819 protein-coding genes, 7 tRNA genes, 31 pseudogenes and 3 riboswitches (2 of these 860 cut by a window edge) are annotated in these 920,104 nt (G+C 58.0%); of the genes and pseudogenes, 397 read left to right on the top strand and 460 right to left on the bottom strand.

Annotated elements, in window-relative coordinates; all coding sequences use genetic code 11:
* A protein-coding gene (locus I9H09_RS11175; RefSeq protein ID WP_122347621.1) for a nucleoside 2-deoxyribosyltransferase crosses the window boundary here: on the bottom strand, positions 1–153 show its beginning. Its footprint begins 345 nt before the window's first position; the window shows 153 of its 498 coding nt (coding positions 1–153); its start codon is at positions 151–153; the stop codon falls past the left edge of the window.
* Positions 154–321: 168 nt separating this feature from the next.
* Here I9H09_RS11175 and I9H09_RS11180 point away from each other — a divergent pair, with 168 nt between their 5' ends.
* Positions 322–2,007: a VRR-NUC domain-containing protein gene (locus tag I9H09_RS11180; RefSeq protein ID WP_122347620.1), complete on the top strand. Its 1,686-nt coding sequence runs from the start codon at positions 322–324 to the stop codon at positions 2,005–2,007.
* Here I9H09_RS11180 and I9H09_RS11185 read toward each other — a convergent pair.
* Together I9H09_RS11185 and I9H09_RS11190 are read right to left on the bottom strand one after the other, a co-directional pair.
* Positions 1,983–2,285, bottom strand: coding sequence for a hypothetical protein (locus I9H09_RS11185; protein WP_183136809.1), 303 nt, complete (start codon positions 2,283–2,285; stop codon positions 1,983–1,985). The genes I9H09_RS11180 and I9H09_RS11185 overlap by 25 nt on opposite strands.
* Positions 2,286–2,409: 124 nt before the next feature.
* Positions 2,410–2,694, bottom strand: a complete 285-nt coding sequence (locus I9H09_RS11190) for a hypothetical protein (protein ID WP_005893957.1) — start codon at positions 2,692–2,694, stop codon at positions 2,410–2,412.
* A 520-nt stretch (positions 2,695–3,214) separates the two neighbouring features.
* Here I9H09_RS11190 and pstS point away from each other — a divergent pair.
* From pstS to pstB, 4 genes are all read left to right on the top strand, one after another.
* A complete protein-coding gene (gene pstS, locus I9H09_RS11195) occupies positions 3,215–4,240 on the top strand; it encodes a phosphate ABC transporter substrate-binding protein PstS (RefSeq protein ID WP_122347618.1) in 1,026 nt (341 codons plus the stop codon).
* 81 nt (positions 4,241–4,321) lie between these two features.
* Positions 4,322–5,317: a phosphate ABC transporter permease subunit PstC gene (gene pstC, locus I9H09_RS11200; protein WP_236502197.1), complete on the top strand. Its 996-nt coding sequence runs from the start codon at positions 4,322–4,324 to the stop codon at positions 5,315–5,317.
* Positions 5,314–6,198, top strand: coding sequence for a phosphate ABC transporter permease PstA (gene pstA, locus I9H09_RS11205; protein WP_024691275.1), 885 nt, complete (start codon positions 5,314–5,316; stop codon positions 6,196–6,198). The genes pstC and pstA overlap by 4 nt, the downstream gene beginning before the upstream one ends.
* Complete coding sequence (pstB, locus tag I9H09_RS11210) at positions 6,198–6,977, top strand: phosphate ABC transporter ATP-binding protein PstB (protein WP_024646511.1); 780 nt, start codon at positions 6,198–6,200, stop codon at positions 6,975–6,977. Before pstA ends, pstB begins: the two co-directional genes overlap by 1 nt.
* Here the strand turns inward: pstB and I9H09_RS11215 are convergent, their stop codons facing one another.
* Positions 6,978–7,907, bottom strand: a complete 930-nt coding sequence (locus I9H09_RS11215; RefSeq protein ID WP_005893965.1) for a LysR substrate-binding domain-containing protein — start codon at positions 7,905–7,907, stop codon at positions 6,978–6,980.
* 241 nt (positions 7,908–8,148) lie between these two features.
* On the opposite strand from I9H09_RS11215, the gene I9H09_RS11220 reads away from it, so the two are divergent.
* On the top strand, positions 8,149–9,147 hold the full coding sequence (locus tag I9H09_RS11220; RefSeq protein ID WP_122347617.1) for an alpha/beta fold hydrolase: 999 nt from the start codon (positions 8,149–8,151) through the stop codon (positions 9,145–9,147).
* A gap of 57 nt (positions 9,148–9,204) precedes the next feature.
* Here I9H09_RS11220 and nirD read toward each other — a convergent pair whose 3' ends face one another.
* Entirely contained in the window at positions 9,205–9,591 is a 387-nt protein-coding gene (nirD, locus tag I9H09_RS11225; RefSeq protein ID WP_122313025.1) for a nitrite reductase small subunit NirD, read from the bottom strand.
* Positions 9,591–12,149 carry a nitrite reductase large subunit NirB gene (gene nirB, locus I9H09_RS11230; protein WP_024669419.1) on the bottom strand — a complete coding sequence of 853 codons (2,559 nt, stop codon included), beginning with the start codon at positions 12,147–12,149 and terminating at the stop codon, positions 9,591–9,593. The genes nirD and nirB overlap by 1 nt, the downstream gene beginning before the upstream one ends.
* A 531-nt stretch (positions 12,150–12,680) precedes the next feature.
* Between nirB and I9H09_RS11235 the strand changes: the two genes are divergently transcribed.
* Complete coding sequence (locus I9H09_RS11235) at positions 12,681–13,175, top strand: GNAT family N-acetyltransferase (RefSeq protein WP_005893971.1); 495 nt, start codon at positions 12,681–12,683, stop codon at positions 13,173–13,175.
* Between the two features lie 42 nt (positions 13,176–13,217).
* On the opposite strand, the gene I9H09_RS11240 is transcribed toward I9H09_RS11235, so the two are convergent.
* The 4 genes from I9H09_RS11240 to I9H09_RS11255 all read right to left on the bottom strand — a co-directional run bounded on the left by I9H09_RS11240 (position 13,218) and on the right by I9H09_RS11255 (position 18,150).
* On the bottom strand, positions 13,218–15,224 hold the full coding sequence (locus I9H09_RS11240; protein WP_054990541.1) for a peptidase U32 family protein: 2,007 nt from the start codon (positions 15,222–15,224) through the stop codon (positions 13,218–13,220).
* A gap of 105 nt (positions 15,225–15,329) precedes the next feature.
* Entirely contained in the window at positions 15,330–16,121 is a 792-nt protein-coding gene (locus tag I9H09_RS11245) for an ABC transporter ATP-binding protein (RefSeq protein ID WP_122347616.1), read from the bottom strand.
* Positions 16,118–17,140 carry a FecCD family ABC transporter permease gene (locus tag I9H09_RS11250; protein WP_122313023.1) on the bottom strand — a complete coding sequence of 341 codons (1,023 nt, stop codon included), beginning with the start codon at positions 17,138–17,140 and terminating at the stop codon, positions 16,118–16,120. The genes I9H09_RS11245 and I9H09_RS11250 overlap by 4 nt, the downstream gene beginning before the upstream one ends.
* A complete protein-coding gene (locus tag I9H09_RS11255; protein ID WP_122313022.1) occupies positions 17,137–18,150 on the bottom strand; it encodes an ABC transporter substrate-binding protein in 1,014 nt (337 codons plus the stop codon). The genes I9H09_RS11250 and I9H09_RS11255 overlap by 4 nt, the downstream gene beginning before the upstream one ends.
* A gap of 137 nt (positions 18,151–18,287) precedes the next feature.
* Positions 18,288–18,487: riboswitch (cobalamin riboswitch) on the bottom strand.
* A gap of 342 nt (positions 18,488–18,829) precedes the next feature.
* On the opposite strand from I9H09_RS11255, the gene pmrG reads away from it, so the two are divergent.
* From pmrG to I9H09_RS11270, 3 genes are read left to right on the top strand one after another with little or no spacing between them, the layout of a single operon-like run.
* Entirely contained in the window at positions 18,830–19,528 is a 699-nt protein-coding gene (pmrG, locus tag I9H09_RS11260) for a lipopolysaccharide core heptose(II)-phosphate phosphatase PmrG (protein ID WP_005893977.1), read from the top strand.
* A complete protein-coding gene (locus I9H09_RS11265) occupies positions 19,495–20,397 on the top strand; it encodes a phosphatase PAP2 family protein (RefSeq protein ID WP_183130811.1) in 903 nt (300 codons plus the stop codon). The genes pmrG and I9H09_RS11265 overlap by 34 nt, the downstream gene beginning before the upstream one ends.
* Before the next feature lie 19 nt (positions 20,398–20,416).
* Entirely contained in the window at positions 20,417–21,091 is a 675-nt protein-coding gene (locus tag I9H09_RS11270) for a response regulator transcription factor (protein WP_005893979.1), read from the top strand.
* A 7-nt stretch (positions 21,092–21,098) separates the two neighbouring features.
* Here I9H09_RS11270 and I9H09_RS11275 read toward each other — a convergent pair whose 3' ends face one another.
* Positions 21,099–22,013 carry a GGDEF domain-containing protein gene (locus tag I9H09_RS11275; RefSeq protein ID WP_122347615.1) on the bottom strand — a complete coding sequence of 305 codons (915 nt, stop codon included), beginning with the start codon at positions 22,011–22,013 and terminating at the stop codon, positions 21,099–21,101.
* Positions 22,014–22,253: 240 nt separating this feature from the next.
* Here I9H09_RS11275 and I9H09_RS11280 point away from each other — a divergent pair.
* Positions 22,254–22,329 (top strand) — tRNA-Asn (locus I9H09_RS11280).
* Positions 22,330–22,723: 394 nt separating this feature from the next.
* Here I9H09_RS11280 and mapR read toward each other — a convergent pair.
* Entirely contained in the window at positions 22,724–24,133 is a 1,410-nt protein-coding gene (gene mapR, locus I9H09_RS11285) for a GntR family transcriptional regulator MpaR (RefSeq protein WP_054997354.1), read from the bottom strand.
* A gap of 424 nt (positions 24,134–24,557) precedes the next feature.
* On the opposite strand from mapR, the gene I9H09_RS11290 reads away from it, so the two are divergent.
* Positions 24,558–26,045, top strand: coding sequence for a SulP family inorganic anion transporter (locus I9H09_RS11290; RefSeq protein ID WP_122323570.1), 1,488 nt, complete (start codon positions 24,558–24,560; stop codon positions 26,043–26,045).
* Between the two features lie 21 nt (positions 26,046–26,066).
* On the opposite strand, the gene I9H09_RS11295 is transcribed toward I9H09_RS11290, so the two are convergent.
* The gene (locus I9H09_RS11295; RefSeq protein ID WP_024669411.1) at positions 26,067–27,242 is read right to left on the bottom strand and encodes a sensor histidine kinase; all 1,176 of its coding nucleotides are present in this window, start codon (positions 27,240–27,242) and stop codon (positions 26,067–26,069) included.
* A 5-nt stretch (positions 27,243–27,247) separates the two neighbouring features.
* Positions 27,248–27,937 carry a response regulator gene (locus tag I9H09_RS11300; protein WP_024669410.1) on the bottom strand — a complete coding sequence of 230 codons (690 nt, stop codon included), beginning with the start codon at positions 27,935–27,937 and terminating at the stop codon, positions 27,248–27,250.
* Between the two features lie 98 nt (positions 27,938–28,035).
* Between I9H09_RS11300 and I9H09_RS11305 the strand changes: the two genes are divergently transcribed.
* The 6 genes from I9H09_RS11305 to I9H09_RS11330 all read left to right on the top strand — a co-directional run bounded on the left by I9H09_RS11305 (position 28,036) and on the right by I9H09_RS11330 (position 36,524).
* Entirely contained in the window at positions 28,036–29,511 is a 1,476-nt protein-coding gene (locus I9H09_RS11305) for an efflux transporter outer membrane subunit (protein ID WP_122347614.1), read from the top strand.
* A gap of 18 nt (positions 29,512–29,529) precedes the next feature.
* Positions 29,530–30,381, top strand: a complete 852-nt coding sequence (locus I9H09_RS11310; protein WP_005893987.1) for a MipA/OmpV family protein — start codon at positions 29,530–29,532, stop codon at positions 30,379–30,381.
* Positions 30,382–30,466: 85 nt separating this feature from the next.
* A complete protein-coding gene (locus I9H09_RS11315) occupies positions 30,467–31,534 on the top strand; it encodes an efflux RND transporter periplasmic adaptor subunit (protein ID WP_054997355.1) in 1,068 nt (355 codons plus the stop codon).
* Positions 31,531–34,611 (top strand): efflux RND transporter permease subunit, encoded by a 3,081-nt coding sequence (locus I9H09_RS11320; protein ID WP_054997305.1) that lies wholly within the window; start codon positions 31,531–31,533, stop codon positions 34,609–34,611. The genes I9H09_RS11315 and I9H09_RS11320 overlap by 4 nt, the downstream gene beginning before the upstream one ends.
* A gap of 64 nt (positions 34,612–34,675) precedes the next feature.
* A complete protein-coding gene (locus I9H09_RS11325) occupies positions 34,676–35,917 on the top strand; it encodes a M20/M25/M40 family metallo-hydrolase (RefSeq protein WP_054997306.1) in 1,242 nt (413 codons plus the stop codon).
* Positions 35,918–36,098: 181 nt separating this feature from the next.
* On the top strand, positions 36,099–36,524 hold the full coding sequence (locus tag I9H09_RS11330) for a VOC family protein (protein ID WP_024669404.1): 426 nt from the start codon (positions 36,099–36,101) through the stop codon (positions 36,522–36,524).
* Between the two features lie 26 nt (positions 36,525–36,550).
* On the opposite strand, the gene I9H09_RS11335 is transcribed toward I9H09_RS11330, so the two are convergent.
* Positions 36,551–37,426 carry a LysR family transcriptional regulator gene (locus I9H09_RS11335; RefSeq protein WP_236502198.1) on the bottom strand — a complete coding sequence of 292 codons (876 nt, stop codon included), beginning with the start codon at positions 37,424–37,426 and terminating at the stop codon, positions 36,551–36,553.
* 191 nt (positions 37,427–37,617) lie between these two features.
* On the opposite strand from I9H09_RS11335, the gene I9H09_RS11340 reads away from it, so the two are divergent.
* The 5 genes and pseudogenes from I9H09_RS11340 to I9H09_RS11360 all read left to right on the top strand — a co-directional run bounded on the left by I9H09_RS11340 (position 37,618) and on the right by I9H09_RS11360 (position 46,290).
* Positions 37,618–39,093 (top strand): TolC family outer membrane protein, encoded by a 1,476-nt coding sequence (locus I9H09_RS11340; protein ID WP_122347612.1) that lies wholly within the window; start codon positions 37,618–37,620, stop codon positions 39,091–39,093.
* Positions 39,094–39,234: 141 nt separating this feature from the next.
* A complete protein-coding gene (locus tag I9H09_RS11345) occupies positions 39,235–41,397 on the top strand; it encodes a type I secretion system permease/ATPase (RefSeq protein WP_236502199.1) in 2,163 nt (720 codons plus the stop codon).
* Positions 41,390–42,811: an HlyD family type I secretion periplasmic adaptor subunit gene (locus tag I9H09_RS11350; protein WP_053480234.1), complete on the top strand. Its 1,422-nt coding sequence runs from the start codon at positions 41,390–41,392 to the stop codon at positions 42,809–42,811. Before I9H09_RS11345 ends, I9H09_RS11350 begins: the two co-directional genes overlap by 8 nt.
* Before the next feature lie 50 nt (positions 42,812–42,861).
* The gene (locus I9H09_RS11355; RefSeq protein WP_122347611.1) at positions 42,862–45,375 is read left to right on the top strand and encodes a calcium-binding protein; all 2,514 of its coding nucleotides are present in this window, start codon (positions 42,862–42,864) and stop codon (positions 45,373–45,375) included.
* 290 nt (positions 45,376–45,665) lie between these two features.
* A pseudogene (locus tag I9H09_RS11360) lies at positions 45,666–46,290 on the top strand (glutathione S-transferase family protein).
* A 33-nt stretch (positions 46,291–46,323) separates the two neighbouring features.
* On the opposite strand, the gene I9H09_RS11365 reads toward I9H09_RS11360, so the two are convergent.
* Positions 46,324–47,634 (bottom strand): sensor histidine kinase, encoded by a 1,311-nt coding sequence (locus tag I9H09_RS11365; RefSeq protein WP_122313010.1) that lies wholly within the window; start codon positions 47,632–47,634, stop codon positions 46,324–46,326.
* A 498-nt stretch (positions 47,635–48,132) separates the two neighbouring features.
* Here I9H09_RS11365 and I9H09_RS11370 point away from each other — a divergent pair, with 498 nt between their 5' ends.
* The 8 genes from I9H09_RS11370 (at position 48,133) to I9H09_RS11405 (ending at position 57,422) form a co-directional block, all read left to right on the top strand.
* Complete coding sequence (locus I9H09_RS11370) at positions 48,133–49,740, top strand: M10 family metallopeptidase (RefSeq protein ID WP_005894016.1); 1,608 nt, start codon at positions 48,133–48,135, stop codon at positions 49,738–49,740.
* Positions 49,741–50,167: 427 nt separating this feature from the next.
* Entirely contained in the window at positions 50,168–51,511 is a 1,344-nt protein-coding gene (locus I9H09_RS11375; RefSeq protein WP_235661397.1) for an amidase, read from the top strand.
* A gap of 80 nt (positions 51,512–51,591) precedes the next feature.
* Complete coding sequence (locus I9H09_RS11380; protein ID WP_122324383.1) at positions 51,592–52,350, top strand: DeoR/GlpR family DNA-binding transcription regulator; 759 nt, start codon at positions 51,592–51,594, stop codon at positions 52,348–52,350.
* Positions 52,328–53,608 carry a M20 family metallo-hydrolase gene (locus I9H09_RS11385; RefSeq protein ID WP_122347610.1) on the top strand — a complete coding sequence of 427 codons (1,281 nt, stop codon included), beginning with the start codon at positions 52,328–52,330 and terminating at the stop codon, positions 53,606–53,608. The genes I9H09_RS11380 and I9H09_RS11385 overlap by 23 nt, the downstream gene beginning before the upstream one ends.
* 10 nt (positions 53,609–53,618) lie before the next feature.
* Positions 53,619–54,572: an aminoglycoside phosphotransferase family protein gene (locus I9H09_RS11390; protein ID WP_236502200.1), complete on the top strand. Its 954-nt coding sequence runs from the start codon at positions 53,619–53,621 to the stop codon at positions 54,570–54,572.
* Positions 54,569–55,504 (top strand): choline kinase family protein, encoded by a 936-nt coding sequence (locus tag I9H09_RS11395; RefSeq protein WP_054990513.1) that lies wholly within the window; start codon positions 54,569–54,571, stop codon positions 55,502–55,504. The genes I9H09_RS11390 and I9H09_RS11395 overlap by 4 nt, the downstream gene beginning before the upstream one ends.
* Before the next feature lie 131 nt (positions 55,505–55,635).
* On the top strand, positions 55,636–55,896 hold the full coding sequence (locus tag I9H09_RS11400) for a hypothetical protein (RefSeq protein ID WP_005894028.1): 261 nt from the start codon (positions 55,636–55,638) through the stop codon (positions 55,894–55,896).
* On the top strand, positions 55,893–57,422 hold the full coding sequence (locus tag I9H09_RS11405; protein ID WP_122347608.1) for a sodium:solute symporter family protein: 1,530 nt from the start codon (positions 55,893–55,895) through the stop codon (positions 57,420–57,422). The genes I9H09_RS11400 and I9H09_RS11405 overlap by 4 nt, the downstream gene beginning before the upstream one ends.
* Positions 57,423–57,523: 101 nt before the next feature.
* On the opposite strand, the gene I9H09_RS11410 is transcribed toward I9H09_RS11405, so the two are convergent.
* On the bottom strand, positions 57,524–58,360 hold the full coding sequence (locus I9H09_RS11410) for a pirin family protein (RefSeq protein ID WP_236502201.1): 837 nt from the start codon (positions 58,358–58,360) through the stop codon (positions 57,524–57,526).
* 113 nt (positions 58,361–58,473) lie between these two features.
* On the opposite strand from I9H09_RS11410, the gene I9H09_RS11415 reads away from it, so the two are divergent.
* Entirely contained in the window at positions 58,474–59,385 is a 912-nt protein-coding gene (locus I9H09_RS11415; RefSeq protein WP_236502202.1) for a LysR family transcriptional regulator, read from the top strand.
* A 70-nt stretch (positions 59,386–59,455) separates the two neighbouring features.
* On the opposite strand, the gene I9H09_RS11420 is transcribed toward I9H09_RS11415, so the two are convergent.
* From I9H09_RS11420 to I9H09_RS11445, 6 genes are all read right to left on the bottom strand, one after another.
* Positions 59,456–60,079 (bottom strand): PqiC family protein, encoded by a 624-nt coding sequence (locus I9H09_RS11420; RefSeq protein WP_236502203.1) that lies wholly within the window; start codon positions 60,077–60,079, stop codon positions 59,456–59,458.
* Positions 60,076–61,755 (bottom strand): PqiB family protein, encoded by a 1,680-nt coding sequence (locus I9H09_RS11425; RefSeq protein ID WP_122324391.1) that lies wholly within the window; start codon positions 61,753–61,755, stop codon positions 60,076–60,078. The genes I9H09_RS11420 and I9H09_RS11425 overlap by 4 nt, the downstream gene beginning before the upstream one ends.
* Entirely contained in the window at positions 61,748–62,362 is a 615-nt protein-coding gene (locus I9H09_RS11430) for a paraquat-inducible protein A (RefSeq protein ID WP_024669387.1), read from the bottom strand. The genes I9H09_RS11425 and I9H09_RS11430 overlap by 8 nt, the downstream gene beginning before the upstream one ends.
* Complete coding sequence (locus I9H09_RS11435) at positions 62,359–62,988, bottom strand: paraquat-inducible protein A (RefSeq protein ID WP_005894042.1); 630 nt, start codon at positions 62,986–62,988, stop codon at positions 62,359–62,361. The genes I9H09_RS11430 and I9H09_RS11435 overlap by 4 nt, the downstream gene beginning before the upstream one ends.
* Positions 62,989–63,246: 258 nt before the next feature.
* Positions 63,247–63,546 carry a protealysin inhibitor emfourin gene (locus I9H09_RS11440; RefSeq protein WP_005894044.1) on the bottom strand — a complete coding sequence of 100 codons (300 nt, stop codon included), beginning with the start codon at positions 63,544–63,546 and terminating at the stop codon, positions 63,247–63,249.
* A 43-nt stretch (positions 63,547–63,589) separates the two neighbouring features.
* A complete protein-coding gene (locus tag I9H09_RS11445) occupies positions 63,590–64,657 on the bottom strand; it encodes a M4 family metallopeptidase (RefSeq protein WP_005894047.1) in 1,068 nt (355 codons plus the stop codon).
* Positions 64,658–64,923: 266 nt separating this feature from the next.
* Here I9H09_RS11445 and I9H09_RS11450 point away from each other — a divergent pair, with 266 nt between their 5' ends.
* Positions 64,924–65,274 (top strand): hypothetical protein, encoded by a 351-nt coding sequence (locus I9H09_RS11450; RefSeq protein ID WP_005894049.1) that lies wholly within the window; start codon positions 64,924–64,926, stop codon positions 65,272–65,274.
* A 99-nt stretch (positions 65,275–65,373) separates the two neighbouring features.
* On the opposite strand, the gene I9H09_RS11455 is transcribed toward I9H09_RS11450, so the two are convergent.
* Positions 65,374–65,691, bottom strand: a complete 318-nt coding sequence (locus tag I9H09_RS11455) for an ElaB/YgaM/YqjD family protein (protein WP_005894051.1) — start codon at positions 65,689–65,691, stop codon at positions 65,374–65,376.
* Positions 65,692–65,844: 153 nt separating this feature from the next.
* Between I9H09_RS11455 and I9H09_RS11460 the strand changes: the two genes are divergently transcribed.
* From I9H09_RS11460 to I9H09_RS11470, 3 genes are all read left to right on the top strand, one after another.
* Positions 65,845–66,099 carry a hypothetical protein gene (locus I9H09_RS11460; protein ID WP_005894053.1) on the top strand — a complete coding sequence of 85 codons (255 nt, stop codon included), beginning with the start codon at positions 65,845–65,847 and terminating at the stop codon, positions 66,097–66,099.
* A 145-nt stretch (positions 66,100–66,244) separates the two neighbouring features.
* Positions 66,245–67,606: an MATE family efflux transporter gene (locus tag I9H09_RS11465; protein ID WP_122346471.1), complete on the top strand. Its 1,362-nt coding sequence runs from the start codon at positions 66,245–66,247 to the stop codon at positions 67,604–67,606.
* Positions 67,607–67,628: 22 nt separating this feature from the next.
* Positions 67,629–68,279 carry a TetR/AcrR family transcriptional regulator gene (locus tag I9H09_RS11470; protein WP_005894058.1) on the top strand — a complete coding sequence of 217 codons (651 nt, stop codon included), beginning with the start codon at positions 67,629–67,631 and terminating at the stop codon, positions 68,277–68,279.
* A 15-nt stretch (positions 68,280–68,294) separates the two neighbouring features.
* On the opposite strand, the gene I9H09_RS11475 is transcribed toward I9H09_RS11470, so the two are convergent.
* Positions 68,295–71,036 (bottom strand): glycoside hydrolase family 3 protein, encoded by a 2,742-nt coding sequence (locus I9H09_RS11475; RefSeq protein ID WP_055002788.1) that lies wholly within the window; start codon positions 71,034–71,036, stop codon positions 68,295–68,297.
* Positions 71,033–71,263: a hypothetical protein gene (locus tag I9H09_RS11480; protein ID WP_183142394.1), complete on the bottom strand. Its 231-nt coding sequence runs from the start codon at positions 71,261–71,263 to the stop codon at positions 71,033–71,035. Before I9H09_RS11480 ends, I9H09_RS11475 begins: the two co-directional genes overlap by 4 nt.
* A 616-nt stretch (positions 71,264–71,879) precedes the next feature.
* Here I9H09_RS11480 and I9H09_RS11485 point away from each other — a divergent pair.
* Positions 71,880–72,176, top strand: coding sequence for a hypothetical protein (locus I9H09_RS11485; RefSeq protein ID WP_081000230.1), 297 nt, complete (start codon positions 71,880–71,882; stop codon positions 72,174–72,176).
* 30 nt (positions 72,177–72,206) lie between these two features.
* Here the strand turns inward: I9H09_RS11485 and I9H09_RS11490 are convergent, their stop codons facing one another.
* Both I9H09_RS11490 and I9H09_RS11495 read right to left on the bottom strand, forming a co-directional pair.
* On the bottom strand, positions 72,207–73,088 hold the full coding sequence (locus I9H09_RS11490; protein WP_122346470.1) for a glycoside hydrolase family protein: 882 nt from the start codon (positions 73,086–73,088) through the stop codon (positions 72,207–72,209).
* A gap of 140 nt (positions 73,089–73,228) precedes the next feature.
* Positions 73,229–73,708 (bottom strand): LEA/WHy family protein, encoded by a 480-nt coding sequence (locus I9H09_RS11495; protein WP_024669382.1) that lies wholly within the window; start codon positions 73,706–73,708, stop codon positions 73,229–73,231.
* Positions 73,709–73,885: 177 nt separating this feature from the next.
* Here I9H09_RS11495 and I9H09_RS11500 point away from each other — a divergent pair, with 177 nt between their 5' ends.
* Together I9H09_RS11500 and I9H09_RS11505 are read left to right on the top strand one after the other, a co-directional pair.
* The gene (locus I9H09_RS11500; RefSeq protein WP_122346469.1) at positions 73,886–75,091 is read left to right on the top strand and encodes an acetyl-CoA C-acyltransferase; all 1,206 of its coding nucleotides are present in this window, start codon (positions 73,886–73,888) and stop codon (positions 75,089–75,091) included.
* Positions 75,092–75,180: 89 nt separating this feature from the next.
* Positions 75,181–75,954, top strand: coding sequence for an enoyl-CoA hydratase (locus tag I9H09_RS11505; RefSeq protein ID WP_055002793.1), 774 nt, complete (start codon positions 75,181–75,183; stop codon positions 75,952–75,954).
* On the opposite strand, the gene tssI is transcribed toward I9H09_RS11505, so the two are convergent.
* Positions 75,941–77,896, bottom strand: a complete 1,956-nt coding sequence (gene tssI, locus I9H09_RS11510) for a type VI secretion system tip protein TssI/VgrG (RefSeq protein WP_223810558.1) — start codon at positions 77,894–77,896, stop codon at positions 75,941–75,943. The two genes, I9H09_RS11505 and tssI, sit on opposite strands and share 14 nt — an antisense overlap.
* Before the next feature lie 343 nt (positions 77,897–78,239).
* Here tssI and I9H09_RS11515 point away from each other — a divergent pair, with 343 nt between their 5' ends.
* Positions 78,240–78,944, top strand: coding sequence for a YebC/PmpR family DNA-binding transcriptional regulator (locus I9H09_RS11515; protein ID WP_005894082.1), 705 nt, complete (start codon positions 78,240–78,242; stop codon positions 78,942–78,944).
* 22 nt (positions 78,945–78,966) lie between these two features.
* Here the strand turns inward: I9H09_RS11515 and I9H09_RS11520 are convergent, their stop codons facing one another.
* On the bottom strand, positions 78,967–80,271 hold the full coding sequence (locus I9H09_RS11520) for a leucine-rich repeat-containing protein kinase family protein (RefSeq protein WP_122346468.1): 1,305 nt from the start codon (positions 80,269–80,271) through the stop codon (positions 78,967–78,969).
* A gap of 76 nt (positions 80,272–80,347) precedes the next feature.
* Positions 80,348–80,893, bottom strand: a complete 546-nt coding sequence (locus I9H09_RS11525) for a TetR/AcrR family transcriptional regulator (protein ID WP_005894087.1) — start codon at positions 80,891–80,893, stop codon at positions 80,348–80,350.
* A gap of 106 nt (positions 80,894–80,999) precedes the next feature.
* On the opposite strand from I9H09_RS11525, the gene I9H09_RS11530 reads away from it, so the two are divergent.
* Complete coding sequence (locus tag I9H09_RS11530) at positions 81,000–82,229, top strand: MFS transporter (RefSeq protein WP_122324396.1); 1,230 nt, start codon at positions 81,000–81,002, stop codon at positions 82,227–82,229.
* A gap of 232 nt (positions 82,230–82,461) precedes the next feature.
* On the opposite strand, the gene I9H09_RS11535 is transcribed toward I9H09_RS11530, so the two are convergent.
* The 4 genes from I9H09_RS11535 to I9H09_RS11550 all read right to left on the bottom strand — a co-directional run bounded on the left by I9H09_RS11535 (position 82,462) and on the right by I9H09_RS11550 (position 85,765).
* The gene (locus I9H09_RS11535; RefSeq protein ID WP_005894093.1) at positions 82,462–82,830 is read right to left on the bottom strand and encodes a histone-like nucleoid-structuring protein, MvaT/MvaU family; all 369 of its coding nucleotides are present in this window, start codon (positions 82,828–82,830) and stop codon (positions 82,462–82,464) included.
* Positions 82,831–83,021: 191 nt separating this feature from the next.
* Entirely contained in the window at positions 83,022–84,158 is a 1,137-nt protein-coding gene (locus tag I9H09_RS11540; RefSeq protein WP_122324397.1) for a M14 family metallopeptidase, read from the bottom strand.
* Positions 84,159–84,279: 121 nt separating this feature from the next.
* Positions 84,280–84,804, bottom strand: coding sequence for a sigma factor-like helix-turn-helix DNA-binding protein (locus I9H09_RS11545; RefSeq protein ID WP_024669374.1), 525 nt, complete (start codon positions 84,802–84,804; stop codon positions 84,280–84,282).
* A 493-nt stretch (positions 84,805–85,297) separates the two neighbouring features.
* A complete protein-coding gene (locus I9H09_RS11550; RefSeq protein ID WP_024669373.1) occupies positions 85,298–85,765 on the bottom strand; it encodes an Lrp/AsnC family transcriptional regulator in 468 nt (155 codons plus the stop codon).
* A 185-nt stretch (positions 85,766–85,950) separates the two neighbouring features.
* Here I9H09_RS11550 and I9H09_RS11555 point away from each other — a divergent pair, with 185 nt between their 5' ends.
* A complete protein-coding gene (locus I9H09_RS11555; protein ID WP_122311768.1) occupies positions 85,951–89,433 on the top strand; it encodes an indolepyruvate ferredoxin oxidoreductase family protein in 3,483 nt (1,160 codons plus the stop codon).
* 81 nt (positions 89,434–89,514) lie between these two features.
* Here the strand turns inward: I9H09_RS11555 and cobM are convergent, their stop codons facing one another.
* From cobM to I9H09_RS11575, 4 genes are read right to left on the bottom strand one after another with little or no spacing between them, the layout of a single operon-like run.
* Positions 89,515–90,264: a precorrin-4 C(11)-methyltransferase gene (gene cobM / locus I9H09_RS11560; RefSeq protein ID WP_122311767.1), complete on the bottom strand. Its 750-nt coding sequence runs from the start codon at positions 90,262–90,264 to the stop codon at positions 89,515–89,517.
* A 33-nt stretch (positions 90,265–90,297) separates the two neighbouring features.
* Positions 90,298–90,753 carry a cobalamin biosynthesis protein gene (locus I9H09_RS11565; RefSeq protein ID WP_053932706.1) on the bottom strand — a complete coding sequence of 152 codons (456 nt, stop codon included), beginning with the start codon at positions 90,751–90,753 and terminating at the stop codon, positions 90,298–90,300.
* On the bottom strand, positions 90,731–91,468 hold the full coding sequence (locus tag I9H09_RS11570; RefSeq protein WP_122311766.1) for a CbtA family protein: 738 nt from the start codon (positions 91,466–91,468) through the stop codon (positions 90,731–90,733). The genes I9H09_RS11565 and I9H09_RS11570 overlap by 23 nt, the downstream gene beginning before the upstream one ends.
* A 20-nt stretch (positions 91,469–91,488) precedes the next feature.
* Positions 91,489–91,677, bottom strand: a complete 189-nt coding sequence (locus I9H09_RS11575; protein WP_053932705.1) for a CbtB domain-containing protein — start codon at positions 91,675–91,677, stop codon at positions 91,489–91,491.
* A gap of 98 nt (positions 91,678–91,775) precedes the next feature.
* A riboswitch (cobalamin riboswitch) is annotated at positions 91,776–91,989 on the bottom strand.
* Positions 91,990–92,047: 58 nt separating this feature from the next.
* Positions 92,048–92,270, top strand: a riboswitch (cobalamin riboswitch).
* 110 nt (positions 92,271–92,380) lie between these two features.
* Here I9H09_RS11575 and cobW point away from each other — a divergent pair.
* From cobW to I9H09_RS11595, 4 genes are read left to right on the top strand one after another with little or no spacing between them, the layout of a single operon-like run.
* Positions 92,381–93,445 (top strand): cobalamin biosynthesis protein CobW, encoded by a 1,065-nt coding sequence (gene cobW, locus I9H09_RS11580; RefSeq protein WP_053480317.1) that lies wholly within the window; start codon positions 92,381–92,383, stop codon positions 93,443–93,445.
* Between the two features lie 3 nt (positions 93,446–93,448).
* Entirely contained in the window at positions 93,449–97,213 is a 3,765-nt protein-coding gene (gene cobN / locus I9H09_RS11585) for a cobaltochelatase subunit CobN (protein WP_122346953.1), read from the top strand.
* Positions 97,213–98,253, top strand: a complete 1,041-nt coding sequence (locus tag I9H09_RS11590; RefSeq protein ID WP_122311764.1) for a magnesium chelatase ATPase subunit I — start codon at positions 97,213–97,215, stop codon at positions 98,251–98,253. The genes cobN and I9H09_RS11590 overlap by 1 nt, the downstream gene beginning before the upstream one ends.
* A gap of 53 nt (positions 98,254–98,306) precedes the next feature.
* Positions 98,307–98,918, top strand: a complete 612-nt coding sequence (locus I9H09_RS11595; protein ID WP_053932702.1) for a vWA domain-containing protein — start codon at positions 98,307–98,309, stop codon at positions 98,916–98,918.
* Between the two features lie 90 nt (positions 98,919–99,008).
* Here the strand turns inward: I9H09_RS11595 and I9H09_RS11600 are convergent, their stop codons facing one another.
* Positions 99,009–99,275 (bottom strand): hypothetical protein, encoded by a 267-nt coding sequence (locus I9H09_RS11600; protein WP_005894108.1) that lies wholly within the window; start codon positions 99,273–99,275, stop codon positions 99,009–99,011.
* A 327-nt stretch (positions 99,276–99,602) separates the two neighbouring features.
* Between I9H09_RS11600 and I9H09_RS11605 the strand changes: the two genes are divergently transcribed.
* On the top strand, positions 99,603–100,928 hold the full coding sequence (locus tag I9H09_RS11605) for a sigma-54-dependent transcriptional regulator (RefSeq protein ID WP_024691169.1): 1,326 nt from the start codon (positions 99,603–99,605) through the stop codon (positions 100,926–100,928).
* On the opposite strand, the gene I9H09_RS11610 is transcribed toward I9H09_RS11605, so the two are convergent.
* Positions 100,905–101,450 (bottom strand): AAA family ATPase, encoded by a 546-nt coding sequence (locus I9H09_RS11610; RefSeq protein ID WP_024669365.1) that lies wholly within the window; start codon positions 101,448–101,450, stop codon positions 100,905–100,907. The genes I9H09_RS11605 and I9H09_RS11610 overlap by 24 nt on opposite strands.
* A complete protein-coding gene (pnuC, locus tag I9H09_RS11615; RefSeq protein ID WP_053932701.1) occupies positions 101,447–102,010 on the bottom strand; it encodes a nicotinamide riboside transporter PnuC in 564 nt (187 codons plus the stop codon). The genes I9H09_RS11610 and pnuC overlap by 4 nt, the downstream gene beginning before the upstream one ends.
* A gap of 270 nt (positions 102,011–102,280) precedes the next feature.
* Between pnuC and I9H09_RS11620 the strand changes: the two genes are divergently transcribed.
* Together I9H09_RS11620 and I9H09_RS11625 are read left to right on the top strand one after the other, a co-directional pair.
* Entirely contained in the window at positions 102,281–103,111 is an 831-nt protein-coding gene (locus tag I9H09_RS11620; RefSeq protein WP_122346954.1) for an undecaprenyl-diphosphate phosphatase, read from the top strand.
* Positions 103,108–103,548, top strand: a complete 441-nt coding sequence (locus I9H09_RS11625) for a DUF1294 domain-containing protein (protein WP_122311761.1) — start codon at positions 103,108–103,110, stop codon at positions 103,546–103,548. The genes I9H09_RS11620 and I9H09_RS11625 overlap by 4 nt, the downstream gene beginning before the upstream one ends.
* Here I9H09_RS11625 and I9H09_RS11630 read toward each other — a convergent pair.
* On the bottom strand, positions 103,543–103,887 hold the full coding sequence (locus I9H09_RS11630) for an MmcQ/YjbR family DNA-binding protein (protein ID WP_024691165.1): 345 nt from the start codon (positions 103,885–103,887) through the stop codon (positions 103,543–103,545). The genes I9H09_RS11625 and I9H09_RS11630 overlap by 6 nt on opposite strands.
* Positions 103,888–104,014: 127 nt before the next feature.
* Between I9H09_RS11630 and pcaD the strand changes: the two genes are divergently transcribed.
* From pcaD to I9H09_RS11650, 4 genes are all read left to right on the top strand, one after another.
* A complete protein-coding gene (gene pcaD, locus I9H09_RS11635) occupies positions 104,015–104,806 on the top strand; it encodes a 3-oxoadipate enol-lactonase (protein ID WP_122346955.1) in 792 nt (263 codons plus the stop codon).
* A 79-nt stretch (positions 104,807–104,885) separates the two neighbouring features.
* A complete protein-coding gene (locus tag I9H09_RS11640) occupies positions 104,886–105,845 on the top strand; it encodes a LysR family transcriptional regulator (RefSeq protein ID WP_122346956.1) in 960 nt (319 codons plus the stop codon).
* Positions 105,846–105,918: 73 nt separating this feature from the next.
* Entirely contained in the window at positions 105,919–106,527 is a 609-nt protein-coding gene (locus tag I9H09_RS11645) for an FMN-dependent NADH-azoreductase (RefSeq protein ID WP_024691162.1), read from the top strand.
* A 349-nt stretch (positions 106,528–106,876) separates the two neighbouring features.
* Entirely contained in the window at positions 106,877–107,917 is a 1,041-nt protein-coding gene (locus I9H09_RS11650) for an alpha/beta hydrolase family protein (protein WP_024691161.1), read from the top strand.
* Positions 107,918–107,923: 6 nt separating this feature from the next.
* On the opposite strand, the gene I9H09_RS11655 is transcribed toward I9H09_RS11650, so the two are convergent.
* From I9H09_RS11655 to glgA, 10 genes are all read right to left on the bottom strand, one after another.
* On the bottom strand, positions 107,924–108,577 hold the full coding sequence (locus I9H09_RS11655; RefSeq protein ID WP_005894122.1) for a glycosyltransferase family 2 protein: 654 nt from the start codon (positions 108,575–108,577) through the stop codon (positions 107,924–107,926).
* On the bottom strand, positions 108,546–109,172 hold the full coding sequence (locus I9H09_RS11660) for a class I SAM-dependent methyltransferase (protein WP_122356309.1): 627 nt from the start codon (positions 109,170–109,172) through the stop codon (positions 108,546–108,548). The genes I9H09_RS11655 and I9H09_RS11660 overlap by 32 nt, the downstream gene beginning before the upstream one ends.
* A complete protein-coding gene (locus I9H09_RS11665) occupies positions 109,169–109,942 on the bottom strand; it encodes a PIG-L deacetylase family protein (RefSeq protein ID WP_054997322.1) in 774 nt (257 codons plus the stop codon). The genes I9H09_RS11660 and I9H09_RS11665 overlap by 4 nt, the downstream gene beginning before the upstream one ends.
* 12 nt (positions 109,943–109,954) lie before the next feature.
* Positions 109,955–110,968 (bottom strand): acyl-CoA dehydrogenase family protein, encoded by a 1,014-nt coding sequence (locus I9H09_RS11670; RefSeq protein ID WP_122311756.1) that lies wholly within the window; start codon positions 110,966–110,968, stop codon positions 109,955–109,957.
* A complete protein-coding gene (gene glgX / locus I9H09_RS11675) occupies positions 110,965–113,148 on the bottom strand; it encodes a glycogen debranching protein GlgX (RefSeq protein WP_005894126.1) in 2,184 nt (727 codons plus the stop codon). The genes I9H09_RS11670 and glgX overlap by 4 nt, the downstream gene beginning before the upstream one ends.
* 158 nt (positions 113,149–113,306) lie before the next feature.
* A complete protein-coding gene (locus tag I9H09_RS11680; protein ID WP_024691157.1) occupies positions 113,307–113,687 on the bottom strand; it encodes a DUF2934 domain-containing protein in 381 nt (126 codons plus the stop codon).
* A 17-nt stretch (positions 113,688–113,704) separates the two neighbouring features.
* Positions 113,705–116,488, bottom strand: coding sequence for a malto-oligosyltrehalose synthase (locus I9H09_RS11685; RefSeq protein ID WP_122346959.1), 2,784 nt, complete (start codon positions 116,486–116,488; stop codon positions 113,705–113,707).
* Positions 116,485–118,563 carry a 4-alpha-glucanotransferase gene (gene malQ, locus I9H09_RS11690; RefSeq protein ID WP_122346960.1) on the bottom strand — a complete coding sequence of 693 codons (2,079 nt, stop codon included), beginning with the start codon at positions 118,561–118,563 and terminating at the stop codon, positions 116,485–116,487. The genes I9H09_RS11685 and malQ overlap by 4 nt, the downstream gene beginning before the upstream one ends.
* A complete protein-coding gene (treZ, locus tag I9H09_RS11695; protein ID WP_024669353.1) occupies positions 118,553–120,367 on the bottom strand; it encodes a malto-oligosyltrehalose trehalohydrolase in 1,815 nt (604 codons plus the stop codon). The genes malQ and treZ overlap by 11 nt, the downstream gene beginning before the upstream one ends.
* 15 nt (positions 120,368–120,382) lie before the next feature.
* Entirely contained in the window at positions 120,383–121,975 is a 1,593-nt protein-coding gene (gene glgA / locus I9H09_RS11700) for a glycogen synthase GlgA (RefSeq protein ID WP_005894132.1), read from the bottom strand.
* Positions 121,976–122,593: 618 nt separating this feature from the next.
* Between glgA and I9H09_RS11705 the strand changes: the two genes are divergently transcribed.
* Complete coding sequence (locus I9H09_RS11705) at positions 122,594–123,085, top strand: GNAT family N-acetyltransferase (protein WP_005894134.1); 492 nt, start codon at positions 122,594–122,596, stop codon at positions 123,083–123,085.
* Between the two features lie 137 nt (positions 123,086–123,222).
* Here I9H09_RS11705 and I9H09_RS11710 read toward each other — a convergent pair whose 3' ends face one another.
* The gene (locus I9H09_RS11710; RefSeq protein WP_005894135.1) at positions 123,223–123,396 is read right to left on the bottom strand and encodes a DUF6026 family protein; all 174 of its coding nucleotides are present in this window, start codon (positions 123,394–123,396) and stop codon (positions 123,223–123,225) included.
* Between the two features lie 315 nt (positions 123,397–123,711).
* Here I9H09_RS11710 and gnd point away from each other — a divergent pair, with 315 nt between their 5' ends.
* The 4 genes from gnd (at position 123,712) to I9H09_RS11730 (ending at position 128,930) form a co-directional block, all read left to right on the top strand.
* Positions 123,712–124,686 (top strand): phosphogluconate dehydrogenase (NAD(+)-dependent, decarboxylating), encoded by a 975-nt coding sequence (gene gnd, locus I9H09_RS11715; RefSeq protein WP_122346962.1) that lies wholly within the window; start codon positions 123,712–123,714, stop codon positions 124,684–124,686.
* Positions 124,686–126,218, top strand: a complete 1,533-nt coding sequence (gene zwf, locus I9H09_RS11720) for a glucose-6-phosphate dehydrogenase (RefSeq protein ID WP_122346963.1) — start codon at positions 124,686–124,688, stop codon at positions 126,216–126,218. The genes gnd and zwf overlap by 1 nt, the downstream gene beginning before the upstream one ends.
* Positions 126,211–127,029 carry an HAD family hydrolase gene (locus tag I9H09_RS11725; RefSeq protein ID WP_122346964.1) on the top strand — a complete coding sequence of 273 codons (819 nt, stop codon included), beginning with the start codon at positions 126,211–126,213 and terminating at the stop codon, positions 127,027–127,029. The genes zwf and I9H09_RS11725 overlap by 8 nt, the downstream gene beginning before the upstream one ends.
* Before the next feature lie 83 nt (positions 127,030–127,112).
* The gene (locus I9H09_RS11730; RefSeq protein WP_122346965.1) at positions 127,113–128,930 is read left to right on the top strand and encodes a glycoside hydrolase family 15 protein; all 1,818 of its coding nucleotides are present in this window, start codon (positions 127,113–127,115) and stop codon (positions 128,928–128,930) included.
* Positions 128,931–128,934: 4 nt separating this feature from the next.
* On the opposite strand, the gene alkB is transcribed toward I9H09_RS11730, so the two are convergent.
* The 3 genes from alkB to I9H09_RS11745 are packed head-to-tail and all read right to left on the bottom strand — an operon-like array spanning position 128,935 to position 130,145.
* Positions 128,935–129,618, bottom strand: a complete 684-nt coding sequence (gene alkB, locus I9H09_RS11735) for a DNA oxidative demethylase AlkB (protein ID WP_005894141.1) — start codon at positions 129,616–129,618, stop codon at positions 128,935–128,937.
* A gap of 24 nt (positions 129,619–129,642) precedes the next feature.
* Entirely contained in the window at positions 129,643–129,825 is a 183-nt protein-coding gene (locus tag I9H09_RS11740) for a hypothetical protein (protein ID WP_005894142.1), read from the bottom strand.
* Between the two features lie 14 nt (positions 129,826–129,839).
* Entirely contained in the window at positions 129,840–130,145 is a 306-nt protein-coding gene (locus I9H09_RS11745) for a DUF1883 domain-containing protein (protein WP_005894143.1), read from the bottom strand.
* A 165-nt stretch (positions 130,146–130,310) separates the two neighbouring features.
* Here I9H09_RS11745 and I9H09_RS11750 point away from each other — a divergent pair, with 165 nt between their 5' ends.
* Entirely contained in the window at positions 130,311–130,664 is a 354-nt protein-coding gene (locus I9H09_RS11750; RefSeq protein WP_005894144.1) for a hypothetical protein, read from the top strand.
* Positions 130,665–130,721: 57 nt separating this feature from the next.
* Here the strand turns inward: I9H09_RS11750 and I9H09_RS11755 are convergent, their stop codons facing one another.
* The gene (locus tag I9H09_RS11755) at positions 130,722–131,003 is read right to left on the bottom strand and encodes a hypothetical protein (RefSeq protein ID WP_024669348.1); all 282 of its coding nucleotides are present in this window, start codon (positions 131,001–131,003) and stop codon (positions 130,722–130,724) included.
* Positions 131,004–131,333: 330 nt separating this feature from the next.
* Between I9H09_RS11755 and galU the strand changes: the two genes are divergently transcribed.
* From galU to I9H09_RS11770, 3 genes are all read left to right on the top strand, one after another.
* Positions 131,334–132,173, top strand: a complete 840-nt coding sequence (galU, locus tag I9H09_RS11760; protein ID WP_005894148.1) for a UTP--glucose-1-phosphate uridylyltransferase GalU — start codon at positions 131,334–131,336, stop codon at positions 132,171–132,173.
* A gap of 102 nt (positions 132,174–132,275) precedes the next feature.
* Positions 132,276–133,634, top strand: coding sequence for a glutathione-disulfide reductase (gene gorA, locus I9H09_RS11765; RefSeq protein WP_024669347.1), 1,359 nt, complete (start codon positions 132,276–132,278; stop codon positions 133,632–133,634).
* Positions 133,635–133,699: 65 nt separating this feature from the next.
* Positions 133,700–134,995: a hybrid sensor histidine kinase/response regulator gene (locus I9H09_RS11770; RefSeq protein WP_024669346.1), complete on the top strand. Its 1,296-nt coding sequence runs from the start codon at positions 133,700–133,702 to the stop codon at positions 134,993–134,995.
* A gap of 7 nt (positions 134,996–135,002) precedes the next feature.
* Here the strand turns inward: I9H09_RS11770 and I9H09_RS11775 are convergent, their stop codons facing one another.
* A complete protein-coding gene (locus I9H09_RS11775; RefSeq protein WP_122346966.1) occupies positions 135,003–136,013 on the bottom strand; it encodes a DNA-binding protein in 1,011 nt (336 codons plus the stop codon).
* A 175-nt stretch (positions 136,014–136,188) separates the two neighbouring features.
* Here I9H09_RS11775 and I9H09_RS11780 point away from each other — a divergent pair, with 175 nt between their 5' ends.
* The 3 genes from I9H09_RS11780 (at position 136,189) to ahpF (ending at position 139,510) form a co-directional block, all read left to right on the top strand.
* On the top strand, positions 136,189–137,148 hold the full coding sequence (locus I9H09_RS11780) for a site-specific integrase (RefSeq protein WP_122346967.1): 960 nt from the start codon (positions 136,189–136,191) through the stop codon (positions 137,146–137,148).
* 110 nt (positions 137,149–137,258) lie between these two features.
* Positions 137,259–137,822 (top strand): alkyl hydroperoxide reductase subunit C, encoded by a 564-nt coding sequence (gene ahpC, locus I9H09_RS11785; RefSeq protein ID WP_005894153.1) that lies wholly within the window; start codon positions 137,259–137,261, stop codon positions 137,820–137,822.
* Positions 137,823–137,947: 125 nt separating this feature from the next.
* The gene (ahpF, locus tag I9H09_RS11790; RefSeq protein WP_005894154.1) at positions 137,948–139,510 is read left to right on the top strand and encodes an alkyl hydroperoxide reductase subunit F; all 1,563 of its coding nucleotides are present in this window, start codon (positions 137,948–137,950) and stop codon (positions 139,508–139,510) included.
* A gap of 99 nt (positions 139,511–139,609) precedes the next feature.
* On the opposite strand, the gene gloA is transcribed toward ahpF, so the two are convergent.
* Positions 139,610–140,131 (bottom strand): lactoylglutathione lyase, encoded by a 522-nt coding sequence (gene gloA, locus I9H09_RS11795; protein WP_122346968.1) that lies wholly within the window; start codon positions 140,129–140,131, stop codon positions 139,610–139,612.
* A 152-nt stretch (positions 140,132–140,283) separates the two neighbouring features.
* Between gloA and I9H09_RS11800 the strand changes: the two genes are divergently transcribed.
* Entirely contained in the window at positions 140,284–140,841 is a 558-nt protein-coding gene (locus tag I9H09_RS11800) for a DUF4946 domain-containing protein (RefSeq protein WP_024669342.1), read from the top strand.
* Between the two features lie 484 nt (positions 140,842–141,325).
* Here the strand turns inward: I9H09_RS11800 and I9H09_RS11805 are convergent, their stop codons facing one another.
* The 5 genes from I9H09_RS11805 to mexE all read right to left on the bottom strand — a co-directional run bounded on the left by I9H09_RS11805 (position 141,326) and on the right by mexE (position 149,251).
* Positions 141,326–141,688, bottom strand: a complete 363-nt coding sequence (locus I9H09_RS11805; protein ID WP_005894157.1) for a histone-like nucleoid-structuring protein, MvaT/MvaU family — start codon at positions 141,686–141,688, stop codon at positions 141,326–141,328.
* Between the two features lie 481 nt (positions 141,689–142,169).
* Positions 142,170–143,264, bottom strand: a complete 1,095-nt coding sequence (locus tag I9H09_RS11810) for a HEAT repeat domain-containing protein (protein WP_122311746.1) — start codon at positions 143,262–143,264, stop codon at positions 142,170–142,172.
* 141 nt (positions 143,265–143,405) lie between these two features.
* On the bottom strand, positions 143,406–144,809 hold the full coding sequence (locus I9H09_RS11815) for an efflux transporter outer membrane subunit (protein WP_122346969.1): 1,404 nt from the start codon (positions 144,807–144,809) through the stop codon (positions 143,406–143,408).
* On the bottom strand, positions 144,809–148,000 hold the full coding sequence (locus I9H09_RS11820; protein WP_024669339.1) for an efflux RND transporter permease subunit: 3,192 nt from the start codon (positions 147,998–148,000) through the stop codon (positions 144,809–144,811). The genes I9H09_RS11815 and I9H09_RS11820 overlap by 1 nt, the downstream gene beginning before the upstream one ends.
* Before the next feature lie 12 nt (positions 148,001–148,012).
* On the bottom strand, positions 148,013–149,251 hold the full coding sequence (gene mexE / locus I9H09_RS11825; RefSeq protein WP_024669338.1) for a multidrug efflux RND transporter periplasmic adaptor subunit MexE: 1,239 nt from the start codon (positions 149,249–149,251) through the stop codon (positions 148,013–148,015).
* A 333-nt stretch (positions 149,252–149,584) separates the two neighbouring features.
* Here mexE and I9H09_RS27160 point away from each other — a divergent pair.
* Positions 149,585–150,610: pseudogene (locus I9H09_RS27160) on the top strand (methyl-accepting chemotaxis protein); the annotation flags it as partial.
* A 198-nt stretch (positions 150,611–150,808) separates the two neighbouring features.
* Positions 150,809–151,513, top strand: coding sequence for a methyl-accepting chemotaxis protein (locus I9H09_RS27165; protein WP_371903710.1), 705 nt, complete (start codon positions 150,809–150,811; stop codon positions 151,511–151,513).
* Positions 151,514–151,548: 35 nt separating this feature from the next.
* On the opposite strand, the gene I9H09_RS11835 is transcribed toward I9H09_RS27165, so the two are convergent.
* From I9H09_RS11835 to ehuB, 4 genes are read right to left on the bottom strand one after another with little or no spacing between them, the layout of a single operon-like run.
* Positions 151,549–152,346 (bottom strand): amino acid ABC transporter ATP-binding protein, encoded by a 798-nt coding sequence (locus I9H09_RS11835; protein ID WP_236502204.1) that lies wholly within the window; start codon positions 152,344–152,346, stop codon positions 151,549–151,551.
* A complete protein-coding gene (ehuD, locus tag I9H09_RS11840; RefSeq protein WP_005894169.1) occupies positions 152,339–152,989 on the bottom strand; it encodes an ectoine/hydroxyectoine ABC transporter permease subunit EhuD in 651 nt (216 codons plus the stop codon). The genes I9H09_RS11835 and ehuD overlap by 8 nt, the downstream gene beginning before the upstream one ends.
* Positions 152,990–152,991: 2 nt before the next feature.
* A complete protein-coding gene (ehuC, locus tag I9H09_RS11845; protein WP_055004275.1) occupies positions 152,992–153,669 on the bottom strand; it encodes an ectoine/hydroxyectoine ABC transporter permease subunit EhuC in 678 nt (225 codons plus the stop codon).
* 55 nt (positions 153,670–153,724) lie between these two features.
* Complete coding sequence (gene ehuB, locus I9H09_RS11850; RefSeq protein ID WP_122324419.1) at positions 153,725–154,597, bottom strand: ectoine/hydroxyectoine ABC transporter substrate-binding protein EhuB; 873 nt, start codon at positions 154,595–154,597, stop codon at positions 153,725–153,727.
* Between the two features lie 572 nt (positions 154,598–155,169).
* Here ehuB and I9H09_RS11855 point away from each other — a divergent pair.
* Entirely contained in the window at positions 155,170–159,222 is a 4,053-nt protein-coding gene (locus I9H09_RS11855) for a CHASE domain-containing protein (protein WP_122346970.1), read from the top strand.
* Positions 159,223–159,239: 17 nt separating this feature from the next.
* Positions 159,240–160,196, top strand: a complete 957-nt coding sequence (locus tag I9H09_RS11860; protein WP_122346971.1) for a diguanylate cyclase — start codon at positions 159,240–159,242, stop codon at positions 160,194–160,196.
* Between the two features lie 72 nt (positions 160,197–160,268).
* Here the strand turns inward: I9H09_RS11860 and I9H09_RS11865 are convergent, their stop codons facing one another.
* Complete coding sequence (locus I9H09_RS11865) at positions 160,269–161,153, bottom strand: LysR family transcriptional regulator (protein WP_042932704.1); 885 nt, start codon at positions 161,151–161,153, stop codon at positions 160,269–160,271.
* Positions 161,154–161,290: 137 nt separating this feature from the next.
* Here I9H09_RS11865 and I9H09_RS11870 point away from each other — a divergent pair, with 137 nt between their 5' ends.
* Positions 161,291–162,403, top strand: coding sequence for an NADH:flavin oxidoreductase (locus I9H09_RS11870; protein ID WP_005894177.1), 1,113 nt, complete (start codon positions 161,291–161,293; stop codon positions 162,401–162,403).
* 55 nt (positions 162,404–162,458) lie between these two features.
* Here the strand turns inward: I9H09_RS11870 and I9H09_RS11875 are convergent, their stop codons facing one another.
* The 7 genes and pseudogenes from I9H09_RS11875 to I9H09_RS11905 all read right to left on the bottom strand — a co-directional run bounded on the left by I9H09_RS11875 (position 162,459) and on the right by I9H09_RS11905 (position 169,510).
* Positions 162,459–164,312, bottom strand: a complete 1,854-nt coding sequence (locus I9H09_RS11875) for an ABC transporter ATP-binding protein (RefSeq protein ID WP_236502205.1) — start codon at positions 164,310–164,312, stop codon at positions 162,459–162,461.
* Between the two features lie 82 nt (positions 164,313–164,394).
* Positions 164,395–164,526, bottom strand: a pseudogene (locus I9H09_RS11880) (TetR/AcrR family transcriptional regulator); the annotation flags it as partial.
* A 150-nt stretch (positions 164,527–164,676) separates the two neighbouring features.
* On the bottom strand, positions 164,677–165,603 hold the full coding sequence (locus I9H09_RS11885; protein ID WP_005894179.1) for a PfkB family carbohydrate kinase: 927 nt from the start codon (positions 165,601–165,603) through the stop codon (positions 164,677–164,679).
* Entirely contained in the window at positions 165,593–167,062 is a 1,470-nt protein-coding gene (locus I9H09_RS11890) for a purine-cytosine permease family protein (RefSeq protein WP_122346972.1), read from the bottom strand. The genes I9H09_RS11885 and I9H09_RS11890 overlap by 11 nt, the downstream gene beginning before the upstream one ends.
* A gap of 159 nt (positions 167,063–167,221) precedes the next feature.
* Positions 167,222–168,235, bottom strand: coding sequence for an ADP-ribosylglycohydrolase family protein (locus tag I9H09_RS11895; RefSeq protein ID WP_122311733.1), 1,014 nt, complete (start codon positions 168,233–168,235; stop codon positions 167,222–167,224).
* Positions 168,232–168,945, bottom strand: coding sequence for a GntR family transcriptional regulator (locus tag I9H09_RS11900; RefSeq protein ID WP_024669325.1), 714 nt, complete (start codon positions 168,943–168,945; stop codon positions 168,232–168,234). The genes I9H09_RS11895 and I9H09_RS11900 overlap by 4 nt, the downstream gene beginning before the upstream one ends.
* Before the next feature lie 406 nt (positions 168,946–169,351).
* Positions 169,352–169,510, bottom strand: coding sequence for a hypothetical protein (locus tag I9H09_RS11905; protein WP_235661354.1), 159 nt, complete (start codon positions 169,508–169,510; stop codon positions 169,352–169,354).
* Between the two features lie 678 nt (positions 169,511–170,188).
* On the opposite strand from I9H09_RS11905, the pseudogene I9H09_RS11915 reads away from it, so the two are divergent.
* The 4 genes and pseudogenes from I9H09_RS11915 to I9H09_RS11930 form a co-directional block, all read left to right on the top strand.
* Positions 170,189–170,856: pseudogene (locus tag I9H09_RS11915) on the top strand (NAD(P)/FAD-dependent oxidoreductase); the annotation flags it as partial.
* A gap of 35 nt (positions 170,857–170,891) precedes the next feature.
* Complete coding sequence (locus tag I9H09_RS11920) at positions 170,892–171,809, top strand: GNAT family N-acetyltransferase (RefSeq protein WP_122346974.1); 918 nt, start codon at positions 170,892–170,894, stop codon at positions 171,807–171,809.
* A 70-nt stretch (positions 171,810–171,879) separates the two neighbouring features.
* Positions 171,880–173,157, top strand: coding sequence for an NAD(P)/FAD-dependent oxidoreductase (locus tag I9H09_RS11925; RefSeq protein ID WP_122325534.1), 1,278 nt, complete (start codon positions 171,880–171,882; stop codon positions 173,155–173,157).
* A gap of 119 nt (positions 173,158–173,276) precedes the next feature.
* Positions 173,277–174,914: an ABC transporter substrate-binding protein gene (locus tag I9H09_RS11930; RefSeq protein ID WP_122325536.1), complete on the top strand. Its 1,638-nt coding sequence runs from the start codon at positions 173,277–173,279 to the stop codon at positions 174,912–174,914.
* 230 nt (positions 174,915–175,144) lie between these two features.
* On the opposite strand, the gene I9H09_RS11935 is transcribed toward I9H09_RS11930, so the two are convergent.
* Positions 175,145–176,023 carry a LysR family transcriptional regulator gene (locus I9H09_RS11935; protein WP_122325538.1) on the bottom strand — a complete coding sequence of 293 codons (879 nt, stop codon included), beginning with the start codon at positions 176,021–176,023 and terminating at the stop codon, positions 175,145–175,147.
* A 111-nt stretch (positions 176,024–176,134) separates the two neighbouring features.
* Here I9H09_RS11935 and I9H09_RS11940 point away from each other — a divergent pair, with 111 nt between their 5' ends.
* The 11 genes and pseudogenes from I9H09_RS11940 to I9H09_RS26955 form a co-directional block, all read left to right on the top strand.
* The gene (locus I9H09_RS11940) at positions 176,135–177,202 is read left to right on the top strand and encodes a four-carbon acid sugar kinase family protein (RefSeq protein ID WP_122346975.1); all 1,068 of its coding nucleotides are present in this window, start codon (positions 176,135–176,137) and stop codon (positions 177,200–177,202) included.
* Complete coding sequence (gene pdxA / locus I9H09_RS11945) at positions 177,199–178,194, top strand: 4-hydroxythreonine-4-phosphate dehydrogenase PdxA (protein ID WP_005894197.1); 996 nt, start codon at positions 177,199–177,201, stop codon at positions 178,192–178,194. Before I9H09_RS11940 ends, pdxA begins: the two co-directional genes overlap by 4 nt.
* Positions 178,195–178,231: 37 nt before the next feature.
* Positions 178,232–179,188 carry a cupin domain-containing protein gene (locus I9H09_RS11950; protein WP_201769832.1) on the top strand — a complete coding sequence of 319 codons (957 nt, stop codon included), beginning with the start codon at positions 178,232–178,234 and terminating at the stop codon, positions 179,186–179,188.
* 39 nt (positions 179,189–179,227) lie between these two features.
* Entirely contained in the window at positions 179,228–179,947 is a 720-nt protein-coding gene (locus I9H09_RS11955) for a cupin domain-containing protein (protein WP_054997339.1), read from the top strand.
* Positions 179,948–179,967: 20 nt separating this feature from the next.
* Positions 179,968–181,293 carry an NAD(P)/FAD-dependent oxidoreductase gene (locus I9H09_RS11960; protein WP_054997340.1) on the top strand — a complete coding sequence of 442 codons (1,326 nt, stop codon included), beginning with the start codon at positions 179,968–179,970 and terminating at the stop codon, positions 181,291–181,293.
* Positions 181,294–181,408: 115 nt separating this feature from the next.
* Positions 181,409–182,269: a GNAT family N-acetyltransferase gene (locus tag I9H09_RS11965; protein ID WP_005894203.1), complete on the top strand. Its 861-nt coding sequence runs from the start codon at positions 181,409–181,411 to the stop codon at positions 182,267–182,269.
* Positions 182,270–182,458: 189 nt separating this feature from the next.
* Complete coding sequence (locus tag I9H09_RS11970) at positions 182,459–184,102, top strand: ABC transporter substrate-binding protein (protein ID WP_005894204.1); 1,644 nt, start codon at positions 182,459–182,461, stop codon at positions 184,100–184,102.
* Positions 184,103–184,181: 79 nt separating this feature from the next.
* Entirely contained in the window at positions 184,182–185,135 is a 954-nt protein-coding gene (locus I9H09_RS11975; RefSeq protein WP_005894205.1) for an ABC transporter permease, read from the top strand.
* Complete coding sequence (locus I9H09_RS11980) at positions 185,132–186,040, top strand: ABC transporter permease (RefSeq protein WP_005894206.1); 909 nt, start codon at positions 185,132–185,134, stop codon at positions 186,038–186,040. Before I9H09_RS11975 ends, I9H09_RS11980 begins: the two co-directional genes overlap by 4 nt.
* Positions 186,041–186,053: 13 nt before the next feature.
* Positions 186,054–187,886, top strand: coding sequence for an ABC transporter ATP-binding protein (locus I9H09_RS11985; RefSeq protein ID WP_122311723.1), 1,833 nt, complete (start codon positions 186,054–186,056; stop codon positions 187,884–187,886).
* A 232-nt stretch (positions 187,887–188,118) separates the two neighbouring features.
* Positions 188,119–188,409 (top strand): annotated as a pseudogene (locus I9H09_RS26955) (threonine synthase); the annotation flags it as partial.
* Here I9H09_RS26955 and I9H09_RS11990 read toward each other — a convergent pair.
* A complete protein-coding gene (locus I9H09_RS11990; protein WP_003347707.1) occupies positions 188,410–189,324 on the bottom strand; it encodes a LysR family transcriptional regulator in 915 nt (304 codons plus the stop codon).
* Between the two features lie 310 nt (positions 189,325–189,634).
* On the opposite strand from I9H09_RS11990, the gene I9H09_RS11995 reads away from it, so the two are divergent.
* The 6 genes from I9H09_RS11995 to I9H09_RS12020 all read left to right on the top strand — a co-directional run bounded on the left by I9H09_RS11995 (position 189,635) and on the right by I9H09_RS12020 (position 199,733).
* Positions 189,635–190,657: a zinc-dependent alcohol dehydrogenase family protein gene (locus tag I9H09_RS11995; RefSeq protein ID WP_122311722.1), complete on the top strand. Its 1,023-nt coding sequence runs from the start codon at positions 189,635–189,637 to the stop codon at positions 190,655–190,657.
* Positions 190,658–191,249: 592 nt separating this feature from the next.
* Positions 191,250–192,752, top strand: a complete 1,503-nt coding sequence (locus I9H09_RS12000; protein ID WP_191867773.1) for a hypothetical protein — start codon at positions 191,250–191,252, stop codon at positions 192,750–192,752.
* 2 nt (positions 192,753–192,754) lie between these two features.
* Positions 192,755–194,155: an aminotransferase-like domain-containing protein gene (locus I9H09_RS12005; RefSeq protein WP_122347538.1), complete on the top strand. Its 1,401-nt coding sequence runs from the start codon at positions 192,755–192,757 to the stop codon at positions 194,153–194,155.
* A 105-nt stretch (positions 194,156–194,260) separates the two neighbouring features.
* On the top strand, positions 194,261–196,588 hold the full coding sequence (locus I9H09_RS12010; protein WP_122347537.1) for an ATP-dependent DNA helicase: 2,328 nt from the start codon (positions 194,261–194,263) through the stop codon (positions 196,586–196,588).
* 115 nt (positions 196,589–196,703) lie between these two features.
* A complete protein-coding gene (gene pgm / locus I9H09_RS12015; RefSeq protein WP_053932670.1) occupies positions 196,704–198,350 on the top strand; it encodes a phosphoglucomutase (alpha-D-glucose-1,6-bisphosphate-dependent) in 1,647 nt (548 codons plus the stop codon).
* A gap of 160 nt (positions 198,351–198,510) precedes the next feature.
* A protein-coding gene (locus I9H09_RS12020; RefSeq protein WP_183136713.1) for an IS3 family transposase occupies positions 198,511–199,733 on the top strand; the annotation gives its coding sequence in 2 pieces (ribosomal slippage) (positions 198,511–198,862 and positions 198,862–199,733; 1,224 coding nt in all).
* A gap of 48 nt (positions 199,734–199,781) precedes the next feature.
* Here I9H09_RS12020 and I9H09_RS12025 read toward each other — a convergent pair.
* The gene (locus I9H09_RS12025; RefSeq protein WP_024669302.1) at positions 199,782–200,057 is read right to left on the bottom strand and encodes a peptidylprolyl isomerase; all 276 of its coding nucleotides are present in this window, start codon (positions 200,055–200,057) and stop codon (positions 199,782–199,784) included.
* Between the two features lie 154 nt (positions 200,058–200,211).
* Here I9H09_RS12025 and I9H09_RS12030 point away from each other — a divergent pair, with 154 nt between their 5' ends.
* On the top strand, positions 200,212–201,381 hold the full coding sequence (locus I9H09_RS12030) for a PilT/PilU family type 4a pilus ATPase (protein ID WP_005892500.1): 1,170 nt from the start codon (positions 200,212–200,214) through the stop codon (positions 201,379–201,381).
* A gap of 98 nt (positions 201,382–201,479) precedes the next feature.
* Here the strand turns inward: I9H09_RS12030 and I9H09_RS12035 are convergent, their stop codons facing one another.
* The 8 genes and pseudogenes from I9H09_RS12035 to I9H09_RS12070 form a co-directional block, all read right to left on the bottom strand.
* On the bottom strand, positions 201,480–203,057 hold the full coding sequence (locus I9H09_RS12035) for an ABC transporter ATP-binding protein (protein ID WP_024669301.1): 1,578 nt from the start codon (positions 203,055–203,057) through the stop codon (positions 201,480–201,482).
* A 1-nt stretch (position 203,058) separates the two neighbouring features.
* Positions 203,059–204,081 carry an ABC transporter permease gene (locus tag I9H09_RS12040; RefSeq protein ID WP_122324702.1) on the bottom strand — a complete coding sequence of 341 codons (1,023 nt, stop codon included), beginning with the start codon at positions 204,079–204,081 and terminating at the stop codon, positions 203,059–203,061.
* Entirely contained in the window at positions 204,081–205,151 is a 1,071-nt protein-coding gene (locus I9H09_RS12045) for a microcin C ABC transporter permease YejB (RefSeq protein ID WP_024691115.1), read from the bottom strand. The genes I9H09_RS12040 and I9H09_RS12045 overlap by 1 nt, the downstream gene beginning before the upstream one ends.
* Positions 205,151–207,019, bottom strand: coding sequence for an extracellular solute-binding protein (locus tag I9H09_RS12050; protein ID WP_122324701.1), 1,869 nt, complete (start codon positions 207,017–207,019; stop codon positions 205,151–205,153). Before I9H09_RS12050 ends, I9H09_RS12045 begins: the two co-directional genes overlap by 1 nt.
* 224 nt (positions 207,020–207,243) lie before the next feature.
* Positions 207,244–207,675, bottom strand: a complete 432-nt coding sequence (locus I9H09_RS12055; RefSeq protein WP_255871687.1) for a peptidylprolyl isomerase — start codon at positions 207,673–207,675, stop codon at positions 207,244–207,246.
* On the bottom strand, positions 207,605–208,687 hold the full coding sequence (locus I9H09_RS12060) for a 3-deoxy-7-phosphoheptulonate synthase (protein ID WP_122324700.1): 1,083 nt from the start codon (positions 208,685–208,687) through the stop codon (positions 207,605–207,607). The genes I9H09_RS12055 and I9H09_RS12060 overlap by 71 nt, the downstream gene beginning before the upstream one ends.
* Before the next feature lie 340 nt (positions 208,688–209,027).
* Complete coding sequence (locus I9H09_RS12065; RefSeq protein ID WP_154897058.1) at positions 209,028–209,174, bottom strand: hypothetical protein; 147 nt, start codon at positions 209,172–209,174, stop codon at positions 209,028–209,030.
* 295 nt (positions 209,175–209,469) lie between these two features.
* A pseudogene (locus I9H09_RS12070) lies at positions 209,470–209,676 on the bottom strand (helix-turn-helix domain-containing protein); the annotation flags it as partial.
* An 80-nt stretch (positions 209,677–209,756) separates the two neighbouring features.
* Here I9H09_RS12070 and I9H09_RS12075 point away from each other — a divergent pair.
* The 8 genes from I9H09_RS12075 (at position 209,757) to I9H09_RS12110 (ending at position 217,089) form a co-directional block, all read left to right on the top strand.
* Positions 209,757–210,119: a helix-turn-helix domain-containing protein gene (locus I9H09_RS12075; RefSeq protein ID WP_005892526.1), complete on the top strand. Its 363-nt coding sequence runs from the start codon at positions 209,757–209,759 to the stop codon at positions 210,117–210,119.
* 136 nt (positions 210,120–210,255) lie between these two features.
* Positions 210,256–210,900, top strand: a complete 645-nt coding sequence (gene gacA / locus I9H09_RS12080; protein ID WP_002553344.1) for a response regulator transcription factor GacA — start codon at positions 210,256–210,258, stop codon at positions 210,898–210,900.
* 2 nt (positions 210,901–210,902) lie between these two features.
* A complete protein-coding gene (uvrC, locus tag I9H09_RS12085) occupies positions 210,903–212,726 on the top strand; it encodes an excinuclease ABC subunit UvrC (RefSeq protein WP_024669297.1) in 1,824 nt (607 codons plus the stop codon).
* A gap of 32 nt (positions 212,727–212,758) precedes the next feature.
* Complete coding sequence (pgsA, locus tag I9H09_RS12090) at positions 212,759–213,319, top strand: CDP-diacylglycerol--glycerol-3-phosphate 3-phosphatidyltransferase (RefSeq protein WP_005892534.1); 561 nt, start codon at positions 212,759–212,761, stop codon at positions 213,317–213,319.
* 66 nt (positions 213,320–213,385) lie between these two features.
* Positions 213,386–213,461 (top strand) — tRNA-Gly (locus tag I9H09_RS12095).
* A 247-nt stretch (positions 213,462–213,708) separates the two neighbouring features.
* Positions 213,709–214,629: a ribokinase gene (gene rbsK, locus I9H09_RS12100; RefSeq protein WP_053480286.1), complete on the top strand. Its 921-nt coding sequence runs from the start codon at positions 213,709–213,711 to the stop codon at positions 214,627–214,629.
* A 55-nt stretch (positions 214,630–214,684) separates the two neighbouring features.
* Entirely contained in the window at positions 214,685–216,016 is a 1,332-nt protein-coding gene (fucP, locus tag I9H09_RS12105) for an L-fucose:H+ symporter permease (protein ID WP_122313359.1), read from the top strand.
* Positions 216,013–217,089, top strand: coding sequence for an aldose 1-epimerase family protein (locus I9H09_RS12110; RefSeq protein ID WP_122346648.1), 1,077 nt, complete (start codon positions 216,013–216,015; stop codon positions 217,087–217,089). The genes fucP and I9H09_RS12110 overlap by 4 nt, the downstream gene beginning before the upstream one ends.
* A gap of 5 nt (positions 217,090–217,094) precedes the next feature.
* On the opposite strand, the gene deoR is transcribed toward I9H09_RS12110, so the two are convergent.
* Entirely contained in the window at positions 217,095–217,865 is a 771-nt protein-coding gene (gene deoR / locus I9H09_RS12115) for a DNA-binding transcriptional repressor DeoR (protein ID WP_122346649.1), read from the bottom strand.
* 114 nt (positions 217,866–217,979) lie between these two features.
* Between deoR and deoC the strand changes: the two genes are divergently transcribed.
* Positions 217,980–218,663, top strand: a complete 684-nt coding sequence (deoC, locus tag I9H09_RS12120; protein ID WP_005892545.1) for a deoxyribose-phosphate aldolase — start codon at positions 217,980–217,982, stop codon at positions 218,661–218,663.
* Between the two features lie 86 nt (positions 218,664–218,749).
* Here deoC and I9H09_RS12125 read toward each other — a convergent pair whose 3' ends face one another.
* The 4 genes from I9H09_RS12125 to xylA form a co-directional block, all read right to left on the bottom strand.
* Positions 218,750–219,886 (bottom strand): sugar ABC transporter permease, encoded by a 1,137-nt coding sequence (locus tag I9H09_RS12125; RefSeq protein ID WP_055004341.1) that lies wholly within the window; start codon positions 219,884–219,886, stop codon positions 218,750–218,752.
* Positions 219,887–221,452: a D-xylose ABC transporter ATP-binding protein gene (xylG, locus tag I9H09_RS12130; RefSeq protein ID WP_055004342.1), complete on the bottom strand. Its 1,566-nt coding sequence runs from the start codon at positions 221,450–221,452 to the stop codon at positions 219,887–219,889.
* A gap of 107 nt (positions 221,453–221,559) precedes the next feature.
* Entirely contained in the window at positions 221,560–222,561 is a 1,002-nt protein-coding gene (xylF, locus tag I9H09_RS12135; protein ID WP_122346651.1) for a D-xylose ABC transporter substrate-binding protein, read from the bottom strand.
* Positions 222,562–222,700: 139 nt separating this feature from the next.
* Positions 222,701–224,017: a xylose isomerase gene (gene xylA, locus I9H09_RS12140; protein WP_122346652.1), complete on the bottom strand. Its 1,317-nt coding sequence runs from the start codon at positions 224,015–224,017 to the stop codon at positions 222,701–222,703.
* Positions 224,018–224,185: 168 nt separating this feature from the next.
* Between xylA and I9H09_RS12145 the strand changes: the two genes are divergently transcribed.
* The gene (locus I9H09_RS12145) at positions 224,186–225,382 is read left to right on the top strand and encodes a XylR family transcriptional regulator (RefSeq protein WP_054990183.1); all 1,197 of its coding nucleotides are present in this window, start codon (positions 224,186–224,188) and stop codon (positions 225,380–225,382) included.
* A 10-nt stretch (positions 225,383–225,392) separates the two neighbouring features.
* On the opposite strand, the gene I9H09_RS12150 is transcribed toward I9H09_RS12145, so the two are convergent.
* Positions 225,393–226,160, bottom strand: coding sequence for a C1 family peptidase (locus I9H09_RS12150; RefSeq protein ID WP_005892564.1), 768 nt, complete (start codon positions 226,158–226,160; stop codon positions 225,393–225,395).
* 250 nt (positions 226,161–226,410) lie between these two features.
* On the bottom strand, positions 226,411–226,839 hold the full coding sequence (locus I9H09_RS12155; RefSeq protein ID WP_005892566.1) for a VirK family protein: 429 nt from the start codon (positions 226,837–226,839) through the stop codon (positions 226,411–226,413).
* Between the two features lie 303 nt (positions 226,840–227,142).
* Here I9H09_RS12155 and I9H09_RS12160 point away from each other — a divergent pair, with 303 nt between their 5' ends.
* Genes I9H09_RS12160 through I9H09_RS12175 form a run of 4 tightly spaced genes read left to right on the top strand, consistent with a single transcriptional unit; the run spans position 227,143 to position 231,720 of the window.
* The gene (locus tag I9H09_RS12160) at positions 227,143–228,147 is read left to right on the top strand and encodes a sugar ABC transporter substrate-binding protein (RefSeq protein ID WP_122346653.1); all 1,005 of its coding nucleotides are present in this window, start codon (positions 227,143–227,145) and stop codon (positions 228,145–228,147) included.
* Between the two features lie 15 nt (positions 228,148–228,162).
* Positions 228,163–229,746, top strand: a complete 1,584-nt coding sequence (locus I9H09_RS12165; protein WP_005892573.1) for a sugar ABC transporter ATP-binding protein — start codon at positions 228,163–228,165, stop codon at positions 229,744–229,746.
* Positions 229,733–230,737 (top strand): ABC transporter permease, encoded by a 1,005-nt coding sequence (locus I9H09_RS12170; protein WP_122347759.1) that lies wholly within the window; start codon positions 229,733–229,735, stop codon positions 230,735–230,737. The genes I9H09_RS12165 and I9H09_RS12170 overlap by 14 nt, the downstream gene beginning before the upstream one ends.
* A complete protein-coding gene (locus I9H09_RS12175; protein WP_122347760.1) occupies positions 230,734–231,720 on the top strand; it encodes an ABC transporter permease in 987 nt (328 codons plus the stop codon). Before I9H09_RS12170 ends, I9H09_RS12175 begins: the two co-directional genes overlap by 4 nt.
* 11 nt (positions 231,721–231,731) lie before the next feature.
* Here I9H09_RS12175 and I9H09_RS12180 read toward each other — a convergent pair whose 3' ends face one another.
* Complete coding sequence (locus tag I9H09_RS12180) at positions 231,732–232,970, bottom strand: acyl-CoA dehydrogenase family protein (RefSeq protein ID WP_122347761.1); 1,239 nt, start codon at positions 232,968–232,970, stop codon at positions 231,732–231,734.
* A gap of 374 nt (positions 232,971–233,344) precedes the next feature.
* Between I9H09_RS12180 and I9H09_RS12185 the strand changes: the two genes are divergently transcribed.
* The 5 genes from I9H09_RS12185 (at position 233,345) to I9H09_RS12205 (ending at position 238,780) form a co-directional block, all read left to right on the top strand.
* Entirely contained in the window at positions 233,345–234,547 is a 1,203-nt protein-coding gene (locus tag I9H09_RS12185; RefSeq protein ID WP_122347763.1) for an SfnB family sulfur acquisition oxidoreductase, read from the top strand.
* A 14-nt stretch (positions 234,548–234,561) separates the two neighbouring features.
* Positions 234,562–235,002, top strand: a complete 441-nt coding sequence (locus I9H09_RS12190) for an acyl-CoA dehydrogenase (protein WP_122324128.1) — start codon at positions 234,562–234,564, stop codon at positions 235,000–235,002.
* Between the two features lie 4 nt (positions 235,003–235,006).
* Complete coding sequence (locus tag I9H09_RS12195; protein WP_122324130.1) at positions 235,007–236,407, top strand: LLM class flavin-dependent oxidoreductase; 1,401 nt, start codon at positions 235,007–235,009, stop codon at positions 236,405–236,407.
* A 365-nt stretch (positions 236,408–236,772) separates the two neighbouring features.
* The gene (locus I9H09_RS12200; RefSeq protein ID WP_122347764.1) at positions 236,773–238,497 is read left to right on the top strand and encodes a tannase/feruloyl esterase family alpha/beta hydrolase; all 1,725 of its coding nucleotides are present in this window, start codon (positions 236,773–236,775) and stop codon (positions 238,495–238,497) included.
* 209 nt (positions 238,498–238,706) lie between these two features.
* Positions 238,707–238,780: transfer RNA gene (locus tag I9H09_RS12205), tRNA-Cys, on the top strand.
* A gap of 99 nt (positions 238,781–238,879) precedes the next feature.
* On the opposite strand, the pseudogene I9H09_RS12210 reads toward I9H09_RS12205, so the two are convergent.
* Positions 238,880–239,026, bottom strand: a pseudogene (locus tag I9H09_RS12210) (integrase); the annotation flags it as partial.
* Here I9H09_RS12210 and I9H09_RS12215 point away from each other — a divergent pair.
* From I9H09_RS12215 to I9H09_RS12225, 3 genes and pseudogenes are all read left to right on the top strand, one after another.
* Positions 239,017–239,812 (top strand): annotated as a pseudogene (locus I9H09_RS12215) (DNA adenine methylase). The pseudogenes I9H09_RS12210 and I9H09_RS12215 overlap by 10 nt on opposite strands.
* Before the next feature lie 45 nt (positions 239,813–239,857).
* Positions 239,858–240,067 (top strand): hypothetical protein, encoded by a 210-nt coding sequence (locus I9H09_RS12220; RefSeq protein ID WP_032618818.1) that lies wholly within the window; start codon positions 239,858–239,860, stop codon positions 240,065–240,067.
* Positions 240,064–241,308 carry an SGNH/GDSL hydrolase family protein gene (locus I9H09_RS12225; RefSeq protein WP_122347765.1) on the top strand — a complete coding sequence of 415 codons (1,245 nt, stop codon included), beginning with the start codon at positions 240,064–240,066 and terminating at the stop codon, positions 241,306–241,308. The genes I9H09_RS12220 and I9H09_RS12225 overlap by 4 nt, the downstream gene beginning before the upstream one ends.
* 227 nt (positions 241,309–241,535) lie before the next feature.
* Here the strand turns inward: I9H09_RS12225 and I9H09_RS27170 are convergent, their stop codons facing one another.
* The 4 genes and pseudogenes from I9H09_RS27170 to I9H09_RS12240 all read right to left on the bottom strand — a co-directional run bounded on the left by I9H09_RS27170 (position 241,536) and on the right by I9H09_RS12240 (position 243,937).
* Positions 241,536–242,018 carry a hypothetical protein gene (locus tag I9H09_RS27170; protein ID WP_005892600.1) on the bottom strand — a complete coding sequence of 161 codons (483 nt, stop codon included), beginning with the start codon at positions 242,016–242,018 and terminating at the stop codon, positions 241,536–241,538.
* A gap of 81 nt (positions 242,019–242,099) precedes the next feature.
* Complete coding sequence (locus I9H09_RS12230; protein ID WP_248972606.1) at positions 242,100–242,387, bottom strand: papain-like cysteine protease family protein; 288 nt, start codon at positions 242,385–242,387, stop codon at positions 242,100–242,102.
* A 311-nt stretch (positions 242,388–242,698) separates the two neighbouring features.
* Positions 242,699–242,994 (bottom strand): annotated as a pseudogene (locus tag I9H09_RS12235) (hypothetical protein).
* 89 nt (positions 242,995–243,083) lie between these two features.
* Positions 243,084–243,937, bottom strand: a protein-coding gene (locus I9H09_RS12240) for an IS5 family transposase (RefSeq protein WP_191867770.1) whose coding sequence is annotated in 2 segments (ribosomal slippage) — positions 243,084–243,595 and positions 243,595–243,937 — 855 coding nt in all. Because the reading frame shifts where the segments join, the coding sequence is not laid out codon by codon here.
* Between the two features lie 500 nt (positions 243,938–244,437).
* Between I9H09_RS12240 and I9H09_RS12245 the strand changes: the two genes are divergently transcribed.
* The 4 genes and pseudogenes from I9H09_RS12245 (at position 244,438) to hopBF1 (ending at position 247,429) form a co-directional block, all read left to right on the top strand.
* Positions 244,438–245,109, top strand: a complete 672-nt coding sequence (locus tag I9H09_RS12245; protein WP_236502646.1) for a lytic polysaccharide monooxygenase — start codon at positions 244,438–244,440, stop codon at positions 245,107–245,109.
* A 52-nt stretch (positions 245,110–245,161) separates the two neighbouring features.
* Positions 245,162–246,324, top strand: a protein-coding gene (locus I9H09_RS12250; protein ID WP_248972607.1) for an IS3 family transposase whose coding sequence is annotated in 2 segments (ribosomal slippage) — positions 245,162–245,417 and positions 245,417–246,324 — 1,164 coding nt in all. Because the reading frame shifts where the segments join, the coding sequence is not laid out codon by codon here.
* A gap of 6 nt (positions 246,325–246,330) precedes the next feature.
* Positions 246,331–246,420: pseudogene (locus I9H09_RS12255) on the top strand (chitin-binding protein); the annotation flags it as partial.
* A 397-nt stretch (positions 246,421–246,817) separates the two neighbouring features.
* Positions 246,818–247,429, top strand: coding sequence for a T3SS effector protein kinase HopBF1 (hopBF1, locus tag I9H09_RS12260; RefSeq protein ID WP_122313316.1), 612 nt, complete (start codon positions 246,818–246,820; stop codon positions 247,427–247,429).
* A gap of 144 nt (positions 247,430–247,573) precedes the next feature.
* Here hopBF1 and I9H09_RS12265 read toward each other — a convergent pair whose 3' ends face one another.
* From I9H09_RS12265 to I9H09_RS12300, 8 genes are all read right to left on the bottom strand, one after another.
* The gene (locus I9H09_RS12265; RefSeq protein WP_122313315.1) at positions 247,574–248,605 is read right to left on the bottom strand and encodes a methionine synthase; all 1,032 of its coding nucleotides are present in this window, start codon (positions 248,603–248,605) and stop codon (positions 247,574–247,576) included.
* Between the two features lie 25 nt (positions 248,606–248,630).
* On the bottom strand, positions 248,631–249,614 hold the full coding sequence (locus tag I9H09_RS12270) for a DUF1852 domain-containing protein (protein WP_122325302.1): 984 nt from the start codon (positions 249,612–249,614) through the stop codon (positions 248,631–248,633).
* A 425-nt stretch (positions 249,615–250,039) separates the two neighbouring features.
* Positions 250,040–250,125 (bottom strand) — tRNA-Leu (locus I9H09_RS12275).
* A gap of 166 nt (positions 250,126–250,291) precedes the next feature.
* Positions 250,292–251,347, bottom strand: a complete 1,056-nt coding sequence (locus tag I9H09_RS12280; protein WP_122313294.1) for a DNA topoisomerase IB — start codon at positions 251,345–251,347, stop codon at positions 250,292–250,294.
* Positions 251,348–251,434: 87 nt separating this feature from the next.
* Positions 251,435–252,523 (bottom strand): molybdenum ABC transporter ATP-binding protein, encoded by a 1,089-nt coding sequence (gene modC / locus I9H09_RS12285; protein WP_122313293.1) that lies wholly within the window; start codon positions 252,521–252,523, stop codon positions 251,435–251,437.
* A gap of 3 nt (positions 252,524–252,526) precedes the next feature.
* Positions 252,527–253,207 carry a molybdate ABC transporter permease subunit gene (modB, locus tag I9H09_RS12290; RefSeq protein WP_122313292.1) on the bottom strand — a complete coding sequence of 227 codons (681 nt, stop codon included), beginning with the start codon at positions 253,205–253,207 and terminating at the stop codon, positions 252,527–252,529.
* Entirely contained in the window at positions 253,208–253,975 is a 768-nt protein-coding gene (gene modA / locus I9H09_RS12295; protein WP_122313291.1) for a molybdate ABC transporter substrate-binding protein, read from the bottom strand.
* A gap of 100 nt (positions 253,976–254,075) precedes the next feature.
* Complete coding sequence (locus I9H09_RS12300; protein ID WP_122325301.1) at positions 254,076–255,155, bottom strand: NAD(P)H-dependent flavin oxidoreductase; 1,080 nt, start codon at positions 255,153–255,155, stop codon at positions 254,076–254,078.
* A 143-nt stretch (positions 255,156–255,298) separates the two neighbouring features.
* Here I9H09_RS12300 and acuR point away from each other — a divergent pair, with 143 nt between their 5' ends.
* Complete coding sequence (acuR, locus tag I9H09_RS12305; protein ID WP_053932653.1) at positions 255,299–255,934, top strand: acrylate utilization transcriptional regulator AcuR; 636 nt, start codon at positions 255,299–255,301, stop codon at positions 255,932–255,934.
* Between the two features lie 47 nt (positions 255,935–255,981).
* Positions 255,982–256,965 (top strand): acrylyl-CoA reductase (NADPH), encoded by a 984-nt coding sequence (gene acuI, locus I9H09_RS12310; protein ID WP_122347714.1) that lies wholly within the window; start codon positions 255,982–255,984, stop codon positions 256,963–256,965.
* Here the strand turns inward: acuI and I9H09_RS12315 are convergent.
* Positions 256,926–257,447 carry an antitoxin Xre-like helix-turn-helix domain-containing protein gene (locus tag I9H09_RS12315; RefSeq protein ID WP_122347715.1) on the bottom strand — a complete coding sequence of 174 codons (522 nt, stop codon included), beginning with the start codon at positions 257,445–257,447 and terminating at the stop codon, positions 256,926–256,928. The genes acuI and I9H09_RS12315 overlap by 40 nt on opposite strands.
* Positions 257,448–257,650: 203 nt before the next feature.
* Here I9H09_RS12315 and I9H09_RS12320 point away from each other — a divergent pair, with 203 nt between their 5' ends.
* The 11 genes from I9H09_RS12320 to I9H09_RS12370 all read left to right on the top strand — a co-directional run bounded on the left by I9H09_RS12320 (position 257,651) and on the right by I9H09_RS12370 (position 271,278).
* Positions 257,651–258,616, top strand: coding sequence for a site-specific integrase (locus tag I9H09_RS12320; protein WP_122313370.1), 966 nt, complete (start codon positions 257,651–257,653; stop codon positions 258,614–258,616).
* A gap of 344 nt (positions 258,617–258,960) precedes the next feature.
* Positions 258,961–259,353: a cupin domain-containing protein gene (locus I9H09_RS12325; RefSeq protein WP_005886705.1), complete on the top strand. Its 393-nt coding sequence runs from the start codon at positions 258,961–258,963 to the stop codon at positions 259,351–259,353.
* Positions 259,346–260,845: a methionine--tRNA ligase gene (locus I9H09_RS12330; RefSeq protein ID WP_122347716.1), complete on the top strand. Its 1,500-nt coding sequence runs from the start codon at positions 259,346–259,348 to the stop codon at positions 260,843–260,845. The genes I9H09_RS12325 and I9H09_RS12330 overlap by 8 nt, the downstream gene beginning before the upstream one ends.
* A gap of 16 nt (positions 260,846–260,861) precedes the next feature.
* Complete coding sequence (locus tag I9H09_RS12335) at positions 260,862–262,001, top strand: NAD(P)/FAD-dependent oxidoreductase (protein WP_122347717.1); 1,140 nt, start codon at positions 260,862–260,864, stop codon at positions 261,999–262,001.
* Positions 261,998–262,975, top strand: coding sequence for an ABC transporter substrate-binding protein (locus tag I9H09_RS12340; protein ID WP_122325295.1), 978 nt, complete (start codon positions 261,998–262,000; stop codon positions 262,973–262,975). Before I9H09_RS12335 ends, I9H09_RS12340 begins: the two co-directional genes overlap by 4 nt.
* 51 nt (positions 262,976–263,026) lie before the next feature.
* Positions 263,027–264,349, top strand: coding sequence for a SidA/IucD/PvdA family monooxygenase (locus tag I9H09_RS12345; RefSeq protein WP_054998234.1), 1,323 nt, complete (start codon positions 263,027–263,029; stop codon positions 264,347–264,349).
* A 5-nt stretch (positions 264,350–264,354) separates the two neighbouring features.
* On the top strand, positions 264,355–266,472 hold the full coding sequence (gene sbnB / locus I9H09_RS12350) for a 2,3-diaminopropionate biosynthesis protein SbnB (RefSeq protein ID WP_183142499.1): 2,118 nt from the start codon (positions 264,355–264,357) through the stop codon (positions 266,470–266,472).
* Complete coding sequence (locus I9H09_RS12355; protein WP_122347719.1) at positions 266,472–268,235, top strand: FAD/NAD(P)-binding protein; 1,764 nt, start codon at positions 266,472–266,474, stop codon at positions 268,233–268,235. The genes sbnB and I9H09_RS12355 overlap by 1 nt, the downstream gene beginning before the upstream one ends.
* A 26-nt stretch (positions 268,236–268,261) precedes the next feature.
* A complete protein-coding gene (locus tag I9H09_RS12360; RefSeq protein ID WP_122347720.1) occupies positions 268,262–268,906 on the top strand; it encodes a LysE family transporter in 645 nt (214 codons plus the stop codon).
* Between the two features lie 35 nt (positions 268,907–268,941).
* Positions 268,942–270,096, top strand: a complete 1,155-nt coding sequence (locus I9H09_RS12365; RefSeq protein WP_122325291.1) for an iron-containing alcohol dehydrogenase — start codon at positions 268,942–268,944, stop codon at positions 270,094–270,096.
* 3 nt (positions 270,097–270,099) lie between these two features.
* Entirely contained in the window at positions 270,100–271,278 is a 1,179-nt protein-coding gene (locus tag I9H09_RS12370) for a serine hydrolase domain-containing protein (protein WP_183142500.1), read from the top strand.
* On the opposite strand, the gene ftrA is transcribed toward I9H09_RS12370, so the two are convergent.
* A complete protein-coding gene (gene ftrA / locus I9H09_RS12375; RefSeq protein ID WP_122325290.1) occupies positions 271,238–272,191 on the bottom strand; it encodes a transcriptional regulator FtrA in 954 nt (317 codons plus the stop codon). The genes I9H09_RS12370 and ftrA overlap by 41 nt on opposite strands.
* 121 nt (positions 272,192–272,312) lie before the next feature.
* Between ftrA and I9H09_RS12380 the strand changes: the two genes are divergently transcribed.
* The 4 genes from I9H09_RS12380 (at position 272,313) to treS (I9H09_RS12395) (ending at position 276,347) form a co-directional block, all read left to right on the top strand.
* Positions 272,313–272,918, top strand: a complete 606-nt coding sequence (locus I9H09_RS12380) for a DJ-1/PfpI family protein (protein WP_053480893.1) — start codon at positions 272,313–272,315, stop codon at positions 272,916–272,918.
* Between the two features lie 342 nt (positions 272,919–273,260).
* Positions 273,261–273,509 (top strand): helix-turn-helix domain-containing protein, encoded by a 249-nt coding sequence (locus tag I9H09_RS12385; RefSeq protein WP_005886735.1) that lies wholly within the window; start codon positions 273,261–273,263, stop codon positions 273,507–273,509.
* 47 nt (positions 273,510–273,556) lie between these two features.
* Positions 273,557–274,126 carry a LysR family transcriptional regulator substrate-binding protein gene (locus I9H09_RS12390; RefSeq protein WP_235662983.1) on the top strand — a complete coding sequence of 190 codons (570 nt, stop codon included), beginning with the start codon at positions 273,557–273,559 and terminating at the stop codon, positions 274,124–274,126.
* A gap of 157 nt (positions 274,127–274,283) precedes the next feature.
* The gene (treS, locus tag I9H09_RS12395; protein ID WP_005886738.1) at positions 274,284–276,347 is read left to right on the top strand and encodes a maltose alpha-D-glucosyltransferase; all 2,064 of its coding nucleotides are present in this window, start codon (positions 274,284–274,286) and stop codon (positions 276,345–276,347) included.
* Between the two features lie 58 nt (positions 276,348–276,405).
* Here the strand turns inward: treS (I9H09_RS12395) and I9H09_RS12400 are convergent, their stop codons facing one another.
* Positions 276,406–278,175, bottom strand: a complete 1,770-nt coding sequence (locus I9H09_RS12400; RefSeq protein WP_122347722.1) for a sigma-54-dependent Fis family transcriptional regulator — start codon at positions 278,173–278,175, stop codon at positions 276,406–276,408.
* A 276-nt stretch (positions 278,176–278,451) separates the two neighbouring features.
* On the opposite strand from I9H09_RS12400, the gene I9H09_RS12405 reads away from it, so the two are divergent.
* The 3 genes from I9H09_RS12405 (at position 278,452) to I9H09_RS12415 (ending at position 281,801) form a co-directional block, all read left to right on the top strand.
* Complete coding sequence (locus I9H09_RS12405) at positions 278,452–279,933, top strand: benzaldehyde dehydrogenase (protein ID WP_236502369.1); 1,482 nt, start codon at positions 278,452–278,454, stop codon at positions 279,931–279,933.
* A gap of 70 nt (positions 279,934–280,003) precedes the next feature.
* Positions 280,004–280,771 carry a coniferyl-alcohol dehydrogenase gene (locus I9H09_RS12410; RefSeq protein WP_122347724.1) on the top strand — a complete coding sequence of 256 codons (768 nt, stop codon included), beginning with the start codon at positions 280,004–280,006 and terminating at the stop codon, positions 280,769–280,771.
* Positions 280,772–280,853: 82 nt separating this feature from the next.
* Positions 280,854–281,801, top strand: coding sequence for a SphA family protein (locus I9H09_RS12415; protein WP_122347725.1), 948 nt, complete (start codon positions 280,854–280,856; stop codon positions 281,799–281,801).
* Between the two features lie 66 nt (positions 281,802–281,867).
* Here the strand turns inward: I9H09_RS12415 and mhpT are convergent, their stop codons facing one another.
* Positions 281,868–283,082 carry a 3-(3-hydroxy-phenyl)propionate transporter MhpT gene (gene mhpT, locus I9H09_RS12420; RefSeq protein WP_122347726.1) on the bottom strand — a complete coding sequence of 405 codons (1,215 nt, stop codon included), beginning with the start codon at positions 283,080–283,082 and terminating at the stop codon, positions 281,868–281,870.
* Positions 283,083–283,408: 326 nt separating this feature from the next.
* On the opposite strand from mhpT, the gene I9H09_RS12425 reads away from it, so the two are divergent.
* The gene (locus tag I9H09_RS12425; RefSeq protein WP_122325395.1) at positions 283,409–284,731 is read left to right on the top strand and encodes an OprD family porin; all 1,323 of its coding nucleotides are present in this window, start codon (positions 283,409–283,411) and stop codon (positions 284,729–284,731) included.
* A gap of 54 nt (positions 284,732–284,785) precedes the next feature.
* Here I9H09_RS12425 and I9H09_RS12430 read toward each other — a convergent pair whose 3' ends face one another.
* Positions 284,786–285,274, bottom strand: a complete 489-nt coding sequence (locus tag I9H09_RS12430) for a MarR family winged helix-turn-helix transcriptional regulator (RefSeq protein WP_005886753.1) — start codon at positions 285,272–285,274, stop codon at positions 284,786–284,788.
* 210 nt (positions 285,275–285,484) lie between these two features.
* On the opposite strand from I9H09_RS12430, the gene I9H09_RS12435 reads away from it, so the two are divergent.
* From I9H09_RS12435 to I9H09_RS12460, 6 genes and pseudogenes are all read left to right on the top strand, one after another.
* Positions 285,485–286,315: a p-hydroxycinnamoyl CoA hydratase/lyase gene (locus tag I9H09_RS12435; RefSeq protein WP_122313273.1), complete on the top strand. Its 831-nt coding sequence runs from the start codon at positions 285,485–285,487 to the stop codon at positions 286,313–286,315.
* Positions 286,316–286,397: 82 nt separating this feature from the next.
* Complete coding sequence (locus I9H09_RS12440; protein WP_053480900.1) at positions 286,398–287,846, top strand: aldehyde dehydrogenase; 1,449 nt, start codon at positions 286,398–286,400, stop codon at positions 287,844–287,846.
* Positions 287,847–287,996: 150 nt separating this feature from the next.
* On the top strand, positions 287,997–289,883 hold the full coding sequence (locus I9H09_RS12445; protein WP_183136736.1) for a feruloyl-CoA synthase: 1,887 nt from the start codon (positions 287,997–287,999) through the stop codon (positions 289,881–289,883).
* Positions 289,880–291,148: a thiolase family protein gene (locus tag I9H09_RS12450; RefSeq protein ID WP_122324644.1), complete on the top strand. Its 1,269-nt coding sequence runs from the start codon at positions 289,880–289,882 to the stop codon at positions 291,146–291,148. Before I9H09_RS12445 ends, I9H09_RS12450 begins: the two co-directional genes overlap by 4 nt.
* A 112-nt stretch (positions 291,149–291,260) precedes the next feature.
* Positions 291,261–291,605: a hypothetical protein gene (locus tag I9H09_RS12455; RefSeq protein ID WP_005886765.1), complete on the top strand. Its 345-nt coding sequence runs from the start codon at positions 291,261–291,263 to the stop codon at positions 291,603–291,605.
* An 88-nt stretch (positions 291,606–291,693) separates the two neighbouring features.
* A pseudogene (locus I9H09_RS12460) lies at positions 291,694–292,079 on the top strand (LysR substrate-binding domain-containing protein); the annotation flags it as partial.
* A 10-nt stretch (positions 292,080–292,089) separates the two neighbouring features.
* On the opposite strand, the gene I9H09_RS12465 reads toward I9H09_RS12460, so the two are convergent.
* Positions 292,090–293,007, bottom strand: coding sequence for a LysR family transcriptional regulator (locus I9H09_RS12465; protein WP_236502370.1), 918 nt, complete (start codon positions 293,005–293,007; stop codon positions 292,090–292,092).
* A gap of 126 nt (positions 293,008–293,133) precedes the next feature.
* Here I9H09_RS12465 and I9H09_RS12470 point away from each other — a divergent pair, with 126 nt between their 5' ends.
* The 3 genes from I9H09_RS12470 (at position 293,134) to I9H09_RS12480 (ending at position 295,821) form a co-directional block, all read left to right on the top strand.
* The gene (locus tag I9H09_RS12470) at positions 293,134–293,889 is read left to right on the top strand and encodes a 5-oxoprolinase subunit PxpA (RefSeq protein ID WP_024690665.1); all 756 of its coding nucleotides are present in this window, start codon (positions 293,134–293,136) and stop codon (positions 293,887–293,889) included.
* Between the two features lie 88 nt (positions 293,890–293,977).
* Complete coding sequence (locus tag I9H09_RS12475) at positions 293,978–294,850, top strand: 5-oxoprolinase subunit B family protein (RefSeq protein ID WP_005886774.1); 873 nt, start codon at positions 293,978–293,980, stop codon at positions 294,848–294,850.
* Complete coding sequence (locus I9H09_RS12480; RefSeq protein WP_122324645.1) at positions 294,847–295,821, top strand: 5-oxoprolinase subunit C family protein; 975 nt, start codon at positions 294,847–294,849, stop codon at positions 295,819–295,821. Before I9H09_RS12475 ends, I9H09_RS12480 begins: the two co-directional genes overlap by 4 nt.
* 58 nt (positions 295,822–295,879) lie before the next feature.
* Here I9H09_RS12480 and I9H09_RS12485 read toward each other — a convergent pair whose 3' ends face one another.
* Positions 295,880–296,461, bottom strand: a complete 582-nt coding sequence (locus I9H09_RS12485; protein ID WP_122347728.1) for a TetR/AcrR family transcriptional regulator — start codon at positions 296,459–296,461, stop codon at positions 295,880–295,882.
* A 389-nt stretch (positions 296,462–296,850) separates the two neighbouring features.
* On the opposite strand from I9H09_RS12485, the gene I9H09_RS12490 reads away from it, so the two are divergent.
* Positions 296,851–298,035 (top strand): L-dopachrome tautomerase-related protein, encoded by a 1,185-nt coding sequence (locus I9H09_RS12490; protein ID WP_122347729.1) that lies wholly within the window; start codon positions 296,851–296,853, stop codon positions 298,033–298,035.
* 36 nt (positions 298,036–298,071) lie between these two features.
* Complete coding sequence (locus I9H09_RS12495) at positions 298,072–298,380, top strand: putative quinol monooxygenase (protein ID WP_024670079.1); 309 nt, start codon at positions 298,072–298,074, stop codon at positions 298,378–298,380.
* A gap of 171 nt (positions 298,381–298,551) precedes the next feature.
* On the opposite strand, the gene I9H09_RS12500 is transcribed toward I9H09_RS12495, so the two are convergent.
* Positions 298,552–299,826 carry a glucarate dehydratase family protein gene (locus I9H09_RS12500; RefSeq protein ID WP_054998243.1) on the bottom strand — a complete coding sequence of 425 codons (1,275 nt, stop codon included), beginning with the start codon at positions 299,824–299,826 and terminating at the stop codon, positions 298,552–298,554.
* A 19-nt stretch (positions 299,827–299,845) separates the two neighbouring features.
* Positions 299,846–301,186, bottom strand: coding sequence for an MFS transporter (locus tag I9H09_RS12505; protein WP_236502372.1), 1,341 nt, complete (start codon positions 301,184–301,186; stop codon positions 299,846–299,848).
* Positions 301,187–301,326: 140 nt separating this feature from the next.
* Between I9H09_RS12505 and I9H09_RS12510 the strand changes: the two genes are divergently transcribed.
* From I9H09_RS12510 to I9H09_RS12525, 4 genes are all read left to right on the top strand, one after another.
* Positions 301,327–302,220 carry a LysR family transcriptional regulator gene (locus tag I9H09_RS12510; protein ID WP_005886790.1) on the top strand — a complete coding sequence of 298 codons (894 nt, stop codon included), beginning with the start codon at positions 301,327–301,329 and terminating at the stop codon, positions 302,218–302,220.
* A gap of 144 nt (positions 302,221–302,364) precedes the next feature.
* The gene (locus tag I9H09_RS12515) at positions 302,365–303,057 is read left to right on the top strand and encodes an ATPase (protein WP_122347730.1); all 693 of its coding nucleotides are present in this window, start codon (positions 302,365–302,367) and stop codon (positions 303,055–303,057) included.
* Between the two features lie 224 nt (positions 303,058–303,281).
* Positions 303,282–305,252, top strand: a complete 1,971-nt coding sequence (locus I9H09_RS12520; protein WP_122347731.1) for a putative bifunctional diguanylate cyclase/phosphodiesterase — start codon at positions 303,282–303,284, stop codon at positions 305,250–305,252.
* Between the two features lie 75 nt (positions 305,253–305,327).
* On the top strand, positions 305,328–306,038 hold the full coding sequence (locus I9H09_RS12525; RefSeq protein ID WP_053480909.1) for a GntR family transcriptional regulator: 711 nt from the start codon (positions 305,328–305,330) through the stop codon (positions 306,036–306,038).
* On the opposite strand, the gene I9H09_RS12530 is transcribed toward I9H09_RS12525, so the two are convergent.
* From I9H09_RS12530 to I9H09_RS12540, 3 genes are all read right to left on the bottom strand, one after another.
* The gene (locus I9H09_RS12530) at positions 306,039–306,989 is read right to left on the bottom strand and encodes a PDR/VanB family oxidoreductase (protein WP_024670788.1); all 951 of its coding nucleotides are present in this window, start codon (positions 306,987–306,989) and stop codon (positions 306,039–306,041) included. It abuts the gene before it with no gap.
* 72 nt (positions 306,990–307,061) lie between these two features.
* Positions 307,062–308,126, bottom strand: a complete 1,065-nt coding sequence (locus I9H09_RS12535; protein ID WP_122347732.1) for an aromatic ring-hydroxylating oxygenase subunit alpha — start codon at positions 308,124–308,126, stop codon at positions 307,062–307,064.
* 146 nt (positions 308,127–308,272) lie between these two features.
* Positions 308,273–309,160, bottom strand: a complete 888-nt coding sequence (locus tag I9H09_RS12540) for a LysR family transcriptional regulator (protein WP_236502371.1) — start codon at positions 309,158–309,160, stop codon at positions 308,273–308,275.
* A gap of 126 nt (positions 309,161–309,286) precedes the next feature.
* Between I9H09_RS12540 and I9H09_RS12545 the strand changes: the two genes are divergently transcribed.
* The 5 genes from I9H09_RS12545 (at position 309,287) to I9H09_RS12565 (ending at position 315,615) form a co-directional block, all read left to right on the top strand.
* A complete protein-coding gene (locus tag I9H09_RS12545) occupies positions 309,287–310,051 on the top strand; it encodes a gamma-glutamyl-gamma-aminobutyrate hydrolase family protein (protein WP_053932638.1) in 765 nt (254 codons plus the stop codon).
* 111 nt (positions 310,052–310,162) lie between these two features.
* Positions 310,163–310,711, top strand: a complete 549-nt coding sequence (locus tag I9H09_RS12550; protein WP_005886806.1) for a cupin domain-containing protein — start codon at positions 310,163–310,165, stop codon at positions 310,709–310,711.
* Between the two features lie 227 nt (positions 310,712–310,938).
* Positions 310,939–312,543 carry a hybrid sensor histidine kinase/response regulator gene (locus tag I9H09_RS12555; protein ID WP_005886808.1) on the top strand — a complete coding sequence of 535 codons (1,605 nt, stop codon included), beginning with the start codon at positions 310,939–310,941 and terminating at the stop codon, positions 312,541–312,543.
* A gap of 385 nt (positions 312,544–312,928) precedes the next feature.
* Positions 312,929–313,948: a hypothetical protein gene (locus tag I9H09_RS12560; protein WP_122324651.1), complete on the top strand. Its 1,020-nt coding sequence runs from the start codon at positions 312,929–312,931 to the stop codon at positions 313,946–313,948.
* 191 nt (positions 313,949–314,139) lie between these two features.
* Positions 314,140–315,615: an ArnT family glycosyltransferase gene (locus tag I9H09_RS12565; RefSeq protein ID WP_122347742.1), complete on the top strand. Its 1,476-nt coding sequence runs from the start codon at positions 314,140–314,142 to the stop codon at positions 315,613–315,615.
* A 7-nt stretch (positions 315,616–315,622) separates the two neighbouring features.
* Here I9H09_RS12565 and I9H09_RS12570 read toward each other — a convergent pair whose 3' ends face one another.
* The 8 genes from I9H09_RS12570 to arnB are packed head-to-tail and all read right to left on the bottom strand — an operon-like array spanning position 315,623 to position 324,443.
* Positions 315,623–317,017, bottom strand: a complete 1,395-nt coding sequence (locus I9H09_RS12570) for a UDP-glucose dehydrogenase family protein (protein WP_005886813.1) — start codon at positions 317,015–317,017, stop codon at positions 315,623–315,625.
* Positions 316,995–317,429, bottom strand: a complete 435-nt coding sequence (gene arnF / locus I9H09_RS12575; protein WP_122347733.1) for a 4-amino-4-deoxy-L-arabinose-phosphoundecaprenol flippase subunit ArnF — start codon at positions 317,427–317,429, stop codon at positions 316,995–316,997. Before arnF ends, I9H09_RS12570 begins: the two co-directional genes overlap by 23 nt.
* Positions 317,426–317,770 (bottom strand): 4-amino-4-deoxy-L-arabinose-phosphoundecaprenol flippase subunit ArnE, encoded by a 345-nt coding sequence (gene arnE, locus I9H09_RS12580; RefSeq protein WP_005886817.1) that lies wholly within the window; start codon positions 317,768–317,770, stop codon positions 317,426–317,428. Before arnE ends, arnF begins: the two co-directional genes overlap by 4 nt.
* The gene (gene arnT / locus I9H09_RS12585) at positions 317,767–319,419 is read right to left on the bottom strand and encodes a lipid IV(A) 4-amino-4-deoxy-L-arabinosyltransferase (RefSeq protein ID WP_122347734.1); all 1,653 of its coding nucleotides are present in this window, start codon (positions 319,417–319,419) and stop codon (positions 317,767–317,769) included. The genes arnE and arnT overlap by 4 nt, the downstream gene beginning before the upstream one ends.
* Positions 319,416–320,297: a 4-deoxy-4-formamido-L-arabinose-phosphoundecaprenol deformylase gene (arnD, locus tag I9H09_RS12590; RefSeq protein ID WP_122347735.1), complete on the bottom strand. Its 882-nt coding sequence runs from the start codon at positions 320,295–320,297 to the stop codon at positions 319,416–319,418. Before arnD ends, arnT begins: the two co-directional genes overlap by 4 nt.
* Positions 320,297–322,288 carry a bifunctional UDP-4-amino-4-deoxy-L-arabinose formyltransferase/UDP-glucuronic acid oxidase ArnA gene (arnA, locus tag I9H09_RS12595; RefSeq protein ID WP_122347736.1) on the bottom strand — a complete coding sequence of 664 codons (1,992 nt, stop codon included), beginning with the start codon at positions 322,286–322,288 and terminating at the stop codon, positions 320,297–320,299. The genes arnD and arnA overlap by 1 nt, the downstream gene beginning before the upstream one ends.
* Entirely contained in the window at positions 322,285–323,298 is a 1,014-nt protein-coding gene (arnC, locus tag I9H09_RS12600) for an undecaprenyl-phosphate 4-deoxy-4-formamido-L-arabinose transferase (RefSeq protein ID WP_122324654.1), read from the bottom strand. The genes arnA and arnC overlap by 4 nt, the downstream gene beginning before the upstream one ends.
* Positions 323,295–324,443, bottom strand: a complete 1,149-nt coding sequence (gene arnB / locus I9H09_RS12605) for a UDP-4-amino-4-deoxy-L-arabinose aminotransferase (RefSeq protein WP_122347737.1) — start codon at positions 324,441–324,443, stop codon at positions 323,295–323,297. Before arnB ends, arnC begins: the two co-directional genes overlap by 4 nt.
* Positions 324,444–325,014: 571 nt before the next feature.
* Between arnB and I9H09_RS12610 the strand changes: the two genes are divergently transcribed.
* Positions 325,015–326,340 carry an NAD(P)/FAD-dependent oxidoreductase gene (locus I9H09_RS12610; RefSeq protein ID WP_122347738.1) on the top strand — a complete coding sequence of 442 codons (1,326 nt, stop codon included), beginning with the start codon at positions 325,015–325,017 and terminating at the stop codon, positions 326,338–326,340.
* Positions 326,341–326,401: 61 nt separating this feature from the next.
* Here the strand turns inward: I9H09_RS12610 and I9H09_RS12615 are convergent, their stop codons facing one another.
* Positions 326,402–327,079 carry a GntR family transcriptional regulator gene (locus I9H09_RS12615; RefSeq protein WP_024670776.1) on the bottom strand — a complete coding sequence of 226 codons (678 nt, stop codon included), beginning with the start codon at positions 327,077–327,079 and terminating at the stop codon, positions 326,402–326,404.
* A gap of 284 nt (positions 327,080–327,363) precedes the next feature.
* Here I9H09_RS12615 and I9H09_RS12620 point away from each other — a divergent pair, with 284 nt between their 5' ends.
* The 5 genes from I9H09_RS12620 to istA all read left to right on the top strand — a co-directional run bounded on the left by I9H09_RS12620 (position 327,364) and on the right by istA (position 333,088).
* A complete protein-coding gene (locus tag I9H09_RS12620; RefSeq protein WP_235662981.1) occupies positions 327,364–328,458 on the top strand; it encodes a phosphotransferase in 1,095 nt (364 codons plus the stop codon).
* A gap of 25 nt (positions 328,459–328,483) precedes the next feature.
* Positions 328,484–329,839 (top strand): aspartate aminotransferase family protein, encoded by a 1,356-nt coding sequence (locus I9H09_RS12625; RefSeq protein WP_024670774.1) that lies wholly within the window; start codon positions 328,484–328,486, stop codon positions 329,837–329,839.
* Between the two features lie 98 nt (positions 329,840–329,937).
* The gene (locus I9H09_RS12630; protein ID WP_122313255.1) at positions 329,938–330,606 is read left to right on the top strand and encodes a haloacid dehalogenase type II; all 669 of its coding nucleotides are present in this window, start codon (positions 329,938–329,940) and stop codon (positions 330,604–330,606) included.
* Positions 330,607–331,055: 449 nt separating this feature from the next.
* Positions 331,056–331,343, top strand: coding sequence for a hypothetical protein (locus I9H09_RS12635; RefSeq protein ID WP_147458921.1), 288 nt, complete (start codon positions 331,056–331,058; stop codon positions 331,341–331,343).
* 233 nt (positions 331,344–331,576) lie between these two features.
* Complete coding sequence (gene istA / locus I9H09_RS12640) at positions 331,577–333,088, top strand: IS21 family transposase (protein WP_248972608.1); 1,512 nt, start codon at positions 331,577–331,579, stop codon at positions 333,086–333,088.
* Here the strand turns inward: istA and I9H09_RS12645 are convergent.
* From I9H09_RS12645 to I9H09_RS12650, 3 genes and pseudogenes are all read right to left on the bottom strand, one after another.
* Positions 333,046–334,208 (bottom strand): IS3 family transposase gene (locus I9H09_RS12645; protein WP_122346372.1). Its coding sequence is split into 2 segments (ribosomal slippage): positions 333,046–333,953 and positions 333,953–334,208, totalling 1,164 coding nucleotides; the frame shifts between segments, so codons are not numbered across the junction. The genes istA and I9H09_RS12645 overlap by 43 nt on opposite strands.
* Before the next feature lie 437 nt (positions 334,209–334,645).
* Positions 334,646–334,744: pseudogene (locus tag I9H09_RS27330) on the bottom strand (transposase); the annotation flags it as partial.
* A 24-nt stretch (positions 334,745–334,768) separates the two neighbouring features.
* Positions 334,769–335,200 carry a hypothetical protein gene (locus I9H09_RS12650; protein WP_122313254.1) on the bottom strand — a complete coding sequence of 144 codons (432 nt, stop codon included), beginning with the start codon at positions 335,198–335,200 and terminating at the stop codon, positions 334,769–334,771.
* Between the two features lie 128 nt (positions 335,201–335,328).
* Between I9H09_RS12650 and I9H09_RS12655 the strand changes: the two genes are divergently transcribed.
* From I9H09_RS12655 to tspO, 4 genes are all read left to right on the top strand, one after another.
* Positions 335,329–335,691: a DUF4260 family protein gene (locus tag I9H09_RS12655; RefSeq protein WP_054998300.1), complete on the top strand. Its 363-nt coding sequence runs from the start codon at positions 335,329–335,331 to the stop codon at positions 335,689–335,691.
* A gap of 239 nt (positions 335,692–335,930) precedes the next feature.
* A complete protein-coding gene (locus I9H09_RS12660) occupies positions 335,931–337,040 on the top strand; it encodes a hypothetical protein (RefSeq protein ID WP_235662916.1) in 1,110 nt (369 codons plus the stop codon).
* An 89-nt stretch (positions 337,041–337,129) separates the two neighbouring features.
* Positions 337,130–338,143, top strand: coding sequence for a GlxA family transcriptional regulator (locus tag I9H09_RS12665; RefSeq protein ID WP_236502355.1), 1,014 nt, complete (start codon positions 337,130–337,132; stop codon positions 338,141–338,143).
* Positions 338,144–338,497: 354 nt separating this feature from the next.
* Positions 338,498–338,938: a tryptophan-rich sensory protein TspO gene (gene tspO / locus I9H09_RS12670; RefSeq protein WP_024671553.1), complete on the top strand. Its 441-nt coding sequence runs from the start codon at positions 338,498–338,500 to the stop codon at positions 338,936–338,938.
* Positions 338,939–338,969: 31 nt separating this feature from the next.
* On the opposite strand, the gene I9H09_RS12675 is transcribed toward tspO, so the two are convergent.
* Positions 338,970–340,148, bottom strand: coding sequence for a DUF2252 domain-containing protein (locus I9H09_RS12675; RefSeq protein ID WP_122313252.1), 1,179 nt, complete (start codon positions 340,146–340,148; stop codon positions 338,970–338,972).
* Positions 340,149–340,463: 315 nt separating this feature from the next.
* Here I9H09_RS12675 and I9H09_RS12680 point away from each other — a divergent pair, with 315 nt between their 5' ends.
* The gene (locus I9H09_RS12680; RefSeq protein WP_236502352.1) at positions 340,464–341,588 is read left to right on the top strand and encodes a metallophosphoesterase; all 1,125 of its coding nucleotides are present in this window, start codon (positions 340,464–340,466) and stop codon (positions 341,586–341,588) included.
* Between the two features lie 130 nt (positions 341,589–341,718).
* On the opposite strand, the gene I9H09_RS12685 is transcribed toward I9H09_RS12680, so the two are convergent.
* The 5 genes and pseudogenes from I9H09_RS12685 to I9H09_RS27180 all read right to left on the bottom strand — a co-directional run.
* Entirely contained in the window at positions 341,719–342,741 is a 1,023-nt protein-coding gene (locus I9H09_RS12685; RefSeq protein WP_122346936.1) for a zinc-dependent alcohol dehydrogenase family protein, read from the bottom strand.
* A gap of 230 nt (positions 342,742–342,971) precedes the next feature.
* On the bottom strand, positions 342,972–343,331 hold the full coding sequence (locus I9H09_RS12690; RefSeq protein ID WP_122346937.1) for a hypothetical protein: 360 nt from the start codon (positions 343,329–343,331) through the stop codon (positions 342,972–342,974).
* 230 nt (positions 343,332–343,561) lie between these two features.
* Positions 343,562–345,037 carry a putative bifunctional diguanylate cyclase/phosphodiesterase gene (locus I9H09_RS12695; protein WP_236502356.1) on the bottom strand — a complete coding sequence of 492 codons (1,476 nt, stop codon included), beginning with the start codon at positions 345,035–345,037 and terminating at the stop codon, positions 343,562–343,564.
* A gap of 282 nt (positions 345,038–345,319) precedes the next feature.
* Positions 345,320–345,829 (bottom strand): methyl-accepting chemotaxis protein, encoded by a 510-nt coding sequence (locus I9H09_RS27175; RefSeq protein WP_397417010.1) that lies wholly within the window; start codon positions 345,827–345,829, stop codon positions 345,320–345,322.
* 30 nt (positions 345,830–345,859) lie between these two features.
* Positions 345,860–346,636: pseudogene (locus I9H09_RS27180) on the bottom strand (PAS domain-containing protein); the annotation flags it as partial.
* Positions 346,637–346,930: 294 nt separating this feature from the next.
* Here I9H09_RS27180 and I9H09_RS12705 point away from each other — a divergent pair.
* Entirely contained in the window at positions 346,931–347,377 is a 447-nt protein-coding gene (locus tag I9H09_RS12705; RefSeq protein ID WP_005886928.1) for an NUDIX hydrolase, read from the top strand.
* A 120-nt stretch (positions 347,378–347,497) separates the two neighbouring features.
* On the opposite strand, the pseudogene I9H09_RS12710 reads toward I9H09_RS12705, so the two are convergent.
* Positions 347,498–347,760 (bottom strand): annotated as a pseudogene (locus tag I9H09_RS12710) (IS630 family transposase); the annotation flags it as partial.
* Between the two features lie 137 nt (positions 347,761–347,897).
* On the opposite strand from I9H09_RS12710, the gene I9H09_RS12715 reads away from it, so the two are divergent.
* Entirely contained in the window at positions 347,898–348,308 is a 411-nt protein-coding gene (locus tag I9H09_RS12715; protein ID WP_005886932.1) for a hypothetical protein, read from the top strand.
* A 57-nt stretch (positions 348,309–348,365) separates the two neighbouring features.
* On the opposite strand, the gene I9H09_RS12720 is transcribed toward I9H09_RS12715, so the two are convergent.
* From I9H09_RS12720 to I9H09_RS12800, 17 genes are all read right to left on the bottom strand, one after another.
* Complete coding sequence (locus I9H09_RS12720; protein WP_053480056.1) at positions 348,366–348,992, bottom strand: RraA family protein; 627 nt, start codon at positions 348,990–348,992, stop codon at positions 348,366–348,368.
* Positions 348,983–349,762, bottom strand: coding sequence for an IucA/IucC family C-terminal-domain containing protein (locus I9H09_RS12725; RefSeq protein ID WP_236502353.1), 780 nt, complete (start codon positions 349,760–349,762; stop codon positions 348,983–348,985). The genes I9H09_RS12720 and I9H09_RS12725 overlap by 10 nt, the downstream gene beginning before the upstream one ends.
* Positions 349,759–350,550: an ABC transporter ATP-binding protein gene (locus tag I9H09_RS12730; RefSeq protein WP_024671544.1), complete on the bottom strand. Its 792-nt coding sequence runs from the start codon at positions 350,548–350,550 to the stop codon at positions 349,759–349,761. Before I9H09_RS12730 ends, I9H09_RS12725 begins: the two co-directional genes overlap by 4 nt.
* Before the next feature lie 10 nt (positions 350,551–350,560).
* The gene (locus I9H09_RS12735) at positions 350,561–351,592 is read right to left on the bottom strand and encodes a FecCD family ABC transporter permease (protein WP_191867733.1); all 1,032 of its coding nucleotides are present in this window, start codon (positions 351,590–351,592) and stop codon (positions 350,561–350,563) included.
* Positions 351,585–352,574, bottom strand: coding sequence for a FecCD family ABC transporter permease (locus tag I9H09_RS12740; protein WP_054990937.1), 990 nt, complete (start codon positions 352,572–352,574; stop codon positions 351,585–351,587). Before I9H09_RS12740 ends, I9H09_RS12735 begins: the two co-directional genes overlap by 8 nt.
* On the bottom strand, positions 352,571–353,491 hold the full coding sequence (locus I9H09_RS12745; protein WP_005886942.1) for an ABC transporter substrate-binding protein: 921 nt from the start codon (positions 353,489–353,491) through the stop codon (positions 352,571–352,573). Before I9H09_RS12745 ends, I9H09_RS12740 begins: the two co-directional genes overlap by 4 nt.
* Complete coding sequence (locus I9H09_RS12750) at positions 353,481–355,367, bottom strand: IucA/IucC family protein (protein WP_122346373.1); 1,887 nt, start codon at positions 355,365–355,367, stop codon at positions 353,481–353,483. The genes I9H09_RS12745 and I9H09_RS12750 overlap by 11 nt, the downstream gene beginning before the upstream one ends.
* Positions 355,368–355,371: 4 nt before the next feature.
* Complete coding sequence (locus I9H09_RS12755) at positions 355,372–356,145, bottom strand: HpcH/HpaI aldolase family protein (protein WP_183130826.1); 774 nt, start codon at positions 356,143–356,145, stop codon at positions 355,372–355,374.
* Positions 356,145–357,998, bottom strand: coding sequence for an IucA/IucC family protein (locus I9H09_RS12760; protein WP_122346399.1), 1,854 nt, complete (start codon positions 357,996–357,998; stop codon positions 356,145–356,147). The genes I9H09_RS12755 and I9H09_RS12760 overlap by 1 nt, the downstream gene beginning before the upstream one ends.
* A 21-nt stretch (positions 357,999–358,019) precedes the next feature.
* On the bottom strand, positions 358,020–359,426 hold the full coding sequence (locus I9H09_RS12765) for a DHA2 family efflux MFS transporter permease subunit (RefSeq protein ID WP_122346374.1): 1,407 nt from the start codon (positions 359,424–359,426) through the stop codon (positions 358,020–358,022).
* The gene (locus tag I9H09_RS12770; protein ID WP_122346375.1) at positions 359,423–360,631 is read right to left on the bottom strand and encodes a type III PLP-dependent enzyme; all 1,209 of its coding nucleotides are present in this window, start codon (positions 360,629–360,631) and stop codon (positions 359,423–359,425) included. Before I9H09_RS12770 ends, I9H09_RS12765 begins: the two co-directional genes overlap by 4 nt.
* Entirely contained in the window at positions 360,624–362,414 is a 1,791-nt protein-coding gene (locus tag I9H09_RS12775) for an IucA/IucC family protein (RefSeq protein ID WP_122324266.1), read from the bottom strand. The genes I9H09_RS12770 and I9H09_RS12775 overlap by 8 nt, the downstream gene beginning before the upstream one ends.
* A 188-nt stretch (positions 362,415–362,602) precedes the next feature.
* Positions 362,603–363,979: a diaminobutyrate--2-oxoglutarate transaminase gene (locus I9H09_RS12780; RefSeq protein ID WP_122324267.1), complete on the bottom strand. Its 1,377-nt coding sequence runs from the start codon at positions 363,977–363,979 to the stop codon at positions 362,603–362,605.
* Positions 363,980–364,300: 321 nt separating this feature from the next.
* Positions 364,301–366,703 (bottom strand): TonB-dependent receptor, encoded by a 2,403-nt coding sequence (locus I9H09_RS12785; RefSeq protein WP_122346376.1) that lies wholly within the window; start codon positions 366,701–366,703, stop codon positions 364,301–364,303.
* 67 nt (positions 366,704–366,770) lie between these two features.
* Positions 366,771–367,736, bottom strand: coding sequence for a FecR domain-containing protein (locus I9H09_RS12790; RefSeq protein WP_122325024.1), 966 nt, complete (start codon positions 367,734–367,736; stop codon positions 366,771–366,773).
* Positions 367,733–368,242, bottom strand: a complete 510-nt coding sequence (locus I9H09_RS12795) for a sigma-70 family RNA polymerase sigma factor (protein WP_122346377.1) — start codon at positions 368,240–368,242, stop codon at positions 367,733–367,735. The genes I9H09_RS12790 and I9H09_RS12795 overlap by 4 nt, the downstream gene beginning before the upstream one ends.
* 255 nt (positions 368,243–368,497) lie before the next feature.
* On the bottom strand, positions 368,498–368,737 hold the full coding sequence (locus I9H09_RS12800) for a hypothetical protein (protein WP_183130836.1): 240 nt from the start codon (positions 368,735–368,737) through the stop codon (positions 368,498–368,500).
* 251 nt (positions 368,738–368,988) lie between these two features.
* On the opposite strand from I9H09_RS12800, the pseudogene I9H09_RS27185 reads away from it, so the two are divergent.
* A pseudogene (locus I9H09_RS27185) lies at positions 368,989–369,159 on the top strand (response regulator transcription factor); the annotation flags it as partial.
* 70 nt (positions 369,160–369,229) lie between these two features.
* On the opposite strand, the gene I9H09_RS12810 reads toward I9H09_RS27185, so the two are convergent.
* From I9H09_RS12810 to rpiB, 3 genes are all read right to left on the bottom strand, one after another.
* Entirely contained in the window at positions 369,230–371,590 is a 2,361-nt protein-coding gene (locus tag I9H09_RS12810) for a membrane-bound PQQ-dependent dehydrogenase, glucose/quinate/shikimate family (protein ID WP_122346378.1), read from the bottom strand.
* A gap of 72 nt (positions 371,591–371,662) precedes the next feature.
* The gene (locus I9H09_RS12815) at positions 371,663–372,643 is read right to left on the bottom strand and encodes a sugar-binding transcriptional regulator (RefSeq protein ID WP_005886971.1); all 981 of its coding nucleotides are present in this window, start codon (positions 372,641–372,643) and stop codon (positions 371,663–371,665) included.
* 63 nt (positions 372,644–372,706) lie between these two features.
* Complete coding sequence (gene rpiB / locus I9H09_RS12820) at positions 372,707–373,168, bottom strand: ribose 5-phosphate isomerase B (RefSeq protein ID WP_122346379.1); 462 nt, start codon at positions 373,166–373,168, stop codon at positions 372,707–372,709.
* 281 nt (positions 373,169–373,449) lie between these two features.
* Between rpiB and I9H09_RS12825 the strand changes: the two genes are divergently transcribed.
* The 7 genes from I9H09_RS12825 (at position 373,450) to dhaL (ending at position 380,749) form a co-directional block, all read left to right on the top strand.
* The gene (locus tag I9H09_RS12825; RefSeq protein ID WP_122346380.1) at positions 373,450–374,937 is read left to right on the top strand and encodes a sugar ABC transporter ATP-binding protein; all 1,488 of its coding nucleotides are present in this window, start codon (positions 373,450–373,452) and stop codon (positions 374,935–374,937) included.
* Positions 374,934–375,911, top strand: a complete 978-nt coding sequence (locus I9H09_RS12830) for an ABC transporter permease (protein ID WP_005886979.1) — start codon at positions 374,934–374,936, stop codon at positions 375,909–375,911. Before I9H09_RS12825 ends, I9H09_RS12830 begins: the two co-directional genes overlap by 4 nt.
* 52 nt (positions 375,912–375,963) lie before the next feature.
* On the top strand, positions 375,964–376,974 hold the full coding sequence (locus I9H09_RS12835) for a substrate-binding domain-containing protein (RefSeq protein WP_024671531.1): 1,011 nt from the start codon (positions 375,964–375,966) through the stop codon (positions 376,972–376,974).
* 178 nt (positions 376,975–377,152) lie between these two features.
* Positions 377,153–377,908: an SDR family oxidoreductase gene (locus I9H09_RS12840; protein WP_122346382.1), complete on the top strand. Its 756-nt coding sequence runs from the start codon at positions 377,153–377,155 to the stop codon at positions 377,906–377,908.
* 29 nt (positions 377,909–377,937) lie between these two features.
* The gene (locus I9H09_RS12845; RefSeq protein WP_024671530.1) at positions 377,938–379,053 is read left to right on the top strand and encodes an MDR/zinc-dependent alcohol dehydrogenase-like family protein; all 1,116 of its coding nucleotides are present in this window, start codon (positions 377,938–377,940) and stop codon (positions 379,051–379,053) included.
* 40 nt (positions 379,054–379,093) lie between these two features.
* A complete protein-coding gene (locus I9H09_RS12850) occupies positions 379,094–380,095 on the top strand; it encodes a dihydroxyacetone kinase subunit DhaK (RefSeq protein WP_053932592.1) in 1,002 nt (333 codons plus the stop codon).
* Between the two features lie 3 nt (positions 380,096–380,098).
* Entirely contained in the window at positions 380,099–380,749 is a 651-nt protein-coding gene (dhaL, locus tag I9H09_RS12855; RefSeq protein WP_005890849.1) for a dihydroxyacetone kinase subunit DhaL, read from the top strand.
* Between the two features lie 116 nt (positions 380,750–380,865).
* On the opposite strand, the gene I9H09_RS12860 is transcribed toward dhaL, so the two are convergent.
* Genes I9H09_RS12860 through I9H09_RS12935 form a run of 16 tightly spaced genes read right to left on the bottom strand, consistent with a single transcriptional unit; the run spans position 380,866 to position 396,651 of the window.
* Positions 380,866–381,606, bottom strand: coding sequence for a GntR family transcriptional regulator (locus I9H09_RS12860; protein ID WP_053480046.1), 741 nt, complete (start codon positions 381,604–381,606; stop codon positions 380,866–380,868).
* A gap of 28 nt (positions 381,607–381,634) precedes the next feature.
* Positions 381,635–382,447, bottom strand: coding sequence for a TIGR01458 family HAD-type hydrolase (locus tag I9H09_RS12865; protein ID WP_054990949.1), 813 nt, complete (start codon positions 382,445–382,447; stop codon positions 381,635–381,637).
* A gap of 38 nt (positions 382,448–382,485) precedes the next feature.
* Positions 382,486–384,072: an alkaline phosphatase family protein gene (locus I9H09_RS12870; RefSeq protein WP_122313365.1), complete on the bottom strand. Its 1,587-nt coding sequence runs from the start codon at positions 384,070–384,072 to the stop codon at positions 382,486–382,488.
* Positions 384,069–384,656, bottom strand: a complete 588-nt coding sequence (locus I9H09_RS12875) for a nucleoside/nucleotide kinase family protein (RefSeq protein WP_122313229.1) — start codon at positions 384,654–384,656, stop codon at positions 384,069–384,071. Before I9H09_RS12875 ends, I9H09_RS12870 begins: the two co-directional genes overlap by 4 nt.
* A 12-nt stretch (positions 384,657–384,668) precedes the next feature.
* Complete coding sequence (locus I9H09_RS12880) at positions 384,669–385,718, bottom strand: hypothetical protein (RefSeq protein ID WP_122346383.1); 1,050 nt, start codon at positions 385,716–385,718, stop codon at positions 384,669–384,671.
* Positions 385,715–386,851 carry a hypothetical protein gene (locus I9H09_RS12885; RefSeq protein WP_122313227.1) on the bottom strand — a complete coding sequence of 379 codons (1,137 nt, stop codon included), beginning with the start codon at positions 386,849–386,851 and terminating at the stop codon, positions 385,715–385,717. Before I9H09_RS12885 ends, I9H09_RS12880 begins: the two co-directional genes overlap by 4 nt.
* A 24-nt stretch (positions 386,852–386,875) precedes the next feature.
* On the bottom strand, positions 386,876–388,051 hold the full coding sequence (locus tag I9H09_RS12890) for a hypothetical protein (RefSeq protein WP_122313226.1): 1,176 nt from the start codon (positions 388,049–388,051) through the stop codon (positions 386,876–386,878).
* Positions 388,048–389,943: a PEP/pyruvate-binding domain-containing protein gene (locus I9H09_RS12895; RefSeq protein WP_122313225.1), complete on the bottom strand. Its 1,896-nt coding sequence runs from the start codon at positions 389,941–389,943 to the stop codon at positions 388,048–388,050. Before I9H09_RS12895 ends, I9H09_RS12890 begins: the two co-directional genes overlap by 4 nt.
* Before the next feature lie 46 nt (positions 389,944–389,989).
* Positions 389,990–390,607: a dCTP deaminase gene (dcd, locus tag I9H09_RS12900; protein WP_053480044.1), complete on the bottom strand. Its 618-nt coding sequence runs from the start codon at positions 390,605–390,607 to the stop codon at positions 389,990–389,992.
* A gap of 2 nt (positions 390,608–390,609) precedes the next feature.
* Positions 390,610–391,122 (bottom strand): dCTP deaminase, encoded by a 513-nt coding sequence (locus I9H09_RS12905; protein ID WP_053480043.1) that lies wholly within the window; start codon positions 391,120–391,122, stop codon positions 390,610–390,612.
* Positions 391,123–391,125: 3 nt separating this feature from the next.
* Complete coding sequence (locus I9H09_RS12910) at positions 391,126–392,142, bottom strand: fatty acid desaturase family protein (RefSeq protein ID WP_053480042.1); 1,017 nt, start codon at positions 392,140–392,142, stop codon at positions 391,126–391,128.
* A gap of 37 nt (positions 392,143–392,179) precedes the next feature.
* A complete protein-coding gene (locus tag I9H09_RS12915; RefSeq protein ID WP_122313223.1) occupies positions 392,180–393,289 on the bottom strand; it encodes an SDR family oxidoreductase in 1,110 nt (369 codons plus the stop codon).
* Position 393,290: 1 nt separating this feature from the next.
* Positions 393,291–393,758 (bottom strand): type II toxin-antitoxin system RatA family toxin, encoded by a 468-nt coding sequence (locus I9H09_RS12920; protein ID WP_054990959.1) that lies wholly within the window; start codon positions 393,756–393,758, stop codon positions 393,291–393,293.
* Between the two features lie 12 nt (positions 393,759–393,770).
* Positions 393,771–395,030: an aspartate aminotransferase family protein gene (locus I9H09_RS12925; RefSeq protein ID WP_122313222.1), complete on the bottom strand. Its 1,260-nt coding sequence runs from the start codon at positions 395,028–395,030 to the stop codon at positions 393,771–393,773.
* Entirely contained in the window at positions 395,027–395,584 is a 558-nt protein-coding gene (locus I9H09_RS12930; protein ID WP_122346384.1) for a DUF6031 family protein, read from the bottom strand. Before I9H09_RS12930 ends, I9H09_RS12925 begins: the two co-directional genes overlap by 4 nt.
* The gene (locus I9H09_RS12935) at positions 395,581–396,651 is read right to left on the bottom strand and encodes a DUF6001 family protein (protein WP_122313220.1); all 1,071 of its coding nucleotides are present in this window, start codon (positions 396,649–396,651) and stop codon (positions 395,581–395,583) included. The genes I9H09_RS12930 and I9H09_RS12935 overlap by 4 nt, the downstream gene beginning before the upstream one ends.
* Before the next feature lie 561 nt (positions 396,652–397,212).
* Between I9H09_RS12935 and I9H09_RS12940 the strand changes: the two genes are divergently transcribed.
* Positions 397,213–398,328: a type III PLP-dependent enzyme domain-containing protein gene (locus tag I9H09_RS12940; protein WP_183142380.1), complete on the top strand. Its 1,116-nt coding sequence runs from the start codon at positions 397,213–397,215 to the stop codon at positions 398,326–398,328.
* A gap of 23 nt (positions 398,329–398,351) precedes the next feature.
* Positions 398,352–398,687, top strand: a complete 336-nt coding sequence (locus tag I9H09_RS12945; RefSeq protein ID WP_122313218.1) for a DMT family transporter — start codon at positions 398,352–398,354, stop codon at positions 398,685–398,687.
* Between the two features lie 44 nt (positions 398,688–398,731).
* On the opposite strand, the gene I9H09_RS12950 is transcribed toward I9H09_RS12945, so the two are convergent.
* Positions 398,732–399,529, bottom strand: coding sequence for a phosphodiesterase (locus tag I9H09_RS12950; RefSeq protein WP_122313217.1), 798 nt, complete (start codon positions 399,527–399,529; stop codon positions 398,732–398,734).
* Positions 399,530–399,674: 145 nt separating this feature from the next.
* Positions 399,675–400,730 carry a GGDEF domain-containing protein gene (locus tag I9H09_RS12955; protein ID WP_024671528.1) on the bottom strand — a complete coding sequence of 352 codons (1,056 nt, stop codon included), beginning with the start codon at positions 400,728–400,730 and terminating at the stop codon, positions 399,675–399,677.
* 354 nt (positions 400,731–401,084) lie between these two features.
* On the opposite strand from I9H09_RS12955, the gene yghX reads away from it, so the two are divergent.
* Entirely contained in the window at positions 401,085–401,972 is an 888-nt protein-coding gene (gene yghX, locus I9H09_RS12960) for a YghX family hydrolase (protein ID WP_024671527.1), read from the top strand.
* A gap of 116 nt (positions 401,973–402,088) precedes the next feature.
* Here yghX and ydiJ read toward each other — a convergent pair whose 3' ends face one another.
* A complete protein-coding gene (gene ydiJ, locus I9H09_RS12965) occupies positions 402,089–405,136 on the bottom strand; it encodes a D-2-hydroxyglutarate dehydrogenase YdiJ (protein ID WP_122346386.1) in 3,048 nt (1,015 codons plus the stop codon).
* Between the two features lie 153 nt (positions 405,137–405,289).
* Here ydiJ and I9H09_RS12970 point away from each other — a divergent pair, with 153 nt between their 5' ends.
* Positions 405,290–406,231: a LysR substrate-binding domain-containing protein gene (locus tag I9H09_RS12970; protein WP_122346387.1), complete on the top strand. Its 942-nt coding sequence runs from the start codon at positions 405,290–405,292 to the stop codon at positions 406,229–406,231.
* Positions 406,232–406,238: 7 nt separating this feature from the next.
* Here the strand turns inward: I9H09_RS12970 and I9H09_RS12975 are convergent, their stop codons facing one another.
* Together I9H09_RS12975 and I9H09_RS12980 are read right to left on the bottom strand one after the other, a co-directional pair.
* On the bottom strand, positions 406,239–407,138 hold the full coding sequence (locus I9H09_RS12975) for a polysaccharide deacetylase family protein (RefSeq protein ID WP_122346388.1): 900 nt from the start codon (positions 407,136–407,138) through the stop codon (positions 406,239–406,241).
* On the bottom strand, positions 407,135–408,298 hold the full coding sequence (locus tag I9H09_RS12980; RefSeq protein WP_122313212.1) for a GNAT family N-acetyltransferase/peptidase C39 family protein: 1,164 nt from the start codon (positions 408,296–408,298) through the stop codon (positions 407,135–407,137). The genes I9H09_RS12975 and I9H09_RS12980 overlap by 4 nt, the downstream gene beginning before the upstream one ends.
* A gap of 93 nt (positions 408,299–408,391) precedes the next feature.
* Between I9H09_RS12980 and I9H09_RS12985 the strand changes: the two genes are divergently transcribed.
* Positions 408,392–409,978, top strand: a complete 1,587-nt coding sequence (locus I9H09_RS12985) for a RimK family ATP-grasp domain-containing protein (protein ID WP_122346389.1) — start codon at positions 408,392–408,394, stop codon at positions 409,976–409,978.
* Between the two features lie 4 nt (positions 409,979–409,982).
* Entirely contained in the window at positions 409,983–410,912 is a 930-nt protein-coding gene (locus I9H09_RS12990) for a magnesium transporter CorA family protein (RefSeq protein ID WP_122346390.1), read from the top strand.
* 4 nt (positions 410,913–410,916) lie between these two features.
* On the opposite strand, the gene I9H09_RS12995 is transcribed toward I9H09_RS12990, so the two are convergent.
* Genes I9H09_RS12995 through lexA form a run of 5 tightly spaced genes read right to left on the bottom strand, consistent with a single transcriptional unit; the run spans position 410,917 to position 417,581 of the window.
* Positions 410,917–411,768, bottom strand: a complete 852-nt coding sequence (locus I9H09_RS12995) for an urea carboxylase-associated family protein (RefSeq protein ID WP_122346400.1) — start codon at positions 411,766–411,768, stop codon at positions 410,917–410,919.
* A 60-nt stretch (positions 411,769–411,828) separates the two neighbouring features.
* Positions 411,829–414,924 (bottom strand): error-prone DNA polymerase, encoded by a 3,096-nt coding sequence (locus I9H09_RS13000; RefSeq protein WP_122346391.1) that lies wholly within the window; start codon positions 414,922–414,924, stop codon positions 411,829–411,831.
* The gene (locus I9H09_RS13005; protein ID WP_122346392.1) at positions 414,921–416,336 is read right to left on the bottom strand and encodes a Y-family DNA polymerase; all 1,416 of its coding nucleotides are present in this window, start codon (positions 416,334–416,336) and stop codon (positions 414,921–414,923) included. Before I9H09_RS13005 ends, I9H09_RS13000 begins: the two co-directional genes overlap by 4 nt.
* A gap of 7 nt (positions 416,337–416,343) precedes the next feature.
* Positions 416,344–416,964: a translesion DNA synthesis-associated protein ImuA gene (gene imuA / locus I9H09_RS13010; RefSeq protein ID WP_054998323.1), complete on the bottom strand. Its 621-nt coding sequence runs from the start codon at positions 416,962–416,964 to the stop codon at positions 416,344–416,346.
* On the bottom strand, positions 416,964–417,581 hold the full coding sequence (lexA, locus tag I9H09_RS13015; protein WP_054998324.1) for a transcriptional repressor LexA: 618 nt from the start codon (positions 417,579–417,581) through the stop codon (positions 416,964–416,966). Before lexA ends, imuA begins: the two co-directional genes overlap by 1 nt.
* A 157-nt stretch (positions 417,582–417,738) precedes the next feature.
* On the opposite strand from lexA, the gene I9H09_RS13020 reads away from it, so the two are divergent.
* Positions 417,739–418,734, top strand: coding sequence for an aldo/keto reductase (locus I9H09_RS13020; RefSeq protein WP_122346393.1), 996 nt, complete (start codon positions 417,739–417,741; stop codon positions 418,732–418,734).
* A gap of 30 nt (positions 418,735–418,764) precedes the next feature.
* On the opposite strand, the gene I9H09_RS13025 is transcribed toward I9H09_RS13020, so the two are convergent.
* Positions 418,765–419,451 (bottom strand): hypothetical protein, encoded by a 687-nt coding sequence (locus tag I9H09_RS13025; RefSeq protein WP_042932330.1) that lies wholly within the window; start codon positions 419,449–419,451, stop codon positions 418,765–418,767.
* Between the two features lie 255 nt (positions 419,452–419,706).
* On the bottom strand, positions 419,707–419,922 hold the full coding sequence (locus I9H09_RS13030) for a hypothetical protein (RefSeq protein ID WP_155490480.1): 216 nt from the start codon (positions 419,920–419,922) through the stop codon (positions 419,707–419,709).
* Positions 419,923–419,954: 32 nt separating this feature from the next.
* On the opposite strand from I9H09_RS13030, the gene I9H09_RS13035 reads away from it, so the two are divergent.
* The 3 genes from I9H09_RS13035 to I9H09_RS13045 are packed head-to-tail and all read left to right on the top strand — an operon-like array spanning position 419,955 to position 422,527.
* Complete coding sequence (locus tag I9H09_RS13035; protein ID WP_122346394.1) at positions 419,955–420,965, top strand: aliphatic sulfonate ABC transporter substrate-binding protein; 1,011 nt, start codon at positions 419,955–419,957, stop codon at positions 420,963–420,965.
* The gene (locus I9H09_RS13040; RefSeq protein ID WP_122346395.1) at positions 420,962–421,810 is read left to right on the top strand and encodes an ABC transporter permease; all 849 of its coding nucleotides are present in this window, start codon (positions 420,962–420,964) and stop codon (positions 421,808–421,810) included. The genes I9H09_RS13035 and I9H09_RS13040 overlap by 4 nt, the downstream gene beginning before the upstream one ends.
* Positions 421,811–421,813: 3 nt before the next feature.
* Positions 421,814–422,527: an ABC transporter ATP-binding protein gene (locus I9H09_RS13045; protein WP_122346396.1), complete on the top strand. Its 714-nt coding sequence runs from the start codon at positions 421,814–421,816 to the stop codon at positions 422,525–422,527.
* Positions 422,528–422,554: 27 nt separating this feature from the next.
* Here I9H09_RS13045 and I9H09_RS13050 read toward each other — a convergent pair whose 3' ends face one another.
* Together I9H09_RS13050 and I9H09_RS26900 are read right to left on the bottom strand one after the other, a co-directional pair.
* Positions 422,555–423,634, bottom strand: coding sequence for a polyamine ABC transporter substrate-binding protein (locus I9H09_RS13050; protein ID WP_024671514.1), 1,080 nt, complete (start codon positions 423,632–423,634; stop codon positions 422,555–422,557).
* Positions 423,635–423,793: 159 nt separating this feature from the next.
* Positions 423,794–423,916 (bottom strand): hypothetical protein, encoded by a 123-nt coding sequence (locus tag I9H09_RS26900; protein ID WP_268935239.1) that lies wholly within the window; start codon positions 423,914–423,916, stop codon positions 423,794–423,796.
* A gap of 94 nt (positions 423,917–424,010) precedes the next feature.
* On the opposite strand from I9H09_RS26900, the gene I9H09_RS13055 reads away from it, so the two are divergent.
* The gene (locus I9H09_RS13055) at positions 424,011–424,277 is read left to right on the top strand and encodes a DUF1652 domain-containing protein (RefSeq protein ID WP_005890896.1); all 267 of its coding nucleotides are present in this window, start codon (positions 424,011–424,013) and stop codon (positions 424,275–424,277) included.
* A gap of 38 nt (positions 424,278–424,315) precedes the next feature.
* Here I9H09_RS13055 and I9H09_RS13060 read toward each other — a convergent pair whose 3' ends face one another.
* The 16 genes from I9H09_RS13060 to I9H09_RS13135 all read right to left on the bottom strand — a co-directional run bounded on the left by I9H09_RS13060 (position 424,316) and on the right by I9H09_RS13135 (position 437,817).
* Positions 424,316–426,814, bottom strand: coding sequence for a UvrD-helicase domain-containing protein (locus tag I9H09_RS13060; RefSeq protein WP_183142381.1), 2,499 nt, complete (start codon positions 426,812–426,814; stop codon positions 424,316–424,318).
* 130 nt (positions 426,815–426,944) lie between these two features.
* On the bottom strand, positions 426,945–427,868 hold the full coding sequence (gene kdgK, locus I9H09_RS13065) for a 2-dehydro-3-deoxygluconokinase (RefSeq protein WP_054989128.1): 924 nt from the start codon (positions 427,866–427,868) through the stop codon (positions 426,945–426,947).
* A 26-nt stretch (positions 427,869–427,894) separates the two neighbouring features.
* Positions 427,895–429,100, bottom strand: coding sequence for an amino acid deaminase (locus I9H09_RS13070; protein WP_122346397.1), 1,206 nt, complete (start codon positions 429,098–429,100; stop codon positions 427,895–427,897).
* 16 nt (positions 429,101–429,116) lie between these two features.
* Entirely contained in the window at positions 429,117–429,881 is a 765-nt protein-coding gene (locus I9H09_RS13075) for an IclR family transcriptional regulator (RefSeq protein WP_005892868.1), read from the bottom strand.
* Between the two features lie 76 nt (positions 429,882–429,957).
* Entirely contained in the window at positions 429,958–430,344 is a 387-nt protein-coding gene (locus tag I9H09_RS13080) for a RidA family protein (RefSeq protein WP_005892869.1), read from the bottom strand.
* Positions 430,345–430,382: 38 nt separating this feature from the next.
* Positions 430,383–431,174 carry an amino acid ABC transporter ATP-binding protein gene (locus I9H09_RS13085; protein ID WP_005892870.1) on the bottom strand — a complete coding sequence of 264 codons (792 nt, stop codon included), beginning with the start codon at positions 431,172–431,174 and terminating at the stop codon, positions 430,383–430,385.
* A complete protein-coding gene (locus I9H09_RS13090; protein WP_005892871.1) occupies positions 431,171–431,833 on the bottom strand; it encodes an amino acid ABC transporter permease in 663 nt (220 codons plus the stop codon). The genes I9H09_RS13085 and I9H09_RS13090 overlap by 4 nt, the downstream gene beginning before the upstream one ends.
* Before the next feature lie 9 nt (positions 431,834–431,842).
* Positions 431,843–432,505 (bottom strand): amino acid ABC transporter permease, encoded by a 663-nt coding sequence (locus I9H09_RS13095; protein ID WP_005892872.1) that lies wholly within the window; start codon positions 432,503–432,505, stop codon positions 431,843–431,845.
* 63 nt (positions 432,506–432,568) lie between these two features.
* Positions 432,569–433,420 (bottom strand): transporter substrate-binding protein, encoded by an 852-nt coding sequence (locus I9H09_RS13100; RefSeq protein ID WP_024671511.1) that lies wholly within the window; start codon positions 433,418–433,420, stop codon positions 432,569–432,571.
* A gap of 358 nt (positions 433,421–433,778) precedes the next feature.
* Complete coding sequence (locus I9H09_RS13105; RefSeq protein WP_042932522.1) at positions 433,779–434,138, bottom strand: hypothetical protein; 360 nt, start codon at positions 434,136–434,138, stop codon at positions 433,779–433,781.
* Positions 434,139–434,186: 48 nt separating this feature from the next.
* Complete coding sequence (locus tag I9H09_RS13110) at positions 434,187–434,630, bottom strand: hemerythrin domain-containing protein (RefSeq protein WP_005892875.1); 444 nt, start codon at positions 434,628–434,630, stop codon at positions 434,187–434,189.
* Between the two features lie 115 nt (positions 434,631–434,745).
* On the bottom strand, positions 434,746–435,171 hold the full coding sequence (locus tag I9H09_RS13115; RefSeq protein WP_053932578.1) for a DUF3830 family protein: 426 nt from the start codon (positions 435,169–435,171) through the stop codon (positions 434,746–434,748).
* 70 nt (positions 435,172–435,241) lie between these two features.
* A complete protein-coding gene (locus I9H09_RS13120) occupies positions 435,242–435,865 on the bottom strand; it encodes a glutathione S-transferase family protein (RefSeq protein WP_024690041.1) in 624 nt (207 codons plus the stop codon).
* 27 nt (positions 435,866–435,892) lie between these two features.
* Positions 435,893–436,441, bottom strand: coding sequence for a GNAT family N-acetyltransferase (locus I9H09_RS13125; protein WP_005892880.1), 549 nt, complete (start codon positions 436,439–436,441; stop codon positions 435,893–435,895).
* A gap of 84 nt (positions 436,442–436,525) precedes the next feature.
* The gene (locus tag I9H09_RS13130; RefSeq protein ID WP_024690039.1) at positions 436,526–437,227 is read right to left on the bottom strand and encodes a DUF3053 domain-containing protein; all 702 of its coding nucleotides are present in this window, start codon (positions 437,225–437,227) and stop codon (positions 436,526–436,528) included.
* Between the two features lie 140 nt (positions 437,228–437,367).
* On the bottom strand, positions 437,368–437,817 hold the full coding sequence (locus I9H09_RS13135; RefSeq protein ID WP_005892883.1) for a hypothetical protein: 450 nt from the start codon (positions 437,815–437,817) through the stop codon (positions 437,368–437,370).
* Between the two features lie 840 nt (positions 437,818–438,657).
* On the opposite strand from I9H09_RS13135, the gene I9H09_RS13140 reads away from it, so the two are divergent.
* Entirely contained in the window at positions 438,658–439,500 is an 843-nt protein-coding gene (locus I9H09_RS13140; RefSeq protein ID WP_122346398.1) for a lipopolysaccharide biosynthesis protein, read from the top strand.
* A gap of 326 nt (positions 439,501–439,826) precedes the next feature.
* On the top strand, positions 439,827–441,416 hold the full coding sequence (locus I9H09_RS13145; protein ID WP_005892888.1) for an ABC-F family ATPase: 1,590 nt from the start codon (positions 439,827–439,829) through the stop codon (positions 441,414–441,416).
* A 65-nt stretch (positions 441,417–441,481) separates the two neighbouring features.
* Here the strand turns inward: I9H09_RS13145 and I9H09_RS13150 are convergent.
* Positions 441,482–442,615, bottom strand: a pseudogene (locus I9H09_RS13150) (lactonase family protein).
* 186 nt (positions 442,616–442,801) lie between these two features.
* Between I9H09_RS13150 and I9H09_RS13155 the strand changes: the two are divergent.
* Positions 442,802–444,003 (top strand): annotated as a pseudogene (locus tag I9H09_RS13155) (MFS transporter).
* A gap of 241 nt (positions 444,004–444,244) precedes the next feature.
* Positions 444,245–446,908 carry an autotransporter family protein gene (locus I9H09_RS13160; protein ID WP_248972570.1) on the top strand — a complete coding sequence of 888 codons (2,664 nt, stop codon included), beginning with the start codon at positions 444,245–444,247 and terminating at the stop codon, positions 446,906–446,908.
* A gap of 38 nt (positions 446,909–446,946) precedes the next feature.
* On the opposite strand, the gene glgB is transcribed toward I9H09_RS13160, so the two are convergent.
* Genes glgB through I9H09_RS13175 form a run of 3 tightly spaced genes read right to left on the bottom strand, consistent with a single transcriptional unit; the run spans position 446,947 to position 454,533 of the window.
* Positions 446,947–449,172 carry a 1,4-alpha-glucan branching protein GlgB gene (glgB, locus tag I9H09_RS13165; RefSeq protein ID WP_054998337.1) on the bottom strand — a complete coding sequence of 742 codons (2,226 nt, stop codon included), beginning with the start codon at positions 449,170–449,172 and terminating at the stop codon, positions 446,947–446,949.
* A complete protein-coding gene (gene treS / locus I9H09_RS13170; RefSeq protein ID WP_122325059.1) occupies positions 449,169–452,495 on the bottom strand; it encodes a maltose alpha-D-glucosyltransferase in 3,327 nt (1,108 codons plus the stop codon). The genes glgB and treS (I9H09_RS13170) overlap by 4 nt, the downstream gene beginning before the upstream one ends.
* A gap of 19 nt (positions 452,496–452,514) precedes the next feature.
* Complete coding sequence (locus tag I9H09_RS13175) at positions 452,515–454,533, bottom strand: alpha-1,4-glucan--maltose-1-phosphate maltosyltransferase (protein WP_122346606.1); 2,019 nt, start codon at positions 454,531–454,533, stop codon at positions 452,515–452,517.
* 284 nt (positions 454,534–454,817) lie between these two features.
* Here I9H09_RS13175 and I9H09_RS13180 point away from each other — a divergent pair, with 284 nt between their 5' ends.
* Complete coding sequence (locus I9H09_RS13180; protein WP_122311794.1) at positions 454,818–454,976, top strand: hypothetical protein; 159 nt, start codon at positions 454,818–454,820, stop codon at positions 454,974–454,976.
* Positions 454,977–455,027: 51 nt separating this feature from the next.
* On the opposite strand, the gene I9H09_RS13185 is transcribed toward I9H09_RS13180, so the two are convergent.
* From I9H09_RS13185 to I9H09_RS13235, 11 genes are all read right to left on the bottom strand, one after another.
* A complete protein-coding gene (locus I9H09_RS13185; RefSeq protein WP_236502345.1) occupies positions 455,028–455,774 on the bottom strand; it encodes an SDR family oxidoreductase in 747 nt (248 codons plus the stop codon).
* A gap of 102 nt (positions 455,775–455,876) precedes the next feature.
* On the bottom strand, positions 455,877–457,997 hold the full coding sequence (locus I9H09_RS13190) for a putative bifunctional diguanylate cyclase/phosphodiesterase (protein WP_024690034.1): 2,121 nt from the start codon (positions 457,995–457,997) through the stop codon (positions 455,877–455,879).
* Between the two features lie 165 nt (positions 457,998–458,162).
* Complete coding sequence (locus I9H09_RS13195; protein ID WP_236502344.1) at positions 458,163–459,626, bottom strand: efflux transporter outer membrane subunit; 1,464 nt, start codon at positions 459,624–459,626, stop codon at positions 458,163–458,165.
* Positions 459,623–462,730 (bottom strand): efflux RND transporter permease subunit, encoded by a 3,108-nt coding sequence (locus I9H09_RS13200; protein ID WP_122346607.1) that lies wholly within the window; start codon positions 462,728–462,730, stop codon positions 459,623–459,625. Before I9H09_RS13200 ends, I9H09_RS13195 begins: the two co-directional genes overlap by 4 nt.
* Complete coding sequence (locus I9H09_RS13205) at positions 462,727–465,837, bottom strand: MdtB/MuxB family multidrug efflux RND transporter permease subunit (protein WP_236502343.1); 3,111 nt, start codon at positions 465,835–465,837, stop codon at positions 462,727–462,729. The genes I9H09_RS13200 and I9H09_RS13205 overlap by 4 nt, the downstream gene beginning before the upstream one ends.
* Positions 465,834–467,135, bottom strand: a complete 1,302-nt coding sequence (locus I9H09_RS13210; RefSeq protein WP_024671496.1) for an MdtA/MuxA family multidrug efflux RND transporter periplasmic adaptor subunit — start codon at positions 467,133–467,135, stop codon at positions 465,834–465,836. The genes I9H09_RS13205 and I9H09_RS13210 overlap by 4 nt, the downstream gene beginning before the upstream one ends.
* A 152-nt stretch (positions 467,136–467,287) precedes the next feature.
* Entirely contained in the window at positions 467,288–467,788 is a 501-nt protein-coding gene (tpx, locus tag I9H09_RS13215) for a thiol peroxidase (RefSeq protein ID WP_005892911.1), read from the bottom strand.
* 90 nt (positions 467,789–467,878) lie between these two features.
* Positions 467,879–468,796, bottom strand: coding sequence for a LysR family transcriptional regulator (locus I9H09_RS13220; RefSeq protein WP_024671495.1), 918 nt, complete (start codon positions 468,794–468,796; stop codon positions 467,879–467,881).
* Positions 468,797–468,901: 105 nt separating this feature from the next.
* Positions 468,902–472,591, bottom strand: coding sequence for a translocation/assembly module TamB domain-containing protein (locus I9H09_RS13225; RefSeq protein ID WP_122346609.1), 3,690 nt, complete (start codon positions 472,589–472,591; stop codon positions 468,902–468,904).
* Positions 472,588–474,312: an autotransporter assembly complex protein TamA gene (locus I9H09_RS13230; protein WP_122346617.1), complete on the bottom strand. Its 1,725-nt coding sequence runs from the start codon at positions 474,310–474,312 to the stop codon at positions 472,588–472,590. Before I9H09_RS13230 ends, I9H09_RS13225 begins: the two co-directional genes overlap by 4 nt.
* A 59-nt stretch (positions 474,313–474,371) precedes the next feature.
* Complete coding sequence (locus I9H09_RS13235; RefSeq protein WP_005892919.1) at positions 474,372–475,043, bottom strand: GNAT family N-acetyltransferase; 672 nt, start codon at positions 475,041–475,043, stop codon at positions 474,372–474,374.
* 192 nt (positions 475,044–475,235) lie between these two features.
* Between I9H09_RS13235 and xthA the strand changes: the two genes are divergently transcribed.
* Both xthA and I9H09_RS13245 read left to right on the top strand, forming a co-directional pair.
* Positions 475,236–476,048: an exodeoxyribonuclease III gene (gene xthA, locus I9H09_RS13240; RefSeq protein WP_122311799.1), complete on the top strand. Its 813-nt coding sequence runs from the start codon at positions 475,236–475,238 to the stop codon at positions 476,046–476,048.
* Positions 476,049–476,179: 131 nt separating this feature from the next.
* Complete coding sequence (locus I9H09_RS13245) at positions 476,180–477,520, top strand: substrate-binding domain-containing protein (protein WP_122311800.1); 1,341 nt, start codon at positions 476,180–476,182, stop codon at positions 477,518–477,520.
* A gap of 12 nt (positions 477,521–477,532) precedes the next feature.
* On the opposite strand, the gene I9H09_RS13250 is transcribed toward I9H09_RS13245, so the two are convergent.
* Positions 477,533–478,762 (bottom strand): acyl-CoA dehydrogenase, encoded by a 1,230-nt coding sequence (locus I9H09_RS13250; protein WP_024671490.1) that lies wholly within the window; start codon positions 478,760–478,762, stop codon positions 477,533–477,535.
* 184 nt (positions 478,763–478,946) lie between these two features.
* Here I9H09_RS13250 and I9H09_RS13255 point away from each other — a divergent pair, with 184 nt between their 5' ends.
* From I9H09_RS13255 to I9H09_RS13265, 3 genes are all read left to right on the top strand, one after another.
* Positions 478,947–479,876, top strand: a complete 930-nt coding sequence (locus I9H09_RS13255) for a LysR family transcriptional regulator (RefSeq protein WP_005892924.1) — start codon at positions 478,947–478,949, stop codon at positions 479,874–479,876.
* Between the two features lie 162 nt (positions 479,877–480,038).
* Complete coding sequence (locus tag I9H09_RS13260) at positions 480,039–480,431, top strand: MerR family transcriptional regulator (RefSeq protein WP_054989570.1); 393 nt, start codon at positions 480,039–480,041, stop codon at positions 480,429–480,431.
* A 16-nt stretch (positions 480,432–480,447) separates the two neighbouring features.
* Positions 480,448–481,347, top strand: coding sequence for a hydroxymethylglutaryl-CoA lyase (locus I9H09_RS13265; RefSeq protein WP_122346610.1), 900 nt, complete (start codon positions 480,448–480,450; stop codon positions 481,345–481,347).
* A 282-nt stretch (positions 481,348–481,629) separates the two neighbouring features.
* On the opposite strand, the gene I9H09_RS13270 is transcribed toward I9H09_RS13265, so the two are convergent.
* Entirely contained in the window at positions 481,630–481,869 is a 240-nt protein-coding gene (locus tag I9H09_RS13270; RefSeq protein WP_024671487.1) for a hypothetical protein, read from the bottom strand.
* A 231-nt stretch (positions 481,870–482,100) separates the two neighbouring features.
* On the opposite strand from I9H09_RS13270, the gene I9H09_RS13275 reads away from it, so the two are divergent.
* Genes I9H09_RS13275 through I9H09_RS13290 form a run of 4 tightly spaced genes read left to right on the top strand, consistent with a single transcriptional unit; the run spans position 482,101 to position 487,715 of the window.
* Positions 482,101–483,264 (top strand): isovaleryl-CoA dehydrogenase, encoded by a 1,164-nt coding sequence (locus I9H09_RS13275; protein ID WP_024671486.1) that lies wholly within the window; start codon positions 482,101–482,103, stop codon positions 483,262–483,264.
* 13 nt (positions 483,265–483,277) lie between these two features.
* Positions 483,278–484,885, top strand: a complete 1,608-nt coding sequence (locus I9H09_RS13280; protein ID WP_005892933.1) for a carboxyl transferase domain-containing protein — start codon at positions 483,278–483,280, stop codon at positions 484,883–484,885.
* Positions 484,886–484,899: 14 nt separating this feature from the next.
* The gene (locus tag I9H09_RS13285; protein WP_122346611.1) at positions 484,900–485,739 is read left to right on the top strand and encodes a gamma-carboxygeranoyl-CoA hydratase; all 840 of its coding nucleotides are present in this window, start codon (positions 484,900–484,902) and stop codon (positions 485,737–485,739) included.
* Positions 485,736–487,715, top strand: a complete 1,980-nt coding sequence (locus I9H09_RS13290) for an acetyl/propionyl/methylcrotonyl-CoA carboxylase subunit alpha (protein ID WP_221036029.1) — start codon at positions 485,736–485,738, stop codon at positions 487,713–487,715. Before I9H09_RS13285 ends, I9H09_RS13290 begins: the two co-directional genes overlap by 4 nt.
* A gap of 96 nt (positions 487,716–487,811) precedes the next feature.
* Here the strand turns inward: I9H09_RS13290 and nfuA are convergent, their stop codons facing one another.
* Together nfuA and I9H09_RS13300 are read right to left on the bottom strand one after the other, a co-directional pair.
* Positions 487,812–488,405 carry a Fe-S biogenesis protein NfuA gene (gene nfuA / locus I9H09_RS13295; RefSeq protein ID WP_053932564.1) on the bottom strand — a complete coding sequence of 198 codons (594 nt, stop codon included), beginning with the start codon at positions 488,403–488,405 and terminating at the stop codon, positions 487,812–487,814.
* 70 nt (positions 488,406–488,475) lie between these two features.
* Entirely contained in the window at positions 488,476–489,498 is a 1,023-nt protein-coding gene (locus I9H09_RS13300; RefSeq protein WP_053932754.1) for an acyltransferase family protein, read from the bottom strand.
* A 282-nt stretch (positions 489,499–489,780) separates the two neighbouring features.
* On the opposite strand from I9H09_RS13300, the gene metH reads away from it, so the two are divergent.
* Positions 489,781–493,500: a methionine synthase gene (gene metH / locus I9H09_RS13305; RefSeq protein WP_122346612.1), complete on the top strand. Its 3,720-nt coding sequence runs from the start codon at positions 489,781–489,783 to the stop codon at positions 493,498–493,500.
* An 11-nt stretch (positions 493,501–493,511) separates the two neighbouring features.
* On the opposite strand, the gene I9H09_RS13310 is transcribed toward metH, so the two are convergent.
* Complete coding sequence (locus I9H09_RS13310; protein ID WP_183142398.1) at positions 493,512–494,612, bottom strand: ABC transporter substrate-binding protein; 1,101 nt, start codon at positions 494,610–494,612, stop codon at positions 493,512–493,514.
* 554 nt (positions 494,613–495,166) lie between these two features.
* Here I9H09_RS13310 and I9H09_RS13315 point away from each other — a divergent pair.
* On the top strand, positions 495,167–496,825 hold the full coding sequence (locus I9H09_RS13315; RefSeq protein ID WP_024671479.1) for a nitrite/sulfite reductase: 1,659 nt from the start codon (positions 495,167–495,169) through the stop codon (positions 496,823–496,825).
* Complete coding sequence (locus tag I9H09_RS13320; RefSeq protein ID WP_005892947.1) at positions 496,809–497,303, top strand: DUF934 domain-containing protein; 495 nt, start codon at positions 496,809–496,811, stop codon at positions 497,301–497,303. Before I9H09_RS13315 ends, I9H09_RS13320 begins: the two co-directional genes overlap by 17 nt.
* A gap of 324 nt (positions 497,304–497,627) precedes the next feature.
* Here the strand turns inward: I9H09_RS13320 and sohB are convergent, their stop codons facing one another.
* Positions 497,628–498,650: a protease SohB gene (gene sohB, locus I9H09_RS13325; RefSeq protein ID WP_122346614.1), complete on the bottom strand. Its 1,023-nt coding sequence runs from the start codon at positions 498,648–498,650 to the stop codon at positions 497,628–497,630.
* Between the two features lie 205 nt (positions 498,651–498,855).
* Here sohB and I9H09_RS13330 point away from each other — a divergent pair, with 205 nt between their 5' ends.
* The 6 genes from I9H09_RS13330 (at position 498,856) to I9H09_RS13355 (ending at position 504,114) form a co-directional block, all read left to right on the top strand.
* On the top strand, positions 498,856–499,566 hold the full coding sequence (locus I9H09_RS13330) for a histidine phosphatase family protein (RefSeq protein WP_054998348.1): 711 nt from the start codon (positions 498,856–498,858) through the stop codon (positions 499,564–499,566).
* Positions 499,567–499,620: 54 nt separating this feature from the next.
* Positions 499,621–499,938, top strand: coding sequence for an SCP2 sterol-binding domain-containing protein (locus I9H09_RS13335; protein ID WP_122325434.1), 318 nt, complete (start codon positions 499,621–499,623; stop codon positions 499,936–499,938).
* 202 nt (positions 499,939–500,140) lie between these two features.
* Positions 500,141–501,208: a phosphotransferase family protein gene (locus tag I9H09_RS13340; RefSeq protein WP_054988854.1), complete on the top strand. Its 1,068-nt coding sequence runs from the start codon at positions 500,141–500,143 to the stop codon at positions 501,206–501,208.
* A 23-nt stretch (positions 501,209–501,231) separates the two neighbouring features.
* The gene (locus tag I9H09_RS13345; RefSeq protein WP_005892954.1) at positions 501,232–501,999 is read left to right on the top strand and encodes an SDR family oxidoreductase; all 768 of its coding nucleotides are present in this window, start codon (positions 501,232–501,234) and stop codon (positions 501,997–501,999) included.
* Positions 502,000–502,093: 94 nt separating this feature from the next.
* Positions 502,094–503,242 (top strand): Gfo/Idh/MocA family protein, encoded by a 1,149-nt coding sequence (locus I9H09_RS13350; protein WP_122346615.1) that lies wholly within the window; start codon positions 502,094–502,096, stop codon positions 503,240–503,242.
* Between the two features lie 92 nt (positions 503,243–503,334).
* Positions 503,335–504,114: a sulfite exporter TauE/SafE family protein gene (locus I9H09_RS13355; RefSeq protein WP_053480005.1), complete on the top strand. Its 780-nt coding sequence runs from the start codon at positions 503,335–503,337 to the stop codon at positions 504,112–504,114.
* On the opposite strand, the gene nudC is transcribed toward I9H09_RS13355, so the two are convergent.
* Entirely contained in the window at positions 504,082–504,918 is an 837-nt protein-coding gene (nudC, locus tag I9H09_RS13360) for an NAD(+) diphosphatase (RefSeq protein WP_122346616.1), read from the bottom strand. The genes I9H09_RS13355 and nudC overlap by 33 nt on opposite strands.
* A gap of 38 nt (positions 504,919–504,956) precedes the next feature.
* Complete coding sequence (locus I9H09_RS13365) at positions 504,957–505,769, bottom strand: crotonase/enoyl-CoA hydratase family protein (protein ID WP_236502342.1); 813 nt, start codon at positions 505,767–505,769, stop codon at positions 504,957–504,959.
* A 211-nt stretch (positions 505,770–505,980) separates the two neighbouring features.
* Here I9H09_RS13365 and I9H09_RS13370 point away from each other — a divergent pair, with 211 nt between their 5' ends.
* Both I9H09_RS13370 and I9H09_RS13375 read left to right on the top strand, forming a co-directional pair.
* Positions 505,981–507,465 (top strand): ATPase domain-containing protein, encoded by a 1,485-nt coding sequence (locus I9H09_RS13370; RefSeq protein ID WP_005892963.1) that lies wholly within the window; start codon positions 505,981–505,983, stop codon positions 507,463–507,465.
* Positions 507,462–509,510, top strand: a complete 2,049-nt coding sequence (locus tag I9H09_RS13375; protein ID WP_054989220.1) for a hybrid sensor histidine kinase/response regulator — start codon at positions 507,462–507,464, stop codon at positions 509,508–509,510. Before I9H09_RS13370 ends, I9H09_RS13375 begins: the two co-directional genes overlap by 4 nt.
* Before the next feature lie 31 nt (positions 509,511–509,541).
* Here the strand turns inward: I9H09_RS13375 and I9H09_RS13380 are convergent, their stop codons facing one another.
* From I9H09_RS13380 to I9H09_RS13400, 5 genes are all read right to left on the bottom strand, one after another.
* Positions 509,542–509,919: a response regulator gene (locus I9H09_RS13380; RefSeq protein WP_005892966.1), complete on the bottom strand. Its 378-nt coding sequence runs from the start codon at positions 509,917–509,919 to the stop codon at positions 509,542–509,544.
* Between the two features lie 113 nt (positions 509,920–510,032).
* Positions 510,033–511,214 (bottom strand): hybrid sensor histidine kinase/response regulator, encoded by a 1,182-nt coding sequence (locus I9H09_RS13385; protein WP_024671469.1) that lies wholly within the window; start codon positions 511,212–511,214, stop codon positions 510,033–510,035.
* Entirely contained in the window at positions 511,208–511,822 is a 615-nt protein-coding gene (locus I9H09_RS13390) for a chemotaxis protein CheB (RefSeq protein WP_122324255.1), read from the bottom strand. Before I9H09_RS13390 ends, I9H09_RS13385 begins: the two co-directional genes overlap by 7 nt.
* Entirely contained in the window at positions 511,819–512,640 is an 822-nt protein-coding gene (locus I9H09_RS13395) for a CheR family methyltransferase (protein WP_005892974.1), read from the bottom strand. The genes I9H09_RS13390 and I9H09_RS13395 overlap by 4 nt, the downstream gene beginning before the upstream one ends.
* 49 nt (positions 512,641–512,689) lie before the next feature.
* Positions 512,690–516,196, bottom strand: coding sequence for a response regulator (locus I9H09_RS13400; protein WP_236502341.1), 3,507 nt, complete (start codon positions 516,194–516,196; stop codon positions 512,690–512,692).
* A gap of 335 nt (positions 516,197–516,531) precedes the next feature.
* Here I9H09_RS13400 and I9H09_RS13405 point away from each other — a divergent pair, with 335 nt between their 5' ends.
* Positions 516,532–516,891, top strand: a complete 360-nt coding sequence (locus I9H09_RS13405) for a response regulator (RefSeq protein ID WP_024690016.1) — start codon at positions 516,532–516,534, stop codon at positions 516,889–516,891.
* Positions 516,884–518,245: a glycosyltransferase family 4 protein gene (locus tag I9H09_RS13410; protein WP_183142387.1), complete on the top strand. Its 1,362-nt coding sequence runs from the start codon at positions 516,884–516,886 to the stop codon at positions 518,243–518,245. Before I9H09_RS13405 ends, I9H09_RS13410 begins: the two co-directional genes overlap by 8 nt.
* A 103-nt stretch (positions 518,246–518,348) precedes the next feature.
* Here I9H09_RS13410 and cobF read toward each other — a convergent pair whose 3' ends face one another.
* On the bottom strand, positions 518,349–519,107 hold the full coding sequence (gene cobF, locus I9H09_RS13415; RefSeq protein ID WP_122312789.1) for a precorrin-6A synthase (deacetylating): 759 nt from the start codon (positions 519,105–519,107) through the stop codon (positions 518,349–518,351).
* A 129-nt stretch (positions 519,108–519,236) separates the two neighbouring features.
* Between cobF and I9H09_RS13420 the strand changes: the two genes are divergently transcribed.
* The 8 genes from I9H09_RS13420 (at position 519,237) to I9H09_RS13455 (ending at position 528,663) form a co-directional block, all read left to right on the top strand.
* A complete protein-coding gene (locus I9H09_RS13420) occupies positions 519,237–520,142 on the top strand; it encodes an AraC family transcriptional regulator (RefSeq protein WP_122324252.1) in 906 nt (301 codons plus the stop codon).
* A 354-nt stretch (positions 520,143–520,496) separates the two neighbouring features.
* A complete protein-coding gene (locus tag I9H09_RS13425) occupies positions 520,497–521,705 on the top strand; it encodes an ABC transporter substrate-binding protein (protein WP_371903712.1) in 1,209 nt (402 codons plus the stop codon).
* 87 nt (positions 521,706–521,792) lie between these two features.
* Positions 521,793–522,725 (top strand): carbohydrate ABC transporter permease, encoded by a 933-nt coding sequence (locus I9H09_RS13430; RefSeq protein ID WP_024671462.1) that lies wholly within the window; start codon positions 521,793–521,795, stop codon positions 522,723–522,725.
* A gap of 10 nt (positions 522,726–522,735) precedes the next feature.
* Complete coding sequence (locus I9H09_RS13435; protein WP_005892983.1) at positions 522,736–523,569, top strand: carbohydrate ABC transporter permease; 834 nt, start codon at positions 522,736–522,738, stop codon at positions 523,567–523,569.
* A gap of 31 nt (positions 523,570–523,600) precedes the next feature.
* The gene (locus tag I9H09_RS13440; protein ID WP_005892984.1) at positions 523,601–524,707 is read left to right on the top strand and encodes an ABC transporter ATP-binding protein; all 1,107 of its coding nucleotides are present in this window, start codon (positions 523,601–523,603) and stop codon (positions 524,705–524,707) included.
* A gap of 17 nt (positions 524,708–524,724) precedes the next feature.
* Entirely contained in the window at positions 524,725–526,206 is a 1,482-nt protein-coding gene (locus I9H09_RS13445) for a mannitol dehydrogenase family protein (RefSeq protein ID WP_122346421.1), read from the top strand.
* A 10-nt stretch (positions 526,207–526,216) separates the two neighbouring features.
* The gene (xylB, locus tag I9H09_RS13450; protein ID WP_024670600.1) at positions 526,217–527,698 is read left to right on the top strand and encodes a xylulokinase; all 1,482 of its coding nucleotides are present in this window, start codon (positions 526,217–526,219) and stop codon (positions 527,696–527,698) included.
* Between the two features lie 26 nt (positions 527,699–527,724).
* Positions 527,725–528,663 carry a carbohydrate kinase family protein gene (locus tag I9H09_RS13455; protein WP_024690011.1) on the top strand — a complete coding sequence of 313 codons (939 nt, stop codon included), beginning with the start codon at positions 527,725–527,727 and terminating at the stop codon, positions 528,661–528,663.
* 214 nt (positions 528,664–528,877) lie between these two features.
* On the opposite strand, the gene I9H09_RS13460 is transcribed toward I9H09_RS13455, so the two are convergent.
* Both I9H09_RS13460 and I9H09_RS13465 read right to left on the bottom strand, forming a co-directional pair.
* Positions 528,878–529,432 carry a hypothetical protein gene (locus tag I9H09_RS13460; protein WP_005892989.1) on the bottom strand — a complete coding sequence of 185 codons (555 nt, stop codon included), beginning with the start codon at positions 529,430–529,432 and terminating at the stop codon, positions 528,878–528,880.
* 179 nt (positions 529,433–529,611) lie between these two features.
* Positions 529,612–532,491 carry a bifunctional diguanylate cyclase/phosphodiesterase gene (locus I9H09_RS13465; RefSeq protein WP_236502340.1) on the bottom strand — a complete coding sequence of 960 codons (2,880 nt, stop codon included), beginning with the start codon at positions 532,489–532,491 and terminating at the stop codon, positions 529,612–529,614.
* 269 nt (positions 532,492–532,760) lie between these two features.
* Between I9H09_RS13465 and I9H09_RS13470 the strand changes: the two genes are divergently transcribed.
* The 3 genes from I9H09_RS13470 to I9H09_RS13480 all read left to right on the top strand — a co-directional run bounded on the left by I9H09_RS13470 (position 532,761) and on the right by I9H09_RS13480 (position 535,688).
* Complete coding sequence (locus I9H09_RS13470) at positions 532,761–533,825, top strand: NAD(P)-dependent alcohol dehydrogenase (protein ID WP_122346422.1); 1,065 nt, start codon at positions 532,761–532,763, stop codon at positions 533,823–533,825.
* A gap of 314 nt (positions 533,826–534,139) precedes the next feature.
* Complete coding sequence (locus I9H09_RS13475; RefSeq protein ID WP_005892995.1) at positions 534,140–534,502, top strand: NUDIX hydrolase; 363 nt, start codon at positions 534,140–534,142, stop codon at positions 534,500–534,502.
* Positions 534,503–534,626: 124 nt separating this feature from the next.
* A complete protein-coding gene (locus tag I9H09_RS13480) occupies positions 534,627–535,688 on the top strand; it encodes an SDR family oxidoreductase (protein WP_005892996.1) in 1,062 nt (353 codons plus the stop codon).
* 144 nt (positions 535,689–535,832) lie between these two features.
* Here the strand turns inward: I9H09_RS13480 and I9H09_RS13485 are convergent.
* Positions 535,833–535,909: transfer RNA gene (locus I9H09_RS13485), tRNA-Val, on the bottom strand.
* A 167-nt stretch (positions 535,910–536,076) separates the two neighbouring features.
* A tRNA-Val gene (locus I9H09_RS13490) sits at positions 536,077–536,153 on the bottom strand.
* Between the two features lie 182 nt (positions 536,154–536,335).
* Here I9H09_RS13490 and I9H09_RS13495 point away from each other — a divergent pair.
* On the top strand, positions 536,336–537,619 hold the full coding sequence (locus tag I9H09_RS13495) for an NAD(P)/FAD-dependent oxidoreductase (RefSeq protein ID WP_122346423.1): 1,284 nt from the start codon (positions 536,336–536,338) through the stop codon (positions 537,617–537,619).
* A 50-nt stretch (positions 537,620–537,669) separates the two neighbouring features.
* Here the strand turns inward: I9H09_RS13495 and I9H09_RS13500 are convergent, their stop codons facing one another.
* Positions 537,670–538,365, bottom strand: coding sequence for a hypothetical protein (locus I9H09_RS13500; RefSeq protein ID WP_024670595.1), 696 nt, complete (start codon positions 538,363–538,365; stop codon positions 537,670–537,672).
* 219 nt (positions 538,366–538,584) lie between these two features.
* Here I9H09_RS13500 and I9H09_RS13505 point away from each other — a divergent pair, with 219 nt between their 5' ends.
* Entirely contained in the window at positions 538,585–538,764 is a 180-nt protein-coding gene (locus tag I9H09_RS13505) for a hypothetical protein (protein ID WP_005892999.1), read from the top strand.
* A gap of 100 nt (positions 538,765–538,864) precedes the next feature.
* Here I9H09_RS13505 and I9H09_RS13510 read toward each other — a convergent pair whose 3' ends face one another.
* Both I9H09_RS13510 and I9H09_RS13515 read right to left on the bottom strand, forming a co-directional pair.
* Entirely contained in the window at positions 538,865–539,620 is a 756-nt protein-coding gene (locus I9H09_RS13510) for a TerC family protein (RefSeq protein ID WP_122312794.1), read from the bottom strand.
* Between the two features lie 34 nt (positions 539,621–539,654).
* A complete protein-coding gene (locus I9H09_RS13515; RefSeq protein WP_024670593.1) occupies positions 539,655–539,897 on the bottom strand; it encodes a hypothetical protein in 243 nt (80 codons plus the stop codon).
* A 132-nt stretch (positions 539,898–540,029) separates the two neighbouring features.
* On the opposite strand from I9H09_RS13515, the gene nhaR reads away from it, so the two are divergent.
* Positions 540,030–540,932: a transcriptional activator NhaR gene (gene nhaR, locus I9H09_RS13520; RefSeq protein WP_122346424.1), complete on the top strand. Its 903-nt coding sequence runs from the start codon at positions 540,030–540,032 to the stop codon at positions 540,930–540,932.
* Here the strand turns inward: nhaR and I9H09_RS13525 are convergent.
* A complete protein-coding gene (locus I9H09_RS13525; RefSeq protein ID WP_122346425.1) occupies positions 540,929–542,083 on the bottom strand; it encodes an MFS transporter in 1,155 nt (384 codons plus the stop codon). The genes nhaR and I9H09_RS13525 overlap by 4 nt on opposite strands.
* A 259-nt stretch (positions 542,084–542,342) precedes the next feature.
* Positions 542,343–542,852, bottom strand: coding sequence for a DUF1993 domain-containing protein (locus I9H09_RS13530; RefSeq protein ID WP_005893004.1), 510 nt, complete (start codon positions 542,850–542,852; stop codon positions 542,343–542,345).
* Positions 542,853–543,005: 153 nt separating this feature from the next.
* Between I9H09_RS13530 and I9H09_RS13535 the strand changes: the two genes are divergently transcribed.
* Complete coding sequence (locus I9H09_RS13535) at positions 543,006–543,668, top strand: YceH family protein (protein WP_054990715.1); 663 nt, start codon at positions 543,006–543,008, stop codon at positions 543,666–543,668.
* A 33-nt stretch (positions 543,669–543,701) separates the two neighbouring features.
* Here I9H09_RS13535 and I9H09_RS13540 read toward each other — a convergent pair whose 3' ends face one another.
* Positions 543,702–544,517: a shikimate 5-dehydrogenase gene (locus I9H09_RS13540; RefSeq protein ID WP_122346426.1), complete on the bottom strand. Its 816-nt coding sequence runs from the start codon at positions 544,515–544,517 to the stop codon at positions 543,702–543,704.
* Between the two features lie 200 nt (positions 544,518–544,717).
* On the opposite strand from I9H09_RS13540, the gene I9H09_RS13545 reads away from it, so the two are divergent.
* Both I9H09_RS13545 and I9H09_RS13550 read left to right on the top strand, forming a co-directional pair.
* A complete protein-coding gene (locus tag I9H09_RS13545) occupies positions 544,718–545,083 on the top strand; it encodes a hypothetical protein (protein WP_005893007.1) in 366 nt (121 codons plus the stop codon).
* A 172-nt stretch (positions 545,084–545,255) separates the two neighbouring features.
* Positions 545,256–545,438, top strand: a complete 183-nt coding sequence (locus I9H09_RS13550) for a hypothetical protein (RefSeq protein WP_005893008.1) — start codon at positions 545,256–545,258, stop codon at positions 545,436–545,438.
* A gap of 104 nt (positions 545,439–545,542) precedes the next feature.
* On the opposite strand, the gene I9H09_RS13555 is transcribed toward I9H09_RS13550, so the two are convergent.
* Complete coding sequence (locus tag I9H09_RS13555) at positions 545,543–546,103, bottom strand: hypothetical protein (protein WP_122312798.1); 561 nt, start codon at positions 546,101–546,103, stop codon at positions 545,543–545,545.
* 268 nt (positions 546,104–546,371) lie between these two features.
* Between I9H09_RS13555 and pbpG the strand changes: the two genes are divergently transcribed.
* Positions 546,372–547,307, top strand: a complete 936-nt coding sequence (pbpG, locus tag I9H09_RS13560; protein WP_413038539.1) for a D-alanyl-D-alanine endopeptidase — start codon at positions 546,372–546,374, stop codon at positions 547,305–547,307.
* Between the two features lie 79 nt (positions 547,308–547,386).
* On the opposite strand, the gene I9H09_RS13565 is transcribed toward pbpG, so the two are convergent.
* The 3 genes from I9H09_RS13565 to I9H09_RS13575 all read right to left on the bottom strand — a co-directional run bounded on the left by I9H09_RS13565 (position 547,387) and on the right by I9H09_RS13575 (position 551,089).
* Positions 547,387–548,817: an NAD-dependent succinate-semialdehyde dehydrogenase gene (locus I9H09_RS13565; RefSeq protein ID WP_122346428.1), complete on the bottom strand. Its 1,431-nt coding sequence runs from the start codon at positions 548,815–548,817 to the stop codon at positions 547,387–547,389.
* A 188-nt stretch (positions 548,818–549,005) separates the two neighbouring features.
* A complete protein-coding gene (locus I9H09_RS13570) occupies positions 549,006–549,866 on the bottom strand; it encodes an SDR family oxidoreductase (protein ID WP_005893016.1) in 861 nt (286 codons plus the stop codon).
* Positions 549,867–549,949: 83 nt separating this feature from the next.
* Positions 549,950–551,089, bottom strand: a complete 1,140-nt coding sequence (locus I9H09_RS13575; protein ID WP_122346429.1) for a glutathione-independent formaldehyde dehydrogenase — start codon at positions 551,087–551,089, stop codon at positions 549,950–549,952.
* Positions 551,090–551,312: 223 nt separating this feature from the next.
* Between I9H09_RS13575 and I9H09_RS13580 the strand changes: the two are divergent.
* Both I9H09_RS13580 and I9H09_RS13585 read left to right on the top strand, forming a co-directional pair.
* Positions 551,313–551,608 (top strand): annotated as a pseudogene (locus tag I9H09_RS13580) (aldehyde dehydrogenase family protein); the annotation flags it as partial.
* Positions 551,609–551,621: 13 nt separating this feature from the next.
* Complete coding sequence (locus I9H09_RS13585) at positions 551,622–552,107, top strand: flavin reductase family protein (protein WP_053479991.1); 486 nt, start codon at positions 551,622–551,624, stop codon at positions 552,105–552,107.
* Between the two features lie 68 nt (positions 552,108–552,175).
* On the opposite strand, the gene I9H09_RS13590 is transcribed toward I9H09_RS13585, so the two are convergent.
* Positions 552,176–553,087, bottom strand: a complete 912-nt coding sequence (locus I9H09_RS13590) for a LysR substrate-binding domain-containing protein (RefSeq protein WP_054997149.1) — start codon at positions 553,085–553,087, stop codon at positions 552,176–552,178.
* A 118-nt stretch (positions 553,088–553,205) separates the two neighbouring features.
* Here I9H09_RS13590 and I9H09_RS13595 point away from each other — a divergent pair, with 118 nt between their 5' ends.
* Positions 553,206–554,300 carry a tartrate dehydrogenase gene (locus I9H09_RS13595; protein ID WP_024670582.1) on the top strand — a complete coding sequence of 365 codons (1,095 nt, stop codon included), beginning with the start codon at positions 553,206–553,208 and terminating at the stop codon, positions 554,298–554,300.
* Here the strand turns inward: I9H09_RS13595 and ptrR are convergent.
* The gene (ptrR, locus tag I9H09_RS13600) at positions 554,297–555,184 is read right to left on the bottom strand and encodes a putrescine utilization regulator PtrR (RefSeq protein WP_122312801.1); all 888 of its coding nucleotides are present in this window, start codon (positions 555,182–555,184) and stop codon (positions 554,297–554,299) included. The genes I9H09_RS13595 and ptrR overlap by 4 nt on opposite strands.
* Before the next feature lie 103 nt (positions 555,185–555,287).
* On the opposite strand from ptrR, the gene I9H09_RS13605 reads away from it, so the two are divergent.
* Positions 555,288–556,679, top strand: coding sequence for an aldehyde dehydrogenase family protein (locus tag I9H09_RS13605; RefSeq protein WP_122312802.1), 1,392 nt, complete (start codon positions 555,288–555,290; stop codon positions 556,677–556,679).
* Between the two features lie 140 nt (positions 556,680–556,819).
* Here I9H09_RS13605 and I9H09_RS13610 read toward each other — a convergent pair whose 3' ends face one another.
* Entirely contained in the window at positions 556,820–557,404 is a 585-nt protein-coding gene (locus I9H09_RS13610; RefSeq protein ID WP_122324241.1) for a flavin reductase family protein, read from the bottom strand.
* A 120-nt stretch (positions 557,405–557,524) separates the two neighbouring features.
* Between I9H09_RS13610 and I9H09_RS13615 the strand changes: the two genes are divergently transcribed.
* On the top strand, positions 557,525–558,148 hold the full coding sequence (locus tag I9H09_RS13615) for a nucleotidyltransferase family protein (protein WP_122324240.1): 624 nt from the start codon (positions 557,525–557,527) through the stop codon (positions 558,146–558,148).
* On the opposite strand, the gene I9H09_RS13620 is transcribed toward I9H09_RS13615, so the two are convergent.
* From I9H09_RS13620 to I9H09_RS13635, 4 genes are read right to left on the bottom strand one after another with little or no spacing between them, the layout of a single operon-like run.
* The gene (locus tag I9H09_RS13620) at positions 558,129–559,097 is read right to left on the bottom strand and encodes an XdhC family protein (protein WP_122312805.1); all 969 of its coding nucleotides are present in this window, start codon (positions 559,095–559,097) and stop codon (positions 558,129–558,131) included. The two genes, I9H09_RS13615 and I9H09_RS13620, sit on opposite strands and share 20 nt — an antisense overlap.
* Positions 559,098–559,099: 2 nt before the next feature.
* A complete protein-coding gene (locus I9H09_RS13625; protein ID WP_122324239.1) occupies positions 559,100–561,316 on the bottom strand; it encodes a xanthine dehydrogenase family protein molybdopterin-binding subunit in 2,217 nt (738 codons plus the stop codon).
* Positions 561,317–561,325: 9 nt separating this feature from the next.
* Complete coding sequence (locus I9H09_RS13630; RefSeq protein WP_122324237.1) at positions 561,326–562,309, bottom strand: FAD binding domain-containing protein; 984 nt, start codon at positions 562,307–562,309, stop codon at positions 561,326–561,328.
* Positions 562,309–562,989 (bottom strand): (2Fe-2S)-binding protein, encoded by a 681-nt coding sequence (locus I9H09_RS13635; protein WP_005893043.1) that lies wholly within the window; start codon positions 562,987–562,989, stop codon positions 562,309–562,311. The genes I9H09_RS13630 and I9H09_RS13635 overlap by 1 nt, the downstream gene beginning before the upstream one ends.
* 911 nt (positions 562,990–563,900) lie before the next feature.
* Between I9H09_RS13635 and mqo the strand changes: the two genes are divergently transcribed.
* The 4 genes from mqo (at position 563,901) to I9H09_RS13655 (ending at position 569,688) form a co-directional block, all read left to right on the top strand.
* Positions 563,901–565,538 (top strand): malate dehydrogenase (quinone), encoded by a 1,638-nt coding sequence (mqo, locus tag I9H09_RS13640; protein WP_183142389.1) that lies wholly within the window; start codon positions 563,901–563,903, stop codon positions 565,536–565,538.
* A gap of 157 nt (positions 565,539–565,695) precedes the next feature.
* On the top strand, positions 565,696–565,944 hold the full coding sequence (locus tag I9H09_RS13645) for a hypothetical protein (RefSeq protein WP_054997152.1): 249 nt from the start codon (positions 565,696–565,698) through the stop codon (positions 565,942–565,944).
* Positions 565,945–566,320: 376 nt separating this feature from the next.
* The gene (locus I9H09_RS13650) at positions 566,321–569,317 is read left to right on the top strand and encodes an ATP-binding protein (RefSeq protein ID WP_122312808.1); all 2,997 of its coding nucleotides are present in this window, start codon (positions 566,321–566,323) and stop codon (positions 569,315–569,317) included.
* Complete coding sequence (locus I9H09_RS13655; protein WP_005893048.1) at positions 569,314–569,688, top strand: response regulator; 375 nt, start codon at positions 569,314–569,316, stop codon at positions 569,686–569,688. Before I9H09_RS13650 ends, I9H09_RS13655 begins: the two co-directional genes overlap by 4 nt.
* Before the next feature lie 59 nt (positions 569,689–569,747).
* On the opposite strand, the gene I9H09_RS13660 is transcribed toward I9H09_RS13655, so the two are convergent.
* From I9H09_RS13660 to I9H09_RS13670, 3 genes are all read right to left on the bottom strand, one after another.
* Positions 569,748–573,068: a type III effector HrpK domain-containing protein gene (locus I9H09_RS13660; RefSeq protein WP_248972571.1), complete on the bottom strand. Its 3,321-nt coding sequence runs from the start codon at positions 573,066–573,068 to the stop codon at positions 569,748–569,750.
* 243 nt (positions 573,069–573,311) lie between these two features.
* Complete coding sequence (locus I9H09_RS13665; protein WP_122346433.1) at positions 573,312–574,022, bottom strand: DUF72 domain-containing protein; 711 nt, start codon at positions 574,020–574,022, stop codon at positions 573,312–573,314.
* Between the two features lie 14 nt (positions 574,023–574,036).
* Complete coding sequence (locus I9H09_RS13670) at positions 574,037–574,468, bottom strand: HhH-GDP family DNA glycosylase (RefSeq protein WP_122346434.1); 432 nt, start codon at positions 574,466–574,468, stop codon at positions 574,037–574,039.
* A gap of 421 nt (positions 574,469–574,889) precedes the next feature.
* Between I9H09_RS13670 and I9H09_RS13675 the strand changes: the two genes are divergently transcribed.
* Entirely contained in the window at positions 574,890–577,709 is a 2,820-nt protein-coding gene (locus I9H09_RS13675) for an ATP-binding protein (RefSeq protein WP_122346435.1), read from the top strand.
* 21 nt (positions 577,710–577,730) lie between these two features.
* Here the strand turns inward: I9H09_RS13675 and I9H09_RS13680 are convergent, their stop codons facing one another.
* The 13 genes from I9H09_RS13680 to I9H09_RS13740 form a co-directional block, all read right to left on the bottom strand.
* Entirely contained in the window at positions 577,731–578,777 is a 1,047-nt protein-coding gene (locus tag I9H09_RS13680) for an EscU/YscU/HrcU family type III secretion system export apparatus switch protein (RefSeq protein ID WP_024689993.1), read from the bottom strand.
* Complete coding sequence (sctT, locus tag I9H09_RS13685) at positions 578,777–579,592, bottom strand: type III secretion system export apparatus subunit SctT (RefSeq protein ID WP_122312813.1); 816 nt, start codon at positions 579,590–579,592, stop codon at positions 578,777–578,779. The genes I9H09_RS13680 and sctT overlap by 1 nt, the downstream gene beginning before the upstream one ends.
* A gap of 6 nt (positions 579,593–579,598) precedes the next feature.
* The gene (gene sctS, locus I9H09_RS13690; protein WP_005893057.1) at positions 579,599–579,868 is read right to left on the bottom strand and encodes a type III secretion system export apparatus subunit SctS; all 270 of its coding nucleotides are present in this window, start codon (positions 579,866–579,868) and stop codon (positions 579,599–579,601) included.
* A 4-nt stretch (positions 579,869–579,872) separates the two neighbouring features.
* On the bottom strand, positions 579,873–580,529 hold the full coding sequence (sctR, locus tag I9H09_RS13695) for a type III secretion system export apparatus subunit SctR (protein ID WP_005893058.1): 657 nt from the start codon (positions 580,527–580,529) through the stop codon (positions 579,873–579,875).
* Positions 580,526–581,599, bottom strand: coding sequence for a type III secretion system cytoplasmic ring protein SctQ (gene sctQ, locus I9H09_RS13700; RefSeq protein ID WP_236502429.1), 1,074 nt, complete (start codon positions 581,597–581,599; stop codon positions 580,526–580,528). The genes sctR and sctQ overlap by 4 nt, the downstream gene beginning before the upstream one ends.
* Complete coding sequence (locus I9H09_RS13705; RefSeq protein ID WP_122324222.1) at positions 581,596–582,081, bottom strand: hypothetical protein; 486 nt, start codon at positions 582,079–582,081, stop codon at positions 581,596–581,598. The genes sctQ and I9H09_RS13705 overlap by 4 nt, the downstream gene beginning before the upstream one ends.
* Before the next feature lie 102 nt (positions 582,082–582,183).
* On the bottom strand, positions 582,184–583,497 hold the full coding sequence (locus I9H09_RS13710) for a FliI/YscN family ATPase (protein WP_413038540.1): 1,314 nt from the start codon (positions 583,495–583,497) through the stop codon (positions 582,184–582,186).
* An 11-nt stretch (positions 583,498–583,508) separates the two neighbouring features.
* On the bottom strand, positions 583,509–584,105 hold the full coding sequence (locus tag I9H09_RS13715) for a FliH/SctL family protein (RefSeq protein WP_122346437.1): 597 nt from the start codon (positions 584,103–584,105) through the stop codon (positions 583,509–583,511).
* Positions 584,098–584,721, bottom strand: a complete 624-nt coding sequence (locus tag I9H09_RS13720; protein WP_122366887.1) for a type III secretion protein — start codon at positions 584,719–584,721, stop codon at positions 584,098–584,100. The genes I9H09_RS13715 and I9H09_RS13720 overlap by 8 nt, the downstream gene beginning before the upstream one ends.
* Entirely contained in the window at positions 584,718–585,497 is a 780-nt protein-coding gene (gene sctJ / locus I9H09_RS13725; RefSeq protein WP_236502428.1) for a type III secretion system inner membrane ring lipoprotein SctJ, read from the bottom strand. Before sctJ ends, I9H09_RS13720 begins: the two co-directional genes overlap by 4 nt.
* A 3-nt stretch (positions 585,498–585,500) precedes the next feature.
* Positions 585,501–585,932 (bottom strand): hypothetical protein, encoded by a 432-nt coding sequence (locus I9H09_RS13730; RefSeq protein ID WP_122346440.1) that lies wholly within the window; start codon positions 585,930–585,932, stop codon positions 585,501–585,503.
* Between the two features lie 9 nt (positions 585,933–585,941).
* Positions 585,942–586,160 (bottom strand): hypothetical protein, encoded by a 219-nt coding sequence (locus I9H09_RS13735; RefSeq protein WP_005893071.1) that lies wholly within the window; start codon positions 586,158–586,160, stop codon positions 585,942–585,944.
* Between the two features lie 21 nt (positions 586,161–586,181).
* Positions 586,182–586,793, bottom strand: a complete 612-nt coding sequence (locus I9H09_RS13740) for a type III secretion protein (protein ID WP_122346441.1) — start codon at positions 586,791–586,793, stop codon at positions 586,182–586,184.
* Positions 586,794–586,968: 175 nt separating this feature from the next.
* On the opposite strand from I9H09_RS13740, the gene I9H09_RS13745 reads away from it, so the two are divergent.
* On the top strand, positions 586,969–587,751 hold the full coding sequence (locus tag I9H09_RS13745; RefSeq protein ID WP_122346442.1) for a tetratricopeptide repeat protein: 783 nt from the start codon (positions 586,969–586,971) through the stop codon (positions 587,749–587,751).
* A gap of 2 nt (positions 587,752–587,753) precedes the next feature.
* On the opposite strand, the gene I9H09_RS13750 is transcribed toward I9H09_RS13745, so the two are convergent.
* The 8 genes from I9H09_RS13750 to I9H09_RS13785 all read right to left on the bottom strand — a co-directional run bounded on the left by I9H09_RS13750 (position 587,754) and on the right by I9H09_RS13785 (position 594,464).
* Positions 587,754–588,170 carry a hypothetical protein gene (locus tag I9H09_RS13750; protein ID WP_024670147.1) on the bottom strand — a complete coding sequence of 139 codons (417 nt, stop codon included), beginning with the start codon at positions 588,168–588,170 and terminating at the stop codon, positions 587,754–587,756.
* A gap of 12 nt (positions 588,171–588,182) precedes the next feature.
* A complete protein-coding gene (locus tag I9H09_RS13755; protein WP_122323845.1) occupies positions 588,183–589,481 on the bottom strand; it encodes a type II and III secretion system protein family protein in 1,299 nt (432 codons plus the stop codon).
* 14 nt (positions 589,482–589,495) lie between these two features.
* Entirely contained in the window at positions 589,496–591,643 is a 2,148-nt protein-coding gene (gene sctV, locus I9H09_RS13760; RefSeq protein WP_122323846.1) for a type III secretion system export apparatus subunit SctV, read from the bottom strand.
* Positions 591,640–591,978: a type III secretion apparatus assembly chaperone SctY gene (sctY, locus tag I9H09_RS13765; RefSeq protein ID WP_122346443.1), complete on the bottom strand. Its 339-nt coding sequence runs from the start codon at positions 591,976–591,978 to the stop codon at positions 591,640–591,642. Before sctY ends, sctV begins: the two co-directional genes overlap by 4 nt.
* Positions 591,975–592,334, bottom strand: a complete 360-nt coding sequence (locus I9H09_RS13770) for a hypothetical protein (RefSeq protein WP_122312822.1) — start codon at positions 592,332–592,334, stop codon at positions 591,975–591,977. The genes sctY and I9H09_RS13770 overlap by 4 nt, the downstream gene beginning before the upstream one ends.
* On the bottom strand, positions 592,331–593,263 hold the full coding sequence (locus I9H09_RS13775; RefSeq protein WP_122346444.1) for a SctD/MshK family protein: 933 nt from the start codon (positions 593,261–593,263) through the stop codon (positions 592,331–592,333). Before I9H09_RS13775 ends, I9H09_RS13770 begins: the two co-directional genes overlap by 4 nt.
* A 131-nt stretch (positions 593,264–593,394) precedes the next feature.
* Entirely contained in the window at positions 593,395–593,556 is a 162-nt protein-coding gene (locus tag I9H09_RS13780) for a hypothetical protein (RefSeq protein WP_005893086.1), read from the bottom strand.
* 665 nt (positions 593,557–594,221) lie between these two features.
* A complete protein-coding gene (locus I9H09_RS13785; RefSeq protein ID WP_005893088.1) occupies positions 594,222–594,464 on the bottom strand; it encodes a hypothetical protein in 243 nt (80 codons plus the stop codon).
* Between the two features lie 337 nt (positions 594,465–594,801).
* Between I9H09_RS13785 and I9H09_RS13790 the strand changes: the two genes are divergently transcribed.
* The gene (locus tag I9H09_RS13790; RefSeq protein ID WP_122346445.1) at positions 594,802–596,115 is read left to right on the top strand and encodes an APC family permease; all 1,314 of its coding nucleotides are present in this window, start codon (positions 594,802–594,804) and stop codon (positions 596,113–596,115) included.
* A gap of 245 nt (positions 596,116–596,360) precedes the next feature.
* Here I9H09_RS13790 and araH read toward each other — a convergent pair whose 3' ends face one another.
* From araH to I9H09_RS13810, 4 genes are all read right to left on the bottom strand, one after another.
* A complete protein-coding gene (araH, locus tag I9H09_RS13795) occupies positions 596,361–597,326 on the bottom strand; it encodes an L-arabinose ABC transporter permease AraH (protein WP_005893093.1) in 966 nt (321 codons plus the stop codon).
* A gap of 40 nt (positions 597,327–597,366) precedes the next feature.
* On the bottom strand, positions 597,367–598,890 hold the full coding sequence (araG, locus tag I9H09_RS13800) for an L-arabinose ABC transporter ATP-binding protein AraG (RefSeq protein ID WP_024670141.1): 1,524 nt from the start codon (positions 598,888–598,890) through the stop codon (positions 597,367–597,369).
* 54 nt (positions 598,891–598,944) lie between these two features.
* Positions 598,945–599,958, bottom strand: a complete 1,014-nt coding sequence (locus tag I9H09_RS13805; protein WP_005893096.1) for a substrate-binding domain-containing protein — start codon at positions 599,956–599,958, stop codon at positions 598,945–598,947.
* Between the two features lie 174 nt (positions 599,959–600,132).
* Positions 600,133–601,005 (bottom strand): SMP-30/gluconolactonase/LRE family protein, encoded by an 873-nt coding sequence (locus tag I9H09_RS13810; RefSeq protein WP_122323849.1) that lies wholly within the window; start codon positions 601,003–601,005, stop codon positions 600,133–600,135.
* Between the two features lie 305 nt (positions 601,006–601,310).
* On the opposite strand from I9H09_RS13810, the gene I9H09_RS13815 reads away from it, so the two are divergent.
* The gene (locus I9H09_RS13815; protein ID WP_024670138.1) at positions 601,311–602,456 is read left to right on the top strand and encodes an aldose epimerase family protein; all 1,146 of its coding nucleotides are present in this window, start codon (positions 601,311–601,313) and stop codon (positions 602,454–602,456) included.
* 51 nt (positions 602,457–602,507) lie between these two features.
* Here the strand turns inward: I9H09_RS13815 and I9H09_RS13820 are convergent, their stop codons facing one another.
* The 4 genes from I9H09_RS13820 to I9H09_RS26905 are packed head-to-tail and all read right to left on the bottom strand — an operon-like array spanning position 602,508 to position 605,159.
* Complete coding sequence (locus I9H09_RS13820) at positions 602,508–603,404, bottom strand: metal ABC transporter substrate-binding protein (RefSeq protein ID WP_122346446.1); 897 nt, start codon at positions 603,402–603,404, stop codon at positions 602,508–602,510.
* 11 nt (positions 603,405–603,415) lie between these two features.
* A complete protein-coding gene (locus I9H09_RS13825) occupies positions 603,416–604,285 on the bottom strand; it encodes a metal ABC transporter permease (RefSeq protein WP_122313164.1) in 870 nt (289 codons plus the stop codon).
* Positions 604,282–605,064, bottom strand: a complete 783-nt coding sequence (gene aztA, locus I9H09_RS13830) for a zinc ABC transporter ATP-binding protein AztA (RefSeq protein ID WP_032618865.1) — start codon at positions 605,062–605,064, stop codon at positions 604,282–604,284. The genes I9H09_RS13825 and aztA overlap by 4 nt, the downstream gene beginning before the upstream one ends.
* Positions 605,028–605,159 (bottom strand): hypothetical protein, encoded by a 132-nt coding sequence (locus tag I9H09_RS26905; RefSeq protein ID WP_268935240.1) that lies wholly within the window; start codon positions 605,157–605,159, stop codon positions 605,028–605,030. The genes aztA and I9H09_RS26905 overlap by 37 nt, the downstream gene beginning before the upstream one ends.
* Positions 605,160–605,365: 206 nt before the next feature.
* Between I9H09_RS26905 and I9H09_RS13835 the strand changes: the two genes are divergently transcribed.
* Together I9H09_RS13835 and I9H09_RS13840 are read left to right on the top strand one after the other, a co-directional pair.
* Positions 605,366–606,586, top strand: coding sequence for a putative DNA modification/repair radical SAM protein (locus I9H09_RS13835; RefSeq protein WP_005893106.1), 1,221 nt, complete (start codon positions 605,366–605,368; stop codon positions 606,584–606,586).
* Positions 606,583–607,422 carry a TIGR03915 family putative DNA repair protein gene (locus I9H09_RS13840; protein ID WP_122313163.1) on the top strand — a complete coding sequence of 280 codons (840 nt, stop codon included), beginning with the start codon at positions 606,583–606,585 and terminating at the stop codon, positions 607,420–607,422. The genes I9H09_RS13835 and I9H09_RS13840 overlap by 4 nt, the downstream gene beginning before the upstream one ends.
* A 69-nt stretch (positions 607,423–607,491) precedes the next feature.
* On the opposite strand, the gene I9H09_RS13845 is transcribed toward I9H09_RS13840, so the two are convergent.
* Entirely contained in the window at positions 607,492–608,286 is a 795-nt protein-coding gene (locus I9H09_RS13845; RefSeq protein ID WP_223810520.1) for a PhzF family phenazine biosynthesis protein, read from the bottom strand.
* A gap of 209 nt (positions 608,287–608,495) precedes the next feature.
* On the opposite strand from I9H09_RS13845, the gene I9H09_RS13850 reads away from it, so the two are divergent.
* Positions 608,496–609,350, top strand: coding sequence for an NAD-dependent protein deacetylase (locus I9H09_RS13850; protein WP_236502427.1), 855 nt, complete (start codon positions 608,496–608,498; stop codon positions 609,348–609,350).
* A gap of 37 nt (positions 609,351–609,387) precedes the next feature.
* Here the strand turns inward: I9H09_RS13850 and I9H09_RS13855 are convergent, their stop codons facing one another.
* The gene (locus I9H09_RS13855) at positions 609,388–611,751 is read right to left on the bottom strand and encodes a DNA polymerase II (protein ID WP_122346447.1); all 2,364 of its coding nucleotides are present in this window, start codon (positions 611,749–611,751) and stop codon (positions 609,388–609,390) included.
* 234 nt (positions 611,752–611,985) lie between these two features.
* On the opposite strand from I9H09_RS13855, the gene I9H09_RS13860 reads away from it, so the two are divergent.
* On the top strand, positions 611,986–612,426 hold the full coding sequence (locus tag I9H09_RS13860; protein ID WP_005893112.1) for a CBS domain-containing protein: 441 nt from the start codon (positions 611,986–611,988) through the stop codon (positions 612,424–612,426).
* 49 nt (positions 612,427–612,475) lie between these two features.
* On the opposite strand, the gene I9H09_RS13865 is transcribed toward I9H09_RS13860, so the two are convergent.
* Together I9H09_RS13865 and I9H09_RS13870 are read right to left on the bottom strand one after the other, a co-directional pair.
* The gene (locus I9H09_RS13865; protein WP_005893114.1) at positions 612,476–613,027 is read right to left on the bottom strand and encodes a DUF4174 domain-containing protein; all 552 of its coding nucleotides are present in this window, start codon (positions 613,025–613,027) and stop codon (positions 612,476–612,478) included.
* A 79-nt stretch (positions 613,028–613,106) separates the two neighbouring features.
* Positions 613,107–614,351, bottom strand: a complete 1,245-nt coding sequence (locus I9H09_RS13870) for an aspartate aminotransferase family protein (protein WP_122323851.1) — start codon at positions 614,349–614,351, stop codon at positions 613,107–613,109.
* Between the two features lie 103 nt (positions 614,352–614,454).
* Here I9H09_RS13870 and I9H09_RS13875 point away from each other — a divergent pair, with 103 nt between their 5' ends.
* Positions 614,455–615,360, top strand: a complete 906-nt coding sequence (locus I9H09_RS13875; RefSeq protein WP_122346448.1) for a LysR family transcriptional regulator — start codon at positions 614,455–614,457, stop codon at positions 615,358–615,360.
* Between the two features lie 76 nt (positions 615,361–615,436).
* Here I9H09_RS13875 and I9H09_RS27190 read toward each other — a convergent pair whose 3' ends face one another.
* Together I9H09_RS27190 and I9H09_RS27195 are read right to left on the bottom strand one after the other, a co-directional pair.
* Complete coding sequence (locus I9H09_RS27190; RefSeq protein ID WP_371903714.1) at positions 615,437–616,309, bottom strand: methyl-accepting chemotaxis protein; 873 nt, start codon at positions 616,307–616,309, stop codon at positions 615,437–615,439.
* Positions 616,292–617,362 (bottom strand): annotated as a pseudogene (locus tag I9H09_RS27195) (methyl-accepting chemotaxis protein); the annotation flags it as partial. The pseudogene I9H09_RS27195 and the gene I9H09_RS27190, both read right to left, overlap by 18 nt.
* 195 nt (positions 617,363–617,557) lie before the next feature.
* Here I9H09_RS27195 and I9H09_RS13885 point away from each other — a divergent pair.
* Positions 617,558–618,064 (top strand): GAF domain-containing protein, encoded by a 507-nt coding sequence (locus tag I9H09_RS13885; RefSeq protein ID WP_122313159.1) that lies wholly within the window; start codon positions 617,558–617,560, stop codon positions 618,062–618,064.
* A gap of 15 nt (positions 618,065–618,079) precedes the next feature.
* On the opposite strand, the gene I9H09_RS13890 is transcribed toward I9H09_RS13885, so the two are convergent.
* Genes I9H09_RS13890 through I9H09_RS13895 form a run of 3 tightly spaced genes read right to left on the bottom strand, consistent with a single transcriptional unit; the run spans position 618,080 to position 619,713 of the window.
* Positions 618,080–618,325 (bottom strand): hypothetical protein, encoded by a 246-nt coding sequence (locus I9H09_RS13890; RefSeq protein ID WP_122313158.1) that lies wholly within the window; start codon positions 618,323–618,325, stop codon positions 618,080–618,082.
* A 33-nt stretch (positions 618,326–618,358) separates the two neighbouring features.
* Positions 618,359–618,493: a hypothetical protein gene (locus I9H09_RS26910; RefSeq protein WP_255871602.1), complete on the bottom strand. Its 135-nt coding sequence runs from the start codon at positions 618,491–618,493 to the stop codon at positions 618,359–618,361.
* 53 nt (positions 618,494–618,546) lie between these two features.
* Complete coding sequence (locus tag I9H09_RS13895; RefSeq protein WP_122313157.1) at positions 618,547–619,713, bottom strand: DUF2314 domain-containing protein; 1,167 nt, start codon at positions 619,711–619,713, stop codon at positions 618,547–618,549.
* Positions 619,714–620,003: 290 nt separating this feature from the next.
* Between I9H09_RS13895 and I9H09_RS13900 the strand changes: the two genes are divergently transcribed.
* From I9H09_RS13900 to fliB, 3 genes are all read left to right on the top strand, one after another.
* The gene (locus I9H09_RS13900) at positions 620,004–620,507 is read left to right on the top strand and encodes a GNAT family N-acetyltransferase (protein WP_005893128.1); all 504 of its coding nucleotides are present in this window, start codon (positions 620,004–620,006) and stop codon (positions 620,505–620,507) included.
* Between the two features lie 311 nt (positions 620,508–620,818).
* Complete coding sequence (locus I9H09_RS13905; RefSeq protein WP_053479959.1) at positions 620,819–621,397, top strand: ATP phosphoribosyltransferase regulatory subunit; 579 nt, start codon at positions 620,819–620,821, stop codon at positions 621,395–621,397.
* 191 nt (positions 621,398–621,588) lie between these two features.
* Complete coding sequence (fliB, locus tag I9H09_RS13910) at positions 621,589–622,755, top strand: flagellin lysine-N-methylase (RefSeq protein ID WP_122313156.1); 1,167 nt, start codon at positions 621,589–621,591, stop codon at positions 622,753–622,755.
* A gap of 168 nt (positions 622,756–622,923) precedes the next feature.
* On the opposite strand, the gene I9H09_RS13915 is transcribed toward fliB, so the two are convergent.
* The 3 genes from I9H09_RS13915 to I9H09_RS13925 all read right to left on the bottom strand — a co-directional run bounded on the left by I9H09_RS13915 (position 622,924) and on the right by I9H09_RS13925 (position 625,674).
* Complete coding sequence (locus I9H09_RS13915) at positions 622,924–624,105, bottom strand: glycoside hydrolase family 10-like protein (protein ID WP_248972572.1); 1,182 nt, start codon at positions 624,103–624,105, stop codon at positions 622,924–622,926.
* A 79-nt stretch (positions 624,106–624,184) separates the two neighbouring features.
* Positions 624,185–625,477: a glycoside hydrolase family 68 protein gene (locus tag I9H09_RS13920; RefSeq protein ID WP_248972573.1), complete on the bottom strand. Its 1,293-nt coding sequence runs from the start codon at positions 625,475–625,477 to the stop codon at positions 624,185–624,187.
* A gap of 11 nt (positions 625,478–625,488) precedes the next feature.
* A complete protein-coding gene (locus tag I9H09_RS13925) occupies positions 625,489–625,674 on the bottom strand; it encodes a Com family DNA-binding transcriptional regulator (protein WP_080268116.1) in 186 nt (61 codons plus the stop codon).
* A gap of 283 nt (positions 625,675–625,957) precedes the next feature.
* On the opposite strand from I9H09_RS13925, the pseudogene I9H09_RS13930 reads away from it, so the two are divergent.
* Together I9H09_RS13930 and I9H09_RS13935 are read left to right on the top strand one after the other, a co-directional pair.
* A pseudogene (locus I9H09_RS13930) lies at positions 625,958–626,464 on the top strand (zinc-binding dehydrogenase); the annotation flags it as partial.
* A 118-nt stretch (positions 626,465–626,582) separates the two neighbouring features.
* Positions 626,583–627,041, top strand: a complete 459-nt coding sequence (locus I9H09_RS13935) for a metallophosphoesterase family protein (RefSeq protein WP_122312132.1) — start codon at positions 626,583–626,585, stop codon at positions 627,039–627,041.
* Positions 627,042–627,072: 31 nt separating this feature from the next.
* Here I9H09_RS13935 and tssM read toward each other — a convergent pair whose 3' ends face one another.
* The 13 genes from tssM to tssA form a co-directional block, all read right to left on the bottom strand.
* Positions 627,073–630,576: a type VI secretion system membrane subunit TssM gene (gene tssM / locus I9H09_RS13940; protein WP_122347262.1), complete on the bottom strand. Its 3,504-nt coding sequence runs from the start codon at positions 630,574–630,576 to the stop codon at positions 627,073–627,075.
* Between the two features lie 8 nt (positions 630,577–630,584).
* The gene (gene icmH, locus I9H09_RS13945) at positions 630,585–631,448 is read right to left on the bottom strand and encodes a type IVB secretion system protein IcmH/DotU (protein WP_413469785.1); all 864 of its coding nucleotides are present in this window, start codon (positions 631,446–631,448) and stop codon (positions 630,585–630,587) included.
* A gap of 14 nt (positions 631,449–631,462) precedes the next feature.
* A complete protein-coding gene (tssK, locus tag I9H09_RS13950; RefSeq protein WP_055003075.1) occupies positions 631,463–632,794 on the bottom strand; it encodes a type VI secretion system baseplate subunit TssK in 1,332 nt (443 codons plus the stop codon).
* Entirely contained in the window at positions 632,791–633,282 is a 492-nt protein-coding gene (gene tssJ / locus I9H09_RS13955) for a type VI secretion system lipoprotein TssJ (protein WP_024671199.1), read from the bottom strand. The genes tssK and tssJ overlap by 4 nt, the downstream gene beginning before the upstream one ends.
* Before the next feature lie 14 nt (positions 633,283–633,296).
* Entirely contained in the window at positions 633,297–634,091 is a 795-nt protein-coding gene (locus tag I9H09_RS13960; protein ID WP_223810513.1) for a type VI secretion system-associated FHA domain protein, read from the bottom strand.
* Positions 634,092–634,297: 206 nt separating this feature from the next.
* On the bottom strand, positions 634,298–635,827 hold the full coding sequence (locus I9H09_RS13965) for a sigma-54 interaction domain-containing protein (RefSeq protein ID WP_122347263.1): 1,530 nt from the start codon (positions 635,825–635,827) through the stop codon (positions 634,298–634,300).
* A gap of 1 nt (position 635,828) precedes the next feature.
* A complete protein-coding gene (tssH, locus tag I9H09_RS13970; RefSeq protein WP_236502539.1) occupies positions 635,829–638,432 on the bottom strand; it encodes a type VI secretion system ATPase TssH in 2,604 nt (867 codons plus the stop codon).
* 9 nt (positions 638,433–638,441) lie between these two features.
* A complete protein-coding gene (tssG, locus tag I9H09_RS13975) occupies positions 638,442–639,449 on the bottom strand; it encodes a type VI secretion system baseplate subunit TssG (RefSeq protein WP_122312136.1) in 1,008 nt (335 codons plus the stop codon).
* Entirely contained in the window at positions 639,413–641,200 is a 1,788-nt protein-coding gene (tssF, locus tag I9H09_RS13980) for a type VI secretion system baseplate subunit TssF (RefSeq protein ID WP_183142458.1), read from the bottom strand. Before tssF ends, tssG begins: the two co-directional genes overlap by 37 nt.
* A 92-nt stretch (positions 641,201–641,292) precedes the next feature.
* Positions 641,293–641,703, bottom strand: a complete 411-nt coding sequence (gene tssE / locus I9H09_RS13985) for a type VI secretion system baseplate subunit TssE (protein WP_122347264.1) — start codon at positions 641,701–641,703, stop codon at positions 641,293–641,295.
* A 15-nt stretch (positions 641,704–641,718) separates the two neighbouring features.
* A complete protein-coding gene (gene tssC / locus I9H09_RS13990) occupies positions 641,719–643,194 on the bottom strand; it encodes a type VI secretion system contractile sheath large subunit (RefSeq protein WP_024671205.1) in 1,476 nt (491 codons plus the stop codon).
* Between the two features lie 33 nt (positions 643,195–643,227).
* On the bottom strand, positions 643,228–643,725 hold the full coding sequence (tssB, locus tag I9H09_RS13995; RefSeq protein ID WP_053481332.1) for a type VI secretion system contractile sheath small subunit: 498 nt from the start codon (positions 643,723–643,725) through the stop codon (positions 643,228–643,230).
* A gap of 34 nt (positions 643,726–643,759) precedes the next feature.
* The gene (gene tssA / locus I9H09_RS14000; RefSeq protein ID WP_122312138.1) at positions 643,760–645,307 is read right to left on the bottom strand and encodes a type VI secretion system protein TssA; all 1,548 of its coding nucleotides are present in this window, start codon (positions 645,305–645,307) and stop codon (positions 643,760–643,762) included.
* Positions 645,308–645,802: 495 nt separating this feature from the next.
* Between tssA and I9H09_RS14005 the strand changes: the two genes are divergently transcribed.
* The 6 genes and pseudogenes from I9H09_RS14005 (at position 645,803) to I9H09_RS14030 (ending at position 651,480) form a co-directional block, all read left to right on the top strand.
* Positions 645,803–646,318, top strand: coding sequence for an Hcp family type VI secretion system effector (locus tag I9H09_RS14005; protein ID WP_005893187.1), 516 nt, complete (start codon positions 645,803–645,805; stop codon positions 646,316–646,318).
* A 68-nt stretch (positions 646,319–646,386) separates the two neighbouring features.
* Positions 646,387–648,404, top strand: a pseudogene (locus I9H09_RS14010) (type VI secretion system Vgr family protein).
* Positions 648,401–649,282: a DUF4123 domain-containing protein gene (locus tag I9H09_RS14015; RefSeq protein ID WP_122347266.1), complete on the top strand. Its 882-nt coding sequence runs from the start codon at positions 648,401–648,403 to the stop codon at positions 649,280–649,282. The pseudogene I9H09_RS14010 and the gene I9H09_RS14015 overlap by 4 nt, the downstream one beginning before the upstream one ends.
* A pseudogene (locus I9H09_RS14020) lies at positions 649,272–650,377 on the top strand (toxin VasX); the annotation flags it as partial. The gene I9H09_RS14015 and the pseudogene I9H09_RS14020, both read left to right, overlap by 11 nt.
* Positions 650,292–650,849 carry a hypothetical protein gene (locus I9H09_RS14025; RefSeq protein ID WP_248972574.1) on the top strand — a complete coding sequence of 186 codons (558 nt, stop codon included), beginning with the start codon at positions 650,292–650,294 and terminating at the stop codon, positions 650,847–650,849. The pseudogene I9H09_RS14020 and the gene I9H09_RS14025, both read left to right, overlap by 86 nt.
* 55 nt (positions 650,850–650,904) lie before the next feature.
* Complete coding sequence (locus I9H09_RS14030) at positions 650,905–651,480, top strand: GNAT family N-acetyltransferase (RefSeq protein ID WP_055002726.1); 576 nt, start codon at positions 650,905–650,907, stop codon at positions 651,478–651,480.
* Positions 651,481–651,541: 61 nt separating this feature from the next.
* Here I9H09_RS14030 and I9H09_RS14035 read toward each other — a convergent pair whose 3' ends face one another.
* Complete coding sequence (locus I9H09_RS14035; RefSeq protein ID WP_055002725.1) at positions 651,542–653,110, bottom strand: TerC family protein; 1,569 nt, start codon at positions 653,108–653,110, stop codon at positions 651,542–651,544.
* A 469-nt stretch (positions 653,111–653,579) separates the two neighbouring features.
* Positions 653,580–653,741: a hypothetical protein gene (locus I9H09_RS14040; RefSeq protein WP_155516065.1), complete on the bottom strand. Its 162-nt coding sequence runs from the start codon at positions 653,739–653,741 to the stop codon at positions 653,580–653,582.
* A 16-nt stretch (positions 653,742–653,757) separates the two neighbouring features.
* Between I9H09_RS14040 and I9H09_RS14045 the strand changes: the two genes are divergently transcribed.
* The 5 genes from I9H09_RS14045 to I9H09_RS14065 all read left to right on the top strand — a co-directional run bounded on the left by I9H09_RS14045 (position 653,758) and on the right by I9H09_RS14065 (position 656,650).
* Positions 653,758–654,039 carry a hypothetical protein gene (locus tag I9H09_RS14045; protein ID WP_122346474.1) on the top strand — a complete coding sequence of 94 codons (282 nt, stop codon included), beginning with the start codon at positions 653,758–653,760 and terminating at the stop codon, positions 654,037–654,039.
* A gap of 125 nt (positions 654,040–654,164) precedes the next feature.
* Positions 654,165–654,506: an FKBP-type peptidyl-prolyl cis-trans isomerase gene (locus tag I9H09_RS14050; RefSeq protein ID WP_122313203.1), complete on the top strand. Its 342-nt coding sequence runs from the start codon at positions 654,165–654,167 to the stop codon at positions 654,504–654,506.
* 132 nt (positions 654,507–654,638) lie between these two features.
* Positions 654,639–654,866 (top strand): hypothetical protein, encoded by a 228-nt coding sequence (locus I9H09_RS14055; protein ID WP_005893216.1) that lies wholly within the window; start codon positions 654,639–654,641, stop codon positions 654,864–654,866.
* 51 nt (positions 654,867–654,917) lie between these two features.
* A complete protein-coding gene (locus I9H09_RS14060; RefSeq protein WP_122346475.1) occupies positions 654,918–655,622 on the top strand; it encodes a YoaK family protein in 705 nt (234 codons plus the stop codon).
* 65 nt (positions 655,623–655,687) lie between these two features.
* Positions 655,688–656,650, top strand: coding sequence for a class I SAM-dependent methyltransferase (locus I9H09_RS14065; RefSeq protein WP_005893223.1), 963 nt, complete (start codon positions 655,688–655,690; stop codon positions 656,648–656,650).
* Between the two features lie 30 nt (positions 656,651–656,680).
* Here the strand turns inward: I9H09_RS14065 and I9H09_RS14070 are convergent, their stop codons facing one another.
* Complete coding sequence (locus tag I9H09_RS14070) at positions 656,681–657,520, bottom strand: IclR family transcriptional regulator (RefSeq protein ID WP_053481393.1); 840 nt, start codon at positions 657,518–657,520, stop codon at positions 656,681–656,683.
* Positions 657,521–657,761: 241 nt separating this feature from the next.
* On the opposite strand from I9H09_RS14070, the gene I9H09_RS14075 reads away from it, so the two are divergent.
* The 9 genes from I9H09_RS14075 (at position 657,762) to moaA (ending at position 667,118) form a co-directional block, all read left to right on the top strand.
* The gene (locus I9H09_RS14075) at positions 657,762–658,790 is read left to right on the top strand and encodes an ABC transporter ATP-binding protein (protein ID WP_122346476.1); all 1,029 of its coding nucleotides are present in this window, start codon (positions 657,762–657,764) and stop codon (positions 658,788–658,790) included.
* Positions 658,787–659,659: an ABC transporter permease gene (locus tag I9H09_RS14080; RefSeq protein WP_005893229.1), complete on the top strand. Its 873-nt coding sequence runs from the start codon at positions 658,787–658,789 to the stop codon at positions 659,657–659,659. The genes I9H09_RS14075 and I9H09_RS14080 overlap by 4 nt, the downstream gene beginning before the upstream one ends.
* 3 nt (positions 659,660–659,662) lie before the next feature.
* The gene (locus I9H09_RS14085) at positions 659,663–660,457 is read left to right on the top strand and encodes an ABC transporter permease (protein ID WP_024669122.1); all 795 of its coding nucleotides are present in this window, start codon (positions 659,663–659,665) and stop codon (positions 660,455–660,457) included.
* A gap of 17 nt (positions 660,458–660,474) precedes the next feature.
* A complete protein-coding gene (locus I9H09_RS14090; protein WP_005893233.1) occupies positions 660,475–660,765 on the top strand; it encodes a (2Fe-2S)-binding protein in 291 nt (96 codons plus the stop codon).
* On the top strand, positions 660,762–662,138 hold the full coding sequence (locus tag I9H09_RS14095; RefSeq protein WP_122346286.1) for an FAD/NAD(P)-dependent oxidoreductase: 1,377 nt from the start codon (positions 660,762–660,764) through the stop codon (positions 662,136–662,138). Before I9H09_RS14090 ends, I9H09_RS14095 begins: the two co-directional genes overlap by 4 nt.
* Positions 662,135–663,310: an NAD(P)/FAD-dependent oxidoreductase gene (locus I9H09_RS14100; protein WP_122346287.1), complete on the top strand. Its 1,176-nt coding sequence runs from the start codon at positions 662,135–662,137 to the stop codon at positions 663,308–663,310. The genes I9H09_RS14095 and I9H09_RS14100 overlap by 4 nt, the downstream gene beginning before the upstream one ends.
* Complete coding sequence (locus tag I9H09_RS14105; RefSeq protein ID WP_122325078.1) at positions 663,307–664,359, top strand: ABC transporter substrate-binding protein; 1,053 nt, start codon at positions 663,307–663,309, stop codon at positions 664,357–664,359. The genes I9H09_RS14100 and I9H09_RS14105 overlap by 4 nt, the downstream gene beginning before the upstream one ends.
* A gap of 149 nt (positions 664,360–664,508) precedes the next feature.
* Positions 664,509–665,858: a cation:proton antiporter gene (locus tag I9H09_RS14110; protein ID WP_122313196.1), complete on the top strand. Its 1,350-nt coding sequence runs from the start codon at positions 664,509–664,511 to the stop codon at positions 665,856–665,858.
* A 261-nt stretch (positions 665,859–666,119) separates the two neighbouring features.
* Positions 666,120–667,118, top strand: a complete 999-nt coding sequence (moaA, locus tag I9H09_RS14115; protein WP_122346288.1) for a GTP 3',8-cyclase MoaA — start codon at positions 666,120–666,122, stop codon at positions 667,116–667,118.
* A 41-nt stretch (positions 667,119–667,159) separates the two neighbouring features.
* Here moaA and I9H09_RS14120 read toward each other — a convergent pair whose 3' ends face one another.
* The 4 genes from I9H09_RS14120 to I9H09_RS14135 form a co-directional block, all read right to left on the bottom strand.
* Positions 667,160–667,693 (bottom strand): DUF3833 domain-containing protein, encoded by a 534-nt coding sequence (locus tag I9H09_RS14120; RefSeq protein WP_122313195.1) that lies wholly within the window; start codon positions 667,691–667,693, stop codon positions 667,160–667,162.
* A gap of 17 nt (positions 667,694–667,710) precedes the next feature.
* Positions 667,711–668,229 carry a chalcone isomerase family protein gene (locus I9H09_RS14125; protein ID WP_122346289.1) on the bottom strand — a complete coding sequence of 173 codons (519 nt, stop codon included), beginning with the start codon at positions 668,227–668,229 and terminating at the stop codon, positions 667,711–667,713.
* Between the two features lie 214 nt (positions 668,230–668,443).
* Positions 668,444–668,761 (bottom strand): hypothetical protein, encoded by a 318-nt coding sequence (locus I9H09_RS14130; RefSeq protein ID WP_005893245.1) that lies wholly within the window; start codon positions 668,759–668,761, stop codon positions 668,444–668,446.
* 569 nt (positions 668,762–669,330) lie between these two features.
* Entirely contained in the window at positions 669,331–671,247 is a 1,917-nt protein-coding gene (locus I9H09_RS14135; protein ID WP_024689892.1) for a methyl-accepting chemotaxis protein, read from the bottom strand.
* A 296-nt stretch (positions 671,248–671,543) separates the two neighbouring features.
* Here I9H09_RS14135 and I9H09_RS14140 point away from each other — a divergent pair, with 296 nt between their 5' ends.
* The gene (locus tag I9H09_RS14140; protein ID WP_053481386.1) at positions 671,544–671,966 is read left to right on the top strand and encodes a GFA family protein; all 423 of its coding nucleotides are present in this window, start codon (positions 671,544–671,546) and stop codon (positions 671,964–671,966) included.
* Here the strand turns inward: I9H09_RS14140 and poxB are convergent.
* The 3 genes from poxB to I9H09_RS14155 form a co-directional block, all read right to left on the bottom strand.
* A complete protein-coding gene (poxB, locus tag I9H09_RS14145) occupies positions 671,963–673,681 on the bottom strand; it encodes a ubiquinone-dependent pyruvate dehydrogenase (RefSeq protein WP_054990994.1) in 1,719 nt (572 codons plus the stop codon). The two genes, I9H09_RS14140 and poxB, sit on opposite strands and share 4 nt — an antisense overlap.
* A gap of 147 nt (positions 673,682–673,828) precedes the next feature.
* Entirely contained in the window at positions 673,829–675,718 is a 1,890-nt protein-coding gene (mrdA, locus tag I9H09_RS14150) for a penicillin-binding protein 2 (RefSeq protein ID WP_005893253.1), read from the bottom strand.
* Between the two features lie 138 nt (positions 675,719–675,856).
* Positions 675,857–676,285 (bottom strand): winged helix-turn-helix transcriptional regulator, encoded by a 429-nt coding sequence (locus I9H09_RS14155; RefSeq protein WP_005893254.1) that lies wholly within the window; start codon positions 676,283–676,285, stop codon positions 675,857–675,859.
* A gap of 87 nt (positions 676,286–676,372) precedes the next feature.
* Between I9H09_RS14155 and I9H09_RS14160 the strand changes: the two genes are divergently transcribed.
* From I9H09_RS14160 to I9H09_RS14170, 3 genes are all read left to right on the top strand, one after another.
* Complete coding sequence (locus I9H09_RS14160; protein ID WP_005893255.1) at positions 676,373–677,230, top strand: SDR family oxidoreductase; 858 nt, start codon at positions 676,373–676,375, stop codon at positions 677,228–677,230.
* A gap of 96 nt (positions 677,231–677,326) precedes the next feature.
* Positions 677,327–677,635 (top strand): RcnB family protein, encoded by a 309-nt coding sequence (locus I9H09_RS14165; protein WP_005893256.1) that lies wholly within the window; start codon positions 677,327–677,329, stop codon positions 677,633–677,635.
* A gap of 230 nt (positions 677,636–677,865) precedes the next feature.
* On the top strand, positions 677,866–678,699 hold the full coding sequence (locus tag I9H09_RS14170; protein ID WP_024689891.1) for an AraC family transcriptional regulator: 834 nt from the start codon (positions 677,866–677,868) through the stop codon (positions 678,697–678,699).
* Between the two features lie 9 nt (positions 678,700–678,708).
* On the opposite strand, the gene I9H09_RS14175 is transcribed toward I9H09_RS14170, so the two are convergent.
* On the bottom strand, positions 678,709–679,293 hold the full coding sequence (locus I9H09_RS14175) for a LysE family translocator (protein ID WP_024669112.1): 585 nt from the start codon (positions 679,291–679,293) through the stop codon (positions 678,709–678,711).
* A 210-nt stretch (positions 679,294–679,503) separates the two neighbouring features.
* Here I9H09_RS14175 and I9H09_RS14180 point away from each other — a divergent pair, with 210 nt between their 5' ends.
* From I9H09_RS14180 to I9H09_RS14190, 3 genes are all read left to right on the top strand, one after another.
* Entirely contained in the window at positions 679,504–679,992 is a 489-nt protein-coding gene (locus tag I9H09_RS14180; protein WP_024689890.1) for a DUF3828 domain-containing protein, read from the top strand.
* Positions 679,993–680,055: 63 nt separating this feature from the next.
* On the top strand, positions 680,056–680,259 hold the full coding sequence (locus I9H09_RS14185) for a hypothetical protein (protein ID WP_005893261.1): 204 nt from the start codon (positions 680,056–680,058) through the stop codon (positions 680,257–680,259).
* 145 nt (positions 680,260–680,404) lie between these two features.
* The gene (locus I9H09_RS14190) at positions 680,405–680,602 is read left to right on the top strand and encodes a hypothetical protein (protein ID WP_005893264.1); all 198 of its coding nucleotides are present in this window, start codon (positions 680,405–680,407) and stop codon (positions 680,600–680,602) included.
* 4 nt (positions 680,603–680,606) lie between these two features.
* On the opposite strand, the gene I9H09_RS14195 is transcribed toward I9H09_RS14190, so the two are convergent.
* Together I9H09_RS14195 and I9H09_RS14200 are read right to left on the bottom strand one after the other, a co-directional pair.
* Positions 680,607–682,058, bottom strand: a complete 1,452-nt coding sequence (locus I9H09_RS14195) for an MFS transporter (RefSeq protein ID WP_024669109.1) — start codon at positions 682,056–682,058, stop codon at positions 680,607–680,609.
* A 61-nt stretch (positions 682,059–682,119) separates the two neighbouring features.
* Positions 682,120–683,439, bottom strand: coding sequence for an Nramp family divalent metal transporter (locus tag I9H09_RS14200; RefSeq protein ID WP_122325083.1), 1,320 nt, complete (start codon positions 683,437–683,439; stop codon positions 682,120–682,122).
* Between the two features lie 277 nt (positions 683,440–683,716).
* Between I9H09_RS14200 and I9H09_RS14205 the strand changes: the two genes are divergently transcribed.
* The gene (locus tag I9H09_RS14205) at positions 683,717–685,135 is read left to right on the top strand and encodes an MFS transporter (protein ID WP_122313189.1); all 1,419 of its coding nucleotides are present in this window, start codon (positions 683,717–683,719) and stop codon (positions 685,133–685,135) included.
* A gap of 33 nt (positions 685,136–685,168) precedes the next feature.
* Here I9H09_RS14205 and I9H09_RS14210 read toward each other — a convergent pair whose 3' ends face one another.
* Positions 685,169–685,393 carry a DUF6555 family protein gene (locus I9H09_RS14210; protein ID WP_005893272.1) on the bottom strand — a complete coding sequence of 75 codons (225 nt, stop codon included), beginning with the start codon at positions 685,391–685,393 and terminating at the stop codon, positions 685,169–685,171.
* Positions 685,394–685,670: 277 nt separating this feature from the next.
* Here I9H09_RS14210 and I9H09_RS14215 point away from each other — a divergent pair, with 277 nt between their 5' ends.
* The 5 genes from I9H09_RS14215 to I9H09_RS14235 are packed head-to-tail and all read left to right on the top strand — an operon-like array spanning position 685,671 to position 691,628.
* Entirely contained in the window at positions 685,671–687,122 is a 1,452-nt protein-coding gene (locus tag I9H09_RS14215; RefSeq protein WP_053932275.1) for a UbiA family prenyltransferase, read from the top strand.
* Positions 687,119–688,435: an FAD-binding oxidoreductase gene (locus I9H09_RS14220; protein WP_122325074.1), complete on the top strand. Its 1,317-nt coding sequence runs from the start codon at positions 687,119–687,121 to the stop codon at positions 688,433–688,435. The genes I9H09_RS14215 and I9H09_RS14220 overlap by 4 nt, the downstream gene beginning before the upstream one ends.
* A complete protein-coding gene (locus I9H09_RS14225) occupies positions 688,432–689,172 on the top strand; it encodes an SDR family oxidoreductase (protein ID WP_122347151.1) in 741 nt (246 codons plus the stop codon). Before I9H09_RS14220 ends, I9H09_RS14225 begins: the two co-directional genes overlap by 4 nt.
* Positions 689,169–690,140, top strand: a complete 972-nt coding sequence (locus tag I9H09_RS14230) for a lysylphosphatidylglycerol synthase transmembrane domain-containing protein (RefSeq protein WP_122347152.1) — start codon at positions 689,169–689,171, stop codon at positions 690,138–690,140. Before I9H09_RS14225 ends, I9H09_RS14230 begins: the two co-directional genes overlap by 4 nt.
* Positions 690,141–690,197: 57 nt before the next feature.
* Positions 690,198–691,628: a DUF2723 domain-containing protein gene (locus I9H09_RS14235; protein ID WP_122347153.1), complete on the top strand. Its 1,431-nt coding sequence runs from the start codon at positions 690,198–690,200 to the stop codon at positions 691,626–691,628.
* Between the two features lie 63 nt (positions 691,629–691,691).
* On the opposite strand, the gene I9H09_RS14240 is transcribed toward I9H09_RS14235, so the two are convergent.
* The 4 genes from I9H09_RS14240 to I9H09_RS14255 all read right to left on the bottom strand — a co-directional run bounded on the left by I9H09_RS14240 (position 691,692) and on the right by I9H09_RS14255 (position 697,313).
* On the bottom strand, positions 691,692–693,518 hold the full coding sequence (locus tag I9H09_RS14240) for a glycoside hydrolase family 15 protein (RefSeq protein WP_236502338.1): 1,827 nt from the start codon (positions 693,516–693,518) through the stop codon (positions 691,692–691,694).
* On the bottom strand, positions 693,511–694,311 hold the full coding sequence (locus I9H09_RS14245; protein WP_005893284.1) for an SDR family oxidoreductase: 801 nt from the start codon (positions 694,309–694,311) through the stop codon (positions 693,511–693,513). Before I9H09_RS14245 ends, I9H09_RS14240 begins: the two co-directional genes overlap by 8 nt.
* Before the next feature lie 66 nt (positions 694,312–694,377).
* A complete protein-coding gene (locus I9H09_RS14250) occupies positions 694,378–695,415 on the bottom strand; it encodes an NADP(H)-dependent aldo-keto reductase (protein ID WP_005893286.1) in 1,038 nt (345 codons plus the stop codon).
* Positions 695,416–695,501: 86 nt separating this feature from the next.
* Positions 695,502–697,313 (bottom strand): ABC transporter ATP-binding protein, encoded by a 1,812-nt coding sequence (locus I9H09_RS14255; protein WP_122313184.1) that lies wholly within the window; start codon positions 697,311–697,313, stop codon positions 695,502–695,504.
* Between the two features lie 86 nt (positions 697,314–697,399).
* Here I9H09_RS14255 and I9H09_RS14260 point away from each other — a divergent pair, with 86 nt between their 5' ends.
* Positions 697,400–697,825: a DUF1810 domain-containing protein gene (locus I9H09_RS14260; protein WP_122313183.1), complete on the top strand. Its 426-nt coding sequence runs from the start codon at positions 697,400–697,402 to the stop codon at positions 697,823–697,825.
* 48 nt (positions 697,826–697,873) lie between these two features.
* Here I9H09_RS14260 and I9H09_RS14265 read toward each other — a convergent pair whose 3' ends face one another.
* The 5 genes from I9H09_RS14265 to I9H09_RS14285 all read right to left on the bottom strand — a co-directional run bounded on the left by I9H09_RS14265 (position 697,874) and on the right by I9H09_RS14285 (position 702,022).
* Entirely contained in the window at positions 697,874–698,950 is a 1,077-nt protein-coding gene (locus I9H09_RS14265) for a DUF1615 domain-containing protein (RefSeq protein ID WP_122313182.1), read from the bottom strand.
* A gap of 67 nt (positions 698,951–699,017) precedes the next feature.
* Entirely contained in the window at positions 699,018–699,926 is a 909-nt protein-coding gene (glsB, locus tag I9H09_RS14270; RefSeq protein ID WP_005893300.1) for a glutaminase B, read from the bottom strand.
* Positions 699,927–700,181: 255 nt separating this feature from the next.
* Positions 700,182–700,676: a copper chaperone PCu(A)C gene (locus I9H09_RS14275; RefSeq protein ID WP_183142509.1), complete on the bottom strand. Its 495-nt coding sequence runs from the start codon at positions 700,674–700,676 to the stop codon at positions 700,182–700,184.
* Positions 700,670–701,275: an SCO family protein gene (locus tag I9H09_RS14280; protein WP_005893304.1), complete on the bottom strand. Its 606-nt coding sequence runs from the start codon at positions 701,273–701,275 to the stop codon at positions 700,670–700,672. The genes I9H09_RS14275 and I9H09_RS14280 overlap by 7 nt, the downstream gene beginning before the upstream one ends.
* Positions 701,276–701,464: 189 nt before the next feature.
* Positions 701,465–702,022, bottom strand: a complete 558-nt coding sequence (locus I9H09_RS14285) for a TetR/AcrR family transcriptional regulator (RefSeq protein WP_024669097.1) — start codon at positions 702,020–702,022, stop codon at positions 701,465–701,467.
* Between the two features lie 179 nt (positions 702,023–702,201).
* On the opposite strand from I9H09_RS14285, the gene I9H09_RS14290 reads away from it, so the two are divergent.
* Positions 702,202–703,362, top strand: coding sequence for an efflux RND transporter periplasmic adaptor subunit (locus I9H09_RS14290; protein ID WP_042932583.1), 1,161 nt, complete (start codon positions 702,202–702,204; stop codon positions 703,360–703,362).
* Positions 703,363–703,395: 33 nt separating this feature from the next.
* Positions 703,396–706,536, top strand: coding sequence for an efflux RND transporter permease subunit (locus I9H09_RS14295; protein WP_122347865.1), 3,141 nt, complete (start codon positions 703,396–703,398; stop codon positions 706,534–706,536).
* 35 nt (positions 706,537–706,571) lie between these two features.
* Here the strand turns inward: I9H09_RS14295 and I9H09_RS14300 are convergent, their stop codons facing one another.
* A complete protein-coding gene (locus I9H09_RS14300) occupies positions 706,572–708,143 on the bottom strand; it encodes a sensor domain-containing diguanylate cyclase (protein ID WP_122347868.1) in 1,572 nt (523 codons plus the stop codon).
* A gap of 309 nt (positions 708,144–708,452) precedes the next feature.
* Positions 708,453–709,553 (bottom strand): dimethylsulfone monooxygenase SfnG, encoded by a 1,101-nt coding sequence (sfnG, locus tag I9H09_RS14305; RefSeq protein ID WP_024669093.1) that lies wholly within the window; start codon positions 709,551–709,553, stop codon positions 708,453–708,455.
* Positions 709,554–709,879: 326 nt separating this feature from the next.
* Here sfnG and I9H09_RS14310 point away from each other — a divergent pair, with 326 nt between their 5' ends.
* Complete coding sequence (locus I9H09_RS14310) at positions 709,880–710,215, top strand: hypothetical protein (protein ID WP_005893322.1); 336 nt, start codon at positions 709,880–709,882, stop codon at positions 710,213–710,215.
* 84 nt (positions 710,216–710,299) lie between these two features.
* Here the strand turns inward: I9H09_RS14310 and I9H09_RS14315 are convergent, their stop codons facing one another.
* From I9H09_RS14315 to I9H09_RS14330, 4 genes are all read right to left on the bottom strand, one after another.
* The gene (locus I9H09_RS14315) at positions 710,300–711,466 is read right to left on the bottom strand and encodes an acetyltransferase domain-containing protein (protein ID WP_042932588.1); all 1,167 of its coding nucleotides are present in this window, start codon (positions 711,464–711,466) and stop codon (positions 710,300–710,302) included.
* A gap of 56 nt (positions 711,467–711,522) precedes the next feature.
* Complete coding sequence (locus I9H09_RS14320; protein WP_005893326.1) at positions 711,523–712,083, bottom strand: gamma carbonic anhydrase family protein; 561 nt, start codon at positions 712,081–712,083, stop codon at positions 711,523–711,525.
* 11 nt (positions 712,084–712,094) lie between these two features.
* Complete coding sequence (folE2, locus tag I9H09_RS14325) at positions 712,095–713,000, bottom strand: GTP cyclohydrolase FolE2 (RefSeq protein ID WP_005893328.1); 906 nt, start codon at positions 712,998–713,000, stop codon at positions 712,095–712,097.
* Between the two features lie 174 nt (positions 713,001–713,174).
* Positions 713,175–714,083, bottom strand: coding sequence for a LysR substrate-binding domain-containing protein (locus I9H09_RS14330; RefSeq protein ID WP_005893330.1), 909 nt, complete (start codon positions 714,081–714,083; stop codon positions 713,175–713,177).
* A gap of 207 nt (positions 714,084–714,290) precedes the next feature.
* On the opposite strand from I9H09_RS14330, the gene I9H09_RS14335 reads away from it, so the two are divergent.
* The 8 genes and pseudogenes from I9H09_RS14335 to I9H09_RS14370 all read left to right on the top strand — a co-directional run bounded on the left by I9H09_RS14335 (position 714,291) and on the right by I9H09_RS14370 (position 724,170).
* Complete coding sequence (locus I9H09_RS14335; protein ID WP_122347864.1) at positions 714,291–715,811, top strand: ABC transporter substrate-binding protein; 1,521 nt, start codon at positions 714,291–714,293, stop codon at positions 715,809–715,811.
* A gap of 102 nt (positions 715,812–715,913) precedes the next feature.
* Positions 715,914–716,831: an ABC transporter permease gene (locus I9H09_RS14340; RefSeq protein WP_024669088.1), complete on the top strand. Its 918-nt coding sequence runs from the start codon at positions 715,914–715,916 to the stop codon at positions 716,829–716,831.
* 8 nt (positions 716,832–716,839) lie between these two features.
* Positions 716,840–717,748, top strand: a complete 909-nt coding sequence (locus tag I9H09_RS14345; protein ID WP_055003818.1) for an ABC transporter permease — start codon at positions 716,840–716,842, stop codon at positions 717,746–717,748.
* A 16-nt stretch (positions 717,749–717,764) separates the two neighbouring features.
* The gene (locus tag I9H09_RS14350) at positions 717,765–718,766 is read left to right on the top strand and encodes an ABC transporter ATP-binding protein (protein WP_236502337.1); all 1,002 of its coding nucleotides are present in this window, start codon (positions 717,765–717,767) and stop codon (positions 718,764–718,766) included.
* On the top strand, positions 718,763–719,776 hold the full coding sequence (locus I9H09_RS14355; protein WP_053932265.1) for an ABC transporter ATP-binding protein: 1,014 nt from the start codon (positions 718,763–718,765) through the stop codon (positions 719,774–719,776). The genes I9H09_RS14350 and I9H09_RS14355 overlap by 4 nt, the downstream gene beginning before the upstream one ends.
* Positions 719,773–721,200 (top strand): M20 family metallopeptidase, encoded by a 1,428-nt coding sequence (locus I9H09_RS14360; protein WP_005893347.1) that lies wholly within the window; start codon positions 719,773–719,775, stop codon positions 721,198–721,200. Before I9H09_RS14355 ends, I9H09_RS14360 begins: the two co-directional genes overlap by 4 nt.
* Complete coding sequence (locus I9H09_RS14365) at positions 721,197–722,360, top strand: M20 family metallopeptidase (protein ID WP_005893349.1); 1,164 nt, start codon at positions 721,197–721,199, stop codon at positions 722,358–722,360. Before I9H09_RS14360 ends, I9H09_RS14365 begins: the two co-directional genes overlap by 4 nt.
* A gap of 286 nt (positions 722,361–722,646) precedes the next feature.
* Positions 722,647–724,170, top strand: a pseudogene (locus I9H09_RS14370) (amidase).
* 9 nt (positions 724,171–724,179) lie between these two features.
* On the opposite strand, the gene phnP reads toward I9H09_RS14370, so the two are convergent.
* The 14 genes and pseudogenes from phnP to I9H09_RS27200 all read right to left on the bottom strand — a co-directional run bounded on the left by phnP (position 724,180) and on the right by I9H09_RS27200 (position 736,210).
* Positions 724,180–724,932, bottom strand: coding sequence for a phosphonate metabolism protein PhnP (gene phnP / locus I9H09_RS14375; protein ID WP_005893354.1), 753 nt, complete (start codon positions 724,930–724,932; stop codon positions 724,180–724,182).
* Positions 724,923–725,489, bottom strand: a complete 567-nt coding sequence (gene phnN / locus I9H09_RS14380; RefSeq protein WP_005893356.1) for a phosphonate metabolism protein/1,5-bisphosphokinase (PRPP-forming) PhnN — start codon at positions 725,487–725,489, stop codon at positions 724,923–724,925. Before phnN ends, phnP begins: the two co-directional genes overlap by 10 nt.
* On the bottom strand, positions 725,489–726,634 hold the full coding sequence (locus I9H09_RS14385; protein ID WP_005893358.1) for an alpha-D-ribose 1-methylphosphonate 5-triphosphate diphosphatase: 1,146 nt from the start codon (positions 726,632–726,634) through the stop codon (positions 725,489–725,491). Before I9H09_RS14385 ends, phnN begins: the two co-directional genes overlap by 1 nt.
* Complete coding sequence (phnL, locus tag I9H09_RS14390; RefSeq protein WP_054997686.1) at positions 726,628–727,344, bottom strand: phosphonate C-P lyase system protein PhnL; 717 nt, start codon at positions 727,342–727,344, stop codon at positions 726,628–726,630. The genes I9H09_RS14385 and phnL overlap by 7 nt, the downstream gene beginning before the upstream one ends.
* A 32-nt stretch (positions 727,345–727,376) precedes the next feature.
* The gene (gene phnK, locus I9H09_RS14395; protein WP_005893366.1) at positions 727,377–728,198 is read right to left on the bottom strand and encodes a phosphonate C-P lyase system protein PhnK; all 822 of its coding nucleotides are present in this window, start codon (positions 728,196–728,198) and stop codon (positions 727,377–727,379) included.
* Positions 728,195–729,082, bottom strand: a complete 888-nt coding sequence (locus tag I9H09_RS14400; protein WP_005893370.1) for an alpha-D-ribose 1-methylphosphonate 5-phosphate C-P-lyase PhnJ — start codon at positions 729,080–729,082, stop codon at positions 728,195–728,197. Before I9H09_RS14400 ends, phnK begins: the two co-directional genes overlap by 4 nt.
* The gene (locus I9H09_RS14405) at positions 729,079–730,158 is read right to left on the bottom strand and encodes a carbon-phosphorus lyase complex subunit (protein ID WP_122323379.1); all 1,080 of its coding nucleotides are present in this window, start codon (positions 730,156–730,158) and stop codon (positions 729,079–729,081) included. The genes I9H09_RS14400 and I9H09_RS14405 overlap by 4 nt, the downstream gene beginning before the upstream one ends.
* Positions 730,158–730,754: a phosphonate C-P lyase system protein PhnH gene (gene phnH, locus I9H09_RS14410; RefSeq protein WP_024689864.1), complete on the bottom strand. Its 597-nt coding sequence runs from the start codon at positions 730,752–730,754 to the stop codon at positions 730,158–730,160. The genes I9H09_RS14405 and phnH overlap by 1 nt, the downstream gene beginning before the upstream one ends.
* A complete protein-coding gene (gene phnG, locus I9H09_RS14415) occupies positions 730,754–731,218 on the bottom strand; it encodes a phosphonate C-P lyase system protein PhnG (RefSeq protein WP_054998170.1) in 465 nt (154 codons plus the stop codon). The genes phnH and phnG overlap by 1 nt, the downstream gene beginning before the upstream one ends.
* 14 nt (positions 731,219–731,232) lie before the next feature.
* A complete protein-coding gene (phnF, locus tag I9H09_RS14420; RefSeq protein WP_053480803.1) occupies positions 731,233–731,964 on the bottom strand; it encodes a phosphonate metabolism transcriptional regulator PhnF in 732 nt (243 codons plus the stop codon).
* Between the two features lie 37 nt (positions 731,965–732,001).
* Positions 732,002–732,790, bottom strand: coding sequence for a phosphonate ABC transporter, permease protein PhnE (gene phnE, locus I9H09_RS14425; protein WP_122347150.1), 789 nt, complete (start codon positions 732,788–732,790; stop codon positions 732,002–732,004).
* A 26-nt stretch (positions 732,791–732,816) separates the two neighbouring features.
* Positions 732,817–733,827: a phosphonate ABC transporter substrate-binding protein gene (gene phnD, locus I9H09_RS14430; RefSeq protein ID WP_054998169.1), complete on the bottom strand. Its 1,011-nt coding sequence runs from the start codon at positions 733,825–733,827 to the stop codon at positions 732,817–732,819.
* A gap of 53 nt (positions 733,828–733,880) precedes the next feature.
* Positions 733,881–734,714, bottom strand: coding sequence for a phosphonate ABC transporter ATP-binding protein (gene phnC / locus I9H09_RS14435; RefSeq protein WP_054998168.1), 834 nt, complete (start codon positions 734,712–734,714; stop codon positions 733,881–733,883).
* A gap of 267 nt (positions 734,715–734,981) precedes the next feature.
* A pseudogene (locus I9H09_RS27200) lies at positions 734,982–736,210 on the bottom strand (methyl-accepting chemotaxis protein).
* A gap of 335 nt (positions 736,211–736,545) precedes the next feature.
* Here I9H09_RS27200 and I9H09_RS14450 point away from each other — a divergent pair.
* From I9H09_RS14450 to I9H09_RS14460, 3 genes and pseudogenes are all read left to right on the top strand, one after another.
* The gene (locus I9H09_RS14450) at positions 736,546–737,370 is read left to right on the top strand and encodes an HDOD domain-containing protein (protein WP_024669069.1); all 825 of its coding nucleotides are present in this window, start codon (positions 736,546–736,548) and stop codon (positions 737,368–737,370) included.
* Positions 737,371–737,551: 181 nt separating this feature from the next.
* Positions 737,552–739,524 (top strand): annotated as a pseudogene (locus tag I9H09_RS14455) (DNA topoisomerase III).
* Between the two features lie 88 nt (positions 739,525–739,612).
* Positions 739,613–740,011 carry a RidA family protein gene (locus I9H09_RS14460; protein ID WP_053932260.1) on the top strand — a complete coding sequence of 133 codons (399 nt, stop codon included), beginning with the start codon at positions 739,613–739,615 and terminating at the stop codon, positions 740,009–740,011.
* An 8-nt stretch (positions 740,012–740,019) separates the two neighbouring features.
* Here the strand turns inward: I9H09_RS14460 and I9H09_RS14465 are convergent, their stop codons facing one another.
* Complete coding sequence (locus I9H09_RS14465) at positions 740,020–740,331, bottom strand: DUF6482 family protein (RefSeq protein ID WP_024669066.1); 312 nt, start codon at positions 740,329–740,331, stop codon at positions 740,020–740,022.
* Positions 740,332–740,538: 207 nt separating this feature from the next.
* On the opposite strand from I9H09_RS14465, the gene I9H09_RS14470 reads away from it, so the two are divergent.
* On the top strand, positions 740,539–740,910 hold the full coding sequence (locus tag I9H09_RS14470; protein WP_005893391.1) for a PH domain-containing protein: 372 nt from the start codon (positions 740,539–740,541) through the stop codon (positions 740,908–740,910).
* Positions 740,911–740,974: 64 nt separating this feature from the next.
* Here I9H09_RS14470 and I9H09_RS14475 read toward each other — a convergent pair whose 3' ends face one another.
* From I9H09_RS14475 to I9H09_RS27210, 3 genes and pseudogenes are all read right to left on the bottom strand, one after another.
* On the bottom strand, positions 740,975–742,771 hold the full coding sequence (locus I9H09_RS14475; RefSeq protein WP_054998165.1) for a methyl-accepting chemotaxis protein: 1,797 nt from the start codon (positions 742,769–742,771) through the stop codon (positions 740,975–740,977).
* 132 nt (positions 742,772–742,903) lie between these two features.
* Positions 742,904–743,767 (bottom strand): methyl-accepting chemotaxis protein, encoded by an 864-nt coding sequence (locus I9H09_RS27205; protein ID WP_371903752.1) that lies wholly within the window; start codon positions 743,765–743,767, stop codon positions 742,904–742,906.
* Positions 743,762–744,517 (bottom strand): annotated as a pseudogene (locus I9H09_RS27210) (HAMP domain-containing protein); the annotation flags it as partial. The pseudogene I9H09_RS27210 and the gene I9H09_RS27205, both read right to left, overlap by 6 nt.
* A gap of 209 nt (positions 744,518–744,726) precedes the next feature.
* Here I9H09_RS27210 and I9H09_RS14485 point away from each other — a divergent pair.
* A complete protein-coding gene (locus I9H09_RS14485) occupies positions 744,727–745,671 on the top strand; it encodes a DNA/RNA non-specific endonuclease (RefSeq protein ID WP_053932258.1) in 945 nt (314 codons plus the stop codon).
* Positions 745,672–745,766: 95 nt separating this feature from the next.
* On the opposite strand, the gene I9H09_RS14490 is transcribed toward I9H09_RS14485, so the two are convergent.
* The gene (locus I9H09_RS14490; RefSeq protein WP_236502336.1) at positions 745,767–746,600 is read right to left on the bottom strand and encodes a DUF1206 domain-containing protein; all 834 of its coding nucleotides are present in this window, start codon (positions 746,598–746,600) and stop codon (positions 745,767–745,769) included.
* Positions 746,601–746,878: 278 nt separating this feature from the next.
* Between I9H09_RS14490 and I9H09_RS14495 the strand changes: the two genes are divergently transcribed.
* The 3 genes from I9H09_RS14495 to I9H09_RS14505 all read left to right on the top strand — a co-directional run bounded on the left by I9H09_RS14495 (position 746,879) and on the right by I9H09_RS14505 (position 748,794).
* Complete coding sequence (locus I9H09_RS14495) at positions 746,879–747,250, top strand: hypothetical protein (RefSeq protein WP_054998163.1); 372 nt, start codon at positions 746,879–746,881, stop codon at positions 747,248–747,250.
* Between the two features lie 2 nt (positions 747,251–747,252).
* Positions 747,253–747,435 (top strand): DUF1289 domain-containing protein, encoded by a 183-nt coding sequence (locus tag I9H09_RS14500; protein ID WP_005893397.1) that lies wholly within the window; start codon positions 747,253–747,255, stop codon positions 747,433–747,435.
* A 105-nt stretch (positions 747,436–747,540) separates the two neighbouring features.
* Positions 747,541–748,794, top strand: a complete 1,254-nt coding sequence (locus tag I9H09_RS14505) for an MFS transporter (RefSeq protein WP_054998162.1) — start codon at positions 747,541–747,543, stop codon at positions 748,792–748,794.
* A gap of 6 nt (positions 748,795–748,800) precedes the next feature.
* On the opposite strand, the gene I9H09_RS14510 is transcribed toward I9H09_RS14505, so the two are convergent.
* Positions 748,801–749,550, bottom strand: a complete 750-nt coding sequence (locus tag I9H09_RS14510) for a carbon-nitrogen hydrolase family protein (protein WP_122347191.1) — start codon at positions 749,548–749,550, stop codon at positions 748,801–748,803.
* A 190-nt stretch (positions 749,551–749,740) separates the two neighbouring features.
* On the opposite strand from I9H09_RS14510, the gene I9H09_RS14515 reads away from it, so the two are divergent.
* Positions 749,741–750,277: a hypothetical protein gene (locus tag I9H09_RS14515; RefSeq protein WP_024690836.1), complete on the top strand. Its 537-nt coding sequence runs from the start codon at positions 749,741–749,743 to the stop codon at positions 750,275–750,277.
* Here I9H09_RS14515 and I9H09_RS14520 read toward each other — a convergent pair.
* A complete protein-coding gene (locus I9H09_RS14520; protein ID WP_122323385.1) occupies positions 750,270–750,485 on the bottom strand; it encodes a hypothetical protein in 216 nt (71 codons plus the stop codon). The two genes, I9H09_RS14515 and I9H09_RS14520, sit on opposite strands and share 8 nt — an antisense overlap.
* A 124-nt stretch (positions 750,486–750,609) precedes the next feature.
* Between I9H09_RS14520 and I9H09_RS14525 the strand changes: the two genes are divergently transcribed.
* The 4 genes from I9H09_RS14525 (at position 750,610) to I9H09_RS14540 (ending at position 757,413) form a co-directional block, all read left to right on the top strand.
* Positions 750,610–751,911, top strand: coding sequence for an Nramp family divalent metal transporter (locus I9H09_RS14525; RefSeq protein ID WP_122323397.1), 1,302 nt, complete (start codon positions 750,610–750,612; stop codon positions 751,909–751,911).
* 225 nt (positions 751,912–752,136) lie between these two features.
* Complete coding sequence (locus tag I9H09_RS14530) at positions 752,137–754,248, top strand: TonB-dependent siderophore receptor (RefSeq protein ID WP_236502335.1); 2,112 nt, start codon at positions 752,137–752,139, stop codon at positions 754,246–754,248.
* A 52-nt stretch (positions 754,249–754,300) separates the two neighbouring features.
* Positions 754,301–755,029 carry a DUF4198 domain-containing protein gene (locus I9H09_RS14535; protein WP_236502334.1) on the top strand — a complete coding sequence of 243 codons (729 nt, stop codon included), beginning with the start codon at positions 754,301–754,303 and terminating at the stop codon, positions 755,027–755,029.
* Positions 755,030–755,472: 443 nt separating this feature from the next.
* Positions 755,473–757,413 (top strand): methyl-accepting chemotaxis protein, encoded by a 1,941-nt coding sequence (locus I9H09_RS14540; RefSeq protein ID WP_024671170.1) that lies wholly within the window; start codon positions 755,473–755,475, stop codon positions 757,411–757,413.
* 207 nt (positions 757,414–757,620) lie between these two features.
* Here the strand turns inward: I9H09_RS14540 and I9H09_RS14545 are convergent, their stop codons facing one another.
* Entirely contained in the window at positions 757,621–758,505 is an 885-nt protein-coding gene (locus tag I9H09_RS14545) for a LysR family transcriptional regulator (protein ID WP_236502333.1), read from the bottom strand.
* A 109-nt stretch (positions 758,506–758,614) separates the two neighbouring features.
* Here I9H09_RS14545 and I9H09_RS14550 point away from each other — a divergent pair.
* The 3 genes and pseudogenes from I9H09_RS14550 to I9H09_RS14560 all read left to right on the top strand — a co-directional run bounded on the left by I9H09_RS14550 (position 758,615) and on the right by I9H09_RS14560 (position 760,540).
* Positions 758,615–759,490, top strand: a pseudogene (locus I9H09_RS14550) (MBL fold metallo-hydrolase).
* Between the two features lie 105 nt (positions 759,491–759,595).
* Entirely contained in the window at positions 759,596–759,994 is a 399-nt protein-coding gene (locus I9H09_RS14555; protein WP_122323390.1) for a hypothetical protein, read from the top strand.
* A 60-nt stretch (positions 759,995–760,054) separates the two neighbouring features.
* Positions 760,055–760,540 carry a GNAT family N-acetyltransferase gene (locus tag I9H09_RS14560; RefSeq protein WP_122347188.1) on the top strand — a complete coding sequence of 162 codons (486 nt, stop codon included), beginning with the start codon at positions 760,055–760,057 and terminating at the stop codon, positions 760,538–760,540.
* Positions 760,541–760,612: 72 nt separating this feature from the next.
* Here I9H09_RS14560 and I9H09_RS26915 read toward each other — a convergent pair whose 3' ends face one another.
* The 4 genes from I9H09_RS26915 to I9H09_RS14575 form a co-directional block, all read right to left on the bottom strand.
* A complete protein-coding gene (locus I9H09_RS26915) occupies positions 760,613–760,738 on the bottom strand; it encodes a hypothetical protein (RefSeq protein WP_005617503.1) in 126 nt (41 codons plus the stop codon).
* A 55-nt stretch (positions 760,739–760,793) separates the two neighbouring features.
* Complete coding sequence (locus I9H09_RS14565) at positions 760,794–762,284, bottom strand: chemotaxis protein CheW (RefSeq protein WP_024691361.1); 1,491 nt, start codon at positions 762,282–762,284, stop codon at positions 760,794–760,796.
* On the bottom strand, positions 762,281–764,413 hold the full coding sequence (locus tag I9H09_RS14570; RefSeq protein WP_122347186.1) for a methyl-accepting chemotaxis protein: 2,133 nt from the start codon (positions 764,411–764,413) through the stop codon (positions 762,281–762,283). The genes I9H09_RS14565 and I9H09_RS14570 overlap by 4 nt, the downstream gene beginning before the upstream one ends.
* 843 nt (positions 764,414–765,256) lie before the next feature.
* Positions 765,257–766,348 (bottom strand): NADH:flavin oxidoreductase/NADH oxidase, encoded by a 1,092-nt coding sequence (locus tag I9H09_RS14575; protein WP_005893412.1) that lies wholly within the window; start codon positions 766,346–766,348, stop codon positions 765,257–765,259.
* Between the two features lie 59 nt (positions 766,349–766,407).
* Between I9H09_RS14575 and I9H09_RS14580 the strand changes: the two genes are divergently transcribed.
* Positions 766,408–766,743, top strand: coding sequence for an ArsR/SmtB family transcription factor (locus I9H09_RS14580; RefSeq protein ID WP_005893413.1), 336 nt, complete (start codon positions 766,408–766,410; stop codon positions 766,741–766,743).
* A 12-nt stretch (positions 766,744–766,755) separates the two neighbouring features.
* Here I9H09_RS14580 and I9H09_RS14585 read toward each other — a convergent pair whose 3' ends face one another.
* Positions 766,756–767,319 carry a DUF6891 domain-containing protein gene (locus I9H09_RS14585; RefSeq protein WP_236502332.1) on the bottom strand — a complete coding sequence of 188 codons (564 nt, stop codon included), beginning with the start codon at positions 767,317–767,319 and terminating at the stop codon, positions 766,756–766,758.
* 26 nt (positions 767,320–767,345) lie between these two features.
* On the opposite strand from I9H09_RS14585, the gene I9H09_RS14590 reads away from it, so the two are divergent.
* Positions 767,346–767,705 carry a hypothetical protein gene (locus I9H09_RS14590; protein ID WP_122347185.1) on the top strand — a complete coding sequence of 120 codons (360 nt, stop codon included), beginning with the start codon at positions 767,346–767,348 and terminating at the stop codon, positions 767,703–767,705.
* Positions 767,706–767,940: 235 nt separating this feature from the next.
* On the opposite strand, the gene I9H09_RS14595 is transcribed toward I9H09_RS14590, so the two are convergent.
* The 6 genes from I9H09_RS14595 to I9H09_RS14620 all read right to left on the bottom strand — a co-directional run bounded on the left by I9H09_RS14595 (position 767,941) and on the right by I9H09_RS14620 (position 774,927).
* Positions 767,941–769,563, bottom strand: a complete 1,623-nt coding sequence (locus I9H09_RS14595) for a methyl-accepting chemotaxis protein (RefSeq protein ID WP_024691365.1) — start codon at positions 769,561–769,563, stop codon at positions 767,941–767,943.
* A 448-nt stretch (positions 769,564–770,011) separates the two neighbouring features.
* Complete coding sequence (locus I9H09_RS14600; RefSeq protein WP_122347184.1) at positions 770,012–771,334, bottom strand: MFS transporter; 1,323 nt, start codon at positions 771,332–771,334, stop codon at positions 770,012–770,014.
* A gap of 81 nt (positions 771,335–771,415) precedes the next feature.
* Entirely contained in the window at positions 771,416–772,294 is an 879-nt protein-coding gene (locus tag I9H09_RS14605) for an SMP-30/gluconolactonase/LRE family protein (protein ID WP_122347183.1), read from the bottom strand.
* 103 nt (positions 772,295–772,397) lie between these two features.
* A complete protein-coding gene (gene kce, locus I9H09_RS14610) occupies positions 772,398–773,330 on the bottom strand; it encodes a 3,5-dioxohexanoate:acetyl-CoA acetone transferase (protein ID WP_122323396.1) in 933 nt (310 codons plus the stop codon).
* 89 nt (positions 773,331–773,419) lie between these two features.
* On the bottom strand, positions 773,420–774,208 hold the full coding sequence (locus I9H09_RS14615; protein ID WP_122313452.1) for an SDR family oxidoreductase: 789 nt from the start codon (positions 774,206–774,208) through the stop codon (positions 773,420–773,422).
* The gene (locus I9H09_RS14620) at positions 774,205–774,927 is read right to left on the bottom strand and encodes a GntR family transcriptional regulator (RefSeq protein WP_122313451.1); all 723 of its coding nucleotides are present in this window, start codon (positions 774,925–774,927) and stop codon (positions 774,205–774,207) included. Before I9H09_RS14620 ends, I9H09_RS14615 begins: the two co-directional genes overlap by 4 nt.
* A 307-nt stretch (positions 774,928–775,234) precedes the next feature.
* Between I9H09_RS14620 and I9H09_RS14625 the strand changes: the two genes are divergently transcribed.
* The 4 genes and pseudogenes from I9H09_RS14625 (at position 775,235) to I9H09_RS27220 (ending at position 777,875) form a co-directional block, all read left to right on the top strand.
* Positions 775,235–775,537 carry a hypothetical protein gene (locus tag I9H09_RS14625; RefSeq protein ID WP_162010091.1) on the top strand — a complete coding sequence of 101 codons (303 nt, stop codon included), beginning with the start codon at positions 775,235–775,237 and terminating at the stop codon, positions 775,535–775,537.
* A 245-nt stretch (positions 775,538–775,782) separates the two neighbouring features.
* A pseudogene (locus I9H09_RS14630) lies at positions 775,783–775,986 on the top strand (DNA cytosine methyltransferase); the annotation flags it as partial.
* A 269-nt stretch (positions 775,987–776,255) separates the two neighbouring features.
* Positions 776,256–777,020, top strand: a pseudogene (locus I9H09_RS27215) (MCP four helix bundle domain-containing protein); the annotation flags it as partial.
* Entirely contained in the window at positions 777,012–777,875 is an 864-nt protein-coding gene (locus I9H09_RS27220) for a methyl-accepting chemotaxis protein (RefSeq protein WP_371903753.1), read from the top strand. The pseudogene I9H09_RS27215 and the gene I9H09_RS27220, both read left to right, overlap by 9 nt.
* A 110-nt stretch (positions 777,876–777,985) precedes the next feature.
* Here the strand turns inward: I9H09_RS27220 and I9H09_RS26965 are convergent, their stop codons facing one another.
* Positions 777,986–778,213, bottom strand: coding sequence for a hypothetical protein (locus I9H09_RS26965; RefSeq protein ID WP_122347195.1), 228 nt, complete (start codon positions 778,211–778,213; stop codon positions 777,986–777,988).
* 304 nt (positions 778,214–778,517) lie between these two features.
* On the opposite strand from I9H09_RS26965, the gene I9H09_RS14640 reads away from it, so the two are divergent.
* The 3 genes from I9H09_RS14640 to I9H09_RS14650 all read left to right on the top strand — a co-directional run bounded on the left by I9H09_RS14640 (position 778,518) and on the right by I9H09_RS14650 (position 780,441).
* Entirely contained in the window at positions 778,518–778,838 is a 321-nt protein-coding gene (locus tag I9H09_RS14640; RefSeq protein WP_235661336.1) for a DUF2388 domain-containing protein, read from the top strand.
* A gap of 680 nt (positions 778,839–779,518) precedes the next feature.
* Positions 779,519–779,800 carry a hypothetical protein gene (locus I9H09_RS14645; RefSeq protein WP_024669849.1) on the top strand — a complete coding sequence of 94 codons (282 nt, stop codon included), beginning with the start codon at positions 779,519–779,521 and terminating at the stop codon, positions 779,798–779,800.
* Positions 779,797–780,441, top strand: coding sequence for a MazG-like family protein (locus tag I9H09_RS14650; protein ID WP_122347181.1), 645 nt, complete (start codon positions 779,797–779,799; stop codon positions 780,439–780,441). Before I9H09_RS14645 ends, I9H09_RS14650 begins: the two co-directional genes overlap by 4 nt.
* Positions 780,442–780,760: 319 nt before the next feature.
* On the opposite strand, the gene I9H09_RS14655 is transcribed toward I9H09_RS14650, so the two are convergent.
* Positions 780,761–781,000 carry a hypothetical protein gene (locus tag I9H09_RS14655; protein ID WP_080268167.1) on the bottom strand — a complete coding sequence of 80 codons (240 nt, stop codon included), beginning with the start codon at positions 780,998–781,000 and terminating at the stop codon, positions 780,761–780,763.
* A gap of 276 nt (positions 781,001–781,276) precedes the next feature.
* Between I9H09_RS14655 and I9H09_RS14660 the strand changes: the two genes are divergently transcribed.
* The 4 genes from I9H09_RS14660 to I9H09_RS14675 all read left to right on the top strand — a co-directional run bounded on the left by I9H09_RS14660 (position 781,277) and on the right by I9H09_RS14675 (position 782,859).
* Positions 781,277–781,696 (top strand): hypothetical protein, encoded by a 420-nt coding sequence (locus tag I9H09_RS14660; protein WP_122347180.1) that lies wholly within the window; start codon positions 781,277–781,279, stop codon positions 781,694–781,696.
* A 16-nt stretch (positions 781,697–781,712) separates the two neighbouring features.
* A complete protein-coding gene (locus I9H09_RS14665; RefSeq protein WP_236502387.1) occupies positions 781,713–782,051 on the top strand; it encodes a hypothetical protein in 339 nt (112 codons plus the stop codon).
* The gene (locus tag I9H09_RS14670) at positions 782,048–782,236 is read left to right on the top strand and encodes a hypothetical protein (RefSeq protein WP_024669847.1); all 189 of its coding nucleotides are present in this window, start codon (positions 782,048–782,050) and stop codon (positions 782,234–782,236) included. The genes I9H09_RS14665 and I9H09_RS14670 overlap by 4 nt, the downstream gene beginning before the upstream one ends.
* A gap of 104 nt (positions 782,237–782,340) precedes the next feature.
* Positions 782,341–782,859 carry a DUF7168 domain-containing protein gene (locus I9H09_RS14675; protein WP_235661337.1) on the top strand — a complete coding sequence of 173 codons (519 nt, stop codon included), beginning with the start codon at positions 782,341–782,343 and terminating at the stop codon, positions 782,857–782,859.
* A 154-nt stretch (positions 782,860–783,013) separates the two neighbouring features.
* Here the strand turns inward: I9H09_RS14675 and I9H09_RS14680 are convergent, their stop codons facing one another.
* Together I9H09_RS14680 and I9H09_RS14685 are read right to left on the bottom strand one after the other, a co-directional pair.
* Entirely contained in the window at positions 783,014–783,247 is a 234-nt protein-coding gene (locus I9H09_RS14680) for a hypothetical protein (protein WP_024669845.1), read from the bottom strand.
* Positions 783,248–783,639: 392 nt separating this feature from the next.
* A complete protein-coding gene (locus I9H09_RS14685; protein WP_122313466.1) occupies positions 783,640–783,885 on the bottom strand; it encodes a hypothetical protein in 246 nt (81 codons plus the stop codon).
* A 394-nt stretch (positions 783,886–784,279) separates the two neighbouring features.
* Between I9H09_RS14685 and I9H09_RS14690 the strand changes: the two genes are divergently transcribed.
* Positions 784,280–784,855 carry a tyrosine-type recombinase/integrase gene (locus tag I9H09_RS14690; protein WP_329610885.1) on the top strand — a complete coding sequence of 192 codons (576 nt, stop codon included), beginning with the start codon at positions 784,280–784,282 and terminating at the stop codon, positions 784,853–784,855.
* An 88-nt stretch (positions 784,856–784,943) separates the two neighbouring features.
* Here the strand turns inward: I9H09_RS14690 and I9H09_RS14695 are convergent.
* From I9H09_RS14695 to thrS, 9 genes are all read right to left on the bottom strand, one after another.
* Positions 784,944–785,020, bottom strand: a tRNA-Pro gene (locus I9H09_RS14695).
* Positions 785,021–785,108: 88 nt separating this feature from the next.
* Entirely contained in the window at positions 785,109–785,465 is a 357-nt protein-coding gene (locus I9H09_RS14700; RefSeq protein WP_005893448.1) for a MerR family transcriptional regulator, read from the bottom strand.
* Positions 785,446–785,748 (bottom strand): integration host factor subunit alpha, encoded by a 303-nt coding sequence (gene ihfA / locus I9H09_RS14705; RefSeq protein WP_002553164.1) that lies wholly within the window; start codon positions 785,746–785,748, stop codon positions 785,446–785,448. The genes I9H09_RS14700 and ihfA overlap by 20 nt, the downstream gene beginning before the upstream one ends.
* 3 nt (positions 785,749–785,751) lie before the next feature.
* The gene (gene pheT / locus I9H09_RS14710; protein ID WP_122347178.1) at positions 785,752–788,130 is read right to left on the bottom strand and encodes a phenylalanine--tRNA ligase subunit beta; all 2,379 of its coding nucleotides are present in this window, start codon (positions 788,128–788,130) and stop codon (positions 785,752–785,754) included.
* A 28-nt stretch (positions 788,131–788,158) separates the two neighbouring features.
* Positions 788,159–789,175, bottom strand: coding sequence for a phenylalanine--tRNA ligase subunit alpha (pheS, locus tag I9H09_RS14715; RefSeq protein ID WP_122347177.1), 1,017 nt, complete (start codon positions 789,173–789,175; stop codon positions 788,159–788,161).
* Between the two features lie 103 nt (positions 789,176–789,278).
* Entirely contained in the window at positions 789,279–789,635 is a 357-nt protein-coding gene (rplT, locus tag I9H09_RS14720) for a 50S ribosomal protein L20 (protein WP_002553161.1), read from the bottom strand.
* Positions 789,636–789,664: 29 nt separating this feature from the next.
* A complete protein-coding gene (rpmI, locus tag I9H09_RS14725) occupies positions 789,665–789,859 on the bottom strand; it encodes a 50S ribosomal protein L35 (RefSeq protein ID WP_002553160.1) in 195 nt (64 codons plus the stop codon).
* 60 nt (positions 789,860–789,919) lie between these two features.
* Positions 789,920–790,471, bottom strand: a complete 552-nt coding sequence (infC, locus tag I9H09_RS14730) for a translation initiation factor IF-3 (protein ID WP_170855886.1) — start codon at positions 790,469–790,471, stop codon at positions 789,920–789,922.
* Positions 790,471–792,393, bottom strand: coding sequence for a threonine--tRNA ligase (thrS, locus tag I9H09_RS14735; RefSeq protein ID WP_122347176.1), 1,923 nt, complete (start codon positions 792,391–792,393; stop codon positions 790,471–790,473). The genes infC and thrS overlap by 1 nt, the downstream gene beginning before the upstream one ends.
* Before the next feature lie 365 nt (positions 792,394–792,758).
* Between thrS and I9H09_RS14740 the strand changes: the two genes are divergently transcribed.
* Entirely contained in the window at positions 792,759–793,064 is a 306-nt protein-coding gene (locus I9H09_RS14740) for a hypothetical protein (protein ID WP_005893458.1), read from the top strand.
* A 295-nt stretch (positions 793,065–793,359) separates the two neighbouring features.
* The gene (locus I9H09_RS14745; RefSeq protein ID WP_002553156.1) at positions 793,360–793,572 is read left to right on the top strand and encodes a cold-shock protein; all 213 of its coding nucleotides are present in this window, start codon (positions 793,360–793,362) and stop codon (positions 793,570–793,572) included.
* 65 nt (positions 793,573–793,637) lie between these two features.
* On the opposite strand, the gene I9H09_RS14750 is transcribed toward I9H09_RS14745, so the two are convergent.
* On the bottom strand, positions 793,638–793,973 hold the full coding sequence (locus I9H09_RS14750) for an I78 family peptidase inhibitor (protein WP_122323699.1): 336 nt from the start codon (positions 793,971–793,973) through the stop codon (positions 793,638–793,640).
* Positions 793,974–794,282: 309 nt separating this feature from the next.
* Between I9H09_RS14750 and I9H09_RS14755 the strand changes: the two genes are divergently transcribed.
* The gene (locus I9H09_RS14755; protein WP_005893462.1) at positions 794,283–794,477 is read left to right on the top strand and encodes a hypothetical protein; all 195 of its coding nucleotides are present in this window, start codon (positions 794,283–794,285) and stop codon (positions 794,475–794,477) included.
* A 23-nt stretch (positions 794,478–794,500) separates the two neighbouring features.
* Here I9H09_RS14755 and I9H09_RS14760 read toward each other — a convergent pair whose 3' ends face one another.
* The 8 genes from I9H09_RS14760 to I9H09_RS14795 form a co-directional block, all read right to left on the bottom strand.
* Positions 794,501–795,526: a nucleoside hydrolase gene (locus tag I9H09_RS14760; protein ID WP_122347175.1), complete on the bottom strand. Its 1,026-nt coding sequence runs from the start codon at positions 795,524–795,526 to the stop codon at positions 794,501–794,503.
* Between the two features lie 23 nt (positions 795,527–795,549).
* The gene (gene rbsD, locus I9H09_RS14765; RefSeq protein WP_005893469.1) at positions 795,550–795,954 is read right to left on the bottom strand and encodes a D-ribose pyranase; all 405 of its coding nucleotides are present in this window, start codon (positions 795,952–795,954) and stop codon (positions 795,550–795,552) included.
* Positions 795,951–796,871 carry a ribokinase gene (rbsK, locus tag I9H09_RS14770; protein WP_122313441.1) on the bottom strand — a complete coding sequence of 307 codons (921 nt, stop codon included), beginning with the start codon at positions 796,869–796,871 and terminating at the stop codon, positions 795,951–795,953. Before rbsK (I9H09_RS14770) ends, rbsD begins: the two co-directional genes overlap by 4 nt.
* A 30-nt stretch (positions 796,872–796,901) precedes the next feature.
* The gene (locus I9H09_RS14775; protein ID WP_054991264.1) at positions 796,902–797,918 is read right to left on the bottom strand and encodes a LacI family DNA-binding transcriptional regulator; all 1,017 of its coding nucleotides are present in this window, start codon (positions 797,916–797,918) and stop codon (positions 796,902–796,904) included.
* 1 nt (position 797,919) lies between these two features.
* The gene (locus I9H09_RS14780) at positions 797,920–798,912 is read right to left on the bottom strand and encodes an ABC transporter permease (protein ID WP_024669837.1); all 993 of its coding nucleotides are present in this window, start codon (positions 798,910–798,912) and stop codon (positions 797,920–797,922) included.
* Positions 798,909–800,462 (bottom strand): sugar ABC transporter ATP-binding protein, encoded by a 1,554-nt coding sequence (locus tag I9H09_RS14785; protein ID WP_122323696.1) that lies wholly within the window; start codon positions 800,460–800,462, stop codon positions 798,909–798,911. Before I9H09_RS14785 ends, I9H09_RS14780 begins: the two co-directional genes overlap by 4 nt.
* 57 nt (positions 800,463–800,519) lie before the next feature.
* Positions 800,520–801,440 carry a sugar ABC transporter substrate-binding protein gene (locus I9H09_RS14790; RefSeq protein WP_371903754.1) on the bottom strand — a complete coding sequence of 307 codons (921 nt, stop codon included), beginning with the start codon at positions 801,438–801,440 and terminating at the stop codon, positions 800,520–800,522.
* A gap of 242 nt (positions 801,441–801,682) precedes the next feature.
* Complete coding sequence (locus tag I9H09_RS14795; protein WP_005893482.1) at positions 801,683–801,907, bottom strand: YgdI/YgdR family lipoprotein; 225 nt, start codon at positions 801,905–801,907, stop codon at positions 801,683–801,685.
* 189 nt (positions 801,908–802,096) lie between these two features.
* Between I9H09_RS14795 and I9H09_RS14800 the strand changes: the two genes are divergently transcribed.
* The 3 genes from I9H09_RS14800 (at position 802,097) to I9H09_RS14810 (ending at position 803,472) form a co-directional block, all read left to right on the top strand.
* A complete protein-coding gene (locus I9H09_RS14800) occupies positions 802,097–802,297 on the top strand; it encodes a DUF1654 domain-containing protein (RefSeq protein ID WP_005893485.1) in 201 nt (66 codons plus the stop codon).
* Between the two features lie 4 nt (positions 802,298–802,301).
* Positions 802,302–803,003, top strand: a complete 702-nt coding sequence (locus tag I9H09_RS14805; RefSeq protein WP_122323694.1) for an endonuclease — start codon at positions 802,302–802,304, stop codon at positions 803,001–803,003.
* A gap of 232 nt (positions 803,004–803,235) precedes the next feature.
* Entirely contained in the window at positions 803,236–803,472 is a 237-nt protein-coding gene (locus I9H09_RS14810) for a DUF6555 family protein (RefSeq protein ID WP_005893490.1), read from the top strand.
* Between the two features lie 74 nt (positions 803,473–803,546).
* Here the strand turns inward: I9H09_RS14810 and map are convergent, their stop codons facing one another.
* From map to I9H09_RS14830, 4 genes are all read right to left on the bottom strand, one after another.
* The gene (gene map / locus I9H09_RS14815; protein WP_122347174.1) at positions 803,547–804,338 is read right to left on the bottom strand and encodes a type I methionyl aminopeptidase; all 792 of its coding nucleotides are present in this window, start codon (positions 804,336–804,338) and stop codon (positions 803,547–803,549) included.
* Positions 804,335–804,592, bottom strand: a complete 258-nt coding sequence (locus I9H09_RS14820; RefSeq protein WP_005893494.1) for a ParD-like family protein — start codon at positions 804,590–804,592, stop codon at positions 804,335–804,337. The genes map and I9H09_RS14820 overlap by 4 nt, the downstream gene beginning before the upstream one ends.
* 87 nt (positions 804,593–804,679) lie before the next feature.
* Positions 804,680–804,877 carry a hypothetical protein gene (locus I9H09_RS14825; RefSeq protein WP_005893496.1) on the bottom strand — a complete coding sequence of 66 codons (198 nt, stop codon included), beginning with the start codon at positions 804,875–804,877 and terminating at the stop codon, positions 804,680–804,682.
* A 102-nt stretch (positions 804,878–804,979) separates the two neighbouring features.
* A complete protein-coding gene (locus tag I9H09_RS14830) occupies positions 804,980–806,011 on the bottom strand; it encodes an Ldh family oxidoreductase (protein WP_122347173.1) in 1,032 nt (343 codons plus the stop codon).
* A 218-nt stretch (positions 806,012–806,229) separates the two neighbouring features.
* On the opposite strand from I9H09_RS14830, the gene I9H09_RS14835 reads away from it, so the two are divergent.
* Both I9H09_RS14835 and I9H09_RS14840 read left to right on the top strand, forming a co-directional pair.
* Positions 806,230–807,270 carry a FecR family protein gene (locus tag I9H09_RS14835; RefSeq protein WP_053932241.1) on the top strand — a complete coding sequence of 347 codons (1,041 nt, stop codon included), beginning with the start codon at positions 806,230–806,232 and terminating at the stop codon, positions 807,268–807,270.
* Positions 807,271–807,479: 209 nt separating this feature from the next.
* Positions 807,480–807,881: a Fe2+/Zn2+ uptake regulation protein gene (locus I9H09_RS14840; RefSeq protein WP_236502386.1), complete on the top strand. Its 402-nt coding sequence runs from the start codon at positions 807,480–807,482 to the stop codon at positions 807,879–807,881.
* Between the two features lie 36 nt (positions 807,882–807,917).
* On the opposite strand, the gene I9H09_RS14845 is transcribed toward I9H09_RS14840, so the two are convergent.
* Complete coding sequence (locus I9H09_RS14845; protein WP_003366968.1) at positions 807,918–808,106, bottom strand: hypothetical protein; 189 nt, start codon at positions 808,104–808,106, stop codon at positions 807,918–807,920.
* Between the two features lie 255 nt (positions 808,107–808,361).
* Here I9H09_RS14845 and I9H09_RS14850 point away from each other — a divergent pair, with 255 nt between their 5' ends.
* Positions 808,362–810,170 carry a monovalent cation:proton antiporter-2 (CPA2) family protein gene (locus I9H09_RS14850; RefSeq protein WP_024669832.1) on the top strand — a complete coding sequence of 603 codons (1,809 nt, stop codon included), beginning with the start codon at positions 808,362–808,364 and terminating at the stop codon, positions 810,168–810,170.
* Between the two features lie 41 nt (positions 810,171–810,211).
* Here the strand turns inward: I9H09_RS14850 and I9H09_RS14855 are convergent, their stop codons facing one another.
* From I9H09_RS14855 to moaB, 3 genes are all read right to left on the bottom strand, one after another.
* Entirely contained in the window at positions 810,212–811,138 is a 927-nt protein-coding gene (locus I9H09_RS14855; RefSeq protein WP_122347171.1) for a glycosyltransferase family 2 protein, read from the bottom strand.
* Between the two features lie 88 nt (positions 811,139–811,226).
* Positions 811,227–812,438, bottom strand: a complete 1,212-nt coding sequence (locus I9H09_RS14860; protein WP_122323692.1) for a molybdopterin molybdotransferase MoeA — start codon at positions 812,436–812,438, stop codon at positions 811,227–811,229.
* A gap of 6 nt (positions 812,439–812,444) precedes the next feature.
* The gene (gene moaB, locus I9H09_RS14865) at positions 812,445–812,984 is read right to left on the bottom strand and encodes a molybdenum cofactor biosynthesis protein B (protein WP_122323691.1); all 540 of its coding nucleotides are present in this window, start codon (positions 812,982–812,984) and stop codon (positions 812,445–812,447) included.
* Between the two features lie 75 nt (positions 812,985–813,059).
* Here moaB and mobA point away from each other — a divergent pair, with 75 nt between their 5' ends.
* A complete protein-coding gene (mobA, locus tag I9H09_RS14870; RefSeq protein WP_122347170.1) occupies positions 813,060–813,659 on the top strand; it encodes a molybdenum cofactor guanylyltransferase MobA in 600 nt (199 codons plus the stop codon).
* A 101-nt stretch (positions 813,660–813,760) separates the two neighbouring features.
* Positions 813,761–813,982, top strand: a complete 222-nt coding sequence (locus tag I9H09_RS14875; RefSeq protein WP_005893516.1) for a YgdI/YgdR family lipoprotein — start codon at positions 813,761–813,763, stop codon at positions 813,980–813,982.
* Positions 813,983–814,059: 77 nt separating this feature from the next.
* Here I9H09_RS14875 and I9H09_RS14880 read toward each other — a convergent pair whose 3' ends face one another.
* Positions 814,060–814,950, bottom strand: a complete 891-nt coding sequence (locus I9H09_RS14880; RefSeq protein WP_122313432.1) for a pseudouridine synthase — start codon at positions 814,948–814,950, stop codon at positions 814,060–814,062.
* A 182-nt stretch (positions 814,951–815,132) separates the two neighbouring features.
* Here I9H09_RS14880 and I9H09_RS14885 point away from each other — a divergent pair, with 182 nt between their 5' ends.
* A complete protein-coding gene (locus tag I9H09_RS14885) occupies positions 815,133–815,987 on the top strand; it encodes a shikimate dehydrogenase (RefSeq protein ID WP_054998182.1) in 855 nt (284 codons plus the stop codon).
* Between the two features lie 3 nt (positions 815,988–815,990).
* On the opposite strand, the gene I9H09_RS14890 is transcribed toward I9H09_RS14885, so the two are convergent.
* Both I9H09_RS14890 and quiC read right to left on the bottom strand, forming a co-directional pair.
* The gene (locus I9H09_RS14890) at positions 815,991–816,662 is read right to left on the bottom strand and encodes a TetR/AcrR family transcriptional regulator (protein ID WP_024690510.1); all 672 of its coding nucleotides are present in this window, start codon (positions 816,660–816,662) and stop codon (positions 815,991–815,993) included.
* A gap of 103 nt (positions 816,663–816,765) precedes the next feature.
* Positions 816,766–818,673, bottom strand: a complete 1,908-nt coding sequence (quiC, locus tag I9H09_RS14895; protein WP_122347169.1) for a 3-dehydroshikimate dehydratase QuiC — start codon at positions 818,671–818,673, stop codon at positions 816,766–816,768.
* Positions 818,674–819,292: 619 nt separating this feature from the next.
* Here quiC and I9H09_RS14900 point away from each other — a divergent pair.
* Positions 819,293–820,621, top strand: coding sequence for an MFS transporter (locus I9H09_RS14900; RefSeq protein WP_054991252.1), 1,329 nt, complete (start codon positions 819,293–819,295; stop codon positions 820,619–820,621).
* Positions 820,622–821,122: 501 nt separating this feature from the next.
* Here I9H09_RS14900 and I9H09_RS14905 read toward each other — a convergent pair.
* Positions 821,123–822,010, bottom strand: a complete 888-nt coding sequence (locus tag I9H09_RS14905; RefSeq protein WP_005893533.1) for a DMT family transporter — start codon at positions 822,008–822,010, stop codon at positions 821,123–821,125.
* 249 nt (positions 822,011–822,259) lie between these two features.
* Between I9H09_RS14905 and I9H09_RS14910 the strand changes: the two genes are divergently transcribed.
* Entirely contained in the window at positions 822,260–823,516 is a 1,257-nt protein-coding gene (locus tag I9H09_RS14910) for an OprD family porin (protein WP_024669826.1), read from the top strand.
* Between the two features lie 55 nt (positions 823,517–823,571).
* On the opposite strand, the gene pcaC is transcribed toward I9H09_RS14910, so the two are convergent.
* The 8 genes from pcaC to I9H09_RS14950 form a co-directional block, all read right to left on the bottom strand.
* Entirely contained in the window at positions 823,572–823,973 is a 402-nt protein-coding gene (gene pcaC, locus I9H09_RS14915; protein WP_024690513.1) for a 4-carboxymuconolactone decarboxylase, read from the bottom strand.
* Positions 823,970–825,331 carry a 3-carboxy-cis,cis-muconate cycloisomerase gene (locus I9H09_RS14920; RefSeq protein WP_055003796.1) on the bottom strand — a complete coding sequence of 454 codons (1,362 nt, stop codon included), beginning with the start codon at positions 825,329–825,331 and terminating at the stop codon, positions 823,970–823,972. The genes pcaC and I9H09_RS14920 overlap by 4 nt, the downstream gene beginning before the upstream one ends.
* Positions 825,332–825,355: 24 nt before the next feature.
* Complete coding sequence (pcaK, locus tag I9H09_RS14925) at positions 825,356–826,705, bottom strand: 4-hydroxybenzoate transporter PcaK (protein WP_024690515.1); 1,350 nt, start codon at positions 826,703–826,705, stop codon at positions 825,356–825,358.
* Between the two features lie 68 nt (positions 826,706–826,773).
* Entirely contained in the window at positions 826,774–827,376 is a 603-nt protein-coding gene (pcaG, locus tag I9H09_RS14930; RefSeq protein ID WP_024669822.1) for a protocatechuate 3,4-dioxygenase subunit alpha, read from the bottom strand.
* 11 nt (positions 827,377–827,387) lie between these two features.
* Positions 827,388–828,107 (bottom strand): protocatechuate 3,4-dioxygenase subunit beta, encoded by a 720-nt coding sequence (gene pcaH / locus I9H09_RS14935; protein WP_053932231.1) that lies wholly within the window; start codon positions 828,105–828,107, stop codon positions 827,388–827,390.
* 127 nt (positions 828,108–828,234) lie between these two features.
* Complete coding sequence (gene pcaQ / locus I9H09_RS14940; protein ID WP_053480121.1) at positions 828,235–829,164, bottom strand: pca operon transcription factor PcaQ; 930 nt, start codon at positions 829,162–829,164, stop codon at positions 828,235–828,237.
* 35 nt (positions 829,165–829,199) lie between these two features.
* Positions 829,200–829,442 (bottom strand): glutaredoxin family protein, encoded by a 243-nt coding sequence (locus I9H09_RS14945; RefSeq protein ID WP_005893544.1) that lies wholly within the window; start codon positions 829,440–829,442, stop codon positions 829,200–829,202.
* Between the two features lie 59 nt (positions 829,443–829,501).
* Positions 829,502–830,572 (bottom strand): acyltransferase family protein, encoded by a 1,071-nt coding sequence (locus tag I9H09_RS14950; protein ID WP_122347165.1) that lies wholly within the window; start codon positions 830,570–830,572, stop codon positions 829,502–829,504.
* 231 nt (positions 830,573–830,803) lie between these two features.
* Between I9H09_RS14950 and I9H09_RS14955 the strand changes: the two genes are divergently transcribed.
* The 10 genes from I9H09_RS14955 to I9H09_RS15000 all read left to right on the top strand — a co-directional run bounded on the left by I9H09_RS14955 (position 830,804) and on the right by I9H09_RS15000 (position 840,359).
* Positions 830,804–831,118 carry an ElaB/YgaM/YqjD family protein gene (locus tag I9H09_RS14955; RefSeq protein WP_005893547.1) on the top strand — a complete coding sequence of 105 codons (315 nt, stop codon included), beginning with the start codon at positions 830,804–830,806 and terminating at the stop codon, positions 831,116–831,118.
* Between the two features lie 4 nt (positions 831,119–831,122).
* A complete protein-coding gene (locus I9H09_RS14960) occupies positions 831,123–831,515 on the top strand; it encodes a phage holin family protein (protein WP_005893548.1) in 393 nt (130 codons plus the stop codon).
* A complete protein-coding gene (locus tag I9H09_RS14965) occupies positions 831,512–831,868 on the top strand; it encodes a hypothetical protein (protein WP_122347163.1) in 357 nt (118 codons plus the stop codon). The genes I9H09_RS14960 and I9H09_RS14965 overlap by 4 nt, the downstream gene beginning before the upstream one ends.
* Before the next feature lie 185 nt (positions 831,869–832,053).
* Positions 832,054–833,379, top strand: coding sequence for a deoxyguanosinetriphosphate triphosphohydrolase (locus I9H09_RS14970; RefSeq protein ID WP_005893550.1), 1,326 nt, complete (start codon positions 832,054–832,056; stop codon positions 833,377–833,379).
* A gap of 256 nt (positions 833,380–833,635) precedes the next feature.
* Positions 833,636–834,028, top strand: coding sequence for a response regulator (locus tag I9H09_RS14975; RefSeq protein ID WP_053481413.1), 393 nt, complete (start codon positions 833,636–833,638; stop codon positions 834,026–834,028).
* 495 nt (positions 834,029–834,523) lie between these two features.
* A complete protein-coding gene (locus I9H09_RS14980) occupies positions 834,524–835,675 on the top strand; it encodes a hypothetical protein (protein ID WP_122347162.1) in 1,152 nt (383 codons plus the stop codon).
* 47 nt (positions 835,676–835,722) lie between these two features.
* A complete protein-coding gene (locus I9H09_RS14985) occupies positions 835,723–836,646 on the top strand; it encodes a hypothetical protein (protein ID WP_147468042.1) in 924 nt (307 codons plus the stop codon).
* Positions 836,647–836,655: 9 nt separating this feature from the next.
* The gene (locus tag I9H09_RS14990; protein ID WP_236502385.1) at positions 836,656–838,173 is read left to right on the top strand and encodes a hypothetical protein; all 1,518 of its coding nucleotides are present in this window, start codon (positions 836,656–836,658) and stop codon (positions 838,171–838,173) included.
* A protein-coding gene (locus I9H09_RS14995; protein WP_122346372.1) for an IS3 family transposase occupies positions 838,173–839,335 on the top strand; the annotation gives its coding sequence in 2 pieces (ribosomal slippage) (positions 838,173–838,428 and positions 838,428–839,335; 1,164 coding nt in all). Before I9H09_RS14990 ends, I9H09_RS14995 begins: the two co-directional genes overlap by 1 nt.
* A 643-nt stretch (positions 839,336–839,978) precedes the next feature.
* Positions 839,979–840,359 (top strand): hypothetical protein, encoded by a 381-nt coding sequence (locus I9H09_RS15000; protein WP_122347114.1) that lies wholly within the window; start codon positions 839,979–839,981, stop codon positions 840,357–840,359.
* A 237-nt stretch (positions 840,360–840,596) separates the two neighbouring features.
* Here the strand turns inward: I9H09_RS15000 and I9H09_RS15005 are convergent, their stop codons facing one another.
* Positions 840,597–840,743 carry a hypothetical protein gene (locus tag I9H09_RS15005; protein WP_236502617.1) on the bottom strand — a complete coding sequence of 49 codons (147 nt, stop codon included), beginning with the start codon at positions 840,741–840,743 and terminating at the stop codon, positions 840,597–840,599.
* 23 nt (positions 840,744–840,766) lie between these two features.
* On the opposite strand from I9H09_RS15005, the gene I9H09_RS15010 reads away from it, so the two are divergent.
* The 4 genes from I9H09_RS15010 to I9H09_RS15025 all read left to right on the top strand — a co-directional run bounded on the left by I9H09_RS15010 (position 840,767) and on the right by I9H09_RS15025 (position 845,473).
* Positions 840,767–841,378: a response regulator transcription factor gene (locus I9H09_RS15010; RefSeq protein WP_268935247.1), complete on the top strand. Its 612-nt coding sequence runs from the start codon at positions 840,767–840,769 to the stop codon at positions 841,376–841,378.
* Positions 841,379–841,386: 8 nt separating this feature from the next.
* Positions 841,387–844,467, top strand: coding sequence for a transporter substrate-binding domain-containing protein (locus I9H09_RS15015; RefSeq protein WP_122347111.1), 3,081 nt, complete (start codon positions 841,387–841,389; stop codon positions 844,465–844,467).
* A gap of 217 nt (positions 844,468–844,684) precedes the next feature.
* Positions 844,685–844,924, top strand: coding sequence for a hypothetical protein (locus I9H09_RS15020; RefSeq protein WP_235662948.1), 240 nt, complete (start codon positions 844,685–844,687; stop codon positions 844,922–844,924).
* Positions 844,925–845,473, top strand: coding sequence for a hypothetical protein (locus I9H09_RS15025; protein WP_235662947.1), 549 nt, complete (start codon positions 844,925–844,927; stop codon positions 845,471–845,473). It begins immediately after the preceding gene.
* On the opposite strand, the gene I9H09_RS15030 is transcribed toward I9H09_RS15025, so the two are convergent.
* The 3 genes from I9H09_RS15030 to xopAH all read right to left on the bottom strand — a co-directional run bounded on the left by I9H09_RS15030 (position 845,439) and on the right by xopAH (position 846,984).
* Positions 845,439–845,675: a hypothetical protein gene (locus I9H09_RS15030; RefSeq protein WP_122347110.1), complete on the bottom strand. Its 237-nt coding sequence runs from the start codon at positions 845,673–845,675 to the stop codon at positions 845,439–845,441. The genes I9H09_RS15025 and I9H09_RS15030 overlap by 35 nt on opposite strands.
* A 1-nt stretch (position 845,676) precedes the next feature.
* Positions 845,677–845,931 (bottom strand): hypothetical protein, encoded by a 255-nt coding sequence (locus I9H09_RS27225; RefSeq protein ID WP_183142448.1) that lies wholly within the window; start codon positions 845,929–845,931, stop codon positions 845,677–845,679.
* Positions 845,932–846,411: 480 nt separating this feature from the next.
* Positions 846,412–846,984, bottom strand: a complete 573-nt coding sequence (gene xopAH / locus I9H09_RS15040) for a XopAH/AvrB family type III secretion system effector (protein ID WP_248972575.1) — start codon at positions 846,982–846,984, stop codon at positions 846,412–846,414.
* Positions 846,985–847,032: 48 nt separating this feature from the next.
* Between xopAH and I9H09_RS15045 the strand changes: the two genes are divergently transcribed.
* Positions 847,033–848,013, top strand: a complete 981-nt coding sequence (locus I9H09_RS15045) for an IS5 family transposase (RefSeq protein WP_105223850.1) — start codon at positions 847,033–847,035, stop codon at positions 848,011–848,013.
* 40 nt (positions 848,014–848,053) lie between these two features.
* Here I9H09_RS15045 and I9H09_RS15050 read toward each other — a convergent pair whose 3' ends face one another.
* On the bottom strand, positions 848,054–848,569 hold the full coding sequence (locus I9H09_RS15050; protein ID WP_268949060.1) for a hypothetical protein: 516 nt from the start codon (positions 848,567–848,569) through the stop codon (positions 848,054–848,056).
* Between the two features lie 450 nt (positions 848,570–849,019).
* On the opposite strand from I9H09_RS15050, the pseudogene I9H09_RS15055 reads away from it, so the two are divergent.
* The 3 genes and pseudogenes from I9H09_RS15055 (at position 849,020) to I9H09_RS15065 (ending at position 850,561) form a co-directional block, all read left to right on the top strand.
* Positions 849,020–849,364 (top strand): annotated as a pseudogene (locus I9H09_RS15055) (hypothetical protein).
* 91 nt (positions 849,365–849,455) lie between these two features.
* Complete coding sequence (locus I9H09_RS26920) at positions 849,456–850,223, top strand: papain-like cysteine protease family protein (protein ID WP_268949059.1); 768 nt, start codon at positions 849,456–849,458, stop codon at positions 850,221–850,223.
* A gap of 113 nt (positions 850,224–850,336) precedes the next feature.
* Complete coding sequence (locus I9H09_RS15065; RefSeq protein WP_283108487.1) at positions 850,337–850,561, top strand: hypothetical protein; 225 nt, start codon at positions 850,337–850,339, stop codon at positions 850,559–850,561.
* On the opposite strand, the gene I9H09_RS15070 is transcribed toward I9H09_RS15065, so the two are convergent.
* Together I9H09_RS15070 and I9H09_RS15075 are read right to left on the bottom strand one after the other, a co-directional pair.
* Positions 850,554–851,716, bottom strand: a protein-coding gene (locus I9H09_RS15070) for an IS3 family transposase (RefSeq protein WP_122346372.1) whose coding sequence is annotated in 2 segments (ribosomal slippage) — positions 850,554–851,461 and positions 851,461–851,716 — 1,164 coding nt in all. Because the reading frame shifts where the segments join, the coding sequence is not laid out codon by codon here. The genes I9H09_RS15065 and I9H09_RS15070 overlap by 8 nt on opposite strands.
* Positions 851,717–851,859: 143 nt before the next feature.
* Positions 851,860–852,087: a hypothetical protein gene (locus I9H09_RS15075; RefSeq protein WP_147468048.1), complete on the bottom strand. Its 228-nt coding sequence runs from the start codon at positions 852,085–852,087 to the stop codon at positions 851,860–851,862.
* A 105-nt stretch (positions 852,088–852,192) separates the two neighbouring features.
* On the opposite strand from I9H09_RS15075, the gene I9H09_RS15080 reads away from it, so the two are divergent.
* On the top strand, positions 852,193–852,831 hold the full coding sequence (locus tag I9H09_RS15080; RefSeq protein ID WP_122347253.1) for a hypothetical protein: 639 nt from the start codon (positions 852,193–852,195) through the stop codon (positions 852,829–852,831).
* Here the strand turns inward: I9H09_RS15080 and I9H09_RS15085 are convergent.
* Complete coding sequence (locus tag I9H09_RS15085; protein WP_053480306.1) at positions 852,828–853,016, bottom strand: hypothetical protein; 189 nt, start codon at positions 853,014–853,016, stop codon at positions 852,828–852,830. The two genes, I9H09_RS15080 and I9H09_RS15085, sit on opposite strands and share 4 nt — an antisense overlap.
* A gap of 79 nt (positions 853,017–853,095) precedes the next feature.
* Between I9H09_RS15085 and I9H09_RS15090 the strand changes: the two genes are divergently transcribed.
* Complete coding sequence (locus I9H09_RS15090) at positions 853,096–854,232, top strand: DNA-methyltransferase (protein ID WP_122347254.1); 1,137 nt, start codon at positions 853,096–853,098, stop codon at positions 854,230–854,232.
* 9 nt (positions 854,233–854,241) lie between these two features.
* Here the strand turns inward: I9H09_RS15090 and I9H09_RS15095 are convergent, their stop codons facing one another.
* Entirely contained in the window at positions 854,242–854,457 is a 216-nt protein-coding gene (locus I9H09_RS15095; protein WP_024691619.1) for a hypothetical protein, read from the bottom strand.
* Positions 854,458–854,541: 84 nt separating this feature from the next.
* On the opposite strand from I9H09_RS15095, the gene I9H09_RS15100 reads away from it, so the two are divergent.
* Positions 854,542–855,324: a DUF2786 domain-containing protein gene (locus tag I9H09_RS15100; protein ID WP_122347255.1), complete on the top strand. Its 783-nt coding sequence runs from the start codon at positions 854,542–854,544 to the stop codon at positions 855,322–855,324.
* A 154-nt stretch (positions 855,325–855,478) separates the two neighbouring features.
* Here the strand turns inward: I9H09_RS15100 and I9H09_RS15105 are convergent, their stop codons facing one another.
* Complete coding sequence (locus I9H09_RS15105) at positions 855,479–855,757, bottom strand: hypothetical protein (protein WP_122347256.1); 279 nt, start codon at positions 855,755–855,757, stop codon at positions 855,479–855,481.
* A gap of 256 nt (positions 855,758–856,013) precedes the next feature.
* On the opposite strand from I9H09_RS15105, the gene I9H09_RS15110 reads away from it, so the two are divergent.
* Complete coding sequence (locus tag I9H09_RS15110; RefSeq protein ID WP_122347257.1) at positions 856,014–856,328, top strand: hypothetical protein; 315 nt, start codon at positions 856,014–856,016, stop codon at positions 856,326–856,328.
* Positions 856,325–857,005, top strand: a complete 681-nt coding sequence (locus I9H09_RS15115; RefSeq protein WP_122347258.1) for a hypothetical protein — start codon at positions 856,325–856,327, stop codon at positions 857,003–857,005. The genes I9H09_RS15110 and I9H09_RS15115 overlap by 4 nt, the downstream gene beginning before the upstream one ends.
* A 169-nt stretch (positions 857,006–857,174) precedes the next feature.
* Here I9H09_RS15115 and I9H09_RS15120 read toward each other — a convergent pair whose 3' ends face one another.
* The gene (locus I9H09_RS15120) at positions 857,175–857,387 is read right to left on the bottom strand and encodes a hypothetical protein (RefSeq protein WP_005897532.1); all 213 of its coding nucleotides are present in this window, start codon (positions 857,385–857,387) and stop codon (positions 857,175–857,177) included.
* Between the two features lie 124 nt (positions 857,388–857,511).
* Between I9H09_RS15120 and I9H09_RS15125 the strand changes: the two genes are divergently transcribed.
* The 4 genes from I9H09_RS15125 to I9H09_RS15140 all read left to right on the top strand — a co-directional run bounded on the left by I9H09_RS15125 (position 857,512) and on the right by I9H09_RS15140 (position 860,035).
* Complete coding sequence (locus tag I9H09_RS15125) at positions 857,512–858,009, top strand: hypothetical protein (protein ID WP_122347259.1); 498 nt, start codon at positions 857,512–857,514, stop codon at positions 858,007–858,009.
* A 36-nt stretch (positions 858,010–858,045) separates the two neighbouring features.
* Complete coding sequence (locus tag I9H09_RS15130; RefSeq protein ID WP_024671456.1) at positions 858,046–858,288, top strand: excisionase; 243 nt, start codon at positions 858,046–858,048, stop codon at positions 858,286–858,288.
* Positions 858,269–859,372 (top strand): phage integrase Arm DNA-binding domain-containing protein, encoded by a 1,104-nt coding sequence (locus I9H09_RS15135; RefSeq protein ID WP_122347260.1) that lies wholly within the window; start codon positions 858,269–858,271, stop codon positions 859,370–859,372. Before I9H09_RS15130 ends, I9H09_RS15135 begins: the two co-directional genes overlap by 20 nt.
* A gap of 93 nt (positions 859,373–859,465) precedes the next feature.
* Positions 859,466–860,035: a response regulator gene (locus tag I9H09_RS15140; protein WP_122323680.1), complete on the top strand. Its 570-nt coding sequence runs from the start codon at positions 859,466–859,468 to the stop codon at positions 860,033–860,035.
* An 80-nt stretch (positions 860,036–860,115) separates the two neighbouring features.
* On the opposite strand, the gene I9H09_RS15145 is transcribed toward I9H09_RS15140, so the two are convergent.
* The gene (locus I9H09_RS15145) at positions 860,116–860,460 is read right to left on the bottom strand and encodes a YggL family protein (protein ID WP_005732557.1); all 345 of its coding nucleotides are present in this window, start codon (positions 860,458–860,460) and stop codon (positions 860,116–860,118) included.
* Between the two features lie 314 nt (positions 860,461–860,774).
* Between I9H09_RS15145 and dacB the strand changes: the two genes are divergently transcribed.
* Positions 860,775–862,241 (top strand): D-alanyl-D-alanine carboxypeptidase/D-alanyl-D-alanine endopeptidase, encoded by a 1,467-nt coding sequence (gene dacB, locus I9H09_RS15150; RefSeq protein WP_005897518.1) that lies wholly within the window; start codon positions 860,775–860,777, stop codon positions 862,239–862,241.
* An 85-nt stretch (positions 862,242–862,326) separates the two neighbouring features.
* Here dacB and I9H09_RS15155 read toward each other — a convergent pair whose 3' ends face one another.
* Complete coding sequence (locus I9H09_RS15155) at positions 862,327–864,717, bottom strand: sensor domain-containing diguanylate cyclase (RefSeq protein WP_122347261.1); 2,391 nt, start codon at positions 864,715–864,717, stop codon at positions 862,327–862,329.
* A 211-nt stretch (positions 864,718–864,928) separates the two neighbouring features.
* On the bottom strand, positions 864,929–867,181 hold the full coding sequence (gene rlmKL / locus I9H09_RS15160; protein WP_024691680.1) for a bifunctional 23S rRNA (guanine(2069)-N(7))-methyltransferase RlmK/23S rRNA (guanine(2445)-N(2))-methyltransferase RlmL: 2,253 nt from the start codon (positions 867,179–867,181) through the stop codon (positions 864,929–864,931).
* A gap of 588 nt (positions 867,182–867,769) precedes the next feature.
* Between rlmKL and rmf the strand changes: the two genes are divergently transcribed.
* Positions 867,770–867,985 (top strand): ribosome modulation factor, encoded by a 216-nt coding sequence (gene rmf, locus I9H09_RS15165; protein ID WP_002553055.1) that lies wholly within the window; start codon positions 867,770–867,772, stop codon positions 867,983–867,985.
* 153 nt (positions 867,986–868,138) lie between these two features.
* Here rmf and I9H09_RS15170 read toward each other — a convergent pair whose 3' ends face one another.
* The gene (locus tag I9H09_RS15170) at positions 868,139–869,170 is read right to left on the bottom strand and encodes a quinone-dependent dihydroorotate dehydrogenase (RefSeq protein WP_053932298.1); all 1,032 of its coding nucleotides are present in this window, start codon (positions 869,168–869,170) and stop codon (positions 868,139–868,141) included.
* A 244-nt stretch (positions 869,171–869,414) separates the two neighbouring features.
* Here I9H09_RS15170 and I9H09_RS15175 point away from each other — a divergent pair, with 244 nt between their 5' ends.
* Together I9H09_RS15175 and I9H09_RS15180 are read left to right on the top strand one after the other, a co-directional pair.
* Positions 869,415–870,626: a CmpA/NrtA family ABC transporter substrate-binding protein gene (locus I9H09_RS15175; protein WP_053932297.1), complete on the top strand. Its 1,212-nt coding sequence runs from the start codon at positions 869,415–869,417 to the stop codon at positions 870,624–870,626.
* A gap of 13 nt (positions 870,627–870,639) precedes the next feature.
* Positions 870,640–871,215: an ANTAR domain-containing response regulator gene (locus I9H09_RS15180; protein ID WP_005886558.1), complete on the top strand. Its 576-nt coding sequence runs from the start codon at positions 870,640–870,642 to the stop codon at positions 871,213–871,215.
* A gap of 52 nt (positions 871,216–871,267) precedes the next feature.
* Here the strand turns inward: I9H09_RS15180 and I9H09_RS15185 are convergent, their stop codons facing one another.
* Positions 871,268–872,515 carry a glycoside hydrolase family 68 protein gene (locus I9H09_RS15185; RefSeq protein WP_236502411.1) on the bottom strand — a complete coding sequence of 416 codons (1,248 nt, stop codon included), beginning with the start codon at positions 872,513–872,515 and terminating at the stop codon, positions 871,268–871,270.
* Between the two features lie 923 nt (positions 872,516–873,438).
* Here I9H09_RS15185 and I9H09_RS15190 point away from each other — a divergent pair.
* The 5 genes and pseudogenes from I9H09_RS15190 to cobA all read left to right on the top strand — a co-directional run bounded on the left by I9H09_RS15190 (position 873,439) and on the right by cobA (position 881,340).
* The gene (locus I9H09_RS15190) at positions 873,439–874,650 is read left to right on the top strand and encodes a nitrate/nitrite transporter (RefSeq protein ID WP_005897494.1); all 1,212 of its coding nucleotides are present in this window, start codon (positions 873,439–873,441) and stop codon (positions 874,648–874,650) included.
* A 7-nt stretch (positions 874,651–874,657) separates the two neighbouring features.
* Complete coding sequence (locus tag I9H09_RS15195; protein ID WP_122311423.1) at positions 874,658–876,319, top strand: bifunctional protein-serine/threonine kinase/phosphatase; 1,662 nt, start codon at positions 874,658–874,660, stop codon at positions 876,317–876,319.
* A 299-nt stretch (positions 876,320–876,618) separates the two neighbouring features.
* Positions 876,619–877,824, top strand: a pseudogene (locus I9H09_RS15200) (NAD(P)/FAD-dependent oxidoreductase); the annotation flags it as partial.
* 20 nt (positions 877,825–877,844) lie between these two features.
* A complete protein-coding gene (locus I9H09_RS15205; protein ID WP_236502410.1) occupies positions 877,845–880,565 on the top strand; it encodes a nitrate reductase in 2,721 nt (906 codons plus the stop codon).
* Between the two features lie 10 nt (positions 880,566–880,575).
* A complete protein-coding gene (cobA, locus tag I9H09_RS15210; RefSeq protein ID WP_005897482.1) occupies positions 880,576–881,340 on the top strand; it encodes a uroporphyrinogen-III C-methyltransferase in 765 nt (254 codons plus the stop codon).
* Positions 881,341–881,418: 78 nt separating this feature from the next.
* Here the strand turns inward: cobA and I9H09_RS15215 are convergent, their stop codons facing one another.
* The 8 genes from I9H09_RS15215 to ppsA form a co-directional block, all read right to left on the bottom strand.
* Entirely contained in the window at positions 881,419–882,453 is a 1,035-nt protein-coding gene (locus tag I9H09_RS15215; protein ID WP_005897479.1) for an OmpA family protein, read from the bottom strand.
* Positions 882,454–882,558: 105 nt separating this feature from the next.
* Complete coding sequence (gene sigX, locus I9H09_RS15220; protein WP_005897476.1) at positions 882,559–883,149, bottom strand: RNA polymerase sigma factor SigX; 591 nt, start codon at positions 883,147–883,149, stop codon at positions 882,559–882,561.
* 83 nt (positions 883,150–883,232) lie between these two features.
* On the bottom strand, positions 883,233–884,057 hold the full coding sequence (locus I9H09_RS15225) for a mechanosensitive ion channel family protein (RefSeq protein WP_005897472.1): 825 nt from the start codon (positions 884,055–884,057) through the stop codon (positions 883,233–883,235).
* 2 nt (positions 884,058–884,059) lie between these two features.
* Positions 884,060–884,314, bottom strand: coding sequence for a hypothetical protein (locus I9H09_RS15230; protein WP_005897468.1), 255 nt, complete (start codon positions 884,312–884,314; stop codon positions 884,060–884,062).
* 86 nt (positions 884,315–884,400) lie between these two features.
* On the bottom strand, positions 884,401–885,396 hold the full coding sequence (locus tag I9H09_RS15235; RefSeq protein WP_005897466.1) for a zinc transporter ZntB: 996 nt from the start codon (positions 885,394–885,396) through the stop codon (positions 884,401–884,403).
* 11 nt (positions 885,397–885,407) lie between these two features.
* A complete protein-coding gene (rraA, locus tag I9H09_RS15240; RefSeq protein WP_005897464.1) occupies positions 885,408–885,896 on the bottom strand; it encodes a ribonuclease E activity regulator RraA in 489 nt (162 codons plus the stop codon).
* Positions 885,897–885,997: 101 nt separating this feature from the next.
* On the bottom strand, positions 885,998–886,990 hold the full coding sequence (locus tag I9H09_RS15245; RefSeq protein ID WP_024691027.1) for an alpha/beta fold hydrolase: 993 nt from the start codon (positions 886,988–886,990) through the stop codon (positions 885,998–886,000).
* A 145-nt stretch (positions 886,991–887,135) separates the two neighbouring features.
* Positions 887,136–889,511, bottom strand: coding sequence for a phosphoenolpyruvate synthase (gene ppsA / locus I9H09_RS15250; protein WP_024669777.1), 2,376 nt, complete (start codon positions 889,509–889,511; stop codon positions 887,136–887,138).
* 191 nt (positions 889,512–889,702) lie between these two features.
* On the opposite strand from ppsA, the gene ppsR reads away from it, so the two are divergent.
* Positions 889,703–890,521, top strand: coding sequence for a posphoenolpyruvate synthetase regulatory kinase/phosphorylase PpsR (gene ppsR / locus I9H09_RS15255; RefSeq protein ID WP_003347114.1), 819 nt, complete (start codon positions 889,703–889,705; stop codon positions 890,519–890,521).
* Positions 890,522–890,526: 5 nt separating this feature from the next.
* On the opposite strand, the gene prpF is transcribed toward ppsR, so the two are convergent.
* The 5 genes from prpF to I9H09_RS15280 all read right to left on the bottom strand — a co-directional run bounded on the left by prpF (position 890,527) and on the right by I9H09_RS15280 (position 897,476).
* Positions 890,527–891,717, bottom strand: a complete 1,191-nt coding sequence (prpF, locus tag I9H09_RS15260) for a 2-methylaconitate cis-trans isomerase PrpF (protein WP_122311420.1) — start codon at positions 891,715–891,717, stop codon at positions 890,527–890,529.
* 215 nt (positions 891,718–891,932) lie between these two features.
* On the bottom strand, positions 891,933–894,524 hold the full coding sequence (acnD, locus tag I9H09_RS15265) for a Fe/S-dependent 2-methylisocitrate dehydratase AcnD (RefSeq protein ID WP_122346454.1): 2,592 nt from the start codon (positions 894,522–894,524) through the stop codon (positions 891,933–891,935).
* Positions 894,525–894,590: 66 nt separating this feature from the next.
* Positions 894,591–895,718, bottom strand: coding sequence for a bifunctional 2-methylcitrate synthase/citrate synthase (prpC, locus tag I9H09_RS15270; RefSeq protein WP_053481101.1), 1,128 nt, complete (start codon positions 895,716–895,718; stop codon positions 894,591–894,593).
* Between the two features lie 148 nt (positions 895,719–895,866).
* Positions 895,867–896,760 (bottom strand): methylisocitrate lyase, encoded by an 894-nt coding sequence (gene prpB, locus I9H09_RS15275; RefSeq protein ID WP_005897448.1) that lies wholly within the window; start codon positions 896,758–896,760, stop codon positions 895,867–895,869.
* Positions 896,757–897,476 (bottom strand): GntR family transcriptional regulator, encoded by a 720-nt coding sequence (locus tag I9H09_RS15280; protein ID WP_024669773.1) that lies wholly within the window; start codon positions 897,474–897,476, stop codon positions 896,757–896,759. The genes prpB and I9H09_RS15280 overlap by 4 nt, the downstream gene beginning before the upstream one ends.
* 299 nt (positions 897,477–897,775) lie before the next feature.
* Here I9H09_RS15280 and rloA point away from each other — a divergent pair, with 299 nt between their 5' ends.
* From rloA to pabB, 4 genes are all read left to right on the top strand, one after another.
* Positions 897,776–898,312 (top strand): retropepsin-like aspartic peptidase RloA, encoded by a 537-nt coding sequence (rloA, locus tag I9H09_RS15285; RefSeq protein ID WP_024669772.1) that lies wholly within the window; start codon positions 897,776–897,778, stop codon positions 898,310–898,312.
* A 4-nt stretch (positions 898,313–898,316) separates the two neighbouring features.
* The gene (rloB, locus tag I9H09_RS15290) at positions 898,317–899,855 is read left to right on the top strand and encodes an osmotic stress tolerance membrane protein RloB (RefSeq protein WP_055002548.1); all 1,539 of its coding nucleotides are present in this window, start codon (positions 898,317–898,319) and stop codon (positions 899,853–899,855) included.
* Positions 899,855–900,832 (top strand): alpha-L-glutamate ligase-like protein, encoded by a 978-nt coding sequence (locus I9H09_RS15295; RefSeq protein ID WP_162010131.1) that lies wholly within the window; start codon positions 899,855–899,857, stop codon positions 900,830–900,832. The genes rloB and I9H09_RS15295 overlap by 1 nt, the downstream gene beginning before the upstream one ends.
* An 87-nt stretch (positions 900,833–900,919) precedes the next feature.
* The gene (gene pabB, locus I9H09_RS15300; protein ID WP_055002550.1) at positions 900,920–902,263 is read left to right on the top strand and encodes an aminodeoxychorismate synthase component I; all 1,344 of its coding nucleotides are present in this window, start codon (positions 900,920–900,922) and stop codon (positions 902,261–902,263) included.
* Positions 902,264–902,410: 147 nt separating this feature from the next.
* Here the strand turns inward: pabB and thrH are convergent, their stop codons facing one another.
* A complete protein-coding gene (gene thrH / locus I9H09_RS15305; RefSeq protein WP_122346456.1) occupies positions 902,411–903,028 on the bottom strand; it encodes a bifunctional phosphoserine phosphatase/homoserine phosphotransferase ThrH in 618 nt (205 codons plus the stop codon).
* Between the two features lie 140 nt (positions 903,029–903,168).
* Between thrH and I9H09_RS15310 the strand changes: the two genes are divergently transcribed.
* Positions 903,169–903,903, top strand: coding sequence for a phosphoadenylyl-sulfate reductase (locus tag I9H09_RS15310; RefSeq protein ID WP_024691030.1), 735 nt, complete (start codon positions 903,169–903,171; stop codon positions 903,901–903,903).
* A 76-nt stretch (positions 903,904–903,979) separates the two neighbouring features.
* Here the strand turns inward: I9H09_RS15310 and cysB are convergent, their stop codons facing one another.
* The 4 genes from cysB to I9H09_RS15330 all read right to left on the bottom strand — a co-directional run bounded on the left by cysB (position 903,980) and on the right by I9H09_RS15330 (position 907,572).
* On the bottom strand, positions 903,980–904,954 hold the full coding sequence (gene cysB, locus I9H09_RS15315) for an HTH-type transcriptional regulator CysB (protein ID WP_003382487.1): 975 nt from the start codon (positions 904,952–904,954) through the stop codon (positions 903,980–903,982).
* Positions 904,955–905,103: 149 nt separating this feature from the next.
* Complete coding sequence (locus I9H09_RS15320; protein WP_005897434.1) at positions 905,104–905,598, bottom strand: universal stress protein; 495 nt, start codon at positions 905,596–905,598, stop codon at positions 905,104–905,106.
* Positions 905,599–905,685: 87 nt separating this feature from the next.
* Positions 905,686–906,597: a 5'-nucleotidase gene (locus I9H09_RS15325; RefSeq protein WP_054990010.1), complete on the bottom strand. Its 912-nt coding sequence runs from the start codon at positions 906,595–906,597 to the stop codon at positions 905,686–905,688.
* 3 nt (positions 906,598–906,600) lie between these two features.
* Positions 906,601–907,572 carry a putative 2-dehydropantoate 2-reductase gene (locus I9H09_RS15330; RefSeq protein WP_122311414.1) on the bottom strand — a complete coding sequence of 324 codons (972 nt, stop codon included), beginning with the start codon at positions 907,570–907,572 and terminating at the stop codon, positions 906,601–906,603.
* Between the two features lie 241 nt (positions 907,573–907,813).
* Between I9H09_RS15330 and I9H09_RS15335 the strand changes: the two genes are divergently transcribed.
* The gene (locus tag I9H09_RS15335; RefSeq protein WP_122324209.1) at positions 907,814–908,890 is read left to right on the top strand and encodes a 3-deoxy-7-phosphoheptulonate synthase; all 1,077 of its coding nucleotides are present in this window, start codon (positions 907,814–907,816) and stop codon (positions 908,888–908,890) included.
* Positions 908,891–908,983: 93 nt separating this feature from the next.
* On the opposite strand, the gene I9H09_RS15340 is transcribed toward I9H09_RS15335, so the two are convergent.
* Positions 908,984–909,271: a GNAT family N-acetyltransferase gene (locus tag I9H09_RS15340; protein ID WP_024669766.1), complete on the bottom strand. Its 288-nt coding sequence runs from the start codon at positions 909,269–909,271 to the stop codon at positions 908,984–908,986.
* Between the two features lie 471 nt (positions 909,272–909,742).
* Here I9H09_RS15340 and I9H09_RS15345 point away from each other — a divergent pair, with 471 nt between their 5' ends.
* Positions 909,743–909,994: an Lpp/OprI family alanine-zipper lipoprotein gene (locus I9H09_RS15345; RefSeq protein WP_003347084.1), complete on the top strand. Its 252-nt coding sequence runs from the start codon at positions 909,743–909,745 to the stop codon at positions 909,992–909,994.
* A gap of 200 nt (positions 909,995–910,194) precedes the next feature.
* Here I9H09_RS15345 and I9H09_RS15350 read toward each other — a convergent pair whose 3' ends face one another.
* The 3 genes from I9H09_RS15350 to I9H09_RS15360 all read right to left on the bottom strand — a co-directional run bounded on the left by I9H09_RS15350 (position 910,195) and on the right by I9H09_RS15360 (position 912,210).
* Entirely contained in the window at positions 910,195–911,160 is a 966-nt protein-coding gene (locus tag I9H09_RS15350) for a L,D-transpeptidase family protein (protein WP_122346458.1), read from the bottom strand.
* A gap of 106 nt (positions 911,161–911,266) precedes the next feature.
* The gene (locus I9H09_RS15355; RefSeq protein WP_005897419.1) at positions 911,267–911,548 is read right to left on the bottom strand and encodes a hypothetical protein; all 282 of its coding nucleotides are present in this window, start codon (positions 911,546–911,548) and stop codon (positions 911,267–911,269) included.
* Positions 911,549–911,604: 56 nt separating this feature from the next.
* Positions 911,605–912,210 (bottom strand): arylesterase, encoded by a 606-nt coding sequence (locus I9H09_RS15360; RefSeq protein ID WP_005897417.1) that lies wholly within the window; start codon positions 912,208–912,210, stop codon positions 911,605–911,607.
* Between the two features lie 10 nt (positions 912,211–912,220).
* Between I9H09_RS15360 and I9H09_RS15365 the strand changes: the two genes are divergently transcribed.
* Together I9H09_RS15365 and I9H09_RS15370 are read left to right on the top strand one after the other, a co-directional pair.
* Complete coding sequence (locus tag I9H09_RS15365) at positions 912,221–912,904, top strand: ABC transporter ATP-binding protein (protein ID WP_054990015.1); 684 nt, start codon at positions 912,221–912,223, stop codon at positions 912,902–912,904.
* Entirely contained in the window at positions 912,904–915,420 is a 2,517-nt protein-coding gene (locus tag I9H09_RS15370) for an ABC transporter permease (RefSeq protein ID WP_122346459.1), read from the top strand. The genes I9H09_RS15365 and I9H09_RS15370 overlap by 1 nt, the downstream gene beginning before the upstream one ends.
* Before the next feature lie 212 nt (positions 915,421–915,632).
* Here the strand turns inward: I9H09_RS15370 and greB are convergent, their stop codons facing one another.
* From greB to I9H09_RS15395, 5 genes are all read right to left on the bottom strand, one after another.
* On the bottom strand, positions 915,633–916,106 hold the full coding sequence (gene greB / locus I9H09_RS15375; protein ID WP_005886592.1) for a transcription elongation factor GreB: 474 nt from the start codon (positions 916,104–916,106) through the stop codon (positions 915,633–915,635).
* 46 nt (positions 916,107–916,152) lie between these two features.
* The gene (locus I9H09_RS15380) at positions 916,153–916,482 is read right to left on the bottom strand and encodes a hypothetical protein (protein ID WP_005886594.1); all 330 of its coding nucleotides are present in this window, start codon (positions 916,480–916,482) and stop codon (positions 916,153–916,155) included.
* 102 nt (positions 916,483–916,584) lie between these two features.
* A complete protein-coding gene (locus I9H09_RS15385) occupies positions 916,585–916,893 on the bottom strand; it encodes a hypothetical protein (protein ID WP_005886596.1) in 309 nt (102 codons plus the stop codon).
* Between the two features lie 241 nt (positions 916,894–917,134).
* Entirely contained in the window at positions 917,135–917,569 is a 435-nt protein-coding gene (locus tag I9H09_RS15390) for a DoxX family protein (RefSeq protein WP_005886598.1), read from the bottom strand.
* A gap of 106 nt (positions 917,570–917,675) precedes the next feature.
* Positions 917,676–919,097 carry an MltF family protein gene (locus I9H09_RS15395; RefSeq protein WP_122324680.1) on the bottom strand — a complete coding sequence of 474 codons (1,422 nt, stop codon included), beginning with the start codon at positions 919,095–919,097 and terminating at the stop codon, positions 917,676–917,678.
* Positions 919,098–919,277: 180 nt separating this feature from the next.
* On the opposite strand from I9H09_RS15395, the gene I9H09_RS15400 reads away from it, so the two are divergent.
* A protein-coding gene (locus tag I9H09_RS15400) for a TatD family hydrolase (protein WP_122324679.1) crosses the window boundary here: on the top strand, positions 919,278–920,104 show its 5' portion. The gene runs 10 nt beyond the window's last position; 827 of the gene's 837 nt are visible here — the first part of the coding sequence; the start codon lies at positions 919,278–919,280; its stop codon lies beyond the right edge, outside the window.

A 920,104-nucleotide genomic window follows, 5' to 3' on the forward strand; every position in this document is an offset into this window, starting at 1 on the left:
ATGGGGTTCGCGACCGGGCGTAGCCTCATTGTCGAAAGGATACAAACCCTCAAGCCCATGCGCTGTACACAACGCCTTGAGATAGCGGCCGTGCTCGACTGCGTCCGGTCTGAATACGTCAAAACCTGCGAGATAAACCAGTGGTGCTTGCATATCCGACTCTCTGCTGCCGATAAAACCCCGGCAATACTAAGGCCCACAGGCCGTGCGGGCTACATGCCGCTGATCGGCCCGCAGACAATCGACAGCCGTTTGCGCTGGAATCTGTACGGATAACCAGTATCCTTGTGACCCTGATTACCTGCGGTGTGAGCACTCGCCTTGAATACCTCGCCTCTCGAGAATCCTTTTTACTATCTCGAAAACTTCCGGCATGTCCTCGGCTGGATCGCGCAACGTTACGATGATCTGCTCGACACGTCCGAGCGGCGATTCATCAGCGAGTTCGCTGACTTGCCTGTGCCTGCGCAGGGGTTGCTGGTGCGTATGGTCATGCGCAAGGGGGTGTTGTTTCGGGCCAGCAAGCTGAGTTATGCCGAGATTGGTGACCCTCGTGACGCTGTGCTGCCATTGTTGGCGCGCGACTGGGTCGATCTCAGCCCGCCACTGGGTTTGAGCGAACTGTTCCAGTTGTTGCGCAGAGAGGAGCTGAATCAGTGTTTCAAAAGCCACGCGGTCAAAGGCCCTGAGCGCAAGCACGAATGGATGACGCGCTTGCAACCGCTGTATGAATCGCCGCAACCGCTCGAACAGTGGCACCCATCGCTGACCGATGCGGTTTTTGCTCTGAAGATCATGCCGCTCTGTGATCGCCTGCGCTTGTTGTATTTCGGCAATCTGTATCAGGAGTGGTCCGAATTCGTTCTGGCCGATCTGGGCATCTACAGGTACGAAAAAGTCGAATTTTCGACCGCGTCGCGGGCGATCCAGGCGCGCGCAGACATCGACGTGTGCCTGCAACTGCATGACTGCCGGGAAGCGCTGGACACCTGCACCGACCTGCAGGAACTTGCAGAACGCGTCATTGCCATTCAGTGCGGTAATCCCTGGCTGCGCATGCGTCATGCCAAATTGCTGTTCCGTATCGGGCAACAGGCAGAACGCGTGCAGGACTGGTTTCTGGCAATGTCGGTGTACGCGCAGTCAAGCTATGCGGGCGCGCGTTCAAGGCGGATTCGCGTGCTGGAACGCAGCGCAGAGTACGTCGAGGCACTGAGGCTGGCAGAGCAGGCACAACTAGAGCCTGAAAGCGAAGCCGAGGTCCAGCATCTGTCGCGTGTCATGCCGCGGTTGCAGCGCAAGCTCGGTCTGGCTGCCGGTGCAAAACGCAAGACCCGCAGCGTTTCGCGGCTGGACGTGGAAATCACCCCAATGCCGGGTGTAAGTGTCGAACGGCTGATACGCCTGCACCTTGAAGAGCAGGGCGGCGAGGTGCATTACGTAGAGAATGCGTTGATCAATTCGTTGTTCGGGCTGCTGTGCTGGCGAGCAATTTTCGCCCCCTTGCCGGGTGCGTTCTTTCATCCTTTTCACAGTGCGCCCAGCGACCTGTACAGCCCTGACTTCTATCAGCGCAGGGCAGACCTGTTTGACGCCTGCCTGAAACAACTGGACTCAGATGAGTACCTGGCAACCATACGCGAGCATTTTCAGAGCAAAACCGGTTTGCAATCGCCGTTCGTTTTCTGGGGAGCATTGACGCCCGAGCTTCTTGAGCAGGCCCTGCATTGTCTGCCCGCAGAGCATTTGCTTCACTGGTTTCGTCGCTTGTTACAGGACATCAAGGCAAACCGGACCGGTATGCCGGACTTGATCCAGTTCTTTCCGGACCAACGTCGTTATCGGATGATCGAGGTCAAGGGGCCGGGCGATCGCTTGCAGGACAACCAGCTTCGCTGGCTGGATTTCTGCGCCGAGCATGGCATGCCGGTGGACGTGTGTTATGTGCGATGGGCGCTCGATGGTGCCGGGCAGCCAGTCAGTCAGGGCTTCCTGACGTCGTCATGATCGCTGTCAGGGTTCATGTCCGAGGCTTTTTTAGAGTCGTGTGGCTGGCCTTTCATGCCGTCTTTTTTAGCAGGTTCAGGGTCCATGCCTTTGGTGCCGGGGCTGGTACCCGGTGCGCCGGTGCTGGTTCCGTCGACATTCTTGTCAATACCAGTGCCAGGCACCGATTTCATGCCGCTGTCGGGGTAGGTGGGGCCGGTAGGGCCCGCCATGACGCCGCCACTGGCACACGCCAACAGAGTTGCGAGACTCAGTGCCACCAGTCGTTTATCAATCATGATGAAAACCTCTGTGAGTGTCGGTGCTGCTGTCATCGCGCTTCAGCCCGGTAAGCGGATCTTCACCGCGCAGGGCTGGTCTGCCAGCGAACAAGGCCAGGCCCTGTCCGCGTGCGCTGTAGGATCAATTGGTTTTGGTTTTCTCGGTAACTTTGCTCTTGTCGTGGGTGCCGTGAGCGCCTTTGTCGTGCTTCATCGAACGCTCTGCAGCCGCTTCCTTGCTTTCATTCTGCGCGCCTGGGGTTTCGGACGAAGTACGGTCCATTGGCTGGGTGTTGGTGCCCGGCAGTTTGGTCGCATTCTTGTTGATCGGCGTCTCGTTGCCGGTCGTCGATTCAGCGAATACTGCACCTGAAGCTACAGCCATCAGGCCAGCCAGTGTAAGGGCAGTCAGTTTGGTCTTGATCATGATGTTTGCTCCGTTGTTTTAAAGTACTCACGTTGGTCATTGGCCAGTGGCCATAGGTGCCCTCTATCCCGACGAACGGTATGTGGCTACCACTTTTAGCAGGTTGCATACAGCAGCAACAAGGCGGCTTTGATATGGCTGCCTTTTGTGCGCTTTCGCAGGGCAATAATAGGCGCCTGTACCGCATTTTTAAGTCGCTTTAGCTATAACGTGACCGTCCGGTCATTTATTACCGATCTTAAAATGCACACTTTCTTACACTTTTATAACGCGGATAGCGTTAAGCCATTATGCTGATAGTGGCAGAACGATATTTCACCCAGGAAAGCGCAATATGCCTGAAAACACTGGGCGAAACACAAATTAAAGGCTCGTTGATCTGCAGAAATTCGCGACAAAAAAGTTTCCGCTTCGACATGATTCGTTTGATTGTCATTAAACAGCAACATTTCAGGTTTTAAATCCGCCTCGGGCCTCCTTAACTGGGCCACCACACAATCTCCCGGACTGAGGTATTACCGTGATACTGCTGACTAAAAAACGCTTGTCGCTTCTGATCGCTTCGCTGTGCCTCAGCGGTGTGGCCCACGCGACTGACGTAACAGGCGCTGGTTCGAGCTTCGTTTTCCCGGTTATTTCCGCGTGGTCCCAGGACTACAGTAAAAGCAACGACTCCAAAAACCGCATCAACTATCAGTCGATCGGTTCGGGTGGTGGTATTGCTCAAATCAAAGCAGCGACTGTCGATTTCGGCGCTTCCGACGCTCCGATGTCCGCTGAGGATCTGCAAGCAGGCGGCCTGGGCCAGTTCCCGAGCGTGATCGGCGGTATCGTGCCGATCGTCAACGTCGAAGGCGTTGAAAGTGGTGAGCTGAAGCTGGATGGCGCTGTGCTGGCCAAGATCTTCATGGGCGAGATCAAGAAGTGGAACGACCCGGCGATCGTCGCGCTGAACCCTGGCGTGAAACTGCCGGAAACGGCGATCACCGTCGTTCACCGTTCGGACGGCTCGGGCACCACTTACAACTTCACCAACTACCTGAGCAAAGTCAGCCCGGAGTGGAATGAGAAGCTGAAGTTCGGTTCGACCGTTCAGTGGCCGGCCGGTGTGGGTGGCAAGGGTAACGAGGGTGTTTCCGCCTACGTGAAGCAGATCAAGGGTTCGATCGGCTACGTTGAGTACTCCTACGCCGTCACTAACAAACTGTCCTACACCCAGTTGAAGAACGCCGCCGGCAAGTTCATCAAGCCAGACGCCAAGGCTTTTGCTGCCGCTGCCGATTCGGCCAAGTGGGAAGATGCCAAGGACTTCAACCTGATCATGACCAACGCGCCGGGTGACACTGCGTGGCCGATCACGGCGACTACCTGGATCATCATGTACAAGAAAGCCAAGAACGAAGAGAAAAGCGCTGCGACTTTCGACTTCTTCAAATGGTCCTTGGAAAACGGCCAGAAACAGGCCGAAAAACTTGAGTATGTTGCTTTGCCGAAATCGCTGGTCGAGCGCGTAGAGAGCTACTGGAAAACGGAATTCACCAAGTAAGTGATTCAACCCGTACCACCCCTGTCATCAGCCGCGATATCGGCTCGGTGACAGGGGCTTTTCCTTGCGAGTGGCCTCAACATGACTGAAAACACCCAATACCTGTCCGCGAATGTCTCCGCTGGTGAGTCCGAAGGCGAGAAGCGTGCCAAACGGGATCATCGTCATGACATGTGGTTCAAGCGTTCATTGCAAGCCGCAGCAATGCTGGTGCTTGCTTTGCTGGGTTGTATTGCCTTGTCGACCCTCTGGGGCGGCAGTCTGGCATTCCAGACCTTCGGGTTCGAGTTTCTGACCAGCACCGAATGGGATGTGAACGCCGGCAAGTTCGGTGCACTGGTTCCTATCTACGGCACCCTGGTGACTTCTTTTCTGGCCTTGCTGATCGCCGTTCCGGTGAGCTTCGGCATCGCAATCTTTCTGACCGAAGTAGCTCCGCCTTGGCTGCGCATGCCGATTGCCTCTGCAATCGAACTGCTGGCCGGTATCCCTTCGATCATCTACGGCATGTGGGGGCTGTTTGTATTCGGCCCGTTCATGGCTGAGCATCTTTCACCCTGGATTACCGAAAACCTCGGCGCATTGCCGGTGATTGGTCCGATGTTCCAGGGGCCGCCACTGGGCATCGGCATGCTGACTGCCGGTATTGTCCTGGCGATCATGATCACGCCGTTCATTACCTCGGTCATGCAGGAAGTTTTCCGCACTGTACCTGTTGCGCTCAAAGAGTCGGCTTATGCATTGGGCGGCACTACCTGGGAAGTGGTCTGGGACATCGTGCTGCCTTACACCCGTTCTGCGGTAGTCGGTGGCATCTTCCTGGGCCTGGGACGCGCGTTGGGTGAGACGATGGCAGTGACCTTCGTGCTGGGTAACGCTCACCAGTTCTCGGCATCGCTGATGATGCCGAGCAGTTCCATTGCCTCGGTAATCGCCAACGAGTTCAACGAGGCCTACACCGACTTGCACCGTTCGGCATTGATCGCACTGGGCTTCCTGTTGTTTGTCGTCACCTTCATCGTGCTGGCCCTTGCACGTCTGATGCTGTCGCGCCTTTCGCGTAAGGAGGGGTTATGAGTAAGGACATGACGGGCAGCGAGCGCATTTACCGGGCTCGCAATTTCAAAAACAAGATCGCTATGGTGTTCAGCTGTGGCGCCACTGCGTTTGGCCTGCTGTGGCTGGTCTGGATTCTGCTGACCACCATCATCAAGGGGATCGACGCACTCAACCTGCAACTGTTCACCGGCATGACGCCACCGCCTGGCACCGCCGGCGGTTTGGCCAACGCGTTTTATGGCAGCGTTCTGATGTCCGGTATCGGTCTGCTGATCGGCACGCCTATCGGCTTGATGGCCGGAATCTGGCTGGCCGAGTTTGCCCGCTACACCAAGCTGGGCAACACCGTGCGCTTCATCAACGACATTCTGCTGTCGGCCCCCTCCATCGTGCTCGGTCTGTTCGTCTACACCGTCGTGGTATTGCCACTCAACGCTGTGACTGGCCATCAGGTCGGCTTTTCGGCGCTGGCGGGTGCCTTGGCGCTGGCCCTGCTGGTGATCCCGGTTGTGGTGCGCACCACCGACGAAATGATGCAACTGCAGCCCTCGACCATGCGCGAAGCTGCGCTGGCACTGGGTGTGCCGCAATGGAAGCTGACCCTGCAAATCGTCTTGCGCGCCGCCAAGGCGGGCGTGGTCACAGGTGTGTTGCTGGCGCTGGCACGTATCACCGGCGAAACCGCTCCATTGCTTTTCACCGCTTTCGGCAACCAGTTCTGGAGCAGTGACCTGCTCAAACCAATCGCCAGTGTCCCGGTGGTGGTTTTCCAGTACGCGATGAGCCCGTTCGAAGACTGGCACTCCCTGGCGTGGGCCGGTGCACTGGTCATGACGCTGTTCGTACTGATACTGAGTCTGCTGTCTCGCTTAATTCTTCTGCGCAATAGGGCGTCCTGATGAACAACCTTTCCCTGGCCAACGAAAAGACCAAGATCCAAGTGCGCGGTCTGGAGTTTTTCTACAACAACCAGAAGTCGTTGAAGTCCATCGACATGACCATCCCCGAGAAGCGCATCACTGCGATAATCGGCCCATCGGGTTGCGGCAAATCGACTCTGCTGCGCGTGTTCAACCGCATCTACGCGATGTACCCGAAGCAGGAAGCGCGCGGCGAAGTGCTGCTCAATGGCGAGAACATATTGGCGCCGGGCTATTCGATGAACCGCCTGCGCAGTCATGTGGGCATGGTATTTCAGAAACCAGTACCGTTCCCGATGTCTATCTACGACAACATTTCCTACGCCATCAAACACCACGAAAAGCTGTCACGCCGCGAAATGGAAGACCGCGTAGAGCAGGCGCTGCGTGGCGCGGCGCTGTGGGATGAGGTCAAGGACAAGCTCAAGCAAAGCGCGACCGGCCTGTCCGGTGGCCAACAGCAGCGTCTGTGCATCGCCCGCACGATAGCGCTGCGCCCTCAAGTGCTGTTGCTGGATGAGCCAACCTCGGCGCTCGATCCGATCTCGACCGGTCGTATCGAACAGTTGATTACCGAGCTCAAAGAGCAGTTCACCGTGATCATCGTGACCCACAACATGCAGCAGGCCGCACGTTGCTCGGATTACACCGCGTTCATGTTCATGGGCGAATTGATCGAGCACGGCGACACCGACACCATCTTCACCAAGCCCTCCAAGAGCCAGACCGAAGACTACATCACCGGTCGTTTCGGCTGATCACTCAGCCAGGGCGGGCGCTTCCCGGCGCTCGCCCATGAACTCCTCGATCCTGCTGCGCAACCAGCGCTCGGCAGGGTCGCTGTCCATCACGCTCAGCCATGTCATCGACAGGTCCAGCCCCGGCGTGGGGAAGGGCAACGGCTCGTCATACAGCAAACCCAAGGCGCTCATTGCCTTTGCCGCATAGTCGGAAAGGCCCGAAATCATGTCCGTGCCTGCCATCAGCGCGGGCAGGGTTGTGAATTGCGGCACCGACAGCACCACCTGGCGCTTACGGCCCAGCGCAGTCAGCCACTCATCTGCAAAACTGCTGACACTCGCCACGTGCGATACCACAACGTGCGGCCTGGAGCAGTATTCGTCCATGCTCATCGGGCCAGACGGCTTGTCGGCCCGCACCAGCCTGGGCTGCACGTTACGCAGCGTCTTGCGCTTGGCATTGGCCGGCAACTCGCGAGTCAGGCAGACGCCAACGGTGATGTCGCCGGACATCAGAACTTCGGAGATATTCAGGTAATCGACGTGCGTGACCACGATCACCACCCCGGGGGCTTCATGGCGAATGGCCTTGAGCATGGCGGGCAGCAGGCCGAACTCGACATCGTCGGTCAGGCCGATACGAAAGGTCATCTTGCTGACCGACGGGTCGAAGTCGGTGGTCAGGCTCAGTGCCGTGGACATGGCGTCCAGTGCGGGCGTGAGGTGCTTGAGGATCTCGTGGGCACGAGCGGTGGGCTCCATTCGGTGACCGACCCGGATGAACAGCGGATCGTTGAGCAGGCTGCGCAGCCGGTTCAGTGCGGCGCTGATCGTGGGCTGGCCAAGAAACAGCTTCTCCGCTGCGCGGGTCACGTTACGCTCCTGCATCAAGGTCTCGAAGACCACCATCAGGTTGATGTCGGCCTTGCGCAGTTCATTTCGATTCATTGCTATTCCTTGGCATCAGACCCTGCTGGCCACGACGGCCCGTAACGGACGGCTCAGTCTAGGCAAGCACAGCAGGGAGCGTCCAGCGTTTTGCCTTGACGGTGTCTGTGTGCCGAAACGTCTGCTTACGGTTCTATGGGTAGGAAAAGGGCGAATCTGTTGTGGGAAACAGGGTCTACTTGCAAGTCTGCTGCTGTGGTTCAGCGTTCAAGCATTTGATTTCATCTACGGGAGGTGCCTTATGCGGGCTGCAAAGATTGCCGGTGTGTTGATGTCGTTGGCGCTGCCAGGCGCGGCGCTGGGCGATACACCCAGCTACGGCCAGCAACTGGAAGGTTTTACCTATCCTCATCCGCTGAAAAAGTTCGAGTTCCAGTCACAGGGCCAGCCCCTGCAAATGGGCTACATGGACGTACAACCCACAGGCAAGGCCAATGGCCGCACTGCTGTGCTGCTGCACGGCAAGAACTTCTGCGCGGCTACTTGGGAAGACACCATCAAAAGCCTGAGTGCGGCGGGGTATAGGGTCATCGCGCCCGATCAGATTGGTTTCTGCACATCAACCAAGCCTGAGCATTATCAATACAGCTTTCAGCAACTGGCGATGAACACCCATGCATTGCTGGAGAAGCTGAAAGTCGACAAGGTCTCGGTGATCGGGCATTCCACCGGCGGTATGCTGGCCACTCGATACGCATTGATGTATCCGAAGCAGACCGAAAAACTGGTAATGGTCAACCCGATCGGCCTGGAAGACTGGAAAGCCCTTGGCGTGCCTTATCGCAGCGTCGATCAGTGGTATGAACGCGAATTGAAGACTACGGCAGACGGGATTCGCGCCTACGAACAGAAGACCTATTACGACGGCCGCTGGAAGCCCGAGTATGACAAGTGGGTCGATATGCTGGCTGGTTTGAACAAGGGCCCGGGCCACAAGGCAGTCGCCTGGAACTCGGCGCTTATCTACGACATGATTTTCACCCAGCCGGTGTTTTACGAATTTCCGAAGTTGCAGGTGCCAACCGTGTTGATGATCGGTGACGCGGACACCACGGCGATCGGCAGTGACATCGCGCCGCCGGAGGTCAAAGCGAGAATTGGCCAATACAAGGTACTGGGCAAGCAGGTCGCGCAGATGATTCCCGGCGCTAAACTCGTCGAGTTCAAGGGCATGGGTCACGCGCCGCAAATGGAAGACCCGGCGGGCTTCAACGCATCACTGGTGTCCGAGCTTCAGTGAACCATTGGTATGCCCAGCGACAGCCGGATTACGGTTGTCGCTGGGGATTCTTGCACGCTAGACCGCAACCTCCACCTGCTTGCCATTCAGACGCACCGGCCAGACGTTCAGCTGCTGGTCGGGGTATTCGATGCAGCTGCCGTCGCGCAGCCGAAAATGCTGCTTGTATAACGGCGACGCAATAACCAGCTCACCGCTTATCTGCCCGATCAGGCCGCGTCCGATCACATTTGCCCCGGACTTGGGGTCGCGGTTGTCGATGGCAAAGAGTTGTTCGCCCTCTGGCGCTTCAGGCAGGTAGATCAGTGCTATCTGCTTACCTTCCAGCCACGCCACAACACCGGAATTGGCGACCAGATCTTCACGCTCACACAGCGCATTCCAATGCACAGCCTGCGCGGCGTGGGTATTTTCTTCGGCGAATGTTGCGTCGTTCAGGTTCATCACACCACCTCCTTGAACAGCGGGATAAGGGCCAGTTCTTCAGGTTTTGCCGGGCGACGCTGGGCACGTTCCTTGACGAAATGCACGTCAGGATCGCTGCGTCCGTCATTGACGAAGGTGCGGAAACGCTTGAGCTTTTCCGGGTCTTTGAGGGCATTGGCCCATTCGCATTCGTAGCGGTCGACCACCAGTTGCATCTGTGACTCAAGCTCGGCCGCCAGGCCCAGGCTGTCGTCAAGGATCACCGCCTTGAGGTAGTCGAGGCCGCCTTCCAGTGTTTCTCGCCACACTGAGGTCCGCTGCAGTTTGTCGGCGGTGCGGATGTAAAGCATCAGGAAACGGTCGATGTAACGAATCAGGGTCTCGTCATCCAGGTCAGTGGCAAACAGCTCGGCGTGACGTGGGCGCATGCCGCCATTGCCGCACAGGTACAGGTTCCAGCCGTTCTCGGTGGCAATCACGCCGACGTCCTTGCTCTGCGCTTCGGCGCATTCGCGGGTGCAGCCGGAGACTGCAAACTTGAGTTTGTGCGGCGAACGCAGGCCCTTGTAGCGGTCTTCGATACGCAACGCCATGGCGACGCTGTCCTGCACGCCGTAGCGACACCAGGTGCTGCCGACGCAGGATTTTACGGTGCGAGTCGATTTGCCATAGGCATGGCCGGTTTCGAAACCGGCCGCAATCAGTTCGCTCCAGATGTCCGGCAGTTCATGCAGTTGCGCGCCAAACAGGTCGATGCGTTGGCCGCCGGTGATCTTGGTGTACAGGTCATATTTTTTGGCCACGGCGCCAATCGCGATCAGGCCGTCCGGAGTGATTTCGCCACCCGGGATGCGTGGCACTACAGAATAGGTGCCGTTTTTCTGCATGTTGGCCATGAACGTGTCGTTAGTGTCCTGCAATGGCACCAGCGAGGGCTCGGTGATCGGACGGTTCCAGCACGACGCCAGGATCGATCCGACTGCAGGCTTGCAGATGTCGCAGCCGTGGGCGCCTTTGCCGTGGCGGGTCAGCAGCTCTTCGAAAGTTTCGATGCCTTCGACGCGCACCATCGAGTACAGCTCTTGGCGGGTGTAGGCAAAGTGTTCACACAGGCTTTTGTCGACCGCTACACCACGTGCCACAAGCTCATGTTCAAAAACCTGCTTGAGCAATGCCGTACAGCCACCGCAACCGGTCGCCGCCTTGGTACAGGCCTTGATCCCGGCGAGGTCGGTGCAGCCGTTATCGATGGCTGAACAGATCGAGCCCTTGCTGACGTTGTGGCACGAGCAGACCGTCGCGGTGGCAGGCAGTGCATCGACACCCAGCGTCGGCGCGCCCTCGCCACGCGGCAAAATCAGGCTCGACGGATCAGCGGGCAGGGTGATGCCGTTCTGGGCGTACTGCAGCAAGGTGTCGTAGTAGCTGTTATCGCCGACCAGTACGGCCCCGAGCACTTGTTTGCCGTCAGCCGACACGACCAGGCGGCGATAGCTGGCAGTGGCTTCGTCGATGTAGCGATAGCTGACCGCGCCAGCCAGCGCGCCATGCGCGTCGCCGATGGAGCCAACGTCCACGCCCAGCAGTTTGAGCTTGGTGGACATATCGGCACCGAAGAACGCATCGGTGTCTTTTTCGCACAACTGCGCTGCCACCCCGCGGGCCATCTGATAACCGGGCGCCACCAGGCCGAACACGCTGCCGTTCCAGGCTGCACACTCGCCGATTGCATAGATGTCGGCGTCACTGGTGCGGCAATGCTCATCGATTGCGACACCACCGCGTGGGCCGAGCTCCAGCTCGCACTGTCGCGCCAGAGCGTCTTGCGGACGGATGCCTGCCGAGAACACGATCAAGTCTGTTTCAAGAAATTCGTCATTGGCAAAGTTCATGCGATAGCGATATTGCTTGCCGTCGCTGATCGACTGCGTGGCACGGGATAAATGCACGCCGACGCCCAACGCTTCGATGCGCGCCTTCAACGCGGCACCGCCGTGATCATCCAGCTGCACTGGCATCAGGCGCGGGGCGAATTCCACCACATGAGCCTCAAGCCCCAGCGACTTCAGCGCATTGGCCGCTTCCAGCCCCAGCAAACCGCCTCCGACCACCACACCACGCCGCGCTTTGGTGGCGGCGTAACGAATGTTGTCCAGATCCTCGAGGGTTCGATAAACCAGTCGCGAGTCGCCCTTGGCGCCTTCAATCGGTGGCACGAAAGGGTAGGAGCCGGTGGCGAGGATCAGTTTGTTGTAACTGAAGCAGCCTTCTGCGGTGATGATCTCGTGGCGTTCGCGATCAATCTCCAGCACAGGCACGCCCAAGTGCAAGGTCAGGCCCGTCTGCTCGTAGACCGACATCTCGCTCATGGCTAGCGACTCGGCATCGCGGCCGGTGAAATATTCGGAAAGATGCACGCGGTCGTAGGCACGCTGCGATTCTTCGCCGAACACATGAATGCGGTAGCGCTCGAGGGCACCGCCAGCAATCAACTGCTCGACGCAATGATGCCCGACCATTCCGTTACCGACGACGATCAGGGTTTTTACATCGTTGAGGGGGAAGACTGTGTTCATAGCGAGTCCCGGCCGAGGCCAATCAGGTTTTTTTACGCAAAAAAAAGCGCCCGGAACCTTTCGGTTCCAGGCGCCTTTGCCTGTTCTCTTATGGGTGTTCGGGGTGCCATCGAGCCACGTTGCCGGATGCACCTGAGTGGCCCTCTGGTCTCTGCGAGACTGGCGATCTACAGCGATCAACCGGGGCAGGCCCGACCACATTCATGGTGGGGTTATAGTGAATTATGCAGAGGTTGTGCCAGTTTTCAGCTGCGGCTGCCCAGGCACTGTGTGGTAGCGTCTGGAGAGCGACGTGTCAGATTGTGCACATCAGTTCTTGCCTTGCATTGGTGCGAGTGGCCTGTGTGCTGCCTCAAATGCGGTCGAGATTTCAGTCTGTACATCTTCGTGAACAACTTCGCTCCCACGGTCTTTGGCCAGAGTAAAGAACAGGCTTGTGCAAGACGCGAGCAATGGTAAGAGGGGCGGCTAACTTACTCTGCCTGGCTCAGAATTTGTATTAACCTGCGACCCCCAGCCAAGCCAATTGCCATGAATATCATCATTACCGAAGTACATCCCGCCGACATACCGCACACCGTCGACTTCGTCATGCGGGCCCGTGCCGAGATATTTCCATTGCTCGATACCGTGACCGTGCCTCCTGATCTGGCCGGTTTCGAACAGGTTTACCTGAGTGGCGAAAACGGAAAATTCCTGATTGCCCGCTGTGACGAGCGAATCATCGCAGCCGTAGGCTATCTGCCTTACGACCATCGTTTTCCGCAATTCGACTACACAGGGCGTAGGACCGTCGAGATCGTACGCCTGTACGTCGCGCCCCAATTTCGCTGCGATGGCCTGGCCAGCCGGCTATGTCAGGCGCTTTGGGCTCATGCCGATGCTGATGCGATAGAGGTACTTTATCTGCACACCCACCCGTTTCTGCCAGGTGCCATTCGTTTCTGGGAAAAGCAGGGCTTTGCCGTGACCGATGTGGAAAGCGATCCGGTGTGGAACACGACCCATATGGAGCGTGTGCTGTAGAAGGCGAAAAGGGGGGGCATTCAACAGCCCCCCGGTTGCCGATCAGCGCGGGTGACGCTGGCGTGCGGTTTTGAGCAGGTCTTCCGGCGTGATGTGGCCAACCACCGATTTTGCCGCCGCGCTGCCTGGCAATGGCAGATCAAGGATGTGGCCTTTCATCTTGCCGATCACGTGCATTTCACACGGCTTGCAGTCGAACTTGAGGGTCAGCACTTCGTCACCGTGCACCAGTTGCATCGGTGCGACCTTAGTGCGCACGCCTGTGACGCCCTTTGCCTGTTTGGGGCAGAGGTTGAACGAGAAGCGTAGGCAGTGCTTGGTGATCATCACCGGCACCTCGCCCGTCTCTTCATGAGCCTCGTATGCTGCGTCAATCAGCTGTACGCCATGACGATGATAGAAATCGCGGGCTTTCTGGTTGTAGACGTTGGCCAGGAAAGACAGATGCGAATCTGGATAAACCGGCGGCGGTGTGGTCTCGGCCTTGCGTCCACCGCGCGGGTGAGCCTTGACCCGGGCTTCGGTCAGCGCCTCGATGGCGTCGCGGCGCAGGGTCTTGAGCTGCGAGTTGGGCACGAAGTAAGCCTGTGGCGCGTCGAGCTTGACCCCCTGAGCGTGGTAGATCGTGGTGCCCAGCTGGGTAAGCAGGTCACGCAGTTGATCCAGTGCCTGCTCGGGCTTGTTGGCAGCACCAAACGGGCCGTCCAGGCCAACTGTCACGCTCACGCCTTCCTCGCTGATGGCATTCAGGCTCAGATGCTCCTCGCGCAGCATGACCTGCCACTGGATGCCGATGCGGCGCTCGGCTGAGGTTTTTAGCAATGCCTGCTGCCAGTTGTGATCCAGGTTGCGGTTCAGCGGATGGTTCGGTCGCACGCGGGAGAGGGCTGCCGGCATTTCGTTCGGCTCTACGCGATAGCGCCAGCGCTTCTGGCCGTCTTCTTCGAATTCGCCTTTGAGTTCGGCGATGTTGGCCCGAAAGCCCACCACTTCACGTTTGATCTGCACGTTGAGGCCGTCACCGTTGGACAGCGGCTCATGGGTGACTGCGATCAGATCACGCTTGCCGAGTTTCTCGACGGTACCCACTGCCAGGCCGGTGAAGGTCGGCGTATCGAACGCGCCGATATCGATCTTGCGGTCGCTGACAAAATAATCGGTGCTGCCACGGTGAAAAGTCTTTTCCGGGTCAGGCACGAAGAAGTGCGCGGTATGCCCGCTTGATGCGCGTGCCAGGTCCGGGCGATCCTCGAGAATCTCGTCCAGACGCTGGCGGTAATAGGCGGTAATGTTTTTGACGTAGGCTGCGTCTTTATAACGACCTTCAATCTTGAACGAGCGCACGCCGGCATCGACCAGATCGCTCAGGTTGGCGCTCTGGTTGTTGTCTTTCATCGAAAGCAGGTGTTTTTCGAATGCGACGACGCGGCCCTGATCATCCTTGAGCGTGTAGGGCAGGCGGCAGGCTTGCGAGCAGTCGCCACGGTTCGCGCTGCGGCCGTTTTGCGCGTGTGAGATGTTGCACTGCCCGGAGAACGCCACGCACAGCGCGCCATGAATGAAGAACTCGATGGTCGCGTCGGTTTCACTGGCGATTTCACGGATTTCCTGCAGGTTCAGCTCGCGAGCCAGCACCAGTTGCGAGAAACCGGCCTGATCGAGAAACTTTGCCCGACCGAGAGTACGAATATCGGTCTGGGTGCTGGCATGCAGTTCGATGGGCGGGATATCCAGTTCCATGACCCCAAGGTCCTGAACGATCAGCGCATCGACGCCTGCGTCGTAGAGCTGGTGGATCAGCTTGCGGGCGGGCTCCAGCTCGTCGTCATGCAGGATGGTGTTGATCGTGGTGAAGATCCGTGCGTGATAGCGATGGGCGAATTTCACCAGCTCGGCAATATCACTGACGTCGTTGCAGGCGTTGTGTCGCGCACCAAAGCTCGGCCCGCCGATGTACACCGCGTCGGCACCATGCAGGATGGCTTCACGGGCGATGGTCACGTCCCGTGCAGGGCTGAGCAATTCCAGGTGGTGCTTGGGTAACGACATGGCAACGGGATCCGGCAGCGGCAAAGCGCGCATTGTAGTGCCACAGGCGGCGCGGCGCACCTGTTGCCGGTTCCTGCCTGTCACGGGCTGACCACCGGCGTAGCGTCAGATTGAGCGCAATCGCAGGATTTTCGTGCCGTCGAAAGGGTCGGTCAGCCAGTGCGCAAGGACGCCGAAGGTGCTGAGCAGACGTTCCGGTGTGAGGACTTTCTCCGGCGCCCCCAGCGCCACCAATTGGCCTTTTTCCATGACCGCCACCCGGTCGCAATCCAGCGCCTGATTCAGGTCGTGCAGGGCAATCACTGTCGTCACCGGCAAGGCTTTGACCAGGCCGAGAATAGTCAGCTGATGCTGGATGTCCAAGTGGTTGGTCGGTTCGTCCAGCAGCAGGATTCGCGGTCGTTGAGCCAGTGCTCTGGCGATATGAACGCGTTGCCGTTCGCCACCGGACAGGGTATGCCAGGCACGTTTCTGCATGTGCAGCATGTCCACGTCCTGCAGGGCCTGGTGAACGATGGCATCGTCCTCGGCGCTCCAGGGTTCCAGCGCTGACAGCCAGGGCGTGCGTCCCAGCTCGACGGCGTCCAGCACGGTCACTGCGTCGCTGGTTTCAGCCTGTTGTTCGACCACGGCCAGCATACGCGCCACGTCTCTGCGGCTCATGGCCGAGAGTGGCTGATCACCCAGCGTGACCCTGCCAGTGACCGGCTTCTGAATACCGGCCAGCAGCTTGAGCAGGGTGGATTTGCCCGAACCGTTGGGGCCGACCACGGCCAGCGTTTCGCCTGCCGTGATGTTCAGGTCGACATCCTTCAGCAGTGCAGTGCCCCGTACCGAGTAGCTCAGGCCCTTGCAACCAAGTACCGGTGCGCCAGACAGATGTGGGAAGGCGTTCATCGCGTGCTGTTGCCCCGGACAAGAATCAGTGCGAAGACCGGTGCGCCGATCAGTGCAGTGATGACCCCGATCGGCAGTGCCTGCCCCTTGATCAGAGTGCGCGAAAGGATGTCGGCGGCGATCAGAAACAGCGCGCCGCTCAAGGCGCTCAGGGGCACCAGCCGTGCGTGACGTACGCCGACCAGCATGCGCACCGCGTGCGGAATCACCAGCCCTACAAAACCGATGGAGCCGACAATCGAGACCATGATCGCGGTGACCAGTGCTGCTGTGGCGATCAGGATGATCTGCACGCGCCGTACCGCTATGCCGAGAGACGCTGCCGAGTCGCTGCCGAAGGTGAAGGCGTCCAGCGCGCGTCTGTACCAGAGGCACACCAGCAGACCCACCAGCACCGTCGGCACGGCCAGCCAGACCGAATGCCAGCGTACGCCGCTGAGGTTGCCCAGCAGCCAGAACATGATGCCCCGAGCCTGCTCGGAACTGGCGGATTTGGTGATCATGAACGAGGTCAGCGCGTTGAATAGCTGTGAGCCGGCGATACCCGCCAGAATGATCTGCACGGAGGCAGTGGTGCCTCGGGATGAATGCGCCAGCAGGGCGACCAGCGAAAACGCTGCCACGGCGCCAGCGAATGCACCGGCCGACATGGAAATTGCGCCTGCCCCGAAGCCCAGAATGGCCACCAGTACCGCGCCGGTCGAGGCCCCGGCAGAAATACCCAGCAAATACGGGTCGGCCAGCGGGTTGCGCAGCAACGATTGCAATACCACGCCGCAGATCGCCAGGCCGGCCCCACAGGCTGCCGCCACAATGGCGCGGGTCAGCCGGTAATTCCAGACGATGCCTTCATCGATAGGGTCGAGCACATAGTTGGCTGCCCAGAGTTTGTTGGCCAGTACCTGAAAAACCACCTTCAGGCTGATCGAGGTTTCACCTATCGCCGCGCCAACCATGATCGCCAGCACCAGCACGGCGGCAACCCAGACCAGATGGCCAAGCGCTACAGGCAGTCTCATCGTGCGGCGTTGAAGCGATTGGCGGCGTCGGCCAGCTCTTCGAAACCGGTGAACAGGCGCAGGCCGGCCTGCATGCCCTCGGCGTCGATGATAACGATCCGGTCATGCTTGACCGCATCCATGTTGCGCGTTACCGGGTCGGTCTTCAGAAATTCGATCTTCTTCTGGTAGTCGTCGGCCGGAAAGCGGCGACGATCCATGCGCGCGATCACCAGAATGCTCGGGTTGGCCTTGGCAATGGTTTCCCAGCCTACGGTTGGCCATTCTTCATCGGACTGGACGATGTTGCGCATGCCCAGGCTGTTGAGCATGAAGTCCGGAATGCCTTTGCGGCCCGCCACGAAAGGATCGCTGGCGATGTCCGAGCTGGAAAACCAGAACAGCGCTGACACATCGTTGGCCTTGTTCTGTCTGACGTTGGCAATCGCCGCGCTCAGGCGCGCCCTGAGGTCGGCGACCAGCGTAGCGCCGCGATCCTGCACATCGAAAATCTGCGCCAGCTGTTCGATGCTTTTGTAGATGGTCTCGATGCGGAACGGCTCCAGGCGCGTGCCATCGGCGCCGACCAGATTGTCTTTGCCCTCGCAATCGGACGGCAGGATATAGGTCGGGATCTTCAGGTCATGAAACTGCTCGCGGGTACCGACCGCGCCCTGTTTGCCGACCATCCATTCCAGTTGCACGACCACCAGTTCAGGACGCTTGCCGATCACCGCTTCAAAGCCCGGTTCGTTATCAGCCAGACGTTCTACCTTGTCGTTCTGCGCCTTGAAGCGCGGCAGCACATTGTTGAACCACAGCGAAGTGCCGACCAGCTTGTCGCCCAGGCCCAACTCATAAAGCATTTCGGTGCCAGCCTGGCCAATGGTCACGGCCTTGCCGGGTGCGTGGGCGAAGGTCAGGGACGAGCCGCAGTTTTCAAGGGTCAAGGGATATTGCGTGGGCGCGGCAAAGGTCAGCGTGGACAGCGTCATGCAGGCAGCGAGTGCGGCGAGGCGGGGCAACGACATGAAGTGCAGTCTCCATTGGGACAGGTGCCAAGGCGCAATGCACATAGGAAAACACATCCCCGGCGTGTCAAAAAAGACCGGGCACGGCAGAAACTGCCGACGCGTGCGGATGTCCTTCCCGGACACCCCGCCGGTTAGTTGGTTGAATCGGGTCGGCAGGTCTCCTGACTGGCATGTCATCACCTCGCTCCGGCCTTCCCGGACCCGAGTCCAGTGGCAGTCATGGAGCAGGCTCGATGCCTACAGTTGCGGGGGCAGTTTCGTTTCGACCTTGTTGACACAAGGCGTGCGAATTCCCTGTTAGTTCCTCTCGGAAACCGACGGCCGGCATGGTAAACGATAAGGGTTTTAGTGGCTAATGCTTTGCGCGTGCGGTCGTTCGCTCGGACGCGCCCTGACCGGCAAACGCAGGCACGGTTGTGCCATCGAACCGGCTTCGCCACGCTCGACGTTCGTAAAAACGCTTAAATTATCTTCATGTTTGATTCGCCAAAAGCCTCTAAGCCTTGATTTTAGAGGTGTTCACGATAAAACAGCGTGTTTGCTCCCAACACGCTTTTCACATCTTCTTCACTGCTTCGGCACCATGCTGAACCTATGTTTCTTTCATGGGAGCGGTCATGACTTCGGGGGCTTCTCGGGTCACCGCTGCATATGGGCTCAGTGTAGGAGTGGTCACTTGGCTGACACGGTAATCAACAACAAGAATCTGCTTTCCGGTACAGGCATCCGCCAGCGCTTCAAAATGCATCAGCACGTCGCTTTGTTGTCGGTGGTCGTTGTCCTGGCAGCGATTTGTGCGTGGTGCTACATGGCGTTCTCGGGCGTACATGTGGTGGACCTCGGCGCCGGTAACAATCTGAAAACCTCCGGGCTGCGCGAACACTGGTTGCGCGGTGACGTGGTGGTCATGATCCGGCACGCCGAGCGCTGTGACCGCTCGACGAACCCGTGCATGGCCAGCGCCGACGGCATCACCTCCAAAGGCCGCGACGCAGCGCTGGCGGTCGGCGCTGGCATGCAAAAGATGGGCATGGATCACGCACGCATGGTCACCAGCCCGAAAGTGCGCACCCAGCAGACGGCAGAGCTGCTGGCAGGGCATGCGGTCGTCGCGCAGGACTGGATTAACGACTGCGACAGCGGCTTCATGAAAGCGGTGCAGGCGCATAAGGTCGGCGGTGAAAATCTGGTGCTGGTCACCCACAGTGGTTGTATCGACCAGTTCGAGCGCAAGGTCGGTGTACCGGGCGGTGAGCGCTCGAGTGATTATGCCGAAGCATTTTTCGTGCGGATGGATGAACGCCATCAGCCAAAACTGCTTGGGTCTCTGAGTGCCGAACAATGGGCCAACCTCAACAGCGAGCAATTCAATTGACGACAACAACCAGCACCAGACTGCGTTTTTACGGCATTAATCTGGGTGTACCCGTGTTTCTCGCGTTACTGGTTTTCGTGACGTTTGACCTGACCAACATCGACCGGCAATTGAGCGACATGCTGTTTGATTCGGCCGCTGGTGTATTTCCCATTGGGCAAATTCATCTGTTCGAGACCATCACCCACAAATGGGCCAGGATCATCCCCAACCTGACCGGCGAACTGGCAATAATCGGTGCGATCATGTCGTTCGTCTGGCCCCTGCTGGAGCGACGCAGGAACTCGGGCCTGACGCAGCTCGCCATACGCGCCCGGCTTGAACGCCCTCTGCAATTCGCCCGCAGGCATCGTCTCGATTTCTTTTTTGTAACGGTCGCGTTTGCGGTGAGCACAGGGATGATCCATTACCTGAAAAGCCACACCAGCGTGTATTGCCCGGTCGAAACGACGCTGTACGGTGGTACTCAGGCACATATCGAATGGTTCAGGAACTTCAATCTTCTGCATGAAGCAGGTGCCGGGCGATGCTGGCCGGGCGGGCATGCTTCCAGTGCATTCAGCCTGCTGGCCCTGTACTTCGTGGCGCGGCGCTATTGCTGGCAGCATTCGAACGTGCTGCTGGCAGGTATTCTGTTGCTCGGCATGATCTACGGCACGACGCGGGTGCTTCAGGGCTGGCACTACATGTCACACACCTTCTGGGCGGGTATCGTTGTGTGGCTGAGTTCCCTGCTGGTTGCCTTGTGCTTTTACGGCCGGGCAAAGCTGCAGAGGCCTGTCCGCAAGGGGTCATTGTCGTATGGTAATGACCAGCCTCTCGTTCGCCCCCTGAAGTCATCGGCTACCCTGACCCGGTCAGCTGGATAGAAAACAGGAAGGCGTTGCGATGAACATTCTGGTGATTGAAGACCACCGCGATATCCACGATAACCTGCTGGAGTTTTTCGAACTCCGAGGGCATGCGGTCGAAGGTGCGCTGGATGGTCTGAGCGGGCTGCACCTGGCCGCCTCGAAACGTTTTGATGCAATCGTTCTGGACATCATGTTACCGGGCATTGATGGAAACCAGATCTGCCGCAGCCTGCGTCAGTACTCGAAGTCGGAAGTCGCGATCGTCATGCTCAGCGCTCGCGATGAGCTGGACGATCGTCTGATCGGCTTCAAGGTCGGGGCCGATGATTACATCACCAAGCCTTTTGCAATGGCCGAAGTGCTGGCCCGGATAGAAGCAGTAGTGGGGCGACGGCAGCGCAAGGACAGCCGGGTGCTGATGGTGGCCGACCTGCGCTTTGACCTCGACACCCTGGAGGTCACCCGTAACGAGGTGTCATTGAAGCTGAACCCGACCAGCATGAAGCTGCTGGAGTTGTTGATGCGCAAAAGCCCGCATATCGTGAAGCATTCCGAGCTTGAAGCGGTACTGTGGGGGCGCGACGCACCGAACAGCAGCAGCCTGCGCAGCAGCATTCACATCCTCAGGCGCACACTGCACAACGGCCATGACACGCCGCTTTTGCATACCGCTCACGGGCTTGGCTACAAGCTGTGCGTACAGCGTTGACGCATGCTCAGGCAGTGCGCGTCAGCGGTCGCCGGGCGCGGGCCAGTGACAGGTTGAGACGACGTAGCAGGTTGTCTGGTGTTTCGTTGAGCGCCATCACCACCGCCACACTGGCTGACAGATGAAGACGCTCACCCTGTTGTCGGGTTTTGTGCGCCAGGCTGGCGACTGCGTGCTGCAACTCCAGCGCCAACAGCTTTGCCTGACTCTCGCCAGTATCGGGCAGCAGCACTACAAAGCGGTCGCCGGCAAGCCTGCATAGCAGGTCATGACGACGCAGGTTGAGCGCCAGCAAATGGCTGAGCGCCGACAGCACTTCATCTCCCTCTGCATGACCAAACGTTTTGTTGATAGCGCTGAAACCGTCGATATCCAGTGCCAGCAGCGACAGCGGTTGCTGCTGGCAGAGGCTTTGCTCAAGGCTTACGATCAATTGCCGCTGCAGAGTGTCGGCGTTGCCCAGCGGAGTCAGCTTGTCGTAAAGCCGATGGTCACCAAAGCCACGATCGCGCTTTTCCACCTGCGCGCGGGTTGCCAGTTGCTCTCGATGCCAATGGTGGATGCCGAGGGTCAATAGAATCAGGCCGACCGGCATCGGGCCGGACGCCAGCCAATGGTCCCATTCGATTTTGGAGGGCAGACGAATGAACTCGTCCAGCACGTCGACCCACCATGAAAACAACACGCAGCTCAGCCCCACCGACAGGTAGTTGGTCACCCGACCGGCTGGCCGTCTCTTGAGCACCAGAAGCAGCCAGATGAGCGACAGCAAAGCAGAGCCACCTTCGCCAACGATGTCGAGCCATTGCCATTCGCTCACCGGCTTTACAGTGCCCGATGACAGAAAAGCCGCCAGCCCTAGGTTGGCGGCAATCATCAGCACGGCGAGCTTCCAGCGATGAGGTTGGATGATCCTGAACATGATAAAGACGGCTCCTGATGTGCTGACTGTCGGCCAGCAGAACAGATGCACATGACACTAGGGTGAAGGTGGGTGGGCTGAAAATACCTTTCATTACCGAATCAGGCAGGGCGACTGCGTGCGTCCGGCGGTTGCTTTACCTGCACCTCTGTCATGTCAGAAATGGCGGCCAGACGAACGAACAGGATTTTTTCCTGGCCTGCTTGACTTCCTTTTCCGAATCAGTAACATAGCGCTCATTCCGCGATAGCTCAGTTGGTAGAGCAAGTGACTGTTAATCACTGGGTCCCTGGTTCGAGTCCAGGTCGTGGAGCCATACATATGCACAGAGGTAATCTGTATAGCTTCTGAACCCAAAAAACCCGCCTTTATGGCGGGTTTTTTGTTTTCTGCGCTTATAGGGGCCTATCGTGCGGGGAGAGGGCCTTAAGATCTGATCCGCATTGCGGCCGTTCTTCAATACGGCGAAATAGTGCCCAGCAACCCCACCCCGATTGCCAATAACAAAAAACCGATCAATGAAAGTCCGAGCTTGCCCATTAGTCTCTCCTGCTGCTGTGCTGGATCGCATACCGCAAACGCCAATGACTGGCGTTCGGCAGCGCGTTTGGATGCGTTGCCATTATCGTGTGCGGTGAGTTTCTGGTACAGATTCAGAAACAGCTAAAAAATACAGATCAGTTTCCTTTGAAGCACGCTGTCCTAAGGTCTCAGAACGACGCGATGATACGCCCCAGCATCGCCATCGCCTGTTCGCTGCGGTCATCCCAAGGCGTGCCGTAGTTCAGGCGCGCGCAGTTCTTGAAACGCTGCGAGGCCGAGAATATCGGGCCGGGTGCCAGACTGATGCCTTGCGCCAGCGCAAGCTGGAACAGCTGCAGCGAATCCACCTGCTCGGGAAATTCAAACCACAGGAAATAGCCGCCGATCGGGCGGGTAACGCGTGTCGCCGCTGGAAAATAGCGGGCGGCAGCGGCCAGCATTGCGCCCTGTTGCAGCTCCAGAACATCACGCAGTTTGCGCAGATGGCGGTCGTAGCCGCCGTGCTTGAGATAATCGGCGATGGCGGCCTGTGCGGGCACAGACGGTGAAATAGTAGTCATCAGTTTCAGGCGGTCGATCTGCTCGGCATACCGCCCGCCCGCGACCCAACCGATACGGTAACCGGGCGCCAGGGTCTTGGAGAACGAGCTGCAGTGCATTACCAGGCCGCTGCGGTCCAGGCTTTTGACCGGGTAGGGCGCCTTGGCGCCGTAGTACAGCTCGGCGTATACGTCATCTTCGATCAAGGGTATCTGCTGCCGTTCAAGCAGGTCGTAGAGCCTGACCTTTTTCTCTTGAGTCATGCTCGCACCCAGCGGGTTCTGGAAGCTGCTCATGAACCAGCAGGCTTTGATCGGCAAGCGCGAGAGGCTGTCCTGCAGCGAGTCCAGGTCCACGCCGTCACGCGGATGAACAGGGATTTCGACGGCTTTGAGCTTGAGCCGTTCGAGTACTTGAAGGCAGGCGTAGAAGGCGGGGGCTTCGATGGCGACCAGGTCGCCGGGCTCGGTGACGCATTGCAGGCATAGATTCAAAGCCTCCATGGCGCCGTTGGTGATCACCAGCTCGTCGGCAGACAGACGTGAGCCGTTGATCATGTAACGCAGGGCGATCTGTCGACGCAGTTCGGAATTTCCGCTGGTCATGTCGCCGACAATGCCTGATGGCGTCATGGCACGCACGGCGCAAGCCATCGATTTCGCCAGCCGGGGTAGCGGATACAGATGCGGGCTGGGAAACGCCGAGCCAAAGGGCACCGTGTCAGGGTCCTTGAGCGACCCGAGCACCGAGAAGATCAGGTCGCTGACCCCAAGTTCGGTACCCTCGCTGGCATGTCGGACCAGTTCAGGTTCGGTCAGTGCGTTGGACGTATGTTCTCGCACGTAATACCCGGACCTTGCGCGGGCCTGTATCAGCCCTTTGTCTTCAAGCAGGTAATACGCCTTGAAGACGGTAGCGGGGCTGACCGACCAGGTACGACTTGCGACCCGGACAGAAGGTAATTTTTCACCGGCAGGCAGCACACCGCTGCGAATCATTTCCGAGATATCGGCTGCGAACTTTTCGTAGCGTTTCATAAGCGCCATTGTCTGAGTGGTGCAGCCATGATGAGCCAGACAGCGCTCAGAGAACAGTCGCAAGATACTTTCAAAAAAGCATATCAGAGACTTCGAACGCTCATCTCGGAATGCCTGGGCAACTGTCATTCAAGTACTTTGTGCGGATAAAACATGCTTGAACCCTCCAAACGGATAGGCCTATGATGTGCAGGTCCTTCTACCCTTGTAAGGAATTGTCCTTGTCTCGTTCCAACTGGCTGCCTACGCCGCCTTAGCGCTTCGCCCCCTCGCCACACCCTGACTGCCATTAGCTGCGGTCGTCTGTTGCCGTGTCCGTTTTGCGGTCGCTGCCACGTTCATCACAACCCAATCGAAAACTGATGCTCTTGCTCGTCCGGCACGCGTTGCTGTGCGTCCTGCTGCGTCTGTCACAGGTATTTCTATGCTCGAAAAAATCAAAGCTGCGTGGTTTTCCAGCGTCCGCGCCGATGTTCTGGCCGGGCTGGTTGTCGCCTTGGCCCTGATTCCAGAAGCCATTGCGTTCTCGATCATTACCGGCGTGGACCCGAAAGTCGGGCTGTATGCCTCGTTTTGTATCTGCACGATCATTGCGTTCGTGGGCGGCCGTCCCGCCATGATCTCCGCGGCCACAGGTGCGATGGCCCTGCTGATGGTGAACCTGGTGAAAGAGCATGGTCTTCAGTATCTGCTGGCCGCCACGTTGCTGTGTGGCGTATTGCAGATCATTGCAGGCTATCTGCGGCTGGGTGAACTGATGCGCTTTGTATCGCGCTCAGTCGTCACCGGTTTCGTCAACGCCCTGGCGATTCTGATCTTCATGGCTCAGTTGCCGGAGCTGACAAACGTCACCTGGCCGGTCTATGCAATGACCGCAGCGGGTCTGGCCATCATCTATCTGTTTCCACGTGTGCCGGTACTGGGCAAATTGCTGCCGTCGCCACTGGTGTGCATTCTGGTGCTCACTGCGATCTCCATCTACATGGGGCTTCACGTCAGAACAGTAGGGGACATGGGCGCGATGCCTGACAGTCTGCCGACGTTCATGTGGCCGGACGTCACGCCGGGTATCGAGACGCTGCTGATCATCCTGCCGTACTCCGCTGCGCTGGCCGTTGTGGGCCTGCTCGAGTCGATGATGACGGCGACTATCGTCGACGACCTGACCGACACCAGCAGTGATCGCAATCGGGAGTGCAAGGGGCAGGGCATTGCCAACATTGCCAGTGGCCTGATCGGCGGCATGGCCGGCTGCGCCATGATCGGTCAGTCGATGATCAATGTGAAGTCTGGTGGCAAGACGCGTCTTTCAACACTCAGTGCGGGCTTGTTGCTGTTGATCATGATGCTGTTTCTGGGCGACTGGCTGGCGCGCATTCCGATGGCGGCGCTGGTGGCGGTCATGATCATGGTGTCCATCAGTACATTCAGTTGGGGGTCGATCCGTAACCTCAAGGAGTACCCTCTCTCGACCAACATCGTGATGGTTGTCACTGTGGTGGTGGTCGTGGCCACACACAACCTGGCCTATGGTGTGCTAGTCGGGTCGCTGCTGGCTGCGATGTTTTTTGCCAGCAAAATCGCCCACTACCTCGACGTCAGCTCGCAACGCGATCCTCTCCACAGCCAACGTACTTACTATGTGACTGGTCAGGTGTTCTTTGCCTCCGCTGACCGTTTCATGGCTTCATTCGACCTGCGGGAAAGCGTGGAAGCGGTGGTCATCGATCTTCGCGAGGCGCACTTCTGGGACATTACGGCAGTTGCTGCGCTGGACAAAGTGGTACTGAAGCTGAGGAGGGCGGGTGCCAGCGTGGAGGTGGTCGGCATGAACCGCGCCACGACCACGCTGGTGGACAGGTTTGGCGTACACGACAAGCCTGATGGAATTGACTCGCTGATGGGGCATTGATCTGTTATCCGCTTGCCCGGCTCAGACCGGCATGTGTAGCCGGATGACGGAGCCGCCACCGGGCCTGTCCTGAACCTCGATATGCGCCTCGTGCTCGACGCAGATAGCGCGGGCGATGGACAGGCCAAGGCCGCTGCCCCCCGAATAGCGTGCCCGCGAACGCTCTGCGCGCCAGAAGCGGTCGAACACTTGTTCAAGGTTTTCCGGACCGAAACCCGGGCCGCGGTCTGAGAAGGTCAGTTCGACATTGCGCGCGGTCGCTCTGGCGGCAATCAGCAGTTCGCCGCCCTGTGCTGAGTAGCGCAGCGCGTTATCCACGAGGATATTGACCACCTGACCCATACGGTCCCGGTCCGCCGTGATGTTCAATTGGCGAGGTATGTCCAGGGTTACACGCAAGCGCGCTTCATCCAGCTGCGTGGCGAACCAGCTCAAGCGCTCGGCCACCAGTTTTTGCAAGGGAAACACAGTTTTGTCCAGCGTCAGCTGTCCGGCGCTGGCCAGCGACAGCAGGTGCAGATCGCTGACCAGTTTGTTCAGTTGGCTGAGCTGCCGATGGACCAGTTCCAGCTGCGCGATATCACGTGGAAACACTTCATCGATCATGCCCTGAACGCGACCCATGGCGGCGTTCAGCGGCGTTCTCAGCTCATGGGCGATCATTGCGCTGGATTCACTGACCTCCAGTTCGTAACGACCCAGCTGGGTGGTCATGGTATTGAAGTCGCTGACCAGCGCCTGTAGTTCTTCCGGTCCTTTGACGTCCATCGGCAGGCGGGTCTTGAAGTCGCCCTGAGCAACGCGTCGTGCGCCTCGGGCAATCGACGAAAACTGACTGGAGAGCGGACGTGAAAACAGAAAACCGAAAAAGATGATGATGGGAATGGCGCCTGCTACCAGCCCCGACAACACCCACCACTCCTTGTTGGCAATGCCCGGCAACAGATTTTCGATGGGATAGTACTGAACGAACAGCTCCCGAAGCCTGGCAATGTTTGCCTCGGGATCGGCTTGCAGACGCTGAAATTCGCTGCGCACCTCGGTCGGCATTGCCTGCACGGTCATCCAGTCAGACACCGTGACGTGCAGCCACATGCAGAAGGCAATCACGATGACTGCACCCACCGCCAGCATGCTCATGCGCATACCGACCCAATGCCACAAAGGTTGCTGCCTGTGCCTGAAAAGAGGTCGCATGAGTTTCACCTGAATCGATAACCGACTGACCGCACTGTCACCAGCACGTTATCCACGCCATGAATTTCAAGTTTGCGACGCAGGTTATGCACATGTGCATCGACCACTCTGGCCAGCGCCTCGCTCTCGGGGAGGCAGATCTCAAGCAATTCTTCCCGGGTGAAAGCCTTGGACGGGGTTTTCAGCAGGGTCGATAGAATCTTGAACTCGGTCGGCGTGAGGTCGAGCACGGTGTGCGGGGTGTCGGCGTTCTCGATAACGGCGGTGACCGATTCGAGGTCTACCAGCAGTTGCTGATGGCGCAGGTGGCGGTCGTTATTGCCATTTTGCTGTGAACGCCTGAGCACTGCATGCACCCTGGCGACCACCTCTTTTGGGTTGTAGGGTTTGACCACGTAATCGTCGGCGCCGTAGCGCAGCGCTCCGAGTTTTTCAGGCTCATCACCCATGGCGGTCACCATGATCACCGGTGTGTCGCTGCAGCGTCTTACCGCCGATAGCACATCAGTGCCGCTGACCAGCGGCAGCATCACGTCCAGCAGAATCAGGTCGGGCTTCCATTGACGGTGCATGTCGATGCCGCGCTGGCCGTTTTCTGCCAGCCCTACGATGAAGCCGTCACGAAGCAGGTAGGCCTCAAGAATACTGGCACTGTCGGCATCGTCTTCGACGATAAGAATGCGTTTTCCTGACATGGGGGTGCCTCTTGATCAAATCTTGATAATTAGCGAACGGTTTATTGAAAGTCGGCGTTCAGGATTGCGTCCAGACCCCACTGTCGCGGACAGATCCTATGCTGATGAGTACACCGCTGTCCAAGCGTATCCGAAACCTGAGAGGCCACTGTCTGCTGGCCGTGCTGCTAGGCATCGGTGTTTCCGGTTGTTCGCTGGTTCCGGCTTACCAGCGGCCAGCGCTGCCGGTTCCCGCAGATCAGTTGTCGGCTGCGCTACCTGCTCGCGAGACACCTCCCGACATCGTCCTGAGCGCGGAGGAAGAGGCGCTTGCGGCCGAGCTGTCACCCAAGGGTGAGCTTCGGGCTCTGCTGCAATCCGCTTTGGCGTTTAATCGCGATTTTCGTGTGGCGGCGCTGCGCGTGGAAGAGGCCAGGGCGATGCACGGTATCAGCCGCGCCGATCGGTTCCCAACGATTGCCGCAGGCGTCGAGCGTGACCGTCAGCACTTCGATAATGCCGCCGCCGACGAGCGCTACGGGCAGGACATCGCTATTGCATCAGTGGGTGTTTCCGACTTCGAGCTGGATTTCTTCGGCCGCGTGCGCAGCCTGTCGGAGGCGGCGCGCCATGAGTATCTGGCCAGCACCTATGGTCAGCAGGCTGCGCGCAGTGCACTGGTTGCCGAGGTAGCGCGCGCCTGGCTGGCAGAGCGGCTGAGCGCTGCATTGCAGCAGGATGCACAGGCGGTGCATGACGCTCGATCGATGTGGGTGAAAGCCGTCGAAGAGCAGCAGCGTCAAGGCGCTGTCTCGCTGGATGATCTGTTGGTGCAGCGTGTGGATACATTGAGCGCGCAGCAGCAGCTACAGGATGCCGTCAGTGAACATGCGCGTGCATCACAGGCCTTGCTGTTGCTGACCGGCTACTCGACACCCTTGCTGACGCCCCCGACGGACAGGCCTGTGCTGAGCAGCGCGCTGCTCCAGACGCCGGGCTGGCTGGCGAATCTGCCTTCACAGCGTCTGCTGGAGCGGTTCGACATCCGCCAGCGCGAAGAGGCGCTCAAAGCCGGCAACGCCAATATCGGCGCCGCGCGCGCAGCATTCTTTCCATCGATAAAACTCACTACCGGGGTCGGCATTCAGAGCGACAGCCTGCGCACTCTGTTCAGCAGCGGCAGCGGTGCCTGGCTGTTCAGCCCGCAGCTGAACCTGCCCTTGTTCGATGGCGGACGCAACCAGGCCAATCTGGACCTTGCGCAAGTACGCCAGCAGATCGCTGTCGCCGAATATGAACAGTCTGTGCAGAACGCATTCCGTGAAATGTCCGGTGTGCTGAGCCGACGTCAGCAGGCCTTGGGCCATGTCCGCAACGAGATCGAGCGCGTCGCGCTGGTGCAGGAAAAAGTGCGGCGTCTGTCCTTTGAGTTGAATGCCGGCGCCGCTGACCGTACCGCATTGCTGGCGTCCGGCATCCGCATCGCCGAGGCCGACGCAGCCTGTCGCAGGTCGCTCGATGATTTGCAGCAGAACCGGATTGACCTGTTTCGCGCGCTTCGCGGAGCAGAACCCGCCACCCCTTCGAAACCCTGACTGAACCGGAGTATCACCATGAATCACGACCTCGCTCATTCTAACCCGCGAACTGCTCTGCTCAAGCCGCTGCTCAACACGCTGATCGCTTGCGCCACCATGACCCTGATCGGCCAGGCCTATGCTCAGGAGGGTGATTCTGCGGGCAGTCAGTCCATTCTCGGCGACAAGTTCAACGTCAACCTCGGTCTGGGCATGGCTGTATTGCCGCGCTACATGGGCGCCGACGAGTATCGCAGTCAGGTATTGCCGATGCTCACTGTCCAGCGCGGGATCTTTTTCGCTGATACCACGCGTGGCCTGGGGGTTCAGTTTCAATCGGCGTCCGGGTTCGGTGCCAGTGCGGCGCTCAATTACGACTTCGGTCGAACCGAGAAAAACAGCGGGAATCGTCCCGGCTCCAACGAGCTTAGGGGCATGGGAACCGTCGAGGGCGCCACCGTCGGCGATTTCATGGTCTCTCAGCAGCTTGCGCCTTGGCTGTCGGCCAGCGCCGAGGCCGAATTACGAGTGGCTGGCGAAAAACGTGGCAACCGTTACCGGTTGGGCTTCGAAGGCATTGCCTACCACAGCCAGACCGACACGGTGACGCTCGACATCGACGCACATGCCGGCGACAGCCGCTACAACCAGACCTACTTCGGCGTAAGCCCGATGCAAAGCCAGCGCAGCGGTTTTTCAAGGTTTACGGCCGACAGCGGCATTTACGCGTATTCAGCGGCTCTCGCCTGGCAGCATACCTTCGACGCTCACTGGTCAAGCGTCGCCAGCGTCGGAGTGACGCATTACACCGATCAGACCCGTGGCAGCCCACTGGTCGAGACCGATGCCGAAGGCAGTGGCCTGATTGCCCTGAATTACGCTTTCTGAAGAGTGGACGCCTGCCATGCGATTTCATCCTGATGCGTTTTCTGCTGCCTTGCGGCGATGTGCTGCTCACCTGTGCAGTCTGGCCTTGATCGTCCTGATACTCAGTGGATGCAGCGACAAACACCCGACCAGCGTTGCTGCCGTGCGTGCCGTCAAGGTCGACGCGGTGCGCGCTGGCGAGGCGGCCACGATGCGCTTTATCGGCACCGTTCGGCAGCAGGCGCGCGCCAGTCTGGCATTCGAGTCCGCCGGCACCGTGAGCGAAATACGCGTCGATGTCGGCGACGCGGTGCAGAAGGGCCAGCTGCTCGCCAGTCTTGATCGACAGCCTGCAACCTTGCATCTGCAGCAGGCGCAGGCCAGCGCGCGTCTGGCTGCAGCCCAGTCAGTCGAGCGTGAGCAAAACTACCAGCGTCAGAAGAATCTGCTCGCTGCAGGCAGTGTTGCGCAAAGCGTTGTCGAGTCGGCTCTGGCATCCCGCGAGCAAGCCAAGGCCGAGCAGGTTCGGGCCCAGGCTGAATTAGCGCTGGCGCGTCGTGATCTGGAGCGTAGCCAGATGCTTGCGCCTTTTTCCGGGCGAGTGGTTGCGCGCCGTGCCGAACCGTGCAGCGTGCTGCCTGCCGGGCAGGTAGTGCTTGACGTCGAATCCGGCGAGGGGCAGCAGGTGGTCGCGGCTGTTCCGGTTGCGCTTGCCGAGGAGCTCAAACCCGGCGAACTCGCCAGAGCTTCGCGCACGGCAGACAACACGTCAGGCTTCGATCTGGCTCTTGAAGGTATTTCTCCACGGGCCGATGACGGGCTGGTCAGAACGGCGGTATTTCGTGTCTTGCGTCCCGCCCGAACGCTGCCCAGCGGCGTCACGCTGCTGGTGCAGATGCAACTCGAATCAGGCCCGCAGCCGCTGTCTATTCCGATACAAGCGTTATGGATGGGAGCTGGCAGCAACACGGCCGAGGTATTTGTCTATCAACCGGGTGGAACGGTGTCGATCCGCGCAGTCTCCTTGGGACCGGTCAGAGAAGGGCGAGCGGTTATCGCCAGCGGGCTGGTTGCAGGTGAACAAGTGGTGACTGCCGGAGCCGCCTTCCTGCAGGACGGGCAGGCTGTCAGCCTGTTTCAGCCAAGTACGCGTTTGAGCGGAAGTGCGCCATGAACCTTACGTATCGAGCAATGCGCGCAAGCCGCCTGACCCTGTTTGCTGCCGGCCTGATTTTGCTGGCCGGCGTCGCTACTTTCATGGGTTTTCCTTCTCAGGAAGAGCCTTCGGTGACTGTTCGGGATGCCTTGGTCAGCGTCTCTCTGCCTGGTCTTTCCGCTGAACGCACCGAGGAGCTGCTTGCCAGGCCGCTTGAAGAGAAAATTCGTGAACTGGCGGATATCAGGAACGTGGTCACTACGGTCAAGCCGGGCCGGGTGATTGTGCAGGTCACGGCCTATGACAGCGTCAAGGACCTCGGGCTGTTGTGGCAGCGACTGCGGGCCAAGACAGGTGAAGCGAGCGGTGTTTTTCCAGCGGGTACCCAAGGCCCCTTTGTGGATGACGATTTTGGCCGGGTTGCGGTAGCTTCCATTGCGGTGACGGCACCGGGTTTCAGCATGAGCGAAATGCGCAGACCGGTAAAACGGCTGCGCAACCAGCTTTATGAGCTTGATGGTGTCGATCAGGTCGAGCTCTACGGCTTGCAAGAAGAGCGTATCTATCTGGACTTCGATCACCAGACACTGGCGGCTGCCGGGCTTTCGCCTCAGCAGCTAATGCAGCAGTTGCAGGCGCGTAATGTTATTGCGCCGGGAGGCAACCCGGTGATCGGCCAGCAGAGCACGACGCTCTCGGTCAGTGGCGAGATACTTTCGCTTGAGCAGCTTCGCCAGTTTCCCGTGCAGTTGTCCAGCGGTCAGACGGTTGCGCTGCAAAGCCTGGGCAGGGTGTCGGTGGCCGCAGCCGATCCACCGGACACCGAGGCCATTTATCAAGGGCAGGATGCTGTTGTTCTGGCGGTATCGATGCAGCCGGGCCTTAATGTCCAGACGTTCGGCAGCGCGTTGCGCAAGCGGCTCGGAGAGCTCGAACAGCAACTCCCGGCCGGCTTCACCTTGCACATCGTGACGTTCCAGTCCGACGTGGTTAAGCACGAGATGAGCAAGATGTACCACGTCATGGCCGAAACGGTCGTCATCGTGATGTGCGTGGTCATGCTGTTTCTCGGCTGGCGCACCGGCTTGGTGGTCGGGGTGATCGTGCCGTTGACTATTCTGAGTACGCTGCTGGTCATGCGTGCTCTGGGGATTGAGCTGCAAACCGTCTCGATCGCCGCGATCATTCTGGCGTTGGGGTTGCTGGTGGATAATGGCATCGTCATCGCCGAGGACATCGAGCGCCGACTGCATGCCGGAGAGGATCGACGAAGCGCGTGTGAGCAAGCGGGGCGAACGCTGATGATTCCCCTGCTGACCTCGTCACTGGTCATCGTGCTGGCGTTCTCGCCATTCTTTCTGGGCCAGACCAGTACCAATGAATACCTGCGTTCACTGGCAATCGTACTGGCGACCACGCTGGTTAGTTCCTGGTTGCTCAGTGTGACGGTGACGCCCTTGCTGTGCTTTTACTTCGCCCGGTCTCCGGTTGATTCAAAGGAGCCTGCCACCGATGAATATGCATCTGTGTTCTATCGCGGTTATCGAAAAGTCATCGAGGGACTGCTGAGGCACTACCTGATTTTCATTGGCAGCATGGCGGTCTTGCTGGTAATCGCGGTCACAGTGCTGACTCATGTGCCCTACGACTTTCTACCGAAGTCGGACCGCATGCAGTTCCAGATCCCGCTGGTTCTGGAGCCGGGCAGCAGCTCGCGTGCGACGTCACAGGCGGTGCGTGATATCAGCCAGTGGCTGAGTAATGACAAGGACGTCAAAGACAGCATCGGCTATGTGGCCGATGGTGGTCCACGAATCGTTCTGGGGCTCAACCCGCCATTGTCCGCTCCAGACGTTGCCTACTTCACGGTCAGCGTGCGCGACGGTGCCAATGTCGATGAGGTGATTGAACGAACCCGGCATTTTCTTCTCTCGCAGCACCCCGAAATAGAAGCACAGCCCAAACGCTTTTCACTGGGCACCACCGAGGCAGGCGTCGCGATTTATCGAGTGATCGGCCCGGACGAAAAAGTACTGCGCACGATTGCGCGCAGGATCGAACAGGCCTTGTCGGCGTTGCCGGGTACGCTGGACGTACATGATGACTGGCGCAACCGGCTGCTGCGGTATGACGTGGTGGTCGATCAATACAAGGCACTGCATGCCGGAGTTTCGACTCAGGACATTGCGCAGGCCCTGCAACTGAGGAATAACGGCCTGAGCGTGTCTTCAATGCAGGATGGCGAAACCGCCGTGGCTATCGTGGCGCGCGAGCAGGGCACACCGAGCATGCCCGCCAGCGAGCTGGACAGTACGCTGATCTATCCGGCTTCAGGTGCCGCCCCGCTGATGTTGTCCGCTATCGCCACTGTGGAGCCAAAAGCCGAAGCCTCGACCATCCAGCGCCGCAACCTGGAGCGGGCCATCACCGTGGTCGGGCACAACCCGTCGTTGACGGCTACGTCTATCGTCGAACAACTGGCACCGCAAATCGCTGCGCTCAATCTGCCTGCCGGTTATCGCATTGAGCTGGGTGGCGAGATAGAGGACTCGGCCGAAGCCAACCAGGCATTGCTGCAGTACATGCCGCATGCGCTGGTGGCGATGCTGCTGTTGTTTATCTGGCAGTTCAACTCGTTCCGCAAATTGCTGATTGTCATTTCCAGCGTGCCCTTTGTGCTCATCGGCGTAGCGTTGGCGCTGGTGCTTACGGGGTATCCGTTCGGCTTCATGGCCACCTTCGGACTGCTTTCGCTGGCGGGGATCATTGTCAATAACGCGGTGTTGCTACTGGAGCGCATTGAAGCCGAGCGCGAGGGCGGGCTTTCTGTACGTGAGTCGGTAGTCAATGCAGCGGTCAAGCGCTTGCGACCGATTGTGATGACCAAATTGACCTGCATCATCGGCCTGATCCCCTTGATGCTGTTCGCCGGTCCGCTCTGGGAAGGCATGGCGATCACCATCATGGGCGGGCTTGCTCTTGGCACGCTGGTGACGCTGGGCCTGATCCCCATTCTTTACTGGCTGCTGTTCGAAAAGCTCGAGCGCAGGCGCGAACGGACTTTAACGTGCGATACAGGCGCATCGCACTCGTGACGCCTGACAACGCGGTAGGGTATGTTTCTGAAAAACCCGTTCATGCAAACAAGGATAGATAACCATGCGCCCATTTTTTCGCTCGCCACTGGCTGCTCACTTGGCCTTGGCACTGGCCTTGACGACTTCGGCACAGGTGGCGATGGCCGAAACCCACAAGGCGATTCAGGCCGATGCGGAGCAATATCAGGACGAGGCCTTGAAACTGCTCGAACGCCTAGTGAACATCGACTCGGGTTCCGGCTATGTGCCGGGCCTTACCAAGGTCAGTGATATCGCTATCGACGAGCTGAAAAAGCTCGGTGCAACCATCGAGCAGGTGCCGAATACACCTGAGGCCAGTCATCATGTCATCGCTACGCTGAAGGGCACCGGCAAGGCGAAAATCCTGTTGATGGCGCACATGGACACGGTATTCAAAGAAGGTTCGGCGGCAGAACGACCATTCCATATCAAGGATGGTCGTGCCTACGGCCCTGGCGTGATGGACGACAAAGGTGGCATCGTCGCTGCCATCTACGCGCTGAAAGTCTTGCATAACCTGAAATTCACTGACTACGCGCAGATCACCGTGCTGCTCGACGCCAGTGAAGAAACCGGCTCGGTGGTCGCGACCGACCTGATCAAAAAGACTGCCAAAGAGCATGATGTCACGCTGAACCTGGAGCCAGGGCGTCCGGCCGATGGCCTTGTGGTCTGGCGCAAGGGGTCTGCAACGGCGCTGGTCGACGTGAAGGGCAAGGCGTCCCACGCAGGCGTCGCCCCGGAACTGGGGCGCAATGCGGCCACCGAAGTGGCGCATCAGATCCTGCAACTCGGCAAGCTGGGGGACGAGGAGAAGAAAACCACCATCAACTTCACGGTCCTCAAGGCGGGTGATCGCACCAACGTGATTCCGGATCAGGCCAGCGCCAAGGCCGACGTCCGCGCAGCGGTGCCTGAGGAGTTCGACCGGATCGAGCAAGATCTCGCCAGGGTCTCGGCCAACAAGCTGGTGCCTGATACCGAGGTCAAGACCAGCCTGGTGCGTGGCCTGCCACCCATGCCGCAAACGCCGAAGTCCGATGCGCTGGTCGCTATGGCACAAGGCATCTATGGCGAACTGGGCCGCACACTGACGATTGAAGGCAGTGGCGGGGCGGCGGATTCAAGTCTGTCTGCGAGCGTGGGGACGCCGACGCTGGATGGTTTCGGCATTGTCGGTGGCAATATTCACACGCCGGAAGAATACGCCGAGGTGGGCAGCGTGGCGCCAAGGATTTACTTGCTGTCACGGATGATCATGAAATTGTCCGGTCAGCCTTGATGCTTAAGTCCTGAAGCACTGATACGTGGACAAGCACAAATATTATTTGTGCTTGTCCACAAAACATGTTGATTTTATTTTTCGCTCGCAAGCCCCAGGATGAGGACAGATTCAAGCGGATCATTGTGACGAGACAGCAGACTCGACGACCGCCTCCCATAAAAACGTCCCCGGAGTTCTGATGAGCCTATCTCCTTTCCATCTGGCAATTCCCGTTTATGACCTGGCCGCCGCACGCACCTTCTACGGCGAAGTGTTCGGGCTTGCCGAGGGCCGTTCCAGTGCGCAATGGGTCGATTTCGACTTTTACGGCCATCAACTGGTGATACACGAACAACCTAAGACCCCTTCCCAGGAAAGCGTACACAGCAACCCGGTGGACGGGCACGACGTGCCGGTTCCGCATTTCGGCATCATTCTGGAGTGGGTGCAGTGGGAGGCATTGGCCGAGCGCCTGAAGTCGTTCGGCACGCAGTTCGTCATCGAGCCTTACATCCGCTTCAAAGGACAAGTTGGCGAGCAGGCCACCATGTTTCTGTTTGATCCGTGCGGCAATGCACTTGAGTTCAAGGCGTTCAAGGACATGAGCCAGCTATTCGCCAAATAACGTTTGCGTACTGGCAGTGGCCCCGGTCACTGCACTTCCTGACCCTGCGCCGTCAGCAGTCGGGCGAGTTCTTTTACTGGCTCTGCCAGACTTCTGCGCGCCCGATGTACCAGACCTATATCACGATGAAACGTGTGTTGCCCCAGATCGACGGCCCGCACCCCCGCTGGCCATGCCTGAAGGGTAGCTGTCTGCGGGACCAGCGCGACACCCACGCCGTTGGCGACCAGTTTGACGATCGCGTCCAGTTCATCGAGCTCGCACACCTCCCGTAACGCGACGTGCGTCTGACGCAGGAAACGGTCGACTTGGCGGCCGCCAAACGATGATCGGTCATAGCGGATGAAGGGCTGATTCGAGATCAGCGCAGACCAGTCATCACCTCGCACATCGGCCGGGACGATGAGGCAATAGGGTTCGCGTGTCAGGGTGGTCCAGCGCAGGTCGCTGTGCAGCGAGAAGGGTGGACGAATGATCGCTGCCAGATCGATTTCGCCAGCGTCCACCTGGTTGACCAGGTCCATCGACAGCCCAGGAATGATACGGGTTCGACATTGTGGGCATTGCTGATGAAACAGTGCGAGCGCGTCCGGCAAGAACGAGCGTTGCACAGAAGCAATGGCCCCCAGCGTCACCAGCACATCGGGGGCCAGCCCAACGGCGTCACTGCCCAGATTGCCGTATAGCTGCAGCAGCTCTTGAGCCTGTAACAGCACTTGCTGGCCCATACGATTCAACTGCGCCGAACGCCCTGTGCGGTCGAACAACTTGACCCCCAGCTTCGCCTCAAGACGCTGCATCTGCGCACTTACCGCTGCCTGAGTCAGGCCTATCCGGTCTCCGGCAGCGGCGAACGTGCCATCCCGAGCAACGGCGATAAAAGTTTTCAGTTCTTTGATCATTGGCAAATATTAGTTGTGTTCAAGGTGTGAATGCATCGGTTTATTTGATCAATCACGTTAGCGTAATAACGCGGGGTCTTACATGGCAAATTAGCTTTAAAAAAAGTTCAACAAACCAGATAAAGGGTCGATACATTTATTTGACGTCATAGTGATGGCGTTCCAGGATTGCCCAACTTTTTGATGTCAATATGCTATCGCAAGGACGCACTGTGTACGTTGATGCTTTCAAAACAACGCTGCTTCTCTTGTTCTCTATCGTCGCACTTCCTTTGCTCGCGGCTCCTGCGCCCGCTGATAAAAGCGCTGTGTATGGTGCTGGTAGCCAAGGCCGGGATATGCCAAGGCAGCGAGCAGATCTTTTGAGCGTTTATGAGGCTGCGTCCCATAACGATGCTCGATTGTCTGCTGCGCGCCACGCTTACAGGGCAGAGCTTGAAGCCGTCCCGCAGGCGCGCGCAGGGCTATTGCCGAGCCTGACTGCCGGCGCGACAACCGAAGTGACGGGCTTGAAGCGTGACGAGCCTGCCCTGAGCCGCGAGCGAAGCGGTACAACTGTTCGGGCGAATCTCAGTCAGCCGTTGTTCCGTATTGATCGCTGGTTCCAGTTGAAGGCGGCGCAGTCAAGTGTCATCCAGGCCGAGCTCGAACTTGCCGCTCAGGAACAAAACCTGATTCTGACGGCTGCTCAGACCTATTTCGAAATACTCAGGCAACTGGACGCTTTTGCCGCAGCTCAGGCGGAAGAGGCTGCCTTGCTGCGCCAGCGCGATCAGGCGCAGGGGCGGCTTGAGGATGGAGCTTCAAGTATCACTGATGTATACGATGCCCAAGCCGCTTACGACAATGCCCGCGCCGATCGGCAACAGTTTCAGCGCAAAGTGGATGATGCCTATGAAGCGCTGGAGCGCCTGACGCGGCGCACATACAGCGCTATTGCCGGTATGGGGCATCAGTTACCCGTAGAGGCGCCGGTGCCTAACGACGCCCGAGCCTGGGTGGACACTGCTGTTCGACAGAACCTGGAACTTCAGGCCAGCGAATACGCAGTCAGTGCCGCGACGCACACGCTCAGCCAGCGAAAGTCTGGTCACGCGCCCACGATTGATGCAGTAGCGTCGTATCGTAAAGGTGATAACGATAGTTTTGGGTACAGCAATCCCACTGACTTCGGCAGTAATGGTTATCGCGACCGGGTAGCGCAAAGCAGCGTCGGTATTGAACTTAATATTCCCCTGTATTCGGGCGGAATGACCAATTCCCAGATCAAAGAGTCCACCGAGCGTCTTTATCAGAGTCAGGACGAACAGGAGGACCGCCGCCGTGAAGTCGTACTGAATACCCGCAATGCATTTCGCGGTATCAACGCAGGCATAGAGCAGATCATCGCCCGTCGCCAGAGCATCGTTTCCGGGCAGAAGTCGGTGGAGGCCAATCAGGTCGGTGTTGACCTGGGGTCGCGCAATATTGCGGATGTACTCAACGCTCAGCGTCAACTGTACGCAGCCGTGCGTGATTATAACGACGCTCGTTATGACTACATCCTAGACAACCTGAAGCTTAAACAGGCGGCAGGCACCCTGAGTCCTGATGACTTGAAAGCACTGGCGCGCTACTTGAAACAGGACTACGACCCGGCCCGTGATTTTTTGCCGACAGGCAGTTGAAGGTGTTGGCATTGCCTGCCTCAAACATTGAGATTTGGCGATGTTGACGCTGCAAGCATCACACCCACGAAAGTAACTCACACTCTTATTTGAACATCTGATGAGACTGCCGACCTCAAGGCATGTCGGCAGGGACGCGCAATGAATGATTCGGAAATGGGCGCTCGGACGCCTGACAATGCCCCTCGTCTCGACACCGGCCTGGCCTCGCTGGTCATGCTTGCGCGCTTCCATCAGGTAGCGGCTTCGCCAGAGCAACTGGCTCATGAGTTTGGTAGTCCTGATCAATCCCTGTCGCAAGACAGCTTGTTACTGGCAGCCCGCAAACTCGGTTTGAAAGCCAAAGCGGCCATGACCAACACTGAGCGTCTGGACCGTACACCACTCCCCGCCATAGCAGTGGACAACAACGGCGGGTTCTTCATCATTGCGCGCCTCGATCAAGGCAAGGCGTTAATTCACGATCCATTGGCTCAGCGCCCTGAAGTCATTACCTTCGAGGCCTTGCAGGCACGCTGGACCGGACAGCTGTTACTTATTCGCTCGGAGGCCGGCACGCCGGGCGAGTCTTCAAGTTTCGATTTCACCTGGTTCATTCCTGCCATTGTCAAATACCGGAAGTTGCTGGGTGAAGTGATGCTGGTCTCCTTCGTCCTGCAGATTTTCTCGCTGATCACGCCGCTGTTCTTTCAAGTAGTGATGGACAAGGTACTTGTCCATCACGGCCTGACGACTCTTGACGTCATCGCTGTTGGCCTTGCCGGGGTCATGCTGTTTGAGTCGGCCCTGTCCGGCTTGCGCACCTACGTATTTGCGCATACCGCCAGCCGCATCGACGTAGAGCTGGGTTCGAAGCTGTTTCGTCACTTGATCACGTTGCCACTCTCATACTTTCAGGCGCGCCGCGTAGGTGATTCGGTAGCGCGTGTTCGCGAACTGGAAAACATCCGTAACTTCCTGACCGGCAATGCCATCACCCTGTTGCTGGATGTACTGTTCTCGGTGGTGTTCATTGCGGTGATGTTTTACTACAGCGGTTGGCTGACGTTGATCGTATTGCTGTCCCTGCCGCTCTACATTCTGGTGTCGGTGCTTATCACTCCGGTTTTGCGTAAGCGCCTCAACGACAGTTTTGCTCGTGGTGCAGAGAATCAGGCGTTTCTGGTCGAAACTGTCAACGGTATCGACACCCTTAAATCCATGGCGGTAGAACCGCAAGCCATTCGAAAGTGGGACAACCAGCTGGCGGGTTATGTTGCTGCGGGCTTCAAAACCCAGAACCTGTCGACCATCGCCAATGAAAGCGTCTCGCTGATTGGCAAACTGGTGACTGTCGCAACGCTGTGGTTCGGTGCTCGTCTGGTGATTGACGGCCAGCTTTCGGTGGGGCAGTTGATTGCGTTCAACATGCTGGCCGGTCGTGTCGCTCAACCGATCATGCGCCTTGCCCAACTGTGGACCAACTTCCAGCAAACCGGTGTATCGGTCCAGCGTCTGGGCGACATCCTCAATACCCGTAACGAACTTTCGCAAGTCAATCGCAGTGCGTTGCCACCTATCAAAGGGCGTATCGAGTTCGATCAGGTGCATTTTCGCTATCGCCCAGACGGTTCGGAGATCCTGCGAGGTATCAACCTTGTTATTACGCCGGGGCAAGTCATCGGTGTGGTGGGGCGTTCCGGTTCGGGCAAGAGCACATTGACGCGTTTGTTGCAGCGCCTCTATGTGCCGGAGCGTGGTCGGGTGTTGGTCGATGGCATGGACCTGGCCCTGGCAGACGTTTCGTCCTTGCGCCGCCAGATCGGCGTGGTGCTGCAGGACAACATGCTGTTCAACCGCAGCATCCGCGAAAACATCGCCCTGAGTGATGCCGGGGCGCCTTTGGAAGCGGTGATGCAAATGGCCAAACTGGCTGGCGCCCACGACTTCATCCTTGAGCTGCCGGAGGGTTACGACACGATGGTTGGCGAGCACGGCGCATCGTTATCTGGCGGTCAGCGCCAACGCATCGCTATTGCTCGTGCCCTGATGGGCAACCCGCGAATCCTGATCTTCGACGAGGCCACCAGTGCGCTGGACTATGAGTCTGAACGCATTGTTCAGCAGAACATGCAGGCTATCTGCAAAGGGCGCACGGTCATCATCATCGCGCATCGACTGTCCGCCGTTCGCGATGCCAACCGCATCGTCGTCGTGGATCGCGGGCAAATTGTAGAGCAGGGCTCCCACACCGAATTGCTGACCCACCAAGCGGGTCACTACTCGCGTCTCCACCGCTTGCAGCAAGGAGGCAGTCATGTCTAACGCCGAACCCACCGGGCTTTTACAGCGCTATCGCCGTGTCTGGCGGCAATCCTGGCGTCAGCGCCGTGAAATGGAAGCGCCCAAGCGCCTGGCGCATGAAGTGCAGTTCCTGCCCGCTGCGCTGGAGTTGCAGGACAAGCCGAGCCACCCCGCGCCGCGTATTTTTATGTGGGCGATCATGCTATTTGCCGCCTTGGCGCTGCTGTGGGCTTGTCTGGGCAAGATTGATGTAGTCGCCACCGCCAGCGGAAAAATCATTCCCAGCGGCAAGACCAAAACCATTCAGTCCAGTGAAACGGCGGTGGTCAAGGCGATTCATGTGCGTGACGGGCAATCGGTCAAGGCGGGTCAGTTGCTTTTGGAACTGGACTCCACATCAGCCGATGCCGATGTGGGACGTGTTCGCAGTGACCTGTTGGCTGCACGCGTTGACAGTGCGCGGGCGGCAGCCATGCTCGACGCAATCAACCAGCGCAAACCGCCTCGGGATCTGGCCGGCTCTATTGTCGATGCTGACCCGATGCATGTGATGGCAGCTGAGCGCTGGTTGCAGGGCCAGTATCAGGAATACCGCAGCAGCCTGGACCTGGTCGATGCCGAGATTCAGCAACGCCAGGCCGATATCCAGGCGGCACGCATCCAGGTAATGAGCCTGCAGAAGACCTTGCCTATCGCCACCAAGCTGGCCAGTGACTACGAAAACCTGCTGAAAAAGCAGTACATCGCCCGCCACGCGTACCTTGAAAAGGAACAGGCGCGCCTGGACCTTGAACGCCAACTGAGCGTGCAGCAAGCCAGCGTCCTGCAATCCACTGCCGCCCGACAGGAAGCAGAACGTCGTCGCGAAGGCGTAGTCGCCCAGACCCGCCGCGCCATGCTCGACTTGCTGCAACAGGCCGACCAGAAAATCGCATCTTTCAATCAGGACTTGACCAAGGCCCGTTATCAGGAAGACCTCACCACTCTCGAGGCGCCGGTAGACGGCACTGTCCAGCAACTGGCCGTGCATACCGTCGGCGGCGTCGTCACCCCCGCACAACCGCTGATGGTCCTCGTCCCTGATGGCCAGCCGGTGGAAGTGGAAGCCATGCTGGAGAACAAGGACATCGGTTTCGTCCGTGCTGGCCAGCCCGTTACCGTCAAGGTCGAGACGTTCACTTTCACCAAGTACGGCACGATAGAAGGCGAAGTTATCAGCGTCTCCAATGACGCCATCGAAGATGAAAAGCGTGGGTTGATCTACAGCAGCAAGATTCGCCTTAACAGCGACACGCTGAACGTAAATGGCGTGGACATCAAGTTGTCGCCGGGTATGGCAGTGACGGCGGAAGTGAAGACGAACAAGCGTCGGGTAATTGAGTATTTCCTGAGTCCGTTGCAGCAGCATGCACAGGAGAGTTTCAGGGAAAGGTAGTACGTGAAAAAAACGGATCAATAACAGCAACTCAAGGCGGTGACTCTCTTATGGGCGATACAACGGCAACTCTTATCAACGGGCAGAGTGGCGACGATTGGCTTTATGGTACGTCGGGCAATGACATCCTGGATGGCGGTGCGGGAAATGACAGCTTGTCCGGTCAGTTCGGCAATGACACTTACCTGTTCTACCGAGGTATGGGGCAAGATACAGTTACTGATTTCGACTGGACCGTCGGCAATGTCGATACCATCAAGGTCGCTGCCGATATTGCACCCGCCGATGTGACGGTTAGTCGTGATGGCAACTATTTGTATCTCTCGATAAAGGGCACGACGGACAAAATGTCAGTCACGCTCTTCAATAACATCAACTATCAGGTGGAGCGTGTCGAGTTCGCTGACGGGACGGTATGGGGTGTCGATACCTTGAAAACCATGACTCGCGGCGTCGCCAGCGATGCCGCTGATACGTTGTATGGCGATGTCGGGGCCGATGTGCTCGATGGCTTCAATGGCAACGACAAGCTGTACGGTGAGGAAGGCGACGACTTGCTGAGCGGAGGGGGTGGTAACGATTGGTTGTATGGAGGAGCAGGCAACGACACCTTGAATGGCGGTGCAGGCGACGATTCCCTAAGCGGTGATGTGGGCGATGACATCCTGGACGGCGGTGCCGGTAATGACTATTTGTCGGGATATACAGGCAACGACACTTATCTTTTCTACAGAGGGATGGGGCAAGACACGATCACTGAGTACGATACCACTGCAGGCAACGTCGATATCATTAAGGTGGCTGCCGATATCGCTCCTGATGATGTCGCCGTGAAGCAAGAGCGCTCGGATCTTTATCTGTCCATCAAGGGCACGACAGACTGGATGAAGATTTACAGCTATACCGACCCTGGCGCGCAGATTGAACGGGTCGAATTTGCTGACGGGACCGTCTGGTCTCCAACCGATCTCAAACGTCTTTCGCAGGTCGTTGCCAGTGAAGTGGCGGACACGCTCTATGGGGACGAAACCAGTGAGCAGCTCGATGGTCTGGGCGGTAACGACCAGATTTATGGCCTTGCCGGCAACGATGTGCTCTTGGGCGGCGCGGGCGATGACATGCTTGATGGCGGAATGGGGCGCGATACACTGGATGGCGGCGCTGGCAACGACTCGCTTTATGGCGGCACCGACAATTATACTTATCTGTTTCAGCGTGGCGGCGGTCAGGATGTGATCTTTGATAGCGACTGGACCGCCGGCAATATCGACACGATCAAACTGGCGTCAGGTATTGCTTCAACCGATATCAAGGCCTCGCGAACAGGAGACAACCTCGAACTGGCAATTATCGGAACATCGGACAAAATAACGGTTCGCGACTGGTTTTATTCTGCCGATTCGCAGGTCGAACAAGTTCAGTTTGCGGATGGCACTCTCTGGGATGTTGCGACCCTGAAAGCCATGGTCAAAGGCGTTGCAAGTGAAGGCAACGACGTTCTGCAAGGGGATGAGTCCGTTGCCGATATCCTGAACGGATTGGGTGGGGACGATAAACTTTACGGTTTGTCGGGTAATGACACGCTCAATGGCGGTGCCGGCAAAGACACGCTTTACGGTGGTGCAGGTGCGGACACCCTTGATGGTGGCGCCGGCAATGACAGCCTTTATGGTGACGCTGGCAACGACACTTATCTTTTCTATCGTGGCGCCGGACAAGACTGGATCAGCGATTACGACAGTACTGCAGGCAATCTGGATGTCATCAAGATCGCAGAAAACCTTACGCCTGCCGACATCCAGCTAAGCCGCAGTACATACGATCTGTATGTAGGCATCGCAGGGGCAACCGACAAGCTTACGGTGTCTGGATGGTTTTCCAATAGCTCGACCCAGGTCGAGCAGATTCAGTTCTCTGATGGAACAACCTGGGGAGCTGATGCGATCACAACGATGAGTAGTGGTATGGCCAGTCAGGGCGACGATGTCCTTTACGGTAAAGATGCGCTGGCTGATTCGTTGGCGGGTCTGGATGGCAACGACGAACTTCACGGGTTGGGCGGCAACGACATTCTGTCGGGGGGCTCTGGTAACGATCAGCTTTATGGCGATGCAGGCAACGACACTCTGACAGGTGGTGCCGGCAATGATCGACTGAGCGGCGGTCGGGGTAATGATCTCTACCAATTTGAGCGAGGCGACGGTCAAGACGTTATCGACGATTTCGATCCTGATGCCAACACTGATGTACTGCAATTCGGCGCAGATATTGCGGCAGATCAATTGTGGTTCAGCAAGAACGGTTGGGATCTGGACGTCGGTGTCATTGGCACTGCTGATAAAGTGACGGTATCGAACTGGTCTTTCTGGAGCTCGGACAGTTGGAAAGATTCTCAGAAGATTGAGCAATTCCGTACCGCCGACGGCAAAGTCCTGATGGGAAGCCAGGTTGATCAGCTGGTCGAAGCCATGGCCGCGTTCGCGCCTCCTGCTGCCGGGGAACTTAAGTTGTCCGACAGCTATCAGGCATCGTTGGACGTGGTTATTGCCAGTAACTGGCAATAACCGTTATCCAGGCTGTCGAGCTATCTTAGCTGTGACAGCCTGGAGTTTTCCTGCAGCTGCGTATCCTTGGCTCACATAAAACGTCGGGTGTCGGAGTTTCTAATATTTGATCGTACTTATGCTATTCACCCGCCTGCAGAAACTGCAAAAGCATTTGTCTGCCGGGTCATCATGGCCTGCATCGCATTGTCTGCCTGGGCCTCGAAGACATGACAATTTGCCCTTTATAAAACGCAGCTGGGCATCAGGTACAAGCACTTCTTCTAACTATATGTGACAGGAAAACCGCCATGTACACATTATTCGGCACTGAAAACTCCGGCTCGGCAGCCATCGAAATGGCGCTTGAGCAGTGTGCTGTTCCCTATGAGCTTGTGAATGCGTGTTCATGGGAGGAGGGGGCGGGCAAAGAGGCATTGAGGAAGGTCAATCCATTGTTGCAAGTGCCAACGCTGGTGCTGCCCGATGGCAGTGTGTTGACGGAAAGCGTTGCGATTCTGATTTACCTTGGTCTGGAGTTCCCAGGCTCCGGTCTTTTGCCAAAAGACTCAGGGCTGCGGGCCCAGGCGCTGCGTGCGCTGGTCTACATAGCCAGCAATTGCTATGCCGCCATAGGGCTTATCGACTACCCGCTACGCTGGTTGCCGGATGCGGATGACGTTCTGCAGGCACGATTTGAATCCGGTGCGCGGGCGCGCCTGGACGAGGGCTGGGCGACTTTCGCTGCGTCCTTCAGGCTGGCAGCAAGGTGCACCAGGCGCAGTTGAGATGCTGACTGCTGTAGTAACCAGATGGGGCGAGGCCCGCGAGCATTTGCAGGCATTTCGGCCTGATTTTTACGCGTTGTTGATGCAGGTAGATGCCCATCCGGCGGTAAAGACTGTTGCGCAGCGTCACTGGCGTGAAGACACCTGAAACACCTGCTGCGGACTCGGCGTGCTTTTAAGCCTAACCATGACTCTCCGAGTTGATCTGGCCCAGTATCCTCAGGTAGAGGTGCATGGTGGTGCCACTGCCGGGTGCGGTTTCGACGAGTACGCCGCCGCCTGCGTTCACCGCGAACTCCTGAACCTGCGCCAGGCCCAGCCCGGTGCCAAGGCCGGAGGTCTTGGTGGTGAAAAAGGGTTCGAATATCTGATCCTTGAGATGGTCGACCATGCCGGCGCCGTTATCACTTACGCTGAGCACCACATAGTCACCCGCCTGCAGGCGCGGCTCATCCTTGACGGATTCAAAACGCGTCGCGATATGCGCCTTGCCTGGCCCCGACATGGCGTCCCGGGCATTGGCCAGCAGGTTCAGTACGGCTGCGTGAAGCTGGGCTTCGACACACAAAACGCCCCAGCCACGGGCTGAGAAGTCGAACGTCAGTTCGAGTTGGTCTCCTACCGAACGCCATAAAAGGTCACGGGCGGCCTCAAGCCGCTCACTGACATCGATGCAGATCAGTTCGTGACCGTCCTGGCGGACGCTGTTCAGCAGGCGAGTTACCAGTTGACGGCCATGCTCCACCGCTTGCAGCCCGCTGTTGCTGAACGTCTCGACATCTCGTGGACGTCGCGAGCGCATGTTGATGAGTTGCAGGCTGGCGCTTAGCGCCTGAAGCAGGTTGTTGAAGTCATGGGCGATGCTGGCGGTGAGCATGCCCAGCGAAGACACCCGCTGTGAGTGACGCAAATTACGTTCCAGTGCCAGGCTTTGGCTCTGGGCGTTCTCGAGGCTCAAGGTCAGCTCTGCAGCATGGCGATCGCGTTGTTCGTTGAGCAGGCGATTTTCCAGCAGTGCTCCTGTCTGTCGCGCCAGTGCCTGCAGCGCAAGGCGCTGTTGTTCGGTCAGGACGCGCGGCCAGATATCGATCACGCAGACTGTACCCAGTGCGTGGCCGTCTTCAGTGCGAATCGGCGCGCCTGCATAAAACTTTATGTAGGGCGGCCCCAGAACCAGTGGGCTTTCTCTGAAGCGGGGGTCTGTGGTGGCGTCTTCCACCACCATCACGTCGTCAGGCTGCAGGATTGCGTGAGCACAGAAGGCCAGATCGCGATGGGTTTCCCGGACATCCAGACCAATACAGGCCTTGAACCACTGACGCTCACGATCAATCAGCGACACCAGCGCTATGGGCGCATCGCACAAGGTGGTGGCGAGCAGCACTATGTCGTCGAAGTCCCGTTCCGGGAGGCTGTCCAGGACGTTGAGATGCTCGAGCGACAGGACTCGATCTTCCTCGTTAGCTGGGAGAGGTGCAGGGCTATGGGCCATGAGGACGATCGCACTAATGACGAAATGAGACCCTATGATGCCTATGATTGACAGGCGGCAGCAAGGCTCATTATCAGCGACCGGAGCGCGGCCCGTGCTTCCGGCGTGCGTCCATAGGGTATGCCCCTGAAGAGCATGGCGCAGGCGGCTTTGCGGGGGAGTGGGCATGCAGTCGGGGGCCTGCTGAGCGAGCAGTGAACTACGTACGGTGTTCCTCGGTTGCACGGTAACTCTGTGAACATCAGGCTGTGTGTTTAAATGCATGTAAGAAGGGGCGCTTAAAAAGTTTATTAAAGTATGGTCGTAATAAGAATTGAAGTATGACTGTCATAAAAAGCCTCGGCGCCCTCGTCATTATTCTGTTGTTGTGTACGAATGCTAAAGTTGTAACTTATTGTGTCCAGATTACGCCTGTTGTGTAATAAACTTGCCGTGGGTTTGTGCTGTTCTGCACAAGCTCTGACCCACTAATGTCTACTCGCTTCAGGAGCAATGCCGATGCCTGGCCCAAATGATTCAAGCCCTGCCGACCTGTTGACTGCGGGGTCCGACGATGACCGAATCACGAGCTTGCTGTGGGGGCCATACTGGCTGAAAGGGCCCAACGGCAATAACCTGACCTACAGCTTTCATACCGCAGATTCCGTGTACTCCACTGACTACAGTCGCTCGCAGGAACCCAGCGACGCCTACTCGCTGACCACCGCTCAAATGGACGCGGCCAGAAGCGCGCTGGGCGCATGGAGTGCAGTGGCGGACATCAAGTTCACTGAGGTTCAGGACACCCCTGACAACGTCGGCGATATCCGTTTCGGTGGTTTCAAGGGCCTGAAGGGCACCGAGCTAGGCCAGGCTTACGCGCCGGGCACGCTGGGCAGGTCGGGCGACGTCTGGATCGGTCCCGACGTGGATGCGGCAGTGCCTGGAAAAGGTACGCCCGATTACCTGACGTTTATGCATGAAACGGGGCATGCACTCGGTTTGAAGCATTCGTTCGAAGAAACTCAGTACAACGATGTATTGCTTGACGCGAAGTTTGAAGACGCCCGCTACACCATCATGAGCTACACCAATAAATACAGCTTCAAGCCCACCACGCCCATGCTGCTGGACGTTGCAGCCATGCAGTTCATCTATGGTGCCAACACCCACTATCACACCGAGAACGACGTCTATAAGTGGGCCCCCGATCAGTCGGTGTTCGAGACCATCTGGGACGCGGGTGGTAAAGACACTATCGATGCCAGCAATCAGGCGGCATTTGTGAAGATCAACCTTAACGAGGGGGAGTTCAGCACCATCGGCAAGGCGTTTCTTGATTACAACCACACCCCGGACAACCCGACCCAGATGAATTCGGGGCTGGCGATTGCCTATGGCACGCATATCGAAAATGCAATCGGCTCCGCATTCGATGACACGTTGATCGGCAACGAGCTGGCGAACGTGCTGGATGGTCGTGGCGGTCTGGACACCATGATCGGCGGCCTCGGCAACGACACCTACGTGGTCGATCAGGTTGGTGAGCTGGCGTTGGTACAGGAAAAAGCCAATGAAGGCATAGATACGCTGAAAATCACTTACAACAATACCTCCGACAAGGCAGCTGTGATCGACCTCAACACCGGGACGCTGGCGAACTTCGAGAATGTTCACCTGAAAGGCGAGGGTGATTTCACGGTACTGGGCAATGATCGCAACAATACCCTGACCGGTAATGACGCCAACAACATCCTCGTTGGCGGCGGTGGTAATGACAAGCTCATTGGCGGTCAGGGGGCTGACATTCTCACCGGAGGTAGCGGCGCTGACCATTTCGTATTCAATGACCTGTCTGAAACAGGCAAAGGCCTGAACAGCGACGTGATCACGGACTTCAACAGTCAGCAGGGCGACAAACTGAGCTTTCTCAAGATGGACGCGAATATCGATACCAAGGCTCTGGATGCGTTCACCTTCATCGGCAGCGGAGAGTTTACCGCAGCTGGCCAGTTACGCTTTGTCGATCATGTGTTGTCCGGCAACGTCAATGCCGACCTGCATGCCGATTTTGACATCCAGCTGGTCGGCGTGACGAGTTTTCATGCTCAGGATCTGGCGGTCTGATTGCTGCCATGAAGCGCTGTTGCAATGAACTGTTTAACCAGTAGGAAGTGCCAAGGAATGGCACTGTTTCATTCAATCGTTTTTTTGTCTGAGCCCGGCGTTCGCTGGATTCGTTTGACCTTTCCAGCCTATGCAAACACGCACCGTGAAAGTGCGAGGTATTGTTTTGCCTGCGTTTTCAGCACCGCTACGGTGCTGTTACAAAATTTAAAGCCACAAAATCAAAATAACCAACAAATCCCACTTGACGCGTCGACACACGCTCCCTGTAATGCGCTGACCGAGGTTCATGCCAGGCGTTACGCAGACGTATTACAGACATACTTACGCTGAGGTATCCCAATTGATTGAGGCAAAGCCATCTTCCGTACCGACTGTAATTGAGGCCGCCGCGCTCGTCCGCAAAGGATGCATGACGTCTATACGCATGACCGAGTTATGCCTTTCGGCCATTGAAACCCACAATCCCACACTGAACGCCTTTGGCGACGTTTACGCAGAGGCTGCGCTCGAGCAGGCCTGGATCCTCACTGGCGAGATGCAGCGCGGCAAAATACGCGGCCCGTTGCACGGCATACCTTTTGGCATCAAGGACCTCTTCTCGACTGCCGGGCTACGCACCACGCGTGGTTCGTTGACCGCGCTGGATGCGGTGCCGACTCAGGACGCTCCGATCATCCGGCGTCTCAAGAACGCGGGTGCAATTATTCTGGGCAAAACCGCGACCACCGAGTTCGGCTGGACCGGAGCCAGCACATCAAAAGTGTTTGGCAACGGTCGCAACCCGTGGGACCCGACGCTGACCAGTGGTGGCTCCAGTTCGGGGTCTGCAATTGCGGTGGCGGCGCGAATGGTTCCGGCCACACTGGGGTCTGATGGCGGGGGGTCGGTGCGTATACCGGGGGCCTTCTGTGGCGCGTTTGCCCTGAAGGGAACCCTGGGGCGCATTCCGACCTGGCCCTGGTCGGCGACCGAGATGCTCAGCCATGCCGGGCCGATTACCCGAACCGTGCGTGACAGCGCGCTGCTGTTCGACATTCTGTCAGGGCCTGATCCGCTGGATCATCAGGCATTGCCTGCCCCTGACGAGTCCTTTCTGGCTCGCTGCGATCAGCCATTGCCCCCGTTGCGAATCGGATTTTGTCCGACCCTGTTCGATACGCCGGTCGATCCGCAAGTCGCGGCTGTTGTGGACGCTGCGGTTGCCAATATCGCCAGGTCCCTGCCAGTGACGGTCAGTACCTTCGATCCGGGCTGGCAGGACCCGCTGGCGACTTTTGAAACACTCTGGGTCGGGGGGCGCGGCATCGCTTACGGCAAGGCGCTGTCGCAGCAGATGGATCAGCTCGATCCTGGCTTTGCCGAGCTGATCAGACGCTCGGCGCACTACAGCCTGAGTGATTACCTGCAGGCGCTTCAACAGCGCGCAGCCTTTGCCAACCAGGTACACGCGACTTTTGAAGATTACGATCTGCTGATCATGCCCACACTGCCGATTCTGCCGTTTGCCGCAGACGAGGTGGCACCAGCCGGGTATCCCGGTCAGGACAGCGCAGTGCCCTGGGCACGCTGGACGCCGTTTACCTACCCTTTCAACATCGCCGGCAACCCGGCAGCCAGCCTGCCTTGCGGGCTGAGCAGTACCGGGCTGCCTGTTGGCCTGCAGGTCGTCGGGCCACGTTTCGCCGATGCCCTGGTGCTTCAGTTCTGCGCTGCCGTGGAGGCCATTGCGCCTTGGGACCAGCGCCTTCCGCCGATGCTGGGGGCGTGAAGATGAGGTTCGTCCGTGCGCAAGTGCAGCCAACCTGCCGTTACCCCGGAGATATCATTTTGCAACGGAATGTCACCCCCATGCTCAACCAGCCGCGTCTGGACGAAATCATGCGCCTGCTCGCGCAACAACAGCGGGTCAAGTCTACCGACCTGGCGCAGATGCTGTTCGTCTCCGAAGAGACTATCCGCCGTGATTTCAAACACCTTGAAGAGGAGGGCAGGTTGAGAAGAATCCACGGTGGCGCCATTCTGCCCAGATCCAGTGAAGAACTGCCTCTGCAGGAGCGCAGCCGCCTCAAGCCCAGGGCCAAGGCGGGCATTGCCACGCGGGCCGTCCAACTGGTCTGCGAGGGCATGGCGATCTTTCTCGACACGGGCACTTCGACCCTGGCGTTGGCCCAGCAACTGACCCGCTTCAGCCAGCTGAAGATCATCACCAACTCGCTGGACATCGCTCAGATGATCTCGCACCAGAGCGACAATCAAGTGCTGGTGGCGCCTGGCGATGTGCGGCGTACCGATAATGCGTTGATCGGACCGCATACTCTGGAGTTTGTCCGCCAGTTTCATTACGACATCGCGTTCATGGGCATTGGCGGTATTGATCTGGACCTCGGGCTGATGGATTACCAGGAGCCCGAAGCCATGCTGCGCAGGACGTTGGTCAGGCATTGCACGCGCAGCGTAGTGCTGGCCGATGACGGCAAGTTCGGCCACCGCACGTTCATCAATACCTTGCCGTTTGCGGCAGTCACGACCCTGGTCACCAATCGGCCGTTATCCGACGAGTTCGCGACACGCCTGGAGAAAGATCATGTCGATACCCTCTATGCCTGAGCTGATCGAGCCAGGCGCAGCTGATCTGGCGGCGTTCGAAGCACTGTTTCGGCAAAGCTCGGCCATTGGCGCAACACCGGCTGGCGGCCTGCATCGGCTGGCAGCCTCGGCTGAAGACGGTCAGGCTCGCGACCTGTTTCGTGACTGGCTCGAAGGGCACGGTTTTGAAGTGCGTGTCGATGCTATTGGTAACATGTTCGGTCTGATGACTTTCAACCCGGACGCGCCATACCTGCTGTGCGGTTCACATCTGGACAGCCAGCCAAGTGCAGGGCGTTTTGACGGTGTTTACGGCGTGCTTGCAGGTGCCGTCGCCGTGGCCACTCTGGCGCGGCAGATGCGCGAGCGCGGTGAAATTCCGGCCTGTAATCTGGCCGTCGTCAACTGGACCAACGAAGAGGGCGCCCGCTTTCAGCCGAGTCTGATCGGCAGCGGTGTATTCACAGGTGCACTGGCGCTGAACGACGCGTGGGAAAGTCGCGATGGCGACGGCATTCGTCTCAAGGACGCACTGCAAGCCATCGGCTACCTCGGCAATGACACGTTCGACCTGACCATTTCCGGTTACGTCGAGGTTCACGTCGAACAGGGTTGCGGCCTGGAAAACAGCCAGACGGCCATCGGCGTGGTGCGCGAAACCTGGGCAGCGTTGAAGCGCCGGGTGCGCTTCGATGGCGAACAGAATCATACCGGCCCCACGCCCATGGCCGCTCGTCGTGATGCATTGCTGGCTGCCGCTCACACCATCACTGCGGTGCGTGAAGAGGCCGGTCTGCATGGCTTGCACATGCACACATCGGTCGGGCGTATCGAGGTCTACCCCAACTCACCGAATGTGGTGCCCTCCAGAGTATCGCTGCTGATCGAATACCGCTCCCGCGATGTCGAGTTGCTGAGCATGGCGGCCGAGCGACTGGACGCAAGCCTGCACGCCATAGCCGAAAAGACCATGACCGGCTTTGAAGTCGAAAGCAGCGTGCTGCGAGTGCCTGCCAGGCTGAATGACGGGCTTGCCGCGCTGGCACACTCGGTCGGCGTCGAGCTGGGCTTGTCGACCACCGACAGCATGACCGTTGCCGGCCACGATGCGATCAGCCTGAACCGCAGCTTCCCTGTGTGCCTGCTGTTCATTCCCAGTAGCAATGGTGTGTCCCATAACGAGGCCGAATACACCAGCGATCAGGACATGCGCAATGGTTTGCGCATGCTGACCGGGTTGCTGCATCGCGCTTGTACCTTACCCGTTTCGTCTTGTTGAGGGGCTGACCATGTCATATGGCGACGACTTGACCGCCCGGCTGCTCGGCGCACTGGCAACTGTCGGTTTCGATACAAACCCTGAGGTCGAACTGATTGTTCAGGGAGTAGCCTCGCCATCGCGGCTTGCCACAGAATGGGCTGGTTTCCGTGTGACGGCTGCCGGTGGCAGTTGTTACGCGAAAGTACTGCATGCCGACATGGCCCCCCTTATCGATTTTCAGCGTGCCGCGCAGGCCAGCGAATGTGCCGGGCGCACCGGCGCGGCTCCGCGTTTGCTGGGTGCAGACAAGACTGGCGGCGTGTTGATTTTCGAGGACCTTGGGACGAGCTGGCGCGCTGCGCGTCTCGATGACCTGCTCGCGCCGGGGCGGCTTGATGCGCTATGGGCACTCAAGCGACGTGTGCATGCCGGGCCTGCCCCCGATTACGCCTGTTCGCCGATGGCAGACATCGAACGCCTGCGCGTCAGGTGTAGGCAAGACAGTGTTGTACTGCCAGCGGAGCATCAATGGATAGACCGTTGCGTCGACATGGTGTGGCTGGCGTTGCAACAGCGTCAGGTGCGTGTCGCCCCTGTCCACGGTGATGGCGTGGTCAGCAACGTCATGGTGTCGAGCGAAGGCGAATTGCGCCTGGTTGATTTTGACTACGGCGGCTGCATGGACCCGTGGTACGACGTTGCGATTACCTTGAATGAGCTTTATTCGTTCGAGAACCAGTGGCGCGAAGGCATCCGTGCATGGGCGGGAGAGTGTCTTGAAGTCGACTATGCCGTGTGCAGGTTGTACGCGCTGATCAATGACTGGTACTGGACATTGTGGGGGTTCTGGAGTGGCACCACGTCCGCGCGGCAACTGGAGTTTTCCAAGGTAGGCCAATGGACGTTGCTGCGCTGCAGGCAGTGCGTGCAGGACCCGCGCCTGGAAGGCTGGATGCGTCAGGTCCAAGAGGGCAAAGCATGAAAACGTTAGGGCAGTCCATCAGTACCCAGGAGCGTCAGCTGGAGGCCGCAGTGCGCAGCATTGACTGCTGGCAAGGCCGGCATGTCGGTTATGAGCCTGTCAGCGGCGGGATCTCCAACACCAACTGGCGGGTCGAGGTAGAAGGGGCCGACACGGCTTACTTCTTCAAGGTGCCGGGCGTGGGCACAGAGATGTTCATCGACCGTCACACGGCGCACGAAGCCAGCGTGAAGGCGGCACAGACCGGTTACGGCGCGCCGGTGTTCGCCTTTCTAGAAGCGTTCGGTGTCGAAGTGTTCGAGTTCATGGAAGGCTGGCGGGCATCCTCCAATCATGATTTTCTGCAACGCGACATACGCCATGGAGCCCTTCATGGGCTCAAGGCATTCAACGATCAGCCATTGTTGAAGCAGACCAAGACCGTGTTCGACATGATCGCCGAACACCAGGGTCAGGTGGCTGACCTCAAAGGTCTCAAGCCTCAGGACGACGGCTGGCTCTGTCTGCAGTATCAGCGCGCCAAAGCGGCCCTGGAGGCTTCCGGTATCGACCTGGCCCCGTGTATGAATGACACGCTGGCGGGCAATTTCATGCTTAATGCCGAGCGCCAGATTCGCTTGGTGGACTTCGAGTACGCGTCCAATAACGACCGCCATTACGAACTGGCGCTGTGGTTTGGCGAGATGTTTTTCAGCGATGAGATGGAGCTGGCATTGATCGAGGATTACTTCGGCCACGTCAGCGCGCAAACCATCGCGCGTATCAAGCTCAACAAGGCCTTGGCGGATATTAAATGGTCGACCTGGGCCATGGTTCAGCATGCGGTTTCGCAACTGGACTTCGACTTCTACAAATACGGCAGCTGGAAGCACATGCGCGCCCGCAGCATCATCAATGATTCGCAATGGGAAACATGGCTGCGACAGGCATGACCCGCTGTTGATCGACACCTTTCGACACGCACCACACAATAAAAAAATAGCGGGTCACCGCACGTTTCTTTTACTGCTTGAGTTTTATCCGGTCACTTAATAGCCAGATCCTGAAATTCAAGGAGCACTCCATGAGTAACGTTCCGTCCTCCGTAACACCCGGCCGCCTGAAAAGCCTGGTCTTCGGCGTTTATTTTCTTGCCTTGCTGATGATGGCGCTGTTTCCGCCTTTCTACCTCAGCGTCAGCGGCAGTACCGTCGTGGTGCTCGGTATCCCGCTGCCGATCTTCTACTGGATTCTTATCGCCGTGCTGATGGGTTTAGGCCTTTGGATGCTCTACGTGGTCGAGTCTCTGACGGGTGAAATCCCGGAAGAGGGGGGCGCGCAATGATCAGCACGACGACGGTTTCGGACCTGTACATCACCTTCGGCCTGATAGGCGTTTTTCTGGCAGGCATGATCGCTGTGCTGTACGCGACGAATCGCAAGAGCGACAGCTTTTCCGATTACGCAGTAGGCGGGCGCTCCTATGGGCCTTGGTTCATCGCCATGTGCTACACCAATTCATGGTGGCCAGGCGCAACCTTCACGGCGTTCTTTGCCTTGTCCGTCGGCGGTGCGCTGGGTTTTTACGGGATGGTCTATGCCACCTTGGGCGTCACGGCGATGTACCTGATGGCCAATCGCGCCTGGACCTGGGGCAAGCGCTTCAACCTGACCACACAGCCGGACCTGCTGGGTATGCGCTTCAACAGTCCGGTGGTCAAACGTATCGCCTCGATCATCGGCATCATCTCGGTATTTCCATGGGTGGTCATGGGTATCCAAGCCCTCGCAACCCTGTTTCAATTCGCCAGTTTCGGCCGCTGGGGCGTCACCACCTGCTTGCTGGTCGGGGTCGGGGTGATCCTGATTCGTCAATACTGGACTGTGAGCATGGGCATGCGCGGGCTGATCATGACCGACATGTATCAGGGGCTGATCGCCTACGTGCTGTGCGCAGCCTTGTGTATCTTTCTCATGTTCGGTGATCAGGCGTCGTTTTCGAACCTCTCGCAACTGCCCGCCAGCATGCTGATGATCCCCGGGGGGTCAGGCAGCACGTACGGGCCGCTGTACATGTTCAGCCTGATCTTCACCGGCGTCATCGGTTCGATGTGCTGGCCCATGAGTTTCCAGCGCATTTATACCGCCAGCGGTGTGCGTTCCGTGAAGAAGGGCACGGTGCTGACCATTCTGCTGGTGGGTGGTTTCTACGGCATTCTGATGCTCTTCGCGGCAGCCATCAGCCAGGACCCGAGCGTTGCCGCGCATCCGCAGCATGGCTGGTTCCTGTCGCTGTTCGATATCGGTGGGCCGTGGTTGCTGGCCGTGGCAATCATGGTTGTTCTGGCCGCCAGTATCGGCCACGTCGATGGCTGTGTTCAGGTGTGCGGCACCCAGTTTGCCAACGATCTGGCGACCTGGAACAAACCCCGCACCGACCGCGAGAAAACCATATTGGCCAAGGTCGGCATGGTGGTATTCATCGCCGCAGCCTCGCTTCTGGCTTACCTGACGTTCGACTATGCTCGCCTGCAATTGCTGGCGCAGATCTCCTACCAAGGCATTATTCAGCTCGCTGTGCCGCTGTTCTTTGGCGTTTTCAGTCGCCGTGGCAATAAGCAGGGCGCGATTGCCGGAATGCTGGTCGGGATCGTGACCGCCATCGTGCTGACCACGCTCTACCCAGACGACATCCCGGCGCTGGGTTCGCTGACCAGCGGCATCGTCGGCCTGATCTTCAATGCTGGCGTTTTTGTCGTGTGTGCTGTTGCGATCAAGCCGAGCGCGGATGAAGTCAGACGTGTCGACGAGCTGTTTGCGATGGCTGCACCGCAACGCCGACACGTGAGTGCAGCTACTGCAATGAGCTGACACTGGCCGTGCGCCGAGGTCGATTCGCCAGCAGCGCTAGCCGCTGGCGTCGAGACCTGCGTCGATAAAGTCCACAGCGGCTGCCAGTGGTCACGCAGCAGCTAAAGCCTGCCTTGTTCGCGCAGCAGGTCACCGATGCGCTCGATTTCCTGTTCACCCTGAATGAGCGCTGCCTTGCTGGTGTGCACCGAGTAGTAGCCTGTGACCAAGTCATGGGGATGCTTGATCGCCGATCCCAACACAAAGCAGGTCGGTCCTTTCGCCACGAAATCGATGGGCCGGTCCGACTCTTCGAAAACGGCCAGTTCGCCCGCACCGATCGGGCCGCCAGCGTCCAGGTGTCCGCTGCTGACTGCCAGCCAGCCAACGGTATGGCGTGCTGGTGGTGTGTAGCGCCAGTGCTCGCCATCCTTTAAATGCACGGCCAGGTAATTCATGCCTGCCGGTGACGGTATGCTGCTTTGAGCCTTGCCATAACGTCCCAACAGCACCTGCGCCGGACCTTCCTGTGCCACCTGCGAGGCAGCCAGGTAAACACTGTTTGCCGGGCCGTCTTCCTGCGCTGCGGGTAACGCTATCCACAATTGAAAGCCGGTTATGGCTGTGCTGCCGGCAGGTTGGGCATCGTGCCACACCCCGTTACCTGCGCTCATCCATTCCACGCCGCCGCTCGGTAGCAGCCCTGATTTACCAGTTGTGTCTTCATAGACAATTTCGCCCCCGAGCATATAGGTCACCGTTGCAATGCCGGAGTGCGGGTGCATGCCAAAGCCCTTTTGCCCCGGTTCGGATTTGAAGCCGAACTGGTCGAGAAAAACGAAAGGCTTTAGCTGTTGACCCAGATCGCCCGGGCTCATCAGTCGAGTGATCGGCCCCCGCTTTTTGCCAAGGGTGCGACGAGTAATAGCGCGGGGCTGGATGGCAATGATGCTGTTCATGGGGCTTTTCCTCCGGACTTTATGCCTGAGCGCACAAGCATAAGCGTCTGTGGATTGGCTTATTAGTCGGTATAGTTGGCTTGAACTCATCCGTAAATAGAAGGAATCAAAGTGTGGTGCCGGATCTGAATGATATCGCGCTGTTTGTTCAGGTCGTGCGCAGCGGCAGTTTCGCGCAGGCGGCGAGGCATCTGGGTATGCCTTCCAACACCGTCAGCCGCCGGGTTCAGGAACTCGAAGTACAGCTCGGTACGCGACTGTTGCAGCGGTCCACGCGCAAGTTGACGCTGACCCAGGCGGGTGAAGACTTTTACGGGCGCTGCACAGACGCGGTGGACGGCCTGATGGATGCAGCCGAGCACCTTGTTTCAGGGCGCGAAGAGCCCAGCGGGCGAGTCCGTATTGCCGCGACGGCGGACTTCTTCGATTTTTTTTCGATGGACTGGGTGGCCGATTTTCTCGCCCGATACCCTCGTGTACAGCTTGAATTCGTGCTCAGTGACGAACGCGCCGACCTGATCGCTGACCGGCTGGACATCGCCTTCAGGGGCGGCCCGCTGCTGGATTCGGGATACGTGGGGCGGCAGCTGATCGACGAAGCGCGGGACGGGATGGTCGCCAGCCCCGCCTATATAGCGACTCACGGCGTGCCTGATTCTCTGCAAAGCCTGCAACACCATTACTGTGTCAGTGCTGCACATCCCGGAGGGGCCAGCGGCTGGCGTCTGCTCGGGCCTGACGCCAGGATGCATGACGTGCAGATCGCGAGTCGGTTCACCGCCAACACTGCTCAGGCCTTGCGCAAGGCCGCACTTGCAGGGCTGGGTATCGCGTTATTGCCGGCGCCCTTGATTCGTTCCGATCTGCGCGATGGATTGCTGGTGCCGATACTTGCGCAATACCAGCGCACCAGTCGCGGCTTGCACGTGCTTTACCCCAGTCGACAGCAGTTGCCCTTGGCGGTTTCAGCGTTTATCGAGATGGTGATGGAGAAGCTCGAGACCAAGGCGTTTCCTGCGCAATGAGCGCTGATCGGGCACGCTTGTTTAAATGTCGGGAAAGGTCAGGACGCCCTGGTCAGGCGTCCTGTGGTGCTTAAAGGCAACGAGAGGATGACTGCTGTGTCCAGCTTTGAGCGGTGGCAGCGATCTTGTCGGCCAGTTTAGATACGGCTTTCTGGTGAGCCACGATGAGGTTCTCCATGCCTGCGTCGGCCTGTTCGCGGATCACGCTGCTGCAGGTCAGGCTTTTTCGCTTGCTGCCAGCAATTGCGCCGCCCTCGCGCAGCCCCAGCGTCCACACCACATCGATCAACGCATAATTGCCTGGCATCGACTCGAAGCGCCTGACGTCAGTGCGGATGGAAAGCACCGGCTGGTCAGCGCTCTTCGGCAGACCGGCCATGTCCCGGCTGCCGAAGCGACGCTCCAGTTGCGGCGTCAACGCATCATGAAACTCGTCGCCCAGTGGTGAAGCCCAGCGTTCGGCGTCAAGGATCGCCAGGCTGCCGTTGCCCTGGCGAACCACCAGCGGCGGCTGGTCGACCTGCACGGCCATCAGCACGGGAAGCATTTCAAACTGGAAAGGCATGGGCCCGGCTGCGGAAGCCTCGGTCTGGCCCATGGGCGCAATCAGTGTGTAGTAGTGAGTCTGCGTCGAGGTGCAGGCACCCAGTCCCAGCGTCATGGCCAATACCGTCAGTTTCAGGCGCAAGGTCATTGTTTTGGCTCCGGATCAATGGCTCGGGACGAGGAGGGGGCGTTGAACGAACGTGGGGCGGCATCGCCGGTACGACCACGAATCAACGACTCTGGATGGCGGCTGAGGAAGTCTGTCAGCACCCTGACCGACCGTGCAGTGCGTTGTACTTCGTCCAGTGCCTGGCCCAGTTGCTGGCGTGCTGGCGAGTCTTCGGCGAACGAATCGTTGGCAGTCCCCAAGGTTTTTTCAGCCTGTTGCAAGGTGCCGCGCATTTGCGGCAGTACGCTGCTATTGACCTGTTTGAGGGTTTTTTGCAACTCGCTCAGGGTGCCATTGAGGTTGCCCGCCAATTGGTCGATTGGCAGTTTACTGAGCTTCTCTACGAACGCCTGCAACTGCTCCTGCAGCTTGTCGAAGCTGCCAGGCACGGTAGGGATCTCGAGTGGGCGAGCCTTGGCGTTGAACGCCACCTTCGGCGCCTTCGGATCGAATTCCATCGCGATGTACAACTGGCCGGTCAGCAGGTTGCCGTTGCGCACCTGAGCACGCAGGCCATTGGCAACAAAGGCGCCCAGCACTCTGGCCGACTGCTCCTCTTCATCCCCCGAGCCGCCGAGCTCCTGTAACTTAGACTCGGCTGCGCCCAGACGCTTGGGATAGATCACTGCGCCTACGATGCCCGGGAAGGTCTTGGTCGCCGGATCGTAATCCAGATCGACCGACACCACCTTGCCGATGTTGACGCCCAGGAAGTCCACTGCGGCATTGACCGTCAGGCCACGCAGCGACTGATTGAAACGCATGCGGATGTAACGTGGCTCGCCATCCGGAGGCGCCATTGCAGTGGTTTGATCGTCGAAGATCTTGAATTCGGCATTCTCGTCGGCCAGCTTGGCATCCGGGCTCCAGTTGGGTTCGCGGAAGGCGATCCCGCCGGAGATGATCGAGGTCAGGGACTGGGTATTGACCTTGACGCCCGATGCGCCGACCGTGATGTCCACGCCACTGGCGTTCCAGAAGCGGGTATCGGTGGTGATGTATTGGTCGTTCGGCGCGTTGATGAAGATTTGTACGTCAACCCCGCGGCCATCCTTGGACAGCTCATAGGCAACGACCTGACCAACCTGAATCCGTCGGTAATAAATAGGCGAGCCGATGTCCAGCGAACCCAGGTCATCGGTGTGCAGGATGAAACGCTTGCCCTTTTCACCGAACGTCACTGGTGGAGGTGTTTCCAGGCCGGTGAAGCTGTTTTTGGTTTCTTCGGAGCTGCCTGCATCGGCGCCAATGAATGCGCCGGAAAGCAAGGTATCGACGCCCGACACGCCGTGCGCACCAATGCGCGGACGCACCACCCAGTACTGGCTGTCTACTCGGGTAAAGGGGGTGGCGCTGGTATTCAGTTCGATGGTCGCCAGCACGTGAGTGCGGTCTTCGCTGAGGCTGATTTCCGTGACCATGCCGATGACCACATTCTTGTATTTGACCTGAGTCTTGTTGGCCTCCAGGCCCTCTGCGGTCAGGAAGCTCACAGTGATTCGCGGCCCGATATTCATCCAGTCGTGAAAGGCCATGGACAAACCGATGATCGCTGCGATGATCGGCACCAGCCAGATCAGCGAGACGCGCAGGCGACGACGTTTGACTTCAGGCCGTGGCACTGAATCAGACGGTGGGAGGGTATTGTCAGACATCTTCAACCTCTGCGTCCCAGATAAGCCGGGGATCGAAACTCATGGCGGCGAACATCGTCATCACCACTACCAAGCCAAAAAACAGAATACCGATTCGCGGCTCGATGGTGCTGAGCTCGCGAAACTGAACAAGAGACGCCACAAGGGCTACAACCAGCACATCGAGCATCGACCAGTAGCCGATCAGTTCGATGAACCGGTAAAGGCGCGCACGTTCGCGCATGGCCCAGGTGCTGCGGCGCTGACAGGTGATCAGCAGCATGGCCAGGACCAGAAACTTGATACAGGGCACCAGCACGCTCGCGACAAAGATCAGGATGGCGATGTCCCAGGAGCCGCTTTCGAAAAACTCGATCACACCGCTCATGATGGTGCTTTCGCTGCGGTTGCCCAGCAGGTTGGTGTACATCACCGGCAAGACATTGGCCGGAACGTAGAAAATCAGCGCAGCAATCAGGTACGCCCAGGTGCGGGTAATGCTGTTGGGCTTGCGCCGATGCACCGGCGAGTCACAGCGCGGGCAGCGCGTGGCGTCTTCCTGGCAGGCGTAGCCGCAGGTATGACACAGGCACAGTTTGTGTTCGTGGGCGAAAGGGATGCCATTCATTCAGGCTTTACTCCCAGTTCATCCCAAAGCCGCCGGATATCCTTGTTGGCGATCAGTAGAATCAGCACCATCAGCATGGCCATCGCCCACAGGCCTACGCCGGGGTGAACATCGAGCATGCCGGACAATTTGATGATCGCCACCAGGATGCCGAGCATGCACACCTCAAGCATGCTCCACGGCCGCAGATGCTCCAGGGCGCGCATGCAGGTTCTGAAGCCGGGCGCGATGATGCCACGCTGCGCATGCACCAGCACCCAGAACAGCAGCACGATCTGCAGCAACGGCGCGAAGATGATCGACAGGCCCGCGACCAGCGCAATGAGGGTGATCCGCCCCTGTGCCAGCGCCTCGACCGACTGCCAGAGCGTGACCTCGTTGGTCAGGCCCTTCATGCTGATACTGATCACGGGGAAAAAGTTGGCAAAAACGAAAAACATGGCCGCGGCGAGAGTCAGCGCCAGCAACTGTTCGATGGTCATTCGCCGACCACGACCGAGCAGGGCTTCGCAACGAAGGCAGAACGCAGCTTCGCCCGGTTTCAGCGGCTGGGCTTCGTACAGCGAATCGCAATGCTCGCAGATGATCAGACCGGTTGAGTGTTCAGTAGGATGCACAGTGCTCATCGACGCCATGGGTGCAGAGGTAAAGGGTGAGGGTGCGAAGCACGAAAAGATACCTCGTTAATGGCGTTTTGTAGCTTTTATTTTGTACCGCCCGCGCCAACTGGCGGTACAAACCATTGACCGCGATCGGGGGAGGTGGTTCAGATGTCATAGCGCCATTATTTCATGGTCGTTATTTCATGAGAATAGCAATACGAGGAGTTAGCCTGTGCCCTTCACAAACCGATGAAGGGCACAGGTCATTATCGCGTCGTCTGCCTAGAGCTTGCCGGGTTTGACACGCTGTTTCAGAAACCCCAGCAATTGGCGGGCTGAAGCCGGTACGTTGTGTTCATCGAAGGTCATGCAGATTTCCTGAGCCGTGTCTTCGATGGTGATTTCATACTGATTCAAGTCCCGCGCCTCTTCGTTGAAGGCGCTGCCTGATTTATTCAGGCCGCTGTCACTCACCAGTTGCTGCAACTGCCGAGCTTCTGATGGGTCCAGCGTTTCAGTATCGACCTCACATCGTTTTACCGTGCCTGCAAAACCGCCTGACTGGACTAGACAGACCTTCATTTTATGCACCTTTCTGGTTAGACCTGACCCTCAAGCCTGTTCCTCATACCTTGACCCCGACTTCTTTCCAGGCCGCTTTCACGGCTTTTTTGGCGTCTGGACCAAAACGTGGGTCTGCGGCGATTTTCAGGCTGGTTTTGGCGCAATCGACGAACTGACTGTCCGATTTCAGCGCCAGCATCGTTTCATACCAGATTCTGCCTGCAACTTCCCAGGCATTTCCGCCGAGTGCCTTGGCAACCAGCACGAAAGCACGGTTGGGAATGCCCGAGTTGATGTGTACGCCACCCCGGTCCTTGGCACCTGTGTAAAGGTTGGCCATTGTTGCCGGTTGTGGATCGTCCCCCAGGTCCGGGTCATCTGTGTACGCCGTGCCCGGGTTTTCCATGTCGCGGATACCGCGGCGGGTCGGCGCGGGCACCAATAGCTCCTTGCCGACCACCCAGTCCGATTCAGTGGCGCTGGTGCCTTGTTTCCACTGGCGTACCAGCATGCCGAACACATCGGCAAAGTGCTCGTTCAAGGCCCCGGACTGACCGCGGTAATCCAGGTTGGACGTGAAACTCTGCACGCCGTGGGTCAACTCATGGCCTATCACCTCAAGGCTGCCGGTGAAACGCTTGAAGACCAGATCGTCGCCATCGCCATAGGCCATCTGGCTGCCATTCCAGTAGGCATTGCTGAGGGGGACGTGTTCGCCGTTGAAGTCCACTTCGGCGACGTGAACGGTCGACACCAGTGACATGCCGCTGTCGTCCAGCGAGTTACGCTCGAACAGCTCGGCATAAAAGTCGTATACATCGCCGGAGCCGTCGTAAGCCTCGTCCGCCGCCTTGTCGCCCGTTGGCGCTTGGCCCTCGGTGCGGACAACGGCACCGGGAAGGTCGTCAGTCCCCTTGGCGTCATGAATTTCGCGATGTTTTCGGCCGTCAGGGGATTTTACTGCGTGCATGGACGGCATGGTCCTGGCGGTCAGGCGAGAGGCGAGGAATGCCGAGCTGCTCGTCAGGTTGGCAATGGCCCGGGTGCTGACCAGGGGCTGGGGGGATCGCGCCATACGCTCCAGCATATAAGGCGGAATGAAACAATGAAGCGGGTTTCGGTCGCACATGATGAACTCCTGTACTAATGCACCGATGGCAGCACGCCACCGATCAACATGGTCGCAGAAGGTTTGACACCTCATGTATCGTTTATATGCAAAGAAATATCCGATTACATGATTACCAATGCCCTATAAACCAGCCTTGGTGGCGAGAGCCCGCGTGGCCGGGGTTTTGTGTCGCCAGGCGCAAGCTGCGACACCTCGACACAGTCGCTCAACACCGCGCGCGAGAATGCTAGACTCGCGCCACTTCAGACGAGGAGCAGACTCACGTGCGCAAGACGGTAATGATAATGGCGATACTGGCGTTGGCTGGATGCGATGCAGGCAGCTCTCGTGCGCCAGCCAGAGAAAAAGCCCAGGACGCGGCAGTGACTGCTCCGGTGTCCGCGCCGCAATGGTTCATCCAGATGAACTCGCGCGAAGCGGTAAGCGATACCAGTGCCTGGCTGCTCGAGCGCAGCTATGCGCCAGTCATCGTGGACATAGACGGTAAACAGCAATTGTTGATCGGACCTTACGAAAGCCAGGCCCAGGCCGAAGAGCAACGTGAAGCGCTGCAGGCCAAGGTGAGCAAATCCCATCGGTTCGCAGAACCTTCAGTGGTGCAACACACCCGGTAATAGCTTCAGCCGACGCTGCTCGGGTCACGCCAGATGTTTATTCAAGCAAAAAAACGGGCCTATGATAAGGCCCGTTTTACGTAGCAGCGGGTGCGTCGATCAACGGCGACCCAGCAACAGCCCTACCACCAGACCAAAGCCGGCAGAAATGGCGACGGTCTGCCAAGGATGGCCACCGATGTACGTCTCGGTTGCTTCGACCACAGGTTTGGTGCGGTCGCGCACGCTGGCCATCGAGTCGAGTGCCTGCTTCAGTTTGACGCTCAGCTGTTCGCGCAGCGTTTCAGCTTCTTCGCCCACCAGTGCAGCGCTTTCCTTGAGCAGCTTGTCCGATTCCTCGATCAGTGCCTGAAGATCACTGAATGCCTGATCCTTGATTTGATCGGCGTTGTATTGAGCTGAGGTCTTGCGAGCCATGGCATTTTTCCTTTCAAGTGATGGCAATAGTGATAAATGGAGTCTCACTTATCCTGAAAAGTTGCAATTGCTTGAATGACCCGACGCAAGACTCTGCAAGAGAAGCCCGTTACGGGTGTAAGATGCAGCCGTTTTTAGCCGTAGGTGACTGTCATGAGCTTCAATCTGGCCAACCGGCCGCTGCCTGAACGTACCGCTCTGGAAGACGAAAAATCCCGCTTGTTCGACCTCTGGCAGAGCAACCTGGGAAAGGCCAAGGGGGAGGCTGCACGCCTGATGGGCGAGCGCGCCAAGCGCAAGGGTAAATGGTCTGAGTGGGTGCGCTCCGAGCTGGACACAATGAGCCCTCCGGAGTACGCCAACATGGTTCGCAGTGAAGTGAATCGTTTAGTGGCGGCTGCCAGGTAGTCGAGTGTCCTGGCTGACTCTCGCGCCAATGCACCGGCTGGAGAGTCAGCAGGTTTTGTACAACGCCAGGCATGGAGCGCAAAAACAATCATTATTGCTATTTGAACCCCGTTTTCAGGGGTCATCAGGCCTGTTGAGATATTTGATGGCCGAAGCCAGCGCAAGATTTACCCAAGGCAGCGTAGCGCGTCATATTGCCGTGACTGCCAGCACCAGTGCCGTCAGCCTGTTTGCAGTGTTCCTCGTGGATATCCTGACACTGGTCTACGTCGCGATGCTCCACGATCCGGTCTTGCTGGCGGCCATCGGCATTGCCAAAGTATTGATGTTTTTCAACAGTGCCCTCGCCACTGGCCTGATCATCGCAGCAACAGCCGTACTTTCCGAGCGCATTGGCCACCGTGCTGCCGGGTCGATCCCGAGGCTCACCGCCAGCCTGCTGCTGATGGTGTTTGCAGTCTGCGCCGTTTCTGCAGGCGTGCAGATAGCGCTGATCGGCCCGATTACAGGCTGGCTCGGTGCCGAAGCGGCCACTTATGACGCCGCGCACAGCTTCATCTGGTTGACGCTGCCGTTTACGGCGATTCAGGCCGTCATGCAGATGTCGGCACAAATGCTCAGGACTGCCGGGGATAACAACCGGGCGTTATGCGTTGTGCTGTCAGCCGCAGCCACATTGGCGGTTGCCGACCCGTTATTGATCTTCGGGCTCGACTTGGGCCTCAAGGGCGCAGGCATTGCGTTTGCGCTGTCCGCCTGCGTTTCTGCATCGTTGGGCGTGTATTGGCTGCGACAGCGAACAGGGCTGGTGCTGACGCGCAACCTCAAACTGTTTCGGCTCCATGCCGTGCGCACGTTCAGGATTGCCCTGCCAGCGATGGCCGCCAACCTGGCGACACCTGTGGGGCTGGCGTACTTCGTGGCTTCGTTGTCGGCATTCGGTACCTCGGCCCTGGCTGCCATGGCGGTGCTGGACAGGGTTGTGCAATTTTCCTATTGCGCATTTTTCGCGTTGCCTGGTGCCCTGGCCCCTGTGTTGGGGCAAAATATCGGGGCGCAACGGGATGATCGTGTCAGTGCGGCAATCGTCTTCACGCGCAAGCTGGTGATTTGCTACGGTCTGGCGGTGTGGCTGCTGCTGGTGCTGTGTGGCGGAATGATCGCCGATCTCTATCAGCTTGAGGGCGACGCGCGGGCTCTGTTCCTTGCCTTTTGTCATTTTGGCGGAGGGTTATGGGTGCTTATCGGGCTGGATTTTGTTGCCATCTCGGTATTCATGACCATGAACAGGTCGTGGTGGGTGCCGGTTTTCGCCTGGCTCAGGGCTACAGCAGGTACAGTGCCCTTCGTTCTGGCAGGCATTCACTGGTTTGGCAGCAGCGGTGCGTTCCCCGGGATGCTTGCCGGCAATGCGATCATTGCACTGATATCGATCGGCACCGCCTCGCGGACGGCAAAGCGTTTTTTCACCGGCAGGGTCCAGGCAGCAAGCACCCGGGCATATTGAATCAAGGCGTAATCAGGTTTTTATGGTCATCGAAGAATCAGGGAATGAATCCGAAGCGGCAACTGCGCCCAAGCGGCGCCGGGCGCCCAAAGGCGATATGCGTCGAAAGGCTTTGCTGGATGCTGCCACGGTGGTGTTCGCCAGAGATGGCTACTCAAGTGCGTCGATGCGCGAAGTCGCGCTGCTTGCGGGAATCACGACGGTCGGGCTGCTGCATCACTTTCCCAACAAGGAAGCGTTGCTCAGTGCGCTGCTGGAGCGTCGGGATCAGCGGGTGACGTCAAGGTTTCAGGACCTGACCACCGAGCTGACGCTGGAAGGGTTTCTGAAATTTCTCAAGCTGAGCATGAGCTTCAGCATCGAAAATGCTGATGAATGCCAGGCTGCATTGCTGATGAATACCGAAAGTCTTTCACCTGCGCATCCGGCCTGGTCGTGGCACCGCGAGCGCTTTCACATGACCCACGAGCATGCACGCGGCCATTTGAATGCGTTGATAGAGGCAGGAGAGGTGCGTGCGGACATCAATGTGAAAGCCATGGCTCAGGAAATATTTTCAGTCATGGACGGTTTGCAGATCCAGTGGCTGAGAAGTCCAGAAGACGTAGATGTCATGGCTGTCTTCGATATTTATGTGCAGCGTCTGGGAAGGGATATCAAGGCTCTTCCCTGAGCCTTGACGGGTTCATCAGTAGGTCTGTGCCGCGCTGACCTGCACTGCCTTGCGCAGTGGCAACGGCAGCGGGTTGCTGTCGCGGGTGGTCAGTTTTTCGGGGTATAGCGTGATCAGGGTCTTGTCGAGCGTCAGGTTCTCGGAGTCGGTGCCCACGAGAATCTTGAACTTCCCGGCATCGACGTCCCAGCTTGCAGTCTTGTCGACGTAGTAGGCCAGCGAACGCGAGTCTATCGGCACGCTGACCGTCTTGCTCTCACCGGGTTGCAAATAGACTTTGGTAAAGCCCTTGAGCTCCTTTTCCGGACGATCTGCAGCAGGCTTCACCGGCTGCACGTAGAGCTGCGCCACCTCGAAACCTGCCTTGTCGCCGGTGTTGGTCACGGTGAACTTGACGTCAATCGTAGCGCCTGGGGTCAGGACATTGGTCGAGAGCTTGAGGTCGCTGTAACTGAACGTGGTATAGGACAGCCCGTAACCGAACGGGTACAGCGGCTTGGCGTGCTTCTTGTCATAACCGCGATAGCCCATGTACAGGCCTTCGCTGTAAGTCATTTCAGTCAGCGCCTTGTCACCACGGTAGGCCGCCGGGTCCGGGTAAGAGGCGTAGCTCGGGTTATCCTCGATCTTCTTGTCGATCGTGACCGGCAGCTTGCCCGACGGGTTGATCTTGCCATAGAGGATTTCGGCCAGAGCCTGGCCACCTTGCTGGCCCGGGAACCAGGCTTGCAGGGAAGCGCCGACCTTGTTCGCCCAGGGCTGCATGTTGGCCACGCCGCCACCGTGCATGACGACCACGGTATTGGGGTTGGCTTTGGCCACGAAGCTGATCAGCTCTGCCTGCTGGTCTGGCAGATCGAAGCCGTGGTCAGAACCTTCGCCTTCGTTTTCAGATGTGGTGCCGGTTGCCACCACGACCGCATCGTACTTCGACAGGTCCTTTGGCGGACGCAGCGACGCCCAGCTCATCTGCACGCCAGTCAGGCCGCCGAGTACCGGGATGAAATTACCCTGAATGCGCTTGTACTCCAGCTTCACGGTATAGGGTTTGCCAGCAGTCAGTGCAGCCGTTTTTCCCGAGGTGGTCAGCGCGTTCACTACGTCGCCCGAATAAGGTACGCCGTCGCTCTGCAATACCAGTTCATCGTTGACCCAGAGTTTGTAAGGGCCGTCTGCACGGACCTTGAATACCTGCGGGCCGGAAACAGTAGGCTTGATGACGCTGGTAAATCGTGCTGAAAACGCGCCGGGTGATGGGCTGAAACCGGCAACGGCCGTCGCGCCGGCACTGGTGACGTTGGTGCCGGTGGCCCAGTTCAGGTTTACGCCTGGTTCGACACGCGTCAGTGCGGGATCACCGGAAAGGCCTGTGTTGGAGTAGTACTCGGCTTTTACCCCGGAGTTGCTGATGCCGTTGTCTCCCGACGCCGGCTGATACCACGCCGAACTGGCCGGGTTCAGGCTCATTTCCGGGAGGTAGGTAACGTTGTCACTGCTGGACGCCAGTTGCTGCAGGCCGCTCAGTTCGGTGACATAGCTGTTGGGTGGCGAGTTCGCAGTGCCGAAAGGCGAGGCAGGCACATCGTGCGCCCAGTTACCGATCACAGCGATCTTCGCCGAGCGCGCCAAGGGCAGCAACGGCTTGCCTGTTGCGGTGTTTTCGTTGCGCAGCAGGACGATGGACTCACGCGCGGTATTTAGCGCTGCACGCATGCCGTACTCGGGGTGGTCCAGTGTCTTGGCGGTATTGAGGTTTTCCTGGAGGTCATAGCTGACAATGGCTCGCAGGTTGCGTTTGACCTTGTCATCAATCACGTTCTGAGTCAGCTGGCCGCTCCACAGGTAAGGCAGCAGGTTGGCTTCGGTAAATTGAAGGCCAGACGGCATGTCGATGTCGGTACCGGCCCACGCGCCCTTGAATGCATCATGAATAGCATTGAAGTCGCTGATCACGGTTCCCTGATAACCCCATTCACCTTTGAGCACTTCGGTGATCAGGTGGTGGTTTTCGCAAGCGTAGTCGCCATTGACCTTGTTGAAACCGCACATGATGGACGCCACGTTGGCGTTTTTCACCATCGATTCGAAGCCCGGCAGGTACAGCTCACGCAGGGTGCGTTCATCGACCTTGACGTCGACTGCCTGGCGATTGGCTTCCTGCTCGTTGGCCAGGTAGTGCTTGCCGCTGGCCTGAATGCCTTGCGCCTGGATGCCGTTGACGATGGCCGGTGCCAGCACCGCGCCGAGGAAAGGGTCCTCACCGCTGACATACTCAGCCGAGCGTCCGTTGTAGGGAGTGCGATACAGGTTCACACCGGGCGAAAGCATCTGTTGGCCGCCGGAAACCCGGGTCTCGTAGGCAATCGCGAGGCCGAACTCCTTGGCCCGGTTGATGCTCCAGGTCGCTGCCAGCGCGGACTGCGACGGGTACTGGGCGCCAAAGGTGGCATTGTTGACGTGAACCCCCATCGACGAGTCGTACGCCACGGTGCCCTTGATGCCCCATTTGAGCAGGGATGGGATCATGTGCCCGTCATTGACACGCGTGAAATTGATTTTCTCGGACTGATTCATGTTGTCGAGAATAGAGCTGACGCGCGCTTCGACTTCATTGCCGGTGGCTGGCGTCACCGCCGCAAGAGCGAGGTTTGCCTGCATGACGCTGAATGTCAGCAGGCTCAGGCCCAGTGTCTGTTTGAACGCTGACAAGGCATCGATCCTTTTTTTCAGGGCAATCTGTGAATGGGGGTTGTTCATGGGCGTTGCACCTGCGCTGGCGCGTCTTCTGTGTCCACGGGTGTATCAAGCAGCGTGGAAGAATTCTTTTGCGCGGCCGGGGTGATCTTGTCGACGCCGGACAGCTGGGCCCTTTGCGCGTCTACCTGCACACGCACCTGTTGATCAGTGGCCGTGGAAGTTGTGTCCGCTGCAAGAGCAGCCACACTTTGCGCGCACAGAAGTACTGCGCTGAAAACAGACAGCATGGTTCTAGTCATCGATTGCATCTCGATTGAGGGGTCAAAGTTAAAAAGACAGCGGTCGCAGTCCTGCAGTGCCGGGGCGGAAATCAAGCCCGGCGTGGCGTTAGAAAGTTTGCTGGCGAGTAAAGTATTCGGAAGCCTTGAATAAATAAATGATGTCACTTTGATATCTATAAATTTAGGGCTTTTTTTGAGAAATCAAGTCTTGAAATAAAAGGAAATATCTGTGTTTTTTGGCATAAAATGTGTGTTTTTGTAATTTTTTTGAATTCTAAAGCTAATAATTAAGTTTTTAATGATTATTTATTGTTTTTTATAAACCTAACTGTCGTTAGGTTTAACGATCTGTTAAGCTTTGTGCTGTGAATGGAAATCCTGTTTTTTACCGTGCCATGTATTTAAAAAGTGCATGTTCACCGGGTGCCAGATCTGTGCCAGACAATAAGTAAGGTAGTGCTTTAATTATTTAAGGTTCGTCAGGTATTTTGCCTGATTTCAGTCGGCACGTTGTCTGGATTATAAGTCTGTGTGTATTGATTCTTCATGCGAGCCGCTGGGCAATACGCTGTCGTCGCTTGCCAGCGTTCGTTGTTCAAATACTTATACGGTGAGTGACTCTTTGTTTCGGACTGACCTTGCGATCTTGAAGGCCGTCAGGCGCCTTTGCGCCGGCCAGCCCCGAAAATTGACGTTCGGTCAGATCTACCGAGAGCTGGTCCGCGCCCATTCGAGCCTGCCTGCAATCGATGTGTGCGTTGCAATGGTCGATACGATGGTCAGGGAAGGGCTTCTGAGGTCAGCCAGGGTTCTTGAACACGATCTCTCATTTCCCTACCCACAACACATCATCAGCGGCCTGACCGAGATCGGTGCCGCTTCTCTGGTTGAGCGTGAACAGGCTGCGGGCTTTCGTTGATACTGCCTGGGTTAACCCGCGCCTGTCCGGTCATTCGCTGTAAGGCAACGACAGGTAGTACCGACCCAGTTCGGTCAGTCTGCCTTCGTCGCTTAACAGACTGGAAAAATGCGGGTCGTGATTCATGCGCCCAGTGAACCAGGCGTATCTGAACACGTCGGCTCGTCCCTCAAGCGTGGCAACCATATCGGCCATTTGCTGCTTTTGCTTTTTCACAGAGTCAATCTGCATTCCGTCATTCAGGCTGTGCCAATTGGCGAACTCCGTGACCCATACCGGCTTCCCGTAGCGTGTCAGCCTGTCGAGCATTCCTGACATACCGTAGTCGTACCAGTGAAAGGCCAGATAGTCGACCTGAGGATCGCGATTCTGGTTCAGGGAGCGATAGGCTGCGTAGAACGCGTCGAGCCATATCACAGGGTCGCCGTAGCCCGGCTGGGTTCCCCAGTTCATGGCCGGGCCTACCAGTTTTACCCCGGTCTGCGCTGAAATCTGTTCCAGCCTTGGCCAGAAGCGGGCAACTGCTTCGGGGCTCATGTCGGCTTGATCCATCAGATTGGGTTCGTTGATGACCAATAGATAGCGGATGGCGGGATGTGCCTGCAGATAGAGTTTCAGCTGGCCGTCATCGACGTTGTCGTTCCAGACCATCGGGATGAAGTCCACGCCATACAGTGCGGCATAGTCGTAAGACGCCAGGCGGTCGTGGGGTTTCGGGCTCCAGTTGTACCACCAGCTCAGGCCTGACGATAAAGCGCTGAGGTCGGCGGGTGACGTGATGTCGTAGGCGATACCGCGCTTGGCGCTTTTACTGGCGGCCCACGCCGAGGCGGTCGATGCGCAGAGCAGCAGCGCCAAAAGGGCATATAAGGGCAGGGTATGGAGGGTGGCCGACAGCTTGCGCAGCATCATGGGGTGTCTTCCTTGAAGTGAGGGGAGCAAACAGGCATAAACGGATTCAAGCAGCAAACATGCCAGCGCTTTCAAACCCACTCACGTTGGCATCCGCTTTATGCCCCCGCCACGTACGCTGGCCGCTCAGGGCGCAGGTCTTACCACGGATCCCCCTCTGCCTGACGCAGGTCCAGTGTGCCGCTGTCGCTGAAGCGCAGGGTGCCGAATAACCCGCCTGCCAGTTTGCCGCGCAACGTATAAGGCAGATTGTCCAGGCGCTGGCTTTGCGAAAGGCCTAGCGCCTGGCGCAAGGCGGCAAAGGCCGAGACACTGACCGGGACCACCAGCACAGCCTCGGAGAAGCGTCCTACCGTACCTTTCTGGTTGCTGACACCGGACGCCAGCAGCTTTCCATTCACGTCCAGGTCCAGTGCCACGCCGGTGTAATTGATCTCGGCATCGTTGGGGTTCTGAACACGCAGTGTGACTGCCATGCGCAGCTCCAGGCCCTGTCCGGGGATGGGTTCGATACCGACTACGTTGATCGCAAGCGGGTCTCGATGGGGCAGCAATGCACATGCACTCAGGGTGAGAACGAGCAGGCCTGAAAGCAGGGCACGGATCGGGCGTAGCGACATTGGTGGCTCCGGCATCGTGAGGGTGTTGGTCTTTCAGACCCCTTCTTGCAGAAGAGATTCGGCCTGCAGGGCGCAATCCACAGATACCCGCTAATCTGCCTGCCTTACCCGTTGCGTCCTTATCGCCGTGGGTTGATCATTTCAGCGATACCAACAAGAACAAGACTGGAGATAGCCATGTCCATAGAAAGGACGATTTCGCATCACGACCCCGTGGTCATCGTGAGTGCTGCACGCACGCCCATGGGCGGTTTTCAGGGTGACCTGCAGAGCCTCGGCGCAACCCGCCTCGGGGCAATCGCCATTCGCGCAGCCGTCGAACGGGCCGGGATCGAACCCGCCGACGTAGAGCAGGTATTGTTTGGGTGTGTGCTGCCGGCCGGCCTGGGTCAGGCGCCTGCCCGGCAAGCGGCGCTGGGTGCGGGCCTGAGCACTGCAACGCTATGCAGCACCGTCAACAAAATGTGCGGCTCAGGCATGCAGACAGTGATCATGGCCCATGACTTGCTGCTGGCAGGCAGCGCTACGGTGGTGGTGGCTGGGGGCATGGAAAGCATGTCCAACGCGCCTTATCTGCTGGATCGTGCGCGCAGCGGCTATCGCATGGGGCACGGCAAGGTACTGGATCACATGTTCCTCGACGGCCTCGAAGATGCCTATGAACCCGGTCGACTGATGGGCACCTTCGCCGAGGACTGCGCTCAGCGCCACGGCTTCAGTCGTGAGGCCCAGGACGCATTCGCCTTGGCTTCACTGGCTCGTGCGCAGCGCGCCATCGCCGACGGGCACTTCGACGCCGAGATTGTTCCGGTGCAGGTCACGATGGGCAAAGAGTTCAGGTTGATCGCTCACGACGAACAGCCTCCCAAGGCTCGCCCGGAGAAGATCCCGACGCTCAAGCCAGCCTTTCGCGAGGGCGGGACCGTGACGGCGGCTAACGCCAGCTCGATCTCGGACGGCGCGGCGGCGCTGGTGCTGATGCGTCAGTCGCAAGCGCAGCAACGAGGCCTGCAGCCATTGGCTGTGTTTCATGCGCATGCCGCATTCGCGGACGAACCGGGATTGTTCCCTACCGCACCTATCGGGGCCATCCAGCGTCTGCTGAGCAAAGCGGGTTGGGCTGTGGATGATGTTGACCTGTTTGAAATCAACGAGGCCTTTGCGGTCGTGCCGCTGGTGGCAATGAGCGAGTTGGGGCTTGCCCATGAGAAAGTCAACGTCAATGGCGGCGCCTGCGCACTGGGCCACCCAATAGGCGCATCGGGTGCGCGGATTATCGTGACGCTGCTGGCCGCGCTGCAGCATCGGAATCTGCGAAGAGGCGTAGCGGCCATTTGTATTGGCGGTGGTGAGGCGACAGCTGTTGCTGTTGAAATTATTTAGTTTAAATTCAACAATTTAAGAGCAATTTATGAAGTTATTTCTATAATAATTGGATTAAGTCGGTAATTTTATAAAAAGGATATTTATCAATGATTTACGAGATGATCCTCACAGAGACTATCGAAAAGGTCGGGCTGATCACCTTGGATCGTCCCAAGGCATTGAACGCGTTGAATGCCCGGCTTATCGACGAGCTGAACCATGCGCTCGACCGCTTCGAGGCAGACCAAACCATTGGTTGCATCGTGCTGACAGGTTCGGAAAAAGCATTCGCTGCCGGAGCCGACATCAAGGAGATGGTCGAGCTTTCGTACCCGCAGATCTACCTCGATGACCTGTTCCGCGAAAGTGATCGGATCGCAGCCCGCCGTAAACCCATTGTGGCTGCCGTGGCCGGATTTGCACTGGGTGGTGGATGTGAGCTGGCGCTGATGTGCGACTTCATTCTGGCGGCTGAAAACGCCCGTTTCGGTCAGCCTGAGATCAACTTGGGAGTGTTGCCGGGCATGGGCGGGACGCAACGTCTGACACGGGCCGTCGGCAAGGCCAAGGCGATGGAAATGTGCCTGACCGGTCGCTTGATGGACGCTCAGGAGGCCGAGCGCGCCGGGCTGGTATCCCGAGTCCTGCCGCTGGACCGGTTACTCCCGGAAGCGCTTGCTGTGGCAGCCAGCATCGCAGCGAAATCGCTGCCTGTGGCAATGATGGTCAAGGAAAGCGTCAACCGCGCGTTCGAGGTCAGTCTGGCCGAAGGTATCCGGTTCGAGCGCCGGGTATTCCATGCTGCATTTGCCAGCCATGACCAGAAAGAAGGCATGAAGGCCTTTATCGAAAAGCGCCAGCCTGGCTTCAAGGATTGTTGATCTCGATCAGGCCGCGCTCCCCCTGACCCCGGCTCTGTTCAAACCAGATGTGCAGCGGCAGGCAGTGGCCTGGGTGGATAATGCAGAGCGCCCGTGGCGTCTGGCGATACTCGTCTGCCAGGCGCCTGCACTGTTCTTCGTCCAGACCCAAATGGCCACGTTCATCGGTTCTGCCTTCGAACAGAATGTCTTCGGCGGCTACGCGCGGCAGATGCTGCAGGCCAGGCTGGTCCATTCGTACGATGTACCAGATACGGTCTGCCAACGGCTCGCCATCACGGCCCGGCTGCCCGGTCAGACGAAGGTCACCCAACGCCGAGTGCCCGGCAGAAGGCGTCGAGACCGACGTGTTGGTGACGGACGCTGTAATCGGCGTAGTGTTCGGGGCGGTTATCAGGATGTGCTGTGGAACGATGTGCAGCGTTGTCATCTGGTCGTGCAAAATCAACCCTTCATGTGTCGTGATCTGCAAGTGTTCACCACTGGCCAGACGAATGCTGTCGACAGGGGCGATGGCTGCACCGTCCAGTCTGAGACTGCAGCCTGAAGGGGCGTCAGCCGGGCCGAGTGCGGCGCAGATCACCGGGCGTTCCGGGTTATTGTCGAGATAGCGAATCAGGACGCTTGTACCTGGCGGCAGGGCATACAACTCATCGCTGGCAGCCTGAGCGGCTGGCCAGGAATGAGTCGGGCTGCCATCGCCGAGGGCTGCTTGCCAGTCGAACCTGATTGATCGAAAACCGGGTCTTTGTTCTTGGGCACTGTCACGCTGCAACGTCGCGATGTGATCGCCTGTGGCGGCAGGCCGAGGGTGTCTGAGCGAAGGGCGAAAGGGTATCGCCCACGGGATGGCCCTGAAACTGTTGCTGTAGCCATTGCCTGATGCGTGCCTTGATTCAGCTGGGGCGCGTGGGTCGTTGAGGACAGCCTTCAGAATGGCTTGTGTGTCGTTGACATCGGCTCCACGCAGCACCTGCAACTGGCGTCCCGAATGAGTCACTTCGGTCAGCAGCCATTGATCGTTGAACAACGGTTCGGGGTGCTCAAGCACCTGAACGACTTCACCGCTACGCAGCGCACACAAGCGGGTCTGGCCTCTGACTTCACGTCGTTCGCAGCGCAGACGCTCCAGGTTGCGAATGCCGTGCTGGCGGTCGAGCGCCTCCTGGGGGCTGACAGATCCGCTATAGGTTGCAGGCACAAAAGGCTGATTGGCTGCCGGTGTGCTCATCTCCTCTGGTGAGCCCGGTGACAGTGGGCTGGCAGTCCTTCGGCTTTGGTGTTGGTAGTGCGAGGCAGGCGGCATTGCCAGTCTTTCGGCCATGTGTAAAAGCGCTGCCTCCGCCGCGTCTGTCTGCCCGTTGTGGCGGAACCTGATTGGCGCGCGCTGGATGGGAAAGCTCGCCGGGTCATCCGAAAACACCAGTACGTGGCCGCTCGGCTCATGCTCGAAGCGGAAATGAATCCCTTCTTCTTCGCACAGTCGGTACAACACGTGCAGGTCGGTTTCGTCGTACTGGACTCGCATCGGCCTGGGAGGATAAAAGCCGCTCATCAAGCCGAACCGGCAGGCGTTCGTGCCGACTGCAGGCGAGCTTAGTAACCGAGCGATCAGTTGCGGTGTCGTGACATCCTGATGAATACGGCGCCGTTGAACGAGCGCAAGTTTTCTCAGGTTCGGCATCAGCACCAGATGGTAAAGGCTGACACATGCTCCGTCGTGGATCCGGCTGATCTGGCAAACCTGGCCATGCACACCCTCGCCAAAACGTCCGTAGCTCAGAAACGCGTCGCGATGCAGCAACGCAAGGATGTCCGGATGCTCAGTACTGCTGATCAGCTTGATATCAAAGCGATAAGTTTCGTTAAGCGCGTCGCGACCCGTGAAGCCGATGACACGCAAGTCCGCCTGGCAGTCGGCAATGGCCAGCGTGATTGGCATTTGCAGGTCTTTGCACATTCGCGGGCTCTCCCACCTGTGAATTCAGGGAGCGCAGGGTACGGAAAGCCAGGCGTCAAAAGCATTGACGTATGTTTTTTCGGAAAGGGACTACAAGCCGTGCTGCCTATTGGATGATTGCATTTAGCCAGCTCAACAGCCATCTTAGTGAGTTCGTCAGCCAATATGGCTGTCGGGGGTTTCATCTGCGGTGATCGCGTATAAAATGCGCCGCGCCGGACAGGGTATTTTGCCGGCGACCCTTTTTCAGCGCTTTGCCAGTGCCGCGTTCTGCCAGTCATGCAGGCGCAGGCGGCGAAGCGCCTATCGAATCAAGAGAGCAGACATGGGCGCACAGTGGAAGGTCAAGCATAAAGAAGCGGCAGCCAATGCCAAGGGACGTACGTTCGGCAAACTCTCCAAGGAGATCATGATCGCGGCCCGCGCGGGTGCTGACCCGGTCATGAACTCGCGTCTGCGCCTGGTGGTCGAGCAGGCCAAGAAGGCTTCGATGCCGCGCGAAACCCTGGAACGCGCAATCAACAAAGGGGCTGGCCTGCTGGGCGAGAGCGTCAACTTCGAGCGCCTGACCTACGAAGGTTTTGCACCGCATCGCGTGCCGGTGATCGTCGAGTGCCTGACCGACAACATCAACCGCACCGTTTCCGAAATTCGCGTGCTGTTCCGCAAGGGGCAGTTGGGAGCTGCCGGTTCGGTGTCCTGGGATTTTCTCTATCAGGGCATGATCGAAGCTGTGCCTGCGAAGCCAGACGCAGATCCGGAGCTGGCAGCGATCGAGGCCGGTGCCCAGGATTTCGAGCCGGCTGAAGAGGGCGCCACGCTGTTCCTGACCGAGTCCACCGATATGGATGCGGTCTGCAAGGCGCTCCCTGAGTTCGATTTCACGGTTCAGTCCGCGCAACTGGGCTATCGTCCGAAAAGCACAGTGGATGGCTTGACCGACGAGCAGATGGCTGAAGTCGAAGCATTTCTCGAGGCTATCGACAACCATGATGACGTTCAGAACGTCTACGTGGGCCTGGCTGGCTGATCGGCTTAAGCAAGAGGGCGCTTCATGCGCCCCATGCCGTCAGTTCCCCGAGTACTTCTTCCAGCGATGGCCGTTTATCGCACGCGGGCTGTACGCAGCGCGTCTGCAGCGCCTTCAAACCCGCAATAACGGCATGCTCCTGTGGCGCGGCGTCACAACGCTCCAGCAGTTCCCCCAGCAAAATACCGAAAGCCCGCGTCTCTATACGCTCGAGCGCCTGGCCCAGCGTTGCCGAAGGGTGAAACGACGCCGCGCCGAAATCGCCCAGCAGGCAGTCACCGTCATTCTGCAAGAGAATATTGTGCCCATACAGGTCGCCGTGGGTGATACCACTTGCATGCAAATGGGCGGTCACCGAGGCGATGCCTTTGACAAGGCGCAACAGGACATCCAGCGAAAAGCGCGCATCGCTGGCGTAGACGTCCCGGCTGCAGGACTCCAGGCTCGGCGGTCCGGCAAGGTTGCTGAAGTTGGGGGCGATCAGTTCCATGACCAGACCACTTTGCCCATCTGGATGCCCGGTGATCTGCCCCAGTACCTCGATCAGGTGCCCGTGGCGCCCGGCGGCAATACAGGCGGCCATTTCATTGAGAGGGGAGCCGTCACTGGTAACACTGCCTTTGTACAGCTTGACCGCGACTGTTCGATCTTCGTTACCGGTCTGCCAGACCGCTTGCTGAATGATTCCGGAAGCGCCTTCGCCCAAGCGCTGACGCAGGCTCAAGTGCTGCCAGGGGATCTGTTGAACCGGTATGGTCGGCGGCTCGCTGCACAGCGGATTTTCGGCGTAGGCGAGCCAGGCAAGGGCGGGCAGATTCAGTAGCCATTCCGGCAATTCGCTGAGACGATTGGCGGCGATGCGGATCAGTTCCAGATTATGACAATGCCTGAGGCTGGCGGGCAGGGCGCGCAGGCGGTTGCCGGCAAGCATCAGTTTTTGCAGGTCGGCACGCTGGCCCAGCTCATCGGGCAAGGACTCGATCCGGTTGTCGGTCAGGATCAGCCAGCGCAAGCGAGGCGGCAGTGACGCCGCGCTGACCTGCCCGATGCGATTGGCCTTGAACCCGACGATGCGCAGGTTCTCGCATTGGCCAATGCTCTCCGGCAAGTGCGTGAACAGGTTGTCGGAGCCGAACAGCACTTTCAAGTGTTTGAGGCGGTGGAGGTCGTCAGGCAGCGAGGTCAGTGCATTGCCGCTGAGGTTGAGCACTTCCAGAGTGGGCGCCAGATCGAATATCTCGACGGGAAATTCGCTCAGACCACACGAGAGGTCCAGCCGTTTGATGCCTGCCAGCTTGCCGGCGCGTAGGTCTGCGAGGGTGTGCATGAATAGGTTCGGTCATTGATCGGACAAGGCGCGCATCATAACGGGAGTTTCAGCCTATGGCTGCCGGAACCTCGTTTCAGGGCAGGCAGCGGTCTACCCATTCCCGGACGCGCTCGGCTGTCGGCGCGGATTCTGAGTACAGAATCCGGTAGATCATCGGCGCGACAATGGCGTCGATGAGGTCATCGGCAGGCGGCGACACTTCTCCGCGACTGGCCGCGCGATCAATCAGGGTCTGCAATTGCTCACGGACCATCGCTGCGCATTTACCCACGCCACCGGAGGTGCTGGCAGCCACATCACGCATCAAGGCCCGACCTGGCGCCGAAGACATTTCGTCGAGATACATTTCGCTCCACGTCAACAAATCCTGACGCAGGCTGCCCTGATCGATCGGTGTGTCAGGACGCAGGCGCTCAATGGCTGCATCGGCCAACAGCGTGCTCAAGTCACCCCAGCGGCGGTAGATAGTCGAGGGTGTGACACCGGCCCTGGCGGCAATCATGGGCACACTGAGCACTGCGCGCTCGTGTTCGAGCAGCAAGTCACGAACGGCGCGGTGAATGGATTCCTGCACTCGGGCGCTGCGCCCTCCGGTGCGTACTGCATCTTTAATAGCCATACGGCGGACCTTAACACAAAGTATTTGCTTTAAGAGTTGTAGAGTCGCACACTCCGCAAAAGCTAATTTATAGCTTTAGAGATTTGTTTCAGCGGAGAGTGCAGTCATGTCCCGTTCGTCACCCCACCTGTCAGCAGCAGGCGCGCAACCTCAAGTCGGGGCAAGGGGCAATCTCGGCTTCCTGGCCTTTACCACGCTGTGTTTCTTTGCCGCGTCCAGCGCGCCTACGCCGCTTTATCATTTGTACCAGGATGCGTGGGGTTTTTCGTCCGCGGTGCTCACACTGGTTTTTGCAGTGTATGCATTCAGCCTGCTGGCTGCATTGTTGATGGGCGGCTCCTTGTCTGATTACCTTGGACGACGCCCGGTCATCTTTGGCGCGTTGCTGTTGCAGAGCGCCTCAATGCTGCTGTTTATTTTCGCCCGTGATGTCAGTTGGCTGGTTGCTGCACGGCTGGTGCAGGGCTTCGCTACCGGTCTTGCTGCCAGCGCACTGGGTGCCGCCTTGCTCGACAGCGACCAGGCCAAAGGGCCGATGATCAACAGCATCTCGCCGATGCTGGGCATGGCGGCAGGCGCACTGGGCACGGCGCTGCTGGTGCAATGGGCGCCGCTGCCCCTCACACTGGCCTACTGTTTCTTGCTGACCGCGTTTGTGATTCAGGCCATCTACCTCGGGCGAGTCCCTGAAACGGTCAGCCGCCAGCCAGGCGTCTGGCAGTCTCTCAAGCCATCGCTGCACGTTCCGCAACAAGCGCGGCCCATGTTGTGGCTGGTGTTGCCGGTAGACATCGCGGCGTGGGCACTTGGCGGCTTTTTTCTGTCCTTGAGCCCGTCCTTGCTGGTAGCGGCAACCGGTTCGACCTCGCCACTCAATGGCGGGCTGGCAGTGGCCGCGCTGACCCTCAGCGGCGCCCTGGCAATTCTTGTATTACGCCTGCGCAACCCCGAGGCGGGATTGTGGGTAGGCGCAAGCTTTTTGCCAGTCGGGGTTGCGGTGATTTTGCTGGCAGTCAACCTCGGCATGCTGTGGCTGTTCTTCGTTGGCGCGGTGGTGGCGGGGGTCGGCTTCGGCTCGAGCTTTCTGGGTTCGCTTCGCATGCTCATGCCGATGGCACACGCCCATGAGCGCGGCGGTCTGATGTCGGCGTTTCTGGTGCTCAGCTACCTCGCGTTCTGCGTGCCGGCTCTGATAGCGGGTTATTACGCGCGTACTGCAGGCCTGGTGATGACCAGCAATGTATATGGGGCGGTGGTAATCATACTGGCACTGCTGGCGTTGACGAGCTTGATCGTGCGACGTGCAGCGGGCAGAAGGGAAGGCGCTCGGGTTTGAACTATGGGATGTATCCGCGCAGGTGGGGTACATGCTGGCGGCGGGTTATTACTATCAGGTGTTCCGCAACAACAAAACAACGAGACCTGTCCGGGGTATAGAGGGGCATTTCTTCTGTACAAGGAAAGATGAAAAAGTGGCGCGATGCAGTTGTCCGGAACTGCGACTGGCCTGAGTCTGATGCCCGTGACAAAGACAAGGGCCGCGAAGGCCCTCATCATCATGTTGTCAATCAGTCCAGCCAAGACTCTACAGTGTCGGAGCCGTGTTTAGCCTTCCACTCTTTCAGGGTTTTATGATTGCCGCCTTTGGTTTCCACTACCTCACCGGTGTGAGGGTTCTTGTAAACCTTGAGCGCGCGCGCCTTGCGGGTCGACTTCACGGGCGTGCCGGAAGCCTTGCCAGGCTTCGAGTTCGATGGATGATCAAGAATTGCAATAACGTCTTTCAGGCTTTTGCTGTATTCACCCAGAAGTTCGCGCAATTTGGCTTCAAACTCTATTTCCTGCTCAAGGCCCTTATCGCCTTTCATCGCTTCCAGCGCAGCTATTTGGTCGGCCAAGTGACGTTCGAGTTGGCGGTATTCAGCGAGTTTTGACATGTGTGCTCCAAGCAATTGCTAAGTGTGATGTGTTTTTTATCCTGCCCCGAAACGCTTGAAGAGGGCAGGAAGAGTGTTGAATAGTCATCCCTTGAACTGACTGTCACCGGGATAAAGAAGTTCGAACTAATGCACAATGCATTGTCCGACATGTTTGCGTGTTCAGCCGCTTTTTGAAGCGGGAACAATTTTCAGCGCAAGTCCTTGACCATGTCAGCCAGTACATTAAGCACGTCACTGGCCAGTTGTGCCGAGCGTTTGCCTGACCATCCGGCGATCGGGTCCGGGGCGTTATCGTGGTCTTTGAACGGCATTTCCAGCGTCAGCGCCAGGCATTTATAACGCTCGCCCACGGCGTTAGCCGCCAGGTTCAGGTTGGCCTGGCCTTTGGCACTGCGCGGGTAACCATGGACAGTCTGGAAGTCCACGGTAACTTCACACAGTTGGCGGCGGAAGTGCTCTTCAAGCTGCTGTTGATGAGGGTTGTATCCAGGGTTGCCTTCACAGGCAGCCGTGAACACATAGGGGATTTCCTCGTCACCGTGGACGTCGAGGAACATGTCCACGCCGTACTTTTCCATTTGCTGTCTGGCAAAGAAGACCTCTGGGCTCTGCTCTTCAGTACTGTCCTGCCAGGCGCGGTTGAGGTCTTTCCCATTGGCATTGGTGCGCAAGTGGCCATGGAAGGCACCGTCCGGGTTCATATTCGGGATCAGATACAGATCGGCGTGGTTCAGCAGGTGTTGCAAAGCTGCATCGTCGCGTTGCTGAAGGCGCTCGATCACGCCTTCCATGAACCATTCGGCCATGTGCTCGCCGGGATGTTGTTGAGCGATTATCCAGATGTTGCGTTTGCCCTCGGCACCGTCTCCTTTGCGCAGAAGCTGGAGGTCACGGCCTTCGACACTTTTGCCAGTGGCCAGCAATTGCATGCCTGCCTGCTCTTGTGCCTGCAGGATCAGCCGCTGATGGCGTTCGCGGCTGTAGGGTTCGAAATAGGCAAACCAGACGTGCTGCTGTTCGGCAGCAAGGCTGAAATCGAGCGCCTTGCCATCAAAGCCGGAGGGCACGCGAAACCAGTTCTGATGGTCGTAGGACGCCACAGCGTTATAGCCGGTCCAGGCCCTGTTGAACGTGGACTCGCTGGCATTGGACAGGCTGAAACCATACGTCTCGCCAATCGCCAGGCCATCGACCTTGAAGTGAAACCACTGAAAATGAGCACTTTGGGTATCGGGCCGAATGGCCAGTCTGATTCGCGTCGGGTCGCTTGCGTCCAGTACCTGAATATTGCCGCTGTCGAAATCTGCGCTGATAGTGAGGGTCACAATGTGTTCCTGGGTACGTTAGTGCCATGTCAGGCCGTTACTGTACACCGATCGACATTGTGCTCCACGACGTAAAGTTCATGCGCCGCGACGTAAGTTTCATTGCAACGGTCATACGGCTTCAGGAAATGGCTTCTGCTGTGACCATAAGGCTGCAAATGAAGGCTGTCAGCACGCACCAGACCAGATACGCATGACGCTTGCGTCTATGCCAGCCTGACGCGCCAAGCAACGAGGCGGGCGCTTGCAAAAGGCGCCAGACGCGTTCGCTGTTCTGAAATGCAGACAGGTGCCTGGCATCGGCATCAAGCCAGTGACGAAATTCGATACGTTCGCTGGCCGTGGCCGCCGGGCTTTGCAAGTGGACGTACCAGCGGCTTGCCTGATCCTGAATGACCTGGTCGGCGTCGGGCAAGTGCGTGTGCGCCTTGCCCATTGCTCTGAGCATGGCACGCTCGACGCGTGCCACATCGATCTCCATGAAGCGGGCAATGTCCGCATAGGACCAGCCGTCCAGGCGACTGAGCAGAAATATCTGTCGGCTGCGGCGTGAAAGCTTGCCCAGTTTCTGGCCGAGTTCAACTGTCTCAGGCGTTGGCTGCATGCCAGCTGGCAGGTGCAGTAGAGAAGAGAGCTGACTACTCATGATATTTCGCTCGCTGATCTTCCATGGGAATTCTTCCTTGAGCCGTCGGGACATCCGTAACGAGAATAGACTAGTTTACTCGAGAATCATTCTCAATTGAAAAATTGCAGCATTCACTTTTTATGTGCGAATCCTGCCATTTTCAGGGCCTTGGACATGGCCGAAGGGCAGGTGGCTTTGCTATGATGCGTTCCATCGCAGCATGCACATGCTGCCCCCGACTTCATTAGCCTGAAGCAGCGGTAACATTAAAAGAAAGAACCAAAAAAAGACCCGGCTAAAAAGCCGGGTCAAAAACCGTGATTAGCCTGATGAGGAGATAATCCGGAAGCCGACCTAAGACTTCCAGGTTATCAAGCAGTTCTCGCGAACCGCTGACGCAATAATAATCATTATCATTTGAAAATCAAATGTTTTTATTGCCCTCATCGAAAAAAATTATCCGCCGGCGCTCGTCTGGCGGATTTTCCCCTCCCTGAAATCGCCGTCTCCCTCAGTCCAATGGCAATTCCGTGGTGCGTTTCACCGTACTCATGGCGATGTTGGAATGTGCTTCATGCACATGGGGGAGTTGCAGCAGATGATCACGTAAAAAGCGCTCGTAGCTGGCAATGTCCTGCGCCACCACCTTGAGCATGAAATCCATCCCGCCCGCCATGGTGTAGCACTCCAGTACCTCGGGGTGGCCGATGATTGCCTCTTCGAATTCGGCCAGATACCGCCGGCCATGTCCTGAAAGCTTGACCTCGACGAAGACGGTCATGCTAAGCCCGAGTTTTCGGGTGCTGAGCAAGGCGACGGTGCGCTCGATCACCCCGTCCTCCTGAAGCCGGTGGATGCGCCGCCAGCAGGGCGACTGGGACAGTTCTACGCGTTCTGCTATCTCTGCCGCAGACAGATTGGCGTCATGCTGCAACAGACGGAGAATCTTTCGATCGATGGGGCTCAATTTCAGCTGCATGAATTGACCTTGTTTTTTGTTCTTGTCGAAAAAGGCATGCGCAATATCAGCAGATTTGCACGCATTTAGAAAGAAAAAGCCGCTTTGCTACAGGCAGTCTAGTGACAAGGCTGCCGGGCAGGACCGTCCCGGTGCAAAAGGCCTGTTCCCTATAAGAACAAGACTAGAACAAGAGAGGTACGCGCATGTCCCTGGCTGATATTCGTCTGGATGATAAATACCGGCTTGCCACTGGCAATCTGTATCTGACAGGCACTCAGGCGCTTACCCGCCTGCCGATGCTGCAAAAGCAGCGCGACGAGGCGCAAGGCCTTGATACTGCGGGCTTCATCTCCGGTTATCGTGGCTCGCCGCTGGGCAATCTGGACAAAAGCCTGTGGGATGCCAAGGATTATCTGCAGCAGAACGCCATCCACTTTCAGCCCGGGATCAATGAAGAGTTGGCGGCCACGGCGGTGTGGGGCAGCCAGCAGGTCAATCTGTTCCCGCATGGCAAGTACGATGGCGTGTTTGCGCTGTGGTACGGCAAGGGACCTGGGGTAGACCGCTGTGGTGACGTGTTCAAACATGGCAACTCTGCAGGCGTGGCAGCCAAAGGCGGCGTACTGATCCTTGCGGGCGACGATCATGGCTGCAAATCCTCGACCATCGCGCATCAGAGCGAACACGCATTCATTGCCTCCATGATCCCCGTGCTCAACCCGAGCAATGTCCAGGAAATTCTCGATTACGGGATTATCGGCTGGGAACTGTCGCGTTACAGCGGGTGCTGGGTGGCGATGAAGACGATCGCCGAGAACGTTGACTCGTCGGCAGTGGTTGAGGTCGATCCACTACGGGTCAAGACCCGGATCCCTGATGACTTCGAACTGCCCGAAGGCGGGCTGCACATCCGCTGGCCGGACCCGCCCCTGGCACAGGAAGCGCGACTCAATACTTACAAGATCTATGCTGCGAGGGCTTTTGCCAGGGCCAATCAGCTCAACAAGGTGGTCATAGATTCGGCGCAGCCGAGGCTGGGGATCATCACCACTGGCAAATCCTACCTCGACGTGCGTCAGGCGCTTGAAGAGCTGGGCATTGATCAGCAATTGTGTGACAGGGTCGGTATTCGGGTGCTCAAGGTCGGCATGAGCTGGCCGCTCGAGCCGGTCTCTGTCCATGACTTTGCCGAGGGGCTGGAAGAGATTCTGGTGGTCGAGGAAAAACGCAGTGTCATCGAGGACCAACTGACCGGCCAGCTTTACAACTGGCCAGTGGATCGCCGCCCGGTGGTGGTGGGTGAATTCGATGAGCAGGGCCGTTCGCTGCTGCCGAACCTCAGTGAACTGACGCCAGCGATGATTGCCCGGGTGATCGCCAAGCGGCTGGCACCGTTCTACAGCAGCCCGCAGATCGAGGCACGCTTGCAGTTTCTCAGCGAGAAGGAAAGGGCGCTTCAGGCTCCGCTGTTCAACACCCAGCGCACCCCGCATTTCTGCTCGGGCTGCCCGCACAATACCTCGACCCGTGTGCCGGAGGGCAGTCGCGCACTGGCCGGGATCGGTTGTCACTACATGACTATCTGGATGGATCGCGAAACCGATACGTTCACCCAGATGGGCGGCGAAGGCGTGACCTGGATCGGCCAGGCACCGTTTACCGAAACGCCTCACGTGTTTCAGAACCTGGGCGACGGTACTTATTTCCACTCCGGTCACCTGGCAGTGCGTGCGGCTGTGGCTTCAAAGGTCAACATCACTTACAAGATTCTCTACAACGACGCTGTGGCCATGACGGGTGGCCAGCCGATTGATGGAGTTCTGCGTGTCGATCAACTGAGCCGTCAGGTGTTCAACGAAGGTGTGCAACGCATCGCGCTGGTCTCCGACGATCCGGACAAGTATCCCGACCGTGCCGGCTTTGCGCCGATCACCACGTTTCATCACCGACGCGACCTGGACAGCGTGCAGCGTGAACTTCGGGAGTTCAAAGGTGTGTCCGTGATCATCTACGACCAGACCTGCGCTACCGAAAAACGTCGCCGTCGCAAGCGTGGCACGATGCCTGATCTGGAGAAACGTGCCTTGATCAACGCGGCCGTGTGCGAGGGTTGTGGCGACTGCGGGGTCAAGTCCGGCTGCCTGTCGGTCCTGCCCAAAGAGACCGCCCAAGGGCGCAAACGGGAAATCGATCAGAGCGCCTGCAACAAGGATTTCAGCTGCGTCGAGGGTTTCTGTCCGAGCTTCGTCACCGTGCATGGCGGCAAATTGCGCAAGCCGGTACTGCCAAAGCAGGTTGAGGCGTTCGCGCTTCTGCCGGAGCCTGTACTGCCGTCACTGGAACGGCCGTTCAATATTCTGCTGCCCGGCGTCGGCGGGACCGGTGTAACCACCGTCGGGGCGATGCTGGGTTATGCCGCCAACCTGGAAGGCAAGGGTTGCAGCGTGCTGGATCAGGCCGGACTGGCGCAGAAATTCGGCCCGGTTGTCAGTCATATCCGCATTGCTGCGCGTCAGCAGGACCTGTTCGCGGTGCGCATCGCCGCCGGAGAAGCGCACCTGTTACTGGGCTGCGATCTGCTGGTGGCCGCAGGCCCGGACGCTATCGCCAAGCTCGACAGCAGGATCTCGCATGCGGTCATCAACAGCCAGCAGACGCCAACTGCTGAATTCACGCGCAACCCCGACGCCGTGTTCCCGGCCGAGGCGATGAAGCAGACGATTATTGACGCTGTCGGCGCCGACAAGACCCACTTTGTCGAAGCCACTTCACTGGCGACCCGTTTGATGGGCGATAGCATCGCCAGCAACCTGTTCATGCTGGGTTATGCCTTCCAGCTGGGGCTTATTCCCCTGACCTCGGCAGCCATCGAAAAGGCTATCGAACTCAATGGTGTGGCGGTCAACCTCAATCAACAGGCGTTTCTCTGGGGGCGCCGCACTGCGCATGACCCTACCGCCGTCGAGGCGTTCGTCAACCCGCAGCCACAGGTCAGCGAACCGCAGCAGATGAATCTTGAACAGCGTATTCAAGGCAATGTCGATGCGTTGACCCTCTACCAGAACAGCGCTTATGCCATGCGTTACCTGGAAGGGGTGCAGCGTGTCCGCGAGGTCGAATCACGCCTGTTTCCCGATCAGCAGCCGATGCTGACCGAGGCGGTGGCGTTCAACTACTTTAAGCTGCTTGCTTATAAGGATGAATACGAAGTCGCGCGCCTTTACAGCAACGGCGACTTCACTCGCCAGCTGGAAGCGCAATTCGAAGGTAATTACCGGCTGGAGTTTCATCTGGCGCCCTCCTGGCTGGCCAAACGCGACCCACACAACGGCCAGCCGCGCAAACGAAGCTTCGGCCCGTGGATGTTGCGCGCCTTCGACGTGCTGGCGACTTTCAAATTCCTCCGCGGTACGGCGCTCGATCCTTTCGGGCGCAGCCTGGAGCGCAAGCAGGAAAGGCAACTGATCGATCGTTATGTCAGTGACATCGAGCTGATTGTTCAGCACCTCCAGGCGCACAATTGCCACACAGCGTTGAGCCTGGCGCGTCTGCCAGAGAAAATCCGTGGTTACGGCCACGTCAAGGAAAGCGCCATGAAAGCCGCTGCGTTGCAAGCTGATATCCTGCGCAAAAGCCTGGAAAGCGGGGAAGTGATAGCGCCGAAACTCTATGAGGTGGCTGCCTGATCGGGTAGGCGCTGTCGGGTAGATTTGAGTGTTTGCGGGAGCTGCCGAGGCGGCGCTCCCGCAAAAGCTTGAGGGCGCGAGTTACTTTGGCCTGAACAGATGTGCATGCCCGGCGCGGTACAACGAGGAGTCGCCGAAGGTGTCGGCGCCAAGCACACGGCCGACCAGAATCAGTGCCGTGCGACGGAAGCCTTTGGTTTGCACCTTCTCTTCGATATCGGCCAGCGTACCCAGCGCCCAGTCCTGATCTGGCCAGCTGGCGCGATGCACCACCGCAATCGGGCAGTCGGCCCCGTAATGCGGCGTCAGTTCTTCAACGATCCTGTGCAGGTTATTCACCCCCAGATGAATCGCCATCGTCGCGCGATGGCTCGCCAGGCTGGCCAGTTCTTCGCCGCTCGGCATCGACGTCTTGTCAGCGTAACGGGTCAGAATCACGCTCTGGGATATGTCCGGCAACGTCAATTCCACGCCCAGCAAGGCAGCACAGGCGGCGGTCGCAGTCACGCCAGGAATGATTTCGTAAGGGATATTCAATTCGCGCAGATGGCGAATCTGCTCGCCGATGGCGCCATAAAGGCTGGGGTCGCCCGAGTGGACACGCGCAATATCCTGCCCCTGTGCATGAGCGGCCCTGATCAGGTCGATGATCTGCTCCAGATGCAGTTCGGCACTGTTAGTGATCTGTAATGCCTGATTGCCTTCCAGCACAGCCAGCGGCACCAGTGAACCCGCGTAGATGATCACCGGGCAGCTGCATATCAACCGCTGGCCCTTGACGGTGATCAGCTCGGGATCACCTGGGCCTGCGCCGATGAAATAGACAGTCAATGAATGCTCCGAAGATAAATGAACGTGACGGGATTATCCGCCCGCAGCGGGGCTGGTTGCCAAGGCAAATGTGACCTGAGCGCTTTTCTGTCGCTCGATCAGTAACCGGGCGGTGCCATCGCCGAGCTGCGCAGCCAGTGCCAGCGCCGAGCCTTCGGCGACCCCGTGACAGCCTGTGGTCTGGAACACCTGCGCGGAACGGTGCGTCAGATGAAGTTCCCACGCCACCAATTGCGCGGCATTGAAGAACACCAGCGGCACAGCCAACTGCTCGGCAAGCTCGAGCAGCCCAGGCTCCTGATCTTTCAAGTCGATGGAAGCCAGCGCAGTGACGCTGCTCAGCCTCAGGCCATGTGCCTCGAGGCTGTTGCCGATCAACTCGCGCAATGCCTCCGCCGAACAGCCGCGCCTACAGCCCAACCCGACCACCAGATGTGCGCCGGGCTGAGCCTGAACGCACGGTGGATCAGGCCTGATGCAGGTCGACATTGTTTTTGTGAGTCATATGTCGATGGGCATCGCTTCTGCTGAACAGCCAGGCACTTATCAGGCCCATTGCCACCCAGAACAGGGCATTGGTCAGCAGCGAAGCGATCATGAACTGCGACTCCAGCGCTTCAGGTGCCAGGCTTTCATGAACCAGTGGTTGCGGCGCGCCGATCACATGCGGCACCACCAGAGTTGCGACACCCAGCGCTTTCAGCAGCCAGTTCTGGCCGAACACCAGCAAGGCCAGCCCGGCGGCAGTCGAGGCGGCTGTGCCGACCCACCATAGCTGACGCTGGCTCAGTTCTGCGGCTGCGGTCCCCGGCAATTCGGGTGGCAGGCCTAGGGTCGGCGCCAGCACGAACACTGCAAAACCTGCCAGCCCCCACCATGCGCCCTGTGCGGTGTTGCGCGGAGCACGCAGCGTATAGAGCCCGGCAAGCATCAGTGCGAAACCCACTGCGACCACCAGATTGCCGCCTGTCGTGGACAGCACGCGTTGCCAGCCGTTTTCCGGTTCCCAGGCCGCTTCTTCATGTACGTGGTTGTGTTCAGCCCCCTGGCCGTCGGCGTGCTCGTGCGCCTGTTGCGCCGAGGCTGTCTCATAAGTCTCGGCCTGCCGGATCAGCGGGACGACCCAGAAGCTTTGCAGCAGAGTCAGCAGCAAGGCGGCCAGCAGGCCGGTGAAGCCTGCCGTTTGTGCGATTCGCTTGAACATTGTGTAGTCCTCGATGACGCTCAATGGCAAGGAAAGGCAGCGCTGTGGCGGGTATCGTGGGCTGCGTTGTGTACCGCCGCGATGTGCGAGAAACCGGCGAAGTAGACCAGGCAGGCGCCGAGCAGCGCTGCGCTGATGGCAGCGGTCAGGTGTTGGGTCTGGGTGGAGCTGGTGGCAGCCGTCTGGCTGCTGCTGATGGTGCTGGACATGGGCGATCCCTCTTGAGTGTCGGCAAGTGGGCCATGCGCATACGAACCCGCTGGCGAGTGCCAGAGGTTTCGACTGCGCCCGCCCACCGCGGGTTTGTCATCGGAAAGAATGTCGGGCCGGTCTCCGGGCTTGCGAGGGGCTCGAACGGTTTTGCGTTCAAGCCTTCAAGGTCACCTTCCCATGCCGGGGCACAGTGGATCAGACCTTCTCTCGCTTACCGTTGCGGGGGCAGCACCGGACTTGCTCGACAGGTCGAACGCACCGGTTTCCCGTTTCACCCCGTGAGGGGCACCCGAAACAAGGCGCACAGGAGAGCATGGGCGGCGTGGGATCGTCAATCTGAACGATTGACCTGTCTGCGGCCACTGCGTAGCCTTGCCGGTTCGAGGTTCTTCATTGGTAAGCGTTACCACATGGAGCTAAGACGGGAATGCGGTACACGCCGCAGCTGCCCCCGCAACTGTAAACGGTCATGTTCATTGCACAGCCACTGCTGCGGCGGGAAGGCGCGATGAACGTGTGTCGGCAAGGTCTACAGCATCTGCCACACGCTGCCGTGAGCCAGGAGACCTGCCTCGAAACAGGCCCAGTGCCTGCGAATTCTCACTACAACCGGGCGGGGTGATCCGGTGGCGATCCGATCTGCATGCCATGCATGCGGTTCTCGTCCTGTTTGCCCGCCGCATTGCCAAAGGGCACCTGATGAAAACACTGGCCAAGCTTCCCGTCACCATCGTCACCGGCTTTCTAGGCTCGGGCAAGACCACGCTGTTGCGGCACATGCTCGACAACGCCGAAGGGCGGCGCATCGCGGTGATCGTCAACGAATTCGGCGAGTTGGGCATCGACGGTGAAATCCTCAAGCAATGCACCATCGGCTGCACCGAAGAAGAGGCCAGCGGCCGCGTATACGAGTTGGCCAACGGTTGCCTGTGCTGCACGGTTCAGGAAGAGTTTTTTCCGGTCATGCGCGAACTGGTTGCCCGCCGTGGCGATCTCGACCACATCCTGATCGAAACATCGGGCCTGGCATTGCCCAAGCCGCTGGTCCAGGCCTTCCAGTGGCCCGAAATCCGCAACGCCTGCACGGTCGATGCGGTAATCACAGTAGTCGACAGCCCGGCGGTGCTGGCCGGTACGTTCGCTGCCTTCCCGGATCAAGTCGACGCACAGCGCAAACTGGACCCTAATCTGGACCACGAGTCGCCGCTGCACGAGCTGTTTGCCGATCAACTGGCCAGCGCCGATCTGGTGATCCTCAACAAGGCCGACATGATTGATGCCGAAGGGCTGGCCGCAGTGCGCGCCGAAGTCGCCGAAGAGCTGCCGCCCGCCGTCAAGGTGGTCGAAGCCAGCAGTGGTCGTTTGCCGATCAGCGTTCTGCTGGGTGTCGGTGCCGAGTCCGAGCTGCACATCGACGGTCGCAAGACCCACCACGATCATCACGACGATGGCGACGAGGATGACCACGATCACGACGCGTTTGACTCGATCTCGCTGAAACTGCCGCAAGCCGATGAAAAGATCCTGCTCGATGCGCTCAATCAGCTCGTTGTGCAACACGGCATTTTGCGCGTGAAGGGCTTTGCCGCCATTCCGGGCAAGCCGATGCGTTTGCTTATCCAAGGCGTGGGCACGCGCTTCGACAAGCACTTCGACCGCGCCTGGCGCGCCGATGAAGAGCGTGCCACGCACTTGGTGCTGATCGGGCAGGAGCTGGACGCTGTCGCGCTGCAAACCCAGCTCAACGCTGCGATTGCCGGCTGACCCATGCATTTACTGAGAACCCAGCCCGGCGGTTTTGTACCGGACGACAGCATCGCCGACCTGGGGCAGACGCCAGCCGAGCTGGTGATTCTCTGCAGCGGCGATTCCAGCCTCGCCCTGCTGGCCGAAGCCGCCCGGCAACTCCCTGAGGATTACCCCAGCCTGCGTCTGGCCAACCCGATGCAGGTACAAAATCACGCGTCGGTCGACTTGTACGTTGACGAGGTCTTGCGCCACGCCAAAGTCATTCTGATTTCCCTCCACGGCGGTATTGGCTATTGGCGTTACGGCGTGGAACGACTGATGGAGCTGGCGGAGCGTGGCGTTGACGTCATTCTGGTGCCGGGCGATGACCGCCCTGACCCCGAGTTGAGCGACCTGAGCACAGTGCCTGCCACAGAGCGCGACCGGCTCTGGCAGTTTCTGCGTCAGGGCGGGCTGCAAAATGCGCTGGACCTGTATCGCTGCATGGCCAGTCAGTGGCTTGGTCGTGATTACCCTTGGGCCGAGCCGCAGCCATTGCCGCGCACGGCGGTCTATCATCCGCAACGGGCAACTGCCGGGTTGCATGACTGGCAGGCAGAATGGCGTGCGGACCATCCTGTGGTCGCGCTGTTGTTCTACCGTTCGCACTTGCAGGCTGCCAACACCGGCTTTATCGATGAGTTCTGCACTCGCTTGCAGGCGCAGGGCATCAACCCTTTGCCGATTGCGGTCGCTAGCCTGAAGGAACCGGGCTGTTTCGTTCAGGTGGAAAACTGGCTGGATGAGGCTGGGGTCGAACTGATCCTCAACACCACCGGCTTTGCGCAGTCGAGTCCGGAGTCGCCGCATTTACGCCCGTTCCGGCGCGACGTGCCGGTCATTCAGGCGATCTGTGCCCAGGACAACGAACCTGCCTGGGAGGCCAGCGAGCAGGGGCTCGGCGCTCGTGACCTGGCGATGCACATTGCCTTGCCGGAACTGGACGGGCGCATCATCAGCCGACCGATCAGCTTCAAGGATCTGGCCTGGCGCAGCGAGCGCAGTCAGTCGGATGTGGTCTGTTACCGGGCCCAGCCTGATCGTATGGACTTTGTCGCACAGCTGGCGCGGCGCTGGATCGAACTGGCGCGCCTGCCCAATGCCGACAAGCGTGTGGCGCTGATTCTCACCAACTATCCGACCCGCGATGGGCGGATCGGCAACGGCGTCGGCCTCGACACGCCAGCAGCTGCGCTAAACATTCTGCGCGCCATGCAGGCCGAGGGCTATCCGCTGGAGCAGTTGCCGGAAAGCGGCACTGCGCTCATCCAGCAGCTACTCGGTGGCGTGACCAACGACCTGGACAGCATCGACCAGCGCCCTTGTCAGCAAAGCATGGCGCTGGATGAATACCTGGCGGCATTCAACGAACTGCCGCAGAGCAACCGCGACGCAGTGAACGCCCGCTGGGGTGCTCCGAATGCAGATCCGATGTTCCGCAGTGGCAGAATGATGATCGCCGGTCTGCGTTTCGGGATGACCTTCATCGGCATTCAGCCAGCACGCGGTTACCAGGTTGATCCCAGCGCGGTCTATCACGATCCGGATCTGGTGCCGCCGCACGGTTATCTGGCGTTCTACTTCTGGTTGCGCAAGGCTTACGGCGCGCATGCAGTGGTGCATGTTGGCAAACATGGCAATCTCGAATGGTTGCCCGGCAAGGGCGTCGGTTTGTCGCGAACCTGCTGGCCGGATGCGGTACTGGGCGCGATGCCCAATATCTATCCATTCATCGTCAACGACCCAGGCGAGGGCGCACAGGCCAAGCGCCGTACCCAGGCAGTGATCATTGACCACCTGATGCCACCGCTGACCCGCGCCGAAACCTACGGCCCGTTGCGCAATCTGGAGCTGCTCGCTGACGAATTCTACGAGGCGCAGTTGCTTGATCCGCGGCGCGCTCGTGAGCTGCAACGCGACATTCTCGAACTGGTCCGTGAAACCCGCATTGATCGTGAACTGGCGCTGGACGAGTCCACTGACAGCGACGCCGATGCAGCAGTCTGGCTGCCACGTCTGGACACTTACCTGTGTGATCTGAAGGAATCGCAGATTCGCGATGGCCTGCATATTTTTGGTCAGTCGCCGGAAGGGCGTCTGCGTACCGACACCTTGCTGGCCCTGTTGCGTATTCCGCGTGGCGACGGGCGCGGAGCGCAATCCAGTCTGTTGCGGGCCTTGAGCAAGGCCTTCGGGCTGGAGTTCGACCCGCTCGATTGCGAGCTGGCCGCGCCCTGGACCGGCGCCCGTCCCCCTGAGTTGCTGGCCGTCAGCACAGACCCCTGGCGCAGTGCGGGTGATGCCCGCGAACGGCTTGAGCTGTACGCTGCTGCCATGATCGAGCGGGTCACGCAGGGCGAAGAACTGCACGACCTGCCGGTTCATGAGGACCTGGCGCTGATCATCGACAGCCTGCGTGAAGTGGTCGCGCCGCGGCTGGACGCCTGTGGCCCAGGCGAAATGCAGGGCATGCTCGACGCACTGAGCGGCCGCTTCGTTCCGGCGGGGCCTAGCGGCGCGCCCAGTCGCGGACGTCTGGACGTGCTGCCGACCGGGCGCAATTTCTTCAGCGTGGACGTGCGCAACCTGCCGACCACCACCGCCTGGCGCATTGGTTTTCAGTCGGCAAACCTGCTGCTGGAACGCCACCTCCAAGATCATGGCGATCACTTGCGCCAGTTGGGTCTGTCCGTCTGGGGCACGGCAACCATGCGCACCGGCGGCGACGACATTGCCCAGGCGATGGCCTTGATGGGCGTTCGCCCTGTGTGGGCGACCGGCAGTCAGCGGGTCGATGATTTCGAGATTCTGCCGATCAGCCTGCTGGATCGCCCGCGGGTGGATGTCACCTTGCGGGTATCCGGGTTCTTCCGCGACGCCTTCGCCAACCTCATCAAGCTGTTCGATGCAGCCGTTCAGGCTGTCGCAGCACTGGATGAGCCGGATGACATGAATCCGCTGGCGGCCAGAGTGCGCAAAGAACGCGAGAGTTTTGTGGCGCAAGGTCTCGACGAAGACGAAGCTGCACGCCAGGCTGGCTGGCGGATCTTCGGCGCCAAACCGGGTGCCTATGGCGCTGGTGTGCAGGGGGCCATTGATGGCCGCCTGTGGCAAAGCCGCGAAGACCTTGCCGAGGTTTACCTGAATTGGGGCGGTTACGCCTATGGCGCTGCAGATGAAGGCACCCCGGCCCGGCAGCGTTTCGCTGAGCGCCTGTCTAAGGTGCAGGCAGTCTTGCAGAACCAGGACAACCGCGAGCACGACCTGCTCGATTCGAACGATTATTACCAGTTTCAGGGTGGCATGCTTGCAGCGTCAGAAAGCCTCAGCGGGCAGAAGACTGCCAGCTATCATGGCGATCACAGCCAGCCTGATGTGCCGAAAATCCGCACCCTCAAGGAAGAGCTGAACCGGGTAATCCGTTCGCGTGCGGCAAACCCGAAATGGATCGAAGGGGTCAAGCGTCACGGCTACAAAGGCGCATTCGAGATGGCCGCGACTGTGGACTTTCTGTTCGCCTTCGACGCGACTACCGAACTGATCGACGATCATCAGTACGCGTTGCTGGCCGACGCATATCTGCTTGATCCGGCGACCCGCGAATTTATCGCACAACATAACCCCGACGCCTTGCGCGACATGACCGAGCGCATGCTCGAGGCTCAGCAGCGCGGGCTCTGGCAGGAACCTGGCGAGTATCAGCAAGCGCTGGAAGACCTGTTGTTGGACATAGAAGAGAGTTGATGACCGTGCCCGATTCAAGCCGTAGCGACACTCCGCATTTTCCGCTGGCCGCAGTGGTCGGGGCAGATGATCTGAAACTGGCACTGTGCCTGACCGCCATTGACCCGCGCATTGGCGGTGTATTGATCGAGGGGCCGCGTGGCATGGCCAAGTCGACACTGGCGCGTGGTTTGGCTGATTTGCTGGCCAGCGGTCAGTTCGTCACTTTGCCGCTGGGCGCGACTGAAGAACGGCTGGTCGGCACGCTGGACCTGGACGCCGCGCTGGCCGAGGGTCGTGCGCGTTTCTCGCCGGGCGTGCTGGCAAAGGCAGATGGCGGTGTGCTGTATGTCGATGAGGTCAACCTGCTCGCCGATCACCTGGTCGATCTGCTGCTGGACGTTGCCGCCAGCGGTGTCAATCTGGTCGAGCGTGACGGGATCTCCCACCGGCACGCTGCGCGTTTTGTGCTGATCGGCACCATGAACCCGGAAGAAGGCGAACTGCGTCCGCAATTGCTGGATCGCTTTGGCCTGAACGTGGCGCTGAGTGGTCAGACACAACCTGTCGAGCGCAGCCAGATCATCCGACGCCGTCTGGATTTCGATGCCGATCCAGCGGTTTTTTGTCAGCATTGGCAAGCACAGCAGGACGCCTTGAAGCTTCGTTGCGAGCAGGCGCGTTTGCTTTTGCCCGACATCGAGCTGGACGATCAGTCGTTGGTCGCGATCACCGAGCGCTGTTTTGCTGCCGGTGTGGATGGTATGCGCGCTGATCTGGTCTGGCTGCGGGCTGCACGAGCCCATGCTGCATGGCGTGGGGTGGGGCAGATCGAAGAGCAGGACATCGAAGCTGTCGCTGAATTTGCCTTGCGTCACAGACGTCGCGAACCGACTCCGCCGCCGCAGAATCAGGAAGCGCCGCCGCCACCCGAATCGTCGCCTAAGTCGCCTAAGTCAGACAAACCCGAAAGCGGGCAGGGCAGCTGGGGTGAGTTGCCGGCTCAGGCAGTGGTCACCGGGTCACGCCGTGAAGTGCCGAGCTGGCCAAAAAAGCCGTAGGCATCCGCCCCCGTATTACTCAGGGGGCGGATGCCATCCCCCGTCCCGGTCGATTGGCCTCCGGCAGGCAAGGAGCCATTCGCGCAGGTGCCGAGGGCCTGGTGCAATGGCTGCCCACCTTATTGAGGGGGCGACCGAAGAGCCGCAAGGATCTAGTCCGCCAACCACGTAGCGCTCGCCCGAGTGAGTTGCTGCTTGTGATTGTCGATGCGTCGGCGTCGACGCGACGTCATCAGGCTCTTAGTCAAGCCAAGGGCCTGCTTTCTCAGGTATTCGATGACGCCTATCGACGCCGTGCGCGGCTTGCGTTGCTGACGGCCAGCGGCGCTGTGCCGCGCTGGCAGCATCAGGGCCTCAAGGCTTCAGCAGCATTGGTTCCATGGCTTGACGGGCTGGGCGCGGGGGGCGGCACGCCACTGACGGCCGCGCTGGAACAGGCCAGAGCATGGCTGGAGCAACGCCAGAAGCGCTATCCCTCCGAACAGCATCGGGTGCTGGTGATGACCGACGGCAGGATCAAGCAACTGCCTGTGCTGTCGGCATTTACCTGTGCCAGTCTGCTTATCGATATAGAGAAGGGTCCGATCCGCCTTGGAAGGGCCAGAGAGCTGGCATCAAGCCTGGGCGCGGAATATCGCCATATCGACGAGCTGAAAGAGGTTTGAGGCGCGGCGCCTGATTCACTCTCGTGCCCGAACAGAGCATTGGCGGGGGAGTGAATCGGCTTCAGGTATCGCGATTGGCGCAAGGCGCAATCAGGCAGGCATGGTCCACGGCTTGAGGTCGTAGCCTTCGCTGCTGATTTCTGCGCGGGCCTGTTCCAGCGCACTGGCCAGTTGCCGCTTGTCTGAGTAGGTGCTGCTCGGGATCTGCTTGCGACCGATGCGATTGCTGGTGCGGTCAATCACCGTCAGGCTCAGCTCGCCGTTACCGTCCTGTGGTGCCCAGGCAACACACTGGAAGGGTTCAAAAGCGTGTCCAGCGATCAGAAGTGCATCGTTGAAGCGCAGTGGGGCGTTCATGGTCAAATCCTCAAGTGCCCGTATCAATTCAGTCTCGGCGGTGGGCTGACCGTCCGGCTGGTTACTTGTGTTGATGAACAACAGGGGGGCGTGAGTCACACTGTTGAAAAGAAATTTTCTGTTTTTTTCAAACGCGGCTTAAAAAACAGCCCTGAATCGGCCGCTAATGAACCGAAAGGCACTTAATGACACCTGCCGAAGCTTGTTAGACGTAATCGGTACAAGGCTGCGTCAAATAGTTGCTAGGGTGGTAGTTGGGCTCGCCAACATGCTGTTTATAAGAAGTTTTTAATAATCCAACTCGACGCCGGGCGCCAAGGACTCTTCATGCATCTATCGGCCCCACCGCGACGTCTGTTAATAATCGACGCCAATGACGACTTTCACCAACTGACGCAGGCACTCGACGAGACCGGATGGACGGTACAGCGGGGTACGCTTGATTCAGCGCGTGATGCTGGCTACGACGTCGGCCTGATCCATTTGACGTCTGATCATTTCGAGCATCCGGAGCAGATTGAAGGACTGCTCTCGGGCACTCGTAAGCAGTGGATTGCGCTATTGGCGCCCGATGACCTGCGGCATGAACAGAGCAGCGAGTTCGTCTGCAAGCGCTTTTTTGACGTTCACTCCCTGCCATTTGACATGGGTCGGATGCAGACCAGTCTGGATAGAGCCTTCGCGGCAGGCTGTGTGCCTGCATCAGGCACACCACCGGCGCCGGCTGCCGAGCCGGAAATGCTAGGTGAAAGTCGCCCGCTTCGTGCCCTGCGCAGGCTGCTGAGCAAGTTGGCGCCCACCGACTCGCCGGTGTTGATTCGTGGTGAGCGCGGAACGGGCAAGAAGCTGATTGCGCGCAGCCTGCACGCCCAGTCCCAGCGGCACAGTAAACCTTTCGTGGTGGTTGATTGCGGCTCGGCGCCCGAGCACTCGATCCACGCCGAGCTATTCGGCTATGAAAAGGGCGCGTTTGAAGGGGCTCTGGAACGCAGAGCAGGACAGATCGAGGCGGCGCACGGAGGCACGCTGTTGCTTGATGAAGTCGGCGATCTGCCACTTGAAGCGCAGGCGCATCTGGTGCGATTTCTCGAAGAGCGGCAGGTTCAGCGTCTAGGGGGCATTGAGTCGACTGCAGTGGATATCCGCGTGCTGGCCACGACCCGTGAGGACCTTGAGGCGGCGGTGGGCAAGAAACGCTTTCGCGAGGATCTGTATTACCAGCTCAATGTGCTGCAGGTAGGGACCGCGCCATTGCGCGAACGTCATGGCGATCTGGCGCTGCTGGCCAACCACTTCGTTCACCGGCACAGCGTCGAAACGGGCAGAAAAGCGCGCAGTTTCAGCCAGGACGCTTTGGTCGCACTGGGCAAGCACGACTGGCCTGGCAACGTGAGCGAACTTGTCAGCCGGGTACGGCGGGGGCTGATGCTGGCGCAAGGGCGGCAGATCGAGGCAGCGAATCTTGGCTTGCAGGGCGAAGAAGAGAATGCCGGCAGCATGGACACACTGGACGAATACAAGTCCCGCGCCGAGCGTCAGGCATTGTGTGAGGTGCTGACGCGCCACAGCCACAACATGAGCGCGGCGGCCAAGGTTCTGGGCATTTCGCGGCCGACCTTCTACCGGTTGCTACACAAGCACCAGATCCGCTGACCTGTCCAGCAGACGCATCACCGCCGCCATCGCCAGCTCGTGGCGTTGCGGCCAGCCACCCCCTAGCACCTCATATGCCTGCCCATGACTGTCAAGCCAGTCTCGACTGGCCTCGAAAAAGGCTTGGCGTTCATCTAACTGCGGCTGACAGCGCTGGCCGTCGCTTATCCATTCCACCCCTTCTGGCGACAACAGCAGATGCAGGTCGTAGCGCCTGCTCAGCAGTTGTTGTTCGATCCACGCAGGGCAGTCACCGAACAACGCCCGGCTCCAGAGCACATTGCTCAGCAAGTGGGTATCGAGAATCAGCAGTTCGGGCTCGCTGGCGCGTGCCGCGTCTTCCCAGGCCAATTGGCCATGTGCGATGGCCGGGATATCTCCATAAACAGTGTCACGCCCCTGCTGATCGATAAAGTGGCGGACGTATTCGCCCACCAGCACTCCGCCAAAACGACGTTGTATTTCGGCTGATAGCCAGCTCTTGCCGCTGGATTCCGGGCCGGCCAGCACCAGGACTTTCATCGTGCCAGCGCCAGATCGTTGCGCCATTCGCGCCAGCCCTGTACGGCCAACAGGGTGAAAAGCCCGTAGAGCGCAGCCGTCAGGTAAAGCCCCTTGTAGATAAACAGGCCTACGAAAATCACGTCCAGCAGAATCCACAGCGGCCAGCACTGGACACGCTTTTGCGCCATCCAGACCTGCGCCACCAGGCTGAAACCCGTCAATGCAGCGTCCAGCCACGGCTGAGCGGCATCGGTGAAATGCGCCATGCCCGCGCCCAGCGCAACGCTGATAATTGCGCCAACAACCAGACCTTTTATCAGCGGGCCGCTCTGCAACACTGTGACGGCCCGAGCTGGTAGACCATTGCCATGTCGGGTCCATTGCACCCAGCCATACACCTGCAGGCCGGCATAAATCACTTGCAGCAGCATGTCGGAATAGAGCTTAACGTCGAAGAAAATCCAGATATAGATGACCACCATCACCAGCCCGATTGGCCAGCACCAGGGATTCTGCTTCACTGTCAGCCACACTGCGATAACGCCGATGGCGGCAGCGAAGAGTTCAAGCCCGGACATGGCGGCTCCTTGATGAGGTTTGTTAAGCGGCAGGGGCGGCGATTGTATGCGCTTCTGCGCGCGGCGTGGAGCTTGTGTTGAACAGGTGCGAAGCTGGCAGGCGTTGTGCGTGCAGGTCTGCTAGCATTCCGCGCCTTGCAGTGCCTTGCCGATGAATTCAGGCCCGCTGCAGGTTCAAGCTACGTTCAGGCTTGTCGCGGCATAGTGGCAACCATTTTTTACACAACAACACTAAACAGCGAGCCTGCGGCATCGCTTCATGGGGGAATGATGGATCTTTGGACCGCTGCTCAGGCGTTGATATTGGGTTTCGTAGAGGGTTTGACGGAGTTTTTGCCGATCTCCAGTACCGGGCATCAGATCATCGTTGCCGATCTGATCGACTTTGGTGGCGAGCGTGCCATGGCCTTCAACATCATTATTCAACTGGGTGCCATCCTCGCGGTGGTCTGGGAATTTCGCCGCAAGATTCTCGACGTGGTGGTGGGTTTGCCCAAGCAGCAGCAGGCCCAGCGTTTCACCCTGAACCTGCTAATCGCTTTCATGCCAGCTGTCGTGCTGGGGGTTATTTTTGCCGACACTATCCACCACTACCTGTTCAACGCGATAACTGTCGCAACCGCACTGGTTGTCGGTGGCGTGATCATGCTGTGGGCCGAGCGACGTGTGCACACGGTGCGTACCGAAACCGTCGATGACATGACGTGGAGCGATGCCCTGAAAGTGGGGCTGGTGCAGTGTCTGGCGATGATTCCGGGCACATCGCGCTCTGGCTCGACCATCATCGGCGGTCTGTTGTTCGGCCTGTCACGCAAGGCGGCGACCGAGTTTTCGTTCTTTCTGGCCATGCCGACCATGGTCGGTGCTGCGGTCTACTCGGGTTACAAGTACCGTGACATGTTTCGGCCGGACGACTTTGCGGTCTTTGCCATCGGCTTCATCACATCCTTTGTCTTTGCAATGATCGCTGTTCGCGCGCTGCTCAAGTTCATCGCCACCCACAGCTATGCAGTGTTTGCCTGGTATCGGATCGCCTTCGGTTTGCTGATTCTGGCGACCTGGCAGTTCGGCTGGATTGACTGGGCGTCGGCAAAAGCATGACCGCCCAGCGCCGGCCTGCGGCACCTGCCGATCGGGGCAGGGCGCCTGTGCGGGGAGTACGCCTCAAGCTTTGTGTGTTCGTGCTGTTGTGCGCAATGCCGGTCTACGGTTTGGCGTCTCTGTGGATCACGCAGGGCACCATGATCCCGGCTATTGTGCTGGTGGTCATGAGCTTGCTGGCGTTCATGCTGTACCGCAGCGACAAGCGCCAGGCTGGTAGCGGCGGCCAGCGCACGCCGGAAAACGTCCTGCATACGGTCGAGCTTCTGGGTGGCTGGCCAGGGGCGCTGTTGGCGCAGCAGATGTTTCGTCACAAGACCCGCAAGGTGCCTTTTCAGGTGGTCTTCTGGCTGATCGTGCTGGCGCATCAAGCGTTCTGGATCGACTGGCTGTTTCTGGGCAAGCGGCTTTTGCAGGCAGTACCGTGGTCTTTATAGCTTCAGGCCGATCTGTTTCAGTTTCGGCAATTTGCCCACCACCAGTTGGTGCGAGCGGGTCAGCAAGTCGTGTATCTCGGTTTCGTCCAGGGCGTGCAGGTCCGTCACGCTGACCCAGTAAGCTCGCGCCAGATAAGGCGCAGGCCTGATACCCGGCCTGTCCACGTAGCCCAGAAACAACTCCGGGTGAACCTTGAAGGCAAGGTCCTGACCGGTGAGGTCCATGACCGCGAACATCTTTTTCTCTGCGACGGAAAACACCCGTACGCCGCCCCATTTGTAATCTTCCCGCGCGCCCGGCAGGCCAAGGCAAAATCTGGCAATGTCTTCTTTGTGCATGTATTGACCTCTCGTATCACACGTCGCGCGGTAAGCTGTTCGATAGCCGCACGAATATTCGATCCGCAGATTGTATGCTGCAGCAACACTCATTAGTGTGCTCGTTTTGCCTTGTGTGGAGCCTCGTATGCCTGTTGTGCAACTTGCCGATGGTGAACTGAATTATCTGCTGGAAGGCCCGGCCAGCGCGCCGATGCTGGTGTTTTCCAATTCGCTGGGCACCAACCTGCATATGTGGGACAACCAGGTTGCAGCCTTCGCAGGGCACTTCCGGGTGCTGCGCTACGACACTCGCGGTCATGGTCAATCTCTGGTCACCGGTGGTAGTTACACTATCGAGCAGAACGGGCGTGACGTGGTCGCACTGCTTGATGCGCTGCAGATCGAAAAAGCCTTCTTCTGCGGGTTGTCGATGGGTGGGCTGATCGGCCAATGGTTGGCTATCAATGCGCCGCAACGCTTGCACAGGGTTGTGTTGTGCAATACCGCAGCGAAAATCGGCAATCCGGATACTTGGAATCCGCGTATCGAAACAGTGTTGCGCGAGGGGCAGGCGGCGATGGTGGCGTTACGTGATGCCTCTATTGCGCGCTGGTTCACGCCAGCGTTCGCAGACGCCGAGCCTGCCAGGGTCGAGGCTGTGGTCGGCATGTTGGCGAGTACTTCTCCGCAAGGCTACGCGGCCAATTGTGCCGCCGTACGCGACGCAGACTTTCGCGAGCAACTGGCGACCATCAAGCTGCCCGTCTTGGTGGTCTGCGGCACTGAAGATGCAGTAACGACGCCTGCCGACGGGCGTTTTATGGTCGAGCGCATCAAGGGCTCGCGCATGATCGAGCTGCACGCGGCGCATTTGTCCAGCGTCGAAGCCAGCGAGGCTTTTGCCGCTGCAGTCCTGGCTTTTCTGACCGAGCGGTAACCCGCGTTCCCGGCCGACCCTGTCTTGAGGGGCATGCCGTAGCGCGGCATACTCGGCGCTCTTGAAGCGAGGTGGCCGGGTGTTCGATCTCAATGATCTGTTTTATTTCGTCCAAGTGGTCGAATGTCGAGGCTTTGCGCCTGCTAGCCGCAAGCTGGGGATTCCCAAGTCCAAACTAAGTCGGCGCATCGCCGGGCTGGAAGAGCGCCTGAGCGTTACGCTGATTCACCGCTCGACCCGCAAGTTTGCGGTGACCGAAAGCGGACGCGATTACTATGGGCATTGCGTGGCGATGCTGGTCGAGGCTGAAGCCGCAGAAGAGGCCATCCAGCGTTCAAAATCCGAGCCTCAGGGCAGGGTGGTCATCAGTTGTCCGCCAGCCATGGCCGCCATGGGCATCAACGAGTCCATTGCCCGGTTCATGGCCGCACACCCCAAAGTGCAGGTAAATATTGAAAGCACCAACCGGCGTGTCGATCCGCTGGCCGAAAACATCGACATCGCGTTGCGGGTACGTTTTCCGCCGCTGGAAGATGACGGTCTGGTGGTGAAACAGCTTGGCCATAGTGCACAGCGGCTGGTAGCACACCCTGATCTGGCTGCACTGATCCCGGCAGGTGCGTCATTCGGCGAGTTGGCCAGGTTGCCCAGTATGGATGTGCCATCTTCCACGCCGGAGCACCGCTGGCTGCTGGAAAACGGACCAGGTCACTACGTCGAAGTGCGACACGTACCGCGGCTGGTGAGCTCGGATCTGGACGCCATACTGCAGGCAGTTTTGCAGGGTGTCGGTGTGGCGCAGTTGCCGGAAATTCTGGTCAGAGAGGCCTTGCAGCAGGGCCGTGTGGTGGAGCTGTTCGATGCGCATCGCCCCAAATGCGGCATTTTGCACGCGGTGTTCGTCTCGCGACGAGGTCTGCTACCAGCCGTAAGGGGCTTGCTGAACGAATTCGAGAGCTCGTTCAAGGAGCTGACGCAGAACCCGGAATCTATCTATTGTTCTTTAAATAGAACGAACAGTCGCGTTAAGGGCGGCTAATCAATCATTAAGATCACAGGTAGGATGCTCCCACTTGATCGCTCAACGGCGACACTCATTTGGGAAGCCCGTCATGAAAATCCTGCACCTTGATTCCAGTATCCTCGGCGACCATTCCGCGTCGCGTCAATTGACCCATGAAGTTGCTCAGGCTTATCAACGCGCCCATGCCGACAGCCAAGTGACCTATCGCGACCTGGCCGGCGAAGCGCTTGGGCATTTTTCTGCTGCCAGCCTTGCTGCAGCGGGCACTCCGGTAGAGGCCCGAGACGCCGCCCAGCAGCAGGAAGTTGATAGCAACGAAGCCACTTTGCAGCAGTTTCTCGATTCCGATGTGCTGATAATCGGCGCGCCGATGTACAACTTCAGCATCCCATCGCAGTTGAAGGCGTGGATTGATCGCATCGCTGTCGCCGGGCGCACTTTCCGCTACTCCGAAGCCGGCCCTGAAGGTCTGTGCGGCGGCAAGAAAGTCATTATCGTGTCGACCTCCGGCGGCCTGCATCAAGGGCTGCCAACCGGCGCCGGTCATGAAGAACTGCTCAAGGCACTGTTTGCCTTCATCGGTATTACCGATCTGCAATTCGTCCGTGCCCACGGTCTTGCTTATGGTGAAGAGCCTCGTACCAATGCGATGGCAGCCGCCAGACAGCAGATCGACAGCAAGCTTTTCGCTGCCTGATTCATCATGCATTGCATAAAAACTCCACAGTCCGCGCACGGTTTTGCGCATGGTTGTGGAGTTTTTTAATATGTGAAGCGCGAGTGGCTGAAACCTTGACAGCTTTCCTACAGGTAATTGCGGGCTTGCAGTATTAAGCTGTCGTCTGATTGACCTGTTTTCCAACTGATTAACGAGCAATTCGAGAGTGCGCAACAGAGGCAAACAGATTGTGGCCCGGCTTGTGCACTATTTCAGTTTTCAAGACTCTCATTTGAGTGAGAGCGGCGCGCTGGAGCATGATGCTCGACACAAGCGCATAACGGACTGTCCGGACGAGTTGCCGGAATTGCAAAGGTTGGGCCTTGCCATGGTACGTCTTTGTGCAGTGATGCTGGTTTGCCTGCTCGACAGCCTGATTCCTGTTTACGCCCAGGCTGACGAGTCCTGGAGTGCCGGTTATCACGAGTTGAGTTTCCCCGACCCGCTGGATTCGCGGCCTGTGCAGGCCATTGCCTTTTATCCGTCAACGGGCAGCGAACAGACGAGCATCCTCCAGGGCTACCGCGTCGACGCCAGCGAAGACGCACCCATCGCCATGGGTCGTTTCCCGCTGCTGCTGCTTTCCCACGGCAATACCGGCACGCCTCTGGCGTTGCATGACCTCGCCACTTCGTTGGCCCGTCAGGGGTTCGTGGTGGTTGCCGTGGTACACCCGGGCGACAATGATCGCGACCATAGCCGTTTGGGCAGCTTGAGCAATCTTTATGGTCGTCCGCTGCAGATCTCCGAAGCGATCAGCACGGCTTTGCTAGATCCAATGCTTGCGCCTTATCTCAATGCCCGTCAGGTGGGGGTTATCGGTTATTCCGCCGGTGGCGAAACCGCGCTGATTCTGGCTGGTGCGCAACCTGACTTGCAGCGCCTGCGCCGATATTGCCTTGAGCGACCGCTGGATCGCGACGCCTGCAAGACTCAGGGTGAGCTGGTGGCAGATCGTGATGACCTGCATGCGCAGGCTGACCCAAGGGTTGGTGCGCTGATGCTGATGGCGCCGCTAACGCTGATGTTCGGCCGTCACACGCTGGGGGATGTACATGTTCCGGTGCTGATGTACGCCGGGGATGACGATCAGTTGCTGGCGCTGGACAGGAACGCAGAAGCTCTGGCGCGCAAACTGCCCCAGGCTCCGGAATACAAGTTGCTGGCAGGGGCAGGGCACTTCGTGTTCATGGCACCGTGCAGTGACGAACAAAGGTCAAGCGCACCTTTATTGTGCAATGACCCTGACGGCGTAGACCGCGAGGACATTCATCGCAACCTGAGCGCCGAGGCTGTAAAGTTTTTCAGTGCTGCGCTTAACTCTGCCGACCCCGATCATTCTGGTATGCAGACAGCCGGTCATCTATAACGCCCCTCAGGCGTCCAGCGATCGCAGGTAATCGCCAAACCCGCCCCTGGCCTTCGAGTCCAGGCGGGTACTGGTGGTGACACGCGGGCGGCAGCTCCAGGCTATCCGCGCACCTATCGATTCCAGCTGACGAACCAAGTGCACATCTTCGTGGCAGGTCAGCGAAGGGAAACCGCCCGCGCTGACGTAGGCTATCGAACTCACTCCCAGATTGGCCCCATGAATGTGCCGATGGCCATCGCGGTGCTGATAGTGCTCTATGTAAGCCGCTTGGGCCGCAATCGAAATACCACTGTTCCAGTCGCCCGGCATCACGGTTCCGCATACTGCGTCGGCATCCAGCGCCAGCTGTTCGGCAAGCCAGTCACTGGCCACGGTGCTGTCGCCATCTGTGCAGGCCAGCCAGCGCGCGCCTCTGTCGAGAAGAACGGCAGCGCCCTCGGCGCGCGCCTGGCCTACGTTACGCGCCGAAATTTCAAGGGTCATCGCGCCGTATGCTCGTGCGATGTCTGCCGAACCGTCCGTACAGCTGTCGAGAACGACCAATACTTCAACCCGTTCGCCTTTCAGGTCCGGGTGAGCTGCAGCCTGCATGACCGTTTCAAGGCACAGGCCGAGCAGTTGCTCTTCATTGTGCGCCGGAATCAGAATGCCGATCATGGGAGAACTCCTGTTCTGCTACGGAGGTTTCATCACGACTCCACAGGTCCAGCAAGAAATCCTGTTCGTGATGACTGAAAAGCCGGTGCATGGCTAACCGCTTGCCAAGGATGTCGTGGACGGCCTGTGCATTCAGTGGGCAGCCTTCTATATCGGGACGCCAGTGGCAGGCGAGCAATTGACCGTCAGGTGTCAGGGCCGACAGCGCGCAATCGATCAGACGATTGAGATCATCGACGTCAAGGTAATACCCCAGTTCGCTGAACACGATCAGATCAAACTGTCCCTGCGGCCACTGATGCGGCAGACGCGCCTGCACGACAGTGGCGTGGGGCAGTGCCGCCAGACGATGCCGCGCCAGATCGACCGCCAGGCTCGACGTATCGCAGCACACCAGCGCGTCGCAGCGCGCCGCAAGGGCTGCACTGAGCTCGCCATTGGCACAGCCAGGCTCGAATATCGCACGGTAATGTTCGCGGGGCAGGGCGGCCATTGTCAGGGCACGCTTGCGTCGCTCGTACCAGCGCTGTTTGAACGCCCAAGGGTCATCGTTATTGCAAAACAGCTCGTCGAAGTAGCTGTCGGCCACGCTCATGTGAACACCACTTCAAAAGGTTGCAGCAGTCGTTCGAGAACCGCGGCAGGCAGCACGGGCGACAGGCCGATGCCTGGGTCCCCCTCCAGCTGGCTGACAAACGCCTGGGCTGCATGGCGCTTGCGGGCCAGTGTCATCGGGTCCAGCAACAGCTTGCGTGCGCGTTCCCATGGCAGGCGCGGGTCTTCCGGGTCAGCCCAGTGCCAGGCCCAGACGGGGAATTCATGCAGTTGCGCACCGCTCGCCAGGCAGGCCCTGGCACTGGCCCGACCAACCGCTTCATGATCGCCATGGCCGTCACCCGACCATGTGGCAAATACCACATCGGCTGGCCCCAGATGCTTCTCTAGGAACGTAACCAGCCGATCTTCCTCGTCAGCCACCGCGCCGTCCTGAAAACCGCCTCGCGCCCATTCCAGCTGCTCGGCGGGAACCTGAAGACGATGCAGCGCTTCGGCGCTTTCCTGAGGGCGCATTTCAGCCAGGCGCTCGACAGACCAGAGCATTGAGCCTGGGTGGCTACCGGTGCCGTCAGTGACCGAGATAACCAGCAGTTTGCGCTCCAGCTGCGCCAACTGACTCATCAGACCGCCACAGCCCAATACCTCATCGTCAGGGTGCGGAGCTATGATGACGGCCCGGCAATTGGGCGGTACCAACAAGTCTGCAGTGATGACCGCCAACTCACGCAGTTTTGCGGACGCATTCCACGCCGCCAGGGGAGTGCCCTGACCGGCGGAATCGTCGCTGACCAAAAAGCCTTCACTCATTTGCTGGCGTCCTCACAATGACCACGTTTGCGCGGCAGGCAGTCGGGCACCTGTCAATTGACCCAACGCTTCCAGGTCGCGTTCGGCATGGCTCTGGCGCAGGAACACCGGCAGGTCGGTGATCAGGCGGGCAAAATGTGCGTCCTTGCAATAAGGCCCAGCGCCGACTGCGCGGCCTACGTGCTGAATCACCAGATCCGCAGCCTGCTCGACATAGGCACGGCAGCGTCTGGCGAGCACTTCGGCGTTTTCAGTCGGTGCTTGGTCCAGATGCACGGCGGCAGCGCGCAGCACGTCGATTGCCGCTGTGAGCGCAACATCCACCGCACCAAGATGCGCGAGCGCATGGGGCTCTTCACGCTTGCTGACCTGTGCGAGCAGGCGCTGCGCGATTGAGCGGGACGCACCGTACCAGCAAGCCGCTATGCCAATTCCGCCCTGCCAGAAACCGGGTCGCTCCAGGTAGCCTCCCGGTGCGCCGATCAATTGGCCGTGTGCCTGGTCGAACACCACTTCGATACTTCCGGTCGCGCCCATGCCCACGGCACGCCAGCCCTCGTTCGTCAGGTGTACGCCGGGCTGCTGAAGCCTTACGGCGACCAGTTGCTGGCGATTTTCCTGGTCCCAGGCAGTGATCAACGCATGGCTCAACACATTTGCGCCAGAGCACCATGCCTTGCGACCGGTCAGGCGAATCGAATCGTCCGAGCCGTTGATGTTCACCCGTGCCTGCGGCGGCTCTGCCGCCCACATGCCCCAGGTGCTGAATTGTTCGGGGGGCGGGGCACCCAGTTCCGCCATGATAGCCAAGGCGTCTGTATGCCCCTCATACAACTTGCACAACCCCAAATCGTGGCCTGCCACGCAGGCCAGCGCCTGCCAGCGCTCAAGTGTCTGACCACCGGCAGGCAGGGGAAGCTGATCCAGACCTTCTCTGACCAATGCATGCAAGCACTCGCCCAGCGCACGCGTATCGGCATAGCCATGCTTGCGCCAGTCGAGAAACTCACTCAAGGCATCGGTCATTGCGGATCTTCGTGCTTCAGTTCGAACAGCAGCAGTGAACGTGGGGTAACGGTGTATTCCGAACCGAACGCAAATTGCTCCTTGTTGCGTGCATCGTCCTGATTGGTGTCGATCAGGCACTCATAATGCGTGCCTTCAGGCACCTCCGGAAGCGTGAAGTTGACGCCGTCGTGGTGTGCATTGACTACCAACAGCAATGTGGCGTCAGCACCCGGACGACGAATCCCGGTTTCCTGTGCGCGGCCATCCATCAGCATGCCGAGGCAGCGACCATTGGCATCATGCCATTGCTCTACGCTCATCTCTTCGCCATTCGGGGCGAGCCAGGTGACATCCTTGACGCCGATTTCTTCGTTGTAATCGCCGACCAAGAAGCGACTGCGACGCAGGATCGGGTAGCTCTGACGCAGCTTGATCACTCGGGTCACGAACTTGAGCAGCGCCTCGCCGTCTTCGTCCAGATCCCAGTTGATCCAGCCAATCTCGCTGTCCTGACAGTAGGCGTTGTTATTACCGTGCTGGGTACGGGCGAACTCGTCACCGGCAACGATCATGGGTGTGCCTTGTGCCAGCAACAGGGTGGCGAAAAAGTTGCGCATCTGACGCAGGCGCAGGGTATTGATGTCCTGATCTTCAGTCGGACCTTCAACGCCATGGTTCCAGGACAGGTTGTTGTTGCTGCCGTCCTGGTTGTTTTCGTCGTTTGCTTCGTTGTGCTTGTCGTTGTACGAAACCAGGTCGTGCAGCGTGAAGCCGTCGTGAGCGGTGATGAAGTTCACCGAGGCCTGAGGGCGACGACCGCGCTGGTTAAACATGTTGCCGGACGCAGTCATGCGCGCAGCGAAATCGGCCAATTGGCCTTCGTCGCCTTTCCAGAACGCACGCACGGTGTCGCGAAACTTGTCGTTCCATTCCATCCAGCCCGGCGGGAAACCACCGACCTGATAGCCGCCCGGGCCACAATCCCAAGGCTCTGCGACCAGTTTGACCTGACGCAGCACAGGGTCCTGACGGCACGCAACCAGGAAGCTGTGGCGCTCGTCGAAGCCGTCGTGGTAGCGACCCAGAATGGTTGCCAGATCGAAGCGGAAACCATCGACATGCATTTCCGACGCCCAGTAACGTAGGGAGTCGGTGACCATCTGCAGGACACAAGGATGGCTCAGGTCAAGCGTGTTGCCGGTACCGGAGTCGTTGATGTAGTAACGCTTGTCGTCCGGCATCAGTCGGTAATATGAGGCATTGTCGATACCGCGCATCGACAGGGTAGGGCCCAGCTCGTTGCCTTCTGCGGTGTGGTTGTAGACCACGTCGAGAATGACTTCCAGCCCGGCATGGTGCAGGTGCGCGACCATTTCCTTGAATTCGGCAATCTTGCCGCTCGCCAGATAACGCGGGTCCGGGGCAAAGAACGCGATGCTGTTGTAGCCCCAATAGTTGGTCATGCCTTTTTGCAACAGATGCTGATCGTTGACGAACGCATGGATCGGCAGCAGCTCTACGGAGGTCACGCCCAGCTTGCGAATATGCTCGACGACAGGTGCCGATCCCAGACCGGCAAACGTGCCACGCAGCTCTTCGGCGACTTCAGGGTGGCGCATGGTGATGCCGCGCACATGGGTCTCGTAGAAAATGGTCTTGTCCCAAGGCGTGCCGACACGTTGGTCGCGGCCCCAGGTGTAGGCCTCGTCGATAACCTTGCTTTTCGGCACGAATGGCGCGCTGTCGCGTTCATCGAAGCTCAGGTCGCCATCGGGGTGGCCAATGGTGTAACCGAACAGTGCTTCTGACCATTTCAGTTCGCCGACCAGTTGTTTGGCGTACGGGTCGATCAACAGCTTGTTGTGGTTGAAGCGATGGCCGTTCTTCGGATCGTAAGGGCCGTAGACGCGGTAGCCGTAGATCAGGCCTGGGTGCGCATCGGGCAGATAGCCGTGGTAGATCTCGTCGGTGTATTCCGGAAGTTCGATACGTTCGATTTCTACTTCGCCGGTCGAATCGAACAGGCACAGCTCAACCTTGGTGGCGTTCGCGGAGAACAAGGCAAAGTTGACGCCCAGCCCGTCCCAGCTCGCACCGAGGGGGAAGGGGAGCCCCTCACGAATGCGCGTCGGGGTACTGGCAGGATTGTCATGCTGAGCGGAGCTGTCATCTGCCGCGGTAGTGGACTTCGTATTCATGGTGACTTCCTGACGTCGAATGGTTTTCTGAGCAGCCGAGACCGCTATCGAAGCCGTGGGGGCTCCAACATTAAAGATAACGAGTGGAGTGGCGGCAGGCCTCGGCTCTTATCAGAGCGAGACCTGCAACAATTGACCGGAGTACGGCCAGAAGAGTTTCAAGAATCAGACGATTTGCGCGGCTTCTTGGCAGCAGGTTTTGCAGGTGCATCGCTGGCAGCCGCTGGCGCCGGTTTAGCCTTTGGCGCAGGCTTGGGAGCCGCCTTGGCAGCAGGTTTGGCTTTCGGAGCTGCAGGCTTGGCTGGAGCGGACTTCGCGACCGGCTTGGCTGGGCCTTTTGCTGGCGCCTTGGCGCTGTCTACTTCAGGCAGCTTCGGCTTGGCCGATTTGCGCACAGTTGACTTGTTGGGTGCCAGTGCCTCGGCTTCCGCCAGTTTGCGCGCCATTTCCCAATGACGCTCATCATGACCGGAAGGTTTGCCCTCCGATTCCCAGATCTGATAAGCGAAATCGCGAATTCTTTTTTCGTCTGCACTCATGTCGAGACTCCCAGCTATTACGTAGTTTGAATAAGCAAGTTGACGGAAAATCTTTCAAGCGCTGCATTGAGCGGTATTTCCCGGTCATTCATCGCGACAACGTCAGAAAAGAGCCCCTTCCAGTGAGTACCGGAATCGGCAAACGGCACCACAATCCGCGTGTCGCCCCAATTGGCAGCATTAATCAATGGAGTTTGTGCAGTACCCAATAGTTCACTGCTTATGCGTGGGACTACTATGATTGCGCGCACTCCTTGCGTCTCTCGGGCAAACGCCATCACCTGATCAGCGTGGCTGCCCTTTATTTCCAGAGGGATATATTTCCCCTCGCTGAACAGTGTTGGATGATCGGCCCGCAGGTTCAATACCCTGGCAATCAACGCCTGTTTGATTCGGCCATCCTGCCAGTGCTCCAGCAGTTCAGCTGCGCTGGTGTCTTGTGCCAGCGACTTCTGCCTGGCTGCATAATCCACTGGACGCCGGTTGTCCGGGTCTACCAGGCTGAAATCCCAATACTCGGTGCCCTGATACAAATCGGGGACGCCCGGTGCTGTCAAGCGTAGCAAGGTTTGCGCCAGGCTGTTGAGCGCGCCCGCGGTAGCAATACGATTGGCGGTTGCGCTCAACGACTGACGAAGCCCCAGTGCTTCCGGAGCAAGCAGAAGCCGCTGGAGGAACTCGCGGCAAGCTGTTTCATAGGCCTGATTCGGGGCGCTCCAGCTGCTGTGCAGTTTTGCCTCGCGCAAGGCTTTTTCCTGCCACTGGACCATACGTTGTGCATAGGCTTCGTGAGCGGCTTCGCCTTCCAGATCCAGTGGCCAGCTGCCCAGCAGGGCCTGGTAAAGCATGAGTTCGTCGCCTGCGCTGATCGCAGACTCTTCACCCTTGAGGGGGATAGCCAGCTGTCTCCAGCGCTCGACCTGTTCTGCATACCACGGGGCGCATTCGCTCAGCACAGCAAGGCGCGTGCGAGTGTCTTCGCCACGTTTGTGATCGTGTGTCGCAGTGGTCAGCAGGTTGTCAGGGAATTTCTCCAGACGCTCAAGGCAAACCTTATGGAAATCCTCGACCGGCGCGCTGAAATGCTGCGGATGAAACCCCACATCGTTGCGCGACAGCAGTACTGCGGAACGATAGAACGAGGTGTCTTCAACCGACTTGGCAGCAACGGGGGAAGTCAGTTGCTGGAACCTCACGCATGCATTCTTGTACAGCTTGCGCAGATGGCCGCGAGGCAGTTTGCGCCACGATTCTCCGCCCAGCCAGCGTGCCAGATAGTCCAGCACCGGCCAGTCACCTTCATTCAAGGTGGTACGAGCGCCTTCCATTGCCTGTTGGAAGTAATGGTCATCCTGCTCGGACCGGCCGCATACCGAAATGTAGGTGCGATAGATAGGGAAGTTCACAACCAGCGCCAGCAACGCACGGCGGATCGCCCCCAATGTCAGGTCACGGCTCATCAGGTCGCTACGAGCGACTTGCAACAGAGATTGCGCGACGTTCTCGAAGTCACCTGCCAGGGTGCCATGCAGCACCAGATCGCGGGCAATCAGCACTTCTTGATCAAAGTCGGCGGTGCGCTCGGACAGGCGGCTCCACAGCTCGCCCAGCGGTTCATGGCCCTTGGGGTCATGCTGCAGCAACGAGACCTGATTCATGAACTCGTAACCGGTGGTGCCATCGACAATCCAGTCTTCGCGCAGCGGTTCGTCAGGGCCCAGAATTTTTTCGACGAAGATCGGCAAATGTTCGATCTGCGCTTCGGCAGGGCGTTGCTTCAACAGGCTCTTGACCCGGCGATGCAGCTTGCGGCCATAGCCTCGCGGGTTGGCCAGCCCATCGATGTGATCGATGCGCAAGCCATCGACCAGACCGTCGGCGACCAGTTGAAAGATTTTCCCGTGAGTGGCTTCGAACACCTGCGGGCGCTCGACCCGCAGGCCACCCAGCTCGTTGATGTCGAAAAAACGCCGCCAATTGATGTCATCGCCGGCAGTACGCCAACTGGCCAGACGGTAGTGCTGGCGTTCCAGCAACTGATGCAGGCGCTTGAAGCCCTCGGGTTGGCTGGAGTCGAAGTACTCGAAGATGCCCTCGATGCCTTTCAGAACCTGCGCATCCTTTGCAAGCTCGGCCAATTCTGCCTTGGCCTGACGCGCCCGCTCATAAGCCTGAGGGAATTGCGCGAGGGCGGCGAAGCGTTCGCTCATTTCCTTCAACTGCGGGTGGTCGACTGACTGAAGCAGTGAATCATAGGTCAGTGGGCAGATCGGGAAGTGATGCTGATAATGCTCGATATAAAACGAACCCTGCTCGGCGTTGAAGCGCAGCGGAATTTCTCCGGCCTGCAACACCGTGCCGTAATCACTGCTCAGGAACGGCAGCAGCAACTGTCCTTCCAGCAACGGATCTGGCGAATTCCACTGGATATCGAAGAAGTCTGCATAGGGGCTGCGACGCCCCCATTCCAGCAAATCCAGCCACCACGGGTTGTCGGCGCCGCCAACGGCCATGTGGTTGGAAACGATATCGAGAATCAGCCCCATGCCGTGCTCGCGCAAGGTTGCCACCAGACGCAGCAGGGCGGGTTCGCCGCCCAGTTCGGGGTTGATGACTGTCGGGTCGACCACGTCATAGCCGTGCATCGAACCGGCACGCGCCTTGAGCAGCGGTGAGGCGTAAATGTGACTGATCCCCAGGCTGGCGAAATACGGCACCAGCGGCACCGCGTCGTCCAGCGTGAAATCCTTGTGGAATTGCAGGCGTTGGGTCGCACGCAAAGGCTGTAGTGGACGTTTCATCGGTCACGCTCCGCAGCTTGCAGCCGGGATTGGGACAGCAATTCCAGTCGTCGAGCAGCATTCGGGTTGTCTAGCAAGGAGGCCGCATTGCCGGGAAGGCGTCTGCGCCAGTTCGGGTGGCTGTCGATGGTGCCAGGCAGGTTGGCCTGTTCCTCGACGCCCAGCGCATCTTCCATTGGCAGCAGTACCAGCGGCGCGCGGGTGTGGCCGATGTAGCGCGTGCTCGCATCGATGATCTGATCCGGAGCTTCGCTGTCGGCTGGCAAATCTTCGACGCTCTGGCTCAATGCACGGCGCAAGCTCTGGGATTCTCGCAGGCGTTCTTCACGCCATTGAGATTCGTGCTGATCGTCGATGTGGCCCAGTCGGGCATTCCATTCGATATCCAGCTCGCTGAGCCAGCCTGCCAGCGTTGGCAAGTCGTGAGTACTGGTAGTGGCAAGCGCCTGGTCGGACCAGTCGAGAACAGGTTTGAACTGGCCGTTGTTCTGTTCGAACAACAGCACGCGCATGCCCAGAATGGCCCGCGCGCTTAGCTTGTCGCTCAGACCCTCGGGCACTGTGCCGAGGTCTTCACCCAGCACGATTGCCTTGTGCCGCCAGGATTCCAGGCTCAACAGCCGCAGCATGTCATCCAGCGGGAAATTCAGATAAGCCCCTTCACTGGGCGGCGAGCCCTGCGGAATGACCCACAGACGTTGCAGGCCCATGACATGGTCGATACGCAGCCCGCCCGCATGTGCAAAGTTGGCACGCAGCATCTCGATGAAGGCACGGAAACCATTGCGTTTGAGGCCGTCCGGAGAAAACGCGGAAATCCCCCAGCTTTGCCCTGCACGGTTGAGAATATCGGGCGGAGCGCCGACTGTCAGAGCCGACAGTAGCTCATCCTGACGACTCCAGGCCTGACTTCCCGCGCCATCGGCACCCACCGCCAGGTCGGCGATCAGGCCGATACGCATGCCGCTGCTGCGTGCGGCATCCTGTGCGCGCTCCAGGCCTCTTGCGATGAGCCATTGGGCGAAGGCATGAAAGCTGATCTGCTCGCCATGAGTCTTGGCAAACTCGGCCACGGCAGCGCCGCGTGGGTCCTTGAAGCGGTCCGGCCACTCATGCCAGTTATTGCCGATAGCCAATGTCGACGACTCTGCAAGCAACGCCTCGAAGCGGCAGTGGTTTTCCAGCGCTTCACCGCCACTGTGACGGAAGCTGTTGAAGTCCTCATGCAAGGGGTGATCGCTCGCACTGAACGCATCGTAAAGTGCATGAAGCGCCTTCCATTTGGCAGAGGCAGCGGCAGGCCAGTCAATCAGCGACAGCGACTCAAGACGCTTCATTTCTTCGCCAACACCGGCATCTTCGATCGCCTGACGCCACGCGCGCGCGCCAAGGATGGCGCCGGGGGAGGCATACAGGCTGTTGAGGAACAGGCGGCTCGATGGCGAATAAGGGCTGTAACGGTGTGTGTCATTGGCAAACATCGCATGGATAGGGCTGATGCCTAAAGCATCGGCACCTCGTTCGCCAGCAGAGCGCACGAGCGTCTCGAGTGCCTCGGTGTCGCCAAAACCGCCATCACCTTCTCGACGCAGGCTATAAAGCTGAGCCGTCAGGCCCCAGCCGCGAGGCTTGTCTGCCTGGGTGGCCATTGCCATGCTGTAGCAAGTCTTTGGTGCAACCGCGATGGTCAAGTGCTGCCCGGCAATTTCCAGCTGTTGGTAACCGGGCGGTGCCAGTGCAGGCAATTCGCCATTTGCCGTCAGCCTTGCATCCATTGACGCGCCATCTTCGAGGTGCAAGGTGAAGGGCGTTTCCGGCGCAAACCATTCTGACAGGTTCAGATTAGTGTCCTGATCCACCGTCAGCAGTGGCGGGGCGCTGCTGCCGTGACTGGCGTTTTGCAAACGTTGCAGGCTGGCGTCAATAGCCTCGCCGCTTTCAGCCGGGTAGCCCAGCGCTTCGAGAACCTTGCGCAGTACATCGGGGCTTACGGTCTGTGGCCGAGCGTTGGCGTCGACCCAATGCACCGACAAGCCTGCTTCCGTCGCAAGCCTCTCCAATTGCTCATTGTTCATCCTGTTCCTCCAGAACATCACTTGCTTTCAGGCTGACAATGGCCGTGTATGGATTGAGGATGCCTTGCGAGGAAAGTTCGGACGATTTATCGGAGCTAGAGAAAATCAGGCGGCTCTCTGGCGGCAGGGTCACAGCGACGGCTGTTTCACTGAGGTTCAGGTCGATGCGCAGAACACTGCCATCGCCCATCGTCCATCGAGCGCTGACCGCCTTGTCGCCCAAAATGTCGGTTTTCAGGAAGTGTGCGCCTGGCAGCCGCGGGATTATTTCCTGATGACGCAGGGCCAGCAGCATCGCGTAAAAGTCGACCCAGCTGCGGTGATCCAGGCCGATATCGGTTTCCAGGTCCACTGCGGCAAAGGCCGGGCGCGATGCCTCGAAGGTCTTGATATCGTTGGGGTCAGGAATATGTTCACGCTTTTCCGGGTCTGCAAACGCCGCGAAGTCGGCAAATTCCTTGCGACGACCTTCACGTACCGCGTCGGCCAGTTCGCCGTGGTGGCTGGTGAAGAACAGAAAGGGCTCGCTCGCTGCCCACTCGTCGCCCATGAACATCAGGGGGATCATCGGTGAGAGCAGCAGCAGGGCGGTCGCCGCTTTCAGCGCGGCAGGCGAGCACAGCTGTGGCAGGCGCTCGCCCAGTGCGCGATTACCGATCTGGTCATGATTCTGCAAAAACAGCACGAAGGCGCTTGGCGAAAGGTGCCCGCTGGGCTCGCCACGCGTGTGCCCGTGACGAGTGGCTTCACCCTGGTAGACAAACCCCTCGCTCAGCAGACGAGCGAGTTTTTGCGTCGGCTCTTGGGCGAAGTCCGAATAATAGGCATCGGTCTCGCCGGTCAGCAGCACGTGCAGGGTGTTGTGCCCGTCATCGTCCCACTGTGCGTCGAAGCCCTTTTCGAGCAGGCTGGCCTGGTTGAATTCGTTTTCCAGGTTCAACCACACATGCCTGGACGGTTCTATCTGCCCTCGAACCCTGTTGGCGAACTCAGGCAGAAAGGTTTCGTCGCGTATGGCGTGTACGGCATCCATGCGCAGCCCGTCGATTCTGTATTCGAGCAACCACATCAGTGCGTTGTCGACGAAAAAGTCGCGTACTTGCGGGCGTCGGAAATCAATCGCATCGCCCCAAGGCGTGTGCAGGTCACTGCGGAAGAATTCTTTGGCGTAACTACCCAGGTAATTGCCGTCCGGACCGAAATGGTTGTACACCACATCCAGAATCACCATCAGACCCAGGCCGTGGGCAGTGTCGATCAGGTGTTTGAGCTGTTCCGGCGTGCCGTACGAGGACTGCGGTGCGTAGTGAAGAACGCCGTCGTAGCCCCAGTTTCTGTCGCCAGGAAACTGCGCCAGCGGCATCAGTTCGATAGCAGTGATGCCCAGCTCTGCGAGGCGTGGAAGATGTTTCTCGACGCCGGCGTAGCCACCCATCGTGCCTACATGCAGCTCATAGATGACAGCCTCATGCCACGGACGGCCGTTCCATGAGGTGTTTTGCCACGAATAGGCGTTCGGGTCGACGACGACACTGTGCGAGTGCACGTCGTCGGCCTGCGAGCGTGATGCCGGGTCTGGCACTTCGAGCGTGCCATCGACTTTGAAGAGGTATCGAGTACCCGCCTTGCAGCGGGTTTCAAGAACGAACCAGCCTTGCGGCTTCGGCTCCATGGCCAAAGACTGGCCATCCTGCAGTTCAACGCTTACCTGTGAAGCATCCGGTGCCCAGAGGGCAAACCGGGTGTTTTCGGAGTCCAACAAAACGGCGCCGTGGCGCCAGTTATCGTCTGTACGCAGGGGCATCCATTAATCCTTAACCTAGTAGTTGCTGGAAATACTCACATTTTTCTTCAACAGGTCACGGTACAGCTCTGCGTAAGGCTCTACAGCCTGGTGCCAGTTGAAGGGAGCGGCCATGGCACGGCAGCGCATGGCATTGAGTAGCTCCGGGTATTGAAAAACGTGAAACGCGCGATTCAACGCGCCGATGTAGCTCTCGACCGTGGATTCATTGAACAGGAAGCCAGTGACGCCATCCTCGATGGTGTCTGCCAGGCCGCCGGTATTGCGTGCCACAGGTAACGAGCCGAAGCGTTGTGCGTACATCTGGCTGAGGCCGCACGGTTCATAGCGCGAAGGCATCAGCAGAAAATCGCTGCCGGCGAACATGCGTCGAGCGTCGGTTTCATTGAAGCCGATACGCACACCGATGCGCCCCGGGAAACGAGCAGCCAGTTCGCGCATCGCTTCTTCTTCCTCGGGCTCGCCACGGCCGATGATCGCTATCTGGCCGCCGTTGTTGACGATGTGTTCGGCGACGCCAATGGTCAGGTCCAGGCCCTTCTGAAAAACCAGTCGTGAGACAACGGCAAACAGCGGGCCGGAGGAGGCGTCAAGTTCGAACAATTCGCGAACGTAGTCGGCATTGATTTCCTTTCGCGTCCACTCATTGGGCGCGAAATGGCAGATCAGGTGTTCATCTGTCGAGGCATCCCAGCTTTCATCGATTCCGTTGGGGATTCCGCTGAGTTGGCCTTTGTCGGCCTTGCTTTGCAGAAAGCCTTCCAGCCCGCAGCCGAACTCAGGCGTGGTGATTTCCTGGGCGTATGTGGCGCTTACAGTGGTGATGTGGCTGGCGAACGCCATGCCGGCCTTGATGAACGACAGCTGGCCGTAGAATTCCATGCCTTCCGGCGTGATCGCTTCATCTGGAATACCCAGTTCGCGACTCGAAGCGGTGCTCACAGTCCCTTGGTAGGCCAGGTTGTGAATGGTGAAGATGCTGGGGGTGGTCTGCCCGCGCCAGCGCATGTAGGCAGGCGCCAGGCCCGCTGGCCAGTCATGCGCGTGCACCAGTTCAGGACACCACTGGCTTTTTACTTCGCCGGCCGCGAACTCTGCAGCTGCAAGGCCCAGACGAGCGAAACGGATATGGTTGTCCGCCCAGTCGCGGCCAGTGCTGTCGGCGTATGGCGTGCCCTCACGCTCGTACAGTTCCGGGCAGATCAGCACATAAATGACGAGGCCGTCCTTCATGTCCATGCGACCGACCTTGCAAGGCGGCAGTGCGGCGTGTCCGCCCAGCTGGCTGATGATGTGAATCGGGTTCCCGCTATTAATAACCTGCGGATAGCCTGGAATCAGAACACGTACATCGTGCAGGTGGCGCATGGCTCGCGGCAGCGCGGCAGACACATCACCCAGGCCTCCGGTCTTCACCAGGTCAGCCAGTTCCGATGTTACAAAAAGCACTTTACGCCTGTTGACCTGAGACAAGGCCGGTTTGACAGGCGAAGCCGGCAGTTGCAGCGATGGAAGGCTGCTGGCAGTGAAGACAGGCAGATGAGTCAGCTCGCCAACTGGCTGGTTAAAACTCTCTCCCTTCTGGGTTTTGACAGCGGCGCTAATCATCGATTTTTCCCCTTAAAACAGTCTTGGTGCATCACTTAGATTTTTATTGGCCATTTCCTATGGCCGGGTACACATACGTGCATTACGCAAGATCAATACCCGTTTCGAGCTTGCGTAATGACAAAGCGGCGTGATGTCGCCATAACCGGATGTCAGCCAATAGCATAGATGCTCTATTCACCTGACAGGGGCGTTTTGGAGAAGTTTCGAGTTTTTTATCGCTGAATGTCTGGAACGGGCTTCGCAGCTGCTATCACAGTCATGCTGCAGGCTGCAGCCCGTCGGACGCTGCGCTCTTTCGGGGCAGAATGGCGTGCCGAGAGTGTGCATGACCGGTCGTCGGATCGTTCGACAATCCCTGTCAAATACCTCGTTAGAAGCCTGTTTGCACGGTCCGTGGAAAATGCAGTGAGTCTGGTCGGTGCATGACGCCCTTTCTCGGTGCGTCTGGCGGTTAATCTTTTATGCTTCTGAGACGTTTCCTACGGTTGCGCTGGAACATTTTAAGGTGGAGCAGGATAGAATCGGGTCATACGTATTAGACAGTCTGCTCGAGTTGATGAGCTGGCCTGTGACTGATTTCACTGAACGACGCTGATCGAATTGACGAGGATGGAAATGGAAGCCCCCGAGGTGCTGGTGCTGCAAGCGAGTTACACAAATCCTGTTCACGCCGAGGCGATTGGTTTTGTATTGAATGAGTATTCAATGGATGTGATGGGCACAGGCCGGCCTCTGTCGACTGATACCCGCCAGCAACTGGCTATCGAGCTTGCCAAGCGCCCGCATGCGTTCAGTGTGCTGGCGTTCATTGCCGGGCAGCCGGTCGGGCTGGTCAATTGCTTTGAAGGTTTTTCAACCTTTGCCTGTCGCCCGCTGGTCAACATTCATGACGTTGCAGTCATTTCCCAATATCGGGGGCTTGGTATCAGCCAGAAAATGCTGCTTAAAGTAGAGGACATCGCCCGTCAGCGGGGCTGCTGTAAATTGACGCTGGAAGTTCTGGAAGGCAATGAAGTGGCGCAGGGCGCTTATAAAAAGCTCGGCTTTGACAATTACCAGTTGAGCCCTGAGATGGGTCGTGCGATGTTCTGGCAGAAGTCGCTTTAGCCGTGCAGGTGCATGAGCAACGCGCGCGGTGGCATGTTGCAGGCAGGGTCGGAGGCGGGGAGTGGTGATAAGGTCAGGCGGGCAAGCCGGCGTATCGGGCTTGCCACGGTGCGGTTTGAATGGCAGCACAGCCGGAGTCAGGCGTGAATCATGGCGCCGGGGGCAGACAGCTGGGATTGCTGCAGCATCAGGTTCAGGTGAGCGACCTTGCGCTGGAGCTGATCACGCTCTTCTTTCAATAAACGCAACTCGTCGCGACGGATCGTGACATACAGGGTTTGTGGTGCAAGTGCTGGTAGTAAAGTACCCATTGCTCACCTCGCAAATGGCGGATTAAACCTCAGAAAGGTCCGTGGCAATGACTTTCGATCCGTGAGCGTCGTTGCTTACCCTCTCTATCGGCACTGATTTTGATTTCTTTTGCATCTTTTTGGAACTTTTTTCTTTTTAATTGTCGCGAATGTTTCTCGATCACGACAAAATGCACCACCGGAGGGCGTTAGGCGTCTTCACTGTTCCTCCAAGGGAACCGACGTTCCGCCTCGCTTGACTAACCAGCATGCTCACATTCTGTCGATGCGCTGTACGGCAGGTGAGGCACCTTTTTACGATTTGGGAGCACCTTCATGCAACTTGGGATTATTGGACTGGGCCGTATGGGCGGCAACATCGCACGGCGTCTTATGCTAAACGGCCACACCACCGTGGTGTATGACCGTGATGAGGCCTCGCGCAGCGCCCTGGCCAATGAAGGGGCGACTGCCGTTGCCGACCTTGCCGAAATGGTCGGCGCGCTCGACAAGCCTCGCGCAATCTGGGTAATGCTTCCCGCTGGCGCTCCTACCGAGGACACCATTCAGATACTCAGCCAGTTGCTTGATGCCGACGACGTGATCATCGATGGCGGCAACACGTTTTACAAAGACGATATCCGTCGTGCACAAGAACTGACCGAGAAGGGCCTGCACTACGTCGATGTAGGAACATCCGGCGGCGTGTGGGGCCTCGAGCGCGGCTATTGCATGATGATCGGCGGTGAAGATGCCGTTGTACGGCGCCTTGACCCTTTATTCGCGACTCTCGCACCGGGCGCCGGGTCGATCGAGCGTACCAAGGGCCGTGTCTCTACAGACGACCGTGCCGAGCGTGGCTATATTCACTCGGGCCCTGCTGGTTCGGGTCACTTCGTGAAGATGATCCACAACGGTATCGAGTACGGGATGATGCAGGCCTTTGCCGAAGGGTTCGATCTGCTCAAGCAGAAGAACTCCGAGCACTTGCCGGCGGAGCAGCGTTTTGACCTGAACACCGCTGACATCGCCGAAGTGTGGCGTCGCGGCAGCGTGGTCTCATCCTGGTTGCTGGACCTGACTGCCGATGCACTGGCAACAGACCCACAACTGGATGCATTCTCGGGTTCGGTTGCCGACAGCGGCGAAGGGCGCTGGACCATCGAGGCTGCCATCGAGCAGGCAGTGCCGGTTCCTGTGCTGTCCAGTGCGTTGTTTGCACGTTTCCGCTCGCGTCAGACCAGCTCGTATGCAGACAAGATGCTGTCCGCCATGCGCTTCGGATTCGGTGGCCACAAGGAACCAAAATAATGGGCCTGTCGCGTGGCACTGCCGAGCACAAACCTGAAGTGGCACCACCGACGACGCTGTTTTTGTTCGGCGCGCATGGTGATCTGGTCAAGCGACTGCTGATGCCAGCGCTGTATAACCTGTCGCGCGACGGTCTGGTGGACGAAGGCCTGCACATTGTCGGGGTGGATCACAACGCGATCAGTGATGCCGACTTTGCCAAAAAACTGGAGAACTTCATTCGCGACGAAGCGGCTGGCAAGGTCGCCGAAGGTGGCAAGGATCCACTCGATCCTGCGCTCTGGAGCAAGCTGGCCGAGCGCATCAGCTATGTGCAGGGCGATTTTCTGGACGACTCTACCTATCAGGACATCGCCAGCAAAATCGAGAGCACGGGCACCGCGAATGCGGTGTTCTACCTTGCCACGGCGCCGCGCTTTTTTAGCGAAGTCGCCCAGCGTCTGGGCTCCTCGGGTTTGCTGCAGGAAGTGGATGGCGGTTTTCGTCGTGTCGTCATAGAAAAACCGTTTGGCTCCGACCTGGCCAGTGCCGTTGAGCTCAACGGTTGCCTGCTAAAGGTCATGAGCGAAAAACAGATTTACCGGATCGACCATTACCTCGGCAAGGAAACGGTGCAGAACATTCTGGTAAGCCGTTTCTCCAATGGCCTGTTCGAATCGTTCTGGAGCAATCACTACATCGACCACGTGCAGATTACTGCGGCGGAGACGGTCGGTGTCGAAACACGCGGCAGTTTCTACGAGCATACCGGGGCGTTGCGTGACATGGTGCCTAATCACCTGTTTCAGCTGCTGGCAATGGTCGCGATGGAGCCTCCTGCAGCGTTCGGTGCCGATGCCGTTCGCGGCGAGAAGGCTAAAGTGGTCGGGGCCATTCGGCCCTGGAGCGAAGAGGATGCGCTGGCTAACTCGGTTCGCGGCCAGTATTCCAGCGGCAAGATGGCCGAAAAGGATGTTGTCGGCTATCGCCAGGAAGATCGTGTCGAGCCTGACAGCACGACCGAGACCTACGTTGCGCTCAAGGTAATGGTCGACAACTGGCGTTGGGTCGGCGTGCCGTTCTACCTGCGTACAGGCAAGCGCATGAGTGCGCGCAGTACCGAGATCGCTATCTGCTTCAAGCCAGCACCCTACGCGCAATTTCGCGACACCGAGGTAGACCGGCTGAAGCCTAACTACCTGCGCATCCAGATTCAGCCGAATGAAGGCATGTGGTTCGATCTGTTCGCCAAGCGCCCCGGCCCTACGCTGGACATGGAAGACATTGCACTGGGCTTTGCCTACAAGGACTTTTTCGAGATGCAGCCTTCAACCGGCTACGAAACCCTCATCTATGACTGCCTGACCGGCGACCAGACGCTGTTTCAGCGTGCCGACAACATCGAGAACGGCTGGCGCGCAGTGCAGCCTTTTCTTGACGCCTGGGCCAAGCAGCCGCAAGTGCAGTTGTACGAGGCTGGCAATGACGGCCCCGCTGCCGGTGAAGAGCTGCTGAGTCGCGATGGTCGTGAATGGAGAGCGCTCAATGTCTGATGCATCTTCGTCGTCTGTGCAATTTCTCATGTCTGACATCGATGGCACCTTGCTGCGTCGCGACCATAGCCTTAGTCAGGCCAACATCGAAGCGATCAGCCGTTTGCGTAAGGCCGGTATTCATTTCACCCTTGCCAGCAGTCGCCCGCCCAGGGCCATGCGTCAAGTCATCGAGGCGCTGGGCGTCGACCTGCCAACCGTGGCGTTCAACGGTGGCACCATCACCCATCCCGACGGCAGCCTGCTGGCCGCCCATCGCATTGATCGGAACGCAGTCGAGACGTGCCTTGATCTGTTCTCCGGCGAGGACGTCGCTGTCTGGGTGTTCGCTGATGATCAGTGGCTGCTGCTCGACCCCGAAGCTGATTACGTCGATCACGAGCGCGATGCCCTTGGGTACGATTATGTACAGGTCACAAGCTTCGAGTCCTACCTGGACCGCGTCGACAAGATCGTCGCCGCCAGCGCCGACTTTGAACTGCTCAAGGCTCTTGAGGCCCGGCTCAATCCGCAGATAGAAGGGCTGGCTCTGGCGGCTCGTTCGCAGAAATACTATCTGGATGTCACAGCGCTGGATGCCAACAAGGGAGCTGCGCTGGTAGCGCTGGCGGATTATCTCGGGGTTGATCTGTCACGTACAGCAGCCATCGGCGACGGCGGCAATGACGTTGCGATGTTTCACCAGGCCGGTGTGTCAATTGCCATGGGTCAGGGCGAGCAGACAGTCAAGGGACAGGCTGACCATGTTACTGATAGCAATGAGCAGGACGGTGTTGCCAAGGCTATCGAACGTTACATTCTGCCAGCCTGAGTGCGCGAGGTATCGACCATGAGGGAGCAGGGCGGTCGAGGTCCGGACTTGTAACGAACCATCATCAAGACGGGCATTTCTGAATGGCTGCACTGATTGAAGACTACGCATTACTGGGCAACTGTCAGACTGCGGCGCTGGTCGCCCGGGATGGTTCGCTGGACTGGTTGTGTTTCCCTCGCTTTGATTCCACTGCCTGTTTTGCAGCGCTGCTGGGCAGCGAGGAGAACGGGCGCTGGAAGATTGCACCGACCGCCGAGGTGCTGTCCGTCGAGCGTCGCTATCGCGAAGGTACGCTGATTCTCGAAACCGTTTTCGAGACCCGTGACGGGCGCGCGATGCTGGTCGATTTCATGCCCATGAATACCAGTGGTCACGTTGTGCGCATCGTTGTTGGCTTGACCGGAATGGTCGAGTTCGGCGTCGATCTTGCCATCCGCTTCGATTACGGCAGCAGCGTGCCTTGGGTCGAACGCAAGGATGCACATACCTTGACTGCAGTTGCCGGGCCGGAAATGCTGGTATTGAGAAGTCCGGTCGCTCTGCACCCGCAGGATCATCATACCGCCAGCCATTTTCGGGTGGGCGAGGGTGAGCGCAAGGTCTTCACCCTGGCGTATCAACCTTCTTTCGAACCTCTGTGCGCGGACATCGACGCTCAACAAGCGCTGGAGGCTACTGCAGCGTACTGGCACGAATTTTCTGACCGGTGTCCCGATGTGGGGTCATGGACGCCGCAGGTCAAGCGCTCTTTGATCACCCTCAAGGCCATGACCTACGCGCCTACCGGCGGCATTGTGGCAGCGGTGACCACTTCGTTGCCTGAACAGCTTGGTGGTGAGCGCAATTGGGATTACCGCTACTGCTGGTTGCGTGACGCCACCATGACGCTGCTGGCATTCATGAATCTGGGGTATTACGAAGAAGCAACTGCCTGGCGCGACTGGCTGCTGCGGTCGGTTGCCGGAAATCCTGAGCAGATACAGATCATGTATGGCGTGGGTGGGGAGCGTCGCTTGCAGGAGTACGAATTGCCCTGGCTGACCGGCTATGAGCATTCGCTGCCGGTACGGGTTGGCAACGGTGCGGCCAGCCAGGTTCAGCTGGACGTGTACGGCGAGGTCGCAGACGCCATGATCCAGGCGCTCAGAAGCGGCATGACGCAGCATCCGCGCAGTGTGGCCATTTCCAAAGTGGTCATGCCCTATCTCGAGAAGATCTGGCACCTGCCTGACGCCGGTATCTGGGAGATTCGCTCCGAGCCGCGTCATTTTACCCATTCGAAAGTCATGGCCTGGGTGGCGTTTGATCGTAATGCCACCCAGATCGCCCAGGCTGCCGATGACGATGAAGACCTTGCCCTTGCGCAGCATTACCGCAAGGTGGCAGACGACATCCATGCCGACGTCTGCCGCAACGGTTTCAATGTCGATCTTGGCAGTTTTGTGCAGACTTACGGCTCAACTGAAGTCGACGCCAGCCTGTTGCAGATTGTCCTGACCGGGTTCCTGCCGCCCGAGGACCCGCGTGTCGTCGGGACTGTCGCACAGATAGAGCGCACGCTGATGCAGGACGGTCTGTTGTTGCGCTACGACAATGAGCGCAGCGTTGATGGTGTTGCGGGTCGCGAAGGGACGTTTCTGGTGTGTTCTTTCTGGCTGGCTGATGCCTACGTGCTGCTGGGGCGTGCCGACGATGCCGCCAAACTATTCGAGCGTTTATGCGGGCTGTGCAATGACGTGGGGTTGCTGGCTGAACAATATGATCCGAAGGGCGGCCGTATGCTTGGGAACTTCCCTCAGGCGTTCAGCCACATAGGCATTATCAACACGGCATTGAACCTGCATCGGTCGGTGTGTCCTGCGCTGGCTAGAACGTCGAGTGAGCTGAAGGGCGTATGACCGGCTAGTTAGGGCCGGCTTTTCGAAAGGTCAGATTGATGCGCTGCTCACCCAGCAATGGGTGTTCAGCCTGTTTGACTGGCAGGATGCCGTGGAAGCGCAGGCGGTCTTCACCGCCCCAGACCACGACATCCCCGTGAAACAGCGAGATACGTAAGGCCTTGTCGCTACGCAGCAAGCCGCCGAACTGGAAGATCGCCGGGATGCCCAATGACACCGATACCACTGGCCAGCGATGATCATGCTCATCCTTGTCCTGATGGAGGGACATCTTCGCGCCGGGGATGTAGCGGTTGATCAGGCACGCATCTGGCGTAAAGCCCGGGTAGCCTGCTTTAAGCGCGGCGCTCTGGGCGAGTTGCATGAAGGCGTCCGGCATTGCAGACCACTTGCTGCCGGTCTGCGGATCCGTTTCGCTGTAGCGATAGCCATGCCGGTCGGTTATCCAGCCCAACTGTCCGCAACTGCTCAATGCAGCAGACATGCTCAAGCCTCCCGGGGTCAGCATGTGACGAAAGGGCGAGTGGGTCACGGTTGCCTGAAGGTCTGCCAGCAGCCGGGTGATCACTGGCAGTGCAAAACCGCGGAGCAGCCATGTTCCTGGCCCGAGCTGTTCGTCGCCACCGGCCTGAGGTGTCTGGTCGGCAAATAGATCGAAGTTGGCGGGAGTATCACCTTTGCGCTGCATGATCGACTCGGGTACTTGTGAATGTCAGAGTGCCTTGCTGACCTTGACGTCGGTAATCTGATCGTCGCTCTGGTCGTGCATTTTCTTCAGGGCTGCCTCTGCTTCCTCGATAGAGGCAGTCTGTAATTGCGCAAACTCAAAGCGGCGTTCGCCATTGAGCTTGTAGCTGACAGCGAATTTGGTCGTGCGTGGTGCTGTAGTGTTCACAGTGACTCCTTGCATCATCCCAGTCGCGAGGTCGAGCGCCGGACGATTTTGATCTTGTGGGTGAAGGCCGGTTTGCGCCCTGCGTTGGTGTCTACCTTGCGGCCTGCGGTATCGATCGTAATGTTCCAGAAACCATCGCTTGGTGCCGCGATCTTGGCTGGAAATGTATCGAATGCGCCGCCATGGTAGGTGTGCCGACCGCCGTTCTTGAAGCTGCGGAAATTCGCGTCGTTCATCAGGCGAATGTTGCAGGTCTGAGAGCACTCGATAACGACCAGGTCGTCCTCGTTGAGATGCTCACGCTGGTGTACGAATTTCATGACGGGCTCCGAAAAGGGGTTTTTCTGAAAAATCAAAACGATAGCATGCGACGCCCCTGATTTGACGTGTAGCACACTAATTTGCCGTGTTTCTCGCAAAAAATGTTCGTCTCGGGATTTAATTGCTCTGAGGCTTGTCGTAGCACCTTTATTTGGAGGCTTTGTATGAAACTGGCTGCTGTAGTAGTCCTGGCTCTGGCAATGACTGGCTGTGCCACGGTGAATGACATCGAACATACACTCCCCACCATGAGCGTGATGTCGGGCAAGAACCCCCAGGAGTATGCGGACTGTTTCGCCGGCAAGATCAGCAGCAGTCGCAAGCCGCCACTTATCGAGCCTCGCCATGATGGACTGCGAGTGATTGTTGCGCAGAAGCTCAGCAAGGCGCCGGCGGCAGTCGTGGACATCGAGACGCGCTCGGGTGGCAGCACGATCAAGGTGTACGAGCGACTTTCCAATGTTCCGATTCGTTTCAGGGACGTGCAGAACGCTGCCGAGGCGTGCATTTCAGGCTGATCGCCTGAACTTGAATGGCGCCGCCCCATTCTGTTCGGACAGGGCGGCGGGCAAAAATTACTTGCAGACCACCAGCACGCTGCGGCTTTTGTAGTTGCCCACGTCTACGCCGAGAGTCTTATCTCTTTCGGCAGGCTGCGGTGTGCCATCTGTGCCAACAATTTCGTAGCCGGTGCCCGCGCAGGATGCATCGGCTTTTTCGTAGCAACTGGCCCAGGACATCGCTTCGCCCGAGCAATCGATGCTAAGCCCCTGTTTACCGTTTTTAAGGTAAGTATTGGAGGCAGTCGCGCAACCGGTAAGGCCTAGCACGGCAATAATGCAAAGAAGTCTGATCATGTTTTTCGCTTCAAGATAATTTCAGAGGGTATTAAGTCTGGTAGTAGCTGTGTGAATGTTGGACTGATAGCGAGTGCCATCGTTCCGCCATGTTTTTGCATTGCTGTATCAGCTTCGTACCAGCATCGTTCGCCAGTGGAGGCATGCGGATCCCTGGTTTTTGCGTTGTCTTGCCTTGGGCGACCGTCGCTATGTGAAAGAATGTGCGGAACTATCTGGCTTCGTATTCCTCTATGATGGCATTGGACGGTCAGTGGCGGCTCATTGTAAGGTGGTCGCCGCCTGATTAGACTGGCCCGTTAACACCATCAGCCCTTACCAAGGACTTTTATGATCAAGAAATGCTTGTTCCCAGCAGCCGGTTACGGCACTCGCTTCCTCCCGGCGACCAAGGCCATGCCCAAGGAAATGCTGCCGGTGGTCAACAAGCCACTGATCCAGTACGGGGTTGAAGAAGCGCTTGCAGCTGGTTTGACTGAAATCTCGATCGTTACAGGTCGTGGCAAGCGTTCTCTGGAAGACCACTTCGACATCAGTTACGAGCTTGAGCACCAGATCAAGGGCACCGACAAGGAAAAATACCTCGTTGGTATTCGCAAGCTGATTGACGAGTGCAGCTTTGCCTACACGCGTCAGACCGAAATGAAGGGCTTGGGTCACGCTATTCTGAGTGGTCGTCCGCTGATCGGCAACGAAGCATTTGCCGTAGTGCTGGCAGATGACTTATGCGTCAACCTTGAAGGCGATGGCGTGCTGGCGCAGATGGTCAAGCTGCACAAGCACTACGGTTGCTCGATCATCGCAATCCAGGAAGTCGATCCTTCCGAAACCAACAAGTACGGCGTGATAGCCGGTGAAGAGATCAAGCCAGGCTTGTTCCGCGTCACCAGCATGGTCGAAAAGCCGAAGCCTGAAGAGGCTCCGTCCAATCTGGCGATCATCGGCCGTTACATTCTGACTCCGGACATTTTCGAGAAGATCGAACAGACCGAGCCAGGTAAAGGCGGTGAAATCCAGATCACCGACGCACTCATGAAGCAGGCTGCTGAAGGCAATGTACTGGCCTACAAATTCCAGGGCACACGCTTTGACTGCGGCGGCGCCGAGGGCTACATCGAAGCGACCAACTTCTGCTTCGAACACTTCTACAAAGCTGGCAAAGCGCACTGATCTCTGATCGTTAGCGTTTTGGACAAAGCCACCTTCGGGTGGCTTTGTCATTTCTGACAGGCCGCCAAGCGGTTATGCTGTGCTTCTGCCGAGGAGATTTCAATGGCCTTTGATTTTGATCTGTTTGTAATTGGTGCGGGTTCGGGTGGTGTCAGGGCGGCACGCTTTGCGGCCGGGTTCGGCGCGCGCGTAGCGGTTGCCGAGAGCCGTTATCTGGGCGGCACCTGCGTCAATGTAGGGTGCGTGCCCAAAAAACTGCTGGTCTATGGCGCGCATTTTTCCGAAGACTTCGATCATGCCAAAGGGTTTGGCTGGTCGCTGGGTGAGGCGAGCTTTGACTGGTCCACCCTGATCGCCAACAAGGACCGCGAGATCAGTCGTCTTAACGATATATATCGCAAATTGCTGGTCGATAGCGGCGTCACGTTGCTGGAGGGGCATGCGAAGATCGTTGGTCCACAGCAGGTCGAGATCAATGGTCAGACCTACAGTGCCGAGCGCATTCTCATTGCCACGGGCGGTTGGCCGCAAGTGCCTGATGTGCCTGGGCGCGAACATGCCATCACCTCCAATGAGGCGTTCTACCTCAAGTCGCTGCCCAGGCGCATAGTGGTCGTTGGCGGTGGTTACATCGCCGTGGAGTTTGCCTCGATTTTCAACGGTCTGGGTGCTGACACCACGCTGGTCTATCGAGGTGAGCTGTTTCTGCGTGGCTTTGATGGCGGTGTGCGCACCCATCTTCACGAGGAGTTGCTCAAACGTGACATGACGATCCGCTTCAATAGCGATATCGAGCGCATCGACAAACAACCGGATGGCAGTTTGCTGCTTTCCATGAAGGGTGGCGGCACGCTGGAGACTGATTGTGTTTTCTATGCGACGGGCCGTCGGCCGATGCTGGACAACCTTGGCCTCGACAGCGTCGATGTCAAGCTGGACGAGCACGGTTACATCAAGGTCGACGAGCATTACCAGACCAGCGAGCCTTCCATTCTGGCCCTTGGCGACGTTATCGGTGGTGTGCAACTGACGCCGGTGGCGCTGGCTGAGGGCATGGCGGTCGCGCGTCGCCTGTTCAAGCCTGAGCAATATCGCCCGGTAGACTACAATCACATCCCAACAGCGGTTTTCAGTCTGCCGAACATCGGAACCGTCGGCTTGACCGAAGAAGATGCGATCAAGGCGGGTCATGATGTGCAGGTATTCGAAAGCCGTTTTCGGCCGATGAAACTGACGCTGACCGATGATCAGGAGCGCACGTTGATGAAACTGGTTGTTGACGCGAAAACCGATCGGGTGTTGGGTTGCCATATGGTGGGGCCGGACGCTGGCGAAATCGTGCAGAGCCTGGCAATCGCCATCAAGGCTGGCGCAACCAAGCAGGTGTTCGATGACACGATCGGCGTGCACCCGACGGCTGCAGAAGAATTCGTCACCATGCGTACGCCCGCCAAGCGATAAAAAGGCGCAGCACCCGGAGTTCAGGATGGGCTCCGGGATAGAGGCTTGAACGGACGGATCCCTTAGTGAACAGAGAAAACCCTTCGGCGAAGATGCCTCTGCATCCGGCCAGACACAATCGAAATGCCGCCCGGCCCATTGATGTGCTGCGTGAAAGCGAGCGTCAGTTCAGAACGCTTGCTGACAACATGAGCCCACTGGCGTGGACCGCCAGCCCCGGCGGGCAGATCCAATGGTACAACGAGCGCTGGTACGCCTACACCGGAGCGACGCTTGAGGCCATGAACGCGCTGGGATGGCGTTCGGTTCTTCATCCCGAACATCGCGAGCGCGTAGTCTCGCGACTGCAATACTGTTTTGCGACCGGCTCCATCTGGGAAGATACTTTCGCGCTGCGAGGCAAGGATGGCGCCTTCAACTGGTTTTTGTCGCGCGCGCTGCCTATGCGTGACGCCCAAGGACACATCACTCACTGGCTGGGCACTCATACCAACATCACCGCCCAGGTCAATGCCGAGGAGGCGCTGCGCGAGCTCAATGAAAGTCTGGAGTTGCGTGTTGCCGAGCGTACCCGTGAACTGGCAAAGACCAATGAGCTGTTGCAGGTTGAAATTGCAGAGCGAGCTCAGGCAGAAGAGGTGCTGCGTCATGCGCAAAAAATGGACGCCATCGGTCAATTGACGGGCGGCATAGCTCACGACTTCAATAATATGCTGTCCGGAGTGCTCGGCGCTCTCGAGATGATCAGGATGCGCGTGGGGGGTGAGCGATTTGCCGAAGTGGAACGTTACGTGGATGCGGCAGTAAGTTCCGCTAATCGGGCTGCTGCACTGACCCAGCGGTTGCTCACATTTGCCCGTCGTCAGTCACTCGATGTCTGTGCGGTGGATGTCAATTGCATGGTGCTCTCGATGGAAGCGTTGTTGCGGGGCACTGTCGGCAATCATGCGCAATTACACATTCAGCTGGAGGAGGGTTTGAGCGTTATCCAGACAGATGAGCATCAGCTTGAAAACGCTTTACTGAATCTGGTGATCAATGCGCGTGACGCCGTTTCTGCCGGAGGCTTGATCAGGGTTGGCAGTCAGGCGTTAAGTCTTGCAGCGCCTCAAGGGCTGTTGCCGGCAGGTGACTATGTACAGCTCAGTATTGAAGACAATGGCTGCGGAATTCCCGAAAGCGTCATTGATCGAGTATTCGACCCGTTCTTTACTACCAAGCCTGTAGGTCAGGGTACGGGGCTGGGCTTGTCCATGGTTTACGGTTTCATGAAGCAGAGCGGCGGGCATGTGCAGATCAACAGCTTGCAGGGGCAGGGAACCCGCGTTTGCCTCTACTTGCCTTGTGCGGCAGGCAATTGAGGTTTCGTCATGTTTTACCCTGTGGCTTCTTTCTGGGAGCTGCAGTTTTCTCGGGCTGATCAGCCTGCTGCTGCAGGTTTTCCAGAGCGATTTCCTTTTTGGTCAGCAGCAGTTCCAGCATCCGGTTCTGCTTTCGGGCTTCGGTCAAACCCTGCTTGAGTGCTGCGTTTTCTTCCTGCGAGTTGCTTAACCTCTCTTCCAGTAGCGCGCATTGAGTGTGGGTGTGCTGCTGTTGTTCTGCCGAGGCGGCAGCCTTTGCGCTGGCCCGGTTCAGGAGGTCCTTCTGGTCGTGCAGGTCGCGCAGGGTGCTGCGGTTTTCAGCCAGCAATCGCTCGTTGTCACGATTCAGCTGGGTGATTTCTTCCTGGCGCATGGCAATGCTTTGTTGTGCCTGGCGCAACTCCATCTGTAATTGCTGAATCTGCCCTTCATGGCGCTGCTGTTCCTGTTCGCGCTGCTCCTTGATGGAGTTGCGATAGTGCTCCAGTGCCTCTCGGGCATGCAGGTGTTTTTCCTCAAGCGAATGAATCTGAGCGTCTTTGTCTTGCAGGCGTGAATCCAGGTCCAGGTTGGCCTGGAGCAGTCTGGCGTGCTCGGTCTGGGCGTCTTGTAGTGTTTGTCGCGTCTGGAGCAGGGCGGTTGCCTGACTGTCGACGGTGTCGTCACGTTGCTGCACGTGCTCCTGCAGTTCGCTTATCTGCTGTCGAGCGGATTCCAGCTGCTGCAGCAGTTTGGCGCGCTCCGTCTGGTGCTCGTCGTACGCCTGGTCTATGCGCTCCTGAGCCTGCTCATCAAGCCGTTGGGCAAGGTGCGCCACCAGCGTACTTAATTCCTCATTGATATCCGGTGTGGGTGCATGTGCGTTATCCAGCTCCTTGAGATAGCGATGAATCGTGGTTTTGGAGCCGGTATTGCCCATCTCGATGCGTACTGCATCGATGCTTGGGTTGTCGCCTCTGGCCAGCAATGCTGTCCTGGCTTTTTGCACCAATGCCTTGTTTACGCCGCCACGAGCCATGCTCTCTCCTACGATTTCGTACTGTGGTATGTACTCTGTAATTACATACTATATTATTTAGAATAAATTCATATATTTTGAATTATTTGACATGGGATATTGGCGTATTATCCCGTGTCAGGCGGTTTCTACTGCCATCTTGTCGTTGTTATCGGTACACCTGCAGGCTTGATCCATGAATGACGTTGATCGCTACATCGATGCGGCAACCCGCGACAACACGCGCCGCAGTTACCGGACAGCCATCGAGCATTTCGAGGTGGCGTGGGGCGGGTTTCTGCCGGCGACCAGTGAAAGCGTGGCGCGTTACCTGGCCAGTTATGCCGGCACACTGTCGGTCAACACATTGAAGCTGCGCTTGTCAGCGCTGGCCCAGTGGCATATCAGTCAGGGTTTTGTCGATCCCACCAAAGCGCCCATGGTGCGCAAGGTCATCAAGGGCATTCGGGCATTGCATCCTGCGCAAGAGAAGCAGGCCGAGCCCTTGCAGTTGCAAGACCTAGAGAAAGTCGTTGCCTGGCTGGACATCGAGGCGCGCGAGGCGAGCGCGCAGCATGATCAACCGCGTCTGTTGCGCTGCCGACGGGATTCGGCGTTGATTTTGCTCGGGTTCTGGCGTGGGTTTCGCAGTGACGAGCTGTGCCGTCTGCAGGTGCAGGACGTCAAGGCTGTCGCCGGTTCCGGCATCAGTCTTTATCTGCCACGCAGCAAGGGGGATCGCGATAACCTGGGCAGGACCTACCAGACGCCTGCCCTGCAGCGGTTGTGCCCGGTTCACGCGTACATCGAGTGGGTCAACTGTGCTGCGCTCGTGCGCGGGCCGGTGTTCCGGGCGATCGATCGCTGGGGCAATCTGAATGAGGACGGGCTGCACGCCAACAGCGTCATCCCGCTGCTACGTCAGGCCTTTGAGCGTGCAGGCATCGCTGCCGAACATTACACCAGCCACTCGTTGCGCCGCGGTTTCGCAAGCTGGGCGCACAGCAATGGTTGGGACCTCAAGTCACTGATGGCTTACGTTGGCTGGAGGGACATCAAGTCGGCGATGCGTTACATTGATGCCGCGCCGTTCCCGAGCAATGCCGGGGTGGGGAGCGGCCTGAAGGTTTCTTCTATTGATAAGCTTCCTTCATAGCGAAAAGCAATCGGCGACATCAGGTTTGCCAATGAGCGATTGTCATCGATCGTGCGTAAGCTTCACCCCATCGAATTCACAACCCATCTAACCCATCAGGAGATATACCGATGCCTATCATCAACAGCCAAGTAAAACCGTTCAAGGCTAACGCATTCAAGAACGGCAGTTTCGTTGAAGTTTCGGACGCTGACTTGAAAGGCAAGTGGTCTGTCGTATTCTTCTATCCGGCCGACTTCACCTTCGTTTGCCCGACCGAGCTGGAAGACCTGGCTGACAACTACGAAGAGTTCAAGAAGCTTGGCGTGGAAATCTACAGCGTGTCGACTGACACCCACTTCGCCCACGCTGCCTGGCACAGCACCTCGCCAGCCATTGGTAAAATCCAGTACACCATGATCGGCGACCCTACGCTGACCATCTCGCGCAACTTCGACGTGCTGATCGAAGAAGCAGGCTTGGCGGATCGCGGTACTTTCGTGATCAACCCTGAAGGCCAGATCAAGATCGTCGAGCTGAACGATGGCGGTGTAGGCCGCGACGCTTCCGAGCTGCTGCGCAAGATCAAGGCTGCTCAGTACGTTGCTGCTCACCCGGGCGAAGTCTGCCCAGCCAAGTGGAAAGAAGGCGAGGCTACCCTGGCTCCGTCTCTGGACCTGGTCGGCAAGATCTGATTCGCATGAATCGGCTGGGGGCGTTGAGCTCTTGAGCAAGTAAACCGCATCGCCCCACAAAACGCCCGGGCGGTAATCGCCTGGGCGTTGTTATTTCTACCCTTTGTAAAACAGGAAGTCGCCACATGTTGGACGCCAATCTTAAAGCCCAGTTGAAATCCTACCTGGAGCGGGTTACTCGCCCCATCGAGATCGTCGCGTCCCTTGATGACGGCGCGAAGTCTCAGGAAATGCTCGCACTGCTGAACGACGTGATCAGTGTTTCCAAAGACGTCACCCTGAATGACAGCGGCACCGACGCACGTACGCCGTCGTTCTCGCTGAACAGCCCTGGTCACGATATCAGCCTGCGTTTTGCCGGTATCCCCATGGGTCACGAATTCACCTCGCTGGTCCTGGCGTTGCTGCAAGTTGGCGGCTACCCACCCAAGGTCAGTGCGGAAACCATCGAACAGGTTCGCGCTCTTCAGGGCGAGTTCCACTTCGAAACCTATTTTTCGCAGTCCTGCCAGAACTGCCCTGACGTTGTTCAGGCGCTGAACCTGATGGCAGTACTGAACCCTGGCATCAAGCATGTCGCTATCGACGGCGCGCTGTTCCAGGATGAAGTCACCGACCGCAAGATCATGTCGGTGCCAAGCATCTACCTGAACGGCGAGCTGTTTGGCCAGGGCCGCATGGGCCTGGAAGAAATTCTGGCCAAGATCGACACCGGTGCCGGTGCGCGTCAGGCTGAAAAGCTCAACGCCAAGCAGGCTTTTGATGTACTGGTGGTCGGTGGTGGGCCTGCCGGGTCGGCGGCTGCAGTCTATGCAGCGCGCAAAGGCATTCGCACCGGTGTTGCAGCCGAGCGCTTCGGCGGTCAGGTGCTCGATACCATGGCCATCGAAAACTTCATCTCGGTGCAACACACCGAAGGTCCGAAGCTTGCTGTTGCGTTGGAAGAGCACGTCAAGCAGTACGAAGTCGACATCATGAACCTGCAGCGCGCCGACAAGTTGATCCCTGGCGCAGCCGGTGAGTTGCATGAAGTGAAGTTCGCCAGCGGCGCCAGCCTCAAGGCCAAGACCATCATCCTTGCCACCGGCGCACGCTGGAGGGAGATGAATGTTCCGGGTGAGCAGCAGTATCGCAACAAGGGTGTGGCTTATTGCCCACACTGTGACGGTCCGCTGTTCAAAGGCAAGCGCGTAGCGGTGATCGGTGGCGGTAACTCGGGTGTAGAAGCAGCTATCGACCTGGCAGGTATCGTGTCGCACGTGACGCTGCTGGAGTTCGACGTGCAGTTGCGCGCCGACGCAGTCCTGCAGCGCAAACTGCACAGCCTGCCTAACGTTACCGTGATCACCAGCGCGCAAACTACAGAGGTTACGGGTGACGAGCAGAAGGTCAACGGCCTGCGCTACAAGAACCGCAACACTGGTGAAGAAATCACCATTGCGCTGGAAGGTATCTTCGTCCAGATCGGCCTGCTGCCTAACAGCGAATGGCTCAGGGGCTCCATCGAGCTGTCGCCGCGTGGCGAAATCGTGGTCGACCCTCGTGGCGAGACTTCAGTGCCAGGCATATTTGCTGCCGGTGACGTGACGGTTGCGCCGTACAAGCAGATCATCATCGCCCTGGGCGAAGGTGCCAAAGCCTCCCTGAGCGCTTTTGACCATCTGATACGCACCTCTGCGCCGGCCTGATCACACAAAGCCGCGTAAACGCAAAAAGCCCCGTGAGCGATCACGGGGCTTTTTGTTGTGTTCGCTAATCGTTCTACAAAAGAGCGATCACGCGGAGCCTCAAAGCGGCGTCGGCTGGATGATCTCTACCCAGTAGCCGTCCGGGTCCTTGATAAATGCCAGGCTGTTCATGCGACCGTCGGACATGCGCTTCTGGAAGTCCACGCCCAGTGTTTCAAAGCGCTCGCAGGCGACCTTTACATCAGGTACGGACACGCAAATGTGGCCAAAACCGCGCGGGTCGCTGTTGCCGTTGTGGTAGGACGCTGTCGCATCGCTTTCGGTACCGTGGTTGTGGGTCAGTTCCAGAATGCCTGGAATCGACTTCATCCACTGACTACGTGCCGCGTCGTCTTCCGGGATCTGGGTTTTATCGACCAGAGCAAGGAAATACAGGCTGAACTCGGCTTCCGGAAAGTCACGCTTTTCAACCAGGCTGAAACCGAGCACGCGGGTGTAGAAATCCAGTGAGCGGGTGATGTCCTTGACGCGCAGCATGGTGTGGTTGAACACAAATTGCCGGGTGGCCGCTTCTGGATCAGCCGTGACGCCCGGTAGTGTGTTGAGTTCGTGCAAGCTCATCAATATTTCTCCAACAGAATGTACAAGTATTGCCCAATGATACGGGGCAGGGCAGTGAGCACCAAACCCAGGCTCGGATAACACGGTTGCGCTCTTGCTCGTGGCGGGCAACAGGCTCAGAATTCTCGGTCACCTGTTATGGCGACCCGATCATGATCTTTGCGCAATACCGACGTTTTTTGCCAAGCCTGTGCCTGTGCCTGCTGGCTGGCGCTGCGCCAGCCCATGCAACTGATGCAATGATCACCTGGCCCGCAGGCTGGGAGGTCGAATCATTGCCGGCCGAGGCAGGCGCAGCCGTTAAGCCGTCCGTGCAAGTCAGACAGCGCGCGGTTAAAAACGATCAAAATGGTAATCCCCTGATGGTGATGGAGCTTACCCAGACGCGGCTGACGCCTGGACACGAGGTGAATGTCTCGGGCGTGTTGCTGGAAATGCGCAAGTCGATTCAGGTCAATTTCGCCCGGAGTGGCTTGCAGAGTGCCTGCACCCATGTCCGTGAAAGCCGGTTAAGCGTCGTGCCGGCGCTGGAGACGACCTGCACCATCACCCAGAACGGTGTACATGTGCTGACCCAGACGCTGGTGGCGGCTGCCAGCAAAGAGATGGCCTGGTCGTTATCGTATGCGGGATCGGCAGAAGGCTATGCAGCCAACAAGGAGGAGGCGTTACGTATCCGTGAGAGCCTGCAGTTGGGCGATGTGCAGTGAGCGTGTTTTTTCGCAGGCAAAAAGAAGCCCGCCGAGGCGGGCATGGGGCGCTATTCCTTTAGCGGTCTTCATCATCCAAGAACCCATGTGAAAAAAGTGTGAAGCTTGACCGGCCAATTCGAACCGTGCGTTTTTCTTGCACTGACGACCGCACTAACAAAGGTTTTATATTCGTTACATTGGACAAACTGAATAATTGCTCTACCTTATTCAGGAAATGTTCAGTTTTGTCAGTGTGAAGTGAATCGCTTAAGCCACGTGTTTTATTGGCGTCATTATTTCCACGGTATTAATGTTGCTCGGCACGAAGTTTAGCGTTCCTTTGCGCTCGTCGACGCTTTCGCTATGAAAGCGGCAACACTCGGAAGCCTTCACCGTTAGGCGATGTTTGATCAGGTGGCTGCACCGCGTGGATAATCAGCGGGCTCGCCAAGGCCTGTAAAAAAAGCCCTGCAAGTGCAGGGCTTCAGATGACGAAGTGCAATCAGGCGCGAAGCCAAGAATCAACAGTGTCGACACCGTACTGCTCTTTCCAGGCTTTCAGGCCGCGGTGATTGCCGCCCTTGGTTTCTATCAGCTCGCCAGTGTGCGGGTTTTGATAAACCTTGACGACGCGTGCCCGGCGACGCTTTGGCCCGGCGGACGCAACCAGCGACGTTGAGCTGGAGGGGTCGAGGATAGCAATGATGTCACGCAGGCTTTTGCCGTAGGTGCCCATCAGGTCCTGAAGCTTTTGCTCGAATTCAATCTCCTTTTTCAACCCGGCGTCATTCTTCAAGGTTTCCAGCTGTGCAAGCTGCTCTTGAAGGGCTTTCTCTGCTGCTCGAAACTCGGCAAGTCTGGACAAGTAATACACTCCAACAATGTAATGGCTGTTGTCAGCCCAATAAAACGATGAGACAAAACTGTCTGACTGATTGGCTCGTTCGGTCTTGCCCTCGGCCTGCGGTTTCCAGGATGAAACTTGGACTTTTCGGCGTATCATTGTGCAGGCAGAGGGTGTTTATAACTCAGTAGCGCGCAAATAATGCACCTTTTTTGCCAGTTAGAAAATAGTATTTTTCAAATTCCTTAAATGCTGACCGTGTGCGCCGTTGGATATAGACCCTCGGGTCGGTGTATTCAAGCGAGGTGGTTTGTAAGTTATTTCTGATAGTAGACGAGTATTGAAAACGTGCCAGATTGACACCGTGCAGCATAAAAAAGAAACATCTGACAGACGCTGTGACTGTCAGATTCGGACTGCGCAAAGGAGGTGGCAATGTCTGCAGGTAACGGGTTGGCAGGCGGGCAGCGGTGTCAGGGTGGCCTTTTGCCGCAATCCGGTCCTACAAGCCCTGCTGCAATTCAGGGTCATCGGGGTTCTGCTGTTCGAGCTCGGCCAAAAGAATTTGAACATTCTGTAACTGACCGTTTTCTTTCCAGTACTGGATCAGCAGGACCCTGGCCTTGCGATTGGCGGGTTGGTTCTGAACGATCTGTGTCAGTTGCTTTTGCGCCGCCTCAAGCTCGTTCAACGAGTGAAGGGCGACCGCGAGGTCATAGCGATAGTCATTGTTGTCAGGTGCCAGCTCGGTTGCTTTTGCAAGGCTGAGCAAGGCAAATTCGGCTTGCCCGTGGTTCAACAGCCACATTCCCAGCGCGTGCTGAAGCATGGATGAACCGGGATTGCGCTCCAGCAGACCGGCGAACAGGCCGCGTGCCTGTTCCGCCTGGCCCTTGCGGTCCAGCAGTTCGATATGGGCCAGGGCCGCTTCGATGTTACCCGGATCCAGTGAAGTGGCGCGCTGCAGCGCCTCGACCGCCGGGTCGAGGTCGCCAGTCTGCAAGTACAGCCTGGCCAGTTGTAACTGGTTCTGAGTATTCTGCGGCTGGCTCTTGAGGTACTCCTGAAACGCCTCGGCGCTTTGCTGCAGGACTGCAAAGTAAAGGCCCAGTTCGTCCGGCGAGAGGCCGAGCAAAGCGCTGGTGGCATGAAACCTGACGGACTGCTCTTCGTCGTCCAGCAGCGGCCCAAGCAGCAGACTGCGCTGACTGTTGGACACCAGTTTCACGCTCACGTCGATAGCGGCTTTGCGGACCTGAGCAGAGGGGTCGCCAAGACCTGCTGCCAGCAGTTTGAGGGCCTGAGGGCTGGGATAGTCGCTCAGCTCGGTGAGCAGATTGATGCGTTGGGCGTCAGACAGGTCGGTGCGGGCCAATTGCTGATACAGCACCCTTGCAGCGCCAGGCTTGCCATCGTGGGCCTGCTCCAGTGCCTGCTCGTAGGTGTGGCTCAGCCTGGTCGGCGCAGTCTGCACCGGAGTGCGCCACCACCAGAATGCCAGCGAAAGGGCCAGCACTGATGCGAGCACCGTACCGGGCAGCCAGCGATGTCGAGTAACCGGTAGAGGCGATAACCCCTTGAATGGCAATCTGGGCATATCGATTTCCAATGCTTGACGGGGTGCAGCTTCGGGGAGTGGCTGGCAGCTGTCAAACGGCAATCAGGATGCGACCGTATTCAATCCCGAAAAAAGCCCCGCGTCCTGGAAGGAGTGCGGGGCCGTGTTGGCGCTGTCAGGTCAGGCTTGAGGCTGCCAGCCACCGCCCAATGCCTTGTAAATCGCCACAATGCCACGGTAAAGGTCGATTTCTGCCTGAGCCTGAGAGTCTTCGGCCGCCAGACGTTCACGCTCCGCATCCAGTAACACAAGAAAATCTGCGGTGCCTTCGCGGTACTGCACCGATGCCAGTCTGGCAGCAGCGCGGCTCGATTCGCTCTGGCGCATCAGGGCCACCAGGCGTTGCTGGCGTTTGTTGTAATCGCTGAATGCGTTTTCCGACTCCTCAAGCGCAAGCAATACCTGTTGCTCGTAGTTGGCCAGCGCGCCTTCGGCATCCGCATCAGCGCTGCGAATCTGCGCCCGGACGCTGCCCAGGTCGAAGGCTGCCCACGTGATACTCGGGCCCAGCGACCAGGCTCTGGCGGCGGACGAGCCTATCTGCGAACCACGTCCTGCGGTAAAGCCCAGAAAGCCGCTGAGACTGACGCGGGGAAACAGGTCGGCAGTCGCGACACCGATGCGTGCGGTGGACGCGGCCAGCTGACGTTCGGCCGCGCGCACATCGGGACGATTGCGCAGCACCTGTGTAGCGTCGCCGATCGGCAAGGCCTTGGCGATCGCCGGCAGCTTGCTGGGGCTCAAGTCCACACTGAGGCTTTCCGGACGCTCACCCAGCAGCGTCGCAATGCGATGGCGCTGGCGAGCCTGTTCGGCCTGCAATTGCGGAACCGTTGCTTCTACCGCTGCCAGGCGCGCATCGGAACGCATCACATCCAGTTCGTTACCGACTCCGGCATCGCGCAGTTGAGTGGTGATGTCCTGAGACTTCTGCTGGTTGGTCAGGTTGTCCTTGGCGATGGCTTCACGCAATTGCGCCCCGCGCAGTTGTCCGTAGGCGTCCACCACTTCGGCAATCAGCGTTACCTGAAGCTGATACAGATTGGCTTCTGCCGCATCCTGGTCGGCATCGCTGGCTTCCAGTTGGCGCTGGATACGCCCGAACAGATCCACTTCCCAAGCCATATCGAGGCCCAGGTCATAGCGCTCGCTGTTGACGCGTCGCTCGGTGATGCCGGGCTGCTGACCCTTGCCGATGTCGCTGCTAGCGCGGCTGGTCACCACCGGCATGACGTCGTTGGCGACGTCATCGCGAATGGCCCGTGCAGACTTGAGGCGGGCAAAGGCGACACGCAGGTCGCGGTTGCCGTCCAGCGACCGGGTCACCAGCCTGTTGAGGGTAGGGTCCTCGAATTGCTGCCACCACAGGGTGTTGACCTTGCTGCGGTCATAGTTGCCCTGAGCTGCGGATTCCAGCTTGGCCGGCGCCGTTTCCGGCGCCTTGTAGTCCGGGCCGACGGCACAGGCTGCCAGCGCCAGGACCAGGACCAGCAGGCTCGGGGCGAAGAGTTTAAATGCGCTCATCAATGCGTCTCCGCGGGCAGGTTTTGCAGAGTCTGTGCACGGGTGGCCTTGCGGGCCTCCTTGCGCTCGACGTAATTACGGATCAGCACGTAGAACACCGGCGTCAGCAGCAGCCCGAAGAAGGTCACGCCCAGCATCCCGGAGAACACTGCGACCCCCATCGCGTGGCGCATTTCGGCGCCTGCACCGCTGGACAGCACCAGAGGCACGACGCCCATGATGAACGCGAACGAAGTCATCAGGATCGGACGCAGCCGCAGGCGGCAGGCTTCCAGTACGGCGTCCAGCGGGCTCATGCCCTCAGCCTGTTTGTCCTTGGCGAACTCGACGATCAGAATCGCGTTCTTGCACGCCAGGCCCACCAGTACGATCAGCCCGATCTGGGTAAAGATGTTGTTATCGCTGCCGGCAATCATTATCCCGGCAATTGCCGAAAGCAGGGTCATAGGTACGATCAGGATTACCGCCAGTGGCAGGCTCCAGCTTTCGTACTGAGCCGCCAGCACCAGAAACGCCAGCAACACACAGAGCGGGAATACGAACAGCGCAGTGTTGCCCGAAAGGATCTGCTGATAGGTCAGGTCGGTCCACTCGTAGACCATGCCGGTGGGCAGTTCCTCACGCAGCAGTTTTTCCACTGCTGCCTGGGCCTGACCAGAGCTATACCCTGGCGCTGCAGCACCATTGATCTCGGCCGTGATAAAGCCGTTGTAGTGCATGACCCGGTCAGGGCCGGCGGTGTCACTGACCTTGACGAAGGTCGCCAGCGGGATCATTTCTCCGAGGTTGTTGCGCACCTTGAGCTGGCCGATCTGGTCGGCGTCCTGGCGGAACTGCTGCTCGGCCTGAACGTTGACCTGATAGGTGCGGCCGAACCGGTTGAAGTCGTTGGCATACAGCGAGCCCAGGTACACCTGCAGGGTGTCGAAGATATCGCTGACTGCCACGCCGTGGGTCTTGGCCTTTTCGCGGTCGATCGCGGCGTCGACTTGCGGCACGTTGACGGTGTAGCTGGTAAACAGCCCCGCCAGTTCCGGCACGCTGCGGCTCTTGGCAATGACGTTCTGGGTTTCCTTGTACAGCTCGTCATAACCCAGGTTGCCACGGTCCTCGATCTGCAGGCGGAAGCCGCCGATAGTGCCCAGGCCTTGTACCGGCGGAGGCGGGAAGATCGCCATGTAGGCTTCTTGAATAGACGCGAACTGGCCGTTCAGAGCGCCTGCGATGGCGTTGGCCGACAAGCTGGCGTCCTTGCGTTCATCGAACGGCTTGAGGGTCACGAATACCACGCCGTTGTTGGGACTGTTGGTAAAGCCGTTGATCGACAGGCCGGGGAAGGCAATTGCGTCCTGCACGCCTGGCTGCTTGAGGGCCAGTTCCGACATGCGCTTGATGACGTCCTCGGTACGGTCGAGGCTGGCGGCGTCCGGCAACTGGGCAAATGCAACCAGGTATTGCTTGTCCTGACTAGGTACGAAGCCGGTCGGTGTGCTGGCAAAACCCACCCAGGTCAGAACCATAAGCCCCGCGTACACCAGCAAGGCAATGCCGCTGCTGCGAATGACCCGAGCGACAGTGCCTACATAACCATGACTGGCTTTTTCGAAGAAGCGGTTGAACGGGCGGAACAACCAGCCGCCAAGCATTTTGTCGAGGAAACGCGAGAAGCGGTCCTTGGGGGCGTCATGACCTTTGAGCAGAACGGCGGCCAGTGCCGGCGACAGGGTCAGCGAATTGAACGCCGAGATAACAGTGGAGATGGCGATGGTCAGCGCGAACTGTTTGTAGAACTGCCCCGTGAGCCCGGAGATGAACGCTGCCGGTACGAACACGGCACACAGCACCAGTGCTGTAGCGATGATCGGCCCCGTCACTTCGGCCATCGCCTTGTGGGTGGCTGCGACCGGTTCAAGCCCCAGTTCGATGTTACGCTCGACGTTCTCCACCACCACAATCGCATCGTCCACCACGATACCGATTGCCAGCACCAGCCCGAACAAGGACAGCGCATTCAGCGAAAATCCGAACATGTGCATCACGGCGAAAGTGCCGATCAGCGAAACCGGTACGGCCACCAACGGGATGATCGAGGCGCGCCAGGTTTGCAGGAACAGAATCACTACCAGGACAACGAGAATCAGGGCCTCGAACAGCGTGTGGATCACAGCCTCGATAGAGCCACGTACGAAGATGGTCGGGTCATAGACAATGCTGTAGTCCATGCCTTCGGGGAAACTCTTCTTCAACTCGGCCATTCGCGCCCGAACATCGTTGGAGATATCGATGGCGTTGGAGCCTGGGCGCTGGAAGATCGGGATCGCCACCGCAGGCTGGTTATTGAGCAGGGAGCGTAACGCGTACTGGCTGGAACCGAGTTCGATACGTGCGATGTCCTTCAGGCGCGTGATCTCGCCGTCTGCACCTGCGCGAACCACCACGTTTTCGAACTCTTCTTCGCTGACCAGACGCCCTTGAGTGTTGATCGACATCTGGAAGCTGGTGGCATTCGGCGAAGGGGGTGAGCCCAACTGGCCTGCCGCGACCTGGCGGTTCTGTTCGCGGATTGCGTTGACCACATCAGTCGCGGTCAGATTGCGAGAAGCGGTCTTGTTCGGGTCGAGCCACACGCGCAGCGAGTAGTCGCCCATGCCGAACAACTGCACATCACCGACACCGCCCAGCCGCGCCAGCTCGTCCTTGATGTTGAGCACCGCGTAGTTGGACAGGTACAGCATGTCGTAGCGTTTGTCCGGTGACGTCAAATGCACGACCATGGTCAGGTCAGGGGAGGCCTTGTCCACGGTAATACCGATGCGTGTCACTTCTTCTGGCAGCTTCGGCTCGCTGCGAGTCACACGGTTCTGCACTTGCACCTGCGCGTTGTCCAGGTCAGTGCCCAGCGCGAAGGTGATGGTCAGGGTCAGCTTGCCGTCGGCGGTGGCCTGCGAGGACATGTAGAGCATGCCTTCTACACCGGTAATGGCTTGCTCCAGCGGCGAAGCGACGGTTTCGCCGATGACCTTGGGGTTGGCGCCGGGGAAATTGGCACGCACCACCACCGTCGGCGGCACCACTTCCGGGTATTCGCTGATAGGCAGCTTGAACAGCGATATTGCACCGGCGATCAGGATCAGCAGCGACAGCACTGCGGCAAAGATCGGCCGTGAGATAAAGAATTTGGAGAAGTTCATCGGACGAGTCCCTTAGCCGCGTGGCGCGGTTGCGCTGGCGATATTGGCCGGTTTTGGCGTCACTTTTGGCTGGTTGCTGGCGTCGAGCGCCTGGCGTTGTTTGAGCAGGGCGGCGAGGGTCTCGGCGCTGGCCATCGGCGTCACTTCCGGGTCCACAGGCTGGCCGGGACGTACACGCTGCAAGCCTTTGACGACGATGGTGTCGTCCTTGCCCAGCCCGTTACGCACGATGCGCAAGCCCTCGATTTTCGGGCCCAGTTCGACCGCGCGATAGGCGGGTTTGTTGTCCTTGTCCATCACCAGCACGAATTTCTTGCCCAGATCGGTGCCCACCGCTTCATCGTTGATCAGCACGGCTGAGTAAGTACCACTGCCGACCAGCTTCAGACGTGCATAGAGGCCAGGGGTGAAGCCGCCGTCAGCGTTATCGAACACGGCACGACCGCGAATGGTGCCGGTCCTCGGGTTGACCTGGTTGTCGACAAAGTTCATCTGCCCCAAGTGCGGGTTGCCGCTTTCATTGGACAGGCCGAGGTAGACCGGAGTGGTCTGGCCACGCTGGCCCTTGCGGGCGAGTTCGGTGTACTTGAGGAACACGCGTTCGTCAGCGTCGAAGTAGGCATAGACCTTGTCGGTAGAAACCACGCTGGTCAGTGCGGTGACATCGGCGGTGACAATATTGCCGGCGGTAATTTCGGCCCGGCTTACGCGGCCTGCAATCGGCGCGGTCACGCGGGTGAAGCTGAGGTTCAGTCGGGCCAGGTCCAGTTGTGCCTGGATGGCTGCGACACCGGCCTTGGCTTCCGCCGCCGATGTCGTACGTGAGTCGGCCAGTTCTGCGGAGATCGCATTGTTGCTGCGCAGACGCTCACCGCGCTGGGCTTCGCTGTCGCTGCGTGATGCAACAGCTCTGGCCTGTTGCAGTTGGGCTTCGAGGCGACGGACTTCCGACTGGAAGGGGCGAGGGTCGATCTGAAACAGCAGATCACCTTTCTTGACCAGCGAACCGTCGGTGAAGGCGACCTGATCGATCTGGCCTGACACCCGAGGGCGAACTTCGACGGTTTCCGGTGCCTCGAGACGCCCAGTGAACTCATCCCACTCGTTGACCGGCTGCTCCAAGACCTTGGCGACGGTGACTTTGGCTGCGCCGGGCGCTGCAGGGGCTTCTGACGTCTTGCCACACGCACTGATCACGATGAGAGCGATGGCAGTGAGGGGGAAGCGCAGCTGGCTGATTGTCTGGGGCATGGGAAGTTCCGCCGAGAATAGTGAATGGGCGGATTCTGTTGGCGGGGGGTGTTATTAACGAATCGAATAAATCGAAGGTTACTATCACCCGCAATGATGCACGGTCACAGGCCAGTCAACCGGCGATCCAAATCAGCATGTTCATGAGTTTCACCCCCGCGCATGACGAGTGCAACACGAGCTGGCACCGTATCTGGATAGCGCATCACTGGCTAAAAAAGCACATGGCATATTGCTATATGGGTGATGAATTCTTGCAATCGCCACGACTATCAAGTTGTCCGGCCCGGCGTCGATCCTTGGGTATCACGATAAATACCAAGGCAAAACTTGATGAAATCGACATGGCTGGACAACTTGAACGTCAGCAAAAAACTCAGTCTGGGCTTCGGCCTCATTCTGCTCGGCGTACTGACGGTGACCACTATTGGCTACCTCAGCACCAACCTGCTGATCGAGCGACTGGGCAAGGCGTCCAGGGTAGCTGAAGTAAAAGCAGATGCGCTGAGCTTGAGGATCGCTGCGCAGACCTACACGGCAAAACCTGACGCAAGCACCCAGCAGGGTTATATCGCTGCTCTCGACGACCTCGGCAAGACCATCGAGAACGGCCTGAAGATTCTGACCGTGCCGGTCAACGCCGATAAGCTCCGGGGCATCCGTGATCAGGCGGGTGGCCTCAGGCAGACGTTCGGCCAGTTGGCGGACAACAGCCAGAAAATCGACCAGGCCATGCAGCCGTTGATTACCATTTCCGAGCAAGTCAGCGGCAGTTTCGAAACGCTTCTGCAAAAGACCTTCGAAGACGCCTCACGCTCGCTTGATCAGAACGCTATCGATCAGGTCAAGGTTGCCGGTGACTTGCGCAATGGCATGACCAACTTCCGCCTGGTGTTCCGTCGCTATATCAGTATTCCTACCGCCGAAAACAAGCAGATCACCTTCGACGCAGCAGACTCTCTGATTACCCAGGTGGGCAGCGCGCGTGCCCAGTTGCCTAACAAGGCCGGTCCGGCGGTGGATGCTGCCCTTGCGGCCTTGCAGCAGTACAAGTCGCTGATGGTTTCCATTTCCCAACTGATGCAACAGAACGACCAGTTCCGCGACACACTGCGCCAGCAGTCGCTGGACATAGTCAAAAGCTCCGATGGGTTGATGGCGGGTCAGGTGATCAGTGCAAACAACGAAAAAGACAGTGCAGTGACCCAGTTGCTCACCGTAGCCCTTATCGTTCTTTTGCTGGGCATCTTCGCAGCCATCCTGATTACTCGCCAGATCACGCGTCCTCTGGACTCTACGGTGATCGCTGCGCGGCGTATCGCTGACGGCGATCTGACCAACGACATCAGCACCACTCGCCAGGACGAACTGGGCCTGCTGCAGAACACCATGCAGCATATGACCGTATCGCTGCGTGCGCTGATTGGCGGTATCAGCGGCGGTGTGACCCAGATTGCCACGGCAGCCGAGGAGCTTTCGGCGGTCAGTGAACAGACCAGTGCTGGCGTCACTCAACAGAAACTGGAGGTAGACCAGGTTGCAACGGCCATGAACCAGATGGCGTCTACCGTGCAGGAAGTGGCTCAGAACACCGAAGATGCCTCGCAAGCTGCCAGGCAGGCAAGTGAGCGTGCCGCCCACGGTAGCAGCGTGGTGCAGCATGCCACTCGCGAAATCAGCCAGTTGGCCGGTGAAGTAGGGCAGTTGGGGCAGGCCATGCAGCGGCTGATTCAGGACAGTGACAAGATCGGTGGCGTGATCGACGTCATCAAGGCGGTTGCTGAACAGACCAACCTGCTGGCGCTGAATGCGGCTATTGAAGCTGCACGCGCGGGCGAGCAGGGCCGCGGGTTCGCCGTAGTGGCCGATGAAGTGCGCTCGCTGGCCCAGCGCACGCAAAAATCGACCACAGAAATCGAAGCGTTGATTCAGGCATTGCAGCAGGGCACCGGAGCCGCTTCGGATCTGATGGACGCCAGCCGTCAACGCACTGAAGGCACCGTGGAACTGGCCCGTCAGGCCGAACAGGCGCTGGTCGAGATCACTCACTCTATCGGCACCATCGAACAGATGAGTCAGCAGATTTCCGCTGCCGCCGAAGAGCAAAGCGCGGTGACCGATGAAATCAATCGCAGTGTTATCAGCGTGCGAGACATTGCCGACCAGTCGGCGACAGCGACCGAGCAAAGCGCTGCGTCTACCGTAGAACTGGCGCGCCTGGGCAGCAACCTGCAGGAGATGGTTGCGCGCTTCCGGATCTGACAATCGTTATGCGTAAACGGGAGCAGCGCTGAAGGTCAGCGTTGCTCCACCAACTGCAGAAAGCGTCGCGTTCGTTCATTCTTTGGGTTCAGCAGGATATCGCTGGCTGAGCCATCCGCCACAATTCGGCCGCCCTCCATGAATAAGACCCGGTCAGCGATGTCCTGGGCAAACTTCATTTCGTGGGTCACCAGCAGCATAGTCATCTGAAACTCATGGGCAATCGAGCGAATCACCGCCAGGACTTCCCCGACAAGTTCCGGGTCCAGCGCCGAGGTCACCTCATCGAACAGCATGATCTGCGGGCGCATGGCCAATGCCCTGGCAATCGCCACACGTTGTTGCTGACCACCGGAGAGCTGGCTGGGGTATGCGTCGGCTTTATGTGCAGGCCCCACCAGCCCGAGATATTGATGCGCGCGTTCAAGCGCCTCCTCGCGAGAAAGCCGGAGCACGCGCAATGGTGCTTCGGTGATGTTTTCCTGCACGGTGAGATGCGGGAAGAGGTTGAACTGCTGGAACACCATACCCACCCTATGAATCACCGGGGCTCTGCGTGATCCTGGCCAGTGCCAACGCCCCTTGCGCGCCGGCACCTGCTCGCCAGCGACTTCAATGCTGCCGTGCTGATAGTTTTCCAGCCCTTTGATCAGCCGTAGCACAGTGGATTTGCCCGAGCCGCTGGGGCCGATCAGCGCAACTTTCTGACCTTGCGGAATGGTCAGGTCCAGATGGTCGATAATCCGGTTGCTGCCGAAGTCCTTGACCACTTGTTTCAGTTGTATCTGCGCAGTCGTGACGGACGATAGGGCGGGGCTTGCGAGATCAGACATGAGTGCGCCTTTCCAGGTATTTGAACAGCAACGAAGTCGGCACGCTGATCGCCAGGAACATCAGCGCCATCACTGTGTACGGCTCGTTGTAGCGGTAGGTCATGCCAGCAATCTGCTTTGCCGCCTGAAACAGTTCGGGGATGGTGATCACTGCCAGCAGTGGCGTTTCCTTGAACATGCCGATCAGGTAATTACCGAGCACCGGCAGCATCGGTTTCAATGCCTGCGGCAGGATGAGGCGTCGCCAGGTATCGCCACGATCAAAGTCCAGTGCGCGGGCAGCTTCCCATTGCCCGGCAGGGATATCGTCGATTGCGCCGCGATACGCTTCGGCAATGTAAGCTGCGTAATAACACCCCAGGCCAATCACGCCGGTGGTGATCGCCGGAAATGTGATGCCTGCCAGCGGCAGCGCAAAGAACAGCACGTACAACTGGACCATCAGCGGCGTGTTACGGAAAAAGCTCAGGTAGCCCTTGCTCAGGTAATGCACGAGCTTCGCCTGCGAGCGCAGGGCCAGTGCCAGAACCAGTCCCAACACCACCGCCAGCATGAAACCCAGCACCACCACCTGCACGGTCACCAGCAAACCCTGAAACAGCTCCGGCAAAATCGACCAGGCGAATGCAATATCGAATTCCATGCTCAGTCTCTCACCTGACGCCACGCGGTTGCGTGTCGTTCATAACGTCGGACCAGCCAGCTAAGCGGCCACGCCATCACGAAGTAGCAGATCAGGACGATGCTCCATATCAGCGTTTGCTGGCCCAGCGTCGTGACCAGTTGACTGCCGGTAAAGGTCAGGTCTGTCAGGGTGATGAGCGAAACCAGCGAGGTGGTTTTCAGCAACTCGACCAGTTGGTTGCCCATCGGCGGAATCATGAAGGGCAGGGCCTGTGGCAGGATGATTCGCCTGAACGCGTTCACTGGCCCGAAGTCCAGCGCCCGCAATGCATCGCGCTGGCCCTTGCTGACATTGATCAGTGCCGAACGGATGATTTCCGAACCATAGGCGGAAAACGTCAGGCCCAGGCCCAGTACGCCTGTGGTCATGGGTGACAGGCGAATACCGAACAACGGCAGGATGAAGAACAGGTAGAACAGCAGCACCAGCGCCGAAATACCCCGCAGCACTTCGACATAAATTGTGGCGAACCAGCGCAACACCCGAATCGGCGACAGGCGCATCAGGGCGATCATCAGGGAAAGCACCAGCACCAGAAGCTCGGCGAAGAAGGTGATCTGCAGCGTAACCAGTGAGCCGTGCGCCAGTTGTCTGGCTATAAACCCGGCAGTATCCAGTGTTTCAGGGTCGACAAGCATGGCCTGTACTCGTGTGGGTTAAGGCCTTGGAGGGGCAGCCCGCAGGCCGCACCTGTCATGGGTTGCAGCGTTGGGCTGCGGTAATGGCGGGCTCAGCCAGTTCGTTCTCGGTGTAACCGTACTTCTGCAGAATTTTCAGCAGTTCGCCGGACGCCCGTAGCTTGGCCAATTGCTCATTGAAAGCCTGTTCGAAAGCCGGGTCATTTTTCGGCAGACCGTAGGCATGGTAATTCCAGCCCGGCTTGCCGCTGGCGTCCGGGATCTGTTCGAACGGCAAAGCGCGCTCGATATCCGGACTGTTGGTCTTCTTGATCAGGCTGATGACTTCGGCGTCCGGGAAATACACCACGTCCACGCGTCCGGCCTGCAAGGCAGCCAGTGCCTCGGTGTCTTTATCGAACAACACGACATTGGTGGTGGCGATGCCACTGTCCCTGGCTTCTTGAACCTGATTGCTGCCTGGCTGCGTAGCCAGTCGCGCCTTGCCATTGCTGGCGACATCTTTAAGGCTGTGCAACTTCAGCGGGTTACCGGTTTTGACGATAAACGCACCACCGGATCGCGTGACCGGGTTAGAGAATGCAATCACCTTGCAGCGGTTCGGGTTGATGAACAGGCCTGCACCGATCAGATCGAAACGACCCGCTGCAAGCCCTGGCACAAGAGAACCGAAATCAGTGATCGGCGTCTCGATATGTTTGATGCCCAGCGGTTCGAGAATAGCCCGCAGTATCTCTACATTGGCACCGGTGGCTTTGCCGTCGGTACCAATGTAGGCATAAGGCTGTTCGTTGGCGATGCCTGCGGTCAGGCCATCGCTGCGACCTTTTTCCAGCAAACCGGCGAGCGCCGGAAATGCCAGAGCGGCGTTTAACACTAAGGCCGAGCCGAACAGGACCGGGGATGACAAGAGTTTGATGCCTTTCATTGCGCGTGCTCGAAATAGGTGGAGGGAGGCGGGCATGTTGGCACTGAGCCTGCTCTTGCAGTCTGTTCTAAAGCGCTGCGCGTTTCGTATAAGGAAGCACCTTATAGCTATTAAAAAATAAATCTAAATATCAATAATGAATATGCATATGCGTTATTCAGGGCCTTGCGCGCTCTGAAAACGGCCTGGTCGCTATCATCTATCTATAGCCGCAAGACGGTTTACGAGTGCTGCTCCGGATACGGTTGTGGCAATGGAAGAGCGTTAAAGGCTGAGCGGGGCGGTTACTGGATTGTCGGTGTGCATCGCGCTATGGGCGCATGAGTAAAGGACTGACAGAGGATTCTGAAAATCGAGTTATTGGGTGGTGATCTCTGTCAGTGAGTGAGGACCATGCGTGCGCCGCAATGGCCCAATCTGACCTCACAAGCCAACACTATTGTAAAAGCCACTGGCGCGTCGTGAAGGACGATCTACGCTGGAGATCGCGGCCACGCACATATGGATAGGCGGGCAGGCTGCGTAAACGGCCCTCTCCAAAGCAGTCATGATTGAAAACGAGTGTCGGATTGATGAAGAAAAGCTCTTTTACGTGGCTCGCCAGCTGGATGGCTCTGGTTTTGTTGGTCGGGCTAGGCGTCAGCTACATCGCCAGTCATGAGCAGGCCAGGTCGATTGATGCACATGTAGAGCAGGCGCTCAAAGAGGCCGGAGAGGGGATCGGCGATAACTTGCAGGCGCGCCTCAGGGTGTATGAATACCGCCTTCGCGGCCTGCGCGGTGCCATTCATATGCTGGACCTGGCGCATGTAAACAGTAGCCAGATAAGCCGCTACAGCAAGGGCCGCGATATCGAGAAAGAGTACCCCGGTGCGCGCGGTTTTGGCTTTATCCGTCGGGTGCCAGCCAGCGAAGAAGCCGATTTCGTGAGGCGTGTCAGGGCTGATGGCATGCCGGACTTTAAAATCAGTCGACTGGGTACCCAACAGGGCGACCGGTTCATCGTTCAGTTCATCGACCCTCTGGCCCGCAATCTCCAGGCACCGGGGCTGGATATCGCGTCTGAGGAGCGGCGCCGCAATGCGGCGATTCAGGCCATGCTTACCGGGACTGCAACCCTGTCGGCACCTGTCACCCTGTTGCAGAACAACGATGATCACATGCGCTCGGTTCTGTTCATGTTGCCGGTTTACATCACTCCGGAAACCCCGTCCGATAGCGCACAGCGCGAAACCTCTTTAATCGGCTGGACTTACGCGCCGCTGGCCATGCGTGAGGTGATGGGCAATCTGGACCCGGTGAACCACAGGCTGCACCTCAGGCTCTACGACGTCAGCGAGGGCAAGCAGCAGATCTACCAGACACCGGAAAACGGTCCCGAGCCGGAAATCCTGCAGACTTATGCTTTCGAGCGAGAAATCTATGGGCGTGTGTGGCGCATGGAAGTAGGTGCCCACCCACAATTTGTCGTGGCTCTCGATCCGGTCCCGGCGGGCAGGGTCTTCATCATCGGCGTGTTGGTCAGCCTTATGTTGACGGTGCTGGTCGGCACTCTGTTGGTGTCTCGCCAACGCAAGCAGCAGTTCATCGCCGGTCAGGCAAGGCTGGCGACGATTGTCGAAAACTCCAGCGATGCGATCATCGGTGAGGCGCTGGACGGGCGCATCATTACTTGGAACCGTGCTGCCGAGCAGATGTTCGGCTATGACGAGGGCGAAGTGCTGGGAAGCCCGCTGGCACCGCTGTTGGTTCCGCCGCCGCTGGTTCATGAAGACGAACAACTGCTGAAACGCGTGGCGCGTGGCGAGCTGGGTTCGACGCTGGAAACCCAGCGCCTGCACAAGAGCGGTCAACTGATTGATGTGACGATCACCTGCAGCTTCATTCGCGAAGCGGACGGCACAATACTCGGTGCCGCGAAAATGATGCACGACATCACTGACCGCAAACGCGTCGAGCGCTACCTCATTGAGTTCAACGCGCAACTCGAGCAACAAGTCAGTGAGCGTACTGCCGAGCTTTCCAGAGTCGCCGGATTGCTACAGGCGGTGCTGGATGCTTCCTCGGAGGTTTCGATCATCGTTATCGATCCGCAAGGGCAGATCGTTGTGTTCAATCGAGGGGCTGAACTGCTGCTGGGCTACGGCAACTCGGAAATGGTCAGGCGCAAGGACCCGAGCGTATTTCACCTTCCTGAAGAAGTGGCCGCGCGCTCCGCAGAGCTGAGCCGTGAGTACGGCACCTCAATCGTAGGCATTGACGTATTTTTCTACAAAGCGGACCGTGAAGGTTCGGAAACCCGACAATGGACCTACGTGCGCAGGGACGGCACGACGGTGCCCGTCTCGATGATCGTTACGCCTATCCGTACTGCCGATGGAGAGGTTATAGGGCACCTTGGCATTGCTCAGGACATCACCGAGCGACTGCACCGCAACGCCGAGCTGCACGCAGCCAAAGCCAGCGCCGAGGCCGCCAATGCGGCCAAGAGCCTGTTTCTGGCCAACATGAGCCATGAAATCCGCACCCCCATGAATGCCGTGATCGGCATTTCCCATCTGCTGCATAACACTGCCTTGAACGATCAGCAGCGCCAGTTGCTGACCAAGTTGCAGATTGCCGGCAGGTCACTGCTGGGGATCATCAACGATATTCTGGACATCGCAAAAATCGAGGCGGGAGAGATGCGGCTGGAAAATAATCCTTTCAGCCCGCGGCTGCTGTTCGACGAGTTGAGCGAGCTGTTTTCACCCCAGGCGCAGGAAAAAGGTCTGCGTTTTTCGGTCAGTGTAGTCACCCCGTTACCTGGCTTGCTTATAGGTGATGCATTGCGCGTCAATCAGATCCTCATGAATCTGGTCGGGAATGCGCTGAAGTTCACAACCGTGGGCGGCGTCGATGTGACGGTGAGTTGTGAAAGCGATACTGCCGATACCTGCTGGCTGCGTTTGTCTGTGCAGGATACGGGCTGCGGCATACCGGCCGATGTGCTTGGTCAGTTATTTTCTCCCTTTACTCAAGCGGACGCCTCTACAACGCGCAGGTTTGGTGGCACCGGGCTGGGTCTGTCGGTGGTACGCGGGCTCTCCGAGCAAATGGGAGGTCGGGTCGGGGTAGAGAGCGAGCTTGGTGCAGGCAGTGAGTTCTGGGTGTCATTGCCGTTTCGGATCAGCCAGAGTGACGTCGATCCGTCAGGCACCGGAAACAGTCTGGAGGTCATGCTGCTCAGCGACGACGCGCCGTCATCCGCGATGCTGCAGCGGCTATGTCGCAGCCTGGGCTGGCGGGTTACCAGCCTCGCCGATGAGCAGACACTGCACAACACCTTGCAGGAGCGTAAGCAGAGGAATGCTGCAGTGCCGGACGTGCTGCTGGTTGACTGGCAAAGGCCGCCTGTTGAGGAGGTTAAACGTCTGATTGACTCGACGCCACTCCCGATCATTCTGGTCACCCAGTCCGAGGCGTGGGCAGAGTTGGGTCCGCTGGTTGACACGGTATTGCTCAAGCCGCTGGACAGCTCGGCACTGTTCAATGCGGTAAATGCTTGCATCGCCAAGTACCAAGGCAGCACCGAACGAGTCATTCAGGCCACGCGCCTGGATACGTCCATGACACTTTGGCTCAGCGGCTTGAACCTGCTGCTGGTAGACGACAGCGACATCAATCTGGAGGTCGGCAGCCTGCTCCTGCAACAACAGGGCGCTTTGGTACAAACCTGCACCAACGGGTTTCTGGCCCTCGAACGGCTACGTCAGACGCCAGACTTCTTCGACGCTGTGCTAATGGATGTGCAGATGCCGGAAATGGATGGCTATGAAGCCACGCGGCGCTTGCGCAACGAGCTGGGCCTGACCCGTCTGCCTGTGCTGGCGTTGACCGCAGGTGCTCTGGCAGAAGAGCGGCGACAGGCGGAGCTGGCGGGTATGGATGACTTCCTCACCAAGCCTCTGGACCCCGCAGCCTTGATCCGGGCAATACGCCGTGCTGTCGAGCGTGTAAGAGGCGCTCCGCTGGCGGTCGGCGCAATAGTGCAGGACGCACCGGCACATTCCGAATGGCCGGTGATCGAGGGTATCGACACCCAGGAAGTCGCCGGTCGGCTCGGCAATGACGTGCCCTTGTTTCTGTCGTCCCTGAGGCGTTTTTTCAACGAATTCGTCGAGTTTGGCGAAAGCGAAAAGGTTCTGATGCGTGCGCGGCAAAACTCCGCTCAGACAATTGCCGATCTGCATAAGCTGCGCGGCTCTGCGCACCTGCTAGGCGCGACCGAGACGGGGCGTCATGCCGGTCTGGCGGAAACCTTGCTGCGCGATGGCCATGACCCGGAACAGGCGCTGCGAGACCTGAGTGCAGCGTTCCGGGTGTTGCAGGAGTGTACTTCGGTACTTCCGGACATCACGCCAATGCCGCACAGCGATGCGGATCTCGAGACCTCTCGAGAAGCGCTTTCAGCGCTACGTGAGTTGCTCGAAAACCGTGATATCGCCGCACTGGATCAGTTTTCGCAAGCTGCGCCTGCTCTTCGCGAACAGGCCGGGCAGGCCTTGGTCGAGCAGCTTTGGCTGGCCATTGAAGGGCTGGAGTTCGAGCAGGCGCTGCAACTGCTCGAACGGGCGGACTTATGAACGGAGCTTTTCCCACCATGGAACCTGTACCCAGTCTGCTTATTGTAGATGATGATATTTCCGCCATTCGGGTGCTGAGCAAAGTCCTTCAGGGCCTGGGGCAGATTCGTTTTGCCACGAGCGGCGTCCAGGCGCTGAAGATGGTCAGGGAAATGCGCCCGGACCTAATCCTTCTCGACGCCGAGATGCCTGGAATGAACGGATTTGAAGTCTGTGAAGCGCTAAAAGCCGATCAACTGTTCAAAGACGTCCCGGTCATCTTCGTCACCAGCCATACCGAAACCCGCATCGAGGAGGCCGGACTGGCGCTCGGTGCGGTGGATTTCATCGGCAAGCCGATTCAGCCATTGATCGTCACGGCCCGGGTAAAGACTCATCTGCGCCTGAAGATGGCGATGGATCAGCTCAACCTGCTGGCGCAGACCGACGGCCTGACCGGCCTTGCCAACCGGCGCTTTCTCGACCAGAGCATCGAGCGCGAGTGGCTGCGCGTGCGGCGTAACCAGGAGGCGTTTTCGCTACTGCTGCTCGATATCGATTTCTTCAAGCGTTACAACGATCGGTATGGTCACCTGCAGGGTGACGAGTGCCTGATATCCATTGCGCATGCATTGAGGTGCTGCGTGCACAGATCGACCGATCTGGTGGCTCGTTACGGCGGCGAAGAGTTTGCGGTGCTGTTGCCGGATACGGGCGCAGAGGGCGCCTGTCGGATGGCGGAGGACATTGTGCAGCACATTCATAGCCTGAAAATGCCCCATGAGACCGGTGACTTCGGTCGAGTCACGGTGTCAGTTGGGGTGGCAAGTCTGGAGGCCGGTATGCTGCCTGTTACGCGCCCCGGCACGGCGGTCACACCGGTGCCCGACTCGATTGCTGTGGCCTTGTTGGCTGAAGCAGACCGGGCCTTGTATCGGGCCAAGCACGAAGGTCGAAACTGCAGCCGGTTTGTGCCGATAGAGGTTGAACAGTGATTGTACGGCCTGTGTTTTTGTAAATGGCCTTGTGACCCTGGCAGCCTTCTGTATCGCCGCTACTGTTTTGAGTCAAACCGCGCTCTTCTTGAGCTCTGCTTCAAGGCGGTCAATGAACAGGCGCACGCGGTGAGGCACACGCTGGCGGGTTGGCAGGACAGCCGTGACAGACAATTGTTCGGGGATGACATCCTCCAGGTCCACTCGCCGAAGGCTGCCTTCGTTAATTTCCTGTTGAACATCCCAATAGGTCAGCATGGCCAGCCCCATGCCTTGTCTGCACGCTGTGCGAACGGCTTCGACACTGTTGGCAGAGAACGACCCCAGAGCGCGAACGGTCACTGGTTCGCCGTGCCGGGTGAACGACCAGAAGGGCATTGCCTGCAAGGCGATGCACTGGTGGTGCCTGAGTTCGTCCAGAACCAACGGCATGCCGCGCCGCACGAGGTAGTCAGGGCTTGCGCACACCACCCGAGGGTTGGGCGCCAGTGATCTGGCGACCAGTGCCGAGTCGCGTATTGTGGCAATCCGGATGGCGACATCGATTCCCTGCCCGGCAATGTCCACGATGCTGTCTGACAGGGTCAGATCGATGCTCAACGCCGGGTTTTCCAGCATCAATGCAGGCAGCATGGGCATGATGACTGTCTGGCCGAACACACTCGGCGCCGTTACCCGCAAAATGCCGCTGGCTGTGCCCGCATCGGCCTTGAGCGTGGCGCGAGCGGTCTCGTTTGCGTCAAGCATGGTTTTGGCGTGAGGCAGAAAGACTTCGCCCTCGGGCGTCAGCGACACTGAACGGGTAGTGCGATGAACCAGTCTCACTCCCAGGTCGTTTTCCAGCGCAGCCAGGCGTCTGGAAACTGCCATGGGAGATAGCCCGAGGCGCCGGGCCGCGTCGGACAGGCTCCTGCCGGAGGCAATGGCTGCGAACACCTCTACGTCAGAAATTTGCACAGATTCTATCCATTATCGTTAAACCGCTTTATCGGAACGCTTGGGTTCCAATGAGCTGCTCATGCACTTACCGTCGTGCAGGTTGTGTTTATGACTGCGGCAATTCGCAGGCGATCTGCACCGTGAGGGTTAGAAGTATGAGCGAGATAAGCAAGCACGTTACCGCCCCGTTCGATATAGGTCATCTGAAACTGAAGAACAGATATGCGCTCGCGCCCATGACACGCGTCAGTGCGACCGAAGAAGGCTGTGCCACACACGCAATGGCCCGGTATTATGAGCGTTTTGCCAAGGGCGGTTTCGGCCTGATCATCACTGAGGGCAACTACACCGATCGCAGTTTTTCCCAGGGATATCGGTTCCAGCCCGGGATCACCGACGACGAGCAGGCCCAGGCGTGGCGAGCTACTACCGAGGCACTTCATCGTCATGGCAGTGCCGTGATTGCGCAAATCATGCACGCGGGCGCGCTCAGTCAGGCTAATCGCTTTGTCAACGAAGCTATCGGCCCTTCGGCCATTCGCCCCAAAGGCGAACAAATGGCGTTCTATTACGGCGAGGGCAGCTACCGTGTTCCGCGTGCCTTGAGTGACAAGGATATCGCCGACGTCATTGGAGGGTTTGTCCGTGCCACACAGCTGGCTATCGGCACTGCGGGTTTTGACGGTGTCGAGATTCATGGCGCGAACGGCTACCTGCTGGATCAGTTTCTGACCGACTACAGCAATCAGCGTACGGATCAATGGGGCGGCGACGTCGAACAGCGCCTTCGCCTCACGTTTGAGGTCATCGCCGAGGTCAAAAAAGTCGCTGGGCAGGCCCCGGTCGGAGTACGTCTTTCACAAGGCAAGGTTAACGATTTTGAGCATAAATGGGCGGGCGGGGAGCGCGATGCGGAAATCATCTTCGGTGCGCTGGCCGATGCCGGTGTCGATTACATTCATGTAACAGAACATGAAGCATGCCAGCCTGCTTTCCCCCAGGGTGAAGCCAGCCTGGTCAAGCTGGCCCGTCGCTACGCCCCCGGTGTTGCGCTGATCGCCAATGGCGGGCTGCACGAACCGGATAAAGCCCAGCAGGTACTCCAAGACGGCGCAGACATCATCGCCGTGGGCAAGGGCGCACTGGCCAACCCGGATCTGCCTCGGCTACTGCTTGAGGGAGGCGCAGTCCGCGACTTTGATCCATCCATTCTCGGGCCGATTGCCAACATCAAAGACCGCGAGCTGGCGTTCAACATGGCGAGTTGAGCGAGTACAGGCTGCCTTGCGTGAACAGCCGTTCCGGGCTGTTCACGCCTATGGCTCAATCCATGACGTCCGTCAAACCTTGATCTTCTCCAAGAAACCCGCCGCTCTGGTGATGCCACAACCGCGCATAAACACCATTTTTCCCGAGCAGTTCGCTGTGCGTGCCTTGTTCGATGATTCGCCCGTCGTCCATGACAATAAGCCGGTCCATGGCCGCAATCGTCGACAGCCGATGAGCGATGGCGATCACGGTCTTGCCCTGCATCATGTCATCAAGGCTTTCCTGAATAGCGACTTCGACTTCCGAGTCCAGTGCGCTGGTGGCTTCGTCGAGTAGCAGGATCGGGGCATTCTTGAGCATCACCCGGGCAATCGCGACGCGTTGACGCTGGCCGCCAGACAACTTGATGCCGCGCTCACCCACTAGTGTGTCGTAGCCGCTATGGCCTTGCTTGTCGCTCAGTTGACTGATAAACCCGTCGGCCTGTGCACTGACCGCGGCGCTGTGTATTTGCGCATCGGTTGCGTCGGGACGGCCATAAGCGATGTTATCGCGAATTGAGCGGTGCAGCAGCGAGGTGTCCTGAGTGACCATGCCGATGGCGCTGCGCAGGCTGTCCTGGGTAACGTGCGCAATGTTTTGCCCATCGATGCTGATCGAGCCTTTATCGACGTCGTAGAAGCGCAACAGCAGGTTGATAAGGGTGGATTTTCCGGCGCCGGAGCGGCCTACCAGCCCTATTTTCTCACCCGCACGAATGCTCAGGTTCAGACCATCGAGTACCTGGCGTTCGCCGTTGTAGTTGAAGCCCACATTGTCGAACGTCACCGCGCCACCCTTGGTCGTCAGAACGGCGGCGTCCGGTGCATCCTTTACTTTGGGGCCTCGGGTCAAGGTCTCCATGCCATCCTGCACGGTGCCGATGTTCTCGAACAACGAGGTCATTTGCCACATGATCCAGTGCGACATGCCGTTGATGCGCAGCGCCATGGCAGTGATCGCCGCTACGGCACCTGTGCCGATCTGACCCTGGTGCCACAGCCACAGTGCATAGCCGCCTGCACCCATGATCAAGGCCACTACCAACGCCTGGTTGACGATTTCGAACTGGCTGACGAGGCGCATCTGACGCAAGCCGGTCAGCTTGAAATCCTCCATCGCAGCGCGCGCGAAATGTGCCTCACGTTTGGAGTGAGAGAACAGCTTCACCGTGGTGATGTTGGTGTAGGCATCCGAGATACGCCCGGTCATCGATGATCGCGCATTGGCCTGCTCCTGGCCGACTTTGCCCAGGCGAGGCACAAAGTACAGCATGGCCATGCCGAACAACACGATCCAGGCAAGGAAAGGCAGCATAAGCTTCAGGTCGAAGGCGCCGGCCAGGGCAATGATCGCGATGAAGTACACCCCGATTCCGGGCGCGATCTCGATGAGAGTGAACAGCACGTCGCGCACCGACAGCGCCGTCTGCATCACCTTGGTGGTGACCCTGCCGGAGAACTCGTCGGAAAAGAACGACAGGCTTTGCCGCAGCATCAACCGATGGAAGTCCCAGCGCAGCCGCAGTGGCAGGTTGATCGCCAAGACCTGGTGCTGCACCATCGTGCGCAAGGCCACCAGCCCGATGCTGGTCAGCAACACCAGGCCGATGCCCCACAGCACACCGCTTTCCTGTAAGGCAGCATCGCCGCCAGCCTGCCAGGTCGAGAGCAGGTCCACGACCTGCCCGAGGAAAGAAAACAGCCAGGCTTCGTAAATCGACACGCCGGCACTGAGCAGTGCAAGCGCAAGGACATAACCCCTGGCGCCCCGCGTACAGGCCCAGAGAAACCGTACCAGGCCGTCAGGCGGAGGCGGGACTTCGTCAGGCGGGAAGGGGTCTAGCCATTTTTCAAACGCGCGAAGCATGGAGGTCTCCAAAAAAATATTCAGTGCAAGAATTCCGGCGTCTTGGACGCTCTCCGAGAATCTTCCGGACCGAGGCTCCGGTTCATTGATCATCAGCAACAGTATGCCGGCTGTCCCAAAGCCCCATTACCTGGGTCACTGCGGCATCCAGTGTGGCATGTGACACGCCATCGCGCGCCAGTGTAGACAATCCCGGGGGAAAACGGTCGAGCACGATGCAGACGTGGCGTGCTCGATGAGAAAGGAATAAATGCAGGGAAGCAGAATCTATCAGGGTGACGGGGAGCGCCGATGGGTGGCTTTGAATTCTATGAGGACCGTTTCAAAGCCATATGCCTGATGGCATTCATGCTCACTTGAGAGCCTAGGCATCGGCCCCCACCAACGCGTCTACCTCTTCACGGCCAGGAGCCGTCGCTGGACCTCGACGTGTGACCGCAATTGCCGCTGCCGCATTGGCGCGCAGGGCCGCCCGGTCGACACTACTGCCCCTGGCCAATTCGGCCAGCAGCACGCCTGCATGGGCGTCGCCGGCGCCGTTGGTGTCAAGCGCCGTGACGGCAAAGCCGGGTATGTGCCGTGTCTGTCCAGCATGGTGGACCCAGCAACCTGCGGGGCCGTCGCGAATCACGATAAGAGCATCTTCGCGCAGAATGGAGGCCAGGCTATGAAGGGCGTCGGCTGGCCTCTGGGTTTGCGTGAAGCGCAGGGCTTCTTCGCGGTTGCTGGACCATAGGCTGATCAATGGAAGTACAGCGTGCATCTCGACGCCATGAACAGCATCAAGCAATGGGCCTGGGTCGAAGGCCACAGCAGTGCCACCGGGTAAACCGCCCAGCCAGGCGAGCAAGGCTGCTACCTTGTTTTTGTGTGCCAGACTATAGCCGCTGACAAATACGTAATCTTCGGCGCTGACCTGCACTCCCTGCAGATCAGCGGCGGACAAACCACCTTCAGCGCCCACATAGGAGATGAACGAGCGCTCTGCCGAGGCTTCCACCAAGGCGACCGCCAAGCCGGTATCCTCACCGGCAACCGGCTTTGTGGAAATCTCCACACCCTCGTCGCGCATGGCCTGGCGAGCCAGATCGCCGAAGCGGCCCTGGCCATGGCGGCCCAGGTAAACCGTGCGCAAGCCATTGCGGCAGGCAGCGGCCATGACATTGAAGCCGCCTCCGGCCTCGAACGTGGCGCTGCTGGCCAGCACATCTCCGCCCGATGACGGCAGGTGGTCGACGGCCATGACAAGGTCAACCACAACCTGGCCTGTATAGAACAATTTAGCGGGCATGGGCAGCCTCTTGGGTACTGACGCGGCGGTCACGCGCGCCGCCGAGTAGCGCGTACAGGCCACCGGCGACAATGAAGGTCACGATCCAGCCCAGGCCGTTATGACCCAGCCAGGTATCGGCGAGAAAGCCTTTGAACAGCACATGCTCCGGGGTGGTGGCCACGGTGGTGAAGCTGAAACCGAGCACGATGGCCAGTGCCCACGAGCCCAACGCGCGCCATTCGACACCGCCGCGATACCAGTAGGCGCTGCGTGGTGTCTGGTCCAGCAGGTCTTTAGGGGAGTAAACGTGGCGGTGCAGCAGGTCGACGACAAAGATGCCGACCCACGCGGTAATGGGCACCGCCAGCATCGAAATGAAAGTAATGAAGGGGCCGTAGAAGCTGTCGGCGATCAGCATGAAGTAGATCGAACCCGCAAAGATCGCGACGATATCGACGATTACTGCGTGTACACGCTTGACCTTCAGGCCGAGGGTCAAGGTGGTCAGGCCGGCCGAGTAGACCGACAGGTTATTGGACAACAGCAGGCCGCCGAACGCAGTGATCAAATAGGGCACGGCCATCCAGGTGGGCAACATTTCGCGAATGGCGATGATCGGGTCGGTGGCTGAAGCCAGGTGGTCGTTGCCCACCGACAGCAGACCGCCGAGAGTGATCAGCAAAATCAGCGGGATCCCTGCACCAAACGCCGCTGAGGCCACCAGTCGAGTGGCCTTCACGCTGGCGTGCTGATAGCGCGACATGTCGGCGCCCGCGTTGGCCCAGCCGATACCTGTACCGGCAGCCATGGTGCCGACACCAATGATCATGGCACTCAACGGAGCTGCAGGCGCGTCGAAGACCAGGTTCCAGTCGATGTGGGTGAGCAGAAAACCACCAACGATCAGGTTCAGAGCGCCAAACAGGTAAGTCGCCCACTTCTGGATGACCAGCAATGTGGCATGGCCCAGGCCTGAGACGGTCAAGGTCAGCAGCACGAACAAGGCGATGAACAACAGGGTCAAGCCGGGCGCGTTCTTCGCCTCTACGGGGGTGCCGAAAAGGATCGCGAACAGTGACAGCAAGACGAACGCGGCGGTGGTGGTATTGACCGTTTCCCAGCCCAGACGCGACATAAGCGAAACCAGGGTGGGCCCGATATTGCCGCGCACCCCGAAGATGGCGCGGGACAGCGTCAGGCTTGGCGCACGACCACGCCGTCCGGCAATCGAGATAACCCCGACCACTGCGAATGAGCCAGCGGCACCTAGGATGGCGACGATAATGGCCTGCCAGATGGCCAGCCCCTGGAACGCTACCAGGGTGGCCCCGAGCGGCAAGCCCAGAATGCTGATATTGGCGGCGAACCAGACCCAGAACAACTGCAACGGGTGGCCATTGCATTCGTTTTCAGGGACCGGCTCGATGCCACGGGTTTCCAGCTGACCCGCACCTTGAGAGGCGGAAGATGTATTCATTTGCGTTGCTCCTATTGCCTTTATTGTGGTTGTGGCAGTACGTCAGCAGATGCAATCCAGTGCAAACAGGCCTTCCTGAGTAAGGGGCAGCCTGATCGCCGTTCGGAAGTCCGAGGGCGAGGGTGATCTGGTTCCAGCGGGCGAGCAGCGCTCGGCCCGTCAACCGGCGCGCAGGGCCAGCAGTTGATCGACCAAGGGGGCGAGCTCGAGCGCGTTGACCGCATCAATTTGCTCGATCAACGCCCTCGGCCATGCCTGCATGCCGGTGCAGGCGCCCAGCATGGCGCCCAGAATGGCAGCAATCGTATCGGTGTCACCGCCCAGGCTGGCCGCCATGCATACCGCATCGAACGGGCTGAGCTGGCTGCTGGCCACGCGGTGGGCGAGGGTGAACGCTGCGACCACCGATTCCTGTGAGGCGACCGAGGTGCCAATCACATCGTGAACCCGGTCGGCCAACTGTTCGTCGGTGCAGTCGGCGCACAGTGCTTTGGCCCAGTGAATGCGCGCGCCGATACGCCCACCCGCAACCCAATGGCCATGACGTTCGGCACTCAGGGCCACCTCGGCGCCAATCTCCAGAGACTCGGCCAGGGGGGCGCCATTGATCCCGGCGGACACCACAGCCGCGACCGCCGCTGCGCTGGAGATGCCCAGTGTGGTGTTATGGGTGACCTGACAGGCCTGCACCACCTGTTTGATGAAAGCCTCGCGATTGCCTACGTCGGCCGCGATGCCCACTGGGGTAATACGCATTGCTGCGCCATTGGTGGTGCCGAAGCGGCCAGCCTCTTCAGGGCTGTGACCATCAAGGATCATTTCAATCGCGCGCTTGGTCGAAGGCCCCAGCAGGTCTTGGGAGCCCTTGGCTTTCATGGCGGCTTCCCACTCGATCAGGCTGTGGGCCAAGGCTGAGGGGTCAATGCTACCGCCGCCGGCCACCAGCAGGTGTGCCACCAGAATGGCTTGTTCTGTGTCATCGGTGATGGCGCCCGCCGGCATGTCAGGTGCGATCGGCTGATCAGCATCGGCGCCGATGAGCGTACTGATATGGCCATAGCGTTGCAGGATCAATGCGCGCGGCAGCGATTGCGTCGGCATGCCCAAGGCGTCGCCCAAGGCCAGGCCATAAAAGGCACCCAGGCCTCGGTCTTGTAGAAATGCTGAGCTCATGTGGAGGATCCAAAGGCGAGATGAAGGCGGAAATGCACGGGGTCCAACAGGCTCTCTACGTGCTCCATAAAACGTGCACGGCGGTCAAATGTCGTGCGCACGGCTTTGAGAAACACCGTGCCGGGGTCGCGCGCCAGTAGCGCGGCGTCATCGCTGTTCAGGGGCTCTGCACCTATCCACTGGTCACCCTTGTCGCCAATGAAACCGTGGGCAGCCATGGTCACCGTCAGTGAGTCCTCCAGCAGGCCGTACTGCGGCAGGTCTTCCAGGCCATCGACCGCAGGGATCAATGCGCGCTCAAGGGAAACGATACTGCCATCGGCGGCGATACGGCGGCGGTCCAGGGCCACCAGGCTGGAGGTGCCCAGGCGTACTTCAAGGTCGGGCCGTTGCACCGCTACCAGACGCAGGATTTCCGTACGCACGCCGGCGCCAGTGTCAGCAAGAGCCTGGGCCCAGCCAGCGTGCTGATCCAGGCTAAAGCCGTCGTAGGTGACGATTGAGCCCACTCCGGTCTGGGTGGCAATGAAGTTACGCCGCTTGAGCTCGGACAACGCCTCACGCAGCGTGCCGCGGCTGACGTTAAATTCCTGGGCCAGGAGGTTTTCTCCGGGGAGCAGGGCGCCGGAGCTCATCTGGCCGCTTTCGATACGGCGTATCAGCTCATTGATCACCTGGGTTTTCTTGTCGAATCGAACCTGTCTAGTCATGTACAATTTATAGTGGCAAGGTGGATATGAATGCAAGCTGTTTTTGCATGCCACATCGCCACGCGACTTACCAGCAAGGCACTGATAATGGGCGAAAGTCGTATCCGCGAGCTTGAACGCCTTTGAAGGATGCGGGGGCCAGCGCACCATATCCGGAGCAGTGCCGATACTTGGATAGTGCTGTGTCGACAACCCCATTGGTGCAGCAGGAGGGCTCGTCGGTATCACGCTAGACGGGCGGGAGCAAACGAGTGTCTGCCAGCCTGATTGCTCCGGAGACTCGTCAGCAGTGCGTGTTACTTGCTATTTGAATCGCTCGATGGGGCAGGTTATGGCGTTCGCTGATCGCTCGTGGGGCGGGCGTGTTTGAAACCGTTCGCTCAGATGAAGCGCTGTTCCATTTCCTCTACTTTAAGTACTTGTCGATGTAAGACTGGATCTCTTGGCGTATGAAGCGCCCGGAGGCGTCAGCGCGCTCTTCCCAGCCGAAGACGCACGCGGTGAAGATACCGTCGAAGCCGGTCCTGGCCAAGGCGCTGAAAAACACGTCCCACTTGGCGAACACACCTTTCTGATGCCAAGGTCAGCGTGACACCTCCTTCCGTCCGGTTTGTGGGTGCTGCTTATCTGGCATTTTTTTGCTTGGAAAGCTTTTACCTCAACTGCATCGCAGTTGGAGGCCGATGTAGCGCATCCACGCCTCTGCTGCGTACTTTCCGGCAAGGTCTGGTGACCAATCTGCTAAATCCCAAGTGAGCTAGGTCTCTGCGCATATATTGTTCAACAATCAAAAAAAAATCGAAAAATTTCGTCAGAGGTTTAACGAGTAAAACATGTGCTTAGGTCCAGTACGGATCTGTTTTTTGCTTGAAAATAGAATTATTTTTCATTTACCTCTTTCAATAAAATAAGTTGTAGCACAATATCGAGCTATCAGAAGCCTGCTGTGGATAGCCTTCCAAAGCCTGGAGTTCAGCGATGCGAGAGATGCGGGAGTGTAATTTCAGCGACGGCCTTGCGGTATTACAGGGCGATCTGGCAGCCACGTTTACCCCGGTTTCGTTAGAGGAGACCGGTCGGATACTGCTGGATCAGTTTGGGATAAAAGCTGATCTGACCCGCTTCGATACAGAAAAAGGCAATACCTTTCGCTGCGACAGTGCGGACGGCAAATCCGTTGTTTTAAAAATCGCTAATCCTCAGGACACGCCAGTTGAGCTATCGCTGCAAGTCGCGGTCGATAGCGTGGGCTTCCTCGTTCTGTCGTCAATATGGCATTCGCTTTCCCCTGGCCATGATTCGTCAGACCGTGCTTTCAGTCAGTGCCCCGCGCGAGGAAATACCCAGTGCGCTTCACACGGCTGGCGCCTCCATGACGCGCCGCGCCGATGGCAGTTACAAGCTAGCGATCATCGGCAGAGGACATGCTGATGTGATGCCACAGTTGCTCAGTTTCTGCCTGTGTTTCAGCGCAGATGGCGCAACCTCGCACCGGGTGGCCTGGAGGGCCTGCGCTCGGGTCACGAGCGCCACAAACGCTGGTGCCTGGACCAGCCGACGCCAATGGAGAGGATGCGGATTTTCGATTCGAAAGCAGCTGCCAAGTCGGTGGCGCTGACCTACAAACGTGCAGTGGAGCTGGTTCCGGCGTTGAAAGATTCGACGGTCACTGCCGCTTGGGCCGGTTATGTAGACAGCACGCCTAATGGCGTTCCTGGCATTGGTGAAATGGACAACCTGCCTGGTTTGGTGCTGGCATCCGCGTTCAGTGGACATGGCTTCGGGATTGCTTCAGGCGCAGGTCATTTGATTGCCGACATCGTCAGCGGCAAAGCCCCGATCGTTGATCCGCAGCCCTACCACCCGAACCGCTTTCAATCGTCTGCCTGGGGCAAGGTTGCGGAGTTTTAAACGTACACACAGCTTGACTCACAGGAACCTTCGTTATGTTGAAGCACTCCGATCTGACCGCCCCATCCCAGCCCCGGCATGCTGCGTCAGCTGGCTCTGCGGCCCCACAGTTGATGCCATTGCGTGCTGACCATTTACCGCAGGCCATCGGCCTCTCATCTGCATTGGCGTGGCCATACCGGGAGGCTGACTGGCGCTTCGCCTTCGATCTTGGCGCCGGTCTCGCGGTGGAAGTAGAGGGCCAATTGGTCGGCACTGCCCTATGGTGGCTGCAGGGCGATAGTCACGCTTCGGTGGGCATGATCATTGTCTCGGCAGCTGTGCAGGGCAAGGGTATCGGACGCGCCCTTATGGACAGTGTGTTGCAGCACACGGGCGAGCGAACGCTGATTCTCAACTCGACTCAAGAAGGTTTGGCGCTGTACACCCGACTCGGGTTCGTTGCCCACGGGCAGCTCCATCAGCATCAGGCGGTGCTGGAGCAGGCATCGCATTTTGTCCCCGATGACTTGCACCTTCGAAGCATGCAGCCCTGCGACGAGCAGGCCGTGCGACAGCTGGACAGGGTGGCAACAGGCAGGGACCGCAGCGCATTGTTAAGCCACCTGTTCGACATCGGCAGCATCCTGGTCGTCGATCGAGGTGCCGGTGTGTTGGCTTACGGTTGTGTCCGCGAATGGGGCCGTGGCGTGGTCATCGGCCCGGTAATTGCCCGTGGGCCAAAGGCGGTGCCGGATGCCAAAGCGCTTATCGGCGCACTGGCGCATGCCCATCGAGGCCGTTTCGTTCGCATCGACGTGACCGACAGCAGTCGCTTGTCAAACTGGTTGACCGAGCTAGGTCTGCCTTGCGTTGGCTATGCAACCCCCATGGTGCGCACCACGCACTCCCACCCGAACTCTGCTGAAACTGATGCGCGTTTATTTGCCCTGTCCAACCAGTCGATCGGCTGATGCAGGCAACTACTCACAGATTCTGCATTGCGCGAACGGCTCACTCACCCTCATGTAATGGATGTTGCGTATGAAAATGATGCCCTACTGGCTGGATACCGCTCCCAGGTTCGCAGCGGGTGAACGTGACGCGCCCAGCGGTGAGGTCGATGTGGCGATCGTCGGCGCCGGGTTTACCGGTTTGTCCGCCGCCATTGCACTGGCCAAAAAGGGTGCAAGGGTTGCCGTGTTCGAGGCTGGTTTGGTTGGCAACGCAGCCTCCGGACGCAATGGTGGAATGTGTAACAACGGTTTTGCCCAAGACTACTACGCGTTGTCTACCGCTATCGGGCGCGAGCGTGCGAACCTTTTGTTTCGCGCGTTTGACGCCGGCGTCAATAAGGTCGAATCGCTGATCGCGGAGGAGGGCATCGACTGCAATTTTAAACGCGTCGGCAAGCTCAAACTGGCGGCCAAACCTGAGCATTTTGACAAGCTGGCCCGATCCCAGGCACTCATGGAAAAAGAATGCGACCCCGATACGTTCATGTTGACTCGGGAACAGCTGAGCAGCGAAGTCGGATCAGACCGTTATTTCGGTGGTCTGGTCTTTGCTAAAAGTGCCGGCATGCACGTAGGTCGCTATGGTCAGGGGCTTGCGGAGGCTGCGGCCCGGCGTGGCGTGCGCATCTATGAAGATGCACCGGTGCTTGGCCTGGTGCGTCACACAGGCACTGAGCATCAGGTAAAGACGCCGCGCGGCGAGGTGCGTGCCAAACAGGTGCTACTGGCGACTGGCACGTCCGCAGTCGGACCGCTGGGGTGGTTTCGCCGACGCATCGTGCCCGTGGGCGCTTTTATCATCGTTACCGAGCCATTGTCTGTTGAAGTGCTTGACCGTCTGGTGCCGAATCGGCGCATGTACACCGATACGAAAAACTTCGTTAACTACTTTCGGATCACCCCGGACAATCGCTTGTTGTTCGGTGGGCGTGCGCGGTTTGCCAAGTCGAACCCGGCATCCGACATGAAAAGTGGCGTGATCCTGCAGAAGGCACTGATCGATATCTTCCCTGAGCTGAGCGGTACACGCATCGATTACTGCTGGGGAGGCATGGTGGATATGACCCGCGACCGCCTGCCTCGTGCCGGTGAGCACGATGGGCTGTTCTATTCCATGGGTTACAGCGGTCATGGGACGCACATGGCGACCTACATGGGCGCGATCATGGCCGAGGTGCTCGATGGCCGCGCCGACCTCAATCCGTGGAAGGATTTCACCTGGCCTGCCATCCCGGGGCACTTTGGCAACCCATGGTTTCTGCCGTTAGTGGGCGCCTATTACCGGTTTCAGGACTTGGTGCGTTAAGCCGCGACCTGAAGTATCCCCCTGTTTGTTGATGTTGGCATCACCGTCGTGCGCGTTTGAAGGACGTTCCGCTTGGCCGGGACATTCCGCTTTCCTCACTTATGGCAGGTACAACTGAAATGACTGATACCAAGATCGACTCCCAACTGATCAGCGGCCAGGAAAGCCTGCGCGTCTTCGAAAGCATTAACCGTGATATTTCTCGGCGCAGCGCGTTGCAAATGCTAGGAGTCGCCGGTGTCGCGGCCGCCGGAACCGGCAGTCTATTCGGCGCTGCCGGGAAGCTGTTCGCGGACGAGGCCGCAACCCCCGTTAAAGGCAAGCCGGGCGGACGGATTCGCGTCGCGGGCATGAACAGTTCAACTGCCGACACCCTCGATCCCGCCAAGGGTTCCGGTTCTACTGATTACACTCGGCATTTCATGTTTTATAACGGCCTGACGCGTTTCGACAGTCGTATGGTCCCGCAATTGGAGTTGGCCGAGCGCTGTGAAACCACCGACGCCACACTTTGGGTGATCACCCTTCGAAAAGAGGTGACCTTTCACAATGGCAAGTCCCTGACGGCGGCCGACGTAGTGTTTTCTTTGTTACGGCACAAGGATCCCATCGCAGGCTCCAAAGTCCTGTCGCTGGCAGAGCAGTTCAGCGAGGTCAAGGCGATCAGCGAAAGTGAAGTGCAGATACGTCTCAGCGGCCCGAACGCCGAGCTGATGTCGATTCTCGCAGTGTCGCATTTTCTGATTGTTCCCGAGGGCACCACCGACTTCAGCCTGGGCATTGGCACGGGGCCGTTCAAGGTCAAGGAGTTCAAGCCCGGCGTGCGCTCGATTGCCGTACGCAATATCCAATACTGGAAACCGGGTTTGCCTTACCTCGATGAGATCGAATTCATTGGTATTGCCGACGAACCTTCAAGGATCAACGCGCTGCTGTCAGGCGATGTGCATATCACCAATGAAGTCGATCCGCGCTCCACAGTACGCATCAAGGCCAGCAACACTCACAGGGTGATTTCGTCACCGTCTGGAAACTACACCGACCTGATCATTCGCCAGGATCAAATGCCTGGTAAAAGCCCGGAATTCACTTTGGCGATGAAATACCTGCTGGATCGTGAGCAGATTGTATCTGCCGTCTTCAGGGGTTTCGCTGTGGTCGGTAACGATCACCCAATTTCGCCTGGTTCGCGTTACTTCAATGTTGATCTGCCACAACGAGTTTACGACCCGGAAAAAGCCAAGTTCCTTCTGAAAAAGGCCGGTATTGAGAGCACCAGCATGCCGGTGTACGCTGCGCCAGCTGCGACCGGCTCGGTGGATATGGCGGTTCTCTTGCAACAATCGGCGAAACAGGCCGGGCTCAAGCTAGATGTCAACCGCATGCCCAGTGACGGCTATTGGTCCAATCACTGGGCGAAGCATCCGCTGAGTTTCGGCAACATCAACCCACGGCCGAACGCCGACGTAATGTTCTCGCAGTTCTTCAAGTCGAACGCGCCGTGGAACGAGTCCGCCTGGAAGAACGAGAAGTTCGACCAGTTGCTGGTGTTGGCCCGTGCTGAAACCGATGAGGCCAAGCGCAGCACAATGTATGCGGACATGCAGGCACTGGTGCACGAACATTGCGGCATCGGTGTTCCGGTCTTCATCAGCAATATTGACGGTATCGATCAGCGCATCAAAGGCTACGGCAGCAACCCGCTGGGTGGTTTCATGGGCTACATGTTTGCAGAGCAAGTCTGGCTGGATGCTTAATCAGAGGCGGTACTTCGAGAAAACAGCACCAGCAAATGCATCGCGGTGGCAACGCTGCGGTTGTTGAAGTCATCCAGACGCAGGTGAAACCTGCCTGGGTCAGCTGGAGTTTTGATCGCCGCGCTGGATGACGGGTGGCAGCAGTTGTGCGCGGCTCATCCACTTTGTGGCAGCCTTTCAGACAATGTGAGATCGCGATTTTGAGTTGCGGTGCGATCTGTTCGAAGGAGTTAGGGCCTTAGGTGCCTGAACTGCGCTAGAAGCCACTCAGCGAGTTCAAACTCCACGCCTTGCAGTTCATTCGACCCTAACCATATCAACCCATATTGACTGCCGTCAGGGTCAAAGCCAGCAGGTGCCGCCAGGCTTCCTCGTCCCACATCGTCAACAGCGAGTATCAGCGGGCTGAGGGCGACACCAAGGCCTGCAGCTGCAGCTTCGACAATCAGAGAGTGATGGTCGTAGTACCGGATTTCTGTGGGCCGAAGCGCCGACGGATGGGTGCTCAGCCATTGCGCCCATGCGTCAGGTCGCGTCTTCGACCCGAGAGCAAGATAGTCGCCGTGTTCGAAATTCGGCACCAATTCCGGCCTCATGACAGGCCCAACCTTTTCGGGGAAAAGGGGCCGGACATTCCACGTCTCGGGTACAGCGAAATCTAACCGTCGAATAGCGAGATCCACCTGACTCTTGCGAAAGTCCACCAGCCCGCCACCCACGGAGAGGTGGAGGGCGATGTTTGGATGCGCCACTTGAAATCCCCCCAGCCGCGGAATGAGCCAGCGCATGGCAACTGAAGGTTCGCAGGAGAGCACCAGGGCCGTTTTCCCGACACTGATAGCACGCAGGCTTTGCATGGTGGCGGCCAACTCGCCGAAAAACCTGCCAAGGGTGAGGTTGAGTGTCTCGCCGGCCGGTGTGAGCCGCAGGCCTCGCCCATTCCTCTCGAATAACTTGACCCCGATGTCGTCGGCGAGTTTGGTGATGCGGCGACTAACAGCGCCGTGCGTGAGCGCGAGCGAGTCAGCGGCACGCCGGACTGAACCCAGCCGCGCTGTTGCTTCGAATGCTCGCAGGTCATCGAGCGAAGGTATTTCTGAATGGTCCATTGGTGAGAAATTATCACCAATAGTGATCAGAAACTATCGCTTTTTATAGTGTGAATGAATTTTTACAATCGATACATGTGCAGAAGACATCAACCGAATATTGGGGGCCTAATGCTTACAAATAATCAACCCAATATCGGGATCCTCGCCGACGATCTGACCAGTGCGGCAGATGGCGCGGCACCTTTCGTCGCTCGCGGACTGAGCGCGCAAATCGGAAGGGGCCAGCTTCCACGTCAAACAGCAGCGGTCGTCGCTGTCGATAGCGGTTCGCGATCCGCTACTTTGTCGCAAGCTTGTGAGGAGGTCGCACGATTGACCTCACTGCTTTCCGGTTGCGCCGTGTTCTACAAGACGGTGGACTCCACGCTACGCGGCAATATCGCGGAAGAGCTTGAGGCATGTTTTGCGGCGAGCGGCCGTAGATCACTGGTGTTCGCACCAGCCTTTCCCCAAGCCGGACGTACGACGGTGGGCGGAATTCAGTTTGTTGACGGTATCCCGGTTTCCGAGAGTGTGTATGGCCAAGACCCTGTGCACCCGGCGCGGCATTCTGCGCTTGTCGATCTGGTCCCGAACTGCATCAAAGATGTCACGCTGCTCGATGCGGTAACGCAGGAAGAACTCGACGCGCAAATTGCTTCTATCGAGGACCCAGAATCTATCCTGTGGCTTGGCTCTCCTGGAATGGCGGTAGCCCTGGCGCGGCGTTTTGTGCCGGCGAAGACTGCACCGCAATTGCTTGATTGCATCAGTAACGATGTTTTGGTCGTCATTGGAAGCGCGAATCCGCGCAGCCACCGACAGGCAGATCTGGTCCGGGAGCTCAGCAGCGTCACGCTGCTGCGCGGACCCGCTACGCGCGAGCGCGACCCGGCTGCGGTGCTGCGACGCATTGCAGACGACGCGGCGCGCGAACTTCAAGATACACGCTTCGGCGCGTTAATCGCGACCGGCGGCGACACGATGGAAGCTGTCCTGGATCTTCTCAACGTTCGTGAGTTCGAGGTCCTGCAAGAACTGGAACCCGGTTTTCCTCTTTCTCGCGCCAAGCTTGGCGGGGGACGCACGCTCCTGCTTGCCATGAAAGCCGGTGGCTTTGGCAGTGACGACTCTCTAGAGCGCGCTATCGCGCGGATACGCGGTGCAGCCCAAGCCATACACAAGGATTTACTATGAAAAATATTTTTCCTCCAATTGCCCTGACGATGGGCGATGCATCCGGCATTGGGCCGGAAATCGTTGCGAAGTTACTTGCGAAGGGCGGCGAACGCGTGGTCGTGTTCGGCAGCTGTATCGTGATGCAGGACATCGTGCGTCGGCTGGGCCTGGACATCGAGGTGAGACGCATAGATGTGCCCGATGCGGCGCAGTTCCAGCCGCGCGTCATTGAAGTCATCGAGGCCACCCGGATCGTCGAGCCTCCACCACTCGGGCAGATCAGCGCGATTTCCGGGCAGGCGGCCTTCGATGCCATCGTTGCAGCGATAGCAGCAGCCAAGTCCGGAGAGGTGAGCGGTATCGTCACGGCGCCGATCAATAAGGAGGCGATGAGCAGCGCCGGAATTCGCTACCCCGGCCATACGGAAATTCTGGCCGAGTATGGCGGCGCCAGTCGTGTGGCAATGATGCTGGCCAACGACGACATCCGTACGGTGCTCGTCACGATCCACACCTCACTGCGCAAAGCGATCGAACAGGGTGATTTCGACGCGCAGATGTCGGCCATCCGCCTTGCCCACGAGGGCGGGAAGGCGCTCGGCTTCCCGAGCCCACGTATAGCCGTTGCAGGTCTCAATCCGCACGCCGGTGAAGGCGGCCTGTTTGGCGATGAGGAAATCAGGATCATCCTGCCTGCAATTGAAGCGGCCCGTGCCGAAGGTATAGATGCCAGCGGCCCACATCCAGGCGACACAGTCTATATGCAGGCACGGATGGGCAGATTCGATGTCGTCGTAGCCCAATACCACGATCAAGGGCTGATCCCTGTGAAGTATCTCGGTCTGGAAAAAGGAGTGAACATCACACTGGGCCTGCCGTTTGTCCGCACCAGCCCGGATCACGGCACGGCGTTTGACATCGCGGGCCGGGGTATTGCCGACCACGCCAGCCTGGAAACTGCACTTGCCTATGCAAAGCGTCTTGTAGCTGCGCAGGCCACGCAAAACTAATTGAAAGGGAACCATCATGGGACTTCGCTTCATTTTCATGCTCACGCGCAATGACCGCACGGTTGCAGACGCATCGCAGCAACTCCAAACGGCGCTCGACCTCGGTGTTCGACACATCGGCTTCAAGGACATCGGCTTGCCGATCGAGCAGTTGAAGAGCCTCAATGCAGCCATCAAGGCGGGCGGTGCCACTTCCTACCTGGAGGTCGTGTCGTTGGACCGAGAAAGCGAAATCGTGTCAGCGAAGGCGGCTGTCGAGATCGGCGTCGACATTCTTCTTGGTGGCACGCGGGTCGATGACGTGCTGCCGATCATCAAGGAGACCGGCATCCAGTACTTCCCCTTCCCCGGTCTGATCACCGGTCACCCGAGCGTGCTGGAAGGCAGCATCGAGGAGATTGTCGACAGCGCCAAGGCGATGGCAGCGCGCGATGGTGTGCACGGCCTGGATCTGCTGGCATACCGTTCGGCGGAGAACGTGCCCGAGTTGATGCGGGCCGTCTGTGCTGCAGTCTCCAAGCCTGTCTACGTTGCAGGCTCAATCGCAAGCCCCGAGAGAATTGCAATAGTTCAGGGTGCAGGCGCAGCTGGATTCACGATCGGGACTGCGGCCTTGGACGGCCAATACCCTGCCGATGGGAAGGACGTGCCCAGTCAGCTCAACGCAATCCTGCGCGACGTCGCCGCTCTGAACAAGCATCTTTCGCCAATTCGCAAGAAGAACCTGTCAACCGTGTTTGCCGACAAAGTCGAGGGGCAGATCAACAACACGCACATCAAGGTCGCCATGTTCAAGGGCGCCTCCAACTGGTCATTTCGACAGAACGACGATGAACTGTTTTTTGTTCACCGGGGGCGGCTGCTCATGAAATTCCGTGACCGTGAAGAGATTGTCGAACCGGGAGAGTTCATCGTCGTACCGCATGGCGTTGAGCACTGTGCGGTGGCTTTGGACGCAGAGGCATGTGAAGTGTTGCTGGCAATCGCCGGCTAGGTCTTCAGAGAAATCATCGCGCAACGCGCAGGAGCAATCATGACCGTAGCCCAAGTGCTGCATCGCGCCGACGGTGCACCCGTTTCAACTTCCTTCCGCCAAGCGGCGTTCGGTAAGGACGATCCTTTTGCACGACATCGCGAGATTGCCTGGGAAGGAGCCGACTCGATGATCGCGGGTCGAACCAGTTTCATCGGTGAACTTGAAGTTCCGGGCTTCCCTCACAACGAAACCATTGTCGTCGTCGAGGGAGAGCTGACCCTGACCGCAGCCGGAGCGGCCCCGCTGGTGCTCGGCCCGCAAGCGGGTGCTGTCATCGGGTGCGGTACGGAGCTTCGCATCCAGGCCGAATCGGGCGCGCGATTCGTGTTTTGCGCGGCCGCTTGCGACAAGCCGACAAGACGCGGGCTGTTCCCGCTATACGCTGACGCCGACTTCAAGCCATCCGCCTCGCTGCCCGCAGAGGCACTGCTGAGCCAGCCCCCGCAATGCCGCAAGGACAATGTATTCACCGAGGACGGCACGCAGTACAGCGCGGGCACCTGGGATTCGACACCGTACCACCGGATTGTTCGCCCGCATCGCATCAACGAATTCATGTACCTGCTGGCCGGCGGCGTGCGGTTCGCGACTCCTGACGGCAGCGTGCTGTCGCTGGGCACTGGCGACGCACTGTTCGTGCCTCAAGGCGCGCAGGTTGGATGGGAAAGCAGCGATCGCGTGGCGAAGTTCTATGTGACCCAAAGCGTCCAGGCCTGAATTGACTAGCGAGACCCATCATGTCCCCACCACTGAACCACATCAACACATCCTCCAAGCCACCTGCCTCCGCCGAGGTCGTCGTGATCGGCGGCGGCATCATCGGTGTCTTTACCGCCTACTACCTGGCCAAGCGCGGCGTATCCGTCGCCTTGGTCGAGAAGGGGAGGATTGGGGCTGAACAGTCCAGCCGCAATTGGGGCTGGTGCCGGCAGCAGAACCGCGACGCCCGCGAACTGCCCATGGCGAGCAAGAGCCTTGATCTCTGGGAGCAATTTGCCGCTGAGAGCGGTGAAGACACGGGTTTTCGTCGCTGCGGGCTCTTGTTTCTTAGTAACGATGAGGCCGAGATTTCTCGTTGGGCCAGCTGGCATGATTTTGCCAAGAGCGCCGGCGTGACAACCCACATGCTAAGCAGCCGCGAGGCCGCCCAGCGGGGGCAAGCGACCGGTCGCGCCTGGAAGGGCGGCGTCTTCTCGCCCACCGATGGCACCGCCGATCCTGGTAAGGCTGCGCCGGCCGTGGCAGCTGCGCTTATAAAGCTCGGCGGCAGTGTCCACCAGAACTGTGCCGCCCGCGGCATCGAGACCGAAGGCGGGCGGGTTAGCGGCGTGGTGACCGAAGCCGGGGTCATCAAGACCAAGACGGTTGTGCTTGCCGGTGGGGCCTGGGCCTCCTCGTTCTGCCGTCAGCTGGGCATCCGGTTTCCCCAAGCTTCTATACGCCAATCGATCCTGAGCGTGTCCCCTGTGGAACATTGCTTGCCGGATGCCCTGTTTACGAAAGGCGTGTCCTTCACGCGCCGCAACGACGGACGCTACGCATTGGCCATCAGCGGCCGCGCACGCGTGGACGTGACGCCGCAGTTCATGCGATTCGCGCCGCAATTCTTGCCCATGTTCGCGGAGCGCTGGCGCAACCTTCTTCCGGGAGGCCTGCAAGGCATTCAGGGTGGGCACGAAACGCTAAGGCGCTGGCGGCTCGATGCGCCGACCCCCATGGAGCGGATGCGCATCCTCGATCCGAAGCCCTGTTTGTCCACGATCAGGGAGACCCACCGCCGCGCCGTTGAACTGTTGCCCCAGCTTCACGATGCAAAGATCACGCACGCGTGGGCCGGCTTCGTCGACTGCACGCCGGACGGTGTTCCCGGCATCGGCGAGGTACCGGGGGTGCCAGGTTTCATCCTCGCAGCAGGCTTTTCCGGACACGGCTTCGGCATTGCACCTGGAGCCGGCCACCTGATCGCTGACCTTGCCAGTGGTGCCGAACCGATCGTTGACCCTGTACCGTACCGGCCGGGCCGGTTCAGCAGTTCCGCATGGGGCAAGGTCGCTGATTTTTAGGCCATACCCACCCAGCCAAGCCTGAAACGGCTTTCTCGCGGAGTCCCGATGACGGCACACCGTTCCGGGAAGAAGCCAGGATCCTGCGAATGTTGCAAGTCCGAGGAGAGAAACCATGACCAATCAAACGAGGAATGCCGGCGTCACTTATCGCCGGATGACTGAGGATGACCTTCCCTCGGCACATGAACTGTCGCAGGCGGTGTACTGGGCGCATCGCCTCGAAGACTGGCAGTTAATGTACCGCCTCGGCACGGGTTTCGTGGCGCAGGAAAACGGTACGCTGGCTGGCACCGGGCTGTGCTGGAAATTCGGCAATACCCATGCCTCGCTCGGCATGATCATTGTGTCATCGGAACGGCAAGGCAAGGGCATCGGTCGCGAACTGATGAACCTGGTGCTTGAGGAACTGGGCGAGCGCTGCATCTTGCTCACGGCCACCCCGGTCGGACAGCCACTGTATGAAAAGCTGGGCTTCGTGCCGACCGGCACCGTCGACCATCATCAGGGCATGATGCAGCAACCGTCCCCACTTGCACTTGCCGCGGGAGAGCGCATCCGTCCGGTTGCGGCCGGCGATCTGCAAGCGCTGGCGGCACTGGCAACGCGCGCCCTTGGCATGCCACGTGAAGAGTTTATGGCGCAAGTGCTAAATGTGGCCGAGGGCGTACTGATCGAAAAGAATGGCGAAGCGATCGGATTCTCCATCATGCGCCCCTTCGGCCTCGGCCGTGTGATCGGCCCAGTGGTGGCCCCCGATACACAGCGTGCCAAGGCCCTGATCGCCCATTGGGCGCGAACCTACTCCGGTTCCTTCGTGCGCGTCGATGTGACCGGCGAAAGCGGCCTTGGCACTTGGGTGGAAAGCCTCGGGCTGGCACTAGCCGGGCCCTCGGTGCGCATGGTTCGCGGCCAGGCACCGGTATCGGACGACACGGTCAAGCAATATGCGATCTTCAGCCAGGCCCTAGGTTGAGCGCGGCCGCAATGCCGTCTGCCTATTCCTGACCACTCTTGGGCATTTCGGCAAATCCTGGTTCCTGACGAAGGTAATGGCGTATTAAACGATTACGGGACCAATACACTGAATTTATGCAGTTGCGTCACGTTGCAAAAACGCTTCGGCAATGCGGGAGCATTCGAACCTTCAAACGGTAGAACCGATATGACTGACGATAAAAACAAAGTCGACTCCCAATTGATCACAGGCCAAGAAAGCCTGCGTGTTTTTGAAGGGCTCAATCGTGGTATGTCGCGCCGTGATGCCTTGCGCATGCTGGGGGTCGCAGGGATTGCTGCCGCTGGCGCGGGCAGCCTGTTCGGTTCGGCCGGCCAAGTGTTCGCCGCAACCTCAGCAAGTACGGGTCAAGGCAAGCAGGGTGGCCGCATCAAGGTTGCCACATCGACAAGCTCGACCGCCGATACGCTGGACCCGGCAAAGGGCGCGAACTACACCGACTACTGTCGGCACAACATGTTCTATAACGGCTTGGCGGTCTTGGACGCGCAACTGACGCCGCGCATGGCTCTGGCGGAGTCGTTCGATACAGATGATGCGATCTCCTGGACCATCAAGCTGCGCAAGGACGTTGTATTCCACGATGGCAGGCCATTCACTTCGGCCGACGTCGTCTATTCGTTGAACCGCCACAAGCTACCGGAGACTGGCTCCAGGGTGGTGGCCATTGCGCAGCAGTTGGAGGAGGTGAAGGCCGTTGGACCACATGAGGTGCAGATCCGCTTGGTCAGCCCGAATGCCGACCTGCCGGCGATCCTTGCCACTACTTATTTTCTCATCGTGCGCGACGGTACCACCGATTTCGCCATCGCCAACGGCACCGGGCCTTTCAAATGTGCGGAATTCCAGCCAGGTGTGCGCTCGATCAGCGCGCGCAACGCCAGCTATTGGAAGCCGGGCCTGCCTTACCTCGACGAGATCGAATTCTTCTCGATCCCCGACGAGGCTGCTCGTATCAGTGCCCTGCTTGCCGGTGATGTGGACCTGATTAATCCGATCAATCCGCGTTCGGTTGCGCGCATTCAGGAAAGTGCCAAGGTAGAGTTGATGGAGACCCCGACCGGTGGCTATACCAACCTAGGGCTGCGCGACAATCTGGGCCCGGTGCAGAACCCGGACTTTGTCCTGGCGATGAAGTATCTGCAAGATCGCAAACAGATCAATCGGGTTGCTTTCCGGGGCTACGGCGTGATCGCCAACGACCAGCCGGTCGCCCCCAGCAATCGTTACTACTTCGCTGGTCTGCCACAACGTGAGTACGACCTGGATAAGGCCAGGTTCCACCTGCAGAAATCCGGCATGGCCGGACGTCCCTTGCCCCTTGTGTGTTCCGACGCCGCTACTGGCTCAGTGGACATCGCGCAGTTGCTGCAGCTCTCCGGGCAGCAGATCGGCCTCAAGCTGGATATCAAACGGATGCCAGCGGATGGTTACTGGTCCAGTCACTGGATGAAGCATCCGTTGTACTTCGGCAACATCGGCGCGCGCCCGACCGTCGACCTGATGTTCAGCCTGTTCTACCAGTCCAGCGCGGGCATGAACGAATCGGGTTGGAAGAACGAACAGTTCGACCAGTTGCTGGTCGCTGCGCGCGGCGAGACTGATGAAGCTAAACGTAAGCAGATGTATGGCGATATGCAGGTGCTGGTGAATGAACACTGCGGTGTCGGTATTGCGCAGTTCAACAGCAGCCTCGATGGCCACAGCGTCAAGTTGAAAGGACTTACCCCTCATCCACTCGGTGGGATGATGGGTTACATGTTCGCCGAGAACGTCTGGCTGGATGCCTGAGCAACTAGGGAAACGACAGCTCGATAACCAGGGTGTCGCCTGCAGCTTATGCAGGCGCCACTAAGTGAAGGTATGAATTATGAACAGTACTATTGCACGCTTGGTTGGTGGTCGATTGGCTGTAGGCGTGATAACGCTGCTTTTCGTTTCGCTCGTGGTGTTTTTCCTCACCAACCTGCTACCGGGTGACGCGGTCCAGGAACAGCTCGGCCAAGAGGCAACGCCAGAAGTGCTGGCGGCGCTGCGCGCGCAGTTAGGCCTTGATCTACCCGTGCACCTGCGTTACGTGAACTGGTTAGGCGGGCTGATCACCGGTAATCCTGGCGTTTCCTTGGTCAACGGTATGCCGGTTGACGAGATGATCGCCAGCCGGCTGCCCAATACCCTGAAACTGGGAGCGATCGCCGCGTTGTTCTCGGTGCCGCTGGCGTTGGTCATAGGCATTCTGTCAGCGATGTACCGCGGCTCAATCTTCGACCGTTACAGCAACATGCTGACGGTGTTCGCTGTCTCCGTGCCGGAGTTCCTGATCGCCACCGTCGCGGTACTGATCTTCGCGGTCAAGCTGGGCTGGCTGCCGGCGCTGTCGCGTAGCGTCGAGACCGAGTCGTTTGGCGAACTGGTTCACGTCTATGCGTTGCCGGTGTTGACGCTGTGTTGCGTACTGACGGCGCAGATGGCACGCATGACGCGGGCCGCGGTGGTCGATCAGCTCAGCGCCTCCTATGTCGAAATGGCGACGCTCAAAGGGGCAGGGCCGATACGGGTAGTGCTTCGTCATGCATTACCCAATGCTATCGGGCCGATCGCCAATGCCATAGCGCTGAGCCTGTCGTACCTGTTGGGCGGCGTAGTCATAGTCGAGTCGATCTTCAACTATCCGGGCGTAGCAACACTGATGGTAAACGGTGTAGTCACGCGTGACATGCCATTGATACAGGCATGCGTGATGTTGTTTAGCCTGGGTTTTCTGGTGTTGGTTCTGCTGGCTGACCTCTGTGCAATCCTATCCAACCCGAGGCTGCGCAAATGAAACCGAACAGTATTTCACCTAAAACGAGTATCGGCAGTGGCAAGGATAACGGCCGGAATCAGGATGAGGATGGAGCGAGCCAGCCGCTGCGAACACGCGGGCGTCGGCTGTCCCTGTCTATAGGCGGCGTCATCGGCTTGCTGATCGTGACCTTCTGGGCGCTAATGGCCGTCGCCGGGCCCCTGTTGGCGCCCTACGATGCCAACGCAATGATCAGTGATGATTACTTCGGCCCGCTTAGCCTGGCGTTCCCATTGGGTACCGACTACCTGGGGCGGGATATCCTCAGCCGCTTGTTGCACGGCGCGCCTTTCACCATCGGTGTGGCGTTGACGGCCACAGCGATAGCCTGCACTGCTGGCGTCGTACTGGCGCTGGTGGCGGCTGCGTCCGGTGGCTGGGTCGACGCATTCATAAGTCGTACCCAGGATGCGCTGATCGCGATTCCAAACAAGATTTTTGCCCTGCTGATAGTGGCTACGTTCGGCTCCTCGGTACCACTGTTGTTGCTGATGGCCGCATTCGCCTATATGCCGGGTTCCTTTCGGATGGCGCGTTCAGCGGCGGTGAACGTCATGACCATGGACTTTATCCAGGTTGTGCGTACTCGAGGCGAAGCCATGCCCTACATCATCTTCATCGAAGTACTGCCGAACATGCTGCGCCCGGTGCTGACCGACTTTGGTCTGCGCTTCGTCTACGTGGTGCTGCTGCTAAGCGCCATGAGTTTCCTTGGGCTGGGCGTGCAGCCACCGGACGCCGACTGGGGTTCGCTGGTGCGGGAAAATATCGATGGCCTTTCGGCGGGGGCCCCGGCCGTGCTGGTACCGGCGGTCGCCATAGCCACCCTGACTATGGGTGTGAACCTGCTCATCGACAGCTTCGGCGGCCGATCCAATCGCTAGATGGAGAAGTGAGATGAACGAAATCGTCAGGGTAAGTGGCCTGCGTGTGGTTGCACGTAACGAAGAGGGCATCAATATACCCATCGTGCACGGTGCCGATTTCAGCCTGAAAAAAGGCGAAGTTCTGGCGTTGATCGGCGAGTCGGGTTCCGGCAAGAGCACCATAGCGCTGTCGCTGATGGGTTACGCCCGCTCGGGTTGCCGTATCGTCGGCGGCTCTATACGGGTCGGTGATATCGACGTCCTGAAACTGTCGAATACCGAGCTGGCAAAGCTGCGCGGGCGCACCGTGGCGTATATCGCCCAGAGTGCGGCCGCGGCATTCAATCCGTCCAAAAGCATCATGGAACAGGTGATCGAAAGCGCGCTGATCCATGGCGTTCTGTCACGCAAGCAGGCGCAGGCCAAGGCCGTCGAGCTGTTCCGCGAACTGGCTCTGCCGGAACCGGAACGCATTGGTTCGCGCTATCCGCACCAGGTCTCGGGTGGGCAGCTGCAACGGCTGATGGCGGCGATGGCGCTGATAACCGATCCGGCACTGGTGATTCTGGATGAGCCGACCACGGCGTTGGATGTCACGACCCAGATTGAAGTGCTGCGGGCGTTCAAAAAGGTGGTACGAGAACGCGGCACCACGGCTATTTACGTCTCCCACGATCTGGCGGTGGTGGCGCAGATGGCCGACCGCATCGTCGTACTGTGCGACGGCCGGATTCAGGAAAACAACCCTACCGAACAGATCCTGGCTGCACCTGAACATCCCTATACGCGCAGCCTGCTGGCCGCGATAAGGCCGGCAGCTCGCCTGAGAGCGGGCGTTCAAGAGGTACCTTCGGCGCAAGAGGATCTGCTGCTCGAAATCCACGGTCTGGAGATTTGCTACGGCACCAAGAAGGTGCTGCAGAATGTCGATCTGAAGATCCGGCGCGGCGCGGCGGTCGGCGTGATCGGCGAGTCGGGGTCGGGGAAAACCACGCTGGCGCAGGCCATCGCCGGTTTGGCACCAACGTCGGCCGGACGTATCCTGCTGGACGGTCAGCCGCTCAGCAGGAAGCTGGCGGGGCGCACCCGAGAGCAGTTCCGGCGTGTTCAGTTCGTCTTCCAGAACGCTGATACGGCGCTGAACCCAAAGCACAGCATTGAACAGATCCTCGGTCGCCCGCTACGTTTCTACCACGGGATGAGCGGCGCGCAGCAGCAGCGTCGGGTGGTCGAATTGCTGGAGCTGGTGCAGTTGCCGGCCAGCATTGCGCAACGCCGGCCCGGCGAGTTGTCCGGCGGCCAAAAGCAGCGTGTCAACCTGGCGCGGGCGCTGGCGGCGGAGCCGGATCTGATCCTCTGTGACGAAGTGACCTCGGCGCTGGATACAGTGGTGGGCGCGGCGATTCTTGAACTGTTGCGCGACCTGCGCCGCGAACTGGGAGTCTCCTTCCTGTTCATCAGTCATGACATATCCACCGTTCGTGCGCTCTGTGACGACATAGTGGTGATGTACAGCGGCTACAAGGTCGAGGCCGGTGATCAGAGTGCGTTCGCCCAGGCGCCGTTCCATCCCTACACCAACCTGTTGACCAATTCGGTGCCGGAGCTGCGCCAGGGCTGGCTGGAAACCTGCGGAGCCGCTAAAGGCAAGCTGCCGTCGATTGGCGAGCAGACCAACGTAGCGAATCTCTGTGCGTTTCTTGATCGCTGCCCGGTGCGCATCGACGGCCTGTGCAATCGTAGCGCGCCACCGCGCGGCAAAATCGCCGGCGGTAGTGAGATTCTTTGCCATCACACCAGTGCCGAGCTGCTCAAGGTGCAGGAAGGTGTGAGCAGCATGAAATTAGTGGGTACCTACGTATGAGTGCGCGCTTCGTCCGCCTGGCCGAGCGTGAGCAGCCACCGGTCAGGCTGATGGGGGCCTGCCAGGACTGCCGGGCTTATTGATGCGTTAGATACGCTGGTTTCCAACTTGCACATGGCCGAGTTTTGGCAGGGAATTATGTTCGCGTACTCGTCCAATGATTTGGTGAGCGACTGGAGATATTTCAGTCTACAGACTCTTCGCGGGTTCTCACTCTCGCAGTTTAGGGTAGTTTGATGATTGTCAGAACATTGCTCTCGCGACTTTTGCGTGAGTAGCCATTGCCCGGTTTGATATTCCTAGGGTTCAATTCGACCTACTGGGTCGGAGTTCTGGCGCAGAGTGTTTTCTACTTCCACGTCGCCTGCAATCGAGTGTTAGCTTACGTCCTATAGGCCTCAGCGTTCCTGCGGCCGGCTTCGCCGAGGCCTATGCCGGCTTTGTTGCCCAGAAGATGGGGCTTCCGATCAATCAGATAACCATATCTACCAATCGTAATGATGCTCTGCGCCCATTCATACACTTAAAGACTATCCGGATCGCCAAAAAACATCTGGATCCGCGACCTCAACCAACGCTCCCCAGGGTCATTATCCTGCGCGCCGCGCCAGGCCATATGCAGCTCGAACGTACGGGTTTCAATCGGCAGGTCTTCAGAGCGGACGCCGCCGGCGGCGGTCAGTACCTGCGCGGCATAATCCGGCACGGTGGCGATGATGTCTGTGCCGGTCAGCAGGGTTGCCAGGCCGTTGAACTGCGGCACAGCGAGGACAACATGGCGTTTGCGGTCCAGTTTCTCCAGGTGTTCGTCAATGAAGCCGCTCAGGTCGCCGGCGAAGGAAACCAACGCATGGGGCCGGGCGCAGAAGTCGTCGAGGCTCAAGGGGCCGGGTATTGAATCGGCACGCAGCAACTGCGGCTTGCTCCTGCGCAATACCTTGCGTTTGGCGTTGGCGGGCAGGTCCTGGGTGTAACTGACGCCGACCGAAATTTCCCCAGACGCCAGCAATGGCGGCATCAGGATGTAATTGACGCGTCTGACCACCAGCACAATCCCTGGTGCTTCGGAGCGCAGGCGCTTGAGCAGCGTGGGCAGCAAGGCAAATTCCACATCGTCCGACAAACCGATACGAAACACCGAAGTGCTGGTCGCCGGGTCGAATTCCGAAGCCCGACTGACGGCGGTCGAAATAGAGTCGAGTGCCGGGGAGAGCAGGGCGAAGATTTCCGTGGCGCGGGCGGTGGGTTCCATGCTGCGGCCGGTACGAACGAACAGCGGGTCGTCGAACAGGCCGCGCAGTCGTGATAGCGCAGCACTGATGGCGGGCTGGCCAAGAAACAGTTTTTCCGCCGCACGCGTCACGCTGCGCTCATGCATCAGGGTTTCAAAAACGATGAGCAGGTTGAGGTCGACGCGACGCAGGTCGTTGCGGTTCATGCGGAATATCTCGGGCCATTTGTCGGTTGAGGACGTGAGCAGGGTGCGATAGTACGAGCAAATGCGGGTCGGGCGCAGGGAAAATTAATGGCAAGGGCACTGAATGTCCACATGGCTTGCAATGTCTCGTCGACATGCGAACAATGGCGGCCATTACGCATACTGGCTTCCAGACGCTGTCTGGCCGCGGCATGCAGCTCTCAGGACACAATCGATGACAGGCATGTCGACTATCAATAGCCACCGATAGTGTTCCCGGCAATGCCCGGATAAAGTTTGTGGCATCAAGGTTTACCAGGCGAGGTTCTAAATGTCCCGCACGATCCGTTTTCACCAGTTTGGCCCGGCCGAGGTGCTCAAGCTCGAAGAGCAGCCTGTCGCGTCGCCTGTATCCGGCGAGGTGCAGGTGCGCGTCCAGGCCATCGGTGTCAGCTGGTACGACGTTCTCTGGCGGCAAAATCTCGCGTCCACTCAGGCCCGGCTGCCGGCTGGCCTGGGTTATGAGATGGCGGGCGTGGTCACAGCGCTCGGCGCAGGGGTCGATGACTTGCAGGTCGGCGACAAGGTCGCCAGCTTCCCGGCAGCCGACGCCAACCAGCATCCTGTCTACGGCGAATCCATCGTCATGCCACGTCGTGCGCTGACCCGTTATCCCGACATCCTTACCCCGGTTCAGGCCAGTGTGCATTACACGCCCTATCTAGTGGCTTACTTTGCCTATGTTGATCTGGCGCGTATCAAGGCTGGCCAGACTGTGCTGGTCACCGATGCCAGCCATTGCTCAGGCCCTGCGTTCGTGCAACTGGGCAAAGCTCTGGGGGTTAGCGTGATTGCAGCCACCAAGACTGATGACGCCCGTGAGTACCTGCTGTCGCTGGGTGCCGACAAGGTAGTGGTCACCGAAGAGCAGGACCTGCTGATGGCGATCAACAAGTACACCGATAATCGTGGTGTCGATGCCGTGTTCGATGGCTTGGGCGGTCCGCAGATGTCAATCATGGGTGATGTGCTGGCGCCGCGTGGCAGTCTGGTGCTGTACGGGTTGCAAGGCGGTAATCAGACGCCGTTCCCGGCTTGCGCAGCATTCCAGAAGAACATTCAGTTTTACGTGCATTGCCTGGGTAACTTCACCGGTAAGCCTGAACTGGGCATTACGCAAGACCAGGAAGCACTGCAACGCGCCCTGAAAGACATTAATCAGATGACACAGGATAATAAGCTGGCGCCATTACAGACGCGCAGTTTTCCGTTCGAACAGGTCGTGCAGGCACACCGTTACATGGACGCCTGCCCGATTGGCGGGCGCGCAGTGCTGGAAGTCGAGTCTGCCTGACTCCGCACACAGGCACTCAGCAAGTTATTATCGAAAAGGCCTTCCACACGGAAGGCTTTTTTGCAGGCGCCGTGTGCCAAAAGACAAGGCTGATGAAAAGTTGCGGGCGCTGCGGCGGCCAGTTTTGTGTGCCAGAGATAATTAAAGTTGATACGCGCGGTTGTCGATAAGAAAAACAACGTTAACAGCAGTTTATTAGAGTTGATAAATTCTGTCAGAGCAGTGGGTGTCAGGCTGTCTTTTCCTACGGACCATGAAGACAGCGAGCCACAGCTTAGGCGTTGTCGTAAAAGCCGACATGCCGCTGCCGTTTGTTGGCAGGCCCCGACTGACAGTGTGCTTGTTGATGAGCACTTCCATGACTATGTCGGGCGTTTAAACTAAAGGTTTATGGCGCTGTATAGTTTTACGGTCACCGCGCGCTTTTTGAAAGCAAACTGTATATTGTAATTATCCTGAAGGCCCTGATAATACTTCGGTCATTATTACTCAGGGAATGAGTCATGCCCGACCACACACTTGATTGTCAGCCTGATCTTCGATGCGGTGCCTGCCTATTGTTGTTGTCTGAACGACAGGCAGGGGACGCCCAATGAGTTCTATCCACGAACAAGCCATGAATTACGTCTACCAACAAGTACTGCAACGGCTGTTGGGGTACTTCACGCGTGCGGAACGAACGGCACTGCAGTTATTGATTCAGCGGTTGATTGTCGCTGCAGGCGGAATCGAAAGGATTTCCGGTTTCAAGGTGCTGGTTCTTTTTGGTGGCGGCAAGGACAGCGCCTACACACTGGCTTTTTTACGCGCTGCGCAGTTGAGCATTGCTTGCCGGTCGCCAGGCACGTTCAGCCTGCGAGTTGCCAACCGGCGTCATGCGGGCATGACGCCGGCGGTCATGGACAACATCAACCGTACCTATTCCGCGCTGTTTCTGTATGACGACCCACGCGTGGAAATGCTGGTGATCGACAATCAGTACACCCAGTCGTTTGAGCCGGATCTGCCTTTTTCCAGCGCCGGTCGAGAGCAGAATCGTCTGGACATGCTGCTGGGTGGTCATCTGTCCGCAGGAGACGCTCGCACCACGTTCTGCAATTCTTGCTACTTGGGGCTGGCCGAGTTCGTGGGACGTGCGCTGAGCTGGGGGAATGGCGTCGATGCAGTGGTCAGTGGCGATTCGCGCAGGGAGCAAAAGCAGTACATCACCTGGATCATGCGCCTGGCCCAGCGCACCGGGCAATACTCCGGCAGCTGGCGCGGTCAGACCCTGACCGGCGTGCTTCAGGTGATCGACACCATCGGACAGGCCTATTATCACGAGTTATACGGGGAGGGCGATGAATACCCTCGAGCGGTTCGCCCCCTCGCTTATACGGAGAAAGCCAGCGCTCCTGCGTTCATCACCATCGCCGATCTGGTCAGTTGCAAGGCAGACGAGCACTGGACCTTGCTCACCGAGTTTCTGGATTTTCGCTTCGATGACCTGTCGTTCAGCTTCAGTGAGTCCGATTGTGCCAACCCTTTGCTCATGGCGCACCTGCGGGGTCTGACCACCCAGTACCTGCAAGGGCGCACCTACGCTGACGGCATCGCTGAATACCTGCAGTTGGCAACCTCCCTGATGCGCAGAAAACAAATGCCGAAGCGGTTGGTCGATCAGGCGCTCGGCGCCTATGCCGGTAGAGCGCGCATCGAGGCGCGTCGCGAGCTGGCGTCTGGCTTCGCTCAGGACGGTTTCGGCCTGAACGAAACTCAATTGGTCTGCATGCTGTTCTCACCCTTCGTGAATCAGGGTGATGGCCTGGAGATGTTTCTGCGCCGCTGCCACCCCGGCATGCTGGTCGCGTTGCCGGATCTGCATAAGGCGCTGTCAGGCTCGACCGCCCCGGAACAGGTGATGCAATGGCTGGTGGATATCAGCGGTTTAAGCCTAAAGTCGCTGCAAAACCTATATTGCAAGCAGCGGGTCGACTTCGCTGACGAGAACTCGATCATCGCCCGCATACGCGCTGCAGACCCCGACAAACGTCAGGTCATGACCGTTGACCCGGCTACTGGTCAGGCCATGGCAGAAATACTCTCCGGACGCTGATCATGAAAAGCAGATCGGACTTCGCTTATCAGGCGATCTATCGCTATCTGGCGCGTCTGGCTGATGAGAAGCAAGGTGGGCTGCTGTTGAAGATGCCGTCTTTGCGTCAGCTTGCTAACCGTCTTGGTGTGTCGATATCCACGGTACAACGTGCCTATTCGCTGCTCGAGAAAGAAGGGCGGGTCTACTCGTTGGCCAAGTCTGGCTATTACTCGGCACCGCTTGGTCAGGACAGGCTCGTAGGCGCTGACTGCGAAGGTGATCTGTTACAGGTTCTACAGCACAACGCTCAGCGTCCGGGAATGGTCCTGCTGGGCGGCGATGACCCCACATTGCTTCATCCTCTGGAAAGTCCGTTGCTGGCGATGGAGCGTGAGTTGATTCGACACTATCCGCGCCCCCAGGCGCCTGGTTTTCAGCCCTTCGGTGACGCGGAATTGCGCAGCGCGTTGGCGGCCCGTTACACGCTTAATGCGGAGCACTGCTGGCACGCCGACCATGTCTACATCGCACCTGATCTGTCAGGGGCGATCAAGGCCGTGCTTGAAACCTTGGGCCTGCGTGGCGCGAAGGTCCTGGTTGAGTCGCCTTGTGCCTGGACGTTGTTGCATTTGCTGCAATCATTCGACATTCAAGTCGTCGAGCTACCGCTGGATCAGGGCGGCAATCTCGATCCAGAAGGGCTCGATGACCTCTTACAGACAAACCACATCGGTCTCGTAGTGTTGCCCTCGGGACTGAATCCGGTGCGAGGAAGTGTGCGATTGCCAGCCAATAACCAGGCGATCGCCACGGTACTCAATCGTCACAAGGTATGGGTGCTGGAAAACGATACGCACAGCGAGTTGCAGTTTGTCCCCGATCCGTTGCGTCTACGCCAATTGATTGACCCGCAGCGACTGGTGATCATCGGTGCATTCGACAAGCGTCTGGGGCCTGAAGCGCCCTACGGTTATTTGCTGTGCCAGAATCTTGAAGCGCAATGGCAGCGGTACTTTCTGCTGCGGGCTTTCAAAATGCCTCCGGTTCGCCAGCGGGCCATCGCGAGGCTGTGCAGCAATGGACGACTGGACGCATACCTCAAGGTGTTGCGGGAGACGCTGATCATGCGTGCGCAGTCCATGACACAGCTATTGGATGAGCATATGGGCGGGCTGCTGCGCTATGAAGTCCCCGAGGGTGGTTGCGGAATCTGGGTCGAGAGCGTGTCTGTCGTCGACATGCGTCAGGTGTTCGATGTGCTGTTGGCTCAGCGTATTGTCGTGACTCCGGGCGAACTGTTCAGTCTGCGAGGCGATTATGGGCAATATCTGCGCCTCAGTTTCGCCATCGACTGGAGTTGCGATCCAGTCATATGGCCAACGGCTCTGGCAGAGGCCCTGAAGGGCGCACGTCATGCATGAATCCTCAGGCGGCAGGCCGTCGATCCATTTGTATTTGCCAGACGTGTTTCAAGGCTGTTAACTGGACGCCTGTCCAGTATTTTCAACCAATGGCTACCCCTCGCAGTGACCCTTATTGCCCCTGTACATCCCGATCCGGCACCTGCCATCGATGACGATGCTCCCGCGCGTTATGTGGTGGCCGTGCGCGCGTTGTGCGAGTTCACCGCCAAGGCTGGCGATCTCGACCTGCGTTTCACGCCATCGCCTACCGCGCAGGAAGGGATTGCCGGGCATCGCACGGTTGCTTCGCGTCGTGGTGCCGATTATCAGGCCGAGCTGTCGTTGGCGGGCGACTACCGGGAACTGACGGTGAGGGGCAGGGCGGACGGCTATGACGCAGGTCGCAACCAGCTTGAAGAAGTGAAGACCTATCGCGGCGAGCTGGACGCCATGCCCGCCAACCATCGTCAATTGCATTGGGCGCAGGTGAAGATTTATGGCTGGCTGCTGTGTCAGCGTCTGCAGCTCAGGGAGGTGACGCTGGCACTGGTCTACTTCAATATCGTCAGCGAACAGGAGACCCTCATTCGCGAGTCGTTCAGCGCCGCGACGCTGCAAGCGTTTTTTGAACAGCAGTGCACGGTCTTTCTGGGCTGGGCTCGGCAAGAACTGGCGCATACCCGAACGCTTCATCAGGCGCTTGGTAGCCTGACGTTCCCCCATGCCTCGTTTCGTACCGGGCAGAGAGTGCTGGCCGAGTCGGTGTACAAGGCGGTCAGCACCGGCTGGTGCCTGATGGCTCAGGCACCGACCGGCATCGGCAAGACCATCGGCACGCTGTTCCCGCTGCTCAAGGCAGCACCGGGCCAGAAGCTCGACAAGATTTTCTTCCTGACGGCCAAGACCCCTGGACGTCGCCTGGCGCTGGATGCACTGGGGGTCATCAAGCACAGTGCGCCCGAACTGAAATTGCGCGTGCTGGAACTGGTGGCGCGGGACAAGGCGTGCGAACACCCCGACAAGGCCTGCAACGGGGACTCCTGCCCACTTGCCCGAGGGTTTTACGATCGTCTGCCTGCGGCGCGTGCTGCTGCGCTGGAATCGCCTTGGCTGAATCAGGCTGGGGTTCGCGACGCGGCCTTGCAGCATCAGGTGTGTCCGTACTACTTGAGTCAGGAACTGGCGCGATGGGCCGACGTGGTCATTGCCGATTACAACTATTATTTCGACCTGAGCGCAATGCTGTTCGGGTTGAGTCAGCTCAATCAGTGGCGGGTGGCGGTGCTGGTCGACGAAGCGCACAACATGGTCGAGCGCGCGCGGCAGATGTACAGCGCCAGTCTGGATCAAAGCCAGTTGAAGACGTTGATCCAGAGCGCACCCGAACCCGTGAAAAAAGCGTTGCAGCGCGTGGATCGGCAATGGAGTGCCCTGCACAAGGCCCAGCCCGGTGCCTATCAGGCTTATGCGGCTGCACCGGAAAAGTTCGTCAACAGCCTGAATCTGTGTATTTCGACCATCGGTGATCATTTCAACGAGCACCCGCAGGCGGTGGATGGCACGTTGCAGGGCTTTTATCTGGAAGCCATCGGCTTTGCGCGCATTGCCGAGCTGTTCGACGAACACTTCATTTTCGACATCGCCCGGCGCGAGGCGGGCGGCAAGCGCATCCTGTCGCGTCTGAGCCTGCGCAATGTGGTGCCGGCACGTTTCATTCGTCCGCGCCTGGGCGCTGCGCGCTGCACCGTGTTGTTCTCCGCAACGCTCAACCCGCGGCATTACTATGCCGACCTGCTCGGGCTGCCGGACAACACGGCGTGGATCGATGTGGAGTCGCCGTTTCATCACGAGCAACTTGATGTGCGTATCGTCAGTCGTATTTCAACGCGTTTCACTCATCGTCAGGCGTCGCTGGCGCCGATTGTGGAACTGATGGCCGAGCAGTTCGAATCCAGGCCAGGCAATTATCTGGCGTTCTTCAGCAGCTTTGATTACCTGCAACAGGTTGCAGAACTGATGGCGCATACTCATCCGCACATCACCCTCTGGCAACAGGCCCGGGGAATGGGCGAGGAGGAGCGCCACGCGTTTCTCGAGCGTTTCACCTTGAGCAGTCAGGGGATCGGTTTTGCAGTGCTGGGCGGCGCTTTCGGCGAAGGTATCGACTTGCCGGGTGCACGCTTGATCGGCGCCTTCATCGCTACGCTCGGGCTGCCGCAGCTCAACCCGGTCAATGAACAGTTCAAACAGCGCATGGCCGCACTGTTCGGTGCTGGCTATGACTACACCTATCTTTACCCCGGTGTGCAAAAGGTCGTGCAGGCAGCTGGGCGGGTGATTCGCAGCCAGAGTGATCGTGGCGTCGTGATGCTGATCGATGATCGGTTCGCCGAGCCCAAGGTGAAACTGCTGTTTCCGGCGTGGTGGCGTCCTGAAACGTCAATCGGTTAGGGATCAATACTCAAGCGGCGCTGTCGAACTGCCAGTAAACTGCCGTAACAATTTGATTTTCATCGGCAGCAAGTCTTTCTTTTTGCTCCGAATTTCATTTCTTCGTGGAGGTTGTATGAGTCTCAGTCCTTTCGCCGGCAAGCTGGCACCTGCGCAGTTACTGGTCGATATTCCGAGACTGGTCACGGCTTACTACACGGGCCAGCCCGATGCATCGGTGCCTGTTCAACGTGTTGCGTTTGGCACTTCCGGACACCGCGGCACGTCGTTCGACCTGGGCTTCAACGAGTGGCACGTGCTGGCTATCAGCCAGGCAATCTGCCTGTATCGCAAGGCAAATGGCATCGACGGTCCGCTGTTTCTGGGTGCAGATACTCATGCGTTGTCCACGCCGGCCGCTGCCTCGGCGCTTGAGGTGCTGGCCGCCAACGGTGTTGTTGTAATGATTTCGCAAGACGACGAGTACACGCCGACTCCTGCCGTTTCTCACGCCATCATCTGTTACAACCGTGGCCGTACGTCCGGCCTGGCGGACGGCATTGTGATCACGCCTTCGCACAACCCGCCGCAAAGCGGTGGCTTCAAGTACAACCCGCCCAATGGCGGTCCGGCCGACAGCGATGTCACCAAGTGGATCGAAAACAAGGCCAACGAACTGCTGGCTGTGAAATTGGCGGGCGTTTCACGCATCAGCCATGAAAAAGCACTGCGTGCCGACACCACCCATCGCCATGACTACGTCAATACCTATGTGGCTGACCTGAAAAACGTCATTGATCTGGACGCCATCCGCGATTCGGGTTTGCGTCTGGGCGTTGATCCACTGGGCGGTGCCGGGGTGAATTACTGGTCGGCGATTGGCGAGCATTACGGCCTGAATCTGGACGTGGTCAACAAATTTGTCGATCCTACGTTCCGCTTCATGACCGTTGACTGGGACGGGCAGATTCGCATGGATCCGTCCTCCAGCCATGCAATGCAGAGCCTGATCGGCCTCAAGGATCGTTACCAGGTAGCGTTTGCCTGTGATCCGGATCACGACCGTCATGGCATCGTGACTCCCACTGGCGGGCTGATGACGCCTAATAGCTATCTTGCTGTGTCGATTGATTACCTGTTCCAGAACCGTCCCGAGTGGCGCGCTGACGCCGCTGTGGGCAAGACCGTGGTCAGCAGCGGCATGATTGATCGCGTGGCTGCACGTCTGGGACGTCGCCTGTATGAGGTGCCGGTGGGCTTCAAGTACTTCGCGCAGGGGCTGTTCGAAGGGTCGCTGGGCTTTGGCGGTGAAGAAAGCGCGGGTGCCTCGTTCCTGCGTCGCGACGGTACAGTGTGGACCACCGACAAGGACGGTCTGATTCCGGCGTTGCTGGCTGCAGAAATGACGGCCCGCACCGGTCGTGACCCAAGCGAGCTCTACAAAACTATGACCGACGCGCTCGGCGAGCCGTTTTCGACCCGTGTCGATGCCAAGGCCAATCCGCAGCAGAAGGCGCTGTTGAGCAAGCTGTCGCCGGAGCAGGTCACCTCCACCGAGCTGGCAGGCGAGTCGATTCAAAAAGTGCTCAGCAATGCGCCGGGCAACGATCAGGCATTCGGTGGCGTAAAAGTCATGACCGAAAACGGCTGGTTTGCCGCACGTCCCTCGGGCACCGAAGACATCTACAAGATCTACGCCGAAAGTTTTGTCAGTGAAGATCACCTCAAGCGCCTGGTAGCGGAAGCTCAGGTGCTGGTGGACGGTGCCATTTCGCCGAAGTGATTTAGCCGATAACGGCTGGCGTCATGTGCCTGCAACTGCGCAGGCATGAGCTGGCAGATGTATCGAGAAGCCTCGAATCGCCCGATTCGGGGCTTTTTTATTACAGCTGTCCCGTCCTGAATAAGGTTTACACCTTCTGAACTTTCCTCAGGAGGACTCAATGGATTCGGGTAAAAGGCGCAGCCAGCGCGATTACACGCTAGCCTTTAAATTATCGGTCGTAGATCAAGTTGAAAAAGGCGAGTTGAGTTATAAAGAAGCCCAACGACGCTATGGCATCCAAGGCCGGTCGACGGTGCTGGTCTGGTTACGAAAGCACGGTCGACAGGATTGGAGCCAAGGCGCATCAATTCGAGAGCAGAGGAGCAGGTCCATGACCGAGCCAACCCTCCCGCCGACACCCGAGCAGCGGATTAAAGAGCTTGAAGAACAGCTGGCGCTGAGCAACCAGAAGGCTCAGTTCTTTGAAGCCGTCGTCAACGTTCTGAAAAATGACTACGGCGTTTCTGTCGTAAAAAAGCGACCCGGCAAGTCCTCTCGCAAGGGCAAATCCAAGACCTGAGCATTACCAGGGCTTGCCTGTTCATGGGGATTTCGCGCCAAGCGTATTACAAGCGTAATCGCGCTTTTGACGCGAGGGTCTGCCGAGACCAAGAGGTGGTGGACTTCGTTTTGGAAAAGCGGCGTCGCCAGCCCAGGCTGGGAACGCGCAAGCTGCACTACTTGATGAGCGTCGAAGCTCCTGCGTCGTTGTGCGTGGGTAGAGATCGTATGTTTACCATCCTTCGTGATGCGCGCGAGCTGGTTCCGCGCAAACGGGCTTATCACAAGACCACTCATAGCCATCATCGCTTCCGTCGCCACCCCAACCTGCTCAAAGCAGGTCCGCAACAAGTCGTGGCCCATGGACCCGAACAGGTCTGGGTTGCAGACATAACTTACCTGCCTACGCAGGAAAGCGTGGCCTACATGAGCCTTGTAACAGATGCGTACTCACGCAAGATCGTTGGCCATCACGTGCATGAAAGCCTGCATGCCCAATCGGTGATAAAGGCACTGGAAAAAGCGGTAGGAGAGCGAAAAACCGATCAGATGCTGATTCATCATTCAGATCGCGGCGTCCAGTACTGTTCCGATCTCTATCAGCAGCTGCATACCAGGCATGGAATCCGGTGCTCGATGACGGATGGCTATGACTGCTATCAGAACGCTATGGCCGAGCGAGTAAACGGGATTTTGAAGACCGAGTTTCTACTCCGTCGCCCTAAAGACTTGGCAGATGCAGTGAAAATGGTTGATGAATCAGTGCAGATCTACAATGGGGAGCGGCCACACTTAGCTCTGAAATACAAAACGCCCGATGCGGTGCATCGGGCATTTTGAGCGTGAAACAGGTGTAAACCTATTTCAGGACTAGACAAGCGTTGTCTGTCAGTCGCGATAGAAGACTTGCACAAGGTGATAACCGAACTTGCTTTTGACCGGCCCGTGCACGACGCGCAATGGCTTCTTGAAGATCACCTGATCGATAGCGCCGACCATTTGTCCAGGTCGTACCTCACCCAGATCGCCGCCACGTTTGCCTGACGGGCAGCTAGAATGCTTCTTGGCCAAAACATCAAACGCCTCACCCTTGGCAATACGCTGTTTGAGCCGTTCGGCCTCTTCGGCGGTCTTCACCAGAATATGGCGGGCTTGGGCTTTCATGTCGCAATATCACCTGTCGCAAAAGGCTGCCATTATGCCTGCCATTGGTAATTGATGCCCAGACAGGCTCCCAACGCCTGCCAGGGTAGTGCTGTTGCACGCGTACCGTCGTCAAGGCGCTCCGCTTTTACTTCACTTTTGTACGGTATTGATTATGGATTTCCCGGCGTTGTTGAAGATTCTGGCCAGCCAGGATGGATCAGACCTTTATCTTTCCACCGGAGCACCGCCCTGCGCCAAGTTCAACGGGGTGCTCAAACCGCTGGGCAGTGAAACCTTCAAGCCTGGCGACGTGGCCGCGATTGCTCAGGGGTTGATGGATGAAGAGCAGAAACTTGAGTTTCTGCGCGAACTGGAGATGAACCTCGCGGTTTCGCTGGCGGGTATCGGCCGGTTCCGGATCAATATCTTCATGCAGCGCAACGAGGTGTCTATCGTTGCCCGTAACATCAAACTGGATATCCCGCGCTTCGAGGAGTTGCACCTGCCGCCTGTGTTGCTCGAGGTGGTGATGGAAAAGCACGGTCTGGTGCTGTTCGTCGGCGCCACCGGCTCAGGCAAGTCGACCTCCCTGGCTGCGCTGATCGATTACCGCAACCGGAATGCCAGCGGGCACATCATCACCATTGAAGACCCGGTCGAGTTTATCCATCGACACAAGAAATCCATCGTCAATCAGCGCGAGGTCGGCGTCGACACTCGCAGCTTCCGCGCGGCACTGAAGAACACCCTGCGTCAGGCGCCGGATGTGATTCTGATCGGCGAGATTCGTGACCGCGAAACCATGGAACACGCACTTGCGTTTGCCGACACAGGGCATCTGGTGATCTCGACCCTGCACGCCAACAATGCCAACCAGGCGCTGGACCGGATCATCAATTTCTTTCCGGAAGAGCGCCGCGGGCAGTTGCTGCATGACCTGGGCAACAACCTCAAGGCGTTTGTCTCGCAACGACTGGTCAAGACGCCTGATGGCAAGCGGCGAGCAGCGGTGGAGGTGATGATGGGCACGCCGACCATTCGCGACTTGATCCAGCGCAACGAACTGACGGAACTCAAGGGCATCATGGAGAAATCCGGCAGCCTCGGCATGCAAACCTTCGATACAGCGCTGTTCAATCTGGCGATACAAGGAGCGATCAGCGAAGAGGAGGCCTTGAAGAATGCCGACTCACAAAACAACGTGCGTTTGCGCCTCAAGCTGCACAGTGAAGGCGGAGCCGCCACACTGACCACGCCGCCCCCGGCACCGACCGGCAGCCGTACCGCAAACACCGCCGAGTGGGGCTTGGTCGACGATGAGGAGCCCGGCCCTCAGGCGTGAACCTTTCAGGTCATTGCCCAAAGGCTTGTGTACGAGTGGCGTTGTTACAACGCCAAGGGCGGAAAGTTAGCGCCGCACGCGTTCCTTTGCGCACCTCGTCATTCAGGGTGGGCAGCGGCCAGCAGTTCGCGTGTGTAGGGATGTTGCGGTGAATCGAAAAGATCGTGACTGGGCCCGCGTTCGACTACTTTCCCATCCTTGACCACGATGACGTCATGGGCCAGGGCCTTGATCACGGCCAGGTCGTGGCTGATGAACAGGTAGGTGAGCCCATGCTTTTGCTGGAGGTCGCGCAGCAGCGCAACAACCTGTTTCTGCACGGTGCGGTCCAGCGCCGATGTCGGCTCATCGAGCAGTATCAGCGCGGGTTTCAGCACCAGCGCCCGTGCGATTGCGATACGTTGACGCTGGCCTCCGGAAAACTCATGGGGATAGCGATGGCGGGTTTGCGGATCAAGGCCGACTTCTTCCAGTGCGCGAATGACCTCGGCATCGCATTGTGCAGCGTCGAACCGGCTGTGTACCTCAAGGCCTTCGCTGATGATCTGCGCCACTGACATACGCGGGCTGAGGCTGCCGTAGGGGTCCTGAAAAACCACCTGCATCTCCTTGCGCCAGGGCCGCATTTGTTTCTGACTGAGTCCATCCAGCGCCTGACCCTTGAAGCGGATGCTGCCTTGCGATTCCAGCAGGCGCAGGATCGCCTGGCCCAGCGTCGACTTGCCGGAGCCCGACTCGCCGACGATACCCAGCGTCTTGCCACGCTCGATACTCAGGCTGATGTCGTCCACCGCTTTCAGGTATTCCTTGTGCTGCCGCAGAATGCCGCCGGTGAGAGAGAACCAGACCTTGAGATGATCGACCTGCAGCACCGTTTCTCGAGAGTCGCGCGGCAGCGGTTCGCCCGCAGGCTCGGCGTCAAGCAGCAATCGGCTGTAAGGATGCTGCGGTGACTTGAACAGCGATTTGCAGTCCGACTGCTCGACAATCTCGCCCGCGCGCATTACGCAAACCCGCTGCGCCACACTGTGAACCAGGTTCAGATCATGGCTGATCAGCAGCAGCGACATATTCAGGCGTTGCTGCAGCTCCTTGAGCAACAGAAGAATCTTGCGTTGCACGGTCACGTCCAGTGCCGTGGTCGGTTCGTCGGCAATCAGCAGTTCCGGTTCGCAGGCCAGCGCCATGGCGATCATCACCCGCTGGCGCTGGCCGCCCGACAGTTCGTGCGGGTAGGCTTTCAGGCGCTTCTCCGGCTGCTGAATGCCGACCAACTCCAGCAGTTCGACAATTCGCTTGCGGGCCTCGCGCCCGCTGATTCCGCGATGCAGCAGCAACGTCTCACCAATCTGGCGTGAAACACTGTGCAGCGGGTTCAGGGAAGTCATGGGTTCCTGGAAGATCATCGCAATCCGGTTGCCACGCAGTTCACGCAGGGTACGATCATCTGCGCCAACCAGTTGCTGACCACGGTAAGTGATGCTGCCGGTGGTCTGCGTGCCAGTGCGCGGCAAGAGCTGCAGGATCGAGTGGGCGGTGACGGATTTCCCCGAGCCCGACTCGCCGACCAACGCCAGGCATTCACCACGCCTGACATCCAGGCTCAGATGGCTGACCACTTTCTGCCCATTGAAGGCGACACTGAGGTCGCGGATTTCGATCAGGGTTTCCGGCATGTCAGGACCTCGGGTCGAAGGCATCGCGCAGCGCCTCGCCTATGAATACCAGCAGGGTGAGAATCAGCGCGAGCGCAAAAAACGCAGTCAGGCCCAGCCAAGGTGCTTGCAGGTTCTGCTTGCCCTGAGCGATCAGTTCGCCAAGTGAAGCGCTACCTGCCGGCATGCCGAAACCCAGAAAATCCAGCGCGGTGAGGGTCGATATGGCGCCAGTCAGGATGAATGGCAAGTAGCTCAATGTTGCGTTCATGGCATTGGGCAGAATGTGCCGCAGGATGACCTTTCGGTCGCCGAGACCAAGTGCGCGGGCGGCTTTGACGTATTCCAGGTTGCGGCCGCGCAGGAACTCTGCGCGCACCACATCGACCAGCGTGAGCCACGAAAACAGCGCCATGATGCCCAGCAGCCACCAGAAGTCCGGTTCGACGAAGCCTGACAGGATTATCAGCAGGTACAGCACCGGCAAACCTGACCAGACTTCAAGCAGCCGTTGGCCAAACAAGTCGACCCAGCCACCGTAATAGCCTTGCAGCGCACCGGCGGTGATACCGATCAACGCGCTGATAGCTGTAAGAACCAGCGCAAACAGAATCGAGATGCGCGCGCCGAAAATCACCCGGGCCAGCACATCCCGCGCCTGATCGTCAGTGCCCAGCCAGTTGCTCGCGGAAGGCGGGCTGGGGGCTGGAGTGGTCAGCTCGTAGTTGGGTGTGTCGTCGCTGAAGGGGATGGGTGGAAAGATCATCCAGCCGTCCCTCTTGGCGATCAGCTGGCGCACGTAGTCGCTGCGGTAGTCCGGCTGGAAAGGCAGCTCGCCGCCAAATTGCTGTTCTGTGTAACGCTTGAAAACCGGGAAATACAGCGAATGCTGGTAGCTGACCAGCAGCGGTTTGTCATTGGCAATCAGTTCGCCGCCCAGGGTCAGAGCGAATAGCCCGCAAAACAGCCATAACGACCACCAGCCCCGGCGATTGCTGCGAAAGCGTTCAAGGCGGCGACGTGCCAGCGGAGAGAGGTTGCGCATCAGGCATTCCTCGCGCTGAAGTCGATTCGTGGGTCGACAAGGGTGTAGCAGATATCGCCTATCAGCTTTATCAGCAGGCCGAAGACCGTGAAGATGAACAACGAGCCAAACACCACCGGATAATCCCGTGAGACTGCCGCTTCGTAGCTCATGCGACCAAGGCCATCCAGCGAGAAGATCACCTCGATCAGCAGCGATCCGGCAAAGAACACGCTGATGAACGCCTGAGGTATGCCCGAGACCACCAGTAACATCGCATTACGAAACACATGCCCGTAAAGCACGCGCCGCTCGCTCATGCCTTTGGCACGCGCTGTGGTCACGTACTGGCGAGTGATTTCGTTCAGAAAAGAGTTTTTTGTCAGCAGGGTCAGTGTCGCAAAGCCACCGATCACCAGTGCGCAGACCGGTAGCGCCAGGTGCCAGAAATAGTCTGCAACCTTGCCGACCGTCGTCAGTTGATCGAAATTGTCCGAGACCAGCCCACGCACCGGAAACCAGTTCATGGAGGTGCCGCCGCAAAATACCACCACCAACAACATGGCGAACAAAAAGGCCGGTGTGGCATAGCCGATGATGATTGCTGTGCTGCTCCAGATATCAAACTGGCTGCCGTGCCTGACAGCCTTGCGAATCCCCAATGGGATTGACACAAGGTAAGTCAGCAAGGTCGCCCAGAGCCCCAAAGAAATGGACACGGGCATCTTCTGCAGAATTAGATCGGTCACCTTGGCGCCACGGAAGAAGCTGGAACCGAAATCCAGCCGTGCGTAGTTTTTCAGCATCAGCCAGAGGCGCTCATGCAGCGGCTTGTCGAAGCCGTATTGACGTTCTATCTGCTTGATCAGTTCCGGGTCCAGCCCTCGGGATGCTCTGGAGTGCCCGGCGCTGGCCGACTCTGTCGCGCCAGCACCTGCGCCGGCGGTTGCGGCGCCGACCCCCTGCAAGCGTGCGATTGCCTGCTCGACGGGGCCTCCGGGGGCCGCCTGAACGATGAAGAAGTTGACCAGCAAAATGCACAGCAGGGTAGGGATGATAAGCAGTAGCCGTCGCAAGATGTAACCCAGCATCAGTGCATCTCCGCAGCAAGGGCCGAGGCGCCGCGCTTCTCGGCGAACTGCTCGTTGGTCAGCGGCGTGGGGCTGATTTCCCACCAGGTTTCGATGGCTTCGCTGTTGCTGGCCTGGGTTTTCGGAATGCCGAAACGGTTCCACCAAACGGTCGAGGAACCCGGTGGGTAATAGTTCGGGATCCAGTAGTAATTCCATTGCAACACGCGATCCAGGCAGTGCGCATAGTCGGTCATGGTCTTCTTGTTGTCAGCCTTGAGCAGCCCTGTAATCAAGGTGTCGACCGCAGGGTCCTGAAGCGCCATGTAGTTGTTCGAGCCAGGATCCATAGCCACCTTTGAACCAAAACTGTTGTACAACTCGGCTCCGGGGGACGTAGATACCGGGTAACCGGTGACAATCATGTCGTAATCGCGGGCCATCACACGGTTCAGGTACTGCGCCGAGTCAATCCGGCGAATGTCAAAATGGATGCCGATCTGCGCCAGCGTGCGCTTGTAGGGCAGCAGCATTCTTTCGAGCCCTGTCTGCGCGTTGAGAAACGTGAAGCTGAAAGGCTCGCCCTGAGCATTGACCAGCTCATCGCCTTTAGGTGTCCAGCCCGCTGCCTTCATCAGCGCCAGGGCTTGCAGCTGCTTGTCGCGAATAAGGCCTGTGCCGTCAGTCTTGGGCGCTTTGAACACGGTATCGAATACCTCGTCCGGGACCTTGCCACGCAAGGGGGCGAGGATTTCAAGTTCGGCAGCTGTAGGCGGCTGGCTGGCGGCCAGTTCGGAGTTCGAGAAGTAACTGTCTTGGCGAATATACATGTCGCGCATCATTTGCCGGTTGGTCCATTCAAAGTCCCAAAGCAGCGAGAGTGCCTGGCGCACGCGGCGGTCCTGAAACATGGGTCGACTCAGGTTGAACACGAAGCCCTGCGAGCTTTGAATGGCACCTTTGGCCAGATGTGCCTTCTGCAGTCGTCCATCGCTGAGTGCCGGGCCGTCATAGCGTATCGAATAGCCAGTCGCCGAAAATTCACGGTTGTAGTCGTAGGCGCCGCCCTTGAGAACCGTGCGAGCCACGTCGATATCACCGAAATACTCGATACTGAATTTGTCGAAGTTGTACATGCCTCTGCTGACTGGCAGGTCCTTGCCCCACCAGTCGGGGTCACGTTGAAAGGTAATGGTGCGGCCCGGATCAACATGGCCGATGGTGTAAGGACCACTGCCAGGCGGTATCTCAAACCCGGCGCCACTGGCGAAGTCGCGGGATTTCCACCAGTGCTCCGGGAATACCGGCAATGAAGCCAGATCAAGGGGCAGGGTGCGGCTGTCGTTTTGCTTGAAGTCGAAACGAATCTGCGTGGGCGATTCGACCGTCACATCCTTGACCGACTCGAACTGAGTCCGGTACTGCAGGCTGCCTTGGGTCATCAGCAGTTCGTAGGTGTATTTCACATCATTGGCCGTTATCGGTGTGCCGTCGCTGAAGCGAGCCTTCGGGTTCAGGTAGAACCGCAGCGACAGATCGTCCTCACCGCGCTCCATCTTCTCGGCAACCAGCCCGTAGACCGTATAGGGCTCATCCAGCGAGCGTATGGCCAGCGGCGCATAGAGCATGCCGTTGATCTGTGATACGCCCAGGCCTTTGTCGGTGAACGGCATGAGGTGATCAAACTGACCGATTTCGATGGCTGAGCGACGCATGCTGCCGCCCTTGGGAGCATCCGGGTTCACGTAGTCGAAATGCCTGAAGTCAGCAGCATAGCGCGGCGCTTCGCCATAGACAGTCAGTGCATGTTGCGGTGCGGCGGACAAGGGAGGCACGGCGCCGAACAGGGTCAGCGTCAAAGCGAGCAATGATAAACAGACAAAACGCATGACTCGAATCCTGACTGATGTCCGCAAGCGAATATCAGGGTTAAAGGTGACGGGTGATCGGACACGCAAAGGCACAGGCAAGCAGGCCGTGCATCGATATCGCGATATCTTCTACAGACAAATGGCCGCTTAGCCAAGCCACTGCAGGCAGGCGTCTGAATCAATCGCCGGAAACGAAAACGGCCCATCCGAAGATGAGCCGTTTGGCACTCGGTACGGCAGGATCAGTCCTGACGGCTGGTCACTTCCAGCAAGTGGTAGCCGAACTGGGTCTTGACCGGACCCTGAACAGTATTGACCGGCGCACTGAAAACCACCGTGTCAAATTCCTTGACCATCTGGCCTGGACCGAACGAACCCAGATCACCGCCCTGACGGCTGGACGGGCAGCTGGAATTGGCCTTGGCGATTTCCGCGAAATCAGCGCCGCCTTCAATCTGAGCCTTGAGTTCGTTGCACTTTTCTTCGCTCGAAACAAGGATGTGGCGGGCAGTGGCTTTAGGCATGGGAAATAATCTCCTGTGAAAAAAGAAAGAGCGTACCGGATTCAGTGCGGTATTTCCCGACAAAGTTCCTTCGCCTTGCCTATCTGTAGCGCAGCTGGTCGACGGCTTCCCGCAACAACTGTTCAGTGGCTGTCCAGCCCAGGCAGCCATCGGTAATCGACACCCCGTATTGCAATGTCTCGCCCAGCGGCTGACAGCCCTCGAACAGGTGGCTTTCGATCATCATGCCAATCAGTGAAGAATTGCCGGACAGGCGTTGCTCGAGAACATCGTTGAATACGTGGGGCTGACGTGCCGGGTTTTTGCCGCTATTGGCGTGGCTGCAATCCACCATGATTCGTGGAGCTATTGCGTTTCTGCTCAGGCTGGCCTGCACATGGGCGACGCTCTGGCGATCATGATTAGGGCCGCCATGCCCGCCACGTAGCACGATGTGGGTATCCGGGTTGCCCTGCGTTTCGATGATCGCCGGGTGCCCGTGGCGGTCCATGCCAAAGTGTCGATGCGGGTGCGCTGCCGAGCGCATGGCGTCGCAGGCGACTGTAACGCCGCCATCCGTGCCGTTCTTGAAACCGACCGGCATGGGCAGGCCGCTGGCCGTTTCCCGATGAATCTGCGATTCGGTAGTGCGCGCGCCGATCGCTACCCAGCTGAGCAGGTCGTCGAAGTAGCCCGCTGCCATCGGTTGCAGTATTTCAGTGGCGACCGGCAGGCCCATGCCAAGCATGTCGCGCATCAACTGTCGCGATAGCGCCAATCCGCTGGCCATGTCGTCACTGCCATCCAGGTGCGGGTCATAAGCCAGACCTTTCCAACCGACTGTCGTACGAGGTTTTTCAACGTAGGCACGCATCACCAGCAGCATCTGATCGCTGACTTGCGCTGCGAGATCGGCCAGTCGCTCGGCATATTCACGCGCGGATTGCGGGTCATGAATAGAGCAGGGGCCGACAACGATCAGTAGTCGGGAGTCGTCGCCATTGAGGATGGCGCGTATGGCGCGACGATGTGCAGCGACCTGCTCGGTCAGCTCCACACCCAGCGGCAGTCGGATCTTCAGCTCGAGTGTGCTTGGCAGGCGTTTTGAGGCGGGTCTGCTGTCCTCCAGCGTCATTACAGGCGTGGACAGGTCAGACGGTTTTACGGCAACGGACGAATTCATTTTTCAGGCTTCCTGGGCTGGCGGGGCAATCCCGCGCTGACCCTACTGGGGTGTTCGACAAAGGGCCGTATTGGCCGGGCGTTTACGGTTGCCACCTGGCAGTGACCGGTCGGAGGCGGCAGGCTGTCCCGAACGGAGGTGGCTAAATCGCCAGGCGAAGTCGATGTCGTTGCGGTAATAAGTGGTGTATTTCATGTCGTGATCCTCAGCAGGCAGTGTGATGTTCTTGAAAAGTTGAAAATTCGGGACTCTGAAAAAACAAAACCCCCGATCGGGGAGCCGACCGGGGGTTAGAGAATTCTCTGGTTGGCGTCCCCTTGAAATGGGCGCCAGATGGGTATCAGGCGCGCCAGTGGCTAAACCAATACCCGTAATAAGAATTGAGCTGAAAACACTGACGCAGCGACACCATTCGCACGGCCACGGCTGATGCCTGGCGAGTAATGCCGGCAAGAGCTTGGAGCGTGAATGGGATGGACTGCTGCATGGGTGTGTCTCCGTAGATTGAGCCGAAGCTTACTTCAGGAACGGCGGCGCGTTCAATTGGAAAATTCAATCAAGGTCATTGGCGCGGCTATCAGTGGAAAACAGTCAGTGGCAAACAGTGGAAAAACGAAACATGTTTCAAATGTCGCGCCTAACGCTCAGCGATGAACTACCCGATGGTGGATGACAGGTGGGGCCGCAACAAGGTATCTTGCAAGCCTGTTTGCACCGCTGGAAGCATTGATTCCTGTAGCTTCCTCCCGATGAGATGAACAATACGTCACTCGTTGCCTTCTTTTTTGCCTGGGTTTTGCAGTCGGGATAAATTCACCCTTCTTGCCTGGCAATACCGTCACTTTATGCGCTTTGCCGTTCCTGCTTTCTGCCATTACTTGGCAAATTTGTTGCGGGATCAACGCTATTTCACTAACAAAAGACTGACCGGATGTGCACTGTTTTTCAAGCCAGGCCTTGGCTTGTGCTGCGGTGCGTATTCCGGGCATAGTTCAAAGCCGTTCAAATCAGTTTAATTCAGCTGGGTTCTACCACCCGTCAGGGTGTGTCAACAGGGTTATGCATTCAAATGAGTGGAATCGGATACCGATTAAGGAAAGAACGAGAACGTCTCGGGCTTTCTCAACGCAGCTTCGGTGAGATCGGTGGGGTTGAAGCCAATGCCCAGGGCAAGTACGAGAACGGTGACCGTGCTCCAAAGGCTGATTACCTGGCTGCTGTTGCTGCCAAGGGTGTAGATGTACTTTACGTGCTGACCGGAACCCACACACCTGTGCCAATCGATAATCTGAGCGTTATCGAGGAGAAGATTCTTGGCAATTACCGGGTGCTGGAAAAAGAAGATCAAGACGCGATCAGACGTCTGACCACGACTATCGCCGAGCATGCCGGCTGTGCTGTTGCTGCCGAAAAGCTCCCTTCCGGTAGCTGATCCGAAAGGGCTTTTCAGCGCTTCGGCACGGGTCATTGTCATATTGTCGAGCGTCGGAGTTCGCAGTGCTAGGTCTCACTCACTGTTTTTGTTATGGTGATTGTCATTCGTTATGACTGTTGCGTGAGGTGTCTGCTTGATTAAGGTGCTAGTTGTCGATGACCATGATCTTGTGCGGACAGGCATCACGCGCATGCTCGCCGACATTGACGGGCTGCAGGTTGTCGGTCAGGCCGATTCCGGTGAGGAATCCCTGAAGAAAGCGCGCGAGCTCAAGCCCGACGTGGTGCTGATGGACGTCAAGATGCCGGGCATCGGCGGTCTGGAAGCCACGCGCAAGATGCTTCGCAGCCATCCTGACATCAAAGTCGTCGCCGTCACTGTCTGTGAAGAAGACCCGTTTCCGACTCGCTTGCTGCAGGCCGGTGCCGCAGGTTACATGACCAAGGGCGCTGGGCTTGCCGAGATGGTTCAGGCGATCCGACTGGTGTTTGCAGGCCAGCGCTACATCAGCCCGCAGATCGCCCAGCAGCTTGCCTTGAAGTCGTTTCAACCGCAGGTCAACAACTCGCCCTTCGATCTTCTGTCCGAGCGCGAGATCCAGATCGCCTTGATGATTGTCGGCTGCCAGAAAGTCCAGACCATCTCGGACAAGCTCTGCCTGTCGCCTAAAACCGTGAACACCTACCGATATCGTATCTTTGAAAAGCTTTCGATCAGCAGTGATGTCGAACTGGCTTTGCTCGCTGTGCGCCACGGCATGGTTGATGCCAGCGCCTGAACATGACCCAGACATTTGACCCCAGTGCTTTTCTTGCGACCTGTAGCGGGCGCCCCGGCGTCTACCGGATGTTCGATGCCGAAGCCACTCTGCTTTACGTCGGCAAGGCCAAGAACCTCAAAAAGCGTCTCGCCAGTTATTTCCGCAAAACCGGACACGCACCCAAGACCGGTGCGCTGGTTGCGCGCATTGCCCAGATCGAAACCACGATAACCGGCAACGAGACCGAAGCGTTGTTGCTGGAGCAGACACTCATCAAGGAGTGGCGGCCGCCTTACAACATCCTGCTGCGCGACGACAAATCCTATCCTTATGTGTTTCTGTCCGATAACGCGTTTCCGCGGCTGAGCATTCATCGTGGCGCCAAGAAGGCCAAGGGCCGTTATTTCGGGCCTTACCCGAGTGCGGGCGCCATCCGCGAAAGTCTCAGCCTGCTGCAGAAGACCTTCCAGGTTCGGCAGTGTGAGGACAGCTATTTCAAGAACCGCACCCGACCTTGTCTTCAATACCAGATCAAGCGCTGCAAAGGGCCTTGTGTCGGTCTGGTCGAGCCTGAGGTATACGCCGAAGACGTGCGCCATTCGGTGATGTTTCTCGAAGGCCGCAGCAATGCATTGAGTGACGAGTTGAACGCCTCGATGGAAAAAGCAGCCATGGCGCTGGATTTCGAGCGTGCAGCCGAGCTTCGCGATCAGGTGGCATTGATGCGCCGCGTTCAGGATCAGCAAAGCATGGACGGCGGCACCGGTGATGTCGATGTGGTTGCGGCGTTCGTCAACCCCGGCGGCGCTTGCGTACACCTGATCAGCGTTCGTGGTGGCAGGGTTTTGGGCAGCAAGAACTTCTTCCCGCAGGTGGGCATAGAAGAGGAGGTTGGCGAGGTAATGTCGGCGTTCCTGGCTCAGTACTTTCTGGGCGGGATCGACCGGGAGCTGCCCGGCGAAGTCATTGTCAACGTCGTCAACGAAGACTTCCCGGCACTGATTGATGCCATCGAAGAGCTGCGCGGCGTTGAAATGATCATCAGCCATCGGGTGCGCGGCACTCGGGCTCGCTGGCAGCAAATGGCTGTCACCAATGCCGAGCAGGCATTGGCAGCGCGTCTCGCCAACCGTCAGCATGTTGCATCGCGCTTCGAAGCGCTGGCGGTGGTTCTCAATCTCGATGAGCCGCCGATGCGCCTCGAGTGCTACGACATCAGTCACTCCAGCGGCGAGGCGACGGTCGCTTCCTGCGTCGTGTTCGGGCCTGAAGGGCCGATAAAATCCGATTATCGCCGGTTCAATATCGAAGGTGTGACAGCTGGCGACGACTACGCCGCCATGCATCAGGCGTTGACCCGACGCTATAGCCGCATAAAAGCCGGGGAGGGCAAGTTGCCCGATGTGCTGCTGGTAGACGGCGGCAAGGGACAGATGTCTATGGCCCGCGATGTGCTCAACGAATTGCAGGTTCCGGATCTGATCCTGCTGGGTGTTGCCAAGGGCACCACGCGCAAAGCCGGGTTCGAGACGCTGTACCTGAACGACGCGGCCCATGAGTTCACGCTACCCGGAGATTCTCCGGCGCTACACCTTATTCAGCAGATTCGCGACGAGGCTCACCGCTTCGCAATCACCGGTCATCGGGCGCGTCGGGGCAAAACCCGGCGCACTTCGACCCTTGAGGGCGTTGCTGGCGTCGGGCCGACCCGGCGTCGAGATTTGCTCAAACACTTCGGTGGATTACAGGAATTGTCCCGTGCAAGCATTGATGAAATCGCAAAAGCACCCGGAATCAGTAAAAAGCTGGCAGAGTCGATTTATGCAAACCTGCACAGCGAGTAGAATGCCCGCTCACCTCGTAGCCAGTTGTGCCGATGAATATCCCTAATCTGATCACCGTATTACGCGTTTTACTGATTCCGATCTTCATTCTGCTGTTTTACATGCCTTATCACTGGAGCTACATGGCGGCCAGTGCGGTCTTTGCGTTTGCTGCGGCAACCGACTGGCTTGACGGGTATCTGGCACGCAGGCTTGAGCAAAGCACGCCATTCGGCGCGTTTCTTGATCCTGTGGCAGACAAACTGATGGTGGCCGTTGCACTGGTGCTGCTGGTTCAGGCGCATGCCAATCTATGGCTGACGCTGCCTGCGGCGGTAATCATTGGTCGTGAAATCGTGATTTCCGCACTTCGTGAGTGGATGGCGGAAATAGGCGCACGTGCCCAAGTCGCCGTTTCCAACATGGGTAAATGGAAAACTGCAGCGCAGATGCTAGCGCTGGTCATACTGCTGGGCAATCCGCCAGCTGTTACCGTCTGGGTAATCCTTGGCTACGCGCTGCTGCTTATCGCCGCGGGGCTGACGTTATGGTCGATGGTGCAATATCTCAGGGCCGCGTGGCCGCACCTCAAGACCACTGCAGAAAAAAAATAAGTTTTTGAATCAAAGGCTTGACGTCGCTATTTGAAAGGCTAGAATAGCGCCCGTCATCAAGACAATGCGGGAATAGCTCAGTTGGTAGAGCACGACCTTGCCAAGGTCGGGGTCGCGAGTTCGAGTCTCGTTTCCCGCTCCAATTCAAAGAAAAAGCCACTCAATGAGTGGCTTTTTCTTGCCTAAAATTTGGTCACGGCATGTGCCGCACACCACAGTCCTTCACTATTCAGATTATCCAGGCAAACGTTTGGCCTCTCGGCCGCGTTGAGCCGGTTTCCGCGCGCCATCATTAAAAAAAGGTTGAATATTCACACCGAATGTTATTTAAATAACAAAAATAATAACGCCGCAGGGCTTGCCACGGCGTATACAAGGTGACGATATTCATGAACAAGATCGCGGTCATCGGCAGCAACATGGTGGATTTGATCACCTACATCGACCGAATGCCTCTGCAGGGCGAGACCCTCGAGGCGCCGGGCTTTGCAATGGGCTGTGGTGGCAAGGGCGCCAACCAGGCGGTAGCCGCTGCCAGGCTCGGCACGTCTGTGCTGATGCTGACCAAGGTCGGCGATGACATGTTCGCCGATAACACGCTCGGCAATTTCAAGCGCCATGGCATAGACACTCGCTACGTCACACGCGTGGCTGGTGTACCCAGCGGTGTTGCTCCAATTTTCGTGAGCAGTGATTCGCATAACAGCATCCTTATCGTCAAAGGTGCCAATGCGCACTTGAAGCCCGCGGACATAGACCACGCCGAGGCAGCACTGATCGAATGCCGCCTTATCGTGCTCCAACTGGAAATCGATCTGGCGACTGTGTACTACGCCATCGAATTTGCCAAGCGCCATGGTATCGAAGTGTTGCTCAACCCTGCTCCTGCGTTGGCAGGGCTGAGCCGCGATCACCTGGCGCAACTGGACTTTTTTATTCCTAATGAAAGTGAGCTCGCGCTGATTACCGGCAAGTCCGTTGACGGCCCAGAGAGCGCGCTGATTGCTGCACGTGAACTGGCTGCGCAAGGCATCCGTCATGTCATCGTTACCCTGGGTGAGCATGGCGCGCTGTACGTTGGCGAGGAGGGCGAGTTCCATGTGCCGGGGCGCGAAGTCGTTGCGCGAGATACGTGCGGCGCCGGCGACGCGTTCATTGGCTGCTTCGCTCACTATTGGACCAAAGACGGTGACATGCGCGCGGCAATCACGCAGGCGGTGGCTTATTCCGCATGCTCGGTGACCGCGCTGGGTACGCAGAGCTCTTATCCCGACGCTGCCACTTTCGCGCAATTCGTTGAAAGTTTCTGATCCACGGTTGATGCCTTGCGTCGCTGACGCATTCTTTTGCTCACGGAGAATAACAATGACAAAAGTCCCGCTCCAACAGACTCCCGATGGTTTTTACCTCAACCGCACACCCTGGTTCGCGTTTCTGTTGCTGTGCAGTATTTTCGCCTTGTGGGCGGCGGCTGCGAGCATGAATGACGTGCTGATTGCTCACTTCAAAAAAGCGTTCTTGCTTAGCGACTTTCAGACAGCGTTCGTGCAGTCGGCGTTTTATCTGGGCTACTTTTTCGTAGCGATTCCGGCGGCGATGGCTGTGCGGCGTTTCGGTTACAAAAGCACGATTCTGATTGGCTTGGTGTTTTACATGCTGGGTTGTGCGCTGTTCTTTCCGGCTGCCTCGACTGCCACGTACGGTATGTTCCTGATGGCGCTGTTCGTCATCGCGTGCGGCCTGTCCTTTCTGGAAACTGCCTGCAACACCTATTCAACGTTGATGGGGCCCCGTGAAACCGGTACGCGTCGCTTGAACATTTCTCAGACGTTTCACCCGTTTGGTGCCATGACAGGCGTGTATGTCGGCAGTTTCGTCATGTTCAAGGACAGTGATGCAACCCGCGAACAACTCACCCAGATGAGCGCTTCGGAAGCGGCGGCCCAGCAACTGGAAATGATTCAATCGACGCTGTTGCCTTACAAATGGATGATCGCCGTCCTGGTGCTGATATTCATCCTGATCCTCATTACCCGCTTTCCTGCCTGCCGTGGCAATACCGAAAGTCGTGAAAAAAAGCATGGTCTTCTTCAGAGCCTTTCTCGGTTGTCGCGTAACTCGCGTTTCACCTTCGGGGTACTGGCGCAGTTCCTCTACGTCGGTGCGCAGGTAGGCGTGTGGAGCTTTACCATCCGCCTGGCGATGCAGATGGGCGGAATGAACGAGCGCAGCGCCTCCTGGTTCCTGTTGACCACATTTGCCACCTATTTCATCGGCAAGATGATTGCCAATCTGATGATGCGCAAATATCACCCGGCCAAGGTCTTGATTATTTACGGAGTGCTGGCAATTGTGCTGCTGGCTTACACCATTCTTGTGCCTAACATCAGCGCCGTATATGCCGCAGTGGGCGTCAGCATCTTCCTTGGACCCTGCTGGCCGACCATTTATGGCCTCACAATCGACGGGCTTGGTGAGGACACCGGTGTCGGCGGCTCGCTGTTGGTGATGAGTATCGTGGGTGGGGGCGTCATGCCGGTTTTCCAGGGCCTTTTGTCCGACGCCACTCATGGCAACATGCAGCTGGCGTATATCGTGCCCTTGCTGTGCTTTGTGGTGATTGTCGCTTATGCCTACTCGTGCATGCGCCACAATCGGACCACCCAGGCCGGTGCGGATGCAGTGGTGGCGTCATGAAAAACCTCACCATAGCCCTGACGCCTGAACAGTTCACCATGAGCGAGAAGACGCTGGCGCAATCCGCTGACTTCAAGGTAGTGGCCTGGGCCTATCCCAATGGGGTGAAGGCGCTGGCGCTGGAGAACGCTCGCGGACGGTTGGTCGTATTGCCCTATCAGGGCCAGATGATCTGGTCGGCAATCTTCGATGGTTGCGATTTGACCATGCGTAACATGTTCAGCCAGCCACGTCCGAGCCCCACTATTATCGGCACCTATGGTTGCTTCATGTTCCATTCCGGACTGTTGCGCAACGGTTGTCCCGGACCGGATGATGACCATACGTTGCACGGTGAAATGCCCTGCGCGCCGATGGACCTCGCGTGGCTAGAAGTGGGTGAAGACGCCGCTGGGCCTTACCTGCGGCTAAAAGGGGAATATGAATACGTGCAAGGGTTTGGCGACCATTACCTGGCTGCGCCCTCGGTCACTTTGCGCGCCGACTCTGGTGTTTTCGACATAGGCATGCAGGTCACTAACCTGGCGGGTAGCGCGATGGAGCTGATGTACATGGCGCACATGAATTACGCCTATGTGCCTGACGCGCTTCTGGTCGAGCCGCTTGGGCGTGCCAGCAAACGGGTACGCCAGACTGTGCCCGCTCATGTGAAACCCACGCCGGAGTGGTCAGCCTATATTGCGCAACTGAGTGAAGACCCTGCTGGCTTGAGCCGGCTGGATGCGCCGGCTCTCTATGACCCCGAGATCGTCTGCTTCTTCGACGATGTGCCTGTAGATACTGCAGGGAATGCACATTTTCTGCTCGACCACCCTTCAGGCGCCGCGTTTTACACGCGCTATTCACCCGAGCAGTTTTCCCATGCCGCGCGCTGGGTTTTGCACAATGCCGATCAGCAAGTGGCTGCATTTGTGTTGCCTGCCACCTGTGAGCCGGAAGGCTATCAGGCGGAAAAAGCCAAAGGCAATGTGCGCTTATTGGGCGGCGGGCAAAGTACCGCGTTCAGCGTCACCACCGGGTATGTGTCCGCTGAAGAACGGCATTTGCTCCGCCAGGAATGGGAGAGCCGGTGAATGCCTCACACCACACAACGCGCCCCGTTTTTGGCAATCAATTCGCGGTAGGACTTGGGAAGTTTCTTGTCGGAAATCACCACGTTGAATTCGTTGAGCGTTGCGAAATGGGCGGTGCGCACGACGTCGAACTTGCTGTGATCGGCAAGCAGCACGCTGTGCTGGGTCTGGCGAAGAACCTTTTGCTTGACCTCGACTTCGTTGAAGTTGAAAGACGTGACGCCGAAGGTTTCGCTGACACCTGCGGCCGACAGAAACGCCCAGGTCAGGCGCACATTGTCGAGAATGCTGTGCTCACCTGCATGGTCGAACACTTGGTTCTTGCGATGGAAGATTCCGCCACACAGCACAATGTTGCAGTTGGGCTTTTGCTGCAGCTTGAGCAGAACGTTCAGCGAGTTACACACCGCTGTGAACTCCATCTCATCGGGGATGAAGTCGATCACATACGGCACCGTGGTGCCGCAATCGAAGAACACTGTGTCTCCACGGCTGATGAACTTCGCTGCGAGTTTGCCGATGCGGCGCTTCTCCTCGACGTGCCGCGCGCCTTGTTCGGTCACCTTGTAATCGGAGGCGTCGGCGGGTTCGAAGGCGAGGGTGATGTGTCCGCCCAACAAGTGCAATTTTTCCGGATAGCGATTCAGGTCGCGACGCAAGGTCATTTCAGAGACGTCGAGCAACTCGGCCATCTCGCGTAAATGGATCGCTTTCTGATGCTGCAGGGCTTGCTGGATCAGCTTGATGCGTTCTGATTGTTTGCTTTCCACGGGCATTCCATTGGCTGTTCGTGTTGTGATTTAAACATTTATTGCTATTATTCTAACATGTTGAGTGCGTGGCTTCTTAACCGCGGCTCCCCCCATGACTCATTATCAGGACTGAATCTCATGAGCCCATTAACACCTTCAGCACTCGCCAGATTTATTGATCATACCTTGCTGGCCCCCGACGCCTCTCGTCAACAAGTGGCCACGCTGTGTGCCGAAGCGCAGCAACATGGCTTTTATTCCGTGTGTGTGAATTCTGGTCAGGTGGCCTTTGCCGCACAACTATTGGCAGGCCAGGCCGTCAAGGTCTGCGCGGTGGTCGGGTTCCCGCTAGGCGCTGGAATCAGCGAGAGTAAAGCCTTTGAGGCCCGCCAGGCAATTGCAGCGGGCGCAGGTGAAATCGACATGGTCCTTAATATCGGTGCGCTGCGAGACGGGCTGACGGACACCGTGCGCGACGATATTGCTGCTGTGCAAGAGGCTTGTGGGCCGGTACCACTCAAAGTGATTCTCGAGACCTGCCTGCTGGACGATGCGCAGAAGACTCTCGCGTGTCATATCTGCCGCGAACTGGGCGTGGCTTTTGTAAAAACCTCCACCGGGTTCAGCCGCAGCGGCGCAACCGTCGAAGATGTAGCGTTGATGCGCAGCGTCGTAGGTGCCGATATCGGCGTCAAGGCCTCGGGCGGTGTGCGTGATTATGAAACGGCGCTGGCCATGATCGAGGCTGGAGCAACGCGCCTGGGCACGAGTTCCGGCGTGAGCATTGTCAGCGGCAAGTCCGCTGATGCATCGGGTTATTGAGGTCGCTGCCAGCGCAAGCGTTCAAACAAAAAGCCACTCTGTGAGTGGCTTTTGCTCATCTGCAATCCTTGCCAGGTATTCAGGGATCACCGCCGCCCGGCGCGCGTGCTCACATCTACCCACACTGCCAGCACCAGAATGCCGCCCTTGACGATCATCTGCCAGTAGCTGTCGACGTCGAGCATCGACATCCCGTTGTCCAGACTGGTAATTACCAGCGCCCCGAGCAGGGCACCATAAACGGTCCCGGAGCCGCCACGCATGGAGGTTCCACCGATGAAGCACGCGGCAATGGCATCGAGTTCGCCCATGTTGCCAGCCGAAGGGGAGCCAGCGGCCAGGCGTGCTGTATTGACCAGGCCGGCGAGGGCGCACATGACGCCCATGATGCCGAAGATCCAAAGTTTTATTGCCTGTACGTTGATGCCGGACAGCCGAGTGGCCTCCATGTTGCTGCCGACCGCGTAGACGCGTCGTCCGAATACCGTCTGGCTGGTGACGTAGCTGAACACGCCGAGCAGAACCAGCAGTAACAACACCGGAACCGGAATCCCGTCGTAGCTGTTGAGGATATATACAAACCCGGCCAGTACCGCACCAATCAACACTACGCGCAATCCGTCACGAATCATCGAATGTGGCGCCAGCCCGTGCAGCGCTCTGTTGCGTCGTTGTTTCCAGGTGAGGAACAACGTCAGGGCCATCAGCAACAGGCCCAGGCCGGTGCCTGCTGCGTGAGGCAAATACCCCTGACCCACATACACCAGCGACGGCGAAACCGGTGCAATCGTGGTTCCGCCGGTAATCCCCAGCAAAATGCCGCGAAAAGCCAGCATGCCGCCAAGCCCGACAATAAAGGACGGAATGCGCAGGTAGGCGGTCATGTAGCCATTGGCCAGGCCGATCATCAGGCCACACAGGGCAACCACGCTCAGGTTCGCCAACAGCGGCACGTGATAGACCACATCGAGAATCGCCGCCAGGCCACCGAGCAGGCCGAGCATCGAACCCACCGACAGGTCGATTTCGCCGCTGATAATGACCATCACCATGCCACAGGCCAGAATGCCGGTGATGGACATCTGTCGCAGCAGGTTGGAGAGGTTGCGCGGGGTCAGAAACCCGCCCTCTGTGTGCCAGCTGAAAAACAGCCAGATCGCGACGATGGAAATCACCAGCGCGAGCATTTTGTAGCGGGTAAAAAACTGTTTGACCTGATTCATCTACGCGGTCTTCCGGTCGTTGTCATTAGGGTTGCCAAGGTCGTCGGGATGGCTGAGTGCAGCGGCCAGCACCTGTTCCTGAGTCAGACCCTGGTTGATGAAGTCGCCGCGCAGCCGGCCTTCGCCGATCACCAGTACGCGGTCGGAAACACCCAGCACCTCGGCCAGCTCCGACGAAACCATGATGATCGACACACCCTCGGCGGCCAGCGCGCCCATCAGTTTGTAGATTTCGTATTTGGCGCCCACATCGACGCCCCGGGTGGGCTCATCGAGAATCAGTACCCGGGGTTTGGTCAGGAGCATCTTGGCCAGTACAGCTTTTTGCTGATTGCCACCGGACAGGCTGGTGATCGGCAGAAACGGGCTGGCCGTCTTGAGGTGCATGCGCGAAATTTCCCGGTCGATGCTGCCCAGTTCGGCTTCGGCATCGATGCGCGTCATCTTCGAGTAGTTGTCGAGAACGGCGAGGGTGATGTTCTGACCGACGCCCATGTCGGGGATGATGCCCTGGCGCTTGCGATCTTCTGGAACCATGCACAGCCCGGCGCGGATCGATTTGCGCGGCGTACGCGTGTCGATGAGCTGACCATCCAGCCACACCTCGCCGCTGTAGCGCCCTGCATAGGCACCGAACAATGCCGAGACCAGTTCCGTACGCCCGGCACCCACCAGACCGGCGATACCGAGAATTTCCCCGCGCCTGAGGACAAACGAGACATCGTCAACCCGCTTGCGTTTGGGGTTGTCGACGTCATGACAAGTGATATGCCGCGCTTCGAAAAATACCTCGCCGACCTCATGCGGTTCGGTCGGGTACAGATTGCTCATTTCCCGTCCGACCATCTGCGTGATGATCTTCGGAATATCCATTTCCGCCATGGCGGTGGTCGCGATGTGTTTGCCGTCGCGAATCACCGAAATGGTGTCACACACGGCTGCTACCTCATCGAGCTTGTGTGAGATGTAGACACAGGCAACGCCCTTTGCTTTCAGGTCACGAATGATATCCAGCAACACCTCGATCTCCGAGCGGGTCAGGGCCGAGGAGGGTTCATCGAGTATCAGCAGCCGTGCCTGTTTGTTCAGTGCCTTGGCGATTTCCACCAACTGCTGATAGCCGCCGCCGTATTGCGAGACCGGCAGCGCCACGTTCATGTCCGGCACCTTTAGCTCGCGCATCAGAGCTTCGGCACGGTGAATCATTGCGGGGTAATTCATGCGCCCGCCAGGCAGGGTCAGTTCGTGGCCCATGAAAATGTTTTCGGCCACCGACAGGTCGGGGACCAGGGTCAGTTCCTGGTGAATGATGACGATCCCGGCAGCTTCGGTTTCGCTGATGGACTGGGCCTTGAGTGGTTGACCGTCCCAGAGGATCTCGCCTGCCCAGGTGCCATAGGGATAAACCGCCGAAAGGACCTTCATCAAGGTGGATTTGCCAGCGCCGTTCTCGCCACACAGGCCGACGCATTCGCCGGGCCTGACCGTGATATCGATGCCGTTCAGGGCTTTGACGCCGCCAAATGTTTTGACGATGCCTTTCATTTGTAGCAGGTAGTCGGACATGGCTCAGGGCTCATACGCAGGCAGCAGGACGGGCTTGAGGACGACCCTGCGCAATCTGGTTGCGCAGGGCCGGCTCAGGCTCTATCGACGTGTCGACGCTCGACAGTTCACTCTTTGCCCATCTGCGCCTTGGTGTAGAACCCGTCCTTTTCCAACAGGTCGATGTTGTTCTTGGTCAGCTCCGTTGGTGTGAGCAGGATGGTGTCGACTTTTTTGCTGCCGTTGTCATATTGCGAGCTGAAGGTGGTTTTTTCATTGCGCGCCAGTTGCACCGAGAGTTTCGCGGCTTCGGTAGCGATCAGCTTCAGAGGCTTGTAGACAGTCATGGTCTGAGTGCCGTCGATGACCCGCTTGACCGCTGCCAGATCGGCGTCTTGGCCCGAAATAGGCACTTTGCCTGCCCGTTTCTGGGCGGCCAGTGCCTGAATGGCGCCGCCAGCGGTGGCGTCGTTGGAGGCGACGATGCCATCGATCTTGTTGCCATTACGGGTCAGCGCGTTCTCCACAATGCTCAATGCTTCGGTGGGGCTCCATTCCTTGACCCACTGCTGCCCGACAATCTTGATATCGCCCTTGTCGATGGCTGGCTGCAACACCTTCATCTGACCTTCACGCAGGATTTTTGCGTTGTTATCGGTAGGCGCGCCGCCGAGCAGAAAGTAGTTGCCCTTGGGTGCAGCGTTGAGCACGCCTTTGGCCTGCATTTCGCCGACTTTTTTGTTATCGAAGGAGATGTAGGCGTCGATGTCGGCGTTGAGGATCAGCCGGTCATAGGACACGACCTTGATCCCGGCCTTTTTGGCTTCGGCAACAGCGTTGGTCAGCACCGTGGCGTTGAACGGCACAATGACGATCACGTCGACGCCTCGGGAAATAAGGTTTTCGATCTGCGAAATCTGCTTTTGCTCGTTGGCATCAGCTGACTGGACGAAGACTTTGGCGTCCAGTTTTTCCGCTGCAGCAACGAAGTAATCACGATCTCGTGACCAGCGTTCCAGACGCAGGTCATCAATGGAAAAACCGATTTTCGGGTGGGCGGAGTCGGCCATGACCGGCAGCGACAGCAGCGCCAGAGCGCTGGCGAGTAACGTACGTTTCAGGGTGTTCATAGGGTGCGTCCTTTTATTGTTGTTTGAAAGACACTTCATGACCGGCAGCGTAATGCCGGTGGAACTGTAGAACGTTGTCGGGCGCTTGGGGGACTGATTTGTCGCGAGAGTGTCACTGCAGCGCCCGTTTTCGAAACCTTCAGGTATAGATAAACCGGTTGACCACTCCTTCCAGCCATTCCTGCCGCCCGCTGACCGCCTGCGGGTTCAGTTCGTGGGCAAACGCATGCTCGGCCAGTGAGGCAAGGCTGAACTCGCCCGCCAGCACTGACTGGCCGAACGGCTGCTGCCAGCCCGCGTAGCGTTGATCCTTGAAAACCTGGAGCTTGTCGTTTTGCACCATCGCGGCTGCGCGTTCCAGGGCCAGTGCCAGCACGTCCATAGCTGCAACGTGGCCGTGGAACAGGTCGATTTCTTCCAGGCTCTGGCGGCGCACCTTGGAATCGAAGTTGTAGCCACCGTTGGTAAAACCACCGGCTTTGAGAATTTCATAGGTCGCGAGTGTCATCTCTTCGACGCTGTTCGGGAACTGGTCCGTGTCCCAGCCGTTCTGCGGGTCGCCACGGTTGGCGTCGATGCTGCCGAATATGCCCAGCGATACGGCCGTGGCAATCTCGTGATGAAAACTGTGCCCGGCCAGTGTTGCATGGTTGGCTTCGATGTTGACCTTGATCTCGTTCTCCAGGCCGTACTGCTGCAGGAAACCAAAAACCGTGGCGCTGTCGTAATCGTATTGATGTTTGGTAGGTTCCTGAGGCTTGGGTTCGATCAGCAGATCGCCTTTGAAACCGATCTTGTGCTTGTGCTCGACCACCATGCGCATAAAGCGTCCGAGTTGTTCGCGTTCATGTTTCAAGTCGGTATTAAGCAGGGTTTCGTAACCCTCGCGACCGCCCCACAGCACATAGTTGGCGCCTTTGAGGCGCAGGGTTGCGTTCATGGCACTGAACACCTGCGCGGCAGCATAGGCGAACACTTCCGGGTCCGGGTTGCTGGCGGCACCGGCGGCAAAGCGCGGGTTGCTGAAGCAATTGGCTGTGCCCCACAGCAGCTTGAGGCCGGTTTGCTCCTGATGTCGCTCCAGGTGATCGACCATCTGTGCGAAGTTATTGCGGTATTCCTTGATCGACTGGCCCTCCGGGGCCACATCGGTGTCATGAAAACTGTAGTAGTCGATGCCCAGTTTGGAGAAGAACTCGAACGCAGCTTCTGCCTTGCCGATCGCCAGTTCCATTGGGTCACCGGTACGCTGCCACGGGCGCTTGAACGTGCCGACGCCGAACATGTCAGCCCCCGGCCAGACAAACGTGTGCCAGTAACACGCAGACATCCTCAGGTGCTCACGCATGGGTTTGCCGAGGACCAGTTTATCGGCGTCGTAGTGGCGAAAGGCAAGGAGCGAGTCGCTGTTCGGGCCTTCGTAGATAACCTTGTCGACAGTGGGGAAGTACGGCATGGGCGATGTTCCTTATTGTTCTTGGCGATGCATCGATACTAGCAACGGCCTCAGGGTTGCTGATTATGAAAATCATCAACATGGAGTGCGATTTTGAGTATTGAGATTCGCCTGTCACGCGCCTAGTCTGTCGACACGCATCGCGCTTCCCGGATCGGCATAAAAACAATGAAAACCGTACCTCCCGTTCACCGCATCGCGCTGTTGTTCAACGGCAGCAAGATCTATGACCGCGGCATTATCAGTGGCATTGGCAATTACCTCAGCAGCACCCGCGTGTCTTGGGACCTGTTTCTAGAGGAAGACTTTCTGTGTCGCCTGAAAGGCATCGAGCGCTGGCAGGGCGACGGGATCATTGCCGACTTCGACGATCCGCTGATCGGCGAAGCGCTGGCCGGGATCAGGTTGCCGGTGGTGGCGGTCGGCGGTTCCTATCAGGATGAGCGTGCTTACCCGAAGGGCATTCCTTATGTCGCTACCGATAACCACGCGCTGATCAAGGCCGCCTACGAACACTTGATCGAGGCCGGGCTCACCCGTTTTGCCTGCTTCAGCCTGCCTGAGGCGCAGGCCAACCGCTGGGCACAGGAGCGAGAAAAAGCATTTCGCCGATTGTTGCAGCGCGACGGTCTGCATGCAGAGGTCTATCGCGGCATGGGCACCAGCGCGCCGCTCTGGGACAGTGCCGTGGAACAGCAGATTGCCTGGCTGCAAAGCCTGCCGAAACCCATTGGGATCATCGCTGTGACCGACGCTCGTGCGCGGCAATTGCTGCAGGCGTGCCTGACGGCCGGGATTGCCGTGCCCGAGCAAGTGGCCTTGATCGGCATCGACAACGATCCACTGACCCGGACCCTGACTCGGGTGCCGTTGAGCTCGGTGATTCAAGGCACCGAGACCATGGGGAGAACCGCCGCGCGCTTGCTCCACCAGATGCTGCACGGTATGCCTGCCACCGGAACGCAAATTCTGATACCCCCGGAGGCGATCAATGTGCAGGCCTCAAGCCTGCATCAACCGCTAGGCAATCCCTACGTGATGCAGGCGCTGTTGTTCATACGTCAATACGCATGCCAAGGCATCAAGACAGCGCAGGTGGCTGCCTATGTAGGCGTGTCGCGCTCATCGCTGGAGTCGCACTTTCGCAAAGTGAGGGGTTGCAGCGTGCATGACGAAATTCTGCGCTTCAAACTGACTGCCGCTGCCAGCGGGCTGGAAAAAACCGATTCGGCGATTGCAGAGATTGCCCGTAATTGCGGCTTCAAGTCAGCGCAGTACCTGCATACGGTATTTCGTCGCGAGTTTGGCTGTACGCCGCGAGAATATCAGCAGGGCGGCAGCGATAACGCTGCCTTGGTCAACTGAGCTGCAACGACTAGTCGGCGATGATCCGTATCGTCCAGAAGTCCGAGGAAAGATTCGGGTCCATAAGGTAGCCGTACGGCATGGTGAAATATCCTTCCATGCCCCAGGAGACGCCCCAGGAGTTACGTAGCAGGAAGCGCTGGTGTGCATCGTCGTAACCCACTACCAGAACACAATGACCACCGAGCATTTTTTCATCGTGTGCGGGCATGGGTGCATGCCCTGTCTCGGCGACTTTCTTTTTTTCAAAGCTTTCGTACACGCTGAACCCGATTACGAATGGATAGCCGGACGCCAGGCAGCCCTTCATCTGATTAAGGTGTTGCGCAACTTTCTGGTAGGACACGGCTTTATACTTTTTGGCGTCCTTGTAACAGGCGGGCGGCGGCTTTACCGCGAACTTGGCGATATCGTAAGGCCACTCCTTCTCGGGACAGTCACCCAGGGTCGCAACCGCTTTTATTCCATCCCGGATCATCGCGCCGCTGTCTGAACTCACGCTGTGTTCAATGACGCGTTCGTTGTAGTAGATAAATAAACGCGACGGTATGAACGCCGGTTTCAGTTTCTGCTTCATACGGTCAAACTGAATGGCGGCTGCAATTCCATTCGCTGTGCAGCTGCCGAGTTGTCCCTGATCGTAAACGGGAGGGCAATGCTTTCTCAGGTCAATCGAGCGCGGAAGTGTTGTCAACGCAGCCACGGGCGCGGCATACAAATGGTCGCGATGATCCGGCAGGTCGCGAATCCAGCCATATTGCTTTACGGTGTAAGTCATCGTGTTTTCCTTGCAAAAGGGACTGCCTGACAGGCACCAGATCAATTGAGTTGCTCATGATGCCTGGCGCCATGTAAGCAGTTTCCCCAATGGCAAGGGATGAAGATGTTTTTAATGCTTAGTTGGCTAAATATCGCGGGCAGAGAGCCATCTTGCCCGAACCGGCAGCCGTTGCGCCTCGGAAAGCAGCATGGGCTCAGGCGCTTGCCGGGACAGACTTAAAGATGGCCCACTGTTTCACGACTTGTCATCAATTCCCGGCAAAAAAGCTCAACCCTTTGCCAATCGCGCATTCATAACTCACCACTTTGCCCACCGGTTCATAAGCCGGAACGCTCAGCGTCGTCATGCTGAAGCTCGCCTTACCGTCAGGGCGCACCTGATAACGAATGAATTGCTGGATAGGCTTGTTATCGCGGCTAATGGTGAAGTGCGTGTCGGAGAAGGCCAGGGTTCCGTCCCCGGTAATGAGGTAGGTATCTATGCGTTTGCCGCCTTTGGTCTTTGACGGCTCTGCGCCTTCGACCGAGGATTTGCATTGCCCCAGATCGATCGCCACGGCCACCGATTTGCCGGTATTCAGGGCCTGGGTAAGGGCAGGGTAGTTGACCAGGGCATCACTTGCGTGGGCAAGAACGGGCAGGGACAGAACAAGCAGCGCAGCACAGTAACGTTTCATGGCTTCTCCAGTAAGGCAGACGGGCCTGATACAGCCAGTCATGTCCGGGGGGTTAAAAAACAGCGAAAACCCTAGCACAGGCTGCTTTTAAAGTGGGCCTCGATTCGCTGTTGGCCAGGCAACAGCGAATCGGCAATCTGTGTTCCAACGCCGCCGGACGACGCCTGCCACTGAGCTGAAGACAATACGCAGCAACGGCAGGAACGCGCCTGCCGCCAAGGCTGGCAGGCGGCTTCAGATGTTTGGGCACGACCTGTGCACTGCTGAACAGGAATGTTTTCCTGAGCCAGCGGAGCTACCCGAATGCCTGATGCCGTCCCGACTTTCAAATCGATTCGATTGCCTGCCGTATGGCGCGCCCTCGCGCTGACCCTGATTGCTGCCAGCCTTGCTGCAACGGCCCGCGCCGACGACAGCGACGTGCCCTCACTGGCGGGCAAACGCATTGCTATCAGCATGACCGGCACCAGTCACTATTTCGATATCAAGACCTTTCAGGCCCAGGTCGATGAGGTCAAGCGTTTGGGGGGCACGCCGATCACCCTCGACGCCGGTCGTAACGACAAGAACCTGGTCAATCAACTGCAAACCGTGGTCACGCAAAAGCCCGATGCCGTTATCCAGACTCTGGGCACGCTCAGCGTGATCGACCCTTGGCTCAAGCGCATCAGCAAGGCGGGCATTCCGTTGTTCACCATTGATGCGCCATCGCAGTACAGCCTCAATAACACCACTTCCGACAACGTGGCGACGGGCAAGGCGTTGGCCGGGCAACTGATCAAAGATGCAGGCGGAAAGGGTAATGTGCTGGTGTTCAACGGTTTTTATGGCGTGCCGGTCTGCGCCATCCGCTACGACCAACTCAAGCTGGCACTCAAGGACCAGCCTGAAATGAACATCATCGAGCCCGAGTTGCGTGATGTGATCCCCAATACCGTCCAGGACGCCTATTCACAGGTGTCGGCACTGCTCAATAAGTACCCCAAAGGCAGCATATCGGCCATCTGGGCCGCTTGGGACATTCCGCAGTTGGGTGCCAGCAAGGCGCTGGTCGATGCAGGGCGAACCGAGATCAAGACCTACGGTGTAGATGGCACCCCGGAAGTGCTGGAGCTGATGCGCCGTGAAGACTCGCCGATAGGGGCCGTGGTTGCACAGCAACCGGTACTGATCGGCAAGACTGCTGTGCAGAACGTCGCCCGCTACCTTGCCGGGCAGCGCGATTTGCCCAAGGAAACCCAGGTGCCGACGCTCCTGACCACTGCCGCCAACCTGCCAGAAGTGCAAAAGCTTCGGGGCGATAACTGAAGCGGGAGATTGATCATGGTTTCAGCGATGGCTCAGCCAGCAGATGTGCCTGCCTTGCACCTGAAGGGCATCAGCAAACGCTTCGGCGCCACCCAGGCGCTGGATGGCGTCAACTTGCGGGTGGAGGCCGGGACGATTCATGGGCTGGTAGGCGAAAACGGCGCAGGCAAATCGACGCTGATCAAAGTGCTGGCCGGTATTCATCGTGCAGATGCGGGGAGCCTGAGCATCCTCGGCCAGCCATTCGAGGCTGTCACACCAGGCCAGGTCGAGTCGATGGGCGTGCATTTCATCCATCAGGAGCGGCTGCTGCCAGGCAGCTTCACGGTCGGAGAAGCATTGTTTTTCGGTCAGGAAGTAAAGCGTGGCCTGTTTGTCGACCGACGCGCTCAGGATCGCGAAGCGGCCAGGCTGCTGGATGACTACTTCGCCATGCGCCTGCCAGCCGGGGCGTTGATACGCGATCTGGACAGTGCCCAGCGGCAGATTTTGCAGATCACCCGGGCACTGCTGGCCAGGCCAAGGGTACTGGTGTTCGACGAACCGAGCGTTTCGCTGGTCAAGCGTGAAGTGGACCGGTTGCTGGCCATCGTGCGGCGCTTGCGCAATGAAGGCCTGACCATTGTGTACATCTCGCATTACCTCCAGGAAATCGAATCGCTGTGTGACCAGGTTACGGTTTTGCGCAACGGTCGCGATGTGGCAGTGGTCGATCCCGCAACCACCAGCACTGCGCAGATTGCCCGGCTGATGGTCAATCGTGAGGTAGGTGAGCAGTACATTCGCGCGAAGGCCGTGCCCGGCGAGAACGTCTTGCAACTTCGCGGTTTGGGGGCAGGGCGTTATTACGATGGCATTGATCTCAGTGTGCGGCGCGGTGAAGTGCTCGGCCTGACAGGACTGGTGGGTTCAGGCGCAAAAGAACTGCTCAAAAGCCTGTTCGGACTGCTCAAGCCTGACCGCGGCGAGTTGCTTTTGAACAATCAGCCCTTGCGCCTGAAGTCGCCTCGTGACGCGGTGCGCAACGGCATCGCGCTGGTCCCCGAAGAGCGCCGGACGCATGGCGTGGCTCCGGCGCTTTCGGTGCTGGAAAACGTGACCTTGGCCAGCCTGGGACGATTCAGCCGCTGGGGGCTGCTCGACACTCATGCTCAGTTTCGGGAAAGCCAGCGTTTGATCGGTGAGCTGGCGATCAAGACCCCCGGCAGCGATGCCGCTGTTCATCTGCTTAGCGGCGGCAACCAGCAAAAGGTCGCCCTGGCCAAGTGGTTGAGTCGACATTCCTCTTTATATCTGCTGGACGAGCCCAGCGTAGGTGTCGATATCGGCGCGAAAGTCGAGATATATCGACTGATAGCGCGGCTGGCCGAGGCCGGTGCGGCGGTAGTTGTGTTGTCGTCGGACCTGCCCGAACTGATCGGTATCACCCAGCGCATTGTGGTCCTGCACCGCGGACGAATTGCAGGCGAATTCGAGTCGCACGCCACTGACAGCGATGAGTTACTGGCCTGTGCCACCAATGCCAGTGAGCGGCCCGCGCCTTTCAAATCAGTGCATTTCGAACCAGTGCTCAAGGAGGCTGACAATGTCGACGCATGAGGTGATCGCCAACCTGGACGTTGATCTTCCGCAACACCTGCTGGTGAGGATGGCGCAGCGCGGATCTGTGCTGGTATTTCTGGCGATTCTGTTGGCATTTGCCGTCAGTGCGCCTAACTTTCTCAGTGCCGGCAACATCAGCAACGTGTTCGCCCAGTCTGCCGTGTTGGGCATTCTGGCCTTGGGCCTGACCTGCGTAGTGATCGGTGGCGGGTCCAACGTCGTCAGCGGTGGGCTCGACCTGTCGCTGGCGGCCAATCTAGGCCTGTGTGCTGCCGTTTACAGCAGCTTGAACAATGCCGGAGTCGAAGCCTGGCAATCGATGTCCCTGACGTTTGGCTGTGGCTTGCTGGTCGGCGCGTTCAATGGCCTGGCAGTGGTGCTGTTGCGCCTGCCGCCGCTGCTGGCGACCCTCGCCAGCATGAACCTGATCGCCGGGCTGGAACTGGTACTCACGCAGAACACCGTGCTGGCCACCGATTCCGTGCTGCTGGACGGCCTGGCGTTGGGTGTCTGGCTGGGCGTGCCTGCGCTCGCATGGGTGCTGCTCGGTGTCGCGGGGTTGTTGTGGCTGCTTATTCAGCACAGCGTGTTCGGCCTGCGTCTGTATGCCATCGGCGAGTACCCGCAAGCAGCAAAAGCTGCAGGCTTAAGCCTGCAACGTTATGTGTTCGCCAGCTACCTGATTGCCGGCGGCTGCGCGGCCATTGCTGCGTTTTGCTCGGCGGCGTATTTCAGCGGCAGTACCACCGGTTCAGGCGACATGCTGCTGTCGGTGGTGGCCATTGCATTCCTCGGGGTGGTGTTCTCGCGTCGCTTGACCGCAAACATCCCCGGCAGCTTGCTGGCTACGCTACTGCTGGGCTTTCTGATCAACGGTTTTCAGTTGCTGAACATTTCCAGCTTCTGGGTCAACGGCGTGCAAGGCGTGTTGATTCTGATGGTGGTGGCGTTTTCCGGTGTGCTTGCCCGACAGGAAGGTGAATCATGAGTGCGTTGACCCTGAACACCCCTTCGGCGGCGGTAAAAGTGTTGCCGCGCCTGTTGCCAGCGGTTCTGCCGCTGCTGGTACTGATCATCCTGCTGTTTTTTGCCGTCAATGCGCCGGGCTTTCTGAGCTGGGGCAACCTGTCGAGTCTGGTTCTGAACAATTTCGTATTGCTGGCCATCGTCGCAATCGGGATGACCTGGGCGGTGGCCGCAGGGGGGATTGATCTGTCGGTAGGTACAGCACTGGATTTTGCCAGCCTCGGTTTTGTGGTGACACTCAACGCCGGTTATGGTCTGGGTGCTTGCGTCGTAGTTGCCTTGCTCGCAGGGGGGGCGGCAGGCGCATTCAATGCGTTGCTGATTGCCGGGCTGCGCATTTCGCCGTTTCTGGCGACGCTGGGCACCTTGTTCATCGGCACCAGCGTGCAGCAACTGCTGTCTGACGGCGGCCAGCCGATCTACATCGCTCAAGGTGTGCTGCCGGGTATCAGCAGTGTGTCGATTCTGGGCGTGCCGTTGCCGTTGGTGGTCATGGCGCTGCTGGTCAGTGTGTACGGCCTGGTGCTCGCTCGCGGGCGTCTGGGCCGCGAAATTCTTGCCGTGGGCACGCAGCCGCAACTGGCTTATTACTCTGGCCTGCCCACCCGGCGTATCGCTGCGTTGGTGTTTATCGGCAGTGCTCTGGCCTGTTCTGTAGCGGGCATTCTGCTCAGTTCCACGGTAAATGCCTACGTGCCGATGTCCGGCAACGCCTACCTGATCAATGCGATAGGTGCCGTGTTTATCGGCACCACCCTTAGTCGTCAGGGACGACCTAACATCGCAGGCACGCTGTTGGGCGTGCTGCTCATCAATGTCATCGCCAATGGGTTGTTACTGATCGGCTGGAACTTCTATTGGCAGCAGGTCGCGACTGGCGCTTTGATCTTCGCGGTACTGGCGTTCAGCTTTGCCAGTCGCCATCTGCTGCGCAATGTCCTTTAGGGCGGGGCGCCTCAAGCGTTGCCGGTGCCGGTGCCGATCTGCCACACAAAAGGCGGCTCGGTGCCGTTGATGCGCCAGTCGCCGACAATGCGCGCCTTGTAGATCAGCGGGTTGTGCGATGCCGCTGTGCGCGCATTGCGCCAGTGGCGATCCAGTGATTTGTCGATACTGACGCCCGAGGCGCCCAATGCGTTGAACAGCTCGGTGGCAGAACGCAGCACCAGTTCCGAGACGATTACTTGCGCCTTGGCGGTCTCGATTTCGGCGGCAATGTTGGCGTCTTTCTCCTGTTGCGGGTCGTTGCCGAAGCGTGCCACATACGCACGCTGCAACGGCTCGGCGGAGCATAACGTTGCGGCCTCGGCGGCGTATACCTGGGCTGCGATCTGACCGACCACCTGCTGCACCTGTGAATCCTGGCTGACGCTGCCCGCATTGCCGTGGCTGAAGATGCGTTTGCGATCGCGCACCTCTTGAGCGATATCGCGTTCGACTGCCCGGCCAATGCCTGCCAGCACTGCCAGCAGCACCAATTGATAAAAGGCCGTCTGATATTTGAAGCGTTCCTCGAACGGAATCACGTGGGCCGCAGGCAACGGCACATTGTCGTACACCGAGGTGCCGCTGCCGGTGGTGCGTTGACCGAACCCGTCCCAGTCATCGCTGTGGCGTACACCCGCATGCCTGGCATCCACCACGGCGATCACATCGACGCCGGTATCAGCACGCTGGGCGTAGACGTCGATCCAGTCGGCGAAGATGCTGCCGGTGCTGTAGAACTTGCTGCCGTTGAGCACGAAACCGTCAGGCCGGGGGCTGACCTTGGTGATTACGTCGCCGATTTTTACCGCGCCTATCTCGGTCCAGCCATTGCCCACTAGATCACCCGCTACAAAACGCGCGAACCAGGTGTCGCGTTCTGCACCTGGCGGCGCATTCAGCCGGTCTTCGACAAAAGCGAAATGCGCCCGTAAAGCTTGCGGGATGTTCGAGTCGGCCTCGGCCAGCTCTATCAAGAGTTGAAACAGCTGGCCGACCGAGGCGCCAGCGCCGCCGTACTCTACGGGTACACGCACGGCACCGAAACCTGCCTTCTTTAGCCAGGCTATCGGTTCATAGGGTAGGGCGCGGGCTTTTTCACGCTCTACGGCGCCAGCGCTGATCTCCCTGAAGATTGGCCGGAAACGATTTGCCAGCTTTTCATAATCGGTGCCCAGCGACAGTGGGTTTGAACGGGTTGATTGCGTCATGAGGTGCTCCTGAGCATGAACTGACCGGCACTCGGCCGGTGAATGGGTCGTTCAGCTCAGTGCACGCTTTATGCCTGAATTTAACTGTATGAATTTTATGAATATTTTATTTTTTGGCAGGCCTACTTGTTGCGCGTGCAACAGCTGCGCAACAGCCTGTCAGCAAACCGCACATTCACTACTGCGCTCTTCAAACCACTGTTCAACCAGCAACAGCGTTCGGGCATTTTGTGCGCTGTGCTGCCTTCAATTATCAGGTTGATCAAGCAAGTTATTGTTTTAAAAGACAAATATTTTAGGCATGAGCTGTGCAATGACCAAGGCTACGTGTGTTAAGCGTTATCAACCGGTCGTCAACGATCAGGAGCCTGTTCATGAGTAGCCCATCGCCAAACCCTCCCAAAGCCCACGTGATTGCCTCGGACGCTGAAGCCATTGAAGTCGCCACAGCACTGGCTGCCCGTTTTGCTGAACACGCTTCACTGCGTGATCGCGAACGTCGTCTGCCGGTTGCGGAGCTGGATGAGTTCTCCGCCAGCGGCCTGTGGGCCATCACCGTTCCGAAAGCCTATGGTGGCGCCGGCGTTTCGTACGTCACGGTGGCGCAAGTGATCAAGATTATTTCTGCTGCCGATTCCTCCCTCGGGCAGATTCCGCAAAACCATCTGGGTGTGCTCGACATTCTGTTGCAGACCGGCACCGAAGAGCAAAAGCGTCATTACTTCGCCAAGGCTCTGGCTGGTTATCGCTTCGGCAATGCGTTCTCTGAGTCGAAAAGCAAGAATGCCGGAGCCTTTCAGACCCGCATTCGGTTCGAGGGTGAGCACGCGTTGCTGGACGGTGAGAAGTTCTACTGCACAGGCGCGCTGTTTGCCCAGATTGTGCCGGTGGTGGGGGTCGATGAGCAGAACAATGCGTTCATTGCCTTTGTCGAGCGTGATAACCCTGGGTTGGCAATCATTGATAACTGGGACGGCTTCGGGCAACGCACCACGGCCAGTGGCGGCGCCGTTCTGAAGGCTGCGCGGGTGCCTGTCAGTGCGGTAATCCCAGCGCATCAAGCGTTTGATCAGCCGACGGCTCATGGCCCTATTTCGCAGATCATCCAGGCTGCGGTAGACACCGGCATCGCTCATGGCGCCTTCGAAGAAACGCTCAGGTACGCGCGTCTGGCGCGGCCCTGGATCGACAGCAAGCAGGAGTTCGGCTGGCAGGACCCGTTCAGTATTGCCGCCATCGGCGACCTGCAATGGCAGTTGCACGGCACCGACGCCATTCTGGCCAAGGCGGGGCAAGCCATCGACCAGGCCCTGGCTGAACCTGACGAAGCCAGCGTCGCGCAAGCGTCGGTGGTGGTTGCACAGGCCAAAGTGCTGTCAGCGCAGATCGCCTTGCTCGCCAGCAGCAAGCTGTTTGAGCTGGCCGGCACTCGGTCGGTCTCGGGCAAGCTCAACCTCGACCGTTACTGGCGCAATGCCCGCACCCACACGCTGCATGATCCAGCCCGCTGGAAGTACCACCTGATCGGCAATCAGGTGCTCAACAACATCCCGCCGCCACGTCATGCCTGGAACTGATAAAGGAACGTCTCATGCCCCATCCTGCCATTACCGCACAACTGGCGGTGGCCACCGAAGATCTGGACCATGCCCGACGCGGGTTTCTGCACACCCTCGATTACTTGCGTGAGCTTAGCGAGCCCTGGGCGCAAGGCGATCCCGGACGAATAGCCGATGACCCGTACGTGATCAGCAAAATCGGCGATCTGCAGATACGCCTGGAAGTTGCCGCAGCGCTGCTTGAGCGCGCCCAGAGCTTTGTCGGTACGCCCGAAGAGCGCCTGATTGCCAGCAGTGAAGCGGTGATTGCCAGTGCCGACGCGCTTCAAGCGGTCGGCAACATCCAGTTCGAACTTAGCGGGCAGCATCTGTCACTGCCCGCTCGGGGCGATCGCGAACCTTTGCGCTGGCACTACCAAGTGATCGGCAATCAACGCCTCAACGGCGCAGTGCCGCCACAGCTTCAGGAGTAAGCGCATGCCTCGTCAAATACGCCTCAATGCCTTCGACATGAATTGTGTCGGCCACCAGTCGCCAGGGCTTTGGGCGCATCCGCGTGACCGCTCGTGGCAGTACAAGGATCTGGAATACTGGACTGACCTGGCGAAAATTCTTGAACGCGGCAAGTTCGACGGCCTGTTCATCGCCGACGTGCTGGGTATCTACGATGTCTATCGTGGTAACGGTGAAGCGGCGATCCGTCAGGCCACGCAGGTGCCGGTCAATGACCCGTTGCAGTTGATTCCGCCCATGGCGCTGGTCACCGAGCACCTGGGGTTCGGGTTGACCGCATCGTTGTCGTTCGAACACCCGTATCCGTTCGCCAGGCGCCTGTCGACGCTGGATCATCTGACCAAGGGGCGGGCAGGCTGGAACATCGTCACGTCCTACCTGGAAAGTGGCGCTAAGAATCTGGGCCAGAAGACTCTGACCGAGCACGATGCGCGTTACGACTATGCCGAGGAGTATCTGCAGGTTTGCTACAAGCTGTGGGAGGGCAGTTGGGAAGACGGTGCAATCCTGCGCGACCGGGAACGGCGAGTGTTCAGCGACCCGAGTAAAATCCACGAGATTCGCCATGTCGGTAAACACTTTCAGGTGCCTGGCATCCACCTCTGCGAACCTTCACCGCAACGCACGCCTGTGCTTTATCAGGCCGGCGCGTCAAGCCGGGGCAAGCAGTTTGCCGCCGAGCATGCCGAGTGTGTTTTCGTGGCAGCGCCTTCCAAAGTGCTGCTGAAAAAGACCGTCGCCGATATTCGCCGTCGTACTGCCGAGGCTGGTCGAGACCCTTCCAGCGTGCTGATATTCAACTTGCAGACCGTGATCCTGGGTGAGACAGACGCCAAAGCGAAAGCCAAATTCGAGGAGTACAAGAGCTGGGTCAGTTATGAAGGGGCCATGGCGTTGATTTCCGGCTGGACCGGCATCGACTTCAGCCAGTTCAGGCCGGATGAGCCCTTGCGGCACGTGCACACCAATGCCATCCAGTCGGCTGTCGAGACCTTCTCCACCGCTGACCCGAACACTGTCTGGACGCCTCGCGCGCTGGCCGATTGGGTGGGTATAGGCGGTTTCGGCCCGTTGTTTGTCGGCAGTCCGGAAACCGTGGCCGATCTGTTGCAGGAGTGGGTTGAAGAGACAGATGTCGATGGCTTCAACCTCGCTTATGCGCTGACCCATGAAACGTTCGTCGATGCGGTCGACCTTCTGGTGCCGGAATTACAGAAGCGCGGGGTTTATAAAACCGAGTACGCCAAAGGCACCTTGCGCGAGAAGTTGTTTGGCGAAGGGCCACGTCTGAAAGCGGGTCATCCGGGAGCTGCGTTTCGCGACCTCGCTGCGCTGAATCGCAACCGCCATGCGGAGACTGCCTGACGCATTTTGATACTCGTTCCCGCGCTCCGCGTGGGAGCGCAGTTCTGGACGTTCCGCGTCCGATTCTCAGTGCTCGGCGCAGCGTGGACACTCACAACTCCAGCGTGTAACCCACTTCATCAAGTTCTCGAGTCTGGTCCTGCCTGCAGCAGGACTGTTCCCGTTGGCTGCGTATTAGTCCACCCACAGACCGTGTCTTGTTTCCAGCGAATCGCTCGGCACTGCTGCAGACGTCTGGAGCAACTCTGATGATTTCTCTACTAGTCTTTGAATTTCTCGGGTACTTAAACGTTTTACCCTTACCGACAGTGCGGTCATTGATGACGCGCGCTGCGGTTTTTGATTCTTCATGAACAGGAGTTCTCATGAAACCAAGCTTACCGAAGTGCGTCTGCGCCCTGATCCTGTTGACCGGTTCGGCCATCTTTCAGGTTCAGGCCAAACCGCTTCCAGCAGGCTCCGCTGACAAGGTTGCCAGGCTGCCGGTGATCAAACCGATCATGGGCTGTTCTGCACTGACTCGCGTGGTACTCGACGATATCGGCGGGCACGGCAGCAGCGTGGTGTCGGCCGGCGAGTCCACCCGTGAGGGCGTCGCCGTCTGTGCGGTAGAAGGCCGGCTGGCGCCGGAGATTGGTTTCAGGCTGGAGTTGCCCATCAACACGTGGGCGCAGCGCTACCTGCAGGTCGGGTGCGGTGGGCTATGCGGCAATATAAGCACAACAGTGCGCGTCGCAGAGGGCTGCAAACCGCTGAGGACAGGAGCGTTTGCGGTGGCGTCAACCGATATGGGTCATCAGGCATCCGATGCGACATTCGGCGATGATCCGCAGAAACGAGCTGATTTCGCCCATCGTGGCGTTCACCTGACAGCGCTGGCCTCCAAAAAACTGATGACTGCTTTCTATGGCCAAAAACCGGAATATGCCTATTTCTCGGGGTGTTCCGATGGCGGGCGCGAAGCTTTGATCGAGGCCCAGCGCTACCCGGACGACTTCAACGGCATTATCGCCGGAGCGCCTGCATTGAACTTTCAGGTCCAGAAAACGCTGTATCACGGCTGGATGGCCCGATCCAATACCGGGCCTGATGGCAAACCGATTCTGTTGGCTGCAAAGTTGCCGCTGCTGCACAGCGCGGTACTGGCCAAGTGTGATGTGCTGGACGGGCAGATCGACGGGCTCGTCTCTGACCCACGTATCTGTGACTTCGACCCGGCGGTGTTGCAGTGCAAGACATCTACGAACACCGGCAACTGCCTCAGCGAGCCGGAAGTGGCTGCGGTCAGACGCTTCTATGGCGGCCCAAGGGATCCTGCCAGTGGCGAGCGGTTGACCCTCGGTGGCCCGCAGCCTGGTTCTGAACTGGCTTGGGCCGGCGTATTCGTGCCAGTCACGGCCGACCAGACTGTCTACAGCCAAAAAGCGGCGAAGGAGGCAATCCGCAATCTTGTGTTCGAGAAAAACCCCGTTTCGGACGTTGATCTGAATACGTTGAGCTTTGACAAAAGTACGTTTGATAAACTGCGCCCGCTGCATTCTCTATATGACGCCACCAACCCGGACCTGTCTCCTTTTGCAAATCAAGGCGGCAAGCTGATCCTTTGGCACGGCTGGGCCGACCCGAATATCTCGCCACTCAATACTCTGGCTTATCATGAGGCCGTCGAGGCAAAGATGGGCAAGACTCGCACCGAGACCTTCGAACGCTTGTACATGTTGCCTGGCGTCTATCACTGTGGCAGCGGGGAAGGGCCGAGCGTGGTCGATCTGCTCACACCGATGATGGCCTGGGTCGAAAGTGGCTATGCACCGGATGCAATCGTCGCCCGGCAGGCCAGGTCTGGCAACACCGCCAAGGGCCGGCCTCGGACGCAACAGCCGCTGCCGACGTTTCTGATCAACGACAACCTCGCAAACCGTGGCCGCACGCGCAAGGTCTTTCCATACCCGTTCATGGCCGAATACGATCACAAAGGCTACTCGAAAAACGCACGCAGCTATCAGCGCGCAGAGCCACTGACCACAGAAAAGACCCCGCAGTGGATAGGCTCAGGCTTCTTTCAGCCGTACACCGCCCGAGATCTCTAGCCACGAAAGTGGGCAGTAAGGATGCCTGTCAGGTGAATTATTTTCTCCTCGTTCTTGACATGGCATCCGAACCAGTAGAGAATTGCGTCCATTCCTGAACGAGGAATTGAAAAAAACCCTTAAGATTCAATGGGTTGGAAGCCAAAGAAATAGTGGTTTCCCATGCAGTTCAAAAGCGTTGATGTTGCAGTAGAGCATTCGACGTATGAGGCCGAGTAGCAAAATGGTTATGCAGCGGATTGCAAATCCGCCTACGCCGGTTCGATTCCGACCTCGGCCTCCACTATTTAAAGCCCCGTAGATTAACGTCTGCGGGGTTTTTTATTGGCTGCTGGAAAGTGAGAGGTTCCGAAACTTTGAGGGGTGGAGTTCCGAAACTTTGTCACTTTGAGGGCTGCGCGACGGCGCCGATCCGGCGGTAAACACGCTTCGTTATCTCCTGTTTGGAGTGGCCCAGCAACAAGCTGGCGTCTGCGATATCGGAGATCTCGGACGCGGCTTTCGGCCTGATATCCTTGAATTGGAATTCCAATTATTCCCTGTATGGGCGGCAAGCGCCGCCTCGCCGACCGGCTTATCCCCCTTTTCCCGCCACATGAATGCTATGTCGAAGTTTTCGCTGGTGGAGCCGCGCTGTACTTCATGCGACCTCAGGCCGCCCCTGTTGAAGTTCTGAACGACATCCACGGCGAGCTGGTTAGCTTGTACCGGGTGGTGCAAAACCATCTCGAAGAATTTGTACGCCAGTTCAAATGGGCGCTTAGCTCCAGGCAAGTGTTCGAATGGCAAAAAACGACCCGCCCTGAAACTCTCACCGATATTCAGCGAGCCGCCCGATTTTTCTATCTCCAGCATCACGCCTTCGCAGGCAAAGTTACTGGCCAGACATTCGGGACCGCGACAACTGGTCCTGCCATAAATCTGCTGAGGATCGAGGAAAACCTGTCCGCCGCTTGGCAGAGGCTTTCTGGCACGTATGTCGAAAACCTTCCTTGGCTGGACTGCGCCGAGCGTTACGACCGTGCCCACACCTTTCACTACATGGAGCCCCCCGTATTGGAAAACCGCTGGCTATGGCGTGGATTTCCCGTTCGAAAACTACGAGCGAATGGCCGACTTCATGCGGAGATGTAAAGGAAAGGTGATGGTGAGCATCAACGATCACCCGGACATCAGGAAGGTTTTCGACGGCTTCCATTTTGAGCAGGTGGATATTCGCTACACCACTTCGAATCAGCGACAAGGCAAGAGCGTGGTCAGTAGAGAGCTCGTAATAATGAATTGGGAGCCGTCTGCGTTTGGGGGCTTTTTCTAAGGCTTCGCGCCTTATTTTTATGTACTTTGGAGGCAAAATGCAGACATCGATCAAACAAGAACCTACGACCGCACTAGGAAAGTCACGCTGGCAGTTAAGGCGAACGGCGGTTCGGTGTCAGTCCAGATCCAGGCTGCTGACAGCTGGATCAACACCGACACGTTTTGGAAAGACGGTGCCTATCAGTTGAGCTTTCCGCCGGCGACGATCCGCATCGTGCCCGCTGCTGGCGTTGCGTTTGAGGTATACGCATGAGCCTTCTGGTAAATCCCGTCCCTCAGCGCCAGCCGATCCGACGCGGCCTGGGCCTGCTCGGCGATAGCTTCTCGGGCAATTGCCACATCATCGCGGCGACCGCGTTCGGCACTGAGGCCTATGGCTATGCCGGCATGATCGCGACGCGCACCGGCCTGTTTCCCAGCTACCTGGACGATCAAGGCAAGCTCGGCGACCACACCGGGCAGTTCCTGGCCAGGCTACCGGCCTGCATTGCCTCGTCTACGGCTGACCTGTGGCTGCTGCTGTCACGCACCAACGACAGCACCACGGCGGGTATGAGCCTCGCCGATACGAAAGCCAACGTGATGAAGATCGTCACCGCGTTCCTGAACACGCCTGACAAGTACCTGATCGTCGGCACTGGTACGCCGCGCTTCGGCAGCCGTGCTCTGACCGGGCAGGCCCTGACCGATGCGATCGCCTACAAAGACTGGGTGCTGAATTACGTCAGCCAGTTCGTACCTGTGGTGAACATTTGGGACGGCTTCACCGAGGCCATGACCGTGGAAGGCCTGCACCCGAACATCCTCGGTGCCGATTTCATCAGTTCGCGAGTGGTGCCGATCATCACCGCCAACTTCGAATTTCCTGGCATCCCGCTACCAACGGACGCTGGCGACATTTACTCGGCCATTCGCCCGTTCGGCTGCCTGAATGCCAATCCTCTGCTGGCTGGCACTGGCGGGACGCTACCGGCTGCCGTGAATGCCGTGGCTGGTTCGGTGCTGGCGGACGGCTACAAAGCCGTGGGCTCTGCCCTGACCGGGATCACCACGCGCTGGTTCAAGGAGCCTGCTGCTTATGGCGAAGCGCAGTGCGTCGAGCTAGGCGGCAACATGGCGGCGGCGGGCGGCTACATCTACGTGCAGCCAACTGTGAACGTCACCAATACCAACCTGGCCGCCGGTGACGTTATCGAAATGGTGTCGGCGGTGGAGATCGCGGGGGAGTCGCGTGGGATACTCGCGTGGGAAGCTGAGTTGACCATCACCAAGTCGGTCGGCGGTGCCTCGACCACCTTTTACTTCCGCTCGATGGACAAGTACCAAGAGCCGTTCACCATGCCGGCAAGCTTCTCCGGGCAGCTGGAGACGCAGCGCGGTACGGTTGATCTGACTGAAACGGTGATCACCTCACGGATGGGGCTGTACCTGGCCGCTGGCATTGCGCAGAACTCGATGGCCAAGGTCGCACAGTTCGGGATTCGTAAAATCTAAAGAATGGCTCCATTAGGACGGCCTCAGGTATGAACGGCGGATCTTAACTCTTGAATTGTCTAACTCCTTCCAAAACAAGCTCGGGATCTGCGCCTACACTCGAGAGATTTAGCTTCCAAGCCTATATCTGCCTATCGACCATATTTCGTAAAAAACTAAGCAAAGTCTCGCCATCTATACAGGCAGTGTACGACTTGCTTTCTGAAGTCGCACAATGCCTGAGGTTATTACCGATTTCCGTAAGGGCTAGGTCTCAGAATGTACTGGCGATCAAGCCCGTCTGGGTTTGTAATCTGAGCGTAACTCTCTGAAGAGTCTGAATTAGCGTTCATTTCATTTTGCACAGATATGCGCATGTTACTCCATTCAGATATATATTCACGCATTTTGGCAACGTCTTCATGGGGTTGCGATCCTAGAGAGAGTACTGAAAGTCCTGACATAAATCTATGCTGTATAGTCGCCCTATCAAGCATACGTTGAGTACGTTCGTAGAGATTGTTGTGGCTACTTCGCAGACTTAAAGAACCTCGATGATTAATGAAGTAATTCTGCTCTCTAGTCAGGCCAGAAGAGTCCACCAATTGGTGTCTGACGCTCAGGAATTGATCGGGGGTAACGTGATTTGGGTCATCTGAGTTGTTGCTAACCCGGTCTGGTGAGTTCACCTGATGGGCCATCGATGACCCGCCTACACAGATGTTTCCCATTGGTATATACCCTCTTTAGCACAGTGTTTATCACAGCGGTTAGTTGTTGCGGTCTGACTTTTGACAAATCCATAGGGCGACTTACCGATAGAGCATTGCGTGTGGGACCTGCCACGCTAGACGTTGGTTGAATTCGCTAATTGGCGTCATAAAGTTAGGTCCATGACGAGGATCGTGGAAGATTATCTTAGAGGAAGCTGGATCGACACCTGTAAGAATTGACATATGCCAACTGTTACTTGGAGTCTGCCACCCAAAAATAATTGGGCCATGCCTGTAGAGAAGTTCCCCTAGTTCTTCGTGTGAAAATTCCCTGTTGGCGGGTAGGTCTACCCTAGATAAACCTTCGTTCTGGATGAACTGCTCCACATCAGAGAAATCCTGGAGCTGGGCGTGGCCGGAACGCGGACTTTAGAGTTCTGGCAATCCTAGTCGAGGTCCTGCCTCAACGGTATGCCCAACCATTCTTGCACAGGCATACCAACATCCCATTCGCTCCTCTCCCTGAGGAACGAAGGGCACGTGCCTTAACCGAATGCGCTTCGTTACTGGACGGGATATGTCGTGTCACACTGAGTCCGACTTGCATTTTGCACCTCTGCGGCTTATTGAATGACAAATCAGTGGTCACAGAGGTTAAAATGGTTCCAGCCCTAACTTGGATCCAATACTTCAGGGGCTCACCTATCTTGGCCACCCCATCTTTCCGGGCCGATACCTGCAACTCTCATAACTTCACGATACTGGTCGATGACGTACTTCTGGGAGTTGATAGTTTTCCATGAGTCACAAGCGTCGCGCAGGGGTCGGATATCCGGCTTTCTGCGTCTCTCAGCTTGACCCTGAGTTTGTCACGCTCGAGCGCTGCGTCGTTGTGCATGTTGATCAGCTTGGTGAAATGTCTCCGATATCGGTCTACTTCATCGCGCAGCAGCCTGTTCTCTTCTGAGACCAAGTGCGCATGTTGCTTGAGCATCTGCTCCTCCGTGGGGCAGAAAGGTCAGTCTTCGGCGTAGTCGATGTTCATGATGAGTGATTCTCAATTACTGTATGGGTATACAGTTTTTAGGTTTTGTACGAAAAGTATTGCCGCATACAACGTAGGCTGCAGGCCAGCGTGACCATGGCTGCGTAGCTCTTGGCCAGCTTGTCGTAGCGATTGCCGATTCGGCGGTTCTCTTTTAGCCAGCCAAACATCCGCTCAATGATGTTGCGCTGCCGATACTTTGGACGATCAAAGAGTCGGGGCAAGCCAGGTCGGGGTTTGCGTGGCATGGCGCGTAGCGGGATCACAGGCTGTATTCGGTAACGGTCGCAGTAGTAACGCAGGTGTTCTGCGTCATAACCTTTGTCAGCCAGTAACCATCTACTGCGCTTTCGTGGTCGCCCCGGCTTACCGGGAATGCGCACCTGATCCAGCAACGGCTGGGCGTGTGCGATATCGCTGACTTGTCCCGGTGAAAGCATGAAGCGCAATGGCACGCCATTAGCGTCGCAAACCATATGAATCCTGGTTGTCAGGCCGCCTCGACTGCGTCCCAGAGCATGGTCTAGCGGTTCTTCAGGCCCCCCTTTTTCCCGGCGCCTGAAGAGGCTCGGGTTGCACGTACCGCCGTGGAGTCGATCATCCAGGTGTCCAGATCGATCAGCCCTTCCTGGTTGAGTCGAATGTGCAAGCGCTCCAGTATTCGCTCGAACGTACCGTCATCGCGCCAGTCACGAAAACGCTGATACACCGTCGACCAAGGCCCAAAGCGTTCCGGCAGATCACGCCAGGCAGCACCTGAGCACAAAATCCAAAGGATTCCGTGGAGTACCAGACGATCATCACTACGTGGGCGACCCATTTTCTGCTCGGGGGAAACCAGATCCTTGATCAATTCCCACGATGCGTCGGAGAGTTCGTAACGCTTTGCCATGAGAGCCTCCAGCCAATCATGGCGGCAATTCTACCCCCCTACCGACTTTTCGTACAAAACCTAGGTCATTCAGGTTTGGGGAGTGGTGTTCGTCGGCAGGACGCCGGGAAGGGGGAAAATCAGTTCCGAAATAAAAAGTAGAGTCCGCATTCCACGGGGCCTCCAGAGGACTTTTTTTGCTTCTATTTCGGAACCAAATATCGCCACAGGCCGCAGCCTGATTGTGCTTCATGGCCGGATTGCAAATCCGCCTAGGCCGGTTCGATTCCGACCTCGGCCTCCACTATTCAAAGCCCCGTAGATTAACGTCTGCGGGGTTTTTTATTGGGCGGCGAAAGTGAACGCTGTTGCCTGGCCGGTAGCACCAGGCAGTGGTAAAAAGAGCCTGCGACTTTTGGCGAGGCGCTATGCACCTCATATTTCCACCGAAAAATCTACTGGTTGAACTGCTAGCTATCCGCTTTACGAAAGTAAGTACTCAATTGTGCAACAGGCAAGGCATGCCTGATTCGACAACTGAGGGTATGGAAATGAATGAATCTGATACCGCGCGCCCCAGGCACGGCAGGGTAATAAGCCCAGCATCCCGTGGTTCTTATGCCATGGAGAAAGAGCTGCTACTGGAATGGGAAGTGGTCTCCATGGAAGGAGGCAAAAACTTTCCCGACCTGACCTATGGTTACGCACACGATTTCCCTCGTGTCGATGTACCTGTCGACTTAACTTCTACGCTTACTGATCCCCCAGCAGACGGGCTTATACTCAGTGGCGGGAATAGTGGTAGGTGGGCACGTGTAAACCTTACGGATAACGGGATTATTGAAGAAATAAAGAAAAACGGTAAAGGTTATGCCGATAAGTGGCCTCGCTTGAGCGTCACCAGAGGAGCCGAATTTAAAATTGAATGGGTGTATCACGCTGAACATTTGACGCGCGGCTACCGGTGGTTTATTACTAAAGAGGGCTGGGATGAAAGTACACCTCTTACCCGAGCTGACTTCAAGGGGAAGAACTACGTGTCTGATAACCACTTCAACGCTAACTCGCAAGACGGGTTAATGTGGAGTGATGTTTCTGATTTGAGTCCTTTCAGTGAGCACAGGGACGAGCTACAGCCGAAAAAGACTTCATCAGTAACACTGCCTGATGATAAGCACGGTGTAGTGGTCTAATGATTCCGGACACTCATTTAGGCGAGAATATCGCCAGATATAGAGGTGTCTGATGACCAAGCAACGCCGTACCTTCTCCGCTGAATTCAAACGTGAGGCCGCAGGCCTCGTGCTCGATCAAGGTTATAGCCATGTCGAAGCTTCTCGCTCGCTTGGAGTGGTCGAGTCTGCGCTGCGTCGCTGGGTTAGCCAGCTCCAGCAGGAGCGCAATGGCGTGACGCCTCAGAGCAAAGCCCTGACGCCCGAGCAGCAGAAAATTCAGGAGCTGGAAGCGCGCATCGCTCGTCTTGAGCGGGAGAAATCCATTTTAAAAAAGGCTACCGCGCTCTTGATGTCGGAAGAACACGAGCGCTTGCGCTGATCGATCAGCTAGGTGCCCATGAGCCGATCGAATTGCTGTGCGAGATGTTCGAGACACCTCGCTCGTGCTACTACGACCATTGCCAGCGGCGTCGGGCTCCAGACACCGAGCGGGTTCGTTTACTCAGTCGAGTCAATGAGCTGTTCGGGCAAAGTCGAAGCGCTGCTGGCAGCCGCAGTATCGTTTCGGTATTGCAGGAAGATGGCGAGCAAATTGGCCGGTTCAAGGTACGTGGCCTGATGCGGGAACTGGGATTAATCAGCAAGCAACCTGGCGCTCATGCTTATAAAAAAGCAACAGTGGAGAGGCCTGACATTCCGAACATTTTGAATCGGCAGTTCGATGTACCCGCGCCCAATCAGGTTTGGTGTGGCGACATCACCTACATCTGGGCGCAAGGAAAATGGCATTACCTGGCGGTGGTTATGGATCTTTATGCGCGTCGGGTGGTGGGCTGGGCGTTTTCAAACAAACCGGACACGGACTTGGTCATCAAGGCGCTGGACATGGCTTATGAGCAACGCGGCAAGCCTCAGGGCCTGCTGTTTCACTCAGATCAGGGCTCCCAATATGGGAGCCGACAGTTTCGCCAGCGGCTTTGGCGATACCGCATGCGCCAGAGCATGAGTCGCCGAGGTAATTGCTACGACAACTCGCCGATGGAGCGTGTATTCCGCAGCTTGAAAACCGAGTGGATACCCGCCGTGGGCTACATGACGGCCCAAGAGGCACAGCGGGATATCAGTCATTATCTGATGCATCGCTACAACTGGGTTCGGCCACACCAGTTCAATAATGGACTGGCACCCGCTCAGTACGAGAAAAAACTTAACGTCGTGTCCGGGATCAGTTGACCACTACACGGGCACCATGTCATTCTTCTCGCCTGGATCATTGCCGAAACTGATAAAGCCTTTTACCAAGCGTTTGATGTCGATTTTGGGGCGTAAGGTCTGTTGGGGCGTAAGGTCTGTTTTAGTTACGACGGACAGCTTGACGATTTGATGCGCTCCCCTGGCACATGTACAGGAACTTGCTCGGGGCGACCGCATTAGCGTAAAGCTGCCGCGCACCCGTTCTCGGAAAGTCTTGGTGTCCGGATCAAGGGTCTAGGTGCCAAGAATTTCTGGCTATCTTGCGTGATACTCGCTGGCCCATTAGACCGCCGACAACGTCCTTCTAAGCCGGTTAAGCGCGTGGTGCCACTTTGAGCCTGCTATCAGCGAGAAATCTGAAAAACGGGAACCTGATTCATCCAGGTGCCCACTGACTGCACCGTATCGTTACGGCTGGAATGGTAGTTGCGGATCCAGCAAATCAATACCTTAAGATACAGTGGTGAATATTATGACAAGCGTTTCCCGTACCGCCTTCCTTAGAAGTATTCAAACCATCCCGGGCTTCGAGGCATCTTCAGAGCGCAAATTGATTCCCTCCTTGGGTGAGAGTCTCGGCAGTGGAAGCCAGAAAGACGTTTATCACCCTCGACAAGACCCAAGGCACTGCGTCTGTCTGATTCGGCCCGGTACGACAGGAACTGTTCCTGAGCGGGAATATGCTTTAAAAGAACTGGAAGCGACCCGGTATTTAAAAAAACTCGGCTTTCCTGTCGTGGATGCGCATGCTTTGGTGACTTACGATGGCAAGGTGGGTATCTCGAAAGACTATGTTCACAACGCCCTGGACTCCGGGGATATCATTCATGGTCGCACCTGCATGCCACGTGATTTGGCTTTCAATAAAAATGTGCTGTCTGACTGTGATGAGATCATATTCAAGCTGAGAACCCACAACCTCCATATTGAGGATTTACAGTTCATAATTGATGAGCATGGCCGGGTGAGAATCAATGATCCACGGGGTGTAGTTCGATCCTTTCCTGAGAAAAGTATCGATAAAGTTAAAGATTTGCGGACCATTGCACTTGAGAACACGCTTGACGATGCCGACAGTGACTGAGATCCCCCGGATCACGACTCTTTTTGCAGAATGCTAAAGAAAGGGCTCACCGAGCGCGTTGCCCAGTGAGCCCTTGATCTATAAGTGTTGCTATAGGCACGATTTTGCGCGGAGCGCATGTTGCTCACGGCAACATTCCGCGAATCACAGGTTCAAGAGTTCTTTTCGGACGATGTCTGCGCCTGCACTTAACGCGCGCAGCTTGCCGCTGGCGACATGACGAGGGAGGGGCGCCATGCCGCAGTTGGTGCACGGATAGAGTTTATCGGCATCGACGAATTGAAGTGCCTGTCTCAGGGTGTTGGCGACTTCCTCAGGCGTCTCAATGGTATGGCTTGCCACATCAATGGCCCCCACCATAACTTTCTTGCCCCGAATGAGCTCAATCAGATCCATAGGGACGCGAGAGTTGTGGCATTCCAGAGAGATGATGTCGATACTGGACGTTTGCAGTCTGGGAAAAGCCTCTTCGTACTGCCGCCACTCTGAGCCTAACGTTTTCTTCCAGTCGGTATTCGCCTTGATGCCGTAACCATAGCAAATATGTACGGCAGTTTCACATTTGAGCCCTTCAACTGCCTTCTCTAACGTAGCAACTCCCCAGTCATTCACTTCATCAAAAAACACATTAAATGCAGGCTCATCAAACTGAATGATATCCACTCCGGCGGCCTCAAGTTCTTTAGCCTCCTGGTTGAGGATTTTGGCAAACTCCCAAGCCAGTTTTTCACGATCTTTATAATGAGCGTCGTAGAGAGTATCAATCATCGTCATTGGCCCTGGCAGGGCCCACTTGATAGGCTGCGCGGTTTGCTGACGTAAAAATTTTGCGTCTTCAACAAAAACTGGCTTTCGGCGAGCAACAGCACCTACAACCGTTGGCACGCTCGCATCATAGCGGTCACGAATTCTGACGGTCTCGCGCTTTTCAAAGTCAACGCCTTCGAGATGCTCGATAAACGTAGTTACAAAATGCTGGCGTGTTTGTTCACCATCGCTAACGATATCAATATTGGCCAGTTGTTGTTCTTGCAGCGATAAACGCAACGCGTCCTGCTTACCTTCAACCAGTTCTTCGCCATGCAATTTCCAAGGCGACCAGAGCGCCTCGGGCTGTGCAAGCCAGGAAGGTTTAGGCAAGCTACCTGCAGTGGAGGTGGGCAACAGTTTTTTCATTAAAATAGCCTTGGTTTTTAATAGTTCAAAGCGCGCAGTCAGCGAACCATTGATCAAGAACGGCCTGGTAAGGTTTGATAAAGTGTTCTTCAGCAAATTTGCCTTGTTCAATAGCCAGCTGACTACGTTCCTCGCGGTCATAGACAATTCGAGTCAATGAGTAATCCTGGTTTTTCAAGCTAGGCTGATAGCGTTTTCCTGCCACTGAGTTTGCGTTATAGATCTCAGGTCGGTAAATTTTCTGGAAGGTGTCCATTGTGCTGATGATGCTAATAAGCTCAAGATTGGTGTATTCACCAAGCAAGTCGCCTGAAAAATAAAAAGCCAAAGGTGCAACGCTATTCGGAGGCATGAAATAGCGAACCTTTAAGCCCATCTTCTTGAAATACTCATCCGTCAAAGAGTATTCGTCCTGCTGATATTCAAATCCCAACACAGGGTGCTGATTTTCGGTCCGGTGATAGGTCCTGGAGCTTGATACGCTCAGGCAGATAACAGGCGGTTTGTCGAAATTAGCGCGGTAGCTGCTTGAATTGACGAAGCATTTGAATAGCTTGCCGTGCAGGTCTCCGAAACCTTCTGGCGTACTCAGCCCGGCCTGACTCTTGCTGTGCTCCAGCAATCGGACACTGAAGTCATAGTCCCGTACGTAAGAGGAAAAGTTGTTGCCTACAACCCCGTTAATTTGTGCGTCAATTTTTCGATCAATGATCGTTGTTTTTAAAACTTCCATCAACGGGATAGCAGGGTGATTGTCTCCAGCGGCAATATTCATTTCCGCAGAAACAATGTCCAGTTCGACCGTATAACGATCTCCTTTGGGGTTGTCCCAGTGCGCCAAGGCATTGAAGCGATTGTCAATCATCGTCAAGGTGTTACGTAGATTTTCCTGGCGGCTTTCCCCTCTGGCCAGGTTCGCAAAGTTAGTTGTAATGCGCGTGGTGTCTGACGGTGAATAATCCTCATCAAAACGAGTTCGCTTGATAGAAAATGTGGGTTCTTTAGTCATCCTGGTGTGTCACCCTGTTTTTGAGGTGAAACCTGAGTGGGCTCCTTGCCTCTTATAGATTTGATCGACAGCTGTTTATTTACTCGGCAGTCGTTATCCTTCTGAGTGAAGGTGTGCGTGGATTTTAAGCCGGGTGCCTACGAGAACAAAAACGAATTGATTTCAATAAAGCATTAGTCACGCTCATGATTGGAACAAGGTCAGGAGTAGGGTCCTTGGAGGGGGCATGGCTGCAAGTCTTGGACGTGGTCGATGGGTGATTTTAATTTGTGTGTGTAATGAGTGATTCGGGTTTGGGGAGTGGTGTTCGTCGGCAGGACGCCGGAGAGGGGCTAGAACAATAATTGCGGCAAGAATATAAAATTGCGGCAATCTAAACAAAAAGGGCCTACGCACATAAAGCGCGTAAGCCCTTGATCTATAAGTGGTGCCCCGAGCCGGGTTCGAACCGGCACGTCCAAAGGACGAGGGATTTTAAGTCCCTTGCGTCTACCAATTTCGCCATCGGGGCGGTAGCGCCAAGAGCAGGGAATATATACACCCGGCCCCCATGAAGCAAGCTTGAAAGCACTGTAAGTGCCACAGGATGCCGCTTTCCCGTCTGTCAGAAATGCTTGGCAAATCATAAGGCTACAAAAAATGCTGAAGCAAACGCTGAGTAGCCGGGTTCATGCTGCTCAGGCTTTGCCTTCCTTCACTACCTCTTCGACTTTATCCGCCAGGATTCGCAAGTAGCTGGCCAGCGCGACTTCTTCGAGCCTCATGCCCTTTTTCTGTCGGGAGCGGGGGAGTTTAGCGAGGTTGCCGAGCAGGAAGCCTTCCAGCACGGCCGGGTGGATGTAGCACTTGCGACAAATAGCCGGCGTATTGCCCAGTTGTTTGGAGACGGCTTTGACCATATCCACGATGTGCCTTTTGGCGTCCGCTTCCGGCTCCCAATGCAGCTTTTGCAAAGTGGCAAGAGCCAGCGCACTGGCCGCCCAGGTCCGGTAGTCCTTGGCGGTGAAATCGGAACCGGTCAGGCTTTGCAGGTAGGCGTTGATGTCGGATGACGTCACGGCATGGCGCATCCCGTCGTCGTCCAGGTACTGGAACAGGTTCTGCCCCGGCAGTTCCATGCAGCGCTTGATGACACCGGCCAGACGCCGGTCTTTCACGCTGACTTTGTGCTCGACGCCGCTCTTGCCGCGGAACTCAAAGAGGATCTGGCCGCCTTTGACCTCCACATGCTTGTTGCGCAACGTAGTGAGGCCGTAAGAACGGTTTTCCTTCGCGTATTGACTGTTGCCGATGCGAATCAACGTGGCGTCAAGCAAGGAAATCACCGTTGCCATGACTTTTTCCCGGCCCATGCCCGGCTGGGCAAGTTGCGCTTCAATCTGCTTGCGCACTTTTGGCAGAGCATGGCCGAACTCGATCAGACGTGAGTACTTGTCCTGATCACGAATCTCCCGCCAGCGTGGATGGTAGCGATACTGTTTGCGCCCTCGAGCGTCGCGGCCAGTGGCCTGCAAGTGACCCATCGGGTCGGCGCAGATCCACACATCGGTGTAGGCGGGCGGAATCGCCAAAGCGTTGATGCGCTTGATCTCTGACTCGTCCTTGATGCGTTGGCCCTTGGTGTCGAAGTAAGCAAATTTACCGCGCAGTATCTTGCGGGTAAGGCCGGGCTGAGTGTCGTCTACGTAATGCAGGTCACTGGCAGGCTGGCTGATGGCAGTCGAGTCAGGCATGGCTAAATTCCAGAGGCAGTTAAAAAGACTGACCGCGACCGTTGACGGTGGTGCCGTGTATTTCACGCCCGGTGATTTTTCGATTTATTACGCCAGTACCGCGACTGCCTTTATCTGCGCCCACAGCTGCTGGCCTTGGTGCAGGTTCAATTGGTCTCGTGAATAGCGAGTGATGCGCGCCAGCAAGGGGGTGCCGCCAGCGTCCAGCCTTACCAGTACATGCGCCGAATTGTCGGCAAGCATTTCTGCTGTCACTGCTACCGGCAGCCTGTTGAGAATGCTGCTGTGCTCGTCAGGTTGCAGGTTGAGGCTGACATCCCGCGCCTGCACCTTGATGCGCAGCAGCGTGCCGATCGGTACTTCGGCGTGGGCGACGCGCATGCCAAGCTCGCTGCCGGGAAGCGTCATGGTGAGCAGTTGATAATGACGATCGTAGGCCGTTACCGTCCCATCGATGACTACCCCTGCGTCGTTGCCCATGGCCAGTGGCAGGTCCAGCCGCGCCAGCGTTTCCTTGATCGGACCGCTGGCCAGTACCTTGCCAGACTCAAGCAGCACAAGATGATCGGCCAGGCGTGCGACTTCATCCTGAGCATGGCTGACATACAGCATGGGAATGTCCAGCTCCCGATGCAAGCGCTCCAGGTAGGGCAGGATTTCACTTTTACGTTTGGCATCCAGCGCTGCCAGCGGCTCATCAAGCAGCATAAGGCGAGGGCTGGTCAACAAGGCACGGGCGATGCCCACCCGTTGCCGCTCGCCTCCGGACAATGTGTCGGGGCGGCGTGCCAGCAGGTGATCAATGCCGAGCAGCTCGGTCGCCTGCTGCAATCCGATGCGGCGTTGCTGGCGCGGAATGCGCTGCATGCCGAATTCCAGATTGGCGCGGACCGACAGATGCGCAAACAGGCTGGCTTCCTGAAACACGTAGCCAATTGCGCGCTTGTGCGGGGCGAGGAAAATACCGTTGGCACTGTCCTGCCAGACCTCGTCGTGAACACGGATAAACCCTTGTTCTGCTTTCTCCAGCCCGGCGATGCAGCGCAGGCAGGTGGTCTTGCCCGAGCCGGACGGGCCGAACAATGCAGTAATGCCCGAGCCAGGCAACGTCAGCTCAGTGTTTACGGTGAAGTCGGGGTAGGTCATTTTCAGGCGCACTTCAATGGGCGACACCATGGCTCAGCTCCATCCCGCTTTGGATCTGCCGCTCGAATAGAGCAGGAGCAGAACCAGAAAGGAAAATGCCAGCATCACGCCAGCCAGCCAGTGGGCCTGCAGGTACTCCATTGACTCGACATGATCGAATATCTGCACCGATACCACCCGCGTCTTCTCCGGAATGTTGCCGCCGATCATCAGCACCACGCCAAATTCACCGATTGTGTGAGCAAAGCCCAGAATCGCAGCAGTGATGAAGCCCGGCTTTGCGAGCGGCAGGGTTACATGGAAGAACGTATCCCAAGGGCTGGCACGCAGAGTGGCGGCGACCTCCAGAGGGCGTGTACCGATTGCTGCGAAGGCGTTTTGTAGAGGTTGCACGACGAAGGGCATCGAGTACAGCACCGAACCGATCACCAGCCCGGCAAAGCTGAATGTCAGCGTCCCGAGGCCAAGACCCAGGGTCAGTTGACCGATTGCACCGTTTGGGCCGAGCAGCAACAGCAGATAAAAACCGATGACGGTAGGTGGCAGCACCAGTGGCAGCGCAACAACTGCACCGATCGGTCCCTTGAGCCACGAATCGGTGCGCGCCAGCCACAGCGCAATCGGCGTCCCGATGATCAGCAGGATGACCGTGGTCAGCGACGCCAGCTTCACTGTCAGCCATATAGCGGCGATGTCAGCACTTCCCAGCGGCATTTACAGCTGGTACCCGAACGACTTGATGATCGCAGCAGCTTTTGGACCCTTCAGGTACGCAACCAGCGCTTTGGCTGCGGCGTTGTCCTTGCCTTTGACGAGAATCACAGCGTCCTGTCTGATCGGGTCATGCAGCGAATCAGGCACGATCCACGCCGAACCGCCAGTCAGTTTGCCGTCCTTGTAAACCTGCGACAGGGCCACAAAGCCCAATTCTGCGTTGCCGGTGGAAACGAACTGATAGGCCTGGGTGATGCTTTGACCTTCGACGATCTTTGCTTTGGTTGCGTCAGTCAGCTCCAGCTTCGCCAGTACCTGCGTCGCCGCCAGGCCGTAAGGTGCTGTTTTCGGATTGGCAATGGACAAGTGCTGATATTGATTGGCCTTCAGCACATTACCCTCGCTATCGACATAACCTTCTTTGGGCGACCACAGTGCCAGCGTGCCTACCGCGTAGGTGAAGCGCGAGCCTTTGACAATATCGCCTTCCTGCTCGAGCCTGGCCGGGGTGGCGTCGTCGGCCGACAAAAAGACTTCGAACGGCGCGCCATTTTTTATTTGCGCATAGATCTGGCCCGTGGCGCCTGAAGAGACGACGAGCTTGTGGCCGGTATCTTTCTCGAAATCTGTAGCGATGGCCTGGAGAGGTGCGGTGAAATTTGCCGCTACGGCAACTTGTACGTCATCGGCTAGCGCCGAGGCGGCAGCAGGAATGGCAACAGCCAGAGCAGCGAGCTTGAGAAGGGCGTGCAGCGAGGTCTTGCGCATGAAACAGGTTCCTTGAGGGTGAGGCAGACGCCGCTGGTAGAGAGGCGTTTCGCTATATATTTAAATATATAGCGCTACCCCTTTGTTCTGAAAGCTATGTTTACCGCCGAGAGAGAATTTTCAGCGCATTTGCTGCCAGTTGTTGAGTCAGTTCCCCCGCGCCGTGCTGGTGCTTGATGCCGACTGCCTGTCCGGCCCAAAGGTTCATGAAGTCGCTGTTGCCTAGTTTCTCTGCCGCTGCACGCAGCGGCAGCAACGCGCCGCCTGCCAGCGGAAAGGCGGGGGCGAGGGCGCTGATGGGGCCGATTTCACGCATGATCCGGTTGACGATGCCTCGGGCGGGCCGACCGCTGAACAGATTTGTCAGTGCTGTCTCGCTATCAGTCGCATTCAGCAACGCTTGGCGATGAAGGGCGCTGACGCTGGCCTCCGGGCAGAACAGATACGCCGTGCCGACCTGAGCCGCCGATGCCCCCAGCGTGAACGCCGCTGCCACACCTCGACCGTCTGCAATACCGCCTGCCGCAATGACCGGGACACTCACTGCATCGACGACTTGCGGCACCAGTGCAAAGGTACCGACCTGCGTGTGCAGTTGATCGCTGAGAAACAGTCCGCGATGGCCGCCCGCTTCGTAGCCCATGGCAATCACCGCATCACAGCCTTGCCGTTCCAGCCATACGGCTTCTTCGACCGTGGTCGCTGACGAGATGATAGTGGCGCCGGTGGCCTTTACCCGGTCAAGCAGCGTGGGTTCGGGAAGGCCGAAGTGAAAACTCACCACCGAGGGTTTCAGGTGCTCGACCAGCGCACAGGTATCGCTGTCGAAAGGCGTGCGGTTGGAGGTCGGCGTTGGCGCGTCGTAGTCGGCTCCCAATTCCTCGTAATAAGGTTTGAGCGCCTGCTTCCAGCGTTCAGCCCGCGCGGCGTCAGCGGCAGGAGGCACGTGGCAGAAAAAGTTGAGATTCAGCGGAGCGCGGTTATGGTGCCTACGGAAAAGCTGCACCTCTTCTTCGATTCTATCGAGTGTCAGCATCGCGCAGGGCAGCGCGCCCAGACCGCCTGATGCCGCCACAGCGATTGCCATTGACGAGCCACTGGCCCCGGCCATCGGCGCCTGCAGGATAGGCAAGGTGATGCCGAACAGTTCAAGAACACGGGTATCTGGCCAGTGAGGCATCTGTTTCTCCGGTTATCAGGCATCGCAGCAGTGAATTTTTCATTGAGCGCGAGGCTGCTCCGAATGGCAACCGCCATTTATGGCCCGTTTATGCGAACTTTACCGATGGTTGACTTGTGAGACGATCGGTCTAGTATTCGGGGATGACTCAGATTCCGCTCACCACCAGACGCCCAGGACGCCCGCCCAACGTCAACCGGGACAACCTCGAAACCCGCGAGTTGCTGCTGCGGCGCGGCCTTGAAGTGCTCACCGAGCAAAGCTTTTCAGCGACCGGGCTGGACTACATTCTGAAGGAAGTGGGGGTCCCGAAGGGGTCGTTCTATCACTACTTCCCAAGCAAGGAAGCGTTTGGCCGCGCGGTGCTGGATGAATACGCCCGATATTTTGCGCAACGCCTGGACCGCTGGCTGCTGGATGAATCATTTTCGCCACTGGAGCGGCTGGTAGGTTTCGTGCAAAGCGCCAAAAGCGGCATGGCGCGGCATGATTATCGACGCGGCTGCATGGTCGGCAATCTCGGGCAGGAAGTCGGCCTGCTGCCGGAGGGGTTTCGCGACACGCTTGAACAGATTCTGCTCGATTGGCAAGCGAAACTGGCAGTCTGCCTGAGAGACGCGCAGGTCAGCGGTGAATTGTCCGCAGACGCAGACTGCAACGAACTGGCAGCGTTTTTCTGGATCGGCTGGGAGGGCGCTGTGCTTCGTGCCCGGCTGGTCAAAAGTGACATTCCATTGAACACCTTTATTGCCGGTTACCTTCGCGGGTTGCCGCAATAATTTCCCGGGTCTATTTAAAGACGATCGGTCTAAAATTGGAGGCGAACATGTTCAAGGGCATTTTGATCGACAAGGACGAGGCAGGGTATCGCGTCAATCTAACAGATATCGATGAAGCAAAACTGCCGGCCGGTGACGTGACGGTACGCGTGTCGCACAGCACGCTCAACTATAAGGATGCATTGGCAATCACTGGCCAGAGCCCAATTGTGCGCAGCTTTCCGATGGTGCCGGGTATTGATCTGGCGGGTGTCGTCGAAGCCAGCGATGCGAGCGAATTCAAGGTGGGCGACAGGGTGCTGCTCAATGGCTGGGGGGTAGGCGAGGAGCATTGGGGCGGTCTGGCGCAAAAAGCGCGTTTGAAAAGCGAATGGCTGATCGCGTTGCCGCAGGTCTTCACCCCGGCGCAGGCAATGGCCGTCGGAACCGCCGGCTATACGGCCATGCTCAGTGTGATTGCGCTGGAGAAACACGGCTTGAAGCCTGACCACGGCGATGTGCTGGTGACCGGCGCCAATGGCGGTGTGGGAAGCTTTGCCATCGCTATTCTCGCCAGGCTGGGTTACCGAGTCATTGCGTCTACCGGGCGGATGGCGGAGCGCGAGTATCTGCAAACGCTCGGCGCAGCGGCGGTCATTGACCGTGAAACGCTTTCACAGCCGGGCCGCCCGCTCGGCAAGGAGCAATGGGCCGCAGCAATTGACTCCGTGGGCAGCCACACGCTGGCTAATGTATGTGCCGGGATTCGTTATCGCGGTGTGGTCGCGGCCTGTGGCCTGGCGCAAGGCATGGAGTTCCCTGGCTCTGTGGCACCGTTCATCCTGCGTGGCGTCACGCTCGCAGGGGTCGACAGCGTGACGCGCCCCCGCGCTGACCGGCTGGAAGCATGGTCGAGGCTGGCGACCGACCTGGACTTGTCCCTGCTACCGCTTATCAGCCGTGAAGTCGGTCTGAGCGAGGTGATCGACATCGCACCGCAATTGATTGCAGGTCAGGTTCGCGGGCGAGTGGTCGTGGACACCGGGCGCTGAAAGGCATCAAGAAAGATTGCCGGGCGCTGCTCAAGCGTTTTCACGTCCAGTTCAGCCAGTGCCCGATGCGCCTGAGCCGCACCGATTCCGGTTTCACACAATTGCAGCGGCGTGCGGTCGCCATGAGCCTTGCCTGGAGTGATCATCCATCGACCGGCACGCTCGGGAGTTTTGAATATGTGCAGGGCATGGCTGGCAAGCATTGCAACCCTGTCCAGACGCTCTGAGGCCACAGGGTCCAGTGACCGCTGCTGACGCTGGCGGCGCTCCAGGGTGGAAACAGAGGCATTAAACAATGCTTCCAGCTGCTGTGGCCCCAAATGGAAGGCGTGGCGCATCGCGTCTATCCAGCATGGGCCGAATCCTGCCTGAATACTTGCCAGCCGTTCGGCTTCGCTGCGCTGGCTTAGCTGGTGGGCCAGCAACCAGAAACGGGTGGCCGCCTCGCGACGGTGTGGTGATCGGGCAGCAAGGTACACCATCAGATTGCCTCGGCGATGACTTAGAAACACGCGCAAAGGCTAACCCGGACCAGCGTTGATTCAAGCGCCGGGATGTTACCGGGGATTGCCCGGTCGAGCATGTTAAAGTCGGGCGCTTGAACATGGCCGAATTGAACCTGAATCAGAAGTGCATGAGCCGTTCGCTCGCACTTGCATTTGCACCAGAGAAGGCGTTGCTCCACATGCCGCAAGACCCTCATACCGACCAGGCCGCACGCAACGTCAGCCAGCCAGCGCTACCGGATGTCAATAAACCGCTGCGCCTCTACCTGGATCGTCTTGCACCTTCCAGCCGCCTGACCATGACTTATGTGCTGCAGGATGCAGCCGACCGGCTGGGCATGGCCGATGTAGATATTCACGACATTCCCTGGCACACATTGCAGCCAGGTCATGTCACCGCTTTGGTCGCCACGTTGCGCGAGGATGATTACGCACCCAACACCACTTCGCTGTATGTGAATGCCATTCGCGGGGTGATGAATGAAGCCTGGCGGCATGACCTGATCAGCCATGACCAACTGTTGAAAATCCGCTCGATAAAACCGGTCAGCGGCACTCGCCTGGTCAAGGGGCGCAACATCCGGCGTACGCTGATTCGTGAGCTGATGGAGGCTTGCGCTGCCGACCCGAGGCCTCAAGGGCGCCGTGATGCTGCAATCATCGCGATTTTGTACGGTTCCGGCATGCGCAAGTCAGAGTCGGTCAATCTGGATATTTCTCAGGTTGATTTCGCCGAGCGCAGCCTTAGGGTCATGGGCAAAGGCAACAAACAGTTGATCAAGTACGCCCCGCAATGGGCCTTCAAGGCGCTGGGTGACTGGCTGGAACTGCGCCGCTCATTCCTTCAGCCGGGGCAGAGCGACGACGTGTTTCTGTTCAACCGGATACGCCGCGGCAGCCATATCACCCGAGATCGCATCACCAAGCACGCCATTTATTTCATTGCCAAGCAGCGTGGGCGCCAAGTGGGAGTGAACATCATGCCCCACGATTTCCGTCGCTCGTTCATCACTCGGGTAATCGAAGAGTACGACTTGTCGATTGCGCAGAAACTGGCGCACCACACGCACATATCGACTACCGCCAGCTACGACATGCGTAACGAAAACGAACGTCGCAATGTGGTGGATGGCTTTGATCTCTAGCGGGGGCAAGGCAAAAAAAAGCCACCTCACGCAATGTGAGGTGGCTTAAAGATCTAACCAAAGGAGCGATGAAGCAGAGCAGTAATTTACTGACCTTGTGACGCGGATTCGCAAGGTCGGCAGACGTGTTCGTTCATCGCCGCCAACGGTAACACCACCGCCCTCGATTCAATTATCAGCGTTATCGATACCAGTCATTGTCAGAAAAGATAGGACAGCCAATGTCTTGCAGGAGCAGCGATCAAAAAAATCGATAACTCGCTTCTGAGCTATCCGGCAATCGGATAGCCAACGATTGGCAACAATTTCATGCTTTGCCGCACTTGAAACGTACGGGACTGAGCATGGAAAAGTTCGATATACACCGTAAAACCGCCTTCGATTCCCTGGTACATGAGTACGGGCTCGACGGCAGTCGACTGTTGCCCTGGGAGGGCTACCCGATGCCCTTCGCGGGCGGCTGGTGCGTGGTCCGCCCAGGCACTTGCAGTGAAGCGCACACGCAGATCGATCAGGAAATATTCATTGCCATCAAGGGCAGCGCCCAGCTTGTGGTGGGCGAAAAGCAGATGCCCTTCAATGTCGGTGACATCGCCGCGATTCCGAAACACACCAACCACTATGTCATCAATGATTCCGCCGAAGACTTCCACTTTTATGTGGTCTGGTGGGACATGAATCACGTGAATGCCTTCGTCGCGCAGCACACAGAGACCACGGGGTGCATCGATGGCTAAGTACATCGTCACCATTACACCGCCAACCCCCAATGGCGACTTGCACATTGGTCATATAGCCGGCCCGTTTCTGGCCGCAGACGTATTCACCCGGGTTCAGCGCCAGCGCGGTCACGACTGCGTGCTGGTGTCCTATTCCGATGACTACCAGTCCTACATGCTGCGCAAGGGGATGGAACTCGGCGTCGATCCGGTAGCGCTTGCCAACAGCAACTCCGATCGTATCGAAGCGTCGTTGGCGGCAATCGGCATCGAGCCCGACAACTGGATGCGTCCCTACGACAATCCCTGGTTTGCCGAAGCGGTAGGTGAAGTGTTCAGCGCTTTGCAGGCGGCGGGCTCGATTGATTTTCGTGATTCCAGCGAGCCCTATTGCCCGGCGTGCGACGTCTGGGGCTACGAGGCGTTCGCTCGAGGTCACTGCAATTACTGCGGTGCCGAATCCGATGCCAGCCAGTGCGAAAACTGTGCCCAGGCGCCGGATGCCGGGCTGATGACCGGGTTGCACTGCAAGCTGTGCAAGCAGCCTTCGCAATGGCAGATCGCGCACCGTGCGTTTCTGAAACTGGCTGATTTCAAACCGCAACTGCGCGACCGCCTGCTAGGGCAGCAATGGCGTGTGCCGCTGGACAACTGGCTGCGAGACACGCTGGAGCACTTGCATGACTGGGGCGTGACCCGGCCCGGAGATGGCGGGCTCGACCTGCAAGTCGACGGTTCATGTCGGGTCCACACGTGGTTTATGGGGCTGGCCGGTTACATGGCTGCGTTTCGTGAATACGCCCATAACGTCGGCCGCCCGGAGCTGTTTCGCCAGTACTGGCAGTCGGGGCAGGGCACGCTGGTGCATTTTCTCGGTTTTGACTGCGTGTTCAGCCACGCCATCGTCTACCCGGCGCAGTTGTCGGCGTTACCGGACATCAAGGTCCGCCAGCGCTTTGTGCCCAATCAGTTTCTCAAGCTGGATGGTTTGAACCTGTCGACCAGCCGCAACCATGCCATCTGGGTCAGCGACCTGACGCGCCAGGCCTGCGCTGACAGCGCACGTCTGTACCTGGCCAGCATTGCACCAGAGGACACCGAGGGCGATTTCCGTCTGGCGGATTTCCTGGCATGGCGGGACGCGCTGTTCAACCAGTTTTTTCCGGCCTTGCTGGAAACCGGAAAACAACCTGGGGGCAGCGGCTGGAATGGCCTGCGTGGTGCCGATGCCGGGCTACTGGAGGCTTTTCGCCTGCAATGGTTGAAGGCCGCCGAGCCTGCGCAGTTCTCCATGAAAGGTCTTGCTCAGGTACTGCTGGATGTCATCGCCATTACCCGCCTGCGCCTGGCCGAAGGTCGCCCGGTCGGTCATCTGGCTGCGTTCATCGCGGTGACCGGCAAGGCGCTGATCCCGCAGATATCAGCGCAACTGATCACGGCTTACCGGCTGCCCGAAGCCCGCCTTACTGCCACGCTCATGAACGGTTCGGCCGCTGAATATTCCATCTGAACGGACGCACCTTCACATGTTCATCGACTATGAAATAGCGGTCATTGGCGCCGGGATCACGGGTGCGAGCATTGCCGCCAAGCTGTGCAGCGCCGGGGTATCAGTTGTCTTGATCGACAGGGCCACGGCCGGCAGCACAGGCGCAAGCGGTTATTCCGGCGGCCTGATGCGCCTGTATGACGGCGACCCGACGCTGATGGCGCTGGCAGCGTACTCGATTACCCAGATGGACGATGCTCTCTTTGCCGCCACCTATGCCCGTGCGTTACGACGCACCGGCGTTATCTATCGGGGGGCGAGCGACCAGGAAGACAAGCTGCGCCGAGCCATCAAGCGATATGGCAGCGAGCGCTACCCAATGCGGATGGTGCCGAATCATCAACTCGATGGCCGGCGCTACCCGCATTGTCCGGCGCAAGATCGTGCCAACCTGTTCGAACCTCATGCGAGCGTCGGCAATGTGCGTCAAGCCGTTGCCGAGCTGTGTCAGGTGGTGCGCCAGCAGGGGCTGCTGCTGGAGCACTGCGAGATCAAGGCCATCGATTGCCGCGCTGCCGACCTTGTATTCATCGAGCTGGGCGATGCGACGCTACGCTGCCGGAGCGTAGTGGTCGCCGCGGGAGCCTGGAGCCAGCATCTGCTGCCCTGTGCGGGGCTTGAAGTGCGTTCGATCCCTCTGGCCAGAGTGTTGACTGACAGCGACTGGTCGATGCCGGTCATCGATGCTGTCACCCAGAGCTACGCCATCCCGCTGACCCGCAACATCGTGCAGACCGGCTGCGGCCTTCGCGACAGTGCATTACGGCCGGAGCACCTGGTACAGCCTGATGAACGTCATGCGCAGGATGCCCGCCAGCGCATCGCCCAGTTGAGTGGCTCTGACAAGAACGTCCGCGTGCTGGACGTGCTGCCAGGTTTCGACAGTTACAGCGTCGACGGTCGCCCGCTGGTGGGGTTTTGCGATAAGCAAAGCCCGGTTTACCTGGCTGCCGGCCTTTCCGGGTTGGGCTTCAAGTTAGCGCCAGGGATCGCCCGGATCGCTTTCGAGCAACTGCGTGGTCATCTGGCCGGGAAAGACCGTTCCTGCCCTGACTGGTCAGCCCTGTCGCCGCAGCGACTGATGCCGGGCCGTCACCCGGCGAGCGTGCAGCCATGAAGCCGGTTGTCACACACGCAGCGCCTTTGCGAGTCGGCGTCAGTGCGCTGTTCGACCCCGATGACACGCCCCATGCGCGGACCTTCATGCGGGCGCTGGCGATCGGGCGAAACTGCCTGCCCGGGCTGGCTCAGGTGCAGTGGCATTTTCTCGATGACGGTGCGCACGCCATTCGCGGCGCTGAAGTTGCGCGGCACATGATCGACTGGAACGCGGATGTCGTCGCAGGTCATTTTTCGTCGGATGCGGCCCTTGGTGCTGCACCGCTCTACGAGCAGGCCGGTATCGCGCTACTGACCCCGGCAGCGACGATCGATCGCCTGACGACGGAGCATCACAACGTGTTTCGTTTCTGCCCCTCAGACCGGCAACTGGCTGGCGATCTGGCCGACTGGCTGGCGTCCCGCGGATGGCAGCGCGTACAGATTCAGGCCGATGACAGTGCGCACGGTCAGGCGCTGGCCGCCACCCTCGGCAACGCGCTGGCTCGCGCTGGGCTGCAACGTTGCCACGCCCGTGCTGATGTGGAGGTGTTTGCCGGTCGCCTCAAGGCCAGCCGTGAGCACTGGCGCGCGCGACGAAACGCGGGCAGCACTCGACCTTTGGTGCTCACCGACGACGCAGCCTCACCTCATCTGGGCTGCGCGCCAGAACGGGACCGCAATACCTTCGTCATCGGCTTCGGGGTTCCCGACAGCGCCGCAAGCGTCTGTCAGGCCGCCGCGCTGCACCGGGCTTTGTTCGCCAGCGAGCCGCACACCTATTTCCGCGAAAGCCTGCTGATGCTTCACGTGCTGGCCGGGTTGTCCGGGTTGTCCGGCCAACGGCGCGCGCGACCACTGTCGGCGACGTTGCATGACAGCGTTTTCGCCACCCCGATGGGCGCCGTCAGCTTTGACCGGGGGGAGTACCAAAGCGCGCAGAGCTGCATCTGGACCCTTGGTCCGACAGGGCTGACTCCCGCAACTCGTTGACCGGAAACACCAAGAACAGCGCTTTACGCCAACTCTAAGGACAGGAATTTCATGGGTAACTCGATACCTCACTCTTTTCATTCGGACGCCGTTTGTATCGGTTTCGGCCCCGCCGGCATTGCGCTGGCCTGCGCTGTGGAGGACGCAAGGGAGGCCAATGAGCCTCTGGGCAGTCTTTCCATCCGCTACCTGGAAGCTGCGCCGGACACTCAATGGCACCGCGAACTGCTGCTCGCCGGCACCGACATCAACCATCACGTGTTTCGTGATCTGGTGACGCCACGCAACCCGCGCAGCCGTTTTTCGTTCGCCATGTACCTCAAGGACCAAGGGCGGATGTTCGATTTCGGGCTGCTGGGGCGCCCGGCCAGTCGCCATGAATGGTCGGATTACCTCGCCTGGGTTTCCAGGCAGGTGGACGCCCGCACGCTGTTCGATACGCCAGTCACCGAGATTGACCCGGTGATCCGCAACGGCCGCTTGCAGGAGGTCAGAGTCCATACGCTGCAGGCCAGCTTCATCACGCGCAATATCGTGCTGTCCAGCGGCAGTGCACCGCGGGTTCCGCCTGCGTTCGAGGCGTTGCTTGGCCCGACGCTGTTTCACACGTCGCAGTTTCTGACCCGGCTGCAAGCCTTTGGCGAGCACCTGCCCAAACGCTGGCTGGTGCTGGGCTCGGGACAGAGTGCCAGTGAGTCGGTGATGGAACTGCTCAGTCGCGACTCATCAATCGAGGTGCATTCGGTGCATCGTTCCGCCGGGTTCAAACTGACCCAACTGGGCCAGTTCCCCAACCGGGTGTTCGCCCCGGACCACGTGGATTATTTCCACAGCCTGGACCCGACGGCGCGGCATCGCTTTCTCGACTGCAGCCGCTCGGCCAACTATGCCGGGATCGACCCGGATGAAAGCCAGAAGCTGTTTTCGCTGATCTACGAGGATGCCATCGCAGGCCGCAAGCGCCTGCAAACCTGGGGCTACAGCGCAATTACCGCCATCGAGCCAAAAGGGGATGGCTATCGGGTTGTGCTGACCGACACCTTCAGTCAGCGCAGGCAGGTGCTGGAAGTCGATGCCGTGGTGCTGGGCACCGGTTATCAGCAACACCTGATACCGCCATTGTTGAGTGGGCTGCAGCCTTGGCTCAAGTCGGATGCGGACGGTGGTCTGGCCATCGATCGCGATTACCGCGTCGCAATGCAGGGCCATTGCAACGTGAACATCTGGGTCAACGGTCTCTCCGAACGTAGCCACGGTGTCAGCGACAGCCAGTCGTTTTCGCTGATGGCGTTGCGCGCCGGGAGGATTGGCGCAGGGCTGGAGCAGGCCCGGGAACCGAGCGTCGATGCAGCCTTGCTGGCGCAACGGACATGACCTTCATGCACAGGACAGCTGAATACCACAGCCTCGGCGACATCGTTCACGATCAGACCTTCCTGAAAGTGATGGGCATCGGTCAGGACTTTTTCCTGAAGATGGAGTCGCTCAATCCCGCCGGGTCGATCAAGCTCAAGACCGCTGTCGGGCTGGTAAACGACGTTCAGGCGCGCGGCCTGCTGGGGCCGGAGACAATTCTGATCGAGTCATCGTCAGGCAACCTTGGCGTGGCGCTGGCGATGATCTGCGCCGAGCGCGGGATTGCGTTCACCTGCGTGGTTGACCCCATCAGCTCCAGCCATAACATTCGCATGATGCGCAGCTACGGTGCCGAGGTCATTAAGGTCGACACGCCTGATGCCAACGGCGGGTTCCTGGGGACGCGCATTGCGCTGATTCGCGAAAAGGTGGCCAGTGATCCGCGTCATGTCTGGCTCAATCAATACGAGAATGCCGCCAACCCACGCGCTCATGCCCGAACGACGGCGCATTCGATCAGCCAGCATTTTGGTCATGTGGACTACCTGTTTGTCGGTGCCGGAACCACTGGCACGCTGATGGGCTGCCTTCAGCATTTTCGCCGGCACCATCCGACCACACGCATCATCGCCGTCGACAGCGTGGGTTCGGTGACGTTCGGCACGCCTGCCAGCCGACGTTTCATTCCGGGTCTGGGCACCAGCCAGCTTCCGCCGATCTTTGATGCCGAGGGTATTCATGCGCTGGAAATGATCCCGGAAGCGCGCACCGTTGCCATGTGCCGCATTCTGGCGCGCAGCAAGGGCATGCTGGTCGGCGGTTCTACCGCGACGGTAATCGCAGCTGTACACGCCTGGCGCGAGCGCATCGAGCCCGGTTCGGTAGTGGTCGCGTTATCGCCGGACTGGGGCGAGCGTTATCTGGACACACTTTACGATGATCATTGGGTCGAACAACGCTTTGGCCGTGGCGTGCTGGGCATGACCCTGGCGGATCTCGAATCGCCAGAGTCGAGCGTTGAGCACCCGTTCCGCAAAAGCTTCTGCGGGAGCGAACGTGCTCGCCAAAGTAGTGATTTCGCCATGACGCCTTCGCGAGCAAGCTCACTCGCGCAGACTGTCGACTCAACCCTCTTGCAACAGGCGCCATTTCACGTGATTGACGGGGAGGTGGTTGCGCGCTTGCTGGCAGCTGACCCTCTGGCCTGCATTGATGACGTTCAGGCAGCTTACCTGGCCCATGAGGCGGGGCAGACGATCAATCCTGACAGCTATTTTCTGCGTTTTCCCGAGGCGCCGGCCAATCGCATTATTGCCTTGCCTGCCAGCCTTAACGGCGCAAAGCCGGTCAGTGGCATCAAGTGGATCTCCAGTTTTCCGGGCAATCTCGACAGCGGGCTGCAACGCGCCTCGGCGGTGCTGATCCTCAATGACCCTGCGACCGGCTATGCCTTTGCCTGCCTGGAAGCCTCACGGATCAGTGCCATGCGCACGGCAGCATCGGCAGTGCTCGGCGCGCGCTGGATGAATGGCCATAGGCGCCATGTGCAACGAATGGCGTTTGTCGGTGCAGGTTTCATCGCCAGAACCCTTCTCGACATGTTTGTCAGTGACGGCTGGACGATGGGCTCGGTGAGCGTCTTCGATGAGCATGAGGCATCGGCGCAGGCGCTGGTCCGGCATGCTATCGATCGGTATCAGCTGGAAAGTGCGCAAACCGACCTGCCAGTCAGCCTGCAGGCTGATGTGGTGGTGTTCGCCACGACGGCGCCCAGCCCTTACGTGCTGGACCCGGTGTTTCGGCCTGGCCAACTGGTGCTGAACATTTCGCTGCGCGATCTGGGTCATGAGGTTATTGCCGGGGCCAATAACATCCTGGATGACATTGACCATTGCCTCAAGGCGCAGACGTCTCCCTACCTCGCGGTGCGCCACTATCAGGATCGCTCGTTCATTACCGGCACCCTGGCGCAATTGATGACCGGGCAGATTGAATTGAGCCCGGATCGGGCATCAATCTTTTCGCCGTTCGGGCTTGGCGTGCTTGACCTTGCGGTAGGCCAGCGCATTTATCGCCAGGCACTTGCGCAGGGTCTCGCGCTGCCGGTGCCGCAGTTCTTCTTTGAACCGAAGCGCTGGTGATGGCCATGAAGACACATATCATCGCCATCATCGGCATGGGCTCGCGTGGTCTCAGCGTGCTGGAGCAACTTATCGGCCTGAGCCGGCACGCTGATCGGCAACCGCTGCAGATCGAAGTGTTCGACCCACAGCCCCCGGGCAGCGGATTGCACCACGCGCAACAGCCGGATTACCTGATGCTGAACACAATGGCTGGGCAGTTATCGGCGTTTTCAGCTGCGTTTCCGGCCTGCGAGCCGCCGGGCCGGACCTTTTTGCAATGGTGCCACGCCGAGGATGTCCGGCTTGACGAACGCGGTCATGTCAGCCGCGATGGACAGGGCAGGCCGGTGACGTTTGGGGATTTCTTGCCACGGGCCTTGCTGGGGCGCTATTTACAGCACAGTTACCGCTTTCTTCTGACGCAATGTCCGGCGCATGTGCAGGTGCGTTATCACGCCGGGCAAGTATTCAGCTGTCGGCCACAGCCCGACGCGGCGGGTTTCACGCTGCGCAGCCTGAACATTGCAAAGGATGTCGACGCCGTGTTCCTCACCAGCGGGCACGGCCCAGACGCATTCGGGCCGCAAGAAGTCGGCGACGTCGTGGCAATCGAAGGCTTGGGACTGACTGCGATGGACCGGTTGGCGAGCCTGACCGAGGGGCGCGGAGGGCGTTATGTGCGCGACGCAGGGTTTGCTGGCTGGCGTTATCTGGCGTCAGGGCGCGAGCCCAGGGTGTTTATCTACTCGCGCAGTGGGCAACCGTTCCGTGCCCGACCGCAGTGGCATTCATCAAGCGCCGCAGCGTTTCCCAGGCTGTTTTTTACCGCTGCCACCATTGCCCGTTTGCGTGAGCAGAAGCCGGGCGGGCAGCTCGACTTTACCGCCGATGTACTGCCGCTGATCAAGGACGAGATGCGCGCAGTGTTTTACCAGGCCAAAGTTCGGCTTGATGCGCCACGACAGTTGGCGTCAGTCCAGCGGATGCTCGGCGAAACCGATTCCAGGCAGGCGTTGTTTGCCTGGCTGGCCGATCAGTGGGGCGAATTTGACCCTGGGCAATGGCTGATCCTCCGGCCCTGGTCAGGCGCAATGGACGCCTACGAAGCATGGTTGGTGGCGTGGATCAAGCAAGACCTGGCGTTGAGCCGTCTGGGCACAGCGCATAGCCCGATCTGCCAGGCGCTGGAGGTGTGGCGTGACTATCGCGACCTGCTACGCAGCGTCGTGGATCGCAACGGCCTGACCGAGTCTTCGACGCTGGAGTTTTACCGCCTGTGGGCCGGGCTTTCCAACCGACTCGTCGGTGGGCCGCAAAAAGAGCGCCACGAGGACCTGCTGGCGCTGATCGAAGCCGGCGTGGTGACGGTTCTTGCGCCGACAGGTGACGCGCAACGTAAAGACATCCCGTTGGGCAGTGTCATCTGCGCCAGGGTCAGTAGCAGCGGTTTATCAGGCGCCAGCCGATCCGCTAAGGGCGTTGAGCTGATCAACGATCTGCTTGCGCAGGGCCTGATTCGGCCAGCGCACGCATGGCCCGCCGACGGCATCGAGACTGACCCGCTGGGGCGCGTCATCGGCCGCGAGGGTCAGGCTAATGCGCGGCTCTGGGCGCTGGGGCCTTCGGTAGAAGGTTGCACGTTCTACAACCACTACGTCCCGACTCCTGACCCTGGCTGCCGAGCGCTCATCGAAGCGCATGAAGCGGTGAAGTCCTGCCTGGAAAAACTGGCAAACCTCTCTTCAAGTTGCATCACATTTCAATTTAATAAAGCTGTTTAACTATTTGATTAAAAGGTAATTAATTTATGAGTGAAATAACTCTGCTGATGGCGTTGGCTGGCGCGTTCATCGTTTTGATCATCAGCCCCGGTCCGAACTTTCTGGTCATCACTCAACTGTCGCTCAGCCAGTCCCTAACGCAGGGAGTATGCGCAGGGCTGGGCGTTGCCTCGGGCAGCATCCTATGGGCCTTGCTGGCGGCCACCGGGCTGGGGCTCATCTTCCCGCAAGTACCTTGGCTGCAACCAGCCTTGCAACTGCTCGGAGGCACTTACCTTGCCTGGCTTGGCGTCAAAAGCCTGCGCAATGCGGGTGGCTCGCCAAAACCCAGGGACATCGCTGCGTTGGGCATCGGCGGCCCCGGACGCGCCTACCGTTTTGGCTTGCTGACCAACCTGACCAATCCCAAGGCGCTGGCGTTTTACACCAGCGTATTCACCACTGTCACCACGCCGGGCATGCCTGTGTGGGTGCGCGTTGCAGGGGTGGCGATCATCGCCGTGCTGGCGCTCTCCTGGTTCGTGCTGTTGGCCACGCTGTTTTCGATCCCTGCCGTGCAAGCCCGCTATCAGCGAATGAAGAGGGTGATAGACATCGTAACCGGCCTTTTCATGATCGCGTTCGGCTTGCGCCTGCTGGCCGGTTTACTGCCCGCAAGCGTCTTTAACTGAAACGCTCATCTCATTGATATTCAAGGAATAGAACGATGAACAGCAACAACTGGCATTACCCGACTTCAATTCGCGCCGGTGCCGGACGCGTCAATGAGCTGGCCGACGCCTGTAGGGTGACAGGCATCAAGCGACCGCTGTTGATCACCGACAGCTTTCTTGGCGGTACTGACATGATCGCCAGTGCCGTAGAGGATTGCCGCCTGCAACTGGGCCACTGCGATGTGTTCGACCGGGTCAAGGGCAACCCGACCGGCAGCAATGTCGCCGAGGGGCTCGAGGTTTATCGAAGCGGCCGTTACGACGGCGTCATTGCGTTTGGTGGCGGTTCGGCGCTGGACGCCGCCAAGGCAGTTGCCCTGATGTCCGGTCAGAGCCGCCCGTTGTGGGACTTCGAAGACATAGGGCACAACCATTTGCGTGCCGATCCCGAGGGTATTGCCCCGGTCATCGCATTGCCGACCACCGCCGGGACTGGCTCTGAGGTGGGCAGGGCGTCTGTGATTACCGACGAGCAGGCGCGGGTCAAGCGCACGATCTTGCACAGTCGCATGATGCCTCGCATCGCCATTCTCGATGCCACATTGACGCTGGGCTTGCCACAGCACCTGACCGCTGCCACGGGAGCTGATGCGCTGACTCACTGCATGGAAGCCTGGTGTTCACCGGTCTGGCACCCGATGGCTGAAGCGGTAGCGGTCAAAGGGATGCAGATGATCAAAATGTTCTTGCCCAGGGTGGTCGCCGACGGGCAGGACCTGGAGGCGCGTCAGCAGATGCTGGTGGCGTCCAGCTTGGGGGCTGCGGCGTTTCAACGTGGTCTGGGCGGTGTGCATGCCATCGCCCAAAGCCTGGGCGCCCTTTATGACCACCATCACGGTTTGTTGAATGCGATCCTGCTGCCCTACGTGCTGGAGGCCAATCGCCCGGCGCTGTCCACACAAATGGATGATCTGGCGGTTTACCTGCGCCTGCCGAGTCCGGGCTTCGACGGGGTGATGGATTGGGTGTTGAGCCTGCGCGACCAGATCGGCATTCCATCTACGTTGAGTGCCATCGGCATTGATGAGCGCGACGCCGCATTGGTCGGGCGCATGGCGTTTGCCGATGGCTGCTCGCACACCAACCCGATTCGTCATTCTGCTGAAGTCTATGCACAGGTATTCAGCCGTGCAGTAAAGGGGCATTGAGGCATGGCGCAGCTGGATGACCTGACCGTGCAGAGCGTGGATGAGGTCTGGAGCCGCTTTGTCGATCAGGGCCGGATAGTCGGCGGAGTGTTGCTGCTGGCCCAGCAGGGCCAACTGCGCTATGCCAGCGCACGAGGCTGGACGGATCGCGAACAGCAGCTTGCTGTCAGTCGTGCGACGCGATTTCGCCTGGCCTCACTGACCAAGCTGCTGACCTCGGTGACTGTACTGCGGCTTTGCGAACTGGGCGTGTTGAGCCTGTCCGCCGCAGTAACCGACTGGCTACCGGCATTTCGGCCATGCATGACGGATGGCCGCGAGCCGGTCATCACCTTGCAGCAATTGCTGTCGCACACCGCAGGCCTGAGCTACGGTTTCGACCAGCCCGTCAATAACGCTTACCTGCGGGGCGGCGTGTCCGACGGGCTGGACTGCGTTTCGTTCGATCTGCGGGAGAACCTGAGCCGGCTGGCGAGGTTGCCACTGCTGTTCGAACCTGGCAGCGGCTGGGGGTATTCGCTGGCAACCGATGTTCTCGGCGCGGTGGTCGAGCAGGCCACCGGGCAGCGATTGTCCGAGGCTATCGCCCGCTGGGTCACCGGCCCGCTGCGCATGCAGGCCACGTCATTCCTTCACGAACCGCATCAATCGCTCTCGTGCGCCTACAGGCATGACGGTCCGGGCGCGGAGCTCATTGGCAATGATGATGTTCTGCTGCTCGACAGCGGTCAGGCGCGGTTGTGTTCGGCCCGTGCCCATGACGCGCAGGCCTATGAGTCGGGTGGCGCAGGGATGCTGGGCAGCGCCGATGACTATTTGCGGTTGCTGGAGTGCCTGCGGCTCGGCGGCGCGCCGTTGTTGAGTCCGTCCAGTACCCGGAGTCTGCTGGGCAATGCGATCAGTGTCACGCCTGTCGCTCATCGTGGCCCGGGCTGGAAGTTCGGGCTGGGGCCGATGATTCTCGCCGATCCCTCGGCTGCCAGGCAGCGGCAGGGCGCAGGCACCTGGTCGTGGTGCGGCCTGTATGGCAGCCATTATTGGGTCGACCCGATGTGTGGAATAAGCCTGGTCGCCATGACCAATACCGCCATCGTCGGCGCTTGGGGAGAGTTCGCCGAATCAATTGTCGACGCGGTGTACGTCAGGTCCGGGCGAACTGCTTGCGGTAGCTGCTCGGGCTGATCCCTACCAGATTGCGAAAGTGTCGACGGAAGGACTCTTCCGAGCCAAAACCGGCCCTGTCCACCACTTCATTCAGACGCAGTTTCGAGGATTCCAGCAGTTCCTTGGCGTACGCCACACGTTCGCCAAGCAGCCAGTCATACGGGGTCAGACCTGTGCTTTCCATAAAACTGCGGTGCAGGGTGCGGGTGCTGAGCGACGCCCGCGACGCCATCTCCTTGATGGTATGCGGTCGTTGCAGATCGCTGCGAATCCAGTCCATCAGGTTGGATATCGGCCCGTCACTGGCCGATACCAGTTGCCGTGAGGCGTACTGCGATTGTCCGCCTTCGCGATGCGGCGGGATGACCATGCGCTGCGCGACCATATTGGCCACCCGAGAACCATGATCGTTGCGCACCAGGTGCAGCATCATGTCCAGCCCGGCCGCGGAGCCGGCAGCGGTCACGATGTTGCCTTGGTCGACATACAGCTCGTTGGGCTGAATGGTCAGCCCCGGGTACATGGTCGCCAGCAAATCGGTATAGCGCCAGTGGGTGGTGACCTTATGCCCGTCGAGCAGCCCGGCCGCTGCCAGCACGAAAGCCCCGGTGCAGATCGAGCAGATTCGCGTGCCGCGTGCATGAGCGGCCTGAAGCTGCTCGATCAGGCGCTGAGGGACTTTGGATTCCACGCCGCGCCAGCCCGGAACGATGATGGTATCGGCGTTTTCCAGCAGCACTTCGCCAGGCGTCGGAACAATGGTGATACCCCCGGCTGCGGTGATCGGGCCGTCATCTACCGGGAAGGTGGCGAACTCATACCAGGTCACCCCCAGTTCGGGTCTTTTAAGGGCAAATACCTCGACCGTGCAACCGAATTCGAAGGTGCAGAGCTGGTTGTAGATGAGGGCGACAACGAGATGATTTTTCATGGCGCGATGTTACCGGATATTGGCATTTCAGCCAGTAGTTTGTAGCGGCGCCACTGCGTAATCTGCCCCGGTGAAACCTTAACATGCAAGCGGTCTGGCAAGCAGACCCAGGAGCCAATTCGTGCCACTCAATATCGGTATCTACGTTTATGACGACGTCGAGGTTCTCGATTTCGCCGGCCCCTACGAAGTGTTCACTACCGCAACACGCATGCATGCTCGCAACACCCGTGATGACCGCCAGTTGTTCAACGTATTCACCATTGGCCGCAGCACCGCATCGGTGCGTGCCCGCGCCGGTTTGAAGGTCGATCCTGACTTTTCGATCAGCGACCATCCACCTGTCGATTGCCTGATCGTTCCAGGAGGGGTGATCACTGCCGAACTGGAAAAGCCTGACGTGATTCGCTGGATCAGTGAGCAGTCGCAGCCCGGTCGTGTAATCGCCGCAGTGTGTACCGGGGCGTTCTTGCTGGCCAAGACCGGCAAGCTGGCCGGCAAGCAGGTGACCACGCACTGGGAAGACATCAACGACCTCAAGGAAATGTTTCCTTCAGTGGACGTGCTTAGCACCCTGCGTTGGGTCGATGAAGGCTCATTCGTGACATCGGCCGGCATTTCAGCCGGCATCGATATGAGCCTTCATCTGGTGGAGCGTCTGCACAGCCGGGAGCTGGCCGAGCGTACTGCGCTGCAAATGGATTTTGACTGGACCGAAAACGACTGAGTCATCCCCGGTAGCCAAGCCATTAGCAAGGTCGCTGCCGGCAAACCAGACGCGTCAGAGCGCACTGCTGACGATCAGTGCGACGTAACCATATCCGCCGTTACCCGGGATATCCAGCCTGCGGATACCACGCATGACGCTGTGCGCCCGAAACCTGCATAGCGAACGTTCCACGGACAGCCAGCAGTCGCGTTGCCACGCTTGAGACATCTCTTCGAATAGCCGACAGGCCGGGCAGTCCGGTGTATCGGCGGGGGTTTCTGCATTCCCGATTTTTCAGTTCAGCGGCCTTCAGCCCTGCGGCTGGCCCGCGCCCACCCCTAGCAAAACAGAGTTCAGGACATGAAAACCCACTTCTTCAAAGTCGTTCAAACCGTTGCACAGCACGGTTCGTTCTCGGAGGCCGCGGCCATTCTCGGGTGCAGCCAGTCCAACATCAGCTATGCCATCAAGGAGGTCGAAGACTTCTTCGAAAAGCGGCTGTTTATCCGCAGTCGGACCGGCTGCAAGCTTACCCCTGATGGCAAGGTCATTACCCAGACACTGGGGACCGTCATGGCCACCCTCGAGCAATTAAAAAAAATGGGGTGAGTGGCAGCGTAACCATCCATTACCACACCCATATTCGCGAGACGAGCCTGTCCGCTTCACTGGATTTTCTCGCCCGTCATTACCCCGATATCCACTTGAATGTACTGTACCCGGGCGAGCAGAACCCTTCATTGAATGCATTGATCAAGGACGCGGCCGACATTCTCATCCTGCCCGGTACGCTGCTGACCGAGCACTACATGGAGCACCATCAGTGGTCTGACCATTATGTACTGGTCGCCGCGCGCGCCAGGCGGACGCTACCGCAGAGTTTTGTCGAGCTGTCCCAGGTGTCACGTTATGTAGCGTGGCGGCATCCCGGCGTGGAGCGCCTGCATCAGCAACTGGCATCGGCTCAGGTCAGGCTCAGCCAACGCGGAGAACTCACCTGTCTGGACACGCTTATGGATCTGGTCGCCAAGCGCCATTGCATCTCTATCGTGCCCAGCATGTTGTTGCGCGACGGCTTCCGTGAACTGGAGCAGATTGCGCTGCCTGTGATGGTCATGCGTCAGATCAGTGTGGTGGCTCGTCCGGCGTCATTGCTGTCAACTGCGGCCAATGCCGTGATTCAAGCGCTGAAAAAGCCGGCGCCCCCTACGGCCCTGCATTATTGAGTCGGGAAAAACTGTCGCAGGGCTGTCGGCGGCAGTCGGGTCCGCACATCAATGCAACGAATCAGGTCTGTTGGGCTCATATCCCTAGGTAATACATTCAGGGCGTTCCGCACAAGGAGCGCCTCAGGTCGCCGATTCGAGAGGAAGACAGGACGCTATGACGATACCGGACAAGCAGTACGTGGACTGGCTGGTCGAGCAATCGATGCTCAATGCCGCAAGACAGCGCGCCAAGACCTATTCGGGGCAAGGCAGGCTCTGGCAGCGTCCATTTGCGCTGGCGCGTCCCAGAGATGCGTCCGCTATCGCTTCGGTGTGGTTCACCGCCTATCCGGCATCGATCGTCACCCGTGAAGGCGGCTCGGTACTTGAAGCGCTGGGCGACGAAACGCTGTGGCATGCCCTGTCCGAAATCGGCATTCAGGGTATTCACAACGGGCCGCTCAAGCTCTCTGGCGGACTGCAAGGCCGTGAACGTACGCCAAGTATCGATGGTAATTTCGACCGCATCAGCTTCGGCATCGACCCGGACCTGGGCACCGAAGCACAATTGTTGAGCCTGACGCGCATTGCTGCTGCGCACAATGCGGTCATCATCGACGACATCATCCCGTCGCACACTGGCAAGGGCGCAGACTTCCGCCTCGCCGAGATGGCGTATGAGGATTATCCAGGCCTGTTTCATATGGTCGAGATCCGTGAAGAAGACTGGTCGCTGCTGCCCGACGTCGCGGCTGGCCGTGACGCGGTCAATCTGATGCCGGACGTGGTCGATCAGTTGCGCGACAAGCACTACATCGTCGGTCAGTTGCAGCGAGTCATCTTCTTCGAGCCAGGTGTCAAGGAAACAGACTGGAGCGCGACCGACGTGGTGCAAGGCGTCGATGGCAAGGCGCGGCGCTGGGTTTACTTGCATTATTTCAAGGACGGCCAGCCTTCGTTGAACTGGCTGGACCCAAGCTTTGCAGCGCAGCAGATGATCATCGGTGATGCGTTGCACGCCATCGATGTCATGGGTGCCCGCGTATTGCGCCTGGACGCCAACGGTTTTCTCGGCGTTGAACGGCGTGCCGAGGGCACGGCGTGGTCGGAAAGCCATCCGCTGTCGATCACCGGCAACCAGCTGCTGGCCGGGGCGATCCGCAAAGCGGGGGGCTTCAGCTTTCAGGAACTGAACCTGACCATCGATGACATCGCGTCCATGGGGCAGGGCGGCGCTGACCTGTCCTACGACTTCATCACGCGGCCCGCCTACCAGCATGCGCTGCTGACCGGCACCACTGAGTTCCTGCGCCTGATGCTGCGTCAGGTGCATGCTTATGGCATCGACCCAGCGTCGCTGATTCATGCGCTGCAGAACCACGATGAGCTGACGCTGGAACTGGTGCATTTCTGGACGCTGCACGCCCACGATACATTCCATTACCAGGGCCAGACATTCCCCGGCAACATCCTGCGCGAGCATATTCGCGAAGAGATGTACGAGAAACTGTCCGGCGAGCATGCGCCTTACAACCTCAAGTTCGTCACCAACGGGGTGTCGTGTACCACTGCGAGCATCATCACGGCCGCCTTGGGCATTCGCGATCTGGACGCGATCACCGATGCCGATATTCAGCAGATTCAGCACATCCACCTGTTGCTGGCGATGTACAACGCCATGCAGCCCGGTGTGTTTGCCTTGTCTGGCTGGGACTTGGTCGGCGCGCTGACCTTGCCCGCCGAGCAGGTTGACCATCTGATGCAGGACGGTGACACGCGCTGGATTCACCGGGGCGCCTATGATCTGGCCGATCTGGACCCGGAAGCCGAGTTTTCGGCAGGTGACATGCCGCGCCCAAGGACGCTGTATGGCAGCCTGGTCAGTCAACTGAAACGGCCGGACTCTTTTGCCTCGCAGCTCAAGAAGATTCTCGCTGTGCGTCGTGCTTACGATATCGCCGCCAGCCGCCAGATTCTGATCCCGGACGTCGAACACCCGGGCCTGCTGGTCATGGTTCATGAGTTGCCAGCTGGCAAGGGCACGCAGATTACCGCCCTCAACTTCAGTGCCGAGACCATCGTCGAGACGCTGAACCTGCCAGGCATCGCGTCTGGCCCGGTGGTCGACATCATCAACGAACGCGTGGAAGGCGATCTGACCGAGCAGGGCGAGTTCACCATCACGCTGGATGCTTATGAAGGTCTGGCGTTGAGGGTGGTCAGCACACTGCCTTTGTGATGTCGGCATGAAACGCGGCCTTGAGCCGCGCTTCAGTCGCTTGCCGGGTTTGCAGTGCTCAAACGGCCTTGGGCGGGCATTTCTTGAGACGGTAGGCGAACTGGGCGCGGCTCAAGCCCAGCAAGCGCGAGGCTGCCGACAGGTTGCCGTGGCTTTTATCCAGTGCTTCACGGATCAGACGCTGTTCGAGATCGTCAATCGAAAAGGCCTGGTCGTTCTGCGCCAGCGAATCCAGCAGTCCCGCCTCAGGGACTGTTTCCCCCGCTACCGAAGTGGCTCGCGCCAATACGCCATCGTGATTCAGCGAGTAAGAACCCGCTGGTAGCGACTCGTTGCGAAAGATATGCACCAGATCAATGGCCTGGCCTTCATCGCTGGCGATCAGCCCGCGTTCGATCAGGTTCTGCAATTCACGCACATTGCCGGCGAAGTCGTAACGCAACAGGGTTTTCAATGCCCGCATTGTCAATCCCGCAGGCGTCCTGCCGTATTCCTGACAGAACCGCTTCAAAAACGCATTGATAAGAAGCGGAATGTCATCGCGGCGCTCGCGCAACGAGGGCAGGGCAATCGGATAAACGTTGAGCCTGTAGAACAGGTCTTCGCGAAAATCACCGCTGGTCACGGCCTTGCGCAGGTCGACGTTGGTTGCCGCCACCACTCGCACATGGACCTTGATGCCATGCCCGCCGCCCACACGTTCTATCTCGCGCTCCTGCAACGCGCGCAGCAATTTGCTTTGCCCGGCCAGGCTCAGTGATGTGATTTCATCCAGAAACAGCGTACCGCCATTGGCTCGTTCGAAGCGTCCGGGCCTGGAGTGCGTCGCGCCGGTGTAGGCCCCGCGTTCCACACCGAACAATTCCGCCTCTATCAGGTTGTCTGGAATGGCGGCACAGTTGAGCGCCACGAACGGGCCGTCCCGGTGTCGGCTGAGCTGGTGCAGTTGACGAGCGAACATCTCTTTACCGACGCCTGACTCGCCGCTGATCAGTACCGTCGCCGGAGTCATAGCCACTCTCTGCAACGCTTGTGTGGCGCTGTTGAACGCCGCGCTGGCCCCGATCAGCGGTTGATCAGTCCCGGCAGGCGGCGCTTGATCATGGCTGGGTGCGAATGGCGTCTGGTGGGCAGGCCCTGGCGAGCTCAACACACTCAGGTAACTCAGATCGCGTTCGACATCGCCCCATTGTTCGGCGGTCTTGCCAATGACCCGGCAGTGGGCATGACCCATTCCACGGCATTCCACTTCCCGGAAAATCACCATTTGGCCAAACAGGCCGCTGACAAAGCCAATGGCATAACCGACCTCGGTCCAGCACACCGGATCCTGGCCGACGCCATAGGCCGCGACATGCTCGTCGGCTTCGCAGGAGTTATGCCAGAGAAACTCGCCTTCGTAAAAACCCGATTCTGCATCGAACTTGAAGTGCAACGGCTCGACCTTGGTCATGCCTTCCAGCGTATGCAGGTGCGTACCGGCGCGGAATGCCGAGGTGGCGTCTGCCAACGGCCAGCGCTCGCGGATCAGCCGGGCATCCCGGGCTCCGGACAGATAACCGGCACGGGTGAACATGCCGCGAGCATGTTCCTGGCCAAGGCGCTCGATGATTTCATGGCGCAACGTGCCAAACGATGAGCTGTGCAGCAACAGCATGCGCTGGTCATTGAGCCAGATACGCCCATCGTCAGGTGAAAAGAACAGGCAGCTTGTCAGCTCTTCAGCGGTCGGAGAGTCGCCGACATCAAAATGCGTGCTGTCGCCGCGAGGCGAGGCGCGCTCAATGCTGGCGCTATGATCGGGGAAGTGGCTGTGAGGGTTGTTCATTCTTGTGCCTCGGCCTGTATGATCGAAATGATCAATCTGTCAGCTAGTTAGTAAACATAACTTGATCAAATGAACAAGCCTCGTAGGCGACATTGCTACGTGCGTTGCTCTCTGAAAAAAGCATCAGAGCTGGAAAGCCACGCGATAGAGCTGTTGACCCGAGATATGACCTTATAATGGCAATCCCGGCACAGGCTTTGCTCTGGAGTGATTACGGCGCGTGTTACCCATTCGATGGGTACAGGCGATTACAACCATAAAAGCCGGAGTCCTGAAATGTCTGCGTCCAACGACACCTCCCTTCTGCAACCTGCGATTGAGGCCGAGTGCATCTTCAATGGTGACTGGATCCCTTCTTCGGCACGGCTGCAAGCCGTCATCGAGCCTGCTACCGGCGAATTGCTGATGAACACAGCCATGGCCAACCCGGCGGACATCGCCGTCGCTTGCCGAGAAGCCGCGTTGGCGCAGCCTGCCTGGGCTGCGCTGGGGCCTCGAGAAAAAGCAGAAGTATTTCTTCTGGCCGCTGATCACGCGGTCTGTGCTTTCGATGAGCTGGCGCTTTATGTTGCCCGCGAGACCGGTGGCAGCCTGCAAAAGGGCCAGCATGAAGTTAACGAAACCATCGTGCTGCTACGCCAGGCCGCAGGCATGCTGTCGCAGGCCCACGGGCACGGTTTGATACTGCCAAGCGCGGCCGGTCGCCTGTCGTATGCACGGCGTGTCCCACACGGGGTGGTGGGGGTCATATCGCCGTTCAATTTCCCGCTGGTGCTTTCCCTGCGTTCGGTAGCTCCGGCGCTGGCTGCCGGCAATGCCGTGGTCCTCAAGCCCGATCCACAGACGCCGATAAGCGGCGGTTTCCTGATTGCCCGGCTGTTTGAGGAAGCCGGTCTGCCCAAGGGCCTGTTGCACGTGCTACCCGGTGCGGCAGATGCAGGCGAAGCGTTATGCCGCGACACCAATGTGCAGATGATCACTTTCACCGGTTCGACCGTGGCCGGACGTAGAGTCGCCGAAGCCGCCGGGCGCAACCTCAAGAAGGTCTCCCTGGAGTTGGGCGGCAAGAATCCGCTGATCATTCTTGAAGACGCCGACCTTGATCTGGCCGCAAGCAATGCAGCCTTTGGCGCGTGGCTGCATCAAGGACAGATCTGCATGGCAACGGGGCTGATTCTGGTTCACGAGTCCGTCGCTGCCAGCCTGACCCGTAAGCTGGCTGAAAAGGCCCGGGCCCTGACGGTGGGCAATGCCGCACGGGGAGAGTCTGCACTGGGTCCGCTGATCAATGAACGGCAATTGCAGCACGTGCATCAAGTGGTTACTGACACCCTGCAAGCCGGCGCGCAGCTGGAAACCGGCGGCGAATATGAAGGCTTGTTCTATCGCCCGACCGTGCTCAGCGGCGTCAAGCCTGGGATGCGCGCGTTTGAGGAGGAAATATTTGGTCCGGTGGCGGTTGTGGCCAGTTTTTCCACCGACGAAGAAGCCATCTTGCTGGCCAATCGTTCCGAATACGGCCTGGCTGCGGCGGTCATCTCTCCCGACGTAGGGCGCGCCACAGCGCTTGGCGACCGGCTCAGGTGCGGCATGCTGCACATCAACGATCAGACAGTGGCCGACGAATGCATCAACGCATTTGGTGGGCGTGGTGCGTCTGGCAACGGCAGCAGCGCAGGCAGCCCCTCTGACTGGGATGAATACAGCCAATGGCAGTGGGTCACCGTGAAAAACCAGCCCCCGGCTTATCCTTTCTGAGATTTACGCAAGTCGCTTCAGCTTTTCAGACATCAATGACGTGATCCCATAACAATAAGAGTACGTGAGCATGAACCTGACTAACAAAACACTGATCGTCACAGGCGTTTCGTCCGGCATCGGCGCCGAGGTCGCGCGTCTGGCGCGCTTTCACGGCGCGCGAGTCATCGGTATCGATCGCCATGAACCGCAACTCACCGTGGGCGGGTTCTTTCAGGCCGACCTGGGTGACCCTGAGAGCATCAATTCGCTGGTTGAGCGCTTGCCAGCGCAGATCGACGCCCTGTGCAACATTGCCGGAGTGCCCGGCACGGCGCCTGTCCAGGCCGTGGCACAAGTCAACTATCTGGGGCTGCGACACCTTACACAGTGCCTGCTGCCACGCATGGTGCCGGGCAGCAGCATTGTCAACGTGTCGTCGGTGCTGGGTTCGCAATGGGCCGAGCGGCTGGAACTGCACAAGGCGCTGGCTGCCACCGACAGCTACAGCGATGGCCAGCAGTGGCTGGCGGCTAATCCGGTGGCGCAGGACACCTGTTACCAGTACTTCAAAGAGGCGCTGATCGTTTGGAGCTTTCAGCAGGCGCAAACGTGGTTTCGCGATCATTCGGTGCGCGTCAACTGCGTCGCGCCAGGGCCGGTGTTCACGCCGATCCTTGGCGATTTCGTGAGTATGGTCGGTGAAGCGCGAGTGGCACGCGACAGTTTGCATATGAAACGCCCCGCGCTGGCCGACGAGGTAGCCGACGTGATCGGGTTTCTCTGTTCGGACGCGTCGCGCTGGATCAACGGCGTCAACCTCCCGGTGGATGGCGGACTTGCGGCCTCATACGTCTGACGATGTAAAGCGTTCCCCCCGGCGACACGGTCGTGAAACCGGGGTTATAAAAAATAACAACAATAAGTACAGGAATCCCAAGATGCCCAAGTCTATCTTGCGTACCGTTGCGTCCACTTCTCTGGTTTTTCTTTCATCGGCGGCACTGGCTTACGATCTACCAGGCCTCAACCTGGGCAATACCAGCTTCTACGACGGCTCGCCAGCGCCTGCCGGGCCGGGCTGGTACCTGGAGGAATACCTCAACTATTCCAAAGCCAGCCGTTTCAATGACGCCAATGGCGACAAACTGCAGCTGCCCAGGCAAGACGTCGATGCACTGGCAGTTACCACACAGATAATCTACGTCGGCCAGCTTCTTGCCAATGGTGCAATGCCGGGCATTACCGTAATCAACACTTCGCTGGCGCATGTTGGCGTGGACGATGGTCTTGATAACAGCGCACTGAGTTCGCGCGCCGGTTTCGGCGACGTGGTTATCGGTCCTTATCTGCAACTGCCGACCCTGACTCGGGCCGATGGCAGCCCGCTACTGACCCAGCGGGTCGAAGCCGATGTGTCTGTTCCGGTGGGCGCCTACAACCGCAACCGCTCAATCAACCCCGGCAGCAACTTCTGGTCGTTCAACCCGTACTACGCGGCCACTTATTGGTTTTCGCCTAAGTGGTCGGCCAGCGGGCGTTTCATGTACTTGTGGAATGGCAAGAACGATGACCCGCAAGCCGGGTTTGGCAGTGTTTCTGACACACAGGCAGGCCAGGCATTGCACGCCAACCTGACCCTGCAATATGCAGTGACCGAACAGCTTTCGGTGGGACTCAACGGTTACTGGCTCAAGCAATTCACCGACACTCAGGTGGACGGCCACGACGTGAGCGGTCGCAAGGAAAAAGTCTGGGCGATCGGGCCGGGCGTTCTGTACAGCTTCAACAAAGAGAACGTGCTGACGATCAACAGTTACTTCGAACAGGGCGCGGAAAACCGTACTGAAGGCAACAAGCTGGTGCTTAACTTCCTGCATAAGTTGTAACGCTTGCAGTAAGCCCAAGTGTAGCGCTCATCGCTGTGTGGCGATGAGCGCCGATGTTGTTATCGCTCAACTCGCTGTCTTGAGCTCGCGCTTGCCAAATGCCGAGGCGCGCGATAGTACAGTGATCGCCGCCAATGCGGCGATCACCAGGCCTGGCGAGGTCGCCAGCAGTACGCCAGCGGTTCCTGCACCGGCGCCCAACAATTGCCCGGCAGCCAAGGGGCCGGCGACCGAACCAAGACGACCGATTGCAACGGCAGCCCCAACGCCGGTAGCGCGCACCGAGGTGGGGTAGGCGGGCGGCGCCAATGCGTACAACACCAGTTGTGCCGCCATGACGAACACCCCGGCAGCAAACCCGGCCATCGCCATCGGCACGATACCGACCGACACGCCCACGCCAGCCAGTGCCGCCAGCAGGCCTGCATAGACAAACAGTACGACCTTCATGCCGTTGCAGCGATCCAGCAACAGCCCGCCCAGCAAAGAACCCAAAGCGCCGCCAATGTTGAACAGCATCTGCACCATGCCCGCCTGTGGCTTGCTGAAACCCTGCGCGATCAATAGCGACGGTAGCCAGTTGAGCAACATGTACATGACTGTGAGGGTAAAGAAATAGCCGACCCACAGAGCCAGCGTGGTACGCGTCCGGCCTTCGCCAAATAACGCGCTGGCGGCTGAATGCTTAATAGCACTCGCAGAAGTCTGCTGTTTGAAGGCGCTGGACTCCGGCAGCAGAAGGATCATCAAAGGTGCCACCAGCAAGGGTGCCAGACCGCCGATGATGAACGTAGTCTGCCAGTGCTCGCTGGTGAACATCGCCACCACCGCAGCCAGCGCGCCGCCCAATGGAACGCCCGCATACATGACGCTGATCGCAAGCCCGCGATGGCGTTCGCTTACGGCTTCCGCACACAGCGCAATCAGATTGGGTAACGCTGCTCCCAGACCCAGCCCGGTCAGAAAGCGCACTAGCAACAGGCCGGAAAAAGACTGCACATAAGCGGTGCTCAGCGAGAAAACCCCGAACAGCAGCACGGCGACCACGAGAATCTTCTTGCGACCAATGCGATCAGCAATCCAGCCTCCGAAAAATGCGCCTGGAAGCAGGCCGATGATTCCGGCACTGAACACCCAGCCCATCATTTTGGGATCAAGCGAGAAGGTCTGCCGCAATCCGGCTGCGGCGGTGCCGGCAGCCTGCAGATCGAACCCTTCGATAAGCGCGACGATGAAACACAAAAAGATGGTCAGCGTCGAGCGACGCAACGGATTGTTCATGGCAAGCCTCATTGTTGTTTTTGTTGTCTGCAAAGTCGGCTCCTGAACCCTGTAGAAGGTTTGAAACCCGCGCGAATCAAGGTAACAAAAATAACTAAAAAAAGAATCTACGCCTGCCTATCGAGAAGTCGGACGTTTATTCTTTTATAAACATTGGCTTAGGATTGTATGATAAGGATTATCTTAAAGTGGTTAACAATATTAATGTTCGATTATCGGTCATTGTGGATTGACGCCAGCGCTTAATCTTTCAATTCTCTACTGACAGCCTGCCATCAAGCGCGGGCCCGAACCCCAAAAACAACAACAATAATTGGAAATCGAATATGCCGATGCACACTCGTGATGCAGTCAGCGCCGTTGCAGTCTGTTTTTTTCGTGGACAAACCTGCCGCTTCGCATTCGGCCTGCTGGGTATCAGCGTGTTGGCTGATACTGCGCAGGCCCAAGGGTTTCTGGAGGACAGCCACGGCACCCTGACGCTGCGCAATTACTATATGGACCGCGATTACAAGGATGACGGTGCCAAGACGGCCACCCGGGAGTGGGCGCAGGGCTTCATCATGAATGCCGAGTCGGGTTTTACCGAGGGACCGGTCGGCTTTGGTCTTGATGCACGGGCTCTGGTCGGCATGAAGCTGGACTCATCTCCGGACCGCAGCGGCACTGAGTTGTTGCCAGTTTCCGCCAGCGACGGACGCGCGGCCGACGAATATTCGCGGTTGGCATTGACCGGCAAGCTGAAATTCAGCGAGACCACGATCAAGACCGGCGATGTGTCGATTTTCCTGCCGTTTGCCTTTGCCAGCCCCTCGCGTCTGCTGCCGCAGACCTTTCGTGGCACGACGCTGACCTCAAAGGAGATCGACGGTCTGACCATGAATGCCGGCTATATCGACCGGGTCAACAAGCGTGACTCCAGCAACTATCAGGCAATCAGCATTGCAGCGCCGAACCGCCGTTTCAACGGCGCGGCTACGTCATCGCACATGGCCTACGCCGGGGCTGATTACCAGGTCAGCAAAGCCCTGAGCGTGCGTGCCTATCATGCCGAAGTGGCCGACCTTTATACCCAGAACACCCTGGCGCTGCTGCACAAGCTGGACATCGGCGACGGTGTGCTGAGCACCGATCTGCGCAGTTTCTTCAGCAGCGACACCGGCAGCGCGAAGGCCGGAGAGGTCGATAACCAGAATCTCTCGGCGCTGCTGGGCTACAAGTGGGGAGGGCACAGCGTCAGCCTGGGTTACATGCATTCCAGCGGCGACACAGCGACGCCTTATGTGTCGGGCACTGAATTGATGGGGTTGAGCGAAATGACCATGAGCTCGGATTTTCTCAATGCCAAAGAGCGCACCTGGCAGGCCATTTACGACTATGACTTCACTGCGGTAGGCCTTGTCGGTCTGCGCAGTCGTCTGCGCTATGTGCGCGGCGACAACATAGAGCTGGCTGCCTTCAATGCCGACGATCGAAAAGAGCGTGAGTTTCAGATGGAGCTGGGCTATGTCGTCCAGAGCGGTCCATTGAAGAACGTTGCCCTGTTGGCACGCAAGTCGATCTATCGAAATGACTTCCCGGCGGGCGCAGCTTTTCGTGATGAAAACCAGACGCGTTTTATCGTCCAGTACAGCTTGCCGCTCTGGTGATCAGGCACTGGAAATCGGTCGGTCACCAGCGGCGAAGCGCCGCTGGTGGCGGTTTCAAGCCTGGTAGACTTTTTTCAGCAGCCTGAGCAGGTCCTGACGTTCCTGTTGGTTCAGTGCTGCGGTGGCATCAAGATCGCTGTCCACGGCAATCTGCTTCAGTTGACGGAGCAGCGTTTCGCCGGTCTTGCTGAGAAATATGCCATACGAGCGTTTGTCCGGTTTGCAGCGAACACGTACTGCCAGTGCGCGCTCTTCCAGTTTGTTCAGCAACGGCACAACCTGAGGCGGCTCGATCGCCAGCGCTTTGGCCAGATCAGCCTGCATAAGGCCGGGGTTCTGTTCGATGATCGCGAGTGCCGAAAACTGCGCCGGCCGCAGGTCATGAGCGGAAAGACGGCCGATCAGGTTCTGGAACAGTTTGAGCTGTGCCCGGCGCATGGCATAACCGATCAGATCATCCAGCGCGGACTCGGTGGGCAAAGCTACCTCGGCAGTCTGTACCGGCGACTGGATAACATCAGCGATGTCGGATGGCTTGGCCATTGAAAATGCGGTCCTTTTGATGGTTGGGGTCGATCAGCCGATCAGTTTGCCGAGGTTGGCGACCGATAGCTATGGGGCAGTCATTACTAAGACCAGCCTGTTTTGGCGGAGTGCCAAAATAGTGATTAATTACATTAATGGTTAATTGACATAACTATATTTGCGGTTTAGCTTTGAGTCATCTACTGATCCAGAACAAGAGAGCACGCCATGAGCAAGTACGAAGGTCGCTGGACAACCGTCAAGGTCGAGATGGAGCAGGGCATCGCCTGGGTCATCCTCAACCGCCCTGAAAAGCGCAACGCCATGAGCCCGACCCTGAATCGGGAAATGATTGATGTGCTGGAGACGCTCGAACAGGATGCTGAAGCAGGCGTGTTGGTGCTGACCGGCGCTGGCGAGGCCTGGACTGCAGGCATGGACCTCAAGGAGTATTTCCGCGAGGTAGATGCGGGGCCGGAAATTCTTCAGGAAAAGATTCGTCGCGAAGCGTCCCAGTGGCAATGGAAAATGCTGCGCATGTACGCCAAGCCCACCATTGCGATGGTCAATGGTTGGTGTTTCGGCGGCGGTTTCAGCCCGCTGGTGGCCTGCGACCTGGCAATCTGTGCCGACGAGGCAACCTTCGGGCTGTCGGAAATCAACTGGGGCATACCGCCAGGCAATCTGGTCAGCAAGGCTATGGCTGACACCGTGGGCCATCGGCAATCGCTGTATTACATCATGACCGGCAAGACCTTCGACGGTAAGAAAGCCGCTGAAATGGGCCTGGTCAACGAAAGCGTGCCATTGGCGCAATTGCGCCAGGTGACGATTGATCTGGCCCTCAATCTGCTGGAAAAGAACCCGGTGGTATTGCGCGCCGCGAAACATGGCTTCAAGCGCTGCCGCGAACTGACCTGGGAGCAGAACGAAGACTATCTGTATGCGAAGCTCGATCAGTCCCGCCTGCTGGACAAGGAAGGCGGGCGCGAGCAGGGTATGAAGCAATTTCTCGACGACAAAAGCATCAAGCCGGGGCTTGAAGCCTACAAGCGCTAACTGCTGGCCTCTTGCTGCCAGGCTTTGGGCTTGCAGCTCAAAGCCTGAAGCTGCACTTCAACAATAATAAAGAGGAATCACCATGCTGGACGTGCCCCTGCTGATCGGCGGCCAGTCGTGCCCCGCCCGTGACGGTCGTACTTTTGAACGCTGCAACCCGGTGACAGGCGAAGTGGTTTCGCGAGTCGCCGCAGCGACGCTGGAAGACGCGGACGCAGCCGTTGCTGCTGCCCAGGCCGCGTTTCCTGGCTGGGCGGCGCTGGCGCCCAGTGAACGGCGTGCGCGCCTGCTCAAGGCTGCCGAGCAAATGCAGGCCCGCAGCGAAGAATTCATCGCCGCTGCGGGAGAAACCGGGGCGATGGCCAACTGGTACGGCTTCAACGTTCAACTGGCCGCCAACATGCTGCGCGAAGCCGCATCGATGACCACGCAGATCACCGGCGATGTCATCCCCTCCAATATTCCCGGCAGCTTTGCAATGGCCTTGCGCCAACCCTGCGGCGTGGTGCTGGGCATTGCGCCGTGGAATGCTCCGGTGATTCTGGCTACACGTGCCATCGCCATGCCGCTTGCCTGCGGCAATACCGTGGTGCTCAAGGCGTCTGAACTCAGCCCGGCGGTGCATCGCCTGATCGGCCAGGTGTTGCAGGACGCCGGGCTGGGTGACGGTGTGGTCAACGTGATCAGCAATGCACCTGCGGATGCTCCGGCGATTGTAGAGCGCCTGATTGCCAACCCTGCAGTGCGCCGGGTCAATTTCACCGGCTCGACTCATGTAGGGCGCATCGTCGGTGAACTTTCGGCCCGGCACCTGAAGCCCGCATTGCTGGAGCTGGGTGGCAAGGCGCCGTTTCTGGTGCTGGACGACGCTGACCTGGACGCTGCGGTGGAAGCGGCAGCTTTTGGTGCCTATTTCAATCAGGGGCAAATCTGCATGTCCACCGAGCGGTTGATTGTCGATCAGAAAGTGGCTGACAGCTTTGTGGCGAAGCTGACGGCCAAGATCGAAACCTTACGCGCGGGTCATCCGGATGACAGCCAGTCGGTACTTGGGTCGCTGGTGGACGTCAGCGCCGGTACGCGCATCAAGGCGCTGATCGACGATGCGGTCAATCTGGGGGCAACGCTGCTGATTGGTGGCCAGTTGCATGGCAGCATTCTGCAGCCGACGCTGCTCGACGGCGTGACGGACGCCATGCGCCTGTATCGCGAAGAGTCCTTCGGTCCGGTGGCGGTAGTGGTTCGCGGGGAGGGTGACGAGGCGTTGTTGCAATTGGCCAATGATTCCGAGTTCGGCCTGTCTGCGGCCATCTTCAGCCGTGATACCGGCCGCGCCCTGGCGCTGGCGCAACGTGTCGAGTCCGGCATGTGCCATATCAATGGGCCCACCGTGCATGACGAGGCACAAATGCCCTTTGGCGGGGTGAAGTCCAGTGGTTACGGCAGCTTCGGCGGCAAGGCATCGATCGAGCACTTTACCCAGTTGCGCTGGGTGACCTTGCAAAACGGGCCTCGGCATTACCCGATCTGAATCCTTGCGCACTGACGACGGCCTGCCGGACAGCCGTTTCGCCAGTAAGCCGGGTACAACAATAACAAGGCTGCAGCCCGACGCTGCCACGCTCGACCCGAACCGCTGCTGGCCGTTTGGCGTCTGTGTGCCTTGATGGAGATAACGCACGTGAGTTCCGATATCAGATCATCGTTGTTGCAGAGTGAAGCCGGTTCGCCGCGCTATCGTCAGGTTTCCATCGGCCACCCGCCCATAGAGGTGCGGGAAGAACAGGGCATCTTGCACATGCGCGCCCTCGAACCCCTGGCCCAATTGCCCGACCGGCTGCTTGACCGGCTGGTGCATTGGGCCAGCGTCAGGCCGCAGCAGACCTTTATCGCTGCCCGCGACAGCCGGGGTGGCTGGCGTAAGGTCAGTTATGCCGACATGCTGGCTGATGTCCGCGCCATTGCCCAAAGCCTGCTGGCTTTCGGTCTGTCTGCGGAACGCCCGCTGACGTTGCTGTCAGGCAACGATATCGAACATCTGCAGATCGCCCTCGGGGCCATGTACGCCGGGATTCCGTATTGCCCGGTGTCGCCGGCCTATTCAATCATGTCTCAGGATTTCGCCAAGTTGCGCCATGTCTGCGATGTGTTGCAGCCAGGCCTGGTATTTGTAAGCGACGCAGCGCCATTCCAGCGCGCTATCGATGCGATTATTCCGGCGCAGACGCCGATCATCACGGTGCGTGGGCAACTCAGTGGCAGACCCGCGCTGAGCTTTGCCGGCCTGCTCGAAAAGCCAGGCGGCAGCGAAGCCGAAGCTGCATTCATGGCCAGCGGGCCGGACAGCATCGCCAAATTTCTTTTCACCTCAGGCTCGACCAAGTTGCCCAAGGCGGTAGTCACCACCCAGCGCATGCTGTGCGCCAATCAACAGATGCTGCTGCAGACCTTCCCGGTGTTCGGCGAAGAGCCTCCGGTGCTGGTGGACTGGTTGCCTTGGAATCACACGTTTGGCGGCAGTCATAACATCGGTATCGTCCTGTACAACGGTGGCACGTTCTATCTGGACAATGGAAAACCGACCGCTCAGGGTTTTGCCGAAACGTTGCGCAACCTCAAGGAAATCTCGCCCACGGCCTACCTGACCGTACCCAAAGGCTGGGAAGAGCTGGTAAATGCTCTGGAGCAGGACGCTGATCTGCGTGAGCGCTTCTTTTCGCGCATGAAGCTGTTCTTCTTCGCCGCGGCCGGGCTGTCGCAGAGCATCTGGGACCGTCTTGACCGGATTTCCGAGCAGCATTGTGGCGAACGAATTCGCATGATGGCCGGGCTCGGCATGACCGAGGCCGCGCCGTCCTGTACGTTTACCACCGGGCCGTTGGCAATGGCCGGTTACATCGGGCTGCCTGCACCGGGTTGCGAAGTGTGTCTGGTGCCGGTAGACGGCAAGCTCGAGGGACGTTTTCGCGGCCCCCATATCATGCCGGGCTACTGGCGCTCGCCGCAGCAGACTGCCGAGGTGTTCGACGAGAACGGCTTCTACTGCTCCGGCGATGCGATCAAACTGGCCGATCCTTCGGCGCCCGAGTTGGGGCTGATGTTTGACGGGCGTCTGGCCGAAGACTTCAAGCTGTCTTCGGGCGTGTTTGTCAGCGTCGGCCCGATGCGTAATCGCGCGGTGCTGGAAGGCTCGCCGTACGTTCAGGATGTCGTCATTACCGCGCCGGATCGCGAATGCCTGGGCGCGCTGGTGTTCCCGCGCCTGCACGAGTGTCGGCAACTGGCCGGCCTGGGCGCACAGGCAACTGATGCCGAAGTGCTGACCAGCGCCGCAGTACGAGAGTGGTTTGCAGGCTGGCTGGCTCGCTTGAACCAAGGCGCCAACGGCAACGCCAGTCGGCTGGAATGGATTGCATTGCTCGATGAGCCTGCGTCTATCGATCGCGGCGAGATTACCGACAAGGGGTCGATCAACCAGCGCGCGGTCCTGCAGTGGCGAGCAGGCCGAGTCGAAGCGCTGTATCGCGGCCAAGATCCCGACAGGCTTGATGCAGGTCCCAAGGGGTGAGCGGTAGCGGTCAGTATTCTGCGTTCAGCGATGTCGCGATCGTTGAGGCTGTGCGCACTCCGTGGGTGGATTTGGGCGGAGCGCTGGCGAAGATTTCGCCCATCGATCTGGGCATCAAGGTGGCCCGCGAGGTGCTGGCGCGCGCCGCAGTCTCGCCAGCCTCGGTCGACACGGTATTGGCCGGCTCGATGGCACAGGCCAGTTTTGATGCGTACCTGCTGCCCAGGCACATCGGTTTGTACAGCGGTGTGCCACAGAGCGTTCCGGCGCTAGGCGTACAACGAATCTGCGCCACGGGCCTTGAGTTGTTGCGCCAGGCGGCCCTGCACGTGGGTGGAGGCGGACAAATGGCGCTGTGCGTCGCTGCCGAGTCTATGTCGCGCAATCCTATTGCTGCGTATACCCATCGGGACGGATTCGCATTGGGCGGCGAAGTGCAGTTCAAGGATTTTCTTTGGGAAGCGCTTTACGATCCGGCACCGGCCATGGACATGATCGCCACGGCCGACAACCTGGCCCGGCGCCACGTGTTGAGTCGCGAAACAGTGGATGAATACGCCTTGCTCAGCCATCAGCGAGCTATGCAATCACAGGTCGACGGTCATTGGCTTTCGGAAATTGTCCCGATCAGCAATGAATGCTTTGAACTGGCGCTGTTTCAACCGCGCTGCATAGAGCTGCCGCGCGGGGTCGAGAGCGTCACTCAGGACAGTCACCCGCGCGCAACCAGCCCTGAAGCGTTGTCGCGTTTACGTGCCATTCATGGCGATGGGGTTCAGACCGCAGGCAATAGCTGTGCGGTGGTCGACGGCGCGGCCGCGGCGCTCGTCGCTCACCTGTCGCAGACAGACAGGCCGGTCATGGCGCATTTGCTGGCCTGCGCGGTGGTCGGCGTCGCTCCGGAGTTCATGGGCATCGGCCCTGTGCCGGCCATTCAATTGTTGTTGCAGCGCAGTGGGCTGGCGCTCGACGATATCGACCGGCTGGAAATCAACGAGGCACAGGCCGCTCAGGTGCTGGCCGTGGCGCAGACACTGGAACTGGACATTGAAAGGCTCAATTGTCAGGGCGGCTCACTGGGTATCGGCCATCCGCTGGCTGCCACCGGGCTGCGGCTGGTCATGACCCTGGCCCGTCAGTTGCGCGAAGAAAACCTGCGTTACGGTATTGCTGCTGCCTGTGTGGGCGGAGGGCAGGGCATGGCGCTGCTGATCGAGAACCCTCTGTATCGAGCCTTCCCGGAACGCGACCGATTGTCCGCGTAAACCTGTTTATACCTCCATAAACACTGCGCATGATGCAGGTCATCTTTTACCGCTTGACCGAATCATGATGAAGGGCGACTCTCGCGCCTTTGGAACACCACGGAACCTGTCTATGCGTGCCCTCGCTGAGCTATCTTTCGATTTCGTCTGGCATTTGATGTTCACTGATGGTGATCAGCTCGACCAGGATCTGGCAGTGCGCTCGCTGGAAGGTCTGTCCGACTACTTTTCAGCAATGTCCGACGAAGAGAAAAGGGCGTTCATCGCCGTGGCGCATGAGCGCAAGGCACGCTTGCTGACGGTGCCTGATACCGTTGGCTACGCTCCAGTGAAACGGGTCACCGAAGACCAGGCGCAGTTTCTTGATCACGTTGTTTCGGGGCAGTTCTTTCAGCAGTTCGAAGAGCCTTTGGTAGTTGATCCGGGCGACTGCGTGGTACCGATCCGCAGCCGCTGAAGGGCTCAAGCAGCGGTTTATTGCGCCGCAGATCCCGGCAGCCTGACGATGACCTTGATTTCGAAGTCAAAACCGTAAAGCCAGGTAACTTGAAAATTCGGCACATGTATTGTCGGGTATCTGTGGGCGCGAACCGGCAAGGCGCTGCCTTATGCCATGCACCGCAGTGGCGAACAGGTCCATATTCAGGGCCGCTACACGCTGGCCGTGGATGACGGCAACGCCTATATCGCTGCCGGACTCGCCGGGATGGGCATTCTCTGGCTACCCGATTACATGGCTCGGCCGCATCTGGCGCGAGGCGATCTTGTCCGGTTGTTCGAGGATAGGCAACTGGACAGCATGCCGATGTACGTGGCCTTTCCCCCCAATCGGCATGTCAGCATCAAGGTGCGGGTGTTTATCGAATGGGTGAGCGAAGTGATGGCTCAGCACGGGCCGCTTGGCAAGCGTTCCAAGGCCGATCAGGCATAGCGCGATGCGTTCAACGCCGCGCCGAGAGTTGTTGAGGAGCCAGAAACGCGTCGTGGAAATAGTTGCGGAAGGCCTGCATCGCCGGGCTCAATTCGCGCCCGCGGTGCCAGGCCAGCCCAACGCTCATAGGCGTTACCTGGTCGGTCACGGTCAACGTCTCGATTCGCTTGCCCTCCAGCGACCATGGGCGATGCACCAGGTCCGAGAGAATCGCCACGCCGCTGCCGTTGGCAACCATACTGCGCACGGCCTCCACCGAACTGGTGCGCACACGAACGTTTGGTTGTTGGCCAGCCAGCTCCCAGTAGCGCATGGCGCTCTGCTCGGCTTCATCAACGGTCAACAGGATGTAGGGCTCGTTTGCCACGTCGGCCAGGCTGACAGAGGCACGCTGGCACAGCGGGTGGTGGCTGGACAGCCATAAGCGGCGTTCCGAGTTGAACAGTGTTTCCGAGATGATATCCGGGTGAGTGATGTTGGCGGTAAGCACCACAGCCATATCGAATCGGCCCTCCAGCAAGCCTTGCTCAATCGATTGGCGCTCCTGCTCATGCACTTTGATGGCGACGTCCGGGTGCCAGTGCTCGAGCCGTTGCAAATGGTGCGGCAGAAAGTAACCGATCACGGTATAGCTCGCGGCCAGGCGCAGTACGCCGCTGGTGCGAACATCGGGCAAAGGGCTGTTCAGTGCATCATCAACGCTGCGCAGAATCACATAGGCACGGTTGAGAAAGTGTCGTCCGGCCTCGGTCAGGCTCATGCCTTGTGCCGAGCGCTGGAAAAGCAGTGAACCCAGCATGCTCTCCAGTTCCTTAATCGCCGTGGTGACGGCTGACTGGGAAATATTGAGATGGATGGCGGCCTGCGATATCTGCCCGATCTCGGCGGTGGCGACGAAATAACGAACCTGGCGCAAGGTCAGGGACATAAGTACTCCAGTCTGAGAGGTATCTGTTTTTCAGAAGATAACGTATCTGATAATAGATCTACCCAAGGGGGTAGTGAAAATTTAACGTGGTTTGCATCCCGCTACCTAGCCTCAGGAGCAAATACCATGCAGGTGGATTTCAACTCGGACATGGGTGAAAGCTTCGGCGCCTGGACCATCGGTGACGGTGTCGACACCGAGCTGATGGCCTTTATCAGTTCAGCCAACATCGCTACCGGCTTCCATGCCGGTGACCCAAGTACCATGCGTCGAACCATTGAGCAGGCCAAACGCCTGGGCGTCGCCATCGGCGCACACCCAGGTTTCCGTGATCTGGTGGGCTTCGGGCGTCGGCATATCAACGCGCCAGCGCAGGAACTAGTTGATGACATGCTTTACCAACTTGGCGCACTGCGCGAACTAGCCAGGGTTCAGGGCGTCGCCCTTCAGCATTTCAAACCTCACGGCGCGCTGTACATGCACCTCGCTCGCGATGAAGAGGCCGCCAGGCTGCTGGTGCAAAACCTGCAGCGTCTCGAGCCTGATTTGCTGCTTTACTGCATGCCCGGTTCGGTGATCTGCAAGGTGGCTCAGGAACTGGGTCAGCCGGTGGTCCGCGAGTTCTATGCCGATCGTGCTTACGACCTCAGCGGTTCTATCGTCTTTACCCGCAACGTACGCGCCCATGAGCCGGCTGAAGTCGCGGCACGTGTGGTTCGCGCCTGTCAGCAAGGGCGGGTGCTTACGGTCGAAGGCGAGGATCTGGCCATCGAATTCGATTCAATCTGTTTGCACAGCGACACTCCGGGCGCCCTGGCCCTCGCACAGGCAACCCGTGAAGCGCTGGATAATGCTGGGATAGACGTGCGTAAGCCGCGTTAGCCAGCACGCGGCACCGGGAACAAAGATTCCTGGGCCGCCATTACGATCTTTGCCTGCCTTTCTACAACGATTCCAAAAAGGAACAGACATGGCCGATCCGATTCGCTACAGCTTTGGCGCCGATGAACATCTTTTTGCCGAGGTCAGTGACAGCATGTCGCTGGAAGCCTTCTTCAAGGGCCTGGCCGTAACCCGTGCGGTCGAGCGCCTGGCGCTGGATGGCGTGCTCGATGTTTGCCTGGCGAATGCCTCGTTCCAGATCCGTTTCGATCCCGACCGCATCGCACCACATGCGCTGCTGGATGCGGTAAGGGAGGCCGAAGCCGGCGCGGTCGCCGAGCGCACTTTACAGACCCGTATCATCGAGATTCCTGTGCTCTACAACGATCCCTGGACCCACGAAACCCTGATGCGTTTTCGTGACCGCCATCAGGACCCGAGCGCCACAGACCTTGAATACGCTGCGCGCATCAACAATCTGGCCGACGTGGATGCGTTCATCGCCGCACACAGCGGCGCGCCGTGGTTTGTGTCAATGGTGGGATTCGTGGCTGGCCTGCCGTTCATGTTTCAGATGGTCGAACGTGAACGGCAGTTGCAGGTGCCCAAGTACCTGCGCCCGCGCACCGACACGCCGAAGCTGACTCTGGGGCATGGCGGTTGCTTTGGCTGTATCTATTCGGTGCGTGGTGCAGGTGGTTATCAGATGTTCGGTGTCACCCCGGCGCCGATCTACGACCCGCAACAGGGGCTGGCGTACCTGAAAGAACACATGGTGTTTTTCCGGCCGGGCGACATTGTGCAGTTCAGATCGGTGGACCGGGAAACCTACGATCACGCCGTTGCCGAAGTGGAGGCCGGGCGTTTCGACCTGCGGATTCGTCCCGTCGAGTTTTCACTGGATGCGTTTCTGGCCGATCCTGCAGGCTATCCGAAATCGTTGCAGGAGGTGCTGGCATGATCAAGTTACTCAAACCCGGTCTGGCCACCTCGGTTCAGGACCTTGGTCGCGAAGGTTATTACCATTTGGGCATTCCGCCCTCAGGTGCTCTGGACCAGTACGCACTGAGCGCCGCCAACCAACTGGTCGGCAATCCGCCCGGTGCCGCCGGACTTGAATGCACCCTGGTCGGTCCGGAGCTGGAGTTCCAGTGCGACGCTCTGGTTGCGGTGTGTGGGGCACATATGGCTCCGCGCCTGGACGGCGTTGAAATGCACCATGACACTGCTTTTTCTGTAACCGCCGGGCAGGTGTTGCGTTTTGATTTTCCCAAAGATGGTGCCCGCACTTATCTGGCTGTCGCGGGCGGGATCGATGTGCCGCTGGTGTTGGGCAGTCGTTCGACCTACACGCTGGGTGCGCTTGGCGGTTTTCAGGGGCGCAGGCTGGCGACAGACGATCTGTTGCCGATAGGCACCGCCAGCGGCAAGGGCTGTGCAGGCGCGAGTCTGCCGATGGCGCTGCGCCAGTCGCTGGGCGGCGAAGTCTATCTGCGTGTGGTGCCGGGGTTGTATTACGAGCGCCTGACCGAGTTTGCGGCAACCAGCTTTTTCTCCGAGTCCTGGACCGTCGGCTCGGAGGCGGACCGTATCGGCTATCGCTTCAAGGGCGGCATGGCGCTGACGTTCCAGCCAAGGGAACAACCGTTCGGCGCCGGCTCCGACCCTTCGAACATCGTCGACAGTTGCTATCCGATCGGCTCTATTCAGGTCCCGGCGGGGCTGGAACCTATCGTTTTGCACCGTGACGCAGTGTCTGGCGGCGGCTACGCGATGATCGGCACCGTGATCAGCGCCGACCTTGACCTGATCGGTCAGATGCAACCCAACCAGAAGGCCCGCTTTGTTGCCGTGACGCTGGAGGAGGCCTTGCTGGCGCGCAAGTCGTACAAGAAGAAGCTGGCGTGTTTGAGCAAGTTGTTTGCTTCCTGAAATGATCGGCGGGCAGGGCGGTCCCGTCCTGCTTGCTCATCACAGCGCTGGAAACCCTTCAACCGGCCTGTGCGGGCGTCACTTGAGCCAGCATTCTCGCGCGACATACCTCAAGTATTTCATCGGCCAGCGGTGAATCGTCCGGGCAGCTGCGCGACAGCAGCAGAGCACCGATCGCGTGGGCAAACATATCAATGGTCTGGGCTCTGGACTGCTGCAGCGTGTCGCCATCAGTGCGTTCGTCCGAAGGCTGCATTGCGGCGAGTATGCTTTCGATACCTTTGGCAAATGTCGCTTTGACTTCATCCGACTGACGCGCGGCATCACCCCCGAGCGCCGCCATTGTGCAGCCGGTGCCGGGGTTGTCCCGGTGGTTTCGGGACAGGTAGTAGTCGATGAATTGCGCAGGCTCAATGTCCTTCGATTGTTCCACCGTCTGCTGGATAGAGCAGGCGGCCGACTCTGCCATCAGGTCAGACTTCGAGCCAAAGTGCTTGTAGAACCCGCCGTGGGTAAAGCCTGCGGCTGCCATCAAGTCAGCTATCCCCACACCGTCAAAGCCACGCTCACGAAACTGTACGGATGCGGTCTCTACAATGTGAGCGCGGTTGGCCTGCGCCTGCGCCTTGGTGACCTTCATGTATTTCCCTCGTTGTCTGGCCGTTCGACAGGAGGAGAATATAGCATTGATGTTGACCGTCATTAAAGAGCCGGGCAATTTGCAACGGTAATGAAAGGGGCTTTGATCATCAGGCGACCAACCACCGGGTACAGTGCGAAACGTCTTCGCGCCTTGCTGACCGATAGCGCGCGAGTCTGAAGATGGATGACGCAACGCGTTCCGATGGAGGCTGATCTTCGTCGTTGCGTTGAAAGTGTTTACGTATTCCCGGCATTTCTCTTTGTAACAGGAAAGGCCAGAATACTTGCCATCCTGTAGCCCACCCCAGCTGGTGACATGTTGCGCTAAGCACGTGCGCCGAGCCGAAATACCGATGAGCAGCTCTGGCTGGCTCATCAGGAGAGCCCATGCATCGAACAGCCATTTCTTTAGCAATTGCTATGATTTCCGCAGCCACGCTCACTACTTCACTGGCTTATGGCATGAGCACCACCGAATTGCCTGCGAGTGCGCCTGCCGATAAACCCGTCGGCAAGCTCGAACAGGTCCATGCGTTTTATGACGCGATGCCGACTGGCGTGACAGTCACCGAAACCGGGCGGATCTTCGTCAACTTCCCTCGCTGGGGTGACAAGGTGCCATTCACGGTGGGAGAGATTCGTGACGGCAAGGTGGTCGCCTACCCGGATTCGGCGGTCAACCAGGAGAACCCGAAAGACCCGGCCGACGGCCTGATCAGCGTGCAGAGCGTGGTCGCTGATGGCAAAGGGCGCGTTTGGATGCTGGATACTGCGGCGCCAGGGTTCGCAGCACCACGTCCGCACGGTGCCAAACTGGTTGCGGTAGACCTGGCCACCAATAAAATCGTCAAGCGACTGGTCTTTCCGCATAACGTGATTTTGCCCAGCACTTATGTCAACGACATGCGCTTCGACTTCCGCAAGGGGTCGCAGGGGACTGTCTATGTCACTGACTCGTCGGTAAGCGGGCCGGGCGCAATCATTGTCATGGACATCACCAGCGGCAAGGCTGTGCGGCGCTTGAGCGGGGCCAAGGCAACCTCCGCAGACCCGGCGTTCGTACCTGTCGTCGAGGGCATGCCCGTACTTGGCGATGGCCCCGATGGCACGCGCAAACCAGTGACCGTTGCTGCAGACGGGATAGCACTGTCGGCAGATGGCAAGACGCTGTATTTCTCGCCGTTGTCCAGCCGCCACCTGTACTCCGTCGCTACCGACCTGTTGAACGACAGCGGTGTAACCGAGCAACAACTGGTAGCTGCTGTTCAGGACCTTGGCGAAAAAGGCGCCTCCGACGGGCTGGAGTCCGATGCAGAGGGCGCTGTGTACGCAGGTGACTATGAGCACAATGCGATTCGCAAACGCCTGTCGAACGGCGCATGGCAGACCGTGGCACATGATCCTCGCATGCTATGGCCCGATACCTTGTCGATCGGCCCTGACGGTTACCTGTATTTCATCGTCAACCAGTTGCACCGTCAGGCAGGTTTCAATTCAGGCCACGACAAACGTGAAAAACCTTATAGCTTGCTGCGCGTGAAAGTCGGCGCTGCGCCTGCGCCGACGCATTAACCGGACCGAATTGAACCGAACAATGGAGAGCTGGACATGAATACGCAGGTAAAACCCATCGTCTTGATCGCAGTCCTGAAAGCCAGGCCGGGCAAGGAGGCTGCATTGAAAGAAGCATTACTTACACTGGTGGAACCCTCCAGATCAGAACCGGGAAACATCGAATACGTGCTGTTCGAGAAGTCCGATGAGGCCGGGACGTTTTACATGCGTGAGTGCTTCGAACACCAGGCAGCGCTGGATGCGCATGTTGCCACGGCACACTATCAGCAGTTCTCGGCGGCAGCCGGCGAATTGCTCGCCACGCCACCTCAGTTAATATTTCTTGATCAGGTATCGCACTGAGTCGGGACAGGTCGTTGCAATGTTTCAGGCTGTGATCAGAGAGCCTGAAGTCCATCAACTGTCGGGCGTGCCGCCCATTGTGGCGTAAGGTATTAGCCCGGCAGGATAAACCGGGCGTCGACCAGACGGCCCATTCTGCTCAAAGAACGGACTGAGCCGGACCGGGGGTTCTCAATACCTCGGTTTGACCGCCTTCCATTCCGGTTTGTACTTCTGCATCTGTTTTACATCATCGCGCTGACGAATCCCGCAGCTGTGGTACTGGTCGTTGAGCCTGCCGAGCTGGTCGTAATCCAGCTCCAGCCCGAGGCCGGGTGCCCGGGTGATGCTGACGCAGCCGTCGACAATCGGCAGCTTTCCGCCCTTGATGACTTCTTCGTCCGGCTCCTGCCACGGGTAGTGGGTGTCACAGGCGTAATCCAGGTTGGGCACGGACGCGGCCACGTGGGCCATCGCCATGAGGCTGATGCCCAAATGCGAGTTTGAGTGCATCGACACGCCGAGGCCAAAGGTGTCGCACATCTTCGCCAGCGTCTGAGTGTCGCGCAGGCCGCCCCAGTAATGGTGGTCGGCGAGCACGATCTGCACGCTGTCGAGGGCCACGCTGCGGCGGAACTCGTCGAAATCGGTCACGACCATGTTGGTCGCCAGCGGCAGGCCGGTGCGTTTGTGCAGTTCGGACATACCGTCCAGGCCCGGCGTAGGGTCTTCGTAGTATTGAAGGTCATCACCCAGCAATTCGGCCATGCGGATCGAAGTTTCCAGCGACCAGTTGCCATTGGGGTCGATGCGCAACGGGTAGCCGGGGAAGGCTTTTTTCAACGCCTTGATGCAGGACACTTCATGTTCTGGGTCCAGCGCGCCGGCCTTGAGTTTGATGCTTTTGAAACCATAGGCTTTGATCATGCGTCTGGCCTGCGCGACGATCTGTTCCTCGTTCAGTGCTTCACCCCAGCTGTCTGGCGCGTAAGGCGCATCGGCATGCTGCGCATACTTGAAGAACAGGTAGGCGCTGAAGGGAATCCGGTCGCGAATCGCGCCACCAAGCAGGTCTACCAGAGGCAGGTTCATGGAGCGTGCCTGCACGTCCAAAAAGGCTACCTCGAACGCGGAATAGGCGTTGCTGACTGCTTTGCTGGCGTGTGAGCCCGGCGCCAGCTCGGCACCTGCCAGACTGACGGGCTTGTGTGCGGCAACGGTCGCCTGAACGATACTGCGCAATAGATTGAGATTGAACGGGTCGACACCGATCAGCTGCTTCTGCACCTGTTGTTGAATTGCCAGCGCCGGAGCATCGCCGTAGCTTTCGCCAAGGCCTATGTAGCCGTTGTCGGTTTCGACCTCGATGATCGAACGCAGCGCGAAAGGCTCGTGGATGCCGCTGGCGTTAAGCAGCGGCGGGTCACGAAAGGCGATAGGGGTCACGGTCACACGTGTGATTTTCAAAGGACTGTCTCCCGAGGGTTCAGGGTTTTAGGCTGGAAGGGGTGCCAAGCGTGCCCTTGCGATGCAGCGGGGCGTGCTCGACGTCGGATGGGCGTCTGTCACCGCGCGGAGTGGTGCGGGCGAAGAAAATCACGATGGCGGCCAGCAGCGATGTGGCAGCAAGGCCGTACAAACCACCCTGTATGGAACCAGTGGTCTGCTCGAGGAAGCCGAATGTGGTGGGTGCCACGAAGCCGCCAAGGTTACCGATGGCGTTGATCAGTGCGATCACCGCTGCAGCGATGCGTGCATCGAGGTATCCCTGAGGAATTGGCCAGAACAGTGCCGACGCAGCCTTGAAGCCGATGGCTGCGAAACAGATGGCGACGAAAGCGAAAACCGGACCGCCAATGGTCGACATGAACATGCCGACAGAAGCGATGACCAGCGTCACGGCGACCCACGCCTGCTGATGTTTGAAACGCGCGGCGAGGGCGGCAAAACCGTACATGGCGACAATCGAGATGACCCAAGGCACCGAGTTGAACAGCCCGACCTCGAAGTCGCTGAAGCTGCCCATCTTGCGGATCATGCTAGGTAGCCAGAATGTCGCGCCGTAGATGGTCAGCGCTACCGAAAAGTAGATAAAGCAAAACAACAGAATCTGCCGGTCGGCCAGCAAGCGGAATACCGAAGGCTTTACCGTCTGTGCGGCTTCGCGAAGCCGCTGTTCTTCGGCAATGGCGTTGACCAGCGCAGTTTTTTCTTCAGCGCTGAGCCAGGTTGCCTGGTGCGGATGCGACTGTAACCAGAACCACACGAAGCCACACAGGGCGATGGATGCAAAGCCCTCGATCAGGAACATCCATTGCCAGCCGTGCAGGTTCAACCCTTCTACGCTCAGCAACGCTCCGGATACCGGACCGGAGATCACCGAAGCAATCGCCGAGCCACTGAGAAACAGCGCCATTGCCTTGCCGCGATCGCTGGAGGGCAGCCACTGAGTGAAGTAATAAATGATGCCTGGAAAGAAGCCCGCTTCAGCCGCGCCAAGTATAAAGCGCAGCACATAGAAGCTGGTTTCGCCCTGCACGAATGCCATGGCCATCGCCGCCGCGCCCCAGGTGAACATGATGCGCGTCAGCCAGGCGCGGGCGCCGTAGCGCTGCAGCAACAGGTTGGAAGGCACTTCGAACAGCGCATAACCAACAAAGAACAAACCGGCACCCAACCCGTACGCTGCGGCGCCTATACCCAGATCGGTTTCCAGATGGCTGCGCACAAAGCCGATGTTGACCCGGTCGATGTAGTTGACGATGAACATCACCACAAACAGTGGCAATACATGGCGTTTCACCTTGGAAGCGGCACGCGCGAGCACCGTGACATCCGTGGTGTGAGGGGTGGTATTCAAGCGATGACTCCCATTCATTGTTTTTTTGAGGGATGAGTCGATCATGGACGTGCGGATTATTCCCGTCTAATCTAGTTATTAACTTAATTGATACCTGGATTGGATCAATGTTCGAGCTTTCGCAATTGCGCTGTTTCACCACCGTGGCGACAGAGCTGAATTTTCGGCGCGCCGCCGAACGACTCAACATGACCCAACCACCGCTGAGTCGACAGATCCAGTTGCTGGAACACAATCTTGGTGTCGAGCTGTTCACCCGCAGTACCCGTAGCGTGGCACTCACCGCCGCAGGTCGGGCTTTTTTCATAGAGGCTCAGACGCTGCTGGAGAGGGCGCAGCAAGCGGCCATTGCCGCTCGACGTTTCGCGGAAGGTGACATCGGGTCGGTGACCATCAGTTTCGTGGGGAGCGCGGTGTATGAGTTTCTGCCCAAGGTGATTGCAGAGGCTCGGTTAAACCAGCCGCAGGTGAAGATTTCCCTGACTGAAATGAACACCTATCAGCAGCATGAAGCACTGAGGGCTCGGCGCATTGATCTGGGTATCGTTCGGGCGCCGCTGTTCCAGCCTGGTTACGAGAGCGAATGCCTGGTGCGCGAGCCTTTTGTGCTTGCGGTGCCGGGCAAGCATCCGCTGGCTAGCGAGGACAACGTAGGTGTGGTTGACCTCGATGGCGTTCCTTTTCTGATGTACTCGCACTCTGCTTACCCGCCATTCAACGAACTGCTGACCGGCATGTTTCGTTCGGCGCAGGTGGCGCCAGAGTATGTCCAGTGGCTTGGATCATCACTGACCATTCTGGCGCTGGTCAATGCCGGCATGGGGCTGGCGCTGGTGCCGCGATGCGCGACCAACGTGGTGTTCAAGGACGTTGTGTTTCGTGACATCGACCTGGGTGAGGGGGTGCAGAGCGAGCTGCATCTGGTCTGGCGTTCAGACAACGACAACCCGGCTTGCAGAATGCTGCTTGAAGCGATCCGCACCGCAGTAAGGTCTTATTAAAAACATGCCTGAAACAAGGTGCAGCTGGCCGGCGTCGACTATCATTTGTTCAGTCGATAGTCATCATCAAGCAAGGCAAGTTCTGTTTTTCCGGCAAAGGAGGAGGATGGCGTCATAGCCACTTGCTCCAAGGGAGACGACGCGATGAGAATGTTCAATCTGTTGACGCTTGCTGCTGTGTTGACAACCGCTAGTGTATTTTCGGCACCCGCCAGCGCTGCCTTCTCGTCCGCCACTCCAGCCTCCGAACAGTCCTGCCACTTCGCGCCCGTCGCCGACAGCGCCGCCAGTCTTCGGCACACACAGACAGTGGGTGTGCTGTACAGCGAAAACACCCTCAGCAACCTGCAGTATCTGAACAACTACCATTCGGTCGCGCTCGGGAGCGGGAAAAACCAGGCGCTCGATTCACGTATCCGCAATGCATTTATCAGCAGTTCAGACCCCAAGCTTGCGACGGACTGGCTGGTGGGGTCTCTGAGCAAAGAGTTCGCTTCCGTAACGGTCTACGACAACCTTGACGCACTGATGCTGGCGCGCCCGGACGTCGTAGTGATGCTCGACACCTATAACCGGCTGGTAAGCAAACGCAACAGTCAGGTCGAAGCGCGTTTCATGGCCCGGTTTTACGACAACAACCTGCAGTACATCGGCAAGGCAGAAGGCGAGGTGGTGAAGGACATCACATCAGTCTGGGTGCAGGGCAAGGCTGCGCCCGAGATTGCTGCACAGATCAATCAGCAGCGTGAACTTCAGGTCAGTGCATTGAAGCAGTTCGATGTGTCGCTGAAGTCGCTGGTGATGCAGGCTGATCGTGCCCAGGTGGCGGCGAACTGAGCGTGACTTGAAGATTCATCGCAAAGCGTCTGCAGGATGTCTTGTCGCGGTGGCTGGCGCACTGTGGCCTGTCTGTTTCACTCAAACCGATGCGCGGTCCGGTTTTACTGTAAAGAATTAATCACCGCTGCCGAGAGCATTACAGGTGAGCAGGTTACGACCCGGCTCGCATGATGAGCAGCAAGCCACGTGCGCTTTGACTGTAGTGACAGAGAAGCCTTGCGATGCTGAAAAAACTACCGGGTGCCTTGCGTACCCTGATGTCCGTGCCTTCCGATAATCCCCGGCTTTTGCAAGCCCAATACGTCGCTTTGTCCCGACAACTGCCGCTGATGTACTTCGTGCTGTTGGTCAATACCTGGGCGCTTGCCTTTACCCATTGGGCGGCTGCCCCGATTTGGCTGACGTTGCTGGTGCCGACAGTCCTCACCATCGGGTGCGGCATTCGCGCGCGCAAGTGGCTGCTTTCGGTAAACAAGCCGCCGCCAGCTTCAAGTACCATTCTGGCGACGTTGCGCGGTACCAATGGGCTGGCAGGTATCATCGCCGCCGCCTTCGCGGGATGGTCCTTGGCGCTGTACCCCTATGGCGACTCCTATACCCAGGCGCACGTGGCGTTTTTCATGGGTATTACCGTGATTGTGTGCATTTTCTGCATGATGCATTTGCAATCTGCAGCCTTGACCACCGCGGTGATCGTCAATACAGCGTTCGTTATTTTCTTTGCTTCGACGCACAACATCACGTTTATCGCCACTGCGGCGAATATCGTGCTGGTGTCGATCGGTATGCTGATCATTCTTCGCTATCAGTACCGCGACTTCACCAGCCTGGTGAACGTCCAGGTCAGGACTGAACAGCTGAGCAACGAGAACCTGTTGCTGGCCAATCAGGATAGCCTGACCGGCTTGCCCAATCGTCGGCAGTTTTTCCAGACACTGGATACGGCGATGAACGAGGCACTGCTGCAGCGCAGCGGGCTTGCGGTGGGTGTGCTGGATCTGGACGGGTTCAAGCCGGTCAACGACCTGTATGGCCATCGTATCGGTGATCGGCTGCTGATGCTGGTCGCCGAACGGCTGAGCAGCGCTGCCAGCGATACAGTGCATGTGTCGCGGCTGGGCGGTGACGAATTCGCGCTGGTCATCAAGGGCGACATCAGTAACGAGGCGTTGCTGATGTTCGGCAAGCACCTTTGCACATTGATGCATGAAAGCTTCGAGCTGTCGGAAATCCCGATCCAGATCGGCGCGACCCTCGGTTTCGCGACGTTTCCAGCCACCGCCGACAATGCCACCCAGCTGTTTGAATATGCCGATTACGCCCTTTACCAAGGCAAGAACCACAACCCCGGGTCCACTTGCCTTTTTTCGGCCGGTCACCGTAAACAGCTGCATACCGATGGCGTAACCGAGCAGGCATTGCGGCGGGCGAATCTGGAGACGGAGTTTCACGTCCTGTTTCAGCCGATCATTGAAAGTTGCACACGTGAAACAGTGGCTTTCGAAGCGCTGGCACGCTGGAACAGTCCTGAACTCGGCGCAGTATCTCCTGCGCATTTCATTCCGATTGCCGAGCGGATCGGCATGATCAACAAGCTGACCGTACCTTTGCTGACGCATGCACTGCAGCGAGCATTGTCCTGGCCATCGCCGATCAAGCTGTCGTTCAATCTGTCGGCCCATGACTGCGCGACTTGGGAAAGCGTCAATAAAATTGTCGAGATCATTGAAAACAGCGGTTTTGACGCCTCGCGCCTTGATCTGGAAATCACTGAAACGGCCGTTATGCAGGACATTAATCAGGTTCAACAAGCGATTGCGCGGTTTCGCCAGTTGGGGTGCGGGATCTCCCTTGACGACTTTGGCACCGGTTACTCCAGTCTTAGCCAGCTGCACGCCCTGGCGCTGACCAAACTGAAGATTGATCGCAGTTTTGTGACCGGCGTGCATGACAATCCGGCCAGCTACAAGATCGTCAAGTCGCTGGTAGCCCTGAGCCTGGACATGTCACTGGGTTGCGTGATCGAGGGGGTCGAGACGCAGGACGAGCTGAACGCGCTGACGAGCCTGGGCTGCACGATGGTCCAAGGCTATTTCTACAGCCCGCCGATAACGTTCGCCGAGACACTGGTATGGATTGAAACGCCGGATGACGAGCGCACATTTGGTTACGCAGCTTCGTGCCCCATCTGATCTATTGCCCCTGAGCCATTCAGCATCGCGCGAGTGGGGTAATATGCATTTTCCTATGCCCACGGAATGCTGTTCATGAGTAAACCCGGACAGACTGTTCTCGTTGCACTGCGCAAAATGATTGCATCAGGCGAACTGGCGGCCGGTGAGCGCTTGATGGAAGTGCCGACTGCGCAATTGTTCGGTGTTTCACGCATGCCGGTGCGCATGGCCTTTCGTACGCTGGAACAGGAGGGCTTGCTGGTGCCCTTTGGCGGGCGGGGCTTTCAGGTACGTTCGATCAGCCCACAGGAAATCGCCGGCGCGGTAGATGTGCGTGGAGTGCTTGAAGGGCTGGCGGCTCGGCAACTGGCCGAGCGTGGGTTGACCCCGCAAGCCCGTGACGAGCTTCAGACGTGCCTGGATCTAGGCGATTCGCTGTTCGAGAAAGGCCACGTCACCGAAGATGACCTTGAGGTTTATCATGACCTGAACATGCGTCTGCATCGGGTGATTGTGGAAGGTAGCGGCAACCGGGCTATTGCCGATGCGCTGGCGCGTAACGATCATCTGCCTTTTGCGTCGGTCACGGCACTGGCAGTTGATCGCAATAACCTGATTCGTGAGTACCGACGCTTCAATTTCGCCCACATGCAGCATCATGCTGTGGTCGATGCGCTTATCAACGGCCAAAGTGCCCGCGCTGAGGCGATCATGCGTGAGCACGCCAATGCGACCCTGCGCTATGCCGAGATTTTCGGTACCTGCGTGCCCGAGCGCATGAAGGTCATTCAACCCTCCGACTGATCAGAGGTCGATGACCAGCAGAGGCGTCCTGGAGCGCGAGCAGCAGGGCGTGAACTGGTCGTTGAGCGCTTGCTCGTCCTCGGTCAGAAACAGGTCCCGGTGGTCGGGGATGCCTTTCAATACCCGCGTCAGGCAAGTCCCGCAAACGCCTTGCTCGCAGGACAGCGGAATATCGATGCCGTGGCTTTCAAGCACCTGAGCCACAGTCTTGTTGGCCGGAATAGCGATGACTTGACCGGTGCTGGCGATCTCGATCGAGAAGCTGTCGTCGTTGCTGGTGTCTACCGGCTCGGCGGAAAAATACTCGCGATGCAAATTGTCCTCGGACCACCCCGCACTGCGCGCGCTGTCGAGGATGTGCTGCATGAACCCACCCGGTCCGCAGACGTACAGATGACAGTCGGGTTTTGGGGTAGCCAGCACTTGGGCTGCGTTCAGTGCAGTGCCCGGTTGCTCATCGAGGTGCAGCGTTACCCGGTCGGCGAAACGCGACTGCTTCAGACGCTCGATAAAAGCCCCTCGTTCGGCAGAACGCACGCAATAGTGCAGCTCAAAGTCGGCGCCGTCCAGGTCCAGTTGTTCCGCCATGCAGAGGATCGGCGTGATACCGATGCCGCCACCAAACAGCAGGCTACGACGGCTGTTCTCGGCCAGGGGGAAGAGGTTGCGCGGTTCGCTGATGCGTAACTGCGCGCCTGCCTGGATCTGCTGATGCAGGCTGCGCGAACCACCGCGTGAGGCCGGGTCGTTGAGCACGCCGATCAGGTATCGATGGCGCTCGTTCGGGGCGTTGCACAGCGAATATTGCCTGATCAGACCATCAGGCAGGTGGACGTCGATGTGCGCGCCGGCCGTGAAGGGCGGTAGTGGCTGCCCATCGGTACGCACCAGTTCAAAGCTGCAGATATCCAGCGCTTCGTCATTGCGTGATGACACCGTCACGTCGATCATGATGTTTCCTCGGGTGACCGCTGCAGGGTCACTTCTGATTGTTCTCAAAGCATCTGGCTGGGGTTTTGAACGTCACTTCGTGGCCATGACCGGGATCTGCTCGCCAGGGCTGGCCCGCTCGGCGGCGATCAGGCGTTCCAGGATTTTGCGTGACTGCACGCCACCGGCATCAATGTTGAGCTTGAGCAGGTTGCGATTGGGGTGCTGCAGCAGGTTCTGTTGCTGGCGCTCGAGCATTTCCAGGTCTTCGCTGAAAATCTTGCGCTGACCTTCGCGGATGGTGGCTGTCAGCGACTCATCAGCTGGATTGAAATTGCGCGCCATCCCCCAGAAATACCAGATGGATGTGTCGGTTTCGGGCGTGATGAAGTCGACGACGATGCTCGACGCCTTGAATTCCTGGGGTGCTTCATAGCCACCCTTGCCGGCATGGGCGACGCCGACTTCGATCAATACATGACTGGGCGGGGTGAAGCGACAGATCTGCCAGCGATCTACCGGCACGTCATCCGCAAGATTATTACCGCGCAAGGCCATTTGCCAGAATGGCGGCGGCATGATGTTTTCCATGTGGCGCGCAGTGACGACTTCTTCGCCTTCGACGGTGGTGACGGGCGGCGCTTCGTCGATCTCCTTCTGGCCGATGCTTGAGGCATGCACGTAGGTTTCGTGCGTAAGGTCCATCAGGTTGTCGATCATCAGGCGGTAGTCGCACTGGATGTGAAACAGACCGCCGCCATAGGCCCATTCATCACTGACCGCCCATTCCAGATGATGGATCAGTGCAGGGTCCGCTTTTTCCCTGTCACCCGGCCATACCCATATGAAACCGTAGCGCTCGACGGCTGCAAAAGTCTTGTTACAAGGAAAACCCCGAACCCGCTGGCCTGGCATCGACACCGTCTTGCCATCGCTGCCCATCACCAGGCCGTGATAACCACACACCAGTTGACCGTTCTCGACATACCCCAGCGAGAGCGGAGCGCCACGGTGCGGGCAGAAATCTTCGACGGCAACGATCTGCTGATTCTGATCGCGGTAGAACGCCATCTTCTCGTTGCATATCTGCCGGCCCAGCGGCTTGTCGGTGACTTCATCGGCAGTACAGGCGACATACCAGGCATTTTTCGGGTGCATGACGGTTCTCCACGGTTTGCTTATAGGTTTTATGGATCCACAGAATTGCGCACTTGTTTTCCTCAGGACCATTAATGCCACAGGACAGGCATTAATCCAATGATTAATTTAGTTAACTATTATTTAATGGATCCACAGAGCGCCTGTCAGACGGTTTTGTCGATCGTCAATGCCGCTCGCAGTAAAGGCGCCAACGCCTCCAGCAGGGTCTGAACAGAGCGCAGTGCCCGACAGTCGGGACGTGTCAGCAGCCACAGGTCGGTGCTGCAGCCCGCCAGCGGTCCGCTGAGGCGCTCCACACCCGTCAGGCCTCTGACTGTGAAATCCGTCAAGGCTGCTACGCCCAGCCCCGCAGTGACCAACTGGGATACGGCCGACATGCTGCTACAGCGGTAGCGCGGTATCACCGCAGGGAATGCCTGTTTACGCCAGATCACCGAGGTGTGGTCCGGCATTGAATCGTCCGGGCTGATCCAGGGCACCGAGGCCGGGTTCTGCTCCAGTGCCTCACGGTAGTCAGGACGACCGCAAACGACGTATTCGGCGCGTCCCAGGCAGCGCCCGATCAGATGCTCGGGTGGCGTGTTGGTCAGGCGCAGCGCAATGTCGGCATCCCGGCGACTGAGGTTGGCGAAGGCATTGGACGTCGCCAGCTCCAGGGTGAGTGCAGGGTACTGCGGCATGAACGTCGCAAGCGCTGGCAGCAGCAGACTGTGCAGTACGGCATCGGTACAGGTCAGGCGCACGGTGCCGCTGACCACGTGTTCGCCCTGCTGCAAGGCCACCCGAGCTGCGCTGAGAGCCATCTCGGCCTGCTCTGCCTGCTCGGCCATGGCCTGAGCGGTGTCGGTCGGAATGTAGCCTCGCCGATTCTTTTCAAAAAGGGCTGCACCGAGAGCCGTCTCGAGACGGCGGATTGAGCGAAATACCGTGGAGATATCAACGTGCAGGAGCTCTGCAGCGCGTGCCAGCGTACGGCCACGAACCAGCGCCAGCACCAGTGAAAGGTCTGCATGATTAATTTCATATTGCATGGCTGCAATGTTTCCTTGCCAGAATGCCCATATCTGTTGCACAAGTGACTATCCTAGACTACTTCCATATTTTCCGGATAGCTGTATCGGTGCTGTCTGCTCCCTGCTTTTGCCAAGGATTCAACCATGTCACGACTTCCTTTGATCGGTGTCACCGCTTGCCGCCAGCAGTTGGGCAAGTACTCGTCTCATACCGCAGGCGATAAATATGTCGAGGCTGCCGCTTTCGCGGGTATCCCGGTAATCCTCCCTGCGCTGGACGAGCCCACGGAGCCAGCACAACTTCTGGCTTCGCTCGACGGATTGCTGTTTACCGGATCACCTTCAAATGTCGAACCTCACCATTATCAGGGCGCTCCGAGCCTGGAAGGCACTGCACACGATGTGTTTCGGGATCGAATGACGTTGCCGCTGCTCAGGGCTGCCATTGCTCGAGGCGTACCAGTGTTGTGCATCTGCCGGGGTTTTCAGGAGTTGAACGTAGCCCTGGGTGGCAGCCTGCATCAGCGAGTGCAGGACTTGCCTGGCTATCTTGATCACCGCGAGCCGCAGAGCGAGTTGCTGTCAGTCCAGTACGCACCGCAGCACCCGGTGCAGGTGCAGAAGGGCGGCCTGCTGGAGTCGCTCGGTCTGGCACCGGGGTTCGAGGTCAACAGTCTGCACAGTCAGGGCATTGACCATCTCGCATCGGACTTGCGCGCGGAAGCGCTGGCACCTGACGGGCTGGTAGAAGCGGTTTCACTGCCCGGTGCGCCGGGTTTTGTACTCGGTGTGCAGTGGCACCCGGAATGGGAGTTCAGGGAAAACCCAGTATCGATGAGGCTGTTCACCGCGTTTCGCGAGGCCTGTCAGGCTTATGCCCGGCGTCGTGATGACGCGATCAGCGGCTGAGTGTTGCCGGCAAACGTGATTTAATATCCGGCTTTGCCGCCTCGCGAAATGGAAGATCCGTTGCGTCGGGGCTTTGCTTTATTCATCGGATATCTTTCGCATAAGGCCACTATGGATACGGGAGCACGACTCAAGCTGGTGCGTGAAAGCTACAAGCTGTCGCAACGCGAACTCGCCAGACGCAGTGGTGTGACCAATGCGACGATTTCCCTGATTGAGCAAAACCGCGTCAGCCCCTCGATCAGCTCATTGAAGAAGCTGCTCGAAGGGATCCCCATGACTCTGGCGGATTTCTTCACCTTTGATCAGCCTCCGGGGCAGGACCAGTATGTCTTCCGGGCAGGTGATCAGCCTGATCTGGGCCGTAACGGTGTGCGGCTGCTGCTCGTCGGCGCAACGTTGCCGAGCCGTCAGATGCGTTTTCTGCGCGAGCAGTACGCGCCCGGTGCAGACTCCGGCGAAGAGCCCATCGTGCATAGCGAAGGCGAGGAGTGCGGGCTGGTCACGCGAGGCACTGTGGAGCTGACCATCAATGGTCAGGTCAACATCCTCGGTCCTGGAGACGGCTATTACTTCCCGACCACGCTCCCGCATCGCTTCCGCAACATCGGTCAGGACGAAGCCGAGATCGTCAGCGCCAATACGCCCGCCAATTTCTAGGCGTTCATCTGTATCAGGGCGCAACTCAACCTCGGTAACTATCGCTGCGCTGAGCCGGTCAATTGACTAGTCGACACGTCAGCCAACGGCCGGTTTTGGCGTTTCTTACCAGTCAAATGACCATAATATGATTTTTATCAGTTGTTCGAGAACCCTTTTGAAGGGCGACCAGTCCTAGCTGTAGAGAATATATCTCTCCTCTTATCAATAGCCTTGGAGTTTCTGGCGTGTCGGAAAATAAAGCCCGTGTCGACAATGATGCAACGGGAGACATCCAGCATCAGGGAAGGGATATTTTTTTCGCAGCGGTTGAAACAACCCGCATGCCCATGATAGTGACGGACCCCAACCGTCCCGACAATCCCATCATTTTTTCCAATCGTGCGTTTTTGGACATGACCGGTTATTCGGCCAGCGAAATCATCGGCACCAACTGCCGGTTTCTGCAGGGGCCGGACACGGATCGGGCGGTGGTGCAATCCATTCGCAATGCGATTCAGGATCGCGTCGATATTTCTACCGAGATCCTTAACTATCGCAAAGACGGTTCTACATTCTGGAATGCGCTGTTCATTTCACCTGTCTACAACGACGCCGGTGACTTGATCTATTTCTTTGCATCGCAATTGGATATCAGCCGTCGCAAGGACGCGGAAGAAGCCTTGCGCCAAGCGCAGAAAATGGAAGCACTGGGGCAACTCACCGGCGGTATTGCCCACGACTTCAATAACCTGTTGCAAGTCATGGGCGGCTATATCGATCTGATCGGCACGGCGGCGGAAAAATCCGAAATTGATTTGCAGCGTGTTCGACGCAGCGTCCACCATGCCAAGTCTGCTGTTGAGCGTGCCAGCACATTGACCAAACAATTGCTGGCGTTTGCCCGTAAACAAAAGTTGCAAGGCCGGGTGTTGAACCTGAACGGACTGGTTTCCACCACCGATTCGCTTCTGGAACGTACGTTCGGGCCGGAAGTGATAATCGAAACCGATCTTGAACCAACCCTCAAGAACTGTCGTATCGATCCGACCCAGGCGGAAGTAGCGCTGCTCAACATCTTTATCAACGCGCGGGATGCGTTGATTGGCAGGCCCAACCCCAAAGTGTTCATCGAGACACGCAATCTGGTGGTCGACGAGTTGGCAAACGTTTCCTATGACGGCCTGCTGCCGGGACGCTATGTCAGTATCGCTGTCACCGATAACGGTATTGGCATGCCTGCCAGTATTCGTGACAGGGTGATGGACCCGTTCTTTACCACCAAGGAGGAGGGCAAGGGCTCCGGGCTGGGCCTTTCGATGGTTTATGGGTTTGCCAAACAGTCGGGTGGTGCGGCGCGTATTTATACCGAAGAAGGCATCGGTACAACACTAAGGCTGTATTTCCCGGTGGACGAAGCCGGGCTGACGAAAATCGAATCGCCCCAGACAACAGAGAAACGTCTTGGCAGCAGCGAACGTATTCTGATTGTGGAAGATCGTCCGGACGTGGCCGAATTGGCGAAGATGGTGCTGGACGACTACGGCTATGTTTCCGACATTGTCCTGAATGCGCGCGAAGCGTTGAAAAAGTTTGAATCCGGGTGCATGTATGAGTTGCTGTTTACTGACCTCATCATGCCAGGTGGCATGAACGGGGTTATGTTGGCACGTGAAGTCAAACGTCGTTACCCGAACGTGAAGGTGTTGTTGACGACCGGCTATGCCGAAAGCTCTATCGAGCGAACGGATATCGGAGGCTCGGAGTTTGAGGTGGTTTCCAAACCCTGCATGCCTCATGACCTGGCGAGAAAGATCAGGCAGGTACTGGACGGTCCAAACGGAATAGCCTGAACCCATGAACAGTGAGCCGGACAGGATGTGCGGCTCATTCGAACTTCCCCAGCCTTCGCCCACTGCACTTTTAATTCTGCTACCGGCTGCTGCTGATTCTCGCCGTGCCCGCGTGACGTCTTTATCTAATATGCTGCTGGCTTAACTGACAACAGACAACGGGCTGTCCATGCCCACTGTTTATAAACGCAATGCCGAGTGCGCAACTGCAAAGTATTGACACGTCTGGAACAGGCCTGAGACATCTCGCTTCCTCGACAGAGAGTATTTTTAACTGCGCAAAAAAGGGATGAAAAGTTTTAAACTTCTGCCGTGCCGATCAGGTCATTAAATTGGAACGCAGGTATTTCTGTGTTTTCTGCCAATGACATAAAGGACTACGACTATGATTCGCGACGATCGCATCGCCCCAGGCGCCCCTGTGTATCAGGAAACTCACGCAATGGCCCCGCTGCTTAAACGTATATCCTGGAGTGCGATTCTGGCCGGTGTTGTATTGGCCATGGTTGTATCGCTTTTGCTGAACCTGTTGGGTACTGCTATTGGCACCGCCAGTATTGATCCCATGCAGGAAGCCGATCCGCTTTCCGGCATCGGTACTGGAGCAGGTATCTGGGTGGTCGTCAGTTCGGTGATCTCGCTGTTCGTGGGTGGCTGGGCCGCAGGGCGCCTGGCTCAGCGTGAAGGGGCTTTCCACGGCCTGCTGGTGTGGGCATCGGTGTCTTTGATCACTGTGTATCTGGTCTCCAGCGCTGTGACGGGCGTGGTTCGTGGCGGCCTCAATCTCGCAGGCAGCGGTATGTCTGCTCTGGGCAGCGGCATTGCTCAGGTAGCGCCGGCACTGGGCAGCAAGATCCAGGACCAATTGCGTGAGCAAGGCATCGACTTCAATCTGGACGATATCCAGGGCGAGATCGAAACGGCAATGCGCCAGACAGGCAAGCCTGAATTGAACCCGGACAATGTCAAGCAAGAGGCTCAGGCCACTCAGCAGGATGCGCAGAACACTGCCAGACAGAGCGCCCAGAATCCTCAGCAGGCCGACGAGCAGTTGGGTGGTTTGATGGACCGAATCAAAGCCAAGGGTGATCAGGCATGGGATGCTGCCGATCGTCAGGCGCTGGTCAACCTGATCAAGGCGCGTGGCAACAAGACCGACGCTGAGGCGAATCAGATCGTCGATCAGGCTCAAGCCAGCTATCGTCAGGCCTATGCCAAGTATCAGGAGCTGAAAGCTCAAGCAGAACAGAAAGCGCGCGAAGCGGCTGAAGTGACAGCCAAGCGGGTTTCGCAAGGTGCCTGGATTCTGCTGATCACGCTGGTGATCTCGGGCCTGGTTGCTGCAGGCGCAGGCGTACTGGGTCGTCGCACTCAGCCACCTGCCAAGGTTGTTGCTGCGATCTGATGCCAGGGTATCGCTCGTAAACTGAATTAAAAGAATGGGGAGCATTATGGCTCCCCATTCTTTTTGCGATCATCGGAATGATGACGCCGATATGCCTCGCGATTAACAATTCCTCAACAATCGCCCGCTTATACTCCCGACTGCTTGATCTCCCTCCTGATCTGACCTTTTTAAATTCGGTACGCGCCTTGATCACTTCCCGTGTTCTCTCGTTGATGCTGTTGAGTGCTGCACTGTTCTTCTTCGCGCTGGGCAATCACCAACTGCAAAACTCTACGGAGCCTCGAGTAGCGGGCATCGCCATGGAAATGCAGCTGAGCGGTAATTGGGTGACACCGACGCTGAACCGCCAGCCTTTTCTGGAAAAGCCGCCGCTGAGTGTGTGGCTGGATGCGACGGCTATCCGCCTGTTTGGTGCGACTCCCTGGTCGGTGAGGCTTGCGTCTGCATTTGCGGGGCTGTTGGGCGTGTTGCTGCTTTACACGATGTTGCGTCGTTTTGGCCGCCCAGCCCCTGTCGCCTGGATGGCGGCATTTATTCTTGCGACCCAGGCCAGTTTCTGGAGCAATGCTCGACAAGTGGGCGAAGATGCTTTGCTGGCATTGGGCGTGAGCACGGCGCTGCTGGCTTTTTTCCACGTCAGCCATCACTCGCGTAACCACCGCCGGGCACTGGGCATGTGGTTGCTGTTCGCTGTGGGCGTTGCTGTGGCGACTATGAGTAAAGGCGTACTGGGGCTTGCCATGCCCGGCGTGGTGATTTTCGCCTGGCTGGTGTGTGAATCCGTGCAGCAAAGACGTGTCGTGCCTGCGCATTGGCTATTGCCAGCAACATTCACTGCGCTGGCTCTGGTGCCACTGTTGGTATGGTTGTATTTCCTGTACGGACAGGGCGGGGTGCCGTTGTTGAAAGAGGTGCTCTGGACCAATAGTGTGGGTCGCTTCAGCGGCTCGTTCGAAGAAGCCGGTCATTACGAGCCTTTCTATTACTACCTGACCAAGCTCCCCGAAGCATTTTTGCCCTGGAATATTCTTGTGTATCTGGGCCTGTGGCACTTTCGCAAGCAACTTCTGGCCAACCGTTATCTGCTGTTTTTCAGCCTGTGGCTGGCGGCGCAATTCCTGCTGCTGACGCTGGCGTCCAGTAAACGCATGGTCTACCTGATGTCACTGGCACCTGCAGCTGCCGTGATCGCCGCTGAATATGCCTTTGTGTTGGGCGAGAGGTTGCAGAGACGGTCTGCGAATTCGGCGTTTGCAGCGTTCATCGTGAGCAACCGCAAGGCCATGACGACAGCGTGCGTAGCGCTGATTGTGGCGGGTTATTTGAGCGCAGCTTTCTGGCTGGCGCCTCGGGCGGATCGACATTTGTCGTTCCTGCCGCTGACCGACAAGGTCCATGCGCTGCAGATTCAGGGACATCTCGTCGCATTGTTTCAACCCAGCGAACGGCTGGCAGGCGCCAGTGTGTTCTACAGCCAGAGTCTGCTGGACACGCTCACGACGGATGCTCAGCTGAGTGCCTTTCTGAAAAGTCCCGGCGACAATATCGCTGTTATGGAAAGCCTGTCACCTCCGCAGCCACCTCTGCGGATCGTGGACAGTGTCAAAGTCGGAGAGCGGAGTTACTATTTTGTCAGTCAGGCACCCGTGGCAGCAGGCGAATGACAAGCCGCTATACGACCTGGCTGCTGACCTGCGGGCTGTAAGGCACCCACTGCTTCTGCGGGATCGGCAGCTCGCACGATTCGCCACGGCCGATGGGGAAATAGTGGAAGCCGTGCTTTGCCAGTCGGTCGGTATCGTACAGATTACGCCCATCGAAAATGACCGGTGCGGCCAGTCGCTGCTGGATCAACTCGAAATCCGGAGCCTTGAACTGCTGCCATTCGGTGCAGATGATCAGTGCATCGGCATCGTTCAGTGTGGATTCTGGCGTGCCCATCAAGACCAAGTCCTTGCGATGGCCGTAAATACGCTGGGTTTCCTGCATGGCTTCAGGGTCGAATGCCCGAACGCTGGCGCCAGCAGCCCACAACGCTTCCATCAGTACCCGGCTGGGCGCGTCGCGCATGTCGTCTGTGTTGGGTTTGAACGCCAGGCCCCACAGTGCGAAGGTCTTGCCGCGCAGGTCGCCTTGATAAAAGGCGTTGACCCGCTCGAACAGTTTGCTCTTCTGTCGCTCATTGATGGCTTCGACCACCGACAGCAAGTCATTGTTGCAGTGGGCCTCTTTGGCACTGTGGATCAGCGCGCGAATATCTTTGCCGAAGCATGAACCACCATAACCGCAGCCGGGGTAGATGAAGTCGTAGCCAATGCGTGAGTCGGCGCCGATGCCCAGACGCACGGATTCGATATCAGCGCCCAGGTGTTCTGCCAGCTCGGCGATCTGATTGATGAAGCTGATCTTGGTTGCCAGCATGCAGTTGGCGGCGTACTTGGTCAGTTCGGCGCTGCGCAGGTCCATGAACATTATCCGGTCGTGGTTGCGGTTGAACGGAGCGTACAGCTCGCGCATGACTTTGCGCACCGCGTCATTTTCGCAGCCGATGACGATCCGGTCCGGACGGCGGCAGTCATTGACCGCAGAGCCTTCCTTGAGGAACTCAGGGTTGGACACCACGTCGAATTGCAGCAGCCGGCCGGCCTGGCGCAGGGCCTTGTCGATATGGGTGCGCAACGCGTCGCCGCTGCCGACCGGTACTGTCGATTTCTCGACGATGATCAACGGTTCGCGCCGATGCCGCGCAATCGCGTCGCCCACCGCGAAAAAACCGCTCAGGTCAGCGGAGCCGTCGTCTCGTGAAGGTGTGCCGACCGCGATGAACAAAACCTCTGCATGTTCGACCGCCAGTTGCTCGTCGGTGGTGAAGTGCAGACGCTTATGATCCAGGTTTTCGCGGACCAGATTGGCCAGCCCAGGCTCGAAGATATGCACCTGGCCCTGACGTAACTGATCTATTTTGGCCTGATCGATGTCCATGCAGACCACATCGTGGCCAACTTCGGCCAGCACGGTTGCCTGTACAAGGCCGACATATCCGCTACCGAAAACGCTTATTTTCATGGGGAATATCCTGAGGTTGTGGGCTGGGGATGCGCCGGAGGTTGATGGTCAAGACACCTGCAACGATCAGCGTGACACCCACAGTTTTCGATACTGTGAATGCCTCATGGAAAAATGGCAGAACGGCGGCCAGGGTATAAACCAGTGCGTAGCTGATGCTCAGCAGCGAATAGGCGCGGCTCAGGGGCAAACCCCGAAGGGCCAAAAGCCAGAAAAGCATGGAGAGTGCGTAGGCGATGATCGACGCGATAATCACGCCGACGGCATAGAGCTGGATATGTGTGTAGGCTTGCAGGTCTGGCAAGTGCAGAAGTGATGGCAAGCGGCTCATGCCCCAGCGCATACCCAGTTGGGCACTGCTGACCAGCGCCACACTGGCTATGGCGCACAATGTCGCGCCGTGGCGGGTCATGCCTGACTTCCCAGCAAGACCACGCCGCCCACAATCAATGCGACGCCCAGCCAGTGCTGCAGGTCTACCGGCTCCTTGAAAACGTAGCGACCCACCAGGGTGATCAAGACGAAGTTGACGCCGAGCATGGGGTAGGCGACGCCGACCTCCATGCGCTGTAACACCATCAACCAGGTCAGCAGGCCGAGGCCCAGGCAGGTGATCGCCAGCCAGAGCCATCCTGATCGCAACGCAAGCCGCAGGCCGGGTAATACGCCGCGCCAGCTTTCTACCGCTTTCTTTTGCGCAATCTGGCCCAGACACGTCAGCAGGCAGGCGGTCATAAGCATCAGCGCAGTCATGACGCAGACTGCCCGTAGATGAGAATGATCAGGTTGCCCTCGTCGTAGCGCGTGGCGCCCTCGGGCAGCGACTCAAGCTCACGCAGCTCTTCGTCGCTCTTGCCGCGCATGATGACGCCGACCTGACCTTCACGGCGGGCCTTGGTCATCCAGGCATCTATATCATGCAGATGGACCTCGCGGCCCTGTGCATCCGGATACCCAAGACCGTATTCGAGTTCACCCCAGGTATTGAACAGCGTGATGTCCGGCCTGCCCAGTCGCCACGACAGGGCCGATGCGGCGCCCAGGTCGTTGCTCAATAACGACGTGCTGGCGGCCAGCTCCGTTTGGTGCCTGGAGACGAACTGGTCAGGTGTCTTGTTGTACACCACATCATCGGGCAAGCCTGCTGGCAGCATGGCCACGAGCAACCAGCTACCGACCGCCGGCATGATCCAGAAAGTCTGCGGGCGAATGCTTTGGAGCGCATTGCTCAACGTCCAGCCGACGAGCACGACGATCGCCAACAGCAAGTGTGACGGTTCGTTCTCATACACCGGTTGTTTCAGTTGCAGGTACAGCAGCACCACAAGGCCAATGACGCCTGACGCTGTATTGAAAAGCCCGTTGGTACGCAGCGCCGTGCTGCGGTCTTGCCTGAGGCGATCAACCAAGGTATCAGCCATCAACAAGGCCAGAGGCAGCAGGCAAGGCAGCAGATAAGTCGGCAATTTGCCCTTGCTCAAGCTCAGAAACACCAACGGCACCCACAACCACAGAGACAGGAAGGCGATATCGGTCTGCTGCCGTCGTTGCCACGCCTGTTTCAACGTTACGGGCAGCAACAAGGTCCACGGCAGGCAGGCGACGATCAGCAGCGGCAGGTAGAACCACCACGGCTCTGCATGCTGTGCATTGTTCCCGACAAAGCGCCGGATGTGCTCGTGCCAGAAAAAGTAGCGCCAGTAGTCGGGTTCTTGCTGATGCACTGCCAAAACCCAAGGCAGGCTTATCGTGACAGCGATCAGCACCGCAACGGGACCAAACCTGAACAGCTCGGCAAGGCGCTTCTGCCACAGCATGTAAGGCACGACGACTATCACCGGCAGAGCCCAGGCCAGAAAGCCCTTGGTCATGAAGCCAATGCCGCATGCCACGCCGATCAGCGCCCAGGCCAGCAGACGTGATCGACCGGTACTGTGGGCGGCATACCAGAACGACACGAGCGTGAGGTTGGCCCAGAACGTGAATTGAGGATCAAGGTTGCTGTAGCCAGCCTGGCCCGCAATGAATCCGAAGCTCATGAACAGCAGCGCGCTGGCAAAGCTTTTACGCGGGTCGCTCCACATCCTGGCGGCCAGCAGATAGGCGAGGGCGACGCTGAGGCCGCTGCTCAGCGCCGAAGCGATCCGCACACCGAACAGGTTCTCACCGAAAACTGCCTGCCCGAGAGCCATCCACCAGTAACCCGCAACGGGTTTTTCGAAGTAGCGCAGGCCCATGAAGTGTGGGGCCACCCAGTTTCCGCTGTGCAGCATCTCCTGGCTGATCTGGGCGTAACGCGTTTCATCCGGAATCCACAGACCGTGGAAGCCTAGCGGCAGTAGGTACGCCAGCGCGAACAATAGTACAAGCAGCGAAATGTCGCGTGTTCTGCGATCAATCATTGCTGCACCCCTAACCAGCCATCACGGCCCGCGAGCGTCCCCCGTACCACCTGGCCGGCGGGCAGTTGCTTGATAGAGGCGGGCAGCAGCTCGCCTAAAGGGGTGAAGCGGATACCCTGGGCGTGCGCCTGCACCAACAGCTGCCTGAAACCGTTGGCCATGACAATGCCTTCCACCTCAGCGTGAAGCGTATAGACGTTGAGCGCCGGCTCGGCAAAGCGTCGCAGAATGTAGTCGTTGAATGCATCGGCCTGCAGATGTGGGCCGACCACCTCATCGAACGTTGGCAGGTCCACAGGTATTTGCGGCGTGCCGAGGCTGCCGTCGGCCAACAACGGGCGAAACAGCGTGGTGCCGCGACAGTCACTGTTGTAGCGGAAGCCGAAAGGCTGTTTGGCTTGCACGATGCGTTGGTCGGCACGCCAGCCGGCGGCTGCGGAGCAGGTCACCGGGTGGCCCAGAATGTCGCTCAGGCAATCCACGCCACGGTGTATCTGCGCCGTCAGCTGCGTATCGTTCCAGAGCCCGGCATTGGCCTGCCAGCCGTGATGGTCCCAGGCATGCAGTCCGACTTCGTGGCCTGCATCCAGAGCGCGGCGCATCAGCGGACCAAGGTCACGGCCGATCTGTTTGCCCGGCCAGGCAGTGCCTGCCAGCAGAATATCCCAGCCATACAGGCTTGCCGCCCGGGAACGAAGCATTTTCCAGAAGAACTGCGGCCGGACCAGACGCCAGAGATGGCGCCCCATGTTGTCAGGGCCGACGCTGAAAAAGAACGTCGCCTTTACCTGTGCTTCGTCGAGCAGGTCCAGCAGCCTGGGTACACCTTCTCGCGTGCCACGATAGGTGTCGACATCAATTCTCAGGCCTGCCTGCATCAACGCTGATCCGCTTTTTCGATCATGGCTTCCCGAAGAAAGAAATCCAGGGTCTTGCCGATGGTTGTGCTCAGTTCGATGCCAGGCGTCCAGCCTATCAACTGCCGAGCGTTGGCGATGCTCGGTTTGCGATGGCTGACGTCCTGATAGCCCTTGCCATAGAAAGACTGGCTTTCGACATCGCGAAAGCCTGCGAACGGCGGAAAGTTGTCGCGCAGCGGATGTGCTTCAAACTGTCGTAGCAGTTCTTCACCCAGTTGACGAATGCTGGCTTCGTTATCCGGGTTGCCGATATTGATAATCTGCCCGTTACAACGCCCGTCGCGGTTCTCGATAATTCGCGCCAGCGCTTCAATCCCGTCGGCGACATCGGTAAAGCAGCGTTTCTGGGCACCACCATCCACCAGCCGGATCGGCGTACCCTCCACCAGGTGCAAAATCAGTTGGGTAATGGCCCGAGAACTGCCGATGCGCGCCGAATCCAGTCGATCCAGACGGGGGCCCATCCAGTTGAAGGGCCTGAACAGCGTGAACTGCAGACCTTTCTGACCGTAAGCCCAGATAACGCGATCCAGCAGTTGTTTCGATACCGAATATATCCAGCGCTGCTTGTTGATCGGGCCGACGACAAGATTTGAAGTGTCCTCGTTGAAACTTTCATCCTGGCACATGCCATAGACTTCGGAGGTCGACGGGAAAATCACGCGCTTGTTGTACTTCACGCAATAGCGGACGATTTTAAGGTTCTCTTCGAAATCCAGTTCGAACACCCTTAGCGGGTTACGGGTGTATTCGATCGGTGTGGCGATGGCCACTAGAGGCAATACCACGTCGCACTTTTTGATGTGGTATTCGATCCATTCAGTGTGGATGCTGATATCACCTTCGATGAAGTGAAAGTTCGGTTGGGTGCGCAGGCGTTCTATGGCGTCCGAACCGATGTCCATGCCGTAGATTTCATAACGGTCATCCTGCAGCAGGCGCTCTGACAGATGGTTCCCGATGAAGCCGTTGACGCCAAGGATCAACACGCGGGTGCGACGAGCAGGGCGGCGTTTCTGCGTATCCAGTAGCTGTGATCCTTCTACCAGCCCGAACTCGCGAGCCAGCTGCGCGCCGCTGAGGTACAGGCCTGCTTCACCACGCTGGCCGGCACGAATCACCAGTGATCCCTCGCCGCATGCAATGCGCAAGGGATCATGACTGATGACCGTCCCCGGTGCTTCGCCGTCATTGCACAGTTCCAGGTCGGCTGCCCATATGATCAGTTTGTTGTCGCCCACCGCGCAAAATGCGCCGGGATAGGGCTGCGTGACGGCGCGTATCAGGTCATACAGGCGCGCAGCCGGAAGCGACCAGTCGATCAGACCATCAGCCGGAGTGCGCTTGCCGAAACAAGTTGCCCGGGATTCATCCTGGGGGGTGCCGGACAGCCTGTCCTGTGCGAGCAACGGCAATGTTTCGGAAAGCAGGTCCGTTGCGGCTTCACGCAGCTTGCCATGCAGTGTCAGGGCTGTATCAGTGGCGCTGATCGGGACCTGCTGTTGTGCAAACACAGGGCCTGCATCGGCACGCTTGACCATCTGGTGCAGGGTGACGCCGGTTTCTGTTTCGCCATTGACCAGTACCCAGTTTGCCGGCGCCCGCCCGCGGTAGCGGGGTAACAGCGAGCCGTGGAGGTTGAAGGCTCCTTTTTTGGCGCAGGCCAGTAATGGCTCACCTAATAGCTGCCGGTAATAGAAGGAGAATATGAAGTCCGGCGCCAGTTTGGCGACACGCTCCACCCACAAGGGATGATTCGGGTCTTCAGGTGCATGCACGGTTATGCCGTGCCGTGCGCAAAGCCTGGCCACCGAGCCGAAGAACGTGTTTTCGTCGGGATCGTCGGCATGCGTATATACCGCAGCAATCTCATAACCCGCGTCCAGCAATGCTTGCAAACCGGCACAGCCAATATCGTGATAAGCAAAGACGACCGCTTTAGAGCTCATGGCGCAACCTTGTTAAGAAGGGGGGTGGCGGAAGAATCAACGTGTTCGGTCGCAGTTGCGGATGAACTGCGCACCACTTTTTCGATAAAGAAGCGCGGCCTTGCACGGACATCGCTGTACATCCGGCCCAGGTATTCACCCAGCAGGCCCATGCCGATGAATTGGCCGCCGGTAAATACAAACAACACCGCAAACAGTACGAAGGTGCCGCCGCCGGCCCACGTCGCGCCGAATATCAGGCGCAGGACGATTAACAGCACCGCGAACAACCCGCCGAGAAACGCCATGCTGAAACCGATGATGCTGAGCAGGCGAAGGGGCGTGGTGGTCATGCAGGTAATCAGGTCGAACATCAGGTTGACCAGCCGCATCGGGCTGTATTTGGAATCGCCGTGTTCACGTTCGGCGTGGTCAACCAGCACTTCGGTGGTGTGCCGCGCGAAACTGTTGGCCAAAATAGGGATAAAGGTGCTGCGCTCCCGGCAGGCCAGCATTGCGTCGACAATCGTGCGGCGGTATGCCCTCAGCATGCAGCCGTAATCGCTCATGGCAACGCCGGTCGAACGTTGTACCGCCAGGTTGATGAGCCTGGACGGCCAGCGCCGCCATGCTGAGTCCTGACGATTGTTGCGCACTGTGCCGACAACGTCGTAACCCTGTTCGGCTAGGTTGACCAGCCGGGGAATTTCCTCGGGAGGGTTCTGCAGATCGGCGTCGAGGGTGATCACCACGTCACCTTTGCAGTGTTCGAATCCCGCCATGATCGCCGCATGCTGGCCGTAGTTCCGGTTCAGTATCACCGCTACAAAAGGGCTGCCATAGCGCTCGGCGGCCTGCTGAAGGAGGTCCGCCGAGTCATCGCGGCTGCCATCGTCCACCAGCACGATTTCAAACGGGTGATTCAGTTGCCGACATGCTGACTCGGTCCGGCGCAGCAGTTCCGGCAGGCTTTGCCGCTCGTTGTAGACCGGGATGACGATCGACACGAATGTGATGGGATACGGTTTCACAGGCTGGATTCCAAGGTCGATTCAATGGCCCTGACAACCCGATCGACATCGTCGAGCGTCATGTCGGGAAACAGGGGGATGGAACACAGCCTGGAAGAATTCCATTCGGTATCAGGCAGACGAACATCCGGGAAGCGCTGGCGGTAGTAGCTGTGCAGATGAGTGGCGATGAAGTGGATGCCGGTGCCGATGTTCCGGGCCTGCAAGGCTTGCATGAAGGCATCGCGATCAAGCCCGCAACGTTCGGGATCGATACGCAGGATGAAAAGATGCCAGGCGTGCTGTTGCGCATATTCCGGCAAGCCCAGGGGAAGCACTGGGGTTGCCGCCAGGCGTTCCAGGTAATGACTGGCGAGCACTTGGCGCTTGGCATTGATGGCGTCCAGACGCTGCAACTGCACCAACGCAATACTGGCATTGATGTCTGCCAGGTTGTATTTGAAGCCCGGCTCGATCACCTCAGCCTGAGGTTTTCGACCCAGCGTCAGGCGGTCATAGGCGTCGACACCCAAGCCATGAAATTTGAGCTGACGCACATGATCCGCCAGCAGTGCATCGTCGGTCACGAACATCGCGCCTTCGGCACAGGTCATGTTCTTGATCGCATGAAAGGAAAAGATGGCAGTGCCTTGACGTCCGACAGGCCGACCTTTGTAAGCGGTGCCCACAGCATGTGCGGCATCTTCGATCACCGCTATGCCGTGCCGTTTGGCCAGCGTGTAAAGCGGGTCAAGGTCGAACGCTGCGCCTGCATAGTGGACAGGCACGATTGCTTTGGTGCGGAGGGTAATGGCCTTCTCGATCAGCGCAGCGCTGGTCATGAGCGTGTCCCGGTCTACATCCACAAAGACCGGTGTGGCCCCCAGCAGGCAGATCATGTTTGCTGTTGAAACCCACGTTTGCGACGGGGTAATCACCTCATCACCTGGCCCCACACCCAGCGCCAACAGCGCCACATGCATTGCCCCGGTGGCTGACGAAAGCGCGACAGCGTGCCGTGCGCCAACCCGTTCGGCGAATTGCTCTTCGAGCTTCTGACATTCCGGCCCCGTGGTAATCCATCCGGAACGCAGCACGCGCGTCATCGCAGCAATTTCTTCATCGCCCACGGACGGTCTCGAAAAGGCAAGAAAGGCCTGACGCATTTATTTCTTCCTCATGTACACGAGATGACAAGTAAATGAATATTTGCAGGGCATGGCGTGAATATAATGTGTTCGTTTTCGGCAGCCGCATATTGCCAACGTCGAGGCCATGAAAGTTAATGGCCGTGTTGTAAAAATAACGGTGAAACGGTGTTGGTTTTTTGCAGTGCCGCACTATTCAATATTTGTAGAGTAGGGCGGATTTTATAGAGATGGCAATGCGGTACTGGCTCTGTGTAAAAATATTAATGTGCTGTTAATATTTAATATAACTACTGTGGCATGGACAGCTAAAGTTCAGGTTGCTCGTGCTAATTCTGATCAGTTGCAAGTTTAATAAAGTGGTGTTTGTAGAGAAGTCTGCAGCTGCCGCAGGCAAGCGCTGAGGGCAGGGTCCCAGGTCGTTTGGTCGGCATAGTTTGCCGGGAGAGGCGCGTCAAACAGTGGTTTGTGCCAAGGCGACCCTGCGTTTAAATCTTTTTGTGTCGCGTCATGGTGGTGTAATAAACCCATGATGCGCATCGCATGAGCATCGCGTATCGTCCCCCCCGACTATCAACGGATAAAGACTATGCCAGCACCCTTGACGCTTGTAGAAACCTCTCCCGACCTTCCTGCGGACGCTGATGTCGTGGTGATCGGCGGCGGTATCATCGGAGCGTTTACTGCTTATTACCTCGCCAAACGAGGCATGAAGGTCGCTTTGGTCGAAAAAGGTCGTATCGGAGCTGAACAGTCGAGCCGTAACTGGGGCTGGTGCAGGCAGCAAAATCGGGACGCGCGCGAGCTTCCGATGGCGACCAAAAGCCTTGATCTTTGGGAGCAGTTCGCAGCGGATACGGGTGAGCAGACAGGATTCACGCGTTGCGGCCTGCTGTACCTCAGCAATAACGAGGCTGAGCTCGCCGGGTGGGCACGCTGGGGCGAGTTTGCCCGCACGGTTAACGTCGAGACTTACATGCTGAACGCACAGCAGGCGGCCGAACGCGCCAAAGTCACCAGCAAACAGTGGAAAGGAGGAGTGTTTTCGCCCTCTGACGGCGTCGCCGACCCTTCACGTGCAGCCCCGGCAGTCGCTCGCGCCATCATGGCTCTGGGCAGTACCGTGCATCAGGGTTGCGCCGTCCGTGGGATCGAGACCGAAGCCGGTCGACTTTCTGCCGTCGTTACTGAAAAAGGTACTATTCGCACCCGCGTTGCAGTCCTGGCTGCTGGCGCGTGGGCTTCTTCGTTTTGCCGGCAATACGGCATTCGTTTCCCGCAGGCCACTATTCGTCAGACCGTGCTTTCGGTTTCTCCTCCAAGCCTTGAAATACCCAGCGCGCTGCACACGGCCGGTGTTTCCATGACGCGCCGATTCGATGGGAGTTATACCTTGGCAATCAGCGGGAGAGGGCGTGTCGACCTCACCCCGCAGTTGCTGGGGTTCGCGATGAATTTCTTGCCTATGTTTCAACGCAGGTGGCGAAACCTGGCGCCAGGGGGGCTCGAAGGGTTGCGTGCTGGCCACGAAAGCTGGAAGCGCTGGCGCCTGGACGAGCCAACTCCTATGGAGAAGATGCGCATTCTCGATCCCAAGCCGGATGCTACTGCTGTGGAATTGACCTACAAGCGTGCGGTGGAGCTGATTCCGTTACTGAAACAGTCTGCGGTCACAGCGGCCTGGGCAGGTTACGTGGACAGCACGCCGGATGGCGTGCCGGGCATTGGCGAGATGACCAGCCTGCCTGGCTTGGTGCTGGCTGCAGGGTTCAGCGGGCATGGCTTTGGTATCGGGCCAGGCGCGGGCCATTTGATCGCCGACATCGTCAGCGGCGTCAAACCCATCGTCGATCCAACCCCGTACCATCCTGATCGCTTCAAAGCGTCGGCCTGGGGCAAGGTTGCGGATTTCTGACATTCGCTTTGGCAGGGCACTTGCAGTGTGCCCTGACCACAGTCAGGCCTGCTGAATGACGTTATCGCCTTCTCTCGAAATTCGCCCGTAAAAGCTTCGAACTCAAGTCCTCCCAGTGCTCGACAAAGGCTGCTCGAGCCGTCTCGAAATCCCGGCTGCGCAAGCACTCTATCAAGTGCTCATGGTCAGCGACGATATCCTTCGGGTCTTCATAGCAGGGTTGTTGAAGCACCAGAAGCAATTCGATCTCGCTCTCCAGCATGGCGTAGCTTCGTTGTAATCGAGGGCTGCCACTGGCACGGATAATTGCCCGGTGAAAGTCCCCATCGGCGGTCACGATATCTGAGCGAGGTGAGTCGGCTGGCGCGTTACGCAGCTTTTCCACCGCGCTGAGTGCGTCCTCTGGAATCACCCCGTTTAAAATAATCATGCGCACCGCTTCAGTTTCCAGCACGCCTCGCAACCTGGCGATATCCACAATTTCGTTCGGACCAAATTCGGGGATGCAGAACCCGCGATTAGGTACCTTCAGCAAAAGCCCGAATGAAACAAGCAATTGAGCGGCGCTTCGGAACGTGTTGCGTGCGACTTCGTATTCCTCTGCCATTTTAAAATCCCGCAGAAACTCTCCGGGTTCGAAATCACCGTTCAGGATTCTGGCTTTGAGCTTACTCGCCAGCACCTCGACGGCTGATAGGCCCGCTGCGCGAGATTCGATGTTGCTGCTGAGAAAAGTCATTTTATACATGGCCGGATCGAGGCTGCGTTGAGAGGCGATTCTAATCCGTGTGGGTAATGTTCCGCCAGAGAACTCGTAAGGCATGATATTTATTGTTCTACAATTAAAATTATACGCTTAAATTATTTTCTCTTTAAAAACAATAAATTATCCGTTTTTCTTCTGATTTTGAAGGGGATTTCAAAAGCTGAGGAATTATTTTTCTTTCAAAAAAATAAATTGTAGCACAATATCTGGTGCATCAGATGCGAGCGGCAAGTGACCAAAAGGTCTGGAGTTCAGCGATGCCCGAGATGACCGAGATGCGAAAAGATGAGATGAGCTGTGGCCTTGCTGCCTTGCAGGGTGATCTGGCCGCGCCTTTCACCCCGGTTTCCCTGGAGGAGGGCAGGCGGGTTCTGTTGGACCAGTTCGGGGTGGATGCTGAATTGGTGCGCTTTGCGACGGAGAAAGACGATACCTATCGGTGCGACAGCGTGTGCGGCAAAACTTACGTTCTTAAAATCGCCAACCCTCAGGAAGCGCCGGTTGAGCTTTCTCTGCAAATTGAAGTCATGCGGCACATTGGGCATACAGCACCAGCGCTGCCAATCCCCAGGGTTTATCAGTCACTGGAAGGCGATTACCTGACGCCCATTTCGACTTCCAGTGGTGACTCCAGGCAGGTACGACTGATGAGTTTCCTGCCAGGAGTGCCCCTGGATAAAACCACTGTTAACGCAGACGGTCGCGAGCGTATTGGCGAGTTGCTCGCGCGCCTCAGGCTGGCTACCGCCAACTTTTCCCACCCGGGCGAGTCTCGCAAAGTATGTTGGGATGTTCAGAACCTGAGTACTCTGGAGCCCTTGATAAGCTTCGTGTCAGAGCCCGCGCATCGACAATTGCTGAAAAAGGCTTTTGATCGATTTTTCCAGGTTGAAAGTTTGATTGCCGGTTGTCGCCAACAGGTGCTGCACAACGACTTCAATACCTCGAACATTGTGGTGGATGCGCGCAATCCGCAGTGCATCAGCGGCATTATCGATTTCGGTGACACCGTAAAAACAGCCATTGCCATTGATGTATCCACGGCAATGATGAACCAGTTAGGCGTGGTTGGATCAGGCAACGAAGTCGATATCTTCGCTCCGGCAAAAGATGTATTGAGGGGGTATTTGCGCGTTGCTGACCTGACCGCCGACGAGCTTTCCCTTATCCCGCATCTCGCCATGGCACGCTTGCTGACTCGCGCGTTGATAACCACCTGGCGATCGCAGCTGTTTCCGCAAAACAGTGCATACATCTTGAGGAATGCGGCCCCGGGATGGTCTCAGCTCGACTGGATAGTCAGTCGATCACCTTCACACATGTCAGAGCTTCTGATGTCCTTCGCCGATTGATTCATCTTTGTGAGTGGAGATTTAAATGAACACTTCAAAAATCGAGGCTGTCCGTGGTGATATGCCTAACGGCTTTAACCCTGCCAATGCCGATCGACTGGATGCCTCGGCACGCGAGCATATTCAGCGCCGCATCAACCTTCTTGGCCCAGGCTATAGATTGTTTTATAACGAGCCGGTCGGTGTCGTCCGCGGCAAAGGTGCATATCTCTACGACAAGGACGGCAACGAGTACCTGGATGCCTACAATAATGTGGTGTCGGTGGGCCATTGTCATGATCGCGTGGTGGCCGCGATAACCGAGCAAATGACTACGTTGTGCAGCCATACCCGTTACATGCAGGAAGGGATTCTTGACTATACCGAACAACTGCGTGCCACCGCGGATGGCGATATGGCGGCTGACGGGCAGATGATGTTCACCTGCAGCGGTTCGGAGGCCAATGACCTGGCCATCCGTATCGCACGTCATCACACAGGTAATACCGGCGTTATCGTTACTGCCGAGGCCTACCACGGCAATTCGGCAACCGTGGCCGCTTTTTCTCCGTCGCTGGGCGCCAATGCCAAGCTTGATCCCTATGTTCGTCGCGTGCCCGCTCCGGACTCCTACCGCATTCCGCGTGAGTCACTGGGGCGCTATATGGCAGACCAGGTCGCTGCACAGATTCAGGATATTCAGCGTCACGGCGGCGGTGTCGCTGCATTCATTGCTGACTGTCTGTTTTCGTCCGATGGACTGTTCTGCGATCCGGTGGACGTGTTCAAGCCTATAGCCGAAGTGGTGCGCAAAGCCGGCGGTTTGTTTATCGCCGATGAGGTTCAGTCAGGATTTGGTCGCAGCGGCACGCATTTCTGGGGGCATCAGCGTCATGGGGTAGCACCGGACATTATCACCATGGGCAAACCGATGGGTAACGGCTATCCCGTTGCCGGATTGATGGTGCGCCCGGAAGTGGTTGCGAGCTTCGGGCGTGACATGCGTTATTTCAATACCTTTGGTGGCAACAGCGTTGCGATTGCTGCAGCCCAGGCAACCCTGAATGTGATTCAGGAAGAGCAGCTCATGCTCAATGCCACGCGCGTCGGCGGGCTTGTCATGGCAGGCCTTAAAGACTTGGCCAAGCGTTATGAGCAAGTTGGTGATGTGCGTGGCACCGGCATGTACTTTGCCGTTGAGCTAGTCACTGACAGGGCGATGAAAACCCCTGACATGAAAACTGCGCTACGAATAGTTAACCACTTGCGTGAACAGCGCGTGCTTATTTCCGCAACAGGACCGGATGCGAGCATTCTGAAAATTCGTCCACCCTTGATCTGGACTGAGAGGGAAGTAGGGCGGTTGCTTGACGCACTGGAAAGTGCTTTTGCTGCGCTATAAAAACAACGCTTGCCTTGGGCTGCGAAGTCTACCGGGGCCTGCCTTACCAAGTACTTGCTTGACCCTTTGTGAACCATATACTGATCAGGACTACAATCATGAGCTTTCTTCGCCCCAAGTACATTACCTTCGACTGCTATGGCACATTGACCAACTTCAAGACTGCCGCTTTGACGCGCGAGTTCTTCGCGGACAGGGTTCCTGCCGAGCGCATGGACCAGTTCATCAAGGATTTCTCGGCGTACCGTCTGGATCAGGTAATGGGCGATTGGAGACCGTATGACGAGATACTCAAGACAGCATTGGCGCGTACCTGCAAACGCTGGGGTATTGAATACCGAGAAGAAGGCCAGTTGTACTACGACGCAGTACCTACTTGGGGCCCGCACCCTGATGTACCTGCTGGGCTGGCAAAAATTGCCGACAAGATACCCTTGGTCATTTTCTCCAACGCCATGGACGAGCAGATCATGTCAAACGTCGAGAAGCTCGGCGCGCCGTTTCACAAAGTGTTCACCGCTCAGCAGGCGCAGGCCTACAAGCCTCGTCTGGCGGCCTTCGAGTTCATGCTCGATAATCTGGGCTGCGGCCCGGAAGATGTTCTGCACGTATCCTCAAGCTTCCGTTACGATCTGATGTCAGCCCACGACATGAACATCAAGCACAAAGCATTTGTTGCCCGAGGACATGAACAGCCGGCGAATACTGCGTTTGGTTATCATCAGATTCCCGATATCGGCGGGCTGCCCGGTCTGGTCGGGCTTTAGCTCTACCGTCGCAGTTTGTCGTTCGAATTGCCCCCGAAACGAGTAGGAGGGCGATAACCCGGGAAGGCTATATGTTTAACTCAACTAAATGACGGTTTAGTTGAGTTGGATATTGTCGCGTGCATTCAATGTCGGGCGAGGGTGAGCGTGCAGCATTTCTTGCAGTAATCAACAACTGTCTGGACCTGAGGCCCATGCCTGCATACTTTTGGTGCTGCCACCACCATTGTGTATTGGTATGCGTTAAATAGTATCAGACACAGCAATCTTCGTCCTGCAGGTCGAGTCGTCAGCCACACACCTCATGTCGCCGCCAACGATGAGCCTTGTTCGCAAGGCAGTCAAACTTCTAGATATGGAAATACTGCTAGATAGTGCCGTTGATGCGAGCTTGTGGTAGATGCAAGCTGGTGAATGGGATAAATCCGGCTGGACCGACGGTGACCATAATGGGTACGCCAGTATTGAGCATACACAGCGTTGCAGATTTAGAACTGCGTAATTCCACCCAATGCTTAGCTATGGCCCTCGAAGGCATGGATACCCGCATCGATGTAATTCTACGAGAAGATCTTGTCCTCGAAATGGAATTGGACCTGGCAACAACAGCTCAGTCCGGTTCCATTGCCATGTTGATTGCGTGGTCACGACCAGTGGCACACATGGACAGGACAGGAGGCATCGCGAGTGTTGAACGTGGTTCGTGTGGAGAAGAGGTTTCGTCTGCGCAGATCTGACGGGGGCTACCGCTTGTGACGTAATACCATATTGCGCATAATGTATATTATGTTAAATTGTGTTTGTTTGCTTACACCTCTTGATCTGTGGCTGTGACTGTCAGCCATTAATGCTAATTGTTGCCGCTGACCGAAAACTGACCCAGTAGAGGCTCTTCTGCCGACTGAAAACTGACCCAGGTGTTCAACTGCTTCTGCTCACTTTTCGAGCAGGAGAACACAGGGTGATCAGCATGGAAATGTTGGGAAAAATCCGGCGGATGTACTTCCGCGACAAGCTCTCGCTGCATCAGATAGCCAAGCGTACCGGGCTGTCGAGAAACACCATCCGAAAATGGGTCAGAGCGCCCGAAGCCATTCAGCCAGCGTACCAACGGTGCGCAACCTTCAATAAGCTCAGCCCTTTTCACGAGACCCTGGAGCAGGCGCTCAAGGCCGATTCGTTCCGGCCAAAACACAACCGCAGGAGCGCCAAAGCACTTTTTGAGCAGATCAAAGCCGAGGGTTATGACGGCGGTTACAGCCAGCTCACGGCGTTTGTGCGCTCTTGGCGAGGCGAGCAAGGCAAGTCTTTACGCGCTTTTGTACCGCTGACGTTTGCGCTCGGTGAGGCCTTTCAATTTGACTGGAGCGAAGAAGGCCTGCTGATCGGTGGTCTTTTTCGACGTATCCAGGTCTCCCACATGAAGCTGTGTGCCAGCCGCGCATTCTGGTTGGTTGCGTACCCCAGCCAAGGCCACGAGATGCTGTTTGATGCCCACACCCGTTCGTTTGGAGCGTTGGGTGGTGTGCCGCGTCGCGGCATCTACGACAACATGAAAACGGCTGTCGACAAGGTCAACAAAGGCAAAGGGCGCACGGTCAACGCCCGGTTTTCCGTGATGTGCGCGCACTATCTGTTCGATCCGGACTTCTGCAACGTGGCCTCTGGCTGGGAAAAAGGCATCGTCGAAAAGAACGTTCAGGACAGCCGGAGGCGAATCTGGCTCGATGCTCAAAACTGCATGTTTCACACCTTCGAGGAACTGAATGTCTGGCTCGGCCAACGTTGCCGGTCGCTCTGGAGCGAACTGGTGCATCCGCAGTACAACGGGCTGACGGTGGCCGAGGTCTTAGAGCTGGAGCAGGTCGAAATGATGCCAATGCCGACGGCATTTGATGGCTACGTCGAGCGTACCGTGCGGGTCTCCAGCACCTGTCTGATCAGCGTGGCGCGAAATCGCTATTCAGTGCCATGTGAGCGAGTCGGCCAGTGGGTCAGCAGCCGTTTGTACCCTTCGCGGATCGTGGTCATTGCCGACGAAACGGTGATCGCCAGTCACGAGCGCCTCTTTGATCGAGATCAGGTCAGTTTTGACTGGCAGCACTACATCCCACTCATCGAACGCAAGCTTGGTGCATTGCGCAACGGTGCGCCATTTGCTGATCTGCCAAAACCGTTACGGCTTCTCAAACGAGGACTGAGGCGTCACACCAACGGTGATCGAATCATGATGCAGGTACTGGCTGCTGTGCCAATTGCGGGGCTCGAACCTGTGCTGGTGGCGGTGGAGCTGGTACTTGAATCGGGAAGTCTGAGCGCCGATCACATCCTCAATGTCCTTGCCCGCCTGACCTCCACCGCACTACCTCCCAGTGTAGAAACCAGCCTGCAACTCAAGGTCGCGCCTGTTGCCAATACAGCACGCTACGACTGTAGTGGTCAACTGATCCCGGACACGACGTTAAGTTTTTTCTCGTACTGAGCGGGTGCCAGTCCATTATTGAACTGGTGTGGCCGAACCCAGTTGTAGCGATGCATCAGATAATGACTGATATCCCGCTGTGCCTCTTGGGCCGTCATGTAGCCCACGGCGGGTATCCACTCGGTTTTCAAGCTGCGGAATACACGCTCCATCGGCGAGTTGTCGTAGCAATTACCTCGGCGACTCATGCTCTGGCGCATGCGGTATCGCCAAAGCCGCTGGCGAAACTGTCGGCTCCCATATTGGGAGCCCTGATCTGAGTGAAACAGCAGGCCCTGAGGCTTGCCGCGTTGCTCATAAGCCATGTCCAGCGCCTTGATGACCAAGTCCGTGTCCGGTTTGTTTGAAAACGCCCAGCCCACCACCCGACGCGCATAAAGATCCATAACCACCGCCAGGTAATGCCATTTTCCTTGCGCCCAGATGTAGGTGATGTCGCCACACCAAACCTGATTGGGCGCGGGTACATCGAACTGCCGATTCAAAATGTTCGGAATGTCAGGCCTCTCCACTGTTGCTTTTTTATAAGCATGAGAGCCAGGTTGCTTGCTGATTAATCCCAGTTCCCGCATCAGGCCACGTACCTTGAACCGGCCAATTTGCTCGCCATCTTCCTGCAATACCGAAACGATACTGCGGCTGCCAGCAGCGCTTCGACTTTGCCCGAACAGCTCATTGACTCGACTGAGTAAACGAACCCGCTCGGTGTCTGGAGCCCGACGCCGCTGGCAATGGTCGTAGTAGCACGAGCGAGGTGTCTCGAACATCTCGCACAGCAATTCGATCGGCTCATGGGCACCTAGCTGATCGATCAGCGCAAGCGCTCGTGTTCTTCCGACATCAAGAGCGCGGTAGCCTTTTTTAAAATGGATTTCTCCCGCTCAAGACGAGCGATGCGCGCTTCCAGCTCCTGAATTTTCTGCTGCTCGGGCGTCAGGGCTTTGCTCTGAGGCGTCACGCCATTGCGCTCCTGCTGGAGCTGGCTAACCCAGCGACGCAGCGCAGACTCGACCACTCCAAGCGAGCGAGAAGCTTCGACATGGCTATAACCTTGATCGAGCACGAGGCCTGCGGCCTCACGTTTGAATTCAGCGGAGAAGGTACGGCGTTGCTTGGTCATCAGACACCTCTATATCTGGCGATATTCTCGCCTAAATGAGTGTCCGGAATCATTAGACCACTACAGCTGTCAAACATATGGATACAACGAAACATCTGGAGGGATGGGCTAATCCACGCTTAACACGAAGAAAAGGCGCAAAAGCTCTCCAAAACAGACGGTATGACTTTCTTAAAAAATTTATGTCGCGCGCTCCGAATTTTTGACTCGTCACCACTGATTCGAGACGATAGGAATATCAATAACAGCGCTTTACAGATTTTTGCTATGCATAAATGATAAAATCGTCGTGACTTGAAAACTTTCTATCATTTATCGCTCACTCTGCCAGTAACCAGTTGAAAAAATTGCCGTTTTATTAACAGCATCTATGGATAACGCGTACAGTGGCCGCCTTCACCAACCTAATGTGAGCGCTGGTAAAAAATGGAATGCAGCGCTTCCAGCTCCTGAATTTTCTGCTGCTCGGGCGTCAGGGCTTTGCTCTGAGGCGTCACGCCATTGCGCTCCTGCTGGAGCTGGCTAACCCAACTCCGAAATCGTTAGACCACTACACTTAGTCACAGAGAGGCCCTGAGCACATGAACCGCCGATAACTGCTTTTCTGCTTCGCAAGCTGTAAGAGTTCTTTCACAGTATTCTCGACTCAGAAAAACGATTGTGTCATTACCGTCAGGATTGTCGGAATAACCAGGGTGTTTTGAAATCTCTGTGAGCAAGTCTTCGGAGACTGGAGCGACATGAAAATGCGCGTTGAAATCGAGAGAAAATCCCAATTTGTAAAAGATTACTTTGTACGGGGAATACACCTTTGCCAGCAGACGCTCCGAGGTTTTCATCACTAAACCTAGAGATGACATGGCTTCGTCGCTCAAATCGCTGAGACCTGAAGCCGTCTCTTCAGACGAAATTATCAAATACCCGTCATAACGTGAATCTCGCCGATGAGTCACTATCCAGTGGGGGTGGCTGAAAACTCTTAGCTCGTCCATGTGGCTCCTGCTAAACGACGTGTTTTATGACCGTTAGGCCGACTGGTACAACCTAAATTTTTTGCCCAATGATATGCAACCAAGTTATCGCAGCGGCTTACCGCTGACCACTGATGAGTAGATTATGAATGACCGATGCTCAAGATGTCTGGAGCGAGCATGGCCTGGCCAGTCGCCTCATCCGCGCCTACCCTACCCCGCGCGATAAATCCCCAAGAAGCCTGATATTCATGAGCAAGCATCAGAACCGTCAGCAACTCCTCCCGGTGTATGCATTAGGCCCTAGAGTTGGGGCTTACTGCTATAACACCCTTCATTTGTATGCGTCCGGTGCTGCTTTACTTGCGGCTGGAATGATATGGTCAACCCCTGAATTAGGCGCGATAGGTGCTCTATGGCTGGCGCACGCTGGTTTTGATCGAATGCTTGGCTATGGCCTGAAGTTACCACAAGGCTTCACTTATACCCACCTAGGTAAAATCGGTCGTTGATAAGTAGGCAGCCTTTCCATGGTTCGCTCCTAAGCGCACGAGCACCGCGCCCGGGCAGCAAAAAATTCAGGAGTTCGAAGCACGGATCGCCCGTCTAGAGCGGGAGAAATCCATTGCCTGCAACACCGCTGGAACGACGGGGGTGTGACCTGGAGACACCTCACGATTAGTGGACACGTTGGGTTATTCAATACTGGTCAATACCCCGCTTTTTGATCCGATCAGCAAAGGTGATAAAAATGTTTGACTTCGGCATGCTCATGAAAAGCCACTGCACTCCCCCAGGACCTCTGTGCCTGCTAATTGCTTTAACACTGTGTGCGCCTTTCTCAATAGCCCATGCAGCAAACCCGCCCCCCAACTCGACAGGTATAAACGCGACAAAAAGCGGCACCCAAATGAACGACATTCCCCCACGCCTTCAATGGGAAGCAAACTATGGTTATTGCGGTGAAACGGCGCTCATCAGTGCCAGCCTTTACTATGGCCAATACGTTTCACAGTTCGATGCCCGCGCAATCGCAAGCCCGAACATCAGGCAATCCAAGCGTGGCAGTCAGTTACTGTTGGGGGTGAACGATGCGGCTGCTGCCGCTAAAATGCGCCTGAAAGCTGTTGAGTGGGGCAGCCCTACTATGGCGAATGCAAACGAATTCCTGGCATGGGTCAAGGGCAATGTGTTGGTCGGTTACCCGGTCATCATCGGCGTTTACGAGAATTTTTCTCAGTTCGAAAATGAAAATGGCAGCCAAGGCGATGGTGAATACGACCATATCGTTCCCGTCATCGGAGTATCGTCTAGCAAACCCGCTACCCAACCTGCTGCCTATTACGCTGATGACGCCATTACGTTCAGCGATAACGGTCTTTGGTCGCCCGATAGAAAGCCGGCCTATCTTTACCGCTTTAAGTTCGGAGCATTTCAGGCGAATCGAGAAGAAGCCAATGACGAGAATCGACCGGTGTATTCATTACCCAGCGGCGGAAAAAACTATGGCGTGGCCATCACCGGGATTATCGACCGGGACGGCAAGACGCTTCCGGTTCGCCTCACCACCGATGTGAATGAAGAAAAAACGGCGATGGATGAAAACTCCAATAGCCGTCCTGATTCCGCGAATCTGAACTTGAACGTCACTGTCTCGGGGCTCAAGCCAGGCGTGGCGTACAACCTGTATCGATACAACAGCTTCGACAACGTGCCTGAGTCAGGTTTTAACGCAAAAGCATCGAAAGCGAACAAACACTGGGAGATCAACATCAAAGAGGGGGCGACTTACGTACTGAAAGAAACTGTACGTTCAGATCAGGTCGCCGTATACCGAGCCGTTCCAGGGACGGCTCCATAAGCCAGCCAGTGCGGGCACATGAGCGGCGCGCAGTGGCAGCAGGACTTTCATTAGCTATGCGATTGCTGCAATGTTCAGGTGAAGAGAAGATGGTCGAGAGAAGAGAATTCAGCCGTACAACATTGCGCAAAAATTTCCGCTATCTGGACAATGACGAAAGAGAAATACCGTCCCAGGCCAGCATTGGTTTCTTGCTGCTTCAGAACTTCTCACTGCCCGCCTTCACCCAGGCCCTGGATACCGTAGTCACCGCGAACCTGCTAAGGCCTAATCTTTTCACATCCAGAACGTTCGGATTGACCGAGCATGAAATTCAGAGCGATCTGGGGCTGATCATCCGTCCCGATGCTGTTCTAAATGTCAGCGAACTCAAGGAGCTTGATCTTCTCGTCGTCTGCGGCGGCTATAGGACTGAGCTCAAAATCGATCCATCTCTTACGGCCCTGCTTCGCACGGCTTCGGAATGCGATGTGATTCTGGCCGGCTTATGGAATGGCGCATGGTTCCTGGGCGCTGCCGGGCTTCTTGATGGATACCGATGTGCCATTCACCCCGAACACCGATCTGCGCTGGCCGAGATATCCAGAATCACCCATGTGACCAGTGAGGCCTATGTTTTGGATCGAAACCGAATGACTGCTTCGAGCCCGGTCGGCGCATTTCAGATGGTGTTGGAGTGGATCAAGGGCCTGCATGATAAGGAGCTGGTTGAGGGCATCGAGGACATTCTGTCTTTCGAAGCCTCTCGTTATCGCAGGATCAAACCGTCAAGGCATCTGTCCGTCAGTGCTCCATTGAGGGAGGTCGTCAAACTGATGGACTCAAACCTTGAGGAACCTCTGGAACTGGAACAATTGGCCGTTTATGCGGGACGGTCCCGGCGTCAGATCGAGAGGCTGTTCAAGGAGCAACTCGGCACCACGCCGCAGCGCTATTATCTAGAGTTACGTATAACCGAGGCCCGTCGCCTTATTCAGCACACCGATCTCTCTCTCACAGAGGTCGCAGTCGCCTGTGGTTTCGTCTCACCGAGCCACTTCAGCACGTGTTACAGCTCTCACTTCGGCTACCGACCTTCCAAGGAAAGTCGGCACGCCATTTAACGCATCTCCTCAACCAGCACAAATTGCTACATCGCTCCAGGCTGGATCCGCTTTGAAATCCGGCTATCCCCGGCTTCGCGCCTGATTGATGTTGAACCCGCGAAGAGGTGAGGCATCAGAGACATTGTCGACCACAGGAGTTTGCAACATGCAGAAAACCCCCAAAACGCTGTTTCTAATCCTATCCGTGACTGTAGCCTTGTCGGGGTGCTTTGATAATTCTGACAGTGAGCAGGGGACGAAAAATAATCCCGATAACGGCTCATCGGTACAAATGGAGAAGCGCTAGGCGAGCGTCGCTCGCAGAAGCCGTACCAGATCGTTCCACCACATCGCTATCGCTCAGGATGACACATGACCTTCTATATTTTTCTTCTAGCCTGCTGCGCCGCAGCAGCAACCGGCATCATCTTCAAACCAGGCGCATGGTACGAGTCCCTTAAGAAACCTGCTTTCACTCCGCCGAACTGGGCATTTCCAGTGGCATGGACCACGATCTATCTGCTCCTCGCCTGGGCAGGCTATCGCTTGACCCTGATCCCCGGCAGCGAGACCGTGCTGGCGCTGTGGGCTGCCCAGATTGCGCTGAATACGTTGTGGACGCCGGTGTTTTTTGGCGCAAACCGCCTTGTAGCTGCAATGGTGATTCTGGTCTTGCTATGGATTGTTGTCGCCACAATGATCGTAATGGCGTTGCAGCTGGATATCGTTACAGGGCTGATTTTATTCCCGTATCTGGTGTGGCTCTCGGTAGCTGCGGCACTGAACTTTTCCATTCTGCGCCACAATCGATAATTGCCATTCCGTTTGAACGAGGGATAAAGCGCTATAGCGCATAGCGCCGGCAATGTTCCAGGTAGCCCTGCTCATGACTACCGACCAGTTGAACCACGCTTGACCATAACCAGGAGGGAGCGTCGAGGGTCTGGGATCGATTTGTTTGCAGATCCCGGATCCACGCGGTGCGCGTCGCCAGGTCCATCTGCCTGGCGTGCGCCATGCCTACCACTTTCGCGAGATATGCGGCTGCCTGCATAGCCTCCTGCTGGGTAAGTTCATCAAGTTCCAGCTTCATATCCTGAGGAAGCAGTTCACGTATGAAGAACGAGTGATCCAGCATTCTTACAGCCACCATCCGACTTCCCAAGCCGGGCGAAAGATGCCTGGCACCCTCCACTACTCTTTTGCCATTGTCTCTGGGCATAGGCGCTCTTGCAGTACGCGGAGCAGCGGCGGCGACCGCTTCCTTGATATCCAGCAGACAGAACTCCTGATCATCTTCATCACCCACGCCCATTAATACCGCGTAGCGAAGCAGGCCAAGAGAGCTACAGCCTTTTACCCAATACGCAGAGTCAAGTAATTGCACTCGGTCGTCCTGAGACCTGCCCTTTAGCGATGTCACCAGCGCATGAATTTCCGCCGTCGAACAGAGCGCTTTAATGGCATCGCGCTCTGCACGCGACAGTGCCCAGAAATGCTTGCCCAGCGGAATGCTGGGTTGAGTATCTTCAAAGCGTTCCTTGGCAAGGTGCTTCCACGTACGCTGCACCGCGCTGCGCATCCCGGCTTTTACCTGTACCGGGCGATCAGGCTCTTCATCGCCGTCGCCCACAAAGGCTTCTTCGTAGCCTTGCATCATCTCTTCCAGCATCCGAGCGGTCGTGACCCCAGGCAGGTCCGAGCCGCGCGCAGCTGTCGCCAACGACAGTCCCAGCCTCACAAGGTCGTGAGCAGGATTGCCGATCACAGCCTGATCAAGGTCGCGTATGTGCATATCGATGCGCCCTTTTGAATCTCCCGTTGGCCCCAGATTACCGGCATGGCAATCGCCGCAAATCCAGACCGGCGGGCCGCTGGGCAAACGTCTGCCTGACTGGCTGTGGAGCCACTCGTAAAACTGAGCGGTGTTGCCTCGCACGAACGCATGCGCAGAGCGGGCCATCTTGAGATTGCGCAGATCGGTCAGGGGTTTATGGCGTGCGTTGGGGCGAGGCGTTTTCATCGGAAAACCTTGAAGAGAGTTATCTCATTGACTCGCGCGGCCAGTGGAATGTTTCAAGATATTTCAAATTTATTGCACTGTGCGTCAAGCACGGCGGGAGATGCTGCCCTGACACAGAGTCAGCGGATGAGAATACAGTTGTACCGAGATGTCTGGGGCCTTGTGAGTCTGGTCTTTGTATGGCGTGATTGCACCTGTTTATCTATGAGTGAAATGACAAATGCACCACAGACAACGTGTTGGAGACGCGAGACAAAAACTCTCGGAAGCCGGATTGGCGACTAAGCAAACACTGATGATCAGGGAACCGAGTTGATGTTTCACGTCATGTTCAGCCTGCCTTGCCTGTACGTTATCCTGCGTTATTTATTGCCGATGCCTTGGGCACTGTCGTCGCGAATAGCCGTCGGCACGCTGCTTGTTCTCGCCTCGCAATATCACCTGTATTGTCGGTTCTCCTCCGGCAGCGTGTTCTCGCCGGAATTTCCGCGCTATGTGGTTATGCTCTTCAACTGGGCATTTGGCGCGATCCTGTTACTTGCCGTGCTGCAAATCATTGTCGACCTCTGCACAGTGCTGACAATGCTGATTCGGCGCCAACGGCTGGCTGTTCCAGCAAAAGTGCGTTACAGCATCGGGGTCGCAGCACTGCTGCTCGCTGCAATCGGTGTCCAGCAGGCAGTGCGCGTGCCGCCCATCAAGGATATCGATATCGCAGTCAGAAACCTTCCCCCGCAATTTGAGGGCTATAAGGTATTGCAACTGACTGACATGCATATCAGTCGCCTGTTTGATGCGCCGTGGACACAAGCGGTGGTGAAAGAATCGAACGCCTTGGGTGTCGATCTTATTGTCATCACGGGAGATCTTATCGACGGCTCGCTCAGCAACAGGAAGCTGGATATCGATGCATTGCGTGATCTGCGTGCGCCGGATGGCGTTTATGTCATACCCGGTAACCACGAGTATTTCTTCGACAACAAAGCATGGATGCAGCACTTCGTTTCGTTGGGGATGATACCGCTGGCGAACAGTCACACATTCATTGAGCATGACGGTGCCCGAATTGCACTGGCTGGCGTAACGGATGTAACTGCACCTAAAACAGGGTTTCCCGCCCCCGACGTTCAAAAAGCCATAGCTGGCATAGCGAAGGATACGCCGATCATTTTGCTCGACCATCAACCAAGGAACGCGCGCGCAGCTTCAGCTCAAGGCGTGGCTGTGCAGCTGTCCGGACATACCCACGGCGGGATGATTTTTGGTATTCATCGACTCTTGGCCATGGCAAACGGCGGCTTTGTATCAGGGCTTTATGACGTTGCCGGAATGCAACTGTACGTCAACAACGGCACTGCGCTCTGGCCGGGGTTTGCCATCCGCCTCGGCAAACCGTCGGAGCTGACACGCATCACCCTTCGACGAGCGCCGGACGCTTAGTCAGAGGGATAGACTAATAAACTGAAGCAGTATACGACCGGGCCAGGGTAGAAACTAATGGCGCGGTACAGAGCGGATAGACCAAGGCATTCAAGCCTTCGCCCTGTATCGAGCTTTTTGCGCCCTGCCCTCAACTTCGGTCGAAATCGATCAACACTTTTCCTACGTGGTTCGCCGCTGCGAAATAGGCATAGGCCGCAGGTGCATCATCGAACGTGAAGGTCTTGGCGACCACGGTTTCGATACGGTTCGCTTCGACTGCGCGAATGAGGTCGACGAACATCTTGCGGCTACCGTTAGCGATGCCTCGGATTGTCACGTTCTTGATGATGAGGGACAGGTAGTCAGGAATCGGAGAGTGCTGGCCGGGCGTCACACCTATAACTGCAATCCGTCCGTTGACGGCGGCAGCGGCAAGCGACTGGCCCAAAGTGTCCTGACCTCCTGTTTCGATAACGATGTCGGCTCCGGCGTTATCGCTCAGGGCCATGACCTGCGCAGCCCAGTCAGGGTGTTTGCGGTAATTGATAGTGATGTCCGCGCCCAACTGGCGGGCAATGTCCAGTTTCTCGTCACTTGACGATGTGATCGCCACTCGGGCACCGTGAAGCTTGGCAAGCTTCAGCGCGGCCAGAGCCACCCCGCCAGTACCCAGACAAAGAACAAGCTCGCCCGGTTTAAGCTTGCAAACCTGTATCAGAGCGTTCCAGGCGGTCAGACCGGCAGAGGCAAGCGCGGCGACATCCTTGTCTGCCAACGAGCCCGGCACTCGAATCAGTGCAGCTGCGGGTAGTACGACCTTTTCAGCGAGCCAGCCGTCATGCGTCACGCCGACATCATGAGCAAAAACGCTAGTCCGGAATTCGCCCTCCAGCCAGCTAGGGAAGTGACCGCAGATGACCCGGTCGCCAGGTTTGACCTGGTTGACGCCCTCGCCCACAGCAATGACCTCACCTACACCTTCGGACATGGGAATGCGCTCGGGAGACTGTATGGGACCGTATACACCTCGAAGAATTTGAACGTCCCGGCTGATCAGGCTCACCATGCGAGGCGCCACAACGGCTTCTCCAGGCCCGGCAATCGGCTCGGGGCGAGTGGTAGGGGTCAGAGAATCCAGGCCTTGTTGAAGCCCGATCTGAAAAGCTTTCATTAGAATAATCCTTGTACCATCAGCGCAAAACCAGACGTGTATCGCGCCTCGTAAATGTCATTACAGCTTGGCTGAAGGTTGCGCGGCTTCAGCTTTACTGCCTACACCATACCTGCTCTTGGCTTGGTCGCAAGTACAGCAAGCAGTTTGTGAAGCATGCCTGCGCCATTAAAAAAGGGCTCGTAGAGCGTTGTTGGAGAGTGGCATTCATTTTTCGCCTGGACTGTGCGTTACCACAAAATGACAGGGAATATGTCGCTTGGTGTATTGATCACATACGACTCCAGTCCATTGTTCTCGGGAAAGATTTTAAGGATCATTCCCCGGTTGAATGCAACAGTCAAAATGGCAAATTCGTCAATTGAAATGCGTTCTATATCGACATTGAGGAAATCAAAAAACAAAGGGCTGGTGGCCACATCTTCTCCATGCCCCCACCTGCCCACGCCATTGATTTCGCAAAAAAACGAGCACTGAATCATTACGCTGGCGACGTCGCCAAAAAGCAGTACCTGAGCGCCCACCCCGACAGTGACACCCGTGAGTGCTGAAGGAAGCATTTCGGCCAAGTACGAGTTATTGATCATCATGCTGCGTGCCCGTTCTAGAGGTGATGGTGTCCTTGCCTTCCTGTGCCCGGTTACCGGATGACCCATTCTGGCTGGCGAGTCGAAACAACGCGCAGGCTATTGAGCCTTTAGCGGAATATGCCTACACCATTTGAGCGACAAGACCGCCTGCTCGTCAGGTATCTGGGCATAGCGAAAGAAATATACCCGTCTCATCATTTTGGACGAGTCTTCGGTTCAAGACTGAATAACTACACGGCACTTGCCCTGACCGGCCTGGCTGGCGCACTCATTGCCAGCAGCGCTTTCGCCTGAGCCAAAGGTAGCGGCTTTCCAAACAGGTAGCCTTGGGCAAAGTCGCATTTATTGATGGCCAGCCAGTCCGCCAACTGCTCGTGCTCTACTCCCTCGGCGGTAATTTTCATGCGCAAGCTCTTACCCAAGGCAAGGATGGCTTTGACCATTTCATTCTGGTTATCCAGAGACGTATCAAAGAAAGACCTGTCGATCTTGATTTTGTCGATGGCCAGCTTGGTCAAGTGATAAAGCCCTGAATAACCCGTCCCGAAATCGTCCAGTGCAACGCTCACTCCCATTGCGCGTAAACGTTCCAGGTTCAAGCGGGCGCTGTTCATGTTGGCCACCAGAGCGTTTTCCGTCACTTCCACTTCAAGACGACTCAACGGAAATCTGCCTTCGCTGGCCAGTTGCTCAAGCCATTCGGGAAAGTCGAGGTTTTCGATCATCAGCGAAGTGACATTGATTGACAGTGTGAAGTCGCTAGGCCAGTCAAGCGCATGATCGAAGGCCTGCACTAACAGACTCTCGGTAAGTTGCTTGATCAGTCCCAGCTGTTCCGCCACGGGTATGAAGTCCATTGGCATGATGATGCCCCGCTCGGGGTGCAGCCATCGTGCCAGCAGCTCGAACCCCGAGAGGCGTTGTTCGGGAAGACTGACGATAGGCTGATAAAACGGCTGAATATGTTTCTCTTCAATCGCATGCCTCAGTTCCTGCGCGAATAGCTCCTGCAGGCGTTGTTCGCGCTCAAAACTGACCTCGTAGAAGTGACACGCGTCTCGGCCGCCGCTCTTGCCTCGATACATCGCGCTGTCGGCACGCTGCAGCAGGATGTCTGCATCTGAACCGTCCAGTGGCGAAACGGCAACGCCCAAAGAAGCACTGAGGGCCACACGTGACACACTTGTCCTGGACGCTGCAATTTTTGACAGAACGCTTTCAGCGAGTGTCGCCAGTTCCACCTGGCTGAAATTACCGCTTACCGCCAGACCGAACTCGTCCCCTCCCAGCCGCGCCACGGAAGCCTGTAACCCTGCAGTTGCCTCGCGCAGACTTTCTGCAACGGCACAAATAGCGGCGTCTCCCACGGCATGCCCGTGGGTATCGTTTATCAACTTGAATTTATCCAGGTCGATCAGGAAGACGGCGGTCTGCATGGACGTTTCCTGTAAGCGCGCGACTAGTTGCTCATGAAACACCCGACGATTAAGCAGACCGGATAACGGGTCGTGACGGGCCAGCGAATCGCTGAGTGTCTGCGAGGCCAGCAAGTCGTTGTAGCTGCCCTGCAATCGTTGCATCAGACGTTTCAGCAGTATGAACGGAACGACCATCGACAACAGCGCAAACCCGGTCGACGTCAATACAAAGCGCCAACGTTCGGCGTTTTCGAAGTCTGAATCGTAAGGCAGGTTCATGGTGTACATGGCCAGGGCTTCAAGTTTGAACTCCCACACCACTGCCAACAGGAATAGAGAAAACAAGTAAAGCCACAACACGGTGTACAGGTATTTACGAACCGTTCGCGGATCGCGGGTAAATGACATAAGGGCTACGCTCGAGGGACTGCGGGTGCTACGGCTATAAACAAGTTATCGCTAGTCAAGCGTCAGGTTTGAAGACAAACCGTCCCACGCCGAGCGCTGACCAGGCATGGCCCCAGGGAGTACGATTAACGTGGCCCCCGGAGCCGATCAGTCAGCGTGCAATTAATTCGAGCGCTGACTGACAAAACGACTGACTGCCCGTACTACAGTATTGGCGCCCTGCTGGATCTCCTGAATGACACGGTCGGCGTCGTTGGCCAATACCAGTGCTTCGGAAGCCTGCTCAGTGCTGCGAACGATCACGCTGACCGCTTCTGAAGCCAGGCTTTGGTTGGTCTTAACCACATTTACAATTTCTTCCGCCGCCTTTGTGGTGCGCGAGGCCAACTGCCGCACTTCGTCAGCGACGACTGCGAACCCCCTACCCTGTTCGCCTGCGCGGGCGGCCTCGATGGCGGCGTTCAACGCGAGCAAGTTGGTTTGCTCGGCGATCCCGCTGATGGTTTTTATGATCGTCCCGATCACCTGACTTTGAGAGTCAAGTGCCTCGATGCCCCGCGTGGCCTCTTCCATCGAAATCGTCAGCTGGCCGAGCATTTGAAGCGTGTCGTTGATGACTTTTCGACCTTGCTGTGCGCTTGTGTCAGTGTCGATAGATGTCTGATAGGCCATCTCCGACGCTTCGGCGACGGCTTTCTCACGTTCAACCTGTTCAGTAATAACTGTCGCAAACTTGGCGATCTTATAGAGTTTGCCGTTTGCGTCGGTGATAGGGTTATAAGATGCTTCAAGCCATACATCGCGGCCAGACTTGTCGACCCGGCGAAAACGGTTGACGATGAATTCACCGCGCCGCAGTCTTTCCCAGAACTGGGTATAAGCATCAGAACTGGATTCTTCAGGCAGACAAAAAATCTTATGATGCTTGCCTTTTATCTGATTAAGCTCGTAGCCCATCGCTTTCAAAAAGTTGTTATTGGCGCCAATGACAATTCCATCAAGGGTGAAGTCGATCACGGCGGTAGAGCGTTGCAAGGCATTGACGAGGGCCTCGTTTTCACGCGATGCCTCGATCGTCCGCGTTAGAACGCTCGAGTACAACGTGATCTGTTCGATGCCGCCTGTTTCATTTTTGAAGGGTACGACCACTGTCCTCAGCCAGACCCTGGCACCTGTCTTGCTGATCAGCCGCAAGGTGCCACTGAAGTGCTTGCCTTCCCGAATCGCAGTCAAGGCGCGCCTCTGATGAACATCACCGCTTAGCTCTGGCGGGCTCAGTTCAGAAAGGTTGCGCCCGGCAATCTCGCTTTGTGAATAGCTCATTTCCGTTTCAAACAGACCGTTGACGTTCTGCACCTTGCCCGAGGCATCCAGAACAACGGCAACAGTCTCCAGATTGAGGATTTGCCCGGCTTGTTCAAGCATGGCGAGGCGACGCTCCAATGCCTTGTTGGTGTTTTTCAAATGCGTGTTGAACATTGCGACTATCCGGGACAGCTTGGGTTGTAATCTTGATCGGTCATGAAACCGAAACCTTTAGCGCGCTTAATAAACTAATATCGAAAAAGACAGATAGAACTTCCAAAGCTTAGTTTGGGATCCAAATTGTCTGTTTATTCGTATGGCAAAGTTTTCTTTATGACGAACCGTGTATCTGCTGATGAATCAAGTTACCGGTCAGTGGTCGACCCTTTTTGCCAGTCTGAACAATAGCTGAAGAGAAGATCGACATCGTTTGCATATTGCTGAACGGTAAGATAAAGGCTTTTACGCATGCCAGAACCTCACATCCGTCCCCTTGCACTTTGCATCTTCCACCGTCGTGGAAAAATATTGGTCAACCAATTCTACGACGCCGTCGAAAAGCGAACTCTTTTCCGTCCGATTGGCGGTGGCATCGAGTTTGGTGAACGAAGCATCGATGCCATCGTCCGAGAAGTGCATGAAGAGTTGGGTCTTTCGATCAGCAACGTTCGATTGATTGGCACGTTGGAAAGCATTTTTACCTACGCGGGCATGCGAGGACATGAGATCGTCCAGGTCTATGATGCAAGGTTTGAAGATGCAGCAGTTTACGAGAAGCCCTGGCTGGAGGGCCTTGAAAGCGATGGTTCACCTTTCAAGGCGACATGGCATCCGGTTTCCAGCTTCACCGCTACATCTGCGCTGGTGCCTGAAGGCCTGTCCGAACTGCTCAGAAAATCTTGCCTGCTGGAATGAGTGTCCAGACGAAAGGCAGCGTTTCCTGGCTGGCCCCTAGCGCATATATTGGCGCTGGATAGGTGCTCTGTACGGAAGTCTGCGCACTGTTTGACGTTGGTGCTGATATTTTGGATGTGACCTAGGCGTTCCTTTAATGATCTTCTTGAGAAAAGATAGCCATTCCTGATGCAGGTGCTGACGCTTAATACTTTTGATCAGTTTGCCCTGAAGATAATCCAACGCAGCGAAGAGCATGACCGCGCTGCGCGTATGGAGCCATTGGATTTGGTCTGGATATGGCCCATGCTCATACGTAATCCCGGCTACGTCCGCTCCAGAGCTTGAACCTGGCTTTTCTCATCGCAACACAGCATTGAAGCCTTGTCAGGTGGTTCCAGGTAAGGCCTGATCTGCTTTGATATCTTTGTGAACGGTGTGTCCAGCACTCGAAGCGAGTTCAATATGGGTGGATGAAATAGCGGGCATTGAAGTATTATATGCACCGCAGACACTGCTGCGAAAATAAAGGACTATGCATATGTTTTGGTTCATCGTAATTGTTGTAGTTGTTTTAGGCATACTCGTTGCTTGGGCTAGCGAGAAAGCAAAAACTGAAGCGCTTCAAAAGTATCAAAAATCTTTGGACAATCTCAAAGCCGACCCCAGAAATGCAGGTTTGCGTCAGCAAACCTTAGCGCTTGGCCGTGCTTATTCAAACCTGATGCGCGATAAGAAAGGGCAGACTGTTTTTGACGAGGTAGCGCTCATGAACGACATCAGCGCTGCTTGCGCTGGGGCCTCAGAGTCGCCGATTATTAAGCCAGCTGTGAGCACGCCTCCTGACAACGTCGAAGCACGCCTGGAAAAGCTTCTCTCGCTTAAAAAGCGTAATTTAATTGATGAGGTTGAATACATTTCACGCCGTAAAGAAATTCTTGAGTCTATCTGAATCATTATTTTTTAGGATGAGGCAACGTACGGGATTCTGCGGCGATAGGTCCCATCGCTATCGCGAATTCAACCGCCGCAAAAACTCTTCCCGCCGTTCTCTGTCAGCGCCCTCCTTCGCCAACAACTCAGGCAACAACTCAGTCGCCTGTTGTGGGCTCAAGATAAACACCCCGTCGTCATCGCCAATCGCGATATCGCCCGGGTTTACAATCACTTCACCTATATTGATCGGCCCATTGAGTTCGCCGTTTTCCCCGAGGCTTCGGGTCGTGACGGCGCTGACGCTTCGGCTGAACACCGGCAGGCGATGTTCGCGCAGGGCGGCGACGTCAGTGACTGCACCGGACACCACCACGCCGGCCACACCTTTGATAAGGCCGGCCAAGGTGCGCAGTTCGCCCCAGCAGGCGCAATGCTCGTCGCCGACGCATTCGATCACCAGCACGTCGCCGGGAAGGCTGTTGAGCAGTGCGTCGCGAAGGATGCTGCCATCGGGCAGTTGGACTTTTACGGTAACCACGTTGCCGACCAGTCGAGCACCGTCGAACAAGGGGCTGATCCCGCGTAGATAACCGCTGTCGGTAAGATGGCCGATGGTGGAGGCAGAGATGCCCTGAAATTGGGCTATGACCGCGTCACTGAGCTGTTGCTGACGGTGTGAAATCTGTTTGTTCATCGACATTTCTTTGGCCTCAACAACGGGCAGGTAGAGCAATATTCGACCGGGTTGCTGGCGTCGTAATAGAAGCAGCAGGTGCGCCGGAAACGGACAACCTTGCCTTCGGGTTCGAGCAATGTAGGGGGGCGTCTGAAGTGTTTCAGCGGGTTATAAGTCAGCCCGAACATTGCAGGGTCGGCCTGATTCAGCAGCCAGTCGAAATCGGCTTCGTAACGCTGGCGAATAATCGGGTCTTCAACCTTTTCCATGCGTTTGTCGTACAGCGAATAGACGCGTACGGCGGTGTTCTCCCAGAGAATGCGTCGAGAAATACCGCTGACCCGGTTAAAGGTTTCCCACAGCGGCTGGAGCATGTCGCGAAACAGCGTACTGGCGATCATTTCACGCCACGCTTCGCGCGTACCCGGTTGATAGCCAACAGGCGCAACGTCGAGCAGCGGCATCGAAGAGGTCCACAGGCCGTCATCGTGCGCGTATTCGATCAGGCTATTGTCCAGAGACAGGATCAAGCCTTTGTCGTGGATCGACATGGCGTACAGGCAGGCACCCGTGCTCAGGAAAGAAAAGCGCTTGGCCAGTAATGATGCTGTGATCGCCAGCGTCGGCGAGCCGATGATGGGGCCCAGTGTGGTCAGCAACTGCTCACAGGCCTCTTCGTCCAGCAATGCCCTTGCGGGCAGTGAGCGAGGGTCGCGTTCATCCGCCTGTTTTAGCCGCAGCCCGCCGGACAACAGCGCCCATTCTGCTTCGCTGAAGGCGTGTGCCAGAATCATTGCGGCAGTTCCCGGCCAAACGGAATGCACAACGGCGTACCGAAGAATGGGTCGGCGATGATCCGGCAGTTGAGGCCAAATACCTGCTTGACCAGCGCTTCGCTCAGGATATCGGCTGGGCGTCCTTGAGCAAATGCTGTGCGTTCGTGAACGGCGACGATGTGATCGGCATAGCGGCAGGCCAGGTTTAGATCATGCAGGACCATGACGATGGTCTTGCCCTCTTGGCGATTCAGGTCGCGCAACAGGTCCAGCACTTCGATCTGATGAGCCAGGTCCAGAAAGGTTGTCGGCTCGTCCAGCAGCACGATGTCGGTGTCCTGCGCCAGGGTCATGGCGATCCAGGCGCGTTGACGCTGGCCCCCAGACAATGCATCCACTGGGCGCTCGGCCAAGGCCTGCATGCCGGTCTGCAACAGGGCGCGTTCTACCATCGCTTCATCCTGTTCGGACCATTGCTGCATCCAGTTTTGATACGGGTAACGCCCCAGCGCAACCAACTGACGTACGCTGATGCCCTCAGGGGCACTGGGCATCTGCGGCAGAATCGCCAGTTCGCGGGCAACCGTGGCGGTGGATTTCTGATGGATATCCGCGCCATTGAGCACAACGGTGCCCTGCTGTGGCTTGAGCAACCGCGCCAGCGACTTGAGCAAGGTACTTTTCCCGCAGCCGTTGCTGCCGATCAGCACGGTGACCTTGTTCTCGGGCAATTGCAGATTGAGGCTGTCGATGATCACCTGGCGCTGGTAACTCAGGGTCAGGTCGTGGGTTGCGATTGACGCCATCCGTAATTCCTTAGTGCCGCTGGTTGATCAATAGGTAGAGAAAAAACGGTGTGCCCAGCACCGCGACAAAAATTCCTGCAGGCAGGTCCAGCGGCAGGAACAGCGTGCGTCCGGCCAGATCGGCGAGCATCACCAGATTGGCACCGATCAGGGCGGCCATCAGTGCCTGACCGGTAAACCCCGGTGGCATCAGGCGTTTGGCAATGTGCGGCGCAATCAGCCCGACAAAGGCAATTGCCCCGCCCCAAGCGACCGCGAGACCCGCCAGCGCCACGCTTACCAGTAACAAGCCGGCACGCAGCCATTGCACGCGCACGCCAATGCCTTGGGCAAGGTCGTCATCCAGTTGCTGCATGCGCACCTGACGAGCAAGCAGCACCAGCAGCGGCAGGGTCAGCAACAGCCAGCCGGCCAGGGCACGCGGCTCCGGCCAACTGGCACCATACACGCTCCCGGTCAGCCAGACGTAGGCCGACAAGGTGGTGGTCAGCGGGCTGAACACAAGAATGAAGGTGGTCACCGCCGCCAGCAGCGCCGACACCCCTACCCCGATCAACACCATGCGCAAGGGCGAAGCGCCCTGATTCCAGGCCAGCAGGTAGATGACCAGCGCCGCAAGGCCTGCGCCGGAAACAGCTGCAAGCGGCAGAAATTGCGCACCCAGGGCGGCCGAGAAAAATGACAGATACAACACCGCCGCCGCGCTGGCACCGCTGGTTATACCCAGCAAGTCCGGTGACGCCAGCGGGTTGCGAATGATGCTTTGCAGGATCAGCCCGGACACCGCAAGTGCGGCCCCCACCAGCGCGGCGAGCGCCAGACGCGGCATGCGCAGTTGCTCGACGATGAACACCAGGCTTGCGTCGGCATGGCCGGAAAACACACCCAGCAGAGTGGTTGGCGACAGATTGATCTTGCCCACGGCCAGCGACCCCATCGCCACCAGCAACGTCAGCGCCACGGAGATGGTCAGGCGCCTGATTACGATCAGGTTGAACTGCCTGGAGAAGCCGCGATAACGCAGCGTCAGGTGCTTATCCATAGCGTGCGCCTCGACGAACCAGTGCAATGAAAAATGGCGCGCCGAACAATGCGGTCATGACGCCCACCGGGACTTCCTGAGGCAATATAACGACCCGTGCCAGCGTATCGGCAAGCAGCAACAGCGTGGCACCCAGCAGTGCGCAGCCGGGCAGCAGCCAGCGATGATCGATGGACAGCGTCTTGCGTACCATGTGCGGCACCAGTAGCCCGATGAAACCGATGCTGCCTGCCAGCGCGACGGCACTACCGGCCAGAACGATGATCACCAGGCTCATCAGCAGGCGAATCAAACCGGTGCGCTGGCCCAGTGCGGTGGCGATGGCTTCGCCGGTGTTGAGCACATTGACCTGCCCGGCGAGTATCCATGCCCCGGCCAAAGCAAGCACGACGCAACCCAGCAGCGGTGCAGCGGTGGCCAGATCCCGTTCCGACAACGAGCCGGCCAGCCAGAACAGCACGGTGTCCAGACCGTCCTGATTGACTACCAGCAGTGCCTGACTGAAAGCGGTGAACAGCGCGGTGATCGCAGCACCCGCCAGCACGATACGTAACGGGTTGAGACTGCCCTGCCCCCGGTTGCCGATCACCCAGACAAGGGTCCCTGCCACCGCCGCCCCTGTAAACGCGCACCACAGCCATTGGCTCATCGAGGTCAGAGCAAACAGTGACGAACAGGCGATGATCGAGAACGTGGCCCCTGCATTGATGCCGAACAGCCCCGGTGAGGCCAAAGGGTTACGCGTCAGCGCCTGCATCAGCGCACCGGCAACCGCCAGGCTGGAGCCCACAGCAACAGCCATAAAGGTGCGCGTCAGTCGAGTGTCTAGCAAGACGTGCTGAACAGGGCTCAACACGTCTGGATGCCACAGGCTTGCAACGATCGCTGATGGCGAAATCCATATCGCCCCGGTCGCCAGACTTAACCCCATACACGCGACCAGCATCAACAGTCCCAGGCCCAGCCTCATCACTGCCGTCATGAGGCGCTTTCCGCCATTGCCACTCGAGTTATTTCATCGAGCATGTGGTTGGCGCCGAGAATGCCTCCTGACAGGCTCCAGGCAACCGCATCGACGCGCCATACCTGTTTATCCTGCGCGGCGCGTAATTGCTGCCAGAACGGGTGCTGGACCAATTTGTCGTAATTTTGCTGCGCGGCCTTGCTGTCCGCACGCTGGAAGATAAAGAACAGGTCGGCATCGACCACAGGCAGGCTCTCTTTACTGCTGAGTTTAAGGGAGACGCCGCTGGCCTGGCGGGCAGCGGGTGTCCAGTCAAAGCCCAGCTCGGTGAGCACCGAGCCGGCAAAACTGGCAGGCAGATAACTGCGGATATGGTCCTCGCGAATATCGAGCACCGACACAGTGATCGGCCAGCGACTGGCGAATTTCGCCTGTAGCTGGCCGCGTAACGTGGTGATACGTCGTTGCCATTCACCGAGCAGTTGCATGGCTTGCTGCTGGCGATTCATCGCCGCGCCCATCATTGCCAGCGTGCGCTTGAATTCGAACACTTCTTCCAGCATCAGGACCGGGCAGATCTGCTCCAGCAGCGGTGCGATGCGCTGATGGCGAAAGCGTGAAGCGACGATCAGGTCGGGCTTGAGCAGCACGATGTCTTCCAGGCTCGGCTGGGTTTCCAGGCCCACGTGCGGCACCGCTGCCAGCGCCGGGCGCAAGTAGCGGTACATCGGTTTTTCGCTCCAGGAGTCGACCACACCGCACGGCGTCACTCCCAGTGCCACGGCGCTGTCGGAGGCTCCCTGAAACAGAGTGACAATTCGCAAAGGCTCTGTGCGCAACGACGCTGCCCGGACAATGCCGGGCAGCGCCAGTAACCCCAGCGACAGGCGCAACACCGCGCGCCGCGAGGGGTGCAGGGTTCGGTCAGGTGTCACGGCGCAACCTGTGGAAGGGGTTGACCACCTGGCCTTTGCCGAACGGCATGCTGCCCGGTCCGCCAGCGCGCTCGATCATCGGTGTGAGCAGCAGTTTTTGTGGCCATTTCGGTGCTTCGAACAGTTGATGCCTGATCATGGCACGTGCCTCGTCGTCGAATTCGATGGTGGTGATGAGATTATCCAGAACATCGCGCAGTACAGTCCACAACGCAGTTACCGGCAGCTCGTAAACCTGGGCAAGTGTATCCATGATTGCCCGCACGTTGACCTGAATACCCAAGGTCTGCAGCCAGAACAACAGGTCTTCGGGGCGGTCATGATAAAGGGTATTGGCATGACCTTTCTTGATTCGATATTCCGGGTCGTGCATGCCATTGCGCTCCAGCCAGGGCACGAAGATACGCAATGAGTCGTGGTCACGCAGCAACAGCCCTTGTGCCTGACCTGCTTTCAAGACCATCACCGCATTCTGGCCATGCACCTCGCCGAGCATACCAAGACGGAACATGCGCAGGTTGATGTCGAAGAAGCTGTGGCTCAGCTCACGAAACAGGGTCAGCACCGACGCCTGATTGCGCGGCAGGTCGCGGTAATCCATCCATTCATCGAAGAAGTGCCGATTACTGCCGGGCAATGGCGTGCCCAGCGCGGCCATTGGCAGCAGGCGGCAGTCCGGATCATCCAGCAAGGCCGGCGGGTAGCCGCGGACCATCGCCGACAGGTGCCGTGGCGCCTCGTCAAAAAGTGTGGCCTGCGGCGGCATGAACGCCCACCATTTACGTTCGTCGCACAGGTGCAGCGAGCGGCTCAGGGTTACGTCCTTGTCTACCACCTCGCGCAGCAGTTTTTCGCTCAACTCGCCGTTGATCATCTTGACCGCAGGCAGGTACCGGGATGCTCCCAGGGAATAAATCGCCATCGGCAGCTTGAGGTAGTTGGCGCTGTCGAAGCACGGCGTCATCGAGCGCAGCGATGAGGTGGCATACACCGTTGCCGCGCTGAACGTCAGGCGCTGACACTCGCCTCTGGCGAATACTTCGCCCAATTGTGTCTCCAGAACATGCTCGAACTGCCAGGGATGGACCGGCAGCGCTACGTGACTGTGCGCGATACCACGTTGTTGTAGCTCCTGGTCGAGATCGGCTTGCAGGTTTTTCGGCAGCAGATAACGCGCCGGGAACGATGTGTTCACATCTCCTACTCCGCCCCCGCATTGCAGCAGGGCCTTGTCGACGGCAACCCAGTTCAGCGCGACCGGCTTGGCGAACTCTGCCTGATACTGTTGGTATTCCTGCTCGTTCAGGCCCTGTTTGGCCTTGGCCAGCGGGTGATAAGGTCGATCACGCAGCGACGCCCACTGTTCCATGGTGCGGAAAAACGTCGCACCGTCCTGGGCCATCAGGTTTTCGTGATCTACCTCATGATTCAGTGACAACGCGGTCTGCCAGACGCTGATGCGCAGAACATCTAGAAACAGCGCGATACCTTTTTCGTTTTCCTGACGCTCGCTGTCCTGCAGCTGGGTAGCCTTGCCGGCAAACACCCACTTGAGGAAGTCCTCCGGAGACAACTGCGTCCAGCGCTCATCCTGGCGGCCCAGTACCGGAGTGCCGGGCACCTTTTCCCATTGTTGAGTGATGCCGGGGCGCAACGCGATACTGATGAAGCGTTGCTCCGACGCATCGCAGCACCATTCCCAGACCTGTTGAGCCGGGCTTTGCTCTGCCAGTTGCGGCGGAGCCTCTGGGTGACGCGATTGCCAGTGAGCGGTGTCCTGCCGGCTCAATGGCTCGCGGCCAAAGAAGTCTTCAGCCAGCAGGCAATCGACCAGATCCTGCATGACCATGTCAGCGGCGAGTGAAGTGACATTCATCGGGTTATTTTCCTTCTGCTGAAATTTGGGTCAGGCGGGCCTGCAGCGCACGAAAAGCGATACCACGCTCATCCCCGAGAACAAAAGCCTTGACCCCGCGGGCTAGCCAGCGGGCGGCATCGCCGGGTTGCCGGGGAATGGTGCAATAGGCAACGCCTGCTGCCTGGGCGGCCTGCCAGGTATCGGACAAGGCTTGTTGCACATCGGGCTGATCGATCTGCCAGGGCATGCCCAGTGACTGCGACAGATCGGCCGCACCTTCGAGAATCATGTCCAGCCCCGGCACAGCGGCGATCTCGGCAGCGCGGCGCACGCCTTCAGCGCTTTCGATCATCGCCACAACCATGATTTGCTGGTTGGCGGCTTCGACGTACTGCGCCAGGCTGTGTTTGCCGAACGAGCCGGGACGCCCGGCATTCAGGCTACGGCGGCCCAGCGGGTGGTACTTGCAGGCCTTGATGGCGTCCGCCAGTTGCTCCGGGCTCTCGATCATTGGCAAAACAATGCCCTGCGCGCCGCCATCGAGCAGGCGCAGCAGGGTTTTGGGATTGAGATCGGCGACCCGTACCAGCGGCGTAAGGCCGTAGCTTTCTGCCACACGGATCATGTTTTCCACGGTTTCCGGGTTGATCAGCACGTGCTCCATGTCGATGATCACGAAGTCGAACCCGGCCTCGGCGATCAGTTCGATGGCTGCCGGCGCTGGAATCGAACTGATCAGTCCGTACACGGGTTGGCCGTTGCCGAGTTTGCTCTTGAGCGTATTGGTCCTCAGCATCATTGTGGCCTGTGCGCATGCAGCGGGTTGGGCACCGAGCGGAAACGCCGCTCGCCATCGCCCAGCAGGCGGCGCTTGGTCAGCTCTTCCACTTCATAGGTGGGCGCAAACACGTCGAACAGCGCAAAACGCTCACGGTGTTGCGGGTGCGCCTGCTGGTACTCGATGATCGCATCAGCGGTCATCTGCCAGAACACGGACTCGTCCAGCTGATATTGCTGGCGCAGGAAAATCGCCATTTCTGCCAGGCAGATGAAGAAGAAACAGTCGCAGGAAAAATCACGTACTGCATTCACGTCATCAGTGATGATGAACGAGTTGCGATTGAGCTTCGCGTGGCTTTCAGGCAACGGAACCAGTTCGGGACACAGTTCAGGGCGCCCCAGATGAGCCGGCGAATAACGTACGCCGTCATGGAAGTCCTTGAGGGCGATACGCTGCGGCCAGCCCTGCTTGACGATCAGCACGATGTTCTGGCCGTGGGACTCCATGCCGATGCCTTCGGCGTAAAGCATGTGAATGATCGGTGGCACGGTAACTTGCAACAGTTGACGGGTCCATTCCTTGAGGCCGTACTGGCTGATCCAGGCATCAATGAAAGGTGCCTGCTCGCCGACGCCATAGCGGTTTTCCACATGGCTCAGGCCATTGAACGGTACCGCCTGTTCATCGTCCTTGAGGTACTGGTGCAGGCTTTCGCGCCATATCGCGCCCAGCGTGCCGTAAGTCTGCGCCGAACGTGATTCCGGCAGGTGGCGATAGTCGTAACTGACACCCGCTACTTCGCCAAGAATCACGAAGTCCAGCGCTTTTGCAGTGTTGTCAGTGGCGATCAAGTGGTGCAGCCAGTCAGTGATGATCGGCCCGTTCAGCACTGTGTGCCGCGCCAGGATCCGTGTGCTGGAGGTGTTGGTCATGCTCATCGCCAGCTTGACGTAGGGCCGCTTTGGCTGGCTGGCGTTGGCCAGCGTGCGGATCGATTGCTGCGCTTTGTAGAGGTCGGCCGAAGTGCCCAGATAAATCAGCTCGTCGCTGGCCAGTTCCGGGAAGAAGGTCGACACCGTCGTGTTGTCCCACTGCCACGGGTGGACCGGCATCAACTGATAGTCATCGATCGATTTGCCCCGCGCAGACAGTTCATTGGCAAACTCCTGCCATTGCTTCGCCCCCAGCTCGTCGCGAATAAACGCCTGCAAATCCATACGTCGCGAATGCCCAACCGAAGCGCTCGACCTGGCAACTGCCAGCCATACCACGGCGAAAGGTGTAGCAAATTCAGGCCCGTAATTGCGGTTGTCGGCCAGGGAAAATCCGATTCGCGACTTGTAGCACGGGTGGTAGCTATGGGCGTCCATGAAATGCTGTTCCAGCGCATCCACGTCCAGCTCATGGGCGGGTCTGTCGGGGTGATAACCCTGATTGCGCGCTTGCAAGTCCTTGAGCTGGGTCTGTTCTATTTCCTGAATGAAGCGCGCCAGATGCGGGCTGCCCTTGAACGGCGCGAGCAACTCGCTTAGGGCCAGGTGCAGGTCCGGTGTCGAGCGCTGGCCTGCACTGTCGAAGCGCTCAAGACTGGCATGATCCAGACGGATCAGTTCGAAGCTGGTGCTGAGCAGGCCTCTGCAGCGGTATTCCACGCCATCACCAAGCGGGACGACGAAGCGATGTTGATGCTCGCCCAGCGGCTCGCAACGGTAAGGCAGCGCTGCTTCGTACAGCAGGGTTTGCAGCAGTTGCCCGATAACCCGGCGCTGTACTTTTTCGTAACGCGCGGTGTCGATATCGGCCAGCCAGGCGCCGGTGGCCTTCGTAGTCGGTGCGGTGTGACGTTGCAGCGGTAATGGGGTCGCCATGTTCATACCTCGAACGGAAAATTATCGGGGTTCAAGCGCGTCGGGACTGGCCTCGGCGCGCTCGTCGTTAAGGGGGAAACGCCAGGCACAGGGCAGTGCCAGCAGGATCAGTACGCCGGTGACAATGAACACTTCACTAATAGCCGACGGCGTGGCGCTCGGCCCTGCCGAGTTGAGGCGAAATTCCAGCCAGAGCGAGGCAATGACAATTGCCAGCGATGCAACAAGGCGGCGGGAGATGTTGTTCATCGCGGCGCCCTGAGTGACCATCGGTTCTGGCAATGCATTCAGCCCCGCAGTCGTCACCGGCATGTAGGAAAGCCCGAGGCCTGCGCCACGCACCATCATCAGCATGAACACTATGCCAATCGATGCATCGGCGTTGAGCATGCCCAGCGCCAGAGTCGCCAAACCTGTGAGCAGCAGACCGATCGCGACCACCGCGCGCGGGCCGTGCCGGTCCAGCGCCTTGCCGCCCCACTGCCCGAACAGGCTGGCGAACGCAGCGGTGCACAGCAAAGCCAGGCCGGTCCAGATCGGGTTGTAACCGAGTACGCTCTGGACCAGCAGTGGCAGCAGCACCAGACACTCGAACATGCCCACCGATTGCACCACAGCAACGATCACGCTCAACCGGTAGCCGCGCAGGTTGAACAGACGCAGATTGAGCAGCGGCGCTTCACGACGCAGTTCCAAGCGGACAAAAGCAACCAGGCAGCCCACGGCGACCAGCGCCATGCCCTGATTGAGTGGGTCAAGCAGCGCTTCGGTGTGGTGCATGCGGCTGATGGCGATCATCAACAGGCCAATGCCCGACGCAATCAGCAGGTAACCGATCAAATCAAACGGCTTGCGTTCGGCTGGCTCCGAGTCAGGCAGCACGCCGACGCCCATCAGCAATGCAAGCAGGCCGATGGGCACATTCATCAGGAACAGCGAGCGCCAGCTAAACCATTCCAGCAACAGGCTGCCGCACAGCGGACCGAGCGCAGGCGCAAGCATCACCGCTGCGCTCCACAGCCCGGTCACTCTGCCCCGTTCGTGCTTTTCGTAGACCGAGAAAATGATCGCCAGCGACAAGGGGATCAGCAGCCCGCTCGCTACACCCTGCACCACCCGAGCAGTGATCACCAACGCGATGGAGCTCGCCAGCGCACCCAGCAAAGAGCCACCAACGAACAGCGCCACACCCCAGAGGTAAAGGCGTTTGCGCCCGATGCGCTGACTGAGAAAGCTGGTCAGCGGCATGGTCATGCCCATACTGGTCATGAACCCGGCGACGATCCAGGTGGCCAGCAACGGGCCGATCTGAAACGCCTCCATAAAGGTCGGCAGCGCCGGGTTGAGCGAGCTGTTGCTAAGGCTGACCGTCAGGGTACCGAACAGTACGTTGATCACCACCCAGCTGCGGGGGACGTTCAGACTCATTTGCTGACCCGTTCGCCGTTACGCACGAAGTGCTGTAGCGGTCGTGGATGGCAGAGAAAGCCGGCGTGCGAGATGTTGTAGCCATAGGCACCCGCCATCGGCAGGACCAGCAGGTCGCCGATATTCACGTTCTTGAGGGGCTGGCGTCTGCTGAGCACATCCTTGGGCGTACACAACTGGCCGACGACGGTGTACGCCTGTTCGGACGGCGCCGCTGTCGGTGGCACGCTCGGTAAATGAATGACTGGATGATCGTGGCCTTGCGCGACCGGCAGACGAAACTGGTGAGTACCGCCCCGGCATACCAGAAAATGCTCGCCGTGGCTGGTTTTGCTGTCCAGCACCTCAATAACGTAGTAGCCGCAGTAGGCGCTGATGAAGCGTCCCGGCTCGAAACGCAGGATCGGCGCGTCGCTGTGCTCGGCCAGACGTTTTTCCAGGTAGCGACACAGGCGGTGCCAGTCGAACTGCTGACTGTTCAGGTAATCGACGCCAATGCCGCCACCGACGTTGAAATGGGTCAACTGATCAGGGTAGCGGGCCAGAGCCTTCCAGGTCTGCCAGCGCTGCAGGTAGAAGTCCAGCAACTGCTCGTGGCGTTCGACCGACATCTGATGTGACATTGCGTGTACATGAAAGCCTTTGAGCGTCAGGTGCGAGGCACTGTCCACAAGGCTTACGGCCTGGGCCAGGTCCGCCTCGTCGATACCGAACGGGGTTGCTGTACCGGCCATCGCCAGCTTGCTCGATTGCTCTGCCGGCAGGTGTGGATTGATGCGGATGAACACCGGCTGCACGCGACCTGTCTCTTCAGCCAGATGTTGCAGACGCTGGATTTCGTTGAGGCTTTCAAGGTGAACGGCCTCAACCTTGTTGAGCAGCGCCGAACGCAGGTCCGAATCGAGTTTGCCAGGGCCGGAAAACACGTAGGGCTTGCGCGTCGGGCAAGCCATGACCCGCTCGATCTCGCCCCCTGAGGAAATCTCGAAACCGCTGACCAGCGGCGCCAGGGTTTCCAGCATCAACGCTTCGCTGTTGGCCTTGATCGCGTAATACAACTCCACGCCAGCGGGTAACGCCGCCATGACCTCGCGGACATGCTGCTGCAGCGCGTCCAGATCGTAAATGAACGTGGCCAATGGGTCGCTTTCGAGCCCTCGGACTTCGTGGATGGCGGCCAGCACGGTTTCCGGCAATTTATACATAGCGAGCCTCCTTGTCCTTGCCCCACGGTGACGCAAGGCGCACGTAATTGGCCTCGCGATCAGCCTTGGCGGCCAGACGGACCTTGAGGTTGGTCTTGCAGGCAATCGACTGCCCCGCGATCAGTGCGTCCAGCTCTGGCGCAGGCAGCACCAACTCGTCACGGATGCTTTGTAACTGCTGTTCGACTTTGTGCCACATCAGCGGCGCCAGATGTGGTCGCTCCCAGCTCAGGGCCAGTACGGCTTCCGACAGGTTGTTGATCAGCAGGCAATACGTGATGCGATTCCAGCCTTGTTCGCGGGTATAGAGCAACGATTGGCGAATGCGTGGGTGCAGGCCGACCTGAATCGCCTTGATGCCCAGTTCGTCGGTCAGCTTGACGCCTTCGAAGTCACGCAACAGCAACTGCTGCGGCTGGCCGTTATCGTGAATCAGTACTGCGTTCTGCAGATGCGGCTCCATTACCACGCCATGATTGAAGAACAACGCCATGACCGGGCGCAGCAACAGCGCCTGATAGGCGTCGAACCAGTTCAGCAGATGCTCGTCCTCAAGTTCGCCGCCGTTGAACGTCTGGAGAAAGTCATGCATCAGCGGGCGTGAGCGCAAATCGCGCGCAAACAGCGTGCCTGCCATGACGCTGCAATCAGCTCCGGAGCGACGGCAGAAATTCTCCCGCAGGATCGCGCCGGTCTGCTCTCGAAACCAGTGGCCGTCAGTCTCGCTAGCCCCTTTTGGCGCCCAGCTCATCGAACCGGGCTCGGCGACGGTAGACAGTCCGCCCAGCGTATCCGGGCAGGTCTGCTGCAGGCGCTGAAACAAATCGTCGATGATCAGCGTGCTTTCCAGCTCGTACCAGGCGTTCTTCCTGACACAGTTGGTAATGCGCACATTCAGCGACCCCTTGATGAAGTAGTCGTGGCCCTCGATGTACCAGGTGCGCATGGATGCAGTCGGGCTGGCCAGCAAGCCGCTGGCGCCAAGATCCGAGATATCTCCCAGTTCGAGCAAACGCTGCACGCGACGGTCCTGCATGAACAGCTGCGCCTGCACCGGATGCATGCAGATCAACGCATGGCCGGGCCGGGCCCCTGACTGATCGGCAAAGCCTGCCATGACCTGCGCTTCACTGAGGCCATTGGCGGTGATCCGCAGCCCCTCCAGCGGGACTTCAAACAGGTGCAGCGCGGTCTGCGCCTGGAATTCCGGCGCGTAGGTTTCCTGTGCCAGGTGTGCAGGCCAGAGCCTGGCCTTGGGCGCCGGATGGTTAGGGTGGCCGAACCACAAGCCCTGCTCGCTGGCCAGATAGCCGCTCAATGGCGCCGGGTGCTGCCCCGTCATGTTGTGCGCCACGATGGCAGCGGTCAGGTGCTGGCTTTGCAGGACCTGGTCCAGCAGCTCATCATTGCTGGCCCGGGTCATGTGCTCGCAGGCGCTGAGCAATTGCTGGACGAATTCGGCAAAAGCCAGGCAGCGCCAGGTGCTGTTGCCGTTCCGGGCGTAGACGTCGGAAAGGTAGCGATGACTGCCCAGACGGTCGCGGCGGTCAACCAGCACGAAGAACTGCTGTTGGTTGGGCAGGCTGATGGTGAGCGGAATGCCTTTCCATTGGCCGCCGTCGACGAAACTGCCTGGGGCAATACCCTGCATGCCCTCGGGCCACGTGTAATGAAGGCAGTTCTCGGGCAGTGCAAACTCCTTGATCAGGCAGTTGAGTAATGCACGAGTGGTTGCCAGCTCGCTCACCATGTTTGATAAAACGGTGCGATCGGTATTAGTCATGTCTGCTCCACAGTTGCTTTCGCTGACTGTTTAAGTGACCTTGTAACTGGGTTGACGCCGCAACAAGTGACGGGGTGTCGATAATCGGACACTCGGACAATTTGTCGATAGAGACTGGCAGGTCGGCATGGCGACCATTGCGAGTCAATGAAGTAAGCACGATGAGTTTCCGCGGCCGAAAGTTGTCTTTATTTACGCAACTGAGACAGTGCAGCCTTCAGGGCTTCTTCAAAGCGCTGGATCACCAGTTGGCATTGCTCTTCGGTAATAATCAGCGGCGGCAATAACCGGATTACATTGCCATTCCGACCTCCGCGTTCAAGCAGCAACCCCTGTTTGAAACAGTGCTGCTGGATGACCACCGCCAATTCCGGGTCCATCGGGAAACTGCCGAGACGATCGGCCGGTTTCCGCTCGTCGACAATTTCGATGCCCAACATCAGCCCGCGTCCCCGCACCTGACCCATGGCCGGGTAGCGTTGCTGCAAAATACCCAGTTGCTCCTTGAGCCATTGACCGCGCTTTGCGGCCTGAGCCGGCAGGTTTTGCCGTTGCATCACCTCAAGTGTGGCAAGGCCGGTGGCCATCGCCATCTGATTGCCACGGAAGGTGCCTGCATGATTGCCCGGTGCCCAGGCATCGAACTCGCGTTTGAAACCGAGAACTGCCAGCGGCAAACCACCACCGACCGCCTTGGACATGACGATGACGTCGGGTTCGATTCCCGCGTGCTCGAAGGCAAACATCTTGCCGGTGCGACCAAAGCCTGCCTGTACCTCATCGAGAATCAGCAGAATGCCGTGCTTGCGGGTCACCTCGCGAATCTGTTGCAGCCACGCGGCTGGGGCTGGATTGACACCACCCTCGCCCTGCACGGCCTCAAGAATCACGGCTGCAGGCAGCGACACGCCGCTCTCGACGTCTTCGATGAATTGCGTGAAGTAATAACTCAGTGCCTCCGCACCTGCCTCCCCGCCAATGCCCAGCGGGCAGCGGTATTCATGCGGGTACGGCAGAAACTGCACGCCAGGCATCAGGTTGGCGACCGCATTTTTCGGCGCTGTGTTACCCGTCAGCGCCAAGGCACCGTGGGTCATGCCGTGGTATGCGCCGGAAAAGCTGATGATGTTGTGCCGCCCGGTGGCGGTTTTGGCCAGTTTGATGGCCGCTTCGACAGCATCGGCACCGGACGGTCCGCAGAATTGCAGGCAGTAATCGCGACCTTGCCCCGGCAACAGGCCCAGCAGGGTTTCACTGAAGGCGTCCTTGACTGCTGTGGTCAGGTCCAGTGTGTGCATCGGCATGCCCGAGGTCAGGAAGCTGTCCAGACTGGCCATTATCGCTTCATGGTTGTGACCCAGCGCCAGTGTTCCAGCGCCAGCCAGGCAGTCGAGATAGGTGGTACCTTCTACATCGGTGACCCATACGCCATGTGCCTTGGCGATCGCCAGCGGCAACTTTCGCGGGTAACTTCTTACATTGGATTCAAACTTGCTTTGCCTGTCCAGATAATTGGCATTGGTTTTCTGCGACGTAGTAGAGTGCAATAAGCCATCATTCAACATCTGTTAACCCTCGCTAAATTCTGGATGCAAATTATTATCATTTCCGAAAAAGTGCAACCCGTTGTTTCGAAAAAAAGATGAAATTTAAATGAACATGGCAACGTGTTTTTTAACAAATAGCCGGGCACGCAAATACACCGATATTCATGTCGGTATAATTCAAAATGCCAGCATCAAATCAGCTGTCTTTTATAAGGCATTTATCTATTAAAAGAAGCCAATGGAATAACAGCAACGCTGTAAGGCTTTATTAATTGATCCTGTCACCCGGCCAGTCTAGTGTTTGTCCGGTACGGCCCTTCCCTGGGCCATTTGCTGCAATCAGAAGCCGATGGTCGCCGAGAGCAAGTAGGTTCTCGGCGTCGACAGCGTGAGGCCCGGCTCGCTGTCATCCGACGCTCCGGCCGAACTCCAGTAGTATTTGTTCATTACGTTCTCGACGTTGGCCCGCAGCGTGATGTCCTTCTGATCGACTTTGAAGGCATACCGTGCGCCTACGTCGAAACGTTCGGAAGAATCGATGCTTTTGCTGTTGGCCTGGTCCAGGTATTGCGAACTGGTGTAGATACCCCGTCCGGTCAGGGTCAGGCCCTGAACGCTCGGCACGTCCCATTCCGCACCCAGATTCACGTTGTACTCCGGGGTGGCCGGCGCACGGTTGCCATCAAACGTGCCGTTGACGGTATTGGTCAGCTCGCTGTCGATGTACATCACGCCGCCCAGCAGGCGGAAGCCCTTGAGCGGTTCGCCGAACATGGTCAGCTCGACACCGTCGTTGCGGCGCTTGCCATTCGGGCCAAAGACCGACGACCTGGAGTTGGTCTCGTAAGCAGGCTGCTTGATACGGAACACCGCAGCGGTGAAGGCGAACGACCCCAGGTCATACTTGGCCCCGACTTCGACCTGACGGCTGACGAATGGCGGGAATATCTGGTCCTCGTTAATGGAGGTCGAAGGAGCGATCTTGCCCTGGCTCAGGCCTTCCATGTAGTTGGCGTACACCGACAGGTCGTCGGTGACCTTGTACAGAATGCCGCCGGATGGCGAGACCTTTTCCTCGTCGTAAGCAGTGTCACCTTTCACGCCGTTGGTCCAGTCGTCGACCTTGACGCGCTGCCAACGCGCTCCGAGGGTCAGCAAGAGTCGGTCCTCAAAAAAGCCCAGCGTATCGGTCAATGCCACACCGCTGAACCGGTTTTCGGTATAGACCTTATCGTCCAGGCGTGTCGGATTGGCGGGCGTCGGGGTGTCGACCGGGTCATACAGATTGCTGGGTGAGGCTGCATAACGGGCGCCACCATTTTCGAAGTCCATATAGAAATAGCTGGCCGCCAGGTTCACTTCGTGACTTATCGGCCCGGTATTGAACCAGTTGCGCACTCCGGCGTTAGCCGTGCGTACGTTTTCGTCACGGGTGAAGTCGCGCGGCTGGACGCTGAAATCGCCCGCATCATTGGTAACCGATACTGCATGGCGAAGAAACTCGTGGTTACTTTTTCGAGCCCCTACGCCGCCATACAGCATGACCGAATCGCTGACATCATATTCGGCATTGATCGCGCCAAAAGTATCCCTGGTACGTGCCTTGCTCCATGACTGCGCGTAGTTGTCGCGTACGTCATTAGCATTGGGCACCTTGGCGTTGGCGCCGACCTGCACACGCTCCTGCGGGGCATCGGTATCGCGCTCGGTGTGACCGATGTCCGTTGACAGTCGCAACCGCTCGCCACGGAAGTCCAGACCCAGCACAGCCATGTCGCGATCGACGCTCTGGTGATCCCATTCCGTATCGCCAGACTGCTTCACGCCATTGAAACGAATGCCGAACTTGTCGTCTTCACCGAAGCGCCGGCCCACGTCCACCGCTGCACCCGCCTGCCCTTTGGAAGCATAACTGGTGGTAATTTCGGTAATGGGCTTGTCCGTCGCGCGCTTGGGAACCACGTTGATACCGCCACCGACACTGCCACGCGGAGAGATGCCATTGATCATCTGGCTAGGCCCCTTGAGGATGTCTACCCGGTCGGCCATTTCCATGTCGATGGTGTAGGTCGGCAGGATGCCGTACAGCCCGTTGTAGGAAACGTCACTGTTGAACAGGCTGAAGCCGCGAATGGTGAACTGTTCGTAACGCCCGCCTGCCGGGTTGGTGGAACGCACCGACGGGTCGCTGGCGATGAGGTCGCCCAAGGTACGGGCCTGCTGGTTTTTCACCGCCTCCCTGGTGTAGGTGGTCATGCTGAACGGCGTTTCCATGAAGTCCCTGGAACCGAGCATCCCTTGCGAGCCTTTGCGCGCAACCTGGCCGCCGGCATAGTCCTGACCGTCCGTGGAGCCGGTGTCGCCCACAATCGAAGTGGGTGCGAGCTGCAGGCCAGCCCCCTGCGGCGCCGGAATCAGTGTGTATGCCTGCTCGCCGACCGGCACCAGTTGCAGGCCGGAACCTTGCAGCAGGCGCGCAAAACCTTCTTCAACGGCGAAGTCGCCGCTCAAACCGGCACTGTTGCGGCCGTTCACCAGTGCAGGGTCTACCGACAGATTGACCCCGGCCTGGCCGGCGAAACGGGTCAGCGCGGCACTCAGGCTACCTGCAGGGACTTCATAGGCGCGCTTGCCGGACGACTCCGCCCAACTTGCCGAAATGAACAATGGGCTGGAACTCAATGTCAGCAACAGGCTGAAATGCAACAGCGGACGCAAACGGTAGGGAGAAACTGCGGACATGGAAGGAAGCTCTCATATTTGTTCACTTACCTGAAATGACAGGCGAGACGAAAAAAAGGGACAGGCTTCACGCATTATTTTTTATAGGAATGTTTTTTCGAGGCACCAGCGTGACCCAATAGCGGGTCCGCATCTGGACGTCCACCGGCAAGCTGGCGGCCAGCAGTGAAAGTACCCGGTCAGTGTCGTCAACCCTGAAACTGCCGGTCACTCGCAAGGTTTCAAGCGCCGGTTCCCAGCGCAGCAAGCCGGGCCGATAACGACCAAGCTCACGCAGGAAGTCGCCCAACGACTGATTTTGAGCGCTCAGTACACCGTCGCGCCAGCCAGGCAACATGGCATCGAAAGCACTGACAGGCCCTGCTCCGTTTTGCTGCAGGTTCAGCTGTTGCCGGGCGCGCAAAGTCAGTGAAGGCCCCTGTGCGGGATGTATCTGTACAGCACCGCTGACAACTGACACCTGGCAGTCGTTCTCGTTGAGCCGTATGCAGACTTCGCTCTGACTGACAACGATACGCCCGTAAGGCCCCTCGACAGTCAATGCTGCCCTGCCCGGCACCTTGAGTGACATTTCTCCACGCACCAGCTTGAGTTGCCGGCCAGTCAGATCGACATTTACTGCGCTGTCAGTGTTCAACTGCAACATACTGCCGTCAGCCAGCGATATGCGTTTGTGCTCACCAATCGAGGTTTGCAGGTCGGCGCGCCATACATCCAGCGGCAACTGTCGCCCCAGCAACCAGACCGCCGGAACCAGCGTGACGGCGCCCAGCGCTCTTTTCAGGGCTGCTCGCCGCGCCTTGTCAGGCCGATCGAGCGTCGCCATGGCCACATGACTGGGCAGTCCCGAAAAACGTTGCCTGAGCTGTTGCGCCTTTTGCCAGGCGCGTTCGTTGCTGGTCGAGCTGTCGCGCCAGTGCTGCAACATAGCGTGATCTGCTTCGTTGGCGCCGCCGGACTCCAGCAGGGCCAGCCATTGGGCTGCCCGGCGTACGACCTCGCGTTCTTCGTTCGAAGGCGCGGAGCGAATCACCAGTCCACCAGCAGACAGTGCTCGTAGGCTTGCGCCATGTAGCGTTTGACAGTGCGTTCGGACACCTGCAGGCGCTCGGCAATTTCGCGGTACCCCAGGCCTTCGAGCTGACTCCAGAGAAATGCACGACGTACCACGGCCGGCAGGCCATCGAGCAGCTCGTCCAGCGCCTGAAGGGTTTCGAGCAGCAGCCAGCGCTGCTCGGGAGACGGCACGCTTTCTTCAGGCAATTGCGCCAGAGCCTCCAGGTACGCCTGCTCAAGACTGCGTCGGGTGTAGAAGTTGCTTAGCAGGCGTCTGCCCACGGTCAGCAAATAAGCGCGCGGCTCCTGCATGTCGGCGATCTGCTGCGAGCTGGACAGCACGCGCAGGAACGTATCCTGACTCAGGTCCGCAGCATCCCAGGCATTGCCCATGCGTTTACGCAGCCAGCTTTCGAGCCAGCCATGATGGTCGCGGTACAGAGAATGCAGGGTTTGCGGAGACAGGGTCGCTGTGTCAATCATGACAAGAGCCTTGAGCGTTGAGTGCGCCAAATGAGACTGATTCTAATTAATGTTATATCCCGAGTCCATGCTCTTTTTTGCAGAATGCCCATTGCCGTTGCGGAAAACAGGCGTCATTGGACCGCAAGGCGTTGATTCGCGGCGTGTAAGAGCGATCTTTTGAGCCAAAGAAAGATATGCCGCAGGCCCCTGCCGAGCTGATACTGGACACCTATCGGGTAGCCAGAATACGTTTCCAGTTATTACCATAATCAGTTACAGGAGCACCGGCATGAACCAGCCTGCGCAGCTCACAACCCCTACAGCGTCTTCCGTTCCGGCGCTGGCCGAACTGCTTGATGCTACGCTGAAGGCCTGTGCAAAGTGTTGCTCGGCGGCATTGAACTCGGTCAGCAAATGCCTGCGCTCTTCGGCGTCAAGAATCGACAGGTTGTTCAGCGTCAGTGGCCAGTTCTGCTCAAGCGTGTGTACGAGGGGTTCCCGGGTGGTTTGCATCCAGCACGCAACACTTCGAATACAGCGATGATCCGGCCTTTTACAGGCGACTGGCCCGCCTGGTGTCCTCCACCGGCTGTGCGACCTTCGCCGGTCAGATGCTCAAGAGCCTTTCCGACATGCTGCTGCCGCTGCTCGGGCAACATGCGCAGAGCCTTGCGCAGCAGGCAAGCCTGCAATACACCGGGAGCGAGACCGAGGCAGGTTCTCTGGATCCGGTTTTCAGCATCAAGCTGGCGCAGGAAGCCGTGACACTTTCGGCACGGGAACAGGAGGTTTGCATAGGGTTGCTGACAGGCGGCACAGTGTCCCAGATGGCTCAGCGACTGAAGGTCAAGAACAGCTCGGTGGAGACCTACCTAAAGCGCGCCACCGCCAAACTGGGTGTCAGCGGCAGGCACGGCCTTGCCCGGTGGATAGCTGAACGTTTAAAGGTACGCCAAGGGTCCAGGGAGGCCCGCAAAGGCCTCTCTCACCGAGCTGATTCAGTTTTCAGTCCAAGCGAAACGCAATCACGCTGTCGCCCAGTGTCGTGCCCAGCGAACCGTGCCCGCCAGCGGCGATAATCAAATATTGCTTGCCGTCGCTCCCTCGGTAGGCCGACGGCGTGGCTTGACCGCCGGCCGGCAATTCGTGCTCCCACAGCAATTCGCCGGTATTGACGTCGTAGGCACGAATGAAGTCATCCGCAGTTGCCCCGTGAAATATCACCCCTCCTGCCGTGAGCAATGGTCCGCCATGCGCAACCATGCCCATCGGAAAGCCAATGGGGAAACGCTCCTGCATAAAAGTAGTCTTGAGGTTTTTGGTGGTGCCCACCCGGCGTATCCACTCGGTCTTGCCAGTGCTCAGGTCCACACCGGCCATGCTTCCCCACGGTGGCGCGTTACAGGGGATGCCAAGCCCGGACGCAAGCCGGGAAATACGAACGGCGTAGTCACCCTCGAAATTTTCGTTCCAGTACGGCTTGCCTTCTTGAGTGAACAGACGTTTTTCTCCCGCATCCCCGGGGCGCTTGATCAGGTTATAGACGTACGCCAAATGCACCGGCGCGGCCACCAGCAACTGGCGGTCAGGGTCGACGGCAACCGCCCCCCAGTTGAACACCCCAATGTTGCCGGGGTATATCAATGAGCCCGACTCGGTGGCTGGCGTCCACGGATTGCCGTCATAGCGAAGCTTGTTATAGGTGATCCGGCAGGCCATCTGGTCAAAAGGCGTCACCCCCCACATGGACTTCTCGGTCAGTGCGGGTGGAATGAAATTGAGTCGAGAAACCGGCTGGGTCGCTGCGAAGCGCTCGCCCGCCACGCCCCCGCCAGTGCCGACCCGCACCTCATCGACAGGCACAATCGGTATGCCTGTCAGTCGATTGAGCACGAAGATGTTGCCGACTTTGGTGGGCAATACCACTGCCGGTTGCCTGCTGTCTTCGGGACCCAGCTCCAGGAGCGAAGGCTGCGATGGGTTATCGCGGTCCCAGAGGTCATTGTGCGAGGTCTGGAATTTCCAGCGAAATGCGCCTGTGTGCAGGTCCAGCGCAACCAGCGCGTCCCGGTATTTCTCGGTATTGCTGCCCGGGTCCCTGCGTGTGCCGGTTTCATCCGGCGAAGCATTGCCAAACGGCACGTACACCAGGCCATTCCTGACATCGGCACTCAGGGTCGCCCAAGCGACCGGCGTGTCCTGGGGATATTGGCGATCAGTTGCCAACGGTCGGGTGTCGTCCGGATTCTGCGGGTCGAAGTTCCAGACCAATTGGCCCGTCAACACGTTAAAGGCGCGAATTACTCCGGACGGATTGCCGGAATCGTAACCGTTGTCCATGACCGAGCTGCCAATCACGATCAGGTCGCCTGCAATCAATGGCGCGGAGGTCTGCATCAGTGCGTGCGGGCGAAGGGTGCCCATGCTGACGCCGAGATCGATGACTCCATCGGCGCCGAAATCGCTGCAACGTTGGCCGGTGTCCGCATCAAGAGCCACCAGCTTCGCATCGGCGGTGGCCATGATAATGCGCTTTCCGCACTGCGTCGGCTGATTCGAGCGGCTAGCGGAATAATAGCTGACGCCGCGGCAGGTCTGGTGTTGCTGCAGGTAAGAGCGGGTCTTCTCTGGCACATACTTCCATGCCAACGCTCCGGTCTGCGGGTTCAGCGCATGCACCTCGTTATGCGCGGTACACACGTATACCCGGTCATTGACCTTCAGCGGGGTGGCCTCAAAGGTGTACTCGCCCGCATCCTTGTCCGCATCGCGCAGGTCGCCGGTGTGATACTCCCAGGCAACAGACAGCTTGCCGACTGTCTGAGGGGTTATCTGATCAAGACCAGAGAATCGTTGTCCGGCATTGGTGCCGCCATAAGCCACCCAATCATCCCCTGCCGTTTCAGTACTGCGTGCCGCTGCTGCCGTATTGATCTGGCCCTTGAATGGGTACGGATCATAGGCCATCAGTACAACGACGATAATGAACATGACGCCCAGCGTGCCGCCCAGAAACGGATGAAAACCACGGTTATCGAGGGCTGTTTGGGCTTTATAGAGAGGGCGGACCACCCAAGGCATTGCCAGCCACAACCCGATCAGTGCAAACAGGTCGCCGCGGGGAATCCACTGCCATTTGTCGAAGCCGACTTCGTAAACGATCCAGACCAGAACCCCCCACATGAGCGACGCATACAGGGTGAGCGCCGATTTTCTTTTGCAGAACAGCAGAACAGCTGTCGCCAGCAGCCCCAGAGCAATGATCGAGTAGGCCGGGGAGCCTCCAACGGCCACTAGCTGGGCGCCCATGTAGAGAAGAATCAAGCTCAGTATCGCCAGTGCGACACCTGTCACTTTCAGAATCATTGCCGTCGCCCTGTCTTGTTATGAAGTCCCTATTTGCAGTGCTTGCGACAGCCCGTAATTGTGAATGGTTCATCACCCTTTGCGCGTTGCGTCATCCAGCGCAAGGATGGTGTGCGCATTGGTGACCGTCGTGGCCAGTGTGTTGATCACTCCCGAGCGCAGTGCCCCTAGCGTGGCTGCAGCCTTGGTATTTTCACTGGCAATGGCCACCACATCCGGAATGCGTAACAGCTCCTGAACGGTCAGCCCTATCACCCTGCCCTGTATAGCGTTGACCGCAGGCTGCCCGTGAATATCAATAAAGTCATAGCCCATCATGTCTCCCACGGTGCCGGATAACCTGGCCTGGGCGATTTCCTGCGGCGAGAACCAGCCCATGCGCACCATGTTGCTGTTTTCGCTCATGTCACCGATACCGATCAGGGCCATATCGGCCCGGCGCGCACGATCGAGGGTCGAGCGCACCGTGTCGTTGCTGATCAGCACGCTGCGCAACTCCGGGTTGGCGACCAGCGCCGGGGCGTAAAGGCTTTCACTTTCGCCGCCGAAACGCAGCGCCAGGCGACGGCAGATGTGGTCCGGGTTCATGTATTCGCCTGCTTTGAGCGAACCGCCAATGGCGCAGACAAATGTGCAATTGCGCGTCACCGGCAAAAACACGTTGTCTGCCACTGCGCCCACGTTGCGGCCCATTCCTACCGCGACAATCATGCCGTCGCTCAGGGTTTTGTTGAGGTAATTGGCCACCAGGCTGGCCACCGCCGAGCGCTGGGTATCCGGATCGCTGTGATCAACCGCGATCAGCGCACGATCAAGCTCGAAGCGCTCCACCAGCGCCTGTTCAAGTTCGTTATTCATGGCCGGATGCTGCAGCACCCGCACCTCGACAATCCCTTCATCGCGTGCACGCTTGAGCAGACGGCTGACTTTCGCGCGTGACAGGTCGAAACGTTTGGCGATGGCTTCCTGAGTGACGTTCTCAAGGTAGTAAAGCATTGCGACTTCGGTCATCAGATCGATATCGCTGGCCATGCGCTGGGTACTGTCACTCATGTGGAGAGGCTTCCGTTTCGGCATCAAAGGCGCATTCTCCCTACTCCCGCCCTGTCTCGTCCACTACTGATGGCCGTCACGCTCGATGGCATTGATGCGCTCGACCTTGGCTCCGGAGCGTGCAGCCTCGAACTCCGATTCCAGAAATGATTTGACGATGCTTTTCGCCAGCTCCGCACCTATCACCCGCGCACCGACCGAGAGAATTTGCGCATCGTTGCTTTTGCGCGCGCGCTCGGCCGAATAGGTGTCATGGGCCTGAGCGGCACGAATGCCGAACACCTTGTTGGCGGATATGGCCATGCCTATTCCGGTACCGCAAACCAGTACACCGAGCCTTTGCTGGCCGGTATTGATGGCCGTTGCGACTGCCAGGGCGATGTCCGGATAAAGCACCGGCGCGGTTGAGTGGGTGCCGAAATCGGTTACCGGGTAACCCAGTGACTCGATATGGCGTTTCAACAGTTCTTTGAGTTCGTAACCCGCTTCGTCACATCCGATAGCCACCGGGAAAGGTGTGTTCATGGCGTCTGGCTCCGCTGCCGTGGTCGCTCAAGCTCGACCAAATGTTCATTCGGTGAAATTCCGATCAGTTATTTCTCGGGCATTACGGTCAGCCTGTCAAGCGAGATTTGCGTGAATACAGGGCTATAGTCGCAAAGACAAGTCAATCGCGGACTTTTCACACGCTATGAAACTTTTAAGTGAAAGAGATTGACTGATCAGAATTTCATTTGATACACATATGCTCACTGAGCAACACGTCAGTGCATCTAATAAGAAATTCACAGCACGAGGACACGCCGATGGCCAAGCCATTACTGCTCCAGGCTGAACAGGTCACCAAGGCCTATGCCGGCATACCTGCCCTGCGTGACGGCCGTCTTTCGCTGCGCGCTGGCAGCGTGCATGCCCTGTGCGGCGGGAATGGCGCGGGCAAATCGACCTTCCTCAGCATCCTCATGGGCATCACTCAGCGCGACTCAGGCACCATCCTGCTCAACGGCGAACCGGTGCAGTTCAATCGCCCCGGCGAGGCTCTCGCTGCAGGCATCGCGATGATCACCCAAGAGCTTGAACCCATCCCCTTCATGACCGTCGCGGAAAACATCTGGCTGGGCCGCGAACCTCGCAGGGCGGGTTGCATCGTCGATAGCAAGGCGCTGAATCGACGCACCCGCGAGCTGCTGGAAGAACTCGAATTCGACGTCGACGCCACCAGCCCTATGCACCGCCTGAGTGTGGCGCAGATACAGCTGGTGGAAATCGCCAAGGCATTCAGCCATGACTGTCAGGTGATGATCATGGACGAGCCCACTTCGGCCATCGGCGAGCGCGAGGCGCAAACCCTGTTCAAGGCTATCCGCCGACTGACCGCACGGGGCGCGGGGATTATCTATGTATCCCACCGCCTCAGCGAACTGGCGCAAATCGCCGATGATTACAGCATCTTTCGCGACGGGGCCTTTGTCGAAAGCGGGCGCATGGCCGATATCGATCGCGCACACCTGGTGCGAGGCATTGTCGGCCAGGAGCTGCAGCGTATCGATCACAAGGCAGGGCGGGACTGCGCCGCCGAATGCTGCCTGGACGTAGACAGGCTGAGCCGGAACGGCGAATTCCAGGACATCAGCCTGAAACTGCGTCACGGCGAGATTCTGGGCATCTACGGCCTGATGGGCTCCGGACGCAGCGAATTCCTCAATTGCATCTACGGCCTGACCACGCCTGACGCAGGTCGCGTGACCCTGCAGGGCAAACCCATGCCGATCGGCCTGCCCAAAGCGACTATTCGGGCCGGCATGTCTCTGGTTACCGAGGACCGCAAAGACAGCGGCCTGGTACTCAGCGGCAGCATCCTCTCGAATATCGCGCTGTCGGCTTACCGGCAACTGTCGAGCTGGTCGCTGATCAATGCGCGCAAGGAACAGCAGCTGGCAGAAGACATGGTCAAGCGCCTGCAGATCAAGACAACCTCGCTGGACCTGCCCGTCTCATCCATGAGCGGAGGCAACCAGCAGAAAGTGGTGCTAGCCAAATGCCTCTCCACGCAGCCGGTATGCCTGCTCTGTGACGAGCCGACCCGAGGCATCGACGAAGGCGCCAAACAGGAGATCTATCACCTGCTGGACCAGTTCGTGCGCGGGGGCGGGGCCGCCATTGTGGTGTCTTCAGAGGCCCCGGAGCTGTTGCGCCTGAGTGACCGTATCGCCGTATTCAAAGGTGGCAGGCTGGTGACCATCAGCAGCGATGCCGATCTTTCCCAGGAAGCCCTGCTGAGTCTCGCCTCATGAATAGCAAAACCATCATTGCGCCCGCCACTGCCGAACCGCGCAGCCTGCTGCGTCTGTCCCTGGACCGTTTCGGACTGCCACTGGTGTTCATCCTGCTCTGCCTGGTGATGACCTTTGCCAGCGAGTACTTCATGACCTGGCGAAACTGGATGGACATCCTGCGCCAGACGTCGATCAACGGCATTCTCGCGGTCGGCATGACCTACGTGATCCTGACCAAGGGCATTGACCTGTCGGTGGGCTCGATTCTGGCCTTCGCCGGGTTGTGCAGCGCACTGGTGGCCACCCAGGGCTATGGCCTGCTGGCGGCGGTCAGCGCCGGGATGTTCGCTGGTGCGATGCTGGGAGTCGTCAACGGCTTTATGGTCGCCAACCTCTCGATACCGCCATTCGTTGCCACGCTGGGCATGCTCAGCATCGCGCGCGGCATGACGTTCATTCTCAACGACGGCAGCCCGGTCACCGACCTGCCTGAAGAGTATCTGGCGTTGGGCATCGGCAAGCTTGGCCCGATCGGTGTGCCGATCATCATCTTCGCTGTGGTTGCGCTGATCTTCTGGATGGTGCTGCGCTACACCACCTACGGTCGCTATGTGTATGCCGTTGGCGGCAACGAAAAGAGCGCGCGCACCTCCGGGATCGGCGTGCGCAAAGTGATGTTTTCAGTCTACGTGGTGTCCGGGCTGCTGGCGGGGCTGGCAGGTGTGGTGTTGTCGGCACGGACCACGTCCGCCCTGCCCCAGGCCGGCATGTCCTACGAACTGGACGCCATTGCAGCGGTGGTCATCGGCGGCACCAGCTTGTCCGGGGGCACTGGCAGCATCGTCGGCACGCTGTTCGGCGCCCTGCTGATCGGCGTCATCAACAACGGCCTCAACCTGTTGGGTGTGTCTTCCTATTACCAACAGGTCGCCAAGGGCCTGATCATCGTGTTCGCAGTACTGATCGACGTGTGGCGCAAGAAAAAACGCTAGCTGCTTTTCCTCTGAATGACCGACTGACTAAAACAATAACGAGGTGCTCATCATGAAATTCGGTAAATCCCTGGCCGCTGTCGCGGCGCTCTCCCTGCTTGCCAGCAGCATTACCCTGGCCGCCGATGGCAAGACCTACAAGATCGGTGCGGCGGTTTATGGCCTCAAGGGGCAGTTCATGCAGAACTGGGTCCGCGAGCTCAAGCAGCATCCGGCGGTCAAGGACGGCACCGTGCAGATCACCGTATTCGATGGCAACTACGATGCGCTGACCCAGAACAACCAGATCGAAACCATGATCACTCAGCATTACGACGCGATCATTTTCGTACCCATCGACACCAAGGCAGGAATCGGCACCGTGGCCCGGGCGATGGAGAGCGACATCCCGGTCATCGCCTCGAATACACGTGTCGCCAGCGCCAAGGTGCCTTACGTCGGCAACGACGATGTCGAGGGCGGGCGGCTTCAGGCGCAGGCAATGGTCGACAAGCTCAAGGGCAAAGGCAACGTGGTGATCATCCAGGGGCCGATTGGGCAGTCGGCACAGATCGACCGCGAAAAAGGCGAGATGGAGGTACTCAAGCAACACCCTGACATCAAGATCATCGAGATGAAAACCGCAAACTGGTCGCGCGCCGAAGCCTTGGCGCTGACTGAAGACTGGCTCAACGCTCACCCGAACGGCGGCATCTCGGGGATTATTTCGCAGAACGACGACATGGCGCTCGGCGCCCTGCAGGCGGTCAAGTCCCGCAACCTGAAGCCTGAAGACGTGCCCATCACCTCCATCGACGGCATGCCTGATGCGATTCAGGCGGCGAAAAAGAACGAAATCACCACATTCCTGCAGGACGCCCAGGCCCAGTCCCAAGGCGCGCTTGACGTCGCCCTTCGTGCATTGGCCGGCAAGGACTACAAGCCGAAGTCGGTGATCTGGGATCGCTACGCCAAGGACGTGAAATGGGGTGACGGAACCGACAAGAACTACATCCTGCCCTGGGTGCCAGTCACCGATGCCAACGCCGATGCGCTGTACAAACAGGTCAGTGGCGGCAAGTAACTCAAGCGTCCTGGCGCAGATCTGTGACGCAGAGCGTCACGAAAGGCATTCCCACGCGCCAGCGTGAGAGCGCAATTCTGGATGCTCTGCGTCCGATCTTGAGTGTGCGGTAAAGCATGGATTTGTGACGCAGAGCGTCCCGAATCATCAATCAACCAGCGCTAAAGGAGTAATTTTCATGTCCGAGTTCTGGAACAAGGCGTTCGATCTCAAGGGACGCTGTGCGGTCATCACCGGCGGAGCCGCCGGCATCGGTCTGGCCTGCGCGCGCCTGTTGGTCGAGCATGGCGCTCGTGTGGCGCTGCTGGACCGTGACCCTGCGGTGGCTGAAGTGGCTGCCAACCTCGGCAGCGGCCACATCGGTATCGCAGTCGATCTGCGCCAGCTCGATCAGGTCAACAGCACTATCGACACTGTATTCGAGCATTTCAAACGTCTCGATTATCTGGTCAACAGCGCTGGCGTCGCACTGCTCGACAAGGCTGTCGATGTTACCGAAGACGCCTGGGACACCACGCTCGACATCAACCTCAAGGCCAGTTTCTTCGTTGCTCAGGCGTGCGCCCGACACATGCTGGCCCAAGGCAACGGACGTATTGTCAACCTCGCCTCCCAGGCCGCCGTCATTGGTCTTGACCGACATGTCGCCTACTGCGCAAGCAAGGCTGCGGTGGTCGGCATGACCAAGGTGCTGGCGATGGAGTGGGCACCGCATATCAACGTCAACGCGATCTCCCCGACCATCGTCGAAACCGCGCTGGGCAAGAAAGCCTGGGCCGGTGAAGTCGGCGAGCGCGCCAAAACACAGATCCCGGCGGGACGCTTCGCTCAACCGGAAGAAATAGCCGGGCTGGCACTGTACCTGCTCAGCGACGCGGCCAGCATGATCACCGGTGAAAACGTAGTGATCGACGGCGGCTACAGCATCCAGTAACTCACTTTTCTGTTGCGAGGTTTCTCGTCATGTCCACTGTTACCGAACGCACTGCCGAACAGCTTTCCCCCGTCATACCGACCACCATGCAGGCGGTGGTCTGCTATGGACCGGAAGATTACCGACTGGAAACCGTCGACGTGCCGACGCCTGGCCCTGACGAAATCCTCACCAAGGTCGAGCTATGCGGGATTTGCATGGGCGACATCAAGACCTATCGCGGTGCGCCATCGTTCTGGGGCGATGCCGAGCAGCCGCGCTACGTCAAACCACCGATGATTCCGGGCCATGAGTTCGTCTGCCGAGTGGTTGCACTCGGGCCGGGAGCGGAAAAGCGTGGTGTGCAGGTCGGTGACCGGGTTATTTCCGAACAGATTGTGCCGTGCTGGGGCTGCCGCTTCTGCAACCACGGTCAGTACTGGATGTGTCAGAAGCACGACCTCTATGGCTTCCAGAACAACGTACAGGGCGCAATGGCGCAGTACATGATTTTCACCAAAGAGGGCATCGTCCACAAAGTCCCGGACTCTATTGCCCCGGACGAAGCCATTCTGATCGAACCCCTCGCCTGCTCCCTGCACGCCGCCGAACGGGCCGACGTTGATTTCGATGACATCGTGGTCGTAGCCGGGGCTGGTACGCTGGGGCTCGGGATCATCGGGGCGGTTCGCATGCGCAATCCGAAAAAACTCATTGTGCTCGACATGAAACCGGAACGCGCCGCCCTGGCGTTACGCATGGGGGCTGACGAAGTGTGGAACCCGGCCGAAGTCGACGTGCTGGCGAAAATCCGCGAAATCACCGACGGCTACGGCTGCGATATCTATATAGAAGCCACGGGGCACCACAAGGCCGTCAATCAGGGCCTGGCGATGCTGCGCAAACTGGGACGTTTCGTCGAGTTCAGTGTGTTCAACGACGAAGCCACGGTGGACTGGTCGATCATCGGCGACCGAAAGGAGCTGGACGTGCTGGGCTCGCATCTGGGGCCTTACATGTACCCGCGGGCCATCGATTTTATCGGCAACCGCAAGATCGACATGCGCGACGTGGTCACGCACAAGTTCGCCCTGGCGGACTTCAAGGAAGCCTTTGCTGTCATGGAGCGCGGCGACAAGTCATTGAAAGTGGTACTGGAGCCCTGATCCGCATGCGTCTCATAAAAACAACACAGGAAAACGCGTTATGAATCGAGTGATCAATGATCCGGACCAAGTGGTCGAGGACATGCTGCGCGGTATTCTGGTGGCACATCCTGAACTGTCCCAATGCGACAGCAACCCGCGTGTCATCGGTAAAGCCGTGCCCTCCCCGCAGGGCCACGTCGGTATTGTGACCGGAGGCGGTTCTGGCCACGAACCGGCTTTTCTGGGCTACGTCGGCCCCGGTCTGGTTGATGCCGTCGCGGTCGGCGAGATTTTCTCCTCACCCACCGCAAAAAGCTTCTTCGACGCTTTTCGGGCTGCCGATCACGGCGCGGGAATAGCCTGCCTGTATGGCAACTATGCTGGCGACAACATGAACGTCAAGCTGGCGATGAAAATGGCCGCCAGCAAAGACCTGCAAGTTCGTACCGTGGTTGCCAACGACGACGTGGCGTCGGCGCCGAAAGCCGAGATTGCCAAGCGCCGCGGCGTGGCCGGGGAAATCTTCATGTGGAAGGTCGGCGGAGCTGCCGCCGCAAAAGGCTACGACCTGAGTGGTGTTATCCGCGTCGCCCAGAAGGCCGTCGACCAGTGTCGTTCAATCGGCATCGGCCTGACGCCCTGCACCATCGCAGCTGTCGGCAAGCCGAACTTCCAGATTCCGGACGGCAAGATGGAACTGGGCATCGGGCACCATGGCGAGCCGGGCATAGAAGTCATTTCCATCGAGTCGGCCGCTGCGATGGCCGAGCGCATGCTGGCGCCCATCCTCGCCGACCGCGATTTCAGCGCCGATGAGGCTGTTGTGGTGCTGGTCTCCGGGCTGGGCGCAACGCCGGTCATGGAGCTGTACATCTTTTATGCCGAAGTGGAAAGCCAGTTGAAAGCCAAGGGCCTGAAGATTCATCGCTGCTACGTCGGCAACTACTTCACCTCGCTGGAGATGATGGGCGTGACCCTCACCCTTCTGGGCCTGGACGATGAACTGAAAACCCTGATCGATCATCCCTGCCGCTCCATCGGCATGACCCAGGCGGAGTAGACCATGAGCCAGCATTTCTCCACACACGAAGGTACGGCGATTGTTGCAGACCTGGTGAGCGTGATCGTCGCCAACCGCGAATACCTGAGCGAAGTCGACGGTGCTATCGGCGATGGTGATCACGGGATCAACATGGCCAAAGGCTTTGCCCATTGCGGCCGAACCCTCGAAGGACGTCAACTGACCTTCGCAGAAGCGCTGGACGAACTGACCCTCAGCCTGATGGAAGGCATCGGCGGCTCGATGGGGCCGCTGTATGGCAGCCTGTTTATCGGCATGGCCGATCAGGTGCGCAACTGCGAGCAAATCGATGCAGCCACCTTTGCCCGACTGCTGCGCGGCGGGCTCACTTCATTGCAGGACATTACCGAAGCCGGAGTCGGCGACAAATGCCTGATGGACAGCCTGATTCCGGCAGTAGAGGCCTTCGAACAGGCTCACGCCTCGCACGCCTCATTCAACGAAGCTCTGGACGACATGAAACGCGCTGCAACGCAGGGGCGCGACTCGACAAAGGACCTGGTGGCAAAAATCGGGCGAGCGAGCCGGCTCGGCGAACGTTCTGTCGGTGTGCTGGATGCCGGGGCGGTGTCTTGCTGCCTGATACTGACGCAACTGGCAGACTCCGTGCAGCCAAGGCTGAAAGACAGTTGAAATACTTGGCCTTCAAAGCTCGAATCGAATCCGTCACTCGCGCCGCTGCGCTTCCGGCAACGCCTCGCCGCGTCTGACTGCGGCGAGTAACATGGATGGCATCGGCCTGCGGCAGCTCATTGCGCTTGTGCACGGAGCCTTCCGGGCTCAGCATTTTTCTCGGCGTAATGGCGTGCGCGTCGCAGAACATGTTGCGTGGCCCTGCGCGCTTCCTCCTTATTGAATTCGACGTGGGCCTCCAGCAATTGCTGAGCCTGTTGAGGCTGACGTCGCAGGAGCGCACGCAGAATGCTGCCATGTTCTTCGTACGTCGCATCGATTCTGGACGTGCTGAACTCGAGGCGACGTATTGTGCGGGTTTTCTCGGTGATCTCGTAATGCAGCCTTGCCATTTCCCGGTTGCCTACCACCTCGACCAATGCGCAATGAAACCGCTCACCCAGCCCAGCCAGAATATCCGTGTCCCTGAGTCGCTCACCTTCCGGCACCAGCCAGGTGCGTGTCAGCTCTTCGATCAGCGGCTCGACGCTCAGATCCATCAACCCCAGCCTGGCAAGCGCCTCCAGCTCAAGTACTACCCGAACGTCATACAGCTCTTCAAAGTGACGAGGGTCAAACGGGCGGACTTGCCACCCGCTTCTGTAATGGACCTCCACATACCCTTCATGCTCGAGCCGGAACAACGCCTGCCTGACCGGTGTACGGCTGGCCTGAACACGCTCGGCCACTTCACCTTCAGTAAATCGCTCGCCGGGTAACAGACGAAACTCGGAAATATCCTCTTTGATCCGGGCATAAATCCGCTCGGATATATTTTCCGGGCGCTCTTTCGACTTTTTGACACATGCTGTCTGCATTGATTATTCGTCCTTGTAATCCAGTGACTCAAACTTGGTGCTGATGATCTGTGGCGTTGATGGACATCCACCAGCGGGGGAAGTCCGCAATACCGTCGATCACCGCATCCACGTTTTGACGATGGGCATCAAAAAGCGCCCTGTCGTATTTTCCGGTACGCACCAGCAGGCTGCTCGCGCCGACGGCTTTTGCCCCTGCGCAGTCAGTCAGTACGTCATCGCCCACCACCAAGGCGCGGCTGCCACAGGTGTCTAGCCTGCGCAATGCCGCTTCGAAGAACAGAGGGGATGGCTTGCCCATCACGAGCGCCTGCACCCGCGCTGCAGCCTCAAGCCCGACGATGAAAGCACCGCAATCCAGGCGCTCTCCATCACGATCAAACCAGAACAGGTTTTTTTGCAACGCTATGAGACGAGCGCCGCCGCGCAACATGCGGAAACAGCGATTCAGCGTCGCGTAATCGAATGCTTCGCCAATATCGCTGATCACTACGACATCTGGGCTCGAATCGTCTGTGGCGATGCCACTGAATGCCGCTTTTATCGAGTCGGGCACCACCAGATGGCACTTGAGTTGCGAATGTTGCTGCAAATACCCTAGACAAGCGGTGGTGGCGGTCTGAATTTCGTCCGGGTCTACCTGGATCCCGGCATGGCACAGTTCCTCGGCCAGCGCCTCTGGCATCTTCGCCGTGGTGTTTGTCAGCAGTTGCAGGCGCAACCCCTGGGAACGCGCGAAGGCAAGCGCTTCGGCTGCGCCCGGCAAACACTGGCCCTTGTGCATTAGTGTGCCGTCGATGTCGAGTAGCAGACTGTCAAAACGCGTGTTCTCAAAACGCATGGGCAAGCTCCCTGTGGCTGAGATTATCGGGGCAGGTATCAGTACGTGGCTGTCAGCCAGTGACGAATATCGGGCAGTTGCAGTTCAGGGCAGTCGGGACGTGGCAAGGCTGTGCTGCTGGCATCCAGCAATACGCCACGCAACCAAGGGTCAGTGGCACATACCGTGTGGTCGCCACCCTTGCGGCTTAGTCGCGCGCAATGTTCTGAACGTGCGGCCACCAGTCGCGCGCCCCTTGGCGCCTGCCAATAGCAAGAGCCTGTCCAGCCATCGTGAAAACACTGGCCGCTCGGCCACTCGACCATTGCCCACTCTCGTCGAAAGGGTTCTGCAAGGCTTTGCCGCCAGGCTTCGGTGACTGAACCTGGGTCGTTTCCCGACAAGCCGAGCCGTTCCCTGTGGAACAGCAACAGCCCATTGTCGGCAGGATGAAATACTGCAGCGCTTTGTTGCATATCCGGCAAGCCTGCCGAGTCATAGACCAGCCAGCCCTGTTGCTCAAAAAAAGCGTTCGGGTAAAGGTCATGGTGGACGGGCGTCATACCGTGGTCTGAATGAGCTACGCAGCGCACCTTGCAACCCGCCGCATCAACGCAACGTACGATCAGCTCATAGACCCAGCCCGAAACCTCATCGAATAATTGTCGTCCAACCTCTTGCATGAGGTCGTTGGCCCAGTCTGGAGCGAGGTACTTGAGCAAATGATGCGAGAGCAGATCTACCACCGGGTAATAACCAACGACTCTCTGCGCATCACCTGCCCGCACTGCGCCGACAATGTCATTGCTGAAGCTTTCATGCATTTCCCGCATCAGCTCCAGCAGCAGCCACTCTGCAGCGCCATGCCCGCCTTCGTCCAACCGTCTGCCAAGTTGCCCGGTGCGGTACATTAAGGTCAGGTCCCTGGCCACATAAGCTTTGTCTGTGTCGCACTGCAGATCCAGCGCCTGAACCTCCTGATAGCCGAAGCTGACCACACATATCCGGCCATCGACAGTCACGGCGCGCAGTGCAATGGCGTGGCAGACGTTGCCTGGCTTATTCCCTTGCAAAGGCAAATGCACGGTGCTGCCCAGCGGCAATCGGCAAGGCGCCCTTTCAACGTCTTCTGGCCAATCGAGCACGGCACCGTCCTCGCACAGGCTGAGCCTGGCAACCACCCCCAGCGCCTCGATACGCAGGTATCCACCGCTTTCGATAAGCTCCGGAGGAGCCGAAACCCCCTGATACACGCTGCTTTGGCCAACCAATGCGACCCCAAGCCGGTCGGGCTGAACAAAAGGCACGGCACACAGGCGAAAACTGATGCCCTCGCGCGCCCATTCGTCCCAGACCATGTCGATATGACGTGGCCAGACCTGAAAGGCATTCACCATTGCCAATGGATCCTGCGCAACCGGAGCGGGTATGAGATAGCCCGTCAACCCGTGTTCGCTGACCTGCGTACCGCTGAAAATCGAAAACAGCGATGGCGGCGTCTGGCAATTGGGCGACAGCGGCATCAAGGGATAGAACGGCCATTGCGTAGAACAGTCCTGCACCGTGTTTGTAGAGCGAAAACGGTTAACCAGCTCCCAGGACAGCCCATCGATCAACAGCCATATCAAAGGGTCCGGACCTTTCATGAGACCAGCCGACACTGAGAGCCGTGCATCGCCCACTGCGCCACGACTGCGACACGCTTCTCAAGCTGGTCCAGAGAGCTGTTATTGGGCAGTACATAATCGGCCTTGATGCGATGGGTCTGCAGATCCAGCGTGCTATTTTCCACCACAGTAACATCGCCTCTTTGCCCCAGCCGCGACTGGCGCAAAGCATGATCGACAAGGATCTTGACCACCTGAAAGCCTTCGGTGCGCAGGTAAGGCCAATCGATTGCATCGTCACGAAGGTCATCATTGATCACAACCTGAGCGGTGGATTGCTTCAATCGCCGGGCGAAGCCTGCCACCAGCGAATGACTGTTCAGTAACCGCAAGTCTCGTGCAATGCCCTCCAGCAAACACTGATTCTGCGTACCAGGCATCAGTGCCACGCCGGCATGCTGGTAGAACGCCTGCTGCAGATCATAAAGAGGCTGAGCGAGCTTGATGACCTCTACAGTCAGGCCTTCGTCCTCGAAATACGTACGCAACAACTGAGCTGTGGTGCTCTTGCCCGAACCGCTGGGGGCGACCAGCGCCAGGCGTACTTGGGAAAACGGATTCATGGGACCTCCTTGTCAGGCACTGATCAGTTCACGGGCCACGCCAACGCGGCTCTGCCACTTTACGTCGAGCAGCCCCTCAACGATTTCTTGTGGCACAGTGTCGCTCAGCGTTTCCGGATCGATCATGCCGTGCCAGGTCGAGGTAATGAAACGATGTGGCCATTCGAACAGCGTCGGCGAATGGATCTGCTCGAGGACCGCGTCTCGCTCAGGGGTACGTACGCGCAACGCTCCTCGCGCGCTCACATTGGGCAGCATCACCGTCGTCAGCCAGCCGCAGCCTTCAGGGCTGGCCTTGAGCGCTGCGCGCATGGTTTCGGGCATGCACAGGCGCTTCTCGGTGTTGGCGATCGACAGGTCGTCGGCCACCGAGGCCAGATCAAGACGCTTGGCCAACTCCGGGTGGGTACGCAAGGTGCCCACCCCGACGTGCGGGTAATCGGGCCAGCCTCGGGCGCGAACCCGACCATCGACGACATCCAGCAACAGCTTGTCGCCGGAGAAATACAGGTAATCCTCAGACAGCACCAGATCCAGCATGGTGGTGGTCTTGCCTGCTCCCTTGACTCCGCCGATAGCGACGATCCCGCCATCTTTCCCGACCACGGCCGACGCGTGCATGATCACGCTGCCCTTGGCCTGCTCGACCAACAACCCGAAATAGCGCACCAGTTCGATCAGATGAATGAATGCATTGTCATCGCCGTAGAACTCGACGCTACGGCGATCACGGTCGATCCGGTAGCCGACACGGGTGTCAGGGTCCCAGGCATTATCCAGACCGGTCCGGGAGTCGTGACCGCGCAGTACGTGCAAGGTAAAACCGGGAGCGTAGGTTTCACGAATGACTTCAGGTGTCACGCAAAGTCTGACCCAATCGTCCCGGAAAGCGGCGCTGTCGTGCAGGCGCACGCTAAGGTCGACAGTGGTAAGGCCGCCATCGTTGACTTCGGCGAAATAAGGCGCGAGAAACACCCGTAACCGCTGAGCGAGTGCAGAACCCGAGGTCTGATCGTTCAACTCAAGACGATAACGTCCGTTGCATAGATAACGACTGCTCATGAGTACAGACTCTCCCGCTGGGTGGTGAAGGACAATGACGAGGGCAAAAATGCGAAACGATCGGTCATAGGCCAGCTTTCCAGGTGATGCGCATCCAGAAAAGCATGCACATGCATCATCAGCCTGCGCAGGTCGGCGATGATCAATTCGTGGTGGATAGCGCCACGAGACTTGAGAAAGCGAACTTCACCTCGGGTCGTGTACGCCGATGCAATTCCAGGCTCCTGGGACAGTGGCGTACATGTCTCGAACGAGACCAGAAACAGATTGCCGCTTTCCACAGACTCACACGGACAGCTGAAGGCGTAGCGTCGATATTCGCCAAGTGCCTGCAATGTACTGTCGGTACTCATGGCCAATGCTTCCAGCGCGGGTGAACTCAGCGAAAGCTCTTTGTGCGTGGCCGACAGGCTGCCGGGGGCACTGCGAAACACTTGCACCAGTGGTTCGTTGACCGCCAACTTGCGTTTTCGGGTGCAGTGTTCCATCCACACGTAACCCCCGTCTTCGGCGCGGGCAGCTGTCACGTGATGGTCCCATAGCTGGAATTCGTCTCCGCATTGACTGGTGAACGGCGCCATCGCCGGGGCAAAACTGGCGTCAAACCAGGCCTCGCCCAGCATTCGTGCATGACTGTCCGGGGCCAGCTCGAACGACTCGATGTAAGTTTGTGCTGTTGTGGTGTAACGGCACTCCCAGTTGTTGATCGCCAGATGGTTGCGCTCGAAAGCCTCTCGCAACACCAGAGCGAGATTTTCAGAAGCCTGTGGTTGCTCGATCTCAAGCGGAGGTTGCACAAAAAGTGAGCGATGCACATCGATGCGATTGAGCAAATGACTGATCTGTACGTGACCACCCTGCAGCGTGATGATTGCAAGCGGAATGGCCGCGCCGGACAGATTCTGGCAGTCCACCTGGCCCATACCAGCGCGCAGCATAGTGCCATCATTACGCCAGCGAGCCAGCGCGCAATAACGACCGCGCAGGTCTGCGACAGCAGTCAATTCACCTATCAGTGCCATATCTGCAGAAATCGCGTAAAGCGTCAGATCTTCGGTTTCAAGTGGTTCCTGATGACGGATCTTCCAGCTACCGAACACGATCGCAGTCTGTATATCAGTGGGTTGTAGCATGGTCTTCTCTCCGGCAAAGCGAGTTCAAGGCCGACTTGCCTCACGAGCAAAATCGAGTTTCGAGTAGAGGTCCTGCTGAAACGGCAATCCTTGCGCAGCCAGAAAGTCACGCATGACGTTGGAGACGGTTTCAAAGTCCTCTTCAACCTCGCGCAGCGTGTGCAACGTCCTGCTGCGGCAATACTCGACCTCGACCTGAGCAAATTCCGCACTGCCGTCCACCATGCGACAGACATCGAAATAGGCGCCAAAGCCGTTACCCGTTTTCAATGACTCAAAGTTGATATCAATGCGCGTGCGCCTGAACGGTTTCAGTCGACACAGGTCTGCCGGGGTCATGGAGCGGGCGTGCGCCTCGATGTCGGCGAACGCCACGGGCTGATCGGTATTGAAGTCTTCGCGCCGTAATTCGGCATTTTCCAGAAACCATTTGCGCTTGACCGCCATCAGGCCGTCTGCCTGCGGAATAAACGCTATATAGCCGGTTTCGGATGGCTCGCCAGTCACTTCGAAAATGTGCGACTCGTAATCGTAGGTCTGAAAATCTCGATCGATTTCCAGTATCAGATCCTGAAAAGCCCCTTCGCCAAAAGCCTTGTGCATGGCAGTGGATAACTGCCACATGTCGGGTATCTGAAACGAGGTGAACTTGCGTTCCAGCTCCATTTCCGGGCGCCAGCGTACGTACCAGCAGTCATCGCTGATAATCGGCTGAGAAATGGCGGCCTGCACGGCACAGGTCCTGGCCAGACGCTGCCAGGCCCGCCAGGAAGTGCGTTCGACCGGTTCGACGTCCAGCAGGTGCAGAAACAATGCGCCCGCTTCGCCTTCATGAACGTAGTGATAAACGCTGCATTTGTTGCCCTGATGAATCACCGCAAGCGTCGCCAGCAGTGCCTGATCGGAGGTTCGGCGGTGCTGGCTCGGGTCCATGACATGCATGCGCGAGCGGCTATCCTGAGTGCGCTTGCGCTGTGCGGCGCTGAAAACTTGAAAGTCAAAGTCCTTCATCGGCATCGGCACTTGCGTGTGATGCGCGTTGGAAAGCCAGTGCGCGTGTAGCGTACCGCTGGGGATGAACAGCCCGTTATCGGCGTAACGTGCCTGTGCAGCCTCGGTATCGACAATCGCCACAAGGGCTGTATCGATACTGCCGTTGAGGATGTGTGGATCGAAAAACAGCAGCGATATGTCCGTCATCCCTGGAGCTCCCGTACTTCATTGATGTCATGGGCAGGCGCTTGCGCGCTCTGACTGAAGGTGATTCGTTGCCCGGCTAGCCCCTGCCGATACAGCGTTTCGGACTCGACGGCGGGCACGCCATGCTCACGTAGCAGAATCGACAGGTGGCACAGCATTGAAGCCTGTTCGAAGACAAAACCCCGGGCAAAAGGCAGCAAGGCGGCAAGCGCTGCGTATGGACGCGGCGACACTATGATGGCCTGCCCTTCGTGCTCGCGCAGTTGCCGCTCAAGCGCCTCCAGTTCGGCGCCCAGTGATTGCGAAGTAGGGATAGAGTTGATCGATACGGTGGCGGAAATGCTCAGTTCCTCCATATTCCGCCCCGCCGTGACCACCACTGCCGGGCCGTCGGCAAAGCCCGGTGAAATCAAGCGAATTTCCGTCGCGTCCTCAACCTGCACGAAGGTGGACAAAGGCGAAAAATCAATCAGGTGCAACTGTTCGCCTGCCCTCACCCATTCCAGTTGAACTGAACCCAGCAATTCGCTGGCGGCGTGGGTGATCCGGTGCAGGCGCTGCGCATCGGCAGGCCCGGCCGGGTCCTGGCCTGCAAGCCGCGCGCGGCTGGTTCTGGCGATTCCACGGTTGATTGCCAGCAGCCCCTCCGGGGACCATTCACATGTAGTGGAACCGTCATCACAGGCTTGGGTAATCAGCCCTGTCTCGCCTTTCAGGAACTCGCGCACCGCAAAACATACGACGCGTTCGTCGCTCAGCTCCAGCAGCCGCTTAAGCAGCGCGCCCCTGTCGAGAATTTGTTGACGGATCTGATCGGAGAAATCCAGCACGACCTGGTCCGTCTTCAGCCTGTCGAGCAGCGCCTGATTCATCGCAGGCTCGCCCAGCCCCTGGCGATTGGCCTTGACCAGCAACGCCTGTCCCGCCGAGACCTCGTTGGCATGAGCAAACACGGCCAGCGGCCGACGTTTGCTGCGAAAGTACTGCGCAAAGGCCGGTAACGGACGAAAGTCCATAAGGGCGTCGTCGTTGGCCAGGTAGAGTTCGACGCAGTCCAGCACCGGTTCAAGGCTGCGCGCTTCACGCAGGCTGGTCACCGGTCTGGCCTGCAGTAGCCAGAGCTGATCCTCATCGGCAGCCCATTCGATATCTGCTGCCGTACCCAGCAACGCCGAAGCCTGCGCAGCCAGCGCTGCGACCTCAAGCAGCAGCGCCTTGTGCCGTTCCAGCTCTGGCGCGCAATCGACGTGCCCAGCGCTGACCCGTGCCGACATCCCCTTGTCGACGCCGGAGACCATCGCTTCGCCCAACGAGGCGACGGTTTCAATCAGCGTGATCGCTTCGCCGGTCAGCGGGTCGTGGCTGAAGGCAACGCCGGCAAAGCGAGCCTTGACCATACGCTGCACGATCACGGTCATCTGCACCGGCGTTTCCAGCATCGACGCACGAAGACGCTCCAGAATGGCCTGACGCGATACCCCGGAGCACCATACATCCAGCACGGCAGCTTTTACCGCTTGAACTCCCTGCACTGACAGGTGAGTTGCGAAGATGCCTGCAAAACTGTGCTGTGTGCCGTCTTCTATGTTCGCTGAAGAGCGTACGGCGAGCTCCGTTTCATTATCAAACCCCCCGCTCGCCAAAAGCGCCTCAATGTGAGCGTCTGCTGCATCGCTCCAGTCGAACTCGGCCAGCCGGGCAATTCTGTCCATGTGTTCGTCGAGAAACGCCCCAGCAGTGATCCGCACGGTTTTCAGTGTGTCTTCGATGGCTTGCTTACGGGCTGAAAAGTCTTTCCATAGCACGCAATAATCGGCGTCGCTCAGTGCGCCGAGGGGCGGCACCGGCAATGTGTGGGCAAGGCTTTGCAACGTGGTGTATTTACTGGACATGACGGCCTCCCGCTATCAATGAAGTCTCTGGAGTGAATCGGGTCGCTCAACTGGCGAGAGAGTCCGGCACCCGATCTAGTTTCTCGAGTGCCGCCACACCGTGAACCGGCGCATGCACGGGCGCGCCTGGCGGCGGACAGGGTTTGTTCTCAAAATCCATGAAGATCCGTGACGCAAAGGCCTCAGTAGCTCCCTGGTACTTCCCGGAATACAGCTCGATGTCACCCTTCACATTCCAGAACATCATCTGTCCGATGTTCATGCCTGGGTAAACGCGGATGCGGTTCAGGGCATACAGCTGCAAGGTCCAGCGGCCCACGAAGCCTATATCGCCAAGCGGCGCAGAGAGATTAATGAACATCCCCAGCCGCGCAATCGAGGAACGCGCTGCGTAGGTTGGAACAAAATGCGTGCTGCCCATGGTTTCGATGGTCGAGGCCAGATAAAGCTTCATGGGCTGGAGTTCGTAGCCTTCCGGACCGATGTCGATAGTCCGCGTTGACGCCTCGGTGCGCACATCGATCACATCGTCTTCATAGACTTTCATCTGGTCATGCAGACGGAAGTTGTAGCTGTTAGGGTTCACGTTCTCATGGGAGAAAGGACTGATGATGATTTCACCCGAACGCACACGATTTTCGATTTCACTGCCGGTCAGTATCATGGTTAATCCAGAATGATTTTCGAGGGCACGGTGCTCTTGGAACCCAAGTAGCGTCCCGCATAACAGGTGGTCAGCCCGAAGTTGGCCCAGAAGCAGACCTTGGCAACCTTGGTCCCGGCGTACACGCGCACGGGTTGAGTGACGACGATCTCCAGCGTCCAGCTGATCGCCGCCCCGGTATGGCCCAGCGGCGCGCTGGTCTGGATGAAAACGCCACAGGACGCTGTGGACACGTTCGCGTAAAGCTCGCTGGCGAAGTCGATACCGCCGATCTGTTCGGCAGTGGCGCCCAGGTAGAAGCGATTGGGGTACAACACAAAACCTTCAGGCGGGATACGGTGCTCGATCACCTCCAGTTCCCCGTGGGGATCGATGCGGTCACTGCGGTACTCCAGAAGCAGATCGGCCAGATGACATCCATAGGAGTTGACCTCCACATGAACGGGGTCGAAGGGTTCTATGACGACACTGCCCACTTCACGCATTTTCACGATTTCAGAGCCGGTCAGCATCATGGGTCAGGCCTCCTGATCCAGAGTCGCCACCGAGCGTGCTCGCCCATTGGCGCCATACAGTTCGGCCAGCATGCAACGTGCGCCCAGCAGATAGCCTTCCGTAGGGTGGGCGGCAGCAGAACCCGGAAGATGCTGCGCAAGGCGCCGGGACAACGTACCCAGGTAATAGCTGGGGACTTGCTGAAACAGGTGATGCTCCCAGTGCCGATTGATGTTGCAGGGGGCGAACAGCATTCGCTCCAGCCAACCGGGGCAGACACTGCGCGCGTCGCGGTTGACGTGCTGCGTTGAAAGCCCCGCGTGTTCCGACAAGCTGCGAATGCGCAGGATCGGAGGCAGAAAGAACACCAGCGGCGCAAGCCAGTACAGCAACACGCCGATCCAGGCGTGAAAGCCGGCAACAAGTGCCAGTACGCAGGCATAAAAAACCAACGCCTGGCGTCGCTCGGTGCGGTTCGATGGCAACGGCGTGGTGAACAGTCCGACGACGCTGAAGCTGTCCATCGTGCGCAACGACTGCAGGGTCGACAGCCCGCTGATATCACGCAGCAGAGCCAGCCAGAACTGCCCGGCACTCGGTGGCGCGAACGCGTCCGGGTAATCCGGATCATCTGTGGTGTTGAGGTGCTTGTGGTGGGCCATGTGGTGCGCCCGATAACGTGACGTGCTCAATGTCATGGGAAACGTGAGAAACACGCTTGAGATCAGGTCATTGCGCCGCTTGTCACGGCTGATCAATACGTGTGCGGCGTCGTGCATGAGCACCAGCAGCGCATGTTGACGGGTGGCGATGACCAGCATTGCCAACAGGCACACCAGCGTCGAATCGGTCAACTCGGCCACCGCAATGGCCGCGACGATCACTGCCCATTGCATGCCTGTCTGCACTCCCTGTCGCCAGCCACTGAGCTGTTTCAGATCAGTAATCAGTTGCTGGTGATTTCGTGCCAGCGTCGCCCGCTCGGCCCGTCTGTCGTAAGCGCCACTGTCCTTTGCGTCGAGTTCGATTGTCTTCACCATGTGTTCCACCTCCCGTTCAATCGTTGAAAGGGTCTTCTTAACCGGACATTGCCGCGGACTTCGCGGCGAGCCTGTCGAGGCTGATCCGAGCATCGGGGGCATGGGCCAGCCAGTAATCCACCGCTTTGGGTAAAAAATCTTCTGCACTGGGCGCCGAGCACCGGACATTCAGCGGCGGCCTGACCATGTCACTTTCCGCGTAGACGCCATATATCTGCAGCAAACGCTCGAAATAGCGGAAATCCCGGGTCGAAATGCCTTCCGGTCGCCAGGCCACCAAAGAGCGCTTGAGAAATGCCCATTGTCGGCTGCGCAGGATCGGTGCCGGGACCAATGGCGCAATTCCGACCGCCTGACGCGCATGATCGACACGCGACTCGATAATGCGGATGACCTGCTCATAGGGCAGCCGCGCGTCCCCTGCCGAGGCCACCACATCACGCGCACCCCCGCCCGCCACGCAATGGCTGACCAGATGAATCAGTTCGTCGACCACCCAGTCAATGGGTACCAGATCGAACAGTCCCTCACGGTTGCCCACCAGAAACGGCGGAGAGAATGAATTGATGAAGCGAATCAGCGGGTACAGCCCGTGAAAGCGGCTGATTGCGCCGTCACGAGTGGCGCCGATCACAAGGCTGCAACTGAACACTGAAATCGGCATCTGCTCACCGTAGGCATTGCGCAATCCGCGTTCTGCAGCCGCTTTGCTTTCCTCGTAGCCGTTGCGGTAAGTCCAGCCTTCGCAACGAGTGAACGCCGTCGACACGTAGATGAAGTGTGGCTCACGCACCAGCGTCCGGACGAAACCGCAGAACAACTGCGCACCCTCGACATTCAGCGCCTGCATCTCTTCGAAGGTCTTGTCCCATGCCACATCAGCGGCGAGGTGGACTGCCGTGGCACGCTTGATGACCGGCAGACTGGCCGCCAGCGCAGTGAGCGACTCGGCATCGGTCAGGTCGGCGATCCTGCATTCCAGCCGCGAGCGACTGCTTTCAGGCAGATCCTGCAGGCAGCCATTTGCCGCCGGTTCGGAGCGGCACAGGGCAATGACATGCGAGTCAGGCTGCTGGCTCAGCCAGGTTCGAACGAACCACGAGCCCAGCGCACCGCTGGCCCCGGTGATGATCAATGTCGAATGCATGTCAGCAGCCTCCTGCCGCAACCTTCTGATGCCGACGCGCAAGTAACTGGTTGCGGATTCCGTCCAGCATCTGAATATTATTGGCGCGAATGGCACGCTCGCCGATGGGGTGCAACACCTCGGCCAGCGACGGTATGCCTAGGTCGAACGTCACGTTCAGGTCCACATGCAGACCATCGTCACGTTGCACCAGCAACCACTCGCCATACCACACCTCAAGGTCGCCATCGGTCTGCTTGAACTCGATGCGCTCCAGCGGCACCAGCCAGTCCTGCTCAGTCCAGGTCAACTCACTACCATTGATCAGCACTCGCCAAGTGCTGGAAACATATTCGCTTTGTCGTGGATGAACGGTGACTTCAAGGACGTCACTCATGAAATCGGGATAGCGCGCGAAGTCCGATAGAATGGGCCACACTTCGCCTGGCTCGAAGTCCCCGAGAAGTACGCTGGTCGATACGTCAGGCATAGAAACTCTCCGTCACTGGATTGAAAGATAAGCAGCGTCGATAGCGTCACAGAAGCTGTTGATGCCTTGTTCGAGGTCAATTGCGGATATGGTTGCGTCGGGGTACACCCGCAGGACATGAGTCGCACTGAGGCAGAAGGCCACTAGCACATTGCGGTGTGCAGCCTCAATCAGGGTCTGGGCCACATACTGGCTGGACGTGAACTCGACGCCGATCATTAAACCGCTTCCACGCACCTCTGCCACAGCCGGGCAGTCCTGCAACCGGTTGCGCAGGATATTCATCGCGATTTTCCCCAACGCGTTGACGCGCTCACAGAACGCCGGATCGCCGACAACATCCAGCACTGCGTTGACCACCGCTCCGGCCAGCGCGCTGCCCGCGTAGGACGAGGCGTGGACGACAGGGTCACGGGCCGGGGCGCCGAACTGACTGCTGTCGTAAATCGCCGCTGCCACCGGAAACACGCCACCGCCAAGGGTCTTGCCGAAAACGATGATGTCGGCAGGCGCTCCGCAGACCAGCGCCCCGCTACGCCCCAGCCCCGATTGAATCTCATCGTGGATCATGAACGCACCATGCTCGCGGCACAGCCGGGCGAGGTCAGTCAGAAAACGCAAGTCCAGAGGACGGATTCCACCTTCCCCCTGAACGGGCTCGGCGATCACCGCAGCAATATCATCTTCGGCCAGCGTTTCGCGTGCAGCGTCCAGATCGCCTGCATCAATGAACACAACGTCCTCAGCGTGCATCAGCGCGGCATGCCCGCGATAGCCATAACTGACAGCGAGCGCACCGCTGGTACGGCCGTGATAAGCGTATTTCAGTGCGATGACACGGCGTTTGCCAGTCTGCATCCGTACCAATTTGAGGGCGGCTTCGATCACTTCCGAACCGCTGTTGCCGTAAAGCACGCCGTTGCCCGGCCGGCCGACGCTCGCGGCCAGCCTCTCCGCGGCACTCACGCCAGGTTCGTTGGCCAGAATGCGGCTGGAAAGCCCAAGTGAAGCTACTTGATGTATCAGCGCAGCCACCACGACAGGGTGGCGATGCCCCAACAGATGCAGGCCGAAAGAGCCAAAATCCAGCCAGCGGCGTCCGGTATCGTCGGTTATCCAGGAGCCGTCCGCCGATTGCTCGGCGGCGGTCAGCCCAGCCATGCGTAACATCAGGCCTTGCTCACGACCAAACACCGCGCCGTACCGCTCGACGAACGATGATTTGCGCGCAGGCGCAAGTGCGGCGGGTTCAGGCAGGACAGGACTGTTCATAGAGACCTCATCAATGGAGCCAGAAACGCGGCGTCGCGTCCGGCAAGGCGGCAGGATCTGTCCCAGTCACGCAGGGTTCGCAGCACCTTGCCCTGAGTGCCTGGCAACAGCGGATTGAACAGCTTGCCGGGGAAGGCATCGAGCACTTCCCTGAACAGGTCGATCAGTCGGCCGGCCTCGTAATCCTCCTCGACCGTGACGTTCTTCGGGATGCCCAGCCAGTCGATAGCGGTTTCCCCGGAATGGGCGATCACGTCCGAAAGCCCGTACTCCGTGAACAAGGCGAACTGGTGTAACTCGCTCGGGGTGTCGGCACCCGCCAGGCGACAGTCGATATCCACCATCAGCTCTGCCAGCTTGATCCTCAGCGCATCAATGACTCGCGGTTCTGCTTTCGCGCCTTCCAGATCCTCCAGATACGCTTCGAGTTCGGTCATCAGCAGCCAGGCCACAGATATCAGCTTTTCCACCTGCTCCGCTGCCGGGTAGCTATAACCTCCGCCAAGGCGTGGAAACCACCTACGCCCGGATGCATTTTCGGAATGGGCAATCATGCTTGTGCTCCCTGCATCGGCTTGTGATCCTTCAGTGAAAAGCTGATCAGCCCTGCCCGCGCAGCACGCAGAAGGCAGGCAGCCAGTTCCTGGGGTTGTTCGGCAAGGTCGATCGGGCGGGTGCCGAGCGCCTCTGGCATGGTTATGTTCGGCAATAGCGTTGCCTGTTGAGCGACGTTGATTACCAGCTCGACGCCTGGCAGAAAAGCACTGGTAGTGGGACGTTCGATCTGCGGGCTTAGTACGGCGTAGTCAGCCTCACAGGCAAAGGCTTGTTCGGCGAGCAGCGCCAGTTCGCACATATGCATCAGGTCTGGTCCCTGCAACCCGCTATGGCATGCTGGGTAGGCGCGCTGCCAGAGTTGCTCGACGGCTTTGGTCAGACGGTCGGGGATGACGATGCCATGAGTGCGAATCGCCATGTCCCAGCGCAACAATGTCCATTTGCGGTTGGAGTTGATCCAGCCATGACGAGCCAGAATCGCATTCATGAGAAACAAGGCAGCGTTACAGGCATACGCAGCCGCCGCACGATGCTCACCGCTGCGCCAGGCCAGTGCAGAGAAACACGCGCTCTGGCGGTAGTCATCGAATGCTGATACCGACCACACAGCACTCAGGCTTTTCTGGCTGTCCAGGTAAGGCAAGCACGGTTCGGTGGATACGGCACACACCAGGCGTTCCAGATACTTGCGAGACACTGGATGTTGCTTGTCCCATTGTTTGAACGCAGACAGTTTCTGTGCAGTGCCTTGCTCAGCGACGCGGGCAAGTTGCAACAGGGATTCCTCAACTTCCTCACGTGCGAATGCAACCACCTCCATGTGGTGTTCATTGTGGTAGATCTGCGACGCCATCGACTGATCGGATTGCCGGTCGTACGTCACACAAATCAAATCAATGTCGCTGGCCGAGTTGGCAATTCCGTGCACGGGAGAACTGGTAATCAGCGTCGAATGCGCCTGCGCATACTGTCGCTCTACCACGCCATCAAGCTCATCAAAGGAGAGCTCACGGGCTGTTAGAAATTGCCGGGTGTTATTAAGATAAAAAGCACGATAATCCATTTAAATCATCCACTCGATAACGTTGACTTCCCTGCACAGGCTGTCGGTTGCCCGAACAGACACCGCCATGTCCATTGATAAGTATTATCATTTCGCCGTTAACACAAAACGCCGAGTGCAGTGGTTATATACAAGTAGCAACACACTCAGGACTGCAGCAAGCGGCGTGCCACACTGAGAAAAAATCAGCGCTTCATGCCGTTTTCACAACGAAAAACAAAGAGTTTTCAATCATGACCATAATTAACAAACTCATGAAATAGAAGGAGTTATCTGTAGGTATGAAAGTTGACATATACACAGACCACCGAACCTGAATATTTATTTCCAGCAACCTTCGATAAATAAATGTAGCAAAACGCTACCCATTGAAATAATTCTCAGCGCGCTGACGGGACGCACCACACTGAGCCGAACATCAAACGATGTGCACTTTTTTAGTAGCGCATCTTGTGTACATGTTTGCCCTGTTCACCTCAATGAAGAAGCGCCCTGATTAATAAAGCCCGTGGCATGAAGCTTGCTGCACCGCCTGCACATCCCCGGATCAGGAAGTTAAAAGTGGATAAAATTATTGCGCAATTGAATGATGAAACCAGCGACACGTTTTATACCGTTGACTCGAACTGGATTACCCACACTGCACGCCAGTTTGGCGAGCGCTTTCCAGGCACCGTTCTTTATGCAATGAAAGCCAACCCCCTTGTGCAAGTGCTTAAGGCCTTGAACAAGGGCGGTATCAATCATTTTGATGTGGCGTCGCTGGCAGAGGTCACGACCGTTCACGATACGCTTGACAAGCCAGTTCAATACCTCATGAACCCGGTCAAGTCTCGACACTGTCTCAAGGAAGCCTATTACCGGTATGGGGTGCGCTCATTCGTACTCGACAGTGCCGAGGAGCTCGCCAAGATGCGCGACGTGCTGCCTGAGCGTGACAGCTCCATCAAGCTGTTTGTCCGCTATGCCCCTTCCGAATCCAGCGCAGTGTACGAACTGAGGGGCAAGTTCGGTGCAAGCCCTGAACGAGCGACGCAGCTCGTCCATCAAATAGCTTCGGCCACTGACTGGTCGCTGGGTCTTTCATTCCATGTGGGTTCTCAAGCTATAGAAACAGGTCCTTGGCTGACTGCCCTCAACGATGCAGAGGCGATCGTGCGCGACACCACTCAGCACATCAGGCATCTGGACATTGGTGGGGGGTTTCCCGGCAATTATCTGAACTCTATGGGTGACACCCCGGCGCTAGTCGGCAGGGTCTGCGACCATATCCAGAGCAGCCCGGCGCTGAAGGACCTGAACCTGATCTGCGAAGCGGGTCGCGGCCTGGTCTACGGTGGCATGTCACTGTTTGCAAGGGTACTTTCAAGGCGCGAGCGAAGTGTTTTCTGCGGTGCGGGTATTTTTGGCGGTCTGCTTTCGGCCCAACAGTGGCTGCAATTCCCCGCCCGTACCTGGCGCGACGCAGCTCTTTACGAGGGGCAATCTCGGGACACCTGCCAAGTATTCGGCCCCACCTGCGACAGCATGGATCGATTGGCCTTCCCTTATTCATTGCCCAGCGATATCAGAGAAGGTGACTGGCTGGAGTTCCAGTCGACCGGGGCCTATTCCGTATCGTTACGCACCCCGTTCAACGGGTTCTACGCTGATCAAATCATTTCACTTCCCTTTTGATCCCCTGAAAATGGTCTGCCTATATGCTCTTCAAAGCCTATCTGTTCCTGTTCGCAGGCATCGCTGCTGAAACGCTCGCGACCATCGCCCTGAAAGAAAGTCACGGCTTCACCCGATGGCTGCCTGTGATCACTTCGATTGTGGGGTACGGGGTCGGCATACTATGCTTGGGCTATGCACAACGGGACTTGCCGATGTCGTTGATCACGTCCATGTGGTCGGGGCTTGGAATCACTCTTATCACGGTGATTGCCGCATTTCGCTATCAACAAGTGCCGACACTGATGTCCGTCGCAGGCATCAGTCTGATTATTGCCGGCATCGTGCTGGTCAACCTGGCAAAGGAGCAAGCGGCCTGAAAGAGTCACGCTGTCAGGCCGTAAACGTTCGAAAAGGCCACAGGTCAGGCGAAGGCAAAAGGCCCTTCGAAATTGCCGATCGGCACCCAGTGGGTAATCAGTCCCGTATCACTTTTCCAGTGATGCAGCAACAGTGCAGGCGGCTCTATGTATGAGGCGTCGCAAGCGTCCGGGTGAAGTTGCAAGGCGATGGCCGTGGTCGTGCTGGGCGCGGTACACATCAGCGTTCCGCCAAAACGAAGCTGCATGAAGCGGTGAATATGCCCACAGACAATTCGCTCGACCGCCGGGTATCGCGCCACGATCTCGGCCAGCCTTTCGCCGCGCTCACAGCGGTAGGCATCGATGCAGGTGATACCGCTTGAGAACGGTGGCTGGTGCATCATGATCAATGTCGGTTTGTCCGGCTCCAGTGCAAGTGTTTCATCCAGCCATTGGCTTGCACTGTCGGTCATGTCGCCATGATGCTGCTCTCGCACACTGATATCCAGTCCGATAATGCGCACCGGAGCATCCGTTGAATGCACGAAGTTGCACGTGTCTTCATCAATGAAATAATCGTGCTCGGGAAAGGCGTTGCGCAGGTTCTGCCGATGATCGTGATTACCGGGGATCATCAGCAGTTTTTGACGCAACGGCGCCAGTAACTCCCGGGCCATTGCATATTCTTCCGGCCGTCCCTCGTCCACCAGATCACCGCTGAACAAGATCAGATCGGGCGGCGGGTCGAGTGCGTTTATCGTGTCGACGGCAACCGCCAGCATTGTGTTCGAATCAACAATACCTTGATACAGATGCCCTCGTGGACGTACGTGCGTGTCGGATATTTGCGCTATCAGCATTCCATTACCTCAATCGTGACCAGGCCGCCTGTTCATGGCGCAACCATTACTCAAGCGACTGTTGCAACGACCGGGCCAAGCAAGGCTTTGCCGATTGGAAGCGCAAAAGTCTACACGCTGGCGGAGGTTGCCTTGAGTTGCAGGCTCATCCGGCAACCATCACCCGATTTCTACCCTGCTGTTTACCGCTGTAAAGCGAAGTGTCTGCACGATTGAGCGCGACCTCGAAGGTTTCTCCCATCGCTATTGCCGCCACAGCCAGAGTGGCGGTGACTGCAATAGCACGATCCTCTACATGACCGGCTTCTTCGCAGATGCGCTGCCAGATACGCTCCGCCACCCTTAGCGCATCAGCGGGCGAGGTGTCGGGCATGAGCACCAGAAATTCCTCGCCTCCCCAGCGGGCAGCCATATCGCTGTTGCGCACGCTCGAACTGATGATGTCCGCAACCCGCCGCAAAACCACGTCGCCGGTCTCGTGACCGTGATGATCATTGATCTGTTTGAAGTGATCGATGTCCAGCAGGATCAACGAAGCCGAAAGCCCTCTGCGTCTAGCCTCAAGCTCGCGCACGCGGTGCAGCACTCTCCTGCGGGTAAACAGGTTGGTAAGGCTGTCACGATTGGCGATATGAAACAGGCTCAGTTGCATGGAAGAGGTGAAACGCACTGACAATGCGGTGGCATAAATCGACAGTATGGTCGCGACCAGCACATTGACGATACCGAACGCATCGAGCATGTTCGGCGTCAGGCCAGTCCCCTGCCCCATGTAGCGGCGAAAGGTAAAGCACCCCACCAGCGACAGCAGGATCGCCAGGCTATAGGCAATGCGCCTGACGGCGGCCAGTTGAAAGGTGAAGGCAATCACCGGGATCACGCAAAACATATAGAAGCTGAAATTGCTTTCCCATCCCAGCTCCCACGTCGCGAGCAGCGCATGACCAATTATCTCCAGGCACATCAATTGCCCGGCCTGGCGATAGCGCTGCCTTTTGATCAGGTAAAGGCAATTGACGTAGATCAGTGTGCTGACGATGTTCGCCACCCACAGAACCTTCATGCCCAGCCCCAGAAACACCACGAGCAGAACGCAGTGAATGCCCAGGGCGAAGTATAAGATCGGCGTGATGTGTTTCCAGAACTGGATCGCTGTGTCCTTGAACAGCTGGGTGCGGTCTTCCGCCGGGAGGGTCATCATCACGTTATCTCGAAATGCAGGTGGAATATGACCATGAGCGTAAGGTTGAGATCATGATGTATTGTCGGCCTGAACCGCCGCCGCATGATACAGCGGCTCGATAATATGTTGGGCTGCACAGTAGAAACGCCTCGGGCAGAAACGCCTCGGCATACCTAAAGTGAGTCGAATGGACACCACTCAGCGCAAGTAGTGCAGTCGAATGACTGGCTTTTCCGGTTTGTGGGCAAATTTGCAGTGGCGATTCCGGTTTTCCGGAAATACTATCGGGGCCGGGGATTGTGTTGATCGTGCAATGCTCCTCAGCCCGTGAGCGCGCGGGTCGTCCGGAATGATTCAGAAGGATACGTACCGATGGAACGTCTCACTGCGAAAGATTTTGCACCTGAACTGCTCGAGCTTTACGACTATTACGCGCACGGCAAGATCAACAGGCGCGAGTTTCTTGACCGGGCGGCGCTGTTCTCGCTGGGCGGTCTGACCGCAGGCGCGTTGCTTGCCTCACTCAGCCCTGACTATGCGCTGGCCACACAGATCGAATTTACCGACCCGGACATCATTGCCGAATATGTCTCCTACCCTTCCCCCAAGGGTCATGGGCAAGTTCGGGGCTACTTGGTGCGTCCTGCAAAAGCTACCGGCAAAGTACCTGGCGTGGTGGTGGCGCATGAGAATCGCGGTTTGAACCCCTATATAGAAGACGTCGCACGCCGCGTGGCCAAAGCCGGGTTCATCGCCTTGGCACCGGACGGTCTTTCATCGGTCGGTGGCTACCCGGGCAACGATGACAAGGGCCGAGAGTTGCAGCAGAAAGTCGATCCCGAAAAGCTCATGAACGACTTTTTTGCCGCCATAGAATGGCTGATGACGCACGACGCGACCACCGGCAAAGTCGGCATCACCGGGTTTTGTTACGGCGGTGGCGTCACCAATGCAGCAGCGGTCGCTTACCCGGAGCTTGGGGCTGCGGTCTCGTTCTACGGACGCCAGCCAAACGCTGAAGACGTGTTGAAGATCAAGGCACCGGTCATGATTCACTATGGCGAGCTGGACACCCGCATCAACGAAGGCTGGCCGCCGTACGAGAAGGCATTGAAGGCGGCAGGCACGACCTACGAAGCGTACATCTATCCAGGCGCCAACCACGGCTTCCACAATGACTCCACCCCGCGCTATGACGAGGCAGCCGCCAAGTTGGCATGGGAGCGGACACTGAGTTGGTTCAACAAGTACCTGGTGTGAGGGCTCATCCTGAACAGGCGGCGCAGCACTGATATGTAACGCAGAGCGTCACGCAAGGCATTCCCACGCTGGAGCGTGCGGAACGATAACCTCAGGTGCGACGCTCTGCGTCAGGGTTACAGTGCCCTCATCCGCTCCAGCATCACTTGCAACGGATGCTGCACCACTTTGCCATCCTGACGTTTGACCTGGCTGCGGCATGAATAGCCGTCGGCGACCAGTCGGCCGTCACCGCCGTGACGCGCCACCAATGGCTGCCAGGACTGGCGGTAGATAGTCTCGCTGGTCCTGGCGTTTCTGGTTTCATGCCCATAGGTGCCCGACATACCACAGCAGCCGCTGGCCAAAACCTCCAGCTTCAGGCCGGCGCGGGCAAAGACTTTCTGCCAGAGGCCGACGCTGCCTGGTTCATTGGTTTTTTCGGTGCAGTGCGGCAGGAAGTAATAAGTCTCGTCCGAGATAGCATCGGCTTGCTCTTCAAGCTCGGTTGCGAGCCATTCCTGCGGCAGCATGACACTTGGCACGTTCTCGCTGCCCAGCGTCTTGCTGTATTCCTGGCGATAGACCAGGGTCATGGCCGGGTCCAGGCCAATCAGCGGGATGCCGTAGTTCGCCAGCTTGCCCAGCGACTGGCTGTTGAAGCTCGCCGCCTTCTCGAATGCCCCCAGAAAACCCTGCACCTGCAGTGGTTTGCCATTTGGCGCAAACGGGGCAAGATAAACCTGATAACCCAGCCGCGAAATCAGCTCGAGCCAGTCAGCGGCCAGCGGCGTTTCGAAATAACGGGTAAACGCATCCTGCACCAGCACCACCGTACGTTTGCGCTCTTGATCGGTCAGCGCGGCCAGCCGCTGGGGCGTGGCCATGCCGACGTTCCAGCGCGCGCAGGCGGCGCGGAAGTCCATCAGGCTCAGCAATGGACTGTCGACCATACCGGCAACGTGCTCAAGCAGGTAGCGCACGGGCCTTGCACGCATGATGGCGTTGTACAACTTCGGAAAGCGCGCCAGATGCGGGATGCTGAATTCCAGCGAGCCAATCAGGTAATCCTTGATCGGGCGCAGATAGCGGCTGTGGTAAAGCTCCAGAAAACGCGAACGGAATTCCGGCACATTGACCTTGACCGGGCATTGCCCCGCGCAGGACTTGCAGGCCAGGCAACCGGCCATTGCGTCATAGACTTCGTGGGAAAAATCCTTCTGCCCCGCGACTCTGGCTACGCTATTGACGGTCCGCTCGGCCAGACTTTTCAGCACATTGGCAGTACGCGCCCTGGCGCTGGCGGTCAAGACGTCTACATCCTGCTCGCCTTGCAGACGCAACCACTCCCTGACGAGTGAAGCACGGCCCTTGGGTGAGTGAACGCGGTCACGAGTGGCCTTCCACGACGGGCACATGGCGTCGTCGGTGTCATAGTTGTAACAGGCGCCATTGCCATTGCAATGCAGCGCGCTGTCGTAGCTCTTCCAGACCCGCTCGTCGATCCTGCGATCCAGGTCACCGCGCAAAGTCACTTCGTCCACCAGCGTCAACCGTGCATCAGGAACCGTTGCAGGCGTGGCGATTTTTCCGGGATTAAGCTGGTTATGGGGGTCGCAAGCCGCCTTGAGCGCCTGCAGCGAGGGGTATAGCTCGCCGAAATATTCCGGCACGTATTGTGAGCGCAGGCCCTTGCCGTGCTCGCCCCACAACAGACCGCCGTAGCGCTTGGTCAAGGCGGCAACAGCGTCGGAGATCGGCCGAATCAACGCAGCCTGCGCCGGGTCTTTCATGTCCAGAATCGGCCGCACGTGCAGTACGCCCGCATCCACATGGCCAAACATGCCGTATTGCAGGTCATGACTGTCCAGCAATGCGCGAAACTCCTGAATGTAGTCGGCCAGATTTTCCGGTGGCACGGCGGTGTCTTCCACAAACGGCTGCGGCCGTGCTTCACCTTTGACGTTGCCGAGCAACCCCACGGAGCGCTTGCGCATGGCATAGACCCGATTCACCGCAGCACTGCCGATGGCCAGCGTATGGCCCAGGCGCACTACCGAAGTATCTGCCTGCAAGTGTTCGACGAAGGCATGGACACGCTGTTCCACTTCGCTCAATTCGTCGCCACTGAACTCGATCAGGTTGATGCCCAGTGTGGGCGTTGCAGGATCCTGAGGAAAATACTCAGTCACGCCGTGCCAGACGATGTCCTGCATCGCCAGCATCAACACCTTGGAGTCCACCGTTTCAATGGACAGCGGCTTGTGCGCCATCAAGGCCTTGGCGTCGCGCAAAGCGTCCATGAAGCCTGCGTAACGCACGTTGACCAGAATCGAATGCCTGGGGATCGGCAGCACGTTGAGCCGAGCCTCGACAATGAACCCCAACGAACCTTCGGACCCACACAACACGCTGTTCAGGTTGAAGCGCCCGTCGCCTTCGCGCAGGTGCGCCAGGTCGTAACCGGTCAGGCAACGGTTAAGCGGTGGGAACACATCTTTGATCAACTGCGCCTGAGTATCGGCGATCTGCTGCGCGCAACGATACACATCACCGGCCCGGTCCGTGCGCGCCTGCTCACTGGCCAATTGTTCGGCGCCGATTGCCTGGCTGTGAACGTACGATCCGCCGAGCAACACGGTGGTCAACTCCAGCACATGGTCACGGGTTTTGCCGTAGGTGCAACTGCCCTGCCCGCTGGCATCGGTATTGATCATGCCGCCCAGCGTGGCCCGGTTGGAAGTCGACAGTTCAGGGGCGAAAAACAACCCGTGCGGTTTGAGCGCCGCATTCAACTGATCCTTGACTACGCCGGTCTGCACCCGCACCCAGCGCTCCTCGACGTTTATTTCGAGGATGTTGTTCATGTGCCGCGACAGATCGACCACCACGCCGTCGGTAAGCGACTGGCCATTGGTGCCGGTGCCGCCGCCACGCGGGGTCAGCACCACCTGTTTGTGCTCGGGCCGCGCTGCCAGCCGGGCGACAATCGCCACGTCATGGCTGTCCATCGGGAACACTGCCGCCTGCGGCAGGCGCTGATAGATGGAGTTATCGGTAGCCAGCACCGTGCGCGATCCATGATCCCTGGCGATTTCGCCGCGAAAGCCCCCCTCAGTCAGGGCATCGAGAAAACGGTCGTAGGCACCGCCCTGTGCGGAGGTCGGTTTCAACAGCGCAATCATGGTGGTCTTCCTGCTGGCTAGGCGTTTTATATGCAAAGCACGTATGCTTCCAAACGCTCGAATACATGGCGTCATCAACGGTTACCGGGATTCTCCCGCCTGTCATCCTCCAGCGCAAACGTAAAACCTGCCGCTTTTTCATGAGTTTTATGAATGAACACCCGAAGACTGACACCCTCCATGTCACTCCTGCTCGCTTTCGAGGCCGCCGCCAGACATGGCAGCTTTACCAAGGCTGCAGACGAACTTTCACTGACCCAAAGCGCAGTCAGCCGCCAGGTACAGGCGCTGGAAGCGCAACTGGACGTCGAGCTGTTCAAGCGTGACGGCAGGCGTATCGAGCTGACCACCGCAGGCGCTTTGTATCAGCACGAATTGGCCGCAGCGCTGGGCCGCATCCGCAGCGCGACCTTGCAGACCATCGCCCACAAGTCCGAGGGCGGTACGCTGCACCTGGCCGTGCTGCCGACATTCGGCTCCAAATGGCTGCTGCCACGGATGAATGATTTCTATACTCGCCACCCGGGTTACGTGGTGCATATCCACTCGCGGATCGTCAACGCCGACCTGACACTGGTGGCCAGTGAAATAAACGCGATCATCTGCGCGGGCCATGGCAACTGGCCGGGTTACATTGCCCATCTGCTGGTCAGCGAAAAGCTGGTGGTCATCGCCAGCCCGACGGCACTGCCCGGCTACCGGTCCATGAGTACGGCCGAGGTAGCCCTGCAGTCGTTGCTGAGCGTCGTTTCCCGGCCCAATGCCTGGTCGGACTGGTTCGACAGCAACCAACTGGCTCACCACGTCATGCGTCCCGGCCCGAGCTTCGAGCTGACCTCACACCTGATTCAGGCCGTGACAGCGGGGATCGGCATCGCGCTTGTGCCACGCATTCTGGTGCAGGACGAGATCAGCAGCGGTGAGCTGGTCACGCTGTTCGAGCCGCTGGACAGCGGGCGCAATTATTACCTTGCGTACGCCACGCGCTTTCAGAACCTGCCGTCGCTGTGCGTGTTCAGAGACTGGCTGCTGTCGACGCCCTTTCCAGACACGTTGTTTCAGGATGGTCGGGCGCGCAAGAACACTCTTTCTTGAGCGGTCTTCAGTGAGCGTTGCGGTCCCAGATCCAGTTCCATACGCCGGGTAAGCGCACAGGCTGATCGGCGTTCTTTACGGTGCGAGCCAAGGCAGCGCGCTGCAATTGGGTGCTGTCATCGTAAAACGGCTTGGCGGCCAGTCGCACGCCAGTCTGTGCGGCGCTGTCGACCAGTATCTGCAAATATTCTCGCGCATGCCTCGCGGTATAGCGGTTCAGGTCATGAAAGGTCACCACCATGGGAATTACGCCGTCTACCGCGGGCAATTCTCCGGCAGCAATACGCTCGCGAACCTGGGAAAGCTGGCTGACCAGGTTCGAACGACGCCGCAGGCTGAAGTTGTAACCCCAGATTTTGCCGTCGTTGGCGCTCAGGTCGGTCAGCAACACATGCAGGTCATGCCGCTGATAAGCGCTGAAAGTGCGCTTGTCGTAGTTCCAGAACGGCGGCCGCAGCAAGACAGTCGGTGCGCCGGTGATAGAGGCCATGATGGCGCAGCCCTTGGTCAGGGATTGCTCCAGTTCGTCATCGCTCAACGAGCGGTGATTGGTGTGGTGCGGCGTGGCGGTATGGAAACCCAGCAGATGCCCTTGCTCATGCTCGCGCTGCATGATCGCCCGGCCCTGATCGCTGTTGCCCGCACCGGTGGCGCCGGTCTGCACGAAAAATATGGCCTTGATGCCCGGTTGCAAAGGGTTGTCGGCCAGGCTGTCGAGCACGGTGATACTCGGGTTGTAAAATGTCGAAGCACTCGGGCCGTCGTCGAAGGTCAGCAAAAACCGGACAGGAGGCTGCTGACGCAACTTCTCGGCAGTGCCTGCCGTCAGCGGGACCGGCGCACTGATGCAGGCAGACAGACTCACAGCGATGCCGAAGATCCACAGGGTTCTGAAAAGCGGTTTCATCGGGGGGCTGGGTCCTTTGAGTGGGCTGCTGAAGCCTTGTGTAACGCAGGCGAATGATCATCCACAGGCGGCGCAAATACAATCACTGCAGCCCGGAGTTTGTCGGCCCCGAAACAACTCATACGGTTGAAGTCGGCATGACTGACCGGCATGTGCTGGCAGTCGATTGCCTGACGATGCAGGCTGTGATCGATATCGGGGTCGTGCAGGTAGACAAAGTCGCTGTCGCAATCGGTGACCATCACCCAATGTGGGGCCTTGGAGCGCGTCAGGCGATAGCTGCTGATCAGCACCAATGGCTTGCCGCCGTCTGCCAGCACCCCCGGCAAATTCAGCGAGCGGTTGGGCAACGACTGCACACCTGCCGCGTCAAGCTCGCGACAAAACTGTTCGTGAACCAGGCGGATCACCTGCTTCTTGTTATCACTGCGCACCCCGGCCAGAAACAACGGGCCCGACATCGACACCAGCAGCTTCACTGCAAAGCCGCGCCGCCATGCAGCCAGCGCAAGCCCCTGTGGGCTGCAGCCGCCATGCCCAGAGGTCATGAACACCGTGGTAGCCTCGCGCCAGATCTGCAACTCTTCAGCGCGCCCCATCAAGCGCGCTGGCTGCAAGGCTTTCATGGCCATCAACAGACAGGCCGGGCCACAGGTGAAATCCAGCGTTTGCTGGTAGTAAGGCACCGAGCGACTGTCGTGCCTGACGTGTTCGACGATGCGCTTCTCGTAACGCAACGCCGGAGCATGATCCTGATAGTAGTCGTCCACCTGAGCGAAGCGCCGGTACCCGCTGCGCTCGTACAGTGCGATGGCTGCGGCGTTGTCAGGTCGCACTTCGAGGCGCAAATAGGCGCAATCGCGCTCGACGGCCTGTTGCTCGGCGCGCTGCAATAACTGCTTGCCCAGACCCAGCCCTCTCGCAGAGTCGGCAATCGCCAGTGAATAAAGACGCCCCAGCGAAGTGCCGCGATGGAACAGCACCAGCGCGTAACCGGCAAGTTGCCCGGCGTGCTCTGCGACGATCAGGCACGCGTTGGCGCGGCGGATCATCCACTGAAAGCTGCGCGCCGTCAGTCGATCGCCTTCAAAGCAGCTGTCCTCCAGAACCAGCAGCGCGTCGACATCACCTGCCACTGCACCACGAAATATAAAGTCCATCTGCACCGCCGTAAAAGTTGTGTAACGAAACGGGACATTTCAAAAAGCACATGCTTAATAGAAAGGACTTGTTTCCCATCGGATCGATTACACATGTCAGCGGCACAGGTGAAGATGAACGAAGTATCGACCCAACTTGCACATTCAGCAACATCCAACCGTGCATTTCCAATAACTTCCTTTGCAGCGCAGAGGCCACTGTTGATTATTGTCGAACGGCTTGAAGACTGGGCATCCTACTTCCCCAGCGAGGATCTGATCAGCGCACAGGACTACTTTGAAAAACCGCTCGAGGCCGCCGCTGGCAAACGCGTACAGGTCATCAACCTGTGCCGGAGCTACAAGTACCTCGGCCACGGTTATTACTGTTCGCTGCTGGCCGAAGCTCGGCAACACCATGTTATTCCGTCGGTTAAAACCATCAGTGAACTGACCCGCAAATCCGTCTACGGTCTGGCACTCGATGACCTGGACAAGTGCCTGGAAACAGCACTTCTGGATCACCCCTATAACGACACGGACGGGTTTACCCTGACACTGTATTTCGGTCAGACCACACTTCAACCATTGAAAGACCTGGCCCGCCAAGTGTTTGAAGCCTTTCCCTGTCCAATCCTGATGGTCGAGTTTCGCAAACGCGACACGTGGCACATTGCAGGCATCAAAGCCGGCGCCCTGCCGCGTTTGCGTGATGATCAGCAGGATGAGTTTGCCGCTGCACTGGACGGCTTCAGCCGCAAGATCTGGCGACAACCCAGCTCGCGCCGCCTGGCGCGCTATGACCTGGCCATTCTCCACGACCCGCATGAGCAGTTGCCGCCCTCTAACGCGCTGGCGCTGTCCAACTTCATTCGCGTCGGTCAGCGCCTGGGCATTGACGTCGAGCTGATCGAAAAGAAGGACTACGCCCGCCTGGCCGAGTACGACGCCCTGCTGATCCGTGAAACCACCAGTGTCGACAACCACACCTACCGGTTTGCCAAAAAGGCCGAAAGCGAGGGCCTGGTGGTCATGGATGATTCCACGTCAATTCTGCGCTGCACCAACAAGGTGTACCTGACAGACCTGCTCAAAAGCCATGACCTGGGGATGCCAAGAACCGAAATTCTCTACAAGGACCGCCCCGAAGAGCTGCCACATGTCGCGACACGGCTGGGTTTTCCGCTGGTGCTGAAGATCCCTGACGGCTGTTTCTCCAGAGGCGTCATCAAGGTCAGTACGCCCGAAGAAATGCACACCGCGACGGCCCAGCTGTTCGAACACTCGGTGTTGCTGCTGGCTCAGGAGTTTTTCTACACCGAATACGACTGGCGCATCGGCATTCTCAATCGCAAGCCGATTTTTGCCTGCCAATACTTCATGTCCAAGGGGCACTGGCAGATCTATAACCACAAGGCAGTGGGCGCCGAGGTCAATGGTGAGTGCCGCACGCTGGCTGTACACGAAGCGCCAAGGGCTGTGGTCGAACTGGCGCTCAAGACCGCCAACCTGATTGGCGACGGGCTTTACGGTGTTGATTTGAAGCAATCCGGTGAGCAGGTAGTGGTTATCGAAGTCAACGACAATCCGAATCTGGATGCCGGTATCGAAGACGCTTACCTGCAAGACGATCTGTACAGCCTGGTGCTGGAAGAATTCATTCGTCGCCTTGAACTCAAACGCCTCGGTCAGACATGGTGAGACGATGATTCAAGGTCTGGAACTCAATGAAGGTCGGTTGCAAGCGTGCAATCCGCAAAAGGCTCAGGTGCTGTGGTTCAGCAAACCCGATGCCGGGGAACGCAGGCTGTTGCTGGAGCAATTCCACCTTGATGAGCATGCGGTGGCTTCGGCGCTCGATCCGGATGAAATATCACGCATCGAGTTCCACCCCGATGCGCTGTTTCTGATCTGGAAACGCCCCGAGAACTATTCGGGCAAGGACAGCTTTTCGTTCGATGTGTCCTCATTCGGCGTACTGCTCAGTCAGGATCAGCTGGTGCTGATCTGCGATGACGATCAGCCATTTGACGCGCTGGGGTTTCATCGTCCGTTGCGCCAGCCGCTGGATATCCTTCTGGAAATGCTGTTCAACAACATCCATCACTACCTCGGGCATCTGAAGGTCATCAAGATGGTCGCCCGGGAATTGCAGCAGAAATTCAACTCATCGCTGGAAAACCGCCACTTGGTGCAGATGTTCAACCTCAGCGAGAGCCTGGTCTATTACATCAACGCCATCCACAGCAACGGCGCGGTGCTCACTCGCTTGCGCAATCATGCGCAGGGCAAGCAATACGCGACTGCCAGCCTGGCGCTGATCGACGACATGATCATCGAGAACGACCAGTGCTACAAACAGGCCGAGATCTATTCCACTGTGTTCGCCGGGTTGATGGACGCTCGGGGCAATCTGGTCAACAACAGCACCAACAACCTGTTACGCAAACTGACATTGATCAACGTGGTGTTCCTGCCGCTGAACCTGATTGCCGGAATCGGCGGCATGTCCGAATTCAGCATGATGACCGCCCCGCTGCACTGGTGGGTGTCTTACCCGGCCTTGTTACTGGCAATGCTCGGGCTTGGGGCATTGATGGTTCTTGGACTGCGCAAAATGGCCCGCTCGACCTGACCCGTCATTGCTGCCACTCAGCCTTGGCTGCCTGCAGACCATGCAGGCCTTTATAGGCGGCACGCTCGGGAGACTGCCAGCCCTTCAGCAGCGAAGCGTCGAGGTCATAGATCTCGACGCCCAAGGGCCGACATACGCCTAGCGGGTCCTGCGCTTCCGGCCCCCACATTGGCAGTGACAGGTCGCCACCCGGACAGGTCGACAAGGCGCACAGCAGGTCGATTTCTGCGAAGAATTCCAGATAGTCGCCCTTCTGCGCCGGGCAGGCTTTCATGAAATACATGTCGTCATGGTTCAGGCCGGTGCACTGAAAAATGTTCAGCACGTCATGTACGTCAAACTCGGTCAAGCCGTGCGGCAGTACTGCGCGGGTCAGATTCGAATGGCAGTGATGATGGAAGTCTTCACCGGTCAGCATTTTGTTGACGTACGGGTCGCAGCGCGTGCCAAGCAAGTCGTGCAGACGGCCACCATGTTCGTCGATGCCATAGCCGGCCAGACTGTCATCGGTAATGGTCACCAGCGGTCTTAAAAGCGGCAGGTTCGACCATAGCCGGTCATGAGTGCTGACATGCGCGCCTTGCAACTGACGCGTGCGCGCCGCCCACAGGCGTTCACGTGGATCATTGGCATTCCACACGTTGAAATCCCCCACTTGCGGGCCGACCGGTGTGGTTATGCGAAACACCTGGCCAGCCCTGACCTTCCAGGCACGTCCGGTGCGAATCGGCACGTCGAACTGCTCGACCAGCGTACGCTGCTGCGCATCGGCGCGGATACGCTCGTAAAAGGCCGTGTCCACTTGCAGCGCGGCGCCTTTGCTGACCTGGTAAGCGGCTGGGTAGTCTTTGTACATGGCGGTCTTCTCGCTGGCAGGATGTAACAATTGGCGCAGCAAGTTGCGGGCCTGATCTGATCACTGAAAATCCCGACTGCGCACATCCAGCCCGGTCAGCAACGGCGTCAGGTCATAGAGCCTCTGGGCGATCAGGTGGCGCACGCCATTGTTTGACTCCAGCCGCCCGAACACCTGCAGCAACTGCGAGCCGACCAGCACCTTGCGTTGACGCTCGGCAAGGTCGCGCCAGACCACGACGTTGACCATGCCGAACTCGTCCTCCAGCGTCACGAAGGTCACGCCGCTGGCGGTGCCTGGTCGTTGGCGACCGATGACCAGACCTGCCAGGCTCAGGGTTCGATCGTTCTCGAGGGTCAGCAGATCCTGCGAGCTGCGAAAGCGCTTGGCGGTCAGTTGCCGCCGCAGCAAGGCCAATGGGTGCGGGCCCAAGGTAGTGCCCAGCGAGGCATAGTCGGCCATCAGGTCTTCGGCCACGGTCGGCAACGGCAGCGTCACATGGGTTTCTTCGCCGGGCAGGTCACTGAACAGCGGGCGCTGAGCCTCGACCCCCGCCACTTCCCAGCGCGCCCGGTGCCGATGGCCGATCAGGCCGCGCAAGGCTCCGGAATCCGCCAGTGCTTCGGCAGCGCGCGAGTCCAGGTCAGCGCGCTGAGCCAGGTCGGTGGCATCGGTAAACGACCGTTTCGAGCGCGCCGCTTCGATACGCAGGGCATCGTCTTCGCGAAAACTGCGCAGCATGCGCAACCCCAGGCGAATGGCCAGATTGCGCGTCCTGTCTGGATGCTCGACCGGCTCCAGCGAGCAATCCCAGTGGCTGTAACGCACGTCCACCGGACGAATTTCGATGTGATGGCGACGTGCGTCCTGCAGCAGTTGGTCCGGGCTGTAGAAACCCATCGGCCAGCTGTTGATCAGTGCGCAGGTAAAGGCTGCCGGTTCATGGCATTTGAGCCAACAACTGGCGTAGGTCAGCAAGGCAAAACTGGCGGCATGGGATTCGGGAAAGCCGTAGCTGCCAAAACCTTTGATCTGCTCGAAGATACGGTCGGCAAAATCTGCCTCGTAACCATTCTTCAGCATGCCAGTGCGTAAGCGCTCACGGTGCGGATCCAGCCCGCCGTGGCGTTTCCAGGCGGCCATCGCGCGACGCAACTGATCGGCCTCACCGGGCGTGTAATCAGCCGCAATGATCGCCACTTCCATGACCTGCTCCTGAAACAGCGGCACGCCCAGGGTACGTTTAAAAACCGACTCAAGCATTGGCGGATAAGTAACGGCTTCTTCACCATTACGCCGACGCAGGTACGGATGAACCATATCGCCTTGAATCGGCCCCGGCCGGACGATGGCGACTTCGATGACCAGATCGTAAAACTTTTCCGGCCTGAGACGCGGCAGCATGGCCATTTGCGCGCGGGACTCGATCTGGAACACACCGATGGTGTCGGCGCGGCTGATCATTTCGTAGGTTTTTCGATCATCACCGGGCAGATCTGCCAGCGTCCACTGCTTGCCACGATGCAGATGCACCAGATCGAACGTCCTGCGCAGTGCGCTGAGCATGCCCAGTGCAAGGATGTCGACTTTCAGCAGGCCGACAAGGTCCAGATCGTCCTTGTCCCACTGGATAATAGTGCGGTCGGCCATCGCCGCGTTTTCCACCGGCACCAGCGTGTCCAGCGGATGCTCGGAGATCACGAACCCACCGGGATGCTGCGACAGGTGCCGAGGAAAGCCGATCAGTTCGCCGGTCAGGGTCAGCACACGCTTGAGGGCGGGGGTTTCGGCATTGAAACCATATTCGCGCAGGCGCTCGGGCGACGGCAGCGAGTCGCTCCAGCGACTGAAAGCTTCAGCCAGCGTGTTGATCTGGTCGGGTGGCAGCCCTAGCACTTTGGCCACGTCACGCACCGCACCTGAACCGTGGTAGGTGCTGGCCACAGCGGTCAGCGCCGCCCTGCCGCGGCCATAACGTCGGAAAACGTACTGAATGACTTCTTCGCGGCGGTCATGCTCGAAATCCACGTCGATGTCTGGTGGCTCGTCGCGCTCTCTGGAAATGAAGCGCTCGAACAGCAGGTTGCTCTTTTCCGGGTTCAGTTCGGTAATGCCCAATGCGTAGCACACCGCAGAGTTGGCCGCCGAGCCACGGCCCTGGCAAAGAATGTGCTGGCTGCGAGCAAACTCGACAATGTCGTGAACTGTCAGAAAGTAGCTGTCGAATTTCTTTTCCTTGATCAGGGCGAGTTCTTTTTCGACCTGTGCGCGTGCCACCGTACTCAGCCCATTCGGCCAGCGCCTGCGAATACCGCGCTCGGTCAGCTCACGCAGCCACGATGAGGAAGTTTGTCCTTTGGGAACCAGCTCGTGAGGGTATTCATACTTTAATTGGTCCAGGTCGAACGTGCAGCGCCGGGCGATGCGTGTCGATTCGGCCAGCAGCCAGTCGGGGTAATGCTCTGCAAGCGTGTCGAGTGACCGTAAATGACGCTCGCCGTTGGCAAACAACAGGTGCCCGGCTTCCGCTACCGTGGTGTGATGACGGATGGCAGTCATGGTGTCCTGCAAGGCACGTCGCCCGCGCGCATGCATGTGTACGTCACCGCTGGCCACTGACGGAATGCCCAACGCCTGCGCCAGTGCCAGCAGGTCAGCAAGGCGCTGATCGTCATCCGGACCGCGGTGCAACTCTACGCCCAGCCAGAGGCGCTCGGCAAAGAGCTCGCGCAACCAGTTGCCCTGAGACAGGCATGCTTGAGCATCATCGCCGATGTCTGGCAGCCAGATGGCCAGCAGACCGTCCAGCGACACCTCGACATCCTCGCACAGCAGTCGGTACTCGCCCTTCCTGGCCCGCCGCCGCGCCACTGTGATCAATTTGCACAGTGCTTCATATCCCGCCTTGTTCTCCACCAGGAGGACAACTTTCGGACCGTTTTCGATGTGCATTTCGCTACCGACTATCAGCGGCACACCAGTGTCCTTCGAAGCCTGCCAGGCACGGACAATGCCCGCCAATGTGCATTCATCGGTGATTGCCAGCGCCGTATAACCGTGGCGCAAGGCACGCTCGAACAATTCTCGGGCGCTTGAAGCGCCGCGCTGAAAACTGAAGTTGGACAGGCAATGCAGCTCGGCGTAATCGGTACTCATGCAAACCAGCCATGCAGCAGCAGTTCGCCCTGCTCGCCAACGCAGCGATACGCCCAGGCGCGCTGGCCATTGGCGGTTTCGACCAGATAATAATCACGGCGCACATCACCACCGTCCCACCAGCCGGACTCGATTCGCTCAGGACCTGCAACGATGCGCGTTGCATGGACGGGCAAAGGCAATGGCTCGCGCAGCAGCCAGCCAGGGCGTGTAACGCCGCGTGCCGGCAAAACCGGCTTGCTGGTGCTTTGCGGTTGCCAGGCACATTCCGGACGATGATCCGCCTGCGCACGCAGGCCACAGACCGATTCGTCACCCAGACGCGCGCGCAAGCGCTCGCGCAGTTGCTCCCACGGCAGGGTCTGTTGCACGCGCTCATCGAACAGCTCGCGGTGCGTCGGCACAAAGTCCGGCAGGTCACGGGCCTGCAAGCGTACGGCACGTACCGGCGAGGCCACCAAGACTTGTTCCAGCCTGCCACGAGCCAGTTCGAAGAGCATCGAGGGGTCGCGTTCGGCACTCAACAGCCCGACCGGAACCACGCTCTCGGGACCATCGACGTGTTCCAGATGCAAGGCAAAGCGCTGCACGCCACTGTCACGTCCGGCCAGGAACAGGGCCAGATCGGCAATCAGACGCTTGAGGGGAAATAACAGGGCCTGATGCGATTCGACATCAAAATTCAGCTCGATGCGCACATCGAAGAAATCCGGTGGCGTGTAGCACTCGAGCGCCACCGGCCACTCCCCTAACAGTGTGTCAAGGTGCTGCAGGACACTGGCCGGAAAACGTCGTGCCAAAGTATCGCGTGGCAAGGCCAGAACCTGCCGTACGCTGCGCAGGCCCATGCGCGTCATGGCAGTGGCCGCCTCGCGACTCAGCCCGATGCGATCCAGTGGCATCTGTTCCAGGGTGCGACGCAGTTCATGCGGGCAATCAATGCTCAGGCCATCATGCATGTTGGCCAGCATCCGCGCTGCTATCGGGTTGGGAGCAACCACGATGCGGTGGCGGAAACCCTGTTTTGTCAGTTCTTCACGCAGGCGAGCCTCGAATACAGGCCACGGCCCGAAAAGCTTGAGGCTGGACTCGATCTCCATCAACAGCACCCGAGGGTATTTGAGGCTGACACTGGAGCTGAAACCGTAGGCCCAGGCAGCCAGCAGTTGCTGCAACTGCTCGGTGTCGGCGGGGTCGTGTACGACCGTCGCAAAGCCCGGCACGAGTGCCTGCGCCGCTGTCAATGACTGCCCTGCCCTCAGCCCCAATGCCCGCGCAGCCGGATTGACAGTTTGCAGAACGCGCCGATGCGCACTGCCGCTGATCAGCGCCAATGGCTCATCAGGATCGCTGCGACGACGCATGACGCCGTCGAGCGCCAATTGTGGCAGCAAGACACAGGCCCACAGCATAAGAACCTCAAGCGTCGGTCGGGAATGGAATCGGAAAAGGCGGTGCCAGCCCGCCGCGGCACTTGAGCACGCGCATTTGTGCCGGACAGGTATCGACAGCGATCCGCAGTGCGGCCGGCGATGGGTTGGCGGCAGCCTGTTGGGGGCGACAGGCAAATGCCAGGGTCTGCCCGGTTTCGGCGGCCACCTGCAAGCGCCGCAATGCACGGTCATCGACCATGCCGGGCCAGCAAATAACCGCGCCACAACTGCCCGAACGCAAGCACTGCTCGGCCGCCCACAAGGCATCACGCGTACCGGCCTCGATCACCACCAGATGACGCAGGTCGACCCCGGCAGCGAGCCAGGCCTGTGGATAGGGAATATAAGGCGGAGCGACCAGCACGATGCGCTCACCACTGCCCGACAAACGCGCCAGGCTCGGCCACAACAGGCGCAATTCACCGCTGCCATTGGCCGCAATGAGGATTTCGGTCAGCGCCGAAGCAGGCCAGCCACCAGTGGGCAAAGCGCTGTCCAGCGCCGCATGCCCGCTGGGATGCGGGCTGACCTGCGACGCGCCCTGCTGACGACCCTTCCAGACCCTGCGCTCGTCCAGCAAGGCGTCCAGACTGACCACCGCGCCCATCATTCGCGCCGGACCAGCCCGCAGAACACGCCTTCGATGGCGAAGTCCTGATCGGGCGTGACGATGATCGGTTGGTAAGCCGGGTTGCGAGGCAGCAGGTGCAACTGATCGCCGCGGTGCTGCAGACGCTTGATGGTGACCTCGCCGTCCAGACGGGCAACGACGATCTGCCCATCACTGGCGTGCGGGTTGCGGTGTACACCGACCAGATCGCCATCAAGAATACCGTCCTCGATCATCGAGTCGCCCTGCACGCGCAACAGGTAGTCGGGCACGCGGGTGAACGTGCTGCGATCCAGATGCAGCGTGGTGTGTATATCCAGATCCGGCCCGATGGGAGCACCTGCAGCCACACGGCCCAGCACCGGAATTTCCAGCAGTTCGGGGCGCGGTTCACTGTTCAGCAGACGAATACCGCGGGCCTGATGCGGCACGACCTCGATCAGACCAGCCTCGGTCAGGGCCACAATGTGTTTGCGCGCCACACTGCGTGAAGCAAAACCGAAAGCTTCGGAAATTTCCGCCAGGCTCGGCGATTGCCCTTGCTGCGCGATGCGGTCGCGGATGAAGGTAAGGATGGCGCTACGACGTGGAGATAATGTGCTCATGGAGTACATTTGTACTCCTTTCGGTATTTTGTGGCTAGCGCGGTTGGTCGGATTGAGGAAGACTATTATTCGGATTTTCCCAACAGTGAAATCACAAACACCCGGTTTATAGCGCCAGTCAAAGAGCAGACACTCTACGGCTCTTCAAACATCAGGAGTACTCATTGTGATCACGCGCCAACTGGGTAAAAACGGTCCGCAGGTTTCCGCTACAGGCTTGGGTTGCATGGGCATGTCGGATTTCTATACCACCGGCATTGATGAGCAGGAGTCCATCGCAACGCTGCACCGTGCGCTGGAGCTGGGTGTCACTTTTCTTGATACGGCTGACATGTACGGCCCGTATACCAATGAGGCCCTGCTGGGGCGGGCCCTGCAAGGCAAGCGTGAGGGGGTCCATCTGGCCAGCAAGTTCGGCATCGTGCGCGGTGACGACCCTCATGCGCGAGGGGTAAATGGCAGCCCTGAGTACATCCGCCAGGCCATCGAAGGCAGCCTCAAGCGGCTGAATAGCGATTACCTTGACCTTTATTATCAGCACCGCGTAGACCCGAATGTGCCGATCGAAGAAACCATTGGCGCGATGGCCGAGCTCGTCAAGGCAGGCAAGGTTCGTCATATCGGCATCTGTGAAGCCAGTGCCGCGACCATCGAAAGAGCGCACAAGGTGCATCCGTTGGCAGCGGTACAAAGCGAGTACTCGCTTTGGTCACGAGACCCGGAACACAATGATGTGCTTGCCACCTGCCGTCGTCTGGGCATTGCCTTTGTTGCCTACAGCCCGCTGGGCCGTGGCTTTCTGACCGGCGCGCTACAGACCCCTGACGACTTCGCCGCCGATGATTACCGACGCTTCAGCCCACGCTTTCAGGGCGAGAACTTCAATCGTAATCTGGCATTGGTGGAACAGGTCAAGACGCTGGCCGCAGCCAAGGGCATCAGTGCCTCTCAACTGGCGCTGGCCTGGGTTCTGGCGCAAGGCAACGACATCATTCCGATTCCAGGCACCAAACAACGCAAGTATCTGGAGAGCAATGTGGCCGCAACCACGCTGACCCTGAGTGAAGATGAACTGGCCCGATTGGACGCAATCTTTCCGTCCCGCGGGGCAGCTTCAGGTGAGCGTTACAGCCCGGAATCGATGAAGTCTCTCAACGGCTGACAGATCCGACACCCGATCAAGCGACGGGTATCAGGTTGTCGTAGGGCAAGCCTCGGTGCCGTTGTTAAGGCCTTGCTTGTGAGTCTTGTAATCCAGCGTGGCTTTGCCATCGACCCACTTCAACGTGACCACCACCACTGAGTCGAAATCGTCGCCGGTCCAGTCATCCACCAGGTTGACGGCCTTGCCAGACGCCTCTTCAGCGACCTTGTTGATCAGCTCCGGCAGGTAGCCGTGCGACCAGGCGGTGTAGATGATCGAGTTATGGTACTTGTCCTGCATAAACTCGCTGGCAAGTTCGCTGGTGTCATTGGCGCCGAAGTCGATATTGACCGGCAGACCCAGCTTGATCGCACTTGGCCCGACCGTCATCAGGGGCCGGACATAGCTGTAGGACAAGTCGCCCTCACCTTCTTCCACATGCCGGCTGGGGTTGGCGGCGAAAATAAAGTCAGCCTTGCCGAATTCTCTGGGAAGCACTTCCGACAGCTCTATGGCCCGGTTGAGCCCTTGGCAGTTTAACTGCCCCAACCCCATCGCCGGTTTTTCGGCGTGGCGAAGAAAGACCAGAGTCTGGGTGCCGTTCTTGGGTTCGGCATGCACCCCTTTACCCATGGCAAACAGAACCAGTGCAGATGCCACAAGCACTGACGGGAAAAAGAACCAGGCGATGCGGCGCTGAAGACGGGCGGTCAAAGGCATTTTTGGAATATTCATTATCTTCTGAGTCCGTTGCGCATTTGAAAGGGATCAGCCCATTGGCTGGTGCGAATGTGCAAGCGTGTGCAGTTCGTTTTCCCGAGAGTTTCTGCGGATCAGTAGAGCAAGGGCGCAATAGCGAGCACCCCTGATCACGCGCGAATCTTAGTGCGCACATGTTTCGAAATTAAGAATGTGGACGATTAAGAGTGTCAAAAAGCGATTCTGTTGCAATCGCCATGAAAAAAACCGTCCCGCATACAGAGAGAACTGTCAGAAAACCGTCGAAAGCAGAGTAATAAGGCCTACTGTTGCTCGCCCAACAGCAAACTCACAGGCTGCTACCTGTTCAACAACGCGTTGTACTGAGAAACGTCCCGAGCCCTTGCCTGCCCAAGGCTTCAGGTCATTGGCACAGAGCGTGCAGTATTCCATTTTGTGAATATCACACACTTTGGACTGCTGATTTTGAATATACAAATCAGTCATTGCAGCCCTGTTCCTTTATCTGGACGCCCACTATGACACAACCCCCCGTTTCTAATCGGCTGCTGACCTCACGCCGTCTCGTCCGCTGGGTGGCCGCGGCCTGTGCAATCGCGTGGAGCCTGCAAGGCGCGGTTCAGGGCGCAGAAACGGCGCCTGCCGAAGTGCGCCTGGATTATGCCTATTACTCGCCGGTCAGCCTGGCGCTCAAGCATTTCGGCTGGCTGGAAAAAGCTCTGCCGGATGCCAAAGTCACTTGGGTACTGAGTCAGGGCAGTAACCGCTCGCTGGAATATCTGAACAGCGGCAGCGTCGATTTTGCTTCGTCGGCCAGCCTGTCCGCGGTACTGGCCAGGGCCAACGGCAGCCCGATCAAGTCGGTCTACGTCTATAGCCGTGCAGAATGGACGGCTTTGGTGGTGCGCAAGGACTCAACCCTGCAATCGGTCGCCGAACTCAAAGGCAAGAAAATCGCCGCGACCAAGGGCACCGATCCTTACCTGTTCACCTTGCGTGCCCTGCAACAGGCCGGGTTGAAAAAAGATGATGTCGAGCTGCTGCACCTGCAGCATCCAGATGGCCGTACCGCGCTTGAGAAATGTGACGTGGACGCGTGGGCCGGGCTTGACCCACATATGGCGGCCAGTGAAATCCAGTCCGGCGCTCGCTTGTTTTACCGCAATAAGGACTTCAACAGTTATGGCGTTCTGAGTGTCACTGAAACCTATGCCAAAGAGCACACGCAAGCGATCAGGACTGTATTGGCCGCCTATGAAAAAGCCCGTGAGTGGGCGGTGAAAAACCCCGATGAGCTGGCAAAATTGCTGGCCACCGAGTCGGGCCTGCCGCTGGATGTCGCCAGGCTGCAATTGTCCCGCACAGACCTGAGCAACCCGCAATTGAGCGCAAAAGACGTGGAAGCGTCCAGGTTGGCAGCACCCATTCTGGTGTCTGAGGACTTGGTGCGCAAAGGTGTGAATGTCGAACAGGTGATTGATCAGTTGATCACGCCTGAATTTTCCAGAGCCGTGACCGTGAACCCATGACCAGCCGAGACAAATCGTTACCCGCCTCGGCGCCGCCAGTATTGTCTGACGAGGTGCAACGTACACTCTGGCAGCGCTACAAAACGCCACTCAAGGGCCTGGTCGTGCCTGCGGTGATCGTTGTGTTGCTGGAAATAATCGTACGCATCGGCTGGTTGCCGTCCTATCAGATGCCAGCCCCCAGCGACATCCTGCTGACGCTGCGGGACCTGGCAGATGGCGCACTGTGGAAGCACATCAGTACCAGCCTGTTGCGCGTGCTCAGCGGATTTTTCATCGGCGCCGGTCTGGCCTTGCTGTTTGCCGCCTGGGTGGGCCTCAGTCGAGAGGCAGAGGCTTATCTGGAACCGACCTTCGCCGGCCTTCGCTCCATACCGAGCCTGGCTTGGGTGCCGCTTCTGCTGCTATGGCTGGGCATTGGCGAAACCTCGAAAGTCGTATTGATTGCGATAGGGGCGTTTTTCCCTGTTTACCTCAACGGCGTGGCAGCGATTCGAGGCATTGACCGCAAGCTGGTGGAGGTCGGGCAGATGTATGGCTTCAATCGTTACCGCCTCACTCGGCGCATATTGTTGCCTGCCGCCCTGCCCGGTCTGTTCACCGGACTGCGTAGCGGCATGAGCCTGGCCTGGATGTTTCTGGTGGCCGCCGAGTTGATCGCAGCCACCAAAGGCCTGGGTTATTTGCTCAGTGACGGCCGCGAAACCTCGCGCCCGGACATCGTGCTGGCCGCCATCATCGTTCTGGCAACACTGGGCAAGCTGAGCGACAGCGTGCTTGCGGGTCTCGAAAAACGCTTTCTCGCTTGGCGAGACACCTTCAACGGTCAGGGTCAGGGGGATTGATCAATGCCGGATGTGTTGATGGATATTCGAGTGGAACGCAAGGCTTTTGCTGGCGATACAGTATTGCGTGACATAGCCCTGTCATTGCGGTTGGGTGAAGTCGTGAGTCTGCTGGGCCCCAGCGGCTGCGGTAAAAGCACCCTGCTCCGAATCGTCGCCGGACTGGAGCAGGACTTTCGGGGTTCGGTGGAGCGGGTACAGGGCGAGGTTGCGTTCGTGTTTCAGGAGCCGCGCCTGATGCCCTGGCTGACCGTCGAACAGAATATCGGTTTCAGCGACGATGACAGCTACGATCGCGCCTGGGTCAAGCAATTGATCGAGGAAGTGGGTCTTTCGGGTTTTGCAGATGCCTTGCCCAAAGCGCTGTCAGGGGGAATGGCGCAACGCGTGGCACTCGCCCGAGGCCTGTATTCGCATCCGGCAATATTGCTGCTTGATGAGCCATTCAGCGCGGTGGATGCATTTACCCGCATGAAGCTCCAGGACCTGCTGCTACAACTGGCTCAGCGTCATGCCATCGCACTGTTGCTGGTCACTCACGATGTCGACGAGGCGTTGTACTTGAGCGACCGGGTGCTGGTTATGGGCAACCGCCCCGGCACCATCACCCATAAACTGCTGGTCGAAGTGCCAGCACCCAGAGACCGCGGAGATCCGTTACTGGCTCGCCTGAAGGCCCAGGCACTGACCGGACTGCATCAGGCGCATGTCATTTGACACGCCAGACAGCAGATGGCCGGCCCTTCAGGGGGTGTTTTTGAAGGTGTCCCAGATGCCCAAGCGCAGGACTTCGATATTGATCGGCACCTGCACCATGACAAACAACCGGCTCAGCATCTCGGCATCGGGGTATACGTCGGTATCAGTCCAGAGCGCAGGACTGATCAAGGCATCTGCTTTCTCGTTACCGTTGGCGTAATGCACGGTATTGGTGATGTTGGCGATCACTTCCGGCCGCAGCAGATAATTCATGAAGGCGTAGGCGCCCTTGGTGTTCGGGGCATCGGCAGGAATGGCAATCATGTCGAACCACATCGGAGCCCCCTCCCTGGGCACCACGTAGGTGATGTTCGGACCGTCTGCGACTTTTTTGGCCAACTCCTGAGCCTGGGAAATATCGCCCGAATAACCTACCGCTACGCAGATTTTGCCCGCAGCCAGGTCGGCGATGTAATCGGCCGAGCTGAAATTGCGAATATATGGCCTTACGCTGTCGAGCACTTTCCTGGCCTGCGCATAGTCGCTTGGTACTTCACTGTGCGGCTGCAAGCCGAGGTAATTGAGGGTAATGGGCAGCAGCGCAGGCGCGCTGTCCAGAAACGCAACGCCGCATTGGGCAAGTTTTTTCATGTTTTCCGGTTTCAGGACCAGCCCCCAGGAGTCAACCGGCGCATCTTTGCCGAGCAGCGCTTTGACCTTGACGGCGTCGTAGCCGATTCCGGTGCTGCCCCAGAGGTAAGGAAAACCATGTTGGTTGCCAGGATCGCCAGCCTCGAGAACCTTGAGCAATACCGGATTGAGGTTTTTCCAATTGGGCAACTGGCTTCTGTCGAGGGTCTTGAGCAGGCCCTTGTCGATCTGCCGCCCCATGAAGTGGATGGACGGAAAGACCAGGTCATAGCCCGAATGACCCGCCACCAGCTTTGCGTCCAGCGCTTCGTTGCTTTCGAAAGTCTCATAAGTGGTCTTGAAGCCACTGGCCGCTTCGAATTTTTCGAGCGTGTCCGGAGCAATATAGTCTGTCCAGTTATATATATTGACCGTTTCAGCCGCATGGCTGGTCGAGGCAAGCAGCATCAGTGCAGCAAGGGATCTTTTCAGCATGCGCAGTTCCTCGGGTCAGTAGTGACAGCTTGCCCGAGGTGCTACGGGAAAACCACTGTGGTACGGGGGATATCCACGCCCTCAGAGTCGTTAATAACTGTATGGCGCGAACCTATCAATACCTTTTAATGATACCGCTCATATAATTGAATTTTTTCATCAAGCGTCATAAAAAATTTTTCCAGCAAAAGCCTGACTGATGCTATTTTCAGTGTTCGTCAGATCGCTCAGTAAACCTGCTGGAAAGCAGCGTCCCGACAGATGATTGGCAAGGCCGCTCATCGTCTGGTCATCATGACTTTGCCAGACACATCCTGACTGGTCTGCCTACCCCATGGAGCATTGGAAGCTCGGTTGATTCAGGTGGGCCATCGCTATGAACAAAGTCACCTTTCCCAACGCCTGCCAGTTGATGCGCTGGCACTTTCATCCAGTTGGCTTCGAAGCCTCGATGGATGCGCCTGGCAGCATGATTGCACGACTGTTCGATCGCGCCAGTGGCGAAACGGTAGTGGCGATTGCCGGCTTGCCTTGCTCCACGGTGATGAACGCAGCCGACGTCGAGCGCATCATCGAAGCGATCGAGGACGAGCTCGAATTGTTCGGTTCAAGTACGCATCAGCAGATAACCAGCTTCTCCTGAGCATGTAGTCGAAGTGAAATCATCGACTGCACCTGGGCTCAGCCAGCCTGAACCCTGCCACGCAGATCATCAAAGAACGGCTTATCCCGGGCAATACGGTCTGATGCCTTGGGCATGTGAGCACTGTCGGCCGCCGCTGCACCTGCTGTTTCGTCTATGTACCAATAACAATGCCGTGCCGAGCGGGTGATGGCCACGTAAGCGAGACGCAAGACTTCATCCTTTTGCGCGGTATCGAACGGCTGAAGATCGTTCGCGTCGCCCAGACCGGCAAGCCGATAGACCTGATTCTTGTAAGGCGAGACGGTGAGGTGCTGACAATCGCCCAACAGGAATACGGCATCTGCCTGCAGCCCTTTGGAACTGTGGTAGGTGAGCGTCCTGATACGCCGACCCTGATTGCCCGTTGCAGCGTCGGCATCGATCAACGCCTGCAGACGCTCGGCAAACCGGGCTTTCTCGCTACCCTTGCGATAGAGCAACAGAATCGAATCGCCGTCGTTGTAGTGCTCGACCACACGCTCGGCCAGCTCGTTCTCGTCGCGGTCCAGTACTTTGACAGGCAACAACTCCTGAGGCGCACCGCTGGCACGGGCTTTCTTGCCGGGAATGGCCGGTGCGGCACGAACAATATGCTCGGCCGCGTCGATGATGTGTTGATGGCTGCGAAAATTCTCGCTGAGCATGACCTTGGTGGTCGCCGGAGAGGAAAACTCCTTGGCGAACTCCATGAAGTACTTCGGCGAACTGCCCCGCCACCCATAGATCGATTGCCAGTCATCACCCACGCACAGCAATGATGAATGCTGCGCAATACGCCCGACGTGCATTGCGGGACCACGACGCCTGATCTCTCGCAGACTGGCGCGAATCCACGAAACGATCTGTGGCGAAACGTCCTGAAATTCGTCGATCATCAAATGTGACAGCGGTCTCAACATCTCGTCACTGACGTGTTTGAGGTTTTCCGGCGAGGTTTCTCCGAACAATGCAAACATGCGGTTGTAGGTCATGATCGGAGGCGTCTGGGCCTGAAGGTGTTGTTCGAAGGCTTTCCAGAACAGGCTGAGCGCCTCGAAGAAGAAGCGGTCCGGGTCATCGCTGGCGAAACTCATTTCGGCGACGGCGTCTGGCACATCCAGCCCGAGGTTCTCGATGAAGCCGGCGGCGCTGACAAAGCAGTCCAGCAACGGTGCTGCGCTCAACTCGCCTTTGACACGATAATCGAATCCCGGCCCGGCCACTGCAGCCCCGGACAACGACTGCAACACCTCGCTGGCTGATCGATAGTTATCTAACCATATCAATGGCTTACTACAGAAAGCTTGAAGCAGGGTGCGCTTTATGACGCCTTCGGCCCAGACTGGCAGTTTGGCGCCCGGGCGTTTCAGCTGCTGATCCTCACTGGCGTCCAGGCCCAATACGACCCAGGCATCCAGCTCCGCGATATAACCGTGAAAATGAAACGGAAAACCATTTATTTCAACGGTTTGGCGCATAGGCTCAATGCCCTTTATAGGCCAGACCCCGGCGCGGATCCACAGGTCCTCGACAGTGTCACACCACTCTTCATCCCGTTTCGAGGACAGTTCGGTCACCGTGACGCGCTTTTGCACGTCAGGGTGATCGCGGTCCAGCTCCTTGAGCTGCAAGGCGTGTCGATAAAGCGGCGCCATAACCTCGCGAAAACGCTCATTGCTGGCGTACAAGTCGCGATAACACAGGTTCAACTGCTGGCGCTGAGCGTCGTTGATCCGCAGATCAAAGGGGTTGCTGTCCGCATCCTCTGCCCCCGCAGACTGATTGCCGAGGTTCTCGAACGCTCGCAGCTGATCAAACCCCGGCAGGCTGCGCACCAGCGGCAGAATGCGCGAGTGGAAGGTGCGCACCAGGTCCCGGGCCTGTTTTTGCCCCATTGCATGCCCCCACAAGGCCATGACATCGATCAGCTTGCTGATGAAATCCTTGCGCGATTCCCGGGTGAAGGTCACCACCGTCATCGCGTTCAGCTCAAAGCCCAGATAGTGATGCAGCAGCAGGATACGCAATACCAGCGATGTAGATTTGCCCGCCCCGGCACCTGCGATCACGTAAGTGGACGGCGTGTCACTGAAAATCATCTTCCATTGCGCGGCACTGGGCTGAGCCTGCGCAGGCAGCTTTTCGGCCACGTCACTCTTGACGCGCTTCTTCAGCTCAGGCGTCAGCGCAACACGCCAGTCATCGAACAGATGATCGTCCACTTTAGGACCGCGATGCAGAGCCGGACGCTTGTCATTGATGACCAGAACCTGACGACCCTGCTCCTGGCCATCGAGATAGCCTTCGGCATAACCCTCGCTGACCCCTTCGATATGACCGTTCAGGTAGCCGTCGGCGTGCCCCTGAAACCACGACGGCGTGTGCTGCGCGCTCAGCCTGGTCAGACCGCGCCCCATCACACGCGCCAGCAGGCGCTTGAGAAACGGCAGCTGGCGCGGCGGCAGCAGATCGACATCCAGGTCATGGGGAAGCTCGGAAGGCAGATCGTCGGGCACGCAGACTCCATTGGTGGCTTGCAGACAGAATACAGGCGCCTATGGTGGCTGGATTCGTCTGCAGGTTCCAGTGAAATGCTTTGCTGTCAGTGCGTTAGCCGATCAACTGCATGCAATGTAGCAGGTGCTATCAAAGCGGCATGACTGTTTTCGGTATCAAGGCACCCCGATGTTGAATGACCACGCCGGCAAGCCGATGCCCTGCTTCGGCGGCCTGTAAAGGGTTTTCACCCAGCAGTCGCGCAGCCAGGTAGGCAGCGCTGAATGAGTCTCCGGCTGCCGTTGTATCGACAATGTTCTTAACGCGTTGGGGCGCAACTTCAAAGCGCTCTCCACCCGCCTCGATCAGGCAGCTCTGCGCACCGCGCTTGACCACCACCTCTCCGATGCCGCGATCGCGATAAGCTGCGAGCAATTGCTCGCTGTCGGTGTAACCGTAAAGCGCCTGCTCGTCATCATCGGTCAGCAGCGCCAGATCCACATACGGCAAGCACGCCTGGTAGGCCTCGCGTGCCTGCTCGACACTGGCCCACAGCCGAGGCCGATAGTTGTTGTCGAATGCCACCCTGACGCCGCGCGCGCGGGCACGGCCCAGCGCTTCCAGCAGGCGCGCACGCCCCTGTTCGCCCAGCACCGCCAGCGTAATGCCGCTGAAGTACAACACGTCATAGCTGGCCAGTGCCGCAAGAATCGGTTCGGCAGCCGGCGTCATGAAACAGTCGCGCACGGCGGCCTCATTACGCCAGTAAAGAAAACGACGCTCACCACTGGCATCGGTCTGAATGCAGTACAACCCCGGCAACCGGCCCGACATACGCTGCACTTTGCCCAGACCAATGCCCTCGTCGGCCCACGCCCGGCACATGGCATCGCTGAAACTGTCGTCGCCCAGCGCAGTGACATAGTCAACCTTGGCGCGCTCTCCCAGCAGACGGGAGAGATAGACGGCGGTATTCAGAGTGTCACCACCAAAGCTCTGGTGCAGGCTGCCGTCGGCATGCTGTTGCAACTCAATCATGCATTCGCCGATCAGGGCGATTCGTGGAAGGCTCATAGCGTTGACTCCTGCAAAAGCTTGAACTAGAAACAGGTAGTGAAAGGTTCGATAACCCGCAGGTCATCATCCACCAGGCAACCTGAACGCCACTTGTCGAAGGTCAGACACGGGTGCGAGGTGCCGAAAGAAATGATATCGCCCACGCGCAGCTCGCAGCCGGGCGCAACTGTCATGAAGGCATGCTGATCCATCACCGCAGTGACCTGGCAGGCGCTGACATCGACCCCTGAACCGGGCGACGCACCCGGTTTGTAGCACAACAGCGGGTTGGGCAGCCCTGCATCGTAGGCAACATCGCGCTTGCCCATGGCAATGACCGCGAAACCTGTTTCAGGCATGGACTGCACATGCGCCCAGACTTCAAGGGCCGGACGCAGCGCCTCGCTCAACTCGGCGCGCCGGTCCAGCACGCAGCATTGCGCATCCTTGTAGATACCGTGGTCATGCACCACGTAGCTGCCGGGCCGCAGAACGCTGAGGAACCGCTCGCGAACCGCCTGAGCGTCGAAGGCTTCGGCGATCAGGTCATACCAGGCCGAGCCTGAAGCCGTCACGATCGGGCGATTCAGGGCGAAGGCGCCTTTGTTCTGCAACTCGACCGCCAGGCGCACCAGCGACGCAGCGAAGTCCTTGATGCCTGCAACCGCCTGATCACCATGGATGACGCCCTCGTACCCCTCAATGCCGGTCAACGCCAGCGCCGGTTGAGCCTGAACGGCGTCAGCCAGGGCCAGCACCTGAGCTTCGCTACGGCAGCCGCAGCGCCCGCCCGGCACACCGTATTCGATCATCACGTTCAAACGCAGCCCGCGCGATGCAAAAAACGCCCCCAGCGCTGCCACGTTGTCCGGGTGATCGACCATGCAGTGAAATTCAAGCATCGGATCAGCCAGCAGCTCGGCGATCACTGCCATGTTCGGCGTTCCGACCAACTGGTTAGCCATCAGCACACGCCTTACACCATGAGCATAGGCAGCCTGGGTCTGCACAGCGGTCGCCAGGGTCATGCCCCAGGCACCGGCGTCCAGTTGGCGGCGGAACAATGCCGGGACCATGCTGGTCTTGCCATGCGGCGCCAGCTCCGCGCCGCTGTCGGTGACAAAGCGCTGCATCCAGCGAATATTGTGCTCCAGTGCCTGATTGTGAATGACCAGCGCGGGCAGGCTGACATCGCTGACCAGGCTGTTCCCCGGTTGCGCATTACCTTTTTCCATGACGGCGGTGCTCATCGGTAACCTCCTGCAATTATTCGTTGATTCGGCGAGCCAGGCCATTGGCACTGTCGATCAGCACCCGCCGGTAGTCGTCGTAATGGGTTTTTGCGTCAGCACGTGGCGCCACGATGCACAGGGTTGCAATGCACTGACCCCGCTCGTCCTTGACCGGCGCGGCAAAGCAATGGGTGAAGGTATCGGCCACGCTGTCGAAAGAGAAAAAGCCCTCTTCGCCCGCCTTGCGGATTTCCCGCAAAAAAGTTTCCAGCGGCAAACGCTCACCGCCCGGCAGAATGAAATCATCGGGATCGATCAGGTCGATGATTTGCTGATCGGTCAGGTGACTGAGCAATAAACGTCCGGAAGCGGTCCAGGGGATCGGTGCGTTTTCGCCGATGTCCGAAGAAATCCGAAAATGCCTTTCGCCCTCCTTCATCAATGCCACTGTGTATTTGCGGCCGTTGAGCAGGCACATCTGCGCGGTTTCTCGGGTCTGACTGACGATGTCGCCCAAGCAGGCTTCCGCCTCGCGTGTGAAATCGAAATGGCGCAAGTGTGCCTGGCCTAGAAAATACAGCTGACGACCGAGATAGACGTGCCCTTCTTTGCCGACCGACTCCAGAATTCGCCGCTCCAGCAACGACGCCACCAACTCATAGACAGTCGACTTGGGGCTGCCGATGCCGCTGGCTATTTCATTGGGGCGCATAGGCCTGGCCTTTTCCTTGAGGAAATCCAGAATATCGAACGCCCGGTCCAACCCACGCGCCCGGCGCTTGATCACGTCTTCAGTCATGCCGATTCCTTAAGAAACTTCACACGGCAAGCTCAGGCCGAAAGCCCTGTCGCCTGCCGCTTTGCGCTGACTGCTACTACTTCCGCTTGTAGGCAATACAGTCGATTTCGACTTTGCAGTCGACCATCATGCTGGCTTGTACGCAAGCGCGAGCGGGGGCATGTTCAGGGCTGAAGTACTCGCCAAACACCTTGTTGAAACTCCAGAAATCCCGAGGATCTTCCAGCCACACACCGACGCGCACTACGTCCTTGATGTCATAACCGGCCTCTTCGAGAATGGCGATCAGATTGCGCATGGTCTGGTGCGTCTGCTCGACAATGCCGCCAACGATGATCTCGCCGTCCTGCGCGGGGACCTGCCCGGAAACATGCAGCCAGCCATCTGCTTCGACAGCTCGGGCGAATGGGCGCGGCTGGCCGCCACCTGCGGTGCTGCCAGCGCCATAACGGGTAATAGTCATGAGGTTTTCCTTGGTTGAACGTTGAACATGATGAAACGTTAAAAGCGGATGTTCTTGAGAAATTCGCTCAAGCGTGCCGATTTCGGCTGCTCGAACAAGGCTTTTGGTGGCCCCTGCTCCTCGATGCGACCCTGATTCATGAAGACGATCTGATCTGACACTTCATAGGCAAAACGCATTTCGTGGGTGACCAGCAACATGGTCATGCCCTCCTCGGCCAGGTCCTTTATCACACTCAGCACTTCGCCCACCAGTTCAGGGTCCAGTGCCGAGGTCACTTCATCGAACAGCATCAGGCTGGGATTCATGGCAATGGCGCGAGCGATGGCTACACGCTGCTGCTGGCCGCCGGACAACTGGCCGGGAAAGTGGTTGCGCCGCTCCAGCAGCCCGACGCGATCCAGCCATTTTTCGGCGAGTGCAATCGCCTGGTCCTTTTGCATCTTCTTGACCTTGAGCAAGCCAAGGGTCACGTTCTGCAAGGCACTGAGGTGTGGGAACAGGTTGAATTGCTGAAACGCCATCCCGGTCATGGCCCGGTGCTGTGCAATCAGACGTTCCGGGTGACGAACACGCTTGCCGTCTATGTGGCTGTAGCCGATATCCTGACCTTCGAGGCGGATATGACCGCCCTGGAATTCTTCCAGCAGGTTGACGCAGCGCAGCAAAGTGGTCTTTCCAGACCCGCTGGAGCCGATCAGGGTCACGACATTGCCTTTCTGCATACGCAGGTCGACGCCCTTGAGCACCTCTAGATTGCCATAGGATTTATGCAGGCCCTCAATGCTGAGCAGCGCCGGGCCGGGGGTTGCAGTCTGAGTCAATGTCATGGCAAGGCCACCCGTTTTTCAATTTGTCGCCCGAGAAGCTCGATGGCGTAGTTGATAAGGAAGAACAGGAAGCCTGCAAACAGATAGAACTCCAGGGTCATGAACGTCCGGGCGATCACTTGCTGCGTGCTCAAGAGCAGTTCAGCGACGCCGATGACCGAAAGCAAGGTCGAGGCCTTGACGATCTCGGTCGACGAGTTGACCCAGGTCGGCAGGATCTGGCGCATGGCCTGTGGCAGCAGCACGTAGCGAAGCGTTTGACTGAAACGCAAACCTATCGCCTTGCCTGCCTCGATCTGGCCGGGAGGAATGGCCTGTAGCGCACCTCGCACGATCTCTGAAACATGAGAGCCGCAGAACAGCGTCAAGCCTATTGCTCCGGCCTGAAAGGCGCTGATATGCCAGCCCAGCGCCGGTACCATGTAAAAAACCGCCAGCACCAGGACAAATACCGGCGTGCCGCGAATCAGATCCACGTAGAGGCGGACCGGAAGTCGTGCGAAAAAACCGCCATAGGTCAGCACCAGACCGGCCAGCATGCCGATCAGCGTGCCCGCGACAATCGCCAGCGCCGAGCATTGAATGCTGGTCAAAAAGCCCGACCAGAGTACTTCTCGTGCCGTCCATAATTCCTGCAACCAGCCAGGGGGTTGGTACATGATGGCCTCCTAGCGGCGAATCGCCAGACGTTGTTCGAGCGCACGTAAAAGCATCGCAATCACGTAGCAGGCCACCACATACAGTGCGGTGGTCACCAGCCAGGTCTCGATCACCCGGTAGCTCTCGACGTTGATCTTGCGTGCGTAATAGGTCAGTTCCGGGACAGCAATCGCGGCCGCCAGCGACGTGTCCTTGAACAACGAAATGAAGTTGTTGGAAAGCGCAGGCAACACATTGCGCAGCATAACCGGCACGGTTATGTAGGCCCTGACCTGCCATTCGCCCAAACCAATCGCCAAACCCGCTTCACGCTGGCCTTTGTGAATGCTCAGCAGCCCGGCCCGGAAGACCTCGGTCAGGTAGGCACCAGCGTACAGCGACAGCGTGACAATGAACGAGGCCAGCTTGTCGAGGCGTATGCCCAGCCCTGGCAAGGCAAAGTAGATCAGCAGGATCAACACCAGAATCGGCGTATTGCGCACTACCGTCACGTAGATGGACGCCACAATGCGCAGTGCCCGATAACGCGATAACAGCGCGAAAGCGTTCATCAGGCCGATCACGCAACCGATGGCGATCGAGATCAGGGCCAATTCCAGGCCCAGCCCCAAACCCGCCAACAGGCTGGGAAAGTCGCGCCATACGGCGTCAAAATTCAATTGATAATTCATGCTTGCCCGTACCTGACAGGGGCAGCCTGATGGCCTGCCCTGTCCTTGAAGGTCAAAGTGGACTTATTTGTATTCCATCGGAAAGCCGATTGCTGGCACAGGCAGATCAACGCCGAACCACTGCTTGAACGAAGCGGCATAAGCCGGGAATTCGACGCCGGTCATGGCTTCATGCAAGGCGGTGTTGACGAAGTTCAGCCAGTCCTGGTCGCCACGTTTGACGGCGCATGCGTAGGTTTGCGGGCTCCAGGCAAAAGACGGTGAGCGATAGCGACCTGGGTTCTGCACCATCAGGTACTTGACCGAAGACTGGTCGGTCGCGGCCGTATCGGCGCGACCAGAGTTGATCGCCTGGTACATCAGATCGACGCTGTCGTACTGGTCGACCTTGGCCTTGGGCAGTGCCTGATGCACCAGTTCTTCGGCATAGACGTTTTGCAGTACGGCAACGGTGACGCCATCGCCCGCCGCTTTCAGGTCATCGATTTCCTTGTACTTGCTGTTCGCAGGCAGCAGCAGCGCTACACCCTCGCGGTAGTACGGCAGTGTGAATGCCACCTGCTGCGCACGGCTGGCGGTGACGGTGATGAACTGGCAACTGATATCGACCTTGTCAGTCAGCAGATTGGGGATCCGGGCGTCCGAAGACTGCACCACGAACTCGACCTTGCTCGGGTCATTGAACAGGCCTTTGGCGATGATCCGACCGATATCGATATCAAAGCCCTGCAACTTCCCGTCCGCGCCTTGAAAATGCCACGGCGCATTGGTACTGCCTGTGCCGACGACAAGGTTGCCGCGTTTCAATACTGCTTCAAGTTTACTTCCCTCGGCCGCCTGCCCGGTATTAGTCAGGCTGAATGAGGCTGCAAGAACAAACGCACAAGCTTTCAGAAAAGAAGGTCCGCGATGCATGACATAAACTCCGCCGAGGTACTGGTTATTCCGCTATAGCGGACACTGGTATGTAACAACGGAATAGGCAGCAGAAATTGTGCCATAAATGGCAAACTAAAAACATCGAGTAAATAAACCGAGATAAAACAACAGCCTGAAAACAAATGTACGGCAGCCGATTGCAAGCGGATTTTTAACGACCCGCTACTGACTGTCACAATTGAGTGGTAGGGCCCCATTCCTGTGCGGGTACGCTGCAATGGGTGGCAGCGCTACAGTCCGGAATGATGTCACGCGATGCTGAAGATATGTGCTTGGTGCGCCACGGGATGCATGCCAATACAGGGCATAGGCATGCGGGCGAGCCTTGGACAGCTCAAAGGCAGGTAGCGATCGCCGCAGAACGCAATGCCGCTTGGGAATCGCCTTGCGGCGCATAAAACTCGACGGTGGTGGCCGGGCCTTTCGCGTGCACATCTGCGAAATAAGTCGATTCGGTGGTGAATACGGTGAAGCCGCCGCCTGACAAGTCATGCAGGAATACATCCGAAGACGTACCGAACATGGCTTCGTTTTGCCAGGTCACCTGAATGCACTGGGCGACAGCGCTATCCTGCTTGGCGCTGGACAGCACCTTTACAGGCCCTGCCGAACGTGCCGAAGCAGAAGGCGCTGCGCACCCGCTCAACGCGGCAGCTGCAACCAGGGTAAAGCTCGCCAAAAACAGAAACTTCATGTCATGCCCACGCTGATAAAAAGCCGATTCTAGCATTGCAGCGAAGTATCAGCCCTCGGCCAATTGTTCTTCGTACTCCTTCACGTACTCGCCAGCCAGCGTCTGTTTCTGCTTTTCGTCGAGTAACTTTCCCGCCATCTGGAAAAACTTCTGCTCTTCTTCCTTCAAGTGATGATGCACTTTTTCCGATAGCTTTTTCGCCGTTGCCAGCCAGGCCGGGCTCGACATTTCGGTCTCGTCGAGTTCTTCCATCATTTCATCCATTTCATGGTGCTCGGAAATGGCATGACGGCTCAGGTCCACGCCATTGTCGTGAGCCATCAACGGAATGTAGAAATGACGCTCTTCAGCAGTTTCATGGGCCTGAAGCTCTTCCTTGAGCTGCTTGTAGGCTTTCTCGCGCTCGGCGCTGTCGCCGCTGGTCTGGATCAGCGCATCGGCATAGCCACGTTGACGGTCATGGCTTTCGCGCAGGGCTTCGAAAATATTCAAGGTCGGGTCTCCGGGTCGGCTTCCGGGACATGGAAGCATTGTGGACTAGACCCCTGACCAGGATCAGCAGTTCAAAGAAATGCTGGCAAACTACCATTGCACTGTAAAAGCATGCTCAGGCCAGTTCGAAAACCACGTCCTGAGCGCCTTCCCAAAGAGTCTTGACGCCCAGTTTGCGCAGGCTTTCCTTGCCATGAGTGATGGTCAAAAAATGATTACCTGCCAACTGCCCCATCTTGCTGGCAAAACAGCAAGAACCATAGGCCAGGATAATCTCGGTTTCGCTGTAGCCGCCTGGATAGAAAAGAATATCGCCCACCGAAGGATGGCTGGTTGCGTTCTCGAAACCGATCAGTTTGTCATCCAGCTTCAACTGATAATCATCCAGCGGCACCCAACAGCCTTCACCGCTCCAGCGCACATGGATGAACTTCTGCCGATAAGGCAACAACTTCAGAAACGCCTCGACCGTCTGTGGCGCATCCGGGTTGGCTTCAGCCAGAAACTCATATCCGCCAGCGGTGATTCTGATAGTGGTCACTGAAAGAGCTCCTTTAAAGCGTAGGGACCCGAAACGGGTGCAAAAGAATAAACGCGGCCGTAACGCAGAGTCACGGAGTTCCGTTGCGGCCATGCAAGAGATAGCCGGGCCGACTGCTCAAACGCTCGTAGTACATATTTACAGCAGGCAGATCCGGATGATCGAGCGGTGTCTCGAACCAGCGATTGACCGAAAGCCCGACGGGAATATCGGCCAGCGTGAACGTTTCTCCGCTCACATAAGCGCCTGTCATTTCCAACTGTTGATCAAGTATCTGCATGTACCGGACCCAATTCGCACACGATGCAGCGGTAGCAACAACGTCTTGATGATCGGCCGAACGGCGTACCAGCGACATGAATGCATAGCCCCATGCCGGGTTCAGATCAGCGCTTTGCCAGTCGATCCATTGATCGATACGCGCTCTGGCAATTGGCTCGAGTGGGTAAAGATGACAGCCGTTGTAACGGGCAGCCAGATAGCGAAGGATGCTATTGGACTCCCACAGTACAAAGCCATCATCGATGATAACCGGGACCATGGCGTTGGGGTTGAGGGTAAGAAACTCCTCAGTATCGGTCGATTTGAAGCCACTGCCCCACTCTTCCCGACTGAACGAAATATTAAGTTCCTCACATGCCCAAAGCACTTTCCGTACATTGATGGACGATGCCTTCCCGAGTATCCGTAGCATTGAAGCCCCCTCTGCAGAGCAACAGTCTTAGCGCTCTAACGGCATCAGATGTTTGCCGAACAAGTGATTTTCATGAACCTCACCCTGAAACTCATAATGAGGTGATCCTTTCATCGCATACCCTTGGCGCGGATAAAACCCCAGCGCACGCTCGTTACCGACCCAGACCGTCGCCCAAAGCAGTGAAGCATGGTGGGCGGCGGCGTGCTGCTCGGCAGCCTTGAGCAATAAGCGTCCGGCACCGCGCCCGGTGAAACGCTCTTGCACATAAAGGCGCTGCAACTCAGCGGCAGTGGAGATGCCCAGCATCGGGTGATCAGTGCGTAAGGTGACCTGAGCAAAGCCGATCAGATGGCCGTCTGACTCTGCCACCGCAATAAGTGTTGCAGGCTCGGCAAGCAGGCGCGCAAAGGCCTGAGGAGAGAACGCGTCGAGGGCTTCGCGGGCGATGGACTCCCGAATGCCCTGCGTCGCGTAGGTGTCGAGAAAAACCTGTATGCCGAGCGCGCTGAGGCAGACCGTGTCTGTGGCAGAGGCCTCACGCAATGTGATGGTGTGGCAAGGAGTGGCGTTCATTACATCAGTTGACCCGGGGGCCGAGGGCTTGAACCCGGATCATACCCGACAGGCAGGCCTGGCACGCAAGCCAGGCCGCAAGCCTCAGCGTCCGGTCATGAGCGACTGCAGACGAGCCTGAGCTTGCTGAGCGTTTTTGCCTTGCTCATTCAGCTCTTGCAGCAACTTGTTGAGTTCTGTCTGTACTACCGGGTCCTTGACGGTAATTGCCGAACCCGAGATATCGATTTGCGACTTGTGCGCCTGAACGTAATCAGCAACCTTCAAGCCACTGGCAAAAGTACCTTTGATCTGTGGCAGTACTTCACGGAACGTGTTCGCCGGTACGCTGACCGTGCGGTCATAAGCCTTGTCGTAGACAACTTTCAAATCATCAGGCTGCTTCAGTTTCGCGTGTGCAGCATCTGCCTTTCCCTGCTCGACAGTCAGTTTTTCACCGACTTCATCAAGGCCTGTCTGCACCGCAACCAGGTCTGCACGACGCTCAAGGACATCGCTGACCGACCGAAACGAACCCTTCTGCATCAAGCCACTGAGTGGCTGCACCGCAGTATCCATGCCGGCTCCGAAATCTGAAATCACAGCATAGTGGGAGCTGTAATCGCCGAAGGCTTTTTTCTCGTCGTCCGTCAGCTTGGGTACATGCAGGCCAGGCTTGTCGATAATGCGGGTTTGCAGGAACTGAGTGAACGCGGTGCGCTGCTCAGGCTCCTTGTCGCCACAACCAGCCAGCAACAAGGGTAACGCGACAGCCAGCAACAAGCCTGGACGGAAAAGGGACTTCATGTCATGAACCTCCGAGATCATAAGAATGCCTGTTCAGCCAAACCGCTCACTGAACATACGCGTGCTTATAGTCTCGCAGCGACATCATCTAGTTCCGTGATGACTGAAAAGATAGGGCACAACACTGTTCCCACATGCGGTCAGAGCGTCGACTTGCCAGCAGCGGGAGCAAGTGCCACTGGCGTCGCAATCAGACGCGAATCAAGGCGTTCTGGAAGTGTGTACATGGCGCCCGTCAGTGGGTCGACGATCAACATTCCGATAAGGCCGCCAAACACGATATTGCCCCAATACCAGCCGTCTATACCGGAATTCAGCGTCTGCATGTTGCTGGCGTATCCATCCTTGCGGAAAGTCACTTTGTACAATTCGCCATCGAAGTAGCCAGCACCGGCGCGCAAGGTGACCTGATCAGGCGTAACACCGGAATAAACCGACACACCGCTTTGATTGACGATTTCGTAGGCAGCCCCGGAGGGGCTGGACGTGATCGATACCGGGTATTTCGAGTCGCTGACGATGCTGGCACAGCCCGTTACCGCCGCAGCAGCCAGGATGACCGAGATTTTCATGAATGTAGCCAAACGCATTTCGCAGCTCCGTTGCCTGAATTTAACAAAATGATATCACGATGATATTATTTTCATAAGAATCTTTTAATGATCAGCACGTTAGAGGGGCTTTGCTGCTAAGCATCAGGTCACGCGCTACGTTTACGTCGCTTCATTTGAGCCCAGTTTCAAAGGCGCGCAAAAAAGTTCCTTAACAATTCTTCATGTGATGAAACGTTTCAGCGGCTAGCCTTTACTGGACCAGCAACGTGAACAACAGGAGTCAATCACGATGTTTGCACACGAGGGCCTAGGCCTGATTCTTATCTCCATCGTCTTTCTGCTTGGAGCGATCGCGATGTTCATCCACCCATTTCATGCACTGGGAAACTGGTTCAGGAAGAGAAAGCAGGAGCGAAAATCCAGGTAATACCCTTTTTGACGGCTGGCGTTATTCCCCGTCAGCAGGCGGCCCGGTGATGCCGGGCTACCTGAGAAAACCTCTCTTCATACTCCGCACTACTATTGACACCGCGACAGGCATTGATGCACTGATCAAGTGCAACATTAGAGAAACAATCCTCAGGCAAAATATATCTGCAGTGTTTTAGTGCATCTGAGCCCGAGTTAATACTCAACGTATCAACCTGAACACAAACAATATCAAAACAATATCATCGCACTGATATGGGCAACGTACCCTCTGCATTAGTTGCAGATTGAGATAACAGCTCTCGAAAATTCGCCATCGCCTATAGCCAAGTGTTTGCAGTATGGTACTCTTTTGAAATTCTTTGATATTGAAATAGTGGCAACTAGCTAATAATATCGCGCACAGAATGTCCCAACTAATTTGCCACTAGTCCTTGCAGGGCAGTCATGACCAGTCAATTATTCAATGCAACCGAGCGCCTCCGGAAAGCAGTTGAAAATCATGCGCTACCCCCGGCGCGCGTGCTTGATTTCGGCAAATGCAAAGCCAGCCGCAAGGGCCCGGTGTTCCTCATCGGGTCAGGCAGCTCGGCCAGAGACTTCCCGATAAGGGAGTTTGCGGACGTTCCCATGATTACCATGAACGGTGCGTTCTCGATGTTTTCGGGAACCTGCATCAAACCGTTTTTCTATGTTTGCTCCGATAGAGATTTCCCCAATCAACAACCCGAGCTTTTTGCCGCAGCCATGCGTGCCAGTGAAAACGTCGGCCTGTGGGAAGACCAACTTAGAACTGGCATCGCAAAACCCGCCGGACGTGCCTATGCATTGAAGAAGTCACCGCCGGTGTCGACAGTGGCAGCTCTGTGCTCACGAGAAGAGGCATTGGTCAGAAAGCTGTCGCTGTGGAGCAGCCGCAGCAGAGGCATCGGTTTCAGCAAGAACCTTGAATTGGGTTTCTTCGACGCCCGTACAGTCATGTACCTGGCGCTACAGCTGTCCTGTCACCTTGGTTTCGAGAAAGTATTTCTGGTCGGCTTCGATTTGAACCAGTCTGCTGGTCGCTTCTATGAGAGACCTGGCGACAAGTGTTCACCGTGCGGTCTGGATCAACACTACGAATCAAGAATTCTGCCCTCTCTCGAACTGATGGCAAAGCATGTAGTGTGCGACGATTTTCAAGTGTTCAACCTGTCCGAACAATCTCGAGTGCCTGGTGAGATGATCCCGAAACTGAATATCGATGAAGCCAGGCGCATGCTCAGCGGCATGGACATCGAACAGATGTAACTAAAGACAACAGCGACGTTGCCGCTGAAACACGTTGCCCAAGCGGGCATCGACATTGCGCAGAATCCGGATATCAGGCGCAGACCGTCATACACCTGACGCCACACCTATGCGACAATGCGCGCCAATGTCTGGCATGAACCCCCACATTCATATCCCGGCAACGCAGTCATGGCAGGCTGACGTTGCTGTCGACGTATGCCCGTTGGATCAGCTCATGCTCAGGCGGAGCAAGCTGAACAGCTACGGCCAGTACCCCAAGCGGTACGCGCTGCTGACCCCGGCGCTCCTCCAGTTATTGCCCAAGTTATTGATAGGTAAAGTAATTGATCTCCACAGCTAACATCACGATGCAGTTCGGCCCCAAACCCTTGTTCGAGAACGTCTCGGTCAAGTTCGGCGCCGGTAACCGTTACGGCCTGATTGGCGCTAACGGCTGCGGTAAATCCACCTTCATGAAAATCCTCGGTGGCGACCTTGAGCCTTCGGGTGGTCAGGTGATGCTGGAGCCGAACGTGCGTCTGGGCAAGCTGCGCCAGGATCAGTTCGCCTACGAAGAATTCACTGTTCTCGACACCGTCATCATGGGTCACGAAGAGCTGTGGAAGGTCAAGGCCGAGCGCGACCGTATTTACTCGCTGCCGGAAATGAGCGAAGACGACGGCATGGCCGTCGCCGAGCTGGAAACCGAGTTTGCGGAAATGGACGGTTACACCGCCGAGTCGCGTGCCGGTGAACTGCTGCTGGGCCTGGGTATCGGCATCGAGCAGCACAACGGCCCGATGAGCGAAGTATCGCCCGGCTGGAAGCTGCGCGTACTGCTGGCTCAGGCACTGTTCTCAGACCCGGAAGTGCTGTTGCTCGACGAGCCGACCAACCACCTGGACATCAACACCATTCGCTGGCTGGAAAACATCCTGACCCAGCGTAACAGCCTGATGATCATCATCTCCCACGACCGTCACTTCCTGAACAGCGTGTGCACCCACATGGCTGACCTGGATTACGGCGAGTTGCGCCTGTTCCCGGGCAACTACGATGAATACATGACGGTGGCCACCCAGTCGCGAGAGCAACTGCTATCGGACAACGCCAAGAAGAAGGCGCAGATCTCCGAACTGCAATCGTTCGTCAGCCGTTTCTCGGCCAACGCATCGAAAGCCAAGCAGGCCACTTCTCGTGCCAAGGCAATCGACAAGATCCAGCTGGCTGAGGTCAAGCCTTCGAGCCGTGTCAGCCCGTTCATCCGTTTTGAACAGACCAAAAAGCTGCACCGCCAGGCGGTCATCGTTGATCGCATGGCCAAAGGCTTCGACGGCAAGACGCTTTTCAAGGATTTCAGCTTCCAGGTTGAAGCAGGCGAACGTGTTGCGATCATCGGCCCGAACGGCATCGGCAAGACGACCCTGCTGCGCACCCTGGTCAGTGAGCTGACTCCAGATGCTGGCACTGTGAAGTGGACCGATGCAGCGGAACTCGGCTACTACGCTCAGGACCACGCCCACGACTTTGAAGATGACTGCACCCTATTCGACTGGATGGGCCAGTGGACGCAAGGCGGTGAGCAAATGGTACGCGGCACGCTGGGCCGCATGCTGTTCTCCAACGACGAGATCCTCAAGTCGGTGAAGGTGATTTCCGGTGGTGAACAGGGCCGCATGCTGTTCGGCAAGCTGATCCTGCAAAAGCCGAACGTACTGATCATGGATGAACCCACCAACCACTTGGACATGGAATCCATCGAAGCGCTGAACCTGGCGCTGGAGAACTACCCAGGCACGCTGATTTTCGTCAGCCACGACCGCGAGTTCGTGTCTTCCCTGGCCACCCGCATCATCGAGCTCAGCCCAAGCGGCGTGACCGACTTTAGCGGCACCTACGACGACTACCTGCGCAGCCAGGGCGTATCGTTCTGAGCCCTGACAGCCTGCGACACCCCGAAAGCCCTGTCTTCTGACAGGGCTTTTTATTTTCAGCCAGGCTACTGGCCTGGCTGGCTAAGCATCTCGATCCACAGCGCGCCCTTGCCCGACGGTGCTTCGCTGACCCGCTGCAAGGCTCCGTCCGAGGCAATGGCATAACTGCCGACCTTATCGCTTTTTTCGCCACTGACCAGCAACCAGCGTCCGTTGGGGGACACAGCGATATTGCGCGGCTGTTGTTCCTGGACCGGATAGTTTTCAACAAACGTCACCTTGCCACTGGCAGGGTCAACCTTGAAGACCGACACGCTGCTGGTGGTCCGCTCACTGGTGAACAGCCACTTGCCATTCGGCGCCAAACGTATGTCCGCAGCCCAGATGCGCGGCGTAGTGTCATCTTTGAGATCATTGTTGCGTGCATCGCGGGCCTGCCCCGGCGCCAGGTTCAAGCGCTTTGGAACACCTGCTGCCTGGCGGGTCTGCTTCAACGCTCCGGTTTTCCGGTTTATCGCGAAGGAGGTGACGGTGCCGCTCATTTCGCCCACTACGTACAGAAATCTGCCGTCGGACTAGAACGCGAGATGGCGCGGACCGGTATTCTCGGGAACTGCGACAAAGCCTTCGCCAATGGGCACGAGCTTGCCGTCCTTGGGCTCAAGCCGATATTGCAGGACGCGATCGACCCCGAGATTGCCTGCGTAAACGAAGCGATTGCTCGGGTCGGTGCGTACCGAATGCGCATGCATGCCGGTCTTGTAGGTCTGAATACTGTCGCTCGGGCGATGCTGCGCATCGATAGGCTGAACACTGAGCAGGTCAGCGCCATAAGAAGCGCCGAACAGGAAGCGCCCACTGCGATCAGTCGAAAGGTACGCCAGACTCTCCGCCAGTGGTGCCTGACTCAGCGCTTTCAGATGCCCCGTTACAGGCTCAATGGAGAAGCTCAGCACCTTATAAGGCTTTGCACGCAGCGCAGCAAACAATGCCTTGCCGTCAGGCGAGATGGCCATCGGATTGACCTGGTCACCCGCCTTTGTCTGCTCCACGAGGCTGAGTGCCCCGCTTTGCTCGTCCAGCCGGTACTGAGAGATCAGTCCATCAGCCGGGCTGGAAATGTAAGCGAAGGTGGAAGCCTGAACAGGCAAACCGAACGTACAACCGACTGCTGCAGCCAGCATCAGGGTTTTTCTCATGACGGACCTTTTTATTGTTTTGGTGTGATTTGGTTTACAGCGTGATCAGTCATCCTATGACCACTTCTGTTTAACAGCAACTGCATCATGATGCCTCCGGGTCTGGCTGAAAACGTTAGCCTGCTTTCATTTTTTGGCTCCGCGAGCCATGATGAAGCACTCCCACCGCCGCCAGCGAAGAGTCCAATGCCTGTCGCGCAACCCGGTTCCATGACGGTCACTTTGCAGATTGTTTCCATCGTCTTCTACACCTTCATCGCCTTTCTGTGCATCGGCCTGCCGATCGCAGTAATGCCAGGTTATGTCCACGAGCAGTTGGGCTTCAGCCCGCTGGTTGCCGGTCTGACAATCGCTTCGCAGTATGTGGCTACGCTGCTGAGCCGGCCCTTCGCCGGACGGGCGACGGACACACTGGGCAGCAAGCGTTCGATCGTATTCGGGCTGTGGGGCATCGGCATCAGCGGTGCTCTGACACTGCTGGCCACCCTGCTCCAGGAATTTGCAACAGTCAGCCTGTCGATTCTCATCGTCGCGCGACTGTTTCTGGGCGTGTCGCAAGGTTTGATCGGGGTAGGCACCATCAGTTGGTGCATCGGCAAGGTCGGCCCGGAGCACACTGCCCGGTCCATCTCATGGAACGGTATTGCTTCTTATGGCGCCATTGCCATTGGTGCGCCGTTGGGGGTGGTGGTCATAAAGGCTGTGGGTTTCAACAGCCTGGGAGTCGCCTTGATAGCCATGTCGGGTCTGGCACTGTGGCTGATTCGCCACAAACCGTCAGTGCCGATAATAACTGGCGAGCAGCTGCCTTATTGGTCGGTATTCGGCAGAATCGCGCCCTTCGGACTGGGTCTGACGTTGTCCTCTATCGGCTATGGCACGCTGACCACGTTCATCACGCTGTTTTACCTGAGCCGAGGCTGGGAAGGCGCCGCCTACTGCCTGAGCATGTTCGGCGTGAGCTTTATCCTTGCGCGCCTGCTGTTTATCGGAGCTATCAATCGGCTTGGCGGCTACAACGCAGCCATTTTGTGCATGGCTATTGAAACGTGCGGACTAGTGATGCTTTGGCTGTCACCGAGCAACGGCATGGCCTTGGCTGGCGCCGGATTGACCGGTGTGGGGTTGTCGCTGGTTTATCCGGCACTGGGCGTAGAAGCCATCAAAAACGTACCCACGCCCAGTCGCGGCGCAGGGCTGAGTGCCTACGCAGTGTTCTTCGACCTGCACTGGCAATTGCAGGCCCGCTCATGGGCGCTATCGCCCTGGGTCAAGGTTATGACTGGATATTTTTCTATGCCTCGCTGCTTTCGTTGTGCGCACTCGGCCTGACCCTCTGGCTGTCCCGCAAAGCCAGTCGGCAACCTTACGGGGATATGCATGGGTGATGTTATGGAATAAGATTTTTTCTTTTTGTTCCAATAGTTAGCAGATAAAACCGAAATAACGCCACCGGTCGGTCAAGTTCTTGACGTCCTCATGAACAGCTTCTTGACTTGGTGCTGCAAGCCTCGACAAAAGGCTCGCCAAGCCGTCGTCGCGCGCATTCATGCGACGGCCAAATGTGTGGCAGTTCGGCGCTTCCCCTTCTTCAACGGCCTCTCTGTCCGCTCGACCGGGAGAGCCGTCATGAGATTCTGCAGTCGTCCTCTGTGCCATACCCGCAATGTTCTGCCCGCTTTTATTCTGGCGGTCATACCACACCCTGCTGAAGGGGCCTGCAATCTCGCCCCAACTGACAATAATCCGATTCAGCTGTGCGAAAGCGGCACCAGTGGCCCTTATACCGACGTGAATTCAGCTTCGCATAATCTGGTGTTTCCACAGGCCGGCACAGCGACCGTCAATGGCAATATCAATTACGGGGCGCAGGCAGACCGCATAGAGATGGCGTCAGGTCGGGTCTTTGGCAGCGTCAATCAGGGCGCAGGTGGCGATACATTTCTGTTTTACAGTGGCGAGATCACCGGTGAAATAAGCCAGGGCGCCTCTCCCGACACTTTCACCATGACCGGGGGCACGTTGGGTTCACTGGCTCAGGGCGACGGGCTGGACACCTTCCTGATGACCGGGGGCACGATTATCCGCGCGTTCGAGGATGGAGACCGGGCTGTCATGACCGGAGGCAGTATCGGCCGGGTGGACATGAAACTCGACAATAACGTATTCGAATTGTCGGGCGGCAGCATCACTAACAACCTTGTGGCGGGCTTTGGTCAGGACACGATTATCGTGTCGGGCGGGAGTATCGGTGGCGCGGTCAGCGTCAGCGGTGGTGATGACAGGATATCCCTCAGCGGTGGGGAAATTCGCGGCGAGGTGCGCACCAGCTTTGGCAATGACCGTTTCGAGTGGTTGAGCAATGGTTACGTGCGCAACAGTGTGTTGATGGCAGATGGCAACGACACAGCGCGGCTTTACAACCTCAGCGAATACCTGACCAACTCCAATCCGCTGCTGGACGGCGGCCTTGGCGACGATGTTCTGACGTTTGACAGCACAACGCTTTCCCACCCGAATCGTTATCCCGCCTGGGAAACAGTCAATCTCTTCAACGGGTCACAACTGGACATGGTCGGAACGCTGACTCTCGGCGATGACCTCAGCCAGACCGGTATCCTGAATATCGACGCCACCAGCACCCTGCGTTCAACATCCGGCAGCATTGTCGCGTTCAACACCGCATCCCGTGCGACTCTCGACAACGCCGGGACGCTTGACCTGACCGGCAGCGGTAGCTCGGTAACCGATACCCTTACCATCAACGGCAACTACTTTGGTCGGGCTGGACGGTTACTGCTGCAGTCGACGCTGGGAGACGAAAATTCGCCCAGCGATAAACTGGTGGTGTCACAGGGCACCATCGGCGGTACGACCAGCATGCTGGTCAGCAATATCAATGGTCTGGGGGCACTCACACAGGGCAACGGAATAGAGGTGGTGCAGGCGACCCGAGGCGCTACCAGCGAAGCGACTGCATTTTCGTTACAAAACTCGCTGTCCGTTGGTGCGTATGACTATTACCTGTTCAAGGGTGGCGCTACGGCGGGCAGCGAAAACAGCTGGTTTCTGCGCTCGTCAGTGATTGCACCGCCTCTGCCCGAAACGCTGCCACCGAGCGAATCTGTTCCTGGGCCGGAACCTGCTCCCATAGCGGAACCTTCACCCCCGACAATGCCCGCCTCCCCTCTACCAACCGAACCCGCCGTGCCCCCGGCACAACCGCCACCCACTCCTCCCATACTCGCACCTGCACAACTTCCGGCAACCACGCTGCCCGTAGCGGCAATCGGCACGCCATCGCTGCCGGAGCCGATTCGCGGCGCGGCCCCTGTGCCGCTGTACCGACCGGAAGTCGCCAATTACGCGATTGTCCCGCCCGCCGCAGCGACGCTGGCGCTGACTTCGCTCGGCACCTTCCATGAGCGTAAGGGCGATCAGAGCCTGCTGGCACAATCCGGGGCAGCGCCGGCTGGCTGGGCGCGGGTGTTTGGCAGTGACTTCAAACAGCAGTGGTCAGGCACGGTCAGCCCCGGCCTGGACGCATCGCTCAAGGGCTATCAGATCGGCCATGACGTGTACGCCTGGTCACTCGATGCACAGCGGACCCTGCGGGTCGGTCTGTTCGTCGCCCAAAACCGCCTGGGCGGCGAGGTGCGGGGCTTTGCCGGTGGTTTTCAAAAGCGGCAAACCGGACGGATAAAACTGCGTGGCGACAGCGTAGGCGCCTACTGGACACTCTCAACGCTTGCCAACGGCTACATCGATGCGCTGGTGATGAGCACGCGCCTGGACGGCTACAGTCGCTCTGACCGAGGCCTGCGCATCGACACTGATGGTCATGCGCTGAGCCTGTCCCTGGAAGCCGGTTACCCGCTTGCACTGTCATCGCGATGGGTCGCCGAACCGCAGGCGCAGATCATTCATCAGCGCATTGATCTTGATGATCAGCACGACGGTATTGCACGGGTGGGTTTTGACAGCCAGCCCTACAACACCGGGCGACTGGGCGTACGATTCAAGGGCCGATACGCGATGGCGGGCATGCCCATCGAGCCCTACCTTCGGGTCAATGTCTGGCGCAATGAAGGGGGGCATGACACGGTAATATTCGATCACACACAACGCGTCAGGACAGCCCACCGATCAACGACGGGCAGCTTGGGCGCAGGAATAGTCATCAAAATCGCCAATGAAACCAGCGTGTACTGGAGCGCGGATTACAACCGTGATCTGGGCAATCAGGTGTTCAACGGAATAAACGCCAGCCTGGGGGTCAGGCTGGCGTGGTAGCGCAGAGGAATGATCGGACGTGCCAGGTCCGACCTTACTCAGTTGTTTGCAGGCTTTAGAATCAGCACAGCAAGTGGTGGCAAGTTCAGAGTAACGGACGCCGACAGGCCATGAGCAGGCTCGTCTTCGCTGATCACCTCACCGCCGTTACCTAAGTTGGAGCCTGCGTACGTTCCGGAATCGCTGTTCAGCAGCTCTGTCCAGGCGCCCTGCACAGGCACGCCGACGCGGTAGCCCATACGTGGCACTGGTGTCATGTTGACCACCACCAGAACCGGGTCGCCTTCGCGGCCCTTGCGCAGGTAGGCAAATACGCTATTGGCCTTGTCGTCACCGATCAGCCACTGGAAACCGGCCGGATCGGAGTCGAGTTCATGCAGCGCCCTTTCATCGCGGTATAGCTTGTTCAGGTCAGTGACCAGCTGTTTGACGCCGACATGCTCGGCATACTGCAGCAAATACCAGTCAAGCTCCCGATCGTGGTCCCATTCACGCCATTGACCGAACTCGCAGCCCATGAACAGCAGCTTCTTGCCCGGATGAGTCCACATGAAGGACAAGTACGCACGCAGATTGGCGAACTTCTGCCAATGGTCGCCAGGCATCTTGTCGATCAGCGAATGCTTGCCGTGGACCACTTCATCGTGCGAGATCGGCAGCACGAAACGTTCCGAATAGGCGTACACCAGGCTGAACGTCAATTCGCCGTGGTGGTGCTCACGGTGGATAGGATCCTGCTCCATGTAGCGAAGCGAATCGTTCATCCAGCCCATGTTCCACTTGTAATTGAACCCGAGACCGCCTTCCTGGGTCGGCCTGCTGACACCGGGCCATGCAGTGGACTCTTCGGCAATGACCATCGTGCCCGGTGCTTCCAGCGCAACAACGTCATTGAGGTGACGCAGAAAATCGATCGCTTCAAGGTTTTCGCGGCCGCCATGCCGATTCGGCACCCACTCGCCAGCCTTGCGCGAATAGTCGCGATACAACATCGAAGCCACGGCATCCACCCGCAGGCCGTCGATGTGGTAATGCTTGAGCCAGTGCAGTGCCGAGGCCAGCATGAAGCCATGAACCTCAGTACGGCCCAGGTTGTAAATCAGCGTGTTCCAGTCTTGGTGGAAGCCTTCCTTAGGGTCCACGTACTCATACAGAGCAGTGCCATCGAACTGCGCCAACCCGTGCGTATCGGTCGGAAAGTGCGCAGGCACCCAGTCGAGGATGACGCCGATTTCTGCTTGGTGGCAGGCATTTACAAATGCTGCGAAGTCTTCAGGTGAACCGTAGCGTGCCGTCGGCGCGAACTGGGCCAGTAACTGGTAGCCCCACGAGCCACCAAACGGGTGCTCCATGATCGGCATCAGCTCGATATGGGTAAAACCGAGTTTCTTGACGTAAGGGATCAATTGGTCCGCGAGTTCACGCCAATTGAACTGACGCCATTGACCTTCTTCGTTCTGCTCCATGCGCCAGGAGCCGGCATGCAGCTCGTAGATCGACATCGGCGCCGTGACTGCGTGGCGTCCCTCGCGCGATTTCAGCCACTCATCGTCATGCCACTCGAACTGCAACGGCGCGGAAATTTTCGACGCAGTGTCAGGCGGCAGCGTGGTAGCGAGTGCCATCGGGTCGCTCTTGAGCGGCAAAATTCCGTGGGCACCCAGGATTTCATATTTGTAAACCTCTCCCGGCTGCAGGCGCGGGACAAATATCTCCCATACCCCAGTGGGATGCCGCAAACGCATCGGGTGACGTCGGCCGTCCCAGCTGTTGAAGCTGCCGACCACAGACACACGGCGCGCGTTTGGCGCCCAGACGGCAAAACGCACACCGGCGACGCCATCAACCGTGGTCACTTGCGCACCTAGGCAGCTGCTCAGATCACGGTGATTGCCTTCGGCAAACAGGTACAAGTCCATTTCGCCCAACAACGGGGCGAAGCTGTAAGGGTCTTCGGTGATTTGCTCACCGCCGGCCCAATTTATTTTCAGCAGGTAAGGCTGCGGCTGCTCGAGATGCCCCACGAAAAAACCCGGGACCTCGCTCATCTCCATTTCGCCAAGTTCTCTACCGTCATCCCTTGCCAGCAGGCGTGCGCTCAGGGCGCCGGGCAGATAGGCACGGACAAACTGACCGCTTTCACCATCGCCATGCGGACCCAGGATCGAAAACGGGTCACGATGTTCAGCACGGATCAGCGCATCCAGATCCACGGCAGCGGGGATCGCGCGGCGACCCTTGGCGGTTTTTTCAGGCGCATTCATATTGGCTCTCCATCAGACGGTTGCAGCAACCCACGCAAGCCTTGCAAGGGAACAGCCAGCCATGCTGGGCGATTCTCGGCTTCGTAGATCACTTCATAAGCGGCTTTTTCCAGGGTGAACAGCTCCAGTGCAGCGTCCTCCCCTTTTGCATCCTTCCAGGCATGGGCCATCTCGGTGGTTGCCGAGCGATAGCCTTCGATGAAGGCGGCGCGGGCCTGCGACAGGTAAGTTTCGGCGACACGCTTGCGCGCCGCTGCCGCTTCCGGCGATGTGTCGACACTTTGCGCACTGCGTACGGCCATCGCCGCCGCATAGTCGAAGGAGCGAAGCACCCCACTCACATCCTTGAAAGGGCTGTGCTTGGCGCGACGCTCTTCAAGCGCACGAGCCGGCTCCCCTTCGAAATCGATCAGGTAGGCATCGCCCTTGACCACCAGTACCTGCCCCAGGTGCAGGTCACCATGTACGCGGATACGCAGGCCGCCGGCAGAGCGTTTGGCAAGGGTGTCGATGCGCTGACGAATCTGCTTGCGATGCGCCAGCAAATCACTGACCAGCTGCTGATCGTCTTTTTCCAGATCGCCCTTGCGCTGCTCGAGCAAATGTAACGCGCGCTCAAGCTGAGCGTTGACGCTGGCAGCAGAGGCCTTGCTATCCGGTGCGCTGGTGACTTCAACGGCAAAGTCCGGGTTATCAGTAGGCGCGGCGAGGATCTGGTGCATTTCACCCAGGCGCTGGCCCAGGCTGCGTGAAAAGTCCGCGAGCTCCAGCAGGGCGTTGTAATGCTGTTCCTGGCCAGACACGCCATGCGCCAGCTCGTCGCGGACCGCACGTTCGAGGTTGTTCTGCGTCCATTCCCAAGCATCGCCCTGATTGCTCAGATAGCCTTGAGCAATCATCAAAAGATTCGGCTTGCCGTCGTTACCGACGCGCACCAGCGATCCCAGCAGTGGCGAAATATTCTTGAAACCGGCCTGAGTCAGGAAGGCGCCCATCTCCAGCTCAGGGTGCGTCCCGGCACTGACCTTGCGGATCAGCTTGAGTACCAGGCTGCTGCCTACCACCACCGAGCTGTTGGACTGCTCGGCGGACAGATAGCGAACTTCCGACTCGTTGTTCAGACCCAACGGTACCAGCTGCGAACTTTGTTCAAAACGCAGCTCACCATCGGCACACGGAATCACGGTGTCCGACTGCATGCCTTGAATGACTGCACGAATGAAGGTTTCCAGCGTGAAGCCATCGGTGATCAGGCCGACATCGCGGTTGCGGCGAACCCTGGCGAGCGCCAGTTGTTGCGGCAGTGCGCTACTGATGTCGTCTTCGGCCAACAGACCGAATGGCAACTGATAACGCTCGGTCTGGCCATCTGCCGTAACCTCGATCTCGCTGAGCAAAACCGGATGAGCTTCGTCGCCAAAGCGTACTGCGTAGGCGACCTTGACCTGCTCGATGGGCTTGTCCTTGCCACCGAACCAGCGGCGTTTGGGCAAGTAATTAGCCAGCGAGGTGTTTTCCATGGTGCCGCGCAGCGGCTCGTCGAGCAATTCTTCAAGATGCTTTTTAAGCACCAGGGTCGGAAAGTCCGGCATGCTTTGCGCGGGTTCAATGTGCCAACTGGGCATTTGATTCTCCGGAGCCAATAGAAACCAATAAAAACCATACGGTGGGAGCGTGAGTAGATAGCTCAACTGACCGATAGGCGGAAACGCACTGCCGCCGAGCATCTCTACCGGAACCGTGCCCGCGTAAGCAGACAGTTCCAGCTCGGCCGCTTGCGCAGCGCTGGACATGTTGGCGACACACAACACGATCTCGTTGTGACCATCGGGAGCGGTGTATTCGCGGGTATAGGCAAGAATTCGCCGATTCGACGGCGAGAGCATTTTCAGCGTGCCGCGGCCAAACGCCTTCTGCTGCTTGCGCACAGCCAGCATGCGCCGGTTCCAGTTCAGCAGCGAATGCGGGTCGCGCTCTTGACTCTCGACGTTGACTGACTGAAAGCCATACATCGGGTCCATGATCGGCGGCAGCACAAGGCTGGCCGGATCGGCACGCGAGAACCCGCCATTGCGGTCGATGGACCATTGCATCGGCGTGCGCACACCGTCCCGGTCGCCCAGGTAAATGTTGTCGCCCATGCCGATCTCATCGCCGTAGTACAGGGTTGGTGTACCCGGCATCGACAGCAGCATGCTGTTGAGCAACTCGACGCGACGGCGATCACGATCAACGAGTGGCGCCAGTCGGCGGCGAATGCCCAGGTTGATACGCGCGCGGCGATCGGCGGCGTAATAATTCCACAGGTAATCCCGTTCACGGTCAGTAACCATTTCGAGGGTCAGCTCATCGTGGTTACGCAGGAAAATCGCCCATTGGCAGTTTTCCGGAATCTCCGGCGTCTGGCGCAAGATGTCGGTGATCGGAAAGCGGTCTTCCTGCGCCAATGCCATATACATGCGCGGCATCAAGGGGAAGTGAAACGCCATGTGACATTCGTCACCGTCCGGCCCTTTGCTGTCGCCGAAATACAGTTGCGTGTCTTCCGGCCACTGATTCGCCTCGGCCAGCAGCATGCGGTCCGGATAGTTCGCGTCGATCTCGGCACGAATGCGTTTGAGCACCTGATGGGTCTCCGGCAGGTTCTCGTTGTTGGTGCCATCACGCTCGATCAGATACGGGATGGCATCCAGCCGCAGACCGTCGATGCCCAGGTCCAGCCAGAAGCGCATGACTTCAAGTACCGCTTCCAGGACGTGCGGGTTGTCGAAGTTCAGGTCGGGCTGATGGGAATAGAAACGGTGCCAGAAATACTGCCCCGCCACCGGATCCCAGGTCCAGTTCGAGGTTTCGGTGTCCAGAAAGATGATCCGCGTTCCGTCGTATTTCTGATCGGTATCTGACCAGACGTAGAAGTCCCGCGCCTTGGAGCCAGGCTTGGCATTGCGGGCTTTCTGAAACCAGGGGTGCTGGTCCGACGTGTGATTGATGACCAGTTCGCTGATCACCCGCAGGCCACGCTTGTGCGCCTGGGCAATAAAGCGCTTGGCGTCGGCCATCGTGCCGTAGTCGTCGTGGACGTCCCGGTATTCGGAAATGTCGTAGCCATCATCCCGGCGCGGCGACGGATAGAACGGCAAAAGCCAGATCGTGTTGACGCCTAGAGCAGCGATGTAATCAAGCTTTTCAATCAGGCCTGCAAAATCGCCAATGCCGTCGTTATTGGCATCGAAAAACGATTTCACATGGACCTGATAAATCACCGCATCCTTGTACCAGAGCGGGTCTTTGATAAATGTCGCTTCACCGGGTTTCTTAGCCATTGCTGACTCCTTGGGAGTATTACTGCGAGGCCTGGATACGCCAGATTCCGAAAGGTTGCGAAGGGTCGAGACGCGTGTGCTGGTACTTGCCATACCAGGTCCAGCGATGACCGGTCATCAAGTCTTCGCCAGAGGTCGCGGCATCGTCGGCCAGGCCCATTTCCCAAAGAGGCAACTCAAAATCCGCTTCCTGCGCGTTGTGCGGATCAAGATTGATGGCCACCAGAACAAAGTTGCTGCCATCGGCAGAACGCTTGCCAAAGTACAGAATGTTGTCATTCCAGGCGTTGTACAGCTTCAAGCCCAAGTGGGTCTGCAGCGCCGGGTTCTGTCTGCGAATGCGGTTGAGCTGAGCTATTTCGGCGATGATGTTGCCGGGCTCGGCATAGTCACGAACGCGGATCTCGTACTTCTCCGAGTCCAGATATTCTTCTTTACCGGGGATCGGTGCCGCTTCACACAATTCGAACCCTGAGTACATGCCCCACAGGCCTGAACCCATGGTCGCAAGCGCAGCACGGATCAAGAACCCGGCCCGGCCGGAATCGTGCAGGAAGCGCGGATTGATATCCGGTGTGTTGACGAAGAAGTTCGGGCGATAGCAATCGCGCCACGGCACGTCGTTGAGTTCAGTGAAGTATTCCGACAACTCGGCCTTGGTGTTTCGCCAGGTAAAGTAGGTGTAGCTCTGGGTGTAGCCGACCTTGCCCAAGCGCGCCATCATCGCTGGCTTGGTGAACGCTTCGGCCAGGAACATCACTTCAGGGTGCTGGCTGCGCACTTCCCCGATCATCCACTGCCAGAACGGCAACGGCTTGGTGTGTGGGTTGTCGACGCGGAAAATCTTCACGCCTTCCTTGACCCAGCCCAGCACGATGTCACGCAGTTCAAGCCACAGGCCTGGAGTGGCATCGGGGGCATAGAAATCGACGTTGACGATGTCCTGATACTTTTTCGGCGGGTTTTCTGCATAACGAATGGTGCCGTCCGGACGCCACGAGAACCAGCCCGGGTGCTGCTTGAGCCAAGGGTGGTCCTGTGAGCACTGAATGGCAAAATCCAGGGCGATCTCAAGACCGTGATCAGCTGCAGCCTTGACCAGGTTGCGGAAGTCTTCGCGACTGCCCAACTGCGGATGGATGGCTTCATGGCCGCCATCTTCACTGCCGATTGCATACGGGCTGCCCGGATCATCAGGGCCTGCAGTCAGAGAGTTGTTAGGCCCCTTGCGGTGGGCGCGGCCGATCGGGTGGATCGGCGGGAAATACAGCACGTCGAAACCCATGTCGCGAATCATCGGCAGACGCGAGTGGACGTCGTTGAAAGTACCGTGACGTGCCTTGTCGTCTGTCATCGAACGCGGAAACAACTCATACCAACTGGCGAACTGCGCCAGCTCGCGCTCGACATTCAGCGGGAACTCCACGCTGCGGCTCAAAAACGCCTGATTGTCGGCCTGCTTCATCAGGTTCGCGGTGTCGCTGTGCAACAGCAGCGCTACCTTCTCGTCGTTGTCGGATTTTTCAAGCCGCCCTACCAGGTCTTCGATGTGCTGACGCTGTTCACCCTGACTGCGCTCTGCAGCATGCACCAGATGAATACGCCCTTCTTCCAGCTCCAGTTCGATGGACACACCGGCGCCGAACTTCTTTTCCAGTTCGTAGCGATAGCTGCCAAATTGGTCGATCCAGGCTTCAAGGCGAAACACATGACGGCAGACAGATGTCGGGGTGAACTCACCGACCCAGCTGTCGTTGCCCAATTCGTGCATGGGGGCCGTGTGCCAGTGTTCTTCATCTGCAGCGCGCCAGCGAATGTTGACCGCCATCTTGTCATGCCCATCGGCGTAGACCTTGCTGGTGACCGTAACCGCTTGCCCGGTGATTGCCTTCGCCGCAAACAGCCCACCGTCAATGACCGGCGACGTGTCTTCGATCACGATGCGCGGCAATTGCAGCGCTTGGGTAAGAGACAAAGGAAGGGTTGGGTGCGGGACATCGGTGGCCAGAGAATCCGGACCGTATGGCTGTTCATTCATCGAGCATCACTCCTCACGCCCCAAGGACGCTCCTGTGCATTCCATGCAATGGAAAAATTGACGGTATGGCAGCAGATGATCTAATTCAGCTGCCTAGGTTCCGAGCTGTCAACGAAAGTAAAGTTCAAAGGTTTTACGGTTGTTTGACCGGTGTGTCGAGGTGTGGGGTCAAGGTGCGAGCGAAGTGCGCTCGGGAAATCGGTGAGCAAGTGCGATAGGTAAAACGATTGAATCATCAATACGCAGCGGCAGTCGAAAGCTGCACCCACAAGGAGGCTGATGCCATGACGTTACCCAACCCGACAGAAGTGCCAGAGCCGAACATCGATGAGCCCATCCTGCCTGATCCGCCGCCTGAGCAGAAACCGCCTCCATCGACACCTCCCCCCAACGAAACTCCCGTGGGCGACCCGCCAGCCAATGCGCCGCCCGTCGTGGTGTGAGCCGTATAAGGCAGTGCCTGATGGTGCCTGTGTTTTAAAGCACAGGCGCCCTCAGCGCCCTCCCGCCACATCGATGAACGTGCCCGTCGTATAGGACGCTTTGTCCGACAGCAGCCAGAGGATGGCTTCGGCCACTTCTTCTGCGGTGCCGCCACGGCCCATTGGCAATGCCCCCTCCAGCTTGCTGACGCGGAACGGATCGCCGCTTAGGGCGTGAAAGTCAGTAAAGATAAAGCCCGGCCTGACTGCATTGACACGAATGTTCTCCCCCGCCACTTCTTTGGACAGCCCGATGGTGAAGGTGTCCAGCGCGCCTTTGGAGGCGGCGTAATCAACGTACTCGCCAGCCGAACCCAGTCGCGAGGCCAGCGAGGACACATTGACGATGCTCCCACCGTGCCCGCCATGTCGAGGCAGCATGCGCAGCAGGGCGTGTTTACTGCACAACATGGGGCCGACCACGTTGTTCATCATCATCTTGAGCATGCGAAACTCGGACATATCCTCGACCCTCGAAGCCTGGGCCAGAGTGCCTGCGTTGTTGACCAGATGAGTGACATGACCAAGTTCCGAGTCGACTCTGGCAAACAGCCGCATTATTTCGTCTTCGTTGCTGACGTCGGCCTGCACGGTGATCGCGTGCGCGCCCAGCGCTCTGACCTGCCCGGCGGTCTTTTCCGCCGAGGCGTGGTCGGACAGGTAGTTGATACAGATCCGGTAGCCCTGAGAGGCGGCAAGACGCGCAGTGGCGGCGCCGATCCCGCGCGAACCGCCGGTGATGATGAGGACTTTTTCCATGGACTTTCTCGTATTTTTTCTGAAGCCGGCGTTGAGGCGCAGTGGACACCTGCACGTTCGCCAGACGCCGCTGATCGTGCCAGCCTTTGTCATCCAGCGCCATCAAAGCGTGTCAGAAAACCTCTGCCTGCCATCGTCAACACCGGAGGCGCCCTTGGCTTCGGTTGCCCGGATCTCGTCGAGAAACTGCTGCGCAGGCAAAGGGTGACCGAGCAGGAAGCCTTGCAGAGCGTGGCAGCCCAGGTGGGTCAGAAAGCGCTGCTGCACAGCGGTTTCCACGCCTTCGGCGACGATTCGCAGGTTCAATGCCTGGCCTACGGCGACGATGGCCGACACGATGGCAGCGTCGTCGGTGTCGTGCTCAAGATCACGCACGAACCCTCGATCGATCTTGATTTCATTGGCCGGTAGCCGCTTGAGATACATCAGGCTGGAGTAACCCGTACCGAAATCATCGATCGACAGGTCAACGTCCATCTCCGAAAGCCTTTTCAGCACTGCCAGGCTGACATCAGCGTCATGCATGGCGGTGGTCTCGGTAATTTCCAGCGTCAGACAGTTGGCCGGAAGCTGATGGCGGTCCAGGGTGTCAGCTACTGCCGTGACCAGCCCGGAATGGCAGAACTGCAAGGCCGACAGGTTCACCGATATGCGCCAGTGAGGGTAACCCTGGGTGTACCATTCGCGCATCTGTCTACAGGCTTCGTCCAGCACCCATTCGCCGATCTGGATGATCAGGCCGGTCTTCTCGGCCAAACCGATGAACAGGTCCGGGCCCAGCAGACCGCGTTGCGGATGGTTCCAGCGCAACAGCGCCTCTGCCCCGACCGGCAAACCGCTCAATGCGTCGAATTTGGGTTGGTAGTACAGACAGAAATGCTTCTGCTTGAGTGCCACGCGCAAGTCCTGCGACAGCTGAAGCTGGTTGAGTGCATTGCTGTTCATCGAGGCATCGAAACAACTGAAACCGTTCTTGCCCGCTGCCTTGGTGTGGTACATGGCCGCATCGGCGTTGACCAGCAGTTCGTGCTGCGTCACGCCATTGCCAGGATAGACGCAGATACCGATGCTCAACGAAATCTGCAGTTGATGCCCGCCTATTTCGAAGGGATGACTGATCACGCTGACCTGGCGTGCAGCGACCAACGTTGCTTCCTGGGGATCGTTCAGCTCGACCAGCAGCACGAACTCATCGCCCCCGACCCGCGCAAGCGTGTCCTCGCGATGCAGGTTCTCGCGCAGCCGCATCGCCACCTGTCGCAGCAGCAAGTCGCCGACATGATGGCCAAAAGCATCATTGACCGGTTTGAAACCGTCCAGATCCATGAACATCAGCGCAAAACAGCCGCCCTGCTCCCGGGTCTTCTGCATCGCATGCTCTATACGGTCGGTCAGCAGCACGCGATTCGGCAAACCTGTCAGTTTGTCGTGCAAGGCCAAGTGGGTCAGTTCCAGGTTCGCCTGAGTCAGCGAATTCGCGAGCACCGCAGTGCGCGCCTCCAGGTGGGAGTCAAGAAGGCAGGTCAGCAAGGTGATACTCAGCACTGCCAGGCTGGTGACGAGTACAAGGGGGTTGAGATCATCCGCACTCACACCGCTGCTCCATGCCCCGCAGAAGCTGCCATCGGCAAAGTGGGCAGCGGCCATGCCGGTGTAATGCATGCCGACGATGGCCACACCAAGCACCACCGCTGCTGCAGTTCGAGCCAGATAGACGCGCGGTCGTTGCTGGCGAAGCATGAAGCCCATCCTCAAGCCGGCGGCCGATGCCAGGACGGCAATGATCAGAGACAGGATCAGCCATCCCGTGTCGTACTCGATGGCAGGCTGCATGCGCATTGCGGCCATGGCGATGTAATGCATCGAGCTGATACCGAGACCGAGCAGCAGTGCGCCCAAGCACAGCGGCAGTGCGGTCAGCTGCCGCTGGCTCACCAGCCACAACGCAAATCCGGATGACAGGATTCCGATTACCAGAGAACACAACAGCAGCGCAATGTCATACGCCAGCTCGAACGGCAGCGCGAACGCCGACATGCCGATGAAATGCACGGACCACATACCGACGCCCATTGCGAACGCACCGCCTGCGATCCACACATACAATGTCTTGCCGTTGGCAGAGACGATTCGCCCGGCAAGATCGAGTGAGATATAGGACGCTAGTACCGCAACAACGACGGAGATCATGACAAGCGAGGGGGTATAACTGCCAATCAACATAAACGCACCTGGGGCCCAATGAGCGCGTCCATGCCGATCTTGCGGACGATTGTACGCAATAGCCACCAAATGTCGCGGCACCTGGTCTAAAAGGATGGCTAAACGCCATTAATTTTGTATTTATGAGCGCTACGTCGAAGAAAGTCGTCCGCGGCGCTTTAAAACTTACTCTCTAAGCGTCAGGCCACTGTCTGCATCCCAGCCACCGCCCAATGCGGCAATCAACTGAACACTTGCAATCAGCCTGCTTTGTAACACGCTCAGCACACTGCGCTCATTGCTAAGTGCAGTGGCCTGGACGTTGACGACATCCAGATAGCCGATCAGTCCGGCTTTGTACTGGTTACTGGTCAAGCGCAACGAGTCTCTGGCGGAAACCAGCGCCTCTTGGCGCACGGCAGCCTCCTGCTCGTATACCTTGAGCTGTATAAGGTAGTTTTCTACCTCCTGAAAACCGTTGAGAACCGTTTGCCGATACTGAGCAACGGTCTGGTCGTAGACGGCCTCGGAGCGGTCGACCTCCGCCGTCCGCCGTCCGCCATCGAACAGGGTCATTGCCAGCTGCGGTCCTACCGACCAGAAACGGTTGGGCAGGCTGATCCAGTTGGCGAAGGTACTGCTGTTGTAGCCACCGCTCATGCTCAAGGTGAAGTCCGGATAGTACGCAGCCTTGGCAACCCCGATGTTGGCGTTGGCGGCCATTACCGAGCGCTCGGCGGCAGCGATATCAGGTCGACGCTCCAGCAGCTGGGAAGGCAGGCCGGGTGGAATCTGCGGTAATTGCGGTATCGATGTCGTGGCGGCCAGACTGAACTCTGCTGGCGCCATCCCCATCAGCACGCCAATGGCGTTCTCGAACTGGGCACGTTGCCAGGCCAGATCGATCAGGTCGGCCTGGGTGCTTTTCAACTGAGTCTGCGCTTGCGCCACCGCATCACTGCCCGAGATACCTGCACGGTACTGGTTCCGGGTCAGGTTCAGTGAGCGCTGATAGGCGTCGACAGTGGATTCAAGCAGGCGCTTCTGCTCGTCGATGACCCGCAGCTGCAAATAGTTCTGTACCAGCTCCGATTGCAGACTAAGACGCATGGCAGCCAGGTCAGCAAGGCTCGCCTGTGCGCTAGCAGTGTCGGCTTCAAGCCCGCGACGCAACTTGCCCCAGATATCCGCCTCCCAACTGACGCCGAGCTGTGCGTTATAACTGTTGCGGATGCCCGACACACTGTTGCCACTATTCGATGTACCGGTGCCCTGCCCTGAACGGGTCTTGCCGGTGGTCAGGTCCAGAGTCGGAAAGAATGCGCCTCTGGAACTGCGCACCAGCGCTTGCGCCTGTCGATACTGCGCGTCGTATTGAGCGACGGTCTGGTTAGAGGTATTGAGCCGCTCGACCAGCGCGTTCAATTGAGGGTCTCCGTACACCTCCCACCAGGCGCCTTTGACCATTGCATCACTCGGCGTGGCCGCACGCCAGCCCGCGGCGGCCTTGAACTGCACGGGCGCTGCCGCTGACGGCTTCTGGTAGTCCGGCCCGACCGCGCAAGCACTCAGCAGCACGATGCAGAGCCCCAGCCCGATTGGACGAATCAGCCCCTTCGGGCGGGATATGAATGCCAGGCGTTCGGTCATAGCGGGGTTTCCAGAGCAGCATCGGTACGCACGCCGCGCCATTTGTTGTAACGATGGCGCAGACGGTCGAGATAAAGGTAAACCACCGGAGTGGTATAGAGGGTCAGAATCTGGCTGAAGATGAGCCCGCCAATGATCGTCAAACCCAGGGGTTTGCGCATCTCGGCACCTTCGGCGGTGCTCAGCAGCAGCGGCAAGGCGCCGAGAATCGCCGCCATCGTGGTCATCAGAATCGGGCGCAGGCGTTGCAGACAAGCGCTGCGGATCGAGTCCTGAGGTGTCATGCCCTGATCGCGTTCCAGGTGCAGCGCCAGGTCGATCATCATGATGGCGTTCTTCTTCACCACGCCGATCAGCAAAAACAGCCCCAGCAGGGAGATCAGGCTGAATTCGCTGCCCAGCACATAGATCGTCAGCAGTGCGCCAACTCCCGCCGATGGCAGGGTCGAGAGAATCGTCAACGGATGAATGTAGCTTTCATAAAGGATCCCCAGCACCAGATACACCGCCAGCAACGAGCCGAGGATCATCCACGGCTGGCTTTCCTGGGTCGAGGCGAATGCGTTGGCGGTGCCAGCCATCTTCGAAATGATGTCGGCCGGCAGACCGATAGCGGCAATGGCCCGCTCTATAGCTACTGTCGCCTTGTCGAGGCTGGCACCCTCGGCCAGATCGAAGGAAATGTTCTCGGCCGCGAACTGACCGTCATGAGATACCCGGTCATTCGCCAGACTACGCTCGTAATGGGCGATGCTCGACAGCGGCACGCGCTGCCCGTCGGCGGTGATCACCTGAACCTGCTCCAGGGTCACAGGGTCCCGAGCGTATTTGGGGCTGACCTCCATGACCACCTTGTACTGGTTGAGGCTGTCATAGATGGTCGACACCTGACGTTGACTGTAAGCATTGTTGAGCACCGCCGTGACCATGTTCATGTCGATACCCAGCCGTTTGGCTGTGTCGCGATTAACTACCAGAGTGACCTGTTGCGCGCCGCGACCTTCCCGTGCATCGATGGCCGTCAGTTCCGGGACCGACTTGAGCGCCGCCACGATTTTCGGGTACCACTGGCGCAGGCTGGCAAGGTCGGCACTCTGCACGATGTATTGATACTGCGAGCTGGTCTGCTCGCGTCCGCCGCCCAGTTGCAGATCCTGATCCGGGGCCAGGAACAGCCTGCCGCCCGGCACATGCGGCATGTTCTTGCGCAGGCGTTCCACCACCTTTTCAGCAGAAAGCTTACGCTCCCCGATCGGCTTGAGGCGCACGATCATGAACGCGTTGTTGGTGCCGCCACTGCCACCGATGAAACCGGCGACACTTTCCACCGCAGGATCGGCCAGCACCGAGCGGCGAAAGGTTTCCATTTTTGGCTGCATGACCGAAAAAGACAGGCCGTCATCGCCACGCACAAAGCCCATCAGTTGCCCGGTGTCCTGCTGTGGCAGAAAGGTTTTGGGCACTACCACATACAGCGCGACATTGACGATGACAGTGATAAGCAGACTGAGCAACGTCAGCCGCGGGTGACGCAGCACCCAGCCCAGCGAGCGATCGTAGCCTGCCACCATGCGGTCGTTGACGCGTTCGCTCCAGCGCTGAAAGGCGTTTTCTGCGGCCGCGTCGTGGGGCTTCAGCCAGCGCGCGCACAACATCGGGGTCAGGGTCAGGGACACAATCAGCGAGACAATGATCGCTACCGACAAGGTGATGGAAAACTCGCGAAACAGACTTTCGACCAGTCCGCCCATGAACAGTATGGAAATGAACACCGCGACCAGCGAAACGTTCATCGACAGCAAGGTGAAGCCCACCTCCCTGGCCCCCAGAAAAGCTGCTTTCATGGGGTCAAGACCGTTGTGTATGTGCCTGGAAATGTTTTCCAGCACCACAATGGCGTCGTCGACCACCAGCCCGGTGGCGAGGATCAAGGCCATCAACGACAGGTTGTTCAGGGAAAAGCCGAACAGGTGCATGATCGCAAAGGTGCCCACCAGCGATACGGGAACCGCCAGGGTGGGAATCAGCGAGGCCCGAAAACTGCCGAGGAACAGAAAGACCACCATGACCACCAGGACCACGGCGATCAGTAGTGTCATTTCGGCCTCGTGCAGCGTCGCCTTGATCACTGGCGAGCGGTCCATGGCGATATTGAGACTGACACTGGCAGGCAGCACGGCGCGCAAGGCCGGCAACTGTGCCTTGATCTGCGCCACGGTCTCGATGATGTTGGCACCCGCCTGACGGTTCACGACCAGCAACACCGCCTGATCATTGTTGTAGAAGCCGCTGTTGTAACGGTCCTCCACTGCGTCGCTGACTTTCGCGACATCCTTCAGGCGCAGCGTCGCGCCATCCTTGTAGCGGATGATCAGCGGAGCATAGTCCTTGGCGGTTTCAAGCTGGTCGTTGGCCTGAACCTGCCAGTTGTGCTGATGATCTTCAACAAAGCCTTTGGGCCGCCGCACGTTGGAACCGGTGATGGCGGTACGTACATCGTCAAGCGATATGCCGTACTGGGACAGCATCTGCGGCTCAAGTTCGATACGCACTGCAGGCAACGAACTGCCGCCGATCTGCACTTCCCCTACCCCGGGCACCTGCGACAGGCTCTGTGACAGGATGGTCGAGGCGATGTCGTACATCTGGCCCTTTTCAAGCACCGTCGACGTCATCGACAGGACCATGATCGGAGCTTGGGACGGGTTGACCTTCTTGTAGGTGGGCATGCTGCGCATACCACTAGGCAGCAGGTTGCGCGAAGCATTGATGGCCGCCTGGACTTCACGAGCCGCGCCGTTTATGTCGCGTTCCAGATCGAACTGCAGAATGATCCGAGTCGTTCCCTGGCTAGAATTGCTGGTCATGGTATTGACCCCGGCAATGCTGCCCAGCGAACGCTCGAGTGGGGTGGCCACGGTGGAGGCCATTACTTCGGGACTGGCACCCGCAAGGCTCGCCGATACCACGATGACCGGGAAGTCCATGTTCGGCAAAGGCGCCACCGGCAGCAGGCGGAAGCTGACGGCCCCCAGCAGCATAATCGCCAGGCTCAGCAGTACAGTCGCCACCGGGCGACGGATAAACGGCGCTGACAGGTTCATGTGTCAGCCCGCTCCATTCGGTCCTGACCGGCAGGCTTGCGACTCCAGCGGCGGCCCAGACGGTCGAAGTAAAGGTAGATGACAGGTGTGGTAAACAGCGTCAGAACCTGACTGAGCAACAACCCCCCGACCATCACCAAACCCAGCGGCTGACGCAGTTCGGCACCGGAGCCGCTAGCCAGCATCAGCGGAATGGCACCGAACAGCGCAGCCAGCGTGGTCATCAGAATGGGCCGAAAGCGCAGCAGTGCAGCTTCATAGATCGCTTTCTCGGGCGCCACGCCCCGGTTGCGTTCCGCATCCAGCGCGAAGTCGATCATCATGATGGCGTTTTTCTTGACGATGCCGATCAGCAGAATGATGCCGATGATAGCGATCATTCCCAGATCGTTGCCGCTGATCAACAGCGCCAGTAACGCACCGACCGCCGCCGAAGGCAGGGTCGAAAGTATTGTAATCGGGTGAATGTAGCTCTCGTAAAGCACGCCCAGCACGATGTACATGGTTACAACCGCTGCCAGAACCAGCAGCAGCGTGCTGGACAGCGATGCCTGAAAGGCTTCCGCGGCCCCCTGAAACTGCGTCTGAACGCCAATCGGCATGCCTATTTCGTGCTGAACCTGCTCGATGACTTCGACCGCCTTGCCCAGTGCGATACCGGGCGCAAGGTTGAACGACATCATGACCGCCGGAAACTGCCCGAGGTGGGCAATGGCCAGTTGTGCCTGACGCTGCTCCACCCGAGCCAGGCTCGACAGCTTTACCTGTGCGCCATCGGTGGTCTTGACGTGGATCTGCTCGAGCGCTTCAGGACCCAGCTCACTGGCCGATGCGGCCTGCAGCACCACCCGGTACTGACTGGCCTGGGTGTAGATGGTGGATATCTGTCGCTGGCCAAAAGCGTCGTACAGTGCGTCGGTAATAGAGGCGACAGTAACGCCTACCCGGCTGGCTGCGTCGCGATCAATGTTCAGATACACCTGCAAGCCCTTGTCCTGCAGGTCGCTGGCTACATCGGTCAACTCGGGTCGTTTGCCCAGCGCGTCCACCAGCTTCGCGCTCCACGTCGCCAGCAACTCGGCATCGGGAGAAGACATGCTGAACTGATACTGGGTACGGCTGACCCGGTCTTCGATGGTCAGGTCCTGCACCGGCTGCATGAACAGGCGAATATCCGAAAGTTTGTCGACTTCCGGTTGCAGGCGCTGAATCACCTCGCTCGCGGTAAGGTCGCGGGCGCTGTGGGGCTTGAGGTTGATCAGCAGGCGGCCGCTGTTGAGTGTTGCGTTGTCGCCATCGACGCCGATGTAGGACGACAGACTGACCACCGCGGGGTCTTTCAGGATGATGTCCGCCAGGGCCTGTTGACGCTGGCTCATGGCTGCAAACGAAACCGACTGCGGCGCTTCGGAAATGCCCTGAATCACGCCGGTGTCCTGCACCGGAAAGAACCCCTTGGGCACCGCGATATAGAGCAGCACGGTCAGCGCCAGAGTGCCTACGGCCACCAGCAGAGTCAGGGGCTGATGCTTGAGTACCCAACGCAGCCTGCCTGCATACACATCGATCAACCAGTCGATCCACGCGCCGCTGGCGCGGTAAAAACGGCTCTGGTCCTCCTCCTTGGGCTCGCGCTTGAGCAGGCGCGCGCACATCATCGGTGTCAGGGTCAGCGACACCACAAGCGATATCAGGATCGCGACCGCCAGGGTGATGGCGAACTCGCGAAACAGACGCCCTACCACATCGGCCATGAACAACAGCGGGATAAGCACCGCTATCAGCGACAGGGTCAGGGATATGAGGGTGAAACCGATCTGCTTGGCGCCCTTGAGCGCGGCCTGCATGGGCGTCTCGCCCTCTTCAATGTGCCGGGAGATGTTTTCCAGCATCACAATGGCGTCATCGACCACGAAGCCGGTCGCAATAGTCAATGCCATCAGCGTCAGGTTGTTGACCGAGAAACCGGCCAGATACATCACACCGAAGGTGCCGACCAGCGACAGCGGCACGGCAATGGAAGGAATGATCGTCGCGCTGAAACGCCGCAGGAACAGGAACGTGACCAGTACCACGAGCACGATGGCGATCAACAATTCGTGTTGAACATCGGTCACGGAAGCACGAATGGTCTGCGTGCGGTCGGTCAGCACGACGACATCCAGGCCGGCCGGCAGGTTTTCTGTGATTCCGGGCAGCAGTGTCTTGATCCGGTCGACCACATCAATCACGTTGGCGCCTGGCTGGCGCTGAATGTTCAACAGCACCGCCTGACTGCGGTTGGCCCAGGCAGCCAGCCGTTCATTCTCGGCACCATCAACGATTTCAGCCACATCCTTCAGTCGCAGCGGCGCGCCGTTCTTGTAGGCCAGGATCAGGTTGGCGTATTCCTCCGGGGATTTCAGTTGATCATTGGCGTCGAGCATGGAAACCCGGGTCGGACCGTCTAAGTTACCCTTGGGCTGATTCACGTTGGAGGCGCTGATCAGCGTGCGGACATCGGACAGGTTGAGACTGTTGGCTGCCAAGGCCTCGGGGTTGACCTTGATCCTTACCGCCTGACGCTGGCCGCCCGCGATGCTGACCATGCCCACACCACTGATCTGCGAGATCTTCTGCGCCATGCGCGTATCGACCAGGTCATTGAGTTTGGGCAACAGCATGGTTTTGGAGGTGATCGCGAGGGTCAGGACCGGCGTGTCTGCCGGGTTGACCTTGTTGTATACCGGAGGTGCCGGAAGGTCGGTCGGCAACAGATTGGTGGCTGCGTTGATCGCAGCCTGCACCTGCTGCTCGGCCACGTCCATGTTGATTTCAAGACTGAAGCGCAAGGTAATGACCGAGGCGCCTCCAGAGCTGGTGGACGCCATCTGGGTCAGGCCCGGCATTTGTCCGAACTGACGTTCCAGTGGCGCGGTCACGGAGCTTGTCATCACCTGCGGGCTAGCGCCGGGGTACAGGGTCATCACGCGAATGGTTGGATAATCAACCTGGGGCAACGCCGACACTGGCAGCAAGGTATAGGCGATCAAGCCAGCCAGTACGATGGCCAGCATGCTGAGAGTGGTAGCGACCGGGCGCAGGATGAACAGGCGCGACATGTTCATACGTTTGGTTTTTCCACCTTACCGAGCGCTGCCGACTTGTCGACGCCGCTGTCAGGCTTGCCTTGCAGCTTCTGCCCTGGGCCTGCCGGAACATCCTTGCTGTCGTTGACGACTTCGACTTCCGCGCCATCGCGCAGACGATCGGTACCCTCCAGCACGACTCGCTCGCCGACCGCCAGACCCTCGGTGATGACCGTAGAGGTTTCATCACTGGGGCCGGTCTTGAGCAATTTGAGTTTGACCTTCTTTTCACCGTCGAGCACATACACAAAAGTGCCGTCCGTGCCGAACTGCACGGCCGCCGTCGGCACTAGAACAGCCTGCTTCAGGGTGTCGGCCCGCAGCCGCACGTTGACGAACTGATTGGGGAAAAGGATTTCGTCACCGTTATCGAAACGCGCCTTGAACTTCAGGGTACCGGTCGCCACGTCGATCTGGTTGTCGAGGCTGGCAAGCACGCCGGTGGCTTGCAGTTTCGTATCGCCGCGGTCCCAGGCTTCGACAGGCAGTTTGTCACCCGTGCGATAGCGGGCAATGACCTTTGACAGATCCTTTTCCGGCAGCGTGAACGCTACCGATATCGGTTGAGTCTGGGTAATCACGACCAGCGCAGTGGTGTCATTGGCAGCTACCAGATTGCCGACATCGAGCTGTTTGAGGCCTACACGCCCTGCAATCGGCGCACGAATACGCGTGAAATCCAGGCTCAACTTTGCGTCAGCCACAGCAGCCTGATTGGTCTTGATGGTGCCCTGATACTGACTCACCAGCGACTCGGCCGTGTCCAGTGTCTGTTTGGCAATACTGTCTTCGGCGTACAGGTCACGGTAACGCTTCACATCAAGCTGAGCATTCTTGAGCAGCGCCTGATTGGTCGCCAGCGTACCTTCGGCCTGTAGCAACGCGACCTGATAGCTGCGCGGGTCGATTTCCGCCAGCAAGTCACCTGCCTTGACCATCTGCCCTTCCTGGAAGTAGAGCTTGACCAGTTCCCCCGCCACCCGGCTGCGCACATTGATGGTATTCATCGCCGTTACCGTACCGAGCGCCTTGTAGTAGATCGGAAAGTCGCCCTGCGTTACTGGCGCGACGCGTACCGGCACCGCAACCGCCGATGCACCGAAGCCGGGACGTGCCATGCCGCCCGCACCAGCCTTCTTGCTCTCGGCACCCTTGCCGGAAGTGGCTGCGGGCCAGAACCACCAGCACAGGGCGACAACGACCAGCAGGATCAATAGACTGATCAACCAGCGACGGGATTTACGGGAGCCAGACGATTGCATGAATAAATCAACCATTACAGGTGGGGGTTCTAACAGAAGGGTGAACAATAAGCACAGTTGCGTTACAAGCAAAGCGCCTTTACCAAGCGCTTACTTTTGATAAACGTATGAGGCACAAACAAAAAACGGCCCGAGCGTACTCAGGCCGTAGTACATGTTGCAGAACGTTACTTCAATACTGCCAGTGCGGCATCGTAGCCTGGTTCTTCGGCGATTTCCGACACCAGTTCGCTATGCAGTACGTTGTCGTTTTCGTCAAGAACGACGACTGCACGTGCAGTCAGGCCCTTCAACGGACCGTCAGCGATGGCAACGCCATAGTGCTGACTGAAATCGGCACTGCGGAATGAAGAAAGGTTATGAACGTTATCGAGCCCTTCAGACCCACAGAAGCGGGCTTGTGCGAATGGCAGATCAGCCGAGATGCACAGGACGACGGTGTTGTTCAGGTCGTTGGCACTGGCATTGAATTTACGTACCGACGTTGCGCAGGTCGGTGTATCGACGCTTGGGAAGATGTTCAATACCTTGCGTTTGCCAGCGAAGTCGGCAAGGGTCTTATCGGCAAGACCTGCGCCCACCAGCGTGAAGGCAGGCGCCTTGCTGCCGACTTCAGGCAGGTTACCGTTGACTTGAACAGCACCGCCTTTGAGGGTCACTTGAGCCATGAAACACATTCCTTTTCTGAGAGGATAAAAGAGCCGGAAGTTAAACACGAAAGTGTGCCCCCGGCCTATATCGGATAATTCCAATTTTTTTCAGGAAACCAGTCTGTCCCTGATATCCGGGTGGGCACACAATTCCACCAGCCAGTCGACGAATACCCTGACCCGCCGTGACAGTTGCCGATGAGGCGGGTAAAGCGCCGTCAACGGTAGCGGCGGCGGTCGGTATTCGCGTAACACTTCGATAAGCGCCCCTGTGCGCAACTGCGCAGCAACGTGATAGCGAGGGACCTGGATCAGACCAAAACCCGCCTCGCAGGCAGCCACATAGCCTTCGGCGCTGCTGACGGCAATAGAACGCTCCATGCCATAATCGTCCAGTTCTCCATCGGCCATGAATTCCAGGCCATAACGTTTGCTGGCACGAGTGGCGAAATATTCGATGACCTGATGTTGCCGGAGGTCGTGCAGATCGAGTGGTGTACCGTACCGTTTCAGGTACTCGCGACTCGCACAGGTAATCTGCGTCAGGCTGCCCAGCGGTCTGGCGACAAGCGCATCGTCCAGTGCAGCGCCAGCTCGCAATACACAGTCAACGCCCTCGCGAATCAGGTCGACAGGCCTGTCACTCATGCCTATCTCAAGCCTGATCTGCGGATAGCGCCGTGTGAATTCGGGCAACGCAGGGATAACGATCATGCGCCCCAGGCTGACCGGAACATCGATGCGCAGCAGCCCTTTCGGCTCGATACCCTTCGACGAAAAGGCTGCTTCGGCTTCTTCCAGATCAGCCAGCAGGCTGACACACCGCAGGTAATAAGCCTTGCCGTCGGGTGTGGTGCTTACCTGACGTGTGGTGCGCTGTAACAGCTGCACACCCAAGTGCGCTTCCAGCTGCTTGATCATGATGGTCACCGACGCACGAGGAACATGCAGACTCTCGGCGGCCTTGGCAAAGCCGCCCAGTTCGACGATACGGGTGAAGACGCGCATGGCGTTGAATCGATCCATGATTACCGGAAGCCCGAGTGCAGAGTGTGTGGTCAGGATCACACTGTTTTAACAGGGTAAACCGGTTGAACGAAAACGCTGGCCGCTCGCAGCGGCCAGCGCTATTCAGAAGTCTCTTTTATAGAAAATATCCAGTGAGCTGGCAACACCACTGGCGGCCTCAAGGTAAACCCGCTTGCTCAACAGATAGCGCAACGCAATGGTATTGGCCGGCTCGAAGACACCTACACCATAGCGCAGGCTGAGCTTCTCGGTGATCTTGCCGCTGGCCACCACATTGGTTTTGTCACCGGTCCCCGATGTATCCAGTTCGAAGTCCTTGATACCCAGGTTGTCCGCGAGCTTGCCGGTGGTCGAAGAGCTCCCGGCAACGCCCAGCGCCAAGGCAGCCTGAGCAACCATGTTGTTGTCTTCGCCAGAGGTGCTCAAGGGCCTGCCCATGACCAGGTAGGAAAGCGCCTGCTCCTGACTCATCGCAGGCTCGGAAAACACCTCGGTAGTGGGCTGCTCGGCACTGCCGGTCAGACGAATACCGGCAATCACATCGTCGGTCTGGCGAATGGCCTCGATATCCAGATAGGGCTGGTCCACCGGGCCTGCAAACAGCAGGCGAGCCTTGCGGATGGTCAGCCGTTGCCCATAAGCGCGATAGCGGCCGTCATTGAGATTAAGCTCTCCGCGAGTGTCCAGGTTGTCACCTATGTGTACCTGCCCGACCAGATTGGCGGTCAGCCCGAAGCCGCTGAAACTGAGTGTCTCCTGGCCGACTTGCACGTCGATGTCCATGGCCACTGCAAGTGGCGGCGCACCTTGTTCGGTTTGCTGCCCAACGATCACGGTGTCGCCCGAGAGCTTGACCGTGGACGGCGGCAGCTCCCGTACGGTAATCGTGCCTTTGGGCACCAGCACTTTGCCGGAAATGGCCAGCCGGTCGCCCTTCATGGATATTTTCAGGTCAGGCGCCGCCTCAACCGCAGCATAAGGCTCGACATTGATCGGCAGACGAGACCCCTTGAGGTTCACATCAACCATCAGGTTCTGCCCCCAGGCCACCTGACCGCCAATAGAACCCTGGCCAGTGCTGCCACTTTTCCAACCACCTTCGATTTGCACGGTCTCTCCGGCAATCAACGCTTGAACCTTCAGATCGTGCAGCTCCATCGGCAGCTCGGCACCGGCTACCTCACCGCCTTCAAGGGTTACGCTGCCGTTGACCAGCGGCGCGAGCAGACTTCCCGACAACCGGCCGGCACCGTTCAGCCGCCCGTTGAGTTTCTGCACTGTCGGCGCGAACGGCCTTGCCACCGAGATGTCCAGCCCGGACAGATTGAAGTCACCTGACAGAGTCTTGTCTTTTGCCAGCGGATCGATCTGCGCGTTCAACAGCAAACGGCCCAGTTTCCCGCCCTCAAAGTCCAGACGCGAGTCGATACGCCTGGGGGTCATGGTGCTGCTGAGCTTCAGGGTCTGATAGGAGAAGTCCAGCCACTGCCCTTTATTGCGGACCCGCAGCATGCCGCCTCCGGCATCAAGCGTGATCTGCCCGCTGGGGCCTGCCGCCGGAATGTCGAGCCTCACATCCGCATTCAACGCGCCCTTCCAGGCGAAGTCCTTGGGCATCCACTGCGCCAGACTGTCGAGCGGGAAGTTTTTCAACTGATAGCGCAGATGTGGCTCAGGCATCAAGCGCTGGTCGCCGCCGCACAGGCTTGCGGCTCCAGACAGCCAGCAGTGCGCGCCGAAGTTCAGCCTGCCATCGGCCAGGCGCTCGATTTTTGCCGGTTGCTGCAGGCGCCAGTTCTGGCCACCACTTTGCACCGAGCCGCTAGCCAGACGACCGCGCCAATCACCCTTTTCAAGCGTGCCGTCCAGTGCAACAGCAAGCTTGAGCAATGGTCCTTGCAGGTCAAGCTTCAACTGCTGGGCCTTTAACGTACCCTGCCCGTTCAGCAGCAAGGTGCCCAATGCGGTATCGCCCGCCTGGATGCCTGCACCCTTCAGGCTGATGGTGGCACGCTGCGCCGGATCCAGTCTGGCGTCGAGTGCCAGGCTTTGCAGACGGTTTTCCTGGAACGCGAGCTGATTGCCCTGCAAAGCGAGTTTTGCCTCCGGGGCCTGCAGTGTGCCGGCCAGGTCCATGCGACCCTTCGCCTGCCCCGTCAGCCGTGGCCACAACTGGCCCAGACGCGGCAGGTCAATATCAAGCTGCCCTTTCAGTCGCTGCTGCACACTGCCAGCGCCCTGAATGCGGTTGTCACCCAGGCGAATGTTCAGGCTGCCGACATTCCATTGTTGATCGCGACCGTCGGCCCTGACTTGCAATACGGCAGGTTGGCCGCGCAGGCGACCTTTCAAATCAAGGTCCGCAGTGAGTTGCAGCTGCTGGTTTCGGAGCTGACCGCTGCTGCGCAACGGACCTGCCAGTGTTCCGGGCAATTCGGCAACCCAGAACGAAGGATCCAGTGCGCTCAGGTCAAGCGCCGTATCCCAGCCGATACCATCGGCAAATTGCAGATTCAGATGGCCACTGGCCTTGCCTTGTCCTGCGACCAGCTCCAGCTGCGGGAGGTGAACCTCCTGCAGGTTGCCGCTGAACGGACTGACCAGCGTAAAAGCGCCTGCGGGGCCTTTGAGGCTGGCGTTGAAATTGCCCAGATACTGGCCGTCGGTATAGGAAATATCACCTTTGAAACTGTGCAGAGACACCGGCGGTTCGGATTCCAGCGGATACAGTCGCTGCCAAGGGAAGTCCAGCCAGTCGATTGTCGCATCGGCTGAAAGCCCGTTCTGCCAGTTCAGTTTGCCATTAATGGCAAGCCGCTCTTGATCATTGGCGGCCAGGTTCAGTGCCGCAAGCGTTGCACCGCTGGCATCGACTCGCCCTTTCAATACCAGAGCAACCGGGCCTTTGCGGGCTGGCAGACTGGCCGTACCGCCGATCAGATAACCCTCATCCAGATTGCCTTCGGCCGTCAGCAGCAACTGGTCGAGCTGCAGAGTGTCGGGCAGCGCCGAACTCGGCTTGAAGTGGTCGGCAACCAGCTTCAATTGCGCAGGCAGATGCGCTGTCATAGGCTGCAATTCGCCACTCAGCACGCCCGGCAGGTAACCACTGCTGTCAGCCTTGAGGTGCAGGGTCTTGAGCAGATTACCCTGAATATCCAGAGCCAGCGTCCACGCCTGCCCGTCCTGTGGAGGCAGTTGCAGTTGCCCTTGGGCACTGAGTGGCCAGTCACCCTCGGGTTTGAGCAGGCCGTTGAGGTCCAGAATCAGCGCATCGCGTTGCAGATGCGCGCTGTCTATCTGCAGCCCTGCGGAGGTCCAGTGCGCCGCCAGCTTCAAATCGCGTAATTGCTCGACGCCGTCCAGTTGCAGGCTACCCAGTTGTACGTCGCCCAGCTGCAAGGCCAGCGGCAGGGTGAGCGCTGGCAGGCTGACTGGCTCATCACTGTCTGGCTGGCTGCCAGGGGGAAAATGCAGGAGCACTTGCCCTGCATGCAGGCGGTCAATACACAGCGTCATTTTCAACAGGCAGGCAGGCGTCCATTCGAACTCGGGCGACTGTACCTCGACACGATCCTCGCCCTGCTGCCATATCAAACGGTCCGCATGCCATTGCCCGCCGAGCCGCCCCTGAAAATTCTCGACCTGCAGGCCGGGGACACGTGCCAAAGCCCAGCCACTGCCAGCCTGAGTGCCAAGCAGCAGCCAGACACCGATGACCAGCAGTGCCAGCAACACGATCAGGCCAAGACCGACCGCCTTTGCGCCGCGTTTGATATTGACCTCGTTCAAAGCTCCGGCCCCATCGAGAAGTGCAGGCGTATGCCGCCGTCATCGTCCAGAGCGTGCGCCAGATCGAGACGCAACGGCCCCACTGGCGAAACCCAGCGAACACCGAAGCCGACACCGGTTTTCAGGTCCGGCCTGTCAAGGTTGTTGAACGAATTACCCTGGTCGACAAACGTTGCCAGACGCCACTTTTCGGCAATCGAATACTGATACTCGACGCTGCCGGCGAACATGTACCTGCCCCCGATGCGATCGCCGTCGGAGTTGGTCGGGGACAGCTTTTGATAGTCGTAGCCGCGCACGCTTTGATCGCCACCGGCAAAAAAGCGCAGCGAAGGCGGTATGGAGGTGTAACCGTCGGTTAGATTGCCGCCCAGTTGCACGCGACCGAGGAAACGATGGTTCTGGGCGACTGTCGTCAAGCCCTTGAGCAACACGTTGGCATGCACCAGATTGGCATCCGACAACATGCCCTCTTTGGCCACTTGCGTCTCGAACTGCAGACGGTAGCCCTGATGTGGATCAATGCGATTATCGCTGCGCAGGTATGAGTAACTGATGCCTGGCATCAGCAGTGTGCTCAAACCCGCATCATCACCCAGCCGATACTCTTCACGCTGCCATTTGAGAGAAATGACCCGCTCCCAGCCGCTGGGCAGCTTGCTGTGCCATTCCGGCCCGGCAGTCAGCAGCTTGCTGAGGCTGTCAGTGCCCGCGATCTCTTCATACTGATAGCCGCCGGCATACCGCATCTTGTCGGTTAACGGTGGATCAAGTGGCACGTCGTACCACAGACCGACGTTCTGCCGGGGTGCGGATATCTCCGACTCAAAGCCGTAGCTGTGCCCTTGCGGGTTGGCCCAGTGCCGAGTCCAGTTGGCTTTGCCGCGTGGCCCGACGTCGGTGGAATAGCCCAGACCAAGACCCATCGTGCGCGGCTTGCGGGTTTCCAGCTGGACGATGACCGGGATTACATCGTTCACCGCCGCAGTCGGCGCTGCGTCGACACGCACGCCCTCGAAATAGCCACTGGCCTGCATGTCCTGGGTCAGTTCGGCAATCAGTTGCGAGTCGTATGGGGTGTTTTGCTTGAAAGGCACCATGCGCCTGAGCAGTTCTTCATCGAATGGCGTGTTACCACTGAACTTCACCTGGCCGAGCGTATAGCGCGGACCGCTGTCAAATATAAGCTCGATGTCGGCAACCCCGGCACGCGGGTCGATGGCCAGGCGCTGGCGGGTAAAGCGACCACTGAAAAAACCATAGCGGGATGCCTGGTTCTGGATCAGGCGCTTGGCATCTTCGTAATTGCCGTGGTTGAGTACTGCGCCGGTCGTGAGCGCGTCGCTCTTCGGCACCTTGAAAGCCTTGAGCGACGCTGCCGGCCCGTCGACCCGGATCACCACGTTGCGCAGGTGCACAGGTTCACCATGTTTGATATTGATGACCAGACGCGGCTCGGCACCGTCCTTTATCTCGCTGTCGATCTGCGCCTGATAATACCCCAGCGCCTGAGCCGCTTTTTCGGCCTGCTGCTCGGCGCCCAGGCTGAAGTTGCGCAGCGCCTCTGCATCACGTCCTCCGAGATCGCCGATGTACCCTTCGACGTTTGACTTCAGCTCGGGATTGGCAGGCTCGACCCTTACGTCCAGACGAGCCTCTGCCAGCGCCGCTGCACTTATGGTCATCAGGAAAAGGCTGCCGAATAATCTGAAAAGCTTCATGGGCGAAGATGCTATCACGATCGACAGGCTGTTCTGAAAGCCCACGAATGGGCCGCTATTCAAACCGTTACGTCAGCTACCGGCAGTAAAACCTGAGGGTTCGGATGAAAGAACACGTGTTCTCGGACCGGTCCCACAGCGATCTCGCCAATTTCCTCATAACCCTGTCGTTTATAGAACTCGAGATATCGGGGGTTGCCAGTATCTACGACGATGCCCTGAGAGTTTTCATCCACAGCGCACCAGTCATGCAACGCGCCTAACAACTGCTCGCTTAAATCCTGACCCAGCTTCTGCCCCTGAAACTCGGGGTCCAGACCAATCAGGGGCAGCACATGCACAGTTTCTGATGGCACGCACGCAAGTACGGCGTTGTAATAGGCCAGGTAACGCTGCGTGCAGCCCAGCCCGGTGTCCATCACCATACGCAGGCGCCACGCCCAGCTCTCGGTGACGCCAAGACGGCGCTGCGGAGGCGCTATCAGGGCTACGCCGACCAGACGATCTTCAAGAAACAGGCCCAGCGCTGGCTGGTTCTGCAGGAAATGCTGCTTGACCAGTTGGCGGATGGTCGCCAGTACGCGTTGCTCGTACCCCTCACGCTCAGCATTGAACAGGTACGCAAACGTCGGGTCGTGCCGGTAGGCCCTGAACAGCAAAGAGCGGGTTTCACGGGAATAGCCGCTGTCGAGTTGGCGGATTTCGCCCGTGATGGCAACAGGTAGGGACATAAAGGGCCTCGTGTTAACGGAACTGCGTCTTGCGCAGCGGTTCTGGCAAGCAGCCTTTCGAGTGATGGCCATTGATAACAGTTCCAATAAATTCTCGGACCACCCGCTGCTACGTTGTACCTACGCAACACTGGTCCTGAACCGGCAGGTCGGCTAGCATCGCCGTTTGCTTTTGCTCAGGACCGCCGCTTTATGAAAATCGTCTCGTTCAACATCAACGGGCTGCGTGCCCGCCCCCATCAGTTGGCGGCGCTGATCGAAAAACACCAGCCTGATGTCATCGGCCTTCAGGAAACCAAGGTTTCGGATGAGCAGTTTCCCCATTCCGACATCGAAGCGCTGGGCTACCACGTGCATTTCCACGGCCAGAAAGGCCATTACGGCGTGGCACTGCTGTCGCGCAATCCGCCGCTGGACCTGCACAAAGGCTTCGAAGGCGACGACGAAGAGTCGCAGAAGCGCTTTATCCGGGGCACCTACGCGGACAGCAATGGCCAGCCGGTCACGATCATGAATGGCTACTTTCCCCAGGGCGAGAGTCGCGACCACCCGACCAAGTTTCCAGCAAAGCAGCGTTTTTACGAAAACCTCCAGAGCCTGCTGGAAAGCCATTTCAGCAATGACCAGCCGCTGATCGTCATGGGCGACGTCAATATTTCCCCAGAGGACTGCGACATCGGTATTGGGGCTGACAATGCCAAGCGCTGGCTGAAAACCGGCAAATGCAGTTTTCTACCCGAAGAGCGCGAATGGATGGAACGCCTGAAGAACTGGGGGCTGGTGGACAGTTTTCGCTATCTGAACCCAGAGGTCAGCGATCGCTTCAGCTGGTTCGACTATCGCAGCCGCGGTTTTGAAGACGAGCCCAAGCGCGGCCTGCGCATCGACCTGATCATGACGTCGACCGGTCTGCAGCCGCGCATCAAGGCCGCTGGCGTGGACTATGATCTGCGGGGCATGGAAAAGCCTTCCGATCACGCCCCTATCTGGCTTGAACTGAGCTGATCAGGTTTGCGCCGCACGACCCGTGTTCATTCCAGGGCGGGTCGCCTGCGCAATGACCGAGCAATCGTCATATTCCAGCAATATCACTGTCTTATTCTCCCGTCACCCTCCCGTGATTCATGGTGACGCCGATGCTGCGCGCTCTGCTAACGGCGCTGATCCTGACGAGCGCCACCCTGCCCGCCTCCGCGATTGCGGCACTGCCAATGGCTTCGGGCGACGCGCCAGTGCTGCGCATCCAGGGCTCCAACACCATCAACGCCCAACTGACGCCTGCGCTGGTTGAAGAACTGATGCGTCAACAAGGCATGCAAGCAGTGCGGTCTCTCCCCAGCGCCGTCAACGAGCTGCGAGTCGTCGGTACGACGTCAACCGGGCAACTGGTCAGCATCGACATCGCCGCGCACGGCTCGGGCACCGGCTTTTCTGCCCTGAAGGCCGGTAACACGGACATTGCCGCCTCTTCGCGTCCGATCAAGGATCAGGAAGCGAAAGACCTGGCCGGACTTGGCGACCTTAAAAGTGCGGCGGGAGAGCAAATCATCGGCATTGATGGCGTCGCAGTCATTCTGAACCCGGGCAATCCGCTGAGACAGCTGGATACTGTGCAGCTGGCGCGGATTTTCAGTGGTGAGGTCAAGGACTGGAGCGAGGTGGGTGGCAATCCGGGAGCGATTCATCTGTATGTACGCGATGAGAAGTCCGGTACGTATGAAACCTTCAAGGAGCTGGTCCTCGCTAAATACGGCAAGCAGTTGGCCGCTAACGCCTTGCGCTTCGAGTCCAGCGAACAGCTGTCCGACGAGGTCAGCAAAGACGTCAACGGCATCGGTTTTACCGGGCTGCCCTCGGTCAGACATGCAAGAGCCGTCGCCATTGCAGATGGAGAGTCCAGGCCGATGCTGCCGACCGCCAGCCTGATTGCCACCGAGGATTATCCGCTTTCGCGCCGCCTCTACCTGTATGTGCCGCCCGCGACTCACCAGCGCTGGGCACAGGCGCTGGTGCATTTCGCACAAAGCGCCGATGGTCAGGCCATTGTGGCCAGAAGCGGTTTTGTCGCGCAGACGGTGCAGGCCCTGAAAGTGCAGCCCACTGCGCAGATGCCTGCCGATTATCAGGCGCTGACTCGCAAGGCTGACCGGCTTTCCGTCAACTTTCGTTTTGCGCAAGGCAGCGCCAGGCTGGACAACAAGGCTCAGCAGGACCTTAAGCGAGTGGCCGACTACCTGAAAGCGCAAGACAAGCTTGATCAGCATGTGACGCTGGTCGGTTTCGGCGATGCCAAGAGCGATCCGGCCCGCGCCACCCTGCTCTCGCGACTACGCGCCATGGCCGTGCGCCGCGAGCTGTTGAAGAGCGGCGTTACATTTCGCGAGATTCTAGGGCTGGGTGACGAAATGCCTGTGGCGAACAACGATATCGACGATGGCAGAATCAAGAACCGCCGCGTCGAGGTCTGGGTGCAATAACCGCCCTGCGACTCAGGGCCGGCTGCGAGAAAGGTCTGCAGGCAGGTACTTGCCCAGCTCGAATTTGCCGATGGCTGCGCGATGCACCTCATCAGGACCATCGGCCAGGCGCAGCGTGCGCTGCATGGCGTACATGTACGCCAAAGGGAAATCATCGGAAACACCGGCCCCGCCGTGCATCTGGATGGCCCGATCAATGACCTTCAGCGCAACATTGGGCGCGACGACCTTGATCTGTGCTATCTCGCTTTTGGCCCCTTTGTTACCGGCGGTGTCCATCATGTAGGCCGCCTTCAGCGTCAACAGACGGGCCATGTCGATTTCCATGCGCGAGTCGGCAATCTTGTCGATGTTGCCACCCAGCTTTGCCAATGGCTTGCCGAACGCAACGCGATCGAGAGAGCGTTTGCACATCAGTTCAAGCGCGCGCTCAGCCATGCCGACGGATCGCATGCAGTGATGAATACGGCCTGGCCCCAGGCGCCCCTGGGCAATTTCAAAACCTCTGCCCTCACCCAGCAATACGTTGTCGAACGGCACCCTGACGTCTTCAAACAACACTTCGGCATGGCCGTGCGGGGCGTCGTCGTAGCCAAATACAGGCAGCGGTCGGACAATCTTCACGCCCGGCGTGTCGACCGGCACGAGGATCATCGAGTGCTGCTGATGACGTGGCCCGTCGAGATTGGTGAGGCCCATGAAGATAAGTATCTTGCAACGCGGATCGCAGGCACCGGAGGTCCACCACTTGCGGCCATTGATCACCCACTCATCGCCTGCGCGCTCGGCACGGGCGGCCATGTTGGTAGCGTCCGACGACGCTACTTCAGGTTCGGTCATGGCGAATGCAGAACGAATCTCGCCACGCAGCAACGGTTCAAGCCAGCGGGCTTTCTGCTCGGCGCTGGCGTAGCGAACCAGCACTTCCATGTTGCCGGTGTCGGGCGCAGAGCAATTGAACGGTTCCGGCCCAAGTAACGAGCGGCCCATGATTTCAGCAAGGGGGGCATATTCCAGGTTGGTCAGTCCGGCACCCAGTTCTGATTCGGGCAAGAACAGATTCCACAATCCCTCTGACTTTGCACGAGCCTTGAGTGCCTCCATGATCGCCGTGGGCTGCCAGCGATCCCCTTCTGCGACCTGTTGTGCGAAGACCGGCTCGGCCGGATAAACGTAACTGTCCATGAATGCCGTGACTCGCTCACGCAGTGCCTGCACTTTGGGGGAATACGCAAAATCCATGGGTTCGCTACCTTTTCGATCAGGTTTTCGATTTCATGACCGGATGCTAGAGAAGCGACGAGCATTTATCTAATCTATTCTCGCCGTGTATAAACATTCATAACCGATATATGATTCTTCATCGCAACGGCACACTCTGCCTACCGGAAAGCTCATCACAATGACAGCACGAGGCGCCTCATCAATGAACCTGAACAAGGTCGATCTCAACCTTTTCATTGTCTTCGACGCCATCTACACCGAAGCCAATCTGACCCGTGCGGGGCAGATTGTCGGCATCACCCAGCCTGCGGTGTCCAATGCACTGGCACGCTTGCGCGAGACGTTTAATGACCCGCTGTTTGTAAGGACAGCGCAAGGCATGGTCCCTACGCCCATGGCGCAGAACATCATCGGCCCGGTGCGTAACGCCCTTTCATTGCTCAGGGTCTCGGTACAGGAAAGCCGTATTTTCAATCCGCTGCAGGCTGGCAAGAACTACCGCATCAGCATGACCGACCTGACCGAAGCAGTCATTCTGCCGGCGCTATTTCAGCGCCTGAGACGCCTTGCGCCTGCGGTCACCATTGAGAGCTTCCTGTCCAAACGCCGCGAAACCACCAAGGAACTGGCCGCAGGTCGCCTCGATTTTGCCGTGGACGCACCGCTCAATACCGACCCGCAGGTACGTCACGTCAAGCTTATGGAAGACCGCTACGTGTGTGGCATGCGCAAAGGCCATCCGCTGGCGAACAAGGCACAATTGACGCTGGATGATTATCTGGCACAGCCACACATTCATATCTCAAGCCGCCGCAGCGGGTTGGGCCATGTGGACCTTGCGCTCGGCAAGATAGGCATTCAGCGCAGGATCGCGCTGCGCTCTCAGCATTACCTGATGGCGACCCAGGTGCTGCAGCAGACAGACATGGTCATGACCGTGCCGGAACGCTTCGCCAGACGCAATGACTTGCATTACGTGTACCTGCCGGTCAACGACGTTCCATCTGTTGAAATGCACCTCTATTGGCACGAGAGCACCGATCAGGACCCCGCCAACCGCTGGATGCGCGAGCAGATCATAGAGCTTTCCCAGCGCGTTGTCGCTCAGGAAAGCCATCTTGAAAACGCATGAACTTATAATCTTAAGACTTTGTTTTTAAAAAATTTTAATAAAATAGTTAAAGCTGTTTCTAGATTTCAAGCCAGGTGACTGACGCATTTAATCAGCCCCCTTGCTTGACGCTTACGTCAAGCTGCCTTTAGGTTAGCGTTGTTCCTTTCGCCGAGCCCAGCCATGAGCAGTCAGACGTACAGTATTTCCGAGCTTGCCCGCGAGCTGGACATCACCACCCGCGCCATCCGCTTTTACGAAGAGCAAGGCATGCTGAGCCCCGAGCGCAAAGGCCTCGAACGTATTTATTCGGCCCGTGACAAAGTCACGCTGAAGCTGATCCTGCGTGGCAAGCGTATTGGTTTTTCGCTGGCCGAGTGCAAGGAACTGATCTCGCTGTACGACCCTCGCGGCGGCAATCGAAAGCAGTTGCAGACCATGCTGGGCAAGATTACCGAGCGCCGGGAACAGCTGGAGCAGCAATTGCTGGATATCCAGCAGATGCAGCTGGAACTGGACACCGCTGAAGAACGCTGCCGTGCCGAACTCGATAAAACCGCTGCCCTCTCACACTGACTCAGAAGGCGCTGCCATGTCACTCCCGCAACAGGTAAACATTGTCGAAGTCGGCCCACGTGATGGCCTGCAGAATGAAGCCCGGTCAATCAGTGTCGAAGACAAGGTAAGGCTGGTGGATGATCTGACCAATGCCGGGCTCACTCATATAGAAGTCGGCAGTTTCGTGTCTGCCAAGTGGGTTCCGCAAATGGCAGGGTCGGCTCAGGTCTTTGAACGCATAAAGCGCAGTGATGGTGTCATCTATTCGGCCCTGGCCCCCAATCTTCGGGGGTTCGAGGACGCACTGGCAGCAGGAGTTCGGGAAGTCGCGGTGTTCGCTGCCGCCACCGAGGGGTTCTCCCGGCGCAACCTCAACTGCTCCATCAGCGAGAGTCTGGAACGCTTCGCGCCTGTCATGGCTGCTGCGCGCCTGCATGGCATGCGGGTCAGAGGTTATGTGTCCTGCGTGCTGGGTTGCCCCTATGAAGGCAGCGTACCTCCGGCGCAGGTGGCTGCCGTGGCCAATGAACTGCACGCGATGGGCTGCTACGAGATTTCGCTGGGTGACACCATTGGTACAGGCACACCGGGCGCCACACGGGCGCTGATCAATGTTGTCGCCGGCCAGATCCCACGCGGCAAGCTGGCCGGGCATTTTCACGATACCTATGGCCAGGCACTGGTAAACATCTACGCCAGCCTGGAGGAAGGCATCCAGGTGTTCGACAGCTCTACCGCAGGCCTTGGTGGCTGTCCCTACGCGAAAGGCGCCAGCGGCAATGTGGCCACCGAAGATGTGCTGTACATGCTGCAGGGCTTGAGTATCGAAACAGGCGTCGATCTAAACAAGGTAATCGACGCCGGACAGCGCATTTGCGACGTTTTGCAACGCAGCAACGGCTCCCGGGTTGCCAAGGCCAGGCTGGCCCAGTGACAAACGTCACCGGTCGGTAACGAGGTGCGACATCTTGTCACAGAGTGTTACTCTCCCCCGCGTTCAGTCGAGACAAACGGGTAACACGGAAACAATCGACCGCAGAATCAAATGGCTTGATGCCTTGAAATAACCCTGAAGCTCACTGTTTCATGGGTTTCGGAAAACTGGCACGGGTCCTGCTATATCTCTTGTACAACAAAAATAAAAACACGCAGCAACCCAATAAAAACAACACGTACCGGCTCTGACATAACAAGAACAACACGGACAGAGGCGTAGCTAACAGATTTTTTTGAAGTGGACAGCTTTTCTGAACAGCTTGCCTGGCAAGTCGTTCGCAGTCAGACAGAGAACAATAAAACTGCCCCAAGGCAGCTCCCGTACTGACTGGATCAACACGATGAAAGTGGCCTCAGCGCTCAAAAAAATACGTTTGCTCTTGATCCAGCTTGTGGGTCGCTCAAAAAAGATGTGAAGGGTCAGGTCACCAAAAACAACAACAGACCTCCCGACAAACAAAAAAGAGCATAGAGATACACCTTGAAGGGGAGCCCAGGCTCCCCTTCGTGCTTTCTGGCGTTTGCCTGGCGCCGATGTCGCCGTCGTTCCGCCCTCCCTTGGACACGCACTTCCCCAGCGTCTTTTCGCCCATAGGCCGCATTGACAGCACCCGGCTACAAGTTTACGTTAACGTAAAGGTAATAGCTGATTCGAACCTATCAAACAAAGAATAAAACAGGAACGCTGCCCATGAGTTACCCCAGCCTGAACTTCGCCTTGGGCGACACCATCGACATGCTGCGTGATCAGTTGCAGTCTTTCGTCGCTGCAGAGCTCTCCCCCCGCGCTGCCCAGATCGACAAGGACAACCTGTTCCCCGTCGACATGTGGCGCAAATTCGGTGAGATGGGCGTGCTGGGCATCACAGTCAGCGAAGAATATGGCGGCGCAGGACTCGGGTATCTGGCGCATGTGGTCGCGATGGAGGAAATCAGCCGCGGCTCGGCCTCCGTGGCGCTGTCCTACGGCGCGCATTCAAACCTGTGCGTTAATCAGATCAACCGCAATGGCACACTTGCGCAGAAAGCCCGCTACCTGCCCAAGCTGATCAGCGGCGAGCACGTTGGCGCACTGGCCATGAGCGAGCCGAACGCCGGCTCGGATGTGGTTTCCATGAAGCTGCGCGCTGACAAGCGTGGCGATCATTACGTCCTCAATGGCAGCAAGACCTGGATCACCAATGGGCCGGATGCCGATACCTATGTCATCTACGCCAAGACCGACCTGGAAAAGGCTGCGCACGGCATCAGCGCGTTTATCGTCGAGCGAGACTGGAAAGGTTTCTCGCGTGGTAGCAAATTCGACAAGCTCGGTATGCGCGGCTCCAACACCTGCGAGCTGTTTTTCGATGATGTCGAGGTGCCGGAAGAGAACCTGCTGGGGGCGCTCGACGGTGGTGTCAGGGTGCTGATGAGCGGCCTGGACTACGAACGCGTGGTGCTCTCCGGCGGGCCCACCGGGATCATGCAAGCCTGTATGGACGTGGTAGTGCCCTATATTCATGACCGCAAGCAGTTTGGCCAGAGCATCGGCGAGTTCCAGTTGATTCAAGGCAAGGTTGCCGACATGTACACCCAGCTCAATGCCAGCCGTGCCTACCTGTATGCCGTGGCCCAGGCCTGTGACCGCGGTGAGACCACGCGCAAGGACGCCGCAGGCGTCATCCTCTACAGCGCCGAGCGTGCGACGCAGATGGCGCTGGACGCCATTCAGATTCTCGGCGGCAATGGCTATATCAACGAATTTCCAGCCGGGCGGCTATTACGTGACGCCAAGCTTTACGAAATCGGCGCAGGCACCAGCGAAATCCGGCGCATGCTGATAGGTCGCGAACTGTTCAACGAAACCCGTTGATTGCGGAGCTCACATGGCCATTCTCCACACCCGAATCAACACCCGTTCCGCAGAGTTTGCGCTTAATCACTCGGCGTTGCTCAAGCAGGTCCACGCGCTGCGCAGCCTGCTCAATCAGGTCCAGCAAGGCGGCGGTCTCAAGGCTCAGGAGCGCCACACATCGCGCGGCAAGTTGCTGCCCCGCGACCGCATCAATCGCCTGCTGGATACCGGCTCGCCGTTTCTGGAAATCGGCCAACTGGCCGCGCATGAGGTCTATGGTGAAGATGTTCCGGCTGCCGGAGTGATTGCCGGCATTGGTCGTGTCGAAGGCGTCGAGTGCATGATCATCGCCAACGACGCGACGGTGAAAGGCGGATCCTACTACCCGCTCACCGTGAAAAAGCACCTGCGCGCACAGACCATTGCCCAGCAAAACCGTCTGCCGTGCATCTACCTGGTGGACTCGGGCGGCGCCAACCTGCCGCGCCAGGACGAAGTGTTTCCCGATCGTGAACACTTCGGGCGGATTTTCTTCAATCAAGCCAACATGAGCGCCCAAGGCATTGCGCAGATCGCTGTGGTAATGGGTTCTTGCACGGCAGGTGGGGCCTATGTGCCCGCCATGGCCGACGAAGCGATCATGGTGCGCCAGCAAGCCACCATCTTTTTGGCTGGCCCGCCGCTGGTCAAGGCTGCCACCGGTGAAGTGGTCAGCGCAGAAGAACTGGGCGGTGCCGATGTGCATTGCCGCACCTCCGGGGTCGCCGATCATTACGCCGAGAGCGATGAGCATGCCCTGGCGCTGGCACGGCGCAGTATCGCTAACCTGAACTGGCGCAAGGCGGGCCAGTTGAACATCGAGCCGCCGGTTGCGCCGCTGTATGCCAGCGATGAGCTATACGGTATTGTCCCCGCCGACACCAAGCAGCCGTTCGATGTGCGCGAAGTCATCGCCAGGCTGGTAGACGGTTCCGTGCTGGATGAATTCAAGGCGCTGTTCGGTACGACGCTGGTCTGCGGCTTCGCCAGGCTGCACGGTTATCCGGTCGCGATTCTGGCTAATAACGGCATTCTGTTTGCCGAAGCGGCGCAGAAAGGCGCGCATTTCATCGAGCTGGCCTGCCAGCGGGGCATCCCGCTTATATTTCTGCAAAACATCACTGGTTTCATGGTCGGCCAGAAGTATGAAGCAGGAGGCATCGCCAAGCACGGAGCCAAGCTGGTGACCGCCGTCGCCTGTGCCAGGGTGCCCAAGTTCACGGTGATCATCGGCGGCAGTTTCGGCGCCGGCAACTACGGCATGTGCGGTCGCGCCTACGACCCACGCTTTTTATGGATGTGGCCAAACGCACGCATCGGCGTAATGGGCGGCGAGCAGGCCGCAGGCGTGCTGGTGCAGGTCAAATGCGAACAGGCCGAACGTGCCGGCCAGGCATTCAGCGCGCAACAACAGGCCGAGCTGAAACAGCCGATTCTTGATCAGTATGAACATCAGGGCCACCCTTATTATTCCAGCGCGCGCCTGTGGGACGATGGGGTGATAGACCCGGCGCAAACCCGTGACATTCTCGCTCTGGCCCTCTCCGCCTCGCTCAATGCGCCCATCGAACCTACCACCTTCGGGCTGTTCCGAATGTGAGCCGGGAAACGACCATGACTTCGACTTCATTCGCAACCCTTGAACTGACCCTCGACCCCCGTGGTTTTGCCACGTTGTGGCTGAACCGACCGGACAAGAACAATGCCTTCAACGCCCAGATGATTCGCGAGTTGATCCTCGCCCTGGATCAGGTGCAAGGCGATGCAAGTGTGCGTTTTTTGCTGCTGCGCGGACGTGGCAAGCATTTCAGCGCTGGCGCCGACCTGGCCTGGATGCAGCAGGCAGCTGATCTCGATTACAACACCAACCTGGACGATGCACGTGAACTGGCCGAGTTGATGTACAACCTCGCCCGACTGAAAATCCCGACGCTGGCGGTGGTACAAGGTGCAGCGTTCGGCGGCGCACTGGGCCTGATCAGTTGCTGCGACATGGCCATCGCCGCCGAAGACGCGCAGTTCTGTTTGTCCGAAGTGCGCATCGGACTCGCGCCTGCGGTTATCAGCCCTTTCGTCGTGCAGGCCATCGGCGAACGGGCGACGCGGCGCTATGCCCTGACCGCCGAGCGCTTCGACGGTCAGCAAGCGCGCCACATAGGCCTGATTGCCGAGTGCTATCCCCTGCCCGACCTTGAGGCGCGAACCGTCGACTGGATAGACAACCTGCTGCTCAACAGCCCCCAGGCCATGCGCGTCAGCAAGGAATTGCTGCGGGAAGTCGGCAGTGGCGCACTCACGCCTGCAGTACGTCGTTATTGCGAAAGCACCATTGCCCGTATCCGCACCAGCCCTGAAGGCCAGGAAGGCCTGCGTGCATTTCTACAAAAACGCGCACCCGGCTGGCAGCGACACAATACGGCTGAAGAAGCATCAGAGAAGGACCTGCAGTCATGAACGTAACTGACATCAAGGTAGCTGATATCAAGGCACCCGAGCTGACCACGCTGCTGATCGCCAACCGGGGTGAAATTGCATGCCGCATTATGCGCACGGCGAAAAAGATGGGGCTGACGACCGTTGCAGTGCACAGCGCGATTGATCGCGACGCTCGTCACAGCCGTGAAGCCGATGTCCGTATCGACCTGGGCGGCAGCAAGGCAAGCGAAAGCTATCTGGCGATCGACAAGCTGATCAAGGCAGCCAGGGCCAGCGGTGCCCAGGCCATCCATCCCGGTTACGGCTTTTTATCTGAAAACGCCGACTTTGCCCGGGCGATTGAAAAGGCAGGGCTGATCTTTCTCGGCCCGCCCGCCTCGGCCATTGACGCCATGGGCAGCAAGTCTGCCGCCAAGACGCTGATGGAACAGGCAGGCGTACCGCTGGTGCCCGGCTATCATGGCGATGCGCAGGATATCGACACATTCCTAGCCGCCGCCGAGCGCATTGGTTATCCGGTGCTTCTGAAAGCCACAGCCGGGGGTGGCGGCAAAGGCATGAAAGTGGTCGAGCATGCCGTCGAGATGGCCGAAGCCCTGGCCTCTGCTCAACGCGAAGCGCTTTCATCGTTTGGCGATTCACGCATGCTGGTGGAGAAATACGTCCTCTCTCCACGACACGTCGAAATTCAGGTATTCGCCGACCGGCATGGCAACTGCCTTTACCTGAACGAACGCGACTGCTCCATTCAGCGCCGTCATCAGAAAGTAGTCGAAGAGGCCCCTGCGCCCGGTCTGAAGCCGCAACTGCGCAAGGCCATGGGCGAAGCTGCAGTCACTGCTGCACAGGCCATTGGCTACGTGGGAGCAGGCACGGTGGAGTTTCTGCTGGATGCCCGCGGAGAGTTCTTTTTCATGGAAATGAACACTCGCCTGCAAGTAGAGCACCCGGTCACCGAGTACATCACCGGGCTCGACCTGGTGGAGTGGCAGATCCGCGTTGCTCGTGGTGAACCCTTGCCGATCACTCAGGCGCAGGTCCCGCTGACAGGACACGCTATAGAAGTCCGGCTGTACGCCGAAGACCCGGCCAACGATTTTCTGCCCGCGACAGGCAGGCTTGAGCTCTATCGAGAGCCCGTCAGCGGCGTCGGCAAACGCATAGACAGCGGTGTGGCCGAGGGCGACAGCATTTCACCCTTCTATGACCCCATGCTCGGCAAGCTGATTGCGTGGGGCGAAAACCGCGAAGAAGCGCGCCTGCGCCTGCTGGGTATGCTGGACGAGTTCGCCGTAGGCGGCGTCAGGACCAATCTGGCCTTTCTGCGCCGCATCATTGCTCATCCAGCCTTTGCTGCGGCCGAACTGGATACCGGTTTCATTCCTCGCTACCAGGATCAACTGCTGCCAGCGACCCACGAGCCCTGCGAGGCATTCTGGCAAGCTGCCGCCGAGGCGTTCAGACAGAGCGAACCGGCCCATATCGATCAGGCCGACCTGCACTCGCCTTGGGCCGACGCGTCAGGCTTTCGTGTCGGCCTGCCTGCACAGACCAATGTACTCCTGAGCTGCAACGGGCAAACTCATGCCGTGCGCCTGCTCGATAACGGCACATCGCTGATCCATCTGGAAGGCGAGCAACTGCATATTGAAGGCGATGGTTTGCGCACAAGGCACCTTGCAACACGTCGCGGCGACACGCTTTACCTCAAATGGCAGGGTGATCTGCACACCGTGCACAAAGTTGACCCCGTGAACCTGGTTGAGTCTGTTCAGGGACAGCATGGCGGCCTGACCGCGCCCATGAATGGCAGCATCGTCCGCGTGCTGGTCGAAGTGGGCCAGACGGTCGAGGCCGGGGCACAGTTGGTGGTGCTTGAGGCCATGAAGATGGAGCACAGCATCCGCGCAGCCGCTAAGGGTGTAATCAGCGCGCTTTACTGTCGAGAGGGAGAGATGGTCAATGAAGGCGCCGTTCTGGTGGAGCTGGACTGACCGAGCTGCGCTGTCAGGTACCCGTCACAGTGCCAGTATTCTGCCACACAAAAAAACGCCCTGAATAATCAGGGCGTTTTTTGCAGCAAGGACGAATCAGTAGTACGCGTTTTCTTTCTGCGTATGGTCCGTTACATCGCGGACGCCTGACAGCTCGGGTATGCGCTCCAGCAATGTGCGCTCGATACCTTCCTTCAGCGTGACATCAGCCTGACCGCAACCCTGACAACCCCCACCGAACTGCAGCACGGCGATGTTTTTCGTCTCCTCCTCGACCACGTCGATCAGGGTAACCTGACCACCGTGACTGGCGAGCCCGGGGTTGATCTCGGTTTGCAGGTAGTAATTGATTCGCTCGTTGATCGGGCTGTCGGCATTGACCATCGGCACTTTGGCGTTCGGCGCTTTGATGGTCAGCTGACCACCCATGCGGTCGGTTGCGTAGTCGACAACGGCGTCGTCCAGGAAGGCTTCACTGAAGCCGTCGATCCAGGCGGTAAAACTCTTCAGGCCAATGGCCTTGTCGTCCGGTTTTTCTTCACCCGGTTTGCAGTAGGCAATGCAGGTTTCGGCGTACTGAGTGCCGGGCTGAGTGATAAATACGCGGATGCCGATGCCCGGGGTATTCTGCTTTTCCAGCAGATCGGCCAGATAATCGTGGGCGGCGTCGGTAATAGTGATAGCGGTCATGAAAATTCCTCGCAGACGTGCTGGCAGTTTACGCCAATCGGCCGCGCCATACAAAGTCCTAGTATTTTTGTCAGGTTAATGCCTGAACCCGACCGCCCGAGCGCCGCTCGTCAAGCCAGCCCTTCATTCGTCGGTAGAGCCCCTTCTCGATCCACTCATAGCTGACCCAAGCGCCGATGGCGATGATCGGTACGCAAAAGGCGAACACCACGTAAGGGCTCAAGCCGAAACGCTGCGCCATCAACAATCCGCCATACAACACCAGCACGTGCAACAGGTAAACCGAATACGAGCAATCCCCCAGCACCTTGAGCAGGCGACTGCCTTTGAAAAAGGGCTCCAGAGAAATGCATGACAAAACGATCAATGCGCTGGGCAGACCCCAGTTGAGCAGACGGTGCTCGTTTGTCAGGCTATTGATAGCGTACAGCCCGACCGCAATGCCTGCCAAAGGCAGCCATAGCGCCTGTTTGATCCATCCACGGCGATAGAGAATGCCGATACCGATACCGAGTAGAAACTCGTAAACGATGTCATTTCCGTAGAACCGGCTGATCAGCCCTGCCTTTGCCAGCACTTCACTGACCGCAAACAGCGCGGCAGCAATAATCAAAGGCCGGTGGCGTTGCTCGAACAGGAACACCATCGAGAACAGCAGGTAGAAAAACATTTCGTAGTTGAGCGTCCAGCCGACATTCAGTGTCGGATAAAGGCCGTAACCGCCGGGGTTTTCCGAAGGGATAAACACCAGTGACAGCAGGAAATTCTGCCAGCCGATGACTTGGTGGGGCAGCATTGGCGCTGCGATCAGCAGGAGTAAACCCATCGCAGCGGTATACAGCCAATAGGCCGGTACGATGCGGATCAAGCGATGAAGGATGAAGCGGCGGGCTGGCATGTCGCTGTTTTGGGTAGAGAGAAAAATCACCAAACCACTGATGACGAAGAAGATATCGACGCCCACTGCACCTTTGGAAACGAAGAACTCACCAATCGGGCCACTGGCCTTGAAATCGAAAAAAATCTGCATGAAGTGGTGACACACCACGACCCACGCGGCAAACGCCCGCAGGGCCTGAACTGAAATCAACATTGCGAAAACCTCTACCGCCTGACTTTCAATCGTGCACCGGCCTGCAGCCGGACACACGACGCGCACCATTTCCGACCACGATTTTGGAAAAAAGATCGCGCAAGATGTGTTTCGTTCAGGAAGCGATAATGGCTGGAGGCCATGCTCCATATGTCTTTCTTTACAAATCCATAGCCACAGGCAACATGAATGATTTTCATGGAAAACCGCGACACCACCAAAAGCGCTCCGGTTTGCTATCATCGCGTCATTTAAAGCATCGACCTTCTCAAGGTAGCCCTCATGTCTGACCGCAGCGCCCGCCATCAAGCCTTTCTTACTGCTCTCAAACAGCGGATTCTGATCCTCGATGGCGGCATGGGCACCATGATCCAGAGCTACAGGCTCGAGGAGCAGGACTACCGTGGCAAGCGCTTCACCGATTGGCCAAGTGACGTCAAAGGCAACAACGACCTGCTGATCCTGACGCGTCCAGACGTGATAGGCGCCATCGAAAAGGCTTATCTGGATGCGGGCGCAGACATTCTCGAGACCAACACTTTCAACGCGACGCAGGTGTCCCAGGCCGACTACGGCATGGAGTCGATCGTTTATGAGCTGAACGTCGAAGGTGCCCGGCTGGCGCGAAAAGTGGCAGACGCCAAGACTCTCGAAACCCCCGACAAACCACGCTTTGTCGCCGGCGTCCTCGGCCCGACCAGCCGCACCTGTTCGCTGTCGCCGGATGTAAACAACCCTGGCTATCGCAATGTCACCTTCGACGAACTGGTCGAAAACTACACCGAGGCCACCAAAGGCCTGATCGAAGGCGGCGCCGATCTGATCCTGATTGAAACCATCTTCGACACACTCAACGCCAAAGCCGCAATCTTTGCCGTGCAGGGCGTGTTCGAAGAGCTGGGCTTCGAGCTGCCGATCATGATTTCCGGGACCATCACCGACGCCTCAGGCCGTACCCTGTCGGGGCAGACCACCGAAGCTTTCTGGAACTCGATCAGCCATGCCAAACCGGTCTCGGTCGGCCTGAACTGCGCACTGGGTGCCAGTGAACTGCGACCTTACCTGCAGGAACTGGCCAACAAGGCCAACACCCATGTTTCAGCGCACCCCAATGCTGGCTTGCCGAACGCCTTTGGCGAATACGACGAGCTGCCGAGCCAGACGGCAAAAATCATCGAAGAGTTCGCCCAAAGCGGCTTTTTGAACATTGTCGGTGGTTGCTGCGGCACGACGCCGGCGCACATCAAGGCGATTGCCGAGGCTGTATCGGGTTATGCCCCGCGTGAAATTCCGGACATCCCGAAAGCCTGTCGCCTGTCGGGTCTTGAGCCGTTCACCATTGATCGCCAGTCGCTGTTCGTCAACGTCGGCGAACGGACCAACATCACTGGCTCGGCCCGCTTCGCCCGCCTCATTCGTGAAGACAACTACACCGAAGCCCTGGAAGTCGCCCTGCAACAGGTCGAAGCCGGCGCCCAAGTGATCGACATCAACATGGACGAAGGGATGCTCGATTCGAAGAAGGCCATGGTGACCTTCCTCAACCTGATCGCAGGCGAGCCGGATATCTCTCGCGTACCGATCATGATCGACTCGTCCAAGTGGGAAGTCATCGAGGCCGGCCTCAAGTGCATTCAGGGCAAGGGCATCGTCAACTCGATCAGCATGAAGGAAGGCGTCGAGCAGTTCATTCATCACGCCCGCCTGTGCAAGCGTTACGGTGCAGCGGTAGTGGTGATGGCCTTCGACGAACAGGGCCAGGCCGATACCGAAGCGCGCAAGAAGGAGATCTGCAAGCGCTCCTACGACATATTGGTCAATGAAGTGGGCTTCCCGCCGGAAGATATCATCTTCGACCCGAATATCTTCGCCATTGCCACTGGCATCGAAGAGCACAACAACTATGCCGTGGACTTCATCAATGCCTGTGCCTATATCCGCGATGAGCTGCCGCATGCCCTGACCTCGGGCGGAGTGTCCAACGTCTCGTTCTCGTTCCGCGGCAACAACCCGGTGCGTGAAGCCATTCACTCGGTGTTTCTGCTGCATGCGATCCGTAATGGCCTGAGCATGGGCATCGTCAACGCCGGCCAGCTGGAAATCTACGACCAGATCCCGGCCGAGCTGCGGGACTGCGTCGAAGACGTCGTACTCAACCGCAACCCTGAAGGCACCGATGCGTTGCTGGCCATTGCCGACAAGTACAAGGGCGATGGCAGCGTCAAGGAAGCCGAAACCGAAGAGTGGCGCAGCTGGCCGGTCAACCAGCGGCTGGAACATGCGCTGGTCAAGGGCATTACCACGCACATTGTTCAGGACACCGAAGAGTCGCGCCTGGGGTTCAAACGACCTATCGAGGTCATTGAGGGCCCGCTGATGTCAGGCATGAACGTGGTCGGCGACCTGTTCGGCGCGGGCAAGATGTTCCTGCCACAGGTGGTGAAGTCGGCACGTGTGATGAAGCAGGCGGTGGCGCACCTGATCCCGTTCATCGAACTGGAAAAAGGCGACAAGCCCGAAGCCAAAGGCAAGATCCTGATGGCCACGGTCAAGGGCGATGTTCACGACATCGGCAAGAACATCGTCGGCGTGGTGCTGGGCTGTAATGGTTACGACATTGTCGACCTTGGCGTGATGGTGCCTGCCGAGAAGATCCTGCAGGTCGCTCGCGAACAGAAATGCGACATCATCGGCCTTTCCGGGCTGATTACCCCGTCGCTGGACGAGATGGTGCATGTTGCCCGGGAAATGCAGCGTCAGGATTTCCATCTGCCCTTGATGATCGGCGGCGCAACCACATCCAAAGCCCACACCGCGGTCAAGATCGAACCCAAATACAGCAACGATGCGGTGATCTACGTCACCGACGCGTCTCGTGCGGTCGGTGTCGCGACCCAACTGCTTTCCAAGGAGCTGAAGCCGGCTTTCATCGAGAAGACCCGCCTTGAGTATGTCGAAGTGCGTGAGCGCACCTCGGCACGCAGCGCGCGCACCGAACGCCTTAGCTATGGCGCGGCGGTGGCCAAGAAGCCGCAGTTCGACTGGGAAAACTACATCCCCGCCCAGCCGACATTCACCGGCACACGTATCCTGCAGGACATCGACCTGAACGTACTGGCTGAGTACATCGACTGGACGCCGTTCTTCATCTCCTGGGATCTGGCCGGTAAATACCCGCGCATCCTGACCGATGAAGTGGTCGGTGAAGCGGCTACCGCGCTGTTTGAAGATGCCCGCCAGATGCTGCGCAAGCTGATCGATGAAAAGCTTATCAGCGCCCGCGCGGTGTTCGGTTTCTGGCCGGCCAACCAGGTCAATGAAGACGATCTGGAGGTCTACGGCGACGACGGCAAGCCGCTGGCCAGGCTTCACCACTTGCGTCAGCAGACCATCAAGCCCGACGGCAAGCCGAACTTTTCGCTGGCCGACTTCGTTGCGCCCAAAGACAGCGGCCTGACCGATTACATAGGTGGTTTCATCACCACCGCCGGTATCGGTGCCGAAGAAGTGGCCAAGGCCTATCAGGACAATGGCGACGACTACAACTCGATCATGGTCAAGGCCCTGGCCGACCGTCTCGCCGAAGCCTGCGCCGAATGGCTGCACCAGCAGGTGCGCAAGGAATACTGGGGCTATGCGAAAGACGAGGCGCTGGACAACGAGGCGCTGATCAAGGAGCAGTACATAGGTATTCGCCCTGCCCCGGGCTACCCGGCGTGCCCTGATCACACCGAAAAAGGCACCCTGTTCGCCTTGCTCGACCCGCTACCGGAAGGTACACCGGAGCACACGCCAGGTAAAAGCGGTGTGTTCCTGACCGAGCACTACGCCATGTTCCCGGCCGCTGCGGTCAGTGGCTGGTATTTTGCTCATCCGCAGGCGCAGTACTTTGCTGTAGGCAAGGTCGACAAAGATCAGGTCGAAAGCTACACCGCGCGCAAGGGCCAAGACCTGAGTGTCACTGAACGCTGGCTGGCTCCCAACCTTGGCTACGACGAGTAACGCAAAAGCGCTTACTGGCCGCCTGCGTTCACAGGCGGCAACATGCTTTTCAGCGAAAAGGGCGACTGCTCGCCTACGACTGCCTTATCGAAAGCCTGCGGGTCGAGTCGATAACGCTCACTGCTTGTAGCTTCCAGAAAACGTCGCGTGTCCTGCGGCTCGACCAGATGCAGCACATCGATAATCCGGGCGCGGGGCTGCGGGAGCAGTAGCTGTGGAGAGGTTTCATAGCGATGCAACAGAATGATTGCCCATGCGCCCAAGGTGAAATGTCCGGTAGCGACCACATCAAGGCTCCCGTTCAGCTGTGCTTGCAACGACAGAGACGAGCCGTTGATCGCGCTGAACAAGACATCCTTGCCTGGTTTGCCACCTCGCTCTCTCAAGGCGTCCATCACGCCGAATGCCATTTGCTCATTGGCTGACCACACCAGACGAATATCCGGATAACGTGCCAACAACACGCGTGCCTGTTCAAGCGCGCGATCACGTCGCCAGCCGCCCAGAACGATCTGTCGCAAATGGACTTCGGGATGCTCTGACAGCGCTCGCATCAAGCCCTTTTCACGGGAAATCGAGACCGGTGTGGTGTTGGTGCCCGAGAAAGCCAGCATCTCGACAGGATTCCCTGGCGCAGTCGGCTGAGCCAGACTGATCAGTCGCTTGGCGGTCTGATAACCGCCCTCCTCGTCGTTGCCCACAAGACTGCCGATGAAGTCCGGATAACGCGAAGGCAAGTCCCCAAGAATACGGACCTGGTCGGCCGTCAGCGTATTGTTCACCGCGAACAGCTTGACCCCGCTGCCTTGCGAAAGGCGCAGCATTTCAGGCGCGACGTTCAATTCATTCGAGAACAGCAGATAATCCGGGCGCTCGCTGCCTTGCAGCGCTTCGCGCGCCATCGCAACCAGCTTGCGCGTATCACGATCCGTATAGCGTATTTCCAGCGACATGCCCGTTGTGTCAGCCGCGGCCTGCATGACGCGGGCATAGGGACGCCAGTAGCCGTCGGTTTCAAAACCGGGACACAAAAACACCACTGAAGCGGCCCATGTCGCACCGACCCACATCAGGCCGGAAATCATTAGCGCGAGGGCGCATAAAACCTTCATATCATCGAACCTTGAGGTCGCAGGAAATGACCGTCACACGCGATCTATCGGCCGCAATTGCAAGGTTCTGCAGGTCCGGGGCAAACTCTTTGTGCGCCTGTCAGCGGCCGCTGGCCCAGAACATCGCGACCCCCACTGCCAGAATGACAATAAAAAGAATCGCCCATGTGTCCACGGATTTGCCGGCTTTTGTTGCCTTGGGGTGCTTGCTCATCGCATCGCCTCTTGTTTGTCTTGTGGCTGATTACATGAAAGATCGTGTGCCGGTGCTGGTTGAACACCGGTCAATGCTCAGTTAAGTCGAGTCTTGCCCACACGGCAAGCATGGAGATGTTCAAGCGGCCATCTGCTTATCGCTTTTAGTGATTTGCATATATATAAACATCACTTTTATCGATATCTGCAAACTGCTATCGTCGCCTCCGCTCCGCAGGGAGTGCGCGGCCGTGCGCGCAGAATCGACCAGATGACGCAGGCAGCAAGCGAAGGGCACTTTTACCCTGACCGCATGTTATCGGACCTGCTTCATGACGAAGCCTGAGAACAGGACTTATATGTACGTATACGACGATTACGATCAGAAGATCATCGAGGACCGCGTCAAGCAGTTCCGTGATCAGACCCGACGCTATCTCGCCGGGGATCTGAGCGAAGAAGAGTTTCGACCGTTGCGCCTGCAAAACGGGCTTTATGTCCAGCGCTTCGCACCGATGCTGCGCGTGGCAGTTCCTTATGGACAACTGACTTCGCGCCAGGCCCGCATGATGGCAAAGATTGCGCGTGACTACGACAAGGGCTATGCGCACATCAGCACCCGTCAGAACGTGCAGTTCAACTGGCCCGCGCTGGAAGACATTCCCGACATACTTGCCGAACTTGCGACTGTGCAGATGCACGCTATCCAGACCAGCGGCAACTGTCTGCGCAACGTGACCACCGACCAGTTCGCCGGCGTCGCGGCAGATGAACTCGTCGATCCACGCCCCTGGTGCGAGATCGTCCGTCAATGGACGACTTTCCACCCTGAATTTGCCTACTTGCCGCGTAAATTCAAGATTGCCGTCAATGGTTCGACCAGCGATCGGGCAGCCATTGAAGTTCACGACATCGGTCTGGAGCCGCTGCGCAACGAGGCGGGCGAATTGGGTTTCCGGGTGCTGGTGGGCGGCGGCCTGGGCCGTACGCCGGTAGTGGGCGCTTTCATCAACGAGTTCCTGCCGTGGCAGGACCTGCTCAGCTATCTGGACGCCATTCTGCGGGTTTACAACCGCTACGGTCGTCGTGACAACAAGTACAAGGCGCGGATCAAGATTCTGGTCAAGGCGCTGACCCCCGAAGTCTTCGCAGAAAAGGTCGAGGCAGAAATGGCCCACCTGCGCGGCGGCCAGACCACTCTCACAGAAGCTGAAGTGCAGCGCGTTTCGCGGCACTTTGTCGACCCCGAGTACAAGGTCCTCAGCGACCAGCATGCCGAACTGGCCGCGCTGGATGCTCAACATCCAGGCTTTGCACGCTGGCGCCAACGTAATGTGCTGGCCCACAAAAAACCGGGTTACATCGCCGTCACCCTGTCGCTCAAGCCGACGGGCGTAGCGCCGGGCGACCTGACCGACAAGCAGCTGGACGCCGTCGCCGACCTGGCTGATCGCTTCAGCTTCGGGCAACTGCGTACATCTCACGAGCAGAACATCATCCTTGCCGACGTCGAGCAGGCCGAGCTGTTCACGCTGTGGAACGAGTTGCGTGAAAACGGCTTCGCTACCCCGAACATAGGCCTGCTGACCGACATAATTTGCTGCCCTGGCGGTGATTTCTGCTCACTGGCCAACGCCAAGTCGATCCCGATTGCGGAGTCCATACAGCGCCGTTTCGACGACCTGGATTACCTGTTCGACATCGGCGAGCTGGACCTGAACATTTCCGGCTGCATGAATGCTTGCGGCCACCACCATGTGGGCCATATCGGCATACTGGGCGTGGACAAGAAAGGCGAAGAGTTCTATCAGGTGTCACTGGGCGGCAGCGCCAGCCGCGACGCAAGCCTTGGAAAGATCCTCGGCCCTTCATTCGCCCAGGATGCAATGCCGGACGTGATCGAAAAGCTGATCGATGTGTACGTCGAGAAACGTACCGAAGACGAACGTTTCATCGACACTTTCCAGCGGATTGGCATTGACCCTTTCAAGGAGCGTGTCTATGCAGCGAATCATTAAGAACGACGAAGTCATTGATGAGACCTGGCATTTGCTGCCAAAGGAAACCACCTTTGACAGCCTGTCCAATTGCGACGACCTGATCGTGCCGCTTGCGCTGTGGCGCGAGCACGCGCATGCCCTCAAGGCCCGCGATGGCGGTCTCGGCGTGTGGCTGGACAGCGATGAAGAAGCGGAGGAAATCGGTGCCGATGTCGATCAGTTCCAGGTCATTGCCCTGAACTTTCCGGCTTTCACTGACGGCCGAAGCTTCTCCAACGCTCGCCTGTTGCGTGACCGATATGGCTATAAAGGCGAGTTACGCGCGATTGGCGACGTGTTGCGTGATCAGCTGTTCTACATGCGCCGCTGTGGCTTCGACGCGTTTGCGGTGCGCCCGGACAAAGACCCGTACGACGCGCTGGAAGGTCTGAAGGACTTCTCCGTGACCTATCAAGCTGCTGCTGATCAGCCTCTGCCACTGTTCCGGCGACGCTGACCCTCAAAGCTGTAAGCAAGCCCACTCCTGCTTCTGGCCAAAGGCCGCAGGAGTGGAACCGGCGACGCTTCGCTTATCCACGATCTGCCCCTGATTTTCAGGAATTGCAGGAGCCGACTTGTCCGCGATCTGCCGGGAACCGGCAGCGCGACCAGTGCATTCAATACATCAGAAAGAACCGAGTTCAGGGCCATTTTTGCAGCCATCGCAGGCGTCGTAACCTCCTGAAGCTTGTGTCTTTAGCTCCCACGGCCTGAAACCAGAATCAAAAGCGGGCTTATGCATGACGATGAGCGCTGAGCATCGGCACTAGGGTCGTTACTCCTACCAGAACCGCTGTTGAGTCAAACGCCCCCACCACTTTGCAGCCACCTGATCCACAGAGGTCGCAGCGGCCATGCCCATGCGTTCCGGCAGGCTCTTGCGCTGCACGTAATGTAAGTGAAACACGTCAGCGTTCTTTGCGCGTTCCGCGAGGTACTCGTCGCTGGTTTTCAGCTCATCGACCAACAGTTTGTCGACTGCCGCCATGCCCAACCACACCTCACCGGTAGCGACCTCGTCTATGGACAGTTGCGGGCGGTAGCTGGCGACGAAGTTCTTGAACAGGTCATGAGTGATTTCCAGGTCCTGCTGAAACTTCTCACGGCCTTTTTCGGTATTTTCGCCAAATACCGTGAGCGTACGCTTGTACTCGCCAGCGGTCAGGACTTCAAAGTCGATGTCGTGCTTTTTCAGCAGACGGTTGACGTTAGGCAATTGCGCCACGACACCGATGGAGCCGAGGATGGCGAACGGGGCGCTGATTATCTTGTTGCCGATGCAGGCCATCATGTAACCGCCACTGGCAGCCACCTTGTCGATGCACACCGTCAGCGGAATGCCTGCCTGACGGATACGCGCCAGTTGCGAGGACGCCAGCCCGTAGCTATGAACCATGCCGCCGCCGCTCTCGAGACGCAACACCACTTCGTCCTTGTCAGTCGCCAGTGTCAGCAGCGCAGTGATCTCATGGCGCATGCTTTCGGTCGCAGACGCCTTGATGTCACCGTCAAAGTCCAGCACGTAGACGCGAGCCTTGGTCTCGGCCTGCTTTTTCTCTTTCTTCAAGGCCTTGCCCTGCTCCTTGCGCAACGCCTTGAGACGGTCCTTGTCCAGCAGCGACTGCTCAAGCCGCTCGCGCAGGCCTTTGTAAAAGTCATTCAGGCGAGTGACCTGCAACTGTCCTGCAGACTTGCGTCGGCCCTTGCCACGCATGGACGCAATGGCGACCAGCACGACCACGATGGCAATCACCAGTGTTACGGTTTTAGCCAGAAAACTTGCGTAATCGACAACGAAATCCACGAATATCCCTCACTTGCGTTAGACCCCCTGTGCGGCAGGGGCTGCGATGACTGCAGCATACCGACGCCCTGTTCGACGCACCAGCAGCCCAGCCGTTACAAACCATTAAAACGGTGATTTCAAACGAGCGTATGTTTTTTCATTGACAGTCCCCAGGCATCCCTCATAACCTCGCTGGACCTTCAACGTACCGAGTGACCCGGACGTGGGCAGCATCTATCTGATACGACATGGCCAAGCCTCATTTGGTGCAGACGATTACGACGTACTGTCGCCTGTGGGCATTCGTCAGTCTCAGGTGCTGGGGGCTTACCTTGCGAAACTGGGCCTGAGCTTTGACCGCTGCGTGTCCGGGGCCCTGCTGCGTCAGAAAGACACCGCACAGCATGTGCTGGGCCAGTATGCCGAAGCAGGCCTGGACACACCTCCCCTGCAGCTCGACAGCGCTTTCGATGAATTCGACGCCGAAGGGGTGATCAGGTCGTTGATACCGGCGATGCTCGTCGACGAACCGCAAGCGCTGGATATTCTGCGCGACGTCGCCGGGAACCCCGCAGGGTTTCACCGGTTGTTCAACCTGATTACCGAGCGCTGGCTGAGTGGCAAGCATGACACGCCGGGGTTGCAGAGCTGGCTGGGTTTCGTGGCCGGCGTAAAGGCAGGCCTTGATAGAGTTCTCCATGCTGCAGGTCCGAATGAGCGTATCGCCATATTCACCTCCGGCGGGACCATCACCGCCCTGCTGCATCTTGTAACGGGAATGCCCGCATCAAAGGCGCTGGAGCTTCACTGGCATATCGTCAATACATCGCTGCATCAGCTCAAGTTCAAAGGCACCGACGTTACCCTGGCTGCCTTCAACAGCTACACGCACTTGCAACTGCTCGACACGCCGGCGCTCATTACCTATCGCTGAGCCCGACCAATCGTATCCCTCCGCACGCAAGCACTTACCACAAAGGATCAAGACATGACCTCAGTAGCAGAAGCAGTACAGACCATGAAAAAAAAGTTCAACCCGGCTGCAGCTGCCGGTCTGGACCTGATCTTCGGTTTCAATATCACTGACGAAGACAAGCACTATGCCTTGATCGTCAAGGACAGCACCTGCGAAGTACAGGAAGGCGAGAACCCGGACGCCAACGTGACCCTGGTCATGGACAGCGCAACCCTCAAGGGTATCGTCAGCGGCGAGACCGATGGCATGCAGGCCTTCATGGGCGGCAAGCTGCGCGCCGAAGGCGACATGATGCTGGCCATGAAATTGAGCGAACTGTTTCCGGTATAACTGCCGATTCGTCGCGCCCCGTTTCAAAAACACCGAAGCCTGGCGCTTCGGTTTTTTATCTGCGCATATCAGTGATCAGGGACACTGATTGCTCGGCAACACGCTAGCCTATAAAGCTGTAGCCGAGTTGATGGTGATTCTACAGACCATTAGATTGCTCAATGACCGAAGCAGCGCACAAGCACAAGCACAAGGGATAAGCATGGAACTGACTGATCAGTCCACCAAGATTCGCACAGGCGAAGAGCTGGACGCTGGCCTCATTGATCCCTACCTGAAGGCTCATATTCCGGAGCTGCGGGGCGTGCCGGTTATCAGTCAGTTTCCAGGCGGCGCGTCGAACCTGACGTACCTGATCCAGTACCCCGATAAAGAGCTGGTGCTGCGCCGTCCTCCGTTCGGGCACAAGGCGCGCTCGGCACACGACATGGGCCGGGAATACCGCATTCTCAATCAGCTCAAAGACGCATTCCCCTTCTGCCCCGAGGCTTATGTGCATTGCACCGACGAGTCGCTGATAGGCTCGGAGTTTTACGTGATGCAGCGCGTCAAGGGCATCATTCTGCGCTCCGATCTGCCGCCGCAACTGGGGCTGGATGCCCGGCAGACCGAAAGCCTGTGCAAAAGCTTCATCGACAAGCTGGTGAACCTGCATCAGGTCGATTACCGCGCTTGCGGCCTGGGTGATCTGGGCAAGCCACAAGGGTACGTGCAACGGCAGATTCTGGGCTGGTCGGAGCGCTACGAGAAAGCCATGACCCCAGATGCTCCGGCATGGGAGCAAGTCAAGCGCTGGCTGGTCGACAAGATGCCTGCCGACTCGCCCACCTCGAGCATCGTGCATAACGACTATCGCTTCGACAACGTGATCCTCGACCCAGCCGACCCGATGAGCATCATCGGCGTGCTTGACTGGGAGCTGACCACGCTGGGAGATCCGCTCATGGACCTCGGCAACACCCTCGCCTACTGGATTCAGGCTGACGATCCTGCGCCGGTACAGGCAGTGCGTCGTCAACCCAGCAACGCGCCAGGCATGCTGAGCCGCCAGGGGTTCGTCGATTACTACGCCGAACGCTCAGGTATGCGCATCGACAATGTCGACTTCTATTACACGTACGGGCTTTTTCGACTGGCCGGCATCGTGCAACAGATCTACTACCGTTTTTTTCATGGCCAGACCCAGGACAAACGCTTTGCCCGGTTCATCGACATGAACCGGCTGCTTGAGCAAATGAGTCTGAACGTGATCGCCAAATCCAGCCTTTGATGACGTCAACACAGGGAATTGAAATGTCCAGAACCCAACTGTTCGATCTCGACAACAAAGTGGCCTTCGTATCAGGCGCCAGTCGTGGCATCGGCGAGGCCATCGCCAGGTTGCTGGCCCAGCAAGGCGCGCATGTCATCGTGTCGAGTCGCAAGCTCGATGGCTGCCAGGCCGTGGCTGACGCTATCGTCGCCGAGGGTGGCAAAGCCACCGCCATCGCCTGCCACATCGGAGAGATGGAGCAGATAACCCGTGCTTTTGCAGAAGTACGTCAGCAATTTGGGGGCTTGGACATTCTGGTCAATAACGCCGCCACCAATCCTCAGTTCTGTAATGTGCTGGACACCGACCTCAGCGCCTTCCAGAAGACTATCGACGTCAACATCCGCGGCTACTTCTTCATGTCCGTAGAAGCCGGCAAATTGATGCGTGAAGGCGGTGGCGGCAGTATTATCAATGTGGCCTCGATCAATGCCGTGTCGCCCGGTGTCTATCAGGGTGTCTATTCCATGACCAAAGCCGCAGTGGTCAACATGACCAAGGTGTTCGCCAAGGAGTGCGCGGAATTCGGCATTCGTTGCAACGCACTGCTGCCAGGCCTGACCGATACCCGCTTTGCCTCGGCGCTGGTGAAGAACGATGCGATTCTGAACATGGCCCTGTCGCAGATCCCGTTGAAGCGAGTCGCAGCGCCCAGCGAGATGGCCGGTGCAGTTCTCTATCTGGCAAGCGAGGCCTCCAGCTATACCACCGGCGTCGCGCTGAATGTAGATGGCGGATTTCTGACCTGAACGAAATCACTATCAGAGTAATGAATTAATTTTCCATTATTTATTTGATTGGAATATATTTTCCGCATAACAACAATCCATTCTGGAGAGTGTCATGCGGGAAACTCTATCCACCAGCCGGCCTGAACTGGGCATTGGTCTTATCGGCACTGGTTTCATGGGGCGCGCCCATGCGCTGGCGTTCGGCAGTGCCAATGCCGCGCTTGAATTGCCAGCCCGTATTCGTCTGGCTGCCCTGGCAGACGCTGACAGCGCCAGAGCCGAGCATTGCGCGAAGGCCTGGGGCTTTGATCGCAGCCATGCCGACTGGCAACAGCTGATCGACGACCCGCAGGTCCATATCGTGGCGATCACCACCCCCAACCACCTGCATTTCCCTATGGCGATGGCTGCCATCGCCGCCGGCAAAGCGGTGTATTGCGAGAAGCCGCTCGCCGTCAGCCTGGCTGAGGCCAACGAGATGCGCCTCAGCGCCAAGGCCGCTGGAGTAGTCACTCAGGTCGGCTACAACTACCAGCACAATCCGGTAATCGGGCTCGCCAGAGAAATGATAGAAGCAGGCGAACTGGGCGACATCGTCAGCTTTCAGGGCGAGTTCAGCGAGGACTTCATGGGCAACCCGACATCACCCTGGTCCTGGCGATGCGAGCCGGCACATGCCGGAGGCGCGCTGGCTGATCTGGGCAGCCACCTGCTGGCGATGGCGCGCTATTTGATGGGCGATGTCGAAGCGGTCTGTGCGGATGCCAGCACCGTACACCGTCAACGTCCGGCAAGTCTGGGCAGCAGCGAAATGCGCACCATCGCCGTGGATGACCAGACGCACGCATTGCTGCGCTTTGCCAATGGCGCTCGTGGCACGTTCAGCAGCAGCTGGCTCAAGCATGGCTATAAAAATCACCTGAGCTTTGAAATCAGTGGCACGCAAGGCACGCTGGCTTACGATCAGGAACGCCTCAACGAGCTGCGCATCTACCGCCCTGGCGCGCCAGGGCGGGACGGCTTCCAGCGCCTTCTAGCCGGGCCGGCACTGCCAGGCTACGCGGCGTTCTGCCCCGCACCCGGTCATCAGTTGGGGTATAACGAGCTCAAGGCACTGGAGGTGCAGGCATTGATCCTGGCGGTGTGTGGCCAGGGCAGCCGCGGCCCGGACTTTGAAGAAGCCTGGCAAATCGAGCGCCTGACCAGCGCGATTCGTCGTGCAGCGACAGAACAGCGCTGGGTCGCGCTTGCCGATATCTGACTTCCTGAGAGCGCGTGCGAACGGGTAGAATGCTTGCCGTTCCGGCTGGCGTTCCAGCCCCTTCCCGCGCTCTCTCTAAAAGCCCCCGTGCCATGCCTTTCGAACTCAGCGTTGACCTGACCACCCTTGCAATCCTTGCTGTCGTTGCATTCATCGCGGGCTTTATCGACGCCATTGCCGGGGGCGGCGGGCTGCTGACCACCCCTGCCCTGATGACTGCAGGCCTGCCACCGCATCTGGTGCTCGGCACCAACAAGCTCAGCTCGACCTTCGGTTCCGCGACTGCCAGCTACACCTTCTACCGCCGCAAGCTATTCCACCCGCGACAGTGGTTGCACGCGATCGCCGGCACGGCGGCAGGCGCGGCCATAGGAGCAGTCATCGCTCATTACCTGCCTGCCGAATGGCTGAATCAGATGCTCCCGGTGATTGTGTTTGGCTGCGGGCTCTATCTGCTGTTTGGTGGTACGCCCAAGGCGCCGCTGGACATCGATGCGCCGATCAAAAAGAAATGGCAGTTGCCACAAGGGCTGGGGCTGGGCTTTTACGACGGTGTCGCAGGCCCTGGCACTGGCGCTTTCTGGACGGTCAGCACCTTGCTGCTTTATCCGGTAGACCTAGTCAAGGCCAGCGGTGTTGCCCGCAGCATGAACTTCGTCAGCAACGCCGTGGCGCTTTCGGTGTTCATGTTTTCCGGTCAGGTGGATTACATCATCGGTCTGAGCATGGGCCTTGCCGTGATGGCGGGCGCCTACTTTGGCGCCGGGACGGCGATCAAGGGCGGCGCCAAGTTCATCCGCCCGGTGTTCATCACCGTAGTGCTGGGCCTGACCGTACGCCTAGCCTGGCAACACTGGTTCGGGGGCGCCTGAGCACTGGGCCAGATACGCTTCGATCAGATAACGGGCAATTGACCGGCTGGCCGGAAGCGGTGGCAGGTCATTGACGTGAAACCAGCGTGCGTCTTCGATTTCCTCAACCTGGGGAACGATCTCTCCGCTTTCATATTCAGCATGAAAACCGAGCATCATCGAGTGCGGGAATGGCCAGCACTGGCTGCCCATGTATTTCAGGTTCCGGATACGCACCCCGACCTCTTCCATCACTTCGCGGTGCACACAGTCTTCGGCCGACTCGCCTGGCTCTACAAACCCTGCCAAGGCGCTGTACATACCTGTGACAAAACGCGGCGAGCGGGCCAGAAGCACTTCGTCGCCCCGGGTGACCAGCACGATCATGCTCGGGGAGATACGCGGATACAGGCGCAGGTTGTCGTGCTCGCAGAACATTGCCCTCTCGCCGGGAATCTGCACTGTCGGGCGACCGCACGCCCCGCAAAAGCGGTGCTCCCTGGCCCAGGTGCTCACCTGCGCGGCATATCCGAGCATCTGGAAAACCGCGAAATCACCCTCAAGCATGAACTGACGCAAGCCTTGCCAGGAGCATCCCTCCACTGAAGCAGGGCCGTCCAGTACCAGCAGGTAAACAGGCTCGCCGTCGAGATGACCGATGCCGTGTTCGCTCTGCACCGGCAAACCCAGCGCTTTAAACCATTCTCTGGGAAACATGACCCCATTGGCGTCCAGCAAAAAACCCTGTTCCCCCTGAACCACGGCCAGACCGCCACTGGCTTTGATATCCAGGACTGCAGTTGTCCAACGCTCCGGGCGTGTCATGAAAAACTCCTCTGTTCAAACTCAGGCACTGTTGTGCATCAATTATCGAAAACCGGCTTCTGCTTGCTCATCTGCGCGACCATTGCCAGCTTCAAGTCAGGCGATTGCAGCATGGCTGCGTTCCAGATGGCAACGTGCGCAAGCCCGTCCTCTACGCTGTGATCACGCATGTAGCTGATCATTTCCTTGGTGCCTTCGACGGCAATCGGGGACTTCTCTGCTATTTCCCGTGCCACCGCAAAAACACCCTCCAGCAGACCGGCAAGATCATCGAAGGTGCGATTTACCAAGCCGATTCGCTGAGCTTCATCAGCCCCCACAGTACGCCCGGTGTAAGCAAGCTCACGCAACATGCCGTCACCGATGATCCTCGGCAGACGCTGCAGGGTGCCTACGTCAGCGGCCATGCCCATGTCGATTTCGCGAATTGCAAATTGCGCATCGGCAGCGGCATAGCGGATGTCACAGGCTGAGATCAGGTCGATGGCTCCTCCAAGGCAATAGCCCTGAATGGCAGCAAGAACGGGTTTACGGCATTTGTCTACCGCCGTGAACGATGCCTGCATGTCGCGAATCGTGCGACTGAGCAAGCGAGCGTTACGGCCCGCATCCTTGCCCAACTGACTGGCCACCGAGGCCAGCAAGGCCAGGTCGATACCCGAAGAAAAATGCTTGCCTGCGCCACTCAGCACCACGACACGCACTTCGTCAGTGCGCTCGACCCAGTCGAATATCTGAATTATTTCACTCCAGAACGGCTCGTTCATGGCATTGAGCTTTTCGGCCCGATTGATTTGCACATGCGCAATGCGCTCTGCCAGTTCGACCCGGAAGGCATGGTAATCGGACACGATTCGATCCTCGGAGATTTTTATTGTTCAGGCTCAGGACTATAGCAACAGCAGCCGATGAACTGTAACCGCATCGGATTGGCTGACTGGTCACCTCGTTTGAATGCGTCCTATGCTGGCAGCTGGCTTCAATCAGGCTGAACGCTGGGAACTTGCAGTGGTCCAGAGTTAAGTACTATCAAAACCTATACAGGTTACTAGAGGGCGATACTTGAATACGTCAAAAGCGGCAACCGGGATTGAAGGTCTGGATGACATCCTCGCGGGGGGTCTTTCACGCAGTCATGTTTTCCTTCTTGAAGGAGAACCCGGAACCGGCAAGACAACAATAGCGCTGCAGTTTTTGCAGGCAGGCGCTGCGGCAGGCGAGATTTCGCTATACATCACCCTGTCCGAAACCGAAAAAGAGCTTCGCTCGGGAGCCGCCTCTCACGGCTGGGAGCTTGACGAGCAGATCAATATCTTTGAACTGACGCCGCCCGAAAGCCTGATCGATGCCGATCATCAGCAAAGCCTGCTCTACTCTTCCGATCTGGAGCTGGGTGAAGCAACTCGCCACATATTTGAAGTGGTAGAGCGAGTCAAACCTTCCCGTGTGGTAATTGACAGCCTGTCGGAAATCCGCCTCCTGGCGCAAAGTTCGCTGCGCTACAGAAGGCAGATTCTGTCAATCAAGCATTACTTCACGCGCTACAACGCCACTGTGCTGTTGCTGGACGACCTGACCACCGAAGCGCTCGACAAAACCGTCCACAGCGTTGCCCACGGTGTCATCCGTCTTGAGTGCGTGACGCCGGTGTATGGCGCGGAGCGCAGACGCCTGAAGATAGTCAAATATCGCGGTCAGAAATACCGGGGCGGCTACCACGATTTCACTATCGCCGAAGACGGCATTCATGTGTTTCCACGCCTGGTCGCGGCCGAACACCGCTCTACCTATGCGCGGACTCAAGTGAGCAGTGGCATCGCAGAGCTGGATAAATTGCTCGGCGGTGGCATAGAAAGCGGCTCGAGCACGTTGATTCTCGGCCCTTCAGGCACCGGTAAATCGCTTATTTCACTGGTCTTCGCAGTTCAGGCCGTGGCGCGCGGTGAGCGAGTCGGGCTTTTCATATTCGATGAAGAACTGGGCTTGCTGTTCGAGCGCATGCTCAAGCTCGGGATCGACCTGCGTGCGCTGCAGGACACCGGTAACCTGGTCATCGAACAGGTTGACGCCGCAGAGCTGTCTCCTGGCGAATTCGCGCATCGAGTGCGAAGTGCGGTGGACAGTAAACATATCAAGACCGTGATCATCGACAGCATCAACGGTTATCAAGCGGCAATGCCGGAAGAAAGCGCCCTTGTTCTGCATATGCACGAGCTGTTGCTGTATCTCAACCGCCTGGGGGCATCGACCTTCATGACGGTTGCGCAGCACGGGCTGGTAGGCGATATGCGCTCGCCGGTGGACATCACTTACCTTGCCGACAGCGTCATCCTTCTGCGCTACTTCGAAGCGATGGGCCAAGTGCGACGAGCCATTTCCGTCATCAAAAAGCGTACTGGTACTCACGAGTCGACCATTCGCGAATACCGTATCGGCTCCACCGGCTTGACGATCGGCGAGCCGCTTGAAGCTTTCCAGGGTGTATTGCGCGGTATTCCGACTTATCACGGCGGGCATGAACCTTTGTTGGCGGATAAAGGGCTGTGAATACCCCGGGGCAGGTATCGGAGCGTTCGATCATCCTGGCGCCGAGGGGCCGGGACGGTCAGATCGCGCTGCGAATTCTGGGTGAAGCCGGCTTTCCCGCTTTCGTCGTCAATGACCTTGAGCATCTGGTCCGAGAACTGGCTGCAGGCGCCGGCGTTGTGATCATTGCCGACGAAGCCCTGCGTGCGGGTGACCTCAACCCGTTTCTGGAGCTGTTGAGCATTCAGCCCGCCTGGTCTGACCTGCCTATCGTGCTACTGACCCATCATGCCCAGGTGGATCATGTTCCGCCCGCGCGCATGGGCAATCTTTTAGGCAACGTGACCTTTCTGGAGCGTCCCTTCCACCCGACAACGCTGGTAAGCCTGGTGACGACCGCGGTGCGCGGCCGCAGGCGTCAATACGAAGCCCGGGCTCGCATGGAAGACCTTCATGAAAGTGAGGGTCGCCTGCAAAACGCACTAAAAGCCGGCAGACTGGGGTCCTGGCAGCTCGAAGCACAAGGTCTCAGGCTTACCTGCTCGGCAATCACCAAATCCCACTACGGCCGTGACGAACAGAGTGATTTCAGCTACGACGACTGGCTCGCCGCTGTCTACTTCGAAGATCAACCCAGAATGCAATCGGCGCTCCAGCGCAGCCTGGACACTGGCGTCGATTTCATCATCGAATACCGCAATGTATGGCCTGACGGATCACTGAGCTGGGTGGACGTGCGAGCCCGCGCGATTCGCGGCAAGAACGGTCTGGTGGCGTCGATGGCTGGGGTGACATCGGACATTACCGAACGCAAACAGGCTGAGTCGCAGCTGCGCCGCCTTAACGAGACGCTCGAACAACAGGTCGAAGAGCGCACTTCGCAGTTGCGCCACAAAGAAGAGATTCTGCGCCAGTCGCAGAAAATGGAAGCTGTCGGCCAGCTGACTGGCGGGATTGCCCACGATTTCAATAACATGCTGACCGGTATCATCGGCAGCCTGGAGCTGATCAGAAGACGTGTCGCACGTGGACGCATCGAGGACCTGGACAGCCTGATTGATCTGGGCGTGACTTCGGCGAACCGTGCTGCAGCGCTCACCCACCGCTTGCTGGCGTTTTCGCGCCGCCAGTCGCTGGATTCCAAGCCGGTCGAGATGAACCAGCTGGTGGATTCCATGGACGAGCTGCTGCAGCGCAGCGTCAATGAAAGCATCCATTTGCAGTTACGTCTGGCCAATGATCTGTGGACCGCCGAAGCAGATCCAAACCAGCTGGAAAACGCCTTGCTCAACCTGGTGCTCAATGCCCGCGATGCCATGCCTGACGGCGGCACGCTGGTGGTCGAAACCTTCAATCAGCAATTGGACAAATCCTTCACCAACGCCCACGAAAACCTGCTGCCGGGCGACTATGTGGTACTGAGTGTCAGCGACAACGGCTGCGGCATGCCTGAGACAGTCATCAACCGCGCGTTCGATCCGTTCTTCACCACCAAACCCATTGGTCAAGGCACGGGCCTCGGTCTGTCGATGATCTACGGCTTCAGCAAACAGTCACATGGGCACGTCTCGATCAGCAGCGAAGTTGGTCACGGCACGACCGTGCAGCTGTTTCTGCCTCGCTTCCAGGGCGCCGCCGATGAAACAGAACAAAGCTTTCAGAGCAATGCAATCTGCGCCGAAGATGGCGAAACGGTGCTTATCGTCGAGGACGACCCCGCCGTACGGGCGCTGGTCAGCGAAGTGCTCAGTGAACTGGGTTACCTCTACATAGAGGCCGGCGAGGCAATGAGCGCCGTGCCGATACTTGAATCAGGCCAACGAATCGATCTGCTGATCAGTGACGTAGGCCTGCCTGGCATGAACGGTCGGCAATTGGCGGATATTGCCAGGCAACTGCGACCAGAGCTCAAAGTCTTGTTCATTACCGGGTATGCGGAACATGCTGCGGTGCGCGGAGGCTTCCTGGAGACTGGCATGCAGCTGATTACCAAACCCTTCGCCTTCGACCACCTGACCTCGAAAGTCCGTGAAATGATCGAGGCCAGAGAGGTGGTCAGGCTTTAGGCGTTCATCCATCCGACTGAACGCTGCATGGTCAGGCCAGCAGGGCCTGAATCTGCGATTGCAGGGTTTCCATGGTGAACGGTTTGGCCAGGATCGGCGCTTTCAGCGCAATTGGGCTTCCGGAATCCAGAATTTCTGCCGGGTAGCCACTGATGAAAATGACCTTCAGCTCAGGCCGCAGCATCACGGCAGGCTCGGCTATCTGCACTCCAGAGACACCACCCGGCAAGCGATAATCCGTAATCATCAGGTCGAGATGTGGCTTGGTGGCCAAAATCTCGAAGGCCTGCTCACCGTTCTCGGCCTGCAGGACACGATACCCCTCACCCGCCAGATAATCGGCCAGCAACATCAGGATAAGAGGTTCGTCTTCGACGATTAGTACGACGTTTTCTGCATCAGCGCTCATTGAACTGCCTTCGATCTTATAGATAGCTGCCATTACGACCACGGCATGCATAGGAGGTTGCGCCGACCTGCGATTAAACTTGATTGCCAGTGGCTATCATCCTCGGCAGCGTCTCATAAAGGGAGACAGATACGGAAGGTCGAGCCCTTGCCCTCCTCGCTTTCCACTTCGATACGACCGCCATGAGCTATCACGATCTGTTCGGAAATAAACAGCCCAAGACCTAGCCCGGCAACCGCATGACCACTCGAAACCCTCTCGAATTGCTGGAAGATACGCTTCTGGTTCTCAGCCGTGATGCCGATCCCCTGGTCCCTGACCTCTATGAATGCCTCACTGCCACGGCTGCCAACATGAACTTCGATGGGCTTGCGCGCGCCGTAACGCAGGGCATTGGTCAATAGATTGGCAACCACCTGCTCGATGCGAAACTCGTCCCAGACCCCAATAACCGGCTCATCGGCAAACAGCGTGATGGACGAGCCGACAGAGGCAATCTGAGCGGCGAAGCTTTCCAGCAACTGATTCAGCAGCTCGCTCAGGTCAAATGCGCTGGGCCTTATGGAAAGTTTCCCGGTACGGATGCGCGAGACGTCGAGCATGTCTTCTATCAGGCGGATAAGACTTTGAATCTGTCGTTCGTCGCGATCCACCATCCCGCGCAGTTTTTCCATGGTGAAGGCCGCTTCGTTATCCTTGGCCAGATGCAACTTGCGCAGCTGGGTTTCGAGAATCAGCCCGTTGAGCGGCGTACGTACCTCGTGGGAGACGATCGACATGAAGTCGTCACGCATGCGGATGGCATGTTCCAGTTCGCCCTGTGTCGCTTGCAGACGCTTGAGCAGTGCTTCCTGCTCCTGTCGGCTGCGCTCGAGTTCTTCGACCTGCAGCTTTACGGCTTTGCGCTGCCGATACAAATCAACGAATACGTTGACCTTGCTCTTGACCGCATGAATATCCAGTGGCTTGTGCAGAAAGTCCACGGCACCGCTCTCATACCCCTTGAAGGCATAATTGAGCTCACGACCGGCCGCACTGACAAACACGATTGGAATGTTTTTAGTCTTTTCGGTGCTGCGCATCATTTCGGCCAGCTCGAATCCGTTCATGCCAGGCATCTGAACATCCAGGATCGCCAGAGCAAACTCGTGTTGCAGCAGCAGTGACAACGCTTCATCTGCCGACAACGCCTTGTACACCTCTCTGTCCCCACGCTTGATCAGCGCTTCAAGGGCAAGCAGGTTTTCCGGCAAATCGTCGACGATGAGCAGTTTTGCCTGAATTTCACTTAACATGCGGTTTTTTCCAGCTCGACCAGCAAGCGACCGATATCGGTCAGGGAGAGAAGATAATCCGGCAGATGCAACGCCAAGGCTGCTTCGGGCATGGTAGATGCCTGAGCCTGCAAAGGATCCTGAATCACCGTGAAACCACCATAGCTCTTGATCTGCGTCAAACCTCGCGCACCGTCGCTGTTGGCGCCTGTCAGCAAGATACCCGCCAGCTTCGAGTCATAGGCATCAGCTGCCGAACTGAACAGAATGTCGATACTGGGCCTTGAATAAAACACCCGATCCTCCTGGCTCAATGACAGAGAGCGATCGGACTCTACTGAGAGGTGATACCCCGAAGGCGCGAAATACAGCGTGCCCGGTACGATATTCTCTTTGTCATCAGCTTCCTTGACCGGGATCGACAGACGATTCTGAAAGACTTCGGCCAACTGGCTGCGACGGTCATCAGGCACATGCAGTACCGTCAGAATCGGCAGACTGAAACCCGGCCGCAGCCCACTGAATATTTTCAGCAGCGCCTCCACACCACCTGCAGACGCACCCACAACAATGGCATCGACAATCGGCAGATCGCCAGGAGACGAAACTTCAGCAAACGTGGCTTTCATAATTTTCGGTAAATGCGCTCCGGTTTTACCAACGTCTCGAATGCGTCTCCATAGGCGGAGAAATCCACGGTTTCCTTACTGCCAAGCGCCAGAAAGCCGCGATGACACAACGATTCATGAAACAACCCAAGCGCTCGATCCTGCAACTTTTTATTGAAGTAAATCAGCACGTTACGGCAGGATATGAACTGGGTTTCGGAGAATACACTATCTGTCGCCAGACTGTGATCGGCAAACGTCACGTTCTCGCACAAGGTTTTATCAAATATCACATGATCGTAAGCCGACGTGTAGTAATCGGCGAACTGACGTTGCCCACCTGAGCGGCGATAGTTCTCGGTGTAATCGCGCAGGTTGTCCATGGAGAAAATACCCTGCTTGGCCTTTTCCAGAGAAGTCGGGTTGATATCGGTCGCATAGATAATAGTCCGGTCCAGCAACCCTTCCTCGCGCAACAGAATAGCCGTCGAATAGACTTCTTCGCCGGTGCTGCAACCGGCTATCCATACTTTGATCGACGGATAAGTGCGCAAGACAGGTACAACCTCTTTGCGAATGGCCAGAAAGTGCAACGGATCACGAAACATCTCGCTCACAGGAATAGTGAGTATCTGCAACAACTGCATGAACGCGGCGGGTTCGTGCAGCACACGTTCCTGCAGGGCGGAAATAGTTGCGCAATCAAAGTGGCGCAACGCATGAATCACGCGACGCTTGACCGACGCGCCTGAATAATCGCGAAAATCATAGCTGTATTTAAGGTAGATCGCCTCGATCAGCAGGCGCACCTCGATCTCCGCGTTTCGGTCAAGTTGCATGATGCCGCCCACAGCGGTCGTCAAGGCTGAGCATTTGGCGTGCACTCACTCAGATGCGCTCCATCTTCGGCAACCAGACGCGAATCAGCGAGAATAGCCGATCCAGATCAATAGGTTTGGCCAGGTAGTCATTGGAACCCGCCTGCAGGCAACGTTCTTGGTCATCTTTCATGGCTTTTGCCGTAACAGCGATGATCGGCAGTTTGCGCCAGCGCGGGTCCTTGCGAATCTCGATGGTTGCTTCGTAACCGTCCATTTCCGGCATCATTACGTCCATCAGCACCAGATCAATGTCCTCGACTTCATTAAGGCGAGCAATCGCTTCCAGGCCATTACGAGCGATTTCCACCACAGCACCCTTGTGCTCCAGGGCACTGGTCAGGGCAAAGATGTTTCGCACGTCGTCATCGACCACCAGGATCTTGCGCGCCTCGAATACCTTGTCACGACTGCGTGCTGTCTTGAGCATTTTCTGACGTTCACTGGACAGTTGCGACTCGACCTTGTGCAGGAACAGCGTGACCTCGTCGAGCAGCCGCTCCGGTGAGCGTGCGCCCTTGATGATGATCGAGCGCGAGTACTTCATCAGCTCGGCTTCTTCATCACGCGTCATGTTGCGCCCGGTGTAGACGATCACCGGGGGGAAGGAACGAATGTCTTCGGTGGACATGCGCTTGAGCAATTCATTGCCAAGCATGTCAGGCAACTTCAAGTCGATGATCATGCAGTCATAAACATGCTCACGCAGCAGATCCAGGGCCTCCTGAGCGAACCCTACAGCAGTGATTTCAATGTCATCGTCACCGATCAGACGCGCAATGCTGTCGCGCTGCAACGCGTCGTCCTCGACCAGCAGGATGCGTTTGACCTTCTGGGTCAGCTTGGCCTCAAGCTTGGCAAAGACGTCCTTGAGCTCTTCACGGGTCGTCGGTTTGACGGCATAGCCTATCGCGCCCATGTGCAAAGCGGCCTCCTGGCGGTCCTCGACGGATATCACATGCACCGGAATATGACGCGTCGGCGCCAGTTCCTTGAGGCGTTGCAGCACCGTCAACCCGGAATGGTCTGGCAGGCCCATGTCCAGCAGGATCGCATCGGGCGTATACCGTGCGGCCAGGTTGAAACCGTCGTCCGCAGCATGCGCAACCAGGCAGTCGTAACCGAGCTCGTGGGCCAGATCGAAGAGGATCTGCGCGAAACGTACTTCATCTTCGATAACCAGTATGCAGCGACGCTCGAATGGCGCTTTGTCACGGTCATCGTCAAACACAGCCACGGGTATCTCCACCGGCACTGGCTGCGCAACGACAGGCGCAGCAATCACCGGCAGAGGCGGTACGGAAGTCGAGGCAGCAATGACAGGATCGCTTCCCGACGGCTGAGGGCCTTGTTCGAGATATTGCTCTGGCAGCACCAGCGTAAAGATGCTGCCCTGCCCAGGCGCGCTGGTCACGCTGATCGACCCACCCAACAGCGCTGCCAGATCGCGGGAAATCGACAAGCCCAGCCCGGTGCCGCCATAGCGGCGGTTGGTGGTGCCGTCGGCCTGGCGGAATGCTTCGAAAATCCCCTGCTGATGCTCCTCGGCGATCCCGATACCGGAATCTCGCACAGAGAACACGATCCCTGCGCCCGGCTGGCGCGAAACGACCATGCTGACGGCGCCGGCCTCGGTGAATTTGATGGCATTGGACAGCAGGTTCTTGAGGATCTGCTCGAGGCGCTGGCGATCAGTAAACAACATGGTCGGCGCACCCGCCTGGATGTCGACGGTAAACGCCAGTTTCTTCTCCGTCGCCAACGGCTGAAACATGTTGCGCAGCCCTTCCACTAGGCGCGACACACTGCTGTTTTCCGGACGCACTTCAAGCTTGCCGGCTTCAACCTTGGATATGTCCAGAATATCGTTGATCAGGTTCAGCAGATCGTTACCCGCCGAATAGATCGATTCGGCAAACTTGACCTGTTCTGCAGTCAGATTCTCGCTCGGGTTCTCGGCCAGCAATTTGGCAAGAATCAGCGAACTGTTGAGCGGCGTGCGCAGCTCGTGGGACATGTTGGCAAGGAACTCGGACTTGTACTTGCTGGAACGCTGCAACTCGTCAGCCCTGGCCTGCAACTCGGCCTGGGCGATATTCAGCTCTTCATTATTGCGGTCCAGGGCGTCACGCTGATCGGACAGCGCCTGGCTCTGCTCGGCCAGTTGTTCGTTGGTCTGCTCCAGTTCGGCCTGCTGGGTTTCCAGGTGAGCCTGAGATTCCTTGAGAATGCGTGATTGCTCTTCAAGCTCTTCGTTGGCGGTGCGCAGTTCTTCTTGCTGCACTTGCAGCTCTTCATTGAGCTGCTGGGTTTCAGCCAGTACTTCCTGCAGGCGCTGACGGTAGCGAGCGGCTTCGATCGAGGTGCCGATGTTGTCCGACACCAATTCGAGAAATTCGACATCCCGTTCGGTCAGAGGGCGCAGGAAACCCAGTTCTATAACGCCATTGACCTGATCGTCATTGCTGGTCGGTATAACCGCTACGGCACGCGGCGAACCTTCGCCCAGGCCAGAGGCGACCTTGAAATAATCGTCCGGTAATTCATTCAGCGTGATGATCCGGCCCTGTCGGGCGGCTTGCCCAACGATCCCTTCGTCGCTGTGGATGGTCTGGTTGCGCTCTTCCTGCTCACGCGAAAAACCATACGCAGCCACCCGGGTCAGGCCTCCGTGATCCTGCCTGATGTATACCGCAGCAACCGAAGCGCCCAGAAAATGGGTCAGAAACTGCAGAATATTCCGGCCCAGCATGTTCAGCGTCAGTTGCCCCAGCACTTGCTCGGCCAGCTCGCTTTGGCCGTTGCGCAACCAGGCAACTTTCTGCAAGCGCTCGGAATTGAGTTCCTGCAGCCTGAGGTTTTCGCTGTAGGTGGTCGAGAGCGACAGCAAGTCACGGCGGCCTATATAGGCGAGAATCGCACTGACAATGACCACGAAGATCAGGTACAAAACCACTGAAAGAATGGTACTGCGCGTGACCTCGGCATTGCGGGTCAGGCGAAGCTGCTGTTCCATCTCCACTGCCTGGTCGTACTCGGTACGGATCTGGTCAGTAATTCGCTTGCCACGTCCGGCCAGCACCGGCGTCTGGTAATCGCCGTTGGTGCGCCGCAGATCGATCATGTCCTGCGCAAAAGCGTTCCATTCCTGCTGCAGGGTAGACAGACGCCGGAACCGGTCGAGTTGCGTGGGGTTGTCCTCTACCAGCGTCATCAGGCTGTCCAGCTCGGCCTGCAACAATGGCTTGGCCACCTCATAAGGATCGAGAAAATGCTGATCCCCGGTCAGCAGGAAGCCGCGCATGCCGGTTTCCATGTCTATCGACAGTTTCATGGAGCGATTGGTGTTGTTGATCACACGGTCCGTGTGTTCGACCCACTGTATGGCCGACAGCAGATAGCTGATCAGCAAAATGAAGAAGACAGCGCTCAGTACGCCAACACCCAATGGCAAACCAACGTTACGTCCCAGCAATTTACGAAAGCGCTGCTCATCAACGGCTGACGTCCTATTCATGAAATATCCCTGGCAAATGGATCAAAACCATAGAGTTTGCCGTAAAGCGGCAAAAAACACTCTTATTTCTGACACACAGGATTGAAATTTCTCTCATAAATCGGCGATAAGCTTGCGCACGCCTTGCACGTCTGACAATTGCACCGTGGATCAATGCCTTGAGCTCGAGTTTGCGTATGAATTGAACTTCACTCATTGTTTATTTACTGATGCATAGACTGTATTGCCAGCGGACAGACCGTGCTCAGGTATGCTGAGCCCCAAAGCAGGATACAGGTCACTCCTGCAACGTCTGTTCTGCCATTTTTTCAGCTTTCTTTATTAAGGAGTCAACCATGCCGGACACAGGCAGCACCATTCTCGTTGTCGAGGACGACGCCATTGTGCGCATGCTGATTGTCGATGTGCTCGAAGAGCTGAATTACAAGGTGCTGGAGGCAGAAAATGCCGAATCCGCCCTGGCTATTGCCACCTTGGAAAATAATCACATCGACCTGCTGATGACAGACCAAGGGCTGCCTGATATGAAAGGCACAGTGCTGGCGAAAAAGATCGTCGAACTGCGCCCCGCGTTGCCCGTTTTGTTTGCCAGCGGCTATTCCGAGAATATCGACGTCCCGCCGGGCATGCACTCGATTGGCAAGCCATTCTCCATCGATCAGTTGCGTGACAAGGTAAAAAGCATTCTTGTCTGATATCAACGCTATTACTCATCGTGACGACGCAAACGGCGTAACCCGCTTATTGATCATCGGCTACGTCTGGCCAGAGCCCCGCTCGTCGGCAGCCAGCGGACACATGATGCAATTGATCCAGTGTTTTCTCGAACAGGGCTGGCAGATCACCTTTGCCAGCCCGGCCACTGAAGGCGAACACCGCGCCGATCTGGTCAGCCTGGGCATTCGTGAAGTTCACATAGAACTCAACAGCAGCAGCTTTGATGTCTTTGTCGGCGAATTACAGCCGGACATTGTGCTGTTTGACCAGTTCATGATCGAGGAACAGTTTGGCTGGCGCGTCGAGCAGCAATGCCCGGACGCCCTGCGCATTCTTGAAACTTCGGACTTTCAGAGCCTGCGCCACGCCAGGCATCAGATGATCAAGGATGCACCCGACAATCTGCGCGATGTCTTTGAACACTCGCACGACAGGCTTTTCCCGCTGATTGCTGCGACTGACCTGGCGCAGCGCGAGGTCGCCTCGCTGTTCCGCTGCGACTTGAACCTGATGACATCAGATGTCGAGATTGAGCTGCTGACCAGCGAGTTCGGAGTGCCCGCTTCGCTGCTGCACTGGTGCCCACTGATGATCGATAGCGTACCGGACGGCTTCAGGCCCTTCGCCGAGCGCGCGCACTTTCTCAGTATCGGCAACTTTCGGCATGCGCCTAACTGGGACGCCGTACTGTGGATGAAAACGGCGATCTGGCCGTTGATCCGACAACAATTGCCAGACGCGCAATTGCACATCTACGGCGCCTACACCCCACCCAAGGCAGCTGCCCTGCACAAGGCCGCGCAGGGTTTTCATGTGAAGCACTGGGCGGAGGATGCGCTCGACGTCATGTCCAATGCGCGCGTCTGCCTGGCGCCGCTGCGCTTTGGTGCCGGGATAAAGGGTAAGCTGATGGACGCCATGCTGTGCGGAACGCCATCAGTCACCACCCCGATTGGCGCCGAAGCCATGAGCGGAGGCTTGCCCTGGCCGGGACTGATTGCCGACAGCCCCGAAAGCATTGCGGCGGCTGCCGTCAGGCTTTATCAGGATCAGGAGCTCTGGTTTGAAGCACAAGACGCTGGTCGAACGCTGCTGCAGACGCGGTTTCAGCACCGGCCACATTGCGACAGCCTGGTAGCGCGCATCCTCGCCCTGCTCGACCGCCTGCCAGCCCACCGCCTGGCAAACTTCACGGGCAGCATGCTTCGGCATCACCACCACAAGAGCACCAAATACATGGCGCAGTGGATCGAGGCCAAGAATCGGGTCAGGGACGAAAGCCCGACTCAGGCGCTGCCCGAAACGCCGGCCAGCGAAGGCCAGACTGGTTAAAAAAGGTCGTTAACAGCTGAAGTGAGGCCTGGCCTGTTTTGCGCGGCGTTACTGAACGCCGCCCTTTACATACAGCCTGGTGTGGTATTTCTGAAACACCACACTAGGCCGGCTTGCGCAACAGATACGTGTCCATGATCCACCCCTTGCGCCCGCGCGCTTCGGCGCGTAGCCGCTGGATCTGTTCGCAGACCTCATCGAGCCTGCCCGCCACCAGTATCTCGTCAGCTGTGCCCAGGTACGCGCCCCAGTAAATATCCAGGCCCTGCCCGATGTAGCGTTCGAAGGTGCAATGCGCGTCCAGCATCACCACGACGTTGGCAGGTTGCGTCAGCGGGTCTGTGGCCAAGCGGCGCCCCGTGGTGATGTGAATCGGCTCGCCAATGCGATTGAGCGGTATCCGGTGTCTTGCCACCAGGCTCTGGACACTGGTTATACCGGGAATCACCTGATAATCGAACACAACCCCGCCCCGCGTCAGGACTCGGTCAAGGATACGCATGGTGCTGTCGTACAGGGACGGATCGCCCCAGACCAGAAACGCGCCGACCTGATCGTCACCCAGTTCATCGCTCAGCAATCGCTCGAACAGCGCAGCGCGTTGCTCATGCCACTGGTCCACTCCCCGCTCGTAGACCTGCGGATCGTTCTCGCGTCGAGGGTCCTGAACCTGAACCAACCGATAGCGCTGGTGGGTGATATAGCGTTGGCACAGCGCCTTTCGCAGCCGCAGCAGCTCATCGTCGGCATAGCCCTTGTCGAGAATGAAGATAACCTCGGCACGATTCAGCGCTGTAACCGCCTGCAGGGTGATCTGCTCGGGATCGCCGGCACCCATGCCGATTAGCAGGATCTGTTTCATCGAACGACGGCTCCAGTGTGGCAAATCATGTCAGAGGTGTGATCGTAGGCGATTTTTGGCAACGATCGGGCATGGAAGCAAAAAATCAGGCACATTACGGCTCTGGCAATTGCTGAACACGACCCGGCCATGAGTAAAACAACAAGAATCGCAGACCCCTCCTACGAATTGATGGACGACCACAACGGCCTGTCGATCATTTATCGCGAACACGGTTTCCCGTGCCCGCTGGTACGCTGGCACTTTCACAAGGAGTATGAGCTGCACTTGATTGTTGCCAGCTCCGGCAAAGTCTTCGTTGGCGATTACATCGGCAACTTCAACCCCGCGAGCCTGTTTCTGACCGGCCCCAACCTTCCGCACAACTGGATCAGCCAGATCGACGAGGGGCAGGTAGTGCCCAAACGCGACATGCTGGTCAACTTCACCGACGAACTCCTGGAAAGCGGCAACCAGGTATTTGCCGAGCTCAAGACCCTCAACCCGCTGCTGGATCGGGCACGCTACGGCATCGAATTTCGCTGCAAGCGCACAATTCGCCAAGCCATGAGGCAAATGCAGAAAATCGCCGACTCACGCGGTGTTACCCGCCTGGGGCACTTTTTCATACTGCTGGAGCTGCTCGCAGCCAGTGACGATTACCAACTGCTGTCAGGAACGGCCGTCGCCCATACCGCCGACGAACACAGCGTCGATCGCACCAACCGCGCAGTGGATTATATCTTTGCGCATTATGGCCGCGAACTGCCGCTGGAAGAGGTCGCCGAATACCTGGGGATGAAACCCACTTATTTTTCCAGAGTATTCAAACAGGCCACAGGGCGCAGTTTTGTAGAGTTCGTCAATCGCCTGCGTATCAGCAAGTCCTGCGAGTTGCTCGCCGATGGCGAAAAACCGGTCACTGATGTGTGCTTCGAGTCAGGCTTCAATAACATTTCCAACTTCAACAGACGCTTTCAACAGCTCAAAGGAATGACGCCGTCGCACTATCGCCGTCTCGCCGTTCAGCGCCTCACCGAACAAAACCTGTACTGATTCGCCCTGCTTTCGCCCACGTCGTCTAGGCTCCGATTGCGCCAACGCTTGCCGGAGGGCGGTTGAGGATTGAAGCCGTTTATCAGCTCAGTGCAAAAAAGTATCAGTCAGAGTGCTGCGCAGGATTTGTCTTTAAACCAGAACGCCGTTGTAATCAGTCCACATCTTCCTCACCTCCGGAAGAGAAAAAAACAATAACCGTCCTTCTGCCGCTCACCGAGCGTGGAAGAGGAGTGATCAATGAAGACCCCAGCAAAACTTCTGCTCGCCAGTTCCGTCCTCAGCACCTGCTTTGTGTTCAGCGGCGGCGCCACGGCCGGTGACGTGACCATCGCTACCGTCAACAACAGCGACATGATCCGCATGCAACGTCTGTCCGGCGAATTCGAAAAAGCCCATCCGGATATCAAGCTCAAGTGGGTGGTACTTGAAGAAAACGTGCTGCGTCAGCGTCTGACCACAGACATCGCCACCAAAGGCGGCCAGTTCGATGTATTGACCATCGGTATGTACGAAGCCTCACTCTGGGGGCAGAAAGGCTGGCTGCAGGAAATGAAAGACCTGCCTGCCAGCTATGCGCTGGACGATGTCTTCCCGTCAGTGCGCGACGGTCTGTCAGTGGACGGCAAACTGTTCGCACTGCCGTTCTACGCCGAAGCGTCGATCACCTACTACCGCAAGGACCTGTTCAAAGCCGCAGGCCTGACCATGCCTGAGCGCCCGACCTGGACCCAGATTGCCGAGTTTGCCGGCAAGCTGACCGACAAATCCAAGGAGCAGTATGGCCTCTGCCTGCGTGGCAAGGCTGGCTGGGGCGAGAACATGGCGCTGATCACTACTCTGGGCAACGCTTACGGCGCGCGCTGGTTTGATGAGCAGTGGAAACCGCAGTTCGACCAACCGGAATGGAAGGACGCTCTGAACTTCTACGTCAACACCATGAAACAATCTGGCCCGCCGGGCGCCTCGAGCAACGGCTTCAACGAAAACCTCGCGCTGTTCAACAGCGGCAAATGTGCAATCTGGGTCGATGCCAGCGTTGCCGGTTCGTTCGTGACCGACAAGAAGCAAAGCAAGGTAGCCGACGACGTTGGCTTCACCTATGCACCTCACGAAGTCACCGACAAGGGCTCGGCATGGCTGTACTCGTGGTCGCTGGCGATCCCGACAAGCGCCAAAAATACCGATGACGCGAAGACATTCACTCAGTGGGCAACATCGAAAGAGTACGCCAAGCTGGTTGCCGACACCGACGGCGTGTCCAATGTACCGCCAGGCACCCGAGCCTCGACCTACACTGACGAATACAAAAAAGCGGCGCCGTTTGCCAACATCACCCTGGAATCGTTGAAAGCAGCTGACCCCAAGTCACCGACGCTCAAACCTGTGCCTTACGTCGGCATCCAGTTGGTGACCATTCCTGAGTTCCAGGCAATCGGCACCAGTGTCGGCCAGCAATTCTCTGCTGCGCTGATCGGTCAGTCGACAGTGGACCAGGCGTTGAAAAATGCGCAGACCGCCACCGAGCGGGACATGAAACGAGCCGGTTACCCGAAGAAGTAATCGCCTTGCATCAGGGTGAACGCCAACGCGTTCACCCTGAGGCTCAACTGCGCAACCCCTCTGGTGCAATCCGGTTCGGAGCTCCCAATGACTACCTCAGCCTCCCCTGAACGCACGGACGTGTCCGGCGCTCAGCCCCCGATTAAAAACCGTCGATTCAAACCGGGCTGGTTTCTGGTCAGCCCTTCGGTAGCGCTACTGCTGGTATGGATGATTGTGCCACTGGGCATGACCATCTACTTCTCGCTGATCCGTTACAACCTTTTATCACCCGGCGAAAATGAATTCGTCGGGCTGGAAAACTTTCAATATTTTGTGACTGACAGCGGTTTCCTCCCGGGTGCAGGCAATACCCTGCTGCTGGTCGGCAGCGTGCTGGCGATCAGTGTGATCCTCGGCGTGCTGATCTCGGCCCTGCTCGAAGCCAGCGAGTTTTTTGGCAGAGGTATCGTCCGCGTACTGCTTATCTCGCCTTTCTTTATCATGCCGACAGTCAGTGCGCTGATCTGGAAAAACCTGATTTTTCACCCGGTTTCCGGGGTACTTGCGGCCGTGTGGAAGTTCTTCGGCGCGCAACCTATTGACTGGTTCGCCCACTACCCGATGCTGTCGATCATCATCATTGTGTCCTGGCAGTGGCTGCCATTCGCGATCCTCATCCTGATGACTGCCATGCAGTCGCTGGACCAGGAGCAAAAAGAAGCAGCGCGTCTGGACGGTGCCGGCCCGCTTGCGATCTTCTGGCACCTGACCCTGCCGCATCTGGCTCGTCCTATTGCGGTGGTGGTGATGATCGAAACGATTTTCCTGCTCTCGGTGTTCGCCGAAATCTTCACTACCACCAACGGCGGGCCGGGCTTTGCCTCGACCAACCTGGCGTACCTGATCTATATCCAGGCACTGCTGCAATTCGACGTCGGCATGGCCTCGGCGGGCGGTTTGATTGCCGTCGTCATTGCCAACATAGCGGCGATCATCCTGATCCGGATGATCGGCAAAAACCTCACCGACAAGTCATGAGGACCTTGCCATGATGACTCTCAAACAGTCCCGCCGTCTGCAAAGCCTGTTGCTTGGAACCCTGTCCTGGCTCATCGCCGCGCTGGTGTTCTTTCCGATCTTCTGGATGGTTCTGACCAGTTTCAAGACCGAGATCGACGCCTTCGCGACGCCGCCGCAGCTGTTCTTTACCCCGACCCTGGAAAACTACCTGCACATTCAGGAGCGCAGCGATTATTTCCACTTCGCCTGGAACTCGGTACTGATCTCGTTCAGCGCCACTGCCCTGGCGATGCTGATCGCCATCCCGGCGGCCTACTCGATGGCTTTTTTCGAGACCAAACGCACCAAAAGCACCCTGCTGTGGATGCTCTCGACCAAGATGCTGCCGCCTGTGGGCGTGCTGATGCCGATCTACCTGCTGGCCAAGACCTTCGGCCTGCTGGACTCCCGGCTGGCGCTGATCATTATCTACACGCTGATCAACCTGCCGATTGTGGTCTGGATGATCTACACCTATTTCAAGGACATACCCGGCGAAATTCTCGAAGCCTCAAGGCTGGACGGCGCCAGCACCCGCCAGGAAATCTTTCGCGTGCTGATGCCGATCTGCAAGGGCGGTCTGGCATCCACCGCGCTGCTTTCACTGATCCTGTGCTGGAACGAGGCGTTCTGGTCGCTGAACCTCACCTCGTCTGCCGCTGCACCGCTTACCGCACTGATCGCCTCCTACTCCAGTCCTGAAGGGCTGTTCTGGGCCAAGCTTTCGGCGGTGTCGACCCTGGCGTGTGCTCCCATCCTGATTTTCGGCTGGATCAGTCAAAAACAACTGGTTCGCGGCCTGTCGTTCGGCGCTGTCAAATAGCCCCGACCCAAAGAATAAAAAGGAGTCCAAAATGGCTAACCTGAGCATCCGAAACCTGCAAAAAGGCTTTGACGGTCACCAGATCATCAAAGGTATCGACCTGGACGTGAAGGACCGCGAATTCGTCGTCTTCGTCGGGCCGTCGGGCTGTGGCAAATCCACCCTGCTGCGGCTCATCGCCGGGCTTGAAGAGGTCACCTCCGGCACCATAGAACTCGATGGCCGCGATATCACCCAGGTCACCCCGGCCAAGCGCGACCTGGCGATGGTGTTCCAGACCTACGCGCTGTACCCGCACATGACCGTCGGCAAGAACCTGTCGTTCGCGCTGGACCTTGCCGGCGGCGACAAGGCCGAGATCAAGAAGAAGGTCGATGAGGCCGCACGCATTCTCGAGCTCGGCCCGCTGCTGGAGCGCAAACCCAAGCAACTGTCAGGCGGACAACGTCAGCGCGTCGCCATCGGGCGGGCCATCGTGCGCAACCCAAAGATCTTCCTGTTCGACGAGCCACTGTCCAACCTCGACGCCGCGCTGCGTGTACAGACCCGCCTCGAATTGTCGCGCCTGCACAAGGAATTGCAGGCCACGATGATCTACGTCACGCACGATCAGGTCGAAGCCATGACACTGGCAGACAAAGTGGTGGTGCTCAATGGCGGCAAGGTCGAGCAGGTCGGCTCGCCTCTGGAGCTGTATCACCACCCGGCCAACCTGTTCGTCGCCGGTTTTCTCGGCACGCCGAAGATGGGCTTCCTCAAAGGCAAGATCAGCCGTGTCGACAGCGCCAGCTGCGAGGTAGAACTCGACGCCGGCACCCGTATCAACCTGCCGGTCAATGCCACAGGCCAGAGCGTCGGCGCGCCAGTTACCCTGGGTATTCGTCCGGAACACCTGAACCTGGCCCAGAACGGCGATTGCCAGCTGCAGGTCATCGCCGATGTCAGCGAACGTCTCGGCAGTGATACTTATTGCCACGTGCGCACCCATTCCGGCGAGCCGTTGACCCTGCGTATTCGCGGTGATCTGGCAAGCCAGTACGGCGAAACGCTGAACCTGCACCTGGACAGCGCCCATTGCCACCTGTTCGACGCTCAGGGCCTGGTCATTGCCAAGGCCCTGCAGACTGCCGCCGCCTGAGTTCCGGAGAGCCTTTCATGAAACTGAACAAGAACAATCTGTCGCGACTCGATGCAGACATCGCCCTGCCTGACTATGCCGTGGAGAACACCCGTCAAGGGATCGCCCACATCGGCGTCGGCGGTTTTCATCGGGCGCATCAGGCGTTTTATACCGATGCCCTGATGAACAGCGGCGAAGGTTTCGACTGGGGTATCTGTGGCGTGGGCCTGCGCCCCGAAGACAAAGCGGTTCGGGACGCACTGGCGGAGCAGGACTACCTGTACACGCTCTATGAGCTGGGCGACACGCCGGACACCAAAACCCGCATCATTGCTTCGATCAGCGGCATGCTGCTGGCCGAAGACAGCCCGCAGGCGCTGATCGACAAGCTGACCAGCCCGGACATCCGCATCGTCTCGCTGACGATCACCGAAGGCGGTTATTGCATCGACGACAGCAACGGTCAGTTCATGGCCCACCTGCCGCAGATTCAGCATGATCTGGCGAACCCGGAGCAACCGGCGACGGTTTTCGGTTTTCTCTGTGCAGCGCTGGCACGCCGGCGCGCCGAAGGCACGCCGGCCTTCACCCTGATGTCCTGCGATAACCTGCCGCATAACGGCGCGGTGGCCCGCAAGGCACTGCTGGCCTTTGCCGCGTTGCGCGATGCCGATCTGCATGACTGGATCGCTGCAAACGTAAGTTTCCCCAACGCGATGGTTGATCGCATCACGCCCATGACCAGCGCGGCACACCGGCTGCAGCTGGCCGACGAGAAGCACATCGACGATGCCTGGCCCGTGGTCTGTGAACCGTTCGTGCAGTGGGTACTGGAAGACAAGTTCGTCAACGGTCGCCCGGCCTGGGAAAAAGTCGGCGTGCAGTTCACCGATGACGTGACGCCTTATGAGGAAATGAAGATCAAGCTGCTCAATGGCAGCCACCTCGCCCTGACCTATCTGGGCTTTCTGAAAGGCTATCGTTTCGTCCACGAAACCATGAACGACCCGCTGTTCGTCCGCTACATTCGCGCCTATATGGACCTGGACGTGACGCCACAGCTGGCCTCGGTGCCCGGCATCGATCTGGAAGGCTACAAGGACACGCTGATCGAGCGTTTTTCCAATCAGGCCATTGCCGACCAACTGGAGCGGGTCTGCTCGGACGGCTCGTCGAAATTCCCCAAATTCACCATCCCCACGATCAATCGCCTGATCGTCGACCAAGGCAACCTTGAACGTGCTTCGCTGGTGGTAGCTGCGTGGACGCTGTATCTGAAGGGCGTTGACGAAAATGGGGCGGTTTACCGGATTCCCGATCCGCGCGCCGAGTTCTGTCAGGCGCTGGTCGCTGACGACGCCCTGATCACCCAGCGCTTGTTGAGCGTTGAAGAAATATTCGGTCTGGCCATTCCTCAATCGGCCGAATTCGTGGCGGCGTTCGAGCAAAACGTCAATAATCTGCGCGAACTGGGTGTCAGCGGCACTCTGGAAAAACTTCTCGCCAAAGGGCACTGAGGGACACACCATGTTTCTTGGAATCGACTGCGGCACCCAAGGCACCAAGGCGCTGGTGCTTGATGCCGAAAGCGGCAAGGTACTGGGCGAAGGCTCGGCGCCACACAGCCTGATAAGCGACCATAATGGCCGCCGCGAGCAGGACGTGCAGCAATGGCTGGATGCGCTGCAACAGGCCGTCCGCGAGGCACTGGCCCTTGCCGATGTTTCCGGGCAGCAGATTCAGGCCATCGGTGTGTCCGGCCAACAACATGGTCTGGTGCTGCTTGATGATCAAGGGCAGGTGTTGCGTCCGGCCAAATTATGGTGTGACACCGAAACCGCTCCCGAAAACCAGCGCCTGCTGGATTATCTGGGCGGAGCACAAGGCTCGCTGGACCGTCTGGGTCTGGTGATTGCTCCGGGCTACACCGTATCCAAGCTGCTCTGGAGCAAAGAGCAGCATCCGCACGTGTTCGAGCGCATCGACAAGGTGTTACTGCCCCACGACTACCTTAACTACTGGTTGACCGGGCGCAGCTGTACCGAATATGGCGATGCGTCGGGCACAGGCTATTTCAACGTACGTACGCGTGAATGGGACTTGCCACTGTTGGCCCATATCGACCCGAGCGGGCGTCTGGGCAAGGCTCTGCCGCCACTGATCGAAGCTGATCAGCCGGTTGGCACCCTGCGCCCCGAGATCGCCCGATTGCTGGGGCTCAATCCGGACGCGCTGGTTTCCAGTGGCGGTGGCGACAACATGATGGGCGCAATCGGCACCGGCAATATTCAGCCGGGGCTGATCACCATGAGCCTCGGATCGTCAGGCACCCTGTATGCCTATGCCGATCAGGCGCAGGTCAGTGAGCATCAATCTGTCGCGACGTTCTGTTCGTCATCCGGCGGCTGGCTGCCATTGATCTGCACCATGAACCTCACCAACGCAACAACTGCCTTCCGCGAGCTGTTCGCGCTGAGCATCACTGAGTTCAACCAGAAAATCGCCAGTGCCCCGATCGGCGCTGAAGGCGTGCTGGTATTGCCCTTCCTCAACGGCGAACGCGTACCTGCCCTGCCCGACGCCACTGGCAGTATCGTCGGGCTGGACAGTACCAACCTGACCCAGGCCAACCTGTGCAGGGCGGTGGTCGAAGGCACCACCTTCGGTCTTCGCTACGGGCTGGACCTGCTCCGCGACAGCGGCATACGCAGCGAAAAGATCCGCCTGATTGGCGGCGGTTCGAAAAGTGGCGTATGGCGTCAGATAGTGGCAGACATCATGGACACACCGGTGATCTGCACCGACCACTCGGAAGCGGCGGCGCTGGGTGCTGCGATCCAGGCCGCCTGGTGCTGGTCGAAGGCCAGCGGCAAGACCCTGGAACTGCAACAGATATGTGAGCGCTGTGTGAGTCTTGATCAGGCCAGCGAGACCCACCCCGTTGCGCGCAATGTGGCCGCGTACCAGCAGGTCTACCAGTCTTATCAGGCACAAGTACGTAACATCTGACCCCTGTACTTTTTCATGGAGCACTTATGTTTCTGGTTTGCGGCGAAGCACTGTTCGATATTTTCACCCGCGCTGACGACGGCAGCTCGCTCAACAGGCTGGGGTTTGACGCGATAGCCGGTGGCTCACCGTTCAACGTTGCCATCGGCTTGCGCCGTCTGGGCGTGGAAGCAACGTTTTTTGCCGGGATCTCCACCGACTACCTGGGCCGCCGTCTGCGCGCGGTGCTTGAGGAGGAAACGGTCGACACCGCCAATTTGGTCGATTTCGACTCGCCCACTACGCTGGCGATGGTTGCAGTGGGCAATGATGGCTCGCCCACTTACAGCTTCCGCGGTGACGGTTGTGCGGACCGGCAGTTGCGCATGGAACACTTGCCTGAAATGAACGAACACATACGCGCAATTCATGTGGGTTCGTTCTCGTTGGTGGTGCAGCCGATTGCCGACACATTGCTGGCACTGGTGGCTCGCGAAAGCTCTACGCGCCTTATTTCCCTAGACCCCAACGTACGTCTTAACCCTGCGCCGGATATCCAGCGCTGGCGCAGCCAGATTGCCCTGTTTGCCGAGCACGCTCACTTGATCAAGGTAAGCGACGAAGATTTACACCTGCTGTATCCGGAAAGCGACCCACAGCAGATCGCCGAGGGCTGGCTTGGCAAGCGCACGCAACTGGTGATCGTCACACGCGGCACTCAAGGCGCCAGCGTCTTTACCCGCCAGCACGGCACCTGGTCGGTACCGGCCAAAACCGTGGTGACGGCCGATACCGTCGGTGCCGGAGACACGTTCCAGGCCGCCCTGCTGACATTTTTGAGCGAAAGACAGCTGGACACGCCAGAGGGTCTGGCGACTCTGTCTAGAGAAATGCTGGGCGAGATGCTGGAGTTTGCCGTCGGTGCAGCCGCGCTGACCTGCACGAAAGTAGGCCCGGACCTGCCGTATCGGCATCAGTTGGGTTGAAATGGCTTATTAAACGCTACCGCCATGCATCCGCTTCAGCTGTGGTGCATGGACGATAGTCTTGGTGACCACGCTCACTGCCACATTGACAGAGCATTCCAGTCGAGAAGGCCAGAACCCTCTCCTTACAGACTGGACACTCGGATTATGGGAGTGAGCTTACTTACGAAACGGCCATCACAGCTGCCGGACAAGCCACTGAGTTCAGTGGCTGTCAGGCCACCATGCCGGCCTTGATACCTCTGATGCGCGTATTGATATCATCAGCAACATCATTCTGCTTGTCCTTGAGCGCGTCCTGGACTTTCTGGTCGATGGCCAGTTGGTCCTGTGGCGTCATGGCGTCGTAGTTTTTCTGGGTGACGCCCGTCAGCTTCTCGCGCACTTTCTCTTCGGCTGTCTGCTTCAGAGAATCCATGAATTTCTGTTGTACCGAATCCGTCGATGCCGTGTCAGAGGCGCTGGCGGCGTTGGCCACTGAACCGATGAACCCGTTATCGCGGTCTCCCGTCTTCTCCGACAGTGACGTATCACCGGCAGACTTCAGGTTGATCATCATCCGGGCAAAGGATTCGTTGTAACCATTGTTGTCCTGCTTGCTGTCCTGCGATGCTGTATCGCTGGCTTGCGCAACGACCGGTGCCGGACCTGAACTCAGGCCAGCGGAGGCAACCGCGCTGAAAGCATCCTGAGACACCTCATCCACGGTCTTGCGCCCGACGACCGCTCGGGAAACAAGTTGCTCAAGCGCACTAGTGCCAATAATCATTTCTTCACCTCTTGATGAACATGCTGCGCAAGTTCAACAGCAAGTCCAGTGCCAAGTGTGCAATAAACCATCAACCGCTTGATTTCATTGATCTTGATTTGAAGACACAGCACGCCGACCGTCAAAAACCGGGTGTAACTTGCCGACTGCGGCAAGCCTTCGCCGGGAAAACAACGTTGTCAGTCCGATTCGCCGACCGCGTCGAATTTCAGTTGCCCGATGGGCATTGGTGCAGAGAAGTAGTAGCCCTGGGCTTGCGCGGCGCCGATTTCGCGTAGCAACTCCAGGGTTTCAAGGTCTTCGACGCCTTCGGCAACCACTGCCAGGTCAAGGGATTCAGCCATGCGCACGATAGCGCGGACGATGGCCCGGCTGCGCACGCTCGAAACCAATCCAAAAATAAATGACTTGTCGATTTTCAAACCGCTGAAATGGTACTGATGCACGTAGCTGAGGGACGAGAAACCAGCACCGAAATCATCCAGCATGACCGACATGCCCTGCTCTGCCAGCAGCTTCATCGACAGCCGTGCCTGATCCGGATCAGCTACCAGAGCGCCCTCGGTCAGCTCCAGACACAAACGCCGAGGGGCTACCCCGTGCTCGGCAAGCATCGCCAGAACTTCGGCCGAGAAGGTTGGCCGGGTGATGCTGTAGCTGGAACAGTTCACGTGTACAGGCGGCCAATGGCTGTTTTCCGGCTGCGCCAGAATGGTGATGACCTGCTTGAGCATGTAGAGGTCGAGACGTCCGATCAGGCGCAGGCCCTCCAGTGCAGGCAGAAAACTCTCCGGCGCGATGATCTGGCCATCGGGTGTGCGCCAGCGAATCAAAGCCTCGAGCGCTCGCAATTGCCCGGTTTTGACGCAGACAATTGGCTGAAAATAAGGGATCAACTGATCCGTGCATTTCAGCGCGGTGCGCAGTGCACCTTCCTGCTCGACCTGGTCAAGAACCTCTCGGCGCAGTGCCTGATTGAACACCGCGAAGCTGTCACGTCCGCCATTCTTGACCCTATACATGGCCGTATCGGCATCGCGCAGAAGGTCCGCCGGCTCTTGATGGAACTGGCTGTCGGCGCCCACGACGCCAATGCTGCAGGAAGAAAAAACCGTGTGGTCGTCAATCACGAACGGCTGTTCGAACGCGCTCAGAATGCGTTGCGCGATGTCAATGCCGGTCTGCAGCGGCGCATCGATGCTCAGTACCGCAAACTCGTCACCGCCCAGCCGCGCGAGCAAATCACCCTCGCGCATGCAACTGCGCAACCGCTCGGCCGCCTGAATCAGCAGAATGTCACCGCAGTGATGACCAAGACTGTCATTGATCATCTTGAAACGATCCAGATCAATGAACATGACACTCAACTGCTGGCCGCTCAGGCAGAATTCCTGCCAGGCCTGCTTGAGGCGATACTGCAGATGACTGCGATTGGGCAGCCCGGTCAACGAGTCGTGGGCGTTTTCATATTGCAGCCTGGCATTGGCCTGATCGAGCTCGCGGGTCCTGTCGCGCACCCGTGCTTCGAGGCGCAGATTGGCCGTATGGATGGCTTCTGCCGCATTGCGGCGGGACAATGCGGTATCGATATGGCGGGATACAAATGTCAAAAGCTCCTGATCGCGCTGGGTATAGCTGACGTCCTTCGAGTAGCTCTGGACCACCAGCACACCACGCACCTGATCGCCATCGAACAAGGGGATGCCCAGCCAGGAAAAAGAGGGCGTCGGGTCCTTCTGTACTTCGATCTCTCCGAGGCTTTCGAGCCTGCGGGCATCTTGGTAATCGATAAGGCAAGGTCGCCGCTGACCGATCACATACTCCGTGAAGCCTCGCTGCCCGCGCCGGGAGCGAGGCGGTACAGGTCGGTATTCGTCGATGTAATACGGAAACGTCACCTCGCCTGTGGTGCTGTCGTAAAGCGCGATGTAGAAATTCAGTGCAACCAGCAATTCACCGACGATCATGTGCAGGCTGTGGAACAGCTCGTTCATGTCGCCAGGCTGACTGGAAAGCTCGGCAATCTGGAACAGCGCATTCTGCAAATGCTCGGCGCGCTCCCGGTCCTTCACTTCCTGCCTGAGCGCATCGTTGGCTGCGCAGAGCTGCTGCGTGCGCAGTGCCACCATCTGCTCCAGATCGTTGCGTCGCAGCAGACGCTCCAGGGCCATGGCGACATAGCGCGAGACAACCGCGAACAGTGCCCGGTCCTGGGCGCTGTACACACGAGCCACGTCATACACCTGCATCGCCACCATGCCGAACACTTCATCCGAGGCGTTTTTCAACGGAACGCCCATCCAGAACTCGGGGAGACGTCCGTAGCAGAAAAAACGGCCCTCATTTGCAGCCAGTTCGATGCACGAAGCATGAAGAAACAAGGGCTGGCCTGTACTCAGTACATACCCGGTCAGGGAGATCCGCTGAGGATCGATGAACTCGAACGTCTCGGGGGCCATCGCTTCGTCATCGAAACGGTCGATGTAATAGGGGTAGGTGATCTTGCCGCACTGTGCGTCGTATAACGCCACGTAAAAGTTTTCGGCATAGACCAGCGTGCCCAGTTGCTGATGGATACCTTGCAGAAAGGCACCACGATCAAGCGGCGAGCTTGCCAGAAGGCTGATTTCATAAAGCGTCTTCTGGGTATTCTGTGCCCTGATCAATGCAGCCGTCTGCAACAACGCACCCAGCCTGCTGGCCAGTTCCAAAAGTTGCGGATGATCTTTCTCGGCCATCGGTGCCAGCACCCAGCCCAGCGCGCCTTCCCCATGACCGGCGATGCGGCGGTAAAGCTGCAACTGATCACAGAATGCATCGAAGTCCTCTAGCGCGATATGCCCCGGCCATACAACGCGGTCATCCCCCTGACCCAGCAAGCATTTGAGCTCACCTGCTGCGTAGGCCGCCCAGGCGATATCCGGCATGTGCGCTCGCGCTGCGTTCAGAACCGCATCGATGGAGCCATCATCCGAGCCGTCGGAGCTGTCATTCGAAGCCTCTTCGCAATTGGAGACAACGCTCGGGCACAACTCTATGGCCAGATTTGAGACAGTCATTGAAGCACCAGATGCATAAACCGACGGCAGTCATTTTTGAAAACCATGACCAGAGGTGACAAGCGTGTTGCCACATTGTTGCAAAGTTCATTCCTTTTTGGCAGAGCTCTTTCATTCGCTCATGCGGGTATGTGACGCCGGGCACTATCCGGCAACAGGACCGGTCAGATTCAAGTGTGATGTGAAGCCCGTAACAGCCTTGAAGCACACGACGCTGCGCTGCCCCGCGCGGCCTCACGCTCGATTCCCTTACTGAACAGGTGACAGTGATGATCAAGACCTACAGCTATGCAGCGCAATCCGCAAAAGAAGCGCTCAAGCCCTACCAGTTCGAACGCCGTGCTCCGGACGCCGATGATGTGCAGATCGACATTCTCTACTGCGGCGTGTGTCACTCGGACCTGCATACGGCCCGTAATGAATGGCACAACACGCTGTATCCATCGGTTCCCGGTCACGAAATCGTCGGCCGGGTGACAGCGGTCGGCGCCAGCGTCACGCAATTCAAAGTCGGCGATATTGCCGGCGTCGGCTGTATGGTCGACAGCTGCCAGCAATGCGCATCCTGTTCCGATGGTGACGAGCAGTACTGCGAAAGCGGTTTTACCGGTACCTATAACGGCCCGGTATTTGGCGGCAAAAACACCTTTGGTGGTTACTCCGACACGATCGTGGTCAAGGAAAAATTCGCTCTGCGCGTGTCGCACGATGCCAATCTGGCAGCGGTCGCGCCTTTATTGTGCGCAGGCATTACAACCTATTCGCCGCTGCGCCACTGGAAAGTCGGTCCGGGCATGAAAGTGGGTATCGTTGGCCTGGGCGGCCTTGGTCATATGGGTGTGAAGATTGCACACGCGATGGGCGCCCATGTCGTACTTTTCACCACATCCCCCGACAAGCGCGAAGATGGCCTGCGCCTGGGTGCCGATGAGGTAATCGTGTCCAAGGATCCCGAGCAGATGGCAACTCAGGTCAACCGTCTGGACTTCATTCTTAATACAGTCGCTGCGCCTCACGATCTGGATGCCTTCCTGTCACTGCTCAAGCGTGACGGCACCATGACACTGGTGGGCGCACCGGCTGAGCCGCACCCCTCGCCCACCGTTTTCAATCTGATATTCAAGCGCCGCAGCCTGGCGGGCTCGTTGATCGGCGGCATTCAGGAAACCCAGGAGATGCTGGATTTCTGCGCCGAACACGGCATCGTTTCGGACATTGAAGTGATTGCCATGCAGGACATCAACGAAGCTTATGAGCGGATGCTCAAAGGTGACGTCAAGTATCGATTCGTCATTGATATGGCCAGCCTCAAACAGGAAGCGTCTGCTGCCTGAATGTCGCCCTTTTGAACGGAGAATGGGTGCCAGGGACGGCAACTTCTGCAAAAAAACTTCGCCGTACGTCGCACAACAGGAACTGCTCTACCGCATCTTCACACTTACGTCCCATACTCTGAAAACATATCAGCGATCACACGCCGTTTTGATGGCGCCTATGCCTGTCCTGAAACTTCCCCGGCGATGGACAGCTGATAACAATGAACTTTTTATTACAATTCAGTGACTACAACTTAGCCCCAATGGGGTCTCAAGTTCACAGAGTCCTTGCAGATATTGATGTGAATGGACGTTTAACAGGTGAATGGATTATGAAACAGCGCGCGACAGTCATCTGCAAACGTGACGGCCAAGTGCTTTACGTACGCAAACCGAAATCCAGATGGGCGTTGCCTGGTGGCAAGATCGAATCCGGAGAAACACCCGTTCAAGCCGCGGTACGCGAATTGAGCGAGGAAACCGGCCTTGAGAATCTCGACCTGCTGTACCTTGCGGCCTATGAAAAAGACAAAGTCACTCACTATGTCTTCGTCACGCAGGTTCCCAGCTCCATCGAGCCCTCGCCGCAAAACGAAATTTCCGCCTGCAAATGGTTTGCGCCGAAAAACCTTGGCGACCTCAAAGCCAGCAGCGCTACCAAGACCATCGTCAAATCATACGCCCTGCAAGCCTGAGCCTTGCCAGGCAAGACAGGCGGCATTAAAGGGAACTGCACTGATCGGGTTGAACCGCTGGGCCTGATGCTGTTCTGAAGCAGCAGACGGTCCATTTACTTCACCCCCGTCTCAGGAGATCCCCATGACTCAGACCGCCCTGGTTGTTGGCGCAAGTGGCATTGTCGGCAGTGCAATCACCCAATTGTTGCTTGAACATGATTGGCAGGTAGCCACGCTCTCCCGCAATCCATCGGCCCGACCCGGCGTGATTCCGGTTTCCGCCGACCTTCAAAACCCCGAGTCCGTCAACGCAGCGCTGGCAGATCTGAAGCCCACTCACGTCTTTATTACCACCTGGTCGCGTCAGGCCACCGAAGCTGAAAATATCCGCGTCAACGCCGCCATGGTGCGCAATGTGCTGGATGCTCTCCGGCCTGCAGGCAGTGTGCAGCACGTGGCACTGGTCACCGGGCTCAAGCACTACCTCGGCCCGTTTGAGGCTTACGGTAAAGGCACGCTGCCGCAAACTCCGTTCCGGGAAACTCAGGCGCGCCTGGACATCGAAAACTTCTACTACGCGCAGGAAGACGAAGTCTTTGCCGCTGCCGAGAAGGATGGCTTTACCTGGAGCGTGCATCGCCCACACACCGTGACAGGCGTCGCCGTCGGCAACGCCATGAACATGGCGACCACACTGGCTGTCTACGCTTCCATCTGCAAGGCCACTGGCCGGCCATTTGTGTTCCCCGGCTCGCGCGTGCAGTGGGACAGCCTGACCGACATGACCGATGCGCGTCAGCTGGCCCATCAGCAGTTGTGGGCTGCCACGACACCGGCGGCAGCTAATCAGGCTTTCAACATCACCAACGGGGATGTATTTCGCTGGAGCTGGATGTGGGGCCAGATCGCTGAATACTTTGGTATCGAGCCTGCAGCCTTCCCGAATCAGCCTGCCCCGCTGGAAACCCAGATGGCCAATGACCAGGCAGCATGGACGGACATCGTCCGTGAGCATCAGCTCAAGGAAGCGGATATCAACCGACTGATCTCACCGTGGCACACCGACGCCGACCTGGGTCGTCCGATCGAAGTGGTCACAGACATGTCGAAAAGCCGCAAACTGGGCTTCACTGCGTTCCAGGCAAGCGATGATGCGTTTTTCAATGTCTTCGAGAAACTGCGTAGTGACCGGCTTATTCCCTGAGACAGGGTGACTGCTGGTCTGACGACTTCCTTGCCAGCAGCTGGCATGGGAGTCACCATCGCTCAGCGTAAAAAGCGCACAACAAAAAAGGGTCAACCTCTCGGTTGACCCTCTTTTTTACCGCCCAGCAGAGCGGATTTTGTTTGGTAGGCGCGATTGGACTCGAACCAACGACCCCCACCATGTCAAGGTGGTGCTCTAACCAACTGAGCTACGTGCCTGCTGTGGGTCGGCATTCTACGGATATTCGAATACCTGTCAAATTCTTTTTTGCAGTAACTCTCTGAATAATTGAAAATTTTTAGCCTGGTCAACAAACGCAAAACATAAAAAAGGGCCAACCTTTCGGTTGACCCTTTTTTCACCGCCCAGCAGAGCGGATTTTGTCTGGTAGGCGCGATTGGACTCGAACCAACGACCCCCACCATGTCAAGGTGGTGCTCTAACCAACTGAGCTACGTGCCTGCTGTGGATCGACATTCTACGGATATAGACATATATGTCAACCTGTTTTTTGCCTAACCCTATGAATTAAAGCGTTTTTTGAGAAATTCTGCGCCTCGACTGTTTTCGCCGGACGCTGGCAGAGCCTTGGCATCTCGGGTACGATCAGCGCCATCGTCAAGAATATTAAACGGAGCATCAGGATGGCAAATACGCCCTATCCTCAGTCCTATTACGCCGCTTCAGCCAACGCTGCGCCGCAACGCCCGGCCCTGCAAGGCGAGGTCGAAACCGACGTGTGCGTCATAGGTGCCGGCTACACCGGCCTGTCCAGCGCCCTGTTCCTGCTGGAGAACGGGTTCCGGGTGACGGTGCTCGAAGCAGCAAAGGTCGGGTTTGGCGCATCCGGGCGTAACGGTGGTCAGATCGTCAACAGTTACAGCCGTGACATCGATGTGATCGAACGCACGGTGGGCCCACGCCAGGCGCAGCTCTTGGGGCAAATGGCTTTTGAAGGCGGGGCCATCATTCGTGACCGGGTTTCGCGCTATGGCATTCAGTGCGACCTCAAGGATGGCGGCGTTTTTGCAGCCATCACCAGCAAGCAACTGGCGCATCTGGAAGCTCAGCAGCGATTGTGGGAGCGCTACGGCCACAGCAAACTCGAGTTGATGGATAAGCGAAGGATCAACGAGGTGGTGGCCTGCGACCAGTACATTGGTGGTTTGCTGGACATGACCGGCGGTCATATTCACCCCCTCAATCTGGCGTTGGGTGAAGCTGCTGCCGTTGAAACGCTGGGCGGTACGATCTACGAGCAATCTGCAGCAATCCGCATCGAGCGCGGTGCCAGCCCGGTGGTTCATACCGAGCAGGGCAAAGTCCGGGCGAAGTTCATTATCGTCGCGGGCAATGCCTATCTGGGCAATCTGGTCCCGGAGCTGGCTGCGAAATCGATGCCGTGCGGCACCCAGGTCATTGCCACCGAGCCGTTGAGCGATGAGCTGGCTAAAACCCTGTTGCCGCAGGATTACTGCGTCGAGGACTGCAATTACCTGCTGGATTACTACCGACTCAGTGCCGACAAGCGCTTGATCTTTGGCGGTGGCGTGGTCTATGGCGCGAGAGATCCGGCCAATATCGAGGCGATTATCCGGCCGAAAATGCTCAAGGCGTTCCCGCAACTCAAGAACGTCAAGATCGACTACGCCTGGACCGGTAACTTTCTGCTAACCCTGTCGCGCCTGCCGCAGGTTGGAAGGCTCGGCGAAAATATCTACTACTCACAGGGTTGCAGCGGGCATGGCGTGACATACACCCACCTGGCGGGCAAGGTGCTTGCCGAGGCGCTGCGCGGTCAGGCCGAGCGTTTCGATGCATTCGCCGACCTGCCCCACTACCCCTTCCCTGGTGGCCAGATGCTGCGCACGCCGCTCACTGCATTGGGCGCGTGGTATTACAGCCTGCGTGATCGACTGGGATTCTGACCGACAACCCGCAGATCAACGGCACCTTCAAGGTGCCGTTTTTGTTGATTTCATTTAACGCCACGCTCCAGCGTTCTTCTGGCCTCGCCTGCCGCCTGCTCCTGACCCGCCTTTGCCAGCGCGTCGGCCGCCTGCAGCCATCGTTGATGATCGACATTCGCAGGCAACTGGCGAGGTGATTGCACCAGCACCGCCCAACCGCCTGCGTCTTGCCAGGCTGAGGCAAAGCTGCTGAAGCTCATCGAGTAACGACGGTCCATTCCCGCGTTCAGCAAGACGGTTTGCTTGATCCGGTTGTAGCCGATCAGCACCGCATAACGCGGCCCTTTCCAGAACGCGGAACCCTGCGCAAAACGCAGCATGACCGGGTAGCCTGCCGAAACCTGAGCCAGCAGCTCCTGCAACTGGCTGTCGAGCGGGTAGACCATGAAGCCATATTCCCTCGCGACCTTCTGCATGTTCTGCTCCAGCCGGTCTTCGGCACCGGGCAGTTGCAGTGGTTTGTCGAGCAGACCTGGAGTGGTCTGTACCTGCTGATTGGCCAGCATGCTTGCCAGCACCATTGGCCCGCTCTGGTACGCGTTACCCCGGAAGAACGGCACCGACGTCAGTTCGACACGGTCAGGCAGGCGTTTCATCTGCGTCGTAACCATGGATGAACAACCAGCAAGGCTGATGATCAAGGCCAGCACCAGCCATGAACGTCTGGCGCCAGCGGCGCCGTCAATTAAAGAATCCGACAACATGCTTACTCACTTCAACTGATGTCGGGCAACCTGCGACCCGACCTAGGCTCGGATAATAGAGCCGTCCGGGGCTCGGGTATAGCGTTGTGCAGAGGCCCGTTGAGCGGTCCGCAACTAAATCGGTCATAGCCCGATGCCATTGGTCAACTAACCGAAACATGCTTCGTACTAGAATGTCAGTTATCAAGACCGTAGCAAAAGCAGGATGTGGAGGCACTTATGAGCCTGGAACTGACAATCGTGATGCTGATCGCTTCGTGGCTTGCTGTGTCGAGCGCCATGCTGTGGGGGGTAATGCGCATCTCGCGTCGCCATCATCCACGCAGCAGCAGGCCGCTCTTGGTGCAGAAACCCGATCTGACAAAACATGTAAAAAGGCAATCTGCCGTGGCTGGCTGAACACGCTCGCCATGCCAGGGCCTACGCAGACGATGCCTTGAACGCAAAACGGTCGACTCAGTTGCCTGGGTCGACCGTTTTTTTTCAGCCAGTTCGTCTATCAGCCATGTGATAAACGAGCAGCCTTTCGGCGTCTTGCTCTGCGTACCAGCATGTTCAGGCCTTCAATGGCGGCCGAGAACGTCATGGCAGCGTAGATATAACCTTTCGGTACGTGGGCACCAAACCCTTCGGCAATCAACGTCATACCGATCATGATCAGGAAGCCCAGCGCCAGCATGACTACCGTAGGGTTGTCATTGATGAACTTGGCCAGAGGGTTTGCAGCTACCAGCATCACCACCACGGCGCTCACTACCGCAATGATCATGATAGGCAAATGCTCGGTCATGCCCACAGCGGTGATGATACTGTCGATAGAGAACACCAGGTCCAGCATAAGGATCTGCACGATCGCCGCGCCCATACTCAACGCCACCACCGAACCGAGGGCTTTCTCTTCGTTCGTCTTGACGTCCATGCTGTGGTGAATCTCAGTGGTCGCCTTCCAGACCAGGAACAGGCCACCGGCAACCAGAATCATGTCTTTCCAGGAGAACGCCTTACCGAACACCTCGAACACAGGTTCTGTCAGTTGCACGATATAGGCGACAGTGCTGAGCAGGCCCAGACGCATGACCAGCGCCATGCCGATGCCAAGCTTGCGGGCCTTTTCTCGCTGATGTTCCGGGAGCTTGTTGGTGATGATCGAAATGAAGATCAGGTTATCGATGCCCAGCACGACTTCCATCACAACCAGTGTCGCAAGGGCGATCCAGGCTGCCGGACTTGTCACGAGTTCCAATAGGTATTCCATAAATCACTGCCCTGCCTGAGCCAATAGTTTCACGTTAGATTTCTTTATCGGACTTTTTATCGTTTTCAGCCGAGCCTGGTAGCGGCTCGAGTACTGAAAGTTCCTGTTCGGCCTCGTCAAGCAACTGGGTGGCGGCTTTGTGAGTATCGTCTACTGCTTGTTTCGCCGTATTTGCAGCGGTATCAAGCACCTGCTTTGTCGACGACTCTATCTGATCGCATCCCGCTATGACCACCAGCGAACAGCTCAAAAATGCAGCACAAATGGATTTATTCATGGATTCCTCACCAGACAAGGCCGGACGATATTTCTGGTCCGGCGTTAGAGGCGCATTCTAGACATCTTGAAACATCAGGAAAATTCGATTTTATAACGCGTATACTTCGGTTTTACCGAATCGGCGATTCTTATGCTCAACTACCGTCAGTTGCACTATTTCTGGGTGGTGGCCAAAACCGGAAGCATCGTGCGCGCTTGCGAGCAGTTGAACCTGACCGCTCAGACCGTCAGCGGACAGATCAGCCTGCTGGAGGCTTCACTGGGCGTTGATCTGTTCCAGCGCGTAGGTCGACAACTGGAAATGACCGAAGCTGGCCGACTCGCCCTACCCTATGCAGAGCAGATGTTTCAACTGGGTAATGAGCTGGAAAACCTGCTGCGCTCGCAACCGGATGAACAACAGTTGCTGTTTCGTATCGGCGTCGCGGATGTGGTGCCCAAATCAATTGTGTATCGATTGATTTCACCGACCATGAACCTGCAGGAATCCATCCGCATCACCTGCCGGGAAGACAAGCTGGACCGGCTGCTGGCGGACCTGGCAATTCAGCGCCTTGACCTGGTGATCTCGGACAGCCCCATGCCGCCGCATCTGGACATAAAGGGCTACAGCCACAAACTGGGCGAGTGTGGGGTCAGCTTCTTCGCGACTCGTGAAGTGGCCGAACGCGTTGGCGACGACTTTCCGCAGTGCCTGCACGGCGCGCCGTTGTTGATTCCGGGTCAGGAAACGGTGGTGCGCGGCAGGCTGATGCGCTGGTTTGCCGAGCAGAAGATTCAGCCGCGTATTGTCGGCGAGTTCGATGACAGTGCGCTGATGAAAGCTTTCGGCAAGTCCGGCAGCGGCATCTTCGTCGCGCCGAGTGTGATCGCCGCTGAAGTACAGAGCCAGTATGCGGTGCAGGTGATAGGCCAGACCGACGCCGTGACCGAGTCCTTCTATGCCATCACCGTTGAGCGCAAGGTCAAGCACCCCGGCATTGTCGCCATCGCCGAAAGTGCTCGAAACCAGCTGTTTACCGACGCAGGTTAAACAGCGAGCGGACCACGATCATGCTTGATCAGTAACAGTGCAAGCACGATGGCCAGAACGATGATGCCGGCGGCAGCGAAACCGACGCTGCCCAGCCCCAAGTGATCAATGACCCTGCCGCCGATTACCGCACCGATGCCGATGCCCAGGTTGGCACCTGCAATGTTCAACGACGCCGCGAACGCGGGTGCCTCGGGCGCTGCCTTGATCAGACGTACATGACTAACCAGAAACAGCGCGGCCTGAGTGATGCCCCACACCGCCAACGCAAGGGCCAGCGCTATCACCGACTGGATGCTGGGCACCACTGCGATCATGCTGACCACCATAAAGGCGCAAAACACCAGGCTGGCGATCAGCGGATGACGGTCGACCATACGCCCGCCCAGAGAATTGCCGAGCAGACCGACTGCGCCGAACCCCATCAGGCACCAGCCGACCAGATTGCCATCAAAACCGGCCAGACGTTCGAGCATGTCCGCCAGATAGGTATAAGCAGTGAACATGCCGCTGAATACGAGTACCGACAGCAACACGTGACCTTGCATTATCGGGCTGCGCAAAATGCCTAATTGTTTGAGGATTGAAACCGGGTTTTTCTTCGCAGCGGTTCGTGGCAGATAAACTGCCAGCAGCAGCGCCTTGGCAAACGCCAGGCCCGCCAGCATGAAAAATGCGCTGCGCCAGCCGAACGCATCAGAGATCAGGGTGCCCACGGGAATGCCGAATACGGTGGCACAGACGATCCCGAAACCGATTTTGGCAATGGCTCGTCCAGCGAATTCCGGGCCGACGATGTCCACTGCGGTCTCACTGGCCAACGCCCAGAATACGGGCAACCCCAGCGCGGGAACCAGGCGCGCAACACCCATGACGGCAATGTCGGGCGCCAGCGCTGCCAGGGCATTGGAAAATCCGAACAGGATCAGAATGCTGATAAACAGACGCTTGCGCTCGAAGCGCGAGAAATACGCGGTCAGAAACGGCCCGAAGGCGGCAACGGTAAACGCAAACAGCGTCACCAGCAGTCCGGCCTGAGAAACCGTGACATCCAGGTCACGGGCGACCGCAGGTAAAAGACCGACAATAATGAACTCTGTGGTCAGCACGGTAAAACCGGCGGCTGACAACAGCAGTATGGGCAACAGCATGAACACTCCAGAACAACGACACAGGCTGCCGGACAGCAGGGCCTGAGGGGGGACTCAAAACAGGATGTAACGTATGTCGCTCAGTACGTCCGGCACGACAGCGGACTTTACCGAAGCGCTGGCTTTAATGGCACTGCATCTCGTTCGGCCTGAAGCAAGCGTCAAAGGCCCACGCGCGCAGCGTGTGGGAATCTGCATAACCTCAGGCCAGTCTTCCGGGCTTTCAGCACTTGGGCCCGGTCAACTCACACAAGAACGATTAAAACTTGCCCATGAAATCACGCTTGCCGATTTCGACGCCATTGTGGCGCAGCAGGTTGTAAGCGGTGGTGACGTGGAAAAAGAACTGCGGCAAGGCATAGCTGAGCAAGTAAGCCTGACCGTTAAGACGTTTTTCCTTTTCGGTGCCTGGGCGCAGCACGATCTCGATACCTTCCTTTCCATCAACCTGCTCGGGCGTGATGCTGCCGATGAAGGCGAGGGTCTTGGCCAGCAATGCCTGCAACTCTTCGAAGGTGGTTTCGGTGTCTTCGTATTGCGGGATCTCGACACCGGCCAGACGAGCCGAGGCCCCCTTGGCGAAATCGACGGCAATCTGCACCTGGCGGGTAAACGGCAGCATGTCCGGGAACAGTCGGGCCTGCAACAACGCGGGTGACTGGATCTTCTTCTCGGTCGCGTGGGCTTCAGCCTTGGTCAGAACGTCGCTCAGCGCATTGAGCATTTGCTGAAAGACAGGAATGGAAGCGGCGTACAGGGAAATAGACATGACGTATCCTGAATGAGAAAGGCGCAATTATAGACCGTCCTGACGCAAAACAGCGTGACACTTTCACTGTGGGTGCAGATGCCTGCAGCAGGTGCTGGCAATAATTCCTGCCACACCCTACGCTGATCCCCCGCCATCACTCAGGGAAGCGTCATGTCCATTGAACCCTCCACCACCGAATCCTCCACCAATGCCGAGGCGTTGCAGCTGAACAGTACAGAGGTGCGCATTCTTGGCTGCCTGATCGAGAAGCAGGCGACCCATCCGGAAACGTACCCGCTGACCCTCAATGCTCTGGTCATTGCCTGCAACCAGAAAACCAGCCGCGATCCGGTGATGAACCTTACCCCGGGCCAGGTTGGCCAAAGCCTGCGTGCGCTGGAAGGCCGTGGCCTGACCCGGTTGGTGATGGGCAGCCGCGCTGATCGCTGGGAGCACCGGGTCGACAAAGGCCTGGAACTGGTACCCGCGCAGGTTATCCTCAGCGGTCTGTTACTGCTGCGCGGTCCGCAAACCGTCAACGAGCTGCTCACTCGCAGTAACCGCATGCATGATTTCGAGGACAGCGAGCAAGTCGTCCATCAACTGGAACGCTTGATCGCCAGAGGCCTGGCGACTCTGGTGCCTCGCCAGTCAGGCCAGCGCGAGGACCGCTACATGCACCTGATGGGTGACCCCTCCGACCTGCAGGAGCTCCTTGCATCCCGGCAACAAGCGCCAGAGCGCAGCACGATCAGCCCTGCCGCAAACCAGCGCATCGATGAGCTGGAAGCACGTGTCGCCGCACTTGAAGAACGCTTGGCCAGGCTGGAGTAGACAGCACGCCCTGCCCTTGCGGACAGAGTGTCATCAGCCGGCTCTGGCAAAAGCCGCTGCTCGCTGATACTGCTCATCTGTAGGGCGAACACCGGTGTAAAGCACAAACTGCTCGAGCGCCTGGATCGCTGCCACTTCGTCACCGCTGATGACGCGTTTGCCCGATTGAAGGGCGGCACGTATCAGCGGGGTATCGGCCGGCGTCGCCACAACATCGAAGATCGTTTCTGCAGCATCAATGGCCTGTTGTTCAAACGCCAATTCGGCAGACTGTGCCCCCTGCATCCCCAATGGGGTGACGTTAACCAGCAAAGGCGGACGCGCTGCACCCAATTGCGCCTGCCAGCGGAAACCACAGGCTTCTGCCAGCCTTCTGCCTGCACTTTCATTGCGCGCAACAATCAGACCGTCGATGAAACCGGCGTCACGTAGCGCGAATGCGACCGCCTTGGCCATGCCGCCACTGCCACGCAGAGCGAATTCGCTACGCGGTACGGCATGGCTGTCCATCAACTGCGCAACAGCGATGTAATCGGTATTGAACGCCTTCAAGTGCCCATCAGTGTTGACAATGGTATTGATCGACTGGATGGCCGCGGCAGAGGCATCCAGTTCATCGACCAGTTCTATGCAAGCCTCCTTGAACGGCATCGACACTGCACTGCCGCGAATCCCCAGCGAACGTATACCCGCCACGGCTGCGGCCAGATCATTGGGCGAAAATGTCTTGTAATAGAAGTTGAGACCCAACTGCTGGAAAAGGTGATTGTGAAAACGAACGCCGAAGTTCCCCGGGCGTGCGGCCATGGACATACACAAATGCGTGTCCCTGTCAGCCGTTACAAGCATGCTGTTTCCTCCAGACGGTAATGGCTTGAATCTTCGACAAAAGCGTAAGCTATGCAGCCATGAATAGTGAAACGCACCTTACATAAAATTTACTCAGCGCTTTCGCAGATTCTTACAATTTCGGTGTCATAGTGTTATCCCGTGGCAGTGCTTGAGAATGATGCAGGCGCGCGACAACGGGTTGAGAGCGAGGAACAGTCATGATTCGTCAAATCCCCAAAATTGCCTTGTTTGTAGGTGCATTGGCCATTGCTGGCCAGGCGAATGCTGACCGTGGCTGGGGTGGCCCTGCCGTGGTGGGTGCTATCGTAGGCGCTGCCGTTGTCGGGGCGGCGGTATCTTCAAGCCATGACAGGACGGTTTACGTAGAGCGTGAGCCTGTCTATGTACAGCAGCGGCCGGTCTACTACGCACCGCCGCCGGTTTACTACCAGCCGGCGCCTGTGTATCAGGTTGTCGAGCGCTACCCGCCACCGCCGCCTCCAGGCTATTACTACCATCGCTATGGCCCACCGCCACCTCCAGGCCCGGGCTATTACTACGGCCCGCCACGCGGTCGCTGGTAACAGAACAAAAAACCCGCCTTTTCAGGCGGGTTTTTCGTTGATGTGCGCACAACATTGCCTACCGTTGCAATGCAGCCAACCGTTGTTGACATCAATGACCACTATTGAGAGCGTCGATTTCTACCTGACCTGCTCGCCCCCTACAGTAGCGACATGGATTGAGGAGGCAGTTATGAACAAGGTAAACATCATGTCCGTCGTCGGCAGCGCAGTGCCTGAATCGCTCAGAGCACGAGGTCTTCTGGCCTGCTGGTATCTGATTCAGGATGGCGAACCGGTCAGCGGCCCGCTCGCATCCCTGCCTGTCGCAGAAGCGCTGTCCAGGCAAATGCAGTGCCGCCCCCTCAACAGCTGATTTTTCAGAAACTCGTGTGTAGCCCTGTACATCCCCTTGCCCGCCTCTCTCTAGGCGGGTTTTTTATGGCTATCAGTCTTGCCGTCCCGCCTGCAATTAACCTCTCAGACGCGCTCGGCCATGGCCGCGTTGACCTGACAGCGATGGGTCAGCTTTTGCAGGCGCTTCTCCAGTGCCAAGAACACCACGCGGTCGTTGCGCCCGCTGTCTAGTTCGTCGATCAGGTCATTGGCTACCTGCCGCAATTCATACGCCAGCACCACACGGTCGTCATTGAGGTCTTGCTTGTGAGACTCGAACAGGCGGTGCAAGTAGTCCTGCAAGGTAAATTTCAGACTGTGCCGGTCGCTGGCACGCAAGTGAGCCAGGTTCAGGCTGATACGACCCTGCAGTTCGCTCAACTCGCCACACAGGTACTGCATGCGGCGCGCATAGCCCACTTCGCGATCACGCAACTGCTTGTGGGCCAACTCTGCGTCCTGCTTGCGCTGGATGGCCGGGACCGTAATGGCAACCATCAACCCGACTATCAGGCCGATGGCCTGCATCCAGCCAGCCCAGTCGGACGGGCGTGAGGTAAACCCTGCACCCAGCAACAGCACAACAACCAGCGAGGCAACGATTACCAGTACCAGATAATCCCTGCCGATAAACCCCTTGAGCATTGCATGACTCCTTGAATCGCTGACCTGAATGGCATGGAATGCTAATCGGTGCAGGCCGCGCGCACCACGAATATTAAAACTCTTGAGTGTTTTTAGACTGCTTTGTGAGCAAAAAGCCACTTAACGACTGCTTAACGGAAGCCCGATTCCCGTATTTATAAGTGAATTACCCTGCCCAGCCATCGACACACGACAAAGTCTGCTCATAAAATGCAGCCTTTTGACGCGATCCCTTCCATTAACACACTTTATCGAGTGAGCCTTGCTCTTGAAAATTCGTCTGTCTGTTCTGGGCCTATTATGTGTACTTACAGGTCCGGTATTTACTACACCCGCATTTGCCAATGAAACCGCCGCGCTGAACCGTGCCCCCTCCAACCTGCACCTTGCCTCCGGCAGCGCACTGGTCGTCGATTTGCAGACTGACAAAGTGCTGTACTCCAGTAACCCGGACGTCATCGTACCGATCGCTTCGGTGACCAAGCTAATGACCGCCATGGTCGTGCTCGACGCCAAACAATCGATGGATGAAGTGATTCCGGTCAATATCTCCCAGACACCGGAAATGAAAGGCGTCTTTTCACGCGTCAAACTCGGCAGCGAAATGAACCGCCGGGACATGCTGCTGATCACCCTGATGTCCTCGGAAAACCGTGCTGCCGCCAGCCTCGCGCATAGCTACCCCGGTGGTTACCCGGCGTTCATTCTGGCCATGAATGCAAAGGCCAAGGCGCTGGGCATGAAGCACACCGCCTATGTCGAACCCACCGGCCTGTCGGTGTTCAACGTGTCGACTGCCCGCGACCTCACCAAGCTGGTGATGGCGGCGCGCAAATACCCGATGATCAGTGAACTGAGCACCACCGAGCAGAAAACGGTCACGTTTCGCAAACCGACCTACACGCTAGGCTTCAGCAACACCGACCATCTGGTGCGTAAGGACAACTGGGACATCAAGCTGACCAAGACCGGCTTCACCAATCAGGCAGGTCACTGCCTGGTGCTGCTGACTTCCATGGCTAATCGTCCTGTATCCGTGGTCATCCTCGACGCGTTCGGCAAGTACACCCACTTCGCCGACGCCAGTCGTATCCGCAAGTGGCTGGAAACCGGCCAAAGCGGTCCGGCACCGGAAGTCGCGCTGCAGTACAAGAAAGAGAAGAATCTGGTCATGAAGCAGACCGGTATTCAGGCCAAGGACTGACCGGCTCGGTAAGTGGAATGAAAAACGGTCGCGATGCTTGCACATCGCGACCGCTTTATTTACCAACCCCCGCCCGCACTCAGTTGTATTGAGTGACCAGCTTGGTGTTCAGGTACGCCTCGATAGCTTCGGTGCCACCTTCGGAACCATAGCCAGAGTCCTTGATGCCGCCGAACGGCACTTCGGGCAAGCCTATACCCTGATGATTGATCGACAGCATGCCCGCTTCGATGTGGGTGCTCAGTGCCTGCGCGGTCTTCATCGATGTGGTAAACGCGTAGGACGCCAGCCCGAAAGGCACTCGGTTGGATTCGGCAATCGCCTCTTCCAGCGTATCGAACGGCACCAACAGCGCGACAGGGCCGAACGGCTCCTCGTTCATGATGCGCATGGCAGGTGTCAGACCACTCAGAACGGTCGGTTCGAAGAAATAACCCGCCCCTTCAATAGCCTTGCCACCGACTGAAAGCGTTGCACCGCCGCCCACTGCATCCTTGATCAGATCGATCAGCGCAGGGATGCGTCGATCATTGGCCACCGGCCCCATGGTCGTGCCTGCCTCCAGGCCGTTGCCCACCTTGATCTCGCGAGTCAGACCGACGAACTTCTCGGTGAACGCGTCCAGCACCTTGCGCTGCACCAGAATTCGCGTTGGCGACACACACACCTGCCCGGCGTTGCGGAACTTGGCGGTCGCTAGCACACGGGCCGCAAGGTCAATATCAGCGTCATCGAAAACCAAGGCCGGTGCATGCCCGCCCAGCTCCATGGTCGCGCGCTTCATGTGTTTCCCGGCCAGTGCAGCGAGCTGCTTGCCGACCGGTGTCGAGCCGGTGAAGGTCACTTTACGAATGACCGGATGCGGGATCAGGTAGCCGGATATCTCTGCCGGATCACCGTACACCAGCCCGATGACGCCCGCAGGCACGCCAGCATCGGCAAACGCCCGAATCAGCTCGGCAGGCGATGCCGGCGTTTCTTCCGGGGCCTTGACGATGATCGAACAGCCAGCCGCCAGCGCAGATGAAAGCTTGCGCACCACCTGGTTAATGGGGAAATTCCAGGGCGTGAACGCTGCTACCGGACCTACTGGCTCCTTGATGACCTTCTGTTCGATGGACGCACCGCGCGATGGCACGATCCGGCCGTAGCTGCGACGCCCCTCTTCAGCCAGCCAGTCGATGACGTCGGCAGCGGACAAGGTTTCCATGCGCGCCTCGGCCAGCGGCTTGCCCTGCTCCTGGGTCATGATCCGCGCAATGCTGTCTGCACGCTCGCGAACCAGGTTCGCGGCCTTCTGCATGATCTTGTAACGGTCGTATGCCGAGGTGTTGCGCCACGTGGCAAAGCCGCGCTCGGCTGCCGCCAGTGCTTCGTCAAGATCGGCAACACCCGCATGCGCCACATTGCCCAAGGACTCACCGGTCGCCGGGTTGAAGACCGGCAGAGTGCGGTTATCGCGACTGGTACGCCATTGACCATCGATATAAAGCTGTACGTCTGGATACATGAGAATTCTCCATGATGATGTGGAGGGAATTGCAGAGGGCGCAGGATGCTCTGCGCTCGAGAAAGCCGAGTGGCATTTAGAGAGGTAATACGCTGCGGGTCAAGTAACATCGAAAACGGCGTGGGAGTCACGCCGCCCCAGTCAGGTACCCATATTGATGAGCATCTGACTGGATGATGTGTCGCGCTTTACAGAATCGGCTTGCCGCCGGTTACCGCATAACGCGAACCGGAAATGTAGCTGGCTTCGTCAGAGGCCAGCAGTACATAGATCGGCGAAACCTCCACCGGCTGACCAGGGCGTCCCAGCGGCGTTTCACTGCCGAAGCTTTTGACGTCTTCGTCGGTCATGGTCGCAGGAATCAGCGGCGTCCAGATCGGACCAGGTGCCACGCTGTTGACGCGGATGCCCTTGTCACCCAGCAATTGCGCGAGCCCGCCGGTAAAGTTGGCAATCGCGCCTTTGGTGGTCGCGTAGGCCAGCAATGTCGGCTTGGGCATGTCCGAATTGACCGAACTGGTGTTGATGATCGAGCCGCCTCTGGGCATGTGCGGAACTGCCGCCTTGCAGATACGAAACATCGCCGTGATGTTGATATCGAAGGTTTTGACCCACTCTTCGTCAGAGATTTCTTCCAGTGTTTCGTGATTCATCTGGAACGCTGCATTGTTGACCAGCACGTCGATACGGCCAAACTCCGCAACAGTCTTGCTGACGATGTCCTCGCATTGCTGCTTCTGCGCCAGATCGCCAGGCAACAGCAGGCACTTTCTACCTGCCTCTTCAACCCAGCGCTTGGTTTCTTCAGCGTCCTCATGCTCGTCAAGGTACGAGATCGCAACCTGCGCACCTTCGCGAGCAAAGGCGATCGCGACAGCGCGACCGATGCCGCTGTCAGCACCGGTGATCAACGCGATCTTGTCCTTGAGGCGACCCGACCCGGTGTAGCTCTTTTCACCACAATCAGGATAGGGGTCCATCTTGCCCTGCAGACCGGGGACTTTTTGCGGTTGGCTGGCAAAAGGTGGTTTTGGGTATTCTTCATTCATCTGGATATGCCTCCTTGAATGGTAATAACCCTTGTCGGTGGCACAGACCTTACACGACAAGGGGGACTATTACGATTTGGGCCTTAGGCACCTGGCTTGAGCACGACCTTGGTCCAGCCATTATCGCGCGCATCGAAATGCTGGTAAGCCGACGGGCCCTCTTCCAGCGTCAAGCGATGGGAAATGATCTGCGACGGCTTGGCGCGGCCATGGTGGATCAGCTCTGCCAGGCGACGGTTGTAGGCCTTGACGTTGGCCTGTCCGGTACGAATCTGCTGGCCCTTGAACCAGAACGAACCGAAATCGAAAGCCATCTTGCCTTCTTTCGCCAGGTCGTTATGAGCACCCGGATCCTGAGGTACGAAGACGCCCACGACGCCGATCCCGCCGGTAGCCTTGGTCGAAGCCACAAGGTTGTTCATGGTGACGTGATTGGCCTCGTGACCGTGGCGGTCGCAGCACTGATAACCAACACACTCGCAACCACGATCGGTGCCTTTGCCATCGGTCAGGTTAAGGATCTGGTCTACCGCGCCCTGCTCCAGCGAATTGATCGGCGTCGCGCCCATCTTTGCAGCGAGTGCCAGGCGATCCGGATGGTTGTCCACCACAAACACCTGTGAAGCGCCCTTGATCATCGCGGAGTGTGCGGCCATCAGTCCCACTGGGCCTGCGCCATAGATCGCCACACTTTCGCCCGGCAGCAGACCTGCCAGTTCGGTGGCATGCCAGCCGGTGGGAAAGACGTCCGACAGCATGACGTAATCGTCTTCGCGCTCGACAGCGTCTTCAGGCAACAGCAAGCAGTTGAAGTCCGCGTAAGGCACACGCAACAGTTCAGCCTGGCCGCCTTCGTGGGTACCCATGTCGGCAAAACCGTAGGCAGCGCCTGCACTGCCGGGGTTGGCGGTCAGGCAATAGCCGGTCAGACCTTTTTCGCAGTTTTCGCAGAACCCGCAGCCGATATTGAACGGCAGGCAGACCCGGTCGCCGACCTTGATACGGTCGACGCCCGCGCCGACTTCGATGACTTCGCCCATGTTTTCATGGCCGAAAATACGGCCGGTCTCGAACGATGTACGGCCTTCGTACATGTGCAGATCCGAACCGCAGATATTGGTAGTCGTCACTCTGACAAGAGCATCTGTCGGCTTCTCTATCTTCGCATCCGGCACGTTTTTGACGCTGACATCGCGCGGACCGTTATAGACGATGGCTTTCATTAGTGGCTCTCCTGACGTGAAAAATACAACGAGCTTTCTGTAGCTCACGGTGTATCTGTCACGAGACACACAATCGCGTTCAAAACGATTGCCTGCAGAGCTGACGAATGGTCATCTGGGACAGGACGCTTGTTTACGCACAAGCAAGTTGGCCGCGATCAAACTCAGGTTGAAAGCGCTTTGGCGGCCTGCAAATAAAGCATTTGCACGAGGGTCTGGTGAGTACAAGGACGGAACCGGGGCACTGGCGAGTGCCAACGACTCACGGTCTGATCTTGCTGCCGGTGTCTGGACGGGAGACCTGAGCAGTGCTCGCAGGCTGGCACGAGATACCCGCTCGGGTATCATCTGGTTCAACACCTTTCACGCCGTGTCGGCGATGACGCCTATCGGCGGCTCAAAAACAGCGGCCACGGTCGCAACGGCGGGATAGACTCCGTGTATGGCCTGCACCGAACCGAAACGGTGTGGATCAACCTTTCGCAGGCGCCCCAGCCTGATCCATTTGTCATGCGTTAACGAGGCCGCTGCGATGATCGAACCGAGTATCTACAAAGAAGTCATGGCGTCATTCCCGTCGGGCGTCACCATTGTCACCACACTGGACCCTGAGGGTAACTTGGTCGGCATTACTGCCAGCGCCTTCAGCGCGCTGTCCATTGACCCTGCACTGGTACTGTTTTGCCCCAACTATGCGTCGGACACCTACCCGGTGCTGCGCGAGAGTAAAAAATTCGCGATTCACTTGCTCTCCGCCGATCAACAAGTCGAGGCTTATGCGTTCGCCAGCAAGGGCAAAGACAAGACCAAAGGTATCGAGTGGAAGTTGAGCGAGCTGGGCAACCCGCTGCTGGACAAAGCCACAGCCATCATCGAATGCGAGCTGTGGCGCGAATACGATGGCGGAGATCACGCGATCATCGTCGGGGCTGTAAAAAATCTGATTCTGCCTGCCGTACCCGTTACCCCGATGATCTATCACCGCGGCAAGATGGGCGCGCTCGCGCCGATCGTCTGAGGCTACGTCCGGCCGTTTTGGTGGTGGCGCGCATCGGTAACGGTATTTAAATGGGTATTGCGCGCCTGTCAGCGAATCCCGGGTGACGGATGCAGGGCAAAATACTCACGCAGAAACTCAACCGTCACACGGACCTTGGCCGAACTCATCAACGGTGAGGTGTGAACTGCCCAGATGTCTGCGTCCTGCCGATACTCCGGCAGCACCTGAATCAATCGACCTTCAGCCAGATCTGTACGAACATCCCACAACGAACGCAGCAGCACCCCACGCCCGTCCAGACACCATTGACGGGCAATTTCGCCATGGTTGGTGGAAAGGCTGCCGGTCACCTTGACGGTTTCGGCACCCTGCGAACCGTTCAGATGCCAGATACCGAACGGTCGGTCGCGCTCCTTGATCACCAGACAGTCGTGATTGGCCAGTTCCCCCAGACTGAGTGGCACACCGCGCTGCTGCAGATACGCCGGGCTCGCACACAGCACTCGCCAATTAGTGGCCAGGTGCCGGGCGCGCAGATGCGGCGCTATTTCGTTGCCGACACGGATATCGAGGTCCACCCCCTCCTCGATCAGGTCCACCAGCCGGTCCTGAATATCCAGCCGGATGTCGAGCTTCGGATAGCGCGCTGCCAGTTCTGACAAGGCAGGCGCAACAAAGCGGCGGCCAAAACCCTGACTGCTGACCACTCGCAACAACCCGCTAGGCTCGCCGTGCAACGCCGCGACCTCATCGCCCATTTGCTGCACGGACTCAAGAATGCCTCTGGCCCATTCGTAGACCCGCTCACCGTCTTCGGTAATCGATACCTGCCGGGTGGAACGATGCAGCAGTACCACCCCCATGCTCTGTTCCAGCAGCTTGACGCGCTTGCTGACGTACGCGGGAGACATGCCCAGCTCATTGGCAGCCCCGACAAAGCTGGAACGTCGAGCGACGTGAATGAATACGTTGAGGTCATCAAGGTTTGGATAGTTCACGATTCGTGTTTTCTCAATCCATAAACTGGCTGATTATCTTTGTATCGTGTGCTTATAGCATGCATTGAACTGTGCTGAACCAGTCACTGCATGCTGTCCAAAGAGAGAGTGCCCTGTCATGAACAACAAGAAACTGCGCATTGCTGCCATCGCCGGGGACGGCATCGGCCTTGAAGTCCTGCCGGAAGGTGTAAAGGTTATCCAGGCTGCCGCCGAGAAACACGGGCTGGAGCTGGAGTTCGAGTACTTCGAGTGGGCCAGCTGCGATTACTATCTCGAGCACGGCAAAATGATGCCGGACGACTGGTTCGAGCAATTGAAGGGCTTCGATTCGATTTTCTTCGGTGCAGTGGGCTGGCCGGACAAAGTGCCCGATCACATCTCCCTGTGGGGTTCGTTGCTCAAGTTTCGTCGCGAGTTCGATCAATACGCCAACATCCGCCCCGTGCGGTTGTTCCCCGGCGTCCCCTGCCCGCTTGCCAATCGCAAACCGGGTGATATCGACTTCGTCGTGGTTCGGGAAAACACCGAAGGTGAATACTCGTCGCTGGGCGGGATCATGTTCGAAAACACCGAAAACGAGTTCGTGTTGCAGGAGTCTGTATTCTCCCGTCGCGGTGTCGACCGCATTCTCAAATTCGCCTTCGAAATGGCCAGCAAGCGCGAGCGCAAGCACGTCACCTCGGCGACCAAATCCAACGGCATGGCCATCAGCATGCCCTACTGGGACAAGCGCACCGAAGCGATGGCCAGCAAGTACCCTGACATCACTTGGGACAAACAGCACATCGATATTCTCTGCGCGCGTTTCGTACTGCAACCCGATCGCTTCGACGTCGTGGTGGCGTCCAACCTGTTCGGCGACATCCTCAGCGACCTGGGCCCGGCGTGTGCAGGCACTATCGGTATTGCGCCCTCCGCCAACCTCAACCCGGAACGCAACTTTCCGTCGTTGTTCGAACCGGTCCATGGCTCGGCCCCGGACATCTTCGGCAAGAACATCGCCAACCCGATCGCGATGATCTGGTCAGGCGCGCTGATGCTGGAATTCCTGGGGCAAGGCGATGAGCGTTTCACTACAGCTCACGACGAGATTATTACCGCTATCGAGCAGGCAATCGCCAATGGCGAAGTGACGCCAGACCTGGGTGGCACACTGTCGACCCAGCAGGCAGGTGCGGCAGTCGCCAAGCGTGTTGCTGCAGACGCTTAAGCGTTTTGTCCGACGTTTACCTGCTCGCTGCGCTGCTCCAGCAATTCGACGAAACGCGTCAGGCTGCGCGACACCGTGCCCCGTCGCCAGATCAACCAGGTGTGCAGGTAACGAAACTTCTCGGACAAAGGCCAGATGCTGACCGTCGCGCAGCCGGGCATGCTTTCGAGCATGCTGCGCGGCATCAGCGCCAGCCCGGCACCGGCGCTGACGCAGGCCAGCATGCCGTGGTAAGACTCCATCTCGTGGATCTTGCCCGGCACTGCGGCGTCGTCGGTAAACCAGCGTTCAAAGTGATGCCGGTACGAGCAATTAGCACGAAACGCATAGATGCTTTCGCCGCTGACATCTCGCCCACGCTTGACCGCCGCATGGTTGAGCGGCGCAATAATGACCATCTCCTCTTCAAACACCGGCACGCCTTCAAGGGAGGGATGCAGCACCGGCCCGTCGACAAATGCGGCAACCAACCGCCCGGCTAAAACGCCGTCGATCATGGTGCCCGAAGGTCCGGTGGAAAGGTCCAGCTCTACCTTGGCATTTTGCTGATTATAGGCAGCCAGCAGTGCCGGGATGCGCACAGCGGCCGTGCTTTCCAGCGACCCCAGTGAAAAAGGACCGTGTGGCTCCTCGCCCGACACCGCCAGTCGCGCCTCCTGGACCAGATCCAGAATGCGCCGCGTGTAATCGAGAAAATTCCAGCCGGCAGGCGACAGACGCAGGCGATGCTTCTCACGAATGAACAGGTCAACGCCCAGGTCCTGTTCCAGCTGCTTGATTCGCGTGGTCAGGTTCGATGGCACACGATGAATATGCTGCGCGGCGGCGCTGATACTGCCGTGCTCGGCGACAGCCTTGAACATCTCGAGCTGAACCAGATCCATCTTAATTCTCTATTTGTGAACGATGCGATCATTATTATTCAGTTTTAGAAAGCATGTCACGCCTATATTCTGGTCGCACTTCCCACCTCAACAGGATGGCGCAATGACTACAGTCTCCAGCAACACCCACGCGATCTCGATCAACCCGGCTACCAGCGAACAGATCGGCCATTACCCTTTTGAATCCGAGGCGTCGCAGGACAGCACGCTTGCTCGCGCAACTACCGGCTTTGCTGGCTGGAGGCGCAAGCCTGTGCAAGAGCGTGCGCAGTTAATTGTCGCAATGAGCAAGGCGCTGCGCGATGACGCAGAAAACATCGCTGGCATGATCAGCCGTGAGATGGGCAAGCCGGTAACGCAGGCCAGAGCCGAAGTCGAAAAATGCGCCCAGTTGTGTGACTGGTACGCGGCGCATGGGCCGGCAATGCTGGTTGCTGAACCGACCCAGGTCGAACATGACAAGGCACGTATCGAATATCGCCCGCTGGGTCCGATTCTGGCGGTCATGCCGTGGAACTTCCCTATCTGGCAGGCGCTGCGTGGTGCGATTCCAACCCTGCTGGCGGGTAATACATACGTGCTCAAGCATGCGCCCAACGTGATGGGCTGTGCTTATCTGATGCGTGACGCATTCCAGCAAGCGGGTTTTCCGCAAGGCGTGTTTGAAGTGCTCAATGTGCTGCCAGAAGGCGTCTCAAAGGCCATTGCCGATCCGCGCATTGCTGCGGTGACGCTGACGGGTAGCGTACGTGCCGGTCAGGCGATTGGTGCTCAGGCCGGTGCGGCGTTGAAGAAGTGCGTACTGGAACTGGGCGGCTCTGATCCGTTTATCGTACTCAACGATGCGGACCTCGATCAGGCAGTGAAAGCGGCAGTCATCGGTCGCTTCCAGAACACCGGACAAGTGTGCGCGGCGGCCAAACGTTTGATCATAGAACAAGGCGTGGTTGAGGAATTCACCCGCAGGTTCGTTGAACAGACACGCCAACTGGTGGTGGGTGACCCTCTCTCCGGCGACACCTACATAGGCCCGATGGCGCGCGTTGATCTGCGCGACGAGCTGCACGCGCAGGTCCAGGCGACGCTCACTGAAGGCGCGACGCTACTACTGGGCGGCAAGAAGGCGGATGGTCAAGGCAACTATTATGAGCCTACGGTGCTGGGTGACGTCACCGATCAGATGACTTCATTCAGACAGGAACTGTTTGGCCCAGTGGCGTCGATCATCACCGCCCGCGACGCGCAACACGCGCTGGAGCTGGCCAATGACAGCGAGTTCGGTTTGACCGCAACGGTGTACACCCAGGACCTGGAACTGGCAGAACAAATGACCGCAGAGCTGCAAACTGGCGGTGTATTCATCAACGGTTACAGTGCTTCAGACCCACGCGTCAGCTTTGGCGGCGTCAAGAAAAGCGGCTTTGGCCGCGAGCTTTCACACTTCGGCGTGCGCGAGTTCTGCAACGCTCAGACCGTGTGGAGGGACCGCAACTGAGGGTCGCAAGAACCCTCGTGGCGATGCGGCTCGGCGCAGATATTTGACGCAGAGCGTTACGACAGGCATTCCCGCGCTGGAGCTTGAGGATCGACTGTCGTGCGACGCTCTGCGTCCGATGTTGCGCAAGTCAGGGGCGATTATTCGTCGCCCACTGCCACAATCGCAGGCTCGCCAATCGTGTAGAAGTGCCCGCCTGCGACGTAGTGCAGGCTGCGCCATTTCGGGTCGGCTTTCTCGAATTCCCAGTGCCCGTCATTGAACACACGGGTGTCGGCCCAGGCACCTGTTACTTCGCCAATGAACAAGTCGTAGGTCTGCTGGTTATGGGGCTCCGCAATGACCTTGCAAATCAGCCAGGCAGAGCATCCGGCCACCAGCGGGGTGTCGTGATCCTCGATACGAAACAGGTCCACGTTAGCCTTGTCCAGTTTGTCCGGGATGAAGACTTTGCTCTGGGTGCCAACATCGAAGGTCATCTGCAACTGATCCAGATTGGGCACCTGCAAGGCAAAATATCCGCTTTTCTCAACCAGACCGCGTGTCTTGGTCATCTTGTCGATCACCAGCGTCACCTTGGGCGGCGAAAAATCCAGCGCACAGGCCCAGGCCGCAGCCATGACGTTATGAACGCCCTCGTGGCTGGACGAGACCAGCACGGTCGGCCCGTGATTGAGCAGGCGGTAGGCTTTTTCCAGCTCGACAGGACGAATGTGATTGTCCACTTGAAACCCTCGCAAACATGATTCGTACCGCTACCGGCAGAGCAGCGAAATAAGGCATCCTGCGTGCGATTGAAACGCACCGCGATCCCCTTCTTTCACACCTACTCATAAGGCATCGGATTGAGCAGCATAGACAGCCAGAACCCTGAAGTGTTCGCCCTGATTCTCGCAGCAGGCCGCAGCAGACGCTTTGGCAGCGACAAGCGGCAGGCACTGCTGCCTTGCGGACGAACGCTGTTCACGGCGAGTGTCGAAAACGCCTGCGAAGTATTCAGCAATGTGGGGGTGGTGCTTCGCGCAGACGATGATGCCCGGGCAATGGGTGTTCCGGCAGGCGTAACGATCATTCGCAGCGAAAAGGCTGATATGGGTATGGGCCACAGCCTGGCCAGCGCAGTTGCAGCGGTATCGAACTCGCAAGCCGATGCCGTAGCGGTACTGCTCGCGGACATGCCCTGGATAAAGCCGCAGACACTGCGCGATCTGGTCAGGCTGGCAGACCCGTCACGCATTGCCCTGCCGATGCATGAAGGCAAGCGAGGCCATCCGGTGATCATCGGACGACAGTTCTGGACGACGCTGGCGACACTTGAGGGCGATCAGGGCGCCAAGGCCCTGATCATCAACAACCCCGAGTTGTGCGATGTAATGGATTGTAACGACTCCGGCGTACTGCGTGATGCAGACACCCCATCAGCCCTGGCAATGGCCTGCCGGCAAGCCCTTACAGATCACCACGACTGACACCGTTGGCAACCCGCAGAATATCGGCCATTACCGCGATCGCAATTTCCGCAGGTGTCTTGCTGCCCAGATTAAGGCCGATGGGAGCATGGATGCGCTCCAGCGCATCGGCCTCCAGCCCACCGATTCGCGCAAGACGCTCGATGCGCTTGCTGCTGGTACGCATCGAGCCCATCGCACCGATGTAAAACGCTTCGGTGCGCACTGCCTCCAGCATGCTCAGGTCGTCCAGCTTCGGGTCATGAGTCAATGCCAGCACCGCAGTCGAGCTGTGACAGCCACCTTCGGCAATGAAAACGGCGGGTAACACGCCGCGCACCTCGACGCCTGGCATCGAGAACCCGGCAGTGACTTCGGTACGCGGGTCACAGACGATCACTTCGTAGCCCATCGCGACAGCAAAACTGGCGCAGAACTCGGCCACCGGTGACAACCCGGCAAGCAGCACGCGATAAACCGCCCCCATCCGGATACTGATGCGCTCACCGTCTACCTGCACCCGCGCCTCGCCCAGAACGGCGGGCCCGACGTTTCTCTGCGCGCCGCCCAGTTGCACCTCTCTGCTCACCAGCTCACGTCCGGCCAAGGCTTGTTCTAGGGCCGCCAGATGCGCGTCGGCTTCGGGACTTGGCGTAATGCATTCAATCAATACATCCAGCACACCGCCACACGGCAAGGCGCGCGTGGGTGCGTACCCACCGTCGCCATAACGAACCACCTGATTGACTGGCTGAAACTGCCCGGCGGCGACCCGTTCGAGAAAATCCTCTTCCACACAGCCGCCGGACAACGAGCCGCGGTGCTCGCCACTATTCAGCGCCACCAGCATTGCCCCCGGGCCGCGCGGCGCCGAGCCAAAGGTCGAGAGCACCGTGCACAACCAGACAGGTTTGCCGCTTGCCAGCCAGTCACGTGCTTGTTGCACAACCTGCAAATCGAGCTGCTTCATCGTTACAACCCTGCCATCAGTTTTTCCTTGGTGATGGGCAGACTGCGCACCCGTTTACCAGTGGCGTGATAGACCGCATTGGCCACTGCGGCGGCCAGACCGGTTACACCGATCTCGCCAATGCCGCGTGCGCCGAATTCGCCCAGGTTGTAATCCGGGTAGTCGAGCAAAAGCACATCAATGTCTGGCTGATCCGCATGCACCGGCACCACGTATTCGGCGTAGTTGTTGTTGACCGGCATGCCACTGCGCGGGTCGTACTCAGCAGCCTCGAACAGCGCCATACCGATGCCCATGACAATCGCGCCCTCGACCTGATTGCGTGCTGCCAGCGGGTTGACTACCTTGCCGACGTCGATTGCGCTGACCACCCTGGACACCCGCAGGCTGGAAATGCCCGGGTCCCAGCGCACTTCGACAAAATGCACACCGAATGACCGAAAAGAATGCTTGCCCGCCTCGGGCATACCGCTGTGAAAGTTGCCTTCGGCGCGTGACAGACGCTGCCCTTTCAGCACGTCGACAAAGCTCGTGCGCTGTTCGCCCAGCACCAACTGAGCGTTTTCGACCTTGATCGACTCAGCGTCCTTCCCGGCAAACATCGCATCCTTGCCGACTGCGTACTGGCGCAGCTTCTGCAACGCCTCCCGCGTGGCACCGGCAACCGCCGGCATCACGCTGGCCGTCACCCACGAGCCACCGGAAACCGGGCCTGCCGGGAACGACGAACTGCCCAGTTCCACTTCGACCAGCTCCATCGGGATGCCGGTCAGCTGGCTCACGGTCTGCGCCACAATGGTGTAGGTCCCGGTGCCGATATCCTGCAAACCGCACTGCACCAACGCTGTGCCATCAGCGCGCAGGATGACCCGTGCCTCGGTAGGCACCTGATAGGCCTCCCAGTTACACGCGCCCATGCCATAGCCGATAATCTCGTCGCCTTCACGCATCGAACCGACTTGCGCCTTGCGTGCCTGCCAGCCGAAACGTTCGGCGGCCTTGTCGATGGCTTCCGGCAAGTGATTACTCGACCACGGCAGCCCCATGCTCTGGTCCATATCAGACAGATTCAGCTTGCGAAACGCCAGCGGGTCCATGCCACTGGCGAGGGCCATTTCGTCGATCGCTGACTCCAGCGCAAACAGGCCAGGCGCTGCGCCCGGCGCACGCATCGATGTGGGCGTACCACGGTTGATAGAGCTTATCTTGTGGCTGACCAACACGTTGTCGCAGGAGTAGAGGCTTTTGGTGACACCCCCACAGTTTTCGGTGTAGTCATCAAGCATGGAAGTGTTGTTGAACGACTCGTGGCGGATCGACACCAGCTTGCCGCCGGCATCGGTGGCCAGGCGCAAGCGCTGACGGGTTTCCGGACGATGGCCTACGGTGGTGAACATTTGCGCACGAGGCAGCACCAGTTGCACCGGGCGACCAGTCACCCTGGCGGCGGCACAGGCGGCCACCGAATGCGGCCACGGCCAGAGCTTGCCGCCAAAACCGGAGCCTATGAATGGCGCTCGCACTTCCACCCGGTCAGGCGACAGGTCAAAAACGTTGGCCAACAGGTTGCGATGGTTGACCACGCCCTGAGTGCTTTCATAAACGAAAAGCTTGCCGTCCTGCCACCATGCAGTGCTGGCATGCATCTCCATCGGGTTATGCACTTCAACCGGTGTCGTGTAGGTCTGGTCGAGCTGATTTCTGGCGCTCTGAAATGCGGCGTCCGGGTTGCCGCGGTCATGTCCCGCGCCGCCATCACGAACGCCATTGACGCGCATGCCTTCCTGCAAATCCCTGACCGCCGGGCGCTCGTCATAGTCGACGGCCACACGCTGCGCCGCTGCCCTCGCCTGCTCGAAGCTTTCAGCGACCACCAGTGCGACAAACTGGCCAGGATAGTAAACCCGATCATCCTCGAACGGCAGCCGATGCTCGTCGGCTTTGCTTGCCGAAAGCATCTTGTCGAAGCTCAGCTTGGTATTCGGGGTGCGGTGCAGCGTGGGGAAATTGCCGTGATGAAACACGTCGACCACCCCGGGCATGGTCTTCGCTTGACGATCGTCGACAGCAATCACACGGCCATTGGCAATCGTGCTGTAGACCCCGTAGGCATAGAGCATCTGGCCCATGGGGTGGTCTGCGGCGTAACGTGCCTCACCGCTGACTTTCTTGCCGCCGTCGATGCGACGCTGCGGCGTACCGATAATGTTTTCGCTCATGAGAAATTCCTAGGCCGTAAGGTCGCGAAGATTGCGGACGATGACCTGCTGACCCAGCGGGATCTTGAAGGCGTTGTGTTCATGTGCGCGGGAATCCTTCATAGCCAACTTTGCCACTTTGGCGAAGGTGGCCAGGTCGGCGCGCTGACCAATCAGCGCCCGCTCGGCCTCGACGGCGCGCCACGGCTTGGTGCCCACTCCGCCCAACGCAATTCGCGCATCGGTGATGCGCTTGCCGTCCATCACCAGAATCACGGCGCTGGATGCCAGTGCGAACTGGTAGGAAGTGCGGTCGCGCAGCTTCAGATAGGACGAACGTCCGCCTGCCAGCGGCGCATCAAGCGTCACATAGGTGATCAGCTCATGAGGAGCCAGCGCATGTTCGCGCTGCGGCGTATCGCCAGGCAGTAGATGGAAATCGGCAAAGGGTATGTCCCGAGTACCGTTGGCGCCCTGAACCGTAACTTGCCCACCAATGGCCGCCATCCCCACGCACATGTCCGACGGGTGTGTTGCGATACAGTGCTCGCTAGTGCCCAGAACTGCATGAACGCTGCGATTCATACCGCCTATGGCTGCACAGCCCGAACCAGGTTGACGCTTGTTACACGCCGATACGTTGTCGCGAAAATACGGGCAGCGCACGCGCTGCATGAGGTTGCCAGCCGTAGTGGCCTTGTTGCGCAACTGCGTCGATGCGCCAGCGAGCAGCGCTTCGGACAGCACCGGATAACGCTGCTGCACCAGCGGGTGACTGGCCAGGTCGGTATTGCTGACCAGCGCCCCGATGCGCAGACGCCCGTCAAGCAGTGATTCGACCTGTTTCAGCGCAAGGTGATTGATGTCCACCAGTTGCTCCGGCTGCATCACATCGAGTTTGACCAGATCCAGCAACGTAGTGCCGCCAGCCAGGTAAAAACGCTGGCCCTGACCTGACGCCGACATGACAGCCTGTGCGGGCGAAGCAGCCCGCGCGTAATCGAAGGTTCGCATCAGGCAGCCCCTCCCATTTTCGAACGCGCCGACTGCACGGCCGACAGGATGTTCTTGTAGGCTCCGCAACGGCAGATGTTGCCGCTCATGGCTTCTCTGACACTGGCGTCATCGGACGGAATATTCGGGTCCTTGAGAATCGCGACAGCGCTCATGATCTGCCCTGAAGTGCAGTATCCGCACTGGTAGGCGTCATGTTCCCAGAAGGCTTCCTGAACCGGATGCAGCTTGCCGTTCTCGGCCAGCCCTTCGATGGTGGTAATGCTGTCGCCCTGATGCTGCACGGCAATGGACAGGCAGGAGTTGATCGCCACGCCATTCACCAGCAGCGTGCACGCACCGCACTGGCCATGATCGCAGCCCTTTTTGGTCCCGGTCAGTTGCAGACGGTCACGTAACACATCAAGCAAAACCGCGTTGGCCGGCACATTCAGGGTGTGAACCTGGCCGTTGACCTTAAGCTGGATACGATGCTCCCCCGCCGCAGGTGCATCGCTGTCTTCTACTACCGGGGCGACCGCTGCAGCGGGTGCTGCCTGCAGCATGCCGTCGGAAGGCATCCAGGTAGACAACGTGGCGGCGGCGATACCCGACGCACCGAACTTCAAAAAGTTACGGCGCGAAGGCTGCACGGTACTGTTGTCGGCAACAGATTCCTTGTGCTTTTCAGATTGGGTCATCAGGATCACTCGGTAATAGCCGACGCTGCCATAAAGCGTCGGGCGTTTTTAAAGATCAGCAGCCCGGGCATGTTTGCACTCGTTGACCTGTTGTTTTTCTCAGGGGTCATGGAAGCCAAAAAACTATCACCGGTTACTGTTTAACTGGTCAGCGCAACTAAAGTTCCAACTCATTGACGAGCGTCTGTATCCGGAGATTGCAGCCGTTGCGCGAAGCCAATCGTTGACCCTAACAGCCGGCCCAAGCACTGATTAGCCAGCCTTGCTTACTAGCGGTAATGAGAAAAACTCATGAATAGGTCACTGAATGTGACCAAAGACGTGGCGGAGCGCACTCACAGACGTCACTGCCCCTTTATGGCGGGATGGCGGGCAGGCGCGTGGCAACGTAGCGTGTAGTTGTCTGTTAAAGACTGGCAGGAAAGTGACGATATATAGCGTCAGTAATGTCTTGAGGCTTCTAAATCGGGGCATTGATGCCCGATGTGGTGATGGCACCTCGCAACGGAGGCCCGGTTTATGCGAAAATGCTGCCTATTGGCTCAAGGGCACCCGGATTTACGCACCATGCAAAAAAAATATGCATCCCGCGTGTCTCCGAGCCCAAATGCGGCGTCTCAGACTCCGTTAACAGGCTGACTAGGTGTGTCTCCGCTCAAGTAAGACCGGACAGGCTTCCGGACATTGCAGCACACCGACAGAGCAAAATGTCACTCATGACGCTGAATCTAACGATGATAAGAAGCCAGCGCAGCAGGACATCAATTGAGGTCTCGAGCGGTATTATATTGGCCTTGTATGTCCACCTCTAGTCCCTGCAGGTGCGAGAGTTTGTCGCATGCGTTGAAGCGTGTGACGGGCCAGATCCTCAGGAGCAGTCGGCGGATGGCGTTTATCAGATGGATGACAGAATGTTTAAGAAAGTGAACACGGCCCTGCTGGGTATGGCCATCTCCATGGGCATCATGCCCGTGCACGCAGCTGAAACCAAAAAAGTCGACGTACTGCTCGTTGGCGGCGGCATCATGAGCGCAACCCTCGCGGTCTGGCTCAATGAGCTGGAGCCGAGCTGGTCGATGGAAATGGTCGAGCGTCTCGACGGCGTTGCAGAAGAAAGCTCCAACGGCTGGAACAACGCCGGTACCGGTCACTCGGCACTGGCCGAGCTGAACTACACCCCGGAAGACAAGAACGGCAACGTCGATATCTCCAAGGCTATCGAAATCAACGAAGCGTTCCAGATTTCGCGTCAGTTCTGGTCCTGGCAAGTCAAGACCGGTGTCCTGAAGAATCCGCGCTCGTTCATCAATTCCACGCCACACATGAGCTTTGTGTGGGGCGACAACAACATCCAGTTCCTGCGCAAGCGTTACGCAGCATTGCAAGCCAGCCCGCTGTTCAGCGGCATGCAGTTCTCCGAAGACCACGAGCAGATCAAGAAGTGGGTTCCGCTGATGATGGAAGGTCGTGACCCGGCGCAGAAGCTGGCCGTGACCTGGAGCCCGATCGGCACCGACGTCAACTTCGGCGAGATCACTCGTCAGTTCGTCGGCAACCTGAAGGCCAAGCAGAACTTCAATCTGCAGTTGTCGAGTGAAGTCGAAGACATCAATCACAACGACGACGGCACCTGGCGCGTCAAGTACAAGAACCTGAAAGACGGTACTGTCACCGAAACCGACACCAAGTTCCTGTTCATCGGTGCCGGCGGTGCTGCTCTGCACTTGCTGCAAGAGTCGGGCATCCCGGAAGCCAAGGAATACGGCGGCTTCCCGGTCGGCGGTTCGTGGCTGGTCACTGAAAATCAGGACCTGGCCATGCAACATATGGGCAAGGCCTATGGCATTGCTTCCACCGGCGCGCCACCCATGTCGGTTCCTCACCTGGACACTCGTGTCCTGGACGGCAAGCGCGTAATCCTGTTTGGCCCATTCGCGACCTTCTCGACGAAGTTCCTGAAAAACGGTTCGTACTTCGATCTGCTGACCAGCACCACCACGCACAACGTGTGGCCAATGACCCGCGTTGGTATCGAACAGTATCCGCTGATCGAATACTTGGCCGGCCAGGTGATGATGTCTGACGACGATCGCTTTGCTGCGCTGAAAGAATACTTCCCGAACGCCAAGAAAGAAGACTGGCGCCTGATGCAAGCCGGTCAGCGCGTACAGATCATCAAGCGTGACGAAGAGAAAGGCGGCGTACTGAAGCTAGGTACTGAAATCGTTGCTTCCAAGGACGGCTCGATTGCCGGTCTGCTGGGCGCATCGCCAGGTGCTTCGACTGCAGCGCCAATCATGCTGGGCGTGCTTGAGAAGGTCTTCAAGGACAAGGTAGCAACTCCGGCCTGGCAGGAAAAACTGCACCAGATCGTGCCTAGCTATGGCACCAAGCTGAACAACAACCCGGATCGCGTTGCCGAGGAATGGGCTTACACGTCCGAAGTCCTGCAACTGACTCCACCACCGCCGGTCAACAAGGCTGGCGCTGCGCCAACGCCAGCTGCCCAGCCAGCGAAAAGCAATCCAGCCAGTGACATGGCACTTTAAGGCTCGTACAGCTTGAAGCAAAGCCCCGCCAGACCCTGTCTGGCGGGGCTTTTTTTTGGCGGCCAGTTTCCGGCCCTTTCTAGACAGACTGAAAATATGCCGAACTCTGCGCGTCTCCTGCGCCTCAAATAAAAACGACACACAGCGAGGAACTGCAATGAGCAATCGTATCGACACGCCGTCCGGTGGAAGTGCTGAACACTCTCCCTCTATACCGACGCCAGCGAAAGACCAGTCCGGAAAGCCGGTTGACGTGGTTCGCAAGGATATTGCACGGGAGCATTCCGACACAGAGGGCGTCGACAAGGTCATTACTCCGACATCGACCAAGGAGAAGGAACAGGATGCCGAAACCCTTCGCGCCAAAAACCGCGAGCTGGAACGTAAGTTGAACGGTCAGGACTGAGAGGTCCATCGCCCTTCTCAGCTTTTTTCGGCTTCGGGAGAGCAGGCAGGCAGTGCCGTAAGCGGCCAGACCTGCCTTTTGGCAGGAATCTTCCGGTAACAGGTCGTTAAAGCTACGCATCACACCGGCACCTGTTATGGTGGCCTCACTTCCGCCAGGCTCTCGCTTTCGGCAGAGCCATACGACTCAAGTCTTTACGCCGCAACTTCGCGGCAACCTCGCAGTTCCTGCGCTGTCCATTCGCACCCTCGCCGCCCGCCCTCGTTGCTGCGGCTGATTGAACCTGTCCAATCCACTTGTCATGCATCAAGACTGCCCAACGCACAAGAGCAGCGACTGGCTGTTCCCGGCTGAAACACCCTTGGAGTTCACCTAAATGATCGAGCAGACACTCGACGCAAGCCCCGATGCAGCTCTCGAAGCCGCGCTTGCCGAATGTGCGCGTGAGCCGATCCGTGTACCCGGTGCGATTCAGCCTCATGGCGTATTGCTCAGCGTGACAGGTGCCCCGCTGCGCATTGAACAGGTCAGCGCCAATTGCGCAAGGGAGCTGGGCCTGAGCAGCGCCGAGCTGTTGGGCCAGCCGCTTTCATTGCTGTTATCACCCGATCATTCGATGCTTGTCGATCAAGCTTATGGCCACCTCAGCGTCACAAACAGTGACCCCATAAAGCTGACAGTGGGTGACGTCGAGTACAGTGCTTCGCTGCATCGTGCCGGTGACGTACTGATTATCGAGCTGGAACCCTTTGTCGAAGCGGCCAGGGAACAGTCCAGAATCATTACCCGCGTATTGCGCAACCTCCAGGCAGCCACCACCCTGGAAACACTGTTCGATATAGGCGTGCACGAGATTCAGGCGCTTACCGGTCACGACCGGGTCATGATTTACCGGTTCGAACCCGAAGGCCACGGCAAGGTTGTTGCGCAGGCATTGACCGGCCCTCTGCCGAGTTACAGCGGCTTGAATTTCCCTGGTTCGGACATTCCTGCCCAGGCGCGAGAGCTGTACCGCTTGAACTGGATCAGGGTCATTCCGGATGCCGCCTACGTTCCGGTCCCCTTGGTACCGACGCTGCGCCCGACCACCGGGCAACCACTCGACCTTGGCTTCTCGACACTGAGAAGCGTGTCTCCGGTGCATTGCGAATACCTCAAGAACATGGGCGTCCGCTCATCGATGAGCATCTCGCTGTTGGTGGGGGGTGAACTGTGGGGCCTTATCACCTGCAGTCATCCCGAACCGCTGCTGGTGCCCCGAGAGCTGCGCGATGCCTGTGCGATGATTGGTCAGCTGTTGTCAGTGAAAATTTCTGCCATCGTCGCCACTCAGATCCAGCGTGAGCGGGAGGAGAAAGTCGTCTTGCTACGGCAGCTCGCGGAAGTCATGAGCCGGGCCGATCACGATATTCTGGACGGCCTGCCGAGCAGGCCGGAACTGCTTCAGTCACTGACACTGGCGGACGGTGCCGCTGTGCTGATTGACGACCGGCTCCACCTGTTCGGCAATTGCCCGACGGCCGATGAAGTGCGCGCACTGTACCTCTGGATAAGGGACAAAGGCCTGAGCAGCCAGCGGCTCACAGAGCAGGCCAAAGGCTTGCAGGGGCTGGGGGTTTTTCACACAAACTCCCTGCAGAAGATCAACCCGGAAAGCGCGACGTATCGAGCGGTGGCGAGCGGTGTCATAGCATTCACCCTGCCCAAGCCGGTCGACAATGCAGTCATGTGGTTTCGCGCCCAGCTCACCTCGACCATGAACTGGAGCGGCGACCCGGCCCATCATGTCAGCGTCAGCCCTGTAGACTCTGCGAGCCATCGCCTGCGCCCGAGGCAGTCTTTCGACGTATGGGCGCAAGAGACCACAGGCATCGCCATGCCTTGGTCACAGGGAGATCTGTACGGCGCTGAAGATCTTCGCCGCTCTGCCCTGGAAATCGATCTTGAGCGCCAGGTGCAGCGTGAGCAGGAAGCAGTCCGCTTGCGTGATGAACTGGTTGCCGTGGTTTCCCACGACCTGCGTAACCCGATGTCCATCATCATCATGCAGTGCGGCATGATGCAACGCTGGGCAATCGGCGACACGACCATCGAGAACCGCAACATTCGCAGGGCGTTGGGCACCATCGAGAAGGCTACGACCCGGATGAACAGCCTGCTCGAGGATCTGCTGGACACTGCGCAGATCGAAGCCGGGCGTTATCAGCTGTCTCGCCTGGCACTGAGTGTCACCAGCCTGCTGGAAGAAGCCTGCGGCCTTCTGGTGATGCTGACGACGGAAAAGAACATCGAACTCAACTGCACCTCTGCACACGGTCTGGTAATCGACGCCGACCCGGAGCGAATCTTTCAGGTGCTGTCGAACCTGGTTGGTAACGCGATCAAATTCACCCCGAAAGGCGGTCGGATCAACATCGATGCAGTCGCCGAAGGCAACGAAGTTCTGTTCAAGGTCAGTGATGACGGGATCGGTATCCCGAAAGAACACCTGCCGTATATCTTCCAGCGCTACTGGTCCGTGAAGGAGGGCAACCCGCGTGGCAATGGTCTGGGGCTGTATATTTGCCAAGGGATAGTCACCGCTCACGGCGGGCGCTTGTGGGCCGATAGCTCGCTCGATTCCGGCAGCATATTTTCATTCACTCTGCCCATGCACCTGGGGCAGGACACAGTGGGCGAATCGACGTTCCTCAAACAGAGCGGCACGACTCAGCGCCTGGCGCAGTCGATATCGAGCAAGCTGGAGCGCCAGCAAATGGAAGACCGCCTGGCACGCGCAGGACTGTTGAACGAGCTTAACCACCGGGTCAAAAACACTCTGGCAACCGTTCAGGCCATTGCTTCTCTGACCGTCAACAGCTCCGCCTCACTTGATTCCTTTCGCAAAAGCTTCGATGCACGTCTGTTTGCGTTGAGCCAGGCGCACGATGCGCTGGCGCGCGCGGAATGGATATCAACGGAACTGATCGATCTTGTCGAACAGCTACGTGGTGTGGACGGCGATCGGAGCAACATCACGTTCAAAGGTGATCCGGTAACCCTGGAACCGCGGGTTTCCCTGACGCTTTCAATGGTGTTTCATGAATTGATGGCCAATGCCCTGCAACACGGCGCGCTCTCCTCATCGACAGGCCAGGTAACAGTGGCTACTGCCTTGAACACCGCAGACAACCCGCCCACTCTGCGAATCGACTGGCTGGAAACAGACGGCCCACCGGTCGTTGCGAGCACGGCGAGAGGCTTTGGCTTTCGTCTGATACAGCGCAGCATAGAGCGTGAGCTCAAGGGCAAGGTCGATATTCAGTTCGCCAGCACAGGCATAAGTTGGTCATTGCTGATCCCCTGGCCAGACAAACCGGAAGATTGCGCATGAGTTCGGAATCAAATGAAACCTCGCTCCCCAAAGTGCTGCTGGTGGAAGACGAGACCATACTCGCGATGTTGATGGAAATGACGCTGGAAGACCTTGGGTTCATCACCGCCTACCATGCAAGCTCGCTTGGCGAAGGCATCGAGTACGCTCGGGACGGCGACTACGACCTGGCGATACTGGACATCAATATTATCGGCGGTACGTCGTTTGCGATAGCAACCGTGATTGCCGATCGCGGTATCCCCTTCATGTTTTGCTCCGGCTACGGGCGTCTCGGTATTCCGGAAGCCTGGCTGGACCGGCAGTGTGTTACCAAACCATTCAGTGCCGAGCAACTGGATAACGCGTTGACCAGCCTGCTGCAGGGTTAACCAGTGCTCTGATGAGTATCAGGACTCAAGCCGGGGCGCTCCGGCCTGCTCCGACTCAATCAGGAAGCGATAGTGGTTTCCTCGGGGCCCGGCCATTCGCTATCGGGTATGTCATAAACGTCGCCGTTCTTGACGCCATCGATCTCGTACTGGGTCAGGTAGTCTCTGAGGTGGTCAGAGAAACGATCGACGCGGGTCTCCTGCTTGCCTTCCTCGATCATGCCGGGAATCAGCAACGCCAAAGCGCCCACTCCGGCGGCGGCAAGCCCAAGGCCGCCGGCGATCAACGGCAAGGCGCGGACCACACTGCCCGCCAGTTGCATGACGCCCGCCGCGCCTTCCGCTGCAGATGCAAGACCTGCCATGGCGCCCAGCGAGCCAGCGGTAATGCTCATGCCACCAGCCACCAGCTCACCTCGTCTGATCGATTTCACACCATCGAAAATACCGTAGGCTCCGGCCGCCACCCCGGCCAGCCCGCCCAACCCCTTCGCGGCGTTTTCCAGTTTCGACAAGTTGGTAGTAATTTTCTTGTAAGCTTCCGGTTCAAGCGTGTCCTTGAGGTCCTTGTACCTCGTGATGACATTCTTGACCCCGCCCTCGGTCAGCAATGTAGCGCTTTGCACTGAACCGGTAGTGATATCGACGATCTGCCGATCCGTCAGGGCTCCAGCACCATTCGCGCCCTTGGCAATGGTGATGCCGGCCATGAACAGATCGCTGACACCATGCAGGACTCCGGCACTGGAGGCGGCCTTGATCGATGAGTTATCACTGAACAGGCCCAACTCGGAAATGGACTTGGTGCCTTGGCGCAACAGATCCCAATTACCCCGGAATACGCCCAGAATCTGATCGGACGTGGCCGGTTTTCCGTCAGCGTTGGTCAGCAATTCGGGATTGCTCTCGCCGATCTGGTCGATCAGCGACCTGACCTTTGCTTCGTCGAGTGTGTCGCTGCCATCCTTGCCAAAGGCCTTCTTCAAGTCCTCGAAGCTGGCGTCCTTGAAGACGCTGTCCTGAGCAATGGTGGTGTAGTTTTCAGTCAGTTTGTCATCGTGTTTGCCAGTGAACTCCGGGTTCAGCGCGGCGTTGTACATCGCCACTTCCATGCTGAACTGGCTGGTCGCCACTTCGAAGCTTTCGGTCTTCAGCAACTCTTTGAGGCGCTCACCAGACACCAGAGACTTTTCATAGAACGATTCGAAATCCTTGTTGTGAGTGGACTTCTGCACGGCCTCCTGAATCTTGCCTGGATCGCTTATGCCCAGCGACTCCTGAACGCTTTGCGCCGAGCTGTAGAACTGCGCCAACGCAGTCTGCTGATCGGTCTTGCCGTCCTTGGTATTGGCATCCCACAGCTTGTCGAGGCCCTTGCCGGTCATGATTTCATTGTCATAAGTGCTCTGCAGCGCGTTCTTGAGACCGTCGCTGCCCTCCAGCACCTTGCTCAGCTCGCTGGCGGCGTTATCGTTGTAAAACTTGACCACCTCAGTGTCTTTTTCGAGCGTTGCAATATGTTCGTTGACATCATCGAGCAGCTTTTGCGGGTCTGGATGACTGCTGACATTGTTGGCAATCTGGACCTGAGACTTGTCGTCTTTCCACATGCCCGCACCGCTGCCCTGAATGATCAGGCTTTGAGCGGCCTTGAGTTCCTGAAGCACGGCAGCCTTCTGTTCTGCAGTGTAGTTTTGCGGATGCTCGAACACGTCCTTGTTCAATGCATCGGTATTGACCTTGTGGAGCAAGTTACCTTCTGAAACAGCTTCAAGTAGCGTCCCCACCGCACCGACGTCTTTCGGTGCGGCGTTCTTGATGAAGGCCTGAATATCACCACGGCTGGCCTTGCCATCGCTGCCCTGCTCAAGCGGACTTTTGGCATTGTCGAGCAGCGCAAAGGCTCCGGGCTGAGACCAGAAGTCCAGAGCCTCCCTGACCTCTTTGTCGAGTTGCGGATGCTCGTCCTTGTAGGCCGTCAGCGCTTCGGCGGTCATGTCTGCGGAGCCGGTCTTACCCTTGATCGCATCGTGGTTCTCGTCAAGAATCGCGGCGTATCTGGCGATCTGTTTCGAGGCATCATCAGCATCGGGGCTGGCTTTCAGAAAGTCTTTGTAACTGCTGATATCTTCGTTTTTCTTTAGTTCGGGCAATGACTCGAAACCCAGCTTGCCAAAGTCCTGCAGACGGCCCGCTTCGGTGCCATGCCTGGCCTCGGCACCTTTGGTGAAGCCATCGACCCTGCTGTTGAACGTATCGCCACCTAACTGGATTTCGCCCTTTTCGTTGTACATCGTCACCCGGTCAAGCACCTGAACGGCACGAAAAGCCGCATTGGCATCTTTTTCGAAATCCCCGACCCGCTCTTTGAGCATATCCTTGACGCCGCTCTGGTTACCGAGATCCTTCAGCAGCGGGTTGGCATCGATAATGTCCTGAGCCGAGCGCTTGTCGTCCTTGGGCAATTCCCACAGGAAGCCGAGTTCTTCGGCCTGCTCGCGAGCCTGGGTGTTGTCGCCAGCAACCGACACGTTGCTCATTTCGCCTTTCAGGCTGGAGAGACCCTCTTTGCCGAAATCCTGCAAACGACCTGCTTCAGTGCGGTTGCGAGCCTCGCCGCTTTTGGTAAAGCCATTGATGCTGCCATTGGCGACGTCGCTGCCGACAATCCGCGCACCGTTGCCGTCGAACTGTTCGATATGCGCCAGTACCTGAGTGGCCCTGTAGGCGGCATCAGCGTCGTTATCAAAATCGCCGACCTGCTCCTTGAGCATGTCCCTGACGTCACTTTGATTACCAAGGTTCCTGAGCAACGGGTCGCCTTCGATGATGCTCCTGGCATCGCGTTCATCGCCTTGTGGACGCTGCCATTGAATACCCAGTTTCGCGGCCTGCTCGCGAACCGCGGGGTCGTCGGCAGACGATTTGATTTCATGCAGCGTGCCCTTGAGACTCGCGAATCCCTCCTTGCCGAAATCCTTCAGGCGACCGGCTTCGGAACCGTGCCGGGCTTCGCTGCTGCTGGTGTAGCCGTCAATGCGGTTGTTACCGATGTCCTTGCCTGCAAGACGATTGCCACTGGCGTCGAAGGTTTCAATGTGTTCGAGCAGTTGCACGGCACGAAACGCGGCATGCGAATCCTTGGTGTAGTCACCGACTTGCGCGATCAGGTTTTCCTTCGCTTCTGCGCGGTCGCCACGTCCGCCCAGGTTTTTAAGCAACGGGCTATCGTCGATGATTTGCTGTGCAGAGCGTTTGTCGTCGGCAGGTAACTGCCACTGGATACCCACCTCCCTGGAGTGCTGTACAGCCTGTTCCCAGGCTTGAGCGTCCGCAGGGTTGGTGGGTTTTTCGGTAGTGATCTTGCTGACAGTCGTCATTGTTTTTCATTCCATTGGTCATCAGTCGTTCCATGCGTTGAAACACCGCTAGTGCAGGCAGGCGATAACCGCTACGGATTGACTGATGCGAGACGGGCCTTTGCAGGCAGAGGCGCGGCGCCCGGGTAACTGCCAGGCGTGCGCTATCACGTTCAATTAGAACGACTTTGCATTAAGGAGGGATGACACCCGCCCGCAAGTTGCGAATGACTGACGACCGGCGATCAACTAACGCACTGTCAGTTAATGGTTAATTGCGTTAAGTAACAGCGCATCACCGATTGCAGCGCCGCTGGCCGTATTATCGAATATGCACCATGTTTCAACTCCCGCTTCGGCAGACGTCAGCATCTGTCGGGCCAGAGGCTTCAATCGGTCAGCACCATAGGTGCTGTGATAGATAGTCGGTGAACCATGCAGCCGCCAGTAGCGGGCTCCAGGCCAGCCGCCCGGGAGCTGGCCCATGCTGACAGGCGAAGGATCGGCGGCGACTCGCGCAATACGCTGCTCGATCATGAGTGCCTCGGCCTGGTGCCAGGACTCATGGCGCGGTTCGATCACAAGCGTACCGCTGTAGCGACTGCGCAACGCTGTAAAAAAACGTGTAGCAACGCCTGGAACATAATCGAGCGAGGGCGGCAATTGAATAAGCAGGCAGCCAAGTTTTTCGCCGAGCTCACAGCACTGGGAAAGAAACACATCCAGTAACACTTCACAGTCTTGCAAGCGTTGCTCATGGGTTATTGACTTGGGGATCTTTACCGAGAAGCGAAACCTGGCGGGCACTGATTGCGCCCAATGCCTGTAAGTCTGCGGACGGTGCGGGCGATAGAACGAACTGTTGATTTCGACGGCGTCGAATCGTGATGAATAGCGTTGCAAATGAGTTCCTTCAGCAGGAAACTCAGGCCAGTATTCGCGTCCCAGGCTCCAGCCCGCACAACCGTTGCGCATTATTGGCGCGGCGCTCAATACAGCACCTTGCCGGCCTCACGCATGAATATTTCTACCGTCTTCGGCCCCACGCCGTCAAAGGCAGCAAGACGCTTTTCGAAGTCCGCGCGGTCTTCGCTGGCCTTATGCACGCTGCCAAGGCTGCCGGCGTATTCAGTGTTGAGCTTATTGCACAGCGCGAGCAGGCGATCGGCAGTGGACTCGTCATAACGCACGTAATGCGCCTGGCCGAGCATTTTCACCAACTCTCGGTGGGTGCAATGAGCAAGCTTGCGTGGTGTATCTCGGTCATGTTGTTCGATGATCACCCGGTAAGCCTCACACGCGATGGCCGATTGAATTCGTTTGCCCATCAAAAAACTTGCGATGAACCACTTGAACAAGGCTTTTTCCGGATCTTTAGAGAAGTGGATATTCAATTCTGCAGCGTCAACGGTGCGATTCATGGAAACCCTCAATACAAAGCCAGCCCCGTACATTAGTTATGGCAAGTAATTGTGCTAGAGACAGTTCGAGCGAATGGCGGGTTGATAAAAAATCGTGACAAGTCGACCAACGGTACTCAGAGAAACGGCCCACCACTGTCGATTAACCCAGGCGCGATTTGTGCATCTCTATCAGAACAGTCATCTGATGTCGCTAGACTTTGCTCTTCCCGAGAAGTCGGCGCTCTAAACCGGGGATACGATAAAACAAGTAGTACATGCCCGGTAACACTGGGCGTCCGATGAGTAACAGCTTGCCTTTCGGAACTCATCGGCCTTGGCAGATAAACAGAACACTCATCAACACTCGGATACCTATCGGGACCTTCATGCTCCTGCACGGTGCGGCGGCGCAGTCATTACTTCTGACACAGGTATAAGCATGGATTTCGAAGCAAGCGGCCAGGATGCAGTGGCCACTCAGGAAACAGGCGATTCTTCACACAACCATGAGGCGATCCACTTCGGCTCTTTCACTTTGCTTCCACGCGAATATTTGCTACTCAAGGATTCACAGCCGGTGCCGCTGGGCAGCCGCGCGATGGCGTTGCTCGTAGCCTTTGCCACTCGACCAGGCGAGCTTCTGGAAAAAGCCGAACTGCTGACGCTGGCCTGGCCCAGGGCGGTGGTTGAGGAGTGCAACCTGCGCGCGCAGATTGTCGCCCTGCGCAGGGCGCTGAATGACGAGGAGAACTACATTGTCACGGTGCCAGGTCGCGGTTATCGCTTCATCGCACCGGTCAGTGTGCAACCGGCTATCCGCCCCGTGCCAGCACCGACTTCAGCGGACACGCTGCCTGCCGTCCCGCTGGTCAATCGTAAGGTACTGGGACGCGGCGAACTAATCGAACAATTGTCGACGCTGACCCTGGCCCGGCGTCTGCTGACCCTGAGCGGTCCGGGCGGCGTAGGCAAAACCACCGTGGCGCTGGCGCTGGCTGACAGTCTCGCCGCGCAATCGGGCCTCAGCGTTGCCTTCGTCGACCTGACGCCGGTCAACGGCACGCAGCCCATACTGGGAAGAATCGCGTTCGCGCTGGGCCTGAGCGCCGAGAGCGAACACCCATTGCATGACATGCCTCCTTCGCTGGTCAGCCGCCCGCAGTTGCTGGTGCTGGATAATTGCGAGCATGTGCTCGATGAAACAGCTGCTGCAGTCGAAGCATTGCTGACCAATGCTCCGCTCTGCTGCATCGTGGTCACCAGTCGCGAGCCGCTGCGCGCGTTCGGTGAATGGGTACATGAGCTTGGCCCTCTTCAGGTGCCGGACGAACACGAAGCGCTCACTGCCGAACAGGCCATGATGTATTCCGGGGTGCAGCTCTTTGTCACACGCGCCAGAGAGCAGGACCCGGAATTTTCCTTCAATGACAGCGACGCCCATACAGTGGCTGCCATTTGCCGCAAGCTGGACGGTAATCCCTTGGCAATCGAGCTGGCAGCTGCACGCGCCAGAACCTTTGGCATCCACGATCTGGTCGGCCTGCTGGACGGCAGTTTCCGCCTGCAAATGACCGGGCTGCGCACTGCCCTGCCGCGCCAGCGCTCGCTGAGCGCCACGCTGGACTGGACCTACGGCATGCTCAGCGCAGACGAGCAGGCCTTGCTGCGCCAGCTGTGCATATTCAATGGGTCTTTCACCATTGACGGGGTCATGGCGGTCGTCAATATCGGTCTGCCTGACGTACGCCTGACGCTGCCGATGCTTGAGAGCCTGCTGGACAAATCCCTGCTCGGCACCTTCGATCACAGCCAGGGCAAACGCTTCAGGCTGCTTGAGACCACACGCCTTTACGCACGCGAAAAACTTGTCCGGTACGATGATGTGCCACGCTTGTGCCGGGCTCACGCACAATGGTCGCTGACACTCCTGGAACACGCCAGACAGGACCTCGAACAGCTCTCTCAGGAGGTATGGACTCAGCGTTACAGCATAGAAATCGACACCATCCGGGCTGCGTTGACCTGGGCTTTCTCAGCCGAGGGTGACCGCCAGCTGGGGGTCGAACTGACGCTGCACAGCTCGCCGCTGTGGCTGCGCCTGTCGCTGGTTCGTGAATATCAGGACTGGGTCAACCTGGGCCTGCCGCGGCAACTTGAAGAGGCGCTGATGGACCGTCGGCAACGCATGCGACTACTGACCATGTCCGGCAGTATTCTGATGCTTACGTACGGCGCGGGGCAGAAAATGCGCGAGGTCTGGAAACTGGTCAGTGACGACGCCGAAGCGCTGGATGACTCCGAATACCGCCTGCGGGCCTTGTGGGGAAAATGGAACGACCATACCTGCAGCAACAGGCACGTGCAGGGCACGCAGGTTGCCGAGCAGTTTCTGGCACTGGGCAAGGATTACCGGATCGCTGACTGTCAGTTGCTCGGCAAGCGAATGCGCGCTACCAGCGCGTTCTACATGGGCGATATGAAAACCGCACGTCAGGCCATCGAAGAAGCGCTGGGCGCGCCTCGCTCGCGGTCATCGCACATCATCGACATGCATTTCGACCAGCGCATTGCCGCGCAGTCGCTGCGGGCTCAGGTTCAGCTACTAATCGGTAATACCGGGCAGGCAATGGTCGCTCTGGATACCAATGTGGAACAGGCGGTTGCGCTGAGTCATCCTGCAACGTTGTGGTACACCCTGGCGATCAGTGCGATCCCGGCGACGCTCATTGCCGGTACGCTGCACAAGACGCGGCGCTTCCTGAAGCTTCTCAAACAGAGCAGCGAACGGCAGCCGTTGCATATCTGGCGGCAGCTGACGTGCTGCTATGAAAGTATTCTGGCGATTCGCCAAGGTGATCCGGCAACGGGTGTACCGCTGCTCGGAGAAGCGCTGCAGCAACTGCGTAACCATGTCGAAACACCCCTGCATGCGATGCTGCACACCGAGTATGCGACCGGGCTGGCGGCGCTGAAACTCGAACCCCTGGCGCTGGAAATCCTCGACGAGCTGCATGTCGGTGCGGTGAATAACCACGACCGCTGGTATTTGCCGGAGATCATGCGGGTCAAGGCTCAGCTGATGCTGGACCAGCCGCATGACTACTCGCTGGAAGCTGTGCGCATGATGCTGAATCAGGCCCTGGAAACAGCGCACAAGGACGGCACGCATTTCTGGGCATGGCGTATCAACACAGACCTCAACCGCCTGAAGATCGCCCCAGGTACGCCTGTAGCCCGCTACAGTCCTGCGATGCATTGAGTGCGCTGGTTAGCGCTCAGGTCATATCAGCCGCTGCGCCACCAGTGCGTCGGCGACGGCCTGAAACGTGTTTTCCGGGACCGGGTCGCCCGCCACGCTCCGCTTGGCAATCGACTCGGCAAGAGCTGCATCTGGCCACACGGCGATGCCCAGAGGTGTAGCCTCGGCCAGCAATACCGCCGATTCGTGTTGTGCGGCGCGGCAGACCACAATCGGCACCGGCGTTTCTCCTCGAACATAACGCACGCCCACAACCCAACCGCCAGCGTCGCCGATCATCAGCGACGCCCGTGCCAGCCCTAGCTTGGTCGCCAGTGCCTGCATTTCGCGCCGTTGACGCTGCCGTTCGCGTTTGATCATCGGGTCGCCATCGACGTCTTTGCGTTCGCGCTTCTGCTCGCTGTGGCTCATTTTCATTTCCCGGCCAAACAGCCAGCGTTGCATCAGTACATCCACAGCACCGACCAGCAGAAACGCCGCAAGCACGGTAAACACTAGCGGTTTGAGGACCAGATAAAACGTCGACTCGATACACCCCTCACCACAGCGCGAAGACTCCATCAGCGCTTGCAGTGCCTGGCGGCCGACCACATAGAACGCCAGCCCCAGCAGCACCACCTTGACCAGCCCCTTGAGAAACTCGATCAGGTTACGCATGGCAAAGATGCGCTTGAAGCCCTCGGCTGGATTGATCCGCTTGATGTCCGGCTGAACGGGTTCCACCGAGAACACGACACCTTTCATCGTCACGATATTGGTCAGAATCACCGCCCCGACCGTCACGGCCACCACTGGCAAGGTGATGCCGATGACGATTTGCTCGGCATGATCGAGCAGCCGTGGCCAGACGTCGTTGAAGGGTTCGATATAGATCAGCGCCGCCAGGTCGATCAAGGCTTCGACCTGCGCCCTCGCCTTGGGCAACAGCACCGAGATACACAGGGTGCATAACAGAATGACCATGCCGGAAACCAAATCCTGACTCTTTGCGACCTGACCTTTTTTGCGCGCGTCACGCAGCTTCTTGTCCGTGGCCGGCTGGCTTTTCTCTTCGCTGGACTCACCCATCAGTCGCCCTCGACCGCCAATGCCTTGAGCACCTCGACGGTGCCACGGAACTGTGCCAGCTGATCAATCATCACCGGGATCAGAAAGCCGATATAGACCACCATCAACACCGAAAAAAACAGGTTCTTGACCGGTAATGACAGGTCGAAAATATGCAGGCTGGGCGCCATGCGCGACAGGTACGCGAGCATCAGGTCAGTGATCAACATCGCAATCAGCAGGGGCGCGACCATCAATACACCTATGCGCATCACCTGATCGAGAATCGCCAGAATGGACATCAGGGCCGCGCTGCTGAACAGCGGCGTGAACTCGGTCACAGGCCACAACTGATAGCTGTGGTAGTAACCATCGACCATCAGGATGAAGCCCCCGGACATGAAAAACAGCGTGATCAGCATGACGGTGAGCAAGGTCGCCATCACACTTGCCTCCCCCTGCCCCAACGGGTTGACCAGTTGTTCCATGGTGGAACCGCGTTGCAGGTCGATCAGCTCGCCTGCCACTTCTGCGGCCCAGAACGGTATGCCGAACAACAGCCCGATCAGCAGCCCGATCAGCAATTCCTTGATCATCAGGCCGGCCAGAAAGAATCCGCTGTGCTCGGGCATCGAGGTGAACGCTGAAAAGACCGGCAGAATCATCGGCACCGAGATCGCGACCGCCACGCAGCCGCGAATCATGCCGGTCAGACCCAGGCGATTGAAAGCCGGCGTAATGATCACCACGCCCATGGCACGGGAGGCAGCCAGTGATGCAGAGCTGATCACCGGGTAGGCGATTTCGATGAACGCATTGGTCAGATCAGCGCCCATGACAGTTCAACGAGTCCACAGCGGAAAGTTGTCCAGCACCTGATTACCCAGCTCCGCCACCTGCCCTGCCAGTAACGGGCCGACAAACACGATCACCAGCAGGACGCCGACCAGCTTGACCACCTGCGGCAGTGTCTGGTCCTGAATCTGCGTCAGCGCTTGCAACAACCCTACGCTCAACCCGACCACAATCGCCACGATCAATGCCGGGGCAGACAGCAGCAGCACAGTCATCAATGCCTGATTCATCAGCGACAGAAATACGTCCTGGCCCATGGCGTCAGCCCCCGTAGCTTAGAATCAGCCCGTGCATCAGGCGTGACCAGCCGCTGAGGGCCACGAACAGGAAGATTTTCAGGGGAATGGAAATCAGCGTGGGCGAGACCATCGACATGCCCATTGCCATCAACACGTTGGACACCAGCAGGTCGACGACCAGAAACGGGATATACAGCAGAAACCCGATTTCAAAGGCACGGGTCAGTTCTGAGCTGACAAACGCCGGGATCAATACCACCAGATCGTCGTCACGCAGATCGGCACGGGCCTCGGGGGACCAGATGGTTTCGGTGGCCTGCACGAAAAAGCCGCGTTCGCTTTCGTTGGCGAACTTCGACAGATGCGCCTGCAGCGGCGGGCGCAAGGCACTGCCCAATTCTTCCAGTTGCTGAACGTTTTGCAGGCTCAGGTCGCGGCCCTCCACCTGCCGATACATGTCGCCGATCAGGGGTGTGGTGACGTAGACCGAGAGAATCAGTGCAATACCGTAAAGCACCAGGTTCGGCGGCGTCTGCTGCACGCCCAACGCGTTGCGGATCAGAAACAGCACCACAGAGATCTTCATGAATCCGGTCAGGGTCACCACGGCAAGCGGAATCAATCCGATGGTGGCAACGACCAGAATGATCTCGATCAGATTTGGCTGGTAACCGTTCATGAGCCACTGAAACCGAGCAGACGCACGCCCAGACCGTCACCGATAGTCACTAGTTCGCCACGGCCGACACGACGGCCGTTAACCATCAGGTCTACTTCATCATGCGCCAGGCCGGCCAGCGGCAGCAGACTGCCGGGGGCCATTTCGCGCAACTGCGCGAGCGTCAGCTCCACGCTGCCCAACTGGCAGACCAGGGTGAGCGGCAAATCGTCCAGCGAGGTGTCCAGATCGGCATCGGTGCTCAGTTCACTCATCAGATCGTTCCTGTCGTAGGTATAGGGAGGGAGCCCGGAGTTGCCAGGACGTAACGCGCCTTGCCAGACCAACGCGTCTCGCTGACGCCTCGCTACGGTCTGGCAGTGATGCCCAAGGCGCAGCAGAACTTGCGCGTCAGGCAGGGTGTCGAGCATGACAACATCGCCTGGTAGCAGGCTGCGCAGCTCGGTGCAGGTCAGCGGGGCCTGCCCGGCTTCGACACTCAATGGGAGCCGTAACCCTTCCAGCGGGTCGTGCGCACAAGCGGCATGCTGCTCAAGCAGTTCGATCACTCTGGAAGCGCTATCTGCGTCCAGATACAGGTTCAGCGCCTGCGCCTGCGCCTGCGCGGAATGGTTGTCAGGACGTACTTCGATCGCAACTTTCATCAGATGCCTGCATGGCTGACTTGCGGCGCATGGCACTATCCGCACAGACTCGCTCAGCAGCGCCTCCAGCGGCTCGATCCAGCTCAGCCATGCCTGTTCGAGCAGCATGGCGTCTGCCTGAGTATCGATTGCAGCACCGGGCTGCCAATCCAGCCCCGAGAGCTCAAGCAGCCGACGCGGGATGTTCAACTCGATCTGATGCTCGCCAAGCAGCAGTGCCACACGCACCGACTGCCGGCATTCGCCGCCAGCACTGGCCCATAGCACCTGTACCGATTGCTCGCCGATGAGCATCTGCCAAGGCGCCAGGCGTCGGTGCAGTCGGTTGTGCGGGTTCAGCAGTGCAGCGTCGAAACGGGGCAGTCGGGCCCTCAGCGTGGCAGCGTCAGACTGGTCGGTGGCGATGGGTCGGGCAAACACCGTCATGTTTCGTTTCCTGATACGCCGGCAGGTATCGCGACAGAGGGTTGATCGGCTTCGTCACGTTGCTCGGCCAGCCGTGCATCGCTGCGCACGCGCTGCTCCACCAGGCTGTCCCAGGCCCTGGTTTTCTGTTGCTGTTCGATGTGCGCCTGCTTCAACTGCGCACGGGCCTGCTCTTCGGTCTTAAGAGTCAGGGCCACCGCGTCAGCATCGGCCTGAAGCGCTACGCGCTCCTCGTCCAGCTGTTGCAAGCGATCCTGTACAGCCCGCCAGGCGCTGACCGACAGCCCTTCGCTGAATCGGCCGTATACCTGCTCGGCTTCCTGGACGAGCTTTTCACGGTGCAAGCGCAAGGTTTCGCGCGCGTGGTCGAGGTCGCTACTGGCATCGCGACAACGTTCACGCTGCACGGCAAGGCGCGTCGCTGCGCGCTGCTCACGCAACGCGCGCAAAGCCTGAAGACTGTGCAAATCAGCCGTTTTCATAGGCGTTTTCCATGACACTTGCCTGCTGGCATCGAATGGGGAAGTACATGCGGTCAATCAAGATATCCAGCCCTGCTTCAACTGCCAGACCACCGTTTGCGCTCATGCGAGCACCTTGCGCATCTGCGACAAGGTCTGCTCGAGGCTGTCGTGTTCGGCGGCAGGCTGACGCAGAAAGGCCTCGATAGCCGAATGCCGGGCAATCGCTTCATCAGCCACCGGGTCGCTGCCAGCGGCGTACTCACCCACCTGAATCAACAGTTCGATTTGCTGACGCCGGGCGATCAGTTCACGCATCCGCGAAGCCAGCTGGCGGTGGTCTGGCGTGGCGATGTGGTCCATCAGTCGGCTGCGGCTACGCAGTACGTCGATGGCCGGAAAGTGATCACGCTGCGCCATATCGGCACTCAGCACGATGTGGCCATCGAGAATCGAGCGGGCTTCTTCTGCCACCGGGTCCATACTCGCGTCGCCCTCAGTCAGTACGGTGTACAGCGCGGTGATGCTGCCTGACGGCCCCGGACCAGCGCGCTCCAGCAGGCGCGGCAATGCCGAGAAGAACGACGGTGGATAACCGCGCCGGGTCGGCGGCTCACCCACCGCCAGACCGATCTCACGCTGAGCACGGGCGAACCGGGTCAAGCTGTCCATCAACAGCAGCACGCTACGGCCCTGATCGCGATGGTATTCAGCAAGGGTCGTCGCCACATACGCCGCCCTCACCCGCTCGGCAGCGGGCCGATCCGAGGTGGCAACCACGGCAACGGTGCGCGCGCGTGCCGCAGCATCCAGCTGGCCTTCCAGCAGCTCACGCACTTCACGGCCACGCTCGCCAATCAGGCCGATGACGATCACATCAACATTGCTGTTGCGCACGATGCTGGCCAGCAGCGAAGACTTGCCGACGCCCGGCTCGCCGAAAATGCCCATGCGCTGACCCTGTGCAAGGGTCAGCAAGCTGTCGATGGCGCGCACCCCAAGCGACAGCGGCTTGACGATCCGCTGGCGGCTGAAGTGGGCTGGCGGCTCGGCATGCAGTGGGTAACGCTGCAAGCCGATGGCAGCGGCCGGTGCCGGCCCATCGAGAAACTCGCCCATCGGGCTGATGACCCGCCCCAACAAGGCGTCGCCAACCTGCACGCCCAGTGCCTGACCCGTGGCGATTATCTGGGTGCGGGTCGACAGGCCCTCCATGGAGCCGATGGGCGACAGGATGGCGTCGTCCTCATCGAAGCCGATGACCTCGGCCGACAGCTCTCGTCCGTTTACGGGATCGCGCAATACGCACAGTTCGCCGATCCGTACCCCGGCCACACTGGCACACAACAGCACGCCGCGAATGCTGCGCAAGGTGCCACGCATCGGTCTAGGCTGAGCAAGTTGCAGACGCTGATGAAGATCCGGCAGCAGCGTCATCAAGGCCTTATTCAAGGAGCATCCCCTTCCGACAGAGGCAACAACGCGCGCCGCAGGTTGTCCAGTTGCGCCTCCAGCCCGAGCTCGACCGAACCAGCCGGGCTGCCCAGACGCGCCTGACCGGTATCAAGCTGGTCATCGCCGACGATGCTCAGCGATTTGAGTGCCAGAGGAGCATCGTCAGCAAGCCGCTGGCGAAGGCCCTCGACTTCAGTCCGGGGCACGTACAACGTCAGGGCCTGATCCTGGCGGAACGCCGAAAGTGCCTCCGCGGTGCAACGCAGCACCCGCTCGCGGTCATTCATTTCGCCCAGCACCTGGCGAGCAATGCCCAAGGCGAGTTCAGCCAGCGAACTTTCCAGCCCGGCAAGGTAGCGGTCCACCTCGACACTGGTCTGCGCCAGCAGTGACGCTACCTGCTCAGCGCCTTCCTGACGGGCACGCTCGAAACCCTCTGCACGCGCCTGCTCCAGCCATTGCGCACTGTTTTCGCGAACAGACCGGGCCTCTTGGTGAGCCGCTTCGACAAAGGCGTAGCCGTCAACCCAACGTGCGGAATCAGCTGCGCGGACGATGCGTGATACAGGTCGGGTTGGCAGCTCACTCATGGTCATCACTCTCGGTCAGCAGGCGGGCAACGGTACGTACCACGCTCACCTGTCGTTCATCGTCCGGCTGTTGCGGCCCTTCAGAAACGTCGAAGCGCAGGCGCAGCCAGGCCTGCAGATCCACGGGCAGCGCCTGAAACCAGACAGCAACGCAGGCTGCGCCATCACGGTCGATGGCCTGAAGCAGTTCAGTCGGCGTGCGCAACAGATTGGCGGCCCCGGCAAGATGGCGCTGGGCGAGCGCCAGCGAAAAAGCATCGTCGCCCAATAATTCGCGGTACTCGCTGACCACATCACCACGAATTTCCCGACTCAGCGTGGCGGCGTGCCAGACCGCGCCACACAGACGCAGCAGGCGTGCAAAATGGTGGTCGGCCAACAATATGACAACCAGATCTTGCTGCGCTGGCGGAGCCATTCGGGCCAATGGTTGTAGCTTGAAATGCGCGCTCAGCAGATGTTCGAAGCGCTCGCCAAAGCGCGGGGAGTCTCGTAGTTTTGCCAAGGCCGAGGCACTGACATCGCGTTGCAGGCACTCGGCAAGCCAGCGTTCCCTGACAAACGTCAGAGGACACCCGGCCAGCGCCTGCCAATGCTCCATCAAGGCAGCGCTCATGGTGCGTCACTCAGCACATAGGTGCCTTCGACCCGGCGGCGCTGCCAGAACTGGCGACTCAGCAACCCGGCTAGCACCAATGTAATAAGCAGCAGGCTGCCAAACAGCCAGCGCGCGGCGGGCACATCATCCTCGAGCATCCATAGCCCGAAGAAGCTGGCGAGTTGCGGCTGGGCGCTGGCCTTGTCGGGGACGACTGCCTTAATGGCGGTAACCGAAACGCCGTCGTAGCCGAGCCCGGAAATACCATTGGCAACCAGGGTCTTGATCTGCGGGATCAGCACGTTAATGTCGGTGCGCGGATCGTACCGGACCAGCACCGAAGCAGAAGACGGCGAGATCACCCGCTTGAGCAGATCATTGTCAGGCAACACGACATGCACCCGTGCTGAAAGGATGCCGTCGATCTGCGAAACCGTATGTGACAATTCCTCGCTGAGCGCATACACCATCTGCGCGCGCTCCTGTACCGGCGAAGACACCAGGCCGTTGCCTTTGAAGACCTCGCCCATATTGGAAAAAGTCTGACCGGGCAAACCGGCATCATCCAGCGCCGCCATAGCCTCGGCAAAACGCTTTTCGTCGACCATCACCTTGAGCTGGCCGTTGTCCTGCACCTTGCGTGACGCAGGTATGCCATCGCGCAGCAATACCGCCAGCATGGCGTTGGCTTCACGTTCGCCGAGGTTGGTGTAGAGATTGATGTCGCAAGCCTGTAACAGACTGGCAAGCGTGGCCACGATCAACAGGCGCAGGACACGGCAGCGTTTGGGCATGGTTCATTGACCTTTGAGAAGGGTGTTGGCAGAGCCGGATATCTGCGTGGCCCCGCGCACCACCATCTGAGTTTCGATGGAGTAGTCGAACATCCGCCCCAGCGACTGCACGATCTGGTCGACTTGCGGCCCGCCGACCTTGCCAACCGCCTGGCCATCGCTCGCGGCGGCTACCGGTGGCTGACTGGCGGCCTGCGGTTCGCTGCCCTGGGTCAGCGCATCGGCGCGCTCGGAAAACTGCCGCGAGCGGTCGATGAAGCCGTCCAGCCGCTCCATCAGGTTGCTGCCGATCTGATGCGGGCTGGCGCCTTGCGGCATGCCTTTTGAGGTCTCGGCCATGTGTTCGAAGAGGTTCTGCGAAGCCTGTGGCCCCGCGCCTCCTCCCGGCGAAGGCAAGGTTGCCGCCGCCGGTGACGCAGCTAGATTCACCGTCATGGTCGCACCTTATTCAGAGTCGTCATCGGACTGCGCTTCGTTCAGCATTTCCTGAGCGCGCGGCATGATGATGAATTGCCCGCCAATGGTGACGGCCTGAGTGATCATTGCTTCGTTGAACTCACTGTCGCTGGATGCCTGTTCGGCGTTCTCGACGGCGGCGTTGAAGCGCGACTCCTGGCTGGAAACATTGACGTCGACGTTGCTATCTACAGAGTTGACGGACATGGGTAGTGCTCCTTTCTGAGGTTACTGGCGGTCGGTGGCGACTTGAGTGACGACACCGCCTCGAAACACCCGCACACCGCGCTCGCGCACCAACGGTGCGGCCTCGGCGACAGGCTGACGATCCACATGCTGCTGAATCTGCGCCAGGTAGGCTGGCGGCCCGGAGATGAACAGACTGTCGTTATCCGGGCTGACACGGCTGGACATCGGCTGGCCGGACACTTCCAGGCGCGTCAGATAGTCCTGCAACTCTTGCAGCGGGGCGCCTTGCAGGTCGAAAACCCGCGTGCCGACCTCATCCGCGCCTGCGATGTGCAGCACGTTGCCGTCGAAATACCAGCTCAACTGATTGGCATCACACAGACGGCCAAGAAACTCCCCGGCCGTTTTGCCGCGAACCGTACCGCGCGCACTGCCACGGACCTTGTCGGAAAACACCACGATCAGGTCGAGGTTCTGTGCAAACTCGGTCAGCGCACCACGAATATCCTGGTCGACCAGCACATAGGCATAAGGCTCGGAGAACCACTCGGGTTCGCGCTCCGCAGCGGCATTCGACACGCCGGCTGACGAGCACAGCAGCATCAGCAGCAGTAGTTGCGCGGCGCGCCAGTCAGCCTTGAGCAGCATCATGGTGCCCTCCTTGCCTGGTGTGACGCTGCGGAGTGCAACGACCAGCGGCGCGGCGAAAAACAGGGTTTAAAAAACGGTCGCAATTCAGCGCTGTGGCTATAAACTGGCGCTCGCCTGCGAAGGCCGTCGACGGCTGAATCGCCTTGTCCCGTCCCCTTTCACAAGAGCCTTGTCCATGCCTCCTCGCTCCCTCCCAACGCTGTTGTTGCTCGGCTGCCTGACCCTGACGGCGTGTGCGACCCAACCCAAAGCCGACGCCAGTTACGAGCGCTTCATGCAACTGGCTGCCGACCTGGAAAAACGCGGTGACTCGACGACTGCCGCGTCGTTCTACCAGCGCGCCACGCAGCAGCCCGAAGCCGGCGTGGAGGCCTGGCGCAAACTCGGTGCCGCGCTGCTCGTCAGCGATGACACGCGTGGCGCGGAACGCGCCTACCAACGGGCACTGGAGCTCAAGGCCGATGACCCAGAAGCCTTGTTGGGCCTGGGCACCGCACAGCTGCGCCAGGGCAAATTGCAACGTGCCGTTAACGTGCTGAACCAGGCAGCCACTGCGTTGCAGCAACCGCAGGCGTGGAATCGTCTGGGCATCGCCTACATCCTCAGCGGTGAGGCCGCTCAGGCACAGAACGCCTTCAATACCAGCCTGCGCCTGGCGCCGAACGATCTGGACACACGCTGCAACCTGGCCCTCGCCTATGCGCTGGGCGATAACAATCAAAAGGCTCTGGATACCATTGGCAGCGTCAGCGAATCGCCGCTGGCGCAACCTCGCCACCAGCGCAATCAGTTGCTGGTGATGGTGCTCGCTGGCAAAGAGAAAGACCTGAAGGCTGTGACCTTCGATGACATTCCCAAGGCCGAGCGCAGCAAACTGATCGCCGAAGCGCGACGCATCAAGGCGATACCCGACCGTGCCGAACAGGCGCGCGAATTGGGGCTGGTCGACGCTCGCTGAAATCATCGCGCCTCCCGGGTATCAGTGTTGGCCTGCTGTTCTGCCTGACGGCGGCGCAGCTCCTCGCGGTCATAGCCATCGATATAGACTTGCGCCGCTCGCCCCACCGGAGCCGCCATGACCGGCCCGGTACTCCGGCCCTGCACCACATCCGAACGCTGCTCAACCATCTGCAACAGAATCAGATTGCTGGCACAGCCCGGCGGCAGCAATGGCTGGAAGTCCTCTCCGACGCCAATGTCATCCTGAGCAGCAGGCTGGACGCAGGCATCAGGCACCAGTTCCACGCGACCGTCGGCACGGGTGATGGCTGTGTAATCCGGCGAATAACGCACCGGGTCTAGGTGCGTCTTGCAACCTGCCAGCAGGCACAGCGTCATGATGACCGGCAGGCGTGGCATGCTTGAAATAAGGTTCATGGCCGGCTCCTGTCAGTTCATGTAAAAGCCGAACGCGCCGCCGCTACGCGGTCCTGCCGACGCGGTACTGGCTGCACGTTGCTTGTCGAGGGGGGTTGCTGCAACACGCTCCTTGACCGGCTCGACCAGGTAAGGGGTGATCAAAATCACCAGTTCGGTCTCGTTACGCTGGAAGCGCTTGGAGCGGAACAGATTGCCCAGGATCGGCATGTCGCCGAGCATCGGAACCTTGTCCATGTCCTGGCTGCTTTCGCGCTGGAACAGGCCGGCAATAGCGAACGTCTGGCCGCTGCCGACTTCCACACGGGTATCGGCGCGGCGCACCCGGAACGACGGCACCTGATAGCCGTTGACGTCCAGCGTGGTGGTGCTCATCAGGCTGCTGACCTCGGGGCGTACTTGCAGGGCAATTCGTCCGTTGGGCAGCAGTGTCGGGCTGAACAGCAGCGACACACCGTAGGGCTTGTATTCGATACCGACCACTTCACGGTTGACGGGCACTGGCACCGCGACTTCGCCGCCCGCCAGGAAGCTTGCGGTCTGCCCGGTCATGGCCGTGATATTCGGCTCTGCCAGCACTTCGAGCACGCCGTTGCTTTGCAATGCTTCAAGCATCGCATCGATATTGACGTTACCCGAGGTGAACCCGGCGCTGATCACGTTCGACGCGCCGCTGGCGGCATCGGCAGCCAGGCTGCCTCCGGTCAACAGGCCAAAGGAAAAAGTGCCGTTATTGAACAGCGCGTTCCAGTTCACCCCATAGCGCAACAGCTCGGAGCGTGAAACTTCGGCAAAACGCACGCGGATGTTGACCTGCGCCGCCCCCGCATAAGTGGCGCTGTTGACCGACGATTGAAAGTTCTGGCCTTCGCTGCTCAGCAAGGCGTTCAGGTCGGTCGCTTCACCGACATCCTGCACAGAGCCGCTGGCAATAACGCGATTGCCGCTGGTGCTGATGCGCGCCCGACTTTGCGGGTGCAACGCCTTGAGCGGACGTGTCACCGCTGCCGTACCGCTGCTCACGGCAAGACTCAGCGCGGCGGTTTCCCGGCCTTCACTGTCCAGTGCAATCAGGCTGGTCTGTCCGGCGGTCTTGCCGAACACATAGATCACACCCGGTGATACCACTTGCAGATCGGCAATGCCCGGTTCGGCGACCATGACCGAATCGACAGGTGCCGAAAAATGCAGAACCCGGCCCTCGCCTATCGCCAGGTCAATGGTGCCCTCGGCACCTTTGGCGATGGTCTGGGCGTTCGCACCGCCAGCAAGGAGCAACGCGCTCAACGCAAGGAACAAAACACGAATCATGGAAGCTGAACACATCATGAGGCAGTCGCCAAAGGGGTGGCCGCGCTGGTCTTGGGGGCCGGGCGCGCAGTGATGTCGGTCAGGCTGACAGTGCCGACCGCTTGAAGGTTGTATTCGCTGGCCAGCTCGCGGTAGGACAGCACCGGTAACTGCAATTCGCCGCGCACAATGATGCGGCGCAGGCCGCGACGCAGCTCTGGATGCACCAGCAACACCGTCAGATCATCTTCCGGCAGCACATCGCACAGACGTCGAAGTTGCCCCAGCACGGTCCGGCCGATGTCATCGGGCAACGCGTCACGGTGTCTGTCCTGGCGGCCCAGCGCGGTACGCAGTTGCTCTTCAAGAGCAGGTGCCAGCACGAAAGCGCTGATGACCCGGTTGCGATCGGCATATTGATGGCTGATCTGGCGCGCCAGCGCGGCGCGCAGGTGTTCGGTCAGCCGCCCGGCGTCGGCCTCGCGGCCGCCCCACTCCACCATCGCTTCCAGCAGGCCACGGCGATTGCGTATCGATACGCCTTCGGCAACCAGCAGTCGCAAGACTTCGGCGATGCGTTGCAGCGGCAGAATGCGCAGCGCCTCTTTGACCAGCTCTGCGTACTTGCCTTCAAGCTGCTCGAGCATCACGCGGGTTTCCTGAATGCCCAGAAAATCCGCGGCATAGCGCCGTAACGTGCGCTCCAGCATGGCGCGCAGCACTTCGTCGGCGAACAGAAAGCCGATGCCCGCCTCCTGCAACTTGTCTGCATGATCACGCCCTACCCAGCGACCGGGGCGGGAGCTGATCGGAGACGGGGCCTCGAACGGCTCTAAGGACATCAATTGCGCGTGCAGCGGATCGTCTTGCAACAATAGCGAGCGAGCGCCGAATTCACCTTCGCAAACCGGCACGCTTTCCAGCTCGACCTGAAAGCGATCGGCCGCCAGCGCACGATCCAGATAAACCTCCGGCACGGGCACCTCGACCCCCAGATCAACGCGAATGTCGTGGCACATGGTCTCGATACGCTGACGTAATGGTTGCAACGGCGCGACCTCGGCCAGCCCGGCACCGATGCTCAGCAGCACCTGCGTATCGCGAGGACGTTCGGCCTCCTCGAAGACTGTGGATGGCTCAGGGTCTTCCAACAACGGCTGCTCGGGCTGCTCGACCTGAACGGCAGGCTGGCTGGCCCGGTGCTGACGACGCCAGAGAAAAAACGCGCTACCGCCGAGAATGGCCGCCAGCACCACGAACACCAGCATGGGAAAGCCGGGCAGCAGGCCAACGCCGAGCAGAATCAGTGCAGTCAACCCGAGGGCACGGTGGCTTGCTCCCAGCTGGCGGACGATCTCGGTGCCCAGATCGCGCTCCTCACCATCACTGTTGACGCGTGTTACCACTGTGCCGGCGGCTACCGAAATCAACAAAGCCGGGATCTGTGCGATCAGACCATCGCCAACTGTCAGCAGCGAATAGGCATGGGCCGCCTCGGCGAATGGCATGCCGCGCTGCACCATACCAATCATCATGCCGCCCAGCAGGTTGACGAACAGAATCACCAGCCCCGCAATGGCATCGCCCTTGACGAACTTCATGGCACCGTCCATCGCACCGAACATCTGACTTTCCCGCTCCAGACGCGAGCGGCGGCGTCTGGCCTCGCCCTGATCGATATCGCCATTGCGCAGATCGTTGTCGATGCTCATCTGTTTGCCGGGCATCGCGTCCAGGGTAAACCGTGCCGCAACTTCGGCGACACGCTCGGCCCCTTTGGTAATGACCACGAACTGCGCCACCGTAATGATCAGAAACACCACCAGCCCCACCACAACCTGGCCGGCAATCACGAAATCGCCGAACGCCTTGACGATATGACCGGCGTTGCCGTCCAGCAGGATCAGGCGCGTGGTAGTGATCGACAGCGACAGACGAAATAGCGTGCTGAGCAGGATCAGCGGCGGCAACGCCGAGAATTCCACCGAGTGATTGATGTAGAACGCGACGATCAGTATCAGCAGGCTGAGGGCGATGTTGAGGGCAATCAGCGCATCCACCAGATAGGTGGGCAGCGGAATGATCATCATCGCGATGGCCATCAGCATGAACGCAACAATGATCACATCGGTGCGCTTCGACGCTATTTCGGCGAGTTGATTGAGGCGGTTCATGAGGGTCATTGCGCGGCCCTCCGGGCGTCCAGATAACGTCTGAAACACTGTCGCGCATCATCACTGCGACCGGCTTTCCACTGCGCCCGGCTGCGTAACAACAACAGCGACGCGCTTTCGCCTTGCTGCTCGACCAGACGGTCCAGCGCTGTGAGCGCCCTGTCGGCATCACCACTGTCAGTGAACGCCAGCACGAGACTGTGCAGCAGCGCGGTGTCGGTCGGCGCCAGTTGTATGGCAATCAACAACATGACCAGTGCTCGCTGAGGCTGACCACTGCGCCGGTACAGATTGCCGAGCCCGGTCAGCAGCTCAACGCATTCCCGATCCTGATACGCACTCATGGCTGCACCTCGGCGCGCTGCTGTTCCAGCAACAGACGCAACTCGATTTCTTCACGAATGACGTCCTCTGCGAGATCGCGAATATCTGACTCCGCATCCAGTGCAGGGAGTACTTCGTCGAGCAGATAACGCAGTACCTGCAACGAGCGAGCCGCGCCGAACAAGGGGGCAGCGACACCGGCAGCCTGTTCGGTCTGCTCCAGTTCGCCACGCAGCGAACGACGCACCTTGCGCTCGCGCTGATCGAGCAACGCCTCGAATCGCGTGCCCTGTCTTGGCTGCGCGGGCGCAACACGTTCGACCGCTGGCAAGGCCTCCGGGGACGTCGAGGTGATAGGCCGCAGATCAACTTTCATAGGGTGAAGGCAAACCGTTCCTGGCCCCGCGCCAGATGCACCTGATCACCCTCGATGCTTTCCAGCGTCCAGTCGTCAGTCAGCCTCGCGCCAGGATAGACGCGCTTGCCGTGCTCATCGATGACATAGGGATTAGGCCCGAACCAGACGGCCTGCAGACGCACACGTGGCGTAGCGACGGCGGCGCTGACCTTGACACTGGGGGTCAGCACCACGCGTTGGCCGAAACGGCTATCGAAATCGCGCTGGACCTGTAACCAGCTGTTTTTGAGCGCGGCAGGATAGCTGCCCGCCACTGTGAGTTGGCCTTCCTGCTCCTGGATGCGCAACTGGCCAAGCCCGGCTTCACGCAGTGCCTGCTCTAGCCATACCCTGGCGTCAGGCAGCGCAGGTGAAGATGCACTGACAGAAGCCGGAATTGCGCTGTCAGTGGTGCGCAGTGCGGACGCTGGTGGCGCGCGGAAAGCAAATGCAGTGGCGCACGTCGCCAGCAGCAAAAGTGCGCCCAACAGGGGCAATTTGAGCGCCTGCAACGAGCCGGCTGCGACAGGCGAAGCGCTTGCAGGGCGAGTACTGCGCAAACGCAAACGACTCTTGCCAAGCTTCAACTCGACAGGCAGGTCCAGGCGTTGACCATGCCCTTTCGGAATAAGCAGACTTTTGCCATGAGCATCGATGGCAGTCACGTCGCTGCCCATCGCCTCAATGGCAACGATGTCATCGGAAAACCGCAGGCGTGCGTGCCGGCTGGCAATATCGGCATCGCCCAGCACCAAATCGGCCGGAGCGGCATTGCCGATGATGTAGACGGGCTTGTCGAGTGTCAGGGCGACACCCTGATGCAAGCCGTGAAGAATTTCGAGCAACACCACGCCACTGTCTTGCAAAGACGAGTCTGGCGTCGCGTTCAATGAAACAAGGGCTGTCATGATCGAGTCACCACCGTGTGATTTACCGGAAACGGCACGTCAGAGCCAGGTAAAGCTGTCGATCGAAAGACGTCGTGCAAACACTGCAAGAAGCGGGTGTGGGCAGCAGCGCCGCTGCCCACACCACAGCATCAGTTCTGAGGACGTTGCTTGGTAGCGTCCAGCTCTGCCTTTTTGGCAGTGGAGATTTCAGTGATCTTGGCTGACTTCTCGATAGCCATATCAAAGGTGGCGGACATTTTTTCGATTGCTGCGTCCGAGTTGCCGGAGCTTACTGGTGGAGTCTCACTCATGTTGTTTCTCCTTGCTTTTAGGGGGAAAGTTTCAACTGCCGGAAGGCAGAGCAATATGCCATCACAGAACAGCAAGTCAGGGACGGTATTACTTAATGATCCCGATCAGCAATGTGCTCACTGTTTTGCCGAACCGATAGTACGCAGGCGCGATTATTGAATGCTGTGAAAAGTTGTGAATTTGCATTTTCACAACCAGCTTCATCAACTGAAAACAATGATATCAACGTGACATTTATTTCTGCTTTATTTCAATGCGGATTATTTTTTAATCTGGCGTCTACAGCTCAGGCGCCGTCGTGCGGGGCGTTCGGAGCGTTACGGGAGGCACGGTTGCTCTGTGAAACATTGTGAAAATACACTTGCCACTCTTTTTCTACTTCGCCGAGTGTTAGTACTTTCCATTAAACAGCGCCACAACACGTAAATACTAGAACAAGCCCAATGAATACACTGCACACGCTTCCACGCGGCGTCACTTGCACTATGACAAAAACTGCATTCTAGCCAGCGAGTATGGGCTGGCATTAAAGCGCGTGCGCGACAACACTTGCTATAATCAGGTTTTGTAATCCAGCAAACCACTCGATGGCGATTTACACGTGGATACGGCGAGCCGCATACATCCCCAGATCAGCAGCAACGTAACAGCGGCGCACAGTGAATCAAAGTTTGCCGATCTCTCCGGTCGCTTCGCCGATGGTAGCGAGAGTCGCCTCGACATCATCGAATGCCTGTTCAATAGCGACGAACGATTGCTGAATGGCTTCCCGGTTGTCCACCGTCTGCTCCCCTCGCAAACGTTCGACACGCTCCAGCTCACTGAGCTGCAATTGCCGAACCTCCTCGCGCAGGTTTTGCAGCGTCGTCCAGACTGAATGGAATTGTTGCTGGCTGTCATTTACCACCGTTTTACCTCCTCGTCGATTCGTTCACGTGCAGGGTTGAGACAACCGGCATTCGCGATGCTCCGCTCTATTGCTGGTGATCTGATTAAATACCTGACAACGCCGCCCGTCAGGGTTGATACACATCACTTTGAATTTCCCTCCGCCCCAAGGATCACTTTTCATACCGTTGCCGCACTCAACCTACACAGCAGCCTGGTTGTTCACACTGTTCACTGTAAAAGCGATCTCATTACTGACAGGTTGATGCTCGAACTATTGATGAAGCTATATATGACCGATAACCGCCTTTGGCCTCGAACCCTCCCCAGCAGTAATGAAAAAGGAATTTCCCGGCATGGCCACTCCTGACACAACCCCGCTGCGCCGGGCAATTACCGCCCCTATGCTGACCCTGTTCATCCTCGGCGACGTGCTGGGGGCCGGCGTGTATGCGTTGGCAGGCACGATAGCCGGACGCGTCGGCGGCGCCATCTGGGCTCCGTTGCTGATTGCACTGTGTTTTGCGTTGCTGACTGCTGCGTCCTACGCCGAACTGGTGACCAAATACCCGCGTGCAGGAGGTGCAGCGGTGTACACGGAAAAAGCCTTTGGCAAGCCGCTGCTGTCGTTTCTGGTTGGCTTTTCGATGGTCGCGGCAGGCGTCACCAGCGCTGCCGGGCTGGCGGTGGCATTTGCCGGCGACTACTTTCAGGCATTGGTGAACTGGCCCGCGCAGTGGGTGTGCGTCGGTTTCCTGGTCATCGTCGTGCTATTGAATGCGCGGGGTATCAAGGAGTCGTTGTCGGCCAACCTGCTGATGACCACCATTGAGCTGAGCGGTCTGGCGATGGTGATCGCCGCTGCCGTCTGGTTTGTCAGCCAGGGCAATGGTGTGCCGCAACGCGTGTTCGAACTGGATACAGCATCACCGGCCACGGCGATTCTTGCTGCGTCGTTGCTGGCCTTTTATTCGTTTGTGGGCTTCGAGACCTCGGCCAACCTTGCTGAAGAGATCAAGGATGTGCGCAGGGTTTATCCAAAGGCGCTATTCGGCGCGCTGCTCATCGCAGGCGCGGTTTACATGCTGGTCGGCGTAGGCGCAGCGATGGTCTTGCCCGTCGAGCAATTGAAGGCATCGCAAGCTCCGCTGATGGATGTGGTCAGCGCATCTGGGCTTGGAATACCTGCGCCCTGGTTCGCAGTCATCGCGCTTATTGCGGTCGCCAATGGCGCGCTGTTAACCATGATCATGGCCAGCAGGTTGACCTTCGGGATGGGACGCGAAGGTCTGTTGCCGTCTGTAATGGGTTCGGTTCTGCCCCGGCGCCGGACGCCCGGTGTGGCCATCTTCGTGACTACGCTGGTAGCCATCGCCCTGTCTTTCACCAGTACCCTGACGATTCTGGCTGAAACCGTGGTGCTGTTACTGTTGTTCGTGTTTCTCAGCGTCAATGTCGCGGTACTGGTACTCAAGCGCGACAAGGTCGAGGAAGGGCATTTCAAGGTTCATTGGGTTGTCCCGGTACTCGGCATTCTTTCCTGCCTGCTGCTGCTCACCCAGCAAGGTCCGGAAACCTGGTTGCGTGCAAGCATCATGCTGGTCGTGGGCGCGGTGTTGTATGGGCTGACCCGGTTGGGTAGCTCTGCGTTGGCATCACATTCTCGTTAACAATGCGGGGGAACAACTTGACGAGGTTCACGCTGATAACAGGTCAAGCCCCCACAACCGGCATAACACCGTTGACTGCCTCAGCGGTGTTATTTAATAGCGCTAACATAATCCTCACATCACATCACAGCCGCAGACTGACATGTCGCGACTTTACCTTCGCTATCAACAGCCTTCCTTCATGAAAAAAGCCCTTGCCGATCGCTCGACAAGGGCTCTTTCAATACTGCATTGCAATACTTAACTTACCGGCGCTTCATCCGGTCAATGATCACTGCGAGCAGCAGGATCGTGCCGCGAATCACGTACTGGTAGAAGGTATCGATGTTCTTCAGGTTCATCGCGTTCTCGATGATCGCCAGAATCAGCACCCCCGCGATCACATGACGAATCATGCCGATGCCGCCGCTCAATGAAACCCCACCCAGTACACAGGCCGAGATCACGGTCAGTTCAAAGCCCTGGCCAATCATCGGCTGGCCTGAAGTCATGCGTGAAGCCAGTACCACACCTGCCAGCGCTCCGATAAGGCCGTGCACGGCGAAGATGATGATCTTGGTGCGATCGACATGCACACCCGCCAGCAGTGCCGCTTCCTGGTTGCCACCGATGGCCATGGTGTTGCGCCCGTAGGTGGTGTAGTTGAGTAGCCAGCCGAAAAAGACGAAGCAGGCAATGGTGATCAGGATCGGCACCGGCACGCCGTACACCTGCCCATTGCCGAAGATGAAGAAGTCTTCGTTGGAAACGCCGACGGCCTTGCCGCTGGAGAAGATGTACGCCAGGCCACGCACAATCTGCATGGTCGCCAGCGTCGCAATCAACGCATTGATGCGCAATTTGGCAATCACGATGCCGTTGATAAGGCCCACCACCAACCCCAGCGCCAGTGCGGCGGACACGCCCAGAAACACGCTGTCGGTGTCACGAATCACGATACTGGCGATGACCCCGGAACAGGCCAGTACCGAACCGATCGACAGGTCGAAATGGCCGGAAGCCAGGCAATACAGCATGGTGCAGGCGGCAATGCCGACAGTTGAAATCGCCAGGCCGAGACCGCGCATGTTGAGCGGCGACATGAAGTTGTCGATGAACACGGCGCACAGCAGGAAGATCCCTACAGCGGCCAGAAGCATCACCCAGTCATCGGCAAAACGACGCAGGTTCATGCCCTGACGGGGAGCCTGCAGGCTGGATTCGGTAGACATACGCACCTCTTTTTTATTGTTCATGGTCAGGGACCGACTGTCAGCCGCGCGTGCGTGGCAGAGCCAATTGCAGTAATCGCGACTCGTCAGCCTCGTCGCGGTTGAGTTCGCCGGTGATTGCGCCTTCGCTCATCACCAGAATTCGGTCGGAAATACCCATGACTTCCATCAGATCGCTGGACACCACAATCACGGCAATGCCATCAGCCGCCAGGTTATGAATGATCTCGTAGATTTCAGACTTGGCGCCGACGTCGATACCTCGGGTAGGCTCATCCAGCAACAGCACTTTCATCGGCATGGACAGCCAGCGCCCAAGAATCGCCTTCTGCTGATTGCCGCCCGACAGGAACATGATCTGCTGCTCGGGAGACGGTGTCTTGACGTTCATCGACTTGATCTGGTTACGCGCGTTATCGCGCTCCCAGCGGCCCTGAATAAGGCAGCCAAAGTTCACATGCCGTGGCCGCGCGCCAATGTTGATGTTCTCCGCAACGCTGGACAGCGGCACGATGCCTTCCTTCTTGCGGTCCTCCGGGCAGAGCAGAATTCCGGCCTCGATGGCGTCGCGTGGCGATCTCAGCGTCAGCGGCTGGCCATCCAGTTGCAGACTGCCTGCTGTACTGCGCGTCAAGCCGGACAAGAGGCGAAACAACTCAGTGCGACCTGCGCCCACCAGACCGAAAAAGCCCAGCACCTCGCCTTTTTGCACAGCGAAGGTCACCGGCTCATGCAGGCCAGGGCCCATCAACCCGGTAACACGCAGACTCGGACCCTGGTGCTGACGAGGGCGGTAGTTATAAATATTCTGAATGTCGCGACCGACCATGCAGGTCACCAGCCGGTCGTGGTCCAGGTCGGCCATTTGCTCGAAGGTTTTTACAAAGCGCCCGTCCTTGAACACCGTTACGGCATCACAGACGCGAAAAATCTCTTCCATACGGTGCGACACATAAAGAATCACCCTGCCTTCATCCCGCAGCCGCGTGATGATCGCCATCAAACGGTCGATCTCGCGCGCCGACAAGCTGCTGGTAGGTTCATCGAACGCAATGACATGAGCGTTGCGCGACATGGCCTTGGCGATCTCCACCAACTGCCGCTGACCCAGCGACAGATCGCCCAGACGCGTACGCGGGTCGATTTCGTCAGCCAGCCCCTTGAGCAATTCGCCGGCACGACGGTACATGGCGCCACGATTGATCAGCCCAAAACGATTGGGCATGTGCCCGAGCAGCAGATTTTCGGCGACGGTCATTTCCGGCACCAGATGCAGCTCTTGGTGAATCACTGCAACCCCTGCCGAGATGCTGTCGGCAGTGGACTTGAACTGGTGGGTCTGATCACCGATCTGCACGTTGCCGCTGTTGGGCTGGTACGACCCACCGAGAATTTTAAGCAACGTGGACTTGCCTGCGCCGTTCTCGCCCATCAGTGCATGGACGCTGCCGGGACGGGCCTCAAAGGTGATGTCCGACAGCGCCTTGACGCCCGGGAATACCTTGCCGATGCCATTGAAACGCAGGGCACCGCCTATGGGTTGAAGCTCGATAGCCTGTTGCATGAAACCAACCTCCTCGCACAGTTGAGGGGCCCGAAATCAGGCCCCTCGCTCAGCTCACTTCCACAAACCGATTTTGGTCAGTTCAGCCTGAAAGTTTTCGCGAGTGATCAATGTCACGTCATCCATAGCGGTGTACTTGGGCGGCTCGACACCCTTGGTGACCCAGTTGAAGACGTACTCGGCAGTCCGGTAGCCTTCCTTGTCGGGGCTTGGCAGCATCGAACCGAAGAAGCCACTTTCTTTCTTCTTCAGCTCATCAATGGCATCGGTGCCATTGATGCCGATCCCGATCACGTTTTTGGCGGAGAACCCTGCGCCCGAAGTGGCGCGTACGCCGCCCAGTACAGTGTTGTCGTTCATGCCACCGATGATGAGGTTCTTGGCTTCACGTGGCAGCTTTGGCAGAGCCGAGTTGGTGGCGTCCATTCCGCCTGGTACATCAAGAGTCTTTTGCGGAGAAAACAGGATGTGATCAGCTGGCAAACCGGCTTTTTTCAATGCATCCACCGAGCCGTCGGTGCGCTTCTTGCCGGTGTCCAGCTCGCTGTAGGTATTGATGATCGCGTAGGTGTTCTTCCACTCGCCCTCATCCCACTTGCGATTCTTGGCCTCGGTCGCCATGGCGGCGCCCTGCTTCTGGCCCACTTCGAAGGCTGCCATACCCAGATACGGCACATCCTCCATCGGCTTGCCGCTCGCATCGACAAAACGGTCGTCCACCGCCATGACCTTCATGCCATTGGCCTTGGCCTTGGCTACGATGGCAGGGCCTAGCGAAACATCAGGTGGGCAGATCACAAAACCCTTCACGCCGTTGGCAGCAAGGTTGTCGATCGCAGACAGGGTTTTCTCGCCGTCGGGAACGGCAATCTTGATGACCGTGAAACCAAGCTCTTTCCCGGCTTTTTCGGCGAATTGCCACTCGGTCTGGAACCAGGGCTCTTCAGCCTGTTTGACCAGAAAGCCGATCTTGACTTCATCAGCAGCGGAAGTAATGCCACTCATGCCCAGAATGGCAGTGGTGACAGCGGCACAGCACAGGGAACGAATCCCGTGACGACTCAACATAGCTAACTCCTTATTTTTATTGAATAGCTACAGCGACCAGCAAGGTGGCGGTTGCAAACGCGGGGGCGTCTGAAACCGATTAAATAGTCATACCATATAATGAATGACCGCTATGTAACCGAATGTCACTTTGCCGCCACCGCCTTGATAGATGCGTCGACAGCATAAATTTCTTCAACCGGCAAAACGCTGACACAGCGTCCCTTTCACGCCCACATCTGCCCTCAATACCGCGCCGTCGAACTGACCATGCGCATCGCCAGGCGCTGCGCTAGTGACGTACAGCGTCTGCAGATCAGGACCACCGAACACGCAACTGGTGGGGTGGCTGACAGGCAGCTCGACAACCCGATCGACACTTCCGTCGGGCGCGAAGCGAATAAGACAACCTCCGCCCCAGCGGGCGTTCCAGACATACCCCTCGGCGTCCATCGCCGAACCATCAGGCGAACCCTGGCTTTGCACACCAGCCCAGACCTGACGAGGCCCCAGCGTCCCGTCTGCCATGAGCGGGTATTGGTAGATGACGTCGTCAAGGGTATCGGCGCTGTACAACACGCTGCCGTCGGCATTCCAGAGCAGGGTGTTGACGATGCCCTGCCCGTCCAGCAGACGTGTCACGGCTGCATCGGCATCGACCCGGAACAGGCCGCCCGAGCGACGAAACAACGGTATATCGCCGCCTTCCGCGTCGATATTGTTTTGCATACTGCCCATCCACAGCATCCCGCGCGCGTCACAACGGGCTTCGTTGGCACGGTTGCCGGGTGTGGGGTCCGCCACGCAAAACAATGACAGAGAGGTTTTTTCGGCGGTCAGATCCAGGCGATAGATACCGCTGGCCAGGGTCACCAGAGCATCGCCTTTTGCGGTCGGAATGAACGCAGAAACCGGTTCGGGCATGCGCCACTGACGGTATTGCCCGGCAGCCAGACGACAGGCCAGAAAGCCAGCGATGTCGACCCAATAAAGGGCTTGCTCCTGAGCATCCCAGAAGGAGCCTTCGGCAAGCTTGAAACGGTGCTCGGAGACGGGCAGCCAGTTCATGAAAAATGTCCTTTGTTATTGTTGTAAAGGCACTTTTTTAGCGTGTGTCGTGCTCAGGTGGTCACATCACGAGCTGCATTAGCCGAGCCATCGGGTTCATCCTTTTTTTTCAGGATTCGGCTCATCTGGCTGAAATCGTTGTCAGATCATCGGCTAAGGTTACTGACCAAGCCTCAGTGACGCCTGCACTACTAAATAGTATTACAATTTATTTTTCAAGCGGCATTTTATCGGCTATAACCCCATGCATCGAATGAAATTCGATCAAATAGTCTTACCAATAACAATAAAAGCGGGTAGATCAGATGAAAAAGCACGCTCTTCTCAGCACCTTTGGACTGTCTTTGATGATCAGCACCTTGACTGCACAGGCCGCACTCACTAGCGAACACAGCAGTTTTGGACAAACGTCCGACGGCAGTGCCGTTGAAAAGTACACCTTGCGCAACAGCCACGGCATACAGGCCAGCATCATCACCTACGGCGCGACACTGCAATCGCTGCTGGTTCCCGACAAAGCCGGCAAGGTCGACGACATCGTGCTGGGCTTCGACGATGTGAAGGGTTACCAGGACAATGGCACCGTGTATTTCGGCGCAACCATCGGTCGCTTCGGCAATCGCCTGGCGGGTGGCAAGTTCAGCCTCGATGGCAAGACCTACCAGGTGCCACTCAACGACAAGACCAACGCTCTGCACGGGGGCACCCAAGGGTTTGACAAAAGACTCTGGAAGGCAGAAGAAACCAAAACCGGTGACTCGGTCGGCGTCAAGCTGACCTACGTGTCACCGGATGGCGAGATGGGCTTCCCCGGTACATTGCGCACCGAAGTCACCTACAGCCTGAACGACAAGAATGAGCTGAAGATCGACTACCACGCTACCACCGACAAACCGACGGTGCTGAACCTGACCAACCACAGCTATTTCAATCTGGCGGGCGCAGGCAGTGGTGATGTTCTCAAACAGGTCGCCACCCTTCACGCTTCCCATTACACGCCGGTCAACGACAAATTGATCCCTACCGGTGAACTGCCTGCCGTGGCCGGAACCCCGATGGACTTTCTCAAGCCCACTGCGTTTGGCAAGCACATCAAGGATGACCATCAGCAACTCAAGTACGCAGAACCCAAGCAAGGCGGCTTTGACTTCAACTGGGTGCTGGACACCAAAGGTGACGTGAAGAAACTGGCTGCCGAGGTGAGCGACCCGCAATCAGGCCGTAAATTGCAGCTGTTCACCACCGAACCCGGCGTGCAGCTGTACACCGGCAACTTCCTGGATGGCACTATTCGCGGCAAGGCGGGCAATATCTATCCGCACTGGGGGGCTTTCACGCTGGAGACCCAGCATTACCCTGACGCGCCCAATCAGCCGAAATTCCCCAGCACACGACTGGACCCGGGCAAAGCGTATACCCAGACTACCGTGTTCAAGTTTCTCGACAACTGAGGCTTGGCGTTGCGCAGCCCTTGAATGCCAAGGGCTGCGCGCACTGAGGTTTTACTGATTGCGTTTCATCGCAGTGGTAAGGGTGTCGACGTTGTAGCGAAACATCTTCGCGTAAGTCGGCGCAGGACCATCAGCAGGCGACAGGGCCTCGACGTACAGCTCACCACCAGGCTGAGCACCACTGGCTTCGGCGATCTGCTTGACCAGACGCGGGTCGCTGGAGTTTTCGAAGAAATAGGCGCTGACGTGTTCGGCCTTGATCTGGCGGATCAGTTTCGATACATCCGCTGCCGATGCCTCGGACTCGGTTGACAGGCCCAGCGGCGACAGGAACTTCACGCCGTAGGCATCACCAAAGTAACCGAACGCATCATGCGAAGTGAGAATCTTGCGCTTGGCCGCCGGAACCAATTGGATCTGGTCGCGGGCATAGGTATCGAGTTGCTGCAGTTCGACGATGTAGCGATCACCATTAGCCTGATAGACGCTCGCCCCTTCCGGATCGGCTTTTTTCAACGCGGCAACAATGTTGCGAACATAAATCACCCCATTGGCTGCACTGTTCCACGCGTGCGGGTCGACGATGCTCTTGCCGTCTTCATCCATGCTGCGGGTCTTGATACCCTGGGACAGCACGACGGGCTGCCCTTTATAGCCCGACGCCTTGATCAACCGGTCCATCCAGCCTTCCAGATGCAGGCCACTGACAAACGCCAGATCAGCGTTTTTCAACGCTTGCGCGTCGCTTGGCGTTGGCTCGTAGACGTGCGGATCGCCATTCGGGCCGATCAGGGATTTGACGTGTACGCGATCACCACCGACGGCACTGACCATATCGGCAATAACCGTGAACGACGCCACCGCCTCAAGCGGCTTGGCCTGAGCCAGGCTGGCGAATGCCGACAGCGCCAGTGCAGCCATAGAACTCAATAACATCAATCGTTTCATGACATACCTTTTCAATGAGCCAGGTGAGGTTTGGGAAACAGTCGACGTACGATGCCCGTGCGCCCGAATAACAGGGACACGCCATAGAACGCACTCGCGGTGAGGACGATGGCCGGCCCGGAGGCGACGCCAACGTGGTAGGAAACGATCAGCCCGATCAGGCCGGACAATGTGGCCAGCAGTGTCGAAATCACCATCAGGCCGCTCAGCGAGTTGGTCCAGAAGCGGGCAGCGGTCGCGGGCAGCATCATCATGCCCACTGCCATCAAGGTGCCCAGCGCCTGAAAGCCTGCCACCAGATTCAGCACCACCAGCAGCAGAAACAGCACGTGATATAACGATCCACGTCCGCCGACAGCGCGCAGAAACCCCGGATCGAAACACTCCAGAACCAGCGGACGATAGATCACGGCCAACAGCACCAGCGTGAAAGAGGCAATGCTGCCGACCATGTAGATGGCAATGTCATCAATGGCCAGAATGGTGCCGAACAGCACATGCAGCAGATCGACGCTGGAACCATGCAGCGAGACGATCAGCACGCCGGCAGCCAGCGAGGTCAGATAGAAACTGGCAAAGCTGGCGTCCTCACGAAGCGAGGTCAGTCGGCTGACCAGCCCCGACAGCAAGGCAACTGCCAGCCCGGCGATCAACCCGCCAAAGCCCATGGCAGGTAACGACAGCCCGGCGACCATGAAGCCTACCGCAGCCCCCGGCAGGACAGCGTGACTCATGGCATCTCCCACCAGGCTCATGCGCCGCAGCATCAACAGCACGCCTACCGGGCCGGAGCCTATCCCCAGGGCCAGACACGCCACTAGCGCACGACGCATGAAGCCGAACTCGATAAACGGTTCGACGACCAGGCTATAAAGCATCATGAATGCTCTTCCTCGGCATCACACAGCATTGCGTCCGGGCTCCAGTACTCCGCCATGTTGCGCGCCTTGCGCAGGTTGGCAACGCTGAGCACATCGGCGGTTTCGCCCCACGCAATGGCTTCACGGGCCATCAACAAGGTCTGCGGAAAGTGCTGACGCACCTGATCGATGTCGTGCAGCACAGCGATCACTGTGCGCCCCTGCCCGTGCCAGACGCGTACCAGCTCCAGCAGATCGCGGGTGGTGCGTGCGTCGATGGCAGTAAATGGCTCGTCGAGCAGGATCACCGATGCGTCCTGCAGCAACAGCCGAGCAAACAGCACGCGCTGGAACTGTCCCGACGACAGCGAGCCAACGCTGCGCTTTTCAAAACCTTCCAGCCCGACAGTGCGCAGCGCATCCTGGGTCAGCGTGGCGTGATGGCGCGTGAGCCCGCGAAACGGGCCGACGCTGTGCCACGCACCCATCGCCACCGTGTCGGCAACACTCAACGGGAAACTCCGGTCGATTTCAGCCGCCTGAGGCAGATAACCGATTGTGCGTGTAGCCAGGCGCCCCCGGTCGACATGCCCCTGGGCGGGTTTCATGGTCCCGGCAATGGCCTTGATCAGGGTTGATTTACCCGCGCCGTTAGGCCCGACGATAGCGGTAAGACTGCCTGCCTCGAAGCGTCCGCTGATGTGATGCACAGCAGGACGACGCTCGTACGCCACAGTCAGATTTTCCAGCGCAATCGCGGCACTCACGGAATGGCCACCGACCAGCCGATTGCCAGCCATAGCAGCGTCAGTATCGCCAGCGAAAACAGAATACGCTTCCAGGCGGATAGCGCCAGAGCAGAACCTGCGATTGAAGGAGAAGAAGAGGATTTCACGCGCGGGCAACCTGCAATTATTTGTTACAGTATTACATACCAGATTCAAACATCGTTATAAAATAACATTTAAGTTCGCATTCGCCTCTTCGCCTCTTCGCCTTATCGGCCCTGCATGGATCGACCTTCGGTCTGATCCGGGTATCGACGCTTGAGTCTGCATCGGCAACTCTATACTGTACATACAAACAGTTAAGGGGCATTCCATGCAGCTCATCGACAAGCTCAGCATTCTGGCGGACGCCGCCAAGTACGATGCGTCGTGCGCCAGCAGCGGAGCGCCCAAACGCAGTTCCCAGGACAAAAGCGGGCTCGGCTCTACCAACGGCATGGGTATCTGTCACAGCTATACGCCGGATGGGCGCTGCGTGTCGCTGCTGAAAATCCTCCTGACCAACTTCTGCCTGTACGACTGCCAGTATTGCGTCAACAGGCGCTCCAGCGACGTTCCTCGCGCGCGCTTCACGCCCGAGGAAGTGGTCACCCTGACGCTCGACTTCTACCGTCGCAATTGCGTAAGCGGGCTGTTCCTGAGCTCCGGAATCATTCGCTCGGCGGACTACACCATGGAGCAACTGGTCGAAGTAGCCCGGTTGTTGCGGGAAGTGCACGAATTTCGCGGCTACATTCACCTCAAGACCATCCCTGACGCCGACCCCGCGCTGATTGAAAAAGCCGGCCGCTATGCAGATCGTCTGAGCGTGAATATCGAACTGCCCACCGACCTCAGCCTGCAGACCCTGGCGCCGGAAAAAGACGTGGCCTCCATTAAAAAGGCCATGCAGACCATTTACACCGGCGAACAGACGGTGCGCAATGAACCGCGCGCTCCGCGCTTTGCACCTGCCGGGCAAAGCACCCAGATGATCGTCGGCGCCGATGCCACCGACGACAGCACCATCCTGCACAGTGCCCAGTCGCTGTATAGCAACTTCAAACTGCGCCGGGTCTATTATTCGGCGTTCAGCCCGATCCCCAACAGTCCCGACAGCGTGCCGCTGGCCGCGCCACCGTTGATGCGCGAACACCGGCTGTATCAGGCTGACTTCCTGTTGCGCGGGTATGGTTTTACCGCTGGCGAACTGCTGAATGGGCCAGGCGATCTTGCTCTGGACATCGACCCCAAGCTGGCGTGGGCGCTGGGCAATCGCCAGGTGTTCCCACTGGACCTGAACAAGGCCGACCCGGCATTGATCGCCAGGGTGCCGGGCATAGGCATCCGGACTACCCAGCGACTCGTCGAACTGCGCAGGCAACGGCGCATTCGCTACGAAGACCTGACCCGCATGCGCTGCGTGCTGGCCAAGGCCAAGCCCTTCATCATCACCAGCGACTATCATCCGCCGCAGGCTGAGACCACCAGTGAATTCCTGCACCATCAGTTGCGGGACCGGCCGCAGCCTCAGCAAATGGGGCTCTGGGGATGATTTGCCTTGATTGCGACGATCTTTTCGACACGTGGCGGCTGCAGGCGCGCTGGTTACTGAGCCATCAGATAGACCCCAGCCAGGTCAGTTGGAAATCACCCGACGCTACAGATCTGTTCGGCAGCGAAGAAGAATACCCCAAGGAGTCCGGCCCGTTTCAGGCCCGTGTTCCGCTGGAATTGCTGCAGTTACTGGAGAGCACCTCACGCTATCGCGGCGAGCAGCGCTGGAGCCTGCTGTATGAGGTGCTGTGGCGCGTTACCCACGGCGACCGCACCGCCATGATGGCTGGCGACAGGCTGGGCAGTGAATTGCATCGCAGGCTCAAGTCGGTGCGCCGCGAGGCCCATCACCTGCATGCCTTTCTGCGCTTCGTAGCGTTACCGCCTACCGACAATGACGCTGCGCTCATGCGCCCGCAATACGTGGCCTGGCATGAACCGGCTCATGACATTCTGCTCAGTGCCAGCGAACACTTCATCGGCCGCATGGGCCAGCATCGCTGGATGATTGCCACTCCGCAAGATGGTGTGTACTTCGACGGCAAGCAGTTGATCCACGAACGTCGTTGCCCGCAAGCGTGGCAAACCATGGCCCGGCACGTCGAAGATCCGCACGGCGAGTTGTGGCTCACGTACTACAGCCACATCTTCAACCCTGCGCGCCTGAACCCCAAGGTCATGGAGGGTCATTTCCCTTCGCGTTTCTGGAAAAACCTGCCTGAAGGCCCTTTGATTCCGGCGCTGATCACCCAAGCGCGGACCGGCAAGCAACGCGACGGTCAGGCCAGCGACATTGCCGCCCGGCGTGGCAAGAAGATTGCACTCAAGGAATGAATGCCTTGCCGCAGTGGCCCTCGGCACCACATTCCAAGGCTGTCTAGCCTGGAGCAACGCCCGGCACGCTTACAGTGAAACCCGCCCTTCGATACAGGTTACGGTCGAACCGCCCACCCAGATATCGTCACCCACACGCTGGACAGATACTCGGCCCTTGCGACCGAGCGCGGTACCCTGGCTGGCTGTATAGCTGTCAGGTGCCATCCCCTCGTCCAGAAACCAGCGAGCGAGTCCGGCATTGAGGCTGCCAGTCACAGGGTCTTCGGCCATGCCGTCGCCCGGAATAAAAGCGCGAACTTCGAACTGTGCCTCGTCCCCGTCCACTGCGGGGTCCCAAGGCGCGATAACGCCGAGCTTCAATCCTTTCAATAGCGTGTAGTCCGGTTGTAGTGCCAGTACGCTGGCACGATCTGCCAACCTGAACGCGACCCAACCGGGGCCGTTATCTACCCAGCGAGCATCCAGAATCTCCCCCGGACCAAGCTTCATGCCAAGGCGAATCTGCTCGATAAGCCCGGCGTCTACTGCGCCGTAACGCAGCAAAGGCGGCGCTGTAAATGCCAACCCGCTGCCCTCGCGTCGAATGCGCACCAGGCCAATCCCGCATTCCTGGATGATCTCCTTGCCACGCGCCACGCCACCGCCTTCGAGCCACGCGTGACAACTGCCCAGCGTGGGGTGACCTGCAAACGGAAGCTCTCGAAGGGTCGTGAAAATGCGCACGCGATAGTCAGCACGCGGGTCAGTCGGTTTGAGCAAAAACGTGGTCTCACTCAGGTTGGTCCAGCGGGCAAACGCAGCCATCTGGTCGTCGCTCAGCCCGTCAGCCCCCAACACCACCGCCAGCGGGTTACCAAGCAAAGGCTAGTCGCTGAACACATCCAGTTGTTTGAAATGAAACGAGCGCATCGGAGCTTCCTTGGCAAGGCGATAAAGGTTAAAGGTTAAAGGTTGCCACGAGTGCCGGGCGCTGGACAATGGCCCTTTGAACCAACGCTTCCCAGCGTGCGCCTGCCTGCTAATCTCGCAGGAACAGGGCCCGGATAATATTGCTCATTCGAGGTTTCAAGATGCTCGATAGTACAACCCGCAGTCAGCTTGAAACGCTTTGCGAGGCGATGACCGACAAGGCGTTTCTGGTCGTTACCGGCGCTAGCATCAGCACCGCATCCGGCATCCCGGATTACCGCGACAAGGATGGCGTACGCCGTGGCAAGCAACCCATGATGTATCAGGAATTCGTCGGCAACCCTGCTGCACGCCAACGTTACTGGGCACGAGCGATGCTTGGCTGGCCGCGTATCCGCGCGGCACAGCCCAACGCGGCGCATCAGGCGCTGGCTGCACTGCAGGCTGCAAATGTCATCAGCAGCCTGATCACTCAGAATGTCGATGCCTTGCATACTCAGGCCGGGAGTCAGGACGTCATCGAACTGCACGGCAGCCTGCACCGCGTGCTGTGTCTGGATTGTCAGCAACGGATGGACCGGGCGGCGATTCAGGAGCAGTTATTGCTGCAGAATCCGTATCTGTCCAGCGTCCATGCGACACAGGCCCCGGACGGCGATACGCTGCTGGACCCTGCCTTCGAGGCCGGTTTCACAGTACCCGCCTGTATGTACTGCCAAGGCGAGCGGCTCAAGCCGGACGTGGTGTTCTTTGGCGAAAACGTCGCTCCACAAACCGCTGCCAGTGCAACATCGAGCGTGGAGCAGGCTGACGGGTTGCTGGTCGTGGGCAGCTCACTGATGGCCTGGTCGGCTTTCCGGCTGTGCAAAGCCATGGCCGAACAGGGTAAACCGGTCATTGCCATCAACCACGGCAAGACCCGCGCAGATGAACTGCTGCACCTGAAAATCGAAGCATCCTGCGAGCAGGTCTTGCCGTGGCTCGCCGATCAACTGATCAATCGACAGGCTCTGTAGGAAAAGCCGACGAGCACAGTCATTGCAAGTCTAGAGCCTAGAAAAGCCCCAACTGCCCGCCGACGAGGGTACTGAAATCGTCGTCCACGAACGGCAGAATAGCGTCGGCCAGCGGTTGCAACTGGCGCGTCACGTAATGATCGTAATCGATGGGGGCATGGCGAATTTCCAGCGGTTCCGGGCCGGCTACGGTCATCACATAGCTGATCCAGCCGCCGCTTTGATACTGCCGCGGTCGCCCCTGCTGGTCGTTGTATTCGTCAGCCAGACGCGCGGCGCGCACATGCGGTGGCACGTTGCGCTGGTAATCGTCGAGCTTGCGGCGCAGTCGCTTGCGGTAGATCAGCAGATCATCCAGCTCGCCTGACAGCGTACGTTGCACATAATCGCGCACGTAATCCTGATACGGCTGACGCTTGAAAATACGCAGATACAATTCCTGCTGAAACTGCTGAGCGAGTCGCGACCAGTCGGTTCTCACCGTTTCCAGGCCCTTGTAGACCATTTCCTCGGAGCCGTCGGCGCGAGAGACCAGCCCCGCATAACGCTTCTTGCTACCCTCCTCCGCGCCGCGCACCGTCGGCATCAGAAAGCGTCGAAAATGCGTTTCGTATTGCAGTTCCAGAGCACTGTGCAAGCCATATTCTTTCTGCAAATGCTCGCGCCACCACTGGTTGACCTCCAGCACCAACGCTTTGCCGATGCTTGCCGCCTCTTGCTGCCCATGCGGGCGGCCCAGCCAGACGAATGTCGAGTCGGTATCACCGTAAATCACGGTGTAGCCTTTTGCCTGGATGAGGTCGCGGGTCTTGAGCATGATTTCATGCCCGCGCAAAGTAATCGACGAGGCCAGGCGCGGGTCGAAAAACCGGCAGCCGCTTGATCCCAACACGCCGTAAAAGGCATTCATGATGATTTTAAGGGCCTGGGACAGTGGCGCGTTCTGCTCACGCTTGGCAGCCTCGCGCCCCTGCCACACACGCTCCACGATGGCAGGCAGGCTGTGCCTGGTGCGTGAAAAGCGCGCACCGCGAAAACCCGGCACAGACGCACTGTCGTCAGGGTGACGCATGCCCTCGATGAGCCCCACCGGGTCAATCAGAAAGGTCCGAATGATCGACGGATAGAGGCTTTTGTAATCCAGTACCAGCACCGACTCATAAAGACCCGGCTGCGAATCCATGACGAACCCGCCAGGACTGGCTTCGGGTAATCGCTCGCCCAGATTGGGCGCGACAAAGCCTTGGCGATGCATCAGCGGAATATACAAATGGCAGAACGCGGCGACCGAGCCACCGCTGCGGTCCGCAGGCAGACCAGTCACCGTGGCACGCTCGAGCAGAAAGGTCAGCAGTTGAGTCTTGGCGAAGATACGCGTAACCAGCTCGCAGTCCTTGATGTTGTAGCGCGCCAGTGCCGGTTTATCCTCGGCAAACATGCGGTTGATTTCATCCATGCGCTGGTAAGGCGTGTCAATGGCCTTGCCCTCACCCAGCAATGTCTGCGCGACGAACTCAAGGCTGAACGACGGAAAGCTCCAGGTTGCCGAACGCAGTGCCTCGATGCCGTCAATGATCAGCCGCCCGCTGACTTCGGCGAAAAAGTGGTTGTTGCGACTGCCGTGCTCGCGCCAGCCCATTGCCTCCCCGCCACGTCCGAGGCGCAGCGGCACCTGCAGGCGCTGCGCATGTTCGTGCAGGACCCGCAGATCGAACTGCACCACATTCCAGCCAATGATCGCGTCAGGGTCGTGCAACGCCAGCCAGTCGTTCAGACGCTCCAGCAACTGTGCTCGGGTATCGCAATAGTCGAGCTGAAAGTCCAGCTGCTCATCGCCGCCATTCGGCGGGCCGAGCATGTAGACCTGACGCTGACCGCAGCCCTCGAGGGCGATTGAATACAGATCACCCCGCGCCGTGGTTTCGATGTCCAGAGACACCAGTTTGAGCTGTGGCCGGTAATCCGGGGCAGGCCTGATCTGCGCATCGCACAACACGCCATCGGCATTCGGTGTGCCGCCAAACTGCACGGGAGCAGTGATGAAGCGCTCCATCAAATAGCGCTCGGGCGGGCGGATGTCGGCTTCATAGACATCCACATTGCCCCTGCGCAGCAACTTTTCGATGTTCATCAACTGACGGTGCTGCTGGCAGTACACACCCAGCACCGGACGATGGCGAAAATCACTGAGTTCCAGCGGACGCAACTCCACGCCACGTTCGCTACGTAACAATGAGCGGGCGCGCTCGCTCTGTTCAGCAGGAATGAACGCCACAGATGGCTGGCAAGGCAGACGAATGTGGCGCGGCCCCTGGTCAGTGGCCAGCCAGAAGTCGACCTCGGTCCCGGCGGGCGTGTCTTGCCAGTGCCGACTGAGGATAAAGCCCTGCTGTAAATCCAACGCTGCAACCTCGACTATGAGTGAACACGTTGATTCTACTTGGCTATCAGGGTGAACGTGCAGCGGACGCTCTAATTAAAGGCACATCAGCAAAGGTCGTCGGCGCGCAGAGCATTGATTCAGTCTATGCCCTCCATGCTTATTTAGCGGTTGATTGGTTCAGCTGAGTGCATGAATCTGTAGCGCTGCTGCAGATGCACTACAGTCAAACAGGTCGCCACCCCGGAGAGCACCATGAAAACCGTCGCCCAGCTGTTGAAATTGAAAGACCTGCACAACCAGCAAGTGCACACCATTGGCCCGCATCAGATGGTGCTCGAGGCGCTCAGGCTGATGGCCGAAAAAAACATTGGCGCGTTGCCAGTGGTTGAGAATGGCGTAGTGGTCGGCGTAGTCAGCGAACGCGATTATGCGCGCAAAGTGGTCCTCAAGGGACGCTCTTCGGTAGGCACGCCGGTCAGTGACATCATGAGCAGCCACGTCATCACTGTGGACTCGCAGCAGAGCGTCGACGCCTGCATGGGGATCATGACCGACAGCCACCTGCGCCATCTGCCTGTCGTGGAAAACGGGCAACTACTAGGCCTGCTGTCCATTGGCGATCTGGTAAAAGAAGCCATAGCCGAGCAGGCCAGTCTCATTCAGCAGCTTGAACAGTACATTCGCGGCGACTGATCAAAACACCTGCCCGTGAAGCGCGCGGTGACGCGCGCAATGGCATCACTCAGTCATCCAGCGCCTTGCCAGGCGCGCCACCCTTGACTGGCTTACCGGGCTTTTCGGGCTTTTCCGCCGGCGCGGGTTTGGCTTCAGGCTGCGGTGGCGGCGCGGAAGCTTCCTGCTCTCTCATCGGCATTTGGTCGATGGTGGCGAAGATCTCCTTGGGGTCTATCGACTCTGACTTTCCGACAGTCCTGTCGATTTTTTTCTCGCCGTCCTTACCCACCAGAATGACCTTGGTCCCCACTCCTGCACCCAGTTTCAACTCGCGAATCAAGGCCATGGTCGATTGTGCATCAAGGGTTTTGCCGTTGCGTTCGCCGATGGTATTGACGATCGTGTACAGCACCATATGACGCTGCGAAAACGCTTCACGATTGGCCGGCTCGTCCAGCGCCTTCTTGAGCTTGACCAGTGTCGGATCGACCGTGCTGGGCGCAATGATGATCAGCGGACGCGACGTACCGCGTTCTTGCACCAGCGGGTTTTCGTCAGCGGCAAGCGCTGTGCCGGTAGCAACAAGCAGGGTGGCGAGGGTCAGGGACCGGATTAACATGGTGGGCTCCTTTCAAATCCATTGGGTAGCCATCGCGCAGACACACACGACGCTTGTCCCTTCTACCGCAAATGGGAGGTTACGGTACAGCCCGGCGTAGTCCTTTTCCTTCATCCAGATCCTGGGCTGAACGTGCAAGCGACCGCTGGCCGGCGCTGTCGAGTGCTGCCGACAGCCGCTGAACAATCTGTGCAACCTCGGCAGCATCGAGCATCAGAGGTGGCAACAAACGAATGACCTTGCCCCGTGTGACGTTGATCAGCAGAGCATGTTGCTCGGCCGCGATCTGCGTCAATTCGGGGATCGCTTCTTGCAATTCGATGCCGATCATCAGCCCTCTACCGCGAATCTCCAACACATTCGGATGTTCGCCAAGCGCGCTCTGCAGTTGCTCAAGCAAGCGCTGGCCCTGAATCCCGGCGTTTTTCACCAGTTCCTGTTGCTCGATGATGTCGATCACAGTGCACCCGGCACGACACGCGAGCGGATTGCCGCCGAAAGTACTGCCATGGCTGCCGGGCGTGAACAATTGCGCAGCCTTGCCCCGCGCCAGACAGGCGCCGATCGGTATCCCGTTGCCCAGTCCTTTGGCCAGGGTCATGACATCGGGCACGATGCCTTCATGCTGAAAGGCAAACCACTTTCCGGTGCGGCCCATGCCGGTCTGGATTTCATCAAGCATCAGCAACCAGTCGCGGCGCGTGCAGCGCTCCCTCAGCGCCTTGAGATACCCGGCCGGCGCCACTTGCGCGCCGCCCTCCCCCTGAATCGGCTCGACCAATACCGCAGCGATCCGGTGCCCGTGAGTGACGCAGACTCTATCGAATGCTGCCAGATCACCGAACGGGACCTTGACGTAGTCACCCGGCAAGGTGCCAAAACCCAGGCGCACGGCCGGCCCGTCGCTGGCTGACAGCGTGCCCAGCGTGCGACCGTGAAAAGCGTTTTCCATGACCACCACCAAGGGTTGCTCGATGTACTTGTGCCAGCCGTGCAGCCGAGCCAGCTTGAGCGCAGTCTCGTTGGCCTCGGCACCGGAGTTATTGAAAAACACACGCTCCATGCCAGAGAGCGCTGTCAGCTTCTGCGCCAGGCGTTGCTGCCAGTCAATGCTGTACAGATTGGAGATGTGCAACAGCAACCCCGCCTGATCACGAATCGCCGCTACCAGCAGCGGATGCGAGTGACCGACATTGGTCACTGCCACCCCCGCCACGGCATCCAGGTATTCGCGCCCGCGCTGGTCCCACAGACGCGTGCCCAGACCATGAGTGAAACCAATGGCCAAAGGTTGGTAAGTGCTCATCAGGCAGGCAGTGGTCATCGCGTGAAGCTCCTTGGGTAGATGTCGATTTTTGCAGTATGGTTAACCACTTCTTATGGATAAACAGCGCAATACTTCAATCATCTTAAAGTCAGGATTGATAATGGATTTGTTTCAGGCGATGCGTGTGTACGTAAAGGTTGTCGAGGCAGGCAGCCTGACGGCAGCGGCGCAGGCATGTTCGATTTCCACTACGATGGTCGGCAACCATCTGCGCGCACTGGAGCAGCGCCTGGGCGTCAGCCTGTTACAGCGAACCACCCGCCGCCAGCGCCTGACCGAGTTCGGCACGGCGTACTACGAGCGTTGCCTCGAGGTATTGGGCCTGGTCGCCGAGTCCGAACAACTGGCCGAGCAGGCACAAGGTGATCCGTCAGGCACACTGCGCATCACCGCGCCACTGACATTCGGCTCGGAAGTGCTGGCACCTGCACTCGCAGAATTCTCCCGGCACTTTCCACAAGTCAGGCTCGATCTGGTGCTGACCAATCAGCGCCTGGACATGATCGATAATGGTTTTGACGTTGCAGTGCGCCTGGGCAATATTCCAGAAGCTTCGCCGCTCATTGCGCGACCCATGCAGGACTACACCCTGACCATTTGCGCCGCGCCGGCCTACCTGGCTCGCCACGGCGTGCCCACACACCCTGAAGATCTTCGTGCGCATAATTGCCTGCCGTTCGCCTACCCCGCCGGAGACGAGTGGCGCACTGCGGGCACCCAATGGCGCATGACAGGGCCTGAAGGCGAGGTGCTGGTAGAGGTGGACGGTTCGCTGGTTGCCAACACTTCCGCCGGTCTTTATCAGGCGGCTCGCGCTGGAATGGGTATCGTGATGCTGCCGGATGCGCTGGTTCAGCGAGACTTGCAGGAGGGCCGGCTGGTTGCGCTGCTGCCCGACTATCACCTGCCGAGACGCCCGATGAACCTGCTGTATGTACAGGACCGGTACCGGTTGCCGAAGCTGAGAAGTTTTGTGGAGTTTGCGTTGCAGCGCTGGGGCCGCTAGCTGTCAGAGCGCGTGCGCGTCGCCCCTACCGGTGCGTGGCATTGCGCCCGCACCGGAGTATTGCCGAGGGTAAACGTCAGACTTTGAAACGGTTGACCAGGCTTTGCAGGTGCCCGCCCAAGCGGGCAAGCTCCACGCTCGACGCGGCAGTCTGTTCACTGGCCGAGGCGGTCTGTTCCGAAATGTCTCGCACATTCAGTACGCTGCGATTGATCTCTTCAGCCACCGCGCTCTGCTCCTCAGCCGCCGCAGCAATCTGATGGTTCATCGTCTCGATGGTCGAAATCGCCTGAGTGATGTTACTGATCGAGACGCCCGCATTGCGAGTCAGCTCGACACTGTTGGCGGTCAGCGCCTGGCTGTTGTCGAGAATCGTGGCCACTTGCGTGGTGCGACTGTGCAATCCGCTGATCAGGGCAGCAATTTCCTCTGTCGAGGTCTGCGTGCGTTGCGCCAGACTTCTCACTTCATCTGCAACGACCGCAAAACCACGTCCAGCTTCGCCCGCCCGGGCTGCTTCGATGGCGGCGTTGAGCGCCAGCAGATTGGTCTGTTCGGCCACTGCCTTGATAACGTCCAGAACGCCGCCGATCTTGTTGCTTTCGCTCTTGAGGTCATCCATTGCAGATTTGGAATGCTGCACTTCGGTGGCCAGTTTTTCGATCTGTGCCACGGCCTTGGAAACTACGCCATCGCCTTCACGCGCTTCTTTCGATGCGTTGACCGCAGCATTAGAGGCCTGCTCGGCGTTTCTGGCGACTTCCTGAACGGTCGCCGACATTTCGTGCATGGCGGTGGCGACCTGATCCGTTTCGCTTTTCTGGCTGTTCACACCCGCGCTTGTCTGCTCGGTCACTGCCGAAAGCTGCTCGGCGGCACTGGCAATCTGGGTAACACCGTCACGCAATCCGCCGATCAGCTCACGCAAATTGGTCGTCATGCGCTGCATGCTGCTCTGCAGACGTCCGAGCTCATCCTTGCGGGTGACCGCCTGATTGTGCGTCAAGTCGCCATCTGCGACACGCTCGGCCAGCTTCAATGTTTCGAGCAGCGGACCTACGATCAGGCGGGTAATCACCCAGGCCGCGAGGAAACTCATGATCAGCGCCGCAACCAGCCAGACCGAAAGCAGCGTCTTGGCCTGATCGACGTCTTCAATACGCAGATTCACCTGGTTGGCGGAAAGCTGGTCGGCCGACTTGAACAGAACGCCGATCACTTTGGTGATACCCGCCTGGGCCTCATCAATAGATGCCTGTGCAGCAGTGAACTTGTTCATGGTGCTCTGGTAGCTGACCATGGAATCTACAAGGTGATTGATCGTTGCAGACTGACTGTCGAACCCTTGCAGACCTTTGACAAAGTTGATGACTGTATTCATCGAGGCTTCTGCCGGCGCCCTGTTCTCGGTTTTCAGAGAGTAGGTATAACCGCGCAGATCGAAACGCATTTTCTGAAACAGTGTCATGGCCTGAACAATAGCGTCGCGCTGTGAAGCAGTGCCCTCATCCGACCTCGCGAACGCATTCAGCTTCTGCAAGTCTTCAGCCCCGGCATCAGCGTACTGGCCAAACATTCCACGGGTCGCCTCGCGGGCGGCAGTCGCCCGCATGAGGTTGTCATAATGGACCCGGTATTCAACCAGCGCTTCGGCAGCAGCATTTACCAGCGGTATGTTCAGCGGGGAGTCGAATACCTCTTGCGCATACTTGACGTGGTTCTCGAGGCGCTCAAGAGCCTTCAGCCAGTCATTGGCGCGCTCGGCGTCGTAGTTTATCCAGTACGCCAGGCGTGCGATGCGAACATCACGAGTCAGCGTGCTCATTTTGCCGATGTCGGCAATCCGCTCGCTTCGTTCGCTCAGCGAAGTAATGCCGGTCCAGCCCGTCAGCGCAATCAGCACCGTCAGCACGATGACCAGAGCAAAGCCCAGCGCTAGCTTGGACCGGACAGAAATATTGCTCAGAGTGTTTTTCAACTTAAGTCGCTCTTTATAGGTCATCGGGTGGAGTTACGGGGCTGATCCTTGCCACCTGCTCAGTCCAGTAGTCGGCTGAACGACGCCGAACTTTAAAGCTGGCGTCAATAATTCATGCTCACAAATAATTCACCAGAGGCTGTAACGTATATGGCTTTTTTAAACGGCTCGGTTAGCATGGTGCGCTGCGCACATGAATGAGTACCCCCGGAGAATGACATGAGTTTGGCGTTGACAACTTCAAGGAGCTGCTTGACCACTGAGGAACGCTCTGCGATCGCCGAGATCGAGGCCACGACCAATGTCTTGCGGCTGGTTACCCGGCTGACCGGAATGCGTTTTGCGGGCATCGCGAAATTTACCGAATCGGACTGGATAGCCTGCTCGGTCTATGACCCGACAGACCTCGGCATCGACGATGGCGATGTGTTACCGCTCGAGACCACGCTGTGCAGCGAGCTCTGCATCAACCCCCAACCCTTGTTCGTACCGCAGATCAGCCAGAACGGCAGGTACGCCAACCGCCCGGTGGTAAAACGTTACGCCATAGAAAGTTATGCGGGTGTGCCTATCTATCTTCCGGACGGCCAACTGTATGGCGCGCTGTGCGCACTGGATTCACAGGTGACGCTGTTTGAAGACCCTGATCTGCCGGAAACCCTGACTCTGTTCGCGCGGCTGATCGGGTGTATTTTCTTCGCCAATATCACCGACACCAACGCCTGAAACAGAACAACCCGGTCAAGGCCGGGCGGTATGTTGTGTCGCCACATACAGAGCAGGTTCAAGCATTGCGCTGCTGAACCGGCCCTCATCGAGTTGCATGGTACGTTGTGGCGAAACAGGTCTGGACGGGGTTTCTGCGTCCAGCGTATCGGCAGGCAGGTCGACGCCGAAATGAGAAAACGGTTCTTGTGCAACCATACCGCCAGCCGCCAGAACCAACAGCAGGAATACGCCCGCAACGGGCTCTTTTGATACGCACATAACCGCTTCTCCACTTCGGTAAAACGATTCGACTCAAGGCAGGCAACGTTGCACAAAGCCGCAGAGCTGTGCCGGGCTGATGCCGATCACCTGCTGCGCGGTGCAACCCGGAATCAGCGATCCGACATGGCCGATATGCTGCGCGCCCACCACCATAAGTGAACGCAACGGTACACTTATGGTGAAATAGAGGCAAGACCTTATTTTTTGCGAAGGCCGCGCTACACGCTTTGCAGGTACGCGCCCAAATGATCGTGCAGGAAGAACGCAAGCAGCGTTCCTGCAAGCATTGCCAGCAAATCCAGCGCTCTGGCTTTGCCCCACATCGGTGTGCGCTCACGAAGTCGAAAATACCAGGGGCCAGTGCAGAGGATCAGGCCTTGGCCAAAAATCCAGACAAGCGCAATGAAAACTCCTGTGCTCAGAAAGCCTTCATCCCGGACACCCCACCGGTCCGTCGACTGATTCATGGCGACGAAGTAAAGACCAGCCGCGCCGATGATCGCCATCGTCAGGCCAATAGGCCAGGCTGGAAAACCGGGTCGCTGCATCGCCTTTTCAAGGTTGGAACGATCGCCCTCCAGCAACTCGATAATCCTTGGCCACCCCGCCATACGCGCAAGCGCCAATGCATCATGCCCATTGCTGTTGGTTGCCGCCGGGTCTGCCCCGAAATGCAAAAGCGTGACAACAAAATTGCAATTGCCCGCGAGCGTCTCGCGGTGGACCATCTGCCAGCCCTCTTCGTCAGGGTCCGTGACTAGCGCAGGGTCCTCTTTAAGACCATGTTCGACAGTGCTTTGAGCATTCAAACCCATCGGATGTTCGAGCCGCTCAAGCGTGTCCAAAGCCCGCTTGTCCGACGCGCTGGCAAGTGTACGGGTGAAGCAGACTGGCGACTTGCCTTCAGCGGGCGGGACAAGCATCACCGTGCCAGCCTCACCGAAGTCCAGGCCCCATGCCTGATCGTGTGCTATGCGTTCTGCCGCAGACATCCCGGACCGCAGCGCATCAATAGTGAAGCCACCGAATACTCGGTCGTCCGACACATAGACCCAGTCGTTCAGGCTGGTCAGCGGAACCGTAACCGGGTCTCCGGCGCGCATCGAACTCACCCACACGGGTTCATTCATGAGAACGCCTGAAAGGCTCTGGCCGTCGAAATCGACATCCGTCACCCACATGTTCTCGACCGATGGGCTATCCGGGTCAGGTGATTGGGTGGCGAACGATACCTTTACCGCGGCCAGGTCCAGCCCTTGAACAATTCGGCGGCGCTCCCAGGACATTTCCCGCCAGAAAAACTTGAACGTGCGCCGCGCACTGGCAGCGGCGGCGCGAAAGTCTTCGCTCTCGCCTTCAACGCCGTAGATCGTATGTTCCTTCATCGACAAGTGATTCCTTGCATGGAAAGATTCAAAAAACGCAGCTGCTGAGCTTCATCGATCACAGTCGGTCAACGATGTCATCTATGTATCGGCTGCAAGTCTCTGGCGCCTTTCTCACAGCGCCAGGCTTGCGGGCGGAATAATCCGGTGCCAGAGTGCCTCGCACAATGCTTGAAATTTTACATGGGCAAGCCCGAGTATATTGTCTGAGCCCTATGTAGTGGTCGCCGAAGTTTCCAATGACGCTTCCTGACTGCGACCGATAGACACCATTCAAGGAATGAATCCAATTGCATACACCTGTCTCGCAAATTCTCATTCAGCGTCTGGCTGAACCCCACCTTGAAGGCGTCACTGCGCTCTACAACGAGCCAGCTGTTTGTCGTCAAGTGTTGCAGATGCCTTATCAGTCCATCGAGGTATGGCGCAAACGTCTGGCAGATAGCACCGAACGCCATCTGAAACTGGTTGCGCTGAGTGGCGGCGAAGTAATCGGCAATATTGGTCTCGAACAATATTTACGCAGCCGCCAAAGCCATGTCGGCGCCATCGGTATGGGCGTCGCATCATTCTGGCAAGGCAAGGGCATTGGCTCAAGATTGCTGGCGGCAGCGCTGGACGTGGCAGACAACTGGATGAATCTGCACCGGATAGAACTGACTGTATTCGCCGACAATGAGGCCGCTCAAGGCCTGTATCGCAAATTCGGTTTCGATGTCGAGGGGCGGCTGCGCAACTACGCAGTGCGCGACGGAGTATTCGTCGACGCACTGAGCATGGCGCGACTGAGATAACTACGCAGATAAAACTGCCGCTTGAGCCCTGCCTGAAAAAGTGCAACGATTAGCCATGAATAAAATTTTTCAAAGCAACCGACATCACCATCACAGCCCCTTTCAAGGCGCTGAGGTTGCGTGAGCTCATCGATAGGCCAAACATGGATTCATGCTCTGCCCCATCAGTGAAACAAACCAAGGCGCCCCAGGCGCCTTTTTTATTGCCTGTCTATTACCCTCAAAAAATCACCCTCAAAAAATGGAGATAACACCAATGACCATGCTACGCGGAACCCGCATCGTGACCGGACCAGAAGCCGCAAACCTGCGTGAAACGGAAAACCGTTTCCGGAGCTATCTTCATCGAAGCTGGCGCTGAGGAAGCAATCGTCCCGGCCTTGTGGGGTCAGGACACGTTTATCGAAAAAGCGGGCGGCAGCGAGATCATCGGTCAGATGTGGGCCTTCAACGACAAGGCCGGACGCGCTTGCTGTCTAATCCCGGAAGCCACTGCCTTGTTTCAGGAGCGCAGCGAAGTACTGTTGAAGGGACGCAGTGAGGCCATGTTTTTCTATGTGGCACGCTGCTACAGATATGAACGCCCTCAGGCCGGACGCTATCGCGAGTTCACGCAGTTGGGGCTAGAAATTCTCGGTCCCTCACCGCAGCAGGCATTGCTGCGCAGCCAGGCGATATGCACCGGCTTTCTCGATTCGCTGGGGCTGGATTACCAACTGAATATCGCCGTCAAACGGGGCCTGAGTTACTACCTGGAAGGCAATGGCTTCGAGGTGCGCTGCCCGGGATTGGGAGCGCAGCAACAAGTCGTTGGTGGCGGGGCCTATCGGGAAGGTGCCGGGTTCGGTATCGGGCTTGAGCGGCTGGTGCTGGCGCTTGAGCGTGATTGACCTCGACTGATGCAGGGCGCCTCTGCCAGGGGCGCTTCTCCACTAACTGGAGTTTGTCCGAAAAGTCAGCCCGCAAGCTTCTTTTGATACAGGCCAGTGTGAGATTGCTCCCCGCCCGCCCCCTGTGTCAAAGGTCGAGGAACCATTATGGCCCTGGAACCACCTATTGATTTAGCTTTCTTGGGGGATGTATGGCTTCGTCATCTGCTATAGCGTTTCATTACGCCCAGTCATTTTCCTGTATCGCGGAGAAGTGCGAGGATAATTGCTGCCAGGAAGGCTGGCAGATTTCTGTAAGCGACCAGCGTGTCGATGCTTATAAACGGTCGTCTCCCGAACTCCTTAATCTGATAGCCAGTGACAATGAAGGTTTCAGGATGAACCTGAATGCGGATAATCAATGTATGGCTCTGCAAGGGGGGCGCTGCTCCGTACATACCCAATACGGTGAGGCGGCTCTGCCGGATATCTGCGCAACGTACCCTCGTATGAATCGTCGGTTCGATGCCTTTATTGTAAAGTCCGCCACAATGAGTTGCCCTGAAGTGGCACGGTTGGTCTTGTTTGGTGATACGCCCTTCCTGCTGGAAGATAGCGCTGGGCCTAATACAAAGGGGGATGGAAGTTTAGCCAACCATTTGATCAAGGTCGATCCTGACAGCTGGGCCTCTATCATTCTTTTTTTCAGCGAGCAGGCGCTGACGCCGCACAGGTCGGTGTACCAGATCATCGGGCAGTTATGCTATGTGGTGTCGGGTCTAGAGGGCCTGCCTTACGAAAAGTGGATGGAAAGCATCCATCGACGTGGCTCCACAACCTCGCCGCTGATGCTAAATCAAGAGCCCGAAGTAACAGATCAATTACTTCAGGTACTGGAAGATATTCTGAAAGCGCGAACCATACCGGAGAGCATGCGAAAAGCCGTATCAGATGCAATTACAGTTCAAAAAAAAGGACCACAGAAACGCCAGCTAAGGGCGCTTAAACCAGAATTTTCTGACACTGCCCAGCATCACGCAGATGCAGCTCTGGAACAGGCGATTAAACGTTTTATTGCGGCCGAAATTACCCGCACTGGTTTTCCTTTTATCTCTACCACACCCGCAGGGCAAGATTATGGTTTGTCTCTCAGTGAATGGACCGCTACCTTGGCGATCCGTACATTGGCTCTGCGTTTGCTATTGTTAGCACACTGCGATCAAGAGCCTGATAACCAACTGCCGCCACAAAAAATCGTTGAGCTCATCTACCGCTATTGCCGTGCGGCCAATCATAATCTCGCTACCGCTAGCGAAATAGCACTGAGACGAAATATCAGTGCAAGGATCCTGGCCATCCACGATACGTCGGTAACGTAAGAGCAGTTGATATGTACCCTACGCTGACCCTCTCCGGTTTGGTGGCTGCAAAATCAAAAAGGAAAGACGGCCGGCAAGAAAATTTCTATAAGGGGTTTGGGGGCAATGTAACTTGAGCTTAAATGCACTTGCCGTTACGTTGATCCCCAAACCCCAACAACAGAAATATTAAACGTCAGCCCAGCGAAGCTTCAGGTAGTCGACCACCTGCTGAGTCTGTGAGGCCCGCAGAAACATATGTCGAAATAACATGCACCCGGAAACCTCAGTCAGAGAATCATTCAGGTCAAGCTGACGGGTAATTTCAGGCACGCCCCCCTCGACAGTCCAGTCGGGCTCGGTGTCTGATGCCGTTCCCACTTTATACAGAGCCATACCAATATATAACGCTGTGCCAGTTCCGCTAACGGTATCCGCCCACCACTGTGTAATGACATCATAACGCGCAACCTCACGAGCAAACGGCCAGTATACCTGCGGGGCGATATAATCAATGATGCCGTCAATGACCCATTTCCGTGTGTCTGCATACGCGAAATCGTAATTAGACGCACCGGCCTGCGTATCAGACCCCAGCGGGTCGTCAGATTTATTCCGCCAGACGCCTGCCGGGCTGACGCCAAACAAGACATCCGCTTTTACGGCGGCTATTTTTTTATGGCATGTATCAACCAGCGAATAAGTGTTATTCCGCCGCCAGTCGGCTTTCGTGGTAAAGTTCGTATTGTATTTCTGATAGGTGGCATCATCCTGCAGCAGCGAGCTGGCAGTTTCATAATAAAAATAATCATCTAATTGAATGGCATCAACATCGTATTTAGTGACAATTTCTTCAACAATACTACTAACCCACGTCTGAACTTCAGGTATCCCGGGGTTGAGAACAAAGCGGTTCGCTGCGGTTCCCGTCCATTCAGGATGCGTTTTAAACACACTGGCCGGTGAGTCAGATGATGAGTTGTTCAGCTCTTCGATTGTGGCATCGCTGGCGTTCATTGATACGCGGTACGGGTTCACCCATGCGTGCAGCTCAATATTGCGAGCATGTGCCTGCTCTATAGCATAAGCCAGTGGGTCAAAGCCGGGATTCTTCCCGAGCGTACCCGTCAGGTACTTCGACCACGGAAGCAGGTCTGATGCATAGAATGCATCTGCGCAGGGAACAACCTGGAATATGACGGCATTCATTTTCATTGCCACAATTTCATCAAGAATGCCGGTCAATTCTTCTTTCTGTTTACTGACACGAGCAGCCTCATCAGTAATGGCCACAGATGAGACTGACGGCCAGTCAAGATTCGTAACTGTCGCGACCCAAGTCGCCTTGAGGTTTTTGTTCGCAGTTGCCATTTCGGTTTCTCCTTTAGGGTTCTGAGTGAACGAAGAACGCCCGCTCTCACAGACGTTCTTCAGGTATGGGAACGGCGTGTCAGCTCAGTTGCACGTCTTTCATCGCAGGAATATAACCGTAGTCATATTCTTCCTGCACGAACGAGCGATCCCCTTTCAAGAGGATTCTCACCGTCGGCGCTTCGGTCCCGCCGATACGATAATCCTCGCCTTCGGTGGGCACGCTGTCGATGAAAGAAGTTACCAGACCGTTTGGCATGACGCAGTGCGAATACGTCTGGAAAGGCTGCTCGGGCGGATTGCCAAGCACCAGGCCAGAAGCGTTCATTGGCCGGTAAGGACCGAACAAATGTTCGCCGACAAAACCGTACACCCCGTCTGGCCCTGTAACACCGTCGGCATACGTGAACTTGTGGCTGATGGTGAACAAGTAATACTTGCCGTCTTGAAACACGTAATGCGGACGTTCGGTCTGATCGTTTACGCCGACCGCTGTTACCAACGGTGGAAGTAGTTCCCACTCTTCACCACTGAGATCCTTTGCGACCGCCAGACCGATACAGCCCACGGAATCTGGCACCCCCACGTCTTCATGACCTGGTGGCACAGGGCCAAGTTCGGCAACCCCTACTGTATGCGAACCGCGTTCACCGGCGACATTGCCTTCGAACACCATGTACAACTTGCCGTCATTGGGATCAATAAACGGACTGGGGTCGCGAAAGTTCCAGGTCGAGTTCTGCGCTTCGGTTTGATAATACGTGCCGTCGGCGTCGAAAAGAATCTTGACGTCGGTAAAGTCTTTCAACTCCACGCCTTTATCAGAGGTAACAATACGACCGCGAACTTTGGCAATCGCTGCGCCAGGCGTGACGCAGGTGTAATAAAGATCAATATCGCCCTTGTCATTCAACAGTATGGGTGTGCCCGCCCACTCTCGTGTTGTAGGCGATACACCCTCGGCCATTACACGGCCACCAAAGATCCAGTCCTTGCCAGTACGCGAGTACCAGTAGCACATGCGTGCGCGGCCATGTCGATCTTCCCAGTCGCGCTTGATGTCATAGCGACCGTCGGGCCCCAGGTACTGAGGGTCGTCAGGATGGCGGTCCGCCGTCAGGGTGATGATCACTGACCAGCCGTTGACCGAAACCACCGTGCCGTCGAGCTCTCGCAGCGGCATGGTATCCCAGATAAATACCGTATCACTCATGACCGGAAAGTCCGGGCTGACCAGTGGCTGCGTGGTGGTCGGGTCATTTTCATTGACCTTCAGCGCATCGGCGCGGGACCAGACAGTGGGTGCGTAGTTGATGTTATCTACGCGCGAAATATGTTTGAACTGGCTGATAGCAGAGCTGCTATTGGACATAGTTAATACCTTTAGATAGTTGTGGGAGGCAGCAGCGACGCTGCTGTACCTCTCTCGCTCAAAGGCGATAACTCAAGGCTCACGGCCTTCACATGATTCAATGTCCCGCAGCGGGGGCACTTGATCTGGAGTTCGGTGTAGTCACCCATGCGAAGCAGCAGCTTCTTGCACTGCCCGCATCTATAGTCTTTCAACACTTGCACTGGTCTCCTTTTGCTTCGCCCAAAGAAAAACCCCGCCTGGGCGGGGTTTGGGTAATCACAATTTACCGGTCGGTGCTGTTGAAAAGCCCGCATCCGGCGGCTGCCCTGAGGCGCAAATCGCATATCGTGGTAACTTTTTACCTCCCTCCGGAAAGTCTGGAAAGAGGCAATTCCGGGGTGGATCGAGTTTGGCCGGAGTTCAACACGAGTTCGACCACAGTTACGCAATTGACACGGATAAACGGTACGAGACAGCGCTTACATCGGCGCGCTTCGAGGCGTGTCGATCTTTGCCGCGCAAATCGCAACGGCGTTGGGAGCAAAAGTCATCGCTACCTCCAGCAAGGATGAAAACCTGCAAGCGGTCAAGAAACTGGGCGCCGTGGCTGGTGTGAACTATCGAACTCATCCCGAGTGGGCAGAGGACGTGCTGAAACTCACTGACGGCAGAGGCGTTGATCTGTTGCTGAATGTGGCTGGCGGCGACGGCATCAATCAGTCGATTGCGGCGACAAAGGCCGGAGGACGTATCGCACAGATCGGTTTTCTGACCGGCCAGACTTCGGTGCTCAACCTGATGCCGGCGATCTTCCGCCAGACCACCTTCCACGGCATCGCCGTAGCGCCTCGCTCGTCTTTCGACCGAATGAACGTCTTCCTTAACGAGCATAAAATTCGCCCGGTGATCGATCACGTCTACCTCTTCGAGCAGGCTCGCGAGGCCTATGAACACCTGGCCAGAAGAGCATTTGGCATAGTAGTGATCAAGGTCGGTCAGGCCTGAGACGGACGTGACCCTGCAACACACATTCCCCCTGTGTGTTGCATGGCGCCTGCAGGTTATCAACCACCCGCTTTGACAGCTACACTGCATCCCTACCCGCCCAGCCCCGAGGCCCTGCATGAAAGTTGGCGTGATTTCCGACACCCATGGGTTGCTCCGTCCCGAAGCGATTGCTGCGCTTGAGCACTGCGATGCAATCATCCATGCCGGCGACATCGGCAGCCAGGATATCGTTGAGCAACTGGCCGCCCTCGCCCAGCTGCACATTGTGCGCGGCAACAACGACATGACTGCAGAATGGGCAACGCCCATCGCTGACTACCTGCGTTTCGACATCGAAGGCTGGCAAGCGCTGCTGGTCCACGACATCGCCGACGTACCCGCGCTGCTGGATAACAGCGTGAGGCTGGTCATCACCGGTCACTCGCACAAACCCCTCATCGAATGGCGCGGCGATGTGCTGTATCTCAACCCGGGCAGCGCCGGAAGAAGACGCTTCAAGCTGCCAGTGACGCTAGCGCTGCTTGAAGTGAGTCCGGATTTGATGGAGCCGAGCCTTGTCAGGTTGATCGACTGACAGGCATGCAACCAGCGTTTTATCGCTGTCATCAAAGCTGCGCAGGCATACGAAAGTCACGTAATGCGCTCATATCGAACGGGTTCGGTGCACGCTGGCTCGACAGTAGATAGTTGGCTCGCATTCCGCCCACATCCGCTTTGAGCAGAAGCACATCTCGTCCTTTCAAAGGCTCGGTCTGCATTAAATCCATGAGACGGAACAGCGACCACGGCCCGGAATTTTTCTCTATGCCAAGCGGGCGTCCGACCATGCCCTCCATGACCAGGCTGGCGCGTCCGTCCAAGGTGTCAACCGGCCACATGAACGGTGTCGGCACGATTGGACCGTGTTGATACTCAAGCGACTGGTCACCAAGACGAAACTCTGCTCGACGCACGCCGGGGTCAAGGGTGTGAGGCTCAAGCGTGAAGCGGATTTGCGGCTCCTGGGCACTCTCGGCAAAGAAGCTTTTACGAATATTGTAAACACTGGCCATCTGATCCAGATACGCATGGCTCATCGGCAAACTGTACCCATCGATGCTGCGCAGGCGATAGCGGCCGGGATCGCCGCTCACAAACGGCTTCAGATAATTCTCGAAGAAGCGTTCCGCGATACCCTGCGCCTTGAAGAACTCGCGAAAATCATTAAGTGCTACGTCACTGCTGCTATGAGCGTGAAACGGATATCGTTTGTCGAGTGACTGGCTGTAGAAGCTGTAGAGTTCGGACTTGTAACGCTGATTGAGGTATTGATGAGACTGGTGCAGCACGAAGCTCCAGCTATCTTCTGCCAACGTATTCATCCAGCCACCGACAGGCTGAGGCAATATCGTCGCTGCATTGCGCAGTTTGCTCAAAGCATCCTGCTGTCCTGACATCCGCCCCTTGGCCATTTCGTACGCAGCCCTTTCAGGCTGACCGGAACGACTCAGCGCAGCCATCTGCATCTGCAGTTCATCAATAGCGCTCAGAGCTTTAGTCAGATCGGCAGCCGGCCCATTCTCCCCATCCAGCAAGCGATGCAACGTATCGAAACGACGCTGCAAGGCCCTCTTGGCTGTATCGGGCAAAGCGTTGGCAACCGATGCCTGCAATTGCTCGCCAGTCTCGGTGAGTTGAGTGGGCACTGCAGATGTCGCCACCGCTTTACCAGCTTGCGCCTTCAGGCTGTCAAGACGGTCTGCAAGAGTGGGAAAACGCGTGTTATCTCGTACTTCGTTCAGTAACTGAAGCAACGGCGAATGGGCTGCCGTCAAGCCAGCCATTTGCAAGGCAGCCTGCCGGGTTCCTTCGAAGGGTTGCAAGGAAACCCTGCCGATAGCCTCGGCCCAGTGATCGGCATAATCACGAAAATATAACTTTTCCAATTCAACCATCAGGGCGCGCAGTTGCGCTGCGCTAAACGGTGTACTTTCACCAAGAACCCAGTTATTGCGCATGATTTCAGTCACTACGTCAGTGCCGTGAGTGACAAAATACTGCTCATAGCCATGCCGAGTGTAGAGCCCTGGAATTCGATAATCTGTCCCTGCCAATACAGTTTCTTGAGGCCCGGTGTGCCGGCCAAGACTGTAATCGGGCAATGAATGTGCTTTTTCACGCAACGCTCGATAGACCACGTGGGCAAAAGATTCATTGCGCAGCGTTTTACGCGCCTGGGCCACAAGTGCATCGTTGACCGGATAAGCAAAAGGCAGAGCCATCAAGCGCTTGAAGTGCTGGTTAAGCTCGCGCTGGGCCTGCGCATGGCCGGCATAACGAATTGACCAATCGGCGGCGGTCCACTCTTCAAGTGCGGAAGGTATCCGGTGCTCGCTGTTAACAAGCATCAGATAGGCACGCAGACTGCTCAGCAAAAGCTCGCGATCCTCCAGGCTGGCCAGTATCCGGGCTTCGAACATGCGCACTATTCGTGGAAGTAGTTGAGTTTGCAGTTCCACATGGTAGGCACTTAGAAGCACATCGTTGACGGCCTGTCCCTGATACAGCCCGGTGCGTTCGTAAAGTGCCACATCGTTACTGTCTGGAAATACAAGGGCGGCCTGGTGACGCATGTTCAAAGTATCCAGGACAGCCAACAGATCATCGTCTGCAGTCAGTGATGAACGCTGTCGAGTCAGTTGCTCGCCAAGGACACGAAGCGTTTCAAGTCGGTCATGACTGGCACTGAAACCTGTTACCCACAACGCTCCGAACGCCCCCAGAAACAACAGTGCCGCAGCGTACATTCCTCTCTGACGCCACTGAATCTTTCGCCACGTTTTTTTATCCAGCGTGGCCAGATCGGATTCCGGGAAAATCACATGGCGCAACAAGTCATGGATAAACCGTGCTTTTCCGACGTGCTGATCAGGCAGCCCGCTATCCTCGTTCAGCCCAGGCTGATCGCCGCGCTGAACCAGATGCGGCGCCCGGGTCAGGTAAAAACCACGCAGTTGACTGGCACGCTGATAGCGATTCCCGGAAAACGCAAGCTCTGCGAAGAGACCGAGTCGGCGCTCGATGCTTCCAAGGCAGTTCGGGAACTCGAGCATCGCCCCGCGGCGCCGACTGTCGCGCTCTTGATGAATGCGGCCAATCACCTGGCTGCCAAGGCGCTGGAGCAGGTTGTCGAACTCCATACCGAGGACGCCGACATCGCTTCCCTGTTGCCCACTCCTGAAAGTTGCTCCAAAGACCTGCGCACTTTCTTCCAGGGACAACTGGTCAAAAAACTCATCAAACCCGGCGATGGAGTCAGCCTTGGTCAACACCAGATAAACAGGTACATCGACATGCAAGGTTCGATAAATCTCGTCGAGGCGAACACGTACATCGTCAGCAAGTTTCTGCAGGCGATTATCACGTTCATCGAGCAGTATGCCTACCGGCAGGGTGATCAACACACCACCGAGCGGGTGTGTTCGGTGACGGCCGCGCAACAATTCAAGCAGCGTCTTCCAGGCACTGCCGTCTACCTCCGGCTCGGGCTGATCAAGGTAGCGGCCCGATGTATCCAGAAGGATTGCCTGCTCAGTAAAGTACCAACTACAACTGCTGGTACTGCTCGCATCACGTGTCAGCTTGCGACCGGACCTGTCGAGGGGGAAATCGAGTCCTGAAAAGTCCAAAAGGCTAGTCTTGCCGCTGCCCTGCGGCCCCATCAGCATATACCAGGGCAGCGCCTGCCGACCCCGCGCACCCAACTCACCATATAAAGCGGAATTCTTGATTACCTGCCGGGCGTCCTTGAATCGACTGAAGAGCTCCAGCTGCTCTTTTTCTCTGGCAAGGGACTGGCGCAGACGCTCCTGACCTGTCTGGCTTTCTGCAGCAAGTTTTCTTTTCAAACCACTGCGCCAGTTGGCGAAAACGTTCCAGAGCCCCCAGACCAGAAACAACGCACTGATCGTTAGCAAGCGCGCGCTGGGGCTCTCCCAGAACCTGCGGTCGGCTACTGCCAGCAAAGGACCGAATGCCCAGATTATTATCGCCAGTGCGCCCACCACCAGCAGCGACCAGAGCCAGGTGCTGCACAATAGTGTGACGAGTTTCTTGAACAAGGTTTTCATTGAATCTCTCACTTCGATACCCGCATCTCATGCGCAGCCAGCGCCGCAGAATGATGAGGTTTGAGCACAGCCTCACGCTGCTCGCCGAGAACCCAGGCAAACCCTGAATACATCACTGTCAGACTGATGCCGGTAAACAATGCAATCAGCCAGATCGGGAGGACTCGCAGTTGACGGACGCCTGAAGAGTTAACGCCCTGCCAATGGGGCGACAGCGTTCGTGACACATCACCTCTCACGTGTCGTATCTGTCGATAGAGCCCATCGCGAATGTCCTCGAGCTCGTTACCCCTGCGAAGGTTAGAGCGGTATTTCCCCTCGAAACCGAGAGCCAGACACAGGTACATCAGTTCAAGCATCGGCAAATGCATGAACGGATTGGAGGATAGTTTTTCAAGGAGCTGAAAGAATTTTTCGCCGCCGAATGTTTCCTTGTGAAAGCGGCTGAGCAGACTGATCTTCGACCAGTCGCTTTTGCTGCCCCAAGGAGTATTCAGTACAGCCTCATCCACCAACGTACACAGCACGTAACGCGCCGCCAGCATCTGATCGGTGGCTATAGCGCGTTGCCGGGCTTCTGACTCGAACTGTTTTACCTGGTCCGAAAGCTGAACGTTCAGCGAATGGATATCCCCAACACTGTCTGTCGAAGACAGCCTCGACACTTGGGCCAATAGTCCGCTCGCTGCTGCGACAAGTGGATTGACATGCGCATTGAAGCGCTTTTCAGGCATTCGCCGAGCGCTTTCCACAAGGCGATCCTGCAGGCCTTCGAAATGATCTCTGTGGTGAATGTCGCTGAACCTGTCGCTTTGCAGATCCTCGTCGTTCTGGCCATAAATGACTGCGTAACCATCGCGTCTGCTTTCCATGTCGGGCACTCTGCTCAATTTCTGATCGCCCAGAACTGCAATTCAAGTCCGGGAAACTCGCCTGAAACGTGAAAGGCAAAACCTCCGGACTTATCAATTGTTTCTCGCTCCCGCGCGTCGAGGTCGAGAACGAAGTAGGTCTTGGCGGCGTGAAACGGAATCTGCCGCGGAGCCACAGGCAGTGGCCGAAGGCGAATGCCTGGCAAGTGCAAGCCAACCAGCTCGCGAATACTTTCCACAGAACCTATTTTGAGGTGTGAAGGCAATCGCAGACGCAGCTCTTCAGCATCGCAGTGCGCACGGGCAGCGAGGACAAACGACGCAGCCCCCAGCAACTCGCTGTCCACTCGCGGCGACACCAGAACACCGTACTGCCGGGGCTGTAATTCGAGTTCCTGCGCATGCTGTTCAAGCACCATCGACAACATCTGCCGAATAGCGAGCATCACGCTCCTGAACGTTGCGCCCTGATCACTGTGCTGATAACTGCTCTCCAAGCGAGGACGGCGGCTGTCATCGCCAAACGTCGACAGCTCGCCCAACAGCGTCAGCAATAACCGATACAGCTCTTCCGGATGTATATGCCCGATATTCAGAAAGTGCCGAAGTATCAACGCATTGCGGTTGACGATCTGCAGCATCATGAAATCACCCAGTTCCGCCCCGCTCGCCTGCCCCGTCGAACCGATTCGTTCGGCAATCACGTCTCCGCGGTGGAGAAGCAGAGCTGAAACCTCCTTCAGACAGGACATCAGATAACGGGAGCCACTGGCGCACAGGGACGTGGGAGAAAATGCCGCATCCAGTGTTAGCGACCTGTCAGGGCCACAGATAAGGATATGACACAGCTTGAGCATCGCGTACGCGCTTTCGCCCCTGGGCTCGCCCAGTAACAATCGAAATTCCGGCCGTGCACAGAAGACCGGTGTCGAACTGTCTTCCCCGGCGTTTGAATCAGAAATACTGGCTGAATAGGCTGTGAAGCGCGTCACAGCGTCAGGCTGTTCATGACCGCGTGCTTCAACGCAATTGCCTGCCACTATCGGCAAGGCAATGTACACCGCCATGTTTGAGGTATTGGCCGGGATGTCCAAAACTAGTGGTGTGTCATGATCGCGTATATCGAAAACGCTGCCGTCCGGCAGGATGCCCGAGGCATGAGCAAGAACGATCTGGCCCGACCCCAGAAATTGCGGATCGATTGCAACTGCGGTGAATCCCCAGTTGTAAGGGCCTGCCAACCGAGTGCGAACCCTTAACTGATGATCGTAATAACGGTCGTTATGCTGGAAGTGCTGCGGACGCAACAACATGCCTTCTTGCCAGATGACCTTGTGTGAATTCATAGCGAATTTCCTGCATGGGCCCGATTATCGGTCCGATAAATGCCAGACTCACCCAGCAAGAAAACAGCACGATTCTGCTGCCCCGGCGACACCTGAATGACATGACGCCATCGGGTTTCCGACAGGTTTCTATAAGCAGCCAGCACAGCGAAATACCGACTGCCTTCATGCAGTTTCAATTTCAACTCAATGCGGTCGCCTGGGCGAAGTTCAACAATTTCACTGGCTGCAAGATCGTTTGCCAATACATCTTCAGTGCGTTGATAAAGAGAAAAGAAATCCATCGATTCGGCCGTGGTCGGGCGCTTCAGTTCCAGTAACTTGATCACCACTGGTGAGGGCCTGCCATTGATATCCGGGTTCAACTGATTGTCTGCAATCACACTAATATCCAGACGCGTCTGTTTTGAATAAGGCGAAAGAACCGAGCAGCCGGCGAGCAGGCTCAACAGCAGCAGCGGCAGTCGCCGGAAAAAAGAAAAACGCATGAAAGTAAGGCCTGTCAGTCGTGATAGAAGTTAGCGATCAAAGGAAAGTGCTGCTCATAAGCAGACACAAAGTTTTTAGCCAGCAGCGTCTTGCTCCATGTGTCACTTTGCGTCAGGTCTTGGTGATGCCTGACATAATCACGCCAGCGGCGGGCATCCGTCAGTATCCAGGGCTTGCCCCGATCATGTTCAAATTGCCAGACCAGCTGCTGCGGAGAAAAATGCTCGACCGCCGCATGCGCCATTGCACGACAACCTGCCAGCACCGAAGCTTCATGAGCCTCCAGCTCCCGAAATACCCGAGAAATAACCTTCGTATCCAAGAGAGGCGCTTGCTCATCTCTCAGCAAGCTTTTCATGATTGCCTCGACACTCGCACCCTCAAATGCCCTGACCCTCTGGCAAGCCGTTTTTGAGAGGCCTACCTCCAGCTCGTCTACTCTCTCGCTGCGAGCCTTTAGTGTCCGTTGCAGACCGCTCAGGCAACGCTTGAACAGGCGCACACTCTTTACAACGCAAGCTTCGCGTGTCGTCGGATCAACAGAAGCGAGTTCAATACCCAGTACGTCACTTAGCTGTTGCCAGAACAAACCTGCTTGATGCTCTGGCTGATCAGGACAGTCGCCTGACGGATCGGGTACGGGCACCGACACACGTCGTGGCAGGGATAAGTAACATCCGTCACTACTTGAACAGTCTGAATAGTGGCGGGTGGCATGGTTACTTTCCAGGAAGGAAGTCAACCCGCTCTCAGGACGACCGGTATGATCAGCCCCTGCCGTATGGCCTGTTTCTAATGCATCGTCCATGCACATCTCTCTTTATCGTTATTGATTGCGAGTGGCAGGCGCCGGGTTGCCCAGCGTCCGATATTGATCGTCGCTGAATATAAAGTGGCCCGTGCAACCGCCAAGACAAATCAACGCAGTCATTACAAATGGCAGCGTGCGCCAACAATGAATAGTCATTGAAGTCATCTCCAGAAAAACAAGTAAATACGAATACGCGTCCGCGTTTAACCAGTCCCGCCATGAGCAGCACCTAGTTTCAGGTGAGCCAGGCGATACAGCAGCGTGCGCCGCGACACTCCCAACGTACGTGCAGCAAGACTTCGATTGCCGTCGCTGTCGCGCAGACACTCAAGCAAAACACCACGCTCGAATTGCTCGATACGTTCACGCAACGTGAAGGCCGCGGGACAACTGATGGCATCGGTGGCAATAGGAAAGTGCTCTGGCCTTAACTCATCGTCCTCGCACAGCAACAGCGCGCGCTCGACAAACCCTTTCAGTTCACGAACGTTGCCCGGGAAGGCGTAGCCAGACAAAACGTCCAGTGCGGCTTTCGACCATTGCACAGCGCTACGTTGTGAGCGCTGGCAAACCGCGTCGGAAAAATGCCTGGCCAGTAGTTCAATGTCCTCTATGCGTTGACGCAACGGAGGCAGCTCAACGGGAAACTGCGCCAACCGGTAATAAAGATCTTCACGAAAGCGCCCCTCTGCAATCAACTTCGGGAGATCTCGATGAGTCGCCGCAATGATTCGCACATCAACTTTGCGAACCTCGTTGGAACCCAGTGGCCGAATCTCCCCTTCCTGCAATACCCGCAGAAGCTTGGCCTGTAGCAGCATGGGCATGTCACCGATTTCATCGAGCAGAAGCGTACCTCCGTGCGCAGCATCAAACAGGCCGCGCCGATCTCGATCCGCTCCGGTAAAAGCGCCCTTGCGATAGCCAAACAGCTCGCTTTCCAGAAGCGCTTCCGGAAATGCAGCACAATTTTGCACAACGAAAGCGTTCGAGCGCCGCGGGCCATGTTCATGTATCGCACGCGATACAATTTCCTTGCCTGTGCCTGTCTCTCCGGTAAGCAATACGGTGCACGAACTGTCGAGGACTTTACCCAGAAGACGAGTTGTGCGTTTCAGCGCAGCGCTGTTTCCCGTCAACCCGTAGTGCGCTGCCTGAGGTGGGCGTACCGTCGGACTAGGTGGCGCGCCTGCGGTATTGTTCAAAGGTTCCAGAAGCAGCAATTGTGAAATGACAAATGCTCCCAGTGCGCCTAGCGATTCTGCGTAGCATTCCAGCTCCCTACGGCAACTGCTCACACAGATCAGCAACCCCACAGGATCTTTTTCGCGCCCAGGCAACGGGATGCATAACAGCGATTTCCAACTCTCGGCTCGAACAGGCAGAAAACGAACGTCATTCAAGCTGGCGCTGATTTCCTGAAGGCTGACAACCTTGTTTTTCTGGAGACTTAGCTGCAGCAGTGGCTGATCGCTCCAGTTATTTGCTGACGCCTTTGCTGTATCGGGCTGAATGACGCCATCCATTATTTCTGCAGTGAGGCTGAGACGTTTCTGAGTAGGACTCTGCATAAATAACTGAGCTGCCTCACAACCACTCAACTCGGCGGCGAACCGGACGAAATCATGCAGTAACGATCGTTTGTCGCCTGAAAGCGAAAGGCTTGAGTAATACGATAATAGTTTTTGCGCGTAGCTCAGCGGATCAGGTAGCGCATGGAAAGTCGAGGCCACCTTATTTGCACTCACAGACAATGTCGCCCGAACTGTCCAGCGTAGCGTGAACCGTGAGAAGCATAGCGTCGCTGTTGCTCGCAAGAAGCAAAGCGTCCGCGATGAGCGGGGTCAGTTGCGACGCCAGTACGTGGTCAATCAGCCTGGCACCGCTGTCGAGTTGCGCGCAGTTTTCAAGCAGATGAAAAACCAGTTCCTCGGAATAGCTGAACGTCAGTCCGCGTCCTTCAAGCTTCTCCACAAGATGATCCAGCTTTAATTCAATCAGCTCTTGAAGCACCAGGCCACTGATGGGATAGAAAGGAAGCACGCGCATTCTGGCGAGCAATGCGGGTTTGAAGTGACCCACAAGCACCGGGTTTATCGCACGCACCAGCGTATCGCTTTCCGGCCTTTTGCCGTCTCGGCAGAGTGAATGTATAAGGTCGCCGCCAAGGTTGGAGGTCATCAGAATAAGCGTATTACGGAAGTCTATTTCTCGCCCCTCGCCATCGTTCGCTACGCCTTTATCGAAAATCTGATAGAACAGGTTCAATACATCGGGATCAGCTTTATCCACCTCATCAAGTAAAATTACCGAGTAAGGTTTCTGTCGCACAGCATCAGTCAGCATGCCCCCTTCCCCATAACCGACATAACCAGGTGGCGCTCCGATCAAGCGCGAGACCGTGTGCTTTTCCTGAAACTCGGACATGTTGATCGTGATAAGAAAACGGTCACCGCCGTACAGCAGGTCAGCAAGAGCGAGGGCTGTTTCGGTCTTGCCTACTCCGCTGGGGCCCGTCAACAGGAATACTCCCGACGGTGCATTGAGCGCACTCAATCCGGCGGCAGATACTCTTACGGATTGTTCAAGTACCTGAATCGCCGGCTCCTGCCCACGAATGCGCAGACGCAACGCAGAAGAGAGGCCGGTAATTTCCGAACTGTGCGCTTGCGCCAGCTGCGACAACGGAATGCCTGTCCAGGCATTGACCACTTCCGCTATCAGCCTCGGACACACTTCAAAACTGACAAGACGGTCATCAGCTTGAGTATCCATGAGCGTTTGCCGGGCCTGAACCAAATCGGATTCCTGTGCCTCTGTGGAACGACATTTACTGTTTGGGTTAACCGGGCCTTCGCGCTTTACTGCAGGGTGTGCGTGATGGCTGCGTAGATCGAGCAGCCGCCGAGCGGCGCTCTGTTGATCAGCCCACATGACTTCCAGTGCGGGCAACTCTTGCTGAATGCGTGAAAGATCCGATGCCAGTGTATTCAACACTTTTTCATCCACAAGAAGCCCCGCAGCTGCGTCACGCTGCACTGCGTCATAATGCCTCTGGTATTGAGTCCGATCTGCTCGCAGACGCTCGATGCGTTCGGGCACGGCAACCAGACTGACTCGCACGCGAGCACAGGCCGTATCGAGCAGATCGATTGCCTTGTCAGGCAGTTGTCGCCCCGAAATATAACGTGCCGATAGTCGAGCAGCGGCAACCACAGCGTCATCGCGCAGATAGACGCCATGGCTGCGCTCATATAGCGGGGCGAGCCCACGCAAAATGATGATGGCCTGCTCCAACGTTGGTTCCAGTACTCGCACAGGCTGAAAACGCCGCGCAAGCGCAGGGTCTTTCTCGAAGTATTGCCTGTACTCGGTCCAGGTAGTCGCTGCAATGGTGCGCAATTCGCCGCGAGCCAGTGCCGGTTTCAACAGATTGGCTGCGTCCGAACCTCCCGCCTGCGAACCGGCCCCGATCAGCGTATGAGCCTCGTCAATGAAAAGAATGACAGGTATCGGCGAAGACTTGACCTCATCGATGACTCCCTTCAAGCGACGTTCAAACTCACCCTTGATGCTGGCGCCTGCCTGAAGCAATCCCATATCCAGAGATAAAAGCTCGACGTTCTTCAAGAGATCAGGGACCTGTCCTGCAACGATTCTCAGCGCCAACCCTTCAACAATCGCAGTTTTGCCAACCCCGGCCTCGCCTACCACAATCGGGTTGTTCTTGCGCCGACGAGCCAGTATGTCGACCATCTGACGCAAACAGTCGTCACGGCACAGTACCGGATCCAGCTCACCCCTCCTGGCCTGTTGCGTCAGGTTATGAGTGAAGCGCTCAAGAAGCGACTCGCTTGGGCTCGCTGTAGTTCGGGATGTTCCGGATGCCTGCTCTGCAAGGGCGAAGTCACGAAATCGCTCGATGTTGATTTTTGCCAGCAGCGGCTGATAGGGGCGATCGGCATAACGCAAAGGGTTACGCAGCAAAGCGAGAATAAGTGCAGCCTGATCAATCTGGCTCTGCCCCAAATCCAGATTGGAAATCAATAAGGCGTCCTGAAGCCACTGAACAAGTTCGGCAGCAAATACCGGGTTGGAAGCCCCACAGTATTCAGCTGGCGGGAGCAAGAGGCTTGCGAAATCGGCAGCCGCTATACTAGCGTCATTCAAAGCACGTACTAGCATGCCGTCAGGACGCTCCACCAAGGCAATCAGTAGATCTTCGACAAGAATTCTGTTGCTGCCCCGGGAAACGCAACGCTCGGCTGTCCCCTCAAGCTCTATGCGAGTGGGCACGTCAAGAGCTTGAACGAGTTGCTGCAGGTCTGGGTTGATCATAGTTAGTCCTTAATGACTCGGTCTGTTGAGACGGACCAGACCCTGAGCACGCTCATGGCCTAACCAGGTGGTCCAGCCCAGACGACAGGTGTTCGTCTGGGCAATGCGAAGTTCCCTGATGTCTTCATTCAGAAGCTCAAGACAGATGTCGTAATCCAACGGATCGCGCAGGGTGAACCGCACCAAGGCGCCCAACGGCGCATAGCCTGCGCCGATGGGTAGAAATTCGTGGAACCGCGCCCAATCCAGTTGTTTTATATGGATACGAAATTTGCCTCCCCGGTCAGGAACCCTGGTGCCCAACACTGCGTTTTTCCCTAGCTGGCTACTGCTCTTGCCAAGACGATTAGTCTGCGAATGATCGATGCACACCGATCGCTCCACACACTGTTCTATGAACAACTGAGCGTGCTTGAAGTAATAACGGAGTACTGACTCGATCAGGGCGGCGGAATGTGCACGCAGGCTAAGCAGTCCCAAATAAGGTAATAAGCGCTTCCAGTTCAATTCCGTGGTGTTGCGTATGCACGTCCCGTGCAACCCGATTAACGCAAACAGCTGTTCGGAAAACCGGTCGTTTGCGCCTCGGGCGAACACCGCGTGATAGCGGTACTTACGCCAAACGGGCAACAGCAGTTTTTGTAGACGATGATTGAAGATACCCAGAAAATCCCGCGTGGTATTAGGTTTGTCCAACTCCCCCAACGCTTGTTCGGCGTAAAATGCAGGCAGGGGCGAATCGGAACCGATCAGGCTCATCACGTTGAGGTACAGACGAACATAAAACGTTCCGTTCTCGTGAAAGAAATCCATGCTCTCAATATCACTGCGCGGAAATCCAAACTGTGGATGTGCCCGTAATTCAAGGTACTCATGCAGTTGCTCATCATCGGACTGCGGATGGAGTTCACGCAAGACGTTAAAGATAAGAGGGATCGCCTGGTAAACCGAATATTCCCGTATGCCCTGACTGAGCGCAGTCAAAGTAACGGTTGCTGTCCCATACGTGGTGTCCATTGATAACCACCTCCCTGAGCAGTTTTAACGTGCAGTTCGTGAAAAGAGTTCAAACTCGCGTACAGCGCGAAAAACTCGTTGAGGACTGAAGCAAACAAAAACAGGCCGGCTTCATCGGCAAGCCCTTCGGGTGCTATAAGCAGTTCGGTCTTCACCCCTCTTACCGGTCGGCCTTCATGCAGGCGATCAACGTGCTGGTGGTGGATAGACTTGAGCCCGTTCAACAGACGCTGACTGACCTTTTCGGCGTGCTTGTCGTAATAGCGCGGAAGATCGTAAGTTTCGAGTATCACCTTCAACGCGTCGATACTCGCCAAGGACAGGTAGTTCAGGGACATATTACTGATGACCCGCCATAGAAAATCCTGACCCACCGGCGGCGCGTAACTTTTAGTCGCAGTGGTGATATTACTGAATCTTAAAAAGTCCGGGGTATCGTCGCCTGACCTGCATATTCCGCCTGCGGGGATGCGCAGTGGAAGATCATGATTCGTGCACGTTAACTCAATGGAAATAGTTTCGTTTTTTCGATCAGTACGGACGTCGAAACTTAAATAGGTATCCAGCCCTCCCTGCAAGAGGGAATCTCGATGACGCACGCTGTACCACGGGGCGTTGCCATGGACATCGACAGCAGGATCATGCTCGAATGATTCGAAGGGAACGTAGTGCTGATACCCTTTGCCTCCGGGCTGCCAGCCCGTCACTGCATCAACTGAATAGACACCGCAGCGCTGAGGTCCTAAATGAGCGGGGACCAGCAAATACTCATCCTGCCGGGCATCAGCGAGAATAGGCAGTGCGTCCTGCTTGAACAGGTTGACCACAGGTGTGCAATATAACTTTATGTGTTCAACGGTAGGACGAAGGTTTTGCATGTCCTCGCTGTGCATGTCAAAGACCAACTGAAAACCACGTGCTGTTATCAGATGTTCGTCGAGCACCGACGCAATGACCTCAAGACCTTCAATATCAGAAAAAAGAAATTTTTCTGGAAAGCAAAAGTATTCTTGCAAATAGCGGTAGCCACGGAAGGTATTCAGTGGGTACGGTATCAAGGACTCGTCCTCTGCGAAGCCGACTGGTTTTACACGGTTTGCCGAAATGCTTAACTGAAGTGGTTTCCCATCACGATCTGTCAACGGACTTTCTTGCTCATCCAGCAATAATAACCTGATCCCTTTTAACTTCCGCATGAGGCCGAGGTAAAGCGCCTGGCTGATATGCCGATCACCTGCAAAGTGCAGCCGCAGCCTGCTCAACTTCAGCATGCCCAAGTGCCCTTCTCCGGTCATCGTCAGACTTAAAGTCAATGCTGCGGCCTCGCCATCAGCTGAGTAGGAAACACGTGACAGACTGAGAGGCAGAACCTCTGTCGAAAAGCAGGTACGAAATCGGCAGGCCAGACCCTCCACGGGTTCACTTTCAACAGGCGTATCACGCTCGACGGTGAAGCCAGGTCCTGAAGCGCTCAACGGCTCGAATTGCAACATGCTCATTGCAGGCAAGGGCCGCATATAATTTGGCCACAGCAGTTGCATCAGCGAATGGGTCAATTCAGGTAAATCATCATCCAGTTTTTGACGCAAACGTCCTGTCAGGAAAGCGAATCCTTCAAGTAGACGCTCAACATCCGGATCGCTGCTGCCTTGCCCCAAAAAAGGCGCCAACGCCGGGTTGCGTTCGGAAAACTTGCGCCCTGATTGGCGAAGAGCCATTAGCTCGTCTTGATAATAGTGATTAAATGACAACGCTGGCCTACCCGACTGAACCATAAACATTAAAAAAATCATCACGCCTAACTGTGATGAGTGACAACCTCACCACAACCCGTCATGACGTTTCACACGACACTTACATTCCCATCACCACTGATCGTTGTAAAAAAACGAACAGGCTTTTTAATTCTATCCACTTCAACGCAAGCATTTACGAAGAACTGACGCCGGAGGACAGAGCCTTTGTTTTCTTCAGGCAGCACGTAAATATCAGATAAGCGAGGTTCATAAGCCCGAATGACGTTTTCAATGGCCTCTCGAGACTGTCTTAATGAGTCATAAAGGCTCACACTCATATTATTAAGGTCGGGCAATCCATAATCAGGTAGCATTTTCACATTACCTGCACGGGTGCCCAGCAACTTTGATAAGTGCGAGGCAATGGATGCCATTAACCGTCCTTCGTCTCCACAATATGAATGCTGGTGCTGGACGTCCAAGGCAAGCCGTTCGAAAAGGCTTCCGTTCAGATTCATGGCCTGTCCTCTTGATTATTCCTTGTCCATTTTCCCAATCAGGGACAGAGTAAAATCAGCCCCCATGTATTTAAAGTGCGGACGGACATTCAAGCTGACACGGTACCAACCGGGATCGCCTTCCACATCGCTGACGATGATCTGAGCGTTGCGCAGGGGGCGTCTGCCACGCACTTCGGAGCTCGGATTTTCTTGGTCAGCAATGTACTGGCGTATCCACTTATTGAGTTGATTCTCAAGATCGACCCGTTCCTTCCAGGCCCCTATCTGTTCTCGCTGGAGCACCTTGAGATAATGAGCAAGCCGATTGACAATCATCATGTAAGGCAGTTGGGTGCCCAGCTTGTAATTAAGCTCGGCCGTTTTGCCCTCTGGACTATTGCCAAAGAATTTAGGCTTTTGTACTGAACTCGCGGAAAAGAAGGCCGCATTGTCGCTTCCTTTGCGCATGGTCAATGCGATAAACCCTTCCTCTGCCAGCTCGTACTCACGACGGTCAGAGATCAGTACCTCAGTCGGAATCTTGGTCTCGATCTCTCCCATGCTATGGAAATGGTGCAACGGAAGATCTTCGACAGCGCCGCCACTCAGCGGACCAATAATGTTGGGACACCAACGAAATTTGGCGAAACTGTCTGTCAGTTTCGTCGCGAACGCAAAAGCAGTGTTTCCCCACAGGTAATGCTCGTGAGCATTCACAACGTTCTCTCTATAGGCGAACGTTTTAACGGGGTTTTCTTCTGGCTCGTACGGACTGCGCAAAAGGAAACGCGGTACTGTCAACGCGATATAACGGGCGTCCTCTTGTTGTCGAAAGCTTTGCCATTTTGCGAATTGCGGCCCCTCGAAGTGGTCTTTCAGATCCTTCAGGTCAGGCAACCCGGTAAACTGCTCGATCCCGAAAAAATCCGGCCCTGCTGCCGCGATAAAAGGCGCATGCGCCATGCAGGCGACGCTTGACACGTATTGCATTGTCTTGACGTCTGGGGCACTGGGGGAGAAAAAATAATCGGCGATGATTGCGCCGACAGGATTACCACCAAACTGGCCGTACTCTGCAGTGTAAACGTGTTTGTAGAGCCCCGACTGAACGACTTCAGGTGAGTCCTCGAAGTCTTCCAGCAAGTCCTGCTTGGAAACACTCAGCAATTCGATTTTTATATTTTCACGAAAATCGGTTCGGTCGATCAGTAAATGCAATCCGCGCCAAGACGCCTCGAGCGAGCGAAAGTCTGCATGGTGGATGATTTCATCCATCTGACGACTTAGCTTGCTGTCGATTTCAGTGATCATTCGATCAACCAGCGCTTTTTTTACCGGTTCGATGCTGTTCGTGGGCTTCAGCAGTTCTGCGATAAACGCAGCAACACCGCGCTTGGCAATGTCATAAGCCTCATCACCTGGGCTCAACCTGGTTTCTGCAATAATCTGGTCAAGAATGCCAGTGTGAAATTCGCTCACCGGGTCCTTCTTTAAAACGTTTGTTGCCATCCGCTGGTCACTCCAAAGATAAAATCCAATGAACTACTGTGCTGCCGTATCCATGCCCAACTCATTCATTACTTTATGGCGCGACTCTTTGTCAGCCAGAACGTTCTCGATTGCCTTGCGAAAAGCAGGCGTATTCCCGAGTGGCCCTTTAAGTGCCATCAAGGCGTTGCGTAATTCCATCAACTTTTTAAGCTCGGGAATTTGTTCCACCAGGCTGGCCGGGTTAAAGTCTTTCATCGACCCGACCTTGATGCTGAAGGCCAGATCACCAGCATCATCTTTAGATTGCAGGCGATCAGGAACACTCAGTAGAATTTCAAGCTCTTGCTTGGCCATGACATCATCGAAGTTATTCTTGTCGATGCTGATAGCCTTACGCTCTTCGAGCTTCCGGCCATCGGCGCGCTGTGTGAAATCGCCCAGGACCAATAGTTTTAATGGGAGCTCTATTTCCTCCTGCGCCCCTCCGACAGCGGGCTTGAAAGTGACGTTAATCCTTTCTTTGGGTGCCACAGAACCTTCTTTGGCCATTGTATTTCTCCCGATCTATTTCAGAGGTACCGCGTTATGCTATTAACAGCTCAATATCGTAATGACACAACCTATGATAAATCTCCTCCTGACGGCTTGCCGATTTATCACCTTGGGGAAGCCGTTCATAGCAGTCATGCAGCAAGCGCATTACATTCAGATAAACCTGTGGCTCCCACTCATGCAAGCCTGATGACTGGAGTTGCTGATCCAGAAACTCAAGTTGAATTTTGGACAGTAGGTACTCTTTCGCCTGATAGCATATACGGGCAAGGCACAACCTCCAGAAGAATCGGTCTCGACCGCCTTTAGCGTTGTATAAATGCTGACTCAGCACCTGAACGGCAGACTTTAAACCGCCGAACTGCAGACCGGGTAAAAGTTCGTGATAAACAGCATCCCATTGAGAGAGTTCAACACTCCCCTGCCCACTAACACTGTCCTGAGCGGATACAACCGGAGGTGAAATATAATCGATGACCCATTGAAGTGTATCGGCACTCGCAAAAGGCGTCGCATCGTGGAAACGTAACGCCATGATTTCCGGGAATCTTTTTACAAGCAGCACACAATGCGCTTCTACCTCATGCATGGCTGCTTCTGCGCCCAAGGCCTTTAAACAGTTCCAGATCAGTCGCTGTCCGTCGAACCAAAAGGGTGAGGACATCAGACTGGCTTCAACATCTACGATCAGATCAGCGTAGAGCCCCTGCTCGAATCGCTCATGGTAGTTCCTGAGTTTCTCTCCGGGCAGCCCACGTACCTGTGTTGTTTTTTCCGCATTGCACTCAGGCATGCTATCCACGGCAAGCCAGACCACCGCCCGACCAAGGCGAAACGCGCGCGGGTCGCTGGTTTTTTGCCTCAGCCACCACTGACAGAGATTACGCGCGGACTCAATCAGTGAGTGTGAAGAGCGTTGGGCATCTTTCTCATTATCAATTTGAGAATTGCTGGAAAACAGCTGTGTGGCTACCTGCTTGACTTGCTCGATAACGGTGACAGGTTCTTTCTCGGCCTGCATTGCACGCTCAATCATTCGCGCCAGCCTTCTGCGAAGCGGCAGCAGCATCGGAGCGTCGTTACCCAAACAGCAGCCAAATATCTCATCCAGCTTGTCCAGGTGACTGGTCAGCTGCTGAAATACGACAAGCTGGTTGCTGATAGGAACATCTTCTACCAGTACTTTTTCGAGCCTGAGCAAGAGCCATGCAAAAGCGGCAGCACGGGTTCGTAACTTCTGGGGATGTAACGCCAGCCAGTGATGCTCGCAGAGCCCATGTATTAACCCCAGGCCCGCAACTAGCCCGACAAAAGAGTCACATTCGTACAAAGACCATGCAAGCCAACAGGCAACGCGCAGATCTTTGGACTGACTGACAAGGATGTGTTCACTGCCTGCCCTGACCTTCGACCAATCGATATTTACAGGTGCCAGGATCGATTGCGCGCCGCCCAGCTCCCGCTCTAATGATTCAAAAGTGGAAGAAAAACGAATGTCTTGGCCTGCGGGGTCTTGTCCTGGTATCGGTTGTCGGGCGGCTGCCTTGTAGTGACTGGAGAGCTTATCTATAGCAGCCATCAAAGTGCGCCTCCCGGCAATAGATTACTGTGAACATTAGTCCAAACAAGACGTGCAAAAGTCACGCAAACTTTATCCCTGACTTCCCACACGCACAAGACAAAGATGACACCCCTACACTCTTTCAGAAAATTCCTACACAAATAAAATAATATTTGTAGGATGCGCGGCATAGCGCAAAAAAAGCCGAGCATAGGCAACTGCACCATGCGCCATTTATTGCGCACTTTCTTTGACGATCACAGATTGTAGAAAGCAGAACGCCCATAAACGTGATTCAGACATCCTGCGCAAAAACAAGTAGATACCGAGCAAAAAACTGCGCGATTTTTATTACATGCCTATAAGAAATGCGTCCTAAATAAAGCAGCGATAGCTTCACCCCCCCGCATCTACGGCGCCTCCTATTACCTGGCACGCTATTTGTTAGCGCTACAGCTCACTGTGCATTGATACATCGCCGCACAGTGCATGTCGATCATCAGGAGAAGAATCATGCCTACACCCGCTTTCCTTACAGTTATTGGCAAAGTTCAAGGCCTTATCACAAAAAATGCATCCAGCGTTGAATCTGTCTCTGGGGCCTCCCGAACCGATCATATAGACGAATCCATGATTCAGGCCTTGAGCCATGAAATAATATCTCCTTACGATCGCCAGTCAGGCAGCAGCACAGGCCCGCGCATACATGGCCCTCTTTGCCTTACAAAATCTTTTGACAGTGCATCACCGCTGCTGCTACAGGCTTTAGTCAAAGGGGAAGAACTGGAGAAAGTTGAAATAAGATGGTACCGGATGTCGGGAAGCAAAGAGGAGCATTACTACACCACCACTCTTGAAGATGCCAAGATTGTGGCCATAAAAGACTACATGCCCAGCTGTCAGGACCCTGGCAATTCACATTTCACACACTTGCAAGAGGTGCACTTCAGTTATCGCGACATTACGTGGAATCACGTAGCGGCCAGCACGACCGGCTCTGATCAGTGGGATAAGTCCAAGATGGATTGACCTGAAACGTTGCCCCACCCATCTTCGGATCGATGGGGCTACCCATAAAAGGACAGACAGGGAACCCCATGAGCGATCACCCCCCATTCCGCCTTAGTCTCGCTGACAAAGAGCATCTCTTTAACGTCTTGTCATTCGCCGGTCATGAAGCCATCAACCAACCGTTCTGCTTCACGGTGGAACTCGTCAGCGAGCATACGTCGCTGGATCTGGAAAGCCTGTTGGGCCTTCCGGCTTTTCTGCAATTTGCTCCTGACGGTGGTGGCATCCATGGGCTGATTGACAGTATTGCCCAAGGCGATTCGGGTCCACGCCTTACCCGTTACGCAATCACGCTGCGCCCACGCCTGGCCCGTCTTGGCCATCGCACCAACCAGCGTATTTTTCAGCACAGGACGGTGCCGCAAATTATCGCCACGGTGCTAGAAGAGCATCATCTGCTGGCCGACACCTACAGGTTCGACCTCGGCACGGCCTGGAGCGCGAATACTGCGTGCAATACAACGAATCTGATCTGCACTTCATTCAGCGGCTGTGCGAAGAAGAAGGCTTGCACTACCACTTCGAGCACAGCTTTACGGCACACAATCTGGTATTCGGTGATGACCAGACCGTATTCCCTCGACTGGGGCCGGTGATCTACAAGCAGAACAGCGGGATGGCGGGTAAAGAGCCGGTAATCCGGAGCTTCACGCTACGCCTCGAAACCCGATCAAATCACACGACCCATCGCGATTACCATTTTGAGAAACCTTATCTGACCATGGAAGGATCGGCCATTGGTGGTGACGATCCAGACCTTGAACACTACGATTATCCCGGCGGCTTTACTCACCGCGATCGGGGTTCACACCTGGCGACAAGAGCGCTTGAACGGCACCGTCATGATTATCGACTCGGTGACGGACAAAGCGATCAGCCTCTGCTAGTCAGCGGTCATTTTCTACAATTGAGCGAACACCCCAATGAAGACTGGAACGATCTGTGGCTGCTGAACGAAGTACGTCATGAAGGTCGCCAGCTACAGGCGCTGGAGGAGTCCGCATCGCCCATCCAGGGCGATGGCGACTTTCACCAGAGGTATCACAATACATTTGCGGCCACACCCTGGAAGGCGTGCTATCGCCCTCCGTTGCGTCATATAAAGCCAAGGATCTTTGGCAGCCAGACCGCCGTAGTCACTGGCCCGAAAGATCAGGAAATACACTGCGACCGGCATGGCCGGGTCAAGGTGCAGTTTCATTGGGATCGCGAAGGTCAGGCTAATGACCGCACTAGCTGCTGGCTGCGAGTGTCGTCTAGTTGGGCTGGCAATCGCTACGGTGGGATGGTCATCCCGCGAGTCGGCATGGAAGTGCTGGTGACCTTTCTGGAGGGCGATCCCGACCGCCCAATGATCAGCGGCTGCCTGTACCACGCCGAACACGTCCCGCCCTACGACTTGCCCGCACATCAGACACGCAGTGTGTTCAAAACCTTGAGCAGCCCTGGCGGTAATGGTTCGAACGAGCTGCGCATCGAGGACCAGGCCGATCAGGAACAAATCTACATTCACGCCCAGCGGGACTGGGAACAGCACATCCGACACGATCAGAAAATCCACGTTGGTCATGAGCGTCACGATCATGTCGAAGCCAACAGCTACAGCGTGTTCAAGGCAGAGGAACACTGGAACGTTGAGGCTGATCGATTGACTGAAGTCAAAATGGACGATCACTTGACGGTGGGTGGTACGCGACATATCAGTGTGGCCAACGGGTTGCTGGCGGAGGCCGGACGAGAGGTGCACTTGAAGGCCGGACATAAACTGGTCATCGAAGCCGGATTGGAGATCACCATCAAGGTCGGTGGTTGTTTTATCAAGCTGGATGCTGGTGGTGTGACGATGGCCGGGCCGGAGGTCAAGCTCAACTCGGGAGGCAGCCCTGGCGCCGGCTCCGGCGCCACACCGTTACGGCCTGGTTTGTCAAACCGCGTTGACACGGGCAAAACCGGAGAGATATTGCCCTCGGCACAAGCCCAGACAATGAAGCGCAGGCCATTTTGTGAGCAATGTGAACGAGCAACGGAGAGCGCAACGCCATGAATCAGGCCAACTACCTGTTGATCGATGGCGTATTGCGGCCTGATGCAATCAAGCGGGTGTATCAATATGCCGAGCCAGTGGAAGTCATGCCACTGTACCTGGGAACGCGCTGGTCAAAGCTCATGAATCAAGGGCCTGTGCTGGTAAAGGCGCAACACGCATCTTCACTGATTCGCGAATGGGTTGAGCCATCCGGATTACCAGCCGATAGCAGCTTGTTTTGCAGCAACGCTTGCCTGAAAACCGTAGCCACGCATCTGCGCCATTTTTTGTGCCCGCTTGACCATCTTGGCAACTCAAGCCTGCTGCGCTTTGCAGATCCGCTAGTGATGTATTACTGGCTGTCCAGCTATAGCCGCGAGCATCTTAGCCATGTATTGGGACCTATTGATCAGCTTTGGGTGCAGGTTCCCAGGCACGGTTGGCAGCTTCCCCCTTCTCCAATCCCTGCAAAATTTGTTAACGAGTATTCCGGACAGCCGTGGCAGCAAGACTTTGCGTTGCTGGGCGAGCCGCAGCTGCAGGCACTGAAGGAATCCTATCGGTGGCTGTTTGAAGAACGTATTCATGCCTGGCTACAAGAACAGGATCCGCAAGCGTTCGCGAACCAGACCGAAGATCAGATAACCACCTGGCTAACTCAAACCGTGGAAAGTGGCCTCGAGTGGGGGTTGGTCAGCGAGTACGCACTGGCGACCTGGGCGGACCTGTGTCGCGAATGGGGACTGGATTTTGTGAGTCGGCCGCACCCCACCTATCAGTTATGGCAGACCCAGAACCCGAAAATTCAGCACTTGCCTCCGGAACTGCGCATCGACTCGCTTGATGAATACCGCCAGAAGCTTGATACAAGCAAGGGCATGTTGCATGACCGATAAAAACGGCACACGCCAACAGCGACGTGCGGCCTGTTTCGCCAAGACACCGGCTACGGCCACCAGCCTGTGCCCGTTCCGCGGGCCCAACGTCGCCATCGTGCCAGTGCGTTATGCGCTGGATCGCTCGCGGTATGACGTCGCGCCCGGTCAACTGAAGCCGCTGCCGAAAGACGGCAAGTGGGCCCGCCAGCCGCCGTTGAAAACGCGCAGTCATACCCTGCGCCAACTGTACGACGGCTATGTCTACGTGTTCGACGAAACCGCCGACACGCTGCACAAATACGCGGTGTCAGCCCTGAGCGGTCAACTGAGCCGTATTGTCTGGGCCGAGGCACAGATCGGCAATGACCAGCGAAACGGCGCCAGCGACGGTAAACCCTTCCTCTTCTACCCGCGCCGCAACACGCTGCACATTGCTTTCTCCCCCCATCCAGTGGACATGGCGTCTCTGCGAACACATGCGCTCCAATGCCCCAAGCCGCGCCTTATGGATGAAAGCGCTGGACCTGGCCCGCTACTGCATCAGCATGGCCGAGCCCGATACCTTGCCGCTGGACCGCATCGCAGAGGCCGTGGCGGATATCGACCAAGGCCATGTAATTGAAGATGGGCGTTTTGCAGATACGTCGGTCCCCACTGCCCGCCCATTGTCAGAAGACCCAGACGCACAACCGTCATGGGCCCCATTGGGGGCTGACGTCTTCTGGCAAGGCAGCGTTGACGATCAGGACAGCGCCTTGGTCATCGCCCTTGATGACCCTCTGGCCGTTTTCAACGATCTGGGCATGCAGCTGGCAGCCGATCAGGCGGCGCTTCGGGATTGGCAAAGCGAACACGAACACAAGATCCAGATCGCCCAGACCGTCGCCACCCTGTGCCGCAGAGAGTGAAACGGATAAACTGCCTGCCTCGGTGCGCGACAATACGCTACGAACGCATCAGTACCTGAGCGAGCTAGAAGCATACTTTGAACAGTGCATCCTTGAAGAGGCACAGATCAGCAGTAGCAATGTTCCAGGAGATTTTCTGCTGCTGCCGGACATGTTCAAGAGCCTGGACATGCGCAAGTCAATTCAGACCCGTTCCGGCAGCGCTTTGCCGGTGCGGCAACATACATCATTGCGTTAGGTGTCCGCCAAAAACCATCTACAACTACACCATAAAAACCGACTGTGCCCACCTGGAATACTACCTCCACTACCCCGACTTCGCCTCGTCCTTATTCAAAGGCATCGCCATAGCCGTCATCCTCGTATTCGTTCTCATCGCCGCCCTGACCGGATCGATACTTTTCCTGATCGGTCCGGTAGCCGTTGCATTTGTCGCAGCCGTCAAACTGCTAAATGGGGAAAACCCCATTCACTACGAACAAAGCCTGCCATGGGGCGAATATAACTACGTCACCGTCGACCGCAAGCGTCTGATGATCATCACGCACCGCACCGACGTGACGCTGGGCTTCGAGGCCCGCTTCCAGCATGAGGTACTGTTCAACAAATACCTCAGCTTTCTGCACACCGTGCTCCCCTCCACTGCCGAGTTCACCGAAAAAGCCTGGAAGTGGTAGTGCGCTCCAGATAACGTACACCCCGGAATTCAAGCCCTACCTGCCAAGGCCCCTCATGATCCAGATCCGCCCTATGACCCCGGAAGACTTCGACCGCTTCTGGCCCACCTTTCAGGCTGTTGTCGTCGCTCAGGAAACCTACGCGTTCGACCCAGCAATCACTCAGGATCAGGCACGCGATCTATGGATGACGCTGCCACTGCACACGCTGATCGCCGAGGAAGACGGTCAGCTTCTGGGCAGCTACTACCTCAAGGCCAATGCGGCAGGTCCGGGCAATCATGTCTGCAACTGCGGCTATATGGTGGCGGACGCAGCAAGAGGCCGGGGTGTAGCGCGTTTGATGTGCGAGCACTCGCAACAGGTGGCGCGGGATAGCGGCTTTCTGGCGATGCAGTTCAATTCGGTGGTTGCCTGCAATGAGGTCGCCGTGGCGTTGTGGGCCAAGCTGGGTTTCGAGACTGTCGGGCGTTTGCCCAAGGCTTATCGACACGCCCGCCTGGGGTTGGTGGACTGTCTGGTGATGTTCAAATGGCTGGCTGAAGCGCCAGTGCCTGCAGAGCCGGTGCAACCCAAGCTGATAGGTCGCAAGAATATCGAGTCGGTGGTGTCGCGCCCGCGTCGAAAATAAGCACAAATAAAAACGGGGCTCGCCCAACAAACTGGCGGCCCCGTTTCGGTACTGCTAGCGCTTATTTACCAGCGCTCACCTCGGGCTGCTTCTGCAGCAATACCCGCGTCACTCGACGCTCCTCCACGCCCACCACTTTCAGGTCCCAGCCCTGCCAGGTCAGGCTGTCACCCGTAGAGGGCAGACGGTCCAGCAGGCTCATTACCAGCCCGGCCAAGGTCTGATAGTCGTCGGTCGCCTTGGCCTGAAAACCGGTCCGCTCGCGAATCAGGCTCAGGTTCAAAGCACCGGAGACCACGAAGTCTTCACCCTGCGCAACGATGTCCGGGCCTTCCACTTCACTGGCGTCAGGCAACTGGCCAGCAATGGACTCCAGAATGTCGGTCATGCTGAGCACGCCAATAAAGTCACCGAACTCGTTGACCACAAACGCAATGTGGGTCGACTCCTTGCGCATCTGTTCCAGGGCATTGAGGATGGTAAAGCTTTCCAGCAGATTGATGGCCTTGCGTGACACCAGTTTCAGGTCAGGCTGATTACCTGCCAGCAACTCCTTGAACAGTTCTTTCTTGTGTACAAAACCCAATGGCTCGTCGATGCCGCCCTCGCCAATCAATGGCAGTCGCGAGTATGAAGAGTGCATCAGTTTCAGGCGAATCTTCTCGGCATCGTCGTTCAGGTCGATGTAGTCGATCTCGGCCCTTGGCGTCATCACAGTACGAATCTGCCGCTCCGCCAGCTGCAGCACGCCGCTGATCATGACCCGCTCACGCCGATCGAATACCGGCTCGGTGCTTTCGCCCTCAAGGATGTCGGTGATTTCCTCATCGACATCGCCAGGCTCGAGCCTGCGGCCGCCCAGCAAACGCATTACCGCATGAGCGGCACGCTCACGACGTGGCAAGTGACCATGCGCAGACTTCTTGCTGCGCTTGCGAGCGATCTGATTGAACACTTCGATGAGGATCGAGAAGCCGATCGCCGCGTACAGATAGCCTTTGGGAATATGGAAACCCAGGCCTTCGGCAGTCAGGCTGAAGCCGATCATCATCAGGAAGCCCAGACACAGCATGATCACCGTCGGGCGACTGTTGACGAATTTGGTCAGGGGTTTGCTGGCAATCATCATCAGGCCGATGGAGAAGATCACAGCGATCATCATCACCGACAGGTGTTCGACCATACCGACCGCGGTGATCACGGCATCCAGCGAGAACACGGCGTCAAGCACCACGATCTGCGCCACGATGGGCCAGAACAACGCGTAGCCCGCGTTACCGGCGCGCAGGGCAACGTGGCCTTCCAACCGTTCGTGCAGTTCCATGGTGGCCTTGAACAACAGGAACACGCCACCAAACAGCATGATCAGGTCACGCCCGGAGAAGCTTTTGTCGAAGACCTCGAACAACGGCTCGGTCAGCGTCACCATCCAGGAGATGCTCGCCAGCAGGCCGAGGCGCATGATCAACGCCAGAGAAAGACCAATGACGCGCGCCTTGTCGCGTTGTTCAGGGGGCAGTTTATCGGCAAGGATGGCGATGAACACCAGGTTGTCGATACCCAGCACCAGTTCAAGCACGATAAGCGTCAGCAGGCCAAGCCATGCCGTGGGATCAGCGATCCATTCCATGGTAGTTATGCAGCCTCACGAGAAAAATGACAGAGAGTGGCGTTGGTTACTGTAGACCAGACGTGATCGCGAACTTTCAGACACAGCTTTGCAGCGTCAGGACGCGAGGCCCTGCCGGAATCAAAACAGTTCAGAAGGCTGGATAACTCAGTATCGGGATGGGGCGGCCTGCTCGGTAAGAAGGAAATCACCGGCCAACCATGAGCAATGAAAGGAGGACAACTCGGAGGCTCCTGAAGGGTATTCATACAGTCCTGAAAATCAATACGGGCGCTGATCGTACAATACACACAGATGTTTCGTACGCTGGAGAAGTATTACAAGACTTGACCATTCAGTACCTGCCTAGATACCGACATAAAGGCCCAGATCGACGTTTTGTCACACCTCCAGGCACGACCAGTTGTCTGACAACGGCTGCTCACGGGTAGATGGTGCAGGCCATTTGTTTTAAAATGTTTCCATAGCGTCAGGCAGACGCTGTGTCTTTTGCGAATTGTCCAACCTCGCCATTCACTGCTCGCCTGATCAGAATCATAAAAAGAAAGCCCGTCATAGACGGGCTTTTTTCGTTTTCAGCTTTTGCATCCGGTGCCGCTTCCGGCATCACAGCAAGCCGTTTTTTCAACATTTGAGGTGATATCCCCATGCTGCGTATAGTTGTCGTTCATCTGTTCCAGTGGTTCAAACGCCTGTCTTCCGCCCTGCTGTTCCGTAGCGCAGAAGACAACAATTCCCGCAGCTTCACGCGGGAGAACGACGATGAAGGCCGCTGGACCTTTGTTTCGATTGCCATTGTTCTGACCCTGAGCCTGTACTGCCTGGCAGGCCTCGGTTACTACGCCAAGACCAACATCTGGGACGGCTTCACCCAAGCGCAGAAAGAAAACATCGCTCAGGCCATGATCGTCAGTTCGCAGAACCTCTGAGCAGCCCAGTGTGACATCCGGACGGGGAAGCAAATGCTTCCCCGTTTTCGTTCTGGTGGCTTGCCACAGACTGCAATTTCTGCGAGAACGCCACCCCGAGACAAACACTCACTGGATAACCAGCAATGAGCAATGACTTACAGGTAACCGACCTGCAACTCGGCGACGGCAAGGAAGTGGTCAAAGGCGCGCTGATCACCACTCATTACACCGGAACCCTCAACGACGGCACGGTGTTCGACTCTTCGCATCAGCGCGGCAAGCCATTCCAGTGCGTGATCGGCACAGGGCGCGTCATCAAGGGTTGGGACCTGGGCCTGAAGGGCATGAAGGTGGGCGGAAAGCGTAAATTGTTTGTGCCAGCGCATCTCGCCTACGGCGACAGAGTTATGGGCGCGCACTTACCACCCGGTTCCGACCTGACTTTCGAGATAGAGCTACAGGAAGTGCTGACCCGCGACGATTGATTACCTGTACTGAGGGCTTAACCTTACTGAAACGACGCCGATATCATTGACTACGCATAAGCCCGATTGCTTGTTATCGCGGAAAAAGCCATGCTCCGGGCATGGAATTCAGGTTTTCCCACAGGAACACGTATGGCGCTCAATAAGTCGACTCAAGAGCTGAAAAAGCACTTGAAAGGCACCGCAACGAATCTCGAAAGTACGGCAGAAGAAATCCTCAAGCTCGCTTCGCAAATGAAAGATGTCGATGTCACGGCCATTCTGCAGATGGTCAATCGACTTTACAGCGACGCTGATCAGCTCAAGGCTTACGCTGATGAAGTGAGGGCGAAAAGAATCGTACGCGCCAAGCCGCTATAAGCAGCTGAAGGCGTCCGCCAGCAACATTTGCGCCGGTACAGAGGTTCTTTGATGCTGCCATCGCCCGCCAACGTCAGCGCCAGTTCAAGGCACCTGCACATGCAGAAATGGCGTGGCCGGGTCGGCATGACGCTGGCTGCCAGCCTTTCGGTGCTGGCGGGTATGACCGATGCCATCGGCTTCATGGCGACCGGCGATTTTGTCTCGTTCATGAGCGGCAACACCACACGCCTCGCAGTCGCTATCAGTGACGGCGACCTGAACGTGACAGCACGTCTAAGCCTCGCGATCTTCACCTTCATCGTTGGCAATGCGCTGGGTGTCGTTGTTGCGCGACTGTGGGGTCGGCGCGCGCTGCCTTTGTTGTTGAGTATCGCCACGCTGTTGTGTGCTGCCGCCGCCTGGCCACTGGAAAGCAACATCCTGGCCCTGGTCTGGGCAATTCTGGCGATGGGCATGCTTAACGCCGCTGTCGAGCAAGTCAACGGGCTACCGGTCGGGCTGACCTACGTAACAGGCGCACTGTCACGCTTCGGTCGCGGTCTGGGCCGCTGGATGCTCGGGGAGCGCCGGGATGGCTGGCGCATTCAGTTAATACCCTGGGCCGGCATGTTCATCGGCGCGGTGATCGGCGCAATCCTTGAACAGCGTCTCGGTCTTGATGCCTTGCTCGTCAGTGGCAGCCTGTCCGCGCTACTGGGGCTGGTGTCATTGAGCATCCCCCACCGCTGGCAGCGCCGATACATGCCCCGCTGAAGGCCGAGATTCCCATTCGCTGAAATACGTTTACCATACGGCGCCTTTCATAACCGACCGCTGTCATGACCCCTGAAGCATTAAGCATCCTGCAACAGCACCTGCTCAACGCCCTGAGCGACGTTCCCGATGAAACCCGCCGCCTGTTCCACGGACGTGGCCGCGTGTGGCCGGGGCTGGAGCACATCACCGTGGACTGGATGCAGGGCGTGGTGCTGGTCTGCGTGTTCAAGGAGCCGCAACCGGGCGAGCTGGAAGCACTCACGCACGTGCTGACCGGGCTGATCGACACACTTCAGTGGCAGCAAAGCCAGGCTCACACCCTGTTGTTGCAGCACCGCTATCTGCCGCAGAGCACCACACAATGGCTGACTGGCGAGGTGGTGGACGAATGGGTGATCACTGAGAATGGCTTGCGCTACAAGGTCGATTTCGGCAAAAAGCAGAATAGCGGCCTGTTTCTGGACATGCGCTACGGGCGGGACTGGGTGCGGGCCCAGGCCAAGGGCAAGCGCATCCTGAATCTGTTCGCCTACACCTGCGGCTTTTCGGTCGCCGCCCTCGCCGGTGGTGCGGACCACGTGGTGAATCTGGACATGGCGCGCGCGGCACTGAATCGCGGGCGCGAGAACCATCGGCTTAACGATCACGATCTGGGCCGAGTGACGTTTCTGGGGCATGACCTGTTCAAGTCATGGGCCAAGGTGACGCGCTCGGGGCCTTACGACCTGATCATCATCGACCCGCCTTCCTTTCAGAAAGGCAGCTTCATGCTCGACAAGGACTACCAGCGGGTATTGCGTCGCTTGCCGGAATTGCTGGAAGAAGACGGTTTGGTACTTGCCTGCATGAACGACCCTGCGACAGGCCCGGAATTTCTGATCGAGCACACGGCGGTCGAAGCCCCCTGCCTGCGCTTTCAGGAGCGCCTGGAGAACCCTCCGGAGTTCCCGGACGACCGCGTCGATGGCGGGCTCAAAGCTCTGGTATTCAAAGCTGAAGGCTTGAGCCGGACAGGATGGGCGTAACGGTTACTGAAGCGCTTCCCGGTCTGCAGCTTATTCCGCCTGCCCGAATACCTGACTCGGCCGGCGCAGCGACGGGTCGAACGGGTTGATCTTCGCGCTGATCGCCGTCGCTTCGCGCTTGAGCAGCTCTACCACGGTCGAAAGACGGTCAGGCCCTAAACGGTCGCTGATCGTCGCCACGCTGAGTGCCGCCACCGCGCGTCCGCTGCGGTCTAGAATCGGCACCGCCAGCCCCGCCATGCCCGGCAGCGCGCCGGTGTTGCGGCCCGCGTAGCCGAGACGCCGTACGTTGTCGACCTCAGAGCGCAAAAACACTTCGTCGTACAAGTGGAAGTCTTTGAGTCGTGGCAGGTTGTAGGCAATTACCGTTTCTCGCTCGTCTTCTGGCAGAAACGCAAGAATGGCCAGGCTGCCCTGCCCCACACCCAGTGCGACACGACCGCCAATGTCGCCAGTAAAGGTGCGAATCGGGTATGGGCCTTCGCTGCGGTCCAGGCAGATTGCATCAAAACCACTGCGCGCGAGCAGGAACAACGAGTCTCCCAACGATGCCGAAAGACGCAACAGGCTCGGCCGCACAACATCGCGCAGGTTGCCTGTATTGCCAGCACGCGCCGCCAGCGCGAAGAACTCGATGCTCAAACGGTAGCGCTTGCTGAGCAGGTCCTGCTCGACCATGCCCTCATCCATCAGGCTGCGCAACAAGCGATGGGTGGTGGGCTGTGACAGCCCGACGCGCTTGGCCAGTTGGGTGACCCGCTCGCCGCCTTCGTCACAGTCACCCAGGCAACGCAGTACGGCAAACAGTCGTGAAACAGCGCCCACACCGACTTCTGCAAGCACGCTATTCCTATCAGTGGAATTATTCATGAAAATATCTCGCTTATTTTCCACCTGATGAATCAATCCGAATAAATATGTTATTCAGTGAAATTCCTTGTTGAGCGCATCCTAGCCTTCGCCCTACTCTCAGTCCACAGGGGCGATTTGAACAATCATCGGTAGCCGACTCAGAGCGAGCGCCAACGTCCACAGAATTGCATGACTTCATTTCGCATCTGCCCATGACAAACGCGTGCCACGGCACGCACGCATAAATGTGGAAGCAGGCATGGCATTTCTGCAGCTGGAAGGTCTCTCCAAACGTTACGGTTCCATAGACGCCGTGGTTGCCACTCACCTGGCGGTGGACAAGGGCGAGTTCGTCTCGTTGCTCGGCCCTTCCGGGTGCGGCAAAACCACCACCCTGCAAATGATCGCAGGTTTCGTTGAAGTGAGTGACGGACGCATCGTGCTCGACGGCCGCGACATAACCCACGCCAAACCCAGCAGCCGTGGCCTGGGCGTGGTATTCCAGAGCTACGCGCTGTTCCCGCACATGACAGTGGCCAACAACGTGGCGTTCGGCCTGCGTATGCGCAAGGTGCCTGAAGCAGACCTCCAGGCGCGGGTCAGCAAGGTGCTGCAACTGGTGCGTCTCGATCAGCACGCGGAGCCCTATCCACGTGAACTGTCCGGCGGCCAGCGGCAGCGGGTTGCGCTCGCCAGGGCGCTGGTGATCGAGCCGCCGGTGCTGCTGCTCGACGAGCCGTTGTCCAACCTAGACGCCAACCTGCGCGAAGAAATGCAGTTCGAAATCCGCCGTATTCAGAACGAAGTGGGCATTACCACGCTGATGGTGACTCACGATCAGGCAGAAGCCCTGTCGATCAGTGATCGGGTGGTGGTCATGCAGGCCGGACGCATTACCCAGATCGACGAGCCGTACAAGCTGTACGAACACCCTCGCACGCGCTTCATTTCGGGCTTTGTGGGCAAGGCCAATATGCTGCCTGGCGACCTGGACAGCAGCGGCTGCCCACAGATTCGCCTGCTGCCTGGCGACGGTGCGCTAACCCTGAGCTTGCGTCCCGAGAAAATTGACCTGGTTGCATCAGGCAGTGGTCGTCTTTCAGGGCGAATCGTCACACGTTACTTCCTCGGCAGCCAGTGGCTGTATCGCCTCCAGACCGACATTGGCGAGATCACCGTGGTCCGCCGCAATGACGGCCAGGCCCCGCTGGAGGAAGGCGCTACAGTCGGTATGGAATGGCCAACCGAGTTGCTGCGCGTACTGGACGCCGATGAGGTGCGCGCATGAGCCTGATGACCGAGATGCGTCAGGGCGGTCGCGGTTACTGGCTGTCGGCGCCTGCACTGGCGCTGTATATCGGCTTGCTGGTGCTGCCGCTGGGTCTCACCCTGCTGCTGTCTTTCAACGTGTTCGACTATCAGGTGGGGGTGAAAAGCGACAGCTACACCCTGGACAACTATGTGGCCGTAGTCACCGATTCGTACTTCTATGAAATCTTCCTGCGCACCTTCTGGATCAGTGCACTGGTAACCCTGTTGTGCGTGCTGATCGGCGTGCCGGAAGCCTACATTCTGAGCCGCATGGGCACGCCGTGGCGCTCGATTTTCCTGATTCTGATCCTCACGCCATTGCTGATTTCAGTAGTGGTGCGGGCCTTTGGCTGGAGCCTGCTGCTGGGAGCCGACGGCTTGATCAATCAGGCCATCCAGTTCATGGGCGGTCGCCCGGTGAAGCTGCTGTACACCCCTTTCGCGGTGATCATCGCGCTGGTGCATGTGATGTTGCCGTTCATGATCATTCCGGTCTGGACTTCGCTGCAGAAGCTGGACCCCACCGCCGAGCAGGCCGCGCTGTCGCTGGGCGCCAGTCAGGCGAAAGTGATGCGCCTGATCGTCCTGCCGCAAGTCATGCCCGGTGTGCTGTCCGGCTCGCTGATTGTGTTCGGCCTGGCCGCCAGTTCATTCGCCATTCCCGGACTGCTCGGCGGACGGCGCCTGAAGATGGTCGCCACAGTGATTTACGACCAATACCTTTCGGAGCTGAACTGGCCGATGGGCGCGACTCTGGCCGTGGCGCTGCTGCTGGTCAATCTGCTGGTGATGCTGTCGTGGAACCGCATGATCGAAGGCCGTTACAAAAAAACTCTGGGGGAATGATCCATGTCCAAGAACGGTCCTTTGGCCCTGTCATTTCATGCACTGGTAGTGATCTTCATGATGGCCCCGCTGGTCGTGGTATGCATGGTCGCATTTACTCCGGAAAACACGCTGAGCCTGCCTACTACCAATTTTTCGCTGCGCTGGTTCAAGGCAGTGTTCGAACGCGCAGACTTCATTGACTCGTTCTACAACAGCGTGATTCTGGCGTTCGTGTCGGCAACCCTGGCAACACTGATCGCGGTGCCCGCCGCCCTGGCAATTACCCGGCACACATTCCCGGGCCGCAATTTTTTCAACGCGCTGTTCCTGTCGCCGATCATCATTCCGCATCTGGTGCTGGGTGTGGCCATGTTGCGCCTGTTTGCCCTGATGGGCGTGAACGGCAGTTTCACCTGGCTGATCTTCGCCCATGTGCTGGTGATCACGCCCTATGTGTTGCGCCTGGTACTGGCTGCGGCCATCGGCATCGACCGCAGCGCCGAACACGCCGCCGAGTCATTGGGCGCAGGTCGTTTCACACTGTTTCGGCAAATCACCCTGCCGATGATCCTGCCCGGCGTGGCGGGCGGCTGGCTGCTGGCATTCATCAACAGCTTCGATGAGGTCACGCTGTCGATCTTCGTCACCTCGCCCGCCACCCAGACCCTGCCGGTGCGCATGTACGTGTACGCCACTGAATCCATCGATCCGATGATGGCCGCCGTGTCGGCACTGGTCATCGCCCTGACTGCGGCCACCATGATCCTGCTCGATCGGGTCTATGGACTGGATCGCGTGCTGGTCGGCAAACATTAATCCGGAGCTCTGACGTCATGGCACTGCTGAAAAGACTGGTCGAACGCGACCGCCCGGCACTCTCTTTCACGCTCGATGGCCAACCCGCCAGCGGTCTGTTCGGCGATACGCTGCTGACGGCGATCCTGACCACCAGCGAGCACCTGCGCGGCAGCGATTTCAGCGCTGAGCCGCGCGCCGGATTCTGCATGATGGGGGCCTGTCAGGATTGCTGGGTCAGGCTGGGTGACGGCCAGCGAGTGCGCGCCTGCTCGACGTTACTGGAAGCCGGCCATGCAGTGATTCGCGAACCGGGGCGGCGCCTGTGAGCAATCACAAGATTGCCATTATCGGTGCCGGCCCGGCAGGCATTCGCGCCGCACAGACCCTTCTGGCCCACGGCATAAAAGCCTGCCTGATCGATGAAAGCCTGCGCGGCGGCGGTCAGATCTATCGTCGCCAGCCGGAAAATTTCAAGCGCTCGGCCAAAGCGCTTTACGGCTTTGAGAGCGGCAAAGCGCTTGCTGTCCATCAGACGCTCGATGCACTGGCAGCGCAGATCGACTACCGACCACGGACGCTGGTCTGGAACGCCGAAGACAATCGGCTCGACACTTTGCAGGACGGCTCGGCATCAACTCTCGATTTCACCCGACTGATCGTCGCCACCGGAGCCACCGACCGGGTGCTGCCCGTACCCGGCTGGACACTGCCCGGCGTCTACAGCCTGGGCGCCGCGCAGGTTGCCCTTAAATATCAGGGCTGCGCCATTGGCGAGCGGGTTGTGTTCTGCGGCAGCGGACCGCTGCTGTACCTGGTGGCCTATCAGTACGCGAAGGCGGGTGCAAACGTCGTAGCGGTGCTGGACAGTGCGCCGTTCTCGGCCCAGTGCAAGGCACTGCCGGCATTGCTCGGCCAGCCAGCGACGCTCGCCAAGGGGCTTTATTACCGGGCTTGGCTGACCGCACGGGGCATCCCGGTGCAACAAGCTGCGCACCTCACGCGCATCGACGGTGAGCAGCGCGTGAGCGGTGTCCATTGGGAGCGCAATGGCCGATCCGGCCAGTTGAGTTGTGATGCAGTGGCGTTCGCACACGCGCTGCGCAGCGAAACCCAGCTGGCGGACCTGCTGGGCTGCGAGTTCGCCTGGAGCCCATTGAACCGCGCCTGGCTGCCCACCCGCGATGACTGTGGGCGCAGCAGCGTATCAACCGTGTACCTGGCAGGCGATGGCGCAGGAATCATGGGCGCAGACGCCGCAGAGATGGCCGGAGAGCTTGCCGCACTTGCCCTGTTGCAAGACAGCGGAGTCAGCGTGAACGCCTTGCGGATGAGTGATTTGCAGGCCGCCCTGCAGCACATCGAACGCTTTCGCCAAGGACTGGAAACAGCGTTTCCGTTCCCGGAGCAATGGGCCGCGAACGTCCCGGATGAAACACTGATCTGTCGCTGCGAAGAGGTCACCGCAGGAGTTATCCGCAGCACCGTGCAGGACGGCCATTGGGAGATCAATCGAGTCAAGGCTATGTGCCGGATCGGTATGGGCCGTTGCCAAGGCCGCATGTGCGGGCTGGCGGCGGCCGAACTGATCGCCCACGAAAGCGGACGCCCGGTGGATCAGGTCGGTCGCCTGCGCGGCCAGGCGCCCATCAAGCCGCTGCCGTTCGGCGTAAAGACCCTGATCGTGGAGCCGCAGCCATGAGCACACTGATTGAAACCGACGTGATTATCATCGGCGGCGGCATTGTCGGTGCGTCAACAGCTCTGGCGCTGGCTCGCAAAGGCCAGCGCGTCGCTTTGCTGGAGCGCGATTTCTGTGGCTCGCATTCCAGTGGCGTCAACTATGGCGGTGTCAGGCGGCAAGGTCGCCCGCTGTCACAATTGCCTCTGTCACAACGAGCGCACCAGATCTGGGGCAGCCTGGGTGACCTGATCGGCACCGACGGCGAATACCAGCGTTCTGGCCATCTCAAACTGGCCCGCAGCGAACAGGACATGAATGCCTTGCGTGCCTATGCCGAGGCCAGCCAAGGGTTTGGCCTGGACCTGCAACTGCTCGACCGCGAGCAACTGCGTGCGCGATACCCCTGGGCGGGAGACGTGGCGGTCGGTGCGTCGCTGTGTGCCGAGGACGGCCACGCCAACCCGCGCCTGGTATCGCCCGCGTTTGCCCGCGCCGCGCGTCAGGCCGGCGCGCAGGTGTTCGAGCAGGCGACAGTGGTTGACGTCAGCCATGCCAGCAGTGCTTTCACGGTCAAAACAGCCAATGGACTGACACTGCGGGCTGCCTGGCTGCTTAACTGCGCCGGCGCCTGGGCCGGAGAACTGGCGGCGCAATTCAACGAACCTGTGCCGATGTACTCAGGGCATCCGGCGATGCTGGTGACCGAGCCGCTGCCGATGTTCATGGACGTCAGCACAGGCGTCGAGGGCGGTGGTATCTATGCCCGGCAAGTAGCCCGCGGTAACTGCGTGCTGGGCGGTGGGCAGGGCTTCGCCCTTGACCCTGCACGCGCCAGACCAGGCCAGGCTGCGCTGCTGGACATTCTGCGTGACGCCGTCGAACTCTACCCGCCACTCGCCGGCGCCCAGGCCATTCGCACCTGGAGCGGCACCGAGGGCTATCTGCCGGATCGCGAGCCTGTGCTGGGGCCGAGCCTGACTCAGCCTGGCCTTTTGCACGGGTTCGGTTTTGCCGGAGCCGGTTTTCAGATCGGCCCCGCAGCCGGCGAAGCACTGGCCGAATGGGTCTGCGAAGGCTCTTCGGCGATCTCGCTCAAGGCCTTTTCAATAGCCCGCTTTCAGCAATCCCCCCTTCAACGTGAACCCGTTACGAACGTCATCCCATTGCACAGAGGAAGGTCGTCCCTATGAAACGTATCAAACATCTTGCCCCCAGCGGTCTGTCGAGCCTGACCTTGGCCGTCGCACTGTTTTCCATGCCTGCGCAGGCTGAGACGACGCTGTATCTGGGCATGAACGGCGGCACCATGGAGCGCCTGTATGCCGATCAGGTACTGCCCGCGTTCGAGAAGGCCAATAACGTCAAGGTCGTGATCGTGCCGGGTACCTCAGCCGATATCCTCGCCAAGGTGCAGGCCAGCAAGGACAACCCGCAGATGCACGTGATCTTTCTTGACGACGGCATCATGTACCGGGCCATTTCCATGGGTCTGTGCGACACCTTGCAGCCGAGCGCCAGCCTCGCCGACCTGCCAGCCAAGACAAAAATCAAGGATCAGGCCGCGGCAGTCAGCCTGGGCGTGACAGGCCTGGCCTACAACACACGCATGTTCAAGGAAAACGGCTGGAGTGCGCCGACCTCGTGGATGGATCTGGCCGACAAACGCTTCAAGGACAAGGTCGTGTTCCAGTCGCTGGCTTCCTCGACCTTCGGGCTGCATGGTTTTCTGATGTTCAACCGCATTCAGGGCGGCAGTGAAAAAGACGTCGAGCCTGGCTTCAAGGCGTGGCCGAAAACAGTCGGCCCGAACGTGCTGGAATATATTGCCAGCTCGGCGAAAATCTCAGAAATGGTGCAGACCGATGAAGCCGCACTGTTTCCATTGACCCCGACTCAAGTCACCGCGTTGAAGATCAAAGGCGTGCCAGTGGAGTACGCATCGCCCAAGGAAGGCGGCGTCGTGCTGAATGTGGCCGAATGTGCCATCGCCAACAACAACCAGCCGGAACTGGCGCAGAAACTGGCAGCGTATTTGCTCACCCCCGAGGCTCAGGCGCCGGCACTGGAGTTCGGTGACCAGATCCCGTCGAACCCCAAGACCCCCACCACCGACAAGACTCGAGGCCAGGTCGAGGCCATGAACAAATACCTCGAAACCGCTGTGACCATCGACTGGGATCAGGTCAATCAGATACGTCCCGAGTGGAACGCCCGCTGGAGCCGTAGTATCGAGCGCTAGCGCGACCACGTGCACGCTGGATGCCCGCATTGGCGGCCAGCGGCAGTGTTTTCAAACCGCTCGGCAAATTATTTCAACTTATTACCGCATAGGGCAGTCCCACCGTTACGCCCTCTTCTCAAGGCGCATTCAACGGTGGTTCTTTCTCTATGAGTTTTCTGGTCTGCATGGGCGTGCTCGGCGTTTTATTGATGCTGTTGGCACTGACCTCTTCCTTTTTGCGCTGGATGCCGGTGACAACGTCGGCAGTCTGTCTGGCGTTCGGTTTCAGCATCGGCCCGATGGGCCTCGATATTGTCGATCTCGACTTCAAGGCGTCGCATGAATGGCTTGAGCGCCTGACTGAAGTGGCCGTGCTGTTTTCACTATTCGGTACCGGTATCAAGCTGCGCTTGCCGTTAAAGGGCAAAGCCTGGCACTCGGCTTATTGGCTGGCCGGGCCGGTGATGCTGGCGACGATCGCCGGGGTAAGTGTTGCCGCTCATTACATATTCGGTATCGACTGGACCATATCCTTATTGCTCGGCGCCATGCTTTCACCCACCGACCCGGTACTGGCGGGGATGGTGCAGGTCAACAGTGCGCAAGATCAGGATCGCCTGCGTTTCGGCTTGTCGGGCGAGGCAGGGCTAAACGACGGTACCGCGTTCCCATTCGTTATTTTTGCGCTGCTCTATCTGACTTCCGGCGGAGGGATGGCCAACTGGGTACAGGACTGGCTGATCAAGGACCTGATCTGGGCAGTACCCGCTGGCCTTCTGATCGGTTATGGCATGGGACGAGGGGTTGGCCACCTGATGATTTTCTTGCGCATCAAGAATGCCGACAGCACCACCTCCCCCAACGACTTCCTGGCCCTGGCGCTTATTGCGCTGGCTTATGTAGTTGCCCAAAGCGTAGGAGCCTTTGGTTTTCTCTCGGTATTCGCCGCAGGCTTTGGCTTGCGTCAGGCCGAAGTGCGCGTCACCCGCTCGGAACTGCCCTCAGAGCACGTGGCACAGCCGGTGCTCGGGCACATGACAGCATCACTGGAAAAAGGCACCGTGGCCGAATCCGATGACCTGAGCGATTCACAATTGGCCGCCGGCGTGATGATGGGCGATATGCTGGCGTTCGGCAGTCTGGTGGAGCGCGCAATGGAGGTACTGCTGATCACCTTGCTGGGCGCTGCGCTGGCCACTTATTGGGACTGGCGCGCCATTGGCCTGGGGCTGGCGTTGTTCTGCGTCATCCGCCCGGTCAGTGTCTGGCTGCTGATCAGTCGACGTTTGCTAAACCGGAAACAGAAGGCACTGGTCGGCTGGTTCGGCATTCGCGGCATCGGCAGTCTTTACTACCTGTGCTTTGCCCTTTCCCATGGCTTGGCGGACGATGTCGGGGATGTTGTGATCGGCATGACGCTGTCAGTGGTGGCCTTGAGTATCTTGCTGCATGGCATCAGCATCCAGCCGTTGCTGGAGCGTTACGAGCGTAGCGCTTCGGCCAATCCTGACACATGAGGCAACCCTGGCAGCGGTAATAGAGCAGGTCGATGGGCGTATCGGAACAAGCAATTGGACTGCGGCATTTCGTCTCGGTTAGCGTGACACATATCCAGCCTGTGCAACCCTGTCCTCACTAGCTACTATGAAGACTGATCGAGGCACTCTGCCAGCCTGTACCCCAGCGCCACACAGCACTCAGTCTGCAAAAGACCTGAACCCCTGTAAGTCGCTGGCCTCCAAACGGAATACAGTTCTATCAAACAGTTAGAAGGTGAAATGTCAGAACCGGTTTTGATGGACCGCTTTGCACGCAAAGTCGATTATCTGCGCATGTCGGTCACCGACCGGTGCGATTTCCGCTGCGTGTACTGCATGGCCGAAGAGATGACGTTTCTGCCGCGACAACAGATTCTGTCACTGGAAGAAATACTTCAGGTAGCTGAGCGCTTCGTCGCACTGGGCACCCGAAAAATCCGTCTTACCGGTGGTGAGCCTTTGGTCCGCGCAGGCGTGGTTGGGCTTTGTGAGCGTATTGCCGCCCTGCCCGGCCTTCGCGAACTGTGCATGACCACCAACGGCTCGCAGCTGGATAAACTCGCCGAGCCACTGTTCAAGGCTGGCGTCACGCGCTTGAACATCAGCCTGGACAGCCTGGACCCGCAACGTTTTCGCGAACTGACCCGTACCGGGGATCTGCAAAAGGTCATTGCCGGGATCGACGCTGCCAACGCCGCCGGTTTTGTACACACCAAGCTCAACTGCGTGGTAATGCACGGGCGCAACGACGACGAGATCAATGATCTGGTGGCGTTCGCCATTGATCGCAACCTCGATATCTCGTTCATTGAAGAAATGCCCCTGGGTGTCATCAGCGAGCACAGTCGCGCCGAATCCTTTTACTCCAGTGATCAGGTCCGCGAGCGCATTGCCGAGCGTTATACGCTGGTGCCCTCCACCGATTCGACTCAGGGGCCTTCGCGCTACTGGCGCTTGGCCGAAGCGCCAAACATTCGTATTGGTTTCATTTCTCCGCACAGCCACAACTTCTGCGGCACCTGCAATCGTGTGCGGCTTACCGTAGAGGGCCGCTTGCTGCTGTGCCTGGGCAATGAACACTCGGCGGACTTGAAGTCAGTGCTGCGCGCCAACCCCGGTCAGCCGCAAAAACTTGAGAAGGCCATCATCGACGCCATGCAGTTGAAGCCCTGGAGCCACAACTTCACTCACGACGATGGCGTCCAGGTAGTGCGCTTCATGAACATGACTGGCGGTTGATCGCAGTTCAGGTCACACAACGCCTTGCGGCAAGGCGTTGCTTACTTCTCGGGCTTGCGAAAGAACAACGTGATCTGCCCGACCTCGACGCCCAGCTTGGTCATCGACGATCGGTTAGCCAGCGTCCGCTCATCGATCAGGTACATCCAGTCATCCAGACTGACGTCATATTCAGTGCCGTCCACCGGCAGTCTGAGCACGTAATTCCAGTGAAAGCTGTTGCCTGCCACTTCGCCGGACGCCTCCCCGACCACGTCGCCTGCGGTGCCCTTCCAGCGGCCCGGACCGTCGGGACGCAAGCGCCATTCCCGTACTTGTTTGGTGCCGTCGCTGTAACTGAACGCTTCGTGCATGACCAGCACTTCTCCATCGCTGTGGCCATTGATCACGACGGTAAAGCGCTTGGCGACTTCACCTGAGCGTTTCTGAAACATCCCCCAGGCTTCGACACGCCCAGTGAAGTACTCGCGCAAATCAAGTTTGGGCGCTTCCTGGCTGTAGTGACTGACTGGCACACCGCCGCAACCGCCCAGCCCAAGACCGAGGCAAACCATCAACATCCATTTTCTGAGCATGAGCCCTCCAGAATCGATCATGAACCTTTGCTGCCCAGTAGCTGTTCCCGAAGCTCGGGGTTACGGGTTTTCGGGTCAAGCCAGATGGAAAAGAACGCCTTGGCAAACTGGCCGTCCGGCACGACATGCTGGAGCTTGTCGCCGACATAGAAACGCGCCTCGCGCCCAGGCAGATAGACGCCTGTAATCTTCATGCCCGGCTGAACGTCGACAAATGATTGATTCATTTGCTCGCGCCACTCGCTCAGTTGCCCGGCAGTCACCGTCGGCCCGGAAATGCGCTTGATTTCATCGATGCTGGCATCAACCAGATCTTCGCGATCAATGGCGCGATGGTAGGTGAGCTCAAGGGCCAGTGGAGCATCTGCCACAAAAGGTTTGGAGGGGCTCAAAAGCCTGGCGGTATAGATACGAAAGCCGAACAGACTGAGGTCACCGCCGCCTACCACTTGAGCATTGGGCAATGCCTCATGCCAGTCCGCCGAAGCGTTTGCGCTGAGCAGGATAACCAGCCATAACCACTGTGGTGCACGCATCGGCAACCTCTGTATAGGCACTGCCATAACTTCGATGGCAGGCTGGGAATGAGACAAGTCAGATGCACTGACTCATTGCCGGAATCTATACCAGCAAAATCACTTTGTACAACCGATAAGGCAATTGTTCTTCTCGGTACTTAAAACCAAAAAGCCTGCTCCCGATCAGGATCGGGAACAGGCTTCAGGGCTCAAGACTTAAAGCATCTTTAAATCACGCCACCTGAGAATGAGCGTGCCGCCGGGTCTTCAGCCATTCACTTTTCAGTGCCTGCAATGTGTTTTCCATAAAAGTGCGGTCAGCTGCGGCTTTCTTGCCGACATAACCCTGACCGCGGCGGAACATCTTCAGTGCCGTGCGCATGTGCGGGTGCGCATCGCGAAACTCGCTTTCCTGCGTGAACGGCGACATAGGGTCGACATGCACTTCACCTGAATCGGCGATCCAGACGATGTGGTTGTCCAGCGTATCTTTGCGCGCGGCAAACAGACGAGCCAGCTCATCGATAGTCGGTTGATTGTTGATATTCATGGTGACGCTCCTTCGCTCGCAGACTGTTCGATAGTTGATGCATCAAGTTCATGCGCCGGACGTTCATCGACGAAACTCGTCGAACACGGTTCCAGCCCTAAAGGACATGCAGGTAGCCCTGATGAAAAGCCGCTACACAACAGCATCAGCGCAGAGAAAAGAAGTCACGAAACCCAAAGATCCGGCCCAGGATCATCAATCGATCCGTTACAAGCATCATGAGGACATTTCGCCAGCTTCTCGCCCTTATCGACGACAATGCCAGTTCAGCTCCATCAATCTGCCTTGTGGGCAGCCTACATCCAGGAACATCTCGACGGTTTGCCGAGCCCGTTCAGTACCTATTTGCAGCGCTCCCGATCAGGGAGACAGCTGCATGATGCAAGGGCAAAGGAGATGCGTCAACGATTATGTAGTTATTATTTTAAAGCACTACATAACTGTATGAGGGATCTGCAGTTACACAGAATCCTGACTGAGTGGTCACAGACCGATACAGAATTCGAATAACAAAAAGGCCTGAAAGCTTTCGCTTCCAAGCCTTTGTACAGATGCATGACGCCTGGTGATCAGCTCACCTTGAAGCGCCCCACCAACCCTTGTTGCTGCTCGGCCAATCGAGCCAGTTCGCGGCTGGTGACGGCTGTCTGCTCGGCACCGGCGCTGACCTGGATGACCAGCGCGTTGATGTCGTGGACATTGCGATGGATTTCTTCGGCAACCAGGCTTTGCTCCTCGGCGGCCGAGGCCACCTGGATATTGCGGTCGCTGATGCTGGCGATGCCTTCGGCAATTTCTTCCAGCAGCTCGCCGGCGCGCACCACGTTGCTGGCGCCCTCCTGCGCTTTGCCCAGAGTCTCCTGCATTGAAGCGGCGGCACGTTCGGAACCCGATTGCAGGTTGGCGATCATCTGCTGGATGCTGACGGTAGAGTCCTGGGTCTTCTTGGCCAGGTTGCGCACTTCGTCCGCAACTACCGCAAAGCCGCGACCTTGCTCGCCTGCACGTGCAGCCTCAATGGCCGCGTTGAGCGCCAGCAGGTTGGTCTGGTCGGCGACGCCACGGATCACATCGAGGACCGAGGAAATAGAGTTGCTCTCGCCCTTGAGCTCGCCAATGATCTGCGAAGTTTGCTGCGCCTGAAGCGACAGTCCTTGAATCAGGCTGATGGTGTTTTCGATTTCGGCCTTGCCCTGCATCGTGCTGGCATTGACCCGTTGCGACATTTCCGACGCATCGGTGGTGCTGCGTGCAACGTCCTTGACCGTCGAGCTCATCTGGCTGATGGCAGTGGCCACCTGATCAGTGCCCTGACGTTGCTGTGCCACGTTCTGGCTGGTCTGCAGCGCGACGGCCGAAGACTGTTCGGCCGCCGTGGCAACCTGCGCTGTGGCGCTGCCGATCTCGCGAATGACGTCGCTGATCTGTTGCGCCATGTTGTCCAGGTTGCGTGAGATCTCGCCAAACTCGTCTTTGCCGGTATAACGCGTTCTTGCGGTCAGGTCGCGGGTGGAGAGCGCAACCAGCGTGCGGTTCACGTCCACCACTGCAATCTTGATGTTGCGGATGATCACCGACGCCAGCCAGAGCACGACTATCAGCATCATGACCACCGTCCCGATGGCCACATACAGGCTGCGCTCCGCCTCGTTGCGCGCATCAGAGGCCAGGCTTACGACGGTCTGTCCCAACTCGGTTTCCACCTGAGCCATCATGTCGATACGCGACGTTGCAAGGTTGAACCAGTCTTCCGGTTTTACATTGAGTGGGTCGCCCAATGGCGTATCAAAACCCAGACGCTGCAGACGCGCGACTTCCAGCGAAGCAGGTTGCTGCAAAACAGCGTTCAATTTGGTTTTGAACACTTCAGGGGACCAACGCTGAAAGGCTTCGTAATAACCGGAGAACTCGCCCAGGTTGCGACTGAAGCGTGATAACAGTGCCGCGTCGAAACGGTTCTGGTTGAACGCCAGGCCCAGCAATACACGTTCACGACCTGCGCGCTCTTTCATGTCAACGAATTGGTTGAGGGAGCTCAGGGCACGCAGTATTTGCGGGTCTTCAATCGTGGCTTCGAGAGAGTAAGTAAAGCCGATCAAGACTTTGATGATGTCGGTGAAGCGCGCACCGGACTCGGTATTGTTGATCGCCAGCGCATCGACTTTCAGGCGCAGTGCGATGACGTCATCCAGCGCACGCGACACGTTCTCCGTTCCGGAAAGGCCTTCAGTCGATTGCGCGCGCATTTCGACCATGGCCTTGTCGGTTTCCTGACGAAGGCTTCGCAGCTTGTCCTGCATGGTTTTGCCGCCGCTGCCCAGGAATACGCCACTGGCGCCGCGTTCGCGCTGCAATGTGGTAACCACATCACTCAGCGTACGGGCAACGCTGGTCGCAGTAACCGCGCGACTGTTGTCACCCAGCGTCTCGCTTTTGTCAGCGACGTAGAGACCTGCAAAGGCCAGAAAACCCAGCAGTGGGAAGATTAGAATAAGCAGCAGTTTCATACTCAAAGGAGCATTTCTAAGCATTACAGACCTCGTGACTCGCAAACTTTCTATAAAAATCACTGTGGCCCAACGCTTTATAAGCACTGACGTTTTTATAACCAGAGATGATTCGATAATTAGCCTGCCGTAGCCTGTCCTGCCTCCATCCATTTGTTTCGGCCGTGTTGTAGCAAGCTTTACCTGCCGGTCTGCTTTAATTTGAAAGCACGCCATTGCGAGAACATGAAATGAGTAACGACTGCGCGATTTAATATCAAACAAGAGGAAAAGACATGATCAAGAAAGTCGGCCCTACCGACATCAAACCTGTCCACCGCGCCTCGTGCCATTGCGGCGCGATCATGCTGGAGCTCGATTTACCGGACGGCGTTGTTGACCCGCGACGTTGTGATTGCTCGCTGTGCAGGCGCAGAGGTGCTGTGGTGGCCACTGTGGCGAAAGACGGCGTTCGGGTGATTCATGGGCAGAGTGTGTTGAAGCTGTATCAATTCAACACACGCACCGCCGAGCATTATTTTTGCGGAAGATGCGGGATCTACACCCACCATCAGCGACGTTCCAACCCCAATGAATACGGTTACAACGTCGCCTGCCTGGAAGGTGTGAACCCTTTCGATCTGGGCCAGGTGAAAACCAGCGACGGGGTCAATCATCCATCTGACCGCTCAGCCGATGTAGCACCCGAGTGCGATTAGCGCAGGTTGGTCTTGGCCAGCTCCAGCACTTCGCTGCCTCGTCCGCTCATGATCGCGCGCATCATATACAGACTGAAGCCCTTGGCCTGCGCCAGTTTGATTTTCGGCGGGATGCCCAACTCCTGTTTGGCGGTGACGACGTCGATCAGCACCGGGCCGGGGTGATCAAAGGCCTTGCGCAACGCTGCGGGCAGTTCTTCGGCATTTTCTACTCGCAGGCCAAGAATGCCAGCGCCCAGGGCGATACCGGCAAAGTTGGTTTCGTGCAGGTCAGTGCCATGCGGCACGTAACCGCCGGCCTTCATTTCCATGTCGACGAAGCCCAGTGAACTGTTGTTGAACACCACCAGTTTGATCGGCAGGTTCAACTGCCGAATGCTCAGCAGATCACCCAGCAACATCGACAAACCACCGTCACCACACAGGGCGACGACCTGCCGGTCCGGATGTTCGGCCTTGGCACCCAGTGCCTGAGGCAGCGCATTGGCCATCGAGCCGTGGTTGAACGAGCCGAGCAGGCTGCGTTTGCCGTTCATGTGCAGGTAGCGCGCAGCCCACAGCGTCGGCGTCCCCACGTCTACGGTGAAGATGGCGTCGGCATCGGCATGCTCGTCGACGAGTCGGGTAAGGTACTGCGGGTGAATCGGTGTGCCATCCGGTGTCGGCGTGGCGAGTTCGTCAAGCTCTTCACGCGCCTTGGCGTAATGCTTCAGAGCCTTGTCCAGGAAGCGTCGGTCAGCGTGGGGAGTAAGCTTGGGCAGCAACGCGTCCAGAGTTTCGCGAACACCACCGACCAGCCCCAGGGTCACTGGGGTGCGGCGGCCCAACTGGGTCGGGTCAAGGTCGATCTGAATGATGTCGGCCTTGTCCGGATAGAAGTTGCGATAAGGCAAGCTGCTGCCGAGAATCACCAGCGTGTCGCAGGACAGCATGGCGTGATAGCCGGAGCTGAATCCGATCAGGCCGGTCATGCCGACATCGAACGGGTTGTCGTACTCGACGTGCTGCTTGCCGCGCAGGGCATGGACGATCGGTGCGCCCAGCTTTTCGGCCAGGGCGAGGACCTGCTCGTGAGCACCTTCACAACCAGCTCCGCACAGCAAAGTCACAGCCTTGGAGGCGTTGAGCATTTCGGCCATAGACTGCAAGTCGTTGTCCGCCGGGACGACGGTCGGCGGCGTAGGGGCGACCCATTTCACCGCAACATCCGGAGCCTCGCTGAGCGCCACGTCGCCGGGCAACACGATGACTGCCACGCCCTTCTGGCTGATGGCCGCACGCATGGCACGTTCTAGCACACGCGGAAACTGCTCGGGGTTGCTGACCAGTTCGACGAAGTGGCTGCACTCCTTGAACAGCTCCTGCGGATGAGTTTCCTGAAAGTAGTCCAGGCCTATCTCAGGGGAAGGGATATGCGCGGCAATTGCCAGCACCGGGACCCGGTTGCGATGGCAGTCATACAGGCCATTGATCAAATGCAGGTTGCCAGGTCCGCAGCTGCCCGCGCAAACCGCCAGCTTACCGCTGGACGCTGCTTGAGCGCCTGCAGCGAAGGCAGCCACTTCTTCATGGCGGGTGTGCATCCAGCGAATCGAGTCGATGCGTTCCAGGCTATCGGTCAAGCCGTTGAGGCTGTCACCGGACACCCCCCATATGTGGGAAACGCCTGCCGCTGCGAGGGTTTGCGCAAAATGATCGGCAATGGTCTTGGACATAAGGGGTTCCTTGTCGAGGCAATAAAAGGGTCGAACACACAGGCGTAGCGCTCTGCCACGCCTGTTGTGGTCGACCCGACGGAATCTCGACAGTTCAGAAAACCTGAGCCCTGTTCAGGGCTCAGGCAGTCTACCTGGGCAGACGGCTCAGGCGTGCGGGTTGCCCGTCGCCTTGGTGGGCACTGCGTATTGCGGCTTGAGCTTGCCGTCGCTGTCGAGCAGCCAGGCGTCGAGAATTTCCCGCACCACCGGACCGGCCACCCGACCACCCGCCTCGCCGTTCTCGATGGTCACCGACACTACGATCTTCGGATGGTCAGCCGGGGCGAAACCGACGAACAAGGCGTTGTCGCGGTTACGCTCAAGGGTCTTGAGACGGTTGTAACGTTCACCCTGCTTGATCGCCACCACCTGCGCCGTACCGCTCTTGCCGGCAATCCGGTACTGCGCGCCCTTAGCGGCGTCACGGGCGATACCGCGCGGATCGTGCATCACCATTTGCATGCCGGTGTTGACCTGATTCCACTCATTGGGGTCATGCAGCACGATATTGGGCATGGGATGCTCATCGACCGGCGCGGCATTGCCGACTTCCATCGCCAGATGCGGACGATGCCAGACGCCCTTGCTGGCGATCAGCGAAGTGGCCTGGGCGAGTTGCAATGGCGTGACCTGCATGTAGCCCTGACCTATACCGAGGATTACCGTCTCGCCGGGGAACCAGGCCTGACGGCGCGTTGCACGCTTCCATTCGCGGGACGGCATCAGCCCGGCGGCCTCCTCGAACATGTCCAGCGAGACTTTCTGGCCAATGCCGAACATGGTCATGTAGTCATGCAGTCGGTCGATGCCCAGCTTGTGCGCCAAGGTATAGAAGTACGTGTCGTTGGACCGCATGATCGCGGTGTCCATGTCCACCCAGCCATCACCGCTGTGGTTCCAGTTGCGGTACTTGTGATCGAAGTCCGGCAGTTGGAAGTACCCAGGGTCGAAGACCTTGGTCGAGGCAGTGACCACACCGCTGTCGAGGCCGGCAATGGCAACTTCCGGCTTGACCGTCGAGCCAGGGGCATACAGACCGCGCAACACGCGGTTGAACAGCGGCCGATCGATGGAATCGCGCAATGCAGCGTATTGCTTGAAGCTGATGCCGGTCACGAACAGATTGGGGTCGAAGCTCGGCTTGCTGACCATCGCCAGCACCTCGCCTGTTTCCGGGTCCAGCGCCACTACCGAACCACGACGATCACCCAGCGCGTCCTCCGCAGCAGCCTGAAGATGCGCATCCAGCGTCAGGGTGATGTTCTTGCCGGGCACCGGGTCAGTGTGTTTCAGAACCCGCAGTACGCGCCCCTGGGCATTGGTCTCGACTTCTTCGTAACCCACATGACCGTGCAGCTCTGACTCGTAGAAGCGCTCTATCCCGGTTTTGCCGATGGATTGAGTGCCGCGATACTCGTTGTCGAGGTGCGCCGCTTCCTTTTCGTTGATGCGCCCAACGTAACCGATAGAGTGAGCAAAATGTGCGCCCAGCGGGTAGTGACGAACGAACTGAGCCGCGACATCAACGCCCGGCAACAGGTACTGATTGACTGCCAATGTGGCGATCTGCTCTTCGGTCAGTTCGTACAGGAGGGTCGCAGGCTCGAATGGATGACGTACCTGTTTCAGCTCTTTGTCGAACAGAATACGGTCTTCATCCGGCAGTTCCAGCAGGGTCATCAGTTCGTCGATAACCTTGTGCCAGTCACCTGCTCGCTCACGAGTCAGGGTCAGATTGAAACTGGGCCGATTGTCGGCCAGCACTTCGCCATTACGGTCAAAGATCAAACCGCGCTCAGGCGGAATCGGCAGTACATGGACGCGGTTGTTTTCGGAGATCGTTGAGTGATACTCGAACTCGGTGACCTGCAGGAAGTACATTCTCGCCACCAGGCAGGTGGCCAGCAGCCCGACCAGCACGGCACAGGCAATCAGTCGCTGGTTGACCAGCCGCGTCTCTTTCTCGTGGTCTTTCAGGGGGATTGGATTGGGCATTTCTACAGCTTCTCGATGAAGGGCAAACGGCGCAACTGAACGTGTAAATGAATATTTCGGCGCGCACCATAGCAAGAAGCGACTGATGACAGGCAGTTGCGCTGACATTCGCCAGATGAAAAATCTGTCAGAAATGCCTCAAGCAGGCAATGCACGGGCCTCGGCTGACGCTTCGCGCGCCTGCATGATGCGCGGCAGACTTGTCTCGATCCAGGTGACCAGTGTCTCGACCTGCAAAGCAACCTCTTCGCCCATCGGGGTCAACCGATACTCGACATGCGGCGGAACGACAGGCAGCGATTTGCGGCTGACGAAACCGTCCTGCTCCAGATGCTGAAGTGTCTGGGCGAGCATTTTTTCGCTGACCCCGCCGATCTTGCGTCGCATTTCGCTGAAACGGTGCACGCCGCCACGCAACACCACCAGCACCAGCACGCCCCATCGACTGCAAATGTGATTGAGCACGACCCTTGAGGGGCACTCAGTGGCCAAGACGTGTCCCTGGCGAACAAAGGCCAGCATGGACTCGACGGTATCAGATGGCACCTGCGGGGCAGACTCACTCATGACACTTACCTTTTTGTGCGTACTTACGAAAGGTAAGCATGATGACTATGCTGACGCTTCCTTTCAACCGATTCGAGGAATCATTCCATGATCGTTGTCACCGGTGCCACTGGCCAGCTAGGCCGCCTCGTCATTGAGCAACTGCTCGTCCGCATTCCTGCCGGACAGATCATCGCAGCCGTACGCAGCCCCGATAAAGCCGCTGACCTGTCGGCACTGGGGGTCCAGGTTCGTCACGCCGACTATTCGCAACCCGCGACCCTGGACAGCGCATTTGCGGGAGCTGAAAAGGTGCTGTTGATTTCTTCCAGCGAAATAGGCCAGCGCCTTTCCCAGCATAAGGCAGTTATTGATGCAGCCAAGCGCGCCGGGGCCAAATTGCTCGCCTACACCAGCGTATTGCACGCTGATGCCTCGTCACTGGGCCTGGCCAAAGAACATCGCGAGACCGAGGACTACCTGCGCGCCAGCGGGTTGTCATTCGCCTTGCTGCGCAATGGCTGGTACACCGAGAATTACACGGCAGGCATACCGGGGGCACTGGCACATGGTGCGATGATGGGTTGCGCCGACGAAGGCCGAATCAGCTCGGCATCGCGCCTTGATTACGCTGAGGCTGCAGCGGTTGTATTGACCTCGGAAGAAGATCAGTCAGGTCGCGTTTACGAGCTGGCGGGCGACGAGTCTTACACCCTTGCCGAATTTGCCACCGAGCTGTCGAAACAGTCGGGCAAACCAGTGCCTTACGCCAATCTGACGCAAACCGGGTTCGAAGCCGCTTTGATTCAAGCCGGCCTGCCTGATTTCGTCGCAAATCTGTTAGCCGATTCCGACGCGGCAGCCGCCAAAGGCGCCTTGTTTGACGACAGCCGCCAGCTGAGCAGACTGATCGGTCGCCCTGCCACCCCACTGGTAAAAACCATTGAGGAAGCACTGCGAGGCTGAGCACTGTAAAACCGATCGAATGATTCCAAATCGTGAAGGTCCCAGTTATGACCAATGGCATAAAGCCGACTGAGACCTAAGACTGGGAGTCTTCACATGAATACCAAATCGCTGATCGCCTGCATGACCCTGCTCGGCTGTTTCTCCGCCGTCACCCTGCCGGTTCATGCTGCCGAGACGCCTGATCCGAAAATCACCGAGTCCAAGGACAACGTTCACGAGCTTGAACTCGGTTCCCGCATACCCGAGAAATATCGCCGCAGCGACCTCGAAGTCAAAGACTGGAAAAGCAAAGGCCTGGAAGAGCCCGCCAAGGAAAGCGAATGGGTAAAGGTCAATGACAAGTATGTGCGTTTTCAGAAAGTGAATGGCCAGATCATGGATATCGTGCCGATCAAGAAGTAATCTCATGTGCCTCGCGCTGGCATGCCTGAGTGACACATAGAGTCACGAAATACATGTCAACGCGGCGCGTCGAAAAGAGTCAGTCAGACATATGCAACATGATCGGTGCAGCCCCACAAGCCTAGGCCCGGTGCCTCTTGCTCCTCACGCTTATAAAGTGGGGATACATTTGGTGGCGCTCTGACTCATCAGTTCAGCTACCCTGGTCGCTCTGCTGAAGGGATATCTGCATGAACAGCACACACCCCAACCACTCGACCGTGAATCCTTTCTTCTGGCGCGATGAGCATCTGCCTTTCATCGAGGCACGCTCGGTAGAGGACGGCAGAAAGGTCTGTTATGCCCCGCATTCGCATGAATTTTTTTCCATTGGCGCGATCATTGCCGGGCAAAGTACCTATCTGCACGAAAAGACATCGCGGCGCGTCATGGCAGGCACCGTGGTGCTGATGAACCCTGGCGATGTACATGCCTGCAATCCGATCAATGACCAGCCGTGGTCGTACCTGATGCTTTACGTCGACAGCTACTGGCTGAGCGATATTCAGCAAGACGCGAGGCTGGATGCAGCAGCCGGATTTCAGCCGCTGCCCTACACGCATAGCTGCAATCCGGTCCTGTTCAGCGCATTGACGGCGCTTTACGAGACACTGGTCGACGTGAGTCTCGATACGTTGCAAAAGCATTGCTCAGCCGTATCGTTTTTCACCCTCATGCTGGGCACATTGGGCGCTGCGCAACTGCACCCACCTCAACCCTCCGCTCGAGTCACGCGGGCCGCCGACTACATCAACGAGAACTTCACTCGTTCCATCAAACTTGCCGACATCTGCGCAGCCTCCACCCTGTCGGCGTCGTACCTGATTCGCTCGTTCGAACAGCACTATCACCTTACGCCGCATGCCTACCTGCTCAACCGACGCATTCAGCACGCCTGCACCGAACTTAAACAAGGCAAGATGATCGCCGATGTCGCACTCGAAAGCGGTTTTTCCGATCAGGCGCACTTTCAGCGCGAATTCAAAAAACATCTGGCCGCAACGCCAGGCCAGTACCGGTTGTGATGAATACGATCAGATAACCAGGTAAAACGCGCAGCCAATCAGCAACAGTCCCATGAACCGGTTGAACGCGCGCACCCTCGCCGCGTTGCGCAAGTAATGGCTCAGGAAGCTCCCGGCAAAGGCCCAGCAGCCGAGTGACACGTAGCAGACCACGCAATAGATGGCTGCAAATTGCCAGACCAATACAGCCTCGCCATTGGCGACAAAAACGCCCATACCTGCTATCGACGCCAGCCAGGCTTTGGGGTTTAGCCACTGCATGACCGCGCCTTGTATCATCGATGGGCCAGTGCCCTGCTGGCCTAAACTCAGTAGCCCGTTATCGGTTACCAGCCGGAAGGCCATGTACAACAGAAAGGCCACTCCAGCCCCTTGAATGATCCGGGTCAGAAAGGGCCACTGCTGCAAAGTTTCGTGCAGGCCGAAACCGATAAGCAGCAACAACAGCGTGAAGCCCAGCGTTGCGCCTAACACATGGCGCATGCCCGGCCAGAAACCAAAACTTGCGCCGGCGCTTAGCGCCACGATGTTGACCGGCCCCGGCGTGATGGACGACGCCAAAGCAAACGCAGCCATAGAAATCAGCAAACTCATAGAGAACTCCTCGAACACGATCAGAAATGACCGAATCAAGGTAATGACGGCAACGCACAGCGTATTGAAGGAAATTACCCTTGACCCGGTTTCAGTCATCCGGCGCGCCAGATACAAAACTTAAAACCATTGCTTTTTTGTCCGCTTGGCTTACAAATGCAGAGGCGTGAGCCTGTACCATCACTGCCACCTTCTCTGCGAGCCTGCTCCATGTCCAGAACTGCTGCCATCGCCATTGCCTGCCTGCTGTCCTCCAACGTGCAGGCCGCCTGCCCCGCTGCCAGCCCGGTCGATACCGCGCGCTGGATCTATGAAAAGCATCAGGATTTTTACGTCAACGGCAAAGGGGGCGCGGATTACCTGTCCAAACCACTGTTGAGCCTTCTCAAGAAAGACTGGGCCTGTCAGAACGGCGATCAGTGCGCGGTCAGTGCCAACCCGTGGACAGATGCGCAAGATGGCGACGTGCAGAAACCAATCGACTGGAAGCTGGTGTCCAACTCCGACAAACAGGCGGTGGTCGAGATGACCTATAACCTGGGTTACAAAGACGCCCCACAACAGCCGGTTACCAGCCAGACGACACGCCTGTTACTGGCCAAAAATGCCAACAGTTGCTGGGTGCTGGATAACATGCAGGGCCCGCAAGGCGTTGCGCTGATGCAAACGCTTGAAGAATTCCCCTACGAGGGCGACTGATCGCCCTTGAAACACTTCAGTATTCTCGGTATTACAGCAACCTGAACCCGAAGAGCGAGCACCATGAATACCTTTGAGCAATCGATTATTGAGGCTGCGCAAGCTGCCACGCCCAATAACACCGATGCCGAGCGCGAAGCTGCAAGAATCGCCGCCACGCAGGCAGTAGCCGATATCATGTCCAGCCGCAGCGGGCTGGACCGCACGCTGGCGCTGGCCGAGCTGCTGGATTCCTATACGGAACAGGACGAGCAGGATGAGGATTAGCGGGGCCGCTGCTACCTGATAAATTTATTTAAGCCAGGCATTAAAGAAACCTGTTCAGGTTGCCGACAAATCGTGTTGGCAGGCTCGGTGGAGTCGCTCATTTATCAGGCTAGTGCGCTCGGATGCGACCTAATGGGGAACATCCGTGCAGATTGAGCAGTTGAAAGATATCCAGGCCTACGTACAGCGTACCGCCGACGACCTTGAACGCGTCTCGGCCAACATGGCCGGGCATCTGTTGTACCTTGAACGTACGTCTCGTCCGCATGAAGCACGAGAAGTCAACGAGCGCATCATCGGTTTACAAGCATCGGTAGACGGCCTTCGCGGCGTGTTCATCTGACGATCTACCGATCTCCGGCCTGCGACAACGGCCTCGCTACTTCCTCCAGAGACTTGCGTTCAGCGGCCGCGCCCCAGATCGACTGCACAACGGCCGCCAGCAGCATCAACCCCGCCCCGACAAGATAACCAATCAGCACATTGCTGCGTTCGCCGGTGTCGATCAGTTCACCAAACAGCGTCGGCCCGATCATTCCGCCCAATCCGGTGCCGAATGCATAAAAAACCGCGATTGCCAGGGCGCGAATTTCCAGCGGGAAGGTTTCGGCCACAGTCAGGTAAGCCGAGCTGGCAGCCGCCGAAGCAAAGAAGAAAATCACCATCCAGGCGATGGCTTGCTGAGTGACGTCCATAAGCCCTTGCTGGAACAGGTAACCGCTTATTGCCAACAAGATGCCGGACACGCCGTAGGTCAGGCTGATCATCACTCGCCGCCCGATCACGTCAAACAACCTGCCCAGCAACAGCGGCCCGCAGAAATTACCCAGCGCAAGAGGCAGCACATACCAGCCCACTCGCTCTGCGGGCACGCTGTAGAAATCTGTCAGCACCAGTGCATAGGTGAAAAAAATCGCGTTGTAGAAAAATGCCTGTGCGGTCAGCAATGTGAGGCCAACCAGCGAGCGCTGTCGAAACGTCACCAGCAGCGTTCGGGCGACTTCGCCGAGCGGCGTATGGTCTCGAACATGCAGGCGCAGGGGCTTGCCCTCGACCGCTGACAATGTGTGGCCCTGACGTTGTAGATCCGCTTCGATCTGCTCGACGATTCTCTTCGCTTCGGCCGATTGTCCGTGAATCAGCAACCAGCGCGGGCTCTCCGGAAGCCACAGGCGCATCAACAGCACCAGTAGCCCCAGCACTGCGCCAATTCCAAAACACAGGCGCCAGCCCAGCTCCGCGCCCAGCCATTGCGGGTCAAGTAACACAATCGAGCCGATCGCCCCCAATGCTGCGCCGAGCCAGAACGTGCCGTTGATGGTCAGGTCAACCCAGCCTCTGTAGCGCGCCGGGGTGAACTCCTGGATGGTCGAATTTATAGCCGTGTATTCGCCGCCGATGCCCATGCCGGTCAGAAACCGAAACAGCATGAAGCTCCAGAAACTGAACGAGAAAGCCGTCGCCGCAGTAGCGCCGACGTACAGCAGCAGGGTGATGAAGAACAACTTGCGACGCCCGAGGCGGTCGGCCAGCCAGCCGAAGAACAGCGCGCCCAGCACCGCGCCGGCGATATACGCTGCCCCCGCCAGGCCTATGTCGCTGTTGGTGAGGTTGAGCGCCGGGCTGGCCTTCAAGGCCCCTGCCACCGAACCGGCAAGGGTCACTTCCAGGCCGTCGAGCAGCCAGGTAATGCCCAGAGCCACCACCAGCAAGGTGTGAAATCGCCCCCACGGCAGGCGATCCAGACGGGCCGGTAGATCAGTCTCGAACACGCTTGCAGTGTCGCGGGGTGTGTTCATGTCCGGGTTTCCTCACGGCTGACGGTGGTCTCAAGTTGAGAGTCGCTTGCTCTGCCCGAGTTCAGATGATCCAGAACCACAGCAACGTCAAGTTGGCCGCAGAGATCAACCCGAACAGGCCCCAGGCAGCGGTTTTTACCAGGCGGCTGTTGACGAACGGCCCCATCAGCTGCGGATCGCTGGTAAAACGGATCAGCGGCCACAAGGCGAATGGCAGTTGCAGACTCAATACCACCTGACTGAGCACCAGCATTTTGCCGACCGAGCCGTCTCCCAGCCAGATCACCCCGATCAACGCCGGGATCAGTGCCAGTGCACGAGTGATGAGGCGCCGCTGCCAGCAAGGGATCTTCGTCTGCAGAAAGCCTTCAAGCACCACTTGCCCGGCGATGGTGCCGGTAAACGTCGAGCTCTGCCCCGCTGCCAACAATGCCACGCCGAACAGTACGCTGGCGATAGCGCCCCCTACCAGCGGATCGAGCAGGTGATAAGCATCCTGAATCTCGACCACCTCCGTATGGCCGGTGGTGTGGAAGGCTGCTGCAGCGAGGATCAGAATCGCGGCGTTGATCAGCAGCGCAAGACTCAGTGAACCGACAGTGTCCAGTCGCGCGTAACGAATGGCGCTGGCCTTGCTGACCAGGTCCGAACCATTGACCCGGGTCTGGACCACCGAGGAATGCAGATAAAGGTTATGCGGCATGACTGTGGCACCCAAGATGCCGATGGCAATGTACAAAGGCTCCTGGCTGCTCAGCACATCCCAGCTCGGCCGCAGACCGGCGAAGACATCCGGCCAGAATGGCTTGATCAGAATCAGCTCGATGGTAAAGCAAGTGGCGATGGTAGCGATAAGCCCGAGGACAATGGCCTCGAGACGCCGAAAGTTGGCGCCCTGCAAGGCCAGCACGATCAGCGTATCGAAAGCGGTCAGCGCTACACCGGTGGTGATAGAGACACCCAGCAGCAGATGAAACGCCAGCGCAGCGCCCAGGACTTCGGCCAGGTCGGTGGCGATAATCGACAACTCTGCCAGCAACCACTGACCTGTGGCGACGTTACGGCTGTAGCGAGCGGCAGACAGCTGCGCAAGATCTCGTCCGGTCGCAATGCCAAGGCGGGAACACAGGTTTTGCAGCACCATACCCGACAGGCTGGCCAGTACCACGACAAACAGCAACGAGTAGCCGAAACGCGAGCCCGCCTCGATGGCGGTCGCCCAGTTGCCGGGGTCCATATAGCCGATCGACACCAGCAGGCCAGGGCCAACGAACAGCATCATCTTGCGCAGCAAGGATGCGTTGGGCGGAATGCTGACGCTGTCAGTCGTTACCGAGGGACAGAAAGGCGCTGTAGCGGTGGTGGGCAATTTGTACGTCACGGGAACCCGACAGGTAGAAAGCGAGGCCTTCATCCTAAGGTTTTGCGACACATGTTGATACATCCTTCGCAGCGTCGCACTGCACTTCGCTGGCGGTGCTGACGGGCGGCCAATCGGCTCAACCTGAGCAGTAAAAACAGGAAATCAGAAAACCAAGAGTGCTAACGATTAAACAATCATTCATTCAGAAAACACCCGTTGAAGCATTCAGAAACAAAATAATGCAAATCATCAGTAGTACCATCCAGATTCCAACAAGAACTCAGGATGCTCACCGATGAATTCATCACTCCAGACAGGCGTCTCGGTCAGTGACCCAACAAGAGCCGCCTCGATTTCGGCGCGCATCGACCGCCTGCCGGCGGTTGCGACGATATGGCGACTGGTTGCCCTGCTTTCCATCGCCGGATTCTTTGAGCTTTACGACCTGTTCCAGACCGCCTATATCAGTCCGGGGCTGGTTCGCGACGGGATTTTCGCCACGGGCAATCAAGGCCTGTTCGGGTTTTCCGATCAGGCGGCTTTTGCCTCTGCCACCTTTCTCGGGCTGTTTCTGGGCGCCAGCCTGCTCAGCCCTGTTGCCGACCGATTAGGGCGCAGGACAATCTTCACCTTCGCATTGATCTGGTACACGGTTGCCACCGTGATCATGGGCCTGCAAACCTCTGCCCTGGGCGTTATAGCCATGCGTTTTGTGGTCGGCATCGGCCTGGGCGTCGAACTGGTGACCATCGACACTTATCTCGCGGAACTGGTGCCCAAGCGTATTCGCAGCTCTGCGTTCGCCTTCACCTTTTTCATTCAGTTCCTGTCAGTCCCAACCGTTGCGCTCATGTCATGGTGGCTGGTGCCTCTGTCGCCGTTTGGTTATTCCGGCTGGCGTTGGGTGGTGATCGGCAGCGCAGTGTTTGCCCTTTTTGTCTGGTGGTTGCGCTCGGCATTGCCCGAATCACCTCGCTGGCTGGCGCAGCAAGGACGTTACGACGAAGCCGAACGAATCATGGACGGTATCGAAGCGCGCTGCGTCAAAGACCACGGCAAGCCGCTGGATCAACCGGAACCGCAGAACGTGGCACTCGAAGGCAAAGGCCGCTTCTCAGATATCTGGCAACCGCCTTACCGTCGGCGCGCCGTCATGCTGATCGTGTTCCACGTCTTCCAGGCAATCGGCTTCTTCGGCTTCGGTAACTGGCTGCCCGCGCTGCTTTCCGGTCAGGGCCTCAGTGTCACCCACAGCCTGGGCTATGCGTTTGTGATCACGCTGGCCTACCCGCTGGGTCCGCTGTTGTTCGTGAAGTTTGCCAACCGGTTTGAAAACAAATGGCAGATCGTGGGATCAGCGCTCGGAGCGATGATTTTCGGCAGCCTGTTTGCGTTTCAGAGCAGCGCCGCAGGACTGGTCTTCTGCGGAATCATGATCACGTTCTGCAACGCATGGCTGAGTTTCAGTTACCACTCGTACCAAGGCGAACTGTTCCCGACCAATATACGCGCCCGGGCGGTAGGCTTCTGCTACTCGTTCAGTCGCCTGTCTACCGTGTTCAGCAGCCTGCTGATCGGCATATTCCTCGATCACTTCGGCACGCCGGGCGTGCTGGGCTTCATTGTCATCAGCATGTTGATCGTGATCATCACCATCGGTCGCTTCGGGCCGCGCACACGCAACCTGGCGCTGGAGCAGATAAGCAGCCGCTGACGTCAGGCGGGTGACATCAATACGTGGAGTGGCTCAGGCCTGAGCCCACTCCACGTCAGTGACACCGAAGTGCTCGGCATAGGGTTTGGACACGCGCTGGACTTTTTCCAGGCGGTATTTGGGGATGCGTGCCAGACCTGCGTCCACACTCGCGTGGTGCCACGCCTCTGCGTTATCCATGTTCTCGGTACGTATGTAAAAGCTCTTGAACGAACCGTTTAACAGATAATCAATGCGGTAGTGCTTTGGAAGTGCCATTGAAAGTCTGATCCTTTTTCAGCAGTGACTTGAGTATAGGTGACTCAAACCGACGCCGGAAATTCACTCTTTTTTGGATCCGCACGACCGGCGTACACAGCCTCCATATCAATCACTCGCCATCCATCAATAGTCATCAAGCATCGTCGGCGCTGAAGCAGACACGTTCTCTGGCGTCATCGGCACGGCTATATTGCTGATGGTCTTTAACTTTTTTGTCGTGGTGAATGTCCGCTTTCGTCCCATAGTGCGCTCACTTTCAAAGGAGCGACTATTCATGTCCGGCATTCAGGGAAGAATTCTTGAGGTTCACCCTCCGCTGGTGGTCGACCTCGACGGCACATTACTGTCTTCGGACATGCTGTTTGAAACGGCGATGGCATTCATACGCCATCACCCGCTGCAGGTGTTGCGGATTTTTGCCTGGCTGCTGCGAGGCAAGGCGTCGCTGAAACAAGGGCTGGCGCTGGGCACCGATATTGATGTGACCTTGCTGCCGTACCACGCAGCGGTCATTGACTACATACAAACCCAACGCCAGAGCGGACGTCTGGTGGTATTGGCAACGGCCTGCCATGACACACTTGCCAGCCGAATAGCCACGCACCTGCAACTGTTCGATCAGGTCTTGGCCTCGGATGGCCTGATCAACCTCTCTGCCCATCGCAAACGCGATCTGCTGGTCAGCCTCTACGGTGAAGGCGGCTTTGACTACATAGGCAACTCGCGGGATGACCTGTGCGTCTGGAAGGTTTCGCGCCAGTCTATAGTTGCCAGCCCGCTGGCAGGCGTAGAGCGCAAGGCACGCGCGCTGGGTAATGTCGCTCAGGTCATCAAAACCGCATCGACGCGGCGGCACGCCTGGTTTAAAGCGCTTCGCCTGCACCAATGGATGAAAAACACCCTGATTTTCGTGCCGCTACTGGCCGCCCACCAACTCCAGAACCCACTGTTGATGCTTGACGGCTTACTGGCATTTTTATGCTTCGGGCTGTGTGCTTCAAGCGTCTACCTGCTCAACGATCTCCTCGATCTGGCAGACGATCGACACCACCACAGCAAGCGCCTGCGTCCGTTCGCCAGCGGCCAACTGTCGATAAAGTCCGGCCTGGTCGCGATCCCGCTATTGCTGGCGGCTGCGTTCGCGGGCGCAATGCTCACATTGCCGTGGCAGTTTTCGGCCGTGCTGGCAGCTTATTACCTGTTGACGCTGGTTTACTCGCTTTATCTGAAGCGGCATATGGCAGTGGATGTCATCGTTCTGGCGATGCTCTACACCACCCGCATCCTTGCAGGCGCTGCGGCGTTTCAGTTACCCCTGACGTTCTGGATTCTGGCGTTCTCGATGTTTCTGTTTCTCAGCCTTGCGCTGGTCAAACGCTACGCCGAACTGCGTGACGCCCGGATGCGCAATCTGACCAGCAGGACACGCGGTCGCGGCTACTACCCCGGCGATCTGGAGATGATCGCCTCATTGGGAGCGTCGTCGGGCAATCTGGCCGTCATGGTTCTGGCGCTGTACATCCATGAAGGCGCAACGTCGGCCCTTTACCAGCACCCACATGCGATCTGGCTGGCATGCCCCCTGTTGCTGTTCTGGATAACCCGGATCTGGATGCTGACTCATCGCGGCGAGATGAACGAGGACCCGGTGGTGTTCGCGATTCGCGACCGGGTGAGCCAAGGCATCGGATTTCTGTTCCTGACTGTTTTCTGGGTCGCAGCATGAACGCACCTCTCTATTCATGGGGTCGCTACCCGCTCATTCCGCAGCAAGGTCACGCATGTGAAGCGATAGAGCGCTTGCCCACACATATTGCCGACATCATTGGCCGCCATCGCAGCAGCCTGCCGTTCGGCAACGGACGCAGTTACGGCGACAGCTGTCTGGCCGCCAGTGATCATGTGCTGGACATGCGCCGACTGGACCGCTTCATTGCCGCCGACTGGCAGACCGGCATGGTCCGACTCGAAGCGGGCATGACCTTGTCGCAACTGCTCGACGCAGCCATACCGCATGGCTGGTTTCTACCGGTCACCCCCGGCACCCGATTCGTCACACTGGGCGGGGCGGTTGCCAACGACGTTCATGGCAAGAACCATCATCGACGCGGGACATTCGGCTGTCACGTCAAGCGCTTCGGGCTGATCCGCCAAGGCGAGCCGCCGATGATCTGTTCAGCGCAGGAACACCCGCGATTGTTCGCCGCAACCATCGGCGGCCTGGGCCTGACCGGGGTGATCAACTGGATCGATCTGCAACTCATGCCTGTCCGCACCAGCCAGATTGATAGCTGCGTCGTGCGCTTTGCCAACCTGAAAGAGTTTTTCGCTTTGTCCCAGACTCTGGACGCCCGACACGAATACAGCGTGGCGTGGATCGACTGCCTGGCCAAAGGCAACAACAGCGGGCGCGGGGTCTACATCGTCGGCGACCATGCCGGTTACGGTTCGCTGCTGGCAACGCCGCGCCGCGCACTGAGCATGCCGTTCATGCCACCGTTTTCCCTGGTGAACAACTTTTCACTGCGCGCTTTCAATTCGATGTACTGGCATGCACATCCACGCCGATCCACGCCAAGGCGCTGCAGCCACGAATCTTTTTTCTACCCGCTGGATCGCCTTCATCACTGGAATCGCCTGTATGGCCGCAACGGTTTTCAGCAATACCAGTGCGTGATCCCGGAAAATTGCGCCCCACAAGCCATTCAGGCGTTGCTCGATGTTATCGCCGCTTCGGCGCGGGGATCTTTTCTCGCGGTGCTCAAGCGCTGCGGCGACATCGTCTCACCGGGGTTGTTGTCATTTCCGATGCAAGGCACCTCGTTGGCGCTCGACTTTCCGCAGACCCACGATCTGGCCGGTTCTCTGTTCCCGCGCCTGGACGCTATCGTCCGGGAAGCCGGCGGACGCCTGTACCCGGCCAAGGATGCCCACATGAACGGTAGCGATTTTCGTTTGGCCTACCCAGCCTGGGAGCAACTGGAAGCCCTGCGCGACCCTTCCCTGATGTCCCGCTTCTGGAAACGAGTGATGCCATGAAACGAATCCTGATCATTGGAGCGACCTCTACCATCGCCCACGCCTGCGCTAGGCTCTGGGCAGTGCAAGGTTGTGATTTTTTCCTCGTCGCACGCAATGTAGAAAAGCTGGAAAGCAACGAAGCCGACCTCAAGGCTCGTGGTGCCGGGAGTATCATGCTGCACCCCATGGACGCTACGCACTTTGCCGAACACCCGGCAATGCTCGACGCATGCCTGAAGGCCTTCGGCCAGATCGACATTGTGCTGATTGCACATGGCACCTTGCCCGACCAGCGCGCGTGCGAACAAGACGTTGCCCTGGCGCTGCAGGCTTTCATCACCAACAGTGTTTCAGTGATCGCGCTGCTGACCCTGCTGGCCCGGCATTTCGAAATACAGCGCTGCGGCACACTGGCGGTGATCTCTTCGGTGGCTGGCGAGCGCGGCCGCCCTTCCAACTACCTTTACGGTTCGGCCAAGGCAGCAGTCACCACGTTCTGCGACGGGCTGGACGCGCGTATGTTCAAGATCGGTGTGCGTGTGCTGACCATCAAGCCCGGTTTTGTCGATACCCCCATGACCCAGGGTCAGAAGTTGCCTGCCGCGCTGGTTGCGCAGCCTGAAACGGTTGCCAGATGCATCTTCGCGGGGATTGAGCGTCAATCAGGCAGTCTTTACGTACCGGGCTACTGGGCCTGGATCATGTGGGTGATCCGCTCGATACCGCGAGCGCTGTTCAAAAGGCTCGACCTGTGAGCAGTCTGTCGGCGCTGTCAGGATGGCGTTATAGGGCGGTATTGCTGTCAGTGGTCGGCTCTGCGCTGGGGTATCTGGGGTTTTCCCTGTGGGGCGGCTGGCAGGCGGTGAGCGAGGCGGCCGCCAAGGTCGGGCTGCTCGGCATTGGCGCGGCATTGCTGATGTCCGCGCTCAATTACGGCCTGCGCTTCGGCCGCTGGCAACTCTACCTTCAGGTCCTGGGGCATCCGCTCGCGTGGCGACACAGCCTGAGCATTTATCTGGCGGGCTTTGCCTTGACCACGACGCCTGGCAAGGCCGGCGAAGCCTTGCGCGGCGTGTTACTCAAACCGCTGGGCGTGCCCTACCCACACAGCTTTGCCGCTTTTTTCAGCGAGCGCCTGTCCGACTTGCTGGCCATCGTGCTGCTGACGTTGTTCGGCTTGTCGTGGTATCCGCAAGCGCAAACAATCATCGTGCCTGGCCTGATATTGGTACTCGCCGTCCTGCTGGTCCTGTCTCAACGCCCTTTGCTGCGACGCCTGCGGGGTTTGATACCGGCGGCCAGCGGCACACGACGGCACAGACTGTGGCGGCAAGTATTCGACATGTTGATCGCGGCGCGCCAATGCCTGCGCTGGGACGTACTGCTGACGGCCAGCTGGCTAAGCCTGATCGCCTGGAGCGCCGAATCACTGGCGTTCTACTGGATGCTTGGCTGGCTGGGCGCCCAGATCCCCCTCACGTTTGCCGTGTTCACTTACGCATTGGCGATGCTCGCAGGCGCAGTGAGTTTCATGCCTGGCGGCCTGGGCAGTGCCGAAGCGGTCATGGTCGGACTGCTGATTTTCAAAGGCATGCCAAGCGCGGATGCCGTTGCGGCAACGCTACTGATCCGCCTGGCGACCCTGTGGTTTGCGGTGGCCATCGGGGCGGCGATGCTGTCCCGGTTCAAAGACGCTGCACAGGTGCCGGAGCGTCAGCCCTGACGCCGCCAAGTGATCGTTTCCCGTTTTTCTGTTCACCTCAAGGAGGAGTTTTATTCAATGCCTGCCGATACTTCACGCGCATCAATCATCATTCCCATGGTTCTGCTATGCCTCGCCATTGCAGCGAGCTTTCTGGCTTCCAGCGGGCCGGTGCAATGGATGGACAACGGCATGTTTCTGGCCAATGCCCATGAGGGGCCGTATTTCAGCCAGTCGCTCGGACCACTGGAGCATCCGCTTTATCAGTTGTTCAATGCCGTATTTTTGACTTTGTTCGGAGCTACGCCGCTCAGCCTGCTGAATTCTATGATTTTGCTGCCACTCGCCTGGGTCATCTATCGACTGGCCCTGAACGTCGGTGCAGGGCCTCGTCAGGCCGTACTTGCCGCGGTGGCGACACTGCTCGCCCACGGAGTTTTCTGGGTCTCGACCAAGGCGGAGGTCTACCTGCTGCACACCCTGCTCGTGCTGCTGACATATGCGTTGCAATTTCACGACAGCAGCCGGCTGACACCGTTGAAAAAACTATTCATGGTCGGCGTTCTGACCGGCATGGCCGCCTCGATCCACCAACTGACCTTTGTGGTCCTGCTGCCGTTGTACGTGCAAATTCTGTATCAGCACAAAGCTCTGGCGCTGATCACACTGCCCGGCTTCCTGCTGGGCTTTGCGGCAGCGGCCTTTGCTGTGATCAATGATCTGAACGCAGGCTCGGGGCTGCTGGAGATCGCCCGTCGTTATCTGACAGGAGCATCCTCGACTCTCGCTGGCCCGGAATGGGAGGGCAGCCTGCTGCGCTTCGACCAACTGTTACAGGAAAAAACCTCGGTAGTGCTGTTGCTGCTATCGCTGATCGGACCTCAGCTGGCGGGTCTGGTGCTGTTTCCCAAGGGCAGTCGGTTACGCTTGCTATGGACCGCGGCACTGCTGAACCTGGTATTCGCCATTTCCTATAACGTCACCGACCGCTTTACTTTTTTCCTGCCTGGCATAGCGATGTTGAGTGTCCTTGGCATGATTCAACTGCGGCGCCTGTTGCCCCGCAACGCTGCTCGCGGGGTCCTGCTCAATCTTTCAGTGTTGTCCGCGCCTGCGGTGATCCTTCTGGCCTATGCGCTTTACGCCAATGGCGTCATCCAGCTGCCTGCGCATACCGAAAAGCTGCCGATGCGAGACGACATTCATTATTTCATGGTGCCTTATCTGCGTGATCGATCTGCCGAACAGTTCGTGCACGCCTACGAAGAGTCGGTGCCGGAGGGCGCGCTGCTGATCGCCGACTGGACGCCCATGGGTGCGCTGCGCTCAGCTCAGGCCGTGGGACTGCTGAGCGGGCGCGAGCTGGCGATGTGCGGCGATGCCGTCGACACGCGCAAGTACCTGAATGGCCAAGGCGCGTACCTGACTAGACTGAGCCATTGCGAAACATATGCCGAAGATTATCGACTGGAAAAACAGTCGGTCGGCTACGTTCTACGCCCTAAGTAACCCGGTGTTGGCGGGCGATGGACGCTGTACCACACAGTGCCTTTTCGAAAACGCTCGGTACACTCAAGGCTGCCAGAGCGCCTGCCCGCCTCCCAGTTTGCGGTCCAGAAAACTGGCCGCGCTGATCAGCGCCAGATGACTCAAGGCCTGCGGTGTGTTGCCCAGATGCCGCGCGTGACTGTTGAACTCTTCGGCATACAGCCCCAACGGGTTGGCGTAACGCAGCAGTTGCTCGAACTCCAGATGCGCCTGCTCGACCCGCCCGGCACGGGCCAGGCATTCCACGTACCAGAACGAGCAGGCCACGAAGGCGCCCTCTTCGCCCGCCAGGCCGTCATCATGATCGTCGTCGTTGCGGTAGCGGAATACCATGCCATCGCGCACCAGCGCTGCTTCGATGGCATCCAGCGTCGCCAGCCACTTCGGATCATTGGCCCCGACAAAGCGCACCAGCGGCATCAGCAACATGGACGCATCAAGGTTGCGGCTGCCCTTGTGTTGCACAAAGTGGCCCAGTTCTTCGTTCCAGAAGTTCTCCCAAATGTCGTTCTGGATATCTTCGCGCACCTTGTTCCAGCGTTCGAAAGGCCCCGACAGCGAACGTTTCAAGGCCAGGCGCAGAGCACGATCCAGCGCCACCCAGCACATCAGCCGAGAATGCAGAAAGTGCTGATCGCCGCCGCGCATTTCCCAAATGCCCACATCGCGGTCATTCCAGTGCTCGCACACGTAATCTACCTGACGCACCACATGTTTCCAGCCTTCATGGGAGATTGCGTCACCGTACTTGTTGGCCAGGTAAACGGCGTCCATCAGCTCGCCGTAGATGTCCAGCTGGACCTGCTCGTACGCTTCATTACCAATACGCACTGGTTGCGCACCGCCGTAGCCGGAGAGGTGATCGAGATGTTCTTCGGGCAGCTCGGCATGGCCGTCGAGGGCATACAGAATGCCGAGCTTCTCGGTCTGTTCGCAGCAGTCATCCAGGCGCCCACGCACCCAGCCCATGAACGCATTGGCTTCTTCGGTGTAGCCCAGGCGCATGAACGCATAAACGGTGAACGATGCGTCACGGATCCAGGTGTAACGGTAATCCCAGTTACGTTCGCCACCCTCGGTTTCCGGCAGCCCAAATGTCGCTGCAGCGACGATGCCGCCATGCTTGCGAGAGGTCAGCAGCTTGAGCGCCAGCGCCGAACGGGTAACCATTTCACGCCAGCGGCCCTTGTACTGCGACTGGCCAGCCCAACGACGCCAGAATTTCAACGTGTCGTTGAAATAACGCGAGCACTTGCCCGCTGCGACATTAGGGTCGTCGATACCGCCAAGAATGAACTCGATGGTCTGGCCTTTGTGCATATGAAACTCAGCGACCGCGTCCTGATCCTGCAGATGCAATGGCGTGGCGGCCGACAAGCGCATGCCCGGCTGCCCCTCTGCCTCGAAACAGACGTCCTGGCCGTCGATGCGCGCGGTGGTTTCAGCGCGGCTGTAGTCCATGCGCACGCGGCAGCGCATGCGGATCGTCGCCTCGCCAAAACGCACCTGCACGCGACGTACGATACGCGGCAGGTCTTCCTGATCTTCGCCAATCGGCATCAGGTCAGTGACTTCCACCACCGCGTCTTCGGAAATCCAGCGGGTTTGTAGCACGTTGGTGTCGGGCAGGTAAATCTGTAGCCTTCGCGCATCAGGCAAATCCGGCGCCAGCTGAAAGATTCCGGCGTCATTGGTGTCGAGCAGCGCGGTAAAGATCGACGGGCTGTCGAAGTCCGGCCAGCAACAGAAGTCGATACTGCCGGTGTCGGCGATCAGCGCTGCACTGCGCATGTCACCGATGATGCCGTGATTCTCGATGCGGTTCTGCGCCTCTTCCGGAAAGTCAGCCATTGCCACGAAACTCCGGGTAAAGGGTCATACCACCGTCGATGAACAGGGTAGTGCCGTGGACATAATCGGATGCATCGGAAGCCAGCCAAAGGACCGCGTTGGCAACGTCTTCCGGCTCGCCGATGCGGCCGTAGGGAATCAGCTTGAGCATTTCCTTCTCGGCATCACCTTTACGCGCGTCGGCATTGATCGGCGTGCGGATCGCACCCGGCGCAACACTGTTGACGCGAATCTTCAGTTCGCCGACTTCCTGGGCGATGCTGCGCATCAGCAGGTCGACGCCGCCCTTGGACGCTGCGTAATTGACGTGCCCGGCCCAAGGGATCAACTGGTGGACCGAACTCATGTGAATGATCTTGCCCATCGCCCTGGACACATCGGGGCGCATGCCCTGCTTGATGAACTGGCGCAACGCGGCGCGGGCGCAGAGAAACTGCCCGGTCAGGTTGACATTGATGACCGTGTTCCAGTCGTCCAGGCTCATGTCGACGATGGACGCATCTTTTTGCAGACCGGAATTGGCGACCAGAATATCCAGCGTACCGAAGTGCTCAATGGTCTGGGCGAACATCCGCTCGACATCTTCCTCTTTCGACACGTCGGCCCCGATCGCCAGGGCACGGCCACCCGCAGCGCGAATTTCTTCGGCCAGCTTCTCGGCAGGTTCAGCCTTGGAGTTGTAGTTGATGACCACTGCAGCGCCAGCGTCGGCCAGCGCCCTTGCGGCACCGGCACCCAGTCCGGAACTGGCACCGGTAACGATTGCGACTTGTTGCTTGAGAGAGATATGCATCAGGGTTCAGCCTCGGAGTAAGCACCTAGTGCTGACTGGCGAGGCTGACGGGAAGTTCAGTGCAGGTTATGGCGCGGGGTTGGGTTGCGCGGTGTGAATAGCCTCGATACCGGCGATCACTTCATCGGACAGCGTGACATCGATGCTGTCCAGATTGATCTTCAACTGCTCCAGTTTCGTGGCGCCGATGATGTTACTGGTCACGAACGGGCGGCTGGTCACGTAAGCCAGTGCCATGTGCGAAGGGTCCAGACCATGCTCGCGGGCCAGCGCAACGTATTGAGCGGTAGCGCTGACGGCCTGCGGGTTGTTGTAGCGCTGGAAGCGCTCGAACAGGGTCAGGCGGCCATCGGCCGGACGTGCGCCGTCAAGGTACTTGCCGGCCAGCACACCGAACGCCAGTGGCGAATAGGCCAGCAAGCCGATCTGTTCGCGAATGGCGATTTCTGCCAGACCGACTTCGAATGTGCGGTTCAGCAGGTTGTAGGGGTTCTGGATCGACACGGCGCGCGGCAGATCAAGCTTTTCGGCAAGGCTCAGAAAGCGCTGGGTGCCCCACGGCGTTTCGTTGGACAGACCGAAGTGACGGATCTTGCCTGCCTTGACCAGATCAGCCAGGACCGACAGGGTTTCCTCGATCTCGACCGCTTGGTCGTCAGGGTCGTGGGTGTAGCCCAGGACACCGAAAAAGTTGGTCTTGCGATCCGGCCAGTGCAACTGGTACAGGTCCAGATAATCCGTGTTCAGACGCTTGAGGCTGGCCTCAAGTGCTGCAGTAATGTTCTTGCGGTCGAGGCGCGGGTTGCCATCACGGATGTGCTCCATGCGACCGGGTCCGGCCACTTTGCTGGCCAACACCCAGTCGCTGCGGTCGCCGTACTTCTTGAAGTACTCGCCGATGATGCTTTCGGTCTTGGTGTAGGTCTCGCCACGCGGCGGCACCGGGTACATCTCGGCCGTGTCGAGGAAGTTGACCTTAGCGTCCTTGGCCATACGAATCTGTTCGAATGCTTCATCCTGGGTGTTCTGCTCGCCCCAGGTCATGGTGCCCAGACAGATCGCGCTGACCGACAGGTCGGTTTTGCCCAATTTACGAAATTGCATCGATGTCTCCGTTTGATTCAAAAAATTACGGCGTGAAACAGGGCTCCCATAAAACGCCGACTGGTCATTCACTGCAACACTTTTATCTAGCGATAGCCCTGCGCCTGAAGATCGAACAGCGTTGCGTAGCGCCCTGCGGCGGCGATCAGGCTGTCATGGTCACCGCGTTCCAGCACCCGCCCGTGCTCCAGTACGACGATGTGCTCGGCGTTACGCACGCTGGAAAACCGGTGCGATATGAGCAGCGTCATGCGGCCTTTCGCGTATTCACGGAAATGATCGAACACGGCGGCCTCTGCGCCCGCATCCAGCGCAGCGGTGGGTTCGTCGAGAATCAGAATATCGGCGTCCCGGCGCATGTAAGCGCGAGACAGCGCGATTTTCTGCCATTGACCACCGGACAGCTCCTGACCGCCTGCGAACCAGCGTCCCAACTGCGTGGCGTAACCCTTGTCGAGTTGTTCGATGAACTGCGCGGCCATGCCTTGCGCCGCCGCCTCGCGCCAGCGGGTTTCATCGTGAAACGCATGAGTGTCGCCGACACCGAGATTTTCGCCGACCAGAAACTGATAACGAATGAAGTCCTGAAAGATCACGCCAATGCGCGAGCGCAGCGCATCTTCTTCCCAGTCCTGCAAATCGCTGCCATCCAGCAGGATTCGGCCCTCGTCAGGGCGATACAAGCGGGTCAGCAGCTTGATCAGGGTGGTCTTGCCCGAACCGTTTTCACCCACCAGCGCTACGCTGCGACCCGGTGCCAGGTGCAGGTCGATATGCTCAAGTGCCGGGCGGCTGGTGCCCGGGTAGGTGAAACTCACCCTTTCGAAACGCATGCCATCGCCTGGCAGCGCGCCCTGCGTCAGGCTGCCCGTCGGTGGCGTGACCGGCTGGCCAAGGTAGACATACAGGTCCGCCAGGTACAGGCCGTCCTCATACAAGCCGCTAATAGCGCTAAGGCTGCTACTGACCGCGGCCTGCCCCTGCTTGAAGAGCACGAGGTACATGGTCATCTGACCGAGAGTGATTCTGCCCTGTACCGCATCGATCACTACCCACGCATACGCCAGGTAGAACGACGCAGTGCCCAGCAGCCCCAGCAGAAAGCCCCAGCCGTCACGACGCAGAGTCAGGCGGCGGTCTTCGGTGTACAGACGCTCGAAGGTCTCGCGATAGCGCCGCAGCAGCAATGGCGCGAAGCCGAACAGCTTGACTTCCTTGATGTAGCCCTCGTGGGAAAGCAGGGTTTCAATGTAATTCTGTCGACGGGTTTCCGGGGCACGACGCGTGAACAACCGGAACGCATCACCGGAAAAATGCGCCTCGGCAAAAAACACCGGCAATGCACCGACAACCAGGATCAACAACGCCCACGGCGAAAAATGCACCAGCAGCACAGCAAAGCTGATCAGCGAAATCAGGTTTTGCAGCAGCCCGAGCGATTTGGTCACCAACGCGAGCGGCCGTGTCGAGGCCTCGCGCCGGACACGCACGAGTTTGTCGTAGAACTCCGAATCCTCGAATTGCGACAGCGACAGGGTCTGGGCTTTTTCCAGAATCAACGTATTGACCTTCTGGCCCAGCAAAACCCGCAACAGCGCCTGTTGCACTGACAACGCTCTTTGCGCACCGGCCAGCAGCGCCAGCACACCGGCTTCGAACAATACGTAACGCAATACCGGCCACAGAGGCGCGTCGCCGGTGCTGGCGTGCAACTGCATTGCGGCCACGACGGCGTCCACGATGCGCTGTCCCAGCCAGGCGGCCAGTGCGGGCAACAGTCCAGCAATCAGCGTTGCCAGTATCAGGCCGACGGACAAGCCGCGAGAAGTGGTCCATACCAGGTGCATAGCCCGAAAGGCCTGCTGCATGAAAATAGTGAAGCGCTTGAAGACAGGCATTCGCAAAAACTCTCGAGACCGGTAGAACCCCCGTGTCGGGCGGCCATCATACGACCACAGGTTCGTTAAGAAACAGGAAGCAGATCATGAACGACGCTTACAACCTGCAACGCTTTGTCAACGCTCAGCAGCCAGTGTTCCAACAGGTGGTAATGGAACTTGAAGCCGGGCATAAACGCAGCCACTGGATGTGGTTCGTGTTTCCGCAGATCGAGGGGCTGGGCCGCAGCGACATGGCACAACGTTACGCCATCAGCGGTCTGGAAGAAGCCCGCGCCTACCTGCAGCACCCGCTGCTCGGTGCGCGCATGGAGCAATGCGCCAGCATCATCGTGTCTCAGGCGGAGCGTACGGCACGCCAGATATTCGGCTCGCCGGATGACCTGAAGCTGCATTCGAGCATGACCCTGTTCGCCCTCGCCGCCCCTGAACGACCAGTGTTCAAGAGCGTGCTTGATGCATTTTTTGCAGGCGAACGGGATAAAACCACGGAAAAGCTTCTGTCACGCTGATCATCCATAAAATGCACCCTCAAACGAGCGGAGCCGGTGCCAGATGATTCAAATGCCCTTCGGCGCGCGCTGCACACAGCGTTCACGCCGGTCATCCACGCGCTCGGCGAACCAGGCGGTGGTGAGGTTGCGAGTGATTTTCGGGCTTTTCAGGGTAATGCCGGGCAATACGGCCCTTGGCAGGGGCTTGCCTGCTGACGTGTCGGCCAGCGCGAATACCTTGCGATACAGATCGGTGTCCTCGAACTCCAGGGTGTCGCCCTGCTTGAGCTGACTCCATATCTGCGACTTGTTCATGCCCAACCGGTCCGCCAGCGTGCGCACTGCAAGCTCGGTGGCGCCTGGCGAGGTGGAGTCGAAGCGGATCAGGTCCCCATCAAGCGCCAGTTCGATACCGGTCGCGCGGCTCACAGCATTTTGAAATGCGGCGTTACGGCTGGCGTACCAACCGGCATTGAAGTCGGCGAAGCGGTACAAGGTCTGCGTGTAGTTCACCGGGTAACCCAGCAGATGGGCGATGCCGAAATACATGCCGCCACGGCGGGTAAACACTTCTCGCCGGATCGAACCGTCAACCGTGTAGGGATAATCCTCGGCATGTTTTTCGGCGAAAGCGATGCTGACCTGCATCGGTCCACCGGTCTTGACCGGATTGAAGTTACCGAACAGGACCTGCCCCAACGGCACCATGCCGATGAAATCATCGAAAATGGCGCTCAGGTCCTTTTCCGTATGAGCCGAATCGAGCCGCTTGCCGTACGTCTTGCCATCCGGAGAACGCACCCGCAACGCCGTGGCAATCAGAGCATTCGGAATGTGCAGCCGCGCGGCGCGTCGGTCGATTTCGGCGCGGGCAATACGGCCCATGCCCGGCACTGCAGGGTCAGCCTGAAAGGTCGATTCCTGTTCGGTCACAGCCAATACAGAACATACGTTTTCGGTGGTCATCGGAATTTTCTGCGCAGCGAACGCGGCCTGGATATCCGCCGCCCACGCCTGCCGGTCCGAGACATTGGCAGGCATCAGACGCGAGATCTGCGCACGCGCCTGCTCGGGGCTCAGTTCAGGCTCTTGAGCGCGCTGAGTACCGCACCCCGCCAGTACCAAAAGCGCAGCACTCATCATGAGCCATTTGCACACACTTCGATTCAATCCATGACTCCTGACGATTTGCGTTCCGAGCACTGTTACCTCAAAAGACTGACCAGTCAATTCGCGCGCTGAGTTTTTCCAGCGCAGCCATACCAACCAGGGAGTTGCCTGCCGCGTTCAACTCCGGAGACCACACACAGACTGAAAAGCGCTCCGGCACGATTGCCACAATCCCGCCGCCTACCCCGCTTTTGCCCGGCAGACCGACGCGGTAGGCGAAGTTTCCGGCTTCGTCGTAAAGACCGCTGGTGGCCATGATCGAATTGACCTGGGTGGCCTGGCGGGCGCTGAGGATCTGCTCGCCACTGTGGGCGCAAAAACCTTGATTGGCCAGAAACCCGAAAGCTCGCGCCAGATCAATGCAGTTCATGCTCAACGCACAATGGTGAAAATAACTGCGCAGCACGTCCTCTACGTCGCCGTGAAAATTATCGAAGGATTTCATCAGATAAGCCGCCGCCGCGTTGCGCGAACGGTGCTGGTATTCGGACTCGGCGACCTTGGAGTCGGAGGTGATCGAACGGTTGCCGCACAGACGGCGCACAAAATCGCGCATCGACAACGAAGGCGCCGCAAAACGCGCCTGGTTAATGTCGCAGATCACCAGCGCACCGGCGTTGATGAACGGATTGCGCGGCCTGCCTCGCTCGAACTCCAGCTGCACCAGCGAATTGAACGGCTGGCCGGAGGGCTCATGGCCCAGACGCTGCCAGATGTCCTCGCCGGAATGGCCGATGGCCTGAACCAGACTGAACACCTTGGAAATGCTCTGAATCGAAAACTGTGTCTCGGCATCACCCGCGCAGAATATCTGGCCATCGTTGCCATACACCGCGATGCCCAGCTGATCAGGCCGAACTCCGCCCAGCGCCGGAATGTAATCGGCGACCTTGCCCTGGCCGAGCAAAGGTCTTACTTCATCGAGGATTTCGTTCAGCAGGTCTTGCATGTAGGCGCCCCTTGTTTTGGGTGCGCACACTACAGCAACGCTCAGCGCCTCGCATCACTGCATTGTGGATCACGTAACCGACGTAGTGGATGCCCAGTCCGCTCAGGTCAGGTCATCGACGAACCTGAAAGAGTGGTGCGGCGCAGAGTTGTGACGCGGAGCCTCACCCGAGGCATTCTCACGCGAGCATGGGGAACGGGAATCTGGACTATCGTGTGACGCTCCGCGTGCCACTTGCGCATATCAGGCAATACGTCAATGACCGCTGTGATCACCGTGCCCGCCGTCTTCGTCACTGGTCAGTGACCTGGCTATCGCCGTGACCTGAACGGATTCCTTCACGCCCTTGGCGTCTTCCACCGTAAGGGTCAGGGGCACCTTGTCACCCTCTTTGACCTGCGCAGCAAGGCCCATGAACATCACGTGATAGCCGTTGGAGTCAAATACCACCGGCTCACCCGCCGGCAGGTCGACCGAGGTCACGCGTTGCATGCTCATCACATCGCCTTTCATGCTCATCTGATGGATCTGCACGGTCTTGGCAGCAGGTGAAGCAACGTCCACCAGTTTGCTGTCGGTGCTGGACGTAATGCGCATGAAGGCGCCCGTCGAAGGCTGGCCCGGTACGGTGGCACGCACCCAGGCATCATCGACGTGTGTTTCAGCCAGTGCCTGAGCGCTCAGGCCCAGCAGCGAAAGGGTCATCAACAGCGGTTTTACGGTATTACGAATCAGAGCAGTCATCAGCATACTTCCATCAAAGTGAGCAGATCTTCGGTGCATTGTTGAGCGGACAGCCTGTGCGACAACCCCAGGCGCAGTACGCCGCGGGTGTCGTAGACGTAACTGGTGGCTGTGTGGGAAATGGTGTAAGTATCGCCCAGCGGGACCTTCTCGAAAAACACGCCGAACTCCTTCGCCGTTGCGGCCGTCTCTTCAAGCGTGCCGGACAGGGCAACGAAGGTCGGGTCGAATGCTTTTACGTAGGCATCGATCACTTCGGGCGTATCGCGCTCCGGATCAAGTGTAATGAACACCACCTGAAGCGTCTTGCCCTCCTCGCCCATCAGTTTTCTGATCTGGGCGGCACGCGCCAGCGCCGTCGGGCAAATGGCCGGGCATTGGGTGAAGCCAAAAAAAATCATCGGCATCAAGCCGCGAAAGCTCGACAGGGTCTTGACGTTGCCTTTCGAATCCTTGAGCCGGAAGTTACGGCCAACAATTTCGTTGCTCATGTCTTTGCCGTGCTTGAACGGCAAAGCATTGGAATTGCCACAGCCAGCCAGCAGGCCAAGGCTCAGCAACGAGAGGCCTGTGACCACCTGGCGGCGGGTCGGTTGGTACGTCATGTCTTACGTCCCCTGGAGGATAAGGCGCGTGGGTTCAGACAAATTCAGAGGGGGCGAATTTACCACTCACGGACGGTCGGGAATACCGACAATCCTGTATCAAACCATGAGCAAGCGCGCAAACGTCGGTCTTATGGGCGTCAGGCCGGGTGCGACAAAACAGCACGGGGCTGGCTGCAAGGCTATTGCTTACCTGACGGCCGCCGCGCCCTGCAGGAAAAACTGGATCAGCAGCGCTCCCATCCCTGCGCGCGCCAGACGACCGCGGCGTTCGGCGTCAACCATCCCGGAAAGCAGCGCTGCAAACATTTCGCTGAGAACAGTGGCACTGATGTCGATCCTGAACAGTCCTTCACGCTGACCACGCAGGAAGAACGCATCGAGTGCATCGGAGTAAGGCAACCAGCGACGACCGCCGCAGCTTTCGTCGAGCGAATCAGGGCGCCACTGGAAGACCAGAAAGACCAGCATTTCGCGATGCATAAGGTGGTTGTCCACCAGCCGCTGGAAAGCCTCGAGCGGCGGCGCGTGCTTCAGGTCTGCGTCGGCCACCATCTGATTCATCAGGACCGAGGCATGGTTGAGGAGCATTTCCACGAGATTGGCCCGGGTCCCGCAGAACCGGTTGAGGGTCGCCTTGCTTACGCCAGCAGCCTGCGCAATGTCCTTGAGCGTACCGTTGGAATGGTCAACCAGCGCAACGGCCAGGGCCTTCAGAAATTTGTCGTCAGCAGCGGGTAATTCCATTAGGTACGTCTTCAACTCGTGTAAGTGGCGGGCGGCGCATTGTGCAGAAGATAGCTGCATTCTCAAAGCGCCTACACAATTAGTCACTAAAGTCTCATATGAGTCAATGTTGACTCACCATAGTACAAAGGTGGATTATGCGCGTCTTTAGCGTCTGATGGGCTGCGGCCAGGTGAATGATGAGTAGTTTGAGCGATTGGCGTTTCGTGCCTGGTTTGGCACTGCTGGCCGTGCTGGGGCTTGCCGGATGCGAGCAGAAGCCGGCGCAGGACCACGCTGCGTCTGCGCCCCCCAAGGAGGTAGAAGCGTTCACGGTCAACACCGAGCCTTTCACTGTCATCGACGAATTGCCCGGCCGTATCGAACCGGTTCGTGTGGCACAGGTGCGAGCCCGGGTGGCCGGCATCGTGCTGACGCGCAATTTCGAGGAAGGCGCCGACGTGAAAGCCGGTGCGGTACTGTTCCAGATCGACCCGGCGCCGTTCAAGGCAGCGTTGTCCAAAGCTCAGGGAGATCTGGCACGCACCGAAGCCACGCTGTTCGAAACGCAAGCCACGGCCAAGCGCTATGAGTCACTGGTGGAAATTGAAGCGGTGAGTCGGCAGACCTTCGACACCGCTCGCTCTGCGCTGCAGAACGCGGTTGCCGCCAAGAAATCTGCCCAGGCTGATGTGGAAACCGCCAGGCTGAACCTGGGCTATGCCACGGTCAGGGCACCGATTTCCGGGCGTATCGGTCGCGCAACGGTCACCGAAGGCGCATTGGTCGGTCAAGGCGAGACCACACTGATGGCGACGATTCAGCAGTTGGACCCGGTCTATGCCGACTTCACCCAGCCAGCGGCTGAAGCGCTGCGGATGCGCGCAGCCATTCAGGAGGGTCGCTTGCCCAAGGGCGGAGAAGACGCGCTGTCACTGAGTGTCGACGGCACTGACTATAAGAGCACGGGCACCCTGCTTTTTACCGATGTTGCGGTGGACCGGACCACCGGCCAGGTTTCGTTGCGCGCGCGCTTCGCCAACCCCAAAGGCGTATTGCTGCCGGGCATGTATGTGCGCGTGCGCACGCCTCAGCGGGTCGACGCCAACGCCATACTCGTTCCCCAGCGCGCCATTCAGCGTTCCAGTGATGGTGCAGCACGCGTACTGGTGATCAGTCAGGACGGCGCAGTCGAGACACGGCCGGTCAAGACTGGCGCCATGCAGGACTCGCGCTGGCAGATCACCGAGGGGCTCAAAACCGGTGAACAGGTGATCGTCGGCAACATGAGCGGGCTTAATCCAGGTGACAAGGTTACCGCTAAATCACCGCCCGCCCAGCCCAAAGCCAACGCCCAGTAAAACCGCCTTCAGGGCGACCGAGGATCACTGCACATGTCTCTGTTCTTTATCAGGCGGCCCAATCTTTCCTGGGTGCTGGCCTTGTTCATTTTACTGGCCGGGCTGATGGCGCTGCCTGCCTTGCCGGTGGCGCAGTACCCGGATGTAGCGCCGCCGCAGATCACCATCACCGCCACCTATCCCGGCGCCTCTGCCAAAGTGCTGACCGATTCGGTGACCAGTGTCATCGAGGACGAGCTCAACGGTGCCAAGGGCATGCTCTATTACGAGTCGACCAGCAACTCGACCGGCAGCGCCGAAATCAATGTCACGTTCGTGCCCGGTACCAATCCGGACCTGGCGCAGGTAGAAGTCCAGAACCGTATCAAGAAAGCCGAAGCGCGCTTGCCGCAGACTGTTCTCAGTCAAGGGCTGCAAGTCGAACAGGCCAGCTCCGGCTTTCTGCTGATCTTCACCCTGAACTACACAGGCGACTCGGCCAACAAGGACACGGTCGCTCTGGCTGACTACGCAGCACGTAACGTCAACAATGAAATCAGTCGGGTGAACGGTGTCGGCAGGCTGCAGTTCTTCGCCGCAGAAGCCGCCATGCGGGTCTGGATCGACCCGCAGAAGCTGGTCGGCTTCGGTTTGTCCATCGATGACGTGAACACGGCAATTCGCGCGCAGAACGTGCAAGTGCCGGCTGGCAGTTTCGGCAGCAGCCCAGGCACGTCATTACAAGAGTTGACCGCTACGCTGGCGGTCAAGGGCACGCTGGACAACCCGGAAGAGTTCGGACGAATTGTGCTGCGCGCCAACGAAGATGGCTCTGCGGTGCATCTGTCAGACGTCGCACGGGTCGCGATCGGCAGTCAGGATTACAGTTTCGAATCACGTCTGAACGGCAAGCGCGCCGTGGCCGGGGCCGTCCAGCTTTCGCCAGGCGCCAATGCCATCGGCACTGCCAGGGCGGTCAAGCAGCGGCTGACCGAGCTGTCGGCCAACTTTCCCGAGGGGGTCGAGTTTTCGATACCGTATGACACTTCAAGCTTTGTCGATGTGGCCATCGACAAAGTGATCTACACCCTGATCGAAGCCATGGTGCTGGTGTTTCTGGTGACGTACCTGTTTTTGCAGAACATCCGCTACACGCTGATCCCGACCATCGTGGTACCGGTGTGTCTCGCAGGTACGCTGGCAATCATGTACTTGCTGGGCTTTTCGGTGAACATGATGACGATGTTCGGCATGGTGCTGGCCATCGGTATTCTGGTCGACGATGCCATCGTGGTGGTCGAAAACGTCGAGCGAATCATGGCCGAGGAAGGTTTGTCCCCCGCTGCGGCGACCGTAAAGGCGATGCAACAGGTCTCCGGCGCGATTTTCGGCATCACTCTGGTACTGGCTGCAGTGTTTCTGCCGCTGGCGTTCATGGGCGGTTCGGTCGGTGTAATTTACCAGCAGTTCTCGCTGTCACTGGCCGTGTCGATTCTGTTTTCGGGGTTTCTGGCCCTTACTTTCACTCCGGCGCTGTGCGCCACGCTGCTCAAGCCGATCCCTGCCGGGCACCATGAAAAGCGTGGCTTCTTTGGCGGCTTCAATCGTCTGTTCGGCAAGTTCACCCACCGGTACGAGCGTGTCAGTTCCAGCATGATCAAGCGTGCCGGCCGCTACATGTTGTTGTATGTCGGGATCGTCGGCCTGCTGGGCTTTTTCTACCTGCGGTTGCCAGAGTCCTTCGTGCCGGTGGAAGACCAGGGCTATCTGATCATCGACGTGCAACTACCGCCTGGCGCGACCCGGGCGCGAACCGATGTCACGGCTCAGTTGCTGGAAAACTATATGCTGTCGCGTGAAGCCACCAGTGCGGTGACCATGCTGCTGGGGTTCAGCTTCTCCGGCATGGGCGAGAATGCCGGCCTGGCATTTCCGACCCTCAAAGACTGGTCGGAACGTGGCACCGGCCAGTCGGCGGCGGAAGAAGCGGCTGCGTTCAATCAACATTTTGCCGGCCTCGGCGACGGTACGGTAATGGCCGTCACGCCGCCCCCTATCGACGGCCTCGGCACTTCGGGCGGGTTCGCGTTGCGCTTGCAGGATCGTGCAGGTCTGGGCCGCGAAGCTCTGCTGGCGGCGCGCAACGAACTGCTGGGCAAGGCCAATGGCAACCCGAAGATTCTCTACGCGATGATGGAAGGTCTGGCTGAAGCGCCGCAGTTGCGCTTGAACATCGACCGCGAAAAGGCCCGCGCCCTTGGGGTCAGCTTCGAATCGATCAGCAACGCCCTCTCCACCGCATTCGGCTCCTCGGTGATCAGCGATTTTGCCAACGCTGGGCGGCAACAGCGAGTAGTCGTGCAGGCCGACCAAAACGCGCGAATGACCCCGGAAAGCGTGCTTAAACTGTATGTACCCAACAGCAGCGGCACGCTGGTGCCACTGGGTGCGTTCGTGTCTACACACTGGGAAGAAGGCCCGGTACAGATTGCTCGCTACAACGGCTACCCGGCGTTCCGGATAGCCGGTGATGCACCGCCCGGCGTGAGCACCGGCGAAGCGATGGCGGAAATCGAGCACATCCTCTCCAGCTTGCCTGCGGGTATAGGTTACGAATGGACAGGTCTGTCGTATCAGGAAAAAGTCGCCAGCGGGCAAGCGACTGGGCTTTTTGCACTTGCGCTGCTGGTGGTATTTTTGCTGCTGGTCGCGCTTTACGAGAGCTGGGCGATTCCGCTGGTAGTGATGCTGATCGTGCCGGTGGGCGCGCTGGGGTCGGTCTTGGCTGTGACTGCCGTAGGCATGCCCAATGATGTCTATTTCAAGGTCGGGCTGATCACAATCATCGGGCTGGCGGCAAAAAACGCGATTCTCATCGTGGAGTTCGCCAAAGAGCTTTGGGATCAGGGCCACTCACTGCGCGATGCTGCCCTTCAAGCGGCGCGGATGCGCTTTAGGCCGATTGTCATGACTTCGCTGGCCTTCATCCTCGGCGTTGTCCCGCTTACCCTGGCTACCGGCGCAGGTGCTGCGAGCCAGCGTGCCATCGGCACTGGCGTCATCGGCGGCATGCTTAGCGCTACGTTACTGGGGGTGGTTCTGGTGCCGGTCTTCTTCGTCTGGGTACTGTCGGCGCTGCGCCGCAAGCCGCATCAACAACACCAGACTGCTGACGTCGAGCCCGACGAAAGGTAAAAAACGGGCTGGCGGGCTGCAAACCGCCACCCCGGCTATTCCGGTCCGGACTGCTGATTACGCAGCACCTTGACGCGGCTCCAGGCAGGCAAAGCGCCGCCGCCGATGTCCGAGGCGGCGTTGACGCGATTGCGACCTTGTGACTTGGCGGCATACAGCGCACGGTCAGCGAGCTCGATCAGCCCCCGCTGGTCAAGCCGTCGATCAGTGCCGATGAACGTGGCGACCCCCAGGCTGACAGTGACGATACCGAAGGGACTGTCGGCATGCTCGATCTGCCTGTCGCCAATAGCGTGCAGGATGTTTTCCGCGACCTGGCGGGCGTTTGACTCGTCGGTCCCGGGCAACACCACCGCGATCTCTTCGCCACCGTAACGGGCTGCAACATCTGCAGGCCGGCGAATGCACTGTTCGACAATCCTGGCGAGCGTCACCAGGCACTCGTCACCGGCCAGATGACCGTAATGGTCGTTGTAGCGTTTGAAGTGATCGGCATCGATCAAAATTAACGACAGCGTGCTGCGCTCGCGCCTGGCACGCTTGAATTCCAGGTCCAGAAACTGATCAAAGCGGCGACGATTGGCCAGCCCGGTGAGTTTGTCTTCGGACGCAATAAGCTCCAGATGCTGATTCAGCCGGATAAGAGCAGCCTGTGAACCCAGCAATTGATCTTCTACCCGTATGCGGCTGTGAATATGGCCCAGCAGACGAAACCCCAGCCCTACGACCAGCCCGAGTAATACCAGCATCACCAGGATCGACTGCTTGGTCTGTCCGAGCCAGTCGAGCATGGCCTCCTTCTGCCCCAGCGCGACCACGGTCACAATCGGGTACACGTCACTGCGTTTGAACGCGTAGAACCGGGACACGCCGTCAATTCTGGAAACAAAACGGGTGGTCCCGGACGGCGAATCAAGTTCGGACGTAAAAATAGGCGTCGACGAAAGGTCTCGACCGATCTCTCCCTCAAGGTGGGGATAGCGCACACGTAACTGCCCGGCGGTCGAGGTCAGGCTGATGACGCCGGTTTTGCCTATCTGAATGGCTGAATAGAATTTCAGAAGGTGCTCGACACCGATTGTCACGACCATCAGCCCGGCAAAGCTCGAGTCAGGATTCTCGATGCGCCGGCTTACCGATATCACCCATTCCCCCGAAGCACGACTGCGGATGGTCGGGCCTATGTAGGGCGCCTTGCCGGGCGTGTGCAAGTGACGCTGAAAAAAATCGCGTTGCGCACTGTTGATGCCCACCGCCTTCGGATTGCTTGAAAAGATGCAGATGCCATTGGCGTCGTACAGCGAGACAGTGTCGATTTGCGGCAATGCACCCATTTCACGTGCGATGACCGACCTCAGGCGTTCGAGCTGATCAGGCCCGATACCGTCCTTTTCGACACGCTCAGTCAGGCCGATAAGCATCAGCTCGCTTTGCTTGAAAATGCCGTCTGTATAAGTACTCAGCGCCCCAGCCAGATTCACCGTGCTGGTCTGGATGTTATCCAGCGTGTTGCGGCGCGCGGTCCATGCCTGCCAGACCATCAGCATCACCACGCAGATACACACTACAAAGATCAGCCACGACGCAAGCCGAAGGTCGCGTTTCAAAAAACTTGCCTCCACAACGGTGAGAACCAGTGCATCTGGTCTCTGAAAACCGGACCTGATCACTCAGGGGCCACCAACAATCTCCAGCTATCAACTGCTCTACTCGACAGCCGCCTGGCCAAGCCGAAAAGGCTGACGCCAGGCAACAGCATGCCGGACGGTGACATCATAATGCCACGTACAGATATCATTTGGTTGATTGGGGATCAACTTACGCAGGCAGCCAGACACTGGATCACAGTGGCGGAGGATTTCTGAAGGACCGTGAGCGAAGTCCGCTCACGGCAACCGAGCGGGAGGGTCAGCGGATCAGGCGATGGCGGCTACAGGTTTGCGTTGTGCAGCGGCCTCCAGGTCACGCACCAGTGGCAGCACGTGCTCGCCGAAATAGGCGACTTCTTCCTGAAAATGCAGGAACGCAGACAGGATCAGATCCACACCGACAGACTTGAGTTCGACGATGCGCTCGGCTATCTGACGCGGCGTACCGATCAGATTGGTCTTGAAACCGTCGTTGTATTGCACCAGGTCCTGAAAGGTGGATTTGGCCCAGTTACCCTCACCTTCCGGGCTGGCCTTGCCCGCCTGCTTTGCCGCATCTCCGAAAGCGTTGACTGCTTCAGGGTCTGCCTTGTCAACGATCTCCGCCAGCACCGCACGGGCCTCTTCTTCGGTATCGCGGGCGATGATGAAGGCATTCACGCCGATTTTCACCGAATGGCCGTTTGCAGCGGCCTTGGCGCGGATGTCATCGACCTGAGCCTTGATGCCTTCGACGGTATTGCCGTTGGTGAAGTACCAATCAGACACCCGCGCCGCCATATCGCGCGCAGCACGCGAACTGCCGCCCTGGAAGATTTCCGGGTGGGGACGCTGAATCGGCTTGGGCTTGAGGGTGTAGTCGTGGAACCGATAGAAATCACCCTTGAACGTAAAGCTGTCAGTGGTCCAGATGCCCTTGAGAGCGCGAATGAACTCTTCGGAGCGACGATAACGCTCGTCATGCTCCAGCCAAGGCTCGCCAATGGCCTGAAACTCGCCCTTGAACCAGCCGCTGACGATGTTGACCGCCACCCGCCCTGCCGTGAGCTGATCGATGGTTGCCAGTTGCTTGGCCGCCACCGACGGCGTCCACGGCCCCGGCAAAATAGCGGCGATGACTTTGAGCTTTTCCGTCGCGGCCAGCAATGCATGGCTGAAAGCAACCGACTCATGCTGAAACTCGGCGCCATAACCGGCGGTAAAACGGATCTGGGTCAGCGCGTATTCAAAACCCGAACGCTCGGCAATCTGCGCCAGCTTGCGGTTGTAATCAATGGTCCAGCTGGTGCGTTGCTCGATTTTGCTGACGACCAGTCCACCGCTGACGTTCGGCACCCAGTACGCAAATTTGATGGCTGATTGGCTCATATCGGCACTCCTCTCACGGCAGGTTTCCCGAGCGCAGTAGTCGAACGGGGGTTGCAATTGCTATAGAGCAGCAACCGTGCCAGAGAGATAATCATTTACAGATCAAAGAGTTGGAACACCCGCTTATGGATGTCAACTGTTCGTACACCGGCAAGGTGCAGGACGACTGTTGCCAGAGCAACAGTCCCCTGCCGTCGTGCGCCATCCGTTGGCCCGATTGATCAGGCTGGCCAGCCGACGAAAGGCCGTCTGTAGTGGCTATTCAGAAGTAAAGGACAGGAGTAAATTTGGATCCAATGAAATCACACTCATCCGCAGGAGCACTGATGAAGTCTACCCTCTGGCTTTTGGCCTTGTTGATCCCGGCACTGGGAGCTCATGCCGAGGCAAAAACCATTCCCGTCCCCATGGACGTTGCAGGCCAGCACGCCTTGCTGGAAAAAAGCGGGAGTTCAGATCTGCGCGTGGTCGTCACGCGGCGGGAAGGCCTGCTCGGTGTGCTTTATTCAAAGCGCCTCTACAACTGCGAAAAACATTTGGTGAACCTGGTGGGCACCGGTTCGACGCTGGAAATCATGGAACAAGCCCATGCAGTCAGTGGCATGAGACCTATCATTCAGGATTCCACGGACGACTACATCGGCTCCGAGGCCTGCAGTTGAACTGACTGGGCACCGCTTCCATCGACACATGTCACAGATTCGCCAACATGAAAAGCGCCCACTCAGAGGCGCTTTTTTCGTTAGTTACAGGTATTTCAACCAGCCGATATCGCGACGACGCGCCTTGAGTGCGGCGAACCAGCGTACCGCCGGAAACAGCACCACAGCCAGTACCACTGAGGCCAGCCAGACGCCCCACATGTGGTCGAAACCAAAGTACTGACCCTGATTCGCACCCCAGATAGCCAAGGCAATCAGGTAGAGGATTTTCAGCACATACAGGTGCAGCAGGTAGAAAAACATCGGTGCAGAACCGAGCACCACCAAGGGGCGCACCCAGCTTTTCTCCTGACTGCGTTCGAACAGGATCAGCAGCAGCATGCCAATCCCCAGCGTCAGACTGATGAACACCAGCGATGGCGGGTACTTGGTGATGTTGAAAAAGCTCATGACGGTTTGCACGCCGGTCTCGCCAGCGCTCCACGGTTTTTCGCCGTAGCCGTTGATCATGCGCAGCACCACGAAACCTGCCAATGCTCCCACGCCGCACATCAACAGATTCGCACGCCGCTTCGCTGGCTCGAAACCTGCCACAAACCAAGGGCCTGCGGCATATCCCAGTGCGATGATGCCGATCCACGGCAACAGCGGATACGAGGTGCGAAAGCGCAGGTTTTCGGATACGTCGATCCAGCCACGATCATGCAGAATCGCCCACGGGATGTGCATGGCAGACTCGGCACCGAAATGCAGTGTGTCCAGCAGATTGTGCCCGCCAATGATCACAGCGCCGATAACCACCAGCGCCCAACGCGGCAGGAACACCATCGCCGACAACGCCACCATGCTCAGGCCGATGGCCCAGATCACTTGCAGGTAAATAATGGTCGGCGGGAACTGGAAGGTCCACGCAAAGCTCACCAGAGTGAACTCAAGCGCGATCAGAAACAGCCCGCGCTTGAGCAGAAACGCCGAAACGTCGCTTCTGCCCTGGTATTTCTCGCCATACAGGTAGGCCGAAAGCCCGGTCAGCAGCACGAACAGAGGCGCACACAAATGCGCCAGAGTGCGGCTGAAAAACAGATCTGGTCCGGTTGTCGCTACATCCATCGGGTCCAGCACCTGACGGTGCAGAAAGAACGTCTCCCGAACATGATCCAGCAGCATGAAAAGGATTATCAGCCCGCGCAGAGCATCAATCGAGCGCAACCGGGATGCCGGTGCTCGGGTGGGTTGAACAGCTGTTGTCATGAAAATTCCAGGTCCGTGGTTGGGCTTGCCAGGTACAGCGTATTGCTCAAGCTTTATCAGAATTCGTTTTGCAGAGCCTTGTAACCGCGCACCAGATCAATGTTGGTGTGTGCGACGTCTTCGGAAAACTCTGAGGCCGAGATGCTCACTGGCGGAAACTGCGAGAGATCTGTATTCGCCCCGATGCGAGTCGTGGACGGCACGTAAAAATTCTCCGGCAGATCGCGGCCATCGACCACCGAGTTGTGCCTGACCACACTGCCGTTACCGACCTTGCAATTGAACACCACACTGTTGAAGCCGATGAACACGCGATCTCCGACTATGCAAGGTCCGTGCACGATGGAACGATGGGCAATCGAGGTGAACTCGCCGATAGTCACTGCAGCGCCGGATTTGGAGTGGATGACCACGCCATCCTGAATGTTCGAATTGGCGCCAATGATGATCGGCTCCATGTCGCCACTGGCATCGACTTCATCGGCGCGGATCACCGCGTAAGGGCCGACGAAGACATTATCGTGGATGATCACCTTGCCGCAGATTATCGCGGTTTTGTCGATGTAGGCGGATTCGGCAATGACCGGCAGGTGGCCGGACGGGTTTTTACGGATCACGGTATGAAGCCTCAGGACAGGTAGTTGGAGGTCTGCGCAGCTGCATCGTGCGGATGCAGGCTTTCGAAGTGACGCACGCTGACACTGGAGGCGGCGTAGCGGCCCTCAAGTGCTTGCTGGATCTTGCGTGCGGCGTCTTCGACGTACATCAGGTTTTGGCCATTGAGCCGGGCGAACGCCTGCTCGTCAGCACGTTTGACGGCGGTCTGCACCGGCGTGCCCAGCGCTTGCTCGACAGCATCGATCAGGCTCATCAGGCCCAGCTCGGCAGCCTGTTCAGCGACCCGCACTTGTACCGTCGCCACGCTGCGCTGACTGTGCGGCGTGGCATGGGAGGCGTTCTCCCGTAGCCAGGCGGCAACCACCATCGGGTCGACAAACGACTGCCTGCCGAAGCGCATCGTGAACGCCTCTTCCAGCAGTTGCCGAGACAATGCAGCCGAGCATGGGCAGGTAGACGAATAGGTGATGTCGGCTGAGACATTGAGGCACAGGTGGCCTGCATGCCAAGTGGCGTCAAGCTTCACCGGGTAGGATTTCCAGCCGCTGAGCCCTTCGGTAATCAACGCCGGGCGACGGCACAGCAGGTTGAAGCTCAACGTCAGCCGGGCGCGGCTGGAGTGACAATCGAGATGGCTCTCGACCATCGCCTCCATCAAGGCTGCGAGCGTGTCTGGGCTCAGTATCTGGTGTTCGGCGTACCTGTCGAGCAGGCGGTAAAGTCGCGACATATGAATGCCCTTGACGCTCGGATCGGCCAGATCGACCTGCAGATCGACATGCGCATGAACAGGATGCCGGATGCCCGCTTCGGCGAGCCTGATAGGCACTTCGACGCCTTGCATGCCGACCCAGTCAAGTGAAATCAGGGCCGAGGAAACTTCCGTCAGGGCAACGTCTGGGAGGGGGTTGTTCATGTTGGTCGGTCGTCTCGCTGGCTGACCTCGCCGCGTGGGCAAGGCCTGATGTTGGCAGAGCACGCGTATACAGCGCGCCACTGCAAATTCGTTACACTATAACATCATGAGCAAACAGTTCATCAACCACACATTGTCCAGCCGATACAGCGAAACCTTACGGGCACAGGCCTCTCAGGTCTTTGCCAGCTCCTGAATCAGAAAATCGCGAAACGCCGCCACAGCAGCGGGCAGGTTCCGCCCGGCCATGCTTTGCAGCTCGATACGCCGCGCTTTCATGCCTTCGTCGCTGATCGGCAGCGATTTGAGCTGTTTTTCATGCGCGCGCTTGTCGAGCGTCATTTCGCTGGACAGGCTGATACCGCCCTCCTCGCTGACGAATCTCAGCAGCGCGCCAATGTAATTGCTGGTCAGCACCGGGTCGAACATCAACCCTTGCACACCACAACAGATATCAAACAGCTGGCGCAACGTCGTGTCGGTGTTGGTCAGCGCAATGGCGTAGGGCTGCAGCTCGGCCAGCGCAACCTCTTTGCGCGACGCAAGCGGGTGGTTCTGGCTGACCACCGCGCAGATGGCGCCGCTGTGAATATGCTCGACCTTGATCTCGTTCTGCGGTGTCAGGCTGAAGGTCAGGCACAGGTCCGCATCGCCCGAGCGCACCCGCTCGGTGGCCTGGGCCGGGGCGCAGACTTCCATCGAAAAGTGGATGCCTTGATAGACCTGCCGGAACCGCGCGATGCATTGCGGCAGGAAGTCCAGCGCAAACCCCTCAGAGCAGGCAATCCGCACATGACCGCGCTGCAAACCCTGCAGCTCGGTGATTTCCAGCACCACCTGCTCGGCCTCCAGTTGTGATTTGCGCGCATAGGCCGCCAGCCGAATGCCCGCCTCGCTGAGCATCATGCCGCGTGCCTGGCGCTCGAACAGCAGCGCATCCAGCTCGCGCTCCAGCTTGCTGATCTGCCGACTTACCGCTGACGACGCGACATTGAGCCGGATTGACGCTTCGCTGATCGATCCGCAACGCGCCACTTCGAGGAAGTAGCGCAGCGCGGTGGACTGTACGCCGTAGAGTTGCATCGCGGCTCCTGCGTTGCCTTTTCGGCAATGAAAGGTTCGAAATATTGTGCTTGTGGCATTGATACGCTTTGCCTAGAGTCATGTCGAGGCGCAACTCAATCAAAAGAATGCAATCAAAAGAACACTGCCGCCTCGCTGTCCTCCTCTTCTCGCATTTGCGACCCACTGCCCTTTGATACATCCACTTTGCCTTTTGGAGATGACGGCATGGGAATCAAGGGTTTCGCTCGCAGCATTGCGCTATTGAGCCTGTTCAGCAGTTTTTCCGCACTGGCCAGCAAGGCCGACGACACGCTGGTCTACGCATCCGACAGCGAACCGGAAAACATCAGCCCCTATCACAACGACCTGCGCGAAGGCGTCATCCTAGGTCGCCTGATCTGGGACAACCTCGTCTATCGCAACCCCGACAACGGCCAGTACGAACCCATGCTTGCCACCCACTGGAAGCAGGTCGACGACACCACCATCGACTTCCAGTTGCGTGAGGGGGTCAAGTTTCACAACGGTGACCCGTTCACTGCCGACGATGTGGTCTTCACCCTCAATTACGTGGTGTCGCCCGAGTCCAAGGTCGTCACGGTACAGAATGTCGACTGGATCAAGAGCGCCGAAAAACTCGGTGAGTACAGCGTCCGCCTGCACCTGAAAAAGCCCTTCCCGCCTGCGCTGGAATACCTCTCCAACGCCGTACCGATGTTTCCGCAGAAATATTTCGAGCAAGTCGGCATGGCTGGTTTCAGTCGCAAACCGATTGGCACCGGGCCTTACAAGGTCACGGCCATCGCCGCAGGTGAAGGCGTCAAGATGGACAAGAACCCGGACTACTTCAAGGACAGCCCGCAGGGCCAGCCGAAGATCAGCCACATCAACTTTCGCGTCATTGCTGATGCTGAAACACGTCTGGCAGAGCTGATGACCGGTGGCATCGACTGGACTTGGCGAGTTGCTCCGGATCAGGCGGAAAACCTCAAGGCCATGCCGAATCTGGTGGTGACCAGCGGCGCGACGATGCGTATCGGTTTTCTGATTCTCGACGCACGCGGCACTTCCAGCGCCGACTCGCCGATGAAGCAATTGAAAGTGCGGCAGGCGATCAACTACGCGATCAATCGTGACGGCCTGGCCTCGCAACTGGTCGGCGGCGAAAGCAAACCGTTACAGGTGGCCTGCTACCCCGGCCAGTTCGGGTGCGACACGACAGTCGCGACTGTCTACAACTATAACCCGGCCAAGGCCAAGGCGCTGCTCGACGAAGCCGGTTACCCGAATGGTTTTGAAACAGAAATATTCGCTTACCGTGACCGCGACTATGTGGAAGCGATCATCGGCAACCTGCGCGCAGTAGGCATCAACGCCAAGTTGCGCTACCTGAAGTACGCCGCACTGCGTGACCAGCAGCGCGGCGGCAAGGTGCCGATGTCTTTTCAGGCCTGGGGCTCGTTCTCGATTCTCGACACCTCGGCCTCGGCCGGCACCTGGTTCAAGGGCAACCCCGACGACAACATCAAGGACCCACAGGTACAGGGCTGGCTGCAGACCGCCGACAACGCTCTGGACCCGCAGGTGCGCAAAGACAACTACCGCAAGGCGTTACAGCGCATCAGCGAGCAGGCGTATTGGGCACCGTTGTTCAATTATTCGATGAACTACGCCTATGTCTCGGATCTGAACTTCAAGCCTTATCCGGATGAACTGCCGCGCTTCGTGCTGTCGAGCTGGAAATAGGCCGTTCGTGACGCCAATCGGCGAAACCGGCTGTGAGGTGCGTGAAGGGCCTTGCAGCGTCGGCCGCCAACCCGTTATCCCCTGAACACAAGGTCACTTGTCATGTTCGGATTTCTCTTGCGCCGCCTGGGCATTGCTCTTTGCGTGGCGATTACCGTGTCGGTGATCAGTTTTTCACTGCTGCACCTGTCCGGCGACCTGGCCACCGCCATTGGCGGACCGGAAGCCAGCAGCGAGCAGATCGAACAGATCCGCGTGCAGTACGGCCTCAACAAGCCACTGGTCACCCAGTATTTCGAATGGCTGGGCGACGTGGTGCGCCTCGATCTTGGCGATTCGTTCTTCTTTCAGGAATCGGTCTACAACCTGATCGCCTCGCGCCTGTCGATCACCCTCGGGCTCGGTGCGATGGCCCTGAGCATTGCGTTGCTGATCGCCATTCCGCTGGGCGTGCTGGCGGCTGTGAAGCGCGATACCTGGGTTGATCGTCTGGCGCTAAGCATCGCGGTGCTCGGTCAGGCAATGCCAAGCTTCTGGTTCGCGCTGATGCTGATTGTAGTGTTCTCGGTCACCCTGAAATGGCTGCCTGTGTCGGGCAACTCGACCTGGGCGCACTTTGTCATGCCGGCGATTGCCCTGGGTTATTACGCTACCCCGGCAATCATGCGTCTGACCCGCGCAGGCATGCTCGATGTACTCAATTCCGACTACATCCGCACCGCGCGAGCCAAGGGGCTGCGCCCAGCCACCGTATTGTTCAAGCATGCGCTGCGCAACGCGCTGATCCCGGTGGTCGCGCTGGCTGCCGTGGAGTTCGGTTTCATGCTCGGTGGCTCGGTGGTCATCGAAACAGTCTTCTCGCTGCAAGGCATCGGCCAACTGGCCTGGGATGCGATTGCCCGCGACGACTTCCCGGTGGTGCAGGCGGTCGTGCTGTTGATCGCGGTGATCTACATCGTTCTCACGCTGCTGGCCGACGTGCTCAATGCACTGCTCGACCCGCGCATCCGCGTGAAATAGGAGGCTCCATGAGCACAACCACCTCATCGCCACTGGCCATTCAGGATTACCAGCCACCAGCGCGCAGTGTCTTGCGCACCCTGCGCAGCAGTTTTGCGCATCGCGGTTTTGCCATCGGCGCGTGTTTGCTGTTGATCATCCTGTTCAGTGCGCTGTTCGCACCCTGGCTCGCACCCTATGACCCTTACACGCAAGACGTGATGTTGCGTATGAAGCCACCAGTGTGGATGGCCAACGGCGCCTGGGAGTACGTGCTGGGTACCGACAAACTGGGCCGCGATTACCTGTCGCGCCTGCTCTACGGCGCACGCATCTCGCTGTTCATCGGCTTTTCGGCAGCGCTGATTTCTGGCGTCATCGGCACCATCATGGGACTGCTGGCTGGTTACTTCGGCGGCAAGACCGATGCGCTGATCAGCTACTTGATCACCACGCGCCTGGCGATGCCGGTGGTGATGATCGCGCTGGCGTCTGCTTCGTTGATCGGCGGTTCATTGAAAGTGGTGATCATCCTGCTGGGCTGCCTGCTCTGGGACCGCTTTGCCGTGGTGGTGCGGGCCGCCGTGCAGCAGATTCGCGATGCCGAATACGTCGCCTCGGCCCAGGCCCTGGGCTGCTCGACGCTGCGCATTCTGGCCAGCGAAATCCTGCCCAATCTGATCGGCGCACTGATTGTCGTCGCCACCCTGGAAATGGCCCACGCGATACTTCTGGAATCAGCATTGTCGTTTCTTGGGGTCGGTGTCCAGCCGCCAATTCCTTCCTGGGGCCTGATGATCGCCGAGGGCAAACCGTACATGTTCTTTTCCCCCTGGGTAATCGCCATACCCGGCGTTGCCCTGATGGTGCTGGTGCTGGGCATCAATCTGGTCGGTGACGGCCTGCGCGACCTGATCCTGCCCGAAGGGCGCAACTGACAGAGGAGATACGCACATGGCGCTGTTGCATGTTGAAAACCTGTGTGTCGAGATCCCTCTAGGGCAAGACACGCTCCACGCAGTGCGCGGCCTGGACTTTCAGGTAAAGCGCGGCGAAATGATGTGCATCGTCGGCGAATCGGGCTGCGGAAAATCCCTGACTTCGCTGGCACTCATGGACCTGCTGCCGCGCAAGGCCCGGCGTACCGCGACGACATTGAAGCTGGACGACATCGACATGCTGACCCAGAGCGAACGGCAGATGTGCGACCTGCGCGGCAACCGTCTGGCAATGATATTTCAGGAGCCCATGACCTCCCTGAACCCCGCCTACAGCATCGGCGATCAGCTCAGTGAAGTGCTGACCCGGCACCGCAAGGTGTCACGCAAGGAAGCCCTGCAGCGCGCTGCACAGATGCTGGAGAAGGTCGGGATCAGCAACGCTGGCGAACGCCTGCGCCAATATCCGCATCAATTGTCAGGTGGCCTGCGCCAGCGGGTAATCATCGCCATGGCGCTGATGTGCGAGCCGGATGTGATCATCGCCGACGAGCCGACCACTGCACTGGACGTGACCATTCAGGCGCAGATCCTGCGGCTGATCCGCGACATTCAGAAAGAGTTCGGCCTAGCAGTAATCTTCATCACTCACGACCTTGGGCTGGTGGCGCGCATTGCCGACCGGGTTGCAGTGATGTACGCCGGGCAGATCGTCGAAACCGCCCCGGCGATCGAGCTGTTCGAAAACCCGCAACATCCTTACACGCGCGGCCTGCTGGCGAGCATACCGATTCCCGGACGCACCCAGCCGGGTCAGCCGCTGGGGTCGATTCCGGGTCTGGTGCCCAGTCTGGTGGGCGAGCAACATGGCTGTGCATTCCGCAACCGCTGCCCACAGGCAGTCGCAGCCTGCGCCGAAGACGTCCCGCCGGTTCACAGCCACAATCACATGACCCGCTGCCTGTTCGCCACGGCGAACGCCGAGCCCGTGTTGTGCCGCGAGGGCATTACCTCATGACCCGACAAGCCCTGAACATCAGTGTCAAAAAAGATATCGCCCTGGAACTGTGCGACATCCGCCGCGAATTCAGCATCAGCCGTGGTTTCTTCAAACCCAACGCCACGCTGAAAGCGGTCGACGGCGTGTCGCTGCGCCTGATGCGCGGCGAAACCCTCGGTCTGGTAGGCGAATCCGGTTGCGGCAAAAGCACTTTGGCGAAAATGTTGCTGGGCCTGCTTGCACCCAGCAGCGGCGATGTACTGGTCAACGGCAAGCACCTGGCAGGCACCGACCGCAAGGAAATGGCGCGGCGTATCCAGCCGATTTTTCAGGACCCTTACTCATCCCTGAACCCGCGCAAAACCCTGCGCGAAATCGTCACCCTGCCGTTGATCGTGCATGACATCGGCACTAACGCCGAGCGCCGTCAGCGTGTCGAATCGATGATGGATGTAGTCGGTCTGCCGAAACGGGTAATCGACAGCTACCCCAGCCAGCTCTCTGGCGGTCAGCGTCAGCGCGTGGCAATTGCCCGTGCGCTGGTGATGCGCCCCGATGTACTGATCTGCGATGAGCCGACCTCGGCGCTGGACGTTTCAGTGCAGGCGCAGATTCTCAACCTGCTGCAGGACCTGAAACAGGAGTTTGGCCTCACCTACCTGCTGATCAGCCATAACCTTGCAGTCATCGAGCACTTGGCAGACCGGGTAGCGGTTATGTACCTGGGCAAAATCGTCGAAGAACGCAGCCGCGAATCGCTGTTTGCAAGGCCCGGTCATCCTTACACCCAGGCGTTGCTGGACTCGGTGCTGACCCCCGACCCGCATCTGGGTATTCCGGACCTGGGCCTGCATGGCACCTTTCCCAACCCTATGTCACCGCCGTCCGGCTGCGCCTTTCATCCGCGCTGCCCGAGCTGCATGGCGGTGTGCAAGGAAAACTACCCGAGCACTGGCCGCATGGAAGGAGGAACCGTCCGATGCCACTTGCGCGACACCTCGAAAACCCTGGAGTTAATGCCCTCATGAGTAGCCGATCGCATGCCATCGAAAACGCCACCGAGCAGTTCGACAACGGCAACTTTTTCGCCTTGCTCGGCGACAGCGTCGCCTATCCGACCCAAAGCCAGGAGGCTTCGAGCCTGCCGGAGCTTTATCGTTACCTGAACGAGTTCATCACTCCGCACGTCGAGCGTCTGGGTTTCGACGTCAAGGTGTACGACAACCCGGTCGCGGGCCGCGGGCCACTGATGATCGCGACGCGCATCGAAGACCCGGCCATGCCGACACTGCTCAGTTACGGCCATGGTGATGTGGTGCGCGGCTACGATGCACAGTGGCAGGCGGGCCTGTCGCCGTGGAAGGTCACCGAACGCGACGACCACTGGTATGGGCGCGGAACCGCCGATAACAAGGGCCAGCACCTGATCAACCTGACCGCCCTCGAACAGACCATGAAAGCGCGCGACGGCAAGCTGGGTTTCAACGTCAAACTGCTGCTGGAGATGGGCGAAGAAGACGGCTCGCCCGGCCTCAGCGCGTTCTGCCAGGCGCACGCAGAAGAGCTTGCCGCAGATATTTTCATCGCCTCGGACGGTCCGCGTCTGGCAGCCGCGCGCCCTACCCTGTTTCTCGGCTCACGCGGGGTGTTCAACTTCGAGCTGACGGTCAATCTGCGCGAAGGCGCGCACCATTCCGGCAACTGGGGTGGCCTGCTGGCCAACCCCGGCATCATCCTGGCCAACGCCATCGCCAGCATGGTCGATGAGCACGGTCGGGTAAAAGTCGCGGGCCTGATGCCAACCGCCATTCCCGACGCAGTAAAAGCCGCGCTGGCGGATATCGAAGTCGGCGGCGGCCCCGGCGACCCGGACATTGATCCGCATTGGGGGGAACCGACGTTGTCGCTCAGCGAAAAGGTCTTCGGCTGGAACACCCTCGACATCCTAGCATTCAAGACCGGCAACCCCGACGCGCCAGTGCACGCCATACCTGGCAAGGCCCACGCGCTGTGCCACATCCGTTTTGTGGTCGACAGCGATTACACCGCCTTCATTCCAGCGGTGCGCACGCATCTGGATGCGCACGGTTTCACTCAGGTCGAGGTGCGCCAGACACGTATGGACGTGATGCACGCCACGCGCCTTTCACCTAACAGCCCGTGGGTCGGCTGGGCACTGGAATCGCTGGCGACCACCACCGGCAAAAAACCAGCATTGCTGCCCAATCTGGGTGGTTCGCTGCCCAACGATGTCTTCGCTGAAGTGCTGGGCCTGCCAACGGTCTGGGTGCCACACTCGTACCCGGCCTGCTCGCAGCATGCACCCGACGAGCATTTGCTGGCGCCAGTGGTCAAAGAGAGCCTGCAAATCATGGCCGGTCTGTTCTGGGACCTGGGAACCGATGGCGCACGGCTGACCCGAGAGCATCGGGCACAGGAGCTGAGTCAATGAATGAAGCACAACGGCAGGCAACAGACTGGCTGAGCGAGCAGTACGGAGCGATGGAAGCCCTGTTGCAGAGCCTGGTCGACACCGACTCCAACAGCTACGACAAGGCCGGTGTCGATGCGGTAGGCGATCTGCTCGCTGCGCAATTGCAGGCCGACGGGATAAGCGTCGAACGCATCCCCGTCGAAGGTTTTGGCGATGTGCTGTTGGCCGAGTTACCGGGCGGCCTCGGCAAGCCTGTATTGCTGCTCGGTCATCGCGATACGGTTTTCCCGAAAGGCACGACAACTACGCGCGGCTACTCGAAAGACGAGACAAAAGACAGCGCACTGGCCTATGGCCCCGGCGTTGCCGACATGAAAGGCGGCCTGGTGTTGAACTGCTTTGCACTCAAAGCACTGAAACAAATCGGCCCGCTGCCGTTTCCCGTGCAGATCCTGTACACCGGCGACGAAGAAATCGGGTCCGCCAGCGCTCGTGTTCACATCGAAAAATACGCCAGTCAGGCGCGCGCAGTCCTCAACCCGGAGCCAGGGCGTGCCAGCGGCAACGTGGTCAGCGCCCGCAAAGGCGGCGCTACGCTGATCATCGAAGTCAGTGGCCGTGCAGCGCATTCCGGGGTCAATCATGCGGACGGTGCCAGCGCCATCCATGCGCTGGCACACAAGGTGATCAAGCTGCATGCGCTGACCAACTATGCAGCGGGTATTACCACCAATGTCGGGCTGATCTCGGGCGGTACGTCCAGCAACACCGTTGCACCCAGCGCCACAGCCAAACTCGATGTACGTTTTGTCGAGCTCAGGCAATGGGATGAAATTCTCGCAGCAGTCCAGGCCATCGTTGCCGAGGAGGAATTGACCGGCACATCGGCCAGACTGCTGGAAGCCACCACTTTCCTGCCAATGGAAGCGAAGCACAGCACTGATTTGCTGGCTATTTATCAGGGCCTTGCGCAGGAGCTGGGCTTCGCTGTCGAAGGCGAATTCACCGGCGGCTGCGCCGACTCGGGTTTCACCGCCAGCCTCGGCATCCCCACCCTGTGCGGCCTCGGCCCGGTAGGCGGCAAAGTGCACACCGACCGTGAGTATCTGGAGCTTGATACTTTGATCCCCAGAGGCCAGGCACTAGTGGCGACGATACTGGCGCTCGGGGATTTTTGAGGATGCCTCATTACCGCCAGGTATGTATGAGGGTAGGAGCAGACCGGGCGACGCGTCGCTTGTGTGGGAGCGGACTTGTCCGCGAACTGTCGGGAACCGACAGCAAAACCAGCATATAAAGGACATCAGGCACAACCGAGGTTACCAATTTCAGGCCCGCTTCGCAGCCCATCGCAGCCGTCGTGACCTCCTGAAGCTCCCACGGCATGCGGCCAGAATCAAAAGCAGATTCGTGTAAAGCCGTAAATGTGGCGCGTGGCTGCGATCAACACTACGAGGAAACCCCATGCAAAATTCTTCCGAGCTTCTCGGCAAATCCGCCACCGAACTGCGGGCGCTGATCGGCAGCAAACAGATCTCGCCAGTGGAGTTGCTCGACGCCTGTATCGAGCGCATCGAGACCCTCAATCCGAAAATCAACGCCTTTGCCGCGACCTGCTTTGACCGCGCCAGAAGCGAGGCTGTCAGCGCCGAACAGGCGGTGATGCAAGGCAAACCGCTGGGCTTGCTGCATGGTTTGCCAATCGGCATCAAGGACCTGGAAGAAACCGCAGAAGTACTCACCACCTACGGCTCGCCATTGTTCCGCGACAACATACCCACCCAGGACAACCTGTTCGTCGCCCGCCTGCGCGCTGCCGGGGCAATCATGCTCGGCAAGACCAACGTGCCGGAACTGGGCGCCGGCGCCAACACCCGCAACGTGGTCTGGGGCGCAACCGGCAACCCGTTCAACCCTGAATTGAATGCAGGCGGTTCTTAGGGTGGCTCGGCCGCTGCGCTGGCGGTGGATATGGTGCCACTGTGCAGCGGCTCTGACACCGGTGGCTCGCTGCGAATTCCCGCCGCGCTGTGCGGCATCGTCGGCTTGCGCCCTTCTCCGGGCTTGGTGCCGAGCGAGCGCAAGAAACTCGGCTGGACCCCCATTTCCGTCGTCGGCCCGATGGGCCGCAACGTCGCCGACACCCTGCTGCAACTGCGTGCCAGCGCCGGGCTGGCGCAGTCCGACCCATTGAGCTATGCCATCGCCGCTGACGAATTTGCTCCTCGTCAGGTAGACCTCAGCCAACTGCGGGTCGGCTACAGCGAAGATTTCGGCACCTGCGCGGTGGACACCCATATTCGTGCAGTCTTCCGGGAAAAGATCAGCGCACTGAAACCGCTGTTCAAGTCCTGCGAAGCCATCGACCTGAACCTGAGCAGTGCCCACCGTACCTTCGACGTCCTGCGCGCCGAAGCATTCGTCGCCGGCTTGCAGGACGCCCACGACCGCAACCCGGAAGCGCTGGGCCCCAACACCCGAGCCAATTTCGACATGGGCGTAGCGATGTCGTTGCAGGACTGCGTAAAGGCACATGGCGAACAGAGCCGAATCTTTCGCGGCTTCCAGAAGCAATTCGAACACTACGACGTTATCCTCGCCCCGACCACACCGGTGTCGCCGTTCCCCTGGAGCGAGCTGTACCTGCGCGAAGTCAACGGCGAACCACTGGACAACTACTACCGCTGGCTGGCGCTGTGTTACACCATCACCCTGACCACCAACCCCGCGTTGTCCCTGCCCTGCGGCACCGATCATAAAGGCATGCCATTCGGGCTGCAGGTGATCGGCGGTTTTCGTGGCGACGCAAAACTGCTCGCCTGCGCACAGGCGCTTGAGCAAGCGACGGCGTACGACCCACGCTTGTCCCGGCCACGCCCGGACCTGCAGAAACTGCTGACGTCGGGAGTCGATCTGACACATATCGTCACGCATCCGCCTATTTATGGTGGGTCGAAGGGCGGTAAGCCTGAGGTGGGGGCGATGTGAGGGGGATTCTCAGACCACCGCCATTGCATCACGCCCAACCACCACATTGCCCGGCAACTCTCTAGGCTGTGTCATCAACCACGCATCCAGCGTGTGGCCAATATGCGTCAACACCGCTTTGCCCGGTCGCAGTTGGTCAATGCTTTCCAGCGCCAACGTCAGGTCATTGTGATTACGCGGTGGCTGAGGTTGCGGGGGCATGGAGCAGTCGAGAACCAGCACGTCCAGCGGCTGGCGTTGCAGGAACTCGCGGGTCACGTCGGGCAGGCCGACGGTGTCGGTCAGGTAAGCAATGCGTTGCCCGTCACCTTCAAACAGATAACCAAAGGTGGGCCTGGAGTGTGTCAATGGCAGCGCAGTGACTTGCATAGCGCCCAGCGATCGGGTTTCGAACGCTGCAAATGGCTGGCTGAAATCAAGAATGCCGGGGTGCTTGTAAAGGTCAGCCAGGCCTTCCGGGTCCGCCGGGCCGTGGACCGGGATGATCAACCCCTGCCCCCAGCGCAGATGCAGCAGGCCCTGCGCATGATCGGCATGGTAGTGGGTCTGCAAAATGCCGCTCAGGCTGTGCGGCGGAAAACGCTCGGTCAGATCGTTGAGGCCGCTGTCGATCAGCCAGCGTTGGTCTGCGCATTCGATCAACGCACTGCAGGGCAAGCGCCGTAAATCCTGATCGTCCCGCGCCGCAGAACAGGCCATACAGTTGCAACCGTAGACCGGCACCTGCCGCGCATCACCGGTGCCCAGCAGGGTCAGGCGCATGCGTGTCGCTTGTCCAGCAAGCCGATCAGGGTCGCAACCGTCTGTTGCAAATCAGCGGAATTATCCAGTGGCACCACCTGCGGAGTATCTGCCATCAAGCCCCCGGCGAAGCGTGCGTTGCGCTCCAGCCTTTCCTCGATTTCCGCCAGGGTTTCCCGGTTACGCGCCAGCAGGCGCTGACGCAAAACGTCTTGATTGACCATCAACAATACGGCCAACAGGTTCGGATAACGCGCTTGGGCTTTCTGCAGATGCGCTCGGGAACCGTTGATAAGCACGTCATGGCCTTCAAGCAGCCATTGATCGATCTCGATGGGGATGCCGTAGCGCAGGCCGTTGGCCTGCCAGCACAAGGCGAACGCACCGCGCTCGCGCATGTATTCGAACTGTTCGACGGTCACTGCCTGTGCCGCCTCGCCCACCGCTTCCGCAGAACGGGTGATCACTCTGCGAACCACCCGGCAGTCGCGCCGCGCCAGGGTTTCCCGGGCAGCGTCCAGCAGGCTGTCCTTGCCTGAACCAGACGGCCCGATCAGATAAATCAGTCTGCCAACCATCAAAACACCCTCTTGCCCTGTCGCCAGACTTTATCGATTACCGGCAGACCGCCATGGCTACGCGCCTGAATCAGATCTGCGCGCAGCCCAACGCGAATTTCGCCACGATCCGTCAGCCCTGCTGCAACGGCCGGTGTGCGGCTGACCATGTTGACAGCCTGCGGCAAACCGCATTCGTTGTCCTGATCGGCGAGCATGAATGCCGCCTGCAGTAGACTGGCCGGATAATAATCGCTGGAGAGAATGTCCAGTAGCCCTTCCCTTGCCAATGATGCTGCCGCCACGTTACCGGAGTGTGAGCCGCCGCGCACGATGTTCGGTGCGCCCATCAACACACTCATGCCCAGTTGGCGACAGCCTTTGGCTGCCTCGAGTGTGGTCGGAAATTCGGCGATGTTCATGCCGTAACCTGCCGACTCCTCGACATGCGCCATCGTCGCGTCGTCGTGGCTGGCAATCGACAGGCCACGTGCCAGACACAGTTCGACAATCGCACGCCGGTAGCGGTCGGCGTACTCGGTGGAGTTGGCGACCTGTTCGACGATAAAACGATCCATTTCCTCATGGCTCATGTGGTATTTGCCCATGTAGTACTCGCGGTACTTGGACTCTAGGGCGAACTGGCGCTGGCCGGGTGCGTGGTCCATCACCGAAACCAGTTGCACCAAGGGCTGGCCTACCAGGTCGCGAAACACATCAAGAGTGTCCGGATGGCTGACCTCGCAGCGCAGGTGCAACAGATGATCAGCGCGGGTCAGGCCAGCCTCGTTTGCATCGGCAATTGCCTTCAGCATCGAGGGCAGTTGCTGCATGCGCTTGCCCTTGGGGTTGATGTCGCCGATAGACAGTGCGTCGAACACCGTAGTGATACCGGCTGCGACGATTTGTGCATCGTGGCTGATCACGGCTGACATCGACGGCCAGTCGACACCAGGGCGCGGCGACAAGTGCTTTTCCAGGTTATCCGTGTGCAGCTCCACCAGCCCCGGCAAGAGGTAATCGCCGCGCATGTCATGAGCCTGGCTCAGTTGGCTGCTCCCGGTCTGAAGCTCCGCGATAAGCCCGTCACGCACCACCACAGTGCCGGTGAACACCTGCTCGGCAGTCACTACACGGGCGTTACTGAAAATCTGTTCGTTCAGCATTGCTGCAACTCCTTGGCGGTGAGTGCCACCGGGGTCATGTCGAGTTGACGGTCGGCGACCGACTCTCGGGCGTCACGGTCGTGGAAGATGCCGATCAGTGCGGCACCGGCCTGCTTGGCTTCAGTGACCAGTTCCAGCACCACCTGGCGGTTGGCGTCATCCAGCGAGGCAGTCGGTTCGTCAAGCAACAACACGGGCCAAGGCACCATGAATGCTCGGGCAATGTTGATGCGTTGCTGCTCGCCGCCGGAGAACGTACTGGGCGCCAGCGGCCACAGGCGTTGCGGTATGGTGAGGCGGGTCAGCAGCAGTTGCGCCCGCTCGTGAGCCTGCTCGCGGGACCAGCCTCGCGCCAGTGCGGGTTCCATCAACACGTCCAGGCTGGATACACGCGGGATGACGCGCAAAAACTGGCTGACGTAGCCCAGAGTCTTGCGCCGCACCTCGAGTACTTGTCGCGGGGTAGCGCCGACCAGCTCGATCATCTGCCTCTCGTGCTGCACGCGAATGCTCCCGGCGGCAGGCAGGTAGTTGCCGTACAGGGTGCGCAGTAGCGTGCTTTTACCAGCGCCGGACTGCCCGCTGAGTACCAGGCATTCGCCACTTCGCACCGAGAAATTAAGGCCGCGCAACACATTCAGGACCACGCCGTTGTGCTGATGCAGGGTGAAGGTTTTCGACAGGTCGCGGACCTCGATCAACGTCGTCATTGAGCTCACCTCTTGTGAGTGGACCGGCTGGCTCATGGCTGCAACACCGAGGACACCAGCAACTGCGAATACGGATGCTGCGGATCATCGAGGATCTGATCGGTGAGGCCGCTTTCCACGACTTTCGAGCGGCGCATGACCATCAGCCGATCCGCCAGCAGCCTTGCCACCGCCAAGTCATGAGTGACAATCACCACCGCCAGGTCCAGTTCGCGAACCAGCCCGCGCAGCAGATCGAGCAAGCGTGCCTGCACCGACACATCCAGCCCGCCGGTGGGTTCGTCCATGAACACCAGCCTCGGGCTGGACACCAGATTGCGGGCGATTTGCAGGCGTTGCTGCATGCCGCCGGAAAACGTGCGCGGCAGGTCGTCGATGCGTTGCGGATCAATCTCCACCTGAGTCAGCCAATCCACCGCCGCACCACGCAGCTGCTGATAATTGCGCACGCCCTGGGCCATGAGCCGTTCGCCGATGTTGGCCCCGGCCGACACGCCCATGCGCAGACCGTCACGCGGGTTTTGCTCGACAAAACCCCACTCAGTGCGCAGTAACGTGCGACGCTGCGCCTCGCTGGCGCTGTACAGATCCAGCCAGTCGCCATCCGTACCGCGATAATCGATGTTGCCGCGATCCGGCGGGCAACGTCCGCTCAGCAGCGACAATAGAGTGGATTTGCCCGAGCCGGATTCACCCACAATACCCAGCACCTCGCCGGGGTACAGGTCGAAACTGACGTCCTGACAGCCCTTCTGCACTCCGTACAGTCGGGTCAGCCCCCGGACCTTGAGCAGCGGCTGCACAGGTTCTGCCTGGCGCTCGGCCTCGGAATTCAAAGAAAGGGCACTGATCATCGTGCGTTCTCCTGCTGTTTGACACGCTGGGAGCAGTAATCGGTATCGGAGCAGACAAAACTCTGGGTGCCGGCGTCGTCGAGAATCAGTTCGTCGAGAAACGAGTCGTGACTGCCGCAAATGGCGCAGCATTGCTCCCAGCGCTGAACTTCAAAGGGGTGATCTTCGAAGTCGAGGCTCACTACTCGGGTAAAAGGCGGTACGGCGTACAGGCGTTTTTCACGGCCTGCACCGAACAGCATCAGCGCCGGGCTCATGTGCAGCTTGGGGTTGTCGAATTTCGGAATCGGCGACGGGTCCATCACGTAACGATCATCGACCATCACCGGGTAGGCGTAGCTGGTGGCAATGTGGCCGAAGGTGGCGATGTCTTCGTAGAGTTTGACGTGCATGACGCCGTAATCATCCAGGGCGTGCATGGTGCGGGTCTCGGTTTCCGAGGGCTCGATGAAACGCAGGGGTTCGGGAATCGGCACCTGATAGACCATGATCTGATCGGCGTGCAGCGGCGTTTCCGGAATCCGGTGGCGGGTCTGAATGACGGTAGCCTCCGGGGTACGCTCGGTGGTGGCGATGCCTGCCGTACGGGCAAAAAAGCGCCGGATCGACACCGCGTTGGTGGTGTCGTCAGCGCCCTGATCGATGACTTTCAGCACGTCGTCGTCACCGAGGATCGTGGCCGTCAGTTGCATGCCACCGGTTCCCCAGCCGTAAGGCAGCGGCATTTCGCGCCCACCGAATGGCACCTGATAACCGGGAATCGCGACCGCCTTGAGCAGCCCGCGACGAATCATGCGTTTGGTCTGTTCGTCCAGATAAGCGAAGTTGTAAGCCTCGTCCCGCCCTGGTGCTGGTTGCGCAGTGCTAATGGGGGCAGTACTCATTGGTCCCTCTCCGGTTTCGGTGCGGATTTGCGCAGTTTGCGGATCAACTCCAGTTCAGACTGGAAGTCCACGTAATGCGGCAGCTTGAGGTGCGAAACAAAGCCTGCGGCTTCGACGTTGTCGCAATGCGCCAGCACGAATTCTTCCTGTTGCGCAGGCGAGCGAATCTCCTCGTTGAACTCTTCAGCGCGCAACGAACGGTCCACCAGCGCCATGCCCATTGCCTTGCGCTCTGCGTTGCCGAACGCCAGCCCGTAACCGCGAGTGAACTGCGCCGGTTCGCTCGCCGAGCCAACGAACTGGTTGACCATCTCGCACTCGGTGATTTCGATGTCGCCAATTGAAATCGGAAACCCCAGTTCTTCGGGTTCGAGCCAGACTTCGACGGTGCCGATACGGATCTCTCCGGCGAACGGGTGATTACGGCCATAACCGCGCTGGGTCGAGTAACCCAGTGCCAGCAAAAAGCCCTCATCGCCACGCGCCAGCGCCTGCAAGCGCTGGGCACGACTGGCGGGGTACTCCAGCGGTTCACGGGTGATGTCCGCCACGCTTTCGCCGTCATCGACCTCGGGCTTCATCAGCCCTTCTCTGGCCAGCAAGCCCAGCACGCGTGGACAAGGCTCCAGCGTCGCCTCCGCAGCCGCATTCGGCCCCGAATGCTCGCCTTCGGCCAGCAGGGTGAAATCCAGCAGACGATGGGTGTAGTCGAAGGTCGGCCCCAGTAACTGACCGCCCGGCAGGTCCTTGAAGGTGGCAGACAAGCGCCGGTCGAGCTGCATGTTCGAAGTGTCGATAGGCTGGCTGGCGCAAAAGCGCGTCAGGGTCGTGCGGTAAGCACGTAGCAGAAAGATCGCCTCGACCAGGTCGCCTGCCGACTGCTTGATCGCCAGCGCAGCCAGTTGCGGGTCGTACAACGAGCCTTCGCTCATGACCCTTGCAACGGCCAGCGGCAGCTGCTGACGGATTTGTTCGACATCGAGCTCAGCGATGCCTGTATCGCCACGGCGCCTGCTGGCCAGCAGGCGGTGGGCATTATCGATGGCCTGTTCGCCACCCTTCACGGCAACGTACATCAGGCACACTCCTGCACGCGGGTGCTGCGTGGCAAACCGAGCATTTGATTGCCCGATACGAAGAACATATCCAGCCCGCACGGAAATTCGTTGCGCGATTCGCGTTCGTTCCAGAATCGCTCGTCGAGCGGTAACTTCACGCTGTTCTGACGCTCGATGCCCGGGCCGACACAGCTCATTTCAGGCCCGCCCTCAAGGCTCGGCAACTGGATAAGCAGCGTGCAGGACTGATCCGGGTAACGATCATTGCCCGTGTCAAAACCTTCAAGGTCCTGAGCTGCTGGCCCATCGAGCAACGCAAAGCGCGCAGCTTTTCGATCAGCAACAATCGGGCTGCCGCAATGAAACGAAAGGTTCGCGCGAATCGCCGGCGTATCGAACGCCGGCGCCAGCCAGACAGGCGTATCCAGGTCCAGCAAGGTCAGGCACAAGGCGTGGGTCGCGGCGTCCAGCCCCTGCAATGCAGGCGGCTGATGCCGCGCGGGCAAGGCCTGAATCACGCCTGGGCCGGCGAGCGCCTTGAGCGCCACCCGGAAACTGCGCTGCGCATCGAGTACGGGGTCAGTGAAAGCGGGTTGCAACAGAACGGCATTCATCAGTCTTCTCCTCGGACCAGGGTAAAGAATTCCACTTTGGTCGCAGCGGTTTCAGCGTCCTTGCGCGCCCGGCACTCGGCTTGCGCACGCACCAGGGGCTCGATCAGTTCGGTCAGCCACCAAGCCTGCTGCGCGCCCTGCAGATGCGCGTCGGCCAGGGCAGCCAGCTCTGCATGTCGCTTGTCGCGTCCTGCCAGATAGCTGTAGCCAGTGCGGCCGTCGGCCAGGCGAACCACGCAGCGCGTGACACTCATCTCGCCCAGATTGAAGGCCGAGCCAGTCCCCCCCATACGCCCGCGCACTAGCGTCATGCCGATTTCAGGGGCGCGGATCATCTGGTAGTCGGCATCACGCAATGCCGCTTCGTGACGGTTGAACTGTTCGCGGCCCAGCTCGTCGACGTGGGCGCGGGCCAGTACGCCCATCCAGCGCTGACGCGCAGCTGTTTCAGGAGTTGTCTGCATGGAACACCTCGGTGTCAGGTCGTCTTTATGGGAGTCGCCACTGGGGTCGTGACTTGATACTGGAAACGGTCAGCGCGGCTCACGGATCTGGAAAGCTCCACAGCTTGCCCGGAGGCATCAGAGGAAACCGTCAGCACCGTCAGCGCAGGCATATGCCGGGGCATCAGCAGCAGCCCGGCCTCTTCACGGGATGGCAGGCGCGCGCCAATCAGGCTTTGCACACGGCTCAACGGCAGCTCGCGCTCGGCCAGATACTGACGCACCGAACCTCCGTGATAATCGGCCAGCAACCCGCTGTAGCGGGCGCTGTAGCGGTGAAAAATCAGGCTGACTGCCTGCCCGTCCAGCTTGCGCAGGGTCTGCAGTTCGATCAGCGGCGCATGTTCTTCCAGCCCCAGATGCAGGGCATCTTCACGCGTCGCCTGGCATTCGCGGCGTTGCAGCAGAATCGCCTCCACTCCCAGGCCCTGCGCCGACCATGACTTGCTGTAGGCGCTGTCGGCCTGCACCGGATAAATCAACGGGCGCTCCAGCACTTGAGTGCCCTTGCCCTGGCGGCGCAAGACGCTGCCCTCGCGCACCAGCTCATCGACCGCACGGCGGATGGTGTGACGATTGACACTGAAGCGCTCAGCCAGTTGAAATTCGGCCGGTAGAAAGTCGCCAGGCTGATAAGTGCCCAGCTCTTCACGCAATGTATTGGCGAGCTCGCGGTACATCGGAGTAACTTGTCTAGACAACTGCATGTTTAAAAAAAGTGTTCATCGGAACACCCCTCTTTAGTCAAATGAATTGCTTGCGCAGGCGCTGCGAAACAATGTCGATCGCGCTGACCACGACGATGATGACCAGCAGCACGGCGCTGGTCTGGACAAAGGCAAAGGCACGGATATTTTCCCAGAGAATAACCCCGATCCCGCCTGCCCCGACCATCCCCACTACCGTCGCCGAGCGCACGTTCGATTCGAAACGGTATACAGCATAGGAGATCCACAACGGCATGACCTGCGGAATGACGCCATAGATCACTTCCTGCAAAGCGCTGGCCCCAGTGGCACGCACGCCCTCGACCGGCCCGGGTTCTATGGCTTCCACGGCTTCGGCAAACAGCTTGGCCAGCACCCCGGTGGTGCTGATCCACAACGCCAGCACCCCGGCGAACGGCCCGAGGCCGACCGCCACCACGAACAACATGGCGAAGACCATTTCATTGATCGAGCGAAACGCATCCATGCAACGCCGTATCGGCAAGTGAACCCACCACGGTGTTATGTTTTCGGCGCAGAGAATGCCCAGCGGTATCGAACAGACAATCGCCAGCGCCGTGCCCCACAGGGCGATCTGGAGGGTTACCAGCATTTCCTTGAGGTAGCTGCGCCATTCGCGGAAGTCAGGCGGAAAGAAGTCCGAAGCAAAGGTCGCCATGTTCGACGAGTCGCGCACCAGTGCCATCGGGTTCATCTCGGCGCCTTGCCAGGCCCAGGCCAGCGCGGCCAGCAGCAGCCCCCAGCCCAGGTACCTTGACCAGTTGTGCTTGCCCGCAAGGTGGATATATGCAGCGTGAGTGGTCATGACGACCTCCTGTTGGCAGACTGATATCAGCCTGCAGTACTGGCTGCGGTTTTCTGATTCAACTCTGTGATGCGCTCCTGCAATTTGCTCAGGTTCGCGTCGATGTCCTTGAGGCGGCTGGCTTTCTCCTGCGCGTCCAGCGTAGTACTGGAGACAACTTCAGTACGCTGCTTGAACAGCTCGAGTTGGCGAATCGGCAACAACTGGTCGTCGCTGGAGGGGAGGAACTTGCCCAGTTGCATGTTCTTGAGGACGGCTTTCTCTTCGTCGGTATCGCCGTAACTGGCGAAAAACTCACGAATCTTCACCTTGTTTTCGTTCGACAGAGCCTTGCTCCAGACCATCGGGTCGGACGGGATAAGCGGCGACTTCCAGATCACCTTTAGCTCCTTGACCTTGTCCGGCTGGGTCACGGCCAGGCGATCCCAGCTTTCGGTGTTGAACGTCGCTACATCCAGCTGGCCCTTGGCGACGCTCAGTGCATTGACTTCATGACTGGAGTTGAGCGTGCGCTTGAACGCGGTGGAGGCGTCTACGTGATTCTTGGCGAATACGTAATAGCCTGGCACCAGATAACCCGACGTGGAGTTGGGATCACCGTTGCCGAAGGTCAGGTTTTTGGCATTCTTGAGCATGTCCTCGACCGAGTTGATCGGGCTGTCCTTGCGCACAATCAACAGGCTCCAGTAACCGGGGGCACCGTCGGCCGCCGACGTCTGCGCAAAGATTTCGCCATTGGAGCGGTCCACTGCTTCCAGTGCAGCCTTGTTGCCCAGCCAGGCCACATCGACCTTATTAAAGCGCATGCCCTGAATCAGCCCGGCATAGTCCGAGGCGAAGGTGGCATTAATCTTGAGGCCGGTTTTCTTGCTCATGTCATCGAGAAACGGCTGCCAGATACTTTTCAGGTTCTGCGACGATTCGGTGGACATGATGCCGAAATTGATGACTTTCTCTTCTGCTGCATGAGCAGTGCCCAGCAAGCAGGCGGTCAGCAAGGCGGCAGACGCGAGGACGCGACCGATACGGTTGAACATGCAAGCTCTCCTGGTAATGAGGTTGATGCAACGGCGGTTGATGGTGAGCGTCATCAGACTTTGGCCAGCGCCAGACGCGGCTTCTGGCGGACACGACGGCTTCGTTCGGTAATCATCAGGCTGGCATCCTCGTCTGCACCGTACAGGTCGTTGAGGAACGTCTTGCTGAGGTCGCTGGCCAGGCCGTCGTAATGGATCCGCCCGCCCTTGAGGGCCACGGCACGCGGGCAATAGCGCACGGCATAATCAACCTGATGCAGCGTGACCACGATCGTCTTGCCATCGCGGCGATTGATGTCGGCGAGGATTTCCATGACCTTGCGGGCGGACTCGGGGTCCAGCGAGGCGATAGGTTCGTCCGCCAGAATGACTTCGGCGCGCTGGGTAAGTGCACGGGCGATTGCGACGCGTTGCTGCTGGCCACCTGACAACGTCGAGGCACGCTGCCCGGCAAGGTCTGCCAGCCCTACCCGATCCAGCGCGGCCATGGCTCGCTGTTTCTCTTCGCTATTGAACAGCCCCAGGCTACCGCGCCAGCGTGGCATGCGGCCCAGGCAGCCGAGCAATACGTTGTCCAGTACGCTGAGACGGTTGACCAGGTTGAACTGCTGGAAGATGTAGCCAATGTCGGCGCGCAAACGGCGCACCTGGCTGTTGAGACGGCCCGAAGACTGAACCTCGCGGCCCAGCACACGGACCTGACCGCCATTGCCACGATCACAGCAGGCCAGGCCTGCAAGATGGCGCAGCAACGTCGACTTGCCGGAGCCGGAAGCCCCGATCAAGGCAACCATTTCGCCAGGTTGTATAGACAACGCGAGGTCTACGAGAGCACTCTTGTGCGAGAAAGTCTTGTTCAGGCCTTCGACATGAATGGCTGCGTCCATGAGGCTTCTCGGTCTTGGCACGACCCGGGACAGGTCGTATTCGGTGTCAACCAAACTGGACCTGTGTTGTTGCAGCCTCATGAACCGCAAGTGACGAGCTGATAACAGTTTGTCGCAAAGGGTGTTGCAAAGCGCCCATGTGTGATGCAGAGCATCACCCCACGCAGCGCTCAGCGTACATACGTTTTTAGGTGCCCGCAGACTGGGCTTGGGTCCGCTCCTGCGCCGCCCGCTTCAGGGCATGGAGCGGCGCAGAGAGCAGCTGGATCAGATCCTGAAGCTGCCTACCAGTTGCTGTAGCCGGGCAGCTTGTTCCTCCAGAGAATTGCAGGCTTCCAGGGTCTGGCGCAGGTTGTCCACGCCCAGCTGGTTGAGGGTGTTGATGTGGGTGATGTCGACGTTGATCGACTCGACCACCGAGGTCTGCTCTTCGGTTGCCGCCGCGACCGACTGGTTCATGCCGTTGATCTCTTCGATGCGGCGGGTCACGCTACCCAGACGCTCACCGGCCAGGTTGGCGATACCGACGCTGTCTTCGCTCTGGCGCTGACTTTCGGTCATGTTGATCACCGCTTCACGAGCACCGACCTGCAGCTCTTCGATCATCTTCTGCACTTGTTGCGCGGAGTCCTGAGTGCGATGCGCCAGGTTGCGCACCTCATCCGCTACCACCGCAAAGCCACGCCCCGCTTCACCGGCACGCGCCGCTTCAATAGCCGCGTTCAGTGCCAGCAGGTTGGTCTGCTGGGAAATGCTGGTAATCACCTCGAGAATCTGGCCGATGTTGGCCGTCTTGCCGTTCAGCCTCTAGTGCTGATTTTAGGGGTGTTGACCGGGTAGGCTTCGCTAATGTTCTTGAGGACCAGTTTGCTGTCCGGATGGACCAGAATCTTGCCTTCGGCACTGACCAGAAACGCATAACCGTGGCCGCCGAAGTTCAGCGAATTGATGATCTTTGTAACGTTGTCCAGGGCAATATCGGCGCCGGCAACACCCACAAACTCATTCTTGTACTTGACCGGCGTTGCCATAGTCATAACCAGCTTGCCGGACGAAGCCGCGATATACGGCTCGGTGACGATGGTGCCGGTCGCATTCTGCGCCGCCTTGTACCAGCCTCGCGCACGCGGGTCATAGTCAGCAGGACGATTGGCCGACGGAACCGAAAACATCACGCCTTCGGTACTGCCGAAATAGCTCAGCTGAAAGTTGTCACTGTAGGTCGGTACGCCGATTGCGCGCTGCAACTGTGGCAACTCTTTGCCGTCTACCGCAATTTGCTGAGACATCGATTGCAGCAGCTGAATGCGGCTTTCCAGCCAGGTCTGGATATTTTGCGTCGTCAATGTGCCCAGCTGTTGCAGCTCGGACTTCACGCTGGATTTAAGCGATTGACGTTGCCGATAATCATTGATGACGATGAACATGCTGAACGCGACCACCACGATCAACGCGGCGGCGAGCAGGATCTTCTTGCTGAAACCCAGACTTTTCATAGCGGTTACTTCCACGGCGAAAACCAATTAGGACGATCTCTGAATCGTCAATCAAACATCACAACTGCACTGCCTTCTTGAGCAGCGCAAATACAGGCCGTTCAGCAACCAGCGTCGACAGGGCTCGTTTACTGCATTGAGGGCATCAGGCAGGAACGAGAATCGATACATTACGGAATTGCTTGTGTCGTCATATCGTCCGCAAGGGACAAGTCCTTGATTATTTTTTTATGCTGTCGTGAGAGGGCTGTCCCACAATCGATGGCAAAACGTGCAGAGCTTGGAAAACTGGCTATCGTTGAAAACATCCCCGCCTTGCAGAGGATGGCCTTGCCATGCTGAGTATCGAAAAACTTTTTGACGATTTGCACAGTCTTCCCAGTATTCCCAAAGTGGCTCAGGACCTGATGCTGCAGTTCGACAACCCCTCCTCCAACCTCGAAAGCATTGCCCGTAATATAGAAAAGGACCCGGTGATCGCGGCCAAGGTGCTGCGGCTCGCCAACTCGGCACGCTTTCGGGGATCGCGGGATTCCTCGAGTATCGAAGACGCCGCCATGCGCCTGGGTTTCAACACCTTGCGCACCTTGGTAATGGCCTCCGCCGTGACCGGTGCGTTCAAGGCCGGGCCGAGTTTTGATCTAAAGGGGTTTTGGCTGAAAAGCTTCCAGGTCGCCGGGATCTGCCGAATGCTGGCCAGGCAGACCGGCGTCGACCCGGAAATCGCTTTTACCTGCGGGGTGATGCACAACATCGGCGAACTGCTGATCCAGACCGGCGCCCCCGAGGTCGCAGAGCGTCTGAACGCAGCCGGGGCCAGCACACCGGGACGCGGCGCCAGCGAAACCCTGCAGTTGGGCTTCAGCTACCCGGAAGTCGGTGCCGAACTGGCCCGGCGCTGGCAGTTGCCGAAGGTGATCCTGCAAGCCATCGCTTATCAGGCCAAGCCGATGCAGGCCCCGGACAACGCACCGTTACCGCGTATCGTCGCTCAGGCAATCACTGTATCGGATGCGCTGGAAAGCCACAGCGGTGCGACACCCGAAGCACAGAATGCGTCCGGCGGACCGCTGATGGAAGGGATCGACCTGGATGCGCTTTTCGCAGGACTGCCTGCGGTGCTGGAAGCGGACAAGGCGTTTTCGGAGCTTCTGAGCTGAACTGCATGGCGCACGCCTGGCACCTGTGACACCTTCCAGCCTGCGACGCTGTCATGTCCGGATGCTCCGCATGACAGCGACAGCCACCTATTTATCTGTATATCCATACAGATAAAACTTGCTCCACGTTCGTTCAACGTCCATCCTTGCAGCCTCACACCGGTAATCGACGACGGTAGTCATGCGGCTGTTTCTCTGCGAAAAACCCTCCCAGGCCAAAGACATTGCGGCTGCGCTCGGCGCTACCCGGCGTGGCGATGGCTGCTGGGTGGGAGCCAATACCACCGTAACCTGGTGCATAGGGCATTTGCTGGAAACCGCCCCGCCCGATGCCTACGATGCGCGCTACAAACGCTGGGTGCTGGAAGACCTGCCCATCGTTCCGGAAAAATGGAAAATGCTGGTCAAACCCAGAACCGCCAGCCAGTTCAAGGCGGTCAAACGGTTGCTGGGCGAGGCTCAGGAACTGGTCATCGCCACCGATGCCGACCGCGAAGGCGAGATGATCGCCCGCGAACTGGTCGAACACTGCCGCTATCGCGGGGCGATTCAGCGTTTGTGGCTGTCGGCACTGGACGACGCGTCCATTCGCAAGGCATTGGCAGCGCTCAAGCCAGGTGCAGACACCTTCAGCCTGTACCACTCGGCTTTGGGCAGGTCGCGCGCCGATTGGTTGATCGGCATGAACATGAGCCGTCTGTTCACGCTGCTGGGACGGCAGTCCGGCTACCAGGGCGTATTGCCCGTCGGACGTGTACAGACCCCGACCTTGCGCCTGGTGGTGGACCGCGATCGCAGCCTCGCGGACTTCGTCCCCGCGCCATTCTGGGCCATCGACGTAAAGCTGCTTCACGACAATCAGGCGTTCATCGCCCAATGGCGCGCGCCATCCGATGCCTGTGACGATCAGGATCGCTGCATTAACCAGCCGCTCGCGCAACAAGCCGCCGAAGCCATGCGCAACGCATCCAGCGCGAGGCTGGTCAAGCTGCGAACCGAGCGCATTCGCGAGACAGCCCCCTTGCCCTTCGATCTGGGTACCTTGCAGGAAATTTGCTCGAAAAAGCTCGGGCTCGGCGCGCAGGAAACCCTCGACATCGCTCAGTCGCTGTATGAAACCCACAAGGTCATTACCTACCCGCGCAGCGATTGTGGCTACTTGCCGAACAGCCAGCACGGCGAAGCGGCGAGCATTATCGGCGCACTGGGCAAGGCCGACCCGGCGTTGGCAAGCCTGTTGCCACACCTCGACCCGCAACGTCGCTCGCGTGCGTGGAACGATGCAAAGGTCACCGCCCACCACGGGATTATTCCCACAGCCGCCGTTCGCGGCGTTGAACGTCTGACCGGCAAACCCCGAGCGGTGTACACCCTGATCAGAGCCCGCTACCTGGCGCAGTTCCTGCCCAACCACGAATATGATCGCACTCAGGCAGATTTCGACTGCGCGGGCCATGCGTTGCGGGCCGTCGGCAAACAGATTGTCGAGCCCGGCTGGAAACGGGCCATGCCAGAAGCACTGGCACCAGCCAAAGGTCGCGAGGCGCCTGCCCCGCAACCACTGCCCACGTTATTTCAGGGCTGCGAGTGCGCCGTTGCAGACGTGACTCTCAAGGACCTCTGGACCCAGCCGCCCAAGCCGTTTACCGAAGGCGACCTGATCAAGGCAATGAAGAACGTCGCCAAATTGGTGGAAGACCCGCGGCTCAAGCAAAAGCTCAAGGACACCACCGGCATCGGCACCGAAGCGACCCGCGCCGGGATCATTCAGGGGTTGCTGGACCGCGGCTACCTGACCAAGCAAGGCAAGGCGCTGTGCGCCACGCCGGCGGCCTTCAGCCTGATCGATGCAGTGCCCCGCGCCATTGCCGACCCGGGGACCACGGCTATCTGGGAGCAGGCGCTGGACATGGTGCAGAGCGGCGAGATGAGTCTTGAGGAGTTTGTCGCCAAACAGGCGGCCTGGATGAGCAAGCAGGTCAGCCGTTGCGTCGGCATGCGCATGACCATCAGCGGCCCAGCCAGCCCGGCAGGCGCTGCGCCGCCCTGGAAGAAAAACGCAAGACGGCAAAGCGCAGCGCTGCGGCATCCCCGGCATCTACAGGCGCGACTAAAAAGCCACGGCGCGCCGCCAAGCCAGCCGTGAAAAGTTGAGCAGGCACAAGCCACAAGCACGCTAAACGCGCCCGACAATTGCACACTCATCCGTTACAGACCAAGGCGTTACAAACAGGTGTTATCTATGTCAGATCGCGAAATCATCGTCCCGCCCACCCATCAGTCGATCATGGACCGCGCAGGCTATGCCCCTGCTGTAAGGGTGGGCGATACGCTTTACTGCGCCGGGCAGGTAGGACGTACACGGGATATGGAAGTCATTCTCAACCCGGAGGCACAGTTCATCGCCTGCTGGGAGAACCTGCGCACCGTCCTGGCAGAAGGCGGCTGTACGTTCGAAGACATCGTGGACATGACCACTTATCACGTCGCGATGAGCGAACACATGCCGGTATTTCGCGAAGTAAAGAATCGTATCTTCCCTCGCGGTCAATGTGCCTGGACCTGTATCGGCGTCGCGGAACTGGCACACCCCGGCCTGTTGCTGGAGATCAAATGCATCGCGGTCAGACGCAGCGCCTGACCTTGTAATCACAGGCTCGAACGCAGCGGAATCTCGTGGCGGGAAGACTCTGGCTCAACACTGTCCATGCCCACCATCTCATCATAAGCAGTGGCCTGGGACATGAACAGTTTCACATCCGGCACTGAGGCAAGTACCTTGCGCGCTTCTTCTACCGAGGCGACGTGCAGCGTCTTGCCGGTCGAGTCCTGCACAGGTACGGAGCTGCCGTCCACCCGAGCATGGAGTACGTAGGATCCGCCTTCCATGGAGATCAGATCGAGTTCGCGAACCTTCTCTTCTTTTACATGTTTTGTCAGTTCTTGAATGTTCAAAGTCACACCTCCGGGGACGTTCTGGAAATCAGCGCCTTGTAGAAATTGAGCCTTTAACGGCGTGAACGTTCCGTTGTTCAACTTCAAACCGCGTCATTCTCCCCGGCCATTGCCGCATGAAATGCGCAGAGCGATGTTATTCTAAGCCTCCATCGGGCGCAGGGCTGCGCATGTAGCACATTCCCGTCCGAATGACCGCTCAAGGATAGACCGATGATTGATTTCAATAACAAAGGCTTCTTCAAACTCAAGCAGAATGACGAATATGCAGACCGGGTCAAGGAGCTGCTACTCGACGGCGAAGAAGTGATCGACTCCTATAAATCCATGCGCGATGGTGTGGTGTTTACAACCAAACGCATTATTTCGGTCAACGTGCAGGGTTTGACGGGCAGCAAGAAAGACTTCACGTCACTGCCGTACAAAAACATCGTGGCGTGGTCGGTTGAAACGTCGGGCACGTTCGACCTTGACTCAGAGCTGGAGATCTATTTCTCGGCAATCGGTAAAGTGAAGTTCGAGTTCACCGGCAAGACGTCTATCGTCCAGATATCCAGATACATTTCCCAGCGTGTTCTGGGCTAATAGCGTTCCTGGCCTGCGCCTGACGCAGGCCTGTCAGCCTCGCTGCCTTAGTTCTCCAGCAGCATTACTTGCCCAGCAACAGCGCTGCGTCGAAGCCCATCCGCAAGTTGCCCCAGTGGCGCCCTTCGAAAAAGAACGGCACATCTATTTCAGTCATGATCTCGCCGGTATCACGCAAATAGGTCTGTAACAGGAAGCGTTGCTTGTTGCCCGCCGCTCGCAGGCCTATCGGGTCGGAGAACATGCGTTTATTGCGGCACACCGGCAGGTCAACATCGCGATTGCCGGTCGGTTTCTGCGAGACCCAACTGTTATTGACCGGGCAATACCCCTTGCTGTCCACAATGAACGTTACCTTGCCGCCGCGGGTGCCCTTGGTCAGCTTGTCACACTCCTCCTGACAGACCTGCGCAAAACGCTCGGTGTAACCGGTGGTGTATTGCTTGGGGTCTGTTCCCGGGATCAGCTTGTAGCTCTGATCGAACAGGTTGACGCCCTGCTTGTGCAGCTCGGCCAGACGCACTTGCAGAATGTCACGGCATTGGCTGGCTCTGGTGATTGCCGCATCCAGCTCGCCATGCCCGAGCACGAATCGTCCCAGCAGGCTCTGAACCTGCTCGGCCACACCTGAAAGGTCACGAGTCGCAGTGGCTGAGTGTTGCATGCGCTGATCAATGGCCTGACTGTCAGAGTAAATCCGCGTTACCCGCTCATTTATGCCGGTGTTGGTGGCCGCAAACTGCTGGATATGCGCGGCGATGTCCGCCAGCTTGTCATTGGTGGATTCGAAATCGCCGATCATGCTCTCGAAGTGACCGGACGCGCGCTCCACCACCATCTGGGTTTCGCGTGCGCTGTGACTGATCTGAATGGTCTGCTCGTGGGTGGAGCTGACTTCCTGAAGCATCGCGTCGATGTTACGCGAGATGTCCTCGGTAGCCCGGCTTACATTCTGTGCCAGGGTACGCACCTCATCGGCCACCACGGCAAAGCCTCGCCCGCTCTCCCCGGCTCGCGCGGCCTCGATGGCCGCATTGAGTGCCAGCAGATTGGTCTGCGCCGAAATCTGCTGAATGAGCCCGACAATGGATTTGATACTGGATGAGCGCTCGTTCAGACCCGATACCAGCGAGCCAAACTCATTCAGGCTACTGGATATCTGGCTGATGTTGCCGGTCACCTCCAGTAGTTCGGCGTACGAGTCGCGAGCCATGCTCAGATTTTGCGCGGTGGTGCTGGAAATACCCTGAGTCTGCTGCGAGACGTCCTTGATACTGCCCACCGCCATGTTGCTCTGGTCCATGACTTCTCTGGCAAAACGTGCTTGGTCAGTAGCGCTGTCGCTGGAGTCACTGATGTTTTTCAGCGAGCGTGCAGACTCGACCGCAATTTGCACGGTCAGCCCCTGGATACTGCTGATGACCTCGCGCTGCTTGGCCAGAAAGCGGTTGCAGGTACTCGCCAGCACCCGAATTTCGTCATGAGTGAGCAACGGCAGGTCTTTGGACAGGTCCCCCTCACCGCTGGCGACCTCTTCGAGCGCGCGAGTCATGGACATGACCGGACGCACGATCAGGTGACGAAAGTACCAGACCATGAAACTGACCATGACCAGCGTGAATAGCGTGCTCAGCAGAATTGCGTTGCTCAGCACGTCAAGCTGGCTCTGGACCTTGCCCAATGCCGCAGCGTCCATTGGAGTGCTGCGCAGTTGCAGCATGATGTCGGAGCGAATGTTCAGCGCCACCCAATACAGCAGGGCGCTGACCAGGACCAGCAGAAAGAGGCTTGAGAGCTTCTTGGTCAGTGTGTCGAAAAACTGCTTTTCAACTGACTCGTACAAAGCCTTTAGCGTCTGCATCGTGTTGCTCCTGGGGTGAAAGGTGATTCTCGTGCGATGGTTAACGTCAGTCGGTGGCAAAGCTTTAATGCATGACTCGCCAGTCACACAGTTCGCGGCACCTGAGGCGCCGCTGATCCGGAGTATTTAGTCTCAAAGTTGAAAGCGGTCAACCGATTGCGAGAGCTGCCCGGCCATCGCTGACAGCTCATCTGTGGTGCTGGCGGTCTGGACGATGATTCGGCTGTTGCCCTCGGACATGCTGGCAATCATCTCCACCTGATGGGCGATTTCGTTGCTGGCCAGGCTCTGTTCGCCAATTGTGCGGGTGATGTCATTCACCAGTTGAGTCGTGCTCAGCGTGGCATCGAGGATATCGCTGATCGCGCGTTCTACTTCGGCGGTGACGGCCATGCCCTTGTCAACCTGAGCGACACCGGCTTCCATGCTGGTCACCGCCTCGCGGGTACTCTGCTGAATGCGCGCGACCATCGTGGTGATTTCCTGAGTAGAAGCGCTGGTGCGTCCCGCCAGGCTGCGCACCTCGTCGGCCACCACGGCAAACCCCCGGCCTTGCTCACCGGCACGCGCCGCTTCGATGGCCGCGTTGAGCGCCAGCAGATTGGTCTGATCGGCAATGCCCTTGATGACCTGAATAATATTGAAGATCCCCTCCGAATCCTTGTCCAGCGTGCGAATGACCTGCGCGGACTGTTGCGCGGAGCGGGCAATACTGTCCATGTCATTGACCACCTGATGAATCACCCGACCGCCGTTCTTGGCCAGGGCTTCGGCCTGACTGGCCATTTCCAGAGCTTGCCCGGCATGCCGGGTGATTTCCTCGATGCTGGCGGTCATCTCGCTGGTCGCTGCCGACATGGTGCCCGCTGCAGAGCTTTGCTGCCGACTGCTATCGGCCACGTCATGACAACCGCTGCTGAGTTGGCGGCTCATGCCGCTGACGCCATGCGCATTGGTACGAACCACTTCAATCATGCCGCGCAGATCGCGCTGCATGATTGCCAGGCTACGAATCAACATGCTGGCTTCGTCACGGCTGCGCGGCTCGGCGATGGGTTCGCTGAGGTTGCCGCGAGCAATGCTGTCGGCGATACGGCTGGCCGATGCCAGAGGGATCATGATGCTGCGAGTCACCCAGTGCCCTTGCACGATCAGCAGTAAAAGGCTGACCGCAAGCACCACCACCAAGGTGAAATTGGCACTGAGGATCGCCTGCCGGGTCCCCTCGCCGCTGGCTTTGGAATTGTCTTCGATCAAGTCGCTGAGCGTCGACATCCGCTCCTCCAGTTGAGTGAAGGCGCTGCTGAACGTGCCAAGCTCCTGCTGTGCGCGGTCCGGGCTGTCGAGGGCGAGGCCGACAATGCGCTCACCTGCAACGATATAGGCGTCGAGGCTTGGTTTGAGGCTGTTCAATTCTGCCCTGATGACAGCGGAGATCGGCAACTCGAGATTTTCGCCTACCGCTTTACGAAATTGCGCAGCATGTTCGGCGAGAGAGGCCTGCACCTCGTTGCGGGTGCTGCTGCTTTTGCCCAGGCCGACCAGCATCGCTGACAGCACATCGGAGCGCAGCGCGTCGTGCATCATGTCGGCTTGCAGGTGATTGCCCAGCGCCGCCATGCTGACTTCGCTGTCAAGCATTGCAGTCTCTGTGCGGGTATTGCCCAGGTAATTGACCAGACTGATGACCAGGACGGTCAGAACACTGGTGCCTATCAGCAAGAACAGACGTAGTTTTATCGACATCCTGAAGCCTCTGCGGTTAATGAATAACACGAGCTGCGGATTGCTCTTATCAAGAGCTTATCGACGCACATGGCCTGTAACTTAAGCCTGTTTACGGACTTTTAATGAATCAGCGTAATGGTGCGTCTGATGGTCTTACCTGACGCAGGCCTGTAACGCGGCTATGGTGAACTGTGACTCAATTCACGCCCATCGCAGGAGCAAGCACCGTGCCTGACAAGAAGATCGCCATCGACCTCAACTATCGACCCCGTCTTGCCGACCTCAAGCCACTGACCTCAACTGCGCGATTGCTTGAGCCACAGGCGCTTGCCGCAGCTCGCACAACGCCGGCAAGCGAATTGAAAAAGCGCAAGGGTTACGCCGACAACTTTCTCGGCGATTTCGTCGTGCCGTGGCCTGCTGCGGACGAAGAGCTGGCGCCTGATGTCTATCCGCTGGGCAACACCGGCAACCGCCTCGATTACACGCACTTCTCCATTACCATGTCGCGCAGTCGACGCCTGGCACTGTATGTGGGCGTCAATATTGATGGGGCCAACAGCGTAGAGGTCAAACGCAGCAAGGATACCTGGTCTTTGGATGGCCGCCTGCCCGCCGAGGCGCAGATCGGCGAAAGCCTGTATGCCGACAACTTGCTGGATCGCGGCCATCTGGTCAGACGTCAGGACCCTAACTGGGGCAAGGAAGCCGAAGTGGCCAACAGCGATACGTTCCACTTCACCAACTGCTCGCCGCAGATGGGCGCGTTCAATCAAAAGACCTGGCTGGAGCTTGAGGACTACATCCTCGATAACACCAAGCGCTGGAAATCCAGAGTAACGGTATTTACCGGCCCGGTGCTGCGCGATGACGATCGCAGCTACCGGAACATCAGGATTCCGTCGGCGTTCTGGAAAGTTGTGGCGTTTCTGGGCGATGACGGCAAGCCTTCAGCCAGCGCTTACATGATCGATCAGAGCAGCGAGCTGGGTAAGCTGGACATCATGTTTGGCCCGCTCAGAACCTGGCAACGCAGTGTTGCGCAGATCGAGCAACTCACCGGCATACGCTTTGGCGACCTGTCCAGTTACGACGGCTTCTCCAACGAGGAGCGCCTGACCGGGACACGCATCGAGGCGCAGATCCGCGGGCCACAGGACATTCGGGTCTAGCACGTTACACAAGCCATCGACTTCAGACCGTTCTTGCGCAGATAAAAAAGGGCTGCCTGACACAGGTGTCAGGCAGCCCTTTAATTTACAGGCAATCAGCGAAAATGACGCGCCACGGCCTCCGGCGCGTCGGGTACGTCCATGTTGATCTTGCGCCAGGCGGCCTGGGCAAAGCTGTACACCGAAAAAGCGATCAAACCGAGAGCCACGACAAGCAGCACCAAGCCACCTGCTGGCAGGTCCTGCAAGCCATTCAGCGCGTCCTTCATGCCCGGCGGATGCATCGCCTGATAGCTGGAGCCGCTGACAGCCAGTAACACGGCAATCTCGATGAATGCCACGCCGCGAGCGATCAGGCCAAAGCGAGACACCGGACGGACATACTTCATGACATCTTCGTCAGCCTCGAAGTACTTCTCGAAAGACGCTTTGTAACCCTTGATGATATGCACGATGCCCAGTGCCAAGGGCACCAGCGCAACGACATAGACCAGCAGGTTGGAATGATCCCACGACAGAATCGAGGCCAGCAGGTCCTTGGTCTGGCTGCCACCCGAGCCGCCGGAGCTTTTCAGCCCGCTGATCAGAAGACCGAGCGCGAAGAACGCCAGTGCGCCATACGTGAAGCCGCCCACCAGCAGGCCGCCCCGGATGACCAGCCCCTTGAGCTCCCGACCATGATGGTCCACATCCTGCCTGGCCTGCAGCACTCGCCAGGCGGCAAAGGCGAGAAGACCGACGATCACCAGACTGACAAGCACATTTCCGAATGGTTGACTCAACAACGCCTCAAGGCTGCTGTGACTGTCAGCAGGCTGAGAAGAACCTTGAGCGGCCAGAACGGCGAACAGCCCGATAATCAGATACACCACACCACGAGCGGCATAACCACCTCTTGCAAGCAAAATCAGTCCACGTTGCGCCGACATAAATACAGATCCCTGAAAGTAATTACAGGAACAGACCCGGCACGTTCTCAGGGGTTCGACTCAATTGACGGCGTGCAGCCAAGCACATGCCTGCGCAGTGTTCAGGTTCCCGCCAGCTCTCGCGTCTACTGCGGATTACCGTGCATAGAGCAGCGAATAATTCCTCTCCGCTGCCTGAAAGCAACCAGGCATCACTTGTAAAATGCACTGTTTTTGGACCGCGCCAACAATTCAGGTATCGTGCGCAGCCATCCACCTGCCACTACCAGAGGCCCCAGATGCCCTCAAGCAAACGCGAGCAGGCCCACACTGAGCGCAAGCTTGTCACGGCGCTGACGCAGGCTTGTGAAACCGCCAAGTCTGAAATGCCCGGCTTTTGCTGGCTGACACACGAAGTCGACTACGCAGCCTTTCCCTCCAGCCTGCAGGTGGTTTGGGTGTTCGATACGCTGGCCGACAAAAATGCGGCGCTGAGCCATGCTCTGGACAAGCGAATGATCGAACTGACCGGCGAGGCGTTTGCCGAAGCACAGCTGAGCGTTGCGAAAGTGTCAGCGCATGTGCATGTCGACTCTGAAGAAGAGTGCATTCGCGACAACGGCGGTGATTGGCAGCAGCGCATTCGGCGCAAGTACACCAGGCGAGGTTGATCATGGCGAAGGACATCGAAAACCCGTGCATTTCAGTCTGCCAGCTCAGTGGCGACCTGTGCGTCAGTTGTGGGCGCACCAAGGATGACATTCGCAAATGGAAACGTATGAAACGCCCGGAGAAAATGGCGGCGGTACAACGCGCTAGCCAACGCATGAAGAGCTTGCAAAAAAAGAGCATTTAAAAACGAAAGTTTCATCTTGGTCGGGAAACTTCTCCAAAACGGTTTATGTCAGTATCCACCGTGACTCGGTTGCCTGGAGTCTGACGAATTACGGGAATAGAGCTATTGACCAGCCATGCCGATCGCCGCAACACCCTTTCACTGGACAGCCTGAATTTTTTCCTCGCTGATGTGCGCGATGGTTTGGGCCCTTACCTGGCGATTTACCTGCTTGCGGTTCACAAATGGGACCCGGCAAGTATTGGTGTGGTGATGACCATCGCAGGCATTGCGGGGCTGCTGACCCAGACACCGGCAGGTGCGCTGATCGACCGCACGCCCTACAAGCGAGCAATGATCGGCGTCGCGGCACTGCTGGTGACGCTGAGCTGCCTGATCTTGCCTTTCACCTCATCGTTTACCCTGGTTGCCCTGACTCAGGCCCTGAGCAGCGTTGCCGCATCAGTGTTCGCACCCGCCATCGCCGCCATTTCGTTGGGCATCACCGGACCAAAAGCGTTTACCCGACGCACCGGGCGCAATGAAACCTTCAATCATGCGGGCAACGCCTGCGCAGCCTTGCTGGCCGGTGGCTTCGCCTACCTGTTCGGCCCGATTGCAGTGTTTTATCTGATGGCCGCGATGGCGCTGGCCAGCGTCGTCGCGATCAGTTTTGTCTCTGCCGACGCGATAGACCATGACGTTGCCCGAGGCTTCGATGCCAGTCACGACACCAGTGGTCATCACGCCTCCGGACTTTCCGCCCTGTTGAGCAATAAACCGCTGCTGATGTTTGGCATCTGCTGCGCGCTGTTCCACCTGGCGAACGCAGCGATGCTGCCACTGGTTAGCCAGAAACTCTCGCAGATCAACATGCAGATGGCGACACCGCTGACATCAGCCTGCATCGTTGCCGCGCAACTGGTCATGGTTCCAGCAGCACTGCTGGTAGGTATGAAAGCGGACGTCTGGGGGCGCAAGCCGCTATTGCTGGCCGGCTTTTTGTTCCTTCCGATTCGGGGGGTTCTCTACACCTTCTCCGATGATCCGTACTGGCTGGTGGCAGTGCAAATGCTCGACGGAATCGGTGCAGGCCTGTTCGGCGCCTTGTTCCCGTTGATGGTCAAGGACCTGACCCAGGGCAGCGGACGCTTCAACGTGAGCCTTGGGGCGCTGTCGACCCTGTTCGGGCTGGGCGCGGCGCTGAGCAACAGCCTGGCCGGATTCGTCGTGCATATGGCTGGCTACAGCGCAGCGTTTTTGACCTTGGCAGGTGTAGCAGCCGTTGCGTTCTGTCTGCTGCTGGTGGCAGTGCCCGAGACGCTTTCACGGCCCCGACACACGCCGGCTCCGAAACCTGATCAGGCATTGAGTACGTAATCTGAGTTATTCCCACATCACCCCTCTCACCTGCCAGCCTTCGTGCTGGCAGGTCGCAATGACCAAACCGCTCCCGGCCCCGTCCATCCCTCCAACCCAACGCCCTGTTTCGTCCCACAAACCACTGCGTCCCGCCGACTGCCAACCGCCCGTAGGCCCGCCGTGATTGGCCATCAGCACCGGTAACCGGTGACGCTGGGCATGCCCGGCGAGCAACTCTGCATCATGTGCGTAGCCGCCTGGCGAAATCAGCACGCTTGCGGCGTACAGCCATGCACCGCCGTCCGAGATACGTTGCACATGTTCAGAATGACTGAAGTCGGCACACACGCACAGGCCAATTCGGTGCTGATCGAGGTGCAGATAGCAATCTTCGCTGCCGGGACTGAAGACCGCATCTTCTCCGGGATGCAGGTATTGCTTAGCGTAGCTAATGACATCGCCATGGGTGGTGAACGTCAGCGCGCCAATTTCGATGCGGCCATCGGGTCCTTTTAGGGGTACGCCAACCGTGGTCACCAGTTGCAATTGCATGGCCAGCGCGCGAATCGGGTCCAGGCATGCATCGTCGGGTGAAAGCACCAGTTTGCGGGCGAGATCAGGCTCGTAGCCAGTCAGCGACAACTCAGGAAACAGCAGGTAGTGCGCGCCCAAGTCAGCGGCACGCTGCATGAACGCCAGATGTCCGGCGAGATTGTGCTTGAACTCGCCTCTGAGTGAACAGAATTGCGCAGCAGCCAGTGTCGGTGAAGTCATTTAATTGTCCATAGGCCATTGAGTTCGGTGGGGCGTGAATCACTTGGGGTTTGATGACGTCCGCCTGAATACCGTTCAATATGAGGACTGCGCCAACCATCATTCTGACTAGCGCAGTGCTGCCGCATTAGCGGGCAAACTGCTAATCTTGCGGGGTGCTGATCCGGCACCTTACTGAGTTATTCCGATCATGGCTGATCAATCTTCTTTCTCGCGATACAACATCCATTTCGCAACATTGCTATTGAGTAGCCTGGCATTTTCGCAGGCACAGGCTGCGGTCGAGGTTACTTCGGGCGGGACGGTGTCTCAAGACAGGATCGCGGCAATCCATGCAGAAAGCGTCGGTCACTCTTTACGCAATACCGATATGACTGTGAGCGACTTGCAGGAACTGCAGCGCAACTCAAAGCGCAACGCTGATGAGATTGCGAGTTTGAAACAGACCATCAATGCACAGGCAAAATTGATCGAAGAGTTCAAACGCGGCGCGGGCAGTCAGTCGCTCGGCAACGCGAGTGATACATCAGCGTTGAAGAGCAAAATCGACGAACAGAACAACAAAATCGAAAAGCTGGAAAGTCAGATAAGCACCCTGAAACGCAGTTCCGAATCCGGCGCCAATGCCAATGATGTAAGCAACCTCAAACGCGAGATCAGCAGCACGCAAAGTGACCTTAAGTCGCTGAAAAGTACAGTCGACAGTCTGAGCAACCGTATCAAATAACGGCATCACTCGATGAAAAGTGAGCGACACCAAAGCTGTTTTCGCTCACCCCCGTGTTTTTTACATTGCGCCACTCTTCATAGGGCACATGGCTCGTACTGCGGGCAGTACGAGCCACAAACAGTGTCTGAGGCCAAACCTGGTCGTACTTTTTTTGCGCGAGACTGATGATGCGTTGGTCTTGTGCGAAGCCAATGAACACCAACACCGTCCCCCACCCGTAAAACGTTTTTACACATGGTTACATTTGAATTTCCACGCCAGTTGTACGACGTCTTATCTTGCTCATGAGTGAGTGAAGTCTCAATACAATAACAATGGAGATCAAACGCATGTCCGGCACCCCTACGCTTGAAGAAAAGGCGGCACCTGCAGCCGAACCCCGTCTCAAAAAGCTTGCCAAAATGCTCGGCCCCGGGATCATCGCTGTGCTCTCCTGGCTGGGCGCCGGGGACCTCATCACGTCATCCGTGGCAGGTGCCAGTTATGGCTACGCCATGATGTGGGTGCTGGCGATATCCTTGCTGCTCAGGTTTCTGATCGTCAACATCATCGCCCGTTTTCAGCTGTGTAATAACCAGGGCATGACTATTCTGCAGGGCTATGCGCAGCTTCACCCACTCTTTGCCTGGTTCATGCTCGGTTACGCGTTATTGATGGGGCATTTGATCAACGCCTACATGATCAAGGGCGCGGGTGAAGCATTGGCGATGCTGTTGCACATCAATCAGCCGCTGCTTTGCTCGGTCGCGGTGGTGCTCGCCGTGTGGCTACTGGTCGCTCGCAATATCTACACGATGATCGAAGGCGTCATGAAAGTGCTGCTGGCAATCATGACTCTGGCGTTTCTGACTCTGGCGATCATGTCTGGTCCGGATGTCACCGGCATCATCAAAGGCACGATCGGTTTCAGCATTCCGCCCGACGAAGGCGTACATGGCGCACTGCTCGTAGCCGTGTCAGTAATCGGTGCGGTGGCCGGCTCCATCGCCAACTTCGTCCATCCTTATGTCATGCGCGAAAAAGGCTGGACGGGGCCGCAACACAAGCGCATGCAGCGCAACGATCTGCTGTTTGCGGTGATCGTCGGTATCGTCATCAATCTGGCCATCTGGGTGGTAGGCGTTGAAATTCTGCGACCCAACGGGATTCAGGTGAATACCCTCGCCGACCTGGGCAAGGCGCTGGAGATATTCTTCGGCCCGTTGGGCTGGTACATCTTTTTCATCGGCGTGTTTGCCACGCTGTTTGCCAGTATTTCCGGCAAGACCACCGCCTTCCCGATGCTGATCACCGACGCCTTCCAGCACATCAGCCCAAAGCGCCGCGAACGCTATGGCAAGGTCTTCCACAACGACCCGATGCACAAATGGTTCATGCTGTTCATTCTGGTTACTCCACTGATCTGGTCGCTGCCCGGCATGCCCGACTTCGTGACGCTGACGCTGGGCGTCAACGCGCTGAACATCATTGGCTTGCCGATCATCTCGCTCGGGCTGCTGATCATGTCCAATCAAAAGTCGCTGTTGAGCAAGGAATACCGCAATAACTGGTTCGAGAACATCGCACTGACCTTCGCCACCGGGCTGGCGTTGTGGGTGGCGTTTCAGTTGGGCACGGAGTTGATGGCGTAAGCCGGCAAACGCTGGATTTCCGCTGAGTACCCCATCCCCAAGTCCATTCTCGCCCATAGGAATGGACGCCGTTCAACGATCAAACCGTCGCCCCAACTCCAAACGTTGCCCTCACACATCCAGCAACCTGCTGATCGAAGGGACTGCGACACTTCGCCTCCAACAAACAGAAATAATTCTCAACGGAGATGTTATATTGTATCTATAACTATCAGGAAGTATCACATGTCGTCTCGTAGAATCGCGTCTCTGGCAGGCTTTGCAATCGGGGTGTTGGGCAGTAATGGCTATGCGGAGGAGCAGCCAAAGACCATCGAGCTGGAGAGCGTCAACGTCACCTCCGATTATCAGTACGAAACCGCCACCGGCCCGGTAAAGGGTTATCGCGCTACCCGTTCGGCCACCGCCACCAAGACCGACACAGCCCTCCAGGACATCCCGCAGTCGATCAGCGTGGTGCCCGCTTCGGTACTCAAGGATCTTGGCAGCAACAGTGTCGAACGTGCGCTGGAGTTTGCCGGAGGCGTGTCAAAGCAAAACAACTTCGGCGGCCTGACCCTCTACGAATACAGCATCCGCGGCTTCACCACTTCCGAGTTCTACAAGGACGGTTTCAGTGCCAACCGGGGCTACCCTGCCACGCCGGACGCGGCGAATATCGAGCGTATCGAGGTGCTGAAAGGCCCGGCAGCCAGCCTGTATGGGCGTGGTGACCCGGGCGGGACGGTCAATATCGTTACCAAGAAGCCTCAGCGCGAAGCGTTCACTACGCTGCAAACCAGTGCGGGCAGTTGGGATCGCTATCGCACCGCACTGGACGTCAATACGCCGCTGGACGAAGAAGGCAAACTGCTTTCTCGGGTCAATCTCGCCGTCGAAGACAACAACAGCTTTCGTGACCATGTAGAAAGCAAGCGGGTCTTTGTTGCGCCCTCCATCAGTTGGCAGCTGAACCCCGACACCAGCCTGCTGGTGGAAACCGAATTCGTGCGGCAAAAATCGACGTTCGACCGGGGCGTGGTTGCCCCCAACAACAAGTGGAGTGGCGTGTCCCGCTCGACCTTCCTGGGTGAACCGGACGACGATATCGACAATGACAACAACATGGTCCAGTTTGCGCTGGACCATCAGCTCAATGATGTCTGGTCGTTGCGCCTGGCCAGTCACTACAAGCAAGGCGAGATGTCGGGCTTTGCCAGTGAAGCGCGCCCTCTCAACCCTGATGGCCGCACCGTCAACCGCCGCTATCGCGAGCGCGACAATAACTGGCATGACAGCATCACCCAACTGGAACTGCATGGCCATTTCGACGCACTCGGTCTGGAGCACGAAGTGCTGATCGGTACCGAATACGAGAACTACCGCAAGAACGAGCGAGTCACGAACATTGGCGGTAGCGCCTACGCCATCGACATCTATAACCCGGTGTATGGCCAGCCCAAACCAAACGGCGTGCGCTCCGGTACGGATTTCTACGAACACATTGAAAGCCGTGCGCTGAACCTGCAGGACCAGATTGTCTTTACCGACAAGCTGCGCGGCATGATCGGCGCGCGCTACGAGCACTTCGACCAACAGGTCGATGACTTCATCACCAAAACCAACCCCGACCAGCGTCACGATGCATTCACCCAACGCGCCGGGCTGCTTTACCAGCTCACTCCGCAGGTGGGCGTATTCGCCAACGCGTCCACGTCATTCAAGCCCAATAATGGTCTGGACGCAGCCAGCAAGACCTTCGATCCGGAGGAAGGCGTCGGTTACGAAGTCGGGATCAAGAGTGAGCTGTTTGACAACCGTCTGAGCACCACCCTCGCCGCTTTCCATATCGAAAAGGAAAACGTTCTGGCGCTGGACCCGGGCACCGACACCAACCGCGCCGTGGGCAAGGCCCGCAGCCAGGGTTTTGACCTGCAATTCACCGGGCAGGTCAGCGAAGCCATTCGTGTGATCGGCGCGTTTGCCTACATCGATGCTGAAGTGACCAAGGGTGACCGAGCCATACCCACAGGCAGTCGTATCCTCGGCGTGGCCAAACACAGCGGCAGCCTGTTGAGCGTCTACGAGTTTCAGGAAGGCCTGTTGCGTGGCTCGGACATAGGCGCAGCGTACACCTACGTCGGCGACCGCTCAGGCCAGTCGGGTACAGGCTTCGAGCTGCCTGCCTATCAGACCGTCGACTTGCTCGCTCATTACAAAGCCAGCGACAACGTTACGGTGGGCCTGAACCTGAACAACATCTTCGACGAAAAATACTACGAGCGCTCTTTCAGCAATTACTGGGTTGCTCCCGGCGAACCGCGTAATTTCACGGTCAGCCTGACACTTGGCCTCTGACGCTGATAACAATCGATTAACAACAGACGACCCACAACAACAAGGATGCACCATGCTTTCAACAAAACCTTTTCTGGCCTTGGGCCTGCTCGGTGCGCTGTTTGCCACGCACGTCAGCGCACATGGCCTGTGGACCGAGCAACGCCGCGGCAATATCGAAGTGGTCTACGGTCATGGCGCGGAAGACAACGCCTTCAAGGCACAGAAAGTCAGCGGCGCCTGGGCATTTGACCGTCAGGGCAAGATGATCCCGGTGACCGTGCAACGCCTCGAAGACCAAGCTCGGTTAGTGCCGCTCAAGCCGCCTGCAGTCATGTCCGTGGCGCTGGATAACGGTATGTGGACTCGCGACGCCGAGAAAAAATGGATCAACGAAGGGCGCAGCAAAGTGCCCAACGGTACCGACTCGATTCATACGTTCAAATACAGCGTCGCCATCTATGAAGAAGTTGCGCACCTGCCATCGTTCAACAAACTGAATTTTGTGATAGTGCCGCTGGCTGATCCATTGATAGTCGGTGTGGGCAAACCATTACCGGTGCGTGTACTGATCGACGGCAAGCCCGCCGCCGGTATCAAACTGATCGGCGACTACCGCAGTGCGCCAGGCGTGATCAGCAGCGAAACGGATGCTCAGGGCATGGCCAATGTGATCGTACGCAACGAAGGGCTGAATATCATCGCCGCCGAGGTCACACTGCCCGTCAAGGACAATGCAGATATCGCCGAGCGTGGCCTGTTTACCTCACTGACCTTTGTCGGCGAGGCGCATCACGACTGACCCTCGCTGAAACGAAAAACGCCTGCCCTGGGCGTTTTCCGCCTGATGACAAGCGATACATGGACGCCTGCCCTGTATCGCACTCTCCCTCCATATTCCCTCCGATAAAGAACGTTTCCAGAAACCTCCGGACTCTGCATTTCCTTTCGCCCAAACGACACCAACTGCCTGTTGCCGGGTGATTCTGATCAATCTCGGTGCGCAGGCGGAACCGTGTTTCCAGATGTTTGACGGACGGGCCTGTAACGCATCAATACTCGCCATATTTATGCGTGAGCGACAGTGCATGTCCATTAACGCCATGCTGCCTAAAGGTCGACAACAATAAGCCGTTGGCTTCTTGGTAGACCATAAGACCACGCTCCAGGTATTGGCCTGAGGCGACAGACTGCAAACATGCAGCGCCCGACACGTGCGGCAGTAATGAACACTCCGGAGCTCATATGAACATCAAGCAAAAATTGACAGGGGCGTTCGCAGTCATTGCGTGTTTGCCCATAGTGGTCGTGGCCGCCATCGTTGTAGTGAACTTGCGCGGCAAGGCGACAAGCGATTTCGTCGACAGCAGCGGACGGGAAATTCGCCAGGTCGACAATGCCATGCAGTTGTTTTTCGATGGGATCGCACAGAACGTCAATTACATTTCAGCGCACCCGTTGATCGCCGGGGCGGGCGATGATTTTCGTAGTTATACGGGCGCCGCCCCTACCCCGCAATCGGACAATGACAAGCAGGCAACCGAACTGTTTGCCAACATTGCCAAGGCTCATCCCGCCTACGCTTATATTTCTTACGGCTTGGTCAACGGCAGCTACATCATGACGCCGGAAGACCCGAAAATGAGCAACTACGACCCGCGCGTGAGGCCTTGGTACAAGACCGCCATGGCAAATCCAGGCAAAACCGTGCGCAGCGATGCGTATTACTGGGCCAACGACGATGCCACATTGGTCAGCACCATCAGGGCGATTCCCAACAAGCTGGGCAACCCAGGCGGTGTAGTCAACATTGACGTATCGCTCAAGCAACTGACCAACATCGTCAAGCAGATGAAGCTCGGTGATAGTGGCTACGTGATGCTGATGGAAAAAAGCGGCACGGTACTGGTCGACCCCAAACAGCCAGAGCACAACTTCAAGAAGCTGGGTGAACTGGGTGACGGTTTCGCCGAGCTGGCAAAGACCGACCGGGGCCTGGTTGAAGTGACGCTCAATGGCGAGCGTTACATGGCTAACGTGTACCCTTCCGAACAACTGGGGTGGGACTTCATTGGTCTGATCAGGCAGGACGAAGTGATGGCCTCGGCCACCCGCCTTACCTGGCTGATTGGCATTATCGCTGCAGTGCTGGCGTTGGTTTTCGCGATTGTCGGGGCAAGCTTCGCCCGCGTCATCGTGCGTCCGATACACAGCGTTTCCACTGGCCTGGAAGGTATTGCCGGCGGCGAAGGCGACCTGACTCAAAACCTTGTCGTTCGCGGCAACGATGAAACCGCGCAACTGGCAGGCTGGTTCAACAAGTTCCTGACTGCGATTCGAGGCCTGATCCAGCATATAGGTCAGGCAGCCGGAAAGATTCTCGAGGCGTCGCACAGCTCCACTCGCGTTTCCAACGACATGGCCGAGGCCGCCGGACGCCAGCGCGAAGCCGTGGACATGGTGTCGACTGCGTTTCATGAAATGGTTGCCACCTCCAACGAGGTTGCACGCTCATGCAGTCAGGCGGCCGACTCTGCCGACAGCGGCCAGCAGCAGGCCCGCGAAGGTCAGCGGCAGATTGATGACGCGGTGCGCAGTGTCGACCAATTGAGCGAAGAGCTTGCCCGCTCGGCCAAAGAGATGACGCAACTGGAGAAGGATAGCACCGGTATCCAGTCGATCCTGAACACCATTCGCTCGATTGCCGAACAGACCAACCTGCTGGCCCTGAACGCTGCCATCGAAGCTGCCCGCGCAGGTGAGCAGGGTCGCGGTTTTGCCGTGGTAGCCGACGAGGTTCGTGCGCTGGCTAAACGTACTGCCGATTCGACCGCCGAAATCGACAGCCTGCTGGGCAATCTGGCCAAAGGTACGGCGTCCGTCGCACAACAGATGCACGCGAGTCTTGGCGTTTCTCATCAGTCGGTCACCAAGATCGGCCAGGCACGCAGCAGCTTTGGCCAGATTCGCGAGTCGGTGGATGTGATTCGCGACATGAACACCCAGATTGCAACCGCAGCCGAAGAGCAGCATCAGGTAGCAGAAGATATCAATCGGCACATCAGTCAGATCCACGGCGATGCGCAGCTGATCGCCGACCTTTCGGACGCGGCCCGCGCCGACTCCAGAAGTCTGGAGACGCTGTCCAGCGAACTGGACAGTCTGGTGCACAAGTTCAAGACTTGAGGCCTGCGACTCTTGAACATGCGACGCAGTGCGGGTCTTTGACGCAGAGCGTCACTAACGGCATTCCCACGCTGGAGCGTAGGGAACGATAACTGCACTATCGTGCGAAGCCTGAGCGTACTGCACGATAACCGCAACTATCGTGCGACGCTCTGCGTCGCCATGCCGTTCCGGACGCTCCGCGTCAGCTCCCGAGCAGGCGGCGTATCATTCGCTCGCAAACCATTCGGCCAGAAAATCCAGCATTGTGCGCAAGGTTGCAGACTGGTGATGCCGTGAGGTGTAGATCGCATGTATCCCCAGCGCACGGGGCTGGTAGCCGGGCATCAGCGCAACCAGCTTGCCGATGGCAATCAGTGGCGCTGCAGAATGCACTGGCTGCAAGGTGATACCGGCACCTGCTACTGCGGCTTCCAGCAAAACCACTGAATCGTTGGCACTGAGGTTGCCGCCCACCGGCACACTGAGTGGCGATTTTCCATGAGTAAATTCCCACAGGCTTTTGCCGAAGTAGGAATAGGTCAGACAGTTGTGCGCAGCCAGCTCCTGAGGCCTGGACGGCGTACCGCGCAAAGCGAGATACGCTGGCGAAGCACAGACAATCGAATAGCACTGTCCCAGCGGACGGGCGATCACGTTAGGGTCCAGTTGATTAGTGATGCGGATCGCCAGATCGATACGCTCGCTGACCAGATCCACAGCCTCATTGCCGATCAGAAAATCGACCGAAGTGCCGGAATAACGTTGCAAATAGACCGTCACCGCGGTTGCCAAAACTGCCTGCGCCAGTGACTGCGAACAGGCGATACGCAGCATGCCGCGTGGCTCATCAACTTGCGTATCAGCAGCCAGCGGCACTGCATCAGCCATCTCGACAAGCTGCTGGCAACGCAACAAAGTCACTTGTCCGGGCGCAGTCAGGCCGAGTTTACGCGTGGTACGGTGCAGCAATCGCGCGCCCGCCCAAGTCTCCATTTGCGCCAGATACCGAGTAACCATGGCCCGGGACATGTCCAATGCCTCGGCGGCAGCAATAAGGCTGCCCCGCTCGTTGATGGCAATGAACACACGCGCGGCAGTGATGCGATCCATTATTCGTCCGGTTCAAGCAATCAATAATTGCCGATACTGAGGCTTTTGTTTCGTTTCAAGCAACCTAAGATAGTCGCTTCAGCCCTGCCTCGTGAAAGGTTGCCTCCCTATGCTGCGTATTTCCCTGCTCGCCCTATCGCTCTCCGCCCTGCTGCCCATTGCCGCCCAGGCCGCCACTCCATTGGTGATCGACGTCTACAATCCGGCAGAAAAAGCCGTATTCCCGGTGTCATCCGAACTGGTTACCGGCGAACACGATGCAGTGCTGATCGACGCACAATTTCAGCGCAACGATGCTCAGGCGCTGGTAGAGAAGATCAAGGCCAGCGGCAAGAAGCTCACCTCTGTCTACATCAGCCACAGTGACCCCGATTACTATTTTGGTCTGGACGTCATACAAGCGGCTTTCCCGGATGCAAAGATTGTCGCCAGCGCGCCCACCGTCAAAGCGATCAAGGCGTCGATGCAAGGCAAACTCGCGTACTGGAGCCCTATTCTCAAAGACAACGCGCCTGAGAAACTGGTACTGCCGGAGGTGCTCGAGGGTGATCACCTGAGCCTCGAAGGGCGTTCGCTGGAAATCAAAGGTTTGACAGGCCCGGCACCGGAGCGCAGCTACGTATGGATTCCATAGCTCAAGGCCGTCGTCGGCGGCGTCGTGGTGTCCAGCGGCATTCACGTCTGGGTAGCTGACACGCAGAGCCCGAATTCCCGGCAGGACTGGCTCGCCACACTCAAGGGCATCGAGGCATTGAAGCCGGCCACGGTGATTCCAGGCCATTACCTGGGGCAGATTCCTCAAGGCACCAAGGCCGTTGCCTTTACCGCCGACTACCTCAAATCCTTTGAAAAACAAGCCGCCAAAGCCAAGGACTCCGCAGCCTTGATCGATGCGATGCAGAAAGCCTGGCCACAACTGGCCGAGCCGAGCTCGCTGGAATTGAGTGCCAAAGTCATCAAAGGCGAGATGAAATGGCCTAACTGATCTGGCAAAGGCAAAGCCTTCACCGCTGGCTGAGCTTGCGGAATACGCAGTGAAATCGCTTCACGGGTATGGTCAGACGCCCACCTCAGTGGCTATGCTGCGTCAATGAATGCGCCTGCCAAGATCCGTAACCCCTGCCCGCCCGGCGCTTGCGACTGCAAGCGCGAACGGCTGGACACAGAGGATGCCGACCTGCGGATTCTGCTACTGACACGCGAGGCCGAAAAAAATCTTATAGAGCGTCTGGAACGCATCGAAAGTCTGGAAGACCTTGAGCACATGCAGCGCAAGATTTTCGAGCAACTGGGCGTGCGCGTCGAGATCGCCCCCGGTTTCAATGAAGTACGCACCATGCGCGGTATCAGCATTGTCGTCGAAGAGAAGATCGGGCTCTGTCGCAAGGCCCGCCAGTCGATCCCCGCTGCCATCCGCCGCGCCCTTGAGGCACGCCCTCAAATCGCCTACCAATTACTCAATGCCAACGACCTGCTGCGCGACGCCTGACTATCGAGCGGCTGACAACTGCGGCTATCATGCGGCGCCCATCAGCCAAGGAATCCCTGCGTGCCTCTCGAAATTCGCCCTGCCACTGCCGCCGACGTCGATCAGATTCTAGCCTTCATCACCGAACTTGCGATCTACGAACGCGCCGGGCATGAAGTCAATGCCAGCGCCAAAGACATTCAAAAGTCCCTGTTTGCCGACGACGCCCCTGCGAGCGCACTGATGTGCCTGTACGACGGCACACCGATTGGCTACGCCGTGTATTTCTACAGCTATTCCACCTGGCTGGGGCGTAACGGAGTGTATCTGGAAGACCTTTACGTCACCCCTGAACAGCGCGGCGTCGGCGCCGGACGCGAACTGCTTCGGCATATTGCTCGCGAAGCAGTGGCCAACGACTGCGGCCGTCTGGAATGGAGCGTGCTGGACTGGAACGAGCCGGCTATCCGGTTTTACGAAGCGATCGGTGCAGAATCGCAAAGCGAATGGGTGCGCTACCGGATGGAAGGCGCCAGTCTGCTGGATTTCGCCAACGGCGGCGAATGAATCATAAGGCCCTCAAACGACAACGCCCGACCTGAAAAGGCCGGGCGTTCTGGTGATAGCACCTTGAGTCGGTCAGCAGACCCCAGGCGGAATGCCGTCCTTGTTGAAGTCCTTCAGGCGTTCCTTTTCTTCCGGCGTTGAATGCGCTGGTACGTCACTGGCCGGTTCTGGTTTTTTCTCGTCTTTTTTCTCGGTCATGGCTGGATACTCCGTGTGTGGGTATTTCAGTAAGGCCACACGCGATGCATTCGGTTCAGACTGATTGCACATCCGCCCTGCGCTGCGGGAGGCCGCATTCCAGTTGCCTGGCCAGCCCCTGCAAGTCGAGCAGGGTCGCTCGCCAACTGCGCTCCTGGCTACCGACACTGACCAGCGAACGCACCCGATCATTCACTGAAATGCCCTTGCCGTTGCTGGCTTGCCAGCCTTGGTCCAGCATGGACGGATCGAATTGGTTGAAGGCGTCGATCGCGTCGACTCGGCTCACAGCGAAACCAAAACACAGGCGATCGCCGCGCACGATCAGCACACGTGACGCTTCGCACTGAGGCTGTGCGCCCTCCCCGAGCAGACTGCTGAGGCAGATCAGCGGCACTTGCTCGCCACGCAGGTTGAACTGACCAATCAGATGAGTCTCGGGTTGCAGCAGACCAATCAACTGCGTGGGCACGCCCATGATTTCTACAATCTGGCTCAGTGGCGCCACAAAGCGCGTCGGCGCGTCAAACAGCAGGCACGCATGACGCAGCATGGCCTTGGTCACATCGTGTGAAGCCTGAGCGGGCTTGACGTCATGCTGGTAGACCTGAGTGTAACTCTTGATTTCCGGGCGCTGTAACAGCATCGGGTGATCTAGCAACAGGGCTTGCCGGCCCTCCTCGAGGTTCATCACCCCGGCGAACAGCTCCGGGTGCGGCAGGCCGTAGGCAGGTGCTGCCAACAGACTGTCCGGGTCCTGGCGCTGGATAGCGACCATGCGGTCATAACCAAAACCGCACACCCGGCCATCCGCAGCGGTCAGCAATAACAATTGCGGCTTGGTGGTCTGGCGCCGATGATCCAGCCCCAGCACTTCAGACAGGTCAAGCGCAGGAACCTTGGTGCCGCGTACTGAAGTGACGCCGAAGCAGCAGTCGCTGGGGAAATCCGATGAAGAAATCTCTGGGTTATCGACCAGTTCAGTCACAACGCTGGCATCGATGCAGAAGTTACGCTCATCGCACTCGAACACCAGATAATGCAGCAGACGACTTTTGGCAGCCTGGGCCTGCTCAGTGCGCACTTGAGCGCTCGGGTCGGAGGCAAACAGCACGCCGGGCAGACGAGTCAGCGCATCGAGATCCAGCTTATAGACCATTCGCGCTTCGTCGGCGTCCAGCAGCACCGATGGCAGCAGACCGGGTCGGGCGCCATCGGAGCCCAGAGGGCTGAACTGCGAATCCCGGGCCTTGAGAATGTCGCAAACCGCGTCAATTGCCAGCCCCAGATACCCCCCGTTGTATTTAAGAATCGCCACCAGCGGCGTCGGCGGTGAAGCCTCGGTACCCTGTGCAAGCTCGCCACGCAAGTCTACAAGCGGCACAGGCTTGCCACGCAAGGTGAAAACCCCCAGCAACGCACCTCGGGTCAGCGGGTGCGGCTGCAGGTTTTCCGGCCAGTGCACGGCTTCCATCAGAGCGTCAGCAACCACTGCGAGGTAGACGCCGCTGATCTGCACGACCCCATAGGCGATCAGGCTGCTCAGGCAGGCTGTCCGACCGATACCTTATCCAGCGTTTCGGTGTACCCGTTCAGGTTGGCGTTGTGCAACTCAGTGATCAATGCTTCGACTTGTTGCGCCGACAATCGCTGTTTATCGGTCGCAGTGTTGATCCCGTCAATTGCTTGCGTGGTCTGCATAACGCCTTCCACGATGTGCTCGAAGGCTTCACCGGCGGACTGCGATATCTCGTTGCCTGACTCGATCCGACTAACCGTTTCAAGAATCAGCTTGTTGATTTCCTTGGTGGCCCGAGAGGACTTCTCGGCCAGCTTGCGTACCTCATCGGCTACCACCGAGAACCCGAGGCCATGCTCGCCGGCTCTGGCAGCCTCAATGGCGGCGTTGAACGCCAGCATGTTGGTCTGGCTGGCGATTTCGCTGATCACCTGGATGATGTCCTGGATACCTTCGGCCGACTTGGCGATCATGCTCATCGCATCAGACGCCTTGACCAGAGTCTGCGAGCCACGAGAGGCTTGCTCACGGGTCAGCCGGGCCAGCTCTGTGGCAGTGTCAGTGCTTTGCGCAACGTAGGAAATTGCCGCCATCAGCGTCTTGACCGACTCGCGCATGGCAAGAGTCTTGGCTTCGATGGCTTTCTCCATCTCGACCTGACGAGTGATATCAGTAGCGAACTTCACGACTTTGAACGGTATGCCGTCGTGATCGAAGATCGGGCTGTAAGTGGCCTGAATCCAGATCTGCTGACCATATTTGCTGACCCGCATAAAGCGTCCCGAATAGAACTCGCCCTGCCCCAGGCCGTGCCAGAACTCACGGTATTCGGTACCGCGTACGTATTCTTCGTCGCAGAAGATCCTATGGTGCTGGCCTTTGATTTCCAGCATTCCGTAACCCAGCGCTTTCAGGAAATTGGCGTTGGCAGCCAGGATATTACCGGCCATATCGAACTCGATGACCGCCTGAGCACGATCAATCGCATTGACCTTGCCTTTGTCCTCAACGCTGGTCTCCTTGGCCTCGGTCACGTCGAGTGCAAACTTGACGATTTTGTAGGGCTTGCCCTGCGCATCGAAGATCGGGTTGTAGGTCGCCTGAATCCAGATTTCCTTGCCGTCCTTGCGTAGGCGCTTGTACTCGTTGGCGTCGTATTCGCCACGGCCCAGTTTTTCCCATAGCTCACGGTATTGCAGGCTGCTGACGAACTCCTCGGAGCAGAACATGCGGTGATGCTGCCCGACGACTTCATCAAGCTCGTAACCGAACACAGAGAGGAAGTTGCGGTTGGCGTTAAGCACCTTACCGGCCAGATCGAACTCGATCACTGCCTGAGAGCGCTCGATCGCCGTGACCTTGCCCGCAAACTCCGCCTGACGTGCACGACTTTCAGTCACGTCGTTGGCAAATTTGACGACCTTGTACGGACGCCCGTCAGGATCGAAAATCGGGTTATAGGTGGCGCTGATCCACAGTTCACGACCGTTCTTGCCGATACGTTTGTATTCGCCGGAATCGTATTCTCCGCGCTCCAGTTTGGCCCAGAACGCACGATAGGCCGGGCTGTTCAGGTAGTCTTCGTCACAGAACATGCGGTGGTGCTGGCCCTGAATTTCATCAAGGCGATAACCCAGCACTTTGAGGAAGTTTTCATTGGCATGCAGCACACGACCGTTTAGGTCGAACTCAATAACGCCCTGAGAGCGATCGATGGCGGCAACCTTGCCTTCGTATTCGGCGTTAGCCTTGCGCTGCTGAGTCACGTCAGTGGCGAATTTCACCACTTTGAACGGGTTGCCTTGCTCGTCGAAAACCGGATTGTAAGTTGCCTGCAGCCATATCTCGCGACCATTCTTGCCGAGTCGCTTATATTGCCCTTCGTCGAAATTGCCCTTGCCAAGTTTCTCCCAGAACGTCGAATACTCGACGCTGGACGCATGTTCGGGCGTACAGAACATGCGGTGGTGCCGACCCTCGACTTCTTCCAGCCGATACCCCACACACTCCAGAAAATTGCTGTTGGCCCGCAGAATATTACCTTCGAGATCGAACTCGATCATCGCCTGTGACCTGTCAATGGCGGTCATCAGCGAGTGAAGGTCCAGCTGTACCCCGGCTCTGTCCCTGGAGATGTTTTCTATTAAGGTCGACATGTGAAAATACTCTGCGGGTAAACATCTATGGATGTTGTTGGGGTTTAACTTCGGTTTACGCCGCCTGGCCCCACGCACCTGTGTAGGTGGACTGTGGCGCCTTGCAATAAAACCAGATAATCGTCTTTCTCAATGTCCGCCATAGCGCTGACCATCAAAAAATCAGAGCAAGGTTCAGATACCGACATCGTGCAACAAGCAGGCAGCCTGCTTCAGCGATCTCGCAAGCCACTATTTGGCCACTGCCTGATACGTCCTATTCAACCTGCCGGATCACCGGTCGGGCATAAATCCTGGGGCGCTCACCCACACACAGTAATTGCCCCTCGTGTTCAGGAATAAAACCAGATGACGAGAAACACCGCACCGGTCCACCCCAGCGTGAGCAAAAATGAAAGTCCAGCGAGACGCGGGTCCATGAGACTCCTGTTCCAGAAGGCTTGGGCAAGCAGAGCGCTGCATATATAGGTGTATATCGGCCGTATCACCGATAAATAAATTAATTTCCGCATTTTTAAACAGTATCAGGACGTTCGAGATGCGCCAGATCAACCCGCCCAACGTGATGTAAGCAGAGCGGTGTGACACTCAAGATATGGAAGGTGCGCTCATCAGGCGCTTGGGACCTGCACAGCGCCTGGAACACAAGCGCCCACGCACTCTAGCTGCCTTTGCCCGACAAACCGGATCGCCAACAAACAGCACAGGTTCTGTACGAAAGTCAGTGAGAAGGTCGGGTCAGGCAAAAGCAGACAAAGAAGCGGTGGGAGCAGATTTACATAACGAATCTAAGCGTTAAAGGGGCAAGCATCGAACGATGCCGCCCCTGCTAGTGCCAGCCGCTTAGCGATAACGCTCAAGCCAGTGAGCGTAAGGCGCAGGCAAGGTCCAGGCCGATTTTTCGACGCCCAGTTCTTTCGCTGCAAAGTACGCCCAGTGCGGGTCGGCCAAGTGCGCACGACCTATCGAAACCAAGTCGAGCTGACCTGACTTCACCGCCTCTTCAGCCAGTTTCGGCTCGCCAAAACCCCAGGCGCTGGTCACCGGAATATCCGCTTCGCGACGCACGCGCTCGGCAATCGGCCCCATGAACGCTGGCCCCCAAGGGATGTTGGCGTCCGGCGTGCTGAAACCCACGCTGACGCTCAACAGGTCCAGACCACCGGCCTTGAAGCGACGCGCCAGCTCGATCGACTCGGTAAGCGTCTGCTCGTCACGACCGTCATATTCGATCACACCAAAACGCGCAGTCAGCGGCAGGTTTTCGGGCCATACCTCACGAACGGCTGCCAGCGTCTCAAGCAAGAAACGGCTGCGGTTATCGAAACTGCCGCCATACGCGTCGGTACGCTGGTTGGAATGCTCGGAAAAGAAACTCTGCCCCAGATAACCGTGGGCAAAATGCAATTCGATCCATTCGAAGCCAGCATCACGGGCACGACGGGCAGCATCGACGAAGTTCTGCCGAACGCGAGCGATGTCTTCCAGCGTCATGGCGCGCGGGACTTTCGGCAGATTGTCACCGAAGGCGATGGCGGACGGGGCAATGGTCTCCCAGCCGCGTGAATCGGAAGCGACAATATGATCGTCGCCTTCCCACGGACGGTTGGCACTGGCTTTGCGGCCTGCGTGTGCGATCTGGATACCCGGCACACAGCCTGCATCCTTGATGGCTTTGACGATCGGCACAAACGCCTGTGCCTGCTCATCATTCCAGATACCGGTGCAACCGGGGGTGATGCGCCCTTCCGGCGCAACAGCGGTGGCTTCAACCACCAGCAAACCGGCGCCGCCACGTGCCATGCTGGCAATGTGAACCTGGTGCCAATCGTTGACAACCCCGTCGATTGCCGAGTATTGGCACATCGGCGGAATGGCGATTCGGTTGCGTAGCGTGACGTCTTTCAGTTTGAACGATTCGAACAATGCAGACATTGAAAAGCTCCCGTAGGCCGTATGAATTTGATTTTCAGTTGTTCGATGGTAATCGAACTATGGCAATGAACGGAAGCCTTGATATCATGCACCCTATGCGAACCTTCCAACATCCAGAAGCCGAAGACCTCACCCTCGAACGCGTGCTTTACGCCTTGAGCGACCCTGTGCGCATGGGCATCGTACGCTGCCTGGCAAGCGTAGCCGAAGCCACGTGTGGGGAACTGGACGGTGGTCGCCCGAAGTCCAGCATGTCCCATCACTTCCGAGTGCTGCGCGATGCGGGGCTGGTACAGACGCGGAACATCGGTACCACGCACATGAATTCATTGCGGACTGAAGTACTGGAAAGCCGCTTTCCCGGCTTGCTGGAGAGCATTCTGGCGCAGCGTTGATTTAGCAAGGCGTCAGTCCTGTGCCAACCTGCGCTGCCACTTCATTGCGTGGATTTCGATGCGCTGTTCATCGCTTTCATTCCACGCCACCTGAAAGCCTGCAGTTTTTAACGCCGCGCAGACTTTCTGACCAACCTTGACGCCGTGCACTGGATCATCATCAAGCGAACCAAAGGCGATCATCAGCTCGCTACCTTCAACCACACGCTCGACATCCTGCCCATGATAAAAGCAGTAACCGTGATAATGACCTTCCGGTGCTTCGTGAATGGCCTGGGCAACCTCCGAATAGCCGTCTGACATCGTGTAACCCGCATTCGACAACGCGCAGATTCCTGCTTCGTGCAAGGCGTAGAAAACACTGTCCAGTCGATCACAGTCCGTTACCTGGGGCCAGAAACGCTCCGTGTCGAATTTGAACTGCAACTCCCGCGGGATCAAAGCCTTGAGCGCTATAACATCACAGTCATCTTCTATGATGTCTTCGAGCATCTCGTTCATTTCTTCCGCACTGTAAAATCCGGACCATACCCATGTCTTGATGCTGTCAGCGATATACTTTTCATCTTCGTTCATCAGTATTTCTCTATGGTGAAGTCAAAATGACTGAACACCGCTATACCGGAGCGGAGCGCATCCAGCAACTGAGACAGCTTGAACAAGCGCTCGTCGCTCTGCTTCCTGTTTCGATACAACTGGGTCTTGAGCAAACGCCCGACTATCACGAAGCACTTTGCCGAACGAGAGTTCTTTTAGAGACAGGCTTCACTCAAACAGATCTCACTGATCTGTCACGTTCGGTTCCAGATGCAGTTCCACGCGGACGAGACTGGGAAGCACGCTATCTCGTTCAAAAAGCAGACGGTTCCTGGCGCTGGCCAGAGTGGTTCTCGGAACTGGAGTCGCGGCTTGTGCCTGTGATCAGGACCGCCGAAACCTTGCGCACGCTTGGGTACTATTAAATTATCGGGCTCAGGCTGAAGGACGGGGCTGAGAGGTATTCATTCCTTCAGGACCTCGACAATTGCTTGGCGCCTATCAATACACCCGAAGCAATAGCAAACAAATCCAGTATCCGCCTTCAAGACCCGCTATCACCCTGGACCCACACGCAAAAACGCCCGGCATCATCTGTAGTCTGATACCGGGCGTTTGCGGTGATGTGGATCTATCTACCGATCTGCTAGCACAATGGCCTTACAGTTTGAATTTACCCACTTCCGCCTGCAAGCTGGTGGCAAGGCTCTTCAGGCCGCCGCTGGTTTTGAGCAGTTCCTGCACCGACATGTTGTTCTGCTCAGCCATCTGCGCAGAACGCTCGACGTTGCGCGCTACATCCTGACTGGCGACCGTCTGCTCGCGCAATGCGAACGATATCTGATCGACCACTTGTAGAACCTTGCTCGAGCTGTCGCGGATTTCGATGATGGCTTGACCAGCCGTGCCAGCCATTTCGACGCCCTGGTTAACTTCTTGAACACCGCTGCGCATGCTTTCGACTGTTTCACGTACACCCGCCTGGATCTTCTCGATCATGCCGGCGATTTCCTTGGTGGACTTGCCAGTGTTTTGCGCCAGCAGGCGAACTTCGTCGGCAACAACCGCGAAGCCGCGACCCTGCTCGCCGGCACGTGCGGCTTCGATGGCAGCGTTGAGCGCCAACAGGTTGGTCTGGTCGGCAATACCTTGAATCACACTGATGATCGACGAGATATGCTCGGAATGCTGACCCAGGCCTGCAACCTGTGTAGAAGAAAGCTGCACGGTCTTGGCGATGCCGTTCATGCTGGACAGCGTACTTTCGATGACCTGCGCACCATCTTTGGACTGCTGGCCCGAACGACTGGCGAGCTGGTGGGCCTCGTCGGCGTTTTCGGAAACGTGGTGGATGCTGACAGTCAGTTCTTCGATGGTAGCCGCCATCATTGAGGCGGACGTCGACTGTTCCTGGATTGCGCCGGAAAGTTGCTCGGATGCGCCGGAAATCTGTTGCACGGCAACTACCAACTGATTGGCTGCCTGGCTGATCTGATGAATCATTTCGCGCAAGCGATTCTGCATGCGGTCAAAGGCTTTCGGCAGTTCGTCATGGCTGCTGGTATCGATCACGGTGTCGAGCTTGCCATTGGCAATGGCAGTTGCAGCATCAATAGCCAGCTGCAGGCGTGCGGTAGTGCTGCGACCCAATAAAGTAGCCAGGATTCCCGCGAGGACAGCCGCTGCAAGGCCGCCACACATGAGGATCATGATGGCGAGATGTTTGGCGTCCACCATGTCTTGGGTCCTTACCACCAGCAGCTTGTTTTCGACAGCGCTGATTTCGCTCAGAATAGCGCGCATGCCGTCCATCTTGGCTTTGTCGGCACCGGAGGTAATGCGCGCATCCAGTTCGTCATCCGGCATATTGCGTGCGGTCAGGTCACGACGCAGGGCGATGATCGGGTTGATGTCCTCATCCATCCAGCGCTTCTGGGTCTCCCCCAGAGTGGCCAGACGACGCTGTTGTTCGGCATTATCAGATGTCAGGCGCTTGAGCGAATCAAGTTCTTCAGCAAAGCGCCGCTGACCCGCTACCAACGGCTCGAGAAATGTGTCTTTCGACGCGATGACGAAGCCTCGCATGCCTGTCTCGATGTTGATCAGTTGCTCAAGAGCCAACTGTGCGTCGCTCAGCACTTGATAAGTGTGGACGTTGTTGTTGGTGGCGTCTTCTACCTGCTCGAAGCCTCTGTAAGCACTGGCTACCAGCACGGCAATAAGTATGACTATCGCGACAAAACTGAAATAGAGCTTTTGCGAGATACTGAGTTTGCTGAACATGATGTCGATCCTGAACATAGCCGTTCCGTGGCTTGCATGGGCGTAATCACTCGCAAAAATGCGTTGAACCATTTCACGCGAATAATATCATTTGGATATTACCCATTTCGCCCGCTTGCTCAGTAACTTTAGAGGCGGCATCTGCACTGACGCTGAATAAAAGCTCTAATTCAAGATAACTCATTGATAAATATAGATAAATAAATTTAATTATAATTAGCATTTACAGAATTTCAGCTATGGAAACTCCAATAATTTGACAGTTCGAGATGTCAAATTTCCGACCAAAAAACGCCACACATCCCGTTTACGACGCTGACCATGTCGCGTATAGAGCAACTAATGAGATCGCGGACGGGCAGTGTCGCCCCGAAAAGTGGGCACTTTTGCAGAACAGGTGCTTCAGCACTGGCACGTCCCGAACCCAAGAGCTCGGGACGTGGAAACATCACACGCTCCGCTGCACTGTCAGCGATTCGGGGCGATGTGAAAATAGTTGCAGAAACGCCCCGCCCAATGCGCAGCCAGCCATCACGAAGAAGCACACGGTGTAACCACTGAGGCTGCTCCAGCCGCCGCCCATGGATATCAGGGTTCCCATCAATACCGGAGCAATACCGCCGCCGATGAACATCGCGGTGGTGATGATGCCATTGGCAGTCGATGTCGCCGAAGGTTGCGCAGAATCGGACGCGACCGCGTAGTAGATAGGCCAGACCGCGTTGGCCACCAGACCGAACAGCAACTGCACCGCGATGACGATCAGTATGGTGTTGGCAAAGTAAAAGGCACCGACGCTGACTGCCATCCATACCCCGCAGATGATCAAGGTAATGCGTCGGCCGATGATGTCCGACAACGACGGCCAGATCAGTTGCCCGAGAATCCCGGTCAGGGTGAATACGACGCTCATGCCAGCCGATTCAGCCAACGACAGGTTGAGGATGTTGTACAGATAGGCAGGCAGGACAATATTCACGCCCATATAAACCACTTGCGTGAGCAGGGTATTACCGGCAGTCAGGGCAATGTTGCGGTTACTCAACGTTGCTTTGACCGACTTCCAGACCTGACCTTTGACGTTGGTCGACGGTGTGCTGTCCGGCGGGGTCATGCCTTTGGCAGCAATGTCCACATACAGCTTGGTGATACGCTCGGCCGTCGAGTAGCGCGCCCAGAAAATCATCAACGGCAGAGCCACTACGAAGGCGAAAAAGAACACGTAACGCCAGTTTTCCTCACCAAATGTGGTTATCACAAAGCTGGCGACAATGCCGCTGAGCATCGCACCTATGGGGTAACCGGTGTGGTGGGCGCCCAACGCAAACCCACGACGCTCCACGGGCCACCATTCAGCAGTGTTGCTGACACCGACCGGCTCGCCCCAGCCAGCGCCCAGATTCACCCCTACCCGCAAGGCAATGAAACTGGCCAGGCTGCCACTCAACCCCTTGAAACCCGAGAGGAAGGACAGCGCGGTATAGCCCAGCACCAGTGGCACCTGGAAACGCGCCCGCTTCCAGCCGCCGCCGTAACGGTCACTCCAGATAGAACCCGGAATGTCGAGAACCGCCAAGGCCAGCATGGCGACAGTGGCCACCGTCCCCCACTGATCTGCAGACAATTCGAAATGTTTGGAAATAGTCGGGCCCAGGCGCAATACGATCTCGCGATCATAGGCGTTCAAAATCCAGATCATCCAGCACACCAACAACGACACCCACGAAAATCGATGAATCTTGCCCAGCGATGCATTCTTGTTATTTGGCATGGGAAATCTCCAGGCGTGTAGCACACGCCCTGGCGAGAAGGTTCAGTCGTCCTTAACGTTCAGGTTCAGTCTGTTGTCGGGCTAGCTGGCGAAGCGCCGTTCAGCAACGCCCTTCACGCCCAGCCCGGTGATGGCGAACAACGCACCGCGCTGCTGACCGTCCTCCGGAAAGCGTGGCAACGGTGGTTTGGCCATGGAGGTGACGAACAGCGTGTCCAGGTTCGGACCGCCGAAGGTCAGGCTGGTCACCTTTTTTACAGGCATGTCGATGACGCGATCCACCTGTCCGTCAGGGGTGTAGCGCACCAGTTTTCCGGCGTAGACCAGCGCCTGCCACAGGCAGCCTTCGGCATCCACAGTGCAGCCATCCGCCGCACCTCCCGCAGAGGTGTCGACCTTGGCAAAGGTGCGTCTGTTGGCGACTGCGCCAGTGGCATTGTTGTAGTCATAGGTCCAGATATCCCCGGACCAGGTGTCGGCAAAATAGAACGTTTCACCGCTCGGGCTCCAGCACGGTCCGTTGGACACGATGATGTTTTCATCCAGCGTGTGCAGGCTCAGGTCCGGGTCGAGGCGATACAGTCTGGCGCTGGCCTTATCTTCAAGAGTGTCCATTGAACCGAAGATGAACCTGCCCTGCCGGTCCACCTTGCCATCATTGAGCCGATTGTTCGGCAGCTCCGGCTCCGGGTCGATTATCAGTTTGAGATCGCCCGTTGGCAGGTCAAGGTTGTAGATGCCGGTCTGCAACGCCACGAGCGCCGAGTCGCCATTCTTGCGCTGGGCCATGGAGCCAATCTTCTGGCCGACATCCCAGGCGCGCAACTCGCGGCCATCATCCGTGCAGCGCAGAACACGACCGTCGAAGCTGTCGATCCAGTAAAGACGCTGTTGCTCGACATCCCAGACCGGGCCTTCGCCCAGCGTGGTTTTCACGTCGACAACTATTTCGATACGCATTTTTCACCTCTGTCTTGTTGTTATTGAGATGACACGTTTTGCGGCGATCAGCGGGTAACGCATGTCAGGAAACATGCCCGCACAGGAACAGCATCATGAATACCTAGAAATCAACCTTGTCCTGCCCCTTCAGATCGAGCATCTCGCGAGCCTCGTCCGGCGTGGCCACGCGCCCGCCCAGGGCTTCGATCACCGTGCGAATGCGTTTGACCTGCTCGGCATTGGATGCCGCCAGCTTGCCCGGTCCGTCCCACAGCGAGTCTTCGAGGCCGACCCGCACATGACTGCCCATCGACAGGCCCATGGTGCCCAGCGGGATCTGATTGCGACCGGCGCCCAGAATCGACCACTGGTACGCGTCGCCAAACAGACGGTCGGCTGTACGCCGCATATGCGCAAGGTCTTCAGGGTGCCCACCGATCCCGCCGCGCAAACCAAAGACAGACTGAATGAAAATCGGTGCCTTGAGCAGCCCGCGTTGCAGAAAGTGCGCAGCGGTATACAAATGACCGATGTCATAGCATTCGATTTCAAAGCGTGTGCGGTTCTCGGCGCAGGTATTGAGAATGTGGACGATGTCCCGGAAGGTGTTACGAAATATCCGGTCATCGCTCTCGGCCAGATACGGGCGCTCCCAGTCGTGTTTGAATTCGGTGTAGCGATCGAGCATTTCGTACAGCCCGAAGTTCATCGATCCCATGTTCAACGAGGCAAGTTCCGGCTTGAGCTGCGCGACAGGCTGCAAACGCTCTTCCACTCCCATGGTCGGCGCCCCGCCAGTAGTGATATTGATCACCACATCGCTTTTCGCCTTGATCTGAGGCAGAAACTGCCGAAACAGATCGACATCCTGACTGGGTCGCCCATCAACCGGATCGCGAGCATGCAAGTGAACGATGGAGGCCCCCGCCTCCGCTGCACCGACGGCAGCATCGGCGATTTCCTGCGGAGTGATCGGCAAATGCGGCGACATCGAGGGCGTATGGATCGCCCCCGTCACTGCGCAGGTAATGATGACCGGACGTTTTTTTGGCATGAGCGTTCTCCATTCTTGTTGTTGGCGAGAAGTCTGATGTGCAACATCAACCGGAGGGTGTGCGGCCATTGATGCTGCGGGACAAAAACTCAGAGGTATTCGACGTTGCCATCCACACTGATGGCCTGTCCCGTGATATTGCGGGCTGCGGGCGAGCACAAAAACAGTGCCATCGCGGCAACGTCCTCGGCGGTGACCATGCGCTTGAGCGAAATCTTTTTCAGGTACTCCTCACGCATCTCCTCCTCAGGCACATTCATCTGCTGCGCACGGGCACGAATCACCCCGTCCATGCGCGGGCCTTCGACGATGCCGGGCAGCAAGGCATTGACGCGGATGTCACTCTCGCCCAACTCGGACGCCAGCGATTTCATCAGTCCCACGATCGCCCATTTGGTCGCGGCATAGGGCGTGCGCCAGGCATAGCCCAAACGACCGGCGACAGAGGCGATATGGATCAGATGCCCATTGGGCGACGCCTTGAGCAACGGTACTGCGTGATGAGCAAAGCGGTATTGCCCGGTGAGGTTGATGTCGATGGTGCGCTGCCACTCGTCCTCGGTGATCGCATCGATGCCTGCGGTCGGACCGGCGATCCCGGCGTTATTGATCAGCACATCAAGACCGCCGAATCGCTCACGCTGCACCCTGAACACCGCTTCGACCTGCGCCGGATCAGCAACATCTGCGCGCGTGGCGACACTGCCCGGGTAACGCTCTACAAACGCCGCAATGGCCGATTCGCTGACATCGCACACATGAACCTTTGCGTCCGCCTCCATGTAGGCAGCCGCCAGCACTTCACCGATTCCGGCGGCACCGCCAGATATCAGAACCCGCAGACCTGCGTAGGGAATCAGCCGATCAAGAACACTCATGCTTTCTTCACTCCCGAGACACGCGACCTTGAGTGGTCGCTCTTTGCGATCAGGCGCGTCAGAGAATCGGCGGCCTGCATGATGTCGTCAGTGACCGCGGCACGAGCGGCCGCTCCGTCACGCACCGTCAGCGCCTCGACGATCCGGTTGTGCGCCTCCATCGAACGCTGGAGGTGCGCCCTGTCAGGCGCAACAAGTGCGAAACACGGGCCTATGTGCAGCCAGAAATTCTCGACAGCAGCAACGATCAGCTCAGCCTTGGCCACCGCATAAATACGCCGATGAAAAGCAAAGTTGGTCCACAGATACAGGGCCACATCAACGCTGTCAGCAGCCAGCTGCATCTGCCCGCACAGCAGGCTGATGTCTTCAAGATCGGTGTCGTTGATGAGGATGACTGCTTTCTCGGCCAACAGGCCTTCGAGTGCGACTCTGGCATCGCGAATCTCGCGCAGCCGTTCCGGAGTCATCATGGGCACGCGCAGCCGGGCGGTTTCAGTGACTTCAAACGCGTTCTCGGCGCTGAGCCGGTTCAAAGCTTCACGCACCGGCATAGGACTGGACCCCAACGCCTCGGCTAGACCGCGAATCGTCAGCTTCTGTCCTGGCTGAAAGCGCCCGCTCATGAGCGCTTCACGGATCTGCCGGTAAACCTGATCCTGGAGGGTATCGCGGGAAACCTGCCGCATGGCGGGCAGGAGGATCGGACGATCTGTCATGGGAGTGACTCATATTGGCGTTCTTATGGGGTCAATATGTGATCACAAATAACATATGTCAAATTATTTTTGAGGAGATGGAAAGCGTTGTTGATCTGGTTCGTTGGGCCTACCGAAAGAACATCCAGCCAAAAGTGCCAACGCCGATTGCCCTATCAGAACTCACGTGTTTATTCGTTTTTGAGCAAAGCCAGAGATTAACAAATAGCTGGCCATCCACTCAGGCTGTATGGAAAGACAGTGGCGTAAGCACAGATCGAGTAGTAGCTTTTGGCCTCGCTTGAGGTTTACCTACCGAGATATGCGCATGAACGATCCAAAACAGGCTCTCAATAAAATCGAGGATCTTCTCAACGCTGCACGCGGAACCGACGATTTGTTTCACCGCGCTGCGGCGTTCAGTGCGATATCCATACTTGTAGAGAATTTGGGCAACCATCTCAAAAAGTACGCCCCTTACGCTGCCGAAAACATCGAAAGCCTGCGTTCTCATGCATCGTCAATGCTCGGATACGACGTAACGATCGGACACAGTACAGAGCAGCATCACTTGTGGGCTTTAGCTGCAATAGCTGCATTGAACGAAGCCCTCGACAAACTCAGTCGGTAAAGGATTACCCCAAGCGCCTCATCTGCCCGCCTTGGGTCAATTCATTGCAAACTACTCAGCGGTGAAGTGTAAGCTTATTGAGCTATTCGCCTTGGCGTCGGCAAGGCAATTGAAGAAGCTCAACGGTTATCCATTGTGTAGTTCTGAAAAGCCTGAGGCTTGTCATACGCAACCTATGAAGCCGCGCAGCGCGAAACGGGTTCGGCGCTCAACGCTCGCTTTAAATAGCTCGTTAGATTCAAAGCCTGCGGATGCTCAAACCGTCCGATTTGTACAAGGCTCAGGGCTTCCCCGACGACTACGTCATCATTCGCGGTGCAGACGGCAAGCCATTCACCAAAACCCGGCAAGTTCATATGTGCGGGAACAGCGTCAACCCGCCAACTATGGCAGCGCTCGCTCGAGCGAACGACCCGTGGCGCACATCAGCTCAACATCAGGTGGCAGCACGATCAATCTATTCTGGCTGCTGCTCGCCAAGCCAATTGCGCCCTGGCAATCGCTGCCTTGCCAGCGATGCTGATCAGGTACGTGGCTTGAGAGCGCTATGAGGAGAGCTGCAACGAACATCCGGCGGCTCCGCGTTGTATAACGTGTGCCGCTGGTCGCAACCTACTGCAGGAAAGGCAGTAGCTGGCCGATACAACTGCATTACCCTTCTAGTTCGGATAGGGAAATCAAGGAAGGCTGCACGGCGATGAATCTTTTACGCGGCACTATGTTATCAACACGCCTGATTTCTGCGTTCGTAGTATGCGCAGTTGTCACGCTAGGCGTCGGCCTTGTCGGATACATGGGCATCACTGGCCTCAAAAACAGCGTAGATGGGATTGTAAGCAACAACCTCGTCTCTGTATACAACACGAGTAACGCACGCTCAAATGCTATAGCACACTATCGCGACTTGCACCGCGCACTGCTGTATAAATATGCAAAGGCAGACCAAGCTAAATACGACGAGGTATTGAAGTCCATAGCTGACAACCAAAAAGAGGTAGAGCAACTATTCAATGTGTACCGGCAAACACCCCTGGAAGACGATGAAAAAGCTGCAGGTGATCAGTTTGAGAAAGACTGGCCAGCGTACATTAACGCATCCTCTCGCGTGATCGGATTAGCGGCGAACGGTGACCTTGAAAGCGCGAGCAGGGTATTCGCACAAGAGGTGGACCCTGCATACAAGAACGCAAATGATGAGCTAAAAATAATAGTAGCGTCTAACAAGCGCCAGAGTGACGACGTCGCACTAGAAGCCGCTAAGACTTCGAGCGCCGCTTACGGTTCATTGGGCATAGGCGTAGTTATCGCGTTTGTTGCTGCAATTATTCTGGGCTTATTGGTAACACGCTCGATCACTCGACCGCTTTCAGGAGCTCTACGGACCGCAAAACAAGTGGCCGACGGCGACCTTTCTCAAAAAATTGATGTGAATGGAAATGACGAGATCAGCACACTGCAATCAGCACTAAGCACCATGCAAGTTAACTTAAGAGATACGATTAAAGAGATCGCTGGTGCGGCTGATCAATTGGCATCTGCGTCCGAAGAACTGAATGCAGTTACGGAGGAAAGTTCCAAAGCACTGATACGCCAGAACGATGAAATCCAGCAAGCCGCCACGGCGGTGAACCAGATGACAGCCGCTGTGGAGGAGGTAGCGCGCAATGCCTCAGGAGCATCTGAGTCCTCTGAAGAAACTAGCCGCAGTGCTATTGAAGGACGTGATCAAGTAAAGAATGCTGTTGGATCGGTTAATACAATGGCAGAGCAGATTTCTCAATCGACTGAAAAGGTCACGGTACTCGCCACCAGAGTCAATGAGATCACGGGAGTTCTTGCAGTCATTCAGTCCATAGCTCAGCAAACCAACCTTTTGGCGTTGAATGCCGCAATTGAGGCAGCCAGGGCTGGCGAGCAGGGTCGCGGCTTTGCGGTAGTAGCCGATGAAGTACGTGCCCTTGCGCACCGAACGCAGGCATCGACCGCAGACATTGAGGCGATGATGGCCCAAATTCGTGCGGGTGCGGATGAAGCAGTGATCGCGATGAATAACAGTAGGAGCCTTGCAGGAGAAACCCGTGATCAAGCCATTCAGGCAGGCTACGCGCTAGACAGAATTACCGAAGGTGTCTCAATGATTAATGAGAAAAATCTCGTGATCGCAAGTGCCGCCGAAGAGCAAGCTCACGTCGCTCGAGAAGTAGACCGAAACTTGGTTAATATTCAAGACATCTCCACTCAGACCGCAACTGGCGCACACCAAACCAATGCTTCCAGCGCCGAGCTTTCTCGCCTTGCCGCCTCATTTGGAGTATTGGTCAATAAGTTCAAGACCTGAATGGGGCTGATCAGGACGCGCGCGTATATAGTGCGCATCCAGATGCCTATGTGCTTCAGCTGTGCTGCCGCAAACCTTATTTTGCGGCAGCTGTTTTAATAGCGATAGTGTTAGTCACAGTGTCGGATGTTATGGCATGGATCATTGAGATTCGAATTATTTGGAACACGCGCCGCTACCTGGATAGGGGCTGATTTCGACTCCTTGGAGGCATTGCTTGCGTCCTGAACAAGAGCGTATCTCCCATCGGCTGCAAGAGCGGATGGCTTGGAAGCCGCTGCGAATGCCATGCCTTGCAAGCCAATCACTGCAACAGTAGTCACGACAAGCCCTTTCAGAACGGATTTCCCTGTGATGTTCATGGTGTTTCCTCTAGTCATTTATAGGTGGCATAGCAGACAAACTGCTATGGAAATACTGTACATACTTAGTGACGACAGCTGTATCGCGCAAAAGGTAAATAAAGTTTCATTCGTTTGCTTGCTAATGAATTAGCTAACATCTCCCCCTTCTCGACACCGAATCGACCTCATCGAAACTACACCAATTAACTCAATTTCAGCCGCGTGTACGGCAAGGACGAAGTCATGCCCGAAGAAAAAATCGTGCTCATTCAGCCAGCGACCGTCACTCGCGACGGAAATGATTTTTTCCAGCATCCCGACCTCCCAGGGCTTCGATGAGGGTGACGGCGACAAGTGCAAAGCCTGGATTGCTAAGGTTAAAGCCGCTGATTACGTCAGGTTAAGTACGCTCGCGACGGCTTTGGGGACTACAATGTCATCCGAAAAAATCGCTGACTTTTTTACGCCAGCTCGTGACGATGCTCTAACTTTTATCGGCTCGGATGGAGAGATCCGTGGCGCGCAATTTGAGCAGGCAGTCCGACACTACCGCTGCACTGCCAAATCGCCTTTGATGTCCGACCTACAACTGGCTAATGCCATCACCGCCACCCACTAAGCACTTCAATCGCTTGGTTTTTCCTATCAACCCTTCCCATGTATCGCGGCGCATCGCCTTGGCGCCTTAATCCTCAAGACCCACCAAGCATCATAAGGACTCGCGATAGCCCGGCCCAGCGCCAGGCTTTTTCGTTCTACCCCCTCATCGCTTTTTCCTGCCAGCCAGAAGCAAGCCCCCTGCCCCGCATATCCTCTTTCAGCTTCACTACCAGTGCTGTGATCGCGCGAGCCGAACCCAGTCTTGATAAGTCGATACCGGTGACTGAGTTCTTCCCTGTCCGTCGAGAGGCGATATCTTCGGGCTGTGTCCGATTTGTGGCCGGATTCCCGCCATGCACAGATGTCGCGGTGTCAGGAACGCCTCACTTCGCCGCCAAGGCTGGCAAAAACAAATTCTTCCAGGCCAAGGCGGCGCTGATCGCTGAACAATGCCGGATGATTGGGCAGTTGGCACGCGCGCCTTGGTTTTTCGAAAACCCGGTTAGACGTCCGTCTGATTGGATGGAGCGAGCAGCTTGAACGCCCTACGCAGCCCCACCAAACCCGAAAACCTGCCCACCCCTGGCTGACCCGCGATGGCCTTTGCGATATCTGCAACGGCTACCGCGCCCGAGGAAACCACAAGGCCTGCTTCAAAGCGCGTCAGGCCCGTTATGCGCAGAGCGCGAAGGAATCGAAATGAATAAGACGATGCTTGAACTGATCAATGCTTGCGACGAAACATTTTCTTCGGGCAATCCGGTAGTGAATGCAGCAGTGCTGGGCGCCCAGAACGTCAACTCCGCAATGAGCACAATCGATGGCCTCCGCCAGCAGTTGGCCGACGTTTCGAATGAGCGGGATGGGTTGCGGGCTGCGGCTATCGAAACGCTGCGGGTAGCACGGATCGCAAACCAAGGTAGCAGCGCTTACCGCCGCGTGTTTGAAGACTTGGAGAAAGTAGTCGGGGTGAAATCATGAGCAAGCACCCAATACCCGACTGGCTTCGTAGCCAGTTCAGTCGCATCGAGGACGAAGTTCAAAAGCTCGGCCCGTGCGGAGTTTTCACACAGATGCGCACCGTGACGCAGGCTTACTTTGAGCAGCAGGCCGAAGCAGATCAACCGCCAGCGCTCGGCGGGGAGGCGGAACTTGACGGCTTGAGCTTTCAGAAATCGCGCCAAGCAAACGTGAAGCGCCTGGCATCGTCAAAATACAAGCTGTGCGAACAAAACTGGCAGCCTGCACACTGGATGAACGCTCTGACCGGCGAAGCAGGTGAATGCGCCAACATCATCAAGAAGGTTGATCGCGGTGATTACTCGCTAGAATCAGCACTGCCAAATATCGCAAGAGAGCTCGCCGACATTCATTGCTATCTCGATATTTTGGCGTTCAAGCTGAGTATTGATCTTGGCGCCGCAACCGTTTCTAAATTCGACGAAGTGTCGGAGCGTATCGGTTCTTCGATACGACTGTGCGAGCCAGTGAAAGAACCTGACGTTTGCGGAGCATGTAACGGCAAACGTGAAGTTTTTCATCGCGGCCTTGAGGATGGTTGGTACGAGCCGTGTAATGCCTGCCTTGATGAAGTTGCGAAGCTGAACGTCGACCAGTCATGACCAGCAGGCCAATCTGCTGGCGTGCAGCTGCCCAGGCAGTGCCGAAACAACCGAGTATCACCGCCGAAGGCCGATACTTGAACTCATAAAGCGCTTCTCCAAGGGTTTGACAGGGCCTCACTTTTGCTCGGTGCGCCCGAACACCCCCGCAGTAACAACCCCCTCTCAATCAATTCAATGTCAGTCGCGTGTGCGGCAAGGACGAAGCCTCGCCCCAGAAAAGGTCAATAGACTCTGTAAAAGTCATTCGTGATATTTGGACACTTTCACTATAAAACCGCAAAGTATTAGTTTGCGGCCACTGTCTCAGTCAGATGGTTTAGCCGTGCGGGCAATTACTAACAGTGGCATCACACGCATTATTGATTCTCAAACCTGATTTTAAGCGTGAAGCTACTTGCACAGGCACTGATGTGGAGTCGCGGACAACGCTATTACCCGAAGCCTGTACGGAAGCATATTTTTCAATCGCAGCAGGTGCGGCTTGTGCACGGGTGCTCGCAAAGGCCATGCCTTGCAAGCCCATCACCGTGACAGTAGTCAATACAAGCCCTTTCAGAATAGTTTTTTTTGTAATGCTCATGATATTTCCTCTAATAACCAATGGTTCGACAGTATTGGTGCATCTGACTTATATGTGCATAGCAGACAAGCTGCTATGGATAGACTGTACATGCTTTGTGACAACAGGCGTATCACGCCAGAAGTGAATAAAGTTTCATTCGTTTGGATGCTATTGAATTAGCTCGTCTCTCTGCGCTCTCGCTACCAAATCCCCTCATCAAACCAAATTAATTAACTCAATGTCAGTCGCGTGTGCGGCAAGGACGAAGTCATGCCCGAAGAAAAGCAAAAGCTCGGCCCGGACCATTATCGATACGTCGACGAATCAGACCCAAAGGGCCTGTCGGTCACTAGCAGGCGTTACGTGGTTGTCGGTGAAACCGAGCAGTGCTGGTACATCGTGTCTGAATTCCACGACAGCCTGTTCGGTGGATCTCAGCGGGAATCGCTGCTTAAGCAATATCGCAAGCGGGTGCTCAAGGATGGCGGCGAGCACGGTGGGCGGTTCGCCTACACCAGTAAAGAGCTAGCGCTGCGCTCATACAAACAGTGCAAAGCATGGCAGTTGAGACATGCCCAACTGTCGCTTGAGCGCGCCAAGGCCGCTATTGCGTATTTCGGCGATGTAAAACCGAAAGCACCGTTCCGGCAGATAGCCTTATGGTCGCTTGAGAGTACATCCAGGGCATGAACTGGAGCGATTGTTAATGAGCAACCACACCAAAGAACAATGGTTAGTAGACCGTCAAGACTACTGCATTGGCGTTGAAAGAGATGGCGAGCCTCTGGAAATCGCCACGATCGCGGCAATGGATCACAACGGCATCAAGCACTTCATCGGCGACCAAAGCTGGGCGAACACTTACCTGATGCGCACTGCTCCCGAGTTCCTTAAAGCTCTCGAAGCGATACTCACCAAAGCCTATAAGCAGAACTGGAACGACCATTACCCTGAGCTGCTTGAGCAGGCAGAAAAAGTGATCGCGCTCGCGAAGGCTGGATCTGCGCCCGGCGATGGCGACGAATCAGAGTATATGGAGCTTTGATTCTTCCTAAAGGCTGGGTGAGCAGAAAACTGGAAGCCGAGCTGATTCGCATCGCGGCGCGCATCCTCATGGGCCGCAACGTGGCCCGGTCCCCAGTCGTATCCCGCCGCGACAACAACGATATGTATTACATGGCCGAGCAGCTGGAAGCCATCGCCGACCGAATTTCCCGCCAGTACCCATAACACCCTTCCCTACAGAGCCTGCCGGTGATCGGCGGGCGGAGAGCTGCGCGCCGCCCGGTATGGGATCAACACCTTAGCGCAGTTGTGGCCACGGTTTTTTTAACGTGAAAGCCCTGCGCTACACCCATTGGTGCGATACGAAAAAAAACCGCGTAGAGCGTGCCAAGTTTATGGGAGTGAGCCCTGCTCAGCATATCGCTCTGTACGCCTACGAGACTCTTCTTGCGAAGCTTACCAAGGCTCGCAACGCTTACATCGCCGAGGTGCGCGCTGGTATTCACCGGAGCAACTATTCCGCCACTACTGCCGGCGATCACTTTGCGATTGCTTGGGTGTTCGCGGTACAGAGCAAGTTGCAACAGTTGGTGCCGCGCGGCGAAGAAAACATGACGCCCGAACACAAAGGCGCAGGGCCTGGGCTTGTATCAGTTGAAGCCCATCACCAAGCGCTGATTGACACCTACCTTGCTGACAAGCAGGTGGGCAAAGCAAGAAAGGTGAGAGGGTCAGAGCTCGACCTCAACGCCCAGATAGCGGGAATGCTCGCCGGCACCAAGGTCGACTTACATGCATGCCTAGCCAGTGGTGCCGAGCATGCGCCCGCCCTATCTGCCAGAGCTTGAACCCGGACTAAAAATGAAACACTTAACGGCGGGCCTCGATAGGCTGACAGCCAGTCGGAGCCCTAACATAATCAATCTCTTCTGGCGACTGCTAGCCAAACTAAAGTGCTGCCGCAAATCTTATTTCGCGGCAGCAGTTTTAATTGCGGCAGCGTTAGCCACCACAATGGAGGGGATCGATATCGCATTGATTGCGATTCGTGCCTAATGACATGCGGCCAGCTACCTGTATAGGCGCTGCTTTCGAGTCCTTGGAGATATTCTTGCCTGCGTCCTGCACAAGCGCATGGTTCACATCGGCCACAGGAGCGGATGGCTTGAAAGCCGCTGCGAATGCCATGCCTTGCAAGCCAATCACTGCGACAGTTGTCACGACAACCCCTTTCAAAACGGATTTTCTAGTAATGCTGTTCATTGTATTTCCTCAGAATGACTAATGGCTCAACCGTGTAAAAGCCTATAGCTATATGTTGCATAGCATATAAGCCGTTACGAAAATACTATACATAACCTTTGACAAAGGTGTACGTATTAAATGTTAAAAACATCCAATTTGTTAAGGCGACGCTAAATTTTCTTGACTCCCCACGCACTTATCACCGCATCACCCTAATAAAGATTAAACCAGTTAGCTCAATATCAGCCGCGTGTGCGGCAAGGAAGAGTCATGGCCTAGAAATTTTTGATAGACGACGTTTAAATAACTTATAACAGCATTGAAATAATTTTAATCTAAAGCCGCGAAAACATACTTCGCGGCTTCTGTAACACTCAGGTGCATTAGCCATGTGGGCAAGGCATACCATTGTCATCGCATGCGTTATAGATGCGAGTGCTTGACCACCTTAAGCGGGAAGCTACTTGTGCAGGTACAATTTTGGTGTCTCGGGTCATGCCTTTACCCGACTCCTGCACTGGAGCATATTTTTCAACAGCAGAGGCAGGTGACGCTTCTGTGCGAGTGCTAGCAACGGCGATGCCTTGCAAACCAATCACTGCGAACGTCGTCACGACAAGCCCTTTCAGAACGGTTTTTTTGTAATGCTCATGATATTTCCTCGAATAACATACAGTCTAACAGAATAAGAGCATCTGATTTATATGTAACATAGCAGATAAGCTGCTATGTAAATACTGTACATGCTTTATGACAGCAGGTGTATCTCGCCAAAAGTGAATAAAGTTTAATTTATTAGGATGCTATTTAATTAGCTCACATCCCTACTCTCTCGACATCGCATCGACCTCATCAAAACCACACCAGTTAACTCATTGTCAGCCGCGTGTGCGGCAAGGACGAAGTAATGCCCTCAGAAAATTCACAAACTTTAAACAGCGCAGCGCTCGACGTTATAGCTGAGCGCCAGCGGCAAGTAGCCACGACTGGTGGTTGCCTACCGGATCCCAACCTTATGCAGCCTTGCCTAAATGCCCATACGGAAAAACCGGTGACCGGCTACGGAACGCGATCGATCTGGCACTGATCACAGCCCAGCGCCGAACCGACATTTTGGACATGAAGTTTGAGGACGTGCGGGAAGGCTTTCTGTATGTTATCCAGCAGAAGACGGCCAAGGCCAGTGACGCAGCCTGGATTCGATTCCGAGTGACGCCAGAGTTGCAGGCTGTCATCAGTCGGTGCCGGGACAACGTGGCTTCGCCCTATCTCGTTCACCGGCGCCCGGAGCGCCTGAAGCAAAAGCAGGCCCAGACCAAGGACCACTGGACGAAGATCGAAGAACGATATTTGACACGCGCGTTCAAGGCAGCGCGAGAGGATGCTGGGTGCTACGCGGATTGGAGTGACGAGGAAATGCCGGGCTTTCATGAAGTGCGGGCACTGTCGCTGCACCTATACAAGAAAGCCGGAAAGGACGGGCAAAAGATCGCAGGGCATGCGAGCGAGGACATGACGAAAAACTACCAGAAAGACCACGTCGAAATCGTCTGGTCAGAGGCAGTTCCCGACCTCGACATCAGCCAGTTTTCGAATTAGTTTTGCGCAAGTTTTGCGCGGGTTTTGCGCAGGCCGGAAATTAAAAAGGGGATCAGTACCGTAAGTGACTGATCCCCTTAACAAAATATGGTCGGGACGGAGTGATTCGAACACTCGACCCCTAGCACCCCATGCTAGTGCGCTACCGGACTGCGCTACGCCCCGACTAGGCGTGTATCTGTTTTGCAACTTGCGAAAACGTTGAGAAATATACCCTAAGCGTTTGAATTTTGGAAGTATCCTGGCTGATCAATTACGCCTTGAGCATGACCAGTACGTCTTCCAGCTCGGCAATCATCTCCCGAATCATCTGCTTGTACTGCTGGGTATCGTCTTTCGGTTCTCCGGTGGTAAGGCGAAGTCGGGCGCCACCGATGGTGAAGCCCTGATCGTAGAGCAGCCCGCGGATCTGACGGATCATCAGCACGTCCTGGCGCTGATAATAACGGCGGTTTCCGCGTCGCTTGACGGGGTTGAGTTGAGGAAACTCCTGCTCCCAATAACGCAGAACGTGCGGTTTTACCGCGCAGAGCTCGCTGACCTCACCGATGGTGAAGTAGCGTTTGCCTGGGATGGGCGGCAGCTCGTCGTTATGACTTGGTTCCAGCATATGCCTCAACTCGGGCTTTCAACTTCTGCCCTGGACGAAAGGTGACCACACGGCGCGCCGTAATTGGAATCTCTTCACCGGTCTTGGGATTTCTCCCAGGCCGCTGGCGCTTGTCTCGAAGGTCGAAGTTGCCAAAACCTGACAACTTCACCTGCTCGTTATCTTCCAGAGCGTGCCTGATTTCTTCAAAAAACAGTTCGACCAATTCCTTGGCTTCCCGTTTATTCAGGCCCAGCTCTTCGTACAGACGTTCGGCCATCTCAGCTTTCGTCAGAGCCCCCATACGCTACTTCCTTAACGTGGCGTTTAACCTCTCCTCTAGCGAGGTGAGGATAGCAAGTGTCGTTGCGTTTACCTCATCGTCATTAAGAGTGCGCGATGGATGCTGCCAGGTCAAGCCGACTGCAAGGCTTTTTCTATGTGGATCAATGCCTTTACCCTGGTAAACATCAAATAACCTGAGGTCTGTGAGCCACTCGCCTGCATTTTCACGGATTACGTCCATGACGGCACTCGCTGAAACGTCACGATCGGCCAGCAACGCGAGGTCACGACGCACTTCAGGGAAGCGCGACAACTCGTGGAATTTCGGCAGACGGCCTGTCGAAACTTCTGCCAGCACCAGCTCGAAGACAAACACTGGACGATCCAGCCCCAGGTTTTTTGACAACTCAGGGTGGATGGCGCCCAGGAAGCCGACTTCACGACCATCGCGCTCGATGCGTGCAGTCTGGCCTGGATGCAAGGCAGGATGCTGGCCCGGCGTGAAAGTGAACTCCCCCAGCGCGCCGGCAAAACCCAAAACCGCTTCGACATCGGCCTTGACGTCGAAAAAATCGACCGCATCGCGACCTTGTGCCCAGCCTTCCGGCAGGCGGCTGCCGCACACCACACCTGCCAACATCGGCTCTTGTTTCAAGCCATCGAGCTGACCGACGAAGCGCAGACCGCTTTCGAACATGCGAACGCGATCCTGCTGACGATTCAGGTTGTGCTGCAGAGCTTTCACCAGACCGGGCCACAAAGAGGCGCGCATGGCGGCCATGTCATTGGAGATGGGATTGGCCAGCAGCAGAGGTTTGGCACCTGGAGTAAACAGTTCGAACCATTTCGGGTCGATGAAGCTGTAGGTGATCGCTTCCTGATAACCGCGAGCAACCAGCAAACGACGCAGCTCTGGCAGATCGCCTTTGGCCTCGGCCTTGGCTTGAGGTGCCAGACGGGCTTGCGGGTATTGAACCGGCAGACGGTTGTAGCCGTACAGACGCGCCAGCTCTTCGATCAGATCGACTTCAAGGCTGATGTCGAAACGATGACTTGGCACGTCGACACGCCACTGACCATCGGTTTCGGCAGACACTGTCAGGCCAAGCCCCGTCAGCAGCCGTTCTATTTCAGCGTTTTCAATGACCAGACCGAGCATCTGCTCGACGCGGCTGGCGCGCAGCGTAACCGGCGCAATCGAAGGCAGGTGCTGCTCGCTGGTCACTTCAATTACAGGGCCGGCTTCGCCACCAGTGATTTCCAGCAGCAGGCCGGTGGCGCGCTCCATGGCTTCACGGGCCAGTTGCCAGTCAACGCCACGCTCAAAACGATGCGAGGCATCGGTGTGCAGGCCGTAGGAACGCGCCTTGCCAGCTACAGAGATGGTGTCGAAGAACGCGCTTTCCAGGAAGACATCGTGGGTCCCTGAAGTCACGCCGCTGTGTTCGCCCCCCATCACGCCGGCAATAGCCAATGCGCGCTGGTGGTCGGCGATGACCAGTGTGTCAGCACGCAGGCTGACTTCCTGACCGTCGAGCAGAACGAGCTTCTCGCCCTCCTCGGCCATGCGAACGCGGATCCCGCCATTGATTTCGGCCAGATCGAACGCATGCAGAGGCTGACCCAGTTCCAGCATCACATAGTTGGTGATATCGACAGCCGCGTCGATGCTGCGTACGTCGGAGCGACGCAGGCGCTCGACCATCCACAGCGGAGTCGGACGCGACAGGTCGACATTACGGATAACGCGACCCAGATAGCGCGGGCAGGCAGCCGGCGCCAATACTTCGACCGGACGTACCTCATCATGCACAGCTGCAACAGCGGCAACCTGCGGACGCGTCACTTCAGCGGCGTACAGCGCGCCTACTTCACGAGCCAGGCCAGCCACTGACAGGCAGTCGCCCCGATTGGGGGTCAGATCAACTTCGATGCTGGCGTCGTCCAAGCCCAGATAGACACGAATGTCCTGACCGACCGGCGCATCAGCCGCCAGCTCCATCAGGCCATCATTGCCTTCTCCGGCCTGCAATTCGGCAGCGGAACACAGCATGCCGTTGGACTCGACGCCACGCAGTTTGGCTTTCTTGATCTTGAAGTCGCCCGGCAGCTCGGCACCGATCATGGCGAACGGGATTTTCAGGCCCGGGCGCACGTTTGGCGCACCGCAGACGACCTGAAAGGTTTCGCTGCCATTGCTGACCTGGCACACGCGAAGCTTGTCGGCATCAGGGTGCTGCTCGGTGCTCAGCACCTCGCCCACCACTACGCCGGTGAAAACGCCGGCGGCCAGCGTCACGCTGTCAACCTCAAGACCGGCCATCGACAGACGAGCAACCAGCTCGTCGCGAGAAACCTGCGGGCTTACCCAGCCGCGCAGCCATTGTTCACTGAATTTCATCCTGCTCTCCTGAAAGGTTCGTTACGACTTAGCGAAATTGCGCGAGGAACCGCAGATCGTTGTCGAAGAACAGGCGCAAATCATTGACGCCGTAACGCAGCATGGCCAGACGCTCTACACCCATGCCGAACGCGAAACCCTGAAACTCTTCAGGGTCGATGCCGGACATGCGCAGGACGTTGGGGTGAACCATGCCGCAGCCCATGACTTCCAGCCAGCCGGTCTGTTTGCAGACACGGCAGCCTTTGCCACTGCACATCACGCATTCCATATCCACTTCTGCAGAAGGCTCGGTGAACGGGAAATACGAAGGACGGAAGCGCACGGCCAGTTCTTTTTCGAAGAACACCCGCAGAAACTCTTCGATGGTGCCTTTCAGGTCAGCAAAATTGATATCGCGATCAACCAGCAGACCTTCGATCTGGTGGAACATCGGCGAGTGGGTAATATCGGAGTCGCTGCGGTACACACGGCCAGGGCAGACAATGCGGATCGGCGGCTGCTGCGATTCCATGGTGCGGACCTGTACCGGCGAGGTATGGGTGCGCAACAGCATGTTCGCATTGAAATAGAAGGTGTCATGCATCGACCGGGCCGGGTGATGGCCAGGGATGTTGAGCGCCTCGAAGTTGTGGTAGTCGTCTTCGACTTCCGGGCCTTCGGCAATGCCGTAGCCAATGTGTGTGAAGAACTGTTCGATGCGTTCCAGAGTACGGGTGATCGGGTGCAGACCACCGGGGGTCTGACCACGGCCCGGCAGGGTCACGTCGATGCATTCGGCGGCGAGTCTGGCAGTAAGGTCTGCCTGCTCGAACGACGCCTTGCGCGCATTGAGGACCTCTGTGACACGCTCCTTGGCAACGTTGATCAGCGCGCCGACTTGCGGACGCTCTTCAGCGGGCAGGTTCCCCAAGGTCTTCATAACCTGAGTCAACTCGCCTTTCTTGCCGAGGTAGTGAACCCGGATTTGCTCCAGGGCATTGATATCTTCGGCGCCTTGCACAGCCTCAAGAGCTTGAGCGACCAGCGCGTCCAGGTTTTCCATGTACAGACTCCAGATACAAAATAGGGGAAGAGCTTTAGGCTCTTCCCCTATTTATGACGTTTAACACCAACCCCGGAGACCGGGGCCAGTGATTGTCGGGGACTTAGGCCAAAGTGGCTTTAGCTTTCTCGACAATCGCAGCAAACGCCGCTTTTTCGTTCACTGCCAGATCAGCCAGAACCTTACGGTCGATCTCGATGGACGCTTTTTTCAGGCCGGCAATGAAACGGCTGTAGGACAGACCGTTAACACGAGCACCAGCATTGATACGAGCGATCCACAGAGCGCGGAACTGACGTTTTTTCTGACGACGGTCACGGTAGGCGTATTGGCCTGCCTTGATTACCGCTTGCTTGGCAACACGGAATACGCGTGAACGCGCGCCGTAGTAGCCTTTTGCAAGTTTCAGAATTTTTTTGTGACGCTTACGGGCAATGACGCCACGCTTTACACGAGCCATGAGTTACTTCCTCTATATCTTGATCAAAATTAACGAAGGCGCAGCATGCGCTCGACTTTTGCCACGTCAGACGGATGCAGCAAGCTGCTACCGCGCAGTTGACGCTTACGCTTTGTCGACATTTTGGTCAGGATGTGGCTCTTGAAAGCGTGTTTGTGCTTGATGCCGTTAGCAGTTTTCAAAAACCGCTTAGCTGCACCACTTTTAGTCTTCATCTTTGGCATGTTCGGATACTCCGCATTCAGTTGATAAATATAACCGCAAGGCCTGCCGTGCCCTGGTGGTTATTTCTTCTTTTTCGGGGCGATGACCATGATCAGCTGGCGTCCTTCCATCTTAGGATGCTGTTCGACGGAACCGTATTCGAGCAAGTCACCTTCAACCCGCTTCAACAGCTCCATACCCAGCTCCTGGTGGGCCATCTCACGACCGCGGAATCTTAACGATACCTTGGCCCTGTCCCCGTCACTCAGAAAACGTACCAGGTTGCGTAGTTTTACCTGGTAATCCCCTTCCTCCGTCCCTGGACGAAACTTGATTTCTTTAACCTGGATCTGCTTCTGGTTTTTCTTCGCTGCAGCAACCTGCTTCTTCTTCTCGAAGATCGATTTGCCGTAATCCATCACACGGCAGACCGGAGGAAGTGCGTCGGCAGAAATCTCTACCAGATCCAGCTTCGCCTCTTCGGCTATACGAAGCGCTTCATCAATCGAGACGATGCCAATCTGCTCGCCGTCAGCGCCAATTAAACGAACCTCGCGGGCCGAGATATTTTCATTGATCGGGGCCTTGGGTGCAGCTCGTTTATCTTGTCTCATTTCACGCTTAATAATAATTACTCCGTATCTTGGCGACCACGCCGGGAAACCGCTTGTGCGAGAAATTCAGCGAATTGGGCGACCGGCATCGAGCCAAGGTCAGCGCCTTCACGTGTACGCACAGCGACAGTTTGCATTTCAACCTCCCGATCTCCAATCACGAGGAGATAAGGAACCTTGAGCAAAGTATGCTCACGGATTTTAAAGCCGATCTTTTCATTTCTCAAGTCGGACTTGGCACGAAACCCGCTTTCGGCCAGAGTTTTTTCCACTTCAAGGGCAAAATCGGCCTGTTTGTCAGTGATATTCATGATCACTGCCTGCGTCGGTGCCAGCCACGCCGGAAACGCGCCTTCATAATGCTCGATCAGAATACCTATGAAACGCTCGAAGGAACCGAGAATCGCACGGTGCAACATGACCGGATTCTTGCGACTGTTGTCTTCGGAAACGTATTCGGCGCTCAGGCGGATCGGCAGGTTGAAGTCCAGCTGCAGCGTGCCGCACTGCCAGACCCGACCAAGGCAGTCCTTGAGGGAAAACTCGATTTTCGGACCGTAGAACGCGCCTTCACCAGGCTGCAGATCGTAAGGCAGGCCGGCGCTGTCAAGCGCAGAGGCCAAAGCCGACTCGGCACGATCCCACAATTCGTCGGAACCCACACGCTTTTCAGGACGGGTGGATAGCTTGAGTTCGATGTCCTTGAAGCCAAAATCGGCATAAACATCGAGCGTCAGCTTGATGAATGCGGCGGACTCGGCCTGCATCTGATCTTCGGTGCAGAAGATATGCGCGTCGTCCTGAGTGAACCCGCGCACACGCATGATGCCGTGCAGGGCACCCGACGGCTCGTTACGGTGACAGGCACCGAACTCGGCCAGGCGCATCGGCAGCTCGCGGTAGCTCTTCAGGCCCTGATTGAACACCTGCACGTGGCAAGGGCAGTTCATCGGCTTGATGGCGTAATCGCGGTTTTCAGACTCGGTCGTGAACATGTTGTCGGCGTAGTTGGCCCAGTGCCCTGATTTTTCCCAGAGCGAGCGATCGACCACTTGCGGAGTCTTGATCTCGAGGTAACCATTCTCACGCTGCACCTTACGCATGTACTGCTCAAGCACCTGATACAGGGTCCAGCCCTGCGGATGCCAGAAGACCATGCCCGGCGCTTCTTCCTGGGTATGGAACAGGCCAAGACGCTTGCCGATCTTGCGATGGTCGCGCTTTTCGGCTTCTTCGATGCGCAGGATGTAGGCAGCCAGTTGCTTCTTGTCTGCCCAGGCGGTGCCGTAGATACGCTGCAATTGCTCATTCTTGGCATCGCCGCGCCAGTAGGCACCGGACAGCTTGGTCAGTTTGAAGGATTTCAGGAAGCGCGTATTCGGCACGTGCGGACCGCGGCACATGTCGACGTATTCTTCGTGGTAATACAAGCCCATCGCCTGCTCGTTCGGCATGTCTTCGACCAGGCGCAGCTTGTAGTCTTCGTGACGGGCGGTGAATACCTCGATCACTTCGGCGCGCGGCGTGACTTTCTTGATGACGTCGTAATCTTTCTCGATCAGCTGCTGCATGCGCTGCTCGATCGCCGCCATGTCATCAGGCGTGAACGGGCGCTCATAGGCGATATCGTAATAAAAGCCGTCATCGATCACCGGGCCGATGACCATTTTTGCAGTCGGATACAACTGCTTGACCGCATGCCCGACCAGGTGGGCGCAAGAGTGACGGATGATTTCCAGTCCTTCCTGATCCTTGGGGGTGATGATCTGCAGGCTGGCATCGTTTTCGATCAGGTCGCAGGCATCGACGAGCTTACCGTCGACCTTACCGGCAACGGTGGCCTTGGCCAGCCCTGCGCCGATTGAAAGCGCGACATCGGCTACGGAAACCGCATGATCGAATGAACGGTGACTGCCGTCGGGAAGAGTAATAGTTGGCATGGCGCCTCCTCTCCTAGTGGTGACCCCTACCAAAGGTCACGTGGGTTGGGATGAGCCAGTACGTGATTCGGTGGTATGCCTGCCTCACAGTGGCAGGAGCCTTGCGGCCAACCTTGAACCGAACCAGATGACTGGAATGTACGAAAAAACCTGCGTGCCGCACTGAAAAACCATCAGCCTGAAGACCGCTGACTAAGGAGCACTTGAAAATAACAGGACGCGCATCCTAACACAGCCGGAGAGCTGCCGATGCACATCGGCGTAAATCAGGCGTAAATAACAGGTGACCTGAACTGGTGGAGCTGACAGACGTCAGAAGTCATCTAAACCCATGCACGTTTTTGTCCAGCAAAAAGGAGAACACCATGAAGCTTTCATATCTGACATCCCTCCTCGCCCTAAGCGCGGCCTTTGGCTCAGTGAGCGCCCACGCAGAAATGGACGGTGCAACACGCAACACTTTCACCACAGAGTGTGTGGCGTCTGCCAAGCAACAGAAGCTGGATGACAAGACCGCCAAAGCCCACTGCGAATGCGCCGCGAAGCAGATCGACAGCCATTTTACCGACAAGGAGATCGCCTCGCTCAGTGATACAAAAGCTGCAGTACCTGCCGCGCTGACTGCAAAACTGCAGAAACTGGTCACCGAAAACTGCACCGGAACAAAATAATCGCTTTTTTTGGCCGGGGCGAAATCGACACTTCCAGCGCTTGCGACCCTGAACCCCGGCTTGGCTTAAAGCCTTTTAAATCAGGCCTTTGACACACCAAGAATACGCAAGCCAGGCGCTTGGAGAGGGCTCCATCAGGCCCTATTCAGAGTATGAAGAGCTTAATGTGAGTGACCTTTGACTAAAGTGCTCGACAGAGTAGCTGTTTTTTTGCTCATTTCGACTATGATAGGGCCGTGTGCCCAGTTGGCCTGAGCAGCACGCTTATTGAAAATTATGTTTCTGGAGATACACCATGTCTAATCGCCAAACCGGCACCGTAAAATGGTTCAACGATGAAAAAGGCTTCGGCTTTATCACTCCACAGGGTGGCGGTGACGACCTGTTCGTACACTTCAAAGCGATCGAAAGCGACGGTTTCAAAAGCCTGAAAGAAGGTCAGACCGTTTCTTTTGTTGCTGCTAAGGGCCAGAAAGGCATGCAAGCAGAACAAGTCCGCGTTGACTGATTCACCCTACACAAAAAAACCCCGTCACTGACGGGGTTTTTTATGCGCGCCAGTAAAGCATCGCCTCAGCCGCAATTAATGCGTGTCACCTTTCCCGCAGCATCGGTATTGACGTTCACCCGTTCGGATCGGTATTCCAGCGTGACCATGTCGTCAGGCCCGAGAATGCGTGCATCCTGCGACCCGGTACGAGCGCGCACTTGCGACAGAAGGTCGATAGAAGCCTGCTTGCCGATGGCGAACTGCCCAGACTCTGCGTCACAGCGGCCCGGTATAGCGGTGCTGGCTGGCGCTGGCGCCTTGGCGGACGCTTCGGCACTCGGCGCGGATGTCGTACTGCTGCACCCTGCCAGCACTGACGCCAATACGACAAAACCCAATGTTGCGAATTTCCGGGGCATACACCCTCCTCTGCCAATAAACATTTCCAGACCTGGTCCGACCGCATTCAAACGCGTTGGTTGCACACAGTATCCCGCAGGCCATCAGTAAGCGGTTGATCTGGCAAGGTCATGAGTCTGCCTTGGCATCACGCCAGGTGCGCGATCAAATCGTCACAAAACGTTTACCCGGCCCGTTATTGATCAGGACTATGAGCGTTATATGTAAGTAGGAGTGTCAAAACGCGTCTGGAATGGTTTACTGCCAGTGACGCAAGCGCCGGGAAGCGCACAGCGTCATGCGGGACCTTTCACTGGAGATAAGACACCATGACAGCCATATCCATAGACGCGGACATAAAAGCCAAGTGGCCTCAAGGCCAATGCTCGCACAGCCCGGGAAACCCGGAAGAGTTGATGATCATTGCAGTCGATCTGCTGATCAAGGAACTGGGCACCGAGGGTGCCCGCGCCTTTGTCACTCAGGTATTGAGCCGGTACGGGGCAGCGAAACTGCCTGCCTGATACCGATCATCAAGACGGCATGATCACTTCAATCGCGCCAGACGCTCGGTCAGCAGATCGAAGAAGCCCTGAGCGTCGCCATTTTCGACCCAGAACACATTCTGCGGCTGCTTGAGGGTGCCGTACCAGTCAGCGACGGTCTGACCAAAGCCGATGCCTTCACGCGTGTCTATCGCGACATTGATTTGCCGACCGGTAAACAGCTCAGGCTTGAGCAACCAGGCAATGACACTGGCGTCGTGAACCGGGCCACCGGGCAACCCATAGTGTTCCATGTCCAGCTTCACGTATTCATTGAGAATCCCGTCCACCAGCTTGCCGGCGTTGTTGTTCAACGCGGCGATCTGCTTGAGTCGTTGTTCGCTGGTGAGGATCTTGTGGGTCACGTCCAGCGGCACGTAAGTCAGCTTCACGCCACTGGCCAGAACGATCTGCGCGGCATGCGGGTCAGCGAACAGATTGAATTCGGCAGCCGGGGTAATATTACCCCCATTGAAATGCGCACCGCCCATGACCACCACTTCCTTGATGCCCTGAGTAATCTCGGGAGCCTGCGCCAATGCCAGCGCAAGGTTGGTCTGCGGACCGAGCATGGCGATGGTGATGCTGTGTGGCTTGGCCTTGCTCAGCGTGCGGATCAGGTAGTCGACCGCATTGCCTTCGGCCAGGCCCTTGGCGGGCTCATGGATAGGCACGCCTGGCAGACCTTCCTGGCCGTGGACATTCTCGGCATAGATCGGCGTGCGCACCAATGGCTTGGGCGCTCCGGCATACACAGGCACTTCCTCACGCCCGGCCCACTCGCGCGCCAGCCTGGCATTGCGTGATGTCTTGTCCAGCCGCACGTTGCCGGCAACGGTCGTGATGGCCATCACGTTCAGCTCTTGCGGAGAAGCCAGCGCCAGTAGCAGCGCGACGACATCGTCCGCGCCCGGGTCGGTATCGATGATCAGGTCACGCTTTTCTGCTGCCTGCACAGCAGCGGTACTCAGGATGGACAACAGCAATGCTCCCCGAATTAACTGCCTGGAAAACTGTATCAACTTCATATGAAACTCCCTTTCTTGAATAGTTAAAACACCACTCCGGACACCAGCGCCAGATTACTGTACGGCTGACACTCTCCAGTGCGAATGATCGCCTTGGCTGTGCGGCTCAAGGCTTTCAGGTCTTCATGACTGATCCAGCGTTGCTGACCCAGTTGATCATCTAGGTTGAGGCTTTCGATGATCTGCAGGGCGGGCGGCTTGATCTCCGCCATTTCACTGGCCAGAACATGGCTTTCGACCTGCATTTCGCTCAGCACGACATCCAGCACACTGACGAAATCCGGCACACCACGGGTGAGCGCCAGGTCAATCAGCTCGACACCCGGCGGCACCGGCATTCCGGCGTCTACGATCATCAGGATGTCGCCATGCCCCAGCGAAGCGATCACACGGGACAAGGCAATATTGAGTAGCGGTGTTTTTTTCATAACGACATGAATTCCTTTACTTCCCCTAACGTCGGGATGGACGGCTGTGCACCCGCTCGGGTGACAGAGATGGCAGCCGCCGCCTGGCCAAACAGAATGGCCTGCGGCTCACTCTGCCCGGCTGCCAGCGCGGCTGCGAAACCGCCGACAAAGGTATCACCTGCGGCGGTGGTGTCCACGGCCCGCACGCGACGTGCGTCAATATGCTGCACACCGTCGGCGCTGGCAAACAACGTTCCACGCTCGCCAAGGGTAATGATGACGTTGCGCGCACCGGCCGCCAGCATCGTCGCGGCAGCTTTTTCGGCAGCTGCGGGCGAATCGACCGTCACGCCGGTAAGGGTCTGCGCTTCGCTTTCGTTGGGGATCAGATAATCGATCAGCCCGTACCAGTTCTCGGGCAGCGGCTCACTGGCGGGCGCTGGATTGAGAATCACGGTCTTGCCCAGTGCGTGAGCACGGGTCAGGGTATGGAAAACGGTTTCGGTCGGCACTTCCAGCTGGCAGATAACAATCTCGGAACCTGCCAGAAGTGCGTCGAAACGCTCGATCAGCGCAGGCGTCAGGCGACCGTTGCCGCCTGCCACGATCACAATTGCATTCTGACTGTTGGCGTCGACTACGATCGAAGCGATCCCGGTAGAGACGCCTTCCACGACCGTAACGGCCTGGCAGTCAATGCTCTCGGCCAGCAACGCGGCACGCAGGTGCTCTCCATAGGCGTCGGCTCCCACGCAACCGATCATTGCCACACCAGCACCCAGGCGCGCAGCCGCAACGGCCTGATTGGCCCCTTTGCCGCCGGGCACAGTATCGAACGTTTCCCCGCTGAGTGTTTCGCCGGGGCGCGGCAGGCGTTGGGCGCGGATCACCAGATCCATGTTCAGACTGCCCACTATCACTATTTTTGCTTGCATGGCTTATTTACTCATTACTGGGCGTGCGCATCATTCATGGGACGGCGCGCTTGGCGGCGCCGTGGACTCACGCACTACAAGACAAGGCTTTACAAGTCGTTTCTCGACAGCTGCGCCGGGCGGAGCGGCGATTCTGCATAACAGCATCTCGGCTGCGGTTTCACCCAACTGCATGATCGACTGCCCCACGGTGGTCAGCGCCGGATAGACGTAACGACTCATCTGAATATCATCGAAACCGATTACCGACAGGTCCTGAGGCACACGAATCGAACGCTCGGCGGCAGCACGCAGCACACCGATGGCGATGACGTCGTTGCCGGCAAAGATGGCTGTCGGCGCATGTCCGGTCAAAAGCCGGACCGCCGCTTCGTGGCCGGCCGAACTGGTGAACTCGCTGTGTACTGCCCAACCCTCACAGACTTCCAGAGAGGCCTGCTGCATGGCCCGCCGATAACCTGCCAGGCGCATTCCAGCGACCATGCTTTCGTCAGGGCCGCCGATGCAGGCAATATGCCGATGCCCGAGGTCCAGCAAATGCCGGGTCGCCAGATAGGCGCCCTGCTCGTGATCGATGCGCACCATGTCGGCATCGATGCCTTCAAGTTCGCGGTCGACGATCACCAGTGGAGTCCGTACATCGGTCAGGCCAGAAGTAATACTGGCATCACCTGCCACTGACGAGACAATCAGACCGTCCACTCGCTTTTCCAGGAGCACGCGCAAGTAGCTGCGTTGTTTTTCCGGGTTGTCATCGGAGTTGCAGAGGATCACGCAAAAGCCGTTGCGCTCGCAATAATCCTCTATACCCCTGGCCAGCTCGGCAAAATACGGATTCATTCCGTTAGGAATCAGCAGACCGATGGTGGACGTGGTCTTGGCCTTCAACGACCGCGCAACCGCACTGGGAACGTAGCCCAGTTGCGCGATGGCGGCCTCGACCTTGAGCCGGACCGGCTCGCTCACCGGCCGGGTCTTGTTCACCACGTGAGAAACCGTGGTGTACGAGATCCCTGCCAGCGCCGCTACATCCTTGATGGTGGCCATATCATCCCTGGCGCCGTGCCCGGTGGCTGCGGTAGGTGTCCAGCACCACAGCGATCACGATGACCGCGCCGGTGATGATGCGCTTGGTCGGTTCGGTCGCCCCGATCTGCGCCAGGCCTGCAGCCAGCACCGAGATGATCAGCACGCCGAAGAACGTGCTGATGATCGAACCACGACCGCCCATCAAACTGGTGCCACCGATCACCACGGCAGCGATGACTTGCAGTTCAAGGCCGACGCCGGCATTCGGGTCTGCTGCTTCCAGTCGCGATATCTGAAACAGCGCCGCCACACCGGCCAGCATGCCCATCAGCGAAAACACCAGAATCTTGTAGGGTTTGGGATTGATGCCTGCCAGACGCACCGCTTCTTCATTGGTGCCGATACCGATCAGGTAGCGACCAAAAACCGTGCGGGTCAGCACTGCCTGAGCAATGAAGATGACCAACAGCGCAATGATGAACGACGGGGCGATACCGAAAGCAATCGGATCGGACAACCACGCGAATGAATCGCCGATATAGGCCGTGCGTGAATTGGTCATCTGGTAAGCCGCACCGCGGGCCATTTCCAGCACGCCAAGGGACACGATGAACGAAGGAATACGCCACGCCACGGTGATAGAACCAGTGATCGTGCCGGCCAGGGTCGCGCAGGCAATGCCCAGCAGTGCAGCCGGAAACACGCTCCAGCCCCACCCCAGGATAGCCACACTGACCGCCGATGCAGCCAGCGCCAGTACCGAACCGACCGACAGGTCGATGCCACCGATGATGAGAATCAGTGTCATGCCGACAGACAGCACCATCAGGTCAGGGATCTGATTGGCCAGCATGCTGAACGTCTGATACGACAGGAAGTGATCGCTGAGAATGGAAAACAGCACAATCATGACCAGCAATGCGCCAGCCAGGCCTATATAGGTTCCAAGGCCGAAATAATTGCCGCCGCGGCGGGCCGGCACTGTCAGCGTCGGGGAAGGCGTATTTTTCATGAGTCGTTCCTGGGCGCTGCATCATTGAGCAGCGCATCACGTTTCTGATAACCGGCAAAGGCAGCGGCAAGCAATTGGTCCTGGGTCCAGCTATCACGTTCGAACGTGTCGATCAGGCGGCCGGCCGACAACACGCCGATACGGTCGCAGATCAGCATCAGTTCGCGCAGATCGCTGGACACCACTACCAGCGCCCTGCCCTGACGGGTCAATTCAGCGAGTAGTGCGTAAATATCGAACTTGGCGCCGATATCGATGCCGCGGGTCGGTTCATCGAACAGCATTACCGGGCAATCACGCTCCAGCCAGCGACCGATCACGACCTTCTGCTGATTACCACCCGACAGTTCGGACACCAGTTGGGTCGGGCTTGAGCTGCGAATGCGCATGGCCGCGACTTGTCGCTGTGCCAGCTTCAGCTCTTCATCAGCATTCACCAGGCCTGCACGAGAGATGGAGTGCATGTTGCCCAAGGCGATGTTGGCGCTGATGGATTGCGACATCAGCAGGCCTTCGCTCTTGCGGTCCTCGGTGATCAGGGCAATGCCGTGCTCGACGGCATCAGATGGCGAGCGAATGGCGACCTTTTGCAACGGCTGGCCGACTTCGATTGCACCGCTGTCGGCAACGTCAGCGCCATAGATCAGACGCAGCAGTTCGGTTCGCCCGGCACCGATCAGCCCGGAAATACCGAAAATCTCACCGCGTCGCACGTCGAACGATACATCTTCGACTTTGCCGACACGGCTGAGCCCCTTGACCGACAGCGCCACTTCGCCAATCTGCCGAGCCCCCATGTCTATGTGTTCGCCCAGCTCGCGGCCAACCATCAAAGTGACCAGTTGTTCACTGTTGTAGCGAGCGATGGGCTCGACGCACACCAGTTTTCCGTCACGCAGCACCGCAATGCGCTGGGAAACCCTGGCGAGCTCTTCGAGGCGGTGGGAGATATAGATAATCGAGACACCGCGAGCCTGCAGACGCGTGATCTGCTCAAAGAGCATCTCTACCTCACGCGAGGTGAGCATGGCAGTGGGTTCGTCAAGGATCAGAACGTGGCAGTCGCCGATCAGGTTGCGGGCAATTTCAACCATCTGCTGATGGCCGATACCCAGCTCACCCACCAGCGTATCGGGATCAATTGCGTCCAGCCCTACCTGGGCCATTGCCTTGATCGCGTTTTCGCGCAGGCGCTTGCGGTCGATCCAGCCAGCGCGGCGCGGCAGATTATCAAGAAACAGGTTTTCGGCAACGGTCAGGGTCGGCAGCAGGTTCAACTCCTGCATGACCATCCGCACACCAAGTTTTTCTGCCTGGGTGCGATTCGTCGGTGCGTAAGGCTGCCCTTGATACTCCATGTGCCCGGTGGTCGGCGTAACCAGCCCACCGATGATTTTCGACAGGGTGCTTTTACCGGCACCGTTTTCCCCGGTCAGGGCCAACACTTCACCCCGCATGAGCGTCAGGTCGACGTCACCGAGTACGGGTTGCGCGTAGGTTTTACCGATGCCACTGACCGAAAGAACAGCTGTCTGAGCAGACGCTGACATACATTTCTCCCGGCGCCCGCCTGTTCAGGGACGGACGCCTTTTTTACGCGGCGTGGATCAAGGTTGGGTAACGAGTTCTACAGGCGTTTCTATAACGCCTTTCTCGTTGGTGTCGACCTTCTCGCCCTTGACCAGTTTGAGCGCAGCTTCGATGCCGAAGACAGCCTGCTTGGCGGCAAACTGATCAGCCGTGGCCAGAATACGACCATCCTTGAGCATCGGCTTGATTGCATTGATGTTGTCGTAGCCCACAACCATGACCTTGCCAGCCTTGCCTGCCGCACGCACGGCAGAGACCGCACCCAACGCCATGCTGTCGTTACCGGCCAGCAAAGCCTTCAGGTTCGGGTATTCGTTAAGCATCGCAGAGGCGACCGCGTTGCCCTTGTCGATTTCCCAGTTGCCGGACTGCGTGGACACTACTTTCATTTGCGCCTTATCCATGGCGTCCTTGAACCCGGCGGTACGCTGCTGGGCGTTGGTGGTGGTCGACACGCCTTCGATGATGCCCACCTCATCGCCCGCGGTCAGTTTTTTAGCCAGGTAATCGCCTACCAGCTCAGCACCCTTGCGGTTGTCAGGCCCTACGAACGGGATTTGCAGCTGCTTGCTTTTGAGCACGTCAGGGTCGAGCTGGTTGTCGATGTTGACGACTTTGATACCGGCATCCGTGGCTTTCTTGAGCACTGGGACCAGTGCCTTGGAGTCGGCAGGCGCGATCACCAGTGCATCAACCCTGGAAACAATCATCTGTTCGACGATGCGGATCTGGGCAGAAGTATCGGACTCGTCCTTGATCCCGTTGGAGACCAGATCGAATTCGTTGGCGTGTTCTTTCTGGTAGGCCTTTGCGCCGTCTTCCATGGTCAGGAAAAATTCGTTAGCCAGTGATTTCATGACCAGCGCGACCTTGGGTTTTTCCGGGGTCTGGGCAAATGCAGCAGAGAGGGGCATTACCGCCGTAACGGCAGCAAACATGGCGACAGCGAGAAGGCGTCCAGCGAATGGCAGCTTCATGAGTTCATCTCCGATCTTGTGATTATTTTTCGGGCGAACGACGCAGAGCCGACGCCAGGCATCGACACGCAAACGTTTGCGAGGAGCGAACTATGAAAAAAGCCGCAGACTTTGTCAATCCACTGAAAATGAAATCTGTCTGACTGATCGCGCCTCGTGCCGAACGAGAGCGATCAGCCTTACTGTATGCCTGACAGGCTCAATCAGTTTTCTGGCCTGACCGTAGCGACGTCGTCAGCCTTTATACGGATTGTCTTGCCGGAAATGTCCTCAAACTCATAAAAACCGTCCCGCGTCTTTGTTTTGGGCATGTCTTTGGTCACATACTGCGTACCGTTCTGCAGTGTGACGACAGAGGGTGTGGAGCACCCTGCCAACACCAAGGCTGCCGCAGCCAGCAGCGGGAATGTGAGTGACTTGATATTCATGCGTAACTCCTCATGTTTTATGAAATGTTCTCAAGACGAGCAGTGTGCCACTTCAGGCACTTTATCTTACATAGGAGTTGCGAAAGATCCGACACTGAAATACTGTATGCCCGTACAGCAACTTCAGGGACTTTTTCCGTGGCAAGACAAACCGCAGCGACCCCCTCCACTCCCGGCCCCTACGAGCGCATGGGTATACGGGTACAGAAGATCATCAACTCGCCGACTGCGCAAAAATCCAGGGCCGCCCTGCTTTTTCGTCAGCCTGACGAGTCGGAAGACGACTGGGCGCAGATCCTTGAAGAAATAGCCGAAAACGATAATGTCACCCTCGCCTGGCGCGATGATGGTGGCGTACAGATATTCTGGACATTGCCGAAGGAAGATTGACGGCATGGCGTTTAGATTCTCTACCCTGTTTTGCACCACCCTGCTCATCAGCGCTTCATTCACAGCCCAGGCCGACGCCCCGCGCACCTTCAGCGAAGCGAAAAAAGTCGCCTGGGGCCTGTACGCTCCGCAATCGACCGAGTTTTATTGTGGTTGCAAATACTCCGGCAAGCGGGTTGACCTCGCCGGCTGTGGCTATGTTCCGCGCAAGAGCGCCAAGCGCGCCAGCCGAATTGAATGGGAGCATATCGTGCCTGCCTGGCAGATCGGCCACCTGCGTCAATGCTGGCAAAACGGCGGACGCAAGAATTGCACAAAAAATGACGCTGTCTACAAACGTGCCGAAGCCGATCTGCACAACCTGGTGCCCAGCATTGGCGAAGTAAACGGCGACCGTAGCAACTTCAGTTTTGGCTGGGTTCCCGAGAAAAAGGGTCAGTATGGCTCATGCCTGACCCAAGTGGATTTCAAGGCCAAAAAGGTCATGCCCAGGCCGTCGATACGCGGCATGATCGCTCGCACCTATTTCTACATGAGCAAGCAATACAACCTGCGCTTGTCTCGTCAGGATCGACAGCTGTATGAGGCCTGGGACAAGACCTATCCTCCTCAGGTATGGGAGCGTCAACGCAACCAGCAAGTTGCCTGTGTCATGGGACGCGGTAACGACTTTGTCGGGCCGGTTGATTTGAAGTCATGTAAATAGGCGAAATGCTGGCTAAACACGCCCACAAAGATGATCCCGAGCGCAAAGGCAATTCATTTGAATAGGCGCTCGGGCCACTCATCGGACAACTGTTAACTTGAACATTGAGCTCGACGCTTTTCGTCCTAAGCTACAAGAGCGTGGTGTTCGGCTGAAAGAGTTTTCTCATTCTGGCTATGCCATCGACAGTTCCATCCAATATGGCGCAACACCTACCTTCAGGCAGCGAACGATGATTCATCAAATGGAATTTGAAATCCATTACCAGTTTAATGGAGAGCCACGATCCTTCCTGCATCAGACAAGGCAACTCTGTCAAAATGACGCACTGCATTGTGCGACGCTGCATGCGGGCGTCGGGACGGTCAGTGGCAATATATCTGCAGGCCCGTTGCGCATTGCCACCTTGCAAGCCGAAAGCCTCGGCATCACGCAAGTGCGCTGGAAGAGGTCGACGCTGGAGTATTGATCACTTCTGTCAGCCAAAAATAATGGCCTTAAAAGGCCATTATTCATGCGTGCAACTCGACGCCTCCAAGCAGGCTAGATGGCAGGGTAATCGCCCGTCCCGTCAGGCCAGGGTGTCAGCAATTCAAAACCGTTAGAGGTCACTGCGACCATGTGCTCCCACTGCGCAGACAGCGAAAGATCGCTGGTGAGAACGGTCCAGCCGTCCGCCAGCGTTTTGGTGCCTGCCTTGCCGGCATTGATCATTGGCTCGATGGTGAACACCATGCCCTCTTTCAGTCTCAAACCTTTGCCCTGAGTGCCGTAATGCAGAATCTGCGGCTCTTCGTGGTACTTGCGGCCAATGCCATGCCCGCAATATTCGCGAACCACGCTGAAGCCTTCACGGTGTGCGACGCTCTGGATGGCATAACCGATGTCCCCCAGCGTTGCACCTGGACGAACCGCGTGAATACCCGCGCGGGTCGCCTCATAGGTCGTCTCGACGAGACGCTTTGCCAGAGGGCTGACCTCACCCACCAGATACATGCGGCTGGTATCGCCGTACCAGCCGTCCTTGATGACTGCGACGTCGATATTGACGATGTCGCCATCCTTCAGAATATCCTTGGCCGAGGGTATGCCGTGACAGACCACAGCATTGGGTGAGATGCAGGTGGTTTTGGTGAAGCCGTGATAGCCAACATTCGCAGGGATCACTTTCAGCTCTTTGACGATGTACTCGTTGCAGATGTCATCGAGCGCTTCAGTGCTGACACCCGCCTTGACGTAAGGCGTGATCATCGCAAGTACATCGGCCGCCAGCCTTCCGGCTATACGCAACTGCACGAGGTCCCGTTCGGTCTTGATGCCGATAGCACTGCTCATGAGGCTGCCTTGGAACGGCGCGAGTCGGAGAGCTCTGAAACATTGAAGGCAGAAGTCGTCAATACAGTGTCACCTGTGTTTTCGATGCGAATCAGCATCTGGCAGATTTCGCTGTAATCGAGTGCGGGATGCAGTTCAGCGAGCATGCCGATACGCATCCAGTGCTCCGCCTGCGCATTGATGGATCGGCTGAGCGCGACACTGGCAGAGCGCAGATTGGCGTGCATGTGTTCAGAAATTTTTACCAGGCCCATGTTTCACCTCAAATTGAATATATGAATCATATACGCTTCATATACTCATGATCAACACGGGACTTGCCGCGACCGAAAGCTGACAACCTATTCCATTGTACCAATCTGCCGATAATCGGACCCGGAACGGGCAGCTGCGATGGCGATCGAAACCTCGGGCTCGTAGGCATTGAACTGGCGCAACGCAGCTGCCAGCCTCAGGAAATCTTCTCGCTGCATTTCGTTCATTGCAGAGAGCGTGCGATGGGGTTGGGCAACCTGGCTTTGTACTGAGTCAAGGGACATGACAGACCTCATTCATTCTTTACTGTTCATGCATACAGTATTTAGATAAACGCCCTTGCACAAGACTCATCGCGACGAATGGTCAGCGAATGTGTAACTCGCTCACTTGCCTGCCAGCCCTTGCAACCGTTCGAGATCAGCCTGGCTAACAGGAATTCCCTGGGCCATGGAGCGTGCCCGCTCAAGGTAACGTCGATCACCCGGTAGACGCTCTTGCCCTGCCCCATGAAGCTGTCGCACCAACTCTTCGCTGCGCTCGGCAAAGTGCTGACCGCTGCCTTTGTCGGGGTCAATGACGATAAGCAGCTGGCCTGTCCAGGGTGTTTGCGCACCGGGATGCGCCGACCAGTCGAATTCGAACGAGAAGTTGCCACCCGTAAGCCCTGCCGCCAGCAGCTCGACCATCATCGACAGCGCAGACCCCTTGTGCCCGCCAAAAGGTAAAAGCGCACCGCCATCGAGAATGGCGCGAGGGTCGCGGGTGGCTAATCCGGCGTGATCGACCCCCATCCCTTCGGGCAGCAATCGCCCCTCACGAGCGGCTATCTGAACATCGCCGTGGGCAATGGCGCTGGTTGCCAGGTCAAAGACGATCGGATTGCCACCGGCACGCGGCGCCGCGAAGGCAATAGGGTTGGTGCCGAACAAGGGTTGACGCGCAGCGTGAGGCACGACACAGGTCATGCTGTTGACCATGCTCAAGGCAATCAGATTTTGCTCGGCAAAAGGCTCGACATCCGGCCACAACGCCGCAAAATGGTGAGAGTTGCGAATTGCCAGGATTGCAATTCCGGCATTGCGCGCCTTGTCGATCAGCAACGATCTGGCCGCCGCCAGCGCCGGCTGGGCAAAGCCATTGCCGGCGTCGACCCTCACGAAGGCGGTCGCCACATCCTCGACAACCGGTACGGCCTTGCCGTCCACCCAGCCGCTGGCCAGCGAAGACAGGTAGCCGGGGATTCGAAAGATGCCGTGGCTGTGCGAGCCATCGCGCTGGGCACTGGCGCAGTTTTCAGCAAGCACTTGCGCCACCTGCGCCGATGTTCCGTGCGCCAGAAAGATGCGACGAAGCAGGTCCGTCAGTTGCAAAAACGAGACAGTTGAAGCGGGCTCGTCGGTTGTCATCGCTTGCATCTGTAGCTCCCGGCAAAGGCATTGAGGTGAGGTTCATATGACCGGAGAGTAGCGCTGACGATGCAGCACGGCCACTCCAATGCCCCAGCAGACAGTGCATGAGAGCCGCTTGCATTCACACGGAAATACATCGGGTGTCGATGAGTAATGGCCAGTGAATGTTCTCTCTCCATGAAATCCGAGGGTAGAATGCGCCAACGGTAACGGCCGGAGCGCCCATGAGCGACCCTCTCTTCAGCAAGGCAGAACACGATGCGATCACCGATGCGGCGGCGCATTGGTGCATGCGGCTGCACGCTGATGACTGCACGGACGCAGAACGAAAAGCCTTTGATCAGTGGCTGGTAGCGCATCCTTTGCATGCAGTCGAGTATCAGGCGATGAACGAGGTCTGGGACATTACCGGACAGATCGAGCCGCTCAACCCTGCGCCGATTGCCTCGATCGGGTCGGCGCAGGCTGGCCAGCCGGTTTCACGCTCCAGGCAACACCGCAAGCAACGCTGGACGCAGCGTGCAGCTGCGGCGGCAGTCATTGCACTGGCTGTGCCGGTTGCCAGTTACGTAGGCTGGTATGAGGGATGGTTGCCGGACAGCTATGAATCCTACAACGCCAGTGCCGCCACGCGCCTGGTGGTCCTCGCTGACGGCAGCCGCGCAGAGCTGAATCTGGGCACCGAACTCACCTATGCCAATTACCGCAATCGACGCGCCGTGACGCTGAAGAGTGGCGAGGCGTTTTTCGAAGTAAGCCACGACACCACACACCCGTTTGTGGTCGATGCTGGTCAAGGCAGCATCGAGGTCACAGGAACGCGCTTCAATGTATGGATGTATCAGGATCAAGTACGCGTCACGCTGGTCGAGGGCTCGGTTCAGGTCAACAGCGACCGCACGCACCCGGCTTCCAGCCATCATCTCGATCCTGGCATGCAAGCAAGCTACAAGGCGGGAGACGATACGCCTCTGATCAGCCAGACGCCTGCACAGGATGCGAGCCTGGCATGGCGCAATGGCAAGCTTATATTCAACGACCTGCCCCTCAGTCAGGCGCTGCCTCTGATCAACCGTTATCTGCAAACGCCTATTCTGCTGGCAGACAGCGCCACAGGGGCCATGCGTCTGGGCGGCAGCTACAACACCGACGACCTGTCGAACTTGCTAAGTTCTTTGCCCAAAGTGCTGCCGCTCTATGTGACCCGCAACCAAAACGGCAATCCGGTGCTCAACCGCCGTGTGTTCGACGCCCCGAAGGGCTGATCTCAGGCAGAGCCTCCCAACGTTCTCTGAACAACCGGATGAATCGCCTGCGTGGCCCGCCAGTCTTCATCTAACCTGACCCCACCAAACGACGCAGCATGTAGGCGGACGTCTGCGCAGAAACTTTTTCATCCGAAAACTGAGGTTTTGCCGTGCTCGTTCGTCTTAGTAACTGAGATTGTTTAAAAGGCCTGAAAAGGAGTTTGTGGATGTTCAATCGCCAAGGAATCACTACTCGCACCCTGCTGCGGCAAACAGCGCTGGCTGCGCAGTCACAGTCACAGTCACAGTCACCTGCCCTGGAGGCCGAACGGCCCGGCAATGAGCACATCCGGACCTTGCTGAAAAGCTTCGGCCTGCGCACCAGTCTGGTCAGGCTCAAGGTGCTGGATGCGCTTCTGGTGTCGAGCGAAGAAGGTCAGCCGCTGGGGGTACGGGGTGTACACAGCCAGTTATTGAGACTTGATGTACCGCTCTCGTTTCTAAGTGTGCGCGAGGTGCTGAAGCGCTTGTGCGACGAAGGCGTGATCAACCTCAATGATGACAAGACCTATAGCCTGCATCCTCGCGCCAGGGAATGGCTGGGCGAAGCGAAGGATTCCGGGCGATAAACGGGTCTGCCCTGCCCTGATCGCTTGCCACAGAACCTAACGCTTTACCTTGCGACGCATGATCCCGTTGAGGATCACGACCAGTACCGCCACGCTGATTGCGATGTACTGAAAGGTCTTTTCGGTGATAGCACCGGTGTTCTGCAGATGCGACAAGCCAAGCATGATCGCCAGAACGCCAAGGGCGATCAGAATCGAGTAAATCAAACGCTGTTTGTTGGTCATAACAGTTTCCTTGAAGCTCATGAACGGGCAGTTGGCGCCGCTTGTTTGCGCGCATAGCTTACGCCGATGCACGACGAATCGCATCGCCCGCCGTCCCTGCCTCCTCTCTTGCAACCGATCCTGCGCCTTCCTGTCCTTCTTTCATCAACGGCATTGATTACTGTCATGCTGCGATGAGCATTGCCGTGTAAAACTCACATGTTTTAATACCGCCCTGTTTCAATACTGTGTCCAATCATTACCAAGGAGTTTTACATGCCGCATGAAGGCAGCCTGCTACAGGCCGCAGTGGTGTTTCTGCTCGCGGCGGTGCTGACCGTGCCGCTTGCCAAGCGCCTGAAGCTGGGCGCGGTCATCGGCTATCTGTTCGCCGGCGTGATCATCGGCCCGTCGGTGCTGGGGCTGATCGGCGACACCGAGAGCGTCAGTCACATCTCCGAACTCGGCGTGGTGTTGCTGTTGTTCATCATTGGCCTGGAGCTTTCGCCCAAGCGTTTGTGGGTCATGCGCAAATCAGTGTTCGGCGTCGGTATGGCGCAGGTGCTGCTGACCGGTCTGGTAATCGGCGGAGTCGCGCTGTATGGCTTCGGCCAGCCGCTGAATACAGCGATTGTGCTGGGCCTGGGCCTCGCCCTGTCGTCCACCGCATTCGGTCTGCAAAGCCTGGCCGAGCGCAAGCAACTGAACAGCCCGCACGGTCGCATGGCGTTTGCCATTCTGCTGTTTCAGGACATTGCCGCGATCCCGCTGATCGCGATGGTGCCGTTTCTGGCCGGGGCCGATCATGCAATGGACACTGGCGAAAGCATCAATCATGGCCTGCGCGTGCTGGGCAGCATCGCCATTGTGGTGATCGGTGGGCGTTACCTGCTGCGCCCGGTGTTTCGCATTGTCGCCAAGACCAGGATTCAGGAGGTCTCTACTGCCACTGCCTTGCTGGTGGTGATGGGCACAGCATGGCTGATGGAGCTGGTGGGTGTTTCCATGGCCCTGGGTGCATTTCTCGCAGGCCTGTTGCTGGCCGATTCCGAATACCGGCACGAGCTGGAAGCGCAGATCGAACCGTTCAAGGGCCTGCTGCTGGGCCTGTTCTTCATCAGCGTCGGCATGGGAGCCAACATCGGCTTGTTGCTCAGTTCGCCTTTGGCAGTGCTGGGCCTGACGCTGTTGCTGATCGGCATCAAACTGCCAATGCTGTTCCTGATCGGTCGTACTGCAGGCGGCCTCGGCAGTCGCAGTGCGCTGCAATTGGGTCTGGTACTCGCCGCCGGGGGTGAGTTTGCCTTTGTGGTGTTCAAGATTGGCAGCGCGCAAGGGCTGTTCGAGGCGCAACTGTACGACATGCTGGTACTGACCATCACCTTGTCGATGGCAGTCACGCCACTGCTGTTCATTGCCCTGGCACGCTGGATCAAACCGAAAGCCAGGGTGGTGGACGTACCGGACGAATATCGCGACATCCAGACCGATAAACCCAGGGTCGTGATTGCCGGCATGGGCCGCATGGGACAGATTGTTGCGCGAATTCTGCGCGCGCAGAAAATCCCCTTCATTGCGCTGGACACCGCTGTGGAGTCGATCGAGTTTTCGCGTAGTTTCGGCAACGTGCCGGTGTTCTATGGCGACCCGCTGCGCCCGGAAATACTCCGCGCCGCCAAGGTCGGTGAAGCCGAGTACTTTGTCATCGCCACTGACGATCCGGATACCAACATCAAGACCGCCGAATTGATCCGCAAGCTCTATCCACACATGAAAATCATCGCCCGGGCACGCAACCGCCAGCACGTTCATCGGCTGATGGACATTGGCGCGCATGCTGTGCGCGAGACGTTCTATTCAAGCCTGGAAATGAGCCGTCAGACCTTGATGGGATTGGGCCTGACCGAGGCACAGGCTGATGCGCGCATCAGTCGCTTCAAGCGTCACGATGAACAGGTGCTGGCAGCCCAGCACGAGGTGTATGACGACGACGCCAAGGTGCTGCAGACCGCTCGCGAAGCCAGGGCCGACCTGGCGCAATTGTTCGAAGCTGATCGTCTGGACGAGGAAGCCGCGAAAGGCTGATGCACTGGCACCGGGCGTTCAGCGTCCGGCGCCGGGGTGGTTCAGGCGTAAGGACTGTCCCAATAGCGCTTGTACATGCCGAGCTTTTTCTTCAGGCCTCGGGGCAGCCGCCTTTCCTGCTTACTCAGCTTGTAAGCCAGCAGCTTCAGCGCATTGCGCACAAACGACATGGGCCACCAGAGAATGCGCCGGGGGCCGAGGAATTTCAGTTCGGACTTCACGTACCGCATGCCCTCGCCGCCGATGCCTCCGAACGTCTCGTAGATCCACGCCTCACGGGACTGAAACACGCCGATGTCGAAGTACCGACAGAACTCCTCGCGCAGGCTGTAATTGTGGGAGTGCCTACATACGGCAGAACCTTCGTAGGCAGCTTTCCAGCCATCGATCAGCATCCTGGCAGTGACGTACATGTCTTCGGAAAGGATCACATGCCGAGGGAAGCCCCCGATCGCCCGTAACGCTTCGCCCCGATAGGCTGCAAACGAATTGGACATGAATGGTGTCTTGATGCCCAGTGTGCGGGCATCGGCCAAGGTCTTGATCTGCGAAGTCGGCGGGTAGTTGAACAGCCTTGCATGCTGTGCGAGCAGGTTGGCGTTCTTGTGCGGCAATTGCCGGCCGCAGACCGCACCGACTTTCTGGTCAGCGAATGGCAGGAGGATATTGGCAATGGCATTGATGTCTTCGACGTAGGCGTCCTGGGTCATGTAGACATAGACGTCATAGTCGGGATGCAGATCGACCATCATCTGCCGGGTGCCGCCGTGATTGAAGTCCTTGCTGTCGATGCGCAGCACGTTGGCACATCGCGATTGCGCCAGCTCCAGAGTGCCGTCCGAAGAGCTGGAGTCGACGATCAGCGTGTCGAAGGTTGCAGTCTGCGTGGCCAGCGAATCCAGAAGCCGCTCCAGATCCTTGCGTCCATTGTAGGTCGGGATGACACAAGCCACTCTCAGTGACGCCATAACAATACTCCAGGGCGAAGTCCGGTTGCCCAATCTGTCAGCGTTGTTGAGAGTAGCTCATGCGCACCAGGCCCACCATTCGACGCACTCAGCCCAGCACTTCGCTCAATGGAATGAAATTGACCCAGTCGCCCTCGGCCACTGTCGTGCCTTCGCGCACCTCGATCAGGCCATCAGCCCACGCAGCGCTGCGCAGTACCCCGGAACTCTGGTTTCGGTAAGCCACGGCCTTGCCCTGCTCGAGACGACCACGCAGGTACTCGCGGCGATTGCCGGGGCGCGTCCAGATGAACCCGGCCGGCACAGGAAACTTCAGCGGTGCAACGTCCATCACACCCTGTCGACGCAGCAGGTAAGCGCGCGCCAGCAAAGCGAACGTCACCAGTGTGGACGCAGGATTGCCAGGCAGGCCAATCACCGGCACACCACGGAAATGACCGAAAGTCAGAGGTTTTCCAGGTTTGATCGCCAGTTTCCAGAGCGTCAGTTCGCCCTCTTCACGCAACGCATGACCCAGGAAGTCCGCTTCGCCCACCGACACACCGCCCGTGGAGAGAATCAGATCGACATCGTGCAGATTCGCCAGCGCAGTGCGGGTTTTCGGCAGATCGTCCGGCAGGATGCCTGCATCGACGACCTCGCATTCCAGGCGCGCCAGCCAGCTGCACAGCAACACCCGGTTGCTGTTGTAGATCTGCCCTGGCCCCAGCGGCTGACCAGACTCGATCAGCTCGTCGCCGGTGGACAGCACCGCTACCCGCACGCGACGAATCACGTCCAGTTCGGCCAGCCCCAGCGAGGCTGCCAACCCCAGCTCTATAGGCCCCAGCCGCGTACCCGCCGCCAGCACGGTATCGCCGACCAGGGTTTCCTGACCTTGCGGACGGATATTCTGCCCGGCCTTGAGAGGCTCGCTGAAGCGCACTCGATGATCGGCAAGCACCTCGGCGTTTTCCTGCATTTCGACGCAGTCAGCGCCCTCAGGCATCGGTGCGCCGGTGAAGATTCTTGCGCACGTGCCGGGGGCCAATGGCTCGGGGGCCTGACCGGCAAAAATGCGCTGGCTGACCACCAAAGGTTCTCCGCTCCAGTCCGCCTCACGCAGGGCATAGCCATCCATCGCACTGTTAGGCCACGGCGGCAGATCCAGCGTCGAGACCAGGTCCACCGCCAGCACCCGGCCCTCGGCATTGGCCAGCGACACGCGCTGACGTTCGGTTATCGGTGTGGCATCGGCCATCGCCAGCAATCGGGCGATGGCATCTTCAACCGGCAACAGGGCTTTTGGCTCGTTGATCATCGGCACTCAACCACGGGTTACGCAGGGTTCGGCCTGCTTGAGGTGTGGCACGAAATTGCACGGCCTGAAGCGCGAGTCCAGTTGTTCGGCCAGAATGCCGTCCCAGCCAGTACGCACAGCATTGGTCGAGCCCGGCAGGCAGCAGACCAGCGTGCCGTTGGACAGCCCGGCCAAGGCGCGAGACTGAATGGTCGAAGTGCCGATATCAGGCACTGAAATCTGCCGGAACAGCTCGCCAAAACCATCAACCTGCTTGTCCAGCAAGCAGCCCACGGCTTCGGGCGTGCTGTCTCGGCCGGTGAAGCCGGTGCCGCCGGTAATCAGCACGACTTGCACTTGATCATCGGCAATCCAGGTCGCTACCTGGGCGCGGATCTTGTACAGATCATCCTTGAGCAGCACGCGTTCGATCAGGCCATGACCGGCTTCGGTCAGACGATCGACAAACATCTGACCCGATGTATCGGTTTCACGGGTACGGGTATCGCTGACAGTCAGCACGGCGATATTCAGGGGTACGAAAGGTGTGTCAGCCTTGGCTTTCATGGCCTCATCCAGTTGTTAAGGAAACAGGCCGGTGTTATATCACAGCACTCCTTTTGACTGCCCGCCGAGTGTCTGATGAATGTCCGTGCCGCACTGCCTACCTGCTCTATCCTGCTGCTCGCCGGAGGACGCGGGCAGCGTATGGGTGGACGCGACAAGGGCCTGATCGAATGGCAGGGCAAGGCAATGATCGAGCACTTGCAGGGCCTGACCCGACCATTGACTGACGACTTGATCATCTCCTGCAACCGCAACATAGAGCGTTATGCGCAGTACGCCGATCAGGTCGTCGAGGATGACGACACCGACTTCAATGGCCCTCTCGCCGGGATTCGCGCTGCCCTGCCGCTTGCTCGCCACCAGTGGCTGCTGGTATTGCCCTGTGACGTACCTCGGATCGACGGGCCATTGCTGCAGGCGCTACGCGAAAAATCGCTCGAGCACCCGCAACGACCCGTAATGGTGCGTGAAGGTCAGCACTGGCAGCCGCTTTTATGTATCATCCCCATCGCTTGTGCCGCCACGCTGGAAGCCGCATGGCAAACCGGCGAACGCAGCCCACGGAGGGCAATGGAGTCACTGCAACCGGTTGCGGTGCAACTGGAAGCCGATGACCCGCGTCTGGCAAACCTGAACACTCCCTGTCTATTGGCAGGGATCAATGAACACCGCTGAAAGTGAGTGGTTATTGAGCTCTCGCACGGTGTATACGGAACTTGCGGACGGCATATACGTCTGAGAGTTCAGTAATCAAGAATCCATCTGGAGACACAGTAATGAAACAACGGACCCTCCCCGCTGCCTTCCTGCTTGCATTGAGCATCGCCTCCCTCGCCGGTTGCGCATCGCCCACTGTGATCACTCTGAACGATGGTCGTGAAATCCAGTCAGTCGATACTCCGAAGTACGATGACTCGGGCTTTTACGAGTTCAAACAGCTTGATGGCAAAGAAACCCGCATCAACAAGGATCAGGTACGTACCATCAAGGATCTGTAATCCGGATGTAACGTGACTGATTCGAAAAAACCCGCCGAGTGCGGGTTTTTTTGGCCTGCAATTTCAGCCTGTACGGCTTACCAGTCGAGTTTCAACAGGCTTTCGAACTGACGCTGTTCGCCATTGAGCGGGTCGACGAAGCGCAGGCGTTTGGCGAGCAGTTTCAGCGGTTGCCGATAGTCGTCCTGCGGGTCCTTTATCACGTCGGGATAGAAGGGATCATTACAGATCGCAGCGCCTAATGCTGCCATGTGCACGCGCAGTTGGTGCTTCTTGCCGGTCACCGGGTGCAGCCCGTAACGCCACAGTTGCTCCTGCCGCTCCAGCACTTCGATGTGCGTCTGCGTATTGCTGGCACCTGGCCCTTCCTGCATGCGAAAGAACGGCTCGCCTTCGACCAGACGGCTCTCGTGCAGACGCGGGAACTCCAAATCAGGCAGCGCCGGGGCAATTGCTTCGTAAAATTTGTCGATACGTCGCGTAGGAAACAACGTCTGATAAGCCGCGCGGGTCTGCCGATTGGCTGAAAACAGCACCAGCCCCGCCGTGTGCCGGTCAATGCGGTGCAGCGGCACCAGATCGGGATTGCCGAGGCGATGGATCAGACGACGCAGCAACGTCTGTTCGACATATTCGCCAGCCGGTGTTACAGGCAGAAAGTGTGGCTTGTCGGCAACTACCAAATGGTCGTCGGCATAGAGGATGGTTTCGAGCACCGGGATCGGCGTCTCATTGGGCACTTCGCGAAAGTAGTGGATTTTCAGCCCTTCCCGATACGCCAGGTCTGCTGTGATCGTCTTGCCATCGGCGTCCAGAACCCGTCCGCGTGCCATTCGGTCCAGCCACTGTTCGCGGCTGATGGCGGTAAATTTCGCACACAGGCAATCCAGCACCGTGGCCCATGAGCCTGGCGGCAGGTAGAGAGTGCTGGCTTGTTGCTGAGTGGCGCTGAAGGCGGAATCGGACATGCTGGGGCTCTGGCTCTTGAGTCTGAAGCGGCTGGACAAGGATTATCGCTGATTGGTGCGATCACCGCACAACATCGCTGTGTGGCGTTCGCTGGTCGACTGCGACACTATTAACCGTCTGGTACATTCTGTTCAACAACTGCCAGGATCGGGCAGCGCCACAAAAACAAGAGACGTATTTTATGACCCACGCTGAAAACACCTCCGTACTGGCCGGCCTGATCGGCACTGGCATTCAAGCATCGCGAACGCCCGCCATGCATGAGCACGAAGGCGATGCACAAGGCATGCGCTATCTGTATCGCCTGATCGATATCGACACGTTGCAGCTGGATATCAGCGCCCTGCCCCAGCTCGTCGACAGCGCTCAGCACTGTGGCTTTACCGGCCTGAATATCACTTTCCCCTGCAAGCAGGCGGTCATCCCTCTGCTGGACGAACTGTCCGACGAAGCGCGTGGCATCGGTGCAGTGAACACTGTGGTTTTCAAGGACGGCAAGCGTGTCGGCCACAACACCGATTGCCTGGGTTTTGCTGAAGGTTTCCAGCGCGGTCTGGAACACGCTGCACGCCAGCGGGTCGTGCAAATGGGTGCAGGTGGCGCGGGCGCTGCGGTGGCTCATGCACTGCTGACAGCGGGGGTCGAGCGCTTGACGGTCTTTGAAGTAGACCCGCAACGTGCGCAAGGGCTGGTAGACAACCTGAACGGTCATTTCGGGGCAGGACGTGCCCAGGTAGGCATCGACTTGCCTGCCGCAATGGCCGAGGCGGATGGGTTGGTGAATACCACGCCGGTCGGCATGGCCAAACTGCCCGGCACGCCATTGCCGGTGGAACTGCTGCGTGCCGAGCTATGGGTCGCGGAAATCATCTACTTCCCGCTTGAGACCGAGCTGCTCAGGCAGGCTCGAGCGCTGGGCTGTCGAACGCTGGATGGCAGTACGATGGCGGTGTTTCAGGCGGTCAAGGCCTTCGAGCTGTTCAGTGGCCAGTCAGCCGATGCCAGCCGCATGATGGCGCACTTCCATACACTGTAGGCCTCAGCGCTTGAGGTAACGCATTACAGCGTCGCAAATCATTGCCTTGTGACGCTGTTTGACCTCCTCGCTCCACAGCTCGATCTGGAAAATCTCGCTGAACGTGTGGCGGTTGGATATCCGGTAAAAGCAGAACGAACTGATCATCAAGTGCAGGTCTACCGGGTTAACCCCCTCGCGAAACAGACCACTGGCTTCACCGCGCCGCAGGATGCCGTCCAGTGCCTTGATGATGTTCTGGCTTTTGGCCTGGATAGAATCGGACTGCTTGACGTTCTCGCCGTAATGGATGTTTTCGATGCACACGATGCGCACGAAATCGACGTTGTTGTCATGGTGATCGAAGGTGAACTCAACCACACGCTGAATCGCCTCGACAGGCTCGAGTTCAGCAAGATTAAGCTGGCTCTCGGTATTGCGAATTGCGCCGTAGAGTTTTTCCAGCACCTCGACATACAGCTGCTCCTTGCTGCCGAAATAGTAATAGATCATCCGTTTCGAGGTTTTGGTGCGCTCGGCGATGGCATCGACGCGCGCACCGGTCAGTCCGTGGGCAACGAACTCGGCGACAGCGGCCTTGAGGATGTCTTCACGGGTTTTTTCCGGGTTGTTCTTGCGCCCCTTCGGCAAAACGGCGGCAGGCCCGATGGCGACGGCGGAGTCGATTGTTTTCATTATTGGCTCATGAACACGAGTAATGCGCGAAGTATGAAGCCCGTCGGCAAGCGAAGGAAGCTGCGAGCGACACACGCCACTCACAGCCTGTCTGGCAGCGCTTTTACAAACGCGCCTGACGCGCCGCAACATTGCGGGCTTTGGCCATGGCAGCCAGACGCACCGGCACATTGGCCGCGCCATAGCCGACGTAACCATTCTTGCGCTGCAGTATCTCGAAGAAGAAGCGCCCGTCAAACGCATCCGTGTAGACGTGGAACAGCTCGCCACCCTGCGCATCCCGGTCATACAGCACGTTGTAGTACGCCAGCTCGCTGAGAAACTCTTCGTCAAAATCGAAGCGCGCCGCCAGGTCATCGTAGTAGTTGAGCGGAATATCCAGCAATGGTACGCCAGCTTCCTTGGCGCGACTGACCTCGGCAAAGATGTCTTCGCAAGAGAACGCGATGTGATGCACGCCGGAGCCACGATAGCTCGACAGCGCGTGGGAAATAGCCGTGTTGCGGTTCTCGGAAATATTCAGCGGCAGGCGCACGGTGCTGCAACGGCTGCGCAAGGCGCGGCTTTTGACCAGTCCATAAGGGTCGGGCAGTACCACTTCATCGTCAGCCTCGAAATCCAGAATACTTTTGTAGAACAGGACCCAACTGTCGAGGCTGTCGGCTGGCAGCGCCATGGCCATATGATCGATACGCTGCAAACCGCCCTTGGCAACCGCCTTCGGATCAACGACGAAATCGTTGTCGTAGATAGAATCGCCGGGCAGCGCCTTGTCGACCAAGTAGATCAGGCTGCCATCCGGCGCACGCACCGAAGGGATCTCCCGTTCGTTGGGGCCGACCAGCCCGCGATAGGGCTGCCCCTTGAAGGCACGCGCGCGCTCGAGCGACTGATGACCATCATCGACCCGCAAAGCAGTGGCACACAGCGACGGCCCGTGGGACTCGAAAAAACTGTGGGCAAAGGAATAAGGTTCGGCATTCAGGACAATTTTGATATCCCCCTGCCCCAGCAAACTGACCGCCTTAGAGCGGTGCTGACCCAGTTTGGCGAAACCCAACCGCTGCAACCAGCCCGAGAGACGAGCACCGTGGGTTTCATCCACCGCGAACTCGAGAAACTCGACACCGTTGTAGGTGCTGGCAGGCGGCGGATTGAACAGAACCTCGGGAACCGCCTCCGGCTCGTCGCGCGCCAGTAACTGACGGGTTTTTTCTTCCAGATACAGCAGCGAGCGCAAACCGTCTGCCGCATTGGCGCGGGTTGGTGCGGCGCGGAAGCCGTCATTGAACACTTCCAGAGACAGCGGGCCGGTGTAGCCGCTGCGCAGGATCGGCGCGAGGAACCCGGCAAGGTCAAATTCGCCCTGCCCCGGAAAACAACGAAAATGACGGCTCCACTCCAGCACATCCATCGCCAGAATCGGCGCATCGGCCATCTGCACGAAGAAAATCTTGTCCCCCGAGATCTGCGCAATAGCGCTGGGGTCGCCCTTCAGCGACAAGGTGTGGAAGCTGTCGAGCAGCACGCCCAAGGCTGGATGATCGACCTGACGCACCAGGTTCCAGACCTGTTGCCAGGTATTCACATGCTTGCCCCAGGCCAGCGCTTCGTAGCCGATCCGCAAGTTGCGGGCACCGGCACGCTCGGCCAGCAGCCCAAGGTCGTCGAGAAGAATGTTTTCGTCGCCCACCGAATCGGCAGACGCATTGCTGCAGACCAGCACCAGATCGGTACCCAGCTCCTGCATCAGGTCAAATTTGCGCTCGGCACGATCCACGTTGCGCTGCAAACGATCGCGGCGGCAGCCTTCAAAATCGCGAAACGGCTGGAACAGGGTGGTGGCAATGCCCAGATCAGCGCATATCTGCCTGACGTTGCGTGGGCTGCCGTCGTAATACAACAGATCGTTTTCGAAAATCTCGACGCCGTCAAAGCCGGCTGCGGCGATGGCTTCGAGCTTTTCGGGCAGAGTACCGCTCAAGGATACGGTAGCAATTGAACGCTGCATGCTTTTCAGCTCCTGGGTGAACGCGACCTGATCGGGTCACGACTGGACTGCACCGCATCCCGGCCTTTCCCGGCCTTATTCAGAGGTGCGGATAAAGTATTTGCCTGTCAAAATCCTACAGCAACCTAAAGTGTACGAACTGGTTAGTTTTACGTTCGATTATCGAACAGAAGCCGTTTTAGTCAATTGACGCTGTACCGCGCAATGCTCAACATCAGCGTCACATTGCAGGATAGCCCCACAGCCAGACGTTTTGATTTTTCGCTTCATCAGCAGCAACCCATAACAATTCAAACAACAGGAACCTTGCTCATGCGCTCCCTCTTCGCCTCGCTTGAAAGCCCGCTCGCCCATCCGGCCACACGTCATGCCCGACGAACGCCTCCGGTCAATAATCCGGTCGCGGTTCGCTCCGCCTGAAACATTCCAAAGCACTTGCGCGGCTCAACCTGTAAATTGTCGGCCCGACGAATCGTTTCGCTGAAAGCCTGAACTTCAACCGGCTCGGCGAAACCCGGTTCTACGACGTCACTTTTACCTGCACAACGCCTGCATCGAGTGGACTTCTCAGTCCGACTGTTGCCAGCAGCACAGTCCTGGAACGGATGGTTAGATCATCATGCTCAATACCCAGACCAACCCTGTCGCCCAGGCCGCCCGTGCCGGGATGGGTGAAAAGATTCGCGGCGCACTCGCCGTGGGCAAGACCCGCTGGGGCATGCTTGCCCTGGTCTTTTTTGCCACCACGCTGAACTACATCGACCGGGCAGCGCTCGGGGTCATGCAGCCCATCCTGGCCAAGGAAATGAGCTGGACGGCGATGGACTACGCCAACATCAACTTCTGGTTCCAGGTCGGCTATGCAGTCGGCTTCGTACTGCAAGGTCGCTTCATCGACAAAGTCGGCGTCAAGCGCGCTTTCTTCCTGGCAGTGCTGCTGTGGAGCCTGGCAACCGGCGCGCACGGCCTGGCGACTTCCGCAGTTGGCTTCATGGTCTGCCGTTTCATTCTGGGCCTGACCGAGGCCGCCAACTACCCGGCGTGCGTGAAGACCACACGCCTGTGGTTCCCTGCCGGTGAGCGCGCCGTCGCGACCGGCATCTTCAACGCCGGCACCAACGTCGGCGCCATGCTGACTCCTGCCTTGCTGCCGCTGATTCTGACGGTATGGGGCTGGCAGGCAGCGTTCGTGGCGATGGGTTCGCTGGGGCTTGTCTGGGTGATCATGTGGCGCCTGAAGTACTACAACCCTGAAGAGCATCCAACGGTCAGCAAAAGCGAACTGGATTACATCAATCAGGAAGTCGAGCCAGAGCCGGTCAAGGTGCCCTTCTCAGGCATCCTGAAGATGCGCGGCACCTGGGCGTTCGCTCTGGCGTACGCGATTACTGCGCCGGTATTCTGGTTCTACCTGTACTGGCTGCCGCCGTTTCTGAATCAGCAGTACAACCTGGGGATCAGCGTGACGCAGATGGGTATCCCGTTGATCCTGATCTGGCTGACCGCTGACTTCGGCAGTGTAGGTGGTGGCATTCTGTCGTCCTGGCTGATCGGGCGTGGCATGCGGGCAACCAAGGCACGGCTGGTGTCGATGCTGGTGTTCGCTATCACGATCTGCAGCGTGGTGTTCGCTGCCAACGCGAGCGGCCTGTGGGTAGCGGTGCTGGCGATTTCCCTGGCCGTCGGCGCGCATCAGGCATGGACTGCGAACATCTGGAGCCTGGTGATGGACTACACGCCCAAGCACATGATGAGCACAGTGTTCGGCTTCGGCGGCATGTGTGCGGCCATTGGCGGCATGTTCATGACTCAGATCGTCGGTGCCGTGCTGACGGCAACCAACAATAATTACAACGTGCTGTTCACGATGATCCCGGCGATGTATTTCATCGCGCTGCTCTGGCTGTACTTCATGGCCCCCCGCAAGGTTCCGACGCTCAGCGAGTAATCGCCTGACACCATCAAAAAGCCCTGCTCACATGGCTATGGCCCCCACGCTCCGCGTGGGGATGCATTTCGTGACGCTCTGCGTCATACAGCGCTGCGACGTCAGTGAAATTTTTTTAGGTCTCAGGTTAGCTTTTTTGATCGGCGATGGCACTGACGACGCAGAGTGCGACGTTAGTGACGGCTGAGTCCTGGCGCTGATCCGGGGGTAACTCGGCAGGACGCCGAGTTAGCCGCACCGGGCCATGGATGGCCCGTTGCGGCGACCCCCGGATCAGTGTCAGGGCGAAGGAACCCGACGAAGTCGGGCCGGAAACAGGAGCGAAAGGCTTTGGTTACTTTGGCCTCATCAAAGTAACTCGCCGAGGGGCGAAAAGGTGACCTGAGCCAGTCACACATCCAACTCTTATCGCAGAACCGCTATTAAACGCGGAGATCGTCACAAATCGTATGCGAACGCGGAAGATTGCCATAGGCGTCGATCAAGGTTTAGTACCAGAACTCACCCGCCCTTACGCCGCTGTTGCCATGCCGCCGCCAGTCCGCTCAGACAGATAATGGCGATGCCGGCCTGCGCGGTCGGGGATGGCGTATGGTCGAAGACCAGATAACCCAGCAGCCCTGCAAAGACAATCTGGCAGTAACTGAACGGCGCAAGCATGGCCGGGGCGGCGAAGCGGAACGCCTGAGTCAGCAACAAGTGGGCAGACATGCCGCATGCGCCCAGCGCCAGCAGAAACGGCAAGTGCTTGAGTGCTGGCACTTCCCAGAAGAATGGCACCAGCGCGCTCATCAATAGCGTATTGAACAGCCCGGCGAAAAAATTGCTGGTGGTCGGACTGTCAAATGGGCTCACCAGCCGCGTCAGGAGTTGATACAGCGCAAAACACAAGGCCGACGACAGCGGCAGCAGAATCGCCAGCGTGAACAGTTCACCGCCCGGATGAATGATGATCATCACCCCGACAAACCCCACGACCACCGCTATCCACTGCCCGCGCGTCACTCGTTCATGCAGCAGCGGCACTGACAATGCCGTCACCAGCAGCGGCGCGAGGAAGTTGACCGCCGTCGCCTCTGCCTGGGGGATGAACATCAGACTGCTGGTAAACAACAGGCTGGTGCCCAACAGCGCAAGCGCCCGCAAAGCTTGCATCCCGGGCCGTTTGGTGCGCAGAACACGGAACCCTGCCGACGGCATGAAGATGCAGGCCATGAGCAATGTGTGGACCAGATATCGCGCCCAGACCACAAGAATGATCGGGTAAAAACCGGACAGGTATTTGGACAGCGTGTCGTGACTGGCAAACAGAAAAGTCGCCAGAAGAATGAAGCCGATCCCTTTCAGAGGTCGATTGACGCCGGATAACGGCGTACTGGCAATGCTCATTGCACTTCCTTGTTCAAAGTGTGTAGCAGCCTGCCCTGACGCGGGAGGCAACGTAATACGCTGCATGTATCATGCAAATCAGGAAGCATCGCACATACCGCTGCAACGTCTTGAACAAAATGTTCCAACTGGTTCATTACCGTTCGATTATCGCCCTGAACAGCACTTTTACAATTGCGGCCAACACCCGGGCCTTTCACTATCATGACCAGCTACAACGACTCGATAACTACAAAAAAGGTCTGTTCCATGCGCTCGAATCCCTCCTGCAAAATCGTTTGCGGCTTTTCTGCGGCCATCGCTGCGGCCCTCTCCCCGATGACCAGCCATGCTGCCGGGTTTGTCGAGGACGCCAAGGTCAATCTGAACCTACGCAACTTCTACATCAACCGCAACTTCGTGGACCCGGCCAATTCGCAGAACTACGCCGAGGAATGGACGCAGAATTTCATTTTCGACGCCCGTTCAGGTTTTACTCAGGGCACAGTCGGTTTTGGCGTAGACGCACTGGGGCTGTACTCGCTCAAACTCGATGGTGGCAAAGGCACGGGGGGCACCCAATTGTTGCCGATACACAGCGACGGGCGTCCGGCCGATGATTTTGGAAGGCTGGCGGTCGCAGGCAAGGCGCGCTTCTCGAAAACCGAACTCAAGGTCGGCGAGTGGATGCCCGTGCTGCCCATCCTGCGCTCCGACGACGGTCGGTCGCTGCCACAAACCTTTCAGGGCGGTCAGATAACCTCCAAGGAGATCGACAACCTCACACTGTACGGCGGGCAGTTTCGTGGCAACAGCCCACGCAATGACGCCAGCATGGAAGACATGTCCATGAACGGTCGCACAGGCTTTACCTCTGACCGTTTCAACTTCGCTGGCGGCGAATACGTATTCAACGAAAAGCGTACCCAGGTCGGAGTGTGGTACGCCGAACTTGAAGACATCTACCATCAGCAATACGTCAACCTGTTGCACAGTCAGCCTCTGGGCAGCTGGACGCTGGGCGCCAACCTCGGCTACTTCCAGGGCAAGGACGATGGTCGGTCACTGGCTGGCGATCTGGATAACAAGACCTGGTCCGCCCTGCTCTCTGCGAAACACGGCGGCAACACATTCTACGTTGGCCTGCAGAAAGTCAGTGGCGACAGCGCGTGGATGCGTGTCAATGGCACCAGCGGCGGCACGCTGGCCAACGACAGTTACAATTCAAGCTTCGATAACGCCCGGGAAAAATCCTGGCAACTGCGTCACGACTATGACTTTGCGGCGCTCGGCACGCCCGGTTTGACCCTGATGAACCGCTACATCAGCGGCGAGAACGTCCATACAGGTGCCATCACCGATGGCGAAGAGTGGGCGCGGGAGACCGAGCTGGCTTATGTGTTGCAGAGCGGCACGTTCAAGAACCTGACGCTCAAATGGCGCAACTCGACCATGCGCCGTGACTACAACACCAATCAGTTCGACGAGAACCGCGTCATTGTCAGTTACCCACTGTCGTTACTCTGATCGGAAAAATACTGCCGCAGTGCGCGATGCTGCGGCGGCGTTTTTCACAAGGCCACTATGAGCCTTCGCAAAACGACTCCACACCCATCTCGTCCCAGACCGCCTCGGCCAGGTGAAACGTCGCGTTGGCTGCCGGAATGCCGCAATAGATAGCGCTCTGCATCAGCACTTCCTTGATCTCTTCACGGGTCACACCGTTGTTTTTTGCAGCTTTCAGGTGCAGGCGCAATTCACCCTCACGGTTCATGCCAATCAGCATGGCGATGGTGATCAGGCTGCGCGTGTGCCGGGGCAAGCCCGGGCGCGTCCAGATATCTCCCCACGCATGGCGGGTGATCATTTCCTGAAACTCTTCGTTGAACGGCGTCAGTTTGCTGAGGCTGTTATCAACGTGCGCGTCACCCAGCACCGCGCGGCGCACCTGCATGCCAGCTTCGTAACGTTCGTCTTCGGTCATCGGGAAATCCTTGTGTGTTCGGCCACGGCACGTTCGACCCACTGTCGGGCCTGGCCAAGGTAGTGGGCCGGATCAAGCAGGCGATCCAGCTCGTCGGAAGAAAGGTGCTCGCTGACCTGGGGGTTTTCGCCGAGCACCTGACGCAGGTGCGCGCCTTGCTCTACTGCACGGCGACAGCACTGTTCGATCAGATGATGGGCAGCGTCACGGCCTATGCGCTGCGCCAGCGCAATGCTTGCCGCTTCGGCCAGCACCAGGCCCCGGGTAGACTCCAGGTTGATGCGCATGCGCTCGGCGTCGACCTGCAGGCCGGGTATCACCTGCAACGCCTGTTGCAACGAGCCTGACACCAGGCAGCAGAGCTCAGGAAGGGTTTCCCATTCGGCATGCCACAAACCCAGGCTGCGCTCGTGTTCTTGCGGCATGGCGGCCAGCATCGTCGCAACCAGCCCCGGCGCGCGCGTCGCTGCGCCGATCATCACTGCGGCGCCGACCGGGTTGCGCTTGTGCGGCATGGTTGATGAGCCGCCTTTACCCGGTGCCGAAGGTTCGAAGACTTCGCCCACTTCAGTCTGCATCAACAGGCTGACGTCACGCCCAAGCTTGCCAAGGCTGCCGGCGATCATCCCCAGCAGGCAGGCAAACTCCGCCAGACGATCGCGCTGGGTGTGCCAGGGTTGCTCGGGCAGTTCCAGTTGCAGCTCGCTCGCCAGCGCCTGCGCAACCGGAAGCGCCTGATCACCCAGCGCGGCAAGGCTGCCGGAAGCACCACCGAATTGCAGGCACAACAGGCGCGGTCTGATCTCGTTCAGGCGCTGCCGATGGCGGGTGACGGCGCCCAGCCAGCCGGCAATTTTCATCCCCAGCGTGACAGGTGTGGCTTGCTGTAACCAGGTACGTCCGGCCAGCGGCGTGCTTGCATAGCGCTGCGCCTGCTCGGCCAACACCTCGGCCAGCTGGGTCAGATCGCGTTCGAGCAAAATGATCGCCTGACGCAGTTGCAGCACCAACCCGCTGTCCATGACGTCCTGACTGGTCGCCCCCATATGAACATAGCGCTCGGCTTGCGGGCTGTTTGCGGCAATCTGCCTGCCCAGCGCCTTGACCAGTGGAATCGCCGAGTTGCCGGCACTGCCAATGGCAATGGCCAGCTCATCGAAGTCGAACAGATCCGCATGACAGCTCTGCTCGATATCCGCCACCACGCTGGCCGGAATGACGCCTGTCCGTGCTTGCGCGCGGGCCAGGGCGGCCTCGAAATCGAGCATGCCCTGAACGCGACCTCGATCGCAGAAAACCTCGCGCATGTCAGCCTGAGTGAAATAGGCATCGAAAAGTTGGTTAGCCGGTCTGTTCACATCATCGCTCCGGATTGAAAGGTTTCAGGTGGCGTCGGAATGACTGACCCAGCCCTTGATCAGGATTGCTATGGCAGCCAAGGCCGCAGGAACTACAAGCGCCGTGAGCACCTGCTCGAAACTCCAGCCCAGCCCCAACAAGGTGGCGCCGGCCCAGGCACCGAGAATCGCACCGAAGCGACCGATCCCGAGCATCCACGACACGCCGGTGGCACGCCCCTGAGTAGGGTAAAAGCGCGCCGCCAGCGATGGCATGGCCGACTGCGCGCCATTGATGCACATGCCCGCCACCAGAACCAGCGTGGCCAGCACCGCGACATTACCCAGACTTTGACCGACCAGGTACGCAAACACTCCTGCCAGCGCGTAGGCGACGCCGATGACCTTGTGCGGGTTGTAACGGTCCATCGCCCAGCCGACACCCACCGCACTCAAGACGCCGCCAAACTGGAACAACGCGCCGATGAACGCCGACTGTTCCATGCTCGCGCCGCTGTCACGCATCAGGGTCGGCAGCCAGCTGGTCAGCAGATAAACGATCACCAGGCCCATGAAATAGGTCAGCCACAGCAGCAGTGTGCCTGCGCTATAGCTGCCCGAAAAGATCACTTTCAGGACATTGCGGCTGCTGACGGTTTTTTGCTCGGGAACACTGAACGCGGTGATACCGGTCAGTGCCTTTGGTGCGATAGGTGCAAGCACCTTGCGAATCCGTTCGGCACCACGATTGCGGACCACCAGAAAACGCGCCGACTCCGGTAGCCAGACCATCAGCACTACCGACAGTATCAGCGGCAGGATGCCGCCCAGCATCAGCAGGCTGTGCCAGCCCATGCGGGGGATCAAACTGGCCGATACGAAACCGCCGCAGGCCATGCCCAAATTAAAGCCGCAGAACATACTGGTGACCAGCAGCGATTTGAGCCGCTCCGGGGTGTACTCGGACAGCAGCGTGGTGGCGTTGGGCATCGCTGCGCCAAGCCCCAGCCCGGTCAGCAGGCGCAAAATCAACAGTTGATCGATGTTGCTGCTATACGCCGACGCCAGACTGAAAATGCCGAACAGAAACACCGCAACCACCAGCACCACTTTGCGCCCGAACCGGTCAGCCAGCGGGCCGGAACCTAACGCGCCGAAGACCATGCCGATCAGCGCGGCGCTCATCACCGGGCCGAGGCTGGCCCGGTCGATCCCCCAATCCTGGCTGAGTGCTGGAGCGATGAAGCCCATCGCAGCGGTATCCAGACCATCGAGAAACACGATCAGAAAGCACAGGACGACCACTCGCCACTGATAACCCGACAGCGGTTGCGCATTAATGAAAGCCTGTACATCAAGGGTGCCTGTCACAGGCCCACTGGCAGAAAGCGTCATGGAAGTGTCCTTTTATTTTTATAAGGTCGCCTGCCGATGCAGGCGCCGTGAAACACAAGCACATCGCTTCAGAAATCGAAAAATACCGTCTCGCCCTCGCCTTGCACGCGAATATCAAAGCGATAAGCGGTCTGGCCGTCATGGGTGCAGCGCCGCGCGATCAATGTTTCGCGACGGGGCGGCTGCTCGATCAGGTTCAGCACCGGGTCCTGCGCATTGGCCTGCGCCTCATCGTCGAAATACACCCGCGTCTGCAGATGAATATTGATGCCGCGAGCGAACAGCGAGACGTTGATATGGGCAGCCATCGGCACGCCCGCCGCATTGCACGCAGAACCCGGCTTGATAGTCTTCAGAAGCCATTGGCCGTCGTCGGTGGTCGCGGTGCGGCCAAAGCCATTGAAAGGCCGGTCCGGATGGAATTCGTTGTGATACAGCCCCTCATGGTCGGCCTGCCAGAACTCAAGGTACGCATCACGGATCAGATGACCATTGCCGTCGAAGACATTGCCCAGCAGCACGATGTGTTCGCCTGGCGCGTCGGGCCTGGCCATTTCGTTCCAGATTTCCAGCTCGCGGGTCGGGTTGCCGGCCACTTGCGGGGCCAGACCGATATGGACGTAAGGCCCTGCGGTTTGCGAGGGGGTTTCCTGCAGCAGTTGAACGGGCATGTCGGGCCTCCTCAGCAGTTTTCGAAGTGAGTCTTGCGCTGGCCGCGCAGAACGATATCAAAGCGGTACGCCAGGCAATCCATCGGGTTGCCCATCGCCAGATCAAGTCGGGCAATCAGGCTTTGCACCGCCTCAGGGTTGGCAATGGCCTTGACGATCGGGCAGATCGGAATCAACGGATCGCCTTCGAAATACAACTGAGTGATCAGCCGTGTGGCAATCGACGGCCCACTGATCGACACATGAACATGCGCCGGCCGCCAGTCATTAGGACCGTTGCGCCATGGGTACGGACCAGGCTTGACGGTGCGAAAGCTGTAGTTGCCTTCGCTGTCGGTCAGTGCACGTCCCACACCACCGAAATTGGGGTCTATGGGCGCCAGATAGGCGTCACGTTTATGGCGATAGCGACCGCCAGCATTGGCCTGCCAGATCTCCACCAACGTGTGGGGGACCGGCTTGCCGTACTGATCGCAGACACGGCCAGCAATCAGAATACGCTCGCCGATGGGCAGGCCACCATTGTCGAAATTGAGCAGCAGGTCGTTGTCGTGCCGGCCGAACTGCAAATGCGAGAAATCCGGCCCGGAGGTCTCGGAAATGGATTGTGGAATGCTGACCAGCGCCTGACGCGGCGATCGCAGGATCGACGTCTTGTAATCCGGAGTCAGGGCTTTAGGGTGCCAGTTTCGGTCACGTATGACGAAGCGGCTATTGTCCGCAGCAGACATGGCGTTCTCCTTGTTTTTCTTATAGGCGCGCAAGCGTGGGTCGCTCGCGCTGCAGGCTGTCAGGAAGTGTCACCTGATCCATGCTTATAGAGAACTGAAATAAAGCCCATCATCCATAACCAAATGGTTATGCATACTGCCCCGCTCGATAAGTCTCGCCAACGGCGCGCAGTTCATCCACGCACCACTGCGCTGCGCGGGTCAGGGGCAGCGCCGGATTACTGCACAACCCCACGGAACCGCCCGGCTCGCGGATGCCCATGTCCAGCTCCACCAGGGTGCCGCCTTTCAACTCCAGCGACACCGCATCGAGCGGCGCTATCCAGATCGCATTACTGCACTGTACATAGCGACGGCTCAGGGTTAGCGACAGGGTTTCCAGGCGTTGACGCGGCATACGGATGCCGCACTGCACGAACAGGCTGTCGGCAAATTTGCGAATGGTGGTGCCTGCCAACGGCAGTACCAGCGGGAACTGTTCCAGACTTTCAGGCTTGAGAGACGCAGCCAACAGCGGATGGTCGTTGCGTACCACCAGCGTCATCGATTCGTTATACAAATGCTCGAATGTCAGCCCTTGAATCTGCGGGCTGTCGGTCATGCGCCCAACCACAAGGTCCAGCTCCCCGACCCTCAATTGCGACAGCAGATAGGCGCTCGGGCCGGTCATCACGCTGATGATCAATGCCGGATGGCGTTCATGCAGGCGATTGACCACTTCCGGCACCAACAGACTTTCGGCAGTGGACAATACGCCCAGCCGCACGGTCACCGTTTCGTGCTCGCCGGAACGCAGGCTGCTGACGCCGTCACGCATAGCCTGAACGCTTGGGCCGGCAAAGCGCATGAACGCAACACCTGCCTCGGTCAGCGCAGCACCGCTTTTGCTGCGCACAAACAGCGAGGTCGCAAGAAGGGTTTCCAGCTCCTTGAGGCTCTTGGACAATGCCGGCTGACTGATCGCCAGCGCATCGGATGCGCGCGCCAGACTGCCCTGGCGAGCAACTTCGAGAAAACAGACCAGGTGGCGAAACTTGATACGGGTATCGATATTCAATGCGCGTCGGGCCTGAAAATAAAATAATGAAGAGTCTAACGGCTGAGAAACGAAACAACCTGCGGCGCCTCGAAAGGCCATTCCAGCTCTTCGCCCGTGTCAGTGCGGCGCAGTATGGGGACGCGTAGTTCATAACGTTCGAACAGCCGCTCATCCTCGCCGATGTCTATCAGTTCAACCATCAAGCCATGTTCTATGGCAAGCGGTTGCAACACCGCCTCGGCAGCCTCGCAAAACGGGCATCCCAAGGTACTGAACAGCTGACATTCGGGTGGCATGTAATGGATCCTCGGCGATTACGTGTTAACCGAAGACTGATTCTAGGCCCACCTCTGCATCACGTCGACACCCGAAAATGCGTCTTGCTGAACGCATTGGCGCGGTCCAGCACAGGCTTCTCGAAACAGCGATAGCCGACCCAGCCGTAACACACCGCCGCGACCATCATCAATGCAGCAAAAAACAGGTTGTCCAGGCCACTTTGCGGCCAGGCCCCCACTTGGCTCCAGACCCTGCCGATGACCCCGAGCACCAGCAGATGGGAAAGGTAAATGGTGTAAGACATGTCACCTACGGCCACCAGAACACGCGGCACAACCAGCTGCCTGCGGCGCTCCAGTAACGCCAGAGTCAGTACCAGCACGCCAAACGTGGCTCCGACCACAAGCATGCGCAGCAGGCCCTGACTGTCATAAAGCCGGTAGACACCTATCAGCGGCACAGACACCAGCAGCGCACCACCGAGCAAGGCACACACCGCGACCGTCGGGACCCTTGCACTGTGGCGACCATAGAAGAACAGCGCCAGCGCCGCCCCCAGAATGAATTCGAGGGCGTACGGATGGAGGATGATTTTGAGGGCAGGTGAATAGTCCTGCCAGTCCGCCAGAGCGTTGAACACCACGATGATCGATGCCCAGACGCCCAGCAGAAGCGGCAGACTGCGCTCGCGAAACAGCAGAAAACCGGAAAACACCACGTAGAACCACAACTCGAAGAGCAGTGACCAGGCGACCATCACCAACAGCACCTTGTCATTAGGCAACAGCAGTAAGGACATGAGCAGATTCGAAGAACCATGCCCGCTGTTGACCATCCCGGGCTGCACCAGAAACACAGCCAGAGTGATGAAAAAGTACAGCCAATAAGTGGGGTAGATACGCGAAACCCGATTGAACAGAAAACGCCGGGCTTCCACGCCACTCTGGAAGCGGGCACGACTGACAATGACCATCACAAATCCACTGATCACGAAAAACAGATCGACGCCCAGCTGAAAAAAATCGAGCATCGGCGGCAGAAGAATATCGCCCCCGGAATACTTGCTCTCGACCGACATCATGTGAAACAACACCACACCAAGGACTGCGATGCCCCTGAGCCCCTGCAGGGAATACAGCCGCTCCATGCCTCTCTCCATTCAGCTCGTTGCGCTCTTGCGTCGCGTGTGGAGCATAGCCAAAGGCCAGAAATACGGAACCCCTTTCTTACAGTCATCGAGGTTTTTCCTGACACGTGCTTTTGGAGTAAGGTGCAGCAGCAGTGCACAGCCTGATCGGGCACGACACGACAATCGAAGTGAACCTTCAGGAATCACCTGTACTCGAAACATCCATACGCCACCCAAACGGAGAAAATCATGGCTCGCGAAACCGCACAGAATGCTCAGGAAATCCTGAGAGCCGACTTCCAGGTACTGGTTGCCGATACTGAAAAACTGCTGGCGCATACAGCGTCCCTGGCAGGTGAGCAGGCTGATGAACTGCGTGCGCAGATCCGCGAGAGCCTGTTGCGCGCCAAGGAAACGCTGAAAAGCACCGAAGACTCGCTGCGCGAGCGTGGTGAAGCTGCTGTGATCGCGACCGAAGATTACGTTCAGACCAACCCTTGGCAGTCAGTCGGTATCGCCGCAGGTGTCGGCTTTCTGATCGGTCTGCTGGCTACAAGGCGCTAACATCATGACTCTGGGAACGGAATCTGCAACGCCGGAGGGGACTCCGGGTTCTTCACCGCGGCGCCTCGGCGCTGCATTCCTTGGCTTGTTGCACACTCACGTTGAGCTGTTCGGCATCGAGTTGCAAGAGCAGAAAGCGCGCACTGTCAGCCTGTTACTGTTTGCAGGCCTGGCATTGGTGTTCGGTCTGCTGCTGCTGACCGGGCTTTCGGCACTGCTGTTGATCGTGTTGTGGGACAGCTATCGACTGGCCGGTATCGTCGGCCTGTGTACGTTCTACTTCCTGGCCGCGGTCTTCTGTGGCTTGCGCCTGAAAGCAGCGATCTTCGACGAGTCTTCGCCGTTCCACGCGACCCTCGAAGAGCTGGCCAACGACCGTGAGCGATTGATGCCATGAGTGAACCCAAGTCGCACCAGAGCAATACCCGTCGTGAACTGCGCAAGGCATTGATCCGCTTGCGCATGGAAATGCATCGTCAGGAAATACGCCACGAATCGACGCAATTGCTCCAGCCATTGCAACGTTTTCTGGGCATTCGCCACGACTGGAAAAGCGCGCTGGGCTTTCGCCACGCGCCGCTCTGGGGCGTGGGCTCGGTTGCCCTGCTGGGCTTTCTGAGCGGCAAGCGAGCCAAGACCGGTCGCACCAGCCTGCTCGGTCGCCTTCTGAAACTGGGTATCACCCTGACGCCGCTGATCAAGGTGGCTATGCAGAGCCGTGCCATTCAGAATCGCAACCGCAGGCTCTGACCGCGCACGCTCTTGCGTGACCCTGGCATGAATGATTCAGGCTTTAACACAAATGCCTGCTCCGCAGTTTCGGGGCGGGCATTTTCTTTTTGACGAGGCCTGTTTCCGGTTGTCACTGTTCGGGGCCTTGCGGCAGGCCTGTGGAACCGGGAAGCTAGGCGATAACTACTGACGGAGTGACCGCCTTGGATTGGCAAACCCTGCTTAACCGCGAACGACTCGGCAAGACCCTGCACAGCCCCGAAGAACTCGGACGCAGCCCATTCCACAAGGACCACGACCGGATCATCTTTTCCGGAGCGTTCCGCCGTCTGGGTCGCAAGACACAGGTCCACCCGGTGTCCAGCAACGATCATATCCACACTCGTCTGACCCACTCGCTGGAAGTCAGTTGCGTCGGCAGGTCGCTGGGCATGCGCGTCGGCGAAACCCTGCGCTCCGCCCTGCCCGACTGGTGCGACCCGAGCGACCTGGGCATGGTCGTACAATCTGCCTGCCTGGCCCACGATATCGGCAATCCCCCGTTCGGCCACTCGGGCGAAGATGCCATTCGCAACTGGTTCAATCAGGCCGCCGGACGAGGCTGGCTCGACGCGATGAGCGAAACCGAGCGCAACGACTTCCTCAATTTCGAAGGCAACGCGCAGGGTTTCCGAGTGCTGACGCAACTGGAATACCATCAGTTCGACGGAGGTACTCGCCTGACCTACGCCACCTTGGGCACTTACCTCAAGTACCCGTGGACGGCGCGTCATGCCGATTCGCTGGGCTACAAGAAGCACAAGTTCGGCTGCTACCAGAGCGAATTGCCGATTCTCGAGCAGATAGCCGGCAAGCTCGGCCTGCCCCAGCTTGAGGAGCAGCGCTGGGCGCGTCACCCGCTGGTTTACCTGATGGAAGCCGCCGATGACATCTGCTACGCACTGATCGACCTGGAAGACGGGCTTGAGATGGACCTGCTGGACTATTCGGAAGTCGAGTCTCTACTGCTTGGGCTGGTCGGCGATGACCTGCCTGAAACCTATCGGCAGTTGGGCCCGGGCGATTCGCGGCGACGCAAGCTGGCGATACTGCGTGGCAAAGCCATAGAACACTTGACCAACGCGGCCGCCAGGGCCTTCGTCGAGCAGCAGGATGCGCTGCTTGCCGGCACCCTGCCAGGCGACCTGGTCGAACACATGCACGGCCCGGCCAAGCTGTGCGTGCTGAACGCAAAGGACATGGCGCGCAAGAAGATCTTCCAGGACAAGCGCAAGACCTTGCACGAAATCGGCGCCTACACCACGCTGGAGATCCTGCTCAACGCGTTTTGCGGCGCTGCGGTCGAGCAGTTCGGTGGCCGGACGCCGTCCTTCAAACACCGGCGTATCCTCGACCTGCTGGGCAACAGTGCGCCTGACCCCAAGGCTTCGCTGCATGCCTCCTTCCTGCGCATGATCGACTTTATCGCCGGCATGACTGACAGTTACGCCAGTGAGATGGCTCGCGAAATGACCGGGCGCTCCGGCTGAGTAACCCACAAATGGCCCGCAAAATGCCTGAAAAGCTTCAGGTGTTCGGCGGGCCTGCATACCTCGCCCTTTAAAACTCAGACAAGCCCTACAAGCTTGTCAGACGAGTCCTATCGCAGGTTTTCTTGCATCCCTCAATAATTCCAGCCACTTCAACTGCCGCATCGGCACTTCATACGTCCGCCTGCGACACTTGCCGGTGTGCATGCCGTGTGCCGATGCCCCAATGCCTAGCCAGGGCCATTCCGGAAAACTCATGTCCAAACACAGCCTGCGCATCCTGTTGGTGGAGGATCATCCCTTCCAATTGATCGCCACTCAGGTACTGCTCAACAATCAGGGCTATTTCCTGCTTACCCCCGCACTGACTGCGGCAGAAGCCATGAATGCGATGCAGCGCAGCCCAGAGCCGTACGGGCTTTTACTCTGTGATCAATGCCTGCCGGACACGCCAGGCATCGACCTGATCAGCGAAGCATCACGGCTGGGGTTGCTGCGCCACGCCATTCTTCTCAGCGGCCTGCCCGATATCCAACTTGAAAAACTCCGGCAGCTCGCCGTCGAGCGTGATCTGCCGCTGCTTGGCTGCCTGAGCAAGCCCTTACACGGACCTGACCTGAGCCGTCTGCTGCAACACCTTCCTGCCTGACTATCGACAAGCTGTCGCACAACAACTCACCGCACATCACCGACAGATGATCGTGATGGTCGTGAATTCACGTTTACAACTGTAGGAAATCATCGATAAACATGCCTGATGATTCCAGAAAGTAATAAACAACCTGTACAACATAATTCGAACCTCACAGAAAAACGCGTTAACGTTTAAACACACTTGTGTTCTGCGTAGGCTTTTACGTACTCCGATACGTTAATTATCGTAGGACTTTTCCTATATATGTCTGTTGAGCAAGTCTCTTTATGTGCCTGCCCGAACATCTGAGCTAAGGTGCGCGCTTTATTCGCCGCTTGTTATGGAATGGAATATGAACTCGAATGTTTTTGTGGACACCAATCTGAATATAAAATATTAAATATATATAAATCATACACTTATGTAATTTTTCGTAGTTTTTTGACACCGACAATTTGACACCAGGTTTTGCTGGCCTATGATCAGATGAGCTAAATAGAGGTTCAGTCCATGATCTCCTTCAAGATACTCCCTGACCACATCCTGTTTCGCTTCGATTGGCAGAACATGCAAAAGTATCGGGACATGGAGTTGCCAAGGCCACCATTAGCCTCAATAGAAAGCCTTCAGGTTGTATGTGCGGAAACGGTTCGAGCCTGCCAAAGTTATGCGCGACTAACTGGTACCTCACGAGCAAACGCACTCAAGAGGATGTTCATTTTCGCGAAAGCTGAGGGAAAGGCCATACCGGCTTCGGGCAGTCCGGATTGGAAAGTATTTGTACAAGAGCACTACATTTATCACCTATCACACCCTGAAAAGACAACTCAAGAGGGTGATAAAGATTTGGAGACTATCCGTTCAGAGTGGCGACAAATAGTATATCTATACAAAAGCTTTAAACAGCAGAAAGTGATACCACTTGACACTACAATTCCAACCATTAAACAGCCGCAAATTCCGGACGATGACAGAAGTGCCGAAATTCTGGACTCTGTAGAAGAACGGTTGTGGCCACTTGAAGACGCAAATCACCTCTGGCCTAAAACATACTTAATTGACAAGAGTCTAACGGTCAGTACAGATAAGTTCCTTGCAAAGCTTCAAAGCGATGTCGAGCACCGTACTCAATCCATACTGACGGCGTGCGAGAGCTATTGGGATAGGGTGGTTATCTGCCAGCGTATTGGTGAAGATCTAATAAAATCCATTCCCGTAGATGAGATTGAGCGTGTGTTATCGTCTGGTAATTTTTACGTCAATCATCGGTATATCGCTGATGCTTACCGCCCAGACGGCGCCGCTTGGTTTTTGGCAATGATCGAGCACTTTTTTCTCCGAACAGGAGAGCTAAGAGCCATCTCATATACTGCCATGAAGGCTATTCCATTTTTCAAGCCATTCTGCGGCAACAGCTATATGCGAGCTAGAATGGATCAGGAACTCAGGAGAATTGCGGGCAGCTATGCTGCTCCTGGCGAAGATATAACCGAAACGCTGATCCGCCTCTTAGGATACGTCTCTGCTCGGGACTGCGGAGCAGCGGCGGCTATCTTAACCGCTGAGAACCCAAATTTAATCCACACGCACTACGATCAGCGGCCTATCTGTCCGACGACGATAAGCCCTTACATCACTGGGACAGTAACCTCGGTTGCTTGAAGTGGGGCGTTAGCAAGCCCAGGGCAAAGGCACGGAAAGTTTCCGCATTGACGCCGCGCAGTTTTAAAATTTACACAGAGCTTGTTAAGGCTACAATGAAAGCACGAATAAGACTTATTCTGTCAGGAGATAATAATTACAGAAAATTGTTTCTTACGACTTCCTACAAGTGGGTTGGATTGAGCAGTAGCCTTGATCAAATCCTGACTACCAAGGTCGGCATTTGCCTATATGAAGTAATTGAGAATGAACTTATCGCCGGTGGTGTATCTCGGAAGGTGTTTACGCTAAAGCGAATTCGAGGTACTCAAGCCTTGATTAGCTTTCTCAAAGAGGGTACTTATCAGGCAGCGGCTAACACCTTAGGCAACTCGATCGCGGTTATAATAGTAAGATACATACCAAAGTGGTTAAAACAAAGATGGAACGTCCGTATTCTCCGGACATTTCAGACCAAACTGATTGTTTTGGCGACTAAAGGTACCCCTTGGCATGTGGCGGCTACCGACTTCCTGACAGACAAAGACTTATTTGACTTCATCATTAGACAGGCGACAGAAATCGATTTAGCCTCAGATCCAGTCTCGGTTGATCTGAAACGTTATGCCAGCGAGCTAACCGAAGACGCTGCCGAATACTTAGTCAATCAACTAATCAAGCACAATGTAATACTCAAGCTTGATGTTACATCTCTGGCTGCTATCTTTCTGTTTGCTGAAAGGCGCGCGAACTCTCCTATCAAATATTATGTAGACGATGCAAGTGGAATCGACGAAAACTCGATTATCACATTGTCTCACTTATTACATTGCGCATACGATATAAGCAAAGATCCGAAAGCGACCGGAGCAGTCTTGACCAGCATTGCTGGACTATCTATACCGCAGTTTCAAGCAGTGTATTTAGAAGCACTTGAAGTGAAAGCGACCTTGGATAATCAGGTCGACAAAATCAATACTATGGTGAGCTGAGGGATAACAATGCCCAAACTTAACCCCAACCCCATGAGCGACAGAGCAACATTATCATTGCTTATAGAGCGCGCTCGCCAAAATCTTGAACCCACTATCGAATACCGTGCCTCCTGGTTGAAAAAAGGTGGCATCGGGTCGTCGGAGTGGGAAGTCGTCGGCCCTAACCGATCAACTGCCATTGTTAGTTTTGCAGAACCTCTTCCCGATGGAACTTTACTTACGGATACCGTTAACAAACTAATTTTGATAACAATTCAAAAACATGTCTTTTGCATTCGTGCTGGTTATCTTTCTCCGCAAGTCGATCATCGAGCCTGGGCGAAATACGTGCGATTTTTTATTAATATTACAAGCTGGCAGTTCCTTTTCAAAGAGCGCTATCAGCCCCAATCAAAAGGATTTAAACTTATAAATGAAAACGCCTGCGAAGTCATTATTGAAAGCTACAAAAAATGTGGCTGGGCAGGGGTTCTTCAGATCATCCCGCGCCTAAGCGAGTACTTCTGCACATTAATTGACGAGGAATATGACGGAGAAAAACTGACAGAACAACAGATTTCAAAAACAATCAAGCATCTCAAGGAAAACTGCCTTTATGTTAAAAAAGGCAATATCCGAAATGGTACAACTGGATTGGTATCTAGAGACTATTTGGCAAAAGCGATCAATACCCATGCGTCAGCTTTTAACCACGATACAGTCCGAATTTTCCTTCGCCAATTTGAAGAATCTTTGCAACAGCCGATTTTAGTTCAGGGAGTACTGACCAGGGCGCAATACAAGTCTCATAAAACTGCTATTATCAATCATGAACAAAATGGTGGAATAACACGAAAATCTCTTATTCAGTTCCTGAATCTCATGAAGTTGCTATCGGAGGGTAACCCATACCTGCCCGACACCATTCCGAGTTTTAAATTCGACCCTGCCGAACATATGAACAAGCAGGACGTCCGGATTGATGGGCATACAAGAAAAATACCATACTCCATTGGCATTTACGCGCTTGGCAAAGCGGTAGAATGGATCATGGTATATGGGAAAGCAATCGTTGGAGCTACAGTCGCAACTGTCATGGCGTTTAAAAACATCCCTCCTGAGGAGCTGAAAGGGCGCAGCCACCGTTACCGACAGCGGCAAGAGATTTTTGAAGACATTATTTCTCAATACAGCACCGAATCCTTTGAGGGCTTACCTGCTCAGCCCCTTGCAGCGGCTCTGCACATAACTAAGCTCACGAGCCATTCACATGCCGAAAGCACGAGTACGAACATGACGTTTGCCGTCGCATTGGAGTGCTTCGTTGCTGCATGCGCTATAGTCATAGGTTTTACAAAGCCCATCAGAGTTAACGAACTGGCTCACATACAACGGGAAGCCCTTAGCTACCAAACCAATGATGAAGGTGCCTTCCTCGCACATCCCATACTGAAGAGACGTGTACCTATTCCTCCCACGTGTAGTGGTCTAATGATTCCGGACACTCATTTAGGCGAGAATATCGCCAGATATAGAGGTGTCTGATGACCAAGCAACGCCGTACCTTCTCCGCTGAATTCAAACGTGAGGCCGCAGGCCTCGTGCTCGATCAAGGTTATAGCCATGTCGAAGCTTCTCGCTCGCTTGGAGTGGTCGAGTCTGCGCTGCGTCGCTGGGTTAGCCAGCTCCAGCAGGAGCGCAATGGCGTGACGCCTCAGAGCAAAGCCCTGACGCCCGAGCAGCAGAAAATTCAGGAGCTGGAAGCGCGCATCGCTCGTCTTGAGCGGGAGAAATCCATTTTAAAAAAGGCTACCGCGCTCTTGATGTCGGAAGAACACGAGCGCTTGCGCTGATCGATCAGCTAGGTGCCCATGAGCCGATCGAATTGCTGTGCGAGATGTTCGAGACACCTCGCTCGTGCTACTACGACCATTGCCAGCGGCGTCGGGCTCCAGACACCGAGCGGGTTCGTTTACTCAGTCGAGTCAATGAGCTGTTCGGGCAAAGTCGAAGCGCTGCTGGCAGCCGCAGTATCGTTTCGGTATTGCAGGAAGATGGCGAGCAAATTGGCCGGTTCAAGGTACGTGGCCTGATGCGGGAACTGGGATTAATCAGCAAGCAACCTGGCTCTCATGCTTATAAAAAAGCAACAGTGGAGAGGCCTGACATTCCGAACATTTTGAATCGGCAGTTCGATGTACCCGCGCCCAATCAGGTTTGGTGTGGCGACATCACCTACATCTGGGCGCAAGGAAAATGGCATTACCTGGCGGTGGTTATGGATCTTTATGCGCGTCGGGTGGTGGGCTGGGCGTTTTCAAACAAACCGGACACGGACTTGGTCATCAAGGCGCTGGACATGGCTTATGAGCAACGCGGCAAGCCTCAGGGCCTGCTGTTTCACTCAGATCAGGGCTCCCAATATGGGAGCCGACAGTTTCGCCAGCGGCTTTGGCGATACCGCATGCGCCAGAGCATGAGTCGCCGAGGTAATTGCTACGACAACTCGCCGATGGAGCGTGTATTCCGCAGCTTGAAAACCGAGTGGATACCCGCCGTGGGCTACATGACGGCCCAAGAGGCACAGCGGGATATCAGTCATTATCTGATGCATCGCTACAACTGGGTTCGGCCACACCAGTTCAATAATGGACTGGCACCCGCTCAGTACGAGAAAAAACTTAACGTCGTGTCCGGGATCAGTTGACCACTACATCATATTGAGCGACAAGCTCGCGGGCGTCAGCGGGAGTGATCGCAATCGCTTCCACCATCTTCATGAGAGCCGAGCTGTTATCGTCCTTAGTATCAGTCACTTTAAGTCCTTGACCCCGGAGGGGCTTCTTAGTCCGTAAAAATTCGATGATGTTGTCCCACGTGTTCCAGATTGTATCGACAACACCTCCCGTCCCTTTAACGCAGCTGCAGAGACTGGGGACACTGTGCGGTATGCCTGCTGGGCGTACATAGCTAATTGACACGTAACCTGCGATCCTGAATACGGTAAACCGAGCGACTTTCAGGTGCGATTTTGGCCCGGGCCGTGATTCGTAGGCTGGCATGAGATTCAGATGAAGCGCTTTGTTTGAGCAATCAACTCAAATCCTCGACACCCTTTCTGCTCCGTCCTACCGTGGGACAACCAGTTCAGCTATCCCCGCCCAGGCAACCAAGCTTAGAGCTCGAAGCCCCTAATAATGCGCGCTGATCACCGCCAAATTACTTCTAATATTAACCCTATTACTATTCTCATAACTCCATTTAGAGAAATGTCAATGGCGTAAGGTCTTGCGGCATTCATGGCTCCTCGGCAATATGAAGGTACAAGTATAATAATTCGAGCGAAATCTATGACCACCCTACGTATAACGATCGCCGTGAGCGCATATCACGAAAGCGATTTTATGATCCGGAGCAATATCAAGAAGCAGGAATCAATATGGGCGTCAAAATTTCAATTGATAGGCTTGGCATACCGAGAGCTCGACGCTATTGCAAAACGAATTACAGAGAACCCCTATGCCGCAAAGGCTTGCTTTGTTAGAGCCGTGATCGGCTGCGGGGTGAGTCTAATAGACGCTGAAACTCTTTTGGCTGCAAAAGGATGGAAGCGCCGGATGAGGCTAACTTGGGAGCTGTTGAATGAGCATCAGCGGACTAAGGCCCGGAGCCTTGACTATACCATTTATGAAAACTACTGGCCGAATCTTGCATTTATGAATGCAAACTAGCGGGCCCTCAGCTAAACCTATTTCCATTCGCGATTGAGAATGAAGTGTCTACATGCTCGACTGAAAAAGCAGGCTCTGAGGCGGGATTATTACATCACTTAAAACGCAGGCACACCCAAGCGGTAAGTTTAGTTTGAGGTCTTATTTAAAGTCGGCAGGTAACGGCTTCATCCTCCGCCTCCCGCGATGGCCATAAGCTGTGGTGTGTCAGATAGATTCAGCCTAGAGCACTCCCAATCAAAAACACCGCTTAAGCTTTTCCAGCAGGAGCAGGAGCAGGAGCAGGAGCACCAAAGCCTTGTGGGCTTTGGAATCAAAAGCAAGAGCAAGAGCAAGAGCAAGAGCAAGAGCAATCAAAGCCTTGTGGGCTTTGACACCAAGCATACGTCTGTCCACAAAAAGTTTTTATCATCGACGACCACCCGGTTATCCGGATGGCGGTAAGAATGCTGCTGGAGAACGAGAATTACGAAGTGGTGGGCGAAACCGATAACGGTGTCGACGCCATGCAAATGGTTCGCGAATGCATGCCCGACCTGATCATCCTCGACATCAGCATCCCCAAGCTCGACGGGCTTGAGGTGCTGGCACGCTTCAACACCATGGGGCTGCCGTCCAAGATTCTGGTGCTGACCTCGCAGACACCCAATTTGTTTGCGATTCGCTGCATGCAATCGGGGGCTTCCGGTTATGTATGCAAACAGGAAGATCTAAGCGAATTGCTCAGTTCGGTGAAAGCAGTATTATCCGGCTACAATTACTTTCCCAGCCAGGCGTTGGCGTGTGCAGTTCGTGAAGATGGACACACCAGCGAGCTGGAGCTGTTCAAGTTGGTCAATGATCGTGAATTGATGGTGCTGCAATTGTTTGCACAAGGGCGCTCCAACAAGGAAATAGCCAAGGGCATGTTTCTCAGTAACAAGACCGTGAGCACCTACAAGACAAGGCTCATGCAGAAACTCAAAACCAGAACCTTGGTAGAACTTATCGAGATGGCAAAACGCAACTCGCTAGTGTGAGAGACCGGATGCCCAAGCGCTTCAGACAATTATTACTACTGGCCACAGGCCTCTGCACAGGCTGGGGTGTCGAGGCCGGTCCTGCCGCGGCCGATCACTACACCCTGCTCGGTCGCTCGAGCCCTGCGCACATGGACGTCAAGCTGGACAGCAGCCAATGGCAGTGGGTACGCGGTCAGCGCGAGCTGATTCTAGGCACTTCCAGCCCTGACTACCCACCCTTCGACGTGACTATTTCAGGCAACGATTACGAAGGCATAACGGCTGATTACGCTGGCATCATCTCGGGCGCGCTGGACCTCCCGATCAGGGTCCAGCGTTTCGCGAGCCGTGACGCAGCGATCAGGGCGCTTGTCGCAGGCCAGGTCGATCTGCTGGGCACCGCCAACGGCTTCGAAGCCGTCGAGCGCAACATCAGGCTGTCCCAACCCTACTCGGTGGACCAGCCCGTGCTGGTCACACGCGTCGGAGAAACGCGCCCCTTGAACGACGGCCTGAAAGGCATGCGCCTGAGCATGGTCTATCACTACTTGCCGACAGCGGAGGTCGAAGCGACTTATCCAGGCGCGATTCTCAAGCATTACCCGTCGTTTCAAAACGCCATCAATGCCGTGGCCTTCAACCAGGCCGATGTATTTCTGGGCGACACCATTTCTACCCAGTACATCATCAACAAGGGCTACCTGAACAACGTCCAGATGTCGAACTTCGGCAAGCACGAGGCCAATGGCTTCAGCTTCGCCGTACGCCAGGAAAACACCCAACTGCTGGGTATCATCAACCAGGCATTGAAGGCGATTCCGGTCGAGGAGCGCATCAACATATCCCGGCGCTGGAACACAGGCAGCGATCTGCTGCTGACCGACCAGAAGCTGCAACTCACACAGCGCGAGGAACGCTGGATCGCTCAGCATCCAACCGTACGTGTGGTGGTCAACGAAGCCTACGCCCCCCTGACGTTTTTCGATGCCAAAGGCAATTTTCGCGGCATCACTGCTGACCTGCTGGAGCTGGTTCGCCTGCGCACCGGGCTCAAGTTCGACGTCAAGCGCTCGCCGAGCCTGACGGATATGCAAAATCAGGTCACGGAGGGCAAAGCCGACATGATCGGCGCACTGGATTCCAGTGACGAGCGAGAAGACCGCCTGAGCTTCAGCCGACCTTATGTCGACAATTCTTTCGTACTGGTCACCCGCAAGGATCAGGGGTCACCCAGCCATCTCGAACAAATGGACGGCAAACGCCTGGCCATCACCCAGGGCAGCCCGATGCTGGGCTGGCTGCGCAACAACTACCCGAACGTCGTGCCACTGGAAATCGACAACCCGTTCCAGGCACTGGACATGCTGGCGCTGGGCAGAACCGAAGGCGCGGTCATTTCGCTGCTGAGTGCAAACTACTTTCTGTCTTCAGGCATCTTTGAAGAGCGTTTGCAGATGACTGCCACCCTCGGCGAGGACCCGGCGCTGATTTCCATGGCCACCTCGCGCAATGCCATCGAGCTGAGTTCGATTCTCGACAAGGCACTGGCGAGCATCGCTCCTCAGGATCTGGCGGCAATCAACAATCGATGGCGCGCCTACACCCCATCGAGCGCGACCTGGCACGATTACGAGCGCCTGATCTACCAGATCCTGATCGGCGCGAGCCTTCTGCTGCTGGGCCTGCTGGCCTGGAATGCGTGGATGCAAAGGCAGATCCGCCAGCGCGAAGCCGCCGAGCGGGCGCTGGGCGATCAGTTCGAATTCATGAGAGCGCTGGTGGACGGCACCCCGCACCCGATCTACGTGCGCGATCGAGAAGGCCTTCTGCGTATCTGCAACGACAGCTACCTTCAAACGTTCTCTGCCAGACGTGAAGATGTCATCGGCAAGAGCACCGCCGCAGGCGTGCCGGGCAATGCCTTCGAAGCCAGTGAATACGCAGCGGACTATGAGCAGGTCATGACCAGCGGTACGGCCCTGATCCTTGACCGCCCTTTGCGGATCGGTGAGCGGCAACTGACCATTTATCACTGGATATTGCCCTTCCGCGACTCGCTGGGCGAAGTGCAAGGCATCATCGGTGGCTGGATCGACATCAGTGAACGTCGCCAGTTGATTGAGGAGCTGCAGGCCGCCAAGGAGCAGGCGGACGCGGCCAGTCGGGCCAAAAGTACCTTTCTGGCCACCATGAGCCATGAAATACGCACCCCAATGAATGCCGTGATCGGCATGCTCGAGCTGGCACTCAAACGTGCCGACCATGGCGAACTGGACCGCTCTGCCATCGAGGTTGCCTACAGCTCGGCCAACGACCTGCTGGACCTGATAGGCGATATTCTTGATATCGCCCGCATCGAATCCGGCCGTCTGGCCCTCAACCCGGAGCGGGCAAACCTGCGCCAGCTGGTCGAGTCGGTGGTCAGGGTCTTCGACGGCCTGGCCCGACAGAAAGACCTCAGCCTGGTGCTGGCGCTGGACAGCCGAATCAACACCGACGTGCTGATCGATCCTCTGCGCTTCAAGCAGATATTGTCCAATCTGGTCAGCAACGCCATCAAGTTCACTCAGGACGGGCAGGTAAAGATCAGCCTTCAGGCTGGCGATACAGCGGCCCCCCAACAGCTGCACCTGCATGTAATGGTTCAGGACAGCGGCATCGGCATCAGCAGCGAAGACCAGCAGCGCCTCTTCGAGCCTTTTGCTCAGGTGGACAATACCGGGCAGATGGCCAGGACCGGCGCCGGCCTGGGACTGGTGATCTGCCGCAGCCTGTGCGTGATGATGGGCGGCAACTTGCAGCTCGACAGCGCGCCGGGCCAAGGCACCCGGGTGAGCATGGAGCTGCTGCTGACGACACTTGAACCGCTGACCCATCAGCCCGTGGCGCCGCAGCCCTCGAGTTCGGCCAGCCAGCCCCTCAGGATCCTGGTGGTGGACGACCATCCCGCCAACCGGATGCTGCTGTGTCAGCAACTGGGCTTTCTCGGCCATCATTGCGAAGTGGCTGAAAATGGTGCGCAGGGGCTTGCACAATGGAAGGCTGACAACTTCGATCTGGTGGTTGCTGACTGGAATGCCCCGATATTTCCTAAATATTCTTTTTAAATCAAATATTTACATAGAAGAAAGCTATATTTTTAACCGCGCTTTCCCAACTTTACTATCCCAATGAAATCAGATGTTTATGGTTGCGTTTTGGGGAAGATTTAGAAGGAAAGCGCACGCAACTATCCCTCCCCCGGCGTCCTGCCGACGAACACCACTCCCCAAACCTGAACGACTCGAATACTGTATGCATATACAGCAATTGAGAATCATCCCCATGAACGAGTGCAGCAGCTCAGAAGCCTTGGTCGAATGGCACAAAAGGCTCAATGACAGGAGGCAATGGACGAACCCTGCAGTCACCTACCGGTTTCTGGCACGCATGGCCGAAGACATGCAGACCGGCGGACTGGTCGATCCACTGGAACGCTTCGAAATGTTCGAGCTGGCCAGTGCCGCCTTCTGCCATTTCACAGAGGAAGGCAACCACGAATGGCGCCACCAGGCATCAGACTAGTTGGCCTACAACGCGGGCGGCATCGTCGTAGGAAGCCTTCTGCACTCACGTTACGTCCTGCACGAGGCCGATCAATCGCCCTACCATGCCGCCCACTTCGCCTTTCTGGATGAGAGCAACAATCTCATGATGAGGGACTACAAAAGGTACGGTGTGCTTGAGGGTCGTTACATTTACACCGAAACCGGCCAGACGTTGACACTGGTTGAGCAATCCAGACAGATCAACGGAGTGAACCTCCAGCGCCTGACCGATGAGGATCAGTACCGCGCGCTGATTGATGCGAGCGCCGTCGCCTTGGATCAGGGAGATTTCAAGTTCTACGTTTCGCTATGGGAGCGCCACAGCTACTCGATATTTATCAGATGCCTTCATTGCCTTGATGGGTTCGCAGTGCGCGACGATTGTACGCACTGCGACGGCCGAGGCTTTATCGAAGACCCTCAGTGCCCGAACAAGCTTCCCCGGCCAATGAAGCGCGCAGAAAGCATTGCTGTCGACCCAGGTCGATCAGCTAAACCTTGCGAATCCCAAACTGGGCGACCTTGACTATCGAGTTCTGCGGCACGCCAGCGGCCAGGTAAAGCCCCATCCGTGAGGTGATCACCGTTTCAGTCAGGTCGATCGTTCCGCGTTGCGTTTCCAGCTGCCCGGAGAAGCTGGCCGGCATAGTGAACGGCTCTTGGTACTTGTCCATCGAGCGGAAGTAAAAGGTGGTCGAGGCACCGCCGACCGACTTGGTGATGGTCAACTCAGCCTTCCAGGCCGCCCCTGCAAAACTCTCCGATAAGCTCGACCGCCAACACCATTTGGATAACATCGCCGGCCAGATTGGTTTTGATGACGTTCGCAGTTGACTTGCACATAGATGTCGCTGCCCACCGCAATGTTGCCGCCCAGCTCGGCGCAAAGAAATCCACCAGTTTCAATTCAAAGATATCAGGCCGAAAGCCGCGGCCGAGATCACCGATATCGCAGATGCCAGCCTGGTGCTTAGCAACTCCCAACAGGAGATAACGAAGCGCGTTTCCAGCCGGATCGGCGCCGTCGCGCAGCCCTCAAAGTGAGAAAGTTTCGGACCCCCTCACTTTTCGCCGCCCAATAAAAAACCCCGCAGACGTTAATCTGCGGGGCTTTGAATAGTGGAGGCCGAGGTCAGAATCGAACCGCCGTAGGCGGATTTGCAATCCGGTTATGAAACACAAGCAGGCTGCGGACTCTAGTGATATTTGGTTCCGAAATAGAAGCGAGAAAACTTCTCTGGAGCCCTCGTAGAATGGGGACTCTACTTTTTATTTCGGAACTGATTCAAAGGTAATAATGGTTACCCTACTGAGTATTTACGCCACTACCGCGACCGTGAGCAAACGTAGCGGTAAGTACCACTACGTATCCAGACCTAGCGTACCCCAGATATTTGATCGACCAAAACACTGGCAGCGAAACATCATTGAGCAGATGCTTCGCAACCAGAGAAGAAACGTCCGTCAGCTGTGATCAAAAAAACCCTCATAGCTATTCACAAAATCTTTCAAATTCATAGTTAACGCCTCCAGGTCTGGAACAATACCTAGTTTCATTGGAGGAAGATCCATACCTCTTGCTTGAGCGATAGAACGCACACATAATTCGGCTTTTGCTGCACTTCCACGCATATCAGGTACTGCATGTACCGCCCACCAGTGTATCTCTGCAAGCGTCTTTAGCGCATGAGCATCGGGTATCGTAGCGTCAGTAGCAACTCCGTAAAGCCCTTCGACATGCTGCAAAATTCTCGGAATGTGTTCGGCATCCGTATGAAGTATCACATTAGGCTCGCCTATATCATTCATGCCCATTCTGCGCAGGCGTGGGTAAGGTTCTTTCGTACGGTCAGCATGACGATCAGTGCTTATCGATATACACGTAAGCAGGAAGTTTTCACCGTCAATTTTTCCGTGAATTTTAAAAACCTTGCTCTTTGGCAGTGAACGTGAGGGCCTTCCAACCTCTGCATCTTTACGCCTTGCGTGCCTGTCCTTTATATATTCATAAGGCCCTGTAAGGGAATCTCCGAACAAGTCTTCAAATGTGCTGAAATACGCCTGACCACCTGATCCGAGCCGCCCATGAGCCAGATGAGCTTTTCCGATTTCGAATATGCCGGTAAGCGCAAGCAGACACGCCGCGAACGCTTCCTCGCCGAGATGGATCAGGTCGTGCCCTGGACAGGTCTACTGGGCCTGATCGAGCCGTTCTACCCCAAGGCCGGCGGAGGCAGAAAACCTTATCCTCTGGAAACCATGCTGCGCATTCATCTGTTGCAGAACTGGTTCTCCCTGAGCGACCCGGCCATGGAAGAAGCGCTCTACGAAATCACGCCCATGCGCCAGTTTGCACGCCTGACCTTGAGCGCCCCGATACCTGAAGACACCACGATCATGAACTTCCGGCACCTGCTGGAAAAGCATCAACTGGCCCCTGCGATCCTCGCGGTCATCAACGGTTATCTGCAAGAGAAAGGCCTGTCCCTGCGCCAGGGCACCATCGTCGATGCCACCATCATTCATGCCCCTTGCTCGACCAAGAACGAGGAAGGAAAGCGTGATCCCGAGATGCATCAGACGAAGAAAGGTAACCAATACTTCTTCGGGATGAAGGCGCATATCGGCGCCGATGCGGAGTCGGGCCTGGTTCATCATGTTCATGGCACTGCGGCCAATGTGGCCGATGTCACGCAGGTCGCCGAACTGCTCCACGGCGAAGAAAACGCGGTGTATGCAGACGCGGGATACACCGGTGTCGAGAAGCGTGAAGAGCATGAAAATCGTGAGGTCATCTGGCAAATCGCTGCGCGGCGCAGCACGTATTCCAGGCTCAATAAACGCAGCGTGCTCTACAAGGCCAAGCGCAAGATCGAGTACTGCAAAGCTCAGACACGGGCCAAGGTCGAGCATCCGTTTCGCGTAATCAAGCGTCAGTTTGGCTACGTGAAAGTGCGCTTTCGTGGGCTGATGAAAAACACAGCTCAGCTGACCACGCTGTTCGCCCTGTCGAATCTGTGGATGGCTCGAAAACAGCTGATGGGTATGGGTGAGTTGCGCGTTTAACACGGAAAACCGGGCGGAAACGCCCTCAACGCGCGCTGCATCAGGCCATTTTCAGCAAATAGCGCTGGGTGCCGGGCAAATTGCGACTCGCCGCCGCTGCGCAGCAAGTTGATCGGAGCATCCTAAGAGGCGTAATGAACTCACGAGCCCGATTGGGATCACGAATCTTGGAAAATTCCTCCGCGTCGTTGCCGGCTCTGGCGCTTCTCCAATCACGCGCCTCGTCCCAAGCCTCACTAAAACTATTAACATCCCCCCCGGCAATCGCCGCACCCAACTCCCGGCTTTTATGATAAAAAGATTGGCCATATTCCATCTGGTAGGGCGTATGATCTCTGTTAAAATGAGAGCTAGGCCAACGAGCCACACCGACTAACGATTGTTGATGCTGAGTTAACCGGCTGTCTTGTGGTCCTTTAAGCTCACCGAACCTTGGGGATCTCGATGTAGAATTCACACTAGAGTATTCAGCTCTAGAATGATCTGGAGAATTCAGACTATTTGCTCGAAAACTCCCAGACGAACTAACCGACATATTTGAAGATGCACAACCCATACCCCTTTCCCTTTAAGTTAATTTCGATTAAAGCAGCAATAAAAAAATTACAACTGCCTGTGATTTTTTTAAAAATTGAGCCGCAGACATATATTCTTAGCTTGATATATCTGCAATTCAATCACTGACGAATAGTTTATTACCCATCTATGAGTGGACAAAAGCGCTTAGCCAGTTCCAAATCAGAACAGCATCCAGATGAAAAGAATTTCACATTAAAATAACAAACCCATATCACGGGTCGGCACGTCTATCGCATATCTACGACGCTTTTTCTCAAAGGCAGCCTGCGGTTTAGTCGATTGTAGGTCGTCACGTGAGAAAAAAAGACGATGGCGAATCGAAGCTATTCTCCGGTCCAATCTCCTGTATTCTGCCGACGAACACCGCTCCCCAAACCTGAACCACCTAAAAACTGTATACCCATACAGTAGTTGAGAATCACTCATCATGAACATCGACTACGCCGAAGACTGGGCCTTTCTGCCCCACGGAGGAGCAGATGCTCAATATGCGCACCTGATCTCAGAAGAGAACAGGCTGCTGCGCGATGAGGTAGACCGATATCGGAGACATGTCACCAAGCTGATCAACATGCACAACGATGCAGCGCTAGAGCGTGACAAACTCAGGGTCAAGCTGAGAGACGCAGAAAGCCGGATATCCGACCTCCTGCGCGACGCTTGTGACTCATGGAAAACTATCAACTCCCAGAAGTACGCAATCGACCAGTATCGTGAAGTTATGAGAGTTGCAGGAATCGGCCCGGAAAGATGGGGTGGCCAGGATCGGTGAGCCCCTGAAGTATTGGATCCAAGTTAGGGCTGGAACCATTTTAACCTCTATGACCACTGATTCGTCATTCAATAAGCCGCAGAGGTGCAAAATGCAAGTCGGACTCAGTGTGACACGCCATATCCCGTCCAGTAACGAAGCGCATTCGGTTAAGGAGCCAGAGTTACCTAACCAAAACAGCAGTAATTCTGCTGAAGACGAAAAAACAGCACTAAAAACTAGTGCAGCCAATCATGAAGATCGTGCATTACTTGCCACCAAGACAATATTAGGAAGAGAAAAGATAGAGCCACCTGCCTTTGGAGGATTCTTTAAGAAAAAATCATCTAGACACGAGTCCGGAAGTTCAAGTTCCCATGTGGAACGCTCAAATGTGAATTCCGAACCGGCCGAGTGCCCGTCGTTCCATCTAGAACACGTACCCTTCGTTCCCCAAGGAAATGAGCGAATGGGATGCTGGTATGCCTGTGCAAGGATGGTTGGACACTCTGTCGAGGCGGGCCCACGGTTAGGATTGCCAGAGCTCTACAGTCCGCGTTCCGGCCACGGCCAGCTCCAGGATTTCTCTGATGTGGAGCAGTTCATCCAGAACGAAGGTTTATCTAGGGTAGACCTACCCGCCAACAGGGAATTTTCACACGAAGAACTAGGGGAACTTCTCTACAGGCATGGCCCAATTATTTTTGGGTGGCAGACTCCAAGTAACAGTTGGCATATGTCAGTTCTTACAGGTGTCGATCCAGCTTCCTCTAAAATAATTTTCCACGATCCTCGTCATGGACCTAACTTTATGATGCCAATTAGCGAATTCAACCAACGTCTAGCGTGGCAGGTCCCACACGCAATGCTCTATCGGTAAGTCGCCCTATGGATTTGTCTGAAAAGTCAGACCGCAGCAACTAACTGCTGTGATAAACACTGCGCTAAAGAGGGTATATACCAATGGGAAACTTCTGTGTAGGCGGCTCATCAATGGCCCATCAGGTGAACTCACCAGACCGACTTGGCAACAACTCGGATACATCCAATCACGTTACCGCCAGTCAATTTCTGAGCGTCAGACACCAATTGGCGGACTCTTCTGGTCTAACTAGAGAACAGAATTACTTCATTAATCATCGAGCATCTCAAGATCTGAGAGGTCGCTACAACAATCTCTATGAACGCACTCAACGCATGCTTGTAGTGGTCAACTGATCCCGGACACGACGTTAAGTTTTTTCTCGTACTGAGCGGGTGCCAGTCCATTATTGAACTGGTGTGGCCGAACCCAGTTGTAGCGATGCATCAGATAATGACTGATATCCCGCTGTGCCTCTTGGGCCGTCATGTAGCCCACGGCGGGTATCCACTCGGTTTTCAAGCTGCGGAATACACGCTCCATCGGCGAGTTGTCGTAGCAATTACCTCGGCGACTCATGCTCTGGCGCATGCGGTATCGCCAAAGCCGCTGGCGAAACTGTCGGCTCCCATATTGGGAGCCCTGATCTGAGTGAAACAGCAGGCCCTGAGGCTTGCCGCGTTGCTCATAAGCCATGTCCAGCGCCTTGATGACCAAGTCCGTGTCCGGTTTGTTTGAAAACGCCCAGCCCACCACCCGACGCGCATAAAGATCCATAACCACCGCCAGGTAATGCCATTTTCCTTGCGCCCAGATGTAGGTGATGTCGCCACACCAAACCTGATTGGGCGCGGGTACATCGAACTGCCGATTCAAAATGTTCGGAATGTCAGGCCTCTCCACTGTTGCTTTTTTATAAGCATGAGAGCCAGGTTGCTTGCTGATTAATCCCAGTTCCCGCATCAGGCCACGTACCTTGAACCGGCCAATTTGCTCGCCATCTTCCTGCAATACCGAAACGATACTGCGGCTGCCAGCAGCGCTTCGACTTTGCCCGAACAGCTCATTGACTCGACTGAGTAAACGAACCCGCTCGGTGTCTGGAGCCCGACGCCGCTGGCAATGGTCGTAGTAGCACGAGCGAGGTGTCTCGAACATCTCGCACAGCAATTCGATCGGCTCATGGGCACCTAGCTGATCGATCAGCGCAAGCGCTCGTGTTCTTCCGACATCAAGAGCGCGGTAGCCTTTTTTAAAATGGATTTCTCCCGCTCAAGACGAGCGATGCGCGCTTCCAGCTCCTGAATTTTCTGCTGCTCGGGCGTCAGGGCTTTGCTCTGAGGCGTCACGCCATTGCGCTCCTGCTGGAGCTGGCTAACCCAGCGACGCAGCGCAGACTCGACCACTCCAAGCGAGCGAGAAGCTTCGACATGGCTATAACCTTGATCGAGCACGAGGCCTGCGGCCTCACGTTTGAATTCAGCGGAGAAGGTACGGCGTTGCTTGGTCATCAGACACCTCTATATCTGGCGATATTCTCGCCTAAATGAGTGTCCGGAATCATTAGACCACTACATTCCGCCAAAAAGAATTCACCGAAGGTGAGTCGAATAGATTTCACAAGAAGAAAACTATTCGCCTCTGTTCACAGTTATCAGTCTTTGAACAAAACATGTCCTTTTCCAAAAGCTGCAATTTCATAAAGAATATCATTGCTCAACCCTGATGAATCAGTGATGCAAAGCTGTCCGCCGCCCACTTCTGCGTAGGCGGCAAGGGAATTAAGTTGGTTAGGCGTCCTGTTAGAAGCCGATATCTCAACACCCCCACCATAAGCAAGTAACTGTTCCAAATCGTTTTGCGGCTTTTCACTGAAACTCATCTGACACCCCTATGGTCCGGCCCCATGCCGGTCATCATCTATAGCTCACCCCCAACCAATTTGCCACCACCGGACACGGAGGGCGGCGCATGCATGGAGATTGCCATGAGCAAGTCACCCTCCGCAGACAAAAAGCACCGCAAGGTGTTGGCGTACTCGGTCGAAACCAATGACCCGGAAGAGTCGACCATTCAGTTCGCTACGTCGAACGCCGCCGCACGCCGACAGGGTGCTAACGAGATAGGCACCGACTTCAGTGGTGTGTCTTGCCGTCGCGCGCAATGGGCCGACCAATATGCTGGCCTGCGTTACATCCCCGCTCAGGCCTACATCGATGCGGGCTGGTGGTTCGATTGCAATCACTGCGGCACCCGCTGCGACAGCGATGCATGCAGATGGGACGAAGAAACAGATACTGATATTCCACTGGATCTGGTTTTCGATGGCCGTGTTGTGTACTGCTCAGTAGAGTGCAAGAGCGGGCACGACGCGGAAGTCAGTGCACGTAACGCCAAGTTTGAGGCATTCAAGGCCGCTGCTGCCGATGCCCAGCCGGGAGTTACTTTTACCGGATTCACTGGCGGCTACCCCTATTGCGCAAACAGCGGAAAATTTACTTTCCCTGGCGCTCAGTACGGCGGATCAGTCAGCGACACGGAAAACAGTACAGAGCTGACTTGGTGGGTCTGCGCCGTCGATAAAGTAGCGTGGGACCTCTTTATATTTGAACAGCGGGCTGCCTAACCATTGCGCTGAAAACTCTCAACGTTACCCAGCGCTTCGCGGTAGCGCGCTATTGCAATGATCTGTCGAACGAGGGCGAGTAGTTCGGCATGGTTTGGGCCTTTGAAGTTTTCTAGAAGCAGATTCAATATCTCGGCTTCTTCCGCGATCGCCTCAAGCGCTTCTGTATCACTTTTTAAAGTCATGACGGTGCCCTACCAAGCTGGTTGTAAAAATCTCTAATACCTCAATTTCAACGACTCACGCCACCCTTCGGAATCGATTATGAGCCAGCTCCACCAGATACTGGTAGGCGACTGCATCGACATGATGCGCACGCTGCCAGATGAAAGCGTGCATACGTGCGTGACCAGCCCGCCCTACTACGGTCTGCGTGACTATGGCGTCGAAGGCCAGATAGGCCTTGAGGAAACGCCCGCTGAGTTCATCGCCCGATTGGTCGACGTGTTCCGGGAAGTGCGCCGGGTGCTCCGCGCTGACGGCACGATTTGGGTAAACATGGGTGACAGCTACGCCGGCAGCTGGGGCGCGCACGGCCGGGACGACATGGGCGTCGGTGTTTCGACGATCAGCCAGCGCCAGGTGATGGCGAGCCAGCGCAAATCGAAAGCGACGACACATGCCGAGTACAAGCCGAAAGACTTGATGGGCATGCCCTGGCGTCTGGCCTTCGCGCTGCAGGACGACGGCTGGTATTTGCGGCAGGACATCATATGGCACAAGCCGAACCCTATGCCGGAGTCGACGCGCGACCGCTGCACCAAAGCTCACGAATACCTGTTTCTGCTCAGCAAGTCGCGTCGGTACCACTGCGAAATGCAGGCCATCAGAGAGCCGGCAGCATATGGCCCAACACCTTCTGGCGTTGGATTTGGTCACGGATTCGACGTGGTACCGAAACCACGCGTAACTGTGCCGACCGGCTGGGACACTTCCACCGGCGAAGGTGGCCACGGGGCCTTTCACAAGGATGGTGCTGAACGGAAGCGGCGGGACAGCTTCAAGCGCGACGATTCGAAGCGCGAAGCAGCGATTCCCGGCCAGTCAAAAGGCACGCACCGGCCTGACCGGGATGAAAGCGCCTACGACACAGCGACGCGCAACAAGCGCAGCGTCTGGACCGTGGCGACCCACGCATTCAAGGAAGCCCACTTCGCCACCTTTCCACCCGACCTGATCAGGCCCTGCATTCTGGCCGGCGCGCCGCGCGGCGGTGTGGTGCTGGACCCATTCGGCGGCGCCGGTACCACGTCGCTGGTTTCGATGCAGGAAGGTCGCAGGTCAATAATCTGCGAGCTGAACCCAGGGTATGCGGCATTAGCCCGTGCTCGAACCGACGCGGCTTGGGCGGACGGAGCGGCACAAATGGATGTGTTTCATGACGCAGAGCCAGCCGCATGAATCAGACGATTAAGGCTTCTTTGCCCCGACGAGCGTCCACAGATCCTTCAGGGCGCCAACAGCCGCTTGCATGCGCTCCTCATCGCCGGGATAACTCGAAGACCTTATAGAGCTGATCGCTCTTTCAACCAGCGCCTCAGGATGGCTGCCGGATCTGACCTTCATATCTTCGAGTAGCGTTAAAACCAAGTGCTCCAAAGCAATGACCTTCGCTTCTTGTGACATTCGAATCTCCTTTAACCGGCTTCTTGCCGGGCAACCACCAATACCCCACTTCAACGACTCACGCCACCCCGGCGAGGATGAACCATGTCCGAAAAACAGATCGATCCGAAAAAGCTCGAGCGGGCTATCCGCAAGATCAAGCATTGCCTGGCGCTTTCGCAAAGCTCGAATGAAAACGAAGCCGCCACGGCGATGCGCCAGGCACAGGCGCTGATGCGTGAGTATCACTTGAGCGAGACTGACGTAAAGGTGAGCGACGTCGGTGAGGCTAAGTCGTCCATGTCGCGAGCTGCGCGCCGCCCGTTATGGGATCAACAGCTGAGCGCAGTTGTGGCCAAGGTTTTTAACGTCAAGGCCCTGCGTTTCACCCATTGGTGCGAGACCAAAAAGAACCGCGTCGAGCGTGCCAAGTTTGTGGGAGTGAGCCCTGCACAACACATCGCTCTCTACGCCTACGAAACTCTTCTTGCGAAGCTGACGCAGGCTCGGAACGCTTACGTTTCCGGGGTTCGTGCCGGCAAGTTCCGGAGCAACTATTCCGCCTCCACTGCCGGCGATCACTTCGCCATAGCCTGGGTGTTCGCAGTTGAGAGCAAGTTGCAAGAGCTTGTGCCGCGTGGTGAAGACCCGACAACGCCAGAACACCAAAGCGCAGGACAGGGGCTGGTAGCAGTAGAGGCCCAGCACCAAGCGTTGATCGATAGCTACCTCGCAGACAAGCAGATCGGCAAAGCCAGGAAGGTCAGAGAGGCAGAGCTCGACCTCAACGCCCAGATAGCCGGGATGCTGGCCGGCACCAAGGTCGACTTGCATGCAGGCTTGGCCAACGGCGCCGAGCATGCGCCCGCCCTGCCTGCCACCGCCTGACCCCAGGCTACCCATCACGCAATTCACGGCGCGCCTCGAAAGACTGACGCCTATGCGGAGCCATTACATGATCAATCTCTTATGGCGAATGCTCGCCAAACTAAACTGCTACCGCAAATCTTATTTTGCGGCAGCAGTTTTAGTTGCGATAGCTTCAGCCGCAGATGTATGGGTAAACATAGCAAGGATCCTCAGGATCCGGCGCATTACGCGGATTGGCTGAAATCGCCTTACCTGCTGCTACCTGCACGGGCGCTGCGTTTGAGTCCTTGGAGATATTCTTGCCTGCGTCCTGCGAAAGCGCGTATTTTCCATCGGCCACAGGAGCTAATGGCTTGGACGCCGCCGCAAATGCCATGCCTTGCAGTCCAACCACTGCGACAGTTGTCACAACAAACCCTTTCAGAACAGATTTTTTAGTAATGCTAGTCATGGTATCTCCTCAGAATTTCTAGTAGCTAGAACGTGTAAGAGCCTATGATTAATATTATGCGTAGCATATAAGCTGCTACGAGAATACTGTGCGTGACTTTTCTAAAAAGATCTAACGCGTGCAAAATGAACAAAGTTTAATTTAGTTAGCGGCTGCTAAATCGTCTCCATTCCCAATGCTTCCGGCACCGCATCCCGCTCATCAAAACTACACCAATTAACTCAATGTCAGCCGCGTGTGCGGCAAGGACGAAGTCATGCCCGAAGAAGCGTTGATAGGCCCCGTCGAAGTCACTCGCGACGAGAACGGCTACTGGTATCACCCAGGAATCCCGAATTTCGATGAAGACCACGCCGCCTACAAAGCGTGGCTTGATGGCCAGCAGTTGAAGGTGGTCGGCTGGCACATGGATGCCGAACTTGAATCGCATCCTTACTGGGAAGAAGGCGCAGCCAACTGCCTCGGCTGGGAACCGGAGAAGCCGCCGGCCTACGACTGGTTCTTGCTCGGAATTTTCGATACCGAGGATGGCCCATACGTGCAGTGGGCACGGCGGGTGGTGACGCCATGACCCAGCCCAAGGAAAGACCGATCCTGTTCAGCGCGCCGATGGTACGCGCCATCCTGTCGGGCCAAAAAACGGTCACACGGCGCGAGGTAAAGAAGCAAGCAGCGCTGGATTGCTTGGCCGCTGGCTTCGAACCTGAATTTCTGGCTCTGCCCGGCAATGCCGACTTGTGCCCATATGGCGGGCGGGGCGACCGGCTATGGGTGGGAGAGACATGGGGCGTCATAAGTCATGACTTCGATGAGCATGGAAACATGATTGATTGGAAGCCCGATCGACCGGCGTCCAAGATTCGCGAAATGCGCTTCGGGCGGGGCTACTACTCAGGACATGTCATCTATCGCGCCGACAGCGAGGCGGCATGGGCGGGTGACGATGACGGTGGCGGGGATGATCGTTCCGCTTGGAAACCCAGCATTCACATGCCGCGAATAGCGAGCCGCATCCTGCTGGAGATTACCGACGTACAGGTCGAGCGCCTGCACGCCATTTCCCGAAGTGACATCCGGGCGGAAGGCTTGGAATGCCCGCCAGAACTGGCGAGTGACGACGTATCACCCAATTATCGCGACTGGTATCCCGCCGCATGGCGGGATCTCTGGGAATCAATCAACGGCGTCGGCGCGTGGGATGCAAACCCGTGGGTCTGGGTCGTCGAGTTCAAGCGTGTGAAGAGCTGACTCTATTCGCCATTCAATATCCAAATTGCGAATAAAGCCGCAGCAATTGCCATGACAATGACAATGAAAATCGCCAAGCCAATCCAAACAATGGATGTTTGCAAGTACAAAACCTCTGGGTGAGGAGCCGTTGCGGCACCTCTGGACGCTAGCCGGTCGCGGTTGTCGCCTACCTCACGATAAATATCAGCTCCCCCCGGCCAGTCGACGCAATGCCATACCTGAGCTCGCCCAGGTACTGATCGTGCATTGAGTAGACCCGGTCATCGATGATTCTGAAGATCATCTTTTTGCCTGACCAGACATTGCCGTCGATAGCCCGCCTGCCGAGCCTGGCATTGCGCGGTCCGTAGACCTCGTCCGTGGTTGTGGTGCATTCCATGACCGCTCCTTGGTGTTGCGCCAGCTCCTGCTGGGTGCGTGGACCATAGCAGTGATCGATAGCACCTGCCGAATATCCCCTTTCCATTTAGAGCCTGCCGGTCATCGGCGGGCGAGGTATTTCTATGGCTAGTCCAAAACATCACACTCGTGAATCAATAATCAACGCCCTGCCTGATATTGCTGTGCAGCTCCCACTCGACTGCGAGCTGGTTGTGATAGCTGTGCGCCCAGGCAGTGACGACTTCGACTTGGTCCTGCCATCGCCGGAAGCGAATCTGAACAACGCTCTTGATGCTCTCCGTCGAACTGGCCTGAGCATCGACGGCGATAACGCTTATAAGCGCGATCTTCTGGACGCTGCGGTCGGCGCGATGGGTTTTGGTTTTCAAGGCAAGACTCCGCCGCCTCCCGCCCACTGGGCCCATCGCTTCTATGACCTCGGCCGCGCAGAGGCGGTACTGCGCGAAGAGTTGGTGTATGCGCTCAAGCTCAACCGCGACAACCTACGAGCATGCCAGGCGACCATCCACCTTTGCGGCGGCTTCGATCCGGCTTACGTCAACGACGCGCAGGCAGCCATGAAAGTGGCTGACGCAGTGCTGAGCAAGACGCCTCAATAACCCCTTCCGCCGCCCAGCGCGGCCCGGAGCAATATCATGAGCAAAGTTACCCTCGACGAGTGGGCGGCCGACCAGTTCCGGACGCCGCCCAGCCTGAACACGCTGCGCAAGTGGGCTCGCGAAGGCCGAATAGCGCCAGCACCTGTGAAGCATGGCCGGAGCTACTATGTAGAAGCCGAGGCGCAATACAGCGAACCCGAAAAACCGATTGTCCGTATTACGGGCGGAAGCCTGATCAGCCGAATAGAGAGTGCACGAAATGGTTCCGAGGCCGCGTAACGCAGGGTCAAAAGACCTACCGCCTAACTTGTATCGAAAGACCGATAAGCGTAACGGGCATATCTACTACACCTACCGTGACCCGGTCACCGGCCGCATGTTCGGCCTGGGCAAGGACAAGGCGGCAGCGATTATGGAAGCTGTCGCCGCCAATCATGCAGACGTACTGAAGCCGACATTGGCGCAACGGATCGCAGAGCCAGTCGCAGTGGATGACCGCACATTCGCTGATTGGCTCGGCGAGTACGACCTGATCTACACAGAACGCGGCTTAAGCGCCCACACGACCAGAAGCATCAAGAGCAGACTCAAGGTCATCAACAATGCTTTCGGCGAAAAATACATGCGCAGTATTCGGACAATGGATATCGCGACGTTCCTCGCCACATTCACCAAGGCAGGTAAAGCGCCAATGTCCAAAGCATTGCGGTCGCTGCTAAGGGATGTATTCACAGAAGCCATTGCGGCTGGATGGTGTGACTTGAACCCGGTCGATGCGACAAAGGCCGCGAGGTCAAAAGTGAAGCGTGGACGTCTAAGTCTCGAACTCTGGAAAGCAGCTCACGCTGCGACTGACAGACCTTGGCTGAAGCGTGCGATGGAGCTTGCTCTACTCACGGGCCAACGCAGAGACGACATCGGCTCGATGCTGTTCAAGGATGAGCATGACGGCTTCTTGCATGTCATTCAGTCGAAAACCGGCGCTCGCCTGCGGATCAGCACCAGCCTCAGGCTTGAGGCAATAGAACTTGACCTGTCGAGCGTAATAAAAATGTGCAGGGACAGAGTGCTGTCAAAGCACCTGGTGCATCACACAAGAACGGTCGCCGTCGCAAAAGCAGGGAGTCCAGTAAAGCTGAATACTCTGACGCTGGCCTTTGCCGAAGCCAGGGATAAGGGTGCTGCTGCTCTAGGCATTGACTTAGGTACGAGCCCGCCCAGCTTCCATGAAATGCGATCCTTGGCCGCACGACTTCATGCGTTAGAAGGCCGTGATCCTCAGAAGCTGCTGGGTCACCGCAACGCAGCGATGACTGAGATGTATAGGGATGGTCGCGGGTCGGATTGGATCGACGTCGCGTAATTCGTTTTAGGAATATATTGGGGGAGTTTTGGGGAGGATTTTACTCCCTTTAAAATCAAGTAGTTACGCTATCGTGGTGTTCCTGACTGCAACATGCCGATCATGAGCGGCTATGACATGGCGTCCGCCATCCGCACCCTGGAAGGCGCGTCAGCCCGACCCCGTTGCCCGCTGTGGGGCTTTACAGCCAATGCCCAGCAAGACGAGATAGACCGTTGCCTGGCTGCGGGCATGGACGACTGCCTGTTCAAACCCATCAGCCTGTCGACGCTCAGCGAGCGACTAGGCACGATATCTCCTCTGGGGCGCACAGCCGCGCTGCCTTTCAGCCTCGACAGCGTCAGCAACCTGACCGGCAACCGCCCGCAGATGGTCGAACGCCTGATCGCCCAATTGCTGCAGAGCAACCATGAGGACCGGTTGTCACTTGCCAGGTTGGTACTGGAAGACAATCGCGGGAAGACCGTCGAACTGGCGCACAGGATCAAGGGCGCAGCCCGCATCATCAGCGCCTCGCGGGTGGTTGAAGCGTGTGACGAACTAGAGAAGGCATGCGAAGCCGACGTGACAGATGAGCAGTTTCATCTCTGCCAGAAGGCCGTCGAGCTGGCGATGATCGAACTTGAGGATGCACTAATTCTGCAGCAGGCCAAACCTGACTGAGAAACACCGGGAGACAATGTAGCGGAGGGGGCATTGCGGGGAACAGCAGGGGAAGCAGGCTATGCCTGCTTCCCCTCACATCAGGCGGCCGGGTTGATTTCTTTTTCCGGGTACCAGACGTCGATCAGCGGGCTGACAGTGACTTCTGTCAGTTCGCTGCGGCCTTTGAGCCAGGCTTCGACAGCAACACGCTGCTCTTCGCTGACCGAGCCACGCTTGCTCAGGCAAACCAGACCGAAGTCGTCGCCGCCCACATAACCAAGACCGTTTGCTTCCATTGCTTCTTTCAGGAAAGCATCAAGGAAAGCATCGATTGCCTTGTCATCCAGCTCTTGCTTGAAGTCCAGGTTCAGTTCAAAACCTAATTCCTGGAACTCGTCCACACACAGTTTTTTGCGCAGACGGCGGGAGCGGTTAGTGGCCATGGGACAATCCTCATCAATAAATATCGGGCGGCACTTTACCAGCTTGGCGTTTTAAAAGCCCGACAATTGCTGTTTGCAATCCGAACATGGCATGTCGGCGACTGCTGAACGAGGTCGATAAAAAATCGCGATTCCGCGCCCTACCTCTGTCACAACCCGGTTCCGCTTGGGGCATAATGCCGCTCGTTCGCGGCGCAGCTTTATGTATTACAAAAAACCGCAGCGAATTCACTACTATAGTTATCGAACAGTTACCGGGGGAATTCATCCATGCCCTCTTTTTTATCTCCCTCTTTGCAGTAGGGTTTTAGTCAATGATCAAGTCGTTACGTCCATTGTTGCTCGCCTCGCTTTTTTTGCCACTGGCCCTGCCCTCCTACGCTGCCGTCGTCAACACCACGCTACCCCCCAAGGTTCAACAGGCCTTGAAAGCCAGCAAACTCGGCGATGATGCGCTCTCGCTGGTTATGCTGCCGCTCAACGGCCCAGGTACACCGACAGTCTTCAATGCCGATGTGTCGGTAAACCCGGCTTCCACCATGAAGTTGATCACCACCTATGCGGCGCTGGAAATACTCGGCCCTACGCACCAGTGGAAAACCGAATTCTTTACCGATGGCACCCTCAGCAACGGCGTGTTGCGCGGCAATCTGTACCTCAAGGGCGGCGGTGATCCAAAGCTCAACATGGAAAAACTCTGGTTGCTGATGCGTGACCTGCGGGCCAACGGGGTGCAGCAGGTGACCGGTGACCTGATCCTCGACCGCAGCCATTTCGTGCAGCCGCAATTGCCAGTGTTCAACGATGACGGCAACGACACCAACAAGCCGTTTCTGGTCAAACCCGACGCGCTGATGGTCAACCTCAAGGCCCTGCGCTTCGTGACCCGAAACGATGATGGCAAGATTCTGGTCTCCGTCGAACCGCCCATTGCCACAATCCACATCGACAATCAGGTAAAGGCCAGCGCTTCGAAGCAGTGCAGCGGAGACGTTCGCTACAACCCGGTGACCCAGGCTGACGGCAGCGTGAACGTGACCGTGACAGGTCAACTGGGTAATGGCTGCAACTCCCAGACCTATCTCTCGCTGCTGGATCACCCGGCTTACGCGGCTGGCGCAGTGCGGGCTATCTGGCAGGAGCTGGGCGGCACCATTCTGGGCAAGGATCGGGTTGGCGTAGTACCTGCCAACACCAAACTGCTGGCCAAGGCTTTTTCGCCGGACCTGGCGGAAGTTATCCGCGACATCAACAAATTCAGCAACAACACCATGGCCCAGCAGCTGTTCCTCAGCCTGGGAGAAGAGTTTCGTAATGACGCGGACGGCGACGACGGCAAGGCCGCACAACGCGTAATTCGTCAGTGGCTGGCGAAAAAGGGTATCACCGCGCCGCATCTGGTGATGGAAAACGGCTCGGGGCTTTCCCGCGCGGAGCGAGTCAGCGCACGTGAAATGGCGATTATTCTGCAAGCTGCCTGGCGCAGCCCGTATGCCGCCGAGTTCATGAGCTCGATGCCGCTGGCCGGGCTTGACGGCACTATGCGCAAACGTCTCAAACGCACCCCTCTGCTGGGCGAGGCGCATATCAAGACCGGCACCCTGAACACCGTGCGAGCCATCGCCGGTTTCAGCCGCGACAGCAATGGCAATACCTGGGCGGTCGTGGCTATCCTCAACGATCCGCGTCCGTTCGGCGCGTCTTCGATACTGGATGAAGTATTGATCGACCTGTATCGCCAGCCGAAGCTTGCCAGCACGACGGTCTCGATCCAGCAATAAATAACGTCCCTGCCTGCGTCATGAAGGCCCGCTTTCGCAGCGGGCCTTGCTGTTTCACATCAGCGCGCTGTGTGGATGCACCGGATCACGGCTGCTCGGGTTCGACGTGGTCCCGACCAGCCTGTTTGGCGGCATAGACGCCCGAATCGGCACGCAGCAACATCGCGTCGATCCCCTCACCTGCACGCAAGCTGGCAATCCCGAAACTGGCCGTAACAACATGATCGACGTCTTCGATCACTTGATTACGCAACTCTTCACGCAGGCTCAGGGCCAGTTGGTAAGCCTGTGCGCCTCGGGTGCCGGGGCACACCACCATGAATTCCTCGCCGCCCAGGCGACAGAACACGTCATCGCTGCGCAGGCGGTGACTGATCTTTTCCGAGATAGCCTTGAGTACCTGATCCCCTGCGGCATGCCCGAAGCGGTCATTGATGCGCTTGAAATGGTCGATGTCGAGCATGATGATCGACAAATGACCGCCGTGCCGATCGACCCTTTTCAGCTCAGCCTGCATCCGGTCCTGAAAATAACGCCGGTTGTAGGCGCCAGTCAGTACGTCGGTGACCGACAGCTCGCGCAGCTCCTGTTCGACTCGCTTGAGGTCGGTGATGTCTGACACAAATCCGTGCCACAACACACTGCCGTCGGCCAGCCGCTCGGGTGTAGACGCCGCGCGCAGCCAGCGCTGGCCCTTGCTGGGCAGCTCGACGCGATACTCTTCGCTCCACGCCGTCAGGTGCCTTGCACTGGCAAGGATCGAACTTTTGACCCGCACCAGATCCGTTGGATGAATGCGCCGCAGGACCGCATCGGAATCCTCCAGCAGCTGTGCTTCGTCGACTTCGAACAATTCGCTCATGCCTGCGCTGGCATACCTGAAGTGAGCACTGCCATCGACGCCCAGATGGTACTGGTAAATACCGCCAGGCACTTGAGACCCCAGCTTCTTCAGCAGCTCCCCCTGCTCGGCCAGGGCTTCGTTGACGCGTTTGTGCTCCGTGACGTCGAGGCACACGGCCAGATAGCCCGTCCATAGCCCCTGATCGTCACGCACGGCCGTGACCAGCATGTCCACGACCAGAGTGCTGCCATCACTGCGCTGCAGGGTCCATTCCTGCGACGGGTGGCTGCCCTCTTGCACGGCATCGAGAAACATCAGTTGGGAGGCGCTGACCGGCCGGCCCAGTTCCCTGCTCAGGCTGCCCGCCCGCAACTCCAGCTCAGCGGACTGATAAAGGTCCATCAGACGAAATTTGCCGAGCACGTCCTCTTGCGCGTAACCCAGCATCTTCTGCGCGCCAACGTTGAAAGTGTTGATCAGGCCATCCAGATCGGTGGCGATGATGGCCACTTCGGTCGCAGCGTCGAGCACGTTGCGCAACTGACCGTGGGCGGCCCGCAACTGCAGTTCGCGCTGGCGTAGCTCGCGAGTGCGCTGAGCGACGCGCTGCAAAGCCCGCTGACGCTGACTGATCAGGCTGTACAGCAAGGCGCTGAGCATCAGACTCAGGAGCCCACCCAGCCACATCACCCGACCCGGCATCACGATCTGATTACTCTGGCTGAAAATCTGCGTCGGCCGTACCTCGACCAGGTAATCCCTGTCGCCCAGGCTCAGCAAGCTGCTGGCGTAAAGCTGATTGTTTATTGCGGCAACCGGCGATTGGTAGACCTGCTCGGGCTTTGCCGGTGAGCTCAGGTCCTGCATGGTCACCGAAAGGTTGTCCTGCTCCACAGTGCCCACATTCATCAACTGCGCCAGACTGATGATTGCGGTGACATAACCTTTCAGCTCGGAAGACGGCGAGGACACCGAAAAAACCGGTGCCACGAGCAAAATACCGTAGATATCGGACGGGTCGAGGGCCAGCAGACGGATGCGCGGCGTTGCGACAATATGCTTGAGCAGGCGTGCACGCTCGATAGCACTATGGCGTACCGGCTCGGACGCAATATCCAGACCCAGCGGCGGCGGCACCTTACCAAGGGTCTGGATGAACCGCACAGGGAAATACTCGTCCCGTACATCGGCTATCTTCAGCGCGCCGTTCTCGTCGAGTTCGCGTATGGCGTAGTCGGTCAAACCCTCCTTGCGTGCCTGTGCTTCAAAAGCAGCCCGCTCGGTCCGGCTGACTTTGGGGTTCCAGGCATACGCCTGGGTTCCAAGCAGCAAAGGTGCAACGAAGCCATCAAACTCTGACGGTTCGACCTGCCGAGAGAAAATGAAGAAGCGACTGAGGGTATCAAGCCGCGTGACCTGTCGGTCGAGGCGCTCCTGGAGACGACTGAAGCGTTCGGCCGCCAGCATGTCGAAACGCTGACGCAACTGCCGTTGATACAACGCATTATCAGCCACCGCCAACATGACGGTGAGCGCCCCACCGACCAGAAAAGCCAGAACAGCCACAAGCCAGGGCGACAGCTGGCCACTGATGAAACTCAATACTCTGAGCCTGAAACGTTTCACTGTCATCGGCAGAAACTCATGACGCCAACGAACTGAAGCGTCAAGCTGGCTATGACTTCAGTTATAGCCACTCGCCGATAATTTTCATAGGGCCAGTGATTATTTCAGTTGGGTGTCCATGCTGGCCCGCAACTCGCCTGTTTTCCCGAGTGCAATCCCTCTCAGGGCGATGAGCAGGCCTGTATGAATGCTACAGACCAGCTCATTGCGCTTGATCTCAGGCGTGCGCCATTATTTTCCAGGCGCGATGAATCTTGCCGTTACGGGCAAAGTCAGGGTCGATGGTCTGTGCGGTGATGTCCTCGACCGAGTAACGCTGGGCGAGATTTTCATCAAGCACGAACTTGCGAAAGTTATTGGAGAAATACAACACGCCACCGGGTGCCAGGCGTGCCATTGCCAAGTCGATCAGCTCGACCTGATCGCGCTGCACATCAAAGATCCCTTCCATGCGCTTGGAGTTCGAGAACGTCGGGGGGTCAATGAAGATCAGGTCGTACTCGTCTCGATTGGCCTGTAGCCAGGCCATCACATCACCCTGCTCCAGACGGTTCTTGTCGGAAAACCCGTTGAGCGACAGATTGCGACGAGCCCAGTCAAGGTAGGTACGCGACAGGTCGACACTGGTGGTGCTGCGCGCGCCGCCCTTGGCAGCATGGACGCTTGCCGTCGCGGTGTAGGCAAACAAGTTGAGGAAGCGCTTGCCGAAAGCCTCACGCTGGATGCGCATGCGCATCGGGCGGTGATCGAGAAACAGCCCGGTGTCCAGGTAGTCGGTCAGGTTGACCAGCAGCTTGACACCGCCTTCGCTGACTTCCAGAAACTGGCCTTGGGCACTCTGGCGTTCGTACTGCTTTGTGCCGCTCTGGCGCTCGCGACGCTTGATCACCACGCGACTCTTGTCGATGTTCAGCGCCTGCGGAATAGCAGCCAGCGCATCGAACAACCGGGCGGAAGCCTTTTCCGGATCGATCGTCTTGGGCGCAGCGTATTCCTGAACGTGAACCCAGTCGTGATACAGGTCGATCGCCAGTGAGTACTCAGGCATGTCGGCGTCGTACACTCGATAGCAGTCGATACCCTCGCGGCGCACCCACTTGCCCATCAGCTTGAGATTCTTCTGCAGGCGATTGGCGAACATCTGCCCGCCTTCGCTCAGGCGCGCCTGCTCGACGACCACCGGCTCTGGCTTGATCGGATTGCCGTTCTTGTTGAGTTTTCTTTCAACTTCTTCGACTTCGACCGGGTTATCGCGCTCGACCTGACGCTGCTCGGGAGTGCGACGCTCGCCGGTGACAAACTGATCGGGGGTTACCTTGATCAGCAACAACTTGCACGGCAAGGCGCCGTTCCAGAACGAATACTGTTTATGGCTGCGAATGCCCATTCGCTTGCCCAGATCAGGCGCACCGGTGAACACCGCAGCTTCCCAATTGAGACAGGCCTGACGCAGGCGTTCGCCCAGGTTTTGATAGAGATACAGCAGGCTGGCTTCGTCACCCAGACGCTCGCCGTAAGGAGGGTTGCAGATCACCAGGCCTTTCTGGTTCTGATCCGGACGCGGCTCGAAGGTCGCCACTTCACCCTGGTAAACCTTGATCCAGTCACTCAGCCCGGCGCGCTCGATGTTGTTGCGGCCCGGCTGGATCAGACGTGGATCAGCCTCGTAGCCACGAATCCACGAAGGGGTTTTGGCCAGCCCTGCTTCGGCACGCGCCAGGGCTTCGTCGTGCAGCTTGCGCCACAGCGCAGGCACGTGGCCGAGCCACGCAGAAAACCCCCAGCGCTCGCGCTTGATGTTGGGGGCAATGTCGGCGGCAATCATGCCGGCCTCGACCAGAAAGGTACCTACACCGCACATGGGGTCAGCCAGCGCGCCACCCTCGGCGGCAATGCGCGGCCAGCCGGCCCTGATCAGAATCGCGGCAGCAAGGTTTTCCTTGAGCGGCGCAGCACCCTGCTGCAGACGATAGCCGCGCTGGTGCAGGCTGTGACCGGAAAGGTCGAGCGACAAAATCGCCTCACCACGATCAAGGCGCAGGTGTACCCGCAAGTCCGGGTTGATCTTGTCCACCGACGGACGCTCGCCATCAGGCGTGCGCAGTTTGTCGACGATCGCGTCCTTGACCTTCAATGCACCAAAATGGGTGTTGTCGATGCCCGAGCCATGCCCGCTGAATTCCACCGCGATGGTGCCTTCCGACTCGAGATGGTCATGCCACTCGACATCCAGCACGCCGTGGTAAAGGTCTTCGGCGTCCTTCATCGGGAAGCGCTTGAGCACCAGCAACACGCGGTTGGCCAGGCGCGACCAGAGACACAGCCTGTAAGCGGTCTCCATATCGGCGGAGCCGCGAATGGCTGAAGTGTGCTCGCGGGTCTCTTGAAGGCCCAGTGCAGTGGCTTCCTCGGCAAGCAGACCTTCAAGGCCTTTGGGGCAAGTGAGGAACAGTTCGTAGCGATCCGACATGTGTATTCCAGGGCCTGAGCCGTCAGCGGCGGGCAACGCATTGCCCTGCCAGATTTGAACAGGCGTCTTTCGTGGAGAGCGCCTGCGTGGCACGTTATGTGTGCCGGTCCACCGCATGATTGTGTCATCTCATTGCGGCAGTTTCGGGCGTATTAAAACAGATATCAGGGCCGACGACGTCGCCAATGAAAAGCTGCGTCTGGATAACACCAATTTGAAAAGTCACATTTCTACGGCGGGTTGACGACCCTTCGTCGCTTAATTACATAAGGCATACCGCCATTACCTGCGGCTGATAAGCGATCTCAATACGTGCTCAAGTGCCCGATTCGACAGGGATTGGCCAAAAGTCGCACGAACGGTTCGTCGCTGCTTATTGCTCGACAGACCTGAATGTGACGTGCTTATGACAAAACGATCATTCACACCGCCCTGTGGTTTGGTTAGAAATCACCACAGGTCATCACTGCAACGGTGATGGCATCAAGGCCCGCCACGCCGGCAGCGGGCACCAACGGCAGAAGATTCTGCCCGACCTCATCACGGGGTCTCAGGGATATTACAGTCAACAGACGAGGGCATTACCCTATGAGAAGACTTAAGCGTGATCCGTTGGAAAGAGCATTTTTACGCGGATATCAATACGGCGTTCATGGCAAATCCCGTGAGCTTTGCCCTTTTACTCTACCGTCAGTACGCCAGGCATGGATCAATGGCTGGCGCGAAGGACGCGGCGACAACTGGGACGGTATGACCGGCACTGCGGGCATCCACAGACTCAACGAACTTCACGCGGTCGGATGAGGCGACACAAAGACTGTCAGGCCTCCATCGGGCTATCAACATGACTGACTGATTCACACCTGCACCATGCACGCCCGACCCGGGCGGCGGGCCGAGGCCCAGGGGCTCTTTCGAAGAGCCCCTTTTTTTGACCGTCGAACCACATCCTGCTAATCAGTCTGTCTTGGGTGGCATGGCCGCAATGGCATCCACCGACTGACGAATCAGTGCCGGGCCCTTGTAGATAAAACCGGAGTAGATCTGCACAAGGCTGGCGCCCGCCGCAATCTTCTCGGCTGCATGCCTGCCCTCGGTGATGCCGCCCGCAGCAATGATCGGCATGCGCCCCGCCAACTCGCCGGCCAGTACCTTGACGATATGGGTGCTTTTTTCCAGCACCGGCGCACCCGACAGCCCACCCGCCTCGTCGCCGTGCGGCAAGCCTTCAACGCCCTTGCGACTGAGCGTGGTGTTGGTGGCAATCACCGCATCCATACCCGACTCGATCAGCGCAGCGGCCACCAGCACGGTTTCTTCATCGGTCATGTCAGGGGCGATCTTGATGGCCAGCGGTACACGCTTGCCGTGCAACTGAGTGAGCTCACCCTGACGCAGGCTCAAGGCCTGGAGCAATTGCTTGAGCGAGTCACCGAATTGCAGGCTGCGCAAACCCGGTGTGTTCGGCGAGCTTACGTTGACCGTGACGTAACTGGCGTGTGCGTAGACCTTGTCCAGGCAGATCAGGTAATCGTCCACTGCCCGTTCGACCGGCGTATCGGCATTCTTGCCGATATTGATGCCCAGAATGCCGCTGTACCTGGCCGCCTTGACCCTGGACACCAGGTTGTCGACGCCAAGATTGTTGAAGCCCATCCGGTTGATGATGGCCTCGGCGTGCGGCAGCCGGAAAACACGCGGCTTGGGATTGCCTGGCTGGGGACGTGGCGTCACGGTGCCGATCTCGACAAACCCGAAACCCAGTTGCGCAAAACCATCGATGGCAGCGCCGTTCTTGTCCAGCCCGGCCGCCAGCCCTACAGGGTTGGGAAACTCCAGGCCCATCACGTTAACCGGCAGCTTTGCAGGCGACTTGCTCAGCAGGCCGTTCAGGCCCAGCCGACCGCCTGCGCCGATCAGGTCAAGCGACAGGTCGTGGGAGGTTTCCGGGGAAAGTTTGAACAGTAACTGGCGGGCCAGGTTATACATGGCGGGATAGGCTCGTGAGCAGCTGAATTCAGGGTGGCGATTATAGACGTGTGCAGGCAGCTCAGGCGAGCGCACGTTAAACTTCCTGTCGGCTGACGATGGCATATGCCTTGCTTTAAACGGTAATCGGCATTCATTCCAACGACGGAGTGGTGCATGGACAACGGCGTCGCTTCCGCCCCTTGCACTGGCATCGGGCAGAACGACGCCTTTTTTCTGGATGAATCTTTATGAAGTACGCGGCATGACTGAACGAACCGGCAACGCCCTGGACTGGGTAGGCGGCAGCGACGCCCCGGAAATGAACAGCCTGGACGTAGGTTTCATGGCGCTGACCGATTGCGCCCCGCTGGTGGTCGCTGCGACTCAGGGTTTCGCCCAGCCTTACGGGCTGAGCCTGAACCTGAAGCGGCAGACCTCCTGGTCCGCGTTACGCGACAGACTGGTCAGCGGGCAACTCCAGGCAGCACACAGCCTTTACGGCCTGATCTACGCGGTGGAGCTAGGAATCAGCGGTGGCCCGGCGACTGAAATGGCCATCCTGATGGGTCTCAACCAGAATGGCCAATGCATCAATTTGTCCCGCGAGCTGCAACAAGCCGGGGTGATCACTCCCGAAGCACTCGACAAGCGCGCGCACCAAAGCGGTTCACGACTGACGTTCGCCCAGACCTTTCCCACTGGCAACCATGCGATGTGGCTGTATTACTGGCTCGCCAGCCAGGGCATCCACCCGCTCGATGATGTGAACAGCGTGGTGGTGCCGCCCACGCAAATGGCCCAGCACCTGCAGGCCGGGCGCATCGACGGCTTTTGTGTCGGCGAGCCTTGGGGGGCCAGCGCCGTGCATCAGCAACTGGGCTTTACCATGGCCACCAGCCAGGCGATCTGGCCGGATCACCCTGGCAAAGTGCTGGGCTGCACCCGTGAGTTCGTCGAGCAGAACCCCAACACCGCCAGGGCGCTGATCATGGCCGTGCTGGAGGCCAGCCGCTTTATCGAGCAAAGCGATCACAACCGGCGCAGCACCGCACAGCTGCTGAGCGGTGCGGATTACCTGGACACTTCGCTGGACTGCATCGAGCCGCGACTGCTCGGTCAGTACAGCGACGGCCTCGGCAACCAGTGGCAGGACCCTCATGCGGTCAGTTTTCATGATCAAGGGCAGGTCAACTATCCGTGGCTGTCAGACGGCATGTGGTTCATGACTCAGTTCCGACGCTGGGGGTTATTGCGCGAAGACCCTGATTACCTGGCGGTCGCCAGTCGTGTTCAGCAACTGAAGCTTTATCGTCAGGCAGCCGAAGCCTTGAGCATAAGCGTCCCGACGACGAGCCTGCGCAGCAGTCAGTTGATCGACGGCAAGGTCTGGGACGGCAGCGATCCGGCTGGATACGCACGCAGCTTCAAACTTCACTCGCTGGCCGATACCGCGCCCGCCGCTTTCAGCCGTTGAAGGAGACCTGATCATGCTGCGTATCCTGCTTATCAACGACACCGCCAAAAAAGTCGGGCGTCTCCGGTCGGCGCTGACCGAGGCCGGATTTGAAGTGATCGACGAGTCTGGACTGATCATCGACCTGCCCGCCCGGGTCGAAGCCGTGCGCCCGGACGTCATCCTGATCGACACCGAATCCCCCGGACGCGATGTGATGGAACAGGTCGTGCTGGTCAGCCGCGACCAGCCGCGCCCCATCGTGATGTTCACCGACGAGCATGATCCGGGCGTGATGCGTCAGGCGATCAAGTCTGGCGTGAGCGCCTACATTGTCGAGGGCATTCAGGCCCAACGACTGCAGCCGATCCTGGAGGTGGCCATGGCCCGCTTCGAGAGCGATCAGGCGCTGCGTGCGCAGTTGCACGCACGAGATCAGCAGTTGGCCGAGCGCAAGCGCATCGAACTGGCCAAGGGAATGCTGATGAAAATGAAGGCGTGCAACGAAGAAGAGGCCTACACACTGATGCGGCGCCAGGCGATGAGTCGCCAGCAGAAGCTGATTCAGGTAGCCGAGCAGATTATTGCGATGAGCGAGCTGTTGGGATAGAAACGTAGAAAGGCCTGCGTGGGCAGGCCTTTCCGGTTGGCAAGGCTGGCGATCAGCTCAGCGTCACATCCTTCATCGCAGGAATATAACCGTAGTCATATTCTTCCTGCACGAACGAGCGATCCCCTTTCAAGAGGATTCTCACCGTCGGCGCTTCGGTCCCGCCGATACGATAATCCTCGCCTTCGGTGGGCACGCTGTCGATGAAAGAAGTTACCAGACCGTTTGGCATGACGCAGTGCGAATACGTCTGGAAAGGCTGCTCGGGCGGATTGCCAAGCACCAGGCCAGAAGCGTTCATTGGCCGGTAAGGACCGAACAAATGTTCGCCGACAAAACCGTACACCCCGTCTGGCCCTGTAACACCGTCGGCATACGTGAACTTGTGGCTGATGGTGAACAAGTAATACTTGCCGTCTTGAAACACGTAATGCGGACGTTCGGTCTGATCGTTTACGCCGACCGCTGTTACCAACGGTGGAAGTAGTTCCCACTCTTCACCACTGAGATCCTTTGCGACCGCCAGACCGATACAGCCCACCTGGAATCTGGCACCCCCCACATCTTCATGACCTGGTGGCACAGGGCCAAGTTCGGCAACCCCTACTGTATGCGAACCGCGTTCACCGGCGACATTGCCTTCGAACACCATGTACAACTTGCCGTCATTGGGATCAATAAACGGACTGGGGTCGCGAAAGTTCCAGGTCGAGTTCTGCGCTTCGGTTTGATAATACGTGCCGTCGGCGTCGAAAAGAATCTTGACGTCGGTAAAGTCTTTCAACTCCACGCCTTTATCAGAGGTAACAATACGACCGCGAACTTTGGCAATCGCTGCGCCAGGCGTGACGCAGGTGTAATAAAGATCAATATCGCCCTTGTCATTCAACAGTATGGGTGTGCCCGCCCACTCTCGTGTTGTAGGCGATACACCCTCGGCCATTACACGGCCACCAAAGATCCAGTCCTTGCCAGTACGCGAGTACCAGTAGCACATGCGTGCGCGGCCATGTCGATCTTCCCAGTCGCGCTTGATGTCATAGCGACCGTCGGGCCCCAGGTACTGAGGGTCGTCAGGATGGCGGTCCGCCGTCAGGGTGATGATCACTGACCAGCCGTTGACCGAAACCACCGTGCCGTCGAGCTCTCGCAGCGGCATGGTATCCCAGATAAATACCGTATCACTCATGACCGGAAAGTCCGGGCTGACCAGTGGCTGCGTGGTGGTCGGGTCATTTTCATTGACCTTCAGCGCATCGGCGCGGGACCAGACAGTAGGTGCGTAATTGATGTCACTCATGATGATGTATCCTTTATTGGCGCCTGTAATGAAGCGCGAAGAAGAGGACATCCCGACGTACATGGGCACTGCCGGGGTGCATCTGACATCGGCCTTTCAGTTCGTTAACAAGGAAAAGCCGAGATAAAGCGCGAGTATCCGATTACTTTTTTCAAAGTAAGCATTTATCGACATTGAACGACGGCCCGAAAGTAAAGACTGTCGCGGTGAAGAGTACAATCATCTGTTACGGATGAGCCGTTTCATCAGCGGCAGAACGGATGCTGTCAGAGATAACGCACAAAGTAAATTAAATATTTGAGACGTTATTAATGTATACCGTGATCCGACAGTGAATTAATAAATCTTCACATTTGTTGATCACCTCTATTAACCGCATCATACAAAGGCATCGAAACAGCATCACAATGACAGCACTTATTGTTTTAAATAGTGGCACACTAAATAGATACCGAATCTGTTGAACTTTAATACACCCTACAAGGACCCCACTCTCCAGCCGGGATCAATTCAAGGATATCGACCTGCACTAACCACAAAAACCCTGACTCGGCGACACGCCCTTTTTTGCAGCGTGCTGGCCGGCCATCGCTCGATTCAAGGTCATTTGGGCAGGTCTGTCGCAGCTATTGAAATGATTCAACCCCTTACACCGCGTGACGCCGAGCCGGTTGCAAGCGCATTGGCCCGCCTATTGCTATGTCTATCGCACCGATAGCCAACGGCGGCTATCACGCTTACGACAAAGACGTCGCTCATCTCTTTCCGCTCCGGTGGACTGAGGGGCGACGTCTTTTGCGTTTTGGCCCCGGCGAAGGGGCCGGTGGAGTCGCCGTAAACCGGAACACTCCACCACAACGTCTGGAAAAAACGTGTCGTGGCCATGACCCGACTGACCCGCTGGCAGATGATGAGGTGCACACATGGATACAAACTTCTGGAAGGCCGGCCACAAACCGACCCTGTTCGCAGCCTTTCTGTATTTCGACCTGAGCTTCATGGTCTGGTACTTGCTCGGCCCGCTGGCGGTACAAATTGCCACTGACCTGCAGTTGACCACTCAGCAACGCGGCCTGATGGTGGCCACGCCGATTCTGGCAGGCGCCGTGCTGCGTTTCTTCATGGGCCTGCTGGCCGACCAGTTATCGCCCAAGACAGCTGGCATCATCGGACAGGTGATTGTCATCGGCGCTCTGTTCGCGGCTTGGCAATTGGGCATTCATACCTATGGCCAGGTGCTTTTGCTGGGCCTGTTCCTTGGCATGGCTGGCGCCTCGTTCGCCGTCGCGTTGCCCTTGGCGTCGCAATGGTATCCGGCACAACATCAAGGCAAGGCAATGGGCATCGCAGGCGCAGGCAACTCGGGCACCGTGCTGGCCGCGCTGATTGCGCCGGTACTGGCCGCCAGTTTCGGCTGGGGAAATGTGTTCGGTCTGGCGTTGATCCCGTTGGTGCTGACCCTCATCGCATTCACCCTGATGGCACGCAACGCGCCGGAGCGCAGCAAGCCGAAGTCCATGGCGGACTACCTCAAGGCGCTGGGCGACCGTGACAGCTGGTGGTTCATGTTCTTCTACAGCGTCACGTTCGGGGGGTTCATTGGCCTGGCCAGCGCCCTGCCCGGCTACTTCAACGACCAATACGGACTGAGCCCGATTACCGCCGGGTACTACACCGCCGCCTGCGTGTTCGGTGGCAGTCTGATGCGCCCGCTGGGTGGCGCGCTGGCCGATCGCTTTGGCGGGATCCGCACACTGACCGTCATGTATGCAGTGGCTGCCATCGGCATTGCGGCAGTCGGTTTCAACCTGCCAAGTTCGTGGGCAGCACTGGCGTTGTTCGTCGCGGCTATGCTTGGCCTGGGCGCCGGTAACGGCGCTGTCTTTCAACTGGTGCCCCAGCGCTTTCGCAAGGAAATCGGCGTGATGACCGGCCTGATAGGCATGGCCGGCGGTATTGGCGGTTTCCTGCTGGCTGCCGGCCTGGGCACCATCAAACAGAACACCGGTGATTACCAACTGGGGCTGTGGCTGTTTGCGGGCCTGGCAGTGCTGGCCTGGTTTGGCCTGATGAACGTCAAGCGTCGCTGGAGAACCACCTGGGGTTCGGCTGCCGTGACAGCAGCTCGGGTCTGAACTGCCAATGACGCTGCAACTGAGGTGTGCCGAGTTCAGCGCCAGCGGTCCGCGAGCGGAGAATCAGGACGCCCTGCGCTTGGTCACTCCGGTTGCGGCGCTGGCGGCCAGCAAGGGCTATCTGTTTGCCCTCGCCGACGGCGTCAGCCAATGCGCCGATGGTGCGCTGGCCGCCCAGTCGACGCTACAGGCGCTGGCACTCGACTATTACTCGACACCCGAAACCTGGGGCGTGGCCCAATCGCTTGATCGCCTGCTGCTGGCGCAGAATCGCTGGTTGCTGGCCAATAGCCTGATGACGACGCTTAGCGCCCTGGTGCTGCGCGGGCGACGCTTCACCCTCGCCCACGTCGGTGACTGCCGGGCCTATCGCTGGCACGCGGGGTCGCTCAAGCGCATCAGTGAAGATCATGTCTGGGAGCAGCCCGACATGCAGCACGTGCTCAAGCGCGCGCTCGGCCTGGATCAGTATGTGGTGATGGATTATCTCGACGGCGAACTGTGCGAAGGCGAACGTCTGTTGCTGGTCAGCGATGGCGTCTGGGCGACACTCGGCGATGCCAGCATCCGCTCGATTCTTGGCGAGCAGGAAGACCTCGATGCAGCTGTGAAGACTCTGGTCAGTGCGGCACACCTGGCAGGTAGTCAGGACAATGCCAGCGCACTGCTGATTCAGGTCGACAGCCTGGGCGAAGATGACCTTGGCGATGCGTTGCTGCAGTTGCAACAGTGGCCGCTGCCGCCCGTGCTCAAGCCTGGCCAGCTGTTTGAAGGCTGGAGCGTTGCCAGCGTAGTGGCGCAGTCCCGCCAATCGTTGCTGTATCGTGTACACGACATTCATGACCAGCCCTGGCTGCTGAAAACCCTGCCCGCCAGCCGGCACGACGAAACCGGCGCCGGTCAGGGCCTGTTGCTTGAAGAGTGGTTCCTGCGCCGGGTTGCAGGACGCTTCTTTCCCGAACTTCACCCGCTTGCAGAGCGCCAGCATCTGTATTACGTGATGCGCGAGCACTGCGGGCGCACGCTGGCCGAGGTGTTTGCCGCCAGCGGTCCTGTGCCGCTGGCCCAATGGCAAGGTCTGGCGACCCGGCTGTTGCGGGCCACCGGCCTGCTGCACCGGCGCAATATCATTCATCGCGACATCAAACCGGAAAACCTGTTGTTGAGTGACGACGGTGAATTGCGCCTGCTGGATTTCGGCCTGGCATTCTGCCCCGGCCTTTCAGCTGCCAGCGCCGAAGATCTGCCTGGCACGCCGAGCTACATCGCGCCAGAAGCGTTCAATGGCGCAGAACCCGACCCGCGGCAGGATCTGTATGCCGTCGGCGTCACCTTGTATTACCTGCTGACAGGCCACTATCCCTACGGCGAGATCGAAGCGTTTCAGCATCGACGCTTCGGCCTGCCGATTCCCGCCGCTCGCTACCGGCCCGATCTGCCGCAATGGCTGAGCCAGAGCCTCGACAAGGCGCTGCAAGCCGACCCGGATCAGCGCTATGAAACCTCCGAGCAATGGCTGCTGGAACTGGAGCAGGCGGAACATCGCCCGGTCGTGGCGCGTCCACGCCCATTGCTCGAACGCGAACCGCTGAAGGTCTGGCGGACGCTGGCGCTAGTTTCGCTGCTGGTCAATCTGCTCGCAGCCATCTGGCTCATGCACCATCCTTGAATTGAATAAGGTGCCTTGATCCAGAAGCCGCCCTGCTTCTGTGCAACGCGCTTCAACCCAGTGCAAGAAATACCTGTCACGCTCGGCCAAAAACCCCAGCCCCACTAGCGCCCGATAGTTGGCACAAGCGCTGCATGTTCTTTTTTCAGATGATTCATAACGCGCAGCCTTCAACGATGAAGGATGCGTTTCCCGAGATAACGGGACCGGACAAAGGCGTCCCTGTCAGGCAACTGACGGGACGCCTTTTTTTGTTTGCGCACACTGTGTCGAGCGCGTTCTGGCGACTCGGAGGCAAGATGAAAAAAATCAAACTGGTGATGATTGGCAACGGCATGGCCGGCGTGCGCACCCTCGAAGAGCTACTGAAGTTGAGCGAAGACCTGTACGACATCACGGTCTTTGGCGCCGAACCGCACCCCAACTACAACCGTATCCTGTTGTCCCCGGTATTGGCAGGCGAGCAGAACTTCGAAGACATCGTGCTCAACGACCTGGACTGGTACGAAACCAATGGTATCCAGTTATTGCTCAATCGCCGGGTAGTGAAGATCGATCGCATAAAACGCCTGGTGATCGCCGACGATGGTACTGAAGCGCGTTACGACCGGCTGCTCATCGCCACCGGCTCGCGGCCTTTTATCCTGCCTATCCCCGGCAACACGCTGCAAGGCGTCATCGGTTACCGCGACATCAGCCATACCCGGCAGATGATCGACACCGCCGTCACGCACAGGCGTGCAATGGTCATCGGCGGCGGCCTGCTCGGACTGGAAGCTGCCAACGGTCTGAGCCTGCGCGGCATGCAGGTTACGGTCGTTCACAACGGGCAGACCCTGCTGGAACGCCAACTGGACAAGACCAGCGGGCTGATGCTTCAAGCAGCACTGCAACGGCGCGGCCTGAGCTTTCGCCTCGATGAGCAGACCGAGGCTTTGCTGGGTGACGATCAGGGCCGTGTGCGAGCGGTGCAGTTCAAGAACGGCGATGTGATAGATGCCGACCTGGTGGTCATGGCCGCAGGCATAAGGCCCAACACTGAACTGGCCGAACAGGCCGGACTGCCTTGTAATCGGGGGATTCTGGTCAACGACACGTTGCAGACCTATGACCCGCGCATTTACGCGATTGGCGAGTGCGTCAGCCATCGCGGTATTGCCTATGGCTTGGTTGCACCTTTGTTCGAACAGGCCCGAGTCTGCGCCAATCACTTGGCACAGCTAGGTTTTGCGCGCTATCCCGGTTCTGTCACCTCGACCAAGTTGAAAGTCACCGGGATTGATCTGTTTTCAGCCGGCGACTTTCTCGGCGGCGAAGGCACGGAAAGCATCACGCTCTCCGACCCCATCAGCGGGGTCTACAAAAAACTGGTGATCAAGAACGACATTCTGGTCGGCGCCTGCCTGTACGGTGACACTGCAGACGGCAGCTGGTACTTGCAGCAGATTCGCGATGGCCAGGGTATTGCAGCGATCCGCAACCACCTGATGTTCGGCCAGCCCGCCGCTACCGAGGCTGCTTGCGCATGACCAGCCTGGCCATTCCCTCCAGTCAGATCACAGCGTCCACGTGCTGCTATTGCGGGGTCGGCTGTGGCGTGCTGATCGAACATGACGGTCAGAAGATTCTCGCTGTCAGCGGCGACCCGACGCATCCGGCCAATTTCGGCAAACTGTGTAGCAAGGGCTCCAGCCTGCACCTGACAGGCGACATCGACGCGCGTGCGTTGTACCCGGAGCTGCGCCTGAGCAAGGAACTGGCGCGCGGCGTGACTGACTGGGACACCGCACTGGATCACGCTGCCAGCGTGTTCGCAGACTGCATCCGCGAGCATGGCCCCGACAGCGTCGCGTTCTATATTTCGGGCCAGTTGCTGACCGAGGATTACTACGCCTTCAACAAGTTGGCCCGCGCGCTGATCGGCACCAACAACATCGACAGCAATTCGCGGCTGTGTATGTCGTCGGCAGTCGCTGGCTACAAACGCAGCCTGGGAGCCGACGCGCCCCCCTGCAATTACGAAGATATCGAACAGAGCGATTGCGTGATGATTGTCGGCAGTAACATGGCCTACGCGCACCCGGTCCTGTTCAGGCGCCTGGAAGAAGCGAAAAGCCGCCGACCGCACATGAAACTCATCGTCATCGACCCACGACGCACCGACACTTGCGAGCTCGCAGACCTGCACCTGGCCATTCAGCCGGGTACCGACGTCGCGCTGTTTCACGGCATCCTGCATGTGTTGATGAACGAGCGCCTGATCGACCCGAGCTTTATCGCCGCGCACACAGAAGGTTATGAGGCGTTGGCCACGCTGGCAGGTGAATACCCGCCCGCCTATGTGGCGACTCTCTGCGGCATTACTCAGGACCAGCTGTATACCTGCGCACGCTGGATTGGCGAGTCGCCGAGCTTTTTATCGTTGTGGTGCATGGGCCTGAATCAATCCACTGCGGGCACTGCCAAGAACAGCGCGCTGATCAATCTGCACCTGGCAACCGGGCAGATTGGCCGTCCCGGCGCAGGCCCTTTCTCACTGACTGGTCAGCCGAATGCGATGGGCGGACGCGAAACCGGCAGCCTGTCCAATCTACTGCCTGGCCATCGCGACGCTGCCAACCCCGCCCATCGTGCCGAGGTTGCCGCGTACTGGGGCGTCGACAGCCTGCCGGCCAATCCCGGCCTGTCCGCCATCGAACTGTTCGAGCAACTGCAGAACGGCAAGATCAAGGCATTGTGGATTGCCTGCACCAACCCGGCACAATCTCTGCCCGATCAGAACAAAATCCGGCAGGCATTGGAAACCTGCCCGTTCGTAGTGCTTCAGGAGGCGTTCAAGACCACCGAAACCGCGCGCTTTGCCGACCTGCTGCTGCCCGCAGCCAGCTGGGGCGAGAAAGAAGGCACCGTCACTAACTCGGAGCGACGCATTTCCAACGTGCGCAAAGCCATTCAAGCGCCCGGTGAAGCGCGCCCGGACTGGGCGATCACTGTAGATTTCGCTCAGCGCCTGCAGAAGCGCCTACAGCCAGACGCCCCTGCACTGTTTGATTTTCCGACCCCAAAAGCGTTGTTCGACGAGTTCAAAGGGCTGACTGTCGGGCGTGACCTGGACCTTTCAGGGATAAGCCGCGAACTGATCGACCAGCAAGGCCCGCAACAGTGGCCTTATCCGACGGGCGCCCGCGAGGGTACATCCCGGCTTTACACCGATGGCATTTTCCCGACCGCTTCGGGTCGTGCGCAATTTCTGTCAGAACCATATGTCGCCGCCCGCGAGCTGCGCGACGCAGAATACCCGCTGACACTCAACACTGGCAGGCTGCGCGATCACTGGCACGGCATGAGCCGCACCGGCACCGCCGCCCGACTGTTTGGCCATGTCAGCGAAGCAACACTGGGCCTCAACCTGCAGGACATGCAAGATCATGAGGTGCAAACCGGTGATCTGGTCAGGCTTATCAGCCGCCGCGGCGAATTGTTGCTGCCAGTAAGTTGCGATGAAAACCTTTTGCCTGGGCAGGCCTTCTTGCCCATGCACTGGGGTGACCGGTTCCTCAAGGGTGGCGTGAATATCCTCACCCAGCCAGCGTTCGACGCAGTTTCGAAACAACCGGAACTAAAACACTCCGGGGTGAGAATCGAAAAGGCCAGGCTACCCTGGCGGTTTTTCGCCCTGATCGAGGGCAATGTACAGCAGCGCATGGAACAACTGCGGCCGCTGTGCAATGGGTTCGCTTACCTGAGCATGAACCTGACGGGGCGTGATCGGCCTGCGCTGATCGTGAACGCCGCCAGCAGCGTAGCGCCAGACCCGATGCTGTTGCACGAAATCGATCGTGTGCTGGGCCTCGACGCCGGACCGGTCATGGCTTACGACGATCCTCGGCAGGCTATTGGCAAGCGGATAAGAATCGACGATCAGCGCATCATTGGCGTCCGTCTAGCTGGTGAAACACTTGCCCGACACTGGCTGCAGACACTTTGGCTGGAAGAGCGTGTAGACGACTCCGTGCGGCGCTGGCTACTGGCACCATTGAGCAGCCAGCCTGGCAAAGACGCGTCGCAACATCGTGACAATACCTTGTGCAACTGCATGAACGTCAGCCAGCGCAGCGTGATGGGCGGCATCGCACGCGGCCTGGATCTCGACCAACTCAAGAAGCAATTGGGATGCGGAACCCAGTGCGGTTCGTGTGTCCCTGAAATAAAAAGACTGATTAACACCGTGGCAGTGACCGAATGAGGAAGACAGCATGAGCGCAAAAGTATGGCTGGTAGGCGCAGGCCCCGGAGACCCTGAATTGCTGACCCTCAAGGCAGTTAGGGCATTGCGTGAAGCCGACGTGGTATTGATCGACGACCTGGTCAATACCGACGTACTCGAGCACTGCCCTCAGGCGCGGGTGATCGCCGTTGGCAAACGGGGTGGTTGCCGTTCGACACCGCAGGCTTTCATTCATCGTCTGATGCTGCTTTACGTGCGTCAGGGCAAATGCGTCGTGCGCCTGAAAGGCGGTGACCCGTGCATCTTCGGGCGTGGCGGCGAAGAAGCGCAGTGGCTGCAAGCGCATGGTGTGGCGGTCGAGCTGGTCAACGGCATTACGGCGGGCCTTGCCGGTGCAACTCAGTGTGGTATTTCACTGACCCTGCGTGGGATCAGCCGTGGCGTGACACTGGTAACCGCCCATACTCAGGACGACAGCAGCCTGAACTGGCAGGCACTTGCCCAAGGCGGCACTACGCTGGTGATTTACATGGGTGTGGCAAAGCTTGCACAGATTCGCGAAAACCTGCTGAGAGGCGGAATGACCGGCGAGATGCCGGTAGCAATGATCGAGAACGCTTCACTGCCCTGGCAGCGCGAATGCCGCAGCACGTTGAGCGCCATGCAGGAAGATGCAGCCACCTTCGAGCTGAAAAGCCCTGCCATTCTGGTGATAGGCGCAGTCGCTGCCTGCAACAACGAAAGCTTGAATCAGACACTTGCGCAGCACCTCCCGCAACTGCAAACAGGTTGAGCCAGACGCAACACCTGCTCGAATCGCAGGCAAAGAAAAGCCCGGCCTAAGCCGGGCTTTTCAGTACAAGCGGGCTAATTACTTAGCTTGAGCTTCTACTTGTGCTTCTACGCGACGGTTAACTGCACGACCAGCTTCAGTTGCGTTATCAGCAACTGGGCGGGATTCGCCGTAACCAACCGAGTTTACGCGGCCAGCGCCAACACCGTACTGGTTAACCAGAACCTGTTTAACGGCGTTTGCACGACGCTCGGACAGTTTCTGGTTGTAAGCGTCAGGACCGACGGAGTCAGTGTGACCTTCAACAGTAGTGGTGGTGGATGGGTACTGCTGCATGAAGTCAGCGAGGTTCTTGATGTCGCCGTAGCTGTTAGGCTTGACAACAGACTTGTTGAAGTCGAACTTCACGTCCAGCTCAACACGAACCACTTCAGCAACTGCCGGGCAGCCATCAGCGTCAACAGTTACGTTGGCTGGGGTGTCTGGGCACTTGTCAACGTTGTCGCACACGCCGTCGTTGTCGCTGTCGGAGCACACTTCAGCTACTGGAGCTGGTGCGGCTTCTACTTTCTTGCTGCCACCGCCGAAGTTTACGCCGATACCGACGCTTGGCGCCCACTCGGTGTTGCCTTGGTCGATGTTGTACTGAGCTTCAACGCCTGCACGGGCATAGAAGTTGTCAGTGAAGTACAGCTTGGCGCCGCCGCCGATGTTGGCGAAGGTCGAACCGTCACGGCCGTTGCGAGCGTCTTGACCGATGCTTTGGTCAGAGAAACCGGCAGACAGGTAAGGACGCAGCATGTCACCTGGGTTGTTGAAGTGGTACAGAGCGTCCAGAGCGGTATCTGCGCCCTTGATGTTCTTGCCACTGTCGCTACGGACGTTGTGGACTTCGTCGTAGCCCAGACGCAGTTCAACGTCGTCTGTCAGGAAGTAACCAACGGAGCCGCCGAACAGGTTGCCGTCGTTTTTGAAATTACGATCGCTATCGTAATACTCTTTCTTGGCGAAGCCTTCGATTTCGACTGCGCCTTGGCCTTGAGCCAGAGCGCCGAACGAAGTTGCGGCAACAATAGTACCAATGGCCAAGCCCAAGGTGTTTTTCAGTTTCATCCGTTAAATCCCCATCTGTTGATTATTAAGCAGTCCCACACAGGGGGACAACTCGGCGGCTAGTCTACCAGACCTTGCCAGTTCGTAAGAGATATTTGCACCGTATTAAGTTTCGGCGATTCCCGCAAATTTCTCTCGTAATTTATCTAACGCCCGCTTGTAACGCATTTTCGTTGCGCTCAAGCCCATGTGCATGATGTCTGCGATCTCCTGGAATTCAAGTTCTGCGACGAATCTCAGCACCAGAATTTCCCGATCAATCGGGTTCACATACACAAGCCAGCGATCGAGTCCGCCCCGCTCTTCAGGCTTGGGCGTCTTGTCTTCCGACGCTTCCTCAAGTGGATCCAGACTCAGCGCGTCCATCAAGCGACGCTTACGCCGTTCCTTCCTGTACTGCGTGATGCACTCATTGTAGGTGATGCTGTACAGCCAGGTTTTAAATTTAGATTTACCTTCAAAATTTTTCAACCCATACAACACTTTAAGCATCACCTCCTGACAGACATCGTCAGCATCGCGATCGTTCCCTAAATACCGCGAACACACGTTAAAAAGTGTCCGTTGATAACGACGCATCAATTCTTCATACGCCCGCGTCACATTGAACAGCTCGACGTGGGCCCGCGCAACCAGCTCCTCATCGGAGAGTTCTCGGGGATCGTAGCGTGTCGAAAACGGTTGAGGTTTATTCAAAACAAATCTTGCCGACAGTCAGGTCAATGTCCGCCACAGCCCTGTATCGGCAGCGTGGCGGCATAGATTAGCAGGTTAGCCGCTTAACGGCTGCTCACTCTCTGCTCAAGCAGGAGACGGTTTGAAAACGAAACCAGCTCCCCTTCTTCTGTCAGCAGTATTGTCTTGACCGTACCGATCTCCTCGATCTGCCCTTCCGTATCCCCAATCTGCACCTGCTGGCCGACCTGAAACAGTTCGCGCACATAGATACCTGCAATGATCTGCCCGGCAATTTCCCGACTGCCGAGGCCCAGGGCAAGCGCCACTGTCAGACCAACGGTAATCAAGGCAATCACGATAACGTGGTTCAGCAGGTCGGTCTTGACCTCAAGCTGGCTGATCGCCACCGAGATACTGATGATTATGACCAGCCCCTGAGCAATTCGTCCCAAGCCTGCTGAATAATCTATTCCGACGCCTTCAGCGGCACCCCGGACCAGGCCGTTAACCAGCTGCGCCAACAGCACACCGACCAGCAACACCAGCGCGGCACCAAATACTTTAGGCAGATACAGCGCCAGCATGTCCAGCGTTGCGGAAACACGCTGCAAACCAAGCGATTCTGCAGCCGACACGAGAAAGATCAGTAACACAAACCAGTAGACGACTTTGCCGATAAGCGTCGACACAGGCACCTTGACGCCGGCGCGGCCGATCAGCTTGGTCAGGCCAGTGCCGCTTACCAGACGGTCGAGCCCCAGTTTGGCGAGCAGCTTGGAGAGCAGCGTGTCGAGCAGCTTGGCCACGACAAAACCCAGCAACACCACGACGAGGGCGCCAAAAAGGTTGGGGATGAAGTTGGCGACTTTGGTCCACAATGCGGTCATTGCAGCAAGAAGGCTCTGGGTCCAGAGATTCAATTCCATGCTCAATCAGCCTTATCGATATCGACAGAACGCGCACCGGCGACGGTGCGGCGAGAAACGGGAGAGACGTGCGCAGAGCCATTGTTGACAGCGATCATCAACGCCTCCGACCAACGCCCCAACAGCCCGAATAACACACCAGCACCGACCTGGCGGTTGGCGGTCTTCAGGACACGTCCCAGACATGCATCGTCATCCCGGCTGGAGGATGAAGAATTGAGCATGTCACGTAAAGATTCTTCAAACGGATCGTGCATCAGGCACCTCACGTAATGTCATTCAAAGACGCGACGCGAAAACAACAAGTCACACAGCCTCTGCAAAAAAGCACAAGGGCTGACCTTCATACCCAGCGTAAACGCCTGAACAACCACCACTGCCCCGCTGCCAGCGCGACGATGAGCAGGCACGCCACGAGAAACCCGTAGGCGCTGTCGGAGCCAGGAATACCGCCCACATTGATGCCCAGCAGACCGGTGAGAAAACTCATCGGCAGGAAGATCCCGGTGATGATACCGAAACGGTACATCGTGCGGTTCATGTGCTCGCGCAGGCGCCGATCCTCGGACTCCAGCAACAGCCCCACTCGTTCGCGGGTCAGTTCAAGCTCTTCCAGATAGCGGGTCAGGCTATTATTAAGCTCGTTCCAGTAATCGGCATCGTCGTGGGCGAACCAGGACAGCTTGATCCGCGAAAGCTGACCATAAATGTCACGCTGCGGCCCCAGAAAACGGCGCAGGCCTGCTGCGCGACGGCGAATATGCAACAACTTGCCATGTTCCGGGCTGTACCGTTCGTCGACATCTGACTTTTCTTCCTCTTCGTCGACAGACTCTGTCAACTCGCTGACCAAGTCCTGCACCTTGTCGGTCAGGTATTGCGCAAGGTAAAGAATCAGCTCCGAAGCGCTCTTCGGGCCTTTGCCCAGCTCCAGCAGTTCGATCAGTTCCTCTGTGGCGCGCAACGGGCGCAGGCGCAGCGAAATAACGCGTTGCGCTGCGGCAAATATGCGCACCGAAACCATGTCTTCAGGCTCGGCGCCAGGGTTCAGGTTCACCCCACGCAAAAACAGCAGCAGCTCCTGGTCGGCCAGCGGCAACAGGCGTGGTCGGGTGTTTTCTTCGAGCAGCAAGTCGCAGGCAAACTCGCTCAGGCCGCTGGCAGTGCGTAGCCAGGTCTGGGTCTGCGGGTGGCTGCGATCCCAATGCAGCCACAGGCTTTCCTGCGGCTGTAACTGGAGTGCCTGCAATTCGGTTCGAGCAATGAAACGCGCTCCGCCATTACCGTCCAGGACAAGGGCATGAACCAGCCCCCACTGCGCGTTTGCTTCATCGAACATGGATACTTCGCTTATTCCGGCATGGTCAGTGGAGAGGAGGAAATGATGATGCCATTGTTATCGGCGTACAGGTATTCCCCGGGGTGGAATGTCACACCGCCGAAGGTCACTGGCAGGTCAAGCTGCCCCTCACCGCGCTTCTCTGATCGCTTCGGGTAACTGGCCAGTGCCTGAACGCCCAGATCGGTCTGGGCGAGCATGTCGACGTCGCGCACACAACCGTAGATCACCACGCCTTCCCAGCCATTCTTTGCGGCTTTTTCAGCGAGCATGTCACCCAACAAGGCGCATCGCAGTGAACCGCCACCATCGACCACCAGCACTTTGCCCTTGCCATCGAGTTCAACCTGCTGCTTGACGAAGGAATTGTCTTCGAAACATTTCAGGGTGACGATCTGGCCGCCAAACGAATCACGTCCGCCAAAGTTGCTGAACATCGGCTCGACAACCTGCACCTGTTCCGGGTATGCGTCACACAGATCGGGGGTGATGTAATGCATAGGTTCAACTCCTGTCATTGGGCTCGGGCTCATGAGTGTTTCTGGTCCGGCAGCGTGAGCCAGACACGACCGGCTGACCCTAACCATAGCGACTTTAACCGCTAACTGCCCACTGCGGCCTGAAACTCCACGACCTGTTCAGGAACCGCGCGCGCCTCCAGCCACTCGATGACACGAGGCCAGACCTGTTGTTGCGCGGTTTTGCTGATCAACATCTGCACATGATCGAAGTCTTCACTGAACCCGTGTTCGCGCCCCAGGCAGAGAAACTGCTTGAGCTGGCCCCCGCCAATCTGATCGAATAGCGTGCGGCAGGCCCATACCGGGTCCTGCAGATCGCCTGCCGCTGCGACAGCCAGCACCGGCACTTGCAGTGATTTGAGCCCTTCCCACCAGTTGTTGTCGCGCTCGCCAAAGCGTCCGAGAAGCCCATGCCAGCGAAGACTCTCCAGCACCAGCCCGATCGGCTCGTCTTCGGGCCCGCGCTTGAAACGCGGCCCAGAAACATGCTCAAACGAGCGGAGCAACAGGCGCGCCGACCACTGCAGCGGAGGAATTTTCAGCGGCCAGTAACTGCGGCTGACCTGACTGCCGAACAACGCCACCGACGCAGCTGTTTGCGGCCCCAGATACTGGCCACCCAACGCCGCTGCCAGGGTGATGCCCCCCAGCGAATGCCCTATCCAGTGCGGCGCCTGAGCGCTTTGCTCGACAACGAATGCGGCAATGGACGGCAGATCGAAACGGGCATAGTCCGCTACACAGTTGGACCGATAGCTCTGGTTACGCGACGAAAGCCCGTGCCCGCGCATCTCCGGGATCCACACGTCATAACCGGCACGGGCCAGATACGGCCCCAGACCGATGCCCTTGGGCGAATACCAGAAGCGTCGATTGGAAAAACTGCCGTGCAGCAGAATAACCGGTACGCCGCGCACAGCAGGCTGATCGACCAGCCCGAGGCGGGTCACTACAAGCTCGACACTGGGGTCAGGGCTGTTGGCAGGCTTGAGACGATAAACGTCCTCGACCAGATCACCACGACGTTCGGCACTGATCAAGGCAACGGGGAAAAGCTGGCTGCTGCTTTGCATATCACTCTTTATCGGGCTGGACAGACTGGATAACACCACGCATTCGGGCGCGTTCGTGGCACGCCATAAAAAAGGCGGCTTCCGAAGAAACCGCCTCTTTCAAACACCTGATGCACATGACGGCTCAGGCAGTTGACGCGTCACATCAGACCGGCGCCTGCGCCTCGGCCAGGAAGAACCAGGTCTCCAGCACAGAATCAGGGTTGAGCGATACGCTCTCGATACCTTGATCCATCAGCCAGCGCGCCAGATCCGGGTGGTCGGAAGGCCCTTGGCCGCAGATACCGATGTACTTGCCAGCCTTGTTACAGGCCTGAATGGCGTTGGACAGCAGCTTCTTGACTGCCGGGTTACGTTCGTCGAACAGATGAGCGATGACCCCGGAGTCACGATCCAGACCAAGTGTCAGCTGAGTCAGGTCGTTGGAGCCGATGGAGAAGCCATCGAAGTACTCGAGGAACTCTTCAGCCAGAATCGCATTGGACGGCAATTCACACATCATGATAATGCGCAGGCCGTTCTCGCCGCGTTTCAGGCCGTTGGCCGCCAGCAGGTCGATAACCTGACTCGCCTCACCCAGGGTGCGCACGAACGGCACCATGATTTCAACGTTGGTCAGGCCCATCTCTTCGCGTACACGCTTGAGCGCACGGCATTCCAGTTCGAAACAGTCGCGGAAGTTTTCGCTGATATAACGCGAAGCGCCACGGAAACCCAGCATCGGGTTTTCTTCCTCAGGCTCGTAAAGCTTGCCGCCGATCAGGTTGGCGTACTCGTTAGACTTGAAGTCCGACAGGCGCACGATGACCTTTTTCGGCGTAAAGGCGGCTGCCAGCGTGCTGATGCCCTCGACCAGTTTCTCGACGTAGAAACCGACCGGGTCATCGTAACCGGCAATGCGCTTGTCGACGCTGTCCTTGATTTCCGGGGGCAGCAGCGAGTAGTTCAGAAGTGCCTTGGGGTGCACGCCGATCATGCGGTTGATGATGAATTCAAGGCGCGCCAGGCCGACGCCGGCGTTGGGCAACTGAGCGAAATCGAAAGCCCGGTCCGGGTTGCCGACGTTCATCATGATCTTGAATGGCAGATCGGGCATGGCATCGACCGAATTGGTCTTGATGTCGAAACCCAGTTCGCCTTCGAAGATGTAACCGGTATCGCCTTCGGCGCACGAAACGGTCACGCCCTGGCCGTCCTGCAAGGTCTGAGTGGCATTGCCGCAACCCACGACTGCCGGAATGCCGAGCTCGCGGGCAATGATCGCGGCATGGCAGGTACGCCCGCCACGATTGGTGACAATTGCGCTTGCACGCTTCATGACCGGCTCCCAGTCCGGGTCGGTCATGTCCGACACCAGTACATCGCCGGGCTGGACCTTGTCCATTTCGGACACGTCCTTGATGATGCGCACCTTGCCTGCACCAATGCGCTGGCCGATCGCGCGGCCTTCGACGAGCACCTTGCCGGTCTCCTTGAGCAGGTAACGTTCCATGACATTGGCCGAGGCACGGCTCTTCACGGTTTCAGGGCGTGCCTGCACGATGTACAGCTTGCCATCGTCACCGTCCTTGGCCCATTCAATGTCCATCGGGCACTTGTAGTGCTTCTCGATGATCATCGCCTGCTTGGCCAGTTCGGACACTTCGGCATCGGTCAGGCAGAAACGCGCCCGATCGGCAGGCTCGACGTCGATCACCTTGACCGATCGCCCGGCCTTGGCTTCTTCGCCATAAATCATTTTGATGGCTTTGCTGCCCAGGTTGCGACGCAGAATCGCAGGACGGCCGGCAGCCAGCGTGTCTTTGTGGACGTAGAACTCGTCGGGGTTGACTGCGCCCTGTACAACGGTTTCGCCCAGGCCGTAGGCGCCGGTAATGAACACCACATCGCGGAAACCGGACTCGGTGTCCAGGGTGAACATCACGCCTGCCGTGCCGGTTTCAGAGCGCACCATGCGCTGCACACCCGCCGACAGCGCCACCAGTTTGTGGTCGAAGCCCTGATGCACGCGGTAGGAAATAGCCCGGTCGTTGAACAGCGAAGCAAAGACTTCCTTGGCGGCACGAATCACGTTCTCGACGCCACGGATATTAAGGAAGGTTTCCTGCTGACCGGCAAAGGACGCGTCGGGCAGGTCTTCAGCAGTAGCGGACGAGCGCACTGCCACGGCCAGATTCGGGTTGCCTGCAGACAGTTCGGCGAAGGCGGTGCGGATCTCGGCGTTGAGCTTCTCGGGGAACTCGGCTTCCATGATCCACTGACGAATCTGCGCGCCGGTACGGGCCAAAGCGTTGACGTCATCGACATCAAGGGCATCAAGCGCCGCATGGATCTGATCATTCAGGCCGCTGAGTTCGAGAAAGTCACGATAAGCCTGGGCCGTAGTTGCGAAGCCACCGGGTACCGAAACACCAGCGCCCGCGAGGTTGCTGATCATCTCGCCGAGGGACGAGTTTTTGCCCCCCACATGCTCTACATCATGGACGCCGAGCTTATCGAGGGAAACTACGTACTCTACCAAGGTGATCTCTCCACTAACTATGTTTGTTGTTGGGAAAAGCTCATGCACCCGGGCCACGTGCATCGTGGCCTCGGGCGTGTCTGGTCGGGCGCAAGCCTGAACATTCAAAAAAGGTGCGCCTGCAGCCCTACGGGCAGGCAAGCACGCCTATGATAGCCAGAATTCGTCAACTGCTTAAGGCCAGGGCAAAAATGAAACGATCTGCTTTCTTCATCTCGGACGGTACCGGTATCACTGCCGAAACCCTGGGGCAAAGCCTGTTGGCACAATTTGAAAACATTACATTCAACAAGTTCACCAGGCCCTATATCGACAGCGTCGAGAAGGCGCGAGCGATGGTACAACAAATCAACAACGCCGCCGACAAGGACGATGTCCGCCCGATCATCTTCGACACCATCGTCAATCAGGACATTCGCGAGATTCTGGCGACGTCGAACGGCTTCATGATTGATATCTTCTCGACCTTTTTGGCGCCGCTGGAGCAGGAGCTTAGTTCACACTCCTCGTATTCAGTGGGCAAATCGCACTCCATCGGGCATAACTCCAATTACATGGAGCGCATCGAAGCGGTCAATTTTGCGCTGGATAACGACGATGGCGCGCGTACGCATTATTACGACAAGGCCGACATCATCCTGGTGGGCGTTTCGCGCTGCGGCAAAACCCCGACCTGCCTGTACATGGCCATGCAGTTCGGCATTCGGGCGGCCAACTATCCGTTGACCGAGGACGACATGGAGCGGCTGCAACTGCCGGCGGCGCTCAAGCAACACCGCGAAAAGCTGTTTGGCCTGACCATCGACCCGGACCGTCTTACCGCGATCCGCCATGAGCGCAAGCCCAACAGTCGTTATTCAAGCTATGCACAGTGCGAATTCGAAGTGCGCGAGGTGGAAAGCCTGTTCCGCCGCGAGAACATTGCGCACATCAACTCCACGCACTTTTCGGTGGAGGAGATTTCTGCCAAGGTACTGGTCGAAAAAGGTGTCGAGCGACGCTTCAAATAAGTCGTTCATTCCCCCGCAGGAGGCACGCGTACCCAGCCTTCCATCAGCGTTCTGGCGCTGCGGCTCATGATCGCCTTGGTGACTTTCCACTCGCTGCCAACCTGTTGCGCCTGAGCGCCGACCCGCAGCGTGCCTGACGGGTGGCCGAAACGGACCGCATCACGCGCCTCGCCACCAGCGGCCAGGTTCACCAGAGTGCCGGGGATAGCCGCCGCAGTGCCGATCGCTACCGCCGCAGTGCCCATCATCGCGTGGTGCAGTTTGCCCATCGACACGGCACGCACCAGCAGGTCGATGTCCCGCGCTGCGACAGGCTTGCCACTGGAAGAGACGTAATCGGCCGGTGCCGCGACAAAAGCCACTTTGGGCGTGTGCTGGCGCGTGCCAGCTTCATCAAGCGTGCGAATCAGGCCCATACGCAAGGCGCCGTAGGCACGAATGGTTTCCAGCCGGGCAAGCGCCAGTGGGTCGCCATTGATATCGCCTTGCAACTCGATACCGGTGTAGCCGATATCTGCGGCATTGACGAAGATGGTCGGGATGCCTGCGTTGATCAGGGTTGCCTTGAGCGTACCGACCCCAGGCACCTGCAGGTCATCGACCAGATTGCCGGTAGGGAACATCGCCCCGCCCGCGCCCTCTTCGTCCGCCGCCGGGTCGAGAAACTCAAGTTGCACCTCAGCCGCAGGGAAGGTCACGCCGTCCAGTTCGAAATCGCCGGTTTCCTGCACCTCACCCTTGCTGATCGGCACATGAGCAATAATGGTCTTGCTGATATTGGCCTGCCAGATACGCACGACAGCGATGCCGTCCTGCGGTACACGGCCAAGGTCAACCAGACCACTGGCGATGGCGAACGAACCCACAGCTGCCGATAGGTTGCCGCAATTGCCGCTCCAGTCGATGAAGGGCTGGTCGATGGAGACCTGACCAAACAGGTAGTCGACATCGTGATCAGGCTTTCTGCTGTGCGACACAATGACCGTTTTGCTGGTACTGGAAGTCGCCCCGCCCATGCCGTCGATCTGTTTTTCATAGGGGTCGGGGCTGCCGATCACCCGCAGCAACAGTGCATCACGAGCAGGACCGGGCGTTTGTGCATCTTGCGGCAGGTCGGCCAGCCTGAAGAAAACACCCTTGCTGGTGCCCCCGCGCATGTAGGTCGCAGGGATTCGGATCTGTGGTGAGTGAGGCATGAATTCGTTGTCCTGTTCGAAAAGCGCGTTGAGCGCTCAAAGTAGGACGCGTAGCGTCCAGAACTGCATGCCCACGAGGAGCATGGGCACGATAGTGTTTTTTCACGCCTATCGTTCCTCACACTCCAGCGCGGGAATGCCTTGCGTGACGCTGCGCGTCACAGATCTTGCGCTGCACTGCACATTCAAGAGCGGACGCTGCGCATGAGGGACGATCAAGCCACGGTCGTAGCCTCCAGAAAATCCTGGGCAAAACGCTGCAATACGCCGCCAGCTTCGTAGATGGAAAGCTCTTCGGCGGTGTCAAGGCGGCAGGTAACCGGCACCTCGACGCACTCACCATTCCTGCGCTGGATCACCAGCGTCAACGTCGCACGCGGCGTGCGCTGGCCGATCACGTCGTAAGTTTCGCTGCCATCGATGCCCAGTGTCAGGCGGTTGGTGCCCGGTTTGAATTCCAGTGGCAACACACCCATACCGACCAGATTGGTCCGGTGAATGCGTTCGAACCCTTCTGCTGCGATGGCCTCGACGCCCGCCAGCCTTACGCCCTTGGCGGCCCAGTCGCGGGATGAGCCCTGGCCGTAGTCGGCACCGGCAATGATGATCAGCGGTTGCTTGCGGGCCATGTAGGTTTCAATGGCCTCCCACATACGCGTGACCTGACCTTCCGGCTCGATGCGGGTCAGCGAGCCTTTTTTCACCTTGCCGTCGATCACGGCCATCTCGTTGACCAACTGCGGGTTGGCAAAGGTCGCACGCTGAGCGGTGAGATGATCGCCACGGTGGGTCGCGTAAGAGTTGAAATCCTCCTCAGGCAAGCCCATTTTCGCCAGGTATTCACCCGCTGCGCTGTCGAGCATGATCGCGTTGGACGGCGACAGGTGATCAGTGGTGATGTTGTCCGGCAGCACTGCCAGCGGGCGCATGCCTTTAAGTGTGCGCTCTCCGGCCAGCGCGCCCTCCCAATAGGGCGGACGACGAATGTATGTGCTCATCGGACGCCAGTCATACAGCGGCTCAACTTTCGGCCCGGTGTGTTCGTCGATGGCGAACATCGGGATATACACCTGGCGAAATTGTTCCGGCTTGACCGACGCCTGCACCACCGCGTCGATTTCCTCGTCGCTCGGCCAGATATCCTTGAGGCGGATCTCTTTGCTATCGGCGACACCCAGCACGTCGTTTTCTATGTCAAAACGAATGGTGCCGGCGATGGCGTAAGCCACGACCAATGGCGGAGAAGCCAGAAACGCCTGCTTGGCATAAGGGTGTATGCGCCCATCAAAGTTACGATTGCCGGACAACACCGCCGTGGCGTACAGGTCACGGTCAATGATTTCCTGCTGTATCAGAGGGTCAAGTGATCCGGACATACCGTTGCAGGTGGTGCAGGCAAATGCCACCACACCGAAACCCAACTGCTCCAGCTCGGAGGTCAGCCCGGCGGCATCCAGATACAGTGCAACGGTTTTCGAGCCGGGAGCCAGCGAGGATTTCACCCACGGTTTGCGGTTGAGCCCCAGCCGGTTGGCATTGCGCGCCAGCAGGCCCGCCGCAATCACATTGCGCGGGTTGCTGGTGTTGGTGCAACTGGTGATCGCAGCGATGATCACCGCGCCATCCGGCATCTGCCCTGGCACTTCTTCCCACTTCCCGGCAATACCCCTGGCGGCCAGATCAGCTGTGGCCACCCGCGCGTGCGGGTTGGACGGCCCGGCCATATTGCGTACCACACTGGACAGATCGAAGCTCAACACCCGCTCATATTCGACCTCGCTCAGGTTGTCCGACCAAAGCCCCGTATGCCGGGCGTAGAGTTCGACCAGCTTGACCTGCTCGTCCTCACGGCCAGTAAGGCGCAGGTAATCGATGGTTTGCGAGTCGATGGAGAACATCGCCGCTGTTGCGCCATATTCCGGCGCCATGTTGGAAATCGTAGCCCGGTCGCCAAGGGTCAGGCTCGAGGCACCAGCACCGTAGAACTCAAGGTACGCGCCGACGACCTTCTGCTGGCGCAGGTATTCGGTCAGGGCCAGCACCACATCGGTAGCGGTAATGCCCGGCTGGCGGCGGCCCGTGAGTTCAACGCCAATGATGTCCGGCAGGCGCATCCACGAGGCGCGACCAAGCATCACGTTTTCGGCCTCGAGCCCACCGACGCCGATGGCGATCACGCCCAGTGCATCGACGTGCGGCGTGTGGCTGTCAGTGCCGACCAGCGTGTCGGGGAACGCCACGCCATCAAGCACCTGCACCACCGGGGACATTTTCTCCAGGTTGATCTGGTGCATGATGCCGTTGCCCGGCGGGATCACTTCAACGTTCTTGAACGCCAGTTTGGTCCAGTCAATGAAATGAAAACGGTCTTCGTTGCGACGATCCTCGATGGCGCGGTTCTTCGCCAGCGCTTGCGGGTCGTTGCCGTCTGCCTCGACGGCCAGCGAATGATCGACGATCAGTTGAACCGGCACCACCGGGTTGACCAGCGCCGGATCACCGCCCTGGGAAGCAATCGCATCGCGCAACCCGGCGAGGTCCACCAGTGCGGTCTGGCCGAGAATGTCATGGCAGACCACTCTTGCTGGAAACCAGGGGAAATCCAGATCACGCTTGCGCTCGATAAGCTGAGTCAGTGAAGCGTTCAGCGTCGCAGGATCACAGCGGCGCACAAGGTTTTCAGCCAGCACGCGCGAGGTGTACGGCAATGTGGCATAGGCCCCGGGGCTAAGCGCTTCGACAGCCGCATGAGCGTCAAAGTAGTCCAGCCTGGTGCCAGGGAGCGGTTTGCGATATTCACTGTTCATTGCGGGGTCGCTCACGGAAAGTTCGGAATATGGGCGAGAAGCTCATCAGCGGCTCCCCTGCCCCTTTCAACGTTGTTCGATGGGTACGAAGCTGCGCTGCTCGACACCTATGTATTCGGCGCTCGGACGGATGATGCGGTTGTTCGCGCGTTGCTCGAACACGTGGGCGGCCCAGCCAGTCAGGCGTGAGCAAACGAAAATCGGGGTGAACAACTTGGTCGCAATGCCCATGAAGTGGTAGGCAGACGCATGATAGAAGTCGGCATTGGGAAACAGCTTCTTCTGCTCCCACATGACCTTGTCGATGGCCTCGGAAACCGGAAACAAAACGCTGTCGCCCACTTCGTCGGCGAGTTTTTTCGACCAGCCCTTGATCACCTCGTTGCGTGGGTCTGACTCCTTGTAGATCGCATGACCGAAGCCCATGATCTTTTCTTTGCGCTCAAGCATGCCCAACGTCCCCTGGGTGGCCTCTTCGGCTGAAGAGAAACGCTGGATCATTTCCATCGCCGCTTCGTTGGCGCCACCGTGCAGCGGACCGCGCAGTGTGCCGATGGCTGCGGTAACGCAGGAAAACAAGTCCGACAGGGTCGAGGCGCACACGCGGGCGGTGAACGTCGAGGCATTGAACTCATGCTCGGCGTACAGAATCAGCGAAACATTCATGACCTTGCGATGCAGCTCGCTAGGCGCCTTGTCCAGCAGCAGGTGCAGAAAATGCCCGCCGATGGAGTCTTCGCGAGTATTGCAATCGATGCGCTTGCCGTCGTGGCTGAAGCGGTACCAGTAACACATGATCGCCGGGAACGCGGCCAGAAGGCGGTCAGTGGCGTCCAGCTGTTGATCGAAGCTGCGCTCGGGCTCAAGCGTGCCGAGCATCGATGCACCGGTGCGCATGACGTCCATCGGATGAGTGTCGGCCGGGATGCGCTCCAGCACGTCTTTCAGAGCCTGAGGCAGATCGCGCAGCCCCTTGAGTTTGTCCAGGTAAGCGGACAGCTGGCTTTGATTAGGCAGTTCGCCATACAGCAGCAGGTAGGCGACTTCCTCGAACTGCGCCTCTGCGGCCAGCTCACGCACGTCATAGCCGCGATAAGTCAGCCCGGCGCCGGCCATGCCGACTGTAGACAAAGCCGTCTGCCCGGCAACCTGCCCGCGTAGCCCGGCGCCACTCAACACTTTTGCTTCAGCCATGGTTTTCTCCAATTTTGTTTTTCTGTACCTGGACGCTAAGCGTCACCAGATGAATCGTCAGAACTACTGTCTTCGCGAACAAGTCCGCTCCCACGGCCTTCGGCCAGCATCAAAAGCAGATTTGAGTAAGCAGCGTGTTCTGTGACAATCAGCCCTTCTTCTGCGCAAACAGCGCGTCCAGCTTTTGTTCGAATACGTGGTAGTCGATGGCGTCGTACAGCTCCATGCGGGTCTGCATGCTGTCGATCACGTTTTTCTGGCTGCCATCACGGCGAATCGCGCCGTAGACGTTTTCCGCAGCCTTGTTCATGGCACGGAATGCAGAAAGCGGATACAAAACCAGCGAAACATCGGCATCACGCAGTTCGTCGACAGTAAACAGCGGCGTCGCACCAAATTCGGTGATGTTGGCCAGAATCGGCACCGCGGCGCGATTGGCGAACTGCTTGTACATCGCCAATTCGGTGATCGCTTCCGGGAACACCATGTCCGCGCCCGCCTCGATACAGGCCGCCGCGCGCTCCAGCGCCGACTCAAGCCCTTCGACCGCCAGCGCATCGGTACGCGCCATGATCACAAAACTGTCGTCGGTGCGCGCGTCGACGGCAGCTTTGATACGGTCGACCATTTCCTGCTGCGAAACGATTTCCTTGTTCGGGCGATGCCCGCAGCGCTTGGCGCCGACCTGGTCTTCGATATGAATCGCTGCGGCGCCGGCCTTGATCATCGAGCGCACGGTTCGCGCCACATTGAAGGCCGACGAACCGAACCCGGTGTCGACATCCACCAGCAACGGCAGATCACACACGTCGGTGATGCGACGAACATCGATCAGCACGTCCTCCAGCCCGGTGATGCCCAAGTCCGGAATACCCAGCGAACCTGCCGCCACACCGCCACCGGACAGGTAAATAGCCTTGAAACCTGCCCGTTTGGCGAGCAAAGCGTGATTGGCATTGATCGCGCCGACTACTTGCAGCGGCTTCTCGCTGGCCACTGCATCGCGAAAACGCTGGCCGGGAGTGCTGTTGTTGTAACTCATTGTTGACCTCGGTCAGTTGCCTGGGAAGAAGTCGCCTGATAGTGGCGCTCGATGTTGCGTCTGGACGCCCCGATATGTCGGCGCATCAACAATTCAGCCAGTTCGCCGTCACGCTCGGCGATAGCGTCGAGAATCCGGTGATGTTCGGCAAAGGCCTGGCGAGGGCGGTTGGGCGTGGTGGAGAACTGGATACGGTACATGCGCACCAACTGGTAAAGCTCGCCACAGAGCATCTGGCTGAGGGTACGGTTGCCACTGCCCTGAATGATCCGGTAATGGAAGTCGAAATCGCCTTCCTGCTGGTAATAGCCGATACCGGCCTGAAAGGCAGCGTCGCGCTCGTGAGTGTCGAGCACGCCGCGCAGCTCATCAATCTCGTCCTGGGTCATGCGCTCGGCTGCCAGCCTGCAAGCCATGCCCTCCAGCGATTCGCGGATTTCGTAGAGTTCGATCAGTTCGGCATGGCTCAGCGCAACAACCCGGGCGCCGACGTGAGGCACCCGCACCACCAGCCTCTGCCCTTCAAGCCGATGGATGGCCTCACGCAACGGACCACGACTGATACCGTAGGTACGGGCCAGCTCCGGCTCGGAGATTTTGCTGCCGGGGGCAATCTCACCCTTGACGATAGCCGACTGGATTCGCCGAAAGACGTTCTCGGAGAGGGTTTCAGAATCGTCTTCAGCCACCGACTGCTTTTCGATCACAACCGACATTGTCGACACCTTTTCTTTTAATAGCTGCAAATCTAGCCATAAACAGCCAATCAGTCAAAGAAAACTGATTGATTGTCGACAATCCATACAGCTACCTGATAGCACGCCTCAAGAGCAACCTGAACGGACACACAGGTAGATAACTGGCGCCCCCGGGCCTTCATGCTAGAATGCGCCTCGCGTCTGCACAGCACGCTCCATGGCGGAGCGGCTGCCTGCGACCTCCCTGCCTCACTGCCATCAGGTCCATTTAGCTTGCGCCCTGACCCTGAAGTTACCTGCTCATCGCGCCAGGATTTATGAGACTGACTACCTTCTTCACATTGTTGTGCCTCTTGTCTTTGCCGGGTCTGACCCTGGCCGCCAACAAGACGGTCTATGGCCTTAACGAGTACGCCAGACTCACCGACATCGACGTCGAAGTCGCCGCCAAGCTGGACACCGGCGCCAAGACTGCCTCGCTGAGCGCCCGCGACATCAAGCATTTCAAACGCAACGGCGAGAGCTGGGTGCGCTTCTATGTGGCCACCGACCGCAAGCATGTCCACCCTGTCGAACGACCGCTTGCCCGGGTCAGCAAGATCAAACGACGCGCCGACGATCTTGACCCGGATGACGACAACCGGTTTTCCTCACGACCGGTGATCACGCTGGATATCTGCATGGGTGAAGTTTTACGCACCATAGAAGTGAACTTGACTGACCGAAGTGCATTCCAATACCCGCTTTTGATCGGCTCCGAGGCGTTGAAACGCTTCGATGCGCTGGTCGATCCAAGTCTTAAATATGCGGCAGGAAAGCCCGTCTGCGCTTCCGTCGCTCAAAACGCAGAGTAAATCCATGCGCTCTCTTACACTCCATCTGAAGATCCTGATCACTGTCCTGGTGACCCTGGGCATTGCGATCACGGCCTACCAGATACTGGCGCTCGGCATACCGGTGTCCGAAGACGAAACCGATGACCTGTGGAACATCGACGCCAAGGTCGAGTTCGTTGCCAACCCCAAGGACTCGGTAAAAATCCAGATGTTCGTGCCGCCGCTGGCCCACGACTACATCAGCCTCAACGAAAGCTTTATCTCGAACAATTACGGCGTCAGCGTCAATCGCGCTGACGGCAATCGAAAAGTCACGTGGTCCGCACGACGTGCCGCCGGCAACCAGACACTTTATTACCGACTGGTCCTGACCAAGCGCTACAGCGGCGAGAAGCCCAAGGTCAAAGGCCCGATCTTTCGCGACAGCATGACACTCGAAGGCCCTGAAAAAGTGGCGGCCGAAGCACTGCTTGCGCCGATCCGGCAACACTCGGCCGACGTGGAAACCTTCATCACCGAGGCTATCAAACGCGTCAACAACCTCAATGACGACAACGTCAAGCTGCTGCTGGCAGGCGACACCTCGGCCTCCAACAAGGCCCGCATCACCGAGTTGCTGCTGTCGATTGCCCACGTGCCAATGGAAAAAGCCCACACCATTCGCCTGCAAGCCGACCAACCACAAACGCCGGAACTCTGGCTGCGCAGCTTCAATGGCAAGGAATGGTTGTACTTCAACCCTGACACGGGTGAGGCCGGCATGCCGGAAGACCGTCTGCTGTGGTGGACTGGTGAAGAAAATCTGGTCTCCGTCGAGGGCGGCAAGAAGGTGCAGGTCACTTTCAGTCTCAACAACAGTGAGATGAATGCAATGCGTCTGGCCAAACTGACCGACGCCAGCACCGACTCGGACTTCCTCGCCTATTCGCTGTACGGCCTGCCGCTGCAGACTCAGCAGACCTTCATGGTCATGGTGATGATCCCGATCGGCGTATTGGTCATCCTGATCCTGCGCAACCTGATCGGCCTGCAGACGCTGGGGACGTTCACGCCGGTACTGATTGCCCTGGCGTTCCGCGAGACTCAGCTGGGCTTCGGGATTGTCCTGTTTACCGTGATCACGGCCCTGGGCCTGTCACTGCGCTCATACCTGGAGCACCTGAAACTGCAGATGCTCCCGCGTCTCTCGGTGGTACTGACCTTCGTTGTGGTGCTGATTGCCGCCATCAGCCTGTTCAGCCACAAGCTGGGGCTGGAACGCGGCCTGTCGGTGGCACTGTTCCCGATGGTGATTTTGACCATGACCATTGAACGCCTGTCGATCACTTGGGAAGAGCGCGGCGGCAGCCACGCCATGAAAGTTGCAATCGGCACGCTGTTCGCGGCGTCTCTTGCACACCTGATCATGAGCGTGCCGGAACTGACCTATTTCGTCTTCACCTTCCCTGCCGTGCTGCTGATTCTGGTTGGCTTCATGCTGGCCATGGGCAGATACCGTGGCTACCGACTGACCGAGCTGGTGCGCTTCAAGGCATTCCTCAAAGAGGAAAAAGCCAAGTGATGGGCTGGTGGAAGACCTGGAAAGCACTGGAAGCCCGCGGCATCATGGGCATCAATCGGCGTAATGCCGACTTTGTGCTCAAGTACAACAAGCGCAGCCTGTACCCGATAGTCGATGACAAGATCATCACCAAGGAGCGGGCCATCGCTGCGGGCATTCACGTTCCGGAGATGTACGGGGTGATTTCCACGGAAAAGGAAATCGACCGACTCGACGAGATCATCGGCGGCCACAACGACTTCGTGATAAAACCTGCCCAAGGCGCAGGCGGCGATGGCATTCTGGTTATTGCCGACCGCTTCGAGGATCGCTTTCGCACGGTTTCCGGGCGCATCATCAGCCACTCGGAAATCGAGCATCAGGTATCCAGCATCCTCACCGGCCTCTACTCGTTGGGCGGACACCGCGACCGGGCACTGATTGAATACCGGGTGGTCCCCGACTCGATCTTCAAGAGCATCAGCTATGAAGGTGTACCGGACATTCGCATCATCGTGCTGATGGGCTATCCGGTGATGGCCATGTTGCGCCTGCCGACTCGTCAATCAGGCGGCAAGGCGAATCTGCACCAGGGCGCCATCGGCGTCGGCGTCGATCTGGCCACCGGCGTGACACTGCAAGGCACGTGGCTGAACAACATCATCAGCAAGCACCCTGACACGACACACTCCGTAGACGGCGTACAACTGCCCAACTGGGACGGTTTCATGAAGCTTTCAGCCGAGTGCTACGAGCTGTGCGGCCTGGGCTATATCGGCGTCGATATGGTGCTGGATCAGGACAAGGGGCCGCTGATTCTGGAACTGAACGCACGCCCCGGCCTGAATATCCAGATCGCCAACGACACCGGCCTGACGCACCGCACCCAGGCGGTCGAAGCACGGCTGGAACAACTGGCCCTCGAAGGACGCCAGGAATCGCCTCAGGAACGGGTCGATTTTGCGCAGCAGCTGTTCGGCCATGTGCCCAACGCCTGAGTCATGCCTACGCCCGACATACTGCTAGGAGCGGCCGGACAGCAAGGCTACAATCGCCGGCCGCGCTCTCAAGACTGACGCTCGATAATGTCCACTTGCTCGATACACTCTCTACCCTACAGCGCTGACCCGGCCGTGTTTTTTTCACGCCTGCGTGAGGCGTCGGGCGCGGTACTGCTCGACAGCGGCAGACCGGTCGCCACGCGTGGCCGATATGACCTGCTCAGCGCCTGGCCAGTCGACACACTAGTGGTTGCAGAGGGTGAGACAGGCACGGCTTATCTTCAGCGGCTGCGCGACAGCCTGACTGCACTGGGAACGGCAACCCTGCCCGCAGGCTGCGAACTGCCGTTCACCGGCGGCCTGATAGGGTATCTGGGTTACGAGTTTGGTCGACGCCTCGAACCGCTGCCTGAGCAGGCCCGCAACGATCTGCAGTTGCCAGAGGCACGTCTGGGGCTCTATGCCTGGGCGTTGATCAGTGATCATCAGCGCGGCACCAGCCAACTGGTGTTTCACCCATCATTGAGCGCGAGCGAACGTGCACGTCTGATTGACCTGTTCAGCACCAGCACACTGCCGCAACGCACCCGTTTCGAGCTCGGCCAGGCGTTTCAGGCCAGCATCAGCGCAGATGACTATCGACAGGCTTTCGCGCGCATCCAGGCCTACATCCAGGCGGGCGATTGCTATCAGGTCAATTTCGCGCAGCGCTTTCAGGCGCAGTGCTCAGGCGATCCATGGGCAGCCTATTGCGCATTGCGGGCGGCTTGCCCTACCCCGTTTGCCGGTTATCTGGCATTGCCGGGAACTGACGCCATCCTGAGCCTTTCTCCTGAGCGCTTTGTCAGGGTCAGCTCACGGCAGGTGGAAACCCGCCCCATCAAAGGCACGCGGCCGCGCAGCGCCGATACTGCTCAGGACGCCGCTTTTGCCCTGGAATTGCTGGCCAGCGAGAAAGACCGCGCCGAAAACCTGATGATCGTCGACCTGCTGCGCAACGATCTAGGCCGCAGTTGCAGCATAGGTTCGGTGAAAGTCCCTGAACTGTTCAGCCTGGAAAGCTACCCCAATGTTCACCACCTGGTGAGCAGCGTGACCGGCGAACTGGCAGCCGGCAACGATGCACTGGACCTGATCGCCGGCAGCTTTCCCGGGGGCTCCATTACCGGCGCGCCGAAGATTCGTGCCATGCAGATCATCGACGAACTGGAACCGACCCGCCGCAGCCTGTACTGCGGCTCGCTGATGTATCTGGATGTTCGCGGCGAAATGGACAGCTCTATCGCCATCCGTAGCCTGCTGGTCAAAAACGGACAAATTTCCTGCTGGGGCGGCGGCGGTATCGTCGCCGATTCCGACTGCGAGGCCGAGTATCAGGAAACCTTCACCAAGGTCCGCGTGCTCATGGAGACGCTCGAAGCGCTTTGAGATCCAGCTTCTGTGGGGCGAGCCTGTTCGCGAATGCGTCGGTTCGGGCATCAGGATTTCGCGTATGCACAGTCCCTTTCGCGAACAAGCCAAGCGTCGCCCGGTTCGCGCTTGATTTACTTATGGCCGCTACAGGGCACGTTTCCCCTAAAGCAACAAATCCCGATTCGACGCCTTGATGAATTCTTTCTTCAAGTCCTCAAACGTATGCACCGCCGGGAACTGCGGGAATTCTCGGATCACGTTGTCAGGCGCGTGAAACAGGATACCCGCATCAGCTTCGCCCAGCATCGTGGTGTCGTTGTACGAATCGCCCGCTGCAATGATGCGGTAATAGAGACTCTTGAAGGCCAGTACCGACTGACGCTTCGGGTCTTTCTGGCGTAGTTTATAACTGACCACACGGTCGTTTTCATCAGTGATCAGCCGATGGCAAAGCAGCGTCGGGAACCCCAACTGACGCATCAGCGGCTGGGAGAACTCGTAGAACGTGTCCGACAGAATCACCACTTGAAAACGCTCACGCAGCCAGTCGACAAACTCTGCAGCGCCCTCCAGCGGCCTGAGGGTGCTGATCACCTCTTGAATGTCCGCCAGCTTCAGACCGTGCTCATCCAGAATACGCAGGCGTTGGCTCATCAGTACGTCATAGTCAGGGATGTCCCGAGTGGTCGCACGCAATGACTCAATGCCGGTTTTTTTGGCAAAGGCGATCCAGATTTCCGGGACCAACACACCCTCAAGGTCCAGACAGGCAATTTCCACAGCACACTCCTCAAGGGTTTTGCTATCAAACGGATAGCGGCACTCTAGTCGCTGGCACGGGCCATTGAACAGTGGATTTGTTACCATTGCCGGCATTACGAGCGCTTAAGCGCCACTCTTGAATTCAAGGAAGCCGCCTGATGAGCCAACCTTTCGACGTCGCTGAGCTGGCGACCACGTATGCCAACAAATCTGCGCAGGACATTCTGAAACTGGCTTTCGAGCACTTTGGCGACGAGCTGTGGATTTCGTTCAGCGGCGCCGAAGATGTCGTGCTGGTGGACATGGCGTGGAAACTGAACAAAAACGTCAAGGTTTTCAGTCTGGATACAGGCCGCCTGCACGCGGAAACCTATCGCTTCATCGAGCAGGTGCGTGATCACTACCAGATCGAGATCGAGATCATCTCGCCGGACCAGAGCAAGCTGGAGCCTTTCGTCAAGGAAAAGGGCCTGTTCAGTTTCTATCGGGACGGTCATGGCGAGTGCTGCGGCATTCGCAAGATCGAGCCGTTGCGCCGCAAATTGTCAGGGGTCAAGGCCTGGGCGACCGGTCAGCGCCGCGACCAGAGCCCCGGCACCCGCAGCGCCGTCGCTGCGCTGGAGATCGACAGCGCGTTCTCGACAGCCGAACGCACGCTGTACAAGTTCAACCCTTTGGCACAGATGAGCAGCGAGGAAATCTGGGGCTATATCCGTATGCTGGAGCTGCCTTACAACAGCCTGCACGAGCGCGGCTTCATAAGCATTGGCTGCGAACCCTGCACTCGCCCGGTACTGCCGAACCAGCATGAACGCGAAGGACGCTGGTGGTGGGAAGAGGCCACGCAAAAAGAATGCGGACTGCACGCAGGCAACCTGATAGCGCGCAGTTAATGTAGCGAGCAACGAGCGGCAAGCTACAAGTCAAAGCGTGAAGGCTCTGGCTTGCAGCTTGAGGCTCGAACTGCCTCTAGTGCACTGGCAGTTCGACGTTGGCAAACAGCTCTTCCATTTCCTGTTTGTTGTGGCACTGAATCGCCTTGGCCATGACCTCGCGGGTCAGGTGCGGAGCGAATTTCTCGATGAAATCGCACATGAAGCCACGCAGGAAAGTACCGCGACGGAAGGCAATCTTGGTCACGCTGGACTCGAACAGGTCGCTGGCGTCGAGCACTACCAGATCGCTGTCAACTTCTTCATCCACCGCCATTCGCGCCACAATCCCAACGCCAAGATTCAGCCTGACGTAAGTCTTGATAACGTCGGCATCTGCCGCTGTGAACACGACTTTCGGCACCAGGCCGCGGTGGCTGAATGCTTCGTCCAGCTTGGAACGGCCTGTAAAACCGAAGACGTAAGTCACTATCGGGTATTCGGCGAGCAACTCCAGCGTCAGCTTCGGCACCTTGGTCAGGGGATGCCCCTGAGGCACCACAACGCAGCGGTTCCAGCGATAGCAGGGCATCATCACCAGGTCGCTGAACTGCTCGAGCGCTTCGGTGGCGATAGCAAAATCAACCGTCCCGTCAGCCGCCATTTCGGCAATCTGCATCGGCGACCCCTGATGCATATGCAGCGCGACATCAGGGTACTGCTTGATGAAATTGCTGATAACCGGTGGCAGAGCATAACGCGCTTGCGTATGAGTGGTTGCGATCGACAGCGTGCCTTTCTTCTCGTTGGAGAATTCCTGGGCAATTTGCTTGATGCTCTCGACCTTGCGCAGGATTTCACCGGCCGTGGTGATGATTCGCTCTCCGGCTGGCGTCACGCGCGTCAGGTGCTTGCCGCTGCGGGCAAACACCTCGACGCCCAGCTCGTCTTCAAGCAGACGGATCTGCTTGCTGATCCCGGGCTGAGAGGTATAAAGGCTTTGGGCCGTCGCGGAAACGTTGAGGTCGTGGTGCGCCACTTCCCAAATGTAGCGCAATTGTTGGAGCTTCATATGTATCCCTCAAAGCAGATAAACCCGATGGGTATCAGCGACGGTATATAACTGGATTAATGGTGAGACGAATAATTCTAGAACTTTTTATCACCTTTGTAAGGTGATCGCACGCTCGATTTCATTAAAACCACCAAATGACGCTCACCCTACCCTCGCCCTTTTTTAAGCATGATTGGCACCATGTAGACGGGCACGTCGGAAAACTGCAAGACCCTGGACGCTGTTCGACCTGTCGATGCCCCCCCTTCCACCCGGCGGCTGTGGCTGCCGACTACCAGCAGGTCCACGTTCAGTTTGCGTGCCTGCTCGAGAATGATGCTGGCGGGCTCTCCCTGAATGACACGCACTGTGCGGATCAACGACAGATCAGAGTGACCCTCCCCGAGCTCCTCCCGATACCCGTCAAGCATCCGTTGCTCTATGCCCTCCAGAAACGCCTCCACACCTTTGCCGTGAAGCTCTCGCAGCGCATCCTGCCCAAGGTAAGTTTGCAGGACCGATTCGGCAAACAGCCCCAAGGGTTCGACAACATGGATAACGTACAGCCCGGCGTTGAACGTTCTTGCCAGCGCCAACGCGTGCTGCGTCACATACGGCGCAAACAGACCCAAGTCCGTGGCATACAGCATCGAACGCACCATACAACCTCCCGTACAACCAGAATGGCGGAGATTGACACAGCGTAGCAGTGCATCAGGCGCTACGACGGCAGACTGCTCGGTACCGGTTCACGTCAGTGGCTTTATTTCGTTGCTGATACCGTGCGGAACATGACCTGTGGCAACTACGTCGCGAGCTTTTTCGCAGTGCCCTGGCTGATCGTCGAAAAACACATCGGCAGCGAACGCTTCAAGGAACGCCGACTTTTGCAAGCCACCGAGAAACAGCGACTCGTCCAGCCGGATATCCCATTCACGCAACGTACGGATCACTCGCTCGTGCGCAGGGGCCGATCGCGCAGTGACCAGCGCCGTACGAATCGGACAGCTTGCATCGGGAAATTCGCGCTGGAGCTTGTTTAGCGCAGCAAGAAACGGCTTGAACGGCCCGCCGCGCAAGGGCTCGCGGGCAGATTCACGTTCGCTGGCCTGAAAAGCGGCCAACCCGCCATTTTGATAGACCCGTTCCGACTCGTCGGAAAACAACACCGCATCGCCATCGAATGCGATACGCAGTTCGCCACTGGCGGCACGCCGCGCACCGCCGGACAGAATAGTCGCGGCGGCGAAACCGGCGTCCAGCGCGCTGCGCACATCTTCGGCGTGGGTCGACAGAAACAGATGGCAACCGAACGCCGCCAGATAAGGGTAAGGACTGCGCCCGCCAGCGAAAGCTGCGCGGCTGATATCGAGCCCGTAATGCTGAATCGAATTGAATACCCGCAGGCCGGTGTCGGCACTGTTGCGCGAGACCAGAACCACTTCGACCCGCGCCCTGCCCAGGCTGACGTTGAGGTTCAACAGTTTTTCTACCAGAGCAAAAGCATCGCCCTGCTCGAGGATGCCGTCCTCGTGCTCAATCTGATACTTGCGATAGGCCTCAATGCCATCCGCCATGTACACCGCGTGGCTGTCACGCAGGTCGAACAGCGCTCTGGATGAAATGGCCAGTACCAGTTTATCGTCATCAGTCTCGATCATTACTCACTCCTCGCCTGATCGACGGTTGTCGCGATCAACAAATGCCAACGCCTGGTAAAGCGCCCGGACACGGACCATGTCAAAGCCGGCTGCAAGCGCGGCCGCCAGAGGCCGGGCATAAATGGCTTCCAGCTCTAACGGACGCCGTTCGACACGATCGTGGTACATGCTTGGCCTGTAGTCGGGCATGGTTTCAGTGACCGAAAGCAGGTGCTGCGCGAACCCGGCAGGCAACACATGACCGCACGCCTCGGCGCCCAGCACCACTTCGTCCATCAATGCACGGATCAGCGCCTGACTGTCGGGGTCGCTCATCAAGTGGCCAGTCCCTGCCTGCAACAGAGCCGACAGCCCGTTGTAGGGCACATTCCAGACCAGTTTCTGCCAGCGGGCCTGGTGCAGATCGGCCATTACCGGAGCGTCGATCCCGGCAGCAACGAACAAGGCCGCGCACGCTTCGACGATGGCCAGACGGCTAGCCTCGTCGACGGCAGGGCCGCTGTGGTAACCGACACTGACCGCGCCGAACGCCTGATGGGTGATGACACCCGGGGAGGCCCGATGCAGGCAAACGAAACACAGCCCGCCCAACAGGTGCAAGCCGTCAGGCAGCACCGCGCGCAGTTGATCTTCAACGGCGAGGCCGTTTTGCAACAGCAACACGCCCGCATTCGGTGCTGCAACTTGCCGGATGATCGGACCCAGCTCGGCATTACCGGTGCTCTTGGTGCCAATCAGCAACCAGTCACAACGCGGCATGTCGGCGGCCGAGCGATAAGCCTGGACAGGCTGCAGGTGCAAATCGCCATGTACCGCGCTACTGACCCGCAAACCATTGGACACCACCGCCTCAAACTCGCTGCGCAGCAGGAAATGCACGTCAAAGCCGGCGCGTGCCAGCATCAGCCCGTAAAATCCACCGATGGCACCGGTACCGATAATGCCGACCCGTGGCCGATGGGGAATGACACTCATAAGGACTCCCTTGGCTGTCCGGATATTTCTGGCCGTACACTATCCTTCTCGGCGGATTGTCTTGCAATACGAAGACACAACCCGGCTGGCAGCCTGCGAACCCGTGCGATACCTCGTTTACTTATTGTCGAACAACGCGATAACGCGCTAAGGTTCGGCTCCCCGCTGCGCTCAAACCTGCTGGGCACCGCCGCACGGGGGACCGTTGGCGGCCAGTACCCGCGACCTGATGAGTAACACGATGGCTGATTTACCGATTAATGACCTCAACGTTGCGTCCAATGAGACCCTGATCACCCCGGATCAGCTCAAGCGCGACATCCCGCTGACCGATGCTGCCCTGCGCACCGTCAGTCAGGGCCGTGAAGTGATTCGCAATATTCTCGACGGCAACGATCACCGTCTGTTCATTGTGATCGGCCCCTGCTCGATCCATGACCTGAAGGCCGCCAAGGAATATGCCGAGCGCCTGAAGACACTGGCTGCGGAAGTTTCCGACACACTGTATCTGGTCATGCGCGTCTACTTCGAGAAGCCGCGCACCACGGTCGGCTGGAAAGGCCTGATCAACGATCCTTATCTGGATGATTCTTTCAAGATTCAGGACGGCCTGCACATTGGTCGCCAGTTGCTGCTGGACCTGGCTGAAATGGGTCTGCCGACGGCCACCGAAGCGCTTGACCCGATCTCTCCGCAATATCTGCAAGACCTGATCAGTTGGTCCGCCATTGGCGCACGCACCACTGAATCACAGACGCACCGCGAGATGGCTTCCGGCCTGTCTTCGGCAGTCGGCTTCAAGAACGGCACCGATGGCGGCCTGACCGTTGCCATCAACGCCTTGCAGTCGGTTTCCAGCCCGCATCGCTTCCTCGGCATCAACCAGGAAGGCGGCGTGTCGATTGTGACCACCAAGGGCAATGCCTATGGCCACGTCGTACTGCGCGGCGGCAATGGCAAGCCCAACTATGATTCGGTCAGCGTCGCACTCTGCGAACAGGCCCTGAACAAATCCGGCATTCGTCCGAACATCATGGTCGACTGCAGCCACGCCAACTCGAACAAGGACCCGGCGCTGCAGCCTCTGGTCATGGAGAACGTCGCCAACCAGATCCTGGAAGGCAACGAATCGATCATCGGCCTGATGGTCGAGAGCCACCTGAATTGGGGCTGTCAGTCGATCCCGAAAAACCTGTCGGAATTGCAATACGGCGTGTCCATTACCGACGCGTGCATCGACTGGGAAAGCACTGAGAAAACCTTGCGTAGCATGCATGCGAAACTCAAGGGTGTATTGCCTGCGCGCAAGCGAAAGTGATCTGACAGGTCGGTATTCAGCGAGCAGATACGCAGTGACGAAAACGCCGGGCAAATGCCCGGCGTTTTTCATGGTGACAGTCATTCGATCAGGTCAGAGCTTGGCAGCCTGCGACTGAAGGTCATGGAGTTCCATATAACGCTCCACATACGAGCAGGACGGTATGACGGAATAACCCATGCTGTCTGCGTAGTCGAGCGCCTCTTTGGTGAGGGCAGCCGCAATTCCACGCCCGCGCAAGGCATCGGGTACGAAGGTCCGGTAGAAATCGAGGGTCTGCTTCCCGAGATCCATGTAGGTCAGGTAGGCACGATGGCCGTCGATAATAATTTCGAAATGATGGCCGATTTCGTCATGGTGGATGGACAGCGCCTCGCTCATCGTTACTCCTAGCGGGTCTTGGAATTGGACCCCTACCTTACCGGTCTTTTTCAGGCGAAGGAACATCCACGCCACCAGTGTCTGTTCATGACACCGAAAACAACATTGCCGATCTCGACAAACAGCACCCTGAGATAGTAGGCGCCATTGTTGAATATGCTCAAGCGCAGCAAGCGTAAATACACGTAAATATTTCAGCCTGTCGACCAGCCGTATGGCGCGGCAACGCATGATCAGTGACCCGAATGCAAAAGCAGGATGCTCGCGGGCCCGCACTTGCCGCCTTCCAGTGGATAGTTTTTGTACAGAATGCGCGAGAAGTAACGCAGAACACTTTCAAAGCAGCTAAATTTAGCAGCTTCTTGCGCTGGGTCCGTTTACTTACTACAAACAATGGGTACTATGTACGCCGGTCGTTTTCTCATTTTCGAGAGATGACTAATTTGAAAAAATTCCTTTAAGGTGAACACGATGAACAACGTTCTGAAATTCTCTGCTCTGGCTCTGGCCGCAGTTCTGGCTACCGGTTGCAGCAGCGTATCCAAAGAAACCGAAGCTCGTCTGACAGCTACCGAAGACGCAGCAGCTCGTTCGCAAGCACGTGCCGACGAAGCCTACCGCAAGGCTGACGAAGCTATGGCTGCTGCTCAAAAAGCTCAGCAAACTGCTGACGAAGCCAACGAGCGCGCTCTGCGCATGTTGGACAAAGCTAGCCGCAAGTAATAATCCTCCGGGATTATTGAAAGCCGATCCGGCAACGGGTCGGCTTTTTTTATGTTCTTTTGATTCTCGTTCCCACGCTGCGCGTGGTAATGCATTTCGTGACGCCCTGCGTCAGCAGGGTTCTGACGACGAATATCGTGCCAACGCTCCGCGCAGGCACGAGAATCACGCGGAACTTCACGAGACGGAATGACGACGCTTTACTGAAAAATTACCGGCTCTTCAGCACTCAAAGGCGCTTTACCCGGTTCTGCGATTTCCACCGGCATGCCATCTTCAGCGGCCACCACATCACGCACCAGATCCCAGTTCATGCGCAGGTTGTTGCCCAGATCGTCACGTTTGAGCAGCGCATTGATGACCGCCGTGTGTTTGTCGACCACTGACGGGTTACCCTGGTCATCGACCGGCGTGTGCGCTTCAAGGTAAACCTTGCCGCCGCTGAGGCCGAATTTGTAAGGCTCGCTGATGATGCGCACAGTGGTGCCAACAGGGGCCATGTCGGCCAGTTCAAGCACGTTGTTATTGTACATGCGGAAGCAGCCATGACTGGTGCGCATGCCAATGCCAAACTTCTTGTTCGAGCCGTGAATCAGATAGCCGGACATCCCCAGGCCGAACTTGAATGGCCCAAGCGGGTTGTCAGGACCGGCGGGCACGACGTCTGGCAACGGGTCGCCGTCAGCGGCATGTTCGGCCTTGATCGATGCAGGCGGCGTCCAGGTAGGGTTCGGCGTCTTGGCAATGACCTTGGTCACACCGATAGGCGAGCCCCAGCCTTCACGCCCTACCCCGAGTGGATAGGTGTGCACCACATTCTGCCCCTTGGGGTAGTAATACATGCGGTACTCGGCCAGGTTGATCACGATCCCTTCACGCGGGCCCGGTGGCAGGATGAAACGGGTCGGCAGCACGATGTCCTTGCCCGCGCCTGGCAACCACGGATCGACGCCAGGGTTGGCGGCGATCATTTCCAGATAGCCCAGATCATATTTCGTGCCCAGATCGGCGAAGGTATCTTCGTATTTGGCCTTGATGACCTGCACCTGGCCCACGATGTCCTCGCCAGGCGGCGGCAACGGGAACTCCAGAGCATGGACAGAGCTCACCGCGCACAGAGCAGCAAGTGACAGACAGCGGGTAACGGCTGGAATGCGCGACAACATCCGGGAAGATCCTTCGGTTCTACAAGGTAAATACAAAAAATGAAGTGTACACCTGGACTTGCCGGATCGGGGATATCCGGATCCGGCCATTGCGCTACGCCGACAGCTAGAGTTCAGGCCAGATAGGGTTCATCCCTCTGCGCTGCGCATCAATGATGGCCTTGCACAAGGGGCACAGTCGCTCGTCGCGCATGACCTGCAGCTCGACCGGAGACATTTGCGGCCGGGCAGGCAACAACGTGCCACATAACGTTCGGTCGATTGAGCCGCCCAGCTCAAGTTGGCGCGCGATCAGATGCACCCGCACTTCCTGGCAGGCGAACAGATCCAGCTGTTCATGAGGTTCAAGCATTTGATAGGCGTACAGGGACCAGGCGGGACGCGGCATGGGGGGCTCCAGATCGGGGGCGCCACATTAGCCGAAAGCCCCCGTGCAGGAAAGCCTCAAAGCAGCGGTTTCAGGCTCGGCCAGACATTTTCCAGCAACTTGTCCTGAGCCGCCGCCGCGGGATGCAGACCATCAGCCTGCATCAGCTCGGGCACGCCGCCGACACCTTCCAGAAAGAACGGCACGAACGGCACCTTTTTCTCATCGGCCAGATGGCTATATACCTCTTTGAACGCAGTGGTGTAACGCGGCCCGTAATTGGGCGGGATCTGCATGCCGAGCAGCAACACCTTGGCACCGGCTGCCCGAGCGCTGTCGATCATCGATGAAAGGTTTTGTTGCAATTGAGCAGGCTGCTGGCCGCGCAGCCCATCGTTGCCACCCAGCTCGAGAATAACCAGCTCGGGCTTATGCTCTGCAAGCAGCGCAGGCAGACGCGCCTGGCCTCCGGCGCTGGTGTCGCCGCTGATCGATGCATTGACCACCTTGTCGTCGTATCCCTCCTTCCTGAGCCGTTGCTCCAGCAGGCTGACCCACCCCACACGGGTATCCAGGCCGAAAGCCGCACTGATACTATCCCCAACGATCAACACCGTGCCCGCCATCGCGCCCTGTGACAGCAACAGCAACCCCAGGCCAGCACTTAAAAACCACGCACGCATCGGATTCTCCATGAGTGAAAGTATTCTCAGTGCCCAAAGCCTCAGTAAAGTGGTCCCCAGCACCGAAGGTGACCTGACTATCCTGCACGAACTCTCCCTGGAACTAAACAAGGGCGACACGCTGGCAATCGTCGGCGCATCTGGTTCGGGTAAATCCACGCTACTCGGTCTGCTTGCCGGTCTGGACCTGCCCAGTGCCGGCTCGGTGATTCTTTCGGGGCGCAACCTCAGCGAGCTGGACGAAGACCAGCGCGCCAGAGTGCGCGCCGAGCACGTCGGGTTTGTATTTCAGTCGTTCCAGTTGCTCGACAGCCTGAACGCGCTGGAAAACGTCATGCTGCCGATGGAGCTGGAGGGTCGCAAGGACGCTCGCGAGAAAGCCCGCCACCTGCTGGAACGTGTAGGGCTGGGCCAACGCCTGACTCACACCCCTCGCCAGCTGTCAGGCGGCGAGCAGCAGCGAGTCGCGATTGCCCGCGCCTTTGCCGCCGACCCGGACGTGCTGTTTGCCGACGAACCCACCGGCAACCTCGACAGCCACACCGGCGAGCGCATCAGCGACTTGCTGTTCGAGCTGAACAAAGAGCGCAATACCACGCTGGTACTGGTCACTCACGATGAGCGTCTGGCCCACCGCTGCCACCGTTTGATCCGTCTTGAAGGGGGTCGAATGGTCGCCCCGCTGGAGCCTTGATGGCACGTTTGCCTTTTGCCCGACTGCTGAGCCTTGCCACCCGCCAACTGCTGCGCGACGCCCGTGCCGGTGAATTACGGGTCCTGTTCTTCGCCTTGCTGGTGGCAGTGGCGGCCAGCACCGCTATCGGTTACTTCGGCGCACGCCTGAACGGCGCAATGCTGTTGCGTGCAACCGAGTTCCTCGGCGCCGATCTGATTCTCGAAGGCTCCAGCCCCGCGCGCGCCGAGCAGATCGAGGAAGGCAAACGCCTGCAACTCAAACATGCGCAGATCGTGGTTTTTTCAAGCGTGATCGCCACTGACGCCGGTATCCAGCTGTCGAGCATCAAGGCAGTAGATGATGTGTACCCGCTGCGCGGCGAACTGAAAAGCGCACCGGACCTGTATCAGCCCGAGCAGCCCGGCAGTGGGCCGAAACCCGGCGAAGCCTGGGCCGAGGCGCGATTGTTTCCGGCTGTCGATCTGAAGGTGGGTGACGACATCGACGTCGGCTCCAAAACCTTGAAGCTGACTCGTGTGCTGACCTACGAGCCAGACCGGGCGGGCAATTTCTACAGCCTGACACCTCGGGTCATGATCAACCTGCAAGACCTGGCCGCGACCGGCGTGGTCCAGCCTGGCAGCCGGGTTACCTACCGGGAAATGTGGAGCGGGCCGCCCGAAGCGCTGGCGGCTTACCGCAAAGCGATCGAACCTGGCCTAGAGCCGCACCAGGAAATCAAGGACGCCCGTGACGGCAGTCAGCAGATTGGCGGCGCGCTGGGCAAGGCCGAACGTTATCTGAACATGGCAAGCCTGGTGGCGGTGCTGCTGGCGGGCGTTGCCGTCGCATTGTCTGCTTCCCGATTCGCTGCGCGGCGCTTCGATGCCAGCGCATTGCTTCGCTGCCTCGGCCTGTCGCGGGGCGAAACGATGGCGCTGTTCAGCCTGCAATTGGCAATCATCGGTTTGCTGGCCAGCCTGAGCGGCGCACTGCTGGGCTGGCTTGCACAGCTCGGGCTGTTCGCACTGCTGCAAAATCTGCTTCCGGCCACCGTACCTCCGGGCGGTCTTTTACCCGCGCTGGCCGGCATGGGCACCGGGCTCGTGGCACTGGCGGGCTTCGCGCTGCCGCCGCTGGCTGCCTTGGGACGTGTGCCGCCATTACGCGTATTGCGCCGGGACATGCTGCCTGTCCCTGCCAGCTCGTGGCTGGTGTATGGCGCTGCGTTATTGGCGCTGGGCCTGATCATGTGGCGCCTGAGCCTGGACCTGGTGCTGACCTTTGCCCTGCTGGGTGGTGGCGTCGTCGCTGCGCTGATACTGGGTAGCCTGCTGCTGCTTGTGCTCAACAGCCTGCGCCGCTTGCTGGCTGGGGCCTCGCTGCCGTGGCGACTGGGTCTGGGGCAACTGCTGCGTTACCCGCTGGCCGCTGCCGGGCAGTCACTGGCCTTCGGACTGATCCTGCTGTCGATGGGCTTGATCGCGCTGCTGCGTGGCGAATTGCTCGACACCTGGCAGAACCAGTTACCCAAGGATGCACCCAACTATTTTGTACTCAACGTGCTGCCGTCTGACAAAGAAAACTTCGCTCAGACCCTGAGCAAGCTGTCCACTCACTATGCCCCGCTTTATCCAGTGGTGCCTGGGCGTCTGACCAGTATCAATGGCGAACCGGTCAGCAACTTTGTCACCAAAGACTCGCGTGGCGAAAACGCCACGCGCCGTGACCTGAGCCTGACCTGGGCCGCCAATTTGCCCGAGGGCAATGCATTGACCGCCGGCACTTGGTGGAAAGACCTGCCCACCACTGGCCAGAGCGATGCAACGCCGGGTGTGTCAATCGAGACCAAGCTGGCAGAAAGCCTGAAAATCAAACTGGGCGACCGCCTGAGCCTCATTGTCGGCGGCCTGACTCGCGAAGCAGTGGTCACCAGCCTGAGGACGGTGAACTGGGATACCTTCCAGCCCAACTTCTTCATGATCTTTCAGCCAGGTACGCTGGCCGACCTGCCGACCACCTACCTGACCAGTTTTTACCTACCGCCGGGACAGGACAAACAGATCGTCGAGCTGTCGCGAACCTACCCGTCGATCAGCATTCTGGGCGTTGAAGCCCTGTTGGCGCAGGTGCGCAGCATTCTGGATCAAGTCACTCTGGCGGTGCAGTTCGTGCTGTTGTTCGTATTGGCGGCCGGCATTGCCGTGCTGTTCTCAGGGCTGCAGGCGACACTGGATGAACGCATTCGCCAGGGCGCCCTGTTGCGTGCGCTGGGTGCAGAGCGAGCGTTGCTGATCAAGTCACGACGAATCGAATTCGGTTTGCTGGGCGCTGCCAGTGGTGTGCTGGCAGCGCTGGGCTGTGAGCTGGTGAGTTTTGTACTGTATCGCTACGCCTTTTCACTGGAATGGCAGCCGCACCCATGGTTGCTGCTGTTGCCGTTGATAGGCGCGCTGCTGGTCGGTGGTGCCGGCGTATTCGGCACCCGCCGTGCGCTGAATGTCAGCCCGTTGACCGTACTGCGTGAGGGATGAGGCTGGGCCTGCGTGGGAGCCGGGCGGTTATCAAGATCGTCCCCACGCTCTGCGTGGCAATGCAGTTCGTGACGCTCCGCATAGGATGAACCATCGTGGCTTGACCAGCACCACAGAATCTCCCACTGCCCTCGGCCAAAATCATAAGCAGACTTGTGTATAAAGCCGAGCTGCGCGTGGGAATGCCCTTCCGGACCGCACAGCGTCCAGCCTCACTTCTCGTAAACGATCGAATTCACAAACCAGAGCTTCTCGCCCTCCGGGGTGTTGACCAGCACTTCATCGCCCACTTCCTTCTTCAACAAGGCGCGAGCCATAGGCGAGTCGATCGAGATGTAATCATTGCGACCATAGATCTCGTCGTAGCCCACGATACGAAACTTCTTCAGATCGCCCTCTTCATTTTCGATCTCGACCCACGCACCGAAAAACACCCGCCCTTCCTGTTCCGGCGAATACAGGACCACGCGCATGTCTTCAAGGCGCTTGCGCAGGTAGCGCACACGACGGTCGATCTCGCGCAGCAGCTTTTTGTTGTACTGATAATCCGCGTTCTCGCTGCGATCACCCAGCGACGCCGCCCAGGTAACTTTCCGGGTGATGTCGGGGCGGTGCTCTCGCCACAGATAATCGAGTTCTTTCTTCAGGGCTTCGTGCCCGTCCCTGGTGATGATCTTCGTGCTCAAGACGTTTCTCCAGCCCTGCAAAAATCAGTTCAAAGGGTGATAAACGTCACCGACGCGCTACCTCATGCTGGATACAGCCGTCGTAGTAAACCTTGCTGACCGCATCCGGTTTCAACCGTGACTCGCTGTCATACGTCTGCTCAGTGATGCGCAATGCCATGGGGCGCATCCATTGTTTGACGAACTTGCGCGCCTGCAGCTTCTGCCTTGCTCCATAGCGGGTAACGCCTGACAGTTTTGAAGCCTGCGCTCCGCCGGCAATGCTCGAACCCCAGCGACAAAGATAACGCTCGTTTTCCGTGGCGTTTCTGGCCTGAACGGAAAAAGCCAGGCCGGACAGCGCCAAGCACGCCAGAACACAATAAACCAAACGCATGCGAAGACCACCTAATCCTTTGATAAGGCGGCGATTTTGCCTGCGTGACAACATGCCGGGGGCCAGCAATATGCCTTCTATTGCCGTTGGCGACACACTTTCTCAGCCCAGCGTAATAAGCCCCTGACGAGCAATGCGCGTCAGATCACGAATAACCTGCCCGACGTCGTCCGCTCGAAGTGATTGCACCACTGCGAGGTCGAACTGGTCGTTGGCGAAATGGCTCAGAGACTGGTCGGTCTCGACAAACTGGATCAGAAACGCGCAGGAGCCACCGCGCCGACGAGGCCAGCCATCGAGATAACGCAACAGAGTGGGCTGATGGGCACCGCTCAGCAGGATTTTCGGGTTCTTGCGTGACAAGACCGTGCTGATCGGGGAAAGACGAATGAGGGGGCGCAGGTTGTTCATGGTTTTCTCAGCCTCGCAAGATCCGCTGGGCAGCGGTGAGAGGCAACACCGAACCAACGTTTTAGCGGTATTTAGACAAGACTCGAGCCTTGCCAGGCGCCCCGCAAGTAGTTGTTAAATCGGCGCTTGAGCATGCATCCTAGAGAAACGGCCACTTCGTTGTCAATCGCCATCCATGACGCTGGCCTGCAAACGCACGAGGCCCGCCAACAGGCGGGCCTCGCAAGACAAGCCTAGCCGGTTATCGCGCGATCAGGCGGTCCACCGACAGTTTTCCTGCACCCTCGATCAGAACTGCCAGAGCGCCACCGAGCAACGCCAGTGCGTACTCATAGCCGTTGTTGGCCATGAAGAACCCGTTGTGAATGTGTACGGTAAAGATCGCCACCAGCAACAGCAGGATGACTACCACCGCGGCCGGACGAGCCAGCAGCCCCAGCAGCAGCCCCAGACCGCCAAAGAACTCGGCGCTGCCAGACATCAATGCCATCAGATATCCAGGTGTCAGGCCGAGGCTTTCCATGTAATGCGCCGTGCCTTCCAGGCCGTAGCCTCCGAAAGCACCAAACAGTTTCTGACTGCCGTGGGCGATAAAAGCTATGCCGACGATGATGCGCAGAACGGTCAGGCCGTAGCCGGCGCGTGTGGTAACGATCGAGCGAATGAAGGTGTTCATGTGGATGGCTTCCGAAAGTGATCAGGCTGGAGTTCCGCCATCATAATCGAATGAACTCATGTAAAAATCATAAATAACAGCACATAAGCATCGATAAAATCGATAATCAGCGTTTTATAGAGGTCGCTTTGCTGCCTTTTTCCAGCGATTCGCGTTCACGGTCGAACGCCAGATAGTACTTGTTTACGCTGTTGACGAACGCGACCACATTCGCACCACCCTGCTCCATCGCCACACGCTCGGTCTGGAAGAACCACTGATTGGGGTTGAGCCCACGCCGCCGAGCTTCTTCGCGCATGCCTTGCACGCGCTCCGGCCCCAGGTTGTAGGCGGCCATCACAAACGCCATGCGCTCGCGCTCGTTGACCTTGTTACTGGAGAAGTATTTGCGCTGGATCAGCGCCATGTAACGCGAGCCTGCGCGGATATTGTCATCAGCGCTCTGAATATTCTGTACGCCAACGCGCTTGGCTGCCGATGGCGTGATCTGCAGCAGGCCTGTCGCACCGCCGCTGCCCTTGGCCGTCGGGTCGAGCTTCGACTCCTTGAACGCCAGCGCCGCGAGGTCCAGCCAGTCCATGCCCTGCGCATCCGCATGACGTTGCAGCATGGGTCGCAGCTGTTCAAGACGTTGCAGGTTGTTGCGCACCAGAGGGTTGTTGACCTTGAAGGTGTTTCTGTAAGCGTTCTCGAAAGCCAGGTCATGCTGAGCCGATGGCTTATAGCCCTTGAGGAAGTCATCCACACTGGCGCGCAGCAGGGTCGCGTTGTCACGCACGAACCAGCTGATGTCACCATGAGTCTGCAGGGTCAGATCCCGGTTTATACGCAGCTTGGGCATGATCCTGGCCCAGCGCTCGGCAATGGGCTGTTCGACCAGCGTCATCGGGTAGATACCGGCCTGGACCATTTCCAGTACGTCTTCGACCGCCAGAGTAGGGTCGACCCATTCGATTTTCGCCAACGGCAGCTTGCGCAGCTCCAGTTGCCGATTGACCTGATGCAGCGCCTCATCGGCCGCGCTGCCGGTGGGCAGGCTCAGCGTTCGACCGGACAACTGATCGACCCGACGCAGACTGCGCTGGCCGCGAACACTGACCAGGACCAGCGGCACGTCATGAATGATCGGGGCACTGGCCTGAATGCCTTTTGCGTCGCTGATGTCGAGCAGTTCGCCAGGCGCGATCAGATCACCCTCACCGCGCTGCAACGCACTCAGCAGTTGATTCTTGGCTTTGGGAATGACCTTGAAGGTGACCTTGCGGCCATCGCGGGCGTGACTGTTGAGATACTCTTCGAACGCTTCCAGACGATGGTATTCAACGCCTATCTCCTGCCCCTTGATGTCGCCCGAACTGTTGCGACTCTGGTTGACCAGTACCCGCAGGACTTTACTGCTGCGAATGGCCGGCAGGTCACGCACCTGGGTCTTGTGTTGCACAGCTTCCGGGCCGGTCTGGCGCGCAGACGCGTGCAGGGGCAGCAGCGGCAAAAGACACATGAAGGACACAAGCGCGGATCGAATCATTCGTTTACCCCGGGCAATGCCGGAAAAAAAACAGGAAAAAGAAAGTCTTTGCGTCACGCAGCGGCATCGAGCAGCTAAGGAATCAATGAGCGTTTGCGCCCAATATCTTGAATACCCTGCCTTTTCTTGTTGTGACCGTAGCTCTGGTATGCTCGGCGGCCTTGAGGCGGAGGTAGCACCATGCAACTCATCGACATCGGCGTCAATCTGACCAACGCAAGCTTCGCGTCCCAGCGACAGGCGGTACTCGACCGAGCCTATACCGCAGGCGTCTCGCAACTGGTGGTCACCGGCACCAGTATCGAGGGCAGTGAACAGGCCCTGCAGCTGTGTCACGACCTCGATGAACCAGCGCAACAGTTGTTCTGCACGGCGGGTATCCACCCGCACTCAGCGAGCGATTGGACCGGCGACAGCGAGAAACAGTTGCATGCGTTGCTCAACGAAAATCGCGTTCGTGCGGTAGGTGAATGCGGACTGGACTTCAACCGCGACTTCTCGCCTCGCGCCCAGCAGGAAAAAGTCCTGGAGGCACATCTGGCGATGGCCGTGGAGCTGCAACTGCCGGTGTTTCTGCATGAGCGCGACGCCAATCAGCGCCTGCTTGAAATTCTGCGCGACTATCGCGACCGTCTGCCCGCGGCAGTGGTGCATTGCTTTACGGGGGAACGCGCAGCGCTGTTCAGCTATCTGGACATGGACCTGCACATCGGCATAACTGGCTGGATCTGCGACGAGCGACGCGGCACGCATCTGCATGCGCTGGTGGGCAACATCCCTCGTGGTCGGCTGATGCTCGAGAGCGACGCGCCCTATCTGCTGCCTCGCAGCCTGCGCCCGAAACCGAAAAACGGCCGCAACGAACCCGCCTTCCTGCCCGAAGTACTGCGCGAAGTGGCCCTGCACAGGGGTGAAAGCCAGGAAGACCTGGCGCGCCACAGCACAGCGTGCGCCCGGGCATTTTTCAGCTTGCCTACAGTAGAGCCGACAGCCGGTGAAAATCTGCA

Source organism: Pseudomonas tremae, from assembly GCF_023278125.1.
GTDB lineage: Bacteria > Pseudomonadota > Gammaproteobacteria > Pseudomonadales > Pseudomonadaceae > Aquipseudomonas > Aquipseudomonas tremae.

What these genes read in the sequence shown, in the direction of transcription:
- I9H09_RS14335 (WP_122347864.1), top strand. Translation starts at nt 714,291, where the DNA reads ATGGGAATCAAGGGTTTCGCTCGCAGCATTGCGCTATTGAGCCTGTTC.
- ihfA (WP_002553164.1), bottom strand. Translation starts at nt 785,748, where the DNA reads ATGGGGGCTCTGACGAAAGCTGAGATGGCCGAACGTCTGTACGAAGAG.
- I9H09_RS12955 (WP_024671528.1), bottom strand. Translation starts at nt 400,730, where the DNA reads ATGATGACCCTCCCGGCGGAAGACCGCACCCAGCTGTTCAAGGACACA.
- I9H09_RS15065 (WP_283108487.1), top strand. Translation starts at nt 850,337, where the DNA reads ATGGCCCATCAGGTGAACTCACCAGACCGACTTGGCAACAACTCGGAT.
- I9H09_RS14545 (WP_236502333.1), bottom strand. Translation starts at nt 758,505, where the DNA reads ATGGATCGCATCACTGCCGCGCGTGTGTTCATTGCCATCAACGAGCGG.
- I9H09_RS12835 (WP_024671531.1), top strand. Translation starts at nt 375,964, where the DNA reads ATGAAATTCGGTAAATCCCTGGCCGCTGTCGCGGCGCTCTCCCTGCTT.
- I9H09_RS11625 (WP_122311761.1), top strand. Translation starts at nt 103,108, where the DNA reads ATGACCGCCCAGCGCCGGCCTGCGGCACCTGCCGATCGGGGCAGGGCG.
- I9H09_RS14255 (WP_122313184.1), bottom strand. Translation starts at nt 697,313, where the DNA reads ATGCCTGTCTTCAAGCGCTTCACTATTTTCATGCAGCAGGCCTTTCGG.
- I9H09_RS12680 (WP_236502352.1), top strand. Translation starts at nt 340,464, where the DNA reads ATGTTTCACGTCATGTTCAGCCTGCCTTGCCTGTACGTTATCCTGCGT.
- I9H09_RS14760 (WP_122347175.1), bottom strand. Translation starts at nt 795,526, where the DNA reads ATGAAGTTGATACAGTTTTCCAGGCAGTTAATTCGGGGAGCATTGCTG.
- I9H09_RS13835 (WP_005893106.1), top strand. Translation starts at nt 605,366, where the DNA reads ATGCAGCTCATCGACAAGCTCAGCATTCTGGCGGACGCCGCCAAGTAC.
- prpB (WP_005897448.1), bottom strand. Translation starts at nt 896,760, where the DNA reads ATGAGTTACAACAACAGCACTCCCGGCCAGCGTTTTCGCGATGCAGTG.
- I9H09_RS14850 (WP_024669832.1), top strand. Translation starts at nt 808,362, where the DNA reads ATGCCGCATGAAGGCAGCCTGCTACAGGCCGCAGTGGTGTTTCTGCTC.
- acuI (WP_122347714.1), top strand. Translation starts at nt 255,982, where the DNA reads ATGTTCAAGGGCATTTTGATCGACAAGGACGAGGCAGGGTATCGCGTC.
- I9H09_RS13630 (WP_122324237.1), bottom strand. Translation starts at nt 562,309, where the DNA reads ATGCGAACCTTCGATTACGCGCGGGCTGCTTCGCCCGCACAGGCTGTC.
- I9H09_RS11375 (WP_235661397.1), top strand. Translation starts at nt 50,168, where the DNA reads ATGACCGAGTTATGCCTTTCGGCCATTGAAACCCACAATCCCACACTG.
- I9H09_RS15225 (WP_005897472.1), bottom strand. Translation starts at nt 884,057, where the DNA reads ATGGAATTGAATCTCTGGACCCAGAGCCTTCTTGCTGCAATGACCGCA.
- I9H09_RS13120 (WP_024690041.1), bottom strand. Translation starts at nt 435,865, where the DNA reads ATGCTACGGATACTCGGGAAGGCATCGTCCATCAATGTACGGAAAGTG.
- I9H09_RS13840 (WP_122313163.1), top strand. Translation starts at nt 606,583, where the DNA reads ATGATTTGCCTTGATTGCGACGATCTTTTCGACACGTGGCGGCTGCAG.
- I9H09_RS12325 (WP_005886705.1), top strand. Translation starts at nt 258,961, where the DNA reads ATGGAAAAGTTCGATATACACCGTAAAACCGCCTTCGATTCCCTGGTA.
- I9H09_RS13320 (WP_005892947.1), top strand. Translation starts at nt 496,809, where the DNA reads ATGCAGCGAATCATTAAGAACGACGAAGTCATTGATGAGACCTGGCAT.
- I9H09_RS12985 (WP_122346389.1), top strand. Translation starts at nt 408,392, where the DNA reads ATGTCAGCGGCACAGGTGAAGATGAACGAAGTATCGACCCAACTTGCA.
- I9H09_RS11705 (WP_005894134.1), top strand. Translation starts at nt 122,594, where the DNA reads ATGGAAGCCCCCGAGGTGCTGGTGCTGCAAGCGAGTTACACAAATCCT.
- zwf (WP_122346963.1), top strand. Translation starts at nt 124,686, where the DNA reads ATGGGCCTGTCGCGTGGCACTGCCGAGCACAAACCTGAAGTGGCACCA.
- I9H09_RS15205 (WP_236502410.1), top strand. Translation starts at nt 877,845, where the DNA reads ATGACCAGCCTGGCCATTCCCTCCAGTCAGATCACAGCGTCCACGTGC.
- I9H09_RS15190 (WP_005897494.1), top strand. Translation starts at nt 873,439, where the DNA reads ATGGATACAAACTTCTGGAAGGCCGGCCACAAACCGACCCTGTTCGCA.
- I9H09_RS12475 (WP_005886774.1), top strand. Translation starts at nt 293,978, where the DNA reads ATGGCCGATCCGATTCGCTACAGCTTTGGCGCCGATGAACATCTTTTT.
- I9H09_RS15320 (WP_005897434.1), bottom strand. Translation starts at nt 905,598, where the DNA reads ATGGTGCGTTCGATGCTGTATGCCACGGACTTGGGTCTGTTTGCGCCG.
- I9H09_RS15280 (WP_024669773.1), bottom strand. Translation starts at nt 897,476, where the DNA reads ATGTCGGTTGTGATCGAAAAGCAGTCGGTGGCTGAAGACGATTCTGAA.
- I9H09_RS12170 (WP_122347759.1), top strand. Translation starts at nt 229,733, where the DNA reads ATGTCGACGCATGAGGTGATCGCCAACCTGGACGTTGATCTTCCGCAA.
- I9H09_RS15045 (WP_105223850.1), top strand. Translation starts at nt 847,033, where the DNA reads ATGAGCCAGATGAGCTTTTCCGATTTCGAATATGCCGGTAAGCGCAAG.
- I9H09_RS13540 (WP_122346426.1), bottom strand. Translation starts at nt 544,517, where the DNA reads ATGCTTGTAACGGCTGACAGGGACACGCATTTGTGTATGTCCATGGCC.
- I9H09_RS13130 (WP_024690039.1), bottom strand. Translation starts at nt 437,227, where the DNA reads ATGAAGTCCCTTTTCCGTCCAGGCTTGTTGCTGGCTGTCGCGTTACCC.
- I9H09_RS13505 (WP_005892999.1), top strand. Translation starts at nt 538,585, where the DNA reads ATGAGCCTGGAACTGACAATCGTGATGCTGATCGCTTCGTGGCTTGCT.
- I9H09_RS14910 (WP_024669826.1), top strand. Translation starts at nt 822,260, where the DNA reads ATGCGCTCGAATCCCTCCTGCAAAATCGTTTGCGGCTTTTCTGCGGCC.
- I9H09_RS11665 (WP_054997322.1), bottom strand. Translation starts at nt 109,942, where the DNA reads ATGAGTGAAGGCTTTTTGGTCAGCGACGATTCCGCCGGTCAGGGCACT.
- I9H09_RS11550 (WP_024669373.1), bottom strand. Translation starts at nt 85,765, where the DNA reads ATGCAGCTGAAATTGAGCCCCATCGATCGAAAGATTCTCCGTCTGTTG.
- I9H09_RS14365 (WP_005893349.1), top strand. Translation starts at nt 721,197, where the DNA reads ATGAATGAAGCACAACGGCAGGCAACAGACTGGCTGAGCGAGCAGTAC.
- I9H09_RS14595 (WP_024691365.1), bottom strand. Translation starts at nt 769,563, where the DNA reads ATGTTCAGCAAACTCAGTATCTCGCAAAAGCTCTATTTCAGTTTTGTC.
- I9H09_RS14975 (WP_053481413.1), top strand. Translation starts at nt 833,636, where the DNA reads ATGTCCAAACACAGCCTGCGCATCCTGTTGGTGGAGGATCATCCCTTC.
- I9H09_RS11630 (WP_024691165.1), bottom strand. Translation starts at nt 103,887, where the DNA reads ATGCACAAAGAAGACATTGCCAGATTTTGCCTTGGCCTGCCGGGCGCG.
- I9H09_RS13740 (WP_122346441.1), bottom strand. Translation starts at nt 586,793, where the DNA reads ATGATGCTGCTCAAGGCTGACTGGCGCGCCGCGCAACTACTGCTGCTG.
- I9H09_RS12660 (WP_235662916.1), top strand. Translation starts at nt 335,931, where the DNA reads ATGTTTGACTTCGGCATGCTCATGAAAAGCCACTGCACTCCCCCAGGA.
- ehuD (WP_005894169.1), bottom strand. Translation starts at nt 152,989, where the DNA reads ATGGAATTCGATATTGCATTCGCCTGGTCGATTTTGCCGGAGCTGTTT.
- kce (WP_122323396.1), bottom strand. Translation starts at nt 773,330, where the DNA reads ATGCCAAAAAAACGTCCGGTCATCATTACCTGCGCAGTGACGGGGGCG.
- I9H09_RS12055 (WP_255871687.1), bottom strand. Translation starts at nt 207,675, where the DNA reads ATGGCTGCCTGGGCTGGACAGCCACTGAACAGTTGTTGCGGGAAGCCG.
- I9H09_RS11970 (WP_005894204.1), top strand. Translation starts at nt 182,459, where the DNA reads ATGACTGACGATAAAAACAAAGTCGACTCCCAATTGATCACAGGCCAA.
- I9H09_RS14640 (WP_235661336.1), top strand. Translation starts at nt 778,518, where the DNA reads ATGATTTTTTCCAGCATCCCGACCTCCCAGGGCTTCGATGAGGGTGAC.
- I9H09_RS13525 (WP_122346425.1), bottom strand. Translation starts at nt 542,083, where the DNA reads ATGCTGTTGCCCATACTGCTGTTGTCAGCCGCCGGTTTTACCGTGCTG.
- ptrR (WP_122312801.1), bottom strand. Translation starts at nt 555,184, where the DNA reads ATGGATCTGGTTCAGCTCGAGATGTTCAAGGCTGTCGCCGAGCACGGC.
- I9H09_RS15380 (WP_005886594.1), bottom strand. Translation starts at nt 916,482, where the DNA reads ATGCGTTTGGTTTATTGTGTTCTGGCGTGCTTGGCGCTGTCCGGCCTG.
- I9H09_RS11395 (WP_054990513.1), top strand. Translation starts at nt 54,569, where the DNA reads ATGAAAACGTTAGGGCAGTCCATCAGTACCCAGGAGCGTCAGCTGGAG.
- I9H09_RS13255 (WP_005892924.1), top strand. Translation starts at nt 478,947, where the DNA reads ATGAACCTGAACAAGGTCGATCTCAACCTTTTCATTGTCTTCGACGCC.
- I9H09_RS13430 (WP_024671462.1), top strand. Translation starts at nt 521,793, where the DNA reads ATGACTACCTCAGCCTCCCCTGAACGCACGGACGTGTCCGGCGCTCAG.
- I9H09_RS13635 (WP_005893043.1), bottom strand. Translation starts at nt 562,989, where the DNA reads ATGACCCAATCTGAAAAGCACAAGGAATCTGTTGCCGACAACAGTACC.
- I9H09_RS13475 (WP_005892995.1), top strand. Translation starts at nt 534,140, where the DNA reads ATGAAACAGCGCGCGACAGTCATCTGCAAACGTGACGGCCAAGTGCTT.
- arnD (WP_122347735.1), bottom strand. Translation starts at nt 320,297, where the DNA reads ATGCAGGCAGGCCTGAGAATTGATGTCGACACCTATCGTGGCACGCGA.
- pheS (WP_122347177.1), bottom strand. Translation starts at nt 789,175, where the DNA reads ATGGAAAACCTGGACGCGCTGGTCGCTCAAGCTCTTGAGGCTGTGCAA.
- I9H09_RS12630 (WP_122313255.1), top strand. Translation starts at nt 329,938, where the DNA reads ATGAGCTTTCTTCGCCCCAAGTACATTACCTTCGACTGCTATGGCACA.
- arnB (WP_122347737.1), bottom strand. Translation starts at nt 324,443, where the DNA reads ATGCGTCAGGCCTTTCTTGCCTTTTCGAGACCGTCCGTGGGCGATGAA.
- I9H09_RS12815 (WP_005886971.1), bottom strand. Translation starts at nt 372,643, where the DNA reads ATGAGTGACAGTACCCAGCGCATGGCCAGCGATATCGATCTGATGACC.
- I9H09_RS13180 (WP_122311794.1), top strand. Translation starts at nt 454,818, where the DNA reads ATGACGTTACCCAACCCGACAGAAGTGCCAGAGCCGAACATCGATGAG.
- I9H09_RS12435 (WP_122313273.1), top strand. Translation starts at nt 285,485, where the DNA reads ATGAGCAAGTACGAAGGTCGCTGGACAACCGTCAAGGTCGAGATGGAG.
- tssJ (WP_024671199.1), bottom strand. Translation starts at nt 633,282, where the DNA reads ATGCGTTTTTCTTTTTTCCGGCGACTGCCGCTGCTGCTGTTGAGCCTG.
- ahpF (WP_005894154.1), top strand. Translation starts at nt 137,948, where the DNA reads ATGTTGGACGCCAATCTTAAAGCCCAGTTGAAATCCTACCTGGAGCGG.
- I9H09_RS13265 (WP_122346610.1), top strand. Translation starts at nt 480,448, where the DNA reads ATGTCACTCCCGCAACAGGTAAACATTGTCGAAGTCGGCCCACGTGAT.
- arnA (WP_122347736.1), bottom strand. Translation starts at nt 322,288, where the DNA reads ATGAGCTCTAAAGCGGTCGTCTTTGCTTATCACGATATTGGCTGTGCC.
- I9H09_RS13275 (WP_024671486.1), top strand. Translation starts at nt 482,101, where the DNA reads ATGAGTTACCCCAGCCTGAACTTCGCCTTGGGCGACACCATCGACATG.
- I9H09_RS11345 (WP_236502199.1), top strand. Translation starts at nt 39,235, where the DNA reads ATGAATGATTCGGAAATGGGCGCTCGGACGCCTGACAATGCCCCTCGT.
- I9H09_RS14980 (WP_122347162.1), top strand. Translation starts at nt 834,524, where the DNA reads ATGATCTCCTTCAAGATACTCCCTGACCACATCCTGTTTCGCTTCGAT.
- I9H09_RS11925 (WP_122325534.1), top strand. Translation starts at nt 171,880, where the DNA reads ATGAAAATGATGCCCTACTGGCTGGATACCGCTCCCAGGTTCGCAGCG.
- I9H09_RS12495 (WP_024670079.1), top strand. Translation starts at nt 298,072, where the DNA reads ATGAATACGCAGGTAAAACCCATCGTCTTGATCGCAGTCCTGAAAGCC.
- I9H09_RS15135 (WP_122347260.1), top strand. Translation starts at nt 858,269, where the DNA reads ATGGTTCCGAGGCCGCGTAACGCAGGGTCAAAAGACCTACCGCCTAAC.
- I9H09_RS11810 (WP_122311746.1), bottom strand. Translation starts at nt 143,264, where the DNA reads ATGCCCAGATTGCCATTCAAGGGGTTATCGCCTCTACCGGTTACTCGA.
- rpiB (WP_122346379.1), bottom strand. Translation starts at nt 373,168, where the DNA reads ATGAACACACCTTTCCCGGTGGCTATCGGATGTGACGAAGCGGGTTAC.
- I9H09_RS14475 (WP_054998165.1), bottom strand. Translation starts at nt 742,771, where the DNA reads ATGCAGACGCTAAAGGCTTTGTACGAGTCAGTTGAAAAGCAGTTTTTC.
- I9H09_RS12540 (WP_236502371.1), bottom strand. Translation starts at nt 309,160, where the DNA reads ATGCAATATGAAATTAATCATGCAGACCTTTCACTGGTGCTGGCGCTG.
- I9H09_RS12970 (WP_122346387.1), top strand. Translation starts at nt 405,290, where the DNA reads ATGAACACCCGAAGACTGACACCCTCCATGTCACTCCTGCTCGCTTTC.
- uvrC (WP_024669297.1), top strand. Translation starts at nt 210,903, where the DNA reads ATGACCCAGACATTTGACCCCAGTGCTTTTCTTGCGACCTGTAGCGGG.
- I9H09_RS11465 (WP_122346471.1), top strand. Translation starts at nt 66,245, where the DNA reads ATGGCCGAAGCCAGCGCAAGATTTACCCAAGGCAGCGTAGCGCGTCAT.
- I9H09_RS11455 (WP_005894051.1), bottom strand. Translation starts at nt 65,691, where the DNA reads ATGGCTCGCAAGACCTCAGCTCAATACAACGCCGATCAAATCAAGGAT.
- I9H09_RS11515 (WP_005894082.1), top strand. Translation starts at nt 78,240, where the DNA reads ATGGGCGCACAGTGGAAGGTCAAGCATAAAGAAGCGGCAGCCAATGCC.
- I9H09_RS12075 (WP_005892526.1), top strand. Translation starts at nt 209,757, where the DNA reads ATGAGTGGAATCGGATACCGATTAAGGAAAGAACGAGAACGTCTCGGG.
- I9H09_RS11400 (WP_005894028.1), top strand. Translation starts at nt 55,636, where the DNA reads ATGAGTAACGTTCCGTCCTCCGTAACACCCGGCCGCCTGAAAAGCCTG.
- I9H09_RS12800 (WP_183130836.1), bottom strand. Translation starts at nt 368,737, where the DNA reads ATGCAAACCACCCGGGAACCCCTCGTACACACGCTTGAGCAGAACTGG.
- I9H09_RS12755 (WP_183130826.1), bottom strand. Translation starts at nt 356,145, where the DNA reads ATGCTGAGGACCAATACGCTCAAGAGCAAACTCGGCAACGGCCAACCC.
- I9H09_RS12975 (WP_122346388.1), bottom strand. Translation starts at nt 407,138, where the DNA reads ATGAAACCGCTTTTCAGAACCCTGTGGATCTTCGGCATCGCTGTGAGT.
- I9H09_RS12035 (WP_024669301.1), bottom strand. Translation starts at nt 203,057, where the DNA reads ATGCCGGAAACCCTGATCGAAATCCGCGACCTCAGTGTCGCCTTCAAT.
- I9H09_RS12850 (WP_053932592.1), top strand. Translation starts at nt 379,094, where the DNA reads ATGAATCGAGTGATCAATGATCCGGACCAAGTGGTCGAGGACATGCTG.
- I9H09_RS11590 (WP_122311764.1), top strand. Translation starts at nt 97,213, where the DNA reads ATGACCGTGCCCGATTCAAGCCGTAGCGACACTCCGCATTTTCCGCTG.
- I9H09_RS15000 (WP_122347114.1), top strand. Translation starts at nt 839,979, where the DNA reads ATGACCACCCTACGTATAACGATCGCCGTGAGCGCATATCACGAAAGC.
- I9H09_RS13825 (WP_122313164.1), bottom strand. Translation starts at nt 604,285, where the DNA reads ATGATGCTTTATAGCCTGGTCGTCGAACCGTTTATCGAGTTCGGCTTC.
- I9H09_RS14175 (WP_024669112.1), bottom strand. Translation starts at nt 679,293, where the DNA reads ATGAGTTTGCTGATTTCTATGGCTGCGTTTGCTTTGGCGTCGTCCATC.
- I9H09_RS12155 (WP_005892566.1), bottom strand. Translation starts at nt 226,839, where the DNA reads ATGAAACGTTACTGTGCTGCGCTGCTTGTTCTGTCCCTGCCCGTTCTT.
- I9H09_RS11505 (WP_055002793.1), top strand. Translation starts at nt 75,181, where the DNA reads ATGATTTACGAGATGATCCTCACAGAGACTATCGAAAAGGTCGGGCTG.
- I9H09_RS13920 (WP_248972573.1), bottom strand. Translation starts at nt 625,477, where the DNA reads ATGTCCAATAGCAGCTCTGCTATCAGCCAGTTCAAACATATTTCGCGC.
- I9H09_RS12415 (WP_122347725.1), top strand. Translation starts at nt 280,854, where the DNA reads ATGCCCAAGTCTATCTTGCGTACCGTTGCGTCCACTTCTCTGGTTTTT.
- ehuC (WP_055004275.1), bottom strand. Translation starts at nt 153,669, where the DNA reads ATGCTTGTCGACCCTGAAACACTGGATACTGCCGGGTTTATAGCCAGA.
- dhaL (WP_005890849.1), top strand. Translation starts at nt 380,099, where the DNA reads ATGAGCCAGCATTTCTCCACACACGAAGGTACGGCGATTGTTGCAGAC.
- I9H09_RS12370 (WP_183142500.1), top strand. Translation starts at nt 270,100, where the DNA reads ATGGCGCAGCTGGATGACCTGACCGTGCAGAGCGTGGATGAGGTCTGG.
- I9H09_RS11780 (WP_122346967.1), top strand. Translation starts at nt 136,189, where the DNA reads ATGAATGACGTTGATCGCTACATCGATGCGGCAACCCGCGACAACACG.
- sctR (WP_005893058.1), bottom strand. Translation starts at nt 580,529, where the DNA reads ATGAACGGTTACCAGCCAAATCTGATCGAGATCATTCTGGTCGTTGCC.
- I9H09_RS12065 (WP_154897058.1), bottom strand. Translation starts at nt 209,174, where the DNA reads ATGCAGCAGTCCATCCCATTCACGCTCCAAGCTCTTGCCGGCATTACT.
- I9H09_RS14125 (WP_122346289.1), bottom strand. Translation starts at nt 668,229, where the DNA reads ATGCGTGCACCACAGTGGTTATGGCTGGTTATCCTGCTCAGCGCAAAC.
- I9H09_RS15385 (WP_005886596.1), bottom strand. Translation starts at nt 916,893, where the DNA reads ATGAACAACCTGCGCCCCCTCATTCGTCTTTCCCCGATCAGCACGGTC.
- I9H09_RS13720 (WP_122366887.1), bottom strand. Translation starts at nt 584,721, where the DNA reads ATGAGCGCTGCCTTGATGGAGCATTGGCAGGCGCTGGCCGGGTGTCCT.
- I9H09_RS13710 (WP_413038540.1), bottom strand. Translation starts at nt 583,497, where the DNA reads ATGACGCTGCTGCCGGATCTTCATCAGCGTCTGCAACTTGCTCAGCCT.
- xylA (WP_122346652.1), bottom strand. Translation starts at nt 224,017, where the DNA reads ATGCCGTACTTCCCCACTGTCGACAAGGTTATCTACGAAGGCCCGAAC.
- I9H09_RS13285 (WP_122346611.1), top strand. Translation starts at nt 484,900, where the DNA reads ATGACTTCGACTTCATTCGCAACCCTTGAACTGACCCTCGACCCCCGT.
- I9H09_RS11430 (WP_024669387.1), bottom strand. Translation starts at nt 62,362, where the DNA reads ATGAATGGCATCCCTTTCGCCCACGAACACAAACTGTGCCTGTGTCAT.
- cobF (WP_122312789.1), bottom strand. Translation starts at nt 519,107, where the DNA reads ATGAAACAGATCCTGCTAATCGGCATGGGTGCCGGCGATCCCGAGCAG.
- I9H09_RS11535 (WP_005894093.1), bottom strand. Translation starts at nt 82,830, where the DNA reads ATGTCAAAACTCGCTGAATACCGCCAACTCGAACGTCACTTGGCCGAC.
- gloA (WP_122346968.1), bottom strand. Translation starts at nt 140,131, where the DNA reads ATGAGCTTGCACGAACTCAACACACTACCGGGCGTCACGGCTGATCCA.
- I9H09_RS12650 (WP_122313254.1), bottom strand. Translation starts at nt 335,200, where the DNA reads ATGGACGAGCTAAGAGTTTTCAGCCACCCCCACTGGATAGTGACTCAT.
- I9H09_RS14780 (WP_024669837.1), bottom strand. Translation starts at nt 798,912, where the DNA reads ATGAAAAATACGCCTTCCCCGACGCTGACAGTGCCGGCCCGCCGCGGC.
- I9H09_RS14315 (WP_042932588.1), bottom strand. Translation starts at nt 711,466, where the DNA reads ATGACAACAGCTGTTCAACCCACCCGAGCACCGGCATCCCGGTTGCGC.
- dcd (WP_053480044.1), bottom strand. Translation starts at nt 390,607, where the DNA reads ATGATACTGACCGGCAGTGAAATCGAAAATCGTGTGCGTTCGGGTGAA.
- quiC (WP_122347169.1), bottom strand. Translation starts at nt 818,673, where the DNA reads ATGCAGCGTTCAATTGCTACCGTATCCTTGAGCGGTACTCTGCCCGAA.
- I9H09_RS14195 (WP_024669109.1), bottom strand. Translation starts at nt 682,058, where the DNA reads ATGAACACACCCCGCGACACTGCAAGCGTGTTCGAGACTGATCTACCG.
- I9H09_RS11270 (WP_005893979.1), top strand. Translation starts at nt 20,417, where the DNA reads ATGAACATTCTGGTGATTGAAGACCACCGCGATATCCACGATAACCTG.
- I9H09_RS15180 (WP_005886558.1), top strand. Translation starts at nt 870,640, where the DNA reads ATGCTGCGTATCCTGCTTATCAACGACACCGCCAAAAAAGTCGGGCGT.
- tspO (WP_024671553.1), top strand. Translation starts at nt 338,498, where the DNA reads ATGACCTTCTATATTTTTCTTCTAGCCTGCTGCGCCGCAGCAGCAACC.
- I9H09_RS15020 (WP_235662948.1), top strand. Translation starts at nt 844,685, where the DNA reads ATGAACGAGTGCAGCAGCTCAGAAGCCTTGGTCGAATGGCACAAAAGG.
- I9H09_RS12615 (WP_024670776.1), bottom strand. Translation starts at nt 327,079, where the DNA reads ATGACTTTTCTCAGCAGCAACATCGAATCTCGCGCAGCGGGCCTATCA.
- I9H09_RS11265 (WP_183130811.1), top strand. Translation starts at nt 19,495, where the DNA reads ATGGGCCAACCTCAACAGCGAGCAATTCAATTGACGACAACAACCAGC.
- I9H09_RS13055 (WP_005890896.1), top strand. Translation starts at nt 424,011, where the DNA reads ATGAACAAAGTCACCTTTCCCAACGCCTGCCAGTTGATGCGCTGGCAC.
- I9H09_RS12725 (WP_236502353.1), bottom strand. Translation starts at nt 349,762, where the DNA reads ATGATTCTGGCACACGCCTTCAGCGAAGCAGAATGGGCGCTGTTGTCC.
- sctT (WP_122312813.1), bottom strand. Translation starts at nt 579,592, where the DNA reads ATGGGCGCTGATCTGACCAATGCGTTCATCGAAATCGCCTACCCGGTG.
- I9H09_RS14575 (WP_005893412.1), bottom strand. Translation starts at nt 766,348, where the DNA reads ATGTCTGCATTGTTCGAATCGTTCAAACTGAAAGACGTCACGCTACGC.
- acnD (WP_122346454.1), bottom strand. Translation starts at nt 894,524, where the DNA reads ATGAACAGTGAATATCGCAAACCGCTCCCTGGCACCAGGCTGGACTAC.
- I9H09_RS13620 (WP_122312805.1), bottom strand. Translation starts at nt 559,097, where the DNA reads ATGAAGCAGCTCGATTTGCAGGTTGTGCAACAAGCACGTGACTGGCTG.
- sfnG (WP_024669093.1), bottom strand. Translation starts at nt 709,553, where the DNA reads ATGAGCCAATCAGCCATCAAATTTGCGTACTGGGTGCCGAACGTCAGC.
- I9H09_RS14130 (WP_005893245.1), bottom strand. Translation starts at nt 668,761, where the DNA reads ATGAATATCAACAATCAACCGACTATCGATGAGCTGGCTCGTCTGTTT.
- I9H09_RS11895 (WP_122311733.1), bottom strand. Translation starts at nt 168,235, where the DNA reads ATGAGCTCAGCATTTCTACAAGACCGAGGCCTGGGTGCCTTTTATGGC.
- I9H09_RS14245 (WP_005893284.1), bottom strand. Translation starts at nt 694,311, where the DNA reads ATGCATATCTCTCTCAAGCAACAAGTCGCAATCGTTACCGGTGCCAGT.
- araH (WP_005893093.1), bottom strand. Translation starts at nt 597,326, where the DNA reads ATGTCTACCGAATCCAGCCTGCAGGCTCCCCGTCAGGGCATGAACCTG.
- sctV (WP_122323846.1), bottom strand. Translation starts at nt 591,643, where the DNA reads ATGACCCTCATGAACCGCCTCAATCAACTCGCCGAAATAGCGTCGAAG.
- I9H09_RS14185 (WP_005893261.1), top strand. Translation starts at nt 680,056, where the DNA reads ATGAATACCTTTGAGCAATCGATTATTGAGGCTGCGCAAGCTGCCACG.
- I9H09_RS12030 (WP_005892500.1), top strand. Translation starts at nt 200,212, where the DNA reads ATGGATTTCCCGGCGTTGTTGAAGATTCTGGCCAGCCAGGATGGATCA.
- I9H09_RS13750 (WP_024670147.1), bottom strand. Translation starts at nt 588,170, where the DNA reads ATGAACCTTATTTCAAGCATGCCACGCCTGCCGGTCATCATGACGCTG.
- I9H09_RS12480 (WP_122324645.1), top strand. Translation starts at nt 294,847, where the DNA reads ATGATCAAGTTACTCAAACCCGGTCTGGCCACCTCGGTTCAGGACCTT.
- pstA (WP_024691275.1), top strand. Translation starts at nt 5,314, where the DNA reads ATGAGTAAGGACATGACGGGCAGCGAGCGCATTTACCGGGCTCGCAAT.
- I9H09_RS12340 (WP_122325295.1), top strand. Translation starts at nt 261,998, where the DNA reads ATGAAGCCGGTTGTCACACACGCAGCGCCTTTGCGAGTCGGCGTCAGT.
- ahpC (WP_005894153.1), top strand. Translation starts at nt 137,259, where the DNA reads ATGCCTATCATCAACAGCCAAGTAAAACCGTTCAAGGCTAACGCATTC.
- I9H09_RS13035 (WP_122346394.1), top strand. Translation starts at nt 419,955, where the DNA reads ATGACACAACCCCCCGTTTCTAATCGGCTGCTGACCTCACGCCGTCTC.
- I9H09_RS14840 (WP_236502386.1), top strand. Translation starts at nt 807,480, where the DNA reads ATGTTCAATCGCCAAGGAATCACTACTCGCACCCTGCTGCGGCAAACA.
- I9H09_RS14880 (WP_122313432.1), bottom strand. Translation starts at nt 814,950, where the DNA reads ATGTCCGATTCCGCCTTCAGCGCCACTCAGCAACAAGCCAGCACTCTC.
- arnF (WP_122347733.1), bottom strand. Translation starts at nt 317,429, where the DNA reads ATGACCCGCCACGGCGCGACATTGTGCGCCATAGCCAGTGTGGCGCTG.
- I9H09_RS12320 (WP_122313370.1), top strand. Translation starts at nt 257,651, where the DNA reads ATGCCGCAAGACCCTCATACCGACCAGGCCGCACGCAACGTCAGCCAG.
- tssE (WP_122347264.1), bottom strand. Translation starts at nt 641,703, where the DNA reads ATGAATCTGAACGGAAGCCTTTTCGAACGGCTTGCCTTGGACGTCCAG.
- I9H09_RS11565 (WP_053932706.1), bottom strand. Translation starts at nt 90,753, where the DNA reads ATGTCGACCTGCATCAGGCCTGATCCACCGTGCGTTCAGGCTCAGCCC.
- I9H09_RS15145 (WP_005732557.1), bottom strand. Translation starts at nt 860,460, where the DNA reads ATGGCCACTAACCGCTCCCGCCGTCTGCGCAAAAAACTGTGTGTGGAC.
- I9H09_RS11935 (WP_122325538.1), bottom strand. Translation starts at nt 176,023, where the DNA reads ATGGACCATTCAGAAATACCTTCGCTCGATGACCTGCGAGCATTCGAA.
- I9H09_RS15085 (WP_053480306.1), bottom strand. Translation starts at nt 853,016, where the DNA reads ATGACTTTAAAAAGTGATACAGAAGCGCTTGAGGCGATCGCGGAAGAA.
- pdxA (WP_005894197.1), top strand. Translation starts at nt 177,199, where the DNA reads ATGAAAAATATTTTTCCTCCAATTGCCCTGACGATGGGCGATGCATCC.
- I9H09_RS15215 (WP_005897479.1), bottom strand. Translation starts at nt 882,453, where the DNA reads ATGAAACTGAAAAACACCTTGGGCTTGGCCATTGGTACTATTGTTGCC.
- I9H09_RS15120 (WP_005897532.1), bottom strand. Translation starts at nt 857,387, where the DNA reads ATGGAATGCACCACAACCACGGACGAGGTCTACGGACCGCGCAATGCC.
- I9H09_RS11380 (WP_122324383.1), top strand. Translation starts at nt 51,592, where the DNA reads ATGCTCAACCAGCCGCGTCTGGACGAAATCATGCGCCTGCTCGCGCAA.
- I9H09_RS11775 (WP_122346966.1), bottom strand. Translation starts at nt 136,013, where the DNA reads ATGGCTCGTGGCGGCGTAAACAAGGCATTGGTGCAAAAAGCCAGGACA.
- lexA (WP_054998324.1), bottom strand. Translation starts at nt 417,581, where the DNA reads ATGTACTCCATGAGCACATTATCTCCACGTCGTAGCGCCATCCTTACC.
- I9H09_RS13100 (WP_024671511.1), bottom strand. Translation starts at nt 433,420, where the DNA reads ATGCATCGCGGACCTTCTTTTCTGAAAGCTTGTGCGTTTGTTCTTGCA.
- deoR (WP_122346649.1), bottom strand. Translation starts at nt 217,865, where the DNA reads ATGCCCGTGGAAAGCAAACAATCAGAACGCATCAAGCTGATCCAGCAA.
- I9H09_RS11295 (WP_024669411.1), bottom strand. Translation starts at nt 27,242, where the DNA reads ATGCGACCTCTTTTCAGGCACAGGCAGCAACCTTTGTGGCATTGGGTC.
- I9H09_RS15370 (WP_122346459.1), top strand. Translation starts at nt 912,904, where the DNA reads ATGGCACGTTTGCCTTTTGCCCGACTGCTGAGCCTTGCCACCCGCCAA.
- I9H09_RS13310 (WP_183142398.1), bottom strand. Translation starts at nt 494,612, where the DNA reads ATGAAGGTTTTATGCGCCCTCGCGCTAATGATTTCCGGCCTGATGTGG.
- I9H09_RS12830 (WP_005886979.1), top strand. Translation starts at nt 374,934, where the DNA reads ATGAATAGCAAAACCATCATTGCGCCCGCCACTGCCGAACCGCGCAGC.
- rraA (WP_005897464.1), bottom strand. Translation starts at nt 885,896, where the DNA reads ATGCATTACATCACCCCCGATCTGTGTGACGCATACCCGGAACAGGTG.
- I9H09_RS13500 (WP_024670595.1), bottom strand. Translation starts at nt 538,365, where the DNA reads ATGTTGTCGGATTCTTTAATTGACGGCGCCGCTGGCGCCAGACGTTCA.
- I9H09_RS14035 (WP_055002725.1), bottom strand. Translation starts at nt 653,110, where the DNA reads ATGGAATGGATCGCTGATCCCACGGCATGGCTTGGCCTGCTGACGCTT.
- I9H09_RS11980 (WP_005894206.1), top strand. Translation starts at nt 185,132, where the DNA reads ATGAAACCGAACAGTATTTCACCTAAAACGAGTATCGGCAGTGGCAAG.
- I9H09_RS11255 (WP_122313022.1), bottom strand. Translation starts at nt 18,150, where the DNA reads ATGTCGTTGCCCCGCCTCGCCGCACTCGCTGCCTGCATGACGCTGTCC.
- xthA (WP_122311799.1), top strand. Translation starts at nt 475,236, where the DNA reads ATGAAAATCGTCTCGTTCAACATCAACGGGCTGCGTGCCCGCCCCCAT.
- I9H09_RS14645 (WP_024669849.1), top strand. Translation starts at nt 779,519, where the DNA reads ATGAATAAGACGATGCTTGAACTGATCAATGCTTGCGACGAAACATTT.
- I9H09_RS14875 (WP_005893516.1), top strand. Translation starts at nt 813,761, where the DNA reads ATGAAACAACGGACCCTCCCCGCTGCCTTCCTGCTTGCATTGAGCATC.
- I9H09_RS12145 (WP_054990183.1), top strand. Translation starts at nt 224,186, where the DNA reads ATGAAAACCGTACCTCCCGTTCACCGCATCGCGCTGTTGTTCAACGGC.
- I9H09_RS12125 (WP_055004341.1), bottom strand. Translation starts at nt 219,886, where the DNA reads ATGAATCAGGTCAAACAGTTTTTTACCCGCTACAAAATGCTCGCGCTG.
- aztA (WP_032618865.1), bottom strand. Translation starts at nt 605,064, where the DNA reads ATGGCTGGCAATCGGCTGGTCGGTGGCCATTCCGTGAGTGCCGCGATT.
- I9H09_RS11570 (WP_122311766.1), bottom strand. Translation starts at nt 91,468, where the DNA reads ATGTTCAAGCGAATCGCACAAACGGCAGGCTTCACCGGCCTGCTGGCC.
- I9H09_RS13135 (WP_005892883.1), bottom strand. Translation starts at nt 437,817, where the DNA reads ATGCGTTTGGCTACATTCATGAAAATCTCGGTCATCCTGGCTGCTGCG.
- phnH (WP_024689864.1), bottom strand. Translation starts at nt 730,754, where the DNA reads ATGAATGCCGTTCTGTTGCAACCCGCTTTCACTGACCCCGTACTCGAT.
- I9H09_RS14810 (WP_005893490.1), top strand. Translation starts at nt 803,236, where the DNA reads ATGATTCATCAAATGGAATTTGAAATCCATTACCAGTTTAATGGAGAG.
- I9H09_RS14605 (WP_122347183.1), bottom strand. Translation starts at nt 772,294, where the DNA reads ATGCGTATCGAAATAGTTGTCGACGTGAAAACCACGCTGGGCGAAGGC.
- I9H09_RS13890 (WP_122313158.1), bottom strand. Translation starts at nt 618,325, where the DNA reads ATGTGCGTATCAAAAGAGCCCGTTGCGGGCGTATTCCTGCTGTTGGTT.
- pgm (WP_053932670.1), top strand. Translation starts at nt 196,704, where the DNA reads ATGAGTCTCAGTCCTTTCGCCGGCAAGCTGGCACCTGCGCAGTTACTG.
- pnuC (WP_053932701.1), bottom strand. Translation starts at nt 102,010, where the DNA reads ATGTCCGGGCTTGAACTCTTCGCTGCCGCCATCGGCGTTATCGCAGTG.
- I9H09_RS11990 (WP_003347707.1), bottom strand. Translation starts at nt 189,324, where the DNA reads ATGAACCGCAACGACCTGCGTCGCGTCGACCTCAACCTGCTCATCGTT.
- metH (WP_122346612.1), top strand. Translation starts at nt 489,781, where the DNA reads ATGTCTGACCGCAGCGCCCGCCATCAAGCCTTTCTTACTGCTCTCAAA.
- poxB (WP_054990994.1), bottom strand. Translation starts at nt 673,681, where the DNA reads ATGTCCAAGACCATTGCCGATCATTTTGCGCAAACCCTCGCAGCGGCA.
- I9H09_RS13870 (WP_122323851.1), bottom strand. Translation starts at nt 614,351, where the DNA reads ATGACCACTGCCTGCCTGATGAGCACTTACCAACCTTTGGCCATTGGT.
- I9H09_RS13460 (WP_005892989.1), bottom strand. Translation starts at nt 529,432, where the DNA reads ATGATTATTGGCACTAGTGCGCTTGAGCAACTTGTTTCCCGAGCGGTC.
- I9H09_RS11325 (WP_054997306.1), top strand. Translation starts at nt 34,676, where the DNA reads ATGCGCCCATTTTTTCGCTCGCCACTGGCTGCTCACTTGGCCTTGGCA.
- I9H09_RS13550 (WP_005893008.1), top strand. Translation starts at nt 545,256, where the DNA reads ATGAACAAGGTAAACATCATGTCCGTCGTCGGCAGCGCAGTGCCTGAA.
- I9H09_RS12355 (WP_122347719.1), top strand. Translation starts at nt 266,472, where the DNA reads ATGGCCATGAAGACACATATCATCGCCATCATCGGCATGGGCTCGCGT.
- I9H09_RS12865 (WP_054990949.1), bottom strand. Translation starts at nt 382,447, where the DNA reads ATGCGTTTTGAGAACACGCGTTTTGACAGTCTGCTACTCGACATCGAC.
- I9H09_RS12740 (WP_054990937.1), bottom strand. Translation starts at nt 352,574, where the DNA reads ATGACGGCAGTGATGAGGCTGGGCCTGGGACTGTTGATGCTGGTCGCG.
- I9H09_RS12780 (WP_122324267.1), bottom strand. Translation starts at nt 363,979, where the DNA reads ATGTTGAATGATGGCTTATTGCACTCTACTACGTCGCAGAAAACCAAT.
- I9H09_RS14825 (WP_005893496.1), bottom strand. Translation starts at nt 804,877, where the DNA reads ATGTCCCTTGACTCAGTACAAAGCCAGGTTGCCCAACCCCATCGCACG.
- I9H09_RS11555 (WP_122311768.1), top strand. Translation starts at nt 85,951, where the DNA reads ATGTCCCTGGCTGATATTCGTCTGGATGATAAATACCGGCTTGCCACT.
- I9H09_RS13045 (WP_122346396.1), top strand. Translation starts at nt 421,814, where the DNA reads ATGCCGGATGTGTTGATGGATATTCGAGTGGAACGCAAGGCTTTTGCT.
- I9H09_RS15175 (WP_053932297.1), top strand. Translation starts at nt 869,415, where the DNA reads ATGACTGAACGAACCGGCAACGCCCTGGACTGGGTAGGCGGCAGCGAC.
- I9H09_RS14470 (WP_005893391.1), top strand. Translation starts at nt 740,539, where the DNA reads ATGATTGATTTCAATAACAAAGGCTTCTTCAAACTCAAGCAGAATGAC.
- I9H09_RS13595 (WP_024670582.1), top strand. Translation starts at nt 553,206, where the DNA reads ATGAACAACAAGAAACTGCGCATTGCTGCCATCGCCGGGGACGGCATC.
- I9H09_RS12455 (WP_005886765.1), top strand. Translation starts at nt 291,261, where the DNA reads ATGCGTGCCCTCGCTGAGCTATCTTTCGATTTCGTCTGGCATTTGATG.
- I9H09_RS14105 (WP_122325078.1), top strand. Translation starts at nt 663,307, where the DNA reads ATGAAACGTATCAAACATCTTGCCCCCAGCGGTCTGTCGAGCCTGACC.
- I9H09_RS12490 (WP_122347729.1), top strand. Translation starts at nt 296,851, where the DNA reads ATGCATCGAACAGCCATTTCTTTAGCAATTGCTATGATTTCCGCAGCC.
- I9H09_RS13040 (WP_122346395.1), top strand. Translation starts at nt 420,962, where the DNA reads ATGACCAGCCGAGACAAATCGTTACCCGCCTCGGCGCCGCCAGTATTG.
- I9H09_RS11620 (WP_122346954.1), top strand. Translation starts at nt 102,281, where the DNA reads ATGGATCTTTGGACCGCTGCTCAGGCGTTGATATTGGGTTTCGTAGAG.
- I9H09_RS15015 (WP_122347111.1), top strand. Translation starts at nt 841,387, where the DNA reads ATGCCCAAGCGCTTCAGACAATTATTACTACTGGCCACAGGCCTCTGC.
- rbsK (WP_053480286.1), top strand. Translation starts at nt 213,709, where the DNA reads ATGAACAAGATCGCGGTCATCGGCAGCAACATGGTGGATTTGATCACC.
- I9H09_RS13210 (WP_024671496.1), bottom strand. Translation starts at nt 467,135, where the DNA reads ATGGTTGATTTATTCATGCAATCGTCTGGCTCCCGTAAATCCCGTCGC.
- modC (WP_122313293.1), bottom strand. Translation starts at nt 252,523, where the DNA reads ATGGTGTCGCCCATTGAAGTGCGCCTGAAAATGACCTACCCCGACTTC.
- I9H09_RS13565 (WP_122346428.1), bottom strand. Translation starts at nt 548,817, where the DNA reads ATGTATCCAGACGTACAGCTTTATATCGATGGTCAATGGCGTACCAGT.
- I9H09_RS11500 (WP_122346469.1), top strand. Translation starts at nt 73,886, where the DNA reads ATGTCCATAGAAAGGACGATTTCGCATCACGACCCCGTGGTCATCGTG.
- I9H09_RS11495 (WP_024669382.1), bottom strand. Translation starts at nt 73,708, where the DNA reads ATGTCGCTACGCCCGATCCGTGCCCTGCTTTCAGGCCTGCTCGTTCTC.
- I9H09_RS12430 (WP_005886753.1), bottom strand. Translation starts at nt 285,274, where the DNA reads ATGGCCAAGCCATCCGACATCGCTGATGTTATCCAGTCGCCGGTACAG.
- tssH (WP_236502539.1), bottom strand. Translation starts at nt 638,432, where the DNA reads ATGATCAACCCAGACCTGCAGCAACTCGTTCAAGCTCTTGACGTGCCC.
- tssG (WP_122312136.1), bottom strand. Translation starts at nt 639,449, where the DNA reads ATGGACACCACGTATGGGACAGCAACCGTTACTTTGACTGCGCTCAGT.
- I9H09_RS14340 (WP_024669088.1), top strand. Translation starts at nt 715,914, where the DNA reads ATGTTCGGATTTCTCTTGCGCCGCCTGGGCATTGCTCTTTGCGTGGCG.
- I9H09_RS12245 (WP_236502646.1), top strand. Translation starts at nt 244,438, where the DNA reads ATGCCTGATTCGACAACTGAGGGTATGGAAATGAATGAATCTGATACC.
- I9H09_RS14170 (WP_024689891.1), top strand. Translation starts at nt 677,866, where the DNA reads ATGAACAGCACACACCCCAACCACTCGACCGTGAATCCTTTCTTCTGG.
- I9H09_RS13405 (WP_024690016.1), top strand. Translation starts at nt 516,532, where the DNA reads ATGCCGGACACAGGCAGCACCATTCTCGTTGTCGAGGACGACGCCATT.
- istA (WP_248972608.1), top strand. Translation starts at nt 331,577, where the DNA reads ATGGAAATGTTGGGAAAAATCCGGCGGATGTACTTCCGCGACAAGCTC.
- I9H09_RS11460 (WP_005894053.1), top strand. Translation starts at nt 65,845, where the DNA reads ATGAGCTTCAATCTGGCCAACCGGCCGCTGCCTGAACGTACCGCTCTG.
- prpF (WP_122311420.1), bottom strand. Translation starts at nt 891,717, where the DNA reads ATGCCTCACTCACCACAGATCCGAATCCCTGCGACCTACATGCGCGGG.
- I9H09_RS12510 (WP_005886790.1), top strand. Translation starts at nt 301,327, where the DNA reads ATGTTCGAGCTTTCGCAATTGCGCTGTTTCACCACCGTGGCGACAGAG.
- I9H09_RS14790 (WP_371903754.1), bottom strand. Translation starts at nt 801,440, where the DNA reads ATGTTTGCTGCCGTTACGGCGGTAATGCCCCTCTCTGCTGCATTTGCC.
- I9H09_RS13190 (WP_024690034.1), bottom strand. Translation starts at nt 457,997, where the DNA reads ATGTTGATTGGCAGTTATACCCCCTCGCTTGTCATGATCTCCGTCGTT.
- I9H09_RS15395 (WP_122324680.1), bottom strand. Translation starts at nt 919,097, where the DNA reads ATGATTCGATCCGCGCTTGTGTCCTTCATGTGTCTTTTGCCGCTGCTG.
- I9H09_RS11475 (WP_055002788.1), bottom strand. Translation starts at nt 71,036, where the DNA reads ATGAACAACCCCCATTCACAGATTGCCCTGAAAAAAAGGATCGATGCC.
- ehuB (WP_122324419.1), bottom strand. Translation starts at nt 154,597, where the DNA reads ATGAAAGGCATCAAACTCTTGTCATCCCCGGTCCTGTTCGGCTCGGCC.
- I9H09_RS13425 (WP_371903712.1), top strand. Translation starts at nt 520,497, where the DNA reads ATGATCCGCATGCAACGTCTGTCCGGCGAATTCGAAAAAGCCCATCCG.
- I9H09_RS12270 (WP_122325302.1), bottom strand. Translation starts at nt 249,614, where the DNA reads ATGACTAAAGAACCCACATTTTCTATCAAGCGAACTCGTTTTGATGAG.
- I9H09_RS14990 (WP_236502385.1), top strand. Translation starts at nt 836,656, where the DNA reads ATGCCCAAACTTAACCCCAACCCCATGAGCGACAGAGCAACATTATCA.
- I9H09_RS15335 (WP_122324209.1), top strand. Translation starts at nt 907,814, where the DNA reads ATGGCTGATTTACCGATTAATGACCTCAACGTTGCGTCCAATGAGACC.
- I9H09_RS14845 (WP_003366968.1), bottom strand. Translation starts at nt 808,106, where the DNA reads ATGACCAACAAACAGCGTTTGATTTACTCGATTCTGATCGCCCTTGGC.
- I9H09_RS12760 (WP_122346399.1), bottom strand. Translation starts at nt 357,998, where the DNA reads ATGGCGACCCCATTACCGCTGCAACGTCACACCGCACCGACTACGAAG.
- I9H09_RS13735 (WP_005893071.1), bottom strand. Translation starts at nt 586,160, where the DNA reads ATGTCCGTCAACTCTGTAGATAGCAACGTCGACGTCAATGTTTCCAGC.
- I9H09_RS14945 (WP_005893544.1), bottom strand. Translation starts at nt 829,442, where the DNA reads ATGCCACCCGAATGTCAGCTGTTCAGTACCTTGGGATGCCCGTTTTGC.
- I9H09_RS13080 (WP_005892869.1), bottom strand. Translation starts at nt 430,344, where the DNA reads ATGACTATTACCCGTTATGGCGCTGGCAGCACCGCAGGTGGCGGCCAG.
- I9H09_RS13160 (WP_248972570.1), top strand. Translation starts at nt 444,245, where the DNA reads ATGAGATTCTGCAGTCGTCCTCTGTGCCATACCCGCAATGTTCTGCCC.
- I9H09_RS11365 (WP_122313010.1), bottom strand. Translation starts at nt 47,634, where the DNA reads ATGGCCCATAGCCCTGCACCTCTCCCAGCTAACGAGGAAGATCGAGTC.
- I9H09_RS13770 (WP_122312822.1), bottom strand. Translation starts at nt 592,334, where the DNA reads ATGAAAGTTGATCTGCGGCCTATCACCTCGACGTCCCCGGAGGCCTTG.
- I9H09_RS13380 (WP_005892966.1), bottom strand. Translation starts at nt 509,919, where the DNA reads ATGAGCGCTGATGCAGAAAACGTCGTACTAATCGTCGAAGACGAACCT.
- I9H09_RS14015 (WP_122347266.1), top strand. Translation starts at nt 648,401, where the DNA reads ATGAATCAGGCCAACTACCTGTTGATCGATGGCGTATTGCGGCCTGAT.
- I9H09_RS12405 (WP_236502369.1), top strand. Translation starts at nt 278,452, where the DNA reads ATGTCTGCGTCCAACGACACCTCCCTTCTGCAACCTGCGATTGAGGCC.
- I9H09_RS13670 (WP_122346434.1), bottom strand. Translation starts at nt 574,468, where the DNA reads ATGAATCGCACCGTTGACGCTGCAGAATTGAATATCCACTTCTCTAAA.
- I9H09_RS13625 (WP_122324239.1), bottom strand. Translation starts at nt 561,316, where the DNA reads ATGAGCGAAAACATTATCGGTACGCCGCAGCGTCGCATCGACGGCGGC.
- I9H09_RS12005 (WP_122347538.1), top strand. Translation starts at nt 192,755, where the DNA reads ATGAAAAGCAGATCGGACTTCGCTTATCAGGCGATCTATCGCTATCTG.
- I9H09_RS13070 (WP_122346397.1), bottom strand. Translation starts at nt 429,100, where the DNA reads ATGAGCACCGCCGTCATGGAAAAAGGTAATGCGCAACCGGGGAACAGC.
- I9H09_RS12280 (WP_122313294.1), bottom strand. Translation starts at nt 251,347, where the DNA reads ATGCCTGACTCGACTGCCATCAGCCAGCCTGCCAGTGACCTGCATTAC.
- I9H09_RS13660 (WP_248972571.1), bottom strand. Translation starts at nt 573,068, where the DNA reads ATGACGACTGTCAGCAAGATCACTACCGAAAAACCCACCAACCCTGCG.
- sbnB (WP_183142499.1), top strand. Translation starts at nt 264,355, where the DNA reads ATGCACAGGACAGCTGAATACCACAGCCTCGGCGACATCGTTCACGAT.
- I9H09_RS11250 (WP_122313023.1), bottom strand. Translation starts at nt 17,140, where the DNA reads ATGAGACTGCCTGTAGCGCTTGGCCATCTGGTCTGGGTTGCCGCCGTG.
- I9H09_RS14235 (WP_122347153.1), top strand. Translation starts at nt 690,198, where the DNA reads ATGCCTGCCGATACTTCACGCGCATCAATCATCATTCCCATGGTTCTG.
- I9H09_RS15365 (WP_054990015.1), top strand. Translation starts at nt 912,221, where the DNA reads ATGAGTGAAAGTATTCTCAGTGCCCAAAGCCTCAGTAAAGTGGTCCCC.
- I9H09_RS11725 (WP_122346964.1), top strand. Translation starts at nt 126,211, where the DNA reads ATGTCTGATGCATCTTCGTCGTCTGTGCAATTTCTCATGTCTGACATC.
- I9H09_RS14215 (WP_053932275.1), top strand. Translation starts at nt 685,671, where the DNA reads ATGTCCGGCATTCAGGGAAGAATTCTTGAGGTTCACCCTCCGCTGGTG.
- I9H09_RS14860 (WP_122323692.1), bottom strand. Translation starts at nt 812,438, where the DNA reads ATGATCAACGAGCCAAAAGCCCTGTTGCCGGTTGAAGATGCCATCGCC.
- I9H09_RS15230 (WP_005897468.1), bottom strand. Translation starts at nt 884,314, where the DNA reads ATGCACGATCCGTTTGAAGAATCTTTACGTGACATGCTCAATTCTTCA.
- treZ (WP_024669353.1), bottom strand. Translation starts at nt 120,367, where the DNA reads ATGCCCCTGCGTACAGACGATAACTGGCGCCACGGCGCCGTTTTGTTG.
- I9H09_RS15295 (WP_162010131.1), top strand. Translation starts at nt 899,855, where the DNA reads ATGGGCTGGTGGAAGACCTGGAAAGCACTGGAAGCCCGCGGCATCATG.
- I9H09_RS15125 (WP_122347259.1), top strand. Translation starts at nt 857,512, where the DNA reads ATGGCTAGTCCAAAACATCACACTCGTGAATCAATAATCAACGCCCTG.
- I9H09_RS12750 (WP_122346373.1), bottom strand. Translation starts at nt 355,367, where the DNA reads ATGAATGTCACTTCACTCGCCGCTGACATGGTCATGCAGGATCTGGTC.
- I9H09_RS13895 (WP_122313157.1), bottom strand. Translation starts at nt 619,713, where the DNA reads ATGAAGGAACATACGATCTACGGCGTTGAAGGCGAGAGCGAAGACTTT.
- I9H09_RS12695 (WP_236502356.1), bottom strand. Translation starts at nt 345,037, where the DNA reads ATGTACACCATGAACCTGCCTTACGATTCAGACTTCGAAAACGCCGAA.
- I9H09_RS13235 (WP_005892919.1), bottom strand. Translation starts at nt 475,043, where the DNA reads ATGTCCCTACCTGTTGCCATCACGGGCGAAATCCGCCAACTCGACAGC.
- pstC (WP_236502197.1), top strand. Translation starts at nt 4,322, where the DNA reads ATGACTGAAAACACCCAATACCTGTCCGCGAATGTCTCCGCTGGTGAG.
- rlmKL (WP_024691680.1), bottom strand. Translation starts at nt 867,181, where the DNA reads ATGTCGGATCGCTACGAACTGTTCCTCACTTGCCCCAAAGGCCTTGAA.
- I9H09_RS13250 (WP_024671490.1), bottom strand. Translation starts at nt 478,762, where the DNA reads ATGGATTTTGCGTATTCCCCCAAAGTGCAGGCACTGCGTGAGCGAGTC.
- xylF (WP_122346651.1), bottom strand. Translation starts at nt 222,561, where the DNA reads ATGAACACCCTGAAACGTACGTTACTCGCCAGCGCTCTGGCGCTGCTG.
- malQ (WP_122346960.1), bottom strand. Translation starts at nt 118,563, where the DNA reads ATGAACAATGAGCAATTGGAGAGGCTTGCGACGGAAGCAGGCTTGTCG.
- I9H09_RS12345 (WP_054998234.1), top strand. Translation starts at nt 263,027, where the DNA reads ATGGGTAACTCGATACCTCACTCTTTTCATTCGGACGCCGTTTGTATC.
- I9H09_RS11350 (WP_053480234.1), top strand. Translation starts at nt 41,390, where the DNA reads ATGTCTAACGCCGAACCCACCGGGCTTTTACAGCGCTATCGCCGTGTC.
- I9H09_RS13290 (WP_221036029.1), top strand. Translation starts at nt 485,736, where the DNA reads ATGAACGTAACTGACATCAAGGTAGCTGATATCAAGGCACCCGAGCTG.
- pcaC (WP_024690513.1), bottom strand. Translation starts at nt 823,973, where the DNA reads ATGACCGAAGACGAACGTTACGAAGCTGGCATGCAGGTGCGCCGCGCG.
- I9H09_RS15360 (WP_005897417.1), bottom strand. Translation starts at nt 912,210, where the DNA reads ATGCGTGCGTGGTTTTTAAGTGCTGGCCTGGGGTTGCTGTTGCTGTCA.
- I9H09_RS11960 (WP_054997340.1), top strand. Translation starts at nt 179,968, where the DNA reads ATGTCCCCACCACTGAACCACATCAACACATCCTCCAAGCCACCTGCC.
- I9H09_RS11660 (WP_122356309.1), bottom strand. Translation starts at nt 109,172, where the DNA reads ATGAGCGTGGCCGACAGCTACTTCGACGAGCTGTTTTGCAATAACGAT.
- I9H09_RS12845 (WP_024671530.1), top strand. Translation starts at nt 377,938, where the DNA reads ATGTCCACTGTTACCGAACGCACTGCCGAACAGCTTTCCCCCGTCATA.
- I9H09_RS14885 (WP_054998182.1), top strand. Translation starts at nt 815,133, where the DNA reads ATGACCCACGCTGAAAACACCTCCGTACTGGCCGGCCTGATCGGCACT.
- mhpT (WP_122347726.1), bottom strand. Translation starts at nt 283,082, where the DNA reads ATGAACAATCCGTTGCGTCGCTCGACGCTGACCATCTTTTTGTGTTTC.
- I9H09_RS11320 (WP_054997305.1), top strand. Translation starts at nt 31,531, where the DNA reads ATGAACCTTACGTATCGAGCAATGCGCGCAAGCCGCCTGACCCTGTTT.
- I9H09_RS12840 (WP_122346382.1), top strand. Translation starts at nt 377,153, where the DNA reads ATGTCCGAGTTCTGGAACAAGGCGTTCGATCTCAAGGGACGCTGTGCG.
- I9H09_RS15005 (WP_236502617.1), bottom strand. Translation starts at nt 840,743, where the DNA reads ATGCTTGGTGTCAAAGCCCACAAGGCTTTGATTGCTCTTGCTCTTGCT.
- phnE (WP_122347150.1), bottom strand. Translation starts at nt 732,790, where the DNA reads ATGACCACTCACGCTGCATATATCCACCTTGCGGGCAAGCACAACTGG.
- I9H09_RS14460 (WP_053932260.1), top strand. Translation starts at nt 739,613, where the DNA reads ATGTCAGATCGCGAAATCATCGTCCCGCCCACCCATCAGTCGATCATG.
- I9H09_RS14385 (WP_005893358.1), bottom strand. Translation starts at nt 726,634, where the DNA reads ATGCTGAACGAACAGATTTTCAGTAACGCCCGTGTAGTGACTGCCGAG.
- I9H09_RS12190 (WP_122324128.1), top strand. Translation starts at nt 234,562, where the DNA reads ATGCCCCATCCTGCCATTACCGCACAACTGGCGGTGGCCACCGAAGAT.
- I9H09_RS13875 (WP_122346448.1), top strand. Translation starts at nt 614,455, where the DNA reads ATGGATTTGTTTCAGGCGATGCGTGTGTACGTAAAGGTTGTCGAGGCA.
- I9H09_RS11855 (WP_122346970.1), top strand. Translation starts at nt 155,170, where the DNA reads ATGAAGAAAAGCTCTTTTACGTGGCTCGCCAGCTGGATGGCTCTGGTT.
- I9H09_RS14070 (WP_053481393.1), bottom strand. Translation starts at nt 657,520, where the DNA reads ATGAATAATTCCACTGATAGGAATAGCGTGCTTGCAGAAGTCGGTGTG.
- I9H09_RS14060 (WP_122346475.1), top strand. Translation starts at nt 654,918, where the DNA reads ATGCTGCCATCGCCCGCCAACGTCAGCGCCAGTTCAAGGCACCTGCAC.
- I9H09_RS12400 (WP_122347722.1), bottom strand. Translation starts at nt 278,175, where the DNA reads ATGAACAACCCTCACAGCCACTTCCCCGATCATAGCGCCAGCATTGAG.
- I9H09_RS12485 (WP_122347728.1), bottom strand. Translation starts at nt 296,461, where the DNA reads ATGAAGGTCACCAAGGCGCAGGCGCAGGCCAACCGCGCTCACATTGTA.
- I9H09_RS15185 (WP_236502411.1), bottom strand. Translation starts at nt 872,515, where the DNA reads ATGAGTGACATCAATTACGCACCTACTGTCTGGTCCCGCGCCGATGCG.
- thrS (WP_122347176.1), bottom strand. Translation starts at nt 792,393, where the DNA reads ATGCCAACTATTACTCTTCCCGACGGCAGTCACCGTTCATTCGATCAT.
- I9H09_RS14205 (WP_122313189.1), top strand. Translation starts at nt 683,717, where the DNA reads ATGAATTCATCACTCCAGACAGGCGTCTCGGTCAGTGACCCAACAAGA.
- I9H09_RS15170 (WP_053932298.1), bottom strand. Translation starts at nt 869,170, where the DNA reads ATGTATAACCTGGCCCGCCAGTTACTGTTCAAACTTTCCCCGGAAACC.
- I9H09_RS12515 (WP_122347730.1), top strand. Translation starts at nt 302,365, where the DNA reads ATGAGAATGTTCAATCTGTTGACGCTTGCTGCTGTGTTGACAACCGCT.
- I9H09_RS11875 (WP_236502205.1), bottom strand. Translation starts at nt 164,312, where the DNA reads ATGCTTCGCGCGTTTGAAAAATGGCTAGACCCCTTCCCGCCTGACGAA.
- I9H09_RS12720 (WP_053480056.1), bottom strand. Translation starts at nt 348,992, where the DNA reads ATGTCGATGAACAAACAGATTTCACACCGTCAGCAACAGCTCAGTGAC.
- I9H09_RS12315 (WP_122347715.1), bottom strand. Translation starts at nt 257,447, where the DNA reads ATGGTGTACCTTGCTGCCCGATCACCACACCGTCGCGAGGCGGCCACC.
- gorA (WP_024669347.1), top strand. Translation starts at nt 132,276, where the DNA reads ATGGCCTTTGATTTTGATCTGTTTGTAATTGGTGCGGGTTCGGGTGGT.
- I9H09_RS12625 (WP_024670774.1), top strand. Translation starts at nt 328,484, where the DNA reads ATGAACACTTCAAAAATCGAGGCTGTCCGTGGTGATATGCCTAACGGC.
- I9H09_RS12860 (WP_053480046.1), bottom strand. Translation starts at nt 381,606, where the DNA reads ATGCAGACAGCATGTGTCAAAAAGTCGAAAGAGCGCCCGGAAAATATA.
- I9H09_RS12300 (WP_122325301.1), bottom strand. Translation starts at nt 255,155, where the DNA reads ATGCCTCACTGGCCAGATACCCGTGTTCTTGAACTGTTCGGCATCACC.
- I9H09_RS11435 (WP_005894042.1), bottom strand. Translation starts at nt 62,988, where the DNA reads ATGAGCACTGTGCATCCTACTGAACACTCAACCGGTCTGATCATCTGC.
- I9H09_RS11645 (WP_024691162.1), top strand. Translation starts at nt 105,919, where the DNA reads ATGAAAATCCTGCACCTTGATTCCAGTATCCTCGGCGACCATTCCGCG.
- I9H09_RS12910 (WP_053480042.1), bottom strand. Translation starts at nt 392,142, where the DNA reads ATGGTGAAGACAATCGAACTCGACGCAAAGGACAGTGGCGCTTACGAC.
- I9H09_RS15390 (WP_005886598.1), bottom strand. Translation starts at nt 917,569, where the DNA reads ATGAACACCTTCATTCGCTCGATCGTTACCACACGCGCCGGCTACGGC.
- I9H09_RS12160 (WP_122346653.1), top strand. Translation starts at nt 227,143, where the DNA reads ATGCCTGATGCCGTCCCGACTTTCAAATCGATTCGATTGCCTGCCGTA.
- rbsK (WP_122313441.1), bottom strand. Translation starts at nt 796,871, where the DNA reads ATGCAAGCAAAAATAGTGATAGTGGGCAGTCTGAACATGGATCTGGTG.
- I9H09_RS11755 (WP_024669348.1), bottom strand. Translation starts at nt 131,003, where the DNA reads ATGATCAGACTTCTTTGCATTATTGCCGTGCTAGGCCTTACCGGTTGC.
- I9H09_RS12175 (WP_122347760.1), top strand. Translation starts at nt 230,734, where the DNA reads ATGAGTGCGTTGACCCTGAACACCCCTTCGGCGGCGGTAAAAGTGTTG.
- I9H09_RS14540 (WP_024671170.1), top strand. Translation starts at nt 755,473, where the DNA reads ATGAACATCAAGCAAAAATTGACAGGGGCGTTCGCAGTCATTGCGTGT.
- I9H09_RS11405 (WP_122347608.1), top strand. Translation starts at nt 55,893, where the DNA reads ATGATCAGCACGACGACGGTTTCGGACCTGTACATCACCTTCGGCCTG.
- I9H09_RS11600 (WP_005894108.1), bottom strand. Translation starts at nt 99,275, where the DNA reads ATGAACGCCCCACTGCGCTTCAACGATGCACTTCTGATCGCTGGACAC.
- I9H09_RS12365 (WP_122325291.1), top strand. Translation starts at nt 268,942, where the DNA reads ATGAACAGCAACAACTGGCATTACCCGACTTCAATTCGCGCCGGTGCC.
- I9H09_RS12195 (WP_122324130.1), top strand. Translation starts at nt 235,007, where the DNA reads ATGCCTCGTCAAATACGCCTCAATGCCTTCGACATGAATTGTGTCGGC.
- phnG (WP_054998170.1), bottom strand. Translation starts at nt 731,218, where the DNA reads ATGCAGACAACTCCTGAAACAGCTGCGCGTCAGCGCTGGATGGGCGTA.
- I9H09_RS14285 (WP_024669097.1), bottom strand. Translation starts at nt 702,022, where the DNA reads ATGGAATTACCCGCTGCTGACGACAAATTTCTGAAGGCCCTGGCCGTT.
- I9H09_RS11525 (WP_005894087.1), bottom strand. Translation starts at nt 80,893, where the DNA reads ATGGCTATTAAAGATGCAGTACGCACCGGAGGGCGCAGCGCCCGAGTG.
- I9H09_RS14220 (WP_122325074.1), top strand. Translation starts at nt 687,119, where the DNA reads ATGAACGCACCTCTCTATTCATGGGGTCGCTACCCGCTCATTCCGCAG.
- I9H09_RS14755 (WP_005893462.1), top strand. Translation starts at nt 794,283, where the DNA reads ATGACAGCCATATCCATAGACGCGGACATAAAAGCCAAGTGGCCTCAA.
- pabB (WP_055002550.1), top strand. Translation starts at nt 900,920, where the DNA reads ATGTCCACTTGCTCGATACACTCTCTACCCTACAGCGCTGACCCGGCC.
- I9H09_RS14330 (WP_005893330.1), bottom strand. Translation starts at nt 714,083, where the DNA reads ATGCAACTCTACGGCGTACAGTCCACCGCGCTGCGCTACTTCCTCGAA.
- I9H09_RS12880 (WP_122346383.1), bottom strand. Translation starts at nt 385,718, where the DNA reads ATGAGCAGTCGTTATCTATGCAACGGACGTTATCGTCTTGAGTTGAAC.
- I9H09_RS14265 (WP_122313182.1), bottom strand. Translation starts at nt 698,950, where the DNA reads ATGATGAGTGCTGCGCTTTTGGTACTGGCGGGGTGCGGTACTCAGCGC.
- I9H09_RS11545 (WP_024669374.1), bottom strand. Translation starts at nt 84,804, where the DNA reads ATGAGTAGTCAGCTCTCTTCTCTACTGCACCTGCCAGCTGGCATGCAG.
- I9H09_RS11920 (WP_122346974.1), top strand. Translation starts at nt 170,892, where the DNA reads ATGTTGAAGCACTCCGATCTGACCGCCCCATCCCAGCCCCGGCATGCT.
- I9H09_RS14820 (WP_005893494.1), bottom strand. Translation starts at nt 804,592, where the DNA reads ATGGGCCTGGTAAAAATTTCTGAACACATGCACGCCAATCTGCGCTCT.
- I9H09_RS12770 (WP_122346375.1), bottom strand. Translation starts at nt 360,631, where the DNA reads ATGTATAAATTGCCGGAAACCGTGCTGGCCGCCATCCACGAAGTCCGA.
- I9H09_RS14495 (WP_054998163.1), top strand. Translation starts at nt 746,879, where the DNA reads ATGCCCTCAAGCAAACGCGAGCAGGCCCACACTGAGCGCAAGCTTGTC.
- imuA (WP_054998323.1), bottom strand. Translation starts at nt 416,964, where the DNA reads ATGGGCGCGGTGGTCAGTCTGGACGCCTTGCTGGACGAGCGCAGGGTC.
- I9H09_RS11655 (WP_005894122.1), bottom strand. Translation starts at nt 108,577, where the DNA reads ATGATCGGCATTCTGATTCCGGCGCACAATGAAGAGCAACTGCTCGGC.
- I9H09_RS11275 (WP_122347615.1), bottom strand. Translation starts at nt 22,013, where the DNA reads ATGTTCAGGATCATCCAACCTCATCGCTGGAAGCTCGCCGTGCTGATG.
- I9H09_RS13650 (WP_122312808.1), top strand. Translation starts at nt 566,321, where the DNA reads ATGATCGAGCAGACACTCGACGCAAGCCCCGATGCAGCTCTCGAAGCC.
- I9H09_RS13730 (WP_122346440.1), bottom strand. Translation starts at nt 585,932, where the DNA reads ATGACGGTGAATCTAGCTGCGTCACCGGCGGCGGCAACCTTGCCTTCG.
- I9H09_RS14795 (WP_005893482.1), bottom strand. Translation starts at nt 801,907, where the DNA reads ATGAATATCAAGTCACTCACATTCCCGCTGCTGGCTGCGGCAGCCTTG.
- I9H09_RS26915 (WP_005617503.1), bottom strand. Translation starts at nt 760,738, where the DNA reads ATGACCGAGAAAAAAGACGAGAAAAAACCAGAACCGGCCAGTGACGTA.
- I9H09_RS13780 (WP_005893086.1), bottom strand. Translation starts at nt 593,556, where the DNA reads ATGAGTGAGACTCCACCAGTAAGCTCCGGCAACTCGGACGCAGCAATC.
- I9H09_RS13535 (WP_054990715.1), top strand. Translation starts at nt 543,006, where the DNA reads ATGTCCATTGAACCCTCCACCACCGAATCCTCCACCAATGCCGAGGCG.
- I9H09_RS14805 (WP_122323694.1), top strand. Translation starts at nt 802,302, where the DNA reads ATGGCGTTTAGATTCTCTACCCTGTTTTGCACCACCCTGCTCATCAGC.
- phnN (WP_005893356.1), bottom strand. Translation starts at nt 725,489, where the DNA reads ATGGTTGGCAGACTGATTTATCTGATCGGGCCGTCTGGTTCAGGCAAG.
- I9H09_RS12265 (WP_122313315.1), bottom strand. Translation starts at nt 248,605, where the DNA reads ATGAAAAAACTGTTGCCCACCTCCACTGCAGGTAGCTTGCCTAAACCT.
- I9H09_RS13755 (WP_122323845.1), bottom strand. Translation starts at nt 589,481, where the DNA reads ATGATTCGTGTTTTGTTCCTTGCGTTGAGCGCGTTGCTCCTTGCTGGC.
- I9H09_RS14580 (WP_005893413.1), top strand. Translation starts at nt 766,408, where the DNA reads ATGGCAATGAACGGAAGCCTTGATATCATGCACCCTATGCGAACCTTC.
- I9H09_RS11745 (WP_005894143.1), bottom strand. Translation starts at nt 130,145, where the DNA reads ATGAAATTCGTACACCAGCGTGAGCATCTCAACGAGGACGACCTGGTC.
- icmH (WP_413469785.1), bottom strand. Translation starts at nt 631,448, where the DNA reads ATGGAAAGCAGACGCGATGGTTACGCAGTCATTTATGGCCAGAACGAC.
- I9H09_RS13655 (WP_005893048.1), top strand. Translation starts at nt 569,314, where the DNA reads ATGAGTTCGGAATCAAATGAAACCTCGCTCCCCAAAGTGCTGCTGGTG.
- I9H09_RS13935 (WP_122312132.1), top strand. Translation starts at nt 626,583, where the DNA reads ATGAAAGTTGGCGTGATTTCCGACACCCATGGGTTGCTCCGTCCCGAA.
- I9H09_RS14165 (WP_005893256.1), top strand. Translation starts at nt 677,327, where the DNA reads ATGAATACCAAATCGCTGATCGCCTGCATGACCCTGCTCGGCTGTTTC.
- I9H09_RS12425 (WP_122325395.1), top strand. Translation starts at nt 283,409, where the DNA reads ATGCCGATGCACACTCGTGATGCAGTCAGCGCCGTTGCAGTCTGTTTT.
- I9H09_RS11900 (WP_024669325.1), bottom strand. Translation starts at nt 168,945, where the DNA reads ATGACTAGACAGGTTCGATTCGACAAGAAAACCCAGGTGATCAATGAG.
- deoC (WP_005892545.1), top strand. Translation starts at nt 217,980, where the DNA reads ATGAGCCCATTAACACCTTCAGCACTCGCCAGATTTATTGATCATACC.
- mexE (WP_024669338.1), bottom strand. Translation starts at nt 149,251, where the DNA reads ATGCCCCAGACAATCAGCCAGCTGCGCTTCCCCCTCACTGCCATCGCT.
- I9H09_RS27175 (WP_397417010.1), bottom strand. Translation starts at nt 345,829, where the DNA reads ATGGCCTATCAGACATCTATCGACACTGACACAAGCGCACAGCAAGGT.
- I9H09_RS11815 (WP_122346969.1), bottom strand. Translation starts at nt 144,809, where the DNA reads ATGAGCGCATTTAAACTCTTCGCCCCGAGCCTGCTGGTCCTGGTCCTG.
- I9H09_RS12690 (WP_122346937.1), bottom strand. Translation starts at nt 343,331, where the DNA reads ATGATGATCAATAACTCGTACTTGGCCGAAATGCTTCCTTCAGCACTC.
- I9H09_RS13440 (WP_005892984.1), top strand. Translation starts at nt 523,601, where the DNA reads ATGGCTAACCTGAGCATCCGAAACCTGCAAAAAGGCTTTGACGGTCAC.
- moaA (WP_122346288.1), top strand. Translation starts at nt 666,120, where the DNA reads ATGTCAGAACCGGTTTTGATGGACCGCTTTGCACGCAAAGTCGATTAT.
- I9H09_RS12730 (WP_024671544.1), bottom strand. Translation starts at nt 350,550, where the DNA reads ATGGCGTCAATCGCAACCCACGACCTGACCCTGAGTTACCAGCGCCAG.
- I9H09_RS14905 (WP_005893533.1), bottom strand. Translation starts at nt 822,010, where the DNA reads ATGAGCATTGCCAGTACGCCGTTATCCGGCGTCAATCGACCTCTGAAA.
- I9H09_RS13075 (WP_005892868.1), bottom strand. Translation starts at nt 429,881, where the DNA reads ATGACTGAAGACGTGATCAAGCGCCGGGCGCGTGGGTTGGACCGGGCG.
- cobA (WP_005897482.1), top strand. Translation starts at nt 880,576, where the DNA reads ATGAGCGCAAAAGTATGGCTGGTAGGCGCAGGCCCCGGAGACCCTGAA.
- I9H09_RS11950 (WP_201769832.1), top strand. Translation starts at nt 178,232, where the DNA reads ATGCTCACGCGCAATGACCGCACGGTTGCAGACGCATCGCAGCAACTC.
- I9H09_RS13850 (WP_236502427.1), top strand. Translation starts at nt 608,496, where the DNA reads ATGCTCGATAGTACAACCCGCAGTCAGCTTGAAACGCTTTGCGAGGCG.
- I9H09_RS13555 (WP_122312798.1), bottom strand. Translation starts at nt 546,103, where the DNA reads ATGCTCAAGGGGTTTATCGGCAGGGATTATCTGGTACTGGTAATCGTT.
- I9H09_RS12180 (WP_122347761.1), bottom strand. Translation starts at nt 232,970, where the DNA reads ATGACGCAATCAACCCGTTCAAACCCACTGTCGCTGGGCACCGATTAT.
- I9H09_RS14740 (WP_005893458.1), top strand. Translation starts at nt 792,759, where the DNA reads ATGAAGCTTTCATATCTGACATCCCTCCTCGCCCTAAGCGCGGCCTTT.
- fucP (WP_122313359.1), top strand. Translation starts at nt 214,685, where the DNA reads ATGACAAAAGTCCCGCTCCAACAGACTCCCGATGGTTTTTACCTCAAC.
- I9H09_RS12050 (WP_122324701.1), bottom strand. Translation starts at nt 207,019, where the DNA reads ATGCGTTTTGTCTGTTTATCATTGCTCGCTTTGACGCTGACCCTGTTC.
- tssA (WP_122312138.1), bottom strand. Translation starts at nt 645,307, where the DNA reads ATGGCTGCTATAGATAAGCTCTCCAGTCACTACAAGGCAGCCGCCCGA.
- acuR (WP_053932653.1), top strand. Translation starts at nt 255,299, where the DNA reads ATGACTCAGATTCCGCTCACCACCAGACGCCCAGGACGCCCGCCCAAC.
- I9H09_RS11370 (WP_005894016.1), top strand. Translation starts at nt 48,133, where the DNA reads ATGCCTGGCCCAAATGATTCAAGCCCTGCCGACCTGTTGACTGCGGGG.
- I9H09_RS13680 (WP_024689993.1), bottom strand. Translation starts at nt 578,777, where the DNA reads ATGGGTGAGTCCAGCGAAGAGAAAAGCCAGCCGGCCACGGACAAGAAG.
- I9H09_RS11930 (WP_122325536.1), top strand. Translation starts at nt 173,277, where the DNA reads ATGACTGATACCAAGATCGACTCCCAACTGATCAGCGGCCAGGAAAGC.
- I9H09_RS12610 (WP_122347738.1), top strand. Translation starts at nt 325,015, where the DNA reads ATGCCAGCACCCTTGACGCTTGTAGAAACCTCTCCCGACCTTCCTGCG.
- I9H09_RS15130 (WP_024671456.1), top strand. Translation starts at nt 858,046, where the DNA reads ATGAGCAAAGTTACCCTCGACGAGTGGGCGGCCGACCAGTTCCGGACG.
- I9H09_RS11530 (WP_122324396.1), top strand. Translation starts at nt 81,000, where the DNA reads ATGTCCCGTTCGTCACCCCACCTGTCAGCAGCAGGCGCGCAACCTCAA.
- I9H09_RS11940 (WP_122346975.1), top strand. Translation starts at nt 176,135, where the DNA reads ATGCTTACAAATAATCAACCCAATATCGGGATCCTCGCCGACGATCTG.
- I9H09_RS15050 (WP_268949060.1), bottom strand. Translation starts at nt 848,569, where the DNA reads ATGGGTTGTGCATCTTCAAATATGTCGGTTAGTTCGTCTGGGAGTTTT.
- I9H09_RS11335 (WP_236502198.1), bottom strand. Translation starts at nt 37,426, where the DNA reads ATGATCAAAGAACTGAAAACTTTTATCGCCGTTGCTCGGGATGGCACG.
- I9H09_RS14310 (WP_005893322.1), top strand. Translation starts at nt 709,880, where the DNA reads ATGAAGTCTACCCTCTGGCTTTTGGCCTTGTTGATCCCGGCACTGGGA.
- I9H09_RS12150 (WP_005892564.1), bottom strand. Translation starts at nt 226,160, where the DNA reads ATGACTTACACCGTAAAGCAATATGGCTGGATTCGCGACCTGCCGGAT.
- alkB (WP_005894141.1), bottom strand. Translation starts at nt 129,618, where the DNA reads ATGCAGCGCAAAGGTGATACTCCCGCCAACTTCGATCTATTTGCCGAC.
- I9H09_RS13185 (WP_236502345.1), bottom strand. Translation starts at nt 455,774, where the DNA reads ATGGAAAAAGTCCTCATCATCACCGGCGGTTCGCGCGGGATCGGCGCC.
- I9H09_RS13665 (WP_122346433.1), bottom strand. Translation starts at nt 574,022, where the DNA reads ATGCGCAACGGTTGTGCGGGCTGGAGCCTGGGACGCGAATACTGGCCT.
- I9H09_RS14800 (WP_005893485.1), top strand. Translation starts at nt 802,097, where the DNA reads ATGGGTATACGGGTACAGAAGATCATCAACTCGCCGACTGCGCAAAAA.
- I9H09_RS15310 (WP_024691030.1), top strand. Translation starts at nt 903,169, where the DNA reads ATGAGCCAACCTTTCGACGTCGCTGAGCTGGCGACCACGTATGCCAAC.
- I9H09_RS13575 (WP_122346429.1), bottom strand. Translation starts at nt 551,089, where the DNA reads ATGAAAGCCATCGTCTATAACGGTCCGCGCGATGTCAGCGTCAAAAAC.
- I9H09_RS11310 (WP_005893987.1), top strand. Translation starts at nt 29,530, where the DNA reads ATGAATCACGACCTCGCTCATTCTAACCCGCGAACTGCTCTGCTCAAG.
- I9H09_RS12895 (WP_122313225.1), bottom strand. Translation starts at nt 389,943, where the DNA reads ATGTCCAGTAAATACACCACGTTGCAAAGCCTTGCCCACACATTGCCG.
- modB (WP_122313292.1), bottom strand. Translation starts at nt 253,207, where the DNA reads ATGCCGCTGGGAAGTGCTGACATCGCCGCTATATGGCTGACAGTGAAG.
- nhaR (WP_122346424.1), top strand. Translation starts at nt 540,030, where the DNA reads ATGCTCAACTACCGTCAGTTGCACTATTTCTGGGTGGTGGCCAAAACC.
- I9H09_RS13385 (WP_024671469.1), bottom strand. Translation starts at nt 511,214, where the DNA reads ATGTTAAGTGAAATTCAGGCAAAACTGCTCATCGTCGACGATTTGCCG.
- I9H09_RS11985 (WP_122311723.1), top strand. Translation starts at nt 186,054, where the DNA reads ATGAACGAAATCGTCAGGGTAAGTGGCCTGCGTGTGGTTGCACGTAAC.
- I9H09_RS14620 (WP_122313451.1), bottom strand. Translation starts at nt 774,927, where the DNA reads ATGACAGATCGTCCGATCCTCCTGCCCGCCATGCGGCAGGTTTCCCGC.
- I9H09_RS11215 (WP_005893965.1), bottom strand. Translation starts at nt 7,907, where the DNA reads ATGAATCGAAATGAACTGCGCAAGGCCGACATCAACCTGATGGTGGTC.
- I9H09_RS12675 (WP_122313252.1), bottom strand. Translation starts at nt 340,148, where the DNA reads ATGAAAACGCCTCGCCCCAACGCACGCCATAAACCCCTGACCGATCTG.
- I9H09_RS13195 (WP_236502344.1), bottom strand. Translation starts at nt 459,626, where the DNA reads ATGACCGAACGCCTGGCATTCATATCCCGCCCGAAGGGGCTGATTCGT.
- I9H09_RS14785 (WP_122323696.1), bottom strand. Translation starts at nt 800,462, where the DNA reads ATGTCAGCGTCTGCTCAGACAGCTGTTCTTTCGGTCAGTGGCATCGGT.
- I9H09_RS13790 (WP_122346445.1), top strand. Translation starts at nt 594,802, where the DNA reads ATGGCCACTCCTGACACAACCCCGCTGCGCCGGGCAATTACCGCCCCT.
- I9H09_RS11885 (WP_005894179.1), bottom strand. Translation starts at nt 165,603, where the DNA reads ATGCCCGCTAAATTGTTCTATACAGGCCAGGTTGTGGTTGACCTTGTC.
- nfuA (WP_053932564.1), bottom strand. Translation starts at nt 488,405, where the DNA reads ATGACCGCTATCACTATTACCGACGCCGCCCACGATTATCTGGCCGAT.
- I9H09_RS12795 (WP_122346377.1), bottom strand. Translation starts at nt 368,242, where the DNA reads ATGATTGACACAGCGACCCTGTCTCCGCAAACCCTGCATTCTCTGTAC.
- I9H09_RS12765 (WP_122346374.1), bottom strand. Translation starts at nt 359,426, where the DNA reads ATGAGTCTGAACGTCCCCCGCAGCTGGGTGGTGATCAACGTACTGTTC.
- I9H09_RS13510 (WP_122312794.1), bottom strand. Translation starts at nt 539,620, where the DNA reads ATGGAATACCTATTGGAACTCGTGACAAGTCCGGCAGCCTGGATCGCC.
- I9H09_RS11470 (WP_005894058.1), top strand. Translation starts at nt 67,629, where the DNA reads ATGGTCATCGAAGAATCAGGGAATGAATCCGAAGCGGCAACTGCGCCC.
- I9H09_RS12185 (WP_122347763.1), top strand. Translation starts at nt 233,345, where the DNA reads ATGAGTAGCCCATCGCCAAACCCTCCCAAAGCCCACGTGATTGCCTCG.
- I9H09_RS11300 (WP_024669410.1), bottom strand. Translation starts at nt 27,937, where the DNA reads ATGTCAGGAAAACGCATTCTTATCGTCGAAGACGATGCCGACAGTGCC.
- I9H09_RS13095 (WP_005892872.1), bottom strand. Translation starts at nt 432,505, where the DNA reads ATGAATTATCAATTGAATTTTGACGCCGTATGGCGCGACTTTCCCAGC.
- glgX (WP_005894126.1), bottom strand. Translation starts at nt 113,148, where the DNA reads ATGAATACGAAGTCCACTACCGCGGCAGATGACAGCTCCGCTCAGCAT.
- I9H09_RS14045 (WP_122346474.1), top strand. Translation starts at nt 653,758, where the DNA reads ATGCTGCGTATAGTTGTCGTTCATCTGTTCCAGTGGTTCAAACGCCTG.
- nirD (WP_122313025.1), bottom strand. Translation starts at nt 9,591, where the DNA reads ATGAACCTGAACGACGCAACATTCGCCGAAGAAAATACCCACGCCGCG.
- I9H09_RS13815 (WP_024670138.1), top strand. Translation starts at nt 601,311, where the DNA reads ATGAAAAAGCACGCTCTTCTCAGCACCTTTGGACTGTCTTTGATGATC.
- I9H09_RS14025 (WP_248972574.1), top strand. Translation starts at nt 650,292, where the DNA reads ATGTTCCAGGAGATTTTCTGCTGCTGCCGGACATGTTCAAGAGCCTGG.
- I9H09_RS13445 (WP_122346421.1), top strand. Translation starts at nt 524,725, where the DNA reads ATGAAACTGAACAAGAACAATCTGTCGCGACTCGATGCAGACATCGCC.
- I9H09_RS27220 (WP_371903753.1), top strand. Translation starts at nt 777,012, where the DNA reads ATGCAAGTTAACTTAAGAGATACGATTAAAGAGATCGCTGGTGCGGCT.
- I9H09_RS11685 (WP_122346959.1), bottom strand. Translation starts at nt 116,488, where the DNA reads ATGAAACGTCCACTACAGCCTTTGCGTGCGACCCAACGCCTGCAATTC.
- I9H09_RS13200 (WP_122346607.1), bottom strand. Translation starts at nt 462,730, where the DNA reads ATGAACCTGTCAGCGCCGTTTATCCGTCGCCCGGTGGCGACTGTACTG.
- I9H09_RS13810 (WP_122323849.1), bottom strand. Translation starts at nt 601,005, where the DNA reads ATGAACTGGCTGCCCGTCTCCGAGCACCGTTTCAAGCTTGCCGAAGGC.
- I9H09_RS11410 (WP_236502201.1), bottom strand. Translation starts at nt 58,360, where the DNA reads ATGAACAGCATCATTGCCATCCAGCCCCGCGCTATTACTCGTCGCACC.
- I9H09_RS13470 (WP_122346422.1), top strand. Translation starts at nt 532,761, where the DNA reads ATGATCAAGACCTACAGCTATGCAGCGCAATCCGCAAAAGAAGCGCTC.
- I9H09_RS12685 (WP_122346936.1), bottom strand. Translation starts at nt 342,741, where the DNA reads ATGAAAGCTTTTCAGATCGGGCTTCAACAAGGCCTGGATTCTCTGACC.
- I9H09_RS27170 (WP_005892600.1), bottom strand. Translation starts at nt 242,018, where the DNA reads ATGGGAAACATCTGTGTAGGCGGGTCATCGATGGCCCATCAGGTGAAC.
- nudC (WP_122346616.1), bottom strand. Translation starts at nt 504,918, where the DNA reads ATGACACGCCCGGAGCGTTGGACAACTGCAGTCCTGGATATCAAAGCC.
- phnL (WP_054997686.1), bottom strand. Translation starts at nt 727,344, where the DNA reads ATGACGACGTTGATCGAGGTCCGCGACCTGTCGAAAACCTTCACCCTG.
- I9H09_RS12535 (WP_122347732.1), bottom strand. Translation starts at nt 308,126, where the DNA reads ATGCACCCGAAAAATGCCTGGTATGTCGCCTGTACTGCCGATGAAGTC.
- kdgK (WP_054989128.1), bottom strand. Translation starts at nt 427,868, where the DNA reads ATGAGCCTTCCACGAATCGCCCTGATCGGCGAATGCATGATTGAGTTG.
- phnF (WP_053480803.1), bottom strand. Translation starts at nt 731,964, where the DNA reads ATGCAGTTGTCTAGACAAGTTACTCCGATGTACCGCGAGCTCGCCAAT.
- I9H09_RS11750 (WP_005894144.1), top strand. Translation starts at nt 130,311, where the DNA reads ATGAAACTGGCTGCTGTAGTAGTCCTGGCTCTGGCAATGACTGGCTGT.
- I9H09_RS13420 (WP_122324252.1), top strand. Translation starts at nt 519,237, where the DNA reads ATGAGTAAAACAACAAGAATCGCAGACCCCTCCTACGAATTGATGGAC.
- I9H09_RS14660 (WP_122347180.1), top strand. Translation starts at nt 781,277, where the DNA reads ATGCCCGAAGAAAAGCAAAAGCTCGGCCCGGACCATTATCGATACGTC.
- I9H09_RS13000 (WP_122346391.1), bottom strand. Translation starts at nt 414,924, where the DNA reads ATGAGTACCGATTACGCCGAGCTGCATTGCCTGTCCAACTTCAGTTTT.
- I9H09_RS15195 (WP_122311423.1), top strand. Translation starts at nt 874,658, where the DNA reads ATGACGCTGCAACTGAGGTGTGCCGAGTTCAGCGCCAGCGGTCCGCGA.
- I9H09_RS12545 (WP_053932638.1), top strand. Translation starts at nt 309,287, where the DNA reads ATGTCACGACTTCCTTTGATCGGTGTCACCGCTTGCCGCCAGCAGTTG.
- arnE (WP_005886817.1), bottom strand. Translation starts at nt 317,770, where the DNA reads ATGACTGCGCTGATGCTTATGACCGCCTGCCTGCTGACGTGTCTGGGC.
- I9H09_RS14005 (WP_005893187.1), top strand. Translation starts at nt 645,803, where the DNA reads ATGCCTACACCCGCTTTCCTTACAGTTATTGGCAAAGTTCAAGGCCTT.
- I9H09_RS14400 (WP_005893370.1), bottom strand. Translation starts at nt 729,082, where the DNA reads ATGAGTACTGCCCCCATTAGCACTGCGCAACCAGCACCAGGGCGGGAC.
- I9H09_RS13005 (WP_122346392.1), bottom strand. Translation starts at nt 416,336, where the DNA reads ATGCTGTGGGCCTGTGTCTTGCTGCCACAATTGGCGCTCGACGGCGTC.
- I9H09_RS14835 (WP_053932241.1), top strand. Translation starts at nt 806,230, where the DNA reads ATGAGCGACCCTCTCTTCAGCAAGGCAGAACACGATGCGATCACCGAT.
- I9H09_RS14510 (WP_122347191.1), bottom strand. Translation starts at nt 749,550, where the DNA reads ATGACTTCACCGACACTGGCTGCTGCGCAATTCTGTTCACTCAGAGGC.
- I9H09_RS14450 (WP_024669069.1), top strand. Translation starts at nt 736,546, where the DNA reads ATGCTGAGTATCGAAAAACTTTTTGACGATTTGCACAGTCTTCCCAGT.
- I9H09_RS14280 (WP_005893304.1), bottom strand. Translation starts at nt 701,275, where the DNA reads ATGACGTACCAACCGACCCGCCGCCAGGTGGTCACAGGCCTCTCGTTG.
- I9H09_RS11185 (WP_183136809.1), bottom strand. Translation starts at nt 2,285, where the DNA reads ATGATTGATAAACGACTGGTGGCACTGAGTCTCGCAACTCTGTTGGCG.
- tssI (WP_223810558.1), bottom strand. Translation starts at nt 77,896, where the DNA reads ATGCCAATCACGCTGGCCATTGCCGACTGCCAGGCGGACTTGCGTGTC.
- arnT (WP_122347734.1), bottom strand. Translation starts at nt 319,419, where the DNA reads ATGATTGATCGCAGAACACGCGACATTTCGCTGCTTGTACTATTGTTC.
- nirB (WP_024669419.1), bottom strand. Translation starts at nt 12,149, where the DNA reads ATGAACACAGTCTTCCCCCTCAACGATGTAAAAACCCTGATCGTCGTC.
- I9H09_RS14900 (WP_054991252.1), top strand. Translation starts at nt 819,293, where the DNA reads ATGCTCAATACCCAGACCAACCCTGTCGCCCAGGCCGCCCGTGCCGGG.
- I9H09_RS13140 (WP_122346398.1), top strand. Translation starts at nt 438,658, where the DNA reads ATGACCAGTCAATTATTCAATGCAACCGAGCGCCTCCGGAAAGCAGTT.
- I9H09_RS12925 (WP_122313222.1), bottom strand. Translation starts at nt 395,030, where the DNA reads ATGAACAGTCCTGTCCTGCCTGAACCCGCCGCACTTGCGCCTGCGCGC.
- ftrA (WP_122325290.1), bottom strand. Translation starts at nt 272,191, where the DNA reads ATGAAAAATCATCTCGTTGTCGCCCTCATCTACAACCAGCTCTGCACC.
- I9H09_RS14750 (WP_122323699.1), bottom strand. Translation starts at nt 793,973, where the DNA reads ATGCCCCGGAAATTCGCAACATTGGGTTTTGTCGTATTGGCGTCAGTG.
- I9H09_RS14530 (WP_236502335.1), top strand. Translation starts at nt 752,137, where the DNA reads ATGTCGTCTCGTAGAATCGCGTCTCTGGCAGGCTTTGCAATCGGGGTG.
- I9H09_RS12990 (WP_122346390.1), top strand. Translation starts at nt 409,983, where the DNA reads ATGATTCAAGGTCTGGAACTCAATGAAGGTCGGTTGCAAGCGTGCAAT.
- I9H09_RS12810 (WP_122346378.1), bottom strand. Translation starts at nt 371,590, where the DNA reads ATGATTCTGAAAGTGACAGGTGTCGCACTGGCGATACTGAGCTTGATT.
- I9H09_RS12950 (WP_122313217.1), bottom strand. Translation starts at nt 399,529, where the DNA reads ATGCTGATAGCGCAAATATCCGACACGCACGTACGTCCACGAGGGCAT.
- araG (WP_024670141.1), bottom strand. Translation starts at nt 598,890, where the DNA reads ATGCAACAGGCTATCGAGCTTCAACCCATAGGCGGTGCCCTGCGTTTC.
- I9H09_RS13570 (WP_005893016.1), bottom strand. Translation starts at nt 549,866, where the DNA reads ATGAATGAAGAATACCCAAAACCACCTTTTGCCAGCCAACCGCAAAAA.
- I9H09_RS13335 (WP_122325434.1), top strand. Translation starts at nt 499,621, where the DNA reads ATGACCTCAGTAGCAGAAGCAGTACAGACCATGAAAAAAAAGTTCAAC.
- I9H09_RS14490 (WP_236502336.1), bottom strand. Translation starts at nt 746,600, where the DNA reads ATGTCGGCGCAACGTGGACTGATTTTGCTTGCAAGAGGTGGTTATGCC.
- I9H09_RS14570 (WP_122347186.1), bottom strand. Translation starts at nt 764,413, where the DNA reads ATGTCGACCTTAATAGAAAACATCTCCAGGGACAGAGCCGGGGTACAG.
- pstB (WP_024646511.1), top strand. Translation starts at nt 6,198, where the DNA reads ATGAACAACCTTTCCCTGGCCAACGAAAAGACCAAGATCCAAGTGCGC.
- I9H09_RS14585 (WP_236502332.1), bottom strand. Translation starts at nt 767,319, where the DNA reads ATGAACGAAGATGAAAAGTATATCGCTGACAGCATCAAGACATGGGTA.
- I9H09_RS11440 (WP_005894044.1), bottom strand. Translation starts at nt 63,546, where the DNA reads ATGAAGGTCTGTCTAGTCCAGTCAGGCGGTTTTGCAGGCACGGTAAAA.
- I9H09_RS11870 (WP_005894177.1), top strand. Translation starts at nt 161,291, where the DNA reads ATGAGCGAGATAAGCAAGCACGTTACCGCCCCGTTCGATATAGGTCAT.
- I9H09_RS12520 (WP_122347731.1), top strand. Translation starts at nt 303,282, where the DNA reads ATGCTGAAAAAACTACCGGGTGCCTTGCGTACCCTGATGTCCGTGCCT.
- I9H09_RS11820 (WP_024669339.1), bottom strand. Translation starts at nt 148,000, where the DNA reads ATGAACTTCTCCAAATTCTTTATCTCACGGCCGATCTTTGCCGCAGTG.
- I9H09_RS15140 (WP_122323680.1), top strand. Translation starts at nt 859,466, where the DNA reads ATGCCGATCATGAGCGGCTATGACATGGCGTCCGCCATCCGCACCCTG.
- I9H09_RS12360 (WP_122347720.1), top strand. Translation starts at nt 268,262, where the DNA reads ATGAGTGAAATAACTCTGCTGATGGCGTTGGCTGGCGCGTTCATCGTT.
- I9H09_RS26900 (WP_268935239.1), bottom strand. Translation starts at nt 423,916, where the DNA reads ATGAGCGGCCTTGCCAATCATCTGTCGGGACGCTGCTTTCCAGCAGGT.
- I9H09_RS12785 (WP_122346376.1), bottom strand. Translation starts at nt 366,703, where the DNA reads ATGTCCGCAGTTTCTCCCTACCGTTTGCGTCCGCTGTTGCATTTCAGC.
- I9H09_RS14120 (WP_122313195.1), bottom strand. Translation starts at nt 667,693, where the DNA reads ATGCTCAGAAAATGGATGTTGATGGTTTGCCTCGGTCTTGGGCTGGGC.
- I9H09_RS27205 (WP_371903752.1), bottom strand. Translation starts at nt 743,767, where the DNA reads ATGCAGCGCGATCTGCGCGGCATGATTGAAGTGGTTCGTACCAATGCG.
- I9H09_RS11975 (WP_005894205.1), top strand. Translation starts at nt 184,182, where the DNA reads ATGAACAGTACTATTGCACGCTTGGTTGGTGGTCGATTGGCTGTAGGC.
- I9H09_RS12525 (WP_053480909.1), top strand. Translation starts at nt 305,328, where the DNA reads ATGAGTAAACCCGGACAGACTGTTCTCGTTGCACTGCGCAAAATGATT.
- I9H09_RS15155 (WP_122347261.1), bottom strand. Translation starts at nt 864,717, where the DNA reads ATGACAGTGAAACGTTTCAGGCTCAGAGTATTGAGTTTCATCAGTGGC.
- I9H09_RS13315 (WP_024671479.1), top strand. Translation starts at nt 495,167, where the DNA reads ATGTACGTATACGACGATTACGATCAGAAGATCATCGAGGACCGCGTC.
- I9H09_RS14615 (WP_122313452.1), bottom strand. Translation starts at nt 774,208, where the DNA reads ATGAGTGTTCTTGATCGGCTGATTCCCTACGCAGGTCTGCGGGTTCTG.
- I9H09_RS12655 (WP_054998300.1), top strand. Translation starts at nt 335,329, where the DNA reads ATGACCGATGCTCAAGATGTCTGGAGCGAGCATGGCCTGGCCAGTCGC.
- ydiJ (WP_122346386.1), bottom strand. Translation starts at nt 405,136, where the DNA reads ATGATTGCGCTGTTGAAACCGACCTCCGCACAGGGCGGTGCCTACGAC.
- I9H09_RS11190 (WP_005893957.1), bottom strand. Translation starts at nt 2,694, where the DNA reads ATGATCAAGACCAAACTGACTGCCCTTACACTGGCTGGCCTGATGGCT.
- pgsA (WP_005892534.1), top strand. Translation starts at nt 212,759, where the DNA reads ATGAATATCCCTAATCTGATCACCGTATTACGCGTTTTACTGATTCCG.
- I9H09_RS11670 (WP_122311756.1), bottom strand. Translation starts at nt 110,968, where the DNA reads ATGACCGATGCCTTGAGTGAGTTTCTCGACTGGCGCAAGCATGGCTAT.
- I9H09_RS12935 (WP_122313220.1), bottom strand. Translation starts at nt 396,651, where the DNA reads ATGGATTATCGTGCTTTTTATCTTAATAACACCCGGCAATTTCTAACA.
- treS (WP_122325059.1), bottom strand. Translation starts at nt 452,495, where the DNA reads ATGGCTAAGAAACCCGGTGAAGCGACATTTATCAAAGACCCGCTCTGG.
- I9H09_RS13395 (WP_005892974.1), bottom strand. Translation starts at nt 512,640, where the DNA reads ATGCAACTTGACCGAAACGCGGAGATCGAGGTGCGCCTGCTGATCGAG.
- I9H09_RS12470 (WP_024690665.1), top strand. Translation starts at nt 293,134, where the DNA reads ATGCAGGTGGATTTCAACTCGGACATGGGTGAAAGCTTCGGCGCCTGG.
- I9H09_RS14555 (WP_122323390.1), top strand. Translation starts at nt 759,596, where the DNA reads ATGAATGCGCCTGCCAAGATCCGTAACCCCTGCCCGCCCGGCGCTTGC.
- I9H09_RS13300 (WP_053932754.1), bottom strand. Translation starts at nt 489,498, where the DNA reads ATGTTGATTTCAGTTCAGGCCCTGCGGGCGTTTGCCGCGTGGGTCGTG.
- I9H09_RS11305 (WP_122347614.1), top strand. Translation starts at nt 28,036, where the DNA reads ATGCTGATGAGTACACCGCTGTCCAAGCGTATCCGAAACCTGAGAGGC.
- I9H09_RS15340 (WP_024669766.1), bottom strand. Translation starts at nt 909,271, where the DNA reads ATGAGCGAGGCGCTGTCCATCCACCATGACGAAATCGGCCATCATTTC.
- I9H09_RS14160 (WP_005893255.1), top strand. Translation starts at nt 676,373, where the DNA reads ATGATCGTTGTCACCGGTGCCACTGGCCAGCTAGGCCGCCTCGTCATT.
- I9H09_RS13960 (WP_223810513.1), bottom strand. Translation starts at nt 634,091, where the DNA reads ATGGACGATGCATTAGAAACAGGCCATACGGCAGGGGCTGATCATACC.
- glsB (WP_005893300.1), bottom strand. Translation starts at nt 699,926, where the DNA reads ATGCAAGACCTGCTGAACGAAATCCTCGATGAAGTAAGACCTTTGCTC.
- folE2 (WP_005893328.1), bottom strand. Translation starts at nt 713,000, where the DNA reads ATGAACAACCCCCTCCCAGACGTTGCCCTGACGGAAGTTTCCTCGGCC.
- ppsR (WP_003347114.1), top strand. Translation starts at nt 889,703, where the DNA reads ATGAAACGATCTGCTTTCTTCATCTCGGACGGTACCGGTATCACTGCC.
- dacB (WP_005897518.1), top strand. Translation starts at nt 860,775, where the DNA reads ATGATCAAGTCGTTACGTCCATTGTTGCTCGCCTCGCTTTTTTTGCCA.
- I9H09_RS14110 (WP_122313196.1), top strand. Translation starts at nt 664,509, where the DNA reads ATGAGTTTTCTGGTCTGCATGGGCGTGCTCGGCGTTTTATTGATGCTG.
- I9H09_RS12930 (WP_122346384.1), bottom strand. Translation starts at nt 395,584, where the DNA reads ATGATTGCCCATTCCGAAAATGCATCCGGGCGTAGGTGGTTTCCACGC.
- mapR (WP_054997354.1), bottom strand. Translation starts at nt 24,133, where the DNA reads ATGAAACGCTACGAAAAGTTCGCAGCCGATATCTCGGAAATGATTCGC.
- pcaG (WP_024669822.1), bottom strand. Translation starts at nt 827,376, where the DNA reads ATGCCCGTTCAACTGCTGCAGGAAACCCCCTCGCAAACCGCAGGGCCT.
- I9H09_RS13400 (WP_236502341.1), bottom strand. Translation starts at nt 516,196, where the DNA reads ATGAATAGGACGTCAGCCGTTGATGAGCAGCGCTTTCGTAAATTGCTG.
- rbsD (WP_005893469.1), bottom strand. Translation starts at nt 795,954, where the DNA reads ATGAAAAAAACACCGCTACTCAATATTGCCTTGTCCCGTGTGATCGCT.
- I9H09_RS14535 (WP_236502334.1), top strand. Translation starts at nt 754,301, where the DNA reads ATGCTTTCAACAAAACCTTTTCTGGCCTTGGGCCTGCTCGGTGCGCTG.
- I9H09_RS13480 (WP_005892996.1), top strand. Translation starts at nt 534,627, where the DNA reads ATGACTCAGACCGCCCTGGTTGTTGGCGCAAGTGGCATTGTCGGCAGT.
- galU (WP_005894148.1), top strand. Translation starts at nt 131,334, where the DNA reads ATGATCAAGAAATGCTTGTTCCCAGCAGCCGGTTACGGCACTCGCTTC.
- I9H09_RS11605 (WP_024691169.1), top strand. Translation starts at nt 99,603, where the DNA reads ATGCATCTATCGGCCCCACCGCGACGTCTGTTAATAATCGACGCCAAT.
- sctY (WP_122346443.1), bottom strand. Translation starts at nt 591,978, where the DNA reads ATGAGTGCGTATCAGGATCGGGAATGCGTTGAGCTGCTGACCGGGCTC.
- phnP (WP_005893354.1), bottom strand. Translation starts at nt 724,932, where the DNA reads ATGCGCCTGACCCTGCTGGGCACCGGTGATGCGCGGCAGGTGCCGGTC.
- I9H09_RS14050 (WP_122313203.1), top strand. Translation starts at nt 654,165, where the DNA reads ATGAGCAATGACTTACAGGTAACCGACCTGCAACTCGGCGACGGCAAG.
- I9H09_RS12705 (WP_005886928.1), top strand. Translation starts at nt 346,931, where the DNA reads ATGCCAGAACCTCACATCCGTCCCCTTGCACTTTGCATCTTCCACCGT.
- tssK (WP_055003075.1), bottom strand. Translation starts at nt 632,794, where the DNA reads ATGAATTCACACAAGGTCATCTGGCAAGAAGGCATGTTGTTGCGTCCG.
- glgA (WP_005894132.1), bottom strand. Translation starts at nt 121,975, where the DNA reads ATGATTAGCGCCGCTGTCAAAACCCAGAAGGGAGAGAGTTTTAACCAG.
- I9H09_RS15245 (WP_024691027.1), bottom strand. Translation starts at nt 886,990, where the DNA reads ATGCAAAGCAGCAGCCAGCTTTTCCCCGTTGCCTTGATCAGTGCCGAA.
- I9H09_RS11330 (WP_024669404.1), top strand. Translation starts at nt 36,099, where the DNA reads ATGAGCCTATCTCCTTTCCATCTGGCAATTCCCGTTTATGACCTGGCC.
- xylB (WP_024670600.1), top strand. Translation starts at nt 526,217, where the DNA reads ATGTTTCTTGGAATCGACTGCGGCACCCAAGGCACCAAGGCGCTGGTG.
- I9H09_RS14500 (WP_005893397.1), top strand. Translation starts at nt 747,253, where the DNA reads ATGGCGAAGGACATCGAAAACCCGTGCATTTCAGTCTGCCAGCTCAGT.
- I9H09_RS14275 (WP_183142509.1), bottom strand. Translation starts at nt 700,676, where the DNA reads ATGCTGATGACTGCTCTGATTCGTAATACCGTAAAACCGCTGTTGATG.
- mobA (WP_122347170.1), top strand. Translation starts at nt 813,060, where the DNA reads ATGAATGTCCGTGCCGCACTGCCTACCTGCTCTATCCTGCTGCTCGCC.
- I9H09_RS13545 (WP_005893007.1), top strand. Translation starts at nt 544,718, where the DNA reads ATGATTCGTCAAATCCCCAAAATTGCCTTGTTTGTAGGTGCATTGGCC.
- tssB (WP_053481332.1), bottom strand. Translation starts at nt 643,725, where the DNA reads ATGGCCAAAGAAGGTTCTGTGGCACCCAAAGAAAGGATTAACGTCACT.
- I9H09_RS11420 (WP_236502203.1), bottom strand. Translation starts at nt 60,079, where the DNA reads ATGACCTTGCGCCTGAAACTGACGGTATTGGCCATGACGCTGGGACTG.
- I9H09_RS14890 (WP_024690510.1), bottom strand. Translation starts at nt 816,662, where the DNA reads ATGAAAACAATCGACTCCGCCGTCGCCATCGGGCCTGCCGCCGTTTTG.
- I9H09_RS12200 (WP_122347764.1), top strand. Translation starts at nt 236,773, where the DNA reads ATGAAACCAAGCTTACCGAAGTGCGTCTGCGCCCTGATCCTGTTGACC.
- I9H09_RS11995 (WP_122311722.1), top strand. Translation starts at nt 189,635, where the DNA reads ATGTCCCGCACGATCCGTTTTCACCAGTTTGGCCCGGCCGAGGTGCTC.
- I9H09_RS14250 (WP_005893286.1), bottom strand. Translation starts at nt 695,415, where the DNA reads ATGCAATTTCGTAAATTGGGCAAAACCGACCTGTCGGTCAGCGCGATC.
- I9H09_RS12040 (WP_122324702.1), bottom strand. Translation starts at nt 204,081, where the DNA reads ATGCGCAACCTCTCTCCGCTGGCACGTCGCCGCCTTGAACGCTTTCGC.
- I9H09_RS13260 (WP_054989570.1), top strand. Translation starts at nt 480,039, where the DNA reads ATGAGCAGTCAGACGTACAGTATTTCCGAGCTTGCCCGCGAGCTGGAC.
- I9H09_RS15345 (WP_003347084.1), top strand. Translation starts at nt 909,743, where the DNA reads ATGAACAACGTTCTGAAATTCTCTGCTCTGGCTCTGGCCGCAGTTCTG.
- I9H09_RS14965 (WP_122347163.1), top strand. Translation starts at nt 831,512, where the DNA reads ATGAGTGAACCCAAGTCGCACCAGAGCAATACCCGTCGTGAACTGCGC.
- I9H09_RS14355 (WP_053932265.1), top strand. Translation starts at nt 718,763, where the DNA reads ATGACCCGACAAGCCCTGAACATCAGTGTCAAAAAAGATATCGCCCTG.
- I9H09_RS14085 (WP_024669122.1), top strand. Translation starts at nt 659,663, where the DNA reads ATGTCCAAGAACGGTCCTTTGGCCCTGTCATTTCATGCACTGGTAGTG.
- I9H09_RS14650 (WP_122347181.1), top strand. Translation starts at nt 779,797, where the DNA reads ATGAGCAAGCACCCAATACCCGACTGGCTTCGTAGCCAGTTCAGTCGC.
- I9H09_RS27190 (WP_371903714.1), bottom strand. Translation starts at nt 616,309, where the DNA reads ATGCAGCGCATGACGACCAATTTGCGTGAGCTGATCGGCGGATTGCGT.
- I9H09_RS12980 (WP_122313212.1), bottom strand. Translation starts at nt 408,298, where the DNA reads ATGGACTTTATATTTCGTGGTGCAGTGGCAGGTGATGTCGACGCGCTG.
- I9H09_RS14100 (WP_122346287.1), top strand. Translation starts at nt 662,135, where the DNA reads ATGAGCACACTGATTGAAACCGACGTGATTATCATCGGCGGCGGCATT.
- I9H09_RS11575 (WP_053932705.1), bottom strand. Translation starts at nt 91,677, where the DNA reads ATGTCCAGCACCATCAGCAGCAGCCAGACGGCTGCCACCAGCTCCACC.
- prpC (WP_053481101.1), bottom strand. Translation starts at nt 895,718, where the DNA reads ATGGCTGAAGCAAAAGTGTTGAGTGGCGCCGGGCTACGCGGGCAGGTT.
- I9H09_RS12665 (WP_236502355.1), top strand. Translation starts at nt 337,130, where the DNA reads ATGGTCGAGAGAAGAGAATTCAGCCGTACAACATTGCGCAAAAATTTC.
- I9H09_RS12330 (WP_122347716.1), top strand. Translation starts at nt 259,346, where the DNA reads ATGGCTAAGTACATCGTCACCATTACACCGCCAACCCCCAATGGCGAC.
- I9H09_RS27165 (WP_371903710.1), top strand. Translation starts at nt 150,809, where the DNA reads ATGGCGTCTACCGTGCAGGAAGTGGCTCAGAACACCGAAGATGCCTCG.
- I9H09_RS12915 (WP_122313223.1), bottom strand. Translation starts at nt 393,289, where the DNA reads ATGCATTCGACATTGATCATCACCGGGGCCAGCGGTGCGCTGGGCTCG.
- I9H09_RS13775 (WP_122346444.1), bottom strand. Translation starts at nt 593,263, where the DNA reads ATGACAGCCCTTGTTTCATTGAACGCGACGCCAGACTCGTCTTTGCAA.
- I9H09_RS11890 (WP_122346972.1), bottom strand. Translation starts at nt 167,062, where the DNA reads ATGAATACATCTTCCGCCTCTCAAGGTGCGGGTCAGCTGGAAACCCGT.
- sctQ (WP_236502429.1), bottom strand. Translation starts at nt 581,599, where the DNA reads ATGACGGTGTTTGCCCGACCCATCGCCACCGACCAGTCTGACGCTGCC.
- I9H09_RS12060 (WP_122324700.1), bottom strand. Translation starts at nt 208,687, where the DNA reads ATGAATTCGTCCGTTGCCGTAAAACCGTCTGACCTGTCCACGCCTGTA.
- I9H09_RS14290 (WP_042932583.1), top strand. Translation starts at nt 702,202, where the DNA reads ATGAGTAGTTTGAGCGATTGGCGTTTCGTGCCTGGTTTGGCACTGCTG.
- I9H09_RS13530 (WP_005893004.1), bottom strand. Translation starts at nt 542,852, where the DNA reads ATGTCTATTTCCCTGTACGCCGCTTCCATTCCTGTCTTTCAGCAAATG.
- rpmI (WP_002553160.1), bottom strand. Translation starts at nt 789,859, where the DNA reads ATGCCAAAGATGAAGACTAAAAGTGGTGCAGCTAAGCGGTTTTTGAAA.
- I9H09_RS14950 (WP_122347165.1), bottom strand. Translation starts at nt 830,572, where the DNA reads ATGGAGCGGCTGTATTCCCTGCAGGGGCTCAGGGGCATCGCAGTCCTT.
- I9H09_RS15100 (WP_122347255.1), top strand. Translation starts at nt 854,542, where the DNA reads ATGTCCGAAAAACAGATCGATCCGAAAAAGCTCGAGCGGGCTATCCGC.
- I9H09_RS13885 (WP_122313159.1), top strand. Translation starts at nt 617,558, where the DNA reads ATGAGTTTGGCGTTGACAACTTCAAGGAGCTGCTTGACCACTGAGGAA.
- I9H09_RS12870 (WP_122313365.1), bottom strand. Translation starts at nt 384,072, where the DNA reads ATGAAAGGTCCGGACCCTTTGATATGGCTGTTGATCGATGGGCTGTCC.
- I9H09_RS15115 (WP_122347258.1), top strand. Translation starts at nt 856,325, where the DNA reads ATGACCCAGCCCAAGGAAAGACCGATCCTGTTCAGCGCGCCGATGGTA.
- I9H09_RS12945 (WP_122313218.1), top strand. Translation starts at nt 398,352, where the DNA reads ATGCTCTTCAAAGCCTATCTGTTCCTGTTCGCAGGCATCGCTGCTGAA.
- I9H09_RS26920 (WP_268949059.1), top strand. Translation starts at nt 849,456, where the DNA reads ATGCAAGTCGGACTCAGTGTGACACGCCATATCCCGTCCAGTAACGAA.
- I9H09_RS14960 (WP_005893548.1), top strand. Translation starts at nt 831,123, where the DNA reads ATGACTCTGGGAACGGAATCTGCAACGCCGGAGGGGACTCCGGGTTCT.
- xylG (WP_055004342.1), bottom strand. Translation starts at nt 221,452, where the DNA reads ATGTCCGACTACCTGCTACAAATGAAAGGCATCGTCAAAACATTTGGC.
- I9H09_RS11385 (WP_122347610.1), top strand. Translation starts at nt 52,328, where the DNA reads ATGTCGATACCCTCTATGCCTGAGCTGATCGAGCCAGGCGCAGCTGAT.
- I9H09_RS11445 (WP_005894047.1), bottom strand. Translation starts at nt 64,657, where the DNA reads ATGTGCGACCGAAACCCGCTTCATTGTTTCATTCCGCCTTATATGCTG.
- I9H09_RS15325 (WP_054990010.1), bottom strand. Translation starts at nt 906,597, where the DNA reads ATGATCGAGACTGATGACGATAAACTGGTACTGGCCATTTCATCCAGA.
- I9H09_RS13865 (WP_005893114.1), bottom strand. Translation starts at nt 613,027, where the DNA reads ATGTTAATCCGGTCCCTGACCCTCGCCACCCTGCTTGTTGCTACCGGC.
- I9H09_RS13090 (WP_005892871.1), bottom strand. Translation starts at nt 431,833, where the DNA reads ATGTACCAACCCCCTGGCTGGTTGCAGGAATTATGGACGGCACGAGAA.
- I9H09_RS11480 (WP_183142394.1), bottom strand. Translation starts at nt 71,263, where the DNA reads ATGCTGTCTGTTTTCAGCGCAGTACTTCTGTGCGCGCAAAGTGTGGCT.
- mqo (WP_183142389.1), top strand. Translation starts at nt 563,901, where the DNA reads ATGTTTAAGAAAGTGAACACGGCCCTGCTGGGTATGGCCATCTCCATG.
- I9H09_RS14855 (WP_122347171.1), bottom strand. Translation starts at nt 811,138, where the DNA reads ATGGCGTCACTGAGAGTGGCTTGTGTCATCCCGACCTACAATGGACGC.
- I9H09_RS11860 (WP_122346971.1), top strand. Translation starts at nt 159,240, where the DNA reads ATGGAACCTGTACCCAGTCTGCTTATTGTAGATGATGATATTTCCGCC.
- phnC (WP_054998168.1), bottom strand. Translation starts at nt 734,714, where the DNA reads ATGGACGCAGCCATTCATGTCGAAGGCCTGAACAAGACTTTCTCGCAC.
- I9H09_RS12735 (WP_191867733.1), bottom strand. Translation starts at nt 351,592, where the DNA reads ATGGATAAGCACCTGACGCTGCGTTATCGCGGCTTCTCCAGGCAGTTC.
- I9H09_RS15075 (WP_147468048.1), bottom strand. Translation starts at nt 852,087, where the DNA reads ATGAGTTTCAGTGAAAAGCCGCAAAACGATTTGGAACAGTTACTTGCT.
- I9H09_RS14345 (WP_055003818.1), top strand. Translation starts at nt 716,840, where the DNA reads ATGAGCACAACCACCTCATCGCCACTGGCCATTCAGGATTACCAGCCA.
- I9H09_RS12530 (WP_024670788.1), bottom strand. Translation starts at nt 306,989, where the DNA reads ATGATCGACGTGACGGTGTCATCACGCAATGACGAAGCGCTGGATATC.
- I9H09_RS14745 (WP_002553156.1), top strand. Translation starts at nt 793,360, where the DNA reads ATGTCTAATCGCCAAACCGGCACCGTAAAATGGTTCAACGATGAAAAA.
- I9H09_RS15095 (WP_024691619.1), bottom strand. Translation starts at nt 854,457, where the DNA reads ATGTCACAAGAAGCGAAGGTCATTGCTTTGGAGCACTTGGTTTTAACG.
- I9H09_RS13025 (WP_042932330.1), bottom strand. Translation starts at nt 419,451, where the DNA reads ATGAATATTCCAAAAATGCCTTTGACCGCCCGTCTTCAGCGCCGCATC.
- rplT (WP_002553161.1), bottom strand. Translation starts at nt 789,635, where the DNA reads ATGGCTCGTGTAAAGCGTGGCGTCATTGCCCGTAAGCGTCACAAAAAA.
- pcaH (WP_053932231.1), bottom strand. Translation starts at nt 828,107, where the DNA reads ATGTCTGCTGCGGACAATAGCCGCTTCGTCATACGTGACCGAAACTGG.
- treS (WP_005886738.1), top strand. Translation starts at nt 274,284, where the DNA reads ATGACGATACCGGACAAGCAGTACGTGGACTGGCTGGTCGAGCAATCG.
- moaB (WP_122323691.1), bottom strand. Translation starts at nt 812,984, where the DNA reads ATGAAAGCCAAGGCTGACACACCTTTCGTACCCCTGAATATCGCCGTG.
- I9H09_RS13125 (WP_005892880.1), bottom strand. Translation starts at nt 436,441, where the DNA reads ATGAACGCCACTCCTTGCCACACCATCACATTGCGTGAGGCCTCTGCC.
- rmf (WP_002553055.1), top strand. Translation starts at nt 867,770, where the DNA reads ATGAGAAGACTTAAGCGTGATCCGTTGGAAAGAGCATTTTTACGCGGA.
- I9H09_RS12775 (WP_122324266.1), bottom strand. Translation starts at nt 362,414, where the DNA reads ATGACTAATACCGATCGCACCGTTTTATCAAACATGGTGAGCGAGCTG.
- tssC (WP_024671205.1), bottom strand. Translation starts at nt 643,194, where the DNA reads ATGGCAACAAACGTTTTAAAGAAGGACCCGGTGAGCGAATTTCACACT.
- I9H09_RS12620 (WP_235662981.1), top strand. Translation starts at nt 327,364, where the DNA reads ATGCCCGAGATGACCGAGATGCGAAAAGATGAGATGAGCTGTGGCCTT.
- I9H09_RS12165 (WP_005892573.1), top strand. Translation starts at nt 228,163, where the DNA reads ATGGTTTCAGCGATGGCTCAGCCAGCAGATGTGCCTGCCTTGCACCTG.
- I9H09_RS12995 (WP_122346400.1), bottom strand. Translation starts at nt 411,768, where the DNA reads ATGTACAAAGACTACCCAGCCGCTTACCAGGTCAGCAAAGGCGCCGCG.
- I9H09_RS13340 (WP_054988854.1), top strand. Translation starts at nt 500,141, where the DNA reads ATGGAACTGACTGATCAGTCCACCAAGATTCGCACAGGCGAAGAGCTG.
- I9H09_RS13345 (WP_005892954.1), top strand. Translation starts at nt 501,232, where the DNA reads ATGTCCAGAACCCAACTGTTCGATCTCGACAACAAAGTGGCCTTCGTA.
- I9H09_RS12045 (WP_024691115.1), bottom strand. Translation starts at nt 205,151, where the DNA reads ATGCTGGGTTACATCTTGCGACGGCTACTGCTTATCATCCCTACCCTG.
- I9H09_RS14405 (WP_122323379.1), bottom strand. Translation starts at nt 730,158, where the DNA reads ATGTACGTTGCCGTGAAGGGTGGCGAACAGGCCATCGATAATGCCCAC.
- I9H09_RS14600 (WP_122347184.1), bottom strand. Translation starts at nt 771,334, where the DNA reads ATGCCAAATAACAAGAATGCATCGCTGGGCAAGATTCATCGATTTTCG.
- I9H09_RS14090 (WP_005893233.1), top strand. Translation starts at nt 660,475, where the DNA reads ATGGCACTGCTGAAAAGACTGGTCGAACGCGACCGCCCGGCACTCTCT.
- tpx (WP_005892911.1), bottom strand. Translation starts at nt 467,788, where the DNA reads ATGGCTCAAGTGACCCTCAAAGGCGGTGCTGTTCAAGTCAACGGTAAC.
- I9H09_RS13645 (WP_054997152.1), top strand. Translation starts at nt 565,696, where the DNA reads ATGAGCAATCGTATCGACACGCCGTCCGGTGGAAGTGCTGAACACTCT.
- phnK (WP_005893366.1), bottom strand. Translation starts at nt 728,198, where the DNA reads ATGATCAGTGCCCTTTCTTTGAATTCCGAGGCCGAGCGCCAGGCAGAA.
- I9H09_RS13105 (WP_042932522.1), bottom strand. Translation starts at nt 434,138, where the DNA reads ATGAAGTTTCTGTTTTTGGCGAGCTTTACCCTGGTTGCAGCTGCCGCG.
- I9H09_RS13820 (WP_122346446.1), bottom strand. Translation starts at nt 603,404, where the DNA reads ATGAAACGATTGATGTTATTGAGTTCTATGGCTGCACTGGCGCTGTCG.
- I9H09_RS14180 (WP_024689890.1), top strand. Translation starts at nt 679,504, where the DNA reads ATGTCCAGAACTGCTGCCATCGCCATTGCCTGCCTGCTGTCCTCCAAC.
- I9H09_RS13085 (WP_005892870.1), bottom strand. Translation starts at nt 431,174, where the DNA reads ATGACATTGACTCAGACTGCAACCCCCGGCCCGGCGCTGCTCAGCATT.
- I9H09_RS11220 (WP_122347617.1), top strand. Translation starts at nt 8,149, where the DNA reads ATGCGGGCTGCAAAGATTGCCGGTGTGTTGATGTCGTTGGCGCTGCCA.
- I9H09_RS11835 (WP_236502204.1), bottom strand. Translation starts at nt 152,346, where the DNA reads ATGTCTGATCTCGCAAGCCCCGCCCTATCGTCCGTCACGACTGCGCAG.
- I9H09_RS11610 (WP_024669365.1), bottom strand. Translation starts at nt 101,450, where the DNA reads ATGAAAGTCCTGGTGCTGGCCGGCCCGGAATCCAGCGGCAAGAGCTGG.
- I9H09_RS14665 (WP_236502387.1), top strand. Translation starts at nt 781,713, where the DNA reads ATGAGCAACCACACCAAAGAACAATGGTTAGTAGACCGTCAAGACTAC.
- I9H09_RS15330 (WP_122311414.1), bottom strand. Translation starts at nt 907,572, where the DNA reads ATGAGTGTCATTCCCCATCGGCCACGGGTCGGCATTATCGGTACCGGT.
- I9H09_RS14295 (WP_122347865.1), top strand. Translation starts at nt 703,396, where the DNA reads ATGTCTCTGTTCTTTATCAGGCGGCCCAATCTTTCCTGGGTGCTGGCC.
- I9H09_RS12905 (WP_053480043.1), bottom strand. Translation starts at nt 391,122, where the DNA reads ATGATGCTGACCGGCTCTGAAATCGTGAAAATGCGTGAAGTGGGCAGT.
- I9H09_RS13515 (WP_024670593.1), bottom strand. Translation starts at nt 539,897, where the DNA reads ATGAATAAATCCATTTGTGCTGCATTTTTGAGCTGTTCGCTGGTGGTC.
- I9H09_RS13745 (WP_122346442.1), top strand. Translation starts at nt 586,969, where the DNA reads ATGCCTCCTCGCTCCCTCCCAACGCTGTTGTTGCTCGGCTGCCTGACC.
- I9H09_RS12465 (WP_236502370.1), bottom strand. Translation starts at nt 293,007, where the DNA reads ATGTCCCTGACCTTGCGCCAGGTTCGTTATTTCGTCGCCACCGCCGAG.
- I9H09_RS11520 (WP_122346468.1), bottom strand. Translation starts at nt 80,271, where the DNA reads ATGCACACCCTCGCAGACCTACGCGCCGGCAAGCTGGCAGGCATCAAA.
- I9H09_RS13495 (WP_122346423.1), top strand. Translation starts at nt 536,336, where the DNA reads ATGGCAAATACGCCCTATCCTCAGTCCTATTACGCCGCTTCAGCCAAC.
- I9H09_RS14030 (WP_055002726.1), top strand. Translation starts at nt 650,905, where the DNA reads ATGATCCAGATCCGCCCTATGACCCCGGAAGACTTCGACCGCTTCTGG.
- I9H09_RS11650 (WP_024691161.1), top strand. Translation starts at nt 106,877, where the DNA reads ATGGTACGTCTTTGTGCAGTGATGCTGGTTTGCCTGCTCGACAGCCTG.
- I9H09_RS13220 (WP_024671495.1), bottom strand. Translation starts at nt 468,796, where the DNA reads ATGGATCGATTCAACGCCATGCGCGTCTTCACCCGTATCGTCGAACTG.
- rloA (WP_024669772.1), top strand. Translation starts at nt 897,776, where the DNA reads ATGAGACTGACTACCTTCTTCACATTGTTGTGCCTCTTGTCTTTGCCG.
- sctJ (WP_236502428.1), bottom strand. Translation starts at nt 585,497, where the DNA reads ATGCCCAAACGCTGCCGTGTCCTGCGCCTGTTGATCGTGGCCACGCTT.
- I9H09_RS15350 (WP_122346458.1), bottom strand. Translation starts at nt 911,160, where the DNA reads ATGTTGTCGCGCATTCCAGCCGTTACCCGCTGTCTGTCACTTGCTGCT.
- I9H09_RS14240 (WP_236502338.1), bottom strand. Translation starts at nt 693,518, where the DNA reads ATGGCTGACTTTCCGGAAGAGGCGCAGAACCGCATCGAGAATCACGGC.
- I9H09_RS12335 (WP_122347717.1), top strand. Translation starts at nt 260,862, where the DNA reads ATGTTCATCGACTATGAAATAGCGGTCATTGGCGCCGGGATCACGGGT.
- I9H09_RS13675 (WP_122346435.1), top strand. Translation starts at nt 574,890, where the DNA reads ATGGATTTCGAAGCAAGCGGCCAGGATGCAGTGGCCACTCAGGAAACA.
- I9H09_RS13435 (WP_005892983.1), top strand. Translation starts at nt 522,736, where the DNA reads ATGATGACTCTCAAACAGTCCCGCCGTCTGCAAAGCCTGTTGCTTGGA.
- I9H09_RS12385 (WP_005886735.1), top strand. Translation starts at nt 273,261, where the DNA reads ATGAAAACCCACTTCTTCAAAGTCGTTCAAACCGTTGCACAGCACGGT.
- I9H09_RS15105 (WP_122347256.1), bottom strand. Translation starts at nt 855,757, where the DNA reads ATGACTAGCATTACTAAAAAATCTGTTCTGAAAGGGTTTGTTGTGACA.
- I9H09_RS11290 (WP_122323570.1), top strand. Translation starts at nt 24,558, where the DNA reads ATGCTCGAAAAAATCAAAGCTGCGTGGTTTTCCAGCGTCCGCGCCGAT.
- I9H09_RS12440 (WP_053480900.1), top strand. Translation starts at nt 286,398, where the DNA reads ATGCTGGACGTGCCCCTGCTGATCGGCGGCCAGTCGTGCCCCGCCCGT.
- hopBF1 (WP_122313316.1), top strand. Translation starts at nt 246,818, where the DNA reads ATGACAAGCGTTTCCCGTACCGCCTTCCTTAGAAGTATTCAAACCATC.
- I9H09_RS12225 (WP_122347765.1), top strand. Translation starts at nt 240,064, where the DNA reads ATGAGCCTTCTGGTAAATCCCGTCCCTCAGCGCCAGCCGATCCGACGC.
- I9H09_RS14625 (WP_162010091.1), top strand. Translation starts at nt 775,235, where the DNA reads ATGAACGATCCAAAACAGGCTCTCAATAAAATCGAGGATCTTCTCAAC.
- yghX (WP_024671527.1), top strand. Translation starts at nt 401,085, where the DNA reads ATGGAACGTCTCACTGCGAAAGATTTTGCACCTGAACTGCTCGAGCTT.
- I9H09_RS14350 (WP_236502337.1), top strand. Translation starts at nt 717,765, where the DNA reads ATGGCGCTGTTGCATGTTGAAAACCTGTGTGTCGAGATCCCTCTAGGG.
- I9H09_RS12885 (WP_122313227.1), bottom strand. Translation starts at nt 386,851, where the DNA reads ATGCTACAACCCACTGATATACAGACTGCGATCGTGTTCGGTAGCTGG.
- I9H09_RS12825 (WP_122346380.1), top strand. Translation starts at nt 373,450, where the DNA reads ATGGCCAAGCCATTACTGCTCCAGGCTGAACAGGTCACCAAGGCCTAT.
- I9H09_RS13860 (WP_005893112.1), top strand. Translation starts at nt 611,986, where the DNA reads ATGAAAACCGTCGCCCAGCTGTTGAAATTGAAAGACCTGCACAACCAG.
- I9H09_RS14210 (WP_005893272.1), bottom strand. Translation starts at nt 685,393, where the DNA reads ATGGCACTTCCAAAGCACTACCGCATTGATTATCTGTTAAACGGTTCG.
- I9H09_RS11245 (WP_122347616.1), bottom strand. Translation starts at nt 16,121, where the DNA reads ATGAACGCCTTCCCACATCTGTCTGGCGCACCGGTACTTGGTTGCAAG.
- rloB (WP_055002548.1), top strand. Translation starts at nt 898,317, where the DNA reads ATGCGCTCTCTTACACTCCATCTGAAGATCCTGATCACTGTCCTGGTG.
- I9H09_RS13350 (WP_122346615.1), top strand. Translation starts at nt 502,094, where the DNA reads ATGCGGGAAACTCTATCCACCAGCCGGCCTGAACTGGGCATTGGTCTT.
- I9H09_RS13805 (WP_005893096.1), bottom strand. Translation starts at nt 599,958, where the DNA reads ATGTTGAGTCGTCACGGGATTCGTTCCCTGTGCTGTGCCGCTGTCACC.
- I9H09_RS11390 (WP_236502200.1), top strand. Translation starts at nt 53,619, where the DNA reads ATGTCATATGGCGACGACTTGACCGCCCGGCTGCTCGGCGCACTGGCA.
- I9H09_RS13390 (WP_122324255.1), bottom strand. Translation starts at nt 511,822, where the DNA reads ATGAAAGCCACGTTTGCTGAAGTTTCGTCTCCTGGCGATCTGCCGATT.
- I9H09_RS14155 (WP_005893254.1), bottom strand. Translation starts at nt 676,285, where the DNA reads ATGAGTGAGTCTGCCCCGCAGGTGCCATCTGATACCGTCGAGTCCATG.
- I9H09_RS11955 (WP_054997339.1), top strand. Translation starts at nt 179,228, where the DNA reads ATGACCGTAGCCCAAGTGCTGCATCGCGCCGACGGTGCACCCGTTTCA.
- I9H09_RS11355 (WP_122347611.1), top strand. Translation starts at nt 42,862, where the DNA reads ATGGGCGATACAACGGCAACTCTTATCAACGGGCAGAGTGGCGACGAT.
- I9H09_RS13465 (WP_236502340.1), bottom strand. Translation starts at nt 532,491, where the DNA reads ATGACTGTCTCAAATCTGGCCATAGAGTTGTGCCCGAGCGTTGTCTCC.
- pheT (WP_122347178.1), bottom strand. Translation starts at nt 788,130, where the DNA reads ATGAAATTCAGTGAACAATGGCTGCGCGGCTGGGTAAGCCCGCAGGTT.
- I9H09_RS14590 (WP_122347185.1), top strand. Translation starts at nt 767,346, where the DNA reads ATGACTGAACACCGCTATACCGGAGCGGAGCGCATCCAGCAACTGAGA.
- I9H09_RS15080 (WP_122347253.1), top strand. Translation starts at nt 852,193, where the DNA reads ATGAGCAAGTCACCCTCCGCAGACAAAAAGCACCGCAAGGTGTTGGCG.
- I9H09_RS11680 (WP_024691157.1), bottom strand. Translation starts at nt 113,687, where the DNA reads ATGAGTGCAGACGAAAAAAGAATTCGCGATTTCGCTTATCAGATCTGG.
- I9H09_RS13455 (WP_024690011.1), top strand. Translation starts at nt 527,725, where the DNA reads ATGTTTCTGGTTTGCGGCGAAGCACTGTTCGATATTTTCACCCGCGCT.
- I9H09_RS12875 (WP_122313229.1), bottom strand. Translation starts at nt 384,656, where the DNA reads ATGAATCCGTTTTCCCAAGTACGCCTGGCGCTGGTCGCCCCCAGCGGT.
- I9H09_RS12635 (WP_147458921.1), top strand. Translation starts at nt 331,056, where the DNA reads ATGGGTACGCCAGTATTGAGCATACACAGCGTTGCAGATTTAGAACTG.
- I9H09_RS13230 (WP_122346617.1), bottom strand. Translation starts at nt 474,312, where the DNA reads ATGAAGCTTTTCAGATTATTCGGCAGCCTTTTCCTGATGACCATAAGT.
- fliB (WP_122313156.1), top strand. Translation starts at nt 621,589, where the DNA reads ATGGCTTCGTCATCTGCTATAGCGTTTCATTACGCCCAGTCATTTTCC.
- I9H09_RS11490 (WP_122346470.1), bottom strand. Translation starts at nt 73,088, where the DNA reads ATGATGCTGCGCAAGCTGTCGGCCACCCTCCATACCCTGCCCTTATAT.
- I9H09_RS14525 (WP_122323397.1), top strand. Translation starts at nt 750,610, where the DNA reads ATGTCCGGCACCCCTACGCTTGAAGAAAAGGCGGCACCTGCAGCCGAA.
- I9H09_RS11710 (WP_005894135.1), bottom strand. Translation starts at nt 123,396, where the DNA reads ATGGGTACTTTACTACCAGCACTTGCACCACAAACCCTGTATGTCACG.
- I9H09_RS12550 (WP_005886806.1), top strand. Translation starts at nt 310,163, where the DNA reads ATGGATACGGGAGCACGACTCAAGCTGGTGCGTGAAAGCTACAAGCTG.
- I9H09_RS14700 (WP_005893448.1), bottom strand. Translation starts at nt 785,465, where the DNA reads ATGCTGGAACCAAGTCATAACGACGAGCTGCCGCCCATCCCAGGCAAA.
- I9H09_RS12025 (WP_024669302.1), bottom strand. Translation starts at nt 200,057, where the DNA reads ATGAAAGCCCAAGCCCGCCATATTCTGGTGAAGACCGCCGAAGAGGCC.
- cobN (WP_122346953.1), top strand. Translation starts at nt 93,449, where the DNA reads ATGCATTTACTGAGAACCCAGCCCGGCGGTTTTGTACCGGACGACAGC.
- I9H09_RS13585 (WP_053479991.1), top strand. Translation starts at nt 551,622, where the DNA reads ATGATCGAACCGAGTATCTACAAAGAAGTCATGGCGTCATTCCCGTCG.
- I9H09_RS14080 (WP_005893229.1), top strand. Translation starts at nt 658,787, where the DNA reads ATGAGCCTGATGACCGAGATGCGTCAGGGCGGTCGCGGTTACTGGCTG.
- I9H09_RS13355 (WP_053480005.1), top strand. Translation starts at nt 503,335, where the DNA reads ATGCCTTTCGAACTCAGCGTTGACCTGACCACCCTTGCAATCCTTGCT.
- I9H09_RS14225 (WP_122347151.1), top strand. Translation starts at nt 688,432, where the DNA reads ATGAAACGAATCCTGATCATTGGAGCGACCTCTACCATCGCCCACGCC.
- phnD (WP_054998169.1), bottom strand. Translation starts at nt 733,827, where the DNA reads ATGTTCAACCGTATCGGTCGCGTCCTCGCGTCTGCCGCCTTGCTGACC.
- mrdA (WP_005893253.1), bottom strand. Translation starts at nt 675,718, where the DNA reads ATGCCCAATCCAATCCCCCTGAAAGACCACGAGAAAGAGACGCGGCTG.
- gnd (WP_122346962.1), top strand. Translation starts at nt 123,712, where the DNA reads ATGCAACTTGGGATTATTGGACTGGGCCGTATGGGCGGCAACATCGCA.
- I9H09_RS12000 (WP_191867773.1), top strand. Translation starts at nt 191,250, where the DNA reads ATGAGTTCTATCCACGAACAAGCCATGAATTACGTCTACCAACAAGTA.
- I9H09_RS13605 (WP_122312802.1), top strand. Translation starts at nt 555,288, where the DNA reads ATGACTACAGTCTCCAGCAACACCCACGCGATCTCGATCAACCCGGCT.
- I9H09_RS11965 (WP_005894203.1), top strand. Translation starts at nt 181,409, where the DNA reads ATGACCAATCAAACGAGGAATGCCGGCGTCACTTATCGCCGGATGACT.
- I9H09_RS13050 (WP_024671514.1), bottom strand. Translation starts at nt 423,634, where the DNA reads ATGCTGAAAAGATCCCTTGCTGCACTGATGCTGCTTGCCTCGACCAGC.
- I9H09_RS11240 (WP_054990541.1), bottom strand. Translation starts at nt 15,224, where the DNA reads ATGTCGTTACCCAAGCACCACCTGGAATTGCTCAGCCCTGCACGGGAC.
- glgB (WP_054998337.1), bottom strand. Translation starts at nt 449,172, where the DNA reads ATGAATGCGCCTGAAAAAACCGCCAAGGGTCGCCGCGCGATCCCCGCT.
- pcaD (WP_122346955.1), top strand. Translation starts at nt 104,015, where the DNA reads ATGCCTGTTGTGCAACTTGCCGATGGTGAACTGAATTATCTGCTGGAA.
- I9H09_RS15235 (WP_005897466.1), bottom strand. Translation starts at nt 885,396, where the DNA reads ATGTTCGATGAAGCAAACGCGCAGTGGGGGCTGGTTCATGCCCTTGTC.
- I9H09_RS12890 (WP_122313226.1), bottom strand. Translation starts at nt 388,051, where the DNA reads ATGACGGACATATCGCTGCTGTTTTTCGATCCACACATCCTCAACGGC.
- I9H09_RS14065 (WP_005893223.1), top strand. Translation starts at nt 655,688, where the DNA reads ATGACCCCTGAAGCATTAAGCATCCTGCAACAGCACCTGCTCAACGCC.
- I9H09_RS14775 (WP_054991264.1), bottom strand. Translation starts at nt 797,918, where the DNA reads ATGGCCACCATCAAGGATGTAGCGGCGCTGGCAGGGATCTCGTACACC.
- I9H09_RS12110 (WP_122346648.1), top strand. Translation starts at nt 216,013, where the DNA reads ATGAAAAACCTCACCATAGCCCTGACGCCTGAACAGTTCACCATGAGC.
- I9H09_RS14040 (WP_155516065.1), bottom strand. Translation starts at nt 653,741, where the DNA reads ATGTTGAAAAAACGGCTTGCTGTGATGCCGGAAGCGGCACCGGATGCA.
- cysB (WP_003382487.1), bottom strand. Translation starts at nt 904,954, where the DNA reads ATGAAGCTCCAACAATTGCGCTACATTTGGGAAGTGGCGCACCACGAC.
- map (WP_122347174.1), bottom strand. Translation starts at nt 804,338, where the DNA reads ATGAGCAGTGCTATCGGCATCAAGACCGAACGGGACCTCGTGCAGTTG.
- I9H09_RS11800 (WP_024669342.1), top strand. Translation starts at nt 140,284, where the DNA reads ATGATCTTTGCGCAATACCGACGTTTTTTGCCAAGCCTGTGCCTGTGC.
- I9H09_RS11425 (WP_122324391.1), bottom strand. Translation starts at nt 61,755, where the DNA reads ATGTCTGACAATACCCTCCCACCGTCTGATTCAGTGCCACGGCCTGAA.
- I9H09_RS14515 (WP_024690836.1), top strand. Translation starts at nt 749,741, where the DNA reads ATGGCTGATCAATCTTCTTTCTCGCGATACAACATCCATTTCGCAACA.
- I9H09_RS12920 (WP_054990959.1), bottom strand. Translation starts at nt 393,758, where the DNA reads ATGCCTGACGTATCGACCAGCGTACTTCTCGGGGACTTCGAGCCAGGC.
- I9H09_RS15090 (WP_122347254.1), top strand. Translation starts at nt 853,096, where the DNA reads ATGAGCCAGCTCCACCAGATACTGGTAGGCGACTGCATCGACATGATG.
- I9H09_RS14260 (WP_122313183.1), top strand. Translation starts at nt 697,400, where the DNA reads ATGAACGACGCTTACAACCTGCAACGCTTTGTCAACGCTCAGCAGCCA.
- I9H09_RS14830 (WP_122347173.1), bottom strand. Translation starts at nt 806,011, where the DNA reads ATGCAAGCGATGACAACCGACGAGCCCGCTTCAACTGTCTCGTTTTTG.
- I9H09_RS15355 (WP_005897419.1), bottom strand. Translation starts at nt 911,548, where the DNA reads ATGCCGCGTCCCGCCTGGTCCCTGTACGCCTATCAAATGCTTGAACCT.
- I9H09_RS13715 (WP_122346437.1), bottom strand. Translation starts at nt 584,105, where the DNA reads ATGAGTGAGCTGCCAACCCGACCTGTATCACGCATCGTCCGCGCAGCT.
- I9H09_RS12570 (WP_005886813.1), bottom strand. Translation starts at nt 317,017, where the DNA reads ATGAAAATAAGCGTTTTCGGTAGCGGATATGTCGGCCTTGTACAGGCA.
- I9H09_RS11340 (WP_122347612.1), top strand. Translation starts at nt 37,618, where the DNA reads ATGCTATCGCAAGGACGCACTGTGTACGTTGATGCTTTCAAAACAACG.
- tssM (WP_122347262.1), bottom strand. Translation starts at nt 630,576, where the DNA reads ATGAAAACCTTGTTCAAGAAACTCGTCACACTATTGTGCAGCACCTGG.
- I9H09_RS14360 (WP_005893347.1), top strand. Translation starts at nt 719,773, where the DNA reads ATGAGTAGCCGATCGCATGCCATCGAAAACGCCACCGAGCAGTTCGAC.
- I9H09_RS13030 (WP_155490480.1), bottom strand. Translation starts at nt 419,922, where the DNA reads ATGACTGATTTGTATATTCAAAATCAGCAGTCCAAAGTGTGTGATATT.
- I9H09_RS12715 (WP_005886932.1), top strand. Translation starts at nt 347,898, where the DNA reads ATGTTTTGGTTCATCGTAATTGTTGTAGTTGTTTTAGGCATACTCGTT.
- modA (WP_122313291.1), bottom strand. Translation starts at nt 253,975, where the DNA reads ATGCGCAAGACCTCGCTGCACGCCCTTCTCAAGCTCGCTGCTCTGGCT.
- I9H09_RS14140 (WP_053481386.1), top strand. Translation starts at nt 671,544, where the DNA reads ATGATCAAGAAAGTCGGCCCTACCGACATCAAACCTGTCCACCGCGCC.
- I9H09_RS13245 (WP_122311800.1), top strand. Translation starts at nt 476,180, where the DNA reads ATGCTGCGCGCTCTGCTAACGGCGCTGATCCTGACGAGCGCCACCCTG.
- I9H09_RS13705 (WP_122324222.1), bottom strand. Translation starts at nt 582,081, where the DNA reads ATGAAAACGGCTGATTTGCACAGTCTTCAGGCTTTGCGCGCGTTGCGT.
- I9H09_RS14055 (WP_005893216.1), top strand. Translation starts at nt 654,639, where the DNA reads ATGGCGCTCAATAAGTCGACTCAAGAGCTGAAAAAGCACTTGAAAGGC.
- I9H09_RS13205 (WP_236502343.1), bottom strand. Translation starts at nt 465,837, where the DNA reads ATGAACATGTCGCGCCTGTTCATCCTGCGCCCGGTCGCTACCACTCTC.
- I9H09_RS13175 (WP_122346606.1), bottom strand. Translation starts at nt 454,533, where the DNA reads ATGAATGAACAGCCATACGGTCCGGATTCTCTGGCCACCGATGTCCCG.
- cobW (WP_053480317.1), top strand. Translation starts at nt 92,381, where the DNA reads ATGAAAACACTGGCCAAGCTTCCCGTCACCATCGTCACCGGCTTTCTA.
- I9H09_RS11730 (WP_122346965.1), top strand. Translation starts at nt 127,113, where the DNA reads ATGGCTGCACTGATTGAAGACTACGCATTACTGGGCAACTGTCAGACT.
- I9H09_RS13915 (WP_248972572.1), bottom strand. Translation starts at nt 624,105, where the DNA reads ATGGCAACTGCGAACAAAAACCTCAAGGCGACTTGGGTCGCGACAGTT.
- I9H09_RS12560 (WP_122324651.1), top strand. Translation starts at nt 312,929, where the DNA reads ATGATTCGCGACGATCGCATCGCCCCAGGCGCCCCTGTGTATCAGGAA.
- I9H09_RS14955 (WP_005893547.1), top strand. Translation starts at nt 830,804, where the DNA reads ATGGCTCGCGAAACCGCACAGAATGCTCAGGAAATCCTGAGAGCCGAC.
- I9H09_RS15110 (WP_122347257.1), top strand. Translation starts at nt 856,014, where the DNA reads ATGCCCGAAGAAGCGTTGATAGGCCCCGTCGAAGTCACTCGCGACGAG.
- I9H09_RS14075 (WP_122346476.1), top strand. Translation starts at nt 657,762, where the DNA reads ATGGCATTTCTGCAGCTGGAAGGTCTCTCCAAACGTTACGGTTCCATA.
- pcaK (WP_024690515.1), bottom strand. Translation starts at nt 826,705, where the DNA reads ATGACGCTTTCTGCCAGTGGGCCTGTGACAGGCACCCTTGATGTACAG.
- sctS (WP_005893057.1), bottom strand. Translation starts at nt 579,868, where the DNA reads ATGGGCCAGGACGTATTTCTGTCGCTGATGAATCAGGCATTGATGACT.
- I9H09_RS12410 (WP_122347724.1), top strand. Translation starts at nt 280,004, where the DNA reads ATGAACCTGACTAACAAAACACTGATCGTCACAGGCGTTTCGTCCGGC.
- I9H09_RS13280 (WP_005892933.1), top strand. Translation starts at nt 483,278, where the DNA reads ATGGCCATTCTCCACACCCGAATCAACACCCGTTCCGCAGAGTTTGCG.
- I9H09_RS11235 (WP_005893971.1), top strand. Translation starts at nt 12,681, where the DNA reads ATGAATATCATCATTACCGAAGTACATCCCGCCGACATACCGCACACC.